Genomic DNA, 922746 nt, shown 5'->3' with positions numbered 1-922746 from the left:
TGCCTTCGTTGTGCATGGTCTTGGGCACAAAGAAGTCTGGAATTTTCTGCGCGCTTTCAGCGTTCTTGAGAACGAAGATGTCGTCGCGGGTTACCGGCGTGTTCAGCGGCGCGCCGAGTTCTTTCCAGTTCGGGAACAGTTCGTTCAGGGCCCGTGGTTCGAACACGGCGCCGGACAGGATGTGAGCACCGACTTCGGAGCCTTTTTCGACCACGCAGACGCTGATTTCCTTACCGGCTTCAGCGGCCTTCTGCTTCAAGCGGCAGGCGGCGGAAAGACCAGCGGGGCCGGCACCGACGATGACCACGTCGAATTCCATGTATTCGCGTTCCACAGGTTATCTCCTACTCAAGGCTCAACAGTTTTTTTTTCTAATTTGGAAGTCGGGTGTCGCATCCATGAATCCCGGCGCAACGCCGGAAGAGGACAATCGATTGACCACCTTTCTCTTTTGGTGGCGCATTATATCTACACCACTCTCAGCGTCCAATACAAACGTTTGTTTGAATTGGCTCAAGGCCAGAGAAATCAAAGTCACGCGCCTTATGAACGGCCATTTTGGCGTATTGACCGGAATAGGCGTTCCGGTCAAGATACGGGCGGTTTTGCGCTCGCCGTAGGCTGACTGTTGGTTTCAAGAGCACCTCTAAAGACAGGGCGATGGCAGTAGAGAGTGATGTGCTGCGCGGGTTTGATGTGCAGTTTACACGCCGCGATGTTGAATGACTCGTCAGTCACCACTGACGAACGGTCATCCAGATCATGAGCGATGGTCACTTGACAGCTTTGCCGGCGTTTTTGGAGGTGCCCTTGCGCCCGATGAGCATCAACCGCCAGGTTCGCCTAGGCGACTTTCTTTTCACCGGAGAGTAACGAGGAATCCATGAAGGTTCTTGTAGCTGTCAAACGCGTTGTGGATTACAACGTCAAGGTTCGCGTCAAGGCGGACAATTCCGGCGTCGATCTTGCCAACGTCAAGATGTCGATGAACCCGTTCTGCGAAATCGCCGTGGAAGAAGCCGTACGCCTGAAAGAGAAGGGTGTTGCGACTGAAATCGTCGTCGTCTCCGTAGGCCCGTCCACCGCTCAAGAGCAACTGCGCACCGCGCTGGCTCTGGGTGCCGACCGCGCCATCCTCGTCGAGTCCGCCGAAGACCTGACTTCCCTGGCTGTTGCCAAACTGTTGAAAGCTGTTGTCGACAAGGAACAGCCTCAGCTGGTGATCCTTGGCAAACAGGCCATCGACAGCGACAACAACCAGACTGGCCAGATGCTTGCTGCATTGAGCGGCTACGGTCAGGGTACGTTCGCTTCGAAAGTCGAAATCAGCGGCGACAGCGTAGCTGTCACCCGCGAAATCGACGGCGGCGCGCAGACAGTTTCCCTGAAACTGCCGGCCATCGTCACCACTGACCTGCGTTTGAACGAGCCGCGCTACGCGTCTCTGCCAAACATCATGAAAGCCAAGAAGAAGCCTCTCGAAGTGCTGACTCCGGATGCTTTGGGCGTTTCCACCGCCTCCACCAACAAGACTGTGAAAGTCGAAGCGCCGGCTGCACGCAGCGCGGGTATCAAGGTCAAGTCGGTGGCTGAACTGGTCGAGAAACTGAAAAACGAAGCGAAGGTAATCTAAATGACTATCTTGGTTATTGCTGAACACGACAACAAAGTGCTGGCCCCGGCCACGCTGAACACCGTTGCTGCTGCCGCCAAAATCGGTGGCGACATCCACGTTCTGGTTGCCGGCCAGGGCGCTGGCGCCGTGGCTGAAGCCGCTGCGAAAGTCGCTGGCGTGGCTAAAGTGCTGGTGGCCGATAACGCTGCCTACGCTCACCAGCTGCCGGAAAACGTTGCTCCTCTGGTTGCAGAGTTGGGTAAGGGCTACAGCCACATCCTGGCTGCCGCTACTTCCAACGGCAAAAACATCCTGCCGCGCGTTGCCGCTGCACTGGACGTTGACCAGATCTCCGAGATCATCTCGGTAGAAAGCGCCGACACCTTCAAGCGTCCGATCTACGCCGGTAACGCCATCGCTACCGTTCAGTCGAACGCTGCGGTCAAGGTGATCACCGTGCGTGCCACCGGTTTCGACCCGGTTGCAGCTGAAGGCGGCTCCGCTGCCGTTGAAGCTGTTGCTGCTGCCCACGACGCTGGCATCTCCAGCTTCGTTGGCGAAGAACTGGCCAAGTCCGATCGTCCGGAATTGACCGCTGCCAAAATCGTCGTTTCCGGCGGTCGCGGCATGCAGAACGGCGACAACTTCAAACACCTGTACGCCCTGGCCGACAAGCTGGGCGCTGCCGTCGGTGCTTCGCGCGCCGCGGTCGACGCAGGCTTTGTACCGAACGATATGCAGGTCGGTCAGACCGGCAAGATCGTTGCTCCACAGCTGTACATCGCCGTCGGTATCTCCGGCGCGATCCAGCACCTGGCCGGCATGAAAGACTCCAAAGTGATCGTTGCGATCAACAAGGACGAAGAAGCGCCGATCTTCCAGGTGGCCGATTACGGCCTGGTGGCGGACCTGTTCGAAGCCATCCCTGAGCTGGAGAAGCTGGTCTAATCCGGCTGCTTCACTTATAAAGAGCCCGGCCTTTTGGTCGGGCTTTTTTTTGTTCCGGATTTGAATGGGAGTGTGATGCCATGGATCTGCGTCGCCTGTGCGGCTGGTCGTTGCTGCTGCTGGGACTGTCGGCTATGCCGGCACTGTCTGTCGCCGCGGGTAAATGCGAGCGCCTGGTGGTCACCGGCAGCCCGGATGCGCCACCGTACCTGTGGCAAGACCCGCAGAATCCCAAATACCTGATCGGTGCCAGCGCCGATTTGCTGCAGCAAGTGGCGGGGGAGTTGGGGCTCAAGGTCGAACTGCTTTATGCCGGCAAACGCGCCCAGGCCCTGGACGAAGTGCGCAGTGGGCGCATGGACATGCTGGCGGACGCGGCGTTGACCGTCAGCGAGCTGGAAACCCTGGATTACATTCATCCCGCCTTGCTGGAAAACGACTATCTGGTCTGGACTCGCAAGGACTCGACCCTGGTCTACAACGAAGCACAGGACCTGCACGGCCATCTCGGTGCCGTGTCGGAAAAGGCCCGAATGACCGCGCAATTCAGCACCTTTTCCGGGCAGCAACTGACCCTCACGCGCACGTCCAACCTGACCCAGGCCTTTCAGAAACTGCTGTTGGGCGAGGTCGAGTTTGTACTGGCAGGGCGTTACTCGGGCATGGCGACTGCACAGACACTGGGCATGGCCGCTGATCTGATCGCACGCTCACAACCGGTCGACAAACCTGGCCTGTACCTGGCGATTTCCCATGACTCGGCCTGCAACGATCCGTGGTTGCGCGGACAGTTGGCCAAAAAGATGACAGAATTGCCCGCGTCCGGACTGACGGAGGCCGTGCTGATGCGCAATATCGAGCGATGGAAAGCACAACGCTCACAACCACAGCCAATCCCCCAGCAACAACCCGTCAGTACCCCAAAACAGTAAGGATTTTCAGTGAGTATTCGACCTCTTTTCGCTGCCGTGGCCTTTGCCGCCCTGGCGGGTTGTGCAACCGATCCTGCGCCGAATGAACAGATTCGCCTGACCGAACAGGCACTCGAACAGGCCAAGGCCGTGGGCGCCACGGCAGACGATGTGCCGGAAATGAAACTGGCCGAAGACAAGTTCAACCGCGCCAAGGGCAACATGACCGATCAATCCTTCAAAAACGCACGCATGCGGGCCGAACAGGCCGAACTCGATGCGCGCCTGGCTGAAGCCAAGGTGTTGACGGCCAAGAGCGAGGAACAGTTGAACGTGCTCAACACCCGCATCGCCCGCCTGCGCAAGCAACTGGGAGATGCCCAATGAGCCTCAAGAGCAAAGCCCTCGGCGGTTTGATCCTGGCAGGCTGCGTGAGCCTCTTTGGCTGCGCCAGCCAGCACAGCGAGTCCGCGTTGCAGCAGGCCGGTGCCGACTTTCAGAAGGTCAAGGAAGACTCAAATGTACTGCGAATCGCCCCCAAGGACGTGATTCGCGCCGGTGAATCCCTGGCCCGTGCCGATCGCCTGTCCAGCTATTGGGGCAGCGGTTCGGACGTGGTGCATTACGCCTACCTGAGCCAGCGCTACAGCGCCATTGCCCGGGAACACACCAATCAGGTGCTTAACGAAGAGCAGGCGGCAAAACTCGAACTGGAACGGCAGCGCCTGCAACTGGCACTGCGTGAGTCCAAACTGTTCAGCGTGCAGCAGCAAGGCAAATGGCTCGAGGAGCAGATCCTTGCATTGACCACCAGCCAGACCGACCGCGGGCTGGTGATGACCTTGGGCGATATGCTGTTCGACACCGGCGAAGCGGAATTGAAGCCGTCGGCCAACCGTGTGGTGTTGAAGATCGTGCAGTTCCTGCAACTCAACCCCAAGCGTGTGGTGCGGATCGAAGGTTATACGGACAGTACCGGGGGCAAGCAGGAAAACCTCAAGCTGTCCCGCGACCGCGCACAATCGGTGGCTGACGTGCTGATGGACCTGGGTATCGACGACAAGCGCATCCAGGTCGAAGGTTATGGCGACGAGTATCCGGTGGACGCGAATGCGTCGGAACGGGGTCGGGCGCAGAATCGTCGGGTGGAAATTGTGTTTTCCGACGAAAAGGGCCAGCTCGGCGCCGCCCGGTAGGAGCTGGCGGAGCCTGCGATCTTTTGATCTTGCTCTTGCTCTTGATACTCAAGTGGGGCTGGAAAGATCGCAGCCTCGTTTCACTCGACAGCTCCTACAACCCGGCCTGCCATGCAGCGCCGGGTTTTTTTTGCCTGCCGATTACCGCACAAAACAGTACAGATTTTGCTGACACTGCACTGTACGGTCGACTATTGTGGCAACTGTTCCCGTACACTTCTAAACTGTTCCGGTATTGTTTCACACAAGAATAAAATGCCCGTGAAATCGAGTGCTGCGTCATGACCAACCTTTTGCTCTATCAACGTATTGCTCAACAACTGGCCGAAGACATCCGCCGTGGGGTCTATCAGCCGGGGGAGCGCGTGCCTTCGGTGCGCAAGATGAGCTCGCAGCTCAATGTCAGCCATGCGACGGTGTTGCAGGCGTATGCCAATCTCGAAGATCAAGGGTTGATCCGCGCCCGGCCGCAGTCGGGTTACTACGTGCACCAGACGCCGGCACTCACCGCGCCGACGCCGGACATCGCCCGGGTCGAGCGCCCCGGGCTGGTCACCCGCAGCAGCATCATTCAGCAAGTGCTGGTCGAATCCCGTCGTGAAGGTGTCTTCCCGCTGGGCGCTGCGGTGCCGAGTGTCGACTATTTGCCGGTGCGGGCACTGCATCAGCAATTGGCCAAGGTCACCCGTTTCCATAGCCCGCGGGCCTTCAGCTACATGTTCAGCCCCGGTTTCGAGCCGTTGCGCCGACAGGTGGCGATCCGCATGCGCGATGCCGGCGTGGTGGTCGATCCGTCGGAGGTGGTGATCACTCACGGTTGTGTCGATGCGCTGCAGATGTCCCTGCGCGTGCTGACCCGTCCGGGCGATCTGATCGCGGCCGAGTCGCCGACCTATTACGGCTTGCTGCAACTGGCTGACCTGCTGGGCCTCAAGGTCATCGAGATCCCCAGCGATCCCGCCACGGGCATGAGCCTGGAAGCCCTGCAACTGGCGGCCAACCAATGGTCGATCAAGGCGTTGGTGCTGACCACCCGACTGAGCAATCCATTGGGCGGCACCATGCCCGAGGAGCGGCAGAAACAATTGCTGCGCCTGGCGTCGGACTTCGATATCCAGGTTGTCGAAGACGATATCTACGGTGAGTTGATGTTCGAACAGGGGCGCACCAAGTCCCTCAAGGCCTACGATCGGCTGGACCGGGTGATCTATTGCTCGAGCTTCTCCAAGACCCTGTCGCCTGGCGTGCGGATCGGCTGGATGATTGCCGGCAAGTACCAGCAGGAGATCCAGCGCTTGCAGACCTTCAGTACGCATTCCGCGTGCAGCGTGACCCAGATGGGCATTGCCGCGTACCTGGAAAACGGCGGGTACGACCGGCATTTGCGTTTCATCCGTCAGGAATACCGGAAAAACCTCAGTGCCTTCCAGCTGGCCGTGCAGCAGTATTTCCCGGAAGGCACGCAGATGACCCGGCCTACCGGCGGCTTCATTCTGTGGGTCAGCCTGCCGGGGCGGGTCAACACGCAAGAGTTGCACGTGCGGGCATTGCAGCAGGGCATCAGTATCGCGCCGGGACTGATCTTCAGTAATACCGAGCAATTCAATCACTGCATCCGGCTCAACTGCGGCATCCCGTGGAACCGTGAAGCCGAGCGCGCATTGATGACCCTGGGCATGCTGGCCACCCAACTCTGCCAGGAGATGGCCGTCGGTTTGTAACAGGCTGCGACTACGCTTGTCTTGTGGGCTGCAACAGGCCAGCATATGCATCTCTGCCGTTTGCACCCACCGTTGGATACATGAAACCGACTTTTCCTGCCGCCTGGCTTTTGCTCTGCCTGATTGCGAGTATTCAACCGGCATCCGTCGTGGCGGCTACCGAGCAGGATCAGGCAACCGGCAGTTTCCACGTCGCACCGATAGACACCGCACCTGTAAAAAAAGCCTCGGCGGCGAGTAAGCAGGCTGCGCCCGTGAAAAAGCGTCCGCCCATTGCCTCCAAATCGAAACCGGCCAGCGAGGTGGTAAAGACCGAGCTTCCATCTGCCAAGCTGGACCTGAGCTTGCCCAAGGATATGGTTCAAGAGCTCAAGCCGGTCGGAACGGTGCCGTTGGTCAGGCGTGAACCGTTGTTACCCCAGATGTTCGGTGACAAAAGCGGCAGCAGCGAGTTCCAGCTCAATGGCCGCCTGCTCAGCAACGAAATGCAGCTGCAACTGCGAAATGAAGAACGCCACGAGGTCGAAGGCGCGGCACTGGATTTCGAGTTCAAGCAGTAACCCCGTCAGGATCCGCGAGCCGCAGGCCAGACGCTTTGTCGGAGACTGGCCGGTCATGCCCGTTTGCGTTGAAAAACCCGCTCGCAGGTAATTTAAAACAACTGTTTAAGCGGGTACTCTGTGCCCCGTCCATTAACACATTGCTCGTCGCGAGGAGCTTGTCGTCATGAAATGCCGTGAGGGCTGTGGCGCTTGTTGCATTGCCCCTTCCATCAGTTCGCCGATTCCCGGTATGCCAAACGGCAAGGCCGCGGGGCAGCGTTGCCTGCAACTTTCCTCCGATAACCTTTGCAGTATTTTCGGCCAGCCGGAACGGCCGACGGTGTGTTCTGCCTTCGAGGCCGACCCCGAGGTGTGCGGAAGCAGCAGCGAAGAGGCTATCCGGTTGATTGGCTGGTGGGAACAAATGACGGCGGCGTGATGTGTGGGCTTGCACCTCCGAAAAACCTGAAGGTGATCGGAGGTGCAAGCCCAACGAACGGAACTTCAACAATAAGGAATAAGACTATGGGTTCGCTGCATCGTATGGCTGTGTTGTGTGGTTTGACGGTTGCGCTGGCTACCTCGACGGCCCAGGCCGAAGACTGGAAAGTCAAAAAGGACGAAGACGGCATCAAGATCTCCCTGAGTGAAGTGGCCGGCTCCGACTACAAGGCTTACCAGGGCGTCACATTGATGAAGACCACCATGGCCAAGCTGCGTGCGTTGCAGGAAGACGTGCCCGGAGCCTGCGCCTGGATTCACGAATGCAAAACCCAGAAGCTGCTCAAGCACGAAGGTGACCAGAGCTGGACCTACACCCAGTTCAACACCCCGTGGCCGGTTACTCCCCGTGATTCGGTGTTGCACGTCACCACCATCGAAGGCGCCGATGGCAGCCTGACCCGCAAGCTTGAAGGCGTACCGAAGTACATTCCTGAAGAAAAAGGCTTCGTCCGGGTCGCCAAGGTCGACGGTTTCTGGAAGTTCGTCCCCAAGGGCGACCAGATCGAAGTGACCTATCAGGTGCACACTGAGCCGGGCGGCAGCGTGCCGTCGATGGTGGCCAACAAGTTCGTGGTGGATGCCCCGTTCAATACCTTGAAAGCCCTCAAGGAACGCGCCGAGAAGTAAATGTCTCGCGCTTTTGAGGTGACTTCGTAACGCCCCGACTCGATCGGGGCGTTTGCGTTTTTGACCGCTGCGCAGGCTTTAATTTGTTTCTGGATATGCGTTGCACGAAATTTTCACCCACTCTCCAAGACAATTCGCCGGCTCTCCCGTAACACCCTGTGTATTGCTGAATGCAGGATGAAAGAGTCGGGATGAGGGTAGTTATCAATGGCAATGCTGCCGTTGATCGTGCAACATTTGCGCACCGCGCAAACCCCCAGGCCTGGTACGGGCCGAAAAGAGGGCAAGGCGCAGCTGTATTTTTGAAACTTCAACTTCCAATGGGTCCTAAAACGACATGGCAATCCCGGACGCCCTGAATCAGCAGCGAGCTTCTAGTCGCCTGCTGCAACCGACCGTCAAATCGCATCTGGCCTACACGCTGTTGTGTGCCCTGGTCATGATGGTCATGTTCAGCCTGCTGCGCGTCGCGCTGCTGGCTTACAACAGCTCGATGATCCTCGACACACCGGCCTCGACCTTCCTCGAGGCATTCGCCAACGGTCTGCGTTTCGACCTGCGCCTGGTGGTCTATCTCAGTATCCCGTTGCTGCTGGCCTTGTTCAGTGCCCGGGCCATGGCCGCACGCGGGTTGTTCCGTCTGTGGTTGACGATCGTCTCCAGCATTGCGCTGTTCCTGGGCCTGATGGAGATGGACTTCTATCGTGAGTTCCACCAGCGCCTCAACGGGCTGGTCTTCCAGTACGTCAAGGAAGATCCGAAAACCGTGATGAGCATGCTCTGGTACGGTTTCCCGGTGGTCCGTTACCTGCTGGCCTGGGCCGTGGGCACCTGGATCCTGAGCCTGGCGTTCAAGGGCGCCGACCGTGCGACCCGCCCTCGTGGCCCGTTCAGTGGCGGCAGCATCGGCACACGCCAGGTTGCGCCGTGGTACTCGCGTATCGCGGTATTCGTGGTGTGCCTGCTGGTTTGCGTGGTCGCTGCCCGTGGCACCCTGCGCCAGGGCCCGCCGCTGCGTTGGGGTGACGTCTATACCACCGACTCGAATTTTGCCAACCAGTTGGGCCTCAACGGCACGTTGTCGCTGGTAGCCGCCGCCAAGAGCCGGATGTCCGAAGATCGCGACAATATCTGGAAGGCGACCCTGCCGCAGCCACAAGCCCAGCAAGTGGTGCGTGACATGCTGGTGCTGCCGGCCGAGAAACTGGTGGATGCCGACACCGCGGCGGTACGTCGCGATTACACCCCTCCAGCCGACAAGACCCTGCCGATCAAGAACGTCGTCGTAATCCTGATGGAAAGCATGGCTGGTCACTCGGTGGGTGCTCTGGGTGGCCCGGGCAACATCACGCCTTACCTCGACAAACTGTCGAAGGAGGGCTTGCTGTTCGACCGCTTCTTCTCCAACGGTACCCATACCCACCAGGGCATGTTCGCCACCATGGCCTGCTTCCCGAACCTGCCGGGCTTCGAATACCTGATGCAGACCCCGGAAGGCAGCCACAAGCTGTCCGGTCTGCCGCAGTTGCTCAGCGCCCGCGACTTCGACGACGTGTATGTCTACAACGGCGATTTCGCCTGGGACAACCAGTCGGGTTTCTTCAGCAACCAGGGCATGACCAACTTCATCGGCCGTAACGATTTCGTGAATCCGGTGTTCTCTGATCCGACCTGGGGCGTGTCCGACCAGGACATGTTCGACCGTGGCCTGGTCGAACTCAAGGCGCGGGAAAACGGCAAGCCGTTCTATGCCTTGCTGCAAACCCTGTCCAACCACACGCCTTACGCCTTGCCGACGCCATTGCCGGTTGAGCGCGTGACCGATCGTGGCAACCTGAACGAACACCTGACCGCCATGCGTTACTCGGACTGGGCGCTGGGCCAGTTCTTTGAAAAGGCCCGAAAGGAGCCGTACTTCAAGGAAACCCTGTTTGTCATCGTCGGTGACCACGGTTTTGGTAACGAACAGCAGATCACCGAAATGGACCTGGGCCGCTTCAACGTGCCGATGCTGATGATCGCGCCGGGCATCCAGGACAAATTCGGCCAGCGTGACCACACCGTGGGCACTCAGATCGACATCGTGCCGACCATCATGGGCCGCATTGGTGGTGAGGTGCGTCATCAGTGCTGGGGGCGCGACCTGCTCAACCTGCCCGAAGGCGACGCCGGTATTGGTGTGATCAAGCCGTCGGGCAGCGAGCAGACCACGGCCATCCTTACCGCAGACCAGATTCTGGTCCTGCCGAAGGACAAGGACATGGCGCCGAAGTTGTATCAGTATGAATTGGGGGACAAGCCTCGCGCCGAAGTCATTGCCGATGCGCCGCGTACCGCCGAGTTGAAACTCAAGCTCGAAGCGTTCCTGCAAACAGCGACCAAGAGCCTGCTGGACAACACCGCCGGTGTTGTTGATGGCAAGCCGGACTAAGTTGTGACGCAATAGAAAAGAGGCCCTTCAAGGGCCTCTTTTTTTTGCCTGGCGGATATTTATATTCGGCCAAGCAAGAGCAGGATCAACAGCACCACCAATACGACGCCGATGATTCCGGACGGGCCGTAACCCCAACTTCTGGAGTGCGGGAAGACCGGTAAACCACCGATCAGTAACAGGATCAGAATGATGATCAGTATTGTGCCCATGTCTATTTCCTTGTCGAAAATGCAGTGGATTGACCATGCCAATCAAGGTCAGCTGGAATGAAGTAGATTCGAGCTGCTTAAAAATTCCGACTCTTGCGGTTGCAGGAAAATTCCAAGTTTTTTTGAAGTATTTCGGACGGGTTCTTATTTCTTTTGTAGTTGCCTTGGTTGCGTCTGGCGCTCCCGCAGTTTGCTCGGGCCATTCAGCAATCTGATGGAGCGTGGGTCGGGCAACTTCCTTCGCTACACTCGGTGCATCTTCCGAGAACAACAAGGCTGTTTGCTATGCAAAATCGCATGATGATCACTGGTGCAGGCTCTGGCCTGGGTCGCGAAATCGCGCTGCGCTGGGCGCGTGAAGGCTGGCAACTGGCCTTGTCGGACGTTAGCGAGCCCGGCTTGCAGGAAACCCTCAAGCTGGTCCGCGAAGCGGGCGGCGACGGTTTTATCCAGCGTTGCGACGTACGCGATTACAGCCAGTTGACTGCGTTCGCCCAGGCCTGCGAGGTCAAGCTCGGCGGCATCGATGTCATCGTCAATAACGCGGGTGTAGCGTCTGGAGGGTTTTTCAGTGAGTTGTCCCTGGAGGACTGGGACTGGCAGATCGCGATCAACCTGATGGGCGTGGTCAAGGGCTGCAAGGCTTTCCTGCCACTGCTGGAAAAAAGCAAAGGTAAAATCATCAACATCGCGTCCATGGCGGCGCTGATGCAAGGCCCGGCGATGAGCAACTACAACGTGGCCAAGGCGGGCGTGGTGGCGTTGTCCGAAAGCCTGCTGATCGAGCTGGCGCATCAGGAAGTCGGCGTGCATGTGGTGTGTCCGTCGTTCTTCCAGACCAACCTGCTGGACTCCTTCCGCGGCCCGACTCCGGCCATGAAAGCCCAGGTCGGCAAGTTGCTGGAAAGCTCGCCGATCAGCGCTGCCGACATCGCCGACTACATCTATCGGCAGGTCGCCGCCGGCGAGTTCATGATCCTGCCCCACGAGCAGGGACGCATGGCCTGGGCGATCAAGCAGAAGAACCCGCAATTGCTCTACAACGAAATGACCGCCATGGCCGACAAAATGCGCGCCAAGGCCAGGCAATCGGCAAGCTGATCTTGCCCGCAGGCAATGCTGTGGTTAGGGTGGCCGCCATCGGCCATCCTCGCGAGACGCTTGCATGCTCAATTACCTGTGGTTTTTCCTCGCCGCGCTGTTCGAAATTGCCGGTTGTTTTGCCTTCTGGATGTGGTTGCGCCAGGGTAAAAGCATGTGGTGGGTGGTGCCGGCGCTCCTGAGCCTGACCCTGTTTGCCCTGCTGCTGACCCGGATCGAAGCCACCTACGCCGGCCGCGCCTATGCCGCTTACGGAGGCATCTACATCATTGCCTCGATCGGCTGGTTGGCCGTGGTCGAGCGGATTCGCCCCCTGGGTTCGGACTGGCTCGGCGTGGCGCTGTGTGTGATCGGCGCGAGCATCATTCTGTTCGGGCCTCGATTCTCCGTGTCCTGACAGACCAGCCCCTACATTCAATCGGCCTGTCAGACCTTTCCGTAAGTGCCGTACGTCAAGGGCTGTCAGTCCGGTCTGGTTTGCTGTCGGAGCATTGTGGGTGTACGTCGGGCCGGGCATCTTCAAGGGCCAGAAACCCCTGAAGGACACTCCTCATGCTCGTACTCACTCGTGTTGTGGGCGAAACCATTTCCATCGGTGACAACATTACCGTGCGCGTTCTCGCGATCAATGGAAACAACATTCGCTTTGGCGTCGAAGCGCCCCGGGACGTCAACGTGCACCGCTGCGAAATCTACGAACGCATCCAGAAAAAACTGGCGAAAACCAAGGGGCGCTGAAGACTTCAGTCAAACAGGTGTTTGGGCACGTCGTGCTTGAGCATCAGTTGGCACTGCTCGCTTTCCGGGTCGAAGACAATCAGTGCCTGGCCCTTGGTCAGCGCCTGGCGCACGCGCAGTACACGGGTTTCCAGGGGCGTGTCGTCACCATTGTCCGTGCCGTCGCGGGTCACGAAATCCTCGATCAGGCGGGTGAGGGTGTCGACTTGGAGTTGGTCGTGGGGGATCAGCATAGGCACCTCGGTTGGATCAATGGCGCGATGCTACGGCGATTGGCCGGTATCGGCTAGCCTGGGATTTGATGTCGTCTGCTCTGACGCCATCGCGAGCAAGCTCGCTCCCACAGGGTTCAGTGGCGAACCGGGTAATTGTGTTCACCACCGATCAACTGTGGGAGCGAGCTTGCTCGCGATGGCGATCTCTCCAGCAACAAAAAAACCGGATCAGCTCTCCGAACGCTGCCCCACCAGGCTGTCCACCGACGGTACCCGCGTGTCGCTTTCCATCTGAGTGTCATGTTCGAGCTGATGGCTGAAGCGATCCAGTGAGCCCTTGGCCGGTTGTGCATCGCTGGCAAACACGGGCGGGCTGAGGATGTACGCACCGAGCAGGCGGCTCAGGGCGGCGAGGCTGTCGATGTGAGTGCGCTCGTAACCGTGGGTGGCATCGCAGCCGAAGGCGAGCAGGGCGGTGCGAATATCGTGGCCGGCGGTGACCGCCGAGTGTGCGTCGCTGAAGTAGTAGCGGAACAGGTCCCGGCGTGCCGGCAACTCGTTGTCGCTGGCCAGGCGCAAGAGGTGGCGCGACAGGTGATAGTCATAGGGCCCGCCGGAATCCTGCATCGCGATGCTCACCGCGTGCTCGCTGGAGTGTTGGCCTGGCGCGACCGGTGCGATGTCGATGCCGACGAACTCACTGACATCCCAGGGCAGCGCCGCCGCCGCGCCGCTGCCGGTTTCTTCGGTGATGGTGAACAGCGGATGGCAGTCGATCATCAGTTCTTCGCCACTGTCGACGATGGCCTTGAGCGCCGCCAGCAGTGCGGCCACCCCGGCCTTGTCGTCGAGGTGACGGGCACTGATGTGGCCGCTTTCGGTGAACTCCGGCAGCGGGTCGAAGGCGACGAAATCGCCGACGCTGATGCCCAGCGACTCGCAGTCGGCACGGGTGGCGCAGTAGGCGTCCAGGCGCAACTCGATGTGATCCCAACTGATTGGCATCTCATCCACGGCGGTATTGAATGCGTGCCCGGAAGCCATCAGCGGCAAGACGCTGCCACGGATCACACCACTGTCGGTAAACAGGCTGACCCGGCTGCCCTCGGCAAAACGGCTGGACCAGCAGCCGACGGGCGCGAGGGTCAGGCGGCCGTTGTCTTTCACTGCACGTACCGCCGCGCCGATGGTGTCCAGGTGGGCGGAAACGGCGCGGTCGGGGCTGTTCTTCTTGCCCTTGAGCGTGGCGCGGATGGTGCCGCGACGGGTCAGCTCGAAGGGAATGCCCAGTTCTTCAAGGCGTTCGGCGACGTAGCGCACGATGGTGTCGGTGAACCCGGTGGGGCTGGGAATGGCGAGCATTTCCAGCAGCACTTTTTGCAGGTAACCGAGGTCCGGCTCGGGGATTTTGCTGGTCATGGAAACTCCTGATTGGTTATCGCCTGTTCGGCCGCCTTCGCGAGCAAGCCCGCTCCCACAGGGGAATGCGATCACATGTGGGAGCGGGCTTGCTCGCGAAGGGGCCAGCCCAGGCAACGCATCACTAAGAGACCACCGGCTGACTGTACGGAAACAACAGATCCACAAACCGCTCCGCTGTCGGCTGCGGTTCATGGTTGGCCAGCCCGGCTCGTTCGTTGGCTTCGATAAACACATAGTCCGGCTGGTCAGCGGCCGTCACCATCAGGTCGAGGCCAACCATGGGAATGTCCAGTGCCCGCGCGGCCCGTACCGCCGCATCCACCAGCGTCGGGTGCAGGATCGCCGTGACGTCTTCAAGCACGCCGCCGGTATGAAGGTTCGCCGTGCGTCGCACGAACAGGTGCTCACCGGCCTGCAGAATGCTGCTGTAGTCGTATCCGGCTGCACGCAAGGTGCGCTGGGTTTCCTGGTCCTGCGGGATCTTGCTTTCGCCGCCCGTGGCCGCCTGTCGCCGCCGGCTCTGGGCTTCGATCAATGCACCGATGGAGTGCTGGCCGTCGCCCACCACTTCGGCTGGCCGGCGAATGGCGGCAGCGACCACTTCAAAACCGATCACCACAATGCGCAGGTCCAGGCCTTCGTGGAAACTTTCCAGCAGCACGCGGCTGTCGAAGTGGCGAGCGGCTTCTATGGCTTGCTGCACTTCCTCGATGGTGCGCAAATCCACCGCCACCCCTTGGCCCTGTTCACCATCCAGCGGCTTGACCACCACGCGCTGGTGTTCATCGAGGAAGGCCAGGTTGTCATCGGCGTTACCCGCCAGTTGCTGCGCCGGCAGGTTCAAGCCGGCAGCCTTGAGCACTTTGTGGGTCAGGCTTTTGTCCTGGCACAGGGTCATGCTGACGGCGCTGGTCAGGTCGCTCAGGGATTCGCGGCAGCGTACCCGGCGCCCGCCATGGCTGAGGGTGAACATCCCGGCGTCGGCGTCATCGACATGCACATCGATGCCACGACGGTGTGCTTCCTCGACAATGATCCGCGCGTAGGGGTTGAACGCGGCTTCCGGGCCGGGCCCGAGAAACAGCGGCTGATTGATGCCGTTCTTGCGCTTGATGGCGAAGGTCGTCAGGTTGCGAAAGCCGAGCTTGGCGTAAAGGCTTTTCGCCTGGCGGTTGTCGTGCAGCACCGACAGGTCGAGGCAGGCAAGCCCGCGACTCATGAAGTGTTCGATCAAATGCCGCACCAGCACTTCACCGACACCCGGCCGCGCACAATGCGGGTCGACCGCCAGGCACCACAGGCTGCTGCCGTTCTCCGGATCATTGAAGGCCTTGTGGTGGTTGAGGCCCATGACGCTGCCGATGACTGCGCCGCTGTCTTCGTCTTCGGCCAGCCAGTACACCGGGCCGCCCAGATGACGCGGCGTCAGCAGGGTGGCATCGATGGGCAACATGCCGCGGGCCTGATACAGCTGGTTGATCGCCTGCCAGTCGGCATCGCTTTGCGCGCGTCGAATGCGGAAACCGCGAAACACCCGGGTTGCCTGCCGGTAGTCGCTGAACCACAGGCGCAAGGTATCGGACGGGTCGAGGAACAGCTGCGTCGGCTCCAGCCCCAGTACTTGCTGGGGCGCGGCGACGTACAGGGCAATGTCCCGCTCGCCGGGTTGCTCGTTGAGCAACTCTCCGGCCAGGCTCGCGGCATCGGCAAAGGTGTGTCCGATCAGCAAGCGCCCCCAGCCGCAATGCACGGCGATCGGCGCACCGCCGAGTTCACAGCGATCCTCGGCCAGGCGTGCCTGCAAGCGTTCATAGGAGGGTGACTGGCCGCGCAACAGGCGTTGGCTGATAGCCGTGGCGTGAGGTTTCATCGGTCAGATTCCTTGTTCGCTGAGCCACAGGTTGAGGGCCGCCAGTTGCCACAGCTTCGAGCCGCGTAACGGTGTCAATTGCCCCTGTGGATCAGTCAGTAGACGGTCGAGCATCGCGGGGTTGAACAGGCCGCGATCCTGGCTGGGATCAAGCAGCAGTTCGCGCACCCATTCCAGCGTATCGCCCTGCAAATGCTTGAGGCCCGGCACCGGGAAGTAACCTTTCTTGCGGTCGATCACTTCACTGGGAATCACTTGTCGCGCGGCTTCTTTCAAGACTTGCTTGCCGCCGTCCGGCAGTTTGAAACGCCCCGGAATCCGTGCCGAGAGCTCCACCAGGCGGTAGTCGAGAAACGGCGTGCGCGCTTCCAGGCCCCAGGCCATGGTCATGTTGTCGACCCGTTTGACCGGGTCGTCCACCAGCATCACCGTACTGTCCAGACGCAAGGCCTTGTCCACCGCCGTATCGGCACCGGGCTGGGCGAAATGGGCTTTGACGAAGTCACCGGCGGCGTCATTCGCGGTCAGCCATTTCGGTTGCACGGTGGCGGCGTAGTCGTCGTAACTGCGGTCGAAAAATGCTTCGCGGTACGCGGCATATGGATCGCTCGCGCCGTCCACTTGCGGATACCAGTGGTAACCGGCGAACAGTTCATCGGCGCCCTGGCCGCTCTGGACCACCTTGCAATGTTTGGCCACTTCCCGAGACAACAGGTAGAAGGCGATGCAGTCGTGGCTGACCATCGGTTCGCTCATGGCACGGAACGCGGCGGGCAGTTGTTCGATGATTTCCTTTTCGTCGATGCGCAGTTGGTGATGTTGCGTGCCGTAGTGTCGGGCGATCAGGTCCGAATACTGGAACTCGTCCCCGCGCTCGCCACCGGCATCCTGGAAACCGATGGAGAAGGTCGACAGATTGTCCACGCCGACTTCCCGCAACAGGCCCACCAGCAGACTTGAGTCGACGCCGCCGGACAACAGCACGCCGACATCCACTGCCGCGCGTTGGCGGATGGCGACCGCTTCGCGGGTGCTGTCGAGCACACGGTCGCGCCAGTCTTCGAGGGTCAGATCCATCTCATCGGCGTGAGGGCCATAGGGCAGGGTCCACCAGGTTTTCTGCTCGGTGCGGCCATCGGCTTCGATGCGCATCCAGGTGGCCGGCGGCAGTTTTTCGATGCCCGCCAGCAAGGTGCGCGGTGCCGGGACCACGGCGTGGAAATTCAGATAGTGATTGAGCGCCACGGGATCGAGGATCGGGCTGATGTCGCCGCCCTTGAGCAATGCCGGCAGCGCCGAGGCGAAGCGCAGGCGCTGGCCGGTGCGTGACAGGTACAGCGGTTTCACGCCGAGACGGTCGCGGGCGATGAACAGGCGTTGGGCATCGCGCTCCCAAACGGCAAAGGCAAACATGCCGTTGAGTTTTGGCAGCAAGGCTTCGCCCCAGGCGTGATAGCCCTTGAGCAAGACTTCGGTGTCGCCACCGGAATAGAAGGCGTAACCCAGGTTTTCCAGTTCCGCGCGCAGTTCCGGAAAGTTGTAGATCGCCCCGTTGAAGGCCAGGGACAAGCCCAGTTGCGGGTCGATCATCGGCTGCGCCGAGCCGTCCGACAGGTCCATGATTTTCAGGCGCCGATGGCCCAGGGCAACCGGTCCCTGGCTATGAAATCCCCAGGCGTCGGGGCCGCGAGGGGCCAGGTGGTGGGTGATTCGTTCAATGGCTGCAAGGTCTGCAGGTTGGTGATCAAAACGTAACTCGCCAGCTAATCCGCACATAAATTCCTTACCGGTTTTTCCGTTGGGGAGGGTCGATCGATACCGCACCGAAACAGCGGGTGCTCAGAAAGTGACCCTCATCGGTAAGGGGAGTTTTAGATCGATGAGTTATATGCGCGACTGGCCACGGCCGAATCGCCCGGTGAGGGCGACTTCGGCTGCTGTATCGACTACTTGCCCCGGATCAGGCGCCGCAGGGCAAACCGGTTGGGGTGACAGGCTTCAGCCACACTTCTGGGCAACGGCAGGGGTTCGTTGTCCAGCCAGGCTGCCAGCAGTTCTGCGGACAGCGGCGCGGTGATCAGGCCGCGCGAGCCGTGACCGCTGTTGATGTACAAACCGTCAAGCCATGGGCATTCGACGTCCGGTACCTGCCGTGCGTCCTTGCTTAGTGCTGCATACACCTGAGTGAACACCTGGGTATCGGCCAGCGGGCCGACGATTGGCAAGTAGTCGGGGCTGGTGCAACGAAAGGCAGCGCGACCCTGGAGACTTTCAGGTGCAAGTTTATCGGCCTGTAGACGCTCGACCAGGTCGTGGGAAATCTCTTCGAGCATGGCCAGGTTGCCCAGGTGTTCTGCCGTGGTCGGCGTCAGGTCATCGCTCTTGAAATCGAAACTGGCTCCCAGGGTATGTTCGCCCAAGCGGGCAGGGGCGACATAGCCTTCGGCACATACCACGGTGCTCAGTGCCTGGCTTTGCGGGGTTTGCGCCAGGCGGGTGATTTGCCCGCGAATGCGTTTGAGCGGCAACTCGGCGCTTTCGGGGAAACGCTGGATTTCAGCCGCGCCGGCGAGTACCACCACGGGGGCGTCGGCAAGCAATCGCTCGCCGTCCCAGGCTTGCCAACGGCCTTCAACCTTGCGCAGTTCCAGCGCATCGTGATGGGTGAGCAGTTGAATCTGTGGATGCGCAGCCTGCCACTGGCACAGCGCCGGTGGGTGGACCCAGCCGCCTTCGGGATAGAACAGGCCTCCCTGTGCCAGCCCGATACCGGCCACGGCCTGTGCCTCGGTTTGATCCAGCAGGTGCAACAAGTCCGCCGCAAACGCCGCGGCCAACTGCGCCTGACGCTCGGCCTCCTTGGCATTGAAGGCCAGTTGCAACACGCCGCAATCGTCCCAGTCGCGGCCCCGTTGCAAGTGTTCGAGCAGGCGTCGGGTGTAGCCGAATCCGCTGACGATCATTTGCGACAGCGCCGTGCCGTGGGCGGATAACTTCAGGTAGAGCACGCCCTGCGGGTTACCCGAGGCTTCCCGGGCGATGTCGTCGTGGCGCTCCAGCACTGTCACTTGCCAGCCCCGCGCGGCGAGGCTGGCGGCGCTGGCACAACCGGCCAGGCCGGCACCGATCACCAGTGCCTGGCGCTCGCCGGTCAGCGGAGTTGGGCGGGCGAACCAGGGTTTATCCAGGGCCGGAGCCGGCGTTTCCTGGGGCCAGCCGAGGAACTCGCCGCGCAGGATCTCCCATTTGTGGCCGATGCCGGGGGTGCGTTTCATCTTGAAGCCGGCGGCGTTGAGCAGGCGCCGCACCCAGCCGGTGCTGGTGAAAGTGCTGATGGATGCACCGGGAGCGGCCAGGCGAGCCAGTTCGGCAAACAGTTCGGCGGTCCACATGTCGGGGTTTTTCGCCGGGGCGAAACCGTCGAGGAACCAGGCGTCGATTCGGGCATCGAGTTGCGGCAGTTGCTCCAGTGCATCGCCGATCAGCAGCGTCAGGGTCACGCGGCCGTGGTCCAGCGTCAGGCGCTGAAAGCCCTGATGGATGGCCACGTATTGCTCCAGCAGTTGATCGGCAAACACCTTGAGTTCCGGCCATAGCGCCAGGGCCCGCTGCAAGTCGGCCGGGCTCAGCGGGTACTTCTCGACGCTGACAAAATGCAACCGCGCACCGGCCGCGGCGTGTTGCTCGAACACCTGCCAGGCGCACAGGAAATTCAGCCCGGTGCCGAACCCCGTTTCCCCGATGACCAGCCGCCCGCCTTCGGGCAAGGCCGCAAAGCGCTCCGCCAAACGGTTCTGTTCGATAAAGACATAGCGGGTTTCGTCCAGCCCCGACTGGTCGGAGAAATACACATCGTCGAACACTCGCGAATACGGGCGACCTTGGTCGTCCCAGTCGAGTTGGGCGTGGGGCAATACAGGTTTCATGGCAGGCTCGGCAACGGCAAGGCCGCCATTCTAGCCGATCGCAGGCGTGGTGCTTGATCCGTGGCAAGACATGCATTGGCCGAGGACGGGAAAATCCCTGCTGGCCTTCAGTTCAATCCGCTAGTCTTGCTCACATCTGGAAGGGAGCCGCTCATGTTTGAATCCGCCGAAATCGATCACGCCATCGACAAAGAAACCTACGACGCCGAAATCCCGGCCCTGCGCGAAGCGTTGCTCGAAGCGCAATTCGAATTGCAGCAGCAACGCCGCTTTCCGGTGATCATTTTGATCAATGGCATCGAAGGTGCCGGCAAGGGTGAGACGATCAAGGTGCTCAACGAGTGGATGGACCCGCGCCTGATCGAGGTCCGCACCTTCGATCAGCAAACCGACGAAGAACTGGCGCGGCCCCCGGCCTGGCGGTACTGGCGGATGCTCCCGGCCAAGGGGCGCATGGGGATTTTCTTCGGCAACTGGTACAGCCAGATGCTGCAGGGGCGGGTCCATGGCGAGTTCAAGGATCCGCGCCTGGACCAGGCGATCAACGGCGCCGAGCGCCTGGAAAAGATGCTTTGCGACGAAGGTGCGCTGATCTTCAAGTTCTGGTTTCACCTCTCCAAGAAGCAAATGAAGGCACGCCTCAAGGCGCTGGCCGACGATCCGCTGCACAGCTGGCGCATCAGCCCGCTGGACTGGCAGCAGTCGCAAACGTACGACAGGTTCGTGAAGTATGGTGAACGGGCGCTGCGCCGCACCAGCCGTGACTATGCACCCTGGCATGTGATCGCCGGAGTGGATGCCCACTATCGCAGCCTGGCCGTGGGACGGATTCTGCTGGCGGGCCTGCAAGGCGCATTGAAGCGACCGAAGATCCATCCGGAAAAGGTCAGCGCAGCGCCAGTGTTCCCCAGTGTCGATCAAGTGAACCTGATCGACAGCCTGGACCTGACCCTGCAGTTGGACAAAGAAGATTACGAAGAACAGCTGATCACCGAGCAGGCGCGGTTTTCCGGGTTGATGCGTGACAAACGCATGCGTCGCCACGCGTTGGTGGCAGTGTTCGAGGGCAATGACGCGGCCGGCAAGGGCGGGGCGATCCGCCGGGTAGCGGCAGCGCTTGATCCGCGCCAGTACAGCATCGTGCCGATTGCCGCGCCCACCGAGGAAGAACGGGCGCAACCGTATCTGTGGCGTTTCTGGCGGCACCTGCCGGCCCGGGGCAAGTTCACCGTGTTCGACCGCTCATGGTATGGCCGGGTGTTGGTGGAGCGCATCGAAGGTTTTTGCAGCCCGGCGGACTGGCTGCGTGCCTACGGTGAAATCAACGATTTCGAAGAGCAGCTCACCGACGCCGGTGTGATCGTGGTCAAGTTCTGGCTGTCCATCGACAAACTGACGCAACTGGAGCGCTTCGAGGCGCGCGAAAAGATTCCCTTCAAGCGCTTCAAGATCACTGAAGACGACTGGCGCAACCGTGAAAAGTGGGACGATTATCGCGGGGCGGTCGGCGATATGGTCGACCGTACCAGCACCGAGATTGCGCCATGGACCCTGGTGGAAGCCAACGACAAGCGCTGGGCACGGGTCAAGGTGCTGCGCACCATCAACCGGGCGCTGGAGCAGGCTTTCGAAAAAACCGACCGGCATGAACGCAAGCGCAAGGACAAGGATTGAGGTCATGGTTACGCATACGCGAGGTGAATGATCGTCGCGGTCGGTGAAGGGCTGGACTTATGCTCGATCCACTCTCAACCGATAACAACAATGAGGTATGCCATGCGTGAAGTGGTGATCGTCGACAGCGTGCGGACCGGCCTGGCCAAATCCTTTCGCGGTAAATTCAACATGACCCGCCCGGACGACATGGCGGCACACTGTGTCGATGCGCTGTTGGCGCGCACCGGAATCGATCCGGCGAGCGTCGAGGACTGCATCGTCGGCGCCGGCTCCAACGAAGGCGCCCAGGGTTTCAATATCGGTCGCAACGTCGCGGTGCTCTCGCGCCTGGGCATCGGCACGGCCGGCATGACCCTCAACCGGTTCTGTTCCTCGGGCTTGCAGGCGATCGCCATTGCCGCCAACCAGATCGCTTCGGGGTGCAGCGACATCATCGTCGCCGGTGGCGTCGAGTCCATCAGCCTGACCATGAAAAGCGTCAACACCGACAACCTGATCAACCCGCTGCTCAAGGAACAGGTGCCGGGCATCTACTTCCCGATGGGCCAGACTGCTGAAATCGTCGCGCGTCGGTACAACGTCAGCCGTCAGGAGCAGGACCTATACGCGCTGCAAAGCCAGCAGCGCACCGCAGAGGCTCAGGCCGCCGGGCTGTTCACTGATGAAATCGTGCCGATGGCGGTGAAGTATCGCGTCGAAGACAAGGCCACAGGTCAGGCACAGATCCTCGACGGCATCGTCGACCGCGATGACTGCAACCGCCCGGACACCACCCTGGAAAGCCTGGCCGGATTGAAACCGGTGTTCGCCGAAGATGGCTCGGTCACGGCGGGCAACTCTTCGCAGTTGTCTGACGGCGCGTCCATGACCCTGGTGATGAGCCTGGAGAAAGCGCTGGAACTGGGGCTCAAGCCGAAAGCGTTCTTCCGTGGTTTTACCGTCGCCGGTTGCGCGCCGGACGAAATGGGCATCGGCCCGGTGTTCTCGGTACCGAAACTGCTCAAGGCCAAAGGCTTGCGGATTGACGACATCGACCTGTGGGAACTCAACGAAGCGTTCGCCTCGCAGTGCCTGTACAGCCGCAACCGCCTGGAAATCGACAACGCCCGGTACAACGTCAACGGCGGCTCGATTTCCATCGGTCACCCGTTCGGCATGACCGGTTCGCGTCAGGTCGGGCATCTGGTTCGTGAATTGCAGCGACGCAATTTGCGGTATGGCATCGTCACCATGTGCGTGGGTGGCGGGATGGGGGCGACCGGGCTGTTTGAAGCAGTGCGTTAATTTTCATTGTTTTGTGTGACTTGTTAGATCGCATTCGTCGGAACGCCGCCCGGAGCAAGCCCGCTCCCACATTCAACCGTATATACCTTGAGTACTCGGTCAAATGTGGGAGCGGCGGTGCGACGATTCGACTTGCTCGCGAATGCAGACGACGCGGTTTACCGGCTCATCCATAGCCCCCTCAAAGATTACGACCCGCACAGTTTCATTCGCGGCCAGTCCGAAACTGTGCCTGTGTACGCTACCGCTGCGAGCCTAGAATGACGACTCTTGTCAGTTGGCGCTGGGGTTCACATGCACATTTCATCGGGTCGCTGGGGTTACGGTCTGTTCCTGGCCTTGTTGACCGCGTTGTTGTGGGGAATCCTGCCGATCAAGCTCAAGCAAGTGTTGCTGGTGATGGACCCGGTGACGGTGACCTGGTTTCGCCTGCTGGTGTCCGGCGGCTGCCTGTTCATTTACCTGGCGGCCACCAGGCGCCTTCCCAGTCGCAAAGTGCTCGGTCCTCGTGGTGGCTGGCTGGTGCTGATGGCGGTGCTCGGCCTGGTCGGTAACTATGTGTTGTATCTGATGGGCCTGAACCTGCTCAGCCCCGGCACGGCGCAACTGGTGGTGCAGATGGGCCCGATCATGCTGCTGATCGCCAGTCTGTTTGTGTTCAAGGAGCGTTTCAGCCTGGGGCAGGGGATTGGCCTGCTGGTGCTGCTGATCGGCTTTGCGCTGTTTTTCAACCAGCGCTTGAGTGAGTTGCTCACATCGCTGACCGACTACACCGCCGGCGTGCTGCTGGTGCTGCTGGCGTCCACGGTCTGGACCTTCTATGCCCTGGGGCAGAAGCAATTGCTGACGGTGTGGAATTCGCTGCAGGTGATGATGGTGATCTACCTGTTCTGCGCGGCGCTGTTGACGCCGTGGGTGCATCCGCTCGAAGCGTTGCAATTGAACCCCTTGCAGGGTTGGTTGCTGCTGGCCTGCTGTCTCAATACCCTGATTGCCTATGGCGCGTTTGCCGAGGCCCTGGCCCATTGGGAAGCCTCTCGGGTCAGCGCGACGTTGGCCATAACGCCGTTGGTGACCTTTGCCGCGGTTGCCATGGCGGCGTGGCTTTGGCCCGACTATGTGCATGCCGAGACGATCAATGGCCTGGGATATGGCGGTGCGGTGCTGGTGGTGCTGGGGTCGGCGCTGGTGGCGTTGGGGCCTTCGTTGATTGCCGGGCTGAAGGCGCGGAAGGTGCGGATGGCCTGAAGATCAAAAGATCGCAGCCTGCGGCAGCTCCTACATGTAAATGCCTATCCCTGTAGGAGCTGCCGCAGGCTGCGATCTTTTCGCTTCACTGCAAATCTCAGCCCTTGGCCCCAGCCTCCAGCATGTTCTCCGGCCTCACCCACGCATCGAACTCTTCGTCAGTCAGATACCCGAGCTGCAGCGCCGCCTCGCGCAAGGTCAGGCCTTCGCTGTAGGCCTTCTTGGCGATCTCCGCTGATTTGTCATAGCCAATGTGCGGGTTGAGCGCCGTCACCAGCATCAGGCCACGCTCCAGGTGTTCAGCCATTTTTTCCGCATCCGGCTCCAGACCGGCCACGCAGTGCTGCTGGAAGTTGCTGCAGCCATCAGCCAGCAAACGGATCGATTGCAGCAGGTTATGGATGATCACCGGTTTGAACACGTTGAGCTGCAAGTGGCCCTGACTGGCGGCAAAGCCGATGGCGACGTCGTTGCCCAACACCTGGCAGGCCAACATCGACAGCGCTTCACACTGGGTCGGGTTGACCTTTCCCGGCATGATCGAACTACCCGGTTCATTGGCCGGTAGCCTGACTTCGGCGAAGCCGGCGCGCGGGCCGGAACCCAGAAGGCGCAAATCGTTGGCGATTTTCATCAGCGTCACGGCGAGGGTTTTCAGCGCGCCGGACAGCGTGGTCAGCGGCTCATGGCCGGCCAGAGCGGCAAACTTGTTCGGTGCCGTGATGAACGGCAATCCGGAGAGGGCGGCCAATTCCGCGGCGATGGCCTCACCGAAGCCGTGGGGTGAATTGAGCCCGGTGCCGACGGCCGTTCCGCCCTGGGCCAGCTCGCAGACCGCGGGCAGTGCGCTGCGGATCGCCCGCTCGGCGTAATGGAGTTGGGCAATGAAGGCCGATATTTCCTGTCCGAAGCTGATCGGTGTCGCATCCATCATGTGCGTACGGCCGGTCTTGACCAGTTTCATGTGGCGGGCGGCCAGCTCGGCCAGCCCGCCGGACAGTTCGCTGATCGCCGGCAGCAAGTGCTGTTGCACCGCCTGGACGGCGGCGATGTGCATGGCGGTGGGGAAGCAGTCGTTGGAGCTCTGGGAGCGATTGACGTGATCGTTGGGGTGCACCGGGGACTTGCCGCCACGGGGGTTGCCGGCCAGCTCGTTGGCGCGACCGGCGATCACTTCGTTGACGTTCATGTTGCTCTGGGTACCGCTGCCTGTTTGCCAGACCACCAGCGGAAACTGGTCGTCGTGTTCGCCGGCGAGCACTTCGTCGGCCGCCTGCTCGATCAGGCGGGCAATATCGGCGGGCACGTCGCCGTTGCGATCATTGACCCGTGCCGCGGCTTTCTTGATCAGCGCCAAGGCATGCAACACGGCCAGCGGCATGCGTTCGTTGCCGATGGCGAAGTTGATCAGCGAGCGTTGTGTCTGAGCGCCCCAATAGGCTTCATCCGGGACTTCAACCTGGCCGAGGCTGTCGGTTTCGATACGGCTCATCTTGCTCACTCCTGTAGGTCCGATTGCGCAGTTTAGGCCGTGATCGACGGCCGTGGTTCCATCAGTCTGAATTTGACCATTCAACCCCTCTAAATCAGGTGCGACAAGGCTTGGGGTTGAGCGACACACTTTTTTAGGCGCAGAATGGACGCCCTTGGGGTCTTACCTCGCCAGCTAGAAAAGGAAACTCGATGACTCGTCTTCGTGCCATCTGTACCGCCGTTGCTTTGGTCTGCGCCAGCGGCCAGGTTTTTGCCGACACCGCCAGCCATAACGCCAGTGCCGAGGCTTTCCTGACCATGGCGCACGCTGACAAACTGGGCACCCCGGTGTACATGCAAGTACAGCAGATGTTTGCCCAGCGTTTCGAACAGACCAAAGCCCCTGAGTCGAAAAAGGCCGTGCTGGAAACCTACCAGGCCAAGGCCAACGCCGCTCTGGACCAGGCCATTGGCTGGAACAAGCTGAAGCCGGACATGGTCAAGCTCTACACCACCAACTTCACCGAATCCGAGCTCAAGGACCTGGTTGCGTTCTACCAGTCGCCACTGGGCAAGAAAGTCCTGGAAAAAATGCCTCAGCTGACCCAGCAATCGGCCCAGATGACCCAGGCCAAGCTGGAAAGCGCGGTGCCGGTGGTCAACAAGCTGCTGGCTGACATGACCGCCGAGCTGACGCCGAAAGATGCGGCCGCGCCAGCCAAGAAAAAGCCTTAAGCGGAGTCCGGTATGACCATGCAACAACGCATCGAATCGACGCTGGGCCTGCTTCAGCCCGAGCATCTGCAAGTGCTGGATGAAAGCCACATGCACAGCCGTGGGCTGCAAACCCATTTCAAGGCCGTGGTGGTCAGCGCGCAGTTCGAAGGCCTGAACCGGGTCAAGCGTCACCAGAAGGTCTACGGCACGCTCGGCGAGCTGATGGGAGAGTTCCATGCGTTGGCGCTGCATACCTACACGCCAGAGGAATGGGCCCGGATCGACGCGGCTCCGGCCTCGCCGACCTGTGCCGGTGGCAGCAAGCATTAAGCTCAAAAGATCGCAGCCTGCGGCAGCTCCTACAGGAATACGCATTCCCATGTAGGAGCTGCCGCAGGCTGCGATCTTTTTTGTTAGAATGCCCAACGCGCCGCTAACCCGGCGCGTTTTTTTTCGCATCCGGTTCACCCCTTACGAGGGTAGCCACCTGGAGATTTACCCATGACACAACAGATTGTCGTGGCGGCACTGTATAAGTTCGTCACCCTGGAAGATTACGTCGCCCTGCGCGAGCCTCTGTTGCAAGCGATGGTCGACAATGGCATCAAAGGCACCCTGCTGATTGCCGAAGAAGGCATCAACGGCACCGTGTCCGGCAGCCGCGAAGGCATTGACGGGCTGATGGCCTGGCTCAAGAACGACCCGCGCATGGACGACATCGACCATAAAGAGTCGTACTGCGATGAGCAGCCGTTCTACCGCACCAAAGTCAAACTCAAGAAAGAAATCGTCACCCTCGGCGTGGAAGGCGTGGACCCGAACAAAAAGGTCGGCACCTACGTCGATCCGCGGGACTGGAACGCCCTGATCAGCGACCCGGAAGTGTTGTTGATCGACACCCGAAACGATTACGAAGTCTCGATCGGTACCTTCGAAGGCGCCATTGACCCGAAAACCACCAGTTTTCGCGAATTTCCCGACTACATCAAAGCTAACTTCGACCCGGCCGTGCACAAGAAGGTCGCAATGTTCTGTACCGGAGGCATCCGCTGCGAGAAGGCGTCGAGCTACATGCTCAGCGAGGGCTACGGTGAGGTTTTTCACCTAAAGGGCGGCATCCTGAAGTACCTCGAAGAGGTGCCGCAGGAAGAAACCAAGTGGCAGGGCGACTGCTTCGTGTTCGACAACCGCGTGACCGTTCGTCACGACCTGAGCGAAGGCGACTACGATCAATGTCATGCCTGCCGCACGCCGGTGAGCGTGGAAGACCGCGCGTCCGAGCATTACGTGGCCGGCATCAGTTGCCCGCATTGCTGGGATAAGCTGAGTGAGAAGACCCGTCGCAGCGCGATCGACCGGCAGAAGCAGATCGAACTGGCCAAGGCTCGTAACCAGCCTCACCCGATCGGCTTCAACTACAAGCAAGCATCCTCCGAGGCCTGAACCATGTCTGCGCGCCTGCTCTATGTGATGGACCCGATGTGTTCCTGGTGCTGGGGGTTTGCCCCGGTGGCCAACGCACTGGTCGAGCAGGCGCAAGCCGCGGGTGTGGATGTGCATCTGATCGTGGGTGGTTTGCGCACCGGTAGCGGTGCGGCGCTGGAGCCGACCACCCGCCGCTACATCCTGGAACACTGGCAGGCGGTCACCGAGGCCACCGGCCAGCCCTTCAAGTTCGAGGGCGCGTTACCCGATGGCTTTGTCTACGACACCGAGCCTGCCTGCCGGGCACTGGTGACGGCGCGCGCACTGGCGCCGGATTGCGCCTGGAAGTTGCTCGGGCTGATCCAGCATGCGTTTTATGTCGAAGGCCGGGACGTCACCCGCGCCAGCGTGCTGGTGGAACTGGCCGAGCAGGCCGGCGTGCCGCGTATCGAGTTCGCCGCCGCTTTCGACCGTGCCGACATGCACACGGCGACTGAAGCCGATTTCACCTGGGTCCAGGACCTGGGCATTGCCGGTTTCCCCACTCTGTTGGCCGAGCGTAACGGCCAACTGGCGTTATTGACCAATGGCTATCAGCCGTTGAGCGAGTTGTCCGCGCTGCTCGGCCGCTGGCTGGAGCGTGCTGCCTGTGCATGACTTGCCTGATGATGTCGCACCCGCTAAACGTGTCGACCGTCTGAGCTGGGCGGAAATCCGCCGCCTGGCCCTGCATCACAAGAAATCCCTGTGGATCGCCAACGGCGTGGCCGTGCTGGCGACCTTGTGCAGCGTGCCGATCCCCTTGCTCCTGCCGTTGCTGGTGGACGAGGTGTTGCTGGGGCATGGTGATGCCGCGCTGAAGATCATGAACCATGTGCTGCCCGAAGGGTGGCAGAAGGCCGCGGGTTACATCGGGCTGATGCTGGTGGTGACCTTGACCCTGCGTTGCTCGGCGTTGCTGTTCAACGTGGTGCAGGCGAAATTGTTCGCCGGGCTGGCCAAGGACATCGTCTATCGCATTCGCATACGCCTGATCGAGCGTCTCAAGCGTATCTCCCTGGGCGAGTACGAAAGCCTGGGCAGCGGCACGGTGACCACGCATCTGGTCACCGACCTGGATACGCTGGACAAATTCGTCGGCGAAACCCTCAGCCGTTTCCTCGTGGCCATGCTGACCCTGGTCGGCACGGCGGGCATTCTGATGTGGATGCACTGGAAACTGGCATTGCTGATTCTGCTGTTCAACCCGCTGGTGATCTACGCCACGGTGCAGTTGGGCAAGCGGGTCAAGCACCTGAAGAAACTCGAGAACGACAGCACTTCGCGCTTTACCCAGGCACTGACCGAAACGCTGGATGCCATCCAGGAAGTTCGCGCCGGCAACCGCCAGGGGTTTTTCCTCGGTCGCCTGGGGCAACGCGCCCGGGACGTGCGTGACTATGCGGTGAATTCGCAATGGAAAACCGATGCGTCGAACCGTGCCAGCGGTTTGCTGTTCCAGTTCGGCATCGATATTTTCCGGGCTGCGGCGATGCTCACCGTGCTGTTTTCCGACCTTTCAATCGGCCAGATGCTCGCGGTGTTCAGCTACCTGTGGTTCATGATCGGTCCGGTTGAGCAACTGCTGAACCTGCAATATGCCTACTACGCTGCCGGCGGTGCGCTGTCGCGGATCAACGAACTGCTGTCCCGGGCCGATGAGCCCGAATACCCGGGCGGCGTCGACCCTTTCGCCGGTCGCGAGACGGTCGGGCTTGAAGTACAAGGGTTGAGCTTCGGTTACGGTGATGAACTGGTCCTGAACCAGATGAACCTGTCTATCGCCCCCGGCGAAAAGGTCGCGATCGTCGGCGCCAGTGGCGGTGGCAAGAGCACGCTGGTGCAACTGCTGCTGGGCTTGTACACGCCGTTGGCCGGAACCATTCGCTTCGGCGGTTCGACCCAGCAGGAGATCGGCCTGGAAACGGTGCGGGAAAATGTTGCCGTGGTCCTGCAACATCCAGCGCTGTTCAACGACACCATCCGGGCCAACCTGACCATGGGTCGCGAACGCAGTGACGAGGCCTGCTGGCAGGCACTGGAAATCGCCCAGTTGCACGGCACCGTCCGGGACTTGCCCAATGGCCTGGACAGTATCGTCGGGCGTTCCGGGGTGCGGTTGTCCGGCGGGCAACGTCAACGCCTGGCCATCGCCCGGATGGTACTGGCCGAACCCAAGGTGGTGATCCTCGACGAAGCCACCTCCGCGCTGGACGCCGCCACCGAATACAATCTGCACCAGGCACTGGCGCGTTTCCTGAGCAACCGCACCACGTTGATCATCGCCCATCGTCTTTCGGCGGTAAAACAGGCTGACCGTGTGCTGGTGTTCGACGGCGGGCAAGTTGCCGAAGACGGCGACCACCAGCAACTGATCGCCGAGGGTGGGCTGTACGCCAAGCTGTATGGGCATTTGCAGCGGTTGTAGGAGATGACATCAAAGTTGCAGGGCGCTAATTCAATACTATAAAAAAACATCATCGCGAGCGGATTCAGTGGCCGCGATACGCCCTCCGGGCAAAGCTTGTCGCTTGCCGGGATCGGAATCGCAACCTAGTCTAGCTAAGGCGATTTCGTCCGGAAGACGAACAAGCAGTGCTAATGCAAGGGACCTCATGAATCAAACGCGGACTCTCGGAACGCCACGGTTGTTGGGCATCGTCTGGCCATTTATCGCCGTTGTGGTGTTTCAAGCCTTGCTGGGCGGCGTTAGCCTTTATGTGCTGTCGGCGGTCCGCGGCTATGTTGCCGGCGAAAGCCTCTGGTCCAAAGGCCAGAAAGACGCCATTTATTATCTCAACCTCTATGCCGACAGCGGCGACGAAGCGATTTTTCATAAATACCAGGACGCCATTTCCGTGCCTCAGGGCGGGCATGAATTACGCGTGGCGCTCGATCATCGGCCGCCGAACATCGAGGCGGCACGTGTGGCGATCCTCAAGGGCGGCAACCATCCGGATGACATCTCCAGTGTGATCTGGCTGTACCTGAATTTCCGGCACTTCAGTTACCACGAGAAAGCCATCGACCTTTGGAGGGTGGGCGACGGGTATCTGGTGCAGCTCGATGCCATTGCGCAGGAGATGCATCAGCGCATCACCACCAGGCAGGCCACCGATGCCGATATCAAGCGCTGGAAGGATCAGATATTCGTCATCAATGAAAGTGTGACACCGGCGGCGAAGGCCTTCAGCGATGCCTTGGGCGAAGGCTCGCGGATGATCCTGCGACTGTTGCTGGTGACCAACCTCGCCACAGCCCTGGGCTTGATTGTATTGGCCTTGATGCGCACCCATAAGCTGCTCAAGCAGCGCCATGCCTTTGCCGATGCGCTGCAGGTGGAGAAAGAACGGGCGCAGATCACCTTGCAATCGATTGGCGACGGAGTGATCACCACGGATGTTTCCGGTGCGATCGCCTACATGAACCCGGCGGCCGAGGCGTTGACCCACTGGAAGGCCGAGCAGGCGACGGGGTTGCCCCTGGCGGCGCTGTTCAACCTGTTGGACGAAAATGCCCAGACCGATGGCTTTACCCTGATCGAGCATATTCTGAGCGGCCAACTCAGTGGTGGCAGTGAACACTCCAAGCTGATTCAACGCCTGGACGGCAGCACGGTGTCCGTCACGCTGGTGGGCGCGCCGATCCGCAATGCCGGCAAAGTCAGCGGGACGGTGCTGGTGCTGCATGATATGACCCAGGAGCGGCAATACATCGCCAATCTGTCGTGGCAGGCGACCCATGACGCCTTGACCGGTCTTGCCAACCGTCGGGAGTTCGAATATCGCCTGGAGCAGGCGCTGCACAACCTGACCCGCTACGCGGGTCGCCATGCCCTGATGTTCCTCGATCTGGACCAGTTCAAGCTGGTCAACGATACCTGCGGCCACGCGGCGGGCGACGAACTGTTGCGGCACATCTGCGCGCTGTTGCAATCCGGGCTGCGCGAAGGCGATACCCTGGCGCGCCTTGGCGGCGACGAGTTTGGCATCCTGCTGGAAAACTGCGCACCGGAAGCGGCGGAGAAAATTGCCGAAAGCCTGCGCCAGACTGTGCAGAACCTGCATTTTGTCTGGAAGGGCCGGCCTTTCGTGACCACGGTCAGTATCGGGCTGGTCCATGTCGCGCAGAATCCGACGACGCTTGAAGCCTCGCTGCGTGCTGCCGATATGGCGTGCTACATGGCCAAGGAAAAGGGGCGCAACCGGGTCCAGGTCTATCATCCGGATGACTCGGAGTTGTCCCTGCGCTTCGGTGAAATGGCCTGGGTGCAGCGTTTGCACATGGCGCTGGAGGAAGACCGCTTCTGTCTGTACGCCCAGGAAATTGCCCCCTTGGGCCATGTCGAACAGGGTAGCGGGCACATTGAAATTCTACTGCGATTGCATGATGAAGCCGGGCGGATGATCTTGCCTGACAGCTTCATTCCGGCTGCCGAGCGTTATGGCCTGATGAGCTCGCTGGATCGTTGGGTGGTGCAGAACGTGTTCAAGATCATTGCCCAATGCCGGGCCGAGCAAGGCCCCGGGCCGCTGGCCATGTGTGCGATAAATCTGTCAGGCACGACGATCGGGGATGAGGCCTTCCTGGACTTCTTGCGCGAACAGTTTGTGACGTATTCGATTCCGCCTGAAATGATTTGTTTTGAAATTACTGAAACCAGTGCTATTTCAAATCTTGGCAGCGCCATTCGATTCATTAATGAACTCAAAGGCTTAGGCTGCCATTTTTCCCTGGACGATTTTTGTGCCGGAATGTCCTCGTTCGCGTACCTGAAACATTTGCCTGTAGACTTCCTGAAGATCGACGGGAGTTTCGTAAAGGATATGCTGGACGACCCGATTAACCGCGCCATGGTCGAAGTGATCAATCACATTGGCCATGTGATGGGTAAGCGTACGATTGCCGAGTTTGTCGAAACGCCCCAGATCGAGCAGGCATTGCTGGAGATCGGGGTAGATTACGCTCAAGGGTATGTGATTGAACGCCCGCAGTTGTTTACCTGCGACAGCTTGTTGAGTCGCCCCGCCAGGCCTCAGCCGCTGCTGTTCAAGGCGCCAGGCACGTTCCGTTGAAACTCCTGCCGGTCTTACAATCACAATCAAAAGGAGCTCGACAGTGATCGATACATTCAACCGAACCGGACCGCTCATGGAAGCTGCAAGTTACCCTGCCTGGGCCCAGCGCCTGATCCAGGATTGCAGCGAGAGCAAGCGCCGGGTTGTCGAACACGAACTGTACCAACGCATGCGAGACAACAAACTCAGTGCGAAGACCATGCGCCAGTACCTGATCGGAGGCTGGCCGGTGGTCGAACAGTTCGCGTTGTATATGGCACAAAACCTGACCAAGACCCGCTTTGCCCGTCATCCCGGCGAAGACATGGCCCGTCGCTGGCTGATGCGCAACATCCGCGTCGAACTGAACCACGCCGATTACTGGGTGCACTGGAGTCGCGCGCACGGTGTCAGCCTGGAAGAGTTGCAGGCTCAGCAGGTTCCCCCCGAGCTTCACGCCCTTAGCCATTGGTGCTGGCACACCAGTTCCGCCGACTCGCTGATCGTCGCGATTGCCGCCACCAACTACGCCATCGAAGGGGCGACCGGGGAATGGTCGGCGGTCGTGTGTTCCAACGGTATCTACGCCGCCTCGTTCCCCGAGGAAGATCGCAAGCGGGCGATGAAGTGGCTGAAGATGCATGCCCAGTACGACGATGCCCATCCATGGGAAGCCCTGGAGATCATCTGCACATTGGCCGGCAGCAACCCGAGCAAATCCCTGCAGGTGGAGTTACGCCAGGCTGTTTGCAAGAGCTACGACTATATGTACCTGTTCCTCGAACGTTGCATGCAAATCGAACATGCAGAGCGGGCACCGGTCGTGCGTGAGCGGATGGCGCTGGCCGAAAGCTGATCCAGCTATTACGCAATAAAACTGTGGGAGCGGCGGTGCGACCGCCGCTCCCACATTGGTTTGTGTCGTGGCTGAACAATCAGCCCGCCATCTCCAGCCGGTTACGACCTTCGCGCTTGGCCACATACAACGCGCTGTCTGCCCGTCGCAACAGGCTTTCGGCAGACTCGCCGGGCAACAGGGTCGAACAGCCGAGGCTGACCGTCAGCAGGATCCTGTGACCATTGGCCAGGTACTCTTCAGACTGCACTGCAAACCGCAGCCGCTCACCGACCATGGCCGCGGCCTCGCGACAGGTATTCGACAGCAGGATCAGGAATTCCTCGCCGCCATAGCGGAACACCATGTCCACGTTGCGCAGCTGTTTTTTGATCGAGGCAGCGACCGCCTTGAGCACGTCATCGCCAGTGCTGTGGCCGTGGGTGTCATTGACCAGCTTGAAATGATCAATGTCCAGCATCAGCACCGACAACGGTTGCAGATGGCGCCGGGACAGTTCGATTTCCCTTTGCAGCGTCTGGTCCATGGCGATGCGGTTACCGGCGCCCGTCAGTGGGTCGCGCAGTGCACTTTGGGTGGCGGTGCGGTACAGCAGCGCGTTGCGCATCGGGAAAAGCAGCGCGGCCAGCAGTGATTCGAGATGGCCCTGTTCCAGTTCGCTGAAACGCTGATTGCGACGGAAGATCAGCTCACCCAGGTGTTCGCCTTTGTGGCTGAGGCTGTAGCTGATGGAGTGGTGGCCGCGCTGGCCGAACTCCAGGCGCAGGTCACTGCTCTTGTGCAGGTAGCACAAGGCGTCCAACGGTACCAATCGCTGAATCTCGCGATAGAAAGTCCCAAGAATGCGTTGCGGCTCCAGACTGGTTTGCAACTGCAGGCTCAACTGCTGGCGCAATTGCGCAAGACTGACAGGTCTTTCCAGAAGGGGCGGCTGCTGACCAAAGCCCAGGCGTTGCAATTTGGCGCTATCGAAGTCAATTGCGTTGGTCTGGGAAGGTGGTTTCATAAGGCGTGCGCCCCTAAGCAGTAAGGCTGTCTTACAAGCAGGGTGAGAGCGGCTTAGGGCTGCGCGTCGTACTGGTCCGTCAGTCCCGTAGGACATTTCGTACAAGTTTAATCCGCTTTGTAGAAGATGAGTAATCTCTGCGCTCAAGCTTCACCCCCGTTTGCTTTCACGTTACGTGTCTGAGCAAACTTAGAGCGAAAGTCGTGCCATTCGGTTCATCCGAATAAAATCTGTTGTGAATCAATCGGTTGTTGTTCGTCTTCTACCTGTACGGCACAGCGTGTGACGTTTGTTTGACAGGTGCCTGGCTCTAATCCGAGAGCCTTCGAGTGCCGCGACAGGAAGCTGGCGCGGCACCAGAAAGCGACGTACGGTCGTTACTGGGCGTTGAACGCCTGGCCATTGATGCCGGTGCTGTCCGGGCCCATCAGGTAGAGGTAGACCGGCATGATCTCCTCCGGCGTCGGGTTGTTCAGTGGGTTTTCACCCGGGTAGGCCTGGGCGCGCATGCTGGTGCGGGTGGCGCCCGGGTTGATGCTGTTGGAACGTACAGGGGCCACGGTATCGACTTCGTCAGCCAGTGTTTGCATCAGGCCTTCAGTGGCGAACTTGGAGACACCGTAAGCGCCCCAGTACGCACGTCCTTTGCGGCCGACGCTGCTGGAGGTGAACACCACCGAGGCATCCTGCGACAGCTTGAGCAGCGGCAGCAGTGTGCTGGTGAGCATGAACATGGCATTGACGTTGACTTGCATGACTCGCATGAAGTTTTCGCCGGAAAGCTGCTCGATCGGCGTGCGCGGGCCGATGATCGAAGCATTGTGCAGCAGGCCGTCGAGATGCCCGAATTCGCTTTCGATCATCGCTGCCAGCTCATCGTATTGATGGGGCAGGGCGGTTTCGAGGTTGAACGGGATCACCGCCGGTTGTGGATGGCCGGCGGCTTCGATTTCGTCGTAGACCTGGGTCAGGTTGGCTTCGGTCTTGCCCAGCAGCAGCACGGTTGCGCCGTGGGCCGCATAGGTTTTTGCCGCTGCTGCGCCGATGCCGCGCCCTGCGCCGGTGACCAGGATGACCCGATCCTTGAGCAGTTCGGGGTGGGCGGAATAATCAAACATAAAAAAACCTCAATCCATTACAAAGCTGGAAAAGATCGCAGCCTGCGGCAGCTCCTACGTCGATCGCGGTCCCCTGTAGGAGCTGCCGCAGGCTGCGATCTCTTGACTTTAATCAGCAGCTGCAAAGCGCGCTATCAAGCACCTTGCGCAACTCCAGTGGATGATCGACCACCACGTCAGCACCCCAATGCCGCGGATTATCATCCGGGTGGATATAGCCGAAGGTCACGGCCGCAGTCTTGGTGCCAGCATCACGGCCCGACTCGATGTCGCGCAGGTCATCGCCGACGAACAGCACGCTGGCCGGGTCCAGGTCGAGCATCTTGCAGGCCAGGATCAGCGGTTCCGGGTCCGGTTTGCTGTTCTTCACATGATCCGGGCAGATCAGCAGCGCCGAGCGTTCAGCCAGCCCCAGCTGTTGCATGATCGGCTCGGCGAAGCGCAGCGGCTTGTTGGTGACCACGCCCCAGATCAGGTTGGCCTTCTCGATGTCCGCCAGCAGCTCGCCCATGCCGTCGAACAGCTTGCTGTGGACGGCACAACCGACGAGGTAGCGCTCCAGGAACTCCAGGCGCAGTTCCTCGAACCCCGGCGATTCCGGGTCCATGGCGAAGGTCACCGCGACCATCGCCTTGGCTCCACCGGAAATCTCGTCGCGAATGTGCTTGTCGTTCATCGGTGGCAAGCCACGGTCGGCACGCATCGCCTGGCAGATCGCAATGAAGTCTGGCGCGGTGTCGAGCAGGGTGCCGTCCATGTCGAAAAGAACTGCTCTGATTGGCATCGGCTTATTCCTCGCGCAGGGTCTGGATCATGTAGTTGACGTCCACGTCGGCCGCCAGTTTGTAGTGCTTGGTCAGCGGGTTGTAGGTCAGGCCGATGATGTCCTTGACGGTCAGGCCGGCCATGCGGCTCCAGGCGCCAAGTTCGGAGGGGCGGATGAATTTCTTGAAGTCGTGGGTGCCGCGCGGCAGCAGCTTCATGATGTATTCGGCGCCGACGATGGCGAACAGGTACGCCTTCGGGTTGCGGTTGATGGTCGAGAAGAACACCTGGCCGCCGGGCTTGACCATGCGGAAGCAGGCACGGATGACCGACGATGGGTCTGGTACGTGCTCAAGCATTTCCAGACAGGTGACCACGTCGAACTGCTCGGGCATTTCCTCGGCCAGGGCTTCGGCGGTGATCTGCCGGTATTCGACGCTCACGCCCGACTCCAGCTGATGCAGTTGGGCAACCGCCAGCGGCGCTTCGCCCATGTCGATGCCCATCACGGTCGCGCCGCGCTGAGCCATGGCTTCGCTGAGGATGCCGCCGCCGCAACCGACGTCGAGGACCTTCTTGCCGGCCAGGTTGACCCGCTCGTCAATCCAGTTGACCCGCAGCGGGTTGATGTCGTGCAGCGGTTTGAATTCGCTTTCGCGGTCCCACCAGCGATGGGCCAGGGCTTCGAATTTGGCGATTTCGGCGTAGTCGACGTTGCTCATGGTCTAGTCCTCTAAAACTTGAAAAATCCTGTTGCCCCGGGTTGTGCTCCAGGGTGCTTACGATTCGGTGCGGCCGCTGATGCGCTGGCCCCAGGCCTTCGCGATCGTGCTTAGCTGTTGTTCATCCAGGCGTGTCAGGCGACGGTCGTCGAGCAACTGTTTGCCGGCAACCCAAAGGTGTTTCACGCAGTCCCGGCCGGTGGCGTATATAAGTTGCGAAACCGGGTCGTAGACTGGCTGCTGGGCCAGGCCCGAGAGATCGAATGCCACCATGTCCGCCGCCTTGCCGATTTCCAGCGAGCCGGTTTCGGCCTCGATACCCAGTGCCCGGGCACCGTTGAGGGTGGCCATGCGCAAGGCACGATGGGCATCCAGCGCGGTGGCCGAGCCGGCGACAGCCTTGGCCAGCAAGGCCGCGGTGCGGGTTTCGCCGAGCAGGTCAAGGTCGTTGTTGCTGGCCGCGCCATCGGTGCCGACCGCGACATTGACCCCGGCCTGCCACAGACGCTCGACCGGGCAGAACCCGCTGGCCAGCTTCAGGTTCGATTCCGGGCAATGAATCACATTGCTGTTGCTTTCTATCAGCAGCGCCAGGTCTTCTTCGCTGATCTGGGTCATGTGAACCGCCTGGAAGCGCGGCCCCAGCAAGCCCAGGCGCGCCAGTCGGGCGAGTGGTCGTTCACCGCGCTGCTCGACCGATTGCTGCACTTCGAATGCTGTTTCATGTACGTGCATGTGAATCGAGGCGTCCAGTTCTTCGGCGATCACCCGGATTTTTTCCAGGTTTTCGTCGCCCACGGTGTAGGGTGCATGGGGGCCGAAGGTGACTTTGATGCGCTCGTGGTGCTTGAGGTCGCCAAACAGTTCAACGCCCTGACGAATGGCTTCGTCCGCCGTAGCGGCGCCCGGAATGGGGAAGTCGAGGATCGGAATCGCGATCTGCGCGCGAATGCCGCTGTTGTGCACGCGCTCGCTGGCAACCTTCGGGAAGAAGTACATGTCAGAGAAACAGGTGATGCCACCTTTGATTTGCTCGGCGATGGCCAGATCGGTGCCGTCGCGCACGAAGTCCTCGTCGACCCACTTGGCTTCGGCGGGCCAGATGTGGTTTTCAAGCCAGGTCATCAATGGCAAGTCATCGGCCAGGCCACGGAACAGCGTCATCGCCGCATGCCCGTGAGCATTGACCAGGCCGGGGCTGAGGAGCATGTCGGGCAATTCGCGGGTTTCGATTGCGTTAAGCTTCAGCGCAGCGGAACGTGGGCCGATAAACACGATGCGTCCATCACGGATGCCCACGCCATGTTCCTTGAGGACAACACCAGCGGGTTCGACGGGTACCAGCCAGGTCGGCAGCAATAACAGGTCGAGCGCAGCGGCAGTGTTCGGCATCGAGGGTCGGTTCCAGTGCTTTTGTATAGGATGGCGAAGTATACCCGAGCGTCTTCGCGGGGGGATCGCTATAATCGGCGGCTTTTGTTCATGAGTGCGGGGTGAGGGATGCGCGATCGACTGTTGGCTGCGGAAAAGGTAAAGGCCATCGATTGGCGTGATGGCGCTCTTCATCTGCTGGATCAGCGTATTTTGCCGTTCGAGGAAACCTGGATTGCCTACACCAGTGCAGCGGGTGTGGCCGAGGCAATCCGCTCGATGGTGGTGCGTGGCGCGCCGGCCATCGGCATTAGCGCCGCTTATGGCATCGTGCTCGCGGCCCGGGCCCGGATTGCCGAAGGTGGCGACTGGTACGCGGCGCTGGAAGAGGATTTCATGCTGTTGGCCGATTCCCGTCCTACAGCCGTCAACCTGTTCTGGGCGCTGGGCCGCATGCACGACCGGCTTGATCGCCTGAAAGACAATGCCGATCCGCTTGAGGTACTGGAGGCCGAGGCTATCGCCATTCATGAAAGTGATCGCGAAGCCAACCTGACCATGGCGCAACTGGGTGTCGACCTGATCCGCAAGCATCAGGGCAACGCCCAGGCGATCCTGACCCATTGCAACACCGGCGCGCTGGCCACGGGTGGCTTTGGCACGGCGCTGGGGGTGATTCGTGGCGCTTTCATCGAGGGCATGGTCGAGCAGGTCTATGTCGACGAAACCCGCCCATGGCTGCAAGGCTCGCGGCTGACCGCGTGGGAACTGGCCAATGAAGGCATTCCCGTAACCCTCAATGTCGATTCCGCCGCGGCGCATATCATGAAGACCAAAGGCCCTACCTGGGTCATTGTCGGCGCTGACCGGATCACCGCCAATGGCGACGTGGCCAACAAGATTGGCACCTATCAGCTGGCGGTCAACGCCATGCACCACGGCGTTCGCTTCATGGTGGTGGCGCCGAGTTCGACCATCGACATGAACCTGGCCAGTGGCGATGACATTCCGATTGAGGAGCGTGATGGTCGCGAGTTGCTGGAGGTCGGTGGCAAGCGAGTCGGCGCTGATGTCCATGCCTTTAACCCGGTGTTCGACGTGACGCCGGCGGACCTGATCGATGCGATCGTCACCGAAAAAGGCATCGTCGAACGCCCGGATACGGCGAAAATGGCGCAATTGATGTGCCGTAAGCGTCTGCATTAAATCATTAAGGTTGCACGAAATCCCTGTAGGAGCTGCCGAAGGTTGCGATCTTTTGATCTTCCCGGCATAAGTCGGTAGCGGTCCTGAAAAGATCGCAGCCTTCGGCGGCTCCTACAGGTCGGTGTTTACAAGTGAAAAATACGGTTGAATGCCGGTTGATCGCAGCTCTAAGCCTCTCTCGTCCCCCTCAAGCCTGTCACCGGTCAACTAACTACTCTCCATGCGCGTCTGGGGGATAGGTGCGTGGCGGCTCTTGTGATAACATCCGGCGGTTTCCAGGGTTGCCCGAAGTGGCGACCCGTACTGCGCAGATCCATGGCATAACTCGTTGATTTGTTGTAAGCCAATGCATGGCACTGAGCCTGCAGCGGCGAGCTTCGTTGGTCCTGACGAAGTTTCACCAGAAAAAGGAATCAGGCTTCTCATGGGCGAACTGGCCAAAGAAATCCTCCCGGTCAATATCGAAGACGAGCTGAAGCAGTCCTACCTCGACTACGCGATGAGCGTAATTGTCGGGCGGGCACTGCCGGATGCGCGCGATGGCTTGAAGCCCGTGCACCGGCGCGTGCTGTTCGCGATGAGCGAGCTGGGCAACGACTTCAACAAGCCGTACAAGAAATCTGCCCGTGTTGTCGGTGACGTGATCGGTAAGTATCACCCGCACGGTGATACCGCGGTGTACGACACCATCGTTCGGATGGCGCAGCCATTCTCCCTGCGCTACCTGCTGGTAGACGGCCAGGGCAACTTCGGTTCGGTGGACGGCGACAACGCCGCGGCCATGCGATACACCGAAGTGCGCATGACCAAGCTGGCGCACGAGCTGCTGGCTGACTTGCATAAAGAAACCGTGGACTGGGTGCCGAACTACGACGGCACCGAAATGATCCCGGCGGTCATGCCGACCCGTATTCCCAACCTGCTGGTCAACGGCTCCAGCGGTATCGCCGTGGGCATGGCGACCAACATTCCGCCGCACAACCTCGGTGAAGTCATCGACGGTTGCCTGGCGCTCATCGACAACCCGGAACTGACTGTCGACGAGCTGATGCAATATATCCCCGGTCCGGACTTCCCGACCGCCGCGATCATCAACGGTCGCGCCGGCATCATTGAAGCCTATCGCACCGGTCGCGGTCGCATTTACATGCGCGCCCGCTCGATGATCGAAGATATTGACAAGGTCGGTGGCCGCCAGCAAATCGTCATCACCGAACTCCCTTACCAGCTGAACAAGGCGCGTCTGATCGAGAAGATCGCCGAGCTGGTAAAAGAGAAGAAGCTTGAGGGCATCACCGAACTGCGCGACGAGTCCGACAAGGATGGTATGCGCGTCGTGATCGAGTTGCGTCGCGGCGAAGTGCCTGAGGTCATCCTCAACAACCTCTACGCCCAGACCCAGCTGCAAGCGGTGTTCGGTATCAACATCGTTGCGCTGATCGACGGCCGTCCGCGGATCCTGAACCTCAAGGACCTGCTGGAAGCCTTCGTCCGTCACCGTCGCGAAGTGGTAACCCGTCGTACCGTGTTCGAACTACGTAAAGCACGCGAACGTGGTCACATCCTTGAAGGTCAAGCGGTTGCCCTGTCGAACATCGACCCGGTCATCGCCCTGATCAAGGCCTCGCCAACCCCGTCGGAAGCCAAGGAAGCGCTGATCAGCACCCCTTGGGAGTCCTCGGCCGTGGTGGCAATGGTTGAGCGTGCCGGCGCCGATTCGTGCCGTCCGGAAAACCTCGATCCGCAATACGGCCTGCGCGATGGCAAGTACTTCCTGTCGCCAGAGCAGGCGCAAGCCATTCTGGAACTGCGTCTGCACCGCCTGACCGGTCTGGAGCACGAAAAGCTGCTGGCCGAGTATCAAGAGATCCTCAACCAGATCGGCGAGCTGATCCGCATCCTCAACAGCGCCACGCGCCTGATGGAAGTGATCCGCGAAGAGCTGGAAGTGATTCGCGCCGAATACGGCGACGTGCGTCGCACCGAAATCCTCGATGCCCGTCTCGACCTGACCCTGGGTGACATGATCCCGGAAGAAGAGCGCGTCGTGACCATTTCCCACGGTGGCTACGCCAAGACCCAGCCGCTGGCTGCGTACCAGGCCCAGCGTCGTGGCGGTAAAGGCAAGTCGGCGACCGGCGTCAAGGATGAGGACTACATCGCTCACCTGCTGGTTGCCAACAGCCACACCACGTTGCTGCTGTTCTCCAGCAAGGGCAAGGTGTACTGGCTGAAAACCTACGAAATCCCTGAAGCGTCCCGCGCTGCCCGTGGTCGTCCGCTGGTCAACCTGTTGCCGCTGGATGACGGTGAGTACATCACCACCATGCTGCCGGTCGAGGAATACACCGAAGGTCACTACATCTTCATGGCTACCGCCAACGGCACCGTGAAGAAGACCCCGCTGGAATCCTTCAGTCGTCAACGCAGTGTCGGCCTGATCGCACTGGAGCTGGACGAAGGCGACGTGCTGATTTCCGCGGCCATCACCGATGGCGAGCGTGAAGTGATGCTGTTCTCCGACGGCGGCAAGGTCACCCGCTTCAAGGAATCCGACGTTCGCGCCATGGGCCGTACCGCCCGTGGTGTGCGCGGCATGCGTCTGCCGGAAGGCCAGAAGCTGATTTCCATGCTGATCCCGGAAGAAGGCAGCCAGATCCTCACCGCTTCGGCGCGTGGCTATGGCAAGCGCACGGCGATCACCGAGTTCCCTGAGTACAAGCGTGGCGGTCAGGGCGTTATCGCCATGGTCAGCAACGAACGTAACGGCCGTCTGGTCGGTGCGGTCCAGGTGCTCGACGGCGAGGAAATCATGCTGATTTCCGACCAGGGCACCCTGGTGCGCACCCGTGTCGACGAAGTGTCCAGCCTGGGTCGTAACACCCAGGGCGTGACCCTGATCAAACTGGCCAACGACGAAACACTGGTCGGGCTGGAGCGGGTTCAGGAGCCGTCGGAAGTCGAGGGTGAAGAACTCGAAGGCGAAGAGGGTGAAGGGTTTGTCGGTGAAGTCGTGATCGACGACGTTGCCGAAGACCAGCAACTCGACGCTGCCGCTGACGAAGAGCCACAGGAATAAGCGGGTAAGCAGGGGGCGGATGAAAATTCGCCCCCTTGTTGTTTGTCCTCAAGGAACTGTGGAATTGATTTTAATGTAGGAGCTGTCGAGCGAAGCGAGGCTGCGATCTCTTGATCTGGCTCTTGCTATCACTTGGCATTAAAAGATCGCAGCCTCGCTCTGCTCGACAGCTCCTACAGATTTACTGCGTGATACCACCAAATCAGAGCGAGATTGGATGTGAGCAAGAGAGCCTATAACTTCTGTGCCGGTCCTGCGGCGCTTCCCGAAGCTGTCCTGCAGCGCGCCCAGGGTGAACTCCTCGACTGGCACGGCAAGGGTCTGTCGGTCATGGAAATGAGCCATCGCAGCGATGAGTTCGTGTCCATTGCCACCAAGGCCGAGCAGGATCTGCGTGATCTGCTGAATATCCCCTCGAACTATAAAGTGCTGTTTCTGCAAGGTGGCGCCAGCCAGCAATTCGCTCAGATTCCTCTGAACCTGTTGCCGGAAAACGGCTCGGCCGACTATATCGACACCGGTATCTGGTCGCAGAAAGCCATCGAAGAAGCGTCGCGCTACGGCAATGTCAATGTTGCCGGCACCGCCAAGCCTTACGACTATTTCGCCATTCCGGGCCAGAACGAATGGACGCTGTCGAAAGACGCGGCCTACGTTCACTACGCGCCGAACGAAACCATCGGCGGTCTGGAGTTCCAGTGGATCCCGGAAACAGGCGATGTTCCGCTGGTCGCCGACATGTCCTCGGACATCCTGTCGCGCCCGGTGGATGTGTCGCGCTTCGGCATGATCTACGCCGGCGCCCAGAAAAACATCGGCCCGAGTGGCATTGTCGTCAACATCGTTCGCGAAGACCTGTTGGGCAAGGCCCGTTCCCTGTGCCCGACCATGCTCAATTACAAGGTCGCGGCCGATAACGGCTCGATGTACAACACTCCGCCGACCCTGGCCTGGTACCTGTCCGGCCTGGTGTTCGAGTGGCTCAAGGAGCAGGGCGGCGTCGAGGCCATCGGCAAGCTCAATGAAGTCAAGCAGCGCACGCTGTACGGCTTCATTGATGCCAGCGGCCTGTACAGCAACCCGATCAACAAGTCGGACCGCTCGTGGATGAACGTACCGTTCCGCCTGGCTGATGATCGCCTGGACAAGCCATTCCTGGCCGGTGCCGACGAGCGTGGCCTGTTGAACCTCAAGGGGCACCGTTCCGTGGGCGGCATGCGCGCCTCCATCTATAACGCCGTCGACATCAACGCCGTCAACGCGTTGATTTCGTACATGGCAGAGTTCGAGAAGGAACACGGCTAATGTCTGAGCAAGAACTCAAGGCACTGCGCCTGCGCATTGATGCCCTGGACGAAAAGGTCCTGGAGCTGATCAGTGAGCGTGCGCGCTGCGCCCAGGAAGTCGCGCGGGTAAAGATGGCCTCGCTGGCCGAAGGCGAGGTGCCGGTGTTCTATCGTCCTGAGCGTGAAGCTCAGGTGCTCAAGCGAGTCATGGAGCGCAACCAGGGGCCGCTGGGCAATGAAGAGATGGCGCGGTTGTTCCGCGAAATCATGTCTTCGTGCCTGGCGCTCGAGCAGCCGCTGAAAGTGGCCTACCTCGGCCCTGAAGGTACGTTCACCCAGGCGGCGGCCATGAAACACTTCGGCCACGCGGTGATCAGCAAGCCGATGGCGGCGATCGACGAAGTGTTCCGTGAAGTGGCGGCGGGGGCGGTGAATTTTGGCGTGGTGCCGGTGGAGAACTCCACCGAAGGCGCGGTCAACCACACCCTCGACAGCTTCCTTGAACACGACATGGTGATCTGCGGCGAAGTCGAACTGCGTATCCACCATCACCTGTTGGTCGGTGAAAACACCAAGACCGACAGCATTAGCCGCATCTACTCCCACGCCCAGTCCCTGGCCCAGTGCCGCAAGTGGCTGGACGCCCATTACCCGAATGTCGAGCGCGTGGCGGTGTCCAGCAACGCCGAAGCGGCCAAGCGGGTCAAGGGTGAGTGGAACTCGGCGGCGATCGCCGGCGACATGGCGGCCGGCCTGTATGGCTTGACCCGTCTGGCTGAAAAAATCGAGGACCGTCCGGATAACTCCACGCGCTTCCTCATGATCGGCAACCAGGAAGTGCCGCCGACCGGCGACGACAAGACCTCGATCATCGTTTCGATGAGCAACAAGCCGGGTGCGCTTCACGAGTTGCTGGTGCCGTTCCACGACAATGGCATCGACCTGACGCGAATCGAGACTCGTCCATCGCGCAGCGGTAAATGGACCTACGTGTTCTTCATCGACTTCGTCGGCCACCACCGCGACCCGCTGGTCAAGGGTGTGCTGGAAAAGATCAGTCAGGAAGCAGTGGCACTCAAGGTGCTGGGTTCCTACCCGAAAGCAGTTCTTTAAGGGGCGGTAGCAAATGAGTGGCAATTTCCTCGCTCTGGCACAGCCGGGCGTGCAACAACTTTCGCCTTATGTTCCGGGCAAACCCGTGGACGAACTGGCGCGTGAGCTGGACCTCGATCCAGCCAGCATCGTCAAACTGGCGAGCAACGAAAACCCGCTGGGTGCCGGCCCCAAGGCGCTGGCGGCGATCCGCGATGCGTTGGCCGAGCTGACCCGTTATCCGGACGGCAACGGTTTTGCCCTCAAGAGCCTGCTGGCCGAGCAGTGCCGCGTCGAACTCGACCAAGTCACGCTGGGCAACGGTTCCAACGACATCCTGGAGCTGGTCGCGCGTGCCTATCTGGCGCCGGGCCTGAATGCCGTGTTCAGCGAGCATGCGTTCGCGGTCTACCCGATTGCCACTCAGGCGGTCGGCGCCCAGGCCAAGGTGGTTCCAGCCAAGGATTGGGGGCATGACCTGCCTGCCATGCTGGCGGCGATCGATGCCAACACCCGCGTGGTGTTCATCGCCAACCCGAACAACCCGACCGGGACCTGGTTCGACGCCGAGGCGCTGGACGAATTCCTGCAGGATGTGCCGGAGCATGTGCTGGTCGTGCTGGACGAGGCTTACATCGAATACGCCGAAGGCAGCGATCTGCCGGATGGCCTGGACTTCCTGGCGGCTTATCCGAACCTGCTGGTTTCCCGTACCTTCTCCAAGGCCTATGGCCTGGCTGCGCTGCGCGTGGGTTATGGCTTGTCCACGGCGGTGGTTGCAGACGTGCTGAACCGTGTGCGCCAGCCGTTCAACGTCAACAGCCTGGCCCTGGCCGCGGCCTGTGCGGCGTTGAAGGACGAAGAGTATCTGGCGCAAAGCCGTCAGTTGAACGAGTCCGGCATGCGGCAGCTGGAAGCCGGTTTCCGTGAGCTGGGGCTGAGCTGGATCCCGTCCAGGGGCAATTTCATCTGCGTCGATCTCGGTCAGGTCGCGGCCCCGGTGTTCCAGGGCTTGCTTCGTGAAGGCGTGATCGTGCGCCCGGTGGCCAACTACGGCATGCCGAACCACCTGCGCATCACCATTGGCCTGCCGGCAGAGAACAGCCGCTTCCTTGAAGCGCTGACCAAGGTTCTGGCTCGTGGTTGATGTCACTGCGCTGCAATCTGCCGGACCTATGATCGGTCGCCTGGTGGTGGTCGGCCTCGGATTGATCGGCGGTTCGTTTGCCAAGGGTTTGCGTGAAAGCGGTCTGTGCCGCGAAGTGGTCGGGGTCGATCTCGATCCTCAATCGCGCAAGCTCGCGGTCGAGTTGGGTGTGGTGGATCGCTGCGAGGAGGACCTGGGCGTTGCTTGTCAGGGTGCCGACGTCATCCAGCTGGCGGTGCCGATCCTGGCCATGGAAAAATTGCTCGTGCGTCTGGCGGGCATGGATCTGGGGCAGGCGATCCTGACCGATGTCGGCAGTGCCAAGGGCAATGTGGTGCGTGCGGCCACCGAAGCATTTGGCAAGATGCCGTCATGTTTCGTGCCGGGGCACCCGATTGCCGGTTCCGAGCAGAGCGGGGTGGAAGCCTCCAATGCCGAACTGTTCCGTCGCCATAAAGTGATCCTGACGCCGCTGGATCAGACCGATCCCGCAGCCCTGGCGCTGGTCGACCGTTTGTGGCGCGAGTTGGGTGCCGATGTCGAGCACATGCAGGTCGAACGTCACGACGAAGTGCTGGCCGCGACCAGCCATCTGCCGCACTTGCTGGCGTTCGGCCTGGTCGACTCGTTGGCCAAGCGCAATGAAAATCTTGAGATCTTCCGTTACGCTGCGGGCGGTTTCCGTGATTTCACAAGAATCGCCGGAAGCGACCCGGTCATGTGGCACGACATCTTCCTCGCCAACCGTGAAGCTGTCCTGCGCACACTCGATACATTTCGCAGCGATCTCGACGCCTTGCGCGACGCGGTCGATGCAGGGGATGGGCACCAATTGTTGGGCGTTTTCACTCGCGCCCGGGTTGCCCGCGAGCATTTCAGTAAAATCCTGGCCCGCAGGGCCTATGTGGACGCTATGAATTCCAACGATCTGATTTTCCTGGCTCAACCTGGTGGCCGCCTTTCCGGTCGGATTCGCGTACCAGGCGACAAATCGATTTCCCACCGTTCGATCATGCTTGGCTCCCTGGCCGAAGGCGTCACCGAAGTCGAAGGTTTCCTGGAGGGCGAAGATGCCCTGGCGACCTTGCAGGCGTTCCGTGACATGGGCGTGGTCATCGAAGGTCCACACCACGGTCGCGTGACCATTCACGGCGTTGGCCTGCATGGCCTGAAGCCGGCACCGGGTCCGATCTACCTGGGCAACTCCGGTACTTCGATGCGTCTGCTGTCCGGCCTGCTGGCTGCGCAGAACTTCGACAGCACCCTGACCGGCGACGCTTCGCTGTCCAAGCGCCCGATGAATCGCGTGGCCAATCCGCTGCGTGAAATGGGCGCAGTGATCGAAACCGCCGCCGAAGGTCGTCCACCGATGACCATTCGTGGTGGCCATAAACTCAAGGGCCTGACCTACACCATGCCGATGGCCAGTGCCCAGGTTAAGTCCTGCCTGCTGTTGGCCGGTCTGTATGCCGAAGGCAAGACCACGGTCACCGAGCCTGCTCCGACCCGCGACCATACCGAGCGCATGCTGCGCGGCTTCGGCTACCCGGTAACGGTCAATGGCGCAACCGCATCGGTCGAGTCTGGCAACAAGCTGACCGCGACCCACATTGAAGTCCCGGGTGATATTTCGTCCTCGGCGTTCTTCCTGGTGGCGGCATCGATTGCCGAAGGTTCGGAGCTGGTGCTGGAACACGTCGGCATCAACCCGACCCGTACCGGTGTGATCGACATCCTGCGCCTGATGGGCGCCGACATCACCCTGGAAAACCAGCGTGAAGTGGGTGGCGAGCCCGTGGCTGACTTGCGCGTACGTGCAGCTAAACTCAAGGGTATCGAGATTCCCGAGGCGCTGGTTCCGCTGGCGATCGACGAGTTCCCGGTGCTGTTCGTCGCCGCCGCCTGTGCCGAAGGGCGCACCGTGTTACGTGGCGCCGAAGAGTTGCGGGTCAAGGAATCGGATCGTATCCAGGTCATGGCTGATGGCTTGCTGGCATTGGGCGTCAAGTGCGAGCCAACCCCGGATGGCATCATCATCGACGGAGGCCAGATCGGCGGCGGTGAAGTGCACGGTCATGGTGATCACCGCATCGCCATGGCGTTCAGCGTTGCTTCGCTGCGCGCCAGTGCGCCGATCCGCATTCATGATTGCGCCAACGTCGCGACGTCGTTCCCGAATTTCCTGGCGCTGTGCGCACAGGTCGGCATTCGTGTGGCACAAGAGGCACAGTCGTGATCAACATTGCACCGGTCATCACCATTGATGGGCCAAGCGGTTCGGGCAAGGGCACGGTAGCCGGGATACTGGCCAAGCGCCTGGGCTGGAACCTGCTGGATTCCGGTGCGTTGTACCGATTGCTGGCTTTCGCCGCGCATAACCACGGTGTCGACCTGACCAATGAAGAGCTGCTGAAGAAACTCGCCGCTCATCTGGATGTACAGTTCATCGCCGCGACGGACGGTCAGTTGCAACGCATCATTCTGGAAGGTGATGAAGTCAGCGATGTCATTCGCACCGAAAGCGTCGGTTCCGGCGCTTCCCAGGTGGCTGCGCTGCCGGCTGTACGCGAGGCGCTGCTGCAGCGCCAGCGTGCTTTTCAGGAGGCGCCAGGCCTTGTGGCGGATGGTCGCGACATGGGCACAGTGGTTTTTCCTGACGCGCCACTGAAGATTTTTCTGACCGCCAGCGCCGAGGAGCGGGCACGCCGTCGATATTTGCAGTTGAAGGGCAAAGTCGAGGGTGTTAGTCTGTCGAGTCTGCTAGATGAGATACGTGCGCGCGATGAGCGTGACACCCAGCGAGCGGTAGCCCCGCTCAAACCGGCGGCTGACGCCATACAGCTGGATTCCACGGAATTATCTATCGACCAGGTGCTGGAACGCATCATGAGCGAGATCGCCATTCGCGATATCGCCGGGTGACCAAGAAGGCCGCAGGGGACCAGTCATAGTCCTGCGGTGGCTTCTTTTAAATGAAACTAACCCACACCGTCTGGGGTGTGGAGATGGGCGTATTCTTCGCCCTCATCAACAGGAATTAAAATGAGCGAAAGCTTTGCGGAACTCTTTGAAGAAAGCCTAAAAACCCTGAACCTTCAGGCAGGCTCCATCATCACCGGTGTTATCGTTGATATCGATTACCAGGCTCGCTGGGTAACCGTTCACGCTGGCCTGAAGTCTGAAGCACTCATCCCGCTTGAGCAGTTCTACAACGACGCTGGCGAACTGAACATCAACGTCGGTGACGAAGTTCACGTTGCTCTGGACTCGGTTGAAGACGGCTTTGGCGAAACCAAGCTGTCCCGTGAAAAAGCCAAGCGCGCTGAATGCTGGATTGTTCTGGAAGCAGCCTTCGCAGCCGAAGAAGTGGTCAAGGGCGTTATCAACGGTAAGGTTAAAGGCGGCTTCACTGTCGACGTTAACGGCATCCGTGCGTTCCTGCCAGGTTCTCTGGTTGACGTCCGTCCAGTGCGCGACACCACGCACCTGGAAGGCAAAGAGCTGGAATTCAAGGTCATCAAGCTGGACCAGAAGCGCAACAACGTTGTCGTTTCCCGTCGTAGCGTCCTGGAAGCCGAGAACTCCGCCGAGCGCGAAGCTCTGCTGGAATCCCTGCAGGAAGGCCAACAAGTCAAAGGTATCGTCAAGAACCTCACCGATTACGGCGCATTCGTCGATCTGGGTGGCGTCGATGGCCTGCTGCACATTACCGACATGGCTTGGAAGCGTATCAAGCATCCTTCCGAAATCGTCAACGTTGGCGACGAGATCGATGTCAAGGTTCTGAAGTACGATCGCGAGCGCAATCGTGTTTCCCTGGGCCTGAAGCAGCTGGGCGAAGATCCATGGGTTGCTATCAAAGCCCGTTACCCAGAAAGCACTCGCGTTACCGCGCGTGTAACCAACCTGACCGACTACGGCTGCTTCGCTGAGCTGGAAGAAGGCGTTGAAGGTCTGGTACACGTTTCTGAAATGGACTGGACCAACAAGAACATCCACCCTTCGAAAGTCGTACAAGTCGGCGACGAAGTGGAAGTTATGGTTCTGGACATCGACGAAGAGCGTCGTCGTATCTCCCTGGGCATCAAGCAGTGCAAATCTAACCCATGGGAAGATTTCTCTGGCCAGTTCAACAAGGGCGATAAAATCTCCGGCACCATCAAGTCGATCACCGATTTCGGTATCTTCATTGGTCTGGACGGCGGCATCGACGGCCTGGTTCACCTGTCCGACATCTCCTGGAACGAAGTGGGCGAAGAAGCCGTTCGCCGCTTCAAGAAGGGCGACGAACTGGACACCGTTATCCTGTCGGTTGACCCAGAGCGCGAGCGCATCTCCCTGGGTATCAAGCAACTGGAAAGCGATCCGTTCTCCGAGTACGTTCAAGAGAACGACAAAGGCGCCATCGTTAAAGGCATCGTGAAGGAAGTTGACGCTAAAGGCGCCATCATCACTCTGGCCGACGATATCGAAGCGACTCTGAAAGCCTCCGAAATCAGCCGTGACCGCGTTGAAGACGCGCGCAACGTTCTGAAAGAAGGCGAAGAAGTAGAAGCCAAGATCATCAGCGTTGACCGCAAGAGCCGTGTAATTCAGCTCTCGATCAAGTCGAAAGACGTTGAAGACGAGAAAGAAGCAATCCAGAGCCTGCGCGACAAGCCAGTAGCTACTGATGCTCCTGTGGCCACCACTCTGGGTGACCTGCTGCGTGCACAAATGGAAAAGCAGAACTAAGTTCTGACTTTCTGTAAAAAAGGGCGACTTCGGTCGCCCTTTTTTGTGCCTGGCGTTTGGTGGATTACCTGCGGATGTAGTTGCTTGGGGTGTGAACCAAAAATATCGAGAGAAGGTCTGAATGTTTAGTCGGATCAAACGCTTATTTGCAGCTAGGCTTTAGCCTGAGGTTGATGATCGCCCGATAGGCTTTCTGGCAAAAGGACGTGAATGAACAAGCTCATTGTCGCAGTAGCAGTGCTGGCATTGGCGGGTTGTACCACCAACGCCAAAACTCACGTAGTGCGTGGGGTTAGCGGTATTGAGGTCGATTGTTCGGGGCTAGGTTCGAAGTGGGAGAAGTGTTACAAGCGTGCAGCCAAGGAATGTAAGGGGGTGGGCTACCAAGTGGTAGCAAGGTCTGATGATCTCAAGGAAGGGGAGGAGGAGGGAGGGCTTTTTGGGTTCAACCCGGCAGGTTTCCTGACGCGCACCCTGTTGGTGATTTGCCGGTGAGAGGGTGATCGCCCAGAGTCTTCCTGATCCAGGAATCAAGCATTTCGGGGGGCTGGGATGGATGGCAAAACTCAGGCTGTTCAAAATCGCGCAGGCGTGCTAAAACCTTTGAAGCGCTGATCTAGCTGCTTGAAAAAGAAGGGAAAAATATGACGAAGTCGGAGTTGATCGAACGAATTGTCACCCATCAAGGGCTGCTCTCATCCAAGGATGTGGAGTTGGCCATCAAGACCATGCTTGAGCAAATGTCCCAATGTCTGGCTACCGGGGATCGGATCGAGATCCGGGGGTTTGGCAGCTTCTCTCTGCACTACCGTGCGCCGCGGGTAGGGCGCAATCCGAAAACCGGCCAGTCTGTAAGTCTCGACGGCAAGTTCGTTCCGCATTTCAAGCCGGGTAAAGAGCTGCGTGATCGTGTAAATGAGGATGAGGAGGGTGTAGGTGGCGATGAGTTGGCGAGATAAGAGTCGCATCAAGCGGTTCATGATTACCGGGCTTGTCTTGTTAACATCAGTTGCATGCCTGCTCTTCGTGCTGGAAAACCAGCAGCTTGTCGTCGTTTCCTTCCTCGGTTTTTCTTCACCTCAACTACAGATCTCGATGTTCGGAGTCGCGTCGTTCCTGGTGGGGATGATCTTTGGTGGTGGGGTTGTGGTGGCTCATTTTCTGGGGGGTAGGAGGCGTGGGCGATAGGCTGGGTATTGATTTGTTTTATATTTTTTAATGCGCTCGATCTAGTATGTAATACAGTATTTTGCGAGAGCAGATAAGGGGGGGGCTCCTTTGTCTGCTTGGTTTGCGTTGATGTTTCTCAAGTGGTCTAGCATGTGTAGTTAATGTAACCGCTTAAGTAAAAAAAGGTTAACAAAATATGCGTGTCGATTCAAAAATAAATAGTAACTCGGAATATTTTGATTTTCAGAAGTTTGTTCGTGCGATTTTTCGACAAAAACTTGTTGTTATTGGATTTACTATATTAGGTGCTGCTCTCGCAGCGAGCTATGCTTTCCTTGCTACACCTGTTTATGAGGCGAAGGCTTTTGTGATGCCGCCGTCTCAGAATGACATATCAAACTTTAACTATGGTCGAATGAAAGAGTCGGAGTTGGTTCCTTACACTGTTAAGGATGTCTATGATATCTACACGCGATATTTGCAAGCGGAGTCGCTCCGTCTAGAGTTTTTTAGCAAAATTTATGTGCCGAGTTTGTCCGCGCAGGAGCGGGAAAAGTCCCGGAATGTCCTGTATTCGACGTTCTCTCAGGTGCTGCGTGTGGTTCCGCCGCTTAGGGAGACCTCTGACAGGTATTCGGTTGTCGTGCAGACTAGTGATCCACAGAAGGCCAAAGAGTGGGTTGGGGCATATGTTGCACGGGCCGGTGAATTGGCGAAGAACGAAATGATCAAGAACGTTTCAATTGAGTCTGAGGTTCGGGCTCGTAATCTGGAGCAGCAGATAAGTTCTGCCAGGGGCAAAAGCAGCAAGGCCAGAGAGGATTCGATCGCTAGATTGAGTGAGGCGCTGCGGATCGCTGAGTCAATCGGTCTGGAGAAACCGCCTTCGATCACGGTGAGTCAATCTGTAATTGCGGGTGGAGAGGCAGGTCAGCTTACGTACATGCGTGGCTCGAAAGCGCTAAAGGCAGAAATTGAAAGTTTGCAGGCCCGCAAGTCCGATGACCCCTTTACGGAGCATTTGCGTGATCTTCAGGATCGATACTATTTCTTTAAGGAATTAAAAACAGAGCCGGCATCGGTATCTGTCTATCGGCAAGACGGGGCAGTGGAGTTGCCGGACAGCCCGGTGAAACCTAACAAAGTGCTGATCCTTATATTGGGTGTTATTGGGGGGCTTATCACAGGCGTTGCTTTTGTATTGCTTCGTGGACTCTTCGCGGTAAAATCTGATTAGCTGAATTTCAGTTCTTTGTCTGATTTTTATAAGTGACGTATCGCCCATGGAAGGGGCTTTTATCTGCGGGCTAAGCGTTGTGTCGATCCGGTTAGCCAGGTCAGAGCGGTTTCTTCTTGAGGTTGTGGCTGCGATCACCTTCCTGCTGTCAGTTCTGATAAGGTTTTTTCCTTGAAGAGGAAATCCATTTTGTCGGATTTTGCATGTTTTTTCAGGTGCGGGGTTGAGTAGTTGCCCGGTATCGTGATAGGCAGGCCTTGCTCGAAAAATAGCTGTTGCGTTGCGATGGCTTGTCTTGCTGCGGTGGCTCTCAATGCATGCGGAAGGGGGAGGGGGGCTCCTTCTTGGCTTTCTGAAAATTGTTATGGCTCCATTAGGCGCTTTCGGTATAATTTCTGGTTTACGCAGCCGTGATTTTCGTTTCTATGGCGCAAGATTTGGCGCGCTTTTTACGATCGACTTAATATTGATGAATGGCAAGGGAAAACAATGCTTAAACTCGAAGATGTAAAGTTGGCCATAGTGGGTCTCGGTTATGTGGGCTTGCCGCTGGCGGTTGAGTTTGGCAAAAAAATGCAAGTGGTCGGATTTGATATCAGTCAGCGTCGAATCGAAGCGCTAAAGGCCGGTCATGACGCTACTCTTGAAGTATCTGATTGTGAGTTGCGCTCTGCATCTGCTTTGAGTTTTAGCTCTGTGCTGGAAGAATTGTCTGCCTGCAATATATTTATTGTTACCGTTCCAACTCCGATTGATGAGCATAAGAGACCGGATCTGACTCCTTTGATTAAAGCCAGTGAGTCGATTGGTCGTGTTTTGAAAAAGGGCGATATCGTTATTTATGAGTCAACGGTCTATCCAGGTGCTACTGAGGAAGATTGTGTTCCTGTGCTGGAGAAAGTATCCGGACTGAAGTTCAATGTTGATTTTTATGCAGGCTATAGCCCTGAACGTATAAATCCTGGCGATAAAGAGCATCGTGTTACTACCATCAAGAAAGTAACTGCCGGGTCCACTCCAGAGGTTGCTGACCTGGTCGATGCTTTGTATAACACAATCATTATTGCCGGGACTCATAAGGCCAAGAGTATCAAGGTTGCCGAAGCGGCAAAGGTTATTGAGAACACGCAGCGCGACTTGAACATTGCCCTGATCAATGAGTTGGCACTTATTTTTAATAAAATGGGTATCGATACTGAGGCGGTTCTGGAAGCAGCGGGAACGAAGTGGAACTTCCTGCCTTTCCGTCCAGGGCTGGTCGGTGGTCACTGCATCGGTGTGGACCCCTATTATCTGACTCACAAAGCACAGTCCATTGGTTATCACCCCGAGATCATTTTAGCGGGACGTCGTTTGAATGACAGCATGGGTGCCTATGTGGTCTCTCAACTAGTCAAGGCGATGCTGAAGCGCAAAATCCATGTTGATGGTGCTCGCGTCCTGATCATGGGATTGACGTTCAAAGAAAACTGCCCGGACCTGCGTAACACCAAAATCATCGATATTGTGAATGAACTCGCTGAATTCAATATTGTTGTTGACGTTTATGATCCGTGGGTAGATGCGGCAGAGGCAATGCACGAGTATTCAATCACTCCTATCGGCCAGCCACAGGTTAATTCTTACGACGGTATCATTCTGGCTGTCGCGCATAATGAATTCTCTGCAATGGGGGCTGAACAGATTCGGAGCCTGGGTAAGGCAGAGCACGTTCTCTATGACCTTAAGTACCTGCTGGATGCCTCTCAATCAGATTTGCGTCTCTGAATCTCAGGGTCAGTAATGACCCTGATTCGTTACCGCCGGAAAAATTCAAGTCGAGAACTACATGACCCGTTTCGAAGAAGTTAAAGCTGAAATTCAACAATCCCCAAAGGTTTGGCTGGTGACGGGGGTAGCCGGATTTATTGGCTCCAATTTATTGGAGACACTGCTGCAATTAGATCAGCGGGTTGTGGGTCTCGATAACTTTGCAACAGGGCACCAGCGTAATCTCGATGAAGTGCAGTCGGTAGTGAGTCCTGAGCAATGGGCGCGGTTCGCACTGGTAAAAGGCGATATCAGAAACATTGACGATTGCAGGAATGCGATGATTTTTCCTGCGGCCACTGACATTCCGGTGGACTACGTTTTGCATCAGGCTGCATTAGGCTCTGTTCCTCGCTCTATCAATGACCCCATTACAACGAACAGCACCAATATCGACGGTTTTTTGAACATGTTGGTTGCGGCAAAGGACGCGAAAGTAAAAAGTTTTACTTATGCCGCGTCCAGTTCTACCTATGGGGATCATCCTGGGCTTCCCAAGGTTGAAGGTGTGATTGGCAAGCCGCTTTCCCCTTATGCGGTCACGAAGTATGTAAATGAGTTGTATGCTGAGGTTTTTTCCAGCACATACGGTTTCAATACCATTGGCCTTCGCTATTTTAACGTCTTTGGCAAGCGTCAGGATCCAAATGGCGCTTACGCCGCCGTGATTCCTAAGTGGACAGCCGCCATGATCAATAACGAAGAAGTTTTCGTTAATGGTGATGGTGAAACCAGTCGAGACTTTTGTTTTGTAGAGAACGCAGTTCAGGCCAATATACTGGCAGCCTGTGCCAGCCCGGAAGCAAAGAATAATGTCTACAACGTCGCCGTCGGTGACAGGACGACATTGAATCAGGTTTTTGCCTGTATCAAGGATGCTTTGGCTCGCGTTGATGTCAAGTCTACCTCGGATATGGTCTATCGGGACTTCCGTGCAGGTGACGTAAGGCACTCGCAGGCAAATATTGATAAGGCAAAGAACCTGTTGGGTTACAAGCCGCTTTTCAATGTTGGTGAAGGTATGTTGAAAGCAGCAAATTGGTACGTCTCGTTCTTTGCAAGAAGTTAAAATCAGTGATTAAAGAGATCTGCGCAATCACTGTTCTTGCAAACAAGCTTTGTATGTTTGTCTTGCTGTTTAGTTTGGCGCGAATTTTAGGCGTTGAACTGTATGGCGTATTCTCGTACCACTATGCGATCGTAACAGGTATCGCGACAGTGGTAGGGGAGTGCTTGAGTGTCGCGTTGAGTCGCTACGCGGTCTTGAATGCCGAAAAAGTAAATTACAAGACTTCCTTGGGGCTCATGTCATGGGGCGGCATCGTTGTAGGTGCCCTCTGTGTGATCGTGTTTATAGTTTTTCCGGCGCCTGCTTCCTCGTACGAAATGAGTTCTGGTTATTTACTGATCGGAGCATTCTTTCTAGGTTTCGCTTGTGTTTGCAATTTGACTATAACCGGTCTGATGTTCTCCCTTAATACCTCAGGGAAGTGGGCTGCCGCATTGGCGGTTCATGGGCTGCTTGGGTTGTTGCTGGTGGTTTCCATTGCGAAGATTGGAGGAGAAATAGAGGGTGTCATTCTAACCCTTGCAATTTGTACGTTAATCGCTCCTGCATTTGGTTTTTTTACCATAAAGAAAAGCAAGTTCAGTCATGAGGAGCGGGGACGAGAGTCTTCCTCCTTCCGACAAATGATGGCATTGCTTTCGCGTTCAGGGGCGCCGACTGTCGCCGGAAGCATGCTTCTCGGGGCTCCTGTCCATATTGTTTGCCTGATGATCTTTGCCAACTCAAGCTTGAATGTGTCTGAGGTTGGCTATTTCAATCTGTTTTTTCTTTTTTATATTTTGGTAACTGTGCTGCCAAGCTCACTTACATCCTATGCCATTGTAAAGTTGGCAGGGCGTGGAAATAGTGCCAGCAAATTGTACCTGATGCTCGGGCTATCAATATCAGTTTGTTTGCCTGTGTTTTTGGTTTTGACACAGAGTTATTGGTTGTGTTTGCTCGGTAGTGGCTTTTGTAGCAAAAATGATCTTCTGGCTTACGCAGTATTGGCGGGTGGCATAGGGCTTACGACTACAATCGTCACTCAAATATTGCATAGCAAAAACATGACCAGGGTTGTTTTTCTTGGAAGTTGTTTTTATGCGTTTGTTTATTTGTCAATGACGGTAGTCGCAGGTTTCAAGGGTGATATGTTGGCAATCGATCTTTTCAGGTCCTTTGTGTTGGCGCTAGTAACTCAACTTACCGTGCTGGCGGTCCTGGGTGGCCGTAAGTTGGTGCTATGATAAATGTTTTGGACGTTAGTTATATTTGTGTGGCGTCCATGACTGAAAGTAATATTGGGGCCAGTGTTGAGTCTGGTTTACGGTTCGGTTGCTTTGTTTTTGTTGGTCAAGGTTAATGGTTATATTATTGGTTTCGACGTGCTTACTTATTTTGCTCACGCAATGTGTTCTGTGCCTGATATCCAAAAAATACCTGGTCGCATTGTATTCCGTCTGTTATTCGGTACCTTTCCTTGGTCTTGTGAGTAGTCTGTGGGGTAACACCGTTACCCTTTGGCCCATTGGGGACTATGATTTTTATCTGGATGACTTGTTGGTATTCCGACTTTCGCTCGTCTGGTTCCTTGGTGTCGCTGGTGGAGTCATTGCCCTTCTAATGTCGTTTTTGGTGCCGCCCCGAAGTTTGCACCCGCACCGAGAAACTTTTTTTTCCCCGTTGGACTTTAAGTTGGCCGGTGGAATTTTCCTTGTATTGTCCACATTTTTCATTGTGTTCAGGCTTGTAAGGCCGGACGTGATGCTTGAAATGTTTGCGGGTGTCGAGTCAGTGGTGGTTTTTTCCATTATTGCGATCGTTGCTTTGGCATTGTCCTACCCATCCAGATTGATGTTTATGGTGTCTGTCACCTTGGTGATGTCCTATTGTGTTGCCAACGCAATGACCGGGGATCGGGACTTTGTTGTACTGGTTGTTGCTGCCATTATCGGGTTGATGTTTCGCTATAATCAATTTATCAAGTTAAAAACTCTATTTTTTGTTGCTGCGTTCATGACCCTTCTGCTCGTCAGTGGTGTTGTTGTTTCAATGAGCCGAATGGACGTGGACTTAACGGCGGACAACATTACGCAGTATTTTTTGTTCAATTCCTGGAATGCGATAATTTTACCGCTCGTTCAGCAGTTAACCAATTTCTGGGATGGGGAGCACCTACGTTACGGTCAGACCTACCTCGACATGTTTCTTTCGCTGGCGCCATCACCTATCTATTCGGCTTTGGGCATGGAGAAGCCCATTGTGGTGGATAATCCTGCCCTCTGGTATTACATTACCGGGCTCGGTGGCATTCACGTTGCCGGTGTTGCTTTTGAAAATTTCGGACTGTTTGGTGTCTTCATGAATGGATTCATCAGTGTCTGTTTCTTGCGGTTGATCGACTCGCGCTGCCGCGAGGACGATTTTTTGCGAATTTTCTTATATATGCTTTGTGCCGCGACAGTCATGCACTGGGTTTGGTATGGCGAAATATATTTGCTGAATTCATTGGTTTTTTATGTGATGGCATTAGGATTATTCCTCACTATGAAGCTCGTGCGGGTTTTGAAGTGAGCTTAAATACTTTTACTGGATTGAGAGAATAGGTATGTGCGGAATTGCGGGAGTTGTCGGGTGGAAGTTGAATCAGCAAAACGCCGTTGCCGTTGGCAAGATGGTGGATGCGCTGATGCATCGCGGTCCCGACGATGGAGCAGTTTGGTCAGATGCCGATAGTGGAGTTTCGCTGGGGCACCGACGGCTTTCGATCCTGGAGTTGTCGGTACATGGAAGTCAGCCGATGATTTCCGATGACGAGCGCTTTGTTATTGTTTTTAATGGTGAAATATATAACTTCAATGAACTGCGCGAAAAGCTGATTGAGTCCGGTTTGACGCGTGTTTGGCGTGGTCACTCTGATACAGAAGTGTTGTTGGCTGCAATCGGTGCGTGGGGTGTACAAAAAACCCTCGAGAACCTGGTGGGTATGTTTGCCTTTGCTGTCTGGGATAAGGTTTCCAAGACGGTTACTTTAGCCCGAGACAGAATGGGCGAGAAGCCACTTTATTACGGTGTAGTGGGCGACCGTTTTGTCTTTTCCTCTGAATTGAAGGCAATCAAGGCGGCATTTGGCAGCGATCTGAGAATTGATCGTCATGCGCTAGCGAAGTTCGTAAGGTATGGCTATGTTCCGGCTCCGGAATCTATCTACGAAGGCATTAAGAAGTTACCGCCCGCGCATTACTTGAGTGTTGGCTCATTTTCCAGCGTGGCAGAGCCCGTTTCCTACTGGTCGCTACCGGCGGCTGGCGAGCTAAGAGAAGAGCTGTCGCAGGCCAGCGATAAGGAAGTAGTAGACGTTGTCGGTGAAAGATTGTCTGCTGCTGTAAAATCGCAGATGATCGCCGATGTTCCACTTGGGGCATTTTTGTCGGGCGGTGTCGATTCAAGCTTGATCGTTTCGTTGATGCAGTCGCAAAGCTCTACCAGCATCAACACTTACACGATCGGCTTTAACGAACCTGAGTTTGATGAGGCACCTTACGCTAAAGCTATTGCCAAGCACCTGGGGACTAACCACACCGAATTTTATCTGGGCGCCGACGATGCTGTTTCTATAATTCCGCACTTACCGGAAATATACGACGAGCCTTTTGCTGACTCCTCTCAAATTCCGACAATCCTGGTCTCCAGGATGACAAAACAGCATGTATCCGTAGCCTTGTCCGGTGACGGCGGAGATGAGCTTTTTGCCGGATATCCCCGCTATCAGATCACAGCAGGACTTTGGGCGCGCATAGAAAAGCTGCCTTTGCCCGCACGCCAGATCATGGCCTATTCACTTCGCTCGCTTTCGTCCAAAGGCTGGGACAGCGTCTGTTCGGTTTTGCCTGGCAGCCTTCGGGCCAAGGTCAATGGTCGGCGTATTTACCGAATGTCCGAGTTGTTGGGTTCTGAAAATCTGGCGCAAATGTATACCGGTTTGATGTCGCAGTGGCAGGCGACCGACAATGTGGTCCTGGGTGTCGATGCGCAACATCAAGGCGTTGCTTCCTGGGAGTCGGCAGTTGATTACGTCGAGGAAATGCGACGCTGGGATGTCTCTCAGTATTTGCCTGATGACTTGCTGGTTAAAGTGGACCGTGGAGCGATGAGCGCAAGCCTGGAAACCCGCGCGCCACTGCTTGATCATCGAGTGGCGGAACTCGCGTTTTCCCTGTCGTCAGACCAGCTGATAAAGAATGGCGTGGGGAAATGGCCACTTCGCGAGCTTCTTAAGCGATACGTGCCGACTTCATTCTTCGATAGACCCAAGGCGGGCTTCTCTATCCCACTGGCGCAGTGGTTGCGTGGGCCTCTGAAAGAATGGGCGGAGGAGTTGTTAACGGAGGAGCGACTCAAGAGAGAGGGCTACTTCGATTGTCAGAAAATTCGCTCGGCATGGCTCCAGCATCAGAATGGAACATACGATCGGAGTCTTCATTTGTGGAATATTCTAATGTTCCAATCCTGGCTCGATAAAAATAGCCACTAATTTAGATTGAGCAAAAGGTTTTCCATGAAGATAGTTTTCAATGCGCTCTCTGCCCGTCTTGGTGGAGGTCAGACATATCTGATCAATCTTTTTCAGTTCGTACCTGACAATGCGGACCTTGAGATTCTGGTTTTCGCCCCAGCGTCACTCAAGCTGCCGGATCACCCGAGGATCAGAAGGGTCGAACCAGCGTGGCCCACTGAAAATCCAATTGTCAGAGCTGTGTGGGAGCGGTGGGTACTGCCCGGTATTTTGAAGGCCGAGAAGGCTGACGTGCTGTTTTGTCCCGGTGGCGTAGTGGGTACTTCTGTGCCGGCAGGTTGCAAGGTTGCGACCATGTTTCGGAATATGATTCCATTTGACTTGCGAGTACGCAAAAGCATTCCGCTTGGGTTGCAGCGCCTGAGAAACTGGTTGTTGAATCGTATTATGCTGAAGAGCATGCGCGATGCGGATTTGACGATATATATTTCCAATTACGCACGAAGTGTCATTGAATCACTGACCAGGATCAAGAATCCAGTTACGATTCCTCACGGAATTGGCTCGGTATTTCGGACTCACGGTGATGATGCCGTTCCTCGGCCGGATTTTTTGCCAGCGGGTGAATATGTTCTGTACGTGTCGAGATTTGATGTTTACAAACATCATTATGAGGTGGTTAGTGCTTATGCAAACTTGCCAGCTGAACTTCGTGAAAAGTTCCCCTTGGTTCTGGTTGGCGAAGTAAACCTGCCCGAAGCCGAGCGGGTAAAGTCTCTGATTGCAACGCTTGGCCTCGAAGCGCACGTGCTGTTGCTGGGAGCTATTCCCTATCAGAGTCTTCCTCCTCTTTATCATCACGCCTATCTGAATCTGTTTGCTTCATCGTGCGAGAACTGCCCTAATATTATGCTCGAAGCGCTTGCTTCTGGCCGGCCGATGATCTGCTCGAACGTAATGCCGATGCCGGAGTTCGGAGCGGATGCAGCTCTGTATTTTTCTCCGTTTGATCCAGAAGATATAGGCCGCGTATTGTCTGAGGCGTTAACGAGTCCTGATCTTTTGAAGAAACTGTCCGTTGCGGCAGTGACTCAGAGCGATAAGTTTGACTGGGAAAAAACCTCAAGAAAAACATGGTCAGAACTGTTGGCGCTGGCCGTGTGCCCGAAAAAAGGTGTTTGATAAATGAAGGTTCTTGTGGTGTCGCAATATTTTTGGCCAGAGTCTTTTATTGTCAATGATTTGGTCAAAACTTTATCTGCTCAAGGCCACGTCGTAAAGGTCCTTACCGGAAAGCCCAACTATCCGGATGGCGCCGTCTTTAATGGCTATAGTGCTTCCGGGGCACAAGAGGAAAAATTCGAGTCCTCCGTCAGTGTTTTCCGCGCACCACTTAGACCTCGTGGTGCTTCGGGTGCAAAAAACCTCGTGTTGAACTATTTGTCGTTTATCCTGAATGGCTTGATGTACTACCCCCGAGCAGTAAAAGGGGAGGCTTATGATGCGATTTTTGTATTCGCGCCATCTCCAATTACATCGGTAATCCCGGCGATTTACTTGAAGTGGAAACTCAAGAGTCATCTGGCTGTATGGGTTCAGGATCTCTGGCCGGAGAGCCTGAGTGCGACCGGGTTCATCAAGAACAAAGCAATATTGCGCGTTGTGGGCTGGCTGGTGAAAGGCATTTACGCTTTCGTCGATACGCTTCTTGTTCAGTCGAGGGCATTTCGAGAGCCGGTCTCCCGTTACGCCAGCCCTGGCAAGGTCGTGTATTACCCCAACTCATTTCAGGACGTACCGCCGAGTGTTGAAGAAGCCCGGATTCCCGCACCCTTGCTCGCGGAACTCGACAACCATTTCTGTCTGGTTTTTGCCGGAAACCTGGGGACCGCGCAGTCGGTCGAAACCCTCGTTGAGGTAGCTGACAGGCTTCGCCATCTGTCGGAACTCAGGATTGTTCTGGTCGGAAGCGGCAGTATGTCGGGCTGGATCGAAACCCAGAAGAAGTCCCGCGGTTTGGACAACCTGGTTCTCGCCGGACGCTTTGCGGCCACTGAAATGCCGCATTTTTTCAGTCGCGCCGAGGGATTATTGGTGACGTTGAAGCAGGATGAGGCGTTCTCCTATACCATCCCCAGTAAAGTTCAGGCGTACCTGGCAGCGGGGAGGCCGATTATCGCCGCGCTGGACGGCGAGGGCGCGCGCGTCATTCAAGAGGCGGGAGCCGGCCTGACTACCGCGGCGCAAGACGCCGAAGGTATGGCCAATTGCATCGAGCAACTTTTCCGCATGACTTCGGATGAGCGGGAATCGCTGGGGCAGGCAGGTCGGGCGTACTACCTCGAGCATTTCGAAATGGAGCGGCAAAGCCAGCGTCTGGTCGAAATTCTCAGTAGCAGGATCAATGAATTAAAAGGTAGCTCAAAATGAAAGTTCTCGTGTTAGGGGTCACCGGAATGCTGGGTAGCACAGTGTTCAGGCAATTCCATGGAAACCCGCACTACGAGGTGTGGGGCACTTTGCGCAATCCAGGTGGCGCAAAATACTTTTCTGAGGACATGCACAGTTCGTTGATCAGCAATGTCGATGTGCTTGACCAGGATTCGCTGGTTTCGGTGCTGGCACGGGTCAAGCCGGATGTCGTCATCAACTGCGTCGGGCTCATCAAGCAATTGGCCGATGCCAAGGATCCGCTTTCCGCACTCCCTATCAATGCCATGTTGCCGCATCGCATTGCCAAGTTGTGCGCGTTGGCCGGTTCCCGCCTGATTCATATCAGCACCGATTGCGTATTTTCTGGCCGCAAAGGCATGTACGCAGAGGAGGATATCTCCGATGCAGAGGATCTCTACGGTAAGTCCAAGTACATCGGTGAGCTGCACACGGATCTGAATGCCGTCACCCTGCGGACCTCGATCATTGGTCACGAACTGGGGAGCCAGTATTCACTGGTGGACTGGTTCCTGTCCCAGAGCGGGCCGGTCAAGGGGTATGAGAAGGCCATTTTCTCGGGACTTCCTACCGTAGAGCTGGCGCGTGTCATTCGCGACTACGTGATCCCGAACCCACAGCTTCATGGCCTTTACCATGTGTCGGTGGCGCCGATTGACAAGCTCTCTCTTCTGAAGCTGGTAGCGGAAGTTTACGAAAAGGAAATCGAGATCATCGCCGATAGTCAAGTTTCTATAGATCGCTCACTGGACTCCTCGAAGTTTCAGGCTGCAACCGGTTACGTTCCACCTTCATGGTTGGAATTGGTTAAATCGATGCGTGCGTTGCGTTGATCATTTAATTCAATCAGTTTTGGGAAGGTCGTTATGTTCGATAATAAAGTTTTGATGATCACGGGCGGTACCGGCTCGTTTGGCCATACGGTGTTGAAGCGTTTCCTGGATACCGACGTAAAAGAAATTCGCGTATTCAGCCGTGACGAGAAAAAGCAGGAAGATATGCGCATTGCCTTGTCGAACGACAAAGTGAAGTTCTATATCGGTGACGTACGTGATCGCGATAGCCTTGACCAGGCTATGGTGGGGGTGGACTACATTTTCCACGCCGCCGCGCTGAAGCAGGTGCCTTCCTGCGAGTTTTACCCAATGGAAGCGGTGCGTACCAACGTCATGGGTACCGAAAACGTTCTGAATGCGGCCATCGCTTCGGGTGTACAGCGCGTTGTTGTGCTCAGCACCGACAAGGCTGTTTATCCGATCAATGCGATGGGTATTTCCAAGGCCATGGCTGAGAAGCTGATGGTTGCCAAGTCGCGGATGATTCCCGCGACAGGTCCGGTGATCTGCGCAACCCGCTACGGTAACGTCATGGCATCCCGTGGTTCGGTGATCCCGCTGTTCATCAATCAGCTGCAGAGCGGCGAGCCGCTGACTGTCACCGACCCGAACATGACACGCTTCCTGATGTCGCTCGAGGATTCTGTCGATCTGGTTCTGCATGCGTTCGAGCACGCCGAGCAAGGTGATATTTTCGTCCAGAAAGCACCTGCCTCGACAGTGGCGGACCTGGCGCAAGCGCTCAAGGAACTGTTCGCCCGTGACAATGCCGTCAAGGTCATTGGTACTCGCCACGGCGAAAAACTCTACGAGTCGCTGATCTCTCGTGAAGAAATGGCCAAGGCCGAAGACATGGGACGCTACTACCGTATTCCTTCGGACAATCGCGACCTTAACTACAAGAAGTTTTTTGTTGAGGGCGAACAGGAGATTTCCGATCTCGACGACTACACCTCCCACAACACTGAGCGTCTTGATGTAGAGGGCGTGAAGAAAGTTCTGTTGAATCTGGAATACATTCAGGAGCAACTTGATGCTTAAGGTCATGACGCTGGTTGGTACGCGACCAGAACTTATCAAGATGAGCCGCGTTATTGCCGAGCTTGATAAGCAGGTTAATCATGTATTGGTTCACTCGGGCCAAAACTACGACTTCGAATTGAATCAGGTTTTTTTCGATGATCTCGAAATTCGTAAACCTGATTACTTTCTGGGTGCCGCCGGTGATACCGCAGCCAAGACCATTGCCGAAGTGATTTCGAAGGCGGATGAAGTATTCGAGGCTGAAAAGCCTGATGCGCTTCTGCTCTATGGCGATACCAATACCTGCCTGGCCGTCATTGCTGCCAAGCGTCGGAAGATTCCGGTGTTCCACATGGAGGCCGGTAACCGCTGCTTTGACCAGCGCGTCCCTGAAGAACTGAATCGCAAGGTGCTCGATCACCTCAGCGATATCAACATGGTCCTCACCGAGCATGCCCGGCGTTACCTGATCGCGGAAGGGATTCGTCCTGAAACCATCATCAAGACCGGGTCGCACATGGAGGAGGTGCTCGACTATTACATGCCGAAAATCCTCACCTCCGACGTGCTGGCACGAGAAGGCCTGGAGCAGGACAAGTTCTTCATCATCAGCGCCCACCGTGAAGAAAACGTCGATACGCCGGAGAATCTTCGCGACTTGCTCAAAACGCTGCGAGCCCTGGCGGACAAGTATCAGTACCCCATCATCGTTTCCACGCATCCTCGTACCCGCAAGCGTCTGGAAGCGATCGGGGAATCGCTGGACCACCCTCTGATTCGCTTCTCGAAGCCATTCGGCCTGCTCGACTACATCAAGTTGCAGATGTCGGCGTTCTGCGTACTGTCCGACAGCGGCACCATCACCGAGGAAGCCTCTCTTCTGAATTTGCCTGCCATTACCATTCGTAATGCGCACGAGCGTCCGGAGGGGATGGACGAAGGCACTCTCATCATGAGTGGCCTGAAAGTCGAGGGCGTTCTCGATGCCGTACGTGTGGTAACCAGCCAGCATGATCGTACCCAGCGTGTTATCCCGGTTGTGAGGGATTACCAGGCAGGGCCTGTGTCGAAGCAGGTAGTTCGGGTCGTGTTGAGTTACACCGACTACATCAATCGTACTGTCTGGTCGAAATCCTGAGCGTCGTCGAGGTTTGAAAAATGCGTGTTTTATTGACAGGTGCTACGGGTTTCGTTGGTCGTGCGGTATTGGGTCGTTTAGCGGCCTCTGACGACCTGGAACCGGTGGCAGCCATTCGTGGGCACGCCCTGCCTGACTGTCCTTCGCGCGTTACTACCGTTCGAACCGCCGGGCTCAGTGCTGATACCGACTGGTCGCAGGCGCTGGATCAAGTGGAGGTTGTCATTCATGGCGCGGCTCGCGTTCACGTCATGAATGACACCGAATCCGATCCGCTGGAGGCGTTTCGCAAGGTGAATGTCGAAGGCACGCTAAGCCTAGCAAGGCAAGCCGCCGCGCTGGGTATTCGTCGCTTCGTGTTCATCAGTTCGATCAAGGTCAATGGCGAAGGTACGCCGATCAATCAGCCGTACTTCGCCGACGCGACACCCGCGCCTGGCGATCCGTATGGCATTTCGAAAATGGAGGCCGAGCAGGGGCTGCGAGAGATTGCTGGCGTCAGCGGGATGGAAGTGGTCATCATCCGTCCGGTGCTCGTTTACGGCCCGGGTGTGAGAGCCAACTTTCTGAATATGATGCGTTGGCTGGACAAGGGCATTCCCTTGCCGTTCGGGGCTATCCATAATCGGCGCAGCCTGGTCGCGCTCGAAAACCTGTCCGATCTGATCGTCACCTGTATCCGTCATCCAGCCGCCGCCAATCAGACCTTCCTCGTCAGCGATGGTGAGGATTTGTCCACGACACAGTTGCTGACGCGGATGGCGCAGGCATTGGGTAAACCTGCACTCTTGTTGCCTGTGCCGAGCATATTGCTTGAGCGGGGGGCGCAACTTCTGGGCAAACAGGCTTTGTCGCAACGACTGTGCGGATCGTTGCAGGTCGATATCAGCAAAACTCGAGAATTGCTGGGTTGGGCTCCTCCGGTCAGCGTCGATGAGGCGCTTGCGTCGACTGCCAATCACTACAAGGAAAGCCAGCGCCAAGCTGGCTTATGACAGTGCCGGTTCAATTGCAGAATTGATTTTGGCTGTTTCAGGAAGTTGACCTTTGAACACAATATGGTTGTTGGCGTTGGTGGTGGGTGTTTCATTCTTGGGCACAGGTGCATTGCGCAAATACGCATTGGCACGCAGCTTGATAGATATTCCTAATGCGCGTAGTTCACATTCGGTTCCGACCCCCAGGGGTGGTGGTGTGGCTATCGTCCTGAGTTTTCTGATTGCGCTGCCTGTCCTGGCCTGGACAGATGCGCTCGCCTGGCCGATGGCGCTGGCTCTGCTGGGGGCTGGCGGCTGGATCGCAATCGTTGGTTTTCTCGACGACCATGGGCATATCGCCGCGCGTTGGCGCCTGCTTGCGCATTTCGGTGGTGCCATCTGGGCATTGTTCTGGATTGGGGGGATGGCTCCGATCAATATGTTCGGTTTCGAGTTCAGTCTCGGCTGGTTCGGTTATGTCATCGCCGCGTTCTATCTGGTCTGGATGCTCAACCTCTACAACTTCATGGATGGCATTGATGGTCTGGCCAGCGTCGAGGCGATTTGCGCCTGTGTCGGTGCTTGCCTGGTCTACTGGGTCGCAGGCCACACCAGCCTCGCCATTGCGCCGCTTGTACTGGCGATGGCCGTATCGGGTTTCCTTGCCTGGAATTTCCCGCCCGCGAAGATCTTCATGGGCGATGCAGGCAGTGGTTTTCTGGGGATCGTGTTGGCGGTGATGTCGCTTCATGCGGCATGGACGAATCCATTGTTTCTCTGGGCCTGGCTCATTTTGTTGGGCGTCTTTATTGTTGATGCGACCTTTACCCTCATTCGTCGGCTGTTGCGCGGGGATAAGGTTTATGAGGCCCATCGCAGCCATGGATACCAGTATGCTTCACGAAAATATGGCAGCCATCGGGCGGTCACGCTGGCAATCGCTGCAATCAATTTGTTGTGGTTAGTACCAGTGGCTATATTGGTCGTCCTGCAATATCTCGATGGCGTGGCGGGGTTGGTCCTGGCCTACGTGCCTCTGGTGTTGCTGGCTTTCAGGTTTCACGCAGGCGAGTTGGAAATCGCTGGCAAGGCGTGATGGGCGCATTGGTTTTTGAGTATTGCTTTATCGGCAAGTGAGTTACCGAAAGCTGTAGTTGCTGTATCAATGCTAGGAGCTTCGAGAGGTGTTTAGAGGGGTTATGGATAAGATTCGGGCAAGGTTGTTAAGTCTGCCAAGACGACATAAACGTATTCTGCAGGTTCTGACGGATATTTTGTTGGTCTGGTTTGCCCTGTGGATGGCGTTTGTCGTGCGTCTTGGGCTGGACGAGTTGATCAACCCGTTCACTCAGCACGTCTGGCTTTTTGTCAGTACACCTGTCATTGCCATTCCTCTTTTCGTCCGCTTTGGCATGTACCGTGCTGTCATGCGTTACTTTGGAAATGACGCGCTGATTGCCATTATCAAGGCAGTGACACTGTCATCCTTGATACTTGGCGTTGTAGTGTACTGGTACAGCAATCATCAAAACGTCGTTCCTCGTTCGATCATTTTCAACTATTGGTGGTTGAGCCTGATCATGGTCGGCGGATTACGCTTGGCCATGCGCCAGTATTTCATGGGCGACTGGTTCAGCGCAGCTCAGCATGTCCCGTTCACCAGCAGGGATGATGGTCTGCCGAAAGTGGCCATCTACGGCGCGGGAGCCGCGGGTAATCAACTGGTTGCTGCATTGCGGATGGGGCGCGTCATGCGGCCTGTTGCTTTTATCGATGACGATAGCGGTATCGCCGACAGGGTGATCTCCGGGTTGCAGGTGTACACGCCCAAGCACATCCAGCAGATGATCGACAACACGGGCGCTCAGGAAATTCTCCTCGCCATTCCATCGTCCAACCGTGGGCGCCGTCGCGAGATTCTCGGGTTTCTCGAAGGCTTTCCGTTACACGTTCGAAGCGTCCCGGGTTTCATGGACCTGGCAAGCGGCCGGGTCAAGGTCGATGATATCCAGGAAGTGGACATCGCAGACCTGCTCGGGCGTGACGCAGTCCCGGCCCAGGCTGATTTGCTCGAACATTGCATCACAGGGCAGTCCGTGCTGGTCACGGGCGCCGGGGGCTCCATTGGCTCCGAGCTTTGCCGGCAGATTCTGACGCTGCGTCCGACAACGCTTCTACTGTTCGAACACAGTGAGTTCAATCTTTATTCCATCTTGTCCGAACTGGAGCAGCGGATCGCTCGAGAGTCGCTGTCCATCCGTCTTTTACCGATTCTCGGGTCGGTTCGTAACCCGGACAAGTTACTGGATGTCATGAAAACCTGGCGAGTAGACACGGTATATCACGCCGCGGCCTACAAGCATGTACCCATGGTCGAACACAACATTGCCGAAGGCGTGCTCAATAATGTGATAGGCACGCTCAATACGGCCCAGGCCGCGCTCCAGGCAGGGGTGGCCAACTTTGTACTGATTTCCACCGACAAGGCTGTGCGACCAACCAATGTCATGGGTAGCACCAAGCGCCTTGCCGAGTTGACGTTGCAAGCGCTGAGTCGTGAGTTGGCCCCGGTGTTGTTCGGTGATACGGGTAATGTTTCCCGTGTGAACAAAACGCGCTTCACGATGGTACGGTTTGGTAACGTCCTGGGATCGTCGGGTTCGGTCATTCCGTTGTTTCACAAGCAGATCAAGTCGGGCGGCCCGCTGACGGTCACACATCCGAAGATCACGCGATACTTCATGACCATTCCTGAAGCGGCACAGCTGGTGATTCAGGCTGGCTCCATGGGGCAGGGTGGTGATGTCTTTGTCCTGGACATGGGCGAGCCGGTGAGGATCGTCGAACTGGCCGAGAAGATGATCCATTTGTCCGGCCTGAGCGTGCGCTCGGAAAAAAACCTGCATGGCGACATCGCTATCGAGTTCACCGGGCTGCGTCCGGGCGAGAAGCTTTACGAAGAGCTGCTGATCGGTGACAACGTGGCGGCCACCCAGCACCCGATGATCATGACGGCCAACGAGGACCACCTGTCCTGGGATTTGCTGAAGGGCAAGTTGACCGAGTTGCTCGCCGCCGTGGACCAGGACGACTACACGCGCGTCCGCCAACTGTTGCGTGACACTGTCAGCGGCTACACCCCGGACGGTGAGATCGTCGACTGGATCTACCAGCAGCGCCGCCTGGAACCCTGATTGTTTCATATCCAGTAACGTACACATTTTTGACAGTTCAATAGCATCGCCTAAGTTTGGAGAGCAGCCTCGGAAAAAGCTGCTTTCCCAAACGATGGCATGGAGCTTCACTAATGCGTACAAGCAGTTTCTACTCTCTGGTATTCGCCCTTCTCACCAGCGTCTCTGTTACGGCAAGCGCCGCGCCTGTCAAGGCACCTGAGGTGACGAGTGCGCCTCTGGTGCAGGATGTGGCCGCCAAGGCACCATCCGGCAAAGTCGATCTCAATAGTGCTGATGTACCTACGCTGCAACGAGAGCTGGCTGGGGTGGGCGAGGCCAAGGCGAAAGCGATTGTTGCTTATCGTGAAAGTAATGGTGCGTTTGCGTCAGTTGACGAGTTGCTGGAGGTGAAGGGGATCGGCAAAGCGCTTCTGGATAGAAATCGCGACAGGGTCGAGGTGAACTAGCGGGTTGATCAAGCAAAAAAAGGCCGATCATTGATCGGCCTTTTTCTGTAGCGGGATTCATGCCCGGCGGTACAACCCGTTGTTGTCGGTTATCCGCATTCAGGCAAAGAACAGGTCGGTATTGTTCAGCAAGGTGGTCTGGCCAAGTAGCGTGATGTTGCCACCGTGAGCGCCATCACCCGCGGTGTCGAAGGTCACAACCAGCCCGTTGTCTTGCAGCGTTTGCGTCACTGTCTTGGTGGTCGTCCAGCCATAGATATACAGGGTGTCTTCACCTTGTTTGAAGTCCTGGATGGTGTCCGCGCCTGAGCCTGCGTTGAATACGAAAACATCTCGCCCTTTTCCGCCAATCAAGAGGTCGTTGCCGGTGCCACCGACGATGAAGTCGCTGCCGTTTCCTCCAGCCAACACGTCGTTACCATCTTGGCCGTATAGCGAGCAATTTGCATCCGAGTGAGACTGGATGATGTCATTGCCACTGTTTACTCCGCTGGTGCTGCCAGCCAGTTCTGCGCCCTGTGTGCCGACGTAGAGGATTTTGTCTGCTGCATTGCCACCGTAGATTTTATCGGCGTAGCCGGAACCAGGATTGCCAGCGACAGCCGTTGTGTTGAAGCCTTTGAGCGGGTCAGCGTTGAAAACAAACGTAGTGTCGTTGGTGGTGAGCAGCGTCGTACGGCCTTCGATCAGCATCCCGCCATCAAAACGTGCATCGCCATCGGTGTCATAGCGAAGATAGACGCCGTCCGAGGTCAGCTTCTGGTCAATCCTGAAATTGAACTCTTTTTCCGAAATTTGCGTACGGCCGGTGCCGCCGGTGCCGCTGACGCCGAGGAAAACCAGTCGATCGGCACCTACACCGAAGCTGTCGATGGTGTCGTTGAAGCCATCGCCCTTCGAAAACGCGTACTGGTCTGCACCGTAACCACCAGACATGTAATCATCACCAGTGCCGCCGACCAGAAGATCTGCCAATTGCCCGCCAATCAGAACGTCATTGCCCTCATTACCGTAAAGTTGACCGCCGGAAAAGCGTAGCGCGAGCGTGTCATTGCCCGCTCCACCGATGAGCGTAGCGAACACCGGGCTGAGTGAACTGCCATCATATGAAATGAAGTCAGCACTCGAGGTGCCGGTGACTGTGGCTCTCCCGTTGTTGGTGACGGCGTTGCTATCTGTAAGATGCGTGGCGGTCAGATCGCCAACACCGCTTGCTACCGTATAGTCAAAGACGCCGCTCAGAGAGTTGGCAATGCTGGCAAGCAAGGTATCACTCAGACTGTCGTTACTGGTATAGAGCTTATGCTCCGTTGTGATTATTTGCGCAGCATATAGATTAGCCAGGCGCAAGGCTTCTGCACCTGTCTCCGACCATCCGGATTCAGTTGCATTATTAGGGATGAAGTATTCAACGTCGTCTGCATTCATCATGTCCTTGACACCGACACGCTCGCCCGTGCGAACGTCGGTGTAATAGACGTTATAGTCCGCGTCCTGGATTTCCCACTTGTTGGTTGTGGTATTAAAAATTTCAAGGTACGTATGCCCCTGAAAGTACCCTTGGGTGTCTGAGTACGTCCAGATGGTGCGTTTTTGCAGGCCAAGTTCCGCGCACAGGCCGCTGAATACGTTAACCATATTGCCGCACAGAAGTTCTGCGCGTTCGGCAGTCGGATCGCCTGTGACGGTTTTGTAAATTTGCTCGGCGGTATAGAAAGGGTCATTGCCGTGGGCAACCCACCAGGCTCCATCCGAGTGAGTTGTATTGGTGGCCAATAGTTCGCGGGCGACGTCTTGCAGCAATGCGCCGGTTGCCGCAGCTTCTTCCCGGACGATATCGGCGAGTAAAGAAAAATAATTGATCAAAAGTGACTCCATGTTGATTGGGTGGCCGCTCCCGATATCCGAATCGTTCTGCAAACGGCGTTACTGGCCAAAATTTCACATATGTTACAGTTCTTTGGCCAGTATGTTAAAGAAGCATTATCAACTATAGCGCAATTATAAATCTCCAGAGATCAAGGACCCGCGCGGCTCGTCGACTGCATTGCAACGCCAGGATGCTGGCAATTTCATTCTGCAAGCCGTGCTCAGGTGATACACTCGCGCGCCCCGCAACGCCCGATCAACACACCAGGTTTTCAGTTCCCAGATGATACGCAGTACACCCGAAAACAGCCTGCAAGTAGCCCTGAGGGCCTGCAGGAGCAGCTTTATATCGGTGGGTTTTTTCAGTCTGTTCATCAATGCACTGATGTTGGTCCCGACCTTCTACATGCTTCAGGTCTACGGGCGGGTCGTCACGGGCGGCAGCCTGACGACGCTGGCCATGTTGACCATTATCCTGACCTTCCTGCTCGTGACGATGGGTCTGCTGGAGTGGGTACGTTCGCGGATCATGGTTCGCGTCAGCACCAGGCTCGACGTGTTGCTTGGCCGCGATGTCTACAGGGCCAGTTTCAAGCGGGCCCTGGACAGCGGTGGCATGGATGCGTCGGCCCAGTCGCTCAGCGACCTGACCGGGCTGCGCCAGTTCATGTCCGGGAACGGTCTGTTCGCGTTTTTCGATGCGCCGTGGCTGCCGATCTATATCGCAGTGCTGTTCCTGTTTCACCCTTGGTACGGCTGGACGGCAATCGGTTGTGCGGTGGTTTTGCTGGCGTTGGCCAGTATCAATGAGCGATCCACGGGCAAAGTTCTGGCAGAGGCCAACAAGCAGAGCATTGGTGCGACGCTGCATACCACCAAGAACTTGCGCAATGCCGAAGTGATCGAGTCCATGGGCATGCTTGACTCACTCATGTCACGCTGGAGTCTGCGTCAAAAGAACGTGCTGCTGTTGCAGTCCCGAGCCAGCGATCGAAGCGGGATCATCACATCGATATCCAAGACTTTCCGTTTGCTTGTTCAATCTCTGATCCTTGGCCTTGGTGCTTATCTTGCAGTCAGCCATGAGATCAGCCCTGGGCTGGTGATCGCAGGCTCCGTGTTGTTGGGTCGAGCGCTGGCGCCGCTGGACCTGATGATCGGCAGTTGGAAGGGGTTCATCTCTGCCCGTTCACAATACGCGCGCCTGAACAGCGTTCTCGACCAGCAAAATGCCGAACCTGAGCGTATGCAATTACCCGCTCCAATCGGCCATGTGACGGTAGAGAACCTCACGCTGGGTGCTCCGGGATCAAGAAGCCCGATCATCAAAGGCATCGGCTTCAACGCGCCAGCAGGCGCGATGATCGGTGTTGTCGGCCCTAGCGCCTCCGGCAAGTCGACGCTTGGCAAGGCCTTGATGGGTGTGTGGAAGCCACAGAATGGGGTCGTTCGTCTGGATAGCGCCGATATTGCCAATTGGGACAAAAGCCAATTGGGGCCGCACCTTGGGTATTTGCCGCAAGACATTGAATTGTTCGAAGGCACTATCAGCGACAACATCGCGCGTTTCGGTGTCGTTGATCCGGACCAGGTGGTGCTGGCGGCCAGGACCGCCAGTGTCCATGAAATGATTCTGATGCTGCCCAATGGCTACGATACGGTCATCGGCGAGGGGGGCATTAATCTGTCGGGAGGGCAACGTCAGCGTATCGGACTGGCCCGGGCACTCTATGGCAGCCCGCGGCTTATCGTTCTGGATGAGCCGAACGCTCATCTGGACGAAGTTGGCGAGCGTGCACTGGCGTTGGCGCTGCAACAGTTGAAACTCACGGGGGCGACGGTCTTCGTCATCGCCCACCGGACCTCGATCCTGGCCCAGCTCGACCGCTTGCTGGTGATGAACGCTGGCACCATCAGCCTGTATGGCCCGCGGGATCAGGTCCTCGCACAACTCAATGCGCCTCAATTGGCCGCTCAGCAGAAGCCGGCTGCCCGGGCCGGCACAGACGTCGCGTCGACCGACGTTTGACAGGAAACTCTCGATGAACCGTACGCTCGCTACTCCTGCCGATACTTTCGCAGATCTGCCCACGTCCGACAGATCCGTACGCCGAACAGGATTTTTCATTGTATTGGTGACGTTCGGCCTGTTCGGCGGGTGGGCGACGTTTGCCCCACTTGATGGCGCGGCCTACGCGCCGGGCGTCGTTACCGTGCAAACGTATCGCAAGACCGTGCAGCATCTGGAGGGCGGCATCGTCAAGGATCTGCTTGCCCATGACGGCGATGTGGTGAAGAAGGGCGACCCGATCATCGTTCTCGATGACGCTCAATTGCGCTCCGAATACGAGATGACCCGTAGCCAGTTGATCGCTGCCAGGACGGCCGAGGCGCGGTTGCTCGCCGAGCGCGATAACCTTCCGACAATTGCCTTCCCGAGCGATATCAATTCCGATAGTCAGCGCAGTGTCGAGGCGCGTTTCGGCGAGACTCAGGTATTCAACGCGCGGCGTAGCTCGCGACTTGGGCAAATCTCGGTCCTGCAAGAGCGCATTGGTCAGTTGAACCAGCAAATCAAGGGAACCGACACCATGATCGGTACCAAGACCAGCTTGCAGGAATCCTACAGCGGCGAAATTGCCGAGTTGAAAGAGTTGCTGGCCCAGGGTTTTGTCGACAAACAGCGGATGCTGGAACAGGCGCGCAAGCTGGACTTGCTCAAGTCTGAGGTGGCGGATCACCGCTCGACAAATATCAAGACCAGGTTGCAGATCAACGAAACCCAGTTGCAGATCCTGCAGATCGACAAAGACTTCAACGCCGACGTTACCAAGCAGTTGGCAGAGACCCAGACCAAGGCCTACGACCTGCAGGAAAAAGCCTCGGCGCTGGAGGATCGCCTGAGCAGGGTGATTATTCGCGCTCCGGAAGACGGGATGGTGATTGGCATGACGGTCCACACCATCGGTGGCGTTGTGCGACCCGCAACGCCCTTGCTGGATATCGTTCCATCCGTTTCCGACCTGGTGGTCGAGGCACAGGTCTCACCCAATGACATCGACCGAATCGCTATCGGCAAGTTGGCGGACATTCGCTTCAGTGCCTTTAACACGGCCACGACACCGGTCATCGAAGGTCGAGTGACGAGTGTATCCGGCGATCGCTTGATCAACGAGAAAACCAGTGCACCGTACTATCTGGCCCGCATCAGCGTGACAGGGGAGGGCGCGCGGAAACTGGGAGATCGCAAGTTGTTGGCGGGCATGCCGGCAGACGTATTGATCAACACCGGAGAGCGCACCATGCTGCAATACCTGATGCAGCCGGCACGTGACGTTATTGCCCAGTCAATGATCGAGGAGTGATCGTGCGTCTGATTCCCTGCCTGGTTTTGGGTTCAATGGCATTGCCTGTCCACGCCGCTGAAGTTCCCACCGCCCCCCCCTCTATCACTACGCCGCAAACAGCTTCGGTCAGTAAACAGAGCTACTCGGTCGACTTGATGCAGTTGTACCGCGAGTCGCGCCTGGAAGACCCACGGGTGATCTCCTCTTACTCCAAGGCTCAATCCGGGGTCGAGCAGCAAAACCAGGCGTTTGGCAGTCTGTTGCCTTCAGTGACGGCCAACGCGGGTTTCAACCGGATCAAACAGTCCAATCTTCAAATCGACGAGGCCTACGACAGTCGCAACTATTCGGTGGGGTTGACCCAACCGTTGTACAACAAGGCTGCCTGGGAAAACTACCAGCGCTATAAAAGCCTGGCAAAGCAGGCTGACTCCGAATCAAAAGAGGCTCAGGCCGAGGCCACTGTGGATCTTGCACAGCGATATTTTGCCGCGCTGGCTGCCGATGATGAACTTGAATTGGTGCGGGCCGAACGCAGGGCTACCCAGAAGAACCTCGACAGGGTCAGTGCGCTTTACAGCAAACAGTTGGCGATGGTGACCGATTTGCTGGATCTCCAGGCCCGAGTTGATTCGCTGGCGGCCCAGGAAGTCGAAGCGCGTAACCAGTCCAGCCTGAGCCGTGTTGCGTTGTCGGAAATTATCGGACGGCCGGTCAAAGAGAAACTGAGTCGTGTGCGTAATGACGTCGAATTGAAAGTGTCTGCCGAAAGCCTGGAAAGTTGGGTCAATTTGGCGATCGCCGACAATCCGGCGATCAAGGCCAGCGAAAATGCACAGGACGCAGCAGAGGCTGCCCTGCGCGAAGGTAAGGGCGGGCACTATCCCACGGTCAATCTGAACCTGAGTGCGCAGCAGACCAATGAAGGCTACAACAATTCGTTGGCGCCACAGACCGACAGCTATGTCGCGGGTGTGGGAGTACAGATTCCGATCTATAGCGGTGGCACGACATCCGCGCGGGTAAGGCAGCTGTATCAGGATCAGCTCACCGCAGAACAGCAATTGGTCGCGACGCGCCGCCAAGTGGTCAAGGAAACGACAAACGCGTATTTGACTGCAGACTCAAGCGTGGAAAAGATCCACGCAAACCGCAATGCACTGGCCTCGGCCGAGCAATCGCGCATTGCGGCTGAAAAAGCATTTACCTATGGCGTGGTTAATGCCGTGGATGTTTTGACCGCGGTACAGAATGAATTCAAGGCACGTCGCGATCTGCTCAAGACTCAATACGACTTTATAACCAACCTTTTTATCCTGAATCGCTGGGCCGGAAAGTTGTCGGAAGAAAGTGTCGAAAGCGTCAATCTCTGGTTGAGTGGAAATGATCAGGCGATCACTTCACCAGAGACGCTGCGGGAATAAGTTGTCGTCCGTTAAATGCTCTTTGCGTAGCTAAAGCTATTGGTCGAGTCGGGCTGCGCTTGAAGGGAAAGCGCAGCCCTCGACAATTAACGACGAGGTGAATGCAGTGACAGAACGGCGCGACGAATGATGGCGACACCCAGGCCGAGTATGAATCCAAAGATCAGGCCAAATCCAACGATCAGGGCTTTCTTCGGTTTTATAGGCGCTTGAGGTTCCATTGCATCTTTATCAACATTGACCAGCTTTAACTGATCGAAGTTTACATTCAGTTGCTTCAGGTGAGTCAGCTCACCGCTGATGTCCGCGAAGTCCTTGATAAACAACTCAGGATGATTCCGCTCTTTGAGAAGTACTGCTTCGCGGTTGGTAGCCAGCAGGCTGAGCTCTTTTTGAATCTCATCGATACGCGGCTCGGTGAAGTCATCGGAATGACGAGCTACCAAGGTGGCACGCTCTGCTTCCAGTGCCGCTTGTCCCAGGAAGTACAGGGGTATTTTCTGATTGTTGACTTCCGTGCGGATCATGTTGCCCTGATGGGCTTGCTCTCCATCTCCCAGCGCCGAGGGCGTGGTGGGTTTTACAATTCCGAGTTTCTTGGCGATGACGATGGCTTCATCAAGTTCTTTGATGCGGTTTTGTCTGCGGCTTTGCAGTTGTTGGCGCAGCGCTTTGAGTTCGTCTTGAAGTACTTGCTTTTTTAGCTGATCTTTTTCCAGCAAATGGGCAACTTTGGAATCTTTTTCCGCCTCATAAGCGGACTTTTTCGACTCCAGTTTCTTTTCAGTCTGATCGATGCGGTTGGCAATCAGTATTTTTAAGTTTGACGCAACTTTTTCCTTTTCACCTTTAACGACGAAGTCGGTAAAGTCTCTCAAGATGCCTACGCCATCTATGCCCTGAGGATACCTGAGGCTAAGGCCAACGGCTTCGGAAAGGCTGGAGCTTTTTTTAGGATCAATTTTTTCAAGCGAAAATGCTCTTTCGTTGAACCTTTCAAATGTGTTCTCAATGGATTGCCCTGGTGCCTGCAATGGCGCAAGGTACTGCGGGTTGGCCTGGAAGAACTTCAGGCGAACATCATAAGACTGCATTGAAGAACCGATGTTGTTCAGCGCGTCTTTTGGCAGAAGTTTATAAAGTCCGGACTCATTCAGTTCGTCCAGGTCCGCCAGTGGGACAGGTCGGACATAAGTTTCAACTTCATATTCTGGAGTTGCCAGCAAGGCATAGGAAATAGCGGCGGTAACGGTCAGTGCAGTAAACAATAAAACAATCGCCCTTTGATCCCAAAGGCTGCCGATAAGCTCCTTTACTTCAACGACTTCATGTCGGGGGGTATCAATAGTGTTTACTGGAATGTTCATCACGCGCTCTAAAAATTTGGACAGACTTTCCAGAATACATCTGAAAATTGCCGTCATCTAGGTTAGAAAACTTTACATTTGGTTATATTTTTTGGATTTTCCAGCATTTGTTAGCAAACAGCAAGGGTGAGAAACAGTCGCGGATGCGAACACGGTCGCGGCTCAGACATCACCTTGACGGCCCTATGGGCTGGCCTCCTGTCATCCTGTGAGCGTTCAAAGCGCGCTGCTCATTCGCCCCACCGTTTATCGGTCGCTCGCAATACCGTTCGCTCCATCCCATAGGCTCGATGGGATTTCATTCTCATTCCGGGGCTACTCTCATTCTGGCCGGGTTACCGACGAGAACCCTCCGTTGCTCGATCAATTAAAATTACGGCTATCATATATTGGTAGAATTATGGCTATAATAAAATAGCTCGCGTCGAAGTGCTTTCACGTCGGGCGTCCTTCAGCATTTTTCAGGAGCACCATCATGAATTCAGTTCAGCCCCAAGGTACGGCCCTCGTCACCGGCGCGTCTTCCGGTATCGGGGCGGTGTACGCCGAGCGTTTGGCAGCCCGTGGTTTTGATCTGTTGCTGGTGGCTCGTGACGAGCCGCGACTGGAGGCTGCGGCGATCAAGCTGCGCTCGGAGCATGGGATCAAGGTGGAAGTGCTGTCGGCGGATCTCACCCGGAAGGAAGACGTGCTACAACTCGAACAGCGGCTACGCAGCGATTCGAGTATCAGTCTGTTGCTCAATAACGCCGGTGTGGCGGCGGATGGGCTGTTGGCCAATGCCGATACCGATCAACTGGAGCGAATGATTCAGTTGAATATCACGGCAGTCACGCGATTGGCCTCGGCGGCTGCGGCCAGCTTTACCAAGGCCGGGCGCGGCACGATCATCAATATCGCATCGGTGGTGGCATTGTTTCCCGAGCGTTTCAATGCGACTTACAGCGCCAGCAAGGCCTATGTATTGAGCTTGACTCAATCGTTGAACGCCGAGCTGAATGGTACCGGGGTGAAGATCCAGGCGGTGCTGCCCGGTGTGACACGAACCGAGATCTGGGAGCGCTCCGGTATCGATGCTTCGCAAATTCCCGCGGAAATGGTGATGGAAGCAGGAGAGATGGTCGATGCTGCGTTGTCGGGTCTGGATCAGGGTGAGTTGATCACTATTCCTTCGTTGCCTGATGCGGCGGATTGGGATGCGTTCGTGGCGGCGCGTCATGTGATGGCGCCCAATCTTTCCAAAAGCAAGGCCGCTGCCCGTTATCGGTAAGCGTCATCAATCGGCTTGAGGTGTGTCTGGTATGAGTGATCGTCGAGTGGTTGTAACTGGCATGGGCCTGGTGTCGCCGCTGGGAAGCGGTGTCGAAGCTGTCTGGGCGCGGCTGTTGGCCGGTCGTTCCGGGCTGCGCAATTTACCGCAAGAGGTGGTTGCCGATCTGCCGGCCAAGGTCGGCGGTGCAGTGCCCGCGCTGGCGGATGATCCGGAGGCGGGGTTCGATCCGGACCGGGCAACCCCGCCCAAGGAACAGAAGAAGATGGACCGCTTCATTTTGTTCGCCATGGAAGCGGCGCGTCAGGCACTGGAGCAAGCCGGCTGGCAAGCGCTGGATGCCAATGCCCAGGAGCGCACGGCCACCATCATCGGTTCAGGTGTGGGTGGTTTCGGCGCGATCGCCGACGCGGTGCGCACCACCGATAGTCGTGGGCCGAGACGTTTGTCTCCATTCACCATCCCTTCATTCCTGGTCAACCTCGCGGCAGGTCATGTGTCGATCCAGCATGGCTTCAAGGGTCCATTGGGTGCACCGGTCACGGCATGCGCTGCCGGCGTTCAGGCGATTGGCGACGCAGCGCGGCTGATTCGTACGGGTGAGGCGGACATCGTGGTGTGCGGCGGTGCAGAGGCAGCGATCGATCGGGTCAGCCTGGCCGGGTTTGCGGCTGCTCGCGCCTTGTCCAGCGCTTACAACGACACGCCTGAACGCGCTTCGCGACCTTTCGACAGTGGTCGCGATGGTTTTGTCATGGGAGAAGGGGCCGGGCTGCTGGTCATCGAGTCTCTGGACCATGCGCTGGCCCGGGGCGCCCAGCCCTTGGCGGAGCTCGTCGGCTACGGCACCAGCGCCGATGCCTATCACCTGACCGCCGGTCCCGAGGACGGCAACGGTGCGCGGCGGGCGATGTCGTTGGCATTGGCTCAGGCTGGTGTTTCTCCGGCTCAGGTTCAGCATCTGAATGCTCATGCAACCTCGACTCCGGTGGGGGATCTGGGTGAACTGGCGGCGATCAAGGCGTTGTTCGGTGCGCAAAATGGTATTGCCGTGACATCGACCAAGTCGGCGACCGGGCATTTGCTCGGTGCAGCAGGGGGAATCGAGGCGATCTTCACGCTGCTGGCGATCCGTGACCAGGTTGCACCAGCGACACTCAATTTCGAGAACCCGGACCCTGCCACTGAAGGAGTGGATATCGTTCATGGCAAAGCGCGGCCAATGGCCATCGAGTATGCGTTGTCCAACGGCTTCGGATTTGGTGGGGTCAATGCCAGTGTACTGTTCAAGCGTTGGCAGGGTTAATCCTGCGAGTGCTTGAGGTGTTCGCGTGCGATGTCGAGAATCCGTTGGGCAAACCCGACGTCGGCCACGCTGCGCGATAACAGCAAGGCGCCGACCAGCGTAGACATGATGACGATGCTGCGCTCGGCGGTGCGCTCACCCTCAAGGGTATGCTGGATCTGATCGAGTCGCGCCTGGAGCACGACGTCGCTGGTCGGACTCGGTTGACCACGCAGCCCCAGTTCCGAAGAAATGGTCAGCAGCGGGCAGCCTTCGTGGGGAGAGGTTTGATGCCATTCGGACAGGTAAGCGTCGATGAAGGCTTTGAGTGGCTGTTCCTCGGCGAAGATTTGCGCACACAGCTCGTCGACTTGTGCACCGGCCTCCTGCAAGGCTTTCTCTACCAGTTCGTCTTTGGACTTGAAGTGCGAGTAAAAGCCACCGTGAGTCAGGCCCAGTGCTTTCATCAGGGGTTGCAGCCCGGTCGCGCCGATACCGTCGCGTCGGAATCGCGCTGAAGCTTCCTTGATAATGCGTTGGTGGGTCTGGGCTTTATGGTCCTGCGAGTAACGCATCTGATATCTCCGCATCAATGCGCCATATTAACCAATGAAAATTGCATGGTGACTGTACTTCTACTTCTAATAAACATGCAGATGCTTCGATATGGGTGCAAAGCGGCGTGATTTCGGGCGTTTCCACGCAAAAACAAACCCCGCTTTCCAAGGCGGGGTTTTCAGTCAGCGGTCCTGCGCTTCCTTGGCGTCCATTTCCGCATTGCGTTCGGCGACGCGCTTGCGTTGCTCTTCGGTCAGTTCGACCTTGTTGGCGGTGTCGCGCAGCAGCATCAGGCCACCAACGATCGAGCCGATGGCAACGACCAGAATCAACCAGGCATACCAGGGCATAGGACTCTCCTTGAAAAGCAGGCGGTCGGCGAGGGTTCGCCAACCGATCGTGCATACCGTTTTGAGTGATGGGGTTTCATCGCAGTTCCATCGCTATCACCTCATTCTATGCCTGTTGTTCAAGGTTCACTCGAACGCTTTCACAGTCCGGTCAGCATCGCATCCGCCGGGGCGTCTGCGCGCAGTTGTGCGGTGAGCATGAAGTACACGAAACCTGCCGCCATGAAACCCAGGAAGATCAGGCCGATCAACGTGTTGAACCAGGCCATCGCCACCAGGCATACCACCGCCAGCATCAGTGCAATGAACGGCACCAGCGGGTAGCAGGGGGCGCGGAAGGTGCGTTCCAGGTTCGGCTCGGTTTTGCGCAGCTTGAACAGGCTGAGCATGCTCATGATGTACATCACGATGGCGCCAAACACGGCCATGGTGATCATCGCGGCGGTCAGCGTCATGCCGCCGAGGTTGATCAAGCCGTCGCTGTAGATGGCAGCAATGCCGATCACGCCGCCGGCGATGATCGCCCGGTGCGGGGTTTGAAAGCGTGACAATCTGGCCAGGGAGGACGGCAGGTAACCGGCCCGGGCGAGGGCGAAGAACTGCCGCGAGTAGCCAAGAATGATCCCGTGGAAACTCGCCACCAGCCCAAACAGGCCGATCCACACCAGCATGTGCAACCAGCCCGAGCTTTCGCCGACCACGGTTTTCATCGCCTGGGGCAGCGGGTCATTGATGTTCGACAGGGTGCGCCAGTCGCCGACGCCACCGGCGAAGAACATCACGCCCATCGCCAGCAGCACCAGGGTCAGGATACCGCTGATGTAAGCCTTGGGAATCGTGCGTTTCGGGTCCTTGGCTTCTTCGGCGGCCATGGCTGCGCCTTCGATGGCGAGGAAGAACCAGATGGCGAAGGGGATCGCCGCGAACATCCCGGCAATCGCCGGAGCACCGAATACATCGGAACCGGCCCAGCCATTGAGGGCGAAGTTGCTGAAACTGAATGCCGGGGCGACCACGCCCATGAACACCAGCAACTCGGCGACCGCCAGCACGCAGACCACCAGTTCGAAGGTTGCTGCCAGTTTCACGCCGAGGATGTTGAGACCCATGAATACGATGTAGGCACCGACTGCCGCGTGTTTCGGGTCCAGGGCTGGAAACTGGACATTGAGGTAGGCGCCGATGGCCAGGGCGATCGCCGGCGGGGCGAAGACGAATTCGATCAGTGTCGCCAGTCCGGCGATCAACCCGCCTTTCTCGCCAAAGGCACGACGGCTGTAGGCAAAGGGACCTCCGGCGTGGGGAATGGCGGTGGTCAGTTCGGTGAAACTGAAGATGAAGCAGGTGTACATGGTGGCGACCATGAATGAGGTCACCAGAAAGCCCAGGGTCCCGGCTACGCCCCAGCCATAGCTCCAGCCGAAATACTCACCGGAAATCACCAGCCCGACCGCAATGCCCCACAGGTGCAAGGTGCCCAGCGTGGGTTTGAGTTGTGTGTTCATGGGTTTGCTCCCTGAGTGGTTTGGAACGCTCAGGGGAGGTCAGTGCAGTGGGCGTGCCATTTCACGATTACGCGTCGTAATGGGCTGAAAGCTGTCGTATCGGGGATGTTCGCCACTGGATGCGCGAATATTGTGCGTCAGTCAGGGGCGCGTTTGTTGTAAATGCGGCTTTCGCGAGCAAGCCCGCATACCCGCTCCCCAACACCGCTGCAACGCGCAGGTTGGGTATTTCAATGCAGGTGCGGGCAGCGCTTGATGCTCAGGCTTGCTGAGTGAGGCACTCGCGCAACGCCGTTTGCCAGTCTGGTTGACTGACACCCCAATCGCGCTGCAAGCGACTGCAATCCAGGCGCGAGTTGAGCGGTCGGGCTGCGGGTGTCGGGTAGTCGCTGGACGGGATCGGTAACAGGTCGGCGCAGGGCTTGCCCTGTTTTCGCAGCGCTTCACCGATCGCCTGGGCGAAGCCGAACCAGGAGGTCTCACCTTGAGCGGTCAGGTGATAAGTACCCCAGTTGGCGACCTGGCTCGTCTGCCAGCGCTCAATCAGGGCAAGGGTGCTATCGGCGATTGTACCTGCCCATGTAGGTGCTCCGATTTGATCGGCGACTACACGTAACTCCGGTTTCTCTTGCAGCAAGCGCTGCATCGTCAACAGAAAATTGCGGCCATGGGTTGAATAGACCCAACTGGTACGCAGGATCAGGTGTTTACCTTGCACGTCCCTGATAGCTTGTTCACCGGCCAGTTTGCTCTTGCCGTACACCCCGAGCGGATTTGGCGTGTCGTCCTCGTTATAAGGTCCGGCTTTACTCCCGTCGAATACATAGTCCGTGGAGTAATGTATCAACGGTATGTCCAGAGCCAGCGCTTCTTCGGCAAGGATGCCGGGAGCTACCGCGTTTATGGCAAAAGCTGGTTGCGGCTCGCTTTCCGCCAGATCAACCGCTGTATGGGCCGCTGCATTGACGATCAGATCGGGCCGGATGTTTTGCACCTGACGGCGAATCTGATCGGGTTGAGCGAGATCGAGCTGATCGCGACCCAATACGATCAGTTCGCCGACAGCCCCCAGCCGCCGTTGTAATTCATGTGAAACCTGACCGTGTCGGCCATTGATGAGTATTTTCACGGGAACAGTCCAGTCTCGTTACCGGGCGAATCGGGCCCGCACAGGTTCATTGCTCTTCCCCTGCCAGCTTGGCCAGGTACTGGCCATACCCGGTTTTGCCAAAGTACCGGGCGCGCTCCATCAACTGCTCGCGGTCGATCCAGGCATTTTCATAGGCGATCTCTTCGAGGCAGGCGACTTTGAGGCCCTGGCGGTGTTCGATGGTCTGCACGTACTGAGAGGCTTCGAGCAAGCTATCGTGGGTGCCGGTGTCGAGCCAGGCGAAACCTCGACCAAAACGCTCGACCTGCAGATCGCCACGTTGCAGATAGGCATTGTTGACGTCGGTGATTTCCAGCTCGCCACGAGGCGAAGGTTTCACCGCCTTGGCGATCTCGATCACATCGTTGTCGTAGAAATACAGGCCGGTAACGGCATAGCTGGATTTCGGCGCTTTCGGTTTTTCTTCGATCGAAAGGGCACGGCCATCGCTGTCGAAATCAATCACGCCGAAGCGCTCGGGGTCCTTGACCCAGTAGCCGAACACGGTGGCGCCGCGGGTGCGTTTTGCCGCGCTCTGCAATTGTTCGCCAAAGTGCTGACCATGGAAGATGTTATCGCCCAGGATCAGGCACACAGGGTCATCGCCAATGAACTCTTCGCCAATCAGAAACGCCTGGGCCAGACCGTCCGGCGAGGGTTGCTCGGCAAAGCTGAAATTCACCCCGAACTGGCTGCCGTCACCCAGCAGATTGCGATACTGGGGCAGATCCTGCGGGGTGGAGATCAGCAGGATATCCTTGATGCCGGCCAGCATCAGCACCGAGATCGGATAGTAGATCATTGGCTTGTCGTAGACCGGCAACAGCTGTTTCGACACTCCAAGCGTAATCGGGTGCAGGCGCGTGCCCGAGCCACCCGCCAAAACGATGCCTTTCATCATGCGAGCAGCTCCTTGGGATTGATGGCGCCAAGGCGTTCGCCCTGATAGCTGCCGTCTTGAACGCGGCGGCACCATTGCATATTGTCCAGGTACCATTGAACGGTTTTGCGCAGGCCGGTTTCGAAGGTCTCTTCGGGCACCCAGCCCAGTTCGCGTTCAATCTTGCTGGCGTCGATGGCGTAGCGCAGGTCATGCCCGGGGCGATCCTGGACGAACGTGATCAGGTCGGCGTAATGCGCAACGCCCTCAGGCTTGAGCGGTGCCAATTCTTCGAGCAGGGCGCAGATGCCACGCACCACGTCGATGTTCTTTTGTTCGTTGTGCCCGCCGATGTTGTAGGTCTCGCCAACGGCGCCGGTGGTCACCACTTTGAGCAGTGCCCGGGCGTGATCCTCGACGAACAGCCAGTCGCGCACTTGCAGGCCATTGCCATACACCGGCAGCGGCTTGCCGGCCAGAGCATTGAGGATGACCAGCGGAATCAGTTTCTCGGGGAAGTGGAACGGCCCGTAATTGTTCGAGCAATTGGTCAGCAGCACCGGCAAGCCATAGGTTCGCTGCCAGGCGCGGACCAGGTGGTCGGACGCTGCCTTGCTGGCGGAGTAGGGCGAGCTCGGCGCGTAGGGCGTCGTTTCCGTGAACAGATCATCGACACCGTGCAGGTCGCCGTAAACCTCGTCAGTGGAAATGTGATGAAAGCGGAAGGCGCTTTTCTCAGGCTCCGGGAGGGCTTGCCAATAGGCGCGGGCGGCTTCGAGCAGGCTGTAGGTGCCGACAATGTTGGTCTGGATGAATTCCGATGGCCCGTCGATGGAACGATCGACGTGGGACTCCGCTGCCAGGTGCATGATCGCGTGAGGGCGGAAACGCGCGAGCACCGCACTGACGGTCGCCTGATCGACAATATCGGCCTGAACGAACTCGTAGCGAGTGTCGTTGGCAATGCTGGTCAGCGATTCGAGATTGCCGGCATAGGTCAGTTTGTCCAGGTTGAGCACATCATGCTCAGTGTGTTGAATCAGCTCGCGGACAAGGGCCGAGCCTATGAAACCGGCTCCGCCGGTAATAAGGATACGCACGTTGGGCCAGCCTTCTTCAGTAATGCGAATAGCGTTAGCTTGCAGGCGCAAGCGGGGAGGCGCAAGAGATCTTGACCCCATTCGCTTGCGTCGCGTCAATCGGGCCGGATTATCCATGACTTGGAGCGTTCACTCACTACCCTGGCGCACAATTTAGAGCGCTATGTACGACACACCCGTTGTTCTCCTGGCCGGAGCACCTTCGCGCACCCTGTAACCCCGGCGTAAACCCACTCTTTACGCGTTCTTTATGCCCCGCAGGCACCCTCGGTCTCGTTCCTTTACAGCCTCCTTTCCGACAATGACTCCACACGCGGCAATACGCCGTAACACGGAGAACTTCCATGAGCGTTCTGGATGGGGTGTCGCTGCTGCTGGCAGTGGGGCTGTTCATTTATCTGTTGGTTGCGCTGCTGCGCGCGGACCGGAACTAGGAGTGGCCATGCACAATTATGACTATTGGCTGATCCTCGGGTTTTTTGCCCTGGTATTAGTCCCGGCGCCGTTTCTCGGGCGCTTCTACTACAAGGTGATGGAAGGGCAGCGCACGTGGCTGACGCCGATTCTCGGTCCTGTCGAGCGCGGTTGTTATCGTCTGGCCGGCGTCGATCCGCAGGCCGAACAGAGCTGGCAGAAGTACGCGCTGGCCTTGCTCGCCTTCAACTTCGCGGGTTTCCTGCTGCTGTTCGCGATCCTGTTGTTCCAGGACCACCTGCCACTGAACCCGCAGAGCCTGCCGGGACAGGAGTGGACGCTGGCGTTCAACACCGCCGTCAGCTTCATGACCAACACTAACTGGCAGGGCTACAGCGGCGAAGCCTCCCTGAGCTACTTGAGCCAGATGGCAGGCCTCACCGTGCAGAACTTCGTCAGCGCCGCCACTGGCCTGGCGGTACTGGTCGCGCTGTGTCGCGGCATCGGCCGCAAATCCACCCGGACCCTGGGCAACTTCTGGGTCGATATGACCCGTGCCACCCTCTACGGCCTGTTGCCGCTGTGCCTGCTGCTGGCGCTGTATCTGGTCTGGCAGGGCGTGCCGCAAACCTTCGCGCAGTACGTGAATGCGGTGACGATGCAGGGTGTTGACCAGGTGATCCCGCTGGGGCCGGCTGCCAGTCAGATTGCGATCAAGCAATTGGGCACCAACGGTGGCGGTTTCTTCGGCGTGAACTCGGCGCATCCGTTCGAGAACCCGACGGCGTGGAGCAATCTGTTCGAAATGGCCTCGATCATTCTGATCCCCGTCGCGCTGGTGTTCACCTTCGGCCATTACGTGAAGGACCTGCGCCAGAGCCGAGCGATCATCGCCTGCATGCTGGCGCTGTTCCTGATCGGCGGCGCAACCTCGCTGTGGGCTGAATACCAGCCGAATCCGGCCCTGAACAATGTCGCCGTCGAACAGACCGCGCCGCTCGAAGGCAAGGAAGCTCGCCTGGGCACCACTGCCACGGTGTTGTGGTCGGTGACCACCACGGCCGCGTCCAACGGTTCGGTGAACGGCATGCACGACAGCCTCAGCCCGCTGAGCGGCATGATGGCGCTGGTCAACATGATGGTGGGCGAAGTGATCTTCGGCGGCGTCGGCGCAGGGCTCTACGGCATGTTGCTCAACGTGCTGATCGCGGTGTTCCTCGCTGGCCTGATGATCGGCCGTACTCCGGAATACCTCGGCAAGAAACTGCAGGCCAGGGAAGTGCAGTTGCTGGTGGTGACGTTGATGGTCATGCCGATTGGCGTGTTGGTGCTCGGCGCGATTGCCGCCAGCCTGCCTGGTCCTGTGGCCGCGGTGAGCAACCCTGGGCCTCACGGATTCAGTCAGTTGCTCTACGCCTACACCTCGGCCAGCGCCAACAACGGTTCCGCCTTTGCCGGCTTCGGTGCCAACACCCCCTTCCACAACCTGATGCTGGGCTTGGGCATGTTGATCGGTCGCTTCGGCTACATCCTCCCGGTCCTGGCCCTGGCCGGCAGCCTGGCGATGAAGAAAACCGCACCGATCGGGCAGAACAGCTTCCCGACCCACGGTCCGCTGTTCGTGACCCTGCTGACCGTGACCATTTTGCTGGTGGGCGGTTTGACCTTCCTGCCTACATTGGCGCTGGGTCCTATCGCTGAACATTTGAGTATGGCTGCTCTTCTGAAATAAGGAGCTAAGGAATCCATCATGAATATGCACGTTCCAGCTTCAAAACCTGCGTCACCGACCAAGTCGGTCGAAGCGCCAAAAACCGCTTTCTCGGCCCTGTGGCGTCCGGCGCTGGTGCAAGCCTTCGTCAAGCTCGACCCAAGGCAATTGCAGCGTGCGCCGGTGATGCTGGTGGTCGAACTGACGGCGATCCTGACCACCGTGCTGTGCTTCATTCCCGACACGGCAGTGCCGACCTTCGTCGCCGCACAAATCGCTGTATGGCTGTGGTTCACCGTGCTGTTCGCCAACTTCGCCGAAGCCCTGGCCGAAGGTCGCGGCAAGGCCCGCGCCGACAGCCTCAAGGCCGGCAGCGAAGGCCTCAGCGCCCGGCGCAGGACCGGCAACGGCAGCTTTCAGGTGGTGCCCGCCGCCAACCTGCGCAAAGGCGATGTGGTGCGCGTCGAGGCGGGAGAGATGATTCCCGGTGACGGCGAAGTGATCGAAGGTATCGCGGCGGTCAACGAAGCAGCGATTACCGGTGAATCGGCCCCCGTAATTCGCGAGTCCGGTGGTGACCGCTCGGCCGTTACCGGCAACACACGGCTGGTGTCCGACTGGCTGCTGGTGAAGATCACCGCCAACCCCGGCGAGTCGACCCTGGACCGCATGATCGCCCTGGTCGAAGGCGCCAAACGCCAGAAAACCCCGAACGAAGTGGCGCTAGACATCCTGCTGATCGGCCTGACCCTGATCTTCCTGCTGGTGGTCGTCACCCTGCAACCGTTCGCCCACTTCGCCAATGGCAGCCTGCCACTGGTGTTCCTGGTGGCGCTGTTGGTCACGTTGATTCCGACCACCATCGGCGGTTTGCTGTCGGCCATCGGTATCGCCGGGATGGATCGCCTGGTGCGCCTGAACGTGATCGCCAAGTCCGGTCGTGCGGTGGAAGCGGCGGGGGACGTGCACGTCCTGCTGCTGGACAAGACCGGCACCATCACCTTTGGTAACCGTCGTTGCTCGGCGGTGTATGCCGCGCCTGGCGTCACTGCCAGGGAACTGGCTGAAGGCGCGTTGTTTGCCTCGCTGGCCGATGACACGGCTGAAGGCAAGTCCATCGTTGAGTACTTGCGTGGCCTTCACCCTCAGCCGGAGCCATCCGCCGAGCTGTTGACCGCTGTGCCGTTCAGTGCTGAAACCCGCTTGTCCGGTGTCGACTATCAGGGGCGCGTGTACCGCAAGGGCGCGGTGGATTCGTTGTTGGCGTTCGTGGACCTCAAGCGCGCTGATCTGGCTGCATCGTTGTCCCGTGAGATCGACAAGATCGCCCAAAGCGGCGGCACCCCGTTGCTGGTGTGTGCCGACGGCAAGTTGCTGGGTGCGATCCACCTCAAGGACGTGGTCAAGCCCGGTATCCGCGAGCGTTTCGCCGAGTTGCGCAAGCTGGGGATCCGCACCGTCATGGTCACCGGCGACAATCCGTTGACCGCCGCTGCCATCGCCGCTGAAGCGGGTGTGGACGATGTGCTGGCCGAAGCCACGCCGGAGAAAAAACTGGCGCGCATTCGTCACGAGCAAAACGACGGTCGTCTGGTTGCCATGTGCGGCGACGGCGCCAACGACGCCCCGGCCCTGGCCCAGGCGGATGTCGGCATGGCGATGAACGACGGTACTCAAGCGGCCCGTGAAGCGGCCAACATGGTCGACCTCGACAGCGACCCGACCAAGCTGCTGGACGTGGTGCAGATCGGCAAGGAATTGCTGGTCACCCGCGGTGCGCTGACGACCTTTTCCATCGCCAACGACGTGGCCAAGTACTTCGCGATCCTGCCGGCGCTGTTCGCCGCGATCTACCCGCAACTGGGCGTGCTCAACGTGATGCACCTGAGCAGCCCGCAGAGCGCGATTCTCTCGGCGATCGTGTTCAACGCCCTGATCATTGTGGTGCTGATTCCGCTGGCGTTGCGCGGAGTGCGGGTTCATGCGGCGAGTGCGGCGGCTTTGCTGCGGCGCAACCTGCTGATCTACGGCCTGGGCGGGATCCTGGTGCCGTTCGTGGGCATCAAGGCGATCGACATGCTGTTGACGGCGTTGCATCTGGTTTGACTGCGTGGTGTGCCAGATAAGCCGCCATCGTCGGAACGCCGCCCGGAGCAAGCTCGCTCCCACAAAAGCACCTCATACCCTGTGGGAGCGAGCTTGCTCGCGATGGATGCGCCACGGTGTACCTGACTTGTGAATTAGAGGATTTTGAAATGTCCACATTGATACGCCCGGCCCTGAGCCTGCTGGTCCTGATGACGCTGATCACCGGCGTCGCTTATCCACTGGTGGTCACCGGCGTGGCCCAGGTCGCGTTCCCGGATCAGGCCAACGGCAGCCTGGTGCGGGATGCCGAAGGCAAGGTCCGCGGTTCCTCGCTGATCGCCCAGGATTTCGTCGGCGACGCCTGGTTTCACCCGCGTCCTTCGGCCGGTGCCTTTGCCACCGTGTCGAGCAGTGCCAGCAACCTGTCGCCGAGCAACCCGGCGCTGGCGACGCGGGTGATCGACGATGCCAGCAAACTGTTGGTGCCAGGGCAGGGGCCGGTGCCATTGGCGCTGCTCACTACATCCGGCAGCGGTCTGGATCCGCACTTGCCACCGGCGGCGATTGCCTATCAACTGGCGCGTGTCGCGACGGCGCGCAACCTGCCGGTCGCAACGCTGCAACAACTGCTGGATGCCCACGTCGAGCAACCACTGATAGGCCCGCCGGTGGTGAATGTGCTTGAGTTGAATCGGGCGCTGGAAAAACTGTAGATCAAAAGATCGCAGGCTTCGCCAGCTCCTACAGGATGTACGCCATCTGGCGTAGGAGCTGCCGCAGGCTGCGATCTTTTAATGCCACACCCAACTATCAAGTCAAACAAGGCAATGAAAATGAGCAACTCCGGCCGCGCCGACGCGCTGTTAGCAGACCTGCCCCGCGATGGCCGTGGCCGGCTCAAGGTATTTCTCGGTGCCGCACCGGGTGTCGGCAAGACCTACGCCATGCTGCAAGCGGCCCATACCCAGTTGCGTCAAGGGGTGAAGGTCATCGCCGGCGTCGTCGAAACCCACGGCCGGGCCGAAACCGAAGCACTGCTCGGCGGCTTGTCGCAACAGCCGTTGGTACGTTCCGAGTACCGTGGCGTGTTGCTCGAAGAAATGGACCTCGACGGTCTGCTCCTCGCCAAACCGAAGCTGGTGCTGGTCGACGAACTGGCGCACACCAACGCTCCGGGCAGCCGCCACGAAAAGCGCTGGCAGGACATTCAGGAACTGCTCGCCGCCGGCATCGACGTGTACACCACGGTCAACGTCCAGCATCTGGAAAGCCTCAACGACCAGGTGCGCGGCATCACTGGCGTGCAGGTCCGCGAGACCCTGCCTGATTGGGTGTTGCAGGAAGCCTACGAACTGCTGCTGATCGACTTGCCGCCACGGGAGCTGCTGGAGCGCCTGCGCGACGGCAAGGTCTATGTGCCGGAGCAGGCGCGGGCGGCCATCGACGCGTTCTTTTCCCAGACTAACCTCACGGCCCTGCGCGAACTGGCGATGCAAGCCGCGGCGGCTCAGGTCGATAACGATCTGGCCCAGGGGTATCGTCAGTTGGGGCAAGCGGCGCCGGCCGTGCGCGGGCGATTGCTGGTGGGGGTCGACGGCGATGCCCAGGCCGAGCGCCTGGTACGCCATGCCAGTCGCGTGGCCCAGCGGCGGCACCTGCCCTGGAGCCTGGTGCACGTGGACAACGGCAGCGTGCGTGACGAGCAGTCCCGCCTGCGTCTGCAGAGCGCCCAGCAACTGGCCGAGCGCCTGGGCGGCGAAGTGGTGTTGCTGCGCGCCGGTGAAGTGGCGAAAACCCTGATCCAGCATGCCGCCGAACGCCGCGCCAGCCTGGTGCTGGTCGGCCAGTCCCGGCCGAGACTGCGTCGACGTCTGTTCGGTGGCGGGCTGGCGGCGCGACTGCTGCGTAATGCACGTGGGCTGGAGATCAACGTTCTCGACAGCGATCACCAACAGCTTCAACCCCATCAGCGGTCGATGCATTCACTGGTCTGGTTCGACTATGCATTGGCCGTGGTCGCGACGGTTCTGGCCAGCGCCCTGGCCTGGGCGGTGGCGAGTGTTTTGCCACTGCCGAATATTTCCCTGGTGTTCCTTGCAGCGGTATTGCTGGTGGCGGTGCGCAGCAGCCTCGGGCCGGCGCTGGCTTGTGCGGCGCTGTCGTTCCTGACCTACGACTTCCTGTTCATTCCACCGAATTTCTCTTTCAGCATCCAGCGCGAGGAAGACGTGCTGACCTTGCTGTTCTTCCTGCTGATGGCGGCCCTCACTGGCAACCTCGCGGCGCGCCAGCGCCGGCAATTGCAGGCATTGCGCGATACCCAGGAAGAGACCACTGAACTGCTCGACCTGTCCCGCAAACTCACCGCCGCCACCGACCGCCAGGCCGTGGTCAGCGCGGCTGCCCAGCACCTTAATGGTTGGAGTGATGTGCAACTGTGCCTGCTCAATCGCGACGGGCAAAACGGCTGGCAAGTCGAAACCGGTGGCCCCCTGGAGTTCAGCGAAGCCGAGCGCGGCGCCGCCGATTGGGCCTGGCAGCACGATCAACCCGCGGGTGCGGGCACCGGCACCTTGCCGTTCGGCCGCTGGTGGTGGTGGCCATTGTCGGTGGAGGACGGACCGCTGGCGTTGCTTGGCGTGTGCGCCAGGGAAGGCCAGACTCTGAGCGGCCAGCGCCGACGCTTGTTGACCGCACTGAGCCAGCCGCTGGCCCAGGCGCTGGCCCGGGCGCAACTGGCCGACGATCTGGAAGCGGCGCGGCTGCACGGCGAAACCGAGCAACTGCGCAGCGCCTTGCTGGCGTCGGTGTCCCATGACCTGCGTACACCGCTGACGTCCATGCGCGGCAGTATCGACAGCCTGCTGGCCCTGGGGGAAGCGATCCCGCTGGAGGACAGACGTGAGTTGCTCGAAGGCACCCGCGATGAAGCCGAGCGCCTGGACCGCTACATTCAAAACCTGCTCGACATGACCCGCCTCGGCCACGGTGCCTTGAAGCTGGCACGGGACTGGGTGTCGCCGGCAGACATCGTCGGCAGTGCGCGCAATCGCCTGCGGGCAGTCCTTGCGCCGTTGCAGGTCAGCACCGACGTACCGGCCGAGTTACCGTTGCTGTATGTGCATGCCGCGCTGATCGAACAGGCACTGATCAACGTGATGGAAAACGCCGCGCGGTTTTCGCCACCCCACGGGCGCTTGCAACTGCGCGCCGGGGCCGATGACAGCGAGCTGTTTTTCTCGGTCAGCGATGAGGGGCCGGGGATTCCGGAAGAGGAACGGGCGAAAATTTTCGACATGTTCTACACCGCGGCGCGGGGTGATCGCGGCGGGCAGGGTACCGGGCTGGGGCTGGCGATTTGTCAGGGCATGGTCGGTGCCCATGGCGGTCGCATCAGTGTCGCCGACGGCATCGAGGGGCGCGGCACCTGCATCACGTTGCACCTGCCGCTGCAGGCTCAGCCGGGATACGACAGTGAAGCCTGATCGTGCTTGCGCTACTCTCTTGCCACTTCTTTGTGTTGATGTGAATTCATGAGCCAGACCCCGACCATCCTGATCATTGACGACGAACCGCAGATCCGCAAATTCCTGCGCATCAGCCTCGTTTCCCAGGGCTACAAAGTGCTGGAGGCGGGTACCGGCAGCGAAGGATTGGTGCAAGCTGCGTTGAACAAACCGGACTTGCTGGTGCTCGACCTCGGCTTGCCGGACATGGACGGCCAACAGGTATTGCGTGACTTTCGCGAGTGGTCGACGGTGCCGGTGCTGGTGCTCTCCGTGCGCGCCAGTGAAGGGCAGAAAGTCGAGGCCCTGGATGGCGGCGCCAATGACTACGTGACCAAGCCATTCGGCATTCAGGAATTCCTGGCGCGGATCCGTGCGTTATTGCGCCAGGTGCCCGCAGGCGAGGCGCAACCAGCGGCGCTGAGCTTCGGTCCGTTGACGGTCGATCTGGCGTATCGCCGGGTGCTGCTCGACGATGTCGAAGTCGCGCTGACCCGCAAGGAATACGCCGTGCTGGCGCAACTGGCGCGGCATCCAGGGCGGGTGATCACCCAGCAGCAATTGCTCAAGGACATCTGGGGGCCGACCCACACCGAAGACACTCACTACCTGCGCATCGTGGTCGGGCACTTGCGCCAGAAACTGGCGGATGACCCGACCCAGCCCAGGTTCATCGTCACTGAGGCAGGGGTGGGGTATCGGTTGTTGGGTGAGGGTAGCCTTTAGATCTTCGTTGCCTGATCTGGCCCCATCGCGAGCAGGCTCGCTCCCACATGGGATCCTGGTCAGACACACATTTTGTGACCACCGAAGATTCACTGTGGGAGCGAGCCTGCTCGCGATGAGGGCCTGATAGTCACCCGAGAACCTTCAGGCATTCAGTTCTGCTCATTCTCATACCGGTCCAGCGTATCCCGCGCAATCTCCCGTCCCAGCGCGATCAATTCCGGCGCCTTGTAGAACTCGAAAAAACGGCACACGCGCTTGGGCACGTTGATCAGGATGTCCGGTGGATACCCGGCAATCTTGTACTGCGCCAGCGACGTCTGCATCACCTCGAAACTCTGGTTGATCAAATCCAGCAAGGACGCCGGCCCAACGTTGTCGATGATGAACGAACCGGTGGCGGAGCGGGGGGCGCCACTGGCTTCCGGAGCCGCCGCCGGTTGCTGCGCTTCGGGTTCGGCGGATTCGATCCACGGGTTGAGGTCCGCCCCTTCGGCCCTCAGGGCCTCCTGCTCGAGGATCAACAATTGCTCGGCCTGTTTGCGGCGGAACGGCAGCTTCGAGCCAAGGGAATTGATCAGACTGTCGAAGCGGGTCTTGAAGGCGGCGGGACGCTGGATGACCGGCAATTGATAGTGGCGCTGATTGGTGGAGTTGAGGTTGACCGCGATGATCAAGTCGCAATGGCTCGACACCACCGGCACGATCGGCAGCGGGTTGAGAATGCCGCCATCGACCAGCATGCGGTTGCCCTGCATCACCGGGGTGAACAGGCTGGGAATCGCCGCCGAGGCGCGCATGGCCTGATGCAGGCAACCTTCCTGGAACCAGATTTCCTGCTGATTGGTCAGGTCGGCGGCAACGGCGGTGTAGGGGATACGCAAATCTTCGATGTTGATTTCGCCGACGATCTTGCGGATCTGCCCGAAGACTTTCTCGCCACGAATCGCCCCCAGGCGAAAACTGACGTCCACCAGGCGCAACACGTCGAGATAGTCCAGGCTCTCGATCCAGTCGCGGTAGTCATTGAGTTTGCCGGCGGCGTAGATTCCGCCCACCACCGCGCCCATGGAGCATCCGGCGATACAGGCAATGTCATACCCGCGCCGTTCGATCTCTTCAATGACCCCGATATGTGCATAACCCCGGGCTCCACCCGAGCCCAATACCAGTGCGACGCGCTTTTTCATGAATCGCCCTCGTTTGAATGGTTCAACAATGCACCCATCGAGGGCCATGCTTCAATCGCCATGGTCGTACGAGGGGACAAGAGCGTCGTATTTTCGACACTCCATGGCGGCACATGGTTATTCTCGTCGGCGCTATAGTTTGCACAGCGGACCAACGGCACTTTTCAGGTGCCACAACGTCTTACCTGCATGACTGTTGACCTATTCTTGAGGAGTGAATGATGAAAGCCTGGATCTGCGTGCCATTGATTGCCCTGGCGCTCGCCGGTTGTGCCGGCAAAACCGCTTATCGCGACAGCTGTGGTAGTAATCTGGATGCGGCATGGCATGAACTGGACCTGGCCAAGGCCGAAGGGTTCGCCGGGACTGTCAGTTACTCCAAGGCCCTGTCGCTGTTGACCGCGGCCAAGACCCAGCAGCAATTCGAGGGGTTCGAAGGCTGCACCAGGAAAGCCGAGAAGGCTCGTTTCTATATTCGTGAATCGCGCGCGGGGCGTTAAAAGCGAAAAGCGGTTACAAGCTCTAAGCTGCACGCTGCAAGATCTTTCGAGTTTGCAGCCTGGAGCTTGCAACCTCGCGCTGTTTACGGAGTAAACCCCCATGATCGATCGGTTGGTGGCTCAGGTTCTGGGCCTGGAAGTTCGTCTGCTTGCCTGTCAGGCCCGCTTGAAAGAGCGTACAGACCCTGAAGCGTTACACGACCTGCGCACAACCATGCGGCGGTTACGCAGCCTGTTGCGGCCCTTGCGCGGGCTGCCCGGTGTCGAACAACTGGAAGCGGCCGCCTCCCGGGTGGGCGAACTGAGCACACCTTTACGCGATCGCGAAGTGTTGGCGGCGTACCTGCTCCAGCACCATCAACCCCAAGCCGCACAGTGGCGCATGGCGCAAATGGCCGAGGCCTATCCGGCCGTGGCAGCCAGTCCCGAGCTCGCGCAAATGCTGATCGTCCTCGATGCGTTTCCACGTTTTCTACGTGCTGCCCAGCGCCAGGGATTGCTCAAGGGGCTGCGCAAGCGCATCGAAAAACGCCTGGGCAAGCAGTGGAAAAAACTCGACGAGGCACTGCACGATCCGACCCACGACCGTCATCGGCTGCGCTTGTTGATCAAGCGCGTGCGCTATGGCATCGACGCCTACCCCGAACTGGACCGTTTGCCGAAAGCGGCCATGCCCCGGTTGAAGTCGGCCCAGGGCGCACTGGGTGACTGGCACGATTGCGTGCAATGGCTGGCGATGGCTGAACGGGAAGCGGATTTGCAACCCTGTGTTGCTGTCTGGGAAGCCACCATGGCCGAGGCTGAAAGCCGTGCGGATCGGGTGCTGGAAAAACTCGGCAAGGCCTGTTTCAAATCCTGAGACCTCCCCGGATCCATTGTAGGAGCGAGCCTTGTTGGGCTCATCTGTCAGTCAATTTGGCCGGAATAGGCGATGTATCAACTTCGCCAGATGGTTAAGATCCCTTCATCTTTTCCGATCCCAGAGGTTTTCATGCGTTTTTCCGAACTGCTCGACGCTGTCCGCGGCCAGCCGCTGGAGCTGTCTATCCCGGCCTCCTGGGCTCAGGGGCGGGCCAGTTTCGGTGGCCTGGTGGCCGCTTTGCAGTACGAAGCCATGCGCGCCCGGGTTCCGGCGGATCGGCCGGTGCGTTCGTTGGCAATCACCTTCGTCGGCCCGGTTGAGCCCGAGGTGCCGGTCAGTTTTGAGGTCGACGTACTGCGCGAAGGCAAGGCCGTCAGCCAAGTGCTGGGCCGGGTAGTGCAGAAGGGGCAGGTGGTGACATTGATCCAGGGCAGCTTCGGTGCCTCGCGCCCCTCGGAAGTGGCGGTGGCCGCTGAACCGGCACCTGAAATGAAGCACTGGGACGAATGCCAGGAGTTGCCTTTCGTCGAAGGCGTCATCCCTGAGTTCATGCGGCATCTGGCGATGCGCTGGAGTGTCGGCGGGTTGCCGTTCAGCGGTAGCACATCCCGGCAAATGGGTGGCTGGGTACGCTTGCGCGGCGACGTAAAGGAAGAGGCCATCGGCGAGGCGCATATCCTGGCGCTGGTGGACGCCTGGCCGCCGGCCCTGATGCCGTTTTTGAAGAAGCCGGCGATGGGTAGCACGCTGACCTGGACCATCGAGTTCGTGCAACCGCTGCTGGAACTGAACACCCTGGACTGGTGTAAATACCTCGTCGAGACCGAATACGCCGCCGACGGCTACGGGCATGCGGCCGCAAAAATGTGGAGCGCGGATGGCCGGTTGATCGCCATGAGCCGGCAGACGGTGACCGTGTTCGCCTGATCAGTGACGGCGGTGGCGCTCACGCCAGGCGCGCCACCAGCCACCGCTGAGGAAGAACCGCGGAAACGTCAGGAACTGCTCGACCAACAGGCGTGATACTGCATCCTTGCGATCGCTGAAGGGTTCGGAGGCTTGGGTCTCCAGGCTGTGGCCGTGGCGTTGCAAGGCCATCGCCGCGATCACACCGATCACGCCGATGGCGATATTTGCCAGGCTCAGGCTGAACACCCCGGTCACAATCAGTAGAAATGCCACGATGAACAGCGGCACCGCGATCAGATGCAGCACCAGATTGGTCGGGTGCTGATGATTGTTCGGGTACGCTCGCCATTGCCAGGCGGGTAGGTTGGGGTGACGTTTACCCATGATGCCGATCCTCGATCCATGTTGAACACATGTAGGAAGAATAGGCCCGGTCTATGCTGGCGGCGAATCAAGGCTGGCTATTGGTTTGATAGGCGTCATGTTCAAATTTGATGTGGATTCGACTGACGCCTTCGCGAGCAAGCCCGCTCCCACAGGGGAATGCATTTCAACTGTGGGAGCGGGCTTGCTCGCGAAGAGTCCCTCAAAGCTTCAACTGACCTATCGCCTTGCTCAGTTCCCCGGCCAACGCCGCCAGCTCATTGCTGGTGGTCGCCGACGTCACCGTCTGTTGCACCGTGTTCTCGGTCACGTCACGGATGCTCACCACCGCCCGGTTCATCTCTTCCGCCACCTGGCTTTGCTGCTCGGCCGCCACCGCGATCTGTGTATTGCTTTCACGCATTTGCGCCACTGCGCCGGTAATCTCGGCCAGTGCCGCGCCGGCCTCTTGCGCCTGTTGTACGCAGTCGTCGGCCTTGAACGAACTCTCTTGCATGAAATCCACGGCGTCCCGCGTGCCAGCCTGCAACGCCGAGACCATGAGGGTGATTTCATCCGTGGAAGCCTGTACACGTTTGGCGAGGTTGCGTACTTCATCGGCGACCACCGCGAAGCCGCGGCCCATCTCGCCGGCCCGGGCCGCTTCGATGGCGGCGTTCAGCGCCAGCAGGTTGGTCTGCTCGGCGATGCTGTGAATCACGTTGACCACGCCATTGATCTTCTGGCTGTCCTCGGCCAGCCGTTGAATCATCTCGGCGGTCTGCTGGACGCCGGTGGACAGTCCGGCAATCGACCGTTGCACCCGTGTCACGACCTCCTGCCCACTGCCGGCCAGGGTATTGGCCGATTGTGAAAGGTCACGGGTGGCGCCCGCGTGTTGGGCAATGTGATAGACCGTGGCGGTCATTTCATTGATCGCCGTGGCGGCCTGATCGGTTTCGCTTTGCTGGCCCAGCATGCCGTGGCGCACTTCATTCATGCTGGCCGCCAGCCGCGCGGCGCCGACGTCCAGTTGCCGGGCGGTGCTGGCGACGGTGTTGACCACCCGTTGATAACCGGCCTGCATGGCGTTGAAGGCGTTGGCCATTTGCCCGACTTCGTCGCTGCAAGCCAATGGCACGCGGGCCGACAGGTCGCCGGTTTTCTCCACGTGCAGCATGACGTCTTTCAAGGTGTTGAGCTGGCTGAGCAGGAAGCGGATCAATAACTGCGAGGCACCGAGCATTGCCAGCATCAGGATGAACACGGCCAACGCGTAGTTGGCGAAGCGCTCGCTGAACACCTGGCTCAAGCTTGGACCGTGGGCAATCACGGCGACCCGCTGGCCATCGGCACGGGTAAACACTTCGGCACCCATCAACGGATTGTCACCGAACAGCGGCATCAGGTTGATCTCGACCCAGCCGTTTGCATTGATGAGTTCGGGAATGGGTTGTTCATTCAGCGACGGCGCTTGTCCGCGATTGAACGTCAGCAGGTTGTCGGCGTGGGGTAGCGTTTGCCCGGCGGGCCAGGCTTCGAGCAATCGCGCCTGGGCCCGGGCCGAATCCTGGGCGGCGTCACTGCGGGCCTGCTGTTCGAGCTGCACCGCGTATAGCACCAGCAACAGGGTGGTGACGAAAGCGACGGCGTTGACCGCCCAGAATTTGTATTTCAGCGAGATATTGCTAAGCCAGGCACCCATGGAGGTCTTCTCTGATAGCGGAAACAGTTTTGGCAAGGTGCCAGCATTGTGCCGCTACTCAGGTGGCTGATTCTTGATGCAGATCAACGGCCCCTCAGCATTCCAGCGTGGGAGGGGATTTGTGGTTACTGGGGGATTGATGGCAAGCCGTAGAACGCCCGTGCGCACGCGGTGGTATGCGCCGCCAGATCTTCCTGGCTTTCCCCGCGATGCAGCGCCACTTCGCGCAGTACTTCGGTCAGGTACGCCGGCTCGTTCCGCCCGTTTTTCGGCTTGGGGCGCAGGCTGCGCGGTAGCAGATACGGTGCGTCGCTTTCGAGCATCAGGCGCCCGCGCTTGATTTCCTTGACCAGCGGATGCAAATGCGTGCCTCGGCGCTCGTCGCAGATCCAGCCGGTAATGCCGATGTGCAGGTCGAGGTCGAGGTAGCTGAACAGCGCCTTCTGTTCACCCGTGAAGCAGTGCACCACAGCGGCCGGCAGTCGGTCGCGGAAGTCGTGCAGGATTTCCAGCAAACGCTGGCTGGCGTCGCGTTCGTGCAGAAAAACCGGCAGCTGCAATTCGACGGCCATGGCCAGATGTTCTTCCAGGACCTTCTCCTGCTGCGGGCGCGGCGAGAAATCACGGTTGAAATCCAGCCCGCATTCACCCACGGCCACCACATTCGGTTCGTTGAGCAGGCTGCGCAAACGTCGGGCGCTGTCGGCGTTCCAGTCGCTGGCGCAGTGAGGATGGATACCTGCGGTGGCAAACAGGCGCCGGGCGCTTTCGTCCAGTTGCTGGCACAGCTCAAGGGCCTGTTCACTGCCCTCGACGCTGGTGCCGGTCAGCACCAGTTGGCACACGCCGGCCGCATAGGCACGGTCGAGTACAGCCTGGTGTTTGTCGGCAAAACTGGCGTTGGTCAGGTTGACGCCGATATCGATGAGTTGCATGGTGCTACCTCGGCCCAAAGGCCGGAAAGCATATCAGAGCCGTGGATTTATAAGAAAAGCCAAGAACTACAACGGGTTAACGCTGTCTCTTGAGCCGCGGACCAGGCTGGGTTGGTAGTTTTGCCATCATTGTGCCAGTCTTTCGCACTTTGCCAGCGCCTTGGGCGCTCTGTTTTTGTCGCCGCGCTTGATGGTTTTCGTCATTGAAGCGGGCCTCATATTCTTTCCGGAGAGTGGATGATTCGTCCCTCGGTTTTGCTACTGCTGTGTTGTTCGCTGCTACTGCCGATGACGGCGGTCGCGCGTCTGCCCGGGCCGCTGCAAGCCGTACCGGCCAGCAAGGTGCGCGACCTTGCCCAAATTCGCAGCAGTCGTGTGCTGCGGGTGTTGGTCAACCAGAGCCGCAACAGTTCCGGCGAAGTCCAGGGGCAGGCGATCGGGGTCGAATACCATCGTCTGAGAGCGTTCGAGCAATACCTCAACGGCCATGCCCGTGACGGCCAGGAAATTACCCTCAAGATCATTCCCAAGGCCAAGGATCAACTGCTCGGCGCATTGCAGCGCGGAGAGGGCGATTTGGTGGCACCGGGCGAGTTGCTCGATCTGCAACCGGGTTTCGCCGTCAGTACCAGTGAGCCGATTGCCAGCAACATCCCGTTGGTCCTGGTAGGCATCAAAGGCGAACGCCGCTATACCAAACTTGAACAGCTTTCCGGCAAGACCCTGGCGTTACCTGCCGGCAGCGCCGCCGGGGATGCCGTCAGCCAGATCAATCAAAAGCTCGCCCTGCACAAACTGCCTCCGGTCATCATCGAATGGGTCGATCCGAGTCTTGCTGTCGAGGACGTACTGGAGATGGTGCAGGGGGGGATCTTCCACCTGACCATCGTCGAGCAGCCGATCGCCGAGCGCTGGGGCAAGATCCTGTCCAAGCTGCGTTTTGACAAGCAGGTACTCATCAGCGAGCCGGGAGAAGAATTCTGGTTCGTGCGCCGTGATGCCTCGATGTTGCGGGCCAGCATTGATCGCTTCCTCACCGGCTACAAAAAACCATCGGATCAGGACGCCGCGTTCCTGCGGATCTATCGTCGTCTCTATCAAGTGCACTATCCACTGGCCAAGGCGGACCGGCAGCGTCTGGAAAAGCTTCGCCCGGTGCTGCAGAAGCACGCCGATGCCCAGGGCATGGACTGGCTGAACCTGGCGGCGCTGGCCTTCAAGGAGTCAGCCCTGCAACCCGCCGCCCGCAGTGGCGGTGGCCCCACCGGTCTGATGCAGATCACGCCATCTGCGGCGCAGCGGGTGGGTGTCAACAATATCCAGGACCTTGATGGCAATGTGCAGGCAGGGGCCAAGTACCTGGCGATGATCCGGCGCAAGTTCTTTGCCAGTCCCAAACTCAACGAGCGCGAACGCATGGCCTTCGTGCTGGCGGCCTACAACATCGGGCCGGAGCGAGTGCAAGGCATGCGGGCAGAAGCCCGGCGGCGAGGCTTGAATCCCAACCAGTGGTTCTTCCAGGTTGAACGCATTGCCATGGAGCAAGTGGGTATGGGCCCCGTCAGCTATGTTAATAGCGTGAACAAGTATTACTTGGCATTCGATCGGGAGCGGGAGTCGTTGGAGCCCCAGGGGCAAAAGGTTGCCTCACGCAAATGATCAACTAATCTGATTGTTATGACGGGTTTTTTGCGCTTTTAACATGTGAATTACTGATTAATATAGCGGCCAACCAACACACACTTACAAGGAATGAAACAGCATGAGCACTCTGATCAATAAGGTAATGTCTACCCGCGCCGGCTACGGCCTGACCGTTCTGCGCATTGTGGTCGGCATTGTTTTCGCCGCTCACGGCTCGCAGAAACTCTTCGGGGCATTCGGTGGCTATGGTCTGGCTGGAACCGCGCAGTACATGGAAAGCCTCGGACTGACGCCGGGTTACCTGATGGCGGCACTGGCGGGTGGCACCGAGTTCTTCGCCGGCCTGGCCCTGATCATCGGCTTGCTGGTTCGCCCGGCCGCACTGGGCCTGATCTTCCTGTCGCTGGTGGCGATTTTCTCGGTGCACATCAGCAATGGTCTGTTCATGGCCAACAACGGTTATGAATTCGCCCTGGCATTGCTCGGTGGCAGTATCGCGGTATTGATCGAAGGTGCGGGCAAACTCTCGGCGGACCGTGCCATCGCCGGCTGACCCCTCTGGCTCAACAAAAAGGCCCGCATTGCGGGCCTTTTTTGTTGAGCGTCATTCTTGACACTGTCCAGTCAGCTTCTCTAGGATGTTGCTCATGCGCCGATTTAAACAGCTACTTGCGGGGCGCCAGGTGACTCATCCAGTTGCCGATAGAAGCCGGAACAGGCTTCGAAATACCGCTAAAGCGCTGGTTCGGTGTTGCCTCTCACCTGCCATGCAGACTTTTGAGGCAGAGACACGACCCAATGAATGCACTAAACGCCGTTGTACGTCCCGCGCCGATCACGGCACATCTGACCCAGCGCAATCCAAAAATCCTGCTTGGCGGCAAACATCAGCCGACGCTCTTGCGTTATCTCGATGGCTGGCCACGTCGTACCGGCGGTCCCGCTGCCTTCCTGATCCAGTTTGTCGACGACGGTGAGTCGCTCGCTCGTTTTGCCGACGACAGTTTCGACCTGGCAGTGATTCAGTCCCCCAGCCTCGAAGATGCGCCTGAAGTGATCCGGCAACTGACCCGCGTTGCCCGGCAAGGGTTGATCACCCGGCGTTGAAACTCACGGGTAGTCGATCGCCACAATATACACACACTGTTCACCGGTCGGTGTCTGGACCCGGACTTCGGCGTCCAGTGCCTTGCCGATCAGGGCGCGAGCCAAGGGCGAGTCGATGCTGATCAGGCCCTGTTTGAGGTCCAGCTCATCGGGCCCGACAATGCGGTAGCGCGACTCTTTGCCATCCTCGTCTTCGATCGTGACCCAGGCGCCGAAATAGACCTTGTTCGGATCGCTGGGTTTTTCGCTGACAACCTTGAGCGCTTCCAGGCGTTTGGTGAGAAAACGCACGCGGCTGTCGATCTCTCGCAGCATCTTTTTGCCATAGGTGTATTCGGCGTTCTCCGAGCGATCCCCCTGGGCCGCGGCTTCGCTGACAGCCTGGGTGACCTGGGGCCGACGTACATGCCACAGCTCATGGAACTCGGCGCGCATCCGCGCCTCACCCTCGGGGGTGATCAGCGCGGTGCCAGCGGTGCGGGGAGGGCGGTAACGGCTCATGACAGCTTCTTGTGGTGAGAATGGCAGGAGTCTATCAACCCTCGCGCAGGACTGTCAGCGGGCTGGTGTTCAATGCCCGACGGGTGCCGAACACCCCGGCGCCACCAATGAGCACGGCGCCCAGCAGTGGCAGCACCAACAGCCACGGGTGCGGATGCCACGGCAGGTCAAAGGCGTAGCGGTAGAGCACCCAACTCACCACTTCCGAACCCAGCGCAGCCAGCAAGCCACTGACTGCGCCCAGCAGGCCGAACTCGATACGTCGAGCCTTGACCAGCAATAGCCGCTCCGCCCCCAGCGCACGCAGCAACGCGCCTTGGCGAATGCGTTCATCCAGCGTCGCTTGCAGGCCGGAGAACAGCACCGCCATCCCCGCCGCCAACACGAACAGCAACACGTACTCCACCGCCAGGGTCACCTGGGCGAGGATGCTGCGCAGTTGCTCCAGCAAGGCTTCGACCTGCAGGATGGTCACCGCCGGGAAAGCGCGGGACAGGTCGACAATCTGTTGGTCATGACCCGATGCCAGATAGAAACTGGTCAGGTAGGTTGCTGGCAGATCCTTGAGGGTGCCGGGCTGAAAGATCATGAAGAAATTTGGCTGGAAGTTGTCCCAGTTGATCTCCCGCAGGCTGGTGACCTTCGCCTCGCGATTGACCCCGCCAACGCTGAAAACCAGGTGATCGCCGAGCTTGATCTTCAGGCTTTCGGCGACCTTGCCCTCTACCGACACGCCAGGAACATCGTCCGGCGTCTGTTCGTTCCACCAATTGCCGGCCGTGAGTTTGTTGCCCGTCGGCAGGTCCGCGGCCCAGGTCAGGCTCAGGTCGCGCTGGATTGCCCGATCACCTGCCGATTCCTTGGTGACGATTTGCTGCACCGGCTCGCCGTTGATGTTGATCAAGCGCCCGGGCACCACCGGGTACAGCGGAGCCGATTGCGCCGACACGGCAATCAGGTGATCGGTGAAGGCCTGTTTGTCCGCTGGCAGGATGTTCAGCGCAAAGTAGTTCGGTGCGTTTTTCGGCAGCTGGTTCTGCCAGGTGTCCAGCAACTCGCCGCGCAGCAGCGCAATCAGCGCCATCGACAGCAGAATCAGGCCGAATGCCAGGGACTGGCCCGCGGCAGCGAGGGGATGACGCAGCAGTTGGCCCAGTCCCAGACGCCAGGGCAAGGGCGCACGGGCAAGCATGCGCCGCAGACTCTTCAACAGCAGCAGTAACAAGCCGCCCAGCACCAGTGCTGCAATCACGCCGCCGCCGAGCAGGGCAAAGGTCAGCACCAGGTCCAGGCTCAAGCGCCACATGATCAGGCCGAGGGCGCCCAGCGCTGCGCCGTAGACCATCCAGGTGCTGGAAGGGATCGGCAGCATGTCCCGGCGCAGCACGCGCAATGGCGGAACCCGGCCCAGAGCCGCCAGTGGCGGCAAGGCGAAACCGGCCAGCGCCACCAGTCCGGTGCCGATCCCGGCAACTGCCGGAAACAGCCCGCCCGGAGGCACATCGGTCGGCAACAAGTCATGCAGCAGGGCAAACAACCCCAGTTGGGCGAGCCAACCGAGGAGAGCACCGTTGATGCTGGCCAGCAGCCCGAGCACAGTCAGTTGCAGGCTGAACAACACCATGGTTTCCCGGCGCGACAGCCCGAGGCAGCGCAGCAGGGCACTGGCGTCGAACCGGCGGGTGGCGAAGCGGGTTGCCGACAGCGCCACCGCTACGCCGGACAACAGCACTGCCACCAGGCTGGCCATGTTCAGGTAGCGTTCGGCCTTGCCCAGGGCGCCGCCGATCTGTCGATTGCCGTCGCGGGCGTCCTGCAAGCGCTGGTTGGCGGCGAGCCCCGGTTTGATCAGTTGCCGATACGTCTCAAGTGCCTGAGCGTTGCCTCGCCATAATTCGCGATAGCTGACCCGGCTGCCGGGCTGCACCACGCCGGTGGCCGCAAGGTCGTCGAGGTTGATCAGCACTCGCGGCGTCAAGCTGTAGAAATTGCCGGCGCGGTCGGGTTCGTAAGTCAGCACCCGTGCCAGTTTCAGGGCTTTCATGCCGACATCGATGCTGTCGCCGATCTTCAGGTCCAGGGCGGTCAACAGGCGTGCCTCGACCCAGGCTTCTCCGGGTTGCGGTCCGCCACCGACTGTTTCCGTGGCAAAGGGTGCGGGCGCGCTTTTCAATTCGCCGCGTAGCGGGTAGGTGCCGTCGGCCGCCTTGATGCTGGACAGCTGGATGCCGTTGTCGGTGGCGATGACGCTGGAGAACTCCACCACCTGAGCGTGTTCCAGACCCAGTTCGGTACCGCTTCTTATCTGTTCGGGGCGCGCGGGCGAACTGCCTTCGAGCAGCAGGTCGGCACCGAGGAATTCGGTAGCGCGCAGCATCATGGCGCCGTTCAGGCGGGCTCCGAAATAGCCAATGGCGGTGCTGGCGGCCACGGCCACCAGCAAGGCGAAAAACAACACGCGCAATTCACCGGCGCGGGCATCACGCAGCAATTGGCGGATGGCGAGGCTGAACAGGCGCAACAGCGGCAGACGTGCCATCAAGGCTCCAGAGGGGCGACCAGCAGGCCGGCTTCAAGACGGATCAGGCGTCGGCAGCGGTGGGCCAGGCGTTCATCGTGAGTCACCAGCACCAGGGTCGTGCCGCGCTCCTGGTTGAGCTCGAACAGCAAGTCGCTGATGCGCTCGCCGGTGTGGCTGTCGAGGTTGCCGGTCGGTTCGTCGGCGAACAGCACATCCGGCTCGGCGGCAAACGCGCGGGCAATCGCCACGCGTTGTTGCTCGCCGCCGGAGAGCTGGCGCGGCGAGTGAGTCAGGCGTTGGCCCAGTCCCACCCGTTGCAGCAATTGGGTGGCGCGTTCGCGGGCGTCTTTGCGGCCATCGAGCTCCAGAGGCAGCATGACGTTTTCCAGGGCATTGAGACTGTCGAGCAACTGAAACGATTGAAAGACAAAACCCACGTGCTCGGCGCGGATGCGCGCGCGCTGGTCTTCATCGAGGTTGCTCAGGCCTTGTCCGGCGAGGGTGACTTCGCCGCTGCTCGGCAGGTCGAGGCCGGCGAGCAGGCCCAGCAGGGTGGACTTGCCGGAACCCGAAGCGCCGACGATGGCCAGGCTGTCGCCCTTGTTCAGTTCCAGGCTGAGTTGGTGCAGGATGGTCAGTTCACCTTCCGCGCTGGGAACCACTTTGCTAAGGTCCTTCGCGATGAGAATGCTTGCGCCCATGGAGAGTCCGATGCGTGTCTGGTTTTTGAGTGCTGGCCTGGCCTTGATGTGCATGGCCCAAAACGCAGCGGCGGGTACAGTCCTGATCGTTGGCGATAGTATCAGCGCCGGTTTCGGGCTGGATACCCGGCTGGGATGGGTGTCGCTGCTTGAGCAACGGCTCAGGCGCGAAGGTTTCGACGACAAAGTGATCAATGCGTCCATCAGTGGCGATACCAGTGCCGGAGGCCAGGCGCGCCTGCCCGCGCTGCTTGCAGAGCATAAACCGGAACTGGTGATCCTCGAGTTGGGCGGCAATGATGGCCTGCTCGGGATGCTGCCAACTCAATTGCAACAAAATCTTGCTTCGATGATCGACAGCTCCCGGGCCAGCGGTGCCAAGGTGTTGTTGCTCGGCATGCAATTGCCACCTAATTATGGTGCGCGTTACACCAAGGCGTTCGCCGAGGTCTATAGCAACCTGGCCGATGAGAAAAAGATCCCGCTGGTGCCGTTTTTCCTCGATGGTGTGGGCGGTCATCCGGACTTGATGCAGGCTGATGGCATACACCCGGCGGCCGGGGCCCAGGACAAGTTGCTGGAAAATGTCTGGCCTACCCTAAAACCGCTGTTATGAGACTTTTCTAGAGGCAGGCTTTCGGCTAAGGTGGCGCCCCCGATTTGGAGCCCCCGATGCCGCGTCCCGCCTGGTCACTATTTGCCTATCAACTGATCGAGCCTGACGAACAGCTGGATCTGTTCGCCTGCCAGGAAGTGCGGGTGCATCTGGTGACCCGTCAGCTGGAGTTGGGCGGCTCGGCGGACCGGACCCTGTGTGGCAGCCTGTTGCCGGCTTCGCCTCGCTGGTCGAGTGTTGATCGCCGGGTGTTTCAGGACCAGCGGCTGTGTTCGCTGTGCCGGGCCATTCTTGAGTCGCAGAAGCGGGGGACGTCGCCGATCTGGCCTGAACTGCGGTTCGAGCTTTGATCCGTCAGGAGTCGAGGCGGCCTTCGAGCCGACCTGTCTTTTGTTGACCGTGTACATATCCGTTGCTGCGGTAACGGCGACTTATGGTTTCGCCCTTACGGCGAGTCACTTTTAACAAGCGCCTTAAAAGTAACCAAAAGCGCTCGCCCCGAACGTACGGCCCCTCGCTAAGGCTCGGGGTTCCTTCGCTCCGGTATCCATCCGGGGGCATTGCCCTCCGGTCTGCTTCGCGACGACCTACATGCAATGAGTTCGACTGCGTCGAACGGCGCTGCGCGCCCATCCCCGGATGAACACCTCCACTCAGCCTCCCGAGGGGGCGGGTGGATCAAGATCAAGAGCTGCAGGCGAGCTAACGCTCGGCCTGATGAGTGGTGAAGAGCGACGCGATGGTGTGGGCTGCTCGGCCTTTGCTTTTCTGTGGGAGCGAGCTTGGTCCGGGCGGCGTTCCGACGATGGCGGCCTGACAGCCGACCCAATTCTCAAGGCAAACGAACCCCGCGATCAGGCCGGCCGGTAGGCCGCCTCGCTTTTGCTTTTGCGGTACACGCCCCCTCATGAGGCCGAACGTCAGGGGCAAGAGCCCTTGGTTACTTGGGGCTTTTCCAAGTAACCCGCTGTAAGAGCGGAACCATAGGTGGCCGTTACCAAAAGAATGGATATTTACCCGGTCAAAAATCGCCCATCACACAGCCATCTTCAGGACACCACCCGAAGCAAGCTCACAGTGAACGCCTTGCATTGCCTGCAATCGGGCCATCTCCCCGAAATAACGGACAGCGGTGTACAATCGCGCTCTTATATCTCTGTTGATCATGCGAAGGATTTTCCGGATGTTGCCGCGCTTTCCTGCCGTCACCCGCTGCCTGACTCTTGCCGCCCTCTTTGTGGCCGGTCCAGTCGCAGCATTGGAGTTTCCCCTGCCACCGCCAGGTGAGGACATCATCGGCCAGGTGCAGGTGATCAAGGCCAAGTACGAAGATACCTTCGCCGACCTTGGTACCGCCTACGATCTGGGCTACACGGAAATGGTCGCGGCCAACCCGGGTGTCGATGCCTGGTTGCCAGGCGCCGGCACGGAAATCATCCTGCCGACCCGCTTCATCCTGCCACCAGGCCCCCGTGAAGGCATCGTGATCAACCTGGCCGAGTACCGCCTCTACTACTACCCGAAAGGCAAGAACGTGGTGTACACGTTCCCGCTGGGTATCGGTCGTGAAGGCTGGGGCTCGCCGATTGCCCACACCAGCATCATTGCCAAGACACCTAATCCGACCTGGACGCCTCCGGCTTCGATCAAGGCCGAGCACGCAGCAGACGGTGATCCGCTGCCCAATGTCGTGCCGGCCGGCCCTGACAACCCTCTGGGGCCGTTCAAGTTCACCCTGGGCACACCGGGCTACCTGATCCACGGTTCGAACAAGAAGTTCGGTATCGGCATGCGCACCAGCCACGGTTGCTTCCGCATGTTCAACAATAACGTGCTGGAAATGGCGGGCATGGTGCCGGTCGGTACGTCGGTGCGGATCATCAACGACCCGTACAAGTTCGGCCTGAGTGGCGGCAAGGTCTATCTGGAGGCGCATACGCCGCTGGACGACAAGGGCAACCCGTCGGTGGTCGACAAGCACACCTCCGTCATCAATGCGATGCTCAAGCGTGAAGACATCACCAACAACCTGCGCATGAACTGGGATGTGGTGCGTGATGTGGTCGCCGCTGAAGACGGCCTGCCGGTTGAGATCGCAGTGCCGGGCAACGGCGTTGCGCCGATGGTGTCGAGTATGCCGATCGACCCGCTGCAGTAAGGCTGGCAAAGGGCCCGTCGGCGCGGACCGCGTCGACGGGTTTTTTATTGTCTGGAGAAACGCCAGGCAATAAAAAAGCCGACCCAAAAAATGGGTCGGCTTGATAACAATCCCGAAGGATTATTACTTGCGGCTAGCTTTGTCCAGCATGCGCAGTGCACGCTCGTTAGCTTCGTCAGCAGTCTGTTGTGCTTTTTGAGCAGCAGCCAGAGCTTCATCAGCTTTACGGTAAGCTTCGTCTGCACGAGCCTGGGAGCGAGCAGCTGCGTCTTCAGTAGCGGTCAGACGTGCTTCGGTTTCTTTCGATGCGCTGCTGCAACCGGTAGCCAGAACTGCGGCCAGAGCCAGAGCAGAGAATTTCAGAACGTTGTTCATCGTGTTCCCCTTCAAGGACTTTCTATTAAGTAGCTATCTCCTCCGATTGAGGAAATAGCCGGCGTACATACTACCCATTACTTGTAGTAAGTAAAACTGACGTGACGCAAGAAGCAAAAAAAATTGTAGGCGTTGATTCTTTTTCGAGCAACTTTTAACTGAATTGTTTAAAAAATATCCAGCTGCAAGGCCCGTGGCTGAGCGAGCTGATGAGAAAAAGTTCCTGCGACACGGCGCTGTTTTTCAGTCTGGCTAAAGTCCGCCTACATGGATTCGTCTACACTTTTGTTCGGCTTTTGTGTGGCGCCTCTCAATATCTTTCTCGATGTTCAGGTGACTTTAACAACGGGCGCTCGTCTTAAGTCTCAACATCCGGCAATGTACAGGCTATCGACCCCGAGCGATCTTGGGTCGAACCAATCCTGCGTGATCCGGAGCAGCACCCGCCAACCCGCACGATGACGAGCGCACCTTGAGCATTTCCGCCAATGGTGCCTACTATTTGTACGTGCTCGGTAGCGCGAGATCGGTGCAGCTCTTCTCGGTGTCCATTCAGGCACGGGGTGGCGTAGATGTTCCTTCGCCGGAAAAACATCGGTAAGGTAGGGGTCGGAATTCCAGACCCGCGAGGAGTAGTGATGAGCGAGGCGTTGTCCATCCACCATGACCAGGCTGGTCATCAGTTCGAGACCAATGTGGACGGTCATCGTGCCTATCTGACCTATATGGATCTGGGGAAGCAGACCCTGGATATCTATCGCACCTTCGTGCCCAACGCATTGCGTGGTCGCGGTATTGCGGCAGCCTTGACCGAGAAGGCGCTGGAGTACGCTGACGAAATGGGCTACACCGTCATCCCGTCGTGCTCCTACGTCGAGCGCTACATGGAGCGTCACCAGCGGCATGCGGCCAAGCTGAGTCAGTGACCTTCAACAAAACGAACGCATAAAAAAACGCCGGGTTCAGCCCGGCGTTTTTTTGTTTGCGCTTTTTGCGCCGCCAGACAGGCGATCAGCTGCGATCGCGTTTAGGCAGCACGTCCTTGAGCTTGGCATGCATGCTGCGCAAGGTGTTTTCGGTCGCGGTCCAGTCGATGCAGGCGTCGGTGATCGACACGCCATATTGCAGGTCGGCGAGGTCTTTCGGGATCGCCTGGGCGCCCCAGTTCAGGTGGCTTTCTACCATCAGGCCGATGATCGACTTGTTGCCTTCGAGGATCTGGTTGGCGACGTTCTCCATCACCAGCGGTTGCAGGGCCGGATCCTTGTTGGAGTTGGCGTGGCTGCAATCGACCATGATGTTCGGCTTGATCTTCGCCTTGTTCAGCGCCTGCTCGCAGAGCGCAACACTGACCGAATCGTAGTTCGGCTTGCCGTTGCCGCCGCGCAGCACCACGTGACCGTAGGCATTGCCCTTGGTGGTCACGATCGACACGCCACCTTCCTGGTTGATGCCCAGGAAGCGGTGCGGGCTGGAAACCGACTGCAGGGCGTTGATCGCCACGGTCAGGCCGCCATCGGTGCCATTCTTGAAGCCGACGGCCGAGGACAGGCCGGAGGCCATTTCACGGTGCGTCTGGGATTCGGTGGTGCGCGCGCCGATGGCCGACCAGCTGATCAGGTCCTGCAAGTATTGCGGGGAGATCGGGTCGAGGGCTTCGGTGGCGGTCGGCAGGCCTTTTTCGGCCAGGTCCAGCAGCAACTGGCGACCGATGTGCAAGCCGTCCTGGATCTTGAACGAGTCGTCCAGGTAAGGGTCGTTGATCAAGCCTTTCCAGCCGACGGTGGTACGTGGCTTCTCGAAATACACGCGCATGACCAGATACAGGGTATCGGACACTTCGGCAGCGAGCACCTTCAGGCGCTCGGCATATTCGTGGGCGGCCTTGATGTCGTGGATCGAGCAAGGCCCGATCACGACGAACAGGCGGTGGTCGGTGCCGTCCAGAATGTTGCGAATGACTTCGCGGCCCTTGGTGACGGTGCGCAGTGCGGCGTCGCTCAGGGGAATATCGCGCTTGAGCTGATCGGGAGTGATCAGAGTCTCGTTGGAGGCGACGTTTAGGTCGTTGATCGGTAAATCAGCCATCGTTTACTCGTCAGGTCACGGGTGCCGGCCGCCAGCGAACCCGCGCGGCGGAGCACAGCAAATTAAGCGCGTCGGGGAGCCGAACCTTAGCGCGTTACACCGTGGCTCGACAATGGGCAGACGCCGGTTTGGTGGGGTTTCGCAGTCAGTTTCCCTGCCGCGAGGCGCAAATCGATCAAGAATGCCTCTATTCCAGCACCGGCTGCGCAAAAGCCTTGCGCACCGAGTCGTGAGAGAACTCGTCGGCATGCTCCTGGACCCATTCGAGGGCCAGGGCCTGGATATCCTGCAAGTCTTCGTGGGTGTCATGCAGGCGGCAGTAGCGTTCGATCTGGCACACCTGCTCGCCCATTCGGGCGCTGAACAGCGTTTGTTCGTCGACGAAAGCGATGCCTACCAGATAACCACGCTTGCGTCGCAGGCACCAGGCCACATAGCCCAGGTAGCGCATGTCCGGGTTCACGGTCGGCATGCGTACCTCCAGCGCCGTGCCGTGGCGCCACGCGCGGTGATAATTGCAAGCCATGCCCCCGAGGCTGATAGTGTGCAGCTGTCGTCGCGAAATACACTCAGGTTTCAGTAACGTTAACTCGACAGGCACATCGTCAGGGTGAGGAATGAATCGTCCCATGAACACAGACTCCATGTGTCGGCCATCTGACATTGTTCCCTCCAGTATAGTGGTCGAATTGGAACTGACCGATTTTGACGTCGACCAACGGCTGCTGGCGATGAGCGGTGTATCGCTGGTTATTTTCACCAGTGTCGGCTGCGCCGGTTGCCGTTTTGCCCGCGAGCAATTGCCGACACTCGACCTGGCAGTCGATCGACTGTGCTGGATCGATGCCGGCAACAACGGCGGGGTGGTCGAGCGTTATCAGGTCTTTCACTTGCCGGCGCTGTTTGTCGTTCGCGACGGCGAATTCTTTGGAGCACTGAAATCGCGCCTGACCGACATCGAGCTCAATCGGGCTGTGCGCCAGGCGCTGAGTCGAACAGCAGAGGAGTTGCCATGATGGGAGCAGTTGCCAGGCCGACGGTCGGCATTATCGGGACCGGCGCAATCGGCGGTTTCTACGGGGTGATGCTGGCGCGTGCCGGTTTTGATGTGCATTTTCTGCTGCGCAGCGAGTTTTGCGCTGTGTCCGAGCACGGGTTGCAAGTCGATAGCGCGCCCCACGGTGCGCTGAAACTGAATCCGGTGCAGGCTTATTCGAACGCTGAAGACATGCCGCCCTGCGACTGGCTGCTGGTGGGGGCGAAAACCACCAGCAACGCCGATCTGGCACCCGCCATCCTGCAGGCGGCGGCACCGAACGCCAAGGTACTGCTGCTGCAAAACGGACTGGATGTCGAAGACAGCCTGCGCGCGTTGCTCCCCGATTCGCTGCATGTGCTCGGAGGGCTGTGCTACATCTGCGTCCATCGCGAGGCGCCGGGCGTCATTACCCATCAGGCGCTGGGCGCGGTGCATGTGGGTTATCACAGCGGTCCCGCCGATGGGCCGGCACGCAGCGCAATTGTCGAGGAGGGCGTCGGACTTTTTCGCAGCGCCGGCCTCGATTCCCAGGCCATGGCGAATTTACATCAGGCGCGTTGGCAAAAACTGGTCTGGAATATCCCTTACAACGGTCTCTCGGTTTTGCTGGGGGCGAGCACTACACCGTTGATGGCCGATGCCGACAGCCGCGAGCTGGTCAAGGCGCTGATGGCTGAAGTGGTGCAAGGCGCTGTTGCCTGCGGGCACGACGTACCGGCAGGGTATGCCGAGCATTTGTTCATGGTGACCGAGAAAATGCCCGACTACTGGCCGAGCATGTACCACGATTATTTGCACAAGCGACCGCTGGAACTGGCCGCGATTTACGCCCGGCCTTTGGCGGCGGCGAAGGCAGCCGGGTGTGAAATGCCACGCATCGAGGCCTTGTATCGCAGTTTGAGTTTCATTGATCGACGCAACACCTGAGTCGACCGACCTGAGGGGGAAGGGCATGCCAAAGGCAATTGACGACAAGCTGGTGCTGGCGATTTCTTCGCGGGCGCTGTTCGACCTGAGCGAAAGCCACAAGGTCTACCTGTCGAGTGGCGTCGAAGCGTACCGGCAGTATCAGATCGAACACGAAGACGAAATCCTCGAGCCCGGCGATGCCTTCCCGTTGGTGCAGAAACTCCTGAACCTCAACAACAGCCTCGGCCGCGCCCGGGTCGAGGTGATTCTGGTGTCGCGCAACAGCGCCGACACCGGGCTGCGGGTGTTCAACTCGATTGACCACTACGGGCTGGCGATTTCCCGCGCGGCCTTTGTCGGCGGGCGCAGTCCGTATCCCTACCTCAAGGCTTTTGGCTGCGACCTGTTTCTCTCGACCCACGCTGAAGACGTGCGCAATGCGCTGGACGCCGGGTTCGCGGCAGCGACCATTCTGTCGGGCGGTGCCAGCCGTGCGGCCAGCGACGAGTTGCGCATTGCCTTCGACGGAGACGCGGTGCTGTTTTCCGATGAGTCGGAGCGCATTTATCAGGCCGGTGGTCTGGAAGCCTTTCAGGCCAGCGAACGTGAGGCCGCCCGCGAGCCGTTGCGCGGAGGGCCGTTCAAGGGCTTTCTCGCAGCCCTCAATCTGTTGCAACGTGAGTTCCCGGAGGACGCCTGTCCGATCCGTACCGCGCTGGTCACGGCACGATCGGCACCGGCCCATGAGCGGGTCATTCGCACGTTGCGCGAATGGGACATCCGTCTCGACGAGTCGCTGTTCCTCGGCGGCCTGACCAAGTCGGCCTTTCTCGAAGCCTTCGCGGCCGACGTGTTTTTCGACGATCAGGCCGGCCACTGCGAATTGGCCCGTGAAGTCGTCGCCACCGGTCATGTGCCCCATGGCATAAGCAACGAGCAAAAGGTTTAAGCCCGCCGTTCAATGCGTTGCGCCGGACGCCGCAGTCGCCAAGGCACTGCTAAGCTGAATCAAATCTGCGCCATGTTGGCAGTCGAGGAGGTCATATGATTCGTTCGATGCTGTATGCCACTGACCTTGGCCTGTACGCGCCCGTGGTGATGCAGCATGCCCTGGAACTGGCCAGGACCTTCAATGCCAGTTTGTATGTCGTGCATGCGGTTGAACCCATGGGGTTGTTTGCCGAATCGGTGCTGCAAAGTTATCTCGATGAACAGGCGCTGAACGAGTTTCACAGCCAGGGCCTGAATACGGTGATCGCCAGTATCGAGCAGCGGGTGCTCGACAGTTTTCGTGAGGAGTTGGGGGATGAGGGGGAGCACGATCTGGAGCGGATTCAGGCTGTACGGGTGCTGCAGGGCGATCCGTCGCAGGTGATTCTGGACCAGGCGCAGAAACTCTCCGTGGATTTGTTGATCGTAGGTAGTCACAGCCACGGTGCCGGTGCGGAAACGCCTTTGGGGCGAACCGCCGCCCGTGTGTTGCAACTGTCCAAGGTGCCGGTCTATCTGGTGCCGCTGGTGCAACGTCGTCGCCAAGGGGACCGCTAGGACACGAATAGTGGCAATCTGATAAAAAAGTTCTAGATTTATTCTTCGTGCCATTAATATAGTTATATATCGTCGCTGATGCCCGTGGCGTCTACCTGCTTTGAGGGATTCATATGAAGCTTCAACAATTGCGCTACATCTGGGAAGTGGCGCACCACGACCTCAACGTTTCCGCTACAGCCCAAAGCCTTTACACCTCTCAACCCGGCATCAGCAAACAGATCCGTCTGCTGGAAGACGAACTGGGCGTCGAGGTTTTTGCTCGCAGCGGCAAGCACCTGACCCGCGTTACCCCGGCCGGCGAGCGCATCATCACCACTGCTGGCGAGATTCTGCGCAAGGTTGAAAGCATCAAGCAGATCGCCCAGGAATTCTCCAACGAGAAGAAAGGCACCCTGTCGATTGCCACCACTCACACCCAGGCGCGTTATGCATTGCCGCCGGTAATCAGCAATTTCATCAAGCAATACCCGGACGTTGCCCTGCACATGCACCAGGGATCGCCGATGCAAATCGCCGAAATGGCGGCTGACGGCACCGTGGATTTCGCCATTGCCACCGAAGCGCTCGAGCTGTTCGGTGATCTGGTGATGATGCCGTGCTACCGCTGGAACCGTTGCGTGGTCGTGCCTCAGGGCCACCCGCTGACCAAACTGTCGAAACTGACCCTCGAAGCCCTGGCCGAATACCCGATCGTGACGTACGTGTTCGGTTTTACCGGCCGTTCGAAACTCGACGAAGCCTTCAGCCATCGCGGCCTGACGCCGAAAGTGGTGTTCACCGCCGCCGACGCCGACGTGATCAAAACCTATGTTCGCCTGGGTCTGGGCGTGGGCATCGTGGCGAAAATGGCTGTCGATACCAAGCTCGACAGCGACCTGGTGGTACTCGATGCCAGCGAACTGTTCGAGTCCAGCGTGACCAAGATCGGCTTCCGTCGCGGCACCTTCCTGCGGGGTTTCATGTGCGACTTCATCGAGAAGTTTGCGCCGCACCTGACCCGCGAAGTCATGGCCAAGGCCATTCAGTGCCACAATAAGCAAGAGCTGGAAGAGCTGTTCGAAGGCGTAGAACTGCCCGTTCACTGACAGCGTTTCTGCCGGTCAAACCACCTCGGTGACAGCGAACTGTTGCCGAGCGCCTGCCACCATGATCTCCACCTCATCGCCCTCGAACTTGCCCAGCAGGCTTTTGCCCAGCGGTGAGCGCGGGGTGATGACGGTAATCAGTTGCCCCACCAGGTCGACCTTCAGCCCGGCTGCATCGGGGGCCAGAAACAGCCATTGTTCGCGCCCCTTTTCGTCCTCCAGCCCCAGCAGCGCGCCCACTTCGATGCCCCGCTGATCGTCATACGGGCGCAGGGCCAGGTTCTGGCAGAGGCTCAGTGACTGGCGAATTTCCTCGACCCGCCTGGCCTGCCCGGCCGCGAGATAGGACGCTTCCAGCCCCAGGGTGTCGTACTTGTTCTCGGCGATGTTTTCTTCGTGGGTTGCCGTTTCGTAGGCGGTTTGCGCGGCGCGCTCGGCGATGTCGAGATCGATCCGCAGCTTGTCGAGAATCAGTTGGTGGACGGTTTGCTTATTCATGATCAATCGCAGAATTGCAGGACGTTGGCGCGGCTTTTTTCGCTGGGTGCAGTCCGGTCCTGTTGCAGCCAGAACTGACAGTTCGGGTTGGCCAGGTTGCGACTGCTGCCGCGTGCCTGATCAAGCCGTTGCTGCTGTTCGTTCTTGCGCAGGTTTTCTTCATATTGCTCGAACAGCGGGCTCTGTGACGGAATGTTCGGCAGCGGTTGAGCCACTGCGGGTGGTTGGGCCAGTTGCTCTACCGCTGCCGCGATCGGGGCGAGTTGCTCGCTGAACAGCAGGCGCGACGCGAGCCAGCAGGTCAACACAATGGCAATGAACCCGAGCCACATGCCAAGGGCGATACTGCCTGTCAGTTGCAGGGCGCTAAGGCTGATCGGGAAGGATCGGCGCGGAGTGGGGCTGTGGGGCATGGTTGCCTCCTGGCGAAAGGTGACTGGCGGGTAGCGATTGTCGCATGAAGAATAATCGCCGTCGGCTCTTCTGCACGGGGTAATTTATGCGGACAATCGGCGCCTTTGCCAACGGGAACCTGGTATGCCTGAAATGAAAACCCGCTGGGATATTTTTTGCACCGTGGTCGACAACTTCGGCGACATCGGCGTGACCTGGCGACTGGCCCGGCAACTGGTGACCGAACATGGACTGGCGGTGCGTCTATGGGTCGATGACCTGCGAGCATTCGAGCGCCTGTGCCCGGAAATCGACATCGACGCTGTGCAGCAATGGCAGCACGACGTCGATGTGCGCCAATGGCCAGCCGAATGGCAGCCGACCGAAGCCGCCGATGTGGTGATTGCTGCGTTTGCCTGCCAGTTGCCGAGCGCCTATATGGACGCCATGGTCGAACGGGAAAAGCCTCCCCTGTGGATGAACCTCGACTATCTGAGCGCCGAGGACTGGGTGATCGGTTGTCACGGCTTACCCTCTGTGAAGTACAAAAGCGTACAGAAGTTCTTTTTCTTCCCTGGATTCCAGAAGGGCACCGGCGGACTGCTGCGTGAGCGAGGGTTGCTGGAACGGCGTCGGCAATTTCAGCAGGACCTGCAGGCTCAAAGAGAATTCCTGCAAGGTATGGGGATTGATCCTGCGCCCGGCGCGCAGTTGATCTCATTGTTTGCCTACGAAAACAGCGGTCTGGCCAGTTGGCTCGATGCAATGGCTGGCGATTCTACGGCCACTCATCTGCTGGTGCCGGAAGGGCGGATTCTCGGCGACGTCGAGCGTTGGCTCGGTGTGCAGGGGCTGGCGGCCGGTGCCGTGCATGTGCGCGACGCCTTGACCGTGCAGGTGCTGCCATTCGTCCGCCAGGACCAATACGACCGGTTACTGTGGTGCTGCGATTTCAATGCCGTGCGCGGCGAAGACTCCTTTGTGCGCGCCCAATGGGCCGGCCGGCCATTTCTCTGGCACATCTATCGGCAGGAAGAAGACATCCACCTGGACAAGCTCGAAGCCTTCCTTGAACTTTATGTAAAAGGGTTATCTGCGCCCGCGCGGGAGGCGATCAGCGGTCTCTGGCGGGCGTGGAACGCTGGTGAAAAAATAGCCGACCACTGGCAATTAACCCGTAAACACTGGCCAGAGCTGGAAAAACACGCTGAGGCGTGGTGTCAGGAACAGGCCTTGCAGGCCGATCTTGCCACGGCGCTGGTACAGTTTTATGGAAATTGGATATGATACGCGGCCTAGATTTTTGTAAATCCCATCCAAATTCGGATATTCGCAATGAAAACTGGTAAAGAACTGAAACCCGGGACCGTGATTCGTCTCGAAAACGATCCTTGGCTGGTTCAGAAAGCTGAATTCACCAAGTCCGGTCGTAACAGCGCGATCATGAAGACCAAGCTGAAGAACCTGCTGACCGGTTACAAGACCGAGATCGTTTACAGCGCCGACGACAAACTGGACGACGTAATCCTCGACCGCAAAGAAGCGACCCTGTCCTTCATCAGCGGCGACACCTACACGTTCATGGACACCACCGACTACACCATGTACGAGCTGAACGCTGAAGACATCGAAGCCGTTCTGCCTTTCGTTGAAGAAGGCATGACCGATGTTTGCGAAGCGATCTTCTTCGAAGAGCGTCTGGTTTCCGTAGAACTGCCGACCACCATCGTGCGTCAGGTTGACTACACCGAAGGTTCCGCTCGCGGCGACACTTCCGGCAAGGTAATGAAGCCTGCCAAACTGAAGAACGGTACCGAGCTGTCGGTTGCTGACTTCATCGAAATCGGCGACATGATCGAGATCGATACCCGCGAAGGCGGTTCCTACAAAGGCCGTGCCAAATAAGCACAGCTTCAGGAATGAAAAAGCCCGACCATTGAGTCGGGCTTTTTTGTGCCTGCAGAATCTGCGTTGACCCCCACATGTTGTTCTGCGTTATTTCTTCAGGTGTTGCTTGAGCTCTTCAGACGCCTGCAACATCGCCGAACGCACCGCTGGCACCTGGCTCACCACGTTGAGCAAACCGTAGTCGTGGATCAGGCCGTTGTAGCGAACCGAGGTCACCGGCACTCCGGCTTCATCGAGTTTGCGGGCATAGGCTTCGCCTTCGTCGCGCAATACGTCGGCTCCGGCGGTTTGAACCAGCGCTGGAGGCAGTCCTTTCAACTGGGCGGTGGTCGCGCGCAGTGGCGAGGCGTAGATCTCGTTGCGCTGCTTGGCATCGGTGGTGTAGTTGTCCCAGAACCACTTCATCATGTTTTTGCTGAGGAAGTGCCCCTCGGCAAACTGGTTGTAGGACGCGGTTTCGAAGTTGGCATCAGTCACCGGCCACAACAGCACCTGGAACCTGATCGCCGGAGTGCCCTTGTCCTTGGCCATCAGCGCAACCACCGCCGCCATGTTGCCGCCGACGCTGTTGCCGGCTACCGCCAGGCGCTGGCCATCGACATTGATCTCTTTGCCGTGCTCGGCCACCCATCGGGTCGCGGCATAAGCCTGGTTGATCGCCACCGGGTAATGCGCTTCCGGCGACGGCGTGTAGTTCACGAACACCGCCGCGGCACCCGAACCCGTCACCAGGTCACGCACCAACCGCTCGTGGGTCGGGAAATCCCCCAGCACCCAGCCACCGCCGTGGAAGAACATGAACACCGGCAACTCGCCCTTGACCCCGGCCGGCCGGACGATGGTCAGGCTGATCGGTTGGCCGTCGACTTGAATGGTCTTCTGGCTGACATCGGCTTTTGGCAGCGTCAGCTTGACCCCGGACTGCGCGCCTACCAGAACCGCGCGGGCTTCGGCGGGCGTCATTTGCTCCATCGGTTTGCCGGTGCCGGCGTTCAGTACGTCGAGGAATGCCTGGGTGTTGTGTTCAACCCCGTTACCTGCGATCGCGTTCCCGATGGACAAGGCGAGAAGGGTACCGGTCAAGACTTTGCTGAAAGTGTTCATGTTCGTTTCCTGTTCGGGCCTGGTAATCAGCGGTTAGACGGTAACGTGCAGACGCACATCGACGTTGCCACGGGTGGCGTTGGAGTACGGGCAGACCTGGTGGGCCGCATCGACCAGTGCTTGTGCATCGGCTTGTTCAAGACCCGGCAGGCTGATGTGCAGGTCGATGTCCAGGCCGAAGCCGCCAGGGATCTGGCCGATGCCGACATGGGCGGTGATAGAAGCGTCGTTGGGAATGCTGCGCCTGGTCTGGCTGGCCACGAATTTCAGGGCACCGATGAAGCAGGCGGAGTAGCCGGCAGCGAACAGTTGCTCTGGGTTGGTGGCTGCGCCGCCGGCACCGCCGAGCTCTTTCGGCGTGGCGAGCTTGACGTCGAGGATGTTGTCGCTGGAAACCGCCCGACCGTCACGGCCGCCAGTGGAAGTTGCGATTGCGGTGTAGAGAGTTTGCATGGTGAAAGCCTCGTTCGGGGTTTGGTTGTTTTGCGCTAAATGTTTGCGCGCTAAGTAAGTGCGAGGTGAATGTATCGCGCAAATATTTAGCGCGCAAGATAAAAATAAAATAAATTTGCCAGGACAGACAAACGGTTGAGAAGGATTGGCTGGAACTATCGAGTTAGAGCGACTGGAGGTTATGCGGGCGGTTTTCGGAGGGGAAATCGAGTTCTGTGGGACAGCACAAAGCAAATGTGGGAGCGGGCTTGCTCGCGAAGGCGGTGTTTCAGTCAACACAAGAGTCGACTGATCTACCGCTTTCGCGAGCAAGCCCGCTCCCACAGGGGATTTGTGGTGAATTGGAGACTAGAGGCTGTCTTGCAGGTGACGACGCAGCTCCTGCAACTCCGCCTGCAGGTTTTGCAGGCGCTCCACGGTCATCCCGCTGGCGCCGAGGATGCACTGGGGAACATCGCGGGCCTTGTCGCGTAACGCCCGGCCCTGTTCGGTGAGTTCGACGATCACCACCCGCTCGTCTTCGCGGCTGCGGGTTCGGCTGAGCAGGCCTTCGGCTTCCAGGCGCTTGAGCAGCGGCGTCAACGATCCAGGATCGGTCAGCAACCGCGTGCTGATTTCACCTACGGTCAAACCGTCCCTTTCCCATAGCACCATCATCGCCAGGTATTGCGGATAGGTCAGGCCCAGCGCTTGCAGCAAGGGTTTGTAGACCTTGGTCATCATCAGCGAAGTGGAATGCAGGGCGAAGCAGGCCTGATTGTCCAGCAGCAGGTTGTCGCAGTTGTCCGGGGTGTTGCGCTCGGTGGTCATGTCGAAGCCTTGATCTGTGATCTGAAGAATCTAGCGGGCGAATCTTTAATGCGCCAGATAATTTTGATCAGTGCAACTGCAAATGGGTTTGCAGCACCAGATCCCAGGGCGGAACGGGGCTGAAACGGGTTTTCAGGTACTCCAGCAACAAGCGACTGCGGGAGTTGGGCTGCTGTTCCAGGCGCAAGGCATAGATGCCGGCGCTTTCCGGTTTCGGCAGGCCGCTGTCGCAGAACAGCGGCAGCAACTCACCGCGCAACAGGTACTCGCTGGCCAGCCAGGTCGGCAGATGCGCGATACCCAGTCCGGCCAATGCGCCGCACACCAGCGCCTCGGCATTGTTGGCGCTCATGCGGATCCGCGCCGGCCGGTGCAACTGCATTTGCCCGCCGCGCTCGAAACGCCAGGCGAAGGGGGGAGCCAGGCCATCCCAGTCAAGCCCGTCGTGTTCAATCAGCTGTGACGGCTCGCTCGGCACGCCGCGACGCCGCAAATAATCAGGGCTGGCGCAGGCGATACGCACCATGCTCGCCAGGGGCGTGGCTACCAGCCGGGTGTCGGCCAATTGCCCGGCACGCAATACCAGATCGACCTTGCCGAGGTTCAGGCCCTGCATATCGACGAAGCTGTCGATCAGGTGCAGTTGTACATCGAGCCCGGGGTAGAGCATCAGGAAATCGGCAATCACCGGTGCCAGGTGCCGGCGCCCAAAGGCTGCCGGCGCATCGATACGAATCAGGCCTTCCGGCGCGCTGCTCAGGGACACGGCCTCGGCCCGGGCCAGGCGCAATTCGGCGACGATCCGCCGTGCGCGCTCGGCAAAGGCCAATCCCGCCGGGGTGGCGCGTACCGCATGGGTGCTGCGCAGGAACAGTTGACTGCCGACTGCGCTTTCCAGGCTGTCGATACGCCGTGCCACGGCCGAAGGGGTCAGCGGATGGCGGCGCGAGGCGGCGGAAAAACTGCCGGTTTCCAGTACATCGAGGAACAAGGCCAGTTGGTCGGTCAGCTGATTGGGGTTCATGGCAGGTTTGCGCTTGTGCGAATTTGGCACAGCCATTGTGCGTTGCTGTGCGTTTCCGCGCCAGCAGCAACTGCGTAGGATCAAAGGCCTGACGGCAACGGGGAAAATACTGTGATTGAGTTCTTGATGTATCTGGTGTTCGGCGCGGCGTTGGGCACGCTCGGCGGGTTGTTTGGCATCGGCGGCGGACTGATCGCCATTCCGCTGCTGGGCGTGCTGTTCGGGCTCGATCAGCAGATAGCCCAAGGCACGGCGCTGGTGATGGTGGTGCCGAACGTGATGCTGGCGCTGTGGCGCTATCATCAGCGCAACCGGATCGAACTGCGCCACGCGCTACCGCTGGCCATCATGGGGTTCTGCTTCGCCTGGCTCGGGTCGATCTGGGCGGTGGGCATTGATGCGCAAACCATGCGCATTGGTTTTGTCGCATTCCTGATCGCGCTGTCGGCGTACAACCTTGTTCGCATGTTCGCCGCCAGCGCTCCGGCGACCTCGCAGATGAACTACTCATGGCCCTGGCTGGGCGTGCTTGGCGCTGCATCCGGCACGATGGGCGGGTTGTTCGGCGTGGGGGGCGCGGTGGTGGCGACGCCGGTGCTGACCAGTCTGTTCGGCACCAGCCAGGTGGTTGCACAGGGGTTGTCGTTGGCGCTTGCCTTGCCGAGTACAGGGGTGACGCTGGTGACTTACGCCGCGCACCATCAGGTCAGCTGGGTGATCGGCTTACCTTTGGCGGTCGGTGGGTTGATGAGTATCAGTTGGGGGGTGAAGGTTGCCCACGCTTTGCCCGAGCGGCTGCTGCGTGGGCTGTTTTGCGGGTTCCTGGTGTTCTGTGCGGTGATGCTCGCCTTCAAAGTTTGAAGCCTTCGACGATGTGCTCGGCCAGGCACTCGGTGATGGGCGACGGGTTATGCAGGTTGCGCACGAGCATGATGCTGGCCTCGGGCAGCAGCGGCAGGTCCTCGGCCTCACCGAGGATGCGCATGTCAGCGGTGATCAGGCTTTCAAGTTGTGCCGTGACGGCCAGGCCGGCGCTGACCACCGCCATGATCGCCGACAGGCTGTCGCTGTTGTACGCCACCCGGTAATCGCGCCCCCGGGCATCCAGGGCATTGCAGGCCCACAGTCGGCAGAAGCAATCACTGTTGAACATCGCCAGCGGCAGCGGTGTCTGCTCATGAGCGCTGTAGCATTGCGCTTGGGCCCAGACAAAACGTTCCTTGCGCAACAACTGGCCGATTTCGCTGCCCGGTTCGCGGGTCACGATGGACAGGTCGAGATCCTGGCGCATCAGCAGTTGTTTAGATGATTCGCAGTGCACTTCTATCTGAATCAGCGGGTAAGACTGGGCAAACCGGCGCAAGATCCCCGGGAGGAACCGCATCACATAATCGTCCGGCGTGCCGATGCGCACGGTGCCGACCATGTCGGGCTCACGCAAGGTATTGAAGACCTCACTGTGCAGCTTGAGGATGCGTCGTGCATAGCCGAGCAACACCTGGCCTTCGGCCGTCAGTCGCACCTGCCGCCCGTCGCGCTGGAACAACTGGCGCTGCAGCACATCTTCTTCCAGGCGTTTCATCTGCATGCTGACGGCAGACTGGGTGCGGTTGACGATTTCGCCGGCGCGGGTAAAGCCGCCCTGGTCGGCGATGGCGACGAAGGTGCGCAACACTTCGGTATCGATACTCGGGTAGGCGGACATCCATCAATCTCCGAGATATGTGACATCAGAAACATTCGTTGGATTGATCTTAGACCCGGCGCGAGACTGGATCCATCCAAACGGAGGGCAACAAGATGAAAGGTCAACACGAGTTCCAGGGATCAGAAAAACACTCGATTCACGTGATATCCGATCTGCTGCACAAGGTCGGCCGCTGGTACGAACTGCATCGCGAGCGCGAACTGCTGGCGAGCTTGAGCGACGAAGCACTCAAGGACATCGGCATGAGCCGTGCGGATGTGGAGAACGAGTCGATCAAGCCGTTCTGGAATGACCCGATGCATAAATGATGAATGCCACGCTACACAAACCCCTTACCGGTGAGGTAGGTTGCGAGCAGACAAGGAGGCACCCATGCCCGCAACGTTGTCCTTTACCCTCAAACAGGCTCGGCGTCTGGCGCTGGCCGCCCAAGGGTTCAACGGGCGGTCGTCGTCAGCGGCGATCAAGGCAGTTGCGCTCAATCGCCTGATCGAACGGCTGGGCATTCTGCAGATCGATTCGGTCAATGCATTGGTGCGTTCGCACTACCTTCCGCTGTTTTCCCGCCTCGGCAATTACTCATCCGATTTGCTCGACCAGGCTGCCTGGAGCCAGGGCCGGCGCCGTACGTTGTTCGAGTATTGGGGCCATGAAGCCTCGTTGTTGCCACTTTCCATGTACCCCTTGATGCGTTGGCGCATGCAGCGTGCGAGCCGTGGCGAAGACATCTATCAGCAATTGGCGCGCTTTGGCCGTGAACAGCAGGACACCATTCGCCGGGTGCTGGCTTCGGTCGAGGAGCAGGGCGCGTTGGGGGCCGCAAGTCTGTCGACCCGTCAGGAGCGGGCCGGCTTCTGGTGGGACTGGAGTGCGGAAAAGCATGCGCTGGAATGGTTGTTCGCTGCCGGTGAATTGACCGTTGCCGGACGGCGCGGATTCGAAAGGCTCTACGATCTGCCGGAGCGGGTGATTCCCCGGGCGGTGCTTGCGCACCCCATCCTGAGTGAAGGCGAGGCCCAGCGCGGCCTGTTGCGGCATGCGGTAACGGCCTTGGGAGTCGGTACGGAGAAAGACTTGCGTGACTATTTCCGCTTGAACCCTGGGGACAGTCGTCCACGTTTGGCCGAGTTGGTCGAGGCCGGGGAATTGCTGACCTGCGAAGTCCAGGGCTGGCGGCAACCGGCCTATTGTCTGCCCGAGCCGAAAGTGCCGCGCAAAGTCGTCGCCAGTGCATTGCTCTCACCGTTCGATTCGCTGATCTGGGAGCGCAGCCGGACCGAGCGGCTGTTTGATTTTCGCTATCGGCTGGAGATCTACACACCGCAAGACAAGCGAGTGTACGGCTATTACGTCCTGCCGTTTTTGCACAACGAACGGATTGCAGCACGGGTGGATCTTCGCGCGGAACGGGCTGCGGGCCGTCTGGCAGTGCATGCGGTGCATGAAGAGGACGCGGGGCTGGATGAGGAAGGGATGCTGGCGTTGGCGGTCAATCTGCGGCAGATGGCGGATTGGCTTGGGCTGGCGCAGGTTCAGCTCAATTGCCCGCGGGCGAGTGCGGCAAGGTTGCGGGAGGCATTCACACAAATTGGCGGTGTTTGATCTGACGTCATCGCGAGCAAGCTCGCTCCCACAGTTGACCGAGTTGTTTGGGCGAACGCGGACCCTTGTGGGAGCGAGCTTGCTCGCGATGGCGGTCTATCAGACAAGCAAAATCTAGCGTCGAACCTGCTTCAGTGTCTCAGCAATCAAAAACGCCAGTTCCAGCGACTGATCGGCATTCATCCGCGGATCGCAATGGGTGTGGTAGCGATCCGACAAGCCATCCTCGGTAATCGGCCGCGCGCCACCGATGCACTCGGTCACGTTCTGCCCGGTCATCTCGATGTGGATACCACCGGCATAACTGCCTTCGGCTTCGTGCACCTGGAAGAACTGCTTCACCTCCCCAAGGATCTGCGCGAAGTCGCGGGTCTTGTAGCCGCTGCTGGCTTTGATGGTATTGCCGTGCATCGGGTCGGAACTCCACAGCACCTGCTTGCCTTCACGCTGGACGGCGCGGATCAGCTGCGGCAAGTGATCACCGACCTTGTTAGCGCCCATCCGCGCGATCAGGTTCAGGCGGCCCGGGTCGTTGTCCGGGTTGAGCACATCGATCAAGCGAATCAGGTCGTCGGGGTTCATGCTCGGGCCGACCTTGACCCCGATCGGGTTGTTCACCCCGCGCAGGAATTCGACGTGGGCACCGTCGAGCTGGCGGGTGCGGTCACCGATCCACAGCATGTGGGCCGAGCAGTCGTAGTAATCGTTGGTCAGGCTGTCGCGACGCACGAAGGCTTCTTCGTAGTTCAGCAACAGCGCTTCGTGGGCGGTGAAGAAACTGGTTTCGCGCAACTGCGGCGAGGTGTCCATGCCGCAGGCGCGCATGAACGCCAGGGTTTCATCGATGCGATCGGCCAGGTGGCTGTACTTCTCGGCCAGCGCCGAGTTGGCGATGAAGTCCAGGTTCCACTTGTGCACCTGGTGCAGGTCGGCGAAACCGCCTTGGGCGAAGGCGCGCAACAGGTTCAGGGTCGCGGTGGACTGGTGGTAGGACTGCAGCAAGCGCTCCGGATCCGGCACGCGGCTTTTTTCGTCGAAGCCGATGCCGTTGACGATGTCGCCACGGTAGGCGGGCAAGGTCACGCCATCGATGGTTTCGTCATTGGCCGAACGGGGTTTGGCGAACTGCCCGGCCATGCGCCCGACCTTGACTACCGGGCAGCCGGCGGCAAAGGTCATCACGATTGCCATCTGCAACAACACCTTGAAGGTGTCGCGGATTTTCGCCGCGGAGAACTCGGCGAAGCTTTCGGCGCAGTCACCACCCTGCAACAGAAACGCGCGGCCCTGGGTCACCTCGGCAAACTGACGGCGTAACTCCCGGGCTTCGCCGGCAAACACCAGCGGCGGATAGCTGGCCAAGGTCTGCTCGACCTGCTGCAAATGCGCGGCGTCGGGGTATCGGGGTTGTTGCTGGATCGGCAGGGCGCGCCAGCTGTCAGGGCTCCAGGGTTGGCTCATCACGGTCTCTAGTGTTTTCGCTCGGACGTCCATGTTATCAGCAAATTAGTGCGTGACCTGTTCCCGTCGCTTCGCCGACAATCTCGCCTTTGCCGCTCTCCACGCGCGGTGTTATTGCGTTGCCGGCCCCGGTGACGATCAGGAGATGAAATGACTGAGGAGCGCGTCGAGCATCTGCTCGCCGAGGTACAGGACGAGTTCGGCGTGATTCGCGTGCTGGAAGTGGCCGATTACCGTTTTCTCGAGTTCGGTGATGCCATCGAGCAAAGCTGCGTGTTCACGGCCGACCCGAGCTGGCTCGAGTACGACTACACCCGGGCGATGCTGATCGGAGCGCTGTGCCACCAGCAACCGGAAAGTGCGCTGTTTCTCGGCCTCGGCGCCGGGACGCTGACTCAGGCTTGCCTCAAGTTTCTGCCGCTGGAAGATGTCGAAGCCATCGAACTGCGCCCGGATGTACCGCGCCTGGCCATTGAATATCTGGGGCTGGATGACGATCCGCGCCTGTACATCCGTGTTGGCGATGCGCTGGAGCTGCTGGACACCGCTGAGTCGGCGGACCTGATTTTCGTCGACCTTTATACCGACGTCGGGCCGGGTGTCGGTCATCTGGCCTGGAGCTTTCTGGAAAACTGCCAGAAGCGATTGAATCCGGGGGGCTGGCTGGTCATCAATCAGTGGGCTACCGACGATGGCAAACCCCTGGGCGCCGCCTTGTTGCGCGGTTTATACCACCGACATTACTGGGAGCTGCCGGTGAAGGAGGGCAACGTGATTCTGATCGTGCCGTCGGAGCTGGACCAGGAACTGGACATGGACGGCCTGATCGCCCGCGCCGAAGGGCTGGCGCCGCGGTTGGGGTATTCGCTGGACTCGTTGATCAAGTGCATTCGCCCGGCCACCTGAGGAGCACAGATTCCCCTGTAGGAGCTGCCGAAGGCTGCGATCTTTGAAGATCAAAAGATCGCAGCCTTCGGCAGCTCCTACGCAGATTTTCAGCAACCTTTGAACACTCCGGGCCGCCGCTCCACCATCGACCGCACACCTTCCTTGACGTCCTCGCTGGCCATCAACTTCTTGACCAGCAGCGGCAACGCCTTTGCCGCCGCGGTTTCCCCTTCATATCGGGCCTGTCGCGCCGACATCAGTGTCGCCTGAACCCCAAGCGGTGCCTGGCGGGCGATCCGTTCGGCCAGTTCAATCGCCCGGGGCAGCAAGTCCTCGCTGGCCATGACCTCCTGCACCAGACCCAGGTGCAAGGCATCACGGGCGTCGAATTCGTCACCGGTCAACAACCAGCGCATGGCGTTCCCCCAACCGGCGACTTGATGCAGGCGCAGGGTCGCACCGCCGAACGGGAAGATTCCCCGTTGCACTTCCATTTGTGCAAACCGGGTATTGCTGGCGCACAGGTTGATGTCGGCGGCCAGCATCAATTCGATGCCGATGGTCAGGCAGTAGCCTTGGGCGGCGACGATCACCGGTTTGCTGACCCTGGGACCTGCGAACACCGCCCACGGATCACAGCCGCCGGGCGGAACCTGCCAGCCATCTGCCAGTGTGACGCTGGCATTGACCAGGTCGAGCCCGGCGGTGAAGTGCTCGCCATGAGCGAACACCACCGCCACCCGCGCCTCGCTGTCGGCTTCGAACTCGCCATAGGCCAGGCTCAATGCGTTGAGCAGGTCGAGATCGAAGGCGTTGCGCTTGGCCACCCGGTCCAGACCAATCAGGAACACGTGGCCATGCCGTTCGCGGCTGACTCGACTGGAGCTGGGCTGATTCATGGAGCGATCCTCGGGGTGGGAAGGGCGTGCCGGACCGGCGGTCTGCACGGCAAAGGGTGAACCGTTTTAGCGCCATCACCCGCAAGGCCGGGCCTTTGAAAAGTAGACGGCTGACCGATTATTCACAAAGCCTGTGACACAACGGCGTATCCGGTGGATTTCCGATAAAAAAAGCTCCCTTTTTGGGCAAATTCCGGTATAGTGCGCGCCGGCCTTTAGCCGGGCCGCGTTTAGGTAGAGCAATTCCCCGAAGCCAGCTTCGGCTGCACGTCCGTACTGCGGACTCTCCCTTGACGATTCTTTTCATTCATTCGTTTTCGCAAATCCCCGCCGACAAAGCTGCCAGGGCGACTCTTGAGTCTCAACACGGCACGCGCAGCTTTGGAGCATGGGTCTTTGCGGATGCACTTAGAGGCAGACCCATGACCCAGGAAACCGGCGGCTTCGCCGCTTTTAATCTTAATCCGAATATTCTTGCAGCCGTCACCGCGACTGGCTACGAAGAGCCATCGGCTATTCAGCAGCAATCGATCCCGATCATCATGGCCGGTCACGACATGATTGGTCAGGCGCAAACCGGTACGGGTAAAACCGCTGCGTTCGCCCTGCCAATCCTGCATCGCATCGATCCTGCAAAGCGCGAACCGCAAGCCCTGATCCTGGCACCAACTCGTGAGTTGGCGCTACAAGTTGCAACCGCTTTCGAAACCTACGCCAAGCAAATGCCGGGCGTAACTGTTGTGGCTGTCTACGGCGGCGCGCCGATGGGCCCACAGCTGAAAGCAATCCGTAATGGCGCACAGATCGTTGTCGCCACTCCGGGCCGTCTGTGCGACCACCTGCGTCGCGACGAAAAAGTACTGGCGACCGTGAACCACCTGGTTCTCGACGAAGCCGACGAAATGCTCAAGCTGGGTTTCATGGACGACCTGGAAGTTATCTTCAAGGCTCTGCCTGCAACCCGTCAGACCGTATTGTTCTCGGCCACCTTGCCGCAGTCGATCCGCGCCATTGCCGAACGCCACCTGCGCGATCCGCAACACGTGAAGATCCAGACCAAGACCCAGACCGTTACCGCGATCGAGCAGGCTCACCTGCTGGTTCACGCTGACCAGAAGACTTCGGCCGTTCTCAGCTTGCTGGAAGTGGAAGATTTCGACGCCCTGATCATGTTCGTGCGTACCAAGCAAGCGACCCTGGATCTGGCCAGTGCCCTGGAAGCCAAAGGCTACAAAGCCGCTGCGCTGAACGGTGACATCGCCCAGAACCAGCGTGAGCGCGTGATCGATTCCCTCAAGGATGGCCGTCTGGACATCGTTGTGGCGACCGACGTTGCTGCTCGTGGCCTGGACGTTCCGCGCATCACTCACGTGTTCAACGTTGACATGCCGTACGACCCGGAGTCCTACGTTCACCGTATCGGCCGTACCGGCCGTGCCGGTCGCGAAGGTCGTGCGCTGCTGCTGGTGACTCCGCGTGAGCGCCGCATGCTGCAAGTGATCGAGCGTGTAACCGGTCAAAAGGTTGCTGAAGTTCGTCTGCCGGACGCTCAAGCCGTTCTGGATGCGCGCATCAAGAAACTGACCAACAGCCTGTCGCCGCTGGTGGCCGAGGCCGAATCGACTCACGGTGATCTGCTTGATCGCCTGACCGCCGACATCGGTTGCAGCCCGCGTGCCCTGGCCGCAGCCCTGCTGCGCAAGGCAACCAACGGTCAAGCGCTGAACCTGGCCGCTATCGAGAAAGAACGTCCACTGGTGCCGAACAATGCACCGCGTGGCGATCGTCCAGAGCGTTCCGGTGATCGTCCTGAGCGTGGCGACCGCGAGCGTCGTGCTCCGATGCCACTGGGCGAAGGCCGTGCACGTTGCCGTACCGCGCTGGGCGCGCGTGATGGTATCGCTGCCAAGAACCTGCTGGGCGCCATCCTCAACGAAGGTGGCCTGGCGCGTGAAGCGATCGGTCGCATCCAGGTGCGTGACAGCTTCAGCCTCGTCGAGTTGCCGGAAGATGGTCTGGAGAAGTTGCTGACCAAGCTGAAGGACACTCGCGTTGCCGGCAAGCAGTTGAAGCTGCGTCGCTACCGCGAAGATTGATCCGCTCTCGGGCTGATTGATCGAACATGAAAAATCCCCGACTGGTTCGGGGATTTTTTATGCCTGTAAAAAAGATCGCAGCCTGCGGCAGCTCCTACATGGGGTCACATTCCTCCGTAGGAGCTGCCGAAGGCTCGGGCCGCGTTCGGACGATCTTTTGCCTTATTGGCTAACCGAAGCGATAGATGTCCATGCCCAATGCCCCCATGGTGAACCCCTGATGGGCAACGCTGAACGGCCCCCCGGCAGCGCGGGCAAAATACAACGGCAACAAGTGCTCATCACTCGGATGATTGCGTACAGCGTTTGGCGCCTGCGCGCGATAGTCGTGCAGCGCGTCTTCGTCGTTCGCGGCGAGTTTTTCGATCATCCAGTCGCGAAATGCCCGGGCCCAGGGTTCAACGCTCTCGGGGCCGGCATGCCAGTCCAGTTCCGGCAGGTTGTGAGTGATGCTGCCGGAGCCGATCAGCAGCACGCCATGCTCGCGCAGGCTGGCCAGCGCGTGACCAACACGGGTCTGCAGGGCGGGACCGCCACGGGTGGGCAATGAAACCTGGACAATCGGGATGTCTGCCTGCGGGTACATCAGCGATAAAGGCACCCAGACGCCATGGTCGAAAGGTCGATTGCTGTCGATACGTGCTGCAAAGCCAGCGGTTTTCAGTAATTCGGCAACCTCTGCGGCGAGTCGTGGGTCGCCGGGAGCCGGGTACTGGACTTCGAACAGGGCTTTGGGAAAGCCACCGAAGTCATGCCAGGTTTCCGGTTGTGGATTGCCGCTGACCAGCAGCTCATTGCTTTCCCAGTGTGCGGAAACAATCACAATGGCCTTGGGCTTCGGTAATTCGGCGGCCAGGCGGGCGAGTGCCGGCCCGCTGGCGCCGGGTTCCAGGGCGAGCATGGGGGAGCCGTGGGATATGTACAGGCTGGGGAACATGAATGAGCTCCTGAGAGTTAAGATGCAACATCTTCAGTCAGATCATTAATCTAAATCTAATATAAGTTTTAGGGTGTTTTGATCGAATTTTCGGGGTTATTTATGCAGCCGGAGTTTTGGCACAAGAAGTGGGCGGCGAACCAGATCGGCTTTCACCTGCCACAGGTGAACCCTTATCTGAAACGGTTCTGGCCAGCGTTGAGCCTTGAAGAAGGCGCGCGCGTGCTGGTGCCGTTATGTGGAAAAAGCCTGGATCTGCTATGGCTCGCCCATCAAGGCCATGAGGTCTTGGGAGTCGAACTGTCGGAAAAAGCCGTCGAGGAGTTTTTCAGCGAACATGGCTTTGATCCGGCCGTTAGCGAGCAGGGGCCGTTCAAGGTTTATCGGGCAGGTTCCATTGAGCTGTGGTGCGGCGATTTCTTCGAGCTGACGGCAGGCGACGTTGCCGATTGCTCCGCGCTTTATGATCGCGCGGCGTTGATCGCGTTGCCGGCGCAAATGCGCGAGCGCTACGCCGCCCATTTGAAGCGGATTCTGCCGAAGGAGTCCCTTGGCCTGATGATTACCCTGGATTACGACCAGGCGCAAATGCCCGGTCCGCCGTTTGCCGTACTCGATGAAGAGGTGCGACGGTTGTTCGGGGACTCATGGGCGCTGAAGATCCTGGAAGATCAGGATGTGTTGAGCGAGAGCGGGAAATTCCTGGAGGCGGGTGTCACGCGGCTGGAGGAGCGTGTGTATCGGGTTTCCAGTCGGTAGGAACGGTTAGCAGTACTGGCCTCTTCGCGAGCAAGTCGAATCGTCGCACCGCCGCTCCCACATTTGACCGCGATTCCTTGTGGGAGCGGGCTTGCCCGCGAAGAGGCCCTGAAAAGCACTGAAGCTTTTGAACACGCAAAAAAAGGCCCGCATCGCTGCGGGCCTTTTCATTTTTGCTGTGAAGTCTCTTAGCCCCGACGACGAGCCAGAGCGTCGATACGCTCTTCCAGTGGCGGGTGGCTCATGAACATGCGGGCGAACCCTTGCTTGATGCCACCGTTAATGCCGAAGGCGTTCAGGGTGTCGGGCATGTGCACCGGCAGGCCTTGTTCCGCCCGCAGGCGTTGCAGGGCGCCAATCATCGCGGCGGTGCCGGCCAGGTTTGCACCGGCTTCGTCGGCACGGAATTCGCGCTTGCGCGAGAACCACATGACGATGGCGCTGGCCAGGATGCCGAGAACAAGTTCGGCGAAGATGGTTGCCACGTAGTAGGCAATGCCTTGGCCTTCTTCGTTCTTGAAGATCACCTTGTCGACGAAATTGCCGATGATTCGTGCGAAGAACATCACGAAGGTGTTCACCACGCCCTGGATCAATGCCAGGGTAACCATGTCGCCATTGGCTACGTGGCCGATTTCGTGGGCCAGGACGGCTTTCACTTCATCCGGCGAGAAGCGCTCGAGCAAACCCTGGCTGACCGCAACCAACGCGTCGTTCTTGTTCCAGCCGGTGGCGAAGGCGTTCGCCTCGTAGGCCGGGAAGATACCGACTTCGGGCATCTTGATCCCGGCTTCGCGGGACAGTTGCTCGACGGTTTGCAGCAGCCATTGCTCGTGACGGGTACGTGGCTGGGTGATGATCTGGGTGCTGGTGCTCATCTTCGCCATCCACTTGGAGATGAACAGCGAGAACAGGGAACCGGCGAAACCAAAGACCGCACAGAAAATCAGCAGCTGATTGAGGTTGAGATCAACCCCATTGGCCGCCATGAACCCGTTGAAGCCGAAAAGGCTCAGGGTGATGCTGGCAATCAGCACGACCGCCAGGTTAGTGGCCAAGAACAGCAGGATGCGCATCATGGTTGTAGAAATCTCCTCAAGCTAAAGATGTAGCGTACTGCGGGGTATATAAGGTGCTGCACCGGGGTATTCAACCGGGTGACTATTTCAAACTGTGTCCTACGGCAACAGTCTAGCTGCTTGCAGGGCATTTCCGACAAGTGTGCAGGAAGTGTTTGTCAGTCAATTCGTGCCGAAGGCCCAGCCTTTGTTAGGCGTGGGCAGGCAAGGGGTTGTCCGGTAGCGACAAAGCGACGGCCAGTGGCCCAATGCAAATAAATGTTGCCGGATGAATCACCGTGCGACGTTCGGGGGCATCGCACGGTGACGGACCGCTTACTGGCGGTAGGACTTGAGGAAGCCGCCGATGCGTCCGATGGCCATCTCCAGGTCATCGACACGGGGCAGGGTCACGACGCGGAAGTGGTCTGGCCATGGCCAGTTGAAGGCGGTGCCTTGAACCACAAGCAGCTTCTCGGAGAGCAGCAGGTCGAGGACGAACTTTTCGTCGTTATGGATCGGGCAAACCTTGGGGTCGATCCGCGGGAATGCATACAGCGCGCCCATCGGCTTGACGCAGCTCACGCCCGGAATGTCGTTGAGCAACTCCCAGGTGCGGTTGCGTTGCTCCAGCAGGCGGCCCTGGGGCAGTACCAGGTCGTTGATGCTCTGATAGCCACCCAGGGCGGTCTGGATTGCATGCTGGCTCGGCACGTTGGCGCACAGGCGCATGTTCGCCAGCATGTCGATGCCTTCGATGTAGCTCTGGGCGTGGTGTTTCGGTCCGGAAATGGCGATCCAGCCGGAACGGAAGCCGGCCACGCGATAGGACTTGGACAGGCCGTTGAAGGTCAGGCACAGCAGGTCAGGCGCCAGGGAGGCGGTGCAGATGTGCACGGCGTCGTCGTAGAGGATCTTGTCGTAGATCTCGTCGGAGAACACCACCAGGTTGTGCTGGCGGGCCAGTTCCAGCATGCCCAGCAGCACTTCCTTCGAATACACCGCGCCGGTCGGGTTATTCGGGTTGATGATCACCAGGGCCTTGGTGTTCGGGGTGATCTTGGCCTTGATGTCGGCCAGGTCCGGCCACCAGTTGGCTTGCTCGTCGCACAGGTAATGCACCGGATTGCCGCCGGACAGGCTCACGGCTGCGGTCCACAATGGATAGTCCGGCGCTGGCACCAGCACTTCGTCGCCATTGTTGAGCAGCGCCTGCATCGACATCACGATCAGTTCGGATACGCCGTTGCCCAGATAGATGTCTTCAATGCCGACGCCTTCCACCTGCTTTTGCTGGTAGTACTGCATCACGGCCTTGCGCGCACTGAACAGGCCCTTGGAATCACTGTAGCCCTGGGCGGTCGGCAGGTTGCGGATCACGTCCTGGAGGATTTCATCCGGTGCTTCGAAACCAAAAGGCGCCGGGTTGCCGATGTTCAGCTTGAGGATGCGATGACCTTCCTCTTCCAGGCGCTTGGCGTGCTTGAGCACCGGGCCGCGAATGTCGTAGCAGACGTTGGCGAGCTTGTTCGATTTGCTGACCTGCATGGCGATGTGTTCCCGAAAATGAACGATCCAGACGGCGTTTGGGCAACCGTGCTGGGAATCCTGCGTATTCACACAGGCCTGACGCCTTGAGATGCAGCACCCATATTTCCGTTTGAATGCGCGTGGTCTGGCTGCCAGACTGGCGTTTGACGAGGCGCAATCATACGTGCCGCCCGATCCGTGGAAAAGGTACAGATCGGGCTTTTTCAGCCGCTGAGGTGTGATGATGGAAAAGTTGGAAAAAACCCTGGAAGAATGGAAGGCGATGCTCGACCCGGAGCAGTACAACGTGTGCCGCCTCAAAGGCACCGAACGTCCGTTTTCCGGTAAATACAACGCCACCAAAACCGACGGTATCTACCACTGCATCTGCTGCAGCGAGCCACTGTTCGACTCCAGGACCAAGTTCGATTCCGGCTGCGGCTGGCCGAGTTTCTACGCGCCGATCGGCGACAGCGCCATGACCGAAATCCGTGATGTCAGCCACGGCATGATCCGCACCGAAGTGGTCTGCGCCAAATGCGACGCGCACCTGGGGCATGTATTCCCTGATGGTCCGCCGCCGACAGGCCTGCGTTATTGCATCAATTCGGTATGCCTGGACCTGGTGCCCCGCGAGTAATGCGAGCCCCGTAGGAGCTGCCGAAGGCTGCGATCTTTTGATTCTTGGCCTCAAGAAAGACCAGGTCAAAAGATCGTCCGAACGCGGCCCGAACCTTCGGCAGCTTCTACAGTTGGTCAGTGTTTTGATTAATTAAATTGCACACAATTAAATTGCTAGCTATTTTGTTGTTTCTTCCATTCGTTCGGAACCTCAAACATGAGCGACAACCTGCTGAGCATCCCTTGCACCACGATCAAGGGCGAGCAAAAGACCCTGGCGGATTTCGCCGGCAAGGCCGTGCTGGTGGTCAACACGGCCAGCAAGTGCGGTTTCACTCCGCAGTACAAGGGCCTGGAAGAGTTGTGGCAGACCTACAAGGACCAGGGTCTGGTGGTGCTCGGATTTCCCTGCAACCAGTTCGGCAAACAAGAGCCGGGCAATGAAGGGGCGATCTCCGAGTTCTGCGAGTTGAACTTCGGTGTCAGCTTCCCGCTGTTCAAAAAGATCGACGTCAACGGTGCCGATGCCCATCCGCTGTTCGTGCAATTGAAAAAGCGCGCACCGGGGGTGCTGGGTTCCCAGGGCATCAAGTGGAACTTCACCAAGTTCCTGATTGGCAAGGACGGGCAACTGGTCAAGCGCTTCGCTCCGGCGACCAAGCCGCAGGACCTGACCCGCGAGATCGAAGCCCTGCTCAAATGAATACCTTGTCAGTCGATTCCCTGAAGCTCGACAGCCAGTTGTGTTTCAAGCTGTACGCGGCTTCCCGGGCGGTGATTCGCGCCTACAAGCCAATGCTCGATCAGTTGGGCCTGACTTACCCTCAGTACCTGGCGATGCTGGTGTTGTGGGAGTGGCAGGAAGCGGCCCCGGAGCAACCGACCGTCAAGGCATTGGGCGAGCGTCTGGCCCTGGATTCCGGCACGCTGACACCCTTGCTCAAGCGCCTGGAACAACTGCAACTGGTGCAACGCCAGCGTTCGGTGCGCGATGAGCGTGAAGTGCACCTGAGCCTGTCGCCAGCCGGCGCGGCCTTGCGTGACCAGGTCGGGCCACTCAAGGCGCGCCTGTTGTGCGACAGCGGGGTCGATCTGAATCGTCTCAACGAATTGCGCGATGGCCTCGATCACCTGTTGGGGCAGATCAAGGCGTTGTCGTAGCGGGGATCCACAGGTCCAGCAGGGCGGCCAGTTCTTCGCGCCGAAAGGGTTTGGCCAGGTAGTCGCTCATGCCCGCGGCACGACAGCGTTCACGCTCCTCCGACATGGCGTTGGCCGTCAGGGCAACAATGGGCAGTTGGGGCCAGCGTCCGTTGCGGCGGATTTGCCGGCTGGCTTCATAGCCGTCCATCACCGGCATGTTGCAGTCCATCAGCACCAGGTCGAAATCCCGTTGTTCGAGTTGGTCCAGGGCCTCGCCGCCATGAGCCGCGGTGGTGACCTCACAGCCGAGTTTGCCGAGCATGCCCTTGGCCACCAACTGATTGACCGGGTTGTCTTCCACCAACAGCACTCGTCCGCGGCGTAGCGGGCATTGAGTGTCGAGCCGGGCCTCATTGATCGGGTGGGTTTGCGGTTGCAGGATCCGCTGCAACGTCTGAAGCAGCGTACTGCGGGCCAAGGGGCGGGCCTGTTGTTGCAGGGGGGCGAGGGCGCTGGCCTCTTCGCTGGGCATGAAGTTGCCGTAAGCGGTGATCAGCAAGATCGGCGCGCTGAGGGTGGGGCGCAAATTGAACAGGCATTCGGGGCAGTCGGTGATGAGCACGTCGGCTGTCAGGCCAAACAGTGGGTCATCCATGGAACGCCGTTCATAGTCCAGCCCCCAGACAGGCAACAGGCTGTTCAACAGTTCCCCCAGACCGCTGCTGGCGGCAGTGATGGCAATGACCTTGCCCTTGAGCGAAACAGCAGGCATTGCGCGAGTATGACTGGGCAAAGGCAAGTCTGCGCAGAACTGGCTGCCAAACCCCGCCTCGGAACTGATTGTCAGGCGTCCTTGCATGGCTTCGCAAAGGTTGTAGGTCAGGGCCAGGCCCAGCCCGGTGCCGCCAAACTGACGGGTAATACCGGCGCCGGCCTGGGTGAAAGGCTGGAGGATCTTGACCTGGGCATCCTGGGGGATGCCGATGCCGGTGTCACACACTTCGATCCTGACGCCGTCGCCGAACGTCGACAGGCGCACGTCGACCCGCCCGAAACGGGTGAACTTGAGGGCGTTGGACAGCAGGTTACTGACGATCTGCCGCACCCGGGTCGGATCGCCGAGCACCAGTGCCGGGAAATGCGGATCGATCAGGCAGGTCAGTTCGACGCTGGGGGCGGCGTTCTGCGACAACAGGTTGGCGGTGTCTTCGATCAGCGAACCGAGGTCGAAGGGGATGTGTTCGAGTTCGAGTTGGCCGGCATCGAACTTCGACAAATCGAGAATATCGTTGAGCAATTCCACCAGCACTTTGCCCGAGTCATGGGCGATAGACAGTTGCTGCTGTTGTTCGGCATTCAGCGGCCCGTCGAGTGACAGCGCGATCATCCCGAGCAAGCCATTGAGAGGCGTGCGGATTTCATGGCTCATGTTGGCCAGGAACACCGAGCGGGCTTCGGCCATGTCGAGGGCGGTACTGCGGGCGGCTTCCAGTTCCTCGTTGGATTGGCTCAACCGCGCGTTGATCGCCTTGAGTTCGGCAGTGCGGGCCGAGACGATGTTTTCCAGTTGGCCGAGGTATTCGGTCAGGCGGTTTTCCGCGTTGCGCCGCTGCTGGATTTCGGTGGCGATGTTCTTGAATTGCTGGTTGGCAACCTTGACCAGCACGCCGATTTCATCGTTGGCGTGTCCGGTGGGACACTCCAGTGAGGTCGATTCGGTGCTGCCCGGGTCGCGACCGCTGAGTTCACGGATGACTCGCACCAGGGGTTTGGTCAGCATCACATAGAACAGCGCCAGCAGGATGCCGGACAGCAGCAGGCTGCGGGCGAAGCCATTGATCAGGGTCACTTCGGCCCGGCGCAGGAACCGGTCGCCGAAGGCGTAAGTATCGACGTTCAGCCGCAGCGTACCCAGGGATTCGTTGGGCATATGATCCAGGTAAAGCCGGTCTTCGAACTGTCGGTTGGCGCCGAACAGGAAGTCACTGAGCATCCGGTAACCGTTTTCCACACCGGGTCGCTTGACGTTGGCCAGAACGGTACCGTTGTTGTCGGTCAGTTTTGCGCCGATGATCGCTGGCGAGCGCAGCAGGCCCAGGGTCAGTTCCTTGGCGAGTTCGGCGTCGATGTTGTAGGCGATTCGCGAGGCCGGGTTGTGGCTGATTTCCAGCAATGAAAGGATTTCACGATTGATGGAGGCGTCTTCACTGGCATAATCGATGCCTATTTGCAGCAGGCTGAGCAGCGTGCCCAGAATGAAACCGACCAGCACAGTAAGCCGGGCTTGCTTGAATGACAGCCGGTTGGTGAATTTGATGTCCATGAGGGGGTGAACCACTTCGGTTTCCTTTCGCTGCTCAAGCATAGTCGATCATGCATGCCTGCTGATGTTCTCGCGAGGCTTGTACTGCGGGGGCCGCCGCTTGTGTGACGCTGTGTTTCGTCGCTGTATCACCATCATTACTGTGAACGTGCCTGAGGAGAAGTCGTGGATTCCCGATTGAATGCTTTTCTTGAACGCGCCGATGCCGTTCTGGCCCGTATCGAGCCGTTGCTGCCGGCCTTCCGGCCCACCATCGACTGGACACAATGCCTGGCCGCGCGCTGGCAGCGTGAGTCGCGCGGCGGTTATCTGATGCCGCTGGAGGTCAGCCTCGACATGCGTTTGTCGGACCTGATCGGCGTCGACCGGCAAGTCGAGCAGCTTGGGCGCAATACCCAACAGTTTCTCGACGGCATGCCGGCCAACCACGCCTTGCTCTGGGGCTCACGCGGCACCGGCAAGTCGTCGCTGGTGCGCGCTTTGCTGGCTGAGCACGCTCAAGCCGGATTGCGCTTGATCGAGATTGAACGTGATCACCTGGCAGACCTGCCGCGAGTGGTCGAACAGATCGGCAAACTGCCTCAGCGTTTCGTGTTGTTTTGCGATGACCTCTCGTTCGAGTCGGGCGAGGGTGATTACCGAGTGCTCAAGAGTGTCCTCGATGGCTCGCTGGAACAGGCGCCGGACAACGTTTTGCTGTACGCCACGTCCAACCGTCGCCACCTGGTGCCGGAAAAGGAAAGTGACAACGAAAACTGGAAACGGGTCGACGGCGAACTGCATCCGAGCGAGGCGGTGGAAGACAAGATCGCGCTGTCGGACCGCTTCGGCCTGTGGCTGTCGTTCTATCCGTTTACCCAGGAACACTTCCTCGACGTCGTCGAGCACTGGATCGGCCAGTTGGCCGGCAAGGCCGGACTGGCGTGGCAGCGCACCGAGGAACTGGACATCCTGGCGGTACGCTGGGCCACCGGCCGAGGCAATCGCAATGGGCGTTGCGCCTATCAATTTGCTCGTTATTGGGTCGGGCTGAAACTGTTGGAGCACAAGGCATGATCGATTTACAAAAGAGCGGCCAGGGCCTCGAAGGCTACGGCATGCTGCACGCACAGCTGGAGTCATTGCTGGCGGACGAGCGGGATTTTATCGCCAATGCCGCACAATTCTCGGCGTTTCTGTTCAATCAACTCGATGACTTGAACTGGGCCGGTTTCTACCTCAACCGTCATGAAGAGCTGGTGCTGGGCCCGTTTCAGGGGCAGATCGCTTGCGTACGGATTCCGTTCGGCCGTGGCGTTTGCGGGGCGGCGGCAGCCACCCTGCAGACTCAACGAGTCGAAGATGTGCACGCGTTCCCCGGTCACATTGCCTGCGACAGCGCCTCGAACAGCGAACTGGTGGTGCCGTTGGTCAAAGACGGCCGATTGATCGGCGTGCTTGACCTCGACAGTCCGAAACTTGCGCGTTTCACCGCGCAGGACCAAGCCGGGATCGAACAGCTGGCGGCGATTTTCCTGCGCCTGACCGACTGCTGATCAAGACGCCAGGCCGGCCTTGGCCAGCAGGCCGGAGGCGTCCACCGCATCGATCTGCCCAGGGTCGAGGAAGCGCCTGGCGTACTGCAAATAGATTTGTGCCTTGATGAACAGCCCGAACAGCTGCGGGTCTATGTGGGCATCACGGCACATGAACGCCATGATGCTCAGCGCCTCGCTCAAGGTCTTGGCTTTTTTGTATGGGCGGTCGGCGGCCGTCAAGGCTTCGAAAATATCGGCAATCGCCATCATCCGCGCCGGCAGGCTCATCTCTTCTCGCTTCAAGCGTTTCGGATACCCGCTGCCGTCCATTTTTTCGTGATGCCCGCCGGCTATTTCCGCGACGCTGCGCAAGTGCCCGGGGAATGGCAGATGGTTGAGCATCTGGATCGTCTGAACGATGTGGTTATTGATGACATAACGCTCCTCGCTCGTCAGTGTGCCCCGGACGATGCTCAGGTTGTACAGCTCGCCGCGGTTGTATTTGTGGGGCGGAACGTCGAGCTTGAAGCCCAGGGGATTGTCCTGCGGTATCACTTCGTTTTCGCTGCGTTCGAACAGGTGCTCGGGTTTGTCCGCCAGTAAGGGTTCGCTGACGGGCAGGGCTGGGGCGGGCGTTCGGGCCTGACGCCGGTTTTCTTCCCAGGACACGCCCAACCGGTCATCCAGGGTCCGGGTCCAGGTGCGTTCAGCCAGGCGGCGCAGACGTTGCAGATCAGCGTCGGCCATGGCTTCGCCGCCGAGATTGCAACGGGCCACGAAGGCGAAATCATCATCCAGTCCGGCCAGGCTGGTATTGCGCAGTTCCGCCAGCGCTCGCTCGTCACCGCCCAGGGCAATGGCCTGCCAGTAGCTGATCCAGGCATCGCGCTTGAGCACCTCGAAGCGGGTACGGATCTCGTGGATGCGATCGGTCAGGGTTTCCAGTTTCGTGGCTTTGTCGACAACGTATTCCGGCGTGGTGACCTTGCCGCAATCGTGCAACCAGGCGGCGATGTGCAGTGCCTCCCATTCATCTTCGGTTGGCTGATAAGCGCTGAAGGCGGGCTCCTGGCTGTCTGCCGCCGCTTGGGCAAGCATCAGGGTCAGTTCCGGCACCCGCTGGCAATGGCCGCCGGTGTAGGGGCTTTTGGCGTCGATGGCGCCGGCCAGCAGTTGAATGAAGGCGTCCAGCAGCTGTTTTTGCCGGGCTTGCAGGCGCTGGCTTTCGATACACACGGCGGCCGCGCCGGACACCGCCTGGAGAAACGCAATGCGGTCCGGCCGCAGTTTGTCCAGATCGCTCTGCTCGCCGCTGTCGGCCAACAGCAACACCAGCAGACCCACGGTTTCGTTGTGGCGATTGTGCAGGCGGATTCCGATCAGATGGACTCGGGGGCTTTCCAGCGAGAGCAGGATTTTCTGCAGATCACCTGCCTGCTCGAAACCCAGGTTACTGACGACAGTGTCGACATTGGCCAACTGGTGCAGCCATGGGGGGCTTTGCGGATTCTTCAGCGAGTGTCCGCGGATGTCGAAGGCTTGCAGGTTCTCGGCGGTGTTGTTGATCACCAGTCCGTGAGGTTCCATGTGCTCGCCATCACCTTCGCGCAGATAGATCAGGCCGGCCTGGGCCTGACCGATTTTCACGGTTTCAAACAACACCCGTTCCAGCAGTGGGGCGAAGCGGGTTTCGGCGCTGAGGCTGTCTGTGATCTGGAAGAAGCTTGCCAGGGTGTCTTTCACCCGTGCCATCGACACACTCAGCTGGTCGACTTCGAGCACTGGCGAGCGACGGGAAAGCGGAAAATTGAAATCGAAGCTGCGAATCGCGTCGGCCTCCTGCACCAGGGCGCGCAAGGGCTTGACCAGGACTCTCGACGTCAGCCAACCCAGGGGCACGCATAACAGCAGGATTGCCAGGGTAATGAGCGCACCTTGCCAGCGCATCCGGTACGCGTCGACGAGCAACTCGTCCTCCGGTACCAGCAGCGCCAGTTGCAGGCCTTGGGGGCCGCCTTCCTGCATGCTGCTGCGGGCCACGATCCACTGCCGGCCGCTGGCGTTCAGGTGACTGCCCTGAGGGGGACTGTTGAGCAACGCACCCAGGCTGGGGCTCAGGTCCGCCGCCTTGATCAGGCGGGACGTCTGATCATCGATGATCAGCCTGCGGCTGTCGGGGTAGGCAATGGCATTGCCTTGGGCATCGAACAGCACGATTTCGGTGTTGGGGGTCACGACGTGCTTGGCCAGGGTCGCGCTGAGTTCGGCCAGGGTCAGGTCAGCGGCCAGGATTGCCTTGTCGCCGCTGCGTCGTGCCAGTGTCGTGCCGATGTTGTGGGTGGAAAAGAAAATATAGGGTTCGGTGGTGATCTGGTCATTGTCGCCGCGGGCGCTGGTAAACCAGGCGCGGTTGCGTGGGTCGTACGTATCGTTCAGGTTGTCCTGACGGCTGACAAGTACCAGGTTCCGGTCGAAAAACAATGACTGGGAGTGGGCCTGGCCGCTGCTGTCGTGCTCGATGCTCCAGACCTGGTAAACCGCCGTGTCCGGTGCCTTGACCAGGGCTTTGACCGCTGGGGTGCGCAGCGGGCGGACCATGAAAAAGTCACCATTGTCGTAGCCCAGGTACAGCGAAGCCAGGTTGGGGTTGTCCTCGAGTGACTGGCTGAACGGTTCGAGCAGTGCCAGGCGTTGTTCCAGATCAGGGGACTGGCCCGCCGGATTGAGTGCCAGCAGGCTCAACAGATGACGAATGGGGTCATAGGTCGCGTGCAGGTCCAGCCGGACATCCTGCTCAATGCGGTTGAAGAGTTTTTCACTGCTGGACAAGATGATCTGTGTGGTTTGCCGGTAGTTGAATAGCCCCAGGGCAGTCCCGGTCAGCAACAGTAGAAGGGTGAACATCACGCTGATATGGATATGCAGCGGAAACCGGCGTGGATCCGTGCGCAGTGGGTCAGGCATTGCGGGTTTCTCCAGGATGGTCAACACACTGCCGAGGGGCCAAGCATAGTTAAGGCTCTGGCATTTTGCCTTCGTCGTAATGCTCGATCTGACGTAGCAACGCGTCCTCCAGTTCGAGCATGGCGCGCTCCATGGCTTTGCAGCATCCGGCCACTTTTTCGCGATCGAAATCCTCATGGCAGGCGGCTTCGAGTGCCTCGCAGCAGTCAATCAGGCGGGAGGCCTGTACGATCCGGGCCGCACCTTTGATTTTGTGGGCAATGTCCCGTAGCGCCTGGGTATCCCCGGAGCTGGATAACGACAGCAGCGTTGGCAGGTCCTGGCGGTTGCTGCTGACCAACTCGTTCAGCAATCGTCGGTTCAACATCGGGTTGCCCCCGGTCAGCTGTTTCAAACCGTGAAGGCTGAACGCCGGAGCTGCCTGGCCGGGTTTTATGCCTTGCACCCATTGTCCCAAGGCCCCGAGGCTGAGGGGTTTGAACAGGCAGTCGTTCATTCCGGCCTGTTTGCAGCGTTTTATTTCTTCCGGTTGAGCGTTGGCGGTAAAGCCGAGAACGGTGCAGGGAGGGCGATGGAGTTGGCGTTCATGCTGGCGAATGGCGCGGGCCAACTGGTAACCGTTCATGACCGGCATGTTGCAATCGGCGATCACCAGATCAAAAGGCTGATCTCTCCATGCCTCCAATCCTTCCTGCCCATCGGACGCGACGGTAAATCGATGCCCAAGAAACTCCAACTGCTGGCACATGAGCAATCGATTGGCCGAGTGATCGTCGACTACCAGAACATTCAATGGGGTTGTGGCGACGACAACTTGGGTTTCGACCGCTTGGATCGACTGTTGCAGCGGCAACGTTTCCAGCTGCAACAACACCTCCACTTGGGTGCCGATGCCCGGCTCGCTGCGCAATTGCAGACTACCGCCCATCATCTCGCAGAGATTGCGGCTGATCACCAGCCCCAGTCCTGCGCCTCCCCTGGCCGATTGCATGGCATGGTCAGCCTGAGCGAAGGGTTCGAACAGGCGTTGTTGATCCTGCTCGCTGATCCCGATGCCACTGTCGTGAACCTGCACCTGCATTTGCACACGCTCAGGTTGCGTAGCCGGGTGCAGTTCGACAATGACCCGGACCTGGCCTTGTTCGGTAAACTTGATGGCATTGCTGATCAGGTTGGACAGCACCTGCTTGAAACGCAATGGGTCCAGCAACACATCGAAGGTCGTATTTGCCGATGAAAACTCCAGCACCAGTTCGAGTTCCTTCTGTCGGGCCAGGCCTTCGAAAATTCGTACGACCGAGGTCACAAGTTCACCCGGATTGACCCGCTCCGGGCTCAGGCTCAAGCGTCCTGATTCGATTCTGGCGATGTCGAGAATGTCGCCGATCAATTCCAGCAACCCTTTCGCCGAGTTGTACGCGACATCGATGGCCGGACGCTCCGGGTGCTGATGATCAAGACGCTTGAGTGTCAGTTCAAGCATGCCGATGATTGCATTCATTGGCGTACGGATCTCATGGCTCATCGTGGCCAGAAACGTGCTTTTGGCCCGGTTGGCGTTATCGGCGCGTTCTTTCGCGCAACGCAGATCATCAAGCAGTTGCCGCCGTTCGCTGATGTCGATCCAGCCACCGATAATGCCTTGCACTTTTGCGCTGGAATCCCGATAGGGAAGAATCCAGTGATAGATCGTCAGCCGCCGGCCACCAATGTGCAGTTCGCGATCGACGATCAACGGTCTGCCTTCGGCCACTACGCGCTGGTAGTCGGCCTGGTACTCCCGGGCTTCGAACACATTGCTCATCGATCCCTGCATGACGCTTTTGCCGATGACATCTTCACGCCGGGCGCAGAACGCTTGCAGGTAACTGTCGTTGCAACTTTGCAGCAGCCCCTGGCGATCACGCACGTAGATCGGATGGGGCGTGCCATTGACCAGTGATCGCATGAACTCGAACTGATCGTTCAGCGCACGCTCGGCGGCCTTGCGTTGCTTGATCTGGCGTCGCATGTAGTCGTTCCACGCAATGGAAATCAGCAATAGCACGCCGGCACCGATGACGATTTGGTAGAACAGTCTTTGATAGTTGCGCCAGGTGCTTTGCGAGGATGCCGAATAGCCGCGCCAGCGACTGTTGATGATGCCCAGTTCTTCCGGCGAGATGCTCAGCAACGCCTTGTCGAGAATGGCGTTCAGCTCTTTGGCGTCCAGAGCGGTGGCAAGGGAAAACGCCGCCTGCTCAGTGCCGATGGCGGTGCTGATTTGCAATGTGTGCTCGAACAGCCGCGAGGAAATGAAGTAATTGGCAATGACCAGTGAGTTCACTGCGCCCTCTGCCTGGCCCTCGGCGAGTAACTCTACGGCACTGAAGGCGTCCGGGGTTTCGATCAACTTGATCCGGGGGAACTCTATGCGCAGGTAATCCATGATTGGATTGCCACGGGCAATGGCCAGGCGCTTGTCCTGCAACTGCGCGAGGTTGGCCGGGCTGTCTCCGGCTTTGCGGGTCAGCAGGACGTAGGAGTTTTCCAGAAAGGGGCGGGTAAAGTTCAGTTGAGATTGACGTTGGGCGCTGGGGAGTAATGCGGCGATCACATCGACCTTGTTGTCCTTGATCTGTTTGATCATCTCTTCATCGCTTCGACTGCGCTGGATATCAAAGCGCAAGCCAGTGCGCAGCCTGATCAGCTCAAGCAAATCCGCGGTGACCCCACGAAAATTGCCATTGCTATCGAAAAATGTCAGTGGCGCAAAGGCTTCGTTGACAACAACGCGCACAATCGGGTGGTGGCTCAGCCAGCGTTCTTCCCGCTCAGTGAGTTGCAGCTTTTGATCGGTCAGCAGAATGTCGCTGCCGGCGCTCCAGCGTTTGGCGATGTTTTCTCGTTCACTGGAGGGGATGGCTGTGATCATCGCGTTGATGATGCCGAGCAGTTCGGGATTGTTCCGGTTGACGGCGAAGCTGAAACCAAAGGCTTCATGTTTGCCGAAGTTGGCCATGCGGATGTTGTTCAGGTACCCCTTGTTGATCATGTAGTGAGTTGAAATGGTGTCTCCGAGGAACACGTCCGCCTGATCGAAAGCAACGGCATTGATCGCATTCTGGTAGGACGGATAGGACGTGATGATCGCCTTCGGGTACAACGCCTTGACTTCCGCCAGTGGCAAGTAGTGATACACCATGCTCAGGCGCAATCCGGCCAAGCCATCAGTGAGGGATCGGGTTTCCCCTTCGCGGGTCACCAATACGGGTTGGTCGACGGCATAGGGTATGGACAATGCAATGTCGGCGTTGCCAGCTTCGAATCCATTGGCGGTGCCGAGCAGATCGACTTCACCGTTCTCCAGCGCAGTGATCGCGGCCCCTCGGGAATCGAAACGCTGAACCGTGACGGGCAGACCGGTTACTTTTTCCAGGAGACCGGCGTAATCGGCGGTAAACCCTTCATAGTCCCGACCACTGGTGGTCAGGTCGAATGGTGGATAGTCCGGGGCCGACGTACCGAGCGTCAGCTGTGTTTTTTGTGTTATCCATTGTCGCTGGGATTCATCCAGCCGAACCTCCAGCGCTCCGACCTTCGAGCGGCTGAGCAGCGTGTAGTTTTCATTGCCCGGTGCGCCGAACAACGTGGTGCTCACGCATAGACCTGCGGTCAGTTGAATCAGATAGACCTTCAAACGGCTGGGCATCCAGGTTCTCACACGAGTGCGTTACGTTTTGCCATCTCGATCAGTTCAACCAGGGATTTGGCTTTGAGTTTCTGCATGAGGCGCTTTTTGTAGGTGCTCACGGTCTTGTTACTCAGAAACATGCCCTTGGCGATTTCCTTATTTGTGCGACCTTGGGCAAAAAGTTGCAATACCATCAGTTCCCGGTCATTTACCGACTTGAACAGTTCCAGTTCAATGCAGCGTGTTTCATCTCCGCGGACGGGGTTCAAGGCTTCGCTCGGGAAATAGTTGTAACCTGCAAATACCGCTCTTATGGCGCTGACCAGTTCACTGATGTCCTCTTGTTTGCAGACATAGCCTGATGCACCCGATTGCATGCAACGAATACCGAAAAGTGTCGGGCATTGTGCTGTCAGCACCAGTGTTTTAAGAGGGGTGTTCATTGCATTGAATCGGGATAGCACTTCCAGGCCATCCAGTTTTGGAATGCTGATGTCGAGAATGACCAGGTCCGGCATGCATTCGCGAACCATCTGCATGGCGTCGACCCCATTGTCAGTTTCGCCGACGACTTTGTAACCTTCATGTTCCAGTAACATTCGAACGGCAAGGCGGATAACCGGGTGATCGTCGACAATAAAAACGGAGTTCATAATCAAGTCCCATGCGAGCTCAAATAAAGCGCGCACCATAGCTCAGATACTTGAAGGGGCGCATGAACTGACTGTCCTGTAGCAGCAATATAGGAAAAATCCTACATATTAAAAAGAATAGGACTACGTATTAACTAGGTTTCTTATTAGGAAGGCTGAAAAGAGTCCGATGTGCGGGCATACTTTAAAAGGAGGTTGTTTGTAAGTTTTTCACTGTGCATTTATCAGCTTTTATATGTTTTTTTCTATAGTGGTGCTGAGGTCAACAAGTCTCTAAATTCAGATTGTTTCAGTGGTTTTATCAAGTAACCCAATAATGGCAGCCCGTATTCGGTGGCCGTTTTTTCAAGCTCATCCAGTTCAGACGTCGTCAGGCTGCTCAGAATGATCGCCTGCCTGATCAGGCCCCGCTGGCTGGCGAACCGGACCAGTTCGAGTCCCGTCAGATCGGGCAGGCATTGATCGCATAAGAGGATGTCGAACGGTTGGTCTGCCCCGAGCATTTGCAGCAGGGCGCCTTTGGCGCTGTCGGCGGTCGTCAGTCGGGTGAAGCCATAACTTTCCAGCAGGTATTGAGTGGCTATTAGTTGGAAGGGATGGTCTTCCACCACGAGGATGCGTAGATCGTCTTTGGCCATGGGGCGCACTTCATCTGTCGAACAGAAGGGAGGGAGATTGTTTCGCGAGAGTACCGGGCAAGCGATCAGTTTGCTCGCCATGTGCTGTAGGGCAATTCGACGAAGCTTGAGTGTTGTTGGATGTTGAAGGGGGGATCAGCCATAACGAATGCCGTAATGGCTGATCGGTCGATTCATCTCAGTGGCTGGCGCGGCCGGTCATTTCCAAGGCCATGTCACTGGCATAGCTGTCGGTCATGCCGGCAATGAAATCAATCATGCGCAAAAAGGAGGTATGCAACGAGCCGTGAGGATCGGGTGCATTGTTGCCCAGCAGGTCAAGGATGCGGCGGCTCTTGAACGACGGCGTGCGTCCATTATGCTGCTCCAGCGCGGCACCGCAAAAGGCGTTGAGCAGGATTTCCAGTGTGGTGTAGGCGCCGATCTCGTGCAGGGTCTTGCGCTTGTCCTGGAAGATCTTCTTGCGGGCCATGTCCTTGGCATTGAGCACGCAACGCTTGGCGGGACCGTGCATGTGTTCCACCAGATCGCCGGGCAGTGTACCGGCCAGCAGCGCATCCTGTTGCTCGACGAAGGCGCGGGCCGCGGCATTGGTCAAGTGTTCGATGGCTTTACCGCGCAGGATCGCCAGTTTGCGTCGGCGCGAATCGCCGGGACCGAGCTGGCGATAGGTTTCCGGCAAGTCATCGCCCACCAGGCCAAGCAGCAGGGATTCGACTTCGGCGTATTCGAGCAACTCCATTTCCAGGCCGTCTTCCAGGTCGATCAGCGCATAGCAGATATCGTCGGCGGCCTCCATCAGGTACACCAGCGGGTGCCGCGCCCAACGTTGCTCCTCCACTTGTGGCAGGCCGAGTTTATGGGCGATCTGCTCCAGCAGTGGCAGCTCGCTCTGATAACAGCCGAACTTGTGTTTCTTGTAGCCCAGCGAGTCGGCGTGCCTGGCCGTCCATGGATACTTCAGGTACGTGCCCAGCGTTGCATAGGTCAGTCGGGTGCCGCCGTCGAACTGGTGATACTCCAGTTGAGTGAGTACCCGAAAGCCTTGGGCATTGCCTTCGAAATTCAGGAAGTCATTGCGCTCGGCCTCACTCATGGCATCCAGCCAGCCGCGGCCGGCGGCTTGCTGGAACCAATGACGGATCGCGTCTTCACCGGAATGGCCGAACGGCGGGTTGCCGATGTCATGTGCCAGGCAGGCCGATTGCACCACCATCCCCAGGTCGCTGGGTTCGCACCATTCGGGCAGGGCGCTGCGGATGGTTTCGCCGACGCGCATGCCCAGCGAACGACCCACACAGCTGACTTCCAGTGAATGGGTCAGGCGCGTATGAATGTGATCATTGCTGGACACCGGATGGACCTGGGTCTTGCGCCCGAGGCGGCGGAAAGCCCCCGAAAAAATGATGCGGTCGTGGTCTTTGTGAAAAGGGCTGCGGCCGAGTTCTTCAGGGCTGTGCAGAGGTTTTCCGAGGCGTTCGCGGGTAAGCAGGGTGTGCCAATCCAAGGCGGGTCTCTCCGTCAGGTGACTGATGGCCTAGCTTCCCGTTTCGCGCCATGACCTGCAAGCGGAACTACCACCCGGCGGCGGCGATATCGAGGTCTTTTTGCAAGATCTTTTTTTGGCGGATGCCTGTCGACCGGGTAGGCGCACAGGATTGCGCCCCCGATAGAGGGGCGCATCCCGTCGATGTTGCAAGGACGCAGCCAGAAAGAAACTGATCAGTCTTTGCGTGAGGAGCCCTGCATGATCAGTTTGACCAGCGGCCCCAGTGTGGTGCCGAGACGGATCAGCCGGGTCAGGCTGCTGAGGCTACCCCCGTTTTTTGCACCCTTGCCGGTCAGAAAGCCCAGCAAGGTAACGGCGGCCACGCCCCAGAGTGGAGCGTGCTTGATGCCAAAGCCGTCCTGCAGGTTTTGTGTCATCCCGCGCACCCGTTGCAAGGGCTGCAGCAGTTGCGCGGATTCGTGGCGGATTTCCTGACGGTGCATTTCCATGCGCAAGCGGATCAGGGCCTTGCGCATTTGCGCGCGCGAGCTGTTTTGTGGCAATTCAGGCAGGCTCATGGCAGCAGGCGCTCCCGATCATTGGCCAACTCTTCCAGGGTGCCATGGAAAGGCGAGGACTCATCGAAAATCGCCGCTCTCAAGCGCATCCCACAGAATATGGCGGCGAGGGAGTAGAACATGCAGAGCCCGATGATGGCGGCCAGGCGGTACGTGTCCCAGAACAGGATAAGCACCAGCGTCGACAGCCCTACCAGCAACAGCAATGCAAACACCAGCGCCAGGCCGGCAAATAGCAACAGGCTGACGGTGCGGGCTTTTTGTTCCTGCAATTCAATGCCGAACAGCTCGACATGGCTGTGCAGCAACCCAAGGAAGGCAGCACCCAGGCGCCGCGATGAGGAGCTTGTTCCCGTCACGGACGGGCCGGATTCGCCGATCGACATATCAGCGCCGGCTGGCCAGCAGGCCGATCAGGAAACCCACGCCGGCCGCGATCCCCACGGATTGCCAAGGGTTGGCCTGGACATAGTCTTCAGTGGCGGTGACAGCAGCCTTGCCGTGTTCGCGCAGGGAGTCTTCGGTCAGTTTCAGGGTTTCACGGGCACGCAAGAGACTCTCGTGGATCTGCTCGCGCAACTCGTCGGCCTGATCGCCGGCCAGGGTCGCGGTGTGTTCCAGCAAGCGCTCGGTGTCACTGACCAGTGTCTGAAAGTCGTTCATCAGGATTTCTTGAGCAGTCTTTGCCTGGGTGCGGGCCATGATGGATCTCCTTAAGTGGCTATCTGATGCGTTCGAGTATGAGCCTTCGGCGAAGGTTCAGTACAAATGACTGGTACAACTTTTGCTGAGTCTTGGTGCGCCGGTCCGCACCATTGCGCTATTGCCGGGCATGATTCCAGTAAAACCGTAGGACCAACAATCAAAAACACGCGTAAACGTCCGGGGCGCGTTTTTCCTGGACGGCGTCCGTGCGCCAAAGTGGTTCAGCGAAATCAGTCCACTGATGTCTTGAAGCTGCAACTTGGTGCACGGGCAGTCATCGCGAACTGCTTTGGTGCTTTTTTCTGCCATAAGGTCTGCCCATTCCATGGAAAATCTGCAAAGCGCTGTGGACACCCTGGTCCATAGTTCCAACACGCTGTTCATTCTGATCGGTGCGGTCATGGTTCTGGCCATGCACGCCGGTTTCGCCTTTCTCGAAGTCGGAACCGTGCGACAGAAAAACCAGGTCAATGCGTTGTCGAAAATCCTCAGCGACTTCGCTGTTTCGACACTGGCCTACTTCTTTATAGGCTATTGGATTTCCTATGGCGTGACGTTCATGCAGCCAGCGGCCCTGCTCAATGCCGACCATGGCTATGGACTGGTGAAATTTTTCTTCCTGCTGACCTTTGCCGCGGCGATTCCGGCGATCATTTCCGGTGGGATCGCCGAACGCGCCCGGTTTGTTCCCCAGCTGTGTGCAACCGCGTTGATTGTCGCGTTCATCTATCCGTTCTTCGAAGGCATTGTCTGGAATGGCAACCTGGGTTTGCAAGCCTGGTTGCTGGAGCGCTTTGGCGCCGGTTTCCATGATTTCGCAGGCTCAGTGGTGGTGCATGCCATGGGCGGTTGGCTGGCTCTGGCGGCGGTGCTGTTGCTCGGGCCGCGTAATGGCCGCTATCGCGAGGGTAGGCTGGTCGCATTCGCGCCATCGAGCATCCCGTTTCTGGCTCTGGGCTCGTGGATCCTGATTGTCGGCTGGTTCGGCTTCAACGTCATGAGCGCGCAAACCCTGCAAGGTGTCAGCGGACTGGTGGCGGTGAACTCGTTGATGGCCATGGTTGGCGGTACGGTGGCGGCGCTGATTGTCGGTCGCAACGACCCGGGCTTTCTGCACAACGGCCCGTTGGCGGGGCTCGTGGCAATCTGTGCCGGTTCCGACCTGATGCATCCTGTTGGGGCGCTGGTTACCGGTGCCGTCGCGGGGGCGCTGTTTGTCTGGTGCTTTACCGCGGCCCAAGGCAAATGGCGCATCGACGATGTATTGGGTGTGTGGCCGTTGCATGGCTTGTGCGGCGTGTGGGGCGGCATCGCCTGCGGCATTTTCGGCCAGACCGCTTTGGGCGGGTTGGGCGGGGTCAGCCTGATCAGCCAGTTGATAGGCACTGCGCTGGGCATCACTGTGGCACTGGCCGGCGGGTTTGCGGTGTATGGCGTGATCAAGGCGTTGCATGGATTGCGCCTGAGTCAGGAAGAGGAGTACTACGGCGCGGACCTGTCGATCCACAAGATCGGCGCCGTGAGCCAGGACTGACCCAGGTCACTTTATCGTCGGTAGCATCAGGGCAGGGGCCTCAATGGCTCGACGGTTTTTCGGGGCAGGCCTAGAATGGTCACTTCATTTACTGGTTGAGCGCTCATGCTTCCCGAATGTCAGCTGTTCGGCACCCTTGGATGCCACCTGTGTGAAGTAGCCGAAGCCATGTTGATGGAGTTCGTCGAGCGCGGTCTGCTGGTGGAGCTGGTGGATATCGCCGACGATGAAACATGGTTCGCAGCCTACAGCCTGCGTATTCCGGTATTGCGGCGCGTCGATACCGGTGCTGAACTGGGCTGGCCGTTCAGTGCCGACCAGGTGGTGGCGTTCCTGCGTTGAGCGGTTCTTGCGCTGGCGGTATGTCCCGCCTGTCGAACTTTGCGATTGATCCCCTTGGCTTATTCGGTGTTGATCGGATACTGTATGTGTATACAGTTATTCGCGGTGCCTGCCTTGCCATTCCAGATTTTTGGGAATGAGCAGGCAAGCCCGGGTGTCAGAGGGATGAATCGTGGTCAATGTCGAACAGTTGAAGAACAGCGTGAACCGGATGTCCGCGGACGTCGTGCGCGAGGCTGTCCTTGAGTTGCGTCTGGATGGTCTGGTGACCGAGGGGAAAACGCCCTTCAACAAAACACATTTCAATACCTGTTTCGCAGAAATCGAAGCCTTGTTTCAGCGCGCGGGTTATCACCGGCAACTCGATGTCGTGGGCTATCAGGGATTGTTGTACGCCCTGTACGACCCCGCTCGCTGGGAGGCGGTCGATGTGCTGCGCTGGCTCAAGGAGTACACCGAAGCGGCAGCGCGCACGCAGATCCCGGCTTGAGTAATCTTAGGGTGCGTTCTCAATTGGTTTTCACGTCGGGAAAACTAATTGAGAACGCACCCTAGGTTCATTCCCCTTGCTGTTGGATAATGCCGCTCTGCACTGAGGTTAGAGCTTTCGTATGTCCACTTCTTCTTTTTCCGCGGCACACAGTCAGGCCAGTACGCTCTACTTGCCACCTGGCCCGTGGCAGACCGTTGTCGATTGTCTGTGCGAGCATTTCAGCACTATTGGTCGTGAACAATGGCTGGACAGAATCGCCCGTGGCCGGGTCCTCGATGGGCAGGGCATGCCGATTGCACTCGATCTGGCCTACAGGGAAGGTTTGCGGATTCATTATTTTCGCGAAGTGCCGGATGAAAAACCGATTCCGGTGATCGAGTCGATCCTGTACGCGGACGAGCATCTGGTGGTGGCGGACAAGCCGCATTTCCTGCCGGTGACGCCGGCTGGCGAATACGTCGAACAGACGCTGCTCAGGCGCTTGATCCGGCGCCTGGACAATCCGTATCTGGTGCCATTGCATCGCATCGACCGGCACACCGCGGGGCTGGTGCTGTTTTCCGCCAATCCGCAGACCCGTTCGGCTTATCAGTCGTTGTTTCCAACCCGGCAGATCGAAAAGCGCTACGAGGCCATCGCCAAGGCGTTGCCTGGCCTTTCTTTCCCGTTGGTGCACAAAAGCCGGCTGGTCGATGGCGAACCGTTCTTCCGCATGCAGGAAGGTCCGGGGGCCAGCAATACCGAGACGGCGGTCGAAGTTCGGGAGAAACAGGGGGATCTCTGGCGTTATGGTCTTTACCCGGTGACGGGAAAGAAACATCAGCTACGGGTACATATGGCGGCGTTGGGCGCCGGTATCTGCAACGACCCGTTTTACCCCGAGGTGCTCAAGGATGCGCAGGATGACTACGCCAATCCTTTGAAACTGCTGGCTCAGGGGCTGAAATTTGTCGATCCGGTCACGGGCCAGGCGCGTGAGTTCGAGAGTGAAATCACCCTGCAATGGTGATCGGTAAGCGATCCTGAAACGCTGCTCTCCAGGCATGAAAAAGCCCGCATCAAGCGGGCTTTTCTGTATCCGGTGGCACCAGGATTACAGCTCCTTGACGGTCCGAACCTGATCCTTGTTGATGCGGGTCTGTTTGCCATCGAGCTGTTCGAATTCGTAGAAACCGGAATCCTTGTCGAATTGTGGCGTGTCGACGGCCTGGATTTCGCGACCGTCATTCAAGGTGATCACCGTAGGCGATGCGCAACCGGCGAGGGTGGCAAGGCCCAGTGCGAGCATGAAAGTGGCGAGGGTCCGTTGAGTCATGAGTTGTGTCTCCGAATAAGAATTCTGTGGTTGCTGAACTTGAGACGTGCACCGTCTGCGCAAGTTCCTGATCAATGTCAGTCTGACACAGTGTCATGACCGCTTAAAAGTTCCGGCGTGTTGAGGTTGGCCAGTCGCGGGTCGTTGTCCGGGCATTGCAGCGCGGTCGCGCCGAGCTTGCGCATCAACCGGCCAGGGCTGCGCTCACCCTCGTTCCAGGCATTTTCAAATGCTGCCCTGTGCAGCACCGGGATCACACACAACAAGGGTTCCCAGTGGTCATCATGGCGCACCATCAGTGGCTTGTCCGGATGCAGGTTGGCGGCCTCGCGCATAGTGCCGATCAGTGCCGCATCGATGCCCGGAACGTCACAGGGCATGACCAGCAAATGGCTATGGCGAGCAGCTTTCAGGCCCGCGCGAATACCGGCCAGCGGCCCGGGGAAGTCACCTTCATCATCGTGGACCAACTGGTCAGCGTAGGGGGCGTACTTCTCAAGGTTGCGATTGCAGGAGATGATCAGGTCATCGGTCAGCGGACGGGTCTTGCGGTGCAGATGTGCAATCAGGGGTTCGCCGTGCCAGTCCAGCAACCCTTTGTCCCGACCACCCATGCGTTGGCCGCGCCCGCCCGCCAGGAGCAGAATGGAGCAGGGTGGCAATTGTGAATTCGTGGTCATGGCAGGCCTCCATGGGGGCGGCGAAAAAACGGAGCGCTGTGATATAACACCGGGCTGTTTCTCCTACAACTGGACGAGCCTATGAAAGCCAAGGCTGATGTACCTTTCGCACCGCTGAATATTGCAGTGCTGACTGTCAGCGATACCCGCACACTGGAAACCGACACCTCAGGCCAGGCCTTTGTCGACGGATTGACCGCTGCCGGTCATTTCCTGGCTGCTCGGGTGTTGCTCAAAGATGACCTCTACAAAATTCGCGCGCAAGTCGCCAACTGGATTGCCGACGATGTCGTGCAGGTGGTGCTGATCACCGGCGGCACCGGTTTTACCGGGCGTGACAGCACACCGGAAGCCGTCGGTTGCCTGCTGGACAAGCAGGTTGATGGATTTGGCGAGCTGTTCCGCCAGATCTCGGTTGCCGATATCGGTAGCTCGACCGTTCAGTCCCGGGCATTGGCTGGCCTGGCAAACGGCACGTTGGTTTGCTGCTTGCCGGGCTCGACCAATGCCGTGCGCACAGCTTGGGATGGCATACTGGCCGAGCAGTTGGATGCGCGGCATCGGCCGTGCAACTTCGTGCCTCATTTGAAACAGGCCGCGCCTTGTGAATCCCGTGGGTAAGCCTGGCAAGTCTGGCAGTCTGATGCCTGTCGAGCAGGCGTTGGCGCGGCTGCTGGAAATGGCCGAGGCCTCGAGGATTGTCGAGCGTGAACGCTTGCCATTGGCGCAGGTACAGGGGCGCGTACTGGCTGAAGATCTGGTGTCGACGCTTGATCTGCCACCCTGGCCCAACAGCGCCATGGACGGTTATGCCTTGCGCATGGCTGACTGGACGGGAGAGCCGTTGCTGGTCAGTCAGAAGGTGTTTGCCGGCCAGGCCCCCGATCCGTTGCAGCCAGGCACCTGTGCGCGCATTTTCACCGGGGCGCCTGTTCCTGCCGGTGCCGATTGCGTCGAGATGCAGGAGAACGCCGAGGTTCAGGCCGATGAGCGAGTACGTTTCATTCAAGCCTTGACCCAAGGCCAGAACATTCGCCCGCAAGGCCAGGAAACGACCGTCGGCGAACTGATTCTGCCGGCAGGTACACGGCTGGGGCCGATCGAGCAAGGATTGGCGGCCTCCTTGGGATGCGCTGAGCTGGCGGTGGTTCGCAAGGTGCGTGTGGCGGTACTGTCTACCGGCGACGAATTGATTGAACCGGGGCAGGCGCTGGGGCCAGGACAGATCTACAACAGCAACCGGGTGTTGTTGTGTAGCTGGTTGCAGCGTTTGGGGTGTGAGGTCGTCGATGCGGGAATTCTGCCGGACAATCTGGAAACCACTCGCTCCCGATTGGGAGAGTTGAAGGATGTCGACCTGATCCTCTCGACCGGCGGCGTATCGGTGGGGGAAGCCGATTTTCTGGGTATCGCCTTGCGCGAAGAGGGCGAGCTGACGCTGTGGAAGCTCGCCATCAAACCCGGTAAACCGCTGACGTTCGGACATTTTCGTGGTGTGCCGGTGATTGGCTTGCCGGGCAATCCGGCATCGACCCTCGTGACCTTTGCCTTGTTGACCAGACCCTATCTCCTGCGTCGTCAGGGCGTGCAGGACGTTGAGCCGCTGAAGGTCCAGGTGCCTGCCGGGTTTGACTGGCTCCAGCCAGGCAGTCGGCGTGAGTATTTGCGTGGACGTCTGGAAAACGGCAGGGCAACGATCTACAAAAACCAGAGTTCCGGTGTGCTGCGCAGCGCGGCCTGGGCTGATGGACTGGTAGAAGTCCTGGAGGATCGCACGCTGGTTCCGGGCGATAGCGTTTTCTTCATTCCGCTGAGCGAAGTCCTGGGCTGATAGCTTCAGTGGCTTTGTCACACAAGACCCGGTTGATTGAGCCGGGTCTTGTGTGGGTGGCAACTCAATGCGCCAAAAGCAATGAAATGACCTGTTCGAAACGGCTATTGGCGATCCAGCCAAGGAGGCCGAGGATCACGGCTGTTCCGCAGGCGGAATAGACAAGTCGGTGTTTGATGGATTTGACGTCATCCCGGGCTTCTTCCATGTCCCTGCGTATGCACTTGAGGTGTGTTTCCAGCTCGGTGACGCGAGGTTCCATATCAACTTCTCCCGTGGCTTTTGTGCTGTTGCGGCATTCAGCTCGATGGCCTGCATTTTTATTTTCTGTGAGCGGCAAGACCGAAATGGTCGGTGACGCGAGGTTCTGGCGTTGCATGGCACGTCCTTGTGATGTCCAGCAGGCTTCTAAAACTCTATCAATTCAGATTTCCGGTCAATTGAGCCGATTCCTCATGTTTTGTAAGAAAAGTCCTGCCGTGTGGGGGGGCAAGACTTTCTGGCTGAAAATAATTCGATTTCTCGCGACTTTTACCGGAGCCTTCGCGGTCAACATCTCCCAGGCGCCATTCAAACCGGGAGTGAGTAATGAGCGATCGCAAGGCGCTATTGATTCTGCATGGCAAGCAAGCGCTCAACGAAGCGGTTCGCACCGCCGTCGACAGCCAGCGTGAGCGAGGTTGGGAGCTGGCTGTTCGATTGACCTGGGAAGCCGGCGATGCGCAGAGGCTGGTGGGCGAAGCGTTGGCGGCGGGGTATCGATGCATCATCGCCGGTGGCGGCGATGGCACCTTTCGCGATATTGCCGAAGCCATGGCGGAGCATCCGGAAAAAGCCAGTCTTGTACTGATGCCGCTAGGTACCGCCAATGATTTTGCGCGTGCGGCGGGTGTGCCCCTGGAGCCCGATCAGGCGCTGGAGCTGCTTGATTGCGTGCCGAGCGCCATTGATCTTGGGGAGGTTGATGGGCAGATATTCCTGAACATGGCGACCGGTGGGTTTGGCAGTCATGTCACGGCGAACACCCCGGAGGATCTGAAGAAAATCCTCGGCGGCGCGGCGTATCTGTTCACTGGTTTGTCACGCTTCAATGAACTGCATACCGCCTACGGTGAATTGCAGGGTCCGGATTTTCACTGGAGTGGCGACCTGCTGGCACTGGGCATCGGCAATGGCCGGCAGGCCGGCGGTGGGCGGGTGTTGTGCCCGCAGGCACGGGTTGATGACGGTTTGTTGGATATCAGCATCCTGCCGGCACCGCAGGAGGTGGTTGGTACATTGAAAAACCTACTGGCCGAAGGCTTCGGCATCGACAGCATGTTTGTCCGGGCGCGCCTGCCCTGGGTCGAGATCAAGGTCTCGGAAGGGCTGTACATCAACCTTGATGGTGAACCGCTGGAAGGGGACAACCTGCGTTTCTCGGTTCGCCCGGCGGCGTTACTCGTGCATCTGCCTGAGAATTCGCCGCTATTACGTGCCGGTGAAGTGCCTAGTCATCAAGGCTGATGATTTGTTCGCGCACGGCAAACAGTACCAGGCCGGCCACATCGTAGATCTGCAGACGCTTCATGATCTGCGAACGGTGGGTTTCGACGGTCTTGACGCTCAACCCCAGGCCGTTTGCGATCTCTCGGGTGGATTTTCCGCGAACGATCAACCGCAGGATTTCCAGCTGACGTGCCGTCAGGTTGTGCGAGTCGGCAGGTTCAGGTGGGCGCTTCTGGTTTCGGGTCAGGGCCTGGTTGATCACCGTGTGGGCAATGGCCGGGCTCAGATAGCGCTCGTTGTTGCGCAAGGCTTCCAACGCGTGTTCAAGTTCAGTCGCCGTAGTGTCCTTGAGCAGGTAGCCATGGGCTCCGGACTCCAGCGCCTGCATGATCAGGGCCGGGTCGGTGTGCATCGAGAGGATCAGGACCTTGCTCTGCGGGCGCACCCGCTTGAGCTGCTGCAGCGCTTCGAGGCCGCCGGTCTGGCGCATCGAAATATCCAGCAAGACAATGTCCGGGGACAGGTGCCCGACCATTTCGAGCAACTGCGAGCCGTCACTGGCCTCACCGATGACGGCATAGCCGGGCAGATCCATTACCAGGGCACGCACGCCAGCCCTGATCAGCGAGTGGTCATCCACCAGAAGTAAATTACAAGTCAATGCATAACCTTATTCGAACTGGCCCGTTCGAGCGCACGGGGCGCCCAGGGAAAAAGAGCTTCGATTTGAGTGCCTTTGCCCGGCTCGCTGGTAACGGTCAGTGTGCCGCCCAGTTGATCGATTCGTTCCGACATCCCGGCCATACCGCGTTGCCCTTCACGACCAGGGTCTGATGCGGGTGCGAAGCCCTGGCCATCGTCGCTGATCTGCAACTTCAGGCCTTGGGGCAGACGCTGCAGGCACACTAGCAGGTTCTTGGCCTGGGCATGTCGCAGGATGTTGGTGACCGCTTCCTGGGTAATGCGGAAAGCCGCCACGGCCATTTCCTCCGGTATGCCGGTCAGGCGCTGCTGGCATTCCAGGCTCCAGTGCACCGGGGTGTTGGCCAGGGTCTTGAGCAGGTGCGCCCGCAGACTGGCTTCCAGCCCAAGGCTGGTCAACTGCCGGGGATTGAGAATGGCGGATACGTCACGAACTTTGGCGAGGGTTTCTTCCAGCGTGTCACAGAGGACCGAACATTGTCCCTGGAGTTCTTCGGGCATCCGGCGTTTGAGCCAGTCACTTTGCAGTTTTGCGGCGGTCAGCAATTGACCGATGTCGTCATGCAGTTCGCGGCTCAGTCGGTGACGCTCGTTTTCCTGGACCTGTAATAGCCGGTCGGCCAGTTCCTGGGGCTGGAATTTGATCGATTTGCGCGAGAGGCAATACTGCACGGCAACACTGGTCAGCGCCGCAACGTTGAGCACCAGCAATGACAGGGGGAGCGGAATGGACAAGCCATGGACCAGTAGACTGCCGAGGGTCGAGCAGACGCATAGCAATAGCGTGAATGTGCGTGCATTTTCCCGGGAGGGTGGCCACTTGGCGATTGACTTGAGGCTGGCGTGCATAGCGGATGGAGCCAATGGATGTTCGCTGCGGGCTGACCGGTCATGCTGGCTGACAGGCCCCTGTTTTTTCATGTGGAGCGCCGACGCGTTCAGCTCCGAACTGCAGCGAGCTGTATCCGGCTGCAATCACACTGCCATTAATTGGCGTCAACTAACAGGCGGCATGTTAGCACTTAAGATACCGATGGTCGCGTCCGTATGTATGTCCGAAAAGTCAGGCGCCCAGTCGTCTGGAGGATGATTCCATAATGGAACAAGTTGGTTGTTACCGTCGCAAAATGCCGATTACCTTAGGTTTTTTTGTTGATATCAGGCAACACCCGGGTCAAGGCAGGTGCGCAATTGTCGATGGGCAAGAGTGGTTGTTTAATGATGTCGCTTATAGCTATGAAATATTCATTTGCGACCTGTGCGCACTCAAGTTAGAGCGCGATATTGATAACCGGAACACGCCATACGGCATGGTTTGGCAAGTTCAGGCCTGCCGCTCCGAATAGGATACGAGGGTGAAGGGCCTGGCATTGACCGGTGGTTGAAACCGGCTTTGCCCGACTTGAAAGGCAAAGGCTTCGATCAGGGTGGCCTGTTCGCTGTCGTCGAGACTGAGCTGTCCGGTGGTCTGGTCGATGAGTTCGAGTTGCCAGGCAATCAGGGTCAGGCAGTCTTTCAGGGCACTCAGCGCCTCGTCGTGCAGGCTCATGGTGTTCTGTGCGTGGTTCAGCAGGCCATGAATATGCAGGGAGAATTCAGACACGGCCGCCAACGCCAGGGCATCGGCCTTGTTGGCCAGCTTGAGCAGTGTGCTGAGCAGACAGTCGATGGCGTCCTTGTCATTGCTGATGAGTTGCAGATGACTCAGGCATTCCTCGGTTTTAGCCAGGAGTGTTTCAGCCTCGACTAGAAACTCCGGGAGCCTCAGGGCCCACTCTTTACGGTCGTTCGGCATACTTATCTCCACAGCGTCATATCAAATGAGGGGATATCGTGTGTGTCGACGAGGGCGGTCGGAACCCCGGCATTGCCGAGTCGCCGGGTGAACGACTTGCGGCTGGCCCGCAGGCAGGCTGGGGAACACGAGAGGGTGGTTGGCCACTGGCTTGCGATCGCACACAAAAGCCTGACTCCGTTCATGCAATGAGAATGGCGTCACATTAATGGCTATTGGATATTGCGAATATCAGGTTGTACCTGATTGTTGATAGGGGGATCCCTTACGCAGGGGAACCTTTCGCGAGAACCGGGGTCGCGTGGCGCGGAAGTACGGCAGATGTAATCACAGCGCCAGTAAAGCATGATGTTAATGTGACATCAATTGCCGGGCGTGGCATTTTAGAGAGGGTCAAGCTTCGGCAAAAACAGCCGATAACCTTCCTTAAGTGAATTCATCCGAACAAGACCTGGAGTCATTGATGGCCGGCATTCTCGACACGGTAGACCAACGCACGCAACTGGTGGGTGAGAATCGCCTGGAAATTCTCATGTTCCGGCTCGCCGGACGGCAATTGTTCGCGATCAACGTCTTTAAAGTGCAGGAAGTCCTGCAACTGCCAAAGTTGACGCTGATGCCGCAGCGCCATCCGTTTGTGTGCGGCGTGGTCAACCTGCGTGGCCAGACCCTGCCGGTGATCGACCTGTCCCAGGCCATCGGCATGCGCCCGTTGGTGCCGGGGCCAGGCAGCACGATTATCGTCACCGAATACAACCGTTCGGTTCAGGCCTTCCTGGTCGGTGGCGTGGACCGGATCGTCAACATGAACTGGGAAGCCATCCTGCCGCCCCCGAGCAGTGCCGGCCGCCAGCACTACCTGACGGCCATCAGCAAGGTCGATGACCAATTGGTGGAAATCATCGACGTCGAAAAGGTCCTGGCCGAGATCGTCCCTTACAACGCCAAGGTCTCCCGCGCCAAGCTGGAAGATCCGGTGCTGGAACGTGCCCGTGGCCGTGAGGTGCTGCTGGTGGATGACTCCAACGTGGCCCTGACGCAATTGCGCGATACCCTGGGACAACTGGGTGTGAAGATGCACATCGCCAGCGACGGGTTGAAGGCCTTGAACATGCTCAAGGCCTGGGCTGATACCGGCGTGGACATGACCGAAAAACTGCTGATGGTCTTCACCGATGCGGAAATGCCGGAAATGGATGGCTATCGCCTGACCACCGAAATTCGCAACGACCCGCGCCTGCGCGGCTTGTACGTGGTGCTGCACACCTCGCTGTCCGGCAGCTTCAACGACTCGATGGTGAAAAAGGTCGGTTGCGACAATTTCCTTTCCAAATTCCAGCCGGACAAACTCGTCGACGTGGTTCGCCAGCGCCTGATGCTTGACGAAGTACCGGCCTGATCAGGCCTGCCCCCCACCGGGGCAGTGTTTGCTCGTCAGCCTTTGATTCGGCCGTAAAGCTCGTATAGGGTGGCGTTTTTACCTGACAGGGAGTGGCCATGTTGCGACTGAGCGCGCTGTATCGTTATCCGTTGAAGTCTGCCAAGGGCGAGACCTTGCAAGCGATCGGTCTGGATAAGCTTGGGCTGGACGGCGATCGCCGCTGGATGCTGGTGGACGAGGCCAGCGGGCGCTTCCTGACCCAGCGTGCGGTAGCGCAGATGAGCCAGTTGTCGGCACTGTGGAATGCCGAAGGTGGCTTGACCCTCAGCGCGCCTGGCCATTCGCCGATCGACATTGCCTTGCCCGGTAACGATGCAGAGTTGCGTGGCGTGACGATCTGGCGCGATACCTTGCGAGTCCCCGATGCAGGTGATGAAGCAGGGGCCTGGGTCAGCCGATTCATCGGCAAACCGACACGCCTGGTGCAAGTGCCGCTGGATCGGGCGCGGATGACGGAGGCTGGCTACGGCAAGGATGACGACCAGGTGGCGTTCGCCGATGGCTATCCGCTGTTGCTGATTGGCCAGGCCTCTCTCGCGGATTTGTCGCAACGGGTCGGGCGTCCGTTGGAGATGCTGCGTTTCCGGCCGAACCTGGTGATCGAAGGCAGTGAGGCGTTCGCCGAGGATGGCTGGAAGCGTATCCGTATCGGCGAAGTCGAGTTCCGCGTGGTCAAGTCCTGTTCACGCTGCATCCTGACCACCATCGACCCGCAGACCGGGGAGCGCAGCGACGACCGCGAACCCTTGGCCACCTTGCAGAAATACCGTGCCCAGGCGGACGGGGCAATGTTCGGCCAGAACCTGGTCAACGATAGCAACGGTCGACTCGAAGTCGGCATGCCGGTGGAGATCCTCGAGTAACTTTGCGCAGAATAAAAAATGCCCGTGTCGAAAAACACGGGCATTTTTATTGCGGCGACTTTTTGGTGCAGGCCCCGCAGGCTTAGCCGCGGTATTCGCACAGGTAAGCGGTGTCGACGGCGACTTTCAGCTGGAACTTGCTGTTGGCCGGTACGTTGAACTGGCTGCCGGCGGCGAAGGTTTCCCAGTCGCTGCTGTCTGGCAACTTGACGGTCAATGCGCCGCTGACCACGTGCATGATTTCACGCTGGCTGGTGCCGAATTCGTACTCGCCCGGTGCCATGACGCCGATGGTCGCTGGACCTTCTGCGGTGCCAAAGGCGATCGACTTGACGGTGCCGTCGAAGTACTCGTTGACTTTAAACATGGGCGATTCCTCGAAAAGGGCTAAAAAGGGCTGGCCAGTATGCACAAGGCCCCGGGAGTCGTCACCTGTCTAAAGCGGAAGAACCAGCGGCAGCAGGCGCGCGGTATTGCGCGCATCCTCCAGCGCCCGGTGTTGCTGGCCGGTGAACTGCAGGCCGGCCAGTTGCAGGGCGCCGTTGAGCCCCAGCGGGCGCTCCAGGCGTCGGGCCTTGGCAAAGCGCTGTTTGAGGTTCATGTGCGGCACGTTGGCCAGCACGCTGGCGAGTCCCAGGCGCTGCCACTCCTGAAGCAGTTGTTTGCGATCGTAATCGCCCCAGCTGACCCAGCCTTCCAGTCGTGTGTGGTGATGGCCAAGCCAGCGCTCAAACGCCGGCCAGACTTCGCCCAGCGGTTGTGCGGCATCGATGTTGGCTTGGGTGATGTGCGTCAGCTCGCGGCAGAACGGCGTCAGTAACGGCCGTCGCAAAGGCCGGACGAAGCGCTGGAAGTGGTCCAGTTCACGTCCCTTGCGGTCCACCAGGGTGGCGCCGATTTCAATGATTTCCATATCTGTTACGGGCCATCCACCCTCATCGGTGGTGGCCTCCAGATCAATGACCAGCCAATGAGGCATTGCAGGGTTCCTGATATCCGCGTCCTGTAGGGTTTGAGCGTAGCCAAACCCGGCGGTTCCGCCTAGCGCCTTATTCGACCTCCAACAGAATCTGCCGGTTTTTCACCTGATCCCCGACTTTGACCTGCAAGCGTTTGAGCACACCGTCGATACCCGATTTCAATGGGTGCTCCATTTTCATCGCCTCCAGTACCACCAGCAGTTGGCCCTTGGTCACTTTGCTGCCTTCGTTGACCAGGACGTCGACAATCGCCCCGTCCATCGGTGCCTTGAGGGTGCCGGAGCTGACACTGGCCTGGCCGGTAACCTGCGCCTGAGTGCGATCCACGAACTGCAGACTGCCCGGCCGGGTAAACAGCCAGAGGCGCCCGGCCTCCAGGCGATAAGCGTGGCGTTGGCGAACGCCTTCGATTTCCAGGCTGACCCAGCGTCCGTCGCTGTGGATGATCTTCAGTTCGAGGCTGCGCTCGGCGACCTGAATGCACAACGGCTGGCCCGGGATCGCCTGCAACGCTACCGGCCAGTCCTGATCCTCAAGGCCGATGCGATAGTGCAGCGGCACGCTGGTGTTGTTGCGCCAACCGCCAAGCGGGGCCGGGTGAGCCTGTGCCGCCGCCTGATAGAACAGGGCGGCGGCGATGGCCAAGTGCTGCGCGTTTGGGGGCTCGGGATGCAGGCAGGCGTGGTCGGCGAAATGCTGCGCGATGAAACCGGTACTGAAATCTCCACCAGCGAACTGCGGGTGTTCCAGCAGGCTGGCAAGCAGGCGTTGATTGCTTTGCAGCCCCAGCAGCACGCTGTCTTGTACCGCCCGCAGCAATTTGCGCCGGGCTTCTTCGCGGGTGGCACCGTGAGCGATGAGCTTGCCGAGCATCGGGTCGTAGAAGGGACTGATGACCTGGCCTTCGATCAGTCCGTGGTCGATCCGCACACCGTCCTGCAATGCCGGCTCCCAGGCCACGACTCGCCCGGTTTGCGGCAAGAAGCCTTGGGCCGGGTCTTCGGCATACAGGCGCACTTCCATGGCGTGGCCTGTGAGTTGCACCTGTTCCTGGCGCAAGGGCAGCGGTTGCCCTTCGGCGATGTTCAGTTGCCAGGCCACCAGGTCCAGCCCGGTGATCAGTTCGGTCACCGGGTGCTCCACTTGCAGCCGGGTGTTCATCTCCAGGAAATAGAACTGCCCACGCGCATCCAGCAAAAACTCCACGGTGCCCGCGCCCACGTACTTCACCGCTCGCCCGGCCTTGAGCGCCGCTTCGCCCATGGCCTGGCGCAGCTCAGCGGTCATCACCGGGCAGGGCGCCTCCTCAATGACTTTCTGATGCCGGCGCTGCACCGAGCAATCGCGCTCGCCGAGGTAAATCAAGTTGCCATGCCGGTCACCGAACAACTGGATCTCGACGTGGCGGGGTTCGATGAGTGCCTGTTCGAGAATCAGTTCAGCGCTGCCAAAACCGTTCAAGGCTTCGGAGCGCGCGGTGCGAATCTGTTCCAGCAAGTCGCTGGCGTCGTGCACCAGGCGCATGCCGCGTCCACCGCCGCCGGCGCTGGCCTTGATCATCAAGGGATAGCCGATGCGCTCGGCTTCGCGGCTCAGGGTGGCGTCGTCCTGTTCGGCGCCTTGATAACCGTTGATGCAGGGCACACCGGCTTCGATCATGGCGATCTTCGACAGGCGCTTGCTGCCCATCAGTTCGATGGCCTCGGGGCTGGGGCCGATGAAGGTGATGCCGGCATCCCTGCACGCGAGGGCAAACCCGGCGTTTTCCGAGAGGAAGCCGTAGCCCGGATGGATCGCATCCGCGCCTGTGCGCCGGGTTGCGTCGAGGATGGCCGGGATGTTCAGGTAAGACTGTTGCACCGGGACCGGGCCGAGCTTGACCGCCTCGTCGGCCATCCGCACGTGCAGCGCATCGGCGTCGGCATCGCTGAACACGGCGACGGTGCGATAGCCCAGTGCCTGGGCCGTGCGCTGGATGCGGCAGGCGATTTCACCGCGGTTGGCGATGAGGATTTTTTTGAGTCCGGGCATGGTTAGGCTCTCTGAATTTTAGCGGTGTCTGGTCGGGCCTCATCGTGAGCACGCTCGCGAAGCTTTTAAGAGGCCCACCCCGGTTTGCGTTTTTGCAAGAAGGCCATCGTTCCCTCGATGCCTTCGGCTCCGGTCACCGCTTCGCTGAACCATTCAGCCGCTTGATCAAGCGACTCATCCGACGGCTGTCCGGCACTGGCCAGCAAGAGTTTCTTGGTCGCCGCATTCGCCCCCGGCGCGCAACACAACACATGGGCCAACACCTCGTCGAGCCGTTCGGCCAGTGCCTGCGGATCATGCTCGACAAAATGCACCAGCCCCATGCGCCGTGCCTGAGTACCATCAAAACGTGCCGCTGTCAGGGCCAGGCGCCGAGCCTGGGTCAAGCCGATGCGTTGCACCACGAATGGCGCGATCTGCGCCGGCAGCAGGCCGAGGCTGGTTTCCGGCAGGCCGAATTGCGCCTGATGATCGGCCATGGCGATATCGCTGACACAGGCCAGGCCGAGACCGCCGCCGAGCACCGCGCCCTGCAGCACAGTAATCACCACTTGCGGTGCGTGTTGCACCTCCTGCAATAGCGCGCCGAACACCCGGTTCAGGTCCCGGTGCGCAGTTGGGCCTTGAGCGCGGGCATTGGCCATGTCCTTGAGGTCGCCGCCGGCACAGAAGTGCCCGCCGACGCCGCCGATCACCAGTGCGCGAACCCCGGGTTTATCGCGTACCGCGGCCAGCACCGAGCGTAACTCGGCGACCATCTGCAAGCTCATCGCATTGCGGCATTCCGGGCGGTTGAGGGTGATGTGCAACACGCCGTTGTGCAGTTCCAGCAGCAAAGTCTGGCAAACCGGCAGGTTGTTCATTTCTTTTTCCCCGGCAGAATGCCCATGAGTTTGCAGATGATCCCCAGCATGATTTCGTCGGCGCCGCCGCCGATCGACACCAGCCGTACATCGCGGTAAGCCCGGGCCACCGGGTTGTCCCACATGAAGCCCATGCCGCCCCAGTATTGCAGGCAACTGTCACTGACTTCGCGGCCCAGCCGCCCGGCCTTGAGCTTGGCCATGGAGGCCAGGCGCGTGACGTCCTGGCCTTTGATGTATTGCTCGGTAGCCTGATAGACCAGCGCTCGCAGGCATTCGATTTCGGTTTGCAGTTCCGCCAGGCGGAAGTGGATCACCTGATTGTCGATCAGCGCGTTGCCGAAGGTCTTGCGTTCCTTGCAGTATTCGATGGTGCTGTCGACGCAGTACTCCAGGCCCTTGATCATGTTGGCCGCGCCGAACAGGCGTTCCTCCTGGAATTGCAGCATCTGCATCATGAACCCCGCGCCTTCATGGCCGATGCGGTTGCGCTGCGGCACGCGCACGTTGTCGAAAAATACCTGGGCGGTTTCCGAGCTGCGCATGCCGAGCTTGTCCAGGTGCGAGCTCAAGCTGATGCCCGGTGTGTTCATCGGCACCATGATCAGCGACTTGTTGATGTGCGGCTTGTCGTCCGAGGTGTTGGCCAGCAGGCAGATGAAGTCGGCGCTCGGCGAGTTGGTGATCCACATCTTGCTACCGTTGATCACGTAGTCGTCGCCGTCCTTGCGCGCGGTGGTTTTCAGCCCGGCCACGTCGGAACCGGCGCCGACTTCGGAGACGCCGATGCAGCCGACCTGTTCGCCGCTGATGGCCGGGCGCAGGAATTGCTCGCGTAGCTCATCGGAACCGAACCGTGCCAGCGCTGGGGTGCACATGTCGGTCTGCACGCCGATGGACATCGGAATGCCGCCGCAACGGATAGTGCCGAACTCTTCGGCGGCGACGATCGAATAGCTGTAGTCGAGCCCCATGCCGCCGAATTTTTCCGGTTTGGAAATGCCCAGCAAGCCGAGGTCGCCGGCCTTGCGAAAGATGTCGTGGATGGGGAAGCGCCCGGCCTTTTCCCACTCATCGACGTGGGGGTTGATCTCGTGCTCGACGAACTGGCGCACGGTGCGGCGCAGTGCTTCGTGTTCCTGGGTGAAGATCATTTTTATTGTTCTCCTGTTAGTCGGCTTAGAACCGCGCCACACCAAAGCTGTTGGTTTGCAGAGGCCGCACTTCGGCCTCGTGACAGATATCCAGCAGATAACCCAGCAAGGTCCGGGTATCGCGCGGGTCGATCAAACCGTCGTCCCACAGGTTGGCGCTGCCGTAGAGCGCCGTGGACTGGCTGTCGAGTTTCTGCGCGGTCACCTGTTCGAGCATGTCGAGCATTTTCGGGTCGGGCACCAGGCCGTCCTTGGCCTGTTTGGCCTCGGTGACGATGCGCAGCACCTTGCCCGCTTGCGCGCCGCCCATCACGGCGGTGCGGCTGTTGGGCCAGGCGAAGATGAAGCGCGGGTCGAGGCCGCGTCCGCACATCGCATAGTTGCCCGCGCCGTAGGAACCACCGACGACGATGGTCAGCTTTGGCACCCGGGCGTTGGCCACCGCCTGAATCATCTTCGCACCGTGTTTGATCACGCCTTGCTGCTCCGATTCGGTGCCGACCATGAACCCGGTGGTGTTGTGGAAAAACAGCAGCGGTGTCTGGCTCTGGTCGCACAGCTGGATGAACTGCGCGGCCTTGCTCGCGCCTTTTGGCGTGATCGGGCCGTTGTTGCCGATGAAGCCACAGGCGCGGCCCTGAATTTTCAGATGACCGCACACAGTCTGCTGATCGAACTCGCCCTTGAATTCAAGAAAGTTCGAAGCGTCGGCGAGACGGGCGATGATTTCGCGCACGTCGTAGGGTTTTTTCGAGTCAACCGGGATCAGGCCCAGCAACTCGTCGATGGGGTAGAGCGGCTCCTCCCAGCGACGTTCGGGGAGTGGGGGCAGTTGTTCGTTCCACGGCAGCAAGCTGACGATCTCGCGTACCTGGCGCACGCCGTCGGCGTCGTTTTCAGCCAGGTATTCGGCGGTGCCGGCGGTTTGTGCGTGCATCTCGGCACCGCCCAGTTCTTCATCGGTGGCGACTTCGCCGGTGGCGGCCTTGAGCAGTGGGGGACCTGCGAGAAACAGCTTGGCCTTGCCGCGTACCACCACCACGTAATCCGACAGCCCCGGCTGATAGGCGCCGCCCGCCGTGGCCGAGCCATGCACCACGGTGACTTGCGGCAAGCCCATGGCCGACATCCGCGCCTGATTGGCAAAGCTGCGCGCGCCTTCGACGAAAATCTCCGCCGCGTAATTGAGATTGGCGCCGCCACTTTCGGCGAGGGTGATCACCGGCAGTTTGTTTTCCATGGCGATCTGTTGCAGGCGCAGGGATTTCTTCAAGCCGCTGGGGGAGATGGTCCCGCCCCTGATCGCGCTGTTGTTGGCGACTACCAACACACGTACGCCGGACACATAGCCGATACCGCCGATCAAGCCGCCACCGGCGCAGCTGCCGTCCTTGTCGTCATGCAGCTTGTAGCCGGCCAGGCTCGCCAGCTCAAGAAACGGCGCGCCGGGATCCAGCAGCAGATTGAGGCGCTCGCGAGGCAGCAACTGGCCGCGCTTTTCGAACTTCGGCCTGGCTTCGGCCGCCTTGTTCAGCAGGTTCTGTTCGAGCACGCGAACTTGCTCGATGGCGCTCAGCATCGCCGCACGGTTCTGGGCGAACGGCTCGCTATGGGGATCGAGTAACGACTGAATCACCGGCATGGGTTATTCCTTGTCCTTCAACACGTCTGGTATGTAGGCGCGGTGGAAACCGTTGTACGACTCGCTGTTGGTCGCCTTGTGGATCGGCCAGGCGCGGCCGCCGAGGCTGGCGGCGCCATCGATGCGCAAGGTGCTGCCGCTGACAAACGCCGCTGCCGGGCTGAGCAGGAAAACAATCGCCGCGCTGACTTCCGATTCGGTGCCGATGCGCTTGAGCGGCACATGTTCGCGCAAGGTCGGGATCACGGCCTTGAAGGCGCCTTCGTAGGTGTCCATGCCGCTGGAGGCAATCCACCCCGGCGCCACGGCGTTGACCCGCACCCCGGCATGACCCCATTCGTACGCGGCAGTCTTGGTCAGGTTATCCATGCCCGAACGTGCCGCACCGGAGTGGCCCATACCTGGCATGCCACCCCACATGTCGGCGAGCATGTTGACGATGGCGCCGCCGTGCTTGCTCATGGACTGGTTGAACACTTCCCGGGCCATCAGGAAACCGCCTACCAGATTGGTGCGCATCACGGTTTCGAAACCCTTCTGATTGATCGAGGCCAAGGGCGACGGGTACTGCCCGCCTGCATTGTTGACCAGGCCATGAATGGGGCCATGCTTGCGGATCAATTCGCTGACCAGGTGCTCTACCGATTCCTCCTCGCGGATATCGCAAACCGCCCAATCGGCCTTGCCACCGTCGTCGGCGATCTCCGCCGCAACGGTTTTCAGTTTGTCGGCCTTGCGCCCGACCAGCAGCACATGGGCGCCGAGGGCCGCCAGTTCGTGGGCGGTGCAGCGGCCGATGCCACTACCACCACCGGTGACGATGATGTTTTGGCCGGCAAACAAATCGGCTTTGAAAATCGAATCGTAGGCCATGGCGGCAATCCTCTAGTTGAACTGGTCGGCGATGCGCTGCGGCACCGGGATCTGGATTTCCAGCAGTTGCTGGGCGAAGGCCTTGCCTTGCGGATCGATGCGCAGGCTGGCGACACCGCCGCCGCCGAGGGCGTTTTCCAGCAGGAAATTCAGGCTGTGGCTGGCCGGCAAGTACCAGCGTTCGACCCGCCCGTGGATGGGGTCGAGGACGTGGCCCATCCAGTCGACGATCACTTCCGGGGTCAAGGCCTCGGCAATCCATGGCAGGAATTCCGGCTCCCGGGCCATGACGCCGATATTGCTGTGGTTACCCTTGTCGCCCGAGCGTGCAACCGCCAGTTTGACCAGGGCCACGCTGGCGTCGGCCAGGCCAAGCGGTTTCGGCGGCGCGAGCGGGGCTGGCAGGTTCAGCGGGTCGAGCACATCGAGGGCGGGCAGGGCACACGGGTGGCGCTGGCCCATGAAATCAATGTCCAGCGTGCAGGCGGTTTTGTCGATCAGGAACGAGAACAGCCGGATCAGCGGATACACCGTCGGCCGGCCACCGACAATGCCGGTCAGCCCCGGCGCCATGCCGGTGGCGGCCTGGGCGATTTCCCTGGAGAACACGATCAATGCCTGCTTGTCCGGATGACGCACCGCGAGTTTGATCACCACTTCGCGGCTGTCATGGCGCTGGCCGTGGGGGCCGTAGGTGGCCTCGCTGCCCAGCAACTCGATACTCACGTCGCTGTAAGGCGCCCAGCCGCGCTGGCGGAACATTTCCGAGGTCTTGTTGATGATCGCATCACCGACCCGTCGCGCCTTGTCGACGGCATCGATGCCGGCGATCAGGCAACTGGCGGTGCAGCGGAAACCATCGGGGTACGTGGCGCTGACCTTGTATTGAGCGGTCGGCGGCAGGCCTTTGGCGCCGTGCACCTGCACCGCGTTCCTGCCCTGTTGCAGCAGTTTGACCTGAGTGAAATCGCACACCACGTCGGGCAGCAGGTATGCGCGAGGGTCACCGATTTCATACAGCATCTGTTCGCCCACCGTCAGCGGCGTGACCAGCCCACCGGTGCCTTCGGGTTTGCTGACGATGAACTGGCTGTCGGCGCTGACTTCGACGATGGGAAAACCGATGTGTTCGTAGTCGGGCACGGCGCGCCAGTCGGTGAAGTTGCCGCCCGTGCACTGGGCGCCGCATTCGATGATGTGCCCGGCCAGTGCCGCCTGGGCGAGCTTGTCGTAGTCATGCCACGACCAGCCGAACTCATGCACCAGCGCGGCGCTGACCACCGCACTGTCGACCACGCGCCCGGTGATCACGATGTCCGCCCCCAGGCGCAGGGCTTCGACAATGCCGGGTGCGCCGAGGTAGGCATTGGTCGAGACGCACATCGATGGCAGGGGCGCGCCGCTGAACATTTCACGAATGCCCAGGTTGCCCAGCTGTTTGAATTGCGGCTGCAGATCGTCACCCAGCAGCACGGCGATCTTCAGCGCCACCCCGGCCTTGTCGCAGGCCGCTTGCAGGGCGGCGGCGCAGGCTTGGGGGTTGACCCCGCCGGCATTGCTGATGACCCGGATGTTCTGCTGCGCGAGCTGCCCCAGCAAGGGCGCGAGCACTTCGATGAAGTCGCCCGCATAGCCGGCCTGGGGATCTTTCATTCGCGCGCCGGCCATGATCGACAGGGTGATTTCGGCCAGGTAATCGAAGACCAGATAGTCCAGATGCCCGTGTTCGACCAGTTGCGCGGCAGCGGTCGAGGTATCGCCCCAGAAGGCGCTGGCGCAACCGATGCGAATTGTTTTAGGCGCAGTCCATTCCATAGCCACCTCCAACCGAAGTGCGTCGACATTACCAAGCAAGCGCTTGGTTTGTAAATGACTTGATTTTCTTCTGCCCAAGCGCTTGCTTGGTTGCATCCATGCGCTTAAATTGCCCGCGCAACCCCACTGTTTTCGGGGGGATCGGCGTTATTGATTGAACGACTGTAGGAGAGAACGGGTGGACGAGCAAAAAGCCCTGAGGGTGATGCGCCAATTGGTCGACGACGGCCAACTGACCGACCCGGACAGCGCCCGTGGCAAGCTGCTGCAAGTGGCGGCCCACCTGTTTCGCAATAAAGGCTATGAACGCACGACCGTGCGCGACCTGGCCGGCGCCGTGGGCATTCAGTCCGGGAGTATTTTCCATCACTTCAAGAGCAAGGACGAAATCCTGCGCGCCGTGATGGAGGAGACCATTCTCTACAACACCGCGTTGATGCGTGCGGCCATCGCCGAGGCCGGCAGTGTGCGCGAGCAGGTGCTTGCGCTGATTCGCTGTGAGTTGCAGTCGATCATGGGCGGCAGCGGTGAGGCCATGGCCGTGCTGGTCTACGAATGGCGCTCGCTGTCCGAAGAGGGCCAGGCCAAGGTCCTGGCGCTGCGGGACATCTACGAAGACATCTGGCTGCAAGTGCTGGGTGAAGCCAAGTCCGCGGGGTTTATCCGTGGCGATGTGTTTATCACCCGCCGCTTCCTGACCGGTGCATTGTCCTGGACCACCACCTGGTTTCGTGCCGGCGGCAGCATGAGTCTCGATCAGTTGGCCGATGAAGCGCTGATTCTGGTGCTGGAAGACCGGCAATAAGCTTGTATTGGCCAGCATTAAACTGGCTAACTTGTCGAAACCGCCTAGCTTGAATGCATGGGTACCGTTTTATTGGGGAGTGGGGCGTTTTGATGGGTTCGCCAATTCGGTCAGCCTCGCGGCTTTTGCTGGCGATGCTTACGGCGTCAACGATGATACCGTCCCAGGCTGCGCAACTGGTGCGCATAGGTGCCGCGCACTTTCCGCCCTATACCGTGCGCCCGGAATCCGGGGCCGATACCGGGTTGCTGCCGCAACTGGTCGAGGCCCTGAATGCATCGCAAACTGACTACCAGTTTGTCCTGGTGCCCACCTCCATTCCTCGGCGCTTCGGTGATTTCAAGCAGGGCCGGGTCGACATGGCCATTTTCGAAAATCCCGCCTGGGGTTGGGAAGAGATCCCCCACACGGCCGTCGACATGGGGCTGGAGGACGCTGAGATTTTTGTTGCGCAACGCCTGCCCGATCGACAGCAAAGCTATTTTGCCGACCTGAAAGGCAAGCGCCTGGCACTGTTCAGCGGCTATCACTACGAGTTCGCCAACTTCAATGCCGACCCTCTGTACCTCGCGAAAAACTACAACGCCACGCTGACTTATTCCCATGACAGCAATCTGCTGATGGTTTTACGCGACCGGGCCGACATTGCCCTGGTCACACGTTCGTACCTGAGCGACTACTTCCTGCGCAATGAAAAAGTCGCCGGCAGTTTGCTGGCGTCCCAGCGCGTCGACCAGGTCTATCACCATTACGCCATTCTGCGTCCGACCGCACCCATCAGCGGCGAGGCATTCGGCAAGTTGTTGCAAGGCTTGCGGGACAACGGCCAGATGTTGAAGATTTTCGAGCCGTACAAGATTGCGCTGGTGCCGGTCCAGCGCAATGCACCGGCGCCCCAAGTTGCCAATTGACGGTTTTTGGCTAAATTTCCCGCTCTGGCTCACGTCACTTCGTTGAACTGTCGACGATTATCGTGAGCCCGCCCCATGCCCAATCTCAATGACCTGACTGCCCTGTGTCTGCCGACGGGCAGTCGTCTTGCCGCTGATGAAACCGATTGCCGCCTGAGCCTCAGCCTGGAAGGGCAACCGTTGCCCGCCTTGCGGCTCAGTCGTGGCCGGGAGTTGAACGTGCAACTGGAGGAGCGCTTCAGTCGCCCTGAAGGGCAGGCATTGTGGACGGCCTGTTACTGGCTGTTCGCTCGTGACCCTGACTGTCAGCGTCTGACCTGGCAACTGCAAGAGGTGCCGGACGAAGCCGTGTCCAGCGGTCTGCTGATTCCGACTCCCGTCAGCGGCCAGTATCACTGCGAGCGCACCGTGTTCTGGCAGTTGCCGCCGCCGTGGCTGGGGCATTCCCTGACCGGCAGCTACCCGCAGCAGATGCTCATCACCGACGGCAAGCGCCACCCACGGCGGCCGGTCAAGCCCCGGGGTGAAGTGTATCAACGCTTCGATGCGCGGCTGGGTGCCCGGGTTTCCCTGCGCACGCTGGACATCGAGCAAGACCTGGCACGCTTCAACCGCTGGCAGAACAGTCCGCGAGTCGCGAGTTTCTGGCAGGAGGAGGGCAGCCTCGACCAGCATCGCCAATACCTGAGCAAACTCGTAGCCGACCCGCACACGCTGACGCTGATCGGTTGTTTCGACGACCAGCCCTTCGCTTATTTCGAAGTCTACTGGGCCAAGGAAGATCGCATCGCACCCTTCTATGAGGCCGGCGATTACGACCGTGGCATTCACATGCTGGTGGGCGAAGAAAATCACCGCGGCCCGCACAAGGTGGCGAGTTGGTTATCGGCGCTGGTGCATTACCTGTTTCTCGATGATCCGCGCACCCGGCGCGTGGTGGCCGAGCCCCGTGCCGATAACGCGAAGATGATCGGGTACATGCAGGAGCAGCGCTTTCACTGTGAGAAAGAGTTCGACTTCCCGCACAAGCGCGCGGCCTTGATGGTGTTGGGGCGGGAGCGGTTTTTTGATCGGTGCAGACTGGCTTGAAGCCTGAGACTCAAGATTCGTTGTGGTCTTGAGTCTCAGGCTTGCTCGCGAAGGGCGCGATGCAGATCCTGGATCTTATTGGCGAGCAGCTATATCACCCCGGTTGCCCGACACCTTGCGGCAATGCACCAACGCATCACGGATCATGAAGTTCACCAGGGTCGGCGAGACGCCGAGTTCCTTGGCGATGTCCTTTTGCGGTACGCCGTGCAGGCGATACATCTCGAAGGCGTAGCGGGTGCGGCTCGGCAACTCGGTCAACGCATCGGCAATGTGCTCCAGGGTCGAGAAATTGATGTGCGACGTTTCCGGGGACGCGCCCTGGATCACCACATTCAACCCTTCCTCTTCAGGACCGGAATACTTCTGCTCCAGCGCCTGCTTGCGGTAATGGTCGATCGCCAGGTTGCGCACGATCTGGAACAGGTAGCTGAGCTGGGCCTTGATCGAACTGGTGATGGGCGGGGCCGATTGCAGCCGGAAGAAAGCATCCTGCACAACATCTTCGGCACGTGAGCGGCAACCGGTAATTCGGGCTGCAATCTTCACCAGGATCAGTCGATTGTCGACGAATGCCTGAAGTAGCGGTGTATCGCACCTGCTTGTGGATACTGGTTCCATCATGGAAATCACCCTGCTGCCAAAAGGTTAGTGGGACGGGGAAAAAAACCGGGGGGCCGTCCTACACATCGAGCGACAAATTAGGCTTAATGATAATTATTGTCAAATGAGAAAAAGAACTAATGCGCTGTAAGAGTGCAGAGTGAGAACTGCGACACGCTGACTCACTTGCGTCCACTTTGCGTTCCAGCCTGGCGACTAATTATTTCCAGACGTCATCCGTTCTCATTGGTGAATGGAACCGGGCAGCAGCCCCGGTCACAACCGCATTGCCAATGCCTTGCGCGGTCGGCGAAGACCGCGTCCTGCGCGCCCTCGATCAGGGTGCGACGTCAGAAAACCGATTCCAATTGCAAGCCGAATTCAGGCAGGAAACCTCATGAGCGACGCGTTCGAACTCCCCAGCACAATGGTCCAAGCCCTTCAGCGCCGCGCGGCCCTGACGCCGGATCGGGTGGCCCTGCGCTTTCTCGCCGAAACCCAGGACCAGGCGGTGCTGCTCAGCTATCGCGAACTGGACCTGCGGGCGCGGACGATTGCCGGCGCGTTGCAGACCCAAACGGATGTCGGCGACCGCGCGGTGTTGCTGTTCCCCAGCGGCCCGGATTACGTCGCGGCGTTCTTCGGTTGCCTGTACGCCGGGGTGATCGCGGTGCCGGCTTATCCGCCGGAGTCGACGCGCCGTCATCATCAGGAGCGCCTGCTGTCGATCATCAGCGATGCCCAGCCACGCCTGCTGCTGACCAGCGCCGGACTGCGCGAAGGGTTGCAGCAGATCGAAGGGGCGCCGCCGCTGCTGTGTGTCGATACCCTCGACGGTGCACTGGCCGAGCGCTGGGTCGCGGTGGACCTGCAGGCCGATCACATCGCCTTCCTGCAATACACCTCCGGCTCCACCGCGCTGCCCAAAGGCGTGCAAGTCAGCCACGGCAATCTGGTGGCCAACGAATTGCTGATTCGCCACGGTTTCGGCATTGACCTGAACCCCGACGATGTCATCGTCAGCTGGCTACCGCTGTACCACGACATGGGCCTGATCGGCGGCCTGCTGCAGCCGATTTTCAGCGGCGTGCCCTGTGTGTTGATGTCCCCGGCGTATTTCCTCGGCCGGCCGTTGCGCTGGCTGGAGGCGATCAGCGAATACGGCGGCACCATCAGCGGCGGGCCGGATTTTGCCTATCGCTTGTGCAGCGAACGGGTCAGCGAGTCAGCCCTGGAGCGGCTCGACCTGAGTGGCTGGCGCGTGGCGTATTCCGGTTCCGAACCGATTCGCCTCGACACCCTGGAACGCTTCGCCGGGAAGTTCGCCACCTGCGGTTTCACCGCGGACAGCTTCATGGCCTCCTATGGTCTGGCCGAAGCCACCTTGTTCGTGGCCGGCACCGCGCGCGGTAAAGGCATTGGCAACCTGCGGGTGGACGATCAGGCCCTGGCGCAGAACCGAGTCGAAGCGGGCGAGGGTAGCGCGATCATGAGTTGCGGTATCAGCCAACCGGCGCACGCGGTGCTGATCATCGATCCGGCCTCCCTCAGCGAACAGGCCGACAACGTCGTCGGCGAAGTCTGGGCCAGCGGGCCGAGCATCGCCTCAGGCTACTGGCGCAACCCCGAGGCGTCGGCCAAGACCTTCGTCCGGCACGCCGGCCAGACCTGGTTGCGCACCGGGGACCTGGGTTTCCTGCGCAATGGCGAGCTGTTCATCACCGGGCGCCTGAAGGACATGCTGATCGTGCGCGGGCACAACCTGTACCCGCAGGACATCGAGCAGACCGTCGAGCGCGAAGTGGAAGTGGTGCGCAAAGGCCGGGTTGCCGCCTTTGCCGTTACGGTTGATGGTCAGGAAGGTATCGGCATCGCCGCCGAAATCAGCCGCAGCGTGCAGAAAATCCAGCCACCGGAATCCTTGATCAAAGCCATTCGCCAAGCCGTCGCCGAGGCGTATCAGCAAGCGCCGAGCGTGGTGGTGCTGCTCAATCCGGGCGCGCTGCCCAAGACCTCCAGCGGCAAATTGCAGCGCTCGGCGTGTCGCAATCGCCTGGCGGACGGCAGTCTCGACAGCTACGCGATGTTCCCGTCGGCCGCCACACAAAGTGCAGGCCGGATCGAGTCGGGCTCCGAGCTGCAAAGCCTGATCGGCCAGATCTGGTGTGAGCAGTTGCAAGTGACGCAGGTGGGCGCCGATGATCATTTCTTCCTGCTCGGCGGCAACTCCATAGCGGCGACGCAAGTGGTGGCGCGCCTGCGTGAAGAGCTCGGTCTGGAGTTGAACCTGCGTCTGCTGTTCGAAGCGCCGACCCTCGGCGCATTCGCCGATGTCGTGGCCCGTCTGCAACAGGACGGTGGCCTGGCCCAGGGCTCGATCACGGCGCTGTCGCGCCAGCAACCGATGCCGCAATCGCTGGCACAAAACCGCCTGTGGATCACCTGGCAACTCGACCCGCAAAGCAGCGCCTATAACATTCCCGGTGCCTTGCGCCTGCGCGGCGAACTGGATGAGGACGCCTTGCGCGCCAGTTTCCAGCAGTTGATCGAGCGCCACGAATCCCTGCGCACGCGATTCTTCGAGCGCGACGGGGTGGCGCTGCAACAGGTCGTTGCGGCGGCCGGGTTCAACCTGCAACTGATCGATATCAGCGACCTGCCGACCGCCGAGCGTGAGGCCCGGGCGCAGCAGATCCGGGAGGACGAAGCGCGAACCCAATTCGATCTGGAGAAAGGCCCGTTGCTGTGGGTGACGCTGGTTCGCCTCGACGACGAAGACCATCAGTTGCTGGTGACGATGCACCACATCATCGCTGACGGCTGGTCGCTGAACGTGCTGATCGACGAGTTCTCGCGCCTGTATGCGGCCGCCTCCCAGGGCCAGCAAGCGGAGCTGGCGCCGTTGCCGACGCAGTACGCCGATTACGGCAGTTGGCAGCGGCAATGGCTGGCGCAAGGGGAAGGCGAGCGTCAACTGGCCTACTGGAAGGACCGCTTGGGTGATAAGCATCCAACCCTGAGCCTGGCCACCGACCATCCACGCGCTGCCCAACAACTGCACAGCGCCGCTCGCCACACCGTGCGTCTGGGCGCTCCCCTGAGCGATGGGATTCGCCAGACCGCCCAGGCCCATGAATCGACCGCCTTCATGCTGTTGCTGGCTGCGTTCCAGACCTTGTTGCACCGCTACAGCGGCCAGGGTGATATCCGTATCGGCGTGCCCAATGCCAACCGTCCGCGCCTGGAAACCCAGGGCCTGATCGGTTTCTTCATCAATACCCAGGTGCTGCGTGCCGAGGTGGACTCGCGCCTGCCATTCGTTGAGCTGCTGGCGCAGACCCGTCAGGTGGCGTTGGGTGCGCAGGCGCATCAGGACCTGCCGTTCGAGCAACTGCTGGAAGCCTTCCCGCAAGCCCGTGAACAAGGTCTGTTCCAGGTCATGTTCAACCATCAGCAACGGGACCTCGGCGCATTGAAGCGCTTGCCGGGGTTGTTGGCCGAAGAGTTGCCCTGGCATAGCCGCGAAGCCAAGTTCGATTTGCAGTTGCACAGTGAAGAAGACCGCAACGGTCGCCTGACCCTGTCCTTCGACTACGCCAGCGAATTGTTCGAGGCCGCCACCATCGAGCGCCTGGCCGAGCATTTCAGCAACCTGCTGCGCGCTGTCTGCGATCAAACGGACACCGCCATCGGTGACCTGCCGCTGTTGACCGCTGCCGAGCACCATCAGCAATCGGACTGGGCCAGCGCACCCTGCGCAGCGGCCAGCCAATGGCTGCCGGAGTGGCTCACTGAGCAGGCGCGCCAGACCCCGCAGCGCATCGCGCTGGTGTGGGACGGTGGCCAGATGGACTTCGTCGAACTGCACACCCGGGCCAACCGTCTGGCCCATTACCTGCGCGACAAAGGCGTTGGCCCGGACGTTTGCGTGGCCATCGCCTGCGAACGTTCGCCGCAACTGCTGATCGGCCTGCTGGCGATCCTCAAGGCCGGTGGCGCCTACGTGCCGCTGGACCCGGAGTACCCGGCCGAACGCCTGGCCTACATGCTCAGCGACAGCGGTGTTGAATTGCTGCTGACGCAAACCCGATTGCTTGAGTGCCTGCCAGCGACTGACGGCGTCAGCGTGATCGCCATGGACACCCTGCACCTGGACGGCTGGCCGAGCCATGCGCCGGGGTTGCACCTGCACGGCGACAACCTTGTCTATGTGATTTACACCTCCGGCTCCACGGGCCAGCCCAAAGGCGTCGGCAACACCCACGCCGCGCTGGCCGAGCGCCTGCAATGGATGCAGGACACTTACCGCCTGAACGAAACCGATGTGCTGATGCAAAAGGCGCCGATCAGTTTCGATGTTTCGGTGTGGGAGTGCTTCTGGCCGCTGATCACTGGCGCACGTTTGCTGATCGCCGGTCCCGGCGAACACCGCGATCCGCACCGCATCGCGCAGCTGGTGCAAGCGTACGGCGTGACCACATTGCACTTCGTGCCGCCGCTGCTTTCGCTGTTCATCGAGGAACCGTTGAGCGCTGAATGCACCAGCCTGCGCCGGGTGTTCTCCGGGGGCGAGGCCTTGCCGGCGGAGCTGCGCAACCGGGTGCTGGCGCAACTGCCGGCGGTGCAACTGCACAACCGCTACGGACCGACTGAAACCGCAATCAACGTCACCCACTGGCAATGCTCCAGCGCCGATGGCGAACGCTCGCCGATTGGCCGGCCGCTGGGCAATGTGATTTGCCGCGTGCTCGACAGTGATCTCAATCCCGTTCCGGTCGGTGTGCCGGGTGAGTTGTGCATCAGCGGCGTTGGCCTGGCCCGTGGTTACCTCGGTCGCCCGGCGTTGACCGCCGAACGCTTCGTGGTCGATCCGTTGGGCGAGCCGGGCGCGCGCCTGTATCGCACTGGCGACCGGGCGCGCTGGACGGCGGATGGCGTGATCGAATACCTCGGCCGTCTCGATCAGCAGGTCAAGTTGCGCGGGTTCCGCGTCGAGCCGGAGGAAATCCAGGCGCGCCTGCTGGCCCAGGACGGCGTTGCGCAAGCCGTGGTGCTGGTGCGCGACACCGTGGCCGGGGCGCAGTTGATTGGTTACTACACCGCAGCGAACTATGCCGGGGAGGAAGCCGGGCAAACCGCCCGCCTGAAAAGCGCTTTGGCCGCCGAACTGCCCGAATACATGGTCCCGGCACAATTGATGCGCCTGGAACAAATGCCCCTCGGCCCGAGCGGCAAACTCGATCGCCGTGCCTTGCCGGAACCGCAGTGGCAGGTTCGCGAACACGTCGAGCCAGTGACTGAACTGGAGCAACACGTCGCCGGAATCTGGCGCGAAGTGCTGGGCCTGGCGCAAGTCGGTTTGCGCGATGATTTTTTTGCCCTCGGCGGCCACTCGCTGCTGGCCACGCAAATCATCTCCCGCACCCGCCAGGCCTGCGATGTCGAGTTGCCGCTGCGGGTACTGTTCGAACACAGCGAACTCGGTGCATTTGCCGAACAGGTTCGCCTGATCCAGGTCAGTGGCAGCACCAACAAGCAGCCGCCCATTGAAAAAGTCGACCGCAGCCAACCGGTGCCGCTGTCCTATTCCCAGCAGCGCATGTGGTTCCTCTGGCAGATGGAGCCGGACAGCCCGGCCTACAACGTCGGGGGCATGGCGCGGTTGCGTGGCGTGCTCGACGTAGCGCGTTTCGAGGCGGCGCTGCAAGCCCTGATCCTGCGTCACGAAACCCTGCGCACCACGTTTCCGAGCATCGACGGCGTCGCCCGCCAGCAAGTACACGGGCAAACCGGCGTGCGCATGGATTGGAAGGATTTCACCGCGCTGGATGCTGAAGTCCGCGAGTGGCAGGTCCAGCAACTGGCCGACGATGAAGCGCACCAGCCATTCGATCTGGAAACCGGACCGCTGCTGCGCGCCTGTCTGGTCAAGACCGCCGAACAGGAACACTACTTCGTTCTGACCCTGCACCACATCGTCACCGAAGGCTGGGCAATGGACATTTTTGCCCGGGAACTGAGCGCGCTGTACGAAGCGTTCGTCGATGATCGTGAATCACCGCTGGCGCCATTGCCGGTGCAGTACCTGGATTACAGCGTGTGGCAGCGTCAGTGGCTGGAGTCCGGCGAGCGTCAGCGCCAGCTCGATTACTGGAGCGCGCAACTGGGCCGCGAACACCCATTGTTGGAGTTGCCGACCGACCGTCCGCGTCCGTCGGTGCAAAGCCATCAGGGTGAGTTGTATCGCTTTGACCTCAGTGATGAGCTCGCGGCACGGGTTCGCGCCTTCAACGGGCAAAACGGCCTGACCCTGTTCATGACCATGACCGCCGCCCTGGCCACGCTGCTGTACCGCTACAGCGGCCAGACCGACCTGCGTATCGGCGCGCCGGTGGCCAACCGCATTCGACCGGAGAGCGAAGGGCTGATCGGCGCATTCCTCAACACCCAGGTGCTGCGCTGCCAGCTCGACGGGCAGATGTCTGTCGGCGAGTTGTTCGAGCTGGTGCGCCACACGGTGATCGAAGGCCAGTCCCATCAGGACCTGCCGTTCGATCATCTGGTGGAAGCCTTGCAACCACCCCGAAGCGCGGCCTACAACCCGTTGTTCCAGGTGATGTGCAACGTGCAGCGCTGGGAGTTCCAGCAAAGCCGCACCCTGGCCGGCATGACGGTCGAGTACCTGGCCAACGATGCCCGCGCGACCAAGTTCGACCTCAACCTGGAAGTCACCGACCTCGACCATCGCCTGGGTTGCTGCCTGACCTACAGCACCGATCTGTTCGACGAAGCGCGTATCGCGCAAATGGCCCGGCATTGGCGCAATCTTCTGCAAGCACTGATTGCCGATCCGCAGCAGCGCTTGAGTGAGTTGCCGCTGCTGGCCGGTGGCGAACAACAACACCTGCTCGACAGCCTTGGCGTCGAGCCGGGCGAACATCGGCTGGATCAGTGCATCCATCACCTGTTCGCCGAGCAAGCGTTGACGCGCAAAGACGCTCCGGCCCTGACCTTCGCCGGGCAGACCCTGAGCTACGCCGAACTCGACAACCGCGCCAACCGCCTCGCGTGGATGCTGCGTGAACGCGGTGTCGGTCCGCAGGTGCGCGTGGGCCTGGCACTGGAGCGCTCGCTGGAGATGGTTGTCGGCCTGCTGGCGATCCTCAAGGCTGGCGGCGCCTATGTGCCGCTGGATCCGGAGTACCCGCTGGACCGCTTGCACTACATGATCGAAGACAGCGGCATCGGTTTGCTGCTCAGCGATGCGGCGATGTTCAAGGCTTTGGGCGAATTGCCGGCGACCGTCGGCCGCTGGTGCCTTGAAGAAGACGCGGCGGCACTGGTCAGTTACCCGGCCACCGAGCTGCCGCTGATCAGCCTGGCGCAGCATCAGGCGTACCTGATCTACACCTCGGGCTCGACCGGCAAGCCGAAAGGCGTGGTGGTGTCCCACGGCGAAATCGCCATGCATTGCCGCGCGGTGATCGAGCGCTTCGCCATGCGCGCCGATGACTGCGAACTGCACTTCTATTCGATCAACTTCGACGCTGCCACGGAGCGTTTGCTGGTGCCGTTGCTCAGCGGTGCGCAAGTGGTGCTGCGGGCTCAAGGGCAGTGGGACGCGGAAGAAATCTGTGGCCTGATCCGTCGTCATCACATCAATGTCCTCGGTTTCACGCCGAGCTACGGCAGCCAGTTGGCGCAATGGCTGGCAACGCAAAATGAAACCCTGCCGGTGCGCATGATCATCACCGGCGGCGAAGCGCTGACCGGTGAACACCTGGCACGCATTCGCGCAGCCTTCCAGCCGATCCAGTTCTTCAACGCCTACGGCCCGACCGAAACCGTGGTCATGCCGCTGGCCGGTCTCGCCCCTGAAGTACTGGAAGAGGGCGCCGCAAGCGTACCGATCGGCAGCGTGATCGGCGATCGCGTGGCCTACATTCTCGACGCCGACCTGGCGTTGGTGCCGCAAGGCGCGACGGGCGAGTTGTACGTCGGTGGCGCGGGCCTGGCCCAGGGTTATCACCAGCGTCCGGGCATGACCGCGGAGCGCTTTGTCGCCGATCCGTTTGCCGCCGGCGGCGGGCGTATCTACCGCACCGGCGACCTGGTGCGCCAGCGCGTCGATGGCCTGGTGGAATACCTCGGTCGCATCGACCATCAAGTGAAGATTCGCGGCTTCCGCATCGAGCTCGGTGAAATCGAAACCTGTCTGCTGGAGCACGAATCGATCCGTGAAGCGGTGGTGCTGGCGCTCGATGCACCGAGCGGCAAGCAACTGGTCGGCTATCTGGTGACTGACGTCGCCGAACAGAGCGAAGCACAGCAATCGGTCTTGCGCGAGGCCCTCAAGGCGCATCTGAAATCGCAACTGCCAGACTACATGGTGCCCACGCACCTGATCCTGCTGGGCAGCATGCCGCTGACCGCCAACGGCAAACTCGACCGCCGCGCTCTCCCGGCGCCGGACCCGGAGCTGAATCGCCATCACTACGTAGCGCCGAGCAACGAGCTTGAAGTGAGCCTCGCGCAGATCTGGTGCGAAGTGCTGAACGTCGGACAGGTCGGCCTCAACGACAACTTCTTCGAGTTGGGCGGTGACTCGATCCTGTCGATCCAGGTGGTCAGCCGGGCACGGCAGCAGGGCATTCACTTCAGCCCTCGCGACCTGTTCCAGCACCAGACCGTGCAGACCCTCGCCGCGGTGGCCAGCCGCACCGAGCAGGTCAGCGCCGAGCAGGGTTTGATCATGGGTGATTCGCGTCTGACGCCGATCCAGCACTGGTTTTTCGACACCGATATCCCGCAGCGCCAGCACTGGAACCAGGCGTTGTTGCTGCAACCGACCGCACCTCTGGAGCCCCATCGACTGGAGCAAGCGCTGCTGGCGGTAATCGAACAGCACGACGCCTTGCGTCTGCGCTTCAGCAAGGTCACCGGTCAGTGGCAAGCACAGCATCAGCCGATTTCCGAGGCGCCGGTGCTGTGGCAGGTACGCGTTTCGTCGATGGATAAATGCCACGCCCTGTTCGCCGATGCCCAGCGCAGCCTCGACCTCGAAGAGGGACCGCTAATACGCGTGTTGCTGGTCGATGGTCCCGAGGGCCAGCAACGGCTGTTCATCGCGATTCACCACTTGGTCGTCGATGGCGTTTCATGGCGCGTGCTACTGGACGATCTGCAAACCGTGTATCGCCAACTGCACGCGCAGCAGTCGGTGAAACTGCCAGCGAAAACCAGCGCCTTCAAAGACTGGGCCGCTCGCTTGCAGGCCTACGCCGGCAGCGATTCCTTGCGCGAGGAACTGGATTGGTGGCAGGCACACCTGGCCGGACCAATTGCCGATCTGCCCTGCGATCACCCCGAGGGCGGGCGGCAGAACCGGCATGGGCAAAGCGTCAGCGTGCGTCTCGACAGCGAGCGTACCCGGCAGTTGCTGCAACAGGCACCGAGTGCCTATCGCACCCAGGTCAACGACTTGCTGCTGACCGCATTGGCCCGCGTGCTGTGCCGCTGGAGCGGTCAGCCATCGGCGCTGATTCAACTGGAAGGCCACGGCCGCGAAGCGCTGTTCGACGACATCGACCTGACCCGCACCGTCGGCTGGTTCACCAGCGCTTATCCGCTGCGCCTGACCCCGTCGAACATCGAAGAAGCGGCCGGGCAGGGCGCGTCGATCAAGGCGATCAAGGAGCAACTGCGTGCCGTGCCGCACAAAGGCCTGGGCTATGGCGTGCTGCGCTATCTCGCCGATGACCGGAGTCGCCAGCGCATGGCCGGGTTGCCGGTGGCGCCGATCACCTTCAACTACCTCGGCCAGTTCGACCAGAGCTTCGGCGCGGACGCGCTGTTCCATCCACTGGATGAAGCCCTTGGCGCGGCCCACGATGGCAATGCCCCGCTACCCAACGAGCTGAGCGTCGACGGTCAGGTGTATGGCGGTGAACTGGTACTGCGCTGGACTTTCAGCGCAGAACGCTTCGATGGGCAAACCATCAACGAGTTGGCAGATGCCTACCTCGGTGAGTTGAGCAGCTTGATCGAGCATTGCCTGCGCGACGACGCGGGCGGCCTGACGCCGTCGGACTTCCCGCTGGCGAATCTCAGCCAGACGCAACTGGATGCGCTGCCGGTCCCGGCCGCCGCCATCGAAGACGTCTACCCGCTGACCCCTATGCAGGAAGGCATGCTGCTGCACACCTTGCTGGAGCCGGGCACCGGCCTGTACTACATGCAGGACCGCTACCGCATCAACAGCGAGCTCGACCCGCAGCGTTTCGCCCAGGCCTGGCAAGCAGTGATCGCCCGCCACGAAGCCTTGCGCGCGTCCTTTTGCTGGAACGTCGGAGAAGACATGCTGCAAGTGATCCACAAACCGGGCGACACGCCGATCGAATACCTCGACTGGAGCGATCTCGCCGAAGCCGAGCAGGAGTCGAAACTGCAATCCCTGCTCAAGACCGAACGCGAGGCCGGGTTCGATCTGCTCAACCAGGCGCCGTTCCACTTGCGTTTGATCCGTGTGGGCGAGGCGCGCTACTGGTTCATGATGAGCAACCACCACATCCTCATCGATGCCTGGTGCCGTTCGCTGCTGATGAGCGATTTCTTCGAAATCTACAGCGCCCTCGGCGAAGGCCGGGAAGCGCAGTTGGCGATGCCGCCACGTTATCGCGACTACATCGGCTGGCTGCAGCACCAAAGCCTGGCTGAAGCACGGCAATGGTGGAAAACCAATCTGCAGGGGTTCGAACGGACCACGCCTATCCCGAGCGACCGGCCATTGCTGCGCGAACATGCCGGCGACAGCGGCGGCATGATCGTCGGCGACCGCTACACAAGGCTCGATGCCCGGGACGGCGTGCAATTGCGCGAACTGGCCCAGGCCCATCAGCTGACCATCAATACCTTCGCCCAGGCGGCGTGGGCACTGGTGCTGCGACGCTTGAGCGGGGATCGCGACGTGCTGTTCGGCGTCACCGTGGCCGGGCGTCCGGTGGACATGCCACAGATGCAGCGCACCGTCGGCCTGTTCATCAACAGCATCGCGCTGCGGGTGAAAATGCCCGAGGACGGCCAGCGTTGCAGTGTGCGCCAGTGGCTCAGCGGTCTGCTCGACCACAACATGCAACTGCGTGAATACGAATACCTGCCGCTGGTGAACATCCAGGAGCAAAGCGAACTGCCCAAGGGCCAGCCGCTGTTCGACAGCCTGTTCGTGTTCGAAAACGCCCCGGTTGAAGTCTCGGTGCTGGACCGTGCGCAGAGCCTCAACGCGACCTCGGATTCGGGGCGGACCCATACCAACTTCCCGCTCACGGCCGTGTGCTATCCGGGGGATGACCTGGGCTTGCACCTGTCCTACGACCAGCGCTACTTCGATGAGACCACGGTCGAGCGCATGCTCGGTGAGTTCAAGCGTCTGCTGCTGGCGTTGGTGGAAGGTTTCCATGGCGACATGGCTGACCTGCCGTTGCTGGGGGCCGAGGAGCAGGATTTCCTCATCCAGGGCTGCAACCAGAGCGAGCAGGATTACCCGCTGGAGCAGAGCTACGTTGCACTGTTTGAAACCCAGGTTGCCCGGAACCCGCAGCGGATTGCCGCCAGTTGCCTGGACCGCCAGTACAGTTATCTGGAGCTGAACCAGCGCAGCAACCGCCTCGGCCATGCATTGATCGCCGCCGGTGTCGGGCGCGATCAGCCAGTGGCCTTGCTGGCCGAACGCAGCCTCGATTTGCTGGGCATGATCATCGGCAGCTTCAAGGCGGGGGCGGGTTACCTGCCGCTGGACCCGGGTTTGCCGAGTCAGCGTCTGAACCGGATCATCGATCTGAGCCGCACGCCGTTGCTGGTGTGCACGCAAGCGTGTCGTGAGCAGGCGCAGGCCTTGCTTGAGGCGTTCGGCTGCTCCAGCCGGCCACGGCTGCTGGTCTGGGAGGAGGTCCAGACCCTGGCGGTGTCGGCGGACAATCCTGGCGTCTTCAGCGGCCCGGACAACCTCGCCTACGTGATCTACACCTCCGGTTCCACCGGTTTGCCCAAAGGCGTGATGGTCGAACAGTGCGGCATGCTCAACAACCAGTTGAGCAAGGTGCCGTACCTGAACCTGAGCGACGCCGACGTGATCGCGCAAACCGCGTCGCAAAGCTTCGATATTTCCGTGTGGCAGTTCCTCGCGGCGCCGTTGTTCGGCGCACGGGTGGACATCGTGCCGAACACCATCGCCCACGATCCCCAAGGTTTGCTCGCTCATGTGCAAAGCCAGGGCATCACCGTGCTGGAAAGCGTGCCTTCGCTGATCCAGGGCATGCTCGCCCAGGAACGCATGAGCCTCGACGGCTTGCGCTGGATGCTGCCGACGGGGGAAGCGATGCCGCCGGAACTGGCGCATCAATGGTTGCTGCGCTATCCGCAGATCGGCCTCGTGAATGCCTACGGCCCGGCGGAGTGCTCGGATGACGTGGCGTTCTTCCGGGTTGATTTGGCGTCGACTCGCGGCAGCTACCTGCCGATCGGTACGCCGACCGACAACAATAAGTTGTACCTGCTCGACGGAGCGCTGGAACTGGTGCCGCTGGGCGCGGTGGGTGAGCTGTGCGTGGCGGGGACCGGAGTCGGTCGCGGCTATGTCGGCGATCCGCTGCGCACCGCCCCGGTATTTGTGCCGAACCCGTTCGGCGCACCGGGTGAACGCCTGTATCGCACCGGCGACCTGGCCCGCCGTCGCAGTGACGGTGTGCTGGAATACGTCGGCCGTGTCGATCATCAGGTGAAGATCCGTGGTTACCGTATCGAACTGGGTGAAATCGAGGCTCGCCTGCATGAACAAGCGGAAATTCGTGACGCAGCGGTCAGTGTGCAGGAAGGGGCGAACGGCAAGCATCTGGTGGGCTATCTGGTCGCGGCGGATGTTGCGTTCGATCCGGCTGAACGCCTGGAGCGCATCAAGCAACGCCTGCGTGCCGAATTGCCGGAATACATGGTGCCGCTGCACTGGCTGTGGCTGGACAAGCTGCCGCTCAACGCCAACGGCAAACTGGACCGCAAGGCTTTGCCTGCGCTGGAGATCGGCCAGCTGCAAAGCCAGGATTACCAGGCACCACGCAATGAGCTGGAGCAGGCCCTGGCAGACATCTGGGCCGAGGTGTTGAAGGTCGAGAAGGTGGGCGTTCGCGACAACTTCTTCGAGTTGGGCGGGCATTCGCTGCTGGCCACGCAAATCGCCTCGCGGGTGCAGAAAACCCTGCAACAGGAGGTGCCGTTGCGGGCGATGTTCGAATGCAGCACGGTGGAAGAACTGGCCCGGTACATTGACGGGTTGGCGGCCAGCGAGCTCACCGGGGAGAAGGTGGATCGCTTGAATGATTTGATGGCGGAGCTGGAGGGGCTTTGATTCCCTGGCGTCTGTAATGGCCCCATCGCGAGCAAGCTCGCTCCCACAGTAGTTTGTGGTGATCACATCATCTGTGATCGGCATAAATCGCTATGGGGCGAGCTTGCCCGCGAAGGTGGCACAAACGCATACACTCCAGCGATTGACGAGGGATGGCCTGCCGCTCAGTCTTCCGGCTCCATTTTTACTCGCGGAAACAGTCGATGCCCTTCGTAACGATAGACGGACAGGCCCTTCACTACATCGATCAAGGCACCGGCCCGGCGGTTCTGCTGGCCGGTAGTTACCTGTGGGACCAGGCCATGTGGGCGCCGCAGATTGCTGCGCTCTCGCAGCAGTATCGTGTGATCGCCCTGGACCTGTGGGGGCACGGCCAATCCGGGCCGTTGCCTGTCGGTACGACGTCCCTGGATGACCTGGCGCGTCAGGCCCTGGTCCTGCTCGATCATCTGGATATCGAACGGGTCACGCTGGTCGGCCTGTCGGTTGGCGGCATGTGGGGCGTGCGCCTGGCCTTATCGGCAGCGCACCGGCTCAATGGCCTGGTGTTGATGGACACCTACGTCGGCGCCGAACCGGAGCCGACTCGCCAGTATTACTTTTCACTGTTGAAGCAGATCGAGGAGGCGGGTGTTATCACGCCAGCGTTGCTGGATATCGTGGTGCCGATTTTCTTCCGGACAGGCCTTGATCAGCAGTCGGCGCTCTACCGGGATTTTCATGCTTCCCTGGCGGCTCTACCTGCGGATCGCCTGCGTGAAAGCATCGTGCCGATGGGGCGGATTACGTTTGGGCGCGATGATCAGTTATCGCGTCTGGGCGAACTGGATGCGGCGAACACGCTGGTGATGTGCGGCGATCAGGACAAGCCTCGGCCACCGGGTGAAGCCCGTGATATGGCCGAGTTGATTGGCTGCCCGTGGGTGCTGGTGCCGGAGGCGGGGCATATTTCCAATCTGGAGAATCCGGACTTTGTCACCCAAGCGCTGCTGGAGTTTTTGGCTGAGCGCAATCCGGCGTAGGGTTTGCAAAAAAGATCGTCCGAACGCGGCCCGCGTTCGGACGATCTTTTGATCTTGCTTACTTCGGTCCGAGAATCTTCGCCAGTTTGTCCGGTGACGGCGCGCCTTGCTGCTGTTGCAGATTGCCCTTGTCGTCCATGTAGAAAATCGCCGGCGTCGCCTGCAACTCCAGTTCTTCCATCAATTGCATGTTGGCCGCGAACTTTGCCTGAATCGCCGGCGGCACTTCCTTCAAGGCCTTGAGCGAACTGTCCTTGCCGGAGGCTTCGTGGTCCTGCAGGGCTTTTTCCGGGTCCTTGGCTGCGAGCAGTGCGGCGGATTTCCCCGGGCTGTCTTCACGGATGATGCCCACCATGATGTGGCGCAACTGCACCTTGCCAGCCTTGACCCACGGCCGGGCCTGTTCCCAGAACATGTTGCAGTATGGGCAGTTCGGGTCACTGAACAGGTACACCACGCGCGGTGCATCCTTCTTGCCGTCGCCGATCCAGTTGCTGGTTTCGAACTTGGCCCAGACTTCCTTGGCCATCGGGGCATACACCAGTTTCTGCAATGGCGCGCTGCTCAGGTCATTGCCCTCGGCGTCATACAGGTTGCCCAGCAACACGTGTTTGCCATCCGGGGTCAGGTACAGCGCCATGCCGCGGTTCTGGTATTGCGCGGCATAACCGCGCAAGCCGTCGGGGGCGTCGAACTGGCCGACGATTTTCGCGCCCTTGGCCTCGATTTTCTTGATCGCATCGGGCAACTCTTCGGCCTGCACCGATGGCAGGTGCAACACGGCAGCACCGAGGCTCAGGGTCAGCAGGTGGCGGAGGCGGGACATGGCAGTTTCCTTGAAGAGGTGACGGGTACGGTGTCGAAGTTTTCCAGCGCGCGGGCCAGGCTGGCTTCCGACAACTCGCCCAGATGGCTGCCCAGCAGGCGACCCTCGGGGTTGTAGAACAGCGTAGTCGGTAGCGCCATGGAACCGACGGCCTGGCTCAGGCGTCCGCTGCCGTCGAACAGCACGTTGGACAGGCTCAGGCCTTGGGTTTCCAGAAAGGTCGCGACGCTTTGCATGCTTTCCGCCTGATTGACGAACAGGAACGTCAGGTCCGGTCGTTGTTGCTGGGCGTTTTCCAGCACCGGCATTTCCCGGCGGCACGGCGGGCACCAGGTGGCCCAGAGATTGATCACCAACGGGCCGCCCTTGTAGTCGGCCAGTTGCACGGTTTCGCCGGCGGCGTTGCGCAGGGTGATTTCCGGCAGGCGTGTGCCTTGCTCGTAAATCGACAGGGAGAAGGTCGCCAACAGCCAGAACGCCAGGCCACTGGCCACGCCAAAGCCCAATGGACGGCGCAGACCCGGGCGACGCCAGCCGCGATACAGCGTGGCGAGCAACACCACGACCACCCCCGGCCAGGCGAGAAAACCGCCATCGCGCAGGTCGATGACCTGCCACGGATCATTGCGATAGTGCACCCAATAGGCCGCCACGAAACTGATTCGGGCCGCCAGCATGCCCAGCAGAAACAGGCTGAACAGCACCGACTCGGGGTTTTCACCACCGCGCCTGGCAACCCGCCAGCCGACAAAGGTGGCCAGCGCCAGCGCACTGATCAGCAGCAGGTGATTAAGCGCAATGGCAAAGGTGCCGAGGGTGAAGGTCAGCATTAACGGGCGTCTCGGGTGATGGTCCAGCGTTGCAGGAAAGTGTCGGCATCGACCTCGCCGGTGATGCGTTGGCTGCGCCGCTCTTCGCCGTCCGCGCCAATCCACAGCAGGCTCGGCGGCCCTGGCACTTTGTAGCGGCCGAGCAGTTCGCGGCTGGCGGCATTGTCGGCGGTGACGTCCAGTCGGAGCAAGCGCACATCGCTCAAGGCTTCGAGGACATGAGGTTTGCCGAAGACCTGCTTTTCCATGACTTTGCACGACACGCACCAGTCGGCGTAGTAGTCCAGCAGCACCCACTGGCCCTGAGCGTGTGCGGCGTCGAGTTCCCGTTGCAGTGCCTGCGGATCCTTGACGGTGGTGAAGGCATCGTGGCCAACCGGCACGGTGGCCACAGCCTGGTTCGAGGCGCGGTAGACCAGCAATGGCTTGAACGGATCATCACTGCCAGCGGCCGCACCGATCACCAATAGGCCACCCCATAAACCGAGCAGCAACGAACTGGCGCCAAACAGGTGCGCGATACGACCAAAACCTTCGGACTGTTTCCAGGCGCTGTAGGCCGCGATCAACAGCAGCGCACCGCACAATCCGACCCACAGGGATTCGTCCAGCACCGGGCGCAGCATCAGCAATGCAGTGGCGAGGAACAGGAAGCCGAAAATGCCTTTGACCAGGTTCATCCAGGCGCCGGGCTTGGGCATGAAGCGATTGCCGACGGTCACCAGCAGCAACAGCGGTACACCGATGCCGATGCCCATGGCGAACAGAATCAACCCGCCATGCAGCGCGTTACCGCTTTGCGCGATGTAGAGCAGGGCGCCGGCCAGTGGGGCGGTCATGCACGGTCCCACCAGCAGACCGGACAGCGCCCCTAGCACCCCGGCGCCGATCAGGTTGCCGCCGCGTTGATTGCGCGAGACGTTTTCCAGGCGATCACGCACGGCCACCGGCAGTTGCAGTTCGAAGAAGCCGAACATCGGCAGCGCCAGCAGTACGAATATCGCCGCGAAACTGCCCAGCAGCCAAGGGTTCTGCAACCAGGCTTGCAGGTTCGCCCCGAGAGAGGCGGCCAGTACACCCAGCGCCGCATACACTAGCGCCATGCTGATTACGTAACTGCTGGCCAGGGCGAATCCACGTCTGGGTGTGGCGCCGCTGCCAACGATCAATCCAGCCAGAATCGGCAGCATCGGTAATGAACAAGGCGTGAAGGCCAGCAACAGGCCCAGGCCGAAGAACAGCAAAAGGCTCCAGCCCAGCGCCCGTTGTTGCAAGCTGCTGGCTAGCGCCTGGTCCGGTGCTTCAGTGGCTGCATTCAGCGCATTGGTGTTGCCCAGGTCCACGACCCTGGTCTGTGGCGGATAACACAAGCCGGCATCGGCGCAGCCCTGGTAACTGACCTTGACCTGACCGCTGGCGCCAGCGGGAATCTTCAGCTCCAGGCCTTGGCGGTAGACTTGCTGTTCACCGAAAAACTCGTCGCTGTGCGCTTCACCTTCCGGCAGCGGGGGGTGCTGTTCGACAGGCAATCCGTCGAACTTCAAGCGTTTTTGGTACAGGTAATAGCCGTCGGTGATCTGCCAATAGAGCTGGGTTTCACCGGATTCCAGACGTTCAGAGGTATACGTGAAGGCTTTATCAACCGGGAGAAATTCAGGTTTGGTGTCGAACGGATTGGTTCCGGGCGCCGCTTGAACCAGGCAGGTAAATAGCCAGAGGAAAAAAACAAAAATACCGCGCATCGAAAAAGCCTTAAAAACTGCTATTGCCGAGCACGATGATGGCCGCCGATTAACCGGATGTTAACGAACTGATTCGCGCTGAAAACCGGGTTCACAGCGCGAATCGTCGTCACGGGATTAACGAGGGTCGCTATAGGTCAATCGGTATTCCGACATTGGCGGATGCGTGCGTTTCCACTCCTGTGCAAATGCTTTGCCGGCTGCTTTATCTGTTTCGGACAACGTTTCGGCAATCTGTGAAAAAACATCTGAGATGTTTTGGTATCCCTTGAACTCTTTGTGGCTTTCCATAATCAGCCACATGAGGCCGTAGGCGTTGACTAGATTCTCTTCGAGGCCGTACTCGACATCGATGCCATTTTCATCGTGGTATGCACCGCCAAGCGCATACGCGTAATAGCGCAGAGACCAAACGTCGTTTGTTTCCGTCCATTTAAGCAGCCATTCCTTTCTGACGGGAAGATCATGGCTGATGTGCGGACGATTGCTGTACCAATGTATCGCTTTCGGGAACCCGGCATCGGCTGCACGTTTGAGCCAGCCATCGATAGCCGTTTCGCGTTCATCCGTGTTCGGAATGAGGGAATGATCGTTGTCATAATGCACAGCAAGACTGTATTGCGCTTCGAGAAATCCTGCTTCTGCAGATTTTTTCATCCATTCGATATCTTTGGTTAGTTCATAAAGTTGCAGCATGGCTTCGCTGTCGCCGTGATCGGCGCGCTCCTCTGCAAGCTCTTTCGCTTTGGCGAGCGAGGTTTCATCAGCTAATCGCAGTAAGGCACGGACGTCGCCCTGGGCGCCGGCCTTTACGTACCATTCTCTCTCTGCATGGGTTTTATCCTCCTCTTTGAGACTTCTTTCCCGGAGTGTGATGACCTGTGCGAGTGCATACTGCGAATCGCGGTCCCCTGCGGTGGCGGCAATCATGAGATAGGCCTCCGATTCCCGATATTCCCCCAGGTTGTAAAGTTGCAGACCTTTTTTCCTGGCGGCTTTTTGCTCATCGTTCAGTTGGGTGATCAGTGAGCCAAGCGTGTTGAGCAAATTGAACAAAGACGTCAATGCGTCCGCGTGTATATACATGGTCAATACCTGTGTTGATGGAAGTTTGGGTGGTACGTCACACAGGTTATTCAGGCAGGAGGGTGCAGGTGCGGTACATATTTATAGGATGCCCGACAAACCATCAGTCTTGAGAAATGACTGTCAGCAGCCGGTCAAGGCATAATCCTGGCTTAACCCGGTGTCTTTTTAATCAATGTCTTTCGACAGGGTTTTCCATGCACATACTGGTTTGCGAAGACGATGAATTGATCGCCAGCGGTATCGTCGCCGGCCTGACCGCCCAGGGCCTGACCGTGGAACACGTCGCCACGGCGTCCGCCGCACGGGCGATGCTCAAGGTCGCGGAGTTTGATGTCATGGTGCTCGATCTCGGCCTGCCCGATGAAGATGGCCTCAAGTTGCTGCAGCAGTTGCGTCACCATGGCCTGGAAATCCCGGTGCTGATCCTCACCGCCCGGGACTCGGTCACTGACCGCGTCGATGGCCTGCAAGCCGGCGCCGACGATTATCTGCTCAAGCCGTTCGACTTGCGCGAGCTCGCTGCGCGCTTGCACACGCTGTTGCGGCGGGTGGCGGGGCGCAGCGTCAACCTGATCGAGCATGGTGCCCTGACCTACGACCCGAGCAGCCGCGAAACCACGCTCGCGGGGCAGCCGGTGGACCTGTCGCGTCGTGAGCAATCTTTGTTGCAGGCCTTGCTGCATAACCGTGGCCGCGTGTTGTCCACCGAGCAACTCAAGGACAGCGTCTACGGTTTCAACGACGAGCTGGAAAGCAACGCCCTCAACGTCCATATCCATCACTTGCGGCGCAAGCTCGGCAACGGCATTGTCGAGACCGTGCGCGGCCTGGGCTATCGCCTGGGGCCGGCTGATGGCGGAGAAGAATCGAAGTGATGAGCCTGCGTTTGCGCCTGAGCCTGACGCTCGGAGCCGCCTTTGCCTTGATCTGGGCCCTGGCCGCGGCCTGGATGCTCAGCGATTTGCGCAATCAAATGATGTTTTCCCTCGACCAGCGGCTGGTGGCGTCGGCGCGCATGGTCGCCGGACTGATGGAGCAACTGCCGCCCGTGCCGAGCAAGGGCGAGGGCACTCATTTCAGCGCCGAACAACTGAACATTCCGGGCGGCATGGCGTGCCAGGTCAGCTCGTTGCGCGGTGAGATCCTCGCCCGCAGTCACACCGATCCGCAGCAGACCCTGGAGGCCGAGAAACTTGGTTTTCACGATCAGATGATCGACGGCGCGCCGTGGCGCAGTTTTACCCTGGCCCGTGGCGATCTGCGCATCACTACCGCCGACCGGCAGATCGAGCGCGAGGCGTTGAACATGTCGATTCTGCTGGCCGCTTCGGTTCCGGTGGGCGTGGCGCTGCTCGGTTGCCTGTGTTTGCTCTGGCTGGGCATCGGCCAGGGGCTGGCGCCCCTCAACCGCATGCGCGACGCCTTGATGCGCCGCAGCGCCGACTCCCTCGAACCGTTGCAGATCCAGCCACTGCCCAGCGAGCTGCAACCCTTGCTGGAAACCCAGAACCAATTGCTCCAGCGCATCGGCAAGACCATCGAGCGCGAACGTCGCCTGACCGGTGACGCGGCCCACGAACTGCGCAGCCCGCTGACCGCGATCAAGACCCACCTGCAAGTGGCGCGGATGACTGACGGCAGCGCCCGGGACCAGTCCCTGGCCCGGGCCGAAGAGGGTGCCGACCGCATGCACCGGACCCTCGAACAATTGCTGTTGCTGGCGCGCGTCGAAGGCAGTCTGTCGTTTGACGACGGTGTGCAATGCAACGCCGAGCAAGTGGCGAAGCTGGCGATCCAGGACGCGGCGAGCGGCGATCGCCAGCGCATCAGGTTTCAGGCACCGGGCAAGGTATCCGCCGCGCCGGTACAAATGCCCGCCGTGTTGTCGATTGCCGCGCTGCGCAACTTGCTCGACAACGCACTGCGCCATACCCCCGCCGACAAAACAGTGGAGTTGAGCCTGGAGACCACCGGCAATCGTGTGCAGTTCGTGGTGCGCGATCATGGGTCGGGGATTGCCGAAGAAGACCTGCAACATCTGACCCAGCGCTTCTGGCGCAACGGCCAGAGCACCGGTTGTGGTCTGGGACTGGCGATTGTCCAGGCCATCGTTCAGCGTTGCGGTTGCACCCTGCATTTCGATAGCCGGCCGGACGGCTTGCGGGTTGAGCTGACGATGCCGCTGCAACCGGTCTGAAAAACACCGCTGAACCCTGTGGGAGCGGGCTTGCTCGCGAAGGCGGCGTAACAGTCGACATAAATGTTGAATGTGATGGCCTCTTCGCGAGCAAGCCCGCTCCCACAGGGTATTGCGGTGACCGCCAAGAAAGCGGATTGAAAGTCTAAATCCCCGCCTCGCTGATGCGTTTCCAAAGCAGGAAAACCTGACAAGTGCGCCCCGTGACCGGAGCGCGCACCTGCCCGGTGTGCAGTTTTGGTCACTATCCACAGCGTATTGAGGGGTCGAGAGATGTCAGTCGCTACCAGCCTTATCGAAGAGCAGCCGGCGACGTCCGCCGAGACGCTTTATCAATTCAACGAATCGCCGCTGCTGGCCCGTCAGAGCCGGCAGGAATCCAACGCCCGCAGCTATCCACGACGCATCCCCTTGGCACTCAAGCGCGCCAAGGGCATCTACGTCGAGGATGTCGAAGGCCGAACCTTCATCGATTGCCTGGCCGGAGCCGGAACCCTGGCCCTGGGGCACAACCACCCGGTGGTGATCGAAGCCATCCAGCAAGTGCTGAGCGATGAACTGCCGCTGCATACCCTCGACCTGACCACGCCGGTCAAGGACCGGTTCGTCCAGGACTTGTTCGGCTTGCTGCCACCAGCCCTGGCCGCTGAAGCGAAGATCCAGTTCTGCGGCCCGACCGGTACCGACGCCGTGGAAGCGGCACTGAAACTGGTGCGTACCGCCACTGGGCGCAGCACCGTGCTGTCGTTCCAGGGTGGTTACCACGGCATGAGTCAGGGCGCGTTGAGTCTGATGGGCAGCCTGGGGCCGAAAAAGCCTCTGGGCGCCTTGCTCGGCAGTGGCGTGCAGTTCATGCCGTACCCTTACGATTACCGCTGCCCGTTCGGGCTTGGCGGCGTGCAAGGGGTCAAGGCCAACCTGAGTTACCTGGAAAACCTGCTCAACGATCCCGAGGCTGGCGTGCAATTGCCGGCGGCAGTGATCGTGGAAGTGGTGCAGGGCGAGGGCGGGGTGATCCCGGCGGATCTGGACTGGCTGCGCGGTCTGCGGCGGATCACCGAACAGGCGGGTGTCGCGCTGATCGTCGATGAAATCCAGAGTGGCTTCGCCCGCACCGGCAAGATGTTCGCCTTCGAGCACGCCGGGATCATTCCCGATGTCGTGGTGCTGTCCAAGGCCATCGGCGGCAGCCTGCCGCTGGCGGTGGTGGTCTATCGCGACTGGCTCGACACCTGGCTGCCGGGCGCCCATGCCGGGACATTCCGAGGTAACCAGATGGCCATGGCCGCCGGCTCCGCGGTGATGCGTTATCTGGTCGATCACAAGGTCTGCGAGCATGCCGCCGCGATGGGCGAGCGCCTGGCCGAGCACCTGCGCATCCTGCAGCGGGACTTCCCGCAACTGGGTGACATTCGCGGGCGTGGCTTGATGCTTGGCGTCGAACTGGTCGACCCGACGGGCGCTCTGGATGCCCAAGGCCATCCGCCGGCCTTCGCCCGCCTGGCACCCCTGGTGCAGCGCGAATGCCTCAAGCGTGGCTTGATCCTGGAACTCGGTGGCCGCCATGGCGCGGTGGTGCGCTTCCTGCCGCCGCTGGTGATTACTGCTGCGCAGATCGATCGCGTGGCCGAAATCTTCGGTCGGGCCCTGGTCGCCGCCACTGCCAATCCCTAAATTTCCCGCCCGGCGGAACGTTCTTTCTACATAACGGCTGCGCACACGGCGCAGCCCGCCCGAAAACGATGGAGAGACAGCATGACGTCAGTATTCGACCGTGAGGACATCCTCTTTCAGGTCGTGGTCAACCACGAAGAGCAATACTCGATCTGGCCCGACTACAAAGCCGTGCCACAAGGCTGGCGCACAGTAGGCAAAGGCGGGCTGAAAAAGGAATGCCTGGCTTACATTGAAGAGACCTGGACCGACATGCGTCCGTTGAGCCTGCGGCAGAAAATGGACGAGCAGGCGGCTGTGGCGCACTGAACCGTCATGCAAAAAGAAGCCCGCTGGACTGGTGACAGTCAGCGGGCTTTTTCAGGTCTGGAGTCTTGTGTCGCCTATCAGGCCGCTATCGCGAGCAAGCTCGCTCCCACAGTGATCTGCGGCATGGCACAAATCCTGTGGGAGCGAGCTTGCTCGCGATGAACGATAACGCGGTCGTACTGACCTTAAACGCCGCTCAAACCCTTGATCAGCAAATCCACATTCCCCTCAAGCTCCGCCACCGGATCCTCGGCATCGGTGCTCAACACCACCAACCGGCTACCCGACCCGGCAATCACCGCTTTGAGTGCATCCGACGGCTGCCGGTGATGCAGCACCACCGCCACGTCATTGTCCTTGAGCGTCGTGGCCAATTGCGTGAGCGCTTCGGGTGTCCACTCGGCATCGGCGCGTGCGTCCTGGCCGATCAATTCCAGATTGAGACTGCCGATCAGGTAGCTGAAGTGATCGCTGAGGCTCATCACACTCAAGTTGTCCGCATTGGCCAGCCGCGCTTCGCTGTCGGCACTGAGCTTGAGCAAACGCTGCTTGAGCGCTGCCAGGTTGGCGTCGATTTTCGGCTTGGCCTCGGGAGCCAGGCGTACCAGGTCCGCCGCCATCACATCGGCCATGCGTCCCATGTTATTGCTGGAGAACCACGGCTGACTGTTCAGCCCGTCGACCTTGTTGTCGGGCTGTACGGCTATGCCGGGCAGGGCGCCGTCCACCGGGCGGGCGGCGTCGACTTCGACGATGCGGATATTGCTGCGCCGGGAGACCGGGTACAGCGGGTCATCCGGCCACAGTGAACGCAGGCCGATCACCGCATCGGCATCGTCCGCCAGCCTGGCCAGTGCCGGGGCGCCACGGCCGGTGAAGTAGGCGGTCTGGCGGCTGCCGGGCAGGTTGGCCGGGGCCGCGCGTTCGAGGCTGACATCGGTGCCCTTGAGCAAGGCTTCGCCCAGGCCATAGGTAATCGGCAAGGAGGCCAGCACGCGCAGCGGTTTACCGTTGTCGGCGGCGCTGGTCGTTGTCGCCAGTCCACACAGGGCGACGGCGAGGGTCAGTTGGCGCAGTGAAAAAGTCATTTATCCAAGGTTCCCTTTCAGGCTGGGGACGACGCCGCGCGCGAGGGCGGCCAGGGCGAAGGCGATACCGGCCACGAGGATGATCGCGGCACCGGAAGGGATCGGCAGGTCAAAGACAATCGGCGCGAGAATCCCGCACAGCGTGCTGACCGTGGCGATCAGCACCGAACACCAGAAAAAGCCCTTCAGCGATTGGCTGAGCAGGCGTGCCGCGGCGGCCGGAATCACCAGCAGGGCGCCCACCAGAATCGCGCCGATGACCTTCACGGCGGCGACGGTGATCAGCGTCACCAGAATCACGAACAGATAATCCAGGGTTTTCACCGCCACCCCGCGTACCGCCGCCAGCTGCGGATTGAAACTGGCGAGCATGATGCGGTTGTACAACGGCAAGGCCAGAGCCATGACCAGCGAACCGACGATGGCCAGCACCAGCAGGTCATTGCCGTTGACCGTCAGCACCGAACCGAACAGTACGTTTTCCAGAATGTGCACGTTGATCTTGCCCGCCAGAATCAGCAGCAGGCTCGCGCCCAGGGCGAGCGACACCGAGAGAAACACACCGATCAAGGTGTCTGGCGCCAGGCCGGTGCGGTTGCGCAGGTAATTGAGCAGGATGCCGAACAGCAGGCAGTAGCCGAACAGGCTGCCGTAAGGCCCGGTGTAGGGTTCGCCGAGCAGGATGCCAATGGCCACGCCAGTGAGCGCAGCATGACCGACCGCCTCGGAGAAAAACGCGAAGCGCTTGACCACCACCAGCGTGCCCAGGCCTCCCAGCACCGGGCCGATCAGCAGCCCAGCGATCAAGGCGTTGACCACGAACCCATAGGCCAGCGCCTCGGGCAGATAACCCGACGACGCCCAGCCCTGGACCATCAGGCGAAAAGCTTCGTAACTCATCAGGCAAGGCTCCGTGGGTGGGTCGAGAACAGGGTCAACAGACGCTCTGGTGTCAGCGCCTGTTGCGGCGTGGCGTCGAACAGCACCCGGCGATTGAGCCCGGTGACGTGATCGGCCAGGCGCCCGACCGCTTCCAGGTCGTGCTCGATCCACAGCACGGTGATGCCCGCCGCTCGCCAGTCGCCGAGCAAACGTTCGAACACCCGGATGCCGGCCTCATCGAGGGCCGACATGGGTTCGTCGAGCACCAGCAATTGCGGAGGCGGAATCAGCCCCTGGGCCAGCAACACCCGTTGCCGTTCGCCGCCGGACAGCGCGCCCATGCGGCGCTTGCGTTTGTCCTGCATGCCGACCCGCTCCAGCGCCTCGCCAATCGCCGCCGCGTAGTGTTTGCTCAAGCCGAGAAAGGCCGGGCGACGCTGGCACATGGCGGCCATGAAATCGTCGACGGTCATCGGCAAGCCCCGGTCGAACTCCAGCGCCTGTGGCACATAGCCGATGGTCCCTGGTTCAGCGGGCCATTGCAGGCTCAAGCGGCCCTGGTGGGGCATCTGCCCGAGCAGGGTCTTGATCAGCGAACTCTTGCCGCCGCCGTTGGGGCCTACCAGTGCGTGCACGCTGCCGGGGCGGACCTTGAAGGTCACCTGGTCGAGGATCGTCGTGCGGCCAAGGGTCAGGCAGACGTCAGCAAAATCCACGGTCGGTCCGAGAACCTGTGGGAGCGAGCTTGCTCGCGATTGCGGTGTGTCATTCAATGATGATGTTGCATGGCCGGACGCCTTCGCGAGCAGGCTCGCTCCTACCGGAGATTCTGCATCGGCCAGAATGGTTTCTTTCGATGTCATTGGCCGGACTCCTGAATCGCCCGCACCACGGTGTCGAGGTTGCCGGTCATTTCCTTTTCGTACTTGTCGGCGCTGTATTCACCGTAGGAGATGTGCGACAGCGGATACAGCTTCACCCCGGATTCACGCTGGATGGTGTCGACGTAAGTGGAAGGGAAGTCCATCTCCGAGAAGATCACCTTTACGTCCAGCTCACGCAGTTGATCGATGGTTTTTTTCAGCTGGCTCGGGCTTGGCTCGATACCGTGGGCCGGCTCGACCACAGCTGTCACTTCGAGGCCGAACTCACGCAGCAGGTAGTCGTAGGCCGCGTGCACCGTGGCCACCCGCAGTTCGGCGCTCGGTGCCTGGGTCAGTTTGGCCAGGGCGTCGGCGCGCATCTTGCGCAAGCGCTTGCCGTAGGCGCGGGCATTTTCGGTATAGGTCTTGGCATTGACCGGATCGAGCTTGCCCAGCTCCCGGGCGATGTTGTTGACCTGGGCAATCGAGGCGCTGATCGACAGGAAGGTGTGCGGGTTCACCACTTTGCCGGCACCGCGAGCGGCCACGCCGGTGGCGGCCAGCAGCGGTACGTTTTCGTTGGCTTCGATCACCGGGACCTTTGGGGTTTCGCTGGCGGCGATCATGCGGTCGGCGAAATCGTCATGACCTACGCCGTTGAGCACGATCACGTCCAGCCCGCTGATGCGCTTGATGTCTTCGGCGCGGGGCTCGTAGGCATGCGGGTTGAAACCGGCCGGAATCAGCGGCACCACTTCGGCCTTGTCGCCGACGATGTTCGCCACGTAGCTGTAGTAGGGATGCAGGGTGATGCCGATGCGCAGACGCTTGGCTTCATCAGCGCTGGCCAGTGAGGGCAGCAGGCAGGCGAGCAAGCCGACCAGCAGCAGGCGTAAAAAACAACGGTGAGATGAATTGGGCATGGGAAAGCGGTCTTCTCTCGGAAAAAGGCGAGGGTTCAGTGCTGGTGCTGGCGGGTCACGCCGGCATCGAATTGCGCGACGATTTGCTGCCAGCCAGCGCTTTCGAGCGCGGCGTCGCTTAGGTCGGCTGGTGCCGTGAGCTTGCTGGCGCGGTTGAGCCAGATGTCCGGTGCATCATTGGCTGCGGCCAGGCGCATCAGGAATGAGCCGGCGACCGTCGGCGCCTGGCTCTGGCCGAAATAGGCCTTGGCGTCGAGCAATTGCCAGGCATGGCCGCCCCGACTGACGGCGCTGGCGTCCCGGGCAAACGGGGCAAACCCTTCCTCGGCCAGCACTTCGGGTGTCGGCAACGTTTGCTGCTCCTGGCGCAGCAGCTGGATCTCGTCCAGCGTCACCCGCAGATCGGCGTAGATACCTTGCTCGGATGGACTGAGGTCACGGCGCGCATCCAGTTGATGGCTGCTGACACTGCTTACCTCATGGGATTCGCCGCGCCAGAGCACCACCGAGCCGGCCACCGCCAGGATCATCAGGCACAGCAACAGAACGTAGAGGGTTTCGTGACCGGCCCCGGCCGGGCGCACGACTTGGGTCGTTGGAGTGCTCATGGTGCCTCGATGTCCGCTTGGTCGATTTCCACGACGTGACCGGGGCCGGCATCGAACAGCACATAGAATTCGGCGCCGGGCTTCTTGAAGGTCAGGGTCGAATCAGGCCCGAGCTTGCCCGGCACCAGAATGGTTTCGTCGTAGCCGATCACATCGAGGGTCACACCCGGAGCACCGCTGCCGTCGGAAAAACCGCCGGTGCACTTGATCTGCTCCGCGTCGATGGCCTTGCACTCGCACATCGGGTTGTGGGCCAGGGCGCTGGCGCTGAAGCCGGCGCAGAGCACCAGCAACATGGCGTTGAGCGGGCGAAGAGGGTTGATCATGGTTTGCCTCCTTGTTTGTTCAACCAGGCGATGGTGGCGGGGGAGGCCTGGCTCAAAGGAATGGATGCCTGATGCATGGCGCCGTCCCAGCCTTCCATGGTGATCCACAGTTCGGCGTCGGCCCTGGTCTTTTCCGGGACGAGCAGCGAAGCGCCCATGCGGTAGGGCGTGCCGAAGAAAATCACCCCGGCGGCGCGCAGGCTGCGGGGCTTGCCGATGCGCAGGTAAGTGGCCTTGACCTGGTCGATACAGGCCTCGCACAGTGCTGCGTTGAAACCCTTCATGTAGCCGGCGGGGCCTTCGAGCATCGGGGCTGAATTGCGCAATTCAGCCAGGCGCAAGCTCCAGGGGCCGATCCGGACTTCGCCGACTTCCCGTTCGCCAAGGCCGCTGTCGCCGCGCATCAATGCCTCGTCGGCGAAGTACTTGGGCATGAAGCCGAGTGGAATCAGCAACAACAGGACGTTCAGGTGAAAGCGCCATTTGTGCCAGAACAGGCTCAGGCGCGAAGGTTGCGGGGCTGCAATGTCTTTGCTCACAGTTCGACCTCCGACACTTCGTGGTTCGTGGCCGGTTGCGCCGCGGTGTCGCGTTGTTTTTTGTTGCTGCGTTTGAAGGCATTGGCCGTGGCCAGCGCCGTGCGCCTGGTCCAGATCAGCAGACCGCTGAGCACCATCATGCTCAGCAGCAGGCCGAAGAATGCCCAGATCAGCTTGATCCACAGTCCGCCGAAGTCGCCGGTGTGCAGCGGGCGCATGGACTCGGTGACGAACTCCAGGGCCGAGCGGTCCGAAATCAGGCGCGAGGCGGCGATTTCGCCGTTGTACGGGTTGATCGTGGCGGTCTGGAACATCAACGGATACCAACCGCGCCCACCGACATCCAAGTGGCTGTAGGCATTGCCCGGCAGGCTGACGAAACTGGCCTCCAGTCCGGAAATTTTCTGTGTGGCGATTTCAACCGCACGGTCAAGGTCGATACGCGGCGGGGGCGAGCCATCGGCTGACAGCGGCACCGCTTCGCGGGACATCGCCGGGATGATCTTTTCCGTGGAAATGGAAATCTGGTTATCGAACAGCAATGCCTGGATCAGGAACCAGGTGCCGGTGACGGAAATCACCGCGATGAACCAGATCGACCAGATGCCGCTCAAGCGATGAAAGTCGCCCCAGAAAATTCGCGCGCCATGACGAATGCGCAGGGTCGGACGGAAGAAGCCTTTCCAGAAGCGTTTGTAAACCACCAGTCCCGTGACCAGCGAAGCCAGCAACGGCAGGCCAAGAAACGACACCAGGTACCAGCCCCAACTGTAGCCATTGGTAAAAGGCACCAGCCACCAGCCGTGCAGCGCCCGGGTGAAGGCGCGGAAGTTGAACTGCGGCGCGACACCCTGGATCACGCCGCTGTACGGATTGACATAAATCACCACCGAGCGCCCGTCGGGGTAGCTGACTTCGACATCCAGGGCGAAGTGCGACTCGTCGGGGCGGCTGATGCTCTGCACTACGGTCTGCGGTTCGGCCTTGTTGATGGCCTCGATGACCTGCTGGTAGCTGAGCAGCGGAGCATCGTCCGAGGGTTGGCTGGCGCGCATTGGCGGGTTGGCCAGCCAGACGATCTCCTGGCTGATGACGGCCAGGGTGCCGGTTACACAGACGATCAGCACGAAAAACCAGATCGGCAATGCCAGCCAGCTATGGACCAGGAACCAGATCTTTGAACGGGACTTCTTTGACATGTTGGAGGTCTTGGCTGGATGAGAGGCGGCTCGGCTGCGGGCTTCGCAGGGATGAGCGCCCTGAAGGTCCAGTCGTGGCTTTTGCCTACGCGAAAGGACTGCATCTATGTAGGACGGATGAGCAGGGGAAATCCCGAAAGGGGAAATGAAAGAAAATGTTTCTCATTGCCGACGGCTGTGGGCGGGCTTGCTTGCGCAAGTGATCAGCAAGTCGGCGGTGCTGCTGAAGGCGGGGCCCTTGTGGGAGCGAGCCTGCTCGCGAAGAGGCCCGCTCCATCACCAGGGATTTCAACCCTGGGCGAACATCTCCTTGGCCCGTTGCTCGATCTGCTCCTGGGTCAGGTCTTCCTTGTGCGTGGCCAGGAACCACAGGTGCCCGTAGGGATCCTTCAAGGTCCCTGAACGGTCGCCGTAAAACTGATCCTTGACCTCCGATACAACGGTTGCACCGGCATCGATCGCCTGTTTGTAGGACTTGTCGACATCTGTCACATACAAATGCAGACCCACGGACGGCGAATTGTCCGGGTTGCTCAGCGGCCCCTGATCGCACGGTGTGCCCAACATGATCGGGCAATCGCCGATGCGCAGTTCCGCGTGGCCGACACCGCCATCGGGCGTGTCCAGGCGCATGATTTCAATGGCGCCGAAGGCTTTTTTGTAGAAAGCGATGGCTTCGGCGGCTTTGTTGATGCCCAGATAGGGGGTGACGCTGTGATACCCCTCTGGAATGGGTTTGACGCTCATGATGGATCTCCCTGTTGTTGTTTTGTGAATGGAAAGTACCTGTGCCGTTGTACGACCGAATAAATATAGGCCAGCCTCTTTCGCACCCACCGAGTGCCCGACGAGCAGCAGCGCCACACAATTGCCATCAAGTCGGCTCCAACCAGTGCGCGCCCGGCCCGCGTTCTCCCGGCACATCGACAATGATCGCCATTTCTTGATAGCCACTATTGAAAGCGTTGATTTCTGCTGTCCGGGAGGCGCGGGTAGCCTGTGTTCATTGCTTCGAACCCAGTCGCCAGGACGCCAGAAATGAAACCGATGATTGCTGCTTTGCTGATGCTCGCCGTCTCCGTACTCGCCGGATGTGCCAGCCATGTTTCCCCTGAGCTTCGGCCTTACACGGCTGAAGAAAGCAAGGAACTTGCCCTGGAGGCGCTGAACCGCCGTGGGTTGTCCTTCGACGAATACCACGCGAAAAAAGCCGAACTGCTCGGCCAGCCGCAAAAGTCGTTCAACTTCGACAACCAGGGTGAAATGAACGCCGGGCGGTCTGTACAGCTTCACGGTCGTCCAAGCTGAGGCGAAACTGTACTGCTTCAAGTTTTGCGTAACTGTCCATGGGTTTCGCCGAGGGTGTGCGATAGGGTCAACACCTGACCGACCCTGACGGACTGCCACCCATGACGCTCTCTCTCGACCTGCTGCTGGGCTTCGCCCTGTTTGCCCTCGTCACCTCGATCACGCCCGGCCCGAACAACACCATGTTGCTGGCATCGGGGGTGAACTTCGGCTTTAACCGCACCATTCCGCACATGCTCGGCATCACCTGTGGCTTCTTTGTACTGGTGGTGGCGGTCGGTTTTGGCCTAGGCGCGGTGTTCCAGACTTACCCTTTGCTCTACACCGTTCTGCGTTATGTGGGGGCGGCGTATTTGCTGTATCTGGCGTGGAAAATCGCCCATTCCGGGCCCATGTCGGAGAGTCAGCAGGGCGAGGCGAAACCGATCAGCTATTTGGGCGCCGCCGCCTTCCAGTGGGTCAATCCCAAGGCCTGGATCATGGCCATTGGCGCTATCAGCACCTACACACCGATGCAGGGTTATTTCACGAATGTGATCGTGATCGCGGCCGTCTTTGCGATCATCAACCTGCCGAGTGTCGGTGTCTGGGCCGCGTGCGGCACGCTGTTGCGCAATGTTCTGAAGGATCGTCGCTGGTTGCGCCTGTTCAATTGGGGCATGGCCGCGCTGCTCGTGGGTTCGCTGTATCCGCTGTTGCTTGAAAGCTTTAGCTGACGCATTGCTTCAACCGGTTGCCCGATGCCTGTTAAGCTGACTTTTCAGGAGCGTTCCTACGCACTATTAAATGAAGTAATTCTTCTTTAACGGCATCCGATCAGGTATTGGTAGCGTTCTGAAAACAGCGCGCAGCTCACAAGGCTGCGCTTTGCCGTTTGCAGTCACGAGCTTCCTGATCCCGGAACACGCTCTGCGAGTCTTTTATGAATAAACGTCCGTTGTATTTCGATTACGCCGCCACCACGCCGGTGGATGAGCGGGTCATCAAGGTGATGGTCGAGTGTCTGGGTTTTACCGGCAATTTCGGCAACCCGGCCTCCAGCTCCCACGTCTTCGGCCAGCAGGCCCGGCAATCGGTCGAACAGGCGCGACGCCAGGTCGCCGAACTGGTCGGCGCGACGCCCGGGCAGATCGTCTGGACCTCCGGCGCCACCGAATCCAACAATCTCGCGCTCAAAGGCGTGACCCAGGCCCGCGGCACTGGCGGCGGCCATATCATCACCAGCCAGATCGAACACAAGGCCATTCTCGATACCGCCCGGCAACTGCAGGAGGCCGGAGTCGCGGTGACCTACCTGGTGCCGGACGCCGAGGGCCTGATCACGGCGCAAGCGGTCAGCGAAGCCATGCGCGAGGACACCTTCCTGGTGTCGCTGATGCTGGTCAACAACGAACTGGGCACCCTGAACGACATTCCCGCCATCGGTCAGGTCGTGCGTGATCGCGGGGCGTTGTTCCATGTCGACGCCGCACAGGGCGCGGGCAAAGTGGCGATCGATCTCGCGCAGTGGCCGGTGGACCTGATGTCGTTTTCCGCGCACAAGCTCTACGGCCCCAAGGGCATCGGCGCGTTGTACGTCGGTCCGCGTGCACAACAGCGTTTGCAGGCGCAGATCCATGGCGGCGGGCATGAGGGCGGTTTACGCTCCGGCACGCTGGCGACCCATCAGATCGTGGCCATGGGCGCGGCCTTTGCACTGGCAGCGGCTGCGTTCGATGAAGAGAAAGCTACCATCGTGCGCTTGCGTGAACGCTTGCTCGAGCAATTGCGGAGCATTCCCGGCATACGTCTCAACGGCAGCCCGACCCGGCGTATTCCCCATACCTTGAGCCTGACCTTCGACGAGGGCGAGTTCAACCCGGCGGCGTTGCTGGCCTCGATCGCGTTTTCCGCGACCTCGGCCTGCAATTCCGCGAGCAATACCCCATCCCATGTACTGCTGGCCCTGGGGCACGATGCCCGCTCCGCCAGTCGCACCATCCGCTTGAGCCTCGGGCGTTTCACCACCGAGCAGGACATCGACCAGGCGGTTCAACTGATCAAGGCAGCCTGCGTCAGTGCTCCGGCTTTCTGGCAATAGGGCAACGAAGCGCCGACGTTGATCGGCACTCAACAATAATGATGACGTGGTTAGCAGGAGACACGATGAATACGCAGCTTTCGATCAATGGATCGGTGCCCCAGCGCCTGGCGCAAACCCGCGAACTGATGAGCCGGGAGGGCATTCACGCCTTGCTGGTGCCGTCGGCCGACCCGCACTTGTCCGAATACTTGCCGGGTTACTGGCAGGGGCGCCAGTGGTTGTCGGGTTTCCATGGTTCGGTCGGCACCCTGATCGTGACCCCGGACTTTGCCGGCGTCTGGGCCGACAGCCGTTATTGGGAGCAGGCGACCAAGGAACTCAAGGGCAGCGGCATTGAACTGGTCAAGCTGCAACCGGGTCAGCCCGGGCCACTGGAGTGGCTGGCCGAGCAAACCCCCGAGGGGGGCGTTGTCGCGGTCGATGGCGCGGTCATGGCGGTGGCATCGGCACGGACCCTGGGCACCAGGCTTGAAGAGCGCGGCGCTCGCCTGCGCACCGACATCGACCTGCTGAGCGGCGTCTGGACCGACCGTCCAGGGCTGCCGGACGAACCGATCTATCAGCACTTGCCTCCACAGGCGACCGTCAGCCGTGGCGAAAAACTTGCCAAACTGCGTGAAACCCTTCAGGCGCGGGGTGCCGACTGGCATTTCATCGCCACCCTCGATGACATCGCCTGGCTGTTTAACCTGCGCGGTGGCGACGTGTCGTTCAACCCGGTGTTTGTTTCTTTCGCCTTGATCAATCAGCAACAGGCCACGCTGTTTGTCGCCTTGAGCAAAGTCAGCGCCGAGCTGCGTGCCATCCTCGAACAGGACGGTGTGACCTTGCGCGATTACAGCGAAGTCGCTGCTGCACTGCGTGCCGTGCCGAGCGGCGCGAGCTTGCAGGTCGACCCGGCGCGGGTCACTGCGGGGTTGCTGGATAACCTCGACAGTGGGGTGAAGCTGATCGAAGGCCTGAACCCGACTACCCTGGCCAAATCGCAAAAGAGCCTGGCCGATGCCGAACACATCCGTCAGGCCATGGAGCAGGACGGCGCAGCGCTGTGCGAATTCTTCGCCTGGCTGGACTCGGCGCTGGGACGCGAGCGCATTACCGAACTGACTATTGATGAAAAACTCACCGCCGCCCGTGAGCGCCGTCCGGATTATGTGTCGCTGAGTTTCAACACCATTGCCGCGTTCAACGCCAATGGCGCGATGCCGCACTACCATGCCACCGAAGAAGAACACGCGGTGATCGAAGGGGACGGCCTGTTGCTGATCGACTCCGGCGGCCAGTACCTGGGCGGTACCACCGACATCACGCGCATGGTTGCGGTGGGCACGCCGACCGATGAGCAAAAGCGCGATTGCACCCGTGTGCTCAAGGGCGTGATTGCATTGTCCCGCGCGCAGTTCCCGAAAGGCATCCTGTCACCGCTGCTCGATGCCATCGCCCGTGCGCCCATCTGGGCGGAAAGTGTCGACTACGGTCACGGCACCGGTCATGGCGTCGGTTACTTCCTGAACGTCCACGAAGGTCCGCAAGTCATCGCTTATCAGGCCGCACCTGCACCGCAAACCGCGATGCAACCCGGCATGATCACGTCCATTGAGCCGGGCACCTATCGTCCGGGTCGTTGGGGTGTGCGGATCGAAAACCTGGCGATGAACCGTGAGGCAGGCAAAAGCGAATTCGGCGAGTTCCTCAAGTTCGAAACCCTGACCCAGTGCCCGATCGATACGCGCTGCCTGGAAATCTCTCTGCTGTCGGACGAGGAAAAGCAGTGGTTCAACGCCTACCACACCGAAGTGCGCGAGCGCCTGAGTCCGTTGGTCGAAGGTGCTGCACTTGAGTGGCTGAACACTCGTACTGCGGCTATCTGATCGGTTTGCTGCTATAGCTATTTGTTTATGTGCAGCTCAGGCGCTTTATCCAGCGCCTGAGCCATATAGTCGACAAAGGCTTTGACCCTTGCGGATTGGCGACGATTCGCCGGGGATACGGCATAAATTGGCAGCGACAACGTACTGTAGTCCTGCAAAATCGCGCTCACCCGGCCGGCGCTCAGGTCTTCGCTGAATAGCCATATCGGTGACAGTGCAATCCCCAATCCCCCCAGCACCATTTCGCGGATCGCCTCGGAATTGTTGCTCTGCGCATTGCCCTTGATCCGCACTTCGTGGCGTTGGGTGTCTTTTGTGTACAGCCACAGGTTTTGACTGCTCAACAGGTTGAACATCAGGCAGTTGTGCCTGCCCAGTTCCTCCGGTGTTTGCGGTTGACCATTTTGCCTGAGGTAGTCAGGTGATGCGACGGTGACACGGTGGGTATTGCCGACAAGGCGAGCAATCAGGCCACTGTCGTTCAGGGCTCCGATCCTGAACGTCACGTCCAGCCCTTCGCTGACCAGATCCTGGTTTTGATCGCTCAGTTGCAGGTCGATCTGTACGTCAGGGTAGTGTTTGAGAAAGTCCGGCAAGCGCGGGGCGATCTGCAAGCGTCCGAAACTGACCGACGAGCCGATTTTCAACGGTCCGGCGGCCCTTTCCCGACCGGATTGAAAGCTATGTTCCGCCGCGTCCACGGCGGCGAGGATGAGTCTGCATTCGTTGTAGTACCGCTGACCTTCGTCCGTCAGGGACAACTTGCGGGTACTGCGGGTAATCAGCTTTCCGCCCAATCGGGCTTCCAGTGCTTGCAACACTTTGCTGATGGTCGGCTGGCTGGTCTGCAACTCCCGGGCAACGGCGGAAAAACTGCCCCGTTCGACCACCCGCACGAAAATCGCCATTGCATTGAGTTTGTCCACGGGATCGCTCATTGATGCCGTAATGGAATGATCACTATAGCGGCATGGCGTCTTATCGGCATGAATTGAGCAAGACAAAATCAGTCCTGCATTCACTACTGATGGGACATGGCGAAATGACTGACTTACTGAATATGCGCGCTCTGATGGTTGACTCGGCCAATGCGCCGTTACGTCTGGTTTCCATTGCACGGCCCGTGCCGCAGGCGGGGCAGGTACTGGTCAGGATCAGGGCCAGCGGTGTCAATCCGCTGGACGGCAAAATCCGCTCCGGGCAGGCGACCCATGCGGCTCAACCATTGCCGGCGATAGTGGGGATGGATCTGGCCGGAACCGTAGCGGCGTTGGGGGAGGGCGTCAGCGGCTGGCTGCCGGGAGATGACGTGTATGCGATGGCCACTGGTATTGGCGGTATTCAAGGTTCATTGGCCGAGTACGCGGTGGTCGACGCGCGACTGTTGGCTCGCAAACCACACAACTTGAGCATGCGTGAGGCTGCCGGTTTGCCGCTGGTGCTGATCACCGCTTGGGAAGGTCTGGTCGACCGGGCTCGCGTTCGGCCCGGGCAAAAGGTATTGATCCATGGTGGCGCCGGTGGTGTTGGCCATGTCGCGGTGCAAATCGCCCGCGCTTTTGGCGCAGAAGTTTTTGCTACGGGCTCTGCCGGGCAGCAGTCGATTATCGAAGGGTTCGGCGCGACGTTTATCGATTACCGCAAGTCTTCGGTTGAAGACTATATGGCTGAGCATACGGCCGGTGAGGGCTTCGACATTGTTTATGACACAGTGGGGGGTGAAACGCTGGATGCGTCATTCAAGGCGGCACGGATGTATCACGGCCATGTGCTCAGTTGCCTGGGGTGGGGTCAGCACAGCCTGGCACCGCTTTCCTTTCGGGGAGCGACATACTCCGGTGTCTTCACTTTGCTGCCGCTCCTGACCGGCAAGGGGCGTGAGCATCACGGCGAGATTCTGCACGAGGCGGCGCGGTTGATTGAGGCGGGCAAGCTCGCGCCGTTGCTTGACCCGCACTCGTTCACGCTGGAATCCGCAGAAGCCGCCCATGTACTGCTCTTGTCAGGAGAGGCAAAGGGGCGGTTGGTGGTCGAGATTTAAATCAGGGCTTCGAGCACGAAGTCCAGTCGATCCTGGCCGAAATACAGCTGGTCATCGACAAACATGCTTGGTACGCCGAATACGCCGCGCTGCACCGCTTTCTCGGTGTTGTCCTTGAGCGTTGCCTTGACTGTTTCGTCGGCGGTCAGTGCCAGCACCTCGTTGGGATCGAAACCGTTGTCGCTCAGCACCGCCGCTACGGTGGCCGGGTCATTGAGGTTGCGGCCGTCGACCCACAGGGCGTTGAACAGGCAGTCAATGAAGGCGACAAAACGCTCGGGGTGGTGCAACTGAATGCCGGTCACGGCACGCATCAGCATCAGGGTGTTGATCGGGAAATGCGGATTGAACTTCAGTGGTACGCCGTAGCGCCGGGCATAACGGTCGAGGTCCTGAATCATGTGGCGGCCCTTGGCGGGAATGGTCGCCGGGGAGGCGTTGCCGGTGGCCTTGAACACGCCGCCGAGCAGGATCGGGATGTAGATCAGTTGGCTGTCGGTTTGCTCACAGATTGTCGGTAGCTGGGTATAGGCCAGGTAAGTGGTGGGGCTGCCCAGGTCAAAAAGGAATTCCACGGTTTTGCTCATGTTCGATGCGCTCTGCTTATTGTTGTGGGGGAGGGCTTACCAGCGTTCGCTCCAGGGGCGCAGGTCCAGTTCGAAAGTCCAGGCGTCGCGGGGCTGGCTGTGCAGGTACCAGTAATTCTCGGCGATGTGTTCGGGGTCGAGAATGCCGTCCTGATCCTTGGTCGCGTATTTCTCGGGGAAGCTGTCGCGGATGAAGTCGGTATCGATGGCGCCGTCGACGACGACATGGGCAACGTGAATGTTCATCGGGCCGAGCTCTCGGGCCATGCTTTGCGCCAGTGCTCGAATGCCGTGCTTGGCGCCGGCAAATGCGGCGAACCCGGCTGCTCCACGCAGGCCTGCAGTGGCACCGGTGAACAGGATCGTGCCTCGCTGGCGCTTGGCCATGCGTTTGGCCACTTCACGGGCATTGAGAAAACCGGAAAAACAGGCCATTTCCCAGATCTTGAAATACTTGCGGGCGGTTTCTTCGAGAATGCTGCACGGTACATTGGCGCCGATGTTGAAGACAAATGCCTCGATGGGACCGATCTCGCTTTCGATCTGCTCGACCAGTGCTACCACATCATCTTCCTTGCGGGCATCGCAGGCGAAACCGTGGGCCTCGCCACCGTCGGCCTTGATGGCATTCACCAGTGGCTGGAGCTTGTCCGCACTGCGGCGGGTGACGCAGGCGACAAAACCCTCCTGGGCAAAACGCTTGGCAATGGCGCCACCCGTGGAATCACCTGCACCGACGACCAGTACGACCTTCTTGTTATTCATGGGTAGATCCCTTTTGGTAAACGATCGTTAACTAAACGAACGTTATGCTATGATTCGACAGACGTCAAGGCGAGCAATTTAGGGAGAAGGGAAATGCGTTATTCGGCCAGTCACAAGCTGGAAACCAGGCAAAGGCTGCTGGAAAGCAGTGCGGTATCGGCCAAGAAGTCTGGATTTTCAACGGTCGGCGTGGACGGCCTGATGAAAGCGATTGGCTTGAGTGGCGGCGCCTTCTATAGCCATTTCTCGTCGAAAGACGAGTTGTTCGCCAGCATCGTCGAGCGTGAGTTGGGGCAAAGCCTGACGCGACTGGGGGAGGGACAGGACCGTGACAAGCTTGAGCGTTGTTTGAAACAGTACCTGAGTATGTCTCACGTCGAGAATCCGGAGACCGGTTGTGCATTGCCGGCATTGGGGGCGGAAATTGCCCGATCCGGCCTGATGGTCCGTCAACAGGCCGAGCACTGGATTTGTCGGCTTCAGGAACGTTGGGCGGGTGTTCTGCAAAGCGACAGCCTGGCGTGGGCGATTCTGTCGCAATGTATTGGCGCGCTGGTGGTAGCGCGCATGCTGGCTAGCCCTGATATCCAGCGCACTGTGCTGAAGTCCAGCTACGAGGAAATCGGCCGTCAGATCGCAAGTCCGAGAACCTGACGCGACGGCCCTGTCTATTTGCAGATGACAATCATGCTGCGGCTGGTATAACCCGCAGGATTGAGGCCAAACGGATAATCGCCGGGCTCTTCCACGGCATCTCCCGATTTGGCGATGACCTTGTATCCCTTGGGGGCGCAGGAGTTGGCTGCGCTGGCGTAGCACTTGTCCCAGGATGAAGACAGTCCGGAACAGTTGATGTGTAGCCCTTTCTTACCGTGCTTGATCTGAGTTTCCGAGGTCGCTGCGCAGCCCGCAATTGCAAGTACGGCGACCAGTATCAAAAATCGTTTCATTACTGTCCTTATAGCGTCCCCGGATCTTGTGCCCGGGTCTGGCTGCATTCGCTTTCGCTTGACGCGTACCGATATCCCTATCTGAAATGGTCCATGGCATGACTCTGGGGTGCGGGCTAAACATGGCCTAATTGAGCGGCAAATACCAGAGCCGTGTCATATCTGCTTTCAATCTGCCGCTACTGCTGGCCTGGTGGCAGAGCTCATGGTCATGGTTGCACCGACAGATGCCAGAATGATGCACATGATTGCCATCCATTGTGACAACGAGAGGTATTCATGAAGGAACAGCAAGCCAGATAGCGCGCCGAAGGCAGGCTCGATACTCATCAGTGTGCCGAAGGTTCTGGCCGGCATACGGGTCAGGGCGACCATCTCCAGGGTGTAGGGGAGAGCGGTGGACAAGATGGCGACGCCGAGGGCCACAGGGATCAAAGATGGAGTCAGCAGAGCGGAACCGGCATGGACAATACCGATGGGGGCTACGAAGAGCGCAGCGATCATTACGCCCAGCGCGGCGGTTTGCACGCCATTGTCGGCCCCGGCTTTTTGCCCGAACAAAATGTACAGTGCCCAGCAGACTCCGGCACCCAAGGCATAACCCGCACCTACCAGATCGATGCCGGCGGTCGCTTCTCCCGTCGGTATCAGTAACAGTAAGCCGACGGCAGCCAGGGCGATCCATAAGAAGTCGATCGCGCGACGCGAGGCGTAGATCGCCACCGCCAGTGGGCCGGTGAATTCAAGTGCAACCGCGATGCCCAGCGGGACGGTTTGCAGCGACATATAGAAGAGGAAGTTCATGCCGCCCAGCGCCATCCCGTAGACGATGACGGTGCGCAGGGACCTGGCGGTGAGTTTGGCCCGCCATGGACGCAGTATCAGCATCATGATCACACTGGCAAAAATCAGTCGTAATGTTGTCGTCCCCTGAGGGCCGACAACCGAGAACATGCTTTTGGCCAGGGAAGCTCCGGACTGGATCGACGCCATGGCTATGAGCAGCAGCCCAACCGAGAACAGGGTAGAGGCTAGGCTGCGAGGCTGGTCATTCATTGCGTGGCATCGTCCGAAATATAGGTGTCAAGGGTATTTCTATTTGTGTTGGGCAATATACTGCGCATTCCCTGCAGGCGCGTCTATATATAAGCAGTGTTTTTGCACATATCGGTAGAAACTCGAATCAGTGCTTGACGGCAGATTCTGGAAGCCTATAATTCGCCCCACTTCCGGCGCAGTCGAAACGGAAAACTCCTTGGAAAACAATGAGTTACGCAGTTTTCGACAGCAGGTCGCTTCAGTTCATCGAAGCCGAAAGGGAGTTGAAAAAGAGGTGTTGACAGCAGCGTGTAACGCTGTAGAATTCGCCTCCCGCTGACGAGAGATCTGAAGCGCAAGTGGTTGAAGTTGAAAAGGAAACTTGGAAAACTTCTGAAAATAACCACTTGACAGCAAATGAGGCTGCTGTAGAATGCGCGCCTCGGTTGAGACGAAAGATCTTAACCAACCGCTCTTTAACAACTGAATCAAGCAATTCGTGTGGGTGCTTGTGGAGTCAGACTGCTAGTCAACAGATTATCAGCATCACAAGTTACTCCGCGAGAAATCAAAGATGTAACCAACGATTGCTGAGCCAAGTTTAGGGTTTTCTCAAAACCCAAAGATGTTTGAACTGAAGAGTTTGATCATGGCTCAGATTGAACGCTGGCGGCAGGCCTAACACATGCAAGTCGAGCGGATGACAGGAGCTTGCTCCTGAATTCAGCGGCGGACGGGTGAGTAATGCCTAGGAATCTGCCTGGTAGTGGGGGACAACGTTTCGAAAGGAACGCTAATACCGCATACGTCCTACGGGAGAAAGCAGGGGACCTTCGGGCCTTGCGCTATCAGATGAGCCTAGGTCGGATTAGCTAGTTGGTGAGGTAATGGCTCACCAAGGCGACGATCCGTAACTGGTCTGAGAGGATGATCAGTCACACTGGAACTGAGACACGGTCCAGACTCCTACGGGAGGCAGCAGTGGGGAATATTGGACAATGGGCGAAAGCCTGATCCAGCCATGCCGCGTGTGTGAAGAAGGTCTTCGGATTGTAAAGCACTTTAAGTTGGGAGGAAGGGCATTAACCTAATACGTTAGTGTTTTGACGTTACCGACAGAATAAGCACCGGCTAACTCTGTGCCAGCAGCCGCGGTAATACAGAGGGTGCAAGCGTTAATCGGAATTACTGGGCGTAAAGCGCGCGTAGGTGGTTTGTTAAGTTGGATGTGAAAGCCCCGGGCTCAACCTGGGAACTGCATTCAAAACTGACAAGCTAGAGTATGGTAGAGGGTGGTGGAATTTCCTGTGTAGCGGTGAAATGCGTAGATATAGGAAGGAACACCAGTGGCGAAGGCGACCACCTGGACTGATACTGACACTGAGGTGCGAAAGCGTGGGGAGCAAACAGGATTAGATACCCTGGTAGTCCACGCCGTAAACGATGTCAACTAGCCGTTGGGAGCCTTGAGCTCTTAGTGGCGCAGCTAACGCATTAAGTTGACCGCCTGGGGAGTACGGCCGCAAGGTTAAAACTCAAATGAATTGACGGGGGCCCGCACAAGCGGTGGAGCATGTGGTTTAATTCGAAGCAACGCGAAGAACCTTACCAGGCCTTGACATCCAATGAACTTTCCAGAGATGGATTGGTGCCTTCGGGAGCATTGAGACAGGTGCTGCATGGCTGTCGTCAGCTCGTGTCGTGAGATGTTGGGTTAAGTCCCGTAACGAGCGCAACCCTTGTCCTTAGTTACCAGCACGTCATGGTGGGCACTCTAAGGAGACTGCCGGTGACAAACCGGAGGAAGGTGGGGATGACGTCAAGTCATCATGGCCCTTACGGCCTGGGCTACACACGTGCTACAATGGTCGGTACAGAGGGTTGCCAAGCCGCGAGGTGGAGCTAATCCCACAAAACCGATCGTAGTCCGGATCGCAGTCTGCAACTCGACTGCGTGAAGTCGGAATCGCTAGTAATCGCGAATCAGAATGTCGCGGTGAATACGTTCCCGGGCCTTGTACACACCGCCCGTCACACCATGGGAGTGGGTTGCACCAGAAGTAGCTAGTCTAACCTTCGGGAGGACGGTTACCACGGTGTGATTCATGACTGGGGTGAAGTCGTAACAAGGTAGCCGTAGGGGAACCTGCGGCTGGATCACCTCCTTAATCGACGACTCAGCTGCTCCATAAGTTCCCACACGAATTGCTTGATTCATTGAAGAAGACGATAGAAGCAGCTTTAAGCTCCAAGCTGATAGCTCCAAGCTAACAGTTACGCGCTCGAAATTGGGTCTGTAGCTCAGTTGGTTAGAGCGCACCCCTGATAAGGGTGAGGTCGGCAGTTCGAATCTGCCCAGACCCACCAATTTTGTTATGGGGCCATAGCTCAGCTGGGAGAGCGCCTGCCTTGCACGCAGGAGGTCAACGGTTCGATCCCGTTTGGCTCCACCATATAACTGCTTCTGAAAGTTTAGAAATGAGTATTCCGATGTGAATATTGATTTCTAGTCTTTTGATTAGATCGTTCTTTAAAAATTTGGGTATGTGATAGAAAGATAGACTGAACGTTACTTTCACTGGTAACGGATCAGGCTAAGGTAAAATTTGTGAGTTGCTCTTAGGAGCTCAATCGAATTTTCGGCGAATGTCGTCTTCATAGTATAACCAGATTGCTTGGGGTTATATGGTCAAGTGAAGAAGCGCATACGGTGGATGCCTTGGCAGTCAGAGGCGATGAAAGACGTGGTAGCCTGCGAAAAGCTTCGGGGAGTCGGCAAACAGACTTTGATCCGGAGATGTCTGAATGGGGGAACCCAGCCATCATAAGATGGTTATCTTGTACTGAATACATAGGTGCAAGAGGCGAACCAGGGGAACTGAAACATCTAAGTACCCTGAGGAAAAGAAATCAACCGAGATTCCCTTAGTAGTGGCGAGCGAACGGGGACTAGCCCTTAAGTGGCTTTGAGATTAGCGGAACGCTCTGGAAAGTGCGGCCATAGTGGGTGATAGCCCTGTACGCGAAAATCTCTTGGTCATGAAATCGAGTAGGACGGAGCACGAGAAACTTTGTCTGAATATGGGGGGACCATCCTCCAAGGCTAAATACTACTGACTGACCGATAGTGAACTAGTACCGTGAGGGAAAGGCGAAAAGAACCCCGGAGAGGGGAGTGAAATAGATCCTGAAACCGTATGCGTACAAGCAGTGGGAGCCCACTTTGTTGGGTGACTGCGTACCTTTTGTATAATGGGTCAGCGACTTATTTTCAGTGGCGAGCTTAACCGAATAGGGGAGGCGTAGCGAAAGCGAGTCTTAATAGGGCGTCTAGTCGCTGGGAATAGACCCGAAACCGGGCGATCTATCCATGGGCAGGTTGAAGGTTAGGTAACACTGACTGGAGGACCGAACCGACTACCGTTGAAAAGTTAGCGGATGACCTGTGGATCGGAGTGAAAGGCTAATCAAGCTCGGAGATAGCTGGTTCTCCTCGAAAGCTATTTAGGTAGCGCCTCATGTATCACTGTAGGGGGTAGAGCACTGTTTCGGCTAGGGGGTCATCCCGACTTACCAAACCGATGCAAACTCCGAATACCTACAAGTGCCGAGCATGGGAGACACACGGCGGGTGCTAACGTCCGTCGTGAAAAGGGAAACAACCCAGACCGTCAGCTAAGGTCCCAAAGTTATGGTTAAGTGGGAAACGATGTGGGAAGGCTTAGACAGCTAGGAGGTTGGCTTAGAAGCAGCCACCCTTTAAAGAAAGCGTAATAGCTCACTAGTCGAGTCGGCCTGCGCGGAAGATGTAACGGGGCTCAAACCATACACCGAAGCTACGGGTATCACTTAGGTGATGCGGTAGAGGAGCGTTCTGTAAGCCTGTGAAGGTGAGTTGAGAAGCTTGCTGGAGGTATCAGAAGTGCGAATGCTGACATGAGTAACGACAATGGGTGTGAAAAACACCCACGCCGAAAGACCAAGGTTTCCTGCGCAACGTTAATCGACGCAGGGTTAGTCGGTCCCTAAGGCGAGGCTGAAAAGCGTAGTCGATGGAAAACAGGTTAATATTCCTGTACTTCTGGTTATTGCGATGGAGGGACGGAGAAGGCTAGGCCAGCTTGGCGTTGGTTGTCCAAGTTTAAGGTGGTAGGCTGGAATCTTAGGTAAATCCGGGATTCCAAGGCCGAGAGCTGATGACGAGTGTTCTTTTAGAACACGAAGTGGTTGATGCCATGCTTCCAAGAAAAGCTTCTAAGCTTCAGGTAACCAGGAACCGTACCCCAAACCGACACAGGTGGTTGGGTAGAGAATACCAAGGCGCTTGAGAGAACTCGGGTGAAGGAACTAGGCAAAATGGCACCGTAACTTCGGGAGAAGGTGCGCCGGTGAGGGTGAAGGACTTGCTCCGTAAGCCCACGCCGGTCGAAGATACCAGGCCGCTGCGACTGTTTATTAAAAACACAGCACTCTGCAAACACGAAAGTGGACGTATAGGGTGTGACGCCTGCCCGGTGCCGGAAGGTTAATTGATGGGGTTAGCTAACGCGAAGCTCTTGATCGAAGCCCCGGTAAACGGCGGCCGTAACTATAACGGTCCTAAGGTAGCGAAATTCCTTGTCGGGTAAGTTCCGACCTGCACGAATGGCGTAACGATGGCGGCGCTGTCTCCACCCGAGACTCAGTGAAATTGAAATCGCTGTGAAGATGCAGTGTATCCGCGGCTAGACGGAAAGACCCCGTGAACCTTTACTATAGCTTTGCACTGGACTTTGAATTTGCTTGTGTAGGATAGGTGGGAGGCTTTGAAGCGTGGACGCCAGTTCGCGTGGAGCCAACCTTGAAATACCACCCTGGCAACTTTGAGGTTCTAACTCAGGTCCGTTATCCGGATCGAGGACAGTGTATGGTGGGTAGTTTGACTGGGGCGGTCTCCTCCTAAAGAGTAACGGAGGAGTACGAAGGTGCGCTCAGACCGGTCGGAAATCGGTCGTAGAGTATAAAGGCAAAAGCGCGCTTGACTGCGAGACAGACACGTCGAGCAGGTACGAAAGTAGGTCTTAGTGATCCGGTGGTTCTGTATGGAAGGGCCATCGCTCAACGGATAAAAGGTACTCCGGGGATAACAGGCTGATACCGCCCAAGAGTTCATATCGACGGCGGTGTTTGGCACCTCGATGTCGGCTCATCACATCCTGGGGCTGAAGCCGGTCCCAAGGGTATGGCTGTTCGCCATTTAAAGTGGTACGCGAGCTGGGTTTAGAACGTCGTGAGACAGTTCGGTCCCTATCTGCCGTGGACGTTTGAGATTTGAGAGGGGCTGCTCCTAGTACGAGAGGACCGGAGTGGACGAACCTCTGGTGTTCCGGTTGTCACGCCAGTGGCATTGCCGGGTAGCTATGTTCGGAAAAGATAACCGCTGAAAGCATCTAAGCGGGAAACTTGCCTCAAGATGAGATCTCACTGGGACCTTGAGTCCCCTGAAGGGCCGTCGAAGACTACGACGTTGATAGGTTGGGTGTGTAAGCGCTGTGAGGCGTTGAGCTAACCAATACTAATTGCCCGTGAGGCTTGACCATATAACACCCAAGCAATTTGACTACTCGAAAGAGCATCAGATTGCGGTGTGTGAAGACGAAACGAACCGAAAGTTCGAGATACTCACAAAGCACCAAACTATCGCATACCCAATTTGCTGAAGCGAGGCCATCCGGCCACGACTCAGTACCCGAATTTCTTGACGACCATAGAGCGTTGGAACCACCTGATCCCATCCCGAACTCAGCAGTGAAACGATGCATCGCCGATGGTAGTGTGGGGTTTCCCCATGTGAGAGTAGGTCATCGTCAAGATTAAATTCCGAAACCCCAATTGCGAAAGCAGTTGGGGTTTTGTTTTTGTGCTCGAAAAAGGGCCGAGCCAGCCGAGGTCAATTGTGAAAAAAATCACACAAACCAGGTTCCACGCTTTTGGTATGGTGCAGCTCATTTTTAAGGGACTGAGTTTGCGCCCCGCCCACGGATCGGCATTTTTTTCAAAGAGTTGCTGCACAAGTGCCTGAACCGATACCCATCAAGGACCACGAGAAAGAGACACGGCTGGTCAACAAGAGACTCATGGCCTGCGCCTTGTTCGTTGCCGCCATTACCTGTGCTCTGGTGGTACGCCTGTATGTCCTGCAAGTAGTCGAGTTCGACTATCACTCGACCATCTCCGAAAACAATCGCGTACATGTCCTGCCGATTACACCGCCTCGCGGGTTGATCTACGATCGCAACGGCGTACTCCTCGCGGATAACCGTCCCAGCTACAACCTGACCATCACCCGCGAACGTGCTATCGATGTAAACGAAGAGCTGGACGAGGTGGTCAATCTGCTGCACTTGCCCGCTGAAGATCGCTCACAGTTCGACAAGGCGATGAAGCAGGCACGTCACCCCTTCGTACCCGTGACCTTGTTCTATGAGCTGAGCGAAGAACAGATTGCCGTACTCGCAGTGAACGAGTTCCGCCTGCCGGGCCTCGATGTCGAGCCGCAGTTCGTTCGGCACTATCCATTGGGCGAGCACTTCGCTCATTCGGTCGGCTACGTCGGACGTATCAACGAGAAAGAGTCAAAGGCGCTGGATACGGTCGAGTACCGAGGCACCCAATCCATCGGCAAGACCGGGATCGAAAAATTCTACGAGTCACAGTTGCACGGCCATGTCGGTTACGAGGAAGTCGAAACCAATGCCCAGGGCCGCGTGCTGCGAGTGCTCAAGCACACTGACCCGGTGCCCGGCGAAGACATTGTCCTGAGCCTTGACGTCAAGCTTCAGGAAGCCGCCGAGCACGCCTTGGGGGATCGCCGTGGTTCGGTGGTCGCGCTGGATCCGTCGACCGGTGAAGTGCTGGCCATGGTCAGCAACCCGAGTTTCGATCCAAACCTGTTCGTCACCGGTATCAGCTCCAAAGAGTACTCCACGTTACGGGACTCCATCGACCGACCGCTGTTCAACCGTGTGTTACGCGGTCTCTATGCGCCGGGTTCGACCATCAAGCCGGAAGTGGCAATCGCCGGCCTTGATGCCGGTGTCGTCACGCCACAGACTCGTGTGTTCGACCCCGGTTATTACCAACTGCCGGATTTTGATCACAAGTACCGCAACTGGAACCACAGCGGCGACGGCTGGGTGGATATGGATGCGGCGATCATGCGCTCCAACGACACCTACTTCTATGACCTGGCACACAAGCTGGGTATCGATCGCCTGCACGACTACATGGCCATGTTCGGGCTGGGTGAGAAAGTCTCCCTGGACATGAATGAAGAATCCCCCGGCCTGATGCCATCCCAAGCCTGGAAGCGCGCCACCCGTCGTCAGGCCTGGTTCCCGGGAGAGACGGTGATTCTCGGTATCGGCCAGGGCTACATGCAGGTCACGCCGCTGCAGTTGGCCCAGGCTACGGCGCTGATTGCCAACAAAGGCGTATGGAATCGCCCGCACCTGGCCAAAACCGTGGACGGTGTCGCGCCGGTGGATGAGCATCCGATGCCGAACATTCTGCTCAAGGATCCTCGCGATTGGGAGCAGGTAAACCACGGCATGCAGATGGTGATGCATGACGCCCGCGGGATTGCCCGGGCGGCAGCGGCGGGCGCGCAGTACCGTATTGCCGGCAAGAGCGGTACCGCACAAATGGTAGCGATCAAGCAGGGCGAACGTTACAACCGGGAGAAAACCCGCGAGCGTAACCGCGACAATGCCTTGTTCGTCGGTTTCGCTCCGGCCGAGCACCCGAAGATCGTGATTTCGGTGATGATCGAAAACGGCGAAGCCGGCGGTCGCGTCGCCGGACCGGTCGTGCGAGAGATCATGGACGCCTGGCTACTCGATCAGGATGGCCACCTCAAGCCGCAGTATGCCGCGCCGAGCAAGGCATCGGGCGATCCTCACGTCTGAACCCCTTATGGCTTCACAGCACAGGCTCACGGATGCTGAGCATGTGCTGGAAGCTTTCGAGGAACACCGTTTCGGCCTGGCTCATCTTCTGTTCGCGATTCCACAACAGCTGGATATCGAAATCCACCACCCCTTCTTCCGGCGGCAAGCGCCAGAGCAGACCTTGCTCGACGTCCCGGCGCACCAGATGGGTGGGCAAGGCGCCGATGCCGTAACCTGCGCAGATCAGGCGGTAAATTTCTTCGAAACTGGTGGAAGAGGCGACGATCTTGCCGGTGAAGCCTTGCTGGTCGCGGAATAGCGTCAGGGGCGAAAGATTGCCGCCCAATTGATCGCTGGTGAAGCTGACAAAGTTTTCCGCGGCCAGTTGTTCCAGGGCCAGGTTCTCTTGTCCGAACAACCGATGACGCTGGCCACAAAAGTAAGCATAGGTCTCTCGAAACAGTACCCGTTGCTCCAGCCGCGGCTGCGGCAGGCGGCACAGGCCGACGCCGATGGTTGCGGTCTTTTGCAGCAGCGAACTGATGATGTTCGAACTGCCCATCACCTCGACTTCCAACTCGATTTTCGGATGGGTTTCATGGAAATCCGCAAGGAAGTCATCGTAATGCCGCGCCTGCACGCCGCTGACGGTGAGGATGCGGATCTTGCCCACCACGTCATCGTGGCGACTCTCCACCACTGTCCCCAGGCGTGAAATATCCCCGTAAATATCCGCCGCAATGCGCAGGACTTCTTCCCCGGTTTCCGTCAGGTCAAAGCGTCGTCCGCTACGGGCAATCAACACGCATTCCAGTTGTTCTTCCAGTCGTTTCAGCGCCTGGCTGACCGCCGACTGGGTGATGTGCAGTCGCGCGGCGGCGCGGCTCATGCTGCCTTCCTGGCCGATGACCAGATAGGTGCGCAGCAGGTTCCAGTCGAGGCGGTCATTGAGAAAGCGCCGGCCGACCCACGGGTTGGAAGTGGAGGGCATAAAACCTCATGTAGTAGCAGTGCTAATAGTAAAGATAAGAATTTGAAAATTGACTAATCCTGGCATGGAAGCGATAAAGCCCACAAGCGCCACAGAGCGCAACCGTCATCAGCCTTAACACCTGCCCAAAAACTATAAGTACACAGGGTCCTTGCATGCACACTACTCCCCAACCGCGCCGAGCCGCGGCCGCTGCCTTCATTGGCACGACCATCGAGTTCTACGACTTCTACATCTACGCCACCGCGGCGGCGCTGGTCCTCGGGCAAGTGTTCTTCCCCAGCAGCGACCCGGTCATGAGTACCCTCGCTGCATTCGGCAGTTTTGCTGTCGGCTTCATTGCCCGGCCCATGGCCGGGATGGTGTTTGGTCATCTGGGTGATCGTCTCGGGCGCAAGAAAATGCTGTTGGTGACCATGGCCCTGATGGGCATCGCCACCGCGGGTATTGGCCTGTTGCCGAGCTATGCCAGCGCCGGCATCTGGGCGCCCGTCGGCCTGATCGTGCTACGTGTCATTCAGGGCATTTCGGTCGGTGGCGAGTGGGGTGGGGCGGTGTTGATGGCCAGCGAACACGCTCCGGCCAAGCGCAAGACGTTCTACGCGTCGTTCGCCCAGCTCGGCAGTCCCGCCGGATTGTTGCTGGCGCTGATCGCTTTCCGTCTGGTGACGTCCCTTGAGCCTGAGGAGTTCCTCGCCTGGGGTTGGCGCCTGCCGTTCCTCGCCAGCGGCGTGTTGATGATGGTCGGCCTATTGATCCGCTCCGGCGTTCACGAGTCGCCGGAATTCGCCAGGGCCAGGGACAACAACGAGACCGCCAAATACCCGGTGATGGACGTGATCCGCACCTGCTGGCGGCAGATCCTGTTCGCCGCCGCGGCCGTGACCATTGGCTCGGCCGGGTTCTTCTTCACCAACACCTTCATGATTACCTACGTCACCCAATACCAGGGCATCGCCCGTTCGACGATTCTCGATTGCCTGTTTCTGGTAACCGTCATCCAGTTGCTCTCGCAACCGCTCTCGGCGTTGATCGCCGAGCGTATTGGCGAAGATCGTTTTCTCAAATGGGTCGCGCTGCTGTGCATGGTTACGCCATACCCGATGTTCCTGCTGGTAGGCACGCAGAACATTGTGTTCATGACTGCCGGCATTGCCCTCGCGGTGGTGATTCTCTCGGCGCTGTACGCGGTGATCGCCGGCTACATGACCCAGGCCTTCCCGGTGCACCTGCGCTACTCGGGCATTTCCATCGCCTACCAATTGGCTTGCGCCGTGGCCGGTGGCACCACGCCGCTGATCGGCACCCTGCTGGCCAGCAAGTTTTCCGGACAATGGTTGCCGCTGGCGGTGTTCTTCACCTTGCTCTCGGCCCTGTCCCTGATCGGTGTTTGCGGTCTGGCCCGCCTGCGCGCCAACCCGGTCGTCACCCACGCTGCCAAAGAGGTGTATTCGTGAGTAAACCTGCACACATCGACCCGGTTGAATGGCAAGCCCGTTGCGAACTGGCTGCGCTGTATCGACTGGTCGCGCACTTTCGCATGACCGACTTGATCGACACCCACATCACCCTGCGGATACCTGGGCCGGAGCACCACTTCCTGATCAACCGTTACGGGGTGATCTTCGACCGCATGCGCGCCTCTGATCTGGTGCGCATCGATCAGGACGGACGGGTGGTCGACCCGGAGTACGCCGGCCATCGGGTCAACGCCGCCGGCTTCGTCATTCACTCGGCGATCCACATGGCGCGCCCGGACCTGAACTGTGTGATCCACACCCACACGGCAGCGGGCATGGCGGTCGCGGCGCAGAAACAGGGCTTGCTGCCGATCAGTCAGCATGCGCTGAAGTTCTACGGCAAGCTGGCCTATCACACCTACGAGGGCATCGCGCTGTCGCTGGATGAGCGCGAGCGCTTGATCGCCGACCTCGGTCCGCACCGGGCAATGATCCTGCGCAACCACGGTTTGTTGGTGGGTGGTTCGGGCGTGGCCCAGGCCTTCCAGGAAATCCACTTCCTGGAGCGGGCCTGTCAGGCCCAGGTGCAGGCGCTGGCCGGTGGTTCCGCCTTGCATTACCCGTCGCCGCAAGTGTGCGCGCACACCGCCGAACAGTTTGACCGTGATGAGCAGGACAACATCATCGACCTGGCCTGGGAGGCCGCCCTGACGTTGATCGAATCCCAGCGCGAGTCTTATTTGTCATGAACGCCGTCATCAATACCGTGGTTCTGCTGTCCCGCGACACCTTGCTGCTCAAGCAATTGCAGACAGCGTTTGCCCGCAGTGCGCCGCAGCTCACCGCCGTGCTGGCCGATGATCCACGGGCCGCGGATGCGCAGATGGCGGCGTGCTGGTTTCCCTTGCCGGGCAGTCTCGGCGCATTGCCGAACCTGCAGGTGATCCACTCGGTGGCTGCCGGTATCGATCACCTCGATCACGATCCGTCATGCCCGGACCTGCCGATTTGCCGCGTGGTTGATCCGGGCCATCGCCAAGGCATGACCGAGTACGTGCGCTGGGCGGTGATCCACTATCACCGCGGTTTCGACCAGGTGTTGGCGCAACAGCGGGAGCAACGCTGGGAGCGGCCGCTGCAACGGGCGGCGGGGCAGTTCAAGGTCGGTGTGATGGGGCTCGGATCGCTGGGCAGCGCGATTGCTCTGGACCTGGTCGCAGCCGGTTACGACGTGCGCGGCTGGGCACGACGCAGCAAGGATTTGCCGGGTGTGCGCACGTTCGCCGGGGCTGATGCGTTGCATCCGTTTCTCGATGGCGTCGAGTTGCTGATCAACCTGCTCCCGCTGACCAGCGAAACCCGCGGCATCCTTGGGCGAGCCACTTTCGAACAACTCGCCAACGGCGCGGCACTGGTCAACAGTGGGCGCGGCGGTCATTTGAACATCGACGATCTCGAACAGGCACTGGCGAGCGGGCAATTGCGTGGCGCCTTGCTGGATGTCTTCGAACAGGAACCGCTGCCGATCGATCACCGGCTCTGGACAATGCCCGGTGTCACCATCACCCCGCACATGGCCTCGGCGGCATCCCATGACTGTATTGCCGAGCAAGTAGCGGAGAACTTTCGTCGATTGAAGTCCGGCAAACCGTTACTGAACTGTGCCGACCGATTGTTGGGTTACTGAACCCAGCGTTATCCAACCAATAAAAATGGTTCTTCACGCAATTCCGGGGAACACCGATACCTGTAGGAGACGGCTTGCTGGCGATGGCGGCCTCCTGGTTGGAGTATTTTATTGGTGGTGTACATATCCATTTCTGCGGTAACGGCCTCCTATGGTTCCGCTTTTACAGCGGGTTACTTGGAAAAGCGCCAAGTAACCAAACGCTTTTGCCCCTTACGTTCGGTGCCTCGCCTAGGCTCGGCATCCCCTTGCTCCGGTCCTGCTCCGTGGGCCCGCCGCGATCGGCCATCCATGGCCGTACGCGGCTAACCCGGCATCCATGCCGGGTTGCCCACTGCGCAGAACCTGCGCTCGGCCTCTCGAGGGGGCGTGCACCGCAACAGCACCGCGAGGCGAGCTAACGCTCGACCTCGTTGTATGGTGGTGTACGCGTTCCCCTGTAGGAGCTGCCGAAGGCTGCGATCTTTTGATCTTGCTTTTGCGATCGGGAAATGGTCTGCCGGCCAAGGCCTGACGCGGTGTTGCCCGGCCCGCCCGGTTCATCGAACGGGCCGGCAACCCTTAGCGGTCGAGCAGTTTCATGACTTCTTCCGGAAACGCAGGCCTGCGGTGGCATTGGCCGCAAAGATCGCTTCCAGCGCGTGCAGTTCTTCGCCACTCAGCGTCACCTCCAGTGCGGCCACGTTTTCTTCCAGGTATTTACGTTGCTTGGTGCCCGGAATCGGAATCAGGCAGTCACCCTGGGCCAACACCCACACCAGCGCCAGTTGGCCCGCCGTCACGCCTTTTTCTGCCGCCAGCGCTTGTACCTGTTGCACCAGCAGCAGGTTTTTCGCGAAGTTTTCGCCCTGGAAGCGCGGGCTGAAACGACGATAATCGTCGGCCGCGAAATCATCCGGGCTTTTTATTGGTTCTTTGTCCCGTCCTGAATAAGGTTTACACCTTCTGATCTATTTTCAGGAGGGCTTTTCTGTTGTCACCATCAAGCCTGATGGCGATACCCTACAAATCGATCTAACCCCTCACGCCACCCGGTTCCCATCCTGTGGCGGGTGCCAAAAGCCCTGTTCAACCACTCATGAGTATTGCGAGCGAACCGTTCGTGATTTGCCCATCCTCGGCCATGCGGTGCGTCTCAGCGTGTTGCTCAGACGTGTTGGCTGCCGTGATTGCGGCAAACGCATGGAAGCCGTCAGTTGGCTGGATCGCTATGCCCGCATGACGCGCCGCCTGTCTGAGGCCGTCATTCAAGCCTGCGAGCGGCTGCCCACGCTGCACGTGGCTCAGATGTTTGGGCTGCATTGGGACACCGTGCGGCTGCTGGAGCGTCGAGCCTTGCAAGCGGCGTTGAGTATTTTGCCGAAGGCGCAGCCCCGGCGCCTGGTGATGGACGAATTCGCGCTGTTCAAAGGTCATCGTTACGCCAGCGTGGTGCTGGATGCGGATACCCGGCGCGTGCTGTGGATCGGCGAAGGCCGCAGCCGAGCGGCGGTCAGGCCATTCTTCGAAGAGCTGGGGCCAGAGGGCTGCGCTCGCATCGAAGCAGTGGCGATGGACATGAACACCGCATTTGACCTGGAGGTTCGCCAGCATTGTCCAAACGCGCGAGTGATCTACGACCTCTTTCATGTGGTGGCCAAATATGGCCGAGAGGTGATTGATCGAGTCCGCGTCGACGAAGCTAATCGGCTACGCCACGACAAGCCTGCGCGCAAGGTCATCAAGCAAGCGCGATGGCTACTGCTACGCAATCCGCAGAACCTGAAAACGCCGGAGCAAACGGTCCGTTTGGAGGATCTGCTAGCGGCCAACCAAGCGTTGATGACGGTCTACTTAATGAAGGCTGAACTCAAAACGCTTTGGACGCCGAGCACCGCCTGGGGCTGGCGATCAGCCTGGAAGCAATGGCTGAGCCATGCTCAAGAAAGTGGAATACCGGCTCTGATCCAGTTCGCAAAGCGACTAAAGGGTTACTGGCGGGGCATCGTCAGCCGGGTTCGCTGGCCAATGCACACGGGCCAGCTGGAAGGCATGAACAATCGAATAAAGGTCATTAAGCGGATGGCGTACGGTTACCGGGACAGCGAATTCTTTTTCATGAAGATCAAGAGCGTCTTTCCCGGTAATCCGTGAAGAACCATAAAAATCCCCGGCTCGCTCGCTGCGTTTAGTCCGTCAGCCGTTGTTGCAGGCTTTCGAGAAAGATCGTCTCGGCCCGGCTCATGCGCTGCTCGCGGTTCCACAGCAAATGAATGTCCACATCGGCAATCCCTTCGTGGGGCGGCAGGCGCCAGAGCAATCCGGCGTCGACGTCCGCCGCCACCACGTGTTCGGGTAAGCAACCGATACCGAAGCCGGCGATCACCAGTCGCCGGACTTCTTCCAGGCTCGGTGACGACGCGACGATACGGCCGCTGAAACCCTGCTGATCGCGAAAAATCGTCAGCGGCGAGAGCATGCCGCCGATCTGGTCGCTGGTGAAGCTGACGAAGTTTTCCCGCTGCAAATCCCCTTCGGCGACGTCCTGTTGGCCGAACAATGCATGATGCTTGCCGCAGAAAAACGCATAGCGCTGACGCAGGAACAAACGCTGCTCCAGGCGCGGTTGCGGGCGCCGATTGAGGCTCAGGCCAAGGGTCGCGGTTTTTTCCTGGAGGGCGCTGACGATGTCGGAACTGCGCATCACATCGACTTCCAGATCCACTCGCGGGTGCTGTCGATGAAAGTCCGCAAGGAAGTCGTCGAAGCGCTCGGAGAAGATCCGGCTGATGATCAGCAACCGCACTTTGCCGATCACTTCATCGGCCGGTTGTTCCAGCACGCTGCTGACCTGGGACATTTGCCCGTAGATTTCCCCGGCCAGGGCGAAGATCTGCTCGCCGACTTCGGTCAGGGCAAAGCGTGGCCCGCGACGGGCAATCAGTTGGCGGCCCAGTTGTTCTTCCAGGCGCTTGAGTGCCTGGCTCACTGCCGGTTGCGTCAGGTGCAGGCGGGCGGCGGCGCGGCTGATGCTCTGCTCCTGGCCAATCACCCGAAAGGTGCGCAGCAGGTTCCAGTCCAGGCGGTCATTGAGCAGGCGTTGCATAGGCGCTCAGCAGAAAGTCAGGGGCCGATAGGGAGAGTCGACGGCTTGCACACATTCTGCGCAAGCCGTGGAGAATCTGCAGTCGCGGGATCGTAACACTGTTGGAGCGCAGCTGAGGCAATTCGGATCTGCAAAAAACTCATGCGTAGGCGAGGGCTTTTTCTTCCAGCAGTTCCTCATACAAGGCCGTCCATTTGCGGCCCATTTCATCCGCCGTGAACAGATTTTGATAACGGGCCTGGGCCTTCTCGCCCATTTGCGCCGCCAGCACCGGTTTTTCCCAAAGCGTGCGCATCGCCTCGCGAAATGCCGGTGGATTGCTCGGTGGCACCACCAGTCCGGTCTCGTTATGAATGTTGATGTAACTGGTGCCAGTGCCAATTTCACTGGAGATCATCGGTTTACCATACATCGCGCCTTCCAGCAGCGAAATGCCAAAGGCTTCGGAGCGCAGGTGCGATGGAAACACGATGGCATAGCTCAGTTGCAGCAGCGCTACTTTGTCCTCGTCCCCCAGACGCCCGAGGAAGTGAACATTGCGCAAACCCAAGGCGGCCGCCTGGGCATGCAGCTCTACTTCCAGTGGGCCGGCACCGACAATCACAGTCGGGTAATCCAGGTCCTTCAGGGCGTCGAGCAGGATGTGCAAACCTTTGTAGTAGCGCATCACACCCACAAACAGAAAGAACTTATCGCCTAGCTTTTGCCGCCAGTGAGCCGTTCGATCACTGTCCGGCTGAGGGTAACCTGTCTTGTTCAACCCATAGGGGATCACTCGGGTCTTGTGTTGAAACTGTTGCAACACATCACTGGTGTGCAGGTAATTGGGCGATGCAGCGACGATCCGGTCGGCGCTGTGCAGAAAGCGATTCATCAGCGGCCGGTAAAGTTTGAGCAGGTGTTTCTGGCGGATGATGTCCGAGTGGTACGTCACCACGCTGGGTTTATTCAGGCCACTGGCGAAATGCACCAGGTCCATGAATGGCCATGGAAAGTGGTAATTGACCACGTCGGCCTCGGCTGCCAGCTCGCGAAACTGTTTGAAGACGCTCCAGGAAAACCCTGTGGAGGCGAACTGAATGTCGAGCCTGGCTCGATGGACTTCATGCTGGGCGATCTGCATCACCGGCGGTGTCGGGTCGGCACTGAGCGTCAGCACCTTGCCTTCAACGCCGTGCAGGGCACCGCTTTCGCACAACTGGAAAATCACTTGTTCGATCCCGCCGACCGAGTCAGGCAGGTACGTCTTGAAAAAATGAAGAACTCGCATTCAACCTCCCATTGCCTGGCGGTAAGCGCTGGCCGTGACTTGCGCACAGCGTTCCCAGGTAAAAAGCCTTGCCTGTACCAACCCGGCTTCTCGGCATGCCTGCCAATGCGCTAGATCCTCGATCAGACGACTCATTGCATCGCGCAAGCCGTCGGTTTCATCCGGTTCAACATAGTTACCCGCAGAGCCTGCCACTTCGGGCATGGCTGAGCGACTGGTCAGAATGACCGGCGTGCCGCAGGCCATGGCCTCCAGCACCGGCAGGCCAAAACCTTCGTAAAGCGACGGAAAAATCAATGCCCGGGCACCGGCCAACAGCTGCGCAACGTGCTCGTCAGGCAGATAGCCGAGCAAACAGACATGACCGCAGGCCAGGGCCTGATGCAACTCTTCGCTGAACTGCTCGCGCTGCCAGCCGGCCATGCCGACGATCAGCAATGGAAAACGCTGACGGACTGATTCCGGCAATCGCGCGTGGGCGCGCAGGGCGAGGGACAGGTTCTTGCGCGGTTCCAGGGTACCGACACAGAGGAAGTATTCCCGCGCTTCGACGCCATGGGTCTTGAGTACGGCGTCGATAGCCTCGGGGAATCGCGGGTGAAAACGCGCGGCTACACCCAGCGGTGCGACGACAAATCGCTCGGCCGGTAATCCGAAATGCGCCTGGGCTTCGTCAGCAATGAACTGCGAGTCGGTAAGAATCAGGCTTGCCTGTCGCACGCCATCGGTCACGCGCCGTTCGATTTCTCGCAAGCGCGCCGGTGGCTGCGTTTCGGGATAGTGCAGGTGAGTCAGGTCATGCAGGGTGATGACGGTCGGGCCGTCGAACGACAGCGGCCACAAACTCGGTTCGTGATAGAGATCGATGGCTTGCGCGCGGCCTTGATCGAAGCGTTTCTGCTCCAGCCACCGTCGGGCCTGATAGGCGCCCGGGATCTGTCGCAGCAATGGTGTCAGCCGGGAATAGCCGGGCATGGCTGCCTCAGGCAGCACAGAGCTCCAGCCCCAGCCATGAAACAACGCCAGTTCAACATCCGGTTCACTCGCCAAGGCGTTCGCCAGTTCGGCGACGTAATGGCCGATGCCGGTACGTGGCGCCTGGAGTATCCGCGCGTTAAGGGCAATTCGCATGTTGCCTCTCTTGCATGAGCGGCACGTCGACAAGATTGCGCAGGGTGCGTTCAGCCAATTGCGCACTGGCTTCACGCCAGCCGATCCAGCGCCAGTCCACGACGTCGCGAGTGGCCGGGAATTGACCGCTGTTCTCGAAACCAATGACCAGATCAGCCAGGCTTTTTGGCTCGGCCAGATCGAAGTACGCCATGAACTCGCCGCCTATTTCACGAAAGACCGCAATGTCGCTACCCATGGCCGGCAGTCCACGCTGCATGGCTTCTACCAGCGGCAGGCCGAAGCCTTCCACAAAAGACGGAAACACCAGTGAGCTGGCATGGTGGTAGGCATGCTCGAGGCTGGTGTCGCTCAGGTCATTGAACATGAACAGTCGTTGGTTCAGTTGGGGGTGATTGCGTATCCGGGCCAGCAGCGCATCGCATTTCCAGCCGATTCGCCCGGCAATGCACAGGCGGGCATTGGAGCCTGCCGCCCAGGCCCGTTCGAAGGCGTCCAGCAGGTAGTCGTGGTTCTTGCGCGGTTCGATGGTACTGACCATCAAAAATACCGGTTCCGGCGTCGCGAACAGCCGCGCAAGACGCGGTTCCACGGCTTCGCTGACTTCGCTCAAATCAAGTTCGGAGCCCAGGTGGAAATAGTCGAACCACAATGCATTGGCCTTGGCCGAGCCCAGGCGGCGCTGAACCTCATCACGCACCTGGTCACGCACCGTGGCGGAAATGGCCACGTAGCCATCGGCGGTTTGAGTGATCCAGTCGAACCACTCGTTGAACACCTGCACCAGCCGTGTGTCGTAGAACTGTGGGTGAGTCAGGGGAATCAAATCGTAGATCACTGAAACAATGCCCACGCCTTCACGTTTGAGCTGTTCGGCAAACGGGAAAAAGTCGGTGTGCCAGGACGAATCCAGCAACACCAGTTGATCTCCCGGTTGGTGCTGCAGCGGCGTGCAACGTTTGGGCAGTTGATACTGGTTGATGCCTTCGATCACACGCAGTGGAAGGCCGAAACAGGTAACCGCTGTCACCCGGTAGGCCACGTGCAGCAGGCGCTTGATCACTCGCGAGTTGCTTCGGTTGTGCAGGCGCTGATGCAGTTGCCAGAAGCGGTGAGCCAAGCGCCCAAGTCGTCCGCCAAAGGTCATCAAGGCATCGAAAATCGGAATGTTCAGCGCGCCGAGTTTCAGTACCCGATAGAGTTTGCCTTTAAGCAATACAACCGGGATGCATTCAACGCCGTCCACAGACCCCGGTAGCTGATTGACGACGTTGCGCACCACTCGCTGAATGCCCGAATTGACCTTGGGGTGCTGGAATACGTGCGTGCACTCCACCAAAAGACGCGTCATGGCGTGATCTCCGGAGTGACCGGCGCGCTCGAGCGCGAGACAGTGGTCTTCGCGGCCAGCCACGAGCAGCCGACAAAATCTTCGTGCCGGTTGTTGATCACATGGAACACCAACCCGTAATCGCGCCACTCGAAGTTGCGGTCCAGGTGCGAGTCCAGGCGTGACAAGCTCAACGCCACGGAATAGTTACCCTTGCCCAACCCCATGACGAAAGCAAAGCGATAAGTCACGCGCTCGCCAGCCTGCAGATCGGTCAGCGCCTGATCCTGGCGATGGGTGTTGATGCCGTACATGGCCTGGCCCAGGCGATCCTTGATCATGAAGCCCAGTACCAGCCGTTCGATGTCCTGGCGAACCTCGACATTCACCTCCAGCACGACCGGCTGGCCGACTTCGGCGGCGTCGATGGAGCGTTCATTTTTGTCGAGCAAGCGTACGGTCAGAATCCTGGCTTCACCCGTTCCCGAAATGGTACTGAACTGGCCGCCGGCGAGAGCTTCCTGGCGCACGGTCTGTCCCTCACGCTCGGCGAGCAGGGCGTTGTAGTAATCCATGACGGTTTCGGGCTTGTCGTGCATGGCCATATGGCCGTTTTCCAGGAGAATCGCCGAGTCGCAGATCGACTGAATCGCCCCACGGTCATGGGAGACGATCAGCAGCGTGGTACCGGCTTTGCGAAAGCTGCGGATGCGGTCGAAACTTTTGTGCTGAAAGTAGGCGTCGCCCACCGACAGTGCTTCGTCGACGATCAATATGTCCGGGCGCCGCGCGGTGGCCACGCTGAACGCCAGACGCATTTGCATACCGCTGGAATAGGTGCGTACCGGGTGGTCGATGGCGTCGCCTATTTCCGCGAAACGTTCGATTTCCGGCATCAACGCTTCTATCTCTTCGACCTGCATGCCCAGCAGTTGCCCGGCCATGACCGCATTCTGCCGACCGGTAAAGTCCGCATGAAAACCCATGCCCAATTCCAGCAGGGCGGCGACGCTGCCTTCGAGCTCAATGGTTCCGCAGGTGGGTTGGGTGGTGCCGGTGATCATCTTCAACAAGGTGCTTTTGCCGGCACCGTTGATCCCGACGATACCCACCGATTCTCCGGGGGCAATCTGGAAGGTCACGTCCTGTAGCACCCAGTGCTGACGATGGCGGATCGGCGAGAACGGGACTAGCCATTCAACCAGTCGACTCCAGCGTGTAGGGTATTGTTTATAGGCCTTGCCCAGGCCGGTGACGCGTATGTGTCCCATCAGAGTTCATCCACCATTTCACCGACTCTCTGCCGAAACAGCCGCAGCCCGATGAAGAAGAGCAATACGCTGGCGACCATGATCGGCAGCAGCGAACTCCAGACAGGCCATTGGCCGTACAGGAAGATGTTCTGGTAGCTGGTGATCAGGTTGGTCAGGGGATTGAGTTGCAGCAAGCGCTGGACCCAATCGGGCAGGATGCTCATCGGATAAACGATTGGCGTCAGCCAGAACCAGAATTGCAGACAGATGGCGAAAAATTGCCCGACATCGCGAAAAAACACATTCACTACGCCAAGAATAATCCCCAGCCCGGCACAGAACATCACCTGTAATACCAATAGAGGAATGAGCGCCAACAGCACAAGGCCCGGTAGTCGACCGGTGATCAACAGAAAACCGAGGAACAGGCTGATGATGATTGCGAAGTTGATACCGGCATTCAACAGCACGATCACGGGCAAGCAGATCCGTGGGAAGCTGATTTTTTTCAGCAGATTGGCGTTATCCAGAAACATGTTCTGGCTGCGCACCGTGATTTCTGCAAACAGTCCCCAGGTCAACAACCCGGCGCAGAGATAGATGCTGTAGGCCATGCCGTCATCTACCCCTGGCAAACGGGCACGCATGATGTGGGAAAAAATCACGGTGTAGACAATGATCATCGACAGCGGATTGAGCACGGTCCACAGGGCACCGAACAACGAATTGCGATAACGCGCCTGAAACTCTCGCTGGACGCTACCGAGGATGAACCCCCGATAGCTGCTCAGCGTGCGGTAAAGGGAAAGCAGCATTCAAACCGTCCTGCCGTATTGATCTTCGAAGCGGACGATGTCGTCCTCTCCCAGGTATTCGCCGCTTTGCACTTCGATGATCACAAGGTCGATCACGCCGGGATTCTCCAGGCGATGCTTGTGACCGGCGGCAATGAAGGTCGATTCGTTCTTGGCCACCAGATGAGTGCCGGTGCCATTGTTGGTGACCTTGGCCATGCCTTCGACCACCACCCAGTGTTCATTGCGATGGTGGTGCATCTGCAACGACAACTTGGCACCGGGCTTGACCACGATGCGTTTGATCTTGAAGCGCGGGCCTTCCTCCAGCACGGTGTAGGTACCCCATGGCCGGCTGACCGTACGGTGCAGGCGATAGGCTTCGTGCTCTTTGTCCTTGAGTTGCCTGGCCACCCGGCGCACATCCTGGGCGCGGTCGGCGTGGGCCACCAGCACCGCGTCGGCGGTGTCGACGATAATCAGGTTATCCACGCCCACGGTCGCGACCAGACGGTTGTCGCTCTGGACGAAGTTGTTGTGGCTGTCGATGAAAACCGACTCGCCGACGGTGCGGTTGTTTTGTGCATCCGCCGGTACCAGTGCGGCCACCGCACCCCAGGAGCCGATGTCGCTCCAGTCGAAACGGGCGGGCACGACGACCACCTTGTCGGAGCGCTCCATCAACGCATAGTCGATGGAAATGTCCATGATTTCGCCGAACAGGGCCGGCGACAGTTCCTGCTGCAGGCTCCCCGCGTTTTCCACTGCGGCGCTGGCGGCCATGCAGGTCTGCGCCTGCTCCAGCAAATCGGGAGCATGGATTTGCAGTTCGGCCAGTACGCTGGCAACCGAGAAGCAGAACATCCCGGAGTTCCACAGGAAATTGCCGCTTTCCAGGTAATGAGTCGCGGTTTGCAGGTCCGGTTTTTCGACGAAACGCCGCACGCCGGCAGCGCCTTTGTCGTCCAGCGGTGTGCCGGCTTCAATGTAGCCAAAACCGGTTTCCGGAGCGGTCGGCACCACACCGAAGGTCACCAGGTGACCGCTCCTGGCCAATGTCATGGCATGCTCGACCGCCTCCTTGAGCGCATCGACATTGACGATCAGATGGTCGGCGGGCATGACCAGCATGATCGCCTCGTCGCCATGCAGGGCCTGGAGGGAGAGGGCGGCGGCAGCGATGGCCGGCGCCGTGTTGCGCCCCGTCGGCTCCAGCAGGAAGTGCCCGCGATGACGGCCCAGGTGCGCGTCCCGAAAGTGATCCTTGCTCTGGAAGTAGTATTCGCGGTTGGTCACCGTGACGATATCGCCCCAGCCGTCGAGCAGGTCCGCGGCACGCCGATAGGTCTTGCCCAGAAGCGACTGGCCGTCAGGCAAGGCCATGAACGGTTTGGGATGGCCTTCACGCGACACCGGCCACAACCTTGTCCCGGCACCGCCGGAGAGAATCACGGGAATCAGCATGGCCTACTCCTTGGCGACGCGTTTCATGTCCGCATCCATCATCATGCGGATCAAGGTATCCAGGTCGGTTTTTGGTTTCCAGCCCAGCACACGCTGGGCCTTGGCCGGGTTGCCGAGCAGCACTTCGACTTCGGCCGGGCGGAAGAACGCCGGGTCGATCTTCACGAAGTCGCGGTAGTTCAGGCCTACGTGATCGAAGGCGATCCGGCACATCTCGCGCACCGTGGTGGTCACGCCGGTGGCCACCACGAAGTCGTCGGGTTTGTCCTGTTGCAGCATCAGCCACATGGCTTCGACGTAGTCCCCGGCAAAGCCCCAATCGCGCTTGGCGTCGATGTTGCCCAGGCGCAGTTCCTGCTGCTTGCCCTGCTTGATGCGGGCGGCGGCGTCGGTGACTTTGCGCGTCACGAACTCGATGCCGCGCAGCGGAGACTCATGGTTGAACAGAATGCCGCTGCTGGCATGCAGGTTGAAACTTTCGCGGTAGTTCACGGTGATCCAGTGGCCGTACAACTTGGCCACGCCATAAGGGCTGCGTGGATAGAACGGCGTGTTCTCGTCCTGCTGCTCGGCCTGGATCAGACCGAACATTTCGCTGGTGGACGCCTGGTAGAAACGCGTGTGCGGGCTGAACTGACGAATCGCTTCGAGCAAGTGGGTAACACCCAGGCCGTCGACGATGCCGGTGGTCACCGGTTGATCCCAGGAGGCCGCGACAAAGCTTTGCGCGGCGAGGTTGTAGACCTCGTCCGGCGCCGACTTGATCACCGCGCGCTGCACAGAACAGGCATCGGCCATGTCGCCATCCAGGTAGACGATGTCCGCCTCGACCCCCATCTCGCGCAAGCGCCAGCGCGAGTCGCTGCTGCGGCGCGCGACCAGGCCGTGGACCTTGTAACCCTTGTCGAGCAGCAGCTTGGCCAGATACGCGCCATCCTGGCCGGTGATGCCTGTGATCAATGCACTTTTAGTCATACTTGTCGTACTCGCGTCTCCCAGTCGGACAGGATCGCCCGCAGGGATTGTTGTGTTGTGATTTCAGATTTCCATCCAGTGGTTTCGACCAGCCTGGCAGGGCTGCCGCACACGCGGCGCTGATCCGCGCGGCGAAGTCGCGCAGGGTCCTGGACCAGTTGCAGGTCGACCTGGGCAAGATCTGCCAGCTGTTCGATCAGGCGGCGAATGCTCTGCTCGCGCCCCGAGCAAATGTTGTAGACCTGCCCCGGCGTACCTTTTTCCAGCAAGGCCAGGTAAGCCGAGACCACGTCCCCGACATCAAGGAAATCGCGCGTGACGTCGATGTCCCCGACCTCCAGTTGGGGCCCTTGCAGGCCTTGCTTGATCCGGCAGATCTGACGTGCGGCGCTGGCGATGACGAAGCTGTCTTTCTGCCCTGTGCCGATGTGGTTGAACGGGCGGGCGACCAGTACGGGCCAGTCTTCGCTCAGGCCCCACTGCAAGCTCAGGAACTCTGCCGACAGTTTGCTCACGGCATAGGGATTGCGCGGGCAGGGTGGTTGCAATTCAGTGATGGGCAGATGCTCTTCAGCGACCTGGCCATAGACATCGCCGGAGCTGACGTACAGAAACGTGCCGTTGAAGCCGCGCGCCTTGAGAGCTTGCAGCAGGTTCAGGGTGCCCAGCAGATTGATGTTCAGCGTGCGCGCCGGATCACGAAAGGCCTCCGGGACGAAAGTCTGGCCGGCCAGGTGGATCACCGCATCGGGCATTTCCGGCCACAAGCCTTCAAGGCTGTCCGGCGCAGAGAGATCGTAGCGGCAAGGAACAGGCAGCAGCTTCCATTCCGAATTCTCAGCCTGCAAACGCGATTGGATGTGTTGTCCTACAAATCCAGTCAGACCCGTGACAAATAGACGTTTTCTCAACAGCGACCCCCGGGTCATACATTTCATCCATTTCCTAAAGGCTTAATGGAAGGGTCTCACGAACCAACAGGATTACTCATGAAGACGGACGAAATGTTTTGTTGTAGTTGTTTGGTATCCAATCTGTGCCATTTGCTCGGCAATTTCAACAAGTCCAATAGTGACTGGCCAGTTCTCGTCAGCGTAGCCTGATTTATTCTCGTCGGGCGGTTCACGAATCCTCAACGGATGTGGTTAGAATGCCCCTCGTCACGATTATCCGGGGTTCGGCAGCGTCGCTTCGAAACTGCGAGAAACTGACCACTAAAACAAGAACGAAGACGGGCAGCAAGACGATGGGCGAGCGCCAGTAAACACTGACTCGAACCGTATCCTCCCCGTCATAGCGTGAGGCTGCCGGGATGGCGGCCTCACCGTGGGATGCCATGAATTTCATTCTTTACTCCGACGTCAACGACAGCTCCATCAGCCAGAGCCTCGGTCGTCCCGAATACAGTTACTACTTCGTGCTCAAGGCCTATCGCCCTGTGCTCGAAAGCCTGGGGCGAGTGCATGTGGTGTCCTCCACCGCCGAGGTCGATCCGCTCTACAAACAATTATTGGCCGCTGGCGAAGACAGTCTGTTCCTGTCGTTTACGCCGCCGCAGAAAACCCCGAACGACCTTGAGTGCCCGACGATTTGCGTGGTGGCCTGGGAGTTTGATTCGATTCCCGATGAACAATGGGATAACGACCCGCGCCAGGACTGGACGCAAATGCTGGCGCGGCAGGGCCGGGTGATCACGCTCTCCAGCCATACCGCCCGGGCGATTCGTCGGGCCATGGGCGAAGACTTCCCGGTACTGGTGTTGCCGACGCCGTTGTGGGAAAACTTCGCCGACATTCGTAGTCGCCACACCAGCGTCCCGATCTGCGCCGGCTCGACCCTGGACATCAAGGGTTGCATCTTCGATACGCGCACACTCGGGCTGAGCGCCGATGCACTGATTCCCGTCGTGCCGACCGCCGAGGAACTGGCGGCGCTCGAGGCTGAACTGGAGGCATTGAAGCCACCGCCGCTGACACTCAAGCGCCGCTTGGTGATTGCCCGCCATTACCTGCATATGTGGCGCCTGGACAAAGGTAAATCGCTGCCGATCCCGGTGCATCGCACGCATTTTCTAAGCCAGTGGTACTGGGAAGGGATACGCGACTTGTTGTCGCAAGCCGCCCATGAGCGTCTCGCTGGCTGGTTGCCGGCCATCGCCGGCCCACAGACGATGGCAGTACCCGAGCCAGAACCGCGACAGTGGCCGGATACCACAGCCCTGGTCGAAACACAGGTTGACGGTGTGGTGTATGTCACCGTGTTCAACCCGCGTGACGGTCGCAAGAATTGGCATCAACTGATCACTGCATTCTGCTGGGCGTTCCGCGAAACGCCTGATGCGACACTGGTGCTGAAAGTTACCCAAAGCGATCTGTCGTCCTACCACGACGAACTGATGACGTTGCTCGCGCAGCTTTCTCCGTTCGCCTGTCGGGTGGTGGTCATGCACGGCTACCTGGACGACCCGCAATATGCCCGGTTGTACGAGGCCGCCAGTTACTACGTCAATGCCTCGCGCTGCGAAGGGCTGTGCCTGCCGCTGATGGAGTTCATGGCCAGTGGTAAACCGGTGATTGCCCCGGATCACACGGCCATGGAGGACTACATCGATGAACGTGTGGCGTTTGTGGTCAAGTCCAGCGAGGAGCTGACCATCTGGCCGCAGGACTCTCGCATCATCTACCGCACCCTGCGTTACCGGCCGGATTGGGGTTCGCTGAAAACCGCTTACGAAAACAGCTACCGCCTGGCCAAGGAGCAACCGCTGGAGTATCAGCGCATGTCCCTCGCCGCCGTCGAGCGCATGCACGATTACTGCGCTTTCGCTCCGGTGCAGAAACGCATGGCGGATTTTTTCGGGCTGGCGCCACAGGCTTTGCCGACAGCAACCGTGACGGATACCGCCTCATGCTGATCATCATTCATTCGGAAACCAACCAGCACACCATTGCCCAGAACCTTGGCCGCTCGGAGTACAGCTATTACTTCGTGCTCAAGGAGTACCGACCCGTGCTGGAGCGGCTGGGGCGAGTGGTAGAAGTCAGCGACCCGCGGACCGAAGTCGATGTGTTGTACATGGACTGTTTGTCCCGTGGTGAAGCGTGCGTGTTCCTGTCGTTCTCACCGCCTCATCGCACGCCGGTCAATTTCGCCTGCCCGACGCTGCCGGTGTTCGCGTGGGAATTCAGCACCATCCCCAACGAACCCTTTGCCGGTGACCCGCTCAATGACTGGCGCACGGTGTTGCGGGCAGCGGGTGCGGCGATTACCCATTCCAGCTACACCGTGAATGCGGTGCGCGAGGCGATGGGCGACGACTATCCGGTCATCGCGGTACCGGCCCCGGTATGGGACCGTTTTTCCGAGCGCGGCGCCCACTTGCAACGTCAGCCCTTGGCCAGTCAAGTGCGTTTGACGCTCAAGGGGTTACTGGCAGACAGCCGCGAACTCGACTTGCGAGCCTTCGGCCCCGTGGCCACTCGCCAAGGTGCGGGTATTGATTTCAAGGCCCCGCCGAGTGAGCACGAGTTGGTCCTCGACGGCGTGATTTACACCTCGGTGTTCAACCCAAGTGACGGGCGCAAGAATTGGGAAGACATGCTCAGTGCCTTTTGCGTGACGTTTCGCGAGGTGGACGACGCAACGCTGGTGCTCAAACTGACGCACCACGATGCCGAAGAAGCGCTGACCGATATCCTTCACCACTTATACAAAAACCAGTCTTACCGCTGCCGGGTCGTGCTGATTTACGGCTATCTGGCTGACGCGGACTATGAGCAGCTGGTGCAAGCCACGAGTTACGTGGTCAACACGTCCTATGGCGAAGGCCAATGTCTTCCGCTGATGGAGTTCATGTCCTGTGGCAAACCGGCGGTGGCGCCACGGACCACGGCGATGCTCGATTATCTGGATGCCGATAATGCATTCCTGATTGACTCCACCGATGAGCTGACGGCCTGGCCTCATGACCCGCGCAGGGCGTTTCGCACCTTGCGCTACGTCACCAATTGGGCGTCGTTGTGCAGGGCTTACCAATCAAGCTATGACGTGGCCAAGGGTGATCCCGGGCGTTATGCACAGATGTCCGCGCACGCAGTGGCCAGCCTCAGTAAGTTCTGCAGTCAGGCCACTGCCGGGCAACGGCTTGGCGTATTTTTTGAGCGCCTGTTCGAGAGCCGTGCCGTGGAAACCCCTGAGGCATGATTCGCGCATGGGTCAGACGTTTCTTTGCAGAGACGAAACCCGAGCCACGGCCCGCGCCGTCGCCGGTCGAGCAATCCCGTGTGTCGCCAAGAGACGTGGGCTTGCACGATGCAATGCATGACGGCTGGTTTTCGGGCGACAGCGGCGAATTGCTCAAAGGCTTTGCCATTACCGCCGGCGACACTTTGCTGGATGTCGGTTGTGGCGAAGGGGTTGCGACCTTGTTTGCGGTGCGTCAAGGCGCGTCGGTGATATTCACCGACAGTGAGCACGACAAGGTCCGCGACCTGGCGCGGCAAGTGGACGCGCAGTCGGATAAAGCGAATCTCGGTCTGGTCAGCAACAGCCTGCCGCTGCCTCTGGCCGATGGTTGCGCGAGCAAAGTCGTGTGCATGGAAGTGCTCGAACACATCGACCAGCCAGAACCCTTCATGGCCGAACTCGTGCGCATGGGTCGCCCCGGTGCACTGTACCTGCTGAGCGTACCGTCCCCGGTGGGCGAGCATCTGCAGAAAGGCATTGCCCCTGCCAGCTATTTTCAATCGCCCAATCACGTGCAGATTTTCAGCCCCGAGCGATTCGCCGCGCTGGTGGAAGACGCGGGCCTGGTCATCGAGCATCGTCAAGCCACCGGGTTTTTCTGGGTCATGGGCATGATTTTTTTCTGGGCCAGCGAGCGGGCTGCCGGGCGTGAACTGGGTGGCGCGGTTCGCGACCGGATTCAGGCGCCTTATCCGCCGCTGATGGAGAGCTGGGCGAAAACCTGGCAGGACTTGCTGGCCCAGCCCGACGGGTTGGCGATCAAGCAGATGCTGGACCGGTTCATGCCCAAGAGCCAGGTGATCATTGCCCGCAAACCCCATGTCCAGGAGGGCGCATGAGCAACGAAAAACGGATCATGGACGTCGAGTTGCTGCGCGGCATAGCGGTGCTTGGCGTGCTGTTTCATCACCTGCAGGACAGCCTGTTCGCGGCGGCTGTGCCGTTGTTCCAGGCCATCACGTTGTACAGCCAGCCGTGGTGGGGCGTGGATCTGTTTTTTGCGATCTCGGGCTTCGTCATTGCCCGCAGCCTGATCCCGGCCTTGCGCCGTTGCACCACGGGTCAAGAGTATTGGCAACAGACGCGCAATTTCTGGTTGCGCCGGGCCTTTCGATTGCTGCCGTCGGCCTGGCTGTGGCTGGCGCTGATGTTGCTGGCATGCCTTTTCCTCAACCGCTCCGGCGCGTTCGGTACCCTGCACGCGAACATTCAGGCGACGCTGGCCGGCATCGCCCAGTACGCCAACTTCCGCTTTGCCGACAGTTTTTATCGCTACGAGTATGGCACCAGTTTCGTGTACTGGAGCCTGTCGCTGGAAGAGCAGTTCTACCTGCTGTTTCCACTGATGATCGTGCTGTTTCGCAAGCACCTGGTGTGGGCATTGCTGGCGCTGGTGGCGGTGCAGTTGTTGACCCTGCGCACGCCGATCCTGATGGTGGTGCGCACCGACGCGCTGGCCCTTGGCGTGCTGTTGGCGATGTGGAGCGTGCAGCCTTCATACCGGCGCTGGGAGCCGACTTTCCTGCGTCGCCCCTGGGCCGGCTTGTCGGCATTGCTCGGCGTTGCACTGGTGCTCGGTTTCATGGCAACGGACCGTTTCACCTTTACCCATTACCGGATCGGTGTGATTGCGCTGTTGTGTGCGCTGCTGGTGTGGATCGCGTCCTACAACCGTGATTACCTGATGCCCAAGGGAATGTTCAAGAACCTGATGACCTGGGTCGGCAGTCGCTCCTACGGGATTTACCTGATCCATATCCCGGCCTACTTGCTGGTTCGTGAGTTCATTTTCCGGTTACAGGCTGCCGGGCTGCCCAGTCCGGCTGGCCATCCGATTCTGATGTTGCTGATGGCTGGCAGCCTGATCGTGCTGCTGAGCGAACTCAACTATCGCTTCATTGAAATGCCCATGCGCAACCGCGGCGCCTCGCTGGTCAAACGCCTGGGCACCTCCCGAACAGCCGTCCCATCCTCTGGAGCCACCTCATGCTGAGCCTTTTGAAAAAACTCACGGCGGGCACGCCCGCGCCTGTGCAGCCAGAGGCACCGCCCGCGGCGCCAGTGGCGGAGAAGGTCGATCCCTACATGCTCGGCCTGCACGACGCGATGCTCAGCGGCTGGTTCAATCAGCAGACTGGCGAACTGTTCACCGGTTTCCCGGTGACCCCCGAGGACACGCTGCTCGATGTTGGCTGCGGCGACGGCGGCAACGTGCATTTCTGCGGGATGCGCGGGGCGAAGATCATCATCGCCGATATCGACGCGGCCAAGGTCGAAGCGACCCGCCAGCGCCTTAGCGATACGCCGGCCCGCGACGTCGAATGCCACGTCACCGACTGCAACCCGCTGCCGATTGCCGATGGGACCGCCACGCGGGTGGTGTCCACCGAAGTCATCGAGCACGTGGACGATCCGGCGCAGTTCCTCGCTGAGCTGGTGCGCGTCGGTAAACCGGGCGCGCTGTATCTGCTGAGCGTCCCGCACCCCAGCTCCGAAGACCTGCAGAAAGATATCGCGGCGGCCGAGTATTTCCAGAAGCCCAACCACATCCGCATTATCAGCGAAGCGCAGTTCAAGGCCATGGTCAGCGATGCCGGCCTGGAAGTGATCAGCCACAGCCAGTACGGGTTCTACTGGTCGATGTGGATGCTGTTGTTCTGGGAAGCCAAGGTCGATTTCAGCAACCCGGACCATCCGTTGCTCAACCACTGGGCGGATACCTGGCAGGCGATCCTGGCTTCGCCACGGGGCGCACAGATCAAGCAGGCGCTGGATGCGGTGGTGGCGAAAAGCCAGGTGATCATTGCGCGCAAGCCCTGATCAGCAAAGCTCACCCGGGCGAGGCCGCGAACTCAAGCCTGATCGCCCGGGTACACCCACATAGCTCTTGCCCATTATTGGCTAGAGCGAACAGCCCCACCATCAATCAACAGGTTCTGTCCGGTCAGGTAGCCCGCCTGGCTGCTGCAGACGAAGGCACAGAGGGCACCGAACTCCTCGGCTGAACCGAAGCGTTTGGCGGGAATTTCGCTACGGCATTGGTCAAGGAACACCTCACTGTCCTGCCCCGACTCCTGGGCCGCCGCGACCAGGTTGTCACGCAGTCGATCGGTGTCGAACGAGCCTGGTTGCAGGTTGTTGATCGTCACATTGCGACTGGCAATGTTTTCTTGCCGGGCAAGCCCTGCGACAAACCCAGTCAGGCCACTGCGCGCACCATTGGACAGGCCCAGGCTTTCGATAGGGGACTTCACGGCACTCGAGGTGATGTTGATGATTCGACCAAATCCACGTGCCGCCATACCGTCGACCGTTGCCTTGATCAACTCGATAGGCGTCAGCATGTTGGCATCCAGCGCCTTGAGCCAGATGTCGCGATTCCATTCGCGGAAATCCCCGGGGGGAGGGCCCCCGGCATTGTTGATCAGGATATCGAAATGCCCGTGGGCCTTGAGCGCTGCCGCCCGACCCTCGGGCGTCGAAATGTCTCCAGCGACGGCGATGACCGTCACTTCAGGGTTTATCGCCCTGAGCTGACGGGCTGTTTCATTCAGCGCCTGTTCGCCCCGTGCGGTGATCACCACGTTCACGCCTTCGTTGACGAGAGCCTGTGCACAGGCTTTTCCCAAACCTTTGCTGGCGGCGCATACCAGTGCCCAGCGTCCTGCTATTCCCAGATTCATGTACGTTTTCCTGAAAGAAGGAAGTTCGAAGAAAGCGGTTGCCTGTTCATGCATGATCCAGCGTTGCGGACAGGTTCGGCGATCGGGTACTGATGCCCATGAAGCGTCGCACGCGTTCTCCTTCGGCTTCGCATCGTATGGTTTGCGGTGCGGCATCCAGTTGGATATTACCGTTCTCCATGAACACGACCCGGTCGGATATCGACATGGCAAAGTCCATTTCGTGGGTCACGATCAGCATGGTCATGCCTTCTTTGGCCAGGTCGCGGATCACGTTCAGCACGTCGTTGACCAGTTCCGGGTCGAGGGCTGAGGTCGGCTCGTCGAACAGCATGATTTGCGGTTCCATCGCCAGGGCTCGAGCGATCGCCACGCGCTGTTGCTGCCCGCCGGAGAGCTGGTGCGGGTACTTGTGGGCATGGGCCAGCAGGCCGACCTTGTCCAGTAGCGCATAGGCACGATGTTCACTCAGCTCGCCCGGCTGACCGTGGTAACGCGGTGCCAGGGTGACGTTGTCGAGAATGGTGCGGTGCGGGAACAGGTTGAAGTTCTGGAACACCATGCCGATGTGCCGCACGCCTTTGCGCAGGCGGGTGCTGTTGGGTTTGTCCGACGCTTCGATGAATTTTTCGCCGAACAGCAGGATGTCGCCGGTATCGATGCTTTCCAGGCCGTTGACGGTGCGGATCAGCGATGTCTTGCCGGAGCCGGATGGCCCGATGATCGAGACCACCTGGCCGTATTCGACATTCAGGTCGATACCCATCAGCACCTGGTGGGTGCCATAGCTCTTCTGGATGTTCTTCAGTTGCAGGATGGGCGTCGCGTTGTTGCCGGCGGCTTTGCGCGCAGTGTCGGGCAAGGCTTCGGCGCTGGCCTTGAACCTGGCGATGGTGGCCGCGTCGAGCGTGTGCGGCTTGCGGAAGTTCAGGTCCAGGTAGCGCTCCAGGCGCTGCAGGAAATAACCGAACACGGTGACGATCAACACGTAATACACGCCTACCGCCGCCAGGGTTTCCATGACCAGGAAGTTGGTGGCATAGAGGCGTTGGCCGACCGTGAGGATTTCGGTCAGGGAGATGACCGAGACCAGCGAGGTCAGCTTGACCACTGTGATGTATTCATTGATCAGCGTGGGCAGCGAAATGCGGAAAGCCTGAGGGATCACGATCAGGCGTTGCATGCCGAGCAGGCCGACACCCAGCGCGCGCCCGGCTTCCTTCTGGCCCTTGGCCACGGAGATCAGGCCACCACGATGGATTTCCGCCATGTACGCCGCTTCAGTGACCACCAGGGCCAGCAACCCTGCGTAGAAGGGGTTGGACAGAATCGGTCCGCTGCCGGGAAACAATTGCGGCAGGTTGTAGACGAAGACCACCAGCACCAGCAATGGAATGCTGCGGAAGAACCAGATGTAGACCGCGGCGGGAATGCGCAGCAAGGGCGACTGGGACAGCTTGGCCGTGGCCAGGACAAAACCCAGCAGCATGCCGATGAACCAGGCCAGGGCACTGAGCTGGACCACCGTGACGCAGGCCTTCCAGAAGTCCGGCAGGGAGAACAGGGATAAGAAATACGACCAATCGAATTGCATGGGGCACCTCGATCTGCCGCCCCGGAGCAGGGGAGGCAGATGACCAGACTACAAGGACAGGTTCTTAGTTGGCAGTCGGTTCTTCCAGGCCATATTTCTGGAGAATTGCCGCGTATTCACCGCTCTTTTTGCTCTCCTCGAAGGCCTTTTGCACGGCCTGGAAGGTTTCGTCGTTACCTTTCTTGACGAAGATGCCCAGGGTTTGTTGATAAATCGGATGCTCGGTGGTGATCACTACCCGGCCGTTGGTCTTTTCCGCGATCATTTTTGCCGCGCCGGCGATTTCAACCTGGGCCTGGATGTTTTTAGACAGCAGGGCCTGGGTCACTTCGGGTGCCGAAGGGTACTCGCTGACGGTGATCGCGCCTTTGTTGTTCGGCACGCAGTATTCGTCAGAGAGCTTCTTGAATTCCTTCACCCAGGTGGTGCCCTGTTCCAGTCCCAGTTTCAGGCCGCACAGGTCTTCAGGCTTCTTCGCATTGATCTCGCTGCCCTTGGGCACCATGACCGCGGCACCGGTGTTGGCATAGGCGATGGTCTGGGCCTGGGTCTGGCGCTCCGGTGTGATGTACATGCCGGAAATGATCGCGTCGTACTTGCCGGAGTTCAGGCCCAGGATCAGGCTCGGGAACTTGGTGTCGACGAACTCCACCTTGGCGTTCATGTGCTTGGCCAGTGACGTTGCCAGTTCGGGGTCGGAGCCCACCACGTTTTTGTCCTTGTCATAGGACTCGAAGGGCGGGTAGGTGATCTCCATGCCGACCTTGAACGTATCTGCCGCGGCCATGCTCACCGAGGCACCGAACATACCGGCTGCCAATACAGCCAGGCTCAAAAGGTTTTTCTTGTTGTTTTTCATGATGTGCTGACTCCGGCGTAGGTAGGGGATTAGCTGAAAACTTCAATCAGGACGGTTGGGCCTGATTTTTCAAATGTCCGAAACTGGCGGGCTTTCGTGCCTTGCCTGGCAGTTGAACGTCCCCGTTGGCCACCCTCTGGCGCAGATATTGATAGGTCTGCAGCGCCTGGCCATACATGTGTTCGCCGATGGTGATTTCTTCGTAGTCGTTGCCTGCCTGGGCGAACCCGGGCAGCGGTCTGATCTGGGTGTGATAGTCGCAGGCATAAAACAGCGGAAAGGAATAACGCTCCTCCTTCACGCTGCGTACCCGGTGCGCGGTGGCAACGAAAGCGCCTGCCGTCATCACTTCCAGCATGTCGCCGATGTTGACGACAAAGGCATCGGCAATCGGTGGGGCATCGATCCATTGGCCAAGATTGTTCATCACCTCAAGGCCCGGTTTGTCGGCCAAAAGGATGGTGAAACACTCGTAGTCAGTATGGGCGCCAAGACCCGGTGCGTCATGGGCTGCACCGTCGAAGGGGTAGTGGATCAGGCGCAGCTTGGACGGTGGACGGGTCACCAGGCTGTCGAAATAGTTTTCTTCCAGGCCCAGGGTCAGGGCGAAGCCACCGAACAGTCGCCGGCCCAGGGCGAAGATGGCTTCATAGTAGGCCTGCACCGAGGCCTTGAAACCTTGCAGCCGTGGCCAGTCGTTGGGCCCCAGCAATGGGGTATTGGCCAGCACCAGCGGGTCATCGGCCGGGACTTCGAAGCCGACGTCGAAGGCTTCCTTGTGGTCTGGCTTGCCCTTGGAATAGACCTCTTCGCCTTCGGGTACAAAGCCCTTGTGGGTTTGCGAGGTGCCGATGTAGTGGCGCATCTTGGCGTCCAGGGGCTGGTCGAAAAAGTCCTTGGCCGCCTTGCGCAGGTTGGCGATCAGTTGCGGGTCGATACCGTGATCGGTGATGTAGAGGAACCCGACCTCGCTGGCGGCGCGCCCCAATTGTTCGGCGACGGCCAGGCGGTGTTCCAGTTCAACGCTGAACAGGCCGGCGATGTTGACCACCGGGATGCTATTGAAGTTGGCTTTGTGAGTGTCAGTGCTTGCGCTGTTGTTTTTGTTGTCAGGCATGTCGCATCGGCTCCCTAAGGATGGCTTGAATGGCTGAAACGGTCGAAGTGTTCACGCTCGGTCTGGCCCATCCACACATTCAATGACCACAGGTCGGCGACCGGGACATTGGTGAAGGGCAGGTGATGCAGGTAGCCGTCGGCGCCGAACTCCGGGGTCAGGGTGCTGACCTGGTAACCGCGGGCTTGCTGCGAGCGCCAGATGCTTTCCCAGTGCTGCTGATGGAAGGCCAGTTCCCTTGCATATTCGGGAGCCGCCGGGTGCGGAACCTGCGGTCCCTGGTCATAACCGACCCGGGCCTGGATATGGTGAACCCGCTCGATGAAAGCGCTCAGGTCATCGGCCGGGTCATTCAACAGGCGCTCGCAGGTGACCACCCAATGGCTGATGTCGCTGGTGAACAACAGCTCGGGCAATTGCCGGATCAACTCCAGGGTCACCCAGGGGTTGAACAGCGACCGCGAGCGGTGGGTTTCGAAACTGCAGACCTGGCCGTGCTTGCGCGCCAGATCCAGCGCCTGGCCAAAAAACTCCACTTGTTGTGGCAAGGACCAGCGATCATTGCCCGCCAGCACATTGACGAAGCGCGGGCCGAGTTCAGCGGCCCAGGCGAGTTTTTGATCGAGATCATTGAGGTGGACGGCAGGGGTTGCCGACTGGTCCGGCAGCACGTCGTACGCGGTGAAGACCGTGCTGATATAGCCCAGGCGATTGGCCTGGAGAAAGGCGCCAAACTCGGCCCGTTCACGGGCGTCCAGTGGCAGGCGTGCCTCCATCCCGTCAAAGCCCGCTTGCAGCAACTCCTCGAGCGCCTGGGCCTTGCTGGCGGTGTAACCCCACAGCGTGCGGAAAATTTCCAGCTTCATCGGTGATCCTCAAAAATCCCAAGGCCTACTGCAAATGCACTTCGACGGCGCCACGCTGCCAAGAGGCTGGTTCGCTGTGGAGTCGATGTTAGGCACAGGCCGCGCACTGAAAGAATCTGAAAGTTCAAAAGAATACTTCAGACTTTCATCAACAAATAGCTTGCTACTTATAGCGCTGGCCAGGAGGGGGGTTATCGGCGAGAACCTGTCTACGTTGGCTATTATTGAGAGATGCCATTGTTACGGCATCATTTTGAAGAGTCCCAAGCGACACCGGGCCGCTGAGGGTTCCCTTTTGCCCGCCGCTGCCTGTCCCGACTCGTTAAGTCCACGTCGTCTCAGGGCAAGTAATCCCTACTAATAGCGGCCGTTGAAATAGAGTCTCCACTCTCTCCATAAATGGGGCATTACACCCACCCAACCGGGGGCTTACCACCTGATTTGAGGAATATTCCCCGCTTAGCCTTTCTCTCGTCCGAAGCATTCAGAAACAGCTTATTAATTAACCTGGGCTTTTTCTTCGCCCCGCGGTAGTGGCTCATTAGTTGCACCCCCCTTGGGTACCCGTAACGTCCCGGACATCATGGAGACCGCGGGTCTTGCCAGGTTCGGCATGCCGCGAGGGGTGAAAAATGAAACGCACGACCCCCCTTGCAGCGCCATCGCCGTTTAAGAGGAGCTTCTTATGAGTTCCATGATCAAGATTGGCATCGTTGATGATCACCCGCTGTTAAGGGATGGGGTCACAATGGCGCTGAAGAAAGTCGCTGACTTTCAGGTGGTCGAGCAGGGGGCGTCTGCCGATGATGCCCTGGAAATTGCCGCTCGTTTTGCTCCGGATGTATTGCTGATGGATGTAAATATGCCGGGCGATAGCTTTGCTGCCGTGCGAGCGATCTCAGCTTCTTCGCCGGCAGTTAAAATTTTGATGCTGACAGTGTCCGAGTCCATCGAGGATGCCTATTGTGCCCTCGAAGCGGGCGCGCAGGGATATGTGTTGAAAGGCATAAGCGGTCGTGAGCTGGTACAAGCCATCAGAAATGTTGCCGGTGGTGAAGCCTTCATTACACCCAAGCTTGCCAGCAAGCTATTGAGCAATTTCGGAAAGCACGCGGCTGACAAGCAAAAGGTCGAGCTGACCCATCGCGAAGAACAGGTTATCCGGGAGGTATCGAAGGGCCTGACTAACCGCGAGGTTGCGATCAAGCTCGAGCTCTGCGAGAAGACCATCAAGCACTACATGACGAATGTCATGTACAAGCTGCGCGTTCGTAACCGGACACAGGCAGTCGCAGCAGTGAGACGGCATTGGGAGAGTGACCATATACCTGGCTTATGTGGTGCTCTTCAACGCCGCGACTTGAATGACAGTGGTAAGACAAGTAACGGGCGATAAGCGCTTGCGGTTACTTGGGTGCAATGATCATTCTGGCTCGGATGATCAGATTTTGAACTGCGCCCTGGCTTTGGTTCCGGCATGGGGCGCCGATTCAATGATGAATACTCCGCCGAGGGATTCGACGCGATAGCGCATGCCGACAAGGCCCAGATGAGTTCTACCTCGACCAGGCACACTCGGTTTTTCGGTTGGAATTCCCACTCCCGCATCCTCGACTTGTACTTCCAGTAGCCCTTCGCAGTGAGAGGCGCTGAGTTTTTGGCCCTTTCCTCCGGCGTGAATATAGGCATTGTTCAACGCTTCCTGGGCGAAGCGGTAAATACAAATTTTATGCGCTATCGGTACATCGTCTGGAAGAGCATCAAGCTCCAGTTCGACTCGCGTCTCGGTTCGCTCTTCGTGCCGCTCGGCAAGCAATACCAGCGCATCGTGCAGGGTCAGGTCAGTGACTTCCGGAAGTGCCAGGTCGAGTGATATTTCCCGCACTTCGTTTAAAGCATCCTCGCCGGCACGCCTGATCATTTCGAGAACTTCCTCATCCGAGGCGCCTTGTGAATTTTCGAGTTCTTCAAGGCGAAGGAGAATAAGTGACAACAGCTGGGCAGGACCATCATGAAGATCGGCCCCGATCCGACGAAGAGTGAGTTCATTGATTCTGGAGAATTCGTGATTGGCTGTAGTGACTTTGTGCTGAAGGGCGGCATTGTTCGAGTGCAACCTGGCTTGCTCATCCATTCGCCATTCAAGTGCTGTTTCATGTTGTTTTATTATCTTGTCATCACGCCGAACGATAAAAAATAACAACAAAAGCATGGCCGTCGTTGCGGCACCAACAATCGCCCATACTTTCTTGCGAAGATTATTGATTTCGCGCTGTAACGCTTCCGCGGTTTCGTAGAACTCACCAACCGCAACAATCTTTCCAGTACCGGCTTCGCGCAGTGGAGCAAAAATTTCATAGAGCGGAATATTCAGGCTGCGCTCAAAAGCATCCTCATTATCATCCTCAAAATCATTGTCCAGTTCTGTATAGATCTTGCCTGTCAGCGCCAGTGAGATTTCCTCTGTCGGAAAGGTTTTCCGCACCGTGGACTTGTCGGTGCTGTAGACAATCGTGCCGTCTGGAAGCCAGATCTTCACCGAGACCACATGTGTACTCAACGAGGTGCTGGACAGCAGGTGATCAATGGTCTGAATGGTTGCATCGGGGAGTTCTTTGACAGTGGTCAGTCCCTGGACGAAAGGTTCGAGAAAGTTCTGCATATAACGCGCGCCCGTCTCTGCCGCCGTTTGAATCGTTGCATCTTCGATACTCTGGCTTACGAGCTTTCCAACGAACGTCATGGTCAAGCCCAGAATGATTGCGGCGCAGATTACGAACTGGGTCGAGCGGCTCAAATGGCGCAATTTCGCACGGGGGCTCTGTCCTCCCGGGCCTCCGCCACTGGACGTTTGGCCAGCCTCTGATCCGACCAAGGTCTGATCCGATTCTGCGACCAAGGTCTCAGAATTTGATTGGGCTTTTGTCTCTGTACACATCCGGGTAGCCCCTCAATACTCATTTTCAATGGAGTGTAAAGCTGGCATTTGAGGTTGAAGGCGGGAGGCGCGATGAATAGTTTAAAAAGATTCTCGATCCATCTGGATAATCGCTATTTCCGGCAACAACAGCTGGCGGTTATTACCAATAGTGTGGTCGGCCATTCGCACCCTGGCATTCAAGTCAAACTCGCTTCACTTGAATTCTCTGTTGAGAAAACGCTCCAGTCCAACAGTGCGGGTGCTCCACTCAATCAGAACCAAACCTGTGGTTCCAATGGTTTCCTGGCTCCGCCACCCAGCGTGCGGAGTCAGCCTCCAATACATACTAGTCAATTCGTAGTCGATGCCAGTTTTCTCATGGATAAAAGGCTTGTTGACGAAGCCGCATGGACGCAGAACCGTGCCATCACCCCTCAGGAAGTCCCGGAATATGGCGATCTTCGCGAGCATATTCCGGCCAATGCCTCTGTTCTCTGGATGTGTGGCATCTGTGACAAGCCCCCTATGCCTGAGAGAGCATCATGTACAGATGCATAGAGCCCCGATACGTGACGGGGCCGCGAGTAAGTTGCACCTTCTATTCAACCTGGGTTCATGGGCCGTCGCCTCCTTGAGGCGCAATACCAGCCTGTAAATACGGTTGTCATGGGGAATTGATCCTCAGTCGAGTTCTGCTGATTGCACGCAATTCAGTAGGGGCTCGGTGCGGCCGTTGTACCAGGTCCCGTCGTTCAAGTTTCGATTTTCATTTATGGGGTTCAGCACTCAACCACGCGTTTGCAGCCGTGTTTTATGCGTGTGGTTTCCTGATTGGTTAAGCATCGAGGAAACAGCCATGGCCAGCTTCATCAAGTCCGATCTTGAGTTCATTCTCGAACAAATTTTCATCGCTGAACGGAATGCGTCTGGCGCGAGTCTGGCTGACTTGCTGCAGAACGTAGAAGTCCCCTTCGGTCTGCGCACCGTCTCCGGCATCGACAACAACCTGGCCAATCCCCAGTTCGGTGCCGCCGACAATTTCTTTCCGCGCATGACGACGCCGGTGTTCAATACCGCGCAGGTCCAGCCGGCCGGCTTCTTCGGCCCCACCGATCCAGGCGGAACCACACCGACCTCCTACCTGCAGACCAGCGGTGCCGTCTTCGACTCGCAGCCGCGCACCATCAGCAACCTGATCGTGGACCAGACCGCCAACAATCCGGCGGCGGTCGCGGCCGCAGCGGCCAATCCGGATTCACAGTTGGTCACCAGCCCCGGCCTGGATGGCCTGTTCGGTACCGCCGACGACGTTGCCGTTTTCCAGATTCCCAATATCACACCGGACGCAGGCCTGACTGTGCCGTTCAACCAGTGGATGACTTTCTTTGGCCAGTTCTTCGACCATGGACTGGACCTTGTCACCAAGGGTGGCAGCGGCACCGTCTTCATTGCGCTGCAGCCCGACGATCCGCTCTTCGTGCCGGGCAGCCCGACCAACTTCATGGTGCTGACGCGCGCCACCAATTTGCCTGGCCCCGACGGCATCCTGGGCACCGCCGATGACATCCACGAGCAGAGCAACACCACTTCTCCCTTTGTCGACCAGAACCAGACCTACAGCTCGCATCCCTCGCACCAGGTGTTCCTGCGTGCCTATGAGCTCAACGCCACTGGCGATCCGGTGGCCACTGGCAAGCTGATCACCAATCGCGACCTGGGTGTCGATGGGCATTTCGGCACCGCTGATGACGTCGAAATCGGCGGCATGGCCACCTGGGCAATCGTCAAGGCTCAGGCCCGAGATCTGCTCGGCATCAACTTGACCGATGCCGATGTGTTCAACGTTCCGCTGCTGGCAACCGATGCTTACGGCAACTTCATCAAGGGGCCTAACGGCCTTCCCCAAGTCGTGATGATGGGCGCGGATGGCATTGCCGGTACGGCCGATGATGTGCTCGTCGAGGGTAATCGGGCCGCGCCAATCAGCCTGACGAACGCCGTGCGCACCGGCCACCAGTTCCTGATCGACATCGCCCACAGCGCCGATCCGACCGGGGGGCTGGTGGCTGACGCGGACACCGTCATTGGCGGCCCGCAAGCACCCGGCACCTACGACAACGAGCTGCTCGACAAGCACTACATCGCCGGCGATGGCCGCGTCAACGAGAACATCGGCCTGACCACGGTGCATTCCATCTTCCACAGCGAACACAACCGGCTGGTTGAGCAGACCAAGGATACGGTGCTGGCCTCCGCCGACCTCGATTTCCTGAACAAGTGGCTGATGCCCGACGCCCAACTGACAGCGCTGCCAGCGACGCCGGCCGACATCGCGGCCCTGCACTGGAACGGCGAGCGGTTGTTCCAGGCGGCCAAGTTCGGCACCGAGATGCAGTACCAACACCTGGTGTTCGAGGAGTTCGCGCGCACCATCCAGCCGCAAGTGGACGTCTTCCTGGCGCCCATGGGCAACGACACCACGGTCAATCCGGCGATCGTCGCCGAGTTCGCGCACACGGTCTTTCGCTTCGGCCACTCGATGCTGCTGGAGACGGTCGATCGTTTCGACCCCAACTTCAATGTCGTTGGCGACGGCAATCCGGTTGACCCGGGCAATCAACAGACCGGCCTGATCGCGGCCTTCCTCAACCCGCTCGCGTTTGCTGCCAGCGGCCCCACCCCTGAGGAGGCGGCAGGCGCCATCGTGCGCGGCGTCACGCGGCAAGTCGGCAACGAGATCGACGAGTTTGTCACTGATGCTGTGCGCAACAATCTGGTCGGCCTGCCGCTCGACCTTGCCGCACTCAACCTGGCGCGCGGCCGAGACACCGGCATCCCGTCGCTGAACGCGGCGCGGCGCGAGTTCTACCACATGACCGGCGACAGCCAGTTGACCCCCTACACGAGCTGGGCCGATTTCGTGCAGCACATGAAGCATCCGGAATCGCTGATCAATTTCATCGCCGCCTACGGCACCCATTCAACCATCACGAGTGCTACGACGCTGGCGGACAAGCGCGCCGCGGCCGCGGATCTCGTGCTTGGCAGCGCCACGGCGCCGGCTGATCGCCTGGACTTCCTCAACAGTAGCGGCGCCTGGGCCAGCAACGCCGGTGCGGACGGTATTCTGCACACCGCCGACGATGTGACCATCACCGGCCTGGACGCCATCGACTTCTGGATCGGCGGCCTGGCCGAAGAGAAGATGCCCTTTGGCGGCCTGCTGGGTTCGAGCTTCAACTTCGTCTTCGAAACCCAGTTGGAAAACCTGCAGAATGGCGACCGTCTCTACTACCTGGCCCGCACCGCAGGACTCAACTTCGGCACTGAGCTTGAGAACAATTCGTTCGCCAACCTGGTGATGCTCAACAGCGACGCAGTACACCTGCCGGCCAACATATTCCAGACGCCGGCCTTCACCCTGGAGGTCGACCCGACGCACCAGTTCAACCCGAGCGTGGTGGCCGGCCCGGACGGCATCGTCGGCACGGTTGACGATCTGCCAGCCAACGCCGACCCCTTTGGCCCGTCGGAGCACCCGATTGGTTCACCACGGATTGACCGTATCACGCCGCTGGTGATTCGCGACAACCCCGACACAGTGGGCCCGGATACCAACTACCTGCACTACACCGGCGGCGATACGGTCGTGCTGGGAGGTACGGCTGGCGACGACATCCTCATTGCCGGCGACTCGGACGACGACACTGTCTATGGCGATGCCGGCAACGACCGGATCGACGGCGGCTACGGTAACGACAACCTCTTTGGCGGCGCCGGTGACGACATCATCACGGACATGGGCGGCGACGACGTCATCCACGGCGAGGACGGCAACGACGTCATCCAGGTCGGTAACTCGACCCTCGCCGGCAACAACCTGGTCCACGGCGGCGCGGGCAAGGATTTCATCATCACCACCGAAGACATCACCCTGACGTTCGCCGGCGCGGGCGACGATTTCATCCTCGGCTCCAAGGTCAACCTCGCGCCGACCGGCAACGAAGGCGATGACTGGATCGAGGGCGGCACCCAGGACGGTGCGCCCGGCGATAACGCGAGCCCAACATTGTCCGACGACGTGCCCGGCAACGACATCTTCATTGGCACCGGTGGATTCGATGAAATGATTGGTGAAGGCGGCGACGACACCTTCGTCGCCAGCGACGCACAGGACAAGATGGACGGCATGTCCGGGTTCGACTGGACCACCTACAAGAACGACAAGTACGGCGTGACCGTCGACATGGTCGTTCCCTTCTTCAGTCCGTATCACGCGGTGCCCGATGCCGCTGGCAATATCGTGGGCGCAGTGGCGCAATCGCCCGATTCGGTCTATGACCGGTTCGCGGAAGTGGAGGGCCTGTCGGGGTCGGCCTTCGCCGACTTCCTGCGCGGCGATGAACAAAACGCGGCCATCATCGCCAACGTCACGGCCAGGGGCAGCATCCTCACCAACTTCGATCTCGTCAGCGGCCTGCGGGCTTTCGTTGGCAGCGCCGGTTTCGGTGCCGACGGTATCGGGGGGACGGCCGACGATCAGTTCGGCGCGGGTAACATCATCCTCGGCGGCGATGGCAGCGACATCATCGAAGGCCGTGGCGGCAGCGACCTCATCGACGGCGACAGTTGGCTCAACGTGCGCATCAGCGTGCGTCAGAACGTGGATGGCTCCGGGCCGGAGATCGCCAGCTTCGACAGCATGACGCCGATGATCCCGCTCATGCTGAACGGCACCTACAATCCCGGCCAGCTCGTCGCCGTGCGTGAGATCCTGCCAGGCGTGGGCGGCTTCGACACCGTCAATTTCATGGGCCCGCTGGCGAACTACTCAGTCACCGTCAACGATAACGGCACTGCGCTCGATTTCACCGACGACATCGTTACCGTGACCGACAATGTCGGCAAGGAAGAAACCGACCGTCTCACCCACATCGAACGGCTGCAGTTCTCCGATCAGTCCATGGTCCTCGTGCCCGGGCTCAACGCTGAGCCGGTGGGGGCGCTGACGGTGGATAACACTGCACCGACCGTTGGCCAGATACTGACCGTGTCGGCGGCAGGCCTCACCGATGGCGACAACGCAGGCGGGGCGATCCACAATTCCATCAGTTACGTATGGCAGTTTGAAGCCGCACCGGGCTCGGGCGTCTTCGAGGACATCATCCTCGGGCCAGGCCGCATCGGTATCGGATTTGTGAGGGCGGACGCGCCCACGTTCACGGTGACGTCGGATCTTGCCGGCCTGGCAATTCGCGTCAAAGGCATCTATGCGGACGATCATGGCGTGACCGAGCAGGTATTCTCGGCACCGACCACGGCCGTAGTGGCCGGGGCGCCGACCCCTGCAGCGGCGCCTTCGCTGATCGATCCACAGACCACGGCTCCCAGCAACGGTGTGCGCTACACGCAAGCCGACCTGGCGTTCATCCTTGACCAGATCAAGCTGGCGGAACACCACGCGGCCGGTGAGAACCTGAACTCGTTGCTCCCCAATATCCGGATGCCGTTCGGATTGCGTACCGTCGAAGGGACGGAAAACAACCTGCTCCATCCCGAGTTCGGTGCCGCCGATAACGTATTCCCGCGCCTGACCACACCGGACTTCCGCCCGGCCGATGCCGGCACCAGCTACACCCAGACCAGCGGCCTGGTAATCGACTCGCAGCCGCGCACCATCAGCAACCTGATCGTCGACCAGACCGCCAACAACCCGGCGGCGGTCGCGGCCACCTTCGATCCGGGTCTTGATGGTGTCCTCGGCACTGCTGACGATGTCCTCAAGGCCGGTGCGCAGGTGGTGACCGGAACCCGTACTGACGGCACGACGTTCCAGACTTTCTTCGACCCGAACGTGAGCCCCGACGCGGGCCTGACCGCACCCTTCAACCAATGGATGACGTTCTTCGGCCAGTTCTTCGATCATGGCCTGGACCTCGTCACCAAGGGTGGGTCGGGCACTGTGTTCGTTCCGCTGCAGCCGGATGACCCGCTGTTCGTGCCCGGTAGCCCGACCAACTTCATGGTGCTGACGCGCGCGACCAATCAGCCCGGCCCCGACGGCATCCTGGGCACGGCCGATGACATCCACGAGAACACCAACACCACCTCGCCGTTTGTCGACCAGAACCAGACGTACAGCTCGCATCCTTCGCACCAGGTGTTCCTGCGTGCCTATGAGCTCAACGCAACGGGCGATCCGGTGGCCACCGGCAAGTTGATCGAAAATCGTGATCTGGGCGCCGATGGCGTGTTCGGTACGGCCGACGACGTCGGGATCGGTGGCATGGCCACCTGGAAGGTGGTCAAGGCGCAAGCCCATGATCTGCTCGGCATCAATCTCACCGATGCCGATTTCGACAACGTGCCATTGCTGGCGACTGACGCCTACGGCAATTTCATCAAGGGTCCGAACGGTTTTCCGCAGGTGGTAATGAAGGGCGCGGACGGCATTGCCGGCACGGCCGATGATGTGCTGGTTGAAGGCAATCCGGCCGCGCCCATCAGCCTGGTCAACGCCGCGCGCACCGGCCATGCCTTCCTCAACGACATCGCGCACACCGCGGTGCCGGTGGACGACCAGACCGGCGCGGCACTCCTGCCCGATGCGGACAATGTCGTTGGCGGTACACCTGCGGCGGGCTTCTACGACAACGAACTGCTGGACGCGCACTACATTGCCGGCGACGGCCGGGTCAACGAGAACATCGGCCTGACCACCGTCCATTCGATCTTCCACCATGAGCACAACCGCCTGGTCGATCACACCATGGCGGTGGTCCTGGCGACAGCGGCAAGTGGCGATGTGTCGTTCCTGAACGAGTGGCTGCTGACGCCTGTCACTGCCGTACCCGCCGACACCTCGACCCTTGACTGGAACGGCGAGCGCCTGTTCCAGACCGCGAAGTTCGGCACCGAGATGCAGTACCAGCACCTGGTGTTCGAAGAGTTCGCGCGCACCATCCAGCCGATGGTCGATCCGTTCTTCGCCCCGGGCCAGGTGTACGACACCGCGATCGATCCGAGCATCGTTGCCGAGTTCGCACACACCGTCTATCGCTTCGGGCACTCGATGCTGCTGGAGCAGGTCGACCGGCTGGATCCGAACTTCGCGTCGAGCGATATCGGGCTGATCCAGGCCTTCCTCAACCCGCTCGAGTTCGCAAGCAGCGGCGCCACTCCGGAGGAGGCGGCCGGTGCCATCGTGCGCGGCGTGACACGCCAGGTGGGCAATGAGATCGACGAGTTCGTCACCGAAGCCCTGCGCAACAACCTGCTGGGACTGCCACTCGATCTGCCCGCCATCAACCTGGCGCGCGGTCGCGATACCGGCATTCCGTCCCTGAACGCGGCGCGGCGCGAGTTCTATGGGCCCACCGGTGACGCAGAGCTCAAGCCCTACACCAGTTGGGCGGATTTCGTGCAGCACATGAAGCATCCGGAATCGCTGGTCAACTTCATCGCCGCCTACGGCACGCACGCGACCATCACCGGCGCCACCACGCTGGCGGACAAGCGCGCCGCGGCTGCGGACCTGGTGTTCGGCGGCGCGACCGCACCCGCCGACCGTGTCGACTTCCTCAACAGCACGGGTGCCTGGGCCAGCAACGCTGGTGCGGACGGCGTACTGCACACGGCAGACGATGTGACCATCACCGGTCTGGATGATGTCGACTTCTGGGTTGGCGGGCTGGCCGAGGAGAAGATGCCCTTTGGCGGCATGCTCGGCTCGACTTTCAACTTCGTCTTCGAGAACCAGATGGAGAAACTCCAGGACGGCGACCGCTTCTATTATCTGGAACGCACCGCCTCGATGGACTTTGGCGCGGAACTTGAGAACAACACGTTCGCCAATCTGGTGATGGCCAATACCGACGCAACACACCTCTCGGCCAGGGTTTTCCTGACGCCGGCCTACACTCTGGAGGTCAATCAGGCGAACCAGTACAACCCGAGTGTGATTGCCGGTCCCGACGGTATTGTCGGCACCCTCGACGATCTGCCGGCCAATGCCGATCCGTTTGGCCCGTCGGACCACCCGATTGGCTCACCACGCACTGACTTCCTCACGCCACTGGTGATCCGCGACAACCCCGCCACGGCGGGGCCGGATACCAACTACCTGCACTACACCGGTGCCGATACGGTCGTATTGGGCGGTACGCCCGGCAACGACATCCTCATTGCCGGCGACTCGGACGACGACACGGTCTATGGCGATGCCGGTAACGATCGGATCGATGGCGGCTACGGCAACGACCAGCTATTTGGCGGTACCGGTGACGACATCATCACGGACATGGGCGGCGACGACGTCATCCACGGCGAAGACGGCAACGACGTCATCCAGGGTGGCAATGGCCTCAACCTGATCCTTGGCCAGGCTGGCCAGGACTTCATCGTTACCGGCGAAGACGCGGCCGACAGCAGCGGCGGCCTGGGCAACGACTTTATCCTTGGCAGCAAGGCCAACGAGTTCGCGCGCGGTGGCGAAGGCGATGACTGGATCCAGGGTGGATCCGCCGATGGCGTTGCCGGCGATAACTTCGACCCATTCGGAAACGATCCGATCAATGGCAACGACGTCTTCCTGGGCGATGGCGGACCGGACAACTTCGACGGAGAGGGCGGTGATGACATCATGGTCGGCAGCCCCAGCGAGGCGGACCGTTTCATCGGGTTCTCGGGTTATGACTGGGCGACCTACAAGGACGATCAGGTCGGCGTGACCATGGACCTGAACTCCAGGCTGCGCTTCTTCGATCAACCGGCAGTGCCTGGCTCCACCGCGTCGATCCTTGCCCGGTTGGACCTGGTGGAAGGAATGTCAGGATCGTCCCACGCCGATTTCCTCGGCGGCGATGACTCCACTGCCGATTTGCTCGCCATCGCCGGCGCCAAGGGCAGCGTGCTCACCAACTTCGACCTCATCAGCGGTCTGCGGGACCTCGTTGGCAGCGCCGGCAACGGCGCGGATGGCATCGCCGGTACAGCCGACGATAAGTTCGACGGGGGCAACATCATCCTGGGTGGCGACGGCAGCGACGTCATCGCGGGCCGTGGCGGCGATGACCTCATTGACGGCGACAAGTGGCTCAACGTGCGCATCAGTGTGCGGCAGAACATCGATGGCACCGGGCCGGAAATCGCCAGCTTCGACAGCTTGACACCGCTGGTTCCGCTCATGATGAACGGCACCTATAACCCTGGCCAGCTCCAGATCGTCCGTGAAATCCTGACGGCGGCCGGTCCCGACTTCGACACGGCGTTGTTCTCCGGCAATCTGGCGGATTACACCGTGGTCAACAACGTCAACGGCACCGTGACGGTCACCGACAATGTCGCTGGCAGGGATGGGACCGACACCCTCAGCAATATCGAGCGGTTGCAGTTCTCCGATCAAGCGGTCGTGCTCGGCGGTTTGAATTCGGCGCCCGTCGGTTCGCTGAGGATCGACGATCCCACGCCCGCCGTCGGCCAGGTGCTGACGGTCTCGGCGGCAGACATCACGGATGCTGACAATAGCGCGACCGGAGGCGCGATCGCCGGGCCCATCAGTTTCTTCTGGCAGTTCGAGGCGCGCCCGGGCTCGGGCGTCTTCGAAGACATCACGTTCTTTGCCGCCGGAGAGGTCGCGCGCGCAGAGGGCACGACTGTCACGGTGGGCTCGGAACTCAGGGTGCCACCACCGGCGACCCTCATTGGTGCCGTGCCGGCCATACCGGAACTCGTCGTGGCAGCCGGGCTGGCGCTGCGCGTCAGGGCGGTCTACAAGGACGCCAATGGCGTGCTGGAGGAGGTGTTCTCGGCGCCGACCGCACCGATCACACCTGCCGGCACCGGCACCGTCAATGTCCTGCCGGTCGGAACGGTGCTGATCAGCGATACGACCCCGGCGGAAGGCTCGGCCTTGACCGCAACGGATGCGTTCACCGACGCCAACGGGACCACGACCTCGGTGATCAGCCATCAGTGGCAGGTGGGGAGCGGTGCGATCTTTGCCGACATCGCCGGTGCGACCGGCACGACCTTCACGCCCGACCAGGCGCAGGTTGGTCAGCAACTGCGTGTCGTCGCGAGTTACGCCGATGACCTGGGCACGCTTGAGCGCGTGACTTCTGCCGCAACGACAGTGGTCAGTGATGTGTTTGTCGGTACCGCCGGTGCCGATATATGGAACGGTACGGCAGGCGACGACGTGGCCAGCGGAGGTGATGGCAACGATATCCTGAATGCCTTGGGCGGCAACGATATCCTCAATGGTGACGCGGGCAACGACTTCCTCAATGGCGGTGCGGGTAATGACCAGATGCTGGGCGGAACCGGCAACGATACCTACCGCGTCGATTCAATCGGGGACGTGGTGCTCGAGTTGACGGGTGAGGGGCAGGATTCCGTACAGACCACGCTGGCCAGTTACACACTGGGCGCCAATGTCGAGCATCTGCTCTACCTCGGAGTCGGCAACTTTGTCGGCACCGGCAACGCGTTGAACAACGTCATCACCGGTGGGGTGGGTAATGACACCCTCAACGGCGGAGCCGGCAACGACACCTTGCTGGGTGGCCTGGGCAATGACGTCCTCACTGGCGGTGCGGGTAATGACCGGATGGCCGGTGGAGCCGGCAACGACACCTACCGCGTCGATTCCGCCGGGGACCTGGTGGTCGAGACGGCGGGTGAGGGGGCCGACTCGGTACAGACCACGCTGGCCAGTTACACGCTGGGCGCCAATGTCGAGCATCTGCTCTTCACCGGAACCGGCAACTTCACCGGTACCGGCAACGCGTTGAACAACGTCATCACCGGTGGGGCGGGTAATGACAGCCTCAACGGCGCTGGCGGCAACGACACCTTGCTGGGTGGCGCCGGCAACGACGTCCTCACGGGCGGCACGGGTAATGACCGGATGGTCGGTGGAACCGGCAACGATACCTTCCGCGTCGATTCCGCCGGGGACCTGGTGGTCGAGGTGGCGGGTGAAGGTGCCGATTCCGTGCAGACGACATTGGCCAGCTACACACTGGGCATCAATGTCGAGCACCTGCTCTCCACCGGCGTTGGCAATTTCGTCGGCACCGGCAACGCGTCGAACAACACCATGACCGGTGGGGTGGGTAATGACACCCTCAACGGCGCTGGCGGCAACGACACCTTGCTGGGTGGCCTGGGCAATGACGTCCTCAGTGGCGATGCGGGGGCTGACCGGATGGAAGGCGGCATCGGCAACGATACCTACCGCGTCGATTCAGCCGCGGACGCGGTTGTCGAGTTGGCGGGCAGCGGTGAGGACTCCGTACAGACCTCGCTGGCCAGTTACACACTGGGCGCCAATGCCGAGCACCTGCTCTTCACCGGAGTCGGCAACTTCGTCGGCACCGGCAACGCGTCGAACAACGTCATGACCGGTGGGGTGGGCAATGACACCCTCAACGGCGCCGGCGGCAACGACACATTGTTGGGCGGCCTGGGCAACGACAACCTCGATGGTGGTGCCGGCAACGATAGTGTTGCGGGCGGTGCGGGCAACGACACGATGAATGCCGCCAGTGGCGACGATATCTTCGTGTTCGCCGCGGGCTTCGGCAATGACCGGATCCTCGGCTTCGATACCGACGCGGCGGGAGGCCAGGATCTGCTCAATATCGCCGCGCTCAACATCACGGCAGCGACCTTTGGCAGCAGTTTCAACATCGTTGATCTCGGTGCGGATACGATGCTCAGCTTCGCGGCTGGCAACATCACCCTGGTAGGTGTGGGGGATCCAAACACCATCTCGGCCACAGACTTCATTCTGGCCTCTTGAGGTCCTGGCAAGGACTGTCGCAGGGAGCGTGTGGACGACGGAGGGGGAGGGCATTGGATGCCCTCCCTTTTTTTTCAGCCAGGGCGGCTTGCTGCATGGGTGCCGAAATCTCACGCAGGTGCAGGTTGTGGCACCAGACTCATGGTTTGGTTCGCACATCCTGGATGCTGGTGACATCGTTTACTTTCTGCTGAACGCCTACGCCTGGGCGTTGCACGCCGCATTTGGCTGCCACCTTCGATTATAAATTGTAGTAATACTTCGAATAATAAATAGAAAATTGACTAATCATGGTCCCGAAACGAAAAATCATCCCCAGACCGGCGCCGCCAGAGCGCCGAGGATTTGCCGTTTCTCTCCTGCCAGAAAAATAACCAAAGGAGTCCCCCCATGAAGCCTCCCGCTTCGTCCCAGCCGCGCCGTGCGGCAGCCGCTGCCTTCATTGGCACCATGATCGAGTGGTACGACTTTTACATCTATGCCACCGCCGCCGCGCTGGTGTTCGGCGCGCTGTTCTTCCCCTCCGACGACAAACTGTTCAGCACCATGGCCGCTTTCGGCACCTTTGCCGTGGGTTTCTTTGCGCGGCCGTTGGGCGGGATTGTCTTCGGTCATATCGGTGACCGCATCGGCCGCAAGAAGTCGCTGATCATCACCTTGTTGATGATGGGCGTGGTCACGGTGTGCATCGGTTTGCTGCCGACCTACGGGCAAATCGGCGCCGCTGCGCCGGTGCTGCTGATTGTGCTGCGTATCGTCCAGGGCATCGCCGTGGGTGGCGAGTGGGGCGGTGCGGTGTTGATGGCCGGCGAGCATGCGCCGAAAGGCCGGCGCAATTTCTTCGCCTCGTTTGCGCAACTGGGCAGCCCGGCGGGTTTGATCCTGTCGCTGCTGGCCTTCAGCGCCGTCACCCGGTTACCGGAAGAGGACCTGATGAGCTGGGGCTGGCGCTTGCCGTTCCTCGCCAGTTCGCTGTTACTGCTGGTGGGCCTGGCGATTCGCCTGGGGGTCAATGAATCGCCGGAGTTTCTTGCCAGCCGCGAGCAGGCCGGCAAAAGCCAGCGCAAGGAGCAGGCGCCGGTCATGGAAGTGCTGCGCACAGCGTGGCGTCCATTGCTGCTGTGCATCGGCGCCAACACCCTGGGGATCGCCGGGGTGTATTTCACCAACACCTTCATGATCGCCTACACCACCCAGCAACTCGAGCTGCCGCGCTCATTGATCCTGGAGTGCCTGTTCGTCGTCGCGATCATCCAGTTCTGCATTCAGCCGCTGGCGGCCTGGGTCGCCGAGAAGATTGGCGCGACCCGCTTCCTGTGCCTGGTCTCGCTGCTGGCCATGGCCTCGCCGTACCCGATGTTCGTGCTGGTCAGTTCGGCCCAGGCGCCGCTGATCATCCTCGGCATTGCGTTGGCGGTGGTGTGCATGGCGTCGTTCTACGCGGTGATTGCCGGTTACGTCAGCGGTATGTTCGAGACCCGTGTGCGCTACACCGCGATTTCCCTGGCGTACCAGATTTGCGGCGCGCTGGCCGGTGGCCTGACGCCGCTGATCGGCACGATGCTGGCGCACAGATTCGCCGGCCAGTGGTGGCCGATGGCGGTGTTCTACAGCCTGATTGCCGCGACTTCGCTGCTGTGTGTGCTGTCCCTTGCCCGTCGCCATGCCAGTGCTGAACGTATGGAACTGGCCAAGGCCTGAGCTGAATTTCCTGGAGAAACACATGTTGAAGATCAATGGTGAACGCCTCTGGGCGAGTCTGATGGCGATGGCCGAAATCGGCGCCACCACCCGTGGCGGCAGCTGCCGCCTGGCCTTGAGCGACGAGGACAAGGCCGGCCGCGAACTCTTTGCCCACTGGTGCCGCGAAGTCGGCATGACCCTGAGCGTGGATGCCATCGGCAACCTGTTCGCCCGCCGCGTCGGCACCGACCCTGACGCAGCACCGGTGATGATGGGCAGCCACCTCGACACCCAGCCCGAAGGCGGGCGGTTCGATGGCGTGTACGGCGTGCTCGCCGGCCTGGAAGTGGTGCGTTGCCTGAACGATCTGGGCATCCAGACCCGCAAGCCGCTGGAGGTGGCGGTGTGGACCAACGAAGAAGGCGCGCGCTTCACCCCGGCGATGTTCGGCTCGGCGGTGTTCACCGGCATCATGGCGCTGGATGCCGCGCTGGCGGTGCGCGACATCGATGGCATCAGCGTCGCCGAGGCGCTGCAACGCACCGGTTATGCCGGCGAGCGCCCGCTGGGCGGCGCGGTGGATGCGTACTTTGAAGCCCACATCGAACAAGGGCCGATCCTCGAAGACAACGCCAAGAGCATCGGCGTGGTCAGCGGCGGCCAGGCGATTCGCTGGCTCGACGTACGGGTCGAAGGCATGGCGGCCCACGCCGGCACCACGCCGATGCCCCTGCGCAAGGATGCCCTGTACGGTGTGGCGCAGATGATCCAGGCCATCGAAAGCCTGGCGGCGGACTTCGCCCCCGAAGGCCTGACCACGGTCGGTGAGTTGAGCATCAACAAATCGTCGCGCAACACCATTCCGGGTCTGGTGAACTTCACCGTCGACCTGCGTCATCACCGTGATGAAACCATCGAGGCCATGGAGCAACAAGTCCGTGCGCGGCTGCAGGCGATAGCCGACGCTCGCGGCTTGACACTGGCGATCACCCCGCACTGGATCAGTCCGGCGACACCGTTCGACGCGGACTGCGTGGCGGCGGTGCAACAGGCCGTGGACGCCCTGGGCTACGCTCAGCAATCGATCGTCAGCGGCGCCGGACATGACGCGATCCACCTGGCGCGGTACTGCCCGACGGCCATGGTGTTCATCCCGTGCGTGGGCGGCCTGAGCCACAACGAAGCCGAAGATGTGCTGCCCGAGGATGTGCGCCAGGGCACAGATGTGCTGCTCAACGCGGTGTTGGCACGCGCCGAAAAAATCGACTGAACGCAGGCCCGCTCCCACAGTAGTGCGTGTCCGGTTTCAAGATTTTCGTTAACTGACAGGTAATCACTCCATGCGCAGTTTTTTCCACCCCGAACAATTGCTCCACCATCCTCGCAGTTACTACTCCCGTGGCCAGATGCGTACGCCGCAGGAAGTGCCGGAGCGTGCGCAGCGCCTGGTGCAGGCGTCTCATGCATTGGGTTTCAAGGTCGAGCAACCGGTCGATGCCGGGTTCGATCCGCTGCTGGCGGTGCACGGCGCACCGTACCTGAGGTTCTTGCAGGAGGCCCATCAGCGCTGGAAAGAGATTCCCGAGGATTGGGGCGACGAAGTGATGTCGAACATCTTTGTCCGCGAGCTCAATGCCCTGCGCGGGATTCTCGCGCAAGCCGCGTGCTATCTGGCCGATGGCAGCTGCCCGGTGGGCGAGCAGACCTGGCGTTCGGCCTACTGGTCGGCGCAAAGCGCCATCGCCGGCGCCCGGGCATTGCTCGATGGCGAGCCGGCAGCCTATGCCCTGTGCCGTCCACCGGGTCATCACGCCCGGGCCGAAGCAGCGGGTGGTTTCTGTTATGTGAACAACGCGGCGGTGGCGGCGCAGGTCTTGCGTGCCGGGTTCTCGCGGGTAGCGGTGCTGGATACCGACATGCACCACGGCCAGGGGATTCAGGAGATTTTCTACGATCGCGAAGACGTGCTCTACGTCTCGGTGCATGGCGATCCGACCAACTTCTATCCGGGCGTCGCAGGTTTTGCCGATGAGCGTGGTGTCGGGGCGGGCGAGGGTTTCAACCTCAACCTGCCGATGGCCCATGGCGCCAGCGAGGCGGATTTTCTCGGGCAATTGGAGGTGGCGCTGAAGGCGGTGACGGACTTTGGCGCCGAGGTACTGGTGCTGTCCCTGGGCTTCGATATTTTCGAACTGGACCCGCAGAGCAAGGTGGCGGTGACCCGCGAAGGGTTCGGCGTGCTCGGTGAGCGAATTCGCAGCCTGGGGTTGCCGTGCCTGATCGTGCAGGAGGGCGGGTATCACCTGGAGAGTCTGGAGGATAATGCCAAGGCGTTTTTTGTCGGGCCTGAGGTTTGGCAGCTCTGAGTTTGACAGCGTCTGGAAGATTGCTATCGCGAGCAAGCTCGCTCCCACACTGGTCGGTGTTGAACGCAAATATGCGGTTCACCTCGGTCAACTGTGGGAGCGAGCTTGCTCGCGATGAACGATAACGCGGTCCATAAGCGCCCTACGGCACTTGCCATAGCCCTGACGTTAACGTAAAGATTGCTCCAGGGCGCCGACGCATGAAGGCGCAGGGTGGATGACCCGGAGCGCTTGATGACGCCAATAAAAACAAACTCCCCCAAACTGCATCGCGAAGCCCGGCTGGCCCGGGAAAAGCTGCACCTGGAAGGCGAAGTGCCGGATGGCGTCCTGCGTGCGGAAATCGATGCCTCGTGGCGGCGCAGCCTGAGCCATGGCGTGCATTTCAATGCCAAGCATGAGCTGGCGCTGGAATCGAGTGCCAGCCTCGACGTGCTGCTGGCCAGCAACCGCTTGCTGATCGACGCCGCGCTGCCGGCCATCGATTACCTGGCCGAGCGTCAGGGCAAGGAAGGGCTGATCATCCTCGCCAACTCCGACGCCACCATCCTCGCCGTCGAAGGCCGTGCCGACCGTCTCAAGGGCAGTGGCCTGCAGGACATCACCCTCGGCGCCTGCTGGAGCGAAGCGGTGCGCGGCACCAACGCCCTGGGCACGGCACTGGTCGAAGCCCGGCCGACCCTGATCGATTGCGGCGAACATTATCTGGACCGCCTCAGTGATTTTTCCTGCACGTCGGTGCCGATCCATTGCCCCCAGGGCGACATTCTTGGCGTCCTCGACCTGACCCGCGAAGGCCCGCTCGGCCGAGCCCACGACAGCACTGCACTGCTGGCCATGGCGGTCAGCCAGATCGAAAGCCGCATCTTCAACTCAAGCTATCCGGACGAAATCGTCCTCGCTTTCCACAGCCGCAGGCAATACCTGGAATCCCCGTGGCAAGGCCTGCTGGCCGTGAGCCTCGGCGGGCAGATCCTCGCGGTCAGCGCCCAGGCCTGCCAGTTGCTTCACGCCGAGCGCTCGGCCCTGATCGGTCGGCGCTGCGAGGAGTTTCTCGGCGTCGATGGCCTGCAGTTATTGGCGCGTCTGCATCAGGGCGGGGCCGGCAGTCTGCAGACCGCCAAGGGTGAGTTCTTCTACAAGACCCTGCGCGCGCCGCAACGCTCGATCAACGTCAGCAGCCCGCCGCGCACCGCGGCGAAAACACCCAAGGCGCCACCGGATCTGGAGGCGCTGGCCGGCAGCAATACCCGCTACGCCCGTGCCTTGCGCATGGCCCGTCAAGGTCTGGCCAATGAGTTGCCGGTCTTGTTGCTGGGCGAAACCGGCACCGGTAAAGAGGTCATTGCCCGCGCCCTGCACATGGCCGGAGCGCGCTGCGACAAACCTTTCGTGGCGGTGAACTGCGCGGCAATTCCCGAAGGCCTGATCGAGTCGGAACTGTTCGGCTACCGCGAAGGCGCGTTCACCGGTTCACGCCGGGGCGGCATGGTCGGGCGCTTGCAGCAGGCCCATGGCGGCACCTTGTTCCTCGATGAAATCGGCGACATGCCATTGGCCTTGCAGGCCCGGTTGTTGCGGGTGTTGCAGGATCGCAAGGTCGCGCCCCTGGGCGCTGGCGAAGAGCAGGACATCGACGTCGCGCTGATCTGCGCCACCCACCGCGACCTCAAGCGTCTGGTGGAAGAAAAACACTTTCGCGAGGACCTGTTCTACCGGGTCAACGGCATCAGCGTGATGCTCCCGGCCCTGCGCGAACGCGAGGATTTCGGCGCGCTGGTCACTCGCATGCTGACGACACTGGGCGCACCCGCCGTGGTCCTGCACGATGATCTCGATCGCTTGCTCAGCGGCTATCACTGGCCGGGCAACATCCGCCAACTGGAGATGGTCCTGCGCACCGCGCTGGCCATGCGCGAACCGGGTGACACCGTGCTGACCCTCGACCACTTGCCCGACAGCATGCTCGACGAGTTGACCGCCAGCGAACGGCCCCAGGCCGGCAGCATCCGGGAAAACGAACTGGAGCTGATTCGTCAGTCCCTGGACACGCACCAAGGCAACGTCTCGGCCGCCGCCGACGCCCTGGGCATCAGCCGCGCGACCCTGTATCGCAAGCTCAAACAGTTGCGTTCGTGATGCAGCGCCTGATCGTTCGGCTGATCGACAGCCAGAACCCCGAGGCGCTGCAAGCGTCACTGCGCTGGCTGTACAGCTTTGTGCGACCCCATCGCCTGGCGATTGCCGGGCTGCTGGGTTTGTCGGTCTGCGCCTCGGCGCTGGTGCTGGTGCAACCGTGGCTGACCAAATTGCTGATCGACGATGGGCTGTTGGCGCGCAACTTCCCGATGCTGGTGTTGATCGCCGGGCTGATGATCGTTGCCGGCTTGTTGGGCACGGCGCTTTCGGGCATCAACCGCTACCTGCACACGCGCCTGTCCGGGCGCATGCTATTTGCCCTGCGCGATGACCTGTACCGACACTTGCAAACCCTGTCGCCGAGCTTTTACGGCCAGCGGCGCATTGGTGACCTGATGTCGCGCCTTGATGGTGACGTCGCGGAAATCCAGCGCTTTGCCGTGGACTCGCTGTTCTCGGCCGTGTCCAGCGTGATCGGCCTGGTGGTGGCCGTGGCGATGCTGCTGACCTTGTCCTGGAAACTCTCGCTGCTGGCCCTGGTGCTGATTCCCCTTGATGTCCTTTGGCTGCGCTGGATGCGGCGCAAGGTCGAGCGCGATGTACGGCAGTTGCGCGAGCGTTCGGCGGACATGTCGTCGTTCATGGTCGAGACCCTGCCGGTGATGAAGTTCATCCAGTCCGCCGGTCAACAGCAACGCGAAGCACGGCGCCTCGAGACGCTGGGGCAAGGCTACATGAGTCAGTTGCTGCGCCTGCAAGTCACCGAGTTTTTCACCCAGGCCGTGCCCGGTACCCTGACCTCGCTGTCCCGGGCCTGCGCATTCTTGATCGGCGGTTACTGGGTGGTGCAGGGTACCTGGCAACTCGGCGCCCTGATTGCGTTTTCCACCTACCTGGGCATGGCCGTGGGGCCGGTGCAGAGTCTGCTCGGGCTTTACGTCGCGATCCAGCGGATGACCGTCAGCCTCGGCCGGGTCATGGAGTTGCGCGGCGAACAACCGACCGTGCTGACACCCGCCATGCCACGGGCGATGCCCACTGGCGGCGATCTGTGGTTCGACAGCGTGCACTTCGCCCATCCCGGCCGCCAATTGACCCTGCGTGGCATCGAAGCGCGGATTCCCTACGGTTTGAAAGTGGCCCTCAGCGGCGGCTCGGGCGTGGGTAAATCCACCCTGATCGATCTGCTGCAACGTCATCACGATCCGCAATCGGGCCGGGTACTGCTGGGCGACGTCGATCTGCGCGAACTGGACCTGTTCCAGTTGCGTCGGCGCATCGCCATCGTCAGCCAGGACATCGTGTTGTTTCGCGGCAGCCTCGCCGACAACCTGGCCTACGCGGTGCCGGATGCCAGCCGCGAGGCGATTGCCGACGTAGCGCGACTGGCGCAACTCGACAGCCTGATCGAGTCCTTGCCCGAAGGTCTCGACAGCCCCTTGGGCGAGCGGGGCCAGCAGTTGTCCGGTGGGCAGAAGCAACGCATCGCGATTGCCCGGGCGCTGTTGCAAGACCCTTTGATCCTGGTGCTCGATGAAGCCACGTCCGCGGTGGATGAGGCCACCGAGCGCGAAGTCATCGACGCCATCGACCGCTTGTTTGCCGGGCGTACGCGCATCCTGATCAGCCATCGCCCCTCAACCCTGGCCGATGCCGATCTGCGCTTCGAATTGCTCGACGGCGTGCTGACCTCGAAAACGGTGCTGCATGAAACCTGAGTTGCGCATTGGCGTGGTGGACAGCGGCCACTCGGCGGCACAACGGGTGCAAGTGATCGCCGGCCGGCGCTTTTCATTGCTTGAAGACGGCCTGGCCGAGGGCGACTTGCGCGAAGATCCGCTGGGGCATGGCAGCGCGGTGATCGAGGCGATCGGCCGGCGAGCACCCTCGGCACTGTTTTGCGTGGCGCAGGTGTTCGACCAGCGCGGTGTCACCAGCGCCTTGCAGATCGCCACGGCGATTGACTGGCTGCTGACGCAGGACGTGCGACTGATCAATCTGAGCCTTGGCCTGCGCCAGGATCGCAGCCTGTTGCGCGCGGCCTGCGCGGCGGCGGTGGCGCGGGGCGTGTTGCTGTGTGCGTCGAGCCCGGCCCAGGGCGAAGGCGTGTTTCCGGCAAACTATCCGCAGGTGGTGCGGGTGACCGGCGATGCGCGGTGCGCCGAGCAGGAATGGTCGTGGCTCAACAGCGCCCAGGCGGATTTCGCCGCCTGTGTGCATGGCACCTACCCGGGGCAGTCCGGGGCGAGCCTCGGTTGTGCCGCCTTGAGCGGGCACATCGCCGGGTTCCTCGCCGAACAGCCTGACGCCAGCAACGCGCAAGTCATCGAGTGGTTGCGCGACCATGCCCGCTACCGTGGCCCTGAACGGCGTTTCGGACCATGACCGACATCGTCATTCTGGGCGCCGGGCCAGCCGGCGCCGCTGTCGCGCTGGGACTCCGGCGACTGGGCCATGGCGTCACGCTGATCAGCGAATGGCGCCGGTTTGCGGCGCTCGAAGGCGTGTCCGTGCGGGTGCTGGAGGCTTTGCGCGGCGCGGGCCTGCATCAGGCGTTGGCGCAGGCGACGCTGCCTTCTCAACGCCAGGTGAGCTGGAATGGCCAACACCACGCGCAGAACATCGAATACTTGCTCGACCGTCCGGTTTTTGATCGAGGCCTGCGTGAGGATTTGCACCTGGCGGGGGTCGAGCTGATCGAAGGCCGGGTGCTGACGGTTCAGTCATCGGCCAATGGTCATCGAATCGAAATCGACGGCCGCGAACCGTTGCTCGCGCCGTTTCTCGTGGAAGCCCGAGGACGTCAGGCCCCCGCTATCGGCAAGGGCATGCGTGGGCCCGAGACGGTCAGCCTGCTCAATCGCTGGCAGGGCTCGCCGGGCAGCACCGCCAGCGCCGTGGAAAGCCTAAAGGACGGCTGGGCATGGATGGCGCGGCGCGCCGACGGCCAGTGTTACTGGCAATGGACGGTGGACGTGGCCAGCGCCGGGTTGCCGGGCAAGGCCATGTTGCTCGAATACTGCCAGCAGCGGCGCCAGGGTTCGAAGCTTGCCACGGCATTTTTTGCCGGCGAAACGGAAGCTGATCTACAGCTGCACGCCCGCAGCAGCACAGCGATTCTGAGCCCGCAGGTGTGTGGCGAAAACTGGATTAGGGTCGGCGATGCGGCCATGGCGGTGGACCCGTTGTCGGGCAACGGGATCTTTCAGTCCCTGTCTTCGGCGTTGCAGGCACCGGCGGTGATCAACACGCTGCTGTGCAAACCCGAACGAACGGCTCTGGCCCAGCGTTTCCACCAGCAGCGGGTGGAACAGTTGTTTTTGCGGTTTGCCCGGATCGGCCGGGATTTTTATGCCGATGAGCAGCGCTGGCCGGATCAGCCGTTCTGGCAGGCGCGACGGAACTGGCCGGACGCCGAGGTGGCCCATGCCGAGGCGGATTTCAATGGGCTGAGGATTGAGCGGGCGCCGGTGTTGCGTGATGGGCTGGTCGATGAGGCCGAGGTGGTGATCACGGCGGATCAGCCGTTGGGCATCTGGCATGTGCAGGGGGTTGAAGTGGCGGCGTTGGTGCGGCGGTTGCGCAGTGAATCGGCTGAGCAGGTGTTGGCCGGGTTGACGGCTGAACAGGGAAGGATGGTCAGGAGTTGGTTGATGGGGCAGGGATTCAAACCGTAGGAGCTGGCGAAGCCTGCGATCTTTTGGCTGCCTCAAACGTACCGAGGATCAAAAGATCGCAGGCTTCGCCAGCTCCTACAAAAACTGTTTCACAGTTTGATCAACACCGACTTCAACTCGGTGTATTGCTCGATCGCCGCATACCCCATCTCACGCCCGACCCCGGACATCTTGTAGCCGCCGAACGGCAGCGCCGGGTCCAGGGCGCTGTGGCAGTTGACCCACACCGACCCGGACTTGATCCGTGGAATCATCCGGTGCACCGCCGCCAGGTCGTTGGACCAGATGCTCGCGCCCAATCCATACGGACTGTCGTTGGCCATGCGCAGGGCATCGGCCTCGTCATCGAACGGGATGGCCACCAGCACCGGCCCGAAGATTTCTTCCTGCACCAGTGAGTGCTTCTGATCGACGTCGACAATCACCGTCGGCTTGACGAAGAACCCCGGGCCGAACTGCTCACCACCGCAGGCGATGGTCGCGCCGCTTTCCCGGCCCTTTTCGATGTAGCCGTAGACGCGCTCCTGCTGGCGCGCCGAGATCAACGGCCCCATGTCGACGCTCGGGTCCAGGCCGTTGCCGAGTTTCATGGCGTTGGCGATGCCAGCGATGTCCGCCACCACATTGTCGAAATGCTTGCGCTGCACATACAGCCTGGAACCTGCGCAGCAGACCTGGCCCTGGTTGAAGAAGATCGCGCTGGCGGCCCCGGCCGCGGCGGTTTTCAGGTCGGCGTCGGCCATGACGATGGTCGGCGATTTGCCGCCCAGCTCCAGGGTGACCCGGGTCATGGAATCCATGGCGATCTTGCCGATCTGCTTGCCCACGGCGGTGGAGCCGGTGAAGGTCAGCTTGTCCACCAGCGGGTTGTGGGTCAGGGCCGAACCTGCGGTGATGCCGGTACCGGTGACCACGTTGAACACGCCTTCGGGATAACCGGCCTCCAGCACCAGCTCGGCGAGTTTCAGCGCGGTCAGCGGGGTTTCGTCGGCGGGCTTGAGCACCACGGTACAACCGGTGGCCAGGGCCGGACCGAGTTTCCAGCAGGCCAGCAACAGCGGGAAGTTCCAGGCGACGATGGCGCCGACCACACCCACCGCTTCGCGTCGGATGAAACTGTGGAACTGGTCGTTGGGCATCAGCGGTGCCGACACGTCAACCGTAGAACCTTCGATCTTGGTCGCCCAGCCGGCCATGTAGCGCAGGAAGTCGATGGCCAGTTGCACGTCCATCACCTGGGCCACCGCCGCGCTTTTACCGTTGTTCAGGCATTCCAGTTGCGCCAGCAGCTCGGCGTCGCGCTGCATCAGGTCGGCGAGTTTCCATAACAGATTCTGCCGCTCCCGGGGGCGGGTGCGGGTCCAGGCCGAATCGTCGAACGCCTGGCGGGCGGCGAGGACCGCACGGTCGACATCTTCCGGCGTTGCCCGTGGCACCACGCACAACACCTCACCGGTGGCCGGGTTGTGCAGGGGCATGGTCTGGCCATCGGCGGCCTCGACCCAGTCACCGCCGATGAGCATGCTCGGGGCACGCTGGATGAATGCCGAAGTGGCGGGAAGCAGGTTTGGGAGCGACATGATGAAACCTCGTCTTGTTCGTGTGGCGAGGTCATTCGCAACGGTTGTGCCAGTTATGTTTATTGGGAGGCAAGAGCCGGTTTAGCGGGGCTTGCGGGTTATGGACCCAAGGTAAAAAGGGGGAGCATGCGTCGCAAATTGCGACGCAGTGAGACGCCGGTGACGCATGGTGAAGTTCAAAAGATCGCAGCCTGCGGCAGCTCCTACAGAAGGAGCAACGTTCACCTGTAGGAGCTGCCGCAGGCTGCGATCCTTTGATCTTGATCCTATGCTTGTCTCAGGTTGAAACAGTTGTCGCGAAATTGAACGTGGAACGCAGACGACACGATTGGCAAAACACCGGCTTTTATCGGCAAGTCATTGATTCATTGAAATATTCATAAGCTGGCACGCTCCGTGTATTGCTCATCGCAGACGTTTCTCTTGCCTCCGTCAGCGGTTCACCGCCGACGGCAGAAACCATAAAAACGATAAGCCACAACAATAAGAACGCACCGTGCGAGGTTCGACGTTGATGAAGAGAAAACTCCGATCAGGCATGAGCGCCAGCCTGCTGGCCGTAGCCGCTTGTGTAGCGCTGCATTCGCCTCATAGCCTGGCAGCCCGCGACGCCCAGACCATCCTCAAGGAAACCTGTCAGGGCTGTCACACCCCCGAAGCCGATAACGCCCTGAGCCGTATCAGCCACCAGCGCAAAACGCCGGAAGGCTGGTTGATGAGCATCGCCCGGATGCAGACCATGCACGGTTTGCAGATCAGCGATGAAGACCGCCGAACGCTGGTCAAATACCTGGCCGATACCCAGGGCCTTGCGCCGAGCGAGACCGACGGCGTGCGCTATGCGCTGGAGCGCAGGCTCAACACCGTCGAACACTTCGACGACCAGACCAGCCAGATGTGCGGCCGCTGCCACTCCGGTGCGCGGGTCGCCCTGCAACGGCGTCCGGCCCAGGAGTGGGAGCGCCTGGTGAACTTCCACCTCGGCCAATGGCCGTCGCTGGAGTACCAGGCGCTGTCCCGTGACCGCGACTGGTTCGATCTGGCCCGTAAAGAAATGGTGCCGTTGCTGGCCAAGCGTTATCCGCTGGATAACCCGGCCTGGAAAAAATGGCAGGGCGCGGCGCCGAAAAGCGAGGCGCTGGTGGGCGACTGGAGCTTCAGCGGGCACTTGCCCGGCAAGGGCGAACTGGCCGGTGTGATGAGCGTGACCGCCGACGGCAGCGACACTTTCAAGGTCAGCGTCAAAGGCCAATACGCCGACGGCACGCCGTTCAATGGCGACGGCAGCGCGATTCTCTACACCGGCTATGAATGGCGCGGCAACGTGACGATCGACGGCGTGATCATGCGCCAGGTGTTCGCCGCCCAAGGCAATGCGATGCAGGGCCGGATGTTCGAGGCCGAGCACGATGAGCGCGGTCTGGACTTCGTCGCCGCCAAACAGGGCTCCCAGCGGTTGCTGGCGGTGCAGCCGGGCTATGTGAAGGCCGGCAGCGAAACCGAAGTCACCCTGATCGGCAGCGGCCTGACCGGCAAGCCGGACTTCGGCAAAGGCGTGGAAGTGCTCGAAGTGGTCGAGCAAAGCCCCGAGCGGATCAAGGTCAAGCTCAAGGCGACGGCCAATGCCCAGCCGGGCGTGCGCGCGGTCAGTGTCGGCACGCTGAAAGGCCCGAGCCTGTCGGTGTACAGCAAGATCGCCTCGGTCAAGGTGGTGCCGGAATTCTCGGTGGCACGGATCGGCGAGGGCGGTGGTTCGACGCCGAAAGTCCAGGGCCGTTTTGACGCCGAAGCCTGGGGCAAGGGCTCCGACGGCAAGCCATATCGCATCGGCGTGTTCCCGGCGCAGTGGAAGGTCGAAGCCTTCGACGACCGCGCCAAGGAAGACGAAGACGTCAAGTTTGCCGGCACCATGCAGGCCGACACCGGCGTGTTCACCCCGGGCGATGCCGGGCCGAACCCGGCGCGCAAGATGTCCACCAACAATGCCGGCAACCTCAAGGTGATCGCCGCCGTCGACGACGCAGGGCAATCCCTGACCGGCGAAGGCCACATGATCGTCACCGTGCAACGCTGGAACAATCCACCGATTCCATGAGTTGGCTGTCCTTGGCTTAACACAGCTTCAAGGCTACAGACACTTTTTGGAATGACCGCAAGCCCCGCCAAGCGGGGCCTGCACAGGAGGTTGGTTATGGGCGCCATATTGAATCTGGTCGAACGCAACCTGCACGAAGTGCAGGTCGATGCCGACCGCATGCTGTTTCACATCCCCAGCAGTTCGCTGTTCGCCAGCGATGAACTGACCGGGACCATCATCGACACCTTGCGTGGGCCCGGTTGTTCCTCGGACGACCTGATCCAGCGCCTGGCCGCGCGTTTCAGCGGCGAGGAAATCACCGAGACCCTGCGCGAGCTGATGGCCCTGGAACTGGTCAGCGACGGTTCGCCGCTGACTCCGGACATCGCCACCAAGCGCGTCGAGCGCACGGCGATCAATACCGTGGTGCTCAACGTCAACACCGGCTGCAACCTGAGCTGCACCTACTGCTACAAGGAAGACCTCGACAAGCCGTCGGCGGGCAAGAAGATGGACGTCGAAACGGCGATCGCCTCGGTGGAAATGCTGCTGCGCGAATCCCCGGACGAAGAGCGTTTCACCGTGGTGTTCTTCGGCGGCGAACCGCTGAGCAACCGCAAGCTGATCGAGTACATGGTCGACTACTGTGAGAGGCGTTTCCGCGAGGCGGGCAAGTTCGTCGAGTTCGTCATGACCACCAACGCCACGCTGCTCACCGAAGAAACCGTGGACTACCTCAACGCCCACCGTTTCGGGCTGTCGGTGAGCATCGACGGGCCGAAAACCGTGCACGACCGCAACCGCATCACCGTAGGCGGGCAGGGCACGTACGACGTGGTGCGGCGCAAGGCCGAGATGCTGCTGTCGCGCTACAACAGCCGTCCGGTCGGTGCGCGGGTGACCCTGACCACCGGCGTGACCGATGTTGAAACCATCTGGGATCACCTGTTCAACGAACTGGGTTTTGCCGAAGTCGGCTTTGCCCCGGTGACTTCCGGCGACATCAGCAGCTTCAACCTCACCAGCGATGAACTGGTGCAGGTGTTCGCCAACATGAAGGCCCTCGGTCGACGCTATCTGGAAGCGGCGCTGGAGCACCGCAACATCGGTTTCTCCAACCTGCACCAGCTCATCACCGACATCCACGAAGGCCACAAGAAAGCCCTGCCGTGCGGCGCGGGCCTGAAGATGCTGGCGGTGGATCACAAGGGCGAGCTGAACCTGTGCCACCGCTTTACCGGTTCGAGCCTGCCGACCTTCGGCAACGTCCACAGCGGTGTGAAGCAGGTGGAGTTGAACGACTTCCTGTCCCAGCGCCTGGACCGCACCAACACCGGCTGCGAGGACTGCCAGATCCGCAACCTGTGTTCCGGCGGCTGCTACCACGAGAGCTACGCCCGCTACGGCGATCCGACCCACCCGACCTATCACTACTGCGAACTGATGCGTGACTGGGTCGACTTCGGCATCGAGGTCTACACCCGGATCATGGCCAATAACCCTGCGTTCATCAGCAGTTACATCACTCCGCGCAAGGCTCACTGATATGAAACATCTCAAGGCAATCAATAACAAAGCGTTGAAGCTGGATCAGGCCGCGGACGAGAACCGCATTGAAGAAGTGGTGGCCATGAGCTCCGTGGCGGGCTGTGCCTCAACCACCGATCCGGGCTGGGAAATCGATGCGTTTGGCGGCGTGTCGTCGCTGTGCCAGCCGATGGAAGCCGACCTCTACGGTTGCTCCGACCCCTGCTGGTGGCCGGCCCAGGTGCCCGACATGATGAGCACCTACCCGGACTGGAACAAGGATGCCCAGGCGTCCAACGAAAACTGGCGCAACCTCGGCACTGTCTTCCCCAAAGACAAGTGATCACAGAAGAAGGATTCCAGCATGCGTAATATCAAAGCCTGCGGCCTGGCCGCGTTCGCCGTTCTGAGCAGCTGTTCGGTCAGTGTTCTGGCCGATGAAAACACCGCACTGCAAGATGGTCACGAGTACATGTTGACCACCAACTACCCGAACAACCTGCACGTGATCGACCTGGCCACCGACACCCTGTTCAAGACCTGCAAGATGCCCGACGCCTTCGGCCCCGGCACCGTGCAATTGTCGCCGGACCGCAAGACCGCCTACGTGCTGAACAATCACTATGCGGACGTCTACGGTGTCGAACTGGACAACTGCAAGCAGGTGTTCCACGCCAGCATCGCCCAGAAGCCGGGGGAAAAAGCGCGCTCGATGTTCGCCTTCACCCTCAGCCACGACGGCAAGGAGCTGTACACCGTCGCCAACCCGACGCTGATGATGAACGATCGCTACGAAGTGCAGCAGCCGCGGCTCGACGTGTACAAGACCGACGCCGGCATGGACGCCAAGCCTGTGCGCAGTTTCCCGGCGCCGCGCCAGCTGACCATCATGCAGAGCGGTGACGACGGCACGCTATACGTGGCCGGGGCGGACGTCTACAAGGTCAATGTACATACCGGCAAGTTCGACGTGCTGATCCCCAGCCGCCACTGGAAGCGCCCGAATTACAGCGCGCCGGACGTGCTCTACGTGTGGAACCAGCAGACGTACCGGCATGACTTCTCGCTGCTGTACACCGCGGCGAAGTTCAAGGACAAGAAACAGGACCCGGCCACCGCCGAATACCTGTACGGCCTGTTCAGTGTCGACCTGAAGACCGGCAAGACCGAAACCACCGACTTCGGGCCCTTGACCGAAATCTACTTCAGCGGCATGCGCTCGCCCAAGGACCCGAACCTGATGTTCGGCGTGCTCAACCGCCTGGCCAAGTACGACATCAAACAGAAGAAGATGCTCCAGTCCGCCACGCTCGATCACTCGTACTACTGCATTTCCTTCAACAAGGACGGCAGCAAGATCTACCTGGCGGGAACCTTCAACGACGTGGCGATCTTTGATGCCGACAGCCTCAAGCAAACGGGCAGCATCAAGCTGCCGGGCGGGGACATGGCGATTACCACGGCGCAGATTTTTGTCCGGTAATTGCCGCGCCTGAACTGACGCCTTCGCGGGCAAGCCCGCTCCCACAGTGGATATGCAGTGTGATCACTATCGTGTGAACACCCCTGAACCCTGTGGGAGCGGGCTTGCCCGCGAAGAGGCCCTCAAAAACACCGCAAAAACAGCAAAAATCAAACCCCCGGCACCGGACAACTCAAATCCCCCTCCTGACACTTCAAGTACTGCTTGAACGTCTGAACCCGTGCCTTGGTCAGCTCCGTGGTGCAGTTGCCGTAGATCAGCGGATACACACTCCCGCCTTCCACCCCGGACGCCGAGAACCTGCACTCGGCATCGCGGAACGCCACCCACGCCCGCTGCGCACCCACCAACTGCTTCTTGCCGTCCGGGTTGCTCTTGAGCCGCGAAGTGATCTGCTGGTACAGCGCATTCAATTCCTTGTCGGCGGCCGCATGCTGCTGCGCCGCGCACTGGTTCATCGTCGCCTGGTCGCTGGCGTTTTCGCAGTCCACGGCGAACGCCATGGAGGTGAACAACAGGGGCGTCAGTGCCAAGAGTAAGCGTGGGTTCATGCTGGAGTGCTCGTTGTGACCGAAAGAGAGGTGCAGTGTAGCGCCGAGAGACCCAGGCAACTGCCGCGCAGGTTGTTCATGTCGCTATCCTTTTCGATGCTGTTTCGAGACGGAACGTTAGCCGTTTCGCCCTCTGACTTTGCGATTGCCCCAGAACTTATCCGCGCAAATGCGACCGAATATCTCAGGCGTGGTTGATTGCATATTCCCATTGGTACAACTTTAAAGTTGGTCTTGTGGTCTTACTGACCTACTGTTCAAGTACAGGAGGTGACTTATGAACCCAGCATCTGATCGCATCGAAAGGAAAGTCCTGCTCAAGGCCAAGCGTTCGCAGGTCTGGCGTGTGCTGGCCAATGCCGAAATGTTCGGACAGTGGTTTGGCGTGGCGCTGGAGGGCAAGCGCTTTGTGGCAGGCGAGTGGACCCAGGGGCAGATTACCTATCCCGGTTATGAGCATTTGCGCTGGAATGTACTGGTAGAGCGGGTCGAGCCGGAGCGACTGTTTTCGTTTCGCTGGCACCCGTATGCCGTGAACCCTGAAGTCGATTACTCCCAGGAACCCACCACCCTGGTGAAATTCGAACTCGAAGACATGGACGAAGGCACGTTGCTCAAGGTCTCCGAGTCCGGTTTCGATCACGTTCCCCAGGCCCGTCGCGAAAAGGCTTTCCGCATGGACAGTCGCGGTTGGGAAGAGCAAATGAACAATATCGAGCAGTTTTTGATCGACAATGCCAAGTCCCACGAACAACTGAGTGGCTGAAGCTGGCTCGAAACCTGAGGCGTCCAGGGGTTTTCGGAAGGTGGTTTATAGCGAATGTCTTACACGCGATGGTAGTGATATCGTCTGTTACAAATTGGATCCGAAGCGTAATCTGGCCTTACCCACTGAAGCACAGGATGTGCTCAGGATCATGGATGATCGACCATATGCAAGGAACGCTACGACAAGGAGTCGTCATGGTCTTGGAAAAACCCGCTTCGGCGGGTTTTTTTGTGGGTGCGTGAAAACATCGTGGCGGCAGGCACCGGGTTCCCGCCGCCATTTTTTCACTGTCGGTCGAGTTTCGCCGCCGCGCGCTCGGTGATCTGCGCCCGCAGTTTCAACGAGCCGGCAGCCCGCTGGCGAGCCTCCTCCAGCACGCTGGCCGGGGCCGTCTCCGGGCTGCCCGCGGTAAATGGCGGGGCTGGGGCGTATTCCAGTTGCAATTGCACCAGCTCGGCGGTGGCCTGGTCGAACAGCTCGGCGGCCAGGGTCAGGGCGAAGTCGATACCGGCGGTGATGCCACCACCGGTCAGCAGATTGCCGTCGCGAACTACCCGGTCTTGCACCGCAATTGCACCCAGTGGCTTGAGCAGTTCGTGATACGCCCAGTGAGTGGTGGCGCGTTTGCCCTTGAGCAATCCCGCCGCGCCCAGCACCAGCGAGCCGGTGCACACCGACGTGACGTACCGGGCGTTGGCGGCCTGGGCCTTGAGAAAGTCCAGGGTCTGGTCATCTTCCATCAAGGGGCCGACGCCGCTGCCACCGGGCACGCAGATCACGTCCAGTGCCGGGCAATCGTCGAAAGTGGTGGTCGGTTTCAACAGCAGGCCGGTGCTGGCGGTGACCGGCATCAGGTCTTTCCAGATCAGATGCACTTTCACATCCGGCAGCGAGGCCAGTACGTCGTAAGGGCCGGTCAGGTCCAGTTGCTGCACCTGAGGAAACAACAGAAAACCGATCTGCAACGTCATGGTGTTTTTCTCGTGAAGTGGGTGGACGGTTTGACTTTAGGCTCGTAGGCTTTGGCGTATACGCCAATATCCCCACGAATTACGCCAAATGTCGAAAACCATCCATGTGCTCGCTTTCGCCAACGTGCAATTGCTCGACGTCACCGGGCCGTTGCAGGTCTTCGCTTCGGCCAACGACATTGCCCGCCAGCAAGGCCTGCCGCCGCCCTATGCACCGACAGTGATTGTCAGCGGCGGCGGGGCGGTGATGTCGTCGGCGGGGTTGGCGCTGTTGGCCGAACCATTACCGGAAGAGGGCACCGATACCCTGATCATCGCCGGTGGCTGGGGTGTCTACGCAGCGGCCGAAGATGCGCCGTTGGTCGCCTGGGTGCGCGAACATGCCCATGGCTGCCGGCGGGTTGCCTCGGTGTGCACCGGTGCGTTCCTGCTGGCGGCCAGCGGCTGGCTCGACGGCCGGCGCGTGGTCACCCACTGGACCCGTTGCGAGCAATTGGCGCAGCAGCACCCGCAACTGCACGTCGAGCCCAACCCGATCTTCATTAACGACGGCCCGGTCTGGACCTCGGCCGGGGTGACCGCCGGCATCGACCTGGCGTTGGCCATGGTCGAACAAGATCTGGGGCGCACCATGGCCCTGGAAGTCGCCCGGCAACTGGTGGTGTTTCTCAAGCGTCCGGGTGGCCAGTCGCAATTCAGCGTGACCCTGTCACTGCAACAGGAAGGCAACCGTTTCGACGAACTTCACGCCTGGATCAGCGAAAACCTGACCCACGACCTGGGCATCCCGACCCTGGCCTTGCAGGCCGGCATGAGCGAACGCAGCTTCGTGCGCCACTACCGCGCCGACACCGGCCAGACCCCGGCCCGGGCCATCGAACTGATCCGCGTCGAAACCGCGCGGCGTTTGCTCAGCGATACCGGCGTGCCGATCAAACGGGTGGCGGTGCAATGCGGCTTCGGCAGCGAAGAAACCCTGCGCCGCAGCTTCCTGCGGGCCATGGGCGTGACGCCACAGGCTTATCGGGAGCGGTTTTCGGTTAGTGTTGGAGCAGATCCAGTAGTGCCTTGAGTGTGGCGTCTGGTGCTTCTTCGGGAATGTTGTGGCCAACGCCCGGCAAGATCCGGCGCTCATAGGGGCCGGTGAAATGCCCGATATCTTCGTCGACGTCTTGCGCTGGCCCGACACCGTCATCGGCACCGCACAGGGAAATCGTCGGTACGCTGATGCCCGGTTGTTTGCTCAGGGCCTGCTCCATCCATTCCAGCGTTGGATCGCCAAGGGCATACATATAACGGTGGCGGTAGGAGTGAATCACAACGTCGACGAAATCCGGGTTGTCGAAGGCCGGGGCGCTCAACGGATAGCGTGCAGCGCTGTCGGCCCAGGTGGGTGACCACAGTTTCCAGAGTAATTCGCACAAAGCGCGGCGATTTTCAGTCAGGCCCGCGACGCCACGAGGTGTGTGGAAATAGTACTGATACCAGTAGCGATGCTCGGACTCAGGAGCCAGAGGCAGTGTCGAATGGGGGATGTCCTGAAGGTTATAGCCATCGCCCGTAACCAGGCAGCGCACCCGTTCCGGCCACAGTGCCGCCACAATGCACGCCGCCCGACCGCCCCAATCGTAGCCACAGAGAGACGCCTGTTTAATGGAAAGGGCATCCATCAGCTCAAGCAAATCCTGGGCAAGGGCGGATTGCTGACCGGAACGCAGCGTATCAGCGTTGATGAAGCGTGTTGGGCCGTAACCCCGTAGATACGGAACGATCACGCGGTAACCGGTAGCGGCGAGAGCGGGGGCGATTGCGTCGTAGGCACGTGGCGAATAGGGAAAGCCATGAAGCAGGATGATCGGGTAGCCAGTGGCGGGGCCGTGTTCTTCGTAGGTAATGTCGAGTTGTGTCGTGCGGACGGTCTTTAGTGGATGCTCAATCATCGTACCTCCCTTGGCGCCCAAAGTTGTGTCACCCGAACAGCACCCTTTGCCAGTGTTCTTCACTGATGATCGCGATAGGAACACCGCTCTCTCTCAGTTCAACGGCTTTTTTGATCTTGGTGCCATAAGTGCTATTAAGCCATTGATCGTTTCCGATGCTGCCGACCACCAGATAGTTGATTTTTTTGCTGACCGAACCACCAATCAGACCGCCGCGTTCGACTATCAGCGATTCGCATTCTTTGCGCGGACCGTAAGCCATAACGCCGGTGAACAGAAAAACCCGATCAATCCAGTTCAGTGCGGGTGCAGGGATATCGAGTGGAAGACTGCAAGGTGTTGTGAAGATCTGGTCAGAGCCAACCGGGATACCTGAAAACTGGTGCAGCATGTCCAGTAGCTCAGCCGACTCTTCAGAGTCCAGCACGCCATCACTCAGCATGTTGGAGAGGCGTTTATAGAGGATGTTCACGACCGGATCACCCAGATGACACAAATGAACCTCGATCCAACTCTTGAGAAACTCGGCTTCCTGTTGGTTGATCCTGCCATCGGCAGCGAGTCCAGCCGCGATGCCTACCAGTGCGTCGGCTGAACGTCTATCAATGCGCGCTTCGTGGAAGAATCCACTGTTTTGAAATTCCTGATGCAAATCGACCATTGTCCATGCTCCTAGGATTCAACTTCCGCTATTTGATTGAAATACTTCGCCCGATCCGGCGTGAACGTCACCACCATCCCGGTTCGCGAGCAAGTCAGCGCCCGCTCTTCGCTCAAATCAACATCCAGATCTTCCCCACGCAACCCTTGCCACTGTGCGAGGTATTTAAGGGAGCCATATTTTTCGAGTTTCTTCAGGCTGCGGCTGACGCCGCCTTTCCAGCCCAGTACGGGCAGCTCGCCGGCGAGGCACTGTCGGGCGAGGTCGGGGAATCGGGCGGCGCGCTGGCGGCCGACTTCCCAGCATTTGATCAGGCCCTTGTCACCGGCCTCCCAGAGCTCTTCGCGGTTCAAACCGGTTCGGAGCGGGGAGTCGATGCTGCGTTGGATGCGTTGGGTCATTCTGGTTCCTTGAATTCGGGGTGTATTGGACAGCTCCGCTGTTCCCGTTCAGTAAGGATGTTAGGTGGGGAGGTAACGATACGCAACAAGGTATTTCAAAGTGTAAGAAAGTTACGAAATGGGCAGTGAGAGTGATTTTGCTAACAAGTTTCAAAGGTATGTAAGTGTTTTTGCAAGCAATGAGATATCAGAGATGGTTGCATTTATTATTTTTTCCACAGGGCTTCTAGTAGGTGCTCGCTTTTTAGGTGTGGGGTTAATTTATCTAGTAGATGAAATGTTTGGTGTTGTGCGTATTCAAGTATTTCTTTGTTAATGATTATGTTGTTGTGTAAGAAGATAAGGCTTCTTAGTTGGTTGGTTTTTATTAGTGTTGGTGTGCTGTTGTTGATTAGTTGTTTTATAGACTCACCATATCCATTGATGAATTTTTTCCATGATTTGAGTTTTTCTAACTCCGTGTGTTCGCTCCCCGTGAGCCACCAGATGAACGTAGCGACATCAAATGCCGGGTCAGAGATTCTGGTGTGCTCAAAGTCAATCAGGGTGCACGCATTAGAAGAATAAAGTGCGTTTCCTGGCCAGGCATCTCCGTGGCTAATACAACGCATCATACACTCGGTATGGGATAGGGTAGTTAGATTTATATCGTTGTGTAAGGTTTGTATGATTTCCTTTAATTGAATGGTTTTTTGGGAACGGTTGGGGCTTCCAAGCTTTGATATTAGATGCTTAACGTTACTGGTATCGTGTTTTGGGTTTCTGAATGGGGGTGGTGGAATGTGATGCAATGTGAATAGTGCTTGGCCAAACAGATAGTCGTCTGACAGAGCTCCGGCATTTTTAAGGTACGGGTTGCCAGTGCACTCACGAGTGAGAATGCCATAGTAAAACTGGTTCTCGTATAGGTAGGTTTTTTCTATCTGGGCTTTCGCAAGGATTGGATTGATGCTGTTGGGTTGGTGGGATGATATATAAGATGTGATTTTTCTTTCGAAAGAGATTCTTTGTTTTGAATGGTCTCTTTTATTGAAGATCTTGAGAATCAACGAATCGTTGTCGTTGGTTATTCTGAATATTTTGTTGACTGCGTCGTAAATGAGTTCCATGTGTTTTATGTGTAGATCGTATGCCTCGGAGATTGAACGCATTAGGCTGTCCAGGCTATTCATGTACAGGCTCCTGAAAAAAACGATAGATTACGAGGGCGTTTTGTTTTTGTGTGACTTTAGTCGGCACTATTGGCTAGATATCAAGAAGGCTTGGCGTGTGTAGTGGGAACAAAAAACATATCAGAATGTGACGGCGGTTTTAAAATAGTACCCCCAGAAAAAATCTTTTTACGCCGATCTACTTAGATCTGATATTGCTGACAGTATTCTCGGAACAGTCCTACATCGGCTTATGTGCAGCAAAAATACAAAGTGCTGCCGGCTAACGCGGTTATTGGGGGGACAATCAAATCTCACGGCTGCCAAACAACCTTCTCCCCACTCAACCTCCTATCCAGAAAGCACGCCGCACTGATCAGCGCCAGATGGGTCAATGCCTGCGGTGTGTTGCCCATGTGCCGCCCATGGCTGTCGAATTCTTCGGCATACAGCCCCAGCGGGTTGGCGTACCTGAGCAGTTGTTCGAACTCCAGGTGGGCCTTGTCGAGCTGGCCGGCGCGGGCCAGGCATTCGACGTACCAGAACGAGCACGCGGCGAAGGCGCCTTCGCTGCCGGGCAGGCCGTCGATCTGGCTGTCGTCGTTGCGGTAGCGGTAGACCATGCCGTCGCGCACCAGGCTCTTTTCGATGGCTTCCAGGGTCGCCAGCCAGCGCGGGTCGCGGGCGCTGACGAAACGCACCAGCGGCATCAGCAGCATCGAACCGTCCAGGCCGGTGCCGCCGATGTGCTGGACGAAATGCCCGCGCTCTTGATTCCAGAAGTTCTCCCAGATGTCGGCGTAGATCGCCTGGCGGGTCTGGTCCCAACGCGCGAAGGGGGCCGGCAGCGAGCGTTTTGAAGCAAGGCGGATGGCGCGGTCCAGGGCGACCCAGCACATCAGCCGTGAATGCAGGAAATGATATTGCGCGCCGCGCATCTCCCAGATGCCGACATCCTTCTGCTCCCAGGTTTCACAGACCTGATCGACCACCTCCACCGTGTGTTTCCAGCCTTCATGGGAGATGGCTTCGCCATATTTATTGACCAGGTAAATCGCGTCCATCAGCTCGCCAAAGATATCGAGCTGGACTTGTTCGTAAGCCTGATTGCCGATGCGCACCGGTTGTGCGCCACCATGCCCAGACAGGTGCGCCAGCTCGATCTCCGGCAGCTCCTGGCGACCGTCGATGGCGTACAGGATATTGAGTTTCATCGGCTTGCCCTGGCAGTCGCTGACCCGACCGCGCAACCAGCGCATATAGGCGTTGGCCTCTTCGACGAAGCCCAGGCGCATGAACGCATAGACGGTGAACGAGGCGTCGCGGATCCAGGTGAAGCGATAGTCCCAGTTACGTGTGCCACCCGGGCTTTCCGGCAGGCCGAAGGTGGCGGCGGCGAGAATGGCGCCGTGTTTGCGCGAGGTCAGCAGCTTCATCGCCAGGGCCGAGCGGTTGACCATTTCGCGCCAGCGGCCGCGGTAGTTGGACTGGCCGATCCAGTCGCGCCAGAACTTCAGGGTGCGCTCCAGGCACAGTTGCGCGGCACCTTCCTTGAAGCGCGGATCGTCGAGGGCGCCTAGCAGGAATTGACCGGTCTGGTCTTGTTCGAGGGTGAAATCGGCGATCGCCACGTTGGCGTCGATGCGTAATGCCTGATCCGAAGCGAGCCGCAGAGTCGGTTGGTCGGCAGCCTCAAACACCACATCCTGTTTGTTCTGGCGTGCGCGAGTGTGGGCGCGGGCGTAGTCATGGCGCACGGCGCAGCGCATGTGGAAGGTGGCGCGGCCGCTGACCACACGGATCCGCCGCATCAGCAGCGGCAGGTCATCCTCGGTGTCACCGACCGGTAGCAGGTCGGTGACTTCGACCACGGCGCGATCACTGAGCCAACGGGTCAGCAACACATTGGTGTCGGGCAGGTAGATTTGTTCGCGGCGGGCGTCGGGCAAGTCCGGCGCCAACTGGAAAATTCCGGCTTCGGGGGTGTCCAGCAGCGAGCAGAAGATCGACGGGCTGTCGAACTCCGGCCAGCAGAAAAAATCCACGCTGCCCTTGTCGTTGACCAGCGCCGCGCTGCGCATGTCGCCGATGATGCCGTGGGCGTCGATGGGGCGTTGGCGTTCGGGGGGATCAACCATTGTCGCGAAACTCCGGGAACCGGGGGCCTAAATAGCTGACTGGTTTGGGTGGGCGAGAGTTCATTTGGCGAAGGGTGTGAGTTGTCTGTTCTGACCCCATCGCGAGCAAGCTCGCTCCCACAGTTGACTGGTGTACGCCGGCCATTGTGGGAGCGAGCTTGCTCGCGATGGGGCCTTCACATTCAACCAACAAATTGCTGCTTCCCCGGCAATCAGCCGTTATGGCAACGTGCAGTCCCCTGATGAGACCCGTCCCATGGCCAACCCCTATCGCGAGTTGTTCAAAGCCCCTGGCAGTGGCGCCTTCGTGCTGGCCGCAATGATCGCGCGCATGCCGATTTCCATGACCGGCATCGGCCTGATCACCATGCTTTCGCAGGTGCAGGGTGGCTACGCAATGGCCGGCGCGGTGGCGGCTACGTTCGCCCTGGCCACGGCCTTTTGTGCGCCGCAGGTTTCGCGGCTGGTGGATCGCTATGGCCAGGGGCGGATTCTGCCGGTGGCGGCGTTGCTGGGCGGTGGGGCACTGTTGCTGCTGTTGCTGTGCACGCGATTGCAGGCGCCGCACTGGACGCTGTTTTTCTTCGCCGCGCTGGCCGGTTGCATGCCGAGCATGTCGGCGATGGTCCGTGCGCGCTGGACCGAGGTGTATCGCGGCCGCCCCGAGTTGCAGACCGCCTACGCCCTGGAGTCGGTGCTGGACGAAGTCTGCTTCATCGTCGGGCCGCCGCTGTCGGTGGGGTTGTGTGTGGTGGCATTTCCCGAGGCCGGTCCGCTGGCGGCCTTGCTGGCGCTGGCCATCGGCGTCACCGCGTTCGTCTTGCAGCGCAGCACGGAGCCGCCGGTGCATCCCCATGAAGAACACCATCAAGGCTCGATCATCCGTTCCCGCGACATTCAGTTGCTGATGCTGTTGATGGTGGCCATGGGCACCATCGTCGGCGTGGTCGACGTGGTCAGCGTCGCCTTCGCCCAGCAGCAGGGCCAACCGGCGGCGGCGAGCATCGTGCTGTCGGTGTATGCCATCGGCTCGTGCCTGGCCGGGTTGGCGTTCGGCGCCGCCGGCTCCGGCTGGTTGGTGGACGCCTTCGGCGCACGCAGCGGGTTCTGGCTGGCGATTGCGGCGGGGGCGGTGGTGCTCGGTTCGGCGATTCCGAGTTATCGCCATCTGAAATGAACATCCAATGCTGGAAACAGCCCCCCTGTGGGAGCGAGCTTGCTCGCGATAGCGGAGTATCAGTCGAAATCATCAGTGCCTGACACACCGTCATCGCGAGCAAGCTCGCTCCCACAGGGTTACTCACATGGCTAATTCTTTGGGCTCCTCGTCCGTTCTCCAAACAGACAACTTTCGAGGAAAGCCCGGTGACCCCGCTGACATTGCTGTGCCTGCCCTATTCGGGCGCGAGTGCCATGGTCTATAGCCGTTGGCGGCGCAAACTGCCGCAGTGGCTCACGCTGCAACCGGTGGAACTGCCGGGGCGTGGCGCGCGGTACGGCGAGCCCTTGCACACCGACATGCGCCGCCTGGCGCTGCAATTGGCCCAGGAACAAAAAACCACGCTCAAGGCGCCATACGCATTGTTCGGCCACAGCATGGGCGCGTTGCTGGCCTGCGAGATGGCCCATGCGTTTCGCTCGCTGGGCTGCCCGGAGCCGGTAGCGCTGTTCGCCTCGGGCACCGCCGCACCGACCCTGCGCGCCGACTACGACCGGGGCTTCGCCCAGCCCAAGACCGACGCCGAACTGATCGAGCAACTGCGCACCCTCAACGGCACCAGCGAAGAGATCCTGGCCAACGAAGAGTTGATGAGCCTGACCCTGCCGGTGCTGCGTGCGGACTTCCTGCTCTGTGGGCGTTTCGCGCCAATTCAACGCCCCTTGCTCAAGTGCCCGGTGCATGTTCTCGGTGGCAAGAGCGATCGCGCCAGCGCCGAACAGTTGATCGGCTGGAGCCAGGAAACCCGTGGCAGTTTTTCGGTGGACATGCTGGCTGGCGGGCACTTCTTCATCCATGAGCAGGAAGCCAAGGTCCTGCGGGTGATCAAGGATCAGCTTGAGGTGCATCATCGGCGGCTTTCCATGGCTGCCGTGGGTTAACACCACTCTCAAATTTCACCCGATCCCTGTGGGAGCGGGCCTGCTCGCGATGACGGCGGCACATTCAGCATGGATGTGACTGACACTCCGCCATCGCGAGCAAGCTCGCTCCCACAGGTTTTTCATTGTTCTGTATTGCGCGTTTCACCTTCCGCCTGATCCGCTAATTTTTCCCGCCTGCATTCGTTTTATAGGCACGACGCGCCTTTGCGCCTGCTGCCTACTGATGCGGATGCCGATAGATGAATGCTGAAGACTCCTTGAAACTTGCTCGCCGGTTTATCGGGTTGCCCCTGGAAAAGCGTCAGATGTTCCTTGCGGCCTTGCACAAGGAGGGCGTGGATTTCGCCCGTTTCCCGATTCCCGCCGGCATCGAGGCCGAGGATCGCCAGGCGCTGTCGTACGCCCAGCAACGCATGTGGTTTCTCTGGCAACTGGATCCCCACAGCGGCGCCTACAACCTGCCGGGCGCGGTGCGGCTGAGCGGTCGCCTGAACCTGTCGGCGCTGGAGCAGGCGTTCGCCAGCCTGGTGGCGCGGCATGAAACCCTGCGCACGGTGTTCGCCCGTCAGGCCGATGACAGCTTGCTGCAAGTGCCGGCCGCTGCGCCGCTGCGGATCGAACAAGTGGATTTCAGCGCATTACCTGCCAATGAGCGCGAACGTGCCGTGGCTGAAACCGCCGAGCAGCAATCGGTACTGCCGTTCGATCTGTCGACCGGTCCGCTGCTGCGGGTGACCTTGCTCAAGCTCGCCGAACAACAGCACGTGCTGTTGCTGACCCTGCACCACATCGTCTCTGACGGCTGGTCGATGAACGTGCTGATCGACGAATTCATCCGCTGCTACGACGCCTTCGATGCGGGCGCGCAACCGCAGCTGGCAGCGTTGCCGATCCAGTACAGCGACTACGCCCTATGGCAGCGCCGCTGGCTGGAGGCGGGCGAGCAGGCGCGGCAACTGGCGTATTGGCAGGCGCAGTTGGGTGACGAACACCCGGTGCTGGAGTTGCCCCTGGACCATTCGCGCCCGGCGATGCCGAGCTATCGCGGCACCCGCTACGAATTCGCGGTCGAGGCACAACTGGCGGAGCGCCTGCGTAGCACCGCACAGAAGCACAACATCACCCTGTTCATGCTGTTGCTCGGCGCCTTCAACGCTTTGCTCCATCGCTACACCGGGCAAACCGACATCCGCGTCGGCGTGCCCATCGCCAACCGCAACCGCGCGGAAATCGAAGGCCTGATCGGCTTCTTCGTCAACACCCAGGTGCTGCGCACGCAACTGGACGGCCAGACCCGGGTCGATGACCTGCTGCGCGCCATCAAGGAAACCGCCCTCGGCGCCCAGGCCCATCAAGACCTGCCATTCGAGCGTCTGGTCGAGGCGCTGAAACTGCAACGCAGCCTCAGCCACACGCCGCTGTTCCAGGTGATGTACAACCACCAGCCGCACGTGGCCGACATGGCCTCGGTCAGCACCGCGTCCGGTCTGGAGCTGGGCAGCATTGACTGGCAAAGCCGCACCACCCAGTTCGACCTGACCCTGGACACCTGGGAGAAGGGCGGCAAGCTGCACGCCGCGCTGACCTACGCCAGCGACCTGTTCGAGGCCGATACCATTGCGCGCATGGCCGGGCACTGGACGCGCCTGTTGCAGGCGATTGTCGACGACTCGACGCAAAGAGTCGGCGAGTTGCCGATGCTGACGGCGGATGAGCAGCAAGTGCTGGTGCAGGACTGGAACCGCACCGCCGAGACCTATCCGGTCGAGCAGTGCATGCACCCGTTGATTCAGGCCCAGGCCCGACGCACCCCCGACGCGCCGGCGCTGGTGTTTGGCGAGCGTCAGCTCAGCTACGGGCAACTCGACGCTCGCAGCAATCAACTGGCGCACTGCTTGCGCGAGCAGGGTGTCGGCCCGGATGTGCTGGTGGGGATCTGCGTCGAGCGTTCGCTGGAAATGGTCATCGGCCTGCTGGCGATTCACAAGGCCGGTGGTGCCTACGTACCGCTGGACCCGGAGTACCCGGCCGAGCGCCTGGCCTACATGATCGAAGACAGTGCGATTGGCTTGCTGCTCAGCCAAAGCAGCTTGGTCGACGTACTGCCCACCGAGGGCGTCAAGGTCATCGCCCTGGATCAGGAACCGGACTGGCTCGACGGTTACAGCGAAACCTGTCCGCAGGTCGACGTGCATCCGTTGAACCTGGCCTACGTGATCTACACCTCCGGTTCCACCGGCAAGCCCAAAGGCGCCGGCAACAGTCACGGGGCTCTGGTCAACCGCTTGTGCTGGATGCAACAGGCTTACGGGCTGGATGGCAGCGACTCGGTGTTGCAGAAAACCCCGTTCAGTTTCGACGTGTCGGTGTGGGAGTTCTTCTGGCCGCTGATGACCGGTGCGCGGCTGGTGGTGGCGCCGCCGGGGGCACATCGCGAACCGGCGCAGTTGATCCGCCTGATCGAAGACCAGGGCATCAGTACACTGCACTTTGTGCCGTCAATGCTTCAGGCGTTCATCCACGAACCGGGCGTCGAGGCTTGCACCGGCCTCAAGCGCATCGTCTGCAGCGGTGAGGCCTTGCCGCTGGATGCGCAATTGCAGGTGTTCAAAAAGCTGCCGGGCGCCGGGTTGTACAACCTGTACGGCCCGACCGAGGCGGCCATCGACGTCACCCACTGGACCTGCATCGACGAAGGCGCCGACAGCGTGCCCATCGGCCGGCCCATCGCCAACCTGCGCACCCATGTGCTGGATGCGCAATTGCTCCCGGTTCCGGCCGGCGTGGCGGGGGAGTTGTACCTCGGCGGCGCCGGGCTGGCGCGCAGTTATCACCGGCGTCCGGCGCTCAGCGCCGAGCGTTTCGTGCCGTGCCCCTTCGATGATGGCGCGCGCTTGTACCGCACCGGCGACCGCGTGCGCCAGCGCGCCGACGGTGTGATCGAATACCTCGGACGCCTCGACCATCAAGTCAAATTGCGCGGCCTGCGCATCGAGCTGGGGGAAATCGAGACTCGCCTGATGCAGCATGCGCTGGTGCGCGAGGCCGTGGTGCTGGTGCAGGGCGGCAAGCAGCTGGTGGCGTATCTGGTGCTGGAAAATACCGACACCGACCCGCAGTGGCCGCAAACCCTCAAGGCCTGGTTGCTCGGCAGCTTGCCGGAATACATGGTGCCCACCTACCTGATGCCGCTGCATGCCTTGCCGGTGACCGCCAATGGCAAGCTCGACCGCAAGGCCTTGCCGCCACCCGACGCCGTGCCGCAACAGACATTCGTTGCGCCGCTGGATGCGATGCAGATCGCGCTGGCGCAGATCTGGCAGGACGTATTGGGCGCAGAACCCGTGGGCCTCGAAGACAACTTCTTCGAACTTGGCGGCGACTCGATCATTTCCATCCAGGTGGTCAGCCGCGCCCGCCAGGCCGGTATCCGTCTCAGCCCGCGGGACCTGTTCCAGTACCAGACCGTGCGCAGCCTGGCATTGGTCGCGACGTTCGACAGCCGCAGCAACATCGATCAAGGCCCGGTCAGTGGCGAGGTGATCCTGACTCCGGCGCAGCATTACTTCTTCGAACAGGCCATCGCCCAGCGCCGGCACTGGAATCAGTCGCTGCTGCTGACGCCCCGGGAAGCGCTGAATCCGCAAGTGTTGGAACAGGCGTTGGTTACCGTCATCAACCACCACGACGCCTTGCGTCTGCGCTTCGTGGAAGGTGCCGAAGGCTGGCAGCAGCGCCATGCAGCGCCAGTCGAGTCAGGTGGGTTGTGGCAGCGTCGGGCGTCTTCGGCCGAAGCCTTGACCGCCCTATGCGATGAGGCGCAACGCAGCCTCGATCTGGCAGAAGGGCCGCTGCTGCGTGCCTTGCTGGTCAGTCTCGACGACGGCAGCCAGCGCCTGCTGCTGGTGGTTCATCACCTGGTCGTGGACGGGGTGTCGTGGCGGGTGTTGCTCGAAGACCTGCAACAGGCTTACCGGCAAGTGGCGCTGCCCGAGAAAACCAGCGCCTACCAAACCTGGGCCGCGCACCTGCAACAGCACGCCCAAGCACTCAGTGAGCAGTTGCCGTACTGGCAGGCGCAACTGGCCGATGCCAGGGACGTGCCGTGTGACAACCCCCGGGGCAGCATGCAGCAGCGCCACGGACACAAGATCGAATCGAAACTTGACGCCGAGTTAACCCAACGTCTGCTGCAACAAGCCCCGGCGGCCTATCGCACCCAGGTCAATGATCTGTTGCTCACGGCGCTGGCGCGGGTCATCTGCCGCTGGAGCGGGCAGCGCTCGACGCTGATCCAGCTGGAAGGCCACGGCCGCGAAGACCTGTCCGACGACCTCGACCTGAGCCGCACCGTCGGCTGGTTCACCAGCCTGTTTCCAGTGCGCCTGCAACCCGAGGCCGAAGTAGAAAGTTCGATCAAGTCGATCAAGGAGCAACTGCGCGCCATTCCCGGCAAAGGCCTGGGCTACGGCTTGCTGCGCTACCTCGGCGAACCGGTGCAGCGTCAGGCCCTGCAAGACTTGCCGGCGCCACGGATCACCTTCAACTACTTGGGGCAGTTCGACCGTCAGTTCGACAACGCCGCGCTGTTCGTCCCGGCCCCGGAAAGCGGCGGCCAGGCCCAGGGCGACGATGCGCTGCTGGCTAACTGGCTGACCGTGGAAGGCCAGGTCTATGGCGGGCAGCTCTCGCTGCAATGGGGCTTCAGCCGTGACCTGTTTGCCGATTCCACCGTGCAACGACTGGCCGATGCCTACACCGAAGAACTCAAGACGCTGATCGAGCATTGCTGCGCGACAACGGCAGGCCAGGTCACGCCATCGGACTTCCCGCTGGCGCGCATCACCCAGGCACAACTCGATGCCTTGCCTGTTGCGGCGCCGGCCATCGAGGATGTTTACCCGCTGACGCCGATGCAGCAGGGCATGCTGTTCCACACCCTGTACGAACCCCAGGCCGAGGCCTACATCAATCAACTGCGCCTGGATATTCAGGGCCTTGAAATCGTGGCGTTCGGCCGGGCCTGGCAGGCGGCGATCAACCGGCATGACATCCTGCGCAGCAGCTTCCACTGGTTGGGGCTTGAGTGCGCGCATCAGGTGATTCATCGCCAGATCGACCTGCAACTGCAAGTGATCGAAGCGGCCGACATCGACCTCGATGCACTGGCCGCCGAGGAGCGCAGCCGTGGCTTCGAACTCGGCGCCGCGCCGTTGTTCCGCCTGCTGCTGGTGCGTCGGGGCAGTGAAGACTGGCACCTGATATACACCAGCCATCATATCCTCATGGACGGCTGGAGCAACGCCCAGTTGCTCGGCGAAGTGATCCAGCACTATGCCGGCCAGACGTTGGCCAGGCCGTTGGGGCAATACCGCGACTACCTGCGCTGGATTCAACAGCAGCCGCTGCTGGCCGCCGAACAGTTCTGGAAACAGGCGCTGGCGCCGCTGGAAACACCGACGCTGCTGGCGCAAGCCTTGCCGGCGCCCGCCGAAGGGCGCGGCATGGACGAACATCAATTGACCCTTGAAAGCGCCACGCTACAGCACCTGAGCGATTTCGCCCGCCAGCAGAAAATCACCCTCAACACCTTGCTGCAAGGTGCCTGGGGCCTGCTGTTGCAGCGCTACACCGGCCAGTCCTGTGTGGCCTTCGGCGCGACGATTGCCGGACGCTCCGCGCCGTTGCCGGGCATCGAGCAGCAGTTGGGGCTGTTCATCAACACCCTGCCGATCATCGCCGCGCCCCAGGCCGGGCAGTCGGTGGCCCAGTGGCTCAACGACCTGCAAGCCCTGAACCTGAGCCTGCGCGAGTTCGAACACGTGCCGCTGTACGATATTCAGGGCTGGGCCGGGCAACAGGGGGCGCTGTTCGACAGCCTGCTGGTGTTCGAGAACTTCCCGGTGGCCGCAGCCCTCAAGCAAGGAGCGCCGGCGGGCCTGACCTTCGGCGCGCTGCACAATCACGAAATCACCAGCTACCCACTGACCCTCGGCATCGAAGTCGGCGCCACGTTGCGACTGGATTTCAGTTTCGACCGCTCCCGGTTCAGTGCTGCGCAGATCAGCCAGTTGGGCGCCAGCCTGCTGCATGTGCTGGCGCAATTTGTTGCCCAGCCTCAACAGGCGCTCGGTGCCGTCAGCCTGCTGGACGCTCAGGCCCAAGCCCGGGTAATACGCGGCTCGCGTCCACCGGCACCACACCTGGACAACCCGTTGCTGGCCCATCAGCGCTTTGAACAACAAGCGGCACGCACACCCGATGCGCTGGCGGTAATGGTCGGTGACGAACGCCTGACCTACGCCCAACTCAATGCCCAGGCCAACCAGCTCGCCCATCGCCTGCGCGCCCAGGGTGTGGCGCCGGGGCAGCGGGTGGGGCTGTCGGTGCGGCGCAATGCGCAGATGATCGTCAGCCTGATGGCGATCCTCAAGTCCGGCGCCGGTTATGTGCCGCTGGACCCGGATTACCCGGCCGAGCGCCTGGCCTACATGATCGAAGACAGCGGCATGGACCTGCTGCTGGCGCAACCGGGTCTGCTGGCCGATGTAGCACTGCCGCAAGGGTTGCCGTGCCTGGCGCTGGAGCCGGGCGCAGCCGCCGGGTATTGCACCGACAACCCGGTCAACCTCGCCAGCGCCGAAGACCTCGCCTATCTGATCTACACCTCCGGCTCCACCGGACGGCCGAAAGGCGTGTGCCTGGCCCATGCCGCCCTGCGCGAGTTTTGCGTGATCGCGGCGGACTATTCACAACTCACCGCGCAAGACCGCGTGCTGCAATTCGCCACGTTCAGCTTCGACGGCTTTGTCGAGCAGTGCTACCCGCCATTGTGCGTGGGCGCGGCGCTGGTGATGCGCGGCGATGAGTTGTGGGACACCGACACCCTCTACCGCCAGATCATCGAACAGGGCGTGACTCTGGCGGATTTGCCGGCGGCGTACTGGTTTCTGCTGGCTCAGGAGTGGGCCGCGCAACCGCAGCGGGACAAGGGGCGCTTGCGCCAGATCCACGTCGGCGGCGAAGCCATGTCGCTGGAAGGCCTGAAGCTGTGGCACGCCGCCGGTTTGGGCGATGTGCGCCTGCTCAACACCTACGGGCCGACCGAAGCCACGGTGGTGTCCAGCACCCATGAGTGCACGCTGGTCGATACCCGCAATCTGATTGGCGTGCCCATCGGCAAGGCCCTGCCCGGTCGCGCACTGTATGTGCTGGACAGCGAAGGCCACCTGCTGCCAACCGGTTGCGTCGGCGAATTGTGCATCGGCGGCGACGACGGCCTTGCCCAGCGCTATCACCAGCGACCGGGCTTGAGCGCCGAACGTTTCATTGCCGATCCGTTTTCCACCACGCCGGGGGCGCGGCTGTATCGCAGCGGCGACCTGGCGCGCTATCGCGAGGATGGTGCGCTGGAGTACCTGGGGCGCATCGATCATCAGGTGAAAATCCGTGGTTTCCGGGTCGAACTGGGTGAGCTGGAAGCGCATCTGCAAGGCCTGCCGATGATCAGCGAAGCCGCGGTGCTGGTGCATGAAGGCGTCGGCGGCAAGCAATTGATCGGCTACGTGGTGCCGGCCGATGCCGGGCTGCTGGCGGCGGATGCGCGTCAGCTCACCGACACCGTACGCCGCGCCTTGGGCGAGCGCCTGCCGGACTACATGCTGCCGGCGCAACTGGTGTTGCTGGCTGCATTGCCGCTCAACCGCAACGGCAAACTCGATCGCGCCGCGTTGCCGGCCCCGCAGGTCTGGGAGGCCGAAGTCGGTAGTGCGCCGCAAGGCGAGCTGGAAATCGAACTGGCACAGATCTGGCGGCAGGTGTTGCAGGTCAGTCGTGTCGACCGGGAAAACAGCTTCTTCGAACTGGGCGGGCACTCGTTGCTGGCGACGCAGATCGTCTCGCAGATCCGCCAGCGCCTGGGCTTGTCGGTGAGCTTGCGCAGCCTGTTCGAGCATCCGCGCCTCGAGGGCTTCGCCGCTCAGGTGCAGGCGCTGCAACACAGCTGTGAACGCCCGGCGCTGGTGGCGGACACCAGCGGCGAACGCCGGCCGTTGTCCTTTGCCCAGCAGCGCCTGTGGTTCCTCTGGAACCTGGAGCCGGACAGTTCGATGTACAACATGCCCGGTGCCTTGCGCCTGCGGGGCGAGTTGAACCTTGACGCCCTGCGCCAGACCTTCGAAACCCTGGTGCAGCGTCACGGCGTGTTGCGCACCACGTTCTATGAAGAAGACGGCCAGACCTGGCAACGGGTGCATGCGCAACTGCCGTTGAGTTTTGTCGACAGCGACCTGCGGCATCGGCCGGCGCCGGACGTCGAAGCGCAGCAACTGGCCCGCGAGGAAGTCTCCCGGCCATTCGACCTGCGCCACGGTCCGTTGCTGCGGGTGCGGGTGCTGCGGGTCGCGGATGACGAGCATGTGCTGTTGCTGACGGTGCATCACATCGTCGCCGATGACTGGTCGTTCCGCGTGCTGATCAATGAATTCGTCACGCTCTATCCAACCCTCAACCGTGGCCAGACCCCGCAACTGCCAGCGCACAGCGTGCAGTACGCCGACTTCGCCAAATGGCAGCGCCAGTGGCTGGAGCAGGGCGGCGAATTACAGCGCCAGCTCGACTACTGGCAGCAGCGCCTTGCCGAGCCCCAGGCGGTGCTGGAGTTGCCTGCCGATGGCGACCGGCGCACGACACAAGAAGGTGCCAGCGCCCATTTCACTTTCAGCGGCGAACTCAGCCAGCAGCTGCGCGACTTTGCCCAGCAGCGCGATCTGTCGCTGTTCATGCTGCTGCTGGCCGGTTTCACCCTGGTCCTGCGCCAGCGTACCGAGGTCGGTCGGGTGCGCATCGGCACCGATATCGCCAACCGAAATCAAGCCGAGCTTGAAGAAATGGTCGGCTTCTTCGTTAACCAATTAGTACTGCAAGTGGAGGTCGATGCCGAGCAGTCGGCGGCGCAGTTGCTGGAGGCCTGTCGTCGGGCGGTGCTGGAGGCTTCGGACCATCAGGACCTGCCGTTCGAGCGCCTGGTGGAAGCCATGCGCCTGCCGCGCCGGGCCGGCCGTTCGCCGCTGTTCGACATCAAGCTGATCTACCAGGAAGGCGTCGCTCGCCTGCCGTCGATGGAAGGCCTGCAGATCGAGGACTTCCCGTCCGGGCGCCAGGCCGCCGAGATCGGCATGGTCGCCGCGTTCTACAACGATGCCGAACACATTCACCTGAGTTTCGAAACGCCGGTGGGCCAGTACCTGCCGAGCACGCTGGAGTCCTTGTTCGAGCAGATCCGGGCGGTACTCGAAGCGCTGATACGCGCTGACGGAGTGCAGGTCGGTGAGTTGCTGGATCTGGCCGCCGAGGTGCAACGCCGTGCCGATGCGCGCTTGAACGAGCAACGCAAGGCCTTGCTCGGCGGCGCCATGGCGATCAAGCGTCGCTCGGCGAACCGTGGCGCAGCGGCAGCGAAAACAGCGGCGGACTGATTCAGTCGGCGGCGCCCTTGAGCGCCGCCGTCAACATTTTCTGGAGGGGTTTATGACCGTTTCAACGACCAAGTCCATGCCCAGGATGGGCCGTGGTGCCCGTAAAAGCCTGTCCACCGATCCGACGCGGCTGGTGAGTTTTGCGCCGCTGTTCGAAGGCCTGAGCATGCCGCTGGTGTGCCGTCCGGCCGTGTCCGGCGTGAGCCTGGTGGAATGGGCGACCCAGAATCGCGGGCTGATCGAAAGCAAGCTGCTGGAACACGCGGTGATCCTGTTCCGTGGCTTCCAGGTGGCCGATATCGGCGAGTTCAACCGCTGCGTCGACGGGATTTCCGGCGGCGCCCTGGAGTACCTGTTCCGCGCTTCGCCACGGACCCAGATCAGCGGCCAGTTCAAGATCTACAGCTCCACCGACTACCCGGCGCCGGAAAAAATCTTCCCGCACAACGAACACTCGTACTCGCCGGTGTTCCCGCGTCACCTGTATTTCTACTGCGACACGCCGTCGACCACCGGCGGTGAAACCCCCTTTGGCGATACCCGCCGGATCCTCGCGCGGATCGACCCGGCGGTGCGCGAAGAATTTGCCCGCAAACGCATCATGTACGTGCGCAACTACGGCGACGGCATGGGCCTGCCATGGCAAACCGTGTTCCAGAGCGAGGATCGCGGCGAAGTCGAGGCCTACTGCGCGAAAATCGGCATCCAGGCCGAGTGGAAACCGGGCAACCGCCTGCGCACCCGGCAGAACGGCCCGGCCATCGTGCGCCATCCACTGAGCGGCGAGCGCATCTGGTTCAACCACGGCACCTTCTTCAACGCACTGACACTGCCGGACAGCATCCGCGACAACCTGCTGCGTGAATTCGGCCCGCAGGACCTGCCGCAAAACACCTTCTTCGGCGACGGCTCGCCGATTCCCGACGATGTGATTCGCCACCTGCAAGGCATCTACCGCGAGGTGATGGTCGAGTTCGCCTGGGAGAAGGGCGACGTGGTCCTGCTCGACAACATCCTCAGCGTACATGCGCGCAACGAATTCACCGGCTACAGAAAAATCCTCACGGCCATGGCCATCGCGCAGAAAAGCGCCGACCTGGATCAGGAATAAGGACACCCGACATGAACACCACCGCCCTCGAACCTTCGGTAGACGTATTCCAGGCTTCGGCCCAGCAGGCCTTTTATTTGCGGGCCCAGGAGCTGGGCGCACGGCCGCTGTTCGCCACCTTGACGCTGCCGGTCGCCCGGCCAGTGGACGCCCAGGCGTTGCGCAGGGCGCTGGAAACCCTCGGCCAGCGCCATGAAATCCTGCGCACGCTGTACCGCCGCCTGCCGGGCATGAAGTGGCCGGTGCAAAGCCTGTGCGCTGGCTTGCCGCTCACAGTTCTGGGCAACCAGCCTTCGGTGGCCGAGGCCTTGAGTCGCAGCCGTGAAGTCATGGTTGAAGATTCGAAGCAGGCGCTGGTGGTGGCGCAGGTTGAAGACGGAGCAGGGCAGCCGTTCATCACCCTGCTGGCCCCGGCATGCAGTTTCGACGAGGCATCGCTGCGGGTGCTGGCGAGTGAACTTGGCAGCCTGTTGCGCGGTGAAACCCTGGGCGACGACGAGGACGCGCTGCAATACCTGGACTACAGCGCATGGCAGGAGGAACTGCGCGAGGAAGACATCGGTCACCAGGGCGCGGCGTTCTGGCGCAACCTGCAGCAGCAGGTCGCCGTGGCCCATCGCTTGCCGTTCGAAAAAGCCGTCGATGTCACGCTGGTTCGTCATCAGGCAACGTTGATTGACGGCCCATGGTTGGCTGGCGTGCAACGAGCCGCTGCCGAAACGGGCGTTGAGGCAGAGCAATTGGCACTGTTGCTGTGGACCGCCTTCGTTGCGCGCATCGGCCAACAGGAAAAACTGCTGATGGGCTGGCAGGTGGAGGGTCGCAACGAACAAACCATCGCCACCCTCGGGCGCTTCGCCCGGCGCTTGCCGGTGGCCTTCGAGCACCGCAGCCAGCAGACCCTGGCGCAAGCGCTGGTGGCGTTTGCCGCCAGCGTCGAACAGTCGCTGTCGTGGCTCGATTGCCTCAATGAATTCGAACTGAGCGTCGAAGGTTCCGCGCCGCTGCGTTACGGCTTCGTCTATCAGGCTGCCATTGAGAGCGCTATCGAGGTGGATGACGGTAACCCTGAAGTCCTGCGCCTGCGTGTGCAGGGCGATCAATTGCAGTTGTCGTGTCTTGACGGTGCGCTGCCCGAATCGATGCTGGTCGAATGGCTGGAGCAGTTTGTCGAGTTCAGCCACCAATTGCTGGCATCGCCCGAGCTGACCCTGGCTCAGGCAAGCCTGGTCAACGGCGCACAACTGAGCCGCCTGATCGAAGGCTTCAACCCGAACGCCACCGAACAGGCATTGCCGTGCCGCTTCCTGCAAGAACTGTTCAGCGAACAGGCGCGCCTGCATCCGCAGCGCATTGCGGTGAGCGTCAACGGTGAGCGCCTGAGCTATGCCGAGCTGGATACGCGCTCCAACCAGGTGGCCAATACCCTGCGCACCCAAGGCGTGGCGCCGGACCAGATCGTGGCGGTCTACGGCCAGCGCTCCCTGGAAATGGTCATCGCCCTGTTGGGCACGCTCAAGGCCGGCGCTGCGTACTTGCCGCTGGACCCGAACTACCCGATCGAGCGGCTGGCGTTCATGCTCGCCGACACCGGCGCGCGCCAGGTGCTGGCCTGCCAGCCATTGCCCGAAGCGTTGCGTAGCGAGCGGACAATCTCCCTGATGCCGGGGGCCGAAGTCTGGTCCGTTGCGTCAACCCGGCCTGAGCCACAGGGCGACAGCGCCAACCTGGCCTACGTCATCTACACCTCCGGTTCCACCGGCAAACCCAAGGGCGTGATGATCAGCCATGCCAACGCCGTGGCCTCGACCCTGGCGCGCAACGCTTTCTACCGCCAGCCGCTGCGGGCATTCCTGATGCTCTCGTCGTTCTCCTTCGACAGCTCGGTGGCCGGGGTTTTCTGGGCGCTGGGGCAGGGTGCGACCCTGTGCCTGCCGGACGAAGACAGCTACAAGGATCCGGCGCAATTGGCCGAGTTGATCCAGCGCGAAGAGATTTCCCACTACCTGACCCTGCCGTCCTACCACGCGCAAATTCTCGAGCACCTCGACCGTCAGGCGCTGGCCTGTGTGATCGTCGCCGGCGAAACCTGCGGCAACGCACTGGTGCAGCGACATCGCGAGGCATTGCCGGGGGTGGCGCTGGTCAACGAATACGGCCCGACCGAAGGCACTGTGTGGTGTTCGGCCTGGGAGCTGCCGCTTGACCAGGACGATGACAGCATCCCCATCGGCCAGCCGATTGCCGGCATGCGCATCCACGTGCTCGGCCCGGACCTGCAACCGGTGGCCGTGGGCGTCGAAGGCGAGTTGTATGTCGGCGGGGCCGGCATTGCCCGGGGTTATCTGCAACGGGCCACGCTGACGGCCGAGCGTTTTGTCCCCGACCTGTTCACGAAGGCGGCGGGCCAGCGCCTGTATCGCACCGGCGACCTGGTGCGCTATCGCGCCGATGGCGTGCTGGAGTATCTGGGCCGAGTCGATCACCAAGTGAAAATCCGCGGCTTCCGCATAGAACTGGGGGAAATCGAGTCGGCCATGCGCAACGCGCCGGGCATCGAAGACGCCGCCGTGATTGCCCGGGAAACCCCGACCGGCCCGCAACTGCTGGGCTTCGTGGTGTCCCCGGCCGACACCGCCGACATTCGCCTCAACGAATTGCGCAGCCATCTGGCCGAAGTGCTGCCCGGGCACCTGCAACCGGCGCGCTTGCAGGTGCTGGAGCGTTTCCCGCTGATGCCCAACGGCAAACTCAATCGCCAGGCCTTGCTCGATCTCGATGTGCGCCGCAGCGTCTTCGTCGCGCCGCGCAACGACCTCGAAATAACCCTGGCGGCGATCTGGGCCGAAGCGTTGCACGTCGAGCGCGTCGGCGTGCACGACAACTTCTTCGAGCTCGGCGGGCACTCGCTGCTGGCCACGCGCATTCGTGCGCGGATTCAAGAAGAGCTGAACCTGGCGATCCCGCTCAAGCTGTTTTTCGACGGTGACACCCTGGAACGACTGGCGACGCAGATCGAGCAGTTCCGTGAGCACAGTGAACATAAAGAAAACGATGTAGACGCCCTTGAAGCGTTGTTCGACGAAGTGGATGAGGAACACGCGCGATGAGTGCTGCACCGGACAGAATGATGACCCTGGCCCAGCGTTTCTGCGGCTTGAGCGCGGACGCCCGGCGTGCGTTGCAACAGAAGATGCACGCCCAGGGGCTGACCCTGGAACTGTTGCCGATCCCGCCACGGGACCGCGGCGTCGACATGTTGCCGGCGTCCTACGCGCAGCAGCGCTTGTGGTTCCTCTGGCAGATGCAGCCCCAGGCCACGGCCTACAACCTGACCGGTGCCTTCCGCCTGAGCGGCGAGCTCAACCCTGAGGCGCTGGCACAGACCCTGAGCGCGCTGGTACAGCGTCACGAAGTGCTGCGCACCACCTTCGTCTTCGATGATCAGCAAGTGCTGCAAAAGATTCACCCACGGATGGATGCGCCGCTGGTTGAAGTCAGCGCTGGCGACGAGGTCGAACTGCAACGGCAGATCGCCCTCAATGCCGAGCAGCCGTTCGACCTGCAGCACGGCCCGTTGATGCGCTGCCGCTTGATCCGCCTCGATGCGCAGCAACATGTGCTGGTGCTGACCTTCCACCACATCGTCACCGACGGCGGCTCGCTGCCGATCCTGTTGCAGGAGTTCACCCAACTTTATGTGCAACTGAGTGCCGGGCAGCCTGCACAGCTGCCGGAGTTGGGCATCCAGTACGCCGACTTCGCCCGCTGGCAGCGCCTGTGGCTGGAGGCCGGCGAGGCCGAGCGCCAGCTCGATTACTGGCGCGAACAGTTGGGCCGTGAACATCCGCCACTGAACCTGCCGACCGACCGTCGTCGCCCGGCGATCCCGAGCCAGCAGGGGGCCAGCGTCGAGCTGGACATCTCCACTGCGTTGACCGCTCGACTGCGGGACCTTGCCCGCCGCGAAGGCTGCACCCTGTTCATGCTGCTGATGGCGGCATTGCAGACGTTGCTGCATCGCTACAGCGGCGAACAGGACATCCGTGTCGGCGTGCCGATCGCCAACCGTACCCGCCAGGACGTGGAAAACCTGCTGGGCTTCTTCGTCAACACCCAGGTACTGCGCAGCCAGCCACGGGCCGACCAGCCGTTTGGGCAGTTGCTGGCGGAGATCAAGGCTGCGGCCCTCGGCGCCCAGGCCCATCAGGACCTGCCGTTCGAGCAATTGGTCGATGGCCTGGGGGTGGAGCGCAGCTTGAGCCATACGCCGCTGTTCCAGGTGATGTTCAACCACCAGCGCGACAGTGGTGGCCCGCAACGCTGGGTTCTACCGGGGCTGAGGGTCGAACCGCTGATCTGGGATGAAGAGACCACCAAGTTCGACCTGATGCTCGACACCGTCGAGGGCGACGAGGGTATCCACGCGTCGTTCGTCTACGCCACCGAACTGTTCGACGCCTCGACCATCGAGCGTCTCGGCCGGCACTGGCTGAACCTGTTGCAGGCGATTTGCACTGACAGCACGGTTGCCCTGGCGGACCTGCGAATGCTCGACGCCGCCGAGCAGCAGGCCACCTTGCTCGACTGGAATCGCAGTGCGGTGTTGAACGGCGATCAGGCGAACCTGTTGTGCGCCCATCAACTGATCGAAGCCCAGGCCGCCGCGCACCCGAACAACATCGCCGTGACCTGCGACGGCGTCACCCTCACATACGCCGAACTGAACCGCCGCGCCAACCGCATCGCCCATAGCCTGCGCGAGCGCGGCGTCGGCCCGGACGTGTTGGTGGGCATCGCCCTGGAGCGTTCGCTGGAGATGATCGTCAGCCTGCTGGCGATCCTCAAGGCCGGTGGCGCCTACGTGCCGCTGGACCCGGAGTACCCGCAGGATCGCCTGGCCTACCTGCTCGCCGACAGCGGCACGCGCCTGTTGCTGACCGATTCGGCGCTGATGCCGCGCCTGCCATTGAACGAAGACATTGAAGTGATCTGCCTCGATCACGCCAGCGACTGGCTGTCCGAGGCCAGTGCCGACAACCTGCCGAACCTGACTGCTCCAGAAAACCTGGCCTACGTCATCTACACCTCCGGTTCCACCGGCAAACCGAAGGGCACGCTGTTGCCCCACAGCAATCTGACGCGGCTGTTCAGCGCCACGGAACAATGGTTCGGTTTCAATGGGCAGGATGTGTGGAGCCTGTTCCACTCCTATGCGTTCGACTTTTCCGTGTGGGAAATATTTGGCGCGCTGTTCTACGGCGGCAAGCTGGTGGTGGTGCCCCATGCGGTCAGCCGCTCCCCGGAGGACTTCGCCCGCTTACTGCGTGACGAGCGCGTCACCGTGCTCAACCAGACGCCTTCGGCATTCCGCCAGTTGCTGCCGTTCGCCTGCGCCAATTCACAAGCCATGGCCCTGCGGTATGTGGTGTTCGGCGGCGAGGCGCTGGACGTGGCCAGCCTGCGTCCGTGGTACGACGCCTTCGACGACCGGCAGCCGTTGCTGATCAACATGTACGGCATCACCGAAACCACCGTGCACGTGACATATCGACCGCTGTCCCGCGACGACCTCGATGGCGCCAACAACTCGCCGCTGGGCGAGCCGATCGGCGATCTGCGCTGGTACGTGCTCGACCCGCGCCTGAACCCGGTGGCCAAGGGTTGCGTCGGAGAGTTGTACGTCGGCGGTGCCGGCCTTGCTCGCGGCTATCACCAGCGTGCCGACCTGACCGCCACGCGGTTTGTCCCGGACCTGTTCGCCGCCGAATCGGGCGCGCGTCTGTATCGCACCGGCGATCTGGCGCGGTACTGCGCCGATGGCAGCATCGAATACGCCGGGCGTATCGACCATCAAGTGAAGATCCGTGGCTTCCGCATCGAACTGGGGGAAATCCAGGATCGCCTGCAAAGCCATCCGGCCATCGAACAGGCGCTGGTGCTGGCGCCCGAGGTCAATGGCAGCCCGCAACTGGTGGCGTGGTTCACCACGATCGGCGACGACAGCGATTTGCGCCAGTCCCTGCGCGAACATTTGCAGGCCGGCTTGCCGGATTACATGGTGCCGGCGCACCTGATCAAACTCGATCAGTGGCCGCTGACCAGCAACGGCAAGCTTGATCGCAACGCGCTACCCAAGCCCGACGCCGCGCTGGCGCAACAGGCCTACACGGCACCGCTGGACGAGATGCAGGCTGCATTGGCAGCAATTTGGCAAGACGTGCTCAAACTCGAGCGGGTAGGCATCGACGACAACTTCTTCGAACTGGGCGGCGACTCGATCATCTCGATCCAGGTGGTCAGCCGCGCGCGTCAGGCCGGGATTCGCATCACCCCCCGGGACCTGTTCCAGCACCAGACCGTGCAGAGCCTGGCGACGGTCGCGGTACGCAGCGCCGGGTTGCTCATCGACCAGGGGCCGGTGCGTGGTGAGGTGTTGCTGACGCCGATCCAGCATTGGTTCTTCGAGCAGGACATCGAGGCCCGTCATCACTGGAACCAGTCGCTGCTGCTGGAACTGCGCGAGCCGCTGGACAGCGTCAGCCTGCAACAGGCTTTGGCCGCACTGGTAGAGCATCACGATGCATTGCGCCTGCGTTTGCGTAATGTCGACGGCACCTGGCAACAGGCCCAGGCCGAGCAGTGGAACAGCGCCGAGGTGCTATGGCAGCGCCAGGCAGCCGATGCCGATGAGTTGTTGGAACTGTGCAACGCCGCGCAAGCCAGCCTGAACCTGCAGGACGGCCCGCTGTTGCGCGCCTTGCTGGTGGACATGGGCGCGGCGGGGCAGCGCCTGTTGCTGGTGGTGCATCACCTGGCGGTGGACGGCGTGTCCTGGCGATTGCTGCTGGAAGATTTGCAAACCGCGTATCAACAAGCGCAGCAAGCTCAACCCGTGCGTCTGCCCACGAAAACCAGCGCCTATCAGGCCTGGGCCGCGCGCCTGCAATCCCATGCGCAAAGTGCCGGGTTGGCCAGCCAGGCCAGTTACTGGCAAGACCAGTTCCACGACGTGCAAGTTGAACTGCCCGCCGACAACCCCCAAGGCAGCCTGGCCAGCCAGCATGCCGTCAGCGTGGAAACCGTGCTCGACAGCACGTTGACCCGCCAACTGCTGCAGGACGCCCCGGCGGCTTACCGCACCCAGGTCAACGACCTGTTGCTGACGGCGCTGGCGCGGGTGCTGGGTCAATGGACCGGTCAAACTTCGACCCTGGTGAAGCTGGAAGGTCACGGTCGTGAAGACCTGTTCGACGACATCGACCTGACCCGCACCCTGGGCTGGTTTACCTCGATTTTTCCGGTGAAACTCACCCCGGCCACTGATCTGGCGGCCAGCATCAAAGCGGTCAAGGAACAACTGCGCGCCGTGCCCGACAAAGGCATCGGCTTCGGCATCCTGCGCTATCTGGCCGACGCCGGCCTTGAGGATCTGCCTTCGCCACAGGTTACCTTCAACTACATGGGCCAGTTCGACGCCAGCTTCGACCAACAGGCACCATGGCGCCCGGCCCGGGAAAGCGGTGGCGCCGAGCAGGGCGCATCGGCCGAACTGGACCGGGGCCTGAGCATCAACGGTCAGGTCTACGCCGGGCAACTGCGCCTGAGCTGGACCTTCAGCGGTGAAGTGTTCAAACCACAGACCGTGCAGCGTCTGGCCGATGCCTACGCCTTGGAACTGCAACAGCTGATCGAACATTGCCTGAGCGGTACCGGCGGGTTGACCCCGAGCGACGTGCCGCTGGTGCGTGTCGATCAGGCGCAGCTGGATGCCTTGCCGCTGGCGGCCAGCCAGATCGAAGACATCCTGCCGCTGTCGCCGATGCAGCAAGGCATGTTGTTCCACAGCCTGTTCGCCCCGGATGCCGGGGCCTACGTCCCGCAGATGCGCGTGGATGTGCAGGGCCTCGACGTCGAGGCGTTCGGCGATGCCTGGCAACAGACGCTGCAGCGCCATGAAGTGCTGCGCGCCGCGTTCTTCAGCGAAAGCAACGGCTCGCGGCCGCTGCAAGTGATCCTGGCCGACGCCACGCTGCCGCTGACTGTGCTCGATTGGCGCGATCAAACCACGGTGACCGAAGCGCTGGATCGCCTGGCCGAGGACGACCGTTTGCGCGGTTTCGACCTGACGGTGGCGCCGTTGCTGCGCCTGACGTTGGTGCAGACCGTCGATGACCGCCATCACCTGATCTTCACCAATCACCACATCCTGCTGGACGGCTGGAGCACTTCGCAGTTGTTCGGCGAAGTGCTGCAGCGGTATTCAGGAGTCATGCCCGCGCCAAGCGTCGGTCGTTACCGCGATTACATGACCTGGCTGGGCACTCGCGACCGCGCCGCGTGCGAAGCGTTCTGGCTGGAGCAATTGCAGTCGTTCACCGAGCCGACGCGACTGGCCGGCGCCTTGCCGGGGCCGGTTGCAGGGCAGGGCGATGCTCATCGCACCCTGCACCTGAGCCTGGACCGTGCGGCCACCGAGCGCCTGAGCGGGTTCGCCCGTCAGGCCCGCGTCACGCCCAACACCCTGCTGCAAGCGGCGTGGCTGTTGCTGTTGCAGCGCTACACCGGGCAGCAGACCGTGGCGTTCGGCGCCACGGTGTCGGGGCGTCCGAGCGAGTTGCAGGGGATCGAGCAGCAGATCGGTCTGTTCATCAACACCTTGCCGGTGATCGCCACGCCGCACCCCGAACGCACGGTCAGCCAATGGATCGATGAAGTTCAGGCGCTCAACCTCAGGTTGCGCGAGGTCGAATACACGCCGCTGGCGGATGTGCAGCGTTGGGCCGGGCACTCTGGCGAAGCGTTGTTCGACACGCTGCTGGTGTTCGAAAACTACCCGGTGGCGCAAGCGCTGGAAGAGGGTAACGCCAGCACGTTGAAGTTCTCCGGTATCAGTAACCACGACCAGACCAGCTTCCCCCTGACCATCGCCGCCGAGCTGGGTGAATGCCTGGATTTGCGTTTCAACTACGACACGGCACTGTTCAGCGCCGAAGCCATCGAAGGCTTGAGCGCACGTCTGCTGGCGTTGCTCGATGCCATGGTGAGTACGCCGCAGCAGCCCTTGGGGCGCCTGAGCCTGCTCGATGCCGCACAAACGGCGCAGCAGGTCGAAGGTTTCAACCGCACCGCGCAGGCCTGGCCGGATGTGCGCCCGGTCTACCAGTGCTTCGAAACCCTGGTACTGCAAACCCCCGAGGCCCCGGCCCTGGTGTTTGCCGGCCAGACCCTCAGCTATCGCGAACTCAACCAACAGGCCAACCGGCTGGCGCACTACCTGCGCAGCCAGGGCGTTGGCGCCGAAGTGTTGGTGGGCATTGCCGCCGAGCGTTCGCTGGAACTGGTGATCGGTCTGCTGGCGATCATGAAGGCCGGTGGCGCCTACGTGCCGCTGGACCCGGACTACCCGCGCGAACGCCTGGAACACATGTTCAACGACAGCGGCGTACACCTGCTGTTGACCCAGCGGCATCTGCTGCAGCAGTTGCCGATTCCGCCCGCCACCACGGCGATTTGTCTCGATGACATGGCCGGTTTGCTGGACGGCCTGAGCGACGAAAACCTGCCCTGCGTGGTCGAGCTGCAGTCGCTGGCCTACATGATCTACACCTCCGGCTCCACGGGCAAACCCAAGGGCGCGGCCAACCGTCACGATGCCTTGTACAACCGCCTGGCGTGGATGCAGGGCGCGTACCCATTGGACGGGCGCGACACCGTATTGCAGAAAACCCCGTTCAGTTTTGACGTATCGGTCTGGGAGTTCTTCTGGCCATTGATGACCGGTGCACGCCTGGCCATGGCCGAACCGGGTGCCCATCGCGATCCGGCGCAACTGGTCGACCTGATCGAGCAGTACCAGGTCAGCACCCTGCATTTCGTGCCATCGATGTTGCAGGCGTTTGTCCAGGGCGAAGGCTTCGAGCGTTGCGCCAGCCTGCGGCAGATCCTGTGCAGCGGCGAAGCCTTGTCGGCGGACTTGCAGCACAACCTGTTCCGCGTGCTGCCCAACGTCGGCCTGTACAACCTCTACGGCCCGACCGAAGCGGCCATCGACGTGACCCACTGGACCTGTGTCGATGACGGCGGCTTCAGCGTGCCGATCGGTTATCCGATCGCCAACCTGGTGACCTACATCCTCGACGACAGCCTGCAACCGCAAGTGCAGGGTTGCGTCGGTGAGCTGTACCTGGGCGGCGTCGGCCTGGCTCGTGGTTACCACAACCGTCCCGACCTGACCGCCGAGCGCTTTGTCGCCAGCCCGTTCGGTGATCAGGGCGAGCGCCTGTACCGCACCGGCGACCTGGCGCGTTACCGCGAGGACGGCGTGATCGAATACGTCGGGCGCATCGACCATCAAGTGAAGATCCGTGGCTTGCGCATTGAGCTGGGGGAAATCGAAGCCTGCCTGCTGGAGCATCCATCGGTGCGCGAAGCGGTGGTGATCGCCCTCGACGTCGGCAAATCCAAACAACTGGTGGCTTACGTCGTGGGTGATGCCGCTGTCGATCCACTCAAGCAACACCTGCGCAACGCGCTGCCCGAACACATGCAGCCGAGCCACGTGCTGCTGCTCGATCAGTTGCCGGTAACGCCCAACGGCAAGCTGGATCGCCGCGCATTGCCGCAGCCGGACCAGCAAGTGCGTGAATACATCGCGCCGCGCAATGCCGTGGAAACAACGCTGCAAACAGTGTGGCAGGCGTTGTTCGAAGTACCGCAGATCGGTATGCAGGACAACTTCTTCGAACTGGGCGGCGATTCCATCGTCTCGATCCAGGCCGTCAGCCGCGCACGCAAGGCCGGGTTGAGCATTTCCCCCAAGGACGTGTTCAGCCATCCGACCATCGCCGAACTGGCCACGGTCGCTCAACCGCTCACGGCGAATCAGGCCGTGCCGACGCAGGTTGCACCGGCAGCAAAAGTCGAACTGAGTGAAGCGCAATATCAGGCGCTGGAACTGACGGCGGACGAAGTCGAGGACGTCTATCCGCTGTCGCCGATGCAGCAGGGCATGCTGTTCCACTCGGTGCAGGACGGCGACTCGGGGCTGTACGTCAACCAGATCGAAGTGGGCGTGCGCGGGGTTGATGGCGCGCGCTTCCATGCAGCCTGGGCCGATGCCGCCCGGCGTCACGGGATTCTACGTACCGCATTCCTCTGGGAAGGCGACAAGGAACCGCTGCAAGTGGTGCGGCGTGACGCGCCGTCACTGCTCACCGAACTGGACTGGCGTGGGCTGGATGATCAGCCAGAACGTGTGCGCCAACTGGCGCTTGAGGAACGCGAACGCGGCTTCTCGCTGAACCGTGCGCCCTTGTTGCGCCTGTTGCTGGTGCGTCTGGAAGACGACCGCTATCGCCTGATCTGGACCTACCACCACATCCTCATGGATGGCTGGAGCGTGTCGCGCCTGATCGGTGAAGTGCTGCGTCATTACAGCGGTGAGGAGCACGAGCCGGTGGCGGCCTATCGCGACTACATCGACTGGCTCGGCCAGCAAGTCGCCGAGGCCAGCGAAGCGTTCTGGAAAGACAAACTCAGTAATCTCGAAGGCGCCACCCACCTGGCCCGCGCCTTGCCGGTCAAAGCGCCGCAAGCCGGTTACCACGCGATCTATACGCACCTGAGCGCCGGGCAGACCGCACGTTTGCAGGCCTTTGCCCAGCAACAGCAAGTGACCCTCAACACCTTGGTGCAAGCCGCGTGGCTGCTGCTGTTGCAGCGCTACACCGGCCAGCGCACGGTGACCTTCGGCGCCACCGTGTCCGGCCGACCGGAAACCCTCAACGGCTCGGAGAACATGCTCGGACTGTTCATCAACACCTTGCCGGTGGTCAACACGGTGCCGACCGAAACCAGCGTCGGCGACTGGCTGCGCGAACTCCAGGCCTACAACCTCGACATCCGCGACTTCCAGCAAACCCCGCTCAGCGATATCCAGCGCTGGGCCGGGCAGGGTGGGCAGTCGTTGTTCGACAGCATCATCGTGTTCGAAAACCAGCCGGTGGACCGCACCCTGCGCGAGTGGAACGGCGATGCCCTGCGCTTCGACGACGTCTCCGATTTCGGCCTGACCAGCTTCGCCATGGACCTGATGGTCAGCCTCGACGAAGGGCTGCGCATCGAGTACATGCACCAGCGCGATCAGTTCGACCTGGCCACCGTCGAAGTCCTGCGCAGCCACATGGAAAGCCTGATGCAGCGCCTGTGCGACGACGCCGGGCGCGCGGTCGGTGAACTGGGCCTGCTGACCCTGGACGAAGGCCGGGCGCTGGACGGCGAACTGCCGGTGGTGGCCGAGGGGGACGAGACGCCGGTGCACGAACTGATCCGCCAGCGTGCGCGACTGCAACCGGAGCACACGGCGCTGGTGCTCAGTTATGCCGAGCGCGACGCCGAGCACTTGAGCTACGCCGAACTGGACCGTCGCTCCGATGCCCTGGCGGTGCATCTGCTGGAACAGGGCGTGCAGGCCGAAGACATGATCGGCGTGTTCATGGAGCGCTCGCTGGAGTTGGTGGTGTCGTTGCTGGCGGTGATGAAGTGCGGCGCCGCTTACGTGCCGCTTGACCCGCAATACCCGCAGGAACGCCTGCGCTACATGATGGCCGACAGCGACATGCGCCTGCTGCTGACCCAGGAGCGGCTGCGTGATAGCGCGCAACTCAATCCGGGCACGGCAATGGTCGCCGTGGATCGCCTGAACCTCGACGTCGAGGTGCCGGCACCGCAACGCGCGGTGCATGCCGAGCAACTGGCCTACCTGATCTACACCTCGGGCTCCACCGGCAAGCCGAAAAGTGTCGCTGTGGCCCACGGGCCGCTGAGCATGCACGTGCAAGCCATCGCCGAGCTGTACGAGATGGACCCGGACAATCGCGAACTGCATTTCATGTCGTTCGCCTTCGACGGTGCCCATGAACGCTGGATCACCGCGCTGATCAGCGGCTCGACCCTGGTGATCCGCGACAACACCTTGTGGACCGCCGAACAGACCCTGGCGGTGCTGCACCGCCAACGCATCAGCGTCGCCTGCTTCCCGCCGGCGTACCTGCTGCAACTGGCCGAACATGCCGAATTGCAGGGTGGCGATCCACCGCCGGTGCGCATCTATTGCTTCGGTGGCGATGCGGTGCCGGACGCCACATTTGAACGGGTCAAGCACACACTCAGGCCGCAATTCCTGGTCAACGGCTACGGCCCGACGGAGACCGTGGTCACGCCGCTGCTGTGGAAAATCGCCGCCGACGGCCACTGCCAGGCGATGTATGCGCCGATTGGCCAACGCGTCGGCGCCCGCAGCCTGCACGTGCTGGACATGGACCTCAACCCGCTGCCGGTGGGCATGGTCGGCGAGTTGTACATCGGCGGACGGGGCGTCGCGCGCGGCTACCATCGTCACCCGTGGCAGTCTGCCGAGCGCTTCGTCGCCGACCCGTTCAGCACCGAGGGCGGGCGCCTGTACCGCACCGGCGACCTGGTGCGCCGTCGCGAGGATGGCGTGTTCGATTACGTCGGCCGTATCGACCATCAGGTCAAGGTGCGCGGCTTCCGCATCGAACTGGGCGAAATCGAAGCGAGACTGCGCGAGCAGGCCGGGGTCAACGATGCGCTGGTGGTGCTGCGGGACAACGGCCAGGGGCCGCAACTGGTGGGTTATGTGGTAGCGGCGCAAGACGATGGCCTCGGCCCGCGTTGCCAGGCGGCATTGCGCGAAAGCCTGCCCGACTACATGGTGCCGACGCAGGTCGTGGTGCTGCCGCGCTTCCCGCTGACCCCCAACGGCAAGCTCGACCGCAAGGCCTTGCCGGACCCGGCCTTCAGCGGTCGCGACTACGTGGCGCCACGCACACCGCTGGAATGGGCGCTGGCGGACATCTGGCAGCAGGTGCTGGGCATCGAGAAGGTCGGCATCACCGACAACTTCTTCGAACTGGGCGGCGATTCGCTGCGCACCCTCAAGGTGATCTCGAAAGTCCGCGCCCTGAATGAGCCGGGCTTCCAGCTGAAACTGCGGGACATGATGGCCAAGCCGACGATTGCCGGGTTGTCCGGTGTCGATGAACAGCCGCTGCGACAGCGTCCGCAACCGCTGTTGCTGCTCAACCGGGTGGTAGGCGATCAGCCGCCGCTGTTCTGTCTGCACGCCGGTTTCGGCACCGTGTTCGACTACGAGCCACTGGCCCGGCGCCTGGAGGGCGAGCGCACGGTGTACGGCGTGCAATGCCGGATGCTGCTGGACCGGCAGTGGCACGACACCTCGCTTGCGCAGATGGCCGCCGACTACGTCGAGGCGATCCGCGCCCGGCAACCCCAGGGCCCGTACCACGTGCTGGGCTGGTCGCTGGGCGGGGCGCTGGCGTTGATGGTGAGCGACCTGTTCGAACAACAGGACCAGCGTGTGGCGTTCATCGGTCTGGTGGACAGCTTTGTGCCGACCCAGGCCAATGCCGTCGCCAGCCCGGATGAGTGGCGCACGGATCTGGCCGAGTTCCTCGGTGCAACCTTGGGCATGGATGGCGAGGTGATCGCCCGGGCACTGAGTGTCGAGAGAGCGGGGGACCACGACGCCGTGGCGCGGATCATTCGCGCGGTGATCGACAGCGAAAGCGATCAGGCCAGCGGTTATGCGCTGCTTGGCGCCGACGAGTTGGCCCAGACGTTCATGGTCAGCACGCGCTTGAAGGCGCTGTCGCGGCAGGTCGAAACCCTGCCGATTACGCAGGCCGAACTGCATTGCTGGTGGGCCGATGGCAATCCGACGGCCGAACGCGCGACCCTGGAACGTCAGCAACCACGGCTGCGCAAGGTGCAAAGGGTAACGGCCGGTCACTTTGATATCCTGCAGCAGGATGAGTGCCTGGACACCGTGGTGGCGGCGCTGAGTCGGGAGGTGGTACCGCAGTTCTAGGGCTTGCCCGCGACAAAAACAGGCTCGCCCTAATGAACGGTCCTCACGGTTCGTTTATTGGGCGAGCTTTTTATTTTTGGAGACTACCGCCCATGGCACTGCACCCGGACATCGAGGGATTTCTAGAGCTGGCCGAGTTCGGCCGCCTCAGCGGCAAAAGCCAACCCATGCATGAGCTGAGCCCCGGAGAAGCGCGGCAGCAGTTCGAACAGACTTCGCAATTGCTCGATGCGGCCCCGACGGGCACGTTGACGGTGACGGCGGTCAGCATAGCGGCGCGGGACGGGCATTTGCTCAACGCGCGGCTGTACGCCAAACCACAACCGGGCAGTGAGTCGCGCCCGGTGTTGTTGTACTTCCATGGCGGCGGCTACGTGGTGGGCAGCCTCGATTCCCACGACACCCTGTGCCGGCGCCTGGCGCTGGCGGGGGAGTTTGTCGTGTTGTCGGCGGACTATCGCCTGGCGCCGGAACACCGTTTTCCCACCGCTTACAACGATGCCGAAGACATCACCCGTTGGCTGGCCATCACCGGAGCCAAGGCGTTGGGGCTGGACGCGAGGCGCATTGCGCTGGCGGGGGACAGCGTCGGCGGCAGCCTGGTGGCGTCGCTGTGTATCGCCATTGCCCGGGACCCATTGGGCTGGCCGCTGGTGCCGCGCCTGCAAGTGTTGCTGTACCCGGTGATCGACGCGGTAAAAAAGCGCCCGTCTCTTACGCGGTTCGCCGAAGGCTATCTGCTGGAAGCCACCACGCTGGAATGGTTTTACCAGCAGTACCAACGCAGCGAGGCCGACCGCGCCGACTGGCGTTTTTCACCGCTGTACGCCGAGCGTTTGCAAAGGCTGACGCCGACGGTGCTGTGGCTGGCCGAGTACGACCCGTTGCTCGACGAAGGCCTGGCCTGGGCCGAGAAACTGCGTGCCGCGGGGCAACCCTTGGTGCTGGAGGTAAAGGCCGGCATGACCCACGACTTTGCGCGCATGGGCGAGATGGTCCAGGAAGTGCCGGGGATGCTGGCGCAACTGGCGGCGCAGATCAGCGAGAGCCTGGCCTGATTCACTGTGAGGGGAGTACGGATGCCGATCAGTTAAATGCAATCCCTGTGGGAGCGAGCTTGCTCGCGATAGCGGTGTATCTAACACATCAATGTTGAATTTGCCGCCGCCATCGCGAGCAAGCTCGCTCCCACAGGCCATCGGTGATCTGGAAATTGTGGTCAGGGCGGATCAAGCCGATCCAGCGCCCGATTCACCGCCAGTTCCCCCAGCATGATCACCTGCGCAATCCCCAACAGCGCATTGCGACTCGTCCCCTCCAGATGATCCACCAGATCGTTGGCCATGACATTGGCCGACGCCAGCGATTCACAGGCATGCACCAGCAGGGTTTCGGTACTGAGTTCGGGGTTGACGATGAACATGGTGCTGGGTGTGCGCGGGGTGGCCATGATGTTGGCACCCGGCTCGGAGTCCGGCGGATTCGGAGTAACTTTGAACATGATTTGGGTCCTGTAAGTATGAGCTACCACCGCTTCTCTACTAATAAGAAGGGTGGTAGCTGTGCGCAGGTTAGTAGACCGGGGACCCAAGGAGCCGGCGCGCCCGAGGGCGCCCTGCACACAGCCACCATAAAGTGCAGGGATGGGATACCTGACTGTTTGATGGGCTATGCGCCTTGAGTAACCACGGGCTACTAAACCCGATCACTGACAATCAGTGACGGGCTCAAGTTACCGACGACCCACAAGGCGCACAAGCCGGCGGATTCTGGCGTACCTGTAGGCAACGACGCAAGGCGTTGTGGCTTTCACGAAGTAACCTGTAGGCCGCTTAAACAGGCGCTATCGAGTGGTTTTTAACCTGCTGTCATGTCTTGTCAGAGAGCGTTGGAATCCTCGGAGTCGGCAGGAAGAATCCTACGAGAGTTTGCGGTTGGCCGTCGGAAGTACAGCCCTTACGATCTGACGCGACGCAATGGTCGGCTAACCCACATTCATCATTGCCAATGACGGCAGCGGCTCTGGAGGTCATTATGCGAGCCCTCATCGAGTCAAAACGCAATGTCAATGGACGAATGGGTGATATGTAAAATCTCTGGGCTCGCACCGCAAATCCGCGAGCTGGAAGCGCAGGCCGTTGCAGAAGGCTTCAGGTTCCTCACCCGATTGATTGCGGAATGGGAAAGCGGCGCCAATCGATTCGATGAGCAGGGTGAGTGCCTGTTGGGGGTGTTTTACAACGGGCGGCTGATAGCCGTTGGAGGTCTTTCATCCGATCCATTTTCCGAACCCGGCGTAGGGAGATTACGGCGGGTGTACGTCGCCCGTGCATCAAGGGGCCAGAACGTGGGTAAAGCGCTGGTGCAGCAGCTTCTGGATTTGGCGTCCGGGCATTTTCGCAGTGTGCGACTGTCCACGGACACCCCCGAGGGCGCTGCCTTTTACCTGCGCTGCGGGTTCCAGCCGATCCAGGATGATTATGCGACACATGTGAAGCCCACTTCATAACTCGGCAGTGGCTATGTATGATCGGCCTCGGCCCGATGCTGCCCGCCGCTCGCTCCCGTTGGGAAAGGTGAAAGCATCTCCTTCTTGTACGAACCCTGTCGCCTCTCTTGACGGTCGAGGTTTGGCAATGCGAGCACCAAGGCATCTCGGCTACAGGAGCAGTCATGTTTTCAATCGAGCAAGCCAAGCAAATGGCCAAACAGTTGCGCGCCTCGCTGGAGGAGCGCAATCAGGCGGTGACCCATTCCACCGCGCTGGAACTGGTCGCGCAACAACTGGGCTACAAGGACTGGAACACCGCGTCGGCGATGCTTTCCCAGGCAAGTACGCCGTCCACGCCTGCTGTGACTTTCGACAAACCCATTCCAATTCTGCGCAGTTTCGACGAAGCCAAGGCGCGCGAGTTCTATCTGGATTTCCTCGGGTTCAGCGTCGAGTTCGAGCATCGTTTCGAGGCTGATCTGCCGCTGTACCTGGGCATCAGTCGCGACGGCCTGCAACTGCACCTTTCCGAGCATCACGGTGATGCCAGCCCGGGCTCGACGGTGTTCGTGCCCATGCAAAACATCGAACTGCTCAGGGACGAATTGCAGGGCAAGCGCTACGGGTATGGACGCCCTGATATTGTCCAGCAGGGCTGGGGCAAAGAGCTGCAAGTCTACGATCCGTTCGGCAACCGGATTCGCTTCTGCCAATATTGATCAGGCGCTGCGGGCCGGGGTGACCCGGTCCGCTTTCAACCACCCGGTATTAAGGATGGACACGGTATGACCACGCAGGACACTTCGCTTCAAGACCTCGCCGCGCCTGAAGGCGTTTGTTATGGCTGCGGCAGCCAGAACCCGCACGGGCTGCACATCAAGAGCTTCTGGCATGAAGACGGGGTGCATGTCATGGCGCAGCATATGCCGGATGAAAAGTACTGCGGTTGGCCGGGGCTGGTTTACGGCGGTTTGATCGCGATGCTGGTCGATTGCCACTCCAACTGGGCGGCGATGGCTTATCACTACCGGGCAGAGCAACGCGAGGTGGGCAGCTTGCCCCACATCACTTGCGTCACCGGTAACCTGGGCATCAAGTACATAAAGCCCACCCCGATGGGTGTCCCCCTGACACTGCGTGCCAGAGTCGAGGGGGAGGTCGGGCGCAAAAGCCGGGTCATCTGCGAGATCTTCGCCGGGGATGTCCTGACCGCTGTCGGGGACTCCACGTTTGTCCGCGTCGATACCGAGCAACTCAGGACCGCCGCGCACGAGCGCAAGGTCGACTCCTGAAGCCGGCGCAACAAACACGCATTACCTTTGCGGTTCGTCAGCGAATCAGCACCGGGCCGCAAGCGGCCCGGGTGGGGTGTGGCTGTTGAGGCTGCCGGCAATCAATACTGCGCGCGCAAGCTCAGGGTCAGGGTGCGCGGGTCGCCGTAGAAGTTGGTGCCCCAGGAGGCGTCGACGCGGTCGTAGTACTTGCGGTCGAACAGGTTGTTGGCGGTCAGTGTCGACGACAGGTGTTCGTTGAACTTGTAGCCGACCTGGGCCGAGGTCACGGCATAGCCGCCTTGTTTGAACTTCACGTCACGCTGGTAGTAGGTGTCGCTGACCACACGCACGCCACCGGCGACGCTGAAGTCCTTGAGCGCACCGTCGGTGAACTCGTACTTGGTCCACAGGTTGTAGTTGTGCTTGGGTGTGATGGTGCTGAAGGTCTTGCCTTTGTTGGCCTGATCGCCGTCCAGGAACTTGGTGGAGGTGAAGGCGTAACCGGTGACGATGCTCCAGTTGTCGGTCAGGTTGCCGCTCAACTCGGTTTCCCAGCCCTGGCTGCGGGCCTTGCCTTCGGTCATGTAGGCACCGGAGTTGTTGTCGTATTCGGCGCGGTTTTCATCGTAGATGCGAAAGGCGGCGATGCTGGCGTTCAGGCGACCGTCGTAGAACTCGCGCTTGAGGCCGATTTCGTACTGCTTGCCTTCGCGCGGGCCGACCGGCTCGCCGTTTGTGCCGATTTCGCTCTGCGGTTTGAACACGCCGGTGTAGCTGAAGTAGGTCGACAGTTCAGGGGTGATCTTGCCGATGATGGCGCCGTACGGCACGACCTTGCGGTTGATGCTGGTGTGGGCTTCGCCGAAGTTGTTGAAGAAGGCGTTGGCGTTCTTCGCATCGCTTTCGTACCAGGTGACGCGGCTGCCGCCGATGACATCGAGCCAGTCGGTGACGTTGATCTTGGCGCGGGTGTAGACGCCGTACTGATCGGACTTGGACCAGTTGCCGTTGACGTGGGCATAGTCGTTGCGGGGAATGTCGATGCTGTCCGGATTGAACACGTTGATCGGGAAGTACTCGCCGCCGCCGTAGGTGAAGTCCTTGTCCAGGTGCTGGTATTCGGCGCCCACGGTGAACTCGTGGCGGCGATCGGCGAACTCGAACGGCGTGGTGACGAAGCTGTCGACGCCGACGGTCTTGATGTGGGTGTAGTAGTCGTAGGCGACGGCCCAGCTGTCACCGGTGGCCGGGTCGACCGCGCCGTCGGCCCAGGTGAAGTTACGCTCCGGGGTTTCGGCGTCGCGGTAGGTCAGGGTGGTCTTGAACTGACCGCCGTTGTCCAGTTCGTGGTCGAGTTCGGCGAAGGATTCCCAGACTTTTTCGTTGAGGGTGTTCCACTTGGCGTCGACGAAGGTCGAGCGCGGTACGTCGAGCAATGAGCCGTCGGCGTAGGCCGGCAGGCCGAAGGCCGGGGTAGAGTTGTTCTTCTGGTAAGCGCCACCGACCGACAGGGTGGTGGCCGGGTCGAGGTCGAATTCCAGGCGACCGTAGACCATCGGGCGTTCGTTCTGCGCGTAGTCGACGAAGGACTGGTTGTTCTCGTAGGCGGTGATGAAACGACCGCGCACGGTGCCCTGTTCGTTCAACGGGCCGGTGACGTCCACCGAAGAACGGTAGCGATCGTAGGAGCCGGCGGCCAGTTCGCCACCGAGGGCGAATTTGCTCAGGGCGCGCTTGCGCACCACGTTGATCGTACCGCCGGGTTCGCCCGCGCCCTGGTACAGGCCCGACGGGCCGCGCAGCACTTCGATGCGGTCGTACATCGCCAGGTCGAAGCTGGTGGCCATGTCGCCCTGGCCGGTGGGCTGCGAGACGCCGTCGACCTGCACCTGGTCGACGAGGAAGCCCCGCATATAGACGTCGTTGAGGCTGGAGCCGGAGTTGTAGGTCTTGATGGTCACGCCGGTGACCTGGCGCATGGCGTCCTGCAGGCTGTTGAGGTTCTGGTCGTCCATGCGCTGGCGCGTGACGACGGACACCGACTGCGGGATGTCCTTGAGCTTGATGTTGCCTTTGCCGATGGTCACTTCATCGCTGGTGTAGGAGTGCGAGCCTTCGGTGGTCGGCCCCAGTGCCACGCCGGTGATGGACGTCGCGCCCAGTTGCAGTGCACTGGAGTCACCGGCCGATGGCACCAGCGATACGGTGTTGCCATTCAACTGAAAATTGATGCCGCTCCCCAGCAGCAAGGTTTTCAGTGCCTGTTCCGGTTCCATGTTGCCGGACACCGCCGTGGACTTGATGCCGTTGACCATGTCCTGGCTGTAGAGAATCTGCAGGTTGGTCTGCTGGCCCAGTTGGCGCAATGCGCTGGCCAGCGACTGGGCCGGTACATTGACGTTCACCGGGGCTGCCTCGACCTGGGACGTACCCAGCAGCAACAGGGTCAGCAGCGCGCCCGGCACGACCGTTCGGAATTTCTTTTGCCGTTCGATGGCTAACGCCAAGGGTGCGCGGGACAGAGTAAGGCTTTGCATTGCTCGAATCGCTCCAGAAGGGTGTGTGCAGTTTTTTAGTTAATGATAATTATTATTAGACGGACCACGTTGCCTAAACCGGAAAACAAACTCTAAAAACAATGATTTGCGTGGGGCAACGGCACTCAGGCGGTCGCGCGCTCGGTGACGACCCGCCCCGATTCCATGCGCACCAGTTGATCGGCCATGTCGAAATAGCGGTCGTCGTGGGAGATCACGATGATGGTCTTGCCCAGGCGTTTGAGGTCCGGCAGCAGCTCGGTGTAGAAGATGCGGCGGAAGGTCGGGTCCTGGTCGGCGGCCCATTCGTCGAACACCAGCACCGGGCGTTCTTCCAGCCAGGCATTGACCAGCGCCAGGCGCTTGCGCTGGCCGGTGGACAGGTCGGTGGTGGTGAAGCTGCCGTCCCTGACGCTGACCTTGTGCGCGATCTCCAGCCGTTGCAGGTATTGGTTGGCATCTTCGGGGATGTGCTGGTCGCCCTGGACCACGTCATCGAACAGGTAGTAATCGGCAAAGATCGTGGTGAACAATTGGCGGTAGTCGTCGCGATTGTGCGCGTCGATGCCTTGGCCGTTGAGCAGGATCGAACCCTGTTGCGGCGCGTAGAGGCCCAGCAGCAACTTGATCAGGGTGGTCTTGCCGCAGCCGTTTTCACCGACGATGAAAATGATCTCGCCTTGCTCGATGGTCAGGTTCACCGGGCCCAGGCGAAACGCGTCACTGCCCGGTGCGGCGGGGAAGGCGTAGCTGACGTGGTCCAGTTGCAGGCGGTTGACCACGGTCGGCGGGGTGCCTTTGTCGTTGAGCAGCAGGTGCGGTTCGGGGGAGGAAAACTGGCTCGACAGTTCGGCAATGCGGCGAAAGGCAATGCGTGCCCGGCTGACGATCGGCAAGGTGCTGACCAGATGCTCGATCGGGCCTTTCATGTACAGCAGCACCAGCACGAAGCCGCTCATCACTGCCTTGTCGGCGCTGGGCCAGAACGATTGCAGGGCCAGTGCCAGGCCGATCACCACGAAGAACAGCATCGAGCCCAGGGTCTTGGCGATCACGAAGGTGTTGATCGAACGCACCTGGGTGTTACAGATGAAATCGGCGGTGCCCTGGATGCCCTTGACGAACATGCGCTGACGGCGCGGGCGGTGGATGCGCAACTCCTTGGCGCCGCCGGCAATGGCGTTGTAGTGCTTTTGCAGATCGTCCTCGGCGTCGCGGGCGGCCATGAAACCCTGGATGCCCTTGCCCTGGGCGAAGAACTGGATGCCGGTGCCGATGGCAATCGCCAGCACCATCATCAGGAACATCGGCCACGACAGCATCGCCAGGTAACCCATGCAGCCAAGGGTCACGGTCAGGGAAATCGCCAGCGGCGCGAAGGCGAAGGCGAAATCGCTGATGGTGTCGACGTCGTGGGTCAGCACCGGGATCAAGCGGTGGCTGCGGTAGCGCTCGATCTGCTCGATGGGCGCTGAAAGCACCTTTTCCCCAAGCTCTTTGCGCAGCCGGGCAATGATGTGCTGGCCGACGTAGTTGGTGCCGATGTCCGAACAGATCGAGCTGCCCAGGGCCAGCAGGCACAGGCCGCCGAACAGCGCGACCACGCCTTGGGTCAGGCCTTCGGTCGAATGCAGCGCGTTGTTGATGGTGGCCAGCAACACCGTCACGCTCAGGCCACCCACCATGCCCAGGAGGATCGACAGACTGACGACGAGCCGGAACGGTTTGAGGAGGGTGAACAATTCATGAATTGCACCGCGCGTTGGCTGGGTCATGAGCAGAGGGTTCCTTGGGTCTTGAGGCAGATACCCAGTAGAACGTCTGATGGAGGGCTTAATTTAAAGGGTGGGCGATGCAAAACCTGTGGGAGCGAGCTTGCTCGCGAAAGCGGTGGATCAGAAAACTTGATGTTGACTGACACGACGCCTTCGCGAGCAAGTCGGATCGCCGCACCGCCGCTCCCACAAGGGTTGGGGGAGGGATTAGAGCGTGCGTACTACACGGAAACCGATCCAGTCGCCACGGGTTTGCGGGTCGATGTCATTGCGGTTGCCCGAGCGGGAAAACACAGGCGCCTCGCCCCAGTCGTTGCCACGGATGCGCAGGGTGTCGCAGTTCGGTTCGGTCCAGGCGCTGCCATCGGTGGGCGCACCGACATAGTCCGGGTGATAGCAATCGGCGATCCACTCGTAGACATTGCCGTGCATGTCGTACAGGCCGAAGGCATTCGCCGGATAGCTGCCCACGGGTGAGGAATAGCTGTAGCCATCGGTGGGGCCGTAGGTGTTGGCGTGTGTGGCGATGCTGTACTCGGTGCCGGGGTCGAACGGGAAGGGGAACGCTCCCTTTGACCCGGCACGGGCGGCGTACTCGCGCTGGGCCTCGCTGACGATGTGGTAGTGCTGGCCGGTCTTCATTGACAGCCAGGCGACGTAGGCACTGACCTCGGCGAAGTTCATGCACACCGCCGGCTGGCGTGGGTCCTGGGGGTAACTCGGTTTGCCATTGGTACATGCCCGACCGGGGCGGGTGTCGCCATCGGGCAGGGTGATTCCGGTTTCCTTCATGTATTGGGCCCATTCGCCGGCGGTGATCTGGTAGCGGCTCATGGCAAAGGATTTGTCGAACGTCACCTCATGCATCGGGCCTTCATCAGGTTCGCGGCCGACTTCGTCGTCCGGGGTGCCCATGGTGAAGGTGCCGGCGGGCAACACCACCATTTCCGGGCAGTTACGGCAATCCTTGAAGACCTTGCCGGGCAAGGGCGCGGTGTAGGCCTGGGCTAGGCCGGGCAAGGCGCTGCCGAGCACGGCCAACAGCGTCAGGGTGCCGAGTTTTTTCAGGGTGCTTTTCATAATGGTTCTCGCTCAGTCAGACCTGGTTGGCCAGCAGTTCCATCAGGCGGTCGATGTGCGCTTGGGTATTGAGTAGCCCTGGCGACACACGAATGATCGGCCCGACATCACGGTCCACGGCATCGCACACCACACGCTGATCCATCAGGTAATTGGCAACTGCCTCGCAGTCCCGGTTCTTGATGCGGAAGAAGGTGAAACCGGCGGAATACTCCGGCGACAGTGGCGTGACCAGCTCCACCGACGGGTGTGCCTGCAAGCGTTTTTTCAGGTAGCTGTTGATGGCATGAATGCGCGTCGCGACCTCGGCCTTGCCCAGTTCCAGGTGCAATTTGAAGGCCTCGGTCAGCGCCCAGCGGTGTTCGAACGAGTGGTAGCCGCCGTAGGTCATCACCGTGGAGAACTGGGTGGCTTCGGAGAAGGTCGGGATGGTCGGGGTCACGTCCTTGAGCTCGTCGGAGCGGGCGCAGATGATCCCGGTGCCCCGTGGGCCGAACATCCATTTGTGGGTGCCGGCAATGAAGAAATCGCAGTGCATGTCCGGGAAATCGACGTTCTCTACGCCGAAGCCGTGGACGCCATCGATCACGTAGAGGATGCGGTCCTTGTCGGCGCGGCCACGGTTTTTCTCTTCAACCAGTTTGCCGATCTCGCCGATGGGCAATTTCACGCCGCTGCCGGAATGCACCCAGGTCATGCCCAGGACGCGGGTTTCGGGGCGGATGTTGCGTTCAATCGCGGCCAGCACTTCGGCGGTCGAGACCTTGTACGGGTCTTCGAACAACTTGATCTTGCGAACCTGGGTGCCGTCCTTCCGGGTGCGGTATTCGAACACGCTGTTGGCGGCGTAGTGCTCGTGTTCGCTGGTGAGGATCTCCTGGTCCGGGCGCACGTGGATGCCGGCATAGATCATCGCCAGGCCTTCGGTGGTGCTGCCGGTCAGGGCGATCTGTGACGGCTTGGCCTTCAGGTAACGGCCGGCCCACACGCGCACCTCTTCTTCGCGGCGTTCGGTTTCGCCGCGATGCCAATCCATGGCCAGGCCCGGGTTGCGATCGAGGTTGGCGCGGTGCATCTCGATGGCTTCACGCACAGGCAGCGGATGCGAGGTCACCAGGAAGTTGGCGAAGTGCAGGTAATTCGGGTCTTGGGTGAAGAGTTGGCGCAACTGGTCCCATTTGTCCTTGGGCAGTGGCGCGGAGCTGGCGGCCCGTGCCGGCAGGCTCACAGCGCAGGCCAAGGGAAGGCCGGCCGCGAGGATGCCGGCCTGCTTTAAGAATGAACGACGGTTGGTCATGGATTCGGTTCGCTTTGGCAATAGATGAAAATCAGTTCTGGACCACAGGCTGGGAGGACTTCTGCACCTGGTCCCAGACCCGCAGGAAGTTGCCGCCCCAAAGCTTGGCGATGTCGGCTTCGCTGTAGCCGCGGCTGATCAGTTCGGCGGTCACGTTGCGGGCCTCGCTGACGTCTTTCCAGCCATCGAGGCCGCCGCCGTCGTTGAAGTCGGAACTGATGCCGACGTGGTCGATGCCGATTTTTTTCACTGTGTAGTCGATCGCATCGCCGTAGTCCTTGAGGGTGGCCTTGGGTTCTTCGTCGAGGATTGAATAGAGCTGGCTGGCGTACTCGCCGAAGCGCTGCTCGGGCCAGACGGTGATCACCGGGTCGCCGGGCATCAGGGCCATCTCCAGGCCTTGCAGCGGTTGCAGGTCGAAGCGGGCGCGCAGGGCGTTGAGCTTGTCCTGGGTGGCCTGGCTCAGCGGGCGGATGTAGGTCGGGAAGCCGACAATCTGCACCACGCCGCCGCTGTTCTTGATCAGCTGCATTTCCGGGTCGCTGAGGTTGCGCGGGATGTCCACCAGGGCACGCGGCGCCGAGTGGGAGGCGACCATCGGCGTGCGGCTCAGTTGCGCCACTTGCTCCAGGGCCTTGGTCGACATCTGCGACACATCGATGATCACGCCCAGGTCGTTGAGGCGATGCACCGCTTGCTTGCCGATGTCCGACAGCCCGCCCAGGGCATCCCGCGAATCGTTGAAGAACGGCAGCGGCCGCGACGAGTCGGCCCAGGCGTTGTTGCCTACGTAGCTGAAGCCGAACATGCGCATGCCGCGCGCTGCCCACTTGTCCAGGGCGTTGAGGTCGTTGCCCAGCGGGTAGGCATTGAGCATGCTGATGAACACCGCGAACTTGCCTTCGCCGTGCAGGCGACGGAAGTCGTCGGGGGTGTAGGCGATGGCCACCTGGTTGGGGAAGTCGCGCACCATGGCGCTGATGATCTTGTAGCGGGTTTCCTGCTCGTGTCGGGCCTCGTCGACGAAGCCGGCGGTAGGGCGATGGGGGGCGTTGGGGCCGTTCCAGATTTCCGGCCAGCCGAAGATCGTCAGCGCCGCCCCGGACAGACGCCCGCGCCCGGTCTTGACCAGGTCGAACTGGCCTTCGCCGTCCTTGTCGACTTCGTTGCCGGCGGTGCCGAAGTCCATGGACACGGTGATATGGCTGTCGAACGAGAGGATGCGTTCCTGCAACTGATCGGCCTGTTTCATCACCTTGACCGGGTAGCCGGGGTTGTCCCTGAACCCGTAGTCCCAAGCCGCGAAACCTGCCCCCGCGCTGATCGCCAGGGCCAGCGGCAGGCCGATGAAAAGAGCCTTTTTCGAACGTGGTTTGGTCATTGCCGTCTCAGTCAGATTCGCCGCCCCGGTGCAGGCGCAGGGGCCTTTGCTATCTGGGGGGAACGAGTGGCTGGCCATGGAATTTAGGTTGATCCCAAAAGATCGCAGCCTGCGGCAGCTCCTACATTGGATCGGCATAAACCTGTAGGAGCTGCCGAAGGCTGCGATCTTTCAAAGCACCGTAAATTCGTCGGTGCAACAAACGTTCTAGCTTGGATAAAGCCTGCTCCATGGCTGACACAGGTAGGGCAATGACGATTTCTCGACGATGGTTCCTCGCGGGCCTGGCGCTGACCGGTGCCGCCGTGCCTGCGGCGTATTACGGGCATCGCGAACTGACCAGGCCGGACCCGAGCATCACTCCCGGCGAAGCCTCGTTCGATGTGGCGGATGTCCCCGGCCAACGCTTGGCGGATACCTTGCGCGGGGTCTGGCAGATTCGTTTCGAAGGTCGTGACGCCGGTATCGAAGGCTTGCCCCTCGAAGGCCTGGAGGTGTTCCTCGACATCGGGCACAAGGGTCGCGGTTTCAGTGGTTATCTCGACACCGCCGAGCGTTTGCGCTCCAGCGAAGAGCCCCGTTACCGAGTGTTGGGCGATCTGTCCGGGGCCAACCCGAAGCAGCTGGCCTGGCGTCTGCTGGGCGCCAGTGGCTGTTGCGAATACGAATTCGAGATGACCCTGGACGAGGTCTGGGCCGGTTTCGGCAACGCCGGCAGCGGCAGCCTCAGTGGGCGGGTGCTGGATCTGAAGCGGCCGCTGATGCTGACGGCCCAGGACAATCGATTCATTGCCGTCAAACGGGTATTCCCTGAAGCCCGCGAGCGTGCTGGCCTCAACAAGGCACTGCTGGCCTGGCTGGTATCACCGGAGCATCGGCTGTTCCACCAACTCTGGCATGCCTCCCGGGACAAGTGGCACAAGCTGTCCGAAGACCAGCGCGGCGCCTTGCGCGGGCTCGGCTGGCAGCCCGGCCCTCGGGACCAGGAGCGCGATGCCCGTGGCGAGCGCAAGGATCGCAACGGTTCGGGCGTGGACTTTTTCTTCATGCACCGGCACATGCTCGGCACGGCGCGGTCGATGCAGGACCTGCCGTCCTGGACGCATTTCCCGTTGCCGCAGCCGGAACTGGCGCGGGACCGGCCTGGCTTTGCGCGTTACTTCGACAACCACGACGGCACTGCGCTGCCGCCGACCTGGCTGGCCGAGGACGATGACGAGTACACGCAATGGGTCAGCGACATCAAGACTGGCGAGACGTACCACAGCAATTTCCAGGTCTGGGAATCCCGCTACCGCGACCCGCGTTACCTGTCGACGCTGACCCTCGGCCAGTTCGGCTCGGAGGTCGAACTGGGCCTGCACGACTGGCTGCACATGCGCTGGGCTTCGGTGCCCCGTGATCCGTCGAACGGTCAGCCGGTGCCGTTCGCCCGGGATCCTTCGGACTTTTCCGCACGCTGGTTTGCAGCGGAAAACGATTTTCTCGGCGACCCGTTTTCTTCCCATGTGAGCCCGGTGTTCTGGTATTTCCACGGCTGGATCGACGACCGCCTGGAAGACTGGTTCCGCGCCCACGAGCGTTTTCATCCGGGGCAGGTCAGTCGGTTGCTGGTTAACGGTGTGCAATGGTTTGCGCCGGGACGCTGGGTCGAGATCGATGACCCCTGGCTCGGGCCAACCACCCATGGCTGCAGCACCACGCCGGGGTTGCAGGTGGGTAAGTCAGTGGAAATGGACCCGGAAACCATGAAGCTGGCGCTGCGCATCACCTTTGGCGAGGACGAGAAGAAACTGAAGGGGCTGTTCCGCAAAGTGCCGCAGCGACCGTGGTATGCGCGCAATTTGAAGGCCAAGGCATAAAGCCAAAGATCGCAGCCTGCGGCAGCTCCTACAGCTTATGCGGCGTACCTGTAGGAGCCGCCGCAGGCTGCGATCTTTTGATTCTCATATTGTCCACCCCCCACCCAACGCCTTGTATAGCGCAATACTCGCCTGCATCCGCGACAACCGCAGTTGCACATTCAAATCCTGCGCCGCATACAGCGTGCGCTGGGTCTCCAGCACCGTCAGCAAGTCCTCGGCCCCGGCCTGATAACGGCTTTGCGCGATGTTGAAGGCGGTCTGCGCCTGGCTCAGTTCTTCACTCTGCCACCCGCGCTGTTGATCCAGCCCGCGGATGCTGTTGAGGGCTTTTTCGACGTCGGCGAAGCCGTTGATGATCGCCCCGCGATAGGTCTCCAGCAGTTCTTCCTGGCGCGCCGTGGCCTTGTCGCGTTGGGCGCCGAGGCGGCCGTTGTTGAACACCGGCGCGAGCAGCCCGGCGGTGAGGTTGTAGAAGGGACTGCGCAGGATATCGTCGGCCCGGTCGGCACCGGAGCCGATTTCGGCGGTGAGGGTCACGGTCGGCAGCATCGCGGCCCGGGCGACGGTGACGTCGGCCTGGGCGGCGGCCAGTTGCGCCTCGGCCCGGGCAATGTCCGGGCGGCGACTGAGCAACTGGCTGGGTACCCCGGCGTCAATCGCCGGCCAGGTCAGTTGATCGAAGCGTTCCTGACCCAACGACAGCGCCTGAACCGGGCGGCCGAGCAGGGCGGCGAGGCTGATCCGCGCCTCTTCGGCCTGTTGCCGCACCAGCGGCAGCTGGCGTTGTTGCGCCGCCACCAGGCTTTTTTGCTGCGCCAGTTCCAGGGCCGTGGCCGAACCCGAATCGAAACGAGTCTGCACCAGTTTCAACACGCTTTGGGCATTGGCCAGGTTCAATTCGGCGATGCGGTGCTGCTCCTGCAGCGACAAGGCTTGCGCGTAGCCGTTGGCCACACCGCTGAGCAACGTCAGTTCCACCGTGGCCTGATCGAACTCGCTGGCTTGCAGACTGAATTGCGCACTGTCGCGAGTGGCACGCTGGCCCCCCCAGAAATCGATTTCGTAGCTGGCAGTCAGGTTCGCCGTGAAATAGTCGACGGCGTCGTTATCGCTGTCGGCATCAAGCTGACTGTAGCCGCTGCCGCGCAGCAGTTTCTGGCGATTGGCGTTGACCCCGGCCTTGAGCTCGGGCAGTTGCGAGCCGCCGGCAATCACCGTGTCGGCCTGGGCCTGGCGTACTCTGGCGATGGCCGCGGCCAGGTCGTAGCTGCCGAGCCGCGCCTGTTCGATCAGGCGTCCCAGTTGCGGGCTGCCGAAGCGGTTCCACCATTGCTGGTTGTCATGGACAGCGCCTGCGGTGTGTGGCGATTGCCAGGCGGCTGGCGGCTGGATGCCGCTGTCAGGGCGCTGGGGCGGGGTGCCGCAGGCACTGAGCAACAGGCACAGGGTTATCACACTGAGTGGCGGCTTCATCAATCGATCATTCACTGGTAAGGGCCGTGACCGGGTCGAGTCGGGCAGCCTTGCGGGCCGGCATATAGCCGAAAACGACACCGGTGACCAGGGCGCAGCCGAAGGCGCCCAGCACCGCTATCAGGGAGAACGCGACAGCGACTTCGCTGAAAATCAGCACGCCACCGACGATCAGCGCCAGGGCAATCCCGGTGAGGCCGCCCACCACCGAGAGCATCACCGCTTCGGTGAGGAACTGGCGCAGGATGTCGCGCTGGCGGGCACCGGTGGCCATGCGGATACCGATCTCGCGAGTCCGTTCGCGCACGGTCATGAGCATGATGTTCATCACGCCGATCCCGCCCACCAGCAGCGAGATCGCCGCAATCGAACCAAGCATCATCGACAGGGTGTTTTGCGTGCGCGCCTCGGCCTGGATCATCGCCGCGTTGTTGGTCAGTTCGAAGTCGTGCTTGCCGTCGTGCAGGCGCAGCATCAGTTGCTCGATGGCTTTTTCGGTCTCCTTGACCTTGCGCGCATCGGCGGCGGCGATGGCGATGTACTCGGGATTGTGGGTGCCGAACAGGCGCACGCTGGCGGCGGAGTAGGGGATGGCGATGCGGTCGTCGCTGTCGGTGTCACCGGAGCTGGCACCTTTTTCCGCGAGCACGCCGACCACCTGGAAGGGGACGTTTTCGATGAGGATGTACTGACCGATCGGGTTGGTCACGTCCTTGAGCAATTTGCTCCGCACCTTGTGCCCGATCACCGCGACCGCCGCGGCGTTCTGTTCATCGGCGTGGGTGAAGTAGCTGCCTTCGACCACCGGCCAGTTGAAAATCGCCGGGAAGTTGGTGTCGTTGCCGCCGACGTAGCTCAAGTGGTCGAGGTTACCAAAACGCACCCCGGCCTCTTGGCCGTTGACCGGCATGATCCGCATCACCTGGGGCAGGCTGGCAATCGCGGCGACCTCATCGAGGGTGACGATGCCCATGGGCGTGCGCGGGTTGGGCGCCGAGCCGCTGAGATAAATGATGTTGGAACCGAACGCGCCCATCTGCGCCATCACCTGGCGCTTGCTGCCTTCGCCCACGGCCAGCATCACCACCACCGAGGCCACACCGATGATGATCCCGAGCAGGGTCAGGGCGGTGCGGAACTTGTTGATCCACATCACTCGCCACGCCGCGTGCACGGCATCGACCAATTCGCCTTTCCAGGCGCCGGTGGCTTCGGCGCCTTCGCTCAGGCGTCTGCGCAAATCGACGGCTTGCAGGGCGCCGGGGTTGGCCGGGTTTTGCGCGGCGGGATTGTCCCGGGCGCTGTCGCTGATGATCTCGCCGTCGCGAATTTCGATGATGCGTTTGGCCCGGGCCGCCACTTCCCGGTCGTGGGTGATGAGGATCACCACATGGCCCTGGCTCGCCAGTTCGTCGAGCAGGGCCATGACTTCGGCGCCGCTGTGGCTGTCGAGGGCGCCGGTGGGTTCGTCGGCCAGGATGATGTGGCCGCCATTCATCAGCGCGCGGGCAATCGACACCCGTTGCTGCTGCCCGCCGGAGAGCTGGTGCGGGCGGTTGCCGGTGCGCGACGCCAGGCCGAGACGGTCGAGCAGGGCGGCGGCGCGGGCGTGGCGTTCTGCGGCGGGCAAGCCTGCGTAGATCGCCGGCATCTCGACGTTTTCCTGGGCCGAACCGGAGGGAATCAGGTGGTAGCCCTGGAACACAAACCCGAAGGCTTCACGCCGCAGCCAGGCCAGTTCGTCGCTGTCCAGGGCGGCGACGTTTTCCCCGGCGAAGCGGTATTCGCCCGAGGTCGGGCGGTCGAGGCAGCCGAGGATGTTCATCAGCGTCGACTTGCCGGAACCGGAAGCGCCGACAATCGCCACAAACTCCCCGGCATGGATCGACAGGTCGATGCCGCGCAACACATGGACTTCAGGCGCGTCGCCGCCGCCGTAGGCTTTGCGGATGTCCGAAAGGTCGATCAGGGGCGTGTGCATTCAGCCGCCACTCCCGTCGACGGGACCGATCAGCAGGTGATCGCCCTCCTGCAGGCCGTCGAGGATCTGTACCCGCAGGCGGTCGCTGATGCCGGTGCGCACGTTGCGCTGTTCGATGCTGCCATTGCTGGCGACTACTTGCGCGGTCTGCCGGTCTGATTGCGAGCCTGCCTGCAGGGCTGCGATGGGCGCGGTGAGTACGTTCTGCGCCTGATTGGCGACGAAAAATACCTGGGTGGTCATTTCCGCCATCAAGGCGTTGTCGGCGTTGTCGACGTCCAGCAACACGGTGTACAGCACCACGCGGGCACTCCCGCTTTTGCTGGTGCTGGCGGGGCTGCCGCCGCCCTGGCTGGTCTGGTCCAGGGGCTTGGGCGGGACGGGCAGGATTTGCCGCACGGTGCTAGTCCAGCGCCGGGCGCCGCCGCTCAGGGTGGTGAACCAGGCGTGCATGCCGGGTTTTACGTGGCCGATGTCGGCCTCCGAGACCTCGGCCCACACGGTCATCGGCGACAGCTTGGCGATGCGCAGGATCAGCGGCGTTTGTTGCTGGGCGTTGAGGGTCTGGCCTTCCCGGGCATCCAGCGCCACTACGGTACCGGCCATTGGCGCATAAATCCGCGTGTAGCCGAGCTCCGCCTGGTCGCTGCGCAGGCTGGCTTCGGCCTGGCGGATCTGCGCCTGGAACATGTCGACCCGTGCCTGGGTGGCGCGCAGTTCGGCCTGGGCGGTCTGCACGTCTTCTTCACGGGTGGCGCCGCCGGCGGCGAGGTTCTGTTGACGCTGGTATTTCTGCCGGGCCAGGTCGTGTTGCGCCCGCTGTTCCTGCAGCTGCGCCTTGAGGTTTTCGACGGAGAAGCGCCCGGCATCGAGTTTGGCCTGTTGCGTGGAGGGGTCGATTTCCACCAGCAACTGGCCTTCCTTGACCACATCGCCGACTTCCACATGGATCTTCTGGATCTGCCCGGATGCCTGGGCGCCGACGTCGACATAGCGCCGCGGTTGCAGGGTGCCCAGTGCCGTTACGCTGCTTTCAATGTCGGCGCGGCTGACCTGGACGGTGACCAGCCCGTCGCGGCCCGGGGGGATGAACTGCCAGGCGGCGACGGCAGCCACGGGGATCAGACAAAGTGCTGCAAGCAGGGCGCGTCGGGTCTGTCGGGGACGTTTCATGCGGGGTTCCGGCCTGGGAAAATCGGCCCGTCGTTCAGCCGCGGGACGATAGCTGAACGCTGCCGGCAGGGCCGGACAGGGACGGGGAGCTGTCCTGTAAACGATGAACCCGACGGGAAATTTAACCGGCGACACAAGGTGTAACACCTGTAGGAGCTGCCGAAGGCTGCGATCTTTTGATTTTCGACGTAGCTGAAAACGCTAAAGATCGCAGCCTGCGGCAGCTCCTACCCTCAGAGCGGTGCACAGCCGCTAGACCATGACTATTTATCGGGCAAGTCGAAGCAGTACTTTAAATCTATATGAGAATTACTATAAATTACGCGACTCGAACTGCCACTATCGTGCCACTGTGTGATTCAGCAGTCGCCGAAAGGGCTCAAGGACAGAAACCGCACCCCCGTGCGGACGGGAGTCATGTTGGAAAACTACTATCGCGAACTGGTGTGTTTCCTGAACGCCAGGCTGGGCAACCGTCAGGTGGCCGAAGATGTGGTGCATGACGCTTATCTGCGGGTCCTGGAGCGTTCCAGTGATACGCCGATCGAGCAGCCCCGGGCATTCCTTTATCGCACCGCCCTGAACCTGGTCATCGACGACCATCGACGCAACACCCTGCGACAGGCCGAACCCCTGGACGTACTCGACAACGAAGAGCGCTATTTCACCCCTTCGCCGCTAAACGTGCTCGATCATGGCCAGCGCCTGGAAATGCTCCAGAGTGCCCTGGCGGAGTTGCCGAGGTTGTGCCGCGAGAGTTTCCTGCTGCGCAAGATCGAAGGCCTGTCCCATCCGCAGATTGCCGAGCAACTGGGCATTTCCCGGGCAATGGTCGAGAAGCACATCGTCAACGCCATGAAGCATTGCCGTATACGGATGCGACAGTGGGACGCCCAGTGATCCCGCGCGGTTAAATTTTTTTTCACGGTCCTCGTTCCTACTCAACAGACGACCTGTTGTGCGGCCCTTGGCGGGTCAGGTCACTTAGGTTCAATGCCCCGTCTTTGAGGGGAACATCCAGAGGACACTGGACATGACACAGGCAATTGCTTCGCCCCTCGTTCACGACCTGATCGGCGTCGGTTTCGGCCCGTCGAACCTGGCACTGGCCATCGCGCTGCAAGAGCGCGGGGCGAGCCAGGGCAACCTGGATGTGCTGTTCCTCGACAAGCAGGCCGACTACCGTTGGCACGGCAACACCCTGGTGACCCAGAGCGAGTTGCAGATTTCCTTTCTCAAGGACCTGGTGACCCTGCGCAATCCGACCAGCCCTTACTCGTTCGTCAATTACCTCAAGGCCCACGGGCGCCTGGTGGACTTCATCAACCTGGGCACCTTCTATCCGTGCCGCATGGAGTACAACGACTACCTGCGCTGGGTTGCCGGGCAGTTCATCGCGCAAAGCCGCTACGGCGAAGAAGTGCTGACCATCGAGCCGGTGCTGCACAACCATCAGGTCGAGGCGTTGCGGGTGATTTCCCGCGATGCGAGCGGGCATCAACAGGTGCGCACCACCCGTTCGGTGGTGGTCAGCACCGGTGGCACGCCACGCATTCCCGAGGTGTTCAAGGCACTCAAGGATGACGGCCGGGTGTTCCATCACTCCCAGTATCTGGCGCAGATGGCCAGGCAGCCGTGCGTGGACAACCGGCCGATGAGCATCGCGATCATCGGTGGCGGGCAAAGCGCGGCAGAGGCCTTCATCGATTTGAACGACAGCTTCCCGTCGGTGCAAGTGGACATGATCCTGCGCGGCTCGGCACTCAAGCCGGCTGACGACAGCCCCTTCGTCAATGAAGTGTTCTCACCGGAGTTCACCGACCTGGTGTTCCAGCAGCCCGACAGCGAGCGCGAACGACTGGTCAACGAGTACCACAACACCAACTACTCGGTAGTGGACATCGACCTGATCGAGCGCATCTACGGCATCTTCTATCGGCAGAAAGTCTCGGGCATCGCCCGTCATGCGTTCCACACCCTGACCACTATCGAAAAGGCCACCGCCAACGAGCGGGGCATTGAACTGGTGTTGCGCAACAACGCCACCGGCGAAGTCTCGGTGCGTCACTACGACGCCGTGGTGCTGGCCACCGGTTACGAGCGGCAGATGCACCGCAAGCTGCTGGCACCGCTGCAAGAGTACCTGGGGGATTTCGAGGTCGATCGCAACTACAAGCTGATCACCGATGAACGCTGCAAGGCCGGCCTCTACATGCAGGGGTTTTGCCAGGCCAGCCATGGGTTGAGCGACACCTTGCTGTCGATCCTGCCGATTCGTGCCGATGAAATTGCCGGCTCGTTGTATGAGCATGGCAAGCATCGCGGGCATGGGCGGGCGGTGGTGGATTTGTTGTTGGCGACGGCGAGCTGATATCGAGTTGACCGTCAAAAGATCGCAGCCTCCGGCAGCTCCTACATTGGGATGGCGTACACCCGTAGGAGCTGCCGAAGGCTGCGATCTTTTGATGAGGACTCCAATCCTGAACCCTACCTGAAGAACCCCGCGATTCCCCCTGCAAGGTTTTGTAACGGGTTTACTCCCCAAACATCGGGGCGTAAGCTTCGCGCGTTTTCATCCATTACGGAGACCCACAGTGGGTACTTGTTCGAGTGACAGTTGTCGGCCGGTCTCGGTAACCGGCATTTTCTCGGCAAGATAACGCGCAGTCTCCTGTGCCGTTGTCTCGCCGACAAGCGAGCAGCGGCATCCCGATCATGGCCAGTCCCGGCCGTGTCCAGACGTCCCTCTCATCGACGCTGAACAGTGCGTGGTTTCGACTTTTTTGTCGTGGCCGCCGCTCTATCGACACGCCTGTCATTCGTGACCGGCGTGCCAGGCCTTGCTTTGCCGGTAGTTCCGGCGGCAGCGGCGTGGACTTGCCTGCTCGACGGTTTCCCGGCTGACCAAAGGGGCTCCAGCCATGAAACTTACCCTCAAGGAATTCTTCGCAGGTTTCCTGCGTACCCGCCACATCGCCCGGCACTTCCGTCGCCTGGCGTTGCTGGAAACCTTCACCGACACCACGGTCAGCCGTGAAGTCCCACCCACCCTGGCGCAAACCCTGGTGGCCGCTGCCGGTAGCGACACCGGTCAATTGCTCAACACCCTGGGCAGTCACACCGACGGCTTGAGCGAACTCGAAGCCGATGCCCTGCGCGAGCAATTCGGCCTCAATGAAGTCGAGCACGAACAACCGCTGCCGTGGTGGACGCACCTGTGGCACTGCTACAAGAATCCGTTCAACCTGCTGCTGACCTTGCTGGCGGTCATCTCCTGGCTGACCGAAGACCTGAAAGCCGCCGTCGTGATTTTCTCCATGGTAGTGCTCTCGACCTTGCTGCGTTTCTGGCAGGAAACCAAATCCAACCAGGCTGCCGATGCCCTCAAGGCCATGGTCAGCAACACCGCTACGGTGATGCGCCGGGACCTTGAGGACCGTGGCGCGCAGCGCATCGAATTGCCGATCAGGCAACTGGTGCCGGGCGACCTGATCGTGCTGTCGGCCGGTGACATGATTCCCGCCGATTGCCGGGTGCTCAGCGCCAAGGACCTGTTCGTCAGCCAGGCGGCCATGACCGGTGAATCGATGCCGGTGGAAAAATTTTCCCGCCAGCAGGATCGCGACACGCGCAATCCGCTGGACCTGGACAACATCCTGTTCATGGGCACCAACGTGGTGTCCGGCACGGCCATGGCGGTGATACTCACCACGGGCAACAGCACCTATTTCGGTGCCTTGGCCCAGCGCGTCGGCGCCACTGACAGGGCGCCGACTTCGTTCCAGACCGGGGTCAACAAAGTCAGCTGGCTGCTGATCCGCTTCATGTTCGTGATGGCGCCGCTGGTGTTGTTCATCAACGGTTTCACCAAGGGCGACTGGACCGAAGCGCTGCTGTTCGCGCTGTCGATTGCCGTGGGCCTGACCCCGGAAATGCTGCCGATGATCGTCACCTCGACCCTGGCCAAGGGCGCGGTGTTCCTGTCGCGCAAGAAAGTCATCGTCAAACGCCTCGACGCCATCCAGAACTTCGGCGCCATGGACGTGCTGTGTACCGACAAGACCGGCACCCTGACCCAGGACAAGATCTTCCTGGCGCACAACGTCGACGTCTGGGGCAACGCCTGCGATGACGTGCTGGAAATGGCCTACCTCAACAGTTACTACCAGACCGGCCTGAAAAACCTGCTGGATGTGGCGGTGCTCGAACACGTCGAGATCCACCGTGAGCTGAAAGTCGGCACGGCGTTTCGCAAGGTCGACGAGATCCCATTCGACTTCACCCGCCGGCGCATGTCGGTGGTGGTCGCCGAGCGCGATCAGCCGCACTTGCTGATCTGCAAGGGGGCTGTGGAAGAGGTGCTGGCGGTGTGCTCGCGTGTGCGCCATGGCGAAGTCGATGAAGCCTTGACCGAAGAACTGCTGGCGCGAATCCGTCAGGTCACGGCCACCTTCAACGCCGAAGGCTTGCGGGTGGTGGCGGTGGCGGCACGGCCAATGGTCGAAAGGCGCGACACCTACAGCCTGGCCGATGAACAGGCACTGACGCTGATCGGTTACGTGGCGTTTCTCGATCCGCCGAAAGAAAGCACCGCGCCCGCCCTCAAGGCCCTGGCCGCCCATGGCGTGGCGGTGAAAGTGCTGACCGGCGACAACGAACTGGTGACGGCGAAGATCTGCCGCGAAGTCGGCCTGGAACAGCAAGGCCTGCTGATGGGCAACGACATCGAACGCATGAGCGATGCCGAGCTGGCGAAGGCGGTGGAGACCACCAACGTCTTCGCCAGGCTGACGCCATCCCACAAGGAGCGCATCGTCCGGCTACTCAAGGGCAACGGCCATGTGGTCGGTTTCATGGGCGACGGCATCAATGACGCCCCGGCCCTGCGCACCGCCGACATCGGTATTTCCGTGGACAGCGCGGTGGACATCGCCAAGGAAGCGGCCGACATCATCCTGCTGGAAAAAAGCCTGATGGTGCTGGAGGAGGGCGTGCTGGAAGGGCGCCGGACCTTCGCCAATATGCTCAAGTACATCAAGATGACCGCCAGTTCGAACTTCGGCAACGTGTTCTCGGTGCTGGTGGCCAGTGCGTTCATCCCGTTCCTGCCGATGCTGCCGATGCACCTGCTGGTGCAGAACCTGCTCTATGACATTTCGCAGATCGCCATCCCGTTCGATAACGTCGATGAGGAAATGCTCAAGCAACCGCAGCGCTGGCAGCCGGCGGATGTCGGGCGCTTCATGCTGTTTTTCGGACCGATCAGCTCGATCTTCGACATCACCACGTTCGCCTTGATGTGGTACGTGTTCGATGCCAACACCCCAGATCACCAGACCCTGTTCCAGTCCGGCTGGTTCGTGGTCGGGCTGCTGACCCAGACCCTGATCGTGCACATGATCCGCACGCCGAAGATCCCGTTCCTGCAAAGCCGCGCGGCCATGCCCTTGCTGGTGATGACCGGATTGATCATGGCCGTGGGGATTTTCCTGCCGATGGGACCGCTGGCCCATTACTTCAAATTGCAGGCGTTGCCGTCGCTGTACTTCGTGTTCCTGCCGGTGATCCTGCTGGCGTACATGGCGCTGACCCAGGCGGTGAAGGGGTTCTACATCCGCCGGTTTGGCTGGCAATAAGGCCGCGAGGCTGGCCCGTCAACGCAACCCCTGTGGGAGCGAGCTTGCTCGCGATGACTGAGTGTCAGTCGATATCCATGTCAACTGATACACCGCTATCGCGAGCAAGCTCGCTCCCACAGGGGATCGTGTGTTTTTCAAGGGATTCATCATGCAAGCACTCAACAACCTCAACCTGAGCTCCCTGCTCGACACCCTGGTCAGCCTCGGCGCGGCCTTCATCCTCGGCGGCCTGATCGGTTTCGAACGCCAGTACCGGCAGCGCACCGCCGGCCTGCGCACCAATGTGCTGGTGGCGGTGGGCGCGGCAATTTTCGTCGACATGGCCACCCGGCTAGGCGGTGCCGAAGGCGCCGTGCGGGTCGTAGCCTACGTGGTTTCCGGCATCGGCTTTCTCGGTGCCGGGGTGATCATGCGCGAAGAGGGCAATGTGCGCGGCCTCAATACCGCCGCCACGCTCTGGACCTCGGCGGCGGTCGGTGCCTGCGCCGGCGCCGACCTGCTGGCCGAGGCGCTGCTTGGCACCTTGTTCGTGCTGGCGGCAAACACGCTGCTGCGGCCGATCGTCAACAACATCAACCGTCAGCCGCTGGATGTGATTTCGGCGGAAGTCACCAACATCGTCTATGTCATTGCCCGGCGTACGCAGCAGAAAACCGTGCTGGCCTTGCTCGAAGCCGAGCTTGCGCGCTGCAACTATCCGGCCAGCGATGTCGACGTGCATGCCTTCGGTACGGATGAAATTGAAATCGAAGCCACCCTGGCGACCACCTCGGTCGATGGTGATGAGCTGGATGAGCTGGTGGCACGGATTTCGGCCTCGTCCCTGGTGGTGCAGGCGTTCTGGAGTCCGAGTACCACGGAGTAAAGGTCAGGGGGTGCGATTGCGTTTCTCTGGCAGAGTCAGATTAACCGGAACTTATTTAGGAAAATTCCTACATAAACCTAGGAAGGTCTTCCGTAGGCTTTGCGACCTCTTGAAACCGACATCCTTTTGGAGGTCACCATGCCGAACAAATCCTTGCGCATCCTGATCGCCGATGCGCAGCACTTCAACCGTCTGCGGATCGAGCGGCTGCTCAATCAGCTCGGCTACTTTCGCGTGGCACCGGTGCAGAGTCTCGAAGAGCTCCTTCCTCTGGTGGAGTACGGTTGCGAACCTCTGGACCTGGTGCTCATCAATGGAGCGATGGCCAGTGAAGGGCTGGACTTGTTGAATTTCTTTGTCGACAACCCGCAGGTAAATCACGCGTTTATCTTCAATGAACGGCAGGCGTCGTTGCCGTCAGGCGTGGGCAACGTCCAGGTCAGCCAGGCCGCCCTGCCTGACCTGGCGTGCATTACGCAGTTGATGAGCGTCGTCAATCGTCGGCTACCGTTCGTCGGAACTGTCATTTCTGTCAGGTAGTTCTTTCCAGCCTTCCATGCAAAAGTCTATGCGCAGCATTGTGCCCAACCGCTGCGGCGCCTGGAGGGCATTTTTTGCCCGATCGTGTTGTTTTGCACGGGAGTTGTCATGAAGTCAGCACTGATTGTGGAAGATCATCCGGTGGTTCGCTCCATGATCAAACTCGTACTCAAGGGGGAAGGGTTCAAGCAAGTATATGAAGCCTCCCGTGGCGATGAGGTCCTGGCGTTGGTCCGGGAGCATCAGCCGGATGTCGTGCTGCTTGATCTGGGCCTTCCTGGTGTGGCGGGGCTTGAGGTGATGGACCGAATCAAGGCCGAAAACACGCGATGTCGCGTGGTGGTGTTCACTTCACTGGAGGCCCAGTTCTATCAGGACCGCTGCATGCGTGCCGGGGCTGTTGCCTATGTTTCCAAGAGCAAGGACCTGGATGACTTGAAGGCGGCGGTGAATTCCGTGATGGCCGGCTACACCTATTTCGCCCAGATCCCCTCGAGCTCCGTGTCGATGGGGGAGTTGCAACGCAGCGAAAAGCAGTTGATCGAAAAGCTCTCCAATCGTGAGTTGACCATTTTGCAGTACCTGGCCCGGGGTTCGAAAAACCTGGAAATCGCCGAGATCATGCACCTGAGCTACAAGACCGTCAGTACCTACAAGACCCGACTCACCCTCAAGCTCAATATGAACTCGTCGGTGCACTTGAGGGATTTCGCCCTGCGCAATCATCTGATCTGAATGAACGCACTCCGAGGACTGGCAGGTGGGGTGTTGATTGGCCTTCTTCTTTGGGCATCGACGGCCTGTGCGCAACAGTCGTTGACCCTGTTGGGGCGCTCGAGTGTCGAAGGCCTGAGCGTCAGATTGTCGCAAACCGAGTTGCGCTGGCTGCAGCAAAAGGGCCGATTGGTGCTGGCCGTCTCGGCGCCGGACTATCCCCCCTTCGAGTTCAACACGGCGGGCAAGGTGTTCGAAGGCGTGACCGCCGATTACGCCGGGTTGCTCGAACAATTGTTGAACGTCGTCATCGAGGTCCGGCGTTATCCGTCGCGCGCCGACGCGGTGCAGGCGATCAAGGAGGGGCGGGCAGACCTGTTGGGAACGGCCAATCGGTTTGAAGCCGAAGATCCACAGCTGCAGATGTCCAGTGCCTATGCGGTCGATCAACCGGTGCTGGTCACCCGCACCGATTTCCCTCCGGTGCTCGACCCGACACTGGCCGGCAAGCGGCTGGTGATGCTGTATCACTACCTGCCCGAATACAGCGTGCAACAGTTCTATTCCAGGGCGCAGGTCCAGTTGTTTCCCTCGACACTGGCGGCAATGGGCGCCGTGGCGTACGGTCAGGCCGATGTCTACCTGGGGGATGCGATCAATGCCCATTACCTGATCAGCAAGAATTATCTGGATAATGTGCGACTGACGGACTTCTCGCCCATGGAGTCCGGGCGTTTTGCCTTTGCGATGGACCGCGACAACGATTCGCTGTTGCGCATCGTCAACAAGGCGCTTGCGGCCATCAGCACCAATGAGCAAATGAACATCCTGCGCCGTTGGGGGGCAAACGAGGTGTCTATCCCCGGTACCCAGTCCTTGCAATTGAGCGTGGCCGAACAGCGCTGGCTTGAGCGCCACCCGCGGGTGAAGGTCGCGATCAACGAAAATATCCCGCCCATTTCATTTATCGACAGCGAAGGCAGGTTTCGCGGGATTGGCATCGATGTGCTGGCGAAAATCAGTTTGCGCACCGGCTTGCAATTTGACATTCAGGGCATGAAGTCGGTGGCCCAGATGATGACCGCCATCAAGAGCGGGCAAATCGATGTGCTGGCCGGTATCGGCCTCAGTTCCCAGCGTGAAGATGAGTTGCTGTTCACCCGCGCGTTCCTGAGCAGCCCTTCGGTGCTGGTGACCCGCGTTGACACGGAAAGCCCCAGGACGCTGGATGATATGGCAGGGCGACCCCTGGCACTGACCCAGGGCAACATTGTTGGCGAGTACCTTCGCCAGCATTACCCGTTGATCCAGCTGGTGGATGCGCCCCTGTCGACGGACGCCATGGAAATGGTCGACCAAGGCAAGTCCCAGGGCGGCATCAACTCCTTGATCAGCGCCCGTTACCTGATTTCCCGGCAGTATCGCGATCGCCTGCAAGTGACCAGCACCGTGGGCACCGACCCTGCACGAAGCACCCTGGCGACCAGTCGCGGGGCCACCGAGCTGCATTCGATCCTGGACAAGGCGCTGTTGAGCATCCCTCCCGAAGAAATTGACGAGCTGACCCAGCCCTGGCGCTATGACGCGATGGTCGAGCAGAGTTACTGGCTGCGACACCGGCAGGCGATCGTGCAGGCATTTGCGGTGGCGGGTGTCTTGCTGTTGCTCGCGTTGGCGGGGATTGTCTGGCAGCGTCGGCAGATTCGCCAGCGTCAGCAATTGCTCGGGCAATTGCAGGAAGCCAAGGACGCGGCGGACGACGCCAACCGGGCCAAGACCACGTTCCTGGCCACCATGAGCCATGAAATCCGCACGCCGATGAACGCGCTGATCGGCATGCTCGAACTGGCGCTGAAGCGGGCCGATGAAGGGGAGACCGACCGCGCCGCCATTGAGGTGGCGTCCAACGCCGGGCAACAATTGCTGGATTTGATCGGTGACATTCTGGACGTTGCCAGGATCGAATCCGGGCATTTGTCGCTGGCGCCGGAGCGGGTCAATCTGCAGTTGCTGGTGACTTCGGTCTGCCGGGTTTTTGAAGGGCTGGCGGTGCAGAAGAATCTGCAGTGGCGGGTCGAGCTCGACGAACACAGTGACCGTGACGTGATGCTCGACCCCACGCGCTTCAAACAGGTGTTGTCCAATCTGTTGAGCAACGCGATCAAGTTCACCCGGGAAGGCCAGGTAAGCCTGACGCTGCGAGTGCGACCTCAAGCCCCGGCGCACCTCGCCGTCAGCGTACGCATCGAAGACAGCGGCATCGGCATCAGCGCTTTCGACCAGCAACGTCTGTTCAGCCCGTTTGTGCAGGCAGACAACAACCAGCAGAGCGCCCGGCAAGGTTCCGGCCTGGGGCTGGTGATCAGTCGTACTCTGTGCGAAATGATGGGCGGCCGGTTGCAACTCGACAGTGAGCTCGGGCGCGGGACTCGGGTGGACATCAGCCTGGTGCTGCCTGTCCTGCAAGCGTTACCCGCGGGGGGCAAGCCCCTGGATTCGGCGCAGCTGACGACCCGGCCGTTGTCGATTCTGGTGGTCGACGATTATCCGGCCAATCGCCTGTTGCTCTCGCGGCAGCTGAGCTATCTCGGCCATCGCGTAGTGCTGGCCGAAGACGGGGCGCAGGGGCTTGAACAGTGGCGCGGGCAAGGGTTCGATCTGGTCATCACCGACTGCAACATGCCGCGGCTCAGTGGTTACGAATTGGCGGGTGCGATACGTGAGCAAGAGCGGGTGCAGGGGCTGTCATCAACGTCGATTCTGGGCTTTACCGCCAATGCGCAGGCCGAGGAGAAGGCCCGATGCCAGGCGGCGGGCATGGACGATTGCCTGTTCAAGCCCATTCGCCTGGTGGATTTGCAGGCGTGGCTGGCCCAGCGGTTTTCCAGCGCACCCTCAACGGCTACCGACGACCATGGCGTCTGCGAGTTTGACTTGAGCGGACTGGAACGCTACGCGGATGCGGACCGTGAGCTGATCGATCAACTGTTGCACGATCTGGCGCTGTCCAACCGCGAGGACCGCGTGCATTTGCTCGCCTTGCACACCGGCGGCAATCGCCCGGGCTTGCAGGAACTGGCACACCGGATCAAGGGTGGAGCGCTGATGGTGCGAGCCCACGCCCTGGTCGAGTGTTGCGAACAACTGGAGCAGGCGTGCAACGACGGCCGCGCGGCAATGATCGACGACGCCGTCGACCGGTTGCAGCAGGCCATGGCCCGCCTGGACCGGCGTCTGGAGCAGGATTGAGGCTCAATCCCAGTTCGGTGCGATGCCTTTCGGGCTGGTCAAGCGGTGGCCGCGATCCAGCGATGCGATCAGGGCCATGTCGGCCTCGCTCAAGGTCAGTTTGCGAGCCTTCAAGTTGCTTTCAAGGTTGGCCCGGCGCGTGGACGACGGGATTACCGCGTAACCCGATTGCATGGCCCAGGCCAGGGTGACCTGCGCCGGAGTCGCGTGCAGGCGTTCGGCAATCTGCTGGATGAGCGGATCCTTCAGGACTTCACCGTAAGCCAGGGTCATGTATGAGGTGATGCCGATGCCCTGGCTGCGTGCGAACTCGACGATTTTGCGGTTTTGCAGGTAGGGGTGCAGTTCGATCTGGTGGGTGGCGATGTGCTCGGCACCGATGGCCGCGACTGCCTGTTTCATCAGGTCGATGGTGAAGTTGGAAACGCCGATCTGCCGGGTCAGGCCCAGGCGTTTGGCCTCGAGCAGGGCGCCCATGAATTCTGCGACCGGCACCTGATCGTCCGGCGACGGCCAGTGGATCAGGGTCAGGTCCAGGTAGTCGGTCTGCAGTTTGCGCAGGCTTTCTTTCAGGCTGTCGATCAGGCGATCACCGGCCAGGTTGGCGACCCAGATCTTGCTGGTGATGAACAGCTCTTCCCGGGCGATAGCGCTGGCGACGATAGCCTCGCCGACTTCAGCTTCGTTCTCGTAGATTTGTGCGGTATCGATCACCCGGTAGCCGAGCGCCAGGGCGGTGCTCACCGAATCGATGACCACCTGGCCTTGCAAGCGAAAGGTACCCAGGCCGAAGGCGGGAATGGACATTGATGACTCCAGGGGTTGCAGTGGGAATGGGCGGCAGTATCCGCGCCTGCATCCGTGAGAAAAACCGCTGGAGCGGCAAAGCAATGTTTACCGCAAGTCATGAATTGGGGGCAGGAAGATGTGTTGATGGTGTCTGGTCCGACGCCATCGCGAGCAAGCTCGCTCCCACATTGGATCTATTTGCACCACAAATCCCCTGTGGGAGCGAGCTTGCTCGCGATAGCCATCACTCGGTCCAAAGCCTTACCCCCGACCCTAAGCAATATCACTACGACTGAACTCCTCCCCGAGAAAATCGATCAACGTGCGCACCGAAGGCAGCAAGCCCCGGCGCGAGGGGAAGATCGCATGGATGACACCGCTCTTCGGTGCCCAGCCGGGCACCAGTTCCACCAGTTGCCCGGCGGCGATTTCATCGCGCACCACCACACTGGGCAGGTGCACGATGCCGATCCCGGCGAGTGCCGCGTGGCGCAAGGCCAACAGGTCATCGGTGACCATGCGCGGGGCATGCCGGATTATCGCGGTACTGCCGTCGGCCCCGAACAGTTCCCACTGATATTCGCGCTGCGCCGCGCCCCAGTGCAGGCTCGGCAAGCCGCTGAGGTCGGCCGGGGAAGCCGGCGTCGACAGGCGCGATAAAAAGGCCGGGCTGCCGACCACGCTCTGGGTGCTGTTGCCCAGCACTTTCATCACCATGTCGGTGTTTTCCAGCGGCGGAAAGCGTACCCGCAGGGCAATGTCGAAGCCTTCGTGAATCAGGTCGACGCGGCGATTGGTGCTCTCGATGAACAATTCCACCAAGGGGTACTTGAGCATATAGCGGGTCAGCATCGGCCCGACCCAGGAATTGAGCAGCGCCGTCGGGCAACTGACACGCACCAGGCCCTGGGGCTCTGAGCGATTGCGCTCGATCAGTTCGGCAGCGCTTTCCGCCTCCACCCGCATGGCCAGGCAGCGCTGGTAATAGGCCTGGCCGATTTCCGTCAACGAGCAATGCCGGCTGGTGCGGTGCAGCAGGCGCACGCCGAGGCGTTCTTCAAGCTCGGCGATACGTCGACTGAGCTTGGACTTGGGCATGTCGAGTGCCCGGCCGGCCGCGGCAAAACCGTGATGCTCCACCACCTGGGTGAAGTAGTAGAGGGTGTTGAGGTCTTCCACCATCGTTCTCCAAATAGAACGCTAAAGCTGATTTTTGCAGTCTAGCGCAGCAAAGGTCATGGTTTTAAGCTTTGTCCATGGCTTCACTCACCTCATCAGGAGACACCATGAAAAACATCATCGGTATCTACACCAGTCCACGGACCCATTGGGTGGGCGACGGTTTTCCGGTTCGCACGCTGTTTTCCTACGACAACCTGGGCAAACACATCAGCCCGTTCCTGCTGCTGGATCACGCCGGCCCTGCTGAATTCACCCCGACCAGCGAGCGACGTGGCGTTGGTCAGCATCCTCACCGTGGCTTCGAAACCGTGACTATCGTTTACAAGGGCGAACTGGAGCACCGGGACTCCACCGGCAGTGGCGGCAAGATCGGCCCCGGCGATGTGCAATGGATGACCGCGGCCTCGGGGATCCTGCATGAAGAGTTTCACTCCGAAGGTTTCGCCAAAAGCGGTGGCACCCTGGAGATGGTGCAACTGTGGGTCAACCTGCCGGCCAGGGACAAAATGGCCGATCCCGGCTACCAGACGATTCTCGACCGTGACATCCCGGCCATCGCCTTGAAGGACAACGCCGGCAGCCTGCGCCTGATCGCCGGTGCGTTCGACGGCCACAAGGGCGCGGCGCGCACCTTCACCCCGGTCGACGTGTGGGACATTCGTTTGAATGCTGGCAAATTGCTCACCCTTAACCTGCACGAAGGGCGCAACACCGCACTGGTGGTGCTGCGCGGCACGGTTCAGGTAAACGGCCAGGAATCGGTGCGCCAGGGGCAACTGGCGCTGTTCGACCGCAAGGGCGATCAGGTGACCCTCGAAGCCAGCGAAGACGCGGTGGTGCTGTTGCTCAGCGGCGAGCCGATCGACGAGCCGATCGTCGGTCATGGGCCGTTCGTGATGAACACCGAGCAAGAAATCCACCAGGCCTTTGCCGACTTCCAGTCCGGTCGCTTCGGCCGGATGCACGCTTAATTCGCAGCGCTTTAACACCCGACTCTACCCAGGATGAGTGGGCCGGTTTTCAGGCCAGGGATGGCTGTTGCCCAAAAAAAAGAGGAAACGCACATGAACACTGTCTACGCGGCCAACTTCAACGGCCAGAAACCGACCATCGATCCCAACGACAGCGCGATGCTGTTGATCGATCACCAGAGCGGACTGTTCCAGATCGTCAAGGACATGGACGTGCCCCAACTGCGCGCCAACGCCATTGCCCTGGCCAAGGCCGCGACCCTGCTGAAGATGCCGGTGATCACCACCGCTTCTGTTCCCCAGGGGCCTAACGGGCCGTTGATCCCGGAAATTCACGAGGCCGCACCCCATGCGCAGTACGTGGCGCGCAAAGGTGAAATCAACGCCTGGGACAACCCGGAGTTTCACGCGGCGGTCAAAGCCACCGGCAGGAAAACCCTGGTGATCGCCGGCACCCTGACCAGCGTGTGCCTGGCGTTTCCGTCCATCGCCGCCGTGCATGAAGGCTACAAGGTGTTTGCCGTGGTCGACGCCTCCGGCAACCACTCGAAACTGGCCACTGATCTGACCGTTGCCCGCCTGGCCCAGGCCGGGGTGGTGCCGATCGACATCATGGCGACGCTCTCTGAGCTGCAAGGCTCGTGGAACCGTCCGGATGCCGAGCAGTGGGCCGCTGTCTACGCCCAGGCCATGCCGCATTATCAATTGCTGATCGAGAGTTACCTCAAGGCCCAGCAAGTGGCGAACGAACACGAGGCGCTGGACTCCCAGCGCTGACCGGTGACCCCACGCCGATTTCCACTCGGCATCGATAACACGCGAGGACTACTGCAATGACCACTTCCTACAAGCGTCTGGACAAGGACAACGCCGCGGTTCTGATGGTTGATCATCAGGCGGGCCTGCTGTCACTGGTGCGCGACATCGACCCGGATCGATTCAAGAACAACGTGCTGGCCCTGGCCGACCTGGCCAAGTACTTCAAGCTGCCGACCATCCTCACCACCAGTTTCGAAACGGGCCCTAACGGACCGCTGGTGCCCGAACTCAAGGCCCTTTTTCCGGACGCGCCATACATCGCTCGCCCGGGCCAGATCAACGCCTGGGACAACGAAGATTTCGTCAAGGCGATCAAGGCCACCGGCAAGAAGCAACTGATCATCGCCGGTGTGGTGACAGAAGTGTGCGTGGCCTTCCCGGCGCTTTCGGCCCTGGCCGAAGGCTTTGAGGTGTTCGTGGTCACCGACGCGTCCGGCACCTTCAACGAACTGACCCGCGAATCGGCGTGGAACCGTATGACCGCTCAGGGCGCGCAACTGATGACCTGGTTCGGCCTGGCCTGTGAACTGCACCGCGACTGGCGCAACGATGTCGAAGGGTTGGGCACATTGTTCTCCAACCATATTCCGGATTACCGCAACCTGATGACCAGTTACAGCGCGCTGGCAAACAGCAAGTAATCCAGCCAACACGCTTTCCCCTGTGGGAGCGAGCCTGCTCGCGATGACGGTAGAACAGGCACTGATGTAGTGACTGTCAGTCCGCCATCGCGAGCAAGCTCGCTCCCACAGGTTTTTTGGGTGTCCAGCCAGACGTGTTCAACCAGCCAAATCAATTCCACCTACACTGACGCCAATCCATGCGATCTTCGCGTTATTGGCCCTGGCTGGAGTTGTTAGATGCTGTCATTGCTCACCGAACACCCGCTGATTTGCGCGATGGCGCTGATCCTGATCGATCTTGGGTTGTGGTACTTGCTCAGTGCCTTTGGCAGCGCCTGGCGGCTGTTGGTGCGGGTGGTGATTTTCTCTTTGTTCAGCCTCTTGCTGTTCAACGAAGGCCTGAACCCGATGGAGCCGCCGCCCTGGCCTGACAACGTACCCTTGCATCTGGCGGCCACCGGCTTGCAGATCGGCTGGTGGTTGTTCGGTGCGCGGACCCTGACCGTGCTGATCGGCGCGGTAATGATGCAACGGGTCGGGCATACCGGGCGCTTGCTCCAGGACTTGCTAGGCGCGGTGATTTTTCTGATCGCGGTGATTGCCGCCCTGGCCTATGTGCTGGATCTGCCGGTCAAGGGCGTGCTGGCGACGTCCGGTGCGTTGGCGATCATCGTCGGCCTGGCCTTGCAAAGTACCCTCAGCGACGTGTTTTCCGGGATCGTCCTGAACACCACCAAGCCCTATCAACTGGATGACTACATCTCCATCGATGGCATGGAAGGCCGGGTCACCGACATCGACTGGCGCGCCACGCGCCTGCAGACCGCCCAGGGTTGCATGGCGGTGATACCCAACTCCCTGGCCGCCAAGGCCAAGATCATCAATTTCAGTCGGCCGAGCGATATGTTCGGCATCTCCGTTTCGCTGGAAGTGAGCCCCCACGCGCGGCCGAACACGGTGATCGAAGCCCTGGAACGGGCCATGCAGGGATGCCGCTTTCTGTTGGAGACACCGTCGCCGAGTGTCGGCATGAAAACTGCCGGTAACACCGGCGTGGTCTATGAAATCAGCGGGTTTGTCGCGAAGATGGACCAGAAGCGTTCGGTGCGCAATCAACTGTTCGACCTGGCCTACCGGCACTTGCAGGCGTCCGGCGTCAACCTGCTATCGAGCGTGGAACCCAATCCGCCGGGCAACCTGTCGCGACCCCGGGCATTGCTCGACAGCTCGCCGATTTTCTCTACCCTGCGCCAGGAAGAGAAAGACACCTTCAGCCAGAACATGACCTTGCAATCGTTCCGCGCCGGGGAAACGATCCTGGAGGCGGGGGAGGTCAGTGATCACCTGTTCATCATCGAGTCCGGGGTGGTGACGGTGACGCTGACCCGGCACGGCGTACCTTTCGAGTCCGGGCGCATGGGCCCGGGGGAAGTGATAGGCGAGGCCGGGATCCTGGAGGACAGCTCGGTGCCTGCACGGTTTACCGCCAAGACCTTCTGTGGCCTGTACCGCATCGAAAAGTCCTACCTCAAGCCATGCCTGGATGCCCGTCAAGACATCAACGATGCAATGAAAACCTTGCTCGATTACCGGCTGCACAAGGCGAAAACCCTGACTCAGGACCTGCCGGTGGCGCAGGTGAAGAAGGGCTTTTTGCAGTGGTTGCGCAATCGCGGGTAGGTCACGGCGACTTTTTACTCCTATGCCGGGTGGTCAAAACTACGTGAGTTGGTGAAAAAAATGCTGAATCATTAATTACTGCTTATGCAGAAAATTCATAATTTTCGGTTTTATATTATTTTAAAGACTAAAAAACTGTCATTTATACCAGTTCTTACGGTTTGTGTTTGCGCGTAACGTTTTACCTGAATTAAATTTTTAATTGAGTGGGTAAAGCAAATGCACAATCAAGAAGTTTTGTCGGTTATACATCAGTTTTATAGTCTTGAGCGTCCTGTGTGGATGATGAACTCGGGTCTGGATAAAGGGGTTAATCACGATAGAAAAACTCTGAATATTGTTATTTCAGCAGGCGCAACTATACGTTTTCGGCAGAAAACTCCGATGAGCAATCCTTCCGCTAGTTTGAATTTATTAAATGATGATAGTAAAAATGAAAAGCATGCAGAAATAACAGCTCAGTGGCAATCGCTTGTAGCAAGTGTGCCTTCAGTTCCATTTGTGACTACGCGCTATACGGACAAGCCAGGAGAGTTGACTGAGGTTGAAATTGAAGTTAGCGGGGGATGGAAGTTTTTACCGATTTATACAGAGGCCATACCGGACAGTTCTTTTCTTTCATTGTGGGATCAGTCAGAGGCTGAATTTGCATTGTTTAGTTCTGTCTATATGAATATTTTGATTCCAGCAAAAGACAAGGATGCAGTGAAAGCGTTGAGTCAGAATGTTGGTTTGCAGCACTTGGTGAACTATTATAATGGTCTTTTTGAATATTATAATCACTTGGAAGGGCTTTCATTTACACCGGATACACCAGAAAATAAGAATATTCCTAATCGTTTTTTTATGAAGGCAGATAAATCTGGTGTTGGCGCCGCCTATTATGGTGGCGGATGGGCGGCTGTAACTGCGGATTCAGTCGCTGATTTTTCTTTGGATACCAAGCCGACCAATTGGGGAGCCTTGCACGAGATAGGGCATGGTTATCAAGGCGTGTTTATGTATAACAGTTCCTTGGTGATGGGGGAGGTTTGGAATAATGTTTTTGCGGCAAGTTATCAGCACAAGTTTATGGGGGAGGATGTTTATCGAGATGGTTGGTTGTATGGCGGTGGGGAACAGAGTCTTTATTCAAGGGCGATGACAGAGTTCGACAGTGAAAGACCTCTTGATATATATATGGCATTGTTTTTTTTGATGCTGGTATTTCACCGTGCAGGTGAGCAATGCCTTGTTCAGTTTCATAAGCGTTATCGGAAACTGTGCAACAGCGTCGGATTTTCACTTGCGGATAACCCCATGATGGATCATTTGAGCCGTACTGCCATTGATATCGCTGATTCGGATGTGTCTGCGTTCATGGAGCATGCGAACATCGAACTGAGCCAGCGGCAAATTGATGAAAACTCATATAGCGGGGCTACTCCAGTCTATCCGCTTTATGCACTTGTGCCTGCAAGCATGATAGAGCCTCTTCAGCAACTGTTGGCGGTGAGGAGCCCTCTGCATTTGGTCAGTGCGGCACAGCTGGCGGCGGTAACTGATTTGACGGGAAGTGTGACCTTGAAGTTTGATTCGGATGTGTTCGGAGAAGTGGTCGGGCAGATGCTTGTTCTAAAGAGTGGTAGTGGTAAATCGCGGTGTGTAAAAATTGATCACACGAGCGTGTATGTATTCGATTTGCCAGTAGGGGTATATGCCTTACAGTTGCCTTTCGCAGCAAACGGAGAATATCAGCCAACCAGTCGATATGTAATCGTCAAACAAGGGTCGACTAGCTACGATTGCATTTATTTCCGTAAGCATGCCAGCTCTCTTGCCGATCAAGAAATCATGCTTGGTGGACTCAATGGTGATTTTTGCACTATCTCTGTGGCAGTTTCGCTCGGAAAATTGATGGTGGATGTAATTCTGGAGGTGCCGCATGAATATGCCGGAGCCAAGTTATATGGGCAGGTGACAGTACGTAATATGCAAGGTTTGGTGGTTTTTGATCGGCAAATGATGGGGGATAAAACAGAGTTGTTTTCTCAGGAGATACCCATCGAGCCAGGATTTTCCATTGAGATTTTTCATGAAGAACCTTCACGTATGAAATCTACTGGTAGTGATGCATCGAAGGTCATTGATGATGCAAAAAAAACCAATCATTTGAGAGTGACTGAGCAAGGACTTGTGAATGTTGAGCTGACCACTAATGCAGGTGCCAATCTGCAAGCAGAAATGGAAAAAAAATCTCCACTTTTTGAACCGTCTCCTCATTTGGTGTTACGTGAGGCGTCTCCATTGAAAAAGGATTTTGAGCTGGCCATTAATTCGTTTTCCGGACCTGTGCGTGACGAGTTGTTGATGCGTTACAAAAAAATAGAGTTTGTTCGTCCTCCAGTTAGCGATGGTGTTGGTGGTGCGAGAATTACTTGGCTTCTCAAAGGATACTACGATCAAGTTGTCGGGTATGTGAAGTTTGACTTTGATGATAACGTCGTTAGGTTTGAATTCTTTAAGGTTGTCCCTCATATGTATGTTGCTTCGGTGTACCTGGCTGTTGCCCTGAAGTCAGCCGATGGTGGAGTTCGTTATCTTCGTGAACTGCGTGGCGATGTTTTGGCGGAGGCGGAGTCGGTAGTGCTGCCCTTGAACATAGACGATACCGTCAGTGTCATGCACAAAGAACCCTCGCGTAGCGTTATGGAGGCGGACGGCAACGGCCGATGGATTAATACGGGGCTTGTACAACATGTGACCAATAGAGGGCTACGTAGATTGGAACTGGCCAGTTATTGGCCAGCGGCAACGACGGATTCTGAGCCTGACGGTGCTTGAAGCCTTCACCTCCAACCATAGTATCTCCCACAGTAGATTTGTGAATGATGCAGATCTAGTGTGGGAGTAACTTTCTTCACCATGCCACTCGCGCTGCAAATCTGCAGCCAACCGTGGTGTTCGGAGTAGAGGTTGTGGACTTGCCGGCTCAAATAGCACTTTCTTTCAAGAAAGCACAGCCAATGGCCTCCTCGACTTCTGAAAGATTGGCTATTTGTGCAGACCGGTCGTGGCACTAACGTAGTGACACACCCATTTGCCCTGGAACACACCATGAAAACCCGGATCGATTTCTACACCGCTTCCCCTGATGCCCTCAAAGCGATGATCGCCCTGGAAACAGCAGTGTCGAAATTGCCACTGGAAAAAAACCTGATCGAACTGGTCAAGCTGCGTACCTCGCAAATCAACGGCTGCGCCTTTTGCCTGGACATGCACAGCGCCGATGCGCGCAAGGGTGGTGAGTCCGAGCGTCGCCTGGCGACACTGTCGGCCTGGCGCGAAACGCCGTTCTTCACCGAGCGTGAACGCGCCGCACTGGCCTGGACCGAATCCCTGACCCTGATCAGCCAGACCCACGCCCCGGACGAAGACTATGAACTGGCTAGCGCCCAGTTCGATGCCAAGGAATTGGTCGACCTGACCGTCGCCATCACCACCATCAACGCCTGGAACCGCCTGGCCATCGGCTTTCGCAAAATGCCCCAGGCCTGACCCGCAAAAACATCAATGAGCATCGGCACTCGGCGCGGCCGGTGGTTGCACCTTGCGCATCAGGGGCACCATCGCCGTGGCGATAATGAAGCAGACCATGATCATCAGGAACGCATCGCCATAGGTTTGCGTCTGGGCTTCGCGGTATGTCAGCAACCATAGCTGATGCAGGCTGGCAGTGACCCCTGCGTCACCGCTCTGGCCAAAGGCGGCAAAGTTGTTGCCGACCTGGGACAGCCATTGGTTGAGTGCCTCGTTGGTGCTGTTGAGGTTCTCCGCCAACCGGGTGAAGTGCAGATTGGTGCGGTCGTTGAGGATGGTTGCGCACGCGGCGATGCCGATAGCCCCGCCCAGGTTGCGCATCAGGTTGAACAACCCCGACGCATGCTTTAGCCGCGCCGGTGCCAGGCCGCCAAGGGTCAAAGTCACCGCCGGTGGTACCGCCAATTGCTGGGCAATCCCGCGCAAGGCTTGCGGCAGCATCAACTCCTTGGCCCCCCAGTCATGGGTGATCGGGCTGAAATCCCACATCGATAACGCGAACAGCCCAAGGCCGGTCATCATGATCCAGCGCAGGTCGATGCGATTGGCCAGAAAGGCATACAGCGGAATCGCCATGATCTGGAACACCCCGGTGGAGAAAACCGCCAGACCAATGTCCAGCGCTCCGTAGCCACGCACCCGGCCGAGGAACAGCGGCGTCAGGTAAATGGTGGCGAACAGGCCGATGCCGGTGACGAACGAGAAGAAACAGCCAAGGGCAAAGTTGCGATCCTTCAAGGCGCGCAGATCGACAATCGGATTGGCCACGTGCAAGGTCCGGCCGATGAATGCCAGTCCGGCCAGGCCGCTGATCCATGCGGTGGTCAGGATCGTGCGGTCGCTGAACCAGTTCCAGCGCGGGCCTTCTTCGAGGGTGTATTCCAGGCAGCCGAGGAACAGCGCCAGAAACACCATGCTCAAGTAATCCGCGCCTTTGAGCAGCGACAGTTCCGGCTGGTCGATTTTCACCAGCATCGGCACGGCCACGGCGACAAAGATGCCGGGGAGCAGGTTGATGTAGAACAGCCAGTGCCAGGAGGATATGTCGGTGATCCAGCCACCGATCACCGGCCCCAGGGTCGGTGCCAGGGACGCCACTGCGCCGATGGTCGCGGCGGCGATCACCCGTTGCTTGCCGGTGAAGAACACGAAGGCCGTGGTGAACACCAGTGGAATCATCGAGCCGCCCAGAAACCCTTGCAGGGCACGGAAGGCAATCATGCTCTGGATGTTCCAGGCCACGCCGCACAACAGGCTGGCCAGGGTAAAGCCCACCGCCGAGGCGCAGAACAGCCAGCGCGTCGAGAACACCCGGGACAGCCAGCCCGACAGCGGGATCACGATGATTTCGGCGATCAGGTAACTGGTTTGCACCCACGCGGTTTCGTCGGTGCCGGCGGAGAGCCCGCCGCCGATGTCACGCAACGAAGCCGAGACGATCTGGATATCCAGCAGCGCAATGAACATGCCGATGCACATGCTGGCAAAGGCGAAGACCTTGGTCGCCGTCGCCATGCTCGCGGCATTGAACGGTTGCGCCGGGGCGGCAAGGGCGCGACTCATGGCGCGCTGGCCACGGCTGGCGCCTCAGGCTCCTTGCGCGTGTCCACTTCAGCGGTCACCGACAACCCCGGACGCAGGTGGCCGAGCACACTGTCGGCCGGGTCGAGGTGAATCCGCACCGGCACCCGCTGCACGATCTTGGTGAAGTTGCCGGTGGCGTTTTCCGGCGGCAACACACTGAATTGCGAACCGCTGGCGGGGGCGAGGCTGTCCAGGTGACCATGGAATTCCTGCCCCGAGAGCACGTCGGCACGGATCACTACCCGTTGCCCCGGCACCATGTGTGCCAGTTGGTCTTCCTTGAAGTTGGCATCGACCCACAGGCCGCTGGTCGGCACCACCGAGAGCAATTGCGAGCCGGCCTGGGCATAGGCGCCGACCCGGGCCCGGCGATTGCCGATCACACCGTCGACTGGTGCCTTCAGTTCGGTGTAGCCGACATTCAATTGCGCCAGGTCGCGTTCCGCCTTGGCCTGGATCAAGGCGGCCCGGGCTTGTTGTTTCTGGGTGTCGATCACATTCAACTGGCGCTGCGCGGCCAGCAATTCAGCCTGGGCGCGGTTGCTTTGGGCCTGGGCCGTCTTGAACGTGGCGTTGGCCCGCTGGGCGCTTTCCACCGAGACGGCGTTGGTGGTCACCAGTTTTTTGTAGCGGCTATCGTCGTCCCGGGAGCGGGCGGTTTCGGCACCGGCGGCGTCGATGCCGGCACGGGCCTGGCCGATGACGGCCTGTTGCAGTTGTTCGGTGGCGTCGAGGTTGGCCAGCAAGGCCTCCTGGGCGGCCACTGCGCCTTCGGCCTTGGCCAGGTTGGCGCGGTAGTCGCGCGAATCGAGACGGATCAGCACATCGCCGGCCTTGACCTTCTGGTTGTCGGTCACCAGCACTTCGTCGATGTAACCCGCCACTTTCGGCCCGATCACCGTCACATCACCGCCGATGTAGGCGTCGTCGGTTTCCTCGATGAAGCGCCCGACGCTCCACCAATGCGCACCGTACACACCAGCCAGCATCAGTGCCGCGATGCCAACGGTTGGCAACAGCAGGCGTTTGAGCAGGGGAGGTTTTGCTGGTTTCACCGGGGCGTCCAGATCGGGTTCTACGGTGGACATGCTGGTCATGGAGGGGTACCTGTCGGGGCGGCGTTTAATTATGATGGATATAATATGATGTATGTAATATTTCGTGACAAGTGGTTTTTGCTGCCGGTCGTCAGGTGGAGTTCTGATCAGGAAGACTCATTCATGGCCACTGTCGAGATGCCGAGGATTTTTTTGCTGTTGTAGGCAGAGTCTTAGGGCGTTGTGGTCTGCCGCATAATTCGGAAACACCCTACACGCTCATTAGAAGCGTCCTATATCAACCATTGTCAGCTTCTTGAAAGCTTCCCGGCGCTCGAGCGAGGGCGGCAACGAAGCCTCCCCGCCTGCATCGATAGACTAGGGAGGTCTGCAACATGCACCCCGTATTGCCCGTTTTCTTCGACCACAGCCGCCACACACTCTGGGTCCGGGAGCTGGACGCCCCCCTCGACGTCCTGGCCTTCCACGGCGAAGAACACCTCAGCCAGCCGTTCAGCTACCACATCGAATTCACCTCCAGCCAACTCGACATCGACGCCGAGCTCATGCTTGGCCAACAAGCTAGCTTCAGCCTGCACGCGCTACCGGAAAAGCTCTCGTCGCTGATCTTCGAACCGTCCGAAGTCAAGCCGCTGCGCAGCTTGCACGGGGTAATCAGCGGCTTCAAACGCCTGTCCGGTTCCATCGACGAGGCGCGCTACGAAGTCACCCTGCAACCGCGCCTGGCGCTGCTCGCGCGGGGCCGGCAATACCGGATCTACCAGCACCGGTCGGTGCCGGAAATCGTCGAGCACATCCTGCGCAGTCGCCACGATTTCAGGGGCCAGGACTTCCTCTTCCACCTGCACCGCGAATACCCCCGGCGCGAGCAGGTGATGCAATACGGCGAAAGCGATCTGGCCTTTATTGCCCGCCTGCTGGCCGAAGTCGGCATCTGGTACCGCTTCACCAGCGACGAACGCCTGAGTATCGACGTCGTCGAATTCCACGACTCCCCGCGCGCCTACCAGTTCGACGTCGAACTGCCGCTGCGTCCGCTCTCCGGGTTGAGCAGCAGCGGCGAGGACAGCGTCTGGGCCCTGCAGTCGGAACACCAGGTGGTGGAACAGCACGTGAGCATCCGCGTCTACCACCACCGTGACGCCCGCGCGTACCTCGACGGCGACATCGACCAGACGCGCGGCGCCAAGGGCACCTACGGCGAGGCCTATCACTACGCCGAACCCTACACCGCGCTCGGCGACCGCCATGCCTTCCCCGAAGACGTGCAGTGCGAAAGCGGCTACTTCTATGCACGCCTGCGCCACGAGCGTTACCTCAACCGCCGCACCCGCCTGCGCGGCATGAGCAGCAGTCCCCGCCTGGCGCCGGGGCAGGTGCTGGAAGTCACCGACGGCGCGCCCCAGGCCTTCGCGCCGCGGGCGGTGATCATCGCGCTCAAGGCCGGCGCCGCCCGCGACCGCAGCTTCGAGTGCAGCTTCCAGGCCATCCCCTATGCGCAGACGGTGTGCTTTCGCCCTGATGTGCCGCCAAAACCCTTGATCGCCGGCACCGTGCCGGCCCGGGTGACCAGCGCGCAGGCAAACAACCCCTACGCCGATACCGACGCCGAAGGCCGCTACCGGGTGCAGTTCCTGTTCGACCGCGACACCTGGGACGCCGGTCGCGAAAGCTCCTGGCTGCGCCTGGCGCGGGCGTACGCCGGCGACACCCACGGCTTGCACCTGCCGCTGATCGCCGGCACCGAAGTGGCGGTGGCCTTCGAACAGGGCGACCCCGACCGGCCCTACATCGCCCACGCCCTGCACGACAGCCAGCACCCCGACCACGTCACCATGTACAACGAAAAGCGCAACGTGCTGCGCACCCCGGCCAACAACAAGCTGCGGCTGGACGATACCCGCGGCCAGGAGCACATCAAGCTCAGCACCGAACACAGCGGCAAGAGTCAGCTCAACCTCGGGCACGTGGTGGATGCCGAGCGGCAAAAACGGGGTGAAGGGTTTGAGTTGCGCACCGATGCCTGGGGGGCGATTCGGGCGGGCAAGGGGTTGTTTATCAGCTCCGATGAACAGAGCAAAGCCCAAGGGCAGGTGCTGGAGATGGGGGCCGCATCCAGCCTGATCGAGGGGGCGAAAGGGCAGATAGCCTACTGGCAAGATATCGCCCTGGCCCACCACAGCCGCCAGCCCACTCTCGACGGCTTGCAGCAGTTGCAAACCGCCGCGAAAGACCTGGCCGACGCGGCCATCTTGCTCAGCGCACCCAAGGGCATCGGTGCGGTGACGCCGGCCAGCCTGCTTCTGAAAAGTGGCGACGCGCTCCACCTGCAAAGTGACGACGACATCAATCTGGCCGCCGTCCAGCGTCTTTTAGCCCACGCCATTCAAGGCATCTCCCTGTTGGCCCAGCAGGGAGGCCTGCGCGTGGTCTCCGGCAAGGGGCCGCTGGAAATCGAGTCCCACGACGATCTACTGAATCTGATTGCCCAGCTGGACGTCACGATGCAGTCGGTGCAGGGGCATCTGCTGTTCACGGCCAAAAAAGGCATCACGCTGGCCAGTGGAGAAAATTTCATCCGCATCGATCCGAACGACGGCATCACTCAGGAAAGCTCCAGCAAGCTGACGTCTCGGGGGCAGCATATCTGGGAGGGGCCTGGCGGCCAGAGTTTTCCGTTGATGGTGTTGCCGAAGTCGGTGTGTGAAGAGTGCCTGAAAATTGCTCAAGCCGAGGCGGCGGGCGCAGTGATGCGCACGACCGGTGGGGGACGATAAATGCAAGAAACTTATGAACAGTGGCTCGACCAGTTGGAAGGCTTGTGCCGTGCAGCGGACCTCGATCATGTTGATTTAATCGTCGACCAAGCGGGCTCCGATGTTTCCCTGCTACCAGCACTTGAAGCCATCGAGCCAGCCATTCCCTGGTTTTCATTTTTCAACACAACGCCGGAGGAGACGTTGTTGCTCCAGGCGCCGATCCTGATGCGCATCAGTCTGGACGATTGGCACCACAAAGCCTGGCTGGAAGAGATCATCGAGCAGATGGGGCACATGCCGAGACTCATGTTGTTGATTTCCCCCATCCCGTTCGATGTTCTGACCAAGACCCTGCAAGGACTTTCACAGCTTGAATGGGGAGGACAGTCTGGCTTGCTGCGCTTCTACGATCCGCGCGTGCTACCGCAATTGTTGGCAAGCGTCCTGGACCCGGAACAGAAACAACGGTTTCTGAGCCTGGCGTTGTTCTGGAGTTGGCTGGATCGGGATCAACGGGTTGCCTGGCAACCGGGCACCTATGGCTCGGATCAGGTACTTGGAGAAGCAAACACTCCGGTTGAGTTGACGGATGCGCAATTTGATCGGTTGGGCTGCATCAGTGATGCGCAAAAGTTGCTCGGGTTTGCAGTGAAAGCGTTTTCACAACTATCCAGTGAGGAGTGTTTTTCTCGCTGTTACCACGTTGTGCTTCAAGCAAGTTGCGAAAATTATTTCGGGGGTTTGAATGCTTATGCGGTGGACAAATTTGCTGTGTTGTCTGGTGCGAGTGGAGAGGAGCAGGAGTGACTAAATTTATAGCGAAATTAATATTGGTGGGGCTGCTTGTCTCATCTCTTATGGGGTGCGGAACAAATGCGGCACGGATTGAAAACTTGGGTTTTGCCAGCGATGCAGATTATTACAGGGGGGTAGTAACAGATGTTCAGGTACTAACATTTAATGCGGATCTTGCATCCGTGCTTTGTTATATAACAATTATTTGTCCGGTTGTCGTGCTGGCCAGTATTCCAGTCGATCTGGCGGTCGATACGCTGAGCATTCCCCATGACTACGCGCGTGCAGATAGAACAGAAGAAATGACTGATATCCAGGCGAGAATGGAGCCGAATCATGGGTATATTAAGTTTGACTTTGGTGGTTCAAAAAGCTTCCGAGCTTCTGCGCAATCAATTAGGTATGGGGTGGAGTATAAGAATGACACTAAAAAAGACCTGAGGTTATATGTTGATGGTGCTCCCCTTGTTGACTCTTCGATGACGGCTTATATACCGGCCTTCAAAGGATACTTGCCTGATTCAATGTGGATGTATTATGGAGAGCGTTATGATGATGTAAAGGTTAGGTTTGTTTTTCCAGATAAGCTTTCTGCGTCTTCTGTCAATAGCTCAAAAGTAAACGATTGGCTGCATTCAAATAACAATACTTTTGTTTTCTATGATGGTAGGCAAGGGGTAGAAGACAAGGAAAGTAAAGTTTCAATTTCGCCAGCTATAAAATATCCGGATGTAAAGTTTTCGGTTGAGCCACGCTGGCGTCCAAGCTCACATACTTATTAAGTGGGCGGATTATCTGTGGTTTAAGGGGTGTCTGTATCTATGCGTAGCCAATGTGTTTGTTGCAGGTATATGTAGGTTTAAGCGAAAAAATTTTCATTCCGGGTGTTTGTCGTACGCGACTTAATAAACAGGGAGCGTTTAATGGGTAACGAGAAAGGGAAGGCTGGGCGGCAATGGGCTGTCGGTAGTTTGCTGTTGTTGCTGGGCGGGTGCTCTCCGGGGACTCCGAAGTATCTGGCCGGGGATTTGAATGGGGTTAATCACACGTCGGCGGCTATTAATTACTTCATGGTGAATGGTTATGGAGGAGGGAATGCCAGTCCTAATGGATACGGGGGTGGAGTGTGTTGTGTGATGTTGCCCAGCCAATGGTCGCCGGGTTTGAAGTTCAAAGTGGAGTGGGAAACCGATCCGAATCCAAACGCAAAAATAAAACGCAAAACATCGGGTTATGGATTCGATCCAGATGCATACGATCAGCATAAAGCCAAGTACCAGCAACACACTGCCATTGTGGAACTTCCGCCTTATGAAGACGAACTGTGTGCGTTGGAAGTGCATTTTCTGCCGTGTCATCAAGTCAAGGTGTCCACTTCCTGTTGGGCTTATCCCTCACCCAATAGTCCGATCAAAGAGCCAATAAAAATGAAGGAGCCTGCCGTATGTCCGAAGTAAAGACCCGTGATGCCGTAGGTAGTGAACGAAAGTTGCCTGCCGCAGGCATTTTTCGTGCGCAGCTTAATAAACAGGGAGGCGTTTAATGAGTAATGAGAAAGGGAAGGTCGGGCGGCAATGGGCTGTCGGTAGTTTGCTGTTGTTACTGGCCGGGTGTTCTCCGGGGACGCCGAAGTTCCTGGCCGGGGATTTGAACGGGGTTAATCACACGTCGGCGGCGATCAATCATTTTTCCGTAAATGGTTATGGTGGAAGAAATATCTCTCCGTTTGGTTATGGAGGGGGAGTGTGTTGTGTGATGTTGCCCAGCCAATGGTCGCCGGGTTTGAAGTTCAAAGTGGAGTGGGAAACTGATTCTGATCCTTATGCTAAATCCCCTCCATTGGGAACCGATGAGTTTCGGGCCTTTATGGTCAAGCATAAAGCCAAGTACCAGCAACACACTGCGATTGTGGAACTTCCGCCCTATGAAGACGAACTGTGTGCGTTGGAAGTGCACTTTCTACCTTGTCATCAGGTCAAGGTGTCCACTTCCTGCTGGCGCTACCCGTCACCCAACAGTCCGATCAAGGAACCTCTGAACATGCAGGAGCCAGCCGTATGTCCGAAGTAAAGAATCGTGATTCCGTGTATGTCCCGTCCCTGTTTCCCAAGGAAGGGCGGTTGCCCAGCGATCCAGCAGTTGTGAGGGACAATTACGATCGGCAAACGGCCGAAGTGGAGTTGTACCGTCAGCAGTTGAATGCCCAACGCGGGTTTCGCGGCGCTTCCACCTGCGCGCGTGCCCTGCACATCAGCCTGTTTTTCGATGGCACCAACAACAACGAGCCCTACGATACCCGCGAGGCCAAACCGCCCCACCCGACCAATATCGCGCGGCTGTTTCACGCCAGTCTGGATCAACCGGAAAACGGTTATTTTGGTTACTACATCCCCGGCGTGGGCACCCCCTTTCCCGAGATTGGCGAACTGGACTTCAGTATCATGGGTATGGCGTTTGCCAACCGGGGCGAGGACCGGATCAACTGGGGACTGCTGAGAATCGCCGACGCGTTGTCTTTTGCGTTAGATAACAAGAAGGGCTTGGCGCTCCCGGTCGCCCAGACCAAGCTCAAAGCCATGGCCACCACCTGGCCCATGACCGCCTTGGGCAAAAGCAGCCGCCGCCAGGCCATGGTTTCGCTGCTGGAGCCGTTGCGGGTCAAGGTGTCGACGGCGCAACCCACGGTGCTGGCGATCAAGTTGTTCGTTTATGGCTTTTCCCGGGGGGCCGCCGAGACGCGCACCTTCATCACCTGGTTGAGCGAGTTGTTTGACACGCCGCAAGGCGCCGAGCTTCCAGAACAAAAGCTCCTTGGCCTGCCATTGAGTATCGAATTCCTTGGTTTGCTGGATACCGTGGCCTCGGTGGGCAGCGCCCGTGCCGCGCCCTTCGCCGAAGGGCATATGGACTGGGCCGATGGCACTCAATCACTGCCCGATGTCGGGCGTTTCCCCGAATGGATCAAGGACTGCCGGCACTTCGTCGCCGCCCATGAGAAGCGTCTGTGTTTCCCGTCTCAAGAAAAGGTAGTGAACGAAAGTTGCCTGTCGCAGGCATTTTTCGTGCGCAACTTAATAAACAGGGAGGAGTTTAATGAGTAATGAGAAAGGGAAGGCTGGGCGGCAGTGGGCTGTCGGTAGTTTGCTGTTGTTGCTGACCGGGTGCTCTCCGGGGACGCCAAAATATTTGGGCGGTAATTTGAATGCGGTTAACCATACGTCCGCAGCCATCAATAGTTTTTCGGTAAATGGTTATGGGGGGGGCAATGCCAGTCCTAATGGATACGGGGGGGGAGTGTGTTGTGTGATGTTGCCCAGCCAATGGTCGCCGGATTTGAAGTTCAAAGTGGAGTGGGAAACTGATCCAGCCCCCTATGAAAAAATTAAACGTAAACCCGATGGGTTTAATTTTGATGAATCTGCATTGGCTAAACATGAAGCCAATTACGGAAGACACACTGCCATCGTGGAGCTTCCACCATATGAAGCAGAGAATTTGTGTTCGTTAAAAATTCATTTTTTACCTTGTAATCAGGTTAAAGCTACCACTGCCTGCATGGCTTATGGTCAACCTGCCTATCCGATCAAGGAACCTCTGAACATGCAGGAACCAGCCGTATGTCCGAAATAAAGAATCGTGATTCTGTATATGTCCCGGCCCTATTTCCCAAGGAGCGGCGTTTACCCAGCGATCCTGAAGCGGTAAGGGAGAATTACCAACGGCAAACGGCTGAAGTGGAGTTGTATCGCCAGGAGTTAAATGCCCAGCGCGGATTTCGTGGGGCTTCCACGTGCGCGCGCGCGTTGCACATCAGCTTGTTTTTCGATGGCACTAATAACAACGAGCACAACGACACTCGTGTGGCCGAGCCGCCACACCCGACCAATATTGCACGGCTTTTTCACGCCAGCATTCTTCAGCCGGAAAGCGGTTATTTCCGCTATTACATTCCTGGCGTGGGCACCCCCTTTCCCGAGATTGGCGAACTGGATTTCAGTACCATGGGTATGGCGTTCGCCAACCGGGGCGAGGACCGGATCAATTGGGGATTGCTTCAGATCGCAAACGCGTTGTCCGTTGCACTGACTAAAGATGATTTATCGCTGACCACGATGCAGACCAAGCTCAAAGCCATGGCCACCACCTGGCCCATGACCGCATTGGGCAAAAGCAGCCGCCGCCAGGCCATGGCTTCGCTGCTGGAGCCGTTGCGGGCCAAGGTCGCGACGGCGCAACCCAAAGTGCTGGCGATCAAATTGTTCGTCTATGGCTTTTCTCGCGGCGCCGCCGAGGCGCGTACTTTCGTCACCTGGTTGAGCGAGCTGTTCGATACCCCGCAAGGCGTCGAACTCCCGGAGCAAAAGCTGTTGGGCCTGCCGTTGAGCATCGAATTCCTCGGCCTGCTGGACACTGTGGCCTCGGTGGGCAGCGCCCGTGCCGCGCCCTTTGCCGAAGGGCATATGGACTGGGCTGATGGCACACAGTCACTGCCGGATGTCGCGCGTTTCCCTGAGTGGATCAAGGACTGCCGGCACTTCGTCGCCGCCCACGAGCAGCGGTTGTGTTTCCCGCTGGACTCGATCCGTTATGCCGACGGCCGTTACCCGCCCTATGCCACTGAAGTGGTTTACCCCGGCATGCATTCGGACGTTGGCGGTGGATACCCACCTGGGGATCAGGGCAAGGCCCGCGGTGGGGCGGGCGAGTTGTTGTCGCAGATTGTTCTGCATGACTTGTATGCAGCGGCCTTCTCGGCGGGCGCGCCATTGACTGTGTCCGAAGCAATAGTCCCGGATGACCTTCGACAAATTCAACCGACACGAGCCATGTCGACGGCAACCGAAAAAGAGTTTGCACTGGACGATTCGCTCATCAACCGCTTCAACGCCTGGCGCACCACCCTGGGCTTGGACGAAGACCCTACTTCAACTCCAACCACCAGCGAACCCCTACGCCTTGGCCACAACCTGGAAGACACCATGGCCGCGCAACTGGCCTGGCTCACTGGTTGGCGAATCGAGCGATTCGCCCGGGGCAGTTATGCCAATCAGCCTTTTTACGGCCAGGCCGTGCAAACCAACGCGACCCTGCAAGCCGAGCAGAAAGCCCAGCGTCAGATGGATACGAAGAAGGCCAAAGGGGCCCGCGCGGGCGTTCGAGGCCAACCCGTCGAAACGCAAAATCTGGCCGCCCTTGCCGGCCCACCGCCTTACGAACCAGTGCTGGACCAGCAGCAAATCCGCGAGGCCGCCGTCGAGTTCGAACACGACTATCAGCAGTGGCGCCGAGATCAGACCAGCTTTGGGGGATTGGTATTCGATGGCGTGCTGAGGGACACGGTGTATCTGCTCAGCGAGGATGACGAGCAGCGCGAGTACGCGCAGATCAAGGCGGCCGGAGAGTTGCGCGCCAAGGAACTGTTCATCGAACGTAGGGACAATCGGTTTGAAGTGAGTGACTCAGCGTCGATCGCTGCGGTAGTCGCCATGTTCGACGATCAGGTACACGACTCCCGCGCCTGGTTCCTGCATGACTTCATGAATTCGCGGGAGATGTTTGGTGATTACTTCCGTTATCGCGCGGTGTATTTCGGCGATGAATCCAACAAGCGCTGGACGCCGGTCGTGGTGGCGGGACGCGTGGTGGGCATTGCCCTGGTGTTGGGCGGGGCGTACAGCATTCGTCGTTACGGCGGCAAAGCCTTTGCCGGGACGATGGTCGCGGCATCAGTGGGTTATCAGGTGATCAACGCCGCCACGGGCGAAGTGGAACCCTTCCTGCCGGGCGCGGAGCAGATCCTGAAATCAACGTTGGCCATCGGCCAGGTCGTGGCGCAGCAAAAGCAGGCCATTGTCAAAGCCGAAGACGCGCTGCGCATGGAGAACATGCTCGACTACCTGACCCGCAGTGGCGGGTTGGTCGAGCGGGTGAAGGAGGTGGTGTCTTGATGCCCTTGGTGCGTAGGGGCGATCCGCTGCGCCCTTATGGCGGCGAGGTGCTGGAAGGTCACTTCGAAGCCTTCGGCATGCCGGTGGCTTGCATGGGTGACAAGGTGCGCTGCGACAAACACGGCACGACGCGTATCAGCGAGGGTGCCTCGGGGTTCACCATGGAAGGCAAATTGTTGGCGCTGGATGGCTACCGCTGTGACTGTGGTTGCCGGTTGGTCAGCACCCTGGCGGTTTCCTCCATGGGGGTGGTGCCATGAATCGGCCGCCGGAGTACCCCGAGGTAGTGGCGCCAAGTGTTCCACAGTGGCGGCGCTGGTGGCTGGTTTTACTGTGGCTATGGGGCCTGCAGGCGGCCGCCTTGCTCACGCTGTGGCCTGAGGATCAGCCACGGCTGGAGCTGTGGTTATGGAGTGCCGTGCTGCCGTTGTGTTGGGCGTTGGCATTGGCCCTGCGCGTGTTGGCATGGCAAATCGGCCTGTTTGGCAACGGCGTGTATCACCGTAGCGTGGACGCCGCGGTTCAGCGCTGGTGGCGGCGCCGCAGTCTGGGTTTGCCGGTGCAGCAGGTGTGGTTGATTGGTCCAGCGGGCGATGTCCAGGACAATTACCAAGGGTTGATGGCAGGCACCTCTTTGCCGAAGCCATCGAAACTGCGGGAGGCCTCACAGGTACGGTTTTGTTGCCCGCTTTCGCTGACCAAGACCACCCTGCGCGCACCGGCCCTGGCTCGGTATCTGGCTCGGATGACCCTTGAACTCCCGGAATTGAAAGAACGTTGGCCGGCATTGCGAGGTGTTGCCTGGATGGGGGATGAGAGCAGCCAGACCGCCTTCACAACGGCACTGGGCAAGGGGGGAGTGGTGCTGCCCGAAGCACGCTTGCCTTTGGACGATCTGACCGATCTGGACGCTCTGATCGATGCCTTTTTCCACGATTGTCGTGACAAGGATGATTGGGTGCTGTGCGCTGGCGTGATCTCGGTCGAAAGTGCTGAAGGCACAGAACTGCCCGGCGAGGCGGGCTTTCTCTGGCTGGTGAGTTCGCAGGGGCGCCAGGTGTTGCACCGGGGAGAGTACTTGAATGAGACGCACCAGACAGCTGTAGGCCTCTGTACACAAATGCAGCGATATGCCGGGATCGACTCGGCCCCCCCAACCTGCCTTGCAATGGATAAGGAAAGCCAGGAAGCCTTCGTGGAAGGCGGGTGGTCGGCTGGCGAACATCAATTGGCAAGACACTGGGGGGGACTGGCGCATATCGCACCATTCATTGGTATGTCCCTGGCGCTGTTACAGGCGGGGAAGGCCGGACAACCTTGCGGTTGGCTGAGTCAGGATGGAAACAAGCGATTGGCTATTGGAATGGCGGTGCCTCATGGCAATGAATAACGCAAAGTACAAGGGTTCTTTGATTCGCGTGGGATTGGGTTATCTGCTGATCCTGGCATTACTGGTGATACTGGGTTGTCTGCTGTATGCCTTGAGCGGCACTCACTTCGGCTGGCCGCAACTGTCGCTCAAAGACTTGGCGCTGCGCGGTTTCGGCATCTGGTTTGCCATCGGCTGGACCTGCCCGACCATTCTGCTGGCCTGGGATCGGCTGGCAGGGACTCGGTCGAATCGGATAATCGGAATGGTCGCTGAAACACCGGTTTCACCCTTGAGCAAACCGAGCGATTCCCCCGACATTTCCTGGTTCCCCGAATTAAAGGAGCACCTGCGCGAGAACTACAGTTTTCTCAAACGGCCAAAGGTTCGCTTTCTGTTGGTCGTCGGCGAACCCGAGCAGGTCGAAGCCATCGCCCCCAAACTGGCAGTACAAAAATGGCTGGAAGGTCACGACACCATCCTGCTTTGGGGCGGTAGCCTGCAAAGCAAATTCGATGATTCACGCCTCGAAGCGTGGCGCAACCTGACCCGCTGGCGCCCCCTTGACGGCGTCATCTGGGCCCTCGACAAACCACAAAGCGCCGACCCCCGCGCCATGGACCATGGCATACGCCACCTGCAAACCCTGGCCCACAAGCTGCGCTGGCAGTTACCGCTGCACCTGTGGCAGGTCTGCGACAGTCAGTGGGACCAGAAAACACGCCAGACCCAGGCGGTGGGTTGTCTGTTGCCGACACGGTTGACGCCGGTGGCCGTGGAGAATGCTCTGCAAGACCTGTTGGAACCCCTGCGCGACTCTGGATGGGCGCAGATGCATGGAGCCATTCATCATGACTTCCTGCTGCGCCTGTCCCGCGATTTGCAGGTCGAGGGCATTGCCCGTTGGCGGCAGGCGCTGACGCCGTTGTTCCGGGTGTTTGCCCGTGGCGTGCCGTTGCGCGGGTTGTGGTTCAGCCTGCCGGTGCCGGGTGGCGAAGAAAAAAAGGGAAATACTGAGCACTTTTGGCACGCCACACCGCCCTGGGAGGGCGTGCTCGGTGACAAGACTGTTCACCGTCGCCGTTTGGGCTGGGGCGCCACGCGGATCAGTTATTCACTAGCAATGGGGCTGGCGCTGATCTGGGGCGCCGGCCTGCTGCTGTCCTTCGCCAGCAACCGCGTGCACATTGCCCAGATGCAGAGCACGTTGGTCTCTCTCGAACAGTCGCAGAGCCCCGACGAACAACTGCTGGCGTTCAACGAGTTAACCCGTGAACTGGGGCGCCTGGATTACCGCGCCGCGCACGGCACGCCCTGGTACCTGCGCTTCGGCCTCAACCAGAACGACCCATTGCTGGAGACGCTGTGGCCGCGCTACGTCGACGCCAACCAGCGGTTGCTGCGCGACCCGGCCGTGGCCAGGCTGCAGCAGCAACTCAAGGCGCTGATCCAGTTGCCGCCGGACAGCCCCGAACGCGCCAGGCGTGCCCCGCAAGCCTACGCGCAGCTCAAGGCCTACCTGATGATGGCGCGCCCGGAAAAAGCCGACGCAACTTTCCTCGCCAAGGTGCTGGTCGAGACCCAGGCGCAGCGCGCCGACATGACGCCGGGGCTCTGGCAGGGCCTGTCACCCGGCCTCTGGCAGTTTTATGCCGAGCAACTGGCCGCCCATCCGGCCTGGCGTATCGAGGCTGACCCGACGCTGGTGGCCCAGGCCCGTCAGGTACTGCTCGGCCAGCTTGGCCAGCGCAATGCCGAAGCCAGCCTGTACCGCCAGGTGCTCGATGCGGCGGCCAATCACTACCCGGCCCTGAGCTTGCCGCAGATGGTCGGCGACACCGACGCCCGCGCGCTGTTCACCACCACGGCCAGCGTGCCCGGGGTGCTCACCCGCCAGGCCTGGGAGGGCCAGGTCCGCCAAGCCATCGACGAGGTGGCCGAGGCCCGCCGCGAGGAGATTGACTGGGTGCTCAGCGACAATCCCGCCAGCCTCGCCGCCGACTTGAGCCCGGAGCAACTCAAGGAACGCCTGACCGAGCGCTACTTTCAGGACTACGCCAGCGCCTGGCTGAACTTCCTCAATCGCCTGGACTGGCAACCGGCAGGCAGCCTGGATCAGGTGATCGACCAGTTGACCCTGATGAGCGACGTGCGCCAGTCGCCGCTGATCGCGCTGATGAATACCCTGGCGTATCAGGGCCAGGCCGGCACTCGCGGCCCGGCCCTGGGTGCGTCGTTGATCCACTCCGCGCAGAAGCTGATGACCCAGGACAAGGTGCCGCTGATCGACCAACAAGTCCGCGGCGCGAGCGGTCCGCTGGACGCCACCTTCGGTCCGCTGCTGGCGCTGTTGGGCAAGGAGGCCGAAGGCAAGAACGACAACGACCGGCTGAGCCTGCAGGCCTTCCTCACCCAAGTCACCCGGGTACGCCTGAAGCTGCAACAGGTAAGTAGCGCCGCCGATCCGCAGGAGATGACCCAGGCCCTGGCGCAAACCGTGTTCCAGGGCAAAAGCGTCGACCTCACCGACACCCGCGCCTACGGCAGCCTGATCGCCGCCAGCCTGGGGGCGGAGTGGGGCGGGGTCGGCCAGACCCTGTTCGTGCAGCCGCTGGAACAGGCCTGGCAAAGGGTGCTGCAGCCGTCGGCGGCAAGCCTCAATCGCCAGTGGCAACGGGCGATCGTCAGCGACTGGCACGGCGCGTTTGCCGGGCGTTACCCGTTCGTGGCGACCACCAGCGATGCGTCATTGCCGATGCTGGGGCAAATGATCCGTGCCGACTCCGGACGCATCGAGCAGTTCCTGCAACAGCAACTGGGCGGTGTGTTGCGCAAGGAAGGCCAGCGCTGGGTGGCCGACTCGCGGCACAGCCAGGGCTTGCGCATCAACCCGCGGTTTCTCGCGGCGCTCAATCAGCTCAGCCACCTGGCCGATGTGCTGTTCACCGACGGCGGTCTCGGCCTGGGGTTCGAGCTACGGGCCAAGCCGGTGCGCGATGTGGTGCAGACCACCTTCATCCTCAACGGCGAAAAACACCACTACTTCAACCAGAAGGAAAGCTGGCAACGCTTCAGCTGGCCAGGCTACAGCGACCGTCCGGGGGTGAGCCTGACCTGGACCAGCGTGCAGGCCGGCGAGCGTCTGTTTGGTGATTACCAGGGTACTTGGGGCTTGATCCGCCTGCTCGAACAGGCTCGGGTCACCACGCTGGACGACGGCGACAGCCACTACCGCGTGCAGCTCAAGGCCCCGGACGGCCTGGGCCTGACCTGGCACCTGCGCACCGAACTGGGCGCGGGACCGCTGGCGCTGCTCAAGCTGCGCGGCTTCAAGCTGCCGACGCAGATTTTTCTTGCCGAGGGTGAAAAGGTGCCGCGCTGATTTCGACCCCTGGCAACATATTTGTTGGTGAAGCGTGCGATGGAGTGGGTCAGGTAGTTGATTTTTACTGCCGGTGGTCAGGTAGCAAACAATCGGCTCGCGGAAATGTAAAAAAGGCCGGTGATCTGCGCGATCACCGGCCTTTTTTACAGCTGTTGCTTAGACGCGTTCAAAAATCGCCGCAATCCCCTGGCCACCACCGATGCACATGGTCACCAGCGCGTAACGGCCGCCGGTGCGGTGCAGTTCGTGGATGGCCTTGGTGGCGATGATCGCGCCGGTTGCGCCCACCGGGTGGCCCAGGGCGATGCCCGAACCGTTCGGGTTGACCTTGGCCGGATCAAGATCGAGTTCCTGGCTGACGGCGCAGGCCTGGGCGGCGAAGGCGATGTTGGCTTCGATCACGTCCAGGTCGGCGACGGTCAGGCCAGCGCGCTTGAGCGCCAGGCGGGTGGCCGGGATCGGGCCCAGGCCCATGAATTCCGGTTCGACGCCGGCGTGGGCGTAGCTGACCAGGCGGGCGAGGGGTTTCAGGTTGTTGGCCTGGACCGCGTTGCCGCTGGCCATGACCAGTGCGGCGGCGCCGTCGTTGAGGCCCGAGGCGTTGCCGGCGGTGACCGAGCCGTCCTTCTTGAACGCAGGCTTCATCGCCGCCAGCTGTTCCAGGGACGTGGCGCGTGGATGCTCGTCGACGCTGAACAGTTTGACGCCTTTGCGATCCTGGATTTCCACGGTCGCGATCTGCTCGCTGAAGTAGCCGTTGGCAATCGCGTGGGCCGCGCGTTTCTGGTCTTCGAATGCCAGGGCGTCCTGCATTTCGCGGGTGATGCCGTTGCGTGCGGCGACGTTCTCGGCGGTGATGCCCATGTGGATGCCATGGAAGGGGTCATGCAGGATGCCGAGCATGTAGTCGATGACCTGGGCGTTGCCCATGCGCGAACCCCAACGGGCGGATGGCATCAGGTACGGGCCGCGGCTCATGGATTCGGCACCGGCACCGACGACGATGTCGGCATCGCCGAGCATCAGGGTCTGGGCGGCGTTGATGATCGCTTGCAGGCCCGAACCGCACAGGCGGTTGACGTTGTAGGCCGGGGTTTCCTTCGGAATGCCGGCGTTCATCGCCGCGACGCGGGAGATGTAGGCATCGCGGGTTTCGGTCGGGATCACGTTGCCCATCACCAGATGGCCAACGAGCGCCGGGTCCACGGCGGCTCGCTCCAGGGCGGCCTTTACGGCCGTGGTCGCGAGGTCGGCCGGTGGCACGTCCTTGAGCGAACCGCCGAATGTACCGATGGCGGTACGGGCGGCGCTGACGACGTAGATTTCTGGAGTGTTCATGGCTGGTTTCCTTTCGGTGGATTCTTATCTGTACTGCGATTGAGCAGGGCGTTCAAGGCGGTTTTCGCCTCGTCGGTATTCAGGCGCTGAATGAACAGCGTGTTTTCTTCGCGCAGGGTGGCTTCCAGTTCGGCCAGGGAAGCCTGTTTCATCAGCTGCCGGGACTGGCGCAAGGCTTGCTGGGGCATGGCCAGGAAGCGCTGGGCGATTTTTGTCGCCGCCGCCAGGCATTGTTCGCCGTCATCGAAGGCTTCGTTGGCCAAGCCCCAGGCCACCGCTTCGTTGCCGTCCAGGCCGTTGCCCAACAGCAGCAGGCTCGCGGCGCGGGCGTGACCGAGGCGGCGGGGCAGCAACAGGCTGGCGCCGAATTCGGGGCACAGGCCGATGTTGACGAACGGCATGCGCAGCTTGGCGTTGCGGGTGACCAGTACCTGATCGCAATGCAGCAGCAAGGTGGTGCCGATGCCGATGGCCGCCCCGCAGACTGCCGCGATCAGCGGTTTTTGCAGGCGCGTAACGACCTTCATCAAATAGAACGCCGGGGCGTCCAGATGAGTGGGCGGATTTTGCAGGAAATCCACCAGGTCGTTGCCGCTGGTGAAGCACGCCGGGCCACCGGTGAGGATGATCACGCCGGTCTGCGGGTCTTCGTCGGCGGCCAGCAACAGCTCGGCCAGTTGCGTGTACATAGCGTTGTTCAGTGCGTTGAGCTTGTCCGGACGGTCGATGGTCAGCGTCAACACGCCGTCGCGTTGCTCGTGTTTGATCAGGTCGGTCATCGCAGGCTCTGCAGGGTCGGTTCAGGGCTGCCACTTTAAGCGCCGGACAAACTCCGGATCTATGGCAAAACGGGTCAACTGCACTGCCGCTTTTTGCCATGCCGGTGCGCCAAAAAGCGACACACACCCATTCGGGGTATGGCCGCGCCCGGCGAATCGACCAATAGTGAGGGCATCCGCTCATCCAGAGCCGAACTCGCTATAAGGTGCATTTGCTATGGGCAAGACGCTGCTTAAGGTGATTTCCAGTCTGTTTGTTGTACCGCTGACCTTTCATGCCTACGCCGCCGAGGTGGACGGCAGTAATACGCTGCGGCTGTACAACTGGGCGGACTACATCGGTGAAAAAACCATCGCCGATTTCGAAAAGGCCAGCGGTATCAAGGTGGTCTACGACACCTTCGATTCTTATGAAACGGTACAGGCCAAGCTGCTCACCGGCCACTCCGGTTATGACCTGATCGTGTTGAACGCCTCCCTGGCGCCACCGCTGATCAAGGCCAAGGTGTTCCAGCCGCTGGACAAGAAGCTGCTGCCGGGCTGGACCAACCTGGACCCGAAAGTCCTGGAGGATCTGCAAGGGTATGACCCGGGCACCGCCTACTCGGCGCCTTATACCTGGGGCAGCAACGGCGTCACCTACAACGTCGACAAGATCAAGGAACGCATGCCGGACGCGCCGATCGGCTCGCTGGCGATGATCTTCGACCCCAAGATCGTCTCGCGCTTCGCCGATTGCGGCGTGACCCTGCTCGATGCCCCGACCGAAGTCATCCCCATGGCCCTGAAGTACCTGGGACGCGACCCGAGAAGCGCCGCACCGGAGGATCTGAAAGCCGCCCAGGACTTGCTGCTGTCGGTACGGCCGTACATCCGCAAGTTCGACTCGGTCAATTACCTGACCAGCCTGCCCAACGGCGACGTGTGCATGGCCATGACCTGGTCCGGCGACTACGCCACCGCCATGGCCCGCGCCGCGGAAGCCAAGAAGAAGATCGACCTGGCCTACTTCATCCCCAAGGAAGGCTCGCTGATCTGGTTCGACAACCTGTACATCCCCGCCGACGCGCCCCACGTCGTTAATGCCCACAAGTTTCTCGAGTACCTGATGCAGCCGCAGGTGATGGCGGACGTGAGCGATTTCATCAACTACGCCAACAGCAACGCCGCCGCCACGCCGTTGTTGAACGCCGATGTGCGCAACAACCCGGCGATCTATCCCGATGCGCAAACTCGCGAGCGGCTGTTTCCGCAGAAGACCCAGGACGCCAAGGACATGCGGGCGATTACCCGGGTCTGGAGCACGGTGAAAAGCGGCATCTGATGGGTTCGATCGTTAGTCATTTCGATTAGAGGTTTATTTATGGCAACGCCTACACGCAGCGTTTTTTCCCCAGCGGACGAGTCCCGGCTGGTCAAGGCCGACAAGGCTCACCATATGCACGGCTATCACGTGTTCGACGAACACGCCGAGCAGGGTTCCTTGAACATCGTCGCAGGCGATGGCGCCTATATCTACGACACCCAAGGCAACCGCTTTCTCGATGCGGTGGGCGGCATGTGGTGCACCAACATCGGTTTGGGCCGTGAAGAAATGGCCGAGGCCATCGCTGACCAGGTCCGTCAGTTGGCCTATTCGAATCCGTTTTCCGACATGTCGAACAACGTGGCGATTCAGCTGTGCGAAAAACTCGCAAGCCTGGCCCCCGGCGACCTCGACCATGTGTTCCTCACCACCGGCGGCTCCACCGCCGTGGACACTGCCTACCGGCTGATCCAGTACTACCAGAACTGCCGTGGCAAACCCGAGAAGAAGCACGTCATCGCACGGTTCAACGCCTATCACGGCTCCACCACCCTGACCATGTCGATCGGCAACAAGGCGGCCGACCGGGTGCCGGAGTTCGATTACGCCAACCCGCTGATCCACCACGTCTCCAACCCCAACCCGTACCGCGCCCCTGATGGAATGGACGAGGCGCAGTTCCTCGAGTTCCTGGTCAAGGAATTCGAAGACAAGATCCTCTCGATTGGCGCGGACAAGGTCGCCGGGTTTTTCGCCGAGCCGATCATGGGCTCGGGCGGAGTGATCATTCCGCCCCAGGGCTATCTCAAGCGCATGTGGGACGTCTGCCAGCGCTACGACATTTTGTTCGTCGCCGACGAAGTGGTGACCTCGTTCGGGCGCCTGGGCAAGTTCTTTGCCTCTTATGATGTGTTCGACGTGCAGCCCGACATCATCACCACCGCCAAGGGCCTGACCTCGGCCTACCTGCCACTGGGTGCGTGCATCTTTTCCGAACGCATCTGGAAAGTCATCGCCGAACCGGGCAAGGGCCGCTGCTTCACCCACGGTTTCACCTACAGCGGGCATCCGGTGTGCTGCACGGCGGCGCTGAAGAACATCGAGATCATCGAGCGGGAAAACCTGCTGGCCCATGTCGATACGGTGGGCGCTTATCTGGAGGAGCGCCTGGCAACCCTGCGGGGCTTGCCGCTGGTGGGGGATGTGCGCTGCCAGAAACTCATGGCCTGCGTGGAGTTCGTCGCCGATAAACGCACCAAGGCGCTGTTCCCCGACGAGATCAACATTGGCGAGAAAATCCATGTGCGGGCCCAGGCCCGGGGCTTGCTGGTGCGGCCGATCATGCACCTCAACGTGATGTCGCCACCATTGATCCTGACGTTTGCCCAGGTCGATGAAATCGTCGAGACCCTGCGCGAATGCATTCTGGAGGTGGCCGCCGAGCTTGAAGCGAGCGGACAGTACGCGGGCCAATGATTTCGTCAGTCAGGCTGTTACCAAGGGCTTGTCCAGCCGCTAGACTGCGGGGCATGAGCAAACCAGACGACGATACGCTGATCGCGGTGCCCTTCGGGGCATTGCACAAATGGCATGGGGGAATGCGCGAGGCATTCGCCCATGTCGATGAGCCCGACGCCCTGCAACACCTGGCGTCAGCGTTGGCGCAACTGGTGTCCGTCGAGTCGATGATGATCAGCCTGGAGCGCAAGGACCGCGCGCCCCAGTTGCTGCATCAGCGCGGGATCGCCCAGGAGTATCAGGTGTCGATCCTGGAACGCTATTTTGCCGGGGGTTATTTGCTCGACCCGTTCTGCCTGGCGGTGGAGCAGGGCTTGGCGCAAGGCTTCTATCACCTGGAGGAAATTGCCCCGGACAATTTCTTCGACAGTGACTACTACAAATCCTATTACCTGAAGGCTGGCTGTTCGGAAGACAGCTACTACATCGTCGATACCGGCAATGACACGAAGATTTCCGTCAGCCTCTATCAGGGCTTCGGCGGTGAATGCCTGAGCGCCGAACAGCTGAACCTGCTGCGCGCCGTGGAACCGCTGGTGCGCGAATTCATCAGCGAATTCAGTCAACGGGGCATGCTGCGCAGTCGCGAGATCCAGTGCGATAAAGACCAGGGCCTGCGCGATGATCTCAAGCACCGGGTGCAGTCGGCGTTCGAGCATTTCGGCAGTGACTTGCTCACCGAGCGCGAGCGGCAAGTGGCGCACATGATCCTGCGTGGGCATTCGGTGAAATCCACGGCCAGCCAGATGAACATCTCACCGGAAACCGTGCGCATGCACCGCAAGAACCTGTACCTGAAGCTGGAGGTGGGTTCGCAGTCGGAGTTGTTTGCGCTGTTTATCGAGTGGTTGCGCAGGCATTAACAAGCAAAAGATCGCAGCCTGCGGCAGCTCCTACACCGATCCGGTACAACCGCCATTTCGCGAATGCACCCAATCCCTGTAGGAGCTGCCGCAGGCTGCGATCTTTTGACTTTAAGGATTAGTCCTCACGCTTGACCACCAAAGTCAAAATGTCATAACTGGCTACCAACTCACCCAACTGGTTGGTCACTTCCACATCCCAAGCCACCACCCCTTGCGGAACGCCTTGCGGGCTCTTCTTGCCCTGGTCGATCTTGCGTTTGCAGGTCAGGCGCGCCTGGATGGTGTCGCCGATGCCGACCGGGTTGATGAAGCGCAGGGTGTCGAGGCCGTAGTTGGCCAGCACCGGGCCGACGCCAGGGGAGACGAACAGGCCGGCCGCCGCCGACAGTACGAAGTAGCCGTGGGCGATGCGCTTGCCGAACTGCGATTCCTTGGCGGCGATGTCGTCGAAGTGCATGTAGAAGTGGTCGCCCGACAGGCAGCCGAAATTCACCAGGTCCGCTTCGGTGACGGTGCGGCGGTGAGTCAGCAGCGATTCGCCGATCTGCAGGTCCTGGAAGTGGCGACGGAACGGATGTACCTCGGTCTCGATGACCTTGGCCCCGCGCACGTACTCACCGGTGACCGCCGCCAGCATGGTTGGCGAACCTTGCACCGCCGCGCGTTGCAGGTAGTGTTTCACCGCGCGCAGGCCGCCGAGTTCTTCACCACCGCCGGCACGCCCCGGGCCGCCGTGCTTGAGTTGTGGCAGCGGCGAGCCGTGGCCGGTGGATTCGCCGGCACAATGGCGATCCAGTACCAGCAAACGACCGTGCCAGGCCGCCGCGACCGGGATGGCCTTGGCGGCGATTTGCGGATCCTTGGTCACCAGGCTGGCCACCAGGCTGCCTTTGCCGCGCGCGGCCAGGGCCAGTGCTTCGTCCAGATCGTCGTAGGCCATCAGGGTGCTGACCGGGCCGAACGCTTCGATGTCGTGGGCACCGCCCTCGGCATGGGGGTCGCGGGCCTGCAACAGGGTCGGAGCAAAGAACGCGCCTTTGTCGACATTTTCACCACGGGGTTCGAAACCATCGCGGGCACCGAACAGCATGTCACTGCTCTGCAACAGCGCTTCCAGGCGTTCGGCCACGTCTTTGTGCTGGTCGTGGGAAGCCAGTGCGCCCATGCGCACGCCTTCCACCGACGGATCACCGACCACCACTTTGGCCAGGCGATCACGCAAGCGGGTAGCAACTGCATCGATGTGTTTGGCCGGCACGACGGCGCGGCGGATGGCGGTGCATTTCTGCCCGGCCTTGGTGGTCATTTCCCGGGCGACTTCCTTGATGAACAGCTCGAACTCTTCATCATCCGGGGTCACGTCCGGGGCGAGAATGGCGCAGTTCAGTGAGTCGGCTTCGGCGTTGAACGGCACCGAATTGCGGATCAGGTTCGGGTTGACCCGCAGCTTGGCCGCGGTGTCGGCGGAACCGGTGAAGGTCACCACGTCCTGGCCTTGCAGGCGGTCAAGCAGGTCGCCGGTGCTGCCGATGATCAGTTGCAGGCTGCCCGCCGGCAGCAGGCCGGATTCGTCCATCAGGCGCACCACGGCTTCGGTCAGGTAGCTGGTGGCGCTGGCCGGTTTGACGATGCACGGCATGCCGGCGAGGAAGCTCGGGGCGAACTTTTCCAGCATGCCCCAGATCGGGAAGTTGAACGCGTTGATGTGCACCGCCAGACCGCCGCGAGGCACCAGAATATGAGTGCCGGCGAAGGTGCCCATTTTGCTCAGCTGCATGGCCGGGCCTTCGTGGACAATATTGCCCGACGGCAGCTCCCGCGAACCGAGGCTGGCATAGGTAAACAGCGTGCTGTTGCCGCCCTCGATGTCGATCCAGCTGTCGGCGCGGGTCGCGCCGCTGTGGTGGGAAATCGCGTAGAGCTGTTCTTTGCGCTCGCTCAGGTACAAGGCCAAAGCCTTGAGACGCTGGGCGCGTTGCTGGAAGTCCAGCGCCATCAAGCCGCTGATGCCCTGGCGACGGCCATGTTCGATGGCCTCGGCGAAGTCCGGGCGCTCCTCATGGGTGCGGGCGATTTCATGGCCGTCAATGGCACTGCGCAGCACTTGTGCGCCCTGTTGGCCGATCCAGCGACCGGCGATGAAACTCTGCAGGGTAGGGGCATGCAGGGTAGGGGCGTGAGACATCACGATTGCTCCTGGTTATGAAGGGGTGTGGCGCGGTCGCGACCGCGCCATTCGGGAATTACCAAAGCGCCAGGGTGTAGCCGACGATCAGCCGGTTTTCATCCAGGTCGGTCGTCAAGCCATTGCCGGAACGGAAGGTCACGTTGCGCCAGCGCAGGCTGACGTTCTTGAACACACCGCTCTGGATGACGTAGTTGATATCGGTGTCGCGCTCCCATTCGCTGCCGTTGTCGACCCTGCCCGCGTTGACATGGCTGCCGTCGGTGTAGCGGGTCATGAAGGTCAGGCCGGGAATGCCTTGCGCCGCGAAGTCATAGTCGTAACGCAGCTGCCAGGAATCCTCGTCGGCGCGGGTAAAGGTGTTGAAGGTCACCAGGTTGACCACGTACGGATCGCCGCCGTTGAGGAACGGAAAGGCGCTGTCGCCGGACAATTGCTGGTAGGCGGCACTGACCTTGTGGGCTCCGTGGGACAGCGTGAACATGCCGTTGAAGTTGCGGTTGTCGATGCGCCCGGCCCGTTCGGCGCCGTCGCCCCGGCTGTCGAAATAACGCAGGTCGCTGCGCAGGTTGAAGCCGTTGCCCAGCGGTTGCGTATGCACCAGTCCGGCGAATTGCTGGCGATAGATCTGGTCGAGCTTGCCGTAGTAGTAGCTCAGGTTCAGTTGCGGACTGAACGCGTAGCTGCCGCCGCCGAAGTCGAAGCTATCGCTGGTGGCGGCGGCGTAGCCGATGTCATCGTTGCTGGAGGAGTCGCGCAGGTTGGCCTTGGTCAGGCGTCCGGCATTTACCGTCAGGCCGTCGATTTCCTGGCTGGTCAGCAAGCCACCTTCAAAGGTCGAGCTCAACAAGCGTGTGTCGTTGTAGGTCACCACTGGCAACAAGGGTTGCAGGGTGCCGAGCTTCAACACGCTTTTGGAGACCCGCAATTTGCCGGTCAGGCCCAGTTCGCTGTAATTGTCGTCGGGCTCATGGCTCTGCGGGCCGAACGGCAGCAGGCCGGTACCACGGCGGTCGGGACTGGAGTCGAGCTTGAGCCCCAGCTCCCCCAGTGCGTCGAGACCGAAACCGAAGGTGCCGTCGGTGAACCCGGACTCAATGCGCGCAGTGAATCCCTGGGCCCATTCTTCGGCCTTGGATTGCGGCGCGTTGTCCTGACGGAAGTCACGGTTGATGTATTGGTTGCGCATATCAATACGGGCCTTGCTGTCGCCGATGAAGTCGGCCATGGCGCTGGGGGCGATCATGGGCAGAGTCAATGCGGCGGCCAGTGAAAACAGTGATGGGTAAGACGTGGTACGTGCGGGTGTCATTATTTTTATTCCCTGCCAACTGTTCGGTCGTCGTTTAGTGTTTGCTGGCGCCGGTGGCACCGATGCCGGTCATCGAGCGGATGAACTGCGCCAGATAACGGCCACGCTCAAGGGCTGCACGGGGCGAGGTGTCGGTGACGGAAAACAGCCATGCACTGAAGAACGCCAGGCTCATGGAAAACAGTGCCGGGTTGGAGTACGGGAACAGCGCCTTGTCGTGATGCATCACGTTGACCCACACCGCGGGGCTCAGCACCAGCAACACAATCGCCGAAACCAGTCCGGACAGACTGCCGAGGACCGCGCCGCGGGTGGTCAGGCCTTTCCAGTACATCGAGAGGAACAGCACCGGGAAATTCACCGACGCGGCGATGGCCAGCACCAGGCCCGAGAGGAAGGCGATGTTCTGCGATTCGAACAGCAGGCCGAGGATGATCGCCAGCACACCGATGCACAGGGTGGCGATTCGCGACACGCGCATCTCTTGCTGCTCGCTCGCCTGGCCCTTGCGCATCACGCAGGCATACAGGTCGTGGGACACGGCCGAGGCGCCGGACAGCGCCAGCCCGGCAACCACCGCCAGGATGGTGGCGAAGGCGACGGCCGAGATGAAGCCGAGGAACAGGTTGCCGCCTACTGCCTGGGCCAGGTGCACGGCGATCATGTTGCCGCCGCCGATGATCGCGCCGCTGGCGTCACGGAACGCCGGATCGGTGCCGACCATGACGATGGCGCCGAAGCCGACGATGATCAGCAGCAAGTAGAAGTAGCCGATGAAACCGGTGGCGTAGAACACGCTTTTACGCGCTTCCCTGGCATCGCTGACGGTGAAGAAGCGCATCAGGATGTGCGGCAGGCCGGCGGTGCCGAACATCATGCCCAGCCCCAGGGAAATCGCGTCGATCGGGTTGGACAGCAAACCGCCGGGGGCCATGATCGCGTTGCCCTTGGCATGCACGGCGGTGGCACCGGCAAACATCGCCTCAGTGCTGAAACCGAAGTGCTTGAGCACCATGAACGCCATGAAGCTGGTGCCGAACAACAGCATCACCGCCTTGATGATCTGCACCCAGGTGGTGGCGAGCATGCCGCCGAAGGTCACGTAGAACACCATCAACACGCCGACCAGCATCACCGCATAGAGGTAGTCGATGCCGAACAGCAACTCGATCAGCTTGCCGGCGCCGACCATTTGCGCCACAAGGTACATCAGGGCCACGGTCAGGGTGCCGAAGGCCGAGGTCAGGCGCACCGGGGTCTGTTCCAGGCGATAGGAAACCACGTCGGCAAAGGTGTACTTGCCCAGGTTACGCAGGCGTTCGGCAATCAGGAACAGGATGATCGGCCAGCCGGCCAGCACGCCCAGGGCGTAGAGCAAACCATCGTAGCCATTGAGGAACATCATCGCGGAGATGCCGAGGAACGAGGCTGCCGAGATCATGTCGCCGGCAATCGCCAGGCCGTTCTGGAAACCGGTCATGCCGCCGCCAGCGGTGTAAAAGTCGCTGGTTGAGCGGGTGCGAAGTGCCGCCCAGCGAGTGACGCCAAGGGTGAACAGTACGAACACCAGGAACATGCCGATGGCGTTCCAGTTCAGCGGACGGGACGCGCCGTCGGCGGCCATCGCAACATCAGTGACAGCCGCCAGCGGCAGCAGGAACAGCGCGAGAAGGCGGTTCATCGGGCGCACTCCTGCTTGAGTTTTTCATTCAGCGGGTCGATCACGTTGTTGGCGCGATAGACATAGAACCCGGTCAGCGCAAAGGCCAGCCCGACGATGACGACACCCACCAGCATGCCCACGGTGGTCACGCCGCCGCTCAAGGATTGGCCGAGGGTAGAAGGGGAGAAAGCCACCAACAGCACGAAGCCGTAGTAAATCACCAGCATGGCCAGGCTCAGTGACCAGTACAGCTTCTGTTTACGGCGAACCAGCTGGATGAAATCCGGGTGCTGGCGAATGAGTTCTACTTCCTGGGGTGTCATGACGCGCGCTCCTTTGTTGTTTTTGTTTTGGGTGAAACGGTTGAAAAGATCGCAGCCTGCGGCAGCTCCTACACAGGCATCCGGGCAAGCACATCCCCTGTAGGAGCTGCCGAAGGCTGCGATCTTTCAGAGCTGATCGAAATCCAGCACCACCTTGTCGCTGATCGGGAAGGCCTGGCACGACAGCACGTAGCCGGCGGCCACTTCGTAGTCTTCCAGGGCGTGGTTGCTGTCCATTTCCACTTCGCCTTCGATGACCTTGCACTTGCAGGTCGAGCACACGCCGGCCTTGCACGAGTAGGGCAGCTCCGCACCTTGCTCGTTGCCCGCTTCGAGGATGCTCATGCTGTTGCGCGGCAGGTCGAAGGCCAGGGCGCGGCCGTCGCTGATCACGGTGATCTGGCTGACCGCCGCATCCACTTGCCGGGCGGCTTCGCGGGCGGCGCGTTTTTGCTCGCTGCCGGCGGCGGCGAACAGTTCGAAATGGATGCGCTCAGGTTGCATGCCCTTGGCCTTGAGGCTGTCGCGCACGGTCTCGGTCATTTCCTGCGGGCCGCAGATGAATGCCGCGTCGAGGGCTTTGACGTCGAGCCAGCGGCTGAACAGTTGCTCGCACTTGTCGGCGTTGATCCGGCCGTTGTACAGGTCGACATCCTGCTGCTCGCGGCTGAACACGAAGATCAGGTTCAGGCGTTGCAGGTAGCGGTTTTTCAGGTCTTCGAGCTGCTCGCGGAACAGCGCGCCGGAGCTGGAGCGGTTGCCGTACAGCAGGGTGACGCGGCTGTGGAGCTCGGTTTGCAGGGTGGTCTTGATGATCGACAGGATCGGCGTGATGCCGCTGCCCGCCGCCACGGCCAGGTAATTGCCATGGCGTGCCGGGTCGAGTTCGACGCAGAAGTGCCCGGCCGGTGGCATCACTTCCAGGGTGTGTCCGGCTTTCAGCTGTTCGTTGGCAAACGCCGAGAAGCGTCCGCCGGTGACACGTTTGACGGCAATGCGCAGTTCACCGTCGTTGACCCCTGTGCAGATCGAATAGGAGCGGCGTACTTCTTCGCCGTCCAGTTGGGTGCGCATCACCAGGTGCTGGCCCTGGGTGAAGTGGAAGCTGTCCTGCAAGTGCTGCGGAATCTCGAAGGCGATGGACACCGCGTCACGGGTCTCGGCGCGCACGTCCTTGATGGTCAGGCTGTGAAATTTGCTCATTGTTGTTCTCCAGCTGGGACGGCCGATTCGCCGCTCAGATGCACTTGAAATAGTCGAACGGTTCCCGGCAATCGACGCAGCGGTACAGCGCCTTGCAGGCGGTGGAGCCGAACTGGCTGAGGACCTCGGTGTGGGCGCTGCCGCATTGCGGGCACACAACCTGCGGGCTTTCGCCGAGCAGGCTGCGTTTGCTGGTGCTGCCCTCGGGCGGTGCGATGCCGTAGGCGCGCAGGCGTTCGCGACCGCTGGCGCTGATCCAGTCGGTGGTCCAGGCCGGGGTCAACTTGCGCTCCAATTGCGGCGCCTTGAATCCGGCGAGTTCCAGCGCTTCGCGGATGTCGCTCTCGATCACTTCGGTGGCGGGGCAACCGGAGTAGGTCGGCGTGACCACCACGTGCAGGTGGCCGGCCTGCCAGTCCAGGTCCCGGACGATGCCCAGGTCGACCACGCTGACCACGGGCACTTCCGGGTCCATGACCTCTGCCAGAATCGCCCACGCGGCAGCCAGGTCGGTCGGTTGAGCCGGCCGGGCACCGAGGTCGCTGGCGATCAGCTCACCAGGTTGCATCGGGGTACGCTCGTGGCAGGAACTGCATTTCGGCCAGCAGGATGCCCAGGTGTTCGGTGTGCAGGCCCTTGCGTGCATTCAGATAGAAGTAGTTCGGCGCCGCAGGAACGGGCAGGGTAGCGCTGGTGAAAATCTGCTCGACCTTGGCCTGCCACTGGGCGGCCACGCTGGCGATGTCCGGGGTGATGCCGGCTTCGCACAAGTGCTGCTCGCTGGCATCAAAGGCGATCAGTTCGACGGTGAAGCGCCAGACTTCGGGGATGGCCGCGAGCATGCGCTTGTGGCTTTCCTCGGTGCCGTCACCCATACGCTCGATCCACTCGCCGGAGCGGCGCAGGTGGTAAGTCACTTCCTTCACCGCCTTGGCGGCGATCCCGGCAATGCGTTCGTCGCTGGACTGGCTCAGGCCCTGCAGCACCGGCAGATGCCAGGCGTCATACAGGAACTGTTTGAGCATGGTCACCGCGAAGTCGCCGTTGGGTTGTTCCACCAGCAGCAGGTTGCGATAGGCGCGCTCGTCGCGACGGAACGCCAGGTCATCGGCATCGCGGCCGTCGTCCAGCAGTTCAGCGGCGTATTCCAGCCAGTTGCGCGCCTGGCCCACGAGGTCGAGGCCGACGTTCATCAGCGCCAGCTCTTCTTCCAGCGCCGGGGCCTTGCCGCACCATTGGCACAGGCGCTGGCCCTGGATCAGGGTGCTGTCGCCGAGGCGCAGCAGGTATTCGATCAGATCAGTCTTGTTGTCCATGGTCGACCTCACATGTGCCCGACTTCGGCCGGCAGCTCGTAGAAGCTGGCGTGGCGGTAGACCTTGTCGTCCGACGGATCGAACAGCGGGTCTTTTTCGTCTGGCGACGAGGCGGTGATCAATGCCGAAGGCACCACCCACAGGCTCACGCCTTCGCTGCGACGGGTGTAGAGCTCGCGCGCGTTCTCGATGGCCATGGTGGTGTCGGCGGCATGTACGCTGCCGACGTGCTTGTGGTTGAGGCCGTGCTTGCTGCGCACGAAGACTTCGAAGAGGGTCCACTCGGACATTTCAGTTACTCCACATCGATTGCTTCTGTAGGAGCTGCCGCAGGCTGCGATCTTTTGGCGGCTTCGAAACCGCTGAAGATCAAGATCAAAAGATCGCAGCCTGCGGCAGCTCCTACAGGGGGGCGGATTGCCTTATGCGGCGTTCTTGTTTTGTTTTTTGCGGGCGTGGGCGACGGCGGCTTCACGGACCCAGGCACCGTCTTCAATCGCCTTGCGGCGGGTGGCGACGCGTTCCTGGTTGCACGGGCCGTTGCCCTTGAGCACTTCGTAGAATTCGTTCCACTGGATTTCGCCGAAGTCGTAATGACCGCGTTCGGCGTTCCATTTCAGGTCCGGGTCGGGGCAGGTGCAGCCCAGCAGCTCCAGTTGCGGGATGGTCTGGTCGATGAAGCGCTGGCGCAGTTCGTCGTTGCTCTGGCGCTTGATTTTCCAGGCCATGGACTGGGCGCTGTTCGGCGAGTGTTCGTCGCTCGGGCCAAACATCATCAGCGACGGCCACCACAGGCGGTTGATCGCGTCCTGGACCATGTCTTTTTGCGCCTGGTTGCCGTGGCGCATCATGGTCAGGAGGATTTCGTAGCCCTGGCGCTGGTGGAAGCTCTCTTCCTTGCAGATGCGGATCATCGCCCGGGAGTACGGGCCGTAGGAGGTGCGCTGCAGCACCACCTGGTTGACGATCGCCGCGCCATCCACCAGCCAGCCCACCGCGCCCATGTCGGCCCAGTTCAGCGTCGGGTAATTGAAGATGCTCGAGTACTTGGCCTTGCCGCTGTGCAGCTTGGCGACTTCTTCGTCGCGGTCGGCGCCCAGGGTTTCCATGGCGCTGTACAGGTACAGGCCGTGGCCGGCTTCGTCCTGGATCTTGGCCATCAGTTGCAGTTTGCGTTTGAGCGACGGCGCGCGGGTGACCCAGTTGCCTTCGGGCAGCATGCCGACGATTTCGGAGTGGGCGTGCTGGGAAATCTGCCGGACCAGGGTCTGGCGATAGGCATCTGGCATCCAGTTCTTGGCTTCGATCTTGATTTCTGAATCGATTTTTTCCTGGAAGGCGCGTTCCTGTTCGGACATCTCCGAGAGGTCCTTGATGCGCTTGACGCCTGTTTCTACGAGCTGTGCGTACATTTTTGAGTTCCCGCCTTGAATCTGTTCTGGGGCATGGGGGACTTTATAAGCGATACAGAATTTAATATCAAACACAAAATGACGTGTCGTATTTGTTTTTTGTATCGCTTTGGGGGGTGGTTCTTTGGGAGGGGGTACATATCCGTTTCTTGGGTAGCGGCGGCTGGCGGTTTCGCCCTTACGGCGACTTACTTTTTTTACAAGCGCCTAAAAAAAGTAAGCAAAAAAACGCTCGCCCCGAACGTACGGCCCCTCGCTAAGGCTCGGGGTTCCTTCGCTCCGGCATTCATCCGGGGGCATCGCCTCCGGTCGGCTTCGCTCGACCTCCTCTCGATGTGTTCGGCTGCGCCGAACGGCGCTGCGCGCCCATCCCCGGATGAACGCCTCCGCTCAGCCTGCCGAGGGGGCGGGTGGATCAAGATCAAGAGCTGCAGGCGAGCTAACGCTCGGCCTGATGAGTGGTGAGAAGCGGCGCGGTGTGAGCTGCTCTGCTTTTGCTCTTCTGTGGGAGCGAGCTTGGTCCGGGCGGCGTTCCGACGATGGCGGCCTGCCAGCCGACCTGGTTTTTGCAGATGTCCCCAATCCCTGTGGGAGCTGGCTTGCCTGCGATGGCGGCCTAGCAGCCGACCAATCTTTCGCAGGCATACCCGGACCAACTGTGGGAGCGAGCCTGCTCGCGAAGGCGGCCCGACAGCCAACCGAAACCTTGCAGATGTACTGAATACCTGTGGGAGCGAGCTTGCTCGCGATGACGGCCTGCTAGTCGACCAGGTACCTCACAGACGAACGCACCCAACAACCAGGCCGGCCGGTGGGCCGCCTCGGACGCTGTTGCGGTGTACGCCCGTTCGTGAGACCGAGTGGAGGTTCTGCGCAGTGGACAACCCGGCATGGATGCCGGGTTAGCCGCCGCCGGCCATGGATGGCCGATGGCGGCGGGCCCACGGAGCAGGACCGGAGCGAGGGTATGCCGAGCCTTGGCGAGGCACCGAACGTAAGGGGCAAGAGCCCTTGGTTACTTGGGGCTTTTCCAAGTGACCCGCTGTAAGAGCGGAACCATAGGTGGCCGTTATCGGAGAAACGGATATGTATACAAACACCAAAAAAGTGGCATTTCGTAACTAAACACTACCGATAAAGACTTTCTGAGAATGCATCGGGGCGAATGGGGTTGAAAAGTGTGCCTGCAATAATCTGATTATCTTAAGAAAATAACAGGCAGTAGGAGTGTGATGTAAGGCTATTCATGAAACTAAACATGATTTTTCCTACGGTTCGAGATGTTGACGATTGGTTTCAAGGTGATTAGCTTTGCAAATGAAGTCAAACGACTTTAACCAAAATAAACTAAGGGGTTATTGTTGTGCGCAATACCGAATTAAGCTTCAAGGGAAAAATATTTATAAGTGCTTTTTCTGATCTTGAGTTGTTTTGCAGCACCAATAATATATCCAGATTCGTTGTGGGTAATGTAATGTACCAAACCAAAGGGGTAGAGCAGTGAGTTTCCCCAAGGTGAGCGGATATGGTTACTTGTGTGGGGTGCGATTTAGTAGTTCTGTGACACTTTGGATAGACTTCATTTTAATTTTTACAGTACTTACATTTGTATATGATGCATCTCCAAAAACTTTGGGGTACGCCGCCGCATTGTATGGGCTGCCAGCACTGTTCTTAGGGCCATTAATTGGGACGCTAGCAGATCATACTAGTCCTATAAAATTTTTACTAATAAGCTTCGCCTTCAGGTTTATCGTTGCCGGCCTTTTATTTGGTGCGGGCTCAGAAACTATTTTCTTAATATTGGTCTCCCTTAAGGGGATATCGAACCTCGGGTCTGGTGCAGCAGAAATAATTTTGACGAGAAAACTGCTAGCGAATAAAGACCTGGTCAGTAATATTTCACTGGTCACAGTAATGGATCAGTTTATTAAAGTCTGCTCACCTTTAGCTGCGGGTGTTATTGCTAGTACTTCTGACAAGGCGTATGGTTTTTTGATTTCCGCGTTATTTTCCCTCTTAGGGATACTCTGTGTGATTTTGCTTTCTTTGAATAATCGGCAGAGAAATATACACGAATCGGAGCTGCGATCCTTTGGGAGTTTAAAGGCTCTAAAAAAATTGTTAAGTACTGGTCCGTCAACGCAGCTGTTTTTTACCTGTGCTTTAGTTCAATCTGCCGTACTTGGATGTTATGATTCGCTACTGAGTCTACATATCAAAAACATTGGGCTGGAAGCCTACGCGTTTGGAGTGATTGTTAGCTCCACCGCGCTAGGTGGAATTGTTGCGGGTCTAACCTTTAAATTGGTTTATCCGCAAAGAATTTTTTTCTGTTCGACACTTTCCCTGCTTTTATTTGGTGTAATGGTAACCCTGGCAGGGTTAATAACTAAGTCGGGTGGTTTGGCGGCGCTTGTAATGTTGATACTGGTTTTTTTTATTGCTGGTTATGCATATGGGCTGACTTCTTTAGGGTTTGGTATAACCCTTCAAAAGTACTGCCCTTTATCTAATTTAGGTACGGTGTCCGCAACCGCTCGTAGTTTGATGTTGATATTTATGATTGCTGGGCCGATTTTTGGTGCCTGGCTTTCAACACTTCTTTCAATCGCCGGCGTACTTGTCGCCTCTGGTGTTGGTGCAATTTTTTTTGGTGTGTTGCTGCATATAAAATATCGCGATAATTATGCTTCCGAGATAATTCGTATATCAAGCGAGTAATATCCTCTCGAAATAATCAACCCTGAATTCTCCACGCGTCAGGCATGTGGCGGTTGTAATTCAACTTGGAAAATACAGGCAAGGAATGTTTGAAGGGCGTTAAGCGTACAATAACGTCCGGATTTGGTTGAGCCCTCCGGCAAAAAAAAGCCCCGCAAAAAGCGGGGCCATAAAGGGTGCAGCAGTCATGCTTTAGGACGTTTATCCAGCACGTGGCAAGCCTTGCCCTCCGACCGCTTGATCGAATGAAACGGCTGCAAAACAATCCGCGAACTGATCCCGATGTACGTCTTGATGTGCTTGCTCAACTCCCCGCAAACAGCCTTCTGCTGTTCATCGGTCAGGTGCTGGTGCTCAGCCTTGAGCTCGACATGCACATCCACGCTGTCCAGGTTGCCATTGCGATACAGATGGATCTCATAGCACTCGGCAAGTTGTTTGACTTTCAGAACCTGTTCCTCGATCTGCGTCGGAAACACGTTGACCCCGCGGATGATCAGCATGTCATCGCTGCGCCCTGTGATCTTGTCGATGCGTCGCATCGGCCGTGCGGTGCCCGGCAGCAGGCGCGTCAGGTCGCGGGTGCGGTAGCGGATCATCGGCAGGGCTTCTTTGCTCAGGGAGGTGAACACCAGTTCGCCCATCTGCCCGTCCGGCAGCACTTCGCCGGTGACCGGGTCGATGATTTCCGGGTAGAAGTGGTCTTCCCAGATGGTCGGGCCGTCCTTGGTTTCCGCGCATTCCATGGCGACACCTGGCCCCATGATTTCCGACAGGCCGTAGATGTCCAGGGCGGTGATGCCCAGGCGTTGTTCGATGGCGCTGCGCAGTTCGGCGGTCCACGGCTCGGCGCCGAAGATGCCCAGGCGCAGGGCCAGTTTGTGCGGGTCGATGCCCTGGCGCTCGATTTCATCGGCGATGTTGAGCATGTAGGACGGCGTGACCATGATGATGTCCGGCTGGAAATCCTTGATCAGTTGCACCTGTTTTTCGGTCTGGCCACCGGACATCGGAATTACCGTGCAACCCAGGCGTTCGGCGCCGTAGTGCGCGCCGAGGCCGCCGGTGAACAGGCCGTAGCCATAGGAAATGTGCACCTTGTCGCCACGTCGGCCACCGCCAGCGCGGATCGAGCGCGCCACCACGTTGGCCCAGGTGTCGATGTCATTCTGGGTGTAGCCGACCACGGTGGGTTTGCCGGTGGTGCCGCTGGAGGCGTGCAGGCGCACGATGTCGTGCATCGGCACGGCAAACATGCCATAGGGGTAGTTGTCCCGCAGGTCGGACTTGGTGGTGAAAGGGAATTTCGCCAGGTCGTCCAGGGACTTGATGTCGTCCGGGTGCACGCCCAACGCATCGAAACGCTGACGGTACAGCGGCACGTTGTTGTAGGCGTGGTTCAGGCTCCAGCGCAGGCGCTCCAGCTGATGCTGGCGCAACTCGTCGATGCTGGCGGTTTCCAGCGGGTCCAGCACAGGATCCAGCACGGCTTTGGCTATTGGCATGTTCATGTGTTCACTCGAATTGTTTTTGTGTTCCAGCCCTTTTGCACAAGGGCTTTGAGTGCATGCCCCAAGGATACCTCTCGGCTCCTTGGGAATCGCGATTCTTTAGTGGGATAGACGCTCGATGATCAGCGCGATCCCCTGGCCTACACCGATGCACATGGTGCACAGGGCGTAGCGGCCGTTACGTTCTTCCAGTTCGTGCAGGGCAGTAGTGACCAAACGTGCGCCGCTCATGCCCAGTGGATGGCCCAGGGCGATGGCGCCGCCGTTGGGGTTGACCCGTGGATCGGTGTCGCTCAGGCCCAGCTCGCGCAGCACCGCCAGGCCTTGTGCGGCGAAGGCTTCGTTGAGTTCGATCACGTCCATGTCGGCCAGGCTCAGGTTGGCCACCTCCAGCACCTTGCGGGTGGCCGGCACCGGGCCGATGCCCATGATCCGTGGTTCAACGCCGGCAGTGGCCATGGCCATGGCCACGACCCGGCCTCGGGCGGTCAGGCCGTGGCGTTTGGCGACTTCCGGGCTGGCCAGCAGCAGGGCGCAGGCCCCGTCGTTGACTCCGGAGGCGTTGCCGGCGGTGATGCTGCCGCCTTCGCGGAACGGCGTGCCGAGTTTGGCCAACTGTTCAAGGGTGGTGTCGCCACGCGGGTGTTCGTCGTGCTCGACCACTTTGGCCGGGCCTTTGCGCTGTGGGATTTCCACCGCGACGATTTCCCTGGCCAGACGTCCGTTGGCCTGGGCGGCGGCAGCGCGTTGCTGGCTACGCAGGGCGAACGCATCCTGATCGGCCCGGGAGATGTTGAACTGTTCGGCGACGTTCTCTGCCGTTTCCGGCATGGAGTCGATGCCGTAGGCCTTTTTCATCAGCGGATTGACGAAGCGCCAGCCGATGGTGGTGTCGAAGATTTCGGCCGACCGGGAAAACGCCTGCTCGGCCTTGCCCATCACCAGCGGCGCGCGGGACATGGATTCGACGCCGCCGACCAGCATCAGCCCGGTTTCGCCGCTGCGAATCGCCCGGGCGGCGGTGCCGATGGCATCCAGCCCGGAGCCGCACAGGCGATTGAGGGTGGTGCCCGGCACGCTGACCGGCAACCCGGCCAGCAACGCCGACATGCGCGCGACGTTGCGGTTGTCTTCGCCGGCCTGGTTGGCGCAGCCGTAGATCACGTCGTCGACCGTGTTCCAGTCCACTTGCGGGTGGCGGCGCAGCAGTTCGCGCAACGGCACCGCGCCGAGGTCGTCGGCGCGCACGCCGCTCAAGACACCGGCGTAACGGCCAATCGGGGTCCGGACGGCGTCGATGATCAGGGCGTCATTCATTGGGGGTCTCCTGCGCCAGCACCGGGCCGCGCACTTTGTAGGATTTGCCATGGAACAGGGCGATCAACTGGCCCTGCTGGTTTTCGATGCGCACGTCATAGTTGCCGGTGCGCCCCGAACGGCTCTGCTCGATGCAGTCGGCGTTCAGCGTGTCGCCCAGGCGCGCCGGAGCGATGTAGTCGATGCTGCAGCCGATGGCCACGGTGGCTTCGTTGTAGCTGTTGCAGGCGAAGGCGAATGCCGAGTCGGCGAGGGCGAACAGGTAGCCGCCGTGGCAGGTGCCGTGGCCCTGGACCATGTCGGCGCGCACGGTCATGCCCACTCGCGAGCAACCGGGGCCGGCCGAGAGCAGGCGCATGCCCATGGCCTGGCTGGCGGCGTCGCGCTGGAACAGCGATTGCGCGCATTCACTGGCCAGGGTCATGGATTCATGGTTAGTCATGGAATGTTCTCCCTTCGGCGACGCGACGGCGCAGCAGCAGCGACGGCCGGTAGCGTTCTTCGCCATAACTGGCTTGCAGGTTTTCCAGCGTTTCAAGCATGTGCGACAGGCCAATGGCATCGGCCCAGGCCAGTGGCCCTTGCGGATAATTGACCCCGGCGCGCATGGCCAGATCGATGTCGGCGGCCGAGGCCACGCCTTGCAGCAAGGCGTCGGCGGCTTCGTTGGCGAGCATCGCCACGGTACGCAGGACGGCGAGGGCCGGGCTGTCGCTGAGCAGGCTGACCTTGAGGCCGGCCCGTTGCAGCAGGGCAACGCCTTGTTCGAGGGCCTGCGGATCAATGCCTGCCGCATGGCTGATGGCGATGCGTTTGGCATTGCCGTAATCGAACGCCAGGTCCAGCAGGATCAGGTTGCGCAGCCCGTCTTCGCGAGCCCGCTGGCAGGCCGTGCGCCCGTCGCTCAAGGCCAGCACGGCATCACCGACCCGCAGCAAGCCTTGGCCGTCGCGCTGGACGATCTCGACGCCTTGTTCATGCAAGCGTGGGAGCAAGCCTTTGACGATACCGAGGTCGCCTTCCACGGCACAAACCCCGACCTTTGCAGCGCTGCTGATTTCAGTGGCGTGCGGGCGCTCCGCGCCTTGGGCGTAGCTGTAGAAACCCTGGCCGCTCTTGCGTCCCAGGCGCCCGCCGTCCACCAGTTCTTTCTGGATCAGCGACGGCAGGAAGCGCGTGTCCTGGTAATAGGCGTCGAACACCGAGCAGGTCACGGCGTAGTTGACGTCGTGGCCGATCAAATCCGTCAGTTCGAACGCGCCCATGGCAAAACCACCGGCTTCGCGCATCAGCGCATCCAGGGTCGGGCAATCGGCCGCGCCTTCCTGCAACAGACGCAGACTTTCGGCATAGAACGGCCGGGCCACGCGGTTGACGATAAAGCCCGGCGTGGAGCGGGTGTGCACCGGTTTTTTGCCCCAGGCCCTGGTGGTGTCGTACAGGCACTCGGCGAGCGCCGGATCGCTGGCCAGGCCGCAGACCACTTCCACCAGCGCCATGACCGGTGCCGGGTTGAAGAAGTGCAGGCCGAGCAGGCGTTGTGGATGCTCAAGCTGCGCGGCGATGCTGGTGATCGACAGCGACGAGGTGTTGCTGGCGAGGATGCAATGCTTGCCACAGATGCCTTCGAGCTGGCGGAACAGCGCGCGCTTGACCTCGAGGTTCTCGACGATGGCTTCGATGATCAGATCGCAATCGGCCAGGACTTCGATGGCTTCCACCGCTTGCAGGCGGGCGACGGTTGCGCTGCGCGACTCGGCCGACAGCTTGCCGTTCTCGACTCGCTTGCCCAGCTGGCGATCAATGCCTTCGATCGCTTGAGCAGCAGCGCCGGGACGATTGTCCAGCAGCAATACCGGATGGCCGGCCTGGGCCGCGACCTGGGCGATACCGGCACCCATGGCCCCGGCGCCGATCACGGCGATGCGTGCGTTGGTGTTCAGTGCGCTCATGACTCAGCGCCCCTTGAAACTTGGGGCGCGTTTTTCCATGAAGGCACCGACGCCTTCACGGTAGTCCTCGCTGCGCCCGGCCAGGCGTTGCAGGTCTTTTTCCAGCTCAAGCTGTTCGTCGAAGCTGTTGCTCAGGCTGGCGTTGAGGCTGCGCTTGATCAGCGCCAGGCCGTAGGTCGGCTGGGTCGCCAGGTGGCGGGCCAGTTTCAGCGCTTCGTCGCGCAAATCGGCGTCGTCCACACACTGGTAGATCAAGCCCCATTGCTCGGCTTGTTCGGCGCTAAGGCGATTGCCCAGCAGTGTCAAAGCCTTGGCCCGAGCCATGCCGACAAGACGCGGCAGGGTCCAGGTGCCGCCGGAGTCCGGGATCAGGCCGATCTTGCAGAACGCCTGGATGAAACTGGCCGAACGTGCCGCCAGTACCAGATCGCAGGCCAGCGGAATGTTGGCGCCAGCCCCGGCCGCCACACCGTTGACCGCGCAGATCACCGGCAGCGGCAGGTCGCGCAACTGGCGGATCAACGGGTTGTAGAACTTCTCGATGGACTCGCCCAGGTCCGGCACGGCGCTGCCCGGCGCGACATTGCGGTCGCTCAGGTCTTGCCCGGCACAGAAGCCGCGCCCTTCACCGGTCAGCAGCAGTACGCGCACGTCCGGGTTCTGCCGCACTTGCTTGAGCGCTTCCTTCACTTCGCCGTGCATCTGGGTGTTGAAGCTATTGAGCTGTTCCGGCCGATTGAGGCTGAGCAGCGCGACGCCGGCGTCGATGGAAAACAGGATGTGTTCGAAGTTCATGGTCTTGGCGTTCTCTTGGCAGTCGTTCGAATTCGGATGTCAGTGGCCGCTTTATTGCCCGGTGTAAGTCGGGCTGCGTTTTTCCTGGAAGGCTGCAATGCCCTCGTCGCGGTCGCGGGTGCCGGCCAGCACGGTGAAGGCGTGGCGCTCGAAACGCAGACCGCTGGCCAGGTCGGTGTCCATGGCCTTGAGCAGTGCTTCCTTGGCCAGGCGCACCGCCAACGGTGCCTTGGCCGCAATGCTGCGGGCGATGTGCAGGGCGCGCTCGACGGTGAATTCCGGCTGGGTGACTTCGCTGACCAGGCCGGCGCGCTGGGCCTGGCGGGCGTCGATCGGCTCGCCGGTCAGCACCATTTGCATGGCCATGGATTTGCCGACGGCACGCAGCAGGCGTTGGGTGCCACCGGCGCCGGGCATGATTCCGAGGTTGATTTCCGGCTGGCCGAAGCGGGCGTCTTCACCGGCAATGATGATGTCGGCGTGCATCGCCAGTTCGCAGCCACCACCGAGGGCGAAGCCGTTGACCGCGGCGATCAGCGGTTTGCTGAAGCGGGTGATGGTTTGCCACGAAGCCTGGCGCGGGTCGTCGAGGATGCCGACCAGGTTGCGCTCGGCCATTTCCTTGATGTCGGCACCGGCTGCGAAGGCCTTGCGGCTGCCGGTAAGGACCACGGCCCGGGTGTCGGGGTCGGCTTGGGCGATGTTCAGTTCAGCGGCCAGCTCGCCCAGCAACTCGGTGGTCAGGGCGTTCAGGGCTTGCGGGCGCTGCAGGGTAATCAGGCGGACGCCAGGCTCGATCAATTCGACGGCAAGGGTCAGAGGCATGGCGGATGCTCTCACGGTGCACGCTCGGCGTGGTGCCGGCTCGTTATTGGATCGGCCGCAGGGGGCCGGTTTTGCCCAAGTATAGCTATAACGTGATACGTAAATGCAATACAAAAATAGATTTAATGTGTCTTATTGGTGGTGGTTTTGATTTTAAGGCTTTCTGCTTAAAGGTGGTGGATAGCGGGTTTTACCCAGAAAACATTGGGTTTTATGGCGATTTTAGGGGCGCGCGGGTATTCGTCGGAAAGGTGCGTTTCAAGTGATACGGTTTTTAGTCTTTGTGCTGTTAAAAGTGATGTGATACAAGATGAGTCATTATTTGCATCGCTTTGTGAAGGAAGCTTCCATGACCTGCTACAGCCTTGATGGCCTGACTCCGGTGGTTGATCCGAGCGCTTATGTGCACCCGTCCGCCGTATTGATCGGTGACGTGATCATCGGCCCCCATTGCTATGTCGGTCCGCTGGCCAGTCTGCGCGGTGACTTCGGGCGGATCGTGCTGGAGGAGGGCGCCAACCTGCAGGACACCTGCGTGATGCACGGTTTTCCCGACAGCGACACCGTGGTCGAACGCAACGGCCACATCGGCCACGGCGCGGTGCTGCACGGTTGCCGGATCGGCGCCGATGCGCTGGTGGGCATGAATGCGGTGGTGATGGACAACGCCCGGATCGGCTCGCGTTCATTCGTTTCGGCGGCGGCGTTCGTCAAGGCCGGTTTCGAATGCCCGGAGCAGTCGCTGGTCATGGGCGCACCGGCCAGCATCAAGCGCAGCCTCAGCGATCAGGAAGTGGCATGGAAACAGGCCGGCACCCGGGAATATCAGCAACTGGCCCAGCGTTGCCTGACGCAGATGCAGGTCTGCGAACCGCTGAGCGAACCGGAGCCTGATCGCCCGCGGATCAGTGACAGTGGGTTGCGGCCAAAGGACAGTACCTCATGAACACCACCCCTGTAGGAGCTGCCGAAGGCTACGATCTTTTGATCTTGATCTTTCAAAAAACAAAATCAAAAGATCGCAGCCTTCGGCAGCTCCTACGGAGTTTCGGTATATTCCTTTTCTTTTTTCCCACGGAACGCCCATGTCGTCCCTGACTCCCTTGAACCATCTGATTACCCGCTTCCAGGAGCAGACGCCGATCCGCGCCAGTTCCTTGATCATCACGTTGTACGGGGATGCCATCGAACCCCATGGCGGCACTGTGTGGCTGGGCAGCCTGATTCAGTTACTCGAGCCCATCGGCATCAACGAGCGGCTGATCCGCACCTCTATTTTTCGCCTGACCAAGGAAGGCTGGCTGACCGCCGAGAAAGTCGGTCGTCGCAGTTACTACAGCCTGACCGGCACCGGTCGCCGGCGTTTCGACAAGGCCTTCAAGCGGGTCTACAGCACCACGATGCCGGCCTGGGACGGTTCCTGGTGCCTGGTGATGCTCTCGCAGCTGACCCAGGACAAACGCAAACAGGTGCGCGAGGAGCTGGAGTGGCAGGGCTTCGGCGCGATTTCGCCGGTGGTGCTGGCCTGTCCGCGCAGCGACCGTTCCGACGTCAACGCGACCCTGCTCGACCTCGGCGTCCAGGAGGACACCATCGTCTTCGAAACCACCGCCCAGGACGTACTGGCCTCCAAGGCGCTGCGCCTGCAGGTGCGCGAGAGCTGGAACATCGAGGAACTGGCCGCGCACTACAGCGAGTTCATCCAGTTGTTCCGACCGCTATGGCAAGCCCTGCGCGAGCAGGAAAACCTGCAACCGGCCGACTGTTTCCTGGCGCGGGTGCTGTTGATTCACGAGTACCGCAAGCTGCTGCTGCGCGACCCGCAACTGCCGGATGAGTTGCTGCCCGGCGATTGGGAAGGCCGCGCCGCCCGCCAGTTGTGCCGCAACATTTACCGTTTGATCTATGCCAAGGCCGAAGAATGGCTGAACGCCGCGCTGGAAACGGCCGACGGCCCGTTGCCGGATGTGGGTGAAAGCTTCTATCGGCGTTTTGGCGGACTGAAATAGCACGTCATTGTTCAGGGAATGGTGCGGTTCAGGAGATTCGAAGCATCCGATGTCGTGTGGATTGACGTAGACAATAAAAATAAGCCTGCGTGAGGCCTGACATGATTTCTACAACAGCACAGCGCCATGATGGGTTCGACCAGTGGATCCATCAGATCAACCAGATCTGTGGCGCCTTCAACGCACAACCCCTGGGCAGCGAATTTGCCGGGCGCATCCGCGAATACCAGAGCGACGCGCTCAAGCTCAGTTTCGTCGACGCGTGCCAGGCGCGTTTGTACCGTACGCCCCAGGAGGTCGCGGCGGGCGAGGGCGGCAAGTATTTCGCGGTGTTCCAGCTCGAAGGCACAGCGGGCATGGCCCAGGGCAACGACAAGGTCTTGCTGTCCCCCGGCGACATCACGCTGATCGATGCCGCGCGGCCCAGCGACTTCACCTACGGCGAAAACTCCCGGCAGTTGTCGCTGATCCTGCCGTATCAACTGGTCGAGCAAACCCTGCGCTTCAATCAGGTCAAGTGCGGCCACCGGATCGCCGCCACATCGCCCATTGCAATGCTCTCGCACCGGCTGATCCTCGATGCCACCCGCCAGCAGCACCTGACCCGCCAGGAAAGCGAAGCGACCCTGGAAGCGATCGTCAGCCTGCTGCGCCCGGCGATCAGCCAGACCGACGACAGCAGCGATGCCCATGAGCGGATCTTCCGCAAGACGCTGACCTGCATCGACGACAACATTCGCTCCGAAGACCTGTGCCCGGAATGGCTGGCGCGGGAAGTCGGCATGTCCACCCGTGGCCTGTACCGGATGTTTGCCAAGAAAGGATTGGTGGTGGCGCGCTACATCAAGAACCGACGCCTGGATTTGTGCGCCGAATCCCTGCGCCGGTCAGGCAAGGAGGAGAAGTTGTCGGTGCTGGGGTATTCGTGGGGTTTTTCCGATTCGAGCTACTTTTCCACTGCGTTCAAATCGCGCTTCGGCATTGCGCCGGGGGAGTATCGCAAGCGGCATGGTTGAAGTTTAAAAGATCGCAGCCTTCGGCAGCTCCTACATTGATGGTGTGTAAACCCGATCCTGTAGGAGCTGCCGAAGGCTGCGATCTTTTTGTGTTTACTTCGGCGAGCTGAGGTTCAACGTCGGCGTTTCATCGAAGAAGTTCCACGGCTTGAGCAGCACATGCACCCACTCGGTCGGCATGATCGGCCACTCTTCGGCGCGGGCGATGTGGGTAGTGCCGGTGGTCAGCCAGACCACATCGTCGGTGTTCTCGATGGAGTGGTTGTCCTGGGTGAACTGCCCCAGGCCCGAGTCCTTGTCCGAGCGGTTCGGGTACTTGCCTTCCGGGTATTTTTCTTCCGGGTTGTATTGCGTCACCCACAGCTGCTTGTCCATGAAGCTGAGGCGGTGGTAGAGCCATTCGTCCTTGCCGAAGTTGGCACCCTTGGCCACGGGGTGGGTGCCGCCGGCATACGGAATCAACTGATAGGAAACCGGGTTGCCGACCTTGTTCTCCTTGCTGAAGTTGGTCAGCAGGCGCACGGTCGACGGGTCGAATTTCTGCGCCGCCTGTTGCTCGGTTGTGACGACTTTGGTTTCGGTCTGCATGGTGCTGGAGCGCGGGCCGCCACGGTCGTTCGGCAACACCACCGGGTTCACTTCCACCAGTGAGTTCTGCTCGCCGTCCACGTCCATGTCGAGGCGGAAGTTGTAGATGTGCTGGTGCGTGGTGCCGACGATGTTGTGGTCCAGCAGGGTGCCGTAGCGCGTGTCTTCCCTGGCGGTGTCTTCGTGCATGGTTTTGGACTTCACGCCCTTGACCGCTTCGATGCCGGTGGCGCCGGCGTCGATGCCGATAGTGCCGTTCTGCTGGAACACCCAGTCGAAGATGTAGTCGTAGTTGCCCACGGTGCTGATCCAGCGCACCACCAGTTCACGGCGCTCGGTGCTGAGGTTGGGCTGGCCCATTTCCTGGTGTTTGTATTCGGGGCCGGCGTAGCGCTCGAACACCGCCATGGCGCGCGGGATCGCGGTCGGTGCGCCGGTGTAGTCGGCGATGGTCGCGTCCAGCAGCACGGCGTTTTGCGGGGCGTCTTTGCCACGGGCAATCGGTGACGTCAGGGTGCCCATGCCGTAGTCGCCGGAGTCGAGGTAGGCCTTGAAGTACCAGCCGACGTCCGGGTCGCCGTAAGGCACGATCATGCCGCCCAGCGAACCTTCGTACATGATTTTGCGCTTCCTGCCCTTGTCGTCGTAGGTGACGGTGGACAGGATCGGGCCGACCCGCGAATCGAGGCGAACGTGGAAGTCCCAGTTCTGCCAGTGAATGCTGTTGCCGCTGATGGTGTAGTTCTTGCCCTCGGGCTCGATGATTTCCAGCGGTTTGACTGCCACGCCCTGGCGTCCGCGCCCGTCATAAGGCGTGGGTTTCATCGGCACCGGAATGAGCGCTTCGTCTTCGATCTTGATCAGCTTTTTCTGTTCCAGGTCGACAATCGCCACCAGGCCCTCGATCGGGTGCGCCCAGTAGTTGCCGTCACCGGTATTGAGGTAGCTGACGATTTTCAGCAGGCGCTTGTCCTGCGCCAGGCCGTCCTTGCCGTCGAAGTAGCCGACGGTCAACGGCGTGGCTACGACCTTCTTCACGTCGTTGATGCCGCGCTTGGCCAGGGCCTGTGCATATTCCGGGCTGGTCTCGACGGCGGTTTGCACCGTTGCGAAATCGTCCAGCAGTACCATGCCGTGGGCGCCCTCGATCGGTTTCCAGGATTTGAGTTCTTTCTTGTCGAGGTCGACCAGGGCTTCGATCACGTGCTTGCCGTCGAGCACCACGATTGAGGCCTCACGCGCCTGGGCGACGTTCTGCCCGGTGAAGACGAAGTTCCACACCTGATCCTTCGGCGGCTCCTTGACCGAGACTTCGGTGAAGCGGAAACCGGGCTTGTAGTTTTCCGATTTCCTGACGATGTCCACGGCCGTGTTGATTTCGGCTGCACTCAGGGGATTGAGCGGGTTGGGGCGGGTCTCGACGACGAAGGTCTTGTCCAGTCCGGACTGGAACACCTGGTTGATAAAGTCCTTGGACATGAGCGCCGTATGGTCCTTGAACACCACCGGCACCGTCAGCTCGATACGCTTGCCGTTGAGCATCGCCACTTTGCTGTCGGGCTTGACCTTGAGGTAGACCCCGTCCTTGGCAATGGTGAACAGATTGGCGTAATCGTCCCATTTCACCGTGGCGCCAAACTCCTCAAGGCCCGCTTGCAGCGGCACCATTTCTGCTTGACCGCCGTGGGCCTGGGCAGTGTTCGCCCAGAAAGGCAGGCCGAGGGCGCTCAGGGTGATGGCCAGGGCCAGGCGGGCAAGCGGTGTTCTTTTGGGCGACGCTTTGGGGCTGAACATGGGTGAATTCCTGGGGAAAAGCCGGGTACGGGCACTCCTGCACTCTGTTACAACCCGTCAATGGCTGCTTTTGAATGCCTGCCAGATTTCTTTGGTTGCGTGCCGCGATCCAGCTTTCCTGACGAAATGCACAATGGCAAGGGGACAAAGTGCCTGGCTGCGGAGCCGCAAAGCATTGCTTCGAGTTAATAGGAAGCATTACTATTCACGCCCCGTCTCCACAGCACGCCGCAATGACCCTCAAGCTGCCCCGCAGACACGGCTTTTTCGAGCATTACGAAGAGTTGGTTGGCACCTGGACCCGTCGCCTGAGGAATCGTCAGCAGGCCGAGGACCTGGCCCACGACACCTTCGTGCGGGTGCTTGAGTCCGATTCGGCGGTGGTGCAACAGCCCCGGGCGTATTTGCACCAGACCGCGCGCAATATTGCCGTGGATGGTTATCGGCGTGAGGACCGGCGGGGTGCCATGGAGTCGGAGGCGATTGATCTCAGTGAGTCGCCGACCGGCGACCCGGAGCATTTCATGCATGCGATCCAGCTGGCTGATTCCATCGAGCAGGCGCTCACCGAGTTGCCGGTCAACTGCCGCAAGGTGTTTGTCTGGCAGAAAATCGAGGGCCTGACCCAGGCAGAAATCGCCGAACGCCTGGGACTGTCCAGGAACATGGTGGAAAAGTATATGATCCGCACGCTTCGGCACCTGCGTGATCGCCTTGAAGGACTGCAATCATGATGTGTGGTGGCTTGCGTAGGAGCTGCCGAAGGCTGCGATCTTTTGATCTTCAGCGGTCTCAAAGCAGCCAAAAGATCGCAGCCTGCGGCAGCTCCTACACCAGGATGCGGCGTGAATTCTCCTCCCCAGCCAAACAGGAACTTCCATGATGGATACTCGTGATTGTGCGTGCGGGCAGACAGCGGTTCGCGATGACGCGGCGCAGTGGTTTGTGCGTTTGCAGGAGCCTGTTGTGGATGTCGAAGTGCGGCACCGGTTTGAGCTCTGGCTGGACCAACACCCCCAGCACCGCAACGAATTCGAAGTGCTCCAGGGCTTGTGGAGTGCCGCCGACCTGGTGCCGGCCGCGCGTTTGCAGGCCCTGTGTGAATCTCCGCCGGTGCTGAAAAAACCTCGTCCGGTGCTGCGCTATGCGGTGGCCGCCAGCGTGCTGGCCGTGGCGCTCGGCCTGGGCTTGTTCAGCGGCCTGAATTATCCGGTGCCTTACACCGCCGAGTTTTCAACAGCCCTGAATGAGCGCCGCCATGTGGCGTTGCCGGACGGCTCGGTGGTCGACCTGGACAGCCGCAGCCGGATCCAGGTGCGCTTTGAAAAGGATCGCCGCAACGTCGAATTGACTGCAGGCGAAGCGATGTTCAGCGTCGAGCATGACACCAGCCGACCCTTTGTTGTCGCGGCGGGCAGCGGCAAGGTCACGGTCACCGGCACCCGCTTCGACGTGCGCCATGGCGCCCGCGAAATCCGGGTGGTGGTGGAGCAGGGCACCGTCAAGGTTCAAGGGCACGACGCGGGAGATAACGATTTCATCAATCTGACGGCGGGCCTTGGCACCCACGTCGATGCCCAGGGCAGAGTTGCCGCCGCTTATGCCGTCAACCCGACGGAAATGACCGCGTGGCGCAGCGGCAAACTGGTGTTCAACAACGCCAGCCTCGCCGATGTCGCCGAGCAGGTCTCGCGCTATCGCGAGAAGCCGCTCAAGGTCGCCAGCGCAGCGGTGGGCGATCTGCGCCTGACCAGCGTGTTCAAATCCGACAACACCGATGCGCTGCTCAAGGCCTTGCCGAGCATCCTGCCGGTGGCCGTGCGCACCCTTGGCGATGGCAGCCAGGAAATAATTTCAAAATAAAATTCAGGTTTTTTTCGAGTTCATCGTCTTCCTGTTCAACTGCAACTGGTTTGCATTAACAAACGCACACTCTTGCGATCCACAGGATTACGTTCGACGTGAAAATCTCCACCGCTAAAAACAACAAACTCCCCTGGTTGCCGCTGGCCCTTGCGCTCGCGGTCAATATTGCGCTGCCCCAGGCCTTTGCCGCCGACGGCATCCGTATCCCGGCGCAACCTCTGGGACAAGCCCTGAGTCAGTTGGGCCAGCAAACCTCGCTTCAGGTGTTCTTCAGCCCTGAACTGGTTGCCGGCAAGCAGGCCCCGGCGGTGGATGGCAACCTTTCCCCGGAAGATGCGTTGCGCCAGTTGCTGCAAGGCAGCGGCCTGCAATACCAGATTGATGAAGGTTCGGTGACCTTGATGCCGGCGCCCGCTTCGGCGGCCAACGGCCCACTGGAACTGGGCGTGACTGACATCAAGGTGGTCGGCGACTGGCTCGGCGACGCCGATGCCGCCGTGGTGCAGAACCACCCCGGCGCACGCACCGTGGTGCGCCGCGAAGCCATGGTCGAGCAGGGCGCGATGAACGTCGGCGACGTACTCAAACGTGTCCCGGGCGTGCAAGTGCAGGATGCCAACGGTACCGGTGGCAGCGACATTTCCCTGAACGTCGGCGTGCGCGGCCTGACTTCGCGCCTGTCGCCACGCTCCACCGTGCTGATCGACGGCATCCCGGCGGCGTTCGCGCCTTACGGCCAGCCGCAACTGTCCATGGCGCCGATTTCCTCCGGCAACCTCGACAGCATCGACGTGGTGCGCGGTGCCGGTTCCGTACGCTACGGGCCGCAAAACGTCGGTGGCGTGATCAATTTCGTGACCCGCGCGATCCCGGAGCAAGCCTCGGCGGAAATCGGCACCACCCTGGAAACTTCCCGGCACGGTGGCTGGAAGCACATCGACACCGCGTTCATGGGTGGTACCGCCGACAACGGCATGGGCGTGGCGTTGTTGTACTCCGGGGTGAACGGCAACGGTTACCGTGAAAGCAACAACGGCAACGACATCGACGACGTGATCCTCAAGACCCATTGGGCGCCGACCGATGTCGACGATTTCAGCCTCAACTTCCACTACTACGATGCCAAGGCCGACATGCCCGGCGGCCTGAACCAGGCGCAGTACGACGCCGACCCGTTCCAGTCGGTACGCGACTACGACAGCTTCAGCGGCCGGCGCAAGGATGTGTCGTTCAAGTGGGCGCGGCAGATCGACGATCGCACCCAGGCCGAAGTGCTGACCTATTACACCGACAGCTTTCGTGGCAGCACCATTGCCTCGCGGGACCTGAACACACTCAACTCCTATCCGCGCAGCTACTACACCTACGGTATCGAACCACGGGTGTCCCATGTGTTTGATGTGGGCCCGACCACCCAGGAAGTCAGTGTCGGTTATCGCTACCTGAAAGAGGCCATGCACGAAGAGGCCAGCCGAGTGGCGCTGGTCGACAACCAGCCAGTGGTGCGTCCGGGGGCGGACGGCCATGTCTATCAGGACCGCACCGGTGGCACCGAGGCCAATTCGGTCTACGTCGACAACAAGATCGACGTTGGCAACTGGACCGTCACCCCGGGTATTCGCTTCGAGCACATCAGCACCGACTGGCACGACCGCCCGGTGCTGGATAACGCCGGTAAGCGGGTGCCGGAGAAAAAACGCAGCATCGAAAGCAACGAACCGCTGCCGGCCCTGAGCGTGATGTATCACATGTCCGATGCCTGGAAACTGTTCGCCAACTACGAAACCTCATTCGGCGCGCTGCAGTATTTCCAGCTGGGGCAGGGCGGTATCGGTGATGAGCCCGCCAACGGCCTGGAGCCGGAAAAGGCCAAGACCTACGAGATCGGTACGCGCTACAACGATGACGTGTGGGGCGGTGAGGTGACGCTGTTCTACATCGACTTCGACGACGAACTGCAATACATCAGCAATGACGTGGGCTGGACCAACCTCGGCGCGACCAAGCACCAGGGGATCGAAGCCTCGGTGCACTACGACATGGCCGCGCTGAACCCGATGCTCGACGGCTTGACCGCCAACGCCGGTTTCACCTACACCCGTGCCACCTACGAAGGTGAGATCCCGGGCTTCAAGGGCCGTGACCTGCCGTTCTACTCTCGCCAGGTGGCCACCGCCGGCCTGCGTTACGACGTCAACCGCTGGACTTACAACCTCGATGCGTTCGCCCAGTCCAAGCAGCGCTCGCCGGGCACCGGCGTGAACGCCGATGGCAGCTTCAACGGCAACTACATCACCGAAGGCACCGCTGACGGCCAGTTCGGTGATATCCCGGGTTACGTGCTCTGGAACGCACGTGCCGGCTATGACTTCGGTCCGCAGGTGTCGAACCTGAAACTGGGGGCGGGGGTGAAGAACATCTTCGACAAGCAGTATTTCACCCGTTCCAGCGACAACAACTCGGGCATGTACGTCGGTGCGCCGCGCACGTTCTTTGTGCAGGCCAGTGTCGGGTTCTGATAGACCGAGGTGTACCAAGAACCCTGTGGGATCGCCGCACCGCCGATCCCACATTGGGTACGGGGCTTACCGGTGGAAGCTTTTCAGACCTTCAACACTTTCCCGCCAACGGCCACCGCCACCAGCAACAGCGCCATCAAGGCAAAGGCAAAGCTCAAGCTGCTGCCATGGGCGACGAAGCCGATGACGGCGGGGCCTGCCAGGATGCCCGCATAACCCAGGGTGGTAATGGCCGGCACGGCGATGCTTTCGGGCATGACCGTCTGTTTGCCGACCGCGGTGTACAGCACCGGCACAATGTTCGAGCAACCGGCACCCAGCAGCGCATAACCCGCCAGCGCCGCCTCCCAGCTCGGTGCGAATGTCGCCAGAAACAAGCCTGCAGCAGCTGTCAGCCCGCCGAACACAATCACCTGCGTCGCGCCCAGGCGCCGCACGATTTTGTCACCGGTCAAGCGCCCGGCCGTCATGGTCAGGGCAAACGCGGCATAACCGAGCCCCGCATACGCCGTGTCGATGCCACGCTCCTGCGTCAGGAACACCGCACTCCAGTCCAGCGCCGCGCCTTCGGCGAGGAACACGATGAAGCACATGCCGCCGATGAACAGAACGATGCCATGGGGCACCGCAAACGCCGGCCCCGAACTCTCGCTGCCGTAGGGCAGCAGATGCGGCACGGCCCTGGCCAGTGCGATCAGCAGCAACACGATCACCACCAGCGTCGCCCCCAGGGGTGAAATTCCCAGGCCAAGCAACCCGCTGACACCCGCCGCACCGACAATCCCGCCCAGGCTGAACAAGCCATGGAACCCCGACATCATGTTCTTGCCGCTGGCGCGCTCGACGATCACCGCTTGCAGGTTGACCGTCGAATCCACGGTGCCGAGCCCCGCGCCGAACATGAACAACGCGGCGATCAGCGCCGGAATCGACGACACCGTCGCCAGCAGCGGCAGGGCGGCACAGATCAGCAGGGTCCCGCCGGCCGTCACCCGCCGGCAGCCGAAACGTGTGGCCAGGATCCCGGCCAACGGCATCGCCAGTATCGAACCCACCCCCAGGCACAGCAGCAACAATCCCAAAGTGCCTTCATCCAGTCCGGCCCGTGCCTTGGCATAGGGCACCAGCGGCGCCCACGCGGCGATGCCGACCCCGGCGATGAAAAATCCGATGCGCGTGGACATCTGTTCCAGGCGGCCGGGAACGAAGGTGGTCTGGCTGTTGAGGCTGGTCATAACAATCCTTGGCAAAAAGCGTCGCGTCCTCAACGGACAGTGATCGACCTGGGAGGGTTCGATCATTGCCCGGAAAGTTTTACGGTCAAACAGGGCGACATGGTTGCACAGCGCCGTTGTTTTTCGCGATATGTTGAGCCATTCCAATGACTCGCGGAGGGCGCCATGGCGCAGCGGTACGATGCACGGGGCAACATTTACATCGTGGTAGCGCCCGAAGAACTGCGCCGCCAGGGTATCGACCTGCCCGATCAGGCCAGCCAGGCAGCGCAAACCCTCGAAGCCTGGGCGCTAGCCGCGATCGAGGCTTGTTGCAGCTGGGCTCCAGGCACTCAACCGCCCGGCAGCAAGGATCATCGCAGCGACGGTTTGCTGGTCGGACCATTTCAGGCGTCGCCACCCTTTGATCTGTTGATCGTCAACACCGACGGTACCCTGGCCGAGCGCAGCGGCAACGGGCTGACGATTTTTTCCCAGGCCCTCAGCGATCAAGGGCTATTGCCGCAGAGCGAAGCCTGTCTGCTCAGGGTTCACCACGACAAGGCTGATACGCCTTCGCCGGGGCAGACTTCAGTGAGAACTGCAGAGGTCGAGGGCGTGAAGGGGTTCTGGCTCGATCTGGGCCAGCCGCGGTTCGGGCCGTCGGCGGTCAGTGCTCACGGGGTTGAAGCAGTGGAGCTCAACGGTCGTGAACTCAGCCACGTTAAACAGTTGTCGGCACTCAATAGCGCATGGTTGCGCAGTCAGTTCGCGCGGGTCGGCAATCCCCATTGCGTGACGCTGGTGGAAAGTGCCGGGGACCTGCCGAGCAACGAGCAGATGCGCGAGCCGGCGCTGGGTGATGGGCTGACGCGGATTGCCTACGCCATGCCGGTCGGTGCAGGCAAACCTTGTCCGGCGGGAATCAACCTGCAATGGGCCATGCGTTTGTCCGAAGGGCACATCGCCGCGCGGGTATTCGAGCGGGGCGAGGGGCCGACGGCGTCGTCGGGGACCAGTGCCAGCGCGGTGGCCTGTGCGGCTTGGCGGGTAGGTTGGGTGACTGCTGGTGAAGTGAAGGTGACGATGCCGGGTGGCACGGCGCCGATCTTGCTGGAAGAGGATTTGGGGGAATTGAGTCGGGTCAGTCTGTTTGGTACGGCTCGAATGATCGATTGATTTTTAGATTGCCATCGCGAGCAAGCTCGCTCCCACACTGGATCTTTGTCGTACACAGACTCTGTATTCACTGAAGATCAACTGTGGGAGCGAGCTTGCTCGCGAAGAGGCCAGCTCGGTCAACACCAGACTCAGCTCAGCCCACTGAACTCCACCACCGGCATCGTCCGCTTCATCAGCACCTTGCCATCGCGCACCGAGTACAGCGGCAACCCCTGGCTGCGGATCACCTCGTAATCGCTCTCCGCCGACAGAATCAGCAGGTTCGCCGGCCGCCCGCGCTCCAGGCCATAACGATCGCCGAGGTTCATGGCTTTGGCGCTATTGTCCGTCACCAGGTCCAGCGCACTTTGCAGGTTGCGATAACCGAGCATGTGGCAGATGTGCAGGCCGGCTTCGAGCACCCGCAGAATGTTGCCGTTGCCCAGCGGATACCACGGATCGACGATCGAGTCCTGGCCGAAGCACACGTTCATGCCCGCTTCCAGCAACTCGTTGACCCGGGTCACACCCCGGCGTTTCGGGAAACTGTCGAAGCGACCTTGCAGGTGGATGCTTTCGGTGGGGCAGGAGACAAAGCTGATCCCCGAATGCCCGAGCAAGCGAAACAGTTTGGCGCAGTAGGCGTTGTCGTAAGAGCCCATGGCCGTGGTGTGGCTGGCCGTGACCCGCGAACCCATGTCGCGGCTGCGGGCCTCTTCGGCGAGCACCTCGAGAAAACGTGAGTGCGGGTCGTCGGTTTCGTCGCAATGCACGTCCACCAGGCAACCGCTGCGTTCGGCCAGGTCCATGAGGAACTTTACCGAGCTGACGCCCTGATCGCGGGTGTATTCAAAATGCGGAATGCCGCCCACCACGTCCGCGCCCATGCGGATGGCTTCTTCCATCAGTTCGCGACCATTGCGGTAGGACTCGATGCCTTCCTGGGGAAAGGCGACGATTTGCAGGTCGACCAGGTGCCGGCTTTCCTCGCGCACTTCGAGCATGGCCTTGAGCGCGGTCAGTTGCGGGTCGGTGACGTCGACGTGGGTGCGCACATGCTGGATGCCGTGGGCGGCGAGGGCCTGGATGGTTTTCTTGGCCCGGGCCTTGGTGTCTTCCTCGGTGATGGTGGCCTTGCGTTCGCCCCAGCATTCGATGCCTTCGAACAGCGTGCCGCTCATGTTCCAGCGCGGTTCGCCGGCGGTCAGGGTGGCGTCGAGGTGGATGTGCGGCTCGACAAAGGGGGGCACCACCAGATTGCCACCGGCGTCCAGATCGTCAGGGCCCAGGGTCGGGGCTTCGATCTGGCGGCCGATGCTGCTGATCAGGCCGTTTTCCAGGTTCAACTCATGCAGGCCTTCCTGGTTGCGCAGACGGGCGTTGATGATGTGCATCGGGCAGATCCTTTTGGCGAATCGTTCAGGCGATACCCTTACGTTAGCTCGCCAGCGGCGAATCCCGCCAGTTCAAAATGTGGGAGCGGGTTTGTTCAGGAGGATTGTTGCAGGGGTAAAAATCCCATAAGAGCGGCGACGACCGCCTCGGGCGCATCTTCCTGAACCAGATGACCGGCGTTGGGTATCGGATAAAACAGCGATCCGGGAATCATCCGATGCAGCGCCTGCCCGCGTTCAATGGGAATCCATTGGTCGTCTTCACCCCAGAGAATCTGCACCGGGCAGCGAATCCGGTGAGTCGTCGTGAAATACGGCGCGATCCGGTGCCACACGAAAGAAGAAAACGGCGTGCCATGCACGAACACCAGCGGCGGGCCGTCGCCGCGCACGGCATGGCGCACCTGATGTCCGTTGAACTCGAAGACCTGATCCAGTGGCCAGTCAGTCATGGGCTTGTCCTCTTGGCGGGGGAAGAGGCAAAAAGCATAGGCATAAAAAAACCACCTATGAAGGTGGCTTGCTTGATCGACTGACGAAACGCATTCCCTTGTGGGAGCGAGCTTGCTCGCGATAGCGGTGGGTCAGGCACATCGATGTTGGATGTGCCGCCGTCATCGCGAGCAAGCTCGCTCCCACAGGTTACTTGTAATGTCTGGCTTACTCGCCGCGATAGATGCAACCGCTGGTGCAGGTCTCGTGGATCCGAATCGCGCTCAGTTCCGGCAGCAGAGGCTTCAATTCCTGCCAGATAAACTTGGCCAACACTTCGCTGGTCGGGTTTTCCAGGCCGGGAATGTCGTTCAGGTAGTTGTGGTCCAGGCGCTCGTACAGCGGCTTGAAGATCGCCTTGATTTCCGAGAAGTCACGGATCCAGCCGGTGTGCGGGTCGAGGTCGCCGCTCAGGTGGATGGCCACTTTGAACGAGTGACCGTGCAGGCGCCCGCACTTGTGGCCGTCCGGGACGTGGGGCAGGCGATGGGCGGATTCGAAAGTAAATTCCTTGAAGATTTCCACAGTGTTTTCAGCTCTGTTCAGGTGGCGTTCGCCGCAGCGATTCGGGCAGGCGGCGAGTTTAGCAGTTTGTCCTGACTAAAGGGTCAGCAAGCGCTCGCCGAGGCGACCGTTGGCGGCCAGTTCGAGGAACTCGTCCCCCAGGCGGCGACTTTCGTCCATGGTCGTGCGCCAATATTTCTGCCGGCTCGGGGCATCGCCTATGAAGCGCTTGAAGTCGTTTCGGTCCGGCAGTTTGCCGTAGGGCAGGCGCGCCAGGTATTCCTTCGATGGTGCCAGCAACAGCACGTTCTGCAAGCGAGCCGGGCAGGCGCGGCGCCACGGCAGGGTCTTGTCGAACCAGCCCGGGATCACCCGGTCGGTGAAGTGCGGGTACAGCACGATGTCGTTGCCGCTGTAGGGCAGGTCCAGGTGGTAATCCAGCAGACCACCGTCGCGGAAGGTCCCGGCGCCGGCGCCCGGCAGGTCGCGCACGCCTTGCATCACCATCGGGATCGAGCCCGAGGCCAGCAGGGCCTGGCGCAAATTACCGGCATTGAGGGCGACGAAGCGCGACGGGAAGTCATTCAAGGCATCGACCGGCGGCGCCAGGCGCGGGTCGTGGATGATCAGGCGTTCGAAGTGTCGTGCCAGCCGCGCCCGGCCACGCAGGTTGTCGGCGATGACCGATGACAGGCCCAGTCCCAGGCGGCCGCGATGATCGTCGGCCAGCAAACCGTGGCTTTTGACCACCATGATGTTCAGGCGGTAATGGCTGTTACTGAGGATCGAGGCATCGCGACCGTCGAGCAGGTCATTGAGCATGCGCTGTGAGCTCTGGCTGATCTGCGCCATGGTCACGCCCTTGGCAAAGTGTTGCTCGGTGTACAGCTGCCCGAGACGCCGGATGCCTTCGGCGGCGTCCGGCAGGCAGGCGCTGGCGAAGCGCCAGGAACCCACCGATGCGCCAATCAGCGAGCGTTCCCGCAGTGCCGCCGGCAGCCACTCGCCGAACAGCGCCAGGTCCAGACCCTGAATCCCCAGCGCCTTCGGCCCGCCAGCCGCGCCCGGCAAGGTGCCGACGTCGGCGGCGTTCAAGCCGTTGTCCCGGATGCGCGCAAAGGCTTGTGGGCCGGCTTTGAGGGTCAGGGACGGGAACTTGATGTGGATGGCGGTCATTGCGCTCTCGAAGTGTGTAGGAGCTGCCGAAGGCTGCGATCTTTAGGTCTTTTGCCTGGCGACTCAAGTGAAAGTGAGAAAGGATCGCAGCCTTCGGCAGCTCCTGCGGGGTTGTGGTGTCAGCAATGATGGCAATTCAGTTTCAATTAAGTTCAGCGGGTTAAGGTGGCTCGCCTGGACCCGACGCAACGCTGGGATAGCGCATCGCTGGTACCATTGTGGCTTTCGAGACGCTCACACCACTCGCACCGGGCATGGAATTAGACCCGGTCAGCGGGCAGTGACTCAAGGATCATCAGGATTGGTAATGAAGGTGTTTCTACTCAATCGATGTGTCGCACGCAGAATGGCGCTGCTGCTTCTGGCATTTTGCTCGGCAGTGATGGCCCGCGACCTGGATCAGGATGAAGCCCTGCGCCTGCGTCAACAGGGCGTGATCCTGCCGCTGGAGCAACTGCTGCAGCAAGCGATGGATCGCTACCCCGGCGCAAAACTGCTGGAAGCCGAACTCGAAGAGAAGCACAACATCTACCTTTATGATGTCGAATTGCTGACCCCCGAAGGCGTGGTCCGTGAGCTGCACATCGATGCGACTGACGGCCGATTATTGAAAGACGAGGAAGACTGATCCATGCGTTTGCTCCTGGTGGAAGACCATGTGCCCCTGGCCGACGAACTGCTGGCCGGCCTCAACCGCCAGGGCTATGCGGTGGACTGGCTGGCCGATGGTCGCGATGCTGTGCATCAGGGCAGCACCGAGCCTTATGACCTGATCATCCTCGACCTCGGTTTGCCCGGTGTGCCGGGGCTTGAGGTGCTGGCGCAATGGCGCGCGGCGGGGCTGGCCACGCCGGTGCTGATCCTGACGGCCCGGGACTCCTGGGCCGAACGCATCGAAGGCCTCAAGGCCGGCGCCGACGATTACCTGACCAAGCCATTTCATCCCGAAGAGCTGTTTTTGCGCATCCAGGCGTTGCTGCGCCGCTCCCATGGCCAGGTCAACCAGCCAACGCTCAAGGCTGCCGGGCTGCATCTGGACGAAGGTCGCCAGTGCGTTGTGCGCGACGGTGCGGACATTCAGCTGACCGCCGCGGAGTTTCGCCTGTTGCGTTATTTCATGCTGCACCCCGAGCAGATCCTCTCCAAAGGCCACCTTGCCGAACACCTCTACGACGGTGAAACCGAGCGCGATTCCAATGTGCTGGAAGTCCACGTCAACCACTTGCGCCGCAAACTCGGCAAAAGTGTGATTGAAACCCGTCGCGGCCAGGGTTACCTGTTCGGCGGGCAAGCCCGGTGAGATCGATCCAGCGCCGCTTGAGCCTGGGCCTGATCAGCGTGATGGTGGTCGTTGGCCTGGTGCTGGCGCAAACCAGCCTGTGGTTGTTCGAAATGGGGTTGCAGCGTTACCTCGAAGCCGGGTTGCGCAATGACAGCGAGAACCTGCTGGCGGCGCTGGTGCGCGGGCCGCAAGGTTTGCAGCTGGATGAGCGGCGCCTGTCACCGGCCTATCAGCGGCCATTCTCCGGGCATTATTTCCGCATCGATTTCACCGATGGCCATTGGCGTTCCCGTTCCCTTTGGGATCAGGAACTGCCGGTGCTCGATCAACCCGGTCTGCATGGCAACCTGCAACTGGGGCCGGAAGGGCAACAGTTACTGGTGCTGCGCACGGACTATCGACGTTCGGGGGTGCCGATCTCCATCAGTGTCGCCGAGGATTACACGCCGATACGCGAAAGCTTCCGGCGCATGCAACAGCTCGGGTTTGGCCTCGGTTTGACAGCGCTGTTGCTGATTCTGCTGCTGCAACGGATTACCGTGCGCCGGGCCTTGCGTCCGCTGGAGCAGGCCCGTGAGCAGATTGCGCAGCTGCAACAGGGCCAGCGCTCGCAACTCGACGATCGGGTGCCGGTGGAACTGGAGCCACTGGTGGCGCAGATCAACCATTTGCTGGCCCACACCGAGGACAGCCTCAAGCGCTCACGCAATGCCCTGGGCAACCTCGGCCACGCCTTGAAAACCCCGCTGGCGGTGCTGTTGAGCCTGGCTTCAAGCGAGCAACTCGACGCGCACCCGCAATTGCGCAAGACCCTCAAGGAACAACTGGAACAAGTCCAGCAGCGACTCAATCGGGAACTCAATCGTGCGCGGTTGTCCGGCGATGCGTTGCCGGGCGCCCTGTTTGATTGCGATGCCGAGCTCCCCGGCTTGCTGGCCACGCTGAACATGATCCATGGCGACCACCTGGCACTGAGCTACCGCGCACCCGCCGGCCTGCAATTGCCCTGGGATCGCGAGGACCTGCTGGAACTGTTGGGCAACCTGCTGGATAACGCCTGCAAGTGGGCCGATGCCGAGGTTCGCCTGAGTGTGGCCGAGACTGCAGAGGGCTTTGAACTCGGCGTGGAAGATGACGGCCCGGGGATTCCCGAAGAGCGTCGCGATCAGGTGTTCGGCCGAGGCACGCGCCTGGACGAGCAAACCCATGGGCATGGTTTGGGGCTGGGTATCGTGCGCGACATCGTCGATAGCTGGGGCGGCAGACTGTCGTTGCTGGAAAGCGAGTGGTGCGGGCTGAAGGTCGTCATCGAATTGCCCAGACACTGAGGTCCATTGTGGGAGCGGGCTTGCTCGCTCCCACATAGAACCTCCCCCTGCTCAGGTGTGATGAATCTCCCGATCCTTGGTTTCCGGCATGAAGAAAATACCCAGCACCGCCGTCATCACCGCGATGACGATCGGATACCACAGCCCGTAGTAGATATCCCCCGTGGCCGCCACCATGGCGAATGCCACCGTCGGCAGGAAGCCACCGAACCAGCCATTGCCGATGTGGTAGGGCAGCGACATCGAGGTGTAGCGGATGCGCGCCGGGAACAGTTCCACCAGCCAGGCGGCAATCGGCCCGTAGACCATGGTCACGTAGATCACCAGGATCGTCAGCAGCAGCAACACCATCGGGTAGTTGGTCTTGGCCGGGTCGGCCTTCTCTGGGTAACCGGCGTCCTTGAGGGCGGTGGCGAGGGTGGCGGTAAAGGCGTCGTTCCTGGCCTTGAAATCGGCGGCCGGCATGCCGGTGCCCTCGAAGCTCTCGATCACTTTATCGCCAATGCGCACCTGCGCAACGGCGCCCGGTTCGGCGTCCACGTTCTTGTAGGGGATGGCCCTTTTGGCCAGTACGGTCTTGGCCAGGTCACAGGAACTGGTGAATTTGGCCTTGCCCACCGGGTCGAACTGGAACGAGCATTGGGCGGGATTGGCGACGACCGTGACCGGATTCTTCTCCTGCGCAATGAACACGTCGGGGTTACCGTATTGGGTCAGCGCATGGAAGATCGGGAAGTAAGTCAGGGCCGCGAGGATGCAGCCAGCCATGATGATGCCCTTGCGCCCGATGCGGTCGGACAGGCTGCCGAAAATGACGAAGAACGGCGTGCCGATCAGCAATGAGCCGGCAATCAGCAGGTTCGCGGTCTGCGGGTCGATCTTCAGCGTCTGCAGCAGGAAGAACAGTGCATAGAATTGCCCGGTGTACCAGACCACCGCCTGGCCGGCGGTACCGCCGAGCAGGGCCATGATTACGATCTTCAGGTTCTCCCAGCGGGCGAAGGATTCAGTCAACGGTGCCTTGGAGGATTTGCCTTCGGCCTTCATTTTCATGAAAACCGGCGACTCGCTGAGCTGCAGGCGGATGTACACCGAGACGATCAACAACAGGATCGACAGCAGGAACGGAATCCGCCAGCCCCAGGCTTCGAAGGCTTCGGTGCCCAGGAGGGTACGGCAGGCGAGGATCACCAGCAGTGAAAGAAACAGGCCGAGGGTTGCCGTGGTCTGGATCCACGAGGTGAAGAAGCCGCGTTTGCCCTTGGGTGCATGTTCGGCCACGTAGGTCGCGGCGCCGCCGTACTCACCCCCCAGCGCCAGGCCTTGCAGCAGGCGCAGGCTGATCAGGATGATCGGCGCGGCCACGCCGATGGTCGCATAGCCGGGCAGCAAACCCACCACGGCCGTTGAGACACCCATGATCACGATGGTGATGAGGAACGTATGCTTGCGCCCGATCATGTCGCCCAACCGGCCGAACACGATGGCGCCGAAGGGGCGCACGGCGAAGCCGGCGGCGAAGGCGAGCAGGGCGAAGATGAAGGACGTCGTTTCGTTGACACCGGCGAAGAAGTGCTTGGCGATGATCGCCGCGAGGGAGCCGTACAGGTAGAAGTCGTACCACTCGAACACGGTGCCCAGGGACGAGGCGAAGATGACCTTGCGCTCCTCCCGGGTGAGCCCGCGGTTGGGCGCGCTGCCCGTGGTTGTATTGTCGATTGCTGCCATGAGTATTCTCCGTCTTGCTCTTGTTGTAGGCCGGAGTTCCCACCAACACTTACCGTACCCAGGCCCTGGGGCTGAAGTCATCGGATTACGTGGCTTGCATTCAGGTTGACGCCAGAAAACGCTGCAAGGTTCCATGAAGCATAATCAAGGTCTGGCAGATATCCACTCGCCATCATTTGGTTGAGTCGGGCACAGAAAAAATTGTGGGAGCGGGCTTAAACGCGGAACTGATCCATCAGGCTCTGCTGCTGGTTCGCCAGGCTGTTGAGCGACTGGCTGACCCGCGCCGATTCATTGGCCTGGCCCGACAGCGACTCGGTCACGTCGCGGATGGTCGCCACGTTGTTGTTGATCTCCTCGGCCACCGCGCTTTGCTCTTCGGCGGCACTGGCGATCTGCATGTTCATGTCGTTGATCACGGTCACCGCGTCGCCGATCTGGCGTAACGCCGTTACCGCCTGGCCAACCTGCTCGACACTGCCCTGGGCCTGACGATGGCTGTTGCTCATCGAGCCCACCACTTCCTGGGTGCCGTTTTGCAGTTGTTCGATCACCAGACGGGTTTCTTCGACGGATTCCTGGGTACGCCGCGCCAGGTTGCGCACTTCATCGGCCACCACGGCAAACCCGCGTCCAGCCTCACCGGCACGAGCCGCTTCGATCGCGGCGTTAAGGGCCAGCAGGTTGGTCTGTTCGGCAATCGCGCGGATCACTTCCAGTACCGTGCCGATCTTCTCGCTGTTGGCGGCCAGGCCTTCGACCTGGACCATGGCCGCGCTCATGTCGGCGGCGAGATTGTCGATGCTGGCGGTGGTGCGGTCGATCACGGTCAGGCCCTGACGGGTCGCCTGATCGGCATCTCTCGCGGCATGGGCCGCTTGCGCGGCGCTGCGGGCGACGTCCTGGGCGGTGGCGCTCATTTCGTGGGAGGCGGTCGCGACCTGATCCACCTGGCGGTACTGCTGTTCCATGCCGGCGCTGGTCTGGGTGGCGATGGCGGACGACTGGTCCGCGGTACTGCGAGCGTCCTGCACCGAACGTTTCACTTCGGCAATGATCGGTTGCAGCTTGTCGAGGAAACGGTTGAACCAGCCGGCCAACTGGCCCAGCTCATCCTGCTTGTCGTAGGCCAGGCGGCGGGTCAGGTCACCTTCGCCGCTGGCGATGTCTTCGAGCATGTGCGCCACGCCGAGGATCGGTCGGGTGACGCTGCGGGCCATCAGCCACACCAGCACCAGGCCGAGCAGCGCGGCGAGCACGCCCAGGCCGAGTTCAACCAGCGTACCGGCGGTGTTGCTGTCATCGAGTTGCTTTTTCAGGGCTTCGGCGGGGCCGACCAGGACTTTCTCCGGCACGTCGAGCAGCACGCCCCAGGATTTACCGCCGGGGATCGGCTGGAAGGGCGCCAGTACTTTCAGTTGCTGCTGGCTGTACAGGCTGGCGGTTTTGCTGCTGGCGGCGAGCATGCGCAGCAGTTCGGCGCCGCTGGCCTGGTCCACGGCGTCCAGGCGCTGGCTGAGTTTGCCGGCGTCCGGGCTGTAGCCGGCGAGCAGGCCGGCCGGGCTGATGATGCTGACGCTGGTCTGGCCATCATAGAGCTTCTTGCTCGCGCCCAGGCTGACCGCTTGCAGGCTGTTGAGGTTGATGTCCACCGAGAGCGAGGCGATGACCTTGCCATTGACCATCAGCGGGAAAACGATGCTGGTCATCAGCACGTTCTGACCGTCGATCTCATAGAAGTAGGGTTCGATCACGCACGGTTTGAGGGTGGTGCGCGGGCAGGTGAACCAGGCGTTGGCCGCTTCGCCGCTGGGACCGGTGCTGGTGTCGGCCATGTCCTTTTCCGGCAGCGCCATGGACGTCAACTTGCCCGGCGTCGGCTGCGACCAGTAGAGGGCGAAACGGCCCTTGTCGTTGCTGCCAAGCTCGGCCTGACCGGCGAACAGTTCGTCCTTGCCGTCCAGTCCATTGGGTTCGAACACCAGGGACAGGCCGAGCAGGTCCGGGTTGGCTTGCAGGGCCGACTTGACCTGGCGGGTCAGGTCTTCGCGCAGGTCGAAGGCATCGAGAAAACGCTTCTCGGCCTGGTCACGCAGGAACAGCACCTGCCGCGAGAAGCCGTGGCCGTACTGATAGGCGTCCATGAACTGCTGGCGAATCCCCAGTGCCTGGTTTTCGCCCTGGGACTCGATCCGCGCCTGGGCCGCTTCGGTCAGCATCTCCATGCTCGAGGCTTTCACCAACTCGGAACTGTGCTCCATGCGATACAGCGAAAGACCCACCAGCAGGGTCACGATGCCCGCCAGGCAGAGCCCGGCCAGCAGGGTGATTTTCCATTGAATGGAAAGTTGTCTGAGCGACATGGAGACGTCCTTATTCGATAAATATCTGAGACTTTGCACTGTAGCGGCCGGGATTGGGCTTTCTTTAAGCCGGGCCAATGAATATCGAATACCCCGGGTTGGCTTTGACAAGGCGACAGCGGTCCGGCAAAGTGCGCGCCCTCTAATAAAACCCATTTTTTATCCGCTGGCGGCTCTCGCAGACTGTCGGCCGGACTCTTTTTGCTTGCCCAGAGGTATGACAATGAATGCAGTAATTGCCGCGGTCGGCATCATGCTGATCCTCAGCCTGTCCCGCGTGCATGTGGTGATCGCCCTGATCGTCGGCGCGCTGGTCGGTGGCTTGACCGGTGGCCTGGGGATCGAAGCGACGCTCAAGGCTTTCAACAGCGGCCTCGGCGGCGGGGCGACGGTGGCGTTGTCCTACGCCTTGCTCGGTGCTTTCGCCGTGGCCATTGCCAAGTCCGGCATGGCCCATGCGCTGGCCGACAAGGCCCTGGCCATGGTCGATCGCCAGCACGCCAGCGGCGGTGGCCAGGTCAAATGGCTGCTGATCGGCCTGCTCTGGGTCGTGGCCATCGCCTCGCAGAACATCTTGCCGATACATATCGCGTTTATTCCGTTGCTGGTGCCGCCGCTTCTTTATGTGCTGACCAAGCTGCAACTGGACCGTCGCCTGATCGCCTGCGTCATGACTTTTGGCCTGATCACGCCCTACATGTTCCTGCCGGTGGGCTTTGGCAACATCTTCCTCAATGAGATCCTGCTGGCCAACGTTGCCCGCAGCGGCGTGGACATCAGCGGCATCAATGTGACCCACGCCATGGGCATTCCGGCCCTGGGCATGGTGGCGGGCCTGCTGATCGCGTTTGTCAGCTACCGCAAGAAGCGTGTCTACGACCTGGCGAAGATTGAACAGGTCGAACAAGTGGCGGTGCAATACAACCCGCTGAGCCTGATGGTGGCCGGCGTGGCCATCGCGGCGGCGTTCATTATTCAGTTGTTGCTCGATTCGATGATCATTGGTGCGCTGGTCGGCTTCCTGATCTTCTCGGTGTCGGGCATCGTCAAATGGCGCGACACCGACGACCTGTTCACCGAAGGCATGAAAATGATGGCAATGATCGGCTTCATCATGATCGCCGCCTCCGGGTTTGCCGAAGTGATGAAGGCCACCGGTGAGGTGCAGACGCTGGTCGAGTCGTCGGCGTCGTACATCGATCACAGCAAGGGCATTGGCGCCTTGCTGATGTTGCTGGTGGGGTTGCTGGTGACCATGGGCATCGGCTCGTCGTTCTCCACGGTGCCGATCCTGGCGGCGATCTTCGTGCCGCTGTGCGTGCAACTGGGCTTCAGCCCGTTGGCGATCGTGTGCATCGTCGGCACGGCCGGTGCCCTGGGCGACGCCGGTTCGCCGGCTTCGGACTCGACCCTGGGGCCGACCTCCGGCCTGAACATCGACGGCCAGCACCATCACATCTGGGACACCGTGGTCCCGACCTTCCTGCACTACAACCTGCCGTTGCTGGCGTTTGGCTGGGTAGCGGCGATGGTTCTGTGATCTAACAAGCAAAAGATCAAAAGATCGCAGCCTTCGGCAGCTCCTACATGGGAAGGGTGTTCATCTGTAGGAGCTGCCGAAGGCTGCGATCTTTTTGGGGCGTTCAACTTTTGACCCGGCGTGCCGTTAAAGCTTTAACCACGACAACAAAATCAAAAGAGTGAACGTCATGCGCATGAGCCTCAAGGCCAAAGTCCTGTCCCTTGCCGTCCTCCCGGTGTTGCTGTTTGCGCTGGTCATCAGCCTGACCACGCTGTTCATTCTGCAGGATCAGGCGCGCAAGGAAGTCGAGCAGACCCGCGAGCGCCTGCTCAGCGATGCCAAGGCGACCCTGCAAAGCTACGTGGCCGTGGCCATGACCACGATCAAACCGCTCTACGACGCGGCCGCCCCTGGCGATGAGGCGGCGCGGGCGCAGGTGATAAAGCTGCTGTCGAGCATCAGCTATGGCAAGGACGGCTACTTCTTCGGCTACGACTCCAGCACCGTGCGCCTGTTCAAGGCCAACAGCCCCGAAGGCGTGGGCCAGAGCTTCAAGGACAACCGCGACCCGAACGGTGTCTACGTCAACCGCGACCTGGTGAAAGTCGCCAGGGACGGTACCCATTACCTGCAATACAGCTCGCCATTGCCCGGCAACACCCAGGTGCTGGTGCCCAAGCTCGGCTACACCGAATACCTGCCGAAGTGGGACATGGCGGTCGGCACCTCGGTCAACCTCGATGGCATCGAAGCACAGGTGGCCGTGGTCGAAGCCAAGGTCCAGGCGCGCATGCAAGGCATGGTGCTGAGCATCGTCGGCGTGGCGGTCGTGGTGCTGCTGGTGATCGCTGCCGTCGGGATGCTGCTGGCCAACACCATTGTGCGTCCGCTGCATTTGATGAAAGCCAACCTCGATGACATCGCGGCAGGCGAGGGCGACCTGACCCGCCGCCTGACCATCACCAGCCAGGACGAACTAGGTGAACTGGCCGGCTCGTTCAACCGTTTCGTCGACAAGATCCACGGCCTGGTACGGCAGATCACTGAAATGACCTCGCAACTGACCGGACTGGTGACTCAGGTGTCCGACCAGGCCAATCGCTCGGATCAGGCCATGGAGCGCCAGCGTCACGAAACCGATCAGGTGGCCACGGCGATCAACGAAATGTCGGCGGCCGCCCAGGAAGTGGCCAAGAGCGCGCAGAACGCCGCGGTCGCCGCCCAGCAGACCGACGAAGAAGGGCAGGCCGCCAAGCGCGTGGTGGCCGGCAGCATCGAGAAGATCCATGCCCTGGTGGACGATATCCGCAGCAGCGGCGTGTCTCTGGACAGCCTGCAAAAGGATGTGTCGTCGATAGTCAGCGTGCTCGGAGTGATCCGCTCGATTGCCGAGCAGACCAACCTGCTGGCGCTCAATGCGGCCATCGAAGCCGCCCGCGCCGGCGAGGCCGGGCGCGGCTTTGCGGTGGTGGCCGATGAAGTGCGGGCGCTGGCCAGCCGCACGCAAATCAGCACCCAGGAAATCCAGGGCATGATCGACCGTTTGCAGGCCGGCACCCAGTCGGCGGTGGAGGCGATGCGCCGCTCCAGCGAGGCCGGCGACGGCACCTCGGCCCAGGCCAATGAGGCGGGGGCTTCGCTGGACACCATGGCCCAACTGATCGCGACCATCAATTCGATGAACGCGCAGATCGCCAGTGCCGCCGAAGAACAGACCGCCGTGGCCGAAGAGATCAATCGCAGCGTGCACCAGATTGCCGTGGCCGTGGACAGCGTCGCCGATGAAACCCAACTCGGCGCGCAGACTTCACGCAGCCTGGCCGACCTCGGCCAGCGCCTGGGCAGTCTGGTCGGGCAGTTCCGTATTTGACAGTTATGGTTAACAACGCGAAATGGTGTGGTTTTTATAACTAAACAGTATTGAGTAACTGTCATATTTGACAGTTGTTGCCGTTGGCTTATTGGTCTTTCATTTCAATGACATAGCGAGGTAACTGCAAACCATATGGAAACAGGGGCTAAGTATGAGATTTTGGCAACTCTCATGTTTCATCCTGGTTGGCGGCTGTGTCGTGACGGCGCAGGCTCTGGAGATACCAAGCTCAGTGGACTGGCGTACCCAGGGAGCTGTTACCAGAGTCAAGCAATTGGGGACTTGTGGCTCCGGTTATGCTTTTTCAGCGGTGGGTGCCCTGGAGGGCGCATTGTTTTTGCAAACCGAAAGACTGGTCGAGCTTTCCGAGCAGCAGATTCTTGATTGCAGCAGTGAGCAAGGTAATCAAGGATGTGATGGGGGGCTGATGGATTACACCTATGACTACGTCAAGCAAAACGGTATTCAGTCAGAAGAATATTACCCTTACACAGGCGGCGGGGGACGCTGTAATGCAGGCATGATCAAGGCTGTCGCCGCCAATACGGTGACCTATACCAATATTCCTCGTGGCGACGAGGAGGCACTGCGCCAGGCCGTAGCCAAAGGGCCGGTATCGGCGGCGATTGACGCTTCCGACAACTTTGAAAAATACTCCGGCGGGGTATTGGATGATGAAAGTTGCGATGAAGATGATTTGAATTACGCCGTGCTTATTGTTGGTTATGGCACCGAAGATGGTGAGGATTATTGGCTGGTGAAAAATAGCAGGGGGCCGGAGTGGGGGGAGGCCGGATATATAAGGATGTCCAGAAACAAAGATAATCAGTGTGGCATCGCCTCTTACGCGTCATTTCCTGTCCTCGCGAAACGGATAATTCATCAAGGACTCAAGTAGTGCGCCATACGCGGTGTTGCGGTGTTGCAGTCGACCCCTACACTGAAAAGCACGGGTTGTTTTCATCTCCCCCCGACGACCACCACCCACAGGAGTCAAACCCATGACTGAGCGTATATGCGATTGTCCGAAGTGTTCCTGCAAACTCGGCGAACACCCGATCGTGCGTCACGGCAAGCACTATTGCTGTGAAGCCTGCGCCAAGCATCACGAGCACGGTGAGGAGTGCGCCTCCCAAGGCTGCAAGTGTGCCCACTGAACCCCGCGGCGCACGCAAAAGTGGAGCCTAATCCGGCTCCACTACCAGCCTCAGGCTGTCATCCTCCAGGCGCTCGCTGTGGCGAACCGTGCCTTGCAAGCGCCGCCCTTCGACCCGCAGCACCAGGGTCCTGGCCTGCTCCAGATCTTCCGGCAGTGGCGCCGGGACGCGTATGGCGAAGCAGAAGGGGTCATTTTCGACCTGCTCCAGCCCGATCCGGCACTCGGCGCTCCTGGTGATGCGGCCGGTCGGCGTGTCCAGGCCGTAGTCCAGCTGCGCAGGGCTGTTGACGGATGTTGCGCTCATATCCCTTCCCCCGGACCTGATGGTCAACGGATATTAGTTCGCCGGCCGCCACTTGACGTTTTCCACGCCGAATTTTTCAGCCATCGGCTTGCTGGTCTTTTGCACCTTCTCGCGTCCGAATCGAGGGATTCGCCCCACCCCCGCGTCACAGCTCGCCCAATGCCAGGCTTCTGCGTTATCCATTTTTTCCAGGCGGATGATGAATGACTTCGCAGCGCCATGGAGGGTGTACTCAATGACGAATAATTTTGCACTGTTCATAAAGCCCCGGTTCCTCCCTGTTGTACATAGAAGGATCGCGCGCCATCAGGAAAATTCACTCGGATTGTCGAACGGCGGCGGTTGCTGGCGACAGCCCCTGCCACAAGGATTGTTCGAATCGCCATTGGCCGAAGGCCTGGAGCGTTATGCCGAGGTGAGTCAGGGCAGCGGTGACAAGGTGATTTTGCTGCCATAACCATACCCCCACAGAGGCACTGCTCACCACCGCATCTCCTGCAAAGAAAAAGGCTCATTTGCTGTAGGATTAGTTACCTAGACTCCAAGAGGTAACCCCATGAGCGAGCCGATTCGCCTGACCCAATACAGCCACGGCGCCGGTTGCGGCTGCAAGATCTCCCCCCAGGTGCTGGAAGTGATCCTGGCCGGTAGCGGGGCGCAGAACCTCGATCCGAAGCTTTGGGTCGGCAATGCATCGCGCGATGACGCGGCGGTGTATGCCATCGATGAAGAACGCGGTGTGGTCTCGACCACTGACTTTTTCATGCCGATCGTCGACGACCCCTTCGATTTCGGCCGAATTGCCGCCACCAATGCCATCAGCGACATCTATGCGATGGGCGGCGATCCGTTGATGGCGATTGCGATCCTGGGCTGGCCGGTGAACGTGCTGGCGCCGGAAGTCGCCCGGGAAGTGATACGCGGCGGTCGTTCAGTGTGTGACGAGGCGGGCATCCCGCTGGCAGGCGGGCACTCCATCGATGCGCCAGAACCGATCTTCGGCCTGGCCGTCACCGGTCTGGTGGAAAAACGCCACATGAAGCGCAACGACACCGCCACCGCCGGTTGCCTGCTGTATCTCACCAAGCCCCTGGGGATCGGCATCCTGACGACGGCCGAGAAAAAGGGCAAATTGCGCAACGCCGACATTGGCCTGGCCCGGGACTGGATGTGCACCCTGAACAAACCCGGCAGCCGTTTCGGCAAGCTCGACGGCGTGACCGCGATGACCGACGTCACCGGTTTCGGCCTGCTCGGGCACCTGGTGGAAATGGCCGACGGCAGCCAGCTCACGGCGCGCATTGAATATGACCGCGTACCGCGCCTGCCGGGGGTCGAGTATTACCTGGAACAGGGTTGCGTACCGGGTGGGACGCTGCGCAATTTCGACAGCTACGCCAGCAAGCTCGGACGCCTTCAGGAACTGCACAAACGCGTGCTCTGCGACCCGCAGACCAGCGGCGGCCTGCTGATTGCCGTGACGCCGCAAGGCAACGAGCAATTCCTTTCGGTGGCCGCCGAGCTGGGCCTGAGCCTGGAGCCGATCGGTGAACTGGTCGAGCGACAGAGCAACGCAGTCGAGGTGTTTTGATGTTCGTCGACTGCACTGATTACCGCGACATCTTCCTCAACGACCGGCCAATGATGGATGCCCGCGCGCCGGTCGAATTCAACAAGGGCGCGTTTCCCGGCGTGATCAACCTGCCGTTGATGAACGACCATGAACGCCAGCGGGTCGGCACCTGCTACAAACAGCACGGCCAGCAAGCGGCCGTCGTGCTGGGGCATCAACTGGTGTCGGGCGCGGTCAAGGCCGAACGCATCCAGGCCTGGGCCGATTTTGCCCGGGCGCATCCGGATGGCTTGCTGTACTGCTTTCGCGGCGGCCTGCGTTCGCAGATCGTCCAGCAATGGCTCAAGGATGAGGCCGGCATCGACTATCCACGGGTGGGCGGCGGCTACAAGGCCATGCGTACCTTCCTGCTGGACACCCTTGATCAAGCCGTGACCCAGTGCGATTTCGTCCTGTTGGGCGGGATGACCGGCACCGGCAAGACCGAGGTGCTCACGCAACTGGGCAACGCCGTGGACCTTGAAGGTCATGCCAACCACCGCGGCTCCAGTTTCGGCAAGCGCGCCACGGGCCAACCCTCGAATATCGATTTCGAAAACCGCTTGGCCGTGGACGTGCTGAAAAAGCGCGCCCGGGGCATCGAGCAGTTCGTACTGGAAGACGAAAGCCGCGCGGTGGGCAGTTGTGCGCTGCCGTTGCCGCTGTACCAAGGCATGCAGCAGTTCCCGATGGTGTGGCTGGAAGACAGCCTGGAAGGGCGGGTAGAGCGGATCCTGCGCGATTACGTGGTGGATCTGTGCGCCGAATTCATCGACGTGCATGGCGAGGAGGGCTTTGCGTTGTTTTCCGAGCGCTTGCTGGCAAGCCTGAACAATGTGCAGAAGCGCCTGGGTGGCGAACGTCATCGACGCATGCTGGTCTTGATGGAGGATGCGTTGGCCGAGCAGGCCCGCAGTGGCGCGGTGGATCTGCACCGCGGCTGGATCGAACGGCTGCTGTGCGAGTATTACGATCCGATGTATGCGTTTCAGCGAGAGAAGAAAGACCCGCGGATCGAGTTTGCCGGGGAGCGGGGGGCGGTTCTCGAGTATCTGCGCGAGCGGGTGAATCAGAAGGGTTGAGGGTGCTTTTGCCGGCCTCATCGCGAGCAAGCTCGCTCCCACATTGGATCTGCGTCGTACACAAAATCTGTGTTCACTGAAGATCTACTGTGGGAGCGGGCTTGCTCGCGAAGGCGCCCGCTCAGACAACGCATGCCTCAAGTCGGGCAGGTTTCAGCACCGTTATCCAGACCTTGCTTGTACACATGGCTCTGTAAACTGGCCTTGCCGTCGTGCCAGGTCAGGGTGAGTACGTACAGCGAGTCATAGTCGCTGGACTCCCAGTCATCCGTGATGGTCATTTTCTTGCCGGTGGCGTCGCCGGCCACCTTGTTGATCAGTTCCGGCAGGTAGCCGTGGGACCAAGCCGTGTAGATGATCGAGTTGTGGTACTTGTCGTGGAGCAGTTCATCGGCCAGGTCACTGGTGTCATTGGCGGAAAAGTTGATGTTTACCGGCAGGCCGAGCTTGATGGCGCTGGGGCTGATGGTCATCAGGGGGCGGATGTAACTGTAGGAATTGTCGAGCTCGCCTTCTTCGACGTTACGGGTCGGGTTCGCCGCGAACACATAGTTGGCCTTGCCGAACTTTTCCGGCAGCAACGTGGCCAGGTCGATGGCGCGGTTCAGTCCCTGGCAATTGAGCTGGCCCAGGCCACCGTCGGGTTTTTCCCCGTGGCGCAGGAAAACCAGCGTCTGGGTGCCATCCATCGGTTGGGCGCGACTCAGGCCGGACTCCAGCGACAGAAACACGGCGGTGACCACCAACAAGGCGGGCAACAAAAGGTAAGCGCGATGTTTGAAGCGGTTGGCAAAATTGAACAGATTCATGAGTAAAGGTTCTTCAGCGCAATTCGGTTAAGGCTGACAAACCTTTACACCTCGATTGTCCTGCGTCGGGTGTTTTCCATGTCATTGCAGTCGGTCCGTTATCCAAGGGGTGGTGCTCAGAGTCCCCTGAACCCGATTGGTTCGATTCCGGCCGAATGCGCGGCAATGTACCGGTAACCTTCACAGGTTTGCAGCGAAGGTTATCGACAGGATGTTGCACAATTGTGGACACGCTACACCTAATGACGTTGAAACGGTCGTGATCTCTTTTGATCTCGGCTATCAGTGAGATCGATGGCTTCAAGGGATCGCTGAGCCGATATCTACATTATGATCGTCACTCTCAATGTCTTCGTGGATCCCGCCCATGACCGATTTGTCCGCATTCCCCATCACCCGCAAATGGCCTGCCCAGTATCCGGAGTGGATTCAGCTGTACTCCCTGCCGACCCCCAACGGCGTCAAGGTCTCGATCATGCTCGAGGAGATCGGCCTGCCGTATGAGCCTCACCGGGTAGGCTTCGACACCAACGACCAGATGTCCCCGGAATTTCTTTCCCTGAATCCCAACAACAAGATTCCGGCGATCCTCGACCCCCACGGTCCGGACGACCAGCCACTGGCGCTGTTCGAATCGGGCGCGATTCTGATCTACCTGGCCGACAAGAGCGGACAACTGCTGGCCCAGGAATCGGCAGCGCGCTATGAAACGATCCAGTGGCTGATGTTCCAGATGGGCGGTATTGGTCCGATGTTCGGCCAGCTCGGGTTTTTCAACAAATTCGCCGGTAAGGACTACGAAGACAAGCGTCCCCGTGACCGCTACGTCGAGGAAAGCAAACGCCTGCTCAAGGTGCTGGACGGCCGTCTGCAAGGGCGTGACTGGATCATGGGCGAGCGCTACACCATCGCCGACATCGCCACCTTCCCATGGGTGCGCAACCTGATCGGTTTCTATGAAGCGGGCGATCTGGTGGGCATCCAGAACTTCCCTAACGTCACGCGGGTACTGGAACGTTTCCTGGCGCGGCCGGCGGTGGTGCGCGGGTTGCAGATTCCGAGCCCCGTTTCAGGTTGAACCCCATCCCCTGTGGGAGCGGGCTTGCTCGCGAAAGCGGAGTGTCAGTGACAGATGTATTGACTGACACACTGCATTCGCGAGCAAGCCCGCTCCCACATTTTGATCTGTGTTGAATCAGGTCGTGCCAAAAAACGGCCGGATCCCGTGATCGCGGAAATACCGTTCGATCACTTTCGGGTCCGAGCAGGTTTCGGCAATCGCCACATAGGTATCGGGCCGCAACAGATAAAAGCCGTTGCGCCCAAGGCCCGCCGCTTCGAACGCCGGTCGCCAGTCAAACACGTGTAGCGGCAGATGGTGCTCGTGGCACCAGGCGATCATCTCGTCGCTGGTGTCGCCATAGACATGCACCTGCCAGGTCAGGCACTTGAGCGACTCAAAATTATCCCCCTCACCGTCATGGGCCCAGGGCAGGCGATCGCCGCCATGCACGTGCCCGGCAACGCCGGTACTCAGCGGCATTGCGCGATAATTCAGGGTGATCTGCGACACCGTGCGAAACAGGAACTGGCGGGAGGTTTCGAACGATGTCATTTTTGGTAACAAGAACGGGGCCAGGCGCGTACGCAGCAAATCGGCAATCGGCCCGTCGGCGGTGACGAACGTGAAGACCCGGTCGGTGGTCGCCACCAGTTTGCGCGCAAAGGCAATGCGCTCGGTTTCATAGGTGTCGAGCAGCCTGGCCTCGGCACCACCGCTCAACACGGCCGCCAGTTTCCAGGCCAGGTTGATGGCATCGCCAATCCCGGTGTTCATGCCCTGGCCGCCCGCCGGGCTGTGCACATGGGCGGCATCACCCAGCAAAAACGCCCGGTCCTTGCGGAAGTGATCCGCCACCCGATGGTGCACGCGGTAGGTCGAAAACCAGTTCAGTTGCTCGATCTGAACTTTCATATGTTCGATGGCCCGGCTGCTGACGTCCTCGAAGCGCAGGGTCTCGGCGTGTTCGGCGCGCTCGTCGCGCACTGTGCCGATCAGGCGGGCACGACCACTGTCGGCCAGCGGGAACACGGCGAGGAAGTCCGCCTCGTCGAGATCCACATGCAGTTCGCCGTTGAATGTCGGGCCGCTGGCCTGCACGTCGGCGACGTAGAAAATCTGCTGGTAAGTCCCGCCGGGAAACCCGGTATCGAGGGTCTTGCGCACAATCGACCGGGCACCGTCGCACCCGGCCAGGTAACAGGCCTGGCAGGTTTCCTGCTGGCCGTCGGGCAGGAGCAGCGTGGCCGTGATGCCGTCTGCGGTTTGCTCGAAGCCTGCCAGTTCGGTGTTGCGTTCCACCGTGATGCCGAAGGTTTCCAGGCGCTCGATCAGCAGCCGTTCGTGTTCGTCCTGGGGGAAGATCTCGAGAAACGAGTAGGGGGTCAGGCCCTCACCAATCCGGGACAGGGGCAGGCGCGCCACGAGCTCACCCTTGACCCAGAAGTTGCCGGCCTTTACTTGATGGCCGTGTTGCACCACGGCGGTGTCCAGTCCGAGCTGACGATACAACTCCAGCGTCCGTGCCTGGACGGCCAGCGCCCGGGACGTGGTGCCGGGGGCCGAGGTTTTGTCGACGATCCGCACGCGCACGCCGAGTTTGCTCAGCCACAACGCCAGGACCAACCCGGTGGGGCCGGCGCCGATGATCAACACGTCGCTGCGGTGCATGAGCCTGTCCTCTTCGCTGTGTGAATCAAGTATGGTCCAGTCGGGGAGGGCGACAACCGTCGGGCTGCCACGGACGTAGCCGCTGACCTGCCATTGGTCGTATGGTTGGCCCGGACAAACGGATTAGATGGAACGACATGCAAATCAGATTGATCACAAGCGTCGCCGTGTTGCTGATATTGGCCGGTTGCGGCAGCCAGCGGACCCAGGAACCGGCGGCCCGCAGCCCGGCCGAAGTAAAGGCCGAGATTGTACGTTTACTGCCGGCCAAGGCCGCCGATCCCCAGGGTTGGGCCACGGATATCCAGGTGGCGTTTACCGCGCAAGACATCTCGCCGACCACGCAAAACCTGTGCTCGGTGCTGGCCGTGACCGAACAGGAGTCGACCTTTCAGGTCGACCCGAGCGTACCGGGCCTGGGCAAGATCGCCCGCGAAGAGATCGACCGCCGTGCCGCCAAGGCGCACATTCCCGGCCTGCTGGTGAGCGGTGCGTTAATGCTCGATTCGCCGAATGGCAAAAGCTACAGCAGTCGCCTGAATGCCGCGCGCAGTGAAAAGGAACTGAGCGCTGTTTTCGACGACTTCATCGGCATGGTGCCAATGGGCAAGAAGTTGTTCGGCGGCTTCAACCCGGTGCATACCGGCGGACCGATGCAAGTCAGCATTGATTTTGCCGAACAGCAGGCCAAGGGCTATCCGTACCCGGTGAAGAGCTCTATTCGTCATGAAGTGTTCACCCGGCGCGGCGGCATGTATTTCGGCATCGCGCATCTGCTCGGCTATCCGGTGAGTTACCCACTGCCGTTGTACCGTTTTGCGGACTTCAACGCGGGTTGGTACGCCAGCCGTAACGCTGCGTTCCAGAACGCGGTGAGCCGGGCTTCCGGTATCCCGTTGGCGCTGGATGGCGACCTGGTGCGCTACGGTTCGATCATGCCCGGCACCACGGAGCTGGCCGTGCGTACCCTTGGCAAGCAACTGGACATGCGCAATCCGACGATCCGCGACCAACTGGAAGAGGGGAATACCCTGGCGTTCGAAGACAGCAAGCTCTATCGGCGGGTTTTCGAACTGGCCGAACGGGCCGAGGGCCGGCCGTTACCCCGCGAAGTGTTGCCCGGGATCGTGCTACAAAGCCCGAAAATCACCCGCAAGCTCACCACTGCGTGGTTTGCCAAGCGAGTCGATGAACGCTACCAGCGCTGCATGGCACGGGCAGTGCAGTAATCGCGCCGTATCAAAGAGAATAAAAAACCCGGCGGATGAGGCCGGGTTTTCATTGAGTCCTGCGTTCAGGCACTGCATTCAGACAGCGCGGCTTTCGATCAGGCGGTCCGAACCACCTTCGGCGACGCGGTTTTGCAGGAGCTTGTCCGAACCACCTTCAGCGACGCGGTTTTCCAGCAGGCGATCCGAACCACCTTCAGCCACGCGATTCTCGATCAGGCGATCGGAACCACCCTCGGCCACACGGCTTTCAATCAGACGATCCGAGCCGCCTTCAGCGACCACAGGTTGAGCGGAGTTTGCGGCGAAAGCGTTAACTGCGAAAACCGAGAAAGCGATGCTGAGGAGGGTCTGGCGTTTCATGATGGTGTGCTCCGGGGTGCTTATGGGTTGGTATGGAGCAGATGTTACGCCGGGGATTTTTTAAGAGAACTTCATTGAAGTGATGGTGAACATCGACGGCAATGATAGGACTTGCGGCACACCCCTGGTGAGCGTGATGGTGCGATCGTCGGATGATCGCTGTGTGGTGGGTGGTGGCTTCTACACTGGTTAGCTGGCGCGTTCCTCTGCCGCGACGGTCGATGTGGCCCGGCAGAGGTCACGGTATGCAAGGAGACGTGTATGTACCAGCTCTACGGCCATCAGAACTCTGGCGCAGCGGCCATCGAGGCTGCACTTGAACTCTGCGATGTTCCTTATCGCTTCATCGATGTCGAGTCGTCCGCGGAGGCGGCCCAGGCGCTGCAGAAGCTCAACCCGCTCAAACAGATTCCAACCTTGCAGTTGCCCGATGGCGCTGTCCTGACCGAGAGCGCGGCGATCCTGATCCACCTCGGGCTGACCTTTCCCGCATCGGGGTTGTTACCGCAGGATCCAGCCGAGCGAGGCCAGGCCATTCGCGGCATGGCGTACATCGTCAGCAATTGTTATGCGGCCATCGGCATCATTGATTACCCCGAGCGCTGGCTGGCCGAGGCGGATGAGTTGTCCAGGCAGAACCTCATGGAGGGCGCCCGCCGGCGCCTGCACTGGAGTTGGGAGGTGTTTGCCGATCAGTTCTCGGGCGAGTTGTACCTGGGCAGCGAGAAGCCAGGAGCCCTGGATGTGCTGGCGGCGGTGATCTCACGGTGGGCGGGCAGTCGTGAGCATTTGCGCAACGCCCGGCCGGGGTTTTTCGCCTGGCTGGAACGAATCGACCGCCACCCGGCACTGGCACCGGTGTTCGCCCGGCATTGGCCGGCCTGAACTCCCAAAACCCAATGTGGGAGCATGCCTGCTCCCACAAGGGATCCTCGGCGTGTCGACTATTCCCCGCGAATGTACTGTTCCAGCTGCTTGATCAGTTCAGCCTGTTCGGCGATCGCTTCCTTGACCAGGTCACCGATCGACAGCAGGCCGATCAATTTGCCACCTTCGACCACCGGCAAGTGACGCAGGCGCTTATCGGACATGATGCCCAGGCAGGTCTCCACGGTTTGGTGGGTGTCAACGGTAATCACCGGAGACACCATGATGTCGCGCACCGGCGTGCCCACCGAAGAGCGGCCGTGCAGCACCAGTTTGCGCGCATAGTCCCGTTCGCTGATGATGCCCAGCACTTCTTCATTCTCTACCACCAGCAAGGCGCCGACGTTTTTCTCGGCCATCTTCATTAGCGCTTCGAGCACCATGTGGTCGGGTTTGATCTGGTGGACTTCCTGATTCTTCTGATCTTTGAGCTTGAGCAGCTGGGCGACGGTTTTCATGGTGGTTACTCGGGTGTTGTCGTTGTTCTTGAAGAATCGTAGACGCGAGCGTTCAGGGCAAGGGCGAATGCGGCAGATAACACGCAAAAAACGTCATTTGCCGGATTTTCTTTGGCAAACCTCACATTTCGGGCCAGCACCTTACCTGTGGGAGCGGGCTTGCTCGCGAAGCGGACTGTCAGCCAACAAAGATGTTGAATGTTATGGCCCCTTCGCGAGCAAGCCCGCTCCCACAGGGTCGGTGTCTGCCTGGTAGACCGGCGGCAAACGCGCTATCGCGACGGATGACGGGTAGAATCACCCTCTGAATCAGTTTCGAGGTTTGCAGTGGTGGATCTACAGCAGGGCTTCGTCCTGACCCGGCATTGGCGCGACACCCCTGCCGGTACGGAAGTCGAATTCTGGCTGGCGACCGACAGCGGTCCCCGGCGTATCCGCCTGCCTCATCAACCGTCGGTGGCGTTCATCCCCGCTGCGCAGCGCGAGCCCGCCGAACGCATTTTGCATGACGAGAAGAACGTCGAGCTCAGGCCCCTGGCCCTGCAGGATTTCGAACATCGCCCGGTCCTCGGTCTCTATTGCCAGCAACACGGCCAGTTGATGCGCCTGGAAACCGCGCTGCGCCGGGCTGGGGTCGAGGTGTTCGAAGCCGATGTGCGCCCGCCGGAACGCTACATGATGGAACGCTTCATTACCGCGCCGGTGCGTTTCAGTGGCACGGCGAATGCCGAGGGCCTGCTGCTCGATGCGCAGATGAAAGCCGATCCCGATTACCGGCCGAACCTCAAACTGGTGTCCCTGGACATCGAGACCACCGCCCAGGGCGAGTTGTATTCCATCGCCCTGGAAGGCTGCGGCGAGCGTCAGGTGTACATGCTCGGTCCGCCCAATGGCGATGCCAGCCAGGTGGATTTCCAGCTCGAATACTGCGATTCGCGAACCCTGCTGCTGAAAAAACTCAACGACTGGTTTGCCCGGTTCGACCCCGACGCGATCATCGGCTGGAACGTCGTGCAGTTCGACTTGCGGGTGCTCCACGAACACGCCCGGCGCCTGGCGGTGCCCTTGAAGCTGGGGCGTGGCGGCGAGGAAATGCAGTGGCGCGAACACGGCAGCGGCAACCATTACTTCGCTTCAGCCGCTGGCCGCTTGATCATCGACGGTATCGAGGCCCTGCGGTCGGCGACCTGGAGTTTTCCCTCGTTCAGCCTGGAAAACGTCGCGCAAACCTTGCTCGGCGAAGGCAAGTCCATCGACAACCCGTACCAGCGCATGGACGAAATCAATCGCATGTTCGCCGAGGACAAACCGGCGCTGGCCACATACAACCTCAAGGACTGCGAACTGGTCACACGGATTTTCGCCAGGACCGAGTTGCTCACCTTCCTGCTGGAGCGGGCCAGCGTCACTGGTTTACCGGCCGATCGCATGGGCGGTTCGGTGGCGGCGTTCACGCACCTGTACATGCCGCTGATGCACCGTCAGGGTTTCGTGGCGCCGAACCTCGGTGGCAAGCCACCGCAAGCCAGCCCCGGCGGTTTTGTCATGGATTCGCAGCCGGGGCTGTACGAATCGGTGCTGGTGCTCGACTACAAAAGCCTTTATCCGTCGATCATCCGCACCTTCCTGATTGATCCCGTGGGGCTGATTGAAGGGCTCAAGCACCCGGACGACAGCGAGTCGGTGCCGGGTTTTCGTGGTGCGCGCTTTTCCCGCACCCGACATTGCCTGCCATCCATCGTCGCCCGGGTGGCCGAAGGCCGGGAAACCGCCAAGCGCGAACACAACGCGCCGCTGTCCCAGGCGCTGAAAATCATCATGAACGCCTTCTACGGCGTACTCGGCTCCAGCGGTTGTCGCTTCTTCGACACGCGCCTGGCGTCGTCCATCACCTTGCGCGGGCACGAAATCATGCTGCGCACCCGCCAGTTGATCGAAGCCCAGGGGCATGCGGTGATTTACGGCGACACCGATTCGACCTTCGTCTGGCTGCGTCGCGCCCATGGCCAGCAGGAGGCGGCGCAGATCGGCCACGCGCTGGTGGCGCACGTCAATCAGTGGTGGCGCGAGCACGTGCAGCAGGAGTACGGCCTGCAGAGCGTTCTCGAATTGCAGTACGAAACCCACTACAAGCGCTTTTTGATGCCGACCATTCGCGGCGCCGAAGAAGGCAGCAAGAAGCGCTACGCCGGGCTGGTCACCCGTGACGACGGCAGCGACGAAATGGTCTACAAAGGCCTGGAAACCGTGCGCACCGACTGGTCGCTGCTGGCCCGGCAATTCCAGCAGGAGCTGTATTCGCGGATTTTCCTGCGCAAGCCCTACCAGGATTATGTGCGTGACTACGTGCGCAAGACCCTGGCCGGTGAATTCGATGACCGGCTGATCTACCGCAAACGCCTGCGCCGTACCCTCGATGACTATCAGCGCAACGTACCGCCTCATGTGCGCGCGGCGCGCCTGGCCGACGAGTACAACGACCGGCAGGGGCGCCCGCGCCAGTACCAGAACGGTGGCTGGATCAGCTACGTGATCACCGTCGCCGGTCCTGAACCGCTGGAAGTGCGCAGCGCGCCCATTGATTACGACCACTACATCACCCGGCAGCTGCAACCGGTGGCGGACGCGATACTGCCGTTTGTCGACGACGACTTCTCAACCCTGATTGGTGGGCAACTGGGCCTGTTTTGAGTCCATCAGCGACAGGGTCCAGTCATCCAGGATGCCATGGAAGTACTGGTTCAAGGCCTGCTGGAAAAGGCTATCGGCGTCGGCGACCTGGGCGAACAGGGTCATCGAGGAATGAAACTTCAGGTCGTCGGGATGACCGAAAATCCCCGCTACCGAGCGTTCCCGGATGTTCAGTACTTCCTGGGTGCAGGTGCGTAGCCGGGCGCCCAGCAACGGGTGCTCAAGGTAGGCCAGGGCTTCCTCCCGCGAGCGGATGGCAAAGCGGCGCGACATCTCGCTGCCGCCGAGCCCGGCAAACTGGGGAAAAATGAACCACATCCAGTGACTGCGCTTGTGTCCGTTGTTCAGCTCGTTTTGAACCCGGTCGAATACCGGGTCCTGAGCCTGGAGAAAGCGTTGCAGATCGAACGGGTCCAGGTGGTCGGTGCTTCTCATGGCGAAGCTCTCTGACTGCGGTGGTTCAGACCATGGCCAGCCGCTGTTTGCGTTGTGGCGCGTGAAACGCTTGGTCCAGCGCCTCCAGGTCCCCGGGCTCAAGCTGTAACGTGGCGGCTTGGGCGTTGAGGCGTACATGTTCGGGTCGGACCGCCTTGGGGATGGCGATCACGCCTTCCTGACGCAGTATCCAGGCCAGCGCCACCTGTGCCGTTGTGGCGCTGTGCCGTGCGGCCACCTGCTTGAGCGTGGCGTCGAAGAGCATTTTACCGCCCTGGCCAATCGGGCAGTAAGCCATGACCGGCAACCGCCGTTGCTGGCCCCATGGCAGTAAATCAAATTCTATGCCCCGTTGTTCCAGGTTGTAGAGCACCTGATTGGTGGCACAAGACGGGGCGTCCAGTTCCAGCAGGTCGTCGAGGTCGAAGTTGGACACGCCCCAACGGCCGATTTTGCCGGCTTCGCGCAGGCGCTCGAAGGCGTCGACGGTTTCTTCCAGGGGATACTGGCCGCGCCAATGCAGCAGATACAGATCGATGTACTCGGTGCCTAGCCTGCGCAGGCTGCGCTCGCAAGCCTGGGGAATGCCCTGGCGACTGGCGTTGTGCGGGTACACCTTGCTGACCAGAAAGACGCTGTCGCGCTGGCCGGCGATGGCATCGCGGACCACTTCCTCGGCGCCGCCTTCGGCGTACATTTCCGCAGTGTCGATCAAGGTCATGCCCAGTTCGATGCCCAGGCGCAGTGCCGCGACTTCCTCCGTGTGCCGTGAACGGTCTTCTCCCATCTGCCAGGTCCCCTGGCCGATGACCGGGACCCTGGTGCCTGCCAGTTCAAGCGTGCGCATGCAAACCTCCTGTGTGTACTCGGTGAATAGTGTAGGAGCTGCCGCAGGCTGCGATCTTTTGACTTTGATTGTTCAAGATCGAAAGATCGCAGCCTGCGGCAGCTCCTACACGGCGTGTGCACCGACCTGATGATTTTCTGATCCGTTTTTTCTTTGAACATTCCCCTGCCAGTGATCGATTGGTGCCACCCGATACTGCACTTTTTCGAAATGTCCGGCTCTATCCATGGCAGCCCGCGGCGATCCCCACCGCTGGCCCATGCCCAAGTCCAAGAACCCATGGCTCGAGTGTCACCCGCGATCACTACTCAAATCCGCCGTCATTGCCTGCTCCTGGCAGGTTTGTCGATGTCCTTCGTCACCGGTTGCAGCCAGCAACAGGGCGGCGACATCATCGACCAGATGCGCGAAGGCAAACCCCAGGAGTTCCTGCAGACCAGCGTCGACCGCATGGCCACCCTGACCATGCGCGACAACCTCGACAGCCTTTACCTGCTGATGAGCAAGCTTTACCTGCGTAACCCCGATGAACTGAAAAAATCCGGTTTCCTCGATGCCCGCACCGCCGGCAAGCAAGTGCGCATGGCCATCGAACTGCAGCAACCACTACCGACTCTGGGCGGCAAAAAGGACCTCGCGGCCCTGCGTTTTGCCATGAGTCCGGAGTTTCTCGGCGACCGGGTCGGGGCGTTCATCTATGCCATCGGCAGCATGCTGGTGACCGCCCATGGCAATCGCCTCGAGTTCTACATGACCGATACGATCAACCCGGTATTCGTCAGCAATGCCGCGCGCAACATCGAGATCGCCACCTGGATCCTCAGTCAGCGACAGAACAAAGAAGGCCAGCCCTTGCTGTTCTCCAACGAAATCTCGGAGGAGGGCAGCAACCTGAGCTTTGCCGTGGAGTTCGGCAAAATCGTCGCCCGGCTGGACCTGCTGACCCAGATGCTCGACGAACGCTACCGGCGCATCGGCCTGAACTATGCGCAGAGCCTGCTGTTCCTGAATTTCCTGCCGGTGCAGTGAGCACGACACATATTCCTTGTGGGAATTGAGTTCATGGTATAAAGATAGATCGTATCGATATAACTGGTTATAAGAAATATCGCTATGCTGCGGGCCAGATTTCCCCTGCGATCTTTGTGGAAGTATTCATGGATTTAGTGAACATCGGGTTGGTCGTTGCCGGGCTGGTTGTCGGCTTCATCGTCGGCATGACTGGCGTAGGTGGCGGGTCGCTCATGACCCCGATCCTGCTTTGGTTCGGCATCAACCCGGCGACGGCGGTCGGTACCGATCTGCTGTACGCCGCCATCACCAAATCCAGCGGTGTACTGGTTCACCGCAAGAACAACAACATCGACTGGGCGATTACCGGCTGGCTGACCTTGGGCAGCGTGCCCGCGGTGGCGTTGACGCTGTGGTTCCTCAGCACCCTGCACAGCGCCCCCGAGGCGATGAACGCGATCATCAAGCAGGCCCTCGGTTTTGTGTTGTTTGCCACGGCACTGGCGATCCTGTTCAAGAAGCGCCTGCTCGACTTCGCCCACAAACGTGCGGGCGGCAACTACAACCCTAGCGGACTGCGCTTGAACGTGATGACCGTCATCACCGGACTCGTCCTTGGCACGATGGTCGCGCTGACGTCCATCGGCGCCGGCGCACTGGGCACCGTGGCACTGTTCATTCTCTATCCGATGCTGCCGACCCGCCGTCTGGTGGGGACTGAAATTGCCCACGCGGTGCCGCTGACCCTGGTCGCGGGCCTTGGCCATGCCAGCATGGGCAACATGGATTGGCACGTCCTGGGTTACTTGCTGGTGGGCTCGTTGCCGGGGATTTACCTGGGCAGCCACCTGACCGGGCGCATCTCCGACGAACTGCTGCGCCCTTGCCTGGCGACCATGCTGTTGTTGATCGGCTACAAACTGGCGTTTTAACTCCTGCCCGCAATGCCCTGTGGGAGCTCTGGATCGGTTACCCGTTTGGCGGGATGAACCGGATCCTGTAGGAGCTGCCGCAGGCTGCGATCTTGTTGCGGATCATGCGGTGTGTGCAGAAATGTCAGATCAAGATCAAAAGATCGCAGCCTGCGGCAGCTCCTACCTGGATGTTGGCGGTATTCGGCAGGTTGATGTTCAGCTCCCAGGCACACCCGCCGTCCTCCCGCCTGATCATTGGCCTGCCTGGCGCTCGCCAGGCTCGGCCGACCACGGATCGGCGGGTTGTCATGAGCCTTCAGATTAGCCCAGCCTGTTGCGCAATGACCGCCCTGACCTAAGCTTGGGGCAAGGCGAAAAATATTGCGGTACGTCACCCGGAACGATCGCCGCGATGCGCAATCATTAGAGCGTGGATATCAAAAGGAGATGCGCATGCTCATCAGGTCACTGACCCTGGCTACCTTGCTGGCGATTGCTGGCACCTCGTTCGCCGCCGATGGCGACTCACCGCTGGACATGGACAAGGGCAGGGCCCGACCACTGATTGTCATCGCTCCAAGCACCGTTGATCCGGCCTGGACCAGCCTGAAGAAGTCCCTGGATGAGCCGGCCAACCGCAAGGGTTTCACCGACCGCAACATGGTGCTCTACACCGTACTCAACCTGATGGGCCAGCGCGACGGCAAGGACCTGGGGCCACAGGACACGGCGGCGCTGATCCGCTCGCTCAAACTGGGTGCCGGCGCCAAGACCAAGGTGATTCTGGTCGGCAAGGACGGCGAAAAGAAACTTGAGCAATCGGACGCCTTCAAGCTGGACGAGATTTTCAGCGCTGTCGATCAGTTGCCGGCGGCCGAGAAAGAGTTTACAGCGACCGTGGCGGCTCCCGTCACTGAAGCCGAGCCGGCGGCCAAAGGCGCCAAGCCCGGAAAAACCAGCAAGCCGGCCAAGCCCGCCAAACCGCCTGAAATGCCGGATGATTGATGTCCTACACGCTATCGCTGTCGATGACGCACTGAGTGTGCGTCTGCAGACGCTTCATCTGGCGAGCAAAGGCCTCGAACAAACGATGCACTTCCTGTTGGGTGGTCGTTGCCTCACAACCTGACTCCAGCTGTTCGCAGGCCCTGATCAACGGCGTTGCATGGATGATCCGCGCGCTGCCAAGGATTTTGTGGCAACGCCGGCCCATGGCCCGGAAGTCGCCCGCGCGAAACAGTTCCTGCATGGCGTCGAAATCTTCCTGGTTGGTACGCAGCACGGTCGTCAACAACTGGCGGCTCATCAGCGCATCGCCAGCGGTAATGTCGGTGACCCTGGACAGGTCGAAGCACGGCTCGCTGGCCTGGCGCGTCCGTTCGGACTCGTGCAGGTAACGTTCCAGCGCGCTACGCGTGAGCGGCTTGAACAGGCAAGCGTTCATCCCGGCTTCGAGGCAACGCTGGATTTCCTCTGGCTGGGCATTGGCGGTCAGCCCCACCACATGGGTCGGCGTGCGACCTTCGGCCACTTCGATGGCGCGCAACTGGCGGGTCATCTTGTCGCCGTTGAGCAGCGGCATGCTGCAGTCGGTGATCAGGTAATCGAACCTGTCCTGGCGCCAGAGATTGAAGCCTTCCAGGCCGTTTTCGGCGCAGGTGACACGCAGCCCCAGGGATTCGAGCTGGCGTTGCAATACCACGCGATTGAACTCGTGATCCTCGACAATCAGCACGTAGAGCGGCGGTAGCGGTGGTAATGGCGCGGTATCGATGGGCGAGGGTGCGTCGCCTTCGCTGACGGGTGTCACCTGCAGCGTCAGCGTAAAGCACGAGCCCTGGCCCGGGGTGCTGGTGCAGTCCAGGCGGCCACCCATCAGTTGGGTCAGTTGTTGACAGATGGCCAGGCCCAGACCGGTACCGGTCTGCAATTCGCAGTCCTGGTCGGCGAACTGGGTGTAGGGTTGGAACAGGCGCTGGCGTTGCTGTTCGTCCATGCCGATACCGGTGTCTCGCACCACCAGTTGCAGGTGGGCGAACGGCGTATCGCTGCTCAGACTCAGCTCGACGGTCACCGTACCCTGTGTTGTGAATTTGATGGCATTGCTCACCAGGTTGGACAGGATTTGCCGAAAGCGCAGCGCGTCAAGTTGCACCGTGAGGTCCGGGCCATGACTGACAAACTCCAGTGCGAGGTTTTTCTGTTGGGCGAGGCTGGCGAAACTCTGCAACACCGTGCGCGCCAGGCGTTGCGGGTAGCTGCTGGTGCTGCGCAACTCAAACTGCCCCGACTCGATTTTCGACAGGTCGAGAATCTCGCCAATCAACTCCATCATGCCGTTGGCGGATTTCTGCGCGATGTCGATCAGTCCTGCATCGGCATTCTGTTCGGGCTGATTTTCGCGCAGCAATTCAAGCACGCTCACCAGTGCACTCATGGGCGTGCGAATCTCGTGGCTCATGACCGCCAGGAAATGGCTTTTGCCGCGATTGGCCGATTCGGCCTGTTTCCTGGCCTGGATCAGCGCGTGTTGCAGGTGGTGTTGCTCGGTCAGGTCGATCCAGCCGCCAATGACGCCGGTCATGGTGCCATTGGAATCGCGGTACGGCAGTGCCCAGTGGTAGACGTGGCGCTTCTGGCCCTTGACTGTCATGGTGAAGTTGTCGAAGGACGGCTCCCCGCTCTCAAGGGTCGTACGGTGAATCCGCTTGTAATTGTGGGCGTCGTCGAGGGGCAGGATATCGGCTTCGATCAAGCCTTTGTTCAGCACCTGATCCAACTCGACCTGCATCGTTTGCACGTAGGCACGATTGCAGGTCAGCAGCAGGCCTCTGCGATCGCGGACATAGATCGGGTGCGGTGTGCCGTCCACCAGTACCTTCATGAATTCCAGTTGGTCGTTCAAGGCTTTTTGCGCCTTGAGGCGTTCGGCGATTTGCCGGCGAAGTCCGAAGTTCCAGGCAAGCACCACCAACAGCACCAGCACCATCCCCAGTACTGCCCGAAAGAACCAGTTCTTGTAGGCGCTCCAGCCTCCGTGGCTTTGCTGCGGGTTCTGCCAGCGGCTCGCCAGGCCACTCAATTCATCGGGCGAGATGTCGAGCAACGCCTTGTCGAGGATCGATACCAGTTCGGCGTTCTGTTTGCCGCTGGCAAAGGCGATCAGCGCCGGTTGCGCGCCGAGCACCGAATCGATCTGCAACTGGCCACGGAAGAACCGGTCGATCAGGTAGCCGGCGCCCAGTTGTGGCTGAATCACGCCATCGACCTGACCTTCGGCGAGTAATTCGTAAGTCTCGATCGGTGTATCGACTTCGACCACCTTGATGTCGGGCCATTCGCGCTCCAGCCAGTTGGCCGCCGCGGAATCCTTGATGATCGCCACGGACTGCCCCTTGAGTCGGACCAGGCCCTCATGTTCAGGCTGCACCCGGGTGACCAGCACGAACGGGTTGATCATATAGGGCCGGGAGAACGCCAGCCGTTCCTCGCGCCGGTCACTGTACGTCAGTGCCGCAATCAGAGCGGGCGGGTCGCGTTCGGTGCGGCGGATCATGGCTTGCACCGAAGAAATCTTGCGCGGGCGGAACACCAGGCCGGTACGATTGTTGATCATCTCCAGCAGATCCGCCGCCATGCCGCGCATCTGATCGTGGGAATCAAACAGGCTGAAGGGCGAATACAGGTCGTTGGCCAGCACTTCGATCTGCGGATGGTCCTTGATCCATTGCTGCTCGGTGGCGGTCAACTGCAAGCGCTTGTAGCCGAGCCCCGGGTTGGCGCCAATGCCCCAGTGGCGGGCAATGACCACGCGTTCCTGGGGCGACAGGGTTGCCAGCGCGCTGTTGAGCAGGGTCAGTAGCCGGGTGTTCTGGCGCTGCATGGCAAAACTGAAGCCCAGGCCTTCGGAATCGCGCTGGACAGTCTGTTTCAGGCTCTGCTGGTAACTGCGTTCGAGCAGGTACTGTGCGGAAATCGCGTCGGTGAGCAGCACCATGCCTTCGCCATAGGCCACCATGCCGAGGCCGTGCTGGGTCGAATCGACGGTTTGCACCGGGTGGTCGGGAAACAGCGAGATTACCCGATCCTGCTGGATCCAGTCCGGATCGAACAGCACCGTGGTTCCCGGCGGCAGTTCATTGTTCATCCAGTGCGTGCCGAAACGGCTGACCAGCACGGCCTGGTCGTAGGCATAGGGTGCGCTCAGGCGCAGGTCGCTGTACTGCGTTTCCAGGTGATTGATCCGCGGCACCAGGTCGATTTCGCCCCGTTGCAAAGCACTCAACGCATCGGCCTGACTGGCATAGCGTTCGACGCGTACACGTACGCCCAAGGCTCGCGCCAGCCAGTCGAGGTAGTCGGCTGAAAGACCTTCGTAGTCCTTTTGGTTGGCAGTGATGTCCAGTGGCGGACGGTCCGGCAGATAAACGCCGGCGCGCAAGACGTCCTTCTGCTCCAGCCACTGACGCTGCGCCGTGTTGAGCGACAGGCTCATGTCGCTCGTGGGCGCACGGCTGAGCAGCATCAGGGGATCGGCGCAGGCGTTCAGGGCCACCAGTATCAGACCGAGCACTCCCGACAGCCGCAGGACCAGTCGATTCATGGGTCAGGCCAGGTCGTTGCGTTTGGCGAACTCGATCAACTCAAGCAAATTACTGGCATTCAACTTTTGCATCAGGCGGGTCTTGTAGGTACTGATTGTCTTGTTGCTCAACAACATATCGTCGGCGATCTGCTTGTTGCTCAGGCCTTGGGCCAGGCCGTGCAACACCTTGAGTTCGCGCCGGGTAATGCCGCTGAGCAGTTGCACATCGTTGCGGGCGAAATCGCTGTGGCGCACCGACTTGAGCGTACCGACCGGGAACCAGGATTTGCCATTGGCTAGCGCCTTGAGTGCCGTCACGATCTCCACCGGGTCATCGGCCTTCGACAGAAAGCCTGCTGCACCGGCCCGCATGCATTGCGCGGCGTACGACTGGCTTTTCAGCCCCGTGTGAACCAGGACATGAGCCGGACTGCCGCCGATGCGCAGGCGATCGATCACCGCCATGCCATCGAGTTGCGGGATATCCAGGTCGAGCACTATTGCATCGGGTTTGAGCTCGAAGGCCTTGCTCAACGCGTCCACACCGTTGTCGCACTCGCCGACGATGACATGGCCTTCACGGGCCAGAATTATTCCGATCGCCATGCGCACGACAGCGTGGTCATCGACCAACAGCACCTTCATGGATCAATCCTCATGTCCTGTTTCAGCATAGTCCCGCCACCCCCCCAAAGGATTCGGCAGACCTGATGCGTGGCCAGGTGACGCAAAAAAGAGGCGCGAATCCTACTTGGTTTATGTGGGTATGCAAGGCGGGGCGGTCTTACCGGGTAAGGGCGCTCAGAATCTGATGAGCAATCCTGACCCGTTCTGCATTGGGATAATTCTTGTTGGCCAGCATCACAATGCCAATGTCCTTCGATGGCATGTACGCCACGTAAGCCCCAAAACCACCGGTTGAGCCTGTCTTGTTGATCAGCGCGTCCTGCGGCTGTGCTTGTGGCGGGTTCAGCCACTGCACTTCATGGGCCTGCATGGCCATTGGCGTAGAGTTGCCGTCCAGCAGGCGATCCAGTGTGATCGGGTAGCGATACATCTCCCAACCGAGGCCCTGGGTCATACCGCCAACGGTGTAGTAACCGCTATGGGTCAAGGCGATGGCTTGCTGCAATGGTTTTTCCAGAGACGTCGGCTTCATGTTCGCGCCGACGTAGGCCAGCAAGTCAGCGGCACTGGTTTTCACCCCGTACGCCTCGGAATCCAGCGCCCCCGGAGTAACCCGTACCGGTTGGCCGTCCTTGTTGTAGCCCTGGGCGTACAGCGCCATCTGAGCCTGCGGCACGTGCACATAGGTGTGCTTGAGGCCGAGTTTTGGCAGCAGGGTTTTCTCCATCAGGTCATCAAACGGTTGGCCCATGCTTTGCGCGGCGAGGTAGCCGAACAGGCCGAGGCTGGGGTTCGAATACAGTCGGTGGCTGCCGGGAACGTAGAGCGGTTTCCATTGCTTGTAGTAGCTGAGCATTTTGTCGGCCGAATCATATTCAGCGGGGAATTGCAGCGGCAGGCCGCCAGCGCTGTAGGTGCCCAGTTGCAGCACGCTGATCTGGTCGAACGCACTGCCGCGCAAGGCTGGCAGGACCTGGCTGGCCTTGTCCGACAGCGACAGCTTGCCCGTGGCCTGGGCGTAGGCGGCGAGGGTGGCGGTGAAGGTTTTGCTGACGGAGCCGATTTCGAAGAGGGTGTCTTGGGTGACGGGGTTGCCGGCTTCTTTCGAGGCGACGCCATAGTTGAAGTAATGCGCCTGGCCGTTGACGGTGATCGCCACGGCCATGCCGTGAATTCCCTCGGCTTGCATCACCGGCTGTACAGCGGCGTTCACCACTGTCTCGATTTGATCCTGCGCAACGCATTGGCCCGCGGCGAATATCGCCATGCAAGCGGCGATGTTTTTCAGCCTGTCCATGTTGGTTTCATCCGTCGTTGATTCAGTTGCGCGTCATTTTAGGGCGTGAAGCGCCATGCTCCGAGCGCTTTTTAAAATTGGCCGCCAACAGGCGGCCACGCGCAACCTTCGATTCAACGCACTTGCCGATTCAACGCACCAGGCACGGACGCTTGTTATCGAACTTCCAGCCGGGAATCAAAAACTGCATCGCCACGCTGTCATCCCGGGCCCCCAGGCCCATGCCTTTGTACAGTTCATGGGCCTTGGCGACCTGATCCATGTCCAGTTCGACCCCCAGCCCCGGTTTCTGCGGCACCTGCACGCAGCCGTCGACGATTTGCAGCGGGGCCTTGGTCAGGCGTTGGCCGTCCTGCCAGATCCAGTGGGTGTCGATGGCGGTGATCTCGCCCGGCGCGGCTGCCGCGACATGGGTGAACATTGCCAGGGAAATGTCGAAGTGGTTGTTGGAGTGCGAACCCCAGGTCAGGCCCCATTCGTGGCACATCTGCGCCACGCGCACCGAGCCCTGCATGGTCCAGAAGTGCGGGTCGGCCAGGGGAATGTCGACCGACTGCAACTGGATCGCGTGGCCCATCTCCCGCCAGTCGGTGGCGATCATGTTGGTCGCGGTCTTCAGGCCCGTGGCCCGGCGGAACTCGGCCATGACTTCGCGTCCCGAGTAGCCGTTTTCCGCCCCGCACGGGTCTTCGGCATAGGCCAGCACGTGGTGCTGATCGCGGCACAGGCGGATGGCTTCTTTCAGTGACCAGGCGCCATTCGGGTCGAGGGTGATGCGCGCATCGGGGAAGCGCTCGGCGAGGGCCGTGACCGCTTCGATTTCGGCGTCGCCGCTGAGCACACCGCCCTTGAGCTTGAAGTCCTTGAAGCCATATTTGGCGTGAGCCGCCTCAGCCAGGCGCACCACCGCGTCGGCGGTCATGGCTTTCTCGTGCCGCACGCGGAACCAGTCGTTGTCGGCGTCCGGTTCGCTGCGGTAGGCGAGGTCGGTTTCGTTGCGATCGCCGACATAAAACAGATAGCCGAGCATCTTCACTTCATCACGCTGCTGGCCTTCGCCGAGCAGGGCGGCCACCGGTACGTCCAGGTGCTGGCCGAGCAAGTCGAGCAATGCGGCTTCCAGGCCGGTGACGGCGTGAATGGTGATGCGCAGGTCGAAGGTCTGCAAGCCGCGACCACCGGCATCGCGGTCGGCGAAGGTCTGGCGAACCTGATTGAGGATCTTCTGGTAGGTGCCGATTGGGCTGCCGACTACCAGGCTGCGTGCGTCTTCGAGGGTCTGGCGGATGCGCTCGCCCCCCGGCACTTCGCCGACGCCGGTATGGCCGGCGTTGTCCTTGAGGATCACGATGTTGCGAGTGAAAAACGGGCCGTGGGCGCCGCTCAGGTTGAGCAGCATGCCATCGTGGCCGGCCACCGGAACAATCTGCATGCTGGTGATGATCGGGGCCTTGGCGATTTCTTGTGCAGTCATTTTCTTATCCTTTCAGGCGTGACGTGGCGCAGCTTTGGCCGATTCGACGGCAGGCGCGGATTTGGGTTTGTTGCGGGCGGCAAACACGATGATGGCGGCGATGATCGAGGTCGCGGCCAGGCCGTACAGCCCGCCCTGAATGGAGCCGGTGCGTTCTTCCAGCAGGCCGAAAGTGGTCGGCGCAACGAAGCCGCCGAGGTTGCCCACCGAGTTGATCAGCGCGATGACGCCAGCGGCAATGCGCGCATCCAGATAGGCTTGGGGAATCGGCCAGAACAGCGACGAAGCTGATTTGAAGCCCAGTGCTGCAAAGCAGATGGCGACAAAGGCGAAGACCGGCCCGCCGGTGGTGGACATGAACATCCCGGCCGCGGCGATCAGCAGGGCGGTGGCAACCCAGGCTTGCTGGTGTTTCCATTTGGCCGACAGGGAAGCGAAGGCGTACATGCCGACAATCGACAGCAACCACGGGATCGAGTTGAACAGCCCGACCTGGACATCGCTCAGGTCGCCCATCTTCTTGATGATGCTCGGCAGCCAGAAGGTCGCGGCGTAGATGGTCAGCTGGATAAAGAAATAGATCAGGCAGAACAGGATGATCTGGCGATCCTTGAGCAACTTGCCTAGTGACGGCTTGATCGGCGTGGCGGCTTCCCGGGCCAGTTGTTCGTCGTCGATGGCCTTGACTAGCGCGTCCTGCTCTTCGCGGCTCAGCCATTTGGCGTCATGGGGTTTTGAGTCCAGCCAGAACCAGACAAAGGCGCACAACCCGACCGAAAACATGCCCTCGATGAAGTACATCCATTGCCAGCCGTGCATGCCCAGGCCGCTGATTTGCAGGAGTAGCCCGGACAGCGGGCCGGAGATCAGCGAGGCAATCGCCGAGCCGCTGAGGAAAATCGCAATCGCCTTGCCTCGCTCCACGCCGGGCAACCAGCGGGTGAAGTAGTAGATCACCCCGGGAAAGAACCCGGCTTCGGCCACGCCTAGCAGAAAGCGCAGAATGTAGAAGTGGGTTTCGTTCTGGATGAACGCCATGCCCGCGGCGACCAGGCCCCAGGTCAGCATGATCCGGGTCAGCCAGATACGCGCGCCGACTTTCTGCAGAAGGATGTTGGAGGGCACCTCGAACAGTGCATAACCGATGAAGAACAGACCGGCACCCAGGCCGTAGGCGGCCGCGCCAATGCCCAGGTCGTGTTCCATGTGGGCGCGGACGAAACCGATGTTCACGCGATCAATGTAATTGACGATGAACATGATGACGAACAGCGGCAAGACGTGACGTTTGACTTTGGCGATGGCGGACTTCAGCGCTGAATTGGCGTCGTCGTGCATCCCGGAGATGGATGTATTCACTGCGTTTTCTCCCACTCGTTATTTTTATGCGGGGTGAAGCTGGGTGTTGCGTTGTTGCTAGACATCATACAACTAGATTTTTTGATCTTGCAACCACGTTTGTCCAATGAAATGGCGCATATCCCGAGATTTTTTATTCTATTTGTGGTGCTTTACGGTCATCGAAGCGACTCGATATGGGCTGCTTGTTGAGTGTTGTCATACAAGTTGAGCGAGATTTTTCAGGATTCCAGCCCGGCGCGATGCTACGATTCGATAGCCCTGATTTCCGGACACCCCCATGCAAGAAGACCTCGAAGTACCCGCCCGCAAGCGCAGCCACAACCTGGCCCATGACCTGGTCGAAAAACTGACCCAGCGCATCCTGCTCGGCCAGATGTTGCCCGGTGACAAGTTGCCTTCGGAAAACACCATCGTTCAGGAGCACGGGGTCAGTCGCACGGTGGTGCGCGAGGCGATCTCGAAGTTGCAGGCCTCGGGGCTGGTGGAAACCCGGCACGGCATTGGCACGTTCGTGATCGAGCGCGCGCCGGAGCAGGGGCTGCGGCTGAATGTCGATACCGCGTTGGGGGTGCGCAGCATTCTGGAGTTGCGCATGGGTCTGGAAACACAGGCGGCGGCGCTGGCGGCAACGCGCCGTACCGACCTGCAACTGGCGCAGATGCGTGAAGCGCTGGACGACTATCAAAGCCTGCTGGCCAACAACGACAGCTGTGTCGAAGCGGACCGGCGTTTTCATCTGCTGATCGCCGAAGCCACCGGCAACGTTTGCTTCACTGAAATCATGCAGCATCTGGGCAGTGCAATGATCCCGCGCACCCGGGTCAATGCCGCCGAGCGTGGCGCGGTGGACTTGAGCAAGCTCGGCCAGTTGGCCAACCTCGAGCACGAGGCGATTCTCAATGCCATCAAGCGCCAGGACCCGGACGCGGCGCGGGCGGCGATGTGGCTGCACCTGACCAACAGTCGCGACCGGTTTTCGGCTAGCTGAGGTTGTCTGTTCTTCAGTGGCACCGAGTCATCGTTCTTCGCGAGCAAGCCCGCTCCCACAGGGGTTTTATGCATGCCGTAGTGCTTGAGTACGACTCAAAACCTGTGGGAGCGGGCTTGCTCGCGAAGACGTCAGTCCAGGCAGCAAAAAACCTGGATCAGACCCTGACAGCCTTAACAACCAAAGCCCGCCGCTCCAGATTCAGCGCCAGCACACTCGCCGACACCACCAGCCCGCCGACCACGATCATCAATGTCGGCCGCTCACCAAGCGCATAGGATGCAATCACCATCGCCGTCGGCGGCGTCAGATACAGGGTCATCGTCGCCCGGCTCAAATCGACATGCGCCAGCACATAGGCCCAGGCCAGGTACGCCAGGGCGCTGGGGAATATCCCCAGGGCAATCACCGCAAACTGCACGCGCATCGGTGCCAGGGCGACTTGATCTGCCAGGCCGGGCAAGAAAACCAGCAACAGCGCCGTTCCGGACCACACCGTGTAACACACCAGTGTCAGCCCGTCGTAACGTCCGGTGTGATGCTTTTGCAGGGCAAAGTAGAGGCTCCAGGACACCGCCGCCAGCAGGATCAGCAAACCGTGGGCATCAATGCTGCCCAGGCCATGATCGCCCGCCACCACAATCACCACGCCCAACAACCCGAGCAGCACGCATCCCCAGCGCCACAGGCTCACCTGATCCTTGAACACGAAGCGCGCGATCAGCGTGCTGAACAGCGGCGTGGTCTGGGCCAGGACGCTCGAAGCGCCAGCACTGACACCTTGTTGCCCGAAGTTGATCGCCACGTGGTGCAGGCTCACCGCGAAGAAACCCAGACCGAACATCAGCGGCAGATCGCGCAGGCTCGGCAGGCGAATGCCCTTGAACATCGCGACCACCGCCATGAACACAGAAGCCAGCAGGAAGCGCAGGAGCGCCAGGTGCACGGGGTCGTAGGCCTGCAAGCCGATATGGATGCCGGTCGGGGAATAGCCCCAGCACGCCACGACAAACGCCATGGCCAGGATGATTTTCCAGGGGGAAACGGGGGAGGGTGTGAGCGGCTTCATGGTCGTGCACCTGTGGGCGGATGCACCGAGTATCAGAAAGCGGATAGTTCGCCACAACTGACTTATACTGCGCTAATCGTTCACTATGGGTGATGTATGGAGCTGGCACAGATTCGCATGTTCAAGACCGTGGCCGATGTCGGCAGCATCGCCCGCGCGGCCGAATTACTGCATTGCGTGCCGTCGAACATCACGGCACGGATCAAGGCCCTTGAGGCCGAACTGGGTGTCGCGCTGTTTCTGCGTGAGGGCCGAGGGCTGCGCATCAGCCCGTCGGGGCAAACCTTCCTGGCCTACGCCTCGAAAATTCTTGCCCTCACCGCCGAGGCCAAGCGCGCGGTCGACCCGTCGGCCGAGCCCTCGGGGCCGTTGCGCATCGGTGCCATCGAGTCGTCGGCCACCGGGCGATTGCCGCGCCTGCTGGCGAAATTCCACAAGCGTTTCCCGCAGGTGGCGCTGGAGCTGACCACCGGCTCCTGGGGGCAGTTGCTCGACGACACGCTCAATCACAAGCTCGACGGCGCCATCGTGGCGGTGGATGTCGAGCGTTCACACCTCAAGCGCACGCCGATGTACCGCGAAGAGCTGCTACTGATCGCCTCGACCTCCCTGGGGCCGCTGCGGGACGTCAGCGATCTGCAAGACCAGACCGTGTTCATGTGGCCCCAGGGTTGCCCATACCGGGCGGCGCTGGAGCATTGGTTGTTGCGACAGGGCCAGGCGCTGCCGATTGTCAGCCTGGCCAGTTATGGTGCGATTGTCGGTTGCGTCAGTGCCGGGGCCGGCGTGGCACTGGTGCCCAAGGGCGTGTTCGACCAATACGCCAAAGGCGCCGGCTGTGTGGGGTTTGAATTCCCCGAACTGACCGCCGTCGACAACCTGTTCTACTGGCACGAAAACGCCGGGGTGCACCCGGCGCGTGAAGCGTTTGTGGCGATGCTGCGCGAGGAGTTTGCCTAGGTTCAGGATCAGCCAATGTAGGAGCTGCCGAAGGCCGCGATCTTTTGATCTTGAAAGGCAACGTCAAAAGATCGCAGCCTTCGGCAGCTCCTACAGGGGGGGTTACGGTGTGCCGATATCTCGCATTAGCAGGCCAAAACCCAGATCCACTGCATCCGGTATCGGCAAGTACACCGTATGCCCATCCCCCGGCGCTACCTCGATCCCTTCGCCCCTGGCGTTTTGCAACTGATGCAGATCGAAGTGGAAGTTGCCCTTGGGCGTCATCAGCTCCATGTGATCGCCCAGGCCGAAACGGTTCTTCACCTTGACCTCGGCCAGGCGATCCCGCCGCTGCCCGGTCAGTTCACCGACAAACTGCTGGCGCTCCGAGACCGAGCTGCCGTTCTGGTAGTTCTGGTACTCGTCATGCACATGCCGGCGCAGAAAGCCTTCGGTGTAGCCGCGCTGGGCGAGGGATTCCAGGTCGGTCATCAGGCCGCGGTCGAAGGCCCGGCCCGCCAGCGCATCGTCGATGGCGCGGCGATAAACCTGGGTGGTGCGCGCGCAATAAAAGTGCGATTTGGTCCGGCCTTCGATTTTCAGGGAGTGCACGCCCATGTGGGCCAGGCGTTCGACGTGCTGCACGGCGCGCAGGTCCTTGGCGTTCATGATGTAAGTGCCATGTTCGTCTTCGAAGGCCGGCATCTGTTCGCCGGGACGGTTGGCTTCCTGCAACAGGAACACCTGCCCGGTGGGCGCCCCGATGCCCAGGGTGGGTTCCGGTTGATACTGCTGCACGATCTCGCCGAGAGTGTTTTCTGTGGCCGGTTGCGCCGAATATTTCCAGCGACAGGCATTGGTGCAACTGCCCTGATTGGCGTCACGCTTGTTCATATAGCCCGACAGCAGGCAGCGCCCGGAATAGGCCATGCACAACGCGCCGTGCACGAACACTTCCAGTTCCATGGCCGGCACTTGCTTGCGGATCTCGGCGATTTCTTCCAGGGACAGCTCCCGGGACAGGATGATCCGGCTCAGGCCTTGCTGCTGCCAGAACTCGACGCTCGCCCAGTTCACCGTATTGGCCTGCACCGAAAGGTGGACCGGCATTTGCGGGTAGTGCCGGCGCACCAGCATGATCAGGCCAGGGTCGGACATGATCAGCGCATCCGGGGCCATGGCGATCACCGGTTCAAGGTCCTTGAGGAAGGTCTTGAGCTTGGCGTTGTGCGGCGCGATGTTCACCACCACGTAGAAGCGCTTGCCCTGGGCCTGTGCCTCGCGAATGCCGAGGGCCAGGTTGGCGTGGTCGAATTCATTGTTGCGCACCCGCAGGCTGTAGCGCGGCTGGCCGGCGTACACGGCATCGGCGCCGTAGGCGAAGGCGTAACGCATGTTTTTCAAAGTGCCGGCGGGGGCGAGCAGTTCAGGCGCGGTGAGGTTCATGGCAGTGTCGGTCGCAAAAGCCGCACAGGGTAAATGCCCTGTGCCACGGCTTTATTGACCTGGATCTATGCCTGATCAATAAACTGATGGCACTCGCGCGAGCCGTGGCGGACTAAACATCAAGGCGAAAGTTTTTCGTCCTGACTGACTGGCACGGATCGGACATGAACGAAACGACACTGCAAGACAAATCGCTGACGGTTTTGCTGGTGCTGGTGAGTGCTGCCTTCATCTGGATCCTGCTGCCGTTTTACGGCGCGGTGTTCTGGGCGGTGATCCTCAGCATCGTCTTTGCGCCACTGCAGAGCCGACTGCAACTGAAGTTCGGCTGGCAACGCAACCTCACGACGCTGTGCACATTGAGCATTTGCCTGGTGATCGCGATTCTACCGGTGATCATCATCAGCACCTTGCTGGTCCAGGAGGGTGCGGTACTCTACAAACGCGTCGAGAGCGGTGAACTCGATATCGCCGGGTACGTGTCGCAGCTCAAGCACAGCCTGCCACCGTATTTCCAGTATCTGCTGGATCGCTTCGGCTTGGGCGAGTTGAGCGGGCTGCGGGAGAAAATCGTCAAGAGCGCAATGACCGGTGGGCAGGTGCTGGCCTCCCAGGCGTTCAGTTTCGGCCAGGGCACGTTCGAGTTCATCGTCAGTATCTTCATCATGCTGTACCTGCTGTTTTTCTTCCTGCGCGACGGTGCGGAACTCGCGCGAAAGGTGCGCCAGGCGGTGCCGTTGCAGGAGCAGCAGAAACGCCGATTGCAGCTCAAGTTCAATCGTGTGGTGCGGGCCACTGTGAAAGGCAACCTGTTGGTGGCGATCACCCAAGGCGCGCTGGGCGGTCTGATCTTCTGGTTCCTGGGCATTCCCAGCGTATTGCTCTGGGCGGTGTTGATGGCGTTTCTGTCGCTGCTGCCGGCGGTGGGAGCGGGAATAGTCTGGGTGCCGGTGGCGGTGTTTTTCCTGTTTACCGGGGCGATCTGGAAGGGCGTGGTGCTGGTATTGTTCGGGGTCTTCGTGATCGGGCTGGTGGACAACCTGCTCCGGCCGTTACTGGTGGGCAAGGACACCAGGATGCCGGACTACATGATCCTGATCTCGACCCTCGGCGGCCTGGCGATTTTCGGACTGAACGGCTTTGTCATCGGCCCGTTGATCGCGGCCCTGTTCATGTCGAGCTGGGCCATTTTCATTGAAACCAAACCGCGGGTGCAGCTGCCTTAAGCGCTCAGCCTGCCGGACTGGCCAGTGCCGATGCGTTGCGACAGCTCCTTTGCCGCGGGCAGCGAAGTGAGCGGGCCGCTGATCTGCACGCCGTCCTGCACCAGATACCAGCAGGCGAGCATGCCCAGTTCCCTGAGCTGTGCGGGGACGGCGCTGCCGATAACGGACATGATCTGAACCTTGGACATGACAAGTACCTCCATCAATCTGTGGAGTTACTTTAAGGTCCGGGTGCCTTGAGGGGTAATCAACGCTTTCGATAGTGGTCATTGATGCCGGATGGGGCAAACGACCGTTGGTCGGTCAGTCGACCACCTGATCGAGCATATGAACCACTTCCTGCTCGTTGAGCAGGCCCTTGCGCACCAGGCTTTGCGCCAGCAGCGAGAGAAACTTGGCGCTGCGATGACCTTCCAGGTGCTTGAGTTCGGTCAGTGCGTTGTACACCTTGCCGGAGGTGCACAGACCGACGATGCGGTGCGGGTTTTGCGTGGGCATGTGGTCGTCCTTGTTGTTATCAACCTGTTTTCGACGGACAGCACCGAGCTTGCGGAACTGTCATGACAAAAATATGACCGTTTTTTGCCGCACGGCAGAAAACGGGTCGAGTCCATCTTGCCAACTTCTGCCACGGGCACTGTCCCGATAGCGACCTTGGCGAGATTTATCCAGACCTGTACCGACAAACGGGGATAAAAAAGCCCCGCTGGTTCAGCGGGGCTTGAAGCGTTCGTTACCAGCGACCATGGCCGTGGCCGTAGTAGCCCCGTGGTGGGCCATAGTAACCGCGGGGTGGACCGTAGTAGCCACGGGGTGGGCCGTAGTACACCGGGGCCGGACGGTAGTAGATCGGTTGCTGCACGTAGACCGGGGCCGGCTGGTAGTAAACCGGAGGCGGTGGCGCGTAATAAACCGGCGCGGGCTGGTAGTAGACCGGTTGCGGTGCGACATAGACCGGGCGGTTGGCGTTGATCAGAGCCGAGCCGACGATGGCAGTACCGACGATCGCTCCAAATACCGCGGCGTCATTACCATGACCGGCTTGCGCCTGTCCTGCGATAGCGAGGGTGCCGATCAGCAAGGCTACTGTGGGGACTTTACGGATCATGATAGTTCCTCGGTTCTTCAACCCGGCGCCTGTGTCTGCAATAGACCCAGGGATTGTCGCGGGGATACTTCTAAGACAGCTTTTTTTCGAAAAACAGCACGGCCGCGAGGTAAATTTTGTGTAAGGTCTGTAGCGACTTTTTTACCGACCCGTGTAAGGCCGCGATAACACACTTAAATGATCGATCAGAACCCGATGGAGGGCTAATCCCGTCCATCCGAAAAGTGCATTTGAAGGAGCTTGCCCATGCAGATGAACCCCAACAAAGACACCCAGCTGTGCATGTCCCTTTCAGGACGCCCCGGGAACTTTGGTCTGCGTTTTCACAATCATCTGTATGAACAACTGAGCCTGAATTTTTACTACAAGGCCTTTGCCAGCCAGGACCTGACGGGGGCCGTTGCCGGCATTCGCGCCCTGCGGATTCGTGGCTGTGGCGTGTCGATGCCATTCAAGGAAGCCTGCATTGCCTTGGTGGATGAACTCGACGCGTCTGCCGCCGCCATTCAATCGATCAACACCATCGTCAACACCGACGGTCATCTCAAGGCCTACAACACCGACTACATTGCCGTTGCCCAGTTACTGGAAAAACACCAGGTGCCCAAGGACTCGACCTTTGCCTTGCGCGGCAGTGGAGGCATGGCCAAGGCCGTAGCGAGCGCCTTGCGCGATGGCGGCTATGAAAACGGCGTGATCGTGGCCCGCAACGAGCGCGCCGGACAAGCGCTGGCGCAGTCATTGGGATATGAGTGGCAGGCCGAGCTGGGGAGCCGTCGCCCGCAAATGCTGGTCAACGTTACCCCGATCGGCATGACGGGAGGACCGGAGGCCGAGCAACTGGCTTTTGAGCCTGAAGTGATCGAAAAAGCAGAAACTGTCTTCGATGTGGTGGCGATCCCATCGGAAACACCGCTGATCGTGCGTGCTCGTGCCGAAGGCAAGCGGGTCATCACCGGGCTTGAAGTGATCGCGATCCAGGCGCTGGAGCAATTTGTGCTCTATACCGGTGTACGGCCGACAGACGAGCAATTCCAGAAGGCCGTGGCGTTTGCCCGCAGCTAGGAGGTGTCCATGCATCCCCCCATTCTCAATCTGGACTCAGTCGAACTTGAACCGCTGCCCGAAGCGTTTGCGCCGGGCGGTGAAACCGCCGGGCGCTATCAACAGCGCCTGGCCCGAGTCGGTCAGCAATTGGGGGCGCAAAAGCTGGGTTATCGCCTGTATGCGCTGGAGCCAGGCATGCGCGGCAGCCCGTTCCACAGTCATCGGGTCAATGAGGAAATGTTCTACGTTGTGGCCGGGGAGGGAGAGGTCCGCCTGGGAACCGAACGTTTTCCGATCCGCACCGGTGATGTGATCGCCTGTCCACCGGGCGGGCCTGAAAAGGCGCACCAGATCATCAATACCAGCAACGGCGAGTTGCGGTACCTGGCCGTCAGCACCCAGCAATCACCGGAGATCTGTGAGTACCCGGATTCCGGCAAGTATGCCGTGATGGATGACTTCAAGGTGGATGCCGAGGGTAATGCGTCAGGCTTTGTTGCCGTTGCCCGGCAAGCCGATGGAGTGGATTACTGGGACGGCGAATAGGCGCGAACACCGCCAAACCCCTGTGGGAGCGGGCTTGCTCGCGAAAGCGTCGGCCCATCCGGCATTGATGTGACTGACAGTCCGCCATCGCGAGCAGGCTCGCTCCCACATCGGGATCTCTGTAGCCTGATTACTCGAGCCGAGCCAGCCTTTCTTCCAGGGCAGCAATCCGCGCTTCCAGTTCTTCGATCCGTTCAACCGAAACCCCGCTGCCACCCCGTTCGGTCGGGTTTTGCCGTGCCGCCATGATCGCCTCGATATCCGCCGGATCACCCAAGGCGTGGGTATAGCGGTCTTCGCGCTGACCGGCCTGACGCGCAATCAATACGGCCAAGCCCCGGGCAATCAGGCGTTCGAGTTGATGCACCACCTGTTCGGTGTCTTCGAATTCATGCATGCGGCCACTGCGGGTCAGCAGTTCATTGACGGTCTGCGGGCCGCGCAGAAACATCAGCCCGGTCAGGATGACCTGTGCCGGTACCAGCTCCAGGGCCTTGTCCACCTTGTGTTCCCAGCGGTCGGCGCGGCTGCCCATCACCAGTCTGGTGAAGCCGCGTCCTTCGAGGGCGCGCAGGCTCTGGCCGACCTGGCCAGGCGTCAGGTTCATCACCGGCTCGCGGCTGGTTTTCTGGTTGCAGGCAATCACCAGGGCATTGAGGGTCAGGGGATAGGTTTCCGGGCTGGTGGCCTGTTTCTCGATCAGCGAACCCAGAATGCGGATTTCCGTACTGTTGAGCCGCGGCTCGTCGAAAGTCGTCTCTTGCTCAGTGCTCATGGTTCTGCATCCTTAGCCGATTCATGTTTTTCACTTGCGTGGGCGCACTTTGACATCGCCCGTTCGGACTAGGCAAGGCTAACGATTCTGCCGCCTCCTGCTGGCGCCAAACTTCATGCTCAAAGGGGTGTTGCGCCACGCGTGCCCCGCCAAACGAGCAGAAGGCGCCGCGATGGAGTTTGCATTCAGCGACGAACAGGAAATGATCCGCGCATCGGCCGAGGGCTTCCTCGCCGATGTCTCGGATTCTGCCGCCGTACGCGCGGCGATGGTCAGTGAACGGGGTTTCGACGAAGCCCTCTGGCAGCGTCTGTGTCAGGAAATGTACTGGCCGGCCATTCATATCCCCGAAACCTATGGTGGCCTGGGCCTCGGCTTTGTCGAGCTGACGATCCTGCTGGAACAGATGGGCCGCCGTTTGCTGTGCTCGCCGTTTTTCGCCACCGCTTGCATGGCCACCCCTGCGCTATTGCTGGCGGCCAATGATGAACAGAAGCAGCGCTGGTTGCCGTCGATTGCCGACGGCAGCGTGACCGCGACCCTGGCGTTCAGCAGTGCCAACGGCTGGTCGGCCGATGATGTCCAGGCAACGGTGGTGGCTGAAGGCGACGGGTTCGTCCTCGACGGTACCCTCAAGCATGTGCTCGACGGCCATGGTGCCGACCTGTTGATCATTGCCGCCCGCCAACCCGCAACCACTGGCGAAACGGGCATCAGCCTGTTTGCCGTGAACGCCGCACGCGCAGGCATCGAACGGCAAATGTTGCCGACCATGGACCAGACTCGGCGTCAGGCGCGGATCCAGCTCAAGGGCCTGTACCTTGAAGCCGACTGCCTGCTGGGTGAACTCGGCAATGGCTGGCCGCACCTTGAACGAGTCCTGCAACTGGCCTGTATCGGCCTGGCTGCCGAGCAGACCGGCGGCGCGCAGCAAGTACTCGACCTCAGCGTGGCCTACATGCTGGAACGCCAGCAGTTCGGTCGCCCGATTGCCAGTTTCCAGGCCCTCAAACACCGCGCCGCCGACATGATGCTGCAAGTCGAATGTGCCCGTTCGGCCAGTTATTACGCCGCATGCGTGGCCCAGGAAGTCCTCGATCCCCAGGGTGATCCCCAAGTCGCGGCCGAACTGCCGCTGGCGGCTGCGCTGGCCAAGGCGCAGTGCTCCGAGACTTACTTCTCTTGTGCGTCCGAATCGATCCAGTTGCATGGCGGCGTCGGTTTCACCTGGGAATACGACCCGCACCTCTACTTCAAGCGCGCCCGTGCCAGCGAGAGTTTCCTCGGGCTGCCGGCCTGGCATCGCGAGCGCATTGCTTCGGTGATTCTGGGAGAGCAGCCATGAAAATCAGTTTCAGCGAGCAGGACGAGTGCTTCCGCCGGGAAGTGGCCGACTGGATGAGCGCCAACCTCTGCGGCGAGTTCGAAGCCCTGCGTTTTCGCGGCGGACCGGGCGACGAGCACATGTTTCCCGAAGAACGAAAAGCCTGGGAGCGCAAGCTCGCCGAAGGCGGCTGGACCTGCGTCGGCTGGGCGCCGGAACATGGCGGGCGTGGCTTGTCGATCACCCAGCAGGTGATCTTCAATGAGGAGTACGCCCGCGCCGGCGGCCCCGGCCGCATGGGCCATATCGGCGAAGGCCTGGCCGGGCCGACCATCGCCGCGTTCGGCACGGTCGAGCAGCAACAGCGCTTTTTGCCGGGGATCGTCAGCGGTACGTCGTTCTGGTGCCAGGGCTATTCAGAGCCGGGCGCCGGTTCCGACCTGGCCAACGTCAAGACCCGCGCAACGCTGGATGAAACCTCCGGCAGCTGGATCATCAATGGCCAGAAAGTCTGGACCTCCCTGGCCCACGAGTCGGACTGGTGTTTTGTCATCGCCCGCACCGAACCAGGCAGCATCGGCCATCGCGGTCTGTCGTTCCTGCTGGTGCCGATGGCCCAGACGGAAATCACCGTACGCCCCATCGAGCAACTGACCGGCACCTCGGAATTCAACGAAGTGTTCTTCGACGATGCCCGCACCGACGCCACCAACATCATCGGCGAGCCGGGCGAAGGCTGGAAGATCGCCATGGCGCTGCTGGGGTTCGAGCGCGGCGTCTCGACCCTCGGCCAGCAGATGCAGTTCCAGAACGAACTCAACGAAATCATCGCCAAGGCCCGCGCCAACGGCGCCGACCGCGACCCGATCCTGCGTCAGCGCCTGGCCGAAGCCTGGAGCGGTTTGCGGATCATGCGCTACAACTCGCTGCGCATGCTCTCGGGTAGCCAGGACGGTTCGCTGCGCAAAGAGGCGACCATCTACAAGCTGTTCTGGTCGACCTGGCACGCCAGCCTCGGCAAGTTGGCGATGGACGTCCTCGGCGCCGAGGCGGAATTGCTCGAAGCCGGACCTTACCAACTCACCCGTTTGCAGTCGCTGTACCTGTTCAGCCGCGCCGACACCCTCTACGGCGGCAGCAACGAAATCCAGCGCAACATCATTGCCGAGCGTGCCTTGGGCATGCCCAAAGAGCCGCGTCCGCGCGCCTGAAAGGAGAGAGTTCATGTCTGTACCTCAATATGTTGAAGGTCGCGGCCTGCTGCGCGGCAAGTCGGTACTGATCACCGCCGCCGCAGGTGCCGGGATCGGTTTTTCCGCCGCCGTGCGCGCTGCCGAAGAAGGCTGCCGTGCGTTGATGATCAGCGATATCCACGAAGGCCGGTTGGCCGAGGCGGTGCTGAAGATCCGCGAAACCACCGGGCTGCAACAGGTGTTCGGCCAGGTCTGCAACGTCGCCGACGAAGCCCAGGTGCAGCAGTTGGTCGCCTGCGCCGAGCGTGACCTGCAAGGCGTCGATGTGCTGATCAACAACGCCGGGCTTGGCGGCTCGCGCTTGCTGGTGGACATGGCCGACGAAGAGTGGAATCGGGTCATCGACGTGACGCTCACCGGCACCATGCGCATGACCCGCGCCATGCTGCCGAAAATGATGGAGCGGCGTGCCGGGGTGATCGTCAACAACGCCTCGGTACTGGGCTGGCGCGCGCAGAAAGAACAGGCGCACTACGCCGCCGCCAAGGCCGGGGTGATGGCGCTGACCCGCTGCGCAGCGGTCGAGGCCGCCGACTACGGCATCCGCATCAACGCGGTCAGCCCGAGCATCGCCCTGCACGATTTCCTGCGCAAATCCGCGCCCCAGGCGGTGCTCGATCAACTGGCGGCCAACGAAGCGTTCGGCCGCGCCGCCGAAGTCTGGGAAGTGGCCAACGTGATGATGTTCCTGGCCAGCGACTACAGCTCCTACATGACCGGCGAAGTGTTGTCGGTGTCCAGCCAGAGGGCGTGACCATGCCACGTATTTTCGACACACCGATGGCCTTGTTCGACGCCGTGGGCGAATCACTCGGCGCCAGTGACTGGCTGTTGCTGGAACAGGACCGAATCAACCAGTTCGCCGATGCCACCGGCGATCACCAGTGGATTCACGTCGATCCGCTCAAGGCCGCCAGCGGCCCGTTTGGTACCTGCATCGCCCACGGCTACCTGAGCCTGTCGCTGGTCAATCTGTTCTTGCCGCAGATCGTTGAGGTCCGCGGCCTGGCCATGGGCGTCAATTACGGTTGTGAGCGGGTGCGCTTCCCCTCGGTGGTGCGCGTCGGCTCGCGGGTGCGCGGCAGTGCGCAACTGATCGCGGTCGAGGAAGTGAAAGGCGGCGTGCAGGCGACCATCCGTGTCAGCGTCGAAATCGACGGCGAGGAACGTCCAGGCGTCGTGGTCGACACCATCAGTCGCTATTACCCGGCCTGACCTTCAACAGCATTTTCGAGGAATCCAGCATGAAAGAAGCCGTCATCGTTTCCACCGCCCGCACTCCGATCGGCAAAGCCTTTCGCGGTGCGTTCAATGACACCGAAGCGCCGCAACTGGGCGGCCACGTGGTGCGCGAAGCCGTGCGCCGTGCCGGCATCGAGCCGGGTGAAGTGGACGACGTGATCATCGGCGCCGCGGCGCAGCAGGGCACGCAGTCCTATAACCTGGGCCGCCTGTGCGCGATTGCCGGCGGCTTGCCGGCGTCGGTTGCCGGGATGGCCGTCGAGCGCCAGTGTTCGTCGGGCCTGATGAGTATCGCCATGGCCGCCAAAGGCATCATGTGCGACGAAATCGACATCGCCGTGGCCGGTGGCCTGGAGTCGATTTCCCTGGTGCAGAACAAGCACAAGAACCTGTATCGCAACCAGTCGGGTTCGGTGATTGAGCTGGACCCGCACGCCTATATCCCGATGATCGAAACCGCCGAGATCGTCTCCGCGCGCTACGGCATCTCCCGCGACGAGCAGGACGAATACAGCTATCAGAGCCAGCTGCGCACCGCACAGGCCCAGAGCGCCGGGCGCTTCGACCGCGAGCTGGCGCCGATGGCCAGCCGCAAGGCACTGTTCGACAAGGCCACCGGCGAAACCGGTTATGAAACCGTCACCTTGCAGCGCGACGAGTGCAACCGCATTGACACCAGCCTTCAGAGCCTGAAGGCGCTGGAGCCGGTATGGCCGGGCGGTCAGTGGAGCGAAAAGGGGCGTTTCATCACCGCCGGCAATGCCTCGCAGTTGTCCGATGGCGCGTCGGCTTCGGTGTTGATGAGCGCGAAAATGGCCGAGAAACGTGGCCTGGAACCGCTGGGGATCTATCGCGGCATGGCCGTCGCCGGCTGCAATTCCGACGAGATGGGCATCGGCCCGGTGTACGCCATCCCCAAGCTGCTCAAGCGCCACGGCCTGACCATGGACCACATCGGCCTCTGGGAGTTGAACGAAGCGTTCGCCTGTCAGGTGTTGTACTGCCGCGACACCCTGGGCATTCCGGCCGAGCGCCTGAACGTCAACGGCGGGGCGATCTCCATCGGCCATCCGTTTGGCATGTCCGGTGCGCGGATGGTTGGTCACGCGTTGGTCGAAGGCCAGCGTCGCGGCTTGCGTTACGTGGTGGTGAGCATGTGCATCGGTGGCGGCATGGGCGCTGCTGCTCTGTTCGAGGTGGTCTGAATGATCAGCGCACAACATATCCAGGCGACCATGGCTCGCTATGTGGAACTGGTGGATGCCAGCGACATCGAGGGCATCCTCGCGCTCTACGCCAAAGACGCCACCGTTGAAGACCCGGTCGGCCAGACGCCGTTGCAGGGCATCGACGCCATCGCGCGTTTTTACCGTGAAGGACTGGGTGCGATGAAAGTCTCCGCAACCCGCACCGGCCCGGTGCGCGCGACACTCAACGGTTGCGGCGCGATGCCGTTCCGGGTCGACATGGAGTGGGGCGAGCAACCGTGCTCGCTGCATGTGATCGATGTGATGGAGTTCGACACCGACGGTAAGATCCGCTCGATGAAAGCCTACTGGAGTGAAGTTAACGTCACCGCGCGAGGTGCAGCATGAATCTGGAACAGCGGATCGCCCGCCTGGAAGCGCTGGAGGATATCCGCCAGCTCAAGCATCGCTATCTCAACGCCTGCGACCTCAAGCAGGTCGAGGTGATTGCCGACTGCTTTGCCGAAGGTGCAGTGCTGATCGATTATGGGCCGTTGGGAATCTTCCGCGAGCGCGACAGTTTTGTCGCGCTGTACCGCGAACTGGCTTGCCATGAGCGGGTGATCGACCTGCATCACGGCGCCAACCCGGAAATCGAAGTGCTGAGCGAGGATCAGGCCCAGGGCCGTTGGGCCCTGTGGTATTTCAACCTGGATGGCGAGAGCGGGGCGACGCGGCAGTTGGGTGGGTTCTATCAGGACCGTTACCAGCGTATCGCCGGCCAATGGAAGATCGTCGCCACCCGTTTTACCGCTCACTCGGAAGTGGCGCGTTCCTGAAGGCGGCTCACTCCCGAGGTGCCCCTGTGAGAGCGAGCTTGCTCGCGAAGGCGGCATGTCAGGCAACATCAATGTTGAATGTGCCGGCCTCTTCGCGAGCAAGCTCGCTCCCACAGTTTTTGGTGGTGACGCCGGCATTGCGAGTATCCCCAATCCCCTGTGGGAGCGAGCGTGCTCGCGATGGCGGCATGTCAGGCAACATCAATGTTGAATGTGCCGGCCTCATCGCGAGCAAGCTCGCTCCCACAGTTTTTGGTGGTGACGCCGGCATTGCGAGTATCCCCAATCCCCTGTGGGAGCGAGCGTGCTCGCGATGGCGGCATGTCAGGTAACATCAATGTTGGATGTGCCGGCCTCATCGCGAGCAAGCTCGCTCCCACAGTTTTTGGTGGTGACGCCGGCATTACGGGCAAGCCCAATTCCCTGTGGGAGCGAGCTTGCTCGCGATGGCGGCATGTCAGGCGACATCAATGTTGGATGCGCTGACAGCCATATCCGGATTCTGCGTTCGGCCGGTTTCGTAGTAAGCCTTGAGGTTCTCGGCAATCTGCTGCACGACCTTGTTGAAGGACTTGGCCAGCAACCTTTCAAACAGCCTGCCACCGCGCAGGCTGTAATTCATTTGCAGGGTGATGCGGGTCGCGTTGCCATCGGCTTGCAAGGCATAACTGAAACTCGCCTGGCGAAAAGGAAAGGGCGAGTCATTGCCGCCCTTGTGCAACCGCAACACGAACCCCGTGCCTTCCTGCCACTGCACCACGCTTTCATCCAGATACTGACCGCCCTTGCGCAACACCCGGCGACTGGTGCCGAGGCCTTCCGTTGCGCCTGGATGAAACTGGCAACCGGTCAGGCCCGGCACGTAGTGCGGGGCGAGGCTCAGGTCGCGCAGTTTGGCCCAGACGGCTTGAGGTGGGAGATCGAGCAAAACACTGTGGCTGGCGATTGCGGGCATGTCGGAATTCCTCTTGTTATTTGAATGCTTGAAAGATCGCAGCCTCGTTTTACTCGACAGCTCCTACAGAGATTGAGGTTCAATTGTAGGAGCTGCCGAAGGCTGCGATCACTTCAGGATTGAGCCGCGTCGAGAAACGCCGGGCGTTCGCCCGCGCCATGCACCGCGATGTCCGCGCCGCTGACATAACGGGCCAGCTTCGAGGCCAGGTACAGGCAGGTGTCGCCAATGTCTTCCGGGGTCGCCAGTCGTTGCAATGGAATGGTCGCCGCCACCCGGGCAATGCCCGCGTCGTCACCATAATGCATGGCCGCCTGCTCGGTGAGAATCAGCCCGGCGGTGACCGCATTGACCCGCACCTTCGGTGCCCATTCCACCGCCAGCGAGGTGGTCAGGTTCAGCAGTCCGGCCTTGGCCGCGCCATAGGCGGCGGTTCCGGGGGAAGGGCGGGTGGCGCTGACGCTGCAGATGTTGATGATCGCACCGCCGTCGGCCTGGGCCTGCATCACCTCGTTGGCCTGCTGGCACAGGTTCAGCGGTGCGATCAGGTTCAAACGGATGATTGCCTCGCTGAAACGCGGCGAGGCGGTGGCCGCGTCGGCACTCGGCGAACCCCCGGCGTTGTTGACCAGCACATCGAGGCGACCGAAACGCTCGACGATTTGTGCGATCAAGCGCCCGGACTGTTCGACGTCGCGCAGGTCGCAGGGCACGAACAGCGCCTCACGCCCGGCACTGGCAGGCAGGGTTGGCGGGGCTTCGCGACCGCAAATCACCACTTCGGCGCCACAGTCCAGAAAGCGTTGAGTAATGCCGCGTCCGACACCTTTACCACCGCCGGTGACCAGTACCACTTTGCCGCGAAAGTCCATCGGATCAAGCATGGGAGTTCTCTTTTTGTCGCTCGGGAATGCCGTCGATGCTAGGTCCGCAGCCTTGTGCAGGCCAACGTCCAAAGGGACTAGGTAGTCTTGTCGGACGATGTTGACCACCCGGCCCCTCGGAATAATCCCGCTACAACAACAGGCCGGGAGGACACCTTATGGGCGCTTCAGCGCAAGGGCACTTCGTTACGCTGCCGGATGGTTTGCAGCTGCACTATAAAGACATCGGCGGGCAAGACACCGGCAACGGCGAGCCGGTGATTTTCATCCATGGCAGCGGGCCGGGCGCCAGCGGTCACAGCAACTTCAAGCAGAACTACCCGGTGTTCGCCGAGGCCGGTTACCGGGTGATCGTCCCGGATCTGCCGGGCTACGGCGCTTCGGACAAGCCTGACACCCTTTACACCCTGGACTTCTTCGTCGCGGCCCTGAGCGGCTTGCTCGACGCCCTGGATATCCAGCGTTGCGCGCTCATCGGCAACTCATTGGGCGGCGCGATCGCGATCAAACTGGCCCTCGACCAACCGCAGCGTGTCAGCCGTCTGGTGCTGATGGCGCCCGGTGGCCTGATGGAAAAGGAACAGTATTACCTGCAGATGGAAGGCATCCAGAAAATGGGTGCGGCCTTCGCCAAGGGTGAGCTGAACGACGCCGCGGGCATGCGTCGCCTGCTGGCCCTGCAACTGTTCGATGAAAGCCTGATCAGCGACGAAACGGTCAACGAACGGGTGGCGGTGGTGCAACAGCAACCGGTGTGTGTGCTGTCGACCATGCAGGTGCCGAACATGACGTCGCGCCTGGGTGAATTGCAGTGCCCGATCCTCGGTTTCTGGGGCATGAACGACAAGTTCTGCCCGTCCTCCGGTGCCCAGACCATGCTTGAAAACTGCTCCGGCATCCGTTTCGTGATGCTCAGCGAGTGCGGGCATTGGGTTCAGGTCGAACACCGTGACTTTTTCAATCGCCAGTGCCTGGCGTTTCTTCTGGAGGCCCGCGGATGAGCGTGCAATTGCGCCGTGAGTTCGGCGAAGAGCTTTATCAGGCGCTGCTCAGCGGCTCCACCCTGGCGCCGCTGACCGAGCGTTGGCCGTCGATCAGCATCGAAGACGCCTATCACATTTCCCTGTACGCGATAGAGCGTCGGGTGGCGGCCGGTGACCAGATCGTCGGCAAGAAAATCGGCGTGACCTCGGCGGCGGTGCAGCAAATGCTCAACGTGCATCAGCCGGATTTCGGCTTCATCACGCGGCAGATGTCGTTCGATGACGATGCCCGGATTTCCCTGTCCGCCAACAAACTGATCCAGCCCCGTGCCGAGGGCGAGATCGCCTTCAAGCTCAAGCATGACCTGGTCGGCCCCGGCATCACCGAAGCCGACGTGCTGGCCGCCACCGAATACGTGATGCCGTGCTTCGAGATCGTCGACTCGCGGATTCACGACTGGCGCATCCGCATCCAGGACACGGTCGCTGACAACGCCTCCTGCGGCGTATTCGTGCTGGGCGACAGCAAGGTCGACCCGCGCGAGCTGGACCTGCCGAATTTGCGCATGCGCGTGTTCAAGAACGGTGAGCCCCTGAGCGAAGGCCTGGGTTCGGCGGTGCAAGGCAATCCGCTGACCGCCGTGGCCTGGCTGGCCAACACCCTGGGTGCCTTCGGCATTCCGTTCAAGGCCGGGGAAATCATCCTGTCCGGTTCTCTGGTACCGCTGGAACCAGCCCGTGCCGGTGACCGTTTTGAACTGACCATTGATGGCCTGGGCAGTGCCCGGGTGTCTTTCTGCGCCTGACTTTTGGAGTTTTAACCTAATGAGCAAAAAACTCAGAGCGGCCATTATCGGCCCGGGCAATATCGGCACCGATCTGCTGATGAAAATGTGCCGATCGCAATGGATCGAGCCGGTGTGGATGGTGGGTGTCGACCCTGAATCCGAGGGCCTGAAACGTGCTCGGGAAATGGGCATCAAAACCACCGCCGGCGGTGTCGACGGCTTGCTGCCCCACGTCCTCGACGATGACATTCGCATCGCCTTCGATGCCACCTCGGCCTACGTGCATGCGGAGAACAGCCGCAAGCTCAATGAACTGGGCGTGATCATGATCGACCTCACGCCAGCAGCCATCGGCCCGTACTGCGTGCCGCCGGTCAACCTCAAGGAGCACGCGTCGAGCCTGGCGATGAACGTCAACATGGTCACCTGCGGTGGTCAGGCGACCATCCCGATGGTGGCGGCGGTGTCGCGGGTGCAGCCGGTGAGCTACGGCGAAATCGTCGCGACGGTCTCTTCCGGTTCGGTCGGCCCGGGCACGCGGCAGAACATCGACGAGTTCACCCGCACCACGGCCGGTGCGGTGGAGAAGATCGGCGGCGCCCGACGCGGCAAGGCGATCATCGTGATCAACCCGGCCGAGCCGCCGTTGATGATGCGCGACACCATACACTGCCTGACCGATGACGAACCGAACCAGGACGCGATCCGCACCTCGGTGCTGGAGATGGTCCGCGAAGTGCAGCGCTATGTGCCCGGCTACAAGCTGATTAACGGGCCGGTGTTCGATGGGCGAAAGGTGTCGATTTTCATCGAGGTCGAAGGCCTCGGCGATTTCCTGCCCAAGTCCGCCGGCAACCTCGACATCATGACCGCCGCCGGATTGCGCACGGCCGAGATGTTCGCCGAAGAAGCCCACAAGGGCACCCTGCAACTGCCCGTCCGTTGAGTGGAGAATCCCGATGAATTTGCAAGGTAAGAGCGTCCGTCTGCACGACATGAGCCTGCGCGACGGCATGCACGCCAAACAGCACCAGATCAGTATTGAGCAAATGGTTTCGGTGGCCACCGGTCTCGATGCGGCCGGTGTGCCGCTGATCGAAATCACCCACGGCGATGGCCTGGGCGGTGCGTCGCTGAACTATGGCTTCCCGGCTCACAGCGACGAGGAGTATTTCTGCGCGGTGATCCCGCAGATGAAACAGGCCAAGGTCTCGGCCCTGTTGCTGCCGGGGATCGGTACCCTCGATCACCTGAAGATGGCCCATGAACACGGCGTGTCGACCATTCGTGTCGCCACCCACTGCACCGAGGCGGACGTGTCCGGCCAGCACATCGGCATGTCGGCGAAGATGGGCCTGGACACCGTCGGCTTCCTGATGATGGCGCACATGGTCAGCCCGGAGAAGTTGCTGGAGCAGGCGCGCCTGATGGAGAGCTACGGTGCCAACTGCATCTACTGCACCGACTCGGCCGGCTACATGCTGCCCGATGAAGTCACACAAAAAATCGGGGCCCTGCGTGCCGGCCTGAACGCCGGGACCGAAGTCGGTTTCCACGGCCATCACAACATGGGCATGGCCATCGCTAACTCCCTGGCCGCCATCGAGGCCGGTGCCGCGCGCATCGACGGCTCGGTCGCGGGCCTTGGCGCGGGGGCGGGCAATACGCCGCTGGAAGTGTTCGTCGCGGTGCTGGAGCGGATGGGCGTCAATAGCGGCGTGGATCTGTACAAGATCATGGACGTGGCCGAAGACCTGGTGGTGCCGATGATGGACCAGCCGATCCGCCTCGACCGCGACGCACTGACGCTGGGTTACGCCGGGGTCTACAGCTCGTTCCTGTTGTTCGCCAAGCGCGCCGAGCAGAAGTACGGGATTGCTGCTCGCGAGCTGCTGGTGGAACTGGGGCGGCGCGGAACCGTAGGTGGTCAGGAAGACATGATCGAAGACCTGGCGCTGACCCTGTCGCGGGCCAGGGGTGTACTGCCGACCTGATTATTGCGGCAACGAAAAAACCACCGATGATTCGGTGGTTTTTTTATGGCCGGTGGAAACCGTGTTCAAGGCAGCAGATTGCGCACCACGGGCGGATAGCAATTGATCGCCGTGCTCGAACAGCTGAAGTAGGCGGTGGTCGGTCGGTAGGCTTCGTTCTTGAACAGCTGGCACAGACTGGTGGAAGCACCCGCACAGAGGATGATGAACAGAGCACAAGTAGATTTGCGCATGATGGGTCTCGACACGGTTTTATTGTTGTAGAGACAGGTTATGGCGGTGGAGGGCGAGCGGCTTCGTCCGAATGGACTAGGGATCTGTGCCTGGCCAAAATCCCCTGTAGGAGCTGCCGAGTGCAACGAGGCTGCGATCTTTTGATTTTTAGAGCAAGGTCAAGAGATCGCAGCCTGCGGCAGCTCCTACAAAAAATTGAGCATCAGCCACGGCGTGCTATGGCGCCCATGGCCATGAACAGCGCCGCAATCGCCCGGGCTTCATGCAGGTCGCCACGGGCCACCAGTTCGGGAATCTGTGCCAGGGGTACACGCAGGCATTCCAGGGGTTCGGGTTCGTCACCTTGCAGTTGGCAGGGGCTCAGTTGTTCGGCCAGTACCACCCGGTAGCGATGGCACAAATGCCCCGGTGCCAGTGTCAGCTCGCCCAACTCGGTGAGGCGGGCGGCGCGCATGCCGACTTCTTCGCTGAGCTCGCGCTGCGCCGCCTGCAGATAGTCTTCGTCGGGCTCGGCGCCACCCTTGGGCAGGCCGAGGATGGTTTTTTCCACACCGACCGCGTATTCACGCACCAGCAGCACATGCGCAGGATCGGGCATCGCCACCAGCATCACCGAGCGATAACCGGTGCCGCGCAGGCGTTCGTAGACCCGCTGCTGGCCGTTGCTGAATTGCAGGTGCAGGGCTTCGATCTGAAAGTGGCCGCTTTGCGCCAGCAGTTCAGTCTTGAGGATGGTTGGGCAGTTGCGCATGGGGCAGTCCCCTGTTTGGGATAAAGACACTGTGCGCTGTACAACGGGAGCCGCCATCGTCCGAGCGGACGAGGGCAGCAATGAGGGTCAGCCGAGGGTCGCCACGCTGCGCAGGATCAGGCGCACCAGCATGGTCTGGCGGGTCACGCCGGTCTTGGAGAAGGTCGAGCGCAGGTGCGCCCGGGAGGTGTTGCGGCTGATGCCCAGCTCTTCCGAGGCTTCATCGAGGGTCAAGCCGTTCGCCAATAACATGGCAAGCTGGGTTTCCGCCGGGGTGAAGTCGAACAGTGCGCGGACTATATCCTGGGGCGCGGTGGACTGCTGCTCCGGGTCGCTGATGAAAATCACCACGGTGGGGCACTGCTTGCCTTCGCTCCAGTCGCTCAAGGGCACCGAGCGCACGATGATCCCCAGATCCGCTTTGCCGGACGGTCGCTGTACGCGCAGGGCCTCAACCACTGATGGATTGCCGCTCTTTTGCGACAGCAGCGACTGCTTGACCAGTCGGCGGAACTCCTGGGTGTCCCGGGCGGTACCGACCTGCAGGCCATCGTTGACCAGTTTGATGCCGTCCTTTTCCTGGATCAGCCGGTCGGCAACCTGGTTGGTCTGCAGCACCTTGCCGGACTCGTCGAGGATGATCGTGCCGACCGCCATCTGGTTCACCGCGCCGGCGTACAGGTTGCGCTCGGCTTCGATACGGTTGAGTTGCATGTGGATCTTGATCGAGCGTTCCAGGTGCGGGATGAAATGCGTGAGCATGGCCTTTTCTTCATTGCCGAAAGGCTTGTCGTCACGCCCGCGACTGATGCGAATGCGGCACTGGGCGCCGTCGACAGTGTTGATGTCGGCACCGAGGATGTGGAACACGTCCACCGGTTCAAGGAAGTTCTTGTAGAACTCGGAGTTCTGCCAGTCGTCGTTGGAGACGAACTCGGCGAGGGTCACGACCTGGCGGTTGGGCAGGTCGACAAACGGATCGAGGCTGAAAAAGTGCTTGTTATACGACGCGGTCGCCTCGGTCGAGGTACCGGTGGTGTTGACCATCAGGCCATCCACATGGGCGCTGGGCGGACGCAGGATGAAGGTCACGTACTTGCTGTTCAGATGCACATTGAGCTGGTTGAGAAAAGTCGCCCAGGGAATGGTTTCCAGCGGCCCCTGATAGAGGTTGCCGAGCAAATCACTGAACGTATCGAGGCTGAGGCTCTGCTGCATGGGGAAAAACCGTTTTTATTATTAGCGTTGGCGGTGGCCGAGAATAAGCGCCGGTATCGACTCCTTGCAACGCTCGGGCTCAGGGCCTGACCGGCGGCTGCCGCTCAGGCCCGGGGCGGGCGAAAAGCCGCTGATGTCAGACCCGTTCGCTGGCGCGCACGACAAACTTCTTGTGTTCGGCAACGTCCGCCGACAGCGCCTGGACGTCGGTGTAGAACTGCTCGTACCAACGGCGCAACTGATAGACCGGACCGTCGCCGTCACACAGCAGCGGGTTGTCGACGCGGGTCTTGCTGTGCCAGATGGCCACGTCTTCGTAGAAGGCTGCCTGCGCTTGCGCCACGTAGGCCTTGGCCATCGCCTGGTTCTGCTCTTCGCTGAGCCCCGGGATCTTCTTCACCAGCACGCCGTAGCGCAGGGTGAAGCTGTCGAGGTCAATCGGCACGTGACAGTTGAGCAGGATCGAATGGATTGGCTGGCCGTTCATGGCGCCGTTCATTTCGGTGATCTGATAGGCCGGGCCGAAATAGGTGGCTTCGGTGGTCAGCACGCTATCGCCGGACAGGCGCTCACTGCGGGCGCGCATGATCTGGGTGGCCAGGTGGCCCTGGAAAATGTTGATGAACTCGTCGACCGGCGCGCCATGGACGGTGCCGAAGTGCGCCATGTCGGCGATGTTGTCGATCAGTTCGCGGCAGTTGGTGCCAATCTGCAGTTCGGCGACTTCCCACTCCGCCCATTCGTCGCTGTAGCAGGCGTCGATGCGCGGAATGCGTTGTTCCGGCAGCGGCGGGTTGCCTTCGGGGTCGTTCCAGACGAACAGCAGTTGGTTCTCTTCCATGATCGGCCAGCTCTTGATCCTGGCCCGTGGCGGGATGCGCTTGGCATAAGGGATGTCATCGCACACGCCATCGGCGCCCCAGCGCCAGGCGTGGAAGGGGCAGCGGATCGAGTTGCCTTCAACGCAACCGGTGCTCAGGTCGGCGCCCATGTGCGGGCAGTAGCCATCAAGAATATGCAGATCGCCGTCTTCACCCTGGAACGCCACCAGACGGGTGCCGAACACCTCCAGGCGGTGGGCCTTGCCGTCGCGGTATTGCGCGGCCAGGCCCAGGCAATGCCAGCCACGGGCGTAGCGGTCTTCCAGCAGTTTGGCTTCGATGCGGTGCAGGGTACTCATCTTATTATTCTCCCAAGGGATCACGGGTTTGGCGCATGTAACGGATTCTGCCGCCCCTGTAAAAGCGGGCATCGTCTGAATGGACGATGGCTGCTTTAAGTAGGCCCGCTCTACTGGCGCCATTAGACCCATGGCAGGAGTTGGCGATGAGTAATGAACAAGGGCCGGTAGCGGTGATTACCGGGGCCGCCAGTGGTATTGGCCGTGGCCTGGCCGAACACGCGGCGTCGCTGGGCATGCGCCTGGTGCTGGCGGATCGGGATGCGGCGGGCCTGCAAGCCCTGTGCGAGGAATTGAAATCCAGCGGTGTGCAGGCGATTGCCTGCGTCACCGATGTCGGTGATGTAACGCAGGTCGAGCGCTTGCGTGACCGGGCTGTCGAGCACTTTGGCGGGGTCGACCTGCTGTTCAACAACGCCGGGGTGATGCAAACCGGCTTCAGCTGGGAAATCACCGAGGCGCAATGGCAGCGCATGCTCGACGTCAACCTCAACGGCGTGATCAACGGCATTCGCAGCTTTGTGCCGCTGCTGCTCAGTCAGGGCCGGGCAGCCCATGTGATCAACACGGCATCCCTTGCAGGGCTGGTCAGCAGCCCGCTGATGGCGCCGTACAACGTGACCAAGCAGGCGGTGGTCGCGCTCTCGGAAACCCTGCATTACGAACTCGCCATGATCGGTGCGCCGGTGTCGGTGTCGGTGCTGTGTCCGGGGCCGGTGGCCAGTGAAATCATGGCGTCGAACCAGGAAGTGGGCACCGCCGGGTCCGACTTCAGTCAACTGCTCGACAGCACCGTTCGCCAGGGCATGACCCCGGCGGAACTGGCCGCGCAAGTGTTCGCCGCCGTCGCGCAAAAGCGTTTCTGGATCCTGCCCCACAAGAGTTTCAAACCGGCCCTTGAACGCCGTCTGCAAAGCATCCTGGGAGAAACCAATCCGCAGTTTCAAATGACTGACGTAGAGGACGATGCCCATGCCGCTCGATAAGCAGATCGCTGGAGTACTCCAGCAGTTTCGCGACATCCCGGAGCCCGATTTCAGTCATATCGATGCCGCTCAGTACCGGCAGTTCTCCGACAACCTGCTGCCGGCCATCCCCGGCGAACCGATGAGCGAGGTGTGCGACCTGCGGGTGGCCGGCGCGGACGGTGAACTGGACGCACGGCTGTACCGGCCATCGGAAGAGAGCGACCTGCCATTGCTGGTGTTTTTCCATGGCGGCGGATTTGTCATGGGCAACCTCGATACCCACGACAATCTCTGCCGCTCGCTGGCCCGCCAGACCGAGGCGGTGGTGGTGTCAGTCGCCTACCGACTGGCGCCGGAAAGCAAGTTCCCGGCTGCACCGCTCGATTGTTATGCGGCCACCTGCTGGCTGGTCGAACACGCGGCTGAACTGCGCGTCGATGGCAGCAGGCTGGCTGTGGCCGGGGACAGCGCCGGGGGCAATCTGGCGCTGGCGGTCAGTCAGTTGGCGGCACGACGCCAGGGGCCGAAGATCAGTTATCAGTGCCTGTTTTATCCGGTCACTGACGCCGGTTGCGACAGTCAGTCCTTCGAAGACTTTGCCCAGAGCTATCTGCTTTCCGCCGGGATGATGCGCTGGTTCTGGCAGCAGTACCTGCAAGACGTCGGGCAGGCGGAGGACCCATTGGCCTCGCCGTTGCGCGCCGAGAGCCTGGCGGGATTGCCGCCAACGACCCTGATTACCGCCGAATTCGATCCGTTGCGCGATGAAGGCGAGGCAATGGCCGAGTGCTTGCGCGAGGCCAGCGTACCTGTGCGCGTACAGCGTTGTGACGGCATGATCCACGGCTTTATCAGCATGGCGGCATTCGTCGAAGGGGCGGCACAGGCTTTGTCCGATGCGGCGACCGACCTGCGCGGGGCACTCAAATGAACGACCTGGCTTTCAACACGGTGCCGCAACTGATCGAGGCCATCGGAGCCGGTCGGATGGTGGTGATCACCGACGATGAACACAACGGCGAAGGCTCGTTGCTGATGGCCGCCGAACAGGCCGGGGCCGAGGCTGTCACCTTCATGGCGGTGCAGGCACGCGGGCTGATTTGCCTGGCCCTGACCGAGCAGCGCTGCCGCGCACTGGGCCTGGACCTGATGGTGCCCAACTCCCGGGCGCAACATGGCGTGGGTTTTACCCGCTCGATCGAAGCCGCCACCGGAGTGTCCACGGGCATCTCGGCAGCGGACCGGGCGCGGTCGATCCAGGTGGCGGTCGACCCGGCCAGCGTTCCGACGGACCTGGTGCAACCGGGGCATATCTTCCCGGTGCAAGCCTTGCCCGGTGGCGTGATGCAGCGGGCCGGCCATGTCGAGGCCGCTTGCGACCTGACGCGACTGGCGGGGCTGCAACCGGCGGCAACCCTGGTGGGCATCCTCAACGAGGACGGCGAACTGGCCCGTGGTGCCGAGCTGCATGACTTCGCCCAACGCCATGGTTTGCGGATCGGCACCATTGCCGACCTGATTCACTATCGCATCCTGCATGAAGGCACGATCGAACGCGGCGGCGAATATCCGTTGCAAACCCGCCACGGCGAGTTCCAGGTGACCACCTATCAGGACACCTACCAGGGCTCGTTGCACATGGCGTTGGTCAAGGGCCGGATCGACAGCACGCAACCGGTGCTGGTGCGGGTGCAAAGCATCGAGACGTTGCGTGACGTACTGGGGTGTGAAAGCGCAGGCGGGCCGCAACAGTGGACCCTGGAGCGTTCGCTGGCCGGTATCGCGGCGGCCGGTAGCGGTGTGCTGGTGCTGCTGGCGCAAAAGGAATCCGCCGAGGGCGTGCTCGAACAACTGCGTCAGCGCAGTGGAGGCAAGCACCGGGCACCACAGTTTCCGCAACGGACCCTGGGCATCGGCGCGCAGATCCTGCGGGACCAGAACGTGCGCAAAATGCGCCTGATGAGCTCGCCGGTGCCGTACACCGCTGTTTCCGGGTTTGATCTGGAAGTGACGGAGTTTGTGCCGTTCCAGCCGGCAAACTGAAGCAAACACAAACCTGTGGGAGCGAGCTTGCTCGCGATGGCGGTCTGTCAGGCGACATTGATGTTGAATGGGCCGGCCCCATCGCGAGCAAGCTCGCTCCCACAGGGTTAATGGGTGTATGCAATATCTGCGAGCAGCCGAAATCATTGTGGGAGCGAGCTTGCTCGCGATAGCTATCGATTGGTCACATCCAGTCAAAAGCTGACCCAACGCTCAAGCATCCACCGGTCTAGCCTTCCTCCTGAATTCACCATGGAGAGGGCAAAGGAATGCCTGAATTACCCGCCTCGCATCGCCTGCGCACAGGCCGCTATCCTGAACCCAACAGGATTTACCTGCTGACGAGCAACACGCTGGACCGAGAACCGGTTTTCAAGGATTTCGGTCTGGGCAGGCTGGTCGTCAAGCAATTTCAATATGCACAGGAACAATATTGGGCGAACTCGTTAGCCTGGGTTGTCATGCCCGATCATTTTCATTGGTTGATCGAGTTGCAGCAGTGCTCACTCAGTCAGCTGATGCAAAAAACCAAATCATTGAGTACGCGGGCCGTGAACATGTCCGTCGGACGTAAAGGCAGTCTTTGGCAGCAGGGCTATCACGATCGGGCACTGCGGCGGGATGAAGACTTGGTGAAGCTTGCTCGATATGTCGTCGCCAACCCGTTGCGGGCTGGGTTGGTTGAGAAGCTTGGTGACTATCCGTTGTGGGATGCGATCTGGGTTTGATCTGGAACCGTGTTGCCTCAATCGCGAGCAAGCTCGCTCCCACAGTGAATTTGGTTGTTCGCAGATATTGCGTACACCTGATAACCCTGTGGGAGCGAGCTTGCTCCGGGCGGCGTTCCGACGATGGCGGTCTGTCAGGCGACATTGATGTTGAATGGGCCGGCCTCATCGCGAGCAAGCTCGCTCCCACAGTGATTTGGGTGGTTCACAGAAGTTGCGTACACCCCATCTGCATTGGCTTAAGGCTTGATCCCGCGCAACATCTTCTTCGCCTGATCCTGCATCGCCTGCGGCGCGGTCATGTTGCCGTCGATCACGGTGATCACCGCGTGGCCTTGCCACAGTTGATAGGCATCGGCCTTTTGCTGGGCGTCGGTTGGTGTCGACGGTGGGGCCAGGTTGACGTGGACCACGCCGTCGGCGCCGCGCTGTGAGGTGAAGTTCACCCGATCCCAGTTGCCGATCGGGGCAAAGCTCACGCCTTTGACTTCTTCGGGTTTCAGGGGCGGGTAGTTGAGGTTCAAGCCGCTGATACCCGGCAGGCCGAGCACGTTCAAATCACACTGATGTTTGTTCTTGGTGCAGGCCTGTTTAGCTTCGGTACCGGCCAGGCTCGCCTGTTCAATGACCTTCACGGCAAACCGCGCCGTGTCGTCCATGGCGCCAAGGGTTTTGCGGTAGCCGGCCTGCTGGTCGCGGATGATCAGGTCCATGTCGATGGCCGTTGACACCGCTACTGCCGGAACACCTTTGAACATCGCGCGTACCGCAGCGTTCAGGGTGCCGGACATCTGCGTCAACGGGCCGACGTTTTCGCCGAAGTTGGTGCCGGATACCACCAGGTCTGGCGGCGAATCCTTGAGGATCACATCGAGGCCGACGTTGACCGCATCCACTGGCGTGCCGATGGCAGAGGTCTTGCCGGCAGGCGGGGTGTAGCCCTCCGGCGGCCCGACGCAAAATTTGCCCGGCGCCAGTTCGGTCACCGCCAGGGCCTGGCCGGGCACGACCACGCTGGCGGCGCTGATGCCGCTGCTGTCGTTCAATGGGCCGACCAGGGTGACCTTGTGCCCGGCGGCGGTCAGGGCGCGGTACATCGCATCGATACCGGGTGCGCGGCAACCGTCGTCGTTGGTCAGCAGGATGTTCAGGGCATTGGCGTGCATCGACAGGCCAACGCTGGCCATTGCGATGACGCCGGTGAGGAGTTTATTCATGAGCAGTCTTCCGTGAAATCTACAGAATTGGAAAAGCATAACGCCCCGACCGAATGAGTCGGTCGGGGCACTGAGGTTTTAGCGGGTGCCGAGTTTGCGCAGGTTGCCAGGGGTGAATTCGTCTTCGGTGAAGGCGGTGGCGTTGAGCTTCGCCGGTTTCTGATCGATCAGCATCCGGTCAACCAGATACGAGCCGGCAATCAGGTCGTGATAGATCCCGAGGCGAGCGTGGTAACGCTGCATCTCGTAGGCGTAGATCGAAGTCTGCATGTTGGTGCGCCAGAGTTGACCGCGACTGTCGTAGTTGTCGGCCAGGGTCGCGGACCAGGTGTCCTCATCCAGGTACATCACACGCTTGGCGTACACGTGGCGGGCACCTTCCTTGAGGGTGGCTTGCAGCACCCAGACGCGGTGTTTTTCATAGCGCATGTACTGCGGATCGATATGGCCGGTGGTGGCCAGAATCTGATCGGTGCTCACGCTCGGATCATCGATCTTGTAGTTGTGATAAGGAATGTAGATTTCCTTTTTGCCGACGATGGTCCAGTTGTAGCGGTCCGGTGCACCGTTGAACAAACGGTCTTCGTCGTACACGCGAAAACCTCCCGCGCCGGTCGGCGAGTCGTAGCCCACGGTCGGCGCGCGACGCACCCGGCGCTGACCGGGGCTGTACTGCCAGGCCTGGCGCGGGGAGGAGGTCGGGTTGATGAACTCGTGGCCGACGACGATTTCGCCTTTCTTGCGCACCGGTTCCAGCGTGGTGATCAGGAAGTTGGTGAGGATGCCGTTGGCCGTCTCCAGAGATTTGTCCGGACTGGACCAGATCGAGAAGATCTTGTAGTTGACCTCTTCGAGCACCTTTTCCTTGTTGGCGTACACCACCGCCTGGCCGTAGTTGGCCTCTTCAGTGTTGGCGCGCGACTGCAAGGTATGGTTGAACATCAACTCGCTGCCGTTCTTCGGGATCGGGAACGGAGAAGCACCCCAGGCGTTTTTCGTGTCGTTGTTGTCATTGTCGAGTTCGGCAGTGACGGCGTTTTTCTTGATCAGGTCTTCCATGCGCTGATCGAGGCGGAAGTCGCGGTGGCTCGGGTACACCGGGATCTTGAAGGTATCAGGGTAACGCTTGAGCAACGCTTTCTGGCCATCGGTCAGGTTGTCGGCGTACTTGTCCATGTTCTTCGAATCGATCACGAACAGTGGTTTTTCCGCGGCGTACGGGTCCGGATACGGGGTGCCGGGGCCGGCGTACTTTAGACCCGGTGGCAGACCGCGCCATTTGCCGGACCAGGCCGGGATGCTGCCGTCAGCGTTGCCGGCCTTTTCGGCGCCTATCGGGGTCAGGTCCTGGCCCAGGCGGGCGGCTTCCTCGGGGCTGACCTTGGCGTAAGCCAGGCCACTGCCGAGCAGAGCCACGGTCAATGCCGTGCTCAATAAGGTTTGGGTGAATCTGGACATGCTGTGCTCCTCCGACAGGGGAATCAGAACCGGTTCTTGAAGCTGAGCGCGACGTTGTCGCGGTCGGCCAATGGGCTCTGGGCCGCGCAAATACCCGGATAGAACAGGCTCTCATCCCGGCTCACCACCTGGTTGCCCAGGCGCGCGTTGAGGGCGTGACCACTCACGTCCCAGGTGCCATAGGCGTAGTAATCGAGCATGCGCAGCGGTCAGGCCGGCCCGACCTGCAGTTCAGGGGTGGGAAGTGAAGCTGGGGCGACTATGGAGTCACGCTTGCAATGCAACATCGTCCAACTGGACTAAGCGATATCGGGTTGCTCCTCGATTCCACCCTGCGACCCTGGCATTCCGGGCAGGGCTTGCACCACCTACGGGTGCAACGCCAGGCTAATGCAAGCCCATCTGTCGCTTGAGCTGCGCCAGGCGCGGATCGTCAGGCGCGGCCTGCTCCAGGCGCCGGAGGTACTGCACCGCCTGTTCGCGCTGGCCGCCCGTACCGTGCTGATAAATCAGCGCGTAAAGCAGATCGGGATCTTGCGGGGATTGCGCCAGACCGGCTTCCAGCGCCGTGCGCGCAGCATCGCGGCGCCGCATTTGTAGCAGGAGCAGCCCCTGGTTGTAGCGAATCCGCGAGTTGTCGGGCAAGGCGATAGCGGCCTGCTCCATCCACTGCAAACCTTCCTCGGCCTTACCGCGCTCGACCAGCAACAGCGCCAGCATGTACGCCAGGTTGCCCCGATCGCTCGCTGGCATCTCGTTGAGTGCCACGCCCTCGCGCAGGACCTGCTCGGCTTCGTCCTGGCGCAAGACGCCGTTTGCCAGCGTCACCAGGTTGATCCGCGCCGGCGAGAAATAGGGATCAAGTTTGAGCGCCTGGCGGTACTGCTCCAGCGCTTCCAACTGCAGAGCCTTGCGCTCCAGCAGCACGGCCAGATTGAGGCGGCTGCCGGGCAGGTCGGCATTACCGCGCAGGCGCCGCTCGTAGTCGTCGAGGGCCGCGGTGAAGCCTTCGCGCCGCTCTTTGGGCAGGGCAATCAGGGGAATACCCGCCAGCGCACGCAGTGCCTCGTCGCGCACCGCGCGTTGCGGGTCGTCCAGCAACGGCAGCAGACGCTTGACCCGCTCCACTGGCGCCAGCTCGGTAAAGGCAGGAATCGCGTAGGCACGCACCAGCGGACTCTGGTCTTTGAGCGCCTGAGTCAAGCTCGGCAAGGCCGGCTCGCCCAGCGCCGCCAGTTGTTCGGCAGCGGTAGCGCGGACGATCGCCGGCTTGCCCAAGTCGCCAATCACTGCCGCCAGTTGCGGCAACGCATCGGCGCTACCCTGGCGGGCGCCATGCAGCGTTTCGCCGTAGTGCGGCGGCCGCTGTGGCTTGCCGAACCAGCCTTCGATGGCCTTGGCCGCCCACGCCGGCTCCTTGTCCTTATGGCATGCAGTGCAGGCATCCGGGCTGCCGGTCCTGGCGGCCAGATCCGGGCGCGGCAGGCGCAGGCTATGGTCGCGACGCGGGTCAACGACCATGTAGGTCTGCTCCGGCATATGACAATTGACGCACTGCGCGCCGGCAGAGCCCGCCGCGTGGTGATGATGCTCGGGACTGTCGTAGTTCTTCGCCTGCAAGCTGGGGAAACGCGCAGGTGGCGCCTGGGTGTGACACTGCTGACAGAGGTCGTTGCCTTCGATCTTGACCTTGGCGGTGTGCGGATCGTGGCAATCTGTACAGGTCACCCCTGCGGCGTACATTTTGCTCTGGGCGAAAGAGCCATAGACGTACACCTCGCCCTGGATCTGCCCATCGGCATGGTAGAGATCGGGCCGTAGAGTGGCTGGCAACGCCGCATCAAGCAGCGGCTTACCCGGCTGCTGGCCGATGCCCAGGCTCTGCCGGCGACTGTGACAGTAGGCGCATTGCTCCATCAGACCCTGGCTGCCGAGCGCCTTGAAATCCACCGGCAGGCCCACATCCCTGGCTTCGCTCTCGGGTTTGTCCTTGGCTTTTTCGGCCCATTCGACGTGTTTCTGTGCCGGGCCGTGGCACCCCTGGCAGCCGACGTTTGGCTCGTGCCAAGTGGTGGAGAAGCTGTCGGTTTTATCGTCGTAATTCTTCAGCAGGTTGCTCGAATGGCAATCCGCGCACATTGCATTCCAATTCTGGTAGCGCCCGGTCCAGTGCAATGGGTCATTCGGCGCAAAACGCTGACCAGGGTAAAGCGAGAACCAGCGCTGTCCACCTTCGGCCTTCGGTCGTGTATCCCAGGCAATGGTCAGGCTCTGCAGGCGGCCACCGGGAAACTCCACCAGGTACTGCTGCAGCGGTTTGTAGCCAAAGGTGTAGCGAATAAGGAAGTCCGCCGGTTTGCCATCCGCGCCTTCGATGTTGACGAAGAACTTCTCGCCGCGGCGGAAAAACTTCGCCTGCACACCGCCATCCTTGAACCGCGCATCCTTGAAATTGCCCAGCATATTGGCTGGAGTCGCCTCACGCATCGCCCAGTCGTGATCGGAATTTTTCCAGTCCCTGGCCTGCTTGGCATGACAACCGAGGCAACTGGCGGCGTCGGCATAGCCGGCGGGGTCTTTCGCCAAGTGCGGCGATGCGGCCTCCTGTGCATGCACCGGGAGGTTGAGCAGCAGCAAGGAGCACAGCCCCAGGAACAGGTTCTTGGCGGTCGACAAGCAATGATCCTCGAATTTAAGGCTTAATTTTATTTGGCATTTTATTCGCTGACCGGGCCTGTCGAAACTCGACGGCAGCAGCACCGAGATCGACCCGGGCATAATCCCACGCCTCAACAAGCCTGGGTCGGGAAGAGCGTGCACAGCATGAGTCGACGAGGCTAATGCCCTGAACTCCCTTGCGACCTACCGCAGTTCGATTGATACCTCCTCGATCCGACCTCCTGTAAAGGTATAGCCGGGCGCGGATTCCTCGGGATAGTCACCTGCGCAGGAGCCGTGGTCGATCCCGACGTCAAAGGTTTCTTCGATCGTGAAGAAAGCCGGCGGGCTTGCGGGTAAATGGTCCTTGCCGATCAATACGCCATCGACCAGCAATTGGATCGCTGCGCCCTTGGCGTAACCTCCGCCGTCGTAGTCGAAATCGAAACGAAGTTCGTGACGGCCAGGTTTGAGTGGCTCGGCCCCGCGGAACGTCACCGTCTTCAGATCGAAAAGGCGGTAAGTGAACATCGGATGCTGTTCGGCGTCGAGATAGAGCGACCATCCGGCACTGTTGCCGCCCACCGTCGCAACCACTCCGTGCGCTTGCGCGCCGACGTCGACGATTCCAGTCACACTCCATGAACGGTTGTATGTCTTGGGCAGCGCCGATTCAGGGATGCCGACGGCACCTTCGTGGAAAGTCATGCGAGTGCGACCTTCGTGGAGCGCGGGAAGTCCTTTGGAGCCCGACATGGCGAGGTCGGCGAGCGGAAGCACCTGGTTACGCCCTGCCTCCTGCATGAACAGATCCTTCAACGCAGCGAGTCGTGCCGGCTCTTGCTGTGCCAGATCATTGCCTTGCGAATAGTCTTTTTTCAGGTCGTACAGCTCCCATTGATCTTCCTCGAACTTCTTCGTTGTGAAACCACTGATGGTTGACCAGGGGAGCCTGCGATGAAACGCCGATGCGATCCAGCCGTCATGGTAGATTGCGCGGTTCCCGAAGACCTCGAAGTACTGAGTGGTGTGGCGCTCGGGCGCTTTCGCGTCAGCAAAGCTGTAGATCAAGCTCGTCCCATCCATGGGCTTCTGCGCGATGCCATTGACCGTGGTTGGCTCTTTGATATGCGCCGCGTTCAGGATGGTCGGCACAATATCGTTGACGTGGCTGAACTGGCTGCGCAATCCGCCGCGATCCATGATTCCCTTCGGCCATGTGATCACCATCGGGTTGCGCGTGCCGCCGAGATGCGATGCAACGGTCTTCGTCCATTGGAACGGTGTGTCCATCGCCCACGCCCAGCCAGCCGGATAGTGCGCGTGCGTGCCAGGTCCGCCGAGTTTATCCAGCTGCGCGAGTTTGCTCGCGTCGCTTTCCGGCAATCCTTGTATGGGGCCGAAATAGTTCGCGCTGCCGAGCAAACCACCTTCGGTGCTCGCTCCATTGTCGCCGACGATGTAGATGAACATCGTGTTGTCGAACTGGCCATTGGCCTTGAGTGTATCGATCAACTTGCCGACCTGGACGTCGGTATGTTCCAGGAAGCCGGCGTAAACCTCCATCAATCGCGAAGCGATGCGCTTCTGATCCGGTGTCAGCGTGTCCCATGCTGGCATCCGTGGGTCTCGTGACGTGAGTACGGTGTCAGCCGGGATGATGCCAAGCTTTTTCTGCCGGGCGAAGGTCTCCTCGCGCAGCTTGTCCCACCCCTGGTCAAACTGGCCACGATACTTTTCGATCCACTCCTTCGGTGCCTGCAGCGGAGCATGGGTCGCGCCCGGCGCGAAGTACAGGAACACCGGCTTGTTCGGCGTGACCGAGTGCTGTACGCGCAACCATTCGATCGCGTGGTTGGCGAGATCTTCGGTCAGGTGATAGTTGCTGCCTGGCGGCCGCATGATCGGCGTCGTACCGTCGTAAAGCGACGGATCATATTGATCGGTTTCTCCGCCCATGAAGCCGTAGAAACGTTCGAAACCCTCACCAGTCGGCCATCGGTCGAAGGGGCCGCTCGGCGAAACTTCCCAGTCGGGCGTCTGATGCCATTTGCCAAAGGCGGCAGTGTTGTAGCCATTCTGGCGCAGGATTTCCGCTATGGTCGCAGTATCCTTGGTGTGGAAGCCGCTGTAACCCGGGCGATCGTCAGGCACGTTCTCTACCGTGCCGATCCCGACCGCATGCGGGTTGCGACCGGTCAGTAGTGACGCGCGCGTCGGTGAGCAAATCGAGGTGGTATGAAAACTGTTGTAACGCAGCCCTTCATGCGCCAGTGTGTCGAGCACCGGTGTCTGGCCGGGCCCGCCAAAAGTTGACGATGCGCCGAAGCCAACATCGTCGAGCATCACGATCACCACATTGGGCGCACCTTTTGGTGCACTTACCTGGTACTCGGGGTGAGGCACAGGTGGGGTTTCCTGTGCGCGAATGGACGCTGCGAAGAGCCCGAGACACAGGACGAGCCATTGACGGTAACAACGCATCGAGTATCTCCAGAATTTTTCTTGTTATAAGAACGAGCGCCGTCGCACTACGCCTTGTCTGATCAGGGCTTGAACCGCCCAGGGTCTCCCGCGCCTCACCAGGCGTCGTCATTCTGCCATCAGTTACCGTGATCACGGAATTCTTGCCACAGCTGATAGGCATCGGTTTTGCTGTTCTGCCGTCGGGGTTGGTGGCGCGACCAGTTTGGCACGCACGATGCCGTCGCCGCCCCGGCTGAACGCGTCGGCCGGGGCGGCGAGGTTTAGCGGGTGCCGAGCTTGCGCAGGTTGCCGGGGGTGAATTCTTCGTCGACGAAATTGCTGGCATTGAGCTTGGCAGGCTTTTGATCGACCAGCATGCGGTCAACCAGGTAGGAGCCTGCGATCAGGTCGTGGTAGATGCCCAGACGGGAGTGGAAACGCTCGATGTGATAGGCGTAGATCGAGGTTTGCATGTTTGTGCGCCACAGTTGTCCACGGCTGTCGTAGTTGTCTGCCAGGGCGGCCTGCCAGCTATCCTCGTCCAGATAGAGCACACGCTTGGCATAGAGATGCCGTGCGTTTGGCTTGAGCGTGGCCTGCACGATCCACACGCGGTGTTTCTCGTAGCGCATGATATCCGGGTTGATGTGACCGGTGGTGGACAGGATCTGTTCGATGTTTACGTCAGGTTGGTCGATCTTGTAGTTGTTGTACGGAATGTAGATCTCTTTTTTACCGACGATGGACCAGTTGTAGCGATCCGGGGCGCCGTTGAACAAGCGATCTTCATCATAGACCCGGAAGCCGCCCGCACCGCTAGGTGAGTCGTAGCCGACGGTCGGCGCGCGGCGCACGCGGCGTTGACCCGGGGAGTATTGCCAGGCTTGCCGTGGTTCGGCGGTGGCATTGATGAACTCGTGACCGACGACGATCTCACCCTTCTTGCGCACGGGTTCCAAGGTGGTGAGCAAAAAGTGCGTGAGGATGCCACCGGATGTGTCCAGGGTCTTTTTGGGGTCGGCCCACACCGAAAAGATCTTGTAGTCGACCTTCTCCGTCACCCGATTTTTGTCGGGATAGATCACTGCCTGTTGGTAGACGGCCTCTTCGGTGAAGGACCGCCCTGACATGGTGTGGTTGAGGATCAGTTCGTTGCCGTTCTTCGGAATCGGGAAAGGCGAGGCACCGAAGGCATTGCTGGTGTCGTTGCCGTCGTTGGAGAGCTCCGCGTTCAGGGCGTTTTTCTTGATGTCGTCTTCGGTGAGCTGATCGACACGGAAGTCGCGATGGCTCGGGTACACCGGCATCTTGAAAGAGTCCGGGTAGCGCTTGAACAAAGCTTTCTGGCCGTCGGTCAGGTTGGCGGCGTACTGGTCCATGTTCTGCGCGGTGATGGTGAACAAGGGTTTTTCAGACGCATAGGGGTCCGGGTACGGCGTGCCTGCACCACCGAACGTGAGACCCGGTGGCAGACCGCGCCATTTGCCGGTCCAGGCCGGGATGCTGCCGTCGGCGTTGCCGGCCTTTTCGGCGCCCATCGGGGTCAGGTCCTGGCCAAGGCGGGCGGCTTCCTCGGGGCTGACCTTGGCGTAAGCCAGGCCACTGCCGAGCAGACCGACGGTCAATGCCGTGCTCAATAAGGTTTGGGTGAATCTGGACATGCTGTGCTCCTCCGACAGGGGAATCAGAACCGGTACTTGAAGTTGAGCGCGACGTTGTCGCGGTCGGCCAACGGGCTGTTGTTGGCGTTGCCGAGGTAGGCGTTGTAGCGGGCCTCGACGGTGAAGTTGCCGAGGTAGCGCCACGAACTGCCGATGCTGGCGCGGTTATCGTTCTGGCCGGCGTTGATCGAGCCGACCATCGAGCTGTCGCCGTGGGCGGCGGCGCTGAAGGTGACAGGCACCGTCATGTCCCATCCGCTGAACACGTTGTTGTAGTCAAAGTTCGCTTGTACCGTGTAGCCCCAGGCATCGCGGTCATAGACCAGGCTGTCGGTTCCCGGCAGCGCGAAGCCAGGGGCCAGGGTCACTGGCTGCGACTTGTCGTTGCTGACCACGGTGTTGTAGACCACCTCGCCGGTCAGGCTGGTGTTGTCGGCGAAGGACGTCGGGCCAAGCACGTAGATCATCGACGTTTGCGCTTGTATTGTCTTGCCGCGCACGGGGCTGGAGAAACCGTTGTTGACCATCACCGGCGTACCGTCGCGGTAGCTGACTTCACCGGCCCAACTGACGTCGCCCAGCACGGTGGCGAAGCTCGCGCCGAACAGGTCGATGTTGTCGAAGTAGCGCACCTGATAGCGGCCCAGGGTCGATGCGAAGTCCAGTGATGGGGTCTTGTCGTGATAACGCGAGTAGTAGATGCCGAACTCGGTGTTTTTCAGCGACTCGGCGGCGTAGGTGAAGGCCAGACCGTACTGGCCACTGTCGCTCGGTTTGTCGTCCTTCAGACGGGTGACAAAACCGGAGGCGTCGTTGAAGCCGCCCTCGTCGATGAAGTCGGTGGTGGAGAAGTAGCTACCCACGCCGAACAGCTCGGTCTTTTCCCACTTGTATTGGTAGTAGGCCTGGATACCCAGGCTTTCGGTCAGGGCGAACTGGGTGAACAGTTGGCCGACCGGCAGCAGGATTTCCTTGACCTCGACGCCCGGGGTGGTCGCCTTGGTCGCGTCCACCGGGCTCTGGGCCGCGGAAATGCCCGGATAGAACAGGCTCTCACCCCAGCTCACCACCTGGTTACCCAGGCGCGCGTTGAAGGCATGGCCGCTCAGGTCCCATGTGCCATAGGCGTAGTAATCGAGCATGCGCAGTTCATTGCGGTGCTGGTCGATGGTGTCCTGGGAGAAGCGGTCAGGCTTGCTGCAATGGCCGCCGGCGAAGCAGTTGGAAGTGCCGGTGGTGTTGTCGTTGTCCTGATCGTAGACGTTGTCGTAGAAGCCCGTCGCCCGCACGAACACGCCGTAGTCGTCTTGCCACTTGATGTTGGCTTCGGTGAGAAAGCCGCTGCGGTTGTTGATCAGGCTGCCTTTGTCGAACGCGTTATCGCCATCGTTGCCGTTAGCGTTCGCGGTCAGTTTGTGATCGCGAGCCTCGGTCCGCCAGGCGAGGCTGTACGTCAGTGTAGTGTCCCAGTCGATGCTCAAGTCTTCGCTTGGCTGAAAGCTCATGGCGTTAACGTGAGCGCTAAGTCCGCCAGCCAGCATCAATAGAACAAGCTGTGTGCGAGTGTGCTGTGTTGGTGGGGCGATTATTGTTTTTATCATGTCGTCCTCATGGCCCAGGTCAGACCTGCCCGACCTGCATTTCAGGGGGGGGATTGGTGCTGTGGGCGACTATGGAGTCACCAATTGCGCGCAACATCGTCCAAGCGGACTAAGCGATTTGTACGGGGTGGCAGCAGGCCTGGCCTTAGTCTTATCGGACGATGAACACCCGGCGCGCGCGGCGAACAATCCCGAGACCGACTGCACCGGGCGAAGATCCGGCGGTGGCGGTTTCTGCCTGATGGGCGCTGAACAAGGGTGATCGCATGAACGCTGCCGGGATCAAATGGGACGAGTGCTGTGATGTGTTGGTGATTGGCTCTGGGGCCGGAGGCATGACCGCTGCGCTGCGCGCCCACGACCTGGGCCTCAATGCGCTGCTGATCGAAAAGAGCGGCGAGTACGGCGGCACCTCGGCGGTGTCCGGCGGCGGCATCTGGATCCCCAACAATCACCGGATCAATGCGATCGGCGGCAGTGATTCGGCGGCCGAAGCGATTGCCTACATCCGCGCGGTGACCCATGGCGAGATCGACGACGGGCGCATCGAAGCCTATGTCGAGAATGGCCGGGAGATGGTCGAGTACCTGGAACAACACACCCGCGTGCGCTTCGAGGCGCAACCGCGCTATGCCGATTACTACCCGGAAGTCGAGGGCGGAAAACCGGGCTATCGCTCGATGGATCCACAACCGTTCGATGCCGCCGAACTCGGAGAAGAATTCTTGCGCATGCGCGCACCGTCCCCTGGCACCCTGATGATGGGGCGCATGGCGATGACCATGAAAGAGGCGCAAGTGCTGCTGTGCCGTGGCCCCGGCTGGTTGCGCCTGACCCTGCGGGTGATGTGGCGTTATTGGAAGGACCGCGAAGGCCGGCGCTTGTCCCGCCGCGATCGTTTCCTGACCTTGGGCAATGCCTTGATCGGTGCCTTGCGCTGTTCGTTGCAGGATCGCGGCAAGTCGCTGTGGCTCAACTGTGCGCTGGAAGAGTTGCTGCTGGTCGGTGACCGGGTTGGTGGGGCGCGGGTCAATCGCAACGGTCAGTTGCTCAACGTCAAGGCACGCTATGGGGTGATCATCGCCGCCGGTGGTTTCGAGCGGAACCAGGCGATGCGCGAGCAGTACCTGCCGCAGCCGTCCCGGGCGAACTGGAGTGCCACGCCGCCCAACAATACCGGCGACGGCATCCGCGCCGGCCAGGCCCTTGGTGCGCGGACCGCGTTGATGGAGCACAGCTGGTGGGCGCCGACCACCTACGTCAAGGGTGAAGAAAAACAGCGTGCGCTGTTCGTTGAACGCACTCTTCCGGGGTGCGTGATGGTCAACGCGGCGGGGGAGCGTTTCGTCAACGAAGCCGCGCCCTATACCGATATCGTTTACGCGATGTACGCCAACAACCGCGAAGGCGCCGCGAGCGTGCCGTGCTGGATGGTGTTCGACGCCGAGTTCCGCCGCAAATACCCGTGTGGCGCCTTGTTGCCGGGCTATGCCCAGCGCGATTGGCAGTTGCCCGAGCATTTGCGTGATTACTTCCACAAGGCGTCGAGCCTGGAAGAACTGGCGACGAAAATCGGCGTCGACGCTGGGGGGCTGATGCGCACCGTGCAGCGTTTCAACGGCATGGCCGTGCAGGGCGTCGACGAGGATTTCCACAAGGGCGAATCGCTGTTCGACCGCTACTACGGCGACCCGAACGTGCAACCCAATCCGTGCCTGGCGCCGTTGCTCAAAGAGCCGTTCTACGCCGTGCGCATCGACGCCGGCGACATCGGTACCAAGGGTGGCCTGCTGACCGATGTGCACGCCCGCGTGTTGCATGAAGACGGCGAACCGATCAACGGCCTGTACGCCATCGGCAACAGCGCCGCCTCGATGATGGGCCGCACCTATCCGGGTGCCGGTTCGACCATCGGCCCGGCCATGACCTTCGGTTACCTGGCCGCCAATCACATCAAGCGCCAGAGCGAAACCGCTTCGGCGAAAACCTTGTTCGGGAGTGTCGAATGAACAACCAGCATCCACGGATCGCCGTAGTGACCGGTGCCAGTCGCGGAGTCGGGCAGGGCATTGCCCTGGCCCTCGGGGCGGCGGGCATGACGGTGTATGTCACCGGTCGTGCCCCGGCGCAGGGCGGATCGAATTTGTACGGGCATGCCTTGCGCGGTTCGCTTGCGGACACCGCCGCGGCGATCACCGCCGCCGGTGGGCGCGGTATCGCGGTGGTCTGTGATCACGCCGATGACGCGCAGGTTCAGGCGCTGTTTAGCCGCGTGGAAAATGAGTGCGGACATCTGGATTTGCTGGTGAACAACGCCGCGTTCATCCATGACCGGTTGATCGAGCCAGGGCCGTTCTGGGCCAAGCCGCTGGACCTGGTGCGCATTCTCGACGTCGGTCTGCGTTCGGCCTACATCGCCAGTTTCTACGCCGCGCCGTTGTTGCTGAAAAGTGCCCAGGGGCTGATCTGCTTTACCTCGTCATTCGGCGCCGGCTGCTACATGCATGGCCCGGCGTACGGCGCGCAAAAGGCCGGGGTCGACAAGCTGGCAGCGGACATGGCCATCGATTTTGAGGGGCAGGGCGTGGCGGCGTTGTCGCTGTGGCTCGGCCCGCAACTGACCGAACGCACGAAGATTGCCGGCGAGCAGCATGGAGAGCAGTACCAGGCATTCCTGGCCCACGCCGAAACCCCGCAATTCAACGGGCGGGTGATTCATGCCTTGCTCAATGATCCGCAATTGATGGCGTTGTCCGGGCAGACCCTGATCACCGCCGAAATCGCCCCTGGCTACGGCATCAGCGAAGCCGAAGGCCGCCAGCCACCATCCCATCGCGCCATGCTCGGCGACCCGCGCCAGCAGCATCCAGCGCGGGTGGTCTGAAACAAGCAAAAGATCGCAGCCTTCGGCAGCTCCTACAGGGATCGGTGTACACCAGTAGGAGCTGCCGAAGGCTGCGATCTTTTTTGAGGCCCCGGTCTTAATTGACTGGCTGAAGTGCCCACTCGCGCAACACATTCTTGGTCACTTTGCCCGCCGCATTGATCGGCATGCTCTGCAGCACTTGCACCCGGCGCGGCACCTTGTAGTTGGCCATCTGCTCACGGCACCAGGCGAGGAACCGCACCTGTTCGATTTCCATCCCGGGAGCAGGCAGCAGGAACGCCATCGCCACTTCACCCATGCGCTCGTCAGGAATACCGATCACCGCTGCCTGGGCCACGCCCGGATAGGTCAGCAGGCACTGTTCGATCTCCGCCGGGTACACATTGAAGCCGCCGGTGATGAACATGTCCTTGAGGCGGTCGGTGATGCGCAGGTAACCCTGTTCGTCGAGCATGCCGATGTCACCGGTGTGCAGCCAGCCGTCGGCGTCGAGAATCTCCTGGCTGGCTTCGGGGTTGTTCAGATAACCCTGCATCAGGTTGTAGCCGCGAATCTGCACTTCACCGGGAATGTTCGCCGGCTGGCTGCGACCGTTGTTGCCGACACAGCGTACTTCTACCCCCGGCATCGCCCGGCCACTGGTGTTGGCGACCCGTTCCGCGGAGTCGCCGGCGCGGCAGATCGTGGCGAAACCGCAGACTTCCGTCAGGCCATAGGCGGTGACGATGGTCGCGAAGCCCAGTTCGTCGCGCATGCGGTGGATCATCTCTACCGGGATCGCCGCTGCCCCGGTCACCGCCACGCGCAAGGAACTCAGGTCGAAGGCACTGCGTTGCGGATGGGCCAGCAACGATTGATACAACGTCGGCGGCCCGGGCAACACGGTGATGCGTTCGCGCTGCACGCATTCGAGCACGGCCTGCACGTCGAACACTTGCTGCGGCAGGAGGGTGCAGCCACGCATCAAGGCGGCCAGCCAACCGGCCTTGTAGCCGAAGGAGTGGAAGAACGGATTGACGATCAGGTAGCGATCGCTCTCGCGCAAGCCGACGATATCGCTCCAGTCGCGCACGATGCGCAGGTTCTGGCCGTGGCTGGTCATTACGCCTTTGGGTTTGCCGGTGGTGCCCGAGGTGAACAGCACGTCGGACAAGGCCTGTGGGCCAACGCTCTGCTCGCGGGTGCGCAAGGCCAGGTGTGGCACGTCGGCCGCCAGATCCATAAACCGTTCCCAAGCCAGGGTGCCCGGATTGGCACTGCGCAGGCTGACAATGTGGCGCAGCTCAGGCAGGTCTTCCGACGCCAGCATGCCGGGGTAGTCCGCGCCAAGGAATTCGCCGATGGCAAACAGCACGCAGGTGCCGCTTTCGCGCAGGATGTAGCCGGCCTCACTACCCTTCATTCGGGTGTTGAGTGGCACCAGAGCGGCGCCGACACTTTGCAGGGCGCCGGCGGCGACGATCCATTCCCACACGTTGGGCGCCCAGATCGCCACGCGGTCCCCGACCTGTACGTCGAGGGCCAGCAGTGCGCGGGCAGCCTGGCGGCGCAGTTGGTCCAGTTGTCGATAGCTGATGACGTGGCCCGCGTCCTCGATGGCCGGGCGGTCGCCGTAGGCCTGGGCAGCGTTGGCGAACAGTTGAGCGATGGTCAGTGCGGTGGCGACAGGCGGCATGGGGCCTCCCCGGTTAGAAGACAGTTGCGAAAAAGGGAGTAGGCCGGGCAGGGCGCCCGGCCGGATAACGAATTACTGGGCGGGCGGGGCGAAACGGCGACCGGCGGAGAAACCACCGTCCACGGCAATCATCTGGCCGCTGACAAAGGACGCTTCTTCCGAGGCCAGGAACAGCGCGACGTTGGCCACTTCTTCCGGTTGCCCGGAGCGGCTGAGCATGTGTTGCGAAGCGAAAAACGCGTGGAACGCGTCATTGTCACGGACCATGCTGGTCATCGGCGTTTCGATCAGGCCCGGGCACAAACCGTTGACGCGAATGTTGGCGTAGCCGTAGTCGATGGCCATCGAGCGGGTCAGCTGGTTGATGCCGCCCTTGGACACGTTATAGGCGACGTTGCCGTCGCAGCCTTGCAGGCCGAATATCGATCCGACGTTGATGATCGAGCCATTGCGTTGTTCAACCATCGACGCCAGCGCGTATTTGCTGGTGAGCATGCTGCCGGTCAGGTTGATGTCCATCACCCGTTGCCAGGCGGCGGTGGTGGTCTGGGTCACGCTGCCCTGGTCGGCGACGCCGGCGGCGTTGACCAGTACGTCGATGCGCCCGAAGCGGCTGATGACTTCTTGCATGACCTGCTGCACCTGCGCTTCGTCGCGCACGTCCAGGGTCATGAACAGGCCGGGAAAGTCAGCCGGTGCGCTGCCGATGTCCAGTCCGATCACTTGCGCGCCTTCATCGGCGAAACGGCGCACACAGGCCAGACCGATCCCCGAAGCGCCGCCGGTGACCACCGCGACCTTATTCTGCAAACGAGCCATAACTGCACCTCTTTTATTGTTGTGGGCTAATGCTTGGGCCGAGTCTAACCGCAGACCGGGCCGGACATGATCGTCCGTTGAGACTATGGCGACAGAGCGCCTCAATCGGCCTGATCGCAAATGAACGCACGTCCCCTGTAGGAGCTGCCGCAGGCTGCGATCTTTTGATCTTGCTTCTGAAAAATCAAAAGATCGCAGCCTGCGGCAGCTCCTACAGGGGCAGGTGTAGCCTCAATCCGGGAATTTCAGGCGTACCCGGGCACCGGTAGGTCGGCTCTGGCAGGCCAGTGTCCAGCCATCGGTCAGTTCCTTGGCGCTCAACACGTCGTTGCGCGCCAATTGGATTTCGCCTTCCTTGACCACGCACATGCACGCCCCGCAAAAACCCTCTTCACAGGACGACGGCACGTCCAGGCCCGCCGCCTTGCAACTTTGCAGCAGGGTGTCGCCGGGCTGGCAGGCAATCTCGTGTTGCTGGCCATCGAGTTCGACGATCAGCGCTTCGCACTGCGAATCCATGGCTGCAGCCCGTGCCACAGCTTCTTCGGCCAGCAGCTCGTCGGGGTCCGGTGGCGAGACGAAACGTTCGACATGGATCCGCTCGGCCGCTTCGCCCAGTGCCAGCAGCGTGCGCTCCACGGTGTCCATGAACGGTCCCGGCCCGCAGATGAAGTAGTCGCCACCGGCCGATCCGCGTAGCAGATGACGGACCTGATGGTCCGTCAGGAAACCCTGCACCGAATCGAGGACGTGCACCACGTGCAGTTGATCAGGATGCGCCTTGATCAACCGGCACAGCTCGTCCTTGAAAATCACCGACGCCTCATCGCGGTTGGCGTAGATCAACTTGATCGGCCGCCGGCTGCTGTGCAGCACCGATTTGAGAATGGAAAACACCGGGGTGATGCCCGAACCGCCCCCGAACAGGACCAGGGGCTTTTCGGTGTCAGCCTGCGGGTCCAGACAGAAATGCCCGGCCGGTGGCAGCACTTCCAGCCAGTCGCCGACCTGCACTTCGTTCATCCAGTTCGACACCCGGCCACCGTCGACCCGTTTCACCGTGACCTTGGGCAGCGCGTCCGCGAGGGGCGAGCTGGCCATGGAGTAGCAGCGGGTCAACAGTTTGCCGGCCAAGGGCACGCGAAAACTCAGGAACTGGCCCGGTTTGTAGCGAAAGCGCTCACGCAGGGTTGGCGGTACGTCCAGCACCAGCGAGCGCGCATCGGCGGTCTCGTCGATCACCGCGCACACTTGCAATGAGACGCTTGCCGTCGTGTGTTCGGCCGGGGTCAGGTTCTGCTGTTGCGTGCCCATGTTCACCTCGGCCTCAGAGCCCGCTGATCAGTTGCGCATTGTCGACGCGGATCTCGGCACCGTTGACGAACCGTGACTCGTCGGCGGCGAGGAACAGCACCACGTTGGCAATGTCCCGCGGAGCGGCCATGCGGTTCATCGGGTCCTGGTCCAGCGCTTCCTGCGGGATTGGCTGACCACCGGCCAGGGCCTGGGTCATCGGCGTGTTCACGCCATCGGGGTGCACGCTGTTGCAGCGGATGCGGTAGCCCTGCTGCTTGCAGTGCAGGGCAATGGAACGGGTCATCGCCGCCACCGCGCCTTTAGACGCCGAGTAAGCGCAGAACATCGGCATTGCACCCAACGCGGCCACCGACGACATGTTGATGATTGAGCCGCCACCGGTTTCCTTCATCGCCTGGATGGCGTATTTGCAGCCGAGGAAGTAGCCTTCACCGTTGATCTTCTGCACCTTCTGCCACAGTTCCAGGGTGGTGTCTTCGATGCTGCCCAGGGCCAGGATCGCGGCGTTGTTGACCAGCACGTCGAGACGGCCGAAGTGTTCGACGGTGGTTTTAACGACGTGCTGCCAATCGCTTTCGCTGGCGATGTCGTGGCGGATGAACAGCGCATTGGCGCCGATTTCCGCGGCCACCTGGCGACCGGCTTCTTCGTTGAGGTCGGTCAGTACCACTTTGGCGCCTTCGCGGGCCAGCAGCAGGGCGTCTTCGCGACCGATGCCGCTGGCGGCGCCGGTGATGATGCAGACTTTGCCTTCTACACGTTGCATTGTTGTTCTCCTGATCGTGCGGTTTGAAGTGCGAATTGGTCGGCCACGTGGGCGGCAGCCCGGCGACCGGAATAAATACAGTCGGCCAGGGACAGGCCGGAGACGTACAGGTTGGACGCGACCCCGACCGCATTGCGGCCGGCGCTGTACAGGCCGTCTATTGGCTGGCCGGTGTGGTCCAGTACCCGACCGCTGTCCTCACAGACCTTCAGTCCGCCCAGGGTGATGACCGGGCAGGGGAAAAGTTTGCTGTCGAAGGACAGGTCGAGGGCGTACCACGGGCCTTGTTCGAGGTTGGCGAGCATCGCGGCGGATTTGCCGAACTCGTCGGCGACCTCACCCCGTGCCGCGCGGGAATAGCGTTCGACGCTCTGGCGCAGCAGTTCCGGCGGCAGGCTGCAGCGTTTGGCCAACCCGGCCAGACTGGTGCTGCGCTTGGCGTTGAACAACAGGTTGAGCAGCACTGGCAGGCGCTGGAAATTCCACACTTTGCCGGGGCCGACCTGACTGAGTGCTTCTCGAACCAGCGCCCGATTGAGAATCAGAATGGCGCGGCCGTCCTGTTCTTCGATCATGGCGTGGCCGAGGGTCGCGCCGTAGATTTCTTCGTTGGCGTAACGTTGCCCGCGAGCATTGACGATCAGTCCGCGAGCCCAGGCCAGTGGTGGATTGATGAAGCGCCAGGCGCTGACCTTTTCCATTCGCGCCACGCTGCCACCGGCGCTTTGGCCCAGGGCGATGCCGCTGCCATTACACCCGGTGGCGCCTAGCGGCAGACCGGCCAGGTACTGCGGCGCGTGTTGGCGAACCAGATCGCGATTGAAGATAAAACCACCGCTGCTCAGCAACACCGCCTGTTCGGCGCGAATCAATTGGCGAATGGCGCTGGTCTGTTCGATGCGGCGCTGACGGGCGCGCAAGCGGTCGGCCAACGCCGGAGCGTACATATGAATGGCGGCGGCCCAGCGCGACAGACGGGCATGTTGTCTGGCGGCGCGGCTACCCGACGGCAACTGCCAGGCTTCGACACCGAGGACCTTGTCGTCGAGGTCGAGCACCAGTCGCCGCACTTCGCACTGGCTGCGCAGGCGCGCGCCGTGACGCAAGGCGCTGGCCTTGAGCGGGGCGAACAGGCTGGCGCCGGACATGCCCGGGCCTTTGGTGCGGTGGCCACGGGGCGCCGGCTTGGCGCTGGCGGCATAGGCCGGCACGGCTTCGTTGCCGGAGTAATAGAGGTAGTACTGGTCACTCGGGTACGAGGTCTTGTGCGGCGGCACGCTGGCTTCGAAGGCCGCGCCTTGGCGCTCCAGCCAGGCCAGTTGATCGCGGCTGCCTTCGCAGAAACCCTTCAAGGTTTCGAGGCTGACGGCGTCGCCGACTTCCTTGCGCAGGTAGTTGAACATGGCTTCGCTGGTGTCTTCATAGCCAGCCTGACGCTGATACGGCGTGCCACCGCCGGCATAGACCACGCCACCGCTCAGCGCCGTGGCGCCGCCGCCTTCGAAGCGATCCAGTGCGAGTACCGACAAGCCGCGAGTGCTGGCTTCGATGGCGGCACAGGCGCCGGCACCGCCAAACCCGACGATCAGCAAGTCGCAACGGTCATCCCATGGCAACTGGTCGGCGCTGTTCACTCGCAACGCCGTCAACCGGTTCAGGCTGTCCATGTTCGGGCCTCAGCCAGCAACAGCGAGAGAAGGTGCGGGTTTGGCGGTGGTGGTGTAGCTGCCGTCGAGGTAGACCAGCGGGGTGATGGCATCAGTGGTGTGGATCTGCAGGATGCGCCCGATGAACACGGTGTGGGTGCCGTAGCTGAAGTGGCCGTCCTGGCGGCAGAGGATCGCCGACTGTGCGTCACCCAGGTAAGGAATGCCGCCGGGGCTGGTCAGCCAGTTGCCACGGTCGAAGCGCGCTTCGCCCTTGATCGCGCCGCTGCACAGGTTGGCCAGGTCTTGTTGTTCGACGCCGAGGATGTTGACGCAGAAGTCGGCACCGGTCGCCAGTGCGGCGTGGGGCGAGGCGGTCTTGTTGACGCAGATCAGCAGTGATGGCGGCTCGGTGCTCAGGGAGTCGACCGCGGTGGCGGCCATGGCGAAGCGTTCGGAGCCGTTGCTGGTGCTGATAATGGTGACTGACTTGGCCAGGCGGCGCATGGCCTGGAGCATGTCGGCTTTGAGATTGACGTCGTTCATCGCACTGGGCCTTTTTGTTGGTTGGGGAGTGCGATGGATTCTTGCTCTGACGTCCAGTCGTCACATCGTCCGAGGGGACTAGGCCTTGGCGGCCTCTGGGCCGACCAGGCTCTTGGTTGATGGGGTACATATCCGTTGCTGCGGTAACGGCGACTTATGGTTTCGCCCTTACGGCGAGTCCCTTTGGCAAACGCCGGAGTGCCGGCCCAGCCCAAAGGAACCAAAGGTCTCGCCCCTTACGTACGGCCCCTCGCTAAGGCTCGGCGTTCCTTCGCTGCGGTATTCATCCGGGGGCATTGCCCTCCGGTCGGCTTCGCTTCGACCTACATGCAATGAGTTCGACTGCGTCGAACGGCGCTGCGCGCCCATCCCCGGATGAACACCTCCACTCAGCCTGCCGAGGGGGCGGGTGGATCAAGATCAAGAGCTGCAGGCGAGCTAACGCTCGGCCTGATGAGTGGTGAGAAGCGTGGGTGTACGCCGCTCTGCTTTTGCTTTTCTGTGGGAGCGAGCTTGGTCCGGGCGGCGTTCCGACGATGGCGGCCTGCCAGCCGACCAATTCCTTACAGATGTACTCAGCACCTGTGGGAGCGAGCTTGGTCCGGGCGGCGTTCCGACGATAGCGGCCTGCCAGCCGACCAGGTACCTCCCAGACGAACGAAACCCGCGAACAGGCCGGCCGGTAGGCCGCCTCGGGTGCTGTTGCGGTGTACGCCCCCTCGTGAGGCCGAGAGGAGGTTCTGCGCAGTGGGCAACCCGGCATGGATGCCGGGTTAGCCGCCCCCGGCCATGGATGGCCGATGGCGGCGGGCCCACGGAGCAGGACCGGAGCGAGGGGATGCCGAGCCACAGCGAGGCACCGAATGTCAGGGGCAAGAGCCCTTTGGTTACTTTGGGGCTTTTCCAAAGTGACCCGCCGTAAGGGCGGAACCCTAAGCGGCCGTGACCGCAGCAATGGATATGTACACCCACAAAACACTCGTCGCCTGACACAAAGCCATCGTCGGAACGCCGCCCGGACCAAGCTCGCTCCCACAGGAATCTTCAGTGGCCACAAGTCTCGAGTAAAACAGGGGACTCAATGTGGGCCTGCCCGCGAAGACGGCCTGCCAGCCAACACTCCTTTTTCAGATTCACCTCCAAAAAACTTTTCCCCAATCCCACATGGTCCGTTTGAGGGATGCCCGCCGCTTTGCGCATTGTTTGAATGCCAGTGTAGGGGCGCTACACCCGCCCCGTTGCACGCGCGCCCCGGCGGACGGGGTGAACAAAGGAGAACAATAAAAATGCTCAACCAAGACCTGATTCGCCAGCGTCTGAGCCAACGTGCCCGCGAGTTGGTGCCGATCCTGCGTGAACGCGCCCTGAATGCCGCGCAAGCAGGCCAGTTGCCTGAAGAAACCCTGAAGGATTTCCACGACGCCGGTTTCTTTCGCATCCTGCAACCGTCCCGTTGGGAAGGTTATGAACTGGAGCCCAAGGACTTCTTCGACGTGCAGATGACGCTCGCCGAAGGCTGCATGTCTTCGGCCTGGGTACTAGGGGTGGTGGCGATCCACAACTGGCAACTGGCGCTGTTCGACGACCGCGCGGCCCAGGATGTCTGGGGTAGCGACTCCAGCGTGCTGATCTCCTCTTCCTATATGCCGGTGGGCAAGGTTGAGCGGGTCGAGGGTGGCTTCAAGTTGAGCGGGCGCTGGGGCTTTTCTTCCGGCAGCAAGCATTGCGACTGGGCGTTCCTCGGTGCGCTGGTGCCGTCGGCAGAGGCGGGTGGGGCGCCGGATTACCGGACGTTCCTGGTGCCGCGCAGCGACTACCAGATTCTCGATAACTGGAACGTCATGGGCCTGGAAGCCACCGGTTCCCACGACATCCTGGTGGAAAACGCTTTCGTGCCCGAGTACCGCACCCATCGCGCGTTCGACGGTTTCATGCAGAACAGTCCGGGCAACGAGGTGAACACTGCGCCCCTGTTCCGCTTGCCGTTCGGGCAGATATTCGTGCGTGCTGTTTCGTCCTCGGCCATCGGTGCCCTGCAAGGCGCGGTGGATCAGTTTGTCGAGCACAACCGCGCCCGGGTCGGAGTCAATGACGGTCGCAAGATGGTCCAGGACCCGGCCGCGCAATCGTCGCTGGCCAATGCGATGGTCTGCGTCGACGAGTGCAAGACCGTGCTGCATCGCAACTTCGCCCTGATGCTCGAGCGCGCGCAGAAGGGCGAGCCGTTGAGCATGCCCGAGCGGGTGAAGATGCGTTACGACTCGGCGCTGGTGGCCGACAAGTGCGCCAAGGCCGTTGGCGACCTGATGTTCAACAGCGGTGCTTCGACGATCTTCCGCAGCCATCCGATCAACCGTGCGTTCCGCGACATTCACACCGGTCGCGCCCACGTTGCCAACAGCCCGGCCAAGTACGCCTGGAACCTTGGCGGCGTGAGCATGGGCCAGGACAGCAGCGACTTTTTCCTCTGACGCTGCCCTACAAATCGGCTAGTCCGTTTGCGTGATTCGAGCGCCCCGCCGATGCACGAGCATTGGCGGTAAGGCGATGGTCTACGGCGCCGACTGCGCATCCAAATAAGCACAAGGATCAACCATGAAATTTTCCCTGATTTACGAAGCCCAGACGGTGGACTCCAGCCGCGAAGGCGACCGCAAGATTTTCGAGGACACCGTCGAACAGGCCGTGCTCGCCGACAAGCTCGGTTTCGACACCTTCTGGTGCGTGGAACACACCGCGCTGAGCAACTACTCGCACATGTCCGCGCCGGAAACCATGCTGGCTTTCGTGGCCGGTAAAACCGAGCGCATCGGCATCGGCCACGGCGTGGTCTGCCTGCCGCCGGCGATGAACCACCCGGTGAAAGTCGCCGAGCGCATCGCCACCCTCGACCTGTTGTCCAAGGGCCGTGTGCACTTTGGTGTGGGCAAGGGCGGCACCCAGCAGGAAGCCGGCACCTTCGGCTACGACCTCGCGACCTTGCAGCCGCAGATCGACGAGATGATGTACCTGATCCCGAAAATGTTCGTGCAGGACGAGATCGAGCACAACGGCGACTTCGTGCAGATCCCCAAGCGCCCGATCCATCCAAAGCCTTACCAGGATCCGCACCCGCCGATGTACCTGGCATGCACCAACACCGAGTCGCTGAAAAATGCCGGCGGTCGTGGCATGGGAGCCCTGGTGCTGGGCTTCGGTGGCCCGGAAGAAATCGCCAAGAAGGTCGAGGTGTATCACACGGCCTACGACAACCGCGATGAGAAGAAGCAAGTGGGCTTCCGTCCTAATCGCCACATTGCCGCGCTGTGCCCGGCCATCGTGCTGGACGACAACGAAGAAGCGCGCCGCATCGGTATCCGTGGCCAGCGCTACTTCATGGAGTCCCTGGGCTACTGGTACGGCGGCGGCGAACGTCCGGACCCGGAGAAGTGGAAAGACGACACCTTCGTCGATGGCAACGGCCAGAGCGTGATCAAGTCGCGCTTCGCCTCCGAAGAAGTCAGCGTCGACTTCTCCGACCCGACCATGGCCATGATGAACCCGAACCACGCCTACGGCACCGTCGAGGATTGCATCGGCTACGTGCAGCGCCTGATCGATGCCGGCGCCGACGAAATCCTGTTCATCTGCCAGATGGGCACCGTGCCGCAGTGGGCACAACTGGAGACCTTGAAGAACATTGGCGAGAAGGTGATTCCACATTTCCGCAAGGGTTGAAAGTTGACGCTAAAGGCGTGAACACCGCATCCCCCCTGTGGGAGCGAGCTTGCTCGCGATAGCGGTCTTACATTCAGCATCGATGTTGACTGGTATGGCCCCATCGCGAGCAAGCTCGCTCCCACAGTTGATCGCATTTCAGGCCTGGCACGGACGTCAGGCCAACTTTCCAACGGGTCCCCAAGGCCCGTTTTTTTATGCCTGCCAGATAAGGCGTTGAACACCGCCTATCCCCTGTGGGAGCGAGCTTGCTCGCGATGGCGGTCTTACATTCAACATCGATGTTGAATGGTATGGCCCCATCGCGAGCAAGCTCGCTCCCACAGGTTTTTGGGTCGTTAAACATGGATTGATTAACGGCTGTCAGTGTTACTCGATGAAAGCTACAACGCCTTGCGTCGTTGCCTACAGGTGCGCCAGAATCCGCCGGCTTGTGCGCCTTGGAGCCCCTCGGTAACTTGATTCGCGTCACTGCTCATCAGTGATCGGGTTTAGCAGCTCGGGTATAACCTAAGTCGTACGACGCTTCTATCAGTCAGGTTTTGTGCCTGTATTTTGATGGTGGCTGTACGCAGGGCGCCCTTGGGCGCGCCGGCTTCTTAGGTTCCCCGGTCTGCTAACCTGCGTGCAGCTGCCACCCTCTTCGTTTAGCAGCAGGAGGTTGGCACATCATTAGGAACCTGAGATATGTTCAAAGTCACACCAAACCCGCCGGACACCGATCCAGTATCCCCATACGAACCCGATTCAAAAAAACTCAACGAGGCCGCCGAGCGTGCCCTCGCTTACCACTTCCCCTCGACCGCCGACATCAAAGCCACCCCTCGAACCATCAGCACGCTGTTCAGCGTCGACCCCGAGGCCACGACCGAAACCCTGGTGGTCTATCTGGTCGAGACCCTGGCCTCGGTCGATGTGATGGTGCATCAACTGGTGGATCATCTGGAGGGCGGTGACCGTAATGCGCTGCTGGGTATTTCCAATAGCGTCATGCTGGCTGAGATCACCGCGAACCGCGTGCTCGATCAAGTCGATCCGCGAGAGTAGCGATCCACCAGTAGGAGCTGCCGAAGGCTGCGATCTTTTGATTTTGTTTTTCAGATCAAGATCAAAAGATCGCAGCCTGCGGCAGCTCCTACAGGGATTGCGTTCTGCCTGTTTTCCGCTAGTCCCATTGGACGATGTTGCCCCTCCCCGAACCCGTTTGAATAGCCCCTACATAAAGTCTCCCCCGGCACCAGCCGAAGGGCGGCACGGCCTGAGAAAAACGAGGAGTGCATCCATGGATATCCGTGGTCTGGGTTACGTCACCCTGCTGTCCAGCGACCTGGCGCAATGGCGCCACTACGCAAGCCAGGTGTTGGGCATGATGGTCAGCGGCGATGATGAGCGTCTGTACCTGAAAATGGACGAACGTCATTACCGCATCCTCGTGCAGAAGAACGCCGAGAACGGTTTCGGTGCCTGCGGTTGGGAGGTGGCCGGCAAGGCGGCGCTGGAACAGGCGGTCAGCGAGTTGCAGCAGGCCGATGTGCAAGTGATCCGTGGCACCGCCGCCGAAGCGGAACTGCGCAAGGTCCAGGAACTGGTGCACTTCAGCGACCCGGATGGCAATCGCCACGAAATTTTCTGGGGCCCGTTGCAGGATTTCGCCCGTTTTGTCTCGCCGGTGGGCGTCAAAGGTTTTGTCACCAACGACCTCGGCATGGGCCACGTCGTACTGCCAGCCCCGGCCTTCGAACGCTGCCGCGACTTCTACGAGCAGGTGATGGGTTTCGGCCTGTCGGACCTGATGAAAGTCCGCTTCACCCCGGACCCGGCCGAGCCGCAAAAGCGTATTCACTTCCTGCACTGCAACAACGGCCGCCACCACTCGCTGGCGATTTTCGAGTGCCCGATGCCCCACGGCTGCGTGCACATGATGGTCGAGGTCAACGCGCTGGACGAAGTCGGCCGCGCCCTGGATCGCGTTCATGCCAACGGCGTGAAGCTGTCGGCCACCCTCGGCCAGCACACCAACGACCAGATGATTTCTTTCTACATCAAGACCCCGTCCGGGTTTGACCTGGAATACGGCTGCGATGGCCTGGTGGTCGACTGGGACCGCCACACACCGTTCGAAAGCACCGTGGTCAGCCACTGGGGCCACGACTTCAGTGTCGGTCGCCAATGAGGAACAAGACGATGGACAAGCAAATGAGCACCGCCGAGTTCGTCGGCCAACTGCGTGACGGCATGACCATCGGTATCGGTGGCTGGGGCCCGCGCCGCAAGCCGATGGCGCTGGTGCGCGAGATTCTGCGCTCGGACCTCAAGGAGCTGACTGTTGTTGCATATGGTGGCGCGGACGTCGGCATGCTCTGCGCGGCCGGCAAGATCAAGAAGCTGGTGTTCGCCTTCGTGTCCCTGGATTTCATTCCACTGGAGCCGTACTTCCGCAAGGCGCGCCAGGAAGCGGCGCTGGAAGTGATGGAGATCGATGAAGGCATGTTGCTGCTTGGCCTGCGCGCCGCAGCGATGAATGTGCCGTTCATTCCGACCGCCGTGGGCCTGGGCACCGATGTGCTGCGCCACAACCGTCAGATCAAGTTGATCGCCTCGCCCTATGCCGATGGCAAGGACTGGGTCGCCATGCCGGCGCTCAAGCTCGATGCGGCGCTGGTGCATGTCGACCGCGCCGATGCACGCGGCGTGTGTCAGATCAGCGGTCCGGATCACTACATGGACGACCTGTTCGTGCGGGCCGCGACCCACAGCTACGTGACCTGCGATGAGCTGGTCGACAGCGAGTATTTCCATCAGGACAACGCCCACGCCCATCAAGTGTTCTGGGAACGCAACCTGACCACCGCCGTGGCCCACGTGCCGGGCGGGGCGCATCCGTCGTCGTGCGCGCCGCTGTACGGTTTCGATGTTGCGCACTTCAAAGCCTACAACGCCACGGTCCAGGCGGCCGATGGCTGGGAAGGTTATGTGCGCGACTACGTCGACTGCACCCACGAACAGTATCTGGAAAAGGTCGGCGGCCTGGCTGCGATCCGTGAACTGCCATTGCCGATTTTCTAAGGAGCCTTTCGATGAGCACTACTGATTTCAGCCTCGCTGAGTTGATGATCTGCGCGGCCTCCGAAGCCTGGCGCGAGGACGGCGAAGTATTGGCCTCCGGCATCGGCGTGATCCCGCGTCTGGCCGCTTCGCTGGCCATGTTGACCAGCAACCCGAACCTGCTGATGACCGATTCCGAAGCCTACATGGTCGCCGAACCGGTGCCGTTGGGCGCGCGCAAAGGCTATGAACCCAAGCGCGACAGCTGGATGGGTTTCTCGCGGATTTTCGACAACGTCTGGGGCGGCAAGCGCCATGCGCTGGTCGGCCCGACCCAGATCGACCGTTACGGTCAAGCCAACATTTCCTGCATCGGCGACTACGCCAAACCCAAGGCGCAGATGCTCGGTGTGCGCGGTTTCCCCGGCAACTCGATCAGCCACGCCAACTCGTTTTGCGTGCCGAGCCATAACCGGCGGGTATTCGTCGAAGGCGAGGTCGATATGGTCGCCTCGGTCGGCTACAACCCGGCCCGCCTGGCGCGGGGCTGGTCGCTGGACGACATCGACATCCGCTTGATCATCACCGACCTCTGCGTCCTGGATTTCCAGGGCCCGCAGCGGCAGATGCGCATCCGTTCGCTGCACCCCGGCGTGACGGCGGCGCAAGTCCAGGACAACACCGGCTTCGAGCTGCACGTGCCGGACGCTTGCCCGACCACGGAGGCACCGACGGCCGAGCAGTTGCAGCTGATCCAGCGCCTGGATCCGCACAACCTGCGCGCCCTGCAACTCAAAGACAACCCGCCAGGCCAACGCTGAGCAACGCGTTGCGGAGAAAAGTGATGGCTGAACATAACGATAACAATCAGGCCGAGGTGGTGCTGTACGAGGTGCGCGACGCGGTGGCCCTGGTCACCATGAACCGCCCCGAGTTCCACAATGCGCAGAACTCGCAGATGACCTATGCGCTGGACGCGGCGTTTCGCCGGGCCTGCGATGACGATGAAGTGAAGGTCATTGTGCTGCGCGGCGCCGGCAAGCATTTCTCCGCCGGGCATGACATCGGCACCCCGGGCCGCGACGTCGACAAAACCTTCGACCGCGCCAGCCTGTGGTACGACCATGTGAACAAACCGGGCGGTGAGTTTCTCTATGCCCGCGAGCAGGAAGTCTATCTGGGCATGTGCCGTCGCTGGCGCGAGATGCCCAAGCCGACCATCGCCATGGTCCAGGGCGCGTGCATTGCCGGTGGTTTGATGCTGGCCTGGGTCTGTGACCTGATCGTCGCCAGCGAGGATGCGTATTTCGCCGATCCGGTGGTGCGCATGGGCATTCCCGGAGTCGAGTATTTCGCCCACGTGCATGAACTCAATCCGCGCATCGCCAAGGAGTTCCTGTTCCTCGGCGAACGCATGCCGGCACCCCGTGCCTATCAGATGGGCATGCTCAATCGGGTGGTGGCTCGCGACGAGCTGGAACAACAGACCTTCGACATCGCGGGGCGCATCGCCCAGATGCCGCGCCTGGGCCTGCAACTGAGCAAGCAAGCGGTGAACAACGCTGAAGACCTGATGGGCAAGCGCGCGACCATGGACATGGTGTTCGGCCTGCATCACTTCGCCCATGCCCACAATGAACTGGTGTCCGGCGACCGCCTCGGCGGCTACGACGCCAAGGCCATGGCCAGTTCCCAGCGCAAAACGGGCGAGGCGTGAGCATGGCGATCTCGTTGAATACTCGTTTGACTGAACTGCTCGGTTGCCGCTACCCGATCATCCAGACCGCCATGGGCTGGGTCGCCGACCCAAAACTGGTGGCGGCCACGGGCAATGCTGGCGGCTTTGGTTTTCTCGCCGGGGCGACCATCGAACCGCAGCAGATGGAAGCGGCGATTATCGAAACCCGGCGCCTGACCGACCAGCCGTTCGGCGTGAACTTCCACATGTACCAGGCCAATGCCGGCGAGATCGTCGAGCTGGTATTGCGCCACAAAGTCCGGGCGGTCAGCTATAGCCGTTCGCCGGGCAAGCACATGATCAGCCGCCTGAAGGATGCCGGGGTGGTCTGCATTCCCACGGTGGGCGCGCTCAAGCATGCGCAGAAAGCCGTGGAAATGGGCGCCGATGCGGTGACTGTACAGGGCGGCGAGGGCGGCGGGCATACCGGTTCCGTTCCTACTTCGATGCTGCTTGATCAGGTGGTCAATGCCGTGTCGGTGCCCGTGGTGGCGGCCGGTGGTTTCAAGGACGGCAGGGGCCTGGTGTCGGCCCTGGCCTACGGTGCCGAAGGCATCGCCATGGGCACACGCTTTTTGATGTGCGCCGACAGCCCGGTGCCCCAGGCGACCCTGGCGCGGTACCTGGCGGTCAAGGACCCGGCGGCCATCATCATCAGCCGCGCCATCGACGGCATGCCGCAACGGATGATCCGCAACGAATTGCTCAACCAGCTGGAAAACAGCGGTGGTCTCAAGCGCCTGTTGCTGGCGTTGCAAAGTGGCCTGGCCTACCGCCGCCACACGGGCATGAGCCTGACCCAGTTGCTGAGCAGTGCCTTGAAAATGCGCGGTGCCGGTGAACTGACCGCCGCGCAAAGCATCATGGCCGCTAACGCGCCGATGGTGATCCAGAAAGCCATGGTCGACGGGCGTCCGGCCGAGGGCGTGTTGCCTGCCGGACAAATCGCTGCATCCATCGACAGCTTGCCCAGCTGCGCCCAATTGATTGAACAGATCGTCCGCGACGCCGAAGCGCGCCTGGGCGAGCTGTGCCGCCGTGTGTCGTGAAGGGGAAAGGCATGAAACCATTTAGCGTGAGTATTGATAGCGGCATCGCAGAACTGGTGTTCGACCGGCCACCGGTCAATGCCTTCAGCAGTCAGGGCTGGGCCGATATCGCCAGCGAGATCGAGGGCCTGGGTCGCGACAGCGACGTGCGGGTGATCGTGATCCGTGCCGAAGGTCGCGGCTTCTGCGCCGGGGTCGATATCAAGGAACTGGCCGCCGACGGCAACCTGATCGTCGCGGTGAACAAGGGCAACTACGACAGCTTCAAGGCCATCCACCGCAACCCGAAACCGGTGATCGTTGCCGTGCACGGTTTCGTGCTGGGCGGCGGCATCGGCATTTGCGGCGCCGCCGACATCATCGTCGCGTCCGAGTGCGCCACCTTTGGCGTGCCGGAAGTGGATCGCGGGGCCATGGGCGGCGGTGCGCATTTGCAGCGCCTGTTCCCGGTGCAGAAAGTCCGCCACATGTACTTCACCGGCGAGGCGATCGACGCCGCCGAAGCCTACCGCCTGGGTGCGGTGGAGCGGGTGGTCAAGCGCGAAGACTTGCGCGACGCCGCGTTGCAGATCGCCCGCACCATCGCCGCCAAGAGCCCCGGCATGATCAGCCTGGCCAAGGAAGCGCTGAGCGGCATCGAAGACGGCAATCTGGAAGACAAATACCGCTGGGAGCAGGGCTTCACCCTCGAAGCCTACCGCTCACTGGACTCTCAGGAAGCACGCGACTCGTTCGTCGAGAAACGCGATGCCCGATTCAACGGCTGAAGGCATATCCATGGACCTGACCTATACCCCGGCCCAGCAGGCCTTTCGTGCCGAGGCACGGACCTGGCTGGCGGCCAATGTACCGAGTGAACCGCTGCAATCGTTCGACACCGAGGCTGGCTTTGCCCAGCACCGGGCGTGGGAAACCAAGCTCAATGAAGGCCGTTGGGGCATGGTCACCTGGCCGACCGAACTCGGCGGGCGCGGTTGCGACCTGATCGAGTGGCTGATTTTCGAGGAGGAATACTACCGTTGCGGGGCGCCGGCACGGGTCAACCAGAACGGTATCTTCCTGCTCGGCCCGACCCTGATGGAGTACGGCACCCCGGAGCAAAAGGCGCGTTTTCTGCCGCGCATGGCCACTGGCGAAGACATCTGGGCCCAGGCCTGGTCCGAGCCGGGCGCCGGTTCCGACATGGCTGCGATCCGTTCCAAGGCTGAACGCGTGGGCGACCACTACGTGATCAACGGCCAGAAAACCTGGTCGACCCGTGCGGTGTGGGCCGATTGGGCATTCGGTATTTTCCGTACCGACGCACAGTCCCAGCGTCATCACGGCCTGACCTTCATTTTGCTGCCGCTGGATACGCCGGGGATCACCGTGCGGCCGATTCCGCAGCTCAACGGCTTGCCGGGCTTCGCCGAGATCTTCTTCGACGACGTCAAGGTGCCGGTGGAGAACGCCCTCGGTGGCGAAGGCATGGGCTGGCACGTGGCGATGTCCACCGCCGGTTTCGAGCGGGGTTTGTTGCTGCGCTCACCGGCGCGCTTCCAGGAAACCGCCAAGCGTCTGGTGCAGCTGTACCTGGCCAACCGCGAGCAGGCCGACCGCGACCCGGCCATCGGTGAAGCGGTGATGCGTGCCTGGCTCGATGCCGAGGCCTACACCCTGAGCACCTACATGACTGCCTCGCAACTGGTGCAGGGCGGCAAGATCGGGCCGGAATCGTCGACCAACAAGATCTTCTGGTCCGAACTCGACCAGCGCATGCACGACACCGCCATGAGCATTCTCGGCCTGCGCGGCGAACTGCTGCCACATGCACCGGCCGCCGGTGACGTCGGCCATTGGCTGGAGGGTTTCCTGTTTGCCCAGGCCGGTCCGATCTACGCCGGCACCAACGAGATCCAGCGCAACATCATTGCCGAACGCATGCTCGGCATGCCGCGAGCCTGAGGAATAGACCATGGACTTTAGTTTCAGCCGCGACCAACTGCTGTTTCAGGACAACGTCCGCAGCTTTCTGATCAACGAAGTCACCCCGGAACGCATCCGCGAACTGTGGCAGAGCGACAACGGGCGCAGTGATCAGCTCTGGGCACAACTGGTGGAACTCGGCCTGACCGCCCTGACCGTCCCCGAGGCGCAGGACGGCATGGGCATGAATGAGCTGGACTTCGTGCTGATCGCCCAGGAATGCGGTTATGCCGGTCTGCCCGAACCGCTGGTGGAGACCATGCTGGTCGGCGTGCCGTTGCTCGCCGCACTGGATGAGCAACACGCGTCGTTCAAACAAAAATGGCTGTCGCGAGTGGCCGAGGGCCGTGCACGTCTCGCGGTTTCCGAGCCAGGTAACCCGCTGGTCAGCGATGCCCATGTCGCCGATCTGCTGTTGCTGGCCCATGGCGATGAGGTGCATGCGCTGGAGCGTGATGCCGTGCGCCTGACCCGCAACGAGTCGGTCGATCCGAGCCGTCAGTTGTTTCAGGTCGAGTGGACGCCAACCCCCGCCACTTGTGTGGCCAGTGGTGAACAGGGCCGACGCCTGTGGGCAGCCGCCTTCAACCGTGGCGCCCTCGCCAGTGCCGCGCAATTGCTCGGGCTGGCCAAGCGCATGGTCGACCTGGCGGTGGACTACACCTTCGAGCGCAAGCAGTTCGGCAAACCGGTGGGTTCGTTCCAGGCGGTCAAGCATCTGATGGCCAACGTCGCGGTGCAGATCGAGTTCGCCAAAGGCCCGCTGTACCGCGCCGCTTATGCCATCGCCGAACAACAACCGGAGCAGGACGTATTCGTGTCCCACGCCAAATTGGCGACCGCAGAAGCGGCCATGCTCGCGGCGAAAAACACCATCCAGGCTCACGGTGCCATGGGGTACACCTGGGAAGTGGATTTGCACCTGTTCATGAAACGCGCCTGGGTGCTGGACAAGGTCTGGGGTGATCGCGGCCTGCACAAAGGGCGGATTCGCGCGGCGCTGTTTGACGGCACCCCGGAGCTGGGTGCGGGCAATACGTTCTAACCCGTCAGTAAGAGTGACTACATCCCTGTGGGAGCGAGCTTGCTCGCGATGAGGCCGGCACATCCAACATCGATGTTGACTGACACTCCGCCATCGCGAGCAAGCTCGCTCCCACAAGGTTTTTCGGCGCTCTCAATACCAGATTTCAATTTCTTCACCGAGGTAGACCATGCCTGAAGCTTATATCGTCGACGCCCTGCGCACGCCCACCGGGCGGCGCAAGGGTGGTCTGAGCCAGATCCACGCCGCCGACCTGGGCGCCCACGTATTGCGTGCGCTGGTCGGGCGCAACGCCATTCCCGACGAGGATTACGACGACGTGATCTTCGGCTGTGTCGACACCATCGGCCCGCTGGCCGGTGACATCGCCCGTACCAGTTGGCTGGCGGCCGGCCTGTCGCAAGCGGTGCCGGGCACCACCATCGATCGCCAGTGCGGTTCGTCCCAGCAAGCGGTGCACTTCGCCACCCAGGCGGTGATGAGCGGTACCCAGGATGTGGTCGTCGCCGGTGGCGTGCAGACCATGACCCAGATCCCGATTTCCTCGGCGATGATCGCCGCCGAACCCTTGGGCTTCACCGATCCGTTCAGCGGTTCCGAAGGCTGGGTGCGGCGCTATGGCGCGCAACCGCCGACGCAGTTCCGTTCGGCGCAGATGATCGCGGAAAAGTGGGACCTGTCCCGGGCGCAGCTTGAAGCCTATTCGCTGGAATCCCATCGACGTGCCTTGCAGGCCATCGAGCAAGGCCGCTTCAATCGCGAGATCGTGCCACTGGCCGGTGTGCTGCATGACGAAACGCCACGCCAGACCAGCCTGGAAAAAATGGCCGAGCTGGAGTTCCTGTTCGGCTGCGACCGGGTGACCGCCGCGGTGTCGAGCCAGACCTGTGATGCGGCCAGTGCGATGCTGATCGTTTCGGAGGCGGCGCTCAAACGTTACGGCCTGACACCACGGGCTCGCATCCATCACCTGAGCGTGCGCGCCGAAGACCCGATCTGGATGCTCACCGCGCCGATCCCGGCTACCGCTTACGCACTCAAGCGTGCCGGCATGAAGCTGGAAGACATCGACCGCGTAGAGATCAACGAAGCCTTCGCCTCGGTGGCCATGGCCTGGTTGAAAGAAACGGGCTATCCCCACGAACAGACCAACGTCAACGGCGGCGCGATTGCCCTCGGCCATCCATTGGGTGCCACCGGCACCCGCTTGATGTGCACCTTGCTGCATGAACTGGAACGCAGCGGCGGACGCTACGGCATGCAGACCATGTGCGAAGGCGGCGGTCAGGCCAACGTGACGATTATCGAACGCCTGTGATTTCAAGATGCCCACTGAACCTGTGGGAGCGGGCTTGCTCGCGAAGGCGGAGTGTCAGCTACATCAATGTTGGCTGACCCACCGCTTTCGCGAGCAAGCCCGCTCCCACAGGGATTGTGGCAACGAGTGATGAATTTGAAGGATGAGCAATATGAAAATCTGTGAAAACCGCGTCGTGATCATCACCGGTGCCGGCGGTGGACTGGGCCGCGCCTACGCGCTGGCTTTCGCCGCCGAAGGCGCGAAAGTGGTGGTCAACGACATCAACCGCGAAGCGGCGCTGGCCGTGGTCGGCGAAATCCTGGGGCAAGGCGGCAGCGCCGTGGCCAACAGCGACGACATCACCCGCTACGACTCGGCGGGCCTGATTGTGCGCCAGGCCATCGAAACCTTTGGCGACCTGAATGTGGTGGTCAACAACGCCGGCATCTGCCGCGACCGCATGTTCGCCAGCCTGACCGAAGCCGACTGGGATGCCGTGGTAGCCGTGCATCTGAAGGGCCACTTCTGCATTTCCAGTCACGCCGTGAAGTACTGGCGCGAGCAGGCCAAGGGTGGCGCCAAGGTCGATGCGCGGATCATCAACACCAGCTCCGGCGCCGGGTTGCAGGGCTCCATCGGCCAGTCCAACTATGCGGCGGCCAAGGGTGGCATTGCTTCGCTGACGCTGGTGCAGGCGGCTGAACTGCGCCGCTACGGGATCACCGCCAATGCCCTGGCGCCGGCCGCGCGCACCGGGATGACCGAGCAAGTGTTCGCCGACACCATGAAAAAGCCTGAAGAAGGCTTCGATTACTTCGCCCCGGAAAACGTCGCGCCGCTGGTGGTGTGGCTGGGCTCCGAGGCTTCCGTCGGGGTGACCGGGCAGATGTTCGAAGTCGAGGGCGGCAAGTTGTCGATCGCCGACGGCTGGCGCCGTGGTCCGCAACTGGATCGCCAGGGCCGCTGGGCGGTTGGCGAGATGGGCGAAGCGATTGCGCAGCTGATGACTCAGGCCGTTCCGGCGGCGAAGGTTTACGGCAGCTGAAAAAGAACGGTCTCGGGAGGGCGCGGGTGGCTATAATCGGCCCCACGTTCCCTCCTGTCATCACACGAGACTGCCATGACCATTTCCCTGTACGACGCTTCCATCCCTGTTCTCCAGCAAATGCTCAACGCCCTCAGCGGTGTGCTGAAAAAGGCCGAAGCCCACGCCACCGAAAAAAACATCGACCCTAACGCCTTCCTGCAAGCGCGCCTGTTCCCGGACATGTTCCCGCTGGTACGCCAGGTGCAGATCGCCGTTGATTTCGCCAAAGGCATTTCTTCGCGTCTGGCCGAAGTCGAACTGCCGAAGTACGACGACACTGAAACCACCTTCGCCGAGCTGCAAGCATTGATCGCCAAGGTTCTGGCCTACATCGGCGAGTTCACGCCGGAGCAGATCAACGGCAAGGAAGGCATCGAGATCGTGACCCGTCCGGGCACGCCTAAAGAGAAGCGCTTCAGCGGCCAGTCCTACCTGCTGACCTACGGCCTGCCGCAGTTCTTCTTCCACGTCACCACCACTTACGCACTGCTGCGCCACAACGGCGTGGAAGTGGGCAAGCGCGACTACATGGGCGCGTTCTAAACCGTCCAGGTACAAAAAAGCCCGCCAAGGTTTGCGCCTTGGCGGGCTTTTCATTGGTGAATCAAAAGATCGCAGCCTGCGGCAGCTCCTACAGAGGAACGCGTACCCCCTGTAGGAGCTGCCGCAGGCTGCGATCTTTTGATCTTTACGCCAATCGCTCTGCTTTTGCCTCTTCACCCAGGCAAGCCGCCGCGGTGAACAGCACATCGGTGGAGGAGTTCAGCGCGGTTTCCGCCGAGTCCTGCAACACGCCGATGATGAAACCGACCGCCACCACCTGCATGGCGATTTCGCTCGGGATGCCGAACAGGCTGCACGCCAGTGGAATCAGCAACAGCGAACCACCGGCCACACCCGAAGCACCGCAGGCGCAGATGGCTGCGACGACGCTCAGCAGGATCGCGGTGGGAATGTCCACGGCGATGCCGAGGGTGTGCACGGCCGCCAGGGTCAGCACGGTGATGGTGATCGCAGCTCCCGCCATATTGATGGTCGCGCCCAGCGGGATCGATACCGAGTAGGTGTCTTCGTGCAGGCCCAGGCGCTTGCTCAACTCCAGGTTGACCGGAATGTTCGCCGCCGAGCTACGGGTGAAGAATGCCGTGATGCCGCTTTCGCGCAGGCAGGTCAGCACCAGTGGGTACGGGTTGCGACGCAGTTTCCAGAATACGATCAGCGGGTTCATCACCAGCGCCACGAACAGCATGCAGCCCAGCAGTACGGCCAGCAGGTGCGCGTAGCCGATCAGGGCGCCGAAACCGGAGGTGGCGAGCGTCGAGGCCACCAGGCCGAAGATGCCCAGCGGGGCGAAGCTGATCACCAGGCGCACAATCACCGTCACGCCGTTGGACAGGTCGCCCAGCACTTCACGGGTGGTGTCGCCGGCGTGGCGGATGGCAATGCCCATGCCGATGGCCCAGGCCAGAATACCAATGAAGTTGGCATTCATCAGGGCGCTGACCGGATTATCGACCACGCTCAGCAACAGGCTTTGCAGCACTTCGCCAATCCCGCCTGGCGCAGTGACCGCGACGTCCTGGGTCGACAGCACCAGGCTCGAAGGGAACGTCATGCTGGCAACCACCGCGACCACGGCGGCGGCGAAAGTGCCCAGCAGATACAGGAACAGAATCGGCCGGATATGGGTTTCCTGGCCGTGCTTGTGGTTGGCAATCGACGCCATGACCAGCACGAACACAAGAATTGGCGCGACGGCTTTCAGTGCCGAGACAAACACTTTGCCGATGAACGCCGTGGACTTGGCCAGGTCGGGGGCAATCAGTGCCAGGGCAATACCGGCGATCAGGCCGATCACGATCTGTGTGACCAGGCTCAAGCGTTTAAGGCGTTGCAATAGAGAAGGGGATGAAGCAGTCATAAAACGGCATCTCTGATTTTTTATAAGTGCGAGGTTTCACCGCAGTTGCAGCAACAAGCAGGGCAGGCCGCAGACGGGAAACCGAGAGGGGAACACGGCGCTAATGCCAGCGCTGATTCCTGTGGCGAGGGAGCTTGCTCCCTCGCCACAAAGGGCGCGGACTTTATCACAGCGCAGGAACGATCTTTCAGACCTGTGACGAACTGCCACCCTGGCATTCAACGCGAATTGCAGGTTCGTGCAACCGCATCCGAAAACACTCTGTTAAGATTCGCCATCCTCATTTTCATGTCTGCCAGTGGGCCTTCGGGCTATCGCTGGTGTTTTCGTTTTCTGGAGTTTTGCATGCTGTTGCCCATTCTTCTGTTGTCCGCCGCCGGCTTCACGGTGCTGACCACGGAGTTCATCATCGTCGGCCTATTGCCGGCCATCGCCCGGGACCTGGAGGTCAGCATCCCCCAGGCCGGTTTACTGGTGACCCTGTTCGCTTTCACCGTGGCCGCGTTCGGGCCGTTCCTGACGGCGTATTTCGCCCGCTTCGAGCGGCGCAAGCTGTTCATCTCGGTGCTGATCATGTTTGGCTTGGCCAACACGCTCGCAGCGCTGGCGCCGAATATCTGGGTGATGGCGTTTGCCCGTTTGATCCCGGCACTGGGGCTGCCGGTGTTCTGGGCCTTGGCCAGCGAAACGGCGGTGGATATCGTCGGGCCGGATTACGCCGGGCGCGCCATTGCCAAGATCGGTTTCGGCATCGTTTGCGCCACGGTGTTCGGCATTCCCGTGGGCACGCTGATTTCCGATGCGTTCGGCTGGCGCAGTGCCTTCGCGATTCTGGCGGTCATCGCCTTTGCCAAGGCGTTGCTGCTGTTTATCTATCTGCCCAGGACCAACCTGCACCAGCATCAGGTGAGTTTTCGCTCGCAGTTCAAGATCCTGCGCAGCCCGCTGATGCTCGGTCACGTGCTGCTGTCTGTGATTGTGTTCAGCGGCATGTTCACCGCGTACACCTATCTGGCGGACATTCTTGAGCGCCTGGCAGGCTTCAACGGCACCGTGGTCGGCTGGTGCCTGATGGGCTTCGGCGCGGTCGGGCTGATCGGCAACTCCCTGGGTGGCCGTGCGGTGGATCGTCACCCGTTGATGGCGTCGATGATGTTCTGTGCGTTCATGATCGCCGGCCTGGTGGCGCTGGTGCCGAACATCCATTCGCCCCTCGGCCTGGCGGCGGCGATGGGCATCTGGGGCGTGACCCAGGCGGCGTTGTTCCTGGTCAGCCATGTGCGCCTGATGAAAGCGGCTCCCGAAGCGCCGGCTTTCGCCGCGTCGCTGAACATCGCCGGGGCCAACCTCGGTATCGGTCTGGGGGCGATGATCGGTGGTCGGGTGATCGACAGCGTCGGTCTGCAAGGCCTTGGCTTCGCCGCCGCCGCTTTCATTCTGGCGTCGATCCTGCTGGCCATCGCCCTGATGACCTTCAAGCCCCGCGAAGAGGTCACAGCGCTGTAAACAGCTCGCGTCGGGCACCTTCGGTAATGGCGACAATGCCGGGGTGCTTGACCTTGCGTTCCACTGAGATGGCATAGAACGACTCGCTCACCGCGTCGGTCTGGCCAATCACCTCCACGCCGTATTGGCGTTGCACTTCATCGGCAATCACGCTCGGGCCGATGAATATCCCGCTGCCGGATTGGCCGAAGGCCTGCATCAGGGCACTGTCGTCGAACTCACCGACAATCTGCGGCTGGATCTGCTGCTCGGCGAACCAGCGTTGCAAGCGGCTGCGCACCACGGTTTCCGGCCCGGGAATCAGCAGCGGCGCACCGTGCAGATTGCGCGGAAAGTCGTGTCCATAACGCGCCGCCAGTTCAGGGGTGGCGAAGAAGCTGATCCCGCACTCACCGAGTTTCTGACTGTAGCCCTTGATGTCCAGGTGCGACGGCATCGGGCTGTCGGAGATCACCAGGTCCAGGCGCTGGATCGCCAGGTCAGCCAGCAAACGCTCAAGCTTGTCTTCGCGACAAGTGATGCGCAGCGGTTCGCTCAGTTCCATGGTCGGTGCAATCAGGCGATAGACGATGGACTTGGGCACCACGTCGGCCACACCGACACGAAACAGGATCTGCTGTTCATTGGGTTGTGCCCGCAGCATCAGTTCCAGTTCGCCACCGAGCTGGAACATTTGTTCGGCGTAGGGCAGGGCCTGGCGGCCGGCCTCGGTGAGTTCCAGTTGCCGTCCGACGCGCCGGAACAACTCGATGCCAAAGGTCTGTTCCAGCAATGAAATCTGCCCGCTGATGGTTTGTGGCGTGAGATTGAGCTGCTCACAGGCGCGCACGATGCTGCCGGTCTTGGCCACCACCCAGAAGTAATGCAATTGCCGATAGTTGAGCATGGCGTCCAACACTTCGTAAAAATCGAAGTATAACTGCTAAAAATACGAATTTTCCTGAAGTGTTTGCTTCCCTAGAATGCATCGCTATCAACGGGCCATCGTTTAGGTCCCGTTTGTTCTATCGAGGAAAGCATCATGAAGCTTAAAGCTACGGCACTGCTGATTACGTCTTTACTGGTACTGGCCGGTTGCGACCAGGCCGAGAAAAGCGCGCAACAATTGATGGGCAAGGCTGCCGAAAGCGCCAAACAGGCGATTGACGATACCCACAAGGCCGCCGAACAGGCGCTCAGTGACGCCACCAGCGGGTTGATCAGCAAAAAAGAATCATCGGAAAAAGAATCGGAAAAAACCGAATCTTCCTCCCAGGAAATCTAAACCGTATTACAACGAGTCAGGACTGACCCATGGACTACCTTTTACAACTTGCCGCCAGCCCCACCGCCTGGGTCGCCCTTGCCACCCTGATTGTGATGGAGATCGTGCTCGGCATCGATAACCTGATCTTCATCTCGATCCTGACCAACAAGCTGCCCTTGCACAATCGCCAGCGGGCACGACGCATCGGTATCGGCATGGCGTTGATCCTGCGCCTGGGCTTGCTGAGCACCATTGCGTTCATCGTCCAGTTGACCAATCCGGTGATCGAGATTCTCGGCCACGCGTTCTCCTGGAAAGACATGATCCTGATTGCCGGTGGCCTGTTCCTGTTGTGGAAGGCGACCACCGAGATCCATCACAGCATGGACCCGGCACCGGAAGATCCGAAATCGGCGACCTCGACCGTGACCCTGGGCTTTGCTGCCGCGATCGGTCAGATCCTGATGCTGGACATGGTGTTCTCCATCGACAGCATCATTACCGCTGTCGGCATGACCGAGCATTTGCCGATCATGGTCATCGCGGTGGTGGTGTCGGTACTGGTGATGTTGCTGGCGGCTGATCCGCTGGCCAAGTTCATCAACGACAACCCGACGGTGGTGATGCTGGCCCTGGGCTTCCTGATCATGATCGGCATGACACTGATCGCCGAAGGCTTCGGTGCCCATGTACCGAAAGGCTACGTCTATGCGGCCATGGCATTCTCGGCTGCGATCGAGGTGTTGAACATGATGTCCCGTCGGTCCAGGGAGAAGCGGGCAGCCACCGAGGCCTGACCCACGCTGAACGAAACGGCCGCCTGAACTCGAAGGAGTGCAGGCGGCCGTTTTTGTTGGTCTCGGGTAAAGGTGTGGTGTGGTCAGTGAGCGTTGGCGTGTTGGTTCGGCGTCTTGTCCGCTTCCGGCGCAGGAGCCGGCTGGACAGGATAATGGTGGCGGCGAGTGATGCGCAGCACGCCCCACAGCATGGCGGCAGCTACCGCCAGCCAGCCGCAAACCAACATTACAATGATCATGGTCAGGCTCATCTGTGCCTCCTCTTTGCCCTTCTATGGGCACTCACGCTTCGCTGTCGTCTCTTCAGTGAACAGTCTAGCCGTTGCTGCATTTCAGGCTATTGACCGAAAGTCGTCTGTCCCCAACCAGTTCGCTCTATCGAATGCACTCCGCTACCGTTTAGAGCTATACCGTAGCGGCGCGGCGACCTATGATCGACGCCCAAGCCGGGAATGGGATTGCCTGGCGTCTGAACCTGAACAAGAGAGAGATGATGGTGCGGGTATTTTCTCGAATTTTGTCGACCATGCTGATCGCCGGTTGCGTGGCAAGCCTGGCGGGCTGTGCCGGGAGCGTTGCGCCCGAGATCAAGCGCCTGCCGGAACGAGTCGAACTCAGCGGCCGGTTCTACCGGGGCGATGCGTATCAAAGCGGGCCGCAGGTGCTGGCCAGCATGCTGTCCCAGCAGGGCATCGTGATTACCCCGGGACTGCTCGACAAACCCCTGCATTTGCCGGGAGGCGAAGCCCAGTTACAACAGAACATGCAGAACCTGGCCCGCGAGTACGGGATGGTCGTTTACCCCCTCGATAGCAACCTTGCCGCCCTGTTGACCCAAGTTGCCGCCGGTTATCCAGTGATGGTGCGCTTTACCGAAGGCTCGGCCATGTGGGCCGAACCGCGTTACGCCATTCTGGCCGGCTACAACCGCCAGAAGCAGACGGTCCTGGTGCGGGCCGGGATGAACCGCCGCGAACTGATGAGCTTCAGTTCCTTCGAGTCGGCGTTCAAGGATGCCGGTGGTTGGGCGGTGCTGATCCAGAATCCGAGCCAAATCCCGGCCCAGGTCGATCAGCAGCGTTGGCTCAAGGCCGCCAACGATCTGGCCCAGGCCGGTCAGGAACAGGCCGCCGCCAGGGCGAAAAAAGCCTTGGCCAGCCAGTAAGTCCGTTGGTCACCCGCCGGGCACCATTGCCCATGGTCAGCCTCTGATCTTAAGGGCCCGGAACATTGCTTCGGGTCCATATCAGGAGGTACCCATGGCTCATTCCAAAACGCCCGTCGGTCCGCACTCGTCTGAACATTCGTCTGGTGATGAGCTGGGTTTCGATCCCGACTCCCCGGACCTTGCCGATCCTCAGGTCGACCCGATCGGGCCTGCCAAGGCACCGAGGGACGTGAAGCCGGGTGACAACCCCAAGGCTCCGGCCAAGCCCTATGATCCACTGGGTGACCTGAAGCCTTAGGTCCAATGGAGGTGCGTATGTCTACCGATTCCAGTTTCGACGACAAACGTCCGGAAACTGTCCCTACAACCCCCGAGCAAAGCACCGATCCGGTGATGGATCCCGACAGCCCGTTGCGCGATCCCCTGGCGCGGCCAACGGTGGTGCCCACTGAAAAGCCGAAGGGTTGGAGAGATCCAAGTACTGGTGACGGCATCCCGGATGACGACCAGATGCCGCTGCCCAACGACTGAAGATCCGGCGAAAAAAAGCCCCGAATGATCGGGGCTTTTCGTGCGCTGCCGCTTGGTTACTTCGACGCTTCAACCACGCCGCTCTGGCGCTGCTTGAGGTTCTTGTCTGCCTTGTACTGCAAGGCGACGGAAGGCACGTCAGCACTTTTTCCGCTCTCTACCCAATTACGCATGCGCGTGGCATCGGCAAAATGGGTGTACTTGCCATAGGCGTCAAGGATCACCAAGGCCACCGGACGGTTACCCATTCGGGTCACCAGCACCAGGCAGTGACCTGCTTCGTTGGTGAAACCGGTTTTTGTCAGCTGGATGTCCCAGTCCTGCTTGCGCACCAAATGGTCGGTGTTGCGGAAACCCAGGCTGTAGTTCGGTTTGCGAAACGAAACGGTCTTTTCCTTGGTTGTGCTCAGTTCGGTCAGCAGCGGGTACTTGTGCGCGGCGATCAACAGTTTGCTCAAATCGCGAGCTGTCGAAACGTTGCGCGGCGAGAGCCCTGTCGGTTCGACGAAATGGGTATTGGTCATGCCCAAGGCCCGGGCCTTGGCGTTCATTGCAGCAATGAACGCGGCATAGCCACCCGGATAGTGGTGGGCCAGGCTTGCCGCGGCCCGGTTTTCAGATGACATCAGGGCAATCAGCAGCATTTCCCGGCGCGGCAGTTCGCTCTTGAGCTTGACCCGGGAGTACACACCTTTCATTTCCGGTGTGTCGCTGATGTTGATGTTGATGTATTCATCCATGTTTTGCCGGGCTTCAACCACGACCAGGCCGGTCATCAATTTGCTGACGGACGCGATGGGAACGACGACGTCCGGATTGCTGGCATAGATGACTTTGTTGGTCTGCATATCCAGCAGTAAAGAGCTGCCGGAGGCGAGTTTGAGTTGCGAGGTGTCTCGAGGCGCTGCCGTGGTTTCGCCAGCGCTGGCGATTGGCGTGATGAAAGTCCCTGTAACTGCAAAAAATAGGCTCAGGATGGAAAGACGGATTTTCACGCTGGCAGACTCGTAAGGTGTTGATAAGCCGTTTTGTAACGGGCTATTTCGTAAAAAGCGCGACATTCTGGAGTATGGCTGAATAACTGTCGATGGTTGATCAAGTAACAGGTGAAAGTCCTGAGAAACATGAAAAGAAAGTCATTTTCCGGCAGGCGGTCGGTGTTTTTCGCGGGCAAAAAAAACCCCGCCAGGGCGGGGTTCCTTGTCACGCTGAACGCGTGCGCGTTGAAACTCAGCTGTGCAGGGTTTCAGCAGCGTACAGGGTGTTTTCCAGCAGGCAGGCTCGGGTCATCGGGCCGACACCGCCCGGTACCGGAGTGATCCAGCCGGCGCGGGGCAGGGCGGTTTCGTAGATCACGTCACCGACCAGCTTGCCATCGTCCTGGCGGTTGATGCCGACATCGATCACGATCGCGCCTTCCTTGATCCATTCACCCTTGACCAGGCCCGGCTTGCCGGCAGCGACGACGACCAGGTCCGCACGGCCGACATGGCCGGCCAGGTCCTTGGTAAAGCGGTGGGTGACCGTCACGGTGCAACCGGCCAGCAGCAATTCCATGGCCATTGGGCGGCCAACGATATTGGATGCGCCGACGACAACGGCATCCATCCCGTAAAGGTCGACACCAGTGCTTTCCAGCAGGGTCATGATGCCTTTGGGGGTGCATGGGCGCAGCAGCGGGATTCGCTGGGCCAGGCGGCCGACGTTATAAGGATGGAAACCGTCGACGTCTTTATCCGGACGAATGCGTTCCAGCAGCCTGGAGGCGTCCAGGTGCTCGGGAAGCGGAAGCTGAAGCAGGACGCCGTCGATTGCAGGATCGTCGTTCAGGCGATCGATCAGCTCGGTCAGCGCTTCTTGAGTGGTTTCCGAAGGCAGGTCATAGGCTTGGGATAGAAAGCCGACCTCTTCACAGTCTTTACGCTTGTGCGAGACATAAACCTGAGAGGCAGGATCGCTGCCGACCAGGATCACCGCAAGGCCGGGCGTGCGCAGGCCTTGCTGGCGACGCTCGGTGACACGTTGGGCGATCTGCTGGCGCAGGCTGGCGGCGATCGATTTGCCGTCGATAAGTTGTGCAGTCATTGCGCGTGATTAACCATCGAGAGGGGAAAAAAAGAGAACGCATTCTCGCATGTCATGCGGTGAGGGCAAAGGCGCTTGGTCTGCAAATTCCCCTAACTCCTTTAATTAAATGAATTTTTTTTAAAAAGGATTTGACGACCTTCGGGTGGCTCTATACTATTCGTCGCACTTGTCGGGCACAGCCTAGCACTGGTTAGGAAGGTTGAGCGGGATTACGATTCTGCGAGACTGGAAAGCACTTAGTTTGTAGTCCTCCAAGGTTACAGCTAACAAGGCGCCCGTAGCTCAGCTGGATAGAGCATCCGCCTTCTAAGCGGATGGTCGCAGGTTCGAGTCCTGCCGGGTGCGCCATTAGGCAGCTTTGGCACAAGTAACGCGATATGGTGGGCGTAGCTCAGTTGGTAGAGCACGGGATTGTGACTCCCGTTGTCGTGGGTTCGATCCCCATCGTCCACCCCATATTTCGAAAGGCGCCAGATTAACAGTCTGGCGCCTTTGCTTTAAAGGCTTCACCCGCGGATGTGGTGGAATTGGTAGACACACTGGATTTAGGTTCCAGCGCCGCGAGGCGTAAGAGTTCGAGTCTCTTCATCCGCACCAATTAAAGCTTCACTCAGGCATTTGGCCTGGCTGGAGCTTGATAAAGAAGTTTGTTTGGCTTCTTTAACAGGCAATATGGTGGGCGTAGCTCAGTTGGTAGAGCACGGGATTGTGACTCCCGTTGTCGTGGGTTCGATCCCCATCGTCCACCCCATATTTCGAAAGGCGCCAGATTGAAAAGTCTGGCGCCTTTTTTGTTTCAGTGGCCGCAGGTTCCGGGTCGCAGGGGCAGGGTGTTTCGTCGTATTTATGTTTCTCGATGATGCAGTCCTGCCCGCCGGCCTTGCTTGCGAGATCGGCTGTCAGGGAGATGATTGGCTGCCTTCTCTATATAGGGAAAGGTTGGCGCAGAGCCCTGGCGTGATTGGTTGTATTTGCCATCGGGGCGAGGTGCATTCGTGCATTCGCACCTATAAATTGCCTGCTGCGTTTTTACCCGTTTTCAGTAGGGTGACTTCTTGAGTTTGACCCACTAGAATGCATGCCCTTGATTCTGGGGTCGGAAACGGCCGGCTAACGTCTGTGCAACGAGGAATATCCATGCAAGTTTCTGTTGAAAATACTACTGCTCTTGAGCGCCGCATGAGCGTCACCGTGCCGGCTGAGCGCATCGAGAGCCAGGTCAACAAGCGTCTGCAGCAGACCGCCCAAAAGGCCAAGATTGCTGGCTTCCGTCCAGGCAAAGTGCCAATGAGCGAAATCAAGCGCCGTTTCGGTGCTGACGCTCGCCAGGAAGCTGTAGGCGACGTGATCCAGTCTTCCTTCTACGAAGCTGTGGTTGAGCAGAAGCTGAACCCGGCTGGTCAGCCTTCGATCGAGCCAAAATCCCTGGAAGCGGGCAAGGACCTGGAATACGTAGCCGTATTCGAAGTGTTCCCTGAGTTCACCGTTGCCGGTTTCGAAGGTATCACCGTAGAGCGCCTGAGCGCTGACGTGACTGACGCCGATCTGGACAAGATGCTGGACATCCTGCGCAAGCAGAACACCCGTTTCGAAGTGGCCGCTCGTGCTGCCCAGAACGAAGACCAGTTGAACATCGATTTCGTCGGCAAGGTCGACGGTGAAGTGTTCGCCGGCGGTTCCGCCAAAGGTACCCAGCTGGTTCTGGGTTCCGGCCGCATGATCCCTGGTTTCGAAGATGGCCTGGTTGGCGCAAAAGCCGGTGAAGAACGCGTTCTGAGCCTGACTTTCCCAGAGGACTATCAGAACCTGGACCTGGCTGGCAAAGCCGCCGAGTTCACCGTGACCGTCAACACCGTTTCCGAGCCAAAACTGCCAGAACTGACCGAAGAATTCTTCGCTCAATTCGGCATCAAGGAAACCGGTCTGGAAGGCTTCCGCGCCGAAGTTCGCAAGAACATGGAGCGTGAGCTGCGTCAGGCGATCAAATCCAAGGTCAAGAACCAGGTAATGGACGGTCTGCTGGCCACCAACCCGATCGAAGTGCCAAAGGCCCTGCTGTCCAACGAAGTTGACCGTCTGCGCGTGCAGGCTGTTCAGCAGTTCGGCGGCAACATCAAGCCTGACCAACTGCCGGCCGAACTGTTCGAAGAGCAAGCCAAGCGCCGCGTAGTGCTGGGTCTGATCGTGGCTGAAGTGGTCAAGCAATTCGACCTCAAGCCTGACGAAACCCGCGTTCGCGAGATGATTCAGGAAATGGCTTCGGCCTACCAGGAGCCTGAGCAAGTTGTATCCTGGTACTACAAGAACGACCAGCAACTGAACGAAGTTCGCTCGGTTGTGCTGGAAGAGCAAGTTGTGGATACTGTTCTGCAGAAAGCTAGCGTGACCGACAAATCGGTCTCTTACGAAGAAGCGGTCAAGCCGGTAGAAGCACCACAAGCCGACTGATCACTTTTGCGATAAGAAGCAAACACCATAAGCCAGCCTTCGAGCTGGCTTATGCGTATTCAAGACATAACTATTTGGGAGTGACTGCAGAGCATGTTCCGTAATTCGTATATTCAGCAGAACTCTGATATCCAGGCCGCAGGCGGCCTGGTCCCGATGGTTGTCGAGCAGTCCGCTCGTGGCGAGCGCGCCTACGACATCTACTCGCGTCTCCTCAAGGAGCGGGTGATCTTTCTGGTTGGTCCGGTAGAGGACTACATGGCCAACCTGATCTGTGCGCAATTGCTGTTCCTTGAAGCGGAAAACCCGGACAAGGACATCCATCTCTATATCAACTCCCCGGGCGGTTCGGTGACTGCAGGCATGTCGATCTACGACACCATGCAGTTCATCAAACCCAACGTGTCGACCACCTGTATCGGTCAGGCGTGCAGCATGGGCGCGTTCCTGCTGACGGCCGGTGCACAAGGCAAGCGTTACTGCCTGCCGAACTCGCGTGTGATGATTCACCAGCCACTGGGCGGTTTCCAGGGCCAGGCCTCGGATATCGAAATCCATGCCAAGGAAATCCTCTTCATTCGCGAGCGTCTCAACACGCTGATGGCCAAGCACAGCGGGCGCACTCTCGAAGAAATCGAGCGCGATACCAACCGCGACAACTTCATGAGTGCAGACGCCGCGCGTGAGTACGGTTTGATCGATGAAGTGATCAGCCAGCGTCCTGCTTAAAATAAGCAGCTCAAAATAAGGTTGGTCGGCGGGTCCGACACCTGCGGGCTTGAAAAAGCCCGCAATAGCCTTCATCTTGTGTTGCAAGCCTATCGGATTTGGATCGAACGAATGACTGACACCCGCAACGGCGAGGACAACGGCAAGCTGCTCTATTGCTCCTTCTGTGGCAAAAGCCAGCATGAAGTACGCAAATTGATTGCCGGCCCCTCGGTCTTTATCTGCGACGAGTGCGTCGACCTGTGCAACGACATCATCCGCGAGGAGGTGCAGGAAGCACAGGCCGAAAGCAGTGCGCATAAATTGCCTTCGCCTAAAGAAATCAGCGGCATCCTTGATCAGTATGTGATTGGTCAGGAGCGTGCGAAAAAGGTTCTGGCCGTAGCGGTGTACAACCACTACAAGCGCCTGAACCAGCGTGACAAAAAAAATGACGACGTCGAACTCGGCAAGAGCAACATCCTGCTGATCGGCCCGACAGGCTCGGGTAAGACCCTGCTTGCCGAAACCCTGGCCCGCTTGCTGAACGTTCCGTTCACCATCGCCGACGCAACCACCCTCACCGAGGCGGGTTACGTGGGTGAAGATGTCGAGAACATCATTCAGAAGCTGTTGCAGAAGTGCGATTACGACGTGGAAAAGGCCCAGATGGGCATTGTCTATATCGATGAAATCGACAAGATTTCGCGCAAGTCTGACAACCCGTCGATCACCCGGGACGTTTCCGGTGAAGGCGTGCAGCAGGCCCTGCTCAAGTTGATCGAAGGCACGGTCGCTTCCGTTCCACCGCAGGGTGGTCGCAAGCATCCGCAGCAGGAATTCCTGCAGGTCGACACCCGTAACATCCTGTTCATCTGCGGTGGCGCGTTCTCGGGTCTTGAGAAGGTCATTCAAAACCGTTCCACCAAGGGTGGCATCGGTTTCAACGCAGAAGTGCGCAGCAAGGAAGAAGGCAAGAAAGTCGGTGAATCCCTGCGTGAAGTCGAGCCTGACGATCTGGTCAAGTTCGGTCTGATCCCGGAATTCGTCGGTCGTCTGCCGGTACTTGCCACGCTCGACGAGCTTGACGAGGCTGCACTGATGCAGATCCTCACCGAGCCGAAAAATGCCCTGACCAAGCAGTATGCCAAGCTGTTCGAGATGGAAGGCGTGGATCTGGAATTCCGGACCGACGCTCTGAAATCGGTCGCCAAGCGTGCCCTGGAGCGTAAAACCGGTGCCCGTGGCCTGCGTTCGATTCTCGAAGGTGTATTGCTCGACACTATGTATGAAATCCCCTCGCAGTCCGAGGTGAGCAAAGTAGTGATCGATGAAAGCGTGATAGAGGGCAAGTCCAAGCCACTGTATATCTACGAGAACAGTGAGCCGACCGCCAAGGCCGCGCCAGACGCTTAAGTGTCACGCAGCTTGAATAAAGAAGGGGCCTTCGGGCCCCTTTGCTTTTGTGGAAGCTGGCCTGCCAGCGAAGGCGAACTGACAGCCAATCTGATTTTCCGGGTGTGTCCGGACCATCACAAACGCTGCCATCGGTTGCAATCTTTTAAGTCGTACTTTTATCCGCTTGTTTTTTTCCAAAGCAGCCCCCATCTTGGTTTCAAGCTTACTTCCATCTGTTTACGGCCTTACGGCCGCCGTAGAGGCGAAATCATGAAGACAACCATCGAATTGCCTCTCCTGCCATTGCGTGATGTCGTGGTTTATCCGCACATGGTTATCCCGCTGTTCGTGGGGCGCGAGAAATCCATCGAAGCCCTCGAGGCTGCGATGACGGGTGACAAGCAGATTCTTCTGCTGGCCCAGAGAAACCCGGCTGACGACGATCCCGGTGAAGATGCCCTGTACCGCGTGGGTACGATTGCCACTGTTCTGCAGTTGCTGAAGCTGCCTGACGGAACGGTCAAGGTTCTGGTCGAAGGTGAGCAACGGGGCGCTGTCGAGCGCTTCAGCGAAGTGGATGGCCACTGCCGTGCCGAAGTCTCCCTGATCGACGAAGTTGAAGCGCCGGAACGCGAGTCGGAAGTGTTCGTTCGCAGCCTGCTGTCCCAGTTCGAGCAATATGTGCAGTTGGGCAAGAAAGTCCCGGCTGAAGTCCTGTCGTCGCTCAACAGCATCGATGAACCGGGTCGCCTGGTAGACACCATGGCCGCGCACATGGCCCTGAAGATCGAACAGAAGCAGGAAATCCTCGAAATCATCGACTTGTCGGCCCGGGTCGAGCACGTCCTGGCGCTGCTGGATGCCGAGATCGATCTGCTGCAAGTCGAAAAACGCATTCGTGGCCGCGTCAAAAAACAAATGGAGCGCAGTCAGCGTGAGTACTACCTGAATGAGCAGATGAAGGCCATTCAGAAAGAGCTCGGCGACAGCGACGAAGGTCACAACGAAGTCGAAGAGCTGAAAAAGCGTATCGACGCCGCCGGCCTGCCGAAAGATGCGCTGGCCAAGGCAACGGCCGAGCTGAACAAGCTCAAGCAGATGTCGCCGATGTCCGCGGAAGCGACCGTGGTGCGTTCGTACATCGATTGGCTGGTTCAAGTGCCGTGGAAGGCCCAGAGCAAGGTGCGCCTGGACCTGGCGCGTGCAGAAGACATTCTGGACGCCGACCACTATGGCCTGGAAGAGGTCAAGGAACGCATCCTCGAATACCTCGCCGTGCAAAAGCGCGTGAAGAAAATCCGTGGTCCGGTGTTGTGCCTGGTCGGTCCTCCAGGTGTGGGTAAAACATCCCTGGCGGAGTCGATCGCTCACGCCACCAACCGCAAATTCGTGCGCATGGCCCTCGGTGGCGTGCGTGATGAAGCGGAAATTCGTGGTCATCGCCGTACTTACATTGGTTCGATGCCAGGAAGATTGATTCAAAAGATGACAAAAGTGGGTGTCCGCAACCCGCTGTTCCTGCTCGACGAAATCGACAAGATGGGCAGCGACATGCGTGGCGATCCGGCATCGGCGTTGCTGGAAGTGCTCGATCCTGAGCAGAACCACAACTTCAACGATCACTATCTGGAAGTCGATTACGACCTGTCCGATGTGATGTTCCTGTGCACCTCGAACTCGATGAACATCCCGCCAGCGTTGCTGGACCGGATGGAAGTGATCCGTCTGCCGGGCTACACCGAAGACGAGAAGATCAACATCGCCGTCAAATACCTTTCGCCGAAGCAGATTACGGCCAACGGCCTGAAGAAAGGCGAGCTGGAGTTTGACGCGGAAGCGATCCGCGACATCATCCGCTACTACACCCGTGAAGCCGGTGTGCGTGGGCTGGAGCGCCAGATTGCCAAGGTCTGCCGCAAGGCGGTCAAGGAGCATGCGCTGGAAAAACGCTTCTCGGTGAAGGTCACCGCAGACATGCTGGAGCACTTCCTGGGCGTGCGCAAATTCCGCTATGGCCTGGCCGAACAGCAGGATCAGATCGGTCAGGTGACCGGGCTGGCGTGGACTCAGGTGGGTGGCGAACTGCTTACCATCGAAGCGGCCGTCGTGCCGGGCAAGGGCCAGTTGATCAAGACCGGTTCCCTGGGTGACGTGATGGTCGAATCGATCACCGCGGCCTTGACCGTTGTTCGCAGCCGGGCGAAGAGTCTGGGGATCCCCCTGGACTTCCATGAGAAGCGTGACACGCACATCCATATGCCGGAAGGGGCGACCCCCAAGGACGGCCCTAGCGCCGGTGTAGGCATGTGCACGGCCCTGGTATCGGCATTGACCGGTATTCCGGTACGCGCGGATGTCGCCATGACCGGCGAAATCACCTTGCGTGGCCAGGTATTGGCCATCGGCGGCTTGAAAGAGAAACTGCTGGCTGCCCATCGTGGCGGAATCAAGACCGTGATCATTCCTGAAGAGAATGTGCGCGATCTCAAAGAGATTCCGGACAATATCAAGCAGGATCTACAGATTAAACCGGTTAAATGGATTGACGAGGTCCTGCAAATTGCGCTGCAATACGCGCCGGAGCCCTTGCCGGATGTGGCTCCGGAGATAGTCGCGAAGGATGAGAAACGCGACGCAGATTCTAAGGAAAGAATTAGCACGCATTAGTACGTATTTGCCTGGGGGGCTTTCTTGACAGCTTTTTAGAGCCCTTGTTATAAAGCGGCTCTTAAGTGTCTGTAGGCCATTCAGCACTCGTTTTTGCTTTCACCAAAAAAACTTAGAATCATACTCAAATAGATATAAGGGGACTTAGAGTGAACAAGTCGGAACTGATTGATGCTATCGCTGCATCCGCTGATATCCCGAAAGCTGCTGCTGGCCGTGCGCTGGACGCTGTAATCGAATCCGTCACTGGCGCTCTCAAGGCTGGCGACTCTGTTGTTCTGGTTGGTTTCGGTACCTTCTCCGTAACTGATCGCCCAGCTCGCATTGGTCGTAACCCACAGACCGGTAAGACGCTGGAAATCGCAGCAGCCAAAAAACCAGGTTTCAAAGCCGGTAAAGCACTGAAAGAAGCTGTCAACTAAGTTCGATTCAGGTTTTTACCCATCCGGGTCAGGTCATGCCTGACTTGGCAGCGGAGCGGCAGTCCTGACTGCAGGTCGCCGGTTCAAGACACCGAGGGTCGCCAGTTCGAGCCCCTCGATCCGCTCCGCCAGTTACGAGAAGGCGCATCCTCGGATGCGCCTTTCTTCTATTCGGATTCTACCCACGCTCCACGGTTGCCTAATTTTTGAAGTTCAACCGTTTCTGGGGGACGCATGCTGCAGAATATCAGGGACAATTCACAAGGCTGGATTGCCAAGACTATTATCGGGGTCATCGTTGCACTGATGGCTTTGACCGGTTTCGACGCCATTTTTCAGGCCACGACGAACAAGAATGAAGCGGCGAAGGTCAATGGCGAAGAAATCAGCCAGAACGAGCTGAGCCAGGCGGTCGATATGCAACGCCGTCAGCTCATGCAACAGCTGGGCAAGGATTTCGATGCTTCCTTGCTCGATGAAAAAATGCTGCGCGAGTCGGCTCTCAAAGGCCTGATCGATCGCAAACTGCTGCTGCAAGGCGCAGAAAACTCGAAATTCGCTTTTTCCGAAGCGGCTCTGGATCAGGTCATCCTGCAAACGCCTGACTTTCAGGTGGATGGCAAGTTCAGCTCCGAGCGTTTCGACCAGGTGATTCGCCAACTCGGCTACACCCGCATGCAATTCCGCCAGCTGATGGCTCAGGAAATGCTGATTGGTCAGTTGCGTGCCGGTCTGGCCGGTAGCGGTTTCGTGACCGATGCACAGGTGCTGGCGTTTGCCCGTCTGGAAAAACAGACCCGCGATTTCGCCTCCCTGAACATCAAGGTCGACCCGGCGGCGGTGAAGCTGACCGACGATGAGGTCAAGGCCTATTACGACGATCACGCCAAGGAATTCATGACGCCGGATCAGGTGGTCATCGATTACCTCGAGCTGAAGAAGGCTTCCTTCTTCGATCAGGTCAGCGTCAATGACGAAGACCTGCAGGCGGCTTATCAGAAAGAAATCGCGAACTTGTCCGAGCAACGCCAGGCGGCGCACATTCTGATTGAAGTGAACGACAAGACCACCGAGGCGCAAGCCAAGGCGAAGATCGAAGAGATCCAGGCCCGTCTGGCCAAGGGTGAGAAATTCGAGGCGCTGGCCAAGGAATTCTCCCAGGATCCTGGTTCGGCGAACAACGGCGGTGATCTGGGTTATGCCGGTCCTGGCGTCTACGACCCTGCGTTCGAAAAAGCCCTGTATTCGTTGACCAAGGATCAGGTTTCCGCGCCGGTTCGCACCGATTTCGGGTTCCACCTGATCAAGCTGTTGGGCGTGGAAGCGCCTGAGGTACCGACATTCGCCAGCCTGAAAGACAAGCTGACCCGCGAATTGAAGGCCCAGCAGGTCGAACAGCGTTTTGTCGAGGCGACCAAGCAGCTGGAGGATGCCTCGTTCGAAGCGTCTGATCTGGCTCAGCCGGCGCAGGACTTGAAACTGACCGTCCACACGTCCAAGCCGTTCGGCCGGGAAGGTGGTGAGGGTATTACGGCCAACCGTGCGGTGATCACGGCTGCGTTCAGCCCGGAAGTCCTGGATGAGGGGGCGAACAGCACCGCCATCGAGCTGGATCCTGAAACCGTGGTCGTGTTGCGTGCCAAGGAGCACCTGAAGCCTTCGCAATTGCCGCTGGAAAGCGTCTCTGCCGCGATCCGTGTGCAATTGGCCAAGGAGCACGCCAGCGCCGATGCCAAGACCAAGGCTGACGCCCTGATTGCCAGCCTGCGCGACGGCACGACCCCGCTGGATCGGGTGATCGACGGCCAGTCCTGGAAAGTCACCGACGCGGCGACTCGTACCCAGGAAGGGATCGACCCTGCGGTGCTGCAAGCGCTGTTTCGCATGGCGAAGCCTGCGGCCAAGGATAAACCGACCTTCACCAGCGTGACGCTGGCTGATGGCAGCCTGATGATCGTGCGCCTCAATGGCGTGAACGAAGCCGCGGCACCGACCGAAGAAGAGAAAGCACAGTATCGTCGCTACCTCGCTTCCCGCATCGGCCAGCAAGACTTCGCGGCTTACCGCAAGCAGCTGGAAAGCCAGGCGGAGATCAAGCGTTACTGATGCCTGACCAGGTTTAACGCGGTACATGAGACCCCGGCCGAAAGGCCGGGGTCTTTTTGTTTGGCCGTACGTCATTTGCCGCGGTGACTTTTGCGCAAAACCGGGGTCAATCAGCCTGTAACCGTTTTAAGACACGATCGATGCTCCGCTAAGCATCGATCTGTTGCACAATACGCCCCGAACCGTTTTCCTCAGGATGTTCAATGTTTAAATCACTTCCCATGCGGGTTGTCGGGCTGGCAGCCGTGTTTGCCACCGCGGCTGGTTGTTCATCGAACAAGGCCGCCATCTATGAGCATGAGAATTTCGACGACTCCGGTACCTTTTCCCGAAACTATCCGGTCAGCGATACCCAGAGCTGTGAGGCCGCCCGTCGCGCCTTGCTCAGCCAGGGTTACATCATCACCAGCAACGATCCGAAGCTGGTCAGCGGTCACAAGAGTTTCCAGCAGACCGGCGAGAATCACATGGAGATCAGCTTCAGTGTGGTCTGTGCCGATGACGGCAGCGAAGGGCACCACGCGACCATATTCGCCAATGCCCTGCAGGATCGTTATGCGCTGAAGAAGACCAACAACTCCGCCAGTCTCGGTGTGGGTGTGTTGGGCTCGGTATCGATGCCGATCGGCTCCTCAGATGACTCGATGGTCAAGGTCGCCAGCGAAACCGTATCGTCCGCCAAGTTCTACGAGCGTTTCTTCGCACTGGTCGAGTTGTTCCTGCCGCCGGAAGCGAAAAAGGCCGCGCACATCCCCGAAAAGCCGAAAACGGACCTGGGAATGCCTGAAGCCAAGGCAGCATCGGCACCGCTGGCACCGGCCCCGGCAGTGACTCCTGCTGTAGAACCTGCTGCGCCCGCACCCGTAGAAGCGGTTCCAGCGGCCTCCGAGCCGGTTGCCCCGCCTCCTGAAGCGGCGCCGATTACCCCGGTTCAGAACGCCGAGCCGGCGCCTTCGGCAGAAACCATCACGCCACCGACTAACCCGACGGACATACCACCGCCGAGCGAGCCGATTCAGGCGATTCCTGTCTCTGGCCAGTGATCGATCGCGTTACGGGATCGGCCAGCGAGTAACGATCCCGTAGCGGGCGCAAAGATTGACCCTCATCAACAAGGTCCGCTGTTCTGCGGCCTTGCGCGAAAAAACCGATGATAAATTCCTGACCAGCTGCTACGTTTTATTGAGTAGCGACAGAGTGTCGTGCCCGCGTCATTTTTCTTTCATGCGGGCGCATTATGCTCAGGGAATTGGTTATTTATTCAGACGGTTGGGGAATTCAAATATGGACGATTATCAAGAAGAGCTGCTCGAGTACCAGGCTTTTGAACTTGACCCACTGGAGCCGGCGGAAGACGCTACCGAGTTGTAGGCATCAAGCGGATTGGCGATGGCTGCGGCGAAATTCGCCGGGTGTCTGCCCGTTCCAGCGTTTGAATGCGCGTTGAAACGCTTCGGCTGAGGCAAAGCCCAGCAGGTAGGCGATCTCTCCGAACGCCAGTTCGGTGTCGCGTATGTAAGTCATGGCCAGGTCGCGGCGGGTGTCGTTGAGAATTGCACGAAACTGTGTGCCTTCATCGGCGAGCTTGCGGCGCAAGGTCCAGGTGGGCAGCTTCAGGCGTGCCGCCACCTCCTGCAGGTCGGGCTCCCGGCCACCATTGAGCAAGGGTCCCAGCAGCGCGATGATGCGTTCACGCAGGCTGCGGGTGCGTGTCAGTTGTTCCAGTTCCCGCTCACACAGTTGCAGCAAATGTCGCCAGGTGCTCGGGCAGTGCTCGGGGTTGCGCTGGGCGAGACTGGCCAGGCTCAAGCGCAGTTGATTGCGTTCGCCGCCAAACTGGATCGGACAGTCGCCCAACACGTCATAGGCCTGGCGGTAGCCGGGCTCCTCGAATTCGATCTCGATACGTTCGGCACGCAGCGGGGCAGGGCTGACACTGGACAATTGCTGTAACCAGCCGGCGATGATCGAATCCACCACAAAGCGGTTGTAGGCGTTATAGGGGCTGATCGAGTAGAACCGCAGCCAGGCGCCCCGGGCGTCTTCGTGAAAGCTTGATTGACCGCGATAATTGGAGCCGTACAAGGCTTCGAATCGAATCAGGCAGCGCGCGGCTTCTCGTACCGTCGGTGCCTGGGCCGCGGTGACGCCAGCGAGGCCGGCCTGGCTCAGGCGACTGAGCTGACCCATGCGCAGGCCAAGGGCCGGATTGTCGGTCAGTTGAATGGCACTGTGGCCCAGGCGCATGTAGCGCGGTATCGACAGCCGGGCGCCGGCTTCGCTGAGGCGCGCGGCATCTAGACCGTATTGATCGAGCAGTGGCTGTGGATCGACACCGTGACTGCGTACGGCATCGGCCAGGCTATGTACAAAGCCCACCGACAGATCGCCGAGGCGCATCGGCTGTGGATTCATGGCCTACAACCAGAGGTTCAGCAAGCGCGCACCATGGGCGTTGCCATCGGCAAAGTGCTGGCCGTTGCTGCTGAGGAAACTATGCCCGGCGCTGCCCTGGTCCCAGAACTGACCCCGAAGGAACACGCTCATGCCAGCGACGGCCTGACTGGCCGGCATCCGGGTCGTGAGGGTCAGGCGCTGCCAGGCCTGGCCTTCACTGACTTCTCCAGGTTTCAAGCCGACCGACGCCGGCGCCGACGAACCCCTGTAGCCGCGCCACGGTTGATCCCAAGTGCCACGGCCGGAAACAAAGGCCGGTACCGCAACCAGCTGTACGCTTTGGTCGTTGAGCTTGAGGTAGTTTTCCGGGTACCAGCTGTCGTGGCCGATCAATACGCCCAGCCTTCCTGCGGGGGTATCAACGACGTTGAGCGAGTGCTCACCGTTCGCCTTGATCCCGTTCTGTTCTGCGAAGAACGGGTGTATCTGGCGCTGGGGCTGGCCGATCGGCAGGCCTTCGCTGTTGAACACCACGCTGCTGTTGTACAGCGCGCCGCGGCCGATTCTCAAGGTGCCGTCGATGATGCTCGGTTCGGGCAGCACGATGGAGCCCGCGACCAGTGTCACGTGGAACTCCCTGGCCAGGCCTCCGAACAATGTCTGGTAGTCCCTGGCCATTGCCTTGGCTTTCATGCGCAGGTGGGCATCGTCCAGACGGTTGCCGCCCTCGGCGCTGATCAACGCCTTGGCGAACTTCAGGGGATTGCTTACCGCCAGCCAGTTCATGGCCTCTTTGAGGGTGCTGGCCTGATACAGCTCATCCTTTTCACCGCTGACCATCAGCCAGGTACCGACGTGCTCCGGCAACACGACGACGGTCTTGCCGTTCAGCAAACCCTGGTCCCGGGCTGCCTGCAGATAGGCTGCGAGCTTGCGGTGCAAACGCTCGGGACTTTGGTAGTCGGTAGGAAACAGTTCGGGCTGGATGCCCAACAGGTTGCCACGGTCCGCAGGCGTGCCCTGGTCGACAGCGAGGCTGATCCGCAGGTCCGAAAGGTAATGACCCACCGGCCGGTCTGCGGCCCACATCGCGTAGGTCGTGAGGGCGGCGAGCAACGCCATGGAAAATGTCAGGTACAAAAGTTTGCGCATGGGGAGACAGTTTACAGCCTGGAGCCTGGCGTGGCTTTTGATTTGGAGCTGGATCGAGCATAAAGGGAATCAAGGGTTTAGTGGGTAGCTTTCAGCGATGACTGTTTTTTTGCTGGCGGCTGCCTTTCTGTGCTCAGACGGGGCAATGAATGGCTGGGTGGGGGATCATGGGAGGAGGGGCGCCGGTCAGCCATCATTTTGCGCGACCGGCCGGCAGGTGAGCGTCAGTTGGTGACCAGCAGTTCCGGGCCGAGGTAGTTGTTGATCTGGTCGATATCGTCGTCGCCCAGACTGCCTACCGAAGAGGCCAGGCGCAGGCGCGACATCAAATAGCGTAACTTGGCATCGAACAGATCGTGGCGTGCGACGAAGAGCAGTTCTTCAGCATTGAGGACATCCGAGTTGGTGCTGGTGCCGCCTTCCTTGAAGCCCTTGCGTGACGATGCCAGTGAGCGTTCGTTGGACGCGACGGCTTTCTCCAGCGCGCGAATGCGTTTGGCACCGCTCAGGATGCCTTGATACTCACGGGTGGTTCCGGTGATGACTTCCTGTCGTGCGGCGTCGAGTTCGTCCGTGGCCTTATCGCTATTGGCGCTGGCCTGGCGTGTCAGCGCGCTGACGCCGCCACCACTGAACAGCGGGATATTGACTTCCAGCCCGATCGAGCCGTAGTGGTTACGTTGATTCAACTCGGAGAGTGATTGGCTCTCACCCGCGGTGTAGCCGGCGATGAAATCCAGGGTTGGCCAGTGGCCGGCACTGGCACGCTTGACCTCCTCTTCGGCGAGGTCGCGGCTATAGCGGCGCGCATGGATCAGTGGGCTATCGACCTGGGCTTTGACCAACCAGTCCTGAAGGTTGCCTGGTACCAGCGGTGGTGTATCGAAACTCGGACGCAAGGTGGTCAGCGATTCGGGGGTTTCACCGATGTATTCCTCGAGCTTGCGGCGCGCGTTGACCAGGTTGTCTTGTGCTTCGATCAGTTCGGCTTCGGCGAGGTCGCGGCGAGCGGTCGATTCGTCGACGTCGGTGACGGTGCCGGCCCCCAGTTCCAGGCGCCGTTTCGCCGAGGCGAGTTGTTCGTCGAAGGCGCTCAGCTTGGACTTTGCCAGGGTGATGGTTTCGCTGGCCAGGAGCACATCGAAATAGCTTTCGGCCAGGCGCACTGCGGCGTCCTGGCTCTTGGCATCGAATACCGCGTTACTGTAGTCGGCACGCTGCTGACCCTGGCGGTACTCGGCCATTTTCTGTTTGTTGAACAGTGGTTGGCGCAGGCGCACGTTAGCGCCCTTTGAGTCGTAATGGAGATCTCTGTCGATGTTGTTCTGGCTTTGGGAGCCATTGACCTTGTTGTTGTAGGCCGAGGCATTGATCTGCGGTAACAGGCCGGCCTTGCCGATGGCGCGGTTCTCCTGGCCGGCCTCTTTTTCATGCACGGAGGCCTGGTAGATGGGGCCCTGGAACTGCAACAGATCCCAGGCTTGCTTGAGGTCCATGGCGTCGGCCGGCAAGGCCAACCCCATCAGGCAGAAGAGCAGGCAATGACGGTCCATTTCATTGTTCCTTGAATGAGCTGTCCACACGTTCGAGCATTGGTTTAAGAAGATAGCTCAACATATTGCGTTCGCCTGTCTTGATGGTGACGCTGGCAGGCATGCCAGGGCGAATGTGATTGGTGCCAAGCAGGCCCATGCCATCGGGGGTGACTTCCACCTGGGCCAGATAGAACGGCTGCTTGCTTTCCTCGTCCATCAGGCGGTCGGCGGAGATGGTCATCACTCGGCCGGGTATGTTTGGTGTCTTGGCATGGTTGAAGGCCGGGAAGGAAATGTCCACGGGCAGTCCGGGGACCATCTTGTCGATGGCCTGCACGGGAATCATCGCGTCGACCTGCAACGGTTCGTTGAGCGGAACGATTTCCATGATCTTGAAGCCGGGCTGAATGATCCCGCCGACGGTGGCGATGCTCAAGGCCTGGACCATGCCATCGATCGGTGACCGAATCACCGTGTGGGTCACTTCATAGTCAAGTGCGCGCAAGCGATCGGCCAGGGTGGTGTTTTCCTTGGCGGTTTCCGTCAACTGCGATTCGACTTCTTTCAGGTAATCGTGCTGGCGCTGCAGGATGCGCAGCTTGATTTCGGTGGTCTGGCTACGCACCCGGGCGATGTTGTTGAGGTTCTCGGCCTGGCCGGCGGAAAGGTCGGCGTTGCTGCGCTCCAGCTCAAGCAGGCGGTTGCGCGGTACATAGCCTTCGGCGGTCAGCACGCGGGTGCCTTGCAGTTCCTGGTTGAGGAAACTGATTTGCGAGGCGCGGGCACTATAGACTTGCTGCAGGCCCTTGAGCTGCACGGCCGACGCCGCCAGGTTCTCCTGCAGGATGCTGATCTCACCCGCGAGACCGGCGCGCCGGGTGTCGAGCAGGCGCTGTTGCAGGTCCATGGCGGCTTCCAGGCGGTGGTCATCCTTGAAGCGCTTTAGCAGTTCAGGATCAAAGTTCACCACGTCGCGGTTGTCACGCTCCGCTTCCAGACGGTTTTCCACCGTCTTGCTGACGATGTACTGGGCGCTGACCGCTCCCTGTTCGGCAAGGGCACGCAACGAGTCGAGGCGGACTACCTCCTGGCCTTTTGTCACTAGATCGCCTTCGCGAACGAGGATGGCTTCCACGGTGCCGCCGCTCAGATGCTGCACGGCTTTGCGATTGCTGGTGACCTTGACCGTGCCTGTCGCTACCACGCCGGCATCCAGCGGCGCCAGCCATGACCACAGGAGAAAGCCGCCGAAGCCGGCGAGCACCAGCCACACGCCCCAGCGCGCGGGTTTGCCGACGTCCAGGTCTACCATGCTCCTGGAATCGGCTGTAATCATGTCGGTATGTTGGCTCATTTGCATGATCGGTCACTCCCGTGCTTTGACGGAGGCCAGCGGAGTCGACGCGCCTGCAGGGATCACACTGGCCTTGCGCAGCGCTGCGAATACTTCATCGCGCGTACCGAGCATCTGCACGCCGCCGTCACGCAGCATCAGCACCTTGTCGACGGCGCAGAGTACGTTGGGACGGTGAGAAATCAGAATGACGGTGGCGCCACGGCCCTTGAGTTCGGCCAGGGCATCGACCAAGGCCTTTTCGCCGACGTCGTCGAGGTTGGCGTTCGGCTCGTCCAGCACGATCAGATTGGGCTCGCCATACAACGCCCGGGCCAAGGCGATGCGCTGCTTCTGGCCACCGGATAGCGGGCTGCCATCGGTGCCCAGGCGGGTGTCATAGCCCTGCGGAAAACGCAGGATCATCTCGTGTACACCAGTGATCTTGGCGGCGCGGATCACTGCTTCGCTGTCCACTTCACCAAAGCGCGCAATGTTGTCGGCGATATTGCCCTCGAACAGCTCCACGTCCTGTGGCAGGTAGCCGAGCCAGGGGCCAAGTTCGCCCTTGTTCCAGTTGAATATGTCTGCGCCGTCCAGGCGCACCTTGCCGGCTTGGGCCGGCCAGACGCCAACCAGCAGGCGGGCGAGGGTGGACTTGCCCGAGGCGGATGGGCCGATGATGCCAAGGCTTTCGCCGGGGACAAGGCTGAAGCTCACCCCGCGCAGAATCGTGTTGTTGGTACCCGGGGCTCCGGCATACACATTCTCTACCGCCAGCATGCCCATTGGCCGCTGCAGCGACATGCTCGGTGGCCGGCGCGGATAGTCGTGCAGCATCTCGTTGAGCCGGCCCCAGGCCGTACGGCAACCGAGCAGTTGTTTCCACGATGCGATGACCTGTTCCACCGGACCCAGTGCGCGGCCGGTGAGGATCGAGCAGGCAATCATCATCCCCGGGGTGATCTTGCCTTCGATCGCCAGCAGCGCGCCGGCGCCGAGGATCAAAGACTGCAAAGTGATCCGCACGAAGCGCCCGGTGCTGCTGATAAAGGCGGCGCGGTCGGAGGCCAGGGTCTGCATTTCCAGAATGCGCAAATGACTTTGGAACCAGCGCTTGCTGATCGACGGCAGCATGCCCATGGCCTCGATGACCTCGGCGTTGCGCAGGTTGTTGTTGGCATATTGGGCGGAGGAGAGGGAGGCCTGATTGGCTTCGGCCAGCGGCTTCTGCGTCGCCTTTTCAGTGAGCCAGGCCAGGCCCATCAGAATCAGTGAGCCGATCAGCGTGATCAGTCCGAGTATCGGGTGAATCAGATAGGCGACCAGCAGGTAGATCGGCGTCCACGGTGCATCGAAAAACGCGAACAGGGAGTTGCCGGTGACGAACTGACGAACCTGGGCGAGGTCTTGCAGGGCCTGGGCCGGGTTACCTCCGGCGCGGCTCAGGTTGCGCTCGAATGCCGCGGTGAAAATGCGTCGGTTGAGGTCCATGTCCAGGCAGTTGCCGACCCGGATCAGCACGCGGGTGCGAACCATCTCCAGTGTGGACATCAGCAGGAACAGACCCACCACCAGAACCGTCAACATCGCCAGCGTCGTGACGTTGCGACTGACAAGGGCTCGATCGTAGACCTGCAGCATATAAATAGCTGGCGTCAACATCATGACGTTTATGACGCCGCTGAACGCTGCCAGCGAATAAAAACTGCGGCGCATGCGAAAGAGCGCGTCGGCCAGTTCGGAACGGATGCTCGACTGCTTGGGCATGTTGATCCTCCCACTGCGAAAAGCCGATTGCCCCTGAGGCGCAACAGCTAACAGTAAATGTAGCCCTGTAAACAGCTTTTGGACACGCAGGCTGGTCGCTCTGTGGATGGCGAGTCTTCCGAAATCGCTGCGTTGCTCCCTTATGCAGCAGCGTAGGTGGCGGTTAAACAGTCCGAAATAACATTTCGCTCTATACCAGCACACAACTTTCTATATGTCTTTTAAAAACAGCTACTTGAGATGCCTACCACCAGTCGTCTGTTTTAACGACGTAATATTGACAAAGATTTGCTATGGAACTTTAGTCTTAGTTATCGGGGGGCCCGCCCGCCTGAAGCCTGCCATTGCTTTGGCAGCGCAAGGCGCGGTGTTTTTCCCGAGAGGAGCAGAATCATGTCGATCATTTCGTTCTTTTGCAGAGGGAAGGGGCTTTCCAGGACGTTTGCCTTCACTTCCAGATTCCATGGCCCGCCCAGGGCTCGAATCCGCTCTGCCTGATCGCCCGGCGAGCAATTCATATCGCGAATTCCAGGCGCGAATCCCGGGTCCCGGGTAACGCCAGCTCTCGCAAAAAAACATAACCAACAAACTGCGCAAGCCAGCACTTGACTTGGCGCGGGAGGGTTTTCTCGTCCCGTGCCTTTACCCAGACATATCGAGGGCAATTCAAAATGGCCAATTTCAGCAAGTCGGACCTGGAGTTCATCCTCAAGCAAATCTTTATCGCAGAAGCGAACGCCGACGGCGCCAGCCTCATTGATTTGCTTCCCAACACCCAGGTGCCATTCGGCCTGCGTACCGTCGATGGCAGCTTCAACAACCTGGTCACCGGCCAGAGTGATTTTGGCTCCGCGGACGGTGCCTTCCCGCGCCTGCTTGATCCCTCGTTTCTGGACGCATACGCCGCGCCAGGGACGGTGACCGACCCGCAGCCACGGATTATCAGTAACCTGGTCGTCGATCAGACCGCCAACAACCCGGCGGCCTACGCCTCGGCGTTCGACCCGGGCCTGGACGGTGTGCTCAACTTCGGCACGGTGGGTAATGACGATGTACTCAAGGATGGCGTACAGATAGTCACCAGCCCCGGGCTGGATGGCGTGTTCGGCACGGCCGATGACAAGGACGTGTTCTTCATGCCCAACGTCTCGCCGGACGTCGGCCTGACCGCCAGCTTCAACTCGTGGATGACCTTCTTCGGCCAGTTCTTCGACCACGGCCTCGACCTGGTCACCAAGAGCGCTACCGACGTCGTGTTTGTTCCGCTGCAACCGGACGATCCGTTGTTCGTACCGGGCAGCCCGACCAACTTCATGGTGCTGTCACGTGCAGTACGTACCGCCGGCGCGGACGGAGTAGTCGGCACGGCCGATGATGGCCAGACCAATACCACCTCGCCGTTCGTCGACCAGAGCCAGACCTACAGCTCGCACCCGTCGCATCAGGTGTTCCTGCGCGAGTATGTCCTCAATGCGGCAGGCGATCCTGTTGCAACGGGGCGCTTGATTACCAACCGCGACCTCGGCGCCGATGGCCTGTTCGGCACCGCAGATGATGGCGCCAGCGAAAATGGCGGCATGGCGACCTGGAAGGTGGTCAAGGCCCAGGCCCGTGACATTCTCGGCATTGAACTGACTGACGCCGATGTACACAACGTGCCATTACTGGCAACCGATGCGTACGGCAACTTCATCCGCGGGCCGAACGGCATGCCGCAAGTGGTGATTCGTGTCAGTAACGGTGCCGACGGCATCGCCGGGACAGCTGATGACGTCACTCAACTGATCGAAGGCAACCGGGCAGCTCCCATCAGTCTGGCCAATGCCGTAAGCACCGGACATGGTTTCCTCGACGACATCGCCCACAACGCCGCGCCGGTAGTCGTCGGCGGGGTTCTGCAGGCGGACGCCGACGTCGCTGTCGGCAATGCGCAGCCCGTTGGTCCTGCCGGCAACAACCTGACCTATGACAACGAATTGCTCGACGCCCACTACATTGCCGGCGACGGCCGGGCGAACGAGAACATTGGCCTGACCACCGTGCACCATGTGTTCCACTCCGAGCACAACCGCCTGGTCCAGCAATCGAAGGACACCATCATTGCGTCTGGCGACCTGGCCTTCCTCAATGAGTGGCTGGTAGACGATGTGGCCGTGATACCGACTACACCTGCCGAGATCGCGGCGTTGGTGTGGGACGGCGAACGCCTGTTCCAGGCCGCCAAGTTCGGCACCGAGATGCAATACCAGCACCTGGTATTCGAGGAGTTCGCGCGCACTGTTCAACCGCAGATCGACGAATTCCTTGCGCCTAACGGCTATGACACCTCGATCAACCCGGCAATCCTCGCCGAGTTCGCCCACGTGGTGTACCGCTTCGGTCACTCGATGTTGACCGAGACAGTCGATCGCTTCGACCCCGCGTTCAATCCGCTGCTCACTGACCCCACCAACCCGGACTCGCAACTGGGGCTGATCGCGGCCTTCCTCAACCCGCTGGCGTTCGCCAGCAGCGGGGTGACTGCGGACCAGGCGGCAGGTGCAATTATCCGCGGTGTGACCCGCCAGGTCGGTAACGAGATCGATGAGTTCGTCACCGAAGCGTTGCGCAACAACCTGCTCGGTTTGCCGCTCGATTTGCCGGCCCTGAACCTGGCACGTGGTCGCGACACGGGTATCCCCACCTTGAATGAGGCGCGCCGGGAGTTCTACGAATCAACCGGAGACAGCCAACTCAAGCCGTACATCAGTTGGGCTGACCTGGCAGACAGCCTCAAGCACCCCGAGTCACTGGTCAACTTCATCGCGGCCTATGGTACCCATAGCACGATCACGGCGGCGCTCACACTGGCAGACAAACGCGCTGCAGCCCTGGCGCTGGTATTGGGTGGCGTGGGTTCGCCGGCTGACCGCCTGGACTTCCTCAACAGCACCGGTGCCTACGCCAACGTAACGACGGCCGGCGCGGATGGGGTACTGGGTACTGCCGATGACGTGACAGGTGTGACGGTCACGGGCGTCGACGACATCGACTTCTGGGTCGGTGGCCTCGCCGAGCAGAAAATGCCGTTCGGCGGCATGCTCGGCTCGACCTTCAACTTCGTGTTTGAAACCCAGATGGAGGCGTTGCAGAACGGCGACCGCTTCTACTACCTGTCGCGTACCGCGGGCCTGAACTTCGGCACCGAGTTGGAAAACAACTCCTTTGCCAAGCTGATCATGCTCAACACCGATGTCACCCACTTGTCGAACACCGTGTTCCTGACGCCGACGTTCACCCTCGAGGTGGATCAGGCCACTCAGTTCACCGGCCTTGGCGTGGGCGGCCGAGACGATCCGACCGGCGGCATCCTGATCAACGGCGTGGAAGTCGTGTCGCTGGTGATTCGTGACAACCCCGATACCGTAGGGCCTGACACCAATTATCTGCAATACACCGGTGAAGACCATGTCGTCATGGGCGGCACCGCCGGCAATGACATCATCATCTCCGGTGACGGTGATGACACCCTTTACGGCGACGCCGGCAATGACCGCCTCGAAGGCGGTGCCGGGAACGATGCGGTGCTGGGCGGTGCGGGTGATGACATCATCACCGACTCGTTCGGTGACAACCGTCTGGAAGGCAATGCCGGTAACGATGTGATCGTGGCCGGCAGCATGCTGGTTGCAGGCAACCTGATCCTGGGTGGCGATGGCCAGGACTTCATCGTCACCACGGAAGATATCACCACCACCTTCGGTGGCCAGGGTGACGACTTCATCCTCGGTGCCAAGACCAACCTGCCACCTACCGGCAACGAAGGTGATGACTGGATCGAGAAAGGCACCCAGGACGGTGCGCCTGGCGATAACTTCTCGCCGTTGCTCAATGACGATGTGATCGGCAACGACATCTTTATTGGCGGTGGCGGTTTCGACGAAATGATCGGCGAGGGTGGCGATGACATCTTTGTCGGCAGCGATGCCCAGGACAAGATGGACGGCATGTCCGGTTTCGACTGGATCACCTACAAGAATGATCGAGTCGGCGTGACCGCTGACTTGAGTCTGGCCGCGCTGGCGCAGCCACATGGCAATGCGCCAAACCAGAATGCCGGGGTATTCAATCCGGTCGGCGCCTCGCCTGCCTCGATTCTCGACCGTTTTGCCGAGGTCGAGGGCTTGTCCGGTTCAAGTTTCGGCGATGTGCTCAAGGGCGATGATGTCGATGCGGACACCATCATCAACCACGGCGGTGCCACGGGCAGTGCGCTGACCAATGTGGCGTTGATCCGCGGGCTGGACCAGTTCCTGGCCGATGCCGGATTACCGGTCACCGGCTTTGCCACTGGCAACATCATCCTCGGCGGTGATGGCAGCGACCTGATCGAGGGCCGCGGTGGCGATGACCTGATCGATGGCGACAAATGGATAAACGTCAGGATTGCCGTTTATGACGCGGCTGACATCAACCATACCGGCCCCGAGATCGCCTCCTTCGACAGCATGGTCGATATGATCCCGCTCATGCTGGACGGCACCTTTAATCCGGGTCAACTCAAGGCTGTGCGGGAAATCATGCCCGGCACCTCAACGGGCGGGGCGGCCTTCGATACCGCCATTTACTCCGGCCTCGAGGCCGAGTATGCGGTGACTGTCGACGACCGTGGCACCGCCGATGTGACGGACGATGTCTGGACAGTGGCCGATACCGTAGCGGGGCGCGACGGCATCGACACCCTGCTGCATATCGAACGCCTGCAGTTTGCCGATAACCAGCAAGTGCTGGTGGCGGGGCTCAATGCCCAACCGGATGGCAGTCCGACTGTCGCGGATGGCAACGGCGGCGAGATCACCGTGGGCGATACGCTGACGGTCAGCGTGGCCGGAGTGACCGATGCCGACAACGTCGCGGCGGGTAATCCGCAGGGGTTGATCACCAACTCCTCTGTGTCCTACATCTGGCAGTTCGAGGCCACTCCAGGCAGCGGCGTATTCGAGGACATCATCCTGTTGCCGGCTGGCGACCTGGCGTTCCAAAGCGCCGACGGCACCTCGTTCAAGGTCTCTCCTGACCTCGCCGGGTTGTCGTTGCGGGTCAAGGCGATCTATCAGGACGGTCACGGCACCACGGAGATCCTGTTCTCCACGCCGACGGCTGCCATCGTCGCCGGTGCACCGGTCACGCCAACGCCACTGGTACCTGTAGTCGATGCCACCGCGGGTGGCGCGGGCCTGCACATGGTCCGTTCCGACCTCAACTTCATTCTTGACCAGATCAAGATTGCCGAGGCGGAAGCGGCCGGTCAGGACATCCTCTCGCTGATCCCGAATATTCGCGCGCCGCTGGGCCTGCGTGCGGTCGACGGGTCGAACAACAACCTGATGAACCTCAACGGCAACAACAACACCGAGTTTGGTGCCGCCGATAACCTCTTTCCGCGCATAAGCGATCCGGTCTTCAATCCGGCGGAACAGGGAACGTCGTATACGCAGAACAGCGGTCTTGTGATTGACTCGCAGCCGCGCACCATCAGTAACCTGATCGTCGACCAGACGTCGAACAACCCGGCGGCCTATGCCACGGCTTTCAATCCGGGCCTGGACGGTGTGCTCAACTTCGGCGCCGTGGGGAATGACGACGTGCTCAAGGATGGCGTACAGATTGTCGCCAGCCCCGGGCTGGATGGTCAGTTCGGTACCGCCGATGACCATGATGTGTACCTGTTCGAAAACACTGCGGCGGATGCGGGATTGTCCGCGCCGTTCAACGCCTGGATGACCTTCTTCGGGCAGTTCTTCGATCATGGTCTGGACCTGGTCACCAAAGGTGGTTCGGGTACCGTCTTCATTCCGCTTCAGCCGGATGATCCACTCTTTGTTCCAGGTAGCCCGACCAACTTCATGGTCCTGACCCGTGCAACCAACCAGCCAGGGGCGGATGGCATTCTTGGCACGGCCGACGACATCCATGAGCACACCAACTCCACCACGCCGTTCGTGGACCAGAACCAGACCTACAGTTCGCACCCGTCGCACCAGGTGTTCCTGCGCGGTTATGAACTTACCGCCAGCGGCCCCGTAGCGACAGGCCGGTTGATCACCAACCGTGACCTGGGTGCGGATGGCTCGTTTGGTACCGCGGACGACGTCGAAATCGGTGGCATGGCGACCTGGAAGGTGGTCAAGGCGCAAGCCCGCGACATCCTGGGTATCAACCTTACCGATGCCGATGTCGATAATGCCCCGCTGTTGGCGACTGACGCCTATGGCAATTTCATCAAGGGGCCGAACGGCTTTCCGATGGTGGTGATGAGTGGGGCTGACGGTCTTGGTGGCACGGCGGATGACGTCCTTGTCGAAGGCAATCCGCTTGCTCCCCTTGACCTGACCAATGCTGTGCGCACCGGTCACCAGTTCCTCGTCGATATCGCCCACAATGCAACACCGGTAATCGTCGGCGGGGTTCTGCTGGCGGATGCCGACACCGCTGTCGGTAATGCGCAACCCGTAGGCCCGGGCGGCAACAACCTGACCTATGACAATGAACTGCTCGACGCCCACTACATCGCCGGCGACGGCCGGGTCAACGAGAACATCGGCCTGACCGCGGTGCATGCGATCTTCCACTCCGAGCACAACCGCCTGGTCCAGCAGACCAAGGACACCGTGCTCGACTCGGGTGACGTGACCTTCCTCAACGAGTGGCTGCTCAATCCGGTGGCCGCATTGCCAACCACCCAGGCCGAGTTCGATGCGCTGCAGTGGAATGGCGAGCGCTTGTTCCAGGCGGCCAAGTTCGGCACCGAAATGCAGTATCAGCACCTGGTGTTCGAGGAGTTTGCGCGGACCATCCAGCCTAGAGTCGACCTGTTCTTCGCACCGACCCAGGTCTACGACGTCGACCTCGATGCCTCGATCGTCGCCGAGTTCGCCCATACCGTATATCGGTTTGGCCACTCGATGCTGACCGAGACCGTCGATCGCTACGACATCGACTTCAACGTGATAGGCGATCCGGCCAGCGCTAATCCCGATCAGCAAATGGGCTTGATCGCGGCGTTCCTCAACCCTCTGGCGTACGCCGCCAGCGGCGTATCACCTGAGGACGCAACCAGTGCGATCATACGTGGGGTGACTCGGCAAGCCGGTAACGAAATCGACGAGTTCGTCACCGAGGCGCTGCGCAATAACCTGCTCGGCCTGCCGCTCGACCTGCCGGCGCTCAACATCGCCCGTGGCCGCGACGTGGGGATTCCCTCACTCAATGCGATCCGCCGCGACATCTACAGCCAAACCGGTGATACCCAACTCAAGCCGTACACCAGTTGGGTCGATCTGGTGCAGTACCTCAAACATCCGGAGTCGTTGATCAACTTCATCGCGGCCTATGGCACGCATGACACGATCACGGCGGCGACCACACTGGATGGCAAGCGCGCGGCAGCCCTGGCGCTGGTCTTCGGTGGTGTGGGTGCACCGGCTGATCGCCTGGACTTCCTCAACAGCACGGGTGCCTATGCCAACGTAACGCTGGCCGGCACGGATGGCGTGGTGGGCACTGCCGACGACCTCAGGGGTGTGACGGTCACTGGCGTCGATGCCATCGACCTCTGGATCGGTGGCCTGGCCGAAGCGAAAACCCCGTTCGGCGGCATGCTCGGCTCGACCTTCAACTTCGTGTTCGAGAACCAGTTGGAAAAACTGCAGGACGGCGATCGCTTCTACTACCTGGAGCGTACCTCTGGCCTGTCGATGAATGCCGAACTTGAAAGCAACTCGTTCGCCAAGCTGATCATGGCCAACACTTCGGCCACTCACTTGCCGGGCCTGGTGTTCTCGGATCCGGGGTTCTATCTGGAAGTGGATCAGGGCAGGCAATTCAACGAAGGCCTGCTCACCGCCGACCCGCTCGGCCCGAACGGCGAGCAGGTGGTGTTCCGCGACAACCCGCTGACCGTGGGGGCGGACACCAACTACATCCGCTACAACGGTGCCGAGCACATCGTGCTGGGTGGCACGGACAACGCAGACATCCTCATCTCCAGTGAAGGCGATGACACGGTCTGGGGTGATGGCGGCAACGATCGTATCGACGGCGGTGACGGCAACGACCAGCTGCGCGGTGGTGACGGCGACGACATCATCACCGACACCGGCGGCGACGATAACCTCCAGGGTGGCGACGGCAACGACGTGCTGCACGGTGGCAACGGCGTCAACCTGATCATTGGCGGGTTCGGCAGCGACTTCATCATTACCGGTGAGGACGCCTCCGAGGCCATTGGTGGCCAGGGCAATGACTTCATCCTGGGCAGCAAAGCCAACGAACAGGACATGGGTAACGAAGGCGACGACTGGATCGAGAAGGGTACCTCGGACGGTGCGCCTGGCGACAACTTCGATCCGCTGGGCAACGACCCGGTCATTGGCCACGATGTATTCGTCGGTGGTAACGAGAACGATAAGTTCAACGGCGAAGGCGGCGACGACATCATGGTCGGCAGTCTCGGCATGGGTGACCGCTATATCGGCGGCTCGGGCTATGACTGGGCGACCTTCAAGGATCTCGCCCAAGGTGTGAGTGTCGATTACAGCGACCGCTTCTTCGATGTGCCACCGCAGCCAGGTTCGGGGGCTTCGGCGCTGGTGCGCTTCGACATCATGGAAGGTCTGTCGGGTTCGTCCCACGGTGACTTCCTGCGCGGTGATAGCGAAGATGCGACCTCGCTACCCACCGCGGGTGCAACCGGCAGTGTGCTGACCAACATCAGCCTGATCAATGGTCTGGCGGGTCTGCTGCCAGTCGGAGCGACGTTCTTCGACGGCGGTAACATCATCCTCGGTGGCAGCGGCAGCGATCTCATTGAAGGTCGCGGTGGTGACGACATCATCGACGGTGACAAGTGGCTGAACGTGCGCATCAGCGTACGGGCAAACGCTGATGGCACTGGCGCGGAAATCGCCACGTTCGACAGCATGGGGCCGATGGTCCAGGCGATGTTGAACGGTACTTACAACCCGGGCCAGCTTGTCATCGTGCGGGAGATCCTGACCGGCACTGACAACTTCGACACCGCGGTGTTCTCCGGTAATGCGTCGGAGTACAGCATCGCTGTCGAGGGCAACGCCGTCATCGTGACCGACCTGGTGGCCGGGCGTGATGGCGTCGATCGCCTGACAGGCATCGAGCGTCTGCAGTTCGCTGACCAGGCGCAGGCCTCCGGTGTTGGCACCGCCTTGAACAGTGCTCCTGTGGGGCGTCTGGCGATCCTCGATGCCACCACCGGTGCGCGCGAAGATACTCCTGTCGCCGGCCAACTGCTGCGCGTCAGCAGTCAGTCGATACGCGACGCGGACAGTGTCAGTGCGGCCAATCCTACCGGCGTGGTTACCGGTCCCGTGTCTTACTACTGGCAGGTCGAAACCATTGCCGGCTCGGGCATCTATGAAGACATCACCATTATCGCCGCCGGCGAGGCATCGCGGGTGACGGGCACCACCTATCGGGTGGCGGATGATGTCGCCGGTCTGAACATCCGCGTTCGCGCGGTGTATCAGGATGGCAATAGTACGCTGGAGATCGTCGACTCGGCGGGTAACACCGCACCGACTGCAGGGCCGGGCATCCTCGGGCTTGCGGTGCAGAACCAGGTGTTGACCGCCGACCTGTCGACCATTGTCGACGTCGATGGCCTAAGCAATCCGCAGTTCACCTTCCAGTGGCAGGAGACCAACGGGGTTACCTTCGTCGACATTGCCGGAGCCACCGCCAGTACGTTCACACTTGGCCAGGCTCAGGTCGGCGATCAGGTGCGCGTGGTGGTCAGTTACGTGGATGACTTCGGTACCGCCGAAAGCGTTGCGTCCGACGCCACGGCACCGGTGGGCAATGTCAACGACGCACCGACAGGCGCGTTGCTGGTCAGCGATACGACACCGACTCAAGGTCAGGTGCTGACCGCGCTGACGGCAGGGATTGCCGATCCGGACGGGGTGGGCACATTCAGCTACCAATGGCAGCAAGGTACCGGGACTACCTTCACCAATATCGTCGGCGCGACCGCCGCGACGTTCACCCCTGGTGCGGCGCAAGTCAACCAGCAAATTCGGGTGATCGCGCGCTACACCGATGGCTTCGGTACGCTGGAGTCAGTGACCTCCGCAGCGACGGCACTGGTAGTACTGCTGGGTGCGGTGCAAACGGGCGATGCCTTGGCAAACATCCTCATCGGTACCGCGGGTAGCGATGTGCTGTTTGGTCTGGGCGGGAACGATACGCTCATTGGCCTGGGTGGTGTCGACCAGTTGTTTGGTGGCGTCGGCGACGACAATCTGAGTGGTGGGGACGGCAACGACTTCATCAATGGTGACGCCGGCAACGACTTCCTCAATGGCGGTGCGGGTAACGACCTGATGCTGGGCGGAACCGGCAACGATACCTACCGCGTCGATTCAGCCGGCGACCTGCTGGTCGAGTTGACGGGTGAAGGTGAGGATTCCGTACAGACCTCGCTGGCCAGTTTCACACTGGGCGCCAATGTCGAGCATCTGCTCTACCTCGGAGTCGGCAACTTTGTCGGCACCGGCAACGCGTTGAACAACGTCATCACCGGTGGGGTGGGCAATGACACCCTCAACGGCGGTGATGGCAACGACAACCTGCTGGGTGGCCTGGGCAATGACGTCCTCACTGGCGGTGCGGGTAATGACCGGATGGCCGGTGGAGCCGGCAACGATACCTACCGCGTCGATTCCGCCGGGGACCTGGTGGTCGAGACGGCGGGTGAGGGGGCCGACTCGGTACAGACCACGCTGGCCAGTTACACGCTGGGCGCCAATGTCGAGCATCTGCTCTTCACCGGAACCGGCAACTTCACCGGTACCGGCAACGCGTTGAACAACGTCATCACCGGTGGGGCGGGTAATGACAGCCTCAACGGCGCTGGCGGCAACGACACCTTGCTGGGTGGCGCCGGCAACGACGTCCTCACGGGCGGCACGGGTAATGACCGGATGGTCGGTGGAACCGGCAACGATACCTTCCGCGTCGATTCCGCCGGGGACCTGGTGGTCGAGGTGGCGGGTGAAGGTGCCGATTCCGTGCAGACGACATTGGCCAGCTACACACTGGGCATCAATGTCGAGCACCTGCTCTCCACCGGCGTTGGCAATTTCGTCGGCACCGGCAACGCGTCGAACAACACCATGACCGGAGGGGTGGGTAATGACACCCTCAACGGCGCTGGCGGCAACGACACCTTGCTGGGTGGCCTGGGCAATGACGTCCTCAGTGGCGATGCGGGGGCTGACCGGATGGAAGGCGGCATCGGCAACGATACCTACCGCGTCGATTCAGCCGCGGACGCGGTTGTCGAGTTGGCGGGCAGCGGTGAGGACTCCGTACAGACCTCGCTGGCCAGTTACACACTGGGCGCCAATGCCGAGCACCTGCTCTTCACCGGAGTCGGCAACTTCGTCGGCACCGGCAACGCGTCGAACAACGTCATGACCGGTGGGGTGGGCAATGACACCCTCAACGGCGCCGGCGGCAACGACACATTGTTGGGCGGCCTGGGCAACGACAACCTCGATGGTGGTGCCGGCAACGATAGTGTTGCGGGCGGTGCGGGCAACGACACGATGAATGCCGCCAGTGGCGACGATATCTTCGTGTTCGCCGCAGGCTTCGGCAACGACCGGATCCTCGGCTTCGATACCGACGCGGCCGGAGGCCAGGATCTGCTCAACTTCGCCGCTCTCAACATCACGGCGGCGACCTTTGGCAGCAGTGTCAATGTCGTTGATCTCGGTGCGGATACGTTGCTCAACTTCGGTGCGGGTTCCATCACCCTGGTAGGTGTGGGTGATCCAAACACCGTTTCGGCCACAGACTTCATTCTGGCCTCTTGAGGTCCTGGCAAGGACTGTCGCAGGGAGCGTGTGGACGACGGAGGGGGAGGGCAATGGATGCCCTCCCTTTCTCCATCCACTCAATTGCCCATTAGCTATCGGGGTGCCAGCAGCGTACTGGAACTCATCAAGGCGGCAGGTTGGAACCGAACTGCGAAATCAAAGAATCAATTGAAAAAGGGAAACCCGGCCTTGAACATTTCAGCCATCTGCCTCTTGAGCAGTCTATTGGTTTCGGTCGCGGCTTTTGCTACCGGTGTTAATCCGGTGTTCGACCTGGATTTCACCAGGTCAGCCACGGAAACGCTGAAAAAACTGGATATCAACGACGCTTGTATTGTCGCCATCTCAAGTCCTGCTGCTTTTACGTTCTGTCGAGAAGGGTCATCAACGCTCTGGAAGTATCAGGCGCTGGATCTGGAGCAACAGGCGGTGATCCAGATTGGCCAAAAGCGGTCTTCGGCGGACTACCGGCAAATAACCCTTGTGGAAGTCGATAGCGTTGCTTGCGAACAGGATCACCTTGTGGAATTGGTTGAACCGGCTATCAGGCATGGACTTGTCCTTGGCCTGATTACCCTGTTTCTGTTGGTGGGCCTGCGATATACCTACCGGGCGATCATGTATTGCTGTTATGAACAGGTCGGCTTTTCGAAGTTCGGCTTGCGGCGCCTGGACAAATCCCGGTCAACGCAAAATTCAACGGTAATGGCGTTGGTCGCATGGGGTGTCGTGGCCGCTACGGCATTTATCTACTTCGGATTTTGAGCGAGACCACAATTAGCGGGTATGCCGTTTCAAGGTACTTGCCATCCGATAGGGTTTGACTGCGTGCAGTTTCATTCGCTGACGACTAATTTGCTATTAATATCCTGCTCCTTTCAGTTGATCCTGTATTGCTGTCTGCCTGAAAGGGTGGCTGGATCACCGTGAAGTCCGTCGTTGGAGTTTGCCTTGGATGAGAGTTACTCGCTATTGCGAGACTTATGGGATGTATAACAACTAGCGGATCCAATATGCAATGCTCGAAGTGCATCCAGGCAAGCAGGCCAGTTGCTGTGGGCAATAGCGGGGAAGTTGACTCATTGCTGTCGCTTCAGGCGAACTTGCGCTACGCACCGTTTGTCGGTGGCTTGTGCGGAAAATGAACATTGTAGCGTCTGTGGCCTCTGATCCTTGAGCACGTCAGCCATGACCTGCCCCCGCGATTGAAAAAAAAGAAGTGGAAATAGAATCTCAAGTGCAGTGAATGCCACTGGGGGTTTTTATCTGAAACTCAGGGAGGCGATAAATCAACCGGTCATTGATTCGCCAGGTGAATCAATGAGGTTGAGAGTGCCGAGTCCATGATTTGGCTTATCTTTTAGAAGTAAGGTCGTACAGAATTTTTAATAATTAAAGATTCTGTCAAGTAGTCGATCCGTACTCTCGAATAAGGTGGAGAAAATACCGTGGCGATAAATACCATTATGAGTCTGCTGGAAAATAAGGAATTCCTGGAATTTTTGCGTCTGGGGGTTATTTATGTTCATTTGGTGGCGTGTTGTGTGGCCATCGGGCTGGTGTTGACCAGTGATGTCGCGATGGTCAGGGATCTTTTAAAACGGAAAGTATTAACTGAGCATGATAATGCTCACATGGAAAGTCTTCAAAGATCTGTCATCGTTTCACTAATAGCGCTGTGGGTAACGGGCATCGCTGTCGTCGGTATCGACTACCTGGAAAAAGGTGTCGAGTACTTCATGAATCCAAAACTTCAAGCCAAAGTCATTATTGTGGCGTTGTTGACTTACAACGGCATCTTGTTGCATCGCCTGGTACTGCCGGCCCTGCAAAAGGCAGGCTCCTTGCTCAATCTCCGATTCAGTGCACGAATGCTGGCGTTGGCCTGCGGTTCGTTGTCGGCGGTGTCCTGGATGTATGCCGCCATGCTGGGTGTCGGTCGTCCCTTGGCCTGGAAGTATTCCCTTTCCGAACTGTTGATGGCCTATCCGGTACTGATTGCGCTCGGGTTCCTGACGATGCTGGTGTTGACCCAGCGAGCGAAACAACAGGACGTCTGCGTTGCGCCGGCGCGGGCAGTAGCAAGCGCATGCTAAGCCGGTTCTTCGCGTAAATCTTGCGGACTTGTCCAGAGCCCGAAAGGCGGCCTTCAGGGTGCAGGTTTCAATCCGGACCTGCACCGCAAGGTCGTTTTTGTTTTGAATCATTCCCGGCGGCCCAAAGCTTCTGCTCATTTCGATCAATAATTTGTCAGTTACGGTCATTGAGGGATGGTGGCGTGACTCTTAGTCTGTCGAACATGACTGACGGGGGCCGTAGAGCTCCTGCACTTTCCGTGATCGCTCGATGTGGAGTTACCGATGACCGCCGCTCAATACCCGCACCTGCTGGCTCCGCTGGACCTGGGTTTCACCACGCTGCGCAATCGCACCCTGATGGGGTCGATGCACACGGGCCTGGAAGAGAAACCGGGTGGCTTCGAGCGCATGGCGGCTTACTTTGCCGAGCGTGCCCGTGGCGGTGTCGGCCTGATGGTCACCGGCGGTATCGGCCCGAACGAAGAGGGTGGCGTGTATTCCGGCGCGGCCAAGCTGACGACAGAGGAAGAGGCGCTCAAGCACCGTATCGTCACCCGTGCCGTACATGACGCGGGCGGCAAGATCTGCATGCAGATCCTCCATGCCGGTCGTTATGCCTATAGCCCGAAACAGGTTGCCCCTAGCGCGATCCAGGCGCCGATCAACCCGTTCAAGCCCAAGGAGCTGGACGAGGAAGGCATCGAGAAGCAGATCAGCGATTTCGTCACCTGCTCGGTACTGGCGCAAACCGCCGAGTACGACGGCGTGGAAATCATGGGTTCCGAAGGTTATTTCATTAACCAGTTCCTCGCCGCGCACACCAACCACCGTACCGACCGCTGGGGTGGCAGCTATGAAAACCGCATGCGTCTGCCGGTGGAGATCGTTCGTCGCGTTCGTGAAGCGGTAGGCCCGAACTTCATCATCATCTTCCGCCTGTCGATGCTCGACCTGGTCGAAGGCGGCAGCACCTGGGAAGAGATCGTGCAGTTGGCCAAGGCCATCGAACAGGCCGGCGCGACCATCATCAACACCGGTATCGGCTGGCACGAAGCGCGGATTCCGACCATCGCAACCAAAGTGCCGCGCGCGGCCTTCAGCAAGGTCACGGCCAAGCTGCGTGGTTCGGTCAATATTCCGCTGATCACCACCAACCGTATCAACACCCCGGAAGTCGCCGAGCAGATCCTGGCCGAGGGCGATGCCGACATGGTGTCCATGGCGCGGCCGTTCCTCGCCGACCCGGATTTCGTCAACAAGGCCGCTGAAGGTCGCGCCGATGAAATCAACACCTGCATCGGTTGCAACCAGGCCTGCCTCGACCACACCTTCGGCGGCAAGCTGACCAGTTGCCTGGTCAACCCGCGTGCCTGCCATGAAACCGAGCTCAATTACCTGCCGGTGCAGCAACTGAAGAAAATCGCCGTGGTCGGTGCCGGCCCGGCCGGTTTGTCCGCCGCGACCGTGGCCGCCGAGCGTGGCCATCAAGTGACGCTGTTCGATTCGGCCAGCGAAATCGGTGGTCAGTTCAACATCGCCAAGCGTGTTCCGGGCAAGGAAGAGTTCTTTGAGACCATTCGCTACTTCAACCGCAAGTTGCAGACCACCAACGTCGAGGTGTGCCTGAACACCCGCGTCGATGTGGCCGGGCTGGTCGAGGGCGGCTACGACGAGATCATTCTGGCCACCGGCATTGCGCCGCGCCTGCCGGCCATTCCGGGGGTGGAAAACGCCAAGGTGCTGAGCTACCTGGACGTGATCCTGGCGCGCAAACCGGTCGGCAAGCGCGTCGCGGTGATTGGCGCCGGTGGTATCGGTTTTGACGTCTCGGAATTCCTCGTCCATGAAGGCGTAGCGACCAGTCAGGATCGTGCCGCGTTCTGGAAAGAATGGGGTATCGATACACACCTTGAAGCGCGCGGCGGTGTCGCCGGTATCAAGGCCGCGCCCCATGCGCCGGCCCGCGAGGTATACCTGCTGCAACGCAAGAAATCCAAGGTCGGCGACGGCCTGGGCAAGACCACCGGCTGGATTCATCGCACCGGTCTGAAGAACAAGCAGGTGCAGATGCTCAACAGCGTCGAATACCTGAAGATCGACGACGAAGGCCTGCACATCCGCATCGGCGAAACCGGCGAGCCGCAGCTGTTGCCAGTGGACAACATCGTGATTTGCGCCGGGCAGGACCCGCTGCGCGAGTTGCATGACGGCCTGGTGTCGGCGGGGCAGAGCGTGCACCTGATCGGCGGCGCGGATGTCGCGGCAGAGCTGGATGCCAAGCGGGCGATCAATCAGGGTTCGCGTTTGGCGGCGCAGTTGTAACGCACATCGTTCGGGTTCACAGCACAAGTCGGCTGTTAAGATGCCGGATCTTTCCATAGATCCGGCATCATGCTTTCTCCTCCAGACAATTGGTTTCTTCAAGCCCCCCTCGACCCCCTTCACCTCGACTGGCTCACTCGAGCCGGCATCGAAGTGGCGGTCCTGCGGCTGGACCAGATCGACCCGCTGATCAGCGGCAACAAATGGTTCAAGCTCATCGAACACCTGAAAACTGCTGACCGCCTGGGGGCCGAAGGCATCATCAGTCTCGGTGGCGCGCACTCCAATCACCTCCACGCGTTGGCGGCGGCGGGCAAGCGTTTCGGCTTTGCCACCGTCGGCCTGTTGCGCGGGCATCCTCAGCAAACCCCGACGGTCAAGGACTTGCAGGCGTTCGGCATGCAGTTGCACTGGCTGGGGTATGCAGGCTATCGGGCAAGGCATGAAGCGGGTTTCTGGCAACCCTGGCAAACCCGCTACCCGAGGTTGCATCCGGTGCCTGAAGGGGGAGGCGGTTTGCCTGGTGCCTTGGGTTGCATGCAGTTGCGGGCCACTGTTTGCGCGCAATTGCCGGGCTTGGGCTGGAGCGACCATGACGGCTGGTGGCTGGCCTGCGGCACCGGCACGACCCTGGCCGGCCTGGTGCTGGCCGAAGCGGGGGATCATCCGGTGTACGGTGCCCTGGCGGTGCCTGACGATCATGGGGTGGCGCAGATGGTCGAGCGGATCGTGCAGGAAGCCGGTGTAGTCAATGCGAGGTATGAACTGATCGATGCAAGTCGCGGCGGCTTCGCCAAGGTGGATCCGCTGCTGCTCGACTTTATCGAAAAGACAGAGCAGGCCGGGAGTATTCCATTGGAGCCGCTGTACACCGGCAAGGCACTCATGGCCCTCAAGCAACAAGTCGAGGCGGGCAAGTTCGCCCGGGGCACACGACTGATCTTTGTCCACACGGGCGGCTTGCAGGGGCGGCGGGGATTTGACTCACAAGCCTGAAACGCACCGCAAACCAATGTGGGAGCGAGCTTGCTCCGGGCGGCGTTCCGACGATGGCGGTGGGTCAGTCGACAAATGCGCCGAATGCAACACCCTCATCGCGAGCAGGCTCGCTCCCACACTGCAATTCATTGGTCTCAGGAGTCGCGGTTCACGCGCTTGGGCATCATCCGCAGCAAGGTGTTATCGCCCACCACATAATGGTGATACAGCCCGGCCACGGCATGCAGGCCGATCAGCCAGTAGCCGATAGTGCCGCCGAGCTCGTGCCAGCCCTGGAGCTCTTTGGCCAGGTCCTTGTTTTCCGCTACCAGCATCGGCAGGTCGACACCGTAGAACATCACCTGATTGCCTTTGGCGCTGGTGACCAGCCAGCCGAGAATCGGCGTGACGATCATGAAAATGTACAGCGCCCAGTGCATCAGCCTGGCCAGCGTCGTTTGCCAGTGCGCCGAGGCCGGGAAGATCTGCGGCGCCGGGCCGAGGCTGCGTGCGAACAATCGCACCCAGACCAGAACGAATACGGTCAGGCCGAGCATGAAGTGTGTTTCGACGATCAGCGTGCGCCCGCCACTGCCCTTGGGAAAGAGCCCGCGAAACTCGATACAGGCGTAAACCAGCACCAGCAGGACCAGCATCAACCAATGCAGCGCGATCGATACGGTGCTGTAGCGCGATTCGGAGTTTTTCCACGGCATACGGTGTTCCTCAGAGGTCCGGTTTAAAGCCACCGCTCTTATCCGACGGTGTGCTCTAACTGTAATCCTGTTTCACCGGGTTTGCCTGAGGCGATTGGTCGCTGGATGCTCTGGTTTGGGTAATGCACAGAAGAAACCTGTGGGAGCAGGCTCGCTCCCACAGGGGCAATGCGGGGACTTATCAGCTCGACTGAGGCATTTCGCCGTTGGCCAGGCGCTTGTTGATGTCGGCGATCACTTGCGGCAGATCGGTGATGGTATCGATCATGTAGTGCGGACGCGAGCCTTCGAACATTGCGTGGATGCGCTTGCGCTCGCCGTCCAGTTGGTCGCAGCCCAAGGCGCGATAACCTTCGTAGTCCAGGCCCAGGGCGTTGCCCGAGCAGATCAGCGCCACGGTCCACATGCCGGCGCGGCGCCCCTCGAGAATGCCCGGCACCGTGTCATCGATCTTCACGCACGCGGCGACATCGTCGATGCCCAGGGCAATGACGTTGGCCAGCGCCTGGGCGGGCCATGGACGACCATTCGGGACTTCATCGGTGGCAACCACGTGATCGGCCACGTAGCCGTTGGTGGCAGCCAGTTCAACCACTTTGTCCATGACCTGTTTCGGGTAGCCGGAGCAGGAGCCGATCTTGATCCCTTGCTGGCGCAGGTTGGCGATGGTCTCCAGCGCTCCGGGAATCAGCGCCGAGTGTTCGGCGATTTTTTCGATCTGCAGCGGCATGAAGCGTTGGTAGATGGCGGTCACGTCATCGTCGGTCGGCGTGCGGCCGAACACTTTGCGATAGCGCTCGGCAACCTCCGGCAGATCGCACAGGGTGCGGATGTGGTCCCACTTGCCCATGCCCATCGGGCCACGGGCCTCTTCGATGGACACCTGGACGTCGAATTCGGCGAAGGCTTCGACGAAAATCTGCGTCGGGGCGAAGGAGCCGAAGTCGACCACGGTGCCGGCCCAGTCGAGGATGGCGGCTTGCAGTTTGCTTGGGTTGGAGTAGTTCATGGCAATTAATTTCCTGTAGAAAACTGACGATTGGAGAGCCGCTTTTACTGTGGGAGCGAGCAAGCTCGCTCCCACAGGGGAATGTGGTGTGGGTTAGATCTCTAACACTTCCATCTCGCGCAACACTTCAGCAATCGCCGCCACGGCTTCGCGCATTTCGGCTGGCTGAACATGGCCGATGCAGCCGACGCGGAAGGTTTCGACCTGGGTCAGTTTGCCGGGGTAGAGGATGTAACCCTTGGCCTTGACCCGCTCGTAGAACTCCTTGAATGCGTAGCGTGGATCTTTCGGGGCGTGGAAGGTGGCGATGATCGGCGCCTGGATAGCCGCCGGCAGGAAGCTGCGCAGCCCCAGTCTGCCCATCTCTTCCATCAATGCCTGGCAGTTGGCGGCGTAGCGTTCGTGCCGCGCCGGCAAGCCGCCTTCTTCGTTGTATTGCAGAAGGGCTTCGTGCAGCGCCGCGACCACATGGGTCGGCGGGGTAAAGCGCCACTGGCCGGTCTTGGCCATGTAGGCGTGCTGGTCCTGCAAGTCCATCGCCAGCGAATGCGAGTTACCGACGGCGTTGGCCAGGGACTCTTTGCGAGCGAAGACAAAACCCATGCCCGGCACGCCTTCCAGGCATTTGCCCGAGGCGGCGATCAGTGCGTCGAACGGCACTTGTTGCGCATCCACTGGCAGGGCGCCGAAGGAGCTCATGGCGTCGATGATCAGGCGCTTACCGTGTTGCGCAATGACCTGGGCGATCTCTGGCAGCGGATTGAGGATGCCGGTGCTGGTTTCGCAGTGAATCAGGGCGACATGGGTAATGTCTTGATCGGCACGAAGCAGGCGGTCGACGTCGGTGGCGGTGGTCGGTTCGTCCTCGGCGGTTTCGAAAGTGCTGAACGAGCGCCCCAGCACTTCGCAGATTTTCGCCAGGCGCTTGCCGTAGGCGCCGTTGATCAATACCAGAATCTTGCCGTCCCGAGGCACCAGCGTGCCGATCGCCGCCTCGACCGCGAAGGTGCCGCTGCCTTGCAGGGGCACGCAGTGGTGGGTGGCGGCGCCGTTGATGATGGCCAGCAGTTGCTCGCAGAGGCTGGCGGTCAGTTGATTGAAGCGGTCATCCCATGATCCCCAGTCAACCATCATTGCCTGACGGGTGCGGGCCGACGTGGTCAACGGGCCGGGGGTGAGCAGGATGGGTTCGGCAGTACTCATTCTCGTGTCCTCGCAATCGATGGGATGAAGCGTTGGTGCCTAAATTGCAATTTGTCGTGTTATCAATCAAATTGTTTGTTGTTATGCCAACCATCAGTGAGGGTTATTCATGAACCTGTTCCAGCTCCGCGCCTTCGATGCCGTGGCCCGGGAAGGCAGCTTTACCCGGGCGGCGGCGCGGCTGTTCATCAGCCAGCCGGCCGTCACCGGGCACATCAAGGCCCTGGAGGAGCACTACCAGATCACCCTGCTGCGCCGCACCGCCCGCCGCGTGGAACTGACGGAGGAGGGCACCAAACTGGCGGCAATCACCCGGGCGATGTTCGGCTTGGCCGAAGAGGCGCAGGTAATGCTCGAAGCCAACCGCCAATTGCTGACCGGGCGCCTGGAAGTGGCGGCGGACGGCCCGCACATGGTCATGCCGATGCTCGCCAGCCTGCGTGCACGCTATCCGGGGATCACGGTGAACCTGCGCCTGGGCAACGCCCAGGAAACCCTGGCGGCGCTGCTGTCCGAACATGCCGACGTGGCGGTGCTGACCGAGGTCGAGCCGCGCAAGGGCCTGCATCTGCAGGCGCTGAATGAATCACGGATTTGCGCGCTGGTGCCCGATGGGCATCCTTGGGCGCAGAAGACCAAAGGCGTGCAGCTCAAGGAACTGGATCAGGTGATCATGGTGCTGCGCGAACCGAGTTCGATTACCCGGCGCACCTTCGATGAGGCATGCGCCCAGGCCAAGGTCAATCCACGGGTGCTGCTGGAACTGGACAGCCGCGAAGCGGTGACCGAGGCGGTGGCCGCCGAACTGGGGGTGGGGGTGGTGTCGTCAGTGGAGGTCAGTCACGATCCACGGGTGGCGGCGGTACCGATCATTGGCGAGGGGCTGGTGAATCGGCACATGATGGGGTGTATGGAGCGGCGGCGGGATTTGCGACTGATACAGGCGTTTTTTGGGTTGGCACCGGTGTAGGAGCTGCCGAAGGCTGCGATCTTTTGATCTTCGCTTTTAAAAACAAGATCAAAAGATCGCAGCCTTCGGCAGCTCCTACGGGGGGATGCGGTCAGTTAAGGCTCTCACGCACCATCTCCAGAAAAGTCGCCACCACCCGCCGCGAACTCTGTTCGCGCAAACACACCAGGGTTTCAGTCAACCGTCGTTTGCAATCGATAATCGGCAACGCACACACACGCGAATCCGCACCAAACTCGGCAGCCGACACCACACCCACCCCAATCCCCACAACCACCGCCTCCCGCGCTGCCTCGCGACCTTCAACCTGAATTGCCGGGCGGATGCGGAACCCGGCACCGGCCATTTCCTCCTCCAGCGTCTGCCGGGTCACGGAACCGATTTCCCGCAACACCAGCGGTGTGTCGTCGAGGTCGGCAAGGGTGATGGATTCGCGCTCGGCCCACGGATGATTGCGCGACACGAACGCCACCATCGGGTCGTTACGCAGGGGCAGGGAGATCAGGCGTTCATCGCTGACGTCACGGCCCAGCAACGCCAGGTCGGCCTGATAGTTGAACAGTCGGAACAGCGACTCATCGGTGTTGCCGGTTTCGATCTTCACGCTGATCCCGGGGTAGCGTTCGCAGAATCGGGCGATCTGCGGCAGCACGTGGACCGGTGCATCCACCGCCAGAATCAGGCTGCCGGTCTGCAAGGCCTGGGAGTCCTGGAGCAGTTCCTGGGCTTCCGCCTCAATCACGAAAAGCCGCTGGGTAACGCTCAGCAGCCGCTCGCCCAGATCGGTCAGGCGCACCGAGCGCTTGTTGCGGTGAAACAGCAAAACCCCGTAGCGCTCTTCGAGTTTGCGCACTTGGTCGGAAATCGCCGGTTGCGTCAGAAACAAGCGCTCGGCGGCCTTGGTGAAGCTTCCATGCACCGCCACGGCGTGGAAAGCTTTGAGCTGGGCGTGGGACACCGACATGGGAATCTCCAGTAACAAGCTGACCTTATATTTGAAATACGATAAATCGATTTCACTTATTAATCAGTAATTGTTTTTATCCACCTCAGCCCCGGTGACTGGTCAGTCGAACAGCAGCGGGAGCCATGAGCCTGTGCGTGCAACTACAGGACTCATCTGACCGGTATCCGCCGTAGGGACAGGGCGATATCGCAGTGCTCAACAATAAAAACACAGGCGTTTTCTTCCAATTCTGCCGGCACACTCACACCCTGAGGTCAGAACCACAATGAACAAGCACATCGGCACCATCAAGCGTTGGCGCGTGCAGATCTTCGCGATCACCTGGCTCGCCTACGCCGCCTTCTACTTCACCCGCAAAGCCTTCTCGGTCGCCAAGCTCGGTATTGGCGAAGACCCGACCTTCATGCTCGACAAAATGGCCATGGCCAACCTCGACGCCATCTACCTGACGGCCTACGCCTTCGGCCAATTCACCTGGGGCATCCTGGCCGACCGCTTCGGGCCGCGGGTGGTGGTGCTCGGCGGGTTGGTGATTTCCGCCGCTGCGGCGCTGGTGATGGGCAACTTTGCAACGCTACCGATTTTCGCTACCTGCATGCTGATACAAGGCCTGGCGCAGTCCACCGGTTGGTCGGGGCTGTGCAAGAACCTCGGCAGCTTCTTTCCCTCCGAGCAACGCGGACGGGTATTGGGCCTATGGAGTTCCTGCTACGCCTTTGGTGGTCTGGTAGCCTCGCCGTTTGCCGGTTGGTGGGCGTACACGCTCATCGGCAGCTGGCATGCGGCGTTCATTTCCAGTGCGGCGGTGGTTGGGCTGGTCGCCGTGCTGTTTTTTATTTTCCAACGCAACAAACCGGAAGACGTCGGCTTGCCGGCGGTGGAGCCGGAACCCGAGCTGACCGCCGAAGAGGCTGACGCGCAAAGTAAAATCAGCATGTGGGAGCCTTTGAAGGAAATCCTGCGCAACCGCACAGTGCTGGTGTTGGGGTTGGCGTACTTCATGCTCAAGCCGGCGCGCTACGCGATTCTGCTGTGGGGGCCGGTGATCGTCTTCGAACAGATGCCTTCAGTGGGCAAGGTCGGCGCGGCGATCATACCGACCGCGTTTGAACTGGCCGGGTTGCTCGGGCCGATCCTGATTGGCCTGGCCTCGGACAAACTGTTCGGCGCCCGGCGCATGCCGGCCTGCGTGATCAGCCTGTTGGCGCTGACGGTGTCCCTGGCGTTTTTCATGGGCGCCCTGCATACCGGCAGCGTGCTGCTGGTGGTGGCACTGCTGTTCGTCATGGGCCTGACCCTCTACGGGCCGGACTCGATGATCAGCGGCGCGGCCGCTATCGACTTCGGCACCGCCAAGGCCGGCGCCACGGCAGCCGGATTCGTCAACGGCTGCGGCTCGGTCGGGGCGATTCTCGGCGGGCTGCTGCCGGGCTACTTCGACACCGTTACCGTGTTCATAGTTTTCGCCGGCTGCGCCATGTTCTCGGCGCTGGTGTTGATCCCGCACTGGAACAGCCGCCCCGGTGGCCTGGGCACTCATTTCGCCTACGTGCCCAACCAGGCGATCACCATCAAACCCCTGCGTACCTGAATCCTGTCCCTCGTCGCCTGCTGCACCTGCGGCAGGCCGGCGTGTGGGCCACTGACCGGAGATTGACCCCATGAGACCCTTTTGGCTGGACCAGGCCTTGAAGGCTGATGCATCCGAAACCTGTCCGCCACTGGAAGGCGACACCCGCGCCGATGTCTGTATCGTCGGCGGTGGTTACACCGGGTTGTGGACCGCGATCATGCTCAAGGAGCAGAACCCCGAGCTGGACGTGTTGCTGATCGAAGCGGACATCTGCGGTGCCGGGGCCAGTGGACGCAATGGCGGTTGTGCGTTGTCGTGGTCGGCCAAGTATTTCACCCTTGAGCGTTTGTTTGGCGTTGAAGAAGCCGTACGTCTGGTCAAGGAGTCCGAGCGCAGCATCCATGCCATTGGCGCCTTCTGCGAACAGTATCGGGTGGACGCCGATTACCGTCTCGACGGTACGCTCTACACCGCGACCAACCGCGCTCAAATTGGCTCGACTGACGCTGTGATCGCGGCGCTGGAGCGCAACGGCATCAACTCATTCAGCCAGCGGCCGGTGGCCGATGTGCAGCGCATGGCGGGCTCCATCAAGCACCTGGAAGGCTGGTTTTCTCCGGCAGCGGCCAGTGTGCAGCCGGGCAAACTGGTGCGTGGCTTGCGCCGGGTAGCTCTGCAACTCGGGGTGAAGATTCATGAAAACACCGCGATGACCGGGCTGGAGGAAGGTAGGCCGGCGGGCATTCAAACCCCTGGTGGCACTGTTCGCGCCGACCGCGTGGTGCTGGCGATGAACGCCTGGATGGCCCGGGCGTTCCCGCAGTTCGAACGCAGCGTGGCGATCGTTTCCAGCGACATGCTGATCACCGAACCACGGCCGGATTTGCTCGACGAAATCGGCTTGACCAGCGGCGTCACGGTGCTCGATTCGCGGATCTTCGTGCACTACTACCACAACACCCCGGACGGCCGGATCATGCTGGGCAAGGGCGGCAATACCTTCGCTTATGGCGGACGCATGCTGCCAGTGTTCGACCAGCCTTCGCCTTACGCCGGTTTGCTGCAGAACAGCCTGGCGGATTTCTTCCCGGCGTTTGCCGAGGTCAAGGTCGAAGCTACCTGGAATGGTCCGTCGGACCGCTCGGTGACCGGGCTGCCGTTTTTCGGGCAGATGAGCGCCATTGGCAACGTGTTCTACGGTTTCGGCTATTCCGGCAGCGGTGTCGGACCCTGCCATATGGGTGGGCAGATTCTGGCGTCGATGGTCCAGGGCCTGGACAACCCCTGGACCCGTTCGCCGCTGGTCAACGGACCGCTGGGGTTTTTCCCGCCGGAGCCGATTCGCTACATCGGCTCGCTGATGGTGCGCAACGCCATCCGCCGCAAGGAACGCGCGGAGGATCACGGGCGTCGACCACGGCATCTGGACGTGCGCCTGGCGAAGTTCGCCGCCGCCGCCGGCAAGGCTGACAAGGGCTGAGCATCAGGGCGCAAGATCCGAGCGGGAGAGCAGCCAGTCGAACAGCAGGCGGGTATCGCCACGAGGCTCGCGCGGGCGAGGGCGGTGAGGTTGTGGCCGAGGGCCCATGGCCGTACAAAGCACTGGGCGATCCGGGTCACTGTCGAGAAAAATCACCAGTACTTCGCTGCCAGCCACGGGCAAACGGGCCGGATCGATCCATTCCTCGGCGGTGGTCAGCGCCAGTGGTAGCCACAGGCCGTCGGACCCCTCTGCGGCTGATGGTGTGGCGGGCCAGAGGTTCACCTGAACCCTGCCATCCTCGTCCACTGTCGCCGGTCGCCCGATCGGGCCGCACACCTGGCCAGGCTGATACCCGGGGATATTCGGCCTGGGTTGTTTGAGCGCGGGCCTGAACACCGTCGACCAAGGGATGGCGCTGAATTGATTGCGGTAACCCGGGGCCATGTCGGGTGTGTCATCGAGCAGAATGGATGAATGACGACCCTGATGGCGGATTTCGGTAACCAGCCATTGATCATTGAAATTCGCCAGCGGATGCTCGGCCACCTGCAGGATCCGGCCACTGCGCAATGCCCCCTGGTTACTTTGACCGTGGACCTGCAGGTGTCGGCAGCGCAGGCGTTCCAGTTGTCGACGGCTGAGCTGGTCGCGATGTTGTTGTTCGCCAGCGGGACAATGCCGTGCCGTGACGAACGAGTGATTGGCTGCGCCTTCGCTGATGTCCGCTGCACCCGGATTCCTGGCGCCTGGACGCACAGGGGAGAGCGGGGCGTCATGGCGTTGGAACAGTTCGCTGATCACGGGTTCCTGGTGTTCGTCGAGGGCGTCGCGGCTCATCGACATGAGCAGGGGGGCCTGGGGGAAACTCAGGCTGTCATCGGCCAGAACCAGCACGTGGCCGTCGCGTTGATGCTCGAAGTGATAGTGGATGCCTTCTTCCTCGCACAGCCGTTGCAGAAACGCCAGGTCGGTTTCTTCGTACTGAATGCAAAAAGGTCGCAGGGGATAGTGTCCGGTTGCCAGTTCAAAGTGATAGCTGCCGGCAGGCAGCCCATGTTCATCGAGCAACTGGCGCAGGATCATGGGTACGCTGGCGCGCTGGAAAATACGTCGGCGCCGTTGCTGATCCAGCGCCTGGACACTTGGCACCAGCACCAGTTTGTAAGCGACCCGGTGCCCGCTTCGATATTCACAACTGACGCTGTACAGCAGACCATGAATGCCTTGATCGTGGCCGAACTCGAGGAACGCCGGTTGGTGCAGTAATCGTTCAAGGTTCAGGGCCGGTGCCAGCCCGATCACCTCGATGTCGAATCGATAGGGTTGGTTGAGTGCTTCATGACCACTGAACCGGACCACCTGGAAGCTCAGGTCGTCGTCGAGAAGCGTGAGGGTAGTGGGACTTTCCTTGTCGTTGTGCATCGAACGCGCTACCGCCGTGGAGTAGGGTGCAAAGCGTACGAAACCCCGGCGCATTGCGGGCACGATAAAGCGACATTTCCGAATCGCCCTACAACCGCTGGTGAAGATGTCGATGCAAGTCGGGATTTTTTGGTCGATTGCCAACTTTAGGCCGTATAAACTTGCGCAAAGCGTCGGCCATTAGATGTCTCGGCGCCACAGATGCCACAGATAAGAGAGTGAGAAATGGGCGCACAGTGGAAGGTTAAACACAAAGAAGCGGCAGCTAATGCCAAGGGCAAGATCTTCGGCAAACTGGTAAAGGAAATCACCATTGCTGCGCGTAACGGCGCTGATATTGCTACCAACGCGCACTTGCGCCTGGTGGTTGAACAGGCCAAGAAAGCTTCGATGCCCAAGGAAACACTGGATCGCGCCATCAAGAAAGGCGCGGGCCTGCTGGGCGAAACCGTGCAGTACCATCGCGTGACCTATGAAGGGTTCGCCCCGCATCAGGTACCGTTGATCGTTGAGTGCGTGACCGACAACATCAACCGCACCGTCGCCGAGATCCGCGTGGCGTTCCGCAAGGGCCAACTGGGGGCTTCCGGTTCGGTGGCCTGGGACTTCAACCATGTCGGCATGATCGAAGCGTCGCCGGACACCCCGGACGCCGATCCGGAGATGGCCGCCATCGAAGCCGGTGCACAGGATTTCGAGCCGGGTGAAGAGGGTGCAACCCTGTTCCTGACCGAGCCGACCGACCTCGACGCGGTACAGAAAGCCCTGCCGGAACAAGGCTTTACCGTGCTGTCGGCCAAACTGGGCTACCAGCCGAAAAACCCGGTCACCGGCCTGAGCGATGAGCAGATGGCGGAAGTCGAAGCGTTCCTCGAAGGCCTCGATAACCATGACGACGTGCAGGATATGTTTGTCGGGTTGGCGGGTTGACCTGATTTGCCAGTGACACCGTCTTCGCGAGCAAGCCCGCTCCCACATTAGATCGCGCCTGGCCGGGCAACTCGATCAACTGTGGGAGCGGGCTTGCTCGCGATTGACCGCGCAGCGGTTACAGACTTTCCAATTGCCGCACGACTTCGCTGAACCCAGGCCGCGCCAGCACTTGCGGCTGACAGCAACGCCGCTCCAGATCCTCCAGCACTCCACGCAGTTCATCGCTCAACCCCGAGTCGATTCGCGCGAGCAATTCCCCCAGCAACACCCCGAACGCCCGCACTTCGATCCGTTGCAAGGCACGGCTTTCCAGACTGTCGGAAATTTCGTGGAACGACGCCGCGCCAAAGTCCCCCAGCAAGCAGTCACCCTGCTCATTCCACAGGATATTGTGCCCGTAGAGATCGCCGTGGGTGATGCCATGGCCGTGCAGGTGTTCGGCCACCGAGGCAATGCCCGAGGCAATGCGCAGCGCCACCGCGGCACTCAAGCGCAGGTCGTCGGGGTAGATGTCGCGGCTGCACGACGCCAGGCTCGGCAGGCTGGCGAGGTTGCGAAAACTCGGCGGGATCAACTGCATGACCAACCCGGCGGTTTGTTGCGGGTGATCGACAATCCGCCCTTCGACGCGAATCAGGTTCGAATGCAACCCGGCGGTGATGCAGGCGTTCATCTCGTGCAGGGGCGAGCCATCGCTGGTCATTTCACCCTTGTAGAGCTTCACCGCAACTGGCGTGGACGGTTGGTCGGCCGGTTGCCAGACGGCCTGATGGATCACCCCGGACGCCCCTTCGCCGAGCTTTTTTTCCAGGTGCAATGCCGACCAGTCAATGCGCGGTGTGGCGTCGAGGGCGGCGGCATCGGCTTCGGTTTCCAGCGGGTTACCGGCATAGGCCAGCCAGGTCAGGCTCGGCAGCGTCAGTAGCCATTGTGGCAAGTCGGTGAACTGGTTGGCGGCTATGCGGATCAGCTCCAGCCGATGACAATTGTGCATCGACTCCGGCAACCCCCGCAGGCGGTTACCGGCAAGCATGAGTTTTTGCAGGTATGGCCGCTCTCCCAACTCGCTCGGCAGCGTCTCGATGCAGTTGTCGGTCAGGATCAGCCAGCGCAGCAGCGGTGGCAGTGCCGCTGCGGGCACGTGGGCGATGCGGTTGGCCTTGAAGCCGATCATCGTCAGTGCGGCGCATTGGCCAATACAGGCCGGCAACTCGGTGAAACGGTTATCGGAGCAGAACAGCACGCGCAAACGGGTCAGGCGATGCAAATCCTCTGGCAGCGCGCTCAGGGCATTGCCGCTGAGGTTGAGCACTTCCAGCGAATCCGCCAGATCGAAGATCTCCCGGGGAAACTCGGTCAGGCCTTCGGCCAGATCCAGCCGCGTGATGCCCGACAACTCGCCGGCGCGCAATTGAGCAAGGGTGTGCATGAACAGATTCGCCATTAACCAAAGGGAGGGCGCGGGGCCCTGGAAATGGGCGACATGATACCGGGAAAGATATGGGAGCGAGCCCGCTCGCGAAAGGGGCAGTCAATGCAACAAAAAAACATCGATCAGACCGGTTCGCTGACTTCGACCAGTTGCCCCAATCGGCTGCGGGTGCGTGCCAGATCAATGGCATCGCCACCCAGGCTTTCGCGCAATGAGTGCTGCCCGAGCAACGTCAGGTGCTTGTCCTGGTCGTACAGTACGTCGATGAGATTGATAAACCGCTGCTGGGCGGCAATCGTGCAATCGCCCAGCAGTGGCAGTTCATCGATGATCCAGCGGTCGAACTGGCGGCACAGTTCCAGATAATCCATCACCGCCGTGGGCTGATCGCACAACTCGGTGAAGGTAAAACCGATGCCGCGCCCTTCGCACAAATGCGCTCGCAAATGCCGGGTACCCACCGGCAACGAAACAGGCGGGGCATTGCGCATGGGCAGGTTCAGCGATTGTCGTTGCGCCACGCTCGCCGGCCAGACGTAGTGACCTTGAGTGAACAATTGATGCGCATGGTGTCGGGCCTGGCTGCGATAGTCGTGGGGCCCGCCGACTTCCATCACCTGCATGCGCGCATTGATCAGGTCGATCACCGGTTTGAAGCGTGCGTGGTACAGCGGATTGGGCAGCAGGCCTTCGGGTGGGTAATTGGAGGTGACCAGCAACAGGATGCCGCGCTGGAACAGTGCCTTGAACAACCGGGTGATGAGCATCGCATCGCCGATGTCATGCACATGGAACTCGTCGAAACACAGCACCTGGCAATTGCTGAGCAGTTCATCGAGGGTGATCGCCAGGGCGTCGGCCTGTTCGCGGTGCTTGAACATGCCCTGGTGCAGTTGAGCGAAAAACTGATGGAAGTGCAGGCGTTGTTTCCGCGCAAGGGGAATGGCCCGGAAAAACCCGTCGAGCAACCAGCTTTTGCCGCGCCCCACGGCACCATGCAGGTAAAGGCCCGGAAGGGGTTTGGCCGCAGTGCCCATCAGCAGGCAGGCATGCCGGGCCATGCAGTCGATCACCCGCTGTTGGCTGTGACTGAGGGTGTAGCCCTGGGCATGGGCCTGATGGCGAAAGTAGTCGTGGATGACTTGGCCTGCCGCGCCGCTGCCGGCAGCCGGTACCTTGCCGAGAAGGCGACGCAACGTTTGCCAGCGCGATTTGATTGGCGAACGGTTGGGCGGGCGAACGGCCACTGGGATATCACCTCTGGTGTGCGGGCAGGCTCTTTGTGTTGCGGCGCCATAGTGTAACCAGAGCAGGGAATCTGCTTCCAGCGGTGTCGGCATTGGTGGGCCACCGTCACGGGGTTCCAAAGGAACGCCGCAAACCCTGTGGGAGCGGTGGTGTGATCAGAATTGAGCGGTCTGGTTGAGCAACCGCGCCGCCGCCGTATCCGCCGGGCTGACCATCGCATAGTTGTAGCCACTTCCCGACCAGTACTCGGCCTGCAATTCGCCATCACTGCGACTGCCCCTGGGCAGCAGGAAGTTTTTCGGCCCTGGCGGGCGCACATAGAAACTGATTTTCTGCCCGTCCTGGTTCTCGTAGACCACCATCGCCGCAGGGCCTTGCTCGGTACTCAGCAAGCGTCCGCTGGCCGGCTTGAACCCGGCACCAGAGAGGTCGGGCAGGCGATTGGCCTGGGTGAAGTAGCGGTCGAGCCACCCCTGCATGTCGCCGTCGTCGCCGACTTTGTAATCCGCCGGCAGGAGGCCTTGCTGGGCAATCAGGCGATAGGCCTGCAGGGCATCGGTCATTGGCAGCTGGGGATTCGCGAGCGTCATCTCCCGCGCTTGCCAACCGCTGAAACCACCGACGCTGACGGCGATGAGCAACAGCGCGGCACTGGCCAGGTTCCGACGGGATTGGCGTTTGAGGCGCTGGCGTATCACCGCCGGATCAAGGTCCGGGTTCGAGGGTTGTTGCAAGGCACCACTCAGGGCTGCGCGCAGTGTCTGGGCATCCTGTTGCCAGGCGCGCACTTGCGCGGCCACCTGCGGGTCAGTGGCCAGAAAAGCCTCCACCAGGCGTCGGTCGACGTCGCTCAGTTGGTGGTCGACGTAGGCGTGCAGGTCTCGTTCGCTGGGGGGCAAGCTGATCATTTGAGTCTCCGCAGGGAAGGGCGGTTGATTTCGCCATCGCTGAGTTGGCGCAGGGCCTGGCGAGCCCGAGACAGGCGGGACATCACGGTGCCGGTGGGGACGTCGAGAATCTCGGCGACCTCTTTGTAACTCAAGCCTTCCACCGATACCCAGAGCAGCAGCGCGCGTTGCTCGGTGGGCAGTCGGTCGAAGGCGTTGAGGGTCGATTGGGCAATCACGGTGCGCTCCACCGAGGGCTGGGCATCGTCACGCCCGGTGAAGAAATCGAGCATGCGCGCATAGCGCCGGGAGCGGCGGTGCGCATCGAGAAACTGTCGATAGAGAATCGAGAACAGCCAGGCGCGCAAGTCGCCCTCGGCGCGTTTGCCAGCCCAACTCGACAGCGCCCGCTCCAGGCTCGCCTGCACCAGGTCGTCAGCGCTGCTGGTGTTGCGTGTCAATGACACGGCAAACCGCCGCATTCCGGGAATGATTTCTCTGAGTTGTTCGTCGATATCGTTCATGAAGTTCTGGCTAGTCACTACGCTGGACTGTGGACCAGGAAGACGCCCGGCATTCGAGGTTATTCCACGTCAGAAAAAATAAAAACCGCGCGTGGGAATAAACCTGCGCGGGGTTCGTCTGCTTGATTCTTCTTACTTGTGGCCGATGGCCCTGGAGTCTTTCATGGTAGATCGATCATCACCGCCAATCCGGCCACCCTTGAGTGCGGCGAGCCTGACGATGCGTCTGGCCGGCATTGCCGTGGTCGTTGCCGCCGTGGCTGGGGCTTTCGCCTACGTCAACGGCACCTTTGACCCACAGCGCCTGACCCCGAAGAAACTGATCAACGTGCTGGAAACCAACAATGGCGTGCATCCGGGTTTCCGTCGCAACCATTCCAAGGGCGTGTGCGTGATCGGGTATTTCGAGAGTAGCGGCGAGGCCCGCAGCTTTTCCACTGCCCAGGTGTTCAACGAAGCGCGGACGCCGGTGGTCGGGCGTTTCGCTTTGCCGGCCGGCAACCCTTACGCGCCGGACAGTGCCGTGCCGATCCGCAGCATGGCCTTGCGCTTCACCCAGGCCAACGGCCAGCAGTGGCGCACCGGGATGAACAGCATGCCGGTGTTCCCGGTGGGCACGCCCGAGGCGTTCTATCAATTGCAGCAGGCGCAGTCGCCGGACCCGGCTACCGGCAAGCCGAACCCGACCGCGGTTCCCGCGTTTTTCGGTGCGCATCCGGAAGCCGCACCGTTCCTGGCCTGGATCAAGACCGCCAAGCCGTCAGCCAGTTACGTCACGGAGACCTATAACAGCGTCAACGCGTTTTATCTGGTGAGCGCCACCGGACAACGCCAAGCCGTGCGCTGGAGCATGGTGCCGGTGGCTCAAGATGCGCCGGGGGCTACGGCGCCGCAGGGGAGTGACTTCCTGGAGAAAGACCTGGTTCAGCGTATAGCCGCAGGACCGTTGCGTTGGCAGTTGAACATCATCCTGGCCAATCCCGGCGATCCAGTGAACGATGCGAGCAAAGCCTGGCCCGAAGGGCGCAAGGTGCTGAACGCGGGCACCCTGGTGCTGGAAAAAACCCAGCCGCAACTCAATGGCGAATGCCGAGACATCAACTACGACCCATTGGTATTGCCCGCTGGCATCGAAGGGTCCGACGACCCATTGCTCGCCGCTCGCTCAGCCGGTTACGCCAATTCCTACCTGCGTCGCACCAGCGAAGTCAGCCAGTTGCCCGCCGCCAAACAGGAGGCCCAGCAATGAGCACTCAATCCAACCACTTCGCTCCATTGGCACGTCTGCTGCACTGGCTGATGGCGCTGATGATTATCGCCATGCTGTTTATCGGCGCGGGCATGGTTGCCTCGGTCTCCGAGCGGCATGAATGGCTGATTCATCTGCACAAACCCCTGGGCGTCGCGATCTTGCTGCTGGTGATCGTGCGGCTGGTGGTGCGCTTCTCCACCACGCAACCACCATTGCCGGCGGATCTGCCGGGTGTGCAAGTACTCGCGGCCAAGGCTTCGCATGTCTTGTTGTATGCGTTGATGCTGATCTTGCCGCTGCTGGGCTGGGCGATGATTTCGGCATCGGGCGAGCCAGTGATGCTCAGCAGCTCGTTGCAGCTGCCATCGATTGTGCCGGCCAATGCACAGGTGTTTGCGTTCTTGCGCAAGGCCCATGGGTATCTGGCGTATCTGTTGTTTCTGACGGTGTTGCTGCATCTGGCGGCCGCGCTGTTTCACGGCTGGGTGCGTCGTGATGAGGTGCTGGACAGCATGTTGCGGGGCAAGGATCGCGGATAATAGCCGGGAAAAAAAGATCGCAGCCTGCGGCAGCTCCTACAGGGAAACGCATTCCAATGTAGGAGCTGCCGCAGGCTGCGATCTTTTCATCTTAAAGGGCAATCAACGCAAGGTGTCGACCATATCCGCAATGGTGGTGAGTACATCCTTGCCCAGCTGCTTCGAGCGCTTGCCCGACCAGCCCGTCAACGGATTCGGATGATCGTCGTGGTCCTTGAACGGCATTTCCAGGGTCAATGACAGGCAGTCGTACTTCTGCCCCACACTGTTGCAGGCCAGTGTCATGTTGGCCTGGCCCGGTTCGTCGCGGATGTAGCCGTGCCTGGTCTGGAAGTCCTTGGTGGTGTGCTTCAAATGGTTGCGGAAGTGTTCTTCGAGTTTTTCGATCCGGGGTGTGTAACCCGGATTGCCTTCGCAAGCGGCGGTGAACACGTGAGGGATTTCCTCGTCACCGTGCACGTCGAGGAACATATCGACGCCATACTTTTCCATCTGCTGCTGTACGAAAAAGACTTCCGGGCTGATTTCCTGGCTGGCGTTCTGCCAGGCGCGGTTCAGGTCCTGGCCCATGGCGTTGGTGCGCAGGTGACCGTGGAAAGCACCATCCGGGTTCATGTTTGGCACCAGGTACAGGTCGGCGCTGGCCAGCAGCTTGTTCAGCACCGGGTCGTCGTGCTTTTCCAGGCGTTCAATCACGCCTTCCATGAACCACTCGGCCATGTGTTCGCCCGGATGTTGCTGGGCGATGATCCACACTTTGCGCTGGCCTTCGGCGCCGGTGCCTTTGCGCAGTAACTGGATGTCGCGACCTTCGACACTCTTGCCGGTGGCCAGCAGTTCGGTACCGGCCTTGGTCAGCGCCTGCTCGATCAGCCAGTCGTGGCGACCACGGCTGTAGGGTTCGAAGTAGGCGAACCAGGCATGGGTCTGCTCGGCTTCGAGGCTGAAGCGCAGGCAGTCGCCTTCGAAGATGGTGGGTATGCGGAACCAGTTGACGTGATCGTAGGACGCCACCGCCTGATAGCCGGTCCAGGCCTTGTTGTAGGAGGATTGGCTGGCATTGTTCAGGCGAAACCAGTGCTCCTGGCCGACATGCAGGCCGCTGGCCTTGAAGTGGAACCATTGGAAATGGTTGCTTTTGGTATCGGGGCGGATCGCCAGCAGGGGCCTGAGTGGATCGCTGACGTCGATCACCTGGATGTTGCCGCTGTCGAAGTTGGCACTGATGTCGAAAGAGGATTTAGCCACGGCCATAATCGGGTCCTGAATATGATTTTTATGGTGGCTACTTTACACGCAAGAGTGGGGTGAAACCGAGGGGAATTGCGGGGTGTGAGGGTGGGGGCGTCCTCCTTGACGCCGCCGCAGCTTAGAGACTGTGCGACTGATTCTCAAGTGCTATCTGTCGCTGGTTTGAACCAATGATGCCGGGCTTCTCTTGCCAACTGGAATTCTTTTGATATCATCCGCGCCATCGAATTTGCGGTACCCAAAGACTTCATTAGCCTGAAGCCAAAGCCAGGAAAAACTGGCAAAAAAAGACCCGGCAAAAAGCCGGGTCAAAAACCGTGATTAGCCTGATGAGGAGATAGTCCAGGAGACCGACCTAAGGTCACCTGGTCCATCGACTGATCTCGCGATCAGTTGATGCAATAATAATCATTCTCGTTTACAGGTCAAGCGTTTTCACCTGCGCGACAGGAAAATTCTTTCCTGTCCTCTCGATTCGCCTTCTCGCCTCAACCGTTTTCATACTTCTCCAGCGATCGATCGACCATCGCCTTGGCCATGTCGATCATGTGCACCGTCGAAAACGCCAGGTCGCGGCTTGCGCCTTGCAGGTGACTGGCGGACTCGTACGCGGTGGCGGCAGCACAGCGCAACAGGTCCAGGGCATGGACCAGCGCCTCTTCGCCGCTGATATTGCGATTCACATCAAAAAAGCGCGGCTCGGTCACTTCCTCCGAAATAGCTGGTTTCAAGTAATAGTCCAGCGCGCGTTGTGCCGCCGCAGAGTCCAGGGGCGAGGTGAAGGTATTGTCGATTTGCATGTCCGGGCGGTCATTGGTGGGTTGGTTCATGGCGATGGCAAGCTCCGTGTTAGATTCAGATCCGTGGATCGATCCTAATACGAACTGTATTTGTGACGACAATTTAAATACTACATTTTGTGTTTTGATGGCTGGAGTCGCCCACGTATCGTGCCGCACATGGATAAATGGATTGAATTGGTCAAGGCCAAGATGAGTGAACTCAAAATCACTCAAGAGATACTCGCCGAGCGCCTCGGGATGTCCCAGGGCGGTATCGGCCACTGGCTCAATAAACGTCGTGAACCCGGCATCGACGACATGAACCGTGTGCTGCGGGCGCTGGGCCTTGAGTTTCTCGAGGTGGCGCTGGTGATCCGGGAGCCGCAGGCGTCAACGGACGACGAAATTCCCCTGACACAGAAGTACAATCCGTACTTTCGCTACCCGGTCAGTGACTGGCGAGAACCTGCCGTAGTGCGCGACGGCGAGGTCCCGGCGTACGGAAAAGGACACTTTGAACTGTCCGATTACCACGCCCGGGGGCCGGCATTCTGGTTGAGAGTGGCAGGCGATGCGATGACCGCACCCAATGGCATGAGCATCCCGGAAGGCATGCTGATCCTGGTGGACCCGGCCGTGGAAGCCGAGCCTGGCAAACTGGTCATTGCCCAGTGGCCGGACAGCACCGAAGCCACGTTCCGCAAGCTCATCGAAGAGGGCGGGCAGCGTTATCTGGTCCCGCTCAATCCGACGTATCCGAAAGCCTTGTACACCGAAGAATGTCGAATCATCGGCGTAGTGGTTCAGGCAACAGCCAGGTTCTGATCAGATCGGTCCTCGCGGTGCGTAGGACCGATCTTCATTTCATGCTTCTTCCAGTTCGACCAGTGCACTGCCTTCGCTGACCATTTCGCCTTCCTGGCAATACAGCGCCTTGATCACCCCGGCGTGGGGCGCGCGGATGCTGTGCTCCATCTTCATCGCTTCCAGTACCACCAGTTGCGCCCCGGCCTCGACCGATTGCCCGGCCTCCACCAAGACACGGACGATGCTGCCGTTCATGGGGGCGGTCAGCCCGCCCTGATGGCTGTGGCTGGCCTCGACGGCGCTGATCGGGTCGTAAGCCTCGATGCGACGCAATTCGCCATCCCACTGCAAATACACCTGTTCGCCACGGCGTATTGCGCGGTGTTGACGTCGCACACCCGCCTGCTCGGTCAGCAGATGCTCGCCCTTGAGCAGAGCATTGTGGGCATTGATGTCGCCCAGCGTCAGGGCCCGGTCCTGGCCTTCACAGCTCAGGTGAAGGGTGATTTCTCGCGGCAAACCAGCCCGCAGGCCGTTACCCACCGCCCATGGCGAACTCGGGTCGTCGGCGCGGGTGGCAGGCGGCTGGCTCTGGGCAAACGCCTGGGCGGCGGCCTGCCAGAAATCGTCGCTGAGTTCCGCAGGGGCCGGCAGCAACTGCTCCTGATAGCGCGGAATGAAGCCGGTATCCAGTTCGGCAGCAGCAAATGCCGGGTGACCGATGATGCGCCGCAGGAAATTGATGTTGGTCTTCAGCCCGCCGATGGCGAATTCATCGAGCATGCCAAGCAGGCGCAAACGTGCCTGTTCACGGTCTTCGCCCCAGGCAATCAACTTGCCGAGCATCGGGTCGTAGAACGGCGAGATCTCGTCGCCTTCTTCAACACCGCTGTCCACTCGGCGCCCCGGCCCCTGGGCTGATTCGCGATACAGTTCCAGGCGACCGGTCGCCGGCAGGAAATCATTGCCGGGGTCTTCGGCATACAGCCGCACTTCGATCGCGTGGCCCACCAGCGGCACCTGATCCTGAGTCATCGGCAAGGCTTCGCCCCGTGCCACGCGAATCTGCCAGGCCACCAGATCGAGGCCGGTGATGGCTTCGGTGACCGGGTGTTCGACTTGCAGGCGGGTGTTCATCTCCATGAAGAAGAACTCGCCGCGCGCATCCAGCAAAAACTCCACGGTGCCGGCACCGACATAACCGATGGCTTGCGCCGAACGCACGGCGGCTTCACCCATGGCCCGGCGCAACTCCGGGCTCAGGCCTGGCGCCGGGGCTTCTTCGACGACTTTCTGGTGGCGGCGCTGAATCGAGCAGTCACGTTCGTTGAGGTACAGGCAGTTGCCGTGCTGGTCGGCGAACACCTGTATTTCCACGTGACGCGGCTTGAGCAGGTATTTCTCCACCAGCATCCGCGAATCGCCGAACGACGATTGCGCCTCACGCTGGGCCGAGGCCAGGGCTTCGGCCAGTTGGCTGACGTCCTCGACCACTTTCATGCCTTTGCCACCGCCACCCGCGGTGGCCTTGAGCAGCACCGGGTAGCCGATGCGCTCGCAGGCGGCGCGGAAGGTTTTCAGGTCCTGGGCTTCACCGTGATAACCGGGCACCAGTGGCACGCCAGCGGTTTCCATCAAGGCTTTGGCGGCAGACTTGCTGCCCATGGCGTCGATGGCCGAGGCGGGCGGGCCGAGGAATATCAGGCCGGCGTTTTCGATGGCGCGGGCGAACCCGGCGTTCTCCGACAAAAAGCCGTAGCCGGGGTGAATCGCCTGGGCACCGCTGGCCTTGGCGGCGGCGATCAGTTTGTCGATCTGCAGATAACTGTCGGCGGCTTTGCTGCCACCCAGGTCAACCCGAATGTCGGCTTCGCGGCTGTGCCGGGCGTCACGGTCGGTTGCGCTGTGCACGGCCACGGTAGTCAGGCCCAGGGCCTTGGCGGTACGCATTACCCGGCAAGCGATTTCGCCACGGTTGGCCACCAGCAGGGTGGTGAGGACAGGTGCGCTCATCAACGGGGCTCCTTGGTGGTTTCGGCTTGCCAGCTCGGCGGACGTTTTTGCAGGAAGGCGCGCAGGCCTTCCTGGCCTTCGGGGCTGACGCGGATGCGGGCGATGGCGTTTTCGGTGTAGCGGCGCAACGCCGGGGTCAGTGAGCCGTCGCCGACTTCACGCAACAGGTCCTTGCTGGCGCGCATTGCGGCCGGACTGTTGAGCAGCAGGTTGTCGATCCACTGCTCGACTTTCTGTTCCAGCTCGGCACTTGCATAGCTCTCTGACAACAAGCCGATTTCCCGGGCCCGTTGCCCGCCGAAGCGCTCGGCGGTCAAGGCATAGCGACGGGTCGCGCGCTCGCCAATGGCTTGCACCACGAACGGGCTGATCACCGCCGGCGCCAGGCCGATGCGCACTTCCGACAGGCAGAACTGCGCGTCATCGGCACCGATGGCCATGTCGCAGCAACTGATCAGGCCCAGCGCGCCACCAAAGGCTGCGCCTTGTACCACCGCCAGGGTCGGAATTTTCAGTTTGGCCAGGTTGTACATCAACTCCGCCAGTTCCCGGGCGTCATCGAGGTTGGTGGCGTAATCGAGCTCGGCCGATTGCTGCATCCAGGCCAGGTCAGCGCCGGCGCTGAAATGCTTGCCGCGACCGCGCACGATCAGGAACCGCAGGCTGGCATCGCTCGCGACTTTGTCGAGGGCGAGGATCAGTTCGCGGATCATTTCGGCGTTGAAGGCGTTGTTCTTTTCTTCGCGGCTGAGCCACAGCGTGGCAAAACCACGGGGGTCGGTCAGCAGTTCGAGGGTGTTGAAGTCGCTCATATTCGTCCGTCTCCACGGTCCTTGTGGGAGCGGGCTTGCTCGCGAAGAACGATAACGCGGTGCATCAGATGAACCGCGGCGAATCCTTCGCGAGCAAGCCCGCTCCCACAGAAAATCACATCCGGAACACGCCGAAGCGGCTCGGTTCGATTGGCGCGTTCAACGACGCGGACAAGGCCAGGGCCAGTACGTCGCGGGTCTGGGCCGGGTCGATGACACCGTCGTCCCACAGGCGTGCGCTGGAATAGTAGGGGTGACCCTGTTCTTCGTACTGGTCGAGGATCGGTTGCTTGATCTCGGCTTCCTGCTCGGCGCTGAAACCCTGGCCGCTGCGTTCGGCCTGCTCGCGTTTGACCTGCACCAGCACGCCGGCCGCCTGTTCGGCACCCATCACGCCGATGCGCGCATTCGGCCACATCCACAAGAAGCGCGGATCGTAGGCGCGGCCGCACATGCCGTAGTTACCGGCGCCGAAACTGCCGCCGATGATCACGGTGAACTTCGGCACCTTGGCGCAGGCCACAGCGGTCACCAGTTTCGCGCCGTGCTTGGCGATGCCGCCGGCCTCGTACTTCTGGCCGACCATGAAGCCAGTGATGTTCTGCAGGAACAGCAGCGGGATGCCGCGCTGGCAAGCCAGTTCGATGAAGTGCGCGCCTTTCTGCGCCGCTTCAGCGAACAGGATGCCGTTGTTGGCGAGGATCGCGATCGGGTAACCGTGCAGGTAGGCAAAACCGCAGACCAGGGTTGTCCCGAACAGCGCCTTGAATTCGTCGAACACCGAACCATCCACCAGCCGCGCAATCACTTCGCGCACGTCGAACGGTTGCTTGGCATCGGCCGGGACCACGCCGTACAACTCGTCGCTGCTGTAGAGCGGGGCGATGGGTGTGCGTTGCTGAACCTCACCTTGCTTGCGCCAGTTGAGGTTGGCGACGCTGCGGCGGGCCAGGGCCAGGGCGTGTTCATCGCTCTCGGCATAATGGTCGGCCACCCCGGAAATCTTGCAGTGCACATCGGCCCCGCCGAGGTCTTCGGCACTGACCACTTCACCGGTCGCGGCTTTCACCAGCGGCGGACCGGCGAGGAAGATCGTCGCTTGCTCGCGGACCATGATCGCTTCGTCGGCCATCGCCGGGACATAGGCGCCGCCAGCAGTGCAGGAGCCCATGACCACGGCAATCTGCGGAATGCCCATGGCGCTCATGTTGGCCTGGTTGAAGAAGATCCGCCCGAAGTGCTCGCGGTCCGGGAACACTTCATCCTGGCGCGGCAGGTTGGCGCCGCCAGAGTCCACCAGGTAGATGCACGGCAGGCGGTTCTGTTGGGCGATGGTCTGGGCGCGCAGGTGTTTTTTCACCGTCAACGGGTAATACGAGCCACCTTTGACCGTGGCGTCGTTGGCGACGATCATGCATTCGACGCCTTCCACACGGCCGATCCCGGCAATCACGCCAGCGGCGGGGACGTCTTCGCCATACACCTCGTACGCCGCCAGTTGGCTGATCTCCAGAAACGGCGAACCCGGATCGAGCAGGCGGTTGATGCGCTCGCGGGGCAGCAGTTTGCCCCGCGAGGTGTGGCGTTCCTGAGCCTTCGGGCCGCCACCTTGCGCCACTTGGGCGAGCAGGGTGTGCAACGCGTCGACCTGCTTGAGCATCGCCGCGCTGTTGGTGGCGAACTCCGCTGAACGAGGGTTGAGCTGGGTATGCAGGGTAGCCATGGACAGCTCCGTTTAGCGGGTTTCGTTGAACAGTTCGCGACCGATCAGCATGCGACGGATCTCACTGGTGCCCGCGCCGATTTCGTACAGCTTGGCGTCACGCAACAGGCGACCGGCCGGGAATTCATTGATGTAGCCGTTGCCACCGAGAATCTGGATCGCGTCGAGGGCCATTTGCGTGGCGCGTTCGGCGCTGTAGAGGATCACGCCGGCGGCGTCCTTGCGGGTGGTTTCGCCGCGCTCGCAGGCCTGGGCCACGGCGTACAGGTAGGCGCGGCTGGCGTTGAGCTGGGTGTACATGTCGGCGACCTTGCCCTGGATCAGCTGGAATTCGCCGATGCTTTGGCCGAACTGCTTGCGGTCGTGGATGTACGGCACGATCAGGTCCATACAGGCCTGCATGATCCCGGTCGGGCCGCCGGACAGTACAACGCGCTCGTAATCGAGGCCGCTCATCAGCACCTTCACGCCGCCGTTGAGCACGCCGAGGATGTTTTCTTCCGGCACTTCGACGTCATCGAAGAACAGCTCGCAGGTGTTCGAACCGCGCATGCCGAGCTTGTCGAACTTGTTGCTGCGGCTGAAGCCTTTCCAGTCGCGTTCGACGATGAAGGCGGTGATGCCGTGGGGGCCCTTTTCCAGGTCGGTCTTGGCGTAGATCACGTAGGTGTTGGCGTCCGGACCGTTGGTGATCCAGGTCTTGCTGCCGTTGAGCACGTACTTGTCGCCGCGTTTGTCGGCGCGCAGTTTCATCGACACCACGTCGGAACCGGCATTTGGCTCGCTCATGGCCAGGGCGCCGATGTGCTCGCCGCTGATCAGCTTGGGCAGGTATTTGGCTTTCTGTTCGTGGTTGCCGTTGCGGTTGATCTGGTTGACGCACAGGTTGGAGTGCGCGCCATAGGACAGGGCCACCGAGGCCGAGCCACGGCTGATTTCTTCCATCGCCACCACGTGGGCCAGGTAACCCAGGCCGGCACCGCCGTACTCTTCCGGCACGGTAATGCCCAGCAGGCCCATGTCGCCGAATTTGCGCCACAGGTCGGCGGGGAACAGGTTGTCGATGTCGATCTGAGCGGCGCGCGGGGCGATCTCTTTGGCGACGAAGGACTGAACCTGATCGCGCAGCATGTCGATGGTTTCACCGAGGGCAAAGTTCAGGGATGGATAGCTCATGGGTCACCTTTTGGCTTTTTTTGTAGGGCGGGGAGGGCCGTGATTTGGTTCTCACCTTTACGTTAACGTAAGCCTGTGACGAATGGCTGTCAATCACCCTTTACGTTAACGTCAACTTGAGCGAGAGTAGAGCCAGTTCAAGATAGAACGCGGACCTACCCTGTGGGACCGCCGGTAGCCCATAAATAAAGACAATAGGGGTCGTCATGGATCAACCCAGTGCAAGCCCGCAACGCAGTTACACCCGTGGTTCCCAGGACAAAGCCTTGCTGGCGATGACCATCGGCCAGGCATTCGACAACACGGTTGCGCAGTACCCGGACGGGGAGGCGCTGGTGGTGCGCCATCAGCAGCTGCGTTACACCTGGCGGCAATTGGCCGAGGCCGCGGACCTGCACGCCAGAGCATTGCTGGCGCTGGGGCTGCAAGCCGGGGACCGCCTCGGCATCTGGGCGCCGAACTGTGCACAGTGGTGCATCAGCCAGGTTGCCACCGCGAAAATCGGCGTGATCCTGGTCAACATCAACCCGGCGTATCGCAGTTCCGAACTCGAATACGTGTTGAAGCAGTCCGGCTGCCAATGGCTGGTATGTGCCGGGGCCTTCAAGTCCTCGGACTATCACTCGATGCTGCAAGGCCTGGTGCCGGAGTTGGCGGAGCAATCCATCGGCAAGTTACAGAGCGGGCGGTTGCCGGAGTTGCGTGGCGTCATCAGCCTGGATGCACAGCCGCCGTCGGGGTTCCTGCCATGGTCGCAACTGGCCGATCTGGCGGGCAGCGTGACGGTCGAGCAACTGCATGAACGCCAGGACAGCCTGCATTTCGATCAGCCGGTCAATATCCAGTACACCTCCGGCACCACCGGTTTTCCCAAGGGCGCGACCCTCAGTCACTACAACATTCTCAACAACGGTTACATGGTCGGCGAAAGCCTGGGCCTGACCGCCGCGGATCGCCTGGTGATCCCGGTGCCGCTGTATCACTGCTTCGGCATGGTCATGGGTAACCTCGGCTGCATCACCCATGGCAGTACGATGATTTACCCGAACGACGCGTTCGATCCGTTGCTGACCCTCGGCGCCGTGGCCGAAGAAAAAGCCACCGCGCTGTACGGCGTACCGACCATGTTCATCGCCATGCTTGACCAACCGCAACGTGCCCAGTTCGACCTGTCGAGCCTGCGCACCGGGATCATGGCGGGTGCGACCTGTCCTATCGAGGTGATGCGCCGGGTCATCAGCGAAATGCACATGAGCGAAGTGCAGATTGCCTACGGCATGACGGAAACCAGTCCGGTGTCGCTGCAGACCGGTCCTTCAGACGATCTGGAACTGCGCGTGACCACGGTCGGCCGCACCCAGCCGCAACTGGAAAGCAAGATCATCGACGAAGCGGGCAACCTGGTGCCACGTGGCACCATCGGCGAGCTGTGCACCCGCGGTTACAGCGTGATGCTCGGTTACTGGAACAACCCCGAAGGCACGGCAGACGCCATCGATCAGGCAGGATGGATGCACACCGGTGACCTGGCAAGCATGAACGACGAGGGTTACGTGTGCATTGCCGGGCGCAACAAAGACATGATCATCCGTGGCGGTGAGAACATCTACCCACGGGAGCTGGAAGAGTTTTTCTTCACTCACCCGGCCGTTGCCGACGTGCAGGTGATTGGCATTCCTTGCTCGCGCTACGGCGAAGAGATCGTCGCCTGGATCAAGTTCCACCCCGGCCACAGCGCCACCGAGCAAGAGCTGCAAGCCTGGTGCAAGGAGCGCATTGCGCACTTCAAGACGCCGCGCTACTTCAAGTTCGTCGAGGAATTTCCGATGACGGTGACCGGCAAGATCCAGAAATTCAGGATGCGCGAGATCAGTATCGAGGAGCTCAAAGCGATACGGTAGGAGCTGCCGAAGGCTGCGATCTTTTAGGGTTGGCGAAGGTCAAGATCAAAAGATCGCAGGCTGCGCCAGCTCCTACAAGGTTGTGATTCTCTTGGAGATCTCAAACGCCAGACAGCACAAAGGGGAGCCGAAGCTCCCCTTTAATTTTCGTTGCGCGTGCTCTTTTTTTATTATTGAGGGTCGGTCTGTTTTTGTTTTTGGCAACCGTTGCCCTTTACCGCTGTTTTTGGCGATCCCCATTCGGGATCAAGAGCAAACGTATTTTTTTGAGCGCTGATCTACTTTCTCGCTGAGCGATCCAACCAGTACGGGAGCTACCTGAAGGTAGTTTTATTATTCTCTGTCCGGTTGCGGGTAACTCCGAAAAGCACCCTGAAAAGCACATCTTCTCCAAAAAAATCTGTTAGCTGCGTCTCTGCCGTGTTGTTTTTGTTATGTCAGAGTCGTTACGTCTTGTTTTTATTAGGTTTGCCGCAATTTTTTTATTCTTGTTATGCGATAGATATAGCAGGAGGCATGCCAACTTTTTAAAAGACTTTAAAATCAAAGGCTTGGAAAATTGTAGGGTTTTTCGCCTCAGGCAAAACCCTACAATTTGTTTCCGTGTTACTCGCTTGCGCCCACGTTTCGGACACAGCGGTAACACCCGGACACACACAGCGTACTCACTGTGCGCTGCGAGCCTTGGCCACGCGGGAACCGGTAGGGCGACCCAGGACCGTGCAAATCTGCTGACCGGCGAGCATCAAGGCGTCGAGGTCGATTCCGCTGTCGATGCCCAGGCCGTTGAGCAGGTAAACCACGTCTTCGGTGGCGACGTTACCGCTGGCGCCCCTGGCGTAGGGGCAACCGCCGAGACCGGCGATGGAACTGTCGAACACCGAGATGCCTTCCAGCAGGCTGGCATAGATGTTGGCCACAGCCTGGCCGTAGGTGTCGTGGAAGTGCCCTGCGAGTTTCTCCCGGGGCACATCTTTCGATACCACTTCAAACATCCTGCGGGTTGCGCCAGCGGTGCCGGTGCCGATGGTGTCCCCCAGCGAGACCTCATAGCAGCCCATGGCATACAACTCGCGGGCGACCACGGCGACCTGCTCCGGGGCGACGCTACCTTCATAGGGGCAGCCCAGCACACAGGACACATACCCGCGCACGGTTACGCCATGTTGTCTGGCGGCGTCCATGATCGGCCCGAAACGCTCCAGGCTTTCGCTGATCGAGCAATTGATGTTGCGCCGGGAAAACGCCTCGGACGCCGCCGCGAACACTGCGACTTCCTTGACCCCGGCGGCGAGGGCATCTTCGAAGCCGCGCAGGTTGGGGGCGAGCGCACCGTAGACCACGCCCGGTTTGCGCTGGATCTGCGCGAAGACCTCGGCGGAGCCGGCCATCTGCGGCACCCACTTGGGCGAAACGAAACTGCCGACTTCTATATAGCCGAGCCCGGCTGCGGTCAGCGCATCGACCAGTTGCACCTTGTCGGTAACACTGATGGGTTGGGCTTCATTTTGCAGGCCGTCGCGTGGGCCGACTTCGACAATGCGTACGTGGGTGGGGAGGGACATAAGAGATTCACCTGTAGTCATGGTGAGTGGGAATCTAATGTGGGAGCGGGCTTGCTCGCGAAGGCGCCGGGTCAGTCGACATCAGTGTTGAATGACAAACCGTTTTCGCGAGCAAGCCCGCTCCCACAGGGAATTGTGTCGGGTTACTGAACCGATTCCTGGCTTTTGAGCGTCTGCTCCAACGCCTGCACGCAGCGTTCTTCAGCGGTATCAAGCTCGAGTTTCATCTGTTCGATGTCGAGCATTTGCTGTTCAAGCTGCTCCCTGCGCTCGCTGATTTTCGCCAGCATGCTGTGCAGTTGCTTGGTGTTACCGCTGGACGGGTCGTAGAGTTCGATCAGTTCGCGGCATTCCGCCAGTGAGAAACCGATGCGCTTGCCCCGCAGGATCAGCTTCAGGCTGACCTTGTCGCGGGGCGAGTAAATGCGTTCCTGGCCACGGCGCTCGGGGCTGAGCAGGCCTTGCTCTTCATAAAAGCGAATGGCGCGGGTGGTGATGTCGAGCTCGCGGGCGAGGTCGGAAATGCTGTAGGTCTGGCTGCTCATGGGCGCGCTCGCAAAAGGTCATGGCGTTAAGCTAATGTCAGGTTGACGTTTACGTCAAGGGGCGAAAAAGGATCGCAGCCTGCGGCAGCTCCTACAGGAAAATGCATATCCATGTAGGAGCTGCCGCAGGCTGCGATCTTTTGAACGGCTTTACACCGTTTTAGTGTCGAGCTTTTTCTCCTGCGCCGTCACCTGCTGGCACAACTCGATCATCTGCTCGCGCATCCAGCGGTTTGCCGGGTCCTGGTCGGTGCTTTCGTGCCAGTAGAGGTGGGTTTCCACCGGCGGCACGTCGTTGACCGGCAGATTAAAGGCGTGCAGATCGTTACGGCGGGCAAAGCGTTCCGGCACGGTCATGACCATATCGGTCTGCTGCATCACCTGTGATGCCATCAGGTAATGCTGGGAGCGCAGGGCGATCTTGCGCTGGATGCCCATCTTGCCCAGCGCCAGGTCGACATAGCCGAGGCCGCTGCGGCGGCTGGAAATATGGATGTGGGTCAGGCCCAGGTAATCATCCAGCGTGAGTTTCTCCTTGCCCGCCAGCGGATGCCCCTTGCGCATGGCACACACGTAGCGGTCCTCCATCAACTTGACGTGACGCACCTGCGGGTCGGTGTTGAGCGGCGCATCCACCGCAAAGTCGAGGCGACCGGCCGCCAGCTCCTTGGTGGTTTCCCGGCGTTTGGACAGGAAACTTTCGATGATCACCGCTGGCGCCAGGCGGCGCAGGCGCTGGAACAGCGGCGGCAGGATCACCGCTTCGGTGAGGTCGGTCATGCTGATGCGATAGGTCTTGACCGCTTGCTGCGGGTTGAAAATACGGCTTTCCTGCACCGACACGCGCAGCAGCGAGAGCGCGTTGCGCACCGGGCCGATGATGTTCTGCGCCATGGGTGTGGGCACCATGCCTTGGGCGGTGCGCACGAACAACGGGTCGTTGAAGGTCTCGCGCAACCGGGCCAGAGCGTTCGACACCGCTGGCTGGGTAATGCCCACAATCTGCCCGGCACGGGTCAGGTTGGCTTCGGTGTAGATCGCGTCGAAGACGATGAAAAGGTTGAGATCGACCTTGCTCAGATTCATTACGCGGCTCTCTTATTGTGTGGGCGGACTGACCGTGACGATCAGTCGATCATATATCGGTGATGAATGTTTATACACGCCGAGAATAGGCTAGGTAAATTATCAACGCTGTTCTAGCATCGATACATGACCTAAACAACCTCCCCCAAGAAGGTATCTCGCTCATGGATTTCGCTTATTCGCCCAAGGTTCAGGAACTGCGTGAGCGCGTAACAGCGTTCATGGACACCTACGTCTATCCCGCCGAAGCCGTGTTCGAGCGTCAGGTCGCCGAGGGCGATCGCTGGCAGCCGACGGCGATCATGGAAGAACTCAAACTCAAGGCCAAGGCCGAGGGCCTGTGGAATTTGTTTCTGCCTGAGTCCGAGCTTGGCGCCGGCCTGACCAACCTCGAATACGCGCCATTGGCGGAAATCATGGGCCGTTCGCTGCTCGGGCCAGAGCCGTTCAACTGCTCGGCACCCGACACCGGCAACATGGAAGTGCTGGTGCGTTACGCCAACGAAGAGCAGAAACAGCGCTGGCTCGAACCCTTGCTGCGCGGCGAGATCCGCTCGGCGTTCGCCATGACCGAACCGGACGTAGCGTCCTCCGACGCCACTAACATGGCCGCCCGTGCCGTGCGCGATGGCGACGAGTGGGTGATCAACGGCAAAAAATGGTGGACGTCAGGTGCTTGCGACCCGCGCTGCAAGATCCTGATCTTCATGGGCCTGAGTAATCCCGACGCACCGCGCCATGCCCAGCACTCGATGATTCTGGTGCCGGTGGATGCGCCAGGCGTGAAGATCGTGCGTCCGCTGCCGGTGTTCGGATACGACGATGCGCCTCATGGTCACGCTGAAGTACATTTCGAAAACGTGCGGGTGCCGTACGAAAACGTCCTGTTGGGCGAAGGACGCGGCTTCGAAATCGCACAAGGTCGCCTTGGCCCTGGCCGGATTCACCACTGCATGCGTTCGATCGGCATGGCCGAGCGCGCACTGGAACTGATGTGCAAGCGCTCGGTGAGCCGTACTGCGTTCGGCAAGCCTCTGGCACGTTTGGGCGGCAACATCGACAAGATCGCCGACTCGCGGATGGAAATCGACATGGCACGTCTGCTGACGTTGAAAGCGGCGTACATGATGGACACTGTCGGCAACAAAGTGGCGAAAAGCGAGATCGCGCAGATCAAGGTCGTCGCGCCGAACGTGGCGCTGCGGGTGATCGACCGGGCGATCCAGATCCATGGCGGGGCAGGGGTTTCAAACGATTTCCCGCTGGCCTACATGTACGCGATGCAGCGCACCCTGCGCCTGGCCGACGGCCCGGACGAAGTGCACCGTGCGGCGATCGGCAAGTTCGAAATCGGCAAATATGTGCCGAAGGAGATGATGCGCAGCGGGAATTAAGAAAAGCTAAAAGTTCGCAGCCTTCGGCAACTCCTACAGGATATGCGTACATCTGTAGGAGCTGCCGAAGGCTGCGATCTTTTCAATACACCCAAACCTCAACCCGCCGATTCTTGATCCTTCCCTCATCGGCGCTATTGGCCGCCACCGGCATTTCGGCACCGAATCCGCGAATTTCGCGAAACACCACGCCGCTCTTCACCAACTCCCGTCGTACCGCCATGGCCCGCAGCTTCGAGAGCAGATCGGCGCGCGTCGGGTCGCTCTTGGCATCGCCAAAACCCACCAGTGTCACTTGCCCGGACATTTTGTCTTGCTGCTTTATATAGTCGAGCACTCGCGTCAGGTCTTGCCGCGCCTTGTTGTCCAGGCTGGCACTGCCTTCTTCGAAGCGAAAATTCACCGACAACCGTTGGGCATGACGACTGAGGGACTGGTATCCCTCGGGCATCAACGTATTGGGGGTAACGGCCATGGCCTGGACGGTCTGGGCAATAAACCCGTTGGCGGCGACAATCGCTTGCCCTTTGCTGCTTTGGGTATATGCCACCAGCGCTTGGGCCCAGGGATTTTTTTCCGTCGGTGGCAGGTAAAAGAACAACCGACGGGACAGCGGATAATCTTCGGTGGCAATCAGGCTGTTGAGCGGCGGCATGGCTTGTGATTGACCGTCGATAATGGCCACGGCCTTGGCTTGGCGCACGTAGGGCAAGCCGATAAAACCGATGCCTTGCGGGTCTGCGCTGACCGCATCGGACAGTTGCTCGCTGGACTCGAAGCGTTTCGCCGCGCTGCCGAGGGTTTTCCCACGGCCGCTAAGGACCAGTTCCTTGAAGGTGTCGTAGGTCCCGGACTGATCATCCCGCGCGTACAGATGAATCGGCCCGCCGCGACCGCCGATGTCTTCCCAGGACTTCACCTCGCCACTGAAAATGCGCGCCAGTTGCACGGTGTCGAGTTGGTTCAGCGGATTGTCCGGGTGAAGGATGATCGCCAGGCCATCGATGGCGATGACCTGTTCGGCGCTCGGGCTTTTCAGGTCGCCGAGGGATTGCAGGCTGGCCAGTTCGCTGTCCTTGATCGGGCGCGACGAGGCGGCCAGATCGGCGCTGGCTGTTTTTAGTGCGGTGAAACCGGTACTTGAACCGTGGGCCGCCACTTCCACCACGATCCGACGGCCCTGAACGGTTTCGCCAACGATGCGCAGTTCGTTGGCGGCGTTCGGGGTTTCCCGATGGATCTTGCGCAGGCCCTGTTCACTGAGCAGGCCCTCGACCAGCGCCGGTCCCAATGCCGCGCCGATGGTGTTGGAACCCTGAATCCGCAGCACCGTGCCGTGTTCGGGTGTCGGCAAGTCGCCGGCCGAGGCCGCTTGCGACAAGCCTGTGCACAGCATCATCAAGAACAACACGCGCAGCATCATGCCGGCACCTTACATAACCAAAGGAGGTGTCGGGAGATTAAGTCAGTAAGGTTTCCGAAAGATGACAGTCAAAAGATCGCAGCCTGCGGCAGCTCCTACGGGCATATGTAGGAGCTGCCGCAGGCTGCGATCTTGTGTTATTTAGCTCAATTCAAGCCAGATCGGCGCATGGTCCGAAGGTTTTTCCATGCCACGCAGTTCGTAGTCCACACCGGCGGCCTTCACCCGTGGCAGCAAGCCGTGGGAGGCGAGGATCAGGTCGATGCGCAGGCCGCGCTTGGGCTCGTCTTCGAAGCCACGGCTGCGATAGTCGAACCAGCTGAAGGTGTCGCTCACGTCCGGGTTCAGGTGACGGAAACTGTCCACCAGGCCCCAGTTCTTCAGGCGGGCCATCCACTCGCGCTCTTCCGGCAGGAAGCTGCATTTGCCGGTTTTCAGCCAGCGCTTCATATTGTCCGGACCGATGCCGATGTCGCAGTCTTCCGGGGAAATGTTCACATCGCCCATCACCACCAGCGGCTGGTCGTTCTTGAACTGGCTTTCCAGCAATTGCTGCAAGTCGCCGTAGAAGCGCTCCTTGGCCGGGAACTTGGTCGGGTGGTCGCGGCTTTCGCCCTGTGGGAAATAACCGTTCATGATGGTCACCGGCACACCGTTGGCGTCGGCGAAGGTGCCCCAGATGAAGCGCCGCTGGGCGTCTTCTTCATCGGTGGCAAAACCTTTATGCAGGGCCAGGGGCTCCTGGCGCGAGAGCAGGGCGACGCCGTAATGGCCTTTTTGCCCGTGGAAATACACGTGATAACCCAGGGCCTGCACCTCGGCCAGCGGGAACTGTTCGTCGTGGACCTTGGTTTCCTGCAAGCCGATCACATCGGGCTGGTGCTTTTCGATCAGCGCCGCCAGCTGATGGGGACGGGCACGCAGCCCGTTGATGTTGAAGGAAACGATCTTCATGGTCGGCAGTCCTGGCAAAAGGGCGATGCTAGCTGACATGTGGGAATCGGGCCAGTGTGGGGTGAGGGGATTCGGCTGTGCCTGTCAGTTGTGTATGGGCAGTGATGGCCCTTTCGCGAGCAAGCCCGCTCCCACAAAAGCAAGGCCGGCTCATCACCTGTGGGAGCGGGCTTGCTCCGGGCGGCGTTCCGACGAAGGCGATTACATTGCCTACACTCATTTCGGATCTGTAAGGAACTGTGTCAGCACCGACAGGCTCGTAACAACAAGAGCGCAGCCGCCCGAGCTGTGCTGGGGAGATCAACCGTCATGCCCGAAACCTCGACCGCCATCGCCGATATTCACATGCTCGACAGCGGTTACGCCCGCGAAGCGCGTTCGCTGCTGTACCAGGCTTATCGACACGAGCCGACCTTCGGCTATCTGTTCGAAGCCGAGCGCCCCGGCTATGAACAGCGGGTTCGCGCCACCGTGCGCGAACTGGTGAGCCAGCACTTTCTCCAGGACCTGCCGGCCATCGGCCTGCTGGTCAACGACCGCCTGATCGGCATCGCCCTGATCGCACCGCCGCAACGTCGTCTCGGCGTCACCGAAAGTTGGGCCTGGCGCCTGCGCATGGTGCTCAGCACGGGATTTCGCTGCACCCGTCGCTACCTCGAATATCACGCTGCCGTGGAGGCCTGCGTGCCGAACGAATCGGTGCACGTCCTGCCGTTGCTGGGGGTTCATCCACAGTTCCAGGGCAAACACTTCGGCGAACAACTGTTGCAAGCCGTGCACAACTGGTGCGCCGTGGATGAAAACTCACAGGGCGTGATCCTCGATACCGGGAACCCTCGCTACCTGGAGTTCTATAAGCGCCAGGGCTATCAGGAAATTGGTGAAGTTGCCGTAGGACCGATTCGCGAGCACGTGTTTTTTCACCCCAATCCCCAGGTGTTACATACTGCAACCGCTTGATCGGCGAACTTTCCGGGTAAGTCAGGCTCTATCACGCTCTCAAGCTCGTGATAGCATCCGCGCCTATGAAGTTTCCAGGAAGAATTACCAGTGGTGTGCTGATGCTGATGACCAGCTGCGCAGCGCTGGCACAAAGTGAATTGGATGTGCGGATCAAACCGTCCAATGATGAGCTGAAGGCCAATATCGAAGGCTATATCGGCAACCTCGGCGATCGCGATGAAGAAGCGTTGCTGCGCTTCAGCCGTGGCGCCGAAGAGCAGGCGCGTAAGGCCGCCCAGGCCTTGGGTTATTACCAGCCGCACATCGACAGCGAAGTGAAGGGCGGCGAAAAGCCGCGCCTGGTGCTTACGGTCGACCCCGGCGAGCCGGTGCACTTGCGCAACGTCACGGTGCGTGTCGACGGTCCGGCAGCTTCCCTCAAGGCCTTTCGAATCCCCAAGGGCGACACGCTCAAGCCCGGTGCCGTGCTCAACCATGGGCATTACGAGGACGCCAAGCGTCTGATCCAGAATCAGGCTTCGCGCTATGGTTTTTTCAGCGGCCGGTTCACCCGTTCAAAACTGTCGGTCGACCCCCGTGCCGGCGTCGCCGATATCGAACTGATCTATGAAAGCGGTCCGCGCTATACCCTGGGCAAGGTCAGTTTCGAGGGCGATACACCGTTCGATGACGACCTGCTGCAACGCATGGTGCCGTTCAAGACCGGCACGCCGTATGACTCGGAACTGATCGCCGAACTCAATCAGAACCTGCAATCGAGCGGCTACTTCGAAGGCGTTCGCGTGGACGCGGCACCCACGGCGTCCAGGGACGAAGCAATCCCGGTGGACGTCAAGCTCGAAACCCGCAAACCGCGGACCATGGGCCTGGGCCTTGGCTTTTCCACCGACGTCGGTCCACGGGCCAAGGCCAACTGGACCCGGCACTGGGTCAACGCGCAAGGGCACAGTTATGGCTGGGAAACCGAAGTCTCGGCACCTCGGCAAAACGTCGGGCTGTTCTACGACATTCCGCTGGACCCGCCCCTGACCGACAAACTGCGTTTTGCCGGTGGCTACCAGAATGAAGACATCGCCGATAAGGAAAGCCACAGCAAGCTGCTGACCCTCGGTCCCGAGTGGCACAGCAAGTTGCCCAGCGGCTGGCAACGGGTGGTATCGCTGAAGTGGCAGCGCGAGGATTACCAACTGGGCGACGACTCGGGACTCAGTACCTTGCTGATGCCCGGTGTGAGCTATTCGTACCTCAAAAGCGACAACCGCATCGACCCGCACAACGGCTATCGCCTGCAATTCGAATCCAAAGTGGCCAAGGAAGGTTTGGGTTCCGACAGCAACCTGCTCTACGGCACGGCATTGGTCAAAGGCTTGACCACGGTGTTCGATAAACACCGCTTCCTCGGGCGGGTGCAGGTCGGCGGCAGTGCCACCAACGGCTTCAAATCGGTACCGCCATCGTTGCGCTTCTTCGCCGGTGGTGACCAGAGCGTGCGTGGCTACGATTATCAGAGCCTGTCCCCGGAAAACTCCGACGGCGACCGCATCGGTGGTCGCTACATGGTCGCCGCCAGTGCCGAATATCAGTATTCCGTCGCCGAAAAATGGCGGGTCGCGACCTTTGTCGATCAGGGCAATGCCTTCAACACACTCGAACTGCCGAACCTCAAGACCGGGGTCGGTATCGGCGTGCGCTGGGTATCGCCGGTGGGGCCGATCCGCCTCGACCTGGCCCACGCGCTGGACGACGATGGCGGCATTCGACTGCACTTTTCCATGGGGCCTGAGCTGTGAAGCGTGGTTTGAAAGCAACACTGCTGACAATGGCTGCGCTGGTGGCAGTGGTTGTCCTGACGCTGGCCACGGTGCTGGGCACGGCGACGGGCAGCCTCTGGGCGTTGGGCTTCGTGCCGGGCTTGACCCTGGACAACTTCCAGGGCCGGTTGGGCGGGCAGTGGAGTGCCGATCGGGTGCTGTGGCAGCAGGACAGCAACCAGGTTGAGCTGAGCAAAGTGATTTTCGCCTGGTCGCCGTTGTGCCTGACGCGAATGACCCTGTGCATCGAGCAGTTGCAGGCCGATCAGGTCAGCCTGACGTTCCCGCCGGGTGCCGAAGAGCCAGACAGCGGCCCGATAACGCTCCCGGAACTCAAATTATCGTTGGCCCTCGAACTGGGGGAAATCAAGGTCGGCAGCCTGTTGTTCAACGGCAGCGAAGAACTCAAGGGTTTGCAACTGGCGGCGCACTGGACGACGGCCGGCTTGAAGATCGACGCGGTGTCGATACAGCGCGATGACCTGAGCCTGAACCTGTCCGGACTGCTGCAACCCTCCGGCAACTGGCCCCTCAGCGCCTCCGGCAAGCTGACGCTGTTGTCGACGCCAGAACCCCTGGCGCTGGCGCTGAAAGTCGATGGCGACCTGCTCAAGACCCTGAACCTGAAAGCCGACAGCAGCGGTTACCTCAACGGGCAACTGACCGGCGAACTGCAACCACTGGTGGAAAACCTGCCGGCCAAGGTACGGATCACCGCCGATGGCTTCAAGCCCAGTGCCGATCTGCCGGATACCCTGCAACTCAATCAGCTGGAACTCACCGGCGCTGGTGACCTGAAGAACGGCTACGCGCTGCTCGGCAAAGCCACGCTGCCCGCCGAGCAAGGTCCAGTCGCCCTGGCGCTGCAAGGCAAGGTTGACGCCAAGGGCGCGCAGATTGCCGCGCTGGACCTGACCGCCAACGACAAGCAAAGCCTCAAGCTCACAGGGCTTGTGGATTGGAGCAAGGGCCTGAGCGCCGAGGCGAAGATCGACTGGCTGGATTTCCCGTGGCACAGGCTCTATCCGCTTATCGACGAACCGCAAGTTGCGCTTCGCACGTTCACCGGCGAAGTCTCTTACACCGACGGCAAGTACCTCGGGCATTTCGTCGCCGCGGCGGACGGTCCGGCCGGCGCCTTCACCCTGGCCAGCCCGTTCGCGGGCGACCTGACGAAAATCTACCTGCAACAGATTCAACTCCAGGCCGGGCAGGGCAAGGCTGAGGGGCACCTGAACCTGCAATTCGCCGATGGCATTGCCTGGGACACCGCGCTGGACCTGTCGGCGATCAACCCTGCGTACTGGGTTGCGGAGCTGCCAGGCACACTGGCCGGGCCGTTGCGCAGCACGGGCGAGCTGAAAAACGAAACGCTCAGCCTCAATGCCGACCTGGATCTCAAGGGCAAGCTGCGCGGTCAGCCAGCGGTGATCCAGGCCAAGGCCGACGGCCGTGGCGAGCAATGGAACCTCAATACCCTGCAAGTTCGCCTCGGCGACAACAGCATCAGCGGCAAAGGCAGCCTGCAACAGAAACTCGCCGGCCAGATCGATCTCAAGCTACCGCGCCTGGCCCAGCTCTGGCCGCAACTGCGCGGCCAGCTCAATGGCCGCGTGGATGTCGCCGGCACGCTCAAGGCGCCCCAAGGCAAGCTTGACCTGCAAGGCTCGCAACTGGTTTTCCAGGACAATCGCCTGCAAAGCCTTAACCTGGACGCCACGCTGGACAGTGCGCAACGGGCGAAAATCGGCCTCAAGGGCAGCGGCATCCAGGCCGGCGACACTGCACTGGGAACCCTGACCGCCAGCGGCCAGGGCGACATCAAGAACCAGAAGCTGAGCCTCGACCTGCAAGGGCCGAAGCTGAAACTGGCGCTGGGGCTGGACGGTGCGCTGGACAAAGGCAACTGGCGCGGGCGCCTGGCCAGTGGTGATATCCAGGCCGGTGGCCAGGACTGGAAGCTGCAAGGGCCGGCGAAACTCGAACGCCTGGCGGACGGCAAGATCAGCTTTGGAGCCCATTGCTGGGCATCCGGCCAGGCCAGCCTGTGCGGTGAAGACTCGCGCCTGATGCCCGAGCCAAAGTTGCGTTATCACCTCAAGCAATTCCCGATCGACAGTCTCGCGCAGTGGTTGCCGAAGGATTTCGCCTGGCAGGGCCGGCTCAATGCCGACCTGCAACTGGACCTGCCGGCCAGTGGCCCGAACGGCCAGGTCAGCGTCGATGCCGGCGGCGGCACATTGCGCATCAAGGACAAGGACCAGTGGCTGGACTTCCCGTACCAGACCCTGAAACTCACCAGCAAACTCACGCCCAAGCGCATCGACAGCGAGCTCAACTTCGTCGGCGGCAAACTCGGCGAACTGATGGTGCAAGCGCAGCTCAATCCGCTGCCAAAGAACAAGCCGTTGAGCGGCTCGTTCCGTTTGAGCGGGCTGGACCTGTCGGTGGCGCGACCGTTCGTGCCGATGGTCGAGAAACTGACCGGGCGCTTGAATGGCAGCGGCACGATTTCCGGTGGGCTGCTGGCGCCGCAGGTCAATGGCAGTCTGCAACTCAGCGACGGTCAGATCTCCGGGCCTGAATTGCCGATGGAGCTGAAAAACCTGCACGTTCAAGCGCTCATCGCCGGTGAAAGCGTGCAATTGAACGGTGGCTGGAACAGCGGCAAGGCCGGGCAGGGCAGCCTGAATGGCAACATCTCCTGGGGCCAAGCGCTGGTGGTGGACCTGGCGCTCAAGGGGTCGCAACTGCCGGTCACCGTCGAGCCTTACGCCAAGCTGGAAGTGGCACCGGACCTGAAGATCTCGATGAAGGGCGACGAACTGGCCATCGCCGGCAAAGTGCTGGTGCCCAGGGGCGACATCACCATTCGCGAGTTGCCGCCGTCGACGGTCAAGGTTTCCGATGACACGGTGATCATCGGTCAGCAGACCGAGGAGGGCAAAGCACCGCTGGCAATGAAGATGGACATCGAAGTGCTGGTCGGCGAGGACAAGCTGAGCTTTGCAGGATTTGGCCTGACCGCAAATGTCCAGGGGCATGTGCACATCGGCGACAACATGGACACCCGCGGCGAACTGTGGCTTAACGACGGCCGATATCGCGCCTACGGCCAGCGGCTTTCGGTGCGCCGGGCGCGCTTGCTGTTTGCCGGGCCCATCGATCAGCCGTACCTGGACATCGAGGCCATTCGCAAGACCGACGACATCATCGCCGGCATTCGTTTGAGTGGCAGCGCCGAACAGCCGACCACGCAGATCTTCTCCGAGCCGGCCATGAGTCAGGAGCAGGCCCTGTCCTATCTGGTGCTCGGGCGTCCGCTGAGCAGCAATGGCGAAGACAACAACATGCTCGCCCAGGCGGCTCTCGGGTTGGGCTTGATGGGCAGCTCCGGGGTGACCAGCGGCATCGCCAAGAACCTGGGCATCCAGGACTTCCAGCTCGACACCCAGGGCAGTGGCGACGCCACCAGCGTGGTGGCCAGTGGCAATATTTCCGAAAAGCTCAGTCTGCGCTATGGCGTCGGCGTGTTTGAACCGGCCAACACCATTGCCCTGCGCTACAAGCTGAGCAAGAAGGTCTACCTCGAAGCCGCGGGTGGCGTGGCCAGTTCGCTGGATATCTTCTACAAGCGGGATTTCTAGTCCCTTCAAAATCAAAAGATCGCAGCCTTCGGCAGCTCCTACAGGGTTTTGTGTACACCTGTAGGAGCTGCCGAAGGCTGCGATCTTTTTGCTTATATCCGATGCCTTTAGTCAACTAAATACAAAGCTTCCTAACTATTGCGTTGACATTCGCTGCTTAGGCAGTAACATCTCGACATACATTCACTGCCTAGGCAGCTAATTGGTGGTCAGATGAAACATTTCTCTCCTGAAGATTTCCAGAATTGCCATCTCGGCCTGCTGCTCGGACGTGCTGCGCTGCTCAAGGACCGGATCATCGACACCCACATGGAACCCCACGGCATCACCGCCGCGCAGTTCAAAGTGTTGATCATCATCGCCCAGTTCGGCGTCGATTCGCCGGGCGAGTTGTGCCGTCACCTGTCCCTGGACAGCGGCTCGATGACGCGCATGCTCGATCGTCTGGAACAGAAAGGTTTCCTTGCCCGCCAACGCTCCGAGGCGGATCGCCGTCAGGTGCAGTTGGTACTGACCGAAGAAGGGCAGAAGCTGGCCGACCGCCTGCCGAACATCGGCGCCGAAGCCATGAATGAACTGGCCGGCGCCATCACTCCGGACGAACTGAAAACCCTGGAGCTGATCCTGAAGAAAATTCTGGTGGCAGCCGGTGACGCGATCACCCTGCTGCGGGTAGGTGACAAATGAGCAGTAACCCCTTGCGTACCGGCCTGAGCCTGGTGCTGTTGGCCATGAGTGTCGCCGGTTGCGCCAGTTACAGCGGCCTGAAAACCGAAGGTGTCAGCCTTGACGCGAAGACCCTCAAGGCCGGGCAATCCCTCAGCAGTGTGACGTTGTCACCCGCGGCCTGGCCGAAAAGCGACTGGTGGAAAAGCCTCGGCGACCCGCAACTCGACGGCCTGATCCGCGAGGCCCTGCGCGACAGCCCGGACATGCAGATCGCCGACGCCCGTGCCCATCAGGCCAGCGCTGCCGCTTCCGCCGCCGACGCCGAGCGGATGCCGACCCTGGATGCCAGCGCCGGTGTCAGTCGCTCACGCCTGGCGCGGGACCAGGATCCGCTCGGGCAGGGTGACGCGTACGCCACCGTGCGCAACATCAGCACCAGCTTCAACTACAACTTCGACCTGTGGGGCGGTCAGCGCGATGCCTGGGAAGCGGCCCTCGGCCAGGCCCGCGCCGCCGAAGTCGACCAGCAGGCTGCGCAACTGACCCTGGCCGCCGATGTCGCCCGGGCCTATAGCGATCTTGGCCAGGCACACATCGTCTATGACCTGTCCAGCGAAGACCTCAAGCGCACCCGGCAAATGCTCGACCTGAGCCAGCGACGCCTGACTGCCGGGATCGACAGCCAGTACCAGTTCCAGCAGACCGAAAGCCTGGAAGCCACTTCCCAGGCCAACCTGATCGACGCCGAAAAGCGCTTGAACAGCGCGAAAATCGCCCTGGCCGTTCTGCTCGGCAAAGGCCCGGACCGCGGCAATGAAATTGCCCGCCCGAACATTCTTCAGCCGGGTGCGGTAGCGCTACCTTCGGTGCTGCCGGCCGAGTTGCTCGGGCGCCGCCCGGACCTGGTGGCCGCGCGCTGGCGCGTCGAAGCGGCGAGCAAAAGCATCGACGCCGGCAAGACCCGGTTCTATCCCAACCTGAACCTCAGCGCCGCTGCCGGTGCCGAATCCTTGCTGGGCGATGCGATGTTTGGTTCGGCCAGTCGTTTCTTCAACATTGCACCGACGATCTCGGTGCCAATCTTCGACGGTGGCCGCCTGCGTGCCGACCTCGATTCGCGCGACGCCGATTACGACCTCGCCGTGGCGCAGTACAACAAAAGCCTGGTCAAGGCGCTGGGGGATGTCAGTGACAGCATCAACCAGTTGCGTGATATCGGTCGGCAGATCGCTGCCCAGCGGCACGCCACCGACATCGCCCAGGATTCCTACAACACCGTGGTCCAGCGTTACGGTTCCGGCATCGGCAACTACCTGGACGTGCTCAGCATCGAGCAGCAATTGCTCCAGGCCCAGCGCCAGCTGGCCAACCTGAATGCCGAGCAGATTGACCTGTCGATCCAACTGATGCAGGCGCTGGGCGGCGGTTTCCAGCCTGAGGCCATCGCCTCGGCCAGCGCCACGCCAGCCACGTTGACCCACTAATTCAAGGAACTTGTCATGGCCACTGCCGATACGACCCAACCTCCTGAAAACACCCAGGGCAACCCCAATTCGGGAAAGCGCAAGTTCATGCTGCTGGTCCTGGCCGCCGCCGTCGTGCTCGGTGGCGCGGGCGTCTGGGCCTACCACGAGTTCTACGGGCGCTGGAGCGAAAGCACCGACGACGCCTATGTGAACGGCAACGTGGTGGAAATCACCCCGCTGGTCACTGGCACCGTGGTCAGCATCGGCGCCGATGACGGCGATCTGGTCCATGAAGGCCAGGTGCTGGTGAACTTCGACCCGAACGACGCCGAAATCGGTCTGCAAAATGCCCAGGCCAACCTGGCGCGTACCGTGCGCCAAGTGCGTGGCTTGTACAGTGATGTGGATGGCATGAAGGCCCAGGTCAACGCCCAGAAAGCCGAAGTGCAAAAGGCCCAGGACAACTTCAGCCGGCGCAAGAATCTCGCCGCCGGCGGGGCAATTTCCCAGGAAGAGCTGTCCCACGCCCGCGATGACCTGACCTCGGCGAAAAACGCCCTGGCCAATGCCGAACAGAAGCTCAAGACCACCAGTGCGCTGGTCGATGACACCGTGGTTTCATCGCACCCGGACGTGATGGCCGCCGCCGCGCAACTGCGTCAGGCCTATCTGAACAACTCGCGCAGCGTCCTGATTGCACCGGTCACCGGTTACGTGGCCAAGCGTTCTGTACAGCTTGGTCAGCGTGTACAACCGGGTACCGCGCTGATGGCGGTGATTCCCCTGGATCAGCTGTGGATCGACGCCAACTTCAAGGAAACCCAGCTGCGCGACATGCGCATCGGCCAGCCAGTGGAGATCGAGACTGACCTGTACGGCAGTAGCGTGAAATACAGCGGCACCATCGACAGCCTCGGCGCCGGGACCGGCAGCGCCTTTGCCCTGCTGCCGGCGCAGAACGCCACCGGCAACTGGATCAAGATCGTGCAGCGCGTGCCGGTGCGGGTCCACGTCAACGCTGAGGAGCTGGCCAAACACCCGTTGCGGGTCGGTCTGTCGACCATGGTCGATGTGGACCTGCACGACCAGAGCGGGCCAGTGCTGGCGCAACAGCCGCCGCAAAAGGCTTCGTTCAGCACCAATGTCTACGACCGTCAGTTGGCCGAGGCCGATGCGATGATCACCCAGCTGATCCACGACAACAGCGCAGCGGTCAGCAAGACCGCGCAACGCTGATATGCCATTACATCGACCCTGTGGGAGCGGGCTTGCTCGCGAAGGCGGAGCGTCAGGCGACATCCATGTCGAGTGTGCCGACCTCTTCGCGGGCAACCCCGCTCCCACAGGGTTAGCTGCGTCTGTAACAGGCACAGCGCCAGATCAGCTCCAAAGGATTCGCGATGAGCAATAACGCGTCTTTCACACCGCCCAGCCTGTTGCTCAGCACCATCGGCCTGTCGCTGGCGACCTTCATGCAAGTGCTCGACACCACCATTGCCAACGTGGCGCTACCGACGATTTCCGGCAACCTGGGCGTGAGCTCGGAGCAGGGCACCTGGGTCATCACCTCGTTCGCCGTGAGCAACGCCATCGCCTTGCCGCTGACCGGTTGGCTCAGTCGGCGTTTCGGCGAGGTGAAGCTGTTTGTCTGGTCGACACTGCTGTTCGTGCTGGCTTCGTTCCTGTGCGGGATTTCCACCTCGATGCCGGAACTGGTGGGCTTCCGGGTACTGCAAGGGGTAGTGGCCGGGCCGCTGTACCCGATGACCCAGACCCTGCTGATTGCGGTTTACCCCCCGGCGAAGCGGGGGCTGGCGCTGGCGCTGCTGGCGATGGTCACGGTGGTCGCGCCGATTGCCGGGCCGATCCTCGGTGGCTGGATCACCGACAGCTACAGCTGGCCATGGATTTTCTTCATCAACGTGCCGATCGGCCTGTTCGCGGCATGGGTAGTGACCCAGCAGATGAAAAAGCGCCCGGTGGTCACCAGCCGCCAGCCGATGGATTACGTCGGTCTGATCGCACTGATCATTGGCGTCGGGGCGCTGCAGATCGTGCTCGACAAGGGCAACGATGCCGATTGGTTCGAATCCAGCTTCATCGTGATCGGCTCGGTGATTTCGGTGGTGGCCCTGGCGTTTTTCGTGATCTGGGAAATGACCGACGAACACCCGGTGGTCAACCTGCGCCTGTTCGCCCATCGCAATTTCCGCTACGGCACCATCGTGCTGATCCTGGGTTATGCCGGGTTCTTCGGGATCAACCTGATCCTGCCGCAGTGGCTGCAAACGCGACTGGGCTACACCGCGACCTGGGCCGGTTTTGCGGTGGCGCCGCTGGGGATCCTGCCGGTGCTGCTGGCGCCGTTTGTCGGCAAATACGCACCGAAATTCGACATGCGCCTGCTGGCGGGCGGGGCGTTCCTGGCCATCGGCCTGAGCTGTTTCATGCGAGCAGGCTTCACCAATGAGGTGGACTTCCAGCACATCGCCATGGTGCAGCTGTTCATGGGGATCGGCGTGGCGCTGTTCTTCATGCCGACCCTGACCATCCTGCTCTCGGACCTGCCGCCGAGCCAGATTGCCGACGGCTCCGGCCTGGCGACGTTTTTGCGGACCTTGGGCGGCAGTTTTGCGGCGTCGCTGACGACCTGGATCTGGATTCGACGGGCTGATCAGCATCACGCCTACCTGACCGAAAGCATCACCCCGTTCGATCCGGCGACTCGCGAAGCATTGACCAACCTGGGCGGGGCAGGGGCCAAGGCCTACACGCAGCTGGAGCAGACTGTGATCAGTCAGGCGTACATCATGTCCACGGTGGACTACTTCACCCTGTTGGGCTGGATGTTCATGGGTTTGATACTGATTGTGTGGCTAGCCAAGCCGCCGTTTACTGCCAAGGCGGGGCCTGCTTCGGCAGGGCACTGACTAGCCAAGATCGCAGCCTTCGGCAGCTCCTACAGAGGCATGTGTACACTCTGTAGGAGCTGCCGAAGGCTGCGATCTTTTGATCTTTAAGGCGCTGCGAAATCAAACGGCGCCAGCGCAAACCCTTGCTCATCCACCTGCAACGCCCACCCTTGACGATCCCAATCCCCCAGCACAATGCGCCTGGCCGCTTGCTCGCCAAGCTGCAACTTGTGAATCGCGGGACGGTGGGTGTGCCCGTGGATCAAGGTCTTCACGCCGTATTCCTGCATGATCCGCGGAATCTCTTCGGGCGTGACATCGACAATGTCGTTGGCCTTCATCCGCGTTTGCGCGCGGCTTTCACTGCGCAGCTTGCGCGCCAGCTTGTGCCGGGTGCGCAGCGGCAGATGCCGCAGGATGAACAGGGTAATCGGGTTGCGCAGGTAGCGACGCAGCTTCATATAGGCTTCGTCGCGGGTGCAGAGGCTGTCGCCGTGCATCAGCAGCACCGGCTCGCCGTTGAACTGCACGACACTCGGATCTTTCAGCAAGGTGCAGCCGGCTGCTTTGCAGAAGGCCTTGCCGAGCATGAAGTCGCGATTGCCGTGCATCAGGAAAATGGCCGTGCCGCTGTCGCTTAACTCGCGCAGGGCCTGGCAGATGGAGCGCTGGAAGGGTGTCATGGCGTCGTCGCCAATCCACACCTCGAAGAAGTCGCCCAGAATGTACAACGCACTCGCCGAGCGGGCGCGTCCGGCGAGCAAATCCAGAAACGCCCGGGTAATGTCCGGGCGCTCCTCTTCCAGATGTAAATCTGAAATCAGCAATATCACTCAATGATCTCGGCTTTCTCGATGATCACGTCGTCTGCTGGTACGTCCTGGTGGCCGGACTTGGAAGTGGTGGCCACGCCTTTGATCTTGTCGACAACGTCGGTGCCTGCGGTCACTTTACCGAATACCGCGTAGCCCCAGCCCTGAACGTTCTTGCCGCTGTGGTTCAGGAAGCTGTTGTCGGCCACGTTGATGAAGAACTGTGCGGAAGCCGAATGCGGCTCCATGGTGCGGGCCATGGCGACGGTGTACTTGTCGTTGGAAAGACCGTTGTCAGCTTCGTTCTGGATGCTTGGGCGCTTGTCTTTCTTTTCTTTCATGCCTGGCTCGAAACCGCCGCCCTGGATCATGAAGTTACCGATGACACGGTGGAAAACGGTGTTTTCGTAGTGACCGGCTTTAACGTACTCGACGAAGTTGGCCACGGTGATCGGGGCCTTCTCGGCGTTCAGTTCGAGGACGATGTCGCCGTGGTTGGTAGTCAGTTTGACTTGGGTCATGATCAACACTCTTTTAGGGAGAAGCATACTTTATGAATTCGTGGTTTTGGGAGGTTCCATCCCGCAACCGGTTCAGCCTGTCTCGGCCAAGGTGCGCAGTTTAGCGTGACAGGCGCGAATTTCGAGGCTGTTTTTTCATTTACGGCCTATTAAATGCGACGGTTTACAGAGTGCGCTCTGTCAGGTACTTGACGGCATCGGCTATGATAGCGGCTTTGTTTTGTCCGGCCTTCATTACGGCCACGCACTTGTACGTTCAAGGATCCTATGAGCAAGCCCACTGTCGACCCTACCTCGAATGCCAAGACCGGCCCTGCCGTGCCGGTCAACTTCCTGCGGCCGATCATCCAGGCAGACCTGGACTCGGGCAAGCACACGCAGATCGTCACCCGTTTCCCGCCTGAACCCAACGGCTACCTGCACATCGGCCACGCCAAGTCGATCTGCGTGAACTTCGGCCTGGCCCAGGAGTTCGGCGGCGTCACGCACCTGCGTTTCGACGACACCAACCCGGCCAAGGAAGACCAGGAATACATCGACGCGATCGAAAGCGACGTCAAATGGCTGGGCTTCGAATGGTCCGGCGAAGTGCGCTACGCCTCGCAGTATTTCGACCAGTTGCATGACTGGGCGGTGGAGCTGATCAAATCCGGCAATGCCTACGTCGACGACCTGACCCCTGAGCAAGCCAAGGAATACCGTGGCAGCCTGACCGAGCCGGGCAAGAACAGCCCGTTCCGCGAGCGCAGCGTCGAAGAGAACCTGGACCTGTTCGCCCGCATGAAAGCCGGCGAGTTCAAGGACGGTGCGCGGGTGCTGCGGGCCAAGATCGACATGGCCTCGCCGAACATGAACCTGCGTGACCCGATCATGTATCGCATCCGTCACGCGCACCACCACCAGACCGGTGACAAGTGGTGCATCTACCCGAACTACGACTTCACCCACGGTCAGTCGGACGCCATCGAAGGCATCACCCATTCGATCTGCACCCTGGAGTTCGAAAGCCACCGTCCGCTGTACGAGTGGTTCCTCGAGCATCTGCCGGTGCCGGCCAACCCGCGCCAGTACGAGTTCAGCCGCCTGAACCTGAACTACACCATCACCAGCAAGCGCAAGCTCAAGCAGTTGGTCGATGAAAAGCACGTCAACGGTTGGGACGACCCGCGCATGTCCACGCTGTCGGGTTTCCGCCGCCGTGGCTACACGCCGAAATCGATCCGCAACTTCTGCGAAATGATCGGCACCAACCGTTCCGACGGCGTGGTGGACTTCGGCATGCTCGAATTCAGCATCCGTGACGACCTCGACCACAGCGCCCCGCGCGCCATGTGCGTGCTGCGTCCGTTGAAAGTCGTGATCACCAACTACCCGGAAGGCCAGGTCGAGAACCTCGAACTGCCGTGCCACCCGAAAGAAGACATGGGCGTGCGCGTCCTGCCGTTCGCTCGCGAAATCTACATCGACCGTGAAGACTTCATGGAAGAGCCGCCGAAGGGCTACAAGCGCCTGGAACCGGCCGGTGAAGTGCGCCTGCGCGGCAGCTACGTGATCCGTGCCGACGAAGCGATCAAGGACGCCGATGGCAACATCGTCGAACTACGCTGCTCGTACGATCCGGACACCCTGGGCAAGAACCCGGAAGGTCGCAAGGTCAAAGGCGTGGTTCACTGGGTACCGGCCGCGGCCAGCGTCGAGTGCGAAGTGCGTCTGTACGATCGTCTGTTCCGTTCGGCCAACCCAGAGAAGGCCGAAGACAGCGCCAGTTTCCTGGACAACATCAACCCTGATTCGCTGCAGGTACTCACCGGTTGTCGTGCTGAACCCTCGTTGGGCAATGCACAGCCGGAAGACCGTTTCCAGTTCGAGCGCGAAGGTTACTTTGTTGCTGATTTGAAGGACTCGAAACCAGGTCAGCCGGTATTCAACCGTACCGTGACCCTGCGTGATTCGTGGGGCCAGTGATTTAGCGTCAAGGAACTAACGTGCTAACGATCTACAACACGCTCACCAAGAGCAAAGAAGTCTTCAAGCCGCTCGATGGCAACAATGTGCGCATGTACGTGTGCGGCATGACCGTGTACGACTACTGCCACATTGGTCATGGCCGCAGCATGGTCGCGTTCGACCTGGTGACCCGCTGGTTGCGGTTCAGCGGTTACAACCTGACTTATGTGCGCAACATCACCGACATTGAAGACAAGATCATCAATCGTGCGAAGGAGAACGGCGAGCCGTTCGACGCGCTGACCGAACGCATGATCACCGCGATGCATGAGGACGAGGCGCGCCTCAACATCCTCAAGCCGGACATGGAACCACGTGCCACGGATCACATTCCGGGCATGCTGAGCATGATCCAGACCCTGATCGACAAGGGTTATGCCTACGCCCCGGGCAATGGCGACGTGTACTACCGCGTCGCCAAGTTCATGGGTTACGGCAAGCTGTCGCGCAAGAAGATCGAAGACTTGCGCATTGGCGCACGGATCGAAGTCGACGAGTCCAAGCAGGACCCGCTGGACTTCGTGCTGTGGAAAGCCACCAAGCCGGGCGAGCCGAGCTGGGAATCGCCATGGGGCGCCGGGCGTCCGGGCTGGCACATCGAGTGCTCGGTGATGTCCACCTGCTGCCTGGGCGAGACTTTCGACATTCATGGTGGCGGCAGCGACCTTGAGTTCCCGCACCACGAAAACGAAATCGCCCAGAGCGAAGCGGCCACCGGCAAGACCTACGCCAACGCGTGGATGCATTGCGGCATGATTCGCATCAATGGCGAGAAGATGTCCAAGTCCTTGAACAACTTCTTCACCATTCGCGACGTGCTCGACAAGTACCACCCGGAAGTCGTGCGTTATCTGCTGGTGTCGAGCCACTACCGCAGCGCGATCAACTATTCGGAAGACAACCTCAAGGACGCCAAGGGCGCCCTGGAGCGTTTCTACCATGCGTTGAAGGGCCTGCCGAGCGTGGCACCGGCTGGCGGCGAAGCGTTCGTCGAGCGCTTCACCCAGGTGATGAACGACGACTTCGGCACGCCGGAAGCCTGTGCGGTGCTGTTCGAGATGGTCCGCGAGATCAACCGCCTGCGTGAGAGCGATCTCAACGCAGCGGCCGGTCTGGCAGCCCGTTTGAAAGAACTGGCCAGTGTGCTGGGTGTGTTGCAGCTGGAAGCCGATGACTTCCTGCAAGCCGGCGCCGAAGGGCGCGTGGACGCAGCTGAAGTCGAGGCGCTGATTGCTGCGCGCCTGGCGGCGCGTGCCGGTAAAGACTGGGCCGAATCCGACCGCATCCGCGACCAGCTCACCACGATGGGCGTGGTGCTGGAAGACGGCAAGGGCGGCACGACCTGGCGTCTGGCTGACTGATTGCTTGATCCGCTGTAAAACAAAACCCGCCTTGTGCGGGTTTTTGTTTTTTTAAAGTCAAGAGATCGCAGCCTTCGGCAGCTCCTACAGGGAGTGCATCGTACCAATGTAGGAGCTGCCGAAGGCTGCGATCTTTTGATCTTCGCTTTCAACCTTCCAACTGGCGCAACCGCTTGTAAAGGGTATTGCGACTAACCCCCAACCGCCGGGCCAGATACGAAATATTCCCCCCCGCCGCCTGCAACTGCCGATTCAAATCCTCGGCATCATTCAGATCCACGGCCAACGGTTCCGGCGTATCGACCGGCTCCATCTCCAGATCGACAAAAAAATCATCCGGCAAATGCTCCGGCCTTATCGGCTGTTCCTCGGCCATCGCCAGCGCCACCTGCATCACGCTGCTGACCTGGCGCAAGTTCCCCGGCCACGGGTGGCGGTCGAACAACTCCAATACCTCGCGGCTCAGTCCAGCCCATTGGCTGGGTTCGCGATGCTGTTCCCACAGGCGTTTAAAAAGCGCTTCTTTGTCGCTGCGTTCTCTTAATGGTGGCAGTTCCAGGGTCAGGCCACCGATGCGGTAATACAGGTCTTCACGAAACCGCCCCAGTTGTACCTGTTCGCGCAACGAGCGATTGGTCGCGGAAATGATGCGCAAGTCCACAGGGAACAACTCGCTGCTGCCCACCGGCTGCACGCAACGCTCCTGCAACACCCGCAACAGGCGCGCTTGCGTTGGCAGTGGCATGTCACCGATTTCATCAAGGAACAGCGTGCCCTTGTCAGCCTTTCGAATCAGCCCGATGCTGCCTTTCTGGTTGGCGCCGGTGAATGCGCCTTTCTCATAACCGAACAACTCGGACTCCACCAGTTCGGCGGGAATCGCTGCACAGTTGACGGCAATGAACGCTTGTTTGCTGCGCGAGCTGGCCTGATGCAGGGCTTTGACGAACACTTCCTTGCCGACCCCGGTTTCACCGTGGATCAGCAAGGGAATGTCTTTTTCCAGCAAGCGCTCGGCCTGACGCACGGCTTTTTCCACGCGACTGTCGCCGAAATGCAGGGTGTTGAGGCTGATGGAAGCGGGTGCGGCTACAACCGGCTCCGCGAATACTCGGGGTTGAATCGATGCCTGTTTCGGCCGCTTCAACAGGCACTGGAAGCGATTGCGTCCCGAGGTTTGCAGGGCGAAGGGCAGGCCGTCGGGCTGGTTCAGCAATTCCAGCAGCGAGACCTTGAACAGGCTTTCGACACTGACCCGCGACAGGCTGATGCCCAGCAGATTGTCGGCCCGGCGGTTGGCCGACAGCACCTGTCCGGTCTCATCGAATATCAGCAAGCCCGCCCATTGGCTGTCGAGGTTGTTTAGCCCGGTGTTGAACGTCAGCTGGAAATGCTGGCCATGGAACAGGTTGAGGATCAGCCGGTTTTCCACGGTCTGGCTCATCATCTTGACCATGCCCAGGGTGTGGGAGGGCGGCAGGTAGCTGTCGCTGGAAACGTCCAGCACCGCGATCACCTTGCGCTCGGCATCGAAAATCGGCGCGGCGGAACCGGTCATGAAGCGGTTGGCCTTGAGGAAATGTTCGTCATGTTCGATGTGCACCGCTTGTTCGCAGGCCAGGGCGGTACCGATGGCGTTGGTGCCGGTGCAGCGCTCCATCCAGCTGGCGCCGGCGCTGAAACCCCGGGCCAGTTTCGGTTCGATAAAGCGCTGGGTGCCCCAGGACGTCAGCACCTGGCCCTGATGGTCGGCGAGCATGATCAGGCAATTGGAATTGCTCAGGATGTTCTCGTAGTAGGGCAGCACTTCCTGATGGGTGGTTTGCACCAGTGAGTGCTGGCTCTCCAGCAGTTGCGCGATGCCCTGGGCCGGCAATTGGTCGAATGCCGGCGTGCTCTGGTGATCGAGGCCGAACGCGCGGCAGCGGGACCAGGAGTCCTGGATGATGGCGTCGTGGGATAGCGCGGTGGCAGGTACGGCCATGACAGTCAGCCTCTGAATCAGCATTTTTATTGTTTTTATGGTGCATGCGATCCCCTGTAGGAGCTGCCGCAGGCTGCGATCTTTTGATCTTAAAAAACAAAATCAAAAGATCGCAGCCTGCGGCAGCTCCTACAGGGGTCGTGAACAGTCCATAGAGTGTTGTTCACTATTGTTCATTGTCAATCGGTGAGCTGTTCAATTGTTCATTTGTGATTGTTCATTTGTGTTCAGCATCGAACGCGGTTTTGCCGTCATCTTCGGGAATTTCAAGCGCAATCAATAGCTTGAGTTTTTTGGCACGGATTTCGCTTTAGAGCTCCGGTCGCTTGACTCCAATAATAAAAAGGCCGAGCCATGTCACTCACCCTGGAGCACGTCAGCCGCACCGTCGAGGGCCAGACCTGGATCGACGATGCCAACCTGAGTTTTGAACCCGGTTCCTTCAACGTTTTGCTGGGACGCACCTTGTCCGGCAAGACCAGCCTGATGCGCCTGATGGCCGGTCTGGACAAGCCCGACAGCGGTCGCATCCTGATGAACGGCGTCGACGTCACCCAACGCCCCGTGCGCTTGCGCAATGTGTCGATGGTCTATCAGCAGTTCATCAACTACCCGACCATGACGGTGTTCGACAACATCGCCTCGCCGCTGCGTCAGGCCGGTGTATCCAGCGAGCTGATCCAGAACAAGGTGCTGGAAACCGCGAAGATGCTGCGCATCGAGAAGTTTCTCAAGCGCTATCCGCTGGAGCTTTCCGGCGGTCAGCAACAACGCACGGCCATGGCCCGGGCGCTGGTCAAGGACGCCGAACTGATCCTTTTCGACGAGCCGCTGGTGAACCTCGACTACAAGTTGCGCGAAGAGCTGCGCCAGGAAATGCGCGAGCTGTTCAAGGCGCGCCATACCATCGCGATCTACGCCACCACCGAGCCCAATGAAGCCCTGGCCCTGGGCGGCACCACCACCATTCTTCACGAAGGCCGGGTGATCCAGAGCGGCCAGTCCGCCTCGGTCTACCACCAGCCGCAAACGGTGCTGGCGGCGGAGCTGTTCTCCGAGCCGCCGATCAACCTGATGCCGGGACGCATTGCCGGCAACGAAGTGAGTTTCGCCAACTTCGTGCACTTCCCGCTGAACGTCGATCTGCGCCCGGTGGGTGAGGGCGAGTTCCGTTTCGGCGTGCGCCCCAGCCATATCTCGCTGGTGCCGAGCAACGACGACGACCTCGAATTGGCCGTGACCGTCGAAGTCGCGGAAATCAGCGGCTCGGAAACCTTCCTGCATGTGCGCAACGAGCACTTCCTGCTGGTGCTGCACTTGCCGGGTGTCCACGAATACGACGTCGATGCGCCGATCCGCATCTACATCCCGACCCATAAACTGTTTGTGTTCGATACGCAGGGGCGGCTGGTCCAGGCGCCGGGCCGGCGTGTCACGAGGGTTGCCTGATGGCCGAAATCCGTTTGCAGAACCTCGCCCACAGCTACACCAAGACCCCGTCGGGACCGGAGGACTACGCGATCCGCGAGATGGACCACATCTGGGAGCAGGGCGGCGCCTATGCCTTGCTCGGTCCGTCGGGCTGCGGTAAATCAACCTTGCTCAACATCATTTCCGGGCTGCTCAGCCCGTCCCAGGGCCATGTGCTGTTTGACGGCAAAGCGGTCAACAACCTGACCCCGGAAAAGCGCAACATCGCCCAGGTTTTCCAGTTCCCGGTGGTCTACGACACCATGACGGTGTTCGACAACCTGGCCTTCCCGCTGCGTAATCAGGGCATGGCCGAGGCCAGGGTTCATAGCAAGGTGCAGGAAATCGCCGAAGTCCTCGACCTGCAGAACCTGCTGAGCAAAAAGGCCCGCAACCTCACCGCCGACGAAAAACAGAAAGTCTCCATGGGCCGCGGGCTGGTGCGTGACGACGTGTCGGCGATCCTCTTCGACGAGCCGCTGACGGTGATCGACCCGCACCTGAAGTGGAAACTGCGGCGCAAGCTCAAGCAGATCCACGAGCAGTTCAACATCACCATGGTCTACGTCACCCACGATCAGCTGGAGGCCTCGACCTTCGCCGACAAGATTGCGGTGATGTACGGCGGCCAGATCGTGCAGTTCGGCACGCCAAGGGAATTGTTCGAGCGCCCGAGCCACACCTTTGTCGGCTACTTCATCGGCAGCCCCGGGATGAACCTGATCGAGGTGCAGCCGCAACCGGGCGGTGTCGGTTTTGCCTCCACGCACCTGCCGCTGTCGGAAGCGATGCAGCAACGTATTGCCGAGTCCGGGTGGAAAACCCTGAAGGTCGGCATTCGTCCGGAGTTCGTCCATGTGTGGGACGAAGCCTTTGATGACGCGCTGCGGGCACAGGTCGTACACGTCGAAGACTTGGGCACCTACAAGATCATGACCCTCGATCTCGATGGCGCGCCGCTGAAAGTGCGCCTGGCCGAAGACAAACCTGTGCCGCAAGGCACGGCCTACATCAGCTTTCCGGCGCAATGGCTGATGGTCTACGCCGATGAATTCCTGCTCGAAGCCAATGCCAACCAAGAGGCGCAGCCATGAACAAGGTGCACAACAACAAGGCCTGGTGGCTGGTGCTGCCCGTGTTCCTGCTGGTGGCGTTCAGTGCGGTGATCCCGATGATGACCGTGGTCAACTACTCGGTGCAGGACATTTTCGATCAGTCCAGCCGCTACTTCGTCGGCGCCGACTGGTACAAGCAGGTGCTGCTCGATCCGCGCCTGCACGACTCGTTGCTGCGCCAGTTCATCTACTCGGCCTGCGTGCTGTTGATCGAAATCCCCCTGGGGATTGCGATTGCCCTGACCATGCCGACAAAGGGGCGCTGGTCGTCAGTGGTGCTGATCATCCTGGCGATTCCGTTGCTGATCCCGTGGAACGTGGTCGGCACCATCTGGCAGATCTTCGGCCGGGCCGACATCGGTCTGCTGGGGGCGAGCCTCAAGGCCATGGGTATCAGCTACAACTATGCGGCGAACACCATGGACGCCTGGGTCACCGTGCTGGTGATGGACGTCTGGCACTGGACCTCGCTGGTGGCGCTGCTGTGCTTCTCCGGACTGCGGGCGATTCCGGATGTGTATTACCAGGCGGCACGGATCGACCGGGCTTCGGCCTGGGCGGTGTTCCGGCATATCCAGCTGCCCAAGCTCAAGAGTGTGCTGCTGATCGCCGTGATGCTGCGCTTCATGGACAGCTTCATGATCTACACCGAGCCGTTCGTGCTCACGGGTGGCGGTCCGGGCAATTCCACGACCTTCTTGAGCCAGACCCTGACGCAAATGGCGATCGGGCAGTTCGACCTCGGTCCGGCCGCCGCATTCTCGCTGGTGTACTTCCTGATCATCCTGTTGGTGTCCTGGCTGTTCTACACCGCCATGACTCACTCCGACGCCAACCGCTGAGGCCCGCCATGAGCAAGAGAAAGCTGATCCCACTGCTGCTCTACATCCTGTTCCTGCTGGTGCCGATCTACTGGCTGTTGAACATGTCGTTCAAGAGCAACGGCGAAATCCTCGGCGGCCTGACACTTTTCCCACAGGACTTCACACTGGCGAACTACAAGGTGATCTTCACCGATCCGAGCTGGTACACCGGCTACATCAACTCGGCGTACTACGTGAGCCTGAACACGATCATTTCCCTGACCGTGGCCTTGCCGGCGGCCTATGCGTTCTCGCGTTATCGCTTCCTCGGCGACAAGCACCTGTTCTTCTGGCTGCTGACCAACCGCATGGCGCCACCGGCGGTGTTTCTTTTGCCGTTCTTCCAGCTGTATTCCTCGATCGGGCTGTTCGACACCCATATCGCCGTGGCCCTGGCCCACTGCCTGTTCAACGTGCCGCTGGCGGTGTGGATTCTCGAAGGCTTCATGTCCGGCGTGCCCAAGGAAATCGACGAAACCGCCTACATCGATGGCTACAGCTTTCCCAAGTTCTTCGTGAAGATTTTCATCCCGCTGATCGGCTCCGGCATCGGCGTCACGGCGTTCTTCTGCTTCATGTTTTCCTGGGTCGAACTGCTGCTGGCGCGAACCCTCACTTCGGTGAACGCCAAACCGATCGCAGCGGTGATGACCCGTACCGTCTCGGCATCCGGCATTGACTGGGGCGTGCTGGCGGCGGCGGGGGTGTTGACCATCCTGCCGGGCATGCTGGTGATCTGGTTTGTTCGCAACCACGTGGCCAAGGGCTTTGCCTTGGGCCGGGTATGAGGAACTGATGATGGAATGGATGAGTTGGACCGTCCCCACGGCGGCATTTTTTGGTGTCATCGGCTTGATCCTGGTGGGCATGACCACCTGGGAATTGCGTTCGCCGAGTGTGCTTCGGCGAGGTTTTCTACCGATTGCCACCACCCGTGGCGATCGGTTGTTCATCGGTCTTCTCGGCAGCGCCTACCTGCATTTGCTGGTAATCGGCGTCACCGACTGGAGCATCTGGGTCGCCTTCGCGATGTCCCTGGTGTGGCTGTTGGCTGTGATGCGTTGGGGCTAGTCGAATCGCTCGGCAATGTTGCTCCGAAACTTAAACAGGAGGTCTCTATGTTCGACAAAAACAATAAGCTGCGACATAGCATTTCATTGGCAGCCATGCTGGCACTCAGCGGTTTGAGCGCGTCTGCCTGGGCCGATGCCTATGAAGACGCCGCGAAGAAATGGATCGGCGCTGAATTCAAGCCATCCACACTCACGGCCGATCAGCAACTCGAAGAGCTGCAGTGGTTCATCAAGGCGGCCGAGCCGTTTCGCGGGATGAGCATCAAGGTGGTGTCGGAAACCATCGCTACCCACGAGTACGAGTCCAAGGTGCTGGCCAAGGCCTTCACCGAGATCACCGGGATCAAGCTGACCCACGACCTGCTGCAGGAAGGCGACGTGGTGGAAAAGCTGCAGACCCAGATGCAGTCGGACAAGAACATCTATGACGGCTGGGTCAACGACTCGGACCTGATCGGTACGCACTTCCGCTACGGCAAGACCGAATCGATCACCGACCTCATGGCCAACGAGGGCAAGAATTTCACCTCGCCGACCCTCGATATCAAGGACTTCATCGGCATCTCCTTCACCACTGCGCCGGACGGCAAGATCTACCAGTTGCCCGATCAGCAGTTCGCCAACCTGTACTGGTTCCGCGCTGACTGGTTCGAACGCGCGGACCTGAAGGCCAAGTTCAAGGAAAAGTACGGCTACGAACTCGGCGTACCGGTGAACTGGTCGGCCTATGAAGACATCGCCAAATTCTTCAGCGAAGACGTCAAGGAAATCGACGGCAAGCGCGTTTATGGGCACATGGACTATGGCAAGAAAGACCCGTCCCTGGGCTGGCGCTTCACCGATGCCTGGTTCTCCATGGCCGGTGGCGGTGACAAGGGCTTGCCGAACGGTTTGCCGGTGGACGAGTGGGGTATCCGCGTCGAGGATTGCCACCCTGTGGGCTCCAGCGTGACCCGCGGTGGCGACACCAACGGCCCGGCGGCCGTGTTCGCCACCACCAAGTACGTGGACTGGATGAAGAAATACGCGCCACCGGAAGCGGCGGGCATGACCTTTTCCGAATCAGGTCCCGTGCCGTCCCAAGGCAACATCGCCCAGCAGATCTTCTGGTACACCGCGTTTACCGCCGACATGACCAAGCCGGGTCTCGCAGTGATGAACGCCGACGGCACACCGAAATGGCGCATGGCGCCGTCTCCACGCGGACCGTACTGGGAGGAGGGGATGAAGCTGGGGTATCAGGACGTGGGTTCGTGGACGTTCATGAAGTCGACGCCTGAGAAACAGAAACTGGCTGCGTGGCTGTATGCGCAGTTCGTGACCTCGAAAACTGTGTCGCTGAAGAAAACCATCGTCGGCCTGACGCCGATCCGCGAATCGGACATCAACTCGCAAGCCATGACCGACCTGGCGCCGAAACTCGGTGGCCTGGTGGAGTTCTACCGCAGCCCGGCCCGCGTGCAATGGACCCCGACCGGGACCAACGTGCCTGATTATCCTCGCCTGGCGCAGTTGTGGTGGAGCCATATCGCCGAAGCCGCCAGCGGTGAGAAAACCCCGCAAGAAGCGCTGGACGGCCTGGCCAAGGATCAGGATGCAATCATGACCCGTCTGGAACGCTCGAAGGCACAAGCCACCTGCGCCCCGAAAATGAACCCCGAGCGCGACGCGCAATACTGGTTCGACCAGCCGGGCGCACCGAAACCGAAACTGGCGAACGAGAAGCCTAAAGGCGAGACCGTGAGCTACAGCGAGCTGCTGAAATCGTGGGAGGCGGCGCGTAAGTAAAGTGATTGGACTGTAAAAGGCGAACGGCACCGGAAGGTGCCGTTTTTGTTGCTGCCTGTTCCTCCGTCATCGCGGGCACCTCACTCCCCGATGAGCAACTATTCGTCGGCTTTTGGAAAGCCCAGTCGAAACACCGTCATCGTTCCCGGCAAACTCTGCACCTGTGCCACGCCCTGATGCAGGCTCATGATCGAGCGCACAATCGCCAGCCCCAGTCCGGTACTGCCCTGCGCGCGGGAGCGGCTGCTGTCGACCCGGTAAAAACGCTCGAACAGGTACGGCAAATGGTGCGCTTCGATGCCCGCGCCGGGGTTGCTGACCAGCAGCGAAACGTTTGATGTCCCTTGTTCAATCAGCAGCGAGACGATTTCCCCGGCGGGACAGTGGCGCAGCGCGTTAGACAGCAGATTGGAAATCGCCCGTTGAATCATCAGCCGGTCGCCCAGCACCCGAGCGCTGCCGACCACACTCAGATTGATGCGCTTTTCCTGCGCCGACAGGGAAAACAGATCGGCGACTTTCAGCGCTTCATCCTCCAACTCGATCAACTCGAAAGGAGCGAGCGCCGCGGGATGACTGACCTGCGCCAGAAACAGCATGTCGCGGACGATCCGTGCGACACGCTCCAGCTCTTCAATGCACGACACCAATACATCTTTGTATTCCTCGCTCGTACGCTCACGGGACAGTGTCACCTGCGCCTTGCCCATCAAATTGTTGATCGGCGTGCGCAGTTCATGGGCCAGGTCATCGGAGAACTGCGATAGCTGCTGCACACCGTTGTCGAGGCGATGCAGCATGAAGTTGATGCCTTGCGCCAGTTCGCTCAACTCCTGCGGCATATTCACCACCGACAGTCGATGATCAAGATCCTGGGTCGAAACCATCGCCGCCACTTTGCGAAACTCGCGCATTGGAGCCAGGCCTCGTTGCACCGCCGCCCAGGCACTCAAGCCAATGAAGATCAGCAGCAAAGGCAACGCCATCAGCGTCGAGCGCAGATAGGCACTGAGCAATGCCTGATCGTGGGCATTGTCCATCGACAGCAACACCGGGACACTGGTGCCATTCTTGAGGCGAATCAGCTTTGAGAGGGTGAGATATTTCGCGCCTTCAGCGTCGGTGCTGTCGCTGTAGGTCAACTGGTCGACAGTCGCTCGCAACGCTTTGAGTTCAGGGCGCGGATCGACCATGCCGGTGCCGGACTTCAGCAGGGGGGAACGCTGGTTGCTTCGGTCGTAAATGGTCAGCGTGAGGTTGTCGTGTCCCATGACCTGATCGAGCAGAATATGCGGCTTCGAACTGATTTCACCGGGGTCGGTGTACAGCGACAGGCTGTGTTCAATCTGCTCCATCTTGCTGGCCAGACTGTCCCGGGACAGCGTATTGAGCTCATGGGTCAGGGCGAAGTAGGCCAGTACAGCGAGGAACATCACCAACAGTGCTCCAAGAGTACTCATGGTCAGCCCCAGCCGTAGCGACAGGCTTGCCGGCTTCATTCCCGAGCCTCCAGGACGTAACCGACACCACGCATGGTGTGGATCAGCTTGCTGTCGAACGGATCGTCGATTTTCGCCCGCAGACGCCGTATCGACACTTCCACCACGTTGGTGTCGCAGTCGAAATTCATGTCCCACACCAGTGAAATGATCTGCGTGCGGGTCAGCACTTCGCCGGACTGACGCATCAGCAGATGCAGCAGGGCGAACTCCTTGGTGGTCAGGTCGATGCGTTGCTCGCCACGAAAGGCGCGGTGGCGACCCGGATCAAGTTCCAGATCGGCGACTTTCAGAACCTGCGGTACCGGGATGTTTTCGCTGCGGCGCATCAGTGTGCGTACCCGTGCGAGCAGTTCGGGAAACTCGAAGGGCTTGACCAGGTAGTCATCGGCACCCAGGTCGAGACCACGAACCCTGTCGGCCAGACGACCGCGAGCGGTGAGCATCATCACCCGGGTGGAGTGCGTGCGGCGCAGTTGCTCCAGCACGTCCCAGCCATCCAGTTTCGGCAGATTCACGTCCAGGATCACCAGGTCATATGCCTGTTGTTGCGCCAGATGCAATCCATCGGCACCGGTGGCTGCGTGGTCAACGACATAACCACTTTCCGTCAGGCCCTGATGCAAGTATTCGGCAGCTTTAAGCTCGTCCTCGACGACAAGGATTCGCATGATTAATCACCACTTGTATTTAATGGTTAAGTAACTAAGTCGGTCGAGAAAAGTTGTTGTTTTTGATAGGGCTTCCAGACGGGTTATTGACAGGCGGTGTTGTGAATTTCAGATTTCCTAGTGAGGGTTTCACTGGCTGTGGGGGCGCAAGGTAAAGGTTGTAGTGGCTACAGAGTCAATTGTTGACTGAGTCTCGAGCCCTGAAATCGGCCCTCTGCGACACCCTGACGCAGCGCGCGAGGCCAAAATACTCACCCGATTCATGAGAGGTGAACGGAGACAAGTACTGTTTTTTGGATAATGCCCATGTATTTGTTTCCATGTGTTTCTATATCAAGGTGAGCACTTCGCATCCTAGAGCAAAACAACTTCCATAAACCGTGGATAACGGATTTGTAATCTCTCAGTCACCTTGTCGATAAGTTAAAAACTCTACCGTGATGGAATTCTTGATTTAAAAAGGAAGTCTTCCATTGCCCGGTTTAAGAGAACTGACGGCGCGATCACGCCTGAAAAGAATGGCAAGGGCGGTGACCGCCAGCTGCTTTTTACTGCTGGCGGGCGCGGATCTTGCGCAAGCATCGACACTGACCCTTGAGCAAGCCCTGCAAACAGCATTTGCCGGCAACCCCGAGCTCGCGGCAGCGCAATGGGAAATCGGTATCTCCGAAGGCGACCGCAAGCAGGCCGGGCTTATCCCCAACCCCGAGGTGTCATGGGAGGCGGAAGACACTCGCCGCGATTCACGCACGACCACAGTGATGCTCAGCCAGCCGATCGAACTGGGCGGCAAACGCGGCGCAAGAATCGATGTTGCCAGCCGCGCGCAGGACGCCGCCGGAATCGAGTTGGAGCGCAAGCGCAATGCCCTGCGCGCCGATGTGATTCAAGCGTTCAACAGCGCTCAAACGGCGCAGCAACGCTTGCAGTTGTCCCGTCAATCGCTGCAACTCGCCGAGCACGGTTTGCGCGTGGCCCAAGGGCGGATCGAGGCCGGTAAATCATCGCCGGTCGAGGGCACTCGGGCGCAAGTGCAACTCTCCGAAGTGCGCCTGGAACTGAGCCGCGCGGAACGCGATCAGGCCAATGCGTATCAGCAATTGGCGCAGGTCATGGGCGCACCGTTGCCGACATCGACCGTCGTGCAAGCCATGACGCAAAGCATGCCCGGCGCGCCACCGCCGACCCGATTAATCGAGCGCCTGAATGAAACCCCTGTAATGCGCCTGGCCAAGTTGCAGATCGATCAGCGCGAAGCATCGCTGGCGCTGGAGAAGTCGCAACGCATCCCCGATCTGACGCTGAGCATCGGCAGCCAGTACAGCGAAACGGACCGCGAGCGAGTCAACGTGGTCGGGCTTTCGATGCCGATTCCGCTGTTCAACCGCAACCAGGGCAACGTGCTGGCGGCCGCGCGTCGCAGCGATCAGGCGCGGGATCTGCGTAACGCCACGGAGCTGCGCCTGCGCACGGAAATCCGGACCACCCTCGAGCAATGGCAGACCGCCAATGGCGAACTCAAAGCGTTCAACCAGACAATTCTGCCCGCCGCACAAAGTGCGGTCGACAGCGCCACCCGTGGATTCGAAATGGGCAAGTTCGGCTTTCTCGACGTGCTCGACGCCCAGCGCACGCTGATCAGCGCCCGCAGCCAATACATCCAGGCGGTCAGCGAAGCGACAGACGCCCGGGTACGCATCGAACGTATCTTCGGCGACCTTGCCGCCAGCCCTTGAATTTCATTTTTTTGATTACTGCGCGACGACACGGCGCAGAGGAGTTTGCATGGATAAAAAACTGATCGTTGTCGCGCTGGCGACTATGGCGCTGGGCGTCGGAATCGGCTCGATGTGGCCGGGCAATTCAGCCATCGACGTCCACGCCGATGAAGCGGCGGAACACGCCGATCACGCCGAAGAGGGCGCAGCCGCCGACGGTGGACTTGCTGAAGGCGAAGAGGGACATCTGGCGTTGAGCGCCGAACAGATCGCCGCAGCCGGCATTCAACTGGTGCAGGCGCGGGCGCAGAACATCAGCCTCGGCTTGCCGTTCCCCGGCGAAGTGCGCTTCGACGAGGATCGCACGGCTCACGTGGTGCCGCGCGTTCCTGGTGTTGTCGAGTCGGTATTGGTCAATCTCGGGCAATCCGTGAAGAAGGGTCAGCTGTTGGCTGTGATCACCAGTCAGCAGGTCTCCGATCAGCGCAGCGAACAGGCCGCCGCGCAACGGCGCCTGGCGTTGGCTCGCACCACCTACGAGCGCGAGAAGAAACTGTGGCAGGACAAAATCTCTGCCGAGCAGGATCTGCTTCAGGCGCGCCAAGCGTTGGAAGAAGCTGAAATTGCCCTGACTAACGCCCGGCAAAAAATCAGTGTACTCAGCGGCAGCGTGGTTGCCACCGGCGGTAATCGCTACGAATTGCGCGCGCCGTTCGACGGTGTCGTGGTGGAAAAACACCTGACACCCGGGGAGGTGGTCGATGAAACCACCGCGGCTTTTACGCTTTCGGATCTGTCGCGAGTCTGGGTGACTTTCGGCGTTTCGCCCAAGGAACTGGACAAGGTGCAAGTGGGCAAATCCGTTACCGTCAGCGCTCCGGAATTGAACGCCGAGGTTGCCGGCACCGTGGCCTACGTCGGCAGTCTGCTCGGCGAACAGACCCGCACCGCCACCGTTCGCGTCACGTTGGAAAACCCGCAAGGCTCCTGGCGTCCGGGCCTGTTTGTCACTGCACTGGTCGTCACCGACAGCCGACAGGCGAAAGTCGCCGTACCGGAAACCGCCATCCAGACCATCGAGGACAAACCCACGGTGTTCGTGCGGACCGACGATGGCTTCAAGGCGCAAACGGTGGAGCTGGGAAGCCGCGCGGCAGGTTTGGTGGAAGTCACCCAAGGGTTGGGGCAGGGCGTGCAAGTCGCGGCTGCCGGCAGCTTTGTTCTCAAATCGGAAATGGGCAAAGCCTCGGCCGAGCACGCTCACTAGCGCCTTCCAGTAAAGCCCACCGATCCGCCCCTCGACGAGAAAGTTCTCATGTTCGAACGCCTGATCCAGTTTGCCATCGAGCAGCGCATCATCGTGCTGCTCGCCGTTCTGCTCATGGCCGGCGTCGGTATCGCCAGCTATCAAAAATTGCCGATCGACGCAGTGCCCGACATCACCAACGTCCAGGTGCAAATCAATACCGGCGCCGCCGGGTTCTCGCCGCTGGAAACCGAGCAGCGCATCACCTTCCCGATTGAAACCGCCATGGCCGGTTTACCGGCGTTGGAGCAGACCCGTTCGCTATCGCGTTCGGGGCTGTCGCAGGTCACGGTGATTTTCAAGGACGGTACTGATCTGTTCTTCGCCCGCCAACTGGTCAACGAGCGTTTGCAGATTGCCAGGGAGCAGTTGCCCGAAGGTGCGGAAGCGGTGATGGGGCCGATTTCCACCGGCCTCGGCGAGATTTTTCTGTGGACGGTGGAGGCGCAGGATGGGGCACTCAAGGACGATGGCACGCCCTACACACCGACAGATCTGCGCGTCATTCAGGACTGGATTATCAAGCCGCAGTTGCGCAACGTCCCCGGTGTGGCCGAGATCAACACCATTGGCGGTTTCGCCAAGGAATACCAGATCGCGCCCGACCCGAAACGGCTGGCGGCGTACAAGTTGACCCTGGCTGATCTGGTCAAGGCGCTGGAACGCAACAATGCCAATGTCGGCGCCGGTTACATCGAGCGCAGCGGCGAGCAGTTGCTGATTCGCGCGCCGGGGCAAGTCGCGAGCACCGAGGACATTGCCAACATCGTCATGGCCAATGTCGATGGCACGCCGATCCGGGTCCGCAATGTCGCGACCGTGGACATTGGCCGTGAACTGCGCACCGGTGCTGCCACCGAAAACGGTCGCGAGGTGGTGCTCGGCACGGTGTTCATGTTGATCGGCGAAAACAGCCGTACCGTGTCGCAAGCCGTCGCCAGCAAGCTGGAGCAGATCAACCGCTCCTTGCCCGAAGGCGTGATTGCCGTCCCGGTGTACGACCGCACGCATTTGGTCGACAAAGCCATCGCCACGGTGAAGAAAAACCTGGTCGAAGGCGCGATTCTGGTGATCGCGATTCTGTTCCTGTTCCTGGGCAACATCCGTGCGGCGCTGATTACCGCGATGGTGATTCCGCTGTCGATGCTGTTCACCTTCACCGGGATGTTCAGCAACAAAGTCAGCGCCAACCTGATGAGCCTCGGCGCCCTGGACTTCGGCATCATCGTCGACGGCGCGGTGGTGATCGTCGAAAACACCCTGCGCCGACTGGCCCATGCACAGCAACATCACGGGCGTTTGCTGACGCGATCCGAGCGTTTCCATGAAGTGTTCGCGGCGGCCAGGGAGGCGCGCCGACCGCTGATTTTCGGGCAGTTGATCATCATGGTCGTGTACCTGCCGATCTTCGCCTTGAGCGGTGTCGAAGGGAAAATGTTCCATCCGATGGCGTTCACCGTGGTCATCGCGTTGCTCGGCGCCATGCTGTTGTCGGTGACCTTTGTCCCGGCCGCGATCGCGCTGTTTGTCACCGGCAAGGTCAAGGAAGAAGAGGGCGCGGTCATGCGCGGCGCGCGGCAGGTTTATGCGCCGACACTGGCCTGGGTGATGTCCCATCGCGCCGTGGCGGTGGGTGCGGCACTGGGCGTGATTGTACTCAGCGGCGTGCTGACCAGCCGCATGGGCAGCGAGTTTGTACCGAGCCTCAGCGAAGGCGATTTTGCCCTGCAAGCCTTGCGCGTGCCTGGCACGAGCCTTACGCAATCGGTGGACATGCAGCAGCGTCTGGAAACCCTGATCCTTGCAAAAGTGCCGGAAGTCGAGCGGGTGTTCGCCCGCACCGGCACCGCCGAAATTGCCTCCGATCCGATGCCGCCAAACATCTCCGACAGCTACGTGATGCTCAAGCCAAAAGACCAGTGGCCGGACCCGGGCAAGTCCCGCGAAACCCTGATGGCCGAACTGCAACAAGCTGCCGCGACGCTGCCGGGCAGTAACTATGAGCTGTCGCAACCGATCCAGTTGCGCTTCAACGAACTGATCTCCGGCGTGCGCAGCGACGTGGCGGTGAAGGTATTCGGGGATGACATGGCGGTGCTCAATGCTACGGCGACGAAGATTGCCGCGGCCATGCAGAAGGTAGAGGGGGCATCGGAGGTGAAGGTCGAGCAAACGACCGGGTTGCCAGTGCTGACCATCAACATCGACCGTGACAAGGCCGCGCGTTACGGGCTCAACGCCGGCGATGTGCAAGACACCATCGCGGTGGCGGTCGGTGGGCGACAGGCGGGCACGTTGTACGAAGGTGACCGGCGTTTCGACATGGTGGTGCGTTTGTCCGATGCCATGCGCAAGGACATCGACGGTCTTTCGACGCTGCTGATTCCAGTGCCGGCACCGCTCAACGCTGCTGCCAACGAGATCGGTTTCATCGCGCTCAAGGACGTCGCCAGTCTCGATCTGGTGTTGGGGCCGAATCAGGTCAGCCGCGAAAACGGTAAACGGCTGGTGATAGTCAGCGCCAACGTGCGCGGGCGGGATATCGGTTCGTTCGTCCAGGAAGCAGGTGAGGTGATCGAACGGAATGTGCAGACCCCGGCCGGTTACTGGACCAGTTGGGGCGGGCAATTCGAGCAGTTGCAGTCGGCGGCCAAGCGTTTGCGGATCGTGATACCGGTGGCATTGCTGCTGGTGTTTGGTCTGTTGTTCATGATGTTCAACAACCTCAAGGACGGCTTGCTGGTGTTCACCGGGATTCCTTTCGCGTTGACCGGCGGCGTCATAGCGCTGTGGCTTCGGGACATTCCGCTGTCGATCTCGGCGGGCGTCGGGTTCATCGCGCTGTCCGGGGTGGCGGTACTCAACGGTCTGGTGATGATCGCGTTTATCCGCAACCTGCGCGAGGAGGGGCGCTCACTCTTTGACGCGATCAACGAAGGCGCGCTGACACGACTGCGGCCGGTGTTGATGACGGCGCTGGTGGCGTCCCTGGGCTTCATTCCGATGGCGCTGGCGGCTGGCACCGGGGCGGAAGTACAGCGGCCACTGGCGACGGTGGTGATTGGCGGGATTTTGTCTTCGACCATCCTGACGCTGCTGATATTGCCTGCGCTGTATCAGCTGGCGCATCGACGTGAAGAGGAAGTGACACCCGTTGAATAGATATCCCCTGTGGGAGCGAGCTCCCACGGTTTTTTGTATCCCGATCCGAAGAACAGCTCGCACATGACGGATATGTAATTTCGGCGCCACCGTCACGAAAGGTTCGGATTGTTACCTTGATCCCATCAGTTAATCAAACGAGGAATCAAACATGAAACGGGTACAACTGGGTGCGTTCGCGGCGGCATTGATGATGTCTTCTCTGGTGATGGCGGAAGGTGGTGGCGACAGAACCTTCGAAAGAATGATGGCCGCCAATGGCCGTTCGATGGAGCTGTTTGTTGCCAAAGAGCAGGCACGTGATCCCGTCGTAGTGAATGAGGAAAAGGGCGACAGGGCTAACGACCTGTAAGCGTGTCGCACTTGAGCAAGCCCGTCATCGCAGGTCGATGGCGGGCTTTTTTATGGATTTTTTGAAGGAGATGGCTATGAAAGCAAGTCAGTTGATTGCGTTTCTCGGGGTGACGACGATGTCGATGAATGTGCTGGCGGAAGGTGGCGGGGACAGGACATTCGAGAAAATGTTCAGTGCAAACGCTCAAGCCATGGAGCAGTACGCGGCCAACCTGGGCAAACCGGCGCCGGTGGTGGAAGACTATCGATACGGCATGACCCTGGATGTGGTGAAAGTCGTGAGCGTTGTGCGACCTGCGAAGGGGTGTACCGTGGTTCCGGCTGCGATGACTTTTGAAGATTCCCGGGGGCAACTCAAGACACTCAGGTATCTGGAGGCGGGGGAGTGTCGTAAACAGGGTGGATGACATCCTGTTCGATGCAGGTACACATTGTTTATTTCAGGAAAAAAGCCCGGATGATATCGCGGCCGACGATTATCGTCGTTTCAGCCCGCGCTTCCAGGGCGAAAACTTCGCGAAAAACCTGCTGCTGGTGCAACAGGTACAAGCGCTGGCGGCAGAAAAAGGCGTGACGGCGGGCCAACTGGCGCTGGCGTGGGTGCTGGCCCAGGGTGACTACCTGATTCCGATTCCGGGCACCAAGCAACGTAAATACCTGGAAGAAAACGTGGCCGCACTGGAGGTGACGCTGAGTGGCGAAGAACTGCACGCGCTGGAAGCGATCTTTGCGGCCAATGCCACCGCAGGCCTGCGTTTCCGGAAGAAGTCATGAAACTGCTCGACCGCTAAGGGTTGCCGGCCCGTTCGATGAACCGGGCGGGCCGGGCAACACCGCGTCAGGCCTTGGCCGGCAGACCATTTCCCGATCGCAAAAGCAAGATCAAAAGATCGCAGCCTTCGGCAGCTCCTACAGGGGAACGCGTACACCACCATACAACGAGGTCGAGCGTTAGCTCGCCTCGCGGTGCTGTTGCGGTGCACGCCCCTCGAGAGGCCGAGCGCAGGTTCTGCGCAGTGGGCAAAAGCGTTTGGTTACTTGGCGCTTTTCCAGGTAACCCGCTGTAAAAGCGGAACCATAGGAGGCCGTTACCGCAGAAATGGATATGTACACCACCAATAAAATACTCCAGCCAGGAGGCCGCCATCGCCAGCAAGCCGTCTCCTACAGGTATCGGTGTTCCCCGGAATTGCGTGAAGAACCAAAAAAAGGCGTCCCGAAGGACGCCAAAAGATTCACCTTTTACCAAAGGAGCAAGGAGCTTCTAAAGGTGAATAGGGGCAGTGCCAGGTTAGAGAACGGCCAACGGATACTCGACAATCAGCCGGACTTCATCCAGGTCCGATTCGAACGCTGTGGCGCGGGTAGTGGCCTGGCGCAGGCGCAGCGACAGATCTTTCAGCGAGCCGGTCTGCACCACGTATTTGACTTCGATGTCGCGCTCCCAACGTTTCTGATCGGTCAAAGGGTTGCCATCGGCATCGCGGCGCATGTACACCGAGTTGGCGTTGGAATAGTCGGCTTCGCTGCCACGGGCGTAACGGGTCATGAACGACAGGCCCGGAACGCCGTAGGTGGTCATGTCGAGGTCGTAGCGCGCCATCCAGGAGCGCTCCTTGGGCGCGTTGAAATCGCTGTACTGGATGGAGTTGTCGAGGAAGATCGAATCGGACTGACGCAGATAATCGAAGTCGTCGTTGCCGTTGTTTTGCTGGTGCGACAGCGCAATGGAGTGCGCTCCCAGTTTTACACCCACCCGACCGCTCCAGATATTGTTGTCGAACTCGCCGAGTAGTTGTTTCCCTTCGTCTACCGCCTTGTAATAGTTCAGACCACCAAACAGCGACAGGTCGTCCGTCAGCGGGTAAGTCCATGCGGTACCTGCGTAGTACTGATTCCAGACATCCTTGAGGCGGCTGGAGTACAGGCTGAAGCTGAGGTTTTTGTTCAGTTCATAGTCGCCGCCAAAGTAGGCGATCCAGGGTGAATTGACCGGGCCGCCATAGAAGGTCTCGAAATTCTCGTTCATGTCGCTGGAAACCGGCTGGCTCATCGCGTGCAGGCGTCCACCCTGTACCGTCAACCCGTCGATGCTGCTGTTGGTCGCGGTGATGCCCTGGAAGCTTTCGGGCAACAGCCTGGAATCTCCCGCTGCGACGACCGGGGTGGACGGGAACACATCGCCGACTTTTATCTCCGTGTCGAAGGCGCGCACTTTGGCGGCGCCACCGATCTTGGTGTATTCGCCCTGCGCCTCGCCGTCACTATTGACTGGCAGCATGTCGAAGGAGCTTCGGCCACCGTTGCGACCGTCGCCGGTATCGAGTTTCACGCCGATCATCGCAAATGCATCGACGCCCACCCCGACGGTGCCTTGGGTGTACCCGGATTCGAATTTGCTGATGATCGCGTGCGCCCAGGTTTCGGAGTATCCATTGCCGGTGGGGCTGGACTGGCCTTTGCGGTAATCACGATTGAAGTAGAAGTTGCGGTTGAGCACCGTCAGGCTGCTGCCCTCGATAAAGCCCTCGGCCTTATCTTGCGCAAACACCATGGACGGTCCGGAGACGACCGCCACCGCTAAAGCGGCCATCGACATTTTTAAATTGTTAACCATTTATCACTCCTGGGGTTCGGCAGAACGGGAACGTGCGTCGGCGTGGGTTTTATTGTTCGACGGAGAAGGCCCGCCGGCATGGTCGCCGAGTGACATCGTTGCAAGCTGCGGATAACGCCAAGGTGATGGGGGAATTACAATTTCGTCATGTGGGCAGGCGGACTCAGTAAGGCAAGGCAAAATCCCCCAAACGCAAAAACGGCACCCGAAGGTGCCGTCTTTTGGTGGTATCTCTTGATCCAGACAAAGCTCAAGAGATCGAGTCCTCCGGGCAGACTGTTCGGCTACCGCTGATTCAGTCTCGGGCAACACGCTTGAGCGCATATCGCACAGCCTTGAGCATGGGGGGGGCGAACGCGTTGTGCCCGGCATACAGCAGTCGGCAATCAAGATTCAAACGCTGTCGTAGCCAGCGCACACTGGCCATGCCGAAGGCGTCCCTGACTCCCTGCATCAGCAAAGTGTTTCTATCCAGGGTCAACTCTTCGTTGGCTGGTGTGAAGCAGTATTGCTGCATGTGGTAATGCAGCTCCAGGCGTATGGCGCGAATGGCTTCGTCGTCGACGAAATCCTCAAGGGTGTTCCGGCCAATAGATTGTCCTGTCTGTTGCAAAAGGGCTTGTAACCATTGAATGGCCGCGTGGCGCTGCTGTAGCGGACAGCCCTCGCAGAGTATCCGGAAGATGTCGCGTAGGGAATGGCTTGCATGGCAGCCAGTGAGTGTCGACAGTCCGTGGTTAAGCATTTGTTCGTAGGCACTGACATTATCGGCGAAAGGCACGAAAACCGAGACCAGTGTGGTTTTCAGCAGGGTGTCGCGATAGCGCTGCTGGTACTGAATTGCCAGCCAGCTGCCCCAGGAAACCCCCAGCAGACTGATTTTTTCGAAGTCCAGATGCTGACGTAACCCATCGATGTCTTCTACTGACAGTCCGCAGGTGTTATCGCGGAGCTCGCCATGGGGGAGGGAGCGTCCACACCCGCGTTGATCGAAGAGAACGACGTCGAAGCACTCCAGGTCGAAAAACTCAAGGTGTTCATGCCGGCAGCGACCGCCTGGGCCGCCGTGGAGGAAAAATACCGGTTCGGCTCCCGGTGTTCCGTGACGCTCCCAATACAGTTGATGGCCGTCGCCGGTTGGGTAGTATCCGTTTGTTTGGAGAGTGCCGGTCATGAAGTCGGGACCAGCAAACGATAGAACTGGAACAGTTCTGTCTGGCCTGAGCGTGCCGCCACGCTGGACAACAAATGCAGGTGGTACTGCTGGGCCAGCCAGGGTACAGGAATCAGAACAGGGGTATGACCGAAGATCAGGAGGTTGCCGCCGGGCTTTACGCAGTGCACCAGGGAGCGGAAAGCGGTGTGAGCGTCGCTGCGGGTCAGAACTTCGGCATTAAGAAATCGAAGGATAAGGACGTCGCATTGAATGCCGCAAATGGCGGCGTCGCTGGAGTCGAGCAGGCGAAATTCGACTGGCGATGTCACGTGGCGGTTTTTTGCATACGCAATCATCGAGGCCGAGCGATCGGATGCCAGAAAGCGATAGTCGGTGAGTTCCCGGGCCAGATGGGATATGAACTCGCCGGTGGAGCAGGCCGGGTCGTAAATTACTTGCCCCTTCATTGGCATTGTCTTGAGCAGTTGGACGCAATGGTCGCGAAAATGCGCTTCGTCTGCGTTCAGTTGTGTGGCGAGGACCTCGTTGCACTGCCAGAACTCGTCAGGACAGACCGCTTCCTGATTCGAGTCGTCACATAACGGAAACGGGAAGTTAACCTCGCTATCAGATAGCGCCAGTGCGGTGTCGAAGGCCTTGGTTTTTTCAGCCAGGGTCGCTGTTCGAAAGTAAATTGATACACCTTCGTTACTCCACTGCCACTGGACGAGAGGCCCAAGCAACATGAAAGGGGTGAGCACACTGCTCAGGTGCAACCGCTGGTGTGCGTCACGTTGCAGGGTCTTTCGGCCAACCCAGTCACGACCTTTCACTCGTAGAAAAAATAGATGATTCAGGCTGGCGCCCGCAGGCTCGACGTAGCAACCCATGGTACCGGATTGGATGACGTGCCTGGCCAGGCCTTGAGCCAATGCCACCTCTCGGTCGGGAGTAACCACCGTTGGAGTATTCATGCGCATGTCGCCTGCCGGTTTTTTTCCAGGCGTCGACCCCGGGACTGGGGGATAACAACATTGCCGCTGGAAACAATGAAAAAGCGCTCCAGACCGGGAATGACTACGTTGACCAGTGTGGTGCCCAAAGCTGTTTGATGAAGAGTAGTTACACCTAATGTCCGTCCGTGACGTTGCAGGTCTTGCAGCAACTGGTCGATTTGCTCGGTCAATGGTCGTTCATCCCACGCGTCGGGCAGCACCACGCTATGTTGGGGAGACAGTAGCGACGGGGTATGGAACTGCGAGCAGCGCAACAGACGGGGAAAGCGCTGTAAATGTCGCTGTGCATTGATCAGGTGTTGCCGATATTGCGACTGCGACTGCGACACGGCGTGATGCAGTTGTACCAGTTCGGTCAGCGCACGCCAGGCACCATGCCGTGGGTCAAGGGAACAACCCGTACCGTACAGGCTGATGTGGGTGTCTGGCGTTGCTGGGAAAGCCAGGAATGTTCGTGCCTGGAATTCATTGCTGATTTCCAGCAACACGATTTCTGCGCCAATCTCCCTTTCGGCATCGGTCCACAAACGGCCGAGGATATCGCTTTGACGCAGGCGTGCAACCCGTCGCTGAGGTGGATGATTTTCATAATAAAAGTGGTTCAGCAAAAATAAAGAAACGGCATCCCGTTCAATGCATTCGTTGGTGGCATGGAGTAATGCTTCGTTGTAACTCGCTCCGATCGCCGTACCACTGTTACTTGAATATCGGCGCAGGGCACAATAGTTGGCATTGTCCTGTTCAAATGCCCGCTCTGGATAACCTGGCAGAGTCAGTGCTATCGGGTAGTGAAAGTGAGTGTCTTGCAAGGGGCATTTATAAGTTCGGCAAGCGATCCGGGTGTCTTTTTGGTCGCAAACAAGCTGCAGTACTGAGTCATCGTTAAAAAGCTTTGTTTCCGTAAAGTATTGCGCAGTTGCAAAGTGAATGTCTTTAGCGCTCAGATCTTCCGTCCAATAGTGCTCGAGGGCTTCATAGAGTGCGCCGATCCGAGCCTGGTCCGGATAGCCTTTGCCGGCGCCACAGATCGGTTCATGCGTGTTGCTACCGAGACTGGCCAACACCGAGACAACTTTACGTCCTAGTGTGCGGATGCTGGGTTCGAGCCCCAAAAAGCGCAGTTCGGCGAGAATGCGCTTTTGTGCCTCGTCCGCTGACAGTTCCCGTTCGGCAATCCTTGTCCTGTCCATTGTTTTTCCTCGTGAGAACGGGGGAACCTGTCCCCCGTTCGTATTGTTACTCGACGTCTTGTTCTACAAGTTCCGCCAATTCAGCTTCGGTCAATTGCAATGCTTCGATCTGCTCAGGCGTAGGTGTTTCCTGTTGCTCGATATCCGTGATTTTGTTGGCATTCCAGCCGCTGACCATATAACCCATTGGGAAGTTTCCTTTGATTAGAAATGGAGTGTGCTGTTTTCAGCACGAGTCGAATCTATAATCAAAGGGGTATTTGGGTCAAAAGTGTGCAGATGTTGCAGTTCTTGGCTGTCGGCGCCGATGAAATATGTACACATCAATTTTGGTTTGTTATTTGTTTTCCAATAGATGTCGCCGCATTTCAAGAGTTGAATGCAGAGAGGCAGGGGCTTGCGTGGGGGCGGATAAACGAAAGTGGATACTTATATATTCGGATTCCCGGTATATCCGGGCGCCGCTTTCCAGGTTTTGTAGTCGTTGTGTGTCGGATCTTTCAGAAAGAGGTGGATCAAAAATGACGCTGGGAGAAACTGGCCGGTTTTCGGCTGGTGCGTATGGTGAGTTTTCCTATAGCGATCGAAAAACTCTCACACATCCGACGGCAGGGGAGGCTCTGAACTATTTTTCAGGCGCCAATGCAAACGGCACCCGAAGGTGCCGTTTGTGTTTTCTACCGAGTGTCGCTTAAGCGATCAACCCACCAGTCCCGATTGCTGAACCAGGTTCAGCAGCGGTTGTGGGTAGACGCCGAGGAAGAACGCGACCAGGGCGATGGCCAGCAGCATCACGCCACCTGCCTTCTGTTCCCAGTGCAGTTGCGCATCGACGCGACGCAGGTTCGGTTCGATCAGGTACAGGGTGACCATCACGCGCAGGTAGTAGAAGACGCCAATGGCGCTGCCCAGTACCAGCGAGCCGACCAGCCACCACTGATGGGACTCGACACCGGTGGCGATGATGTAGAACTTGCCGATGAAGCCCGCGGTCAGCGGGATACCGGCCAGGGACAGCATCATCACGGTCAGGACGGCGGTCAGGTACGGACGGCGCCAGAACAGGCCGCGGTATTCGTACAGGGCGTCCGCGTCACGGCCTTTGTACGGCGAGGACATCAGGGTGATCACACCGAAAGCACCGAGGCTGGTGATCACGTAGGTGACCAGGTACACGCCGATGGCTTCCACGGCCAGGCCCTTGCTCGCCACCAGGGCGATCAGCAGGTAACCGAAGTGGGCGATGGACGAGTAACCCAGCAGACGCTTGAGGTTGCTCTGGGTCAGTGCCAGCAGGTTACCGAACAGGATCGACGCGATGGCAATGATGGTCAGCACGTCGCTCAGGACACCGCTGCTCGCCGCTGGCGAGATCTGGAACAGACGCACCATCACGGCGAACACAGCCACTTTGGAAGCGGTCGCCAGGAACGCTGCGACCGGCGCCGGAGCACCCTCGTAAACGTCCGGAGTCCAGAGGTGGAACGGCACCAGCGACAGCTTGAACGCCAGGCCGATCAGCATCATGCCCAGGCCCAGTTGTGCCAGCGAGCTTGGCAGGCCGGTAGCCGCCAGTGCCTGACCGATGCCGACGAAGCTCAGGGAGCCGGAGTCAGCGTAGAGCAGGGCCATGCCGAACAACAGGAACGCGGAACCGGCCGCCGACAGCACCATGTACTTGATGCCGGCTTCCAGCGAGCGCTTGTTGAAGAAGGCATAAGCCACCAGACCGTAGACCGGTACCGACAGCAGTTCCAGACCGATGAACAACCCGGCCAGGTGCTGCGCGCTGACCAGAACCAGGCCACCGGCGGCGGCCATCAGGATCAGCAGGTACAGTTCTTCACGGTTGCCCGGGTAACCCGTGCCGCCATCGCCGAGGTAGGCGTGGGCGAGGGTGACACAGGCGAGGGTGGCGACCAGGATCAGCGCCATGTACAGACAGGCGAAGCTGTCGATCTGCAGCAAGGGCGTCACGGCCAGGGGCGCGACTTTCAAGGCAGGCAGGATCGACAACAGTGCCAGGTTCAAACCCGCCACGGAAATCAGGAAGGTCTGCGAGTGGTTGCGGCGCCAGGCGATCGCCAGCATCACCACGATGATCGTGGCGCTGGTGATCAACAGCGGCGCTAGCGCGATAAAGTGTTGGGTCGTGAATTCCATAGCGCTCTTACCGGGCCGAAGCGAGTTGAGTGAAGGCGGTGCCGAGCCACTGCTGCACGCCATGCATCGTCGCGGCAGAGGTATCGAGGAACGGTTGTGGGTACACGCCGATGTAGATCAGCAGTGCGGCCAGACCGACCACCATGATCATTTCGCGACCGTCCATGCCATGCAGCACTGCGTCCGATTTGGCCGGGCCGAAGTACGCACGGTGGATCATGATCAGCGAGTAGACCGAACCGAACACCAGGCCGGACGTGGCGATGATGGTCACCCATGGGGCGATCGGGAAGGTGCCGATCAGGATCAGGAACTCACCGACGAAGTTACCGGTACCCGGCAAGCCCAGGGATGCCGCTGCAAAGAACAGGCTGAGGGCCGGCAGGTAAGCGATCTTCGACCACAGGCCACCCATTTCACGCATGTCGCGGGTATGGGTGCGCTCGTACAGCTGACCGGAGAGGATAAAGAGTGCCGCGGCCGACAGACCGTGAGCCAGCATCTGCATCACCGCGCCCTGCAGCGCCAGTTGGCTGCCGGAGTAGATGCCGATCAGTACGAAGCCCATGTGGGAAACGGACGAGAAGGCAATCAGACGCTTGATGTCGGTTTGCGCGAACGCCAGGAACGCACCGTAGAAGATCCCGATCAGGCCCAGGGCCATCGCAAACGGCGCGAACTCGGCCGAAGCATTCGGGAACAGCGGCAGGGCGAAGCGCAGCAGGCCGTAGGCAGCGGTCTTCAGCAAGATACCGGCGAGGTCGACGGAACCTGCGGTCGGCGCCTGGGCGTGAGCATCAGGCAACCAGGAGTGGAACGGCACGACCGGCAGCTTGACCGCGAAGGCGATGAAGAAGCCGAGCATCAGGATGTACTCGGTGGTCATCGACATCTTGGTCTTCAACAGGTCGGCGTAGTTGAAGGTAATCACGCCGGTGTCGTTGAAGTTGACCAGTACCAGGCCCAGGATCGCCACCAGCATGATCAGGCCGGAAGCCTGAGTGAAGATGAAGAACTTGGTCGCCGCGTAGATCCGGGTTTTCTTGCCGTCCGAAGAACTGTGACCCCAGAGCGCGATGAGGAAGTACATCGGCACCAGCATCATTTCCCAGAAGAAGAAGAACATGAACAGGTCGAGGGCGAGGAACACGCCGACGACACCGCCCAGGATCCACATCAGGTTCAGGTGGAAGAAGCCCACGTGACGCTGGATTTCTTTCCACGAGCAGAGTACCGAGAGCACACCCAGCAGACCGGTCAGCATGATCATCAACAGCGACAGGCCGTCGAGGGCCAGGTGCACGTTGATGCCGAAGCGCTGGATCCAGACTTGCTTGAACTCAAGCGCCCAGGTCGGATCGGCGCCAGGCTTTGGTGCAAATGAATAATCACCGTTGGCCCACAGCCAGAGGCCGAGGGAGAGCAACAGGGACATGGTGATCAGCGCAATCCAGCGGGGGAGGGTGGCGCCGAAGCGCTCACCCATCCAGCACAGCAGGCCGCCGATGAAGGGGATCAGGATTAGCCAAGGCAGAATCATGACGGGTTCGTTTCCTTTCGCAAATTCGCAAGGTTCATATCAGACCGCTACCAGCACGACGGCGCCGATTACCAGCACGGCACCAGCAGCCATCGAGGCGGCGTACCAACGCAGTTGACCGGTCTCGGTACGGCTCAGGGCGGTGTGACCGCCTTTGGCCATGCGCGGGATCAGACCGATGGTCTGGTCGAGCGGGTCTTTGCGCAGGATGTGGCTGATCGCCAGGTACGGCTTGACGAACAGTTTGTCGTAGATCCAGTCGAAGCCCCAGGCAGCGAACCACCAGGCCGAGAGGAAACGGCCGATGCCGCTGTTGGCGACGGCGGTGACGAAGCGACGCTTGCCGAGGAACAGCAGCGCGGCCAGCAGGATACCGGCCAGGGCGATGGCGCCCGAGGCGATTTCCAGGCTGTGCTTGGCTTCGCCGCCGGCATGGCCGACGCTTTGCGGCAGCACGCCGTGCAGCGGTGGAACGATCATCGCGCCGATGAAGGTCGACAATACGATCAGCACCGACAGTGGCAGCCAGTGCGCAATGCCATGACCGGCGTGGGCTTCGGTCTTCACTTCACCGTGGAACGCGATGAAGATCAGGCGGAAGGTGTACAGCGAAGTCATGAACGCACCGACCAGACCGGCGTAGAGCAGACCGTTGTTGCCGCTGGCGAAGGCTTCCCAGAGGATTTCGTCCTTGGAGTAGAAGCCTGCGGTTACCAGTGGCAAGGCCGCCAGGGCCGCGCCGCCGACGATGAAGCTGGCGTAGGCCAGTGGCAGTTTCTTCCACAGACCACCCATCTTGAAGATGTTCTGCTCGTGGTGGCAGGCAACGATCACCGCACCGGACGCAAGGAACAGCAGGGCCTTGAAGAAGGCGTGGGTCATCAGGTGGAAGATCGCGCCGTCCCAGGCACCAACGCCCAGGGCCAGGAACATGTAGCCGATCTGGCTCATGGTCGAATAGGCGAGGATACGCTTGATGTCGGTCTGGACCAGGGCTGCGAAACCAGCCAGTACCAGAGTCACACCGCCAACGATGCCCACCAGATGCAGGATTTCCGGCGCCAGGGTGAACAAGCCGTGGGTACGGGCGATCAGGTAGACGCCCGCGGTCACCATGGTTGCAGCGTGGATCAGTGCCGAAACCGGAGTCGGGCCGGCCATCGCGTCCGCCAGCCAGGTTTGCAGCGGCAACTGCGCGGATTTACCGACAGCGCCACCGAGCAGCATCAGGGTGGCCATGACCATCCAGAAGTCGCCGGACTGGAATTTCTGTGGAGCCAGCACCAGCAGTTCCTGAACGTTCAGCGTGCCCAGTTGGGCAAACAGAATGAACAGGCCGATGGCCATGAACACATCACCGATACGGGTCACGATGAAGGCCTTGAGTGCGGCGTTACCGTTGTTGCGGTTGCTGTAGTAGAAACCGATCAACAGGTACGAGCACAGGCCCACGCCTTCCCAGCCGAAGTACAGGAACAACAGGTTATCGCCCAGCACCAGGAACAGCATGCTGGCGATAAACAGGTTGGTGTAGGCGAAGAAGCGCGAGTAGCCGTCTTCACCGCGCATGTACCAGGACGCGAACAGGTGGATCAGGAAGCCGACGCCGACGACCACACCGAGCATGGTCAGCGACAGGCCGTCCAGATACAGGGCGAAGTTCGGCGTGAAGCCTTCCACCGCCATCCACTGCCACAACACCTGGGTGTAGTGGCCGCCTTCCGGCGGGGCGACGTTGAATTGCCAGATCACGTAGGCGGTAACGATCGCAGACAGACCGATGGAGCCCACGCCGATCAGCGCGGCCAGGTTTTCCGAAATGCGGCCGCGTGAGAACGACAGCAGCAGGAAACCAATGAGAGGGAATACGAAAGTCAGAAAGAGTAGGTTCATCCGCGCATCTCACTGGCAGCGTCGATATCGAGCGTGTGGAAGCGGCGATACAGTTGCAGCAGGATCGCCAGGCCAATACTGGCCTCGGCGGCTGCGAGGCTGATCACCAGGATGAACATGATCTGTCCATCCGGCTGCGCCCAGCGGCTACCGGCAACGATGAACGCCAGCGCGGAGGCATTCATCATGACCTCCAGGCTCATCAGCACGAAAAGGATGTTGCGGCGGACCATCAGGCCGACCAGACCGAGGCAGAACAGGATGCCGGCGACCGCCAGACCATGCTCCATGGGGATAGCAGGCATCGTCATTGCTCCTTGGCTTCGTTGCGGCCCAAGTGGAACGCCGTGACAGCTGCGGCGAGCAGCAGCATCGAGGCGAGTTCGACCACCAGCAGGTAAGGACCGAACAGGCTGATGCCCACGGCCTTGGCGTCTACGGTGGTGTGGCCGATGGCTTCACCGGTCTGGTGGGAGAACAGCACGTACAGCAGTTCCACCAGCAGCAGCGCGGCGAGGAGGACCGGGCCGCCCCAGATACCGGGCTTGAGCCAGACGCGCTCTTGCTGAACCGAGGCCGGGCCCAGGTTCAGCATCATCACCACGAACACGAACAGCACCATGATGGCGCCAGCGTAGGCGATCACTTCCAGGACACCGGCAAACGGTGCGCCGAGGGCGAAGAACGTCATGGCCACGGCGATCAGCGAAATGATCAGGTAGAGCAGGGCATGCACAGGGTTGGTGTTGGTGATCACGCGAAGCGTGGACACCACAGCGATACCCGATGCGAAATAGAAAGCGAATTCCATCTTTCTTCCTTAAGGCAGCAAGCTCTTCACGTTGATCGGCTGGGCTTCATTCTGCGCGGAGCCTTTCGGCTTCCCGGCAATCGCCATACCTGCAACACGATAGAAGTTGTAATCAGGGTTTTTGCCGGGGCCGGAGATCAGCAGATCTTCTTTCTCGTAAACCAGGTCCTGACGTTTGAACTCGGCCATTTCGAAATCCGGTGTCAGCTGGATCGCGGTGGTCGGGCAGGCTTCCTCGCAGAGGCCGCAGAAAATGCAGCGCGAGAAGTTGATGCGGAAGAAGTCCGGGTACCAGCGACCGTCTTCGGTTTCAGCTTTCTGCAGCGAGATGCAACCGACCGGGCACGCCACGGCGCACAGGTTGCAGGCTACACATCGCTCTTCGCCGTCGGGGTCGCGGGTCAGGACGATACGGCCACGGTAGCGCGGCGGCAGGTAGACCGGTTCTTCCGGGTACTGCAGCGTGTCGCGCTTGCGGAAGGCGTGGCCGAAAATCATCACCAGGCTGCGAAGCTGGGTGTAGAAGCCATGCACGATGTCAAATATGTACTTCATGATTCTCTATCCTCACTGAGCCGCGACGGCGGGCGTGTTGAGCAACACGATCGCAGCGGTCACCAGCATGTTGACGAGGGTCAGCGGCAAGCAGAACTTCCAGCTGAAATCCATCACTTGGTCATACCGTGGGCGCGGAATCGAGGCGCGCAACAGAATGAAGATCATGATGAAGAACGCGGTTTTCAGTGCGAACCAGATGAACGGGATCTGCGGCAGGATGCCGAACGGACCGTGCCAGCCACCGAAGAACAAGGTCACCAGCAGCGCCGAGATCAGCACGATGCCGATGTACTCGCCGACGAAGAACATGCCCCATTTCATGCCGGCGTATTCAATGTGGTAACCGTCAGCCAGTTCCTGTTCCGCTTCCGGCTGGTCGAACGGGTGACGGTGAGTCACGGCCACGCCAGCGATGAAGAAGGTCAGGAAACCGAAGATCTGTGGAATGATGAACCACAGGTTCTGCGCTTGATATTCAACGATGTCGCGCATGTTGAACGAGCCGACCTGGATCACGATGCCCATCAGCGACAGGCCCATGAACACTTCGTACGACACGGTCTGCGCCGAGGCACGCAAGCTGCCCAGCAGGGCGAACTTGTTGTTGCTCGACCAGCCGGCGAACAGTACCGCGTAGACCGACAGGCCAGCCATGGCGAAGAAGAACAGGATGCCGATGTTGATGTCCGCCACGCCCCAGGTCGGGGTGATCGGGATGATCGCGAAGGCAATCAGCAGGGCGCTCATGGCCACGACTGGTGCCAGGGTGAAGATCATCTTGTCGGCGAATGGAGGCGTCCAGTCTTCCTTGAAGAACATCTTGATCATGTCGGCAGCGATCTGGAACGCGCCGAACGGACCGACGCGGTTCGGACCGTAACGGTCCTGCCAGAGGGCGAGCAAACGACGCTCGACCCAGCTCAGCAGTGCGCCGCAAACCACCACGGCGAGCAGAATCACCACGGCCTTGAGGACCGCGATGATCACATCGATCACTTCAGGAGTGAACAAGGTCATTGAGCTGCCTCCTGCAGACCGTCAACGGATTTACCGAAAATTGCTGGCGGAATGCCGGCGATGCCCGCAGGCAGTGCCACCAGGCCAGCGCCCAGCTCTTCGTTGATACGCAGCGGCAGACGCAGGGTCTGGCCAGCCACGTTCAGGCTCAGCATGGCACCGTCGTTGACGCCCAGGCGGTCGGCTTCGGACTTGGCCAGTGCAACATAAGCAGCCGGAATGCGTTCCTGAACCGGAGCGGCTTTCGAAGAGTTCTCTTCGCTGCCGAACAGGTGGAAGAACGGCACGGCCTGCCAGGTACCAGGAGCTGGGTTGAACGCACGCGGAGCGCTGGCGAACCAGTTCAGCGAGTCACCGGTGCTTTCGATCAGGCGGGTGCCCGGGTCGCCAGCGCGGATGTGACCACCGACTTCGTCCTGGAACTTGTTCCAGGCTTGCGGCGAGTTCCAGCCCGGAGACCAGGCGAATGGCACTTGCTGACGCGGTTCGACCGAGCCCGAGTAACCTTCCATCGAGAAGTTGAACGCGGTGTCGTTGTCTTGCGGAGTACGCGGTTCGTGCACGTTGATGTCGGCACGCATGGCGGTACGACCGGAGTAACGCAACGGTTCACGGGCCAGTTTCATGCCCTTGATGCGGAACGCGGCGGACGGCGCGGCATCGACGATGCGGTTCAGGATCGAGGTGCTGGAAGCGACGGCGGCGGTGGCGTGGTCCAGTTGGGTCCAGTCGATCGGCTGGTTCAACAGGGTTGCGCGCAGGGCATGCAGCCAGCGCCAGCCTTCGTGAACCAGGATGCTCGCGTCCATGTACTTCGGATCGAAGACCTGGAAGAAGCGCTGGGCGCGGCCTTCCTGGCTGACCAGGGTACCGTCGCCTTCAGCGAAGCTGGCGGCTGGCAGAACCAGGTGCGCGCGATCGCTGGTGGCAGTCTTCTGATGGTCGGCCACGATCAGCACTTTGGCGGCGGTCAGGGCAGCATCGACCTTGGCCTTGTCGGTACGGGTGTACAGATCGTTTTCCAGCACGACGATGGCGTCGGCTTTACCATCGATCACCGCTTGCAGCGCGGCGTCAACCGATTCGCCACCGAGCATGGCCAGGCCGAGGCTGTTGGCCTCTGGCACGATCAGGCTGATGGAACCGTTCTTCTCGCGCAGCTTCAAGGCTTTGGCGATGTTCGCGGCGGCTTCGATCAGGGCTTTGGAGCCCAGGGAAGTGCCGGCGATGATCAGCGGACGCTTGGCTGCGAGCAGGGCGTCGGCGATGCGCTTGGCCAGTTCGAGGGCTTCAGCGTCCAGGCCTTCAACGGCCGGAGCGCTGGCGTCGAGGGCGTGAGCCACGGCGAAACCGATGCGGGCCAGGTCGTCTGGAGCGGCGTGAACGCACTCTTCGGCGATGTCGTCGAGCTTGGTTTCAGCCAGGCTGGCGATGAACAGCGGGTTCAGCGCGTGCTGACCGATGTTCTTCACGGCGGCGTCGAGCCAAGGCTGGACGCGCATGGCGTCGGCCATGTCTTCGGCCTTGCCCTTGACCGATTGACGCAGGGACAGGGCCATGCGCGCAGCCGTCTGGGTCAGGTCTTCACCGAGGACGAACACGGCGTCGTGGTCTTCGATGTCGCGCATGTTCGGTACTGGCAGCGGGCTGTCTTTGAGCACTTGCAGGACCAGGCGGATGCGCTCCAGCTCGGCAGCTTCGATACCCGAGTAGAAGTGCTCGGCGCCGACCAGTTCGCGCAACGCGTAGTTGCTTTCGAGGCTGGCACGTGGCGAACCGATACCGACGATGTTGCGACCGCGCAGCAGGTCGGCGGCTTTATCCAGCGCTTCGTCGAGGCTCAGCTTGGTGCCGTTGGCCAGCAGCGGCTGGCGTGGGCGGTCTTCGCGGTTGACGTAGCCATAGCCGAAACGGCCACGGTCGCACAGGAAGTACTGGTTCACCGAACCGTTGAAACGGTTTTCGATACGACGCAGTTCGCCGTAACGTTCGCCCGGGGAAATGTTGCAACCGCTGGAGCAGCCATGGCAGATGCTCGGCGAGAACTGCATGTCCCACTTGCGGTTGTAGCGCTCGGAGTGAGTCTTGTCGGTGAACACACCGGTCGGGCAGACCTCGGTGAGGTTGCCGGAGAACTCGCTTTCCAGGGTGCCGTCTTCTACACGTCCGAAGTACACGTTGTCGTGGGCGCCAAACACACCGAGGTCGGTGCCGCCAGCGTAGTCTTTATAGAAGCGCACGCAGCGGTAGCAAGCGATGCAGCGGTTCATCTCGTGGGAAATGAACGGGCCCAGTTGCTGGTTCTGGTGGGTACGCTTGGTGAAGCGGTAACGGCGCTCGTTGTGGCCGGTCATTACCGTCATGTCTTGCAGGTGGCAGTGACCGCCTTCCTCACAGACCGGGCAGTCGTGGGGGTGGTTGGTCATCAACCATTCAACAACACTGGCGCGGAAGGCCTTGGATTCTTCATCTTCGATGGAGATCCAGGTGTTGTCGGTGGCAGGGGTCATGCAGGACATGACGATACGACCACGGGTGTCGTTCTCGTCGGTGTACTGCTTGACCGCGCACTGGCGACAAGCGCCAACGCTGCCGAGGGCAGGGTGCCAGCAGAAATACGGAATATCGAGGCCCAGAGACAGACATGCCTGTAACAGGTTGTCTGCCCCATCGACTTCGAGCGCTTTGCCGTCTACGTGGATAGTGGCCATGGTTCAAAGTTCTTCGTTGGCCCGGTGTCAGCGGGCGTGGCTAATGGAATCTTGTTATCCGCGTGAATCAACACAGCCGTTAAAGGCGTCATCACACGAAAAGCGAAGGGCACGGACCCTTCGCTTTTTTAAGCGTTTACGCGCCGACTACGATCGGCCTTGCCAGGGGCGGGACGGCGGCGCTGACAGGCGCGATACCGGCTTCGAACTCTGGACGGAAGTATTTGATTGCGCTGCCCAACGGCTCCACGGCGCCCGGTGCGTGAGCACAGAAGGTCTTGCCTGGGCCGAGGAAGCCGACCAGACCCAGCAGGGTCTCGATGTCGCCTGGCTGGCCTTCACCGTTCTCGATGGCCATCAGGAGCTTGACGCTCCATGGCAAGCCATCGCGGCACGGGGTGCAGAAGCCACAGGACTCGCGGGCGAAGAACTGCTCCATGTTGCGCAGCAGGGACACCATGTTGACGCTGTCGTCCACCGCCATGGCCAGGCCGGTACCCATGCGGGTGCCCACTTTGGCGATGCCGCCGGCGTACATTTGTGCGTCCAGGTGTTCCGGCAACAGGAAGCCGGTACCGGCGCCGCCAGGCTGCCAGCACTTGAGCTTGTAACCGTCGCGCATGCCGCCGGCGTAGTCTTCGAATAGCTCGCGACCGGTAACGCCGAACGGCAGTTCCCACAGGCCAGGGTTCTTGACCTTGCCGGAGAAGCCCATGAGCTTGGTGCCCATGTCTTCGCTGCCTTCGCGGGCCAACGATTTGTACCAGTCCACGCCGTCAGCGATGATCGCCGGCACGTTGCACAGGGTCTCGACGTTGTTCACGCAAGTCGGCTTGCCCCATACGCCAACGGCGGCAGGGAAGGGCGGCTTGGAGCGCGGGTTGGCGCGGCGGCCTTCGAGGGAGTTGATCAGCGCGGTTTCTTCACCGCAGATGTAACGCCCGGCGCCGGTGTGGACGAACAGCTCGAAATCAAAACCCGAGCCCAGGATGTTCTTGCCCAGCAGGCCGGCTGCCTTGGCTTCTTCCACGGCACGGTTGAGGTGCTTGGCGGCGGTGGTGTACTCGCCACGCAGGAAGATGTAGCCACGGTAGGTTTTCAGCGCGCGGGCACTGATCAGCATGCCTTCGATCAGCAGATGGGGCAGTTGCTCCATCAGCATGCGGTCTTTCCAGGTGTTGGGCTCCATTTCATCCGCGTTGCACAGCAGGTAGCGGATGTTGATGGATTCGTCCTTTGGCATCAGGCCCCACTTAACACCAGTGGGGAAGCCAGCACCGCCGCGACCCTTGAGGCCGGAGTCTTTCACGGTCTGGACGATGTCGTCCTGGGCCATGTCGGCGAAGGCCTTGCGCGCAGCGGCGTAACCGTTCTTGGCCTGGTACTCGTCGAGCCATACGGCTTCGCCGTCGTCACGCAGGCGCCAGGTCAGCGGGTGAGTCTCGGCCGAACGCTTGATGAGGTTGGCCGGACCGAAAGAAGTCAGGGTCATACGTAGCCCTCGAGCAAATTGGCAACGCCTGCTGGCTGCACATCACCGAAAGTGTCGTCGTCGATCATCAACGCCGGCGCCTTGTCGCAGTTGCCGAGGCAGCAGACCGGCAGCAGGGTGAAACGACCGTCGGCGGTGGTCTGACCCAGGCCGATGCCCAGCTTGCTCTGGATTTCGCTGACCACGGACTCGTGGCCGCCGATGTAGCAGACCATGCTGTCGCAGACGCGAATGATGTGACGGCCAACCGGCTGACGGAAGATCTGGCTATAGAAAGTAGCCACGCCTTCAACGTCGCTGGCCGGGATGCCGAGGATCTCGCCGATGGCGTACAAGGCGCCGTCCGGCACCCAGCCACGTTCCTTCTGGACGATCTTCAGGGCTTCGATCGACGCCGCGCGCGGGTCTTCGTAGTGATGCAGCTCGTGCTCGATGGCCGAGCGCTCGGTTTCACTCAAGGTGAAACGGTCTGTCTGGATAAGCGTGCTGTTCATGCTTAGCGGTCCACGTCGGCCATAACGAAATCGATACTACCCAGGTACGCAATCAAGTCCGCGACCATGCTGCCTTTGATCACCGAAGGGATCTGCTGCAGGTGCGGGAAGCTTGGGGTACGAATCCGGGTGCGGTAGCTCATGGTGCCGCCATCGCTCGTCAGGTAATAACTGTTGATGCCCTTGGTCGCTTCGATCATCTGGAAGGATTCGTTGGCCGGCATGACCGGGCCCCACGATACTTGCAGGAAGTGCGTGATCAAGGTTTCGATGTGCTGCAGGGTGCGCTCTTTCGGTGGCGGCGTGGTCAGCGGGTGATCCGCCTTGTACGGGCCTTCCGGCATGTTGCGCAGGCACTGGTCGATGATCTTGATGCTCTGGCGCATCTCCTCGACACGCACGATGCAGCGGTCGTAGGCATCGCCATTGGCGGCCAGCGGCACTTCGAATTCGAAGTTCTCGTAGCCCGAGTACGGACGCGCTTTACGCAGGTCGAAATCGCAGCCGGTCGAACGCAGGCCGGCACCGGTGACGCCCCATTCCAGGGCCTCTTTGGTGTTGTAGGCGGCAACGCCGATGGTCCGGCCACGCAGGATGCTGTTGTCCAGTGCGGCTTTCTGATATTCGTCCAGACGCTTGGGCATCCACTCGACGAAGTCTTTAACCAGTTTTTCCCAGCCCCGCGGCAGGTCGTGGGCGACGCCACCGATGCGGTACCAGGCCGGGTGCAGGCGGAAACCGGTAATGGCCTCGATCACCGTGTACGCCTTCTGGCGGTCGGTGAAGGTGAAGAACACCGGGGTCATGGCGCCGACGTCCTGGATGTAGGTACCCAGGAACAGCAGGTGGCTGGTGATCCGGAAGAACTCGGCCATCATGATGCGGATGACGTCGACCTTCTCCGGCACCTTGATGCCGGCCAGCTTCTCGACCGAGAGCACGTACGGCAGGTTGTTCATCACGCCGCCGAGGTAGTCGATACGGTCGGTGTACGGGATGAAGCTGTGCCAGGACTGACGCTCGGCCATCTTCTCGGCACCACGATGGTGGTAACCGACGTCCGGTACGCAGTCGACGATTTCTTCACCGTCCAGCTGCAGGATGATACGGAACGCACCGTGCGCGGACGGGTGGTTCGGGCCGAGGTTGAGGAACATGTAGTCCTCGTTCGGGCCGGAACGCTTCATGCCCCAGTCTTCCGGCTTGAAGCGCGCGGACTCTTCCTCGAGTTGCTGCTTGGCCAGGTTCAGGGTGAACGGGTCGAACTCGGTGGCGCGGGCCGGGAAGTCCTTGCGCAGCGGGTGACCTTCCCAGGTCGGCGGCATCATGATGCGCGACAGGTGAGGGTGACCTTTGAAGTCGATGCCGAACATGTCCCAGACTTCACGCTCGTACCAGTTGGCGTTCGGCCAGATGCTGGTGACGGTCGGCAAGCTGAGGTCGCTCTCGGACAAGGCGACCTTGATCATTACGTCACTATTACGTTCGATCGACATCAAGTGATAGAACACGGAGAAGTCGGCGCCGCTCGGCAGCCCTTGACGCTTGGTGCGCAGACGCTCGTCCACGCCGTGCAGGTCATAGAGCATGACGTATGGCTTGGGCAGGTTACGCAGGAAGCCCAAGACTTCGACGAGTTTGGCGCGGGCAACCCAAAGCACCGGCATGCCGGTGCGGGTCGGCTGGGCGGTGAACGCCTCCGGGCCAAAACGGTTGTTCAGTTCGACGACCACATCCTGGTCGTCTGCCTTGTAAGGCGGGATGTACAGAGCACTGCCTGTAGTCATGGTTATTTTATCGCTTTCGGTCAACGTAAAGAATGAAGCCAGGTTCTTGTTCTATTAAAGAAGCAGGTCTGGATCAGACTTCGTCGGGGCTGCGCAGGTTGGTTACCTGAATACGCTGTTCGCGGCGCTTTTCCTTTTCGGAAGGCATCTCGGCGCGATACACGCCTTGATCACCAACGACCCAGGAAAGTGGACGACGCTCCTGGCCAATCGACTCCTGCAACAGCATCAAGCCTTGCAGGAAAGCCTCAGGGCGGGGCGGGCAGCCAGGCACGTAGACGTCCACGGGCAGGAACTTGTCCACCCCTTGAACGACGGAGTAGATGTCGTACATGCCACCGGAGTTGGCGCACGAACCCATGGAAATGACCCATTTAGGTTCGAGCATTTGCTCGTAGAGACGCTGAATGATCGGCGCCATCTTGATGAAGCAGGTACCGGCGATAACCATGAAATCCGCCTGGCGCGGCGATGCCCGGATAACCTCGGCGCCAAAGCGCGCGATGTCGTGGGGCGCCGTGAAGGCGGTGGTCATTTCCACGTAGCAGCACGAAAGACCGAAGTTATACGGCCACAGGGAGTTCTTGCGCCCCCAGTTGATCGTGCCGTTAAGCACGTCTTCGAGCTTGCCCATGAAAATGTTTTTGTGGACTTGATCTTCTAACGGATCGGAAACGGTTTCCCGCTGGCCAATCGGATACTGCTCGTTAGGAGCATCGGGGTCGATCCTGGTGAGATTGTATTGCATTGCCAAAGCCTCATTGTTTCAGCTTCGCTTGCCGCTTGCGCCGAGCTTCCGGAGCCCAGTCAAGGGCGCCCACTCGGAATAGGTAGACAAGACCTGCCAACAGAATTGCTATGAAAACGAGAGCTTCGACGAATCCGGTCCAGCCGCTTTCGCGGACGGACACAGACCATGCAAAGAGAAAGAGGGCTTCAATATCGAAGATCACGAACAACATCGCGACCAGATAGAATTTGGCTGAGAGCCGCAAGCGGGCGCCACCTGTAGGTAGCATGCCGGACTCGAACGGTTCGTTTTTGCTGCGGCCCCAGGCTTTTGACCCGAGGAGGCTGGAGACGCCCAGCATGAAGGCACAGAGGCCGACGACGCCTAGAAGGAAAATGGCAAAGCCCCAGTTATGGGCCATGAGTCCTGTCGCTTCGGGCATGCTGGTAATCCTTAACAGAGAGCAAAGGTCTCTGAGCTTGAAAAGAAACAAAAGCAGTGACGATATGTCGCAGCAATCAATCCCGCTGATTTTATGGCTAAACACCCGGCAAGTAAAATTCCTATAGCGAAATTTATTATAGGAATAAGGACATAGCGAGCCTCAAAAGCCCTGTGGCCCTTGGCCCGTGGGCATTAGCCGGCATTTCGTCAATTATGTTTTGTAGGGAATGTAACGAACATAGTAGTTGATAAATGATAATCAATATTGTTTGTGGTGGTTTTTAAACTGCTTATTCCGCAAGTGCGCAGAAAGTTGCCTTATATGCGCGTTACGTAGGAGCTGACGAGTGAAACGAGGCTGCGATCTTTTGATCTTGCCTTTGAAAGATCGCAGCCTCGTTTCACTCGTCAGCTCCTACAGGGGGTGGCGGTGTTTGGGAAAACGCGCACAAAAAAACGCCCCGAACCAGTCGGGGCGTCAGATGGGCGGCGTTGCGGTTTCTAATCAGTCCGCAACGGCCGTTGACTCAGGCGAAGCAGATCAGTGGAACTGTTCTTCTTCGGTCGAACCGGTCAGTGCGGTTACCGAGGACGAGCCACCCTGGATCACGGTGGTCATGTCGTCGAAGTAGCCGGTGCCCACTTCCTGCTGGTGAGCCACGAAGGTGTAGCCCTTCGAAGCGTCAGCGAATTCCTGCTCTTGCAGCTTCACGTAGGCAGTCATGTCGTTGCGGGCGTAGTCGTGCGCCAGGTTGAACATGCTGTGCCACATGTTGTGAATGCCGGCCAGGGTGATGAACTGGTGCTTGTAACCCATGGCGGACAGTTCGCGCTGGAACTTGGCGATGGTCGCGTCGTCCAGGTTTTTCTTCCAGTTGAAGGAAGGCGAGCAGTTGTACGACAGCAGTTGGTCCGGGTATTCCTTCTTGATCGCTTCGGCGAAGCGACGAGCTTCGTCCAGGTCCGGCTTGGCGGTTTCGCACCAGATCAGGTCGGCGTACGGAGCGTAGGCCAGGCCGCGAGCGATGGCCTGGTCCAGACCGGCGCGCACTTTGTAGAAGCCTTCCTGGGTACGTTCGCCAGTCACGAATGGCTGGTCGTACGGGTCGCAGTCCGAAGTCAGCAGGTCAGCTGCGTTAGCGTCGGTACGGGCCAGGATGATGGTCGGAGTACCGGCAACGTCAGCAGCCAGGCGGGCAGCGGTCAGCTTCTGTACGGCTTCCTGGGTAGGAACCAGTACCTTGCCGCCCATGTGGCCGCATTTTTTCACGGAAGCCAGTTGGTCTTCGAAGTGAACGCCGGCGGCGCCTGCTTCGATCATGCTCTTCATCAACTCGTAAGCGTTCAGTACGCCGCCGAAACCGGCTTCGGCGTCAGCAACGATAGGCGCGAAGTAGTCGATGTAGCCGTCGTCGCCCGGGTTCTTGCCGGCTTTCCACTGGATCTGGTCGGCACGACGGAACGAGTTGTTGATGCGCTTGACCACGGTTGGAACCGAGTCCACCGGGTACAGCGACTGGTCCGGGTACATCGATTCGGCGGAGTTGTTGTCCGCAGCCACTTGCCAGCCAGACAGGTAGATCGCCTGGATGCCGGCCTTGACTTGTTGTACAGCCTGGCCGCCGGTCAGGGCGCCCATGCAGTTGACGAAATCTTTCTCAGGACGGAAGGCTGGCTTGGCACCCTGGGTCACCAGGTTCCACAGCTTCTCGGCGCCCATTTTTGCAAAGGTGTGCTCAGGTTGAACCGAGCCACGCAGGCGGACGACGTCAGCAGCGGAGTAAGTGCGTGTCACGCCTTTCCAGCGCGGGTTTTCAGCCCAGTCTTTTTCGAGGGCTGCAATTTGCTGTTCGCGTGTCAGTGCCATGGGAGATAAACCTCGTCGCGTCTTTATGAAAAGTTGTTCTGCGGTGGAAAATTCCTGCGCTCGCTGACCAGAAGCTTAAGCGGTCAAGTCGGGTTCGGCGGGGAGGGCGACGGGATGAACGATCGGCTCGAGGGGAAGTGAGCAGGTAAAGGCGGACTGCGGGCGCATTCGGGCGTCGTGGGCCTTGGTGCGAACATCAGTGTGGTGCCGGGTTACCTATTACGCTTCCGTCCCTCGGGACAACTTCGTTCCAGTCGACAACCTCGTCAAACACACCTTGTGGGCGGTACAGACACGAAGCGGTTCGCGGGGTAGGTGCGAACATCGCCTCGAAGGCCCTTGCCAGGGCCTCTGATTAGCGGGAGCGAGGCCATCATGCCTTTGCTTTTTTGGCTCGTCAAACGTTTTGTAGTGCTTTTTTTCAGGCACTACATCTTTGGTCTAATACGACTCGTCAGTCAGTTTTTGGTGCTTTAGTCCAGGGTGTCGACTTTCACCCGCAATGTCATGTCGTTGCGGCTCTGGGTCGAGTAGCTGCGGGTCTGGCCCTGTTTGTCGGCCTGGGTCTGGCCGTTGACCCCGGCCAGCAGGATCCATTCACCGAGGTGGCCGGTGACGGTTGTGTCGGTGCTTTGTACGTTCACTACATCAGGACGTTCCTGGCTCATGCGGTCACGGTTGGTGCTGATCGACAGGTGAACGATGTCGCCGGTGACGTTTGCCGTGACGTAGAAGCCCTGGGTGACGTTGCGGTATTCGGTCTGGCTGCGCAGGTCGCCGTAGGAGTCGGTCTGCGAACTGGTCAGCGGCACGCTCTGGCCGACCTGGATCAGCGCCGGTGCGCCTTCGCTGGCCTGCACTTGCTGGATGCCGCCGTCGCGGCTGTCGGTGCTGTAGTTGATGATGCGGGCCTGGCTTGGCTTGGCGCCGTTCACCGAATGACCCTGGTCACCCTGGAAGTTGTTGTCGCTGGTGTCGACGGTGATCAGCAGGCGCTTGGGTGCGGTGTCGAGTTGCGAAAGAAGGGCTTTAAGTTCGTCGATCTTGCGCTGATCGGCGTTGACGATGAGTTGATTGCCGTAGGCGCTGACCTGTCCGTCCTTGCCGATGAAGTCCTGCGCCACCGGCAGCAGGTCGGCGCTGGTGTGGTACTTGAGGGGCACAATTTCTGTGGCTGCCATCACCGAAAAACTGCAACCGAGCAGCAAGGTGGTGAGCAGGGTGCGTAGGGACATGTCCGTTATCTCCGCGTTCTGAAGCTTGATATTGCCAGTTTGTCGGCCTGGCGTGGCGCTAGTTGAATCGTAGACAGCAAAACGCCCCGGCATCGTGCGATGTCGGGGCGTTTTGTGGCGTGCTTTCTGGCCTCTTCGTCGGAACGCCGCCCGGAGCAAGCCCGCTCCCACAGGTTCAGCGTGAACCTTGTGGGAGCGGGCTTGCTCGCGAAAGGGGCACCTCTCAGGCCGAATGGCGGACCATGTCCACATGCGGAATCCCGGCTTCAAGGAACTCCTCACTGACCAGGTGAAAGCCCAGGCGCTCATAGAATGCCGTGGCTTGTACCTGAGCGCTGAGCATCTGCTGCTTGAGTCCGCGCTCTTCGGCCTCTGCGATGACCGCTTGCATCAGTGCATCACCGACTTTCAGGCCGCGCCAGTCCTTGAGTACCGACACCCGGCCGACGTGGCCGTCGGGCAGCAGGCGGGCGGTGCCGATTGGAAAGTCGCCTTCGTAAGCGAGGAAATGCACTGCATCAATGTCATCGGCGTCCCATTCCAGTTCTGGCGGAACGGATTGCTCGGCAACGAAAACCGTCTCACGAATGCGCCGGATCTCGGCGTTGTCCTTTTGCCAGTCTGCGACACGTACGTGAATCTTATTCATCGGCAAACCCCAGGCTTCCTTGCTTGACCAGTTCGCACAGCAGGCCACGACCGTCTTCGTCGCTTAGCCAGTCGCCAAGGTTGTCGGCGTGCAGCGCGTCGGCGGCGCAGATCATCTTCAGCAGTTCGCGCAGTTTGCCCGGCAGGTAACGGCTTTGGCCGCTGGCGAACAGCAGCAGGTCGTCATCGACTTCAGACCACGCCAGGCGTGCGCTCGGGTTGCGAATCAGGATCGCGCCTTGTTCCAGGGCGGACATGAAGTCTTCTTCTTCGACCTCTTCCGGGCCCACCACCAGTTCCGGGTAGCGTGGCTCGGTCATGAACTGGCCGAACCAGGTCAGCAGCAGGCGCTCGTCGCTCATGTGCTCGGCCAGCAAGCCTTTGAGGCGGTCGAGTGCGTCACGCTGGATCTGGTGAGGGTCGGCAGTCGGCAAGGCGTCGGCGTCGGTGTAGCGTTCTTCGTCCGACAGGAACTGGCTGAGGAAGTCGGTGAAGTGGGTCAGCACTTCAGCGGCGCTCGGTGCGCGGAAGCCGACCGAGTAGGTCATGCATTCATCAACGGCAACGCCGCAATGGGCCAGGCGCGGTGGCAGGTAGAGCATGTCGCCCGGTTCCAGCACCCATTCATCGGTGGCTTCGAATTCGGAGAGGATGCGCAGGTCGGCGTGGGTCAGCATCGGGCTCTCGGTGTTGCACATCTGGCCGATCTTCCAGTTGCGCTTGCCGTGGCCTTGCAGCAGGAACACGTCGTAGTTGTCGAAGTGCGGACCGACGCTGCCACCCGGTGCGGCGTAGCTGATCATCACGTCGTCGATGCGCCAGCTTGGCAGAAAGCGGAAATTTTCCAGCAGTTCGCTGACTTCCGGGACGAACTGATCCACGGCTTGAACCAGCAGGGTCCAGTCAGTTTCAGGCAGCTTGCTGAATTCATCTTCGGCGAACGGGCCGCGACGCAGTTCCCACGGACGCTCGCCATTCTCGATGATCAGTCGCGATTCGACTTCTTCTTCCAGCGCCAGGCCGGCCAGTTCGTCGGCGTCGATCGGGCTTTCGAAATCAGGAATGGCCTGACGGATCAGCAGCGGCTTTTTCTGCCAGTAGTCGCGCAGGAATTCCCGTGCCGTGATGCCGCCCAGAAGTTGAAGAGGAATATCAGGATTCATGTGTAACCTATTGAAAAAATGCACTTTTCAGACGGGAATAAAAACGCCCGGCGCGGCCGGGCGTCTTATAAAGGGTCTAGCGGTCGATCAGATGCGCTTGGCTTGTTCTACAGCGTTGCCGATGTAGTTGGCCGGGGTGAGCAATTTCAACTCGGCCTTGGCGGCGGCTGGCATGTCCAGGCCGTCGATGAAAGTCTGCAGCGCTTCTGGGCTGATGCCCTTGCCGCGGGTCAGTTCTTTCAGCTTTTCGTACGGGTTTTCGATGTTGTAGCGACGCATCACGGTCTGGATCGGCTCGGCCAATACTTCCCAGCAGGCGTCCAGGTCAGCGGCAATCTTCTGCTCGTTGAGCTCAAGCTTGCTGATGCCCTTGAGGCTGGCTTCGTACGCGATCACGCTGTGGGCGAAGCCGACACCGAGGTTGCGCAGTACGGTGGAGTCGGTCAGGTCGCGCTGCCAGCGGGAGATCGGCAGCTTGCTCGCCAGGTGCTGGAACAGCGCGTTGGCGATACCCAGATTGCCTTCGGAGTTTTCGAAGTCGATCGGGTTGACCTTGTGTGGCATGGTCGACGAACCGATTTCGCCAGCGATGGTGCGCTGTTTGAAATAACCCAGGGAGATGTAGCCCCAGATGTCGCGGTCGAAGTCGATCAGGATGGTGTTGAAACGGGCGATCGCGTCGAACAGCTCGGCAATGTAGTCGTGCGGTTCGATCTGCGTGGTGTACGGGTTGAAGCCCAGGCCCAATTCGTCTTCGATGAAGGCGCGGGCGTTGGCTTCCCAGTCGATCTCAGGGTAGGCCGACAGGTGGGCGTTGTAGTTGCCGACGGCGCCGTTGATCTTGCCCAGCAGCGGAACGGCAGCGACTTGAGCGATCTGGCGCTCCAGGCGGTAAACCACGTTCGCCAGTTCTTTGCCCAGGGTGGTCGGCGAGGCCGGCTGACCGTGGGTGCGCGACAGCATCGGCACGTCGGCGAAGCGGATCGCCAGTTCGCGGATGGCGTTGGCGGTCTGGCGCATCAGCGGCAGCATCACGTCATCGCGGCCTTCGCGCAGCATCAGGGCGTGGGACAGGTTGTTGATGTCCTCGCTGGTGCAGGCAAAGTGGATGAACTCGCTGACCTTGGCCAGTTCCGGCAGCTTGGCCGCTTGCTCTTTGAGCAGGTATTCGATGGCCTTGACGTCGTGGTTGGTGGTGCGCTCGATCTCTTTGACGCGCTCGGCGTGCTCCAGAGAGAAGTTTTCCGCCAGGGTGTTGAGCACAGCGTTGGCTTCGGCGGAGAACGCCGGCACTTCACTGATGGCAGGGTGAGCGGCCAGGCGCTGGAGCCAGCGCACTTCAACCAGGACGCGGGCACGGATCAGGCCGTACTCGCTGAAAATTGGGCGCAGGGCCTGGGTTTTGCCGGCGTAGCGGCCGTCAACAGGGGAAACCGCAGTGAGCGAAGAAAGCTGCATGGGGTGTTCTCGGACAGTCGGGCAACGAAATGGGGCGCGTATCATACATGAAAAAATCCGCCGGTCCGTCGCCAACTGACCGGCGTATTACGCGTATTGCTGAGTTCGTATCTGTCGATGCGGGTTATTCGTTACGCATCAAGGGGTAAAGCTCTTTGAGCAATTTGCGGCGACTGATCACCAGCTGCCAGCGATGACCGCCCAATTGCCGCCAAAGGCGCGCCGAACGAATGCCTGCCAGCAGCAGGGCACGAATTTTCGAGGCATTGCTCGGTTGTTGCAGGTTGCGCATGTCGCCGTGCACCTGGATGCGTTGGCGCAGGGTGCTCAGGGTGTCCTGATACAGCGCGCCGCAGGCGGCGACCACGTTTTCGTGGGCCGGGCCGAAGTGTTCGACCTGGGACTGGATCTGCGGCAGGCGCTTGCCGATCACGTCGAGCATGTCGTTGCGCTTGGCCAGCTGGCGCTCAAGGCCGAGCATGGCCAGGGCATAACGCAATGGCTCGCGCTGCAGGGCACTTGGGTCGCGTTCGAGGGCGCCGATCAGTGCGCGGTAACCTTCACGCAGGTTGATGTCGTCGCCGCCGTAGACTTCCAGGGTGTCCTTGGGGTCGCGGATCAGCAGGCTGCCGAGCATGCAGGTCAGGCCGGCTTCGTTGGTCTGGCCGGTCTTGGCGATCCTGTCCACCAGCACCGCGGCGAGAAACACGCCGCCCAGTGCCGTCAGTTGCTCCTGAATCGGGTTCATAGGGCCTGGCCCTTGCTCGTCCACGGCTCGGCTACTTCAATCACGCCGCCGCCGAGGCAGATTTCACCGTCGTAGAACACCACGGACTGGCCTGGGGTGACCGCGCGCTGCGGATCATCGAAGGTCGCGCGATAACCGGTGGCGGTTTTTTCCAGGGTGCACGGCTGGTCGCTCTGGCGATAACGAACCTTGGCGGTCAGCTTGCGTGGCTGGCTCAGGTCGACCGGGTTGACCCAGTAGATATCGGAAGCGAGCAGGGCGCGGGAGAACAGCCACGGGTGATCATTGCCTTGGCCAACGATCAGCTCGTTGTGTTCCAGGTCCTTGATCAGCACGTACCACGGCTCATCGCTGGCGTCTTTCAGGCCGCCAATACCCAGGCCCTGACGCTGACCGATGGTGTGGTACATCAGGCCGTGGTGGCGGCCGATGATTTCACCTTCGGTGGTTTTGATCTCGCCCGGTTGCGCCGGCAGGTACTGCTTGAGGAAGTCGCTGAAGCGGCGTTCGCCGATAAAGCAGATCCCGGTGGAGTCCTTTTTCTTCGCGGTCGCCAGCTCGTATTTCTCGGCAATGGCGCGCACTTGCGGTTTTTCCAGTTCGCCGACCGGGAACAGGGTCTTGGCGATCTGTTCACCGCCGACGGCGTGCAGGAAGTAGCTCTGGTCCTTGTTCGGGTCCAGGCCCTTGAGCAGTTCGGTGCGGCCATCGATGTCGCGGCGACGCACGTAGTGGCCGGTGGCGATCAGGTCGGCGCCAAGCACCATGGCGTAGTCGAGGAACGCCTTGAACTTGATTTCGCGGTTGCACAGGATGTCCGGGTTCGGCGTGCGTCCGGCCTTGTATTCGGCCAGGAAATGCTCGAACACGTTGTCCCAGTACTCGGCGGCGAAGTTGGCGGTGTGCAGCTTGATGCCAATCTTGTCGCATACGGCCTGGGCGTCCGCCAGGTCATCCATGGCGGTGCAATATTCCGTTCCATCGTCTTCTTCCCAGTTCTTCATGAACAGGCCTTCCACCTCATAGCCTTGCTCGATCAGCAGGAGGGCGGAAACGGAAGAGTCCACGCCGCCGGACATGCCGACAATGACGCGCTTCTTTTGTGTGTCAGAAGGGGCTGGATCACGCATAGGGATTCAATGAGTGTCTTGAAAAAGGACGCGATTCTATCAGGCTCGGGCCTGCATGGCTAAAGAGAAGGTCGGATCAATTCGAGGTCGAAGTGTTGGCCTGCCAGATAGTCGTCGATGCAACGGATGATCAGCTCGCTGCGCCAGTTGTCGCGTTGCTCGATTAATTCCTCGCGGGTCAACCACTTGGCGCCGACGATGCCGTCGTCCAGTTGATAATCCGGGTGGTGTTTCAGTGGTTTGGCGATAAAGCAGACCCGCTGGTAGGTCACGCCGTTGCTCGGGGCGGTATACAGATAAATCCCCAGCACGCCGGTGGGCTCGACGTCCCAGCCGGTTTCCTCGAGGGTTTCGCGCACGGCGGCTTCAATCAGGGTCTCGTTCGGGTCCAGATGACCTGCAGGCTGGTTGAGCACGTTGCGACCGGCCTTGTGTTCTTCGACCATCAGGAAGCGGCCGTTGTCCTCGACGATGGTGGCGACGGTGATGTGGGGTTTCCAGTCCATCAGTTTTCCTCGGTAAGGTCTTCGGTGTATTCGGAATTGCCAAGATCGCAGCCTTCGGCAGCTCCTACAAGGATCGGTGTAGGAGCTGCCGAAGGCTGCGATCTTTTGATCTTCGCCAGAAACACAAACCCCGGCACAGGGCCGGGGTTTGTGGTGTTCCCTTACAACCTTAAACCAGCGCAGCAACTGCCGCGTTGAAGGTAGCGCTTGGGCGCATGGCCTTGCTGATCAGCTCGGCGTCGGCGTGGTAGTAGCCGCCGATGTCCACTGGCTTGCCCTGGACGGCGTTGAGTTCGGCAACGATGGTCGCCTCGTTCTCGGTCAGGGTCTTGGCCAGGGTCGCGAACTGCGCTTGCAGTGCAGCGTCTTCGGTCTGGGCAGCCAGGGCCTGGGCCCAGTACAGCGCCAGGTAGAAGTGGCTGCCGCGGTTGTCGATGTTGCCGACTTTGCGCGATGGCGACTTGTTGTTGTCCAGGAACTGGCCGGTGGCCTGGTCCAGGGTCTTGGCCAGGACCAGCGCCTTTGGATTGTTGTAGGTCACGCCCAGGTGTTCCAGGGACGCGGCCAGGGCCAGGAATTCACCCAGCGAATCCCAGCGCAGGAAGTTCTCTTCCAGCAGCTGCTGAACGTGCTTCGGAGCCGAACCGCCAGCGCCGGTTTCGAACAGGCCACCGCCGTTCATCAGCGGCACGATCGACAGCATCTTGGCGCTGGTGCCCAGTTCCATGATCGGGAACAGGTCGGTCAGGTAGTCGCGCAGTACGTTGCCGGTCACCGAGATGGTGTCCTTGCCGGCGCGGGTGCGCTGCAGGGTGTACTTCATTGCGTCGACCGGCGCCATGATCTGGATGTCCAGGCCGGCAGTGTCGTGATCCTTCAGGTAAGCCTGAACCTTCTCGATCACTACGCCGTCGTGGGCGCGCATCGGGTCCAGCCAGAAGATCGCCGGGGTCGCGCTTGCGCGAGCACGGTTGACGGCCAGTTTGACCCAGTCCTGGATCGGCGCGTCTTTGGTCTGGCACATGCGGAAGATGTCGCCGGCTTCAACAGCCTGTTCCATCAGCAGGTTGCCCTTGCCGTCGGTGACGCGAACAACGCCGTCAGCCTTGATCTGGAAAGTCTTGTCGTGGGAGCCGTACTCTTCGGCTTTCTTCGCCATCAGGCCAACGTTCGGCACACTGCCCATGGTGGTCGGATCGAACGCACCGTTGGCTTTGCAATCTTCGATCACGGCCTGGTAGATGGTGGCGTAGCAGCGATCCGGGATCACGGCCTTGGTGTCGTGCAACTGGCCGTCGGTGCCCCACATCTTGCCGGAGTCACGGATCATCGCAGGCATCGAGGCGTCGACGATCACGTCGCTCGGCACGTGCAGGTTGGTGATGCCTTTGTCGGAGTTGACCATCGCCAGGGAAGGGCGAACGGCGTAGACCGCCTGGATGTCAGCTTCGATGGCCGCTTGCTGTTCAGCAGGCAGGGCCTTGATGCGAGCGTACAGGTCGCCGATGCCGTTGTTCAGGTTGAAGCCGATCTGTGCCAACACGTCAGCGTGCTTGGCCAGTGCGTCTTTATAGAACTCGGCAACGATCTGGCCGAACATGATCGGGTCGGAGACCTTCATCATGGTGGCTTTCAGGTGAACCGACAGCAGCACGCCTTGTGCCTTGGCGTCTTCGATTTCGGCCGCGATGAAGCTGCGCAGGGCGTTTTTGCTCAGTACCGCGCAATCGAGGATCTCACCGGCTTGTACGCTGGTCTTTTCTTTCAGGACGGTAGCAGTGCCGTCTTGAGCGATCAGTTCGATTTTCACGGCGTCAGCGGCGTCGATCAGGGCGGCTTTTTCGCTGCCGTAGAAATCGCCGGTGCCCATGTGCGCGATGTGGGACTTGGAGTCCTTGGCCCACGCGCCCATTTTGTGCGGGTGCTTGCGTGCGTAGTTCTTGACCGACAACGGAGCGCGGCGGTCGGAGTTGCCTTCACGCAGGACCGGGTTCACGGCGCTGCCCTTGATCTTGTCGTAACGCGCCTTGGCTACTTTGTCGGCGTCGCTGGTGACGGTCTCGGGGTAGTCCGGAAGTGCATAGCCCTGGGCTTGCAGCTCTTTGATCGCGGCTTGCAGTTGTGGAACCGAAGCGCTGATGTTCGGTAGCTTGATGATGTTGGCTTCAGGCGTAACGGCCAGGGCGCCCAGTTCGGCGAGGTGGTCGGCTACGGCTTTGTCACCCAGTTGCTCGGGGAAGCTGGCCAGGATGCGCCCTGCAAGAGAGATATCGCGGGTTTCAACGGCGATATCAGCCGAGGCGGTGAACGCCTCTACGATAGGCAACAGTGAATAGGTGGCGAGGGCAGGAGCTTCGTCGGTGAAGGTATAGATGATCTTCGAGCGGGTGGGCATATTCGGATTAACTCTCTCTTCTTTGCTAAAGCGTGCGCAGAAACTCGAGGGCGCCGGGTAAGCGCGTTCGTTCAAAGTCATCCATGAGCCGAATATCGAGGTTTCGTTGCTGTGATGTTGGGTGCATCAGTAGGGCGTCAAGTAGCCGGACTGCGATAACAGGCCGGCTTGCCGGGCGGAAAGTCTCGTCGTAGAGCACTTCAGCCGTCGTGACCCTGTGGTCAGCGGGCGGCATTATACATAGGTAGCTGGCAATCTGCCGATGGTTCATATGCAACGAATGTCGTCCATTGGTCTAAAGGTCGCAGGGGCGAGCAGGGCGTAAGGTCACACGTCGTGCTTGGTTTTGGCGCTTTTCCCTTTGCTTTCAGGCTTGTAGCGCACGAGTTGCAAGGCTTTGCGCCAGATCGATGGAACATAGGGTTTGCGCGCCGATTCAACTGGGTTACGCTCGAACCAAGCCAGATGTTCAATCCAATCAATGGAGTTCAGCATGGGTTACAAGAAGATTCAGGTTCCAGCCGTCGGCGACAAAATCACCGTCAATGCAGACCATTCTCTCAATGTTCCTAATAACCCGATCATCCCCTTCATCGAAGGCGACGGCATTGGCGTCGACATCAGCCCGGTCATGATCAAGGTTGTCGATGCTGCCGTTAAGAAGGCTTACGGCGGCGAGCGCAAGATTTCCTGGATGGAGGTGTACGCCGGGGAGAAAGCGACTCAGGTTTACGATCAGGACACCTGGCTGCCTCAGGAAACCCTGGACGCGGTCAAGGATTACGTGGTTTCCATCAAGGGCCCGCTGACCACTCCGGTCGGTGGCGGCATCCGTTCCCTGAACGTGGCCCTGCGCCAGCAACTCGACCTGTACGTCTGCCTGCGCCCGGTGCGCTGGTTCGAAGGCGTGCCTAGCCCGGTGAAAAAGCCTGGCGATGTCGACATGACCATTTTCCGCGAGAACTCCGAAGACATCTACGCGGGCATCGAGTGGAAGGCCGGTACGCCGGAAGCCACCAAGGTCATCAAGTTCCTGAAAGAAGAAATGGGCGTTACCAAGATCCGTTTCGACGAGAACTGCGGTATCGGCGTCAAGCCGGTGTCCCTGCAAGGCACCAAGCGTCTGGCACGCAAGGCCCTGCAATATGTGGTCGATAATGATCGCGATTCGCTGACCATCGTGCACAAAGGCAACATCATGAAGTTCACCGAAGGTGCCTTCAAGGAATGGGCCTACGAAGTGGCGGCTGAAGAGTTCGGCGCGACCCTGCTCGACGGCGGTCCGTGGATGCAGTTCAAGAACCCGAAAACCGGCAAGAACGTCATCGTCAAGGATGCCATCGCCGACGCCATGCTCCAGCAGATCCTGTTGCGCCCGGCCGAGTACGATGTGATCGCGACCCTGAACCTGAACGGCGACTACCTCTCCGACGCCCTGGCGGCGGAAGTGGGCGGTATCGGTATCGCGCCGGGTGCCAACCTGTCCGACACCGTGGCCATGTTCGAAGCCACCCACGGTACTGCGCCGAAGTACGCAGGCAAGGACCAGGTCAACCCGGGTTCGCTGATCCTGTCCGCTGAAATGATGCTGCGCCACATGGGCTGGACCGAAGCGGCCGACCTGATCATCAAGGGCACCAACGGCGCGATTTCCGCCAAGACCGTGACCTATGACTTCGAGCGCCTGATGGAAGGTGCCAAGTTGGTGTCGTCTTCCGGCTTCGGCGATGCGCTGATCTCGCACATGTAAGAAAACGCTGGCACACAAAAAACCGCCTGATTCGAGAGATTGAACCAGGCGGTTTTTTTATGTCGCAATGACGGTGTGGACTTACACTGTAACGGTCTGTTGCGGGGTGGATTCCGTCGCTTTTGAAGCGTCCACCGGGTTCCCGATGTTGACCGCGTGCAGGCCCTTGGGGCCCTGGATGATATCGAATACGACAGCTTGCCCGGCTTTCAGGGTTTTATAACCATCCATTTTAATGGCTGAGTAGTGGGCAAACAGATCTTCTGTCTTGCCTTCCTCGTTGATGAATCCGTAACCCTTGGCATTGTTGAACCACTTCACCTTGCCGACAGCCATACCCAACTCCCTCTGCAACAGACTCCATCACTGGAGTATCATCCAGTACATCCGCAGTCGAATCTGTAAATAAGATTGACTCCGCGGACCTTTTTTACCCACTGTGGGCTCTATTGGTTGTAACACCCTTTTGCCGATAGTCAAGCTGACCCGGCAGTCGGAGTTGAAATCGCTGATAGCCGCCCCCACCACTGTATTTGAACAACTGACGAACCTTTCTTTCCATGCATGCAATCAGCCAGATTCGACTAACATTCAATCAGGATCGCCCGGTTCTTCAAAAAGATCAGCCGGGGGCACACGACGACGATTCCGCAGGCATTGCTGTTCAGGAGGCAAAGCCTGCACTACAGGCACCGCCGATGTACAAGGTGGTTTTGTTCAATGATGACTACACACCGATGGATTTCGTCGTCGAAGTGCTCGAGGTGTTTTTTAACCTGAATCGCGAGCTGGCGACCAAGGTCATGCTGGCCGTCCATACAGAAGGACGGGCAGTATGTGGAGTGTTTACCCGCGACATCGCCGAGACCAAGGCCATGCAGGTCAACCAGTACGCCAGGGAAAGCCAGCATCCGCTACTCTGTGAAATCGAGAAGGACGGTTAATCGCCGACCACTTGGGTATGAGGTGAAGCTATGTTAAACCGCGAGCTCGAAGTCACCCTCAATCTTGCCTTCAAGGAAGCTCGTTCGAAGCGTCATGAGTTCATGACTGTCGAACACCTCTTGCTGGCCCTATTGGACAATGAGGCTGCCGCCACCGTTCTGCGTGCGTGCGGCGCAAACCTCGACAAACTCAAGCATGACCTGCAGGAGTTCATCGACTCCACCACGCCATTGATTCCCGTGCATGACGAGGATCGCGAAACCCAGCCAACCCTGGGCTTCCAGCGTGTACTGCAACGTGCTGTGTTTCACGTACAGAGCTCGGGCAAACGCGAAGTGACTGGTGCCAATGTGCTGGTCGCGATCTTCAGTGAGCAAGAGAGTCAGGCGGTGTTCCTGCTGAAACAGCAGAGCGTTGCCCGTATAGATGTCGTCAACTACATCGCCCATGGCATTTCCAAGGTGCCGGGGCATGGCGATCACTCTGAAGGTGAGCAAGATATGCAGGACGACGAGGGCGGTGAGTCTTCTTCCTCGGGCAATCCCCTGGATGCTTATGCCAGTAACCTCAACGAACTCGCGCGCCAGGGTCGCATCGATCCGTTGGTAGGTCGTGAGCTGGAAGTCGAGCGTGTCGCGCAGATCCTGGCGCGTCGCCGCAAGAACAATCCGCTGCTGGTGGGCGAGGCGGGCGTGGGTAAAACCGCGATTGCCGAAGGCCTGGCCAAGCGCATTGTCGACAACCAGGTGCCGGACCTGCTGGCCAACAGTGTGGTTTACTCCCTCGACCTGGGTGCCTTGCTGGCCGGTACCAAGTACCGTGGCGATTTCGAGAAGCGCTTCAAGGCGTTGCTCAATGAACTGAAAAAACGTCCGCAGGCGATCCTGTTCATCGACGAGATCCACACCATCATTGGTGCGGGTGCTGCGTCCGGTGGCGTCATGGATGCCTCGAACCTGCTCAAGCCGCTGCTGTCGTCCGGTGATATCCGTTGCATCGGTTCGACCACCTTCCAGGAATTCCGCGGCATCTTCGAGAAGGACCGTGCCTTGGCCCGGCGCTTCCAGAAGGTCGATGTGTCGGAGCCTTCGGTGGAAGACACCATTGGCATTCTGCGTGGCCTGAAAGGGCGTTTCGAAAGCCATCACAATATCGAATACAGTGATGAAGCCCTGCGCGCGGCTGCCGAACTGGCTTCGCGCTACATCAATGACCGTCACATGCCGGACAAGGCCATCGACGTCATCGACGAGGCGGGTGCCTACCAGCGCCTGCAACCGGTCGAGAAGCGTGTGAAGCGCATCGAAGTGCCGCAAGTCGAGGATATCGTCGCGAAAATCGCGCGGATTCCGCCAAAACACGTCACCAGCTCCGACAAGGAACTGCTGCGTAACCTCGAGCGTGACCTGAAGTTGACCGTGTTCGGTCAGGACGCCGCGATCGACTCGCTGGCTACCGCGATCAAGCTGTCCCGTGCCGGCCTCAAGTCCCCTGACAAGCCTGTCGGTTCGTTCCTGTTCGCAGGGCCTACCGGTGTCGGTAAAACCGAAGCGGCGCGTCAGTTGGCCAAGGCCCTGGGTGTCGAGCTGATTCGTTTCGACATGTCCGAGTACATGGAGCGCCACACCGTATCGCGTCTGATCGGTGCGCCTCCAGGCTATGTCGGGTTCGATCAGGGCGGTCTGCTGACCGAAGCCATCACCAAGCAGCCACACTGCGTGCTGTTGCTCGATGAGATCGAGAAGGCGCATCCGGAAGTCTTCAACCTGCTGCTGCAGGTCATGGACCACGGTACGCTGACCGATAACAACGGGCGCAAGGCGGATTTCCGCAACGTGATCGTCATCATGACGACCAACGCCGGTGCCGAGACCGCAGCCCGCGCTTCGATCGGTTTCACCTATCAGGATCACTCGTCCGATGCGATGGAAGTGATCAAGAAGAGCTTCACGCCGGAATTCCGCAACCGTCTGGACACCATCATCCAGTTTGGTCGCCTCAGTCATGAGGTCATCAAGAGCGTGGTGGACAAGTTCCTTACCGAGCTTCAGGCGCAACTGGAAGACAAGCGTGTGTTGCTGGAGGTCACCGATGCAGCCCGCAACTGGCTGGCCGAAGGTGGCTATGACGCGGCGATGGGGGCTCGCCCAATGGCTCGCCTGATCCAGGACAAGATCAAGCGTCCGCTGGCGGAGGAGATTCTCTTTGGCGAACTGGCCGAGCATGGCGGTGTGGTACACATCGACATCAAGGATGGTGAGCTGACCTTCGAGTTCGAGACCACGGCCGAGATGGCCTGACGTTAAACCGCAATAAAGCAAAAAGGCGCCAATTGGCGCCTTTTTGCTGTCTGTAGGAGCTGCCGAAGGCTGCGATCTTTTGATTTTGTTTTTAAGATCAAAAGATCGCAGCCTTCGGCAGCTCCTACAAGGGCAGCGTGCGGCAGCTAAATCGCAGGCAAACAAAAACGCCCGGCATGAGCCGGGCGTCTTGTATTGACTTGATTAACGGGCGCGGTAAGTGATGCGCCCTTTGCTCAAGTCATAGGGAGTCAGCTCTACGCGCACTTTGTCGCCGGTAAGAATACGGATGTAGTTCTTGCGCATCTTGCCGGAGATGTGCGCGGTTACGACGTGCCCATTTTCCAACTCCACACGAAACATGGTGTTGGGCAGGGTGTCGACGACAGTGCCTTCCATTTCGAAGCTGTCTTCTTTCGACATGCAGTAAAGCCCTCGGTGTCCAATGAATGGCCCGGTGCAACTGCGCCAGGCAAAAGCGGCGTGCATTGTGCCCGAAAAGTGGGGTTTAAGCCAAGGGGTTTAGGGCCGGCTCTAGTTTAGAACCACCCAGCGCTGATTAATCAGCAACTCAATAGGGCGATATTGAGTCTTGTAGTTCATTTTTTTGCAGTTTTTGATCCAGTAGCCGAGGTAGACCGCATCCAGCCCCAGCCGCCTGGCCTCGGCGATTTGCCAGAGGATTGCATAGCGCCCAAGGCTGCGGCGCTCTTCGGCCGGTTCGTAGAAGGTGTAGACCGCCGAAAGACCGTTCGGCAGTAAATCGGTGACGGCGACGGCCAGAAGCTGGCCGTTCAGGCGGAACTCGTAAAATCGGGAAAACGGCAGGTCCCGCACCAGGAATGTCGAGAACTGGTCGCGACTCGGCGGATACATGTCGCCATCGGCGTGACGCTGTTCGATATAGCGCTGGTAAAGGTCGAAGTACTCTTCATTGAAGCCGGGCCTGGCCGGGCGCACCTGCAAATCCACGTTGCGCTTGAAGATGCGTTTCTGTTGCCGGTTGGGCGTGAACTGCCCCACGGGAATGCGCGCCGGAACGCAGGCATTGCAATTCTGGCAATGCGGCCGATAGAGATGATCGCCACTGCGACGAAACCCCATTTCCGACAGGTCTGCATAGACATGCACATCCATGGGCTGACTAGGGTCGAGAAACAGGGTTGTGGCCTGCTCCTCGGGCAGATAACTGCAAGAGTGCGGCTGAGTGGCATAGAACTTCAAACGCGCCAACTCGGTCATGATCAACCCTCGGGATAATGCTTTTGAATAAGTGTAAGCCACACGGGAGAAAGTCGCTCAGCAAACCCAGGTGGCGGTGTTGGCTTGGTCCAGGTGCCTGGCCAGATAGCTGGCAAATTCACGGCGAGGAATGGCGCGTGCGCCCAGGCTGTGCAGGTGGTCGGTGGGCATCTGGCAATCGATCAGTACAAAACCCGAGTCTTTCAGATGCCGCACCAGTGTGGCAAAGCCGAATTTCGAGGCGTTGTCGGCGAGGCTGAACATGGATTCGCCGAAAAACAGCTGGCCCATTGCCAGGCCGTAGAGCCCGCCCACGAGTTCGTCCCCGTCCCACACTTCCACCGAGTGCGCGTGTCCACGCCTGTGCAGCTCGATGTAGGCGTCCTGCATGGCCTCGGTAATCCACGTGCCGTCAGCGTACTCCCGGGGGGCTGCACAGGCGCGGATGACGGCAGCGAAGTCCTGGTCAAAGGTCACTTGATAGCGTTGCTGGCGCAGCAGTTTGTTCAGACTGCGCGAGATGTGCAATTCGTCGGGAAACAGCACGGTACGCGGGTCCGGCGACCACCAGAGGATCGGCTGGCCTTCGGAAAACCATGGGAAGCAGCCGTGGCGATAAGCCGAGATCAGCCGATCGGCAGACAGATCACCACCGGCAGCCAGAAGCCCGTTGGGGTCGCGCATGGCCTTTTCCAGCGGTGGGAAATGCAAGGTGTTGCGTTGTAACCAAGTCAGCATGGCATCCAGGCTTGCAGAAGGGGAGGGCAGTGGCGGGTGTTGGCCCGCCATAAAGTTTGCCTTTAAACGGTTGGAATGTCGTCGAGGTATTTTTCAGCGTCCAGCGCCGCCATGCAACCGGCCCCGGCAGATGTAACGGCCTGGCGATAAACGTGGTCGGCCACGTCGCCGGCGGCAAACACCCCTGCAATCGCCGTAGCGGTGGCATCGCCTTCGCTGCCACCCTTGACCTGCAGATATCCGTCGCGCATTTCCAGCTGGCCCGCGAACAGGTCGGTGTTGGGTTTGTGGCCGATGGCGATAAACACCCCGGCCAATGTCAGCTCCTTGGTTTCACCGGTGTGGCTGTCCCGCAGGCGGGCGCCGGTCACGCCGCTGGCATTGCCGAGCACTTCGTCCAGGTTCTGGTTCCAGTGCAGGCGGACATTGCCATTGGCGGCTTTTTCGAAGAGTTTGTCCTGGAGGATCTTCTCCGAGCGCAGCTTGTCGCGCCGATGGATCAGGTGCACTTCCTTGGCGATGTTCGACAGGTACAAGGCTTCCTCGACCGCCGTATTGCCGCCGCCGACCACCGCAACCACCTGATTGCGATAGAAAAATCCATCACAGGTCGCGCACGCCGACACTCCTTTGCCGGCAAACGCTTCCTCCGACGGCAGACCCAGGTATTGCGCGCTGGCGCCGGTGGCAATGATCAGTGCGTCGCAGGTGTAGGTTCCGCCATCGCCAATCAGCTCGAACGGCCGTTGTTGCAACTTGGCGGTATGGATGTGGTCGTAAACGATCTCGGTGGCAAAGCGTTCGGCGTGTTTTTGCATGCGATCCATCAGCACCGGCCCGGTCAGGCCTTCAACGTCCCCTGGCCAGTTATCCACTTCGACGGTGGTGGTGAGCTGGCCACCCGCCTGGATGCCGGTAATGACAACGGGCTTGAGGTTGGCGCGGGCGGCATACACGGCCGCGCTGTAACCGGCGGGGCCGGAGCCCAGGATGATCAGGCGTGAATGCTTCGCTTCGCTCATAAAAACACCTCATAAGCCTTTGTCACAAAAGAGAATGCATGCTCAAATTGAACAGCATGTCATATGCTTTTGACTATGCTACACCCAAGGGTCTCAAGCATGGCGTCGTGCGTACAAACCCGTACAATGCCCTGCGTGTTACATATATTCAGTGCGCGCCATGTTTATAAAAACCGGGGCGCAGTGTTAAAAGTAGTCCCGGTAACGCGTGTTAACTTTTTTACCTGCCTGGATTGGGCAGTTTTTTCGCGGTTTTTATAGACATTCACCAGATGGACGCGCCCATGGCGCAGGAAAAGAAGCGTTTTGAAGAAATCCACCGCAGCACCTAAACCAGCCGTCGTACCGCTCTGGCGCCAGCACTTGCACTACCGACTCAAGGAAGGTGCGCTGATCGCCATCGGTGCCTTGTGCCTGTTCTTGATGATGGCCTTGTTGACCTACGGCAAGGACGATCCGGGCTGGAGTCATAACAGCAAGATCGACGATGTGCAGAACTTCGGCGGGCCAGCGGGCTCCTACAGCGCCGATATCCTGTTCATGGTGCTGGGTTACTTCGCCTACATCTTCCCGTTGCTGCTGGCCGTCAAGGCGTACCAGATCTTCCGCCAGCGTCACGAACCGTGGCAGTGGAGCGGTTGGCTGTTCTCCTGGCGCCTGATCGGCCTGGTGTTCCTGGTGCTGTCGGGGGCCGCGCTGGCCCATATCCATTTTCATGCCGCGACCGGTCTGCCGGCCGGTGCGGGTGGCGCGCTGGGGGAAAGCCTCGGCGAACTGGCCAGGAACGCCCTGAATATCCAGGGCAGCACGCTGTTGTTCATTGCCTTGTTCCTGTTCGGCCTGACTGTGTTTACCGATCTGTCGTGGTTCAAGGTGATGGACATCACCGGCAAAATCACCCTCGACCTGTTCGAGCTGTTCCAGGGCGCCGCCAATCGCTGGTGGGCTGCCCGTACCGAGCGCAAACAACTGGTTGCCCGGTTGCGTGAAGTCGATGATCGTATGGATGAAGTGGTCGCGCCGACCGTCACCGACAAGCGCGAGCAGGCCAAGGTCAAGGAACGCCTGATCGAACGTGAGCAAGCCCTGAGCAAGCACATGTCCGAGCGTGAGAAGCAGGTGCCGCCGGTGATTGCGCCCGCGCCGCCAAAGCCCGCCGCGCCGAGCAAGCGCGTCGAGAAAGAGAAGCAGGCGCCGCTGTTCGTCGACAGCGCCGTGGAAGGCACCTTGCCGCCGATCTCGATTCTCGACCCGGCGGAAAAGAAACAGCTCAATTACTCGCCTGAATCCCTGGCTGCGGTTGGCCACCTGCTGGAAATCAAGCTCAAGGAATTCGGCGTCGAAGTCACGGTGGATTCGATTCACCCGGGCCCGGTGATCACCCGTTACGAGATCCAGCCGGCGGCCGGGGTCAAGGTCAGCCGTATTTCAAACCTGGCCAAAGACCTTGCCCGCTCCCTGGCCGTGACCAGCGTGCGCGTGGTGGAAGTGATTCCGGGCAAGACCACGGTCGGTATCGAGATTCCCAACGAAGACCGGCAGATCGTGCGTTTCTCCGAGGTGTTGTCGACCCCCGAGTACGACAACTTCAAATCCCCGGTCACCCTGGCCCTGGGCCACGACATCGGCGGCAAGCCGGTGATCACTGACCTGGCGAAGATGCCGCACCTGCTGGTGGCCGGTACCACCGGTTCCGGTAAGTCGGTGGGTGTGAACGCGATGATCCTGTCGATCCTGTTCAAGTCCGGCCCGGAAGACGCCAAGCTGATCATGATCGACCCGAAAATGCTTGAGCTGTCGATCTACGAAGGCATTCCGCACCTGCTGTGCCCGGTGGTCACCGACATGAAGGACGCCGCCAACGCCCTGCGCTGGAGCGTTGCCGAGATGGAGCGACGCTACAAGCTGATGGCCAAGATGGGGGTGCGAAACCTGTCGGGCTTCAACGCCAAGGTCAAGGAAGCCCAGGACGCCGGCGAGCCGTTGAGCGATCCGCTGTACAAGCGCGAAAGCATCCACGACGAAGCGCCGCTGCTGAGCAAGCTGCCGACCATCGTGGTGGTGGTCGACGAATTTGCCGACATGATGATGATCGTCGGCAAGAAGGTTGAAGAACTGATTGCCCGTATCGCGCAAAAGGCGCGTGCGGCCGGTATCCACTTGATCCTGGCGACCCAGCGTCCGTCGGTGGATGTGATCACCGGTCTGATCAAGGCCAACATCCCGACCCGCATGGCGTTCCAGGTATCGAGCAAGATCGACTCGCGGACCATCATCGACCAGGGCGGCGCCGAACAACTGCTCGGCCACGGTGACATGCTCTACATGCCACCGGGCACCAGCCTGCCGATTCGTGTTCACGGTGCTTTCGTGTCCGACGATGAGGTTCACCGCGTGGTGGAAGCCTGGAAGCTGCGGGGCGCGCCGGAATACAACGACGACATCCTCAATGGCGTCGAAGAGGCGGGCAGCGGCTTTGAAGGCAGCAGTGGTGGCGGCGACGGTGACGATCCCGAGGCCGATGCGCTGTACGACGAAGCCGTGCAGTTCGTGCTGGAAAGCCGTCGCGCCTCCATTTCCGCGGTTCAGCGCAAACTGAAGATCGGCTACAACCGCGCCGCGCGCATGATCGAAGCCATGGAAATGGCCGGGGTCGTGACGTCCATGAACACCAACGGTTCGCGTGAAGTCCTGGCCCCGGGCCCGGTGCGCGACTGACCCGAGTATGAAAAGGGTGGTGCCTTTGGCGCCGCCCGCACTCCCACGAATGTTATGAGGACTCCCATGCGTCTGATCCGCATGCTGTTGCTGCCGGTACTGGCCTTGACCACGCTCCAGGCTAACGCCGATGACAAGGACGTGGCGCGCCTGACCCAACTGCTGGAAAAATCCCAGACCCTGACCGCACGTTTCTCGCAACTGACCCTCGATGGCACCGGCACCCAGTTGCAGGAAACTGCTGGCGAGATGTCGCTGCAGCGTCCTGGCCTGTTCTACTGGCACACCGATGCGCCAGCCGAACAGACCATGATCTCCGATGGCAAGAAAGTCACCCTGTGGGACCCGGACCTGGAACAGGCCACCATCAAGAACCTCGACCAGCGCCTGACCCAGACCCCGGCCTTGCTGTTGTCCGGTGACGTGTCCAAGATCAGCCAGAGCTTCGACATCAGCGCCAAGGAAGCCGGTGGGGTGATCGACTTCACTCTCAAGCCGAAAACCAAGGACACCCTGTTCGACAGCCTGCGCCTGTCGTTCCGCAATGGCCTGGTCAATGATATGCAACTGATCGACAGCGTTGGTCAGCGCACCAATATCCTGTTCACCGGGGTGAAGGCCAACGAGCCGATCCCGGCGTCCAAGTTCAAGTTCGATATCCCGAAAGGGGCTGACGTAATTCAGGAATAAGACAGATAACCTGTGGGAGCGAGCTTGCTCGCGATGGCGGCATAACATTCAACAGCAATGTCGACTGACCTGACGCTATCGTCGGAACGCCGCCCGGAGCAAGCTCGCTCCCACAGGGGCTTGCGGTGTTTAATGATTTGGCTGATAGGCAGTGAGGTTTTTTAGGTAACCATGGATCTGTTTCGCAGCGCCCCCATCGCCCAGCCCTTGGCCGCCCGCCTGCGTGCGGCCAATCTGGACGAGTACGTCGGTCAGGAACACGTGCTCGCTCGCGGCAAACCCCTGCGCGAAGCGCTGGAGCAGGGTGCCCTGCATTCGATGATTTTCTGGGGACCGCCGGGCGTGGGCAAAACCACCCTGGCGCGATTGCTCGCGGAAGTCTCGGATGCGCACTTCGAAACGGTCTCGGCGGTGCTGGCCGGGGTCAAGGAGATCCGCCAGTCGGTGGAAATCGCCAAGCAGCAGGCCGCGCAGTACGGGCGCCGCACCATCCTGTTCGTCGACGAGGTGCATCGCTTCAACAAATCCCAGCAGGATGCGTTCCTGCCCTATGTCGAGGACGGCACGCTGATTTTCATCGGCGCGACCACGGAAAACCCCTCCTTCGAACTCAACAACGCCTTGCTGTCACGGGCGCGGGTCTACGTGCTCAAAAGCCTCGACGAAGCGGCCCTGCGCAAACTGGTGCAGCGCGCGCTGACCGAAGAGCGTGGCCTGGGCAAGCGCAACCTGACCCTCAGCGACGAAGGCTTCCAGATGCTGCTGTCGGCCGCCGATGGTGATGGCCGGCGCCTGCTCAACCTGCTGGAAAACGCCTCGGACCTGGCGGAAGACAACAGCGAGATCGGCACCGATCTCCTGCAAAGCCTGCTCGGCGATACCCGCCGGCGGTTCGACAAGGGCGGCGAAGCGTTCTACGACCAGATATCCGCGCTGCATAAATCGGTGCGCGGCTCCAACCCTGACGGCGCCTTGTATTGGTTTGCACGGATGATCGACGGCGGTTGCGACCCCCTCTACCTCGCCCGGCGCGTGGTGCGCATGGCCAGCGAAGACATCGGCAATGCCGACCCCCGCGCCCTGAGCCTGTGCCTGGCGGCCTGGGAGGTGCAGGAGCGCCTCGGCAGCCCCGAAGGCGAACTGGCGGTGGCCCAGGCCATCACCTACCTGGCTTGTGCGCCAAAGAGCAATGCGGTCTACATGGGCTTCAAGACCGCATTGCGCGCCGCCGCCGAGCACGGTTCTCTGGAAGTGCCGCTGCACCTGCGTAACGCGCCGACCAAACTTATGAAACAACTGGGCTACGGCGATGAATACCGTTATGCCCATGATGAGCCGGACGCCTATGCCGCTGGCGAAGACTATTTCCCGGAAGAACTCGACCCAATCCCGTTCTATCAGCCCGTGCCCCGTGGCCTGGAGTTGAAGATCGGCGAAAAACTCAATCACCTGGCGAAACTCGACCGTTTAAGCCCAAGGCAGCGGAGAAAATAGTGCTTCCCTTGATCGTTGCGGTTTCCGTCGGCGGGATGGCCGGCACGTTGTTGCGCTTCGCCACCGGCAACTGGATCAACGCGAATTGGCCGCGGCACTTCTATACAGCGACGCTGGCCGTTAATATCGTGGGCTGTTTGCTGATCGGCGTTCTATACGGTCTGTTTTTGATCCGCCCGGAGGTGCCCATCGAGGTGCGTGCCGGGTTGATCGTTGGCTTCCTCGGGGGGCTGACAACTTTTTCATCCTTTTCACTGGATACGGTGCGCCTGCTGGAAAGCGGGCAAGTGCCGCTGGCCCTGGGCTATGCGGCGCTCAGCGTATTCGGCGGGCTGCTTGCCACCTGGGCCGGCCTGTCCTTGACCAAACTTTGATAAACGAGAAACCGACATGCTCGATTCCAAACTGTTACGTAGCAACCTTCAGGACGTAGCGGACCGCCTGGCATCCCGTGGCTATACCCTGGATGTTGCGCGCATCGAAGCGCTGGAAGAACAGCGCAAGACCGTCCAGACCCGCACCGAAGCACTGCAGGCTGAACGTAATGCGCGCTCCAAATCCATCGGTCAGGCCAAGCAGCGCGGTGAAGACATCGCGCCGCTGATGGCGGACGTCGAGCGCATGGCGGGCGAATTGAGCGCCGGTAAAGTCGAACTGGACGCGATCCAGACCGATCTGGACTCGATCCTGCTAGGTATCCCCAACCTGCCGCACGAATCGGTACCGGTCGGCGAAGACGAAGACGGCAACGTCGAAGTGCGTCGCTGGGGTACCCCGACGGCCTTCGATTTCCCGGTTCAGGACCACGTCGCCCTGGGCGAGAAGTTCGGCTGGCTGGACTTCGAAACCGCCGCCAAGCTGTCCGGCGCCCGTTTCGCCCTGCTGCGCGGCCCGATCGCCCGTCTGCATCGCGCCCTGGCGCAATTCATGATCAACCTGCACGTCACCGAGCACGGCTACGAAGAGGCCTACACGCCTTATCTGGTCCAGGCCCCGGCGTTGCAAGGCACCGGCCAGTTGCCGAAGTTCGAAGAAGACCTGTTCAAGATCGCGCGCGAAGGCGAAGCCGACCTGTACCTGATCCCGACCGCCGAAGTGTCGCTGACCAACATCGTCGCCGGCGAAATCGTCGACTCGAAACTGCTGCCGATCAAGTTTGTCGCCCACACCCCGTGCTTCCGTAGCGAAGCCGGCGCGTCGGGTCGCGACACCCGCGGCATGATCCGCCAGCACCAGTTCGATAAAGTCGAGATGGTGCAGATCGTCGAGCCGTCGCAGTCGATGGCAGCGCTGGAAGGGCTGACTGCCAACGCCGAGAAGGTCCTGCAACTGCTGGAACTGCCTTACCGCACCCTGGCCTTGTGCACCGGCGACATGGGCTTCAGCGCGGTCAAGACTTACGACCTGGAAGTGTGGATCCCGAGCCAGGACAAATACCGCGAAATTTCGTCGTGCTCCAACTGTGGCGACTTCCAGGCCCGGCGCATGCAGGCGCGTTTCCGCAACCCGGAAACCGGCAAGCCTGAACTGGTACACACCCTGAACGGCTCCGGCCTGGCAGTCGGCCGTACCCTGGTGGCGGTGCTCGAGAACTATCAGCAGGCCGACGGTTCGATCCGCGTGCCTGAAGTCCTCAAGCCGTACATGGGTGGCCTCGAGGTCATCGGCTAAATGAACTATCTGCCGCTGTTCCATAACCTGCGCGGCAGTCGTGTGTTGGTCGTCGGCGGCGGGGAGATTGCCTTGCGCAAGTCCCGCCTGCTGGCCGATGCCGGTGCGCTGCTGCGGGTGGTTGCACCTGAAATCGAAGCGCAATTGCGCGAGCTGGTTACCGGCAGCGGTGGCGAGTGCCTGCTACGTGGCTACGCCGAGGCGGATCTGGACGGTTGCGGGCTGATCATTGCCGCCACCGACGACGAAACGCTGAACGCACAAGTCTCCGCCGACGCCCATCGGCGTTGCGTGCCGGTCAACGTGGTAGACGCGCCAGCCCTGTGCAGCGTGATCTTCCCGGCCATTGTCGACCGTTCTCCGTTGATCATTGCCGTGTCCAGCGGCGGCGATGCACCGGTGCTGGCGCGTTTGATCCGCGCCAAGATCGAAACCTGGATTCCTTCCACCTACGGTCACCTGGCCGGGCTTGCGGCGCGATTCCGCCATCAGGTCAAAGGCCTGTTTCCGGATGTGCAGCAGCGTCGGGCGTTCTGGGAAGATGTTTTCCAGGGACCGATTGCCGACCGGCAATTGGCCGGGCAGGGCGGTGAAGCCGAGCGCTTGCTCCAGGCGAAAATCGATGGCGAAGCGCCAGTGGCGACCGGTGAGGTCTATCTGGTGGGCGCCGGTCCGGGTGATCCCGATCTGCTGACGTTCAAGGCATTGCGTCTGATGCAGCAAGCCGACGTAGTGCTGTACGACCGTTTGGTCGCACCGGCGATTCTCGAACTGTGCCGTCGCGACGCCGAGCGGGTCTACGTCGGCAAGCGCCGAGCCGATCACGCGGTGCCGCAGGACCAGATCAACCAGCAATTGGTGGACCTGGCCAAGCAAGGCAAGCGCGTGGTGCGGTTGAAGGGCGGCGATCCGTTCATCTTCGGTCGTGGTGGTGAGGAGATCGAAGAACTGGCGGCCCATGGCATCCCGTTCCAGGTCGTGCCGGGTATCACGGCGGCCAGTGGTTGCGCGGCCTATGCCGGGATTCCGCTGACCCACCGCGATTATGCGCAGTCGGTGCGCTTCATCACCGGCCACCTCAAGGACGGCTCCAGCGATTTGCCATGGGCCGATCTGGTGGCCCCGGCACAGACCCTGGTGTTCTACATGGGCCTGGTGGGCTTGCCGATCATCTGCGAGCAGTTGATCAAGCATGGTCGCGCCGCCGATACCCCGGCGGCACTGATCCAGCAGGGCACCACAGTCAACCAGCGAGTGTTTACCGGCACCCTGGCGGACCTGCCACGACTGGTGGCGGAGCATGAAGTGCATGCGCCGACCTTGGTGATCGTCGGTGAAGTGGTGCAACTGCGCGAGAAACTGGCGTGGTTTGAAGGGGCTCAGGGGCAGGTCTGATTACTGCGTTGGCTGTTGCAAAAAGATCGCAGCCTTCGGCAGCTCCTACAGAGGTAAGGTGTACACCCTGTAGGAGCTGCCGAAGGTTCGGGCCGCGTTCGGACGATCTTTTGCTTTTTAACGCTTTTTCCAAACCCATTTCCCGCTCAACCGCTCCCGATCATGGGGCGCGGTGAAGTCCTGCGCCGGACCTTTGGGCACCACACCCGTCGGGTTGATGGTGCGGTGGCTGGCGTAGTAGTGGTTCTTGATGTGGGTGAAGTCCACCGTCTCGGCGATTCCCGGCCACTGATAAATCTCCCGCAGCCAGTTCGACAGGTTCGGATAATCCGCGATCCGCCGCAGGTTGCACTTGAAGTGCCCGTAGTACACCGCATCGAAGCGAATCAGCGTGGTGAACAGGCGGATGTCCGCTTCGGTCAGGTACTCGCCAGCCAGGTAGCGGTTGGCACTCAGTAACTGTTCCAGATGATTGAGCTCGGCAAACACTTCATCGAAGGCTTGTTCATAAGCCTGCTGCGAGGTGGCAAACCCGGCGCGGTACACGCCATTGTTGACGGCCGGGTAGATCCGCTCGTTCAACGCATCGATCTCGCCGCGCAGCGGCGCCGGGTAGAAGTCCAGGTCGTTACCGGTCAGATCGTCGAAGGCGCCATTGAACATGCGGATGATTTCCGATGATTCATTGTTGACGATGCGCTTGTGCTGTTTGTCCCACAGCACCGGTACGGTAACGCGGCCGGTGTAGTCGGCGGTGTCGGCGGTGTAGCGCTGGTGCATGAAGTCGAAGTGATCGAGCCTGTCGCCGGTCGAACCGAGGGTCTGGTCGAAAGTCCAGCCGTTTTCCAGCATCAACCAACTGACCACCGAAACGTCGATCAGGTTTTCCAGGCCTTTGAGTTTGCGCAGGATTAAAGTGCGATGAGCCCACGGGCAGGCCAGGGACACGTACAGGTGATAGCGCCCGGGCTCGGCCGCAAAACCGCCGACGCCGGTCGGTCCCGGCTTGCCGTCTGCGGTCAACCAGTTGCGACGCTGCGCCTGTTCACGCTGGAACGCACCGTCCTTGCTGCTTTCGTACCACTTGTCCTGCCAGCGGCCATCCACTAATAAACCCATGTTCAAGACTCCTGAAACCCATAATCGATGGAGTCGAGTCTATTCCGATGAGTTCGAACAAAAAGCGCAAAGATCGGGCGCGAATGATCGATTAAATCGATTTGTCCCGCGCCGCCCAGTATTTTTCAGCGGTTTCGAAGGCCTGTTCGCGGCTCTGTCCCAGGCCGCGCAGGGCCAGTGCCATGGTCGAGATCAGGGCCATTTGCGGGTAGCTGTCGACCACATCGCCACGCCAGACCGCTTTCAAATGTTCAGGATCAAGCGAGGCAGGCTTGACGTGACGCTGCGCCGACAACTGCGGCCATTCCTCGTCCCAGCTCTCGCCCCCGGTGGTGCCATACAGGTGACTGTTGGCGTCCGGGTTGATCTCGATCTCGCCGCCATCGCCTTTGACGACGATGGCAGTGTCACCCAGCAGGCCACTGGCATCGCGATGCACGGCCTGGTAACCCGGGTGGAAAATGCTCTGCAGGCCGCAGCGGGCGCCCAGCGGATTGAGAATCCGCGCCAGGGAGTGGATCGGCGAGCGTAGGCCCAGGGTGTTGCGCAGGTCGATCATCCGTTGCAGCTGTGGCGCCCAGTCCATCAAAGGCATGAAGGCCAGGCCGCCGTTATCCAGTGCCGAACCCACCTGTTGCCAGTTGCGGCACAGCGGGATGTTCAATTCGCCCAGCAGTTGCTCGCTGTACAAGCGACCGGCCGTGTGGGCGCCGCCGCCGTGCATGAAAATCCGCACGCCGTTTTGCGCCAGGCACTTGGCTGCCAGCAGATACCACGGCAGATGGCGTTTCTTGCCGGCATAGGTCGGCCAGTCCAGATCCACCGCCAGCGCCGGAGGATTCAGGCGTTCGCGCAAGGCTTCGGTGAAGCCCGCCATCTCTTGCGCGCTTTCTTCCTTGTGCCGCAACAGCATCAGGAATGCGCCGAGCTGGGTTTCCTCGACTTTTTCATCGAGCACCAGGCCCATGGCCTCGCGGGCCTCGACCCGGGTCAGGTCACGGGCGCCGCGCTTGCCTTTGCCAAGGATCCGCACGAACTGGGCGAACGGGTGCTCGGCGGGCGTTTCGAGTGTCAGTGCTGGGTAGTCGGTCATAAGCAATTCGTCGGTTTGGGCAGGCCCGCCAGTTTCGCGGCGAGTTTGGCGGGAGTGCCTTTGAACAGTCGGTTCAGGTGCAGGCTGTTGCCTTTTTCCGGGCCGAGTTTCAGGGCGGTGTACTTGATCAACGGGCGGGTGGCCGGTGACAGCTGGAATTCGGCGTAGAAACTGCGCAGCAGTTCGAGGACTTCCCAGTGTTCGGGCGTCAACTCGATGTCTTCGGCCGCCGCCAGGGCACTGGCCACGTCGGCGGACCAGTCACTCAGTTCGACCAGGAAACCGTCCTTGTCCAGTTCGATGGCGCGGGCGCCGACCGTCAATGCATTCATAGCCAACTGTTGACCTTGTCGTAGTGGATCGACAGTTCGACGAAGGCCGGGTAATCGATAGCTTTGGCCCAGTCTGGAACCGCAAGCGCACGGGCCTGGGCATCTTCAGCCAGCACGAACAGCTTCAGGCCGCGTGCGCTGAGCGCCGTGAACGGCGCGGTGCCTGGCTGCAACGCGTAGGCGGCATCACCGGACAACAGCAACCCGTCGTTGGCGCCGATCACGCGCAGGCAACTGGTCAGGCGTTCGTCGCCGAACGGGGAATGAGACAACACATGCAAAGTCGACATCAGAGGGTGATCACCTGGTCGTAACGGTCAATGAGGGCGGTGATTTCGTGGGCGGCCAACACCTGGGCTTCTTGCAGTGACAGGCCGCTCGGGTCCAGGCCGCGCTGGGTAATGCTGTCGCCGCAGGCAAACAATTCCTCGACACCGAACATCGGCAGGGCTTGCAGGTTGGCGCTCAGGTCTTTCTGTTGCAGGGCCTTGGCGTCCTGGCTGACGGCCAGCTGGAACACGCCGTCATCGAGAAACAGCAGGCCGATCGGCAGGTCGAAGGCGCCCCCGGCCAGCACGATATCCAGCGCTTCCCGCGCGCCCGGGCCGGACCAGGGCGACTGGCGGCTGATGATCAATATGGATTTGGCCATGTCATGCGCCTCCGAAACAGATCAGACGGTCGGCATCCTGCGCGGCGTCATGCAACTGGCCGAGGCCGGACAATTCCCACGGCGCGCCGACGGCAACCGCCTCGCGCTGATAGCGCCGGGCTTCTTCCTCGTTCAACACGCCACGACGCAGGGCAGCGGCGATGCATACCACGCCATCGAGTTGATGGTCGCTGACAAAGGCGTGCCATTGCCTGGGCAAGTCCAATTCATCCTGGGGCGTGACCACGCTGGCGGACGCGTTGTAGACGCCGTCCTGATAGAAAAACAGCCGGACAATCTCGTGCCCGCCGGCCAGCGCGGCTTGGGCGAACAACAGGGCGCGGCGCGAGGAGGGCGCATGGGCGGCGGAAAATACGGCGATGGCGAACTTCATGGTGCACTCGATCAGCGAAACTGCGGCCATGATAAAGCTTTATCGGCGGGGCAGCTAAATCGATGTTGTCTATTCTGGCCCCATCGCGAGCAAGCTCGCTCCCACAATTGTTTCGTGGTGGATTTCAATTTTGTATTCGACACCGATCCCCTGTGGGAGCGAGCTTGCTCGCGATGAGGGCCGCATAGGCACCGCCAAGCTCAGCGCGGCATATACCCCAACTGCCAGCGCCGCGGGATCTTCAACGACAACACCGCGAGCCCGGCAGCCAGCAGGCCGCTGGCATACAACGCCTTGAGCCCCAGGTGATGTTCCAGCACGGCACCGAGTACCGCGCCGGCGAACATGCCGGTCCAGGGGATCAGTTGCACGCGCCAGCCGTTACGGCGCTCGCCGAGCATCCAGCGGCCCAGCCCGCGGCCGAAACGCGACAGGGCGCCGGTGACGTAAGTCAGGCCAACCGGCAGGCCGTTCACTTCTTCCACCGCGGCGTTGAGCATGCCCATTGCGATGATCGCCGCCAGCAGGGCCGGCAGTTGCTCGTCATAAGGCCAGGCTGCGGCGGCGCACAGCAGGGCGGTAATGCACAGCAACAAGGGCAGGGCCCGGCGTCTGCCTAGGCGGCTGACGATAATGCCCAGCGCGTTACCGACGATGAAGGTGGCGACGAGGATCATCAGGCGCAGGGTCAACCCAAGGTCGCCAGCACTGATGGCGACCGCCATCCGGGTGGTATTGCCACTCATGAACGAGACGAAGTCGCCGCTGGCCATGAAGCCGATGGCGTCGGTCATGCCGGCGAGCACCGAGAGCATGGCCACCAGGCTCAGGCCTATGCGTCCGCGCCATTTCTGCGTGTGCAAGTGACCGGGGCTGGCGTGGGTCCTGGCGGTGTTGGGTAGCATCGGGGACGGTATCCTTGAACAGTGCTTAGGGTTTTATCCCATTCAACTCGCAATATTCCAGCCAGTCCATGCCGGCCATTTCCGCTACTTCCCGGTGCACTTCCAGGCGCTGCGCTTCGTACTCCTGGGGTGTGGTGGTGGTTAACTGCAACGTCAGTTCCCAGGCGAACAACTGCTGGCGTTCTGCTTCGGCTTCAAACGCTTCGTGCAGCCGTTCCTCGCGATACTGAGCCGCCGTTTCACCCTTGGCCTGAGCCAACAGCGGGTTGAGGTGGTCGAGTTCTTCGCGCAACTCGGGGCGCTCATCGAGAAACCTCTTGAGTGCTTGCTCATGCTGCAGTTCGGTTGCCGCCATGGTCGCTCCTTGAGAACGGATTACGAGGATTGCTTCTTGCCAGCCTTGGCCGCTGCCGCCAGGCATTCGAGGGCAAACTGTTCGGTGTAGGTCATCTGGATCGGCGTGGTTTCGCCTTTGACGGTTCTTTCGCCATCGAGGATGTAGCGAATCCGCTTGTCGGTGACGCCGATTCGCTTGGCAATCCAGGAAGGCGTCTGACCGATCTGGCTGATCAGCTTGTCAGCATATTCAGTGCTCGGTTTGTAGAACTCGGCATTAGGTGTCATCAGGTTTCCAGTCAGGGGTGCGATGGAGCGTTATTGGCGCGACAGGGTGCGCGAATCGTTGCGCGCTGTCGCGGTATAAATGCAGTAAAGCAGAACGATACGGGCTGCCGGGGTGATAAAGTCCGCTTTTTCCCGATGAGTGAATGCAATGCGAATTCTGATGGTGGCGCTGGCCGTGACGTTGCTGGCCGGATGCGCCGGCTCGGCAATGAACGAGGCCCGCACCAAGGCCCCGTACAAGACCCTGAACTCGGAAAAACCGGGAAAAGACGTCGCCCAGTGCGTGCAGTTTTCCTGGCAGGACGAAGCCGTGTTCGGCGTCGATGCCGCTGCCTATCTGCAACCGGGGGAGAAGGGCGGCACGACCGTTTACACCCGTTCGGCGGAGTCCTTTGTCGATGTGACCACCGATGCCTCGGGCACGGTGTTGAACTACTACGCACAGAAAGACGATTTCGTGGCCAAGCGCCGGTTGGCGGCGTTGGCGACTTGCCTGTGATTTGAAGGCTAACGCAAGTCCCTTGTGGGAGCGGGCTTGCTCGCGAAGGCGGCTGGTCAGTCAGTATTGATGTCGACTGACCCACCGCTTTCGCGAGCAAGCCGGATCGCCGCGCCGCCGCTCCCACATTGGTTTTTGTTTTGATCAGTAGCTCAGGCGCTTCTGGAAGAAGAAGTGCTTGTGGCCTGGCGGGTAATCGGCAATGTGCCCGATCTCGCTGTAGCCGCATTTCTTGTAGAACCCAGGCGCCTGGAATTCAAAGGTGTCGAGCCACAGCCCGACGCAACGCCGTTCCCGCGCCAGGTCTTCGGCCATCTGCATCAGTTTCGAACCCAGGCCCTGTCCCCGCGCCTGTTCCGGCACCACCAGCAAGTCGATGTACAGCCACTGGTAAAACAATCGGCCATGCAGGCCACCGAGGATCTCGTCGTTGTCGTCGCGCACCAGCAAGGCGATGTGCTCGGGCACGTTACCTTCGGCCTTCGAGCCATTGTAGGCGCGCAAGGGTTTGAGGATGGCCTGGCGTTGTTCATCCGTGGGGTTTTGCGACAATTCGATACGCAGGTTCATGGCTATATCCTTATGGCAGTGAAACCGCAGCCTATCCCGGTTGCAGCTATTGTTCCATCCCCGGAAAAGTTGAACCGTGGCCAGCGGGCAGCTGTCATTCCTTAAGACGCGTCACTCCGCAACGCAGCTGATGAGGACACCACCCCGTGAACATTTTTGAAGCCTTGCGCGAAAGCCACGAACGCCAACGGACCTATGCCAAGGCGCTGATCCATACCAGCGGCGATACGCCAGAGCGCGTCGAGGCCTACAAGCAACTCAAGTCTGAATTGCAAGCTCACGCCACGGCCGAAGAGCGGCATTTCTACATCCCGTTGATGGAGTTCGACAACGGTGTCGACCTCAGTCGTCATGGCATCGCCGAACATCACGAAATGGACGAAATGATGGAGGCGCTGGATGACACCGAGATGTCCAGTCCGGCTTGGCTCGTGACCGCGAAGAAACTCTCGGAGAAGGTGCATCACCACCTTGAGGAAGAAGAGCAGAAGTTCTTCCAGATGGCCGGCAAACTGCTTGACGACAAACAGAAAGAGTCGTTGGCCGGACAATACGAGAAGGAGTACAAGGCGCAACTTGCCTGAGGGGGAAAGGCTGTGCGTTTTCACTTAACATGTGGACCCTCAGACAAATAACAGGACGCGTTGTCATGTCGAACACGGCCGAGCGGGTCAATATCCTGGAGTCTCAGGTGTTGTCCCACGACTGGTACCTGCTCAAGAAAATCACCTTCGATTACCAACGCAACAACGGCGAATGGCAACGCCAGGTCCGCGAGGTCTACGACCGAGGCAATGGCGCGGCGATTCTCCTGTACAACCGCGAAAATAAAACCGTGGTACTGACCCGGCAATTTCGCTTGCCGGTGTTCGTCAACGGTCACGATGGGCTGTTGATCGAAGTCGCGGCGGGCCTGCTGGAAGGCGCGGCGCCTGAAGACCGCATCCGCGATGAGGCCGAGGAAGAGACGGGTTACCTCGTGCACCATGTGCAGAAGGTCTTCGAGGCATACATGAGCCCCGGGTCGGTGACGGAAAAACTGCACTTCTTCATTGCCGAATACGATGCGAAGTCGAAAGTCAGCGACGGTGGCGGCCTGGAGTCGGAAACCGAAGAACTGGAAGTGCTGGAGTGGGCGTTCGACGACGCGCTCGAAGCGTTTTACCGCGGCGAAATCTGCGATGCAAAGACCATCATGTTGTTGCAGTATGCGGCGATGAAAAACCTCTTCAATTAAACGCAATCTCCCGTAGGAGCTGCCGCAGGCTGCGATCTTTTGATCTTGCTTTTGAAAAGCACAGTCAAAAGATCGCAGCCTGCGGCAGCTCCTACAAGATCAAAAGCCTGGGAACCGTGCGGTGCCAGGCCTTTGCCCACCTTCAAGTGTGAGCAACAACGCCTTCGCCTCAAGCCCGCCGGCAAACCCGGTGAGCTTGCCCGACGCGCCAATCACCCGATGACAGGGCGCCACGATCGAAATCGGGTTCTTGCCATTCGCCGCACCCACTGCCCTGACCGCCGCCGGGTTGCCGATCTGTTCGGCGATCTGGCTGTAGCTGCGGGTCTCGCCGAACGGGATGGTCAGCAGCGCCGCCCAGACCTTCTTCTGGAATTGCGTACCGGCAAAATCCAGCTCCAGTTCGAAGCGATCGCGACTGCCGGAAAAATACTCGCGCAACTGCGCAGCCGTGCGCACCAGGATCGGGTTGTCCGGCGCTTCGCTCATCGGCCCCAGGCGCACTCGCCCGGGTTTGTCGTTTTCCCAGAGGATGGCCGCCAGTCGTGAACCGTTCGCGACCAGCTTCAACTGGCCCACGGGTGAATCCACGGTGGTGCAGGTATAGGTCATGCCAGGGCTCGCGCAAAATTGCTGAACAGGTGTTAAGGATACTGCCTCGACGGGGAGGCGCAATACGTAATCCCGACCATACTTGGCTACGGCTTTTGAAACGTTCCCCTGTTTAATGACAAGAAGAGACCGACTCATGAAGTACGAACCTTTTGCCAAATCGCTGATTGCGACCTCGTTGGCGCTCAGCTGCCTGACCGCCCATGCCGCCTCGGTGGCCCCGGCTACCGGGGAAAACGGCATGGTGGTCACGGCCCAGCACCTGGCCAGCCATGTGGGCGTGGATGTGCTCAAGAACGGCGGCAACGCCGTGGATGCGGCGGTCGCGGTCGGCTATGCGCTGGCGGTGGTTTACCCCGCGGCAGGCAACCTCGGCGGCGGTGGTTTCATGACCATTCAACTGGCGGACGGGCGCAAGACCTTCCTCGACTTCCGTGAAAAAGCGCCGCTGGCCGCTACCGCCAACATGTACCTGGACAAGGAGGGCAACGTCGTTCCCGACCTGAGTACCCGTGGCCACCTGGCCGTGGGCGTGCCGGGCACCGTGTCGGGCATGGAACTGGCGCTGTCCAAGTACGGCACCAAGCCGCGCAAGGAAATCATCGCCCCGGCCATCAAGCTGGCCGAAGACGGTTTCGTGCTGGAGCAGGGGGATGTCGATCTGCTGGACTACGCCACCGACATGTTCAAGAAGGACATCAAGGATTCCGGCGCGATCTTCCTGAGCAAAGGCGAGCCGATGCAGGTCGGCCAGAAACTGGTGCAAAAGGACCTGAGCAAGACCTTGCGGGAGATCTCCGAGAAAGGCGCCGACGGTTTCTATAAAGGTTGGGTGGCGGACGCCATCGTCACCTCTAGCCAGGCCAACAAGGGCATCATCACCCAGGCCGACCTCGACAAATACAAGACCCGTGAACTGGCGCCCATCGAGTGTGACTACCGTGGCTACCACGTGGTTTCCGCACCGCCACCGAGCTCCGGCGGCGTGGTGATCTGCGAGATCATGAACATCCTCGAAGGCTATCCGATGAAGGACCTGGGCTACCACTCGGCCCAGGGCATGCACTATCAGATCGAGGCGATGCGCCACGCCTATGTGGACCGCAACAGCTACCTGGGCGACCCGGACTTCGTGAAGAACCCGATTGCCCACCTGCTGGATAAAAACTACGCGACCAAGCTGCGCGACGCGATCAAGCCACAAAAAGCCGCGATATCCAGCGAACTCAAGCCCGGTGTAGCGCCCCATGAAGGCAACAACACCACCCATTACTCCATCGTCGACAAGTGGGGCAACGCGGTGTCGGTGACCTACACCCTCAACGACTGGTTCGGTGCCGGCGTGATGGCGAGCAAGACCGGAGTCATCCTCAACGATGAAATGGACGACTTCACCTCGAAGATCGGCGTACCGAACATGTACGGCCTGGTGCAGGGCGAGGCCAACGCCATCGCGCCCGGCAAGGCGCCGCTGTCGTCCATGAGCCCGACCATCGTCACCAAGGACGGCAAAGTGGTGATGGTGGTCGGCACTCCGGGTGGCAGCCGCATCATTACCGCGACCTTGTTGACCATGCTCAACGTGATCGACTACGGCATGAACATCCAGGAAGCGGTGGATGCGCCGCGTTTCCACCAGCAGTGGCTACCGGAGGAAACCAACCTGGAAGCCTTCACCACCAGCCCGGACACGGTGAAAATCCTCGAGAGCTGGGGCCACAAGTTCGCCGGTCCACAGGATGCCAACCACTTGGCGGCGATCCTGGTCGGCGCGTCGTCCCTGGGTGGCAAGCCGGTAGGCAAGAACCGTTTCTACGGGGCGAACGACCCACGGCGTAACACCGGGTTGTCGCTGGGTTATTGAGGGTTGTGTCCGGAGGGGGACGGGCTTATGTTCGTCCCCTGATCCATCGACAATTCAAGGAAGGAAATCATGACCACTGCGTTGTTAATCATCGACGTCCAACAGGCTTTGTGTTCCGGTGAATACGAGTGCTTCGAGATTGGACGGGTCATCAACACCATCAACGACCTTTCTGCCCGGGCGCGCAAGGCGGGCGTGCCCGTGGTGCTGATCCAGCACGAAGAAGCGGGCAGCCCGCTGGCGCATGAGGCTGCCGGTTGGCAACTGGCCGACGGGCTGGAAACCATGCCCAAGGACCACCGCGTACGCAAGACCACCGGGGATTCGTTCTACCAGACCAACCTGCAAAAACTGTTGCCGAAGGAGGACTTCGAGCGCCTGGTCATCTGTGGCCTGCAGACCGACTATTGCGTCAACGCCACCGTGCGCCAGGCCCTGAAACTGGGTTACGACGTGGTGCTGGCGGGCGACGCGCATTCCACCGTCGACAACGGCAACCTGACCGCCGAAGACATCATCGCCGAGCACAACAAGGACCTGGCGCACCTCACCGGTTCCGTGGCGCGGATCGATGTGGTCCCGGCCAAGGACATCCACTTCTGAACCCACCCTGTTTCCCTGTGGGAGCGAGCCTGCTCGCGATGATGCCAGCACATTCAACATTGATGCTGGCTGACTTACCGCTATCGCGAGCAAGCTCGCTCCCACAGTAATTTCGGTCGCTGGCAGAATTTCGCGTACACCCACTAACCCCTGTGGGAGCGAGCTTGCTCGCGATGACGTCATTACAGCCAGCATTGATATTGATTGACCCACCGCTATCGCGAGCAAGCTCGCTCCCACAGTAATTCCGGTCGCTGGCAGAATTTCGCGTACACCCACTAACCCCTGTGGGAGCGAGCTTGCTCGCGATGACGTCATTACAGCCAGCATTGATATTGATTGACCCACCGCCATCGCGAGCAAGCTCGCTCCCACAGTAATTTCGGTCGCTGGCAGATTTCGTGTACACCCACTAACCCCTGTGGGAGCGAGCTTGCTCGCGATGACGTCATTACAGCCAGCATTGATATTGATTGACCCACCGCCATCGCGAGCAAGCTCGCTCCCACAGTAATTTCGGTCGCTGGCAGATTTCGCGTACACCCACTAACCCCTGTGGGAGCGAGCTTGCTCGCGATGACGTCATTACAGCCAGCATTGATATTGATTGACCCACCGCCATCGCGAGCAAGCTCGCTCCCACAGTAATTTCGGTCGCTGGCAGATTTCGTGTACACCCACTAACCCCTGTGGGAGCGAGCTTGCTCGCGATGACGTCATTACAGCCAGCATTGATATTGATTGACCCACCGCCATCGCGAGCAAGCTCGCTCCCACAGTAATTTCGGTCGCTGGCAGATTTCGTGTACACCCACTAACCCCTGTGGGAGCGAGCTTGCTCGCGATGACGTCATTACAGCCAGCATTGATATTGATTGACCCACCGCCATCGCGAGCAAGCTCGCTCCCACAGTAATTTCGGTCGCTGGCAGATTTCGCGTACACCCACTAACCCCTGTGGGAGCGAGCTTGCTCGCGATGACGTCATTACAGCCAGCATTGATATTGATTGACCCACCGCCATCGCGAGCAAGCTCGCTCCCACAGTAATTTCGGTCGCTGGCAGATTTCGTGTACACCCACTAACCCCTGTGGGAGCGAGCTTGCTCGCGATGACGTCATTACAGCCAGCATTGATATTGATTGACCCACCGCCATCGCGAGCAAGCTCGCTCCCACAGTAATTTCGGTCGCTGGCAGAATTTCGCGTACACCCACTAACCCCTGTGGGAGCGAGCTTGCTCGCGATGACGTCATTACAGCCAGCATTGATATTGATTGACCCACCGCCATCGCGAGCAAGCTCGCTCCCACAGTAATTTCGGTCGCTGGCAGATTTCGTGTACACCCACTAACCCCTGTGGGAGCGAGCTTGCTCGCGATGACGTCATTACAGCCAGCATTGATATTGATTGACCCACCGCCATCGCGAGCAAGCTCGCTCCCACAGTAATTTCGGTCGCTGGCAGATTTCGTGTACACCCACTAACCCCTGTGGGAGCGAGCTTGCTCGCGATGACGTCATTACAGCCAGCATTGATATTGATTGACCCACCGCCATCGCGAGCAAGCTCGCTCCCACAGTAATTTCGGTCGCTGGCAGATTTCGCGTACACCCACTAACCCCTGTGGGAGCGAGCTTGCTCGCGATGACGTCATTACAGCCAGCATTGATATTGATTGACCCACCGCTATCGCGAGCAAGCTCGCTCCCACAGTAATTTCGGTCGCTGGCAGATTTCGTGTACACCCACTAACCCCTGTGGGAGCGAGCTTGCTCGCGATGACGTCATTACAGCCAGCATTGATATTGATTGACCCACCGCTATCGCGAGCAAGCTCGCTCCCACAGTAATTTCGGTCGCTGGCAGAATTTCGCGTACACCCACTAACCCCTGTGGGAGCGAGCTTGCTCGCGATGACGTCATTACAGCCAGCATTGATATTGATTGACCCACCGCCATCGCGAGCAAACTCGCTCCCAAAGGACTTACACCGCTCCGAAAATCTCGATCAGCTCATTCAGAAACGCGCTCACCAGATCCCGCTGCCGCGCCGAATGCCGCACCGCCGCATGAAAGCTGACCTCATAGCGCAACAGGTCCGGGTTCAGCGGGTGTAGCTGCCCCAGCTGTTCATGGCGGGTCGCGTAGTGCTGCGGCAGAAACCCCAGGTGCTGGCCGGACAGGATCAGCAGGGCTGCGCCGTCCATGCTGTCGGTGAGCACGGTCAGGCGTTCGATGGACGTGGGGGCCGGCATTTCCGGCAGGGGATGGCTCGGCCAGACCCAGTCGAACCCGCTGACATCGTCGCGGGTCAGCGCGCCGACTTGCCCGAACAGCGGGTGCGAGGGCGCGCAGTAGGCAATCTGGGTTTCCGGGAACAGCGGGAAATAATCGATGCTGGGCAAGCGATGCCAGAAGTAACCGATGGCCAGGTCGATATGGCCGTTGATGATTTTTTCTTCCAGCAGCGACGATGACAGCTCGGTGAAATGGAAGTACAAGCCCTCGTGCCGTGCCCGCAAACGGGCAATGGCCTGGCCGATTTTCCTGTTCGCCACCGGATCGATTTGCCCCAGCAGGCCGATGTTGATGCTGCCCGAGACTTTGCGGTTGATGTGCTGCACCTCGACCCGAAAGCCTTCGGCCGCCGCCAGCAAGCGCCGGGCCGCGTCGATGAACTGAGTGCCTTTGGGCGTTACCGAAAACCCGCCGCGCCCGCGTTCGCACAAGCGGAAACCAACCCGGGCTTCGAGCGTTGCCAGCTGCGCGCTGATCGTGGGTTGCGTGGTGTTGAGGGCGGTTTGCGCCGCCGAGATGCCGCCCGCTTCGACGACGGTCAGAAATACCCGGATCAGGCGCAGATCCAGCTCCGTTACAGTTCCCAGCATGGGGGGCTCCCGATTCTCGCTTACATAGATGCTGATCTATGTGAACAGTGTGCCTGCGATATTTTATTGCCCGGACTCACGCCCTACATTGCCGTGAAACCAGCGTCATCGTCAGCTTTTTCTGGAGTTTCACCTGAACTGGACGTCGTAGCGAGCGCTGTACCCACAAAAACAACAAACAACAGCATAGGAACAATCGTATGTCAGGTTCCCCAGTGTCTGCGCACGCCACCGAGGCGAGCGGCGGGTTGGCCATCGAAGGCCACTCCATCGACTACATCCCGGAAAACGAACGTCACGCCAAACTCAGCAGTCAGGGGCCTTTCTGGTTCCTGGGCAATTTCCACTTCTTCACCATCTCCATAGGTTTTGTCGGCCCGAGCCTCGGCTTGTCGGCACTGTGGACCATGCTGGCCGGTGCCCTGGGCATTATGTTCGGCACCATTTTCATGGCGTTCCACGGCTCCCAGGGCCCGGAAATGGGCCTGCCGCAGATGATCCAGTCCCGCGCCCAGTTCGGCTATCGCGGGGTGATCCTGGCGTTGATGGCGACGATGTTTGTGTTCGTCGGTTTCAACGTGGTGAACATCTCGCTGATCATGAATGGCCTGGAGCATGTGTTCGGCATTGACCCGACCCTCGTCGCCGTTGCTGTGGTGCTGATCGGCGCATTGTTGTCGATCTACGGCCACGACCTGATGCACAAGGCCTTCAAGTGGGCCTTGCTGGCGACCTTGCCGCTGTATGCACTGGTGACCATCGCCCTGATGTTCGGCGCGGGCCAGGAAGGCGTCACGCCGGCGACCGACCTGGGCTTCAACTGGGTGGCCTTCGCCACGCTGTTCGCCATCGGTGCCAGCTACAACATTTCCTATGCCCCCTACGTGTCTGACTATTCCCGCTACCTGCCGAAAAACACCAGCCGGGCAAAACTGATCGCGGCGGTGTTCATCGGTGCCTCGTTGTCCGGCAGCTGGATGATCGGCCTCGGCGCCTGGCTGGCCCAGGAGCTCAAAGCAGCGGATGCACTGGTGGCGTTGAACCAGGTCGGCTCCTCGATGGTGCCGGGGCTGGGCAATCTGCTGGTGATCGTCTCGGTGGCGGGCTTCCTGCCGATCATCGCCCTCAACACCTACAGCGCCATGCTGACGCTGCTGACCGGTGTCGACTCGATCAGGAAAATCACCCCGACACCCCGCGCCCGCGTGCTGTCGATCAGTGTGATCAGCGTGATTCTGTTGACCTGCGTGCTGTCGATCAAAGGTGACGGCATCGCGCTGTTGAACACCTTCCTGGTGTTGTTGCTGTACTTCCTCGTGCCGTGGACCGCCGTCAACCTGGTGGACTACTTCTTCGTGCGCAAGGGCCGTTATGCGATACCGCATTTCTTCACGCCAAACGGCATCTACGGCGCCTGGCAATTTCGCGGCATCGTCTCGTACCTGATCGGCTTCGCCGCGATGGTGCCGTTCTTCTACATCTACGATGCCGCCGCCGGCAAAGAGGTGTTCGTCGGCCCGCTAGCGCGAGTGCTGGAAGGCGTGGACATCGCCTGGCTGGTAGGCCTGGTGGTTTCGGGGCTGACCTACTACCTGCTCAGCCGCTCGATTGATCTGGCCGCCGAACGCCGGGTGATCGATGCGCTCAGCGAGAGCGACATTGTCGCCATGACCCATTCATCTGCGGAGGCAGGGCGTTGAACAGCGCAAAAAATACCGTGGTCGCCTGCTGCCAACTGGCACCGAAAATCGGCGACCTGGCCTATAACCGCACGCTCACCGAACGCGCGATTCGCCAGGCAGCCTTACAGGGCGCCCAGGTCGTGGTGCTGCCCGAGCTGGTGCAGAGCGGCTATCTGTTTGCCGACCGCTTTGAGGCGCTGTCGCTGGCGGAAACAACAGATGGCCCGACCTTGCAACTGTGGCAGGCCCTGGCCCGTGAGCTGAACCTGGTGATCGTCGGCGGTTTTTGCGAGCGCCTGCCCGGCGACGAACTGGCCAACAGCGCGGCGATGATCGACGCCAATGGCCTGCGCGCGGTGTATCGCAAGGCCCATCTGTGGGATGCCGAGAAGGACATCTTCACGGCTGGCGATGCGCCACCGCCGGTGGTCGAAACGCTGCATGGACGGTTGGGCATGCTGATTTGCTACGACCTGGAATTCCCCGAGTGGGTGCGTCTACCGGCGCTGGCCGGGGCCGATCTGCTGTGTGCGCCGGTCAACTGGCCCGACGGTCCGCGGCCGCAGACCGAGCGCCCGGCCGAAGTGCTGCGGGTGCAGGCCAATGCCTCGGTCAACCGCATGTTCATCGCCGCCTGTGATCGCTATGGCCATGAGCGCGGGGTCGGCTGGGTCCAGGGTTCGGTCATCGTCGACGCCGACGGCTACCCGTTGGCCGGGCCCGCGGAGCAGGGCGGCGAGCAGATGTTGCTGGCCACGCTGAACCTTACCGAAGCGCGCAACAAGCGCATCAGCGCGCGCAATGATCTGCACAAGGACCGCCGGCCGCAGCTGTACGGGCTGCACAGCACCTTGTAAGCATTGATGTCATTGCGTGCTGGACGCCCATCACGGGCCATGGCATCGTCGAAACGAAAAGCCATGCAGTGAACGGGATCGCAATGATGGGGGAGGGAAATAAAGTCGACGGTGACGCGACGATGGTCACGCTCAAGGCGTTCAATCATTGCGTATTGCACCTTGGCCGGCTGGCGCGGGAGAGCGGGGCGTCGCGATTCATCGCCGATGGCCTGCAGGCATTCGCTCAACTGGTGCCCTTCGCGTCTGCCTGGTGGGGGGAGATGTCGACGCCAGGCCCTGATGTCCCCCCTCAGAGCTGGATGCACGGCAGCATCAATCTCCCCGAATCCTTTGCCGCCGAATGGCATCCGGTGGCGGCAAACGACCAGTTCTCCCACGCCACGCTCAATCGTCCCGGTGAGGTGGTGCGCGACAACGGTTTCAACGACCCGTGCGAAGCCGTCAACGATTTCGCCCGGCGCTACGATCTCTACCACTTGATGAGCATCACCTATGAGCTGCCCGAAAGCGGCTTGATGTTTTTCGTCTGCCTCTACCGTGGCCAGCATGAACAGGCATTCGAGGAGCATGAAGCCGAGCTGTTTTCGGCGTTCTGCGATCACCTGTTCCAGCTGTGGCGGTTCCAGGTGCAGGACATGATTCGCTTCGATAGCGAAAACGGCGCGAGTGATTTTGGCGTCGCGCGCATGGACGGCAGCCTGTTGTATGTGGGCGCCAGGTTGTGCGCCGCCATTCAACGGGAATTACCCGGCTGGAGCGGTTCAATGCTGCCGGGCGAGGTGATCGCGCAACTGGCGAAGGCGCCCTGCGTGATCCGCCTGGGCCGCTGCGCCCTGACCCTGAGCCCCAACGCCGGACACGTCATCCTGTCCCTTGAAGCACCGTCGGGTGGGGACGGTTTGGCGCCACGGGAGCGCACGGCAGCGATGCTGTTCGCCGCCGGGCACTCCTACAAGGAAATCGCCAAAATGCTCGCCCTGAGCCCCGCGACCGTGCGCACCTATTTGCGCAATTGCTACTTGCAGCTGGGTGTGAAAAGCAAGGTGGAACTGGGCTCGGCCCTGCGTTCACCGGGTGCGCTGGCGGAGTCCGTGCGCCGGGATTAATCCCAGTCGTTTCAATTATTTGCCTTACCCCTCCTCATTTGCAGAGGTCCATTCGAACGCTGCGCCCTATAGGGTAGGCCCTGTCTATCAGGGGCCGGCGCAGTCGCTTCGGGCCGCTTCAAAACAATAAGAACAGGGGTGAGGCATTTGAGACTTTCCAGGCTTTTTGTCGCCGTTGCGGCGACGACGGCATTTTCCGGCATGGCGTTGGCGGCGACACCCGCCGACACGGTCATGCGCAATGGCTACGTCTACACCGTCGATGGCCAGGATTCCGTGCAGCAGGCCATTGCCATTTCGGGCGGCAAGATCGTCTATGTCGGCAGCGACGCCGGGGTCGACGCCTACATCGGCAAGCAGACACAACTGATCGACCTGGCCGGGCGCATGCTGATGCCGGGCTTCGTCGATGCGCACATGCACCCGGGAGATGGCGGTCGCGCCATGACCTTGTGCGACCTGAAATACCAGACCATGACCCGCGCGCAGTTTCAGGCGAGCATCCAGGCCTGCCTCGATGCCGACAAGGACAAGGGCCCGGATGTCTGGCTGGAAGTGGGCAGCTGGGATCGCATGGGCATGACCGGGCTCGACGGCGACGCCGACAAATCGACCCTGGACGCGCTCAAGACCAAGCGTCCGATCCAGGTGCGCTCCACCGACTTCCACACCGTGCTGACCAACTCTCGCGGCCTGGAGCTGGCCGGCATCAACAAGAACACCGCCGACCCCGAAGACGGCAAATACCGCCGCGACAGCGCCGGCAACCCGAACGGCATCTGTGAAGACGGCGCCGCCGAATCGCTGGCCGCCGTGGTGCCACCTGCGACCGACACGGAAAAACTCAATCAGGTTCGCGCAGCCCTCGACGCCATGCGCCAGCAAGGCATCACCAGTTTCATGGATGCGCTGTCCGGCCCGGAAAACGGCAAAGCCTTCACCAGCCTGCAAAAGTCCGGCGAGCTGACCGCCCGGGCCTTGCTGGCGATCAAGCTGGACCCGGCCGCCGCTGCCGCCGACCCGGTGAAAACCATCGCCGAGGCCAAGGCCCTGGCCAGCACCTACGATCAGGGCGAAGTGCATGTCGCGCCGGGCGTGAACATGCGCCACGTCAAACTGTTCATGGACGGCATCATCAATGCCCCGGCGGACACCGGCGCCATGTTGACCCCGTACCTGCACAATAGCGGCACCGACAAGGCGCCGAAGTGGACGCCGGGCAAGAACCTGGGCGAACTGTACTTCCCGCCGCAAGTGCTCAATCCGTTGTTGCTGCAAGCGGTCAAGGCCGGTTTCGATCCGCACCTGCATGCCACCGGCGAGCGCGCGGTGCGCGATGCACTGGACAGCGTGGCCTACGTGCGCAAGGAACTGCCAGTTACTGATTTCCGCCCGGCCATCGCACACGCCGAGTCGGTCGACCCTGCCGACTATTCACGCTTCAAGGCACTGGACGTCACGGCCACCATGTCGTTCCAGTGGGCACAGCAGGCACCGTCCACGGTCGACGGCACCAGTGACCACCTTGGCGCCGAGCGATTTGCGCGCATGGAGCCCTCGGGCAGCATCGCCCATGCCGGTGGTCGCGTGGCGTTTGGCAGCGATTGGCCGGTCGATCCCCTCGATGAGTTCCTGGCGCTGAAAGTCGGTGTCACCCGTTCCGGCGACCCGACCAATCCGCACAGCTATGGCCCCAAATATGCGGGGCGACTCAACACCGATCCGGCGCTGTCGCGAGCCGAGGCGCTGCGCAGCATCACCCTCAACTCCGCCGAACAGCTGAAGCTGGACGCGGTGCTGGGTTCGGTCGAAGTCGGCAAGTTCGCTGACCTGATCGTGCTCGACAAGAACTTCATGCAGGTGCCCGAGGAGGAACTGGGCCGCAATGACGTGCTGCTGACGCTGGTCGGCGGCAAGGTCGTGTGGGCCAAGGCGCCGTTCCTGGGGCTTGCGCCACACGTGGTTTCCCAAGCGGTCACTTCCCGATCCGCCCCATAAAAACTAGAGAGCGTTCCAATGCGATTGATTCCAAACCTGTTGGCCGCCGCGCTGGCCTTGTCGTCGGTGCAGGCCATGGCCGCCGCTGACCTGGTGTTGTTCAACGGCAAGGTCTTTACCGCCGAACCCGGCCAGGCACTGGTGCAGGCTGTTGCGGTGCAAGACGGCAAGATTCTGAAAGTGGGCAGCGATGCCGAAATCAATGCCCTGGCCGATGCCAAGACCCAGCGCATCGACCTGGCGGGCAAAGTGTTGATGCCGGGCATGATCGACACCCACAGCCACCCGGTCTCGGGCGCTTTCGACAGCATGAAGGCCAACCTGCTGGACGAGGTCAAACCCTTGCCGGAACTGGAGCAGTGGTTGATCGAAGAGGACAAGGCCGGACGTGCCCGTTCCGGTGATGTGATCAGCGTGGCCGGGGTCAGTTCGGCCTACTGGGAGAAGAGCCGTGAACTGGGCAAGGTGTTCAACCAGGGGCGTTGGGCTGATCAGCCCATCGTCTTCAGCGGCATCGACGGCCACACCGGTTGGGCTAACAATGCGATGCTCAAGCGCCTGAACATCGACGCGGCGCTGGTCAAGAGCCTGCCGGAGAAAGAACGCAGCTTCGTCGGCCATGAAGCGGACTTCACGCCGAACGGCTACTTCGCCGAATCCCGTTGGGATGTGGTGCGCAACGGGATTCCGGCGCCTACTCCGGAGGCGATGCTCAAGGCCGCTCGCGAGGCGGTGAAGATCAACAACCAATTCGGCGTCACTGCCTGGATGGACGCTGCGGCGAACGGCGGCGGCGAAGATTCGCTGTTCGATTTCCATGCCACCGCCGAAAGTGTCGGCGTGCTGCCGCTGTACAAGGAGCTGGCGCAGAACGGCGAACTCAGCGCCCACGTCGCCGCGTTGATGGTCACCAATCCGAAGAGCAAACCTGCCGACCTGGAAGTGATCGCCACGGTGATGAAGCAGTTCGAGGGCGTGCCTAACCTGACGTTCCCCGGCATCAAGGTGTTTGTCGACGGCATTCTTGAATTCCCGGGGCAAACCGCAGCGGTTATCGTGCCGTTCAAGAACAGCCATAAAAATGGTCAGTTGCTGACCGACCCGGCGCACTTTGGCGAGCTGGTGGTGGCGGCGGAAAAACGCGGCTGGATCGTGCACATGCACGCCGTCGGCGACCGGGCGGTGCGTGAAGCGCTCAATGGCGTGGCGTATGCGCGCAAGCTCAGCCCGACGCCTGTACCCCACAGCGTCGCGCACCTGCAACTGGTCAATCCCAAGGAGTTTCCACGCTTCAAGGAACTGGGCGTGATCGCTTCGATGCAACTGCTGTGGGCCACCGGTGAGTCCTACACCGTCGAACTGGTCAAGCCTTACATCAGCGCCTTTGCCTACGGTTACCAGTATCCCGCGCGGTCCCTGCATAACGCCGGCGCGACGATTGCCGGTGGTAGCGACTGGCCGGTGTCGAGCGCCAATCCGTTCAACGCCATTGCCCAGGCCAGCACACGCAAAGGTCCGTTGGGCGTACTCAATGCCAAGGAAAGCATCGACCGCCAGACCATGTTCTATGCCTACACCATCAACGCGGCGAAAACCCTGCGCCTGGAGCAGCAGATCGGTTCGCTGGCACCGGGCAAGCAGGCCGACCTGATCATCCTCGACCGCGACGTGTTCAAGGTCAGCGATGACGACCTGTTCGAAACCAAAGTCCTGAACACGTTCTTCGCCGGCAAGCAGGTCTACGCCCCCGCATCCTGACCTGCGTACACCCAACACCGCAAAAACTGCCAGCCCCTCGTAGAGCGAGGGGCCTGGCATCGCCATGCCTGAAATTCCCCGTACGCCATAACAACAAGAGAACTGTATGAACGCACTTTCAGCATTGACCCTCGCAGCACTCGCACTGGCCCCCCTGACCAGCCAGGCCCTGGCCCTCAACGATGATTTCAGCCTGGAGATGACCCTGGGCGTCGTCAGCGACTACCGCACCCGGGGGATCTCGCAGACCCTGGGCGATCCGGCGGTGCAGGGCGGAGCAACGCTGCTGCACAGCAGCGGCCTGTACATCGGCGCCTGGACCTCCAACGTCGATTTCGGCGGCGGCTTCGACACCCGCCAGGAGCGTGAGTACTACGCCGGTTACTACTGGCAGGCCACGGACGCCATCAGCCTGGACCTGGGCTACATCAAGTACGACTACCCGAAAAATTCCGAATTCAACCTCAGCGAGGCGTATGCCGTTCTCGACCTGTACGGTGTGAAGCTGGGTGCCTATTACTCCAAGGACACGCCGAACTTCTTCGGCGAGGACCAGGACACCCTTTACACCTACGTGGGTTACAAAATCGATTTGCCGGCCGAAGTCGGCCTGGATTTGCGCTTTGGGCGCAACGATGTGAACGACCCCGCGTTCTGGTCCGCCAATGGCGATAGCCGTGAGTCTTACTACGAGTGGGAAGCCAAGCTGACCCGCGACTTCGTCGGCGTCACCTGGGGGCTGAGCTACGTCGACACCGACCTGTCGAAAAGCGAGTGCAGCAGTTGGTACGGCTATGACGACCTCTGTTCGGCGACAGTTGTAGCCAGCGCAACCAAGACCTTTTAAATTCCGTCCCTGACAACAAAAAACAGTTCCACAAAGGAAACACCGTCATGAGTGCGCAACGCAGTCCCCTGATCGAGACCCGCTCGATTGATTTCATTCCCGAGGCTGAGCGACACGGCAGTCTCTACAGCCAGTTCACCCTGTGGCTCGGCGCCAACCTGCAAATCACCGCCATCGTCACCGGCGCCCTGGCCGTGGTGCTGGGCGGCGATGTGTTCTGGTCGCTGATCGGCCTGCTGATCGGGCAAGTGCTCGGTGGTGCCGTGGTGGCGCTGCACGCGGCGCAAGGGCCGAAGCTCGGCTTACCGCAGATGATCTCCAGCCGCGTGCAGTTCGGGGTGTATGGCGCGGCGATCCCGATTGTTTTGGTGTGCCTGATGTACCTCGGGTTCAGCGCCACCGGCGCGGTGCTGTCGGGGCAGGCGATCGCGCAATTGATCAGTGTCAGCGACAGCACCGGCATCCTGATCTTCGCGGCGAGCATCGCGTTCCTGACGATCTTCGGCTATCGGGTGATTCACCTGGTCGGGCGAGTGGCCAGCGTGCTGGGCATCATCGCCTTCGCCTACCTGTTCACCCGGTTGATGACCCTCAACGACATCGGCCTGCTGCTCGACAATCGTCATTTCGGCTGGAGCACCTTCCTGCTGGCGGTTTCGCTCTCGGCGTCCTGGCAGATCGCCTTCGGCCCCTACGTGGCGGACTATTCGCGCTACCTGCCGAGCAAGACCTCATCCTGGAAAACCTTCACCGCCGTGGGCCTCGGCACAGTGCTGGGGGCCCAGACTTCGATGGTGCTGGGGGTGTTCGCCGCCGCACTGGCCGGGGCCAGTTTCCGTGGGCACGAAGTGGCGACCATTGTCGGCCTGGGCAGTAGCGGTGTGATCGCGTCCTTGTTGTACCTGAGCATTGTGTTCGGCAAGGTCACGGTGTCCACCCTCAACGCCTACGGCAGTTTCATGTGCATCGCCACCATCATCAGCGGCTTTCGTCGTCGCCTGGAAATCACCGCCCGCCAGCGCATGCTGTTTGTGCTGCTGATCGTCGCGGCGTCCACCGCGCTGGCATTGCTGGGGCAGTACTCGTTCCTCAACTCGTTCAAGTACTTCATCCTGTTTTTGCTGACGTTCTTCACCCCGTGGAGCGCGATCAACCTGGTGGATTACTACTTCATCAACAAGGAGCGTTACGACATCCCGGCGCTGTCCGATCCGAACGGGCGCTACGGTCGCTGGAACGTGCTGGGGATCAGCGTCTATGTGATCGGCGTGTTGATCCAGTTGCCCTTTGTCGACACCCATTTCTACTCCGGGCCAATGGTTGCGCAACTGGGCGGCGTGGATATTTCCTGGATCGTCGGGCTGCTGGTGCCGGGGGTGATCTATTACGCGCTGGCCAAGCCGTCGATGAGTGCGGTGGCGGTTGAGCGGGGTTAATCAGAGAGAACGATGAGCTCTTGTGGCGAGTTGACTAGCGCTTTGGTAGTTTCCAGTGCTCACGCAACTGTTCGTACTGCGCTTCGGGCAGTTGCACCAGCACCGGGGATTTGCCCGGGTCCAGCCAGTCGAACAGTTGCGCGATGTTCGCCGGATCCATGGCTGTACAACCACGGGTCGGTGCACTGGGGCCGCGCCAGATATGGAAGAAAATGCATGAGCCGGCAGCGGGCGTGGCCGGAGTGTTGTGCTGGATGACGATGCCTTGGCGGTACAACTCATCCGAGCGGCGCATCCGTTCGGAGCTGTTCCAGCCTTTATCGACCACTGCTCCGTCGACCAGTTCGTTGTAACGCGTGGACTGGCTGTCATCCACGCATTCGATGGTCGGCGTCAACGCTAGATAAGGCAGGCGGGTGTCGGCCGAAGGCGCGTAGCCGAACGCCGTGCCCAGCTTGAACATCCCAGCCGGCGCCTTGCCATCGCCTTCCTGTTTTACCGGTCCTTCAGGTTGCTCGATATCGAGCAGCCCCTTGCCCCAGCCCATGCCGTTCTTGCCGAGAACGACTGCAAAGGGCGCTTCGAATTTCCGGAAGGTTTGCCCGTGCCGCTCATAGCGCTGGGCAGTGCCCTGGATGTCATCCCAGCTTTTACTGGTGACCACGATCAGTTGGTCGCTGCCGTCGAGTCCCTGAGCCATTGCGGCCAGCGGAAACAGCGCCACCGACAGAGCCTTGAGCAGAATGTTCATGGTGCAAGCGGCGTGATGGGGAAGTCCATGACGTCCGGCTTCGGCGGATTCCCGCTGTACGTGAAGTGCCACCACTCGGCCGAATAACCCACAAAGCCTTCCTTGGCCATGGCACTGGTCAGGCGCTGGCGATTGGCTTTGGCCGTGGCGTTGATCAGCGCCGAGTCGGTGTGCGCCCGCTCATCGAAGCAATCGAAACCGGTGCCCATGTCGAGGGCGCCGTCGTGCCAGCGCTGGCCGTAAGGGGCGGTGCAATCCACCGGCGTGGCCGAAGGCGTCCAGGTGTCGGCGGGCAGGGCCTCGGGGCCGGTCAGGGTCAGGTCGACGGTGTTTCCCCGGGAATGATTGGACACCCGGGCCACATACCCCAGGCGCCAGAAGTCCTGCTTGTCGACCCGGGGGTAGAACTCGGTCTTGAGCGAGTCGCCAGGTTCGCTGGCGAAGCGGCCCATGTCCGCCACCGCGCGGGTCGGGCGATAACAATCGAATACCTTCAAGCCGTAGCCTTCGGCTTTCAGCGAGCTTTGCACTCTGGCTAACGCCTTCGCAGCATCCGCCGACAGCAGGCATTCCGCTGCCTGGTAACCGTCGAGCGGGTGCCCGGTGAAGTTGTGCGCGCTGGCGTAGCGGATGTCCTGCTCGATGCCCGGGTCGACACTGCGCACATACACCATGTGCCCGGGTTTCGATTCGTCGGCCATGCACGACGTGGCAAGGCTCAGGCACAGCAACAACAGACAGGGTGAACGAAACATCGGAAGCGGCTCCATGCATGACCAGTCATTGCATCATGGCTTGAAACCGTCCGTACCTCCATGAAGTTGTTGATCGGCGTGATAGGACGAACGCACCAGCGGCCCGGACGCCACGTTCTTGAAGCCCATGCGCGTGCCTTCCTCGGCGAACCAGGCAAAGGTGTCCGGGTGCACGAAGCGCTGCACCGGCAAGTGACTGCGCGAGGGTTGCAGGTATTGGCCGAGGGTCAGCATGTCGATCTCGTGCTCGCGCATGCGCTGCATGACCTCGATGACTTCTTCGTCGGTCTCGCCCAGACCCAGCATCAGGCCGGATTTGGTCGGCACATGGGGCACCGCTTGCTTGAATTTCTGCAGCAGGTCCAGCGACCACTCGAAGTCCGAACCCGGCCGCGCGGCCTTGTACAGGCGCGGTACGGTTTCCAGGTTGTGGTTGAATACGTCCGGGGGCTCACTGGCGGTGATCGCCAGGGCCACGTCCATGCGTCCGCGATAATCCGGCACCAGGGTTTCCAGTTGAATGCCGGGGGACAGCTTGCGGATTTCCCGCAGGCAATCGACAAAGTGTCGGGCACCACCGTCGCGCAAATCGTCGCGGTCCACCGAGGTGATCACCACGTACTTCAGGCGCAGCTCGGCGATGGCCACGGCCAGGTTCATCGGCTCGTTGACGTCCAGCGGCTTGGGCCGGCCATGGCCGACATCGCAGAACGGGCAGCGACGGGTGCAGATGTCGCCCATGATCATGAAGGTCGCCGTGCCACCGGAAAAACATTCACCGAGGTTCGGGCACGAGGCTTCTTCGCAGACGCTGTGCAGCTTGTGCTTGCGCAACAGCTGCTTGATCCGGTCGACCTCGGGAGAGATCGGCATGCGCACACGAATCCAGTCGGGCTTGCGCGGGAATTCATCCGTGGGAATGATCTTCACCGGAATCCGTGCGACCTTTTGCGCGCCGCGCAGCTTAGTGCCGATTTCCACTTTCGCCGGGCTCTTGCCGGTCGATTCGACAATGGCATTCATGATGCTTTCCTTGTGCAGCAGGGAGCAGAACCTGTGGGAGACCCTGTGGGAGCGAGCTTGCTCGCGATGAGGCCATTACATTCAGCATTGATGTTGAATGAAAGTCCGCCATCGCGAGCAAGCTCGCTCCCACAGAGTTTTTTCCCACAGGGTTTTTGTGTTGTGTGCTCAGTCGCGGTAGACCGGGAAGTCGGCACACAGGGCGGCCGCCTGCCGGGCGACATTGGCCTCGATATCGGCATCGCCAAGGTGATCGAGGATGTCGCAGATCCAGCCGGCCAACGCAGTGCTCTGCGCTTCCTTGAAGCCACGGCTGGTGATTGCCGGCGTGCCGATGCGCAAGCCCGAGGTCACGAACGGCGATTGCGGATCGTTGGGCACGGCGTTCTTGTTCACGGTGATGCCGGCGCGACCGAGGGCGGCGTCGGCGTCCTTGCCGGTCAGGCCCTGGCGGATCAGGCTGACCAGGAACAGATGGTTGTCGGTACCGCCGGACACCACGTCATAACCGCGCTCGATAAACACCTGCGCCATCGCCTGGGCGTTACGGATCACTTGCGCCTGATAGGTCTTGAAGCCGGGCTCCAGCGCTTCCTTGAAGCACACGGCCTTGGCGGCGATCACGTGCATCAGCGGGCCACCCTGACCGCCGGGGAATACCGCGGCGTTGAATTTTTTCTCAAGCTCCGCATTGGCCTTGGCCAGAATCAGGCCGCCACGGGGGCCGCGCAGGGTCTTGTGGGTGGTCGTGGTGACCACGTCGGCGTAGGGCAGGGGATTGGGGTACAGACCGGTTGCCACCAGCCCGGCGACGTGGGCCATGTCGACGAAGAAGTACGCACCGACCTTATCGGCGATCTGGCGGAAACGCGGGAAATCCAGGGTCTTCGAATAGGCCGAGAACCCGGCGATGATCATCTTCGGCTTGTGCTCGACCGCCAGGCGCTCGACTTCGTCGTAATCGATCAGGCCCGTGGTAGTGTCGATGCCGTACTGCACGGCGTTGTACAGCTTGCCGGAAAAACTCACCTTGGCGCCGTGGGTCAGGTGACCGCCGTGGGCCAGGCTCATGCCCAGCACGGTGTCGCCGGCTTGCAGCAATGCCAGATAAACTGCGGCGTTGGCCTGGCTGCCGGAGTGCGGCTGGACGTTGGCATAGTCGGCGCCGAACAGTTGTTTGGCGCGGTCGATGGCCAGTTGCTCGACCACATCGACGTGCTCGCAGCCGCCGTAGTAACGCTTGCCCGGATACCCTTCGGCGTACTTGTTGGTCAGGCCGCTGCCTTGTGCCTCCATCACCCGCTGGCTGGTGTAGTTTTCCGAGGCGATCAGTTCGATATGGTGTTCCTGCCGCGCATCCTCGGCGTTCATCGCCGCCAGCAGTTCGTCGTCATAGCCTTTGATCTGGTCGTGTTTGCTGAACATGGTGTGGTCCTTTTGCGGATTCGGGAAATGCCCGGGATGGCTTCAAGCGTCGGCGTGTTCTGCGGTCAGTCGTTCATAGGCGTCTTGATCCAGCAGATCGCTCAGCGCCAGGGCATCGACCGGTTTGAAGCGAAAGAACCAGCCTTCGCCCAATGGATCTTCGTTGACCAGTTCCGGGGTGCTCTCCAGCGTCGCGTTAATCTCGACCACTTCGCCGTCCAGCGGCATGCCGATACTGCTGGCGGCTTTCACCGATTCCAGCACCGACACTTCAGCGCCTGCATCGAAGGCGCCCAGTTCAGGCACCTGAACGAACACCACATCCCCTAGCGCCTGCTGGGCAAACGCCGTGATGCCGACGGTGACCAGGCCATTGCTCTCAAGGCGCAACCATTCGTGATCGACGGTAAAACGCAATTGGCTCATATCAACTCCTTATTGTTTTAAGGCTCGTGGCGGGGTGACGAGCGGGTTGCAGGAGTGATAGCAAGGGTGGTGCCAAGGTTGATTAATTGTTTTAAATCAATGGCTTGAGTTGTTTGTGTAGTGTTTGTGATATCTCACCCGTATTGAATTCAATACAAGCAAGTATGCCCTTGGAGGCAAGCGCCGTGATTGCTGGCGTGGAAGGGATTGTCTTGATTTCGCTACGCTGTATCGATTTGCAGACGAGGAATTCAGCAACAACACTGGTCCCCTGTGGGAGCGAGCTTGCTCCGGGCGGCGTTCCGACGATAGCGGTATGACAGTCACATTGATATCGACTGACACTCCCTCATCGCGAGCAAGCTCGCTCCCACAGGGGAATGTGTTGTCGGTGACAATGTGTTCCGACAGATCACTCAGGGCTTGGCGGGAATCCCGTATTTGCGCAAGCGAATCGCAATCGCGCTATGGGACGTCTGCAACCGCGCCGCCAGCAACCGGCTGGACGGATAGCTGCGATACAGCTGTTCCAGCAGGTTCTTCTCAAAGTCGCCAACCGCTTCTTCCAGGCTGCCGACTTCGCCGTCGTTTTGCCGCTCTACCGCCGTGCGGGCGATGTCCAGGTCGTCGATGTCCACCAGCGGGTTTTCGCAAATCGCCGCCGCGCGAAAGATCACGTTTTGCAGTTGCCGCACGTTGCCCGGCCAGCGGTTGCCGAGCAGGGCGCTGAAGGTGCTCGGCGCCAAACGGCACGCCGGTCGCTGGATCTGCGCGCAGGCCTGCTGCATGAAGTGATTGGCCATCAGCAGGATGTCGTGGCCGCGTTCGCGCAGCGGCGGCACTTGCAGGTTGAGCACGTTGAGGCGGTAGAACAGGTCTTCGCGAAAACGCCCTTCGGCGACCATTTTTTCCAGGTCGCGGTGGGTCGCACTGAGCACCCGCACATTGACCCGGACCTCTTTGTCGCCACCGACCCGGCGGAAGCAACCATCGCTCAGGAAACGCAGCAACTTGGCTTGCAGATAGGGCGACATTTCCCCCACTTCATCGAGGAACACCGTGCCCTGGTCTGCCAGTTCCAGCAGGCCGAGCTTGCCGCCCCGTTGCGCGCCGGTGAAGGCGCCGGGGGCATAGCCGAACAGCTCGCTTTCGGCGAGGCTCTCTGGCAGTGCCGCGCAGTTCAGGGCCAGAAACGGCGCATCGTGCCGTGGGCTGATGGCATGGCAGGCACGGGCCACCAGTTCCTTGCCGGTGCCGGTTTCGCCCTGGATCAGCAGCGGTGCATCGAGGGCCGCCACTCGTTGGGCGCGGGCCTTGAGTGCACGGATCGGCGGCGATTCGCCGAGCAGCGCATCGAAGCCTTCGGCATGGTCATGGTGCAGTGCCGACAGGCGTTCACCGATGCGATTGGGTTGATACAGGGTGAGCAGGGCGCCGGCGTCGGTGATCGGCATCGCGTCGAGCAGCAGCGTCTGGCCGCCGAGGCTGACCTCGTGCATCGGCAGGCGGAAATGCTGAGCGATCAAGGTGCGTTGCAAATCGGCATCGTCGAACAGTGCGGTCAGGGATTCACCGGCCGGTTCGCGGCCGCAGAGGGCGATCAGCGCCGGGTTGGCCAGCAGCACATGGCCGCGATCATCCACCGCCAGCACCGGGTCGGAACTGGCGGCCAGCAACGCGTCCAGTTGCAGGCGCCGGCGTTGCCCCGGAAGGATGTCGACCATGGTCACCGCTTGCACGCCGCGCACGTCGAAAAGCGCCTCGCGCAGTTCTTCGAGCACTTCGGCGCCGAGGGTCGGGGCGTCGATGTAGACGTTCGGCGGCACCATCTCCACGGCGTCGAGGTTGAAACTGCGACCACCGAGCAGGGCCAGCACTTCCTGGGTGATGCCGACGCGGTCGATGAAGGTGACGTGGATGCGCATGACGGGCCTGCAAGGTTGACGAACCGAATCAGTATGCCCGGCAAAATTTGAATTTGGCGAGCGTCACATCACGGCTGGCCGGTTTTACGGGCGCTGGCGGCCAGGTCCTCGAGGAACGCTTGCAGGATCGGTGGCGGTGCCGTGCCGCGACGGGTGATCACGTCGAACGGCGACTTCAAACGCAAACTCCCCGGGGCCAACTGGTGCATCTCGCCGCTCTTGACCCATTGGGCGGCGAAGTGCTCAGGCAGGAAGCCCAGGTAGGCGCCGGAAATGATCAGGATCGCCGTGGCTTCGATGTTGTCCACGGTGGCGGCCGCCTTGCTGACGCCCAGGTGTTCGAGGTCGTATTGCTGCATGTAGCCGCGCACGACGATGCGCCCCGCAGCGACTTCTTCGAGCAGCTCCTCACCTTCGGCGTGGCTGCCGTACAAAGGGTGGCGCCGGCCGCAATACAAACCCAGGGCTTCCTGGTACAGCGGTGATTGCAGCAGGCCCGGCACATGGATCGGGAAGTGCCCGATGGCCAGGTGCAGGCGGCCGTCGAGCACCCGTTCTTCGAGTTCCGCCGGGGTGCCGACGTACACGTTCAGGTGTACGTCATGACCCCGTGAAACGAAGCGCTGGGTGGTGCGCGGAATCGGCGAATCCGGGTCGGTGATCGTGGTGTCGATGATCCCCAGGTTGAGCTTGCCGCTGATGTGCTGCTTGAGCACGTCGGCGTCCATGCAGAAGTTCTCCACCGCCGACAACAGGCGCTGGGTGGCTTCATGGATCGCCACCCCTTGTTCGGTCAGGCGGAAGCCGCTGCGGCCGCGTTGGCACAGCTTGACCCCGAGGCGGGTTTCCAGATGGGTCATCTGTTCGCTGATCGTCGATTGCCCTGCATTCAACGCCGCCTGCGCGGCCGAGAAGCCGCCGCAGCGGACAATCGTGGCAAACACCCTGAGCAGTTTCAGGTCGACATCGTGCAGCTGGATCATCTTGGGCCTCCGGCATGGGGATGCATCGGGAATACCGATATGAGTATCTGATGTTTAGCATTTTTTCCACGAAAACCTGCGCCCATAGTCTTTCCAACGGCGGTCGCCTTGCAGTCCGCCAAGCCGATAACAAGAAGTGGAGAGGCTAGAAATGTCGAACAACGGTTATGAATCCGGTCGCCTGAACCTGCCATTCGTGGGTCATTGCACCTTTGGCAAATCCCCGGTGTGCACCGATTGGGATGCACTGGATGCCGACGTCGCGGTGCTCGGCGTGCCCAACGACATGGGCACCCAGTGGCGCTCCGGCGCACGCTTCGGACCACGCGGGATTCGCGAAGCATCGACGCTGTTTTCCTTCGGCCACGCCGGCGCCTACGACCACGAAGATGACGTGATGTACCTCACCGCATCGGACGTGCGCATGGTCGACGTCGGTGATGCCGACATCGTCCACACCGACATGGCCACCAGCAACAAGAATACCGAATACGCCGTGCGCAAGATCCTCGATGCCGGCGTGATGCCGGTGGTGCTTGGCGGCGACCACTCGGTGCACGCACCGGTGATCAAGGCCTTCGAGGGCCGCGGCCCGATCCACATCATTCACTTCGATGCGCACCTGGACTTCGTCGACGAACGCCACGGTGTGCGCTACGGCCACGGCAACCCGCTGCGCCGCGCCTCGGAAATGAACCACATTGTCGGCATGACCCAGATGGGTATCCGCAACGTCTCGTCGTCCAACCGCGACGACTACGAAGCAGCCCATGAAGCCGGCTCGAAAATCCTCTCGGTGCGTGATGTGCGTCGCCTTGGCGTCGAGGGTGTGCTGGCGCTGATCCCGCAGGACATCAACTACTACATCACTATCGACATCGACGGTTTTGACCCGTCCATCGCCCCCGGCACCGGCACCCCGAGCCACGGCGGCTTCCTCTACTACGAAGTGCTGGAAATCATCCAGGCCCTGGCCAAGCGCAGCAAAGGCAACATCGTCGGCATGGATCTGGTGGAAGTGGCACCGGTCTACGACCCGACCGGCATGACCTCGATCCTGGCCGCGCAACTGCTGCTCAACAGCATCGGTTTCATCTTCCACGAGCGTGGCAAGGTGCGAGCGGCCGCCGAGAGCGAAGCCGCATCAGCCTGATCATCGAAACCAGTGACCCGGCAGGCCCTGACTGCCGGGCAGAGAGAATAAAAATGGACACGATCGTCAAAAGTTACCTGCAAAAATACGGCGTCAGCGAAGCCACCCAGACCTTCCTCAGCAAGGTCCAGAAAATGTTCATCGGCGGCGCCTGGGTCGAAGCCAGCGACGGCCAGACTTCCGATGTGATCGAACCCTCGACCGAAGGCCTGATCACCCGCATTCCCATGGGCACCACCGATGACCTGGACCGCGCCGTGCAAGCCGCCCGCGCGCAGTTCGACGGCGGCGCCTGGCGTCAGGCCAAACCGGCCGAACGCGAGCGCATGATGCAACGCCTGGCCGACCTGATCGAACAGAACGCCGCGGAGCTCGCGGAAATCGAATCGATCGACATGGGCAAATCCGTGGCCTTCGCCAAGGACGTGGACATCCAGGGCACCGTGGATACCCTGCGTTACTTCGCCGGTTGGGCCACCAAGCTGCACGGCCGTACCGTCGAACCTTCGCTGCCGGGCAATTACCTGGCCTATACCCGCAAGGAAGCGGTAGGCGTAGTCGGCGCCATCGTGCCGTGGAACTTCCCGCTGCAAACAATGGCCTGGAAGCTCGGCGCGGCGCTGGCGACCGGTTGCACCGTGGTGGTCAAGCCCGCCGAACTGACTTCGCTGTCGGCCCTGCGTTTCGCTGAACTGGTGCAGGAAGCGGGCATTCCGGATGGCGTGATCAACATCGTCACCGGGCGCGGCAGTGTGGTCGGTGCGGCCATGGCCACCCACCCCGGCATCGACAAACTGACCTTCACCGGCTCGACCCCGGTCGGCCAGACTGTCGGTCGTGCAGCGCTGGATGACATGAAGCGCCTAACCCTCGAACTCGGTGGTAAATCACCGGTCATCGTCTGCGCCGACGCCGACATCCCGGCCGCCGCCCAAGCGGTCGCCAACGGGGTGTTTTTCAACTCCGGGCAGGTATGCGACGCCGGTACACGGGCCTATATTCATAGCAGTGTCTACGACGAATTCCTGCGTGAGCTGATCGCCTACACACGCACCCTGAAAATGGCCCCGGGCCTGGATCCGGACTGCTTCATCGGCCCACTGGTTTCGGCCCTGCAAAAGCAGCGCGTGACCGAGTACATCGAAACCGGCAAGGCCGAAGGCGCCGAACTGGTCTACGGCGGCCAACCGATCGATGGCCCTGGCTTCTTCGTCGAGCCGACCATCTTCGCCAACTGCCGCAATGACATGCGCATCGTCCAGGAAGAAATCTTCGGCCCGGTGCTGGTCACCGCACCGTTCGATGACGAGGAAGACGCACTGGCCCTGGCCAACGACTCGCCTTACGGCCTGGCTGCGGCACTGTATTCCAACGACCTGGGCAAGGTGCACAGCCTGATCCCACGCTTGAAGGCAGGCTCGGTCTACGTCAACGCCCACGGCACCCTCGATCCGTCGATGCCGTTCGGTGGCTACAAACAGTCCGGATTCGGCAAGGACCTGGGCGCCGAGCAGCTCGATTACCTGCTCGAAACCAAGGCGGTGTGGATCACGCTGCCAAGCTGATGCTGATCAGATAAAACAAGGAACAATGCAATCCCTGTGGGAGCGAGCTTGCTCGCGATAGCGGACTGTCAGCCAACATCAATGTTGCATGTCACGCCCCCATCGCGAGCAAGCTCGCTCCCACAGGTTTTCGATTCCAGCAACAACGCCAGGTAGGCACGGGCAACTGACTCAATCCCTGTGGGAGTCGTTCACCCGAAAGAACGCGGTTATCTCGTCATGATCTTCCAACAATAAGAGTCCATCATGAACACTAACGCCAAGTCCGCCCCGAGCGTGTCGAGCCTCGACGAAAAATCCGTCGTCGAGGGGCATTCGATTGACTTCATCCCCGAGAACGAGCGCACCGACAAGCTGGCCAGTCAGGGCCCGTTCTGGTTCCTCGGCAACTTCACCTTCTTCACCATGACCATCGGCTTCGTTGGCCCAAGCGTCGGCCTGACCGCGCTCTGGACCACGCTGGCCGGCACGCTGGGCATCATGTTCGGCACACTGTTCATGGCCTTTCACGGCTCCCAGGGCCCGCACCTTGGCCTGCCGCAGATGATCCAGTCCCGCGCGCAGTTCGGTTATCGCGGGGTAATCCTGGTGTTGCTGGCGACGCTGTTCGTGTTCGCCGGCTTCAACATCGTCAACCTGGTGTTGATGATGCAGGGGCTGCACACGCTGTTCGGGTTCAGCCCCGCAGTGATCGCGGTGGCGGTGACCATACCGGCGGCGGTGCTGGCGATTCTCGGTCATGACTGGATGCACCGCAGCTTCAAATGGGCGCTGTACCTGTCGTTGCCGCTGTATGGCCTGGTGACCATGGCGGTGGTGATGGGCTGGGTGCCGGATGCGGTGCTGCCGGCACTCGCGGAGGGCGAAGTGGCCCGTGAGCCGCTGGGTTTCAACTGGACCGGTTTCATCGCGCAGTTTGCGGCGGCCGCGAGCTACAACATCGCCTATGCGCCTTATGTGTCGGACTACTCGCGCTACCTGCCGAAAAACACCTCCAGCGGCAAGCTGATCGCCGTGGTGTTCCTCGGAGCTTCTCTGTCCGGTGCATGGATGATTTCCGTCGGTGGCTGGCTGGCCGATCACCTGCACACCACTGACGTGCTGGTGGCCCTCGGGCAAGTCGGCAACACCGTGTCGCCACTGGTGGGCACGGCGGTGGTGGTGGTCACCATCCTGGCGTTCCTGCCGGTGATCGCGATGAACATCTACAGCGCCAAGCTGACCACGTTGACCTGTGTCGACTCGATCAAGCACATCGAACCCACCCGCAAGGCACGCATCCTGGCCATCGGCTTCGTGATCCTGCTGCAACTGGGCGTGGCCCTGAGCATCCAGAGTTCCGGCAAAGGCTTGTCGGTGCTGGGGATCTACCTGGTGGTGATGCTGTACTTCCTGGTGCCCTGGACCTCGGTCAACCTCACCGACTACTTCTTCGTGCGCAAAGGCCGCTACGCCATCCCGCACTTCTTCATGCCCCACGGCAACATCTACGGCAGCTGGGGACTGCGCGGTATCGCCGCCTATGCCATCGGCTTTATCTCGATGATCCCGTTCTTCTACATCTTCGACGGCGTTGAACAGCGCGAGGTGTATGTCGGCCCGCTCGCCAAGGCACTGGGCAGCATCGACATCGCCTGGCTGGTCGGGCTGATCGTGTCGGGCGTGGCGTACTACTGGCTGAGCCGCTCGATCGATCTGAAACGCGAAGAGGCGGTGATCCAGCAGATCGAAAAAAACTCCCCGCAATACACCACCGGCGACACGCTGACCCACAAACAGCAGCCACCGCGGGTATTCACTGAATCGACGGTCGGGAGATAACTATGACCACGCAAAGAATGACCACGCAAAAAATGGCTACACAAAAATACGACTACATCATCATTGGCGCAGGCTCGGCGGGTTGTGTGTTGGCCAACCGCCTGAGCGAAGACCCGGCCACCTCGGTGCTGGTCCTGGAATTCGGCGGCAGTGACAAGAGCGTAGTGATTCAGATGCCGAGCGCATTCTCGATCCCGATGAACACCAAGAAGTACAACTGGCGCTACGAAACCGAGCCGGAGACCCACCTTAACGGCCGACGCATTCACTGCCCACGGGGCAAGGTGCTGGGCGGCTCCTCGTCGATCAACGGCCTGGTGTACATTCGTGGCCATGCGCTGGACTTTGACGAGTGGGAATCCCTGGGTGCCGAAGGTTGGGGCTATCGCAACTGCCTGCCGTACTTCAAGCGCGCCGAGAGCTACGAGTCGGGTGGCGACAGCTATCGCGGGCAGACCGGGCCGCTGCACACCACCAACGGCAACCACATGAAAAACCCGCTGTACGGTGCCTGGGTCGAAGCCGGCGCGGAAGCGGGCTACATCAAGACCGAAGACTGCAACGGCTACATGCAGGAAGGTTTCGGCGCGATGCACATGACCGTGAAGAACGGTGTGCGCTGCTCCACGGCCAACGCCTATCTGCGCCCGGCCATGGGTCGTCCGAACCTGACGGTGATTACCCATGCGATGACCCGCCAGATCATTCTTGAAGGCAAGCGGGCGGTGGGGGTCATGTATGACCATGGTGGCCAGACCCACCAGGTGTATTGCAACCGCGAAGTGCTGATCTCGTCGGGGCCAATCGGCTCGCCGCACCTGCTGCAACGCTCGGGCATCGGCCCGGCGGACGTCCTGCGCAAGGCCGGGATCGGCGTACGCCATGACCTGCCGGGAGTAGGGGAGAACCTGCAGGATCACGCCGAGGTGTACATACAGTTCGGCTGCAAGGAACCGGTGACCCTCAACAACAAGATGGACCCGCTGAGCAAGCTGATGATCGGTCTGCGCTGGCTGCTGTTCAAGGACGGCCTGGGCGCCACCAACCACTTCGAGGCCGGTGGCTTCATCCGCTCCGAGAAGGGCCTGCGCTGGCCGGACATCCAGTTCCACTTCCTGCCGGCGGCGATGCGCTACGACGGCAACAAACCGATCAAGGGCCATGGCTTCATGGTGCTGACCGGGCCGAACAAGCCGAAAAGTCGTGGTTATGTGCGGGTTCGCTCAGCCGATCCGTACGAGCATCCGGAAATCCGCTTCAACTATCTGGAGCGGGAAGAGGACCGTGAGGGCTTCCGTCGCTGCATTCGCCTGACCCGCGAGATCATCGGCCAGAAAGCCATGGACCGCTTCCGCGACGGCGAAATCGCCCCGGGTGCCCAGGTGACCAGCGATGAAGACCTCGACGCCTTCGTGCGCGACAACCTGGAAAGCACCTACCACCCGTGCGGTTCGTGCCGCATGGGCGAGGACGACATGGCGGTGGTCGATTCCGAATTGCGCGTGCGCGGCATCGCCGGTCTGCGAGTGATCGATTCGTCGGTGTTCCCGACCGAGCCGAACGGCAACCTCAATGCGCCGACCATCATGCTCGCCGAGCGGGCGTCGGATCTGGTGCGTGGCGCGCAGATGCTGCCGTCAGCGGATGTGCCGGTGGGGCTGGTTGAAGGATGGGAAAGCAGCCAGCGGACCTCATTGCCAGGGCGTAACGTGCGGGTCTGATCCAAAAGCAAAGATCGCAGCCTGCGGCAGCTCCTACGGGAAACTCATTCCAATGTAGGAGCTGCCGCAGGCTGCGATCTTTTGATCTTGCTTTGAAACTTACTTTGAAAAAAGTCCCTCTCGGCTTCACCTCCATTGCTAGTCTGTAATTCCTTGAGACCGCAATGGAGCACCCTCATGGCTATTCAGGCCCTGCGCGCCGACACATCGCACATCGATCAGATCGCCCCTTTGTTTGACGCCTACCGGATGTTCTACAAGCAGCCGTCAAACCTTGCGCAATCACGCGCCTTCATCGCCGAGCGCCTTGCCCGGGATGAATCGGTGATATTTCTGGCCCAGGACAGCGACGGTGAAAACCTCGGCTTCGTCCAGCTGTTCCCGACCTTTTCCTCGATCGACGCCCATCGTACCTGGCTGCTCGGTGATCTGTTCACCACGCCCGCCGCCCGGGGCAAAGGTGCCGGTACCTTGCTGATGAACACCGCCCGGGATTTTGCGAAGCTGGCCGGCGGCAAAGGCATGACCCTGGAAACCGCCACCGACAACCTCACCGCCCAGCACCTGTATGAATCCCTGGGCTGGGTGCGCGACCCCGGTTACTACACCTATTGCCTGGATCTGAAAAAAGACTGACTCAGCGATCCAGTCAGCCAAACACCGGCCGCATGAACGAACGTTCGTAGCTGAGGATGAATTTCTTCTCTTCGGCATACTTGAACGCCGCGATGCACTCTGGATCGTTCATCGACTGCTGCCGGTAATGCTCGTACGCCGCCAGGCTGGGGAAGGTGAACAACGCCAGGGCGATGTTGTTGGCACCCTCCGACGGCAAAAAGTAGCCGTGGTGCTGGCCGCCGAACTTTTCCACCAGGGGAATCCACAGCTTGCCGTAGTGCTCGAACGCTTCGAGCTGGTAGGGATCGAGCACGTATTTGAGGTAGCAGGTCACCATTGTTTCGTTCCTTGATCAGGTTTTGAGGGCAGTCGCCACTGTAATCAACCCTGGGCGCCCGGCACAGCCGCTTGTTCGACATAGACCGGTAATTTTGCGCCAGAGAGTAGGCGGCGTCGCCGCACTATTGGTTCAGTCAATAGTCACCATCAAGAATCGCAAGTTCTGTTTTTTGCGCAAAGGCGGAAAATTGCCGGCATTGAACACGCTGCTCAAGGAACCTGCGCGATGAAAATCTTGACCCGACTGGCTGTGATTGCCCTGTTGCTGGGCAGTGTCGTATCCACCGCATCGGCCTTTGCCGAAGACGCACGCACCTGCCATCTGCCGCCCATCACCGCTGGCCAGGGCGGCTTGCAATACGGGCAAACGGTCGGGGTGCTCTACAGCGAAAACACCGTGGAAAACCTGCAATACCTTGAGCAATACCACTCGGTGGCCGTCAACGGTGCGAAAAACGCACTGGATGCGCGGATTCGCCAGGCGTTCGTCAACAGCTCCGATCCGGACCTGGCCATTGACTGGCTGATGAGTTCGCTGCACCACACCTTTGTGTCGGTGACTGTCTACGACAACCTTGATGCCCTGGTGCAAGCCCATCCCGATGTGGTGGTGATGCTCGATACCCATAACCAGTTGCTGACCCAGCGTAACGACCGGGTCGAGGCGCGTTTCGCCGCGCGGTTCTACGACGCCAACCTGCAGTACATCGGCAAGGCCGAAGGCACGGTGGAAAAACAACTGCCGTCGGTGTGGGTGCATGACAAGACAGCGCCCGAAATCGCGGCGCAAATCGAACAGCAACGCGACCTGCAACTGACCGCGCTGAAACAGTTCGATGCGTCGTTGAAGGCGCTGGTGACTGCCGGATTAACCGCAACAACCAATTAATCAGCCCGACGCCCATTGAGCGGCGGGCAAGCCGATCCACCGTGGATTTCTATTCAGGACCTGATACATGCGCACTGTTTTTTCGAGCGTGCGGCGCAGGAGTGTCTGTAAGCAGAATTTCAGGCAAAAAAAAGCTGCCGGGACTGGCAGCAGAAAGATAAAGCACGCATTGGATGACCTGAGTATGGCGTCCGGTTCATGACGATTCGATGACAGCTTGATGGACATTCATCAGGATGCTGAAAATCCATGTTCCAATAGCGAGCACTCGCAGACTGGAAACGTAGCATGAACAAAATCGCCGCCCCGACCCTCGCCCTGGCGCTCACCGCAGTCCTGCTCAGCACTCCCACCCTTGCCGCGGGCGATGTCCAGGCCGGGGAGAAAGTGTACAAGCGCCTCTGCAGCGGCTGCCATCAGATCGGTGAATCGGCTCGCGCCTTCTTCGGCCCGCAACTCAATGGCGTGATCGGTCGCCACTCCGCCGTCACCACGGACTACGTGTATTCCGACGCGATGAAATCCGCCAACCTTGTCTGGGACCGCGAAACCCTGATCGCCTACCTCGAAGCGCCGAAGAAAGTCGTCCCCGGCACCCGCATGATTTTCTGGGGCCTGAGTGATCCGGAAAAAATCGAAGACCTGCTGGCCTACCTGCAAACCTTCCCGGCGCAATGATCAGGCCGTGGGCTGCTGCTCGGCCGCCAGGTTGTCTACCAGCCACTGGGTGAAGGTCCGCGCCATCGTGATGTTTTCGCTGTCACGGTGGGTCAGCAGCGCCCAGTTCGGGCCGCGGATGGTTTGCTCCACCATCGGCTGCAACAGCCCGGTGGCCCGCGCCTGCCGACTCAGCAACTGACTCACCAGCGCAATGCCCAGCCCTGTGCAGGCCGCGTCCAGCAGCAAACCCGGATCGGAAAAATTCAGCCCCTGATCCATCTGCCCCACATCAATGCCCGATTCCACCGCCCAGTGGCTCCAATCCATTTCCCGCTCGCCATGCAGGGTAGTGCGCTGCTCCACCGGCACGGCCAACAGGCTCGGGTGACACGCCGGGTAGAGGCGGTCGGCGTGCAGCACCCTGAAACTGCATTCGGCCTGGGAACCGATGTCGTCGCGCACCGCCAGGTCGATGGTCTGGCTGGCCATGTCTGGCACCTCATCGGTGCTGAAAATCCACAGATCGACCTGCGGATGCTGGCGACGAAAATCCCCCAGACGCGGCAACAACCAGTGCCGGGCAAACGCCGGGGTGGTGTTGAGCACCAGTTGATTGGGTTTCTGGTATTGCCCCAACCGGCGAATGCCCACCGCCAGTTGCTGCAACAACGCCTGGGTGGTGCTGAGCAAGTCGTGCCCGGCATCGGTCAGGCTGACGCTGCGCCCGCTGCGATGGAACAGCGGTTGTTCCAGGTAGGCCTCAAGGCTGCGGATCTGCTGGCTGATCGCCGATTGGGTGAGGTGCAACTCATCGGCGGCCTTGTGAAAACTGCCCAGCCGGGCGGCGGCTTCGAAGCCGCGCAAGGTGCTCAGGGGCGGCCAGTGTTTGAGCATATCGATAAGTTCCTCTAATCAGTTGTCTGCAAAATCCATCGTTTGTTTACCCGTTTTTCCAGCCGTAGCATGCATGCCAAGACCGCCAAGGCCGTTTTCATTGAACACAATGACTTAACTCAGAGGTGCTTGTCATGCAGCAGAACGTAATTCAAAACAGCGGTTGGACGATGCCGGCCGAGTGGGTCGCCCACGCCGCCACCTGGATGGTCTGGCCGCACAACAAGACCCTGTGGGAGTCAGGCTGGCGGGTGACACTGCCACAGGTTCAAGAAGACTTCGCCCGGGTGGCCAACGCCATCGCCCGCTTCGAGCCGGTGAAGCTGGTGGTCGATCCGTCAGCCGTCGCCAGCGCCAAGGCCTTGTGCGGGCCGAATATCGAATTGATCGAACTGGCGGTCAACGACAGCTGGTGCCGCGATTCCGGCCCGAGCTTCGTTTGCCACCCGCAGCAAGGCCTGGCCGGTGTGAGCTGGCGCTTCAATGCGTGGGGCGGCAAGTCGGCCCACGATCTGGACGAAAGCCTGGCCCGCCGCGCGCTCAATCGTTTGGGGCTGGAGTGTTTCGGCACGGCGCTGAGCAACGAGGGTGGCGCCATTCACGTGGACGGCGAGGGCACGCTTATCACCACCGAATCGGTGTTGCTCAACCCCAACCGCAACCCGGGCGTGAGCAAGGCCGAGATCGAAGAGATCTTCAGCCGCCTGCTGGGCGTGAAGAAAACCATCTGGCTGCCGGGCGATCCGGACTACGTGACCGGCGACATGACCGATGGCCACGTCGACGGTGTGTGCGCCTTTGCCCGCCCCGGCGTGTTGCTGGTGGACGCCACCCACGACCAGAGCTCTGTGTACGCCGCAGTCGCACGGGAAAACCGTCGCGCCCTTGAGTTGGCCACCGATGCCCAGGGCCGCAAGTTCGAGCTGATCGAACTCTATGAAGCCTCCGATGCGGTGGACACTGAGGCCGAAGTGTTCTGCGCCTCCTACACCAATTTCTACATCGCCAACGGTGCGATCATCATGCCGGCCTATGGTATCGATGCCGACAAGGTCGCGGCCGAAGTTCTGGCGCAGGCGTTCCCCGGACGCGAAGTGGTGCCGGTGCGGATCAACCATCTAGCCCATGGCGGCGGCGGTGTGCATTGCATCACCCAGCAACAGCCGGTCTGGCCGGTGCGGGGTTGATGCCATGACTCTGCTGACCATCGCCACCACCCAGATGCCCTGCACCTGGGACCTGAAACACAACCTCGACCAGGCCGAGCAACTGGTCCGCGAGGCCGCGGCCAAGGGCGCGCAGGTCATCCTGTTGCAGGAGCTTTTTGCCACGCCGTACTTCTGCATCGAGCAACACCACAAACACCTGGCGCTGGCCGAGGAGTATCGCGACAGCCATGTGCTCCAGCGCTTTGCTGCATTGGCCAAAGAGTTGGGCGTGGTGCTGCCGCTGAGTTGGTACGAGAAGGCCGGCAACGCCTACTTCAATTCATTGAGCGTGGCCGACGCCGACGGGCGCCTGTTGGGCGTGTACCGCAAGACCCACATCCCCAACGCCATCGGCTATCAGGAGAAGGAATACTTCAGCCCCGGCGACAGCGGTTTCCGGGTCTGGGACACCGCGTTCGGGCGCATCGGCCTGGGCATCTGCTGGGACCAGTGGTTCCCGGAAACCGCGCGCTGCCTGGCCTTGATGGACGCTGAAGTGCTGCTGTTCCCGACCGCCATCGGCTCCGAACCGGGCTGCGCCACTCTCGATTCCCGGGATCACTGGCAGATGACCATGCGCGGTCACGCTGCCGCCAACCTGCTGCCGGTGGTGGCGGCCAACCGTGTCGGCCGGGAAGCGGCGACCACCGACCCGACCCTGCAAATGAACTTCTACGGCTCGTCGTTCATCTGCAACCACAAGGGCAAGTTGCTCGCCGAAGCCGACCGCGACAGCACCGGCGTGCTGGTTCACAGCCTGGACCTGGCGGCCATGCGCGAAGACCGCCTGACCTGGGGCATCTACCGCGACCGCCGTCCGGACATGTACGGCGCCTTGTTGACCCAGGACGGTCGTCAGATCCATTCACGCTGGGCAACCCAAGGGGTGTGACATGAACACTATCAACAAGCTGAGCCTGGCCATGGGGCTGGCGCTGAGCTGTGCGGTGCCTGCTCTGCACGCCGAGGAGAAAACCCTGCGGCTGTACAACTGGGCCGATTATTTCGCCGAGGACACCCTGAGCAAGTTCACCGCCGAAACCGGGATCAAGGTGATCTACGACGTCATGGAAGGCAGTGAAACCCTTGAGGCCAAGATGCTGGCTGGCGGCAGCGGTTACGACCTGATCTTCCCCGGAGACACCGTGGCTGAACGCTTGATGCGTGCCGGCAGCCTGCAACCGCTGGATCAGTCAAAAATTGCTGCGATGGCTGATATTGAGCCCGGGTTGCAGAAACTGCGCTCGCGTTATGAATATTCGAGCAAAGCGACGGTGCCGTACACCTGGGGCACCATCGGTCTTACCTACAACGCCGAGCAGATCACCCAGCGTGCGCCGGACGCGCCGGTCAATAGCCTGGACATGCTGTTCAAACCGGAGCTGGCGGCGAAATTCGCCGACTGCGGCATCTCGATGATCGACTCACCGGACGAAGTACTGGCGGTGGTGCTCAACTACCTCGGTCGCGACCCGCGCAGTGCCAAACCGGCGGACCTGGCGGCGGCCAGTGACTTGCTGATGAAGTTGCGGCCGCACATTCGCAAGTTCCAGTCGCAACCGGTGACCGACCTGGTCAACGGCAACCTGTGCATGTCCCTGGGCTACAGCGGCGACATGACCCAGGCGCAGCGCGCGTCGGACAGCGCCGGCAAGAAAACCACCTTCCACTACCGCATCCCCCGCGAAGGCACCACGGTGTGGATGGACACCATGGCCATTCCCGTCGACGCCCGGCACCCGGAATACGCCTACGCGTTCATCAACTTCGTGATGCGCCCGCAGAACATGGCGGCCATCAGCAACTTCACCGGCTACCCGACCTCCAACGCCAAGGCACGCCCGGACGTCGATGCCGCGATGCGCAACAACCCGGACATCTACCTTGATGAAGCCACTTACGCACGGCTGATTCCCGGCAAGGACATTCCCCAGGCCGACATGCGGGCACGCATGCGCACCTGGACCAAATTCAAGACCGCTACCGTTAACTGATCACCGGCCGGCCCGAAGGCCGGCCAAACCTCGATTTCAGGAAAACATATGCCGACACGTCGAACATTCATCAAGCAGGTATCGGTCGCCGCCGGGCTGGGCGCGGTGGCGTCCATGGGATTGGGCTTTGCCGGCCTGCCGGTGCGAGCGGCCGACAAAGGCAATGGGTACATGCCCGATGAAGGGGACAAACACCAGCGGGCTTTCATCGCCTTCGGTGCACAGGCCGCGATCTGGGAGGACTTCACGCCCCACGTGCAAGACGCCCTTGGCCGGATCGCCCGCAGCATTGCCGAATACGAGCCAGTCACGGTGTTCTGTCGCCAGAGCGAACGGCGCCTGGCCGAAGCCAAATGCGGCAGCCACAACACCACCTTCGTGATCACCGAACTGGATGACATCTGGATGCGCGACATCGGCGCCAATTTTGTCGTCGATGGCAACGGCGGCCTTGGTGCGGTGGACTTCAACTTCAACGGCTGGGGCAACAAACAGCAGCATGCGGACGATGCGCAACTGGCCGCCCAGGTCGCGGAAAACGCCAAGGCGGATTACCTGCGCAGCGAACTGGTGGGCGAGGGCGGAGGCATCGAAGTGGATGGCCACGGCACCGGGATCATGACCGAAAGCAGCTGGATCAACCGCAATCGCAATCCCGACTGGACCAAGGCCGAGGTCGAGGCAGAACTGAAAGAACGCCTGGGGCTGCGCAAAATCATCTGGCTGCCGGGCATCAAGGGCAAGGACATCACCGACGCCCACGTCGACTTCTATGCGCGCTTCGTCAAGCCCGGCGTGGTCATCGCCAACCTCGACAACGACCCCGAGTCCTACGACTACAAGGTCACTCGCGCCCACCTGCAGATCCTCGAAAACGCCACCGATGCCGATGGCCGCAAGTTGCAGGTGCATACCGTGTCGCCGCCGCTCAACCCGCGCAACAGCCGGTTCAGCAAAGACAATAAGGACTTCGCCGCGGGCTACATCAACTACTTCGTGATCAACGGCGCGATCATCGCTGCGCAATTCGGTGACGAAGAAGCCGATGCCAAAGCCTTCGACCTGCTGTCTGAACTCTACCCGGACCGCAAGGTGGTGCAACTCGACATCGATGCGATCTCCGCCGGTGGTGGCGGGATTCATTGCGTGACCAGTCATCAGCCGATGGTCTAACGGATTGCCCCTGATTTCAGGCTAAACACAAAACCTGTGGGAGCGAGCTTGTTCGCGATGGCGGAGTGTCAGTCAATATATTGTTCACTGACCCACCGCTATCGCGAGCAAGCTCGCTCCCACAGGGGTTGTTGGTGAATCAGGAAATCAGGCCTTGCTGGCCTTCAGATAAGCCCCCAACCGCCGCCCCATTTCTTCACCCAACGCCTGCAAGCCACTGAGCGGCCGTACCATCACTTCAAACTCGACAATCTTGCCCTGTTCGTTGAAGCGGATCATGTCGATGCCCTTGAGCTCTTTCCCGCCGACCCTGGCGCTGAATTCGAGAATCACGTTCAAGCCATCCGCCGACGCCAGTTCGCGGTGATAGGCAAAGTCCTCGAACACGTTCATGACCGTATTGAGGATCATCGACACCACCGGCGCCCCCGGATATGGCGTGTGCGCCATCGGTGAACGGAACACCGCCTGTGGATCGAGCAGTTCCGGCAAGCCGCTCAAGTCGCGGTTGCCGATCATTGCGTGCCACTGCTTCAGGGATGCTGCGACGTTGTGGTTCAGGTTCAGCTCGGACATCTTCAACTCCTGTTTTTTATTGTTGTGCTGCGAAAGCGTTGGTCGATGACCCAGGCGGCATCGTCGGCCCATTGACGGTAGAGCATCGGCCCCGGATGAAAACCATCACTGGCCATCAAGCCCGGTTCGGGCGCCAGCGGGGTCGTCAGCATCGTACATTGATCCAGGTGTGCGGCCAGATCCGCCAAATGTGCATTGAAACGCCGCGCCCTGAATCCCAGGAACCAGCGCAAGGGTTGCGGCAGCGCGGGGAACAAATGCATCGGCGGAAGTGGCGTCACCACAATCTGCCTCACCGCGAACCTGTCGCACAGCAGCGCCATCAAGCGCTGTTGCCGGGCGAGCCACTGATCCAGGGTGAGTGAGCTGGTGACATCGTTGACGCCAATCGACAACAGCGCCACATCGAACGGCTCGGGTGCATGCTGTTCGAGCAGCTCCAGCAACCCTTGGGAATCCAGACCTGTGCGCGCCCAGAGTTTCCAGGCCACCTGGTAACCATCGGCCAGGCGCTCCACCAGCCGCCCGCTGAGAGCTTCACCTTGAGTCGCCGCACCGACGCCTGCAGCGGCGCTGTCGCCGACAATCAACAAGCGCAGAACATCGCCGCTGCCGGATTCGCCGTGGCGTTCACCTTCGGCCTCCGGCAACTTGGGCGTCACGCGCCGCGTGTATAGACCCTGCGCCAGCAACAACGGGCCGAGGAGGACTTTGGCGAGGGTTTCAGTGTGGCTCATTTGACGTTATCGCCCCGCAACACATAGCTCTCCGGTCGCACGAATCATCGCCTGGCCATGCAGGTAATCCTTGATCAGCGCGGAGCGTTCGGTGGCCAGCCATTGCGGGCAGTTCGGGTCTTTGCGATAGGGCAGGAACGCGGCGTACTGCGTGAGCAGCAGGTTTTGCAGGGTGTCGAGCTTGGGCCGGATGTCGTTGCCCAGGTCCGGCCGTGGCGTGTCCGGTGCCTTGTGCGCTGCTTGCCATTGCGCGATTCGGCCGTATTGCACCAGTTTGCTGGCTTCGATCTGGGCGGCGATCAGGTCGGCGACATCGTCGGGATCGAGCTGGCGCTGGGCCGCCTGCTTGCGCGCGTTGGCGATGACTTGCGCTTCCCGGGCGTTGTCCTGGACCGGTTTGCCGCTGTCCCACTTGGTCAGCGCCACCAGCTCGCTGATGTACAACCGCTCATTCATCGTTGCCAGCAAGGGTTGCAAGGCATCGGGCGCCGGGGGCGTCGTGCCGGCCTGGGCAACACCAGCGAACAAACCGAGCAGGGCGCAGGCCAGCCAGTGCGGCAGGCGTGGGGAACGGGGCATGGGCAGAACCTCCTTGGACGCAAAAATCACTCCGGCTTGTTTATCACAAGTGCGACCAGGGAACGACAGGTTGCGAAGGATTCAGGCCAGCAACCGTTCAATCTGCGCCAGCTCCCAGGTGCTGAGCAAACTCACCGGATCGGTGCCGAAGCGTTGCCCGTTGTCGAACACATATTCACGGCCATCGGGGCTTTGGCCATGCAGGCAGTGGCGCAAGTGGCCGGCGTCGACCTCCAGTGTCAGTTGCCAGCCGTCGATGTCGACCCGTACATGGCCAGACTCGCAGACGTCGTCGATTCGCTGGAAGGTGCAAATGCCCTGGGCGGCATCGCGCAACGGCTGGTAAACCTCGCGGGCGGTGAGGGCGGGCACAGGTGTCTCCGGGGTGAAATTGGGGAGGCGCAGGATAAATCATCGCCATACAAAAAAGCCCGGTAGATCGGGCTAATGCCAATCAGTTAAGGGTTTGAACACTGAAATCCTTGTGGGAGCGGGCTTGCCCGCGAAGGGGCCGGCACGTTCAGCATCAATGTCGCCTGACACGCCGCTTTCGCGGGCAAGCCCGCTCCCACAGGTTACTTATTGCTTGCTCTATTTGCGGTTCAACGCCGCTTCCGCCGCAGCAATTTCAGCCTGGCGCTTGACGATCATGTCGCCCACCGGCGGCCCCTGGAAGCGCCGGGCTTCAAAGCCGAACCAGACGATGGCCGTCAGCACCAGGAAGCCGATGGTGATGTACAGCGCCCAATCGTTCGGTGGCTGGATGCCGATGACGAAAATGATGATCATCGACAGGATCGAGAGAATGGCGAACACCGAGTACCAGAAACGCCCCATGTTCCACGGCCCCATGGTCGGCCACTTCGAGGTCCCATAGGTAAACAGGCCGAGCACGATGGGAATGGCGAAGGAGAAGAACAGGAAGATCACCGTGCACGACACCACGATCGTATAGACCGGCGTTGCCCCGATCGAGATCACCGACGATCCCCAGTCGAACAACACCGCGAGGGTGGCACCTGTCCAGATGGCCGCGACCGGGCTGCGATGGGTCGATGAGACCGACGACAGCGCTTTTGAGCAGGGCAGGCCGCCGTCCCGGGAGAACGCGAAGATCATCCGTGAAACCGAAGTGACGGTGGCCAGCCCGCAGAGCACCTGCGAGACGAAGATCGCCACGTAAAGCACCAGTTTCAAGGTCGGGTTGACCTGGGTGTTCATGGCCCAGAAAAACACGTTCCAGCCTTGCTTGGCCGCCTCGTCCATGTTCGGCAGCATCAGCACGAACGCGCTGAGCATCAGCCAGCCGAACAGCAACGACCAGACCACCGACATGACCATGCCGCGCGGCACCGACATGGCCGCGTTGCGGGTTTCCTCGGAAGTGTGCGCGGAGGCGTCATAGCCGGTGATGGTGTAGATCGGCAACAGCAGGCCGAGCATGAACACCCAGCCGTTGGAGACCTGCGGCCAGACGCCGCCCCCCGCCTCGCCGGAGTAGTTGCCGAAGGTCCACAGCCGGGCGAATTCATAGCTGGGTGCCGACATCAGGCAGACGATGGTCAGGGCCAGCGCCGTGCCGAAGATCAGGTAGCCGGAAAAGTCGGTGAGCCTGGCCGTCAGGCCGATGCCCAAGTGGTTGCACAAGGCCTGCAGGCCGGTGAGGATCGCCAGGAAAATCACCCGGACCGTGGTCGTGTCCTCCATGCCCAGTGCCGGTCCGAAGGCACCGAAAAAGAAATAATAGGTGCCGACGTTGATCGCGCCCAGCACCGTGACCAGCCCCAGCAGGTTGAACCACGCGGTCAGCCAGCCAGTGAAGCGATTACCGAGGATCGAGCCCCAGTGGTACAGGCCGCCAGCGGTGGGGTAGGCCGAGGAGATCTGTGCCATGGCCATGGCGAATACCCCGGAGATCAGGCAGCCGATCGGCCAGCCGATGCCGATGGATATTCCCCCCGCGCCCGAGGTGCCCTGGGCCAGGGAGTTGATGCCACCCGAGAGGATGCAGATGATCGAAAAGGAGATGGCGAAGTTGGAGAAAACCCCCATTCGTCGTGAGAGTTGCTGGGCATAGCCCATGCTGTGCAGCACCTTGACGTCATCGTCGTGTGTTTCGGTGCCCGGCTGGCTTGCTGGGTTCATGATGTGTACCCCTTCAGGTGTTCATACGCAACCATCCGGCGGGCCGGATGGGCTGGCTTCAACCCCTTGTCGTACTGCTCCTGTCGCTATCGGATCACACCTGTCCATGCGCAGTGCCGGCCAGGCGACTGCTCTACAGACGGCCGTGAAACGCCGCGTCGAAAATCTTTGCCACGCCGTCCCGGGTCAACGGCAGCGGGTTGCCGCCGGCGGAAGGGTCGACAATCGCCATGTCGGCGATCAGGTCGGCCTGCCGGTCATCCACGCCCAGTTCAAACAGGGTATGGGGCACGCCGATGTCCTTGCGCAGCTTGAGGACGAAGGCCAGGAAACTATCGAACCCCGGGGAGGGCAGGCGCAGGTACGCCGCCAGGCGGGTGATGCGCTCCTCGATGGCCGAGCGATTGAACTGCAGCACATAGGGCATGAAGGTGGCATTGGTCATGCCGTGATGGGTGTCGTACAGCGCACCCACCGGATGGGAGAGTGCATGCATCCCGCCCAGGCCTTTCTGGAATGCCGTGGCGCCCATGGCCGCCGCCGCGAGCATTTGCGCGCGGGCTTCAAGGTCCGATGGCGTGTGTACCGCCTTCACCAGTGAGTTGGCCACCAGGCGCATGCCTTCCACGGCAATGCCATCGGCCAGGGGGTGAAAGCCGGGGGCGCAGTACGCTTCCAGGCAATGGGACAACGCGTCCATGCCGGTGCCAGCAGTGATCTTGGCCGGCATGCCGACGGTGAGGGCCGGGTCGCTGATCACCACCCGCGGCATCATTTTCGGGTGGAAGATGATGCGTTTGGTGTGGGTGCGCTCGTCGATGATCACCGCCGCACGACCGACTTCGGAACCGGTTCCCGCCGTGGTCGGCACGGCAATGACCGGGGCGATGCGGCTGTCGTCGGCGCGGGTCCAGTAGTCGCCGATGTCTTCGAAGTCCCAGACCGGGCGGGTCTGGCCGCTCATGAAGGCAATGAGCTTGCCCATGTCCAGGCCACTGCCGCCGCCGAAAGCGATCGCGCCATCGTGCTGGCCGGCACGCCAGGCGTCGAGCCCGCCGGCCAGGTTGGCTTCCACCGGGTTGGGCTTGAGGTCGCAAAACAGCGCCACGCCAAGACCGGCGGCGCGCAATGCGTCCAGCGCCGCCGTGGTGATCGGCGCGCGCGCCAGGCCGCTGTCGGTCACCAGCAAGGGGCGCTGGATACCCTGGCTGCGACAGACCTCGGCCAGTTCGGCGATGCGCCCCACACCGAAACGAACGCTTGTGGGGTAGTTCCAGTTTCCTGACAGGTTCATGGTCTACACCTCGTGACGCAGATGAAAGGATTTGGCCCGGGTCAGGTGCTCGTAGCCCAATGGCGACAGGGTGACGCCGCGCCCGCTGTTCTTCACGCCGGTCCAGGCCAGTGCCGGGTCCAGGTAATCGCAGCGGTTCATGAACACCGTGCCGGTGGCGATCTCGTTGCCCAGGCGTTCGGCCGCGGCGAGGTCCCGGGTCCAGATGGAAGCGCTGAGCCCGAACTCACTGTCGTTCATCAAGGCGATGGCTTCTTCATCGCTGGCCACCGGCATGATGCCGACCACCGGGCCAAAGCTTTCGTCGCGCATGACCGACATTTGATGGTTCACGTCCACCAGCACTTGCGGTGCGAGATAGGCGCTGCCCGGTACGTCGGCGGGAAAGGACTTCGGATCAATCAGCGCTTTGGCGCCCTGGGCCAGCGCTTCGGCGATCTGGCCACGCACGAAGAAGGCGGCGCCCGGCGTCACCAGCGGACCGAGGGTGGTGGCTTCGTCCAGCGGGTTGCCCAGCACGTACTGGCGGGTCAGTTCGGCGAAGCGCTCGACAAACACCGGGTAGATTTTCTGGTCGACGTAGATGCGCTCCACGGCGCAGCAACTTTGCCCGGAATTGAAGAAACTGCCGTCCACCAGATTTTCCACCGCATACTCAAGGTTGGCGTCTGCCCGGACATAGGCCGGGTCTTTTCCGCCGAGCTCCAGGCCCATGCCGAGAAACTGTCCGCTGGCGGCGCTTTCCATGACCTTGCCAGCCTCTACGGAACCAGTGAAGTTCACTTGCTGCACGCGCCCGCAAGCAAGGATCGCCCCGGTCGACACATGGTTGAGCAGCAGATTCTGGAACAACCCCTCGGGCAGTTTTGCGCGACGCATGGCCTCGGCGAAACGCTCGCCCACCAGCAGGGTTTGCGACGCGTGCTTGAGGATTACACTGTTGCCGGCCATCAGTGCCGGGATGATCGTGTTCACCGCCGTCAGATAAGGGTAATTCCATGGGGCGACCACCAGCACCGTACCCAGCGGCTCGCGTTTGATATAGCGCTGGAAACCCGCCTTGGGTTCCGGCTCTATTGCGGCCAGGGCCTGTGGTGCGATGGCGATCATGTGCCGGGCGCGTTCGGCAAAACCGCGCAGTTCGCCGGCGCCGTAACGCACCGGGCGGCCCATCTGCCAGGCCAGTTCCGGGACGATGTCGGCCTCCATCGATAGCATCGCGTCCACCGCGGCGCTGCAATAAACCGCGCGTTCGCTCAGTGATCGGCGTTGCCATGAGACTTGTGCGCTGGCAGCCGCCGTCAGCGCCTGCTCAATCTGCGCCGCATCGGCAAGATCGCGTTCAACGTACACCCGGCCATCGACCGGTGAGATCAGTTGCACCTTCTCAGTCATGATGTTCTCAGTAGCGCTCGAAACCGCGCTGCAATTCCCAGTCGGTAATTCGCCGGTCGTACTCCTTCTGCTCCCACTCGGCGGTGTGCACGTAATGGTCGACAACCTCATCACCGAATGCCTCGCGCAACATGCTTGAGGCCTTGAGGGCGGCGCTCGCCTCGCGCAGGGTCTTGGACACCTCCGGCAAATGCTCGTCGAGGTAGGCGTCGCCTTCGAACGGCGGCGCAAGATCGAGCTTCTCGTCGATACCCTTCAAGCCCGCCGCGATCAGCGCGGCGAAGGCCAGATAGGGGTTGAGGTCGGCACCGCCGATGCGGCATTCGATGCGGATGGCCTTGCTGCCTTCGGCACACAGGCGAAAGCCGGCGGTGCGATTGTCGCGGCTCCAGACCGCCCGTGTCGGTGCAAACGTGCCAGCCTGGAAGCGCTTGTAGGAGTTGATGTAGGGCGCAAGAAAACAGGTGATGTCGTTGGCGTACTTGAGCTGCCCGGCGACCCAGGCCCGCATCAGTTTCGACATGCCGAACTCGGCTTTCGCGTCGAAGAACAGCGGCTTTTTGGCGTTCTTGTCCCACAGCGAATTATGGATGTGACTGCTGGAACCGGCGGCGTCGTAGCGCCACTTGGCCATGAAGGTGATCGCCTTGCCCTGCAACTGCGCGATCTCTTTGCAGGCGTGCTTGATGATGACGTGGTGGTCGGCCATGGTCATGGCGTCGGCGTAGCGAATGTTGATCTCTTCCTGCCCCGGGCCCCATTCCCCCTTGGAGTTTTCCACGGGAATGCCCGAGGCCTGCAAGTGCTTGCGGATCGCCCGCAGCACCGGCTCCTCGCGGGTGGTCTGCAGGATGTTGTAGTCCTCGATGTAATGGCCGGCGGTTTTCGGCTTGTGATAGTTACGCTTGTGGATCGCCTCGTAGCTCTCATCGAACAGATAGAACTCGAGTTCCGAGGCAAACATGCCGGTATAGCCGCGCTCGCGCAGGCGCTCGACCTGCTTTTTCAGAATCGCCCGAGGGCTGTGGGGCAGGTCCTGGCGATGGTGATGATCGAGCACGTCGCACAGCACCAGCGCCGTGCATTCAAGCCAGGGTACGCGCCGCAGGGTGGACATGTCGGGCTTGAGCACGAAGTCGCCGTAGCCCTTGCTCCAACTGGCTGCGGCGTAACCCGGCACCGGTTCCATGTCGATGTCGTCGGCCAGCAGGTAGTTGCAGCAGTGGGTTTCTTCGTGGCCGCTGTCGATGAAAAACTCGACCTGGAAGCGCTTGCCGACCAGGCGTCCCTGCATGTCGACCATGCAAACCAGCACGGTATCGATTTCGCCGGCGGCAGCGGCGCGCTTGAGTGCATCAAAGCTGAGGAGGGGCTCTGTCATCACGGCAATCCTGCGTGAAAGGTTGGGGCCAGTCTGGGATAGCTGTTGCAGACGCTCTCCAGAAAAACCCAAAACCTGCAGAACCGAGCATCGTGAGCAACGAGTTGTTCAAAGCTTAGCCTACCCTTGCAAAGTGCAAGTTTTGCCGGGTGAAAGTCGTGTTCAGCGCCCCATCATTCCGGCAACCCGGCCAGCCGCAGTCCATCGACGAAACGGGCGAAATCCTCAGGCCGTTGAATGGGCAGCCAGCCCTTGAGGGTGCACAGACGCAAAGAAGGATCCAGCTTTTGCAGACGCTGCATCGCCAGATTGGCTTTTTCCGTTCGACCGCCGAGCGCATGACTGGCCGCCACCAGCGCTGCCGCGATCAGCAGACCGGGCAGGTTGCCCAGCGCTTTTTCCGCCCAGTCCGCAGCGGCATCGAAGTGCCCGGCGAAGAAATGCGCGAGCGCCATCCCGACCTGCATCCTGAACATTTCCGGGTCCAGCGGGCTCAAGCGAACGGCATGGTTCAAATTTTCGATGGCGGTGTCTGTTTCGCCGTGCAGCGCCCGCAGGATACCGCCCAGGAACCAGGCGGGGGCGAGGTTGGGGTTGAGCAGGCGTGCCCGATCGAGCAGTGCAATGCCGGCGTCGACTTCGCCGGCGAGATGAGCAAGCGCATGTCCGCCCCGGGTCAACGCAACGGCATCGTCGCGGCCGAGGGTCACCGCCAGACGCGCCAGCCGTATGCCCTCGGCGATTTCTGCAGGCCGATCGGCCATCCAGCCATTGAGCTTGCGCCAGAAGTGGCACCAGGCGGCCATGCCATAGGCCGAAGCAAACTCCGTATCGAGTTCGATGGCCTGGTAGAACATCGGCAGCGCTTGCTCGATGGCTTCCCGACTGCCGCTGTGCAGTTTTGCCATCCCGCGCAGGTAGTAGTCGTAGGCGTCCAGGCTTTCTGTCGGCTTGCGTTTGGCGCGTTCGATTTCTGCCCGTTCCAGTTGCGGCGCGATGGCTCCGACGACGCTTTCGGTGATTTGGTCCTGCAGCTCGAAGATGTCGTCGAGCAGGCCTTCGAAGCGCTCCGCCCAGATGTGCGTCCCGCTTGTCGCATCGATCAGTTGCCCGGTAATGCGTAGCCTGTTCCCGCACTTGCGCACGCTGCCTTCGAGCACGTAGCGCACGCCCAACGCCTGGCCGACGCCCCGGGCGTCCACGGTCTGGCCCTTGTAGGTGAAGCTCGAATTGCGAGCGATGACGAACAGCCAGCGGATCCGCGACAGGGCGGCGATGATGTCCTCCACCACGCCATCGGCGAAATACTCCTGCTCCGGATCGCCGCTCAGGTTCTGGAAGGGCAGGACGGTGATCGAGGGTTTGTCCGGCAGGACGAGCGCGGGGGAGGGGATTTGCTTCGGGGTAGCGGTCGAGCGTTCATCGATGTCAGGCTGTCGCGCTTCCCCGGTCAAGTCGCCGTTGATCCGGCCAACGAAGCGGTAGCCCTTGCGGGGGACGGTGCGTACCAGGCGCTGCTCCTCGCCGGTATCACCAATGGCCTTGCGCACCGCATTGATGTGGCTGGTGATCGTCGATTCCGAAACGATCCGGTCGCCCCACACTGCCTTGAGCAATTCGTCTTTGCTGACGACGCGATCGGGATTGTTGACGAACAGCAGCAACAGATCGAAGACCTGCGGTCCGACGGCCACGACCTGCCCGCGCAGGGTCAGCTCCCGGCGCTCCTGATCGAGCAAGTAGTCTTCAAACGTGAATGGCAAGTCGAGCATCCCCTGGCGAATCGCCCTCAACTCCTTGTCCCAGGCGGCTGGCGGTTGGTAACAGAGGCAGATGATACGGCAGCTCGGCACCCGCTGCACCGTCTGCGGCAAGGGCGGCTGGATGAACACCATCGGCTTTGGACATAAATTCAAGCATACGCCAAGACAAACCCAAGCCTGGCGCAAGGACTTGCCTGGTGCGCGCAGGCAATCTCTCTACACCGACGCAATGGTTGCAGTCGACAAGTGGAGAACAGTCATGAAGATCGTCGTCATCGGAGGCTCCGGCCTCATCGGATCGAAACTTGTGAACACCCTGCGCGAGCGCGGCCATGACGCGCTCGCCGCGAGCCCAAGCACGGGCGTGAACAGCATCACCCGCGAAGGCCTGGCCGCAGCGATGGACGGTGCCGATGTGGTGGTCGACGTAGCGAACGCGCCGTCGTGGGAGGACCAGGCTGTTCTCGATTTCTTTGAAACGTCGAGCCGGAACCTGCTGGCCGCCGAAGCCGCCGCCGGGGTTCGTCATCATGTTGCCCTGTCGATTGTCGGGAGTGAGCGGCTTCCCGATACCGGTTATTTCCGGGCCAAGGTCGCGCAGGAAGCCCTTATCAAGGCGTCCGGCATGCCTTACACCATTGTGCGTGCCACGCAGTTCTCCGAGTTTGCCGGCGGCATTGTCCAGTCGTTCGCCGTTGGCGAGGAAATTCATGCTTCGCCGGCTCTGATCCAGCCGATAGCGTCCGACGACGTGGTAGCGGCGCTGGCCGATGTCGTGCTGGCTGCACCGCTCAATGGCACCGTTGAAGTCGGCGGCCCGGAAACCATGCCGATCGACGAACTGGCCCGGCGCTTTCTGCGGGCGACCCGGGACAACCGCAAGGTCGTGCCGGACGTGCATGCACGTTACTTCGGCGCCGTGCTCGACGATCAATCGCTGGTCACCGGCAAGAACGCACGCCTGGGGGCGATCCGCTTCGACGACTGGCTGGCCCGGTCGACGGCGCAGTAACGGATCGCCCCCTTACATTTCCCTACCAATCCAGGAGAAGTCCCATGGTTACCCGATTGCTGATGGCCGCTGCATTCGCTGCGCTCTCGATCAGCGCCGCATCGGCCGCCGAACCGCCCCCCGGTAAGGTGACGGTGGTGTTCGACCGTCCCATTCCCAACATCCCCGGCAAGAGTATGAGGGGCGTGGTCGTCGAGTATGGGCCGGGTGCCGCGTCGCCAGCCCACACCCATCCGAAAACGGCCTTCATTTATGCAACGGTGCTGGAGGGCTCGTTTCGCATCGAGGTCAAAGGCGAACCGGAAAAGATCTACAAGGTCGGCGAAAATTTTGTAGAGGAACCGGGTTCCGTGCACCTGGTCAGCGCCAACGCCAGCGACACCCAACCTGCACGCCTGTTGGCGGTGTTCGTCCTCGACACTGAGGAAAAGGTGCTCGTAACACCGATCAAACAGTGAACCACGAAAAAGCCCGGCTGTTGAGGCCGGGCTTTTCGTTGAGTCCTGCGGTCAAGCACTGCATTCAGACAGCGCGGCTTTCGATCAGACGATCCGAACCGCCTTCGGCAACGCGGTTTTCCAGCAGTTTGTCGGAACCGCCTTCAGCGACGCGTTTTTCCAGCAGACGATCTGAACCACCTTCAGCCACGCGATTCTCGATCAGGCGATCGGAACCACCCTCGGCCACACGGCTTTCAATCAGACGATCCGAGCCGCCTTCAGCGACCACAGGTTGAGCGGAGTTTGCGGCGAAAGCGTTAACTGCGAAAACCGAGAAAGCGATGCTGAGGAGGGTCTGGCGTTTCATGATCGTGTGCTCCGGGGTGCTTATGGGTTGGTATGGAGCAGATGTTACGCCGGAGATTTTTTAAGAGAACTTCATTGAAATGATGGTGACTATCGATGCGCTCAATGGATCGAACACCGCCTGTTTAAGCAACTCTTTTTGTGGCGAGGCAATCAAGCTTCGCTGATCTGGCTCACGCTGGTGATCTGCCCATTCCAGACCATCTCGTAATGCGCCGCCTGCACAATCGACGAAACCGGCCTAGGCGTCATCAGCGCCCAGCAATGACTGCCCGGCATCCGCACCGAGTGATAACGCAACCCGGGACAACCGGCGTCCCGCACCGCGCGCCCCAGCACACGGGAATGGCTGTAGTCGTCCGGCGCATACACCGGATCGTTCACCGGCAGGCTCGCGGCGTCCTTCATCCCGGCATCGCCAAAAGCACAAGCCAACCCACGAAACACAAAGCGCTCATAGTTCAGGCTCTGCACCCTCGACCAATACAGCGCCTGGTGATGCCGCACCTCGGCCAGCGCCGCTTCCATCGAATCCGCCAGGTACAACACCCCAAAGCGGCCGTCACTGAAACGCGAACCCGCCGGGTTGACATGGGTAAAGGGCGCGATGGCGTAGGAGCAGCCGGGAATGCCGAACGGAATCTCGCTGCGTGCAATCAACTCCAGCTGACCCACTTCATTCTTCAACCGCGGATTGGTCAACGCCTGAATTTCGAACAACAGCTCAAATTCATCCGCGTCCGCCACATCATCAAACAACGCAATGGGCGGAAACTTCGAATTGACCAGGCGATAAGCCTGCAACGACTGACCGGCAAACACCGCCAGCTCGCTCGCCATCACCATTGCGCACCCCGCAGCATGTCGATGCGGCGGAAGGTTTCATACAGCGAAATCATGTCGCCCTGGGCCATGATCTCCAGCGGCGAACGCCCGTTGAAAAACTCGTTGTCATTGGCCATCGAAGCAAAGCCGTACACGTTGTTCGGATTATCGAATACCAGCCGCAACGTCGCGTGCATGTTCAGCACGAAGCTGATGCGCTGCATCTGGTCCGCATCCAGCGCCACCGCCCAATCCGGGTCACGCTGCCGGGCGCGGGTATAGGTACTGCGGGAAATACGCAGGATGCGACAGGCCTGGTCGCTGGTGGCTTTCCACTTTTCCAGAATGCTCACGGCGGCACGCAGGCCGGTGACGCATTGGTTTTTTGTGAAGGATTGGGCTTGGATGGGTACGGCCATGTTCGCGTCCTTTTTTGTATCTATAGATTCAAATGTAGATATATTGAGTCTGTAGAGCAATATTGGTGCGACGGATGGGCTTGTCGTGCCAATACAATAGGGCAGCGATCTGGCTGAGGCTTTGTTTTACTGAAATCGTCGATGCAGGTCTGGAAAGATATCCTGGGCAAACCAGGCGGGCAGGCCGGGGGTCACGATTCTGGATTTTGGAGTTCGGCTTTCTACCAGGCCGACTTTTATAAGCCTGGATAATTCGTCGATTGCCGGTCGCGGCGTCAGGCCGGTGAACGTCTTGATTTCATTGCGTGGCAAGCTGCCCTGGGTGATTAACGCAATGATCGCGGGTGCACTTTCCGGACGGATACCTTGCTGTAGTCCCGCCGTTTTCCCATTGGAAACAAACGCCGCGCCCACGGCCGCATCACTGATGAAACGTGCGCCCCAACGCATCCAGCCGAGTCGCAATCGGCGGCAAGCGCCGACTACTCAGCGCCAGTGTCCTTGCTCGCCGGCACGCGCCGCTTCAATCGCCGCGTTGAGCGCCAGCAAGTTGGTCTGCTCGGCAATGCTGCTGATCACCTCCAGCACCGTACCGATCTGCTGCGCCTGCCCGGCCAGCACCTTGTCACCCTGGCCGGCACCAGCGGTGAACTGGGACGTGGTGGCGAGCATCTTGTCCAGCATGTCCTGGCTCTCCACCGCATCGGCCTGGCTGTGCAGCGCCAGATAGAGCAGCGCGACCGTCTCCATCACCATCAACCCAACGCCCAGCAAACAACGCATCAACCGCGTTCCGCCGATGGCGCGATACAACAGCGTCAACAACACACTGGTGCCACCCCCCACCAGCAGCGCCTGCTTGAAGGTGTCGTGCCAGAACGCCAGGCCGATAGCGAAAGCGAACATCAGCCAGATCAGGCCCAGCATGATGCGGTCGGCTTTGCGGTAGGGGTCGAGGAAACGAGTGGGGAAGGGCATGTACGCTTACTCCATGTAAATGAGCCAGAAAAAAGCAGGGTTCATGGCAACACGGGACTTCGCGAAAGCTTGGGTGCGTTAAAGGAGCAGACATTTTCAGAGTCAGGGATGGAATCGGTTGGTGGCATGGTCGAGAAACCGTGGAGGGCGTAGCCCTTGGCCATCACTCTTGGCCGGGACGACGTCGCTTGCACAAAACAATGTCCGATATAGAGGCAAGTAATGCTGAAGTGACGGGGAGTACGACAGGCTCTATTGCAAAGCCTGTCGTACACCAGAGGCCATTACGACTTCTTCGGCGGATAGTTACCGCGCAAGCCGCCGGACTTGTTGCCGGTTTTGCTCGGCAGGTTCGGCACCAACGGACGGGATCTGGGCTGGGGGTTGGAGCGGCTTTGGGGTTGAGGTTGCTTGCTCATGTTCGCCTCCTGACGTTCAGGGTTGCGCGAAGTGGTTTACTCATGAAGTTTAGCCAATCGACTGTGGGCAGGGTCGTTTGGCACTTGGGGAAGGTGTTGCGAACGACCGGCTTTTCTTTTTCGGCCCCGTTGATAGACCCCTTACGCGATTCTCGGATTCTGCCTACAACTTTGGCAGGAGTGACCCGCTATTCCAACTCGCCACGGCAGACACGACTCGTGACCCGCACAGGAAGTAGCAGCATGCCCACACAACATACGAATCAATCCAGCATTGAACAATTGCACCGCGACGTTGCAGCGTTTGCCGAAGAGATGCGTATTCCCGCTCCGAACGCGATCCGCTCTGCTGTGGTGCCGTTCAGCATCGGTGCCGCCCTGGCACTGGCAATCTTGTCGCCGCCATAGTCGTCCGACTGTTCTAGTCTCTTGTCCTTGCGCCGATGGCCGGGGTCGTCCTGTTGTTTCATACGAATCGAGTAGAAAAAAAAAGCCCGCGATGGGGAGTGCGGGCTGGAAAACACAAAAGGAGCTGGATCCACCGTATTCCAATGGATGTGAAAATACTGTGATGGATGGCTGATGACTTGCTCGCAGTCAAATCGCCAGGCGTTGGAAGGTTCGGTGTTGCTGGCCAATCTGGTGCGAGCTTGAGTTTTCGTCGTGTCACTGGGCGCAGCAGTGAACTGCGCCGACCCGCCTGGTGCCTTAGAAGCGATACTTCGCTGAAGCTGTGATACTGCGCGGTGCACCGTACGTCAGGGCACCATAGGCATCGAAGATGTCGAAGTACTTCTCGTCGGTGACGTTGTCAGCATTCACCTGCGCCGAAAGGTTTTCGGTGATTTCGTAGCGAGCCATCAGGTTGACCAGGGCATAGGCATCCTGCCGGATCTTCTCGGAGTTGCCTGCCGGGTTGGTGGCGTAGGTGTAGATCGAGTCCTGCCAGTTGACCCCGCCGCCGATGGTCAGCCTGTTGAAAACACCGGGCAGGCGGTAGGTGGTAAAGGTACGCAGCAGCTTGGTCGGGTACAGGGTGTTTACGTCGTTGCCCTTGGCATCTTCGGCGGTGAACTGGGTGTAACCCACTGTTGCATTCCAGTCGGTCGCGAGTTCGCCGGACACTTCCAGCTCGAAGCCCTTGCTGGTTGCGCCTTCACTGGCCTCGTAGGCATAACCGCCGGCGGGGTTCGAAGGATCGATCAGCACGCCGGTGCTTTGGCCCAGGTTATCCTGCTTGATCTGGAAAATCGCAGCGCAGGCGTTCAGGCGGCCACCGAAGTACTCACCCTTCAAACCGATTTCACTGCTTTCGCCAACGATGGGCTCCAATTGCTGGCCACTACTGTCGCGTACCGACTGCGGCAGGAAGATTTCCGTGTAGCTGGCATAGGCCGAAAGGTTGTCGGTGAGGTCGTAGACGATGCCCGCATAAGGGGTCAGTTCGTGATCGACGTCGATCTTGCTCACCTCCGAGTAGATGTCATCGCTGGTCTTTTCGTACCAGCTCTCACGCGCGCCAAGAATCACTTTCAGGTCGTCGGTCACGTTCAAACGGGTCGCTGCGTAGAGCCCTTTCTGCCGGGTCTCGCTGTAGCCGTAGTCTGTCCGCGGGCCCCAGACCGGTTCCGGGAAATCGCCGTTGTAGGCATCGAAGTTGGCAACACCGTCAAAGCCGGTTTGCGCGTTGAGTGCATCGGCATCGAATTTCTGCTTGCTGTCCACATAACCAAAGGCCGCTTCATGCTCGCGGCCCAGCAGCGAGAACGGGCCATTGAAGCGGATGCCGTAGTCGTCCTGGGTGGTCTTGGTCTTGTAGGTCGCCGGGAACGAAGACATACCGGCACTACCGTTCTGGCCTGGATTGCCAGAGAGGTACAGCAGGGAAGAGTCGCCGGTTCGCTCGCCACGGTTGTAGCTGAGGTTGACTTGCCAGTCGTTGGCGAAGGTGTGATCGAGATTGACGAAATAGGTGTCGTAGGTGGTGTCCCACTTGCTCCATTTGGCGGAGGTTGTCTTCGAACGGCTCCAGTTTGTCCGGCTGCCGTCTGCGTACCAGACCGGCAGGCCGCCCCACATCGGCGAATCGGCGTTGTTTTCCTGGTGGCTCAAGCCGAACCACAGCGTGGTGTCGGGCGTCAGGTCGATGTCCATCGTGCCGTAGAGGGTCTGGCGCTTGTTGGCGTTCATGTCGATCCAGGTATCGCCCTCGTTGGTCTCCCCGACCAGCCGCGCACGAATGGTGCCTTCCTCGTTCAACGCCGTGGACACATCGGCCTCGACGCCATAGGTGTCCCATGTGCCGGCGCTCAGTTCTACCGAACCCTTGAGGTCAGTGCTGTAGGCGCGCTTGCGTACCATGTTGAGGGACGCGGAAGGGTCGCCCGCACCGGTCATCAAGCCGTTGGCGCCACGGACCACTTCAACGCGGTCGTACATGGCCAGGCTGCTGAAAATCTCCCCCGAACTCCACGGCTGCTCGAAGATGGTCGGTACACCGTCGATCATCAGCGAGTTGAGCTCAAAACCGCGGGCGTTGAACTGTGCCCGGCTGGTCTCGTAGCGGTTGACCGACACACCCGTGGCATTGTTGACCACGTCGAGGATCGTACGCAGATCCTGGTCCTGAATGCGTTGCTGGGTGACGACACTGACCGACTGCGGGGTTTCGCGCAGCGACATGCTCAACGGTGTGGCCGTGCGCGCTGCATCAGTGGTGTAGGAGTGGGTATCTTCAGTGACGCCGATTCGCTCTTGAGTGGCTGTCTCCGTGATAGCGATGGGCGCCAAGGTCAAAGAGCTTCCAGCCTCGGCCTGATCAGTCTGTTGCGCCGCCTGTAGAGATGGAGCAGCGACAGTGATACCGACTGCAAGCATGTGCACGGCGAGGGCCAGAGGCCGGAGTGCCAGGGGCGAGCGCGGGGTAACGGAGTTTTGTGCACACAGGAGAGCTAGGGCGGACATGCGGACTCACATATGATCTGGTTTTATTGAGAATAACTATCATACGCAAGTGTTAACAAGTGTGAAATGTGATTTATACGCATTTGAGATTACATATCAAATGTGATAGCGTCCGGCACATCCCCTGACAAGATCGCTTCCCGCTGATGGCCTCCTGTAAATCTCCAACACTGACCCGGCTGGTAGAGATCCACTATGAGGAGCTCAAGGCCTATATCCAGCGCAGAGCGGGTTCATCGTTCATTGCGTCGGACATCGTTCAAGAGACTTGGCTGCGCGCTGCCAGGCACTCGACAAAGCAGCCGGACAACCCGCTGGCCTACCTCTATCGCACGGCAACCAATCTGTTGCTGGACAAGCAACGACAGGACACGACCCATGGTCGTTACTTCGGCGAAAGCGAGTTGGCGGAGGCGATCGAGTGCCCGTTGTCATCCCCGGACAAGGCTGCCGGTATTCGTCAGGAGCTGGAAATACTGTCCAATGCACTAGACGATCTGCCGGAGAAATACCGCGCAGTGTTTCTGCTCTCCCGTTGCGAGGGATTCACCATGCGTGAGATCGCCATGCAACTGGATATCAAGGAAGGCACCATCGAAAAGCAGATCGCCAAAGGCATGCGACACTGTCGCAGGCGACTGGAGCGCACATTCTCGACGCGCTCAGAATAGACCCGGCGCCACTTGCGCCCGCAACCGCCGCCCGATCACATCAATCGTTGCCCGTGCTATTCGTCCACGCTGACGCCCGATCCCCCTAATTCGCAGGGGACATCCTTCAGCTTGGGCAACCCGTCTTTGATGCGCAGCCTGGCCTCCTGATAGTGGACGTGAACGCCTGGCGAATACGCGAGATCCGGGATGACAGCGGCATACACGTCGATGAGCCCCATCCCTGGGTGTTCGGTGAAGATGTGCCCGCCGCAAGTCTTGCACCATTTGCGATAACTCTGCGGTGTCTTGTTGTAGGTGCCAATGTTGTCCGCCCCCCGAGTCACTTGCACCGCCTCGGGTTTCCACAGCGTGAAGGCATTGACCGGCGCTGCCGACCAATGTCGACACGACTCGCAATGGCAATAGCCCATTGCGGCCGGCTCACCGCTGACGGTGAACTCGACTGCGCCGCAAAAACAACTGCCTTTGTAAGACTTTTGAATGCTCATGGAATGACTCCTTCATCAGTTGTTACCCATACCGCCGAAGTTGGGATGGATCGCCTGAGCGTTGGTTCGCTTCACTCGTCGATGTAGCGCACCGCTGTCGCCGGCGTGCGTCGTACCTGCAGCTCGAAAATGTCAGGGCGCGCATAGTGCCCGGTGACGTCGAGCGCCCGCCGCGCTGGCGCCACGAGTGAGACGTCGATGTCCGCATACAGAATGCCTGCCTCTCGGTGCAGTGGACCGGCTGTGATCCGGCCTTGAGGGTTGACCACCACCGAGTCGCCGTCGTTGATCCACTCTTGCGGATCGGGAAACAGTTGCAGGCGAGCCGGAAAGTCATCGGGAATGTCGCTGCCGCGCAGCGAGGTGCCACTGCCGAGCACCCAGCATCGACCTTCGAGTGCAATGTGACGCATCGTGCTGATCCAGCCTTCGCCGGTGTCGTACGTGGGCGCGACGTAGATTTCCACCCCTTGGGCATACAATGAATAGCGCGCCAGAGGCATGTAGTTTTCCCAGCAGATGAGCGTACCAATGCGGCCGACGGGTGTATCGACCGTACGCAACCCTGACGCATCACCGAAACCATGGACCATGCGCTCGGGGTTCGTTGGCATCAGCTTGCGATGCCGGTTGAGCACTTCGCCGTTGGTACCGATAACGACTACGCTGTTGTAGAGCGTGCCACCTCCATTACGCCGCTCGCATTCATTGATGCCGCATACGATTGTCACGGCGTTGGCGCAGGCGACCTCGCACAAATCGTTCAGGTCACCGTTCGCGATATCGACGGCGTTGGCCAGTAGGCGCGTGTGCAACTGGCCCATGACAGCCCCGTCTTTTCCCGCCGCCAGCCGCCAGATCCACGACGGGTAACCTGGAATGAACGATTCGGGTAAAACAATCAACGAGGCTCCCGCCGCCGCGGCCTCAGCGACCGATTGCACGGCTCGGGCGATCGTCGCGCTGCGATCGAGCAGCACTGGCGGCCGCTGAATGATGGCTATCTTGGTCATGGCGTTCTCCTGAGGCGGTGGCTTTCGGAGGTTTGAGCGTGCACGTGGCGAAGTCGCAAGACTAGTTCAGAATCTGAAGCGTTGTAGTTGCGGAGTACAGGCGATGGATGAAAGCTACGGTCAGTTCTGCACTGTTGCGCGCGGTGCGCAAGCACTGTGCGAGCGCTGGACGCCTTTGGTCGTGCGCGAGCTGCTATGCGGCAGTAAGCGCTTCAACGAACTGCACCGTGGCGTACCACGGATGTCCACCAGCTTGCTGACACAGCGGTTGCGCCACCTGGAAGATATCGGTGTCATACATCGCACGGCCGCAGGCAAAGTCTGGGAGTACAGCCTGACCGAGGCAGGCGAGGAATTGCGCCCCATCATCATGGCGCTAGGGCATTGGGGCGCGCGCTGGATCGGCAGTCGCCTTCGCGATAACGAACTCGACGCGGGCCTGCTCATGTGGGACGTGCGCCGGTTCGCGCGCATCGAGATGTTCCCGTCCCGGTCGGTGGTCATCCACTTCAAGTTCCGCGACGCGCGGTCCGGCGAGCAAGAGTGGTGGCTTGTGGTCGAACATGGTGTGGCAGATTTGTGCCGCGACGACCCCGGACGCGAACTCACGCTCGTCGTGGACTCTAGCGTGCGCGCGCTGACCGAGGTGTGGACCGGCGACCGCACACCAAGGGAGGTTCTTCAGTCGCGAGAGCTGCGTGTAGACGGGGCTGTGCGGGATGCGGAAAACTTGTGGCGCTGGCTTGGCACGAGTGCGTTCGCCGGTACCCGGAGCGCTGCAGTCCAGCCTTTGTAGCCTTCGAGAAAAGTAAGCGTTTGACCGTCCGTATATGGGCGATTGTTGCCTGTCGCGGAGGGCGTGAAGCTGCCAGTGGGGCCGATAGAAATCGGCCAGAAACTGGCATCGAGTGTCTTTAACCCAGGGCTATTCACTTGGCCGGTGCTTATGTGCAGCGCGATGAAGATCATGCTTCAGTACCAGAGCCTGTTGTTTGGCTCGCAAGCAGCACACAAAGCTGGCTGTTGCTGGTGCAGATGAATGCTGCACTCCGGGCCTTGACATCAGAACACATACCGACCAGGGCAACCCTAAAGATTCAAGTGAATCTAACCGCCCTGCGGTAGGACTCGGGCATCATTGCCTGAGCCTTGGATATACACCTTCATGCCTTTATTCAGTGATGGATTGATCGGCTGGGTAATTGATACCAGCACGCCACTGTTTACCCGCACGATGATCTGTTGCGCCTCTATCGGTTGGTCATATTTTTTCTTCTCTGCGTAATTACCGCCAACCGCACCGGCGAGAGCCCCGGCAACCATGGCGACATCACGTCCGGTGCCATGACCGATCAGGCTGCCGATTCCCAGGCCGCCGAGGCCACCGAGTACAGCGCCGACACCGGAGTCGTGATTGGTCTGCATCTGCGTTAGCGAGATCTGCTCGATCTTCCCTGAGCGAATCTCGATTTCACCGGCGCCGCCATCGGTCGATCCTACGGCGGAACAAGCACTGATCAGCACAGTCACCAACGTAACCGTCAGCCAGGACAAAATAGCTTTCATTGCTGTGCACCTCGTTGTTATTGGTATTTGATGGCAATGCCTTTCAGCTTACGTCCCTGGATCGTTTCAATATCACGGTTCCAAAGTGGGCCTGTCACATAGGCGGCGACCGGCTGAATGTGATCGTAGACGACGACTACCGCGTCTGCGCCAAGTTTGGCGGCTTCTTCACGTAACTTTTGTTCGACCTCAGTAATAGGCGGTGCGGGGTCGACTGTGGCATCGATCAGGATTTCTCCCAGCCGTACATTGGGACGCGTCGGTTCTGTACGTAACACCTGTACTTCACTGGGCAAGGTCGGTGCGGGATGCTCGACTCCGACGTAAGCAGTCGTCTGCGCGTCCACGGATGCACAAGCGCTTAATGCAAGCGCAATGGCGATGAGCGCTGCGAAAAGTAACGGTCTTTGCAATCTTGAAAATTGCAGCGATGAATAGAGATGCATGTCAGCGTTCCTTTGCGTGAGGATTATCGAACCGCCAACGTCTGCCGGCGGTAACTCCAAGGCTCAACTGCGAATGAATGCCCAGAGATCGGCGTTCAGTTTGTCGATCGCCGCCTTGAAGTCCTTGGCGGTAATCTGCTGGCTTTCGTTTTTCAGTTCGGTGCCGAACACCTTGCGCACCACTTTGGCCACGGTCTGGTTGCTCCTGGCGTCGACGAACTCGGCTTCGATGAACAGGTTGGTGTCCTGGTCACGGTGGCCGGTGGCGGCCTGGGTTGCGCCGACGACGGCCGCGATGGGAACCACTTCATACCACTTCATGCCTTCGTTGGAGGCACTTACTCCGGTAATTGCCGCACGCATGATCAGGGGGCGCGAACCCGCCGGTGCGGATGAGGTGTTGGTCACTACGCGATACTTCTGACCCAGGGTGGCCTTGGCCTTGTTGGTCATGTAGTTCTGAATGTCCGTCAGCGTTTGCTGGTTGACCCGCTCATCGGGTTTTGGCGCAGGGTAGAGCTCCAGTTTATTAAACACCACGGTGTCATAGGCATTCGGGTTCCACGAAGGGCTGACCCAACGCATCACGGTACCGCCGCTCGGTGTTTCGACTTCCTGCAGGTTGTTGTAGTTGGACAGGAAGCCTGAGTATTGCTCCTTCTCAGTCACTTTCGAGGTGCAACCGCCTAGCAGCAGACTGGCCAGCGTGGCGCCGACGAGCAGTTTTCGGGACAGATTCATAGTGGTGTTTACTCCTTGGAAGAAATCTTCGTTCTTTTGTTTACAAGACATCAAAATCGCCAGGTCATGTTTCCGCTCAAGGCTTGAATCCAGGCATTGTCGAATTGACCGGATACTCGATTGCCCGATACGGATTTGGTCTGCTCAACCGGCATGTCGCCGAGCCAGACCATGGCCCAACTGACGTTGACATCGGTGTCCTTGTCCAGAGCATAGGTGGCCCCGGTGGCAATACGCCAGGATTCGTTCATCGGCACGACTACACTGCGGTTACTGTCCGAGACGGCGCTGCTGTCGTAGGCCACGCCGAAGTTCCACAACCACTGCTCGGTGGCCTGGTATTGCGTGCCAAGGGAGAGGTGCCAGGTGTCCTTGAAGCCGGCGTCGACGGTCTTCGATTGCGATCCGAACGCCGTGGTGTCGACCTCTACGGCGATGTCGCCGAATTCCGACCAGTCCTGCCAGTTGGCCGAGGCCAGCAGTGCCCATTGTCGGTCCAGTTGCTGGAACAGGCTCAGGGTGACGGTTTGCGGCACCTTCATGTCCAGTTCGGTGTTGGTGTTGTTGACTCTGTCGAGCAGACGTCCGTCGCCCTTCACATCAAGCCGGTCCTCGAAGTTCTGCCTAACCCACCTTCTCAAGTCGAATGAACAATATTGGGGTGGCGGTTACGTTGTTGTTTCCAAAGTAGCGTTCGCTCCGAACAGGTCATGAGATGGCTGCAATCGCGACTCTTCAGGCTGTATAAACAATCGTCACTTCCCCCAGCAGAGGCCAAGGGAACGAGTGACTTGGCGGGAGTTCATAAACATCAGACCACCCAGTGGCGGCCTGAACCGGGCCGCCACTCTTTGACTAGTTGACTAGTTGCCCGCAGGCATCGGCAGGCTGATCCCCTCTTTCTGCAGGACTTCACGTACCGACTGGAATTTCTGGTACTTGGACAACTCGATCGGCCCGTCATAGCCCATGCTTTGCAGTTTGCGTGGCGGGTACTTGATGTAGGTCTGCATCAGTTTGTTGATCGCCTGGCTGATCGGCACCATGGTCCAGGTGCGCTCAGTGACGTTACTCATGAAGATGTCGTAGCGCTCCTGTGGATCTTGCAGCAAGTCAAAGACCTGCGGTACGACCGCCACGTACTTCGACTCCCCTTTCCAGCCCAGGTTGGTATCCACCGCCAGGCCGCCGGTCGGCACACCATTGTCGCCACGCAGGTTGAACACGGCCTTGTAGTTGCCTACGCGGGCCGCACCAGGGGACAACTCGTTTTCGGTGAAGTAGAACCACTCTTTACGTGGATCGGGACCCGTGCCGGTGATTACCGGGGTCATGTCGTAGCTGTCGAAATAGATTGGCTGACCTTCGCGATCCTTCTCCGGCAACTTGATGCCGGCCACCGAGGCGAAAGTTGCCATCAGATCGAGCCCGCCGAGAATGTCGTGGTTCTTGGCATTGGGCTTGATTTTTCCGGGCCAGGTCATGATTGCAGGGACCCGGTTACCGCCCTCGCGCACGGTGCCTTTGGTGCCACGAAATGGTGTGTAGCCGGCGTCCGGGTAAACATCCTGCCAGGCGCCGTTATCGGTGGTGTAGACCACCAGCGTATTCTTATCCAGGCCCAGCGCCTTGAGCTTGTCCATGATACGGCCGATGCGCGTATCCAGTTCGACCACCGAGTCGGCGTACTTGGACTTGGAGATCGACTTGTGAACGAACTCCGGTGCCGGCAGGTTCGGCTGGTGCACTTTCATGAAGTTGACGTTGATGAAGAACGGCTTGTCGGACTTGGCAGCGGTGTCGAGAAATTCCAGCGCGGCCTTTTCGACATAACCGTCAAAGTAGGGAATGCCGACTACACCGGGTTTGCCATCGATGACCGGCGTATCAACATACTGGCCGTTGATCTTGAACTCTTCGACGGCCTTTTCTCCCGCCTTGCCCGAGAGTGCGCCCTTGGTCACCTTGGCAAACATTTCCCGGGTTTCCGGGTCCATGTCGGGGAACCAGGTCGGGTCGGCGTAGGTGTAGGCATTGAGGTGATAGAGGCCGACGTACTTCATCACGTCATACCCCTGGGCATTGGGCAATGCATAGTCGGCTTCGCCCAGGTGCCACTTGCCGGTGAAGTAGGTCTCGTAGCCGCCGGTCTTGAGCACCGAGGCCAGCGTCCACTCGGCGGCGGGCAAACCACCGCCCTGGCCCTGGAAGGCCACGGTGGTCATGCCGCTGCGATTGGGGATACGCCCGGTCTGCATGGCCGCCCGGCCCGGGGTGCAGCTCGGCTGGGCATAAAAGGAATAAAAGGTCGTACCTTCTTGTGCCAGTTGGTCGATGCTGGGGGTTGGCATGCCACGGCCGACACCACCACCGTACGGCCCCAGATCGCCGTAGCCGGTGTCATCGGAGACAATGAACAGGATGTTCGTCTTGTCCGTCTGGGCGGCTTGGGCAACCCCATTCAATGACAAAAGTGCAGCAAACACGATAGAAAGCCTAAAACGATCCGACAACTTTTCCATACCAATATTCCTTGTTTTTTCATGGTGTCAGCAACCGGGTGATGAGTGCACCTCAATATTGTCCTTTGGTGCATTGACCATCGAGTAATTAGCCTAGGTACTGCATACAGAATCATTTCCTACTTTTTGCATGACTACGCACGGATTAAGGCCCACGGCAGAGTCTAGTGCGGATTCGGAAGTTGAACGTGGCAACTGCGATTTTTTAGAGGGCCATGTCACAACTATTATTTGATCGCGCAGTCGGGCCGCCCATGCCTAATGGTATTCAGCCTAAAGTTCTCGACTCACCAATCACTGTGGCCGTTTCACCGAGTTGCTTGCGCAATATCGCCGCAGAAAATATCGCTATTGCCATCCTCGGGTGCCGTACGTACGACGATGGAGTACGTGCCGGCAAGCAGGTCTTTCATGGCTATGGGCGCGCTTCGGTAGAAGGTCCAACCGTTGGTTCCAGCGGTGCTTTTGGTATTGACCTTATCGTTCATGGCGAAGGCGACAGCCCCGGGTTGTTGGCAGCTACCTTTATGGATGAACGTGTACAGGCGAGGGGGCAGCAGGGTTCCGGTTGGAACACCTGTGATGTCGAAGTCAAAATTGGTTTGATTGCCGACACTGGTCAACGTGGTGCTGGCGATCTGGCCAGGATTATTGTGGGTAGCCGCCAAAGGAAGGTTCATCGAATGGTTCGATGAACTGCTGCAGCCGAAGAGACTTGCCATGATCAGTAGCGCTGGCAGGGCAGTACTGGGTTTCATTGACACCTCCAATAGTGGAAGAAGTGCATAGGGGAATATTGGGTATAGCTCATTAATACGCTATGGTTTGCTTGAAAAAGTCAGTCTTTATCAACTAAGCAGTGCGAGTTCATGGCGGGGGGGTATTTCACTCATATCGATCGGATCGGCATACAGCTGAAATAAAATCAAAAGCCCTACTTTGTTACCCCGTTGAGCAGGACTCCGTACGACTGGAGAAACTCCACCGTGCCGTGGAAGATCAGGCCCACGCCCATTGCCGAAACGAAGAAGCCGACAATGCGTGTCGCCGCGTCAATGCCTTGCGGACCAATCTTTTTGAGGATGTCATTGGCGTAAGCCAGAGACAGGTAGGTGGTAAACATGGTGGCGAAGATCGCCAATGCTACTACCGCGAAGGACAGTATGGCGCGGTCGGAATCCTTGATGGTACTGGTCAGGCCGATCACCGTGGCAATGGCGCCAGGGCCGAACATGATCGGCATGGCCATGGGGATGAAGGATACGTCCTGGTTACCCTTGCTACTGCCTGGAATCAGGCTGCTGTTTGGCGAGGGGGCGAAAAGCTCGAAGCCGATACGCATGAGGATCACCCCGCCGACCACCCGGATCATACTCAGGGGAACCTCGAACAGACGCAGCAGCAGGTTGCCGAAGATCAGAAAGAAAAACATCAGCGCCAGCGCGTAAAGGCAGGCCTTGCGTGCCACCTGGCGCCGCTCGGCGGCGTCTTTGTCTTGCAGCAGGCCCAAGAATACCGGAATGGCCTCAAGTGGATTGATGATTGCCAAAAGGGTGGTGAACATGCCGAAGAACAGAGTGGCGTACGTGTTCATGGATGATCTGCCCAGAGCGTGGTTTACCAAGTCACCATAGCTCATCAGTAGCAATTCGCCTCAAGTCATTGCCGCAGAAAATCAGGGGGCGGGAATGACGGTTTATACAGAAGCGTGAAAAATTGAAATGGAGGCAGGACCGAGCGATAGGTGGTGCTGATCATGCTCAATGGAAAACCCACTAATAGAAAATGCGTAAGCGATGGGCTTGAAACTGGAGGCAGGCTGCAGCTTCCGTTTCCCAGATGCTGACAGTTCAGTTGGAAGAGTTGCTCAGTTGCTGAAGCTCAAGTTGCTTGGCAGCACTGGCTTCGAGGGTTGCACGCTCTTCATCCAGATACCGATAAATGCTTTGGAGGTTGGCGATTTTTTGTTTGATTTCTGCCATCTTCTTTTCAATTAGCTTCGCGCCGTCAGCACAATCGATCAGCTTGTTCCGCTGCGCATCCAGAATCTCGCCTATTTCCCCCAGGGAAAACCCCATGCTTTGCGCGCGCTGGATAAAGTCCAGATCCTGCAGAGTTTGCACTGTGTAAACGCGATAGTTGTTAGTTTGCCGCAGCGGTGAGATCAGGCCGATTTGCTCGTAGTAACGGAGCGTATGGCGGCTGGCGCCGCTGCGGGCCTCGAGTTCGCCGATTTTCATTAAAGCACCGCTTGACTATAGAGTTGGGTCGATAGTTTACGCTTGATTTTTCACCTTAAACAAGGAGCAGGGAAATGAGCGTGGAGTGCTTTGTCACGGGGGGTACCGGCTTCGTCGGTCAACATTTGGTGGCGTGCCTGAGTGCAAAAGGTCACACCATTCGGGTGTTGATGCGTCGCCCAGAGCGACTAGCTGCACTGCGCGAGCAAGTCGATAATTTGGGAGGGTGCGCAACCCGGATATTTGCCGTAGCTGGCGATCTGGAACGGGACAACCTCGGGCTGAGTCTTGCTGACCGAGAAGTGCTAAGGCACGCCAGAGTCATATTCCACCTGGGCGCCCACTTCGCATGGGGGCTTTCAGTGGAGCATTCTCGTGCGGTGAATGTGGAAGGGGCAAAGCGCGTGGCGCTGTTGGCGGCTGAGCAAAAAAGCCGTTTAGTGATGATCGGCGGCTACATGCTGAAAAATCATGAACATCTGCAACGCATCGGAATTGATCCTCGTCATCCGCAGTTGACGAATTGGCCTGCCGTCTACCGACATGTCGGTGGTTACGAGGGAAGCAAGCTGGAGGCGCATTTTGCGACCCTGGAGGTCATGGCCGCCAAGGGCGGGGAGATTACCGTTGTCCACCCTGCGACTGTCTGTGGTCATAGCCGCACGGGGCATATCCTTGACGGTCAGCCGCTGGTGGAGCTGATACGCAACCTTGTGCAGGGAAAGCTGACTGCAGTGCCCGGTACCGCCGAGCACTGGCTGCCACTGGTCACCGTGGATTACCTGGTTGAACTGGTGGCAGTTTGTGCTTTTGATCCTGCCATGGTGGGCCAGGAACTGCTGGCGCTGGATGACCAAACTCCAAACTTGCGAGAACTCCTGATACAGGTGGCACACCCTTTGGGCTTAAAGTCTCCCAAGCATCACATTTCACTCCGATTGCTGAAGTTGCTACTGAGTATTCCTCCCGTCGCGTGGTTTTTGAATACAAAACCCGAAGCCTTGGACTTTATCCAGACCACTCGTTTTGATACAGCGGCGGTCGAGCAATTTGCCAACAGACATGGAATAGCCAAACCGGATATACGTCAGTCTTTGCAGCACACTGCAACGTTCGTCAACTCATATTGCATAGGCAAGGGCCAGACCCTCTGACTTCTCCCTTGGCGGCGAAAAGAAGGCGAATAGCATCCTACTGGGCGATCCAGTGCTTATGCCACAATAAATACTGGGGTTGGTGGGATCTTCGTATCTTCAAACTTTGCGCCGTCGATACAGGGCGGCATTCTATCGAACGACACTTCAGCGACAGGGATCGTCATCCATGCAATCTACTTTCAGCAAAGGCGTCATATTTGCACTCTCCGCTGCGGCACTGAACGCAACGATCGGTGTACTCAGCAAAATACTCATGAGTAATGGTTTCACCGCTAGCAGTGTCGCTGTCATCAAGACCGTACTGGGTTGCGTGCTTCTCTCGATCCTGTTGTTTTTCCTCAAGCGCCCGGCGGCGTCGACCAAATGGACTCAGGCGGCTATCTGCGCATTCCTTGGCATCTTTGTGCTGTTCCATTTTGAAACGTCCGCCTATCGACACTACGCTGCGGCAGGTGTGGTGGTGGTGCTGATGGCCAGTGCCTCAATTTCCTCGATCATTCTGGGGCGTATTTTCCTCAAGGATGCCATCACCGCGAACGCTACCGTTGGTGCTGCACTGGCTATCGCCGGGATCTCGGTGATCTTCGGCGGCGACCTGCAGCAGGGCTTTACCCTGCAAGGTGCTGCACTCGCCTCCATGGCCGGCTCCGGCTATGGGGCCTTTTCGGTTGCCATGAAGCGTATGGGAGTGTCGGGGGGGCTGCACTTCACCCGACAATTGTTGTTCTTTGGCAGCCTGTACTTGCTGATGCCGGCTGCGGCCGATGGTTTTGCGATGGGCGAGCTGTCGCCGCTGGCGATCGCCGCGCTGCTGGCGCTGGCCACGCTGCCGACAATCCTGGGCTTCTTCTGCACCACCAAGGCCATCGAGTATCTCAAGCCATCCCAAGTGCAAGCGTTGGAGCTGACCGAGCCACTGTTCGCCGCGCTGCTGGCGTTTGTGGCGCTCAACGAAATACCGCGCGAAAGCCTGTACGCGGGAGCGGCACTGATCATCGTCGGCCTGTGTTTCTCCAATGAACTAATCCGCTTGGGTAGCAAAGCATCCGTCCCTTCGACCGAGTGAGCAATTTTCGGATCCTGATTACTTTAGCAATCAGTGGTTTTTAAGTGTTTTGAGCGACCGACCGCTTCTGGCCCACAGTGTGTAAAAGCGGTTTTCAGCGCGACTGGTGTCCCAAGTAGAACTGAAAATCGCGTTTCTACGCAAAATCCAGGTCTGCCAAACAGCCGATAAATCTCAGGTTTGGCATAGAGGCTCAGACTTCAATTTTGGCTCAGTGTTTTTACACACTCTGGGCCGTTCTCTGCCGGTCATGACAGGCTGTTTCTGGCCAGTTGTTGCCTGCCCCGAAGGCCTGAAAACGACCCGGTGCCATCATTGGAAGTGCTTGGTATTACGACTCTGGCACACGCCAAGCCGGCATCATTCCCTCACCACAACCGTGCCTCTGCTTCGTCATATTTACTGGCGACTTTCAAAAAGGTTTCCGCCCACCCACTACTGAGGCTGAGCTCTTGCAGCGGACCTGTTGGCGCAAAAAGTACAGCAAAGTGGGTTCTTCCGGGCAGCACCCCAGCTCTAAGCGACTTGATCAATCCCTCCAGCTCTGCTTTTGCTTCATCGCTGTCAGCCCAAAAACACCAGCAGAAGTCATTCTCAGGAAGCGAAATCAATTCGAGGGATGCCTCCAGCACATGGATGAGGAGCTCAAGAGGATTGTTGTGTTGAGTTGATCCACGGACTAACTGCTTTGTACGGTTCATCTCCATAAGGCATCCAAGCGTCAAACCGACGGAAAAAAGATAAAACCTGGCGCGCTTCTCTAGGATCGGGCCTCAGAACAAGTAAACCACTTTTCTCGTCAGACAAAAAAACGGGCACCTTTGATGCCCGTTTTCCTTTACTCAGAAGCCTGCGCCCGTAACCGCCGCCCAATCACATCTATCAAGTCACAACACATCGTGTAACGGAATGGCCAACTGTGAGGATTTTGCTGGAAGCCGCAGAGGTTGTTTGGGCCTAATGCTATTTTTCGCGCGATGCATACAGTAAATATTGAAGTATTGAAATTGCTACGTTGTTGCGGCATAACTTTTGTTCTGTCTATTTAATGGAATTAATATTGTTGCATGGAGTGCTATATGCAAAAACCAGTTACTCATTATTCATCTTCAATAACGTCTGGGTCTCTGCCGGTTCAAGCTGCGCAAGCCTCAGTTTTTCCTTCAAGCTTCGATAGTATTTTGTTTTGGGATGGGAATGTCCCGGCGGTTACTACGCCGCATAGTATTGAGGGCGTCAAAAAAACCAGAAACGAATACCAACAATTAGTGGCGATATTTCTTTCGGCGCACGATCAGATAACGAATGTTTTTTCGGGTGGTGCACCGAATATTCGAGATTATCTAGAGAAGCGCATAGCCGCAGGCATTGACTCCCAAGAGTTAAATGCGCTGGAAGCTGCCTTAAAAAAGAAAGTGATCATCGTTGAGCTTTTGCAAAGGGTCACAATGCACGGAAGTTGGAACGATGCAATATTGCATATTGGCGTGGACGCATTGTCGCTAGACAGAGAAACAATTGCCGAGTTTTTTGCAAGTGATGTGGAGTCAGACAGAGATGATGAAGTACGACTAAGTTTTTATGAAGAATTCCTGTTGTCGCTAACTGCCGCCTACGTTAAACGAATCCTTATCGAGGCCGTTCGCATTTTGGAGGACGCTTCCGCAACTGCAGACGCTGAAATCCATCGCGCCTTGGCAAGGGGCGAAGTCGCCTACACCTACAGGTTGCCCATTGGTCATGGCGAAGAGGCAGGAACCGTGGCGGGTGCCATTGCCATCCATTTCGCCGACGGTTGGACCTTCGGGGCGCGAATCCAGGGAGGCATTAGGTTATTGGCAGGGTTGGGGGAAGCACTAATCAGTCGGGCCACTGCTGTTGGGATCGGAGCCTTGTTCTATTCACCTGCTCTTGCTAACGGCGAACGCTTTCCTCAAACAGCTCTCAAACTACCCGGTACCACTTTTTTACCAAAGCTGCCGTCAAACCTGAATGAAATCGCCGCTGCCGAAGGAACCATTGACCTTCCTTATCGGATTTATGGCGACCTTAACCAATACACACTCGTTGCAACCCCGGCTGGAGGGAGCGTCTCGGAAAAAGTGCCAGTACGAGCATTGGCATTCGATCCAACGACCAGCAGCTACAGTTTCACGTCAAACGATACACCGCCCATTATCCTCAGTTTTCCAATTATTCACTTGGGAAACGGCTCGACAACTTCGCCCGCCCGACCTGCACAAGTACCGACTTACACTGGAGTTACGCTGTCGCCATTGCTTGTGCAGCCTGAAACCTTGCCCGCGGTCGAATTGCCTGATTTCAGGGATTGCATTTACTGCTTTCCGATTGAAAGCGGTCTGCCGCCAATCTACGTTGTTTTTAATAGTCCTTATGAAGGAGCAACCACAAGGGGAAAATACAGCGGTCGACTTTTCAATCCCGCCAAAGCCGGGGGGCCAATACTCGATCTCGATTGGACAAGTGCTTCCGTGATCCAGGCGGGTATTGACCTGGTAAAATTACATACTGGACGCTTTGGTCCTTCGGACGCCAATGCCATTATGATTTTTCGCTTGAAAAAAATTCTGCTGGGTGAATTGGTAATCACAGATGCTGACAAACGCTTCTATACTCATGAACTCAGAGAGCTGGAACGTTTCAGAGTATTAGGTGTGGTTGACGGTGTAAACCCGAATGACGACGGTGTTATTTGGAACAATACTCACGCCGCGACGCTGGAAGACTACAAGCTAAAAGATGATTTTGAATTACTCTACACGCCCGAGGCTATAGAGGCAGACAACAAACAAACGGACAGAGAGTCCAAGCAAATTGGAGGAATAAAACGATGAACGTCATAAAAAACATCGTACTAAACGAGAAGCCTGAAGAGGTAATTCTATTTCTTACCAAAAATGAATTGGGCATCTCCTTTCCTCGGCTTGATGGCCTTTATAATCGGGCTAACTGGGCGCATGTGGAGAACAACATAGGGCTATTGAACCTTGTCAAGAAAATGTGTGATGCCGGTTTTATAAAAAATAATGGGTGCATAGTAGTGAGAGGACCCAACTGGAGAGAGCCGGCATTCATGCTCGAAGGCAAATATACCTTTGACTGACAGCACCAAGTACCTGAGCGCAGGTGCCAGAGAGCGGTGACCGTAGCCATCATTTCGTGGCCGTCCAGTTCCCTTGTCCAGTCGTTTAAATCATCGAAGGCTTCCCAGGTTGAGCCGCTGCCGCAGCGGCTCTTCTCTTTGTTACGGGCATATTGAGTATCTTCGCCTGATCGGTTTTTCGCAGCCTCGAATCAAGCTGAGGAGCAACCTCTTTCTGGAGTAGCAATAAAACGGGCGCGAGAGCACCCGTTTTTCTTTACTCCGCGGCCTGCGCCCGCAACCGCCGCCCAATCACATCCATCAAATCACACCCATCGCGCAACGGAATGACCAGCAGCTTGGCAAAGTCCTCCAGCACTACAGTGTCGCAACCGAGTTCAGATCGGTAGGCAATGTTTTCCAGCACCTGCGTGACCGTACGGATACGGTAATCCGCCATGGCTTGCAGGACGTCGAGTGGCGCTTGGGTGTCGATGAGCAGGGAAGCCGGAACCAGGTCGATTCCGGTGAGAGGCATATATCGATTCATTTTGAATGATCTCTTTTAGATGGGCTCAAGGCCGTCAGTCGGTCATTCTCTGTTGTCAGGTCGCCAAACCCGAATCGCCATCTGGGCGACGGCGCCGACTATAAGCCGTATAAGATCAGCGCGGGAAGGTGAGACATTCCGAGCTTTATGTAGGACCCGCGACGATGAAACTTCAGACCTTTCACCTCAGGTCGCTGGAAATATAAACACAGACCTGAGATGTTCACGGCCCCTTGGATTCAGCCACCCACGCTATCCTTACTCATTGCTCTCGCCGTCGAAATGGACCTTCCCGAATGCAAACCCCGAACCCCCAACGCCCCCTCTGGAAAACCTACCTGTTTTTCCTCGCCCCGATGGTCCTGTCGAACTTCCTGCAATCCATGTCCGGCACGGTCAACAGCATCTACATCGGCCAGATGCTCGGCACCCAGGCCCTGGCGGCGGTGTCGGGCATGTTCCCCATCGTGTTTTTCTTCATCGCCCTGGTGATCGGCCTCGGTGCGGGTGCGGGGGTGTTGATCGGGCAGGCGTGGGGGGCGCGGGAGACGCATCTGGTGAAGGCGATTGCCGGGGCGACCTTGTTGCTGGGGGTGTTGATCGGGTTGGTGGCGGCGGTGGTGGGGAGTGTATTTGCGCGGTCGGCGTTGGTGGGGTTGGGGACGCCGGCCGATGTGCTGGACGATGCGGTGGCGTATGCCCATGTGATGTTGTGGATCATGCCGTCGCTGTTGGTGTTTGTGTTGTTCACCCAGTTGCTGCGCGGGGTGAGCGATACCTTGTCGCCGTTGCTGGCGCTGGTGGTGTCCACCTGTGTCGGGCTGGCGCTGACGCCGGCGTTGATTCGCGGGTGGTTGGGTTTTGCGCCGATGGGGATTCAGAGTGCGGCGATTGCCGGGCTGGTGGGTAACCTGGTGGCGATGGGGCTGCTGGCGTGGCGCTTGCTTGGCAAGGGCCATCCGCTGGCGCCGGACCGTGAGTTCTTCGCGGCGATGAAGCTGGACATGGCGATTCTCGGCAAGGTGCTACGCATCGGTTTGCCCACCGGGTTGCAGATGGTGGTGTTGTCGCTGTCGGAGCTGGTGATTCTGGCGCTGGTGAACCAGCACGGGTCCCAGGCGACGGCGGCGTATGGCGCGGTGACGCAGATCGTCAATTACGTGCAGTTCCCGGCGCTGTCGATTGCGATCACGGCGTCGATCCTTGGAGCGCAGGCGATTGGGGCGGGGCGCATTGAGCGTATCGGGCCGATTTTGAAGACTGGACTGATGATCAACGTGTGTTTGACCGGTGGCCTGGTGGTGCTCGGGTACTTGTTGTCGAGCTGGTTGCTGGCGTCGTTCCTCACCGAAGAGGCGACGCTCAACATGGCTGAGCACCTGTTGCACATCATGCTCTGGAGCCTGTTGGTGTTTGGTTTCCAGGCGATCATCGGCGGCATCATGCGCGCCAGCGGCACGGTGATGGTGCCGGTGGCGATTTCCATTGTGTGCGTGGTGGGTGTGCAGTTGCCGGCGGCGTATCTGCTGGATGCGAAGTTCGGGCTGCAAGGGGTGTGGATGGCGTTTCCGGTGGCGTATCTGGGAATGCTGGTGTTGCAGACGCTGTATTACAAACTGGTGTGGCAGCATCAGAAGATTGAGCGGTTGGTATAGGCGGGGTAAAGGAGCGGATAATGCTTTGGACCAGGTTTGTGGCGAGCGAGCTTGCTCGCGCTGCGTAGCCCAGCGGGAGCAAGCTCGCTCGCCACAAAAGGCAGGTATGGCTGAAGTTCGCAGGCGCAATCGCCTGGGGAGGTTTCAAATGAGCCCCTTGTCCCATTCCATCCTGCAAGACCGCCCGGCAGCCGGGCGGCGTTTGATTGAACCGTTGCTGCCTTACGCCAATCGTTCCGACGTCATCGTTCTGGCCTTGCCCCGTGGCGGCGTGCCGGTGGCTTATGAGGTGGCCACGGCGCTGAAGGTTCGCCTGGACCTGATGCTGGTACGCAAGCTCGGCGTGCCGTCCCACCCGGAGTACGCCATGGGCGCGATTGCCAGCGGCGGTATCCAGATTCGTAATGAAGAAGCGCTGCGGGTGCATCCGATTGCCAAGGCTGCATTCGACGCCGTGGTCGAGCGGGAAAGCCGCGAGCTATTGCGCCGCGAGCAGGTCTATCGGGGCAAGCGGCCGGCGGTGCAGCTCAAGGATCAGGTGGTGATCCTGATCGACGACGGCCTGGCCACCGGCGCCTCGATGATGGCGGCGATCCAGGCGCTGCGGGCGCAGGCGCCATCGCGCATCGTGGTGGCGGTGCCGGTGGCGCCGATCGAAACGGTGCAGGCGTTGCGCAGCGAGGTGGATGAGTTGATCTGCCCGCTGATGCCCGAGTGGTTCACCTCGATTGGCCATTGGTACATGGACTTTGCCCAGACCTCGGATGCCGAGGTGATCGACCTGTTGCACAGGGCATGGCAACGCGGGGAGTGCGGGGCAGGTGGTGGTAAATCAACGGGTGAGGTGGAATAAACGCCGGTTGTTTGCTTTAGTCCATCTGGTGCCACCCGACCTGTGCGGCACGCCAACTCAAGACGGGAACCCTCCCGGAGAGTGCCATGAATCTTCGATCCGCGCATTGCGTCGCTCTGGCCGGCATGTTGGTGTTCGGCCTGGTGCCGTTTGCGCAAGCCGTGGAGTACAAGGATGTGAACGCCAGGGCCAGCACCTTGAGCTTCACCTATGTGCAGATGGGGTCGAAAGCCTACGGCACCTTTGGTAAGTTCAAGGCCAAACTCGACTTCGATACCGATAACCCCGGCGCCGCCCATGCCGTGCTGACCATCGACCTGAAAAGCATCGATGCCGGCAGCAGCGACGCCAACACCGAGCTGCAAAAGCCGGCGTGGTTCGACACCGCGACTTATCCGGTGGCGACCTTCGAGTCGACCTCCATCAAGGCCCAGGGCAATAACCGCTACACCATCACCGGCACGCTTTCCCTGCGGGGGCTCACTCGGGAAGTGAGTGTACCGGTGCTGCTGAAATCGCAGAGCGCCATCGGTATCTTCGAGGGCCAACTGGTGCTCAAGCGTGACGACTTCAAGATAGGTGAGGGCGAGTGGGCGGACAGTGTGGTGTCCAACGAGATCAATATCCGCTTCCGGATGGTGGCGCCGCAGCGGTGAGTCGGGCCGAACGTTAACTTGCGGTCAACGACACTCCTGTTGTGGGAGATTCTATGTTGCCTGACACTGCGCCATCGCGAGCAGGCTCGCACACATTTGATCTTTGGTGAATGCAAAATCTGAGTACGACGCCGATTCAATGGTGGGCGCTGTACAAAGAAAAACGCCCGATCCAAATTGCATGGACCGGGCGTCGATCAAACCGCTCTAGTTCGCCTTTATCGGCACCGTCACGGTTTTGCCGAAGGCCGACTTGATGGTTGCCGTCGCGCCAGGCGACGGGCCACTGCCGGCGGTGGTCACCGCTATGTTCCAGCGCGCGCCTGTGGCCGTAGGCGTCAGGACGGCGGCGCCAAGGTTCACCGTACCGGTGGTGGTCGTGGCCGTTGCCGTGATGGTATTGCCCGTGCCACGGGAAGTGGTGCCGGACAGGACCCAATACCAGCGGCTGTTGCTGCGGGCGGTGACGGTGGCGCTGGTGACGATCAGACTCTCGTTGATCGCTGCCGAGACTGCCACGGACACCGTCGCCGGTGCCGACTCCGCGTCCTTGGCATCGCTGGCCCTATAGGAAAAGGTCGCGGTGAACGGTGCGGGGATCGTGGCCGGTGGTGTGTAGGTCACGCGCAGGCCATCGGTGCTGACCACGCCCTTGCCGGAGTCCGGTTGCTCCAGGCCCACCACTTTGAGCGGCACGTTCCCGTCAGGGTCGGTGTCGTTGGCCAGCACGTTGATGATCACCGGTTGGCCGGTGTTACTGATGGCGCTGTCGGGGTTAGCGACCGGTTTTTGGTTAGCGGCGTCCTCGACACGGGTATCGCCAGTGCGGAAGGTCGGCAGCGCGGCGGAGTTGACGTAGTTGACGCCGTCCCAGCCGGGCAGGGGGGTTGGCATCAACTGGAACTGGCCAGGGTTCTCGACATCCCAGCGCAGCAGCATGGAGGTGTCCTCGTGCTGGGTATTGTGGCAGTGCTCCATGTAGGTCCCGGCGAATTCCCGGAAGCGGATCGCCATTTCCACGTCCACCGAGCTGTCGATGCCCTCGCCGATGCGATAGACGTCCTTGCGCGCCCATTTTTCCCATTCCGGTGGGGCCTTGCCGTCGCGGTGGAGGACGATGCCTTCTTCGAAGTGCACGTGCACCGGGTGGTTCCAGCCGTTGCCGCCGTTCCTGATTTTCCACACTTCCAGGGTGCCGTCGCCGGAGAAGCCGGCAGCGGTCGGGCCATTGGCCAGTTGCGGAGCGGCGCTGATGATTCGGGGGTCCATCTGGTAGCCCAGACCGCCGTCGGTCTTGATGGTCCAGGGTTCGTCGTCGGTGCCGTCGGAGCGGCCAAAGGTGAACTCGCGATGCCGTGCCAGTTTCAGTCTGGCCTGCACCGTCGGGTCGTCACGGTTGAGGGTCAGCGGCAGCATGGTTTTACCCATCGGCTTGCCCGGTTTGGCGGGTTCGTAGTCGGCGGGGTTCATGCTCACGTCCTGGCCGGCATAAGGCTGGACTACCATCTGCAGGAACTTGCCCACCACCGGGTCGCCGGCGTCCCATTGCAGTCCGTTGCTACCGAGCTTGAGCACCGCCTTGTACTTGCCGGACAGGACATCGGCCAGGCTCAGCGGCAGACTTTCCGGACCCTTGCCGTCGTGGTGCTCCATCAGGTTGACGAAGTACAACTTGTCGCCGGTGCTGATCCCGTTTTTCGCGAAGTTGACGATGATGTCGTAACGCTCGGCGATGCCCATGGTGGGCAGAATGGCGTTGTGGTCCTGCAGGTCGCCGTCAGCGTCCAGGTCCATGCTGCCGTCGAATGGCACGGCGTGTTCCATTAGGTTGCCGTCGTTGGCGATCATGTGGAACGGCACGCGGGTGTAGGACAGGCCGGAACCGACCGGGCCAGGATATTCGCCACCGGTGCCGACGACTTCACGCACCAGCGCGATCCTGAAGTAGCGCGACACCGAGCCATTGAGAATGCGGAAGCGATAGCTGCGTGCCCGCACGTTCAGGCGTGGCTGGTACTGCCAGTTGACCAGGAGTTGATCGCCGAGAAAGCCATCGGTGTTGAACGGGTTGAACCACAGCTGGCCATTGGCGTCCCAGGCCTTGTCGGCCAGCATCAGGTTGACGTCATAGTCGCGGTTGCCCCAGGGCAACGCCGAACCGCTGGGCAGGCGCAGGTTGACGCCGTCTTGCAGTGCTTCGTTGCCACGATCCATGGCGCTGTAGTAATTCATCATCACCGCGTTGCCCTTGTAGACGTTCTGCGCGGTGAAATCGAGCATGTGGTCGTGGAACCAGTGAGTGCTCATGGTTTCGCGCCAGTCGCCACGGATCTTGATGCTGCCGTTGTTGCAGGTCTTGAGGCCCGGCGTGGCATCGTTGACATACAGGGTTTCACCGGGGGCGCAGGGGAACGCCGCGCGCGGATCCTGGGCGCTGGTGTTGATGGTGTCGTAACCGGCCAACTGGATCGGCCAGCGATAGTCGTAGTACTGCCCCGGAAAGAAAAACGCATTGGAATAGCCATCGCTTTCGGCCGGGGAGTGGCCATTGTGTTCATGGGTGCTGAGGGTGTGCAGGCCGAAACCCATGTTGGCTGACGGATCGATCGGCAGGGCGTTGTAGTGACGCATCAGCACCGGTTGGCCGTACCGCACCATCAGCAGTTTTGGCGGGAAGGTGCCGTCGAAGGTCCAGAGCGCCTTGTGGTTCTGAATCGGCATGTTGGGGTGAAAGCGGGTGTCGATGCCTTTGGTGGTGCCCACGATGATCGGATTGTCCGAGGTCTGGTTGTACAACCCGCCAGGCCCGAACTCACCGACGGCGTAGTTGTGCAATTGCCGGCGGTCGCGCATGCCGCCGTTGAGCTTGGCGCCCGCTTGAGCGGTCTTGAAGGCGACCTGCGGGTAAAACTCGTTCCAGCGCTGGTGCGACCAGCCTTTTCCTGGCGGACGACCTTCGGCCGGCGAGCCGACCGGATGGCGGTTGAGGAAGGCTTCGATCTGCGCTTTCCAGGGGTTGCGGTCCAGCACGTTGGAAAACTGCGACGGAAACGGATACAGCCCCGGCTGGCGCATGAAGGCTTCCAGCGCCGCGGCCGAAGGGCCGCTGCGGGCGATGTTGTTCGGGTCCTGGGTGGGCGCCGGGCCGACGATCGGGACCGGGAAGGTCAGGGTGGGCGGCGGCAGTGTCGGGTCGAGTTTTTCCGTGCCGAACTCTTCGAACAGCAGCAGTTGCTGAGTGTACGGCTGGGCCCCGAACAATGGGCTGGGCTTGCCATTGGTGGGGATTTTGAAGGATGTCTGCAGGGCTGGCGGCAGCACGTTGTCGGTCGTTGGCGTGGTGCGGGTGCCGTACACACCATTGGGTAGGGCGTAGGAGCCCTGGTTGGTGGGAGACATGGCCTCTATGGCATCCAGCGCGGCCTGGGGGTCGGTCGGCGGGTTGGTATACGCCGAAGGATCTGTTGGCGGCGGCGGGCTGACATCGTCAAGCGGCGCAGCGTTGACAGTGCCGAGGCTGAAGTTGATCAGCATCACAGCGGCGATGCCCGGTTTGCTGAGAAAGCCGAGCGGTTTGAGGTCAGGCATTTTTTTCATGTTGTTCCCCTCGGGCGCGCGCCGGTGTGGCTGATGTTGGCCATTGGCTCGCTGCAAGAGGTGCGCCAATCTCCGGGAGGCCCGGGGGAAGACAAAAAACTGTTTGATATCAAAAGACTGGCGTTTTGGACTTTGGTCCTAAAGATGCAATGGGTGGGAATCCTCAAAGTTGGGGGCTTTGACCCACCCATTTCCCCCCACTCATACCCCGGTCCGGAGTGGTGGTGGGCGCTTTCACGAGCAGGCGAGCTCCCACAGAAGATCGAGGAGTGGGCAAAACCGCAGTCCCCTGAGGGAGCGGGCCTGATCGCGAAGAGGCACGTTCATCCAGCACAATGTGTGCCGGAGTCGCTGTTGTCAGCCTCGAAAACGCAACCAGGCGTCCGCCGGCGATGCGCATGGGCCGTCAATGGGGGATGTCTGTCCATCACCCTTCGGACCACAGGTGCCAGGCGCGCTATGATAGGCGGTCCTCGCCTCCCGGAGCCTGTCACCGCAATGCCCCTGATCAGCCACTTCAAGACCCCGTGCCCCGAGCACATCAATAGCCAGATCCTGCAGATGGTGGTCGACAACCTGACCGACATCAGCATGGTCGCGATCCCGCCCAGCAACCTGCTGTACAACCTCTACCAATACGCGATCGGCTATGAGGTGCACCTGTATCTGGAGGCGCTGAGCGGTGAAAAAGGCATTGCCGTGGAGTTGATTGTCGCCACCGACGAAGACGATCCGCAAACGGTGACGGGCTTTGTGCTGTACCTGCCGGTGCAGGGTGACCCCGAGGCCTGCGGCGTGGCGTACATGGCGGTGCAGGCCGAGTATCGGCGCCAGGGCGTGGCCCGGCGGATGCTGCGGGAAGTGGTCGGTCGCTATCCCCATGCCGAGCTGACCTGTGCGGTGGCCAAGGTGCCGTATTTCGAGGCGATGGGTTTTGAGGTGGTGGGCGTGCGTGCGACCCAAGTGTTGATGAACACCCGCGACCACGCCACCGATGGCTTGATGGCACTGCTGGATGTGGCGTCGATCTACAGTTCGCTGGAGGTGCGACAGATTCATACCTACCTGCTGCAAAAGCATGGCAAGCGGGCCATGACCGACGCGGAAAAACAACGCGACCGGCATCTGGACCAGTTGACGCGCAAGGCCAATGAATTTGTGCGTGGGCGGTTGGGGGACGATGCGGTGCCGGCTAGCGGACCTCGATTGCGCCTGGTCTGACCGTACTCTCCTAAACACCACAAATCCCCCTGTGGGAGCGGGCTTGCTCGCGAAGGCGTCGTATCAGTCGCCTAAAATGTTGGCTGACACACCGCCTTCGCGAGCAAGCCCGCTCCCACATTTAACCGCGGTCAGCGTTTAGGCCAGCTTCACATTCATGGTTATCCGCGCCGTGAACACCTTCTTGCCCTCGGCGTCGTGAATATCCACCGGCACGATCTTGTCGCCTTCGGTGGTCCAGTCCACCGTCTCCCCTTCGGCCACCGCCGTCACATCGCTCTTGGCCTTGGCCAGGTATTCCACGGTCATGCCTTTGGGAATCCAGCGTGCGCCGGCGGGAATGGAAACGTCGGTCATCATCCCGGCGGCCAGTTCGGCGGCGTTGCACATGGCAATCGCATGCACCGTACCCAAATGATTGGTGATCTCCCGGGCAAACGGCACGTGAACGGTGGCGCTGCCTTTGCGCAAATCCTTGACCAACGGGTTGATGGTGGAGAAGTAGGGCGCCACCTGGCAGGCCATTTTGCTGAATGCTTGCGGGCCTGCGCTGTTGAACATGCTGAGGAACTGACTCATTTTTTTGCCTCTTGAGGATGACGGTTGCAGAATAATATTCTTTAACAGAATAATGTTCTGTGACGGAACAGTATTCTGTCGAAGGGAAATCTGTCAACCTAGCGCCACTTGTTTGCTGGCCACCGCCAGCCTCCACCCATGACTCTTCCGGACTGTCCTTGCGCATGGAAACCGCCGATCTGCTCGAACGCTGCTACCCCGGACGACGCGCCGAACTCAAGCGCGACATCTTCAGAAAGGCCCTGGGCCTGTTCAACGAACAGGGGATCGAGGCCACCACCATCGAAATGATCCGCGCCGAATGCGATACCAGCGTCGGCGCGATCTATCACCATTTCGGCAACAAGGAAGGCCTGGTGGCGGCGCTGTTTTTTACTGCCCTCGATGATCAGGCCCGCTTGCGTGACAGCTACCTGGCTGACGCACACACCGCTCAAGCCGGGGTGCATGCGCTGGTGCACAGCTATGTGGACTGGGTCGATAGCCAGCCGGAGTGGGCGCGGTTCCAGTACCACGCACGGTTTGCCGTCACCAAGGGGCCGTTCAAGGACGAACTCGCTTCCCGCAACAAGACGCGCAACAAGCAGTTGCTGGAGTGGCTGGGCGCGCAGGGTAATGAGCTGGGGCGTTTTCCGGCGGAGCTGATCCCGTCGCTGATCGTCGGCCAGGCAGACAGTTACTGCCGCGCCTGGTTGTCGGGCCGGGTCAAGGGCAGCCCGAAGGCCTATCGGGACATGCTGGCGGAGGCGGCGTGGCGGTCGTTGTGCACCACCGAAACACAATGACTTTCCCCTGTAGGAACGGGCTTGCTCGCGAAAGCGGTGTGTCAGCCAACATTCATGGCGACTGGCACGACGCCTTCGCGAGCAAGCCCGCTCCCACATTGGAGATGTATTGATAGGAAGATGGTTTTCGGAGGTTAAAAAAGAGCCTCAAAGCTCTTGATGGGGAGGAAGTGGAGCCGTGAGGCTCAAGATGCGCGTGAAACAAGCGGTGAGCTTGGTAGGGGTTCAGTGCACTCACCACCTACGCAGCGGCTTGCACAAACAGGCGGCTGCGTAAGTTCATCCTAAAAAGACCTAGTGTTTTACTCAAGTACCGCTAGTCGTGTCCCCCGGCCAGCCGGCGCGGCGCAATGCCTTGAGCAAGGTCTCGGCATCCAGCCCTTGCACCCCATGTCCGTTGCCTTCGGCCGTTTTGGCGGCGAGCAGGGCATTGATGATGGCTTCTTCCACGGCTTCGGTGGCGGCCAGGAACAGCTCGCTGATGTGGTCGTTGTTGACCATGCTCAGGTTGTGAGTGGTCGACGCTTTCTTGCTCTCGTAGGCGGCCGGTGGCACGTGATCGTTACCGGTGGCGAAGGCGATGAAGATGTCGCCGCTGTGGTCTTCATTGCCGCCGCCGGTGCGGGCCAGGCCGAGGCTGGCGCGTTGAGCCAGACGGGTGCACTGATGTGGCAACAACGGCGCATCGGTGGCCAGGCAGACCACGATCGAACCCATGCCCGGATGGGGCAGCGAGGCCTTGAGGAATGGCGAATCGACCTGTTCCATGTAGCGCCCGACCGGGTAGCCATCGACGCGCAATTCATTGCGAATACCATGGTTGGCCTGGACAATTGCGCCGACTGTCCAGCCGCCCTGGGCGCTGTTCAAGCGGCGCGACGCGGTGCCGATACCGCCTTTGAATTCGTGGCAGATCATGCCGCTGCCACCGCCGACATTGCCTTCGGCCACCGGGCCGCCCACCGCCGAATGCACGGCCTGGGCCACGTGTTCCGGCTTGACGTGAAAGCCGTTGATGTCGTTGAGCAAGCCATCGAAGGTTTCCAGCACCACCGGCATGTTCCAGTACAGGCGCCCGTCATCCGGTTGCTGCTCGCGGTCGAGCACGATCAGTGCGTCGCGCACCACGCCCAGGCTGTGGGTGTTGGTGAAGGCGATGGGGCTGGTCAGCAAGCCGGCCTCGCGAATCCACTCCAGCCCCGTGGCATCGCCATTGCCGTTGAGCACATGCACACCGGCAAAGCAGGGTTGCTGGCTGGTGGAACCGGCGCGGGGTTCGATGACGGTGACGCCGGTGAGGATGTCGCGGCCATTGACGGTGCGGCCTCGTACATCGCTGTGGCCGACCCGTACGCCAGGGACGTCGGTGATGGCATTGAGCGGACCGGGTTGCAGTTGGCCGAACTGGATGTTGAGGTCGCGGGCGCGTGGTTTCATGGGTTTTCTCATTTTCAATTTTTGGCAGAAAAATGCGGTCAACACCTGTAGGAGCTGCCGAAGGCTGCGATCTTTTGATTTTTTGTTTTTGTCGATCCGCAATCTTTCAAGATCAAAAGATCGCAGCCTTCGGCAGCTCCTACTGACCGTTCTTGACCTTGCTCCAGATCCGCGTGCGCACGCGCTCTGTAGCCGGCGGCAGGGGTTGGAGGGTGAACAAGGTGGCCATGGCTTCGGCGGGCGGATAGACGGCCGGGTTGCTGCGGGTTGCCTCGGCCACCAGTGTGGTCGCGCTGCGGTTGCCGTTGGGGTAGTTGAGGTGGTCGCTGACCGGGGCGATGACCTCGGCGCGCATCAGGTAGTCGATGAAGGCCATGCCTTGTTCCGGGTGCGGTGCGTCCTTGAGCAACACCAGGGTGTCGAACCACACCGGCGCGCCTTCCTTGGGCAGGCTGTAGGCGATCTTCACGCCGTTGCCGGCCTGTTCGGCGGTGCTCTTGGCTTCGAGCATCGCGCCGGACCAGCCCACCGCCACGCAGATGTTGCCGTTGGACAGGTCGCTGATGAATTTCGATGAGTTGAAGTAGGCAATGTGCGGGCGCAGTTTCAGCAGCAGTGCTTCGGCCTTCTTGTAGTCCTCGGGGTTGGTACTGTTGGGCGGCAGGCCGAGGTAGTGCAGGGCGACCGGCAGCATCTCCGACGGCGAGTCGAGCATGGCCACGCCGCATTCGCCGAGCTTGGCCAGGTTCTCTTCCTTGAACACCAGGTCCCAGGAATCCACCGGCGCCTTGTCACCCAGGGCTGCGCGGACTTTGTCGATGTTGTAGCCGATGCCGTTGGTGCCCCACAGATAGGGTACGGCGTACTGGTTGCCCGGATCGTTGTTGGCCAGTTTCGCCAGCAGTTCGGTGTCCATGTTCTTGAAGTCCGGCATCTGCGCACGGGGCAGAGGGGCGAGGGCGCCGGCCTTGATCAGCGTGGGCAAGCTGAAGTTGCTGGCCACCACCACGTCGTAGCCGCTGCGGCTGGTGAGCAACTTGCCTTCCAGCACTTCGGCGCTGTCGAAGGTGTCGTAGACCGGCGCAATCCCGGTGTCACGCTTGAAGTCCTGCAAGGTGGTCGGGCCGATGTAGTCGTACCAGTTGTACACGTGCACCGTCGGGGCTTCGACCGCAAAAGCCGACAGCGAAACCGCCAGACAGGCGCCAAACCCCAGATTGAAATACAAGCGGTGACGACTCATGATGCGGCACTCCTGGCCTGTTGCGGCCGGTGGTAATCAGGAGTTTGCAGCGTATCGACCGGGGTGGCTTTCACCCATTCCCATCATGGGTTACTCAAAAGGGGTAGTGCGTGGACGCGTTGTTGAAAGAGTTACCGGTGCACCAGGGGCTGGCGCGGGTCTTCACGGCGGTGGGGCGGGACGGCTTCTGGCGCGCGCTGGTCGATACCCTGCGCTTGCTGGTGCCGCTGGATAACGCGCTGGTGGCGCTGATGCGCCCGGGGCATGTGCCGCGCCTGCTGATTGACTTCGATGCCAAGGGCACCACCGAAGAACATGAAGAACTGGCGGACTACCGCGCCGGCATGTACCTGCTCGACCCGTTCTATCAAGCCGCCTGTGCGGGGATCGCCGACGGTTTGCACAGCCTCGAATCGGTGGCCCCCGACCAGTTCCAGCACAGCGAGTACTACCTGAGTTACTTCAGCACCGTAGTCGGTGGCGACGAGTTGCAGTTCATGGTCAACGTCGATGGTGCCGTGCTTGGCCTGTCCCTGGGGCGTGCGACACGCTTCAGCCTCGAAGAGCAGGGCCGCCTGCTGTGCGTGCGTGACTGGGTGCTGGCGGCGATGCGCCGACACCTGGATTTGCTGCCACCGGAAGGGCCGGCCGCCGAACTACCGGCCGGCGATCTGGCGACCTTGCTCGATCGCTTCGACGCACGCCTGACCCTGCGGGAAATCGAAACCGCGCGCCTGATTCTCCAGGGCTTCTCCAGCAAGGCCATCGCCCAGCAAATGGGCATCTCCCCGGAAACGGTGAAGGTGCATCGGCGCAATCTCTATCACAAGCTCAACGTGAACGGGCATGGCGAGTTGTTTGCGCTGGTGTTGCGGCCGCGTTGAGATCCAAGTCAAAAAGATCGCAGGCTTCGCCAGCTCCTACAGGGGAATGCACAGGCCCGTAGGAGCTGCCGCAGGCTGCGATCTTTCAGCTCTGCAGCTTGAACACCAACGCCTTCAACCCACACTCCACATCAGCATCCGGAAACTCCGGCGGGTTCTCCAGACGCTGCTCAAACCGCAGGCTCGGCGCTTCGCGGGTCACGCCCTCGATCAGGAAGTCGGCGCCAAACGCCGGGTCGTTCATGCACGCCAGCACGGTACCTTGAGGGCTGAGCAATTCCGGCAACCGACGCAGTACGCGCTGGTAGTCCTTGGTCAGCAGGAAGCTGCCTTTCTGGAACGACGGCGGGTCGATGATCACCAGGTCGTACGGCCCCTTGCCGATCACCTTGCCCCAGGATTTGAACAGGTCGTGGCCGAGGAAACCGACCTTGCTCATGTCGTGGCCGTTGAGCCGGTGGTTGTCGCGGCCACGGTTCAAGGCCGGGCTCGACATGTCGAGGTTGACCACGTGGCTCGCACCGCCTTCGATGGCCGCCACCGAGAAACCGCAGGTGTAGGCGAACAGGTTCAATACCCGCTTGCCCTCGGCATTGGCGCGGACCCAATCGCGGCCGTAGCGCATGTCGAGGAACAGCCCGGTGTTCTGCTTGCGGCCCAAATCTACCCGGTACTTCAACCCGCCTTCGGTGATGGTCATTTCCTCGATGACGTCCCCGAGCAGCCACTCGGTGGTGCTTTGCAGCAGGTAGCGGTGTTGCAGCAACAGGGTATGGGCGCCGGATTTTGCCCACTGCTCAGACTGGGTGATCGCCATCAGCACCTGCTTCAGGTCTTCCAGTTGCGCCGCTTCCGGCTCCTTGAACAGCGCCACCAGCACCACGCCCTGCAACCAGTCCACGGTCACTTGCTCCAGCCCCGGCCAGCAGCGGCCACGGCCGTGAAACAGGCGGCGGGTTTCCGCGGGGGCGGCTGCCAGGGCGGTCAGCAGGTGCTGGTTGAGGGTGGCGAGGGCTTCAGGGTTCATCGGGTCGTGTCGATCATTTGTGGGGGCGGCATTTAACCATAATTGCGCAATGGGCGGACCACACAAAACCTTGTGGGAGCGGGGGGGCATTCGGATGCGAGTTATCACGTTTAATTTAACTTTACGTGAGGATTTGGCGATCTTCCGGCTCCCATACTCGGCCCCAACGAACAACAACAATCCGGAGCCGGACATGTCGCAGACCACTGCTTCACCCAAGTCCACTCATCCACGCTGGCTACGCCTGACCCATTGGCTCAACGCCCTGGCGGTGCTGGTAATGGTCACCAGCGGCTGGCGCATCTACAACGCCTCGCCGATCTACGACTTCAGCTTTCCCAAGTCGATCACCCTCGGCGGCTGGCTGGGTGGTGCGCTGCAATGGCATTTCGCGGCGATGTGGTTCCTGGCGATCAACGGCTTGATCTACCTGGCATTCAACCTGTTCAGCGGACGCCTGAAGCGGCGTTTCTTCCCGGTCTCGCCCAAAGCTGTGCTGCATGACCTCGGGGCCGCATTACGCGGAAAACTGAGCCATGCCGACCTCTCACATTACAACCAGGTGCAGCGTGTTGCGTACCTGTTCGTGATGGTCGACATCCTCCTGCTGGTGTTCTCCGGGCTGGTGCTGTGGAAGTCGGTGCAGTTCCCGCTGTTGCGTGAGTTGCTGTGGGGATACGAAGGCGCACGCCGTGTGCACTTCTTCGCCATGGCTCTGTTGGTGGCCTTTGTGGCGGTGCATCTGGTGATGGTCGCACTGGTTCCGAAAACGCTGTTGGCCATGATCGTCGGCCGCAAGGAGCAGGTATGAAAAAGCGCATTCAGGTACCCGGACTGGACGAGGCGTCGATCCTCACCGACGCCCGCAAGATCCTCGCCCCGCAGATCGAAGACCACTCGCGCCGCTCGTTCCTGTTGCGCGGCCTGACCCTAGGCGGCGTAGCGATGTTGTCCGGTTGCAATATCACCGACAACGACAGCGTCGAGACCGCGCTTTCAACCATGTCGCGCTTCAACGACCGGGTGCAGGGCTGGCTGTTCAACCCCAACGCGATGGCGCCCACCTATCCCGAATCGATGATCACCCGGCCGTTTCCCTTCAATGCCTTCTACGGCATCGACGAGGCGCCGACGGTGCATGAGGAGGACTATCGCCTGGAAGTCACCGGCCTGGTCGCCGACAAGCGCAGCTGGCGCCTCGAAGAACTGCGGGCCATGGCCCAGACCGAGCAGATCACCCGGCACATTTGTGTCGAAGGCTGGAGCGCGATCGGGCGTTGGGGTGGCGTGCGCTTCAGCGATTTCCTCAAGCGCATCGGCGCCGACACCGACGCCAAATATGTCGGTTTCAAATGCGCCGACGACTACTACACCAGCATCGACATGGCCACCGCGCTGCACGCGCAGACCCTGCTGGCACTGACTTGGGACGGCGCAGTGCTGCCGCGAGAATACGGCTTCCCGATGAAGCTGCGCATGCCCACCAAGCTTGGCTACAAGAACCCCAAACACATTCAGGCGATTTTCGTCAGCAATACCTACAGCGGCGGCTACTGGGAAGACCAGGGCTACAACTGGTTCGGTGGCAGCTGACGGGTGCCTGGCTATTTCACACCCCACAACCCACGCTCCAAGGAGTTTAATCATGAAAAAGTTGACCACTGTTGTTCTGTCCATGTGCCTGGCCGTTGGTGCCGCCTCTGTGTTCGCTGCTGACACCATGAGCAACGACAACATGAGCAAGGATTCGATGTCCAAGGACGCCATGTCCAAGGATGCAATGAAGAAGACCGATTCGATGTCCAGAGACGCAATGTCCAGAGACGCAATGTCCAAAGACAGTATGTCCAAGGATGCAATGTCCAAGGACGCGATGAAAAAAGACGCCATGTCCAGGGACGGCATGAGCAAAGACGCCATGTCGCAATAATCAAAGGCAACACAAACCCTGTGGTTTTTCCTATTGTCGATCCGCTGTATCAAAAATGAATTTCCGTCGAGTCCGCTGCTCATACCTTTTAGGTGGCGGATTAGTACCCGCGAAATCATTGAGGCAATCAGGGAGCGGCACGGTCATGAGTCGAGTACCGACGGCGGGTGGGGATCTTCCTGGCGGGTTGATTCTGGTGGTTGAGGACGACCCACTGATCCTGGAGTTTCTCTGCGAGATTCTTCAGGAGGAAGGTTTTGTCGTCGAACCGCAAATCAGTGCGGACGCGGCAGCGATCTATCTGGAGCAGCATGCGCCGCAAGTGCACATGCTGCTGACAGACATCACCATGCCCGGCAGGCTCAACGGCGCGGACCTGGCCAACCAGTTCGGTGATCGGTGGCCGGAGAAGCCGATCATGATCATGTCCGGTTTCGAAACCCCTGAAAGCGCAGGCGTGCGGCACGAGGTCTCTTTCATCAAGAAACCCTGGATGATTGGCGGGTTGCTCGATTGCGTGGGCCAGACCTTCAAGTCCAAACGACTCAACTGACCTGCGCGCAGATGCTACATTGCCGGGCAAATCCGTCCGGCACCTGCGAGGCTCCTTTCCTTGTCCGATCACTCTGTTTTCAACTCGACCTACCGTGCCTTTCTGTTCGACATGGACGGCACCGTCCTGACGTCCATCGCCGCCGCCGAGCGGGTCTGGACCACCTGGGCCGTGCGCCATGGTGTCGATGTCGAGACCTTCCTGCCGACCATTCACGGTGCCCGCGCCATCGACACCATCAGGCGCCTGGGCTTGCCCGGTGTGGATGCCGAGGTCGAAGCCGCCTGGATTACCGAAGCGGAAATCGTCGACGTCGACGGGGTATTGGAAGTGGCAGGCGCGGCGAAATTCTTGCGGTCCTTGCCCCTCAGCCAGTGGGCGATCGTCACTTCCGCCCCTCGGGAACTGGCGTTGCGGCGGTTGGCGGCGGCAGGGATTCCCGAGCCTGCCGTCATGATCACCGCCGAGGATGTGACCGCCGGCAAACCGGACCCCGCCGGTTACCGCCTCGCGGCCCGGCGCCTGGGTGTCGAGCCTGGGCAGTGCCTGGTTTTTGAAGACGCTAGCGTGGGGATTCTGGCGGCCGAGGCGGCGGGGGCGGACTTGATGATTGTCACGGCGACCCATGAGCAGCCGATCGAGACGTTGCATGGGACGTTGGCGGGTTATGACATGGTTGTCGCGAGCGTGGATGCCGGCGGTCTGATTCGTTTGCAGCTTTTGTGAACGAAACATTCCCCTGTGGGAGCGAGCAAGCCCGCTCCCACACTTTTAATGTGTTGCCTGCACTTTTTGTGATCGACGCTTCAGTAAATTTTAGGGATCAACCGCCAGCTGCGGGCGCAATAGGCCTCGTACTCACTGCCGAACTGCGCCCTGAGCAAGGCTTCTTCCGAGTGAATGCGCGCGATCAGCGGGATCAGCGTCAGCGCCACCAATATCAGCCCGACCCCCGAACGAAAGGCCAGCGCCCAACCCATGCCGATGACCATCATCCCCAGATAACTGGGGTTGCGCAGGTTGCGGTAGATCCCCTCGGTGACCAGTCGGTGCCCCGGCTGAATGGCCACCAGCCCACTGAAGCGCTTGCCCAGCACAAACACCGGCCACAACCGCAGCGCGCCGCCGACGATGAACAACAGTGCGCCGAGCCAGCGCACGCCTTCGCCGCCAAAGGTCCAGAAATCGATGCGGTCGGTATAGGCCGGCAGAAAACCGCTCAGCAACCCGATCACGCCGAAGGCCGGGATGACCCAGCGGTTGTCCCGGTCTTCGCGTTCCCCTGAACTCAGGTTGACCTCGGTGAACAGTGATGCGACGGCCATGATCAGGGTGGCCAGGGCAACGACAACCAGTGAGCCGTGGCTGAAAAAGGCTGCGAAACCACCCAGCCCCCAGATCGCCAGGGTGAGGTAGGCGAGGGTGCTGACGACGGCGAAAAACGCCAGTTTGACCGAGATTTTCATGGTGCCTCCACGAATTGGCTTACGTAGGAGCTGCCGTAGGCTGCGATCTTTTGATCGTTCATTGGCCTTCGAGTTTCCATGGGTAAAAGATCGCGGCCTGCACCTGCGCCAGGCCGCTGAGACGGTCGCCCCGAGGCCGCGTGAACTAAACTTGCATGAGAGGACCGTTCACCGCTGGCTCGTTGATCTGTTCGGCGAGCCGGTGGCGTGAAACAGGAGCCTATATGCTTCACATCCGCACGCCTTTGATCCTGCACCCTGGCCTCTCGACCCCGACCCGCCGAATCTGGCTGAAACTGGAAAACCTGCAACCTGGCGGCTCGTTCAAAATACGCGGCATCGGCTTGCTGTGCAGCCGGGCGGCGCAGCAGGGCAAGCGCAAGGTGGTCTGTCCCTCCGGCGGTAACGCGGGACTGGCCACGGCCATGGCCGCTGCATGCCTGGGGCTCAAGGCATGCATCGTGGTGCCGAATACCACCGCGCAAAGCACCCGGGCGCGGATCAGCAATACCGGCGCCGAGGTGATCGTCCACGGCAAGGTCTGGGACGAAGCCAATCAACGGGCCCGGGAACTCGCCCAGGACCCACGCAGTGAATTTGTGCCGGCCTTCGACCACCCGCTGTTGTGGGAAGGGCACAGCACCATGGTCGATGAAATCCTTGAAGACTGCCCGCCAGTGGATGTGCTGGTGACATCGGTGGGCGGTGGTGGCTTGCTGGCGGGGCTGCTCACCGGCCTGATTCGTCATCGGCACACCGATTGCCGCATCGTAGCCTGCGAAACGGAAGGCGCGGCGTCGTTCGCCGCGGCGGTGGCGGCCGGGCACCCGGTCAAACTGGCGAAAATCGACACGGTCGCCACGTCCCTGGGCGCCGCGCAAGTGGCCGCCTGGCCGGTCAGGCACATCGGCGATTTTTCCCATGAGTGCGTGGTGCTCAGCGATGATGAGGCGATCATGGGCGTGGTGCGTTACGCCAATGATTTGCGTCAGCTGGTCGAACCGGCGTGCGGGGTTTCGTTGGCGATTGCCTACCTGGATCACCCGGCGATTGCCGATGCCAATGACGTGGTGATCGTGGTGTGCGGCGGGGTGAGTATCAACGCGCAACTCGTGGCCGGGTGGGCACGTTTGTCCACTGGCACGCACGCCAGGTAGGGCTGGAAACGCTATCCCGGTGTCACAAGCCCCACCGCTGGCGATGACGATCTTCAGTGATCGGTGGCAACGCCCTCCTGGACGAGAATGGCGCGGGCCAGGTCTTCGTCGCTTGCGTTGTTGAGGGCGGGATTGTCCTGACGGATTTTTTTCAACACCGCCTCCAGATAGGCACCACGAATCGCACCGCCACTGGCGACGAAGCTGGAAGCGTCATCCCGGGCGGGAATCATCAGTTTGTGGTCTTTGAACGTTGAGTACAGCGAAGCGGAAACCCCGGCGGAAGTGGCGACGTCACCCGCATCCACTTTGGCTAGAGCCGAGCCGAAGGGTAAACAAAGTACCAGGGAAGAAATGATAAACATCCGGCGCATGACGGTGTCCTCCGACAGCATGAAGCATAAGGGAAGTACCACATAGTTTAGGATGCGTGACGGTCGCCGAGAGTTCCCTGGCATTAGCGAGGAACGGGCTGAGAGGGAGGCAAGGTCGTTGAACGTCGATATTCAAAGCGTGGTAGTCGGGGCCGGCGTGGTCGGGCTGGCGGTGGCCAGGGCGCTGGCCAGGAGCGGGCGGGAAGTGCTGGTGGTAGAGGCCGGAGGGGGTATCGGCACGGGCATCAGTTCGCGTAACTCGGAAGTGATTCACGCCGGCATCTATTACCCGGGCGGCAGCCTCAAGGCGCGGTTGTGCGTGGAGGGCAAGCAGCGTCTCTACGCCTATTGCGATGAGCACGGTGTCGATTACCGGCGCGTGGGCAAGCTGATCGTGGCCACCGACGAGCAGCAGCGCGCGGCTTTGCAGCGTCTGTTGCAGCAGGGGCGTGTCAATGGTGTCGATGACCTGCAATGGCTCGATGGCCCGCAGGCCCGGGAGCTTGAACCGGCGTTGTCCTGCGTCGCGGCGCTGTGGTCGCCGTCGACCGGCATCGTCGACTCCCACGGGCTGATGCTGGCGCTCCAGGGCGATGCCCAGAGGCTCGGCGCCACGCTGGCCTTGCACACGCCGTTGCTGTCGGCCCGTTGCATCGAACGGGGTTTCGAGCTGCACATGGGCGGCAACCAACCCATGACGCTGTGCTGCCGCGAATTGATCAACTGCGCGGGGCTGTCCGCTCCCGAGGTGGCGAGCAGCATCGTCGGGCTGCCTGGGCAATTCATTCCCCGGGCGTATCTGTGCAAGGGCAGTTATTTCAGCTTCAGTGGCCGGGCGCCGTTTCTCCACCTCGTGTATCCGGCCCCGGAGAGCGCCGGACTGGGTGTGCACATGACCCTGGACCTTGGCGGGCAGGCGCGCTTCGGCCCGGATGTCGAATGGGTCGAGCACATCGATTACCGCGTCGAGCCTCACAGGGCCGAGGGCTTCTATCAGGCGATCCGCCGCTATTGGCCGGGTTTGCCGGACAACAGCCTGCAACCGGCCTACAGCGGCATTCGCCCGAAAATCAGCGGGCCGACTGAGCCGGCTGCCGACTTTCTCATCAGCGCTCGCGCCGAACATGGGGTGCCGGGGCTGGTCAATCTGTTCGGCATCGAATCACCGGGGCTGACCAGTTGCCTGGCACTCGCCGAACACGTGGTGAAACGCCTGGACGACCGATGATCAGGGCTGGCACTGCCGGGCGGCCATCGGGTCTATGCTAGGGGGTGCGCTTACCGCCATCGGAGAACTCTGATGATCACCGTACGCACTGCCTGCCTGCTGGCCGATTACAAACGCTGGGCCAATCAGCGTCTCTTTGACAGCCTCGCGGCGCTCCCTCCGGGCGAAGTCAAAAAAGAACGGGTGTCGGTGTTCAAAAACATGATCGGCATCCTTAATCACGTCTACGTGGTCGATTGCATCTGGCAGGCGCACCTCGAAGGCCGGGGACATGGCTTCAAGACCTCGCACGACCTGCTGCATGCCGATCTGTCCGAACTGCGCATGGCGCAAAAAGCCATCGATCGCTGGTACTGCGACTGGAGCGCCCGGCAAACCGATGCCTCCCTGGACAAGCCCCTGGAATTCACCTTTGTCTCAGGCGAAAGCGGCACCATGAGCGCCGGCGCGATGCTGATGCACGTGGTCAACCACGCCAGCTATCACCGTGGCTGGGTGGTGCAGATGTACTTCGAGATTCCGGCCATGCCACCGGTGACCGACATGCCGGTGTACCTGCGCGACTCCGAGCCGGTGTTCCTGCAGGCGATCAATGCCCCGATAGTGGCGCCGCCATGTGCTGTGCAATTTTCCAGTGCGACGAGTGTTTTGCCGGATCGCTATCGTTGAGTTCCGTTGCAGACCATTGACCGCTTTCACAGCACAATGGCGAGGGTGCAGGCCAAGCTACTGAGGCGAATCAAGCTGATCCAGTGCCCGGTTCACCGCCAGTTCATCCAGCATGATTACCTGCACAATACCCAGCAGCGCATTGCGGCTCGATTCGGTACTGAGTGCGCACAAGTCGGCGGACTCTGGCGTACACGTAAGCAACGGCGCAAGCGACCGTAGCTTTCATGAAGTAGCTCTGACAGCCGTAAAACACCCTTCGAGACGAGTGAACTGCCCCTTGTTCCGAGCGGCGGCTACACTCTTTCCGACCTTTTCGCGCTGTGTCCGAGCGTACTGCCTTACCCTTTGCTGGAGCTTGAACATGAAAATTGATTTGAGCGGAAAACTCGCAATTGTCAGCGGCAGCACTGCCGGCATCGGCCTGGGCATCAGCAAGGCACTGGCCGAGGCTGGCGCCACCGTGGTGGTGGTCGGCCGCGACACGGCCAAGGTCGAGCAGGCAATGGCGAGCATTCGCCAGCGTGTTCCTGCTGCGCAATTGCGTGGGGTGACCGCTGACCTCGGCACCGTTCAGGGCGCCGAAAAACTGTTCGTCGCCGAACCGCGGGCGGACATCCTGGTGAACAACCTCGGGATCTTCAACACCGTGGATTTCTTCGACGCCCCGGACAGTGAGTGGACGCGCTTCTACGAGGTCAACGTGATCTCCGGCGTGCGCCTGTCCCGGCATTACACGCCGGACATGGTCAAGCAGGGCTGGGGGCGGGTGATCTTCCTGTCTTCGGAATCCGGCGTGGCGACCCCGGCGGACATGATCAACTATGGCGTGACCAAAAGCGCCAACCTGGCGGTGTCCCATGGCCTGGCCAAACGCCTGGCCGGCACCGGCGTGACGGTCAATGCGATCCTGCCCGGCCCGACCTTTACCAATGGCCTGGAAGACATGCTCAAGGACGCCACGGCCGAGTCCGGACGCAGCGCCCGGGACGAAGCCGATGCGTTCGTGCGCAAGGCCCGGCCGACATCGATCATCCAGCGCGTGGCGGATGTCGAGGAAGTCGCCAATCTGGTGGCCTACATCGCTTCGCCGTTATCCTCGGCCACCACCGGTGCCGCCTTGCGGGTCGACGGCGGTGTCGTCGACAGCCTGGCCATCTGAGCCCCAAAAACTTTGAGAGAGCCCCCGACCTGGCAACTGCATCATCAACGATCGAGGTCCCGGCATCGGCCGATCAGGTCTGGCAATTGATTGGCGGTTTCAACTCGCTGCCGGACTGGATTCCGTTCATTCCCAAGAGCGAGCTCAGTGAAGGTGGGCGGGTACGCCGGCTGGAAACCGGCGATGGCGCGGTGGTAGTCGAGCGCTTGCCCCTGTGGGAGCGAGCTTGCTCGCGATAGCGGAGTGTCAGGCGATACATCTTTACCTGATACACCGTCATCGCGAGCAAGCTCGCTCCCACAGGTACTGTGTCCGCTCAGGCAGATTTTTATCAGGCCTGCGGAATCAGACTCTCCCGACAATCAAGCACCAGCCGCGCGCCACCCAGTTCGCTATTGCCCACCTCCAGGGTAAACCCGTGCAGGCTGACAATCGCCGCGACGATGGACAGCCCCAGCCCGAAGCCGCTTTTGTGATTGCCCGCTTCGGCGCGGTAGAAACGCTGGAACACCGCTTCACGTTCCGCCTCGGGAATGCCCGGGCCGGAGTCGAGCACTTCGATTCGTGTGTGCCCGCCATCATTGATCCCGCGCAAAATCACTGCACCACCGGGCGGGGTGAATTTGATCGAGTTGCTGAGCAGGTTCGCCACCGCTTCGAACATCAGTGCGCGGTCGCCATGGAGGGGCGGCAATGACGCGGGCAGGTGCAACTGGAACACCAGGTCGTCGTCTTCCGCCAGGGGCAGGTAGAACTCATGCAGTTCTTGCAGCAGCGCCACCGGGTCCACTTGCACGAATCCGGAGCGACGCTGGCGGTCTTCCAGTTCGGAGATCCTCAGTAAGCCACGGAAACGCGCCATCAGCGTATCGGCCTCGGCCAGTACCAGGTCCAGTTGCATGGCCTGCGGCGAGCCTTCGCCGGCTTGCTGTTGCATGCGGTAAAGCTGCGCGCGCAGACGGGTCAGGGGCGTGCGCAGGTCATGGGCGATGTTGTCGCACACGCCCTTGACCTCGTTCATCAAGCGCTCGATGCGTTCGAGCATGGCGTTGACGATGGCGGCGAGCATGTCCAGTTCGTCACGCCGATTGGACAGTGGCAAGCGCCGGCTCAGGTCGCCGGCGACAATGGCTTCGGCACTGGCCTGAATCCCGCGAATGCGCCGCAACGGCCGGCGGCGCAGCAAATACCAGCCAACGATGCCCGGCACGATGGTCAGGGTCATACCCCAGAACAAGGCGTGAAGGATGATCCGGGTCACGGCGAACAACGATCCGTTGTCGCGTACCAGCACCAGCCAGCGGCCGTCGAGGGTGCGGGTCGCCACGGCGTCGCAACTGTCGGCAGGCAGCGTCTGTTCGTCGCTGTCGTCGGAGGCATCGCAATCGAGCAGCATGTGGATCTTGCCATCGAGCGGCAAGCCGTCCGGAATGTAGCGCAAGGCGCCGCTGAGGTAGCGGTGTTGGGCATCGAACAGGCCGTAGGCGTCGATGCCGCGGATGTCGAAGGTCATACTCACGGCGAGGGCGTCCACCAGTTGCTCGCCGGAGAAGCGCGAAAACAGGTGCTGGCGTTGCATCAGCGAATGCTTGGCCAGGTTGTCCAGGTAAGCGGAAACCTCGTAGTACATGACCCCCATGAGGATCCCGCTCCAGATCACGAACAGCGAACTGTAGAGCGCCAGCAGACGGCTGCTGGAAGAACGCCAGCCTTTAGACGGGTTCGGCAATGACATAACCCGAGCCTCGCACGGTCCGAATCAGTGGGGCATTGCCAGGCGGGTCGATCTTTTTGCGCAGACGGCCGATGTGGACGTCGATCAGGTTGGTGCCGGGGTCGAAGTGGTAACCCCAGACCTCTTCGAAAATCATCATCCGCGAGAGGATTTGCCCGGTATTGCGCATCAGGAATTCCAGCAGTTTGTATTCGGTGGGCAATAGCGTCAGCAGTTGACCGTCGCGGCTGGCTTCGTGGCTGATCAGGTTCAGCTCCAGATCCGCCACCCGCAGCGTGGTGGCCTGGGCGGTCACGGTGTTCTGCCGACGCAGCAGGACTTCGACCCGGGCGGCCATTTCATCGGTGGCGAAGGGTTTGGTCAGGTAGTCGTCGCCGCCGGCGCGCAGGCCGCGTACGCGCTCATCGACGTCGGACAGTGCGCTGATCATCAGGATCGGCGTGGCCACGCCCATGGTCCGCAGCGTGGTGACAATCGCCAGGCCATCGAGCTCGGGCAACATGCGGTCGAGGGTGATCAGGTCATAGTTGCCGTTGACCGCACGTTCCAGCCCTTCGCGGCCATTGTCGACCCAGTCGACGTCGAGGCCGTGGCTACTCAGTTCAGCGACAATTTCCCGGGCGGTCACGGCGTCGTCTTCGATGGTCAAGATGCGGGTCATAGGGCTGGCCTGATAAGCAGTTCAATACGAAGTTGCGAGCATTTTGCCAAGAATTGCCCGCGACTTAATAAATTAACTTTCATCTAGCCCGCGATAGCGGGCTGACAGGCAATTCATGTGTTGACTGACACGACGCCATCGCGAGCAAGCTCGCTCCCACAACGGATTGTTGTCGAACACAAAGCTCGCGTACGACGAAAATTACTGTGGGAGCGAGCTTGCTCGCGATGACGGCAGAACAGGCAAAGTGAATCCGTCAGTCAATCGGCGTACTGACAAACACCTCAAGCCCCTCGGCATACGTCGTGAATGCGGCGATCCGCGGAAACCGCGCCGCACTCACCTGGTCCGGCACCACCAGGTTGGTGAAGCTCCAGGCCACTGCCAGGGTGATGCCGTCCTGCCCAATCGCACCGTCAGTCTTCAGCGGCTGCTTTTCCAGCTCCCGCTCCAGCGCCGAATAGGCTGCCGTCAGTTGTCCTTCGACCCGCTGCACCCAGGGCTCGAATTGAATATCCTCAGGCCGCAGGTTGCGCTCGTAGTAAAGCTGAACGGATTTTTCGCTGGCGGCCAGGGCCAGGCCGATCAGGCGCAACGCGCGCAGGCGCTGACCCGGTTCGACGGGCATCAGGCTGTTGCCGGCCAGGGTTTCCAGATAGTCGATGATCAGTGTCGAGTCTATCAACACCTCACCGTCATCCAGCACCAGGGTGGGCGCCTTGACCACCGGGTTGATCTGCTGGAATTGTTCGAAGTGGCGGAACACCGAGACCGGTCGGTGTTCCAGCGCGATTCCCAGGCATTTGGCAGAAATGGCGGCGCGCCTGACATAGGGCGAGTCCAGCATACCGATCAGCTTCATGGTCCTTTCCTTTATATGGCCATTTCGGGAGGGACAACCTTAGCTGAGGTTCGCGGCCCTGCAAATGACCGTGAATAATGCCCGGTGCCAGCCGTTTGTCTTCTATATACAGCCGCTCGATTGAATTTCTTGCTATAAACGCACTCCGATTACCGCCTCAAAGCCTGCCTTAGAGCATTTTCAGGGCTTTGTCGGACAAATTCGCAGTCTTTTCGGTTGCTGAGGCCTCAAGTCGGCCGTAGACTGCCGCCCCTCGTAAATTGAGTGCCGGGTGGCGCTTGGAACAAACGGCGCCTTTCCGATGGCCTGCCCAGGTCTGCCGGAACGCTCCCTTATTCGCCTTAATGCACGTTTTTTTATAGAGATATCAATGACAAAGGACAAGTTGCTGGCCATGCCGGCGGATGACTACATGAATGCCGAGCAACATGCTTTTTTCTCCGAGCTGTTGCAGAACATGAAAGTCGAAACCCATGAGCGCATCGAGCAGAACCGCATCGCCATCGAAAGCCTGGACACCCCGGCCGATCCGGCAGACGCGGCCTCGGTCGAAGAAGAACGCACCTGGCTGGTGAATGCGATCGATCGCGACCAGCGCATGCTGCCTCAGTTGGAACAAGCCCTTGAGCGCATCAAGGAAGACAGCTTCGGCTGGTGCGACGACAGCGGCGAGGCGATTGGCCTCAAGCGCCTGCTGATCAGCCCGACCACCAAGTACTGCATCGAAGCTCAGGAACGTCACGAGCAAATCGACAAGCACCAGCGTCAGGCCTGATTCTGCGAGGCAGCCCCTTTGATCCGGGCTGCCTTGAAAAGATCGCAGCCTGCGGCAGCTCCTACGCAATTGAAGTTGGGCGCTGTTGCAGGCTGCGATCTTCGTTTTCTGCCGTCTTCGATTTCCCGGTTCTTCTATTGATCTGCTGCAACGTTCGCGACTAAAGGCTCATGGATAATGGCTTTATGGTGGCGTTTAATGCGAAGACAACAATTAGAAGCTTTACGGGGTGACGATGATGACAAGAGACGGGTCTCTGGTTGCGGCAGTGCCCGCACCCGTGCTGTTGCCGAAAAACCGCTGGCTGACGCCAACGCTGCAAAGCATCGCCCTGATGCTGTTGTTATGTGGCATGACGCTGGGCGGATGGTCGCTCTACCTTGGCCTGCCCCTGGCCATATTGATTGTCTGGCTGCCTCGCCTGCGCGCGCGCGCGACCCCTGAGGCTGCTGCCCCCGCCAACCGCGATGCCATCGGCGAGTTGGCTCGCGATCTTTCCTGCACCACCAGCCATAACGCACTGTCGGCCGCCGGCGTGGCGTTTTCGGTTCGGCAACTGGCGGACAAACTGCAATCGCAGCTCACGGCGGCGGCACAGATCGTCAGCAATGCCGAGGTCATGATCACCACCGAACAGGCCACCTCGACCCTCAGTCGCCAGGCGCTCAGTGCCGCCAGCGAGGCGCATCAAAGCGGAGTGGTCGGGCGTACGGAATTGATCGAGTCCATCGCGCGCATGCATCAGCTCAGCCAGCGCGCCAGCAACAGTCGTGAACTGATCGAAGCCTTGAGCCTGCGCAGCGATGATATCCAGAGGGTGACCCTGGTGATTCAGTCCATCGCCAGCCAGACCAATCTGTTGGCGTTGAACGCCGCGATAGAAGCGGCGCGGGCGGGGGAGCACGGTCGCGGGTTTGCCGTGGTGGCCGACGAGGTACGCGGGCTCGCCGCACGCACGGCGACCGCTACGGGGGAGGTGGGCGAAATGGTGGCCGACATCCAGCATCGCACGGCGCAGGTGGTGGAGCAGATCCGCCAACTGTCCAGCGACCTTGACTCCGGCGTCGAGCAGGTCGAGCGCACGGGCCAGCACCTGGAGAACATTGCCCGACTGGCGGCCAGCGTCGAGTCCCAGGTCGGGGAAATCGCCCAAGGGGCAGACATCAACCGTTTGCAACTCGACAGTCTGTTTCACGCCATCGGACAGATGCGCAGCGATCTGGTGGTCAGCGACCAGCAGACACAGCGCCTGGCCCAGGCGGCGGTGCAAATGGAAGGGCAAGCCGAAACCATCAGCGAGCGTCTTGCCGAAGTGGGGCTGGATGACTATCACCAGCGCATCTATGACCTGGCCCGGGAAGCCGCGAGCCAGATTGCAGCGCGTTTCGAAGCGGATATCGATGCCGGTCGAATCAGCATCGACGATCTGTTCGACCGCAATTACCAGGTCATCCCCAATACCAGCCCGACCAAGTACCAGACACGTTTCGACCGCTACACCGATCAGGTATTGCCAGCGATTCAAGAGCCGTTGTTACCGCGTCATGAAGGATTGGTGTTCGCCATCGCCTGCACCCAACAGGGGTATGTGCCGACCCACAACAAGCTGTTCAGCCAGCCGTTGACGGGAGATGCGCAGGTCGATGCCTTGCAGAACCGGACCAAACGCAAGTTCGCTGACCGCACCGGGATCCGCTGTGGCAGCCATCAGAAGGCCGTGCTACTGCAAACCTATACCCGTGATACCGGCGAGTTGATGCACGATCTTTCGGTACCGATCATGCTCAAGGGCCGGCATTGGGGTGGTTTACGCCTGGGCTACAAGCCGGAAAAGCCGCGCTAAAAAACAAGGCTGCCGGGCGACTGTTACGAATTCTGCAATTAACCTGTGCAGGGTGTTGCTGTTTCCTCGCCGGAAAACTAATTAACATGCCTACTAATTAGGTTGCTAATTAAGTTCGGAGGGGGGGCAGCATGCAAGGCAAAGTTGATGTCGCGGTCATGATCGGCAGCGGGGTACCTGCCAACCTTCGCTCCATGGGACGCAAGGTTTGCTGGGTCGTGTTACTCAATGGCGAGCGCCGGGGCACGGCGTACTCCAGTCGCGACGAAGCGGAGGAGTGCAGGGCCGCCTGGCTGGCACAATTGAACGCCGAAAGTCCTGGCAGCCTGCATTGAGGTTGTCAGTGGGTCTGGTGCATGCGCAGGTTCAGGTCGTCGACCACCCGCGCCCAGTCTGCGTCTTCGCGAAGTTGTTCCTTGAGGAAGCCGGCCTGTTGCGGTGACCAGAAGTCGGCGTCGATGAGTTTCTTGTCGTCAGGCAGGAAATGGCCGGCAATGAAGTCGTCGATCGCTTTCTGGCTGGAGTCCAGGCCAAGCTGGTCGAACAGGCCTTTCAAGTCATGGGTCGGTGATTCCATCTTCATCTCCTTGCAGGTCATCAGTCGGGTCGAGGGACGAGGCGCACCCAGGATTCGAGGGCGCCGCAGCGGTGGAGTTCGATCACGATGTTCAAGTGCAACCATGAGCATAGACCGCCAACCCGATCATCAGGCTTTCAATGCGCCCGCATCGACCGCGGCCTTGAGTTCCCGGGCCGATTCCTGGGCCGCCATGGCGGCGACATCCGGGGTTTTGAACCAGCGATCCTTTTCGACCTGGTGATAGGTCACGGTCTTGAGCGGTGGTTTGGCGCGCATGACAATCACGGCCTGGAATTCACCCTCGACTTCTCTGGCTTCACCCCGGATGAAAAACTCGCCGATATCAAATTCCGTCACGTTGCAGACTTCCCTTGGAAAAACATTGTTGTTGTCAACGCAACCCGATTTTCTGCGGATCCGTTTTATTGGGCGGGCAGTATGGCAGCAGTTGCCCGTCGACGGCTGAGATAAGTCGGCGGGCAGACGAAACGTCGATAGAGGCGAGCGCGGTGGGCCTGTCAACCGTGTGATTCGAGGAGCCGGGCGAGGGCACAGGCTTCGTTATGATTGGCTCGGAAACCTCTTACACTGCCTGTAGAAATATCCTTGATGTGAAAGAAGGCAATGCCCGCCATAACCACTTGAAATCGTGGGCGGGCCGAGGCATCGGGAGCTGGTTCATGTAGGGCGAGCCTTGTCGGGTGCGGGGCCGGTGCTGTTTCCGAATCAGGCACCAAGGGATAGGCAAAGTGTGTCAGCGTGCACATATGAAGTCCTTTTCATTGTTTTACCGACGTATGTACGTCGTTTTGGCTAGTCTCCAAGAGCATCGCTGCTCTAGAATCACCCCTACTGGTGGGTGAATGATGTTTATCTAAAGCAATTTTTTGCGGACGATATGTAGGAAAAGTTTTTTTCTTGATGAGATTTTTCCCCGAAGTTGATAGTCCATAATTTTCCGGCAGCAGGAAGGGCGTTTTCCTTCAGTCTGTGGCGAACACCAGTCAGGACGACGCGAGTGACGTTCCAGTAGTCTTCTCAAGCTTCGTGATGAATGAGTGCACTGCTCATTCAGGACTCTCAACCCGGGTTCTTTGGCTACACCTTCGGCATTGCCGCTTTTTTGGCTGTGCGTTCATTTTTCGCGCACGGCACCATTATTCAGATGTGGGGATGTTTCCTTGGCAGTAAGTAATCTCGATATGCATGCCTTGTTTGTGCTGGGTGATTTGCGCGCAAAGCTGGTCAAGCAGTTTCAGTCTCGTTTCGTTTACATCACCGAACAGAACGCCGAAGGCATCTACATTGCCGAAATCGACACCGAATCAGCCCTGGTGGTGGACGACAAGCCCGGACTCAAGCTCAAGGTCGGCGACCATTTCAGCGCGTCCGTGCTGCCCAGTCGCGAAGGCGGCAAGCTGGACATCAAGTTCCGCGACATCAAGCTGACGGTTTACGGAATAGGCGACTACGCCTTCGTGACGACGGCCGACGGTCAGGGAATCGTGTTCAAGGAAGGTCACAGCGTGGTGATGGTGTTCGCCGCCCATCAACAGTTGCAGGAAGGCCTGACCAAGACCCTCAAGGCCGTGACGGCCAAAGCGGCCAAGTGGCGCAAAGGCGAGCTGGTGACCTTCAAGGCCAGCGAGTGATGACCCTGACCCGCGCCGATTTCCACGAACAGAACCTGGCCAGTGCTCAAGACGAAGCGCGGCGGCTGTTCGGGCAGAAGACCATTCTGCAAGGAGCCTGGCTGAACTGGGTGGCGTCACAGCTTTACCAACTGCAACCGGCGCCATACGCCAGCATGGTCAGACGAGAACTGATGCGTTTGCAGGACACTGGCGAAAACTGATCCACGCACCTCGAAAGCAGGAACCTCTACTACAGTCATTGGACTGAGTATTCAGAGGCTTCGCGGTCTACTGCCAGGCCATCCTGCTATTGCTGTGAACAGCACGAGGTGCAAAAGCATGAACGGATTTCGACAGTTGCTGGCTGCGGTCCTGGCCACTTTCGGTTTGCTGGCGACACCCGTCCCGGTGTCTGCCGCCCAGACGCCGATCCACTTCGCCGACCTGAACTGGGAAAGCGGCAGCCTGATTACCGATGTCCTGCGCATCATTGTCGAGAAGGGCTACGGGCTGCCGACCGACACCTTGCCGGGCACCACCATCACCCTGGAAACCGCGCTGGCCAACAATGACATCCAGGTCATTGGCGAGGAGTGGGCCGGTCGCAGCCCGGTGTGGGTCAAGGCGGAAGCCGAAGGCAAGGTCGTCAGCCTCGGCGACACGGTCAAGGGCGCTACCGAAGGCTGGTGGGTGCCGGAGTATGTGATCAAGGGCGACCCGGCCAAGGGCATCAAGCCGCTGGCACCGGACCTGCGCAGCGTCAGTGACCTGCCAAAATACAAAGACGTGTTCAAGGACCCGGAAGCGCCGACCAAGGGACGATTCCTCAACAGTCCCATCGGCTGGACCTCGGAAGTGGTCAACAAACAGAAGCTCAAGGCCTACGGGCTGGACGACAGCTACGTGAACTTCCGCAGCGGTTCGGGGGCGGCTCTGGATGCCGAGATCAGTTCGTCAATTCATCGTGGCAAGCCGGTGCTGTTTTACTACTGGTCGCCCACGCCGTTGCTCGGCCGCTTCAAGCTGATTCAACTCGAAGAGCCGCCGTTCGACGCCGAAGCCTGGAAGACCCTGACCGACGCCGACAACCCCAATCCACGGCCGACTCGTTCTTTGGCCTCCAAGCTGTCGATCGGTGTGTCCACCCCCTTCCAGAAGCAATATCCGCAGATTGCCGAGTTCTTTGCCAAAGTCGACTTTCCGATCGATCCCTTGAACAAAGCACTGGCCGAGATGAGCGAGAAACATACGCCACCGCGTCAGGCAGCGCAGGCGTTCATGAAGGCTCATCCGGACGTCTGGCGGGCCTGGCTGCCCAAGGACGTGGCGGATAAAGTCTCCGCCACCCTGTAGGAGCTGGCGCAGGCTGCGATGTTTTGATCTTGTCTAAAAAAAGCAAAATCAAAACATCGCAGCTGGCGGCAGCTCCTACAATGTTCTGTTCATATCCCTTTCAAGGATCTCTGAACCATGACCCTGTTGTTGGCTCAGTCGCTGGTGACGATCTTCGCCGTGATCAGTCTGGTGCATGTGTATTGGGCGTTGGGTGGCGAGTGGGCGGCGGTGGCGGCGGTCCCGCAAGTACCGTTGGAGGGCACTGCGCAACTGAGGCCAGCGTTCAAGCCGCGAGGCTGGATCACCCTCGTGGTGGCCGGGTTGTTGCTGTTGATTGCCGTGCTGGTGTGCTTGCGGGTGGGTTGGTGCCTGCCACCCTTGCATCACTGGTCGTTGCAGTGGGTGATCAGCGCGATCGCGATTTTGCTGTTTGCCCGGGCCATTGGCGATTCGGAACTGGTGGGTTTTTTCAAAGAGGTCAAAGGATCGAGGTTCGCCCGGCTCGACACCTGGGTTTACTCGCCATTGTGTGTGGTGCTGGGGGCGGGGTTGTTGGCGGTGGCCTGGATTTGAGACAGACCGCTCTTGCTGTGTTGGCTGGTCTATAGCCTTCGCGAGCAAGCCCGCTCCCACAGGGATTGCGCTGAACCCTGTGGGAGCGGGCTTGCCCGCGAAGAGGCCGGTCCAGTCAATACAAAATTTTGGTTTAACTACCGCTCTCACTCCGCCGGCTGCTCACTTCGGCCGGTACATCATCCCCGGCCATGCGTTTGCGAAACAGCGCCGCCCGGGCCAGCAGCAAGGTCGTCACCGGCACGGTAATCGCCAGCAGGATCGGAATCAGCCAGGCGTGCAATACCGGCGCGGACTTGAGTGCCGAAAAATAGATGATCGAAGCCAGCGCCACGCACCAGGTCCCGAGCGTCGAGGCCAGGGCGGGTGGGTGCATGCGCTGGAAGTAGTCTTTCATGCGCAGCAGGCCCGTGGCGCCGATCAAAGTAAACAGGCTGCCGAGTACCAGCAGGATCGCCACCGGGATCTCCACCCACAACGACAATGGCATATTCATTCGATCACCTCGCCACGCAGCAGGAATTTCGCCAGGGCGAACGAGCCGACGAAACCGAACAGGGCGATCAGCAACGCCGCCTCGAAGTAGGTGTCACTGGCATAGCGAATGCCCAGCGCGAGCATCATCAGCATCGCGACGATGTACAGGTAGTCCAGCGCCAGGACCCGATCCTGGGCCGACGGCCCCTTGAACAGGCGGATCAGGGTCAGGATCATCGCCAGGGAAAAGAAGAACAGGCTCAACAGGATCGCGTTCGACAGCAAGGGGCTCATTCGAAGATCTCCATCAACGGACGTTCGTAGGTCGTCTTGAAGTGCTGGATGAACAGCACCTCGTCGTCCAGGTCGAAGACGTGCAACAGCAGAATGCTGCGGTCCAGCGCCAGTTCCGACCAGACCGTACCGGGTACCACCGTAGTGATCATCGACAGCGCGGCCAGGCCGTTGGCGTTACGCAAGTCCAGCGGCACCTTGATGAATTGCGAGCGGGGCGGGCGGCGACTGGCATTGAGCACGCTCCAGGCCACGGCGAGGTTGGACACCAGCACATCGCGCCCGACCAGCAGGATCAACCGCAGGATTACCATGGGACGACGGATGCGCACCGGCAGCGGACGCAGCCTGCGCATCATCAGTGGCGCACAGAAGCCCAGCGCGGCACCCAGCAGCAGGTTGCCGGGGCTGATCGACAGGTTCAGCAACAGCCACAGCAGCCACAGGGCCAGCGACAGCAAGGGTGCCGGAAACAGGCGCTTCATGGCTGTACCTCCTGCGGGGCCACGGCCGACGGGCTCGGTACAACGCGTGTGTCGAGCACCGCCATCACGTATTGCTGCGGGTTGTACAAGGCATCGGCGGCGGCCTGGGTGTAACGCAGCAGCGGATCGGCTTTGAAGGTCAGTGCAATGCTCAAGCCCAGCAGGGCGAAGATCGGCACGCATTCCAGGCGTCGCAGCAGGGGCGATGGTCGTTCCGCTGGCGTCCAGAAACGCTGGATGCCCAGGCGCGAGAATGCGATCAGCGACGCCAGCCCCGACACAATCAACAACACCAACAGGCCCCAGGCGCCCTTGGAAACCGGTACGTCGCCGCTGTTACCCAGGCCCAGGGGATTGAGCAGGGCGCCGATCAACCCGAGTTTGCCGATAAAGCCCGAGAGCGGCGGCATGCCGATGATCAGCAAGGCGCAGGCGATGAAGCTCAGGCCGAGAAACGCCATGGTCCAGGGAATCACCTGGCCGACCACGGCTTTCTGGTCGTCGTCGAGGTTGGTGCCTTTGGGCGGGTGCAGGGATTCCAGGGGACGGGGCAGCAGTTCGGCTTCATCTTCGAGCAGGATTTCGTTGGCCGAGCGTGAGCGCTCGATCAGTTCGGCCAGCAGGAACAGGGCGCTCAACGCCAGGGTGGAACTGAACAGGTAGAACAGCGCCGCGCCAACCAGGTTCGGCTGGGCGAAACCGATGGTCGACAACAGAATGCCCGCCGACACCAGGATGCTCAGGCTGGCCATGCGCTCCAGTCGCTGCGCGGCGAGGATCGCAATGGCGGCGCAGACGATGGTCGCCATGCCGCCGTAGATCAGCCAGTCGCCGCCAAAGAACGCCGAGGCCCCGGCCTGGGCGGAAAACAGCAGCGTCCACAGGCGCAGCAAGGTGTACACGCCGACCTTGGTCATGATCGCGAACATCGCCGCCACCGGCGCGCTGGCCGAGGAATAGGCCGGCACCAGCCAGAAGTTCAGCGGCCACATGCCGGCCTTGGCCAGGAACGCGATGGCCAGGATCCCCGCGCCCGCGTGAAGCAAGCCGCGATCAGCTTCGGACACCAGCGGGATTTTTACCGCCAGGTCAGCCATGTTCAGGGTGCCGGTGACCCCATAGATCAGCGCCGCGCCAATCAGGAACAGCGACGAGGCCAGCAGGTTGATCGAGATGTAATGTAACCCCGACGACACCCGCGCCCGGCCCGAACCGTGGAGCATCAACCCATAGGACGCGGCCAGCAGCACCTCGAAGAACACGAACAGGTTGAACAGGTCAGCAGTGAGGAACGCGCCGTAAAGGCCCATCAACTGGATCTGGAACAGCGCGTGAAAACTCGAACCTGCGCTGTCCCAGCGTGCCATGGCGAACAGCAGGGCACTGACACCGATGATGCCGGTCAGCACCAGCATCAGCGCCGACAGGCGATCGACCACCAGCACCAGGCCGAACGGCACTTGCCAGTTGCTCGGCAGGTACACACCGATGGAGCCGGGCACGCCGGTGGTCTGCGTCCATTGCAGCAACGCCACGGCAATGCCCAGGCCGAGCAGGCTGGAGAACAGATTGATCTTCGCCTTGAGCGGCCGGTGCTTCTCGCCGAGCATCAGCATGATCGCGGCGGTCAGCAGTGGCAGCAGGATGGGCGCGACGATCAGGTGAGTCATCGCCATCATTCCCTGGGCTCCCGGCCATCCACATGGTCGGTGCCGGTCAGGCCCCGGGAGGCCAGCAGCACCACCAGGAACAGCGCGGTCATGGCGAAGCTGATGACGATCGCCGTCAGCACCAGCGCCTGCGGCAACGGGTCGGTGTAGTGCAACAGGTCCTGCGGCACGCCGTCCTTGATGATCGGCTCCTTGCCGATGAACAGGCTGCCCATGCTGAAGATGAACAGATTGACGCCGTAGGACAGCAGGCACAGGCCCATGACCACCTGGAACGTCCGTGGGCGCAGGATCAGCCAGACGCCGGACGCGGCCAGTACGCCGATGGCGATTGCGATGACTTCTTCCATCAGACGGCTCCTTTGGCGGCAACGGATCTGGGCTGGGCGGCGGTTTTGTGGCCGCGCACCGATTGGTGGGCGAGGGCGGTGAGGATCAACAGGGTCGAGCCGACCACCACGCCGTACACACCGATGTCGAAGAACAGCGCGCTGGCCAGGTGAATGTCACCCAGCAGCGGCAATGAGAAATGCCAGGTATGAGTGGTCAGGAACGGATAGCCGACGACCATCGCGCCCAGGCCCGTGGCCGTGGCAATCATCAGTCCGGTGCCCATCCAGCGCAGTGGCCGCAGGCTCATTTGCGCCTCGACCCACTGCGTGCCGGCGACCATGTATTGCAGGATGAACGCCACCGACATCACCAGCCCGGCGACAAAGCCACCGCCCGGTTGATTGTGCCCACGCATGAACAGGTAGAACGACACCACCAGCGCCACCGGCAACAGCAGGCGCACCAGCACCGCCGGCACCATCATGAAGCCGAGCGCGGTGTCGCTGGCGTGACGCGGGTTGACCAGGTCGGTGACCACATCCGGCGCGAGCAAGCGCTGCTGGGCCGGCAGTTGCAGGCTTTCTTTCGGCGGACGGAAACGGCGTAGCAGTGCATACACGGTCAGGGCCACGGCCACCAGTACGGTGATTTCACCGAGGGTGTCGAAACCACGGAAGTCCACAAGCATCACGTTGACCACGTTGCTGCCGCCGCCTTCAGGCAAGGCGCGACTGAGGTAGAAAGAGGAAATGTCGTTGGGGGTCTGGCGGGTCAGCATGGCGTAGGCCAGCAATGCCATGCCGATACCGACCGAGGTCGACAGCAGCAAGTCGCGGATACGCCGTACCCGCGCCCGACGCAGGCTGCCCGGCAACGGCGAGACCTCCTCGATCCGTCGTGGCAGCCAGCGCAGGCCCAGCAGGATCAGCACCGTGGTCACCACTTCGACCGCCAGTTGGGTCAGGGCCAGGTCCGGCGCGGAAAACCAGACGAAGGTGACGCAAGTCATCAGGCCGCAGACGCTGACCATGGTCAGGGCGGCGAGACGGTGATACTTGGCCTGATAAGCCGCACCAAGGGCGCAGGCGATGGCCAGCAACCACAAGGTAACGAACACGATCGACCCGGGGATTTTCGGCCGGTCACCCCAGTGAAGGCTGCTGTGGAGCATGGGAATCAACCCGGCCAGCACGGCGGCGAGCACCACCAGGAACAACTGCATTTGCAGGCGCCGGGTGCCAATTCGCGGTTCCAGGCGACGGGCCAGGCGCATGATGGCGACCAGCGCGTATTCGAACAGGTGCTTGCCGTCCAGGCGACCGATGACGGGCGGCCGACCGAAGCGCCCGCGCTTGAATTGATTGCGCAGCAGCAGGTAAAGCACGGAGCCGCAGGACAAGGCGATCAGGCTCATGATCATCGGCGCGTTCAGGCCGTGCCAGATGGCCAGGCTGTACTCGGGCAGCGTGCCGCCAACCACCGGTTGCGCCGCCGCCGCGAGCAGCGGGCCGACTATCTGGGCCGGGAAGATCCCCACCAGCAGGCAAGTGAATACCAGCAACTCGACCGGTGCGCGCATCCAGCGCGGTGGCTCGTGAGGCGTGTGGGGCAGGTCGGTCGCGGGCGGACCGAAGAACACATCCACGGTGAAACGCAGGGAGTAGGCCACGCTGAAGGTGCCGGCAATGGTTGCCACGATCGGCAGGCTCAGTTCGACCCAGCGCGTGGCATTGATGAACACGGTTTCGGCGAAGAACATCTCTTTGGAAAGGAAGCCGTTGAGCAACGGTACACCGGCCATCGAGGCGCTGGCGACCATGGCCAGGGTGGCGGTAAACGGCATCAGCTTGTACAGGCCGCTGAGTTTGCGGATATCGCGGGTGCCGCTTTCGTGGTCGATGATGCCGGCAGCCATGAACAGCGAGGCCTTGAACGTCGCATGGTTGAGGATGTGGAACACCGCGGCGACGGCGGCCAGCGGGCTGTTCAAGCCCAGCAACAGGGTGATCAGGCCCAGATGGCTGATGGTCGAGTAGGCCAGCAGTCCCTTGAGGTCGTTCTGGAACATCGCGCAGTACGCCCCGAGCAACAGGGTGCAGGCACCGGCGCCGCTGACGATGTAGAACCATTCTTCACTGCCCGATAGCGAAGGCCATAGCCGTGCAAGCAGAAAGACCCCGGCCTTGACCATGGTCGCCGAGTGCAAATACGCCGACACGGGCGTCGGCGCGGCCATGGCGTGGGGCAGCCAGAAGTGAAAGGGAAATTGCGCACTTTTGGTCAGGGCGCCGATCAGGATCAGGGGCAACAGGATCGGGTAGAGGGCATGGGCGCGAATAAGGTCGCCGGCGGCCAGGACCTTGTCCAGGTCATAGCTGCCGACCACATGGCCAAGCAGCATGACCCCCGCCAGCAGGCACAAACCGCCCGCACCGGTCACCATCAACGCCATGTAGGCGCCGCGCCGGGCATCGGCGCGATGGTGCCAGTAGCCGATCAACAGGAACGAGAAGAGGCTGGTCAGCTCCCAGAAAAACACGATCTGGATCAGGTTGCCGGAAATCACCAGGCCAAGCATGGCGCCCATGAAGGCCAGGAAAAACGCGAAGAATCGCGGCACCGGATCGTTCGGCGACATGTAGTAGCGGGCGTACAGCGAAACCAGGGTGCCGATGCCCAGCACCAGCATGGAGAACAGCCAGGCGAAACCGTCCATGCGCAGGACGAAGTCCAGGCCCAGGCTGGGCAGCCATGAAAACTCTTCGCGAATGACGCCGCCATCGGCGATCTGCGGGTACAGGAAGGCGACCTGAACGGTGCCGATCAGGGCGATCAGGCCAGCCAGCAGGGATTCGGCGTTACGGGCATTGTGCGGCAGCACGGCCGCCAAACAGCTGCCTATGAAAGGCAGAAGCAGTAGAACTATCAGGGACATAGGCTTCTAATCTGCGGAAGTTTGTGAAGCATCATACGTGCCAGCTCCCGGATCACCAAACGCCAAGCTGTCGCAGAATCCTACACGGTAGACGGAAATGCCCTGTTTAACATTGTTTCATTGGGAGGCAAAAAAGATCGCAGCCTGCGGCAGCTCCTACAAAGTACGCATTTCAATGTAGGAGCTGCCGCAGGCTGCGATCTTTTGATCTTTAATGCTTCAGTTGCCGCTTTCGCTTTCCAGCACTTCATCAACCGCCGTAGCCTTACCCTTGGTCCTCAACTCACTGACTATCACCGCCGCTACAATCAACCCGGCCCCGACCAGGGCAATGGCCGGCAAGCGTTCCCCGGCAATGCGCCCGACAATCCCGGCCCACACCGGCTCGCCGGCATAGATCAGCGTGGCGCGGGTCGGTGACACACTTTTCTGTGCCCAGTTCATCGCCACCTGAATCGCCGCGCTCGCCGCCCCCAGGCCCAGCGCGCTGCACAACAGCAACCAGGAGAAGTCCGGTATCGCTTCGTTGGTCGGCACCACCATCAGGAACGACAGCACCGAAGTGACCGCCAGTTGCACCACCGTCACCCGGCGCACATCGACCTGGCCGGCATAGGTGCTGATCAGGATGATCTCGGCCGCAATGGCCACGGCACTGATCAAAGTGGCGATTTCACCGGGGCTGAAGTTGAAAGACGCACCGGACGGCCCGGACAACAGCATCAACCCGGTAAAGGCCAGCATGATGCCGATGCTTGGCATCAACCCCGGACGCCGTCCCAGCACCAGCCATTGCAGCAACGGCACAAACGGGACGTACAGCGCGGTAATGAATGCCGATTGGCTGCTGGGAATGCTCTGCAACCCGACCGTCTGCAAGCCGTAGCCGAGCATGATGGCCACGCCGATAAACGCCCCGGCCTTGAGTTCGAGCAGGGTCAGCTCGCGCAGGTGACGCCAGGAAAACAGGGCGACGATGCTTGCGGCGGCGGCAAAGCGCAGGCCGACGAAAAACATCGGGCCGCTGACGGTCATCGCATGCTGCACCAGCAGGAAGGTACCGCCCCAGACCATGGTGATCAGCACCAGCACGCATTCGGCCTTGCTGAACCTTGTAAAACGGGAGGAAGCCATTGGGGAGTTCACCGACGTCATGACCTTGCACGCTACTGGAGGGGGACGCACAATGCGTCGTATGTTGCGCAGTATACTGCCCAACCCCACTCAGTGAGCAATATAGTGCACAAAGATTCTACCCAACGGGCATCGGTCCTCCAGCACGTCAGTCAAAACGTCCGTCGTTTGCGTCATGCCGCCGAACTGAGCCAGACGGCGCTGGCCGAAAAGTCCGGTGTCAGCCGTCGCATGCTGGTGGCGATCGAGGCGGGGGAAAAGAACGTCAGCCTGACCACCCTCGACCGGGTGGCCGAAGCCCTCGACGTCGCCTTCAGTGATCTGATCCAGGCCCCCGACGCCCGGGATCCCAGCCGTATCAACGAACTGGCCTGGACCGGCACGATCCCCGGCAGCAGGGCGGTGTTGCTCTCCAAGGCCCAGGCCAGCCGCGAAGTCGAGCAGTGGGAGTGGTGCCTGCAGCCGGGCGAGGTGTATCCGTCGGAACCGGACGCCGATGGCTGGAGCGAGCAGATTTATGTCTTCGAAGGTTGCCTGACCGTTATGCTCGGCGACCAGGCGCAGAATATCGCGGCGGGTGAATTCTTCATGTTCGCCAGCAACCAGCCGCACTGTTATCGCAACGACGGGGCGGTGGCGGCGAAGTTTGTGCGTAATGTGGTGATCTGAACAGGGAGTGCACGATGGGCCAGAACTTGACCAATGACGCCGATATCCTGATTGTCGGCGGCGGCCTCAGTGGCGCGATGCTGGCGGCGCAGTTGATGCGTTTGCCGGGCCGGCGCCGGGTGCTGGTGTTCGAGCCCCGGGCCGAGTTGGGGCGGGGTGAAGCCTACAGCGCGGTGGAACCGGGCCATACCCTTAACGGCAACGCGGCGCGGATGAGTGTTGACCCGGACAACGCCGACGACCTGACCCAATGGTTGACCGGGTACATCGAGGCGGGCGGCTGGCCGGAGTCGGATCAGCAGCACGTGCCGATCAGCGAACTGTTTCCGCCACGGGGCGTATTCGGCCTGTACGCCCGGCAACGCCTGGCCGAAGCGCAGGCGGTGGGCGCCTTGAACGGCTCGACGGTCGAGCATGTGCAGGCCGAAGTGGTCGACTTGCAAGCCGATGCCGATGCCGTGCGGTTGACCTTGAGCGACGGCCGATGCGTGCAGGGCGCGTTTGCGGTACTGGCCACCGGGATGTTTCCCGCCGCGCGTACGCCACAAACCCGCTCCAGCGGCTTGAATGCGGCGGCCCTCGATCCGTGGGACGTGACAGCCATGCAGCGACTCGATCCGCAATCGACGGTCATGATCATCGGCTCGGGCCTGACCATGGTCGACGCCGTGGTGTCCCTGGAGCAGGCCGGGCATCGCGGGCCGATCGAAGTGTTTTCCCGCCATGGCCTGCTGCCCCATGTGCGCCGCCAGCCGCCGGCCTGGGTGGACTTTCTCGCTGAAGATCAGAACATCCGCACACCCCGCCAGTTGATGCGTGAATTGCGTCGCCACTGCCGGGACGCCATCGCCCTGGGCATCGACTGGCAAGCGCCACTGGACACGGTGCGGGCACACATCGGCCGCTTGTGGCATCAGGCGACGGATATACAGCGTCGGCAGTTCGTGCGACATGTGCGACCGTGGTGGGAAAGCCACCATCACCGCTCGCCACCCTTGAGCGCCGAACTGGTGGAGCGCTTGTATAAAGAAGGGCGGTTACGTATTCACGCAGCCTCTTACCAGGGCCTTGAGCCCTCGCTGAATGGCGAGGTGAGTATTCGCCTTCGACGGCGCGGCGAGGCGCAGACATGCGTGGTCAGCGGTGCCGCCCTGATCAATTCCAGCGGTATCGAGTACGACTGGCGCCGGGTCGCGAGACCGTTGCCACGGCAACTGCTTGCCCGTGGCCTGGTCCGGCCCGGGCCCTTGGCTCTGGGCATCGCCGCAGAAGTCGATGGCGCGGTCCTGGACGCCGAGGGTCATCCCGCCAGTCGTCTGTTTGCCATGGGCCCGCCGTTGCGCGGGATGTGGTGGGAAAGTACCGCCGTCACCGACGTGGCTAGCCAGGCCAAGGCGTTGGCCGGGCGGCTGACGGGACTCGTCGATCAGGTTGTGGGTATGAGTACATATCCGTTTCCTTATTAACGGCGGCTGGTGGTTTCGCCCTTACGGCGAGTCACTTTTTTTACAAGCGCCTAAAAAAAGTAACCCAAAAAACGCTCGCCCCGAACGTACGGCCCCTCGCCTGGGCTCGTGGTTCCTTCGCTCCGGCATTCATCCGGGGGCATCGCCTCCGGTCGGCTTCGCTCGACCTCCTCTCGATGTGTTCGGCTGCGCCGAACGGCGCTGCGCGCCCACCCCCGGATGAACGCCTCCACTCAGCCTGCCGAGGGGGCGGGTGGATCAAGATCAAGAGCTGCAGGCGAGCTAACGCTCGGCCTGTTGAGTGGTTAGAAGCGTGGGTGTACGCCGATCTGCTTTTGCTCTTCTGTGGGGGCGGGGGGGGGGGGGCGGCGCTCCCACATTATTTGAGCAGTGTCGAGCGCAAAATCCGTGTACAACCGCGTCCCCTGTGGGAGCGAGCTTGCTCGCGATGACGGCCTGTCAACCGACTCAATTCTCACAGACGAACAAACCCGGCAAAAAACCGCGGCCCCCCACCCGAGGCCGCGGTTTTCCATAGGGTTCAAGCCGGCCCCATCAACCAACGTGGCGAATGGGGCGCGGGCTCAGTTGGCGATCACCGGCACTGTCCGCACGGAGCCTTGGGAAGAGGTGATCGTGGCGGTCGGGTTCGCCGACGGTACGAGCGTGGTGGTGTTGTTCACCGTCAACCGCCAGCGACCGTTCACCGGTACGGTGGTGGTGCCCAGGGTGACGAGCCCGGTCGGCGTGGTGACCTTGATAGTGATGGTGTTGCCGGTGGTCACCGATGAGGTGCCGGCAAAGTTCCAGGTGAAGCGGTTATTGGAACGGGCACTCACCGTTGCGGTGGTCACTGCGAAGATTTCCGCCGCGGGCCGTGGCGAGACCTGCACCGTGACCGTGGCCGGCGACGTCGACTGGGCGCCGAAGCTGTCCCGGGCGATGTAGGTGAAGGTCGTGGTGAAGGCCGTGGTGATGGTGGCCGGTGGGGTATAGGTGAGCACCGTGCCGTTACTGCTGACGGTGCCGCGATTTGCCGGTGGCTGAGTGACGCTGGCGACCGCGAGTGGCACATTGCCTTCTGGGTCGGTGTCGTTGGCCAGCACGTTGATTGGAATCGCCACACCCAGTGTCGTGACGGCATCGGCGACTGCCACCGGAGGCCGGTTAGGCGCCACGGTAATGGTCACGGTTGCCGCTGTCGTCGAGGCCAGGCCTTTGACGTCTTGGGCCTTGTAGGTGAAGGTCGTGGTCAGCGGCGCGTTGACGACAGCGGGAGGGGTGTAGACCACCGCCGTAGTGCCGCTCAATGCCACGGAGCCCTGGTCGGTGGCCGGTTGGGTCAGCGCAGTAATGCTCAGCGGGGTATTGCCGTCCGGGTCGCTGTCATTGGCCAGCACGTTGAGGGTGAGCGGCACACCGAAGCTGGTGCTGCCAGCGTCGGCAACCGCAAGCGGCCGCTGGTTCAGGCCGCTGTCCGGCGCCGTACCCACGACGACAACGGGCTCGGTGTCACTGCCGCCAGCGGCGGACTTGACCGTCACGGTTGCAGGAGGTTGGGTCAGGTCAGTCACCGTCAGGCGCTGCAGGATTCCGGTTTTCGACAGCCGCCCGTAACCCTGGGCGACCATGTCCGGTACCACCACTTCGTCCGTGGAGGTGGCCTCGATCAGCAGGCTATGGTTGCTCCAGCTGTAACGGGCGGTCTGGATTTTCACCACGTCCGAGAGCTTGCTCGACACCGCGGTCGGGCGAGTGGTCCCGGCGGGGTCGGTGGCGGTGACTACCACGACCGGCGGCACCGTCCCGTTGACCAGCAGATGCTGGGCGAAGAACACGCCGTTGTTATCGCTCACCATGTTGGTCTGGCAGGGCGATACAGGCGGGCCGGGGACCAGGGCGATGCTTTCGCGAAAGCACAGGGTCGAGCCGTTGGCGGCTTTGGCAAACACTTCGACCCGGGTGTTGTTGCCGCCCGTGCCGGCTATCCGGCGGTAGGTGGCACGGGTCATGTCCACCGCGGTTTGCGCGCGGTTGTCGAGCACCTTGCCGGACAGGGTGAACAGGTTGGTCTGGATAGTCCCGGCCGGACCCTGGATGCGCACGAAGTTGGTGTTGGTGGGGCTGCCGGTCACGGCTTCGGTGAGGTTGGGGTCGCCGACGAAGGTTTCGACGGCGCCGGAGTCCGGGTTCACCTCGGTGTAGGGGCCGTTGACGCTGCGCAGGAACGGCCCGATCGCACCGTTGACCGCACCGCTGAAAACGCCCGGCGCACCGATGCCGACGTCCCTGGTGATGTTTATCGCACGACGCCCGGTGGTGGTGACGTTCACCGTTTCCACGCCATAGGGGTGGGTAATGGTGTAGGTCCCGGCAACGGGAATGTTCACCCGCATGCGAATCCGCGCGAAGCTGACCTGGTCGCCATCGAGCGGGTTGCCACCGGCAAACGCGGCCTCGATCCCGGCGACATAGGCGTCCATGCCATAGCCTGCGGTGTCGTTGGGGATGCTGGTCTCGGCAAGGAACCAGAAGGCTTCGTCTGGCCAGTTATCCGGGAACACCATCGGCAGGGTGTCATCGAAAATACCCGGCGTCGGCAGCAGGGTGCACATGTAGGCCGGTGGCACACTGGCGGCCACCCGCGAGCTGGCGGCGCGGGACTGGCACAACTCCATCGACAGCAAATTAGTGTCCTGATACCAGATCGGGAATTTCCCGGTGGCAAAGGTGTAAGGGCCGGGATCGACGGCGGCGAGTTGCGCGAAGGCACTGCCGGTCAGCGATAGAGTCAGTCCCAGGGCGTTGAGCGCCAGGCGTGGCCATTTGTTCATGATGCCTCCTGATGAGGATCCGGGCATGTGGGCGTTCATTGCACGATGACCACTTCTTCGGTATCGCTGCCGCCATTGGAGGACGACACACGAACCTGGGCTGGCGGAATCGGCGAGATGCCGGTGGCCAGGCTTTTCACGGCGCCGTCACCACTCAAGGCGCCGATGGCGATACCGGTGCCGGAGCTGGCGGTGAGCACCGGAGGCGACGTTTCATCGCTGGTCGAGGCCACGATGGTGATTTGCCCGGTGCTCAGGCTGTACTCGGCGCGTGAGATCGTCACCAGGTCGGTCAGCGGCATGGGCAAAATGGTCGGCGTGCTGCTGGCGATGGCCAGGTGGTTGTCGGCAGTCACCTGCAAGGTGCTCGGCAGCGTCGGATTGTTCGGCGACTGCGCATACCAGTGGCCGGTGGTGTTCGCTTCGGTGAAGTTCAGTACCGGGTTGTTGCTGTCCAGGGTCACGGTGGCCGGTGGCGGCGGGGCCAGCACGAACACGTCCTGCTGGGCCACCGGGGCGCTGGTGCCGGCTTGTCGCGAGTAGGTGCTGCGCTCGGCGATTACCGGGGTCGGCCGGACCACCTTCGACAATTTGCCGGATACGGCGAAGAGGTTGGTGCGCAAGTCCAGGCCATTGGGGCCTTCGATGCGCACGTAGTTGGTGTTGAACGGGCTGCCGGTGACGGCTTCGGCGAGGTTCGGATCACCGACGAATTGTTCGGCCTGGCCAGTGCTCGGGTTGGTTTCGGTGTAGGGACCGTTGACGCTGCGCAGGAACGGCCCGACATCGCCCTTGAGCGCGCCGTCGTAGGTTTTCGGCGCACCGATGCCAATGTCCCGGGTCATGTTGATCGCCCGTCGGCCGGGAGTGTCGACGTTGAACACTTCGACGCCGTAGGGGTGGGTGATGACGTAAGTGCCGGCGGTGGGCACGTCGATGCGAACACGAATGCGGGCGAAGCTGATCTGGTCACCCTCCAGTGGATCCCCGCCACTGAAGGCTGCTTCGAGCGCCGAGACATAGGTCAGGTCGATGCCTCGGGCGGCATCGACGATGGTCGTTTCGCCTGTGGCCCAGAACGCTTCGTCGGGGAAATTGGTCGGAAAGACCAACGGTTGATTGTCATCGAAAATGCCGGGATTAGGGATCAGCGAGCACATGTAAGTCGGAGCGCCTGGCGCGCTGGCAACCCTGGAACTGACAGCCTTTGATAAACATAGGTCAAGGGTGCGGCCGTGGCTGTCTTGATACCAGGCGGCGAAATTGCCATTGGCTGGCAGGTAGGGTCCGGGGTCTACGGCAAACAGCGCTGCCTGGGCCATGCCTTGGGCTAGAGCGGTCATGACCAGGGCAGTCGCGGTTTTGCACAGTAACGGGTGCATGGGTATTCCCTCTGTCGAAGTACCTGCCCCTTGGGGATGGGGCAGTTGGCAGGGATATCGGCAACTTCCATACCAATCGGCAAAAACGCCCGTGAGAAGCCCGCAGTAAAGGCCTTGGCGCAATCGTTGGCGGCAGTACGGGAGGTTATGGCGCGGGCAACTGTCCCCCGCTTTGGGGGTGACGGGGCTGCGGGGTGGGTGGGGTATCGCAGTCCCCAGGTTCGGGCAAACGGCCATGGCTGGGCTATAAACCTATAGGGGGTTTCCGGGAACCGTGTCCATGAACACCATCGCCAAAGTACTTGCGACCGACAGCGAAGTTCGCTTGAACACGCGCAAGGAGCCGTTCAATCTGCTGCGCTGGTTTTCACTGGTCAGCATGGTGGTGATCGGCACGGTGGCGGTGGCGCTGGGGGCGGTGTCCACGCGGTTCGTGATTACCGAAAGCGTGCAGCGCGATGCGCTGTTGACCTCGCAATTCGTCCAGGCGATTGCCGCGGCCGAAGTGCGGCATGTGGCGATTCCCAACGTCAGGACCATGGGCGAGTTGCTCGACCCACGAAAAGACAAGGACTTTCCTGACGTCGACCCGCTGTCCCGTGCCAGTGCCCGTGATGAATTCCTCGACCACATCGAAAACTTGCCGGACGTGATCCTGGCCAACATCTATGCCCCCGACCGCATGGTGATCTGGTCGACCAATCCGGCCTTGATTGGCATCACCAACCGTGCCGATGAAGACCTCGACCGTGCTTTCAACGCCAAGACTTCGGTGTCGACCAGTTTCCACGGTGTGGACACATCCCGCATGGAGCAGAAGTTTGTGGAGCCCCCCAAATACATCTTCATCGAAAACTATATTCCCCTGTTGGACGCCGATGGCAGCACCGTCACGGCGATGGTCGAGATCTACAAGGAACCGCAGGACCTGATCAACCGCATGGAGCGCGGCCTGGTGCTGATCTGGCTGGCGACCGCCCTGGGCGGCGGTCTTATTTACCTGGGGCTGTACTGGATCGTGCGGCGGGCGGCGATCCTGCTGGCGACGCAGCAAAAGCAATTGATCACCAACGAAACCTTTGTTGCTCTGGGAGAGGTGTCCTCGGCGGTCGCCCACAGTCTGCGCAATCCTTTGGCGAACATCCGTTCAAGCGCCGAGTTGGCGATAGAGTTCGACAGCGGCCCGGCACACAGGAACATCAACGACATCATTGGCCAGGTCGATCGCATGTCGACATGGGTGCGGGAGTTGCTCCAGTCCCTGCGACCGCTCAATGACGAGGCGGAACCGGTGAACCTGGTGGCGGCCCTTCATGACAGCCTGATGGCTTACGAGCACCAGATCGGCAAGGCCAGGGTCAGCGTGGTGTTCGAGCCGGACCAGACGCCCATGGTGCTGAGCCAACACGTGCAACTGACCCAGATCCTCAACAGCCTGCTGTCCAATGCGGTGGAGGCCATGGACGCGGGTGGCACCCTGACCATCCAAATCGAACCGTGCGATGCCCAGAGCGTCAGCGTGAGGGTGAGCGATACCGGCAAAGGCATGAGCGAAGAACAGCGCACAATGGCCTTCCGGCCGTTTTTCACCACCAAGCAGGGCGGGCTGGGCGTCGGGCTGGTGTTGGTCAAGCGGATCATGGAGCGATTTGGCGGTGCGGTGAGCCTCGACAGCAGTGAAGGCGAGGGCACCACTGTGCGGCTGTCATTTGTTCTGGCCACCTGAAAACGGGGATGAACTACCCCCAACATTGGGTATCAATCCCCGGTCATCTCCCCGGTCATCTCCCCGGTCATCGCCCATTGATTTTGATAAATCATTGTTTTATGGAGTGTTAGTACTTTTTTATAGAAAAACACATGATTGGCGAGGTCCTTGCAAAACCACCATTACCCCCTTCACCACATCGAGGCGGCTGGTGATGGAAAAAAAAGAGATACATTCACCACGCTCACGAGCCCTGGGCATGCACCTGGTGCTGATGCTGGTGACCGGTTTGCTGGCCAGCCAACTGCTGGTCGCCAGCCAGCCGACGTCGACGCCCGCACCTGCCCCGGCATCCACTGGCGAATCCGCTGTCGTTGAAGCCGTCACTCCGTGGGGGGCCGACTATTTCCCCAACACCCCGTTGACCGACCAGGACGGACAGCCGCTGCATTTTTTCGATGACTTGATCAAAGACAAGGTGGTGGTGATCAACTTCATTTTCACCTCGTGCAGCGACTCCTGCCCCCTGGAAACCGCGCGCTTGCGTCAGGTGCAGAAACTGCTGGGGGATCGGGTCGGCAAGGACATCTTCTTCTACTCCATCAGCATCGACCCCTTGAGCGATACCCCCGAGGTGCTCAAGGCCTATGCGCAACGCTTCCAGGTCGGGCCCGGGTGGAAATTCCTCACAGGGGAATTCGCCGACGTCACCGACCTGCGCAAAAAACTGGGGCTGTTCATCGAAGGCGTCGATAACGGGCGCAATAAGGACCACAACCTGAGTCTTATCGTCGGCAACCAGGCAACGGGTCGCTGGATGAAAGCCTCGCCGTTCGAAAACCCGTGGATTCTGGCCGATCAACTGGCCAATACCCTGCATAACTGGAAACAGCCCAGTGTCGAAGAAAGCTATGTCGATGCACCGGAAATTCGCCCGCCGAGCAATGGCGAAGAGCTGTTTCGCACCCGCTGCGCCTCTTGCCACAGCCTCGGTCCGCTGGACGGGCAGGGCATCGGCTTGCGCAGCATCGGCCCGGACCTGATCGGTGTGACCTACCAGCGCGATCCGGCCTGGCTCAAGCGCTGGATCCGCGAACCTGACCGCATGCTCGAGGAAAAGGACCCGATTGCGATGGAGCTGTTCGAGCGCTACAACCGGATCTCGATGCCCAACTTGCGCCTGGATGCGAAATCCGCCCAGTCCCTCATCGATTTCCTGCGAGAAGAAACCGACCGTCAGCATCCGCCAGCGGCGCCATTGGTCAGTGTGAAGGAGGAGCCTGAACAACATCATTCGGTCGCGCACCCCGAGACGCCCCGGGTGCAGTAGTGTCAAAAAAATCACGCGGGTCGGTCAAGGCAGTCAATGCCACCTACACTGATCCTGAAAGCGGCTGAAAAGGCTCGATTTCAGGCACCCAGGACACAGCCATGCAGATACTCGAACAACAAAAAGTAGCTGCGCCGCAGGCTCCGGTAGCACAACGCAAGGGTTGGCGGCCGCAGTTCAACTTGCTGCGCTGGTTTTCCCTGGCAAGCTTTCTGATCATCGCTGTGGTGGCACTGGGGTTGGGTTACATCTCCACGCGCTTTGTTGTCGATGAAAGTATCGAGCGTGATTCGATGCTGACCGCCCAGTTCATCCAGTCCATTGGCGAGGCCGAAATCCGGCATGCCGGCATTGCCCCAGGGCGGACCATGGGTGAAATGCTCGACCCGCGCATGGACGATGCCTACCCCGACGTCAACCCCGTATCCCGGGCCGCCGCCCGCGCTGAGTTTCTCGACCATGTGAGGCATCTGCCGGACATCCTGCTGGCGACGGTGTACGCCCTGGACCGCACCGTGGTCTGGTCGACCAACTCCGATTTGATTGGCGTGCGCATCGAAGATGACTTTGAACTGGACGAGTCCTTCGAAATGAAATCGCCGGTGTCCACCAGCTACCACGAAATCGATGAGGAGCGTCCCGAGCAGCGCTTGCTGCGCGAACCGGAGTATTTGTTCGTCGAGAACTACATTCCGATGTTCAACGCCGACCGAAGCAAAGTGATTGCCATGGTGGAAATCTATAAGGAGCCGCTGGATCTGGTGGAGCGCATTCAGCGTGGCTTCAAGGCGATCTGGCTGGCCACGCTGATCGGCGGGGCGGCCATTTACCTGGGGCTGTTCTGGATCGTGCGGCGCGCGGCGACGCTGTTGCAGAGCCAGCAGAAACAACTGATCGCCAACGAGACCTTTGTCGCCCTTGGCGAGATGTCCTCGGCGGTGGCCCACAGCTTGCGCAACCCGCTGGCCAATATCCGTTCCAGCGCCGAACTGGCCCAGGACATCGCCAGCCAGACCGCACAGAAAAACATTGGCGACATCATCAGTCAGGTCGACCGCATGTCGCGCTGGGTCCGTGAATTACTGGTGTCGTTGCGGCCGATGAATGACGACTGTGAAACGGTCGATCTGGTGCTGGCCCTCGAAGACACCCTGAGTGCCTTTGAGTCCCTGATCAAACGGTCGGGCGTCGAGGTGCGTTTCTCTCCTGTCAGCGTGCCACCGGTCGTCAGCCAGCAGGTGCTGCTCACGCAAATACTCAATAGCCTGTTTGCTAATGCACTGGAAGCAATGCCCAAGGGCGGCGTGCTGACGATCGAGATCGATTCCTCGGTGTCCGGCGACGTGAGAATGACATTGACCGACACCGGCAAGGGCATCTCAAAACAACAGCAGCAAATGGTCTTCAAGCCGTTTTTCACCACCAAGCAAGGTGGGTTGGGCGTGGGCCTGGCCCTGGTCAAAAGAATAATGGAGCGGTTTGACGGCTCGGTCGAACTGACCAGCCGGGAGCAGGAAGGAACCCGTGTTTGTCTCAATTTCAAAGTGGCAACGGGAGGGGCATATGGAGCACAGCATTCTGCTGGTCGAGGATGACGAAATCCTCGCCGAGAATATTCAGACTTACCTGGAGCGCAAGGACTTCGAGGTGACCGTCTGCCACTCGGCTGAAGATGCACTGGAGCAATTGGGTTCTTTCGCGCCTGACGTGGTACTGACCGACAACTCGTTGCCAGGCATGAGTGGTCACGACTTGATCCAGAAGCTGCGCATCAGCGCGCCGGATCTGAAAGTGATCATGATGACCGGCTACGGCAACGTCGAAGACGCCGTGGTGGCGATGAAAGAGGGCGCCTTTCACTACGTCACCAAACCCGTGGCCCTGCCAGAGCTCAAGCTGCTGCTGGACAAGGCCCTGGCCACCGACCGCATGGAGCGCACGCTGTCGTTTTACCAGGAGCGCGAGGCCCAGAAGTCGGGGGTACAGGCACTGATTGGCGAATCGGCACCGATGGCGTACCTCAAGGGCACCATCACCCAGTTGCTCGACGCCGAGCGGCGCATGGCCAACAGCGACCTGCCGCCGGTACTGGTCGAAGGCGAGACAGGCACCGGCAAGGAACTGGTGGCCCGGGCCTTGCACTTCGACGGCCCGCGCGCCAAAGGCCCGTTCATTGAATTCAACTGTGCTTCGATCCCGTCCAATCTGGTGGAATCGGAACTGTTCGGCCACGAGAAGGGCGCCTTCACCGACGCCAAGGATCGTCGCATGGGGCTGGTGGAAGCGGCCGACGGCGGCACGCTGTTCCTCGATGAAATCGGTGAAATGGACTTGCTGCTGCAAGCCAAGCTGCTGAAACTGCTGGAAGACCGGACCATTCGCCGGGTCGGTTCGGTAAAGGAACGCAAGGTCGATCTGCGGGTGATCAGCGCCACCAACTGCAATCTCGAACAGATGGTCCAGCAAGGCAAATTCCGCCGTGACCTGTTCTTCCGCCTGCGCATCATTTCCATCAAGGTGCCGCGCCTGTATGCCCGTGGCGCCGATATCCTGCTGCTGGCCCGGCACTTCCTGGCGCTACATGGCAAACGCTACGGCAAGCCGAACCTGCATTTCAGCGACCAGGCCGAAGATTTGCTGCTCAGCTACAGCTGGCCGGGCAACGTGCGCGAATTGCGCAACATGCTGGAGCAAACCGTGTTGCTGGCGCAAAGCGACACCATTGCCGCCCATCAGCTGAACGTCTGCCTGAGCCTGATGGATGAGCCACCGATGTTTCATCACGAGCCAGCACATTTCAGCGAACAGCGTGCGTCCTTCAACGGTAGTGATTCCATGAACCTGCCGGAAGTGGAGCGCGACATGGTGCGCAAGATGCTCGACAAGACCGATTGGAACGTCACCAAATCGGCACGCCTGCTGGGTCTGAGCCGTGACATGTTGCGCTACCGGATCGAAAAACTCGGCCTCGCCCGTCCGGACAAGCGCCAGTGGTAGGGGGCGTTCTCAATTAGTTTCCCTACCGCGCCGGGTCTGCTGTTGTGCAGGGCAAGGCGCGAGAAGCGTAGTTTGGTCATTCCAAATCAGCTTCGAGCAACACAGCCCTGCACAACAGCAGGCCCGGCCCTTCGGGTTGTGCCTTAAAGCTAGCCATGCTGCGTTGCAGGCCTTGGAAAGGGAACAACCATTCCCAGCGGCCTACGCCTTGCCTGGCCAGCTTTAAGGCGACAACGCGGTGGGGAAACTAATTGAGAACGCCCCCTAGTGTTCACTGCAACACCGGGCCTTCCCTCAGACAGGACATCATGCAACTGGGGTTCTCGACTTCCTGGTTGACGTACACGCCACGCTCCGGATCGTAGGAGCGGATAAACACCCGGACCGTGGCGTCGGCCACTGTCGGCAGGCGCGAGTCGGAAAACACGTGCTCGCTGGAAACCGGGATGAAATTCCCGGGTGCGGTCGGGATGTACGAGCCCGGCGGGATGATGTTCATCGACGGTGGTGCGGGGTGCGCGAAGGGTTGGTCGGCGCCGTAATAGTTGAATTCGCTGCTGTAGTTGGTGGTGGGCAAGTCGTCGGCGTGGACGACAGCGGTTGCGCCCAGGCAGACGGCGAGCAAAAGCGTCAGGTCGGTCTTTTTCATGGCAACACCTGCTAGATCGGTTTAACCACATTACCCTCAAGGTCTTTAACTATAGCTGGCGCCGTGGACAGCCGTCGATGCTGCGCGGATTACAAGTTCACAACACCTGCCCGGATGAGGTTGATCTAGACTCCGGCCGGTCAAATCGACGACCCGGACCCTGGAGCATGCAATGGAACTGCCGACAAAAGAACAAGCCATCGCCAGTAACCGCGAGGCCTGGAATGATTCCGCCCGTCACCATAAGGACTCCAGCGAATGGCAAGCCTTGTTGAAGGGCGTGGAACACGCGGATTTCTCCTGCCTGGATGACACCCTGACCGCTTTGCTGACCCAGACGGGTGTCGAAGGCAAGGACGTGGTGCAACTGGGCTGCAACAACGGTCGTGAAAGCCTGTCGCTGTTCGCTTTGGGGGCGCGCAGCGTGGTGGGCGTCGACCAGTCTGAAGCCTTTCTCGGGCAGGCACGGGAACTGGCGTCCCGCTCGCCCCACGCGCCGCAATTCATCGAAGCGGACATCCACCACTTGCCGGTCGAACTGCAGGAGCGCTTTGACCTGGCGCTGATCACCATCGGGGTCTTGAACTGGATGCCGGACATCGGTGAGTTCTTCCACCATGTGGCGCGCACGCTGAAGCCGGGTGGCGCACTGGTGGTGTACGAAACCCACCCGTTCCTGGAAATGCTCGACCCCGAGGCGGCCGATCCTTTTCGTCTGGCCAGTTCATACTTCCGCCGCGAACCGTTCATACAGCACGAACCGATCGTCTACGAAGGCAAGATCGAACAGCCAGCCGCGCCGTCCTACTGGTTCGTCCACACCCTGGGCGACCTCTTCAGCGCGGCCATTGCGGCAGGGTTGCAGATCCGTCACTTCAGGGAATACCCGCACTCCAACCGCGAAGAGCTCTATGACCGCTATCAACAGCAGGTGGCGCAGCTGCCTTTGTGTTTTACGTGGGTGGTGGTGAAGGGCTGATGCCCTGGGCTCAATAGTGTGCGGGTCCTGCTGGCCCCATCGCGAGCAAGCTCGCTCCCAAAGGTGTTCAGTGTCGTACGCCGGTCTTGCAAACGACAAAATGGGGGGACGCAAAAAACCAAGGCACCCGTGGCGCACGGGCGTGGTTTTCTATTGACCTTGCCGGGTTCGCCAGGCTCCCGGCGCGCACCCCAGCCACCGCAGGCAGGCACGGTTGAAGCTTTGCACATCGCTGTAGCCCAGGCGGTCGGAGATCTCCACCAGCTCCAGGTCCGTTCCCTGCAAAAAGTCTTCGGCCCGGTAGCGGCGGTATTCGTCGAGCAACTCTGAAAAACTCCAGCCCAATGCCTTCAAGCGTCGGGCGGCGGTGCGCTCGAGCAAGTGCTGGGTGGTACAGAATTGCTGCCAGTTGGCCCCGGCGAGGTCGCCGATCAAATGGTCGCAGACTTGCTCGAGCAAGGTCGGTTCGCTGTTGCGTCGGGTCTGCTCCAGCAGCTCTATCAGCGTGTTTTCCAGGTCATGATTGCCCGGCGTCAACGGGATGACGAACAGCTGCGGATCGAGGCGGATCGAGTGCTGCGCCTGTCCCCATTGCACCGGTGCGCGAAAGGCTTGTTGATGGTCCTGCGCATTGGCCGTGCAAGCGCCGGCCAGCCCGACGCCCAGAACCGGATCACGCTCCAGGCCGCTGGCGAGGAACTTTCGCCGCAACATGCTGCACAGGCTGATGAGGATGTAATCGGTGGTCGCCGCGCTGGCTTTCACGCTGCCACGGTCGAGCAGGCGTAATTCGACGCTGTCGTCGCCGCGCACGATCCGGGCCTGGAAGTGCCCGTTGAAAAACGGAAAGAAGCGCACGAAATACTGGCAGGCGCTGTCCAGTGAGGCGGCCACGTCGAACAGGTATGTCAGTCCGTTGGTGGCGGTGGAAACGAAACGCCGGCCAGCCGCCAGGCCGATCAGCGGGTCGCCGGTCTGCTCCAGGGCAAACGCCCAGAAGCGCCGCGACATGAACAGCGGAATGCGCATGAATGGCGTGCGCAACTCGAACAGGCTGCGGCGAAACAGGCCTTCGATACTGTCCCGGTCCACGCCACGGGCCAGCAACTCTTCGATCGCCGGCAACAGGGTCGGCGCATAGAACGCGTTGGGTATCGATTGATCGTGCAGTGGCTGATCGCTTTTTGTCATGTAGGGCTCACAGCTTGTTCCGGAACACTGGTTAGGCTGCCCGACGTTAAGCGATTTGCCGGAGCAAGACCATGCTTGATTTACGCCAGCTCGATTTGAACCTGTTGCTCGCCTTCGATGCGATTTACCAGCAGCGTAGCGTCACCCGTGCGGCCGAGGTGATGTGTCTGTCGCAACCGGCCATGAGCAATGCGTTGCGTCGCCTGCGGGAATTGTGCGGCGACCCGCTGTTCATCAAGAGTCGCCTGGGGGTGACGCCGACACTGGTCGCCCATCGTCTGGCTGACTACGTGCGTGCCGCGCTAGAGTCATTGCGCGATGGCTTGCGCATGATTCCCGCCGCGCGGCAGAGCAATCCGCTGCTGCGCATCAGTTGTCTGGACTGCCTGCAACCGGTGTTGCTCGATGCCTTGCTCGAATCGCCCCACGCCGATTGGCAGGTGCGTTATTTCCAGCCCCGGCGCCGTGACGCCCTGCAGGACCTGGCCAGCGGCAAGCTGGATATCCTGATCGACCTCGACCAGCCGCTGGCCGGACTTGCCGGCCTGCACAAACAGGCACTGCCCGCCGACCATTACGTGTTCGCCTATGGCGCTGCGCTCAAGGAACCGCCGCGCACCCTGCAGGCGTATCTGGAGCAGCCGCAGATCCAGGTATCCAGCCGCCGCGACGGGCTCAGCCCGGTGGACTTGCAGCTTGGTTTGAAAGGCCTGAGGCGGAATGTGGCGATGAGCACCCAAAGCACCCTGGCCGCGAAGCTGATCGCCGATCGCCAGCCGTTCGGCATCAGCCTGCCAAGCCGGGTCGCCAACGTGCTGGGCCTGCAACACGTGCCGCTGCCCCTGGACGAACCGGTGGAATTGAAACTGGCGCTGTACATCGAGTCGCGCTATCGCTTCGAGCGCAGCCGCGAGGAGGCGATGCATTGCCTGCTGCGCGCCCTCGGTGAGCCCCGGGCATTGCAAGCGCTGGCGCGGCGTGCATGATGTGGAGACAGCAACGCCAAACCCTGTGGGAGCGAGCTTGCTCGCGATAGCGGTGTGTCATTCAAAACGATGTCGACTGACACGGCCCCATCGCGAGCAAGCTCGCTCCCACAGGGGGCATTGGTTGCTCGACTAATTCGACGCCAGCAAGCGCCGGTCAACCGTCAGCACCGCATCGACCATCGCCAGCGCGGCCGGTGTCAGGGAATGCCCGGCACGGCTGACAATGCCGTAGTGCAATTGCAGGCCGGGATCGTCCTTGGGCACATCGGCAAACTCCAGCAGGTGGATCAGGCCCTGATCGACCAGTTCGGCCAAGGCCTCCACGGTGGCGATACCCACCGCGTCGGAGCGCATCACCACGCGGCGGATCGCATCGAATTGCGCGCATTCCACACTCGGGTTGAAGTCCGCCTCGCCCTGCACGTCGGCGAGGATCTTGCGGATCATCGGCGGTATCCGCGTGCCGACCACCGCGTAGTCGAGCAGGGCGCGCAGGGTCGGGTTCTGCTGCTGCACCAAGGGATGACCGACACGGCAAAAGAACCGCCCGCGTCGAGGGCGCAGCAGCTGAACCTGGTATTGCGGGTCGCCGGTGAAGTACCGCGCGTCGGCCACCAGGAATTCGATCTGCTGCTCACGAAGCCAGACCGCCAGTTGCTCCCAGTCGCCCTGGTGGAAACTGATGCGGATCGCCGGGTGCGCCTGGATGAATTCCGCCAGCGCCTCGGGCACCAGCACCTGGGCCGGGTACGGGCCGCAGCCGAAGTGCAACTCGCCACCGGTCAGGCCGTTGTATTGCGTCAGTTCGTTGTGCAAGGCCTGGCTGCCGGCGAGCAGGCGCCGGGCGTGTTGCAGCACCAGTTCACCCTGGCCAGTCAGGCGGAATTCGCGACTGCTGCGTTCTACCAGCGCGCAGTCGAGGTCGCGCTCCAGGGTCTGGATGCTGCGACTGAAGGCGGGTTGGCTGAGGTTGATCGCCTCGGCGGCCCGGCCGAAGTTGCGGTAATCGGCCAGGGCGACAAGGTGGCGGAGTTGTCGTAGGTCCATCATGCGTCTCCTGCATTCGGCGGATACTTTTAATGCATTGGATCGATAGCACAGAGGCTGGCATAAGTACACGCCTGTCTTCTCGCCGTAACCTGCCATGACCCCTCAACTGTTCATTTCCAGCGCCTTCACCCGCACCATTCTCAGCCATGCCCGGCAGTCCGGCCTGTGTCAGGACCAACTGCTGGAACGGGCCGGCATCTGCCTGTCATTGCTCGAAGGGCAGGACCTGCATGTGCCCGTGCATCTGGTCGAACGCCTGTGGAGTGAATGCGAACGTGCGGGCGCGGGGGTGTCGTTTGGTTGCGATCTGGTCAACGGCATGGCGACCACTACGCTGCGGGGGTTGAACATTCTGCTGGACTCCGCCGCGACCCTGCGGGCGAGCCTGGCGTGTTTCACCGATTTCCTGCCGCGGGTAACCAATTACGTGGTGGCGGAATTGGAGGAGGGTGACGGGCAGGCTCGTTTGCACTTGCGCAGTGCTGACCGTCAGCCACATTTTTTCGGCCTCGATGCGGCGACCCTGACGTTGGTGCGCAACATCGCCCGACGTTTGGGGCGAGCGCCGGCCGAGGTGTTCATCGCGGTCCAACTGACACCGCAACAGGCTGCCGGGCAATGGTTGCGTAGCGCTGGTGTCGAGGTGCTGGAGGGTTCACATCCGTGCCTGAGCCTGCCGGCTGCCAGTCTCGATGAGCCTCTGCTCGGGGCCAACGGGTTTTTGCATCAGAGTATGTTGCGTCACTGGCAGACTGCGGCGGTGCAGCATACCCGCAGTGACAGCCTGGAGATGGCGCGGCACTGGTTGACGGCGGGGGATCAGCCGATCGAGCGGATTGCCGAGCGGTTGGGGTATCGGCAACCGAGTAATTTCATTCGGGCGTTTCGCAAGCAGTTCGGGATTACTCCGAAGCAGTTTCGTCTTGGTTTGTAGTTTTGGTTGAGTACATATCCGTTGCTGCGGTAACGGCGACTTATGGTTTCGCCCTTACGGCGAGTCCCTTTGGCAAACGCCGGAGTGCCGGCCCAGCCCAAAGGAACCAAAGGTCTCGCCCCGAACGTACGGCCCCTCGCCTGGGCTCGGGGTTCCTTCGCTGCGGTATTCATCCGGGGGCATTGCCCTCCGGTCGGCTTCGCTTCGACCTACATGCAATGAGTTCGACTGCGTCGAACGGCGCTGCGCGCCCATCCCCGGATGAACACCTCCGCTCAGCCTGCCGAGGGGGCGGGTGGATCAAGATCAAGAGCTGCAGGCGAGCTAACGCTCGGCCTGATGAGTGGTGAGAAGCGTCGGTGTACGCCGATCTGCCTTTGCTTTTCTGTGGGAGCGAGCTTGGTCCGGGCGGCGTTCCGACGATGGCGGCCTTATGGCCGACCAATCTCTTTCGGCTAAACGCATTCCCCCCTGTAGGAGCTGCCGCAGGCTGCGATCTTTTGATCTTGATTTTCCGCACCCTTCGACATTGTCAAAAATCAAAAGATCGCAGCCTCGTTGCACTCGACAGCTCCTACAGGGAAACACGCACACATCAGAACCAGGCCGGTAGGCCGCCTCGGGCGCTGTTGCGGTGCACGCCCCCTCGTGAGGCCGAATGTCAGGGGCAAGAGCGTTTGGTTACTTTGCGCCGGGCCGCGCAGGCTTTTCCAAGTGACCCGCCGTAAGGGCGGAACCTTAAGCGGCCGTTACCAAAGAAACGGATATGTACACGGTCAAAACCCGCAGCATCAGCGAATAAAGTGAATCTTCCCGCTGTCATCATTACCCATGTAGATGCCATACACCCCGGCCTGGCGCTCCTCGATATAGCGCTCAAGAATCTGCCGGATCGCCGGGTAGTAGATGCTGTCCCAGGGAATATCCTCAGGCGCGAAGAACTGGTAGTCGAGGGTTTCCGGCCCGTACTGCCCGGTGATCTCCAGCGCGATGGCGCGGAAGATGATGTACACCTCGCTGATCTGCGGCACGCTGAAGATCGAATAGGGCGAGACGATTTCCGCACGCACGCCGCTTTCTTCCCAGACTTCGCGCAAGGCCGCCTGCTCGGTGGTCTCACCGCTTTCCATGAAGCCCGCCGGCAGGGTCCAGGTGCCGGGGCGCGGTGGAATGGCGCGCTGGCACAACAGGTACTTGCCGTCCTGCTCGATGATGCAGCCGGCAATGATCTTCGGATTGACGTAATGGATGTAGCCGCAGCCGCGGCACATCAGGCGCTCGTGCGTATCGCCCGGCGGCAACTGTGACCTAAGGTCTGCGCTGCCGCACTTGGGGCAAAAGCTCGGGCTGAACATGTCAGCGACCTATGCGCGGTTCTTTCAGCGCGATGGGCTGGGTGATCGCCGGGATGTCGCCGGTTTCTTCCTGCTTGCGCTTGAGGTAGTCCAGGGCCACGGCAGCGGCTGCACGCACATGGTCGACGCATGCCTGGTGGGCGGCCAGCGGGTCACCGCCCTTGATCGCCTCGACCATGCGTTCCATTTCCTGGTTGCTGGCGCCGCGACGGTTTTCCTGGGACACCGAGGTTGCGCGCAGGTAGCTGATGCGTGCCTGCAACTGGCGCAGTTGAGTGGCCGCGACATGGTTGCCCGAGCCTTCGAGCAGCACGTCGTAGAAACCCTGCACCGAGTCGATGACCTGTTGCAGCTCGCCGTCTTTCAACGCCTTGCGGTTTTCTTCCAGGGCTTTTTCCAGGGCCTTGATGTCCTTGGCCTTGGCGCGCAGGGTGAACAGCTGAACGATCAGCCCTTCGAGCACGCAGCGCAGCTCGTAGATGTCCACGGCATCGGCCAGGGTGATGATCGCGACACGCGGGCCCTTGGCGTCGGCGAATTCCACCAGGCCTTCGGATTCAAGATGACGCAAGGCTTCGCGCACGGAAGTACGGCTGACGCCCAGGCGATCGCACAGATCGCGTTCGACCAGACGGTCTCCCGGCAGGAGCTGGAAGTTCATGATGGCGCTTCGCAGTTTATCCAGCACGATTTCGCGCAGGGTAACGGGGTTGCGATTGACCTTGAAGCTGTCGTCGAGTGGCAGGCGTTTCATGGGGTCCGCTCTGATTGTGGCTGTCCATGCAAAAAGAACACTTCGATTACGGGAATCTGGGTGCCCGGTCAGATCAAACAGCCAAGGGTTAACTGGAGGCCTCGGCATCGGCTTCGGCGAAGGCTTCACGGGCGAGCCGGAAACTGTCTACGGCAGCGGGGACACCGCAATAAATGCCGACCTGAAGCAATATTTCGCGTATTTGCTCACGACTCAGGCCGTTACGCAAGGCACCGCGCACATGCAGCTTGAGTTCATGGGGCCGGTTGAGGGCCGAGATCATCGCCAGGTTGATCATGCTGCGCTCCTTGAGCGACAAACCCTCACGACCCCAGACATGACCCCAACAATATTCGGTGACCATTTCCTGCAACGGTCGAGTGAAGTCGTCGGCGTTCTCGATGGAACGGTTGACGTAGGCCTCGCCCAGCACCTGGGTGCGGATCTTCAGGCCTTTTTCGTATTTTTCGTTGCTCATTTGCGTCGCTCCCGTGGGCTCAGAGGCCGCCCATCAAGGTGTATTTGAGTTCCAGGTAATCCTCGATGCCGTACTTGGAACCTTCACGGCCCAAGCCTGAAGATTTGATGCCGCCGAACGGTGCGACTTCGGTGGAAATCAGCCCTTCGTTGATCCCGACCATGCCGTATTCCAGTGCCTCGCTCATGCGCCAGGCGCGGCCTAGGTCGCGGGTGTAGCAGTAGGCGGCCAGGCCGAATTCGGTGTCGTTGGCCATCTCGACGGCCTGGGCCTCGGTGTTGAAGCGAAACACGGCGGCCAGCGGGCCAAAGGTTTCATCCCGTGCGACCTTCATCTGCGTGGTGACGCCGATAAGCACGGTCGGCTGGAAGAAGCCGTTACCCAATGCATGGCGCTCGCCGCCGCACAGCAGTTGTGCACCGTGGGCCAGTGCGTCTTGCACGTGGTCTTCGACCTTGGCCACGGCACGCTCGTTGATCAGCGGCCCTTGGGTGACGCCATCATCGAAACCGCTGCCGACCTTGAGCTGCGAAACCCGCTCGGCCAGGCGCGCGACAAAGGCGTCGTGGATGCCGTCTTGCACCAGGAAGCGGTTGACGCAGACGCAGGTCTGCCCGGCGTTGCGGAATTTGGCGATCAGCGCGCCATCGACGGCACGCTCCAGATCGGCGTCGTCGAAGACGATGAATGGCGCGTTGCCGCCCAGTTCCAGCGAGACTTTTTTCAGGGTCGGCGCGCACTGGGCCATCAGCAATTTTCCGATCCCGGTGGAGCCGGTGAACGACAACTTGCGCACGAGAGGGCTTGAAGTCAGCTCACCACCGATGGCAATGGCATCGCCAGTGATCACGTTGAAGATGCCCGCTGGAATGCCGGCCTGTTCCGCCAGTGCGGCCATGGCCAGCGCCGAGAACGGCGTTTCCGGGGCCGGCTTGACGATGCACGGGCAACCGGCCGCCAGCGCCGGGCCGGCCTTGCGGGTGATCATCGCCGCCGGGAAGTTCCACGGCGTGATGGCCGCGACGACGCCAATCGGCTCCTTGCTGACCACAATGCGCGCATCACCCTTGTGGCTGGGAATGGTGTCGCCGTAGATGCGCTTGGCCTCTTCGGCGAACCACTCGATGAAGCTCGCGGCATAGAGGATTTCACCCTTGGCCTCAGTCAGTGGCTTGCCTTGTTCGAGGGTGAGGATTTCAGCCAGGGCGTCGGCGTTCTCCAGCATCAAGGCATGCCAGCGCTTGAGCGTATTGCTGCGCTCCTTGGCGGTCAGTGCGCGCCAGGCCGGCCAGGCTTTGTTGGCGGCCTCGATAGCCTGGTGCGCGTGCTCGGCACCGAGGTTCGGCACCCGGCCGATGAGTTCACCGGTGGCCGGGTTGAAGATGTCCTGACAGGCGCCATCCGGCGCGTCCAGCCATTGGCCGTTGATGTAGGCCTGCTGGCGGAACAGTAACGAGGCTGCTGGGCTCATGCCGGCTCCCGAGTAAAGTGGTGGACCCTGTGGGAGCAAGCCCGCTCCCACAGGGGGATTGTGTTCAACCATCAGGCCAGGGTGGGCAGCGGCCCCAGCTTGCCTTTGTGGTAGATCATCGGCGTGACCGGTTGCGCGGGCAGGATCAGGTTCTTCACCGCGCCGACGATGATCGCGTGATCACCGCCGTCGTATTCGCGCCACAGTTCGCACTCGATGATCGCCGTCGCCTTGGCGAGGATCGGGTTACCCAAATCGCTCAAGTGCCACTCGATACCTTTGGCCTTGTCCTTGCCTTTACCGGCGAAGGCATAGGCTTCGGCGGTCTGCTCGGCGGACAGCAAGTGAATCGCGAACTGCTTGCTGTCGCGCAGCACCGGATAGGTGTCGGAGCCGTAGTTGGGGCAGAACAGCACCAGTGCCGGATCGATCGACAGCGCACTGAAGGCGCTGGCGGTGATGCCGACGATGCCGCCTTCCGGGTCCAGGGTGGTGACCACCGTGACCCCGGACGGGAACGAGCTCATGACGTCTTTGTAAATGCCGGGTTCGATCATTTTCCAGGACTCCTAGCGCATCACGAAGGGATCAGGCATCGGTGCCTGGGACAGGTTGATCCACACCGTTTTCAGCTCGGTGTAGGCCAGCACCGAATCGATGCCGCTTTCGCGTCCATAGCCGCTGTTCTTGAAGCCGCCGATCGGCGCCATGGCCGACACCGCGCGGTAGGTGTTGACCCAGATGATCCCCGAACGCACGTCCCGGGCCAGGCGATGGGCACGGCCCAAATCTCGGGTCCAGATGCCGGCGGCGAGGCCGAACTGCGAGTCGTTGGCAATCGCCAGCGCTTCGGCTTCGTCCTTGAACCGGATGACCGAGGCCACCGGGCCAAAGACTTCTTCCTGCATGATCTTCATCGAGTTGCGGTCGCATTCGAACAGCGTCGGCTCGTAGAACCAACCGTCGCCCAGATTCTCCGGACGCTTGCCACCCAGACGCAGACGCGCACCTTCGGCGATGGCATCGGCCACCAGGCCTTCGACCACGGCCAGTTGCTGCGCGGTGGCCATCGGGCCCATTTCGCTGCTGTCGTCCTGGGGGTTGCCGATGCGGATGCGCTGGGCGCGTTCCACCAGGCGGCCGACGAACTCATCGTAGATTTCGTCCTGCACCAGCAAGCGCGAACCGGACACACAGCTCTGCCCGGAGGCGGCGTAGATCCCGGCGATGGCGCCGTTGATCGCGCTGTCGAGGTCGGCGTCGGCGAAGATGATGTTCGGCGATTTGCCCCCCAGTTCCAGCGACAGCTTGGCGAAGTTCTCCGCGCTGCTGCGCACCACATGCCGCGCCGTGGCCGCGCCGCCGGTGAAGGCGATCTTGCGGATCAGCGGATGGCGGGTGAGGGCGGCACCGGTGCTCGGGCCGTAACCGGTGACAACGTTGACTACGCCCGGTGGAATCCCGGCTTCCAGCGCCAGACGCGCCAGTTCAAGAATCGTTGCCGAGGCGTGTTCCGACGGCTTGATCACGATGGTGTTGCCCGCCGCGAGGGCCGGGGCAAGTTTGATCGCGGTCAGGTACAGCGGGCTGTTCCACGGAATGATTGCGGCGACCACGCCCATGGCTTCGTGCACGGTGTAGGCAAACAGATCTGGCTTGTCCAGCGGCAGGGTGCCGCCTTCGAGCTTGTCCGCCAGGCCTGCGGTGTAGTGGAAGAACTCTGGCAGATAACCAACCTGGCCACGGGTTTCGCGGATCAGCTTGCCGTTGTCGCGGCTTTCCAGCTGCGCCAGTTGTTCTTTGTTTTCGGCGATCAGGTCGCCCAGGCGTCGCAGCAGTTTGCCACGAGCGGTGGCGGTCAAACCGCGCCAGGCCGGGCTGTCGAACGCGGTTTGCGCGGCTTGTACGGCGCGCTCGACATCGGCTTCGTCGGCATCGGGCAATTCGGCCCAAGGTTCGGCCAGCGCCGGGTTGAGGCTTTCGAAGGTCTTGCCGGACAGGGCATCGACCCATTCACCGCCGATGCACATCTGGAAGCGTGCGAGTGTCATGCAACGATCCCCTTGATCTGGTTTTGTTGGGAGTGCGCGGTCTGCAGAAACTCCAGCAACAGCTGGTTGACCAGGCGCGGCGACTCTACCGGCATCATATGCCGTTGCTCGGCGAGCACGGCAACGGTCGCACCGGGAATGCGTTCGGCCAGTTGCCTGGCCATTTCCGGGGTCGAGCCGGGGTCCAGTTCGCCGGTGGCGATCAACGTCGGCACCCGGATGCTGGCCAGGTCGTCGGCGCGGTACATGTCCTGAGTGGCGAACAGTTCATAAGTGGTCAGGTAACCCTGCGGATCATTACCGGCCAGGGTCTGGCGAATCGCGGCGATCTGCGCCGGATTCGCGGCCTGGTATTCACGGCTGAACCAGCGCGACAGCGCCGCTTCGGCATTGGCGTCCGGCCCGTGTTCGGCGGCCTGGCTGGTGCGGGCGATGACCCCGGCGCGCTGTTCGGCGCTGCGGTTGAACACGCTGTTGAGCACCACCAGGCCCTCCAGGCGTTGCGGGTAGTGCAGGGCAAACGCCCGCGCCACCAGCCCGCCCATGGAAAAACCGATCACCGTGGCCTTGGGCAATTGCAGATGGTCGAGCAGCTCCAGCAATTGGTCGGCATAGCCGAGCAGCGGCGTACCGCTTTCCGGGCGTGGGCTGGCGCCATGGCCGAGCATGTCGTAGGCGATGACGCGGTACTTCGTGGCCAGGCCAACGATCTGGCCGCCCCACATTTCTTTGTTCAGGCCCACGCCGTGGATCAAGACCACGGGCTGGCCTTGGCCGGTCGCCAGGTAACTGGTGCCAGCCGGGGTGAGTTCAGCGGTGAGCCGAATCATGGAGCGCTCCTGCAATGCCTTCTTGTTGTCGTTCTGCTGGCCGGTTACTGGGCTTTTTCGGCTGCCAGTTCTTCCAGGTCGATGTAGCGGTTGCCGATGCGCGGGTGCAGGCGGCCGCCGTCGGCGCAGCCCAGGACCACGACGATTTCGTCGGCACGGGGTGCATCTTCGATCTGCATTTCCAAAGTGATGTAGTGCGAGCGAAGGCCTTCGTCGTCCTTGTGCATCATCGGGATCTGGATCGAAGTGCCCGGGCCGCCGCGCTTGTTGGTGAAACTCAGGTAACTCTTGGCCTTGACCGCTTCGCGGTAGTGGTTACCGAAGCGCAGGGTGTGGATCACCGCCGAAGCGTGTTCGATTTCGCCATCGGCGCCGACCACCGCAGCCTTGCCGTAGGCCTCGATTTTCTCGGCACCGCCAATGATGCCCACCAGACGCTCGACCATCAGCGCGCCGAGGTCGGAGCAGTTGGCGCGGATCTGCGGTTTCAGGTCTTCGACGAAACCGTTGCCCAGCCAGGGGTTTTTCATCACCACGGCCAGACCGACCATGGTCACGGGCTTATCGGTGGCTTTGCCGCCTTCAATAAAGGTTTCTTCGACATAGCTGACGATCTTGCGGATTTCGAAACTCATGAGCTGCTCCGTAGAGGTTTTGGGTGTCTGTGCGTCTGATGGTATACCATAATACCGATAGCACAAGTCCCTGAACGGAGTTTCTGGCTGGATGGCAGGTAAAAGTTCGCGCAGTGGGCAGCAGCGGACAAACGGCGGGCACGGGTTTACGCCGGGCACAGGCCCGGCATGAGAGGGAAGAGAAGGGTAAGGAAAGGGGTCAGAGGTGAAGCAGCGTTAAGTTGATGCCTTGCGCGAAAAAAATCGCGAGCGGGCATAGTTTTTCGCCCGACACCTGGCTTTTGATCCTCGCTGCAGGTCAGCCGTAGGTAATCCGGGTTGGTAAGCAGGAACAGAGCGGTATGATCATCGAGTTGGCCATCGCCTGGCCCATGCACAGCAACATCGAAGATCAACTGATGCACTACCAGAGCGTGAAATCGATATAAACACCATGCCGCTGCATGAGATTGGTATGCGCCCGGGCATCACGTCTTGCGTGATTAAACCGGTTGTCACTTATGTATAAGCAACTGCTCGATTTCACCCCCCCGTTGTGTGGGCAGGCGCGTGAGGACACCCTTTGGCATGTGCGTATCGAACAGATCATCTATGCGCATTTTACGTACACCGCTTTATAAGAGCAGCCGACATTACGCTCACCAGCTGATCACGATCATCCGCCCAATTCCCCCTCTCGAGGAAATTCAAAAGAAAACGCGCGCATCAGAACGGCCTTGAACCCCTGCCGCACAGGGGTTGCGAGCATTTGAACAGTAAGTAAATACCCATAATGCCTGTTTGACATCATTGCCCTTTGTAAAGCCGATGAGAAAAATAGCCCCCGTTTGAAAATGCTTTCGAGCATTCGCGGCCATAAATGGGCAACCTGCCATACCCGGCCGAGCTATCAACAAGTGTGGCAGCCCCGCCTCCTTTCAAGGACGTCACAAGTAAATGGATCTTTTAACCAACCTGCCCAGCTGGGACGACATCGAACGAAATTTCGACCAGAAATTCAATGCGTTGAATGAGGGCGTTGATAACGGCTTCCAAAGCGCCCACGACGGCTGGAACGGCTTTACCCGCCGCGTCAGCAACGGCGCCACTCAAGCCTACGGGTACGTGGGCGGGCATCGGATCGATAACGTCCGCCACGCGATGGCCCTATCTGTCCCCATTATGCAGATGAACATCAGCCGCAAATGGGCGTCGATCAATATCAACGAAATTCTGCCGGTGTTGCTCAAACTGTTGTAGGAAGTTGTGATGATCGTGGGCGGTAGCGTGACGATCGGCGCAGCTCTGGGTGGAGCGGTTGGCTCGCTTGCCTTTGGTGCTGGCGCAGTGCCTGGCGCAGCAATCGGCGCCGGTGTCGGATTGCAGGTCGGTAATTTGATCATGGCAGCGCTGGGGTTGTACGCCATCACCGGTTATTTCTCGGCGGGAATCGGGCCCTGCCTATCCACGATATTTGAAGGTCTCTGTACCGCGTGGCAAGCGGAAGACGGCTTGAAAAATCCAGGCCTCGACCCGACTGGCGGTTCAGCGGCGATGATCCAGGAACGCAAAGAACGCGCAGCCAGACAGTTGGCCCAAGGGCAAGAGCAATTGGTGTTGCTGCTACTGACGGCAATTGTCACCTATCTCACCCGAGGGCAGATGAAAGCGGGTGTGGTCAACAGCCTGGAAAGTATTGCGACGAGAAGTGCCAAGCTTCGATCAGAGATTTCCAACAAGCCGTTTGCTGTATGGCTCACGAAAAACGAAAAACTACTTTTGGAGCATCCGGAGCTACAGATTAGGGGAGTGACCTCGCTGGGGAGGCTTGCGAAGGAAAAGGAGATGCGTGAGTTCTATGCTCAGCAGGATCCGAAATTCGTGGCAGTCGAAAAACAGCGAGAGCTTGCTAAAACATTCAAGCCAGTAGGATTGAGTGACCAGCAAGTCGATGACTATTTGCTTAGCGCAGAGGGGCAGAAATACTCAGCCAAACTAATTGCAGCAGACCCGACACTGACTGCTGAAGCGCTTTACAACAGGGCTCTTAATCAGATCGCCTCAGGAAGCACTGTGCCAGTAACAACTCGTATGTCAACGCCGCTGGTGAAGGTCGTACCTCAGGGCGCAGAAGGAATTTCCGACTACTCGCCTTTTTTCACCACCATGGATGAGTTAAAGGCTGCAGCTAGAAGTGATAAAACTTTAGCCGATTCGCTCGGCCTACCGGTCCTCAGTGAAGACGCTAGATATTCAATTTTTGAAATCACACCACTCGAGCCTACCGATGTTTTTGTTAGTAAGGTCGCGCCAACGGTAGAGTTCGGAGGTAAAATCACAAGAACTGGGGAAGCGGCGCAGTATTTAGTACCTAACAGAAATGAGTGGTCATCTGCTAAACTCATCGGCGAAATCGATAATTAGGAATTGCCATGAATATTCTAGCTTTAAAACAGAGCGCTATTGATCTTCGTGAGAAATTGGATTTTTACAAAGACAAAGATTCGGCCGCGCTAGCCTTATATCAACAGCTTGAACATTTAATATCAGCAGCTGAACGTGGAATGATCAAGGAAAAAATGCAAGCGAGAGATATTCCTGGATACCGTACCTTTGTCGAGTCAAATTTAGAGCAATACTCTGATCTTTCGAAAGCCTATAATAATTTCTTTATTGAACTGAATGATGGTAGAAATTCAGAGGCCTTCAAAATGTTACAAGAGATGTTAAGAAAAAGCAGATTATAAGAATGCTTGAATCGTTTGCGTGCCTTGCCGCGACTGCTACAGCCAGTATGATATTTGGGATCAGCCAACTGTCTCGAAAAAGCGGCTAACGGTGATCTTGCGTCTTGAATGATGTATCGCTGGCAAAGGAAACGATTCCCCCAGCATCGCCATTTATCTTGCCTCGGGCACCGTAGATGCAAACGAACGACCTGCAGTATCTCGACAACCAATCTTGGCTATTCGCTTCCCACGCTCACATCGAGCAAAAGCCGCAAAACTCATTGTCGAAGTCGACAATTAGGAATGCATTTGGATACGTCATTATTGAAACAAGCAGCTCTGGATTTATGTAAAAAGCTTGAATTTTACAAGTTGACAGATCGCTCTGTACTAGCTTTGTACATACAGATGGAACCTTTAATTTCAGCAGCCGAAAATGAGATGATTCAGGAAAAACTCGAACCTCGAGATATCCCAGGCTATCGGCTGTATCGCTGATACAGATCTGCAACAATATGACGATCTCTCGAAAGCCTATAGTAAGTTCTATGTTGAAATTACCGACAGTAGGAATACGAAGGCATACAAGATTATCCAACAGATGCTAGACAAGGCTCCTTGATTTGACAAAATAAACGACCTACCGGTGTCTTGCATCTTGGATGATCGGTCGCTGGCACAGGTACCGTACCGATGCCTTCCTCCCAAAAATGTGGTAGTCGTTTTTGATTTGTTATTTATCGCCTGTTTCCGAGCCAACCATTAGACCTTCCCGGCGCTGTTCGATGAGGCATGGCGGTTGCAAGAGTTGGCCGCAACACAGCTGTTGAACGGAAGTGGGAGTCATGTCCGCCACCTCTGTAATGACTTCAATTGGACATTTATAACCGAAGCGTTTACGAGGGCGAATATTCATTTGGTAGGAAATGGCGTCCAAAAGCTTCCTGGCTGTGTACCGACAAGTCCGTACCCTTGGGCCACTACTGTAAATTCGGCGCCGGCGCCTGGATCAGTGTTTCGCACTGCCGGCAGGCCCATTTCCCCCGAACGTGCTGTTCGACGGTGAACACGCCCGGCGTGTAGTCCAGCTTCTCGCTGACGTCTTCACCGATGCGCTGAAGCTGGCAGCCGCAAGCGCACTGAGTGTTGTCCGGCTCGTGATGGATCACAGTGCGTGGGAACTGCAACGAAAGCCGGCAATGTTGCGGGTGATTGATCCCGGTAAATCGGTAGCCACTTGCGGATCACGTTGGCGCTGATGCCGTGATGATGGCTACGCTGGAAATCGTCGCCCCGGGTTGCAGGCATTCCTGGACGACCTGGGCTTTGAATGGTTTGGGGTAAGAGCTTCGTTGGCGCATGAAAATCATGGTGATAAGGGCGATCGCGTCCGCTTAAAAATATGCGGACACCATCGCCCCTGATGCTGGAGTTCGGTAGATGACTTGGCCGCACGCTTACTTGACGTCGCCATTCACCTACAGGTTGCCGTTTACAGTGACCTACGGGATATCCAGAGTCGCTGAAGGTACCTTCACCACCTGTTCACCGGCTTCAAGCGTGATACTCCGGCCAGGCGGTTAGGGGTTATTTCGTGTCGGGCTGTGATCAGGTAGTTGCCACCGTGCAAGCACCCACGTTGTAATTTTTCAAGTTGAAAAACTCGAGGGGCGTGGCTGTATAAAGGTCGTCAGGCTTACTTGATGAAAGCTACAAGACCTTGCGCCGTTGCCTACGGTTACGCCAGAATCCGCCGGCTTGTGCGCCTGGGGCCCGCTCGGTAACTTGATTCGCATCACTGCCCATCAGTGATCGGGTTTAGCAGCCCGTTGATGTCAAGACGCATGATGTCTCTATCAAACAGGTATCCCATACCTGCACTTGATGGTGGCTGTGCGCAGGGCGCTTCGGCGCGCCGATTTCTTGGCTCATCGGTCTGCTAACCTGCGCACAGCTGCCTCCCCATCGTTTAGCAGCGAACGGGTTGTAGCCTCACTCTTATGAGGAAGAGCCAATGTTCAAGGTCACCCCCAACCCGCCGGACACCGATCCGGCATCCCCGTACGAACCCGACTCAAACAAACTCAACGAAGCCGCCGAGCGCGCCCTCGATTTCCACTTCCCCTCGACTGCCGATATCAAAGCCACGCCGCGTACGGTCAGCACTCTGTTTGCCGTCGACCCGCAGGTCGATACCGAAACCTTGGTGGTTTACCTGGTGGAGACGTTGGCCTCGGTGGATGTGATGGTCCACCAGTTGGTGGATCATCTGGATGGAGAGTCGCGCAATGCGCTGCTGGGGATTTCCAACAGTGTGATGTTGGCGGAGATCACGGCGAATCGGGTGCTGGATCAGATTGATCCGCCTGCGTAGGTTCGGTTCACTTGAGAGAGTGGGTTGCTCACGGTGATGCGCGGCGGTTTTTTTTGGGCTGCTGCGCAGCCAACGGGGGCAAGCCCCCTCGCCACAGGTTTTTCAGCGTTTGTGCTGATAGCTCATCAGGACTTCGCCTCCTTGGTCCCCAGCACATCGCGAATGTTGTCCACCACATTGCTGTCCTTGATCACATCATTGAGCCAACCCTCGAGCGGCATGTTGCCCCATTTGATCGCGCGTTCGATCAGGTAGGGGACGGGGCTCTGGGGTTCGGTCTGCTTGAAGAACTGCGCGATGCCAGCCAGCAGGGTGAACGCTTCGTCGCGGGTTTGCGGAGTGGTGCGCAGCGGCGTGACGGGGATGTCTTGCTGGGTCTGGGTCATTGCGGCACCTGCAGGTTGTGCGCCAGCGCTTTCGGCGACGGTCGGGGTGGGCGCGACAGGGGCCGGGTTCAGTTCGATACCGCGATCCTTTAGCAGTTTCTCGGCCAGTTGCCCGGCGCGGGACAGCACGTCATGGAGCCCGGCAAAACTCGGCGCGTCGTGGCCGAACAGCCTGTCGGCAGTGCTCTGCAGTTGCTGGCAGGCCTTCAGGCTGGCGGCGATTTCGCTGGCTTTCTGGCGCAGGTGATCGGAGTCGGTCAGCACCACCGAACGCTGGAACACCTCGGCGTTGATCTTGCCTTCGTCGAGGGCGGCGCGCATGGCCTGGGGGTTCTGCAACGCCAGGTTTTCGACATGCCGGGATTCGTCATAACGCAGCAGGCCGTACTGTTGGCCCTGGGTGATCGGCAGTCCGCCCACCACATCCGTCAGGGTGGTTTTCATCCACGCCAGGCGGGCAGCGCGTTCATCGACCCCATCCTCGAGGGAAGGGAAGAGGCCGGTCCAGAAATTGTCCAGCAGGCGTTCGGCCAGGGTCAGACCGAAGGTGATACCGGTGAAATGGTACTTGTGCGCCAGGGCTTCGCTGAGCCAGGCGACGAGCATCAGGTCCTTGCTCTGTCGAGCCAGGCCCTGGGCTGCCAGGGTGAGGGTCAGATCCCAGTCGGATGACTTCAGATCGGTTTGCCAGTCACCCTGGGTCAGGTAATCGGGGTCTGCTCGCCGTGCTTCTTTCACCTGATCGAACAAGGTGGAAAAGCTCAGGTCTTCGCCGCTCCCCTCATTGATGGGCGCGGTCAGTTCGGCCAGCGAAAGGTCGTTGAGAAATTCAGACATGGGAAACTCTGATCAGACTAAAAGAACACCGCGCCCGCCGGGCAGGCACGGTGCCGAAAACGAGCCGCGTGCGCGGCCCGTCATTGCAACGGTGTTATGCGAAAACCTTGTTCGCGGTGCGATCCCAGCCACCGGTGACGTTACCGCCGCCCTGGCCATCGGCACGGCTCTGCTGGGTGTAGGTGGTCTTGATGCGGGCGAAGTTGAAGCTGATTTCTTCGATCGGCAGATCGCCAACCGATTTGTCTTCACCGTTCTGGCTGCCACCGGCGACTGCTTTGACCGACGACACCACGACTTCTTCCAGGTTGATGGTCAGGTAGGTGACCTTGTCACCACCGGCACGGTTCACGTTCAACTGGATCTTGGCGATGTGCGTGCCTTTGCAGCAGGCTTCGAACAGCTTGGCGGAAGCCTTGTCCACGGCTTTGCGGATGCTGAAGTCGCTCAACGCAACACGCTCCGACGAAGCACCGCCCGATGAGCTGGCCGTCGCGGAAGTCGCCTGGGTTGCGCCGTACTCGTAGCCCAGCACTTCGATCCAATCCTTGTGTTTGTCGTCCAGAACTTCACCTGGAATGCCGTCGATCTGGATGTATGCGTCAAATGCCATTTCTATTTTCTCCTTACCTTCATTTAAAGGGATGTCACCTGCAAACAGGTCGCAGCCCTTCGTTTTAACCTCTTCGAAACAATCAACAGAGGTGTCTTATGCCGGCCCGGGCCTCTCGTCGAGATGACCCGGATACCGGTATTTCTTCACAAGGCGCGCATGCTCAGTTGAGTGCCCGCACTTCGATTTCTACTCGCCGGTTAGGCTCAAGGCAGCGGATCAGCAGGGCCCTTGGCTGCTGCATGTCGCACTTGACCAAGGGCTTGTTGCTGCCTTCGCCGACGGCTTCGACCAGCTCGCCGGGTACGCCTTTGCCCACCAGGTAGGTCTTGATGGTTTGTGCCCGCTGTTTGGAAACCTGCAGGTTGCCCTGGGGATCGCCGAGCTGGTCGGCGTGCCCGGCGATAATGATTTTTCCGATGTTCGGGGTGCTGAGCAGCTTGCCGGCGATCGCGCTGAGCTGGCTCTGGCCTTCAGTCTTCAGGCTCTGGAAGTCCGCACGGGCGAAAGCGAACAGGGTGTCCGACTCCAGCGTGATGGTTTCGATCGAGCGCAACGACTGGGTCAGCAGGCTGTTGATGTAGTTTCGCGAGCTGGAGATCAGGAACGCGTTGTCGAGGATCCGCGGCACGTCCGGCTCGTGGATCTGGTCGCTGTAGAAATTGATCTGACGGCTGGCGAACTCATAGTCCGAAGCGGCGACACTGGCATTGCCGACCTGACGGGCAATCGCCGGGTACCAGTAATCCGGGATTTTCGCTTTCAGGAACGCCGGGTCGGCCTTTTCCCGTTGTGCACGGGACAACATGACGTAGGTGTCCAGCGTTGCCTTGCCGAAACCGGCGATGGATTGCGCCCGGTTGTCATTGGGCAGGGCCTTGGGTTCGACGCTGTCCACGCCGGTCACGGGCATCAACTCTTTGGCGTTGCGCTGATAGACCTTGAGCGTGGTCAGCAAATACAACGAGCGGGTCAGGTTGTCGGCCGTGGGCTTGAGCATCACGCTTTCCAGGCGGTCGAAGTAGCGGCTGCGCACCAGTGGTTCTACCTTGTGGCCTTGATAGAGCCCCAGGCGCATGCGCAGCGGCACACCTTCGTCGTGATGCTGCGCGTAGTAGTGCGCGGTCCAGAAGCGCAGGCGATCGAGGGTTTGCCAATCGGTGTACTGAGCGGGTACAGAACGGTTGTCGATGCCAGCCTGGGTCAGTTCTGCCGAGAGGCTTTGCAGGGTGTTTTTGTTGTTGACGTATGACCAGCCCAACAGGCTGCACAGCAGCACCGCGACCAGTGCGGCACCGCCGATCCAGGTCGCCCGGCGCCGACGCTCGCGGTGGTTGGTGGTGTACAGCGCCACCAGATGCTGGTCGGGAATGATGACCTTGCGGAACAGACTGTTGATGAACAACGGGCGCGTCTGCGCGTGACCGTTGGCGATCTCCCGATCACCTTCCAGGGAAAAGCGCTCGGTCACCTGACGTGCGTGTCCGCCCAGTTCCGGCTGGTCTGCGTCCAGTGCACTGGTGAAATAGAAGCCGCGCAGCAGTTCCGCACTTTGATAAGGGTTGGCGCGCAACAGGGCATCGACGAACAGCTGAAGCCGTGGCTTGAGGGCTGCCAGTTCCAGCGGGAACCGATACACCGCCGAATCCTGCCGGGTGATCTGGATGTCTTGAGTGACCAACTGCTGGCTCGCCACCTGGTGCCAATAGCTGACCAGCTCGTCCATCGCGACGCCGAAACGCTGCCCCCAGTCGGCCTGCTCATAGCCCTTGTGGGAGAAAGTCTTGCCCATGACTTCGCCGCGTGCGGTTTCATCGAGTTGGCGATAGAAGGGCGCAAAACCCGGCACCAGGTCGCACTTGGTGAACACCAGGTACACCGGCAGGCGCACTTCCAGCAGGGCATGGGTTTCCTGGATGCGTTCGCGCAGGCGCTTGGCGATGCGCTCCTGATCTTCGAGCGAGGCTTGCAGGATGTCGTGGATGCTGACGGTGACGATCAGGCCATTGAGCGGTCGGCGCTGGCGATGCTGGCGCAGCAGTTGCAGGAAGGCCCGCCATTTGCCGGCCTCTTCCTGGTTGTTCATGTAGCGGCCGGCGGTGTCCAGCAGCACGGCTTCGGAGCTGAAGAACCAGTCGCAATTGCGGGTGCCACCCAGACCGGCGACTCGCACGCCCTCACGCTCGGCGTAAGGGAAGTTGAGGCCCGACTGGTAGAGCATGGTGCTTTTGCCCGCTGCTGGCTGACCGACCACCAGGTACCAGGGCAGGGCATACAGCGCATCCTTGGGGTTGCTGCCCCGTGGCTTGTTGCTGTGCAAGCGCTCGATACTCTGCAACAGACGCTCGCGCAACAGGCTGACTTCTTCGCGATCCGCCGGGCTCGCGTTCAACACCGCCTGATCGGCATCCTCGCGCAGCAGGCCTTCGAGGTTGTGATGCCGGGACACGCCCCGATAGAGCAGCAGCACATAACCGGCGGACAGCACCAGGAACACACCGATGCCGGTCAGCAGGCTGTTGAGCGAACTGAAATCAAATGCACGCCCGAGGCCCCACACCACGAAGATCGTGAGGAAAAAGCACACCCCCAGGATGTAGGGTTGATAGCGCAAGAAGTAATACTTGATCTTGTTCATACAGGCTTCGAATCCAGGGCATCGACAAAACGGTCGATAACGTCACCCAGAGGGCGGTCGATTTCGGGAAAGGCGTGTGTGCGGTGGTGCTCGTCAAAGGCATCGAAGGACGCCAGTACGTCGTAGCTCTGCGAACGGTCACTGATGCCTGTCAGCACGCGGTAGGCGTCGCTGGTCTGACGCGATGCAAAACAGATCAGCCGGGGACGCATGAAGTCGTCCGCCAGCAGGCTGATCTGCGGCACGGCACGTTCCGGGGTCATTTGTGTCAGCCAGGTGACCCACAGATCGGCGGTCGGATTTTTCAAGCCCCGTTCCGCCGGCAAGGGCAGGGCGATGCCGATGGGCGTCGCATGAGCCAGGTGCCGCCTGAGGGCTTGAAGCCGGGTCAACACGGCGTTGGTGACGAATTCCGGGTAGGCGCCTTCGAGCGCGGTGCTGATATCGCGCAGGTTGAAGTTCACCAGGAACTTGTCATGCACGCGCCGGAACAACTCGAAGTCCTGGCCTTGCAACGGGCGCAGGGCCTTGATGCGGTCGAACAGCACCGAGGTGCTTTCGCCCTGGACGGCCAAGTGCAGCAACGGCCTGATCTGCCCGCTGAACAATTCGCCGAGGGTGAACGGATTGACCAGAGGCTCGGCTTCGCTGGCCTTGAGGGTCTGGAAAATGAAAAACGGATAGCGCCGTCCACTCGAATCCCTCGAGCTGATCAGCCCGCCCAGCAACCAGTTGCCGCTGCGTGCGCGGTAGCTGAAAAAGCACAGCGGCAACCCGTCGAACAGTTCGCGCCAGTCTTCGCGATGCTGCAGGGCGGCCAGCGCGCCTTGCAGCCAGCTATCGAACTCGCAGACGTCGTCGCCCGCACCTTGCAGGCTGACGAAGTCCGGGCTCGCGGGCACCTTGCCGAAACAACCGATCATTGGGCGGTTCCCAGGCTCAAGGTTCGGCGGCTCACAGCGCTTGACCTTCTTTGGCGTTGAGCGCGCTCAATGCCTTGACGTTGGCCAGGTCCGTCAGCTTGACGCCGCCGTAGTTGCGCACGGCGAGGCTGACCGGACCACTGCTGGTGTTCCAGCTGAAGCGTTGCTGGATACCGTCCAGATCGTTGACCCGCGCGCTGTCGTTCATCCGCAGCAGGCCCCAACGGCCCGGGTAGTCGAACACCGTGATGCGTTCGCCGGAAAGGGTGACCACATCCAGGCGAGCACCCGGCGTGGTGGTCGTGCCCGGCCACGAGAAGCGGCTCCAGCTGGTCTTGCCGTTGCGGTAGTGCTGCACCTGGCCGTCGAGGGTGAAGATGATGTCGGTCAGGTTGGCGGAAGGTTCGAGCATGATCTCGAAGCCGTTGTCGCGGTCAGACAGGCTGGCGATCACCTGGCCCAACGAGCTGGCCTTGTCGATGCTGTTGACCATGTTCGGGTTGACCAGCGGCGTTGCCTTGCTGTTGCTGCTCATCCCCAGGCCTTCGCCACCGGACAGATTGCCGATTTCGTTGCGCTTGAAGTTCGGCAGCAGCCCGGATTCGGGGTCGACGAAACGCTGCAGATCCTTGACCGACGCTTCGTTGCGGCTGCCGGGCGCAATCGGGTAACGGTGCGCCATGACCTGTTCCCACGGCTTGGCAATCTGCTGTGCCCAGGCTTTGGCAATCTGCTGGCCAGCCGGGTCGCGCAGGGTTTCCCAGGCAAACTGGATCGGTGAGCTGAACAGGCCTTGCAACGAAGTGGACAGACCGCCCTGGCTGGTGTCGACGGTGGTCTCGACATAGTTGCGCACACTGGTCACTTCACTTGGCAGCCCTTCGAGGGTTTCGCTGATTAGCTGCTTGCTGCTTTTGCCAACGTCCTGGGAGCGCTGGATATTGTTCATCCGCACCTTGAGTTTGCGCAGGGCCGCGAGGTAACGGTCCATGATCGTGCTGTCGGCGCCTTCGGCGTTTTGCACCGCAAACACCCGCGACACTGGCTCGAAGCGCTTGGCCAGGCTGCCGTCGTCGACCGCTGGCAAAGGTGAAGTCAACGTGCTTGGCGATGCATTTTTCCCGTCGAAAATCCCGGTGACGCTGCTCCAGAATCCGTCATCGGGCTTGATGCCCGCTGGCAGGGTTTCGCGAGGGGCAGGGACATCCCATTGGGTGTTGTCGTTGACCGCCGCCAGGAGGATTTTCACCGGCGAGTTCTGCACGTCGCTGAGCAGCGACAGTTGCTGGGTCGCATTGGCCATGTCGGTGAAATGGCGAATACCGACGCTGTCGATGAGGGTGTACCAGGCTTGCGTGTAGTCGCGCTTGTAGCGCGTCATGAATTCACGGATGAAGTTGGCCTTCTGCACGATGCTGTCGGCGCCTTCGCCGTCGAGCACCCAGTCCGATTCGTTTTGCAGGTTGCCCGACACCAGTTTGATCAGCTCTGGCTTGACGAATTGCTCCCAGCCCTGGCGGGTGAAAATCGCCGGAACCGCTTCGGTGCCGTACAGCAACTGGCGGCCGGGCATTGGCACCAGGTCGCTCAAGCCAACGGCCGGGAACTGACGGCCGGATTCGAGTTGCAGGCGCAGGTATTCACGGTCCACCAGCGAGCTGGAAATCATGAAGGACTTGAGGCTGTTGCGGGTTTCGCTGATGAGCTGCTCGTTGCGCGACAAGGTCGGTGCCTGGCCATTCTTGAGCAATTGCACATAGACCGGCGAGTTGTCCTGAATCACCGCCGTGCTGACAGGATTGTCGGCACTGGCAGTATTGGCCCAGGCCACCGGCAATGCAGCGCCGACGAATTCAGGGTCTGGATGGGTGCCCGGTTGCGTGAGCATCAGGTAGAGCTTCAGCGCGTTGTAGGACTCGATGATGGACGCGACTTGCCGCTCATCCAGCCGGCCGAGCATTTCCTCGGACAGCGAAAGCCCACCGGTGGTCGCCGACAAATCAGCGGCATCGCTCGCGGTGGCAGGGTTGCGCAGTGCCGTCAGCGCGTCCCCCCGTGCCTTGTTGGCGGCACCCTTGGCGGCACCGGTCAGGCGGCTGGCAACATCACCGCCACTGCGCGGCAGGTTGTTCAAGCGCACCGGCAGTTTCTGGCCCTGCACGCGGGCCTTGAGCGAGTCGGCTTTGTTTGACGCAGGCACAAAGCTGTTCTGCGCATCCATGGTCTTGGCGAACTCATTGAAGGCGCGCATCTGCAATTGCAGTTGCAAGGTGACCGGTTCCAGCGCCTGGGTACGCAGTTGCTGCAAGTAGGCGGCCTGCGCGACGCGGTAGATGTCATCACCACGATAAAGGCCTGCGCCAAGTTGCAGCGGCACGCCTTTGGCACGGTGCTTCTCGATGGCCGAGAGTTGCTCGTGCAGCAGTTCCAGGCCTTGGCCCGAAGCGAGCAACCCGGCACGCTCCGGGGACTGTTGCAGCTCGGTCAGTTGCCCGCGCAATGTGGCCAGCCATTGGCGGTTGTTCTGGAACGACAGGCCTTGCCAGCCAATGAACGCAACCCCGGCCAGTACCGCCAGGCCCAGCAGGGCAGGGCTGGCGGAGGTGTTCTTGCCCAGGCGCGACTGATAGAGGGTCAGGTCACGGTCGGGGAAGATCACCCGACGGAACGTATCGGTGATGAAGTAGCTGCGGTCGCTGATTTTCTTGCCGCTGCTTGGCTGCGGTTGCTCATGTTCCGCTTGCAATGCAAACGACTCGGCCAGGTCGTCTTCATACACCTGGCTCAACTGCTGGTCGGTCTGCAAGGCGCTGGTGAAATACAGCCCGCGCAGCAACAGTGGCGCACCGCTGCGACCGGTCTCGGCGAAGTGCTGGAGAAACTGCTCCAGCACCCCCGACAGCTCGGCGAAATAGTTCGGGAAGTTCAGCAGGGCGCTGTTGGCATCGGCGCCCAAGGCAATCATCTGGGCGTCGACGTGACGGCGAATATGGCCGTGCAGGTTGGCCAGCTTGGCATCCAGCACCGGGCGCAAGCCCTGGTTGCGGATCTCGGACAAGCCGAAGGTCATGCCCAGCGGTTGCTGGCGCTCGTTCAGGTCCAGGCCTTCAAATGCCTGGCTGAAGCCCGGCAGTTGATCGGTCTTGCTCAGCATCAGGTAGATCGGCGGACTGGCGTCCAGGCAATCGTTGTATTCCTCGATGCGCGACACCAGTTGGGCGGCCAGTTCGTTGCGCTCGGCGGCGCTGCACGCCAGCAGTTCCGGCAGGCTCACCACCAACACCAGACCGTTGACCGCGGCCTTGCTGCGCTGCTTTTTCAGCATGCGCAGGAAGGCGGCGAATTCGCTGGCCGACGGGTCGTCCCGCAGGTAGCGACCGGCCGTGTCGATCATCACGGCCTCGGGGCTGAAATACCAATCGCAATGCTGGGTGCCGCTTTGGGTGTCATTGGCGCTGCTGGCAATGCTTGCGGACAGGCCCGAACGGGTCAGCAACGAGGTCTTGCCCGCTGCCGACATGCCGATGACCAGGTACCACGGCAAATCGTAAAGCGCCGACGAACCGCCGCCACCGGCCGAACGGTCGGCGCGCAGCATGGCGATGGCATGCTTGAGGCGTTCGCGCAGCACTTGCTGATCGCGGAATTCACCAGTGGATTTGAGCGAACGATCGACTTCGATCTGCACCAGGTTTTCAAGGTTGTGCTCGGCGCGGATGCGCTTGTACTGACGCAGCACAATGATCAGCAGGTAGAAGGCGCTGACGATCGCCATTGCCTCCAGCGCATAACCGCGCAGCCAGCTCACGTGCGGGGCCACGAACCAGCAGACCGCCACGCTCGCCAGCCACAGGACGGGAACGAGGAACCAAAAACTTTTCAACGAGCGCAATAATGTCTTCATGTCTTCCTGACTCGATTACCTGACCTGTTTTCAGGCACTGAACAGCTGGCTGATTTGTTCGGACAATGCGGCCAGGTCTTTGCCCAGCAACCAGTCCAGCGTCAGGTAGACACCCGCGCAGACCAGCGCAATCAGTGCCAGGTAGAGCCAGAGGGGCACCTCATGGCGCAGCATCTGCGAGACCTGGTCGGGCAACGCCCAGTCAGGCGAGAGGGCCTTGGGGGTCTTGCGAAAGCGCGCGATGTCCTGGCCCAGGGTATTGGCCAGGTAACGCAGCTGGTCCTTTTGCCCGAGGCTGAACTTGCCTTCGAAACCCAGGGCCAGGCACAGGTGGTAAACCTCGAGCACGTCGAGGTTCTGTTTGACGTCGCCACGCAGTGCATCGATTTTTTCGAAGAAACCTTCGCCGGCCAGGTGCACGCCGAAATAGCGGAACTGCAGCGGCTGCAATTCAAAGTGCCGGCGCAACTCGTTGTCCCCGGAGCGCAACACGCTTTCATCGAGGAAGGCACACAGGGCGTACTGGGTGTCTTTCACCTGTTCAACGCTGTAGTTGGCGCCACGGGCATCGCGTTCCAGCGCCTTGAAGAAGGTGTCGACGCTCGCCTCGAAGGCGCTGACCGAAGTCACCTGGCGACCCTTGCGCACGATCAGCGCCATGCTGATGAAATCCTGCACCAGATCTTTGAGGGTCGGTTTTTCACGGGCGGCCGCAACGGCGCCTTGCAGTACGGCTTCGGTCATTTGAGTACCGCCATCAGTTCAAGCTTGAGGTTGGTGAACGCGCTGGGCGCATAGAAAGAGATGGCCTGGGCACTCATCATTCGCTCGTACACCCGGCCATGGGGTTCGATGGAGAAGTAGTGATTGTCCAGTCGCACCGGAATCGCATTGGGCAGGCGTGTCGAGTGATTGAGGGTGACCCCCGGCATGGCGCTGTTGACCACCACTTCGATGTCTTCCGGCGAGCCGACCTTGAACGCTCGCGGCACCAGTTCCAGCAGGCTCGCCCCCGGCATGTCGGCGTGCACGGAGATGTAGAAGTCCGCCTCCGCCAGTCGTGAGTCGTGCAACTGCCCTTGCCAGTACGAGGGTTTGGTCTGGGTCAGGTTGATCACCACACACTGGTTCGGCACCACGTTGTCGAGCAGCACGCGAATCATTTCGTCGAGCTTGACCAGCGAGGCCGCCGGGTCGTGGTGGTCGTACTCGGGGATGTCGTTGAGCTGGGTGTCCAGCGAGAACGTCAGCAAGCCGCCGGCGAGTTCGGCCAGGAACAGATACAAGCGCTCGGGGTGCAGGCGCGGATGCGCGAGCAGGTGGGCCAGGGCCGGGTGGGCACGGTTCACCGTGTTCAACAGCCAGAACAGGGTCACGTCGCTGGAACCGAACTCGGCGATCTGGTCCGCGCGCTCGCGACGACGGCCCGACAGCGCCTTGCTCTTGGATTGCAGGGCGCCGAGCAAACGCTTGCCCAGTCCGATCAGGGTGTCGTGGGTGCCCAGGTGCAGCGTCGGGTGCACAAAATGCCCGTCGAGGTTGAAGCCACCGATGTTGTTGCGCGACAGCCGGGCAATCGGGCACCAGGTGTAGCCATCGAGGTTGTCGCCGTCGATCAGCATCACCACGTTCAGGCGCAGGCTGGTGATTTCGTTTTCCAGGTCGCCTTCGTTGAGGTCCGGCAAGGTGTCGAACTGCTTGCGAAAGCGTCGCCCGGTCTTTTGTTCCTGGCCGTCTTCGACGTAATTCAGGCCGAAGGGCTCCGGCAGCTTCAGCGCGGCGTAGACCTTCAGGTCGTTACCCTTGAGCAAATCCTTCAAGTCACGAGCCGCCGGCAGCGGGTCGTGCTGCGGTGCGTCGAACAGGCTGCCGTCGGGAAACACCAGCTTCAGCCGCTTGAGTTGCAGGGAGCCGGTGGCGAGGGCTTCCTCGTCCACTTCCAGCAACTGCACGCCCCAGTGAAAAGGCGTGTTGCGCAGGGTCGCCTGCGCCAGCTGATGCTGGTGGAACTCATCCTGATACTGGAAATGTTGTGGCAAAAGGAACATGCCTTCGGACCACATCACCCGGCTTTGCTTACTCATTGAGCGCCTTCCAATAATGAATTCAATTTCGAGTCCACGGCTTTTTGCGCAGAGCCAACGGCTTTGTCCTGGACCTTTTGCACCACGGCGTCCTGAACACGTTCGGTCAGTGTCGGTTCGGCAGACGGGTCGGGCTGGGCGGTGGCCTTAGCCAGTTGCTCCTGGGTCTTGGGTTTGTCCAGGACATCGACACCGCTGACGGCGGACACGGTGTTGTTGTCCACCAGCACCCGCAGACCGTCGGAGGAGAACCAGATGCCGTCCTTGCGCAGGGAGTTGGCATCAAACGCGACCTTCCAGTGGCTGTTCTCGTCGGTGCGGAAAAAAGCCGCGACACCGACATAGCCCGCCGCCTTGTTCAGCGGCCACTTGTCGACTTGCCCCATGCCCGGCAACAGGGTGATTTCGCGGTTTTCGATCAGCGTATTACCGAGAGCCTTTTGCGGGTCGTCCCACAGCGAGTCGGCATCCACCGAGGCAAAGCGCTCCAGCGACGTCAGCTGGTACACGCGCAGCACCACCGAAAGCGGTTTGCCGGACGCGTCGGGATTGAGCTGGTTACCGCCGTCGGACGTCAGGATGACTTTCTCGTTGTCGTCGAACAGCATGTCGCCGGCCCACGTGTCGTCCACGCGCTTGCCGACCCGGTCGGTGACGCCACAGGCGCTCAGTACCGCCATCATCGCCACCGCCGTCAGGCATTTGGCCAATGCCGTTTTCGCGGGACGCTTCCCTGAATATCTCTTGTCCATGACCACTACCTGTAAATGCCCGATCAGTTCAGGCGATAGGCGAAATCGCCGTCGCTGCCCAACTCGATGTTCAAACTCTGAATCGGTTTGTCCTGCGCCATGCGCTCCAGCACCCGTTGCGCCAGTTCCGGCATCAGGGTCTTGGACAGAATGTTGTCGATGTTGCGGGCGCCGCTGTCGACTTCCGTGCAGCGCGAGGCAATGGCCTTGACCAGCGCCTCGTCATAGCTCAGGACAGCCTGATGATTACGCTCGAAGCGCTGGCGAATGCGCGCAAGCTTGAGTGCGACGATGCGCTCCAGAATCGCGTCCTTGACCGGGTAGTAGGGGACGATGGTCAGGCGGCCGAGGAAGGCCGGCTTGAACACCTGGTTCAATTCGTCACGCAGCCCTTCGACGATATCTTCCGGCGTCGGTTGCGGCTGGGCATTGAGGCACCACTGCATGATGCGGTCGGTGCCGGTGTTGGACGTGAGGATGATCACGGTGTTGCGGAAGTTGATCTCGCGACCTTCGCCGTCATCCAGCACGCCTTTGTCGAACACCTGGAAAAACAGTTCGAGCACGTCCGGGTGGGCCTTTTCCACTTCATCGAGCAGTACCACGCTGTAAGGCTTGCGCCGCACGGCTTCGGTCAGCACGCCGCCCTCGCCATAGCCGACATAACCCGGAGGCGAACCCTTGAGACTGGAGACGGTGTGGGCTTCCTGGTACTCGGACATGTTGATGGTGATGACGTTACGCTCGCCGCCGTACAGGGTGTCGGCCAGCGCCAGTGCGGTTTCGGTCTTGCCGACGCCGCTCGGGCCGAGCAACAGGAACACGCCGATCGGTTTGTTCGGGTCTTCCATGCGTGCGCGGGAAATCTTGATGCGCTTGCCGATTTCCTGCAGTGCGTGGTCCTGGCCGAGCACCCGTTCGCCCAGCAATGCCGGCAGGCGCTGCACGGTGTCGATTTCGTCGCGCAGCATCTTGCCCAGCGGGATGCCGGTCCAGCCGGAGATCACTTCACCGATGGTGCCGCCATCCACCAGGGCATGCACCAGCGGTTGCTCACCCTGGACGCTGGCCAGTTCGGCGCGCACCGCGGCAATCTCCTGGGTATCCGGTGCCTGATTTTCCGGATGGCTGAGGGCGCCGAGTTTTTCCACCAGTTGCAGCTCGCGTTGCCATTGCTGTTCGAGGGCATCGCGGGCCTGCTGTTCGCTCAGCAGTTCGGTGTTGAGGGCGGTCAGGCGGCGGGCATGGTCGCTGCCTTTGGCGGCTTCCTGTTGCAGTACCGAGATCTCCGCCTGCAGATTGTCGATCTGGCGCTTGCAGTCTTCCAGCGGCCCCGGCTGTGCCGATTGCCCCAGGGCGACCCGGGCGCAAGCGGTGTCCAGCACACTGACGGCTTTGTCCGGCAGTTGGCGCCCGGTGATGTAGCGATTGGACAGGCGCACGGCCTGCACCAGCGCTTCGTCCATCACCGTGACTTTGTGATGTTCCTGCATCTTGGCCAGCAGGCCGCGCAGCATGTGGATCGCCTTGTCTTCGTCCGGCTCTTCGACCTTCACCACCTGGAAGCGACGGGCGAGGGCGGCATCTTTCTCGAAGTACTTCTTGTACTCGGCCCAGGTGGTCGCCGCGATGGTGCGCAATTCGCCGCGAGCCAGGGCTGGCTTGAGCAGGTTGGCGGCATCGTTCTGCCCGGCCTGGCCGCCCGAACCGATCAGGGTGTGCGCTTCGTCGATGAACAGAATGATCGGGTGCAGGCTGCGCTTGGTTTCTTCGATGACTGACTTGAGGCGGTTTTCGAATTCGCCTTTCACCCCGGCACCGGCTTGCAACAAACCGAGGTCCAGGGTATGGATGGCGACACCTTTGAGCACCGACGGCACGTCACCCTGGATGATGCGCAGGGCCAGGCCTTCGACCACGGCGGTTTTGCCGACGCCAGCCTCACCGGTGAGGATCGGGTTGTTCTGGCGGCGGCGGGTGAGGATGTCGACCATCTGCCGCACCTCGAACTCGCGACCCAGTACCGGATCGATCCGGCCTTCGCGAGCGCTTTGCGTGAGGTTGATGGTGTACTGATCGAGGGCCGGTGTCTTGCCGTTGCCTTTGACCGGGCTGGTGTTGGCGGCTTCTGCAGTGCCCAGCGGTTTGGCCAGGGCCGATTCGGCGCTGCCTTCCACCAAGGCGTTGAGGTTCACGCGCAAATCGTCGGCGTTGATCTTCTCCAGCTCGGCCGCCCCCGCGATCACCACCCGGCGCAGTTCGTCGTCATCGAGCAAAGCCTGCAACAGATGACCGGTGCGGATCTGTGCCTGGCCGAACTCGATGGAGGCCAGGACCCACGCCTGTTCGATCATGCGGGTCAGGTGCGGCGACAGCGCCGGGGTGCGCGTATTGCCCTTCTTGAACGTCCCCAGTGCCGTCACCAACTGCGCCTGCAAGCGCTCAGGCACCACGTCGTAATGACGCAGGATGGCCGGCAGGTCGTTGTCGTGGCCGTCGAGCAATTGCAACAACAGGTGCTCGATTTCGACATCGTAGTGGTGTTCCGACAGACACAGTGCCGCGGCGCTTTCGGTGGCGGTACGGCTGGTGTCGTTGAGCTTGGCGAACAGGGACTTCAGGTTCACAGGGAGATCCCATCAAAAGGAATGTGGAAGAGCGCGCAACGGGAGGGTTCCACGTCGACGCCTGGTCGTTTGAGCCAGCCGAGCCGGCCCAGCGAAAGATTGCCCTGGCGACCCAGGCGGGCGACGGGTACGGACTGCGGTTTGAGCTTTGGCGCCAACTGGAAATCGAGTTCCGCGCCCACATAGAAACGCACCAGTTCCACCAGCTTCCGGTAGTCCTCGGTGCCTGGCTGGAAGCGTTGATAGTCGGCCAGTTCCAGCGGGCCCATCTCGATGCGCACGCACGACTGATAGTCCCAGACCCGATTGCCGGCGACGGCGCTTTGCCCGAGCACGGCGTTCTTGCGCCCCAGTTGCGTGCATTGGCTGGCGTCGAGTTTCAGCCAGCGACCGGCAAACGGCTTGACCTTGAATGGCAGCGAAAAATAGAAAGCCAGCATCACTTCCAGGTTCAACGCGTTGCGTGGCTTCTGGGCGAACAGGCCGGAGAAATAGCTGAACAATTCACGGCGCAGGGGCGAGCCTTGTTTGTCGAATTTCTGCTTCTGCGCTTCGGGGCCGAAACCCACCAGGTTGAGCAGGTAGCGGTCGAAATCCGAGGTGCCGTTGCGTTCGTACTCGATGTAGAACTTGTACTTTTGCCAGGCCTCGTAGAACAGCGTGGTCATGCGGTGCGAAAAGATGTCGAGGAACGCATGGGCCGCGTCATCCCGGTACTGGATGTGCCGCTCGATCAACAGCTCGGTGTACGGACGCGGCAACACGCCCGACGGCCCGACCAGCCCCATGAAGGTGACTTGCATCTCGGACAGCGGCAGGCCGGCCACGGACACCTTGCCTTCACGCTCGAATTGCAAATCGCTGACTTCACTGGCCGGGAAGTTGAGCGACAGCTGCGAGCGAAAACGCAAAGGGTCTTCGTGCGGTCGGGTTTGCAGGTCCATGCGCCCGGTTCTGCTGTAATGCAGGCGAAGCAAGCGCACCAACTGGAAAAACTCGAATCGGTGCGGCTCAGCCCGTGCCTGGTCGATCAGACCAGGGGTTGATCGCCGGTTCGCGGTGGCCATTGGACGACTCTCTTTTCGCGCTGCAAGGTGCGAAGGGTTAATTGGGTAAAGCTGTTCATCGAGCAGTACTGACCAAAGAAGTGATCGAGCACCATGCCGAACAAAAACACACCGCTGCCGGTGTACTGGCTTTCATCGAAATTAAGGGTGATGCCGACGCCGCGCACGAAGTTCGGCCGCGGGTGGCCGATGCGCGCGACCACAGGTTCGCTGCTGACCGAGACGATGCCGTTGATCTGTTTGCGGATCGCCGACACGTTGCGGTAGTTGTAGAGCGACAACAGCTCCAGCAGCACCTCGCGACCGCGGGACACCAGCGACATGTGGTTCAGCGACAGGTGCGAAATCAGCCGCCAGATCACCCCGTTGCCCAAGGGCACGCGCGCGGTGGCGGTGGGCTTGCGCAGGCAGCGGATGTCCTTGATCACCGAGTTACCGGGGATATTGAAATCGCCGCGCTCGCCGCCGAACGGCAACATCAGGGGCAGGTCACGGTTGCTGCAGGTCAGGCGGATGCTCAACGCATCGTTGTTGGCCTCCATCAACCCCAGCTCGCGATCCACCACCCGGATAAACACGTTCGAGCCATCGCGCTGGCCGCTCTGTACCGCTCGGCGCCGGGCAATCCAGAAGCTTTGGCCCGGGCCCTGATCGCCACGAGGTTCGAAAAACGGATGGCAGGTGCCGACCTGATCGATGCCGCCGACCTTGCGCACGCGCCGCACGCGATCGATGGACACCACTTCGGCCGAGCCTTGCAGGCGCACATCCGGCGTCACTGCGTATTCGTGCTGGGCGTGGGTCAACTTGATCGGCTCGGCCTGCTGGCGGAACAGGTTGATGATCGGCGTGCAATTGAGCTTGAAGTTATTGCGCCCGATGTTTTGCGTCAGGCGCGCCAGGCGGTCGCTCAGGTCGTAGTCGGAAAAGTAGAAATTGACCTCGACTTTCTCGACGTCCTTGCCCGCCAGAATCCGCGCAAAACCCGACAGGTCGAAGAACATGAATTTGTCGGGGAAGGTGAAGTATTCGTGCAGCAGGCGGTAGCCGAGGAACGAGCGCTCGGAGTAGTCCACCAGGCCTTCGTCCAGACCATAACCGACGGCTTTCAACGCGTTGGCCGGCAAGACGACCTCGCGGGTGCGCCCCTGATCTTCAAAGGTCAGCGTGGCCTTGGCCAGGTTGTTGAACAGCAATTCGTACAGTTGCAGCATCAACGTGCTTTCGCCGTCGAGGAAGAACCGCAGGCGGTCCAGTTCCAGCTTGCCGAACAACACGTCGGAGGTCGCCACCAGGCCGATGCGCAGGCGCGCGACCAGGTCAGCGCTGTGGCCGTTGAACGCCGAGCGTTCCATCTCGATAAACGATGCCTGTTGCACCGACACCGGCCACAGCTCGACCGGGTAGCAGGTGCGGAATTTACACACCACGCCATCGATCGGGTTGGCGCTGAGTTCGGTATGCCGGGGCACACGGAAGGCTTCGGTGACTTTTTCCTGCTTGCCCAGATTGAATTCGACGATCGACATCGACGGGGTAGGGCGCAGGTAATGCGGGTACAGCACCTCGAGAAACGACTCGACGATTTCCGGCAGCTCGTCGTCGAGTTTTTTGTGCACCCGCGCCGACAGGAACGAGAAGGCCTCGATCAAGCGCTCGGTATGCGGGTCTTCGCAGTTATCGCCCTCGATGAGCAACCGCGAAGCGATTTTCGGGTACTGGCTCGCGAACTCCTGGCCCAAAAAGCGCAGGTGCGACAGTTCCTTTTCGTAATAGGGCAGCAGATCGTCGAGCATCAGTTGAGGTTCTGCACTTTGTATTCCTGGGTGTTGACCTGCAGCACCGCGTCGAAGGACACCTGGCGGGTGACGTCTTGCAGGCGCAGGACCGCGTCCACGCGAAAGGTCAGCATGCGTTGGCCGGTCTGTTGGGCGAGCAGTTGCACTTTGACGCTGCGAAAGCGCCGGTCGCCGACCGTGATCGCTTTCTCCAGTTGCCGCTGGATCAACAGGCGATCCTTCGGATCAAGCACGCTGCGGCTGGTGAAATCCGGCATGCCGTAGTCGAGGATGCTGCCGCTCAGGTTGACGAAACCGTCCAGCTCGTTGGCGACCAGGGACTGGCGGGTGTTGACCAGGATTTCCAGGTCGCGAACGATGCTGGCCTTGTAATCGGCCAGCGAACACAAGCGCTGCGATGACGCTTCGATGGACTGATGCGGACGATCGTCCAGCAATCGGTCCAGCAGTGATGGCAACAGCTTGTGTTGACTGGTCATGGTGCCTCCCTGGCAATGTGCCCGATCAGCCGCGGGTCGATTGCGGCAATTCAGCGACCAGGCGCAACGAAGCGGTCAGCTCGTCCAGTTGGTAGTGCGGGCGCAGGTAGGTCACGGCCTTGTACACCCCCGGCTTGCCCGGCACCTCGAACACCTCGGCGCGGGCTTCGCGCAACGGGAACTTGGCCTTGGCTTCCTGGCTCGCGGTGTCGTCCAGCAGCACGTAGCTCGACAGCCACTTGTTGAGGAACAGCTCGACGTCCTTGCGCGAGGCGAAGCTGCCGATCTTGTCGCGCATGATCGCCTTCATGTAGTGGGCGATGCGCGAGGTGGCGAAGATGTACTGCAACTGCGCGGAAAGCCGGGCGTTGGCATTGGCGATGTCGGTGTTGTACTGCTTCTGCTTCTGCGCCGACTGGGTGCCGAAGAACGCGGCGTAGTCGGTGCCTTTGCAGTGCACCAGCGGAATGAAACCGAGGTCCGACAGCTCTTTTTCACGGCGGTCGGTGATGGCGATTTCGGTCGGGCACTTGAGGGCGATTTCACCGTCATCGGTCTTGAACGTGTGGGTCGGCAGACCTTCCACCAGGCCACCACCCTCGACACCACGGATCGCCACGCACCAGCCGTAGCGGGAAAACGCATCGGTGACCCGGGTGCCCAGCGCGTAGGCGGCGTTCATCCACAGGTATTTGTTGTGGTCGCGGCCATCGACGCTTTCGACGAAGTTGAATTCCTCGACCGGCGTGGTATCCGGGCCGTAAGGCAGGCGACCGAGCACGTGGGGCAGGGTCAGGCCGACATAACGGGAGTCTTCGGAGGCGCGGAACGACTTCCACTTGGCGTATTCGACGGTGTCGAAAATCTTCGCCAGGTCCCGTGGTCCGGACATGTCGGTGAACGAATCCCAGCCGAACAGCTCAGGCGAGGCCGCCGAGATGAACGGTGCGTGGGCGGCCGCGGCGACGTGGGAAATCTCTTCGAGCAGGTACATGTCTTCCGGGCTGCGGTTGAACTCGTAGTCACCCAACAGCATGCCGAACGGTGCACCGCCGAAGGTGCCGTATTCTTCTTCGTAGATCTTCTTGAACAGCGCGCTCTGGTCGAATTCGGAAGCGGCCTTGAGGTCACGCACCAGGTCTTTCTTCGACGCATTGAGCAGGTGGATCTTCAGCGTGGTACTGGTTTCGGTCTGGTCGACCTGATACTTCAGGCCGCGCCAGGACGCTTCCAGCTGCTGGAACTCACTGGCGTGCATGATCTCGTTCATCTGCTCGGAGAGCATCGCGTCGATCTCGGCGATGCGCGCATCGAGCACGGCGATCAGGTCCTTGCTCGGCGTCATTTCGCCTTCCAGGATCTGGTTGACCAATTCACCGATCAGGTCGCGGGTGCGGGTGCGCTCGGTCTCGGAGCGGGCCACGCGGCTTTGCGAAATGATGCTGTCGAGCAACGAGGATTGCGCGGTGAAGCTATCCACTTCAACCAGCGTGCTGTCCTGTTGAGTCACGGTTTGCTTGTCGTTCATCGTCAGGCTCCTACGCTTTGCCGTCGGTGGCTGGAACGGCGGCTTCACGGCCGAATTCCTTGCCCAGGGTTTTCAACTTCTCGGTGTTCTGCAACACGTCCATCAGCAGCTCTTCGAGCTTGTCGTTGCCGCCCATCTTGTTGCGCAGGTCCGCCAGCTTGTTGCGCACTTCCAGCAGCTTGCGCAGCGGCTCGACCTGCTTGACCACGTTCTGCGGTTCGAAGTCTTCGAGGGCGTTGAAGTTGAGCTCGACCCCCAGCTGCGTGCCGTTCTTGGCCAAGGTGTTGTCGACGCGGTAGGTCAGGCGCGGCTTGATGCCCTTGAGCACGCCGTTGAAGTTGTCGCGGTCGATGAAAATGAACTTGCGGTCCTTGAGCTTCGGCAGCGGCTCCAGCGGGTTGCCGGAGAAATCGCCCAGCACACCGACGACAAAGGGCAGCTCTTTCTTTTCCTGAGCGTCACCGATATCCACGTCGTAGGTGATATGGACCCGAGGCGCGCGAACGCGGTCGAGTTTGTGCTGGGTACTTTCCTTCTTCGCCATCGTGATCTCCTGTGCGATCAATTCGCTGCAAGTCGTTTGCGTGTCGGTCCAATGCCTGGCCGGGCGCGTTACATTCCTTCGATCGTCAGCAGCAGGCGCTGACGGATTTCATCGTTCATTTCCATGATGTTGGCGTGGCCCACCAGCTCTTCGAAGCTGGTGTTGCCGGCGATCTGGGTGCTGCTGCGGATCACCGCCTCGTCGGGCAGTTGCGAGCGAACCGGCGAGCTGATGACGCAGAAGGGCAGGTCGCCGAACTCCTTCAAGCGTTCGAAACTGACGGGAAAACGCAGGCCTTCGAGCAGGCGGCTGATGCCGGGCGACTTGCTCAGGCAGTAGAACAGCACCAGGTAATGCACCACGAAGCGGTACAGTTCGGCGCTGCTGCGATTGGGGTCTTTGATGACGGTGCGAAAACGGGCCAGGTCGAACGAACTGAAGCCCACCACCCAGCGCACGGGGCTGGTGATGCGAATGGATTGGCCGCTTTGGGACAGCACCTTGTCGTACTCCAGCGCAAACAGTTGCGGAGTGGTGCTGAGCAGGTTGAGGGGCACTTCGAGTTCGTTGACCAGTTGGAACGGAGCACCCGAGCCGATGCGGTCGTAGAGCTCCTTGAGTTCCTTGAAGTGGTGCTGGGTTTCGCGGCCGCTGCTGCGTTGCGCACCCTGCAGGTACTCACCGAAAAACGCTTGCGGACGGATCAGCAAAGCCAGGGTCGCCAGGTAGTCCGAAGCCTGCGCCTTGAGCGCATCGGAAATGGCCCGGGTCTGGCTTCGCAGCTTGATCAATGCTTCAACATCAAAAAACGTCTGAGTCATCGGTACATCGTCCTTGAACACTGCGCGACGACTACCCGGATATACACGGGAGTACGTGCGCAGCGACTAATTTCTCGATTGAACGTCTGTTCACGAGTTGTGATTGCTGATGTTTCACATCAAAAAATCACACTGCCAGGAATCATTGGGAGTGCGATGCTGGCATATGGATATCGAGTTGCCAGTAACGTCGTGTATGGCAACAGGATGTGTAGGAAAGTTCCTACGAGGCGGGGATTTTTTCTTTTTTTTGTTACGTGTCGCAATGATGTCTGGTTGCCATCATTTGCCGGATCTGAATGGCGGAAGTGTCTGAAACCCAATAAATTCAATGGTTTCAGGCAAATAATGGATCCAATTTTTAATTGAAAAAAATTGAAAAAAGGTGAACCGGTTCACCCAATGCCCGCTTGATGATCCGCTGAGGAAAAGGTTGAAGGATAAGTGTCATATAACCGACAAGGAAGTGATGGCATCTCGAGGTGTCCGGGATATACGAGGCGTCCATTCCATTGCTGAACGAGTGTTCGGGCACTATGGCGTTACATATCGACGATATTTCTGTATAACGCGCCAGGTACGACTGCGCCCCATAACTTTCATGTCGGGCCGTGCAATAGCGTGAGGGCTTCCGGGCCTTTGTTAAATGGAATTTATGCGCGCCACGGATGTAAGGCGACGCGACTATTGAGGCCCTGTCTCATGAGAACGTTGAAACTCATTGCTGTACTTATTCTCCTGCCGCTTTGCCTTGGTTTGTTTGGCGCCTGGGAGTTACAACGCAGTACCGAGAGCATCAAGGAGTTCGCTGATATCAACGCCGAACTGGGCGAGATGCATGTCGAACTCGAAGCGATGGTTGCCAAACCGTTCTCCCGCTCGGCCACAGTCGATATCAACGGTGAACGCATGGGTGTCCACCTGGCTTTATCGCGCGTTACCCAGGCCGAGCACGAACTGACCATCTTGCAACCGGTGGCTGCCGTGATGAGCAACCTGGCCAAGGGTGCCATCACCCTCGGCCTCCTGGCTTCCCTGGTCGGCGTGCTGGGGCTGCTGGGTCTGCGTTGGGCCGGTGCCCGCGCGAGCCATTCCCGTGAACGATTGCTGCACACCTTCAGCCGAGTGAGTCGCCTGTTGCCGTATCTGCTGGTGGGGCACATTGTCGCCATGGGCGCGGCGGTAGCGGCCATTCTCGGTTTCGAAGGCCTGGGGCTGTGGCACATGGGGAAAATGGCCGCCGGTGAATTCAAGCTGATGCTCATCGTGTTGATGCTGATGCTCGGTTTCCTGTATTCGATCTGGCAGATGGGCAAGCAGCTGCCGGTCATGCTGCGCATGTTCCAGTCCACACCGATGAACGTTCTGGGCCAGGTGGCCACACCGCAACAGGCGCCAGCGTTGTGGGCCTATGTTCGCCAGCTGGCGGATCAACTCGGCGCGCTGGCACCCGAGCACATCGTGCTGGGCATGACCGAAGGCTTTTACGTCACCTCCAGCGACGTCACCCTGCTCCCGGCAGGCACCGCGCTCAAAGGCCGCACCCTGCACGTGCCGATGATGTACCTGGGCTTGCTCGATTCGGCAGAAACCGGCGCGGTCATCGGTCACGAACTGGCGCACTTCGCCGGTGCCGATACCGAGTACAGCCTGCGTTTCGTACCGATCTACGAGGGTATCGGCCGCAGTCTCGGCGTGATTGCCGAAACCATGCTGCAAAGCGATGTGCTGCAACGCACGACGCTGTGGCCGGCCTTCATGCTCGGTGAGTATTTCATGGAGCGTTTCGATCACGCGGTGAACCATTGGAGCCGCGTGCGGGAACTGGCGGCGGACGCGGCGGGCGCGCAGTTGGCGGGGAACATTGCCATCGCTTCGGCGCTGGTGCGTATTTCGGCCATCGACCCGTTGTTGCAACAGTGTGTATTTACCCGTGTGTCGCAAGCGACCAACCCGGGTGCCGGGTACGTCCCGCCCCACGACTTGCCAACCAGCGTCGTGCAGGAATTGGCCGCGCAGCCGCTGACCCTGCCCGAGGAGGAAATGGCAGCCAGCCTGCCGCATCCATCGGACACCCATCCCTCCAATCTTGAGCGGCTGGCGTCCCTGCAAGTCACGGTCGAAGAGGCCGTCAGCCGCGGCACCCGCCCGATCAACGCGGCACAAGCCTGCGCCGCGATGGATCACTATTTCGCCGACCCCCAGGCATTGCGTGCGCGCATTACCGAGGACTTCCTCGGCCACTACGTGGAGCAGGACGCGGCGGTTGTGCAGGAGTTGCGTAGCCATGCCGGCAATGCCACGGAGGAAGTCCGACTGCATGAAGGCGCACGATTGCGCGGGTGGATTACCTTGATTTGTTTCTCGCTTTTCATGTTGTTGGGCTTGGGGCTGCTGGTCTTGCCGTGGCTGTTGCCGCAGGCTTCAGGGAGTAACAAATCGATGATACTGGCTGCTGGTGGGGTGCTCGTCGTATTGATGGCATGCCTGCTGCCATTCTCGTTGCGCTTGCTCAAGCGGGCGAACAAGACCGCGTTGTTGCTGACGCCCGAGCACTTCGTTTTTGCCAACCTCAAGGCACCACTGCCGATCCGGCACGTCGCTGATTTTGGTCTGCAAATGGGCCAGGGGCTGCACTTGAATCTGCTGCTGGAAGACGATGCTCCGATGCCTGAGTTGGCCTCGCGCTCGTTCTTTTCGCCTGATGCGAAGCTCGACAAGAAAAAGCGCTGGGTCCAGTTACAGTTGATTCAGTTCTGTCGGGACGACAAAAAGCTCAAGAATGAGCAATTGGCGGAACTGATCGGCACCTACCTCAATGCAGGCACTGCGCGGCACTTGCTGCAGCAGCGATTCGAGCAGGCCTGAAGGCTTTCAGCATTGGCAAGCGTGGGGCGCCGGGTTCAATGGCTCCCTGCGCAAAGCTGATGAAGATCTGATAGCAGCCCTTGCAGTTCGTTGTTTTCGTCCAGCAAGGGTTTTGCATTTTCATACAGAACAACGTCGTTGATTGAGCCCATGCCGCCGTACAGCGACATCAGATGAAACAACGCGTACGCCGTATCCTGGGGCAGCGGCCGCCCGCCTTTCTGTTCAGGGCCAGGGAAGTGGTCGGCGATGTTGAGGGCACGGATATGGATGGTTTCATGAGGTTCTTTTTTTTAATGAGCGACTCGGGCCAGATCAACGACCATTTTCAGCGAGATGTTCAGGTAGCGTGCAAGAAGGCCATCGAGCAATTTCGCCAAGCGCACCCCACCGCCGATGTCTGTGGGTTTGCGCTGTACTCAGACGCGGATGCGCGGACGCTGGTGCCGTCGTTCAACACGGCTGATCACTTGGCGCGCGTGCAGGCTGAAGAACCTGCTGAGCAGGCGTATTTCAAATGGTCACCCGCTGAATGGAGCCACGAAACCTTCGGTGGCGAACACTTCAACGTCCTGTCGAGCCTGTTGTGGGACTTGGCTGATTCGATTCCCGATGAAGATTTTGAACGTCACCGCGCACTCGTCTTCGAACACTGTGTTGCGGCCTTGAAGCCGCTGACGACGTGCGCGTTTGAGAACGCCATTTATGTATTCGCAGTCTCTGACTCTCAAAGCGTGCCGGAAGAAATCGCCTGGATTACGCAACTCAATACCCCCGAGCAAGCCCTCGAATTCAAGACATGGTTAGAGTAGGTCGAGCAATGAAAGGCATGCACTTAACAAGGATGCGTACATGACACTGCCCCACTTTATTTATCATCCCGATCCCGTCGGTAGCGGTTCGGTGCAAGCCTCTTACGCCACTTGCGTGAGCTGCAATCAGGCGCGAGGCTACATTTATGTGGGCCCGGTATACGCCATTGATGAATACGAAAACTGCATCTGCCCTTGGTGCATTGCCGACGGGAGTGCGCACCAGCGTCTGGGCGCAACGTTTGTCGATGACGAGAGTATCGGCCTGGACGGCGAAGACACGCTGAGCGAGGAGCAGATCGCCGAAGTCAGCCAGCGCACGCCTGGTTTTAATGGCTGGCAGCAAGAGTGCTGGCTGACTCACTGCGACGACGCAGCCGAGTTTGTCGGTAAGGCCGGCCATGCAGAGTTGCTTGAACTGGGCCCAGCAGCCATCGCCGCCGTTCAGGACTCAACAGGATTGGAGGACGGTCCACAGTGGCGAGCGTTCTTAAATGCCCTGGATAAGGATCATGGGCCTACCGCCTACCTGTTCAAATGTCGCCACTGCGCCACGCTGGGCGCTTACCAAGACAGCCATTGATACCCAAAGTGCTCAATCCGTGGCGACCCACAAGGAAGAATCTCTGATGACCGACGATCACACCCCCGACTTCACCAAAGTCCCCACCGGCATGCTGCCGTTCCCACCTGTTGAAGACGTGTTTGTCGCCGATCAACTGGAACTGGCCAACCATCTGCACCCTTTGTTCAGCTTAGATATCAGCACCGTAAACCCCGAGTGGTCGGGCGTGCTGCACATGCTCAGCCCGTTGGAACCGTACGAGGGCTTTGTCGGCGAGCTGAACGAGCGGGACGGGTGCCATGGCTACCATTACCGGACGGCCGGTGCAAACAGAGCCGATTGAAGGCTTGGTGCTATTCACCTTCGATTACAGTTGAATCCCATGAACAAGACCGAACTGCAAACTCTTGTAGTCAGGGTTAAAAAGTATCTCTTGATTATCTTTTTGCTCTGCCTTGTAGGCGTTTTCATCTATGCGTACCTGCACAAACCGGAATTTCCTTCCGAGGTAGTCCTGAAGCAAGACTTCATTCCGGGGCAGTCGATCTACATCGTTCAAGATGCCAGGGATCCAGATGAGCCCAAAAACCTGAGGTTCTACGTCAACAATGGCGACGGCAGGAATAATGAGACGATGAAGGTGCTCCTCGGCAAGACCCCGGCCTTCCTGGTCTCGGACACTGACTTGAAGGACGTGGTAATCCAGCGTGTCTCCAACGGCCTGCACATCAAACTCAAAGGCGCAGTCTCGAATTACCAGAGCAACCTTTACCTTGAAGACGGCGACACTTACACCACCTACCGTGTAAGCCTTGAGCAAGTCGAAACGCGACCGCCCTTGCCGAGCGGTCGGTAAGCTTATTTCAGCAAGGCAACCACTGCGCAGACAACCGCAATCACCAGCGCCGGCCACTGCATCGGAATAAAAAGAAGTGGTGGCGAACGCCATCGGCGTGAACCCGGCGATTCAATACAAAGCCCAGTACAACATTGATGGCTGAACCAATACGTTCCCAACAGTGCGGCAACCGCCAAAACCCTCGATTACAGCCTGAAGCGCTGGGTAGCGCTGACACACTACCTGGAACTGGTGCCAACTTAAATTTAAGTGCACACCCTGTCTGGGCTTTTCGGGGCTGGGTAGATGACTTTGCCGGACGCTTAATACGGTGTGTTCGCCAGACGCTTACGATTCGCTATCCATAGGATTCCGTTGTCGCCGCGGTACCACGTTTCGGTCACTACGTTACCTTTAGCGTTATCCGTGAAGTCGCAGCAATTTCATGTGCGAGGAAGACTTTCCGGTGGCAACCCGTTAGGCAGCTGAATCTTCAGACCGCGTGCGATCTGAATGCCTATGTAGAAGGCATCCCCCAGTACGCCAGCAAGTTCAGGATCGTCGGCTTCAAACTCTTTGCTGGCCCAAACGCCGATGGTCAATTGGTGCAACCGGGCTTTATCTTTTTCAACGCCCAGCAACACGTTCTTGATGAATTGCAACTGGATTAACGAGCTTGAATAAATCTGGAATTCTGGACAGCCGTTGTATCTCAGGGCGGTGATGGTGATCGCATTGTCAATGTAGTCGAGGGCAGTTGTCGGCGTTTTCAAGAGGCGGTCCCTCTCGGTACCAACGTCTTGATTGCTGCGCGACGCCACGTATTGATCAAACATTCGGACCTGCTCTCCAATCCGGGCAGAGTCTCGATTGGAGTCAACATGTTTTCTATAGGTAAGGAATTGTTCCGATTGTGGTCCATGGGCCAACAGCGAAACAATGGCCGCACATTGTATGAGCCAATAGATTTCGAACGAGGATTCGGTACCTCGACAATAACCAATATCTGTCCCCTTGCCGTACAAGTCACGAGCCAGTTGGCTGGCTTTATCGCGGTTTATCATCGCCTCTGATGTCCATCCGGCCCGGTCATTTGCGATGACGAATACCCGATAACGCTGCAACAGGAGGGCATCCACTAGCGTCAGGTCCGGGCAGGCAGGGGGCATCAACGGTACAAAAACCTCTGGCTCACGATTGTTCGGCAGCCAGGACAGGTTCCTTTCCACTCGGGAAGGTTGCTTGTCCACTTCGGTCAAGGTGGCTGCATCGACAACCTGCTCGGTGGGGGCGGGTGGAGGAGCGGGCTTTTGTCTGAAAAAGGTTTTCAAGCGCTTCAGTAGTTTTGACATGGAGGTAGCCGTTCAAGGATTTTGATTTCGAGGACAGCGGTCCATTGGTCCGGAGTGACGAGCTTGCCTTAGATAGCCGTTCCTCTATTGGCCCCCGGCTGCACAATCAGCAGGTCATCCAGCTCTCTGCGGCGACAGCTCATGGCAAACGCCAGGGCCGTATCAAGATCCGTTTGGAAGAGATCGAAGTTTGCCCGGTCAATTTGGTAATACTCCTCGTAGTCGACCATGCCGTTGCTGACTGGAATCGACAGGTAAAGGCGACCTGTAGTCTCCTCGACGCCTAAGGCAAACATATGTTCACGGCTTTTGAAAACGTCACTGAATTTCATCGTGTCCTTGATCTGGTGGTTGGCGGTTTTTATCTTCGCGCATTCTGGATTTAATGAGTTTGTACGATGACCAGTCGCGACCACCAATCAGCTCAATGTAAAAGTTCGCGTAAGCGCCGTTCAGATCACCCAGCATTCTCAGATTTGTTTCGTCGAAAAGGCGGTGGCCAGGAATAATGTCTTCGTTGGCGAAACGCTCGCCTTTCTGAATAGCCATTCAATCCTTACCGCGTTGCAGTACGCCTTGCTTGAGTCAAAGGGCTACAGCATTTTATGTGCTTATGTAGGTTTCGGATTACTGTTCTTCTTTTCTTCCATCTGGGCTTTCAGTCGACGTAGCGTCGGGGATTCTCCTCCGATCAGTTCGATTTTAAACTCCGCAAAAGCGTGCTCAAGCTCTGCATATTGCTGCAACCCCTCCTCAGTGAACAGATAGCGTCCAGGGATATCCCGCCATTCCATAGGTGTGCGGATTTGACCACGCTCGGCCAAATCCATCAGAGGGGCCAGTTCTAGATCCAATTTAGCTGCAGCAGGGTCTTTTGCCTTTAATGCATCGATGGCTGCCCGTAGCTTCAGGGTCTTTTCTTTAAGTTTTTCGATATCCATAGGAGGCTCTAGTTAGCTGTGGTTCCGATCAATTTTGGTGTTCCCCACTCGGCACGGTTAGGTGTCAGATATTGGAATGATTCACCGGTTCTCTGGATTGCACCGCTCAATTCTGATGTAGGGGCGACTTTACTGACAAAAACCTCGGTTGGCTTCAATGGTGCCATCTCGTAGATCGAATAGGTGGTTGATTCGCTGCTCAACGGCAATCCGAACGAATCAGCCAGTGTCCTCCCGGAGTTCGCGGCTGCCTGTAGCTCCTCATGAGTGGTAAAGAACGGCGAGTAAGGTGAAACGCCTTGGCCTTCGGGTACGATTTTCACAAGGGGCGAATCCATTAACCTTACTTCGGGGATGGTGGAGCCGGAAGCTACCTGGTCGAACGCCCGTGAGTAGATGGTTGTTGCATCAGCGTCAGGGGCAGCCGCTTGCAATTTGCCCAGCAGTTTTTCCCCGTCAGGCGTATTCAGGAAGCCTTCGATTTGCTCGTTCGACAAGCCCTTGGTCTGGAAGGTTTTGACCTTCTTGACCTGATCCTCCACCGAAACGAAGTCAGGGTCCTGCTTGGCGTAATACTCACGCATTGTCTCCGGCTCGGCCTTCTGAAGAGGCGCCGGTTCCTTCACCCGCAACTCATCCCGAGCCAGCAACTTCTGCTCATTCCTTGCCAACCAACCCGCCAACTGCTTGTTCGAAATCTCTGCCTGAAGCTTCGCGCTGCGGGTCGCGATGCTTTCCATGCTGTTCATCACGCCCGCTTTCATCTGGCCCCGGGTCAGGTAGGTGACGATGGCGGTGAGCAACAGCAGTACAAGTTGCTCCTGTCCGCGAGCCAGTTGTCGTGCCGCGCGTTCGATACGTTCCTGTACCAGTGCGGCGGAACCGCCGCTGGGGTCCAGGCCGGACGGTTTGACGCCTTCTTCGGCATGCCAGGCCGTGGCGATGCCTTCCTGCAAGGTCGAGAGGCAGGCGGGCAGGCCCTGGTAAAAATACTCGGCGATGGCTGACAGGCCCAGGCCCATGAGAATCAGGTTGCCGACCTGCAAGCCGATACCGGCCCCGGCAGCGGCTCCGGGGGCAGCGCCGACGCCGAATGCGAAGGCCCCCGCTGCGCCGCCGGCCACGGTGCCGATCGCTACGCTGCCGCCGAGAATCATCGAGACTTCCTTGACCAGTTGCAGCAGCACCGGCAGGATCTGCTCGATTTCAATCGAGGCCCACTTGCGCTTGAGGTCCATCTGGATGATCGGGTAGGAGAGGGTCATCGCCTGATGCACCGCATCGATGCGGTGACCACCCATGTAGCCATAGGCCTGGCTCGCGCCATTGCTGACACGCCGGGTGAAGCCGTTCCAGTTGTCGTGAGCGCTCTGCAAGCCGTCGTTGACGCCCTGGTTCAGCTCGCTGAATTTCTGGTCGAGGTTGCGTTCGACATCGGCCCAGCTGGGCACGTTGGCTAAAAGATCCATTTACTCATCACTGTCCTTGGGGGAAAGGCGCTTCCTTGTTGCTGCGGTCGAGCTGTCGAATATCCGACTTCACATCATTGCCAAAGTGATGGCTATCAGCCCTGCTTCAGACTGCGGGGCGAGTTGAAAATTTCAACATGGATCCCATTTTTTGTTATTCGCGTTACATTCGGCAATGATGGCAATAAGGCATTAGTTGCCAATCAGTGGCACCTAACTTCCCGTTCATCCTTGATATATCGGCGTTTCTGGGTGGCCAGCGTGGCGATAATTATTTTTCAGGGATTATCCCGAACTGAGTTCGAAGTGCGTGGAAGTGCCCGCATGCACTGCGTGCGGGTTGACACAGTGCATGACATGGGTGTCTCCTTCCCGCGTTCGAGAACCAGTGCAACTTGTAGAAGTGTGACAAATTTCTCAAATATTTTGCCGGGTAATGGCACTTTCATACTGCCTTGCGGTCGCAGTTCCTGACGCACAATGGCGTGTAAGGGATCTCATTCGGTGTTTAAAAAAATCGATGAAAATGAAGGATTTTTTGCAGGTGGCCTCTGGCAGAACTTGCAGATGATTCGTGCCTCAGACCGAAAACATAGGGTGGCGAAGTGTTCGCCTGGTTCAATGTTGCGGCAAACAGGGTTTTGACCCTCTTATCTGATTCGTTATGTGCAGTGGTTGAGAGAGGGCGGTAGCTTTCCACTGTTTTCAAGGAGATACACATGTTGATGGACCTTGCCGCAATGCTTTCCCCGCAAAATCGGCGCCTGTTCAAGTTCAAGAACCTCGCCAACCCCGAACAGCAATTGTTGCTTGAGTCCTTCAAGGGGACTGAAGGTCTGTCCCGTGCGTACAACTTCGAGTTGCTGCTGGTGTGCCAGGACTCCGACGTCGAGCTGAAGTCGATGATGGGCCAGCACGTGGTTCTGGAAATCGAGCTGGCAGACGCCACGCCCCGTTACCTGGCGGGCTATCTCACGCGGTTTGCCAGCATCGGCAGCGACGGCGGCATGGCTCGCTATACGGCGACGCTGAACCCCTGGTTCTCCATGCTGAAGAACCGCTTCGACACGCGCATTTTCCAGGGTTGCACGGTGGAAGATGTCGTCACCCAGGTGTTTGCCTTGTGCCCGGCGTTTTCCCGGCACGAGTTCCGCCTGAGCAAGCCGCTCAAGCATTACACCTATATCACCCAGTACCGGGAATCGGACTTCAATTTTGTCCAGCGCCTGCTGGAAGAAGAGGGGATGTTCTACTACTTCGAGCACACCGCCGAAGGCCACACCATGATCATCTGCGACGACTCCAGCACCCTGGTGCCGTTGCCTGAACAACCGCAGATCCGCTACCACACGGCATCGGTCACCGAGACCGCCGACTCCATTACCCAATGGAGCGGCAATCGCCAGTTGCAGTCCGGGAAAATGGCGGTCCAGACCTTCGATTATCGTCAGCCGTCCAATCGCTTACCGGTCGCCATGAAGAGCCTGAACAAGCAGGGCGATGTCGACGACTTCGAAATCTACGACTTCCCCGGCCAGTACACTCACGGCACCTACGACGAAGGCGAAACGCTGCTGCGGCTGCGGGTCGAAGCACTTGAGCTCAAGGGCAAGAGTTTTCATGGCGCCAGTAACTGCCGCGCGATGAAACCCGGCTACACCTTCGAACTGCTGCAGCATTACGATCACGACCAAGGCCCCGCCGATGATCGACAGTTCCTGCTGATGAGCGTCGAAAGCGAAGGTCACAACAACTACCTCAGCGGGCATCAGGCGAGCTACTACAACACCTTCGCCTGCGTGCGCAAAAAGATCGTCTTCCGCCCTCAACTCACTACCCCGCGCCCGACCATCTCCGGCCCGCAAACCGCGATCATCGTCGGTCCGCCGGGGGAGGAAATCTTCACCGACGAACTCGGCCGCGTGAAGGTGCAGTTTCACTGGGACCGCAAGGGTGAGCACAACGACAAGAGTTCCTGCTGGGTCCGCGTCGCCCAGGCGGGTGCCAGCGGCGGCTTCGGCAGCATCCAGATTCCCCGTGTGGGCGATGAGGTCGTGGTGGTCTTCCTCGACGGCAACCCCGACCGCCCGCTGGTCATGGGCAGCCTCTACAACAGCCAGAACACCCCACCGTGGTCGCTGCCGGCGAACAAGACCCAGAGCGGGTTCCTGACGCGGTCGATGAAGGGCGACGGCGGTACGGCGAACTTCTTCCGTTTCGAAGACAAGGCCGGTGCCGAACAGATCATCATGCATGCCGAGCGCAACATGGACACCGAGATCGAGGTCGACGAGATCCACAGTGTCGGCAGCAACCGCACGATCACGGTCGGTGGCACGCACACCGAAACCATCAAGAAAGACACGGTGATGAATGTCCAGGAAGGCTCGCTGACGATCCAGGTCGACAACCAGTTCATTCAGGTCAGCGCCAAACAGCACATCATTCTTCAGGTGGGCGGCAGCAGTATCAAGCTGACGCCCGAAGGCATCGAAATAAAGGGCGACGCCATCGATATTCTTGGCAAGAACACCTACGTCCACGGTGACCGTGTCGATATCAACAAGTGAGAAATCAGACCATGGTCAGGACCAGCATCTACGACCGTATTTCCGAGAAGCGGTTAGCGGCCGAGACACTTGCGCGGCAGCAGTTGCAGGAGGCTGTCGAGGTTTCGCCCGCTGTCATCGAGCCTGAGCCGGTAGCGGTGATACCGCTTCAATTGGCGCGCAATGAATTGAAAGTCGCGGGGCTGAATCTGGTAATGCCGCAAGGCTTCAACTTCCGCGACATTGATACAACGCTCGAAAAGCATGGCCATCCCGTCACGTTCAGTGCCAAGCGTCGTCCTGCACCTGAAGGGCTGACGCTGCAACGCTCGGTGCAGTTATATGTGGAGAACCTGCGCAAGAACCACCCCGACGTCACCATCGTGCGGCAGAGCGATTGCCTGCTGGCAGGCAGTCCGGCGATTACCCTGGATTATATATTCACGGCGGGACAGGAGCGTCGCCACGGCAGAGCGACCAGCGCAGTCATCCAGCCCGGCAATGGTAACGAACGCCAATGGTTGAGCATGTCGACGATGATCAATCCCGCACATGCAGAGCTTGCCGATTGGTTAATCGAGTTCGAGACGATGCTCGAAAACATCAGCGCTGACTAAGCATTTTCCCCTTTTACGTATTTACGGAACACACGCCCAATGGACTATCAGCTTCAGGAAGGATCCATCACGTTGCCGGAAGGTTTTCAGGACCGCACGGTGAACATGTTCGTGCTCGGCAACAGTATTCCTGCGCCACTGAACATCACACTGTCGCGCGACAACATGCTGCCGGCAGAGGATCTGAAGGCTTACATCGAGCGCCAGGTAAAACTCATTGCCGCCAAACTGCGCGGCTATACCTTGCTCAGCAAGAAGCCGGCAGCGCTGTCCGGGGAGCAACCGCTTTGCGGCATCCAGGTGGATGCCTACTACATGAACGATGGTCGACCGGTTTACCAACGGCAGGCAGCGTTCGAAATCGAACCCGGTCGCATCCTGGTGTTTTCCACCACCAGCCAGGCTGATTTCAGTGCCACGCAAAACCAGAATTGGCTGCAGCTGCTGACAAGTTTCAAACCGCGCCAGGCCGAGACGGTGTCCACCGACAGCGCCGAACAGGAGTAACCCATGTTCGAAGCTGCGCGTTGGGGCGATGAAATTGAACACACCAGTGCGCTCGGCGGCTTTCTCGCCGGCGCAGTGATCGGGCTTGCGATTGCGACGGCTGCCGCGTTCACGATCTGCACGGCGGGGCTCGGCGGAATTCTGCTGGGGATTGCCGTAGGGCTGGCTGCCAGTTTCGTCCCCATGATTGGCGAAAGCATAGGGTCGGCAATGAGTTCGCCCGCCGGGGGGATCAAGCTCGAAGGCTGCTCGACGGATGTGTTCATCAATAGCCGTAATGCCGCCCACGCAAAATTGAGCATGGGTATTTGTGATAAACACCCAGCACCGGTAATGGTCGCCGAAGGCTCATCCAACGTTTTCATCAACAATGTGGCGGCTTCGCGCAAGGGTGACAAACTCACTTGCGGCGCGAAGATCTCCAGCGGCTCGAACAATGTGTTCATTGGCGGCGGAACTGAGCGCTATCTCGATGTCGACGAAGAAATTCCCGGCTGGCTGCGGGTCACCGTCGACGTGCTGATGATTGTCGCCTCGATGGGCCGCGCAATTGGTCCGATCTTCAGGCTGGGCATGGCACAAGGTCTGAAGGCGGCCGGGCCTTGCGCATTGAAGTTTGGAGCGGCCGTGGCGGGCAGCTATCTGGCTGGTCGCTTTGTCATCGGTCCGGCCGTTGAGCGCGCAATTGGGGGTTTGAGCGGCAATCCCGTCGACCTTACCAGCGGGCGCAAGCTGCTGCTCGAGTCGGGAGAAACCGACTTTGCGCTGCCGGGGCTCGTGCCGATTGAATGGTCGCGCTTCTATGCCAGCGATCTGACCGTCGACAGCGTGCTCGGCAGAGGCTGGGTCTTGCCCTGGGAGCAAAGCCTGCGCAGAAGCGGCAGCTTCGTCTACCTCACGGATAACCAAGGGCGCAGCGTGCCCTTTGTGGATGTGGAGCCAGGCGATCGCATCTATAACCCCTACGAGCAGCTCCACCTGGTCCGCACCGAAGGCGGCCACTACCTGCTGCAAACCCTCGACAACCAGTTCTTCTACTTCGGCGAGGTGCCGGACGACAACAGCGATGTCCCGCTGCAGCGCCTGGAAAATGCCCTTGGGCATTACCTGCATTTCACCCGCACGGCAGAAGGCCGGTTGACCGACATCAGCGCCACTGGCGGTGTTCGCGTGCACCTGCACTATGACAACCCGCTGGGGCGCCTGACCGACGTCAAGCGCGTCGTCGACAACCTGGCGGTTGAAACCCTGGTGCAGTACCGCTATGACGACAACGGCCAACTCATCGAGGTGATCAATCGCAACAGCGATTCGATGCGCCGTTTCAGCTACGCCGATGGGGTGATGGCCAGCCACAGCAACGCCCTGGGCCTGAGCTGTCATTACCGTTGGGAAACCATTGATGACCAGTTGCGTGTGGTCGAGCACTGGACCAGCGATGGCGAACATTTTCACTACCGCTACGACTTCAAGCAGCGCACCTCGTGGGCGATGGATGCACTGGGGCGCGAGCTGGAGATCCACTACAACGACGATCGCCGCGTGATTGCCAGTCGCGACTTCGGCGGTGAGCAGTACGCTATCGACCTCGACGAAGCGGGCAACATGACCGGTCTCAAGCTGCCGGATGGCAACCGCTTGGGGTTCAAGTACGACGACTTTTCGCGTTTGCTTGAAGAAACCGACCCACTGGGTCGCAAGATCAAATACAAGTACCACCTCGGCACTACGCTGGTCACGGAAACGACCTTCCTGGACGGCAGTGTCTGGCAGGCCCGCTACGACGCCAAGGGTAACTTGATCGCCGAAGTCGACGCCCTGGGCAATAAAACCGAATACCTCAACAGCGACGACGGCCTGCCGCACACCATCATCGATGCAACCCACAAGTCCAAATACCTGTGGTGGAACACCCTGGCCCAGGTCGAGCGCTTCCAGGATTGCTCGGGTAAAAACACCACCTACCGCTTCGACGAGCGCCAGCATCTGGTCGCCGTCACCGACGCGCTGGGCCAGACCACCACGCTGGAACGCAAACCCGACGGCGAAGTGCTGCGCATCAATCATCCGGACGGCAGCGCCGAGTCCTTCACCTACAACGCCCTCGGCCAGGTGCTCAGCCATACCGACGGCAAAGGCCAGACCACGCGCCTGCTACGCACCGCCCGAGGATTGCCGAGCAGCCGCCAGGACGCCAAAGGCCAGCGCATCCGCTACGAATACGACCCGGCGATTCGCCTGACGGCGCTGATCAACGAAAACAACGCGGCGTACCAGTTCGCCTACGATGCGTGCGACCGGTTGATCGAAGAAAAACGCATCGACAACCTGACCCGGCGTTTCAGCTACAACCTGGGCGGGCATCTGACCCAGGTCGATGAAACCGGCTACGGCGAACGCGGTGAACGGCCACAACGCCGCACCGAATTCGAACGCGATAGCATTGGCCGGTTGCTGGCCAAACTCAATGCCGATGCCCGTCAGGATTACGTGTATGACGACGCTGATCGCCTGCTGTCGATCCAGCGCCTGCCGACCGCGCAGGGCAAGCAAATTGGTGTCAGCGAAGAAACGCTGGAGTTCTCCTACGACCTGCTCGGGAGGCTGATCCAGGAGACCACGGCGCAAGGCGCCTTGTCCTACGAATACGACCCACTGAGCAACCTCACCACCCTGACGTTGCCCACCGGCCAACACCTCAATCACCTGTATTACGGCAGCGGCCACCTACACCAACTCAACCTCGACGGCCAGTTGATCAGCGACATCGAGCGCGACGACCTGCACCGCGAAGTCCTGCGCACTCAGGGCACCCTCACCAGTTGCTTCGGTTACGACGCCATGGGCCGCAAGAGCTGGCAGTTCGCCTCGCGCCTGCCGGCGGAAAAACTCTCGCGCCTGCACAACCCCGGTATCCAGCCCGACCTGCTGGTCGAGCACGCCTACAACCCGATCCATCGCCGTCACCAATACGACCCGGCCGGCGAACTGACCCGCACCCTCGACAAACTGCGCGGCGAGATCAAGTACGAATACGAAGCCAACGGCCAGTTGCACAGCCGCGACACCGGGCAGTTGCTCGACAGCGAAGAATTCCGCTACGACGCCGCGGCGAACCGGCTGAACTTCAACACCAGCCAGTTTGACCACGTCAAGGACAACCGCCTGAAGCGCTGGCGGGACCAGGAATATGCCTACGATGCGTGGGGCAACCTGGTTGAAAAGCGCAGTGGCATGGGCACGCTGCAGACGTTTCGATATGACTGTGAAAATCGGTTGGTGCGGGCTGAGACGTTGGTCAGCGGCAAGCTGGAAAGTATCGGTTCGTATCGGTATGACAGTTTGGGGCGACGGGTTGCCAAGGTTTCAGAGGTCAACGGCAAGACCGAGCAGAAGCACTTCTTGTGGCAAGGCTTGCGGATGTTGCGTGAGGAGCGACCGGGGCAGAGCAGTTTGTACCTGTATGAGCCGGGGAGTTATGCGCCGTTGGCGCGGGTGGATCAGGCAGAGGGGGAAGAGCAGCAGCTCTATTACTTCCATACCGATCAGATTGGTACGCCGCTGGAGATGACGGACGCGGACGGGAGCATTGTCTGGCAGGCGACGTACAAGGCTTGGGGGGCGGTTGAGCGTCTACACGTTAATGACGTCGAGCAGAACCTGCGGTTTCAAGGGCAGTATTTTGACGATGAGACATGGCTGCACTACAACACGTTTCGGTATTACGATCCGGAGGTGGGGCGGTTTGTTACGCAGGATCCGATTGGGTTGTTGGGTGGGGTCAATCTGTATGGTTATGCAATAAACTCAACTGTTTGGATAGACCCTCTGGGATGGTGCTCCAGCGCTCTAGGAAGGTCGATGGGGGCGAGATCTGGCGATGGGATGGCAAATCACCACTTGATTCCCGAAGAGCTGATGAAAGTCCCATCGTTCCAGCCTATGTTTAATAGACTGAAATCTATGGGTTTCAATGGAGATGGCGCATCTAACGGCATATTTCTCCCTGGCAAAGAAGCTGTCAAAAATATAGATCTTCCCGGGCATTGGACCAACCATAAAGTATATACAACTGCTGTTAGGGAAAAACTCCAGCGCCTTAGCCAATTGGCACCATCTTTGAGTGATACTCAATTGGTTCTCGGCATTAAAAATGTTCAAGATTGGGCTAGGGCCGGCCTGCAAAATGGCACCTTTAAAGTCAATCCTGCGACTGGCGGGCTTTTGTGAGATTAACTATGAAAAAGTTTTATGTTGTGAGTGGTGACGCCAATGGGGAAAATATCCCTTATTTTTTTGAGATGATATGGACTCCAGATTTACCTGTTTTTGATCTCCCAGTTGCTAGTCCTGATATTAAAAGCTTCGCCAAAGCCTACAGCGTAAAGGCTGATACTGAAGAGCTAAAAGTCGATGTTCTGATAAATGATTATCTGGCTTCAGTTGATTTTGTAGAGTTGTGTGAGTCTCTTGAGACGGATTTTTTGACAATTCCCGCGGAAGTCATACTGGAAGATGGAAAGAGCCCTGAGAAAAAATATAGTTTTTTTTGTATAAAAGCTAGAGCATGGGTGTTGAGTCAAGAAGAATCTGTTTATGACCTGACGGATGACGGTTTACTGAGGCCCAAGGAAGATCGAGCTCCCGGTCCTGTGTATGAGCGTATTGATTCATTCGTCATGAAAAGCAATGTTGACTATGATTTGTTCTATTGTGAGGAAATCAAACAGATGGTTTGTTCTTCAAGATTTAAACAAGAGTTCGAGTCTAGGAAGCTTAGCGGTCTTAATTTTATGGCTATCGATGAAGGTTATGTATATGCACCGTGGGATGATTTTGGATTGGACTGACTTAGAGGTGAGTGTAGATGACGATGAAGTCGGCTTTTTCGCACTTGAAAAATGCCCATCCTGATGAGCATTTTTAATGCCTTCGCTCTAAATGCTGACAGCAGCGTTATGACCCGCACCGCAGAAGTTCTACGCACTCAGGGGCGCGTTCACCAGTTGCCTCAGCTCCTACGCCATGGGCGCAGGAGTTGGCAGTTCGCGTCGCGCCTGCCGGAGGACAAACTCTTGACCATCCACAACCCTTATTAAACAAACGCAGGGGCGGGACGCTTAATCGATCGTGTCAAAAATGTAGCGAAGTTAGGTTCCTGTGGTTAATAATTTACGTTTTGGAGAAGGCTATGAATGGTATAGGACATGCAGCGGCTGAGTTGGCGAGAGTCCATAATAAATATAACCTGTCAGGTGGTTTTCAGTCGCGTGCTCAAGTTGGCGCGAAGTGGCCTTCAACTCTTGGTCGCTCAGTTGAGTTGGAGGATTTTTACAATGATTATGAGCCGGTGGATGTCAAAATCGAAACAGGATTTACCCCGTTAAAGCTTTTCAGTCTTGACTCGATTGAGAAAGGTCAAGTCGGCTATAAGTGGGTTGGTGGGGAGTCGGCTGTCAAGTTAAACAATGAGTGGGGCCACGCTTTTGTAGTCATAATGGATGATTCTGGTGGCGGAAAGCCAGCTATTGCAGTAACAAATGTCAAGAACACTCCGGTTTATGCAAGTTGTAGTGCGGTTGCCCCATTTAAAGTTTCAGATTCGCTAGCTGATTTTGTTTTTGCGTTGGCGAAGTTAGTTGAGATTGTGTATGGCGAGTTTAATATTTTTGAGATTTCTGATGATGACGGATTGAGCTCATTATTTGTTGCGAGAGTGAATGATGAAATCTCTCCTCTACTAGGTGAAGAGAACTTTGAAAGATTTTTTGACTATTTTTACGGTTGAGTACGTTTTTTTGCCTTAATTTCTCAGCGTCAGTGCTCGCTGTTGCTCGCTCTTTTATAACCTAACGCAAAACAAGTGGCTACCAATGTTGTCTCAGCCGCTTCCTCTATTGCAATCATGGACGCCAGCCACAAGTCCAAATACCTGTGGTGGAACACCCTGGCCCAGGTCGAACGTTTCCAGGATTGCTCGGGTAAAAACACCACGTACCGCTTCGACGAGCGCCAGCATCTGGTCGCCGTTACTGATGCGCTGGGTCAGACCACCACGCTGGAACGCAAACCCGACGGCGAGGTGCTGCGCATCAATCATCCGGACGGCAGCGCCGAATCATTCACCTACAACGCCCTCGGCCAGGTACTGACGCACACCGACGGCAAAGGCCAGACCACGCGCCTGCTGCGCACCGCCCGTGGATTGCCGAGCAGCCGCCAGGACGCCAAGGGCCAACGCATCCGCTACGAATACGACCCGGCGATTCGCCTGACCGCGCTGATCAACGAAAACAACGCGGCGTACCAGTTCGCCTACGATGCGTCCGACCGGTTGATCGAAGAAAAACGCATCGACAACCTGACTCGACGCTTCAGCTACAACCTCGGCGGGCATCTGACCCAGGTCGACGAAACCGGCTACGGCGAACGCGGCGAACGACCACAGCGTCGTACCGAATTCGAGCGCGACAGCATTGGCCGGCTGCTGGCCAAACTCAATGGCGATGCCCGTCAGGATTACGTGTACGACGACGCTGATCGCCTGCTGTCGATCCAGCGCCTGCCGACCGGGCAGGGCAAGCAACTGGGTGTCAGCGAAGAAACGCTGGAGTTCTCCTACGACCTGCTCGGGAGGCTGATCCAGGAGACCACGGCGCAAGGCGCCTTGTCCTACGAATACGACCCACTGAGCAACCTCACCACCCTGACGTTGCCCACCGGCCAACACCTCAATCACCTGTATTACGGCAGCGGCCACCTGCACCAACTCAACCTCGACGGCCAGCTCATCAGTGACATCGAGCGCGATGACCTGCACCGCGAAGTCCTGCGCACCCAGGGCACGCTCACCAGCTGCTTCGGCTACGACGCCATGGGCCGCAAGAGCTGGCAGTTCGCCTCGCGCCTGCCGGCGGAAAAACTCTCGCGCCTGCACAACCCCGGTATCCAGCCCGACCTGCTGGTGGAGCACGCCTACAACCCGATCCACCGCCGCCACCAGTACGACCCGGCCGGCGAGTTGACCCGTACCCTCGACAAACTGCGCGGCGAGATCAAGTACGAGTACGAAGCCAACGGCCAACTGCACAGCCGCGACACCGGGCAGCTGATCGACAGCGAAGAGTTCCGCTACGACGCCGCGGCGAACCGGCTGAACTTCAACACCAGCCAGTTTGATCACGTCAAGGACAACCGCCTTAAACGCTGGCGGGACCAGGAATATGCCTACGATGCGTGGGGCAACCTGGTTGAAAAGCGCAGTGGCATGGGCACGCTGCAGACGTTTGTGTATGACTGTGAAAATCGCTTGGTGCGGGCTGAGACGTTGGTTAATGGCAAGCTGGAAAGTACCGGTGCGTATCGGTATGACAGTTTGGGGCGACGGGTTGGCAAACAGTCTGTTGTTAATGGCGTGACCGAGCAGAAACACTTCTTATGGCAAGGCCTGCGCATGCTGCGGGAGGAGCGTCCGGGGCAGAGCAGTCTGTACCTGTATGAGCCGGGGAGTTATGCGCCGTTGGCCCGGGTGGATCAGGCAGAGGGGGAAGAGCAGCAGCTCTATTACTTCCATACCGATCAGATTGGTACTCCGTTGGAGATGACTGACCGTGAAGGGCAGATTGTCTGGCAGGCGACGTACAAGGCTTGGGGGGCTGTTGAAAGGCTGGCGGTCAATGATGTCGAGCAGAATCTGCGGTTTCAGGGGCAGTATTTTGACGATGAGACGGGGCTGCACTACAACACGTTTCGGTATTACGATCCGGGGGTGGGGCGGTTTGTAACGCAGGATCCAATAGGATTGTTTGGGGGTTACAATCTCTACAGCTATGCTCCAAACACGACTGCATGGACTGATCCGTGGGGATGGGAATGCATACCAAACAAAGTGGCTGGCTCTGCTCGAGAGGCTAGAGCCAAAGCAATATTCGAGAAACGTTACGGTAAGAAAAATGTTCTCGGCGAAAGGTATCTACGTAATGCTGAGGGGAAAATAGTCAAGGACCCGTTAACCGGTGAGGGGCGTCGAGTTGATTTTGTTGTTAAGAATGCTGATGGCTCCGGCACGGCGAAAGAAATTACAAGTTTGACCGCTTCGAAATTTGCGCAGCTGGAAAAAGAAATGAGAATTCGAGAGGCGGGTGGAGTTTTTGTGCGCGAGCCGGGTACCAAAAAATTGATTGAAGTAACTGATGTGTCGACAGTGATTCGTGCAAGGTAATAGGAGTTTGGTAATGAGTGATTTGGATTTTACTTTGTGCAGCATACCGATGCTAATGTCTAGAAATAAAAGCGCCGAATATCAGAGGCAGATAGTTGTGCGGTATACAGTTCTAATGAGTTTCCTTAAGGTGCGTGGTCTTATTTATAAGGAGCCATTTGATAGTGATGGTAATTTGAAGATGGATTTGGTTATAAAAAAATCAGATGTCACTTCTCAATGCCTCGAGCTATTCAAGAAGGCAGTTCCAGCTTGGCACGCCTACGTGGATAAAGGTGGAGATATTAATAATACAAGCAAGATTGAAAAGGAGTTGGCTAAAATTCCATGAGTTTTATCTAATTAAGTGGCTGGGAATTTGATCTCAGTCGCTTCAGATGCTTCGGCTTCGACGCCATGGGTCGCAAGAGCTGGCAGTTCGCCTCGCGCCTGCACAACCCTGGCATCCAGCCCGACCTGCGGGTCGAGCACACCTACAACCCGATCCACCGCCGTCACCAATACGACCCGGCCGGCGAGTTGACCCGCTCCCTCGACAAACTGCGCGGCGAGATCAAGTACGAGTACGAAGCCAACGGCCAACTGCACAGCCGCGACATCGGTCAGTTGCTCGACAGCGACGAATTCCGCTACGACGCCGCCGGCTGAATGGGCGGACTCCGAAAGCTGCCTCTACAACTTGTTAGTAAGGAGACAATGATGGGTGTACTGAAAATGTCGAAGTCCGATCCGAAAGTGAATAGCTCTGATCTCAGTTTACTGGAGGATGAGATAGGGCATACATTGCCTGAAGGCTTTAAAAATTTTTATTTAACTCATAGTGGTGGGGTTGCAGATAGAGATTGGTGGGATAGTGGTGATGAATATGAGCCTGTTCGATTAAAGAAATTTAAAGCAGTTGCAGCTAGTGGTGCTTTGGATGCTGCAGAGACAAAATATTTAAGCGGCTGTTATGCTGTGATGACCTCTAAAAATGTGATACCTAAAACATTGCTGCCGTTTGCGACTGACGATGGTGGTAACTTTTTCTGTCTGGATTTGACTGATGGTGATGTGTGTTTTTACGCAACTGATTCCTTTGATTCGAATAGTAGTTATGCCGCCAATCATGCAAAGGCCTATCGTTGGCTCGCAAGTTCGTTTGACGCTTTTGTTGAGGGGTTAAAGGACGAATCTGAGATCGACCTGTAAAATCGAAGGCCAGAGGAGCTGTGACAGGTATCGCGATGACCTGCACAGCGAGGCGGACAATGATTGTCATTTTCCGCTTTTTTCACTAACACCGGTCTGGATTACGATGTTTTATAAAACCAACCACTAGGGAAGTACTCATCTCAGGCAGCAATCATCCACAGCCGCTTCAACGGTGACAGGTCAGCTGATCTCCACCTTCCGTCACGGCAAAGGATTTCTGGTTTTTATTCTGCTGTTCGCAATTGTATTGTTGTGCTTGGTAGGAGTTTGTTATGGAAAAAGAAGTTTCGGTGGTTGAGGCGTTGAAAGGCTTTATGTCAGAAATGCGAGATTGGGAGACGGCTTTTCGCGATGAGCAAATGAGCCTGATCGATGCGGAAAAAAATACCTCTGACTGTGATAAAAAGTATGAACTCGAGCTTAAGAAGGTTTTAACCAGGTTTTCTGTGTCAGATGAGCGAAGCTGGGCTAGGCTTGTAGATCTCGGTTGTGGGTCTCCTCCGACTTATGATCCAGAGAGGGATGTAATAAACAAGCCTGTTCAAGAAGGTAAAAATTACGCTGTGGTTGTCGAGCAGATGGCTAGGCTAAAGGCTGTATATAAGTTTGTTCTAAAAGATACTGGAAATGGTTGGCTGATAGTGAAAAAAGAAACAAAAAGTGGTGATAAGTGGAAAAAAACCGCTCTCTGATGTTTGTATGTAAACGGTGCAGCGCTCCGTTGTACTGGTGGCGCAGCATTTCATGGATGTGTTTGGTTGTTCATTGGTAGTCAAAAACTAGTGGGGTTTGTGCCGTTCTTTAAAATTTTATCTCTAGAGTGGCTTAAGGTTTTCTTAAGCCACTTTCCTCTTTAATCTAAAAATGCTGTGCAAGCGCGTTCTTACAATTCACGCTAAAAATGATTAATAATTGAACGAATCCATTTTCGCGACTTCGGCGGTGAGCAGTACGCCATCGACCTCGACGAAGCCGGCAACATGACCGGTCTCAAGCTGCCGGATGACAACCGGTTGGGGTTCAAGTACGACGACTTTTCGCGTTTGCTTGAAGAAACCGATCCACTGGGTCGCAAGATCAAATACAAGTACCACCTCGGCACTACGCTGGTCACAGAAACGACCTTCCTGGACGGCAGCACCTGGCAAGCCCGCTACGATGCCAAGGGCAACTTGATCGCCGAAGTCGACGCCCTGGGCAATAAAACCGAATACCTCAACAGCGACGACGGCCTGCCGCACACCATCATCGATGCAACCCACAAGTCCAAATACCTGTGGTGGAACACCCTGGCCCAGGTCGAGCGCTTCCAGGATTGCTCGGGTAAAAACACCACCTACCGCTTCGACGAGCGCCAGCATCTGGTCGCCGTCACCGACGCGCTGGGCCAGACCACCACGCTGGAACGCAAACCCGACGGCGAAGTGCTGCGCATCAATCATCCGGACGGCAGCGCCGAGTCCTTCACCTACAACGCCCTCGGCCAGGTGCTCAGCCATACCGACGGCAAAGGCCAGACCACGCGCCTGCTACGCACCGCCCGAGGATTGCCGAGCAGCCGCCAGGACGCCAAAGGCCAGCGCATCCGCTACGAATACGACCCGGCGATTCGCCTGACGGCGCTGATCAACGAAAACAACGCGGCGTACCAGTTCGCCTACGATGCGTGCGACCGGTTGATCGAAGAAAAACGCATCGACAACCTGACCCGACGCTTCAGCTACAACCCCGGCGGGCATCTGACCCAGGTCGATGAAACCGGCTACGGCGAACGCGGTGAACGGCCACAACGCCGCACCGAATTCGAACGCGATAGCATTGGCCGGTTGCTGGCCAAACTCAATGCCGATGCCCGTCAGGATTACGTGTATGACGACGCTGATCGCCTGCTGTCGATCCAGCGCCTGCCGACCGCGCAGGGCAAGCAAATTGGTGTCAGCGAAGAAACGCTGGAGTTCTCCTACGACCTGCTCGGGAGGCTGATCCAGGAGACCACGGCGCAAGGCGCCTTGTCCTACGAATACGACCCACTGAGCAACCTCACCACCCTGACGTTGCCCACCGGCCAACACCTCAATCACCTGTATTACGGCAGCGGCCACCTACACCAACTCAACCTCGACGGCCAGCTGATCAGCGACATCGAGCGCGACGACCTGCACCGCGAAGTCCTGCGCACCCAGGGCACACTCACCAGCTGCTTCGGCTACGACGCCCTGGGCCGCAAGAGCTGGCAGTTCGCCTCGCGCCTGCCGGCGGAAAAACTCTCGCGCCTGCACAACCCCGGCATCCAGCCCGACCTGCTGGTCGAGCACGCCTACAACCCGATCCACCGCCGCCACCAGTACGACCCGGCCGGCGAGTTGACCCGTACCCTCGACAAACTGCGCGGCGAGATCAAGTACGAGTACGAAGCCAACGGCCAACTGCACAGCCGCGACACCGGCCAGTTGCTCGACAGCGAAGAATTCCGCTACGACGCCGCGGCGAACCGGCTGAACTTCAACACCATCCAGTTTGATCACGTCAAAGACAACCGCCTGAAGCGCTGGCGGGACCAGGAATATGCCTACGATGCCTGGGGCAACCTGATTGAAAAACGCAGCGGCACGGGCACGCTGCAGACGTTTGTTTATGACTGTGAGAATCGCTTGGTCAAGGCCGAGACGCTGGTCAACGGCAAGCTGGAAAGTACCGGTTCTTATCGGTACGACAGCCTGGGGCGGCGGGTTGCCAAGGTTTCAGAGGTCAACGGCAAGACCGAGCATAAGCACTTTTTGTGGCAAGGCCTGCGGATGTTGCGTGAGGAGCGACCGGGGCAGAGCAGTCTGTACCTGTATGAGCCGGGGAGTTATGCGCCCTTGGCGCGGGTGGATCAGGCAGAGGGTGAAGAGCAGCAGCTTTATTACTTCCATACTGATCAGATTGGTACGCCGCTGGAGATGACGGACGCGGACGGGAGCATTGTCTGGCAGGCGACGTACAAGGCTTGGGGGGCGGTTGAAAAGCTGGCGGTCAATGACATCGAGCAGAATTTGCGGTTTCAGGGGCAGTATTTCGATGACGAGACGGGGCTGCACTACAACACGTTTCGGTATTACGATCCGGAGGTGGGGCGGTTTGTTACGCAGGATCCGATTGGGCTGTTGGGCGGAGATAATCTCTATCAGTATGGGAGTAACCCTTTAGGTTGGATCGATCCATTAGGATTAGCATGTTCGTCTCTTCATGAAAGGGTAGTAAATGATGCGAACAAAGTCGCATCTGCTGGAGGTGAAATCACCGCCAAACAAGCTCAAATTTTGAGAGGAAATCTACCCGTTGTTCAGCGACGTACTGTGTTTCAGAATCAGATGGCACGGAAAGAATTTGTGGGTAGTCAGAACTATTTGATGAAACAATGGGAAGCTAACACCGGTAGAGTATGGCCATCTGGTGCAACTCCCCATCACATCGTACCTTTGGAAAGTGGTGGCGCGAACAAGTGGTGGAATCTGATGCCGACACATGGCACGTTGCCTAATCACTCTTTGCCTGGGATTCCAGTTCCGCATGCCGCAGGTGGGGTTCTAAGGAGCACGATTCAACAAGGAAGAAAAGCTCTGCCACTTGGTACAATAACTGATTTGAGATTGTAATATGATTGATATTGATGAGGAGTGTAGAAAGATAGAAGGGTTTGAGTTTTTTTCTAACATGGGAGGTCGTGGGCCTAAAGATGATAATTATATATATATAGAAAGCGTTCGAAAGGTTTTCGTGGAACCATCTGAGTCTGAGTTTTATGGGTGTTATGATGGTGTTGAATGGTTGCCCACATCCCCAACTCAACCTGATCCGTTTTATGAGATACCTAAGCCACCATCGGACTTGGTCGCCATGAGGATTAAAGCGAATAAGGCAGTAATGGCCGCTACTAAAAATCTTGACAAGAGCAAATTCATTTGTGCGCCGCATGATTTTAGCCTTGCTGCAAGAAATGGGGTGTGTTTTGCCTTTAGGCAATATGTGTCCGAAAGTTATTACGGGCTTGGTGATCGATGGTTGACAATAATCAGATTATATTATTCCGGTCATTGGCCTGTTGGTTTCTTTAAAAACAAAATAGTCGTTATTTGATTTTGGTGGATAGAGCGGAAAAGGAACGGAAAAGGGGACAGGGGAAAAGGGGACTGGAAAAGGGACGACGGAAAAGGGGGGAGATTTATTTTGAAGTAATGTCTAGTCCTGAAATAGGTTTACACCTGTTTCACCCCAACGCCCGATGCACCGCATCGGGCGTTTGTATTTCAAAGACAGGTGCGGTCGCTCGCCGTTATAGATCGATACCGACTCACTCACCATCTTCTTCGCCTGCGTCAAATCCTGCGGTCGCTGGAGCATAAGCTCTGTCTTTAATATCCCGTTGACCCGCTCTGCCAAGGCGTTTTGGTAGCAGTCATAGCCGTCCGTCATCGAACACCGGATGCCGTGTTTCGCGTGCAGTTCCTGGTACATTCCCGAGCAATACTGGCTGCCTCTATCCGAGTGATGGACCAGCGACTGCTGCGTTCGACGGTGTTTCACCGCCCGGCGCAACGCATGCGCTACCGACTCGGCGTGCAGGCTTTCATGGACGTGATAGCCCACGATCTTTCGCGAAAAGCATCCGTCACAAGGCTCAGATAGGCCACGCCTTCCTGAGTGGGCAAATAGGTGATGTCAGCCACCCAGACTTGTTCCGGGCCGCTTGCAACAACCTGATCAGGACCGGGCTTGAGCAGGTTCGGATGGCGCCGAAAGCGATGATGGCTGTCGGTCGTCTTGTGGTAAGCCCGCCTGCGGGCCACCAATAAACGCCTTTCACGCAGAATCGAAAACAGTCGATCTCGACCCACTTGCAGCTCAAGTTGAGGCTGGCACTGCAGCAAGTAATGCAGCTTTCGGGTGCCCAGACGTGGCTGCCGCTGGCGCTTTTGCTGAACGTAATCGGCAACTTTCTGATCCAGAACGAGACGAGCAGCATCGGCGCGATTACGTTTGTAGTAAGCTTGGCGGCTTATCCCCATGAACTGGCAAGCCCTGCTGATACTCAGGTTTTGGACTCGCTTTTGCGCGAGGACTTGCCGGGACGCTTTTTTATGACAGAGAGGCCGTAGTCATTTTTCAAGACATCCACGACAGCTTCGAAAAACTGCGCTTTCTGATTGGACAGAGCCAACTGCTCTTCAAGTTCTTTGATGCGTTGCTCTGGCGTCAATGGTCGGTTTTTGTCGGGCATAGACCCCATCCTCGGCGAGCCAATGTATGTGCCCGGGCTCCAATCCTGCCGACCGTGCTTGCGTAACCACGTCAGAACGGTCGTTTTGCCTTGAATCCCGTAGCGCTCCTGAGCCTCTTTATAACTCAGCTCGCCTTTTTCGACCTGGTCGACGACCGACAATTTAAAAGTCAGCGTGTAGTCTCGCTGACTACGCCTTTTTGCTGATTCCATTACGCCCTCCTGAAAATAGATCAGAAGGTGTAAACCTTATTCAGGACGGGACATAAATAAATCTGCCCCCTTTTTCCTTTTACATGCGGACCACATCGTTCCCATGAAGCAAATTACGGAAATGGATGGTTTTAACAAACTTTCCTTTGGTAATCAGCTGGAAGTATTAAATCATAAGCCGAATTTTTCGCCCTTGAGCGAAACTGCAAATACTTCAAGGGGGGCTAAGACATACGAACAATGGACGCGCTACAAAAAAGGAAATGTGGATGTTGATCCTGCCTTTAGACGTAGTATGATGGAGCGTGCGGCGAAGCTCGAAGTTGAACTGCAGGAAAAAATTTATAGCCTTTTGCCTTAGAAGGAGTCGAAAGTGATTACATTGGAATGCGTGGTAGAGCAAGTTAAAACTTCTTTTGTCGGTCGTGATGTGTATTTTTCGCCGAATGAATTGCCCGTGAATGTAATTATTCCTGCGGAGTGGAAAGAGTTTGGTGCTGTTTTTTCTGAGAAACCTAAGTTTCCCACAGCATGGAATTCTTTTGCTGGTAAAATGCCTTGGGTGTTGTCCTTGCTAGATACATGCTTGGTCGGCACGTTTGTCTTGGGTGGCGAGAAAGTTGAATTGTTATATGTCTTCCATGATGCTAGTGGTCTTTATTACTATGTCGGCGGGTTGCCACTAAGTAGCTGTCCATTGAAGTCAGATAAGATCAATCTGATTGCGGGTAGGTTGTCGGATTTCTATTTGCATGTACACAATGGCTTCACTTTTTTTCCCGCGCAATCAATGGGGCCTCAAAAGATCGAAGACTTTTCATGTGTGGCAGATTTAATTGATGAAGAAGAAACGAGCTTCGCAGCAAACTGGGTCACAATTTTTTCTAATGGGGGCGGGGATTATTTAGCTGTCGATATAAATAATCATGCGGATGATAAAGGTGTTATCTGGTGGCATGAGCAACCCATGGAGCCGGAATTGGGTATAGATGTTTTTGAGGTGATGGATACGTGGATTTCTATATTTCTGGAAGATACACAATCACGAAGTGATGTATTGATAAAAGAATCTAAATTCAAAGCTTAAATTCGCCTGAAAAAATACTATGGCCTGCGACATCCAGATGAATTACCCCGACTACAGGGCCTGGCGCACCCCAAAAGAAACCTCATCGCCGAAGTCGACGCCCTCGGTCACACTGCCGAATACCTCAACGGCGACGACGGCCTGCCGCACACCATCATCGATGCAACCCACAAGTCCAAATACCTGTGGTGGAACACCCTGGCCCAGGTCGAGCGCTTCCAGGATTGCTCGGGTAAAAACACCACCTACCGCTTCGACGAGAGCCAGCATCTGGTCGCCGTCACCGACGCGCTGGGCCAGACCACCACGCTGGAACGCAAACCCGACGGCGAAGTGCTGCGTATCAACCACCCGGACGGCAGCGCCGAGTCGTTCACCTACAACGCCCTCGGCCAGGTGCTCAGCCATACCGACGGCAAAGGTCAGACCACGCGCCTGCTACGCACCGCCCGTGGCTTGCCGAGCAGCCGCCAGGACGCCAAGGGCCAGCGCATCCGCTACGAATACGACCCGGCGATTCGCCTGACCACGCTGATCAACGAAAACAACGCGGCGTACCAGTTCGCCTACGATGCGTGCGACCGGTTGATCGAAGAAAAACGCATCGACAACCTGACCCGACGCTTCAGCTACAACCCCGGCGGGCATCTGACCCAGGTCGATGAAACCGGCTACGGCGAACGCGGTGAACGGCCACAACGCCGCACCGAATTCGAACGCGATAGCATTGGCCGGTTGCTGGCCAAACTCAATGCCGATGCCCGTCAGGATTACGTGTATGACGACGCTGATCGCCTGCTGTCGATCCAGCGCCTGCCGACCGCGCAGGGCAAGCAAATTGGTGTCAGCGAAGAAACGCTGGAGTTCTCCTACGACCTGCTCGGGAGGCTGATCCAGGAGACCACGGCGCAAGGCGCCTTGTCCTACGAATACGACCCACTGAGCAACCTCACCACCCTGACGTTGCCCACCGGCCAACACCTCAATCACCTGTATTACGGCAGCGGCCACCTACACCAACTCAACCTCGACGGCCAACTGATCAGCGACATCGAGCGCGACGACCTGCACCGCGAAGTCCTGCGCACCCAGGGCACGCTCACCAGCTGCTTCGGCTACGACGCCATGGGCCGCAAGAGCTGGCAGTTCGCCTCGCGCCTGCCGGCGGAAAAACTCTCGCGCCTGCACAACCCCGGTATCCAGCCCGACCTGCTGGTCGAGCACGCCTACAACCCGATCCATCGCCGTCACCAATACGACCCGGCCGGCGAACTGACCCGCACCCTCGACAAACTGCGCGGCGAGATCAAGTACGAATACGAAGCCAACGGCCAGTTGCACAGCCGCGACGCCGCGGCGAACCGGCTGAACTTCAACACCAGCCAGTTCGATCACGTCAAAGATAACCGCCTCAAACGCTGGCGGGACCAGGAATATGCCTACGATGCGTGGGGCAACCTGATTGAAAAACGCAGCGGCATGGGCACGCTGCAGACGTTTGTTTATGACTGTGAGAATCGCTTGGTCAAGGCCGAGACGCCGGTCAACGGCAAGCTGGAAAGTACCGGTTCTTATCGGTACGACAGCCTGGGGCGGCGGGTTGCCAAGGTTTCAGAGGTCAAGGGTAAAACCGAGCAGAAGCACTTTCTGTGGCAAGGCCTGCGGATGCTGCGTGAGGAGCGTCCGGGGCAAAGCAGCCTGTACCTGTATGAGCCGGGGAGTTATGCGCCGTTGGCGCGGGTGGATCAGGCGGAAGACCTTTACCTGTTCAGTTCAGGGCAAACCGTATTCACTGGCCTGATCACCAACCTGGCGTATCGGCGTAATGAAAGTGAGCCATTTCATCGCGTCATCGAGACGTTGAAAGGCTTTCAGGAATTCCAGCAACTGGTGCGTGAGTTGCATGTTCGCGAGTGTCTGCCGGTTGTGACGAACAAGCTTGAGTCTGACGGCGCAGTGACTTTCAAGTATGTGCCGAGCGGGCAGGTCTGGCGCAAGCGAGTCTCGGGGGACTTCCTGAATGTCGTTACACAACCGATTATTGTGACACGCGAGTTTCTGGAAGTTGAAGGACGTAAAGTCCCGGTGTCGACCCTTGCTTCAATTGATTTAAATGCCTGGAGTGAAAAGGTCACTCTAAAAGACGCAGCCGGGAATCAGATGCTGTCAACGCTGTGCACCGGGATCATGAGTCATGACCTGTTTCTCACCACTCTGGATGTGCTGCTGGATGCTCAGCGGGCAAGCAGGGGTGAGACTGCCCCTACTCTGGCCTGAAGATCTCAGTCCTCCGCCAGGCTGACCATTACAAAAAAACCGGCTGATCAGGCCGGTTTTTTGTGGGGCGGTAGTAGAGCAGCTTATTCAGGCAGTGCGATTCTGGATCAGACGATCCGAGCCACCTTCAGCGACGCGGTTTTGCAGGAGCTTGTCGGAACCACCTTCAGCAACGCGGTTTTGCAGGAGCTTGTCGGAACCACCTTCAGCGACGCGGTTTTGCAGGAGCTTGTCAGAGCCACCTTCAGCGACGCGGTTCTGCAGCAGTTTGTCAGAGCCACCTTCGGCCACACGATTCTCGATCAGGCAGTCGGAACCACCCTCTGCCACACGGCTTTCAATCAGACGATCCGAGCCGCCTTCAGCGACCACAGGTTGAGCAGAGGTAGCGGCAAAAGCGTTAACTGCGAAAACCGAGAAAGCGATGCTGAGGAGGGTCTGGCGTTTCATGATCATGTGCTCCGGGGTACTTATGGGTTGGTATGGAGCAGATGTTACGCCGTGGATTTTTTAAGAGAACTTCATTGAATCAATGGTGACTATCGACGCAGTCAATGGATGATTCGGTGTTCTTTGCGGGATCGAGCTTGCTCCGGGCGGCGTTCCGACGAACTTCAACTCAACCAGCTGGGAAAGATTGCTACACCGGTTAGAACGTTTATTTCTTTACGGTATTTGAATAGATGCAATCTGCATATCCATAACCGAATAATCCGCGTCATGTTTTTTACCTTGTCCGTGATCGAATCGGATCGTTCGTCACAGCAGAAATAATCCTCCTGCCTGCCTCGTTAAGCCTGTCGCGACATCGAGTTTGGCTGTTTGATCGCCAGCTTGTCGCGCTCGGCCGATTCCCTAGAATCCGCCTCCATCAGCTTCGTCCAACTATCCAGTCCTTTAGGGAACAACACCATGATGAATGCCATGCAGATGCAAATGCCGATGAACGCCAACATGCCAATGATGTCGATGATGGGCATGCCGATGATGATGGCGACCATGTCCTGCGACATGATGGACGACGGCATGATGTGCAAGATGATGCCGGCCGCTGGCATGGACATGGCCATGTTCAGGAACAGCGCTGAAATGATGCAGTTGATGATGAACTGCGGCATGCCGATGATGATGCACTGCGGCAACATGAGCATGATGTGCATGTCCCCGGCGAGCATGGCCATGCCGATGATGAACATGATGATGTCGATGCCGGTGATGGGCATGCCGATGCCGTCGATGAAGTGCGTGATGGAATGCACGCTCATGGCGGACTGCATGATGTGCAAAATCATGCCGATGGCCGGCATGAACATGGACATGATGAAAAACTGCTGTGCCCTGATGATGAAAATGATGAACGACTGCAGCATGCCGATGATGATGAGCTGCAACGGCATGCCGCTGATGTGCTGCACCTGCTGATCCCTGCACTGTACCTGTACCTGTAGGAGCGAGCCTGCTCGCGATGGACGTCAACGATGACGCGGGTTTTCTGAAAAAACGCGTCAGCCTTGAGCCCATCGCGAGCAGGCTCGCTCCTACAAGAAGGCGGTATCAGTCCAGGCGTTCGGGGTAGGTCACCACAAGATAGGCCACGGCCTCACTGTCGGCGGGGTTGCGATAGCGGTGGGGCTGGTCGGCGTAAAACAGGATCGAGTCCCCCGTGGATAGCAGGTAACGTTCATCGTTGACGCTGATTTCCAGGACACCCTGCGCCACCACCAGGTTTTCCTGGACACCAGGGCCATGGCCCTGCGACTGGTCCTCCCCCAACGCGCTCAGGCGCAGCTCGTAGAATTCCGATTGGCGCGCCACGTCAAAGGGGAACAGGGCGCGGCTGACAAAAGCGCCGTTGGCGCTGACCAGGCGTTTGCTCTGGCTCGCCGACAATAGGGCCACACCTTCGAAGGCCCGATGTTCCAGAAACGCCGCCACCGATACCTTCAAGCCTTTGGCTATTTTGCACAGCACCTTGATGGACGGCACACTGCGCCCCGATTCGATTTGCGCCAGCATGGCGCGGCTCACGCCGCACTGTCGGGCCAGGGCATCAAGGGACAGATGGCGCTTGCTGCGCAGACGCAGCAGGTTTTGTCCGACCCGTTCGCAGATCGGGTCCTCTTCCGGATTGTTCAGATCCAGCACAGGCTCGTCCGCGCTTATCAGAAAGCGCGAGGGTTCGTACGCGTTCACGCCTGACGTGTCTCGGTAGACCGAGACGCCTGAACCCACTGCAATGCCTGTAGTCCGGCGTTGCGTGCGTACATCTCCCACATGGCCCGTGCCCGTTGCTGAGCTTGTTTGCGTTTGCGGTAGCTGGCGAAATCGATGAGGTTGTCAGTCGGATTCATGGGGCACTTCACTGTGGTGATGAATGACGGGATGACTGGAGAGTACGCTTCTATTTTTATAACGATAAATACTGAATTTTTATTTGTTAATTCTTTTTGGTTCTTATTGGTGAAGGATTTTCAGGTTGTATGAAGCGTCTTTTATATTCTCAAAAGATATAAATATGTAATTATATATTCCTTTTGGTGTTGGCTGATGCGGTGCATCTTGAGGTCATGCCCATCCATGCGGATGGTCTCGACGCCAGACAGGAAGCCTTATCATGACCATCAAAGCGATCAACGTCCGTAACCAGTTCAAGGGCGTCATCAAGGAAATATTCGAAGGCGAAGTGGTCTCCGAAATCGACGTGCAAACCGCCTCCGGGATCGTCACTTCCGTGATTACCACGCGTTCGGTGCGCAGCCTGGAGTTGAAGGTGGGCAGCGAGGTGATTGCCTTCGTCAAGTCCACGGAGGTCTCCATTGCCAAGCTTTGAAAGCCTGAATCATTGGTAGATAACGGATGATCTGCCGGTTTAAAAAAACCATGAAAAAACCCGGCTGATCAGGCCGGGTTTTTGTTGGGTGTTGTGGTGACGCGGTTTGTTTATGCGACGCGGTTCTGCAGCAGTTTGTCGGAGCCACCTTCAGCGACGCGGTTCTGCATCAGCTTGTCGGAGCCATCCGCAGCGACGCGGTTTTCGATCAGGCGGTCGGAACCACCCTCGGCCACACGGCTTTCAATCAGACGATCCGAGCCGCCTTCAGCGACCACAGGTTGAGCAGAGGTAGCGGCAAAAGCGTTAACTGCGAAAACCGAGAAAGCGATGCTGAGGAGGGTCTGGCGTTTCATGATCGTGTGCTCCGGGGTACTTATGGGTTGGTATGGAGCAGATGTTACGCCGTGGATTTTTTAAGAGAACTTCATTGAATCAATGGTGACTATCGATGCAGTCAATGGATGATTTGATGACCATTGTGGGTGCGGGTGTCAGCGGGAGATGAGCCCATGATCGAGGGCGTACTTGACCAGCGCTGCCGGCTTGTCGATGTTGAGTTTGCGCCGGATGCTCAGGCGATGGGTTTCCACCGTGCGCACGCTGATGTCCAGTTCCCGGGCCATTTCCTTGTTGTTCAAGCCTTGCGCCATCTTCGACAGCACCTGGCTTTCCCTCGGAGTCAGTTCGTTGTCGGTGTTGCGGTCGGCGATCAGTCGCTGGGCGATTTCGGCGCTGTAGAAGGTTCCGCCGCTGCTGATGGCTTCGATGGCGGCGATGATTTCCCGTGAGGGGGCGTTCTTCAGCACGTAGCCGCTGGCGCCGGAGCGCACCGACTCGCTCACGTATTCGTAATTGTCGTACATGCTCAGCACCAGCACCTTGAGCGACGGGTACTGGCTGCGCAGCACGCGGGTCAGTTCCAGGCCGTTCATGTCTGGCAGGCTGATGTCGACCAGCAGCAGGTCGGGCTGGCAGCGTCCGACCATTTCGATGGCCTCGGCGCCGTTTTCCGCTTCGCCGACCATTTCCAGGGGCGACATCACGGCCAGCAGCGCCTTGATGCCGTCGCGGACCAGGGAGTGATCGTCGACCAGGGCGACGCGGATCGGGGAGGGCAGGTTCATCGCAATATTCACTCTTGTAGTTTTGCGCGGGCTCAGCGTTTTACCGCAGGTTTCATTGGCAGCCGCACGTCCAGCTCGCTTCTGCCCGGCATCGAAATCAGATCGAAGCGCCCGCCAAAATGTTCGACGCGTTCGCGGATGTTACGCAAGCCAATGCCGGCCTGACGACGTTCGACCTGGGCGACGTTGAAACCGATACCGTCATCGACCACCGTCAGCCGCACGGACTCGTCGCAGCCGCGCAGTGTAATGGACACGTTTTTCGCCTGCGCGTGGCGTTCGATATTGGTCAGGCCTTCCTGGACGATGCGGAACAGCGAAACCGCCGCGCCGTCGACCAGCAGGCAGTCGAATTCATTTTCGTCATAGGTCACGGTCAACCCGCTGCGCTGCTCGAATTCGGCGGCCAGTTGGCCGATGGCCGCCGGCAGGCCGAGGGTGTCGAGCAAGGAGGAGCGCAGGTCGTGGGAGAGGCTGCGCACTTCACCGATGGCATCGCCCAGGCGCTCGGTGGCGTCTCTGAGCGCGTTCAAACCCTTGTCGTCGGCTTGTCCGCGTTCCAGCAGATGGCTGGCCAGTTCGAACTGGAACTTGATCGAGACCAGCACCTGGCTGATGCCGTCGTGCAACTCGCGGGACACCCGGGATCGTTCTTCTTCCTGCAGGCTGACGATGCGCTGGGTCAGGCGCTGCAGTTTTTTGTCCGCCAGCCGATGTTCGCTGACGTTGAGGGTCATGCCCGTGGCGAACACGAACAGCACCGCGACGAGGGCGACCACGGCAATCGCCATCATGGTCTTGCGGATGCCCATGGCCACTTCGGCACGGGCTTGTTGGGTGGCGCGTTCGACGTCTTCGAGGTAGATGCCGGTGCCGAGCATCCAGCCCCAGCGATCGAGCATCACTACGTAGGCGAGCTTGTCGGTCACCTGGCCGGAGGAGGGCTTGTTCCAGGCGTAGCGCTGGAAGCCTTCGCCCGATTGCGCGCTTTGCAGCAGCGCCTGAATCACCGGCAGGCCGTGGGGGTCTTTCATGTCCCACAGGTATTGGCCCACCAGTTCCGACTGCCGCGCGTGCATCAGGCTGCGGCCTTCGTGGTCGTAGACGAAGAAGTAGCCGTTGATGCCGAAGCTGAGCTTGCGCAGTTCTTCCAGCACTTGTTGCTGGGCTTGGGCATTGCCGTGGCCGTCGTCGTACAGGGGCGCGATCAGGCTCTGGGCCATTTCCACGTAGTTTTTCAGCTCCGCGCGCTTGCTCGCCAGAATGCTGTCTTCGATCAGTTGCGCCTGTTGATCGCCCAGTTGGCGGTTGAGGGAAATCACCAGCGCGCAGATGACGGCAATGGCCAGCACCAGCGGCAAAATCCCGAGGGCGACGATCTTGTGTTTGAGCTGCATGTTGACTCCTGCCCGCGCGAAGGCTCGGGATCATATGCCAAAGAGGCGCTGGGCTTGTAGCGTTGCTGGACGGAATGACCGGTTGGGAGTGTGCAAAACCTGTGGGAGCGAGCTTGCTCGCGATGAGGGAGGCACATTCGGAAGTGATGTGGCTGAAAGTCCGCTATCGTCGGAACGCCGCCCGGAGCAAGCTCGCTCCCACATTTGATCGGGGATGGCCCCGGATCCGGTGGTCAACCCACAGGAGATCGGTGTCATCTACGTAGAACTACGTAGAGACCACGTACGTAGTAACGCGGATTTATTTGTGGACGGCATGCGCGGATATTGGGCCAGCTCCGCATCGCGGACACAATTATAAAAATTACCGCCGCAGTCACTGGCTGTCGGCAGGAGACACGCTATGCCCCGTCTGGCTAAACACCTCGCCTGGTTTGCCGTGGCTGTCCTGGGAGCGATTGCGCTGAGTGTCGTGGCCCTGCGCCGCGGCGAAGCGATCAACGCCCTGTGGATCGTAGTCGCAGCCGTCGCCATCTACCTTGTTGCCTACCGCTATTACAGCCTGTTCATCGCCAATAAAGTGATGCAGCTCGACCCCAATCGGGCCACGCCGGCTGTGCTCAATAACGATGGTCTGGACTATGTTCCGACCAACAAGCACGTACTTTTCGGTCACCACTTCGCGGCCATTGCCGGCGCGGGGCCTTTGGTCGGCCCGGTGTTGGCGGCGCAGATGGGCTACCTGCCCGGCACGCTGTGGCTGATTGCCGGCGTGGTGCTGGCCGGTGCCGTTCAGGACTTCATGGTCCTGTTCATGTCTACCCGCCGCAACGGCCGTTCCCTGGGCGACATGGTCCGTGAAGAAATGGGCCGCATCCCCGGCACCATCGCGCTGTTCGGCTGCTTCCTGATCATGATCATCATCCTCGCGGTGCTGGCGCTGATCGTGGTCAAGGCCCTGGCCGAGAGTCCGTGGGGGATTTTCACGGTGATGGCGACCATTCCGATCGCGATGTTCATGGGCATCTACATGCGCTACATCCGCCCGGGTCGCATTGGCGAAATCTCGGTAATCGGCGTGCTGTTGCTGCTGGGTTCGATCTGGCTGGGCGGGCAGGTTGCCGCCGATCCGGTGTGGGCCAAGGCCTTCAGCTTTACCGGTATCCAGATCACCTGGATGCTGATCGGCTACGGTTTTGTCGCGGCGGTATTGCCTGTTTGGCTGATCCTGGCACCGCGAGACTATCTGTCGACCTTCCTGAAGATCGGCACCATCGTCGCCCTGGCGATCGGCATCCTGGTGACCATGCCCGAGCTGAGAATGCCGGCCCTGACCCAGTTCGTCGACGGCACCGGTCCGGTTTGGAAGGGCGGTCTGTTCCCGTTCCTGTTCATCACCATCGCCTGTGGCGCGGTTTCCGGTTTCCACTCGCTGATTGCTTCCGGCACCACGCCCAAGCTGCTCGCCAGCGAGGGGCATGCCCGCTACATCGGTTACGGCGGCATGCTGATGGAATCCTTCGTGGCGATCATGGCCATGGTTGCCGCTTCAGTGATCGATCCGGGCGTGTACTTCGCCATGAACAGTCCGGCGGCCGTGGTCGGCGGTGATGTGGTGGCCGTTGCGCAAACCGTCAGCAGCTGGGGCTTCGCCATTACCCCGGAAGCCTTGCAAGCCGTAGCCCATGACATCGGTGAAACCACCATCCTGGCCCGTGCCGGTGGTGCGCCGACCCTGGCGGTCGGTATCGCGCAGATCCTGCACAGTGTTCTGCCGGGCGAGAACACCATGGCGTTCTGGTACCACTTCGCGATCCTGTTCGAAGCGCTGTTCATCCTGACTGCCGTGGATGCCGGTACCCGCGCCGGTCGCTTCATGCTGCAGGACTTGCTCGGCTCCTTCGTGCCGGCGCTCAAGCGCACCGAATCCTGGACCGCCAACCTGGTTGCCACCGCCGGTTGCGTGGCCATGTGGGGTTATCTGCTGTACCAGGGCGTGATCGATCCACTGGGCGGCATCAACACCTTGTGGCCGCTGTTCGGCATCTCCAACCAGATGCTGGCCGGTATCGCGCTGATGCTCGGCACCGTGGTGCTGATCAAGATGAAGCGCCAGCGTTATGTGTGGGTGACCTTGCTGCCGGCCGTGTGGCTGCTGATCTGCACCACCACCGCAGGCTTCATCAAGCTGTTCGACGCCAACCCGGCGATCGGCTTCCTGGCCCTGGCGAAGAAGTACAGTGATGCCCTGGCCAATGGTCAGGTGCTGGCCCCGGCCAAGAGCATCGACCAGATGCAGCACGTGATCTTCAACGCCTACACCAACGCGACCCTGACTGCGCTGTTCCTGTTCGTGGTGTTCAGCATCCTGTTCTTCGCACTCAAGGTCGGCATCGCTGCCTGGGGCACCAAGGAACGCACGGACAAGGAAGCGCCATATCAAGCGCTGCCGGATGCCTGATCATGTTCAATGACCTGAGTCGCCTCGGTAAATACCTCGGTCAGGCCGCGCGCCTGATGGTCGGCATGCCCGACTACGACAACTACGTCGAGCACATGCAGACCAAGCACCCGGACAAACCGCTGATGGACTACGAGGCGTTCTTTCGGGAACGCCAGGAAGCCCGTTACGGCAGTAAAGCCGGACCGAAGTGCTGTTGAGTGAGACAAAAAACCGGCTGAAACAGGCCGGTTTTTTATTGGGTGCAGTAACGGCCTGGACATTTCGGGGGCCGTGGCGATTCGAATCGTCGCCACCACTTTTGTCCCGGGTCATGGAAGCTTTGCAAACCTCCTGACTGATTTGAGCTGTTTATCAGCTATCTCCCCCAGATGAAGCGACAGTTTCCCCGTCCGGTACTTTAATGGATGGTCTGGAGCAACTGATCACTGGGCCGTCATAGCCTCAAGGCTATGGATCCCATACCGAAAAGCTATTTCTTCAATCGGTGATCCGGATCCACGCTTAAGGATGGTTAGCTGAAAACAAAATCAAGAGGAGATGCCATGTCAACTGAATCGAAATGCCCGTTCAATCACGCCGCTGGCGGTGGCACTACGAACCGCGACTGGTGGCCGAACCAACTGAACCTGAAGATCCTGAGTCAACACTCGCCCAAGTCTGACCCGCTGAGAGGCGACTTCAACTACGCCGAAGCCTTCAAGAGCCTGGACTTCCAGGCGCTGAAAAAAGACCTGACTGCTCTGATGACCGATTCCCAGGACTGGTGGCCGGCGGACTTCGGTCACTATGGCCCTCTCTTTATCCGCATGTCCTGGCACGCCGCAGGCACCTATCGCACCGGCGATGGCCGGGGTGGCGCCGGTTCCGGCCAGCAACGCTTTGCACCGCTCAACAGCTGGCCGGACAACGTCAGCCTCGACAAGGCCCGCCGGCTGCTCTGGCCGATCAAGCAAAAGTACGGCAACAAAATCTCCTGGGCCGACCTGATCGTCCTCACCGGCAACGTCGCACTGGAATCCATGGGCTTCAAGACCTTTGGTTTTTCCGGCGGCCGCCCGGATGTCTGGGAACCGGACGAAGACGTCTACTGGGGTTCTGAAAGCAAGTGGCTGGGCGGTGACACGCGCTACGGCAAAGAGGACAAACCGGCACAGAAACCTGGCGACGTCCCGCTCGTGGCCGAGCCGGGGCGAAACGAGGACAGCCGGACCGACGAGGGCCGCAATCTGGAAAACCCCCTCGCCGCGGTGCAGATGGGCCTGATCTACGTCAACCCGGAAGGCCCGGAAGGGCAGCCGGACCCGGTCGCTTCGGCCAAGGACATCCGCGAAACCTTCGGCCGCATGGCGATGAACGATGAGGAAACCGTGGCCCTGATCGCCGGTGGCCACGCCTTCGGCAAGACCCATGGCGCCGGGCCTGCCGACAACGTCGGGCCAGAACCTGAAGCCGCTGGCCTGGATCTGCAAGGCCTGGGCTGGAAGAGCACATTCGGCACCGGCAAAGGGGCCGACACCATCACCAGCGGCCTGGAAGTGACCTGGACCACCACGCCGACCAAGTGGAGCAACAACTACCTGGAGAACCTGTTCGGTTTCGACTGGGAGCTGACCAAGAGCCCGGCCGGTGCCCATCAGTGGAAACCGAAGAACGGCGCCGGTGCCGGGACCATTCCGGATGCCTTTGATCCGTCCAAACGCCGTGACCCGACCATGCTGACCTCGGACCTGGCCCTGCGTTTCGACCCGATCTACGAGCCGATTGCCCGGCGTTTCCTGGCCAATCCCGAGCAACTGGCCGATGCCTTCGCTCGCGCCTGGTACAAGCTCATTCACCGTGACATGGGCCCGCTCTCGCGCTACCTCGGCCCGGAAATGCCGAACGAAGAGTTGCTGTGGCAAGACCCGATCCCTGCTGTCGATCATCCGCTGGTCAATGACAGCGATGTCGCCGTGCTCAAGGGCAAGATTGCGGCCTCGGGGCTGACAGTTTCGCAGCTGGTATCCACGGCCTGGGCGGCGGCTTCCTCTTTCCGTGGTTCCGACAAACGCGGCGGTGCCAACGGCGGGCGCTTGCGCCTGGAGCCGCAGAAGTCCTGGGAGGCCAACCAGCCAGAGCAACTGGCCCGCGTGCTGGCAAAACTCGAAAGCATCCAGAACGAGTTCAACAGTGGCGGCAAGAAAATCTCCCTGGCCGACCTGATCGTGCTCGCCGGTGGCGTGGGCGTGGAACAGGCCGCGAAAAATGCCGGCCACAGTGTGACGGTGCCTTTCACGCCGGGACGCATGGACGCCAGCCAGGAACAGACCGATGTCGACTCCTTCGGTTTCCTTGAACCGATCGCCGACGGTTTCCGTAATTACCTGAAGCAACAGTACCGTGTGCCGGCCGAAAAACTGCTGATCGACAAGGCACAACTGCTGACGCTCAGCGCCCCGGAAATGACGGTATTGCTGGGTGGGCTACGGGTATTGAACGCCAATGTCGGCCAGAGCAAGCACGGTGTCTTCACCTCACGGCCGGAAGCCTTGACCAATGACTTCTTCACCAACCTGCTCGATATGGGGGTGGAGTGGAAGCCCGTGTCGGATGCCCAGCAGGAGTTTGAAGGGCGTGATCGCAAGACCGGTGCAGTGAAGTGGACGGGGACCCGGGTTGACCTGGTCTTTGGTTCCAATGCGCAGTTGCGTGCGTTGGCCGAGTTCTATGCCACCGCCGATGCGCAACAGAGGTTCGTCAAGGACTTCGTCGCTGCGTGGACCAAAGTGATGAACCTGGACCGTTTCGACTTAAACCGCGTCGTCTAGAGGAGATGTTGTCATAACGCTGGCATTACCGGCAAAAAGTGCCTCGGCTCGCCCTCCGGCTCCCACATCAGCGGAGGGCATCCAGCGACCATAAACCTTGGCGATCATGGTCCAGTCTTTGTGGCCAAGTTGCTTGGCTACCCACATTGGATTCTCGCCAGCGGATAGCATCATGGAGGCATAGGTGTGGCGACTCTGGTAGGGTCGTCGCCACCTGACGCCAGACTTCTTCATCGCCGGCATCCAGATGACACGGTAAATGTATCCGGCATGCTTCCACGGCTCGCCAGTGATTGTATTGAGAAACACCCTGCCGCCTGCCAGGAAGGTCAATTCCTTCTGCTTGAGCAGCGCTTCTCGCGCCGGAGCCAGCAATTTCACGGTGCGCCTTCCTGCTAACGTCTTGGTCGACTCTGGCTCTTTTGCAGCCCGCGTCTTGGCCCTGACGACCCTTATCTCCCCCGCGATCCAATCGATATCCCCCCATTCCAAGGCGATCAGTTCACTTGGTCGTAGACCTGTCCAGAAAGAGAACTGCAGTTGCGGCCACGTGTCGCCCCTGGCTGCTGCCAATATTGCTAATTGCTCTTCGCGAGTGAATGGGTCGACGTCATCTTCCTCCTTGAGCTGTTCACGATTCTTGTAGGCCCACCCAGAGAGCGGATTGCTCTCCAAGATTTCATCCTCAACTGCATCGTTAAGCGCAGAGCGAAAGCAGCTTTGAACATTCATCAGGGTCTTGTTGACTACCTGGTAGGTCGACATCTTTTCTCTGATGATCTTTTTCGACAGCTCATTCAGAGGCAGGTCGCCGAACATCGGCTTGAGGATTGCGCGGATGGTTGTCGCATAGAATGCGACCGTGCTTGATTTGAGTGTCGGTGTTTTCCTCTCCAGCCATTCCGTCAGGTAATCCCCAATAGTCTGGCTGGCATCGGTGCGCCTGAAGGTGAGGGCGCGCTTCGACTTTGGGAACGTGGCTGCATAATCGAAAGTACCGTTCGCAATCGAATACTCGATAGCGGCCTTGTGCTGTTCAGCTTTTTTCAGGTTAGCGGCGGTGGGCTTGAGCGCGATGCGCTCGCGGCACCTGACGCCCTGGTATTGGAAAGTGATTTCGATACTACTTGCAGATGCGGCGCGGACGCCTCCCCCATCTCGACCCATGAGTAATATCCTTCTACGTCTATTAAAATTCTGCCGTCAGGCGCTTTCCGCCAAACAAGATGCTTTGGCCATTTGCCGTCGCGGATTTTGGTTCTGACGGCATCGGGTGTATAGCCCGACTCCCGAGAGAACTGCTCTACGGTCTTGTATCTGACCATGTGTGTGCTCCATGCCGCTCGCGGCGGCAGAAGGTGGTGAGGGGGTTGTCAGGCTGTTGCTTTGGAGGTCAGCTCGCACTCGGCGGCCAGCTTCAGCAGGTTCTTTGTGGTAGACCTGAAGCCGCCGGTGTCCGGGTAACATTCAAATTCATGGCCTTCTGGGAACGAATCGAACGGTCCATGCCAGGGCCAACTGCTCTTCCAATCAGCCCATACGGTGTATGCATCCTGGCCTTCTCCCCAATAGTCGATTCCGCCGCCGACACTCAGGCAGTGACTCACGCTGGTTCTCTGCTCGTAGGCAAGTTCCGAACGATCGTCATCTACCCAGGCGCGCCGATAGAGTGTGGGATGCAGTTGAACAAGACGCTTGCTGAGCTTCTTCTCGATGCGCGCTTTCATCGCCGCGGCCCCTTGTAGATGAGCCAGAGCATGTAGAGCGGGGCGAAGATCATGGCGCCGCCTGCTGAGCTGCCTCGCGGAATCGGGACGGTGCCCAGTCGCAAACCTCGTCTTCCGGGATGTGACCGAACATCATGGTGCAGCGCCGGGCATGCACGCAGTTGCCGCAGGTCTTGCCTTCCGGCAGGTTCATTCGGTCTTCGTCTGTTGCTGATCGCCGCATCGGTTCACGTTGCTGGGTCATGGTGTCACCTCCCGGCGCGCCCACTGCACATACGGGCCGTCCTCTGTATCAAAGATCCCCATCAGGAACCACTCGGGCCCTGGTGACTCGGGATTCCAGGCGGTGCACGCTGCATCCTCTTCAGGAAGGTCGTAAGTTTCGTCTCCCGAGTGCCAGCCTTTCACCTCTAACCCTTGTTCTGCTACCCAGGCCCTGTACGGCGCCGGATCTTCGCCGCCATCGAGTTCAGGGATGCCCGGGTGCCACCACCAACCGTCTTTGTCGCGCTTCACTTCGACGGGGCCAAAGGACTTCGGGCTGTGGTTCGGGCAAGGCATCACGTAAAGCACGTCGGAGTACTCACCACCGCCGGAGCTGAACTCCATCTGGCAGCCGCACTTCGCCGGCTCGCCATTTACGAACGTTATCTTTTCTTCAGGCATGACTTCGTCCTTGCCGCTATAGCGGCTGACTTTGAAGGGGGAGGAGTTACTGTGTGTACTGGTTTGTAATTGATTTTTTGCTAAAGTGACACCTCAAATTCTGCAAGGAAGAATTCGTTGAATCGCTTACGGACGTACTGGGTTGATCAGGTAAAATGGTGGAGCAACCGCAGTTTAGAGTGGTGGGCTGCGCATCTCACAGCACTCTACATAGGTGGTGCTATTACCATTATGGGTGCAAGATTTGATGATTTGATAACCCTGAAGTTGAATGAAATTGGGGATCTTGCTGCTGGTGTGTTTGGGCCAGTTGCATTTTTATGGCTAATCTTAGGTTATTTGCAGCAGGGTCGAGAGCTAAAGCTGAGCTCTGATGCGTTGCAATTACAGGCAGCAGAACTAAAAAATTCTGTAGAGCAACAAACAATCATGGCGCAGGCTGCATTGGCTCAAATTGATGAGCAGCGTAAGATTAGTCTGTTGCAAATTGAAGAGCGTGATCGACTTTATAAAGCAGATTTGAGATTGTTAGTTTTAGAGACTGATACTGATGTGTCTGGTGTTACGAAGGCCAAAATTCGTATTGTTAATTCTGGGCCAATAGCGCATGCGGTTCATTACCGGTTTGACCCGCCTCTTGGAGATATGGGGGTTGGCGCCATTTCTTCTATAAGTTCCAGTAGCGAAATTGTAATAGATGTTAATTATGAGGTCGGAGAGAGCAGTAGGATGGGGATGTGCCTTATCGATTATTTGGATGACGGTGGCAAAAAACATCTAGAATCTTTTTTTTATGATCTCGATCCAAGCACTAATGGCGTAGTTTTTAATAAAATCACGCTGCCAGCAATGAAAGAATCTATAGCAAGTGTCATGAATAAAAAGTCGCCTGTGTTGTAAGGATTAAGCGGATAAGCTATCGGTGATCTCGCTGAAGCTGTGTTTCGCCGGCTGGCGTGATACGTTGAAGTGGGGTATTACTGAAGTGCCGGAGCGGGGCCCTACCCCTGCTTAATCCGGTGAGAGGCACCTGCTTAGCGGGTGCCTTTTTTGTTTGGTTCAGTCCAATAGGTGAGGACTAGTCAGTCCGCTGCTTTGAGCGCTTCGATAATTCGTGACCGGCCAGAGGGGGCACGGCGTTGCTTGCCATGTGCATCGTTGGCCGGTGATTGTCGGGTCGCAAGATCTGCTAGAACTTCTAGATTGGGCTTAGCTGGAGTGGAGTTAATACGATGGGTCAGGTTTTCCGAGTCGCTGCTAACGACGGTACCGCAATAGATGCCCACTACGAGGTAGACGGGGATACGATTATCTTCCACAGCCGAGGCGGTACTAAAGGCAAAAGCGCCATCAATACCGAATATGCCCAAGGCCTCGAAGCTCTCTTGTTACGTCTTTCTGCAGCTTCAATCCCTCTACTTCGCGTTTGGGTTGACAGCAGCCGTGTCCAAGGACTAACGGTTGAGCAGAGAACCATCTTCGATGAAGCTGATCGAGCCGCCTCGCCAAATGCTGCGTTGAGGCTGATTTCTTCGCGAATGAAATCTGTCGGACGAGCCGAAAAATCCCAAGAAGGTGGAGGCAACTCTACCCGCCGGATTTGTTTACAGGTTTTCTCTGGCACCGCCAAATCTACCTTGGTTGATACCTTGGGAGGTGCCCCGGTGGTAAAGGATCTTCGGAGCCTCGACCGAATCCCTGCGGAGGAGCTCAGAACAGTTACTGCCGAGTATGTCTGGCAGGCTGTTCAGGAATTGCTCAGCGGTAAGCAAGTACCAGGCTTCGGGCCGTCTACCGATTATGACCTGATCACTGATGAGCAGATCAGGCTGCCTCCGAAAGCTGTCTACGGACTTGCCGCCTCGAAAACATTTGGTTTTGCAGTGCAGCCGAGGCATTTCACTGCTGGAGTTAACAGTCCATGCTTTAACGTGCTGGAGGCGGCGGGCTTTCGAATTGTTCGGAAGGGTGAAGCGGATGAGCAGCCCGGGATCCCTCTACCTGCAGAAGATCGTCAGTGGGCAGAGGGGCAGCCTAGGCTGATCTTTCATTTGCGGCGCGAGCGTGCCCCAGGACTGTCTCGCGCAAAAAAAGCAGAGTTTCTACGTGTGCACCGACGACTTTTTTGCGAGCGTTGCCGTATGGATCCGGTTGAAACTTACGGTGGTGATCATGGCGAAGCCTGCATCGAGGTGCATCACCATGATGTACAGATAGCTGAAATGGCGCTTGGTCATCAGACCCGTCTTGAGGATTTGCAATGTCTCTGTGCAAGTTGTCACAGAGTAGTTCATCGTTTGCTCAAGGAGAGTGCGGCGCTCTCCAAGTAAGTTGCCGACAGGGCTTCACGACTGAGCAGGCGCGCTTTTCTAGATATGCTCCACCGAAGTGTTAGGCTTGCAATCGAGCTGCTGTAGGATTCGCAAGCCTAGCCAGCGCACCACCTGCACGGCCTTGCTGTTACCGATCGCCTTGTAGCGCGGTCCATCTGGGCATTCGCTGGCGGGCTTACCGCGCCAAGGAATCATCGTGTAGTTGTCAGGAAAACCTTGGCAGCATTCCCATTCTTTTGGAGTCGTTCTGCGAATCCCGGAGAGCTCCAGTACATATGCCTCTCGGTCATCGAGAGAGCCTCCCCCTTGTGCCGTGAGAGTAGGATGAAGTGCCGACTTCGCTTCCCGTCCCGGCGGGCTATCCCTGCGAGTGCTTTCTCGCTCAAAAAGTACCTCGGTGGGATCGAATCCGTCTCTAGCACTCGCGACAACGAACACACGGCGGCGTCGTTGGGCCAGGCCGAAATATTGGGCGTCCAGGACCCGCCACGCGATTGTTCTTTTGGGTCCATACACACAACCAGCGTCCGGCCATCTTTTCCCTGAAGGCTGCAGTTCACAGTCTTCCCCAGCAAGCGCGCCAAGAAAGCATCCGAAGGCGTTCCCTTTGTCACTGAGGACGCCTGGGACGTTTTCCCAGACGATGACGCAGGGAGGCTGTCGGCGGCTGGCGCGAACATAGTCAGTTGCATCTGCAAGCTCCACATATTTGATGGTGAGGGCGCCGCGCGGATCGGCAAGGCCTTCGCGCATGCCGGCGACACTGAAGGCCTGGCACGGGGTGCCACCGACAAGGATGTCCGGCGCGGCGATCTTGCCGGTCAGCACCTGGGCGCCGAGTTTGGTCATATCGCCGAGGTTCGGCGTGTTCGGGTAGTGGTGGGCCAGCACGGCGCTGGGGAAGGCTTCGATTTCGGCGAACCAGGTGGCGCGCATGCCAAGCGGGTGCCAGGCCATAGTCGCAGCCTCAATGCCCGAACAGACCGAGCCATAGGTAATTTCCATACAGGATCCTCGCCGGCTGGCGTGATTCGTTGATAAGGGCTATGAGTTATTCGGCTCGCTTTCACGAGCTTTAAACGGGAGGGGAAAATGACGCTGAACGAAATGACAGGGTTTTTAGTTTGGGGCGGGGGGATCCACGCTATTGGCATCTACACAGCAGTCAATCACCATCAGTACGAGATTGTGTTTTATCAATTGGGCGTGGTGGCGATAGCGCTATGGATGGCCAGATCCGCTTACAACAAGGAAAACGGCAAGTCATAGATGCGCTGCTGGTTTCAGAACATTAAGTGACGGTGGATCAGGCAGCTGCTGTTGATTCCGTCGAGTAGTCCATCCACGAAAGCGTGGTCGCTGACTTCCGTTTCGCATCATTCTGCGGAAGCTTGATCTTCGCTCTGATGATGACGTCGCGGCAGCGTCCGAGCTTGCGGATTCGCTCAGCGTATTCGGCTGCGTACTGGGGGGCGTCAAACATGCTGCTGAGTTGGGCGACCCGCTTGCCGTCCATGATCTTGACCACCCGATCTTCGACAGCCTGGAGCCATTGGCTCATAGACAGCTCGATTCGCTGACCTTTCTCGATCTTGAAGTCGCGAACCTTGCGCTTCGCCTCTTCGCGGGCGAAGTGCTCATTCATTCCGAAAACGGCAAATGTGCTCATGGCGCTACTCCAGGCAGTCGAGAGCTTTCTGCAGCAGCTCGTTCAGTGAAAGCTCCCGATCGTCCGGGTCCATAGCTCGCTTGATCCAGGTGCAAGCCTCGCCCACGCCATCTCGAAGATTGTTCAGCTCGTCGTCGCTGTCATCGATACGGCTTTCGAGTTGACGAATGTCTTCGCGCAGCTCTTCACGCTCGGCGCTTGGATCGATGCTTTGCGCCGTGAAGCGACGGGTAAGTTCGGCGGCGGCCGCCGGATCAAGCGCGGCGTAGTGCAGGCACTCTTCGTCGCTCAATGCATTTGCGGGAATGCTCATTGGCAGTCTCCAGTCAGGCGCCGCCCTCCGTGACCGGATGCGACAGCGTGGGTGGTGGCAAATTGAGGGTGAATGGTGTTTGATTATCGATTTGGTGAAAGGCTATTTCGGAGGATCGAATTTTGGCCAGAGCAAAATCTCAGGAAGATCGTGTAACGGAAGGCTCTGCTGACAGGAAAAAACAATGCTTTGTCGTTACCCCTATAGGCGGGGCGGCGTCGGATACACGTCGAGCTACCGATGGTTTAATTAGTTCTGTGCTGAAACCTGTCCTCACCGAGTTAGGTTACGACGTCCATGTGGCACACGAAATTTCTTTAACTGGATCAATTACTAGGCAAGTAGTTCAACACTTGCTAGATGACGATTTGGTAATAGCAAACCTCACATCGCTTAATCCAAACGTTATGTATGAACTTGCCGTTAGACACTGCGTCGGCAAGCCAGTAGTTACAATCGCTGAAAACGGCACGAACCTTCCATTCGATATTGCTGAGGAGCGAACTATTTTCTTTGCCAATGATATGCGAGGCGTGGTTGAACTGATTTCATCATTGCGTCAGGTTATTAGCGCAAACGAAGAAAAGCCAATAGTCGATAATCCTGTTCTTCGAGTTAGAGAGCATAAAGTTTTAGTGGAAAGCCTTGATCAAGGAGATGCGAACGAAATTCTCGCGAGCCGCCTGGATAGCATAGAAGAGTTGTTGGTTGGCTTGGTTAACACTAAAAGATTCTCAAATTCAGGAGTGTCATCTAACTCAGGTTGGATTACAACTCCATCTGCCCCTCCGCCACCGCCTCTTGTTACAACTTATGTTTCAGTTGTAGGTGGGCAGGAGGGTATTGATGAGTTCGCCATGTTGTTAAGTAAGCAAAATGGTGTTGCTCAAGTAAATATTAATTCCCCCTCAAGAAGGGAAGGCACTGATTATCAGTTCGGTTTGGCTGTAAAGGCTGTCGCGCCTATTTCCGAAGATATGGTTGTCAATTTGGCATCCAAGGCGGATGTAAGAGCAACTGTTGTTTTTTAATAATTAAGTGGTGCAAAAAAGTTTAGCTAGCGGGCGGTAGTTAAATCTCCACCCGCGTCTTTGCGAACTCTTCAAGCTGTCGCGACCACTTTTCACACACAACGATTTCAGGTCGCGACATGCTGGCGAAACGGGCGGACTGCTCGGCGGGCGAGGCGGCGAGGTTAATCATGAAGGTCGACACCGTCTCCTGCCATTCCTCGAAGTCGTGGCGCTTGCCCAGCACATCAAGTGCATCAGCCAACGCCTTCGACACAATCAGCGTGCGCTTCTCTGCGCCGATCCGCTCCAGCAAGACTTTTTCCTTGGCGCGCTTGTCCCTCTGAGTATCCGCGTTGCTCTTGGCCATGGCCTGCCTCTTCAATTCCGTGGGCCGGTAGTTCCAGCCATGTCTGTCGTCGGCGCTGGCGCACCTGGTTGTTAATACGCCTCATGCTGCAACCTTCACCTGATGCCAGGCCCCGGCGGCATATAGCAACTTCGCGGCCTGCGCCTCTTCGAGCGACACATCCGCGGGAACGGCGATCCATCCAGAAGCAACCAGGTGGTTTGGGTTGCAGCTGTTTCGCAGCTCCAGATAGTAGTGTTCGATGGCGTCGGTCAGGCGCTCGACCTTGTAGATGCCCTCGGGCGAGATTTCGACCGACTTGATGTACTCGGCGCCGCGCTCGTCTCGACACATGGCGGCGATGTAGATCGTCCAGTGGTAGCAGAAATCGAAGATGGCGTTGGCAATCGCCAGACTGCGAATCTGCCGGCAGCTCTTCCAGTTCGCCATGATCTGGCTGCCGCTGGGGTCGATGTTCACGACCGCGACGTGGTTGGTGCGTAGCAGCGCCCGGCAGCTGCGTTCGGCACGGGCGAAGCCATTATTTGCTTTGCGCTTCTTCATACGGCCTCCGCGAGTTTGCGCAGCGCCTTTCTTTCTGCCGCGGTGATGACGGGGCGGCGGCGCTTGAGGACTGTTTCCGGGTCGATCTTCGTCGAGCGCACCGCCGGTGGTGGATTGAGTTGAGCAGGTTCCGCTCTGGAGAACCGTCCGCCCCCGGCTAGGTGCTGTTCGACCCGGCTGGAAAGCTCCAGGGCTTTATCGCGCCGGAACTCTATGTCGTATTTAAGGTTGCTGATCATGCTCAAGCTCCTAATCTGTGGGCTTGTGCCCGCGCTTTGTCCGCGACCTCATCAACCATGCGATTCAGTTCTAGGTTGAATTGGACGAGCTCTTTGTGAAGGTTGGCGATGTATTCTTCGTCGCGGTAAATCGTCTCGACGTAGAGCTGGCATTCTTCATCTTGACGAGAATCGAACGACAGAAAGTCCCACCATTTCCGCCCAGTTACGAACATGCAGCCCTGCACCTGAGGCATGTGTTCCTCGGGCATGCCTTCGAGCCAGGTCCTGACGTGTATCGCCTCGTTGAAAGGGCACTTCGACTCTGTGCCACCGTCGTCATTGATCAGCCCGTCTGGCGAGCAGCCGAGCCAGTCGTACTTCGGGTGGACGATGAACTCTGACGGCATGACGATGTTGCCGGTCAACATCTCGTAGGCGTCCTGAGCCTTCTGTTCTTCGGTGTGGCCCCACTTCATGGAAGCGCTGCTGACGTTGTGCTTGGACTTCTTAGCCAATCGCTCGAAGCACAGTTCGCGCATGTATGAGGTGCGCGCACCCATAGGCTCGCGCTTCCCGTTTTTGTCAGCCTTCCCCCATGCCATCACGTCTTTAAACCGGCTGGCTGTCACTCGGCCTGATCGGTCGGCATGCCATTTCTCTGAGCCCTGAAGTTCCGCCCTCACTACGCTGCCTCCTCGGCCTGCGCCAGGTCGTCGTGGTTGCCTGTTATTTCGGTGAAGTCGCCATCAACAGTTGCCGCCATGGCCTTGAGCGCTTCATGGCACTCCAGGCCGATTGCGGCGCGCTGCTTGGGCTTGAGACCTGCCCAAGAAGTCGCATAGGCTTCGATATCCTGCTGTTTCGCGACAGCCAAAAGGTCGGCGAATACTCCGTCGATTTCCGGTGACGGGGATTTCGGGCCGAACGAAACGCTAGAGGCAGCAGCAGTGTTCGCAGCCTGCTTCACAGGCGTGATGTCGATTTCTCCACCGTATGAGTCTTCGAACTCATCAGGTGTATAAACGCCGAGGATGACGTCAGGGCAGAAGAGGCGCGCCCATTTTTTGGTCACTAGGTAAGCGATCTGCTGCTTGGGATCTTCAGCCCAAAGCGTAGAGTTCCTGGTACGGACCTGAGTTAGTAGAAGCTCCAGAATGCGGGGTTCGTCTTCGCCTTTGAAGGTTGCCCAGACCCTGATTCCGAGGCCTTTCTCGTCGTCAAAACTCCAGGCAGGAACGCGGTACTTCTTGAACTCGCCAGTGTCCTCGTCCTTCTTGGTCTTGCTGGTGACTTCGCGCATCTTCCCGATGACGTTTTCCCAGGCACCGAACCAATCGAAGTTCAAGCGACCCTTCACCGGTGCCTTGGATGTGATCACTGCGTTGACGAGCTGCGCCTCGTAGCTCAATGCACCACCGTTGACGATGAACGTCTTCTGCGCAACCGCAAAGGGGTTCATCTGCCACTGCATTGCTTGTAGCACTACCGCCATGCAGTCAGCTTGATTGCCCTTCAGGTGCTTGGGGACTGTTGTCACGCCCTTTGACATCATCAGCGCGAGGTCGCTCATCGACTTCATGGTGCCTGGATCGAGGATGAGCGCTGCCGCGTTATGCGATGGATCGTGGTACGTGGCAAGGCCGGTTGGTGCTTGGGTGTCTGAATCGATCATTGCGCTCTCCGTGGCCGACAACGAGTGGGTCGGCCTTCAGATGGAAAGGGTGGTTAGAAGCGGATGGCGCGAAGCCAGGCGCGAGCAGTGTCGAGGTCCACGTCGAAGCCCAGCGCTACAACCTCGACAATGTCGTCAACCGATGGCGCGGTCGTAGTCACGTCGTCGGATTCAGCCGCAGTCATATGTGCACTGAGGTGTGCGACTTCGACCTTTTCTACGACCAGAGGCTCAGCCGCAGTAGTGATTGGGGCCGGCGCGGCAGCCTGGGCACGCAGGCGGGCCAGTTCCTCCTGGTCACGCTGATACTGGGCATCGCGTTCGCGCTGCTGGCGCTGTTGCTCTTCCTGCTGCTCACGCTGTTGGCGTTGCTGTGCCTCCATGTCGCGGCGCTGCTGGTCCAGCTCGTCCTGTTGCTGCTTCAAGCGCTTGCGGTCTTCTTCGGCGCGTTGCTTGCGCAGCTCCTCTGCTTCCGCGTCGACGATGCGCTGCTTCTCTCGAAGCTCGTCGAGTTCTTTCTGCTGAGCCAGCAGTTTGGCGGCGGCGTCTTCTCGTTCAACGGCAGACCTGTGTAGCGTTTCAAGCTGCTCTATAGCGTTGTCGCGAGCGATGGTGCCTTCAGCTTCGAACTCGGCATATTCTTCGGGCAGGATCACTGACTCCTTCACGCCTTGCAGAATGTTTGCGACATCAGCAGCGCTGCGGCTTGCATATGCGGCAGCGACAGAGCTGAAGCGAGTAATCTTTGCCCGGATGGCTTCGACACGTTCGGCCTCGACACGCTCGCGCTCGGCTTTCGCGTCAGCTACGCGCTTTTCTTCGGCCTTGATTGCTTCGTCAACAGGCGCCTCGATCGCCAAGACTCGATCCTTTAGCGCCTCGCCGAACTCCTTAACCTGATTGGCGCGAGCCTGGGCATCCTTGACCTTCTGCTGATAGGGGATCAGCGCCGTCTTGGTGGTTTTGTCCAGGGCATAACGCACGTCGCGGATATCGACGCGAACTTCCTTCGCATTCGCCAAACCTTCGCTGGTCGAGCAGTCAACGACCAGCTTCGCGTAAGTGGTCTCCAGACGAACGATCTGCTCCTCGTGCGGCCGATATTCGGCGATGTCGGTGACGGCAGACGCAGGGGCGACAGATTTTTGTGCGTCGTCGTTTTCGCTCATTTCGAGCGATTCTTGTGCGAGTGCTTGTTTAGTATTTGCGGACATGACAATTCCTTGCCGCGCGGTGCGCAGCCTTGAAGGGTGTGGGGGTTATTGAGTGACGCGATCAGCGAGGGCGCTGAGTAGCATCAGAAAGGAGAGGGTGGTGATGGCCGAGAAAGACCCGCGCCAGATCAGCAGGCGTCTCGCCCGCTGCCGCTGAGTCACGACAACCGCGCGATGAGCATCCCGCGCCGCGACTGGATCTTGATGCGGGTTGGCAGATCAGCGACCAGAAAAAAGCCCTGTCGGTGCAGGGCTTCGGCCATTGCTTTGGCGTTGCGGGCGATGATGGTCATGCGGCGACTCCCTGCTTGAGCGATGCGTTGTAGGTGGCGTAGATCTGGTCGATACGCGCCCGGTAGTGCCGGTGCTCGTCTTCATTGATGGCGTGCAGAAGGAAAGCCAGGGTGATGGCCGAGGTTGCCGCTGAGCTGGCGTTGGGCTTGCCGAGGTCGCGGATCATGTTGTCGATCTCGCCCTCGATCCAGTTGACCGCCGTCTGGTGGGCGCGCTCTTCAGTGTTCATGTGCGCCTCCGTTGGGTGGGCAGACCATTTCCATTTGCGCCAGGGCCAAGCCAATGCGCCGCTTGAGGCTCTTTCGCTCTTCCAGCAAGCGAGCTTCCCGATCGATCAGCGCTTGAGTGCGGATCTTCTCGGCAGCCTCGTAGTCGTGGAATTCTTCGGGATTCGATTTCTTCTCGCGCCCCCAAGCGTCGTAGCGCCTGTCCCACTCTCGGGCCTGCGCACTGTCTGCGTAGCTGGTTGCCATGGTCGCCTCCAAGAGTGGGGGTGTTGATCCAACAAAACCCGGCTGCACTCATCCTTTCCGCTGGTTGCCGTTGGGCGCGGAGGGGAGTGCATGCGGGTGGTGTCGGGGAGAGTTGCCCAGGCCCGCTGCTGGCGACGGCCTGGGTGTGCAGCATCAGCAATGTGCGATGTCGTTCGGTTGGGCCTACCGGTCCCCGGTTGATGCGCGGTCACATCCTCGGCCCTGCTTTCCGCTGCCTGTCAGGTGTTGGGCGCAGCCTTCAGGCTTACTGCGCCACGCGGGTGGATCGTTCATCTACTTCATGGCGCAGGCTCCTATTGCTCGCTCACTGGGCAGGCAGTGGCCACCTATTGAATTGGCAATGCAGGGGGCCGCGTTGCGCGGTGCAGAATCATCCGCATCGGGGTGTGATCTGGCCGGGTGCGATACCGGCATCCATGGGTGGGTTCGAACCACCGGCGCGCCTTTTGCGAGGCCGCTCTACCAACTGAGCTACATGGTCACGCTCTGGTCACCCGGCCTAGGAACCCGGTTACCCATCACGCTTCGCGCATCGCCTGCGCATTCAGATCACACTCCGATGTGGTCTGGTGCTGGGGAGTACCAAGGCATCGGGCAGTTATCGTCAGACTGACGTGGCGCTGGTTGTTCAGGATCTCACCAGTTCGTAGCCAGAAGCACTAAAGGCTTTGGTCAGGCGCTGGTTGATTTGGTCGAGCGAGTAAGCGATTCCGCCGTGGCCTTGCGGACCCTTGTAGATGTACATTCCACACTTTACTTCGTAGGTAAATCGCATAGGTGCACTCCATGGTTGGAAAAATTGAGCCGCGATACGGGGCTGAGGTTTACGTTTCGGCAGGCGGAAACATTTGCATCAAGCAGGATCAGGGGGATTGTGAGGAGCACGTTTTGATCTTTGCTGAGCAGGAGGTCGATGAACTGATTACTCTGTTGCAAGAGGCAAAATTGGAGCTGGCCGAAGAGCGGCGAGTTGCCGAAGAAAACGAGAACAACTGACATCACTCACATCACGTCTGCCCACTCAGTGAATGGGCAGAAGTGATGCTTCAACCCTCGCAATACCATTGGTGGTGGTTTGCGTGTTCCTCGCTGCAGAACGGCAGGTTCTGCTGGCGAACGTATTTCTTCTTCCACACTGGGTCATACGCCTGGTCGATGATGTTTTTGTAAATCACAGGATCGGCTGGCTGACCGCAGCGAGTGCATTTCGTAGGCACCGCTGTTGCTGGTTCACTCAATGACTATTGCGCCGGTTTATTTCCCAATGCACCCGGGCAACCAGGTGCATCAGTGAAATGTTCCGTTTGTGCTGGCTCCGCTTATCGGGTCATTCACACGGTTCGAGCCTTTCGCTCTAGTCAGCCGTCGAGGTGGTCCTCGCGTTGGTAGCCTTTCGGGGCTATCTGATCTCCGGTCGCCGTAGAGGCAGTGCCGTCTTTGTTCGTATTGCGCTGATTGTTAAAGAGCGGTCAGGCCCTTTGAGGCCCTTCGCAGTGGCTGTGTGTCGCTGCGATGGGATAAATATGAACTACAGGTTCACATTTGGTCAAGTACCAAAAGTACATATTTTTTTCGAAAAGTACAGATCTGTGGGATTTCGCGCGATTGCCTGCAAGGGGGATTTACCGCGAACCAATGGTTCGCTATTCTCTGTTTAAACTGGATGTATATACAGTATTTGGGGGGGGAAGGTATGGCGAAGCCTAAGCAGTCGAAACCGGAAGCAAAAAAAGAAATAAGCGGAATAGAGCGGCTCGGCCTGCGCGTTTCCTCGATGATCAATCACCCAGTGGCGCAGATTCAGCGCTGGGTGACGATTCACCGCCTAGACACGGATGGCGATCGGGAGTGGGAGGAGGTGATGGGGCTGCTATCCGATACGGACGGCATAGACATGACGTTCAACGACGATGAGTCGGTGACTCTGCGGTGGGAGGCCCAAGCCGAAGAAGATCGCGTGGTCGAAGTGGAGGATGCGCTGGAAGTGGAGGAGGTCGCGCCTTTCTGATGGGCAACAAAAAGCCCGCGCTTGGCGGGCTTCGATTTCCGATTTCCGACCAAGTAGTCCTCGATGCGGTGAAGAAACGTAGTAGGGGAGTGGGGGGATGAAGGAACACAAGTCTAAAACGGTCTAATGGGGCATGGCTCAAGGCGTACATTGAAAAGACCGCCGCCCCGCCAAGTGGTTTGGGGTGCAGTCAGGCGTTATGTTCCTGGGCCCTTCAACAACATCAAACAAGAGTGCCTTGGCTGGCTCCTGTCTCGAATGGAGTTTTCATGTTATCCACGCTCGAGTTACGTCACATCATCGAATCAGCATTCCTTCCCTTGTCCTGTGAGTGTCGAGTCAATCCAGGCGGATCGTTGCAGGCCCAGATCTTCGAGCCAGTTTCCGGAAGAGTGGAGTTGCTGGTGACCGGCATTTCTACTGCGAAACTCAATGGCAATCGAGAGATAAGCAAGCTCATAGCAGGGATTCGATACGACCTCAAGGCTACTCATGTGCTGAGGCCAGATCTCAGGATTAGGTAGGGGGAATGCAAAAGCCCGGCATCAGGCCGGGCTTTCTTTAGATGGGCCAAATCCCTTTGGCTGATTGCATTGTGTGGGTGGATGTGACGAAGGCGTGACAGGGCAGATACGAAAAGCCCGGCGCTGGGCCGGGCTTCAGCTCTGTTAGAGAAGCTGTTAATGAGCCTGCGCTACTCCACGCAGAACAGTGGCGGAAGCGGTTTGCGATCTAGCACTGGCAATGTTCCCTAGCGACACCACGCCAACCAGGCGCTTGTCGCGGTTGAGTACAGGCAGACGACGGAGCTGAATATCGGCCATATTTTTGGCCACTTGCTCAACGTCCTCATCCTCAAAGCAATACCGGACGCCATCACTCATAATTTTGCTGACAGGGGTGTTCCCTGGGAGTCCTTTGGCAACGCCTCTGACGGCGATGTCTCGGTCCGTGATCATACCAACCAGGCGTTCTTGCTCCTCGATCATAATGGCGCCGCTGTCGATCTTGGCCATGAGACTGGCTGCTTCTTGGATTGTGTGGCCGGGCTTGGCTGTTTGAACATCCTTCGTCATAACTTCTGAGATCTTCATGAAAAAGACTCCTCTTAAGTGATGCTTCAGTAGGCAAGGGTTGCCATTTCTTTCGACTGATAGAGGACGAAAGGGGTTCAGCCTGTTTCACCCCATTGTTCGGCGTAAGATAAAGCAGCGCCTAATCGATAGGAGGCTGGCGAGTGACATGGTGAAAACAGTTGCTCTCACCTCAAAACGCTTTATGACGTAGACGCGCTGGTGGACTGCAATGGAAGCAAAGCGGTCTGTGATCAAGAGCTAGCGCCAAGAGCCGATAAGAAACAAAAAGCCCGGCGCTGGGCCGGGCTTCACGCTGTTTTTCGCATCAGCGAAGTGTTATTTCTTCTTAAGATGATGCGAATGCTTTTGAAATGCTACGAGCCATCAGTGGTGGAACCGCGTTTCCTACCTGTCTTGCCCTAGATTGCAGAGAACCGAAAAAACGATAAGACCTAGGGAAAGTTTGTAGGGACGCTGCCTCTCTTAGGCTAATGCCTCTCATTTGGCTGGGATGCCCAAATCGACCATTTGAATAGCTGAGGCATTTTGTGGTGAGTCCAGAGGCAGGCTTGCTCCAAGCTAAGCGCCCATAAACATCGCTATGACCGGAGTAATTTTTATGGCATTCCAAAAGAAGTTCTTCAGGCCAGCTTTCTCGCCCCCCCCCCTCTAATGTCCGTTCGATCCTGCGAAGATTTAGTTCCGAAAGGTTCATTGCTGAGTGGTCTGGGTCATTAGGGTCGGTTTTCCCTGCATTTAGCGGAGGGAGATCGCCAATCCACTCCTTCACTGTCGAATAGGGATTCAAGTCAGAACCGTGAGTCGCGTTTGGAATTGTGATTTCACCATGGCGCGAGGCTACTAATACAAGCCGTGAACGAGTCTGGGGAACACCAAACCACAGCGCCTGCACGACTTTAGCATCGAAAAAATAGCCAAGATTTTGTAGGAGCGTAGTAAAATTCACAAAAGTCTCGCTTTTTAAGCAATCCTTTTGCATACCTGGCACATTTTCAACAAAAACATAATCGGGTAGCCAGTACTCGACAAAGCGACCAAACTCGCCCAAAAGATTTCGTCTGGGGTCGTCATCAGCTTGGTGTCGGTTCTGCTTTGAAAATGGCTGACACGGTGCGCATCCACTGAAAAGAACGCGTCCTTTTGACTCTGCAATCGCATCGGAAAGCGCTTCAACAGGAAGATTTCGAATATCAGTCTCTAAAAAAACAGCTTCTGGAAAATTAAATCTATAGGTGTTTGCGGCATCGGCATCGATATCAAGCCCAAGCTTGATATCCATTCCAGATTCTCTAAAGCCGCAACTAGTACCGCCGCAGCCTGAAAAGAAGTCGAAAACATTTATAGTCATTTCTTGGGTGGCCCATTCATGCGTTCGATTCTGGAACGAATAGTTTCAAAGTCGCAGTGACTTATATTTATTGAGGCAAGCTCGATGCATTGAATTGTGAATATTTCGTCGGATTTTATTGTTTCATGGGGCTTTCTGTCAAGTCTGTTTTTTGCAAACTCTCGGAATGTTTCTTTTGGGTCAATTGCTTTGTTAGTGCTGGTTAAAGAAGCTGAGTTATTTATAACGAACTCTTCGGCAGTTAGCATCGGGAGAAAGTCTACGTATTTAGATGTCCAGTCTATAAAGCTGCGCTGCATCTTAAATAGCTGATTCTTGTCGCCGCCTGTTTTTTTGTTGCCGTCAGTTTTAAAATTTATAGCGCATCCGGTAAGTTTCTTAATTTCGTCTCCAAGCTTTTCGTTTTCACTTTCAGGTATGTTTATTGAGGGTCTTAAAGCAGGTTTTTTTTTGTCTCCGTCTAACAGAAATAATATGTCGCTTCTATCGGCGGCCGCGAATATTGGAATATACGTTGACCATAGAGTCTCTGCTCCTCCTGGAATGAATTTTATTTCGTATTTTTTAGTGTGTGGGCCCGAAGCCTTCAGCGCTCGCTCCACAATTTCTTTCGCAAGGCGATCTTCCACAACGACAGTGATTTTATTGGAGGAGGGTTCGCCAATGTAAAAAAAAGCATCGTCAGGTGACAATGATTGAGAAACTAAAACAACCTTTCCCGAGGTGCTATCAAGAGTAAGTGTTTTGATCGCCGAAGATGGCAGGTTCCTGATGATGGCAGGGGAGTGAGTAGAAAGAACAACCTGATGTTTTTTTTCAGTGACCTGAGTCTCTAAAAAGTGCATTAACCTCTCTTGAGCGCCTGGGTGTAAAGACACTTCCGGTTCATCAAGCAAGATCAAAGATTTAGGTTTCGCATCTAGTATACCGACTACTAACATTACCGCTGCAAATTCGCCGCTACCAGCGAAGGCTTCAGAGTAGCGAATGTCTGAATGTGTCAGGCGTACGGTTTTACCAACGTTTTTAAAAAAAGTATGGCCGATAAGTTCGATTTTTTCATAAGATCGCCCAAGAACATAAGAAACGCAGTCGATCTCCTCAGGGTTTAGCTCTCGATTGAGTTTGTCTTCGATCTTATCCCGTCCGTAGTAAATATAGGACTCGGATTTTGATTCTATTGCGTGGAACAAGTGGTGTGACTTATGGCGAATAAAATCTTGTTTGGTTCTAAGTGTTTCTGTTTTTGAAAAATCGCCATGATAAAAGAATTTATCATATGCGCTTAGTTCGGTTCTAAAATCTAGTAGTTTTACAGGTTTTGATATGACGTTCCATCGTGTCTTTGATCGACCCTCCGGAATTTTTTCCCCGGGATTCAGTTTTGGAGGCCTAGACATACCGTATTTGATGATGGGGCGAGACGGTTCCCAGTAATCAGGATTCTTACCTGCGTCGGTTTTGTCGTACTTTAATCTTGTCTTCAATACTTCAACTGTTTTTCCTGCTGTTTTGTTGAGATAACCGTATATGAAGCAATTTGGTGCTTTTCCATCTTCTTCTATGGGGTCGAGAGAAGTGGAGAACCAAAAGGTTCCAGGGGAGTTATCAGATGGTGCTCCATATAAGGCTCTGAGTATTGAGCTTTTGTTGGTGCCATTCTCTCCAACTAAAGCAGTAATTGGGTGAGAAAAATCTATCCTGAAGTCCGATTCAAGGTTTCTATATCTTGGGAATCTGATATGGCTTATGAAAGGCTCGAAATCCGTCCTTGAATATTTAAATTGCTTCTCTAGCACATCGTGCCCTACATTTTGCATTTCTTATATGCTGCCTTTCGAGGTGGCCTAATTATTTTTGTTTCGAATCAACGAGTTTTTAACAGATTTGTGCCTTTCCCGCGATCCCCGTCAAATATTCAGCAGTTGAGACGCGGGATTACTTCAGCGGGCTGCTGCCCGCTTCAGGCTGTGGCATAGCTCTTAATTTGGTTTGTTGAGGGACATGGATTCTCCTGAAATCGTAAATCGTGCGGCTAATGCGTTCGCTTTAATGAAGAACTCTTCGACTCTCTCCAATCCTGATCCGGTCCAGCGCCCGGTTTAGCGAATCCAATGCATCAAGGAGAGCTTTCGCCTCGGCCTCTCGACCATCTCCCCAAAGGCGTTCAGCCATTTTATTCAGGGCTTGTATAGAACGCTCGATTTCAGCAGCAGTCACCACAGCCTGACTTTCCGGCTTTTTCTTCGGCATTGTCAGAACCTCTGCAGCGCCCGCATTCCGGGTCAGATGCTCAGCCCACAACCCGGTTACACCAGGTGAGCGTTCCACACCAACAGTACGCGCGCTTGGATGTAGGTCTCATCAGCCCTGATCGTTTGCGGTGGGTGCATCGTATTGTCAGAAATCATTTTGATCTGATCATCGCCAACCCATTGGAGTCGCTTGATGTAGAGATGACCTTCCCAGGAGAACATGTAAATCCCGTCCCCCACGAATTCACGGATACTGATGTCGACTAGGAGCGGGTCTCGGTGCTTGATCGTAGGCGCCATCGACTGACCCCAGCCGGTCACCATCTTGAGATGGAAGTGCTCCTTGAACTCGACGCCCATCTCGCGCAGATGTTGAGGGCTTACCCTCACGTCCTGGAGCAACTCCGGATAGTCATGCGGTATCTGTCCGCCACCCATGGCAGCGCGGACGTCGTAATGCGCGATCCACACTTCGTCACCGACTACGCCAGGGCGGTAGTAGTCGACCTCAATGGCGCCTCCGCCATCTTCAGCCTCTGCGACCGCAAGTAGCTGTCTGCGGGCATCTTCTGAAAGTCCTGTTCCCTGTTTGGTGAGCATCTCACGCACAATATCGGCGGCAGACTTCACCTCGGAACCAGTTGGATCGTCGACTACCGGCATGCGCGAGATCGCCGGATCTGCTCCTGATCCGTGCTGAAGCCACTCAATCTTCACACCGAGCGCATCTGCAATTGCTTGCATCTTCGCAGGGCCCGGCATCGACTCGCCGTTCAGCCATTTGCTCGAAGCTTTCGGGGTGACCTTGGCGATTTCAGCTAGGCGAGCGCCTGCGCCCCACTGGTCAATACCGTGAGCAGCCAAGGATTTCTTTAAACGAGCCACGAAGGCTGTGCGGATTTCTTCTATCTGAACCATAGGTTCAATATCGCACGCGCTTGCATGTACTTTCAGTTCCGACATAATATGTACTGTAAGTTCACAATTGAATCGGAGGCCTTATGCGGCCGCTCAAGAAATCGATCGATGACGCTGGCGGAGTTCCAGCTGTTGCGCTGGCTTGCGGAAAGTCTCCTCGAGCTGTTTACAAGTGGCTTACCGCTGACTGTTTGCCGCGCACCGAATACACCGGCGAGACGCGCTATGCCGAGCGAATTGCTGCTCTGGCTGCCGCGAATGGAAAGCCGTTCGAGGCGTCTTGGCTGCTCTCGGAAGTTCACCCAAAGAAGTCCGCCGCCTAAACCACGGCCCGCTGCGAACTTAGCGAAGCAGTCGCCCGCTCAAACCCTCGCAGTTCTTCATAACCAAGCCGCCCCCTTAGCGGGCCGGCAACCCGCTCAAACGCAGGCCACAGCCGGAGCTGAGACGACAAGGGAAGGGTGGATGCCAAGGCAACCACCAAGCAGTAAAGGGCGGCTATCTCGCCTTGTAATTCGGATTGATTGGTCATGGGCACGGTCCCCGATCAGTTGATGAGTCAAGGATCGCGGAACTGATGGCATCAAGCCACGTAACAATTTCAGAGGTGTGACATGCAGGAGTTGATGAAGGCGATTTACGAGGTGGTCGATGACCACGGCACCCGGAAAATTGCCGCGGGGGCCGACTTCAAATCCAGGACCCTGCTTTCGCAGAAAGCCAACCCTGACTACGACACTCACCGTATGAACGTGGAAGAGCTGCACCGGATCATGAAGTTCACCCAGGACTTCCGGCCGCTGAAAGCTTGGGCTGAGTCCTTCGGCTTCGACTTGGTGCCAAAGGAGAAGCCGGAAGGCATCGACTTGAACACCGCGTTACTTCGCCTGCACGCCGATCTGGCTGACGTGACACGCCTCGCGTTCGATGCCCAGGCAGATGGCCGTGTTTGCTCTCGAGAAAAGTCGGACCTGCTCAAAGAGGCTGAGGAAGTGATCGTCAGCCTTGAAGTGTTCAAGCAGTCGGTCAAGGCCGCCTGAATCCAACCCGGAGAAAGACCATGGCACCAGAAGACGTAGAAAGCAGTGTCTCTTTGAGTGTTTGCACATTGCTGTCATTAGCTGGCCGAAAGTCCACCAGCTCCACCGAGCTTTACTTCCAAGCGGAACTGAACCTAGAAGTGGTTTTCGTTGCGCTGTGGGCACAGGGAGCAGTTGCAGGCTATGCGCGCTTTACGCGGGTTCGCTCTGCAGATGAATTCAGGAATGGGCGCTCTGTAGCAACGTTTGAATTAGCGGAATTGCTTTCGGCGCATTCTCCATGCCCAAGTCCACTAGTTTCGTTATCAGCTGTTTTGTGGTCTCGCCGGGAGCTTCTCGGAGCGCCTTCAGAATGCTGCTCTTCTGTTCTTCTGGAATGTCCGCAGCCTTCAGTTTCGCCTCAACCAACTGACGGATCGTGTCCTCATGAAGTTTAACCGTGACCGTTCCGAGAATTGCACTGACTCCCCCGTCATCTTCGATGAAGTCGATTCCCTTCGCAGTGATCGTCGCGCAATGAATTGCTCTGGAGCCGTCAACGAATTCGCTATCAATCAGGGTAACGAGACCGAGCTCGCGCAAGTAATAAAGATTTCCAGCGCAGTATTTGGGATCACCAAGTTGCATCACCTCTTCAGAGGAGCCTGGGTAGCAATCCCTAAGGTGCTCAAGCATCTCTTTTTGAAGCGCTCTAATCATCTTCATATGTTCGGCCCCCGAGGTCTTTTCGTGTGGAAACCAAAAACTACCACGGATGCGCCGGACACCTACAGCGCCTGAATCGCGGGCAATAAAAAGCCGGGGTAGTGACCCGGCTCTTTGTACAACGAATTGGAGCCAGTATATGCAGATCCAACCACAAATCAATACCCCCTCCAATGTCGCGACACGTTTTGTTAATTCTGAAAACGTGTCGCGTGCATATGCGCTTTCTCACTTGGTCAGGAATGCCTGACATGCAATACACCGTCACGATCAATCAGGTGAAGGCACTCGAGTGGGGGCTGAATTCCCAGCAAGCCCTGCTGTTCGCCTTCGTCTACGGCTGCCCGAGTTGGACCAAGCCAATCAAGACTGATGACGGGATCTTCTTCGCGCTGAGCAAGGCCAAGATCATCGAGGAGCTACCGCTGCTCACTGACAAGCCGGATACCGCTTACCGCATGCTGAAGGCCCTGGAAGAAGCCGGTTTGATTGAACTCTCCAGTACTTCGAACATCACGCTGTTTCGCCTGACCGAGAAGGCGGTCGAGTGGAACCAGAAGCTTGATGGGTCGGAAAAATATCCGACCCCACCGAATAACAAAGGTCGGAAAAAAATCCGATCTACCTCGGAAAAAAATCCGAGCAAGGTCGGAGAAAAATCCGAGCCAGGCTCGGAAAAATCTCCGACAAATCAGGATACCAATCATCAGGGTACTAATCAGGATACCAGTCAGGACTTGCAGGACGGCCCGGACAAGCCGGCCCGCAACTTGGTGCTGGTAGTTGATCGCACGGACGCTCCACGGGTCGAGATCCCCGCCGACATGCCAGGCCCCAAAGACCGGTCCTGCAAAACCTTCAAGGTCTGGGCGAATTACGCCATGGCCTACCGCAAACGCTACAAAACCTGGCCGGTGTGGAACGCCAAGGTCGGTGGCCAACTCGGCCAACTGGTCGACCGCCTCGGCACCGATGTCGCTCACCACGTCGCAGCACACTTTTTGAAAACCAGCGATGCCGCCGTGCTGCGCAAATGCCACAGCCTCAACGAGCTGCTGGCCAACGCGGAGAGCTACCACACCCAGTGGGTGACCGGTCAGCGCATCAACGGAACAACCGCCCGCCAGATGGAGCGAACCGAGGCAAACCTCTCCGCCGCGGAGCAGGCCGCTCAATTGGTCCTGGTCAAGCGCCAGGCGGGAGAGCGCAATGAATACCTCTGAAATGAACGACGCCCAGGTAGCAGGGTTGGCGGCGGCCATCATTGCCACCGCCGAGGCCATGGGGCAGGAAATGAACCCAGGTACTGCGGCGATCATGGCGGAAGACCTGAGCGGCTACCCAGTGCCGGTAGTGCGCGGTGCGCTGAAGGCCTGCCGCCTCGAGGTGAAAGGCAAGCTGACCATGGCTGACATCCTGCAACGTGTTCAGGCTGCCGACGGCCGCCCGGGCAAGGACGAGGCATGGTCAATTGCGTTGAACGCCGGTGATGAAATCGAAACAGTGGTGATGACCGCAGAAGTCCGGCAGGCCATGAGTGCCGCCGGACCAATTCTGAAACTTGGCGACAAAGTCGGAGCTCGGATGGCCTTCATGAGCGCCTACGAGCGGCTGGTGACAACGGCTCGCGCCGAAGCAGCACCGGTGACATGGAGCGTGTCCCTCGGTTTCGACCCAGCTCGGCGGGTGACAGCCATCGAGTCGGCGGTACGCATGCAACTGATCACCCAGCAAGCCGGAACTCAGTATTTGGCTGATTTGCGTATTGCGCCCATCGCCGCAGATGGCCAGGTCATTGCTGGCTTGCTGACCGGGTCACCTGTTCAGCCATCCGAAAAACTGCGTGCCCGTTGGCAGCAGGTCAGGGATGAGCTGCAGGCACACCGCCGTCGCAAAAACATTCAATCTCGATGGGATGCCCGGTCAGAGCACCGGCGACTCGCCTCGCGCAAGGCCGACCTACTGAAAGCGGTAGAGCAATTGACTCGTAAGGAGCGCCTGTGATGACCGACAAAATCTCCGTCAACAGCCAGGCCAAGCTATCCGAAGCCATCACCAGCCTGACCACCATGTACCGCGACAAGAAGTTTGTCGTCGTGTCGCTGCGCCCGGGCAAGGACCGCACGCTCGACCAGAACGCCCTGTGGTTCGCGATGTACAAGCGCATCGCTGAGATGACCCAGATCGGCGATGCAGCGGACGCCCGACGTTACTGCAAGCTTCACTTCGGCGTGCAGATCCTGTTGAACGAGGATTCGGGATTTCAGGCGGCTTGGTACCGGGTCATGCGCCATCTGCCCTACGAGGAGAAGCTGGCCATGATGGGTGACTGCAAGTTGCTCGGTCCCGACGGCTTCCCTGTCACCAGCTTGTTCAATCGAGCCCAGGGTATCCAGTACACGGATCGCATCGTTGCCGACTTCACGGCGCGCGGCGTGGTGTTCACGGATCTGTTGGGGGAGGTGGCTGCATGAGAGTGGCACTCAAGGAAACGAAGGCGAAGAAGTGCAAGAACCCGGCGTGCGGCGTGAGCTTCAAACCGTCGTTCTCCACGGCACAGAAGGTTTGCAGCTGGGCCTGCGGCCTAGCCATCGCTCCGGAGAATCAGGAGAAAGCCCGCAAGGCTATCGCTGAAGTTGGCCGCAAGGAGATCCGCGCAGCCAAGGAGCGTGTCAAGCCGCGCGCCCAGTACATGCGTGAGGCTCAACAGGTGTTCAACGAATGGATCCGGCTGCGTGATGCCGCACTGCCTTGCGTGAGCTGTGGCCGTCACCACGAAGGCCAGTATCACGCCGGGCACTATCGCACTGTAGGAGCGAACCCCGAACTGAGGTTCGAGCCGTTGAACGTCCACAAGCAGTGTGCGCCGTGCAACAACCACAAGTCTGGCGACATCGTGAACTACCGAATCTCGCTCCTACAGAGAATCGGCGCCGGGAACGTTGAATGGCTTGAAGGGCCTCATGAGCCCCAGCGCTACACCATCGAAAGCTTGAAGAAGATCAAGGCCGACTACCGGGCACTGACCAGAGAATTGAAGGGAGCAGCAGCATGAAGATCAATTCTGCACGCCAGGCATGGCATGACTGCACATACAACCCGGCCCCGGGCCAGACCTCAGACGTCACCGTGCTGGGCGTAGTGGTACAGGGCACCGAGCACGGGCCGACGGCAGATCACGCTGTGCACGGTGCATTGGCCGGGCAGATTCAGTCGGCAATAGCACGACTTCACCGCCAACTACGGGCCTTCGGAAATGCCATGTATGCGGCTGAACCTACCGATGATGACCGGGAGGAGGCGGAGGAGGCCGTGTTCAATCTGGCGTGCACACGGGCGCCGCGCATGACCGCTGACAAAAGAGAGCGGGCTGAGTACGTGGCCAAGGGGGTGTTCCGTCGCTATCGCTACATGCACCAAGGCGGACAGTCGGCCAATGATGACCCGATGATCAAGCCTGAGTTGTTCAGGTCGTGGATGGATGCCGAGTACGGGATCAAGCTTCCATCCACTGCCTGGGGTCGAGACTGGGAGCCGTTTGTGCAGATCTGTTTTGACGCCTGCTACGACATTGACGCGAAGGCGTTGAGCCCGATCGGGGGAGTGATTTACAAGATGAAAGAGGCTGCTTGACTTCCCGCACGGCTGAGGGCAATATTTCGCCACTGTTAGAGTTTTGCCTTTGGCAACTTACTCAAAGATCCAAAAAACCCGGCCACTTCGCCGGGTTTTTTGTTTACAGAATTCCGAGATGAAACTTCAGTTGAGCGAACTGGGGTGATACGCCGAGAGTTTCAACGGCCTGTAGTGGGCTTCCGCGCTCATCTATCGCGTCGTCTAATTCCTTCATCCACTCTGAGAAAGCGCAAACGATAACCGCAGAAGTGAGGTGGATTCTGACTTTTCCCGATTGCTTAAAGTAATCGGGGTGACCAGTTCCTAGCTCTTCTAGTTTGCGCGCGAACTGAAGTCGCCAGTGTGCTTCGTGGCTTAAGCATTCCTGCACCAGTAGTGGGTCGCTGATCCGCTCTTTCGTGTTTTTAAACTCCTCTATGAGTCGTGCAGCCGTCAGCCAGTTGAGGCGACTCTTGGGGGGGACATTCCATGTTGGGTCCCCACCCATGAGCGCCATGAAAGCTCTTTCAAGAGTCATGATTGCGTGGTCAAAAAGGCGGGTATTTTCACGCTGTGCATCTGTGCTTTTCTGTTCATTGGAGTGGAGCAAATCGTTTTGCTTGATCGCGCGATAAGCAGCGCGAGCACTGATCGCGCTGGTTATGGCGGAGACGGCGGCTGCGATTGCTGCCCCAGAGTTGATTAAAATCCCCCATCCATTGTCGTCCATTTGCCTTCCTAAAAAAGATTAGTACCCGCTCAGCCTGCTTGAGCTCCGAAAGTAGTGACTCGACACCTGAGATGTCTTTCGCGGGCAGCACGGAAAGACCGTGCAGCTATTCAGGGTCTCGACATTGATCGGGGCTTTCTTACGTAGCGATTCCGAAAGCTTCCGAAATACCATGAGCCCGGCAAACCTGCTCGGGTGACGGTGACTCGAGGTCTTTAGGAACGCCAAGTTTGAGGCCTGCAAGAAGCGTGGACCATGGTTCAATATCGTCGTTGTACAAGAGGACGAAGGACTTCCATTCCCCGTTCAGCATGTAGAAGACTTCGTACCTGGTGTACGACTCAGCGGTGACGACTAGGCGCTTACCCAGTGCTGCAAGGGCATTCTCGATGGCCTCCATCTTCGAGGTGTGAAGGAAGTCCACTAGGCGGTCACCTTGAGTCTGTGCCAGCCCCAGGCGTCGGCAAAGTTCGGCTTTGCGCATACCTCGCGCCATCATCTCGTTCCACAGAACGATTTTCGCCACGGTCACTGCAGGCAGCCGAACCACATGCTGGCCTGGCTCTGGTTTGGACGCAGGCGGAATAACTCGACGCTGGTCGACGTAGATAGATAGAGCGGTTTCAATGCCGTCCACGGATTCGCGCAGCGCATCGGCGACATCGTCTCCGGCACTGTTGAACTCTGGTAGATCCGGCGCAGTCACCGCAACCCCAGGGTTTTCGTCCTCGTGAATGATCACGGGATAATCGTACATGGTGCAGCCCTCTCTTCTGTCGAGATGATCTAAGCGAGTGAGCTGGGGCTCATTCAAGCCCCAGCTGTTTGATGATTCCTTTGCGGGTTGGCTCTTTCATTTCCTTAGCGCCGTGGTCCGCAAAGACCGTTTGTTTGCCGTTGTAGTAGACCTTGAAGTGGCTTGTTCCTTTGCCAGCTACGAAGATCACCCCTCGGGCCTTCAACCATCGTCTGAACTCGCTGTATTTCATCACCTCGCCTCGTTGTTTGGATGAGTCCAGTTTACCACGTTCTTGTGGTAATACAACAAATTTGTGGTGTTATTGTTTTTTGCCCTTTTGAGCTTGTTTCCTGCTCGCGCTAAGAGGGCCTCATTCAGGCCTCTGCATTCGCGGGGGGCTTTTCGTATCTGGCACCCATGCCCCCGTCTTTGCTCCGAGCGGATGAGGAAGGCGTGGATTGCCGGACCAACTATCGCTCCCCACAAGGGAGGAATCCGGATGCCAAACATGCCCGACAAACCAGACACCTGGCTCATCGTCATGGCCTGGCTCAGCCAGCATGCCCCGATGTTCTATGCCGCGGCGCTGTCGTGTTGGATCGCTTTCTTGCGCGTGATCTACGGGGGAGGGGGGCGGCGACAGGCCCTGCTCGAATCCTGCCTGTGTGGTGCGATCACGGCCGGGGCATTCCCGCTGCTCGAGTACTTCAACCTACCGTCGAGTCTGGCGGCAGCGCTGGGCGCCATCATCGGCACCCTCGGCGTGAAGAAGGTTGCCGCCCTGGCTGACCGATTCACTGACTTCAAATTGCCCAAGCGGCAGGAGTGATCCATGCAACTGATCGACAACTGGAAAGACGCGCTGAAGATGCAGAGCGTGCAGGCGGGTGGCGCCATTGCCGCCCTGGGTGTCGCTGAACAGCTGATGCCGCAACTGCAAGCCGTGTTGCCACCGATAGCCTACGGCGTACTGGGCCTGCTGGTGATGGTTGCCCGGGTGATCCTTCAGCCGAAGCTGAACAAATGAGCAGCGTCACTCGGCTACATCACGCATTGCCACTGAGCCCAGCCATCAACAAGGCCATCACTGACCTGGATAGCGTCATCGCCAAAGCGATCGATGCCGCAAAGGTTGCCGGTATGCCTCAGGGCCTGGTCGTATCTCTCTTGCACGGGCACGCCCAAGTACAGACCAACATCATGGTGAGCTGAACTGTTCAATGCTGTGGATTCATCTGTCTGTACCAGCTACTTTGAGATTTCACGCAAGGAGTTCGAACATGGCAGATAAATATGTTGGAAAAGTAGTTGGGGTTGGCACGGATAACTTGGACTACGTGATTAACATCTATCAGGACGAGACCATTGAGCGCTCGCCACACGGCATGGTTCGACATGAAGGCCTGAAGCATTTCGAAATGCAATCTGGTGGTGACGTGAAAAAGATTTCTGAGACTGAGTACGAGATTGTCGCTACGGGAGTTAGGGTCACTGTGCATGATGGTGAAAGCTAAGAGGGCCGGCCTCTCATGTGAGTACTTAGATTAGGGTGCCGCATGGCAGGCCGGATGAATCAGTGATCATGCCTAGCTTGCGCGGAACTACATTAGCTTTCGGCATAGCTCTCCCTCCTGTATTGACTCAACTCCTGCCGTACTGGCTACGCGCTACCATTTCAAGCACAAGGTGACCCATGGATAGGCCGTACCCTCCATCGTCACTGCTTGACCTGTCCGAGCTCTCCGACTTCGGCATTCGCCTGACTCCAGCCACTGAAGTATGGGAATGGCTCCAGGCCGAGATCCTTGCCGACACCGGCACCATTCACAACGAAGACCATGCACATCTACTGGATGCTGATATCCGAATCATGTGGGCGTCCTCCAGCTTCGAGAAGCAGGGCCGCACAGTTCTGGGCCAGGCCGAACAGGTAGCGTTCCGCGCTGGTGGTTGGCAGAAGCTCCGGATGGAGCAGCAGATGCGTGATTGGTTCGGCCAAGTGCCGGCTTTCATCATCACACTGGCAGCGGATTACTGCGCTCAATGCAGCGACCTTGAGTTCTGCGCACTGGTCGAACACGAGCTCTACCACATCGCCCAGGCGACAGATAAGTACGGCGCTCCAGCATTCACCGAAGAAGGCATACCCAAACTGAAGCTGCGCGGACACGACGTTGAAGAGTTCGTCGGTGTCGTCCGACGCTACGGTGCGAGTGCTGACGTGCAGGAGTTGGTAGACGCTGCAAACAAACCTGCCGAGGTGGGGAAACTGAACATTTCGAGGGCCTGCGGAACCTGTCTGCTCAAGTCGGCCTGAATTTCTGACAGGTTTTGACGGATGACAACCATATGGCAGCACTACGAAGCGAGGTCAAAGCCTTCATCGTTCAGGCTCTAGCCTGCTTTGATACGCCATCTCAGGTGGTCGAGTCGGTCAAGAAAGAATTCGGCATTGAAGTCAGCCGGCAGCAGTGCGAATCACACGACCCGACAAAGTTCGCCGGTCGAGCCCTGGGCGCAAAGTGGGTGGAGCTATTTCACTCTGCCCGCAAGCGATTCCGCGAAGAGACGGAAGACATCCCGATTGCCAATAGGGCGTATCGACTCCGGGCACTTGGTCGCATGGCTGAGAAAGCCGAGAACATGAAGAACATGTCACTGACTGCTCAGCTATTGGAGCAGGCAGCGAAGGAAGTCGGCGACATCTACGTCAATCGCAACCGGAAGGACGAGCCTGACGACGAGCCGGCGATCCCGACCCGTATCCAGGTGGATGTGGTGGATGCGAGGAAGTCGAATGCCGAGCCTTAACGTTCCGCAGTCGCAGTTCCTTCTGTTGCCCCACAAGTTCCGCGCATTCGTTGCTGGCTTCGGCTCTGGGAAGACCTGGGTAGGATGCTCGGCACTGAGCAAGCACTTCATGGAGTGGCCCGGCGTCAACGCTGGCTACTTCGCGCCGACGTATCCGCAGATCCGGGACATCTTCTATCCCACGATGGAGGAGGTTGCCTACGACTGGGGGCTAAAAACCAAGATCAACCAGGCGAACCATGAGGTTCATATTTACAGCGGCCGGCAGTACCGCGGCACTGTGATTTGCCGCTCGATGGAGAAGCCGCAGACAATCGTCGGTTTCAAGATTGGCCACGCCCTGGTCGATGAGCTGGATGTGCTGACGTCGCTGAAGGCTCAGCAGGCCTGGCGCAAGATCATCGCCCGGATGCGCTACAACCTGCCCGGGCTGAAGAACGGCGTAGATGTGACCACTACGCCAGAAGGATTCAAGTTCGTTTTCCTTCAGTTCGTGAAGCAACTGCGCGATAAGCCGGCGCTGAAGGAAATGTACGGCCTGATCCAGGCCAGTACCTTCGACAACGAACTGAATCTGCCGGACGACTACATTCCATCGCTGATGGAGTCGTATCCCGAGCAACTGATCCGCGCTTACCTCAACGGTCAATTCGTTAACCTGACGTCCGGCTCGATCTACCACGCGTACGACCGCAAGCTGAACCAGTGTGTTGACACTGTTCAGCCCGGTGAACCGCTTTTCATCGGTATGGACTTCAACGTCGGCAAGATGGCGGCCATCACCCATGTCAAACGTGATCAGGGTCTGCCGCGCGCCGTGGATGAGCTGATGGATGGCTACGACACACCGGACATGATTCGACGAATCAAGGAGCGCTACTGGCGACACAACGGCAACGACTTCGAGAAAACCTGTGAAATCCGGATCTACCCGGACGCCTCTGGCGATTCACGGAAGTCGGTCAACGCAAGCGTCACGGACCTGGCCATGCTTAAGCAGGCCGGTTTCGCTGTCATCGCGCCGGCGGCCAACCCTCCGGTGAAGGACCGGATCAACGCCATGAATGCCATGTTCTGCAATGCGCAGGGCGAACGGCGCTACCTGGTCAACCCCTTCACATGCCCGACTTACGCCGATGGTCTTGAGCAGCAGATCTGGGCGCCCAACGGCGAGCCAGATAAGAGCCAAGGCAACGACCACGCCAACGACGGCGGCGGTTACTTCATCCACCGCGAGTACCCGATCGTGAAGCCGGTAACCTCAATGAAAATGGGAGTCGCCCGATGACGGACGTCACTTTTACCCGTCCCGAGTATAAGGCGGCGCAGTACCGCTGGCGCTTGGTGCGCGACGTCTGCAAAGGTTCGGAAACCATCAAAGCGGCTGGCGACCGATATCTGCCGCGGCCGAACGCATCGGACACCAGTCAGGACAACAAGGACCGCTACGACGCGTACAAGAAGCGCGCTGTTTTCTACAACGCCACGGGGCGGACGAAGCACAGTTTGGTGGGCGCGGTATTCCGCACTTGGCCGACGCTGACAGTTCCGGGGGCTCTCGACTATGTGTCGAAGGATGTCGACGGGCAGGGCGTGAGCATCTACCAACAGTCGCAATCGGTCATTGGGCATCTGCTCGAAGTTGGCCGCCACGGGCTGCTGGTTGATTACGCGGCTGTCCAGGCCGGCACCGTGAGCAAGGCGGACGAACAAGCAGGTCGAGCTCGGGCGAACATCGCCAGCTACCCCGCCGAGGCGATCATCAACTGGAAGACTCGCCAAGTTGGCGGACAGCACCTGCTATGCCTCGTCGTGCTGCGCGAGACGGTAGACGTCGACACCGACGACGGCTTTGGCAGCGAGCAGGCTGTCCAATACCGTGTGCTACGCCTGGATGCCGCCGGCGTATACACGCAAGAAGTGTGGGAAGAGGGATCGAGCCAGACAGCAATGACCATCGCTCCCTTCACCCCACTGAATGGCCTTGGCCAGCCTTGGCGCGTGATTCCGTTCCAGTTTCTGGGCAGCGAGAACAACGACACGACCATCGATGATTCGCCGCTGTACGACATGGCCGAAGTCAATATCGGCCACTACCGCAACAGTGCTGACTACGAAGAGGCGGCATATCTGGTGGGCCAGCCTCAGCCGTGGATGGCTGGACTCGATGAGCAGTGGCGCGACCATATGGAGAAGAACGGCATCTTCCTCGGCTCTCGTGCGCCTTGGCTACTGCCGGTCAGTGGCACATGCGGCGTATGGCAAGCCCAGCCGAACACGGTAGCCAAAGAGGCCATGGACGCCAAGAAAGAGGACATGGTGTCGCTGGGCGCCCGGCTGATCGAGCGGGGTAGTGCGGTGAAGACAGCGACCCAGGCCGACAACGACAGCGCCGCCGAACATAGCGTTTTGTCGCTGGTGGTGAGCAACGTGAGCGAGGCTTACAGCCAGTGCCTGGTTTGGATGGCTGAGTTTGTGAATGCGGCGGGCGAAACGCTCTACAAACTCAATCAGGACTTCAGCCAGATCACTCTGGACGCGACGATCCTCTCTGCACTGTTCAATGCGGTGCAGGGCGGCAAGTTGCCGGCGGGCGACTTCTGGCAGTACCTGCGTGATCGCGGCGTGATTGATCCCGAGAAGACCGACGACCAGATCCGCGACGAATTGGAAACCGAGAACCCCGGTCCCGACCTGGACGACGATGAGGTAATCCCGAATGGCGGCAAACCAGGCAATCCTTGACGCCACGATTCGGCACGCCGTCTTCCTTGAGCAACTGAAGTCGGGGGAGGTCGCCAAGTTCGGGCCTTTCCTCAAGGAAATTGACCGCTCGATCCGCGAGCGGCTCACCCGGGCAGATCTGACGGATTACACCGTGGCCCGGCTGGAGCGGCTGCTGAGCGAAGTTGACAGCCTGCTGCTGGGCATCTTCGACCGGTACAGCGAGAAGCTGAACCTTGACCTGATCGATATCGCGAACTACGAGGCTGAGTTTGAGGCGACCAGTCTGACCCGAGCGGCGCCGGTGGGCGTCTCATTCGATGCCGCAGTGCCAGGCGCTGCTGCAATCAGGGCTGCCATTCTCACCAATCCGCTTAGCGTGCGTGGTGTGGACGGCGGCAAGCTGCTCAAGTCGTTCATTGATGGCTTCACAGCTACCGAGCGGCAGCGAGTCACTGGTGCGATCCGGCAGGGCTTCTTCGAAGGCCAAACGAACTTCCAGATCATCAAGAACATTCGCGGGACCAAGGCGCTCCAGTACAACGACGGCATCCTGGCCACAACGAACCGGAATGCCGGCGCCGTGGTGCGGACGGCGGTGCAACACGTCGCGACCCAAGCGCGCATGGAAACGCTCAAAGAGAACTCCGACGTCGTGCAGGCGGTGGAGTGGGTCAGCACGCTGGATTCGAAGACCACCAGTCAATGCCGGACGCTCGATAAGCACCGTTTTAAGCTGACCGAGGGGCCGCGCCCGCCGATCCACATCAACTGCCGCTCGACGGTGGTGGCGGTGACACGTTTCAGTGCTCTATTCGCCAAGGACGCCACTCGGGCTTCCGTCGGCGACGGCGGTGCTCAGCAGGTGAGGGCAGACCTCAGTTATTACGACTGGCTCAAACAGCAGCCAGCGGCGTTTCAGGACAAGGCTATTGGGCCGGTTCGGGCAAAGCTTTTCCGCGAGGGAGGGTTGAGCGTCGAGCGATTCGCCGAGCTTCAACTTGATCGCAATTTTTCACCACTATCGCTTGCTCAGATGAAAGTTCTTGAGCCTTTGGCGTTTGAGAGCGCTCGGCTATGAGATCAGTGCTGCGCACATTTCATGCGCTCATTGTCAAATGACGCCATGAGCTTAATGTAGTTGTCGTTCCATCCCTTGAACGACTCGCTCGCAGCCTGAATAGCCATTTCCTGCTCCTCCTGTGTGCGGGCCATGAGCCCTAAGTAAACCGATGTGCTTATTTTTAGCGCAACCAAGTTCAGCTCCAGAGGAGCATACGCGGTTAGCTCGAACGCTGACTGCATGACTAGCCTGCCCGGCTCTTTGGGTATGCCGCTGAGTGAGCCCAAAGATCCTAAGAAGCTTCCCATGCTGCCCAATAGGACTTCAGCCCTTTTTCGAGTCAGCATTTCACGATCATCGACTCGTTTTAGACAACTTTCTTCTCTGTTTTTTTGAGTCGACACAACTGTCGCATATGCGGTTACTCCGGCGCCAAGCAGGACGCCTACCGTAGTCATCGCGGCGACAAACAATGAAATGGCGCCTGCGGAATAACCGTCTTTTTTGCGGGTTTCCGGGGCGTTAGCAGGATTCTTTTCCACGTGCATTTTTCCTTTGGATGGCGGACGCGGACTTTAACTTTCTTTTCCATTTGCAGGCAGGGCCTGCACCTACGTCTCTGGGATACAACACCAAGCTGTTCCGTTAACCCGTCGTTGTTTCGTGATCGTTGACTGAGGGAGGGGATCTGCATATACAGTCCGTTCTTTCATTTTTTTTTCGGTAAGTCATGAGCGAAGAACGAGATATTCCCGAGCCTGAGCACGACCACCTGCTCGATCATGAATTCCATGATGACGAGTCATGGGTTGAAGAAGACGCTCAGGCAATTGTTGACGAAGATGATGATGACGTTGATTTTCTTGATCAGATAGATCAAGACGACTGACACGGAAAAATGTAACACCCAAAAGGCCCGCCCATTCGCACGGACCTACATGCTTTGAATCAAGCCCTGGCAGCCGCCGGGGTTTTTTATGCCAACGATTTACACAGGCCTCGTCAATGACGGGGCTTTTTCATATCAGCGGGCAGGGCCTGCAAATCGTCTCTGGGAGACAAGCAAATGGGCTTGAAGTATCAGCTGGACACTCTGGATGGTCTCGAC

At 60.0% G+C, this 922746-nt stretch carries 791 protein-coding genes, 7 tRNA genes, 3 rRNA genes and 21 pseudogenes (2 of these 822 only partly in view); 424 read left to right on the top strand and 398 right to left on the bottom strand.

Translation table 11 applies throughout. The features are described 5' to 3' along the window. Positions 1-334, bottom strand: partial view of an electron transfer flavoprotein-ubiquinone oxidoreductase gene (locus tag ACMDB8_RS20390; protein WP_056727195.1) — the 5' end (the start) only. 1331 nt of this gene lie to the left of the window's left edge; 334 of the gene's 1665 nt are visible here — the first part of the coding sequence; the start codon lies at positions 332-334; its stop codon lies off the left edge, out of view. Between the two features lie 549 nt (positions 335-883). Between ACMDB8_RS20390 and ACMDB8_RS20385 the strand changes: the two genes are divergently transcribed. From ACMDB8_RS20385 to ACMDB8_RS20340, 10 genes are all read left to right on the top strand, one after another. Next, positions 884-1633, top strand: coding sequence for an electron transfer flavoprotein subunit beta/FixA family protein (locus tag ACMDB8_RS20385; protein ID WP_007987229.1), 750 nt, complete (start codon positions 884-886; stop codon positions 1631-1633). Beyond that, on the top strand, positions 1634-2563 hold the full coding sequence (locus tag ACMDB8_RS20380) for an electron transfer flavoprotein subunit alpha/FixB family protein (protein ID WP_056727194.1): 930 nt from the start codon (positions 1634-1636) through the stop codon (positions 2561-2563). 80 nt (positions 2564-2643) lie between these two features. Next, positions 2644-3495: a substrate-binding periplasmic protein gene (locus ACMDB8_RS20375; RefSeq protein WP_056727193.1), complete on the top strand. Its 852-nt coding sequence runs from the start codon at positions 2644-2646 to the stop codon at positions 3493-3495. 9 nt (positions 3496-3504) lie between these two features. Beyond that, entirely contained in the window at positions 3505-3861 is a 357-nt protein-coding gene (locus ACMDB8_RS20370) for a DUF4398 domain-containing protein (protein ID WP_056727192.1), read from the top strand. After that, positions 3858-4670, top strand: coding sequence for an OmpA family protein (locus ACMDB8_RS20365; protein WP_056727191.1), 813 nt, complete (start codon positions 3858-3860; stop codon positions 4668-4670). Before ACMDB8_RS20370 ends, ACMDB8_RS20365 begins: the two co-directional genes overlap by 4 nt. A 281-nt stretch (positions 4671-4951) precedes the next feature. Then, positions 4952-6391, top strand: a complete 1440-nt coding sequence (locus tag ACMDB8_RS20360) for a PLP-dependent aminotransferase family protein (protein WP_056727190.1) — start codon at positions 4952-4954, stop codon at positions 6389-6391. An 80-nt stretch (positions 6392-6471) separates the two neighbouring features. Then, positions 6472-6951: a hypothetical protein gene (locus ACMDB8_RS20355; protein WP_056727189.1), complete on the top strand. Its 480-nt coding sequence runs from the start codon at positions 6472-6474 to the stop codon at positions 6949-6951. A 166-nt stretch (positions 6952-7117) separates the two neighbouring features. After that, positions 7118-7372, top strand: a complete 255-nt coding sequence (locus ACMDB8_RS20350) for a YkgJ family cysteine cluster protein (RefSeq protein WP_056848076.1) — start codon at positions 7118-7120, stop codon at positions 7370-7372. An 86-nt stretch (positions 7373-7458) separates the two neighbouring features. Next, positions 7459-8064 carry an START domain-containing protein gene (locus ACMDB8_RS20345; RefSeq protein ID WP_056727188.1) on the top strand — a complete coding sequence of 202 codons (606 nt, stop codon included), beginning with the start codon at positions 7459-7461 and terminating at the stop codon, positions 8062-8064. A 337-nt stretch (positions 8065-8401) separates the two neighbouring features. After that, entirely contained in the window at positions 8402-10495 is a 2094-nt protein-coding gene (locus ACMDB8_RS20340; protein ID WP_409078921.1) for an LTA synthase family protein, read from the top strand. A gap of 59 nt (positions 10496-10554) precedes the next feature. Here ACMDB8_RS20340 and ACMDB8_RS20335 read toward each other — a convergent pair whose 3' ends face one another. Next, a complete protein-coding gene (locus ACMDB8_RS20335) occupies positions 10555-10713 on the bottom strand; it encodes a DUF3309 family protein (RefSeq protein ID WP_172435350.1) in 159 nt (52 codons plus the stop codon). 279 nt (positions 10714-10992) lie between these two features. Between ACMDB8_RS20335 and ACMDB8_RS20330 the strand changes: the two genes are divergently transcribed. The 3 genes from ACMDB8_RS20330 to csrA all read left to right on the top strand — a co-directional run bounded on the left by ACMDB8_RS20330 (position 10993) and on the right by csrA (position 12546). Next, positions 10993-11808 carry an SDR family oxidoreductase gene (locus ACMDB8_RS20330; RefSeq protein ID WP_008048965.1) on the top strand — a complete coding sequence of 272 codons (816 nt, stop codon included), beginning with the start codon at positions 10993-10995 and terminating at the stop codon, positions 11806-11808. A gap of 64 nt (positions 11809-11872) precedes the next feature. Next, the gene (locus ACMDB8_RS20325) at positions 11873-12205 is read left to right on the top strand and encodes a YnfA family protein (RefSeq protein WP_056727186.1); all 333 of its coding nucleotides are present in this window, start codon (positions 11873-11875) and stop codon (positions 12203-12205) included. Positions 12206-12360: 155 nt separating this feature from the next. Next, a complete protein-coding gene (csrA, locus tag ACMDB8_RS20320; protein WP_409078920.1) occupies positions 12361-12546 on the top strand; it encodes a carbon storage regulator CsrA in 186 nt (61 codons plus the stop codon). Between the two features lie 5 nt (positions 12547-12551). Here the strand turns inward: csrA and ACMDB8_RS20315 are convergent, their stop codons facing one another. From ACMDB8_RS20315 to mnmC, 5 genes are all read right to left on the bottom strand, one after another. Next, positions 12552-12779, bottom strand: a complete 228-nt coding sequence (locus ACMDB8_RS20315; protein ID WP_056727184.1) for a YheU family protein — start codon at positions 12777-12779, stop codon at positions 12552-12554. 210 nt (positions 12780-12989) lie between these two features. Continuing rightward, positions 12990-14180: an osmoprotectant NAGGN system M42 family peptidase gene (locus tag ACMDB8_RS20310; RefSeq protein ID WP_056727183.1), complete on the bottom strand. Its 1191-nt coding sequence runs from the start codon at positions 14178-14180 to the stop codon at positions 12990-12992. A 124-nt stretch (positions 14181-14304) separates the two neighbouring features. After that, positions 14305-16053: an N-acetylglutaminylglutamine synthetase gene (ngg, locus tag ACMDB8_RS20305; RefSeq protein WP_409078919.1), complete on the bottom strand. Its 1749-nt coding sequence runs from the start codon at positions 16051-16053 to the stop codon at positions 14305-14307. 3 nt (positions 16054-16056) lie between these two features. Further along, positions 16057-17829, bottom strand: coding sequence for an N-acetylglutaminylglutamine amidotransferase (locus ACMDB8_RS20300; protein WP_409078918.1), 1773 nt, complete (start codon positions 17827-17829; stop codon positions 16057-16059). A gap of 170 nt (positions 17830-17999) precedes the next feature. Then, a complete protein-coding gene (gene mnmC, locus ACMDB8_RS20295; protein WP_223541103.1) occupies positions 18000-19979 on the bottom strand; it encodes a bifunctional tRNA (5-methylaminomethyl-2-thiouridine)(34)-methyltransferase MnmD/FAD-dependent 5-carboxymethylaminomethyl-2-thiouridine(34) oxidoreductase MnmC in 1980 nt (659 codons plus the stop codon). A gap of 153 nt (positions 19980-20132) precedes the next feature. Between mnmC and pap the strand changes: the two genes are divergently transcribed. The 3 genes from pap (at position 20133) to ACMDB8_RS20280 (ending at position 24188) form a co-directional block, all read left to right on the top strand. Beyond that, positions 20133-21653: a polyphosphate:AMP phosphotransferase gene (gene pap / locus ACMDB8_RS20290; RefSeq protein ID WP_409078917.1), complete on the top strand. Its 1521-nt coding sequence runs from the start codon at positions 20133-20135 to the stop codon at positions 21651-21653. Positions 21654-21755: 102 nt separating this feature from the next. After that, positions 21756-22940, top strand: a complete 1185-nt coding sequence (locus tag ACMDB8_RS20285; protein WP_056727178.1) for a thiolase family protein — start codon at positions 21756-21758, stop codon at positions 22938-22940. A gap of 294 nt (positions 22941-23234) precedes the next feature. After that, positions 23235-24188, top strand: coding sequence for a DMT family transporter (locus tag ACMDB8_RS20280; RefSeq protein ID WP_409078916.1), 954 nt, complete (start codon positions 23235-23237; stop codon positions 24186-24188). Positions 24189-24285: 97 nt separating this feature from the next. Here the strand turns inward: ACMDB8_RS20280 and ACMDB8_RS20275 are convergent, their stop codons facing one another. After that, entirely contained in the window at positions 24286-25680 is a 1395-nt protein-coding gene (locus ACMDB8_RS20275) for a class II fumarate hydratase (protein ID WP_223541101.1), read from the bottom strand. 191 nt (positions 25681-25871) lie between these two features. Here ACMDB8_RS20275 and ACMDB8_RS20270 point away from each other — a divergent pair, with 191 nt between their 5' ends. The 7 genes from ACMDB8_RS20270 to ACMDB8_RS20240 all read left to right on the top strand — a co-directional run bounded on the left by ACMDB8_RS20270 (position 25872) and on the right by ACMDB8_RS20240 (position 33755). Next, on the top strand, positions 25872-26396 hold the full coding sequence (locus ACMDB8_RS20270) for a DUF2059 domain-containing protein (RefSeq protein WP_046042584.1): 525 nt from the start codon (positions 25872-25874) through the stop codon (positions 26394-26396). 12 nt (positions 26397-26408) lie between these two features. Further along, a complete protein-coding gene (locus ACMDB8_RS20265; protein WP_150765645.1) occupies positions 26409-26708 on the top strand; it encodes a BolA family protein in 300 nt (99 codons plus the stop codon). Positions 26709-26879: 171 nt separating this feature from the next. Beyond that, positions 26880-27821 (top strand): rhodanese-related sulfurtransferase, encoded by a 942-nt coding sequence (locus ACMDB8_RS20260; RefSeq protein ID WP_409078915.1) that lies wholly within the window; start codon positions 26880-26882, stop codon positions 27819-27821. A 3-nt stretch (positions 27822-27824) separates the two neighbouring features. Then, positions 27825-28460 carry a DsbA family protein gene (locus ACMDB8_RS20255; RefSeq protein WP_056727173.1) on the top strand — a complete coding sequence of 212 codons (636 nt, stop codon included), beginning with the start codon at positions 27825-27827 and terminating at the stop codon, positions 28458-28460. Beyond that, a complete protein-coding gene (locus ACMDB8_RS20250; RefSeq protein WP_056727172.1) occupies positions 28453-30270 on the top strand; it encodes an ABC transporter ATP-binding protein in 1818 nt (605 codons plus the stop codon). The genes ACMDB8_RS20255 and ACMDB8_RS20250 overlap by 8 nt, the downstream gene beginning before the upstream one ends. A 187-nt stretch (positions 30271-30457) precedes the next feature. After that, the gene (locus ACMDB8_RS20245) at positions 30458-32917 is read left to right on the top strand and encodes an EAL domain-containing protein (RefSeq protein WP_223541099.1); all 2460 of its coding nucleotides are present in this window, start codon (positions 30458-30460) and stop codon (positions 32915-32917) included. Between the two features lie 76 nt (positions 32918-32993). Beyond that, positions 32994-33755, top strand: coding sequence for a TenA family transcriptional regulator (locus ACMDB8_RS20240; RefSeq protein WP_263291613.1), 762 nt, complete (start codon positions 32994-32996; stop codon positions 33753-33755). Positions 33756-33834: 79 nt separating this feature from the next. Here ACMDB8_RS20240 and ACMDB8_RS20235 read toward each other — a convergent pair whose 3' ends face one another. The 5 genes from ACMDB8_RS20235 to ACMDB8_RS20215 form a co-directional block, all read right to left on the bottom strand. Further along, entirely contained in the window at positions 33835-34761 is a 927-nt protein-coding gene (locus tag ACMDB8_RS20235) for a GGDEF domain-containing protein (RefSeq protein ID WP_056727169.1), read from the bottom strand. A 377-nt stretch (positions 34762-35138) separates the two neighbouring features. Next, complete coding sequence (locus tag ACMDB8_RS20230; RefSeq protein ID WP_409078914.1) at positions 35139-35879, bottom strand: YciK family oxidoreductase; 741 nt, start codon at positions 35877-35879, stop codon at positions 35139-35141. Positions 35880-35991: 112 nt separating this feature from the next. Further along, the gene (mupP, locus tag ACMDB8_RS20225) at positions 35992-36663 is read right to left on the bottom strand and encodes an N-acetylmuramic acid 6-phosphate phosphatase MupP (RefSeq protein ID WP_056727168.1); all 672 of its coding nucleotides are present in this window, start codon (positions 36661-36663) and stop codon (positions 35992-35994) included. A 4-nt stretch (positions 36664-36667) separates the two neighbouring features. Further along, positions 36668-37366 (bottom strand): bifunctional 2-polyprenyl-6-hydroxyphenol methylase/3-demethylubiquinol 3-O-methyltransferase UbiG, encoded by a 699-nt coding sequence (ubiG, locus tag ACMDB8_RS20220; protein ID WP_046042598.1) that lies wholly within the window; start codon positions 37364-37366, stop codon positions 36668-36670. A gap of 57 nt (positions 37367-37423) precedes the next feature. Next, positions 37424-38758, bottom strand: coding sequence for a TRZ/ATZ family hydrolase (locus ACMDB8_RS20215; RefSeq protein WP_409078913.1), 1335 nt, complete (start codon positions 38756-38758; stop codon positions 37424-37426). Positions 38759-38866: 108 nt separating this feature from the next. Between ACMDB8_RS20215 and mtnA the strand changes: the two genes are divergently transcribed. From mtnA to ACMDB8_RS20090, 25 genes are all read left to right on the top strand, one after another. Next, on the top strand, positions 38867-39943 hold the full coding sequence (gene mtnA / locus ACMDB8_RS20210) for an S-methyl-5-thioribose-1-phosphate isomerase (protein WP_056727166.1): 1077 nt from the start codon (positions 38867-38869) through the stop codon (positions 39941-39943). A gap of 424 nt (positions 39944-40367) precedes the next feature. Further along, positions 40368-43022, top strand: a complete 2655-nt coding sequence (gene gyrA / locus ACMDB8_RS20205; RefSeq protein ID WP_056727165.1) for a DNA gyrase subunit A — start codon at positions 40368-40370, stop codon at positions 43020-43022. A 219-nt stretch (positions 43023-43241) separates the two neighbouring features. Continuing rightward, positions 43242-44327 carry a 3-phosphoserine/phosphohydroxythreonine transaminase gene (gene serC / locus ACMDB8_RS20200; protein ID WP_056727164.1) on the top strand — a complete coding sequence of 362 codons (1086 nt, stop codon included), beginning with the start codon at positions 43242-43244 and terminating at the stop codon, positions 44325-44327. Further along, complete coding sequence (gene pheA / locus ACMDB8_RS20195; protein ID WP_007939916.1) at positions 44327-45421, top strand: prephenate dehydratase; 1095 nt, start codon at positions 44327-44329, stop codon at positions 45419-45421. The genes serC and pheA overlap by 1 nt, the downstream gene beginning before the upstream one ends. Before the next feature lie 13 nt (positions 45422-45434). After that, positions 45435-46547, top strand: coding sequence for a histidinol-phosphate transaminase (gene hisC / locus ACMDB8_RS20190; RefSeq protein ID WP_223541097.1), 1113 nt, complete (start codon positions 45435-45437; stop codon positions 46545-46547). A 28-nt stretch (positions 46548-46575) separates the two neighbouring features. After that, positions 46576-48783: a bifunctional prephenate dehydrogenase/3-phosphoshikimate 1-carboxyvinyltransferase gene (locus ACMDB8_RS20185; protein ID WP_056727162.1), complete on the top strand. Its 2208-nt coding sequence runs from the start codon at positions 46576-46578 to the stop codon at positions 48781-48783. Continuing rightward, the gene (cmk, locus tag ACMDB8_RS20180; protein WP_007985391.1) at positions 48780-49469 is read left to right on the top strand and encodes a (d)CMP kinase; all 690 of its coding nucleotides are present in this window, start codon (positions 48780-48782) and stop codon (positions 49467-49469) included. Before ACMDB8_RS20185 ends, cmk begins: the two co-directional genes overlap by 4 nt. A gap of 120 nt (positions 49470-49589) precedes the next feature. Beyond that, the gene (rpsA, locus tag ACMDB8_RS20175) at positions 49590-51281 is read left to right on the top strand and encodes a 30S ribosomal protein S1 (protein WP_007973639.1); all 1692 of its coding nucleotides are present in this window, start codon (positions 49590-49592) and stop codon (positions 51279-51281) included. A 210-nt stretch (positions 51282-51491) separates the two neighbouring features. Beyond that, positions 51492-51776, top strand: coding sequence for a hypothetical protein (locus ACMDB8_RS20170; protein WP_056727161.1), 285 nt, complete (start codon positions 51492-51494; stop codon positions 51774-51776). A gap of 149 nt (positions 51777-51925) precedes the next feature. After that, a complete protein-coding gene (gene ihfB / locus ACMDB8_RS20165; protein WP_056727160.1) occupies positions 51926-52240 on the top strand; it encodes an integration host factor subunit beta in 315 nt (104 codons plus the stop codon). A gap of 407 nt (positions 52241-52647) precedes the next feature. Continuing rightward, positions 52648-53688 (top strand): LPS O-antigen chain length determinant protein WzzB, encoded by a 1041-nt coding sequence (locus ACMDB8_RS20160; RefSeq protein ID WP_409078912.1) that lies wholly within the window; start codon positions 52648-52650, stop codon positions 53686-53688. A gap of 489 nt (positions 53689-54177) precedes the next feature. After that, the gene (gene tviB, locus ACMDB8_RS20155; RefSeq protein WP_056727157.1) at positions 54178-55455 is read left to right on the top strand and encodes a Vi polysaccharide biosynthesis UDP-N-acetylglucosamine C-6 dehydrogenase TviB; all 1278 of its coding nucleotides are present in this window, start codon (positions 54178-54180) and stop codon (positions 55453-55455) included. A gap of 61 nt (positions 55456-55516) precedes the next feature. Beyond that, positions 55517-56566, top strand: a complete 1050-nt coding sequence (locus tag ACMDB8_RS20150; protein WP_056727156.1) for an NAD-dependent epimerase/dehydratase family protein — start codon at positions 55517-55519, stop codon at positions 56564-56566. 5 nt (positions 56567-56571) lie between these two features. After that, complete coding sequence (locus ACMDB8_RS20145) at positions 56572-57792, top strand: oligosaccharide flippase family protein (RefSeq protein ID WP_056727155.1); 1221 nt, start codon at positions 56572-56574, stop codon at positions 57790-57792. Between the two features lie 517 nt (positions 57793-58309). Continuing rightward, positions 58310-59119, top strand: a complete 810-nt coding sequence (locus ACMDB8_RS20140) for an oligosaccharide repeat unit polymerase (RefSeq protein ID WP_223541095.1) — start codon at positions 58310-58312, stop codon at positions 59117-59119. A gap of 34 nt (positions 59120-59153) precedes the next feature. Continuing rightward, complete coding sequence (asnB, locus tag ACMDB8_RS20135) at positions 59154-61079, top strand: asparagine synthase (glutamine-hydrolyzing) (protein WP_223541094.1); 1926 nt, start codon at positions 59154-59156, stop codon at positions 61077-61079. A gap of 24 nt (positions 61080-61103) precedes the next feature. After that, positions 61104-62243 carry a glycosyltransferase family 4 protein gene (locus ACMDB8_RS20130; RefSeq protein WP_056727152.1) on the top strand — a complete coding sequence of 380 codons (1140 nt, stop codon included), beginning with the start codon at positions 61104-61106 and terminating at the stop codon, positions 62241-62243. 3 nt (positions 62244-62246) lie between these two features. After that, positions 62247-63491: a glycosyltransferase family 4 protein gene (locus ACMDB8_RS20125; RefSeq protein ID WP_056727151.1), complete on the top strand. Its 1245-nt coding sequence runs from the start codon at positions 62247-62249 to the stop codon at positions 63489-63491. Beyond that, positions 63488-64345, top strand: a complete 858-nt coding sequence (locus ACMDB8_RS20120; RefSeq protein ID WP_056727150.1) for a dTDP-4-dehydrorhamnose reductase family protein — start codon at positions 63488-63490, stop codon at positions 64343-64345. The genes ACMDB8_RS20125 and ACMDB8_RS20120 overlap by 4 nt, the downstream gene beginning before the upstream one ends. 33 nt (positions 64346-64378) lie before the next feature. Beyond that, entirely contained in the window at positions 64379-65389 is a 1011-nt protein-coding gene (locus ACMDB8_RS20115; protein WP_056727149.1) for a polysaccharide biosynthesis protein, read from the top strand. Then, a complete protein-coding gene (gene wecB, locus ACMDB8_RS20110; RefSeq protein ID WP_056727148.1) occupies positions 65382-66509 on the top strand; it encodes a non-hydrolyzing UDP-N-acetylglucosamine 2-epimerase in 1128 nt (375 codons plus the stop codon). Before ACMDB8_RS20115 ends, wecB begins: the two co-directional genes overlap by 8 nt. 20 nt (positions 66510-66529) lie before the next feature. Beyond that, positions 66530-67504: a UDP-glucose 4-epimerase family protein gene (locus ACMDB8_RS20105; RefSeq protein ID WP_223541093.1), complete on the top strand. Its 975-nt coding sequence runs from the start codon at positions 66530-66532 to the stop codon at positions 67502-67504. A 52-nt stretch (positions 67505-67556) separates the two neighbouring features. Beyond that, a complete protein-coding gene (locus ACMDB8_RS20100) occupies positions 67557-68582 on the top strand; it encodes an MraY family glycosyltransferase (RefSeq protein ID WP_223541092.1) in 1026 nt (341 codons plus the stop codon). Positions 68583-68685: 103 nt separating this feature from the next. After that, on the top strand, positions 68686-70680 hold the full coding sequence (locus ACMDB8_RS20095) for a polysaccharide biosynthesis protein (protein WP_223541091.1): 1995 nt from the start codon (positions 68686-68688) through the stop codon (positions 70678-70680). A 113-nt stretch (positions 70681-70793) separates the two neighbouring features. Further along, entirely contained in the window at positions 70794-71129 is a 336-nt protein-coding gene (locus tag ACMDB8_RS20090; protein WP_223541090.1) for a ComEA family DNA-binding protein, read from the top strand. 99 nt (positions 71130-71228) lie between these two features. Here the strand turns inward: ACMDB8_RS20090 and ACMDB8_RS20085 are convergent, their stop codons facing one another. Further along, positions 71229-72995, bottom strand: a complete 1767-nt coding sequence (locus ACMDB8_RS20085) for a calcium-binding protein (protein WP_409078911.1) — start codon at positions 72993-72995, stop codon at positions 71229-71231. Between the two features lie 289 nt (positions 72996-73284). On the opposite strand from ACMDB8_RS20085, the gene ACMDB8_RS20080 reads away from it, so the two are divergent. From ACMDB8_RS20080 to ACMDB8_RS20070, 3 genes are read left to right on the top strand one after another with little or no spacing between them, the layout of a single operon-like run. Further along, positions 73285-75027: a type I secretion system permease/ATPase gene (locus ACMDB8_RS20080; protein WP_056727443.1), complete on the top strand. Its 1743-nt coding sequence runs from the start codon at positions 73285-73287 to the stop codon at positions 75025-75027. A 13-nt stretch (positions 75028-75040) separates the two neighbouring features. Beyond that, entirely contained in the window at positions 75041-76363 is a 1323-nt protein-coding gene (locus ACMDB8_RS20075) for an HlyD family type I secretion periplasmic adaptor subunit (protein WP_056727143.1), read from the top strand. 35 nt (positions 76364-76398) lie between these two features. Further along, entirely contained in the window at positions 76399-77769 is a 1371-nt protein-coding gene (locus ACMDB8_RS20070) for a TolC family outer membrane protein (protein ID WP_082563024.1), read from the top strand. 86 nt (positions 77770-77855) lie between these two features. Here the strand turns inward: ACMDB8_RS20070 and ACMDB8_RS20065 are convergent, their stop codons facing one another. Then, positions 77856-79136: a Wzz/FepE/Etk N-terminal domain-containing protein gene (locus ACMDB8_RS20065; RefSeq protein WP_056727142.1), complete on the bottom strand. Its 1281-nt coding sequence runs from the start codon at positions 79134-79136 to the stop codon at positions 77856-77858. A gap of 475 nt (positions 79137-79611) precedes the next feature. Between ACMDB8_RS20065 and ACMDB8_RS20060 the strand changes: the two genes are divergently transcribed. Then, a complete protein-coding gene (locus tag ACMDB8_RS20060; RefSeq protein ID WP_056727141.1) occupies positions 79612-80406 on the top strand; it encodes an SDR family NAD(P)-dependent oxidoreductase in 795 nt (264 codons plus the stop codon). A 31-nt stretch (positions 80407-80437) separates the two neighbouring features. Next, positions 80438-81712, top strand: a complete 1275-nt coding sequence (gene fabF, locus ACMDB8_RS20055) for a beta-ketoacyl-ACP synthase II (protein WP_409078910.1) — start codon at positions 80438-80440, stop codon at positions 81710-81712. Here fabF and ACMDB8_RS20050 read toward each other — a convergent pair. The 6 genes from ACMDB8_RS20050 to rfbB form a co-directional block, all read right to left on the bottom strand. Continuing rightward, the gene (locus ACMDB8_RS20050; protein ID WP_056727139.1) at positions 81709-82266 is read right to left on the bottom strand and encodes a TetR/AcrR family transcriptional regulator; all 558 of its coding nucleotides are present in this window, start codon (positions 82264-82266) and stop codon (positions 81709-81711) included. The genes fabF and ACMDB8_RS20050 overlap by 4 nt on opposite strands. Positions 82267-82431: 165 nt before the next feature. Further along, complete coding sequence (locus ACMDB8_RS20045) at positions 82432-82599, bottom strand: DUF2897 family protein (RefSeq protein ID WP_007985427.1); 168 nt, start codon at positions 82597-82599, stop codon at positions 82432-82434. Positions 82600-82739: 140 nt separating this feature from the next. Then, positions 82740-84104 carry an ethanolamine permease gene (gene eat / locus ACMDB8_RS20040; protein ID WP_056727138.1) on the bottom strand — a complete coding sequence of 455 codons (1365 nt, stop codon included), beginning with the start codon at positions 84102-84104 and terminating at the stop codon, positions 82740-82742. A gap of 259 nt (positions 84105-84363) precedes the next feature. Further along, positions 84364-85233 carry a dTDP-4-dehydrorhamnose reductase gene (rfbD, locus tag ACMDB8_RS20035; protein ID WP_056727137.1) on the bottom strand — a complete coding sequence of 290 codons (870 nt, stop codon included), beginning with the start codon at positions 85231-85233 and terminating at the stop codon, positions 84364-84366. A 46-nt stretch (positions 85234-85279) separates the two neighbouring features. Then, a complete protein-coding gene (gene rfbA / locus ACMDB8_RS20030) occupies positions 85280-86155 on the bottom strand; it encodes a glucose-1-phosphate thymidylyltransferase RfbA (protein WP_056727136.1) in 876 nt (291 codons plus the stop codon). Next, entirely contained in the window at positions 86152-87234 is a 1083-nt protein-coding gene (gene rfbB, locus ACMDB8_RS20025; protein ID WP_223541086.1) for a dTDP-glucose 4,6-dehydratase, read from the bottom strand. Before rfbB ends, rfbA begins: the two co-directional genes overlap by 4 nt. 344 nt (positions 87235-87578) lie before the next feature. Between rfbB and kdpF the strand changes: the two genes are divergently transcribed. From kdpF to ACMDB8_RS19995, 6 genes are all read left to right on the top strand, one after another. Next, positions 87579-87668: a K(+)-transporting ATPase subunit F gene (gene kdpF / locus ACMDB8_RS20020; RefSeq protein ID WP_007899818.1), complete on the top strand. Its 90-nt coding sequence runs from the start codon at positions 87579-87581 to the stop codon at positions 87666-87668. 8 nt (positions 87669-87676) lie between these two features. Continuing rightward, on the top strand, positions 87677-89380 hold the full coding sequence (gene kdpA / locus ACMDB8_RS20015) for a potassium-transporting ATPase subunit KdpA (RefSeq protein WP_223541085.1): 1704 nt from the start codon (positions 87677-87679) through the stop codon (positions 89378-89380). An 18-nt stretch (positions 89381-89398) separates the two neighbouring features. Next, complete coding sequence (gene kdpB, locus ACMDB8_RS20010) at positions 89399-91465, top strand: potassium-transporting ATPase subunit KdpB (RefSeq protein WP_056727134.1); 2067 nt, start codon at positions 89399-89401, stop codon at positions 91463-91465. 149 nt (positions 91466-91614) lie between these two features. Beyond that, positions 91615-92160, top strand: coding sequence for a potassium-transporting ATPase subunit KdpC (kdpC, locus tag ACMDB8_RS20005; RefSeq protein ID WP_056727133.1), 546 nt, complete (start codon positions 91615-91617; stop codon positions 92158-92160). 120 nt (positions 92161-92280) lie between these two features. After that, entirely contained in the window at positions 92281-94932 is a 2652-nt protein-coding gene (locus ACMDB8_RS20000; protein WP_409078909.1) for a DUF4118 domain-containing protein, read from the top strand. 48 nt (positions 94933-94980) lie between these two features. Continuing rightward, positions 94981-95679, top strand: a complete 699-nt coding sequence (locus ACMDB8_RS19995) for a response regulator (protein ID WP_056727131.1) — start codon at positions 94981-94983, stop codon at positions 95677-95679. Positions 95680-95831: 152 nt separating this feature from the next. Here ACMDB8_RS19995 and ACMDB8_RS19990 read toward each other — a convergent pair whose 3' ends face one another. Further along, a complete protein-coding gene (locus ACMDB8_RS19990) occupies positions 95832-96869 on the bottom strand; it encodes a patatin-like phospholipase family protein (RefSeq protein WP_056727130.1) in 1038 nt (345 codons plus the stop codon). A gap of 221 nt (positions 96870-97090) precedes the next feature. Here ACMDB8_RS19990 and ACMDB8_RS19985 point away from each other — a divergent pair, with 221 nt between their 5' ends. The 3 genes from ACMDB8_RS19985 to ACMDB8_RS19975 all read left to right on the top strand — a co-directional run bounded on the left by ACMDB8_RS19985 (position 97091) and on the right by ACMDB8_RS19975 (position 99158). Continuing rightward, a complete protein-coding gene (locus ACMDB8_RS19985; RefSeq protein ID WP_007973587.1) occupies positions 97091-97369 on the top strand; it encodes a hypothetical protein in 279 nt (92 codons plus the stop codon). 100 nt (positions 97370-97469) lie between these two features. After that, positions 97470-98228 carry a CHAD domain-containing protein gene (locus tag ACMDB8_RS19980; RefSeq protein WP_056727129.1) on the top strand — a complete coding sequence of 253 codons (759 nt, stop codon included), beginning with the start codon at positions 97470-97472 and terminating at the stop codon, positions 98226-98228. Positions 98229-98360: 132 nt separating this feature from the next. After that, positions 98361-99158, top strand: coding sequence for an acyl-CoA thioesterase (locus ACMDB8_RS19975; protein ID WP_056727128.1), 798 nt, complete (start codon positions 98361-98363; stop codon positions 99156-99158). On the opposite strand, the gene ACMDB8_RS19970 is transcribed toward ACMDB8_RS19975, so the two are convergent. From ACMDB8_RS19970 to ACMDB8_RS19960, 3 genes are all read right to left on the bottom strand, one after another. After that, positions 99159-99524, bottom strand: a complete 366-nt coding sequence (locus ACMDB8_RS19970) for an Mpo1-like protein (RefSeq protein WP_056727127.1) — start codon at positions 99522-99524, stop codon at positions 99159-99161. 202 nt (positions 99525-99726) lie between these two features. Continuing rightward, positions 99727-101208 (bottom strand): methyl-accepting chemotaxis protein, encoded by a 1482-nt coding sequence (locus ACMDB8_RS19965; RefSeq protein ID WP_223541082.1) that lies wholly within the window; start codon positions 101206-101208, stop codon positions 99727-99729. A gap of 125 nt (positions 101209-101333) precedes the next feature. Continuing rightward, positions 101334-102143: a TatD family hydrolase gene (locus ACMDB8_RS19960; protein ID WP_409078908.1), complete on the bottom strand. Its 810-nt coding sequence runs from the start codon at positions 102141-102143 to the stop codon at positions 101334-101336. 237 nt (positions 102144-102380) lie between these two features. On the opposite strand from ACMDB8_RS19960, the gene ACMDB8_RS19955 reads away from it, so the two are divergent. The 3 genes from ACMDB8_RS19955 to ACMDB8_RS19945 all read left to right on the top strand — a co-directional run bounded on the left by ACMDB8_RS19955 (position 102381) and on the right by ACMDB8_RS19945 (position 104894). Then, positions 102381-103802, top strand: a complete 1422-nt coding sequence (locus ACMDB8_RS19955; protein WP_223541081.1) for a transglycosylase SLT domain-containing protein — start codon at positions 102381-102383, stop codon at positions 103800-103802. 103 nt (positions 103803-103905) lie between these two features. Beyond that, positions 103906-104340: a DoxX family protein gene (locus ACMDB8_RS19950; RefSeq protein WP_056727123.1), complete on the top strand. Its 435-nt coding sequence runs from the start codon at positions 103906-103908 to the stop codon at positions 104338-104340. Between the two features lie 245 nt (positions 104341-104585). Further along, on the top strand, positions 104586-104894 hold the full coding sequence (locus ACMDB8_RS19945) for a hypothetical protein (protein ID WP_056727122.1): 309 nt from the start codon (positions 104586-104588) through the stop codon (positions 104892-104894). 3 nt (positions 104895-104897) lie between these two features. On the opposite strand, the gene greB is transcribed toward ACMDB8_RS19945, so the two are convergent. The 3 genes from greB to ACMDB8_RS19930 are packed head-to-tail and all read right to left on the bottom strand — an operon-like array spanning position 104898 to position 108617. Further along, positions 104898-105395 carry a transcription elongation factor GreB gene (gene greB, locus ACMDB8_RS19940; RefSeq protein WP_007973570.1) on the bottom strand — a complete coding sequence of 166 codons (498 nt, stop codon included), beginning with the start codon at positions 105393-105395 and terminating at the stop codon, positions 104898-104900. Between the two features lie 34 nt (positions 105396-105429). Further along, positions 105430-107934 (bottom strand): ABC transporter permease, encoded by a 2505-nt coding sequence (locus tag ACMDB8_RS19935; RefSeq protein ID WP_056727120.1) that lies wholly within the window; start codon positions 107932-107934, stop codon positions 105430-105432. Beyond that, positions 107934-108617: an ABC transporter ATP-binding protein gene (locus tag ACMDB8_RS19930; protein WP_046043370.1), complete on the bottom strand. Its 684-nt coding sequence runs from the start codon at positions 108615-108617 to the stop codon at positions 107934-107936. Before ACMDB8_RS19930 ends, ACMDB8_RS19935 begins: the two co-directional genes overlap by 1 nt. Before the next feature lie 10 nt (positions 108618-108627). On the opposite strand from ACMDB8_RS19930, the gene ACMDB8_RS19925 reads away from it, so the two are divergent. The 3 genes from ACMDB8_RS19925 (at position 108628) to ACMDB8_RS19915 (ending at position 111391) form a co-directional block, all read left to right on the top strand. Further along, entirely contained in the window at positions 108628-109233 is a 606-nt protein-coding gene (locus ACMDB8_RS19925) for an arylesterase (protein WP_409078907.1), read from the top strand. 56 nt (positions 109234-109289) lie between these two features. Next, positions 109290-109583 carry a hypothetical protein gene (locus ACMDB8_RS19920; protein ID WP_007991769.1) on the top strand — a complete coding sequence of 98 codons (294 nt, stop codon included), beginning with the start codon at positions 109290-109292 and terminating at the stop codon, positions 109581-109583. Positions 109584-110416: 833 nt separating this feature from the next. Further along, the gene (locus ACMDB8_RS19915; protein ID WP_056727119.1) at positions 110417-111391 is read left to right on the top strand and encodes a L,D-transpeptidase family protein; all 975 of its coding nucleotides are present in this window, start codon (positions 110417-110419) and stop codon (positions 111389-111391) included. Positions 111392-111514: 123 nt separating this feature from the next. On the opposite strand, the gene oprI is transcribed toward ACMDB8_RS19915, so the two are convergent. Continuing rightward, positions 111515-111766, bottom strand: coding sequence for an outer membrane lipoprotei OprI (oprI, locus tag ACMDB8_RS19910; RefSeq protein ID WP_003199355.1), 252 nt, complete (start codon positions 111764-111766; stop codon positions 111515-111517). A 638-nt stretch (positions 111767-112404) separates the two neighbouring features. On the opposite strand from oprI, the gene ACMDB8_RS19905 reads away from it, so the two are divergent. After that, complete coding sequence (locus ACMDB8_RS19905) at positions 112405-112692, top strand: GNAT family N-acetyltransferase (RefSeq protein ID WP_007973562.1); 288 nt, start codon at positions 112405-112407, stop codon at positions 112690-112692. An 85-nt stretch (positions 112693-112777) separates the two neighbouring features. Here ACMDB8_RS19905 and ACMDB8_RS19900 read toward each other — a convergent pair whose 3' ends face one another. Next, entirely contained in the window at positions 112778-113854 is a 1077-nt protein-coding gene (locus ACMDB8_RS19900) for a 3-deoxy-7-phosphoheptulonate synthase (protein ID WP_007973561.1), read from the bottom strand. Positions 113855-114041: 187 nt separating this feature from the next. Beyond that, positions 114042-114485, bottom strand: a complete 444-nt coding sequence (locus ACMDB8_RS19895) for a PilZ domain-containing protein (protein ID WP_082563014.1) — start codon at positions 114483-114485, stop codon at positions 114042-114044. Between ACMDB8_RS19895 and ACMDB8_RS19890 the strand changes: the two genes are divergently transcribed. The 5 genes from ACMDB8_RS19890 (at position 114484) to cysB (ending at position 118438) form a co-directional block, all read left to right on the top strand. After that, positions 114484-114870, top strand: coding sequence for a thioredoxin family protein (locus ACMDB8_RS19890; protein WP_056727117.1), 387 nt, complete (start codon positions 114484-114486; stop codon positions 114868-114870). The two genes, ACMDB8_RS19895 and ACMDB8_RS19890, sit on opposite strands and share 2 nt — an antisense overlap. Further along, positions 114867-115820, top strand: coding sequence for a putative 2-dehydropantoate 2-reductase (locus ACMDB8_RS19885; RefSeq protein WP_056727116.1), 954 nt, complete (start codon positions 114867-114869; stop codon positions 115818-115820). The genes ACMDB8_RS19890 and ACMDB8_RS19885 overlap by 4 nt, the downstream gene beginning before the upstream one ends. 25 nt (positions 115821-115845) lie before the next feature. Next, on the top strand, positions 115846-116751 hold the full coding sequence (locus ACMDB8_RS19880; protein ID WP_110659447.1) for a 5'-nucleotidase: 906 nt from the start codon (positions 115846-115848) through the stop codon (positions 116749-116751). Between the two features lie 95 nt (positions 116752-116846). Further along, on the top strand, positions 116847-117350 hold the full coding sequence (locus ACMDB8_RS19875) for a universal stress protein (protein WP_056727114.1): 504 nt from the start codon (positions 116847-116849) through the stop codon (positions 117348-117350). A gap of 113 nt (positions 117351-117463) precedes the next feature. Then, entirely contained in the window at positions 117464-118438 is a 975-nt protein-coding gene (cysB, locus tag ACMDB8_RS19870; RefSeq protein ID WP_015094029.1) for an HTH-type transcriptional regulator CysB, read from the top strand. Positions 118439-118453: 15 nt separating this feature from the next. On the opposite strand, the gene ACMDB8_RS19865 is transcribed toward cysB, so the two are convergent. Both ACMDB8_RS19865 and ACMDB8_RS19860 read right to left on the bottom strand, forming a co-directional pair. Beyond that, on the bottom strand, positions 118454-118936 hold the full coding sequence (locus tag ACMDB8_RS19865; protein ID WP_056727113.1) for a GreA/GreB family elongation factor: 483 nt from the start codon (positions 118934-118936) through the stop codon (positions 118454-118456). 2 nt (positions 118937-118938) lie between these two features. Beyond that, a complete protein-coding gene (locus ACMDB8_RS19860) occupies positions 118939-119349 on the bottom strand; it encodes a hypothetical protein (RefSeq protein ID WP_223541079.1) in 411 nt (136 codons plus the stop codon). Between the two features lie 124 nt (positions 119350-119473). Here ACMDB8_RS19860 and earP point away from each other — a divergent pair, with 124 nt between their 5' ends. Together earP and ACMDB8_RS19850 are read left to right on the top strand one after the other, a co-directional pair. Continuing rightward, a complete protein-coding gene (earP, locus tag ACMDB8_RS19855; protein ID WP_056727111.1) occupies positions 119474-120616 on the top strand; it encodes an elongation factor P maturation arginine rhamnosyltransferase EarP in 1143 nt (380 codons plus the stop codon). A 48-nt stretch (positions 120617-120664) separates the two neighbouring features. Beyond that, positions 120665-121234, top strand: a complete 570-nt coding sequence (locus ACMDB8_RS19850; RefSeq protein WP_007943632.1) for an elongation factor P — start codon at positions 120665-120667, stop codon at positions 121232-121234. Between the two features lie 90 nt (positions 121235-121324). On the opposite strand, the gene ACMDB8_RS19845 is transcribed toward ACMDB8_RS19850, so the two are convergent. From ACMDB8_RS19845 to ACMDB8_RS19830, 4 genes are all read right to left on the bottom strand, one after another. Continuing rightward, the gene (locus tag ACMDB8_RS19845; protein ID WP_056727110.1) at positions 121325-122341 is read right to left on the bottom strand and encodes an alpha/beta hydrolase; all 1017 of its coding nucleotides are present in this window, start codon (positions 122339-122341) and stop codon (positions 121325-121327) included. A 33-nt stretch (positions 122342-122374) separates the two neighbouring features. Continuing rightward, positions 122375-122794 (bottom strand): organic hydroperoxide resistance protein, encoded by a 420-nt coding sequence (locus tag ACMDB8_RS19840; protein WP_056727109.1) that lies wholly within the window; start codon positions 122792-122794, stop codon positions 122375-122377. A gap of 348 nt (positions 122795-123142) precedes the next feature. After that, entirely contained in the window at positions 123143-123604 is a 462-nt protein-coding gene (locus ACMDB8_RS19835; RefSeq protein WP_046043389.1) for a MarR family winged helix-turn-helix transcriptional regulator, read from the bottom strand. Positions 123605-123671: 67 nt separating this feature from the next. Beyond that, the gene (locus ACMDB8_RS19830) at positions 123672-124628 is read right to left on the bottom strand and encodes a LysR family transcriptional regulator (protein WP_056727437.1); all 957 of its coding nucleotides are present in this window, start codon (positions 124626-124628) and stop codon (positions 123672-123674) included. 126 nt (positions 124629-124754) lie between these two features. Between ACMDB8_RS19830 and ACMDB8_RS19825 the strand changes: the two genes are divergently transcribed. Continuing rightward, positions 124755-125489, top strand: a complete 735-nt coding sequence (locus ACMDB8_RS19825; RefSeq protein ID WP_056727107.1) for a sulfite exporter TauE/SafE family protein — start codon at positions 124755-124757, stop codon at positions 125487-125489. Here ACMDB8_RS19825 and ACMDB8_RS19820 read toward each other — a convergent pair. Further along, entirely contained in the window at positions 125479-126333 is an 855-nt protein-coding gene (locus ACMDB8_RS19820) for a LysR substrate-binding domain-containing protein (protein ID WP_056727106.1), read from the bottom strand. The two genes, ACMDB8_RS19825 and ACMDB8_RS19820, sit on opposite strands and share 11 nt — an antisense overlap. A gap of 95 nt (positions 126334-126428) precedes the next feature. Here ACMDB8_RS19820 and ACMDB8_RS19815 point away from each other — a divergent pair, with 95 nt between their 5' ends. Both ACMDB8_RS19815 and ACMDB8_RS19810 read left to right on the top strand, forming a co-directional pair. Then, positions 126429-126644, top strand: a complete 216-nt coding sequence (locus ACMDB8_RS19815; protein WP_008049076.1) for a DUF1127 domain-containing protein — start codon at positions 126429-126431, stop codon at positions 126642-126644. A gap of 64 nt (positions 126645-126708) precedes the next feature. Next, positions 126709-127938 carry a winged helix-turn-helix domain-containing protein gene (locus tag ACMDB8_RS19810; RefSeq protein WP_409078906.1) on the top strand — a complete coding sequence of 410 codons (1230 nt, stop codon included), beginning with the start codon at positions 126709-126711 and terminating at the stop codon, positions 127936-127938. Positions 127939-128052: 114 nt separating this feature from the next. Here ACMDB8_RS19810 and ACMDB8_RS19805 read toward each other — a convergent pair whose 3' ends face one another. Beyond that, a complete protein-coding gene (locus ACMDB8_RS19805) occupies positions 128053-129399 on the bottom strand; it encodes a class II 3-deoxy-7-phosphoheptulonate synthase (RefSeq protein WP_056727104.1) in 1347 nt (448 codons plus the stop codon). A gap of 150 nt (positions 129400-129549) precedes the next feature. On the opposite strand from ACMDB8_RS19805, the gene ACMDB8_RS19800 reads away from it, so the two are divergent. Then, positions 129550-130305 (top strand): spermidine synthase, encoded by a 756-nt coding sequence (locus tag ACMDB8_RS19800; RefSeq protein WP_056727103.1) that lies wholly within the window; start codon positions 129550-129552, stop codon positions 130303-130305. A gap of 89 nt (positions 130306-130394) precedes the next feature. Here the strand turns inward: ACMDB8_RS19800 and ACMDB8_RS19795 are convergent, their stop codons facing one another. Further along, positions 130395-131186 carry a crotonase/enoyl-CoA hydratase family protein gene (locus ACMDB8_RS19795; RefSeq protein ID WP_056727102.1) on the bottom strand — a complete coding sequence of 264 codons (792 nt, stop codon included), beginning with the start codon at positions 131184-131186 and terminating at the stop codon, positions 130395-130397. Positions 131187-131608: 422 nt separating this feature from the next. Between ACMDB8_RS19795 and ACMDB8_RS19790 the strand changes: the two genes are divergently transcribed. Beyond that, positions 131609-133282 (top strand): DEAD/DEAH box helicase, encoded by a 1674-nt coding sequence (locus ACMDB8_RS19790; RefSeq protein WP_034150150.1) that lies wholly within the window; start codon positions 131609-131611, stop codon positions 133280-133282. A 169-nt stretch (positions 133283-133451) separates the two neighbouring features. Here ACMDB8_RS19790 and ACMDB8_RS19785 read toward each other — a convergent pair whose 3' ends face one another. Beyond that, positions 133452-134219 (bottom strand): DODA-type extradiol aromatic ring-opening family dioxygenase, encoded by a 768-nt coding sequence (locus ACMDB8_RS19785; RefSeq protein ID WP_409078905.1) that lies wholly within the window; start codon positions 134217-134219, stop codon positions 133452-133454. A gap of 102 nt (positions 134220-134321) precedes the next feature. Between ACMDB8_RS19785 and ACMDB8_RS19780 the strand changes: the two genes are divergently transcribed. Further along, complete coding sequence (locus tag ACMDB8_RS19780) at positions 134322-134978, top strand: thiopurine S-methyltransferase (RefSeq protein WP_056727099.1); 657 nt, start codon at positions 134322-134324, stop codon at positions 134976-134978. Positions 134979-135166: 188 nt separating this feature from the next. On the opposite strand, the gene htpX is transcribed toward ACMDB8_RS19780, so the two are convergent. Further along, a complete protein-coding gene (gene htpX, locus ACMDB8_RS19775) occupies positions 135167-136057 on the bottom strand; it encodes a protease HtpX (protein WP_007973520.1) in 891 nt (296 codons plus the stop codon). A 315-nt stretch (positions 136058-136372) separates the two neighbouring features. Then, entirely contained in the window at positions 136373-137584 is a 1212-nt protein-coding gene (locus ACMDB8_RS19770) for a pyridoxal phosphate-dependent aminotransferase (protein ID WP_007973513.1), read from the bottom strand. A 226-nt stretch (positions 137585-137810) separates the two neighbouring features. Here ACMDB8_RS19770 and msrB point away from each other — a divergent pair, with 226 nt between their 5' ends. The 3 genes from msrB to ACMDB8_RS19755 all read left to right on the top strand — a co-directional run bounded on the left by msrB (position 137811) and on the right by ACMDB8_RS19755 (position 139348). Beyond that, positions 137811-138206, top strand: a complete 396-nt coding sequence (gene msrB / locus ACMDB8_RS19765; RefSeq protein WP_046043423.1) for a peptide-methionine (R)-S-oxide reductase MsrB — start codon at positions 137811-137813, stop codon at positions 138204-138206. Between the two features lie 198 nt (positions 138207-138404). Continuing rightward, positions 138405-138890, top strand: a complete 486-nt coding sequence (locus ACMDB8_RS19760) for a glutathione peroxidase (protein ID WP_056727098.1) — start codon at positions 138405-138407, stop codon at positions 138888-138890. After that, the gene (locus tag ACMDB8_RS19755) at positions 138887-139348 is read left to right on the top strand and encodes a MarR family winged helix-turn-helix transcriptional regulator (RefSeq protein ID WP_056727097.1); all 462 of its coding nucleotides are present in this window, start codon (positions 138887-138889) and stop codon (positions 139346-139348) included. The genes ACMDB8_RS19760 and ACMDB8_RS19755 overlap by 4 nt, the downstream gene beginning before the upstream one ends. Here the strand turns inward: ACMDB8_RS19755 and ACMDB8_RS19750 are convergent. Next, positions 139332-141695 carry a hybrid sensor histidine kinase/response regulator gene (locus ACMDB8_RS19750; RefSeq protein WP_056727096.1) on the bottom strand — a complete coding sequence of 788 codons (2364 nt, stop codon included), beginning with the start codon at positions 141693-141695 and terminating at the stop codon, positions 139332-139334. The two genes, ACMDB8_RS19755 and ACMDB8_RS19750, sit on opposite strands and share 17 nt — an antisense overlap. 123 nt (positions 141696-141818) lie before the next feature. Between ACMDB8_RS19750 and ACMDB8_RS19745 the strand changes: the two genes are divergently transcribed. After that, complete coding sequence (locus ACMDB8_RS19745) at positions 141819-142709, top strand: ATP-binding protein (RefSeq protein WP_056727095.1); 891 nt, start codon at positions 141819-141821, stop codon at positions 142707-142709. Continuing rightward, complete coding sequence (locus tag ACMDB8_RS19740) at positions 142706-143188, top strand: GAF domain-containing protein (protein ID WP_056727094.1); 483 nt, start codon at positions 142706-142708, stop codon at positions 143186-143188. Before ACMDB8_RS19745 ends, ACMDB8_RS19740 begins: the two co-directional genes overlap by 4 nt. Here ACMDB8_RS19740 and ACMDB8_RS19735 read toward each other — a convergent pair whose 3' ends face one another. From ACMDB8_RS19735 to ACMDB8_RS19700, 8 genes are all read right to left on the bottom strand, one after another. Beyond that, positions 143189-146134 (bottom strand): HD domain-containing phosphohydrolase, encoded by a 2946-nt coding sequence (locus tag ACMDB8_RS19735; protein ID WP_056727093.1) that lies wholly within the window; start codon positions 146132-146134, stop codon positions 143189-143191. A 49-nt stretch (positions 146135-146183) separates the two neighbouring features. Continuing rightward, complete coding sequence (locus ACMDB8_RS19730) at positions 146184-149825, bottom strand: transporter substrate-binding domain-containing protein (protein ID WP_409078904.1); 3642 nt, start codon at positions 149823-149825, stop codon at positions 146184-146186. Between the two features lie 8 nt (positions 149826-149833). Continuing rightward, positions 149834-150460 (bottom strand): response regulator transcription factor, encoded by a 627-nt coding sequence (locus tag ACMDB8_RS19725; protein ID WP_056727435.1) that lies wholly within the window; start codon positions 150458-150460, stop codon positions 149834-149836. 245 nt (positions 150461-150705) lie between these two features. After that, the gene (locus tag ACMDB8_RS19720; protein WP_056727091.1) at positions 150706-151098 is read right to left on the bottom strand and encodes a response regulator; all 393 of its coding nucleotides are present in this window, start codon (positions 151096-151098) and stop codon (positions 150706-150708) included. A gap of 178 nt (positions 151099-151276) precedes the next feature. Next, positions 151277-152605: a deoxyguanosinetriphosphate triphosphohydrolase gene (locus ACMDB8_RS19715; protein WP_056727090.1), complete on the bottom strand. Its 1329-nt coding sequence runs from the start codon at positions 152603-152605 to the stop codon at positions 151277-151279. A gap of 215 nt (positions 152606-152820) precedes the next feature. Continuing rightward, the gene (locus tag ACMDB8_RS19710; RefSeq protein WP_056727089.1) at positions 152821-153165 is read right to left on the bottom strand and encodes a hypothetical protein; all 345 of its coding nucleotides are present in this window, start codon (positions 153163-153165) and stop codon (positions 152821-152823) included. Beyond that, positions 153162-153551 carry a phage holin family protein gene (locus ACMDB8_RS19705; RefSeq protein ID WP_056727088.1) on the bottom strand — a complete coding sequence of 130 codons (390 nt, stop codon included), beginning with the start codon at positions 153549-153551 and terminating at the stop codon, positions 153162-153164. Before ACMDB8_RS19705 ends, ACMDB8_RS19710 begins: the two co-directional genes overlap by 4 nt. A gap of 1 nt (position 153552) precedes the next feature. Then, the gene (locus ACMDB8_RS19700; RefSeq protein ID WP_056727087.1) at positions 153553-153867 is read right to left on the bottom strand and encodes a DUF883 family protein; all 315 of its coding nucleotides are present in this window, start codon (positions 153865-153867) and stop codon (positions 153553-153555) included. A 328-nt stretch (positions 153868-154195) separates the two neighbouring features. On the opposite strand from ACMDB8_RS19700, the gene ACMDB8_RS19695 reads away from it, so the two are divergent. The 4 genes from ACMDB8_RS19695 (at position 154196) to ACMDB8_RS19680 (ending at position 157248) form a co-directional block, all read left to right on the top strand. After that, positions 154196-155404 (top strand): ammonium transporter, encoded by a 1209-nt coding sequence (locus ACMDB8_RS19695; RefSeq protein ID WP_056727086.1) that lies wholly within the window; start codon positions 154196-154198, stop codon positions 155402-155404. 105 nt (positions 155405-155509) lie between these two features. Beyond that, on the top strand, positions 155510-155746 hold the full coding sequence (locus tag ACMDB8_RS19690) for a glutaredoxin family protein (protein WP_008049107.1): 237 nt from the start codon (positions 155510-155512) through the stop codon (positions 155744-155746). A gap of 172 nt (positions 155747-155918) precedes the next feature. Then, a complete protein-coding gene (locus tag ACMDB8_RS19685; protein ID WP_008020364.1) occupies positions 155919-156236 on the top strand; it encodes a hypothetical protein in 318 nt (105 codons plus the stop codon). A 121-nt stretch (positions 156237-156357) separates the two neighbouring features. Continuing rightward, a complete protein-coding gene (locus tag ACMDB8_RS19680) occupies positions 156358-157248 on the top strand; it encodes a pseudouridine synthase (protein WP_056727084.1) in 891 nt (296 codons plus the stop codon). Positions 157249-157332: 84 nt separating this feature from the next. On the opposite strand, the gene ACMDB8_RS19675 is transcribed toward ACMDB8_RS19680, so the two are convergent. Next, on the bottom strand, positions 157333-157554 hold the full coding sequence (locus ACMDB8_RS19675; RefSeq protein ID WP_007994800.1) for a YgdI/YgdR family lipoprotein: 222 nt from the start codon (positions 157552-157554) through the stop codon (positions 157333-157335). 77 nt (positions 157555-157631) lie between these two features. Then, complete coding sequence (gene mobA / locus ACMDB8_RS19670; RefSeq protein WP_056727083.1) at positions 157632-158234, bottom strand: molybdenum cofactor guanylyltransferase MobA; 603 nt, start codon at positions 158232-158234, stop codon at positions 157632-157634. Positions 158235-158315: 81 nt separating this feature from the next. Between mobA and moaB the strand changes: the two genes are divergently transcribed. Both moaB and glp read left to right on the top strand, forming a co-directional pair. Continuing rightward, the gene (gene moaB, locus ACMDB8_RS19665; protein ID WP_056727082.1) at positions 158316-158855 is read left to right on the top strand and encodes a molybdenum cofactor biosynthesis protein B; all 540 of its coding nucleotides are present in this window, start codon (positions 158316-158318) and stop codon (positions 158853-158855) included. Then, positions 158839-160065 (top strand): gephyrin-like molybdotransferase Glp, encoded by a 1227-nt coding sequence (glp, locus tag ACMDB8_RS19660; RefSeq protein ID WP_056727081.1) that lies wholly within the window; start codon positions 158839-158841, stop codon positions 160063-160065. The genes moaB and glp overlap by 17 nt, the downstream gene beginning before the upstream one ends. A gap of 64 nt (positions 160066-160129) precedes the next feature. Here the strand turns inward: glp and ACMDB8_RS19655 are convergent, their stop codons facing one another. Continuing rightward, entirely contained in the window at positions 160130-160444 is a 315-nt protein-coding gene (locus tag ACMDB8_RS19655; protein ID WP_236709764.1) for a hypothetical protein, read from the bottom strand. A gap of 209 nt (positions 160445-160653) precedes the next feature. On the opposite strand from ACMDB8_RS19655, the gene yegS reads away from it, so the two are divergent. Further along, complete coding sequence (gene yegS / locus ACMDB8_RS19650; RefSeq protein WP_409079372.1) at positions 160654-161571, top strand: lipid kinase YegS; 918 nt, start codon at positions 160654-160656, stop codon at positions 161569-161571. On the opposite strand, the gene ACMDB8_RS19645 is transcribed toward yegS, so the two are convergent. After that, the gene (locus tag ACMDB8_RS19645) at positions 161555-162214 is read right to left on the bottom strand and encodes a response regulator (RefSeq protein WP_056727077.1); all 660 of its coding nucleotides are present in this window, start codon (positions 162212-162214) and stop codon (positions 161555-161557) included. The two genes, yegS and ACMDB8_RS19645, sit on opposite strands and share 17 nt — an antisense overlap. Beyond that, positions 162211-163104 (bottom strand): sensor histidine kinase, encoded by an 894-nt coding sequence (locus tag ACMDB8_RS19640; protein WP_056727076.1) that lies wholly within the window; start codon positions 163102-163104, stop codon positions 162211-162213. Before ACMDB8_RS19640 ends, ACMDB8_RS19645 begins: the two co-directional genes overlap by 4 nt. Before the next feature lie 248 nt (positions 163105-163352). On the opposite strand from ACMDB8_RS19640, the gene ACMDB8_RS19635 reads away from it, so the two are divergent. After that, complete coding sequence (locus tag ACMDB8_RS19635; protein WP_156385845.1) at positions 163353-163601, top strand: hypothetical protein; 249 nt, start codon at positions 163353-163355, stop codon at positions 163599-163601. Here ACMDB8_RS19635 and ACMDB8_RS19630 read toward each other — a convergent pair. Then, positions 163580-164050, bottom strand: a complete 471-nt coding sequence (locus tag ACMDB8_RS19630; protein ID WP_056727075.1) for a hypothetical protein — start codon at positions 164048-164050, stop codon at positions 163580-163582. The two genes, ACMDB8_RS19635 and ACMDB8_RS19630, sit on opposite strands and share 22 nt — an antisense overlap. A 463-nt stretch (positions 164051-164513) precedes the next feature. Between ACMDB8_RS19630 and ACMDB8_RS19625 the strand changes: the two genes are divergently transcribed. Both ACMDB8_RS19625 and ACMDB8_RS19620 read left to right on the top strand, forming a co-directional pair. Continuing rightward, the gene (locus ACMDB8_RS19625) at positions 164514-165449 is read left to right on the top strand and encodes a chemotaxis protein CheV (RefSeq protein ID WP_056727074.1); all 936 of its coding nucleotides are present in this window, start codon (positions 164514-164516) and stop codon (positions 165447-165449) included. 98 nt (positions 165450-165547) lie between these two features. Beyond that, entirely contained in the window at positions 165548-166354 is an 807-nt protein-coding gene (locus ACMDB8_RS19620; RefSeq protein WP_056727073.1) for an MOSC domain-containing protein, read from the top strand. Between the two features lie 82 nt (positions 166355-166436). On the opposite strand, the gene ACMDB8_RS19615 is transcribed toward ACMDB8_RS19620, so the two are convergent. The 8 genes from ACMDB8_RS19615 to ACMDB8_RS19580 all read right to left on the bottom strand — a co-directional run bounded on the left by ACMDB8_RS19615 (position 166437) and on the right by ACMDB8_RS19580 (position 175712). After that, complete coding sequence (locus tag ACMDB8_RS19615) at positions 166437-166721, bottom strand: pyrimidine/purine nucleoside phosphorylase (RefSeq protein ID WP_007940055.1); 285 nt, start codon at positions 166719-166721, stop codon at positions 166437-166439. A 69-nt stretch (positions 166722-166790) separates the two neighbouring features. Beyond that, positions 166791-167333: an exonuclease domain-containing protein gene (locus tag ACMDB8_RS19610; RefSeq protein WP_056727072.1), complete on the bottom strand. Its 543-nt coding sequence runs from the start codon at positions 167331-167333 to the stop codon at positions 166791-166793. Positions 167334-167403: 70 nt separating this feature from the next. Then, complete coding sequence (locus tag ACMDB8_RS19605) at positions 167404-169365, bottom strand: acetyl/propionyl/methylcrotonyl-CoA carboxylase subunit alpha (RefSeq protein WP_409079371.1); 1962 nt, start codon at positions 169363-169365, stop codon at positions 167404-167406. 65 nt (positions 169366-169430) lie between these two features. Then, positions 169431-170228, bottom strand: coding sequence for an enoyl-CoA hydratase/isomerase family protein (locus ACMDB8_RS19600; RefSeq protein ID WP_409079370.1), 798 nt, complete (start codon positions 170226-170228; stop codon positions 169431-169433). Continuing rightward, entirely contained in the window at positions 170225-171382 is a 1158-nt protein-coding gene (gene atuD, locus ACMDB8_RS19595; RefSeq protein ID WP_223541684.1) for a citronellyl-CoA dehydrogenase, read from the bottom strand. The genes ACMDB8_RS19600 and atuD overlap by 4 nt, the downstream gene beginning before the upstream one ends. Positions 171383-171407: 25 nt before the next feature. After that, on the bottom strand, positions 171408-173024 hold the full coding sequence (gene atuC / locus ACMDB8_RS19590; protein ID WP_409079369.1) for a geranyl-CoA carboxylase subunit beta: 1617 nt from the start codon (positions 173022-173024) through the stop codon (positions 171408-171410). A gap of 3 nt (positions 173025-173027) precedes the next feature. Further along, a complete protein-coding gene (locus ACMDB8_RS19585) occupies positions 173028-173897 on the bottom strand; it encodes an SDR family oxidoreductase (RefSeq protein WP_056727067.1) in 870 nt (289 codons plus the stop codon). 12 nt (positions 173898-173909) lie between these two features. Then, the gene (locus ACMDB8_RS19580) at positions 173910-175712 is read right to left on the bottom strand and encodes an acyclic terpene utilization AtuA family protein (protein ID WP_056727066.1); all 1803 of its coding nucleotides are present in this window, start codon (positions 175710-175712) and stop codon (positions 173910-173912) included. A 178-nt stretch (positions 175713-175890) separates the two neighbouring features. Between ACMDB8_RS19580 and ACMDB8_RS19575 the strand changes: the two genes are divergently transcribed. The 3 genes from ACMDB8_RS19575 (at position 175891) to ACMDB8_RS19565 (ending at position 178517) form a co-directional block, all read left to right on the top strand. Further along, on the top strand, positions 175891-176517 hold the full coding sequence (locus tag ACMDB8_RS19575) for a TetR/AcrR family transcriptional regulator (RefSeq protein ID WP_223541681.1): 627 nt from the start codon (positions 175891-175893) through the stop codon (positions 176515-176517). 92 nt (positions 176518-176609) lie between these two features. Then, on the top strand, positions 176610-177428 hold the full coding sequence (locus tag ACMDB8_RS19570; protein ID WP_056727064.1) for a substrate-binding periplasmic protein: 819 nt from the start codon (positions 176610-176612) through the stop codon (positions 177426-177428). A 75-nt stretch (positions 177429-177503) separates the two neighbouring features. After that, positions 177504-178517, top strand: a complete 1014-nt coding sequence (locus ACMDB8_RS19565) for a GNAT family N-acetyltransferase (protein ID WP_056727063.1) — start codon at positions 177504-177506, stop codon at positions 178515-178517. 75 nt (positions 178518-178592) lie between these two features. On the opposite strand, the gene ACMDB8_RS19560 is transcribed toward ACMDB8_RS19565, so the two are convergent. Further along, the gene (locus ACMDB8_RS19560) at positions 178593-179141 is read right to left on the bottom strand and encodes an RNA polymerase factor sigma-70 (RefSeq protein WP_056727062.1); all 549 of its coding nucleotides are present in this window, start codon (positions 179139-179141) and stop codon (positions 178593-178595) included. 376 nt (positions 179142-179517) lie between these two features. On the opposite strand from ACMDB8_RS19560, the gene ACMDB8_RS19555 reads away from it, so the two are divergent. Both ACMDB8_RS19555 and ACMDB8_RS19550 read left to right on the top strand, forming a co-directional pair. Next, the gene (locus ACMDB8_RS19555) at positions 179518-192516 is read left to right on the top strand and encodes a non-ribosomal peptide synthetase (RefSeq protein ID WP_409079368.1); all 12999 of its coding nucleotides are present in this window, start codon (positions 179518-179520) and stop codon (positions 192514-192516) included. A gap of 203 nt (positions 192517-192719) precedes the next feature. Continuing rightward, the gene (locus tag ACMDB8_RS19550) at positions 192720-193538 is read left to right on the top strand and encodes an alpha/beta fold hydrolase (RefSeq protein ID WP_056727060.1); all 819 of its coding nucleotides are present in this window, start codon (positions 192720-192722) and stop codon (positions 193536-193538) included. A gap of 58 nt (positions 193539-193596) precedes the next feature. Here the strand turns inward: ACMDB8_RS19550 and dsbG are convergent, their stop codons facing one another. The 4 genes from dsbG to ACMDB8_RS19530 all read right to left on the bottom strand — a co-directional run bounded on the left by dsbG (position 193597) and on the right by ACMDB8_RS19530 (position 198022). Further along, entirely contained in the window at positions 193597-194364 is a 768-nt protein-coding gene (dsbG, locus tag ACMDB8_RS19545) for a thiol:disulfide interchange protein DsbG (RefSeq protein ID WP_409079367.1), read from the bottom strand. Then, on the bottom strand, positions 194340-195194 hold the full coding sequence (locus ACMDB8_RS19540; RefSeq protein ID WP_223541677.1) for a TlpA disulfide reductase family protein: 855 nt from the start codon (positions 195192-195194) through the stop codon (positions 194340-194342). The genes dsbG and ACMDB8_RS19540 overlap by 25 nt, the downstream gene beginning before the upstream one ends. After that, positions 195194-196936 (bottom strand): protein-disulfide reductase DsbD, encoded by a 1743-nt coding sequence (gene dsbD / locus ACMDB8_RS19535; protein ID WP_409079366.1) that lies wholly within the window; start codon positions 196934-196936, stop codon positions 195194-195196. Before dsbD ends, ACMDB8_RS19540 begins: the two co-directional genes overlap by 1 nt. Positions 196937-197053: 117 nt before the next feature. After that, the gene (locus tag ACMDB8_RS19530) at positions 197054-198022 is read right to left on the bottom strand and encodes a tetratricopeptide repeat protein (protein ID WP_056727056.1); all 969 of its coding nucleotides are present in this window, start codon (positions 198020-198022) and stop codon (positions 197054-197056) included. Positions 198023-198219: 197 nt separating this feature from the next. Here ACMDB8_RS19530 and ACMDB8_RS19525 point away from each other — a divergent pair, with 197 nt between their 5' ends. From ACMDB8_RS19525 to ACMDB8_RS19510, 4 genes are all read left to right on the top strand, one after another. Then, entirely contained in the window at positions 198220-198900 is a 681-nt protein-coding gene (locus ACMDB8_RS19525) for a response regulator (RefSeq protein WP_056727055.1), read from the top strand. Further along, positions 198897-200222 (top strand): ATP-binding protein, encoded by a 1326-nt coding sequence (locus ACMDB8_RS19520; protein ID WP_056727054.1) that lies wholly within the window; start codon positions 198897-198899, stop codon positions 200220-200222. The genes ACMDB8_RS19525 and ACMDB8_RS19520 overlap by 4 nt, the downstream gene beginning before the upstream one ends. A 273-nt stretch (positions 200223-200495) precedes the next feature. After that, positions 200496-201896, top strand: coding sequence for an aspartate aminotransferase family protein (locus ACMDB8_RS19515; RefSeq protein ID WP_409079365.1), 1401 nt, complete (start codon positions 200496-200498; stop codon positions 201894-201896). Positions 201897-201977: 81 nt separating this feature from the next. Next, entirely contained in the window at positions 201978-202205 is a 228-nt protein-coding gene (locus ACMDB8_RS19510; protein ID WP_056727052.1) for an MbtH family protein, read from the top strand. A 185-nt stretch (positions 202206-202390) separates the two neighbouring features. Here ACMDB8_RS19510 and ACMDB8_RS19505 read toward each other — a convergent pair whose 3' ends face one another. The 9 genes from ACMDB8_RS19505 to ACMDB8_RS19465 form a co-directional block, all read right to left on the bottom strand. Next, the gene (locus ACMDB8_RS19505) at positions 202391-203293 is read right to left on the bottom strand and encodes a metal ABC transporter substrate-binding protein (protein ID WP_223541674.1); all 903 of its coding nucleotides are present in this window, start codon (positions 203291-203293) and stop codon (positions 202391-202393) included. Beyond that, on the bottom strand, positions 203294-204193 hold the full coding sequence (locus ACMDB8_RS19500) for a metal ABC transporter permease (protein WP_056727050.1): 900 nt from the start codon (positions 204191-204193) through the stop codon (positions 203294-203296). It abuts the gene before it with no gap. Continuing rightward, a complete protein-coding gene (locus ACMDB8_RS19495; protein ID WP_056727049.1) occupies positions 204193-205038 on the bottom strand; it encodes a metal ABC transporter ATP-binding protein in 846 nt (281 codons plus the stop codon). The genes ACMDB8_RS19500 and ACMDB8_RS19495 overlap by 1 nt, the downstream gene beginning before the upstream one ends. Continuing rightward, positions 205035-205961, bottom strand: coding sequence for a metal ABC transporter substrate-binding protein (locus ACMDB8_RS19490; RefSeq protein ID WP_223541673.1), 927 nt, complete (start codon positions 205959-205961; stop codon positions 205035-205037). The genes ACMDB8_RS19495 and ACMDB8_RS19490 overlap by 4 nt, the downstream gene beginning before the upstream one ends. A 35-nt stretch (positions 205962-205996) precedes the next feature. Next, positions 205997-206569, bottom strand: a complete 573-nt coding sequence (locus ACMDB8_RS19485) for a DUF6162 family protein (RefSeq protein WP_409079364.1) — start codon at positions 206567-206569, stop codon at positions 205997-205999. After that, on the bottom strand, positions 206566-206895 hold the full coding sequence (locus tag ACMDB8_RS19480) for a hypothetical protein (RefSeq protein ID WP_056727046.1): 330 nt from the start codon (positions 206893-206895) through the stop codon (positions 206566-206568). Before ACMDB8_RS19480 ends, ACMDB8_RS19485 begins: the two co-directional genes overlap by 4 nt. Further along, complete coding sequence (locus ACMDB8_RS19475) at positions 206892-207434, bottom strand: thiamine pyrophosphate-binding protein (protein WP_223541671.1); 543 nt, start codon at positions 207432-207434, stop codon at positions 206892-206894. Before ACMDB8_RS19475 ends, ACMDB8_RS19480 begins: the two co-directional genes overlap by 4 nt. Next, positions 207431-208633 (bottom strand): PepSY-associated TM helix domain-containing protein, encoded by a 1203-nt coding sequence (locus ACMDB8_RS19470; protein ID WP_223541670.1) that lies wholly within the window; start codon positions 208631-208633, stop codon positions 207431-207433. Before ACMDB8_RS19470 ends, ACMDB8_RS19475 begins: the two co-directional genes overlap by 4 nt. Positions 208634-208921: 288 nt before the next feature. Then, positions 208922-209380 (bottom strand): VOC family protein, encoded by a 459-nt coding sequence (locus tag ACMDB8_RS19465; protein WP_056727043.1) that lies wholly within the window; start codon positions 209378-209380, stop codon positions 208922-208924. 291 nt (positions 209381-209671) lie between these two features. On the opposite strand from ACMDB8_RS19465, the gene ACMDB8_RS19460 reads away from it, so the two are divergent. The 4 genes from ACMDB8_RS19460 to ACMDB8_RS19445 all read left to right on the top strand — a co-directional run bounded on the left by ACMDB8_RS19460 (position 209672) and on the right by ACMDB8_RS19445 (position 213895). Then, on the top strand, positions 209672-209941 hold the full coding sequence (locus ACMDB8_RS19460; protein ID WP_056727042.1) for a hypothetical protein: 270 nt from the start codon (positions 209672-209674) through the stop codon (positions 209939-209941). 101 nt (positions 209942-210042) lie between these two features. After that, on the top strand, positions 210043-210657 hold the full coding sequence (locus tag ACMDB8_RS19455; RefSeq protein WP_007993943.1) for a LysE family translocator: 615 nt from the start codon (positions 210043-210045) through the stop codon (positions 210655-210657). Positions 210658-210863: 206 nt separating this feature from the next. Beyond that, positions 210864-212021: a cysteine desulfurase family protein gene (locus ACMDB8_RS19450; protein WP_409079363.1), complete on the top strand. Its 1158-nt coding sequence runs from the start codon at positions 210864-210866 to the stop codon at positions 212019-212021. Between the two features lie 65 nt (positions 212022-212086). After that, on the top strand, positions 212087-213895 hold the full coding sequence (locus ACMDB8_RS19445) for an aminopeptidase P family protein (RefSeq protein WP_409079362.1): 1809 nt from the start codon (positions 212087-212089) through the stop codon (positions 213893-213895). A 17-nt stretch (positions 213896-213912) separates the two neighbouring features. Here the strand turns inward: ACMDB8_RS19445 and ACMDB8_RS19440 are convergent, their stop codons facing one another. Then, on the bottom strand, positions 213913-214833 hold the full coding sequence (locus tag ACMDB8_RS19440) for a LysR family transcriptional regulator (RefSeq protein ID WP_223541666.1): 921 nt from the start codon (positions 214831-214833) through the stop codon (positions 213913-213915). 104 nt (positions 214834-214937) lie between these two features. Between ACMDB8_RS19440 and ACMDB8_RS19435 the strand changes: the two genes are divergently transcribed. Continuing rightward, positions 214938-215936, top strand: a complete 999-nt coding sequence (locus ACMDB8_RS19435; protein WP_056727433.1) for a zinc-dependent alcohol dehydrogenase family protein — start codon at positions 214938-214940, stop codon at positions 215934-215936. On the opposite strand, the gene ACMDB8_RS19430 is transcribed toward ACMDB8_RS19435, so the two are convergent. Then, a complete protein-coding gene (locus ACMDB8_RS19430; RefSeq protein WP_056727038.1) occupies positions 215933-216523 on the bottom strand; it encodes a 2-hydroxychromene-2-carboxylate isomerase in 591 nt (196 codons plus the stop codon). The two genes, ACMDB8_RS19435 and ACMDB8_RS19430, sit on opposite strands and share 4 nt — an antisense overlap. A gap of 36 nt (positions 216524-216559) precedes the next feature. Further along, entirely contained in the window at positions 216560-217288 is a 729-nt protein-coding gene (locus tag ACMDB8_RS19425; protein WP_056727037.1) for an SDR family oxidoreductase, read from the bottom strand. Positions 217289-217381: 93 nt separating this feature from the next. Here ACMDB8_RS19425 and ACMDB8_RS19420 point away from each other — a divergent pair, with 93 nt between their 5' ends. Further along, positions 217382-217942 carry a TetR/AcrR family transcriptional regulator gene (locus tag ACMDB8_RS19420; protein ID WP_056727036.1) on the top strand — a complete coding sequence of 187 codons (561 nt, stop codon included), beginning with the start codon at positions 217382-217384 and terminating at the stop codon, positions 217940-217942. A 14-nt stretch (positions 217943-217956) separates the two neighbouring features. Here ACMDB8_RS19420 and ACMDB8_RS19415 read toward each other — a convergent pair whose 3' ends face one another. Further along, positions 217957-218238: a hypothetical protein gene (locus ACMDB8_RS19415; RefSeq protein ID WP_008054256.1), complete on the bottom strand. Its 282-nt coding sequence runs from the start codon at positions 218236-218238 to the stop codon at positions 217957-217959. Between the two features lie 168 nt (positions 218239-218406). After that, positions 218407-219294, bottom strand: a complete 888-nt coding sequence (gene rhtA, locus ACMDB8_RS19410; protein WP_056727035.1) for a threonine/homoserine exporter RhtA — start codon at positions 219292-219294, stop codon at positions 218407-218409. A 613-nt stretch (positions 219295-219907) separates the two neighbouring features. Here rhtA and ACMDB8_RS19405 point away from each other — a divergent pair. The 6 genes from ACMDB8_RS19405 to mrdA all read left to right on the top strand — a co-directional run bounded on the left by ACMDB8_RS19405 (position 219908) and on the right by mrdA (position 227222). Beyond that, a 16S ribosomal RNA gene (locus ACMDB8_RS19405) occupies positions 219908-221444 on the top strand. A 122-nt stretch (positions 221445-221566) separates the two neighbouring features. Beyond that, a tRNA-Ile gene (locus tag ACMDB8_RS19400) sits at positions 221567-221643 on the top strand. Positions 221644-221653: 10 nt separating this feature from the next. Beyond that, positions 221654-221729, top strand: a tRNA-Ala gene (locus ACMDB8_RS19395). Positions 221730-221963: 234 nt separating this feature from the next. After that, positions 221964-224855: ribosomal RNA gene (locus tag ACMDB8_RS19390) — 23S ribosomal RNA — on the top strand. Between the two features lie 157 nt (positions 224856-225012). Further along, positions 225013-225128 (top strand): 5S ribosomal RNA (gene rrf, locus ACMDB8_RS19385). The 16S, 23S and 5S rRNA genes sit together here with 2 tRNA genes alongside, the layout of an rRNA operon. 201 nt (positions 225129-225329) lie before the next feature. Continuing rightward, positions 225330-227222: a penicillin-binding protein 2 gene (gene mrdA, locus ACMDB8_RS19380; protein WP_409079209.1), complete on the top strand. Its 1893-nt coding sequence runs from the start codon at positions 225330-225332 to the stop codon at positions 227220-227222. Positions 227223-227235: 13 nt separating this feature from the next. On the opposite strand, the gene ACMDB8_RS19375 is transcribed toward mrdA, so the two are convergent. After that, positions 227236-228195 carry a LysR family transcriptional regulator gene (locus ACMDB8_RS19375; protein WP_056725183.1) on the bottom strand — a complete coding sequence of 320 codons (960 nt, stop codon included), beginning with the start codon at positions 228193-228195 and terminating at the stop codon, positions 227236-227238. Between the two features lie 155 nt (positions 228196-228350). Here ACMDB8_RS19375 and ACMDB8_RS19370 point away from each other — a divergent pair, with 155 nt between their 5' ends. Genes ACMDB8_RS19370 through ACMDB8_RS19360 form a run of 3 tightly spaced genes read left to right on the top strand, consistent with a single transcriptional unit; the run spans position 228351 to position 231342 of the window. Then, a complete protein-coding gene (locus ACMDB8_RS19370; protein WP_223542539.1) occupies positions 228351-229652 on the top strand; it encodes an MFS transporter in 1302 nt (433 codons plus the stop codon). Then, entirely contained in the window at positions 229649-230404 is a 756-nt protein-coding gene (locus tag ACMDB8_RS19365; protein WP_056725186.1) for a class II aldolase/adducin family protein, read from the top strand. The genes ACMDB8_RS19370 and ACMDB8_RS19365 overlap by 4 nt, the downstream gene beginning before the upstream one ends. Further along, entirely contained in the window at positions 230401-231342 is a 942-nt protein-coding gene (locus ACMDB8_RS19360; protein WP_177336474.1) for a 2-hydroxyacid dehydrogenase, read from the top strand. Before ACMDB8_RS19365 ends, ACMDB8_RS19360 begins: the two co-directional genes overlap by 4 nt. Positions 231343-231903: 561 nt before the next feature. On the opposite strand, the pseudogene ACMDB8_RS19355 reads toward ACMDB8_RS19360, so the two are convergent. Beyond that, positions 231904-232250, bottom strand: a pseudogene (locus tag ACMDB8_RS19355) (aldo/keto reductase); the annotation flags it as partial. Positions 232251-232287: 37 nt separating this feature from the next. On the opposite strand from ACMDB8_RS19355, the gene ACMDB8_RS19350 reads away from it, so the two are divergent. Continuing rightward, complete coding sequence (locus tag ACMDB8_RS19350) at positions 232288-233475, top strand: ISL3 family transposase (RefSeq protein ID WP_082587105.1); 1188 nt, start codon at positions 232288-232290, stop codon at positions 233473-233475. Between the two features lie 34 nt (positions 233476-233509). On the opposite strand, the gene ACMDB8_RS19345 is transcribed toward ACMDB8_RS19350, so the two are convergent. The 9 genes from ACMDB8_RS19345 to ACMDB8_RS19305 all read right to left on the bottom strand — a co-directional run bounded on the left by ACMDB8_RS19345 (position 233510) and on the right by ACMDB8_RS19305 (position 243555). After that, the gene (locus ACMDB8_RS19345) at positions 233510-234427 is read right to left on the bottom strand and encodes a LysR family transcriptional regulator (protein WP_056722740.1); all 918 of its coding nucleotides are present in this window, start codon (positions 234425-234427) and stop codon (positions 233510-233512) included. 139 nt (positions 234428-234566) lie between these two features. Beyond that, complete coding sequence (locus ACMDB8_RS19340; protein WP_056722738.1) at positions 234567-235697, bottom strand: glycosyltransferase family 4 protein; 1131 nt, start codon at positions 235695-235697, stop codon at positions 234567-234569. After that, the gene (locus ACMDB8_RS19335) at positions 235698-236828 is read right to left on the bottom strand and encodes a glycosyltransferase family 4 protein (protein ID WP_056722736.1); all 1131 of its coding nucleotides are present in this window, start codon (positions 236826-236828) and stop codon (positions 235698-235700) included. Further along, complete coding sequence (locus tag ACMDB8_RS19330) at positions 236812-238179, bottom strand: glycosyltransferase family 4 protein (protein ID WP_056722734.1); 1368 nt, start codon at positions 238177-238179, stop codon at positions 236812-236814. The genes ACMDB8_RS19335 and ACMDB8_RS19330 overlap by 17 nt, the downstream gene beginning before the upstream one ends. Beyond that, positions 238176-239429 carry an ABC transporter ATP-binding protein gene (locus tag ACMDB8_RS19325; protein ID WP_056722732.1) on the bottom strand — a complete coding sequence of 418 codons (1254 nt, stop codon included), beginning with the start codon at positions 239427-239429 and terminating at the stop codon, positions 238176-238178. The genes ACMDB8_RS19330 and ACMDB8_RS19325 overlap by 4 nt, the downstream gene beginning before the upstream one ends. Continuing rightward, entirely contained in the window at positions 239429-240226 is a 798-nt protein-coding gene (locus ACMDB8_RS19320; protein ID WP_409079208.1) for an ABC transporter permease, read from the bottom strand. The genes ACMDB8_RS19325 and ACMDB8_RS19320 overlap by 1 nt, the downstream gene beginning before the upstream one ends. Continuing rightward, positions 240227-241669, bottom strand: a complete 1443-nt coding sequence (locus ACMDB8_RS19315) for a mannose-1-phosphate guanylyltransferase/mannose-6-phosphate isomerase (RefSeq protein ID WP_056722725.1) — start codon at positions 241667-241669, stop codon at positions 240227-240229. Between the two features lie 3 nt (positions 241670-241672). Continuing rightward, the gene (gene gmd / locus ACMDB8_RS19310; RefSeq protein WP_056722724.1) at positions 241673-242644 is read right to left on the bottom strand and encodes a GDP-mannose 4,6-dehydratase; all 972 of its coding nucleotides are present in this window, start codon (positions 242642-242644) and stop codon (positions 241673-241675) included. After that, entirely contained in the window at positions 242641-243555 is a 915-nt protein-coding gene (locus ACMDB8_RS19305) for a GDP-mannose 4,6-dehydratase (RefSeq protein WP_056722753.1), read from the bottom strand. Before ACMDB8_RS19305 ends, gmd begins: the two co-directional genes overlap by 4 nt. A gap of 425 nt (positions 243556-243980) precedes the next feature. Between ACMDB8_RS19305 and ACMDB8_RS19300 the strand changes: the two genes are divergently transcribed. From ACMDB8_RS19300 to ACMDB8_RS19280, 5 genes are read left to right on the top strand one after another with little or no spacing between them, the layout of a single operon-like run. Further along, positions 243981-245558, top strand: coding sequence for a glycosyltransferase (locus ACMDB8_RS19300; protein WP_409079207.1), 1578 nt, complete (start codon positions 243981-243983; stop codon positions 245556-245558). Beyond that, positions 245552-246847, top strand: coding sequence for a glycosyltransferase (locus tag ACMDB8_RS19295; RefSeq protein ID WP_409079206.1), 1296 nt, complete (start codon positions 245552-245554; stop codon positions 246845-246847). Before ACMDB8_RS19300 ends, ACMDB8_RS19295 begins: the two co-directional genes overlap by 7 nt. After that, positions 246844-247728 carry a class I SAM-dependent methyltransferase gene (locus ACMDB8_RS19290; protein ID WP_409079205.1) on the top strand — a complete coding sequence of 295 codons (885 nt, stop codon included), beginning with the start codon at positions 246844-246846 and terminating at the stop codon, positions 247726-247728. The genes ACMDB8_RS19295 and ACMDB8_RS19290 overlap by 4 nt, the downstream gene beginning before the upstream one ends. Further along, entirely contained in the window at positions 247725-248882 is a 1158-nt protein-coding gene (locus tag ACMDB8_RS19285) for an acyltransferase family protein (protein WP_409079204.1), read from the top strand. Before ACMDB8_RS19290 ends, ACMDB8_RS19285 begins: the two co-directional genes overlap by 4 nt. After that, entirely contained in the window at positions 248876-249709 is an 834-nt protein-coding gene (locus ACMDB8_RS19280; protein WP_409079203.1) for a class I SAM-dependent methyltransferase, read from the top strand. Before ACMDB8_RS19285 ends, ACMDB8_RS19280 begins: the two co-directional genes overlap by 7 nt. A 74-nt stretch (positions 249710-249783) precedes the next feature. Here the strand turns inward: ACMDB8_RS19280 and ACMDB8_RS19275 are convergent, their stop codons facing one another. The 5 genes from ACMDB8_RS19275 to ACMDB8_RS19255 form a co-directional block, all read right to left on the bottom strand. Then, positions 249784-250572, bottom strand: a complete 789-nt coding sequence (locus tag ACMDB8_RS19275) for an SDR family oxidoreductase (RefSeq protein ID WP_223542050.1) — start codon at positions 250570-250572, stop codon at positions 249784-249786. 46 nt (positions 250573-250618) lie between these two features. Further along, positions 250619-252166, bottom strand: coding sequence for an amino acid ABC transporter permease/ATP-binding protein (locus tag ACMDB8_RS19270; protein ID WP_056722708.1), 1548 nt, complete (start codon positions 252164-252166; stop codon positions 250619-250621). Positions 252167-252230: 64 nt separating this feature from the next. Continuing rightward, on the bottom strand, positions 252231-253025 hold the full coding sequence (locus ACMDB8_RS19265) for an ABC transporter substrate-binding protein (RefSeq protein WP_409079202.1): 795 nt from the start codon (positions 253023-253025) through the stop codon (positions 252231-252233). Positions 253026-253071: 46 nt separating this feature from the next. Continuing rightward, positions 253072-254142, bottom strand: a complete 1071-nt coding sequence (locus ACMDB8_RS19260; protein ID WP_056722704.1) for an isopenicillin N synthase family dioxygenase — start codon at positions 254140-254142, stop codon at positions 253072-253074. A 14-nt stretch (positions 254143-254156) separates the two neighbouring features. After that, positions 254157-255008, bottom strand: coding sequence for a sugar phosphate isomerase/epimerase family protein (locus tag ACMDB8_RS19255; RefSeq protein ID WP_056722702.1), 852 nt, complete (start codon positions 255006-255008; stop codon positions 254157-254159). 685 nt (positions 255009-255693) lie between these two features. Here ACMDB8_RS19255 and ACMDB8_RS19250 point away from each other — a divergent pair. Further along, positions 255694-256404 (top strand): response regulator, encoded by a 711-nt coding sequence (locus ACMDB8_RS19250; RefSeq protein WP_409079201.1) that lies wholly within the window; start codon positions 255694-255696, stop codon positions 256402-256404. Between the two features lie 45 nt (positions 256405-256449). On the opposite strand, the gene ACMDB8_RS19245 is transcribed toward ACMDB8_RS19250, so the two are convergent. Next, a complete protein-coding gene (locus ACMDB8_RS19245) occupies positions 256450-257946 on the bottom strand; it encodes a sensor histidine kinase (RefSeq protein WP_409079200.1) in 1497 nt (498 codons plus the stop codon). Between the two features lie 72 nt (positions 257947-258018). On the opposite strand from ACMDB8_RS19245, the gene ACMDB8_RS19240 reads away from it, so the two are divergent. From ACMDB8_RS19240 to qhpG, 9 genes are all read left to right on the top strand, one after another. Then, positions 258019-258486 carry a hypothetical protein gene (locus ACMDB8_RS19240; RefSeq protein WP_082562905.1) on the top strand — a complete coding sequence of 156 codons (468 nt, stop codon included), beginning with the start codon at positions 258019-258021 and terminating at the stop codon, positions 258484-258486. A gap of 298 nt (positions 258487-258784) precedes the next feature. Beyond that, positions 258785-269734 carry a peroxidase family protein gene (locus ACMDB8_RS19235; RefSeq protein WP_409079199.1) on the top strand — a complete coding sequence of 3650 codons (10950 nt, stop codon included), beginning with the start codon at positions 258785-258787 and terminating at the stop codon, positions 269732-269734. Positions 269735-270124: 390 nt separating this feature from the next. Then, positions 270125-271435 carry an MFS transporter gene (locus ACMDB8_RS19230; RefSeq protein ID WP_056722695.1) on the top strand — a complete coding sequence of 437 codons (1311 nt, stop codon included), beginning with the start codon at positions 270125-270127 and terminating at the stop codon, positions 271433-271435. A 22-nt stretch (positions 271436-271457) separates the two neighbouring features. Continuing rightward, positions 271458-272687: a Zn-dependent hydrolase gene (locus ACMDB8_RS19225; protein WP_056722693.1), complete on the top strand. Its 1230-nt coding sequence runs from the start codon at positions 271458-271460 to the stop codon at positions 272685-272687. 70 nt (positions 272688-272757) lie between these two features. Next, positions 272758-273783 carry a histone deacetylase family protein gene (locus ACMDB8_RS19220; protein ID WP_409079198.1) on the top strand — a complete coding sequence of 342 codons (1026 nt, stop codon included), beginning with the start codon at positions 272758-272760 and terminating at the stop codon, positions 273781-273783. A gap of 234 nt (positions 273784-274017) precedes the next feature. Next, on the top strand, positions 274018-275922 hold the full coding sequence (locus ACMDB8_RS19215) for a sigma-54-dependent Fis family transcriptional regulator (protein ID WP_056722689.1): 1905 nt from the start codon (positions 274018-274020) through the stop codon (positions 275920-275922). Continuing rightward, a complete protein-coding gene (locus tag ACMDB8_RS19210) occupies positions 275922-277640 on the top strand; it encodes an ABC transporter ATP-binding protein (RefSeq protein WP_056722688.1) in 1719 nt (572 codons plus the stop codon). Before ACMDB8_RS19215 ends, ACMDB8_RS19210 begins: the two co-directional genes overlap by 1 nt. After that, on the top strand, positions 277630-278307 hold the full coding sequence (gene qhpE, locus ACMDB8_RS19205; protein ID WP_409079197.1) for a subtilisin-like serine protease QhpE: 678 nt from the start codon (positions 277630-277632) through the stop codon (positions 278305-278307). The genes ACMDB8_RS19210 and qhpE overlap by 11 nt, the downstream gene beginning before the upstream one ends. Beyond that, positions 278304-279599 (top strand): flavin-dependent monooxygenase QhpG, encoded by a 1296-nt coding sequence (gene qhpG, locus ACMDB8_RS19200; RefSeq protein ID WP_409079196.1) that lies wholly within the window; start codon positions 278304-278306, stop codon positions 279597-279599. Before qhpE ends, qhpG begins: the two co-directional genes overlap by 4 nt. A gap of 89 nt (positions 279600-279688) precedes the next feature. Here the strand turns inward: qhpG and ACMDB8_RS19195 are convergent, their stop codons facing one another. Continuing rightward, entirely contained in the window at positions 279689-281179 is a 1491-nt protein-coding gene (locus tag ACMDB8_RS19195; protein WP_409079195.1) for an aldehyde dehydrogenase family protein, read from the bottom strand. A gap of 514 nt (positions 281180-281693) precedes the next feature. On the opposite strand from ACMDB8_RS19195, the gene peaA reads away from it, so the two are divergent. The 4 genes from peaA to peaD all read left to right on the top strand — a co-directional run bounded on the left by peaA (position 281694) and on the right by peaD (position 286266). After that, the gene (gene peaA, locus ACMDB8_RS19190) at positions 281694-283274 is read left to right on the top strand and encodes a quinohemoprotein amine dehydrogenase subunit alpha (protein ID WP_056722680.1); all 1581 of its coding nucleotides are present in this window, start codon (positions 281694-281696) and stop codon (positions 283272-283274) included. A 96-nt stretch (positions 283275-283370) separates the two neighbouring features. After that, positions 283371-284801 carry a quinohemoprotein amine dehydrogenase maturation protein gene (peaB, locus tag ACMDB8_RS19185; RefSeq protein ID WP_409079194.1) on the top strand — a complete coding sequence of 477 codons (1431 nt, stop codon included), beginning with the start codon at positions 283371-283373 and terminating at the stop codon, positions 284799-284801. A 1-nt stretch (position 284802) separates the two neighbouring features. Further along, positions 284803-285126, top strand: coding sequence for a quinohemoprotein amine dehydrogenase subunit gamma (qhpC, locus tag ACMDB8_RS19180; protein ID WP_007971075.1), 324 nt, complete (start codon positions 284803-284805; stop codon positions 285124-285126). Positions 285127-285147: 21 nt separating this feature from the next. After that, positions 285148-286266, top strand: coding sequence for a quinohemoprotein amine dehydrogenase subunit beta (peaD, locus tag ACMDB8_RS19175; RefSeq protein ID WP_409079193.1), 1119 nt, complete (start codon positions 285148-285150; stop codon positions 286264-286266). Positions 286267-286415: 149 nt separating this feature from the next. On the opposite strand, the gene ACMDB8_RS19170 is transcribed toward peaD, so the two are convergent. Continuing rightward, entirely contained in the window at positions 286416-286817 is a 402-nt protein-coding gene (locus tag ACMDB8_RS19170) for a lysozyme inhibitor LprI family protein (protein ID WP_056722674.1), read from the bottom strand. A 277-nt stretch (positions 286818-287094) separates the two neighbouring features. Here ACMDB8_RS19170 and ACMDB8_RS19165 point away from each other — a divergent pair, with 277 nt between their 5' ends. Continuing rightward, positions 287095-287583 carry an SRPBCC family protein gene (locus ACMDB8_RS19165; protein WP_409079192.1) on the top strand — a complete coding sequence of 163 codons (489 nt, stop codon included), beginning with the start codon at positions 287095-287097 and terminating at the stop codon, positions 287581-287583. A gap of 287 nt (positions 287584-287870) precedes the next feature. Here the strand turns inward: ACMDB8_RS19165 and inhA are convergent, their stop codons facing one another. Beyond that, on the bottom strand, positions 287871-288557 hold the full coding sequence (gene inhA, locus ACMDB8_RS19160) for an isonitrile hydratase (RefSeq protein WP_056722670.1): 687 nt from the start codon (positions 288555-288557) through the stop codon (positions 287871-287873). A gap of 88 nt (positions 288558-288645) precedes the next feature. Between inhA and ACMDB8_RS19155 the strand changes: the two genes are divergently transcribed. Continuing rightward, a complete protein-coding gene (locus ACMDB8_RS19155) occupies positions 288646-289629 on the top strand; it encodes a GlxA family transcriptional regulator (RefSeq protein ID WP_056722668.1) in 984 nt (327 codons plus the stop codon). On the opposite strand, the gene ACMDB8_RS19150 is transcribed toward ACMDB8_RS19155, so the two are convergent. The 5 genes from ACMDB8_RS19150 to ACMDB8_RS19130 all read right to left on the bottom strand — a co-directional run bounded on the left by ACMDB8_RS19150 (position 289598) and on the right by ACMDB8_RS19130 (position 294848). After that, on the bottom strand, positions 289598-290497 hold the full coding sequence (locus ACMDB8_RS19150; RefSeq protein WP_056722666.1) for an alpha/beta fold hydrolase: 900 nt from the start codon (positions 290495-290497) through the stop codon (positions 289598-289600). The genes ACMDB8_RS19155 and ACMDB8_RS19150 overlap by 32 nt on opposite strands. Positions 290498-290525: 28 nt before the next feature. After that, positions 290526-291158, bottom strand: coding sequence for a BRCT domain-containing protein (locus ACMDB8_RS19145; protein WP_056722664.1), 633 nt, complete (start codon positions 291156-291158; stop codon positions 290526-290528). Positions 291159-291169: 11 nt separating this feature from the next. After that, a complete protein-coding gene (locus tag ACMDB8_RS19140) occupies positions 291170-291559 on the bottom strand; it encodes a hypothetical protein (protein WP_056722662.1) in 390 nt (129 codons plus the stop codon). Between the two features lie 206 nt (positions 291560-291765). Beyond that, entirely contained in the window at positions 291766-292731 is a 966-nt protein-coding gene (locus tag ACMDB8_RS19135; RefSeq protein WP_409079191.1) for an aminoglycoside phosphotransferase family protein, read from the bottom strand. Between the two features lie 293 nt (positions 292732-293024). Further along, on the bottom strand, positions 293025-294848 hold the full coding sequence (locus tag ACMDB8_RS19130; RefSeq protein WP_409079190.1) for a glycoside hydrolase family 15 protein: 1824 nt from the start codon (positions 294846-294848) through the stop codon (positions 293025-293027). Positions 294849-295104: 256 nt separating this feature from the next. Here ACMDB8_RS19130 and ACMDB8_RS19125 point away from each other — a divergent pair, with 256 nt between their 5' ends. The 7 genes from ACMDB8_RS19125 (at position 295105) to ACMDB8_RS19095 (ending at position 323507) form a co-directional block, all read left to right on the top strand. Continuing rightward, on the top strand, positions 295105-296025 hold the full coding sequence (locus ACMDB8_RS19125; protein ID WP_409079189.1) for an MFS transporter: 921 nt from the start codon (positions 295105-295107) through the stop codon (positions 296023-296025). 188 nt (positions 296026-296213) lie between these two features. Further along, positions 296214-296948, top strand: a complete 735-nt coding sequence (locus ACMDB8_RS19120) for a thioesterase II family protein (protein WP_409079188.1) — start codon at positions 296214-296216, stop codon at positions 296946-296948. A gap of 242 nt (positions 296949-297190) precedes the next feature. Further along, positions 297191-306427, top strand: coding sequence for an amino acid adenylation domain-containing protein (locus tag ACMDB8_RS19115; RefSeq protein WP_409079187.1), 9237 nt, complete (start codon positions 297191-297193; stop codon positions 306425-306427). 52 nt (positions 306428-306479) lie between these two features. Continuing rightward, complete coding sequence (locus tag ACMDB8_RS19110) at positions 306480-307538, top strand: TauD/TfdA family dioxygenase (protein ID WP_056722651.1); 1059 nt, start codon at positions 306480-306482, stop codon at positions 307536-307538. 11 nt (positions 307539-307549) lie between these two features. After that, complete coding sequence (locus ACMDB8_RS19105) at positions 307550-310648, top strand: non-ribosomal peptide synthetase (RefSeq protein WP_409079186.1); 3099 nt, start codon at positions 307550-307552, stop codon at positions 310646-310648. Continuing rightward, positions 310645-322449, top strand: coding sequence for an amino acid adenylation domain-containing protein (locus tag ACMDB8_RS19100; protein ID WP_409079185.1), 11805 nt, complete (start codon positions 310645-310647; stop codon positions 322447-322449). Before ACMDB8_RS19105 ends, ACMDB8_RS19100 begins: the two co-directional genes overlap by 4 nt. Positions 322450-322541: 92 nt before the next feature. Next, positions 322542-323507 carry an alpha/beta hydrolase gene (locus tag ACMDB8_RS19095; protein ID WP_409079184.1) on the top strand — a complete coding sequence of 322 codons (966 nt, stop codon included), beginning with the start codon at positions 322542-322544 and terminating at the stop codon, positions 323505-323507. Positions 323508-323668: 161 nt separating this feature from the next. On the opposite strand, the gene ACMDB8_RS19090 is transcribed toward ACMDB8_RS19095, so the two are convergent. After that, positions 323669-323950: a DUF6124 family protein gene (locus tag ACMDB8_RS19090; protein ID WP_056722643.1), complete on the bottom strand. Its 282-nt coding sequence runs from the start codon at positions 323948-323950 to the stop codon at positions 323669-323671. Between the two features lie 561 nt (positions 323951-324511). Between ACMDB8_RS19090 and ACMDB8_RS19085 the strand changes: the two genes are divergently transcribed. The 3 genes from ACMDB8_RS19085 (at position 324512) to ACMDB8_RS19075 (ending at position 326232) form a co-directional block, all read left to right on the top strand. Continuing rightward, a complete protein-coding gene (locus ACMDB8_RS19085; protein ID WP_056722641.1) occupies positions 324512-324958 on the top strand; it encodes a GNAT family N-acetyltransferase in 447 nt (148 codons plus the stop codon). A gap of 164 nt (positions 324959-325122) precedes the next feature. After that, entirely contained in the window at positions 325123-325659 is a 537-nt protein-coding gene (locus ACMDB8_RS19080; RefSeq protein WP_008049764.1) for a glyoxalase superfamily protein, read from the top strand. A 66-nt stretch (positions 325660-325725) separates the two neighbouring features. Next, positions 325726-326232 (top strand): PaaI family thioesterase, encoded by a 507-nt coding sequence (locus ACMDB8_RS19075; RefSeq protein ID WP_056722639.1) that lies wholly within the window; start codon positions 325726-325728, stop codon positions 326230-326232. Positions 326233-326333: 101 nt separating this feature from the next. Here the strand turns inward: ACMDB8_RS19075 and ACMDB8_RS19070 are convergent, their stop codons facing one another. The 5 genes from ACMDB8_RS19070 to pvdM form a co-directional block, all read right to left on the bottom strand. Then, positions 326334-328751 carry a TonB-dependent siderophore receptor gene (locus ACMDB8_RS19070; protein WP_409079181.1) on the bottom strand — a complete coding sequence of 806 codons (2418 nt, stop codon included), beginning with the start codon at positions 328749-328751 and terminating at the stop codon, positions 326334-326336. 125 nt (positions 328752-328876) lie between these two features. Next, on the bottom strand, positions 328877-330526 hold the full coding sequence (locus tag ACMDB8_RS19065) for a cyclic peptide export ABC transporter (RefSeq protein ID WP_409079180.1): 1650 nt from the start codon (positions 330524-330526) through the stop codon (positions 328877-328879). Positions 330527-330733: 207 nt separating this feature from the next. After that, a complete protein-coding gene (locus ACMDB8_RS19060; RefSeq protein ID WP_409079179.1) occupies positions 330734-331606 on the bottom strand; it encodes a formylglycine-generating enzyme family protein in 873 nt (290 codons plus the stop codon). A 16-nt stretch (positions 331607-331622) separates the two neighbouring features. Then, positions 331623-332903: an aminotransferase class V-fold PLP-dependent enzyme gene (locus ACMDB8_RS19055; RefSeq protein WP_056722632.1), complete on the bottom strand. Its 1281-nt coding sequence runs from the start codon at positions 332901-332903 to the stop codon at positions 331623-331625. 31 nt (positions 332904-332934) lie between these two features. Then, positions 332935-334284 (bottom strand): pyoverdine-tailoring dipeptidase-like protein PvdM, encoded by a 1350-nt coding sequence (gene pvdM, locus ACMDB8_RS19050; protein ID WP_409079178.1) that lies wholly within the window; start codon positions 334282-334284, stop codon positions 332935-332937. 251 nt (positions 334285-334535) lie between these two features. Here pvdM and ACMDB8_RS19045 point away from each other — a divergent pair, with 251 nt between their 5' ends. After that, positions 334536-336146 carry a hypothetical protein gene (locus tag ACMDB8_RS19045; RefSeq protein WP_056722629.1) on the top strand — a complete coding sequence of 537 codons (1611 nt, stop codon included), beginning with the start codon at positions 334536-334538 and terminating at the stop codon, positions 336144-336146. Positions 336147-336230: 84 nt separating this feature from the next. On the opposite strand, the gene ACMDB8_RS19040 is transcribed toward ACMDB8_RS19045, so the two are convergent. From ACMDB8_RS19040 to ACMDB8_RS19030, 3 genes are read right to left on the bottom strand one after another with little or no spacing between them, the layout of a single operon-like run. Beyond that, positions 336231-337622: an efflux transporter outer membrane subunit gene (locus tag ACMDB8_RS19040; protein ID WP_409079177.1), complete on the bottom strand. Its 1392-nt coding sequence runs from the start codon at positions 337620-337622 to the stop codon at positions 336231-336233. 7 nt (positions 337623-337629) lie between these two features. Further along, entirely contained in the window at positions 337630-339603 is a 1974-nt protein-coding gene (locus ACMDB8_RS19035) for a MacB family efflux pump subunit (RefSeq protein ID WP_056722623.1), read from the bottom strand. After that, positions 339604-340776, bottom strand: a complete 1173-nt coding sequence (locus tag ACMDB8_RS19030; RefSeq protein WP_409079176.1) for an efflux RND transporter periplasmic adaptor subunit — start codon at positions 340774-340776, stop codon at positions 339604-339606. Positions 340777-341193: 417 nt separating this feature from the next. Here ACMDB8_RS19030 and ACMDB8_RS19025 point away from each other — a divergent pair, with 417 nt between their 5' ends. The 7 genes from ACMDB8_RS19025 (at position 341194) to ACMDB8_RS18995 (ending at position 351783) form a co-directional block, all read left to right on the top strand. Beyond that, on the top strand, positions 341194-341676 hold the full coding sequence (locus ACMDB8_RS19025) for a sigma-70 family RNA polymerase sigma factor (RefSeq protein ID WP_056722619.1): 483 nt from the start codon (positions 341194-341196) through the stop codon (positions 341674-341676). Positions 341677-341809: 133 nt separating this feature from the next. Beyond that, positions 341810-343147, top strand: a complete 1338-nt coding sequence (locus ACMDB8_RS19020; protein ID WP_056722617.1) for a lysine N(6)-hydroxylase/L-ornithine N(5)-oxygenase family protein — start codon at positions 341810-341812, stop codon at positions 343145-343147. Positions 343148-343697: 550 nt separating this feature from the next. Next, on the top strand, positions 343698-346412 hold the full coding sequence (gene mgtA / locus ACMDB8_RS19015) for a magnesium-translocating P-type ATPase (protein WP_409079175.1): 2715 nt from the start codon (positions 343698-343700) through the stop codon (positions 346410-346412). A 151-nt stretch (positions 346413-346563) separates the two neighbouring features. Beyond that, a complete protein-coding gene (locus ACMDB8_RS19010) occupies positions 346564-347280 on the top strand; it encodes an MgtC/SapB family protein (protein WP_223541384.1) in 717 nt (238 codons plus the stop codon). A 138-nt stretch (positions 347281-347418) separates the two neighbouring features. After that, positions 347419-347820 (top strand): chemotaxis protein CheY, encoded by a 402-nt coding sequence (locus ACMDB8_RS19005; protein WP_056722610.1) that lies wholly within the window; start codon positions 347419-347421, stop codon positions 347818-347820. Between the two features lie 108 nt (positions 347821-347928). Further along, positions 347929-348555 (top strand): response regulator transcription factor, encoded by a 627-nt coding sequence (locus ACMDB8_RS19000; protein WP_056722608.1) that lies wholly within the window; start codon positions 347929-347931, stop codon positions 348553-348555. Continuing rightward, positions 348556-351783 (top strand): transporter substrate-binding domain-containing protein, encoded by a 3228-nt coding sequence (locus tag ACMDB8_RS18995; protein WP_409079174.1) that lies wholly within the window; start codon positions 348556-348558, stop codon positions 351781-351783. It abuts the gene before it with no gap. 3 nt (positions 351784-351786) lie between these two features. Here the strand turns inward: ACMDB8_RS18995 and dkgB are convergent, their stop codons facing one another. Further along, complete coding sequence (gene dkgB, locus ACMDB8_RS18990) at positions 351787-352590, bottom strand: 2,5-didehydrogluconate reductase DkgB (protein ID WP_409079173.1); 804 nt, start codon at positions 352588-352590, stop codon at positions 351787-351789. A 255-nt stretch (positions 352591-352845) separates the two neighbouring features. Further along, positions 352846-353754 (bottom strand): LysR family transcriptional regulator, encoded by a 909-nt coding sequence (locus tag ACMDB8_RS18985; protein ID WP_409079172.1) that lies wholly within the window; start codon positions 353752-353754, stop codon positions 352846-352848. A 104-nt stretch (positions 353755-353858) separates the two neighbouring features. Here ACMDB8_RS18985 and ACMDB8_RS18980 point away from each other — a divergent pair, with 104 nt between their 5' ends. The 6 genes from ACMDB8_RS18980 to ACMDB8_RS18955 all read left to right on the top strand — a co-directional run bounded on the left by ACMDB8_RS18980 (position 353859) and on the right by ACMDB8_RS18955 (position 361384). Continuing rightward, positions 353859-354725 (top strand): pirin family protein, encoded by an 867-nt coding sequence (locus ACMDB8_RS18980; RefSeq protein WP_409079171.1) that lies wholly within the window; start codon positions 353859-353861, stop codon positions 354723-354725. 93 nt (positions 354726-354818) lie between these two features. Continuing rightward, positions 354819-355502 (top strand): isochorismatase family protein, encoded by a 684-nt coding sequence (locus ACMDB8_RS18975; RefSeq protein WP_056722596.1) that lies wholly within the window; start codon positions 354819-354821, stop codon positions 355500-355502. 56 nt (positions 355503-355558) lie between these two features. Beyond that, complete coding sequence (gene ycaC, locus ACMDB8_RS18970; protein WP_056722594.1) at positions 355559-356185, top strand: isochorismate family cysteine hydrolase YcaC; 627 nt, start codon at positions 355559-355561, stop codon at positions 356183-356185. A gap of 219 nt (positions 356186-356404) precedes the next feature. After that, positions 356405-357847 carry a mechanosensitive ion channel domain-containing protein gene (locus ACMDB8_RS18965; protein WP_409079170.1) on the top strand — a complete coding sequence of 481 codons (1443 nt, stop codon included), beginning with the start codon at positions 356405-356407 and terminating at the stop codon, positions 357845-357847. Between the two features lie 219 nt (positions 357848-358066). Beyond that, a complete protein-coding gene (locus ACMDB8_RS18960; protein ID WP_409079169.1) occupies positions 358067-360670 on the top strand; it encodes a putative mucin/carbohydrate-binding domain-containing protein in 2604 nt (867 codons plus the stop codon). A gap of 273 nt (positions 360671-360943) precedes the next feature. Continuing rightward, positions 360944-361384, top strand: coding sequence for a carboxymuconolactone decarboxylase family protein (locus ACMDB8_RS18955; RefSeq protein WP_056722587.1), 441 nt, complete (start codon positions 360944-360946; stop codon positions 361382-361384). Positions 361385-361396: 12 nt separating this feature from the next. On the opposite strand, the gene ACMDB8_RS18950 is transcribed toward ACMDB8_RS18955, so the two are convergent. Next, complete coding sequence (locus ACMDB8_RS18950; protein WP_056722586.1) at positions 361397-362989, bottom strand: DHA2 family efflux MFS transporter permease subunit; 1593 nt, start codon at positions 362987-362989, stop codon at positions 361397-361399. Then, on the bottom strand, positions 362986-364107 hold the full coding sequence (locus tag ACMDB8_RS18945; RefSeq protein ID WP_223541390.1) for an HlyD family secretion protein: 1122 nt from the start codon (positions 364105-364107) through the stop codon (positions 362986-362988). Before ACMDB8_RS18945 ends, ACMDB8_RS18950 begins: the two co-directional genes overlap by 4 nt. A gap of 335 nt (positions 364108-364442) precedes the next feature. On the opposite strand from ACMDB8_RS18945, the gene ACMDB8_RS18940 reads away from it, so the two are divergent. The 11 genes from ACMDB8_RS18940 (at position 364443) to ACMDB8_RS18890 (ending at position 378321) form a co-directional block, all read left to right on the top strand. Beyond that, positions 364443-366845, top strand: coding sequence for a type VI secretion system Vgr family protein (locus ACMDB8_RS18940; protein WP_409079168.1), 2403 nt, complete (start codon positions 364443-364445; stop codon positions 366843-366845). Then, the gene (locus ACMDB8_RS18935) at positions 366846-367634 is read left to right on the top strand and encodes a DUF4123 domain-containing protein (protein ID WP_409079167.1); all 789 of its coding nucleotides are present in this window, start codon (positions 366846-366848) and stop codon (positions 367632-367634) included. It abuts the gene before it with no gap. Further along, on the top strand, positions 367631-368404 hold the full coding sequence (locus ACMDB8_RS18930; protein ID WP_409079166.1) for a hypothetical protein: 774 nt from the start codon (positions 367631-367633) through the stop codon (positions 368402-368404). The genes ACMDB8_RS18935 and ACMDB8_RS18930 overlap by 4 nt, the downstream gene beginning before the upstream one ends. A gap of 141 nt (positions 368405-368545) precedes the next feature. After that, positions 368546-369079 (top strand): DUF3304 domain-containing protein, encoded by a 534-nt coding sequence (locus tag ACMDB8_RS18925; RefSeq protein WP_409079165.1) that lies wholly within the window; start codon positions 368546-368548, stop codon positions 369077-369079. A gap of 85 nt (positions 369080-369164) precedes the next feature. Continuing rightward, the gene (locus ACMDB8_RS18920; RefSeq protein ID WP_056722576.1) at positions 369165-369692 is read left to right on the top strand and encodes a DUF3304 domain-containing protein; all 528 of its coding nucleotides are present in this window, start codon (positions 369165-369167) and stop codon (positions 369690-369692) included. Continuing rightward, positions 369680-370723 (top strand): hypothetical protein, encoded by a 1044-nt coding sequence (locus ACMDB8_RS18915; RefSeq protein WP_409079164.1) that lies wholly within the window; start codon positions 369680-369682, stop codon positions 370721-370723. The genes ACMDB8_RS18920 and ACMDB8_RS18915 overlap by 13 nt, the downstream gene beginning before the upstream one ends. Then, on the top strand, positions 370716-371252 hold the full coding sequence (locus ACMDB8_RS18910) for a DUF3304 domain-containing protein (protein ID WP_082562899.1): 537 nt from the start codon (positions 370716-370718) through the stop codon (positions 371250-371252). The genes ACMDB8_RS18915 and ACMDB8_RS18910 overlap by 8 nt, the downstream gene beginning before the upstream one ends. Then, positions 371240-373570 carry a T6SS phospholipase effector Tle1-like catalytic domain-containing protein gene (locus ACMDB8_RS18905; protein ID WP_409079163.1) on the top strand — a complete coding sequence of 777 codons (2331 nt, stop codon included), beginning with the start codon at positions 371240-371242 and terminating at the stop codon, positions 373568-373570. The genes ACMDB8_RS18910 and ACMDB8_RS18905 overlap by 13 nt, the downstream gene beginning before the upstream one ends. Continuing rightward, positions 373567-373830, top strand: a complete 264-nt coding sequence (locus ACMDB8_RS18900; protein ID WP_056722572.1) for a PAAR domain-containing protein — start codon at positions 373567-373569, stop codon at positions 373828-373830. The genes ACMDB8_RS18905 and ACMDB8_RS18900 overlap by 4 nt, the downstream gene beginning before the upstream one ends. A gap of 140 nt (positions 373831-373970) precedes the next feature. Continuing rightward, complete coding sequence (locus ACMDB8_RS18895) at positions 373971-374960, top strand: hypothetical protein (protein ID WP_056722751.1); 990 nt, start codon at positions 373971-373973, stop codon at positions 374958-374960. Further along, positions 374953-378321, top strand: coding sequence for an ImcF-related family protein (locus tag ACMDB8_RS18890; protein ID WP_413966559.1), 3369 nt, complete (start codon positions 374953-374955; stop codon positions 378319-378321). Before ACMDB8_RS18895 ends, ACMDB8_RS18890 begins: the two co-directional genes overlap by 8 nt. Before the next feature lie 159 nt (positions 378322-378480). Here ACMDB8_RS18890 and ACMDB8_RS18885 read toward each other — a convergent pair whose 3' ends face one another. Both ACMDB8_RS18885 and ACMDB8_RS18880 read right to left on the bottom strand, forming a co-directional pair. After that, positions 378481-379662 (bottom strand): acetyl-CoA C-acyltransferase family protein, encoded by a 1182-nt coding sequence (locus ACMDB8_RS18885; protein ID WP_223541391.1) that lies wholly within the window; start codon positions 379660-379662, stop codon positions 378481-378483. Continuing rightward, entirely contained in the window at positions 379659-380441 is a 783-nt protein-coding gene (locus ACMDB8_RS18880; protein ID WP_056722569.1) for an enoyl-CoA hydratase-related protein, read from the bottom strand. Before ACMDB8_RS18880 ends, ACMDB8_RS18885 begins: the two co-directional genes overlap by 4 nt. Before the next feature lie 217 nt (positions 380442-380658). Here ACMDB8_RS18880 and ACMDB8_RS18875 point away from each other — a divergent pair, with 217 nt between their 5' ends. From ACMDB8_RS18875 to ACMDB8_RS18865, 3 genes are read left to right on the top strand one after another with little or no spacing between them, the layout of a single operon-like run. Then, positions 380659-381765 carry a polyamine ABC transporter substrate-binding protein gene (locus ACMDB8_RS18875; RefSeq protein WP_056722567.1) on the top strand — a complete coding sequence of 369 codons (1107 nt, stop codon included), beginning with the start codon at positions 380659-380661 and terminating at the stop codon, positions 381763-381765. 39 nt (positions 381766-381804) lie between these two features. Beyond that, positions 381805-383223 (top strand): aminotransferase, encoded by a 1419-nt coding sequence (locus tag ACMDB8_RS18870; RefSeq protein WP_409078897.1) that lies wholly within the window; start codon positions 381805-381807, stop codon positions 383221-383223. Next, on the top strand, positions 383220-384128 hold the full coding sequence (locus ACMDB8_RS18865) for a helix-turn-helix domain-containing protein (protein ID WP_409078896.1): 909 nt from the start codon (positions 383220-383222) through the stop codon (positions 384126-384128). The genes ACMDB8_RS18870 and ACMDB8_RS18865 overlap by 4 nt, the downstream gene beginning before the upstream one ends. Before the next feature lie 118 nt (positions 384129-384246). Here the strand turns inward: ACMDB8_RS18865 and paaZ are convergent, their stop codons facing one another. From paaZ to paaA, 9 genes are all read right to left on the bottom strand, one after another. After that, on the bottom strand, positions 384247-386316 hold the full coding sequence (gene paaZ, locus ACMDB8_RS18860; protein WP_409078895.1) for a phenylacetic acid degradation bifunctional protein PaaZ: 2070 nt from the start codon (positions 386314-386316) through the stop codon (positions 384247-384249). A 58-nt stretch (positions 386317-386374) separates the two neighbouring features. Beyond that, positions 386375-387628, bottom strand: a complete 1254-nt coding sequence (locus tag ACMDB8_RS18855) for an OprD family porin (RefSeq protein WP_056722559.1) — start codon at positions 387626-387628, stop codon at positions 386375-386377. Between the two features lie 34 nt (positions 387629-387662). Beyond that, positions 387663-389309, bottom strand: a complete 1647-nt coding sequence (locus ACMDB8_RS18850) for a cation acetate symporter (RefSeq protein WP_056722557.1) — start codon at positions 389307-389309, stop codon at positions 387663-387665. Then, positions 389306-389614, bottom strand: coding sequence for a DUF485 domain-containing protein (locus tag ACMDB8_RS18845; protein WP_046042846.1), 309 nt, complete (start codon positions 389612-389614; stop codon positions 389306-389308). The genes ACMDB8_RS18850 and ACMDB8_RS18845 overlap by 4 nt, the downstream gene beginning before the upstream one ends. A gap of 126 nt (positions 389615-389740) precedes the next feature. Next, positions 389741-390817 carry a 1,2-phenylacetyl-CoA epoxidase subunit PaaE gene (gene paaE, locus ACMDB8_RS18840; RefSeq protein ID WP_223541393.1) on the bottom strand — a complete coding sequence of 359 codons (1077 nt, stop codon included), beginning with the start codon at positions 390815-390817 and terminating at the stop codon, positions 389741-389743. A 34-nt stretch (positions 390818-390851) separates the two neighbouring features. Further along, positions 390852-391385 carry a 1,2-phenylacetyl-CoA epoxidase subunit PaaD gene (gene paaD, locus ACMDB8_RS18835; RefSeq protein ID WP_056722553.1) on the bottom strand — a complete coding sequence of 178 codons (534 nt, stop codon included), beginning with the start codon at positions 391383-391385 and terminating at the stop codon, positions 390852-390854. Further along, positions 391372-392133, bottom strand: coding sequence for a 1,2-phenylacetyl-CoA epoxidase subunit PaaC (gene paaC / locus ACMDB8_RS18830; RefSeq protein WP_409078894.1), 762 nt, complete (start codon positions 392131-392133; stop codon positions 391372-391374). The genes paaD and paaC overlap by 14 nt, the downstream gene beginning before the upstream one ends. A gap of 8 nt (positions 392134-392141) precedes the next feature. Further along, entirely contained in the window at positions 392142-392423 is a 282-nt protein-coding gene (gene paaB, locus ACMDB8_RS18825; protein ID WP_007943393.1) for a 1,2-phenylacetyl-CoA epoxidase subunit PaaB, read from the bottom strand. 132 nt (positions 392424-392555) lie between these two features. Next, on the bottom strand, positions 392556-393545 hold the full coding sequence (gene paaA / locus ACMDB8_RS18820; RefSeq protein ID WP_056722549.1) for a 1,2-phenylacetyl-CoA epoxidase subunit PaaA: 990 nt from the start codon (positions 393543-393545) through the stop codon (positions 392556-392558). Between the two features lie 1500 nt (positions 393546-395045). Between paaA and ACMDB8_RS18815 the strand changes: the two genes are divergently transcribed. Next, positions 395046-396269, top strand: coding sequence for an MFS transporter (locus ACMDB8_RS18815; protein ID WP_409078893.1), 1224 nt, complete (start codon positions 395046-395048; stop codon positions 396267-396269). Positions 396270-396454: 185 nt separating this feature from the next. Here ACMDB8_RS18815 and paaK read toward each other — a convergent pair whose 3' ends face one another. The 6 genes from paaK to paaF form a co-directional block, all read right to left on the bottom strand. Next, positions 396455-397780 carry a phenylacetate--CoA ligase PaaK gene (gene paaK, locus ACMDB8_RS18810; RefSeq protein ID WP_056722547.1) on the bottom strand — a complete coding sequence of 442 codons (1326 nt, stop codon included), beginning with the start codon at positions 397778-397780 and terminating at the stop codon, positions 396455-396457. Between the two features lie 99 nt (positions 397781-397879). Next, positions 397880-399097, bottom strand: coding sequence for a 3-oxoadipyl-CoA thiolase (gene pcaF, locus ACMDB8_RS18805; protein ID WP_409078892.1), 1218 nt, complete (start codon positions 399095-399097; stop codon positions 397880-397882). Then, positions 399090-399539, bottom strand: coding sequence for a hydroxyphenylacetyl-CoA thioesterase PaaI (gene paaI, locus ACMDB8_RS18800; RefSeq protein ID WP_409078891.1), 450 nt, complete (start codon positions 399537-399539; stop codon positions 399090-399092). The genes pcaF and paaI overlap by 8 nt, the downstream gene beginning before the upstream one ends. After that, positions 399532-401049: a 3-hydroxyacyl-CoA dehydrogenase PaaH gene (paaH, locus tag ACMDB8_RS18795; RefSeq protein WP_409078890.1), complete on the bottom strand. Its 1518-nt coding sequence runs from the start codon at positions 401047-401049 to the stop codon at positions 399532-399534. The genes paaI and paaH overlap by 8 nt, the downstream gene beginning before the upstream one ends. Positions 401050-401052: 3 nt before the next feature. Then, positions 401053-401844, bottom strand: a complete 792-nt coding sequence (gene paaG, locus ACMDB8_RS18790) for a 2-(1,2-epoxy-1,2-dihydrophenyl)acetyl-CoA isomerase PaaG (RefSeq protein ID WP_056722541.1) — start codon at positions 401842-401844, stop codon at positions 401053-401055. Positions 401845-401895: 51 nt separating this feature from the next. Next, positions 401896-402669 (bottom strand): 2,3-dehydroadipyl-CoA hydratase PaaF, encoded by a 774-nt coding sequence (paaF, locus tag ACMDB8_RS18785; protein ID WP_409078889.1) that lies wholly within the window; start codon positions 402667-402669, stop codon positions 401896-401898. A gap of 349 nt (positions 402670-403018) precedes the next feature. Between paaF and paaY the strand changes: the two genes are divergently transcribed. The 3 genes from paaY (at position 403019) to feaR (ending at position 405694) form a co-directional block, all read left to right on the top strand. Further along, complete coding sequence (gene paaY / locus ACMDB8_RS18780; RefSeq protein WP_056722537.1) at positions 403019-403615, top strand: phenylacetic acid degradation protein PaaY; 597 nt, start codon at positions 403019-403021, stop codon at positions 403613-403615. A 139-nt stretch (positions 403616-403754) separates the two neighbouring features. Continuing rightward, positions 403755-404678 (top strand): phenylacetic acid degradation operon negative regulatory protein PaaX, encoded by a 924-nt coding sequence (gene paaX / locus ACMDB8_RS18775; RefSeq protein WP_008003007.1) that lies wholly within the window; start codon positions 403755-403757, stop codon positions 404676-404678. A gap of 101 nt (positions 404679-404779) precedes the next feature. Further along, entirely contained in the window at positions 404780-405694 is a 915-nt protein-coding gene (gene feaR, locus ACMDB8_RS18770) for a transcriptional regulator FeaR (RefSeq protein WP_056722536.1), read from the top strand. A 93-nt stretch (positions 405695-405787) separates the two neighbouring features. On the opposite strand, the gene tynA is transcribed toward feaR, so the two are convergent. Beyond that, the gene (gene tynA / locus ACMDB8_RS18765) at positions 405788-408076 is read right to left on the bottom strand and encodes a primary-amine oxidase (RefSeq protein ID WP_409078888.1); all 2289 of its coding nucleotides are present in this window, start codon (positions 408074-408076) and stop codon (positions 405788-405790) included. A 233-nt stretch (positions 408077-408309) separates the two neighbouring features. Here tynA and ACMDB8_RS18760 point away from each other — a divergent pair, with 233 nt between their 5' ends. From ACMDB8_RS18760 to ACMDB8_RS18750, 3 genes are all read left to right on the top strand, one after another. Continuing rightward, entirely contained in the window at positions 408310-408810 is a 501-nt protein-coding gene (locus tag ACMDB8_RS18760; RefSeq protein ID WP_056722530.1) for a sigma-70 family RNA polymerase sigma factor, read from the top strand. A 145-nt stretch (positions 408811-408955) separates the two neighbouring features. Beyond that, entirely contained in the window at positions 408956-409939 is a 984-nt protein-coding gene (locus ACMDB8_RS18755; protein ID WP_409078887.1) for a FecR family protein, read from the top strand. Between the two features lie 98 nt (positions 409940-410037). After that, on the top strand, positions 410038-412461 hold the full coding sequence (locus ACMDB8_RS18750) for a TonB-dependent siderophore receptor (RefSeq protein WP_056722525.1): 2424 nt from the start codon (positions 410038-410040) through the stop codon (positions 412459-412461). A gap of 83 nt (positions 412462-412544) precedes the next feature. Here the strand turns inward: ACMDB8_RS18750 and ACMDB8_RS18745 are convergent, their stop codons facing one another. Then, positions 412545-413696, bottom strand: a complete 1152-nt coding sequence (locus ACMDB8_RS18745) for an MFS transporter (RefSeq protein WP_056722522.1) — start codon at positions 413694-413696, stop codon at positions 412545-412547. 165 nt (positions 413697-413861) lie between these two features. Between ACMDB8_RS18745 and ACMDB8_RS18740 the strand changes: the two genes are divergently transcribed. Next, entirely contained in the window at positions 413862-414854 is a 993-nt protein-coding gene (locus ACMDB8_RS18740; RefSeq protein WP_056722521.1) for a diaminopimelate epimerase, read from the top strand. 131 nt (positions 414855-414985) lie between these two features. On the opposite strand, the gene codA is transcribed toward ACMDB8_RS18740, so the two are convergent. The 4 genes from codA to ACMDB8_RS18720 all read right to left on the bottom strand — a co-directional run bounded on the left by codA (position 414986) and on the right by ACMDB8_RS18720 (position 418402). Further along, entirely contained in the window at positions 414986-416230 is a 1245-nt protein-coding gene (gene codA / locus ACMDB8_RS18735) for a cytosine deaminase (protein ID WP_056722519.1), read from the bottom strand. A gap of 95 nt (positions 416231-416325) precedes the next feature. Next, positions 416326-416682 carry an alpha/beta fold hydrolase gene (locus ACMDB8_RS18730; RefSeq protein WP_056722517.1) on the bottom strand — a complete coding sequence of 119 codons (357 nt, stop codon included), beginning with the start codon at positions 416680-416682 and terminating at the stop codon, positions 416326-416328. A 208-nt stretch (positions 416683-416890) separates the two neighbouring features. After that, complete coding sequence (gene queD, locus ACMDB8_RS18725; RefSeq protein WP_046042818.1) at positions 416891-417247, bottom strand: 6-carboxytetrahydropterin synthase QueD; 357 nt, start codon at positions 417245-417247, stop codon at positions 416891-416893. A 75-nt stretch (positions 417248-417322) separates the two neighbouring features. Beyond that, the gene (locus ACMDB8_RS18720) at positions 417323-418402 is read right to left on the bottom strand and encodes a patatin-like phospholipase family protein (protein ID WP_409078886.1); all 1080 of its coding nucleotides are present in this window, start codon (positions 418400-418402) and stop codon (positions 417323-417325) included. 307 nt (positions 418403-418709) lie between these two features. On the opposite strand from ACMDB8_RS18720, the gene ACMDB8_RS18715 reads away from it, so the two are divergent. The 3 genes from ACMDB8_RS18715 to ACMDB8_RS18705 are packed head-to-tail and all read left to right on the top strand — an operon-like array spanning position 418710 to position 421012. Beyond that, complete coding sequence (locus tag ACMDB8_RS18715; RefSeq protein WP_056722513.1) at positions 418710-419030, top strand: PepSY domain-containing protein; 321 nt, start codon at positions 418710-418712, stop codon at positions 419028-419030. 3 nt (positions 419031-419033) lie between these two features. Continuing rightward, positions 419034-419702, top strand: coding sequence for a response regulator transcription factor (locus tag ACMDB8_RS18710; protein ID WP_056722511.1), 669 nt, complete (start codon positions 419034-419036; stop codon positions 419700-419702). Beyond that, positions 419699-421012 (top strand): sensor histidine kinase, encoded by a 1314-nt coding sequence (locus tag ACMDB8_RS18705; RefSeq protein WP_056722509.1) that lies wholly within the window; start codon positions 419699-419701, stop codon positions 421010-421012. Before ACMDB8_RS18710 ends, ACMDB8_RS18705 begins: the two co-directional genes overlap by 4 nt. A gap of 51 nt (positions 421013-421063) precedes the next feature. On the opposite strand, the gene ACMDB8_RS18700 is transcribed toward ACMDB8_RS18705, so the two are convergent. The 3 genes and pseudogenes from ACMDB8_RS18700 to ACMDB8_RS18690 form a co-directional block, all read right to left on the bottom strand. Continuing rightward, the gene (locus ACMDB8_RS18700) at positions 421064-422740 is read right to left on the bottom strand and encodes an MFS transporter (RefSeq protein ID WP_409078885.1); all 1677 of its coding nucleotides are present in this window, start codon (positions 422738-422740) and stop codon (positions 421064-421066) included. Between the two features lie 215 nt (positions 422741-422955). Further along, positions 422956-423549 (bottom strand): annotated as a pseudogene (locus ACMDB8_RS18695) (methyl-accepting chemotaxis protein); the annotation flags it as partial. Positions 423550-423813: 264 nt separating this feature from the next. After that, positions 423814-424884: pseudogene (locus tag ACMDB8_RS18690) on the bottom strand (HAMP domain-containing protein); the annotation flags it as partial. Between the two features lie 442 nt (positions 424885-425326). Between ACMDB8_RS18690 and ACMDB8_RS18685 the strand changes: the two are divergent. From ACMDB8_RS18685 to ACMDB8_RS18665, 5 genes and pseudogenes are all read left to right on the top strand, one after another. Continuing rightward, positions 425327-426643, top strand: a complete 1317-nt coding sequence (locus ACMDB8_RS18685; protein WP_056722503.1) for a Na+/H+ antiporter family protein — start codon at positions 425327-425329, stop codon at positions 426641-426643. Between the two features lie 169 nt (positions 426644-426812). Beyond that, a pseudogene (locus tag ACMDB8_RS18680) lies at positions 426813-427637 on the top strand (cache domain-containing protein); the annotation flags it as partial. A gap of 36 nt (positions 427638-427673) precedes the next feature. Further along, positions 427674-428495: a methyl-accepting chemotaxis protein gene (locus ACMDB8_RS18675; protein ID WP_409078902.1), complete on the top strand. Its 822-nt coding sequence runs from the start codon at positions 427674-427676 to the stop codon at positions 428493-428495. A 154-nt stretch (positions 428496-428649) separates the two neighbouring features. Further along, positions 428650-429396: a C1 family peptidase gene (locus tag ACMDB8_RS18670; RefSeq protein WP_056722500.1), complete on the top strand. Its 747-nt coding sequence runs from the start codon at positions 428650-428652 to the stop codon at positions 429394-429396. 103 nt (positions 429397-429499) lie between these two features. Beyond that, positions 429500-429655, top strand: a complete 156-nt coding sequence (locus ACMDB8_RS18665) for a metallothionein (RefSeq protein ID WP_079246731.1) — start codon at positions 429500-429502, stop codon at positions 429653-429655. Between the two features lie 27 nt (positions 429656-429682). Here the strand turns inward: ACMDB8_RS18665 and ACMDB8_RS18660 are convergent, their stop codons facing one another. Both ACMDB8_RS18660 and ACMDB8_RS18655 read right to left on the bottom strand, forming a co-directional pair. Next, a complete protein-coding gene (locus tag ACMDB8_RS18660) occupies positions 429683-429961 on the bottom strand; it encodes a hypothetical protein (RefSeq protein ID WP_056722498.1) in 279 nt (92 codons plus the stop codon). Positions 429962-429994: 33 nt separating this feature from the next. Continuing rightward, on the bottom strand, positions 429995-430222 hold the full coding sequence (locus tag ACMDB8_RS18655; RefSeq protein ID WP_056722497.1) for a DUF6555 family protein: 228 nt from the start codon (positions 430220-430222) through the stop codon (positions 429995-429997). Between the two features lie 94 nt (positions 430223-430316). Between ACMDB8_RS18655 and ACMDB8_RS18650 the strand changes: the two are divergent. The 3 genes and pseudogenes from ACMDB8_RS18650 to mnmH all read left to right on the top strand — a co-directional run. Then, positions 430317-430418 (top strand): annotated as a pseudogene (locus ACMDB8_RS18650) (quinone oxidoreductase family protein); the annotation flags it as partial. A gap of 99 nt (positions 430419-430517) precedes the next feature. Next, the gene (gene selD, locus ACMDB8_RS18645) at positions 430518-431552 is read left to right on the top strand and encodes a selenide, water dikinase SelD (RefSeq protein ID WP_056722495.1); all 1035 of its coding nucleotides are present in this window, start codon (positions 430518-430520) and stop codon (positions 431550-431552) included. After that, entirely contained in the window at positions 431552-432655 is a 1104-nt protein-coding gene (mnmH, locus tag ACMDB8_RS18640; RefSeq protein ID WP_409078884.1) for a tRNA 2-selenouridine(34) synthase MnmH, read from the top strand. The genes selD and mnmH overlap by 1 nt, the downstream gene beginning before the upstream one ends. 137 nt (positions 432656-432792) lie before the next feature. Here the strand turns inward: mnmH and ACMDB8_RS18635 are convergent, their stop codons facing one another. Continuing rightward, positions 432793-433464, bottom strand: a complete 672-nt coding sequence (locus ACMDB8_RS18635) for a hypothetical protein (protein WP_056722491.1) — start codon at positions 433462-433464, stop codon at positions 432793-432795. 367 nt (positions 433465-433831) lie between these two features. Here ACMDB8_RS18635 and ACMDB8_RS18630 point away from each other — a divergent pair, with 367 nt between their 5' ends. Beyond that, a complete protein-coding gene (locus ACMDB8_RS18630; RefSeq protein ID WP_056722490.1) occupies positions 433832-434542 on the top strand; it encodes a glutathione S-transferase family protein in 711 nt (236 codons plus the stop codon). A 117-nt stretch (positions 434543-434659) separates the two neighbouring features. Here ACMDB8_RS18630 and ACMDB8_RS18625 read toward each other — a convergent pair whose 3' ends face one another. Further along, positions 434660-436195 carry an FAD-dependent oxidoreductase gene (locus tag ACMDB8_RS18625; RefSeq protein WP_056722488.1) on the bottom strand — a complete coding sequence of 512 codons (1536 nt, stop codon included), beginning with the start codon at positions 436193-436195 and terminating at the stop codon, positions 434660-434662. A 137-nt stretch (positions 436196-436332) separates the two neighbouring features. Between ACMDB8_RS18625 and ACMDB8_RS18620 the strand changes: the two genes are divergently transcribed. After that, positions 436333-437424: a DUF1615 domain-containing protein gene (locus ACMDB8_RS18620; RefSeq protein ID WP_056722487.1), complete on the top strand. Its 1092-nt coding sequence runs from the start codon at positions 436333-436335 to the stop codon at positions 437422-437424. A gap of 87 nt (positions 437425-437511) precedes the next feature. On the opposite strand, the pseudogene ACMDB8_RS18615 reads toward ACMDB8_RS18620, so the two are convergent. After that, a pseudogene (locus tag ACMDB8_RS18615) lies at positions 437512-437787 on the bottom strand (hypothetical protein); the annotation flags it as partial. A 261-nt stretch (positions 437788-438048) separates the two neighbouring features. On the opposite strand from ACMDB8_RS18615, the gene ACMDB8_RS18610 reads away from it, so the two are divergent. Continuing rightward, the gene (locus ACMDB8_RS18610; RefSeq protein ID WP_056722483.1) at positions 438049-438672 is read left to right on the top strand and encodes a glutathione S-transferase family protein; all 624 of its coding nucleotides are present in this window, start codon (positions 438049-438051) and stop codon (positions 438670-438672) included. 59 nt (positions 438673-438731) lie between these two features. On the opposite strand, the gene ACMDB8_RS18605 is transcribed toward ACMDB8_RS18610, so the two are convergent. Continuing rightward, positions 438732-439172: a CBS domain-containing protein gene (locus tag ACMDB8_RS18605; RefSeq protein WP_056722481.1), complete on the bottom strand. Its 441-nt coding sequence runs from the start codon at positions 439170-439172 to the stop codon at positions 438732-438734. A 330-nt stretch (positions 439173-439502) separates the two neighbouring features. On the opposite strand from ACMDB8_RS18605, the gene ACMDB8_RS18600 reads away from it, so the two are divergent. Continuing rightward, on the top strand, positions 439503-441863 hold the full coding sequence (locus ACMDB8_RS18600) for a DNA polymerase II (protein ID WP_162252409.1): 2361 nt from the start codon (positions 439503-439505) through the stop codon (positions 441861-441863). On the opposite strand, the gene ACMDB8_RS18595 is transcribed toward ACMDB8_RS18600, so the two are convergent. Together ACMDB8_RS18595 and ACMDB8_RS18590 are read right to left on the bottom strand one after the other, a co-directional pair. After that, on the bottom strand, positions 441828-442298 hold the full coding sequence (locus tag ACMDB8_RS18595; RefSeq protein ID WP_056722477.1) for a DUF1810 domain-containing protein: 471 nt from the start codon (positions 442296-442298) through the stop codon (positions 441828-441830). The two genes, ACMDB8_RS18600 and ACMDB8_RS18595, sit on opposite strands and share 36 nt — an antisense overlap. Before the next feature lie 25 nt (positions 442299-442323). Continuing rightward, positions 442324-443145 (bottom strand): aldo/keto reductase, encoded by an 822-nt coding sequence (locus ACMDB8_RS18590; protein ID WP_223541407.1) that lies wholly within the window; start codon positions 443143-443145, stop codon positions 442324-442326. Positions 443146-443424: 279 nt separating this feature from the next. Here ACMDB8_RS18590 and ACMDB8_RS18585 point away from each other — a divergent pair, with 279 nt between their 5' ends. From ACMDB8_RS18585 to ACMDB8_RS18575, 3 genes are all read left to right on the top strand, one after another. Next, on the top strand, positions 443425-444174 hold the full coding sequence (locus ACMDB8_RS18585; RefSeq protein WP_223541408.1) for a hypothetical protein: 750 nt from the start codon (positions 443425-443427) through the stop codon (positions 444172-444174). A gap of 128 nt (positions 444175-444302) precedes the next feature. Beyond that, positions 444303-445088, top strand: a complete 786-nt coding sequence (locus ACMDB8_RS18580; RefSeq protein WP_056722471.1) for a sulfite exporter TauE/SafE family protein — start codon at positions 444303-444305, stop codon at positions 445086-445088. Between the two features lie 435 nt (positions 445089-445523). Then, positions 445524-446075 (top strand): DUF4174 domain-containing protein, encoded by a 552-nt coding sequence (locus tag ACMDB8_RS18575; RefSeq protein WP_056722469.1) that lies wholly within the window; start codon positions 445524-445526, stop codon positions 446073-446075. Positions 446076-446079: 4 nt separating this feature from the next. On the opposite strand, the gene ACMDB8_RS18570 is transcribed toward ACMDB8_RS18575, so the two are convergent. The 5 genes from ACMDB8_RS18570 to ACMDB8_RS18550 form a co-directional block, all read right to left on the bottom strand. Beyond that, on the bottom strand, positions 446080-449673 hold the full coding sequence (locus tag ACMDB8_RS18570; protein WP_409078883.1) for an ATP-binding protein: 3594 nt from the start codon (positions 449671-449673) through the stop codon (positions 446080-446082). 3 nt (positions 449674-449676) lie between these two features. Further along, a complete protein-coding gene (locus ACMDB8_RS18565) occupies positions 449677-450300 on the bottom strand; it encodes a response regulator transcription factor (RefSeq protein ID WP_056722467.1) in 624 nt (207 codons plus the stop codon). 139 nt (positions 450301-450439) lie between these two features. Then, positions 450440-451549 carry a class C beta-lactamase gene (gene ampC, locus ACMDB8_RS18560; RefSeq protein ID WP_409078901.1) on the bottom strand — a complete coding sequence of 370 codons (1110 nt, stop codon included), beginning with the start codon at positions 451547-451549 and terminating at the stop codon, positions 450440-450442. Positions 451550-451709: 160 nt separating this feature from the next. After that, positions 451710-453053: a glucarate dehydratase gene (gene gudD / locus ACMDB8_RS18555; RefSeq protein WP_056722463.1), complete on the bottom strand. Its 1344-nt coding sequence runs from the start codon at positions 453051-453053 to the stop codon at positions 451710-451712. Between the two features lie 12 nt (positions 453054-453065). Then, positions 453066-454412: an MFS transporter gene (locus ACMDB8_RS18550; RefSeq protein ID WP_409078882.1), complete on the bottom strand. Its 1347-nt coding sequence runs from the start codon at positions 454410-454412 to the stop codon at positions 453066-453068. 280 nt (positions 454413-454692) lie between these two features. On the opposite strand from ACMDB8_RS18550, the gene ACMDB8_RS18545 reads away from it, so the two are divergent. Continuing rightward, positions 454693-455403: a FadR/GntR family transcriptional regulator gene (locus tag ACMDB8_RS18545; protein WP_056722458.1), complete on the top strand. Its 711-nt coding sequence runs from the start codon at positions 454693-454695 to the stop codon at positions 455401-455403. A gap of 157 nt (positions 455404-455560) precedes the next feature. Here ACMDB8_RS18545 and ACMDB8_RS18540 read toward each other — a convergent pair whose 3' ends face one another. After that, the gene (locus tag ACMDB8_RS18540; protein WP_056722456.1) at positions 455561-456472 is read right to left on the bottom strand and encodes a DMT family transporter; all 912 of its coding nucleotides are present in this window, start codon (positions 456470-456472) and stop codon (positions 455561-455563) included. 96 nt (positions 456473-456568) lie between these two features. Between ACMDB8_RS18540 and ACMDB8_RS18535 the strand changes: the two genes are divergently transcribed. Continuing rightward, positions 456569-457432 (top strand): LysR family transcriptional regulator, encoded by an 864-nt coding sequence (locus tag ACMDB8_RS18535; protein ID WP_056722454.1) that lies wholly within the window; start codon positions 456569-456571, stop codon positions 457430-457432. 102 nt (positions 457433-457534) lie between these two features. Here the strand turns inward: ACMDB8_RS18535 and yegQ are convergent, their stop codons facing one another. After that, positions 457535-458860: a tRNA 5-hydroxyuridine modification protein YegQ gene (gene yegQ / locus ACMDB8_RS18530; RefSeq protein ID WP_056722452.1), complete on the bottom strand. Its 1326-nt coding sequence runs from the start codon at positions 458858-458860 to the stop codon at positions 457535-457537. Positions 458861-459024: 164 nt separating this feature from the next. Between yegQ and ACMDB8_RS18525 the strand changes: the two genes are divergently transcribed. Continuing rightward, positions 459025-460086 (top strand): AI-2E family transporter, encoded by a 1062-nt coding sequence (locus ACMDB8_RS18525; RefSeq protein ID WP_056722450.1) that lies wholly within the window; start codon positions 459025-459027, stop codon positions 460084-460086. Here ACMDB8_RS18525 and ACMDB8_RS18520 read toward each other — a convergent pair. The 3 genes from ACMDB8_RS18520 to ACMDB8_RS18510 all read right to left on the bottom strand — a co-directional run bounded on the left by ACMDB8_RS18520 (position 460083) and on the right by ACMDB8_RS18510 (position 461194). After that, positions 460083-460274: a hypothetical protein gene (locus ACMDB8_RS18520; protein ID WP_056722448.1), complete on the bottom strand. Its 192-nt coding sequence runs from the start codon at positions 460272-460274 to the stop codon at positions 460083-460085. The genes ACMDB8_RS18525 and ACMDB8_RS18520 overlap by 4 nt on opposite strands. A gap of 115 nt (positions 460275-460389) precedes the next feature. Continuing rightward, positions 460390-460584 carry a hypothetical protein gene (locus ACMDB8_RS18515; protein ID WP_056722446.1) on the bottom strand — a complete coding sequence of 65 codons (195 nt, stop codon included), beginning with the start codon at positions 460582-460584 and terminating at the stop codon, positions 460390-460392. Between the two features lie 235 nt (positions 460585-460819). Next, positions 460820-461194 (bottom strand): hypothetical protein, encoded by a 375-nt coding sequence (locus tag ACMDB8_RS18510; protein ID WP_056722445.1) that lies wholly within the window; start codon positions 461192-461194, stop codon positions 460820-460822. A 246-nt stretch (positions 461195-461440) separates the two neighbouring features. Between ACMDB8_RS18510 and ACMDB8_RS18505 the strand changes: the two genes are divergently transcribed. Together ACMDB8_RS18505 and ACMDB8_RS18500 are read left to right on the top strand one after the other, a co-directional pair. After that, a complete protein-coding gene (locus ACMDB8_RS18505; protein WP_409078881.1) occupies positions 461441-462259 on the top strand; it encodes a shikimate 5-dehydrogenase in 819 nt (272 codons plus the stop codon). Between the two features lie 9 nt (positions 462260-462268). Continuing rightward, the gene (locus tag ACMDB8_RS18500; RefSeq protein ID WP_056722441.1) at positions 462269-462787 is read left to right on the top strand and encodes a cupin domain-containing protein; all 519 of its coding nucleotides are present in this window, start codon (positions 462269-462271) and stop codon (positions 462785-462787) included. Between the two features lie 130 nt (positions 462788-462917). Here the strand turns inward: ACMDB8_RS18500 and ACMDB8_RS18495 are convergent, their stop codons facing one another. After that, on the bottom strand, positions 462918-463562 hold the full coding sequence (locus tag ACMDB8_RS18495; RefSeq protein ID WP_056722439.1) for a YceH family protein: 645 nt from the start codon (positions 463560-463562) through the stop codon (positions 462918-462920). Between the two features lie 172 nt (positions 463563-463734). Between ACMDB8_RS18495 and ACMDB8_RS18490 the strand changes: the two genes are divergently transcribed. The 7 genes from ACMDB8_RS18490 to ACMDB8_RS18460 are packed head-to-tail and all read left to right on the top strand — an operon-like array spanning position 463735 to position 469407. Continuing rightward, the gene (locus ACMDB8_RS18490) at positions 463735-464907 is read left to right on the top strand and encodes an acyl-CoA dehydrogenase family protein (RefSeq protein ID WP_056722437.1); all 1173 of its coding nucleotides are present in this window, start codon (positions 463735-463737) and stop codon (positions 464905-464907) included. After that, on the top strand, positions 464904-466097 hold the full coding sequence (locus ACMDB8_RS18485; protein WP_056722435.1) for an acyl-CoA dehydrogenase family protein: 1194 nt from the start codon (positions 464904-464906) through the stop codon (positions 466095-466097). The genes ACMDB8_RS18490 and ACMDB8_RS18485 overlap by 4 nt, the downstream gene beginning before the upstream one ends. A gap of 13 nt (positions 466098-466110) precedes the next feature. Beyond that, entirely contained in the window at positions 466111-466893 is a 783-nt protein-coding gene (locus ACMDB8_RS18480) for an SDR family oxidoreductase (protein ID WP_409078880.1), read from the top strand. Positions 466894-466895: 2 nt separating this feature from the next. Further along, positions 466896-467354 (top strand): MaoC family dehydratase, encoded by a 459-nt coding sequence (locus tag ACMDB8_RS18475; protein WP_409078879.1) that lies wholly within the window; start codon positions 466896-466898, stop codon positions 467352-467354. A 29-nt stretch (positions 467355-467383) separates the two neighbouring features. Then, complete coding sequence (locus ACMDB8_RS18470) at positions 467384-468586, top strand: acetyl-CoA C-acyltransferase (protein ID WP_409078878.1); 1203 nt, start codon at positions 467384-467386, stop codon at positions 468584-468586. Further along, positions 468587-468976: a steroid Delta-isomerase gene (locus tag ACMDB8_RS18465; RefSeq protein WP_409078877.1), complete on the top strand. Its 390-nt coding sequence runs from the start codon at positions 468587-468589 to the stop codon at positions 468974-468976. After that, positions 468973-469407, top strand: a complete 435-nt coding sequence (locus ACMDB8_RS18460) for a nuclear transport factor 2 family protein (protein ID WP_056722426.1) — start codon at positions 468973-468975, stop codon at positions 469405-469407. The genes ACMDB8_RS18465 and ACMDB8_RS18460 overlap by 4 nt, the downstream gene beginning before the upstream one ends. Positions 469408-469864: 457 nt before the next feature. Here ACMDB8_RS18460 and ACMDB8_RS18455 read toward each other — a convergent pair whose 3' ends face one another. Both ACMDB8_RS18455 and ACMDB8_RS18450 read right to left on the bottom strand, forming a co-directional pair. Continuing rightward, positions 469865-470362 carry an SRPBCC family protein gene (locus ACMDB8_RS18455; RefSeq protein ID WP_056722424.1) on the bottom strand — a complete coding sequence of 166 codons (498 nt, stop codon included), beginning with the start codon at positions 470360-470362 and terminating at the stop codon, positions 469865-469867. 113 nt (positions 470363-470475) lie between these two features. Continuing rightward, positions 470476-471246: an SDR family oxidoreductase gene (locus tag ACMDB8_RS18450; RefSeq protein ID WP_056722422.1), complete on the bottom strand. Its 771-nt coding sequence runs from the start codon at positions 471244-471246 to the stop codon at positions 470476-470478. Between the two features lie 158 nt (positions 471247-471404). Between ACMDB8_RS18450 and ACMDB8_RS18445 the strand changes: the two genes are divergently transcribed. From ACMDB8_RS18445 to dmpG, 4 genes are read left to right on the top strand one after another with little or no spacing between them, the layout of a single operon-like run. After that, positions 471405-472247: an alpha/beta fold hydrolase gene (locus tag ACMDB8_RS18445; protein WP_409078876.1), complete on the top strand. Its 843-nt coding sequence runs from the start codon at positions 471405-471407 to the stop codon at positions 472245-472247. Further along, positions 472244-473035, top strand: coding sequence for a fumarylacetoacetate hydrolase family protein (locus ACMDB8_RS18440; RefSeq protein ID WP_056722418.1), 792 nt, complete (start codon positions 472244-472246; stop codon positions 473033-473035). Before ACMDB8_RS18445 ends, ACMDB8_RS18440 begins: the two co-directional genes overlap by 4 nt. A gap of 19 nt (positions 473036-473054) precedes the next feature. Continuing rightward, a complete protein-coding gene (locus ACMDB8_RS18435; RefSeq protein ID WP_056722416.1) occupies positions 473055-473963 on the top strand; it encodes an acetaldehyde dehydrogenase (acetylating) in 909 nt (302 codons plus the stop codon). Positions 473964-473976: 13 nt separating this feature from the next. Then, positions 473977-475011: a 4-hydroxy-2-oxovalerate aldolase gene (gene dmpG, locus ACMDB8_RS18430; protein ID WP_223541595.1), complete on the top strand. Its 1035-nt coding sequence runs from the start codon at positions 473977-473979 to the stop codon at positions 475009-475011. A gap of 65 nt (positions 475012-475076) precedes the next feature. Here dmpG and ACMDB8_RS18425 read toward each other — a convergent pair whose 3' ends face one another. The 4 genes from ACMDB8_RS18425 to ACMDB8_RS18410 all read right to left on the bottom strand — a co-directional run bounded on the left by ACMDB8_RS18425 (position 475077) and on the right by ACMDB8_RS18410 (position 478394). Further along, complete coding sequence (locus ACMDB8_RS18425; RefSeq protein WP_177336459.1) at positions 475077-475244, bottom strand: hypothetical protein; 168 nt, start codon at positions 475242-475244, stop codon at positions 475077-475079. A 203-nt stretch (positions 475245-475447) separates the two neighbouring features. Beyond that, complete coding sequence (nudE, locus tag ACMDB8_RS18420) at positions 475448-475996, bottom strand: ADP compounds hydrolase NudE (protein ID WP_056722412.1); 549 nt, start codon at positions 475994-475996, stop codon at positions 475448-475450. 87 nt (positions 475997-476083) lie between these two features. Then, on the bottom strand, positions 476084-477214 hold the full coding sequence (locus ACMDB8_RS18415) for a helix-turn-helix transcriptional regulator (protein ID WP_056722410.1): 1131 nt from the start codon (positions 477212-477214) through the stop codon (positions 476084-476086). A gap of 136 nt (positions 477215-477350) precedes the next feature. Next, complete coding sequence (locus ACMDB8_RS18410; RefSeq protein ID WP_056722408.1) at positions 477351-478394, bottom strand: Rieske 2Fe-2S domain-containing protein; 1044 nt, start codon at positions 478392-478394, stop codon at positions 477351-477353. 146 nt (positions 478395-478540) lie between these two features. On the opposite strand from ACMDB8_RS18410, the gene ACMDB8_RS18405 reads away from it, so the two are divergent. The 4 genes from ACMDB8_RS18405 to ACMDB8_RS18390 all read left to right on the top strand — a co-directional run bounded on the left by ACMDB8_RS18405 (position 478541) and on the right by ACMDB8_RS18390 (position 482133). Next, positions 478541-479380, top strand: coding sequence for an SDR family NAD(P)-dependent oxidoreductase (locus ACMDB8_RS18405; RefSeq protein ID WP_056722406.1), 840 nt, complete (start codon positions 478541-478543; stop codon positions 479378-479380). Next, positions 479367-480293 (top strand): alpha/beta hydrolase, encoded by a 927-nt coding sequence (locus ACMDB8_RS18400; RefSeq protein ID WP_056722404.1) that lies wholly within the window; start codon positions 479367-479369, stop codon positions 480291-480293. The genes ACMDB8_RS18405 and ACMDB8_RS18400 overlap by 14 nt, the downstream gene beginning before the upstream one ends. Further along, positions 480290-481405 (top strand): 3,4-dihydroxy-2-butanone-4-phosphate synthase, encoded by a 1116-nt coding sequence (locus ACMDB8_RS18395; protein WP_056722402.1) that lies wholly within the window; start codon positions 480290-480292, stop codon positions 481403-481405. Before ACMDB8_RS18400 ends, ACMDB8_RS18395 begins: the two co-directional genes overlap by 4 nt. Before the next feature lie 269 nt (positions 481406-481674). Then, positions 481675-482133: an REP-associated tyrosine transposase gene (locus tag ACMDB8_RS18390; protein WP_056722400.1), complete on the top strand. Its 459-nt coding sequence runs from the start codon at positions 481675-481677 to the stop codon at positions 482131-482133. A 239-nt stretch (positions 482134-482372) separates the two neighbouring features. On the opposite strand, the gene surE is transcribed toward ACMDB8_RS18390, so the two are convergent. The 7 genes from surE to ACMDB8_RS18355 all read right to left on the bottom strand — a co-directional run bounded on the left by surE (position 482373) and on the right by ACMDB8_RS18355 (position 493194). After that, complete coding sequence (gene surE / locus ACMDB8_RS18385) at positions 482373-483350, bottom strand: 5'/3'-nucleotidase SurE (RefSeq protein ID WP_056722398.1); 978 nt, start codon at positions 483348-483350, stop codon at positions 482373-482375. A 78-nt stretch (positions 483351-483428) separates the two neighbouring features. Further along, complete coding sequence (locus tag ACMDB8_RS18380; RefSeq protein WP_409078875.1) at positions 483429-484808, bottom strand: DUF1329 domain-containing protein; 1380 nt, start codon at positions 484806-484808, stop codon at positions 483429-483431. Between the two features lie 23 nt (positions 484809-484831). Beyond that, on the bottom strand, positions 484832-485008 hold the full coding sequence (locus tag ACMDB8_RS18375; RefSeq protein ID WP_409078874.1) for a DUF1302 family protein: 177 nt from the start codon (positions 485006-485008) through the stop codon (positions 484832-484834). A 187-nt stretch (positions 485009-485195) separates the two neighbouring features. Continuing rightward, the gene (locus tag ACMDB8_RS18370; protein WP_409078873.1) at positions 485196-487484 is read right to left on the bottom strand and encodes a tetratricopeptide repeat protein; all 2289 of its coding nucleotides are present in this window, start codon (positions 487482-487484) and stop codon (positions 485196-485198) included. A 186-nt stretch (positions 487485-487670) separates the two neighbouring features. After that, on the bottom strand, positions 487671-489950 hold the full coding sequence (locus tag ACMDB8_RS18365; RefSeq protein WP_409078872.1) for an arylsulfatase: 2280 nt from the start codon (positions 489948-489950) through the stop codon (positions 487671-487673). A gap of 263 nt (positions 489951-490213) precedes the next feature. Further along, a complete protein-coding gene (locus tag ACMDB8_RS18360) occupies positions 490214-491593 on the bottom strand; it encodes a DUF1329 domain-containing protein (protein ID WP_056722390.1) in 1380 nt (459 codons plus the stop codon). Between the two features lie 23 nt (positions 491594-491616). Then, positions 491617-493194: a DUF1302 domain-containing protein gene (locus ACMDB8_RS18355; RefSeq protein WP_056722389.1), complete on the bottom strand. Its 1578-nt coding sequence runs from the start codon at positions 493192-493194 to the stop codon at positions 491617-491619. A 266-nt stretch (positions 493195-493460) separates the two neighbouring features. On the opposite strand from ACMDB8_RS18355, the gene ACMDB8_RS18350 reads away from it, so the two are divergent. Both ACMDB8_RS18350 and ACMDB8_RS18345 read left to right on the top strand, forming a co-directional pair. After that, positions 493461-495203 carry an FAD-binding protein gene (locus ACMDB8_RS18350; RefSeq protein ID WP_409078871.1) on the top strand — a complete coding sequence of 581 codons (1743 nt, stop codon included), beginning with the start codon at positions 493461-493463 and terminating at the stop codon, positions 495201-495203. Further along, on the top strand, positions 495200-496078 hold the full coding sequence (locus ACMDB8_RS18345) for an SDR family NAD(P)-dependent oxidoreductase (protein ID WP_056722385.1): 879 nt from the start codon (positions 495200-495202) through the stop codon (positions 496076-496078). The genes ACMDB8_RS18350 and ACMDB8_RS18345 overlap by 4 nt, the downstream gene beginning before the upstream one ends. Positions 496079-496175: 97 nt before the next feature. Here ACMDB8_RS18345 and ACMDB8_RS18340 read toward each other — a convergent pair whose 3' ends face one another. The 6 genes from ACMDB8_RS18340 to ACMDB8_RS18315 all read right to left on the bottom strand — a co-directional run bounded on the left by ACMDB8_RS18340 (position 496176) and on the right by ACMDB8_RS18315 (position 502850). Continuing rightward, positions 496176-497756, bottom strand: a complete 1581-nt coding sequence (locus ACMDB8_RS18340; RefSeq protein WP_056722382.1) for a FadD3 family acyl-CoA ligase — start codon at positions 497754-497756, stop codon at positions 496176-496178. 72 nt (positions 497757-497828) lie between these two features. After that, on the bottom strand, positions 497829-498575 hold the full coding sequence (locus tag ACMDB8_RS18335; protein WP_409078870.1) for an SDR family NAD(P)-dependent oxidoreductase: 747 nt from the start codon (positions 498573-498575) through the stop codon (positions 497829-497831). A gap of 231 nt (positions 498576-498806) precedes the next feature. Continuing rightward, entirely contained in the window at positions 498807-499889 is a 1083-nt protein-coding gene (locus tag ACMDB8_RS18330; RefSeq protein WP_409078869.1) for a 2Fe-2S iron-sulfur cluster-binding protein, read from the bottom strand. A gap of 13 nt (positions 499890-499902) precedes the next feature. Then, a complete protein-coding gene (locus ACMDB8_RS18325) occupies positions 499903-500658 on the bottom strand; it encodes a glucose 1-dehydrogenase (protein ID WP_056722377.1) in 756 nt (251 codons plus the stop codon). After that, complete coding sequence (locus tag ACMDB8_RS18320; protein WP_409078868.1) at positions 500646-502325, bottom strand: FAD-binding protein; 1680 nt, start codon at positions 502323-502325, stop codon at positions 500646-500648. Before ACMDB8_RS18320 ends, ACMDB8_RS18325 begins: the two co-directional genes overlap by 13 nt. A 9-nt stretch (positions 502326-502334) precedes the next feature. After that, a complete protein-coding gene (locus ACMDB8_RS18315) occupies positions 502335-502850 on the bottom strand; it encodes a flavin reductase family protein (protein WP_056722372.1) in 516 nt (171 codons plus the stop codon). Between the two features lie 1286 nt (positions 502851-504136). On the opposite strand from ACMDB8_RS18315, the gene ACMDB8_RS18310 reads away from it, so the two are divergent. The 14 genes from ACMDB8_RS18310 (at position 504137) to ACMDB8_RS18245 (ending at position 518339) form a co-directional block, all read left to right on the top strand. Beyond that, positions 504137-505321 (top strand): flavin-dependent monooxygenase, encoded by a 1185-nt coding sequence (locus ACMDB8_RS18310; protein ID WP_409078867.1) that lies wholly within the window; start codon positions 504137-504139, stop codon positions 505319-505321. A 124-nt stretch (positions 505322-505445) separates the two neighbouring features. After that, entirely contained in the window at positions 505446-506567 is a 1122-nt protein-coding gene (locus ACMDB8_RS18305; RefSeq protein ID WP_116581264.1) for an LLM class flavin-dependent oxidoreductase, read from the top strand. A 687-nt stretch (positions 506568-507254) separates the two neighbouring features. Continuing rightward, complete coding sequence (locus ACMDB8_RS18300; protein ID WP_409078866.1) at positions 507255-507614, top strand: DUF6124 family protein; 360 nt, start codon at positions 507255-507257, stop codon at positions 507612-507614. A gap of 235 nt (positions 507615-507849) precedes the next feature. After that, entirely contained in the window at positions 507850-508740 is an 891-nt protein-coding gene (locus ACMDB8_RS18295; RefSeq protein WP_056722365.1) for a VOC family protein, read from the top strand. 11 nt (positions 508741-508751) lie between these two features. After that, positions 508752-509633 (top strand): CoA transferase subunit A, encoded by an 882-nt coding sequence (locus ACMDB8_RS18290; protein WP_409078865.1) that lies wholly within the window; start codon positions 508752-508754, stop codon positions 509631-509633. 11 nt (positions 509634-509644) lie between these two features. Further along, positions 509645-510433 carry a CoA-transferase subunit beta gene (locus ACMDB8_RS18285; protein WP_056722361.1) on the top strand — a complete coding sequence of 263 codons (789 nt, stop codon included), beginning with the start codon at positions 509645-509647 and terminating at the stop codon, positions 510431-510433. A 23-nt stretch (positions 510434-510456) separates the two neighbouring features. Then, positions 510457-511329, top strand: a complete 873-nt coding sequence (locus ACMDB8_RS18280; RefSeq protein WP_223541582.1) for an enoyl-CoA hydratase — start codon at positions 510457-510459, stop codon at positions 511327-511329. 2 nt (positions 511330-511331) lie between these two features. Further along, the gene (locus ACMDB8_RS18275; protein WP_056722357.1) at positions 511332-512399 is read left to right on the top strand and encodes an NAD(P)H-dependent flavin oxidoreductase; all 1068 of its coding nucleotides are present in this window, start codon (positions 511332-511334) and stop codon (positions 512397-512399) included. Positions 512400-512410: 11 nt separating this feature from the next. After that, positions 512411-513166: an enoyl-CoA hydratase family protein gene (locus ACMDB8_RS18270; RefSeq protein ID WP_409078864.1), complete on the top strand. Its 756-nt coding sequence runs from the start codon at positions 512411-512413 to the stop codon at positions 513164-513166. A 10-nt stretch (positions 513167-513176) separates the two neighbouring features. Beyond that, on the top strand, positions 513177-514343 hold the full coding sequence (locus ACMDB8_RS18265) for an acyl-CoA dehydrogenase family protein (RefSeq protein WP_409078900.1): 1167 nt from the start codon (positions 513177-513179) through the stop codon (positions 514341-514343). Positions 514344-514353: 10 nt separating this feature from the next. Continuing rightward, complete coding sequence (locus tag ACMDB8_RS18260) at positions 514354-515409, top strand: acyl-CoA dehydrogenase family protein (protein ID WP_409078863.1); 1056 nt, start codon at positions 514354-514356, stop codon at positions 515407-515409. A gap of 169 nt (positions 515410-515578) precedes the next feature. Further along, positions 515579-516727 carry an acetyl-CoA C-acetyltransferase gene (locus ACMDB8_RS18255; protein ID WP_409078862.1) on the top strand — a complete coding sequence of 383 codons (1149 nt, stop codon included), beginning with the start codon at positions 515579-515581 and terminating at the stop codon, positions 516725-516727. 151 nt (positions 516728-516878) lie between these two features. Then, positions 516879-517754 carry an SDR family oxidoreductase gene (locus ACMDB8_RS18250; protein ID WP_409078861.1) on the top strand — a complete coding sequence of 292 codons (876 nt, stop codon included), beginning with the start codon at positions 516879-516881 and terminating at the stop codon, positions 517752-517754. A 75-nt stretch (positions 517755-517829) separates the two neighbouring features. Then, the gene (locus ACMDB8_RS18245; RefSeq protein ID WP_056722346.1) at positions 517830-518339 is read left to right on the top strand and encodes a DUF1993 domain-containing protein; all 510 of its coding nucleotides are present in this window, start codon (positions 517830-517832) and stop codon (positions 518337-518339) included. A 145-nt stretch (positions 518340-518484) separates the two neighbouring features. Here the strand turns inward: ACMDB8_RS18245 and sstT are convergent, their stop codons facing one another. After that, entirely contained in the window at positions 518485-519717 is a 1233-nt protein-coding gene (gene sstT, locus ACMDB8_RS18240) for a serine/threonine transporter SstT (protein ID WP_046043062.1), read from the bottom strand. Between the two features lie 345 nt (positions 519718-520062). Between sstT and ACMDB8_RS18235 the strand changes: the two genes are divergently transcribed. Beyond that, entirely contained in the window at positions 520063-521223 is a 1161-nt protein-coding gene (locus ACMDB8_RS18235) for an MFS transporter (protein WP_008048831.1), read from the top strand. Here the strand turns inward: ACMDB8_RS18235 and nhaR are convergent. After that, entirely contained in the window at positions 521210-522109 is a 900-nt protein-coding gene (gene nhaR, locus ACMDB8_RS18230; protein WP_056722345.1) for a transcriptional activator NhaR, read from the bottom strand. The genes ACMDB8_RS18235 and nhaR overlap by 14 nt on opposite strands. Positions 522110-522244: 135 nt before the next feature. Between nhaR and ACMDB8_RS18225 the strand changes: the two genes are divergently transcribed. Together ACMDB8_RS18225 and ACMDB8_RS18220 are read left to right on the top strand one after the other, a co-directional pair. Then, on the top strand, positions 522245-522487 hold the full coding sequence (locus ACMDB8_RS18225) for a hypothetical protein (protein WP_008048837.1): 243 nt from the start codon (positions 522245-522247) through the stop codon (positions 522485-522487). A gap of 29 nt (positions 522488-522516) precedes the next feature. Further along, entirely contained in the window at positions 522517-523266 is a 750-nt protein-coding gene (locus ACMDB8_RS18220; protein ID WP_056722343.1) for a TerC family protein, read from the top strand. Between the two features lie 83 nt (positions 523267-523349). Here ACMDB8_RS18220 and ACMDB8_RS18215 read toward each other — a convergent pair whose 3' ends face one another. Next, positions 523350-523517 carry a hypothetical protein gene (locus tag ACMDB8_RS18215; protein ID WP_177336458.1) on the bottom strand — a complete coding sequence of 56 codons (168 nt, stop codon included), beginning with the start codon at positions 523515-523517 and terminating at the stop codon, positions 523350-523352. A gap of 179 nt (positions 523518-523696) precedes the next feature. Here ACMDB8_RS18215 and ACMDB8_RS18210 point away from each other — a divergent pair, with 179 nt between their 5' ends. From ACMDB8_RS18210 to ACMDB8_RS18200, 3 genes are all read left to right on the top strand, one after another. Beyond that, on the top strand, positions 523697-524431 hold the full coding sequence (locus ACMDB8_RS18210) for a peptidase C39 family protein (RefSeq protein ID WP_056722341.1): 735 nt from the start codon (positions 523697-523699) through the stop codon (positions 524429-524431). 94 nt (positions 524432-524525) lie between these two features. Further along, complete coding sequence (locus tag ACMDB8_RS18205) at positions 524526-524732, top strand: DUF6021 family protein (protein ID WP_056722339.1); 207 nt, start codon at positions 524526-524528, stop codon at positions 524730-524732. Between the two features lie 17 nt (positions 524733-524749). Then, complete coding sequence (locus ACMDB8_RS18200) at positions 524750-524965, top strand: hypothetical protein (protein ID WP_007977127.1); 216 nt, start codon at positions 524750-524752, stop codon at positions 524963-524965. A 56-nt stretch (positions 524966-525021) separates the two neighbouring features. On the opposite strand, the gene pbpG is transcribed toward ACMDB8_RS18200, so the two are convergent. Together pbpG and folD are read right to left on the bottom strand one after the other, a co-directional pair. Then, positions 525022-525960 carry a D-alanyl-D-alanine endopeptidase gene (pbpG, locus tag ACMDB8_RS18195; RefSeq protein ID WP_056722336.1) on the bottom strand — a complete coding sequence of 313 codons (939 nt, stop codon included), beginning with the start codon at positions 525958-525960 and terminating at the stop codon, positions 525022-525024. A 235-nt stretch (positions 525961-526195) separates the two neighbouring features. Continuing rightward, on the bottom strand, positions 526196-527050 hold the full coding sequence (gene folD / locus ACMDB8_RS18190; protein WP_046043051.1) for a bifunctional methylenetetrahydrofolate dehydrogenase/methenyltetrahydrofolate cyclohydrolase FolD: 855 nt from the start codon (positions 527048-527050) through the stop codon (positions 526196-526198). Positions 527051-527324: 274 nt separating this feature from the next. On the opposite strand from folD, the gene ACMDB8_RS18185 reads away from it, so the two are divergent. The 12 genes from ACMDB8_RS18185 to ACMDB8_RS18130 all read left to right on the top strand — a co-directional run bounded on the left by ACMDB8_RS18185 (position 527325) and on the right by ACMDB8_RS18130 (position 538173). Next, a tRNA-Arg gene (locus ACMDB8_RS18185) sits at positions 527325-527401 on the top strand. A 32-nt stretch (positions 527402-527433) separates the two neighbouring features. Continuing rightward, positions 527434-527509 (top strand) — tRNA-His (locus ACMDB8_RS18180). A 56-nt stretch (positions 527510-527565) separates the two neighbouring features. Continuing rightward, positions 527566-527650 (top strand) — tRNA-Leu (locus tag ACMDB8_RS18175). Between the two features lie 78 nt (positions 527651-527728). Beyond that, positions 527729-527804 (top strand) — tRNA-His (locus ACMDB8_RS18170). Positions 527805-528190: 386 nt separating this feature from the next. Next, the gene (gene tig, locus ACMDB8_RS18165) at positions 528191-529501 is read left to right on the top strand and encodes a trigger factor (RefSeq protein ID WP_056722332.1); all 1311 of its coding nucleotides are present in this window, start codon (positions 528191-528193) and stop codon (positions 529499-529501) included. A gap of 93 nt (positions 529502-529594) precedes the next feature. Beyond that, a complete protein-coding gene (gene clpP, locus ACMDB8_RS18160) occupies positions 529595-530230 on the top strand; it encodes an ATP-dependent Clp endopeptidase proteolytic subunit ClpP (protein ID WP_015094302.1) in 636 nt (211 codons plus the stop codon). Positions 530231-530341: 111 nt separating this feature from the next. Further along, positions 530342-531625: an ATP-dependent Clp protease ATP-binding subunit ClpX gene (gene clpX, locus ACMDB8_RS18155; RefSeq protein ID WP_008048848.1), complete on the top strand. Its 1284-nt coding sequence runs from the start codon at positions 530342-530344 to the stop codon at positions 531623-531625. 252 nt (positions 531626-531877) lie between these two features. Further along, positions 531878-534274 (top strand): endopeptidase La, encoded by a 2397-nt coding sequence (gene lon, locus ACMDB8_RS18150; protein WP_056722330.1) that lies wholly within the window; start codon positions 531878-531880, stop codon positions 534272-534274. Positions 534275-534423: 149 nt separating this feature from the next. After that, a complete protein-coding gene (locus ACMDB8_RS18145) occupies positions 534424-534696 on the top strand; it encodes an HU family DNA-binding protein (RefSeq protein ID WP_002552737.1) in 273 nt (90 codons plus the stop codon). A 234-nt stretch (positions 534697-534930) separates the two neighbouring features. Further along, entirely contained in the window at positions 534931-536802 is a 1872-nt protein-coding gene (locus tag ACMDB8_RS18140; protein WP_409078860.1) for a SurA N-terminal domain-containing protein, read from the top strand. A 203-nt stretch (positions 536803-537005) separates the two neighbouring features. Then, positions 537006-537845, top strand: coding sequence for a DUF2242 domain-containing protein (locus tag ACMDB8_RS18135; protein ID WP_409078859.1), 840 nt, complete (start codon positions 537006-537008; stop codon positions 537843-537845). A 55-nt stretch (positions 537846-537900) separates the two neighbouring features. Further along, on the top strand, positions 537901-538173 hold the full coding sequence (locus tag ACMDB8_RS18130) for a hypothetical protein (RefSeq protein WP_156385718.1): 273 nt from the start codon (positions 537901-537903) through the stop codon (positions 538171-538173). Between the two features lie 3 nt (positions 538174-538176). Here ACMDB8_RS18130 and ACMDB8_RS18125 read toward each other — a convergent pair whose 3' ends face one another. The 6 genes from ACMDB8_RS18125 to ACMDB8_RS18100 form a co-directional block, all read right to left on the bottom strand. Beyond that, positions 538177-539217 carry an AraC family transcriptional regulator gene (locus tag ACMDB8_RS18125; RefSeq protein WP_056722325.1) on the bottom strand — a complete coding sequence of 347 codons (1041 nt, stop codon included), beginning with the start codon at positions 539215-539217 and terminating at the stop codon, positions 538177-538179. 3 nt (positions 539218-539220) lie between these two features. Beyond that, on the bottom strand, positions 539221-540351 hold the full coding sequence (locus tag ACMDB8_RS18120) for a nitrilase-related carbon-nitrogen hydrolase (protein ID WP_409078858.1): 1131 nt from the start codon (positions 540349-540351) through the stop codon (positions 539221-539223). Between the two features lie 224 nt (positions 540352-540575). Continuing rightward, positions 540576-541904 carry a TolC family outer membrane protein gene (locus ACMDB8_RS18115; RefSeq protein ID WP_056722321.1) on the bottom strand — a complete coding sequence of 443 codons (1329 nt, stop codon included), beginning with the start codon at positions 541902-541904 and terminating at the stop codon, positions 540576-540578. Between the two features lies 1 nt (position 541905). Then, a complete protein-coding gene (locus ACMDB8_RS18110) occupies positions 541906-543246 on the bottom strand; it encodes an HlyD family type I secretion periplasmic adaptor subunit (protein ID WP_056722318.1) in 1341 nt (446 codons plus the stop codon). Positions 543247-543252: 6 nt separating this feature from the next. Continuing rightward, positions 543253-544989, bottom strand: a complete 1737-nt coding sequence (locus ACMDB8_RS18105; RefSeq protein WP_056722316.1) for a type I secretion system permease/ATPase — start codon at positions 544987-544989, stop codon at positions 543253-543255. A gap of 311 nt (positions 544990-545300) precedes the next feature. Further along, entirely contained in the window at positions 545301-545507 is a 207-nt protein-coding gene (locus ACMDB8_RS18100; RefSeq protein ID WP_056722315.1) for a hypothetical protein, read from the bottom strand. Positions 545508-545660: 153 nt separating this feature from the next. Here ACMDB8_RS18100 and ACMDB8_RS18095 point away from each other — a divergent pair, with 153 nt between their 5' ends. The 5 genes from ACMDB8_RS18095 (at position 545661) to ACMDB8_RS18075 (ending at position 562282) form a co-directional block, all read left to right on the top strand. Beyond that, the gene (locus ACMDB8_RS18095) at positions 545661-556883 is read left to right on the top strand and encodes a peroxidase family protein (RefSeq protein WP_409078857.1); all 11223 of its coding nucleotides are present in this window, start codon (positions 545661-545663) and stop codon (positions 556881-556883) included. A gap of 57 nt (positions 556884-556940) precedes the next feature. Continuing rightward, positions 556941-557651, top strand: coding sequence for a hypothetical protein (locus tag ACMDB8_RS18090; RefSeq protein ID WP_156385755.1), 711 nt, complete (start codon positions 556941-556943; stop codon positions 557649-557651). Between the two features lie 683 nt (positions 557652-558334). Next, a complete protein-coding gene (locus tag ACMDB8_RS18085; protein ID WP_223541573.1) occupies positions 558335-558982 on the top strand; it encodes a hypothetical protein in 648 nt (215 codons plus the stop codon). Between the two features lie 264 nt (positions 558983-559246). Further along, positions 559247-561286, top strand: a complete 2040-nt coding sequence (locus ACMDB8_RS18080) for an FAD-dependent oxidoreductase (RefSeq protein WP_056724021.1) — start codon at positions 559247-559249, stop codon at positions 561284-561286. Between the two features lie 69 nt (positions 561287-561355). Further along, positions 561356-562282: a 1-aminocyclopropane-1-carboxylate deaminase/D-cysteine desulfhydrase gene (locus ACMDB8_RS18075; RefSeq protein ID WP_056724024.1), complete on the top strand. Its 927-nt coding sequence runs from the start codon at positions 561356-561358 to the stop codon at positions 562280-562282. A 137-nt stretch (positions 562283-562419) separates the two neighbouring features. Here ACMDB8_RS18075 and ACMDB8_RS18070 read toward each other — a convergent pair whose 3' ends face one another. The 3 genes from ACMDB8_RS18070 to ACMDB8_RS18060 all read right to left on the bottom strand — a co-directional run bounded on the left by ACMDB8_RS18070 (position 562420) and on the right by ACMDB8_RS18060 (position 565192). After that, positions 562420-562980, bottom strand: coding sequence for a cytochrome b (locus tag ACMDB8_RS18070; protein WP_056724026.1), 561 nt, complete (start codon positions 562978-562980; stop codon positions 562420-562422). Positions 562981-563161: 181 nt separating this feature from the next. Next, complete coding sequence (phnX, locus tag ACMDB8_RS18065; RefSeq protein WP_056724028.1) at positions 563162-563989, bottom strand: phosphonoacetaldehyde hydrolase; 828 nt, start codon at positions 563987-563989, stop codon at positions 563162-563164. A 93-nt stretch (positions 563990-564082) separates the two neighbouring features. Further along, positions 564083-565192 carry a 2-aminoethylphosphonate--pyruvate transaminase gene (locus tag ACMDB8_RS18060; protein ID WP_056724030.1) on the bottom strand — a complete coding sequence of 370 codons (1110 nt, stop codon included), beginning with the start codon at positions 565190-565192 and terminating at the stop codon, positions 564083-564085. Between the two features lie 109 nt (positions 565193-565301). On the opposite strand from ACMDB8_RS18060, the gene ACMDB8_RS18055 reads away from it, so the two are divergent. Beyond that, positions 565302-566162 (top strand): LysR substrate-binding domain-containing protein, encoded by an 861-nt coding sequence (locus ACMDB8_RS18055; RefSeq protein WP_223541570.1) that lies wholly within the window; start codon positions 565302-565304, stop codon positions 566160-566162. Positions 566163-566253: 91 nt separating this feature from the next. Here ACMDB8_RS18055 and ACMDB8_RS18050 read toward each other — a convergent pair whose 3' ends face one another. Then, on the bottom strand, positions 566254-567126 hold the full coding sequence (locus ACMDB8_RS18050; protein ID WP_409078856.1) for a LysR family transcriptional regulator: 873 nt from the start codon (positions 567124-567126) through the stop codon (positions 566254-566256). A gap of 268 nt (positions 567127-567394) precedes the next feature. Here ACMDB8_RS18050 and ACMDB8_RS18045 point away from each other — a divergent pair, with 268 nt between their 5' ends. Further along, complete coding sequence (locus tag ACMDB8_RS18045) at positions 567395-568720, top strand: MFS transporter (RefSeq protein ID WP_056724036.1); 1326 nt, start codon at positions 567395-567397, stop codon at positions 568718-568720. 70 nt (positions 568721-568790) lie between these two features. Continuing rightward, the gene (locus ACMDB8_RS18040; RefSeq protein ID WP_223542426.1) at positions 568791-570182 is read left to right on the top strand and encodes an FAD-dependent oxidoreductase; all 1392 of its coding nucleotides are present in this window, start codon (positions 568791-568793) and stop codon (positions 570180-570182) included. A 3-nt stretch (positions 570183-570185) separates the two neighbouring features. On the opposite strand, the gene ACMDB8_RS18035 is transcribed toward ACMDB8_RS18040, so the two are convergent. Beyond that, positions 570186-571607 (bottom strand): type VI secretion system Vgr family protein, encoded by a 1422-nt coding sequence (locus tag ACMDB8_RS18035; protein ID WP_409078899.1) that lies wholly within the window; start codon positions 571605-571607, stop codon positions 570186-570188. Between the two features lie 225 nt (positions 571608-571832). On the opposite strand from ACMDB8_RS18035, the gene ACMDB8_RS18030 reads away from it, so the two are divergent. Beyond that, positions 571833-572537 (top strand): YebC/PmpR family DNA-binding transcriptional regulator, encoded by a 705-nt coding sequence (locus tag ACMDB8_RS18030; RefSeq protein ID WP_056724042.1) that lies wholly within the window; start codon positions 571833-571835, stop codon positions 572535-572537. 118 nt (positions 572538-572655) lie between these two features. On the opposite strand, the gene ACMDB8_RS18025 is transcribed toward ACMDB8_RS18030, so the two are convergent. The 4 genes from ACMDB8_RS18025 to ACMDB8_RS18010 form a co-directional block, all read right to left on the bottom strand. Further along, positions 572656-573969 (bottom strand): leucine-rich repeat-containing protein kinase family protein, encoded by a 1314-nt coding sequence (locus ACMDB8_RS18025; protein WP_223542427.1) that lies wholly within the window; start codon positions 573967-573969, stop codon positions 572656-572658. A 125-nt stretch (positions 573970-574094) separates the two neighbouring features. Further along, positions 574095-575219, bottom strand: coding sequence for a cell division protein ZapE (gene zapE / locus ACMDB8_RS18020; protein ID WP_056724046.1), 1125 nt, complete (start codon positions 575217-575219; stop codon positions 574095-574097). A 156-nt stretch (positions 575220-575375) separates the two neighbouring features. Beyond that, positions 575376-576128, bottom strand: a complete 753-nt coding sequence (locus ACMDB8_RS18015) for an anti-sigma factor family protein (protein WP_409078855.1) — start codon at positions 576126-576128, stop codon at positions 575376-575378. Then, a complete protein-coding gene (locus ACMDB8_RS18010) occupies positions 576125-576631 on the bottom strand; it encodes a sigma-70 family RNA polymerase sigma factor (protein ID WP_056724050.1) in 507 nt (168 codons plus the stop codon). Before ACMDB8_RS18010 ends, ACMDB8_RS18015 begins: the two co-directional genes overlap by 4 nt. A 163-nt stretch (positions 576632-576794) precedes the next feature. Here ACMDB8_RS18010 and ACMDB8_RS18005 point away from each other — a divergent pair, with 163 nt between their 5' ends. After that, positions 576795-577880, top strand: a complete 1086-nt coding sequence (locus ACMDB8_RS18005) for a catalase family peroxidase (RefSeq protein ID WP_409078854.1) — start codon at positions 576795-576797, stop codon at positions 577878-577880. Continuing rightward, the gene (locus ACMDB8_RS18000; RefSeq protein WP_056724053.1) at positions 577877-578422 is read left to right on the top strand and encodes a cytochrome b; all 546 of its coding nucleotides are present in this window, start codon (positions 577877-577879) and stop codon (positions 578420-578422) included. The genes ACMDB8_RS18005 and ACMDB8_RS18000 overlap by 4 nt, the downstream gene beginning before the upstream one ends. 102 nt (positions 578423-578524) lie before the next feature. Here ACMDB8_RS18000 and ACMDB8_RS17995 read toward each other — a convergent pair whose 3' ends face one another. Both ACMDB8_RS17995 and ACMDB8_RS17990 read right to left on the bottom strand, forming a co-directional pair. After that, positions 578525-579676 carry a M14 family metallopeptidase gene (locus ACMDB8_RS17995; protein ID WP_056724055.1) on the bottom strand — a complete coding sequence of 384 codons (1152 nt, stop codon included), beginning with the start codon at positions 579674-579676 and terminating at the stop codon, positions 578525-578527. 485 nt (positions 579677-580161) lie between these two features. Beyond that, on the bottom strand, positions 580162-580503 hold the full coding sequence (locus tag ACMDB8_RS17990; RefSeq protein ID WP_056724057.1) for a DUF6124 family protein: 342 nt from the start codon (positions 580501-580503) through the stop codon (positions 580162-580164). Between the two features lie 129 nt (positions 580504-580632). On the opposite strand from ACMDB8_RS17990, the gene ACMDB8_RS17985 reads away from it, so the two are divergent. Next, a complete protein-coding gene (locus tag ACMDB8_RS17985; RefSeq protein WP_056724059.1) occupies positions 580633-581280 on the top strand; it encodes a LexA family protein in 648 nt (215 codons plus the stop codon). Positions 581281-581319: 39 nt separating this feature from the next. On the opposite strand, the gene ACMDB8_RS17980 is transcribed toward ACMDB8_RS17985, so the two are convergent. The 4 genes from ACMDB8_RS17980 to ACMDB8_RS17965 all read right to left on the bottom strand — a co-directional run bounded on the left by ACMDB8_RS17980 (position 581320) and on the right by ACMDB8_RS17965 (position 586986). Then, the gene (locus tag ACMDB8_RS17980; RefSeq protein ID WP_409078853.1) at positions 581320-583275 is read right to left on the bottom strand and encodes an acetyl/propionyl/methylcrotonyl-CoA carboxylase subunit alpha; all 1956 of its coding nucleotides are present in this window, start codon (positions 583273-583275) and stop codon (positions 581320-581322) included. Continuing rightward, positions 583275-584087 (bottom strand): gamma-carboxygeranoyl-CoA hydratase, encoded by an 813-nt coding sequence (locus tag ACMDB8_RS17975; protein WP_056724063.1) that lies wholly within the window; start codon positions 584085-584087, stop codon positions 583275-583277. Before ACMDB8_RS17975 ends, ACMDB8_RS17980 begins: the two co-directional genes overlap by 1 nt. Positions 584088-584202: 115 nt before the next feature. Then, complete coding sequence (locus tag ACMDB8_RS17970) at positions 584203-585810, bottom strand: carboxyl transferase domain-containing protein (RefSeq protein WP_056724065.1); 1608 nt, start codon at positions 585808-585810, stop codon at positions 584203-584205. A gap of 12 nt (positions 585811-585822) precedes the next feature. Continuing rightward, complete coding sequence (locus ACMDB8_RS17965) at positions 585823-586986, bottom strand: isovaleryl-CoA dehydrogenase (protein WP_056724068.1); 1164 nt, start codon at positions 586984-586986, stop codon at positions 585823-585825. A gap of 206 nt (positions 586987-587192) precedes the next feature. On the opposite strand from ACMDB8_RS17965, the gene ACMDB8_RS17960 reads away from it, so the two are divergent. Continuing rightward, a complete protein-coding gene (locus tag ACMDB8_RS17960) occupies positions 587193-588887 on the top strand; it encodes an AMP-binding protein (RefSeq protein ID WP_223542108.1) in 1695 nt (564 codons plus the stop codon). A 665-nt stretch (positions 588888-589552) separates the two neighbouring features. Here the strand turns inward: ACMDB8_RS17960 and ACMDB8_RS17955 are convergent. From ACMDB8_RS17955 to ACMDB8_RS17945, 3 genes are all read right to left on the bottom strand, one after another. Beyond that, positions 589553-590452: a hydroxymethylglutaryl-CoA lyase gene (locus ACMDB8_RS17955; protein ID WP_223542109.1), complete on the bottom strand. Its 900-nt coding sequence runs from the start codon at positions 590450-590452 to the stop codon at positions 589553-589555. Between the two features lie 143 nt (positions 590453-590595). Further along, positions 590596-590997 (bottom strand): MerR family transcriptional regulator, encoded by a 402-nt coding sequence (locus ACMDB8_RS17950; protein WP_046037804.1) that lies wholly within the window; start codon positions 590995-590997, stop codon positions 590596-590598. A 150-nt stretch (positions 590998-591147) separates the two neighbouring features. Further along, a complete protein-coding gene (locus ACMDB8_RS17945; RefSeq protein ID WP_223542110.1) occupies positions 591148-592083 on the bottom strand; it encodes a LysR family transcriptional regulator in 936 nt (311 codons plus the stop codon). Positions 592084-592247: 164 nt separating this feature from the next. On the opposite strand from ACMDB8_RS17945, the gene ACMDB8_RS17940 reads away from it, so the two are divergent. Further along, positions 592248-593477 (top strand): acyl-CoA dehydrogenase, encoded by a 1230-nt coding sequence (locus tag ACMDB8_RS17940; RefSeq protein ID WP_223542111.1) that lies wholly within the window; start codon positions 592248-592250, stop codon positions 593475-593477. Positions 593478-593559: 82 nt separating this feature from the next. Here the strand turns inward: ACMDB8_RS17940 and ACMDB8_RS17935 are convergent, their stop codons facing one another. Then, positions 593560-594900 carry a substrate-binding domain-containing protein gene (locus tag ACMDB8_RS17935; protein ID WP_409078852.1) on the bottom strand — a complete coding sequence of 447 codons (1341 nt, stop codon included), beginning with the start codon at positions 594898-594900 and terminating at the stop codon, positions 593560-593562. A gap of 141 nt (positions 594901-595041) precedes the next feature. Continuing rightward, on the bottom strand, positions 595042-595854 hold the full coding sequence (xthA, locus tag ACMDB8_RS17930; RefSeq protein ID WP_056724077.1) for an exodeoxyribonuclease III: 813 nt from the start codon (positions 595852-595854) through the stop codon (positions 595042-595044). A 309-nt stretch (positions 595855-596163) separates the two neighbouring features. On the opposite strand from xthA, the gene ACMDB8_RS17925 reads away from it, so the two are divergent. The 7 genes from ACMDB8_RS17925 (at position 596164) to ACMDB8_RS17895 (ending at position 607340) form a co-directional block, all read left to right on the top strand. Beyond that, entirely contained in the window at positions 596164-596814 is a 651-nt protein-coding gene (locus ACMDB8_RS17925) for a GNAT family N-acetyltransferase (RefSeq protein ID WP_056724079.1), read from the top strand. A 65-nt stretch (positions 596815-596879) separates the two neighbouring features. After that, positions 596880-598607 (top strand): autotransporter assembly complex protein TamA, encoded by a 1728-nt coding sequence (locus ACMDB8_RS17920; RefSeq protein ID WP_223542113.1) that lies wholly within the window; start codon positions 596880-596882, stop codon positions 598605-598607. Beyond that, entirely contained in the window at positions 598604-602275 is a 3672-nt protein-coding gene (locus ACMDB8_RS17915) for a translocation/assembly module TamB domain-containing protein (protein WP_409078851.1), read from the top strand. Before ACMDB8_RS17920 ends, ACMDB8_RS17915 begins: the two co-directional genes overlap by 4 nt. Before the next feature lie 213 nt (positions 602276-602488). Beyond that, a complete protein-coding gene (locus ACMDB8_RS17910) occupies positions 602489-602962 on the top strand; it encodes a MarR family winged helix-turn-helix transcriptional regulator (RefSeq protein ID WP_056724084.1) in 474 nt (157 codons plus the stop codon). Beyond that, positions 602959-604428, top strand: a complete 1470-nt coding sequence (locus ACMDB8_RS17905) for an efflux transporter outer membrane subunit (protein WP_409078850.1) — start codon at positions 602959-602961, stop codon at positions 604426-604428. The genes ACMDB8_RS17910 and ACMDB8_RS17905 overlap by 4 nt, the downstream gene beginning before the upstream one ends. 15 nt (positions 604429-604443) lie before the next feature. Next, on the top strand, positions 604444-605646 hold the full coding sequence (locus ACMDB8_RS17900; protein WP_223542117.1) for an efflux RND transporter periplasmic adaptor subunit: 1203 nt from the start codon (positions 604444-604446) through the stop codon (positions 605644-605646). Between the two features lie 164 nt (positions 605647-605810). Further along, positions 605811-607340: a DHA2 family efflux MFS transporter permease subunit gene (locus ACMDB8_RS17895; protein ID WP_223542118.1), complete on the top strand. Its 1530-nt coding sequence runs from the start codon at positions 605811-605813 to the stop codon at positions 607338-607340. An 86-nt stretch (positions 607341-607426) separates the two neighbouring features. Here the strand turns inward: ACMDB8_RS17895 and lpxH are convergent, their stop codons facing one another. Both lpxH and ACMDB8_RS17885 read right to left on the bottom strand, forming a co-directional pair. After that, positions 607427-608155, bottom strand: a complete 729-nt coding sequence (gene lpxH, locus ACMDB8_RS17890) for a UDP-2,3-diacylglucosamine diphosphatase (RefSeq protein WP_056724094.1) — start codon at positions 608153-608155, stop codon at positions 607427-607429. Then, entirely contained in the window at positions 608152-608655 is a 504-nt protein-coding gene (locus ACMDB8_RS17885) for a peptidylprolyl isomerase (protein WP_034146890.1), read from the bottom strand. Before ACMDB8_RS17885 ends, lpxH begins: the two co-directional genes overlap by 4 nt. 267 nt (positions 608656-608922) lie before the next feature. Between ACMDB8_RS17885 and ACMDB8_RS17880 the strand changes: the two genes are divergently transcribed. Together ACMDB8_RS17880 and cysS are read left to right on the top strand one after the other, a co-directional pair. Next, entirely contained in the window at positions 608923-610620 is a 1698-nt protein-coding gene (locus ACMDB8_RS17880; protein ID WP_056724095.1) for a glutamine--tRNA ligase/YqeY domain fusion protein, read from the top strand. Between the two features lie 20 nt (positions 610621-610640). After that, complete coding sequence (gene cysS / locus ACMDB8_RS17875; protein WP_056724097.1) at positions 610641-612023, top strand: cysteine--tRNA ligase; 1383 nt, start codon at positions 610641-610643, stop codon at positions 612021-612023. Between the two features lie 148 nt (positions 612024-612171). Here the strand turns inward: cysS and ACMDB8_RS17870 are convergent, their stop codons facing one another. Continuing rightward, positions 612172-614007, bottom strand: coding sequence for a sigma-54-dependent Fis family transcriptional regulator (locus tag ACMDB8_RS17870; RefSeq protein ID WP_409078849.1), 1836 nt, complete (start codon positions 614005-614007; stop codon positions 612172-612174). A gap of 354 nt (positions 614008-614361) precedes the next feature. Between ACMDB8_RS17870 and ACMDB8_RS17865 the strand changes: the two genes are divergently transcribed. The 6 genes from ACMDB8_RS17865 to ACMDB8_RS17840 are packed head-to-tail and all read left to right on the top strand — an operon-like array spanning position 614362 to position 620316. After that, a complete protein-coding gene (locus ACMDB8_RS17865) occupies positions 614362-615456 on the top strand; it encodes an ABC transporter ATP-binding protein (protein WP_056724104.1) in 1095 nt (364 codons plus the stop codon). Next, positions 615456-616571: an ABC transporter ATP-binding protein gene (locus ACMDB8_RS17860; RefSeq protein ID WP_056724106.1), complete on the top strand. Its 1116-nt coding sequence runs from the start codon at positions 615456-615458 to the stop codon at positions 616569-616571. Before ACMDB8_RS17865 ends, ACMDB8_RS17860 begins: the two co-directional genes overlap by 1 nt. Continuing rightward, on the top strand, positions 616568-617434 hold the full coding sequence (locus ACMDB8_RS17855) for a carbohydrate ABC transporter permease (protein WP_056724107.1): 867 nt from the start codon (positions 616568-616570) through the stop codon (positions 617432-617434). The genes ACMDB8_RS17860 and ACMDB8_RS17855 overlap by 4 nt, the downstream gene beginning before the upstream one ends. Before the next feature lie 8 nt (positions 617435-617442). Further along, the gene (locus ACMDB8_RS17850) at positions 617443-618243 is read left to right on the top strand and encodes a carbohydrate ABC transporter permease (protein ID WP_056724109.1); all 801 of its coding nucleotides are present in this window, start codon (positions 617443-617445) and stop codon (positions 618241-618243) included. Positions 618244-618253: 10 nt separating this feature from the next. Next, positions 618254-618526 (top strand): DUF2160 domain-containing protein, encoded by a 273-nt coding sequence (locus ACMDB8_RS17845; protein ID WP_032829366.1) that lies wholly within the window; start codon positions 618254-618256, stop codon positions 618524-618526. Positions 618527-618573: 47 nt separating this feature from the next. Beyond that, positions 618574-620316, top strand: coding sequence for an extracellular solute-binding protein (locus ACMDB8_RS17840; RefSeq protein WP_223542416.1), 1743 nt, complete (start codon positions 618574-618576; stop codon positions 620314-620316). 98 nt (positions 620317-620414) lie between these two features. Here ACMDB8_RS17840 and ACMDB8_RS17835 read toward each other — a convergent pair whose 3' ends face one another. Both ACMDB8_RS17835 and ACMDB8_RS17830 read right to left on the bottom strand, forming a co-directional pair. Continuing rightward, the gene (locus ACMDB8_RS17835; RefSeq protein ID WP_409078848.1) at positions 620415-621815 is read right to left on the bottom strand and encodes a heavy metal sensor histidine kinase; all 1401 of its coding nucleotides are present in this window, start codon (positions 621813-621815) and stop codon (positions 620415-620417) included. Next, complete coding sequence (locus ACMDB8_RS17830; RefSeq protein WP_056724115.1) at positions 621812-622486, bottom strand: heavy metal response regulator transcription factor; 675 nt, start codon at positions 622484-622486, stop codon at positions 621812-621814. Before ACMDB8_RS17830 ends, ACMDB8_RS17835 begins: the two co-directional genes overlap by 4 nt. A 473-nt stretch (positions 622487-622959) precedes the next feature. Between ACMDB8_RS17830 and ACMDB8_RS17825 the strand changes: the two genes are divergently transcribed. The 6 genes and pseudogenes from ACMDB8_RS17825 to ACMDB8_RS17800 form a co-directional block, all read left to right on the top strand. Then, positions 622960-624222: a TolC family protein gene (locus ACMDB8_RS17825; protein WP_409078847.1), complete on the top strand. Its 1263-nt coding sequence runs from the start codon at positions 622960-622962 to the stop codon at positions 624220-624222. Between the two features lie 49 nt (positions 624223-624271). Beyond that, on the top strand, positions 624272-625471 hold the full coding sequence (locus ACMDB8_RS17820) for an efflux RND transporter periplasmic adaptor subunit (RefSeq protein ID WP_223542413.1): 1200 nt from the start codon (positions 624272-624274) through the stop codon (positions 625469-625471). Positions 625472-625519: 48 nt separating this feature from the next. Continuing rightward, positions 625520-628672: an efflux RND transporter permease subunit gene (locus ACMDB8_RS17815; RefSeq protein ID WP_409078846.1), complete on the top strand. Its 3153-nt coding sequence runs from the start codon at positions 625520-625522 to the stop codon at positions 628670-628672. A gap of 151 nt (positions 628673-628823) precedes the next feature. Continuing rightward, on the top strand, positions 628824-629024 hold the full coding sequence (locus ACMDB8_RS17810; protein WP_409078845.1) for a co-regulatory protein PtrA N-terminal domain-containing protein: 201 nt from the start codon (positions 628824-628826) through the stop codon (positions 629022-629024). A gap of 76 nt (positions 629025-629100) precedes the next feature. Continuing rightward, positions 629101-629433, top strand: a complete 333-nt coding sequence (locus ACMDB8_RS17805; protein WP_409078844.1) for a DUF2790 domain-containing protein — start codon at positions 629101-629103, stop codon at positions 629431-629433. A 40-nt stretch (positions 629434-629473) separates the two neighbouring features. After that, positions 629474-629817: pseudogene (locus ACMDB8_RS17800) on the top strand (aldo/keto reductase); the annotation flags it as partial. 500 nt (positions 629818-630317) lie between these two features. Here ACMDB8_RS17800 and ACMDB8_RS17795 read toward each other — a convergent pair. From ACMDB8_RS17795 to ACMDB8_RS17660, 28 genes are all read right to left on the bottom strand, one after another. Next, entirely contained in the window at positions 630318-631643 is a 1326-nt protein-coding gene (locus ACMDB8_RS17795; RefSeq protein WP_056723858.1) for an OprD family porin, read from the bottom strand. Between the two features lie 295 nt (positions 631644-631938). After that, positions 631939-632817, bottom strand: coding sequence for an alpha/beta fold hydrolase (locus ACMDB8_RS17790; protein WP_056723856.1), 879 nt, complete (start codon positions 632815-632817; stop codon positions 631939-631941). Then, positions 632814-633773 (bottom strand): class I SAM-dependent methyltransferase, encoded by a 960-nt coding sequence (locus ACMDB8_RS17785; protein ID WP_056723854.1) that lies wholly within the window; start codon positions 633771-633773, stop codon positions 632814-632816. Before ACMDB8_RS17785 ends, ACMDB8_RS17790 begins: the two co-directional genes overlap by 4 nt. Then, entirely contained in the window at positions 633770-635005 is a 1236-nt protein-coding gene (locus tag ACMDB8_RS17780; RefSeq protein ID WP_056723852.1) for a YcaO-like family protein, read from the bottom strand. Before ACMDB8_RS17780 ends, ACMDB8_RS17785 begins: the two co-directional genes overlap by 4 nt. Positions 635006-635051: 46 nt before the next feature. Continuing rightward, complete coding sequence (locus ACMDB8_RS17775; protein WP_177336466.1) at positions 635052-635192, bottom strand: hypothetical protein; 141 nt, start codon at positions 635190-635192, stop codon at positions 635052-635054. A 512-nt stretch (positions 635193-635704) separates the two neighbouring features. Beyond that, the gene (gene nuoN, locus ACMDB8_RS17770; protein WP_056723848.1) at positions 635705-637168 is read right to left on the bottom strand and encodes an NADH-quinone oxidoreductase subunit NuoN; all 1464 of its coding nucleotides are present in this window, start codon (positions 637166-637168) and stop codon (positions 635705-635707) included. Positions 637169-637175: 7 nt separating this feature from the next. Next, the gene (nuoM, locus tag ACMDB8_RS17765) at positions 637176-638708 is read right to left on the bottom strand and encodes an NADH-quinone oxidoreductase subunit M (protein WP_056723846.1); all 1533 of its coding nucleotides are present in this window, start codon (positions 638706-638708) and stop codon (positions 637176-637178) included. Between the two features lie 39 nt (positions 638709-638747). Beyond that, entirely contained in the window at positions 638748-640601 is a 1854-nt protein-coding gene (nuoL, locus tag ACMDB8_RS17760; RefSeq protein ID WP_056723844.1) for an NADH-quinone oxidoreductase subunit L, read from the bottom strand. Beyond that, the gene (gene nuoK, locus ACMDB8_RS17755; RefSeq protein ID WP_007946416.1) at positions 640598-640906 is read right to left on the bottom strand and encodes an NADH-quinone oxidoreductase subunit NuoK; all 309 of its coding nucleotides are present in this window, start codon (positions 640904-640906) and stop codon (positions 640598-640600) included. The genes nuoL and nuoK overlap by 4 nt, the downstream gene beginning before the upstream one ends. A 2-nt stretch (positions 640907-640908) precedes the next feature. Continuing rightward, positions 640909-641412: an NADH-quinone oxidoreductase subunit J gene (gene nuoJ / locus ACMDB8_RS17750; RefSeq protein WP_053161453.1), complete on the bottom strand. Its 504-nt coding sequence runs from the start codon at positions 641410-641412 to the stop codon at positions 640909-640911. Between the two features lie 9 nt (positions 641413-641421). Continuing rightward, the gene (gene nuoI / locus ACMDB8_RS17745) at positions 641422-641967 is read right to left on the bottom strand and encodes an NADH-quinone oxidoreductase subunit NuoI (RefSeq protein ID WP_015094374.1); all 546 of its coding nucleotides are present in this window, start codon (positions 641965-641967) and stop codon (positions 641422-641424) included. A gap of 12 nt (positions 641968-641979) precedes the next feature. Beyond that, positions 641980-642987 (bottom strand): NADH-quinone oxidoreductase subunit NuoH, encoded by a 1008-nt coding sequence (nuoH, locus tag ACMDB8_RS17740; protein WP_056723843.1) that lies wholly within the window; start codon positions 642985-642987, stop codon positions 641980-641982. Then, entirely contained in the window at positions 642984-645698 is a 2715-nt protein-coding gene (gene nuoG / locus ACMDB8_RS17735; protein WP_056723839.1) for an NADH-quinone oxidoreductase subunit NuoG, read from the bottom strand. Before nuoG ends, nuoH begins: the two co-directional genes overlap by 4 nt. A gap of 136 nt (positions 645699-645834) precedes the next feature. After that, positions 645835-647190: an NADH-quinone oxidoreductase subunit NuoF gene (nuoF, locus tag ACMDB8_RS17730; protein WP_056723837.1), complete on the bottom strand. Its 1356-nt coding sequence runs from the start codon at positions 647188-647190 to the stop codon at positions 645835-645837. Further along, positions 647187-647684 carry an NADH-quinone oxidoreductase subunit NuoE gene (gene nuoE, locus ACMDB8_RS17725; RefSeq protein ID WP_046037843.1) on the bottom strand — a complete coding sequence of 166 codons (498 nt, stop codon included), beginning with the start codon at positions 647682-647684 and terminating at the stop codon, positions 647187-647189. Before nuoE ends, nuoF begins: the two co-directional genes overlap by 4 nt. Positions 647685-647686: 2 nt before the next feature. Next, positions 647687-649471 carry an NADH-quinone oxidoreductase subunit C/D gene (gene nuoC / locus ACMDB8_RS17720; protein WP_056723835.1) on the bottom strand — a complete coding sequence of 595 codons (1785 nt, stop codon included), beginning with the start codon at positions 649469-649471 and terminating at the stop codon, positions 647687-647689. Positions 649472-649544: 73 nt separating this feature from the next. Beyond that, a complete protein-coding gene (locus tag ACMDB8_RS17715) occupies positions 649545-650219 on the bottom strand; it encodes a NuoB/complex I 20 kDa subunit family protein (RefSeq protein ID WP_007970441.1) in 675 nt (224 codons plus the stop codon). Between the two features lie 10 nt (positions 650220-650229). Next, a complete protein-coding gene (locus ACMDB8_RS17710) occupies positions 650230-650643 on the bottom strand; it encodes an NADH-quinone oxidoreductase subunit A (RefSeq protein ID WP_003223812.1) in 414 nt (137 codons plus the stop codon). A 543-nt stretch (positions 650644-651186) separates the two neighbouring features. Continuing rightward, positions 651187-652512, bottom strand: coding sequence for an isocitrate lyase (gene aceA, locus ACMDB8_RS17705; protein ID WP_034146910.1), 1326 nt, complete (start codon positions 652510-652512; stop codon positions 651187-651189). Positions 652513-652985: 473 nt separating this feature from the next. Then, positions 652986-653747 (bottom strand): secretin N-terminal domain-containing protein, encoded by a 762-nt coding sequence (locus tag ACMDB8_RS17700; protein ID WP_223541443.1) that lies wholly within the window; start codon positions 653745-653747, stop codon positions 652986-652988. 223 nt (positions 653748-653970) lie between these two features. After that, entirely contained in the window at positions 653971-654396 is a 426-nt protein-coding gene (locus ACMDB8_RS17695) for a GNAT family N-acetyltransferase (protein WP_056723832.1), read from the bottom strand. Continuing rightward, positions 654389-655558: a cupin domain-containing protein gene (locus ACMDB8_RS17690; RefSeq protein WP_223541442.1), complete on the bottom strand. Its 1170-nt coding sequence runs from the start codon at positions 655556-655558 to the stop codon at positions 654389-654391. The genes ACMDB8_RS17695 and ACMDB8_RS17690 overlap by 8 nt, the downstream gene beginning before the upstream one ends. Positions 655559-655645: 87 nt before the next feature. Beyond that, a complete protein-coding gene (gene purB, locus ACMDB8_RS17685; RefSeq protein WP_007972090.1) occupies positions 655646-657016 on the bottom strand; it encodes an adenylosuccinate lyase in 1371 nt (456 codons plus the stop codon). 124 nt (positions 657017-657140) lie between these two features. Then, positions 657141-657764 carry a high frequency lysogenization protein HflD gene (gene hflD, locus ACMDB8_RS17680; protein WP_008053455.1) on the bottom strand — a complete coding sequence of 208 codons (624 nt, stop codon included), beginning with the start codon at positions 657762-657764 and terminating at the stop codon, positions 657141-657143. After that, positions 657761-658894, bottom strand: coding sequence for a tRNA 2-thiouridine(34) synthase MnmA (gene mnmA / locus ACMDB8_RS17675; RefSeq protein ID WP_056723828.1), 1134 nt, complete (start codon positions 658892-658894; stop codon positions 657761-657763). The genes hflD and mnmA overlap by 4 nt, the downstream gene beginning before the upstream one ends. A gap of 59 nt (positions 658895-658953) precedes the next feature. After that, positions 658954-659400, bottom strand: coding sequence for an NUDIX hydrolase (locus ACMDB8_RS17670; RefSeq protein ID WP_056723827.1), 447 nt, complete (start codon positions 659398-659400; stop codon positions 658954-658956). A 169-nt stretch (positions 659401-659569) separates the two neighbouring features. Continuing rightward, positions 659570-661795 carry an NADP-dependent isocitrate dehydrogenase gene (locus ACMDB8_RS17665; protein WP_223541441.1) on the bottom strand — a complete coding sequence of 742 codons (2226 nt, stop codon included), beginning with the start codon at positions 661793-661795 and terminating at the stop codon, positions 659570-659572. Positions 661796-662122: 327 nt separating this feature from the next. Next, entirely contained in the window at positions 662123-662290 is a 168-nt protein-coding gene (locus ACMDB8_RS17660; protein ID WP_177336465.1) for a hypothetical protein, read from the bottom strand. Here ACMDB8_RS17660 and icd point away from each other — a divergent pair. Beyond that, a complete protein-coding gene (gene icd / locus ACMDB8_RS17655; protein ID WP_007972065.1) occupies positions 662289-663545 on the top strand; it encodes an NADP-dependent isocitrate dehydrogenase in 1257 nt (418 codons plus the stop codon). The two genes, ACMDB8_RS17660 and icd, sit on opposite strands and share 2 nt — an antisense overlap. Before the next feature lie 81 nt (positions 663546-663626). On the opposite strand, the gene cspD is transcribed toward icd, so the two are convergent. Beyond that, on the bottom strand, positions 663627-663881 hold the full coding sequence (gene cspD / locus ACMDB8_RS17650; protein ID WP_056723821.1) for a cold shock domain-containing protein CspD: 255 nt from the start codon (positions 663879-663881) through the stop codon (positions 663627-663629). Between the two features lie 224 nt (positions 663882-664105). On the opposite strand from cspD, the gene clpS reads away from it, so the two are divergent. Then, a complete protein-coding gene (gene clpS / locus ACMDB8_RS17645) occupies positions 664106-664489 on the top strand; it encodes an ATP-dependent Clp protease adapter ClpS (protein ID WP_056723819.1) in 384 nt (127 codons plus the stop codon). 30 nt (positions 664490-664519) lie between these two features. Further along, the gene (gene clpA / locus ACMDB8_RS17640; protein ID WP_056723817.1) at positions 664520-666790 is read left to right on the top strand and encodes an ATP-dependent Clp protease ATP-binding subunit ClpA; all 2271 of its coding nucleotides are present in this window, start codon (positions 664520-664522) and stop codon (positions 666788-666790) included. 204 nt (positions 666791-666994) lie between these two features. On the opposite strand, the gene infA is transcribed toward clpA, so the two are convergent. The 4 genes from infA to trxB form a co-directional block, all read right to left on the bottom strand. Then, positions 666995-667213, bottom strand: a complete 219-nt coding sequence (infA, locus tag ACMDB8_RS17635) for a translation initiation factor IF-1 (RefSeq protein WP_002553999.1) — start codon at positions 667211-667213, stop codon at positions 666995-666997. A 111-nt stretch (positions 667214-667324) separates the two neighbouring features. Continuing rightward, positions 667325-668032: an arginyltransferase gene (locus ACMDB8_RS17630; RefSeq protein ID WP_056723815.1), complete on the bottom strand. Its 708-nt coding sequence runs from the start codon at positions 668030-668032 to the stop codon at positions 667325-667327. A 57-nt stretch (positions 668033-668089) separates the two neighbouring features. After that, positions 668090-668770 (bottom strand): leucyl/phenylalanyl-tRNA--protein transferase, encoded by a 681-nt coding sequence (gene aat, locus ACMDB8_RS17625; RefSeq protein ID WP_056723866.1) that lies wholly within the window; start codon positions 668768-668770, stop codon positions 668090-668092. Positions 668771-668832: 62 nt separating this feature from the next. After that, complete coding sequence (gene trxB / locus ACMDB8_RS17620; protein WP_056723812.1) at positions 668833-669792, bottom strand: thioredoxin-disulfide reductase; 960 nt, start codon at positions 669790-669792, stop codon at positions 668833-668835. 306 nt (positions 669793-670098) lie between these two features. Between trxB and ACMDB8_RS17615 the strand changes: the two genes are divergently transcribed. From ACMDB8_RS17615 to cysG, 6 genes are all read left to right on the top strand, one after another. Further along, positions 670099-672510, top strand: a complete 2412-nt coding sequence (locus tag ACMDB8_RS17615) for a DNA translocase FtsK (protein WP_056723810.1) — start codon at positions 670099-670101, stop codon at positions 672508-672510. A 66-nt stretch (positions 672511-672576) separates the two neighbouring features. Next, the gene (lolA, locus tag ACMDB8_RS17610; RefSeq protein WP_008049385.1) at positions 672577-673200 is read left to right on the top strand and encodes an outer membrane lipoprotein chaperone LolA; all 624 of its coding nucleotides are present in this window, start codon (positions 672577-672579) and stop codon (positions 673198-673200) included. A 171-nt stretch (positions 673201-673371) separates the two neighbouring features. Beyond that, entirely contained in the window at positions 673372-674694 is a 1323-nt protein-coding gene (locus ACMDB8_RS17605; RefSeq protein ID WP_056723808.1) for a replication-associated recombination protein A, read from the top strand. Beyond that, positions 674694-675068 carry a fluoride efflux transporter CrcB gene (gene crcB / locus ACMDB8_RS17600; RefSeq protein ID WP_056723806.1) on the top strand — a complete coding sequence of 125 codons (375 nt, stop codon included), beginning with the start codon at positions 674694-674696 and terminating at the stop codon, positions 675066-675068. The genes ACMDB8_RS17605 and crcB overlap by 1 nt, the downstream gene beginning before the upstream one ends. A gap of 16 nt (positions 675069-675084) precedes the next feature. Continuing rightward, a complete protein-coding gene (gene serS, locus ACMDB8_RS17595; RefSeq protein ID WP_056723804.1) occupies positions 675085-676365 on the top strand; it encodes a serine--tRNA ligase in 1281 nt (426 codons plus the stop codon). Then, a complete protein-coding gene (cysG, locus tag ACMDB8_RS17590) occupies positions 676366-677760 on the top strand; it encodes a siroheme synthase CysG (protein ID WP_056723802.1) in 1395 nt (464 codons plus the stop codon). A 117-nt stretch (positions 677761-677877) separates the two neighbouring features. Here the strand turns inward: cysG and ACMDB8_RS17585 are convergent, their stop codons facing one another. From ACMDB8_RS17585 to ACMDB8_RS17545, 9 genes are all read right to left on the bottom strand, one after another. Beyond that, positions 677878-678879 (bottom strand): glutathione S-transferase family protein, encoded by a 1002-nt coding sequence (locus tag ACMDB8_RS17585; RefSeq protein WP_056723801.1) that lies wholly within the window; start codon positions 678877-678879, stop codon positions 677878-677880. A 91-nt stretch (positions 678880-678970) separates the two neighbouring features. Further along, positions 678971-679972 (bottom strand): glycosyl transferase family protein, encoded by a 1002-nt coding sequence (locus ACMDB8_RS17580; RefSeq protein ID WP_223541440.1) that lies wholly within the window; start codon positions 679970-679972, stop codon positions 678971-678973. After that, a complete protein-coding gene (locus tag ACMDB8_RS17575) occupies positions 679969-680304 on the bottom strand; it encodes a TusE/DsrC/DsvC family sulfur relay protein (protein ID WP_046037873.1) in 336 nt (111 codons plus the stop codon). The genes ACMDB8_RS17580 and ACMDB8_RS17575 overlap by 4 nt, the downstream gene beginning before the upstream one ends. Further along, positions 680301-680594 carry a sulfurtransferase complex subunit TusB gene (gene tusB / locus ACMDB8_RS17570; protein ID WP_056723797.1) on the bottom strand — a complete coding sequence of 98 codons (294 nt, stop codon included), beginning with the start codon at positions 680592-680594 and terminating at the stop codon, positions 680301-680303. The genes ACMDB8_RS17575 and tusB overlap by 4 nt, the downstream gene beginning before the upstream one ends. Beyond that, complete coding sequence (gene tusC, locus ACMDB8_RS17565) at positions 680594-680956, bottom strand: sulfurtransferase complex subunit TusC (protein ID WP_056723795.1); 363 nt, start codon at positions 680954-680956, stop codon at positions 680594-680596. The genes tusB and tusC overlap by 1 nt, the downstream gene beginning before the upstream one ends. 1 nt (position 680957) lies before the next feature. Beyond that, positions 680958-681350, bottom strand: coding sequence for a sulfurtransferase complex subunit TusD (gene tusD, locus ACMDB8_RS17560; RefSeq protein ID WP_223541447.1), 393 nt, complete (start codon positions 681348-681350; stop codon positions 680958-680960). Positions 681351-681550: 200 nt separating this feature from the next. Then, on the bottom strand, positions 681551-682255 hold the full coding sequence (locus tag ACMDB8_RS17555; protein ID WP_056723793.1) for a YoaK family protein: 705 nt from the start codon (positions 682253-682255) through the stop codon (positions 681551-681553). 25 nt (positions 682256-682280) lie between these two features. Next, positions 682281-682610, bottom strand: a complete 330-nt coding sequence (locus ACMDB8_RS17550; RefSeq protein WP_223541439.1) for a DUF6388 family protein — start codon at positions 682608-682610, stop codon at positions 682281-682283. 20 nt (positions 682611-682630) lie between these two features. Then, positions 682631-682879 (bottom strand): hypothetical protein, encoded by a 249-nt coding sequence (locus tag ACMDB8_RS17545; protein WP_008049352.1) that lies wholly within the window; start codon positions 682877-682879, stop codon positions 682631-682633. A 148-nt stretch (positions 682880-683027) separates the two neighbouring features. On the opposite strand from ACMDB8_RS17545, the gene ACMDB8_RS17540 reads away from it, so the two are divergent. Next, positions 683028-683378 carry a hypothetical protein gene (locus ACMDB8_RS17540; protein WP_223541438.1) on the top strand — a complete coding sequence of 117 codons (351 nt, stop codon included), beginning with the start codon at positions 683028-683030 and terminating at the stop codon, positions 683376-683378. Positions 683379-683522: 144 nt separating this feature from the next. On the opposite strand, the gene ACMDB8_RS17535 is transcribed toward ACMDB8_RS17540, so the two are convergent. Then, on the bottom strand, positions 683523-683948 hold the full coding sequence (locus ACMDB8_RS17535) for a GNAT family N-acetyltransferase (protein ID WP_223541437.1): 426 nt from the start codon (positions 683946-683948) through the stop codon (positions 683523-683525). A 146-nt stretch (positions 683949-684094) separates the two neighbouring features. Between ACMDB8_RS17535 and ACMDB8_RS17530 the strand changes: the two genes are divergently transcribed. Further along, positions 684095-684532 carry a hemerythrin domain-containing protein gene (locus tag ACMDB8_RS17530; protein ID WP_223541436.1) on the top strand — a complete coding sequence of 146 codons (438 nt, stop codon included), beginning with the start codon at positions 684095-684097 and terminating at the stop codon, positions 684530-684532. 65 nt (positions 684533-684597) lie between these two features. After that, positions 684598-685185, top strand: a complete 588-nt coding sequence (locus ACMDB8_RS17525; RefSeq protein ID WP_223541435.1) for an NUDIX domain-containing protein — start codon at positions 684598-684600, stop codon at positions 685183-685185. A gap of 99 nt (positions 685186-685284) precedes the next feature. Here the strand turns inward: ACMDB8_RS17525 and ACMDB8_RS17520 are convergent, their stop codons facing one another. Continuing rightward, the gene (locus tag ACMDB8_RS17520) at positions 685285-685797 is read right to left on the bottom strand and encodes a methylated-DNA--[protein]-cysteine S-methyltransferase (RefSeq protein ID WP_056723781.1); all 513 of its coding nucleotides are present in this window, start codon (positions 685795-685797) and stop codon (positions 685285-685287) included. Between the two features lie 136 nt (positions 685798-685933). Between ACMDB8_RS17520 and ggt the strand changes: the two genes are divergently transcribed. Both ggt and ACMDB8_RS17510 read left to right on the top strand, forming a co-directional pair. Beyond that, positions 685934-687661, top strand: a complete 1728-nt coding sequence (gene ggt / locus ACMDB8_RS17515; protein WP_409078843.1) for a gamma-glutamyltransferase — start codon at positions 685934-685936, stop codon at positions 687659-687661. A 69-nt stretch (positions 687662-687730) separates the two neighbouring features. Then, the gene (locus ACMDB8_RS17510; RefSeq protein WP_409078842.1) at positions 687731-688264 is read left to right on the top strand and encodes a cysteine hydrolase family protein; all 534 of its coding nucleotides are present in this window, start codon (positions 687731-687733) and stop codon (positions 688262-688264) included. 1990 nt (positions 688265-690254) lie between these two features. Here the strand turns inward: ACMDB8_RS17510 and ACMDB8_RS17505 are convergent. Then, a complete protein-coding gene (locus ACMDB8_RS17505; RefSeq protein ID WP_056723776.1) occupies positions 690255-691157 on the bottom strand; it encodes a LysR family transcriptional regulator in 903 nt (300 codons plus the stop codon). Between the two features lie 200 nt (positions 691158-691357). On the opposite strand from ACMDB8_RS17505, the gene ACMDB8_RS17500 reads away from it, so the two are divergent. The 7 genes from ACMDB8_RS17500 (at position 691358) to ACMDB8_RS17470 (ending at position 700844) form a co-directional block, all read left to right on the top strand. Then, positions 691358-692857: a purine-cytosine permease family protein gene (locus tag ACMDB8_RS17500; RefSeq protein ID WP_056723774.1), complete on the top strand. Its 1500-nt coding sequence runs from the start codon at positions 691358-691360 to the stop codon at positions 692855-692857. Next, positions 692854-693696 carry a nitrilase family protein gene (locus ACMDB8_RS17495; RefSeq protein ID WP_223541434.1) on the top strand — a complete coding sequence of 281 codons (843 nt, stop codon included), beginning with the start codon at positions 692854-692856 and terminating at the stop codon, positions 693694-693696. Before ACMDB8_RS17500 ends, ACMDB8_RS17495 begins: the two co-directional genes overlap by 4 nt. Before the next feature lie 86 nt (positions 693697-693782). Further along, a complete protein-coding gene (locus ACMDB8_RS17490; protein ID WP_056723771.1) occupies positions 693783-694805 on the top strand; it encodes a helix-turn-helix transcriptional regulator in 1023 nt (340 codons plus the stop codon). A 201-nt stretch (positions 694806-695006) separates the two neighbouring features. After that, positions 695007-696803 (top strand): amidohydrolase, encoded by a 1797-nt coding sequence (locus tag ACMDB8_RS17485; protein ID WP_223541446.1) that lies wholly within the window; start codon positions 695007-695009, stop codon positions 696801-696803. Between the two features lie 18 nt (positions 696804-696821). Then, positions 696822-698561 carry an amidohydrolase gene (locus tag ACMDB8_RS17480; protein WP_056723766.1) on the top strand — a complete coding sequence of 580 codons (1740 nt, stop codon included), beginning with the start codon at positions 696822-696824 and terminating at the stop codon, positions 698559-698561. A gap of 106 nt (positions 698562-698667) precedes the next feature. Continuing rightward, positions 698668-699408 carry a TorF family putative porin gene (locus tag ACMDB8_RS17475; RefSeq protein WP_056723764.1) on the top strand — a complete coding sequence of 247 codons (741 nt, stop codon included), beginning with the start codon at positions 698668-698670 and terminating at the stop codon, positions 699406-699408. A gap of 47 nt (positions 699409-699455) precedes the next feature. After that, the gene (locus ACMDB8_RS17470; RefSeq protein WP_056723762.1) at positions 699456-700844 is read left to right on the top strand and encodes a purine-cytosine permease family protein; all 1389 of its coding nucleotides are present in this window, start codon (positions 699456-699458) and stop codon (positions 700842-700844) included. A 34-nt stretch (positions 700845-700878) separates the two neighbouring features. Here the strand turns inward: ACMDB8_RS17470 and ACMDB8_RS17465 are convergent, their stop codons facing one another. The 7 genes from ACMDB8_RS17465 to ACMDB8_RS17435 all read right to left on the bottom strand — a co-directional run bounded on the left by ACMDB8_RS17465 (position 700879) and on the right by ACMDB8_RS17435 (position 708132). Beyond that, on the bottom strand, positions 700879-701595 hold the full coding sequence (locus ACMDB8_RS17465) for a L,D-transpeptidase family protein (RefSeq protein WP_223541433.1): 717 nt from the start codon (positions 701593-701595) through the stop codon (positions 700879-700881). Continuing rightward, entirely contained in the window at positions 701592-702350 is a 759-nt protein-coding gene (locus ACMDB8_RS17460) for a M15 family metallopeptidase (protein ID WP_056723757.1), read from the bottom strand. The genes ACMDB8_RS17465 and ACMDB8_RS17460 overlap by 4 nt, the downstream gene beginning before the upstream one ends. A gap of 33 nt (positions 702351-702383) precedes the next feature. Further along, positions 702384-703373 (bottom strand): lipoyl synthase, encoded by a 990-nt coding sequence (gene lipA / locus ACMDB8_RS17455; RefSeq protein WP_056723755.1) that lies wholly within the window; start codon positions 703371-703373, stop codon positions 702384-702386. Between the two features lie 168 nt (positions 703374-703541). Continuing rightward, positions 703542-704798 (bottom strand): serine hydroxymethyltransferase, encoded by a 1257-nt coding sequence (glyA, locus tag ACMDB8_RS17450; protein WP_223541432.1) that lies wholly within the window; start codon positions 704796-704798, stop codon positions 703542-703544. Between the two features lie 42 nt (positions 704799-704840). Beyond that, the gene (gene gcvH / locus ACMDB8_RS17445; RefSeq protein ID WP_150725972.1) at positions 704841-705224 is read right to left on the bottom strand and encodes a glycine cleavage system protein GcvH; all 384 of its coding nucleotides are present in this window, start codon (positions 705222-705224) and stop codon (positions 704841-704843) included. Between the two features lie 416 nt (positions 705225-705640). Continuing rightward, complete coding sequence (locus ACMDB8_RS17440) at positions 705641-707149, bottom strand: sigma-54-dependent transcriptional regulator (RefSeq protein ID WP_056723748.1); 1509 nt, start codon at positions 707147-707149, stop codon at positions 705641-705643. Between the two features lie 68 nt (positions 707150-707217). Next, positions 707218-708132 carry a LysR family transcriptional regulator gene (locus tag ACMDB8_RS17435; RefSeq protein WP_056723746.1) on the bottom strand — a complete coding sequence of 305 codons (915 nt, stop codon included), beginning with the start codon at positions 708130-708132 and terminating at the stop codon, positions 707218-707220. A gap of 151 nt (positions 708133-708283) precedes the next feature. Here ACMDB8_RS17435 and speB point away from each other — a divergent pair, with 151 nt between their 5' ends. From speB to ACMDB8_RS17410, 5 genes are all read left to right on the top strand, one after another. Beyond that, positions 708284-709285: an agmatinase gene (speB, locus tag ACMDB8_RS17430; protein ID WP_409079408.1), complete on the top strand. Its 1002-nt coding sequence runs from the start codon at positions 708284-708286 to the stop codon at positions 709283-709285. 53 nt (positions 709286-709338) lie between these two features. Beyond that, complete coding sequence (locus tag ACMDB8_RS17425) at positions 709339-710850, top strand: aldehyde dehydrogenase family protein (protein WP_223541430.1); 1512 nt, start codon at positions 709339-709341, stop codon at positions 710848-710850. 246 nt (positions 710851-711096) lie between these two features. Further along, positions 711097-712671 carry a purine-cytosine permease family protein gene (locus ACMDB8_RS17420; protein WP_056723743.1) on the top strand — a complete coding sequence of 525 codons (1575 nt, stop codon included), beginning with the start codon at positions 711097-711099 and terminating at the stop codon, positions 712669-712671. A 32-nt stretch (positions 712672-712703) separates the two neighbouring features. Further along, positions 712704-714392 carry a choline dehydrogenase gene (gene betA, locus ACMDB8_RS17415; RefSeq protein ID WP_056723862.1) on the top strand — a complete coding sequence of 563 codons (1689 nt, stop codon included), beginning with the start codon at positions 712704-712706 and terminating at the stop codon, positions 714390-714392. Positions 714393-714569: 177 nt separating this feature from the next. Continuing rightward, positions 714570-715028 carry a GNAT family N-acetyltransferase gene (locus ACMDB8_RS17410; RefSeq protein ID WP_409079407.1) on the top strand — a complete coding sequence of 153 codons (459 nt, stop codon included), beginning with the start codon at positions 714570-714572 and terminating at the stop codon, positions 715026-715028. Between the two features lie 13 nt (positions 715029-715041). Here ACMDB8_RS17410 and ACMDB8_RS17405 read toward each other — a convergent pair whose 3' ends face one another. Further along, a complete protein-coding gene (locus ACMDB8_RS17405; RefSeq protein ID WP_056723739.1) occupies positions 715042-715347 on the bottom strand; it encodes an NIPSNAP family protein in 306 nt (101 codons plus the stop codon). A 228-nt stretch (positions 715348-715575) separates the two neighbouring features. On the opposite strand from ACMDB8_RS17405, the gene ACMDB8_RS17400 reads away from it, so the two are divergent. Together ACMDB8_RS17400 and ACMDB8_RS17395 are read left to right on the top strand one after the other, a co-directional pair. Next, on the top strand, positions 715576-716238 hold the full coding sequence (locus tag ACMDB8_RS17400; protein ID WP_056723737.1) for a hypothetical protein: 663 nt from the start codon (positions 715576-715578) through the stop codon (positions 716236-716238). Between the two features lie 288 nt (positions 716239-716526). Next, positions 716527-716916, top strand: coding sequence for a c-type cytochrome (locus ACMDB8_RS17395; protein WP_056723736.1), 390 nt, complete (start codon positions 716527-716529; stop codon positions 716914-716916). Here ACMDB8_RS17395 and ACMDB8_RS17390 read toward each other — a convergent pair whose 3' ends face one another. Continuing rightward, on the bottom strand, positions 716917-717792 hold the full coding sequence (locus ACMDB8_RS17390) for a LysR substrate-binding domain-containing protein (protein ID WP_056723734.1): 876 nt from the start codon (positions 717790-717792) through the stop codon (positions 716917-716919). 134 nt (positions 717793-717926) lie between these two features. Here ACMDB8_RS17390 and ACMDB8_RS17385 point away from each other — a divergent pair, with 134 nt between their 5' ends. From ACMDB8_RS17385 to ACMDB8_RS17370, 4 genes are read left to right on the top strand one after another with little or no spacing between them, the layout of a single operon-like run. After that, on the top strand, positions 717927-718979 hold the full coding sequence (locus ACMDB8_RS17385) for an agmatine deiminase family protein (protein WP_223541428.1): 1053 nt from the start codon (positions 717927-717929) through the stop codon (positions 718977-718979). 4 nt (positions 718980-718983) lie between these two features. Beyond that, positions 718984-719892 carry an N-carbamoylputrescine amidase gene (aguB, locus tag ACMDB8_RS17380; RefSeq protein WP_056723730.1) on the top strand — a complete coding sequence of 303 codons (909 nt, stop codon included), beginning with the start codon at positions 718984-718986 and terminating at the stop codon, positions 719890-719892. Between the two features lies 1 nt (position 719893). After that, a complete protein-coding gene (locus ACMDB8_RS17375) occupies positions 719894-720994 on the top strand; it encodes an extracellular solute-binding protein (RefSeq protein WP_056723729.1) in 1101 nt (366 codons plus the stop codon). A 48-nt stretch (positions 720995-721042) separates the two neighbouring features. After that, a complete protein-coding gene (locus ACMDB8_RS17370) occupies positions 721043-722167 on the top strand; it encodes an agmatine deiminase family protein (protein ID WP_223541427.1) in 1125 nt (374 codons plus the stop codon). A gap of 147 nt (positions 722168-722314) precedes the next feature. Here the strand turns inward: ACMDB8_RS17370 and ACMDB8_RS17365 are convergent, their stop codons facing one another. The 9 genes from ACMDB8_RS17365 to ACMDB8_RS17325 form a co-directional block, all read right to left on the bottom strand. Continuing rightward, positions 722315-722743, bottom strand: coding sequence for a nuclear transport factor 2 family protein (locus tag ACMDB8_RS17365; protein ID WP_056723726.1), 429 nt, complete (start codon positions 722741-722743; stop codon positions 722315-722317). A 2-nt stretch (positions 722744-722745) separates the two neighbouring features. Continuing rightward, entirely contained in the window at positions 722746-723480 is a 735-nt protein-coding gene (locus tag ACMDB8_RS17360) for an SGNH/GDSL hydrolase family protein (protein WP_409079406.1), read from the bottom strand. 6 nt (positions 723481-723486) lie between these two features. Continuing rightward, a complete protein-coding gene (locus ACMDB8_RS17355) occupies positions 723487-724059 on the bottom strand; it encodes a chorismate mutase (RefSeq protein WP_409079405.1) in 573 nt (190 codons plus the stop codon). An 81-nt stretch (positions 724060-724140) separates the two neighbouring features. Further along, a complete protein-coding gene (locus tag ACMDB8_RS17350) occupies positions 724141-724431 on the bottom strand; it encodes a DUF7693 family protein (RefSeq protein ID WP_056723720.1) in 291 nt (96 codons plus the stop codon). Positions 724432-724650: 219 nt separating this feature from the next. Beyond that, positions 724651-726204 (bottom strand): amino acid permease, encoded by a 1554-nt coding sequence (locus ACMDB8_RS17345; RefSeq protein ID WP_223541425.1) that lies wholly within the window; start codon positions 726202-726204, stop codon positions 724651-724653. 133 nt (positions 726205-726337) lie between these two features. Continuing rightward, entirely contained in the window at positions 726338-727498 is a 1161-nt protein-coding gene (locus ACMDB8_RS17340; RefSeq protein WP_056723717.1) for an iron-containing alcohol dehydrogenase, read from the bottom strand. 3 nt (positions 727499-727501) lie between these two features. Further along, positions 727502-728893, bottom strand: a complete 1392-nt coding sequence (locus ACMDB8_RS17335; protein WP_056723716.1) for an aldehyde dehydrogenase family protein — start codon at positions 728891-728893, stop codon at positions 727502-727504. A 7-nt stretch (positions 728894-728900) separates the two neighbouring features. Further along, complete coding sequence (locus ACMDB8_RS17330; protein WP_056723714.1) at positions 728901-730274, bottom strand: glutamine synthetase family protein; 1374 nt, start codon at positions 730272-730274, stop codon at positions 728901-728903. A 173-nt stretch (positions 730275-730447) separates the two neighbouring features. Further along, positions 730448-732037, bottom strand: a complete 1590-nt coding sequence (locus ACMDB8_RS17325) for a winged helix-turn-helix domain-containing tetratricopeptide repeat protein (RefSeq protein WP_056723860.1) — start codon at positions 732035-732037, stop codon at positions 730448-730450. A gap of 259 nt (positions 732038-732296) precedes the next feature. Here ACMDB8_RS17325 and ACMDB8_RS17320 point away from each other — a divergent pair, with 259 nt between their 5' ends. Both ACMDB8_RS17320 and ACMDB8_RS17315 read left to right on the top strand, forming a co-directional pair. Continuing rightward, complete coding sequence (locus ACMDB8_RS17320) at positions 732297-733049, top strand: SDR family oxidoreductase (RefSeq protein WP_056723712.1); 753 nt, start codon at positions 732297-732299, stop codon at positions 733047-733049. Positions 733050-733093: 44 nt separating this feature from the next. After that, positions 733094-733507, top strand: a complete 414-nt coding sequence (locus tag ACMDB8_RS17315) for a cupin domain-containing protein (RefSeq protein ID WP_056723710.1) — start codon at positions 733094-733096, stop codon at positions 733505-733507. Between the two features lie 73 nt (positions 733508-733580). On the opposite strand, the pseudogene ACMDB8_RS17310 reads toward ACMDB8_RS17315, so the two are convergent. The 6 genes and pseudogenes from ACMDB8_RS17310 to ACMDB8_RS17285 all read right to left on the bottom strand — a co-directional run. Then, positions 733581-733856 (bottom strand): annotated as a pseudogene (locus ACMDB8_RS17310) (hypothetical protein); the annotation flags it as partial. Positions 733857-734008: 152 nt separating this feature from the next. Further along, a complete protein-coding gene (locus ACMDB8_RS17305) occupies positions 734009-734701 on the bottom strand; it encodes an RES family NAD+ phosphorylase (RefSeq protein ID WP_409079404.1) in 693 nt (230 codons plus the stop codon). Then, positions 734695-735099, bottom strand: a complete 405-nt coding sequence (locus tag ACMDB8_RS17300) for an antitoxin Xre-like helix-turn-helix domain-containing protein (protein ID WP_223513389.1) — start codon at positions 735097-735099, stop codon at positions 734695-734697. Before ACMDB8_RS17300 ends, ACMDB8_RS17305 begins: the two co-directional genes overlap by 7 nt. 126 nt (positions 735100-735225) lie before the next feature. Beyond that, positions 735226-735549, bottom strand: coding sequence for a hypothetical protein (locus ACMDB8_RS17295; RefSeq protein ID WP_409079403.1), 324 nt, complete (start codon positions 735547-735549; stop codon positions 735226-735228). A 48-nt stretch (positions 735550-735597) separates the two neighbouring features. Continuing rightward, positions 735598-735882, bottom strand: a pseudogene (locus tag ACMDB8_RS17290) (methyl-accepting chemotaxis protein); the annotation flags it as partial. Between the two features lie 479 nt (positions 735883-736361). Beyond that, positions 736362-736496: a hypothetical protein gene (locus ACMDB8_RS17285; RefSeq protein WP_256355847.1), complete on the bottom strand. Its 135-nt coding sequence runs from the start codon at positions 736494-736496 to the stop codon at positions 736362-736364. 243 nt (positions 736497-736739) lie between these two features. On the opposite strand from ACMDB8_RS17285, the gene ACMDB8_RS17280 reads away from it, so the two are divergent. Next, a complete protein-coding gene (locus tag ACMDB8_RS17280) occupies positions 736740-736904 on the top strand; it encodes a hypothetical protein (RefSeq protein WP_223541421.1) in 165 nt (54 codons plus the stop codon). Between the two features lie 300 nt (positions 736905-737204). Here the strand turns inward: ACMDB8_RS17280 and ACMDB8_RS17275 are convergent, their stop codons facing one another. Further along, entirely contained in the window at positions 737205-739286 is a 2082-nt protein-coding gene (locus tag ACMDB8_RS17275) for a TonB-dependent siderophore receptor (RefSeq protein ID WP_409079402.1), read from the bottom strand. A 320-nt stretch (positions 739287-739606) separates the two neighbouring features. Here ACMDB8_RS17275 and ACMDB8_RS17270 point away from each other — a divergent pair, with 320 nt between their 5' ends. Beyond that, on the top strand, positions 739607-740131 hold the full coding sequence (locus ACMDB8_RS17270) for an RNA polymerase sigma factor (protein WP_056723700.1): 525 nt from the start codon (positions 739607-739609) through the stop codon (positions 740129-740131). A gap of 56 nt (positions 740132-740187) precedes the next feature. Here the strand turns inward: ACMDB8_RS17270 and ACMDB8_RS17265 are convergent, their stop codons facing one another. Both ACMDB8_RS17265 and ACMDB8_RS17260 read right to left on the bottom strand, forming a co-directional pair. After that, complete coding sequence (locus tag ACMDB8_RS17265) at positions 740188-740622, bottom strand: GFA family protein (RefSeq protein ID WP_409079401.1); 435 nt, start codon at positions 740620-740622, stop codon at positions 740188-740190. Between the two features lie 71 nt (positions 740623-740693). Beyond that, positions 740694-741635, bottom strand: coding sequence for a carbon-nitrogen hydrolase family protein (locus tag ACMDB8_RS17260; RefSeq protein ID WP_056723695.1), 942 nt, complete (start codon positions 741633-741635; stop codon positions 740694-740696). A gap of 103 nt (positions 741636-741738) precedes the next feature. Here ACMDB8_RS17260 and ACMDB8_RS17255 point away from each other — a divergent pair, with 103 nt between their 5' ends. Next, positions 741739-742431 (top strand): winged helix-turn-helix transcriptional regulator, encoded by a 693-nt coding sequence (locus tag ACMDB8_RS17255; RefSeq protein WP_409079400.1) that lies wholly within the window; start codon positions 741739-741741, stop codon positions 742429-742431. 311 nt (positions 742432-742742) lie between these two features. Here the strand turns inward: ACMDB8_RS17255 and ACMDB8_RS17250 are convergent, their stop codons facing one another. The 8 genes and pseudogenes from ACMDB8_RS17250 to ACMDB8_RS17215 form a co-directional block, all read right to left on the bottom strand. Then, positions 742743-743201, bottom strand: coding sequence for a glycine zipper 2TM domain-containing protein (locus ACMDB8_RS17250; protein ID WP_056723693.1), 459 nt, complete (start codon positions 743199-743201; stop codon positions 742743-742745). Positions 743202-743218: 17 nt separating this feature from the next. Beyond that, positions 743219-743647: a hypothetical protein gene (locus ACMDB8_RS17245; RefSeq protein WP_056723691.1), complete on the bottom strand. Its 429-nt coding sequence runs from the start codon at positions 743645-743647 to the stop codon at positions 743219-743221. Positions 743648-743710: 63 nt separating this feature from the next. Then, positions 743711-744388 (bottom strand): DUF3313 domain-containing protein, encoded by a 678-nt coding sequence (locus ACMDB8_RS17240; protein WP_409079399.1) that lies wholly within the window; start codon positions 744386-744388, stop codon positions 743711-743713. A 50-nt stretch (positions 744389-744438) separates the two neighbouring features. Beyond that, positions 744439-745008, bottom strand: a pseudogene (locus ACMDB8_RS17235) (OmpP1/FadL family transporter); the annotation flags it as partial. A gap of 243 nt (positions 745009-745251) precedes the next feature. Beyond that, positions 745252-746910, bottom strand: coding sequence for an arylsulfatase (locus ACMDB8_RS17230; RefSeq protein WP_413966558.1), 1659 nt, complete (start codon positions 746908-746910; stop codon positions 745252-745254). Positions 746911-747218: 308 nt separating this feature from the next. Beyond that, positions 747219-747668, bottom strand: a complete 450-nt coding sequence (locus ACMDB8_RS17225) for a hypothetical protein (RefSeq protein ID WP_056725143.1) — start codon at positions 747666-747668, stop codon at positions 747219-747221. Between the two features lie 176 nt (positions 747669-747844). Next, positions 747845-748549 carry a MarC family protein gene (locus ACMDB8_RS17220; RefSeq protein ID WP_223542444.1) on the bottom strand — a complete coding sequence of 235 codons (705 nt, stop codon included), beginning with the start codon at positions 748547-748549 and terminating at the stop codon, positions 747845-747847. Between the two features lie 211 nt (positions 748550-748760). Then, positions 748761-749150 carry a MerR family transcriptional regulator gene (locus ACMDB8_RS17215; RefSeq protein WP_056725146.1) on the bottom strand — a complete coding sequence of 130 codons (390 nt, stop codon included), beginning with the start codon at positions 749148-749150 and terminating at the stop codon, positions 748761-748763. 74 nt (positions 749151-749224) lie between these two features. On the opposite strand from ACMDB8_RS17215, the gene ACMDB8_RS17210 reads away from it, so the two are divergent. Further along, entirely contained in the window at positions 749225-750304 is a 1080-nt protein-coding gene (locus ACMDB8_RS17210; RefSeq protein WP_409079441.1) for an SDR family oxidoreductase, read from the top strand. 169 nt (positions 750305-750473) lie between these two features. Beyond that, positions 750474-751373 carry a DMT family transporter gene (locus tag ACMDB8_RS17205; RefSeq protein ID WP_056725150.1) on the top strand — a complete coding sequence of 300 codons (900 nt, stop codon included), beginning with the start codon at positions 750474-750476 and terminating at the stop codon, positions 751371-751373. Positions 751374-751741: 368 nt separating this feature from the next. On the opposite strand, the gene ACMDB8_RS17200 is transcribed toward ACMDB8_RS17205, so the two are convergent. Next, positions 751742-752080, bottom strand: a complete 339-nt coding sequence (locus ACMDB8_RS17200) for a hypothetical protein (protein ID WP_056725152.1) — start codon at positions 752078-752080, stop codon at positions 751742-751744. 372 nt (positions 752081-752452) lie between these two features. Here ACMDB8_RS17200 and ACMDB8_RS17195 point away from each other — a divergent pair, with 372 nt between their 5' ends. Further along, complete coding sequence (locus ACMDB8_RS17195) at positions 752453-754228, top strand: S-type pyocin domain-containing protein (RefSeq protein WP_409079440.1); 1776 nt, start codon at positions 752453-752455, stop codon at positions 754226-754228. Beyond that, on the top strand, positions 754225-754497 hold the full coding sequence (locus tag ACMDB8_RS17190; protein ID WP_056725156.1) for a hypothetical protein: 273 nt from the start codon (positions 754225-754227) through the stop codon (positions 754495-754497). Before ACMDB8_RS17195 ends, ACMDB8_RS17190 begins: the two co-directional genes overlap by 4 nt. Before the next feature lie 256 nt (positions 754498-754753). Here the strand turns inward: ACMDB8_RS17190 and ACMDB8_RS17185 are convergent, their stop codons facing one another. Then, positions 754754-755026: a hypothetical protein gene (locus tag ACMDB8_RS17185; RefSeq protein ID WP_056725158.1), complete on the bottom strand. Its 273-nt coding sequence runs from the start codon at positions 755024-755026 to the stop codon at positions 754754-754756. A gap of 296 nt (positions 755027-755322) precedes the next feature. On the opposite strand from ACMDB8_RS17185, the gene ACMDB8_RS17180 reads away from it, so the two are divergent. The 3 genes from ACMDB8_RS17180 (at position 755323) to ACMDB8_RS17170 (ending at position 758190) form a co-directional block, all read left to right on the top strand. Then, positions 755323-756681 (top strand): MATE family efflux transporter, encoded by a 1359-nt coding sequence (locus ACMDB8_RS17180; RefSeq protein ID WP_056725160.1) that lies wholly within the window; start codon positions 755323-755325, stop codon positions 756679-756681. 148 nt (positions 756682-756829) lie between these two features. Next, positions 756830-757534, top strand: coding sequence for a phosphoribosyltransferase (locus ACMDB8_RS17175; protein WP_056725162.1), 705 nt, complete (start codon positions 756830-756832; stop codon positions 757532-757534). A gap of 86 nt (positions 757535-757620) precedes the next feature. Continuing rightward, positions 757621-758190, top strand: coding sequence for a YceI family protein (locus ACMDB8_RS17170; RefSeq protein WP_056725163.1), 570 nt, complete (start codon positions 757621-757623; stop codon positions 758188-758190). Between the two features lie 207 nt (positions 758191-758397). Here ACMDB8_RS17170 and ACMDB8_RS17165 read toward each other — a convergent pair whose 3' ends face one another. Further along, complete coding sequence (locus ACMDB8_RS17165; RefSeq protein ID WP_409079438.1) at positions 758398-761787, bottom strand: Ig-like domain-containing protein; 3390 nt, start codon at positions 761785-761787, stop codon at positions 758398-758400. A gap of 498 nt (positions 761788-762285) precedes the next feature. On the opposite strand from ACMDB8_RS17165, the gene ACMDB8_RS17160 reads away from it, so the two are divergent. Continuing rightward, positions 762286-763008 carry a GNAT family N-acetyltransferase gene (locus ACMDB8_RS17160; protein ID WP_409079437.1) on the top strand — a complete coding sequence of 241 codons (723 nt, stop codon included), beginning with the start codon at positions 762286-762288 and terminating at the stop codon, positions 763006-763008. A 138-nt stretch (positions 763009-763146) separates the two neighbouring features. Here ACMDB8_RS17160 and ACMDB8_RS17155 read toward each other — a convergent pair whose 3' ends face one another. After that, positions 763147-763587, bottom strand: coding sequence for a hotdog fold domain-containing protein (locus ACMDB8_RS17155; RefSeq protein WP_056723871.1), 441 nt, complete (start codon positions 763585-763587; stop codon positions 763147-763149). 164 nt (positions 763588-763751) lie between these two features. Here ACMDB8_RS17155 and ACMDB8_RS17150 point away from each other — a divergent pair, with 164 nt between their 5' ends. Beyond that, on the top strand, positions 763752-764372 hold the full coding sequence (locus ACMDB8_RS17150; RefSeq protein WP_223541943.1) for a TetR/AcrR family transcriptional regulator: 621 nt from the start codon (positions 763752-763754) through the stop codon (positions 764370-764372). A 306-nt stretch (positions 764373-764678) separates the two neighbouring features. On the opposite strand, the gene ACMDB8_RS17145 is transcribed toward ACMDB8_RS17150, so the two are convergent. Both ACMDB8_RS17145 and ACMDB8_RS17140 read right to left on the bottom strand, forming a co-directional pair. Continuing rightward, positions 764679-765809, bottom strand: coding sequence for a P1 family peptidase (locus ACMDB8_RS17145; protein ID WP_056723874.1), 1131 nt, complete (start codon positions 765807-765809; stop codon positions 764679-764681). A gap of 139 nt (positions 765810-765948) precedes the next feature. Beyond that, a complete protein-coding gene (locus ACMDB8_RS17140) occupies positions 765949-767052 on the bottom strand; it encodes an extracellular solute-binding protein (RefSeq protein WP_056723876.1) in 1104 nt (367 codons plus the stop codon). Positions 767053-767162: 110 nt separating this feature from the next. Here ACMDB8_RS17140 and ACMDB8_RS17135 point away from each other — a divergent pair, with 110 nt between their 5' ends. Then, the gene (locus ACMDB8_RS17135) at positions 767163-767936 is read left to right on the top strand and encodes a helix-turn-helix transcriptional regulator (protein ID WP_056723878.1); all 774 of its coding nucleotides are present in this window, start codon (positions 767163-767165) and stop codon (positions 767934-767936) included. A gap of 85 nt (positions 767937-768021) precedes the next feature. Here ACMDB8_RS17135 and ACMDB8_RS17130 read toward each other — a convergent pair whose 3' ends face one another. Further along, complete coding sequence (locus tag ACMDB8_RS17130) at positions 768022-768963, bottom strand: class I SAM-dependent methyltransferase (RefSeq protein WP_056723880.1); 942 nt, start codon at positions 768961-768963, stop codon at positions 768022-768024. Positions 768964-769156: 193 nt separating this feature from the next. Here ACMDB8_RS17130 and ACMDB8_RS17125 point away from each other — a divergent pair, with 193 nt between their 5' ends. From ACMDB8_RS17125 to ACMDB8_RS17105, 5 genes are all read left to right on the top strand, one after another. Then, positions 769157-769774 (top strand): cytochrome b/b6 domain-containing protein, encoded by a 618-nt coding sequence (locus tag ACMDB8_RS17125; RefSeq protein ID WP_223541944.1) that lies wholly within the window; start codon positions 769157-769159, stop codon positions 769772-769774. After that, complete coding sequence (locus ACMDB8_RS17120; RefSeq protein ID WP_223541945.1) at positions 769771-770556, top strand: molybdopterin-dependent oxidoreductase; 786 nt, start codon at positions 769771-769773, stop codon at positions 770554-770556. Before ACMDB8_RS17125 ends, ACMDB8_RS17120 begins: the two co-directional genes overlap by 4 nt. A 52-nt stretch (positions 770557-770608) precedes the next feature. Then, a complete protein-coding gene (locus ACMDB8_RS17115) occupies positions 770609-770893 on the top strand; it encodes a pentapeptide MXKDX repeat protein (protein WP_056723885.1) in 285 nt (94 codons plus the stop codon). 145 nt (positions 770894-771038) lie between these two features. Further along, positions 771039-771446: a response regulator gene (locus ACMDB8_RS17110; protein WP_056723887.1), complete on the top strand. Its 408-nt coding sequence runs from the start codon at positions 771039-771041 to the stop codon at positions 771444-771446. Positions 771447-771506: 60 nt separating this feature from the next. Continuing rightward, positions 771507-772172, top strand: a complete 666-nt coding sequence (locus ACMDB8_RS17105) for an HAD-IA family hydrolase (protein WP_082562936.1) — start codon at positions 771507-771509, stop codon at positions 772170-772172. Positions 772173-772252: 80 nt separating this feature from the next. On the opposite strand, the gene ACMDB8_RS17100 is transcribed toward ACMDB8_RS17105, so the two are convergent. After that, entirely contained in the window at positions 772253-772912 is a 660-nt protein-coding gene (locus tag ACMDB8_RS17100; RefSeq protein WP_056723888.1) for a methyltransferase family protein, read from the bottom strand. Between the two features lie 224 nt (positions 772913-773136). Between ACMDB8_RS17100 and ACMDB8_RS17095 the strand changes: the two genes are divergently transcribed. After that, complete coding sequence (locus tag ACMDB8_RS17095; protein ID WP_056723890.1) at positions 773137-774069, top strand: pyridoxal-phosphate dependent enzyme; 933 nt, start codon at positions 773137-773139, stop codon at positions 774067-774069. A 53-nt stretch (positions 774070-774122) separates the two neighbouring features. Here ACMDB8_RS17095 and ACMDB8_RS17090 read toward each other — a convergent pair whose 3' ends face one another. Continuing rightward, positions 774123-774443 (bottom strand): DUF2388 domain-containing protein, encoded by a 321-nt coding sequence (locus ACMDB8_RS17090; protein ID WP_056724010.1) that lies wholly within the window; start codon positions 774441-774443, stop codon positions 774123-774125. Between the two features lie 118 nt (positions 774444-774561). Here ACMDB8_RS17090 and ACMDB8_RS17085 point away from each other — a divergent pair, with 118 nt between their 5' ends. After that, entirely contained in the window at positions 774562-775671 is a 1110-nt protein-coding gene (locus ACMDB8_RS17085; protein ID WP_409079436.1) for an NAD(P)/FAD-dependent oxidoreductase, read from the top strand. Positions 775672-775743: 72 nt separating this feature from the next. Next, positions 775744-776340: a DinB family protein gene (locus tag ACMDB8_RS17080; protein WP_056723894.1), complete on the top strand. Its 597-nt coding sequence runs from the start codon at positions 775744-775746 to the stop codon at positions 776338-776340. Between the two features lie 57 nt (positions 776341-776397). On the opposite strand, the pseudogene ACMDB8_RS17075 reads toward ACMDB8_RS17080, so the two are convergent. Continuing rightward, positions 776398-776493, bottom strand: a pseudogene (locus ACMDB8_RS17075) (DUF6124 family protein); the annotation flags it as partial. A 211-nt stretch (positions 776494-776704) separates the two neighbouring features. Here ACMDB8_RS17075 and ACMDB8_RS17070 point away from each other — a divergent pair. Next, positions 776705-777502, top strand: coding sequence for an SDR family NAD(P)-dependent oxidoreductase (locus ACMDB8_RS17070; protein ID WP_409079435.1), 798 nt, complete (start codon positions 776705-776707; stop codon positions 777500-777502). 29 nt (positions 777503-777531) lie between these two features. After that, positions 777532-777729: pseudogene (locus ACMDB8_RS17065) on the top strand (SRPBCC family protein); the annotation flags it as partial. 104 nt (positions 777730-777833) lie between these two features. Here the strand turns inward: ACMDB8_RS17065 and ACMDB8_RS17060 are convergent. The 3 genes from ACMDB8_RS17060 to ACMDB8_RS17050 form a co-directional block, all read right to left on the bottom strand. Beyond that, positions 777834-779237 (bottom strand): sensor histidine kinase, encoded by a 1404-nt coding sequence (locus tag ACMDB8_RS17060; RefSeq protein ID WP_409079434.1) that lies wholly within the window; start codon positions 779235-779237, stop codon positions 777834-777836. Further along, positions 779215-779898, bottom strand: a complete 684-nt coding sequence (locus tag ACMDB8_RS17055; RefSeq protein WP_046043625.1) for a response regulator transcription factor — start codon at positions 779896-779898, stop codon at positions 779215-779217. The genes ACMDB8_RS17060 and ACMDB8_RS17055 overlap by 23 nt, the downstream gene beginning before the upstream one ends. A 256-nt stretch (positions 779899-780154) precedes the next feature. Then, entirely contained in the window at positions 780155-780760 is a 606-nt protein-coding gene (locus ACMDB8_RS17050; RefSeq protein WP_409079433.1) for a glutathione S-transferase, read from the bottom strand. 370 nt (positions 780761-781130) lie between these two features. Here ACMDB8_RS17050 and ACMDB8_RS17045 point away from each other — a divergent pair, with 370 nt between their 5' ends. The 3 genes from ACMDB8_RS17045 to ACMDB8_RS17035 all read left to right on the top strand — a co-directional run bounded on the left by ACMDB8_RS17045 (position 781131) and on the right by ACMDB8_RS17035 (position 783713). After that, positions 781131-781535 carry a TraR/DksA family transcriptional regulator gene (locus tag ACMDB8_RS17045; RefSeq protein ID WP_007907888.1) on the top strand — a complete coding sequence of 135 codons (405 nt, stop codon included), beginning with the start codon at positions 781131-781133 and terminating at the stop codon, positions 781533-781535. Between the two features lie 235 nt (positions 781536-781770). Continuing rightward, positions 781771-783378: a methyl-accepting chemotaxis protein gene (locus tag ACMDB8_RS17040; RefSeq protein ID WP_409079432.1), complete on the top strand. Its 1608-nt coding sequence runs from the start codon at positions 781771-781773 to the stop codon at positions 783376-783378. Between the two features lie 131 nt (positions 783379-783509). After that, on the top strand, positions 783510-783713 hold the full coding sequence (locus tag ACMDB8_RS17035; protein WP_056723901.1) for a hypothetical protein: 204 nt from the start codon (positions 783510-783512) through the stop codon (positions 783711-783713). A gap of 5 nt (positions 783714-783718) precedes the next feature. Here ACMDB8_RS17035 and ACMDB8_RS17030 read toward each other — a convergent pair whose 3' ends face one another. The 3 genes from ACMDB8_RS17030 to ACMDB8_RS17020 all read right to left on the bottom strand — a co-directional run bounded on the left by ACMDB8_RS17030 (position 783719) and on the right by ACMDB8_RS17020 (position 784725). Beyond that, a complete protein-coding gene (locus ACMDB8_RS17030; protein ID WP_056723903.1) occupies positions 783719-783955 on the bottom strand; it encodes a DUF2789 domain-containing protein in 237 nt (78 codons plus the stop codon). A 129-nt stretch (positions 783956-784084) separates the two neighbouring features. Further along, positions 784085-784315 carry a hypothetical protein gene (locus ACMDB8_RS17025; protein WP_056723906.1) on the bottom strand — a complete coding sequence of 77 codons (231 nt, stop codon included), beginning with the start codon at positions 784313-784315 and terminating at the stop codon, positions 784085-784087. A gap of 161 nt (positions 784316-784476) precedes the next feature. Next, the gene (locus ACMDB8_RS17020; RefSeq protein WP_223541952.1) at positions 784477-784725 is read right to left on the bottom strand and encodes a hypothetical protein; all 249 of its coding nucleotides are present in this window, start codon (positions 784723-784725) and stop codon (positions 784477-784479) included. 414 nt (positions 784726-785139) lie between these two features. Between ACMDB8_RS17020 and ACMDB8_RS17015 the strand changes: the two genes are divergently transcribed. The 4 genes from ACMDB8_RS17015 (at position 785140) to ACMDB8_RS17000 (ending at position 787500) form a co-directional block, all read left to right on the top strand. Next, positions 785140-785610, top strand: a complete 471-nt coding sequence (locus ACMDB8_RS17015; RefSeq protein WP_007986246.1) for a hypothetical protein — start codon at positions 785140-785142, stop codon at positions 785608-785610. Beyond that, positions 785610-785813 carry a hypothetical protein gene (locus tag ACMDB8_RS17010; protein ID WP_056723908.1) on the top strand — a complete coding sequence of 68 codons (204 nt, stop codon included), beginning with the start codon at positions 785610-785612 and terminating at the stop codon, positions 785811-785813. Before ACMDB8_RS17015 ends, ACMDB8_RS17010 begins: the two co-directional genes overlap by 1 nt. Before the next feature lie 118 nt (positions 785814-785931). Continuing rightward, the gene (locus ACMDB8_RS17005) at positions 785932-786945 is read left to right on the top strand and encodes a glycine betaine ABC transporter substrate-binding protein (RefSeq protein ID WP_409079431.1); all 1014 of its coding nucleotides are present in this window, start codon (positions 785932-785934) and stop codon (positions 786943-786945) included. 117 nt (positions 786946-787062) lie between these two features. Then, positions 787063-787500: a DUF3995 domain-containing protein gene (locus ACMDB8_RS17000; RefSeq protein ID WP_056723913.1), complete on the top strand. Its 438-nt coding sequence runs from the start codon at positions 787063-787065 to the stop codon at positions 787498-787500. A gap of 133 nt (positions 787501-787633) precedes the next feature. Here ACMDB8_RS17000 and ACMDB8_RS16995 read toward each other — a convergent pair whose 3' ends face one another. The 7 genes from ACMDB8_RS16995 to ACMDB8_RS16965 all read right to left on the bottom strand — a co-directional run bounded on the left by ACMDB8_RS16995 (position 787634) and on the right by ACMDB8_RS16965 (position 794849). Then, the gene (locus ACMDB8_RS16995; protein ID WP_056723915.1) at positions 787634-787996 is read right to left on the bottom strand and encodes a Na+/H+ antiporter subunit G; all 363 of its coding nucleotides are present in this window, start codon (positions 787994-787996) and stop codon (positions 787634-787636) included. Beyond that, positions 787993-788271, bottom strand: a complete 279-nt coding sequence (locus ACMDB8_RS16990) for a K+/H+ antiporter subunit F (RefSeq protein WP_007986253.1) — start codon at positions 788269-788271, stop codon at positions 787993-787995. The genes ACMDB8_RS16995 and ACMDB8_RS16990 overlap by 4 nt, the downstream gene beginning before the upstream one ends. After that, positions 788268-788756 (bottom strand): Na+/H+ antiporter subunit E, encoded by a 489-nt coding sequence (locus tag ACMDB8_RS16985; protein ID WP_409079430.1) that lies wholly within the window; start codon positions 788754-788756, stop codon positions 788268-788270. The genes ACMDB8_RS16990 and ACMDB8_RS16985 overlap by 4 nt, the downstream gene beginning before the upstream one ends. Next, positions 788753-790435, bottom strand: a complete 1683-nt coding sequence (locus tag ACMDB8_RS16980; protein ID WP_223541956.1) for a monovalent cation/H+ antiporter subunit D — start codon at positions 790433-790435, stop codon at positions 788753-788755. The genes ACMDB8_RS16985 and ACMDB8_RS16980 overlap by 4 nt, the downstream gene beginning before the upstream one ends. Continuing rightward, entirely contained in the window at positions 790432-790776 is a 345-nt protein-coding gene (locus ACMDB8_RS16975; RefSeq protein ID WP_007973781.1) for a Na+/H+ antiporter subunit C, read from the bottom strand. Before ACMDB8_RS16975 ends, ACMDB8_RS16980 begins: the two co-directional genes overlap by 4 nt. Continuing rightward, the gene (locus ACMDB8_RS16970) at positions 790776-793694 is read right to left on the bottom strand and encodes a monovalent cation/H+ antiporter subunit A (protein WP_056723920.1); all 2919 of its coding nucleotides are present in this window, start codon (positions 793692-793694) and stop codon (positions 790776-790778) included. Before ACMDB8_RS16970 ends, ACMDB8_RS16975 begins: the two co-directional genes overlap by 1 nt. A 219-nt stretch (positions 793695-793913) precedes the next feature. Continuing rightward, the gene (locus ACMDB8_RS16965) at positions 793914-794849 is read right to left on the bottom strand and encodes a DMT family transporter (RefSeq protein WP_409079429.1); all 936 of its coding nucleotides are present in this window, start codon (positions 794847-794849) and stop codon (positions 793914-793916) included. A gap of 84 nt (positions 794850-794933) precedes the next feature. Between ACMDB8_RS16965 and ACMDB8_RS16960 the strand changes: the two genes are divergently transcribed. Beyond that, positions 794934-795497, top strand: coding sequence for a helix-turn-helix domain-containing protein (locus ACMDB8_RS16960; RefSeq protein WP_056723924.1), 564 nt, complete (start codon positions 794934-794936; stop codon positions 795495-795497). Positions 795498-795511: 14 nt separating this feature from the next. Next, the gene (locus tag ACMDB8_RS16955) at positions 795512-796963 is read left to right on the top strand and encodes an FAD/NAD(P)-binding protein (protein ID WP_409079428.1); all 1452 of its coding nucleotides are present in this window, start codon (positions 795512-795514) and stop codon (positions 796961-796963) included. Positions 796964-797547: 584 nt separating this feature from the next. Here the strand turns inward: ACMDB8_RS16955 and ACMDB8_RS16950 are convergent. Beyond that, positions 797548-799797 (bottom strand): Ig-like domain-containing protein, encoded by a 2250-nt coding sequence (locus ACMDB8_RS16950; protein ID WP_409079478.1) that lies wholly within the window; start codon positions 799795-799797, stop codon positions 797548-797550. 35 nt (positions 799798-799832) lie between these two features. Then, the gene (locus tag ACMDB8_RS16945; RefSeq protein WP_223541959.1) at positions 799833-801179 is read right to left on the bottom strand and encodes a hypothetical protein; all 1347 of its coding nucleotides are present in this window, start codon (positions 801177-801179) and stop codon (positions 799833-799835) included. A 280-nt stretch (positions 801180-801459) separates the two neighbouring features. Here ACMDB8_RS16945 and ACMDB8_RS16940 point away from each other — a divergent pair, with 280 nt between their 5' ends. From ACMDB8_RS16940 to ACMDB8_RS16925, 4 genes are all read left to right on the top strand, one after another. Further along, positions 801460-802905, top strand: a complete 1446-nt coding sequence (locus ACMDB8_RS16940; RefSeq protein ID WP_409079361.1) for a sensor histidine kinase — start codon at positions 801460-801462, stop codon at positions 802903-802905. 196 nt (positions 802906-803101) lie between these two features. Next, positions 803102-804217: an SCO family protein gene (locus ACMDB8_RS16935; protein ID WP_056723933.1), complete on the top strand. Its 1116-nt coding sequence runs from the start codon at positions 803102-803104 to the stop codon at positions 804215-804217. Positions 804218-804318: 101 nt separating this feature from the next. Continuing rightward, positions 804319-805812 carry a sensor histidine kinase gene (locus tag ACMDB8_RS16930; RefSeq protein ID WP_056723935.1) on the top strand — a complete coding sequence of 498 codons (1494 nt, stop codon included), beginning with the start codon at positions 804319-804321 and terminating at the stop codon, positions 805810-805812. Then, positions 805781-807214 (top strand): sigma-54-dependent transcriptional regulator, encoded by a 1434-nt coding sequence (locus ACMDB8_RS16925; protein ID WP_056723936.1) that lies wholly within the window; start codon positions 805781-805783, stop codon positions 807212-807214. The genes ACMDB8_RS16930 and ACMDB8_RS16925 overlap by 32 nt, the downstream gene beginning before the upstream one ends. 271 nt (positions 807215-807485) lie before the next feature. Here ACMDB8_RS16925 and ACMDB8_RS16920 read toward each other — a convergent pair whose 3' ends face one another. Further along, the gene (locus ACMDB8_RS16920) at positions 807486-807863 is read right to left on the bottom strand and encodes a hypothetical protein (protein ID WP_223542260.1); all 378 of its coding nucleotides are present in this window, start codon (positions 807861-807863) and stop codon (positions 807486-807488) included. Between the two features lie 172 nt (positions 807864-808035). On the opposite strand from ACMDB8_RS16920, the gene ACMDB8_RS16915 reads away from it, so the two are divergent. Further along, entirely contained in the window at positions 808036-808842 is an 807-nt protein-coding gene (locus ACMDB8_RS16915; protein WP_056723939.1) for a class I SAM-dependent methyltransferase, read from the top strand. Positions 808843-808992: 150 nt separating this feature from the next. Here ACMDB8_RS16915 and ACMDB8_RS16910 read toward each other — a convergent pair whose 3' ends face one another. Further along, complete coding sequence (locus ACMDB8_RS16910) at positions 808993-810033, bottom strand: AraC family transcriptional regulator ligand-binding domain-containing protein (protein WP_056723940.1); 1041 nt, start codon at positions 810031-810033, stop codon at positions 808993-808995. Positions 810034-810104: 71 nt separating this feature from the next. Here ACMDB8_RS16910 and ACMDB8_RS16905 point away from each other — a divergent pair, with 71 nt between their 5' ends. Continuing rightward, positions 810105-811019 (top strand): LysR family transcriptional regulator, encoded by a 915-nt coding sequence (locus tag ACMDB8_RS16905; protein WP_056723942.1) that lies wholly within the window; start codon positions 810105-810107, stop codon positions 811017-811019. A gap of 132 nt (positions 811020-811151) precedes the next feature. Here ACMDB8_RS16905 and ACMDB8_RS16900 read toward each other — a convergent pair whose 3' ends face one another. After that, positions 811152-812072 carry a LysR family transcriptional regulator gene (locus tag ACMDB8_RS16900; RefSeq protein ID WP_409079360.1) on the bottom strand — a complete coding sequence of 307 codons (921 nt, stop codon included), beginning with the start codon at positions 812070-812072 and terminating at the stop codon, positions 811152-811154. Between the two features lie 94 nt (positions 812073-812166). On the opposite strand from ACMDB8_RS16900, the gene ACMDB8_RS16895 reads away from it, so the two are divergent. Then, positions 812167-813006 carry an AraC family transcriptional regulator gene (locus ACMDB8_RS16895; RefSeq protein WP_056723946.1) on the top strand — a complete coding sequence of 280 codons (840 nt, stop codon included), beginning with the start codon at positions 812167-812169 and terminating at the stop codon, positions 813004-813006. A 791-nt stretch (positions 813007-813797) separates the two neighbouring features. Here the strand turns inward: ACMDB8_RS16895 and ACMDB8_RS16890 are convergent. The 8 genes from ACMDB8_RS16890 to ACMDB8_RS16855 all read right to left on the bottom strand — a co-directional run bounded on the left by ACMDB8_RS16890 (position 813798) and on the right by ACMDB8_RS16855 (position 820580). Beyond that, positions 813798-814361 (bottom strand): NUDIX hydrolase, encoded by a 564-nt coding sequence (locus tag ACMDB8_RS16890; RefSeq protein WP_056723948.1) that lies wholly within the window; start codon positions 814359-814361, stop codon positions 813798-813800. A 1-nt stretch (position 814362) separates the two neighbouring features. Next, positions 814363-815115, bottom strand: a complete 753-nt coding sequence (locus ACMDB8_RS16885; RefSeq protein ID WP_046042558.1) for a GntR family transcriptional regulator — start codon at positions 815113-815115, stop codon at positions 814363-814365. A gap of 88 nt (positions 815116-815203) precedes the next feature. After that, positions 815204-815593, bottom strand: coding sequence for a carboxymuconolactone decarboxylase family protein (locus ACMDB8_RS16880; protein ID WP_008059553.1), 390 nt, complete (start codon positions 815591-815593; stop codon positions 815204-815206). A 19-nt stretch (positions 815594-815612) separates the two neighbouring features. Next, positions 815613-817064 carry an NAD-dependent succinate-semialdehyde dehydrogenase gene (locus tag ACMDB8_RS16875; RefSeq protein WP_409079359.1) on the bottom strand — a complete coding sequence of 484 codons (1452 nt, stop codon included), beginning with the start codon at positions 817062-817064 and terminating at the stop codon, positions 815613-815615. A 71-nt stretch (positions 817065-817135) separates the two neighbouring features. Beyond that, a complete protein-coding gene (locus tag ACMDB8_RS16870; protein ID WP_056723952.1) occupies positions 817136-817621 on the bottom strand; it encodes a flavin reductase family protein in 486 nt (161 codons plus the stop codon). A 12-nt stretch (positions 817622-817633) separates the two neighbouring features. Continuing rightward, complete coding sequence (locus ACMDB8_RS16865; protein ID WP_056723954.1) at positions 817634-819115, bottom strand: aldehyde dehydrogenase; 1482 nt, start codon at positions 819113-819115, stop codon at positions 817634-817636. Continuing rightward, positions 819112-819945: an alpha/beta fold hydrolase gene (locus ACMDB8_RS16860; RefSeq protein WP_056723956.1), complete on the bottom strand. Its 834-nt coding sequence runs from the start codon at positions 819943-819945 to the stop codon at positions 819112-819114. Before ACMDB8_RS16860 ends, ACMDB8_RS16865 begins: the two co-directional genes overlap by 4 nt. A gap of 44 nt (positions 819946-819989) precedes the next feature. Continuing rightward, positions 819990-820580 carry an amino acid synthesis family protein gene (locus tag ACMDB8_RS16855; protein ID WP_007978708.1) on the bottom strand — a complete coding sequence of 197 codons (591 nt, stop codon included), beginning with the start codon at positions 820578-820580 and terminating at the stop codon, positions 819990-819992. A gap of 936 nt (positions 820581-821516) precedes the next feature. On the opposite strand from ACMDB8_RS16855, the gene ACMDB8_RS16850 reads away from it, so the two are divergent. The 3 genes from ACMDB8_RS16850 to ACMDB8_RS16840 are packed head-to-tail and all read left to right on the top strand — an operon-like array spanning position 821517 to position 823306. Next, the gene (locus ACMDB8_RS16850) at positions 821517-821819 is read left to right on the top strand and encodes a hypothetical protein (RefSeq protein ID WP_409079358.1); all 303 of its coding nucleotides are present in this window, start codon (positions 821517-821519) and stop codon (positions 821817-821819) included. 9 nt (positions 821820-821828) lie between these two features. Next, positions 821829-822983, top strand: a complete 1155-nt coding sequence (locus tag ACMDB8_RS16845) for a DUF6861 domain-containing protein (RefSeq protein WP_409079357.1) — start codon at positions 821829-821831, stop codon at positions 822981-822983. 8 nt (positions 822984-822991) lie between these two features. Further along, the gene (locus ACMDB8_RS16840) at positions 822992-823306 is read left to right on the top strand and encodes a hypothetical protein (RefSeq protein ID WP_056723957.1); all 315 of its coding nucleotides are present in this window, start codon (positions 822992-822994) and stop codon (positions 823304-823306) included. Between the two features lie 835 nt (positions 823307-824141). Here ACMDB8_RS16840 and ACMDB8_RS16835 read toward each other — a convergent pair. The 3 genes and pseudogenes from ACMDB8_RS16835 to ACMDB8_RS16825 all read right to left on the bottom strand — a co-directional run. Then, positions 824142-824265: pseudogene (locus ACMDB8_RS16835) on the bottom strand (IS30 family transposase); the annotation flags it as partial. Between the two features lie 15 nt (positions 824266-824280). Beyond that, positions 824281-824481: pseudogene (locus tag ACMDB8_RS16830) on the bottom strand (IS66 family transposase zinc-finger binding domain-containing protein); the annotation flags it as partial. 51 nt (positions 824482-824532) lie between these two features. After that, positions 824533-824649 carry a transposase gene (locus ACMDB8_RS16825; RefSeq protein ID WP_162252412.1) on the bottom strand — a complete coding sequence of 39 codons (117 nt, stop codon included), beginning with the start codon at positions 824647-824649 and terminating at the stop codon, positions 824533-824535. A 653-nt stretch (positions 824650-825302) separates the two neighbouring features. Between ACMDB8_RS16825 and ACMDB8_RS16820 the strand changes: the two genes are divergently transcribed. Next, positions 825303-825662 (top strand): DUF6124 family protein, encoded by a 360-nt coding sequence (locus tag ACMDB8_RS16820; RefSeq protein ID WP_056723962.1) that lies wholly within the window; start codon positions 825303-825305, stop codon positions 825660-825662. A 125-nt stretch (positions 825663-825787) separates the two neighbouring features. Here the strand turns inward: ACMDB8_RS16820 and tssA are convergent, their stop codons facing one another. From tssA to ACMDB8_RS16745, 15 genes are all read right to left on the bottom strand, one after another. After that, positions 825788-826885: a type VI secretion system protein TssA gene (gene tssA / locus ACMDB8_RS16815; protein WP_056723964.1), complete on the bottom strand. Its 1098-nt coding sequence runs from the start codon at positions 826883-826885 to the stop codon at positions 825788-825790. Positions 826886-826979: 94 nt separating this feature from the next. After that, a complete protein-coding gene (locus ACMDB8_RS16810) occupies positions 826980-827498 on the bottom strand; it encodes an Hcp family type VI secretion system effector (protein ID WP_034150979.1) in 519 nt (172 codons plus the stop codon). Between the two features lie 163 nt (positions 827499-827661). Next, positions 827662-830136, bottom strand: coding sequence for a type VI secretion system membrane subunit TssM (gene tssM, locus ACMDB8_RS16805; RefSeq protein WP_056723966.1), 2475 nt, complete (start codon positions 830134-830136; stop codon positions 827662-827664). Then, complete coding sequence (gene tagF, locus ACMDB8_RS16800; protein ID WP_056723967.1) at positions 830133-831059, bottom strand: type VI secretion system-associated protein TagF; 927 nt, start codon at positions 831057-831059, stop codon at positions 830133-830135. Before tagF ends, tssM begins: the two co-directional genes overlap by 4 nt. A 31-nt stretch (positions 831060-831090) precedes the next feature. Next, entirely contained in the window at positions 831091-834963 is a 3873-nt protein-coding gene (locus ACMDB8_RS16795) for a type VI secretion protein IcmF/TssM N-terminal domain-containing protein (RefSeq protein ID WP_409079356.1), read from the bottom strand. Between the two features lie 30 nt (positions 834964-834993). Continuing rightward, positions 834994-835707, bottom strand: coding sequence for a type IVB secretion system protein IcmH/DotU (gene icmH, locus ACMDB8_RS16790; RefSeq protein WP_409079355.1), 714 nt, complete (start codon positions 835705-835707; stop codon positions 834994-834996). Beyond that, positions 835704-837047 carry a type VI secretion system baseplate subunit TssK gene (gene tssK / locus ACMDB8_RS16785; protein WP_409079354.1) on the bottom strand — a complete coding sequence of 448 codons (1344 nt, stop codon included), beginning with the start codon at positions 837045-837047 and terminating at the stop codon, positions 835704-835706. Before tssK ends, icmH begins: the two co-directional genes overlap by 4 nt. Then, positions 837044-837799, bottom strand: a complete 756-nt coding sequence (tssJ, locus tag ACMDB8_RS16780; RefSeq protein ID WP_082562940.1) for a type VI secretion system lipoprotein TssJ — start codon at positions 837797-837799, stop codon at positions 837044-837046. Before tssJ ends, tssK begins: the two co-directional genes overlap by 4 nt. Positions 837800-837822: 23 nt before the next feature. Beyond that, positions 837823-840426, bottom strand: coding sequence for a type VI secretion system ATPase TssH (gene tssH / locus ACMDB8_RS16775; RefSeq protein ID WP_056723975.1), 2604 nt, complete (start codon positions 840424-840426; stop codon positions 837823-837825). Beyond that, a complete protein-coding gene (gene tssG, locus ACMDB8_RS16770; RefSeq protein ID WP_056723977.1) occupies positions 840423-841493 on the bottom strand; it encodes a type VI secretion system baseplate subunit TssG in 1071 nt (356 codons plus the stop codon). Before tssG ends, tssH begins: the two co-directional genes overlap by 4 nt. After that, positions 841457-843289, bottom strand: coding sequence for a type VI secretion system baseplate subunit TssF (gene tssF / locus ACMDB8_RS16765; RefSeq protein ID WP_409079353.1), 1833 nt, complete (start codon positions 843287-843289; stop codon positions 841457-841459). Before tssF ends, tssG begins: the two co-directional genes overlap by 37 nt. After that, on the bottom strand, positions 843289-843771 hold the full coding sequence (gene tssE / locus ACMDB8_RS16760; protein WP_034150988.1) for a type VI secretion system baseplate subunit TssE: 483 nt from the start codon (positions 843769-843771) through the stop codon (positions 843289-843291). Before tssE ends, tssF begins: the two co-directional genes overlap by 1 nt. 25 nt (positions 843772-843796) lie before the next feature. Beyond that, a complete protein-coding gene (gene tssC / locus ACMDB8_RS16755) occupies positions 843797-845299 on the bottom strand; it encodes a type VI secretion system contractile sheath large subunit (RefSeq protein ID WP_056723981.1) in 1503 nt (500 codons plus the stop codon). A 10-nt stretch (positions 845300-845309) separates the two neighbouring features. Further along, entirely contained in the window at positions 845310-845843 is a 534-nt protein-coding gene (gene tssB, locus ACMDB8_RS16750) for a type VI secretion system contractile sheath small subunit (RefSeq protein WP_007978739.1), read from the bottom strand. Positions 845844-845911: 68 nt separating this feature from the next. After that, on the bottom strand, positions 845912-846664 hold the full coding sequence (locus ACMDB8_RS16745) for a hypothetical protein (RefSeq protein WP_056723983.1): 753 nt from the start codon (positions 846662-846664) through the stop codon (positions 845912-845914). A 702-nt stretch (positions 846665-847366) separates the two neighbouring features. On the opposite strand from ACMDB8_RS16745, the gene ACMDB8_RS16740 reads away from it, so the two are divergent. Continuing rightward, positions 847367-849532: a M48 family metallopeptidase gene (locus ACMDB8_RS16740; protein ID WP_223542077.1), complete on the top strand. Its 2166-nt coding sequence runs from the start codon at positions 847367-847369 to the stop codon at positions 849530-849532. Between the two features lie 35 nt (positions 849533-849567). On the opposite strand, the gene ACMDB8_RS16735 is transcribed toward ACMDB8_RS16740, so the two are convergent. Continuing rightward, positions 849568-849702 carry a DUF6966 domain-containing protein gene (locus ACMDB8_RS16735; RefSeq protein ID WP_409079352.1) on the bottom strand — a complete coding sequence of 45 codons (135 nt, stop codon included), beginning with the start codon at positions 849700-849702 and terminating at the stop codon, positions 849568-849570. 3 nt (positions 849703-849705) lie between these two features. Between ACMDB8_RS16735 and ACMDB8_RS16730 the strand changes: the two genes are divergently transcribed. From ACMDB8_RS16730 to ACMDB8_RS16715, 4 genes are read left to right on the top strand one after another with little or no spacing between them, the layout of a single operon-like run. Then, the gene (locus ACMDB8_RS16730; protein WP_223542076.1) at positions 849706-850344 is read left to right on the top strand and encodes a DUF4303 domain-containing protein; all 639 of its coding nucleotides are present in this window, start codon (positions 849706-849708) and stop codon (positions 850342-850344) included. A 40-nt stretch (positions 850345-850384) separates the two neighbouring features. Then, the gene (locus ACMDB8_RS16725) at positions 850385-850927 is read left to right on the top strand and encodes a CbrC family protein (RefSeq protein WP_056723989.1); all 543 of its coding nucleotides are present in this window, start codon (positions 850385-850387) and stop codon (positions 850925-850927) included. Between the two features lie 46 nt (positions 850928-850973). Further along, the gene (locus tag ACMDB8_RS16720) at positions 850974-851252 is read left to right on the top strand and encodes a hypothetical protein (RefSeq protein WP_223542075.1); all 279 of its coding nucleotides are present in this window, start codon (positions 850974-850976) and stop codon (positions 851250-851252) included. Positions 851253-851291: 39 nt separating this feature from the next. Further along, positions 851292-851765 carry a hypothetical protein gene (locus ACMDB8_RS16715; RefSeq protein WP_056723993.1) on the top strand — a complete coding sequence of 158 codons (474 nt, stop codon included), beginning with the start codon at positions 851292-851294 and terminating at the stop codon, positions 851763-851765. Between the two features lie 425 nt (positions 851766-852190). Here ACMDB8_RS16715 and ACMDB8_RS16710 read toward each other — a convergent pair whose 3' ends face one another. The 5 genes from ACMDB8_RS16710 to ACMDB8_RS16690 form a co-directional block, all read right to left on the bottom strand. After that, on the bottom strand, positions 852191-853099 hold the full coding sequence (locus ACMDB8_RS16710) for an immunity protein Tsi6 family protein (RefSeq protein WP_409079351.1): 909 nt from the start codon (positions 853097-853099) through the stop codon (positions 852191-852193). Positions 853100-853167: 68 nt separating this feature from the next. Next, entirely contained in the window at positions 853168-853431 is a 264-nt protein-coding gene (locus ACMDB8_RS16705; protein WP_056723995.1) for a hypothetical protein, read from the bottom strand. Further along, positions 853418-853648: a hypothetical protein gene (locus ACMDB8_RS16700; protein WP_052760685.1), complete on the bottom strand. Its 231-nt coding sequence runs from the start codon at positions 853646-853648 to the stop codon at positions 853418-853420. The genes ACMDB8_RS16705 and ACMDB8_RS16700 overlap by 14 nt, the downstream gene beginning before the upstream one ends. 62 nt (positions 853649-853710) lie before the next feature. Then, a complete protein-coding gene (locus tag ACMDB8_RS16695; RefSeq protein WP_046820293.1) occupies positions 853711-854040 on the bottom strand; it encodes a hypothetical protein in 330 nt (109 codons plus the stop codon). Positions 854041-854048: 8 nt separating this feature from the next. Then, complete coding sequence (locus ACMDB8_RS16690; protein WP_056723996.1) at positions 854049-855509, bottom strand: DUF6861 domain-containing protein; 1461 nt, start codon at positions 855507-855509, stop codon at positions 854049-854051. A 719-nt stretch (positions 855510-856228) separates the two neighbouring features. Here ACMDB8_RS16690 and tssI point away from each other — a divergent pair. The 13 genes and pseudogenes from tssI to ACMDB8_RS16625 all read left to right on the top strand — a co-directional run bounded on the left by tssI (position 856229) and on the right by ACMDB8_RS16625 (position 872716). Continuing rightward, the gene (gene tssI, locus ACMDB8_RS16685) at positions 856229-858079 is read left to right on the top strand and encodes a type VI secretion system tip protein TssI/VgrG (RefSeq protein ID WP_223542074.1); all 1851 of its coding nucleotides are present in this window, start codon (positions 856229-856231) and stop codon (positions 858077-858079) included. An 11-nt stretch (positions 858080-858090) separates the two neighbouring features. Next, complete coding sequence (locus tag ACMDB8_RS16680) at positions 858091-858675, top strand: hypothetical protein (RefSeq protein ID WP_223542073.1); 585 nt, start codon at positions 858091-858093, stop codon at positions 858673-858675. Positions 858676-858714: 39 nt separating this feature from the next. Continuing rightward, positions 858715-859182: a DcrB-related protein gene (locus tag ACMDB8_RS16675; protein ID WP_223542072.1), complete on the top strand. Its 468-nt coding sequence runs from the start codon at positions 858715-858717 to the stop codon at positions 859180-859182. A gap of 3 nt (positions 859183-859185) precedes the next feature. Then, a complete protein-coding gene (locus ACMDB8_RS16670; protein WP_409079350.1) occupies positions 859186-863412 on the top strand; it encodes an RHS repeat-associated core domain-containing protein in 4227 nt (1408 codons plus the stop codon). An 8-nt stretch (positions 863413-863420) separates the two neighbouring features. Further along, positions 863421-864032 carry a hypothetical protein gene (locus ACMDB8_RS16665; RefSeq protein WP_409079349.1) on the top strand — a complete coding sequence of 204 codons (612 nt, stop codon included), beginning with the start codon at positions 863421-863423 and terminating at the stop codon, positions 864030-864032. A 341-nt stretch (positions 864033-864373) separates the two neighbouring features. Then, on the top strand, positions 864374-864970 hold the full coding sequence (locus tag ACMDB8_RS16660; protein ID WP_409079348.1) for a hypothetical protein: 597 nt from the start codon (positions 864374-864376) through the stop codon (positions 864968-864970). 114 nt (positions 864971-865084) lie between these two features. Beyond that, a pseudogene (locus ACMDB8_RS16655) lies at positions 865085-867403 on the top strand (RHS repeat-associated core domain-containing protein); the annotation flags it as partial. 13 nt (positions 867404-867416) lie between these two features. After that, entirely contained in the window at positions 867417-867734 is a 318-nt protein-coding gene (locus ACMDB8_RS16650) for a hypothetical protein (RefSeq protein WP_056725172.1), read from the top strand. Positions 867735-867781: 47 nt separating this feature from the next. Continuing rightward, positions 867782-868045, top strand: a pseudogene (locus tag ACMDB8_RS16645) (HNH/ENDO VII family nuclease); the annotation flags it as partial. Positions 868046-868102: 57 nt separating this feature from the next. Continuing rightward, positions 868103-868594, top strand: a complete 492-nt coding sequence (locus ACMDB8_RS16640; RefSeq protein ID WP_056725175.1) for an SMI1/KNR4 family protein — start codon at positions 868103-868105, stop codon at positions 868592-868594. 275 nt (positions 868595-868869) lie between these two features. Then, complete coding sequence (locus ACMDB8_RS16635) at positions 868870-869289, top strand: NTF2 fold immunity protein (RefSeq protein WP_056725177.1); 420 nt, start codon at positions 868870-868872, stop codon at positions 869287-869289. A 237-nt stretch (positions 869290-869526) separates the two neighbouring features. Beyond that, a pseudogene (locus ACMDB8_RS16630) lies at positions 869527-871822 on the top strand (RHS repeat-associated core domain-containing protein); the annotation flags it as partial. Between the two features lie 414 nt (positions 871823-872236). Further along, on the top strand, positions 872237-872716 hold the full coding sequence (locus tag ACMDB8_RS16625) for a hypothetical protein (RefSeq protein ID WP_223542545.1): 480 nt from the start codon (positions 872237-872239) through the stop codon (positions 872714-872716). Between the two features lie 130 nt (positions 872717-872846). On the opposite strand, the pseudogene ACMDB8_RS16620 reads toward ACMDB8_RS16625, so the two are convergent. After that, positions 872847-874070, bottom strand: a pseudogene (locus ACMDB8_RS16620) (IS3 family transposase). Between the two features lie 103 nt (positions 874071-874173). On the opposite strand from ACMDB8_RS16620, the gene ACMDB8_RS16615 reads away from it, so the two are divergent. The 3 genes and pseudogenes from ACMDB8_RS16615 to ACMDB8_RS16605 form a co-directional block, all read left to right on the top strand. Further along, positions 874174-874431 carry a hypothetical protein gene (locus tag ACMDB8_RS16615; protein WP_223542544.1) on the top strand — a complete coding sequence of 86 codons (258 nt, stop codon included), beginning with the start codon at positions 874174-874176 and terminating at the stop codon, positions 874429-874431. A gap of 12 nt (positions 874432-874443) precedes the next feature. Then, positions 874444-875157, top strand: a complete 714-nt coding sequence (locus ACMDB8_RS16610) for an SMI1/KNR4 family protein (protein ID WP_056724005.1) — start codon at positions 874444-874446, stop codon at positions 875155-875157. 72 nt (positions 875158-875229) lie between these two features. Further along, positions 875230-876939 (top strand): annotated as a pseudogene (locus ACMDB8_RS16605) (type IV secretion protein Rhs); the annotation flags it as partial. Positions 876940-877521: 582 nt separating this feature from the next. Here ACMDB8_RS16605 and ACMDB8_RS16600 read toward each other — a convergent pair. Next, on the bottom strand, positions 877522-877884 hold the full coding sequence (locus tag ACMDB8_RS16600; protein WP_409078616.1) for a hypothetical protein: 363 nt from the start codon (positions 877882-877884) through the stop codon (positions 877522-877524). 462 nt (positions 877885-878346) lie between these two features. Here ACMDB8_RS16600 and ACMDB8_RS16595 point away from each other — a divergent pair, with 462 nt between their 5' ends. Next, positions 878347-878856 carry a hypothetical protein gene (locus tag ACMDB8_RS16595; RefSeq protein WP_082562944.1) on the top strand — a complete coding sequence of 170 codons (510 nt, stop codon included), beginning with the start codon at positions 878347-878349 and terminating at the stop codon, positions 878854-878856. A 132-nt stretch (positions 878857-878988) separates the two neighbouring features. Here ACMDB8_RS16595 and ACMDB8_RS16590 read toward each other — a convergent pair whose 3' ends face one another. Then, positions 878989-879570 carry a helix-turn-helix domain-containing protein gene (locus ACMDB8_RS16590; protein ID WP_409078793.1) on the bottom strand — a complete coding sequence of 194 codons (582 nt, stop codon included), beginning with the start codon at positions 879568-879570 and terminating at the stop codon, positions 878989-878991. 53 nt (positions 879571-879623) lie between these two features. After that, positions 879624-879785, bottom strand: coding sequence for a hypothetical protein (locus tag ACMDB8_RS16585; protein WP_177336468.1), 162 nt, complete (start codon positions 879783-879785; stop codon positions 879624-879626). A 263-nt stretch (positions 879786-880048) separates the two neighbouring features. Between ACMDB8_RS16585 and ACMDB8_RS16580 the strand changes: the two genes are divergently transcribed. Then, complete coding sequence (locus ACMDB8_RS16580; RefSeq protein WP_056724180.1) at positions 880049-880264, top strand: TOBE domain-containing protein; 216 nt, start codon at positions 880049-880051, stop codon at positions 880262-880264. Positions 880265-880377: 113 nt separating this feature from the next. On the opposite strand, the pseudogene ACMDB8_RS16575 reads toward ACMDB8_RS16580, so the two are convergent. The 3 genes and pseudogenes from ACMDB8_RS16575 to ACMDB8_RS16565 all read right to left on the bottom strand — a co-directional run. Next, positions 880378-880620 (bottom strand): annotated as a pseudogene (locus tag ACMDB8_RS16575) (hypothetical protein); the annotation flags it as partial. Between the two features lie 138 nt (positions 880621-880758). Continuing rightward, the gene (locus tag ACMDB8_RS16570; RefSeq protein ID WP_046042521.1) at positions 880759-881391 is read right to left on the bottom strand and encodes a response regulator; all 633 of its coding nucleotides are present in this window, start codon (positions 881389-881391) and stop codon (positions 880759-880761) included. A 32-nt stretch (positions 881392-881423) separates the two neighbouring features. Continuing rightward, positions 881424-882788: a cache domain-containing protein gene (locus tag ACMDB8_RS16565; protein ID WP_409078617.1), complete on the bottom strand. Its 1365-nt coding sequence runs from the start codon at positions 882786-882788 to the stop codon at positions 881424-881426. Between the two features lie 403 nt (positions 882789-883191). Here ACMDB8_RS16565 and ACMDB8_RS16560 point away from each other — a divergent pair, with 403 nt between their 5' ends. The 3 genes from ACMDB8_RS16560 (at position 883192) to katG (ending at position 888059) form a co-directional block, all read left to right on the top strand. After that, positions 883192-885249 (top strand): carbon starvation CstA family protein, encoded by a 2058-nt coding sequence (locus ACMDB8_RS16560; RefSeq protein ID WP_409078618.1) that lies wholly within the window; start codon positions 883192-883194, stop codon positions 885247-885249. A gap of 2 nt (positions 885250-885251) precedes the next feature. After that, the gene (locus tag ACMDB8_RS16555; protein ID WP_034150399.1) at positions 885252-885449 is read left to right on the top strand and encodes a YbdD/YjiX family protein; all 198 of its coding nucleotides are present in this window, start codon (positions 885252-885254) and stop codon (positions 885447-885449) included. A gap of 345 nt (positions 885450-885794) precedes the next feature. Next, positions 885795-888059, top strand: a complete 2265-nt coding sequence (katG, locus tag ACMDB8_RS16550) for a catalase/peroxidase HPI (protein ID WP_409078619.1) — start codon at positions 885795-885797, stop codon at positions 888057-888059. Here the strand turns inward: katG and ACMDB8_RS16545 are convergent. From ACMDB8_RS16545 to ACMDB8_RS16530, 4 genes are all read right to left on the bottom strand, one after another. Next, positions 888042-889226 (bottom strand): Arm DNA-binding domain-containing protein, encoded by a 1185-nt coding sequence (locus ACMDB8_RS16545; RefSeq protein ID WP_409078620.1) that lies wholly within the window; start codon positions 889224-889226, stop codon positions 888042-888044. The genes katG and ACMDB8_RS16545 overlap by 18 nt on opposite strands. A 206-nt stretch (positions 889227-889432) precedes the next feature. Then, entirely contained in the window at positions 889433-889786 is a 354-nt protein-coding gene (locus ACMDB8_RS16540; protein ID WP_409078621.1) for a hypothetical protein, read from the bottom strand. Between the two features lie 49 nt (positions 889787-889835). Further along, positions 889836-890030, bottom strand: a complete 195-nt coding sequence (locus ACMDB8_RS16535; RefSeq protein ID WP_409078622.1) for a hypothetical protein — start codon at positions 890028-890030, stop codon at positions 889836-889838. Continuing rightward, positions 890027-890452, bottom strand: a complete 426-nt coding sequence (locus tag ACMDB8_RS16530; protein WP_409078623.1) for a hypothetical protein — start codon at positions 890450-890452, stop codon at positions 890027-890029. Before ACMDB8_RS16530 ends, ACMDB8_RS16535 begins: the two co-directional genes overlap by 4 nt. Before the next feature lie 117 nt (positions 890453-890569). On the opposite strand from ACMDB8_RS16530, the gene ACMDB8_RS16525 reads away from it, so the two are divergent. Then, positions 890570-891352 (top strand): hypothetical protein, encoded by a 783-nt coding sequence (locus ACMDB8_RS16525; protein WP_409078624.1) that lies wholly within the window; start codon positions 890570-890572, stop codon positions 891350-891352. 182 nt (positions 891353-891534) lie between these two features. On the opposite strand, the pseudogene ACMDB8_RS16520 reads toward ACMDB8_RS16525, so the two are convergent. Beyond that, a pseudogene (locus ACMDB8_RS16520) lies at positions 891535-891632 on the bottom strand (DNA cytosine methyltransferase); the annotation flags it as partial. A 52-nt stretch (positions 891633-891684) separates the two neighbouring features. On the opposite strand from ACMDB8_RS16520, the gene ACMDB8_RS16515 reads away from it, so the two are divergent. After that, the gene (locus tag ACMDB8_RS16515; RefSeq protein ID WP_409078625.1) at positions 891685-892782 is read left to right on the top strand and encodes an HNH endonuclease; all 1098 of its coding nucleotides are present in this window, start codon (positions 891685-891687) and stop codon (positions 892780-892782) included. 39 nt (positions 892783-892821) lie between these two features. Here ACMDB8_RS16515 and ACMDB8_RS16510 read toward each other — a convergent pair whose 3' ends face one another. Further along, positions 892822-893790 (bottom strand): DNA cytosine methyltransferase, encoded by a 969-nt coding sequence (locus ACMDB8_RS16510; protein ID WP_409078626.1) that lies wholly within the window; start codon positions 893788-893790, stop codon positions 892822-892824. A gap of 87 nt (positions 893791-893877) precedes the next feature. Between ACMDB8_RS16510 and ACMDB8_RS16505 the strand changes: the two genes are divergently transcribed. Continuing rightward, complete coding sequence (locus ACMDB8_RS16505; RefSeq protein ID WP_409078627.1) at positions 893878-894054, top strand: hypothetical protein; 177 nt, start codon at positions 893878-893880, stop codon at positions 894052-894054. Positions 894055-894091: 37 nt separating this feature from the next. Here the strand turns inward: ACMDB8_RS16505 and ACMDB8_RS16500 are convergent, their stop codons facing one another. Both ACMDB8_RS16500 and ACMDB8_RS16495 read right to left on the bottom strand, forming a co-directional pair. Continuing rightward, positions 894092-894454 carry a hypothetical protein gene (locus tag ACMDB8_RS16500; protein WP_409078628.1) on the bottom strand — a complete coding sequence of 121 codons (363 nt, stop codon included), beginning with the start codon at positions 894452-894454 and terminating at the stop codon, positions 894092-894094. A 4-nt stretch (positions 894455-894458) separates the two neighbouring features. Beyond that, on the bottom strand, positions 894459-894767 hold the full coding sequence (locus ACMDB8_RS16495) for a hypothetical protein (RefSeq protein WP_409078629.1): 309 nt from the start codon (positions 894765-894767) through the stop codon (positions 894459-894461). Positions 894768-894889: 122 nt separating this feature from the next. Between ACMDB8_RS16495 and ACMDB8_RS16490 the strand changes: the two genes are divergently transcribed. After that, entirely contained in the window at positions 894890-895798 is a 909-nt protein-coding gene (locus ACMDB8_RS16490; RefSeq protein WP_409078630.1) for a hypothetical protein, read from the top strand. Between the two features lie 40 nt (positions 895799-895838). Here the strand turns inward: ACMDB8_RS16490 and ACMDB8_RS16485 are convergent, their stop codons facing one another. The 10 genes from ACMDB8_RS16485 to ACMDB8_RS16440 all read right to left on the bottom strand — a co-directional run bounded on the left by ACMDB8_RS16485 (position 895839) and on the right by ACMDB8_RS16440 (position 901066). Further along, positions 895839-896147, bottom strand: coding sequence for a hypothetical protein (locus tag ACMDB8_RS16485; RefSeq protein WP_409078631.1), 309 nt, complete (start codon positions 896145-896147; stop codon positions 895839-895841). Between the two features lie 81 nt (positions 896148-896228). Further along, on the bottom strand, positions 896229-896690 hold the full coding sequence (locus ACMDB8_RS16480; protein ID WP_409078632.1) for a hypothetical protein: 462 nt from the start codon (positions 896688-896690) through the stop codon (positions 896229-896231). After that, a complete protein-coding gene (locus tag ACMDB8_RS16475; protein ID WP_409078633.1) occupies positions 896687-896929 on the bottom strand; it encodes a hypothetical protein in 243 nt (80 codons plus the stop codon). The genes ACMDB8_RS16480 and ACMDB8_RS16475 overlap by 4 nt, the downstream gene beginning before the upstream one ends. Positions 896930-896931: 2 nt before the next feature. Next, a complete protein-coding gene (locus ACMDB8_RS16470) occupies positions 896932-897594 on the bottom strand; it encodes a lambda exonuclease family protein (protein WP_409078634.1) in 663 nt (220 codons plus the stop codon). Next, positions 897594-898583, bottom strand: a complete 990-nt coding sequence (locus tag ACMDB8_RS16465) for a RecT family recombinase (protein ID WP_409078635.1) — start codon at positions 898581-898583, stop codon at positions 897594-897596. The genes ACMDB8_RS16470 and ACMDB8_RS16465 overlap by 1 nt, the downstream gene beginning before the upstream one ends. Positions 898584-898636: 53 nt before the next feature. After that, positions 898637-899797, bottom strand: a complete 1161-nt coding sequence (locus tag ACMDB8_RS16460) for a hypothetical protein (protein ID WP_409078636.1) — start codon at positions 899795-899797, stop codon at positions 898637-898639. Positions 899798-899955: 158 nt separating this feature from the next. Beyond that, a complete protein-coding gene (locus ACMDB8_RS16455; RefSeq protein ID WP_256352626.1) occupies positions 899956-900090 on the bottom strand; it encodes a hypothetical protein in 135 nt (44 codons plus the stop codon). Then, positions 900087-900320, bottom strand: coding sequence for a hypothetical protein (locus tag ACMDB8_RS16450; protein WP_409078637.1), 234 nt, complete (start codon positions 900318-900320; stop codon positions 900087-900089). The genes ACMDB8_RS16455 and ACMDB8_RS16450 overlap by 4 nt, the downstream gene beginning before the upstream one ends. Continuing rightward, positions 900310-900564, bottom strand: a complete 255-nt coding sequence (locus ACMDB8_RS16445) for a hypothetical protein (RefSeq protein ID WP_409078638.1) — start codon at positions 900562-900564, stop codon at positions 900310-900312. The genes ACMDB8_RS16450 and ACMDB8_RS16445 overlap by 11 nt, the downstream gene beginning before the upstream one ends. Positions 900565-900996: 432 nt before the next feature. Continuing rightward, positions 900997-901066 (bottom strand) — tRNA-OTHER (locus ACMDB8_RS16440). A 305-nt stretch (positions 901067-901371) separates the two neighbouring features. Between ACMDB8_RS16440 and ACMDB8_RS16435 the strand changes: the two genes are divergently transcribed. From ACMDB8_RS16435 to ACMDB8_RS16425, 3 genes are all read left to right on the top strand, one after another. Continuing rightward, positions 901372-901581, top strand: coding sequence for a hypothetical protein (locus ACMDB8_RS16435; protein ID WP_409078639.1), 210 nt, complete (start codon positions 901372-901374; stop codon positions 901579-901581). A gap of 697 nt (positions 901582-902278) precedes the next feature. Continuing rightward, positions 902279-902593 carry a DUF1654 domain-containing protein gene (locus tag ACMDB8_RS16430; protein ID WP_409078640.1) on the top strand — a complete coding sequence of 105 codons (315 nt, stop codon included), beginning with the start codon at positions 902279-902281 and terminating at the stop codon, positions 902591-902593. Between the two features lie 269 nt (positions 902594-902862). Continuing rightward, positions 902863-903117: a DUF1652 domain-containing protein gene (locus ACMDB8_RS16425; RefSeq protein ID WP_409078641.1), complete on the top strand. Its 255-nt coding sequence runs from the start codon at positions 902863-902865 to the stop codon at positions 903115-903117. A gap of 156 nt (positions 903118-903273) precedes the next feature. Here the strand turns inward: ACMDB8_RS16425 and ACMDB8_RS16420 are convergent, their stop codons facing one another. The 5 genes from ACMDB8_RS16420 to ACMDB8_RS16400 form a co-directional block, all read right to left on the bottom strand. Then, complete coding sequence (locus ACMDB8_RS16420) at positions 903274-903687, bottom strand: CBS domain-containing protein (protein ID WP_409078642.1); 414 nt, start codon at positions 903685-903687, stop codon at positions 903274-903276. A 328-nt stretch (positions 903688-904015) separates the two neighbouring features. After that, positions 904016-905038 carry a DNA cytosine methyltransferase gene (locus ACMDB8_RS16415; protein ID WP_409078643.1) on the bottom strand — a complete coding sequence of 341 codons (1023 nt, stop codon included), beginning with the start codon at positions 905036-905038 and terminating at the stop codon, positions 904016-904018. Then, a complete protein-coding gene (locus tag ACMDB8_RS16410; RefSeq protein WP_409078644.1) occupies positions 905035-906858 on the bottom strand; it encodes an ATP-dependent nuclease in 1824 nt (607 codons plus the stop codon). Before ACMDB8_RS16410 ends, ACMDB8_RS16415 begins: the two co-directional genes overlap by 4 nt. 229 nt (positions 906859-907087) lie before the next feature. Further along, positions 907088-907291 carry a hypothetical protein gene (locus tag ACMDB8_RS16405; protein WP_218543000.1) on the bottom strand — a complete coding sequence of 68 codons (204 nt, stop codon included), beginning with the start codon at positions 907289-907291 and terminating at the stop codon, positions 907088-907090. 56 nt (positions 907292-907347) lie between these two features. Next, on the bottom strand, positions 907348-908211 hold the full coding sequence (locus ACMDB8_RS16400) for a LexA family transcriptional regulator (protein WP_409078794.1): 864 nt from the start codon (positions 908209-908211) through the stop codon (positions 907348-907350). 83 nt (positions 908212-908294) lie between these two features. Here ACMDB8_RS16400 and ACMDB8_RS16395 point away from each other — a divergent pair, with 83 nt between their 5' ends. After that, the gene (locus ACMDB8_RS16395; protein ID WP_409078645.1) at positions 908295-908534 is read left to right on the top strand and encodes a hypothetical protein; all 240 of its coding nucleotides are present in this window, start codon (positions 908295-908297) and stop codon (positions 908532-908534) included. A 291-nt stretch (positions 908535-908825) separates the two neighbouring features. Then, on the top strand, positions 908826-909251 hold the full coding sequence (locus ACMDB8_RS16390) for a phage regulatory CII family protein (RefSeq protein ID WP_409078646.1): 426 nt from the start codon (positions 908826-908828) through the stop codon (positions 909249-909251). Between the two features lie 219 nt (positions 909252-909470). Here ACMDB8_RS16390 and ACMDB8_RS16385 read toward each other — a convergent pair whose 3' ends face one another. Further along, a complete protein-coding gene (locus ACMDB8_RS16385) occupies positions 909471-909956 on the bottom strand; it encodes a hypothetical protein (protein ID WP_409078647.1) in 486 nt (161 codons plus the stop codon). A gap of 251 nt (positions 909957-910207) precedes the next feature. On the opposite strand from ACMDB8_RS16385, the gene ACMDB8_RS16380 reads away from it, so the two are divergent. From ACMDB8_RS16380 to ACMDB8_RS16360, 5 genes are read left to right on the top strand one after another with little or no spacing between them, the layout of a single operon-like run. Continuing rightward, positions 910208-911179: a phage replication protein gene (locus ACMDB8_RS16380; protein ID WP_409078648.1), complete on the top strand. Its 972-nt coding sequence runs from the start codon at positions 910208-910210 to the stop codon at positions 911177-911179. After that, positions 911166-911960 (top strand): hypothetical protein, encoded by a 795-nt coding sequence (locus ACMDB8_RS16375; RefSeq protein WP_409078649.1) that lies wholly within the window; start codon positions 911166-911168, stop codon positions 911958-911960. The genes ACMDB8_RS16380 and ACMDB8_RS16375 overlap by 14 nt, the downstream gene beginning before the upstream one ends. After that, positions 911960-912430 carry a hypothetical protein gene (locus ACMDB8_RS16370; protein ID WP_409078650.1) on the top strand — a complete coding sequence of 157 codons (471 nt, stop codon included), beginning with the start codon at positions 911960-911962 and terminating at the stop codon, positions 912428-912430. The genes ACMDB8_RS16375 and ACMDB8_RS16370 overlap by 1 nt, the downstream gene beginning before the upstream one ends. Further along, positions 912427-913011 carry a recombination protein NinG gene (locus tag ACMDB8_RS16365; RefSeq protein WP_409078651.1) on the top strand — a complete coding sequence of 195 codons (585 nt, stop codon included), beginning with the start codon at positions 912427-912429 and terminating at the stop codon, positions 913009-913011. The genes ACMDB8_RS16370 and ACMDB8_RS16365 overlap by 4 nt, the downstream gene beginning before the upstream one ends. Next, on the top strand, positions 913008-913589 hold the full coding sequence (locus tag ACMDB8_RS16360) for a hypothetical protein (RefSeq protein WP_409078652.1): 582 nt from the start codon (positions 913008-913010) through the stop codon (positions 913587-913589). The genes ACMDB8_RS16365 and ACMDB8_RS16360 overlap by 4 nt, the downstream gene beginning before the upstream one ends. 103 nt (positions 913590-913692) lie before the next feature. Here ACMDB8_RS16360 and ACMDB8_RS16355 read toward each other — a convergent pair whose 3' ends face one another. The 3 genes from ACMDB8_RS16355 to ACMDB8_RS16345 form a co-directional block, all read right to left on the bottom strand. Further along, positions 913693-914301: a hypothetical protein gene (locus tag ACMDB8_RS16355; protein WP_409078653.1), complete on the bottom strand. Its 609-nt coding sequence runs from the start codon at positions 914299-914301 to the stop codon at positions 913693-913695. Positions 914302-914440: 139 nt separating this feature from the next. Then, the gene (locus ACMDB8_RS16350) at positions 914441-915058 is read right to left on the bottom strand and encodes a type II toxin-antitoxin system HicB family antitoxin (RefSeq protein ID WP_409078654.1); all 618 of its coding nucleotides are present in this window, start codon (positions 915056-915058) and stop codon (positions 914441-914443) included. Between the two features lie 49 nt (positions 915059-915107). Continuing rightward, positions 915108-915290 carry a type II toxin-antitoxin system HicA family toxin gene (locus ACMDB8_RS16345; protein WP_409078655.1) on the bottom strand — a complete coding sequence of 61 codons (183 nt, stop codon included), beginning with the start codon at positions 915288-915290 and terminating at the stop codon, positions 915108-915110. A gap of 249 nt (positions 915291-915539) precedes the next feature. Between ACMDB8_RS16345 and ACMDB8_RS16340 the strand changes: the two genes are divergently transcribed. The 9 genes from ACMDB8_RS16340 (at position 915540) to ACMDB8_RS16300 (ending at position 921656) form a co-directional block, all read left to right on the top strand. Continuing rightward, positions 915540-915869, top strand: coding sequence for a phage holin, lambda family (locus ACMDB8_RS16340; RefSeq protein ID WP_409078656.1), 330 nt, complete (start codon positions 915540-915542; stop codon positions 915867-915869). A 3-nt stretch (positions 915870-915872) separates the two neighbouring features. Further along, entirely contained in the window at positions 915873-916067 is a 195-nt protein-coding gene (locus ACMDB8_RS16335; protein WP_409078657.1) for a hypothetical protein, read from the top strand. Continuing rightward, complete coding sequence (locus ACMDB8_RS16330) at positions 916064-916252, top strand: hypothetical protein (RefSeq protein ID WP_409078658.1); 189 nt, start codon at positions 916064-916066, stop codon at positions 916250-916252. The genes ACMDB8_RS16335 and ACMDB8_RS16330 overlap by 4 nt, the downstream gene beginning before the upstream one ends. A gap of 68 nt (positions 916253-916320) precedes the next feature. Then, positions 916321-916554, top strand: a complete 234-nt coding sequence (locus ACMDB8_RS16325; protein ID WP_409078659.1) for a hypothetical protein — start codon at positions 916321-916323, stop codon at positions 916552-916554. Positions 916555-916733: 179 nt separating this feature from the next. Then, positions 916734-917357: a putative metallopeptidase gene (locus tag ACMDB8_RS16320; RefSeq protein ID WP_409078660.1), complete on the top strand. Its 624-nt coding sequence runs from the start codon at positions 916734-916736 to the stop codon at positions 917355-917357. A 32-nt stretch (positions 917358-917389) separates the two neighbouring features. After that, a complete protein-coding gene (locus ACMDB8_RS16315; protein WP_409078661.1) occupies positions 917390-917851 on the top strand; it encodes a DUF2280 domain-containing protein in 462 nt (153 codons plus the stop codon). Continuing rightward, positions 917838-919139, top strand: coding sequence for a terminase large subunit domain-containing protein (locus ACMDB8_RS16310; RefSeq protein WP_409078662.1), 1302 nt, complete (start codon positions 917838-917840; stop codon positions 919137-919139). Before ACMDB8_RS16315 ends, ACMDB8_RS16310 begins: the two co-directional genes overlap by 14 nt. Then, positions 919136-920596: a DUF4055 domain-containing protein gene (locus ACMDB8_RS16305; protein ID WP_409078663.1), complete on the top strand. Its 1461-nt coding sequence runs from the start codon at positions 919136-919138 to the stop codon at positions 920594-920596. The genes ACMDB8_RS16310 and ACMDB8_RS16305 overlap by 4 nt, the downstream gene beginning before the upstream one ends. Next, positions 920571-921656: a minor capsid protein gene (locus tag ACMDB8_RS16300; RefSeq protein ID WP_409078664.1), complete on the top strand. Its 1086-nt coding sequence runs from the start codon at positions 920571-920573 to the stop codon at positions 921654-921656. The genes ACMDB8_RS16305 and ACMDB8_RS16300 overlap by 26 nt, the downstream gene beginning before the upstream one ends. A gap of 2 nt (positions 921657-921658) precedes the next feature. On the opposite strand, the gene ACMDB8_RS16295 is transcribed toward ACMDB8_RS16300, so the two are convergent. Next, positions 921659-922180 carry a hypothetical protein gene (locus ACMDB8_RS16295; RefSeq protein WP_409078665.1) on the bottom strand — a complete coding sequence of 174 codons (522 nt, stop codon included), beginning with the start codon at positions 922178-922180 and terminating at the stop codon, positions 921659-921661. A 188-nt stretch (positions 922181-922368) separates the two neighbouring features. On the opposite strand from ACMDB8_RS16295, the gene ACMDB8_RS16290 reads away from it, so the two are divergent. Together ACMDB8_RS16290 and ACMDB8_RS16285 are read left to right on the top strand one after the other, a co-directional pair. Next, positions 922369-922527, top strand: coding sequence for a hypothetical protein (locus tag ACMDB8_RS16290; protein WP_409078666.1), 159 nt, complete (start codon positions 922369-922371; stop codon positions 922525-922527). Positions 922528-922704: 177 nt separating this feature from the next. Beyond that, positions 922705-922746: the start of a hypothetical protein gene (locus ACMDB8_RS16285; protein WP_409078667.1), read on the top strand. It continues 678 nt past the right edge of the window; 42 of the gene's 720 nt are visible here — the first part of the coding sequence; its start codon is at positions 922705-922707; its stop codon lies beyond the right edge, outside the window.

The organism is Pseudomonas monachiensis, from assembly GCF_047345015.1.
GTDB classification, from domain to species: Bacteria; Pseudomonadota; Gammaproteobacteria; order Pseudomonadales; family Pseudomonadaceae; genus Aquipseudomonas; species Aquipseudomonas monachiensis.
Note: the sequence above shows the minus strand (reverse complement) of the source record. Positions and strands in the feature narration are given on the sequence as shown.

Bases quoted from the DNA above. Each gene is read 5' to 3' on its own strand.
- ACMDB8_RS17780 (WP_056723852.1), bottom strand. From the start codon at position 635,005: ATGGACAGGACAAGGATTGCCGAACGGGAACTGTCAGCGGACGAGGCA.
- ACMDB8_RS18100 (WP_056722315.1), bottom strand. From the start codon at position 545,507: ATGAATTGCTCGCCGGGCGATCAGGCAGAGCGGATTCGAGCCCTGGGC.
- nuoJ (WP_053161453.1), bottom strand. From the start codon at position 641,412: ATGGAATTCGCTTTCTATTTCGCATCGGGTATCGCTGTGGTGTCCACG.
- ACMDB8_RS17010 (WP_056723908.1), top strand. From the start codon at position 785,610: ATGACCCTGACCCGCGCCGATTTCCACGAACAGAACCTGGCCAGTGCT.
- ACMDB8_RS20070 (WP_082563024.1), top strand. From the start codon at position 76,399: ATGGCATTGCCTGTCCACGCCGCTGAAGTTCCCACCGCCCCCCCCTCT.
- ACMDB8_RS16475 (WP_409078633.1), bottom strand. From the start codon at position 896,929: ATGATCAGCAACCTTAAATACGACATAGAGTTCCGGCGCGATAAAGCC.
- ACMDB8_RS17335 (WP_056723716.1), bottom strand. From the start codon at position 728,893: ATGACTGAGAAGGTGCAACTGATCTCACCGGTCGATGGCCGGGTGTAC.
- ACMDB8_RS18270 (WP_409078864.1), top strand. From the start codon at position 512,411: ATGAAACCATTTAGCGTGAGTATTGATAGCGGCATCGCAGAACTGGTG.
- lon (WP_056722330.1), top strand. From the start codon at position 531,878: ATGAAGACAACCATCGAATTGCCTCTCCTGCCATTGCGTGATGTCGTG.
- ACMDB8_RS19345 (WP_056722740.1), bottom strand. From the start codon at position 234,427: ATGCAACGCCTGCTCAATGACCGCCTGGACTGGAACCTGCTGCGCACC.
- ACMDB8_RS17695 (WP_056723832.1), bottom strand. From the start codon at position 654,396: ATGAATAAGATTCACGTACGTGTCGCAGACTGGCAAAAGGACAACGCC.
- ACMDB8_RS19445 (WP_409079362.1), top strand. From the start codon at position 212,087: ATGAATACGCAGCTTTCGATCAATGGATCGGTGCCCCAGCGCCTGGCG.
- ACMDB8_RS17405 (WP_056723739.1), bottom strand. From the start codon at position 715,347: ATGGTGACCTGCTACCTCAAATACGTGCTCGATCCCTACCAGCTCGAA.
- ACMDB8_RS18610 (WP_056722483.1), top strand. From the start codon at position 438,049: ATGTACCAGCTCTACGGCCATCAGAACTCTGGCGCAGCGGCCATCGAG.
- ACMDB8_RS19570 (WP_056727064.1), top strand. From the start codon at position 176,610: ATGGGTTCGCCAATTCGGTCAGCCTCGCGGCTTTTGCTGGCGATGCTT.
- ACMDB8_RS17880 (WP_056724095.1), top strand. From the start codon at position 608,923: ATGAGCAAGCCCACTGTCGACCCTACCTCGAATGCCAAGACCGGCCCT.
- ACMDB8_RS17315 (WP_056723710.1), top strand. From the start codon at position 733,094: ATGGTTACCCGATTGCTGATGGCCGCTGCATTCGCTGCGCTCTCGATC.
- ACMDB8_RS18365 (WP_409078872.1), bottom strand. From the start codon at position 489,950: ATGCGTTGTTACCGTCAATGGCTCGTCCTGTGTCTCGGGCTCTTCGCA.
- ACMDB8_RS18595 (WP_056722477.1), bottom strand. From the start codon at position 442,298: ATGAGAAGCACCGACCACCTGGACCCGTTCGATCTGCAACGCTTTCTC.
- ACMDB8_RS19885 (WP_056727116.1), top strand. From the start codon at position 114,867: ATGATGGGAGCAGTTGCCAGGCCGACGGTCGGCATTATCGGGACCGGC.
- ACMDB8_RS18885 (WP_223541391.1), bottom strand. From the start codon at position 379,662: ATGAACACTCCAGAAATCTACGTCGTCAGCGCCGCCCGTACCGCCATC.
- atuD (WP_223541684.1), bottom strand. From the start codon at position 171,382: ATGATCTTCACCCAGGAACACGAAGCACTGCGCCGCACCGTGCGCCAG.
- ACMDB8_RS16600 (WP_409078616.1), bottom strand. From the start codon at position 877,884: ATGAAACGCCAGACCCTCCTCAGCATCGCTTTCTCGGTTTTCGCAGTT.
- msrB (WP_046043423.1), top strand. From the start codon at position 137,811: ATGGAAAAGTTGGAAAAAACCCTGGAAGAATGGAAGGCGATGCTCGAC.
- ACMDB8_RS19260 (WP_056722704.1), bottom strand. From the start codon at position 254,142: ATGCCTGACAACAAAAACAACAGCGCAAGCACTGACACTCACAAAGCC.
- ACMDB8_RS19625 (WP_056727074.1), top strand. From the start codon at position 164,514: ATGGCCGGCATTCTCGACACGGTAGACCAACGCACGCAACTGGTGGGT.
- ACMDB8_RS17070 (WP_409079435.1), top strand. From the start codon at position 776,705: ATGAAAATTGATTTGAGCGGAAAACTCGCAATTGTCAGCGGCAGCACT.
- ACMDB8_RS18440 (WP_056722418.1), top strand. From the start codon at position 472,244: ATGAGCGTGCAATTGCGCCGTGAGTTCGGCGAAGAGCTTTATCAGGCG.
- ACMDB8_RS19565 (WP_056727063.1), top strand. From the start codon at position 177,504: ATGCCCAATCTCAATGACCTGACTGCCCTGTGTCTGCCGACGGGCAGT.
- ACMDB8_RS16930 (WP_056723935.1), top strand. From the start codon at position 804,319: ATGCAGATACTCGAACAACAAAAAGTAGCTGCGCCGCAGGCTCCGGTA.
- ACMDB8_RS17240 (WP_409079399.1), bottom strand. From the start codon at position 744,388: ATGAATCTGTCCCGAAAACTGCTCGTCGGCGCCACGCTGGCCAGTCTG.
- ACMDB8_RS19455 (WP_007993943.1), top strand. From the start codon at position 210,043: ATGACGCTCTCTCTCGACCTGCTGCTGGGCTTCGCCCTGTTTGCCCTC.
- ACMDB8_RS16995 (WP_056723915.1), bottom strand. From the start codon at position 787,996: ATGAATATGCCATTGTCGTTGTGGGTGGAGATCCCGGTGGCGATCCTG.
- nuoH (WP_056723843.1), bottom strand. From the start codon at position 642,987: ATGACCTTGTTCACTCCTGAAGTGATCGATGTGATCATCGCGGTCCTC.
- tig (WP_056722332.1), top strand. From the start codon at position 528,191: ATGCAAGTTTCTGTTGAAAATACTACTGCTCTTGAGCGCCGCATGAGC.
- ACMDB8_RS18755 (WP_409078887.1), top strand. From the start codon at position 408,956: ATGATGGATACTCGTGATTGTGCGTGCGGGCAGACAGCGGTTCGCGAT.
- tssB (WP_007978739.1), bottom strand. From the start codon at position 845,843: ATGGCGAAGAAGGAAAGTACCCAGCACAAACTCGACCGCGTTCGCGCG.
- ACMDB8_RS18040 (WP_223542426.1), top strand. From the start codon at position 568,791: ATGAGACCCTTTTGGCTGGACCAGGCCTTGAAGGCTGATGCATCCGAA.
- ACMDB8_RS16965 (WP_409079429.1), bottom strand. From the start codon at position 794,849: ATGACGTCGGTGAACTCCCCAATGGCTTCCTCCCGTTTTACAAGGTTC.
- ACMDB8_RS19035 (WP_056722623.1), bottom strand. From the start codon at position 339,603: ATGCACACGCCCCTGATCGACCTTTCGGACATCCGCAAAGCCTACGGC.
- ACMDB8_RS17960 (WP_223542108.1), top strand. From the start codon at position 587,193: ATGGATCAACCCAGTGCAAGCCCGCAACGCAGTTACACCCGTGGTTCC.
- ACMDB8_RS17260 (WP_056723695.1), bottom strand. From the start codon at position 741,635: ATGACCAAGATAGCCATCATTCAGCGGCCGCCAGTGCTGCTCGATCGC.
- ACMDB8_RS16850 (WP_409079358.1), top strand. From the start codon at position 821,517: ATGGATCTTTTAACCAACCTGCCCAGCTGGGACGACATCGAACGAAAT.
- ACMDB8_RS17970 (WP_056724065.1), bottom strand. From the start codon at position 585,810: ATGGCTACCCTGCATACCCAGCTCAACCCTCGTTCAGCGGAGTTCGCC.
- nuoC (WP_056723835.1), bottom strand. From the start codon at position 649,471: ATGACTACAGGCAGTGCTCTGTACATCCCGCCTTACAAGGCAGACGAC.
- ACMDB8_RS16680 (WP_223542073.1), top strand. From the start codon at position 858,091: ATGGTCAGGACCAGCATCTACGACCGTATTTCCGAGAAGCGGTTAGCG.
- ACMDB8_RS19155 (WP_056722668.1), top strand. From the start codon at position 288,646: ATGTCGAAAACCATCCATGTGCTCGCTTTCGCCAACGTGCAATTGCTC.
- ACMDB8_RS19315 (WP_056722725.1), bottom strand. From the start codon at position 241,669: ATGCTGATTCCCGTGATTCTCTCCGGCGGTGCCGGGACAAGGTTGTGG.
- ACMDB8_RS18135 (WP_409078859.1), top strand. From the start codon at position 537,006: ATGTTTAAATCACTTCCCATGCGGGTTGTCGGGCTGGCAGCCGTGTTT.
- ACMDB8_RS16980 (WP_223541956.1), bottom strand. From the start codon at position 790,435: ATGATGGCGATGACTCACCTGATCGTCGCGCCCATCCTGCTGCCACTG.
- ACMDB8_RS18460 (WP_056722426.1), top strand. From the start codon at position 468,973: ATGAATCTGGAACAGCGGATCGCCCGCCTGGAAGCGCTGGAGGATATC.
- ACMDB8_RS16825 (WP_162252412.1), bottom strand. From the start codon at position 824,649: ATGCGCCAACGAAGCTCTTACCCCAAACCATTCAAAGCCCAGGTCGTC.
- ACMDB8_RS17245 (WP_056723691.1), bottom strand. From the start codon at position 743,647: ATGCATCTCTATTCATCGCTGCAATTTTCAAGATTGCAAAGACCGTTA.
- ACMDB8_RS17860 (WP_056724106.1), top strand. From the start codon at position 615,456: ATGGCCGAAATCCGTTTGCAGAACCTCGCCCACAGCTACACCAAGACC.
- ACMDB8_RS19110 (WP_056722651.1), top strand. From the start codon at position 306,480: ATGACCGTTTCAACGACCAAGTCCATGCCCAGGATGGGCCGTGGTGCC.
- ACMDB8_RS20380 (WP_056727194.1), top strand. From the start codon at position 1,634: ATGACTATCTTGGTTATTGCTGAACACGACAACAAAGTGCTGGCCCCG.
- ACMDB8_RS19635 (WP_156385845.1), top strand. From the start codon at position 163,353: ATGGAACAAGTTGGTTGTTACCGTCGCAAAATGCCGATTACCTTAGGT.
- ACMDB8_RS16580 (WP_056724180.1), top strand. From the start codon at position 880,049: ATGACCATCAAAGCGATCAACGTCCGTAACCAGTTCAAGGGCGTCATC.
- ACMDB8_RS17160 (WP_409079437.1), top strand. From the start codon at position 762,286: ATGCCCCTGATCAGCCACTTCAAGACCCCGTGCCCCGAGCACATCAAT.
- ACMDB8_RS18360 (WP_056722390.1), bottom strand. From the start codon at position 491,593: ATGTCCAGATTCACCCAAACCTTATTGAGCACGGCATTGACCGTCGGT.
- ACMDB8_RS18565 (WP_056722467.1), bottom strand. From the start codon at position 450,300: ATGAAGGTGCTGTTGGTCGATGACCACGCTGTCGTGCGCATGGCGATC.
- icmH (WP_409079355.1), bottom strand. From the start codon at position 835,707: ATGACCGAAGCCGTACTGCAAGGCGCCGTTGCGGCCGCCCGTGAAAAA.
- ACMDB8_RS18710 (WP_056722511.1), top strand. From the start codon at position 419,034: ATGCGTTTGCTCCTGGTGGAAGACCATGTGCCCCTGGCCGACGAACTG.
- peaA (WP_056722680.1), top strand. From the start codon at position 281,694: ATGAAGAGAAAACTCCGATCAGGCATGAGCGCCAGCCTGCTGGCCGTA.
- ACMDB8_RS16315 (WP_409078661.1), top strand. From the start codon at position 917,390: ATGGCAGCACTACGAAGCGAGGTCAAAGCCTTCATCGTTCAGGCTCTA.
- ACMDB8_RS17270 (WP_056723700.1), top strand. From the start codon at position 739,607: ATGGCCTCCTGTAAATCTCCAACACTGACCCGGCTGGTAGAGATCCAC.
- ACMDB8_RS18215 (WP_177336458.1), bottom strand. From the start codon at position 523,517: ATGAGCCTGACCATGATCATTGTAATGTTGGTTTGCGGCTGGCTGGCG.
- peaB (WP_409079194.1), top strand. From the start codon at position 283,371: ATGGGCGCCATATTGAATCTGGTCGAACGCAACCTGCACGAAGTGCAG.
- ACMDB8_RS20260 (WP_409078915.1), top strand. From the start codon at position 26,880: ATGACACAACAGATTGTCGTGGCGGCACTGTATAAGTTCGTCACCCTG.
- ACMDB8_RS19195 (WP_409079195.1), bottom strand. From the start codon at position 281,179: ATGTCGCTCCCAAACCTGCTTCCCGCCACTTCGGCATTCATCCAGCGT.
- ACMDB8_RS19325 (WP_056722732.1), bottom strand. From the start codon at position 239,429: ATGGGACACATACGCGTCACCGGCCTGGGCAAGGCCTATAAACAATAC.
- ACMDB8_RS19225 (WP_056722693.1), top strand. From the start codon at position 271,458: ATGTTGAAGATCAATGGTGAACGCCTCTGGGCGAGTCTGATGGCGATG.
- ACMDB8_RS19460 (WP_056727042.1), top strand. From the start codon at position 209,672: ATGAAACCGATGATTGCTGCTTTGCTGATGCTCGCCGTCTCCGTACTC.
- ACMDB8_RS16900 (WP_409079360.1), bottom strand. From the start codon at position 812,072: ATGATGGACCTACGACAACTCCGCCACCTTGTCGCCCTGGCCGATTAC.
- ACMDB8_RS17925 (WP_056724079.1), top strand. From the start codon at position 596,164: ATGCCCGAAACCTCGACCGCCATCGCCGATATTCACATGCTCGACAGC.
- ACMDB8_RS16570 (WP_046042521.1), bottom strand. From the start codon at position 881,391: ATGAACCTGCCCTCCCCGATCCGCGTCGCCCTGGTCGACGATCACTCC.
- ACMDB8_RS19730 (WP_409078904.1), bottom strand. From the start codon at position 149,825: ATGCCCAGCCGTTTGAAGGTCTATCTGATTCAACTGACCGCAGGTCTA.
- ACMDB8_RS17840 (WP_223542416.1), top strand. From the start codon at position 618,574: ATGTTCGACAAAAACAATAAGCTGCGACATAGCATTTCATTGGCAGCC.
- ACMDB8_RS17810 (WP_409078845.1), top strand. From the start codon at position 628,824: ATGAAACGGGTACAACTGGGTGCGTTCGCGGCGGCATTGATGATGTCT.
- ACMDB8_RS18350 (WP_409078871.1), top strand. From the start codon at position 493,461: ATGAACGCTGCCGGGATCAAATGGGACGAGTGCTGTGATGTGTTGGTG.
- ACMDB8_RS17525 (WP_223541435.1), top strand. From the start codon at position 684,598: ATGTCGAACACGGCCGAGCGGGTCAATATCCTGGAGTCTCAGGTGTTG.
- ACMDB8_RS19990 (WP_056727130.1), bottom strand. From the start codon at position 96,869: ATGAAAAAGCGCGTCGCACTGGTATTGGGCTCGGGTGGAGCCCGGGGT.
- ACMDB8_RS17985 (WP_056724059.1), top strand. From the start codon at position 580,633: ATGGATAAATGGATTGAATTGGTCAAGGCCAAGATGAGTGAACTCAAA.
- ACMDB8_RS19030 (WP_409079176.1), bottom strand. From the start codon at position 340,776: ATGAAACGTCCCCGACAGACCCGACGCGCCCTGCTTGCAGCACTTTGT.
- ACMDB8_RS18220 (WP_056722343.1), top strand. From the start codon at position 522,517: ATGGACTACCTTTTACAACTTGCCGCCAGCCCCACCGCCTGGGTCGCC.
- ACMDB8_RS18505 (WP_409078881.1), top strand. From the start codon at position 461,441: ATGCAGATGAACCCCAACAAAGACACCCAGCTGTGCATGTCCCTTTCA.
- ACMDB8_RS19895 (WP_082563014.1), bottom strand. From the start codon at position 114,485: ATGGGACGATTCATTCCTCACCCTGACGATGTGCCTGTCGAGTTAACG.
- ACMDB8_RS16400 (WP_409078794.1), bottom strand. From the start codon at position 908,211: ATGGTTCAGATAGAAGAAATCCGCACAGCCTTCGTGGCTCGTTTAAAG.
- ACMDB8_RS19995 (WP_056727131.1), top strand. From the start codon at position 94,981: ATGAGCCAGACCCCGACCATCCTGATCATTGACGACGAACCGCAGATC.
- ACMDB8_RS16695 (WP_046820293.1), bottom strand. From the start codon at position 854,040: ATGGATATCGAAAAACTTAAAGAAAAGACCCTGAAGCTACGGGCAGCC.
- ACMDB8_RS18745 (WP_056722522.1), bottom strand. From the start codon at position 413,696: ATGACCAGCCTCAACAGCCAGACCACCTTCGTTCCCGGCCGCCTGGAA.
- ACMDB8_RS17670 (WP_056723827.1), bottom strand. From the start codon at position 659,400: ATGGACTGGAAACCCCACATCACCGTCGCCACCATCGTCGAGGACAAC.
- kdpC (WP_056727133.1), top strand. From the start codon at position 91,615: ATGTCCACATTGATACGCCCGGCCCTGAGCCTGCTGGTCCTGATGACG.
- ACMDB8_RS16880 (WP_008059553.1), bottom strand. From the start codon at position 815,593: ATGAGCAACGAAAAATACGAAAAAGGCCTGAAGATCCGCACCCAGGTG.
- ACMDB8_RS17425 (WP_223541430.1), top strand. From the start codon at position 709,339: ATGGACACGATCGTCAAAAGTTACCTGCAAAAATACGGCGTCAGCGAA.
- ACMDB8_RS17585 (WP_056723801.1), bottom strand. From the start codon at position 678,879: ATGGGTTTATTAGTGGATGGCCGCTGGCAGGACAAGTGGTACGAAAGC.
- ACMDB8_RS16545 (WP_409078620.1), bottom strand. From the start codon at position 889,226: ATGGGTCGAGATGGGGGAGGCGTCCGCGCCGCATCTGCAAGTAGTATC.
- ACMDB8_RS18010 (WP_056724050.1), bottom strand. From the start codon at position 576,631: ATGAACGATATCGACGAACAACTCAGAGAAATCATTCCCGGAATGCGG.
- ACMDB8_RS18875 (WP_056722567.1), top strand. From the start codon at position 380,659: ATGGGCAAGACGCTGCTTAAGGTGATTTCCAGTCTGTTTGTTGTACCG.
- paaF (WP_409078889.1), bottom strand. From the start codon at position 402,669: ATGCCTCTGACCCTTGCCGTCGAATTGATCGAGCCTGGCGTCCGCCTG.
- ACMDB8_RS17060 (WP_409079434.1), bottom strand. From the start codon at position 779,237: ATGTCATTGCCGAACCCGTCTAAAGGCTGGCGTTCTTCCAGCAGCCGT.
- ACMDB8_RS19515 (WP_409079365.1), top strand. From the start codon at position 200,496: ATGTCAGTCGCTACCAGCCTTATCGAAGAGCAGCCGGCGACGTCCGCC.
- ACMDB8_RS20130 (WP_056727152.1), top strand. From the start codon at position 61,104: ATGAAGATAGTTTTCAATGCGCTCTCTGCCCGTCTTGGTGGAGGTCAG.
- ACMDB8_RS18445 (WP_409078876.1), top strand. From the start codon at position 471,405: ATGGGCGCTTCAGCGCAAGGGCACTTCGTTACGCTGCCGGATGGTTTG.
- ACMDB8_RS17000 (WP_056723913.1), top strand. From the start codon at position 787,063: ATGACCCTGTTGTTGGCTCAGTCGCTGGTGACGATCTTCGCCGTGATC.
- ACMDB8_RS20245 (WP_223541099.1), top strand. From the start codon at position 30,458: ATGAATCAAACGCGGACTCTCGGAACGCCACGGTTGTTGGGCATCGTC.
- ACMDB8_RS19680 (WP_056727084.1), top strand. From the start codon at position 156,358: ATGTCCACTTCTTCTTTTTCCGCGGCACACAGTCAGGCCAGTACGCTC.
- ACMDB8_RS18660 (WP_056722498.1), bottom strand. From the start codon at position 429,961: ATGAGCGCAACATCCGTCAACAGCCCTGCGCAGCTGGACTACGGCCTG.
- clpX (WP_008048848.1), top strand. From the start codon at position 530,342: ATGACTGACACCCGCAACGGCGAGGACAACGGCAAGCTGCTCTATTGC.
- ACMDB8_RS17295 (WP_409079403.1), bottom strand. From the start codon at position 735,549: ATGCGTTGGGGCGCACGTTTCATCAGTGATGCGGCCGTGGGCGCGGCG.
- hflD (WP_008053455.1), bottom strand. From the start codon at position 657,764: ATGAACCCGATTCAGGAGCAACTGACGGCACTGGGCGGCGTGTTTCTC.
- qhpG (WP_409079196.1), top strand. From the start codon at position 278,304: ATGACCGACATCGTCATTCTGGGCGCCGGGCCAGCCGGCGCCGCTGTC.
- ACMDB8_RS19275 (WP_223542050.1), bottom strand. From the start codon at position 250,572: ATGAATCTGGGAATAGCAGGACGCTGGGCACTGGTATGCGCCGCCAGC.
- ACMDB8_RS20095 (WP_223541091.1), top strand. From the start codon at position 68,686: ATGGATAAGATTCGGGCAAGGTTGTTAAGTCTGCCAAGACGACATAAA.
- tssA (WP_056723964.1), bottom strand. From the start codon at position 826,885: ATGTCTGAATTTCTCAACGACCTTTCGCTGGCCGAACTGACCGCGCCC.
- tusB (WP_056723797.1), bottom strand. From the start codon at position 680,594: ATGTCGACTTTGCATGTGTTGTCTCATTCCCCGTTCGGCGACGAACGC.
- wecB (WP_056727148.1), top strand. From the start codon at position 65,382: ATGCTTAAGGTCATGACGCTGGTTGGTACGCGACCAGAACTTATCAAG.
- ACMDB8_RS19555 (WP_409079368.1), top strand. From the start codon at position 179,518: ATGAGCGACGCGTTCGAACTCCCCAGCACAATGGTCCAAGCCCTTCAG.
- rpsA (WP_007973639.1), top strand. From the start codon at position 49,590: ATGAGCGAAAGCTTTGCGGAACTCTTTGAAGAAAGCCTAAAAACCCTG.
- ACMDB8_RS19055 (WP_056722632.1), bottom strand. From the start codon at position 332,903: ATGACCAACCGTCGTTCATTCTTAAAGCAGGCCGGCATCCTCGCGGCC.
- ACMDB8_RS17300 (WP_223513389.1), bottom strand. From the start codon at position 735,099: ATGGCCGTACCCATCCAAGCCCAATCCTTCACAAAAAACCAATGCGTC.
- ACMDB8_RS16465 (WP_409078635.1), bottom strand. From the start codon at position 898,583: ATGATCGATTCAGACACCCAAGCACCAACCGGCCTTGCCACGTACCAC.
- clpP (WP_015094302.1), top strand. From the start codon at position 529,595: ATGTTCCGTAATTCGTATATTCAGCAGAACTCTGATATCCAGGCCGCA.
- ACMDB8_RS18205 (WP_056722339.1), top strand. From the start codon at position 524,526: ATGGCTCATTCCAAAACGCCCGTCGGTCCGCACTCGTCTGAACATTCG.
- ACMDB8_RS16870 (WP_056723952.1), bottom strand. From the start codon at position 817,621: ATGATCGAACCCGGCATTTACAAAGACGTCATGAGCTCGTTCCCGTCC.
- ACMDB8_RS18410 (WP_056722408.1), bottom strand. From the start codon at position 478,394: ATGAGTACCCTGCACCGCATCGAAGCCAAACTGCTGGAAGACCGCTAC.
- ACMDB8_RS16925 (WP_056723936.1), top strand. From the start codon at position 805,781: ATGGAGCACAGCATTCTGCTGGTCGAGGATGACGAAATCCTCGCCGAG.
- ACMDB8_RS19640 (WP_056727076.1), bottom strand. From the start codon at position 163,104: ATGCACGCCAGCCTCAAGTCAATCGCCAAGTGGCCACCCTCCCGGGAA.
- ACMDB8_RS19835 (WP_046043389.1), bottom strand. From the start codon at position 123,604: ATGACCACCGAGCGCAACACCCCGGACAACTGCGACAACCTGCTGCTG.
- ACMDB8_RS16585 (WP_177336468.1), bottom strand. From the start codon at position 879,785: ATGAATCCGACTGACAACCTCATCGATTTCGCCAGCTACCGCAAACGC.
- ACMDB8_RS17050 (WP_409079433.1), bottom strand. From the start codon at position 780,760: ATGAAGCTGATCGGTATGCTGGACTCGCCCTATGTCAGGCGCGCCGCC.
- ACMDB8_RS17205 (WP_056725150.1), top strand. From the start codon at position 750,474: ATGCAATCTACTTTCAGCAAAGGCGTCATATTTGCACTCTCCGCTGCG.
- ACMDB8_RS16935 (WP_056723933.1), top strand. From the start codon at position 803,102: ATGGAAAAAAAAGAGATACATTCACCACGCTCACGAGCCCTGGGCATG.
- dkgB (WP_409079173.1), bottom strand. From the start codon at position 352,590: ATGTCCATTCCCGCCTTCGGCCTGGGTACCTTTCGCTTGCAAGGCCAG.
- ACMDB8_RS20300 (WP_409078918.1), bottom strand. From the start codon at position 17,829: ATGTGCGGATTAGCTGGCGAGTTACGTTTTGATCACCAACCTGCAGAC.
- trxB (WP_056723812.1), bottom strand. From the start codon at position 669,792: ATGAGCGAAGCGAAGCATTCACGCCTGATCATCCTGGGCTCCGGCCCC.
- ACMDB8_RS17575 (WP_046037873.1), bottom strand. From the start codon at position 680,304: ATGAATGCATTGACGGTCGGCGCCCGCGCCATCGAACTGGACAAGGAC.
- earP (WP_056727111.1), top strand. From the start codon at position 119,474: ATGCCTGAAATGAAAACCCGCTGGGATATTTTTTGCACCGTGGTCGAC.
- ACMDB8_RS16560 (WP_409078618.1), top strand. From the start codon at position 883,192: ATGCCCCGTCTGGCTAAACACCTCGCCTGGTTTGCCGTGGCTGTCCTG.
- ACMDB8_RS17580 (WP_223541440.1), bottom strand. From the start codon at position 679,972: ATGACCGACTACCCAGCACTGACACTCGAAACGCCCGCCGAGCACCCG.
- ACMDB8_RS18925 (WP_409079165.1), top strand. From the start codon at position 368,546: ATGGGTAACGAGAAAGGGAAGGCTGGGCGGCAATGGGCTGTCGGTAGT.
- ACMDB8_RS17280 (WP_223541421.1), top strand. From the start codon at position 736,740: ATGCCCACACAACATACGAATCAATCCAGCATTGAACAATTGCACCGC.
- ACMDB8_RS19270 (WP_056722708.1), bottom strand. From the start codon at position 252,166: ATGCAATTCGATTGGTCGTATTTCTTATCCCTGTTCTCCCTGCCGGAC.
- ACMDB8_RS19615 (WP_007940055.1), bottom strand. From the start codon at position 166,721: ATGTTTAAAGTCAACGAGTACTTCGACGGCACCGTCAAGTCGATCGCC.
- tssK (WP_409079354.1), bottom strand. From the start codon at position 837,047: ATGAGTAAGCAAAGCCGGGTGATGTGGTCCGAAGGCATGTTCCTTTTG.
- mnmA (WP_056723828.1), bottom strand. From the start codon at position 658,894: ATGCGTGATCCAGCCCCTTCTGACACACAAAAGAAGCGCGTCATTGTC.
- ACMDB8_RS16375 (WP_409078649.1), top strand. From the start codon at position 911,166: ATGAATACCTCTGAAATGAACGACGCCCAGGTAGCAGGGTTGGCGGCG.
- ACMDB8_RS17420 (WP_056723743.1), top strand. From the start codon at position 711,097: ATGAACACTAACGCCAAGTCCGCCCCGAGCGTGTCGAGCCTCGACGAA.
- ACMDB8_RS20140 (WP_223541095.1), top strand. From the start codon at position 58,310: ATGCTTGAAATGTTTGCGGGTGTCGAGTCAGTGGTGGTTTTTTCCATT.
- ACMDB8_RS19815 (WP_008049076.1), top strand. From the start codon at position 126,429: ATGAAAGGTCAACACGAGTTCCAGGGATCAGAAAAACACTCGATTCAC.
- ACMDB8_RS18310 (WP_409078867.1), top strand. From the start codon at position 504,137: ATGCTCAACCAAGACCTGATTCGCCAGCGTCTGAGCCAACGTGCCCGC.
- ACMDB8_RS18585 (WP_223541408.1), top strand. From the start codon at position 443,425: ATGGCTCGAGTGTCACCCGCGATCACTACTCAAATCCGCCGTCATTGC.
- qhpE (WP_409079197.1), top strand. From the start codon at position 277,630: ATGAAACCTGAGTTGCGCATTGGCGTGGTGGACAGCGGCCACTCGGCG.
- ACMDB8_RS20150 (WP_056727156.1), top strand. From the start codon at position 55,517: ATGACCCGTTTCGAAGAAGTTAAAGCTGAAATTCAACAATCCCCAAAG.
- ACMDB8_RS18720 (WP_409078886.1), bottom strand. From the start codon at position 418,402: ATGACCGCCATCCACATCAAGTTCCCGTCCCTGACCCTCAAAGCCGGC.
- ACMDB8_RS19950 (WP_056727123.1), top strand. From the start codon at position 103,906: ATGAGCACTCTGATCAATAAGGTAATGTCTACCCGCGCCGGCTACGGC.
- ACMDB8_RS17550 (WP_223541439.1), bottom strand. From the start codon at position 682,610: ATGGCGGCAACCGAACTGCAGCATGAGCAAGCACTCAAGAGGTTTCTC.
- ACMDB8_RS18120 (WP_409078858.1), bottom strand. From the start codon at position 540,351: ATGCGCAAACTTTTGTACCTGACATTTTCCATGGCGTTGCTCGCCGCC.
- ACMDB8_RS18520 (WP_056722448.1), bottom strand. From the start codon at position 460,274: ATGTCCAAGGTTCAGATCATGTCCGTTATCGGCAGCGCCGTCCCCGCA.
- ACMDB8_RS18095 (WP_409078857.1), top strand. From the start codon at position 545,661: ATGGCCAATTTCAGCAAGTCGGACCTGGAGTTCATCCTCAAGCAAATC.
- ACMDB8_RS18210 (WP_056722341.1), top strand. From the start codon at position 523,697: ATGATCGACGCCCAAGCCGGGAATGGGATTGCCTGGCGTCTGAACCTG.
- ACMDB8_RS19975 (WP_056727128.1), top strand. From the start codon at position 98,361: ATGCGTTTTTCCGAACTGCTCGACGCTGTCCGCGGCCAGCCGCTGGAG.
- oprI (WP_003199355.1), bottom strand. From the start codon at position 111,766: ATGAACAACGTTCTGAAATTCTCTGCTCTGGCTCTGGCCGCAGTTCTG.
- ACMDB8_RS16895 (WP_056723946.1), top strand. From the start codon at position 812,167: ATGACCCCTCAACTGTTCATTTCCAGCGCCTTCACCCGCACCATTCTC.
- ACMDB8_RS18080 (WP_056724021.1), top strand. From the start codon at position 559,247: ATGACCGCCGCTCAATACCCGCACCTGCTGGCTCCGCTGGACCTGGGT.
- ACMDB8_RS19605 (WP_409079371.1), bottom strand. From the start codon at position 169,365: ATGCCCGGACTCAAAAAAATCCTCATCGCCAACCGCGGTGAAATCGCC.
- ACMDB8_RS16665 (WP_409079349.1), top strand. From the start codon at position 863,421: ATGAAAAAGTTTTATGTTGTGAGTGGTGACGCCAATGGGGAAAATATC.
- ACMDB8_RS17965 (WP_056724068.1), bottom strand. From the start codon at position 586,986: ATGAGCTATCCATCCCTGAACTTTGCCCTCGGTGAAACCATCGACATG.
- ACMDB8_RS19935 (WP_056727120.1), bottom strand. From the start codon at position 107,934: ATGGCACGTCTGCCGCTGTTGCGCCTGTTCAGCCTCGCCATCCGCCAA.
- ACMDB8_RS20090 (WP_223541090.1), top strand. From the start codon at position 70,794: ATGCGTACAAGCAGTTTCTACTCTCTGGTATTCGCCCTTCTCACCAGC.
- phnX (WP_056724028.1), bottom strand. From the start codon at position 563,989: ATGAACTACTCCAACCCAAGCAAACTGCAAGCCGCCATCCTCGACTGG.
- ACMDB8_RS19485 (WP_409079364.1), bottom strand. From the start codon at position 206,569: ATGAGCACTCCAACGACCCAAGTCGTGCGCCCGGCCGGGGCCGGTCAC.
- ACMDB8_RS16330 (WP_409078658.1), top strand. From the start codon at position 916,064: ATGAGCAGCGTCACTCGGCTACATCACGCATTGCCACTGAGCCCAGCC.
- ACMDB8_RS17490 (WP_056723771.1), top strand. From the start codon at position 693,783: ATGGGGGAGGGAAATAAAGTCGACGGTGACGCGACGATGGTCACGCTC.
- dsbD (WP_409079366.1), bottom strand. From the start codon at position 196,936: ATGCGCGGTATTTTTGTTTTTTTCCTCTGGCTATTTACCTGCCTGGTT.
- ACMDB8_RS16530 (WP_409078623.1), bottom strand. From the start codon at position 890,452: ATGCCTGAAGAAAAGATAACGTTCGTAAATGGCGAGCCGGCGAAGTGC.
- ACMDB8_RS18000 (WP_056724053.1), top strand. From the start codon at position 577,877: ATGAGCACTCAATCCAACCACTTCGCTCCATTGGCACGTCTGCTGCAC.
- ACMDB8_RS17465 (WP_223541433.1), bottom strand. From the start codon at position 701,595: ATGAACATTCTGCTCAAGGCTCTGTCGGTGGCGCTGTTTCCGCTGGCC.
- pap (WP_409078917.1), top strand. From the start codon at position 20,133: ATGTTTGAATCCGCCGAAATCGATCACGCCATCGACAAAGAAACCTAC.
- ACMDB8_RS19875 (WP_056727114.1), top strand. From the start codon at position 116,847: ATGATTCGTTCGATGCTGTATGCCACTGACCTTGGCCTGTACGCGCCC.
- ACMDB8_RS16735 (WP_409079352.1), bottom strand. From the start codon at position 849,702: ATGTCGCTGTACGGCGGCATGGGCTCAATCAACGACGTTGTTCTGTAT.
- ACMDB8_RS18265 (WP_409078900.1), top strand. From the start codon at position 513,177: ATGGACCTGACCTATACCCCGGCCCAGCAGGCCTTTCGTGCCGAGGCA.
- katG (WP_409078619.1), top strand. From the start codon at position 885,795: ATGTCAACTGAATCGAAATGCCCGTTCAATCACGCCGCTGGCGGTGGC.
- ACMDB8_RS16445 (WP_409078638.1), bottom strand. From the start codon at position 900,564: ATGGCAACCAGCTACGCAGACAGTGCGCAGGCCCGAGAGTGGGACAGG.
- ACMDB8_RS19375 (WP_056725183.1), bottom strand. From the start codon at position 228,195: ATGCCCTCCACTTCCAACCCGTGGGTCGGCCGGCGCTTTCTCAATGAC.
- ACMDB8_RS16855 (WP_007978708.1), bottom strand. From the start codon at position 820,580: ATGAGTTTCGAAATCCGCAAGATCGTCAGCTATGTCGAAGAAACCTTT.
- ACMDB8_RS18285 (WP_056722361.1), top strand. From the start codon at position 509,645: ATGAGCACTACTGATTTCAGCCTCGCTGAGTTGATGATCTGCGCGGCC.
- paaZ (WP_409078895.1), bottom strand. From the start codon at position 386,316: ATGTCTCACGCCCCTACCCTGCATGCCCCTACCCTGCAGAGTTTCATC.
- ACMDB8_RS19065 (WP_409079180.1), bottom strand. From the start codon at position 330,526: ATGACCCAGCCAACGCGCGGTGCAATTCATGAATTGTTCACCCTCCTC.
- ACMDB8_RS19710 (WP_056727089.1), bottom strand. From the start codon at position 153,165: ATGAGCCTGCCTGAATTGCCACAAAACAGCTCGCGCGCGCAAATGCGC.
- ACMDB8_RS19735 (WP_056727093.1), bottom strand. From the start codon at position 146,134: ATGCCTGACCCACTGCGCACGGATCCACGCCGGTTTCCGCTGCATATC.
- ACMDB8_RS20125 (WP_056727151.1), top strand. From the start codon at position 62,247: ATGAAGGTTCTTGTGGTGTCGCAATATTTTTGGCCAGAGTCTTTTATT.
- fabF (WP_409078910.1), top strand. From the start codon at position 80,438: ATGAGTGATCGTCGAGTGGTTGTAACTGGCATGGGCCTGGTGTCGCCG.
- tviB (WP_056727157.1), top strand. From the start codon at position 54,178: ATGCTTAAACTCGAAGATGTAAAGTTGGCCATAGTGGGTCTCGGTTAT.
- ACMDB8_RS19235 (WP_409079199.1), top strand. From the start codon at position 258,785: ATGGCCAGCTTCATCAAGTCCGATCTTGAGTTCATTCTCGAACAAATT.
- ACMDB8_RS18850 (WP_056722557.1), bottom strand. From the start codon at position 389,309: ATGAACCGCCTTCTCGCGCTGTTCCTGCTGCCGCTGGCGGCTGTCACT.
- gmd (WP_056722724.1), bottom strand. From the start codon at position 242,644: ATGACTAAAAGTGCATTGATCACAGGCATCACCGGCCAGGATGGCGCG.
- ACMDB8_RS18490 (WP_056722437.1), top strand. From the start codon at position 463,735: ATGGAGTTTGCATTCAGCGACGAACAGGAAATGATCCGCGCATCGGCC.
- ACMDB8_RS18005 (WP_409078854.1), top strand. From the start codon at position 576,795: ATGGTAGATCGATCATCACCGCCAATCCGGCCACCCTTGAGTGCGGCG.
- atuC (WP_409079369.1), bottom strand. From the start codon at position 173,024: ATGCCGGTGATTCAGTCGTTACTCGATCCCCATAGCGAGCCGTTCGCC.
- paaG (WP_056722541.1), bottom strand. From the start codon at position 401,844: ATGAACTTCGAACACATCCTGTTTTCCATCGACGCCGGCGTCGCGCTG.
- ACMDB8_RS17435 (WP_056723746.1), bottom strand. From the start codon at position 708,132: ATGATCCAGCTGCACGATGTCGACCTGAAACTGCTCAGGGTGTTTGCC.
- tssF (WP_409079353.1), bottom strand. From the start codon at position 843,289: ATGCTCGACGATCTGCTGCCCTATTACGAAAAGGAACTGTCGCACCTG.
- ACMDB8_RS18475 (WP_409078879.1), top strand. From the start codon at position 466,896: ATGCCACGTATTTTCGACACACCGATGGCCTTGTTCGACGCCGTGGGC.
- ACMDB8_RS18920 (WP_056722576.1), top strand. From the start codon at position 369,165: ATGAGTAATGAGAAAGGGAAGGTCGGGCGGCAATGGGCTGTCGGTAGT.
- ACMDB8_RS16420 (WP_409078642.1), bottom strand. From the start codon at position 903,687: ATGAAGATCTCAGAAGTTATGACGAAGGATGTTCAAACAGCCAAGCCC.
- tssI (WP_223542074.1), top strand. From the start codon at position 856,229: ATGTTGATGGACCTTGCCGCAATGCTTTCCCCGCAAAATCGGCGCCTG.
- ACMDB8_RS19690 (WP_008049107.1), top strand. From the start codon at position 155,510: ATGCTTCCCGAATGTCAGCTGTTCGGCACCCTTGGATGCCACCTGTGT.
- ACMDB8_RS18375 (WP_409078874.1), bottom strand. From the start codon at position 485,008: ATGCTCGATTACTACGCCTATGGCACCTGGGACGTGAGTGGTCACGCC.
- ACMDB8_RS18985 (WP_409079172.1), bottom strand. From the start codon at position 353,754: ATGGTGGAAGACCTCAACACCCTCTACTACTTCACCCAGGTGGTGGAG.
- ACMDB8_RS16495 (WP_409078629.1), bottom strand. From the start codon at position 894,767: ATGAGCATTCCCGCAAATGCATTGAGCGACGAAGAGTGCCTGCACTAC.
- ACMDB8_RS17385 (WP_223541428.1), top strand. From the start codon at position 717,927: ATGCAGCAGAACGTAATTCAAAACAGCGGTTGGACGATGCCGGCCGAG.
- ACMDB8_RS16365 (WP_409078651.1), top strand. From the start codon at position 912,427: ATGAGAGTGGCACTCAAGGAAACGAAGGCGAAGAAGTGCAAGAACCCG.
- ACMDB8_RS19865 (WP_056727113.1), bottom strand. From the start codon at position 118,936: ATGAATAAGCAAACCGTCCACCAACTGATTCTCGACAAGCTGCGGATC.
- ACMDB8_RS17935 (WP_409078852.1), bottom strand. From the start codon at position 594,900: ATGATGCTGCGCGTGTTGTTCTTGATGATGCTGTGCACAGGCTTGTCG.
- ACMDB8_RS20275 (WP_223541101.1), bottom strand. From the start codon at position 25,680: ATGAGCCGTATCGAAACCGACAGCCTCGGCCAGGTTGAAGTCCCGGAT.
- ACMDB8_RS19430 (WP_056727038.1), bottom strand. From the start codon at position 216,523: ATGAGCAAAACCGTGGAATTCCTTTTTGACCTGGGCAGCCCCACCACT.
- ACMDB8_RS17225 (WP_056725143.1), bottom strand. From the start codon at position 747,668: ATGAAACCCAGTACTGCCCTGCCAGCGCTACTGATCATGGCAAGTCTC.
- ACMDB8_RS16985 (WP_409079430.1), bottom strand. From the start codon at position 788,756: ATGAAGCGCCTGTTTCCGGCACCCTTGCTGTCGCTGGCCCTGTGGCTG.
- ACMDB8_RS17125 (WP_223541944.1), top strand. From the start codon at position 769,157: ATGTCGCAGACCACTGCTTCACCCAAGTCCACTCATCCACGCTGGCTA.
- ACMDB8_RS18890 (WP_413966559.1), top strand. From the start codon at position 374,953: ATGAATAACGCAAAGTACAAGGGTTCTTTGATTCGCGTGGGATTGGGT.
- ACMDB8_RS18580 (WP_056722471.1), top strand. From the start codon at position 444,303: ATGGATTTAGTGAACATCGGGTTGGTCGTTGCCGGGCTGGTTGTCGGC.
- paaD (WP_056722553.1), bottom strand. From the start codon at position 391,385: ATGCAACCTGGTGAGCTGATCGCCAGCGACCTCGGTGCCCGGCCGGCT.
- ACMDB8_RS17175 (WP_056725162.1), top strand. From the start codon at position 756,830: ATGAGCCCCTTGTCCCATTCCATCCTGCAAGACCGCCCGGCAGCCGGG.
- ACMDB8_RS16455 (WP_256352626.1), bottom strand. From the start codon at position 900,090: ATGACCATCATCGCCCGCAACGCCAAAGCAATGGCCGAAGCCCTGCAC.
- ACMDB8_RS18575 (WP_056722469.1), top strand. From the start codon at position 445,524: ATGCTCATCAGGTCACTGACCCTGGCTACCTTGCTGGCGATTGCTGGC.
- ACMDB8_RS19890 (WP_056727117.1), top strand. From the start codon at position 114,484: ATGAACACAGACTCCATGTGTCGGCCATCTGACATTGTTCCCTCCAGT.
- kdpB (WP_056727134.1), top strand. From the start codon at position 89,399: ATGAATATGCACGTTCCAGCTTCAAAACCTGCGTCACCGACCAAGTCG.
- ACMDB8_RS18545 (WP_056722458.1), top strand. From the start codon at position 454,693: ATGCAAGAAGACCTCGAAGTACCCGCCCGCAAGCGCAGCCACAACCTG.
- ACMDB8_RS17510 (WP_409078842.1), top strand. From the start codon at position 687,731: ATGACCACTGCGTTGTTAATCATCGACGTCCAACAGGCTTTGTGTTCC.
- ACMDB8_RS17375 (WP_056723729.1), top strand. From the start codon at position 719,894: ATGAACACTATCAACAAGCTGAGCCTGGCCATGGGGCTGGCGCTGAGC.
- csrA (WP_409078920.1), top strand. From the start codon at position 12,361: ATGCTCGTACTCACTCGTGTTGTGGGCGAAACCATTTCCATCGGTGAC.
- rhtA (WP_056727035.1), bottom strand. From the start codon at position 219,294: ATGAATGACCAGCCTCGCAGCCTAGCCTCTACCCTGTTCTCGGTTGGG.
- ACMDB8_RS17130 (WP_056723880.1), bottom strand. From the start codon at position 768,963: ATGAACCCTGAAGCCCTCGCCACCCTCAACCAGCACCTGCTGACCGCC.
- ACMDB8_RS17145 (WP_056723874.1), bottom strand. From the start codon at position 765,809: ATGAAACCACGCGCCCGCGACCTCAACATCCAGTTCGGCCAACTGCAA.
- ACMDB8_RS16305 (WP_409078663.1), top strand. From the start codon at position 919,136: ATGACGGACGTCACTTTTACCCGTCCCGAGTATAAGGCGGCGCAGTAC.
- ACMDB8_RS18300 (WP_409078866.1), top strand. From the start codon at position 507,255: ATGTTCAAAGTCACACCAAACCCGCCGGACACCGATCCAGTATCCCCA.
- ACMDB8_RS18665 (WP_079246731.1), top strand. From the start codon at position 429,500: ATGACTGAGCGTATATGCGATTGTCCGAAGTGTTCCTGCAAACTCGGC.
- greB (WP_007973570.1), bottom strand. From the start codon at position 105,395: ATGAGCCGTTACCGCCCTCCCCGCACCGCTGGCACCGCGCTGATCACC.
- ACMDB8_RS18700 (WP_409078885.1), bottom strand. From the start codon at position 422,740: ATGGCAGCAATCGACAATACAACCACGGGCAGCGCGCCCAACCGCGGG.
- ACMDB8_RS19215 (WP_056722689.1), top strand. From the start codon at position 274,018: ATGACGCCAATAAAAACAAACTCCCCCAAACTGCATCGCGAAGCCCGG.
- ACMDB8_RS16810 (WP_034150979.1), bottom strand. From the start codon at position 827,498: ATGGCATTTGACGCATACATCCAGATCGACGGCATTCCAGGTGAAGTT.
- ACMDB8_RS18620 (WP_056722487.1), top strand. From the start codon at position 436,333: ATGCAAATCAGATTGATCACAAGCGTCGCCGTGTTGCTGATATTGGCC.
- ACMDB8_RS18485 (WP_056722435.1), top strand. From the start codon at position 464,904: ATGAAAATCAGTTTCAGCGAGCAGGACGAGTGCTTCCGCCGGGAAGTG.
- ACMDB8_RS20065 (WP_056727142.1), bottom strand. From the start codon at position 79,136: ATGAACATTCCAGTAAACACTATTGATACCCCCCGACATGAAGTCGTT.
- ACMDB8_RS17715 (WP_007970441.1), bottom strand. From the start codon at position 650,219: ATGCAATACAATCTCACCAGGATCGACCCCGATGCTCCTAACGAGCAG.
- ACMDB8_RS17820 (WP_223542413.1), top strand. From the start codon at position 624,272: ATGGATAAAAAACTGATCGTTGTCGCGCTGGCGACTATGGCGCTGGGC.
- ACMDB8_RS18045 (WP_056724036.1), top strand. From the start codon at position 567,395: ATGAACAAGCACATCGGCACCATCAAGCGTTGGCGCGTGCAGATCTTC.
- ACMDB8_RS19965 (WP_223541082.1), bottom strand. From the start codon at position 101,208: ATGGGTGCCTGGCTTAGCAATATCTCGCTGAAATACAAATTCTGGGCG.
- ACMDB8_RS20325 (WP_056727186.1), top strand. From the start codon at position 11,873: ATGCTCAATTACCTGTGGTTTTTCCTCGCCGCGCTGTTCGAAATTGCC.
- ACMDB8_RS16335 (WP_409078657.1), top strand. From the start codon at position 915,873: ATGCAACTGATCGACAACTGGAAAGACGCGCTGAAGATGCAGAGCGTG.
- ACMDB8_RS18295 (WP_056722365.1), top strand. From the start codon at position 507,850: ATGGATATCCGTGGTCTGGGTTACGTCACCCTGCTGTCCAGCGACCTG.
- ACMDB8_RS16460 (WP_409078636.1), bottom strand. From the start codon at position 899,797: ATGTCCGCAAATACTAAACAAGCACTCGCACAAGAATCGCTCGAAATG.
- ACMDB8_RS18340 (WP_056722382.1), bottom strand. From the start codon at position 497,756: ATGCCGCCTGTCGCCACCGCACTGACCATCGCTCAACTGTTCGCCAAC.
- surE (WP_056722398.1), bottom strand. From the start codon at position 483,350: ATGAATAAACTCCTCACCGGCGTCATCGCAATGGCCAGCGTTGGCCTG.
- ACMDB8_RS18305 (WP_116581264.1), top strand. From the start codon at position 505,446: ATGAAATTTTCCCTGATTTACGAAGCCCAGACGGTGGACTCCAGCCGC.
- ACMDB8_RS19230 (WP_056722695.1), top strand. From the start codon at position 270,125: ATGAAGCCTCCCGCTTCGTCCCAGCCGCGCCGTGCGGCAGCCGCTGCC.
- paaY (WP_056722537.1), top strand. From the start codon at position 403,019: ATGACCTGCTACAGCCTTGATGGCCTGACTCCGGTGGTTGATCCGAGC.
- ACMDB8_RS19770 (WP_007973513.1), bottom strand. From the start codon at position 137,584: ATGCAGGTCAGCAAATCGAACAAGCTCGCCAACGTCTGCTACGACATT.
- ACMDB8_RS19415 (WP_008054256.1), bottom strand. From the start codon at position 218,238: ATGAAACGATTTTTGATACTGGTCGCCGTACTTGCAATTGCGGGCTGC.
- ACMDB8_RS17900 (WP_223542117.1), top strand. From the start codon at position 604,444: ATGGCCACTGCCGATACGACCCAACCTCCTGAAAACACCCAGGGCAAC.
- ACMDB8_RS18865 (WP_409078896.1), top strand. From the start codon at position 383,220: ATGATTTCGTCAGTCAGGCTGTTACCAAGGGCTTGTCCAGCCGCTAGA.
- ACMDB8_RS20045 (WP_007985427.1), bottom strand. From the start codon at position 82,599: ATGCCCTGGTATGCCTGGTTGATTCTGGTCGTTGCCATCGGCTCGATC.
- ACMDB8_RS16955 (WP_409079428.1), top strand. From the start codon at position 795,512: ATGGGCCAGAACTTGACCAATGACGCCGATATCCTGATTGTCGGCGGC.
- ACMDB8_RS17630 (WP_056723815.1), bottom strand. From the start codon at position 668,032: ATGACCGAGTTGGCGCGTTTGAAGTTCTATGCCACTCAGCCGCACTCT.
- purB (WP_007972090.1), bottom strand. From the start codon at position 657,016: ATGCAGCTTTCTTCGCTCACTGCGGTTTCCCCTGTTGACGGCCGCTAC.
- ACMDB8_RS17390 (WP_056723734.1), bottom strand. From the start codon at position 717,792: ATGCTCAAACACTGGCCGCCCCTGAGCACCTTGCGCGGCTTCGAAGCC.
- ACMDB8_RS17165 (WP_409079438.1), bottom strand. From the start codon at position 761,787: ATGAAAAAAATGCCTGACCTCAAACCGCTCGGCTTTCTCAGCAAACCG.
- ACMDB8_RS19105 (WP_409079186.1), top strand. From the start codon at position 307,550: ATGAACACCACCGCCCTCGAACCTTCGGTAGACGTATTCCAGGCTTCG.
- ACMDB8_RS18915 (WP_409079164.1), top strand. From the start codon at position 369,680: ATGTCCGAAGTAAAGAATCGTGATTCCGTGTATGTCCCGTCCCTGTTT.
- ACMDB8_RS18415 (WP_056722410.1), bottom strand. From the start codon at position 477,214: ATGCAGCAGAGCCTCAGCCTCGATACGTTCAGTGATTTGCTCGGCAAC.
- lipA (WP_056723755.1), bottom strand. From the start codon at position 703,373: ATGAATGCCATTGTCGAATCGACCGGCAAGAGCCCGGCGAAAGTGGAA.
- ACMDB8_RS19250 (WP_409079201.1), top strand. From the start codon at position 255,694: ATGAGTTCCATGATCAAGATTGGCATCGTTGATGATCACCCGCTGTTA.
- ACMDB8_RS16310 (WP_409078662.1), top strand. From the start codon at position 917,838: ATGCCGAGCCTTAACGTTCCGCAGTCGCAGTTCCTTCTGTTGCCCCAC.
- ACMDB8_RS18015 (WP_409078855.1), bottom strand. From the start codon at position 576,128: ATGATCAGCTTGCCCCCCAGCGAACGAGACCTGCACGCCTACGTCGAC.
- ACMDB8_RS18960 (WP_409079169.1), top strand. From the start codon at position 358,067: ATGCACAATCAAGAAGTTTTGTCGGTTATACATCAGTTTTATAGTCTT.
- pcaF (WP_409078892.1), bottom strand. From the start codon at position 399,097: ATGAATGACGCCCTGATCATCGACGCCGTCCGGACCCCGATTGGCCGT.
- ACMDB8_RS16820 (WP_056723962.1), top strand. From the start codon at position 825,303: ATGTTCAAGGTCACCCCCAACCCGCCGGACACCGATCCGGCATCCCCG.
- ACMDB8_RS19860 (WP_223541079.1), bottom strand. From the start codon at position 119,349: ATGCCCCACAGCCCCACTCCGCGCCGATCCTTCCCGATCAGCCTTAGC.
- serS (WP_056723804.1), top strand. From the start codon at position 675,085: ATGCTCGATTCCAAACTGTTACGTAGCAACCTTCAGGACGTAGCGGAC.
- ACMDB8_RS16910 (WP_056723940.1), bottom strand. From the start codon at position 810,033: ATGACAAAAAGCGATCAGCCACTGCACGATCAATCGATACCCAACGCG.
- ACMDB8_RS17790 (WP_056723856.1), bottom strand. From the start codon at position 632,817: ATGACCGGCACTCTCCAAACAAACGGATACTACCCAACCGGCGACGGC.
- ACMDB8_RS19000 (WP_056722608.1), top strand. From the start codon at position 347,929: ATGAAGTCAGCACTGATTGTGGAAGATCATCCGGTGGTTCGCTCCATG.
- ACMDB8_RS17345 (WP_223541425.1), bottom strand. From the start codon at position 726,204: ATGAACCCAGCAAGCCAGCCGGGCACCGAAACACACGACGATGACGTC.
- ACMDB8_RS18670 (WP_056722500.1), top strand. From the start codon at position 428,650: ATGAGATTTTGGCAACTCTCATGTTTCATCCTGGTTGGCGGCTGTGTC.
- ACMDB8_RS18435 (WP_056722416.1), top strand. From the start codon at position 473,055: ATGAGCAAAAAACTCAGAGCGGCCATTATCGGCCCGGGCAATATCGGC.
- ACMDB8_RS19675 (WP_007994800.1), bottom strand. From the start codon at position 157,554: ATGACTCAACGGACCCTCGCCACTTTCATGCTCGCACTGGGCCTTGCC.
- ACMDB8_RS20170 (WP_056727161.1), top strand. From the start codon at position 51,492: ATGAACAAGCTCATTGTCGCAGTAGCAGTGCTGGCATTGGCGGGTTGT.
- ACMDB8_RS16865 (WP_056723954.1), bottom strand. From the start codon at position 819,115: ATGACACTCGCACGCTTCCAGATGTGCATCGGCGGTGAATGGGTCGAT.
- ACMDB8_RS17955 (WP_223542109.1), bottom strand. From the start codon at position 590,452: ATGTCCCTCCCCACCCACGTACGCATTGTCGAAGTCGGCCCACGCGAC.
- ACMDB8_RS18730 (WP_056722517.1), bottom strand. From the start codon at position 416,682: ATGACTGACTGGCCACTGGATCAGGTCTTCGAGTTCAACGGACATCAG.
- ACMDB8_RS20000 (WP_409078909.1), top strand. From the start codon at position 92,281: ATGAGCAACTCCGGCCGCGCCGACGCGCTGTTAGCAGACCTGCCCCGC.
- ACMDB8_RS16540 (WP_409078621.1), bottom strand. From the start codon at position 889,786: ATGAAAGCGCGCATCGAGAAGAAGCTCAGCAAGCGTCTTGTTCAACTG.
- ACMDB8_RS19585 (WP_056727067.1), bottom strand. From the start codon at position 173,897: ATGGCCTACGATTCGATTTTCAAAGCCGATTTGTTTGCCGGCCAAAAC.
- ACMDB8_RS18715 (WP_056722513.1), top strand. From the start codon at position 418,710: ATGAAGGTGTTTCTACTCAATCGATGTGTCGCACGCAGAATGGCGCTG.
- ACMDB8_RS19170 (WP_056722674.1), bottom strand. From the start codon at position 286,817: ATGAACCCACGCTTACTCTTGGCACTGACGCCCCTGTTGTTCACCTCC.
- ACMDB8_RS20365 (WP_056727191.1), top strand. From the start codon at position 3,858: ATGAGCCTCAAGAGCAAAGCCCTCGGCGGTTTGATCCTGGCAGGCTGC.
- ACMDB8_RS16710 (WP_409079351.1), bottom strand. From the start codon at position 853,099: ATGTCAAAACTACTGAAGCGCTTGAAAACCTTTTTCAGACAAAAGCCC.
- ACMDB8_RS18315 (WP_056722372.1), bottom strand. From the start codon at position 502,850: ATGAACGACGTCAATCTCAAAGCCGACATGCTCCAGGCCATGCGCCGC.
- ACMDB8_RS17865 (WP_056724104.1), top strand. From the start codon at position 614,362: ATGTCACTCACCCTGGAGCACGTCAGCCGCACCGTCGAGGGCCAGACC.
- ACMDB8_RS16840 (WP_056723957.1), top strand. From the start codon at position 822,992: ATGAATATTCTAGCTTTAAAACAGAGCGCTATTGATCTTCGTGAGAAA.
- ACMDB8_RS20215 (WP_409078913.1), bottom strand. From the start codon at position 38,758: ATGCCGAACACTGCCGCTGCGCTCGACCTGTTATTGCTGCCGACCTGG.
- rfbA (WP_056727136.1), bottom strand. From the start codon at position 86,155: ATGATGAAAGGCATCGTTTTGGCGGGTGGCTCGGGCACGCGCCTGCAC.
- ACMDB8_RS19435 (WP_056727433.1), top strand. From the start codon at position 214,938: ATGACTGACTTACTGAATATGCGCGCTCTGATGGTTGACTCGGCCAAT.
- moaB (WP_056727082.1), top strand. From the start codon at position 158,316: ATGAAAGCCAAGGCTGATGTACCTTTCGCACCGCTGAATATTGCAGTG.
- ACMDB8_RS17200 (WP_056725152.1), bottom strand. From the start codon at position 752,080: ATGGAGATGAACCGTACAAAGCAGTTAGTCCGTGGATCAACTCAACAC.
- ACMDB8_RS19025 (WP_056722619.1), top strand. From the start codon at position 341,194: ATGTTGGAAAACTACTATCGCGAACTGGTGTGTTTCCTGAACGCCAGG.
- ACMDB8_RS18250 (WP_409078861.1), top strand. From the start codon at position 516,879: ATGAAAATCTGTGAAAACCGCGTCGTGATCATCACCGGTGCCGGCGGT.
- ACMDB8_RS17520 (WP_056723781.1), bottom strand. From the start codon at position 685,797: ATGACCTATACCTGCACCACCGTGGATTCACCCGTGGGCCAGTTGAAG.
- folD (WP_046043051.1), bottom strand. From the start codon at position 527,050: ATGACTGCACAACTTATCGACGGCAAATCGATCGCCGCCAGCCTGCGC.
- ACMDB8_RS18200 (WP_007977127.1), top strand. From the start codon at position 524,750: ATGTCTACCGATTCCAGTTTCGACGACAAACGTCCGGAAACTGTCCCT.
- ACMDB8_RS17395 (WP_056723736.1), top strand. From the start codon at position 716,527: ATGAACAAAATCGCCGCCCCGACCCTCGCCCTGGCGCTCACCGCAGTC.
- ACMDB8_RS19265 (WP_409079202.1), bottom strand. From the start codon at position 253,025: ATGAAAAACAACAAGAAAAACCTTTTGAGCCTGGCTGTATTGGCAGCC.
- ACMDB8_RS20270 (WP_046042584.1), top strand. From the start codon at position 25,872: ATGACTCGTCTTCGTGCCATCTGTACCGCCGTTGCTTTGGTCTGCGCC.
- tynA (WP_409078888.1), bottom strand. From the start codon at position 408,076: ATGTTCAGCCCCAAAGCGTCGCCCAAAAGAACACCGCTTGCCCGCCTG.
- ACMDB8_RS16745 (WP_056723983.1), bottom strand. From the start codon at position 846,664: ATGACTCAGACGTTTTTTGATGTTGAAGCATTGATCAAGCTGCGAAGC.
- ACMDB8_RS16635 (WP_056725177.1), top strand. From the start codon at position 868,870: ATGGAAAAAGAAGTTTCGGTGGTTGAGGCGTTGAAAGGCTTTATGTCA.
- ACMDB8_RS19100 (WP_409079185.1), top strand. From the start codon at position 310,645: ATGAGTGCTGCACCGGACAGAATGATGACCCTGGCCCAGCGTTTCTGC.
- ACMDB8_RS17265 (WP_409079401.1), bottom strand. From the start codon at position 740,622: ATGAGCATTCAAAAGTCTTACAAAGGCAGTTGTTTTTGCGGCGCAGTC.
- ACMDB8_RS20385 (WP_007987229.1), top strand. From the start codon at position 884: ATGAAGGTTCTTGTAGCTGTCAAACGCGTTGTGGATTACAACGTCAAG.
- ACMDB8_RS18290 (WP_409078865.1), top strand. From the start codon at position 508,752: ATGGACAAGCAAATGAGCACCGCCGAGTTCGTCGGCCAACTGCGTGAC.
- ACMDB8_RS18400 (WP_056722404.1), top strand. From the start codon at position 479,367: ATGCCGCTCGATAAGCAGATCGCTGGAGTACTCCAGCAGTTTCGCGAC.
- ACMDB8_RS17110 (WP_056723887.1), top strand. From the start codon at position 771,039: ATGAGTCGAGTACCGACGGCGGGTGGGGATCTTCCTGGCGGGTTGATT.
- ACMDB8_RS17555 (WP_056723793.1), bottom strand. From the start codon at position 682,255: ATGCTACCCAACACCGCCAGGACCCACGCCAGCCCCGGTCACTTGCAC.
- ACMDB8_RS18910 (WP_082562899.1), top strand. From the start codon at position 370,716: ATGAGTAATGAGAAAGGGAAGGCTGGGCGGCAGTGGGCTGTCGGTAGT.
- ACMDB8_RS19695 (WP_056727086.1), top strand. From the start codon at position 154,196: ATGGAAAATCTGCAAAGCGCTGTGGACACCCTGGTCCATAGTTCCAAC.
- ACMDB8_RS18870 (WP_409078897.1), top strand. From the start codon at position 381,805: ATGGCAACGCCTACACGCAGCGTTTTTTCCCCAGCGGACGAGTCCCGG.
- ACMDB8_RS17090 (WP_056724010.1), bottom strand. From the start codon at position 774,443: ATGCGCCGGATGTTTATCATTTCTTCCCTGGTACTTTGTTTACCCTTC.
- cysG (WP_056723802.1), top strand. From the start codon at position 676,366: ATGAACTATCTGCCGCTGTTCCATAACCTGCGCGGCAGTCGTGTGTTG.
- ACMDB8_RS19970 (WP_056727127.1), bottom strand. From the start codon at position 99,524: ATGGGTAAACGTCACCCCAACCTACCCGCCTGGCAATGGCGAGCGTAC.
- ACMDB8_RS17150 (WP_223541943.1), top strand. From the start codon at position 763,752: ATGGAAACCGCCGATCTGCTCGAACGCTGCTACCCCGGACGACGCGCC.
- ACMDB8_RS17950 (WP_046037804.1), bottom strand. From the start codon at position 590,997: ATGAGCAGCCAGACCTACAGCATTTCCGACCTCGCCCGCGAGCTCGAC.
- ACMDB8_RS18515 (WP_056722446.1), bottom strand. From the start codon at position 460,584: ATGCCCACGCAAAACCCGCACCGCATCGTCGGTCTGTGCACCTCCGGC.
- ACMDB8_RS16415 (WP_409078643.1), bottom strand. From the start codon at position 905,038: ATGACTATAAATGTTTTCGACTTCTTTTCAGGCTGCGGCGGTACTAGT.
- ACMDB8_RS18345 (WP_056722385.1), top strand. From the start codon at position 495,200: ATGAACAACCAGCATCCACGGATCGCCGTAGTGACCGGTGCCAGTCGC.
- ACMDB8_RS19290 (WP_409079205.1), top strand. From the start codon at position 246,844: ATGATTCGCGCATGGGTCAGACGTTTCTTTGCAGAGACGAAACCCGAG.
- ACMDB8_RS17180 (WP_056725160.1), top strand. From the start codon at position 755,323: ATGCAAACCCCGAACCCCCAACGCCCCCTCTGGAAAACCTACCTGTTT.
- ACMDB8_RS20360 (WP_056727190.1), top strand. From the start codon at position 4,952: ATGACCAACCTTTTGCTCTATCAACGTATTGCTCAACAACTGGCCGAA.
- ACMDB8_RS18115 (WP_056722321.1), bottom strand. From the start codon at position 541,904: ATGGACCGTCATTGCCTGCTCTTCTGCCTGATGGGGTTGGCCTTGCCG.
- ACMDB8_RS16325 (WP_409078659.1), top strand. From the start codon at position 916,321: ATGGCAGATAAATATGTTGGAAAAGTAGTTGGGGTTGGCACGGATAAC.
- aceA (WP_034146910.1), bottom strand. From the start codon at position 652,512: ATGGCACTGACACGCGAACAGCAAATTGCAGCCCTCGAAAAAGACTGG.
- ACMDB8_RS20350 (WP_056848076.1), top strand. From the start codon at position 7,118: ATGAAATGCCGTGAGGGCTGTGGCGCTTGTTGCATTGCCCCTTCCATC.
- ACMDB8_RS19130 (WP_409079190.1), bottom strand. From the start codon at position 294,848: ATGGTTGATCCCCCCGAACGCCAACGCCCCATCGACGCCCACGGCATC.
- ACMDB8_RS18495 (WP_056722439.1), bottom strand. From the start codon at position 463,562: ATGAGCACTGAGCAAGAGACGACTTTCGACGAGCCGCGGCTCAACAGT.
- ACMDB8_RS18905 (WP_409079163.1), top strand. From the start codon at position 371,240: ATGTCCGAAATAAAGAATCGTGATTCTGTATATGTCCCGGCCCTATTT.
- ACMDB8_RS20375 (WP_056727193.1), top strand. From the start codon at position 2,644: ATGGATCTGCGTCGCCTGTGCGGCTGGTCGTTGCTGCTGCTGGGACTG.
- ACMDB8_RS19135 (WP_409079191.1), bottom strand. From the start codon at position 292,731: ATGAATAGCCTGGACAGCCTAATGCGTTCAATCTCCGAGGCATACGAT.
- ACMDB8_RS19470 (WP_223541670.1), bottom strand. From the start codon at position 208,633: ATGTCAAAGAAGTCCCGTTCAAAGATCTGGTTCCTGGTCCATAGCTGG.
- ACMDB8_RS19510 (WP_056727052.1), top strand. From the start codon at position 201,978: ATGACGTCAGTATTCGACCGTGAGGACATCCTCTTTCAGGTCGTGGTC.
- infA (WP_002553999.1), bottom strand. From the start codon at position 667,213: ATGTCGAAAGAAGACAGCTTCGAAATGGAAGGCACTGTCGTCGACACC.
- ACMDB8_RS16670 (WP_409079350.1), top strand. From the start codon at position 859,186: ATGTTCGAAGCTGCGCGTTGGGGCGATGAAATTGAACACACCAGTGCG.
- ACMDB8_RS19955 (WP_223541081.1), top strand. From the start codon at position 102,381: ATGATTCGTCCCTCGGTTTTGCTACTGCTGTGTTGTTCGCTGCTACTG.
- ACMDB8_RS20315 (WP_056727184.1), bottom strand. From the start codon at position 12,779: ATGCTGATCCCCCACGACCAACTCCAAGTCGACACCCTCACCCGCCTG.
- ACMDB8_RS17040 (WP_409079432.1), top strand. From the start codon at position 781,771: ATGATGACAAGAGACGGGTCTCTGGTTGCGGCAGTGCCCGCACCCGTG.
- ACMDB8_RS17340 (WP_056723717.1), bottom strand. From the start codon at position 727,498: ATGAACCTGTCAGGAAACTGGAACTACCCCACAAGCGTTCGTTTCGGT.
- ACMDB8_RS18395 (WP_056722402.1), top strand. From the start codon at position 480,290: ATGAACGACCTGGCTTTCAACACGGTGCCGCAACTGATCGAGGCCATC.
- ACMDB8_RS16885 (WP_046042558.1), bottom strand. From the start codon at position 815,115: ATGAAACGCCTGCCACTCGACGACAGCTTCAAGGTCAATCGCAACCCC.
- ACMDB8_RS18535 (WP_056722454.1), top strand. From the start codon at position 456,569: ATGGAGCTGGCACAGATTCGCATGTTCAAGACCGTGGCCGATGTCGGC.
- ACMDB8_RS17475 (WP_056723764.1), top strand. From the start codon at position 698,668: ATGAACGCACTTTCAGCATTGACCCTCGCAGCACTCGCACTGGCCCCC.
- ACMDB8_RS16725 (WP_056723989.1), top strand. From the start codon at position 850,385: ATGACACTGCCCCACTTTATTTATCATCCCGATCCCGTCGGTAGCGGT.
- ACMDB8_RS19750 (WP_056727096.1), bottom strand. From the start codon at position 141,695: ATGCTTGAGCAGCGAAAGGAAACCGAAGTGGTTCACCCCCTCATGGAC.
- ACMDB8_RS17690 (WP_223541442.1), bottom strand. From the start codon at position 655,558: ATGAATCCTGATATTCCTCTTCAACTTCTGGGCGGCATCACGGCACGG.
- ACMDB8_RS19370 (WP_223542539.1), top strand. From the start codon at position 228,351: ATGCACACTACTCCCCAACCGCGCCGAGCCGCGGCCGCTGCCTTCATT.
- ACMDB8_RS16395 (WP_409078645.1), top strand. From the start codon at position 908,295: ATGCGGCCGCTCAAGAAATCGATCGATGACGCTGGCGGAGTTCCAGCT.
- ACMDB8_RS17080 (WP_056723894.1), top strand. From the start codon at position 775,744: ATGATCACCGTACGCACTGCCTGCCTGCTGGCCGATTACAAACGCTGG.
- ACMDB8_RS19980 (WP_056727129.1), top strand. From the start codon at position 97,470: ATGATCGATCGGTTGGTGGCTCAGGTTCTGGGCCTGGAAGTTCGTCTG.
- ACMDB8_RS19945 (WP_056727122.1), top strand. From the start codon at position 104,586: ATGAATGCACTAAACGCCGTTGTACGTCCCGCGCCGATCACGGCACAT.
- ACMDB8_RS18235 (WP_008048831.1), top strand. From the start codon at position 520,063: ATGCTGTTGCCCATTCTTCTGTTGTCCGCCGCCGGCTTCACGGTGCTG.
- mnmH (WP_409078884.1), top strand. From the start codon at position 431,552: ATGTTCGTCGACTGCACTGATTACCGCGACATCTTCCTCAACGACCGG.
- ubiG (WP_046042598.1), bottom strand. From the start codon at position 37,366: ATGAGCAACGTCGACTACGCCGAAATCGCCAAATTCGAAGCCCTGGCC.
- ACMDB8_RS18035 (WP_409078899.1), bottom strand. From the start codon at position 571,607: ATGCACAACGACAAGGAAAGTCCCACTACCCTCACGCTTCTCGACGAC.
- ngg (WP_409078919.1), bottom strand. From the start codon at position 16,053: ATGAAACCTCACGCCACGGCTATCAGCCAACGCCTGTTGCGCGGCCAG.
- ACMDB8_RS19115 (WP_409079187.1), top strand. From the start codon at position 297,191: ATGAATGCTGAAGACTCCTTGAAACTTGCTCGCCGGTTTATCGGGTTG.
- ACMDB8_RS18635 (WP_056722491.1), bottom strand. From the start codon at position 433,464: ATGAATCTGTTCAATTTTGCCAACCGCTTCAAACATCGCGCTTACCTT.
- ACMDB8_RS19280 (WP_409079203.1), top strand. From the start codon at position 248,876: ATGCTGAGCCTTTTGAAAAAACTCACGGCGGGCACGCCCGCGCCTGTG.
- paaI (WP_409078891.1), bottom strand. From the start codon at position 399,539: ATGACTAACCATGAATCCATGACCCTGGCCAGTGAATGCGCGCAATCG.
- ACMDB8_RS19090 (WP_056722643.1), bottom strand. From the start codon at position 323,950: ATGTTCAAAGTTACTCCGAATCCGCCGGACTCCGAGCCGGGTGCCAAC.
- xthA (WP_056724077.1), bottom strand. From the start codon at position 595,854: ATGAAGATCGTTTCCTTCAACATCAACGGGCTGCGTGCCCGTCCCCAT.
- dsbG (WP_409079367.1), bottom strand. From the start codon at position 194,364: ATGTCCCGCCTCCGCCACCTGCTGACCCTGAGCCTCGGTGCTGCCGTG.
- ACMDB8_RS16740 (WP_223542077.1), top strand. From the start codon at position 847,367: ATGAGAACGTTGAAACTCATTGCTGTACTTATTCTCCTGCCGCTTTGC.
- ACMDB8_RS18050 (WP_409078856.1), bottom strand. From the start codon at position 567,126: ATGTCGGTGTCCCACGCCCAGCTCAAAGCTTTCCACGCCGTGGCGGTG.
- ACMDB8_RS19810 (WP_409078906.1), top strand. From the start codon at position 126,709: ATGCCCGCAACGTTGTCCTTTACCCTCAAACAGGCTCGGCGTCTGGCG.
- ACMDB8_RS16945 (WP_223541959.1), bottom strand. From the start codon at position 801,179: ATGCACCCGTTACTGTGCAAAACCGCGACTGCCCTGGTCATGACCGCT.
- ACMDB8_RS18055 (WP_223541570.1), top strand. From the start codon at position 565,302: ATGAACCTGTTCCAGCTCCGCGCCTTCGATGCCGTGGCCCGGGAAGGC.
- ACMDB8_RS18280 (WP_223541582.1), top strand. From the start codon at position 510,457: ATGGCTGAACATAACGATAACAATCAGGCCGAGGTGGTGCTGTACGAG.
- ACMDB8_RS16615 (WP_223542544.1), top strand. From the start codon at position 874,174: ATGAAGCAAATTACGGAAATGGATGGTTTTAACAAACTTTCCTTTGGT.
- ACMDB8_RS17230 (WP_413966558.1), bottom strand. From the start codon at position 746,910: ATGGAAAAGTTGTCGGATCGTTTTAGGCTTTCTATCGTGTTTGCTGCA.
- ACMDB8_RS18090 (WP_156385755.1), top strand. From the start codon at position 556,941: ATGCCCTCCCTTTCTCCATCCACTCAATTGCCCATTAGCTATCGGGGT.
- nudE (WP_056722412.1), bottom strand. From the start codon at position 475,996: ATGCGCAACTGCCCAACCATCCTCAAGACTGAACTGCTGGCGCAAAGC.
- ACMDB8_RS17190 (WP_056725156.1), top strand. From the start codon at position 754,225: ATGAACGTCATAAAAAACATCGTACTAAACGAGAAGCCTGAAGAGGTA.
- ACMDB8_RS20120 (WP_056727150.1), top strand. From the start codon at position 63,488: ATGAAAGTTCTCGTGTTAGGGGTCACCGGAATGCTGGGTAGCACAGTG.
- ACMDB8_RS19705 (WP_056727088.1), bottom strand. From the start codon at position 153,551: ATGTCGATCGGCGAATCCGGCCCGTCCGTGACGGGAACAAGCTCCTCA.
- ACMDB8_RS17470 (WP_056723762.1), top strand. From the start codon at position 699,456: ATGAGTGCGCAACGCAGTCCCCTGATCGAGACCCGCTCGATTGATTTC.
- ACMDB8_RS17710 (WP_003223812.1), bottom strand. From the start codon at position 650,643: ATGCCCGAAGCGACAGGACTCATGGCCCATAACTGGGGCTTTGCCATT.
- ACMDB8_RS18355 (WP_056722389.1), bottom strand. From the start codon at position 493,194: ATGATAAAAACAATAATCGCCCCACCAACACAGCACACTCGCACACAG.
- ACMDB8_RS18590 (WP_223541407.1), bottom strand. From the start codon at position 443,145: ATGCGCACGCTTGAACTGGCAGGCACCAGGGTCCCGGTCATCGGCCAG.
- ACMDB8_RS19610 (WP_056727072.1), bottom strand. From the start codon at position 167,333: ATGCCTCATTGGCTGGTCATTGATCTGGAGGCCACCACCGATGAGGGT.
- ACMDB8_RS17945 (WP_223542110.1), bottom strand. From the start codon at position 592,083: ATGAATCTGAGCAAGGTCGATCTCAACCTTTTCATCGTCTTCGACGCG.
- ACMDB8_RS17805 (WP_409078844.1), top strand. From the start codon at position 629,101: ATGAAAGCAAGTCAGTTGATTGCGTTTCTCGGGGTGACGACGATGTCG.
- ACMDB8_RS18405 (WP_056722406.1), top strand. From the start codon at position 478,541: ATGAGTAATGAACAAGGGCCGGTAGCGGTGATTACCGGGGCCGCCAGT.
- ACMDB8_RS19245 (WP_409079200.1), bottom strand. From the start codon at position 257,946: ATGTGTACAGAGACAAAAGCCCAATCAAATTCTGAGACCTTGGTCGCA.
- ACMDB8_RS18030 (WP_056724042.1), top strand. From the start codon at position 571,833: ATGGGCGCACAGTGGAAGGTTAAACACAAAGAAGCGGCAGCTAATGCC.
- ACMDB8_RS18855 (WP_056722559.1), bottom strand. From the start codon at position 387,628: ATGACACCCGCACGTACCACGTCTTACCCATCACTGTTTTCACTGGCC.
- ACMDB8_RS17100 (WP_056723888.1), bottom strand. From the start codon at position 772,912: ATGAAAATCTCGGTCAAACTGGCGTTTTTCGCCGTCGTCAGCACCCTC.
- ACMDB8_RS18880 (WP_056722569.1), bottom strand. From the start codon at position 380,441: ATGACCGACCTGATCAAACACGAGCAACGCGACGGCGTGTTGACGCTG.
- ACMDB8_RS18480 (WP_409078880.1), top strand. From the start codon at position 466,111: ATGTCTGTACCTCAATATGTTGAAGGTCGCGGCCTGCTGCGCGGCAAG.
- ACMDB8_RS16350 (WP_409078654.1), bottom strand. From the start codon at position 915,058: ATGTACGATTATCCCGTGATCATTCACGAGGACGAAAACCCTGGGGTT.
- ACMDB8_RS20105 (WP_223541093.1), top strand. From the start codon at position 66,530: ATGCGTGTTTTATTGACAGGTGCTACGGGTTTCGTTGGTCGTGCGGTA.
- ACMDB8_RS19830 (WP_056727437.1), bottom strand. From the start codon at position 124,628: ATGAACCCCAATCAGCTGACCGACCAACTGGCCTTGTTCCTCGATGTA.
- ACMDB8_RS19095 (WP_409079184.1), top strand. From the start codon at position 322,542: ATGGCACTGCACCCGGACATCGAGGGATTTCTAGAGCTGGCCGAGTTC.
- aat (WP_056723866.1), bottom strand. From the start codon at position 668,770: ATGCTGACTTGGTTACAACGCAACACCTTGCATTTCCCACCGCTGGAA.
- tssJ (WP_082562940.1), bottom strand. From the start codon at position 837,799: ATGGACAAGAGATATTCAGGGAAGCGTCCCGCGAAAACGGCATTGGCC.
- ACMDB8_RS19655 (WP_236709764.1), bottom strand. From the start codon at position 160,444: ATGCAACGCCAGAACCTCGCGTCACCGACCATTTCGGTCTTGCCGCTC.
- ACMDB8_RS19560 (WP_056727062.1), bottom strand. From the start codon at position 179,141: ATGATGGAACCAGTATCCACAAGCAGGTGCGATACACCGCTACTTCAG.
- ACMDB8_RS17855 (WP_056724107.1), top strand. From the start codon at position 616,568: ATGAACAAGGTGCACAACAACAAGGCCTGGTGGCTGGTGCTGCCCGTG.
- ACMDB8_RS19450 (WP_409079363.1), top strand. From the start codon at position 210,864: ATGAATAAACGTCCGTTGTATTTCGATTACGCCGCCACCACGCCGGTG.
- ACMDB8_RS18605 (WP_056722481.1), bottom strand. From the start codon at position 439,172: ATGAAAACCGTCGCCCAGCTGCTCAAGCTCAAAGATCAGAAGAATCAG.
- ACMDB8_RS17155 (WP_056723871.1), bottom strand. From the start codon at position 763,587: ATGAGTCAGTTCCTCAGCATGTTCAACAGCGCAGGCCCGCAAGCATTC.
- ACMDB8_RS16535 (WP_409078622.1), bottom strand. From the start codon at position 890,030: ATGACCCAGCAACGTGAACCGATGCGGCGATCAGCAACAGACGAAGAC.
- ACMDB8_RS19785 (WP_409078905.1), bottom strand. From the start codon at position 134,219: ATGTTCCCCAGCCTGTACATATCCCACGGCTCCCCCATGCTCGCCCTG.
- ACMDB8_RS16300 (WP_409078664.1), top strand. From the start codon at position 920,571: ATGGCGGCAAACCAGGCAATCCTTGACGCCACGATTCGGCACGCCGTC.
- ACMDB8_RS20230 (WP_409078914.1), bottom strand. From the start codon at position 35,879: ATGTTTGATTATTCCGCCCACCCCGAACTGCTCAAGGATCGGGTCATC.
- ACMDB8_RS16730 (WP_223542076.1), top strand. From the start codon at position 849,706: ATGAAACAACGCGTACGCCGTATCCTGGGGCAGCGGCCGCCCGCCTTT.
- yegQ (WP_056722452.1), bottom strand. From the start codon at position 458,860: ATGAACCTCACCGCGCCTGAACTGCTCGCCCCCGCCGGCACTTTGAAA.
- ACMDB8_RS17980 (WP_409078853.1), bottom strand. From the start codon at position 583,275: ATGAGCGCACCTGTCCTCACCACCCTGCTGGTGGCCAACCGTGGCGAA.
- ACMDB8_RS17460 (WP_056723757.1), bottom strand. From the start codon at position 702,350: ATGTTTCGTTCACCCTGTCTGTTGTTGCTGTGCCTGAGCCTTGCCACG.
- ACMDB8_RS19825 (WP_056727107.1), top strand. From the start codon at position 124,755: ATGTATCTGGTGTTCGGCGCGGCGTTGGGCACGCTCGGCGGGTTGTTT.
- ACMDB8_RS16715 (WP_056723993.1), top strand. From the start codon at position 851,292: ATGAACAAGACCGAACTGCAAACTCTTGTAGTCAGGGTTAAAAAGTAT.
- ACMDB8_RS18675 (WP_409078902.1), top strand. From the start codon at position 427,674: ATGACCTCGCAACTGACCGGACTGGTGACTCAGGTGTCCGACCAGGCC.
- mgtA (WP_409079175.1), top strand. From the start codon at position 343,698: ATGAAACTTACCCTCAAGGAATTCTTCGCAGGTTTCCTGCGTACCCGC.
- ACMDB8_RS17905 (WP_409078850.1), top strand. From the start codon at position 602,959: ATGAGCAGTAACCCCTTGCGTACCGGCCTGAGCCTGGTGCTGTTGGCC.
- ACMDB8_RS16435 (WP_409078639.1), top strand. From the start codon at position 901,372: ATGGTTGGAAAAATTGAGCCGCGATACGGGGCTGAGGTTTACGTTTCG.
- nuoF (WP_056723837.1), bottom strand. From the start codon at position 647,190: ATGACCCTGACTTCTTTCGGTCCGGCCAACCTCATCAAGCGTTCGGCC.
- paaE (WP_223541393.1), bottom strand. From the start codon at position 390,817: ATGAGCAAATTTCACAGCCTGACCATCAAGGACGTGCGCGCCGAGACC.
- ACMDB8_RS17320 (WP_056723712.1), top strand. From the start codon at position 732,297: ATGAAGATCGTCGTCATCGGAGGCTCCGGCCTCATCGGATCGAAACTT.
- ACMDB8_RS17355 (WP_409079405.1), bottom strand. From the start codon at position 724,059: ATGCCCCGTTCCCCACGCCTGCCGCACTGGCTGGCCTGCGCCCTGCTC.
- ACMDB8_RS19145 (WP_056722664.1), bottom strand. From the start codon at position 291,158: ATGGTCGATTTGCATCAGGAATTTCAAAACAGTGGATTCTTCCACGAA.
- ACMDB8_RS17660 (WP_177336465.1), bottom strand. From the start codon at position 662,290: ATGCTGAACTCCATTGATTGGATTGAACATCTGGCTTGGTTCGAGCGT.
- ACMDB8_RS16405 (WP_218543000.1), bottom strand. From the start codon at position 907,291: ATGCCGAAGAAAAAGCCGGAAAGTCAGGCTGTGGTGACTGCTGCTGAA.
- ACMDB8_RS17795 (WP_056723858.1), bottom strand. From the start codon at position 631,643: ATGGTTAACAATTTAAAAATGTCGATGGCCGCTTTAGCGGTGGCGGTC.
- nuoI (WP_015094374.1), bottom strand. From the start codon at position 641,967: ATGAAGTACATATTTGACATCGTGCATGGCTTCTACACCCAGCTTCGC.
- ACMDB8_RS16430 (WP_409078640.1), top strand. From the start codon at position 902,279: ATGGCGAAGCCTAAGCAGTCGAAACCGGAAGCAAAAAAAGAAATAAGC.
- ACMDB8_RS17940 (WP_223542111.1), top strand. From the start codon at position 592,248: ATGGATTTCGCTTATTCGCCCAAGGTTCAGGAACTGCGTGAGCGCGTA.
- clpA (WP_056723817.1), top strand. From the start codon at position 664,520: ATGTTAAACCGCGAGCTCGAAGTCACCCTCAATCTTGCCTTCAAGGAA.
- glyA (WP_223541432.1), bottom strand. From the start codon at position 704,798: ATGTTCAGCAAACACGACCAGATCAAAGGCTATGACGACGAACTGCTG.
- ACMDB8_RS19630 (WP_056727075.1), bottom strand. From the start codon at position 164,050: ATGCCGAACGACCGTAAAGAGTGGGCCCTGAGGCTCCCGGAGTTTCTA.
- ACMDB8_RS19425 (WP_056727037.1), bottom strand. From the start codon at position 217,288: ATGAATAACAAGAAGGTCGTACTGGTCGTCGGTGCAGGTGATTCCACG.
- paaA (WP_056722549.1), bottom strand. From the start codon at position 393,545: ATGTACGCACAGCTCGTAGAAACAGGCGTCAAGCGCATCAAGGACCTC.
- ACMDB8_RS19725 (WP_056727435.1), bottom strand. From the start codon at position 150,460: ATGAACTCCGTTTTTATTGTCGACGATCACCCGGTTATCCGCCTTGCC.
- ACMDB8_RS16920 (WP_223542260.1), bottom strand. From the start codon at position 807,863: ATGAAAAAGACCGACCTGACGCTTTTGCTCGCCGTCTGCCTGGGCGCA.
- ACMDB8_RS16410 (WP_409078644.1), bottom strand. From the start codon at position 906,858: ATGCAAAATGTAGGGCACGATGTGCTAGAGAAGCAATTTAAATATTCA.
- ACMDB8_RS19075 (WP_056722639.1), top strand. From the start codon at position 325,726: ATGACCACGCAGGACACTTCGCTTCAAGACCTCGCCGCGCCTGAAGGC.
- ACMDB8_RS18225 (WP_008048837.1), top strand. From the start codon at position 522,245: ATGAAGCTTAAAGCTACGGCACTGCTGATTACGTCTTTACTGGTACTG.
- ACMDB8_RS20345 (WP_056727188.1), top strand. From the start codon at position 7,459: ATGGGTTCGCTGCATCGTATGGCTGTGTTGTGTGGTTTGACGGTTGCG.
- ACMDB8_RS19720 (WP_056727091.1), bottom strand. From the start codon at position 151,098: ATGGCCAAAGACGATCTACGCATCCTCGTGGTGGAAGACCATCCCTTC.
- ACMDB8_RS18320 (WP_409078868.1), bottom strand. From the start codon at position 502,325: ATGGACAGCCTGAACCGGTTGACGGCGTTGCGAGTGAACAGCGCCGAC.
- ACMDB8_RS17545 (WP_008049352.1), bottom strand. From the start codon at position 682,879: ATGACACCTAATGCCGAGTTCTACAAACCGAGCACTGAATATGCTGAC.
- ACMDB8_RS19440 (WP_223541666.1), bottom strand. From the start codon at position 214,833: ATGAGCGATCCCGTGGACAAACTCAATGCAATGGCGATTTTCGTGCGG.
- nuoL (WP_056723844.1), bottom strand. From the start codon at position 640,601: ATGAACCTACTCTTTCTGACTTTCGTATTCCCTCTCATTGGTTTCCTG.
- ACMDB8_RS16860 (WP_056723956.1), bottom strand. From the start codon at position 819,945: ATGATTCGGCTCACCGCTGAACTCACCCCGGCTGGCACCAGTTACCTG.
- paaH (WP_409078890.1), bottom strand. From the start codon at position 401,049: ATGAGCGCACTGAACACCAACGCACGCATCGCCGTGATCGGCGCCGGG.
- ACMDB8_RS20115 (WP_056727149.1), top strand. From the start codon at position 64,379: ATGTTCGATAATAAAGTTTTGATGATCACGGGCGGTACCGGCTCGTTT.
- ACMDB8_RS17850 (WP_056724109.1), top strand. From the start codon at position 617,443: ATGAGCAAGAGAAAGCTGATCCCACTGCTGCTCTACATCCTGTTCCTG.
- ACMDB8_RS17665 (WP_223541441.1), bottom strand. From the start codon at position 661,795: ATGCCCACCCGCTCGAAGATCATCTATACCTTCACCGACGAAGCTCCT.
- ACMDB8_RS16345 (WP_409078655.1), bottom strand. From the start codon at position 915,290: ATGAAATACAGCGAGTTCAGACGATGGTTGAAGGCCCGAGGGGTGATC.
- ACMDB8_RS20340 (WP_409078921.1), top strand. From the start codon at position 8,402: ATGGCAATCCCGGACGCCCTGAATCAGCAGCGAGCTTCTAGTCGCCTG.
- ACMDB8_RS18260 (WP_409078863.1), top strand. From the start codon at position 514,354: ATGGACTTTAGTTTCAGCCGCGACCAACTGCTGTTTCAGGACAACGTC.
- ACMDB8_RS16290 (WP_409078666.1), top strand. From the start codon at position 922,369: ATGAGCGAAGAACGAGATATTCCCGAGCCTGAGCACGACCACCTGCTC.
- ACMDB8_RS17700 (WP_223541443.1), bottom strand. From the start codon at position 653,747: ATGTCCCTACGCACCCTGCTCACCACCTTGCTGCTCGGTTGCAGTTTT.
- ACMDB8_RS16940 (WP_409079361.1), top strand. From the start codon at position 801,460: ATGAACACCATCGCCAAAGTACTTGCGACCGACAGCGAAGTTCGCTTG.
- ACMDB8_RS20060 (WP_056727141.1), top strand. From the start codon at position 79,612: ATGAATTCAGTTCAGCCCCAAGGTACGGCCCTCGTCACCGGCGCGTCT.
- ihfB (WP_056727160.1), top strand. From the start codon at position 51,926: ATGACGAAGTCGGAGTTGATCGAACGAATTGTCACCCATCAAGGGCTG.
- ACMDB8_RS16485 (WP_409078631.1), bottom strand. From the start codon at position 896,147: ATGGCCAAGAGCAACGCGGATACTCAGAGGGACAAGCGCGCCAAGGAA.
- cysB (WP_015094029.1), top strand. From the start codon at position 117,464: ATGAAGCTTCAACAATTGCGCTACATCTGGGAAGTGGCGCACCACGAC.
- ACMDB8_RS17540 (WP_223541438.1), top strand. From the start codon at position 683,028: ATGCGAATTCTGATGGTGGCGCTGGCCGTGACGTTGCTGGCCGGATGC.
- ycaC (WP_056722594.1), top strand. From the start codon at position 355,559: ATGACCACTTCCTACAAGCGTCTGGACAAGGACAACGCCGCGGTTCTG.
- ACMDB8_RS16320 (WP_409078660.1), top strand. From the start codon at position 916,734: ATGGATAGGCCGTACCCTCCATCGTCACTGCTTGACCTGTCCGAGCTC.
- ACMDB8_RS18740 (WP_056722521.1), top strand. From the start codon at position 413,862: ATGGCGCAGCGGTACGATGCACGGGGCAACATTTACATCGTGGTAGCG.
- ACMDB8_RS17775 (WP_177336466.1), bottom strand. From the start codon at position 635,192: ATGGGTTATATGGTCAGCGGCTGGAATGCCAACAAAATCACGGATATC.
- ACMDB8_RS16425 (WP_409078641.1), top strand. From the start codon at position 902,863: ATGTTATCCACGCTCGAGTTACGTCACATCATCGAATCAGCATTCCTT.
- ACMDB8_RS17920 (WP_223542113.1), top strand. From the start codon at position 596,880: ATGAAGTTTCCAGGAAGAATTACCAGTGGTGTGCTGATGCTGATGACC.
- ACMDB8_RS17020 (WP_223541952.1), bottom strand. From the start codon at position 784,725: ATGTGCACGCTGACACACTTTGCCTATCCCTTGGTGCCTGATTCGGAA.
- nhaR (WP_056722345.1), bottom strand. From the start codon at position 522,109: ATGCTCAACTATCGGCAATTGCATTACTTCTGGGTGGTGGCCAAGACC.
- ACMDB8_RS20185 (WP_056727162.1), top strand. From the start codon at position 46,576: ATGATCGGTCGCCTGGTGGTGGTCGGCCTCGGATTGATCGGCGGTTCG.
- nuoM (WP_056723846.1), bottom strand. From the start codon at position 638,708: ATGATTCTGCCTTGGCTAATCCTGATCCCCTTCATCGGCGGCCTGCTG.
- asnB (WP_223541094.1), top strand. From the start codon at position 59,154: ATGTGCGGAATTGCGGGAGTTGTCGGGTGGAAGTTGAATCAGCAAAAC.
- ACMDB8_RS20280 (WP_409078916.1), top strand. From the start codon at position 23,235: ATGCACATTTCATCGGGTCGCTGGGGTTACGGTCTGTTCCTGGCCTTG.
- gyrA (WP_056727165.1), top strand. From the start codon at position 40,368: ATGGGCGAACTGGCCAAAGAAATCCTCCCGGTCAATATCGAAGACGAG.
- ACMDB8_RS20160 (WP_409078912.1), top strand. From the start codon at position 52,648: ATGCGTGTCGATTCAAAAATAAATAGTAACTCGGAATATTTTGATTTT.
- ACMDB8_RS16340 (WP_409078656.1), top strand. From the start codon at position 915,540: ATGCCAAACATGCCCGACAAACCAGACACCTGGCTCATCGTCATGGCC.
- ACMDB8_RS17500 (WP_056723774.1), top strand. From the start codon at position 691,358: ATGTCAGGTTCCCCAGTGTCTGCGCACGCCACCGAGGCGAGCGGCGGG.
- ACMDB8_RS17870 (WP_409078849.1), bottom strand. From the start codon at position 614,007: ATGGCCGTACCTGCCACCGCGCTATCCCACGACGCCATCATCCAGGAC.
- tssE (WP_034150988.1), bottom strand. From the start codon at position 843,771: ATGACCAGTCAACACAAGCTGTTGCCATCACTGCTGGACCGATTGCTG.
- ACMDB8_RS18325 (WP_056722377.1), bottom strand. From the start codon at position 500,658: ATGCAACGTGTAGAAGGCAAAGTCTGCATCATCACCGGCGCCGCCAGC.
- ACMDB8_RS16675 (WP_223542072.1), top strand. From the start codon at position 858,715: ATGGACTATCAGCTTCAGGAAGGATCCATCACGTTGCCGGAAGGTTTT.
- ACMDB8_RS19740 (WP_056727094.1), top strand. From the start codon at position 142,706: ATGATCGATTTACAAAAGAGCGGCCAGGGCCTCGAAGGCTACGGCATG.
- ACMDB8_RS19480 (WP_056727046.1), bottom strand. From the start codon at position 206,895: ATGATCAACCCTCTTCGCCCGCTCAACGCCATGTTGCTGGTGCTCTGC.
- ACMDB8_RS18685 (WP_056722503.1), top strand. From the start codon at position 425,327: ATGAATGCAGTAATTGCCGCGGTCGGCATCATGCTGATCCTCAGCCTG.
- ACMDB8_RS16505 (WP_409078627.1), top strand. From the start codon at position 893,878: ATGACGCTGAACGAAATGACAGGGTTTTTAGTTTGGGGCGGGGGGATC.
- ACMDB8_RS16890 (WP_056723948.1), bottom strand. From the start codon at position 814,361: ATGTTCAGCCCGAGCTTTTGCCCCAAGTGCGGCAGCGCAGACCTTAGG.
- ACMDB8_RS18625 (WP_056722488.1), bottom strand. From the start codon at position 436,195: ATGCACCGCAGCGACGTGTTGATCATCGGCGCCGGCCCCACCGGGTTG.
- ACMDB8_RS16660 (WP_409079348.1), top strand. From the start codon at position 864,374: ATGAATGGTATAGGACATGCAGCGGCTGAGTTGGCGAGAGTCCATAAT.
- ACMDB8_RS17785 (WP_056723854.1), bottom strand. From the start codon at position 633,773: ATGAATACTCCAACGGTGGTTACTCCCGACCGAGAGGTGGCATTGGCT.
- ACMDB8_RS17830 (WP_056724115.1), bottom strand. From the start codon at position 622,486: ATGCGAATCCTTGTCGTCGAGGACGAGCTTAAAGCTGCCGAATACTTG.
- ACMDB8_RS19925 (WP_409078907.1), top strand. From the start codon at position 108,628: ATGCGTGTCTGGTTTTTGAGTGCTGGCCTGGCCTTGATGTGCATGGCC.
- ACMDB8_RS20355 (WP_056727189.1), top strand. From the start codon at position 6,472: ATGAAACCGACTTTTCCTGCCGCCTGGCTTTTGCTCTGCCTGATTGCG.
- ACMDB8_RS18110 (WP_056722318.1), bottom strand. From the start codon at position 543,246: ATGCAAATGAGCCAACATACCGACATGATTACAGCCGATTCCAGGAGC.
- ACMDB8_RS17055 (WP_046043625.1), bottom strand. From the start codon at position 779,898: ATGACCCGCATCTTGACCATCGAAGACGACGCCGTGACCGCCCGGGAA.
- ACMDB8_RS19550 (WP_056727060.1), top strand. From the start codon at position 192,720: ATGCCCTTCGTAACGATAGACGGACAGGCCCTTCACTACATCGATCAA.
- ACMDB8_RS18025 (WP_223542427.1), bottom strand. From the start codon at position 573,969: ATGCACACCCTTGCTCAATTGCGCGCCGGCGAGTTGTCGGGCATCACG.
- ACMDB8_RS20050 (WP_056727139.1), bottom strand. From the start codon at position 82,266: ATGCGTTACTCGCAGGACCATAAAGCCCAGACCCACCAACGCATTATC.
- paaX (WP_008003007.1), top strand. From the start codon at position 403,755: ATGTCGTCCCTGACTCCCTTGAACCATCTGATTACCCGCTTCCAGGAG.
- ACMDB8_RS19900 (WP_007973561.1), bottom strand. From the start codon at position 113,854: ATGGCTGATTTACCGATCAACGACCTAAACGTCGCCTCCAACGAGACT.
- ACMDB8_RS19780 (WP_056727099.1), top strand. From the start codon at position 134,322: ATGCAGCCGGAGTTTTGGCACAAGAAGTGGGCGGCGAACCAGATCGGC.
- ACMDB8_RS18655 (WP_056722497.1), bottom strand. From the start codon at position 430,222: ATGAACAGTGCAAAATTATTCGTCATTGAGTACACCCTCCATGGCGCT.
- ACMDB8_RS20310 (WP_056727183.1), bottom strand. From the start codon at position 14,180: ATGACCAGCAAAATCCCCGAGCCGGACCTCGGTTACCTGCAAAAAGTG.
- ACMDB8_RS16565 (WP_409078617.1), bottom strand. From the start codon at position 882,788: ATGCAGCTCAAACACAAGATCGTCGCCCTCGGGATTTTGCCGCTGGTG.
- ACMDB8_RS16950 (WP_409079478.1), bottom strand. From the start codon at position 799,797: ATGAACAAATGGCCACGCCTGGCGCTCAACGCCCTGGGACTGACTCTA.
- ACMDB8_RS19490 (WP_223541673.1), bottom strand. From the start codon at position 205,961: ATGCCCAATTCATCTCACCGTTGTTTTTTACGCCTGCTGCTGGTCGGC.
- ACMDB8_RS19420 (WP_056727036.1), top strand. From the start codon at position 217,382: ATGCGTTATTCGGCCAGTCACAAGCTGGAAACCAGGCAAAGGCTGCTG.
- ACMDB8_RS19845 (WP_056727110.1), bottom strand. From the start codon at position 122,341: ATGAACACTTTCAGCAAAGTCTTGACCGGTACCCTTCTCGCCTTGTCC.
- ACMDB8_RS16450 (WP_409078637.1), bottom strand. From the start codon at position 900,320: ATGAACACTGAAGAGCGCGCCCACCAGACGGCGGTCAACTGGATCGAG.
- ACMDB8_RS18455 (WP_056722424.1), bottom strand. From the start codon at position 470,362: ATGCCCGCAATCGCCAGCCACAGTGTTTTGCTCGATCTCCCACCTCAA.
- ACMDB8_RS18540 (WP_056722456.1), bottom strand. From the start codon at position 456,472: ATGAAGCCGCTCACACCCTCCCCCGTTTCCCCCTGGAAAATCATCCTG.
- ACMDB8_RS19600 (WP_409079370.1), bottom strand. From the start codon at position 170,228: ATGAACAACCTGCCGGTTTGCCAGACTTTGCTGCTGGAACTGCACAAC.
- ACMDB8_RS19465 (WP_056727043.1), bottom strand. From the start codon at position 209,380: ATGAGCGTCAAACCCATTCCAGAGGGGTATCACAGCGTCACCCCCTAT.
- ACMDB8_RS20255 (WP_056727173.1), top strand. From the start codon at position 27,825: ATGTCTGCGCGCCTGCTCTATGTGATGGACCCGATGTGTTCCTGGTGC.
- selD (WP_056722495.1), top strand. From the start codon at position 430,518: ATGAGCGAGCCGATTCGCCTGACCCAATACAGCCACGGCGCCGGTTGC.
- tusD (WP_223541447.1), bottom strand. From the start codon at position 681,350: ATGAAGTTCGCCATCGCCGTATTTTCCGCCGCCCATGCGCCCTCCTCG.
- ACMDB8_RS19580 (WP_056727066.1), bottom strand. From the start codon at position 175,712: ATGGAATGGACTGCGCCTAAAACAATTCGCATCGGTTGCGCCAGCGCC.
- ACMDB8_RS17330 (WP_056723714.1), bottom strand. From the start codon at position 730,274: ATGACAGAGCCCCTCCTCAGCTTTGATGCACTCAAGCGCGCCGCTGCC.
- ACMDB8_RS16795 (WP_409079356.1), bottom strand. From the start codon at position 834,963: ATGAAGACATTATTGCGCTCGTTGAAAAGTTTTTGGTTCCTCGTTCCC.
- ACMDB8_RS19045 (WP_056722629.1), top strand. From the start codon at position 334,536: ATGACGATTTCTCGACGATGGTTCCTCGCGGGCCTGGCGCTGACCGGT.
- ACMDB8_RS19915 (WP_056727119.1), top strand. From the start codon at position 110,417: ATGTTGCCGCGCTTTCCTGCCGTCACCCGCTGCCTGACTCTTGCCGCC.
- ACMDB8_RS17140 (WP_056723876.1), bottom strand. From the start codon at position 767,052: ATGAGTCGTCACCGCTTGTATTTCAATCTGGGGTTTGGCGCCTGTCTG.
- ACMDB8_RS18945 (WP_223541390.1), bottom strand. From the start codon at position 364,107: ATGACCAGCATGTCCACCGTAGAACCCGATCTGGACGCCCCGGTGAAA.
- ACMDB8_RS19790 (WP_034150150.1), top strand. From the start codon at position 131,609: ATGACCCAGGAAACCGGCGGCTTCGCCGCTTTTAATCTTAATCCGAAT.
- ACMDB8_RS16385 (WP_409078647.1), bottom strand. From the start codon at position 909,956: ATGAAGATGATTAGAGCGCTTCAAAAAGAGATGCTTGAGCACCTTAGG.
- ACMDB8_RS16700 (WP_052760685.1), bottom strand. From the start codon at position 853,648: ATGGCTATTCAGAAAGGCGAGCGTTTCGCCAACGAAGACATTATTCCT.
- ACMDB8_RS17360 (WP_409079406.1), bottom strand. From the start codon at position 723,480: ATGAGCCACACTGAAACCCTCGCCAAAGTCCTCCTCGGCCCGTTGTTG.
- ACMDB8_RS16480 (WP_409078632.1), bottom strand. From the start codon at position 896,690: ATGAAGAAGCGCAAAGCAAATAATGGCTTCGCCCGTGCCGAACGCAGC.
- ACMDB8_RS18390 (WP_056722400.1), top strand. From the start codon at position 481,675: ATGCCTGAATTACCCGCCTCGCATCGCCTGCGCACAGGCCGCTATCCT.
- ACMDB8_RS16625 (WP_223542545.1), top strand. From the start codon at position 872,237: ATGATTGATATTGATGAGGAGTGTAGAAAGATAGAAGGGTTTGAGTTT.
- ACMDB8_RS16360 (WP_409078652.1), top strand. From the start codon at position 913,008: ATGAAGATCAATTCTGCACGCCAGGCATGGCATGACTGCACATACAAC.
- ACMDB8_RS17480 (WP_056723766.1), top strand. From the start codon at position 696,822: ATGCGATTGATTCCAAACCTGTTGGCCGCCGCGCTGGCCTTGTCGTCG.
- ACMDB8_RS19335 (WP_056722736.1), bottom strand. From the start codon at position 236,828: ATGCGAATTGCCCTTAACGCGCGGATACTCCAGGCGCCACGTACCGGC.
- ACMDB8_RS19330 (WP_056722734.1), bottom strand. From the start codon at position 238,179: ATGACGCGTCTTTTGGTGGAGTGCACGCACGTATTCCAGCACCCCAAG.
- hisC (WP_223541097.1), top strand. From the start codon at position 45,435: ATGAGTGGCAATTTCCTCGCTCTGGCACAGCCGGGCGTGCAACAACTT.
- ACMDB8_RS17835 (WP_409078848.1), bottom strand. From the start codon at position 621,815: ATGAAGCCGGCAAGCCTGTCGCTACGGCTGGGGCTGACCATGAGTACT.
- ACMDB8_RS18845 (WP_046042846.1), bottom strand. From the start codon at position 389,614: ATGACACCCCAGGAAGTAGAACTCATTCGCCAGCACCCGGATTTCATC.
- ggt (WP_409078843.1), top strand. From the start codon at position 685,934: ATGAAGTACGAACCTTTTGCCAAATCGCTGATTGCGACCTCGTTGGCG.
- ACMDB8_RS16595 (WP_082562944.1), top strand. From the start codon at position 878,347: ATGATGAATGCCATGCAGATGCAAATGCCGATGAACGCCAACATGCCA.
- ACMDB8_RS19905 (WP_007973562.1), top strand. From the start codon at position 112,405: ATGAGCGAGGCGTTGTCCATCCACCATGACCAGGCTGGTCATCAGTTC.
- ACMDB8_RS17185 (WP_056725158.1), bottom strand. From the start codon at position 755,026: ATGAATCGATATATGCCTCTCACCGGAATCGACCTGGTTCCGGCTTCC.
- ACMDB8_RS17895 (WP_223542118.1), top strand. From the start codon at position 605,811: ATGAGCAATAACGCGTCTTTCACACCGCCCAGCCTGTTGCTCAGCACC.
- ACMDB8_RS19255 (WP_056722702.1), bottom strand. From the start codon at position 255,008: ATGAAGCTGGAAATTTTCCGCACGCTGTGGGGTTACACCGCCAGCAAG.
- ACMDB8_RS16915 (WP_056723939.1), top strand. From the start codon at position 808,036: ATGGAACTGCCGACAAAAGAACAAGCCATCGCCAGTAACCGCGAGGCC.
- ACMDB8_RS19540 (WP_223541677.1), bottom strand. From the start codon at position 195,194: ATGCTGACCTTCACCCTCGGCACCTTTGCCATTGCGCTTAATCACCTG.
- aguB (WP_056723730.1), top strand. From the start codon at position 718,984: ATGACTCTGCTGACCATCGCCACCACCCAGATGCCCTGCACCTGGGAC.
- ACMDB8_RS17365 (WP_056723726.1), bottom strand. From the start codon at position 722,743: ATGTCCGAGCTGAACCTGAACCACAACGTCGCAGCATCCCTGAAGCAG.
- ACMDB8_RS18525 (WP_056722450.1), top strand. From the start codon at position 459,025: ATGAACGAAACGACACTGCAAGACAAATCGCTGACGGTTTTGCTGGTG.
- ACMDB8_RS16905 (WP_056723942.1), top strand. From the start codon at position 810,105: ATGCTTGATTTACGCCAGCTCGATTTGAACCTGTTGCTCGCCTTCGAT.
- ACMDB8_RS19840 (WP_056727109.1), bottom strand. From the start codon at position 122,794: ATGCAAACTCTCTACACCGCAATCGCAACTTCCACTGGCGGCCGTGAC.
- tssC (WP_056723981.1), bottom strand. From the start codon at position 845,299: ATGAACGACAAGCAAACCGTGACTCAACAGGACAGCACGCTGGTTGAA.
- ACMDB8_RS19795 (WP_056727102.1), bottom strand. From the start codon at position 131,186: ATGAATCAGCCCAGCTCCAGTCGAGTCAGCCGCGAACGGCATGGCCAC.
- tagF (WP_056723967.1), bottom strand. From the start codon at position 831,059: ATGATCGGTTGTTTCGGCAAGGTGCCCGCGAGCCCGGACTTCGTCAGC.
- ACMDB8_RS16650 (WP_056725172.1), top strand. From the start codon at position 867,417: ATGAGTGATTTGGATTTTACTTTGTGCAGCATACCGATGCTAATGTCT.
- kdpF (WP_007899818.1), top strand. From the start codon at position 87,579: ATGAGCGTTCTGGATGGGGTGTCGCTGCTGCTGGCAGTGGGGCTGTTC.
- eat (WP_056727138.1), bottom strand. From the start codon at position 84,104: ATGAACACACAACTCAAACCCACGCTGGGCACCTTGCACCTGTGGGGC.
- ACMDB8_RS18940 (WP_409079168.1), top strand. From the start codon at position 364,443: ATGCACCCCGTATTGCCCGTTTTCTTCGACCACAGCCGCCACACACTC.
- nuoN (WP_056723848.1), bottom strand. From the start codon at position 637,168: ATGGAATTCACGACCCAACACTTTATCGCGCTAGCGCCGCTGTTGATC.
- ACMDB8_RS18965 (WP_409079170.1), top strand. From the start codon at position 356,405: ATGCTGTCATTGCTCACCGAACACCCGCTGATTTGCGCGATGGCGCTG.
- ACMDB8_RS17045 (WP_007907888.1), top strand. From the start codon at position 781,131: ATGACAAAGGACAAGTTGCTGGCCATGCCGGCGGATGACTACATGAAT.
- ACMDB8_RS16640 (WP_056725175.1), top strand. From the start codon at position 868,103: ATGGGTGTACTGAAAATGTCGAAGTCCGATCCGAAAGTGAATAGCTCT.
- ACMDB8_RS17215 (WP_056725146.1), bottom strand. From the start codon at position 749,150: ATGAAAATCGGCGAACTCGAGGCCCGCAGCGGCGCCAGCCGCCATACG.
- ACMDB8_RS18450 (WP_056722422.1), bottom strand. From the start codon at position 471,246: ATGCTTGATCCGATGGACTTTCGCGGCAAAGTGGTACTGGTCACCGGC.
- codA (WP_056722519.1), bottom strand. From the start codon at position 416,230: ATGCACATCATCAACGCCCGTCTGCGCAACCAGGAAGGCCTGCATGAG.
- kdpA (WP_223541085.1), top strand. From the start codon at position 87,677: ATGCACAATTATGACTATTGGCTGATCCTCGGGTTTTTTGCCCTGGTA.
- ACMDB8_RS20330 (WP_008048965.1), top strand. From the start codon at position 10,993: ATGCAAAATCGCATGATGATCACTGGTGCAGGCTCTGGCCTGGGTCGC.
- ACMDB8_RS16370 (WP_409078650.1), top strand. From the start codon at position 911,960: ATGACCGACAAAATCTCCGTCAACAGCCAGGCCAAGCTATCCGAAGCC.
- ACMDB8_RS18140 (WP_409078860.1), top strand. From the start codon at position 534,931: ATGCTGCAGAATATCAGGGACAATTCACAAGGCTGGATTGCCAAGACT.
- ACMDB8_RS17285 (WP_256355847.1), bottom strand. From the start codon at position 736,496: ATGAGCAAGCAACCTCAACCCCAAAGCCGCTCCAACCCCCAGCCCAGA.
- ACMDB8_RS18950 (WP_056722586.1), bottom strand. From the start codon at position 362,989: ATGAGTCGCGCCCTTGCCGCCCCGGCGCAACCGTTCAATGCCGCGAGC.
- paaK (WP_056722547.1), bottom strand. From the start codon at position 397,780: ATGAACATGCCAATAGCCAAAGCCGTGCTGGATCCTGTGCTGGACCCG.
- ACMDB8_RS18980 (WP_409079171.1), top strand. From the start codon at position 353,859: ATGAAAAACATCATCGGTATCTACACCAGTCCACGGACCCATTGGGTG.
- mobA (WP_056727083.1), bottom strand. From the start codon at position 158,234: ATGACCACGAATTCACAATTGCCACCCTGCTCCATTCTGCTCCTGGCG.
- ACMDB8_RS17910 (WP_056724084.1), top strand. From the start codon at position 602,489: ATGAAACATTTCTCTCCTGAAGATTTCCAGAATTGCCATCTCGGCCTG.
- ACMDB8_RS20240 (WP_263291613.1), top strand. From the start codon at position 32,994: ATGGAAGCTGCAAGTTACCCTGCCTGGGCCCAGCGCCTGATCCAGGAT.
- ACMDB8_RS18245 (WP_056722346.1), top strand. From the start codon at position 517,830: ATGACCATTTCCCTGTACGACGCTTCCATCCCTGTTCTCCAGCAAATG.
- ACMDB8_RS18760 (WP_056722530.1), top strand. From the start codon at position 408,310: ATGACCCTCAAGCTGCCCCGCAGACACGGCTTTTTCGAGCATTACGAA.
- tssM (WP_056723966.1), bottom strand. From the start codon at position 830,136: ATGAACAAGATCAAGTATTACTTCTTGCGCTATCAACCCTACATCCTG.
- ACMDB8_RS16975 (WP_007973781.1), bottom strand. From the start codon at position 790,776: ATGGAAGAAGTCATCGCAATCGCCATCGGCGTACTGGCCGCGTCCGGC.
- ACMDB8_RS18955 (WP_056722587.1), top strand. From the start codon at position 360,944: ATGAAAACCCGGATCGATTTCTACACCGCTTCCCCTGATGCCCTCAAA.
- ACMDB8_RS19285 (WP_409079204.1), top strand. From the start codon at position 247,725: ATGAGCAACGAAAAACGGATCATGGACGTCGAGTTGCTGCGCGGCATA.
- paaC (WP_409078894.1), bottom strand. From the start codon at position 392,133: ATGGACAACAAGACTGATCTGATCGAATACCTGCTGCGCCTCGGCGAC.
- ACMDB8_RS19930 (WP_046043370.1), bottom strand. From the start codon at position 108,617: ATGGGCGCAAGCATTCTCATCGCGAAGGACCTTAGCAAAGTGGTTCCC.
- sstT (WP_046043062.1), bottom strand. From the start codon at position 519,717: ATGACTGCTTCATCCCCTTCTCTATTGCAACGCCTTAAACGCTTGAGC.
- clpS (WP_056723819.1), top strand. From the start codon at position 664,106: ATGCATGCAATCAGCCAGATTCGACTAACATTCAATCAGGATCGCCCG.
- dmpG (WP_223541595.1), top strand. From the start codon at position 473,977: ATGAATTTGCAAGGTAAGAGCGTCCGTCTGCACGACATGAGCCTGCGC.
- speB (WP_409079408.1), top strand. From the start codon at position 708,284: ATGTCGAACAACGGTTATGAATCCGGTCGCCTGAACCTGCCATTCGTG.
- ACMDB8_RS17815 (WP_409078846.1), top strand. From the start codon at position 625,520: ATGTTCGAACGCCTGATCCAGTTTGCCATCGAGCAGCGCATCATCGTG.
- ACMDB8_RS16515 (WP_409078625.1), top strand. From the start codon at position 891,685: ATGGGTCAGGTTTTCCGAGTCGCTGCTAACGACGGTACCGCAATAGAT.
- ACMDB8_RS19220 (WP_409079198.1), top strand. From the start codon at position 272,758: ATGCGCAGTTTTTTCCACCCCGAACAATTGCTCCACCATCCTCGCAGT.
- htpX (WP_007973520.1), bottom strand. From the start codon at position 136,057: ATGATGCGCATCCTGCTGTTCTTGGCCACTAACCTGGCGGTCGTGCTG.
- ACMDB8_RS19500 (WP_056727050.1), bottom strand. From the start codon at position 204,193: ATGAGTTACGAAGCTTTTCGCCTGATGGTCCAGGGCTGGGCGTCGTCG.
- ACMDB8_RS17505 (WP_056723776.1), bottom strand. From the start codon at position 691,157: ATGCTGGGAACTGTAACGGAGCTGGATCTGCGCCTGATCCGGGTATTT.
- ACMDB8_RS16390 (WP_409078646.1), top strand. From the start codon at position 908,826: ATGCAGGAGTTGATGAAGGCGATTTACGAGGTGGTCGATGACCACGGC.
- ACMDB8_RS17095 (WP_056723890.1), top strand. From the start codon at position 773,137: ATGCTTCACATCCGCACGCCTTTGATCCTGCACCCTGGCCTCTCGACC.
- ACMDB8_RS19985 (WP_007973587.1), top strand. From the start codon at position 97,091: ATGAAAGCCTGGATCTGCGTGCCATTGATTGCCCTGGCGCTCGCCGGT.
- ACMDB8_RS16355 (WP_409078653.1), bottom strand. From the start codon at position 914,301: ATGGACGACAATGGATGGGGGATTTTAATCAACTCTGGGGCAGCAATC.
- ACMDB8_RS19210 (WP_056722688.1), top strand. From the start codon at position 275,922: ATGCAGCGCCTGATCGTTCGGCTGATCGACAGCCAGAACCCCGAGGCG.
- ACMDB8_RS17035 (WP_056723901.1), top strand. From the start codon at position 783,510: ATGCAAGGCAAAGTTGATGTCGCGGTCATGATCGGCAGCGGGGTACCT.
- feaR (WP_056722536.1), top strand. From the start codon at position 404,780: ATGATTTCTACAACAGCACAGCGCCATGATGGGTTCGACCAGTGGATC.
- pvdM (WP_409079178.1), bottom strand. From the start codon at position 334,284: ATGACCAAACCACGTTCGAAAAAGGCTCTTTTCATCGGCCTGCCGCTG.
- ACMDB8_RS17170 (WP_056725163.1), top strand. From the start codon at position 757,621: ATGAATCTTCGATCCGCGCATTGCGTCGCTCTGGCCGGCATGTTGGTG.
- ACMDB8_RS19530 (WP_056727056.1), bottom strand. From the start codon at position 198,022: ATGTATATACACGCGGACGCATTGACGTCTTTGTTCAATTTGCTCAAC.
- mtnA (WP_056727166.1), top strand. From the start codon at position 38,867: ATGCGCGATCGACTGTTGGCTGCGGAAAAGGTAAAGGCCATCGATTGG.
- ACMDB8_RS19755 (WP_056727097.1), top strand. From the start codon at position 138,887: ATGAATACCTTGTCAGTCGATTCCCTGAAGCTCGACAGCCAGTTGTGT.
- nuoE (WP_046037843.1), bottom strand. From the start codon at position 647,684: ATGAACAGCACGCTTATCCAGACAGACCGTTTCACCTTGAGTGAAACC.
- ACMDB8_RS19300 (WP_409079207.1), top strand. From the start codon at position 243,981: ATGAATTTCATTCTTTACTCCGACGTCAACGACAGCTCCATCAGCCAG.
- ACMDB8_RS18995 (WP_409079174.1), top strand. From the start codon at position 348,556: ATGAACGCACTCCGAGGACTGGCAGGTGGGGTGTTGATTGGCCTTCTT.
- ACMDB8_RS19920 (WP_007991769.1), top strand. From the start codon at position 109,290: ATGCCGCGTCCCGCCTGGTCACTATTTGCCTATCAACTGATCGAGCCT.
- ACMDB8_RS19360 (WP_177336474.1), top strand. From the start codon at position 230,401: ATGAACGCCGTCATCAATACCGTGGTTCTGCTGTCCCGCGACACCTTG.
- ACMDB8_RS18060 (WP_056724030.1), bottom strand. From the start codon at position 565,192: ATGAGTACTGCCGAACCCATCCTGCTCACCCCCGGCCCGTTGACCACG.
- ACMDB8_RS19150 (WP_056722666.1), bottom strand. From the start codon at position 290,497: ATGATTGAGCATCCACTAAAGACCGTCCGCACGACACAACTCGACATT.
- ACMDB8_RS18275 (WP_056722357.1), top strand. From the start codon at position 511,332: ATGGCGATCTCGTTGAATACTCGTTTGACTGAACTGCTCGGTTGCCGC.
- ACMDB8_RS17975 (WP_056724063.1), bottom strand. From the start codon at position 584,087: ATGAGCGACTTCAACACCCTCGAACTGCTGACCGACCCCCGTGGTTTT.
- nuoG (WP_056723839.1), bottom strand. From the start codon at position 645,698: ATGGCCACTATCCACGTAGACGGCAAAGCGCTCGAAGTCGATGGGGCA.
- ACMDB8_RS18125 (WP_056722325.1), bottom strand. From the start codon at position 539,217: ATGAATCCACAGCCGATGCGCCTCGGCGATCTGTCGGTGGGCTTTGTA.
- ACMDB8_RS18465 (WP_409078877.1), top strand. From the start codon at position 468,587: ATGATCAGCGCACAACATATCCAGGCGACCATGGCTCGCTATGTGGAA.
- ACMDB8_RS19140 (WP_056722662.1), bottom strand. From the start codon at position 291,559: ATGACCCAACGCATCCAACGCAGCATCGACTCCCCGCTCCGAACCGGT.
- ACMDB8_RS17370 (WP_223541427.1), top strand. From the start codon at position 721,043: ATGCCGACACGTCGAACATTCATCAAGCAGGTATCGGTCGCCGCCGGG.
- qhpC (WP_007971075.1), top strand. From the start codon at position 284,803: ATGAAACATCTCAAGGCAATCAATAACAAAGCGTTGAAGCTGGATCAG.
- ampC (WP_409078901.1), bottom strand. From the start codon at position 451,549: ATGGCGATATTCGCCGCGGGCCAATGCGTTGCGCAGGATCAAATCGAG.
- ACMDB8_RS18500 (WP_056722441.1), top strand. From the start codon at position 462,269: ATGCATCCCCCCATTCTCAATCTGGACTCAGTCGAACTTGAACCGCTG.
- ACMDB8_RS20265 (WP_150765645.1), top strand. From the start codon at position 26,409: ATGACCATGCAACAACGCATCGAATCGACGCTGGGCCTGCTTCAGCCC.
- ACMDB8_RS19760 (WP_056727098.1), top strand. From the start codon at position 138,405: ATGAGCGACAACCTGCTGAGCATCCCTTGCACCACGATCAAGGGCGAG.
- gudD (WP_056722463.1), bottom strand. From the start codon at position 453,053: ATGACTGCACAAGAAATCGCCAAGGCCCCGATCATCACCAGCATGCAG.
- mupP (WP_056727168.1), bottom strand. From the start codon at position 36,663: ATGCCAATCAGAGCAGTTCTTTTCGACATGGACGGCACCCTGCTCGAC.
- ACMDB8_RS16705 (WP_056723995.1), bottom strand. From the start codon at position 853,431: ATGAAATTCAGTGACGTTTTCAAAAGCCGTGAACATATGTTTGCCTTA.
- ACMDB8_RS18255 (WP_409078862.1), top strand. From the start codon at position 515,579: ATGCCTGAAGCTTATATCGTCGACGCCCTGCGCACGCCCACCGGGCGG.
- ACMDB8_RS17410 (WP_409079407.1), top strand. From the start codon at position 714,570: ATGGCTATTCAGGCCCTGCGCGCCGACACATCGCACATCGATCAGATC.
- ACMDB8_RS19960 (WP_409078908.1), bottom strand. From the start codon at position 102,143: ATGCAACTCATCGATATCGGCGTCAACCTGACCAACGCCAGTTTTGCC.
- ACMDB8_RS19340 (WP_056722738.1), bottom strand. From the start codon at position 235,697: ATGCGAGTTCTTCATTTTTTCAAGACGTACCTGCCTGACTCGGTCGGC.
- ACMDB8_RS17535 (WP_223541437.1), bottom strand. From the start codon at position 683,948: ATGAACCTGCGTATCGAATTGTCGCAAAACCCCACGGATGAACAACGC.
- ACMDB8_RS20285 (WP_056727178.1), top strand. From the start codon at position 21,756: ATGCGTGAAGTGGTGATCGTCGACAGCGTGCGGACCGGCCTGGCCAAA.
- yegS (WP_409079372.1), top strand. From the start codon at position 160,654: ATGAGCGATCGCAAGGCGCTATTGATTCTGCATGGCAAGCAAGCGCTC.
- ACMDB8_RS20235 (WP_056727169.1), bottom strand. From the start codon at position 34,761: ATGAAACCACCTTCCCAGACCAACGCAATTGACTTCGATAGCGCCAAA.
- ACMDB8_RS17990 (WP_056724057.1), bottom strand. From the start codon at position 580,503: ATGAACCAACCCACCAATGACCGCCCGGACATGCAAATCGACAATACC.
- ACMDB8_RS18630 (WP_056722490.1), top strand. From the start codon at position 433,832: ATGACCGATTTGTCCGCATTCCCCATCACCCGCAAATGGCCTGCCCAG.
- ACMDB8_RS17995 (WP_056724055.1), bottom strand. From the start codon at position 579,676: ATGGCCGTGGCTAAATCCTCTTTCGACATCAGTGCCAACTTCGACAGC.
- ACMDB8_RS19165 (WP_409079192.1), top strand. From the start codon at position 287,095: ATGAACCCAGCATCTGATCGCATCGAAAGGAAAGTCCTGCTCAAGGCC.
- betA (WP_056723862.1), top strand. From the start codon at position 712,704: ATGGCTACACAAAAATACGACTACATCATCATTGGCGCAGGCTCGGCG.
- ACMDB8_RS16990 (WP_007986253.1), bottom strand. From the start codon at position 788,271: ATGAGCCCCTTGCTGTCGAACGCGATCCTGTTGAGCCTGTTCTTCTTT.
- ACMDB8_RS18070 (WP_056724026.1), bottom strand. From the start codon at position 562,980: ATGCCGTGGAAAAACTCCGAATCGCGCTACAGCACCGTATCGATCGCG.
- ACMDB8_RS17400 (WP_056723737.1), top strand. From the start codon at position 715,576: ATGAAAATCTTGACCCGACTGGCTGTGATTGCCCTGTTGCTGGGCAGT.
- ACMDB8_RS19495 (WP_056727049.1), bottom strand. From the start codon at position 205,038: ATGACATCGAAAGAAACCATTCTGGCCGATGCAGAATCTCCGGTAGGA.
- ACMDB8_RS19525 (WP_056727055.1), top strand. From the start codon at position 198,220: ATGCACATACTGGTTTGCGAAGACGATGAATTGATCGCCAGCGGTATC.
- ACMDB8_RS17305 (WP_409079404.1), bottom strand. From the start codon at position 734,701: ATGGTGATGGCGAGCGAGCTGGCGGTGTTTGCCGGTCAGTCGTTGCAG.
- ACMDB8_RS18335 (WP_409078870.1), bottom strand. From the start codon at position 498,575: ATGGCTCGTTTGCAGAATAAGGTCGCGGTGGTCACCGGCGGCGCTTCG.
- ACMDB8_RS19080 (WP_008049764.1), top strand. From the start codon at position 325,123: ATGTTTTCAATCGAGCAAGCCAAGCAAATGGCCAAACAGTTGCGCGCC.
- ACMDB8_RS18570 (WP_409078883.1), bottom strand. From the start codon at position 449,673: ATGAATCGACTGGTCCTGCGGCTGTCGGGAGTGCTCGGTCTGATACTG.
- ACMDB8_RS17605 (WP_056723808.1), top strand. From the start codon at position 673,372: ATGGATCTGTTTCGCAGCGCCCCCATCGCCCAGCCCTTGGCCGCCCGC.
- ACMDB8_RS16720 (WP_223542075.1), top strand. From the start codon at position 850,974: ATGACCGACGATCACACCCCCGACTTCACCAAAGTCCCCACCGGCATG.
- ACMDB8_RS20075 (WP_056727143.1), top strand. From the start codon at position 75,041: ATGAACCGTACGCTCGCTACTCCTGCCGATACTTTCGCAGATCTGCCC.
- ACMDB8_RS19320 (WP_409079208.1), bottom strand. From the start codon at position 240,226: ATGCTGCTTTCCCTTTACCGCACGCTGAGCAGCTATCGGGGGTTCATC.
- ACMDB8_RS17120 (WP_223541945.1), top strand. From the start codon at position 769,771: ATGAAAAAGCGCATTCAGGTACCCGGACTGGACGAGGCGTCGATCCTC.
- ACMDB8_RS18330 (WP_409078869.1), bottom strand. From the start codon at position 499,889: ATGGGCACGCAACAGCAGAACCTGACCCCGGCCGAACACACGACGGCA.
- ACMDB8_RS17195 (WP_409079440.1), top strand. From the start codon at position 752,453: ATGCAAAAACCAGTTACTCATTATTCATCTTCAATAACGTCTGGGTCT.
- ACMDB8_RS18470 (WP_409078878.1), top strand. From the start codon at position 467,384: ATGAAAGAAGCCGTCATCGTTTCCACCGCCCGCACTCCGATCGGCAAA.
- ACMDB8_RS16510 (WP_409078626.1), bottom strand. From the start codon at position 893,790: ATGGAAATTACCTATGGCTCGGTCTGTTCGGGCATTGAGGCTGCGACT.
- paaB (WP_007943393.1), bottom strand. From the start codon at position 392,423: ATGTCCGAGTGGACCCTCTTCGAAGTCTTCGTGCGCAGCAAGCACGGC.
- ACMDB8_RS19020 (WP_056722617.1), top strand. From the start codon at position 341,810: ATGACACAGGCAATTGCTTCGCCCCTCGTTCACGACCTGATCGGCGTC.
- ACMDB8_RS16875 (WP_409079359.1), bottom strand. From the start codon at position 817,064: ATGAGCCCAGCAGCCTCGTTACTGTTCCGCCAGCAGGCCTACATCAAC.
- icd (WP_007972065.1), top strand. From the start codon at position 662,289: ATGGGTTACAAGAAGATTCAGGTTCCAGCCGTCGGCGACAAAATCACC.
- ACMDB8_RS16380 (WP_409078648.1), top strand. From the start codon at position 910,208: ATGCAATACACCGTCACGATCAATCAGGTGAAGGCACTCGAGTGGGGG.
- ACMDB8_RS17250 (WP_056723693.1), bottom strand. From the start codon at position 743,201: ATGAAAGCTATTTTGTCCTGGCTGACGGTTACGTTGGTGACTGTGCTG.
- ACMDB8_RS19060 (WP_409079179.1), bottom strand. From the start codon at position 331,606: ATGAAAAGCACCCTGAAAAAACTCGGCACCCTGACGCTGTTGGCCGTG.
- ACMDB8_RS17005 (WP_409079431.1), top strand. From the start codon at position 785,932: ATGAACGGATTTCGACAGTTGCTGGCTGCGGTCCTGGCCACTTTCGGT.
- nuoK (WP_007946416.1), bottom strand. From the start codon at position 640,906: ATGCCTGCTATCCCCATGGAGCATGGTCTGGCGGTCGCCGGCATCCTG.
- cspD (WP_056723821.1), bottom strand. From the start codon at position 663,881: ATGGCTGTCGGCAAGGTGAAGTGGTTCAACAATGCCAAGGGTTACGGA.
- ACMDB8_RS19005 (WP_056722610.1), top strand. From the start codon at position 347,419: ATGCCGAACAAATCCTTGCGCATCCTGATCGCCGATGCGCAGCACTTC.
- gcvH (WP_150725972.1), bottom strand. From the start codon at position 705,224: ATGAGCCAATTGCGTTTTACCGTCGATCACGAATGGTTGCGCCTTGAG.
- mnmC (WP_223541103.1), bottom strand. From the start codon at position 19,979: ATGAAACCTGTATTGCCCCACGCCCAACTCGACTGGGACGACCAAGGT.
- ACMDB8_RS19125 (WP_409079189.1), top strand. From the start codon at position 295,105: ATGGCCAACCCCTATCGCGAGTTGTTCAAAGCCCCTGGCAGTGGCGCC.
- ACMDB8_RS17845 (WP_032829366.1), top strand. From the start codon at position 618,254: ATGGAATGGATGAGTTGGACCGTCCCCACGGCGGCATTTTTTGGTGTC.
- ACMDB8_RS19880 (WP_110659447.1), top strand. From the start codon at position 115,846: ATGCCAAAGGCAATTGACGACAAGCTGGTGCTGGCGATTTCTTCGCGG.
- ACMDB8_RS18510 (WP_056722445.1), bottom strand. From the start codon at position 461,194: ATGATCCGTAAAGTCCCCACAGTAGCCTTGCTGATCGGCACCCTCGCT.
- ACMDB8_RS17220 (WP_223542444.1), bottom strand. From the start codon at position 748,549: ATGAGCTATGGTGACTTGGTAAACCACGCTCTGGGCAGATCATCCATG.
- inhA (WP_056722670.1), bottom strand. From the start codon at position 288,557: ATGACGTTGCAGATCGGTTTTCTGTTGTTTCCTCAGGTGCAGCAACTG.
- ACMDB8_RS17485 (WP_223541446.1), top strand. From the start codon at position 695,007: ATGGCGTTGGCGGCGACACCCGCCGACACGGTCATGCGCAATGGCTAC.
- ACMDB8_RS17030 (WP_056723903.1), bottom strand. From the start codon at position 783,955: ATGGAATCACCGACCCATGACTTGAAAGGCCTGTTCGACCAGCTTGGC.
- ACMDB8_RS16500 (WP_409078628.1), bottom strand. From the start codon at position 894,454: ATGAGCACATTTGCCGTTTTCGGAATGAATGAGCACTTCGCCCGCGAA.
- ACMDB8_RS18975 (WP_056722596.1), top strand. From the start codon at position 354,819: ATGAACACTGTCTACGCGGCCAACTTCAACGGCCAGAAACCGACCATC.
- tssG (WP_056723977.1), bottom strand. From the start codon at position 841,493: ATGGCCACCGCGAACCGGCGATCAACCCCTGGTCTGATCGACCAGGCA.
- ACMDB8_RS19295 (WP_409079206.1), top strand. From the start codon at position 245,552: ATGCTGATCATCATTCATTCGGAAACCAACCAGCACACCATTGCCCAG.
- ACMDB8_RS16555 (WP_034150399.1), top strand. From the start codon at position 885,252: ATGTTCAATGACCTGAGTCGCCTCGGTAAATACCTCGGTCAGGCCGCG.
- ACMDB8_RS19820 (WP_056727106.1), bottom strand. From the start codon at position 126,333: ATGTCCGCCTACCCGAGTATCGATACCGAAGTGTTGCGCACCTTCGTC.
- ACMDB8_RS17885 (WP_034146890.1), bottom strand. From the start codon at position 608,655: ATGACCCAAGTCAAACTGACTACCAACCACGGCGACATCGTCCTCGAA.
- ACMDB8_RS19850 (WP_007943632.1), top strand. From the start codon at position 120,665: ATGAAAACTGGTAAAGAACTGAAACCCGGGACCGTGATTCGTCTCGAA.
- pheA (WP_007939916.1), top strand. From the start codon at position 44,327: ATGTCTGAGCAAGAACTCAAGGCACTGCGCCTGCGCATTGATGCCCTG.
- ACMDB8_RS19010 (WP_223541384.1), top strand. From the start codon at position 346,564: ATGCAAGCACTCAACAACCTCAACCTGAGCTCCCTGCTCGACACCCTG.
- ACMDB8_RS19085 (WP_056722641.1), top strand. From the start codon at position 324,512: ATGTCAATGGACGAATGGGTGATATGTAAAATCTCTGGGCTCGCACCG.
- ACMDB8_RS19800 (WP_056727103.1), top strand. From the start codon at position 129,550: ATGACTGAGGAGCGCGTCGAGCATCTGCTCGCCGAGGTACAGGACGAG.
- ACMDB8_RS19700 (WP_056727087.1), bottom strand. From the start codon at position 153,867: ATGGCCCGCACCCAGGCAAAGACTGCTCAAGAAATCCTGATGAACGAC.
- ACMDB8_RS17255 (WP_409079400.1), top strand. From the start codon at position 741,739: ATGGATGAAAGCTACGGTCAGTTCTGCACTGTTGCGCGCGGTGCGCAA.
- ACMDB8_RS19620 (WP_056727073.1), top strand. From the start codon at position 165,548: ATGTTGCGACTGAGCGCGCTGTATCGTTATCCGTTGAAGTCTGCCAAG.
- ACMDB8_RS19040 (WP_409079177.1), bottom strand. From the start codon at position 337,622: ATGAAGCCGCCACTCAGTGTGATAACCCTGTGCCTGTTGCTCAGTGCC.
- peaD (WP_409079193.1), top strand. From the start codon at position 285,148: ATGCGTAATATCAAAGCCTGCGGCCTGGCCGCGTTCGCCGTTCTGAGC.
- ACMDB8_RS17115 (WP_056723885.1), top strand. From the start codon at position 770,609: ATGAAAAAGTTGACCACTGTTGTTCTGTCCATGTGCCTGGCCGTTGGT.
- ACMDB8_RS16690 (WP_056723996.1), bottom strand. From the start codon at position 855,509: ATGGATCTTTTAGCCAACGTGCCCAGCTGGGCCGATGTCGAACGCAAC.
- ACMDB8_RS18075 (WP_056724024.1), top strand. From the start codon at position 561,356: ATGCTTTCTCCTCCAGACAATTGGTTTCTTCAAGCCCCCCTCGACCCC.
- ACMDB8_RS17210 (WP_409079441.1), top strand. From the start codon at position 749,225: ATGAGCGTGGAGTGCTTTGTCACGGGGGGTACCGGCTTCGTCGGTCAA.
- ACMDB8_RS18380 (WP_409078875.1), bottom strand. From the start codon at position 484,808: ATGTCCAGATTCACCCAAACCTTATTGAGCACGGCATTGACCGTGGCT.
- ACMDB8_RS19505 (WP_223541674.1), bottom strand. From the start codon at position 203,293: ATGACTTTTTCACTGCGCCAACTGACCCTCGCCGTCGCCCTGTGTGGA.
- ACMDB8_RS19070 (WP_409079181.1), bottom strand. From the start codon at position 328,751: ATGCAAAGCCTTACTCTGTCCCGCGCACCCTTGGCGTTAGCCATCGAA.
- ACMDB8_RS18425 (WP_177336459.1), bottom strand. From the start codon at position 475,244: ATGCGCAAATCTACTTGTGCTCTGTTCATCATCCTCTGTGCGGGTGCT.
- ACMDB8_RS19805 (WP_056727104.1), bottom strand. From the start codon at position 129,399: ATGAGCCAACCCTGGAGCCCTGACAGCTGGCGCGCCCTGCCGATCCAG.
- ACMDB8_RS18935 (WP_409079167.1), top strand. From the start codon at position 366,846: ATGCAAGAAACTTATGAACAGTGGCTCGACCAGTTGGAAGGCTTGTGC.
- lolA (WP_008049385.1), top strand. From the start codon at position 672,577: ATGCGTCTGATCCGCATGCTGTTGCTGCCGGTACTGGCCTTGACCACG.
- ACMDB8_RS16970 (WP_056723920.1), bottom strand. From the start codon at position 793,694: ATGTCCCTGATAGTTCTACTGCTTCTGCCTTTCATAGGCAGCTGTTTG.
- tusC (WP_056723795.1), bottom strand. From the start codon at position 680,956: ATGGCCAAATCCATATTGATCATCAGCCGCCAGTCGCCCTGGTCCGGC.
- ACMDB8_RS17440 (WP_056723748.1), bottom strand. From the start codon at position 707,149: ATGCGCATCCACGTCACCTTCATCGACCGCGTCGGCATCACCCAGGAA.
- ACMDB8_RS19240 (WP_082562905.1), top strand. From the start codon at position 258,019: ATGAATAGTTTAAAAAGATTCTCGATCCATCTGGATAATCGCTATTTC.
- ACMDB8_RS16845 (WP_409079357.1), top strand. From the start codon at position 821,829: ATGATCGTGGGCGGTAGCGTGACGATCGGCGCAGCTCTGGGTGGAGCG.
- ACMDB8_RS18105 (WP_056722316.1), bottom strand. From the start codon at position 544,989: ATGCCCAAGCAGTCGAGCATCCGTTCCGAACTGGCCGACGCGCTCTTT.